We start from the raw sequence: 922,746 nt of genomic DNA on the forward strand, positions 1-922,746 counted from the left end.
TTTGGCGGAATGTTTCGGCCACTATGAACCGAGCTGGGAGATTGCCAAGCATTGGAATATGGATGTAGGTGTCAAGTTAGCCGATTATCGGCACAGCATTGCTCAAGCGACCAATCCACAGTTACAGATCAAAGCTCAACAATTAATGGCGAAAAAACTGCTGCGGGCCAGTTATTCATTGATTATGCATCGCGATCGACAGTGGTTGGAGGATCCGCTGGCATGTGGTACACATTTCCTGCGTTATTATCCAGACAAACAGCTGGAAATTGAACGCTTAGGTTTATTGTTGAAGCCACGGGTGATCCCCAAACGGTCGGTGATCGGTCTTATCGACAGTTTTGGGCCATGGTTAGCAGCGCAATATCAAAAAACCGAATTTCGGATCGGTTAGTCAGCGTTGGGTTGGTTAATCCATCGTGCTATCGGCTAAGCGGTTCGCTAACTTGTCGGCCTAAAATAGCCCAAGCTGCGCGGCAATCAGTCGATCAAACTGTTTACCAATAAACGGTAAAATAGCATCGGCAACCGGTTTAAGCTGCTTATCAATATAATGCTGATAATCAATCGCGCTTTGTAAATAGGCTTTGGGCTCTGGACCGTTGAGCGTCATTAGGTAAGCAATGTTGCCACGCTGCTGGTATTGCAGTGGCCTGCCCAGTTTGGCGTTGATCTGATCTGCCATTCTGGCCGCACGTACTTGCGGCGGGACATTTTTTTGATATTCGTGCAAGTGACGGCGCAAGCGCTTTTGGTACACCAATTGTTCATCGAGTTGCCCGGCGAGGGTCTGTTCCACCATGCTGCGAATATAGTCGCTTGGATCCTGTCCTTGGAAAATTAGCCAATAAAGCTGATGTTGGAAGTGTTGTGCAAGTGGTGTCCAGTCGGTGCGCGCACTCTCCAAGCCTTTAAAAATGATCTGCGCTTGATCGCCATCGCCTTTTAAACCCGCATAACGTTTTTTAGAGCCAGTTTCTGCGCCGCGGATGGTTGGCATTAAAAAGCGGCGATAGTGGGTTTCGTATTCCAATTCCAGCGTCGAGCTTAAAGCGTATTCATGTTTGAGATGATCTGCCCACCATTGGTTGATCTCATTAACCAGCGCATAACCAATCGCATCGGCTTGCGATTGAGAATATTGACCGTTAAGCGCCACGAAAGTGGAGTCAGTATCGCCATAAATGACTTGGTAGCCGCGCGCTTCAATTAACTGTTTGGTTTGGATCATGATTTGATGGCCGCGCATGGTGATGCTTGAGGCCAGTCGAGTATCAAAAAAGCGGCAGCCGGATGAGCCGAGCACGCCATAAAATGAGTTCATGATGATTTTGATCGCTTGTGAGAACGCTTGCTCCTGATTGCGTTTGGCCACATCACGCTCCGCCCACAGCTTTTCGATCATTTGTGGTAAAAAGTGTCGGCTGCGATGAAATTGACCACCGCGAAAACCGGGTACGGCTTGATCAGCCTGCTGGCCTACACCGAGTTTTAAGCCTTCAATCAGCCCGAGAGGATCGATCAAAAACGAACGAATGATAGAAGGGTAGAGGCTTTTAAAATCGAGCACCAGCACCGAATCGTATAAGCCAGGCCGAGAGTCCATCACGTATCCCCCAGGGCTCGCCACCCAGTTTTCCGGCTGCAAGTTTGGGGCGACATAACCTGCGCGATGCAGTTGTGGTAAATAAAGGTTGGTAAACGCCGCCACTGAGCCGCCAACGCGGTCTAATTCGACGCCGGTTAAGCGTGAACGCTGGATCGCAAAATCGAGCAGATGAGTGAGTGCAAAGATTTTATTTACGAGCACACAATCTTGCAGATTGTAGCGTGCTAACGAGGGTTTATCGTGGATAAACATCCGGTTAATTTCATCCATGCGATCGTGCGCGTCATCAATCGCTTTGCCTTCGCCGAGCAGTTCCAGTGCGACTGACTGCAATGACCATGAACGAAAATGATACGTGGCAGTTTTTAAGGTATCGATGCCGTCGAGCACCACCCGTCCCGGAATATGGATAAACCCTTGCTGCGATTGACGGCTAGAGCGGAAAAAACTGGCTTGCTGGGCACGCCCAATGGTGAGTTTGAGCTGGTGGTATTCGGCGCGCTGATGCAGTACGCGAAAATCGAAATCGACCACATTCCAGCCAATGATCACATCGGGGTCAAATTGGGCAAACCATGCAATCAGCGCTGTGAGTAGCTGATATTCATTCTCGACCCACTGGATCTCGCTATCACTTGGCTGGGCTTGGCCAATCATGATCACCCGGCTGTCCATTGGACTTGCCAAGCCAATCGAATAAAGTTGCCCTTTGGCTGAGCATTCAATATCGAGCGACACCACGCTTAAGTTTGGTAAATAATCGCTTGGACGGCATTTGACTTGCTGAACTTGACGATAACAGCCTAAGTTTTGGCTTGACCCGGTAAATTCGATGCTGCCTTGAATAAAGCGTTCCATCAAATAGCGATCGGCCAAACGGATATCCGCTTCTAGCGGAATAATGTCGGCTTGTGTCAGATGTTGGGCTAAGGTTTGGCTATCGCGGATGGTGTAGCAATAGCAGCCAGCCAAGTTTTGATCGGCAAAACTGCGCAAGGCCAGTGGCGCTAAACGGATCGGCACATTGAGCGCAGCCGCCATCTGCTCCACGGTGGATAAGTAGGCTTGCTCGATGAAAAACACTGGGCGTTCGCCGCGAATGATCAACTGGGTTGGGCCAGAAGCCGTGGCCAGCCACAGCTCAATCTGAGTTTGTCCCGCCACATCTTTAGCGTGGCGTGTTAACACAAACCCTTGTTCAATCTTCAATCCGATCCACCTTTACTCATTTGGTTAGGCTGCTATCCCCTTGCTACTTGAAGGTGCAGCGGTGTTGGCTACGTTCCTTCACCTCAATCAAATAGTTTGCCTATGCTCATGGGGACTCATTCACTTGCCGCCTACCCGCAACGCCAAGTTGTTTGGGTATAGAGGTGCATTATACGGCTTTTGCAGCGATATATTATATGCTGAGTGGCCTGGATGATCGGAAGGGGAGCCGAGCCTAATCGATTAAGTTTAGCCAAAAGAAATTTCATCAAAATGTCATCAACAATGGTGTGTTGCCAATTAGGGAGAATATATTCACTCGATTGCTCAATTTGATGCGTATTATTTTTGTTAACTGATTGATTTTTATGTGCAGGAAGTGCGATTCGACACTTTGCACAATAAGTACTTGCTAAAGTGTCGGTTTCACATCATATTCACCAAACAAAAGTCACCCGCGTGGGTTGGGGTTAGCTTGGCTATCACCCACGATTTCAGTGGGTAGAGCCAATCAATAAGTGTGGAGATACAAGTTTGATTAGTGTTTTCCTTGTAGATGATCACGAGCTGGTTCGCACAGGGATACGACGTATTATTGAAGACGTTCGTGGAATGAAAGTAGCAGGGGAAGCTGACAGCGGTGAAGATGCGGTCAAATGGTGCCGTACCAATCATGCTGATGTGGTGTTAATGGATATGAATATGCCCGGTATTGGTGGTTTGGAAGCCACTAAAAAACTGTTGCGTGTCAATCCAGATATAAAAATTATTGTCTTGACGGTACATACCGAAAATCCATTCCCAACCAAAGTGATGCAAGCGGGTGCGGCAGGTTATCTCACCAAGGGCGCAGCACCAGATGAGATGGTCAACGCGATCCGGATTGTGCACAGTGGTCAGCGTTATATTTCACCAAACATTGCGCAGCAAATGGCGCTCAGTCAATTTTCTCCTGCGTCTGAAAATCCGTTTGCCGATCTCTCTGAGCGCGAATTACAAATTATGTTGATGATCACTAAAGGTCAGAAGGTCACCGATATTTCTGAGCAGCTCAGTTTGAGCCCGAAAACGGTCAATAGTTATCGCTATCGCTTATTTGCCAAACTGAATATTAATGGTGATGTGGAGTTGACCCACTTAGCGATCCGACACGGGATCTTAGATACTGAGAAATTATAGAGTCGGTCGTGTTTGACAGTACCCATTTTTTAAAGACCGTTACTCATCAGCCCGGCGTGTACCGTATGTACAACGCTGAGGCTGAAGTGATTTATGTTGGTAAAGCCAAAGATCTCCAAAAACGCCTCACTAGCTATTTTCGAAAAAATCTCGACAGTGAAAAAACCAAGGCATTGGTTAGCCATATTGCCAAGATTGATGTCACGGTGACTCATACCGAAACTGAAGCACTGATCCTTGAGCATAACTACATCAAGCAGTATTTACCGAAATACAACGTACTGCTGCGCGATGATAAGTCATATCCCTACATTTTTTTAAGTGCTCATCAACACCCACGTCTTGCTGCTCATCGTGGCGTGAAAAAACGCCGCGGAGAATATTTTGGGCCTTACCCAGATTCAGGTGCGGTGCGCGAAACATTACATCTGATCCAAAAAATTTTCCCAGTGCGTCAGTGTGAAGATACGGTATATAGCAATCGTACTCGCCCTTGTTTAATGTACCAGATTGGGCGCTGTGCAGGCCCTTGTGTTGCAGGCTTGGTCAGTGAGCAAGCCTATCAGGACATCGTCAATTATCTGCGTCTGTTTTTACAAGGTAAAGATAAGCAAGTGCTGTCGATACTGGTGGAAAAAATGGAGCAGGCGAGCCGTGAACTGCGTTTTGAGGATGCAGCGAAAGCGCGTGACCAAATCCAAGCCATTCGCCGAGTTCAAGAACAGCAATTTGTCTCGGATGAGAGTTTAGAAGATTTGGATGTGCTTGGTTTTGCACAACAAAATGGTATCGCATGTATCCATATTTTGATGATCCGTCAAGGTAAGGTACTTGGCAGTCGCAGTCATTTCCCAAAAATTCCGCCCGCCACTTCGCAACAGGAAGTGTTTGAGAGTTTTCTGAGCCAGTACTACTTAAGTCAGCATGAAGCTCGCACGATTCCGACCCGGATCATCATCAATCAACATCTCGCGCAAGATACAGACGCAATACAAACTGCGATCTGTGAGTTAGCTGGACGTAAAGTGACGTTGCATACCAACCCAAGCGGAACTCGTGGCCGCTATTTAAAACTGGCCAATACCAATGCACAGACTGCGATTACCAGCAAACTTAATCATAAGTTGACCATCAACCAACGGTTTAAAGCCCTACAAGAAGAGCTAGGCATGGCGGCGATCACTCGCATGGAGTGTTTTGATATCTCGCACACGATGGGGGAAAGTACCATCGCCTCTTGTGTGGTATTTAATCAAGAAGGGCCGGTTAAATCAGAATATCGGCGTTACAACATCACTGGCATTACGGGCGGGGATGATTATGCCGCGATGGCGCAAGTATTGGAGCGTCGTTACAGCAAACAGCTTGATAGCACGAAGATCCCAGACATTATTTTTATTGATGGCGGCAAGGGGCAGCTCAACCGGGCTTATGAGATCATTTCTTCCTGCTGGCAAGACTGGCCTAAGTATCCAAAAATTATGGGTATTGCCAAAGGGGTAACCCGTAAACCTGGCTTGGAAACCCTGATCACGATTGATGGCGATGAGTTCCATTTACCCAGTGATGCGCCAGCGTTGCATTTGATCCAACACATTCGTGATGAAAGCCATAACCATGCGATTAGTGGACATCGAGCGCAGCGTGGCAAAACGCGTCGTACCAGTACTCTAGAAGGGATTGAAGGCGTCGGGCCAAAACGGCGACAAGCACTACTGAAATATTTAGGTGGTATGCAGGAGCTCAAGCGAGCCTCTGTTGAAGAAATCGCCAAAGTGCCGGGGATTAGCCGCGCATTGGCAGAAAACATTTATCAAACATTGAAACAATAAGAAAAATATCGCAACATTAACCCGCCTTCGAAAAGAGCCTATAAATTATGCGTTTTAATATTCCTAATCTTCTCTCTCTGCTCAGATTATTTTTGATCCCGGTTTTTGTCGTGATCTTCTACTTGCCTTTTGAATGGGCGCCATTTGCTGCCGCGATGGTATTTTGGGTGGCTGGATTTACCGATTGGTTAGATGGGATGTTAGCGCGAAAATTAGGTCAAACCTCGCGTTTTGGGGCGTTTATCGATCCCGTCGCGGATAAAGTGCTGGTGGCTGCGGCACTGATTTTGATCACCGAACATTACCATAACATTTGGATCACCATTCCTGCGGTTACTATGATTGCCCGTGAAATTATTATTTCGGCTCTGCGTGAATGGATGGCAGAAATCGGCAAACGCGCCAGTGTTGCGGTATCTTGGGTTGGTAAGTTTAAGACGTTAACTCAGATGTTTGCCTTGTGGGTGCTGATTTGGCGCTACGACGATTGGATGATTTGGCTTGGCTATATCGCCATTTATGTCGCGACCGCATTAACCTATTGGTCGATGGTGCAGTATTTGGCGGCAGCCAAAGATGATCTGCTTAATGAAGAGCATCACTAAAAAACGGGCGTAAGCCCGTTTTTTTATCGCATTAGTTAGTTAATGCCTATCATGCTCGATAGATCGCGTGATAGATTGAGCGGCTAACCGATTTATCTTCATAAAAAACGGACTTTTTTTGCTATTAAAGTGAGCGAATTTGATGTTTTTGCACGTTAAATAGTCAAACGATTCGAAAGGCAAAAAAATTGTATTGACTCAATAACGTGAATGCGTAGAATGCATCCCCGTAGTCAGGCAGTTATCGAAAACGAAGCGGCTTGAGTTACAGAGGCGCGTTGGCAGAGTGGCCATGCAGCGGATTGCAAATCCGTGAACCTCGGTTCGACTCCGGGACGCGCCTCCATTGCGACACTAGCTCAGTTGGTAGAGCGCAACCTTGCCAAGGTTGAGGTCACGAGTTCGAACCTCGTGTGTCGCTCCAAGTTTAATGATATGGCGTTAAGCGGTATCAAAGATGGTGTCTTCCATCGCAAAGATTTTGCGTGCCCTGGTGGTGAAATCGGTAGACACAAGGGATTTAAAATCCCTCGACTTTCGAGTCGTGCCGGTTCAAGTCCGGCCCGGGGCACCATCTCCATTTCGCGACACTAGCTCAGTTGGTAGAGCGCAACCTTGCCAAGGTTGAGGTCACGAGTTCGAACCTCGTGTGTCGCTCCAAATAAAAAACCCAGCCTAAGGCTGGGTTTTTTATTGTCATCCTAAACTACCATATTATCACCGTGGTGATTCTATTTGTTAATCGGCTAAATTACCTATAAAAAATGAGCAGAGAGAATAGCTCTACGCTGCCTATTGGAGTTTAGGTTTGCCGTATGGGGTGGCAATCCATGGTTAGAAGCCAAGCAGATAACTATATTGCTGATATTCACTTTATGGATCATTATGAATGATAAAGCCTCATCAATATCCGATAGGTAGCTCTCTTCATAACCGCTTCATGTGACATTTGATATGATATTCGCTATGCATTCGTTGCCAAAGCGGTACCTGTTAACAGAGGAGATCCAAATGAACAAGATTAGCTTGAGCTGTTTAGCCATTGGATTGGCATTGAGTGCCGTTACTAGCCACGCAGGATTCCAGCCAACGACTGGCGAATCGCCGTTACAAGGCGGCTTTCAAGGCCCCAGTGCACAGCAAATCATTCGAGATGTAGTGAGTGCGCTTAATGCCAGTGATGATACGAAAGTTGAATTGATAGGGCATATAATCTCTTCAAGTGGCCACGATGATTATATTTTTCGTGATGCAACAGGGGAGATCAAAGTGGAAATTGATGATGATCTTTGGCGAGGGAAAACGGTTACCCCACAAACTCAAGTAATAATTCGAGGTGAGGTGGATAAAGATTGGTCTGAAGTGACGATTGATACTGACTTCATTGACATTATTCAATAAATCTAGACAAGTAGCCAAACGGATGCCCATTGGCTACTTTTTGATTGCTCAGTAACCTCGATATTCAGTTAGCTAAGCGCATAGATGGGGATATAGTGCTTGTTTACAACTGGGCTAACACTACTTCAGCTTTACTGACTTCAAACGATTTCGGTGCTTCAACATTGAGTAGCGTGACAACACCATCATCAATGATCATCGCATAGCGTTGTGAACGCACACCGCCAAAACCAGCGGTCTCCATCTCTAAGCCGAGTGCTTTAGTAAAGCTTGCATCACCATCAGCCAGCATCATCAATTCAGAAGCATTATGCGTTTCTCCCCATGCATGCATCACAAAGGCATCATTCACCGCTACACAGGCAATAATATCGACACCTTTAGCTTTAAATTGATCGGCGAGTACCACATAACCAGGTAGATGCTCTTCAGAGCAAGTTGGGGTAAAAGCACCAGGCACGGCAAACAGTACCACTTTTTTGCCAGCAAACAGTTCGGTGACTTGATGCTGAATCACCCCCTGTTTGGTAAGTTGGCTTAAGGTTGCCGCAGGTAATTTTTGATGTTGAGCAATCATATCTCTTCCTTTAGTTAGCGTATTATTAGCCTAATAGAGGCCGAAACTGGCTTGCTTCGACCCTTTGCCATCATTAGTAAAACAAGGGTATAGATTCAGGTTCAAACTTATTGCCGTTGAATAGTCCGTCTTACTCCACCTAGTCTTGGTATTATGCACTGGACATATTAAGCGTAGACCAATTCCCTGCCGTACGGCGGGCTTTATCATAGACCATGACCCCAGCTAGGCAGTTGCACGAAATGATGAGCACAGACGTTGTTTTTCGACCTTAAAGTGACCAGGACCGAGTCGCTATCGGTTTAACGTTGCTTAGCGTAGCGATTTAAACATCCAGACATCGCAGCCGTTATGCACACTCCCAACCAGAGGTTGAGATAAATGTTCAAAGCCAAGTTGTTGGTAGAGCCTGATGGCTTGAGTCATGCAAGAAAGCGTATCTAGATAACATGCGGCATAATTTTGCTGTTTGGCAAAATTCAAACAGTGCTCACTGAGCGCTCGTCCGACACCCTGTCCACGCACAGTCGGCAGTAGAAAAAGCTTTTTCAATTCACAAACATTAGTATCTTGAGCAAAAGCAGCAATCCCACCACCACCGACCACGATTCCATTCAGCAGCGCCACAAAATAAGCGCTGCGTTTTTGTACATGATAGTGTTGGCTCATGGCGAGCACTTCGGCATCCGATGGACCAAAGCCTTCACCAATTGCACCAAACTCCGCGCCTACTGTTTGGATAATTTGACAAATAACGCCATCAAATTCTGGGCGGATAGGGACAATTTCCAGCGTCATGAACAGATTCCTTGAGATGATTTTTTACATACTGATGAGGTTTTTTAACAGGTCTGAATAGGTTGTCAATTCTTCTACTTTAGCCAAACAGAAGTAAGTGCATGAATAATGCACCAATAATGCATACAGCACAGATTTCAATTTGGCTTTAATCCTCGCTTTCGGTACTATGTACAGCTATTTGAAAACCCCAACAATCCCTTACGGTGACACTCTATTGATGGTCTTGCCACCATCAAAGACCCACTCGGGCTCCTAAAGGAAACTGCTGATTGGCAGACGAGGAAACGATGCAACATCTACAAGAGATTATTGCTAATGCGACTACTGCGGCGAATGCTGCACAGTCGCTGGTCGCACTCGATGAAGTGCGTGTTCAGTATCTGGGCAAAAAAGGTGAGTTAACCTTACAATTGCAAAGTCTGGGCAAACTACCACCGGAAGAGCGCCGTACGGCAGGCCAAGAAATTAACGTGGCGAAAGAAGCGGTGCAAAAAGCACTAGCTGAGCGCAAAGATGCGCTGCAACGCGCTGAGCTGGAAGCTAAATTAGCGGCTGAAACCATCGACGTGACTCTGCCGGGTCGCCGCATTGAAAATGGCGGTTTGCACCCAGTGACTCGTACAATCGAGCGGATTGAAAGCTTCTTTGGTGAGCTTGGCTTTACGGTTGAGTCTGGCCCTGAAATTGAAGATGATTTCCATAACTTCGATGCACTGAACATTGCCTCCGATCACCCAGCACGTACCGATCACGATACTTTCTTCTTCAATCCGAAGCTGATGCTGCGTACCCACACTTCTGGCGTGCAAATTCGCACCATGGAAGAGCGTCAACCGCCACTGCGTTTCATCGCACCGGGCCGAGTTTACCGTAACGACTACGATCAAACCCATACCCCAATGTTCCACCAAGTGGAAGGTATGCTGGTTGATGAAAACGTCAACTTCGCACAGTTGAAAGGCATCCTGCATGACTTCCTGTGTAACTTCTTCGAAGAAGATCTGGAAGTGCGTTTCCGTCCTTCTTACTTCCCGTTCACCGAACCTTCAGCGGAAGTGGATGTGAAAGGCAAAAACGGCAAATGGCTAGAAGTGCTAGGCTGCGGTATGGTGCATCCAAATGTACTGCGTAGTGTAGGCATCGACCCTGAGAAATACTCAGGCTTCGCGTTTGGCATGGGCGTTGAGCGTTTAACTATGCTCCGTTACGGCGTGAATGACCTGCGTGCATTCTTTGAAAACGATCTGCGTTTCCTAAAACAGTTCAAGTAATTCAGGGTTCCCAAGAGGTATAGACAATGAAATTCAGCGAATCATGGCTTCGTGAGTGGGTTAACCCAGCAATTACCACTGACGAATTAACCCACCAAATTACAATGGCGGGTCTGGAAGTGGACGACGTACTGGCAGTGGCTGGTGTGTTCGATGGCGTAAAAGTGGGTCACGTGGTGGAGTGTGCTCAGCACCCTGATGCCGACAAACTACGCGTAACCAAAGTCGATGTCGGTGAAGCAGAGCTGCTGGACATCGTGTGTGGTGCGGCTAACTGTCGCCAAGGTCTGAAAGTTGCCGTTGCAACTGTAGGCGCGACCCTGCCCGGCGATTTCAAAATTAAGAAAGCCAAACTGCGTGGCCAACCGTCACACGGTATGCTCTGCTCATTCTCTGAGCTAGGTATTGATGTTGAATCGAACGGCATTATGGAACTGGCGGAAAATGCACCGATTGGGATGGATTTTCGCGATTTTCTGTCACTGAATGATGTGACGATCGATGTGGATTTGACCTCTAACCGTGCGGATTGTTTCAGCCTGCGTGGTCTGGCTCGCGAAGTGGGCGTACTCAACCGTGCTGATGTGACTGAACCTGCGGTGAACGCGATGGCGGCGACCATTAAAGATGCGATCGCGATTGACGTGCAAGCGCCTGCGGCGTGCCCACGCTACCTTGGTCGTATCGTGAAGAAGGTTAACGTTCAAGCGTCAACCCCATTGTGGATGCAAGAAAAACTGCGTCGCTGTGGCATTCGCTCGATCGACCCTGTGGTTGATATCACCAACTTTGTGATGTTAGAGCAAGGCCAACCGATGCACGCGTTTGATCTGGCCAAGATTGAAGGCGGAATTGTAGTACGTCTGGCTGAACAAGATGAAGCGCTGACGTTACTTGACGGCTCACAAGCCAAACTCAACGCCGATACGCTAGTGATCGCCGATCAACAAAAAGCATTGGCGATTGCCGGTGTGTTTGGTGGCGAACATTCTGGTGTGAGCAGCGAAACTCAAGATGTATTGCTGGAGTGTGCGTTCTTCGCACCCGATCACATCCGTGGTCGTGCTCGTAGCTACGGCTTGCATACCGATTCTTCTATGCGTTTTGAGCGTGGTGTGGATTATGCACTGCAACACACTGCAATGGAGCGCGCGACACAGCTATTAGTTGAGATCTGTGGTGGTGAAGTGGCTCCAGTGGTCACCGCTGAGTCTGAGGCCGATTTACCTAAACCAAACCAAGTGGCACTGCGTCGTAGCAAACTTGATCAACTGCTAGGTCATGTGATTCCTGATGCGGACGTGGTAGAGATCCTTGAGCGTTTAGGCATGAAGGTTGAAACCGGTTCAGAAGGTTGGCAAGCGACTGCGCCAACTTGGCGTTTTGATATTGCGATCGAGCAAGATCTGGTGGAAGAAGTTGGCCGTATCTATGGTTACAACAACATTCCTAACCAAGCACCTATCGCGGCGTTGAACATGAACCTGCACAACGAAGCGAAATTACCGCTGAAGCGTGTGCGCGATTTGCTGGTTGACCGTGGTTACCATGAAGCGATCACTTATAGCTTTGTGGAGCCTGAGCAGCAAAAACTGGTGGTACCGGGTATTGATGCGTTGATCCTGCCGAACCCAATTTCTGCTGAAATGTCGGCGATGCGTTTGAGCCTGATCCAAGGTCTGCTCAATACTGTGGTGCATAACCAAAAGCGTCAGCAACCTCGTGTTCGTCTGTTTGAATACGGTCTGCGTTTTATTCCTGATGCGGCGGCTGAAAACGGCATGCGCCAAGAGCCAATGCTGGCAGGGGTCATTTCTGGCGCTCGTGGTGAAGAGCACTGGAATATGGAAACCGCGACAGTGGATTTCTTCGATCTGAAGGGCGATCTGGAAGCGGTGCTTGAACTGACCGCGAAAGGCAAAGCCTACAGCTTCGCGGCCACTTCGCATCCTGCACTGCATCCTGGCCAAGCGGCAGCGATTATGGTCGATGGTCAAGCTGTCGGCGTGATTGGTACGGTTCACCCAGAACTTGAGCGTAAGTTTGGCCTTAACGGTCGTACTATCGTATTTGAGATTGAGTGGAATGCGATCAACACTCGCGTGATCCCAGAAGCGGCAGCGATTTCTAAGTTCCCGGCCAACCGCCGTGATATCGCGTTGGTGGTCGATGGCAATATTGCTTCTGGCGAAATTGTTGAGGCATGTCGTGTTGCTGGCGGTGAGTTGCTGCAAGAGGCCAAATTGTTTGACGTTTACGTAGGTAAAGGGGTTGCCGAAGGTAATAAGAGCCTCGCTATCGCACTGACTCTACAATCGGTTGAACGTACGCTTGAAGAAGCGGATATTGCTGCGGCGGTTGAAGCGATTGTGCAAGCGGTATCGGCTCAGTTTGGTGCGGCGCTGCGCGACTAAACGTAAGCCACTTGTGCTGAATAAGATAAGACAGGCTCCTAGGAGCCTGTTTTTTATCATGGCAATGTGCAACTTTGCCAACAACCTCCTGATTTTTAGATGAAACTCAGAAAAAATTTTTGGCGTATCGGTAAAAATTATCTACGCTAAATAGGGATGAGGATTGGAAATCTATTTTAGTGATAATGATGTAAATAACTAAAAATGCAGATTTTTTTATACTTATCACTTAAGAGAGAGTAAGTGATTTGTGGAAAGGGTGGTCGGTTGTGGCTTTTTGAATCGCTGAGTGTGTAATAAAAAAGTTGGCGAAAATCAGAAGGTTGGCATACACTTTCACTGTTCGGCAATTAGGTGATTGATTGGCCGAGCAAAATTGCTTTGGCGCTGCCAACCAGCAGCAAGGTTTAACTTAGCTTTGAGGGAAGTTTTATGGCGCTCACAAAGGCCGAATTAGCTGAAGCCCTGTTCGAAAAGCTCGGCATGAGCAAGCGGGATGCCAAGGATACGGTTGAAGTGTTTTTTGAAGAAATTCGTAAAGCACTAGAAAGTGGCGAACAGGTAAAACTCTCCGGTTTTGGTAATTTTGACCTACGAGATAAAAATGAACGTCCGGGTCGAAACCCAAAAACGGGTGAAGATATTCCGATTACCGCTCGACGTGTCGTAACGTTCCGCCCAGGGCAAAAATTGAAAGCCCGTGTCGAGAACATCAAGATCGAACAATAAGACCGAGCAAACAAGAGACCACGCTTATGCGTGGTCTTTTTGCTTTAGGTCGATTCTACTTAACCTGAACTCGGGATAAAAATAGGCGGGAACTAAAAGCTGGCTCTGCGATCAGATCTTTCGACCAAGAAGGAAATCATCGCAGAGGAGCCAGCTATGAAAAAGTTAACCGACTTATTTTGCCATGTCGACGATTTTTGTCAGGCTTTTCTTCCCCAGTGGCAAAAACTTCAACTAGAGTGCGGTGAGCGCAAGCGAAACCGTAAAGGACGCATGTCTGAAAGTGAAATAATGACCATCATTATTGCTTTTCATATGTCACATCAGCGTGATTTCAAGAACTTCTATCTTGGTATTATCCACCGATACCATAAAAGTGAATTCCCGACATTGCTGAGTTACACACGCTTTCTTGAAGTGATGCCTTCTGTGCTTGTCCCTCTCAGCTCATTCTTTACTCATGTGAAAGGAGAACCAACAGGTATTGAGTTTATTGACTCTACCAGCATTAAGGTTTGCCATAATCTACGTATCCCAAGACACAAAGTGTTTAAAGGGACGGCCACAAGAGGTAAAGGCACGATGGGCTGGTTTTATGGCTTTAAACTTCACATCATCACCAATCACCTTGGTGATATAGTTGCAGCGAAACTCACGCCAGCCAATACCGATGATAGAAAGCCCGTTCGTGAGCTATCTAAAGGGCTACTCGACAAACTTTATGCAGATAAAGGCTATATCAGTAAAGCGCTCACCGAAGATTTAAAAGATGATGGAATTACGCTAATCACAACCCATCGAAAAAACATGCTGCCAAAAGTTCTTGCCGCTTGGGATAGGGCGATGTTGTCGAAACGCTTCATTATCGAGACCATCAATGACCAATTGAAAAACATATCTCAGATTGAACATTCTCGTCATCGGAGCTTACATGGTTTTATGTTGAACTTGCTTGGCGGCTTAATTGCTTACTGTCTAAAACCAGAAAAGCCATCACTCAACATCACCAATACTGAAAAGTCTGGCTTGAGGGCAATGGCTTAAACCGATCTCAGGTTACTTAAGCCGTTCGTCTGACAGTCTGCGGCTACTTGAATTAAGCCGCTTGAATATGGGTGGTGATGTAAGGTTGCCACGCTTGTTGGTACAAATCACGTGAGATACCACGTATTTTGTTGATCTGCGCTTGTTCCCACTCCGTTACAGGGCGCTGTTGTTGGCGAGCGGTGCGTTCAATATGTTGGATCTGCTCATACAACTGATGTTCTGCACCATTTTTCACCTTAGCAATCGCCGCTAAATGAAATTGCACTTCAGCGATAATCTGGGTTTTTGGTAGTTGAACCAGTACGTTGAGATCACGATAGCCCGATTCGACCGGGTGTTTAAAGCGGTTTTTGACTCGTACAATTGTGGCCGATCGACTGAGTGTTTCATAAGCGTTGACTAAGCTGGCAATATCATTCGCGACAATGGTTGCCCGAGCTAAATCGGTGATCCGCTCGACTTGGCCATCCAACTCTAGGGTGACTTTTTCTAATGCCCGTTGGCGAGATTTCGCTCCCGCAAAATAGGCTTGGGTATTAGTGAGTAACACCGTGCTTTTGCACAGCGTTTCTAATTCCAGCTGTGCTTGGTGTGCTTTGCTATAAAGTACATCGAAATCCTGATAAGGCTGAACTAGCGGATAGCTTTGGCTGGTGATGCCATACAAACCACTGAGGCTGTGGCGAAAGAGTGTCGAGCTGACTTCATTTTGCTGTGACTCCTCATGGTTATCTGGGCTTGAGGTTGAAATTAATGGCATGGCTGCCATTGCTGGAGCTCGGCTGAGCAATAAAAGCATAAGTGCCGTGGTACGGAACAATAAACTCATTCACTCTCCTTAGTTTGCGCTGTTGGGTTAAAAAATGGACCGAAAAGGGGGGCCTGACAGAGCAATTAAAGTGGTTACTGGTTTGGGTTATCTTGCTGTTACCTATGTTATTCAATGGGGGTGGGGGATGATTTTTACAACTCACGTCTGATCGGAAGCGAGTAGTTGATCACACTCAGATCACCAATAAATCATTTTCTAATCAGTATTGTTTGAGACTGTACATGATTAATCGAGTTCAAACTCGAAGAGTAAATAAATGTAACCGGTAAGCGGGCGCCAGGGATTTTGAGATTGAGAGGGGAGTGACAGGTTGGTTTGCTGGGGATGAAAACGCGCGCTGTTTGATCAGCGCACGTTGGGTATGGTATGAAGCTGCGAGTTTAATTAGTAATCGATCTTGATCGCTTTTGCGCATTCAATCGCGCGCTCGATGGCTTGTTGAGTGGTTTTAGCCCGACTCAGCGCTACTCCTAAACGGCGACGACCGGCAATGTCTGGTTTGCCAAACAAACGCACTTGGGTGTGCGGCACGCTTAATGCCTCATCTAATCCGCTAAACTGAATATTGTCTGATTGGCCGTTACCCAGAATCGCCGCTGAAGCGGCTGGGCCATACTGTACGATTTGGCCAACCGGCAAGCCAGTAAAAGCTCGCACATGCAAGGCAAATTCAGACAACTCTTGAGAAATCAGCGTTACCATTCCGGTATCATGTGGGCGCGGTGAAACTTCATTGAAGATGACTTTATCGCCTTTAATAAACAGCTCAACACCAAATAATCCATAGCCACCCAGCGCGTTGACGATCTGCTCAGCAATGTATTCTGCCGCTTTAATTGCGTTTTCCGACATTTGCTGTGGTTGCCAAGATTCGCGGTAGTCCCCCTCTTCTTGACGATGACCAATCGGGGCACAAAAATGCACGCCATCGACCGCGCGAACTGTGAGCAGCGCGATTTCGTAATCAAAATCGACAAAACCTTCGACAATCACCCGGCCTGCGCCAGTGCGTCCACCTTGTTGGGCACACTGCCAAGCGGCTTCAATTTGCTCTGGCGTATGGATCACGCTTTGTCCTTTGCCTGAAGAGCTCATCACTGGCTTGCAGACGCAAGGGAAACCAATCGCTTCAACGGCACTGACAAAACTTGGATAGCTATCAGCGAATTGATAAGGGGAAGTGGGTAGCGCGAGCTCTTCTGCGGCTAAACGACGGATACCTTCACGGTTCATAGTGAGTAACGTCGCCTGCGCGCTGGGTACGACATTTAAGCCTTGCGCTTCTAATTCGACCAATTTACTGGTGGCAATCGCTTCAATTTCAGGCACGACAAAGTGCGGTTTCTCTAGATCGATCACTTGCTGTAGTGCATCGGCGTCGAGCATATCGAACACATGGCTGCGATGGGCGACCTGCATGGCAGGTGCATCGGCGTAACGATCACAGGCGATGACTTCGAGGCCTAGGCGTTGGCACTCAATGGCAACTTCTTTGCCCAGTTCTCCAGAGCCAAGTAAAAGTACTCGTGTTGCGTTATCCCGAGTAGCAGTCCCAAACATAGACAATCCTTATAATCATTCAGTCACATTAGCAAAAACAGCGGCCATCATACTGGAACGAAATGCAAAAGAAAACGTTTGCTTCCCGCTGTAGCCCGCCAGATTAACCATTAATCGCGTCAAGTTGATGACAGTTTTATGGCGAAAACGGTGGGTGAGCCGTTTGCAAAAAAAAGAGGCGGATCGCCTCTTCAGATGATTAGAGTGATAAGTAGGCGAGAGGAATGTCGGGATTCAGCACTTCTAGGGTGGCTTGGGTATCAGCGAGATGGCTAATTTTACCGTTGCAGCTTTCTACTAGGGCGGCCGCTTGGATCTCTGCAAAAGATTCACCATTGAGCATCAGTTGTGCTAACGCGACTTGTAGTGGCGGCAAGCTTGGGTTGAACGCCGCATTTTCCGCATAAGCCCCTAAGAATACACGACCATTGCGCATGTGTAGGGCGACTCCACTCAAGTTGTGGGTATAAGGCGAGTGGCTACGGTTCATTGCGCGCACCGCGTGTTGGATCAGCTCATCATCATCGTTACAGCTTTGGCCGTGATTGATGGGAGCCATCAAACCATCTTGAATGCCTAAATCGGCTGGACCAAATGATTCAGGCAGATATTGTTGTAAGCTTTTTGCCGCACGGTTGGGTAATTGAATATTGAGCGATGCTGCCGTGGTGAGCTCATTCATAAACTGGCGGCAGTGTCCACAAGGGCTAAAGTTGATGGTGATGTCCGCTACTCCCGTTTCACCTTGCATCCACGCGTGGCTGATCGCGCATTGTTCGGCATGCACCGTTTGGCCTAATTGGGTGCCAGTAAATTCCATATTGGCGCCCAAATACAGACGCCCAGAAACGCCGCGCACGATAGCACCGACATAGAATTCAGAGATGGGTGCGTAAGAGTAAGCGGCCGCCAGTGGAAGCAGCGCAATGCGCAGATCGGCATCTTCTAGCCCAGAGAGGGTTAACAGTTGTTGATACTGCTCGACAGAGAAAGTGGCACCAAAATCCTCGGCGAATACCAATTCACGTAGATATGGGGCAAAAGAAGCCGGCATTGTTTGTAATGCTTGCTCAATACGGTCTCTCATTTTGATTCCTTTTGGTTACATGGCTACTTATTTTAGGCAATATCAGATTTAATAAGGTGATAAAAGTCACACCTAATAATGTAATTTTACCAATAATTACATTATTAGAGTGAGGTCACGCGAATGAGGTCGATTCACGAACGTTGTGGGCGGGTATTTGGTTGCTAACCCTAGTTAGCGATCGGTGTTATTAGCCAGTGCTATCGCAACGAGAGTTTTGTTGCAACCACAGATCTATTGCAACCACAGAGCCAAAGCAAACAGGCTTGGGGCTAATAGCGAAGTAATAATGCCGCATACCACCAGTGCCAATGAGCTAAAGGCGGCATCACGCGGATCTTTTTCTGCGCAGCTCGCGGTACCTAACGCGTGTGATACCGTGCCCATGGTCAGCCCCTTAGCAATCGGGTGAGTAATGTTGAGCAGTTGGTAAATCGGATAAGCGAGGATTGCGCCAAATAACCCAACCAGAAGCACTAAAATGGCCGCAATAGCCGGCTCGCCCCCTAATTGACGAGTCACTTCCATCGCGATCGGAGTGGTGACCGATTTGCCCATTAATGCGGCGATCAGTTGACTATCTGCGCCCATACTAACTGCAATCACACTGGTGGTGATCATCGACATCACACTGCCTACGCCACAGGCAAAGGTGATAATTCGCCAGTTGGCGCGAATTTGTGGTAGCTGCTCATACAGTGGGTATGCCAAAGCCACCACGGCCGGTTGCAGTAAATAACTCAGCCACTGGTTGTCGGCGTAGTAGGTGTCAAACGGCACATCAAGATAAGTCAACAACGGGATCAGCAGACCAATGCTGATCAGTAACGGATTGGCTAATGGTGTATTGCATTTTTGCGCTACCCAGCGCGCGCTAAAAAAGACCAGTAGGGTGACAATCAACCACATGATTTTTTTCCCTTCTTGAGTAGACGATCGAGTAGCAGACCTAGCGTGACCATCACCAATAATGTGCCACCAATCGCACCGGCTAAAATTGGAGCGATATTGGCGACTAAAGTATCGAAATGTACCATTAAACCAACGCTGATCGGCACGAACAGCAGGATCATATAGCGAATAAATAAGCTGGCACTCGGTTTAACCCATTCTACCGGCACTAAGCCGCTGGCCATCAGAGCAAATAAAATCAGTAAGCCTAAGATACTGCTAGGAATAGCAATGCCGAGCCAAGTTTGTAAATGGACGCCGGCAAGCAGACAGAGGAAAATCAGTCCCATCGAGACCACGTATTGCGCGATTGTTTTCAGCATGGTTCACATCAGCAAGTAAAAAATAAACGTTAAGTTAATAAGCCAGTCGTTCAACGTAATGGTAAACCGATTTTAGAATTGCCATTTTCTTTTGGTCAGCTTGATGTTCAAGAACTAAGTTTTCCAAATTAAGCATATAACTCTCAAGATGGCGTTCGAAATAGTCGCGGCAATGTGCTGCCCAGCGACGTTGTTCACTATCATTTAACGTTTGTGGATAATGGCGTGCGCGATAGCGAAAGAGCAGGGGCTCGATGCGTTTATCGGCCACGCGAATCGCTAAACTAGCGAGATAGTCGGGGTCGGTGGTGCGGATGATCTCCATTGCGGCGCGATCGGCGGGTGAGAAGAATCCATCGTACAGCTGGCTATCCACATCTTGTGCTTGGCTAAACTCCCGTGATTGACTAAATACGTTGACCAATTTTTCACGAATTTCAGGATGCTGACGGATCAACTGCAAATGGGCCAGACATTGGGCGCGATCAATACCGATCTGCTCGGCATTCTCTGCGGTTAGGGTTTTGGCCGGCGCGAGGATTGGGCACTTATTAAGATGCACCAGTTTCACCGGCACTGGCTGTTCATCGGCGGCTAAATCTTCATAACGAGTATAAAGACGATCGTGCAAGGTTTCCGCATCCAGATCGAAGAGTGGCTGAGGATCTTTGGCCAAATCGACCACAATGACTGCATTTTGGTTGGTGGGATGCCAAGCAATCGGCACAATCCAACTGGTGTATTGACGCTCACGCCCCAGCATGCCGGAAACATGCATCAGTGGAGTTTGATTTACAATATCAATCAATTCGGTCAGTTTACGCTTGTGGCGCATGGTGAAAAAATACTCAAACAGCTTCGGCTGGGCCGCTTTAATTTTTTTGGCCAACTCAATGGTGGCCAGCACATCGGCCATTGCATCGTGCGCGTTGCTGTGTTCTATGCCATTGGCCACTGAAAGGTGCTCCAACTTAAAGCTGGTAAAGCCTTGCTCATTTTCCGGCCAGACGATCCCATCTGGGCGCAATGCGTGACAAGCGCGCATCACATCAAGCAGATCCCAGCGCGAGTTACCGTGCTGCCAGCTCCAGGCATAAGGGTCAATAAAGTTGCGATAGCAAGTATAGCGAGTCACTTCATCATCAAAACGGATGCTGTTATAGCCAAGGCTAATGGTATTTGGCGTGGAGAGCTCCGCGTGGATCCGTGCAATAAATTCCGGTTCAGGCAAACCTTGCTGGTTAGCGGTTTGTGGGGTAATGCCAGTGATCAGCGCCGCTTCTGGGCCAGGTAAATAATCATTCGGCAATTGACAGTAAATTACCAGCGGCTCGCCAATGATGTTGAAATCCATATCGGTTCGAACACCGGCAAACTGACTAGGACGATCTTGCGCGGGATTAACTCCCCAAGTCTCATAATCGAGGAAGAAAAAAGTGGGTTGGTGTTCTTGCTGCATGTGGCTGACCAAATCGCGAAAGGTGCGGTTATTAGACCATCCTGTCTCTGACATAGCAATTGCTGCTCGGGGCTTGCGGCGGATTTGTGGTTTTTTATCATCAAAAAGCCGATGCAGGGCATCGGCTTGAATAGAAGGGCAATTTAGGCTTGTTGAGTTTGTGGCTCACTTGACGTGGTTTGCTTGAGCAAACGGCTAGTGACTGTGCCTGCGGTCATCGAGCCAGAGACGTTAAGTGCAGTACGCGCCATATCAATCAGCGGTTCGATAGAGATCAGCAGCGCGGCAATCGTTACTGGTAAGCCCATGGCTGGCAACACAATCAGAGCGGCGAAGGTTGCACCGCCACCGACCCCAGCGATACCAAATGAGCTAATGGTGATCATCGCGATCAGTGATAGCATAAAATGAATATCAAGTGGGTTGATGCCTACGGTTGGGGCGACCATTACCGCCAACATGGCAGGATAAATCCCAGCACAGCCATTTTGACCAATTGTGGCACCAAATGACGCAGAAAGGTTCGCAATCGCGGGTGGCACGTTCAGTTTGGTGATTTGTGCTTCCACATTAAGTGGAATGGTCGCAGCTGAACTGCGTGAGGTGAACGCGAAGGTCAGCACTGGCCAGATGTTTTTAAAGTAAACCGTTGGGTTGACGCCAACCAGCCCGACCAGTAGGCCATGTACCACAAACATCAGTGCAATCGCCACATAGGAGGCGACGATAAAGCCGAGCAGACTGAGAATATCTGCCGCACTGGATGTCGCCACTACTTTAGCCATTAGTGCGGCAATCCCGTAAGGGGTCAGCGCCATGATCATTTTCACTAGACGCATCACAATCGCTTGTGCCGCTTCGACAAAAGTACGAATTGGGGTGGCGAGCTCTTGTTTATCGGCAATCACTTTACGTGCCGCAATACCGGTCAGCACTCCAAAGATCACCACCGCGATAATAGACGTCGAACGCGCACCGGTTAAATCGGCAAACGGGTTGGTGGGTATAAAGCTGACCAGCAGTTGTGGAATGGTGAGATCCGCCACACTGGATACGCGGCTTTCTAAAACGGCAATCCGCGCGGTTTCACGACTACCGGTAATCAGCCCTTCAGCGGTTAGGCCGAAAGCTTGGGTGATCACAATACCGATCAAGGCTGAAATCGCTGTGGTGATCAGCAAAATACCAATCGTTAAACCAGAAATTTTGCCAAGTGAACCATTTTTATCTAGGCGTACCACCGCCGAAATCATCGAAACCAGCACCAGTGGCATGATGACCATTTTCAGCAAACCGACATAGCCATCGCCGACAATGCCAATCCAAGACAGAGTCTCTTGAATGGCCAAATGGCCTTCACCTAGAATTACTTGTAGAGCCAAACCAAAGGCACTACCAAGCATTAAACCGAATAAAACTTGACGAGAAAGAGTGGCTGATTTTTTTTGCAGCCCAAACAGAAACAGCAATAAACCTGCGAAAATCACCAGCGCAGCGAGAGTAATCACCGACATCATATAATCCTTATTGGCAGGGATGGCATGCTTGATCAAGCTCAACGCCACCATCCTAAATGAGAACACTTGTCAGCAATATAGCGATCACTATCACAAAAATAAACGCAGAAAAAATCATGTGTTATAACTAATCGTTATCAAACATCGAGATTTGATTAATCTCAAATCAGTCTGCACGCACTTTGTGTGATTGGTGGTGTTTTTGTGAGCGATTGACTCATGAGTCGCAATAAAACTAGCCCCCAAATGCATTATCCGAGAGCAACTTGCGCAATCAATCGACGTCGTTGATGGCTAATTGATTGGGACGTGCTGGTCAGTTAAAGCATGTGAAGGTTTTGGCTTTGTGGTGTAGAGCGAGTAGACTGTGCCAACTCTTTCTCATGCCTCAAAAAGACGTAAGGACACCCACATGCTAGATCGCTCATTCAGCGCCGAAATCCAACAACGGATTGATCAAAAAACCAAACCGCTTGGTGCGTTAGGTCAACTTGAACGCGTTGCTCATCAACTGGCTTTAATCCAAAGTCAAAATAAGCCGCATGTGGTCACCCAGCTTGAAATTTGCCAACCGACCGTGTTGGTGTTTGCCGCCGATCACGGTATTGCGGCGCAAGGGGTCAGTATTGCACCGAGTGCGGTGACCGAGCAAATGGTGAGTAATTTCCTTGCCGGTGGCGCTGCGATCAACTGTTTTTGTCGAACCGAGCAAGCCGCGTTACGGGTGGTTGATTGTGGCATTTTGCGCGAGCAGCCTGCCCATCCTGCTTTGATTGAACAGCGTCTTGGTGCCGGTACGCACAATTTTGCGGAACAAGCGGCGATGAGTGCGCAGCAAGTGGCAATCGGGTTAGAACTTGGTAACGCCTTGATTGAGCGTGAAGTGGCTGCGGGTTGTAACGTATTGATGTTTGGTGAAATGGGCATTGGCAATACCAGTAGCGCGGCGGCGATTTTGGCGGCACTTTCTGGGCTACCACTTGAGGTGTGTGTCGGACGTGGAACTGGAATTAGCGATGCTCAGTTTAAGCGCAAATTGCAGTTGGTCGGCGAAGGCGCTAGCCGCTGTTTAGGGGCGTCACCCCACGAGGTGTTATGCCAAGTTGGTGGCTTCGAAATTGTACAGATGGTGGGGGCTTTTCTTGGCGCTTATCAAAAGCAAACCCCTGTATTGATGGATGGTTTTATTGTTACGGTAGCAGCTTATGTAGCGACCTTAATTGAGCCGAACCTGCGTGATTATTTGTTGTTTGCCCACAGTTCGCAAGAAACGGGTCATCGGGCGGTATTGCAATTACTCGGCGCTGAGCCACTGCTTGATTTAGGCTTACGCTTAGGTGAAGGTACCGGCGCCGTGCTGGCGCTGAGTCTAGTGCGTGCGGCGGTGGAGTTTTATAACCATATGGCCAGTTTTGCTGACGCGGGAGTGACGGTGTAATGGCAGCTATCTTTCGTTATCAACTGGAACTTTTTTTGCTGGCAGTGAGTTTTTTTTCACGCTTACCAGTACCCGTAAATTTGCCCTATAGCAGTCAGCGAATGAATCAGGCTGGGCGTTATTTTGCTTTGGTTGGATTGCTGTTAGGTGGGCTGTGCGCCGTGATTTATTCTCTGGCGACGCAACTTTTTTCAACCAATATTAGTGTGTTTCTAACCATCGTTTTCAGCCTATTGCTGACGGGAGCATTCCATGAAGATGGTTTAGCCGATATGGCGGACGGTGTTGGCGGCGGGATGACTACTGAACGTCGTTTAGCGATCATGAAAGATAGCCGGATTGGGACATACGGAGCCAGTGCGCTATTGATGGTATTGCTGGGTAAATATGTACTGCTGACTGAGTTGGCGGATTTGACCGCTTTAACCCCGGTTTGGCTGCTGGCTTATACCTTAAGCCGCACAGTAGCGGCTTCACTGATCCACAATACACCGTATGTTTCGGATACTGACAGCAGTAAAAGTAAACCACTGGCTCAGCAGCAGTCGGCTAGTGATGTGGCGATATTAGTATTGAGTGCATTGGTAGTATTGCTGTGGTTCTCTTGGCCAGTGATCTGGAGCATGATTGCATTTAGCTTGGTTTTTCGCCTGTTGTTTCGCCACTGGCTACTTAAACGGTTAGGCGGTTTTACTGGCGATTGTCTCGGTGCGGCACAGCAATTGATGGAAATTAGCATCTATTTAATATTGCTGGCTTTCTTGCAGCACGAGTGGCTGATTTAGGAGGCGAGATGAGTGTGCATTTGATTTTAGGTGGCGCGCGCAGTGGCAAATCTGGCTACGCCGAGCAGTTAGCTCGGCAAACGGCGCATTCGCACTCGGCCACTTTGCATTATGTGGCGACCGCCACCGCCCTAGATGCTGAAATGAGTGCGCGTATTGCGCATCATCAAGCTCGGCGTACGGCTGAGTGGGTTGAGCATGAAGTACCGCTCAAGCTCGCGGAGGTTTTGTTGCAATTTACCGCCGACGATGTGGTGCTGGTGGATTGTTTGACCTTGTGGCTCAACAATGTGCTGTTTGAGTATCAAGCCACGTTGACTCATGCGTTATTAGAACAGCAGATTGAGCAATTACTGGCGGCTTTGGCACACAGTCCAGCGAAAATTATATTGGTCAGTAATGAAGTGGGGATGGGTGTGGTGCCGATGGGGGAATTGACGCGCCTGTTTGTCGATCATGCTGGCTGGATGAATCAGAAAATTGCCGCGTTAGCCAATGCGGTGACTTTTGTGGTGGCGGGATTGCCCCAGCGTTTAAAAGAGGAGTGAGCCAACCATGATTCGAATTTGGTTGCTGCGCCATGGTAAAACGGAAGGCGTCGCTGCGTTGAATGGAGTGACCGATGTCGCAGTGCCCGGTTCAGTGCAGCAGCAAATTGCCGCGCAGGTGGTGGCGTTACCTTTTGCTCGGGTGATCAGCTCGCCTTTACGCCGCTGTGCCGAGTTAGCACAACACATTCAACAAGCTCGTCCAGAGATCCGTCTCGATTTCGATCCCCAACTGCAAGAGCTCAATTTTGGCCAGTTTGATGGTCAGAGTTTTAGCCAATTAGCCAGTGCATGGCCATTATTGGAAGCTTTTTGGCAAGATCCGGCTCAGCATACTTTGCCGCAAGCTGAATCGTTAGCCGACGCTTATCAACGTGTCACCCAAGCATGGCTGCAATGGCTAGCTCAATTAGACCGCGATACGCTGATTATCTGCCATGCTGGTACTATCCGCTTGATTTTGGCTCAAGTGTTAGGTGTCGATTGGCGCAATCCTCACTGGTACAGTCGACTCAATATTCCTTATCAATCGGTGACTGAACTGACGGTGTATCGCGGCGAGCCACCAGTGGTGTGTGTCAATCGGATCGGTAGCCCGCTTAGTCAGCCATTATAAAGCCGGTTGAATATAGAGTGTCACCCTTGATAAATGCTAGAATTTGTCACCTTGTCGCAGCCATCTTGCTGATTATAAAAAGGATCGGCTAGCGCTTGTTTTCATCAATCGATCGTCAATCGTGAGTGATAAGTGGGATCGCCTTGGCATAAATTGCTCGCACGATTTCTTAACATACCGCTGTGCAATAAAGGAGTAGCGCATGACGAAATCCCTCTTTCGCCAATCTTTTCTTCTCGACAGCTTAGATGTTGATCATCCGATGCTGGCGCAGTCAGTGACGACGGCACAAGGTGTGACCTTGCAACTGCATCAACCTGGCGTGTTGGAAGTGATCCCGGCCGAGCAGGATCAACAGACTCAGCACATTGTGATCTGCGCTGCACTACATGGCGATGATGCCGCTCCGATCGAGCTGATGGATAAATGGCTGGAAGATATTCAGAGTGGATTTCAAGTGGTGACGGAGCGCTGCCTGTTTATCTTGGCCCATCCACTGGCCATTCAACGTCAGGTGCGCTTTATTGATCAGGATCTTAATCAATTATTTGATGAACAAGCACACGCCGCGAGCTGCGAACTGGCGATTGCCGAAACGTTAAAGGCGCGGCTTAAGTCATTTTTTCAAGGGACAGAGCCTAGCTCGCGTTGGCATTTTGATCTGCAATGTGCCAGTCGCGACTCGAAGCACTATTCCTTTGCTATCAGCCCTAAGTCGCGTCATGCAGTGCGCAGTCGCCGTTTGCTGCAGTTTATCGAGCACGCTCATATTGATGCGGTCATGTTATCTAATGCACCTTCTAACCGTTTTAGCTGCTATTCAGCCGAGCAATTTGCCGCGCAAGCATTGACTTTAGAGTTAGGGCAGGTCACGCGTTTAGGTGAGCATTCGTTGCACAAGTTGGTCGCATTTGATTTAGCCGTGCGTGATCTGATAGCACGCCACGCCCCTGAGCATTTGCCACGCAAAACGGTGATGTATCGCGTGAGTCGCACGATTGTGCGTTTGCATGAAAACTTTACTTTTCGATTTAATGAGAATGTCGAGAATTTCACCACGTTTATGCACGGTGAAGTGTTTGGTTATGATGGGGATAAACCCTTGATGGCTAAAAATGAAGGGGAGGCGATTGTGTTCCCTGATCCTCATGTGGCGATCGGTCAAGCGGCAGCATTGATGGTTTGCAAAGTAAATGCGCGTTATGAGGATGACCAACTGGTGTACGACTGACCCATCGTTTGATCTTGATGAATACCTTGGTATGAACTCCTTTCTATTTAAATGGCTTAACGGTAAGGTTAGGCCATTCTTTTTGCTATGAATGACAAGATGGATTTTCATCGATTACTCCAACAAAAACACCAGCGCTGGCGACGCAGCGGTTATTGGCTATGCGGATTTCTTTTCGTGCTGTGTACGGTTTATCTGCTGGTGGGCGAGCTGTGGCTATCGCCATTTTCTACTTGGTCGCCTTTAGAGCAGCAATTGGTATGGCAACTGCGCTTACCTCGTTTATTAGCAGCGGCAGTGATCGGCGGCTGTTTGGCTATCGCTGGTGCGACGTTACAAGTCCTACTTGGTAATGTGCTGGCTGAACCGGGCGTGATTGGGGTTTCCGGTGGTGCCAGTGTGGCGATGGTGATCTTGCTGCTATTTTTCCCAACGTTAAATTCGCCGCTGGCGTTTATGCTCGCTGCGGTGTGCGGGGCGCTACTGTTTACTTTGCTGTTAGTGAGCATGGCGCGCAAACTGCGCCTCACCACCGCGAGATTACTGTTAGTCGGGGTGGCATTAGGGATTTTATCTGGCGCGGTGGTGACTTGGGCATTCTACTTTAGTGATGATTTAGGTTTGCGCCAATTAATGTACTGGTTAATGGGCAGTGTCGCGGGGGTGAGTTGGTATCAACATTTACTCTCCTTGCTTGCACTTCCGGTGCTGGTGTGGCTTGCGCTCCAAGGTGGCGTATTGGATAAACTGATGCTTGGCGAAGGGCATGCCAAGCAGTTAGGGGTGGATATTCATCGTATCCGCTGGCGGTTAATTCTTGCGATTGCCTTACTGATTGGCGCGGCCGTTGCGCTCGGGGGCGTGATCGGTTTTGTTGGTTTGGTGGTGCCGCATTTACTGCGCTTAACCCTTGGCTCAGAAAATCGTTTACTACTGCCGATGTCGGCATTGTGTGGCGCGTTGTTACTGATCAGTGCCGATTTAGTGGCGCGTTTGGCATTGAGCAGTGGTGAATTGCCGCTCGGGGTGGTCACGACCACTTTAGGTGCGCCGATTTTTATCTGGATGTTGGTAAAAAATCATGATTCGTGTTGAAAGTTTGCAGGTTGATGCTCGTCTATTGCCACTTTCACTGCACATTAACGCCGGTGAAATTTGGCATGTGGTTGGCCCTAATGGCAGTGGTAAAAGTACCTTGCTTGCCGCCTTAGCCGGTATGATCCCTTTTGCGGGTTCAATTCAGATTGATGGGCTGTCCGTCGGCAATGCCAGCTTAGCGGAATTGGCACGCTATCGCGCTTATCTGGCACAAAATGATAAACCCAGCTTTCAATTGCAGGTATTTCAATATCTAGCGCTGTCGATCCCAGCAGGGATGACGATCGACAGTCCTGAGGTTGCTGGTGAAATTGAGCAGATCAGCCGCCTGCTCGATATTGACGATAAACTGCATCGTTCGATTCATCAGCTCTCGGGCGGTGAGTGGCAGCGAGTGCGTTTAGCAGGCAGCTGTTTACAGGTTGCGCCGCGTTTAAATTCGGCCGCACGGCTTTTGATCTGGGATGAGCCCGCCGCAGCACTTGATATTGCGCAAGAGAGTTTGTTATATCGCTTAATCGCGCACATGGCCGAGCAGGGCTTAACCGTTGTCATGGCTAATCATGATCTTAATCGGACCTTGCGCCACGCTGATCAGGTATTACTGCTCGGTAATGGCGTGCTCCATCGTGCGGGTCAGGCTAATGAAGTATTGCAGCCAGCAATCCTGCAAGCGGTATTTGGCACCACGATTCGTCGCGCTGAGCTGGCGGGAGAGGCTTATTTATTATTTGATTAATTGTTTGATTGCTTGAACGCGCCCCACCACCTTCTTAGTGACTAAAAGTATCCCTTCATGACTAAGAAGGTGGCGGGTTGTGTACTCAGAGTTGGGTTAATCAAGCGATTGAACCGCAAATTTACGCACCGAATAAGCGACACGTTCAGCCGGTGTTGGGTAAATCAACGAAGAGCCTAAGTTTTCGATATGTTGCAGACGAGGCAGTAAACCTGCGCCATTGGCAATTTGAATGGCGAGCCCCGGCCGAGCATTGAGTTCCAGTACCATCGGGCCTTCGGTTTTATCCAGTACCATATCGGTGCCGATATAACCTAAACCGGTCATTTCCCAAGCGCTGGCGGCTAAGGTGAGTAACCGTTCCCACTGGGGTACGACTAAGGTTGAAAGCAATTTGCCGGTATCCGGATGATGGGTCACGGGCTTATTAAATTGCACTGCGCGTACCGCTTTACCAGTGGCAATATCAAGACCAACCCCAACCGCACCTTGGTGCAAATTCGCTTTACCATCGGAAACCGAGGTGGAAAGACGCATCATCGCCATCACAGGGTAGCCTTTAAATACGATAATTCGCACATCTGGCACCCCTTCGTAGCTAAAGCCTTCAAAACAGTCATCAAACTGGATCAGATTTTCGACCAGTGCTACATCATTTTTGCCGCCCAGCGAGAACAATCCGGCTAACGCATTACTGATATGCCGTTCGACATCTTGCTGATTGATGGTAGCACCGGAGGGTTTGGTATAAACCCCATCTTGATGTGAAGTCACCACCAAAATGCCTTTGCCGCCACTGCCACGTGCTGGCTTAATTACAAAGCCAGGCCAGTTTTTGACCATTTGATGAATGCGTGGAACTTCCGCTTGATTGGTGATCACACCAATCAATTTGGGTACGGTACATCCGGCCCGTTGGGCAATCAGTTTAGTCTGGAGTTTATCATCCACTAATGGGTATTTAGAACGGTCATTATAACGGCCAATATAAGCGTGATTACGCTTATTCATGCCCATAATCCCTTTACGGCGTAACTTAAAAGGGGAGGTATAGTCCGAGAGTGAAAATGAAAACCACATTATTTCTCCTCCACCAAGGGTTTGAAGCGGCGGAGTTCAGAAATCCGATAGCCAGTATAAGTGCCGAGCAGCAAGATCGCCGCTAACACCACCAATTGTAAGCCAATGAAGTTAAAGGTTAAGTGCTGTACATAGGCGTTGGTCATGGCTAAGTAGATCAAAATCGAAGTGAACAGTGAGCCGCCACCTTGTAATAGGACCTCTTTTGCTCCTTCTTCTTCCCATAGGATCGACATTCGTTCAATGGTCCACGACAAAATAATCATCGGGAAGAACGTGATGGTTAAGCCTTCGGTGAGCCCAAGTTTAAACGCCATCACGGTAAACACCGAAATAATCAAAATTACCGTGATGATCACCGCCGAAATCCGGGCAACCAGCAACAAATTAAGCTTGGAAAGGTAACTGCGAATAATCAGCCCGGTGCCGACAATCAGCAAAAAGCCAACAATCCCAGTGGTGAGTTGAGTTTGTACAAAGGCAACCGCGATCAACACTGGCATGAAAGTGCCAGAGGTTTTGAGTCCGACAATCACGCGTAGAAACACCACAATCAATGCACCAATCGGGATCAACATGATGGTTTTGAACATCGCTTGCTCTTCCAGTGGCAAGCTATGAATCGATAAATTCAGTAGACCATCGGCTTCGACTTTACTGTTGGTGGCTTGTTGTGGTGCTACCGTTTGCGCCAGCATACTGAACATGACTTGGCTGTTTTGACCACCGACTACATCGAGCAGTGAAACGTTTGATTCATCCCAAACTAATAGATTAGGGTGAGTCGGTTGGGTGCCCGTTTCTGGGTTAAACAACATCCACGCACTGCCGTCCCATACCTCATTCATATGCTGAATGGTTTGGCGGCGGCGGCCATCTTCCAACTGGATCACCCCGACCACTTTATTGGGCACTTGCGCGTATGACAGCAGTTTTTGCGCCGCTTCCACTTTGCTCATTTTATTGAGCAGTAGCGAGGCATTTTGGCTTTCGGCATCATTGAGCCCTTTAATTAACTCGCGAGCAAAAGTGATGTGATCGGCTGAACGTTGAGTTGCATTGGCAATCAATGCGATCGCCGCGGATTCTTCAGGCCCATCAAACGTCGGTTTGACGATCTCTTGAGTCGGGGGGATTTGTAGCGCTTTGGATTGTGGGTCAACCAAAAACTGCGCTTTATAGTAGATGGTTTGTGGGCCGCTGGCTTGACGAATCGACCACTCGACTCGGCGTCCTGAATCGGTGTTGAGGTAAGAGATGCCATAACCAGGTGATGAAGCGGTTTCATTGATCAGTGTGTAGCCTTCTTGGGTTAGCGGAGCGGCTAACGAGACCTTCGCTTCTTTGCCTTGTGCGGCAAATTCAATTCGCGCTTCAATATCCCATACTTGGCGAGTTTCGCCAGGGACCCAAGGTACGCCATAATCTTGATGGCGTAAGAGACTGAGCGTGATGCCCACCGTAAACAGTAGCAACACAGAAATATAAAAAGGGATTTTCGAAGTCATTGCTGCGCCTATTTGTTTTCACCATGAATATACTTACGACTGACATCGACAACCGCGATATCACGGATAAACTCGCGACCGAGTAGTACGGGATTGGTCATTTGGGTTCGGTCAGCGAGGGTAAATTGGGCTTTCTCATGGATCGAACCGAGTTTAACCCACAGTTCAACCACCGCACGGCGCTCGGTGCTTTCATTGGTCGATTGACGAATTCGCACATAACGCAATACTGGCGCTTCAATCCAGTTACTGTCAGTTTTTGGGGTTTTCTCATCGGCGAGGTGGAAACGCACCCAGTTTTTGCCATTGCGTTCAAACTCTTCAATATCGACCGCGTTCAGAGAGGAGGTTGCGGCACCAGTATCGATTCGCGCATCAAAGCTCTGTTTGATGGTCTCAATGGTTACACTTTCAATTTCGCCAAGTACGACGTCGTGTAGTGGGGTGGTGGATATGGTATTCGGTTGATTCGCGGGTTTGGCGACTGGCGTTCGTTTTGGCGCTGGCGGCGGCAATTTAATTTGGCTGACTTGCGTTTTCAGCTCATTGATTTGCAGTTCAAGATTTTCAATATATTGGTTTTGGAGACCCATTTGCGATTCTAACTGGGTGATGGTTTGGGTCAAATTGGTTTCGGAGCTTTGAATCGCGGCGAGAGTGGCTTGATGGTATTGCTCGCCACTAGTAAGGGTACAGCCAGAAAGCAGACTCAATGCGGCAAAGGGTGCAATTCGCTTAAACATATGCGACCTTATTTATTGTCTAATCAATGTACAGATAATACGAACCAAGGATGCGTTGAGCATCCTTGGGCGGGTAAGGGTAATGTGATACCCAAATCAACGAGTTAATACTGTGTCAATTATGGTTTTTTAGCAATCAAAATGGCACGGCGAGGTGCTGGGTAGCCTTCAATAGTTTGACTTGGATCTTGTGGGTCGAGGTAATCGGGCAGTGAATTGTGATTCATCCACTCGGTGGTACGCTGTTCACCTACTGAAGTGACGTTTTCATCGACAATACGCACATCGATAAAACCGGTTTTTTCTAACCACACTTTTAAAGCGAGTGCTGATGGAAAAAAGAACACATTGCGCATTTGCGCGTAGCGATCAAACGGCACCAAAACGGTTTGCTCATCCCCCTCGACCACTAAGGTTTCGAGGATTAACTCGCCCCCAGAGGTTAACTGGTTTTTCAGTTGCAGTAAGTGATCCAGCGGTGAACGACGATGGTAAAGCACTCCCATGCTAAATACCGTATCAAAGGCATTCAATTCAGGCAATTGCTCAATGCCGAGTGGCAAAAGGTGTACTCGCTGATCATCGCCTAGCAGTTTACGTACCGCTTCAAACTGGATTAAAAATAGCTCTGAAGGGTCGATGCCAAACACTTGTTCGGCTCCGGCACCGAGCATGCGCCACATGTGATAGCCATTGCCGCAGCCGACATCCAACACCAAACGATGTTTCAGGGGCGAAATATGTGGTAGGAGGCGATCCCACTTCCAGTCTGAACGCCATTCAGTATCAATATGGATCCCGTGTAAATGATAAGGACCCTTGCGCCACGGATGAAAGGTTTTCAGCACCGCTTCAAGTTTTTTCTGCTCGCCGAGAGTGAGCGGCTGATGGTTATGCACGCTCACCGCGGTTTGTAAATCCATCACCTCTGGTTGACCCACTGGAATTTTGTTGAGATTGCGTATCCAGCGATCCAGATCACCATGCGGCTGAGCTTGCCAATCGGTCAATTGCTGAGGCAAGGTGTTGAGCCACGGCTGCAATTTAGGATGTTGCGCGATCTGTTGATAAACGTTGGCGAAATTGAACATGGAGCTTAATACCTACACGATGCTCTCTGCAAAGGTTATGGCTGGAGCTTGGCGCAGAGAGTCGCTCAAGTAACCAAATGATGTAATGTCTACGCTCTGTATCCCCTTCCGACTTGAAGCAGCGGTGTTGGCTAGGTTGGTTCACCCCAATCACATAGTTTGTCTATGCGCATCGGGACTCACTCACTTGCCGCCTGCCTGCAACTCCAAGTGGTTTGGGTATAACGATGGCACTATTTAATGGCAAACATCGAACCAAAGTTAAAACACTGAAACCAGACTTCAAAGCTGGAGAAACCCAATTTAGCCAAGCGTTGTTTATGGGTCTGGATCGAATCTGGACGCATCACATTTTCAATCGCGCTGCGTTTTTGGCTAATTTCTAACTCGCTGTAACCGTTGGCGCGCTTGAAATCGTGGTGCAAATCAATCAATAGTTCATGCGCTTCTTGATCGGTGAACACAAATTTTTCTGACAAGATCAAAATACCGCCAGGGCGCAATCCGGCATAAATTTTTTCAAGTAGCGCGTAACGATCATCTGCGGCCAGAAACTGTAAGGTAAAGTTCAGCACCACCACCGAGGCATTTTCAATCGTAATATCGCGAATATCCGCCTTAATCACCTGCACCGGAGTGTCTGAGCGATAAGCATTGAGGTGGCGTTGACAGCGTTCTACCATCGCCGCCGAGTTATCGACCGCAATAATTTGGCAGCCTTCTTGGTGAATATGGCGACGCATAGAAAGCGTGGCCGCACCGAGTGAACAGCCCAAATCATAAATTTGCGAATGCGGCTTAACAAAGCGTTCAGCCAGCATACCAATCGCAGAAATAATGTTGCTGTAGCCTGGAACCGAGCGTTGGATCATATCCGGAAAGACTTCGGCGACCCGCTCGTCAAAGGTGAAATCGCCAATCTTATCGATTGGAGCAGAAAACAGCGTATCTTTGGGATTCATGCCGACCTCATTACAGCGTCTAAACCTGTGCCAACGCAGCAGGAACAATAAAAGGCGCGTATTTTATGCAAAATTGCCGCGCCTGTCATTACGCATCTTTATTTAGCCAGAAATCTCGCCAACCCAGCCAGAGGGAAAACCCTTTGCCTCAATCCTCTGCACGAGAGTTTTGAAGAATCATTGATTTTAGCGCTATAATCAGCGGCTATTTTCCCTTCCGATCCGCGTTTACGGTTTCGTTGGCGGCATTATTGCTTTAAAAAGCAGCAAGGGATAAGAAAAGACAATAAATTGTACGCTGGAAGGTCGATCTTAGATCCCTTTCGGCGTATAAATGGACCTTTGCTGAAATGGTCGTCTGTCAAGCACAGCATGGCTTTTTCGGGTTAGATTTGATGACTAATTGAAATTGGGAAATTCACTATGCGTAGCCATTATTGTGGTCACCTGAACAAGTCCTTGGTAGGACAAACTGTAGAACTGTGCGGTTGGGTTAATCGCCGCCGTGATTTAGGCGGTCTGATCTTCATTGATATGCGAGATCGCGAAGGTATTGTTCAGGTCGTAGTGGATCCCGATATGGCGGATGTATTTGCCGTTGCTAACCAATTGCGTGGTGAATTTTGTATCAAATTGACGGGTGAAGTGCGCGCTCGTCCTGAAAGCCAAATTAATCAAGATATGGCAACCGGTGAAGTAGAACTATTGGCACGTAGCCTTGAGATCATTAACCGCTCAGAGGTGCTACCGCTCGATTTCAATCAAAAGAACTCTGAAGAGCAGCGCCTTAAGTACCGTTACTTGGATCTGCGTCGCCCTGAGATGAGTGATCGCATCAAACTGCGTGCCAAAGCCTCAAGCTTTGTGCGCCGTTTCCTTGATAACCACAATTTTCTGGATATCGAAACGCCAGTATTGACCAAAGCGACCCCAGAAGGCGCGCGTGATTACTTAGTGCCGAGCCGGGTACACAAAGGCAGTTTCTATGCCTTGCCACAATCGCCACAGCTGTTTAAGCAGTTGCTGATGATGTCGGGCTTCGATCGTTACTACCAAATCGTCAAATGTTTCCGTGACGAAGATTTGCGTGCTGACCGTCAACCTGAATTTACTCAGATCGATATTGAAACCTCATTCATGAGCGCTGAGCAAGTGCGTGCTGTGACCGAGCAGATGATCCGTGAAATGTGGCTTGAACTGCTCAATGTTGATCTCGGCGATTTCCCAATCATGCCGTACAGCGAAGCGATGCGTCGTTTTGGCTCTGACAAACCGGATCTGCGTAACCCGATGGAACTGGTGGATGTGGCTGATTTGCTGAAAGAGGTTGAGTTTAAAGTCTTCTCTGCTCCGGCTAACGATCCTAAAGGTCGCGTGGCGGCACTGCGTATCCCGGGTGGTGCAGCGCTGACTCGTAAGCAAATTGATGAGTACACCGCATTTGTCGCTATCTATGGCGCGAAAGGCTTGGCATGGTTGAAAGTCAATGATCTGGCGGCTGGTATGGAAGGGATTCAATCGCCAGTGGCGAAATTCCTCACCGCAGAGATCATCCAAGCCATCATCGAGCGCACTCAAGCGCAAACCGGCGATATTATTCTATTTGGTGCTGATTCTGCCAAAGTGGTGGCGGAAGCGCTCGGCGCACTGCGTTTGAAAGCTGGTAAAGAGTTGGGTATCACCAATGAATCGGCTTGGGCACCACTGTGGGTAGTTGATTTCCCAATGTTTGAAGGTGATGACCAAGGTAATATGGCGGCCATGCACCACCCATTCACTTCGCCACTCAACTTAACACCTGAGCAGTTGAAAGCTAACCCAGAAGAGGCGCTGTCCAACGCTTATGATATGGTGTTAAACGGCTATGAAGTCGGTGGTGGCTCGGTGCGTATCCATAATGCAGACATGCAAGCCGCGGTATTTGATATTTTGGGTATTACACCAGAAGAGCAAACCCTCAAGTTTGGCTTCCTACTGGATGCGCTGAAGTTTGGTACTCCACCACATGCCGGTCTGGCCTTTGGTCTGGATCGTCTGGTGATGCTATTGTGTGGCACCGAAAATATCCGTGATGTTATCGCGTTCCCGAAAACCACGGCTGCCGCTTGTTTGATGACCGATGCACCGAGTGTGGCTAATCCTGCGGCATTGGAAGAGTTAGCGATTGCGGTTAAGCTGGCCAAAGACAACGCGTAAGCAACGCCTTGCGAAGGGTGGCATTAGCCACCCTTTTTTATACTCTTCCTACTTGAAGTTGCAGTGGTGTTGGCTACGTTCGCTCACCCCAATCGCATAGTTTATCTATGCTGATGTGGAATCGCTTACTTGCCGCCTACCTGCAACATCAAGTCGTTTGAGTAGTTGTCACCGATTTCACTTTATGTAAGTCGGTGGCCGATTGACCTGCGCAGCACGATAGCGCAGAGAGTAAGATGTTAAGACAGGATTTTTGCTTTGGCTCAGATGTATTTTTATTACTCGGCAATGAACGCGGGTAAATCAACCACCTTATTGCAGTCGGCGTTTAACTACCAAGAGCGCGGCATGAACCCATTGATTTTTACCGCGGCGATTGATGATCGGTTTGGGATTGGTAAAGTGAGTTCTCGAATTGGGCTGGAAGCCGAAGCCCAGCTTTTCCAAGCCGACACCGATCTTTTCCAAGTGATTTCTCAGTTACACCAAATCGAGCCGCGCCATTGTGTGTTAATGGATGAGTGCCAATTTCTCTCGAAACAGCAAGTTTACCAATTGACCGAAGTGGTGGATAAATTGGATATTCCGGTGCTGTGTTATGGCTTGCGCACCGATTTTCTTGGCGAGTTGTTTGAAGGCAGCCAATATCTGCTGGCATGGGCAGATAAATTGATCGAGCTGAAAACCATCTGTCATTGTGGTCGTAAAGCCAATATGGTGATCCGCACTGATCAAGATGGCAAAGCGATTAGTGAAGGGGATCAAGTCGCGATTGGTGGCAATGATAAATATCTATCTGCTTGCCGTCTGCACTATAAGCAAGCATTAGGCCGTTGATTTTATAGCCTTAAAACCTTAAAAAGCCAGACAAGAGTCTGGCTTTTTCTATTGCAATATTTTATCGCTAGCTTAATGAAGTGCAGCCCAACTGAAGGGACAATCGATAGTTAAGTTGCACATGCATCGCTAAATTTCACATCAATAATTAAGCTTCGCGATTTTGGTATTCAGTGCTTGGCTCTTCTTCGATGATGGCATCCACAATCACCGCACAAGCCGCATCACCCGTGATATTGAGTGCAGTACGGATCATGTCGAAGATACGGTCGAGAGCGAACAGCAGTGGTAGACCTTCAATCGGAATACCAGCGGCTAAGAGTACCGCAACCACCAAGAATGATGGCCCAGGAACGCCGGCTTGACCTACTGCACCTAATGTTGCGGTGACGATGATCGCGATGTAAGCACCAATGCCTAAATCAATATTGAACAATTGAGCAAAGAAAATTGCGACTAAGCCGTAGTAAATCGCGTTGCCCGACATGTTGATGGTCGCACCCAATGGCAGTACAAAGGACGCGGTGGAGTTACGTACTCCGAGTTCATTTTTCACTGTATCCATAGTGACTGGCAGAGTCGCCATCGATGATGCGGTTGACAGCGCAACCGCTTGTGGTTTTTTCATCGCTTGGAGGAATTTTTTCGCCGACGTTTTGCTAAACAATTGGATCATCAGTGGGTAAGCCACAAAGCCGAAAATAGCAATCGCTGCGACATAAACCACAAACAGTTTGAACACCACCATGAGCGCGCTGAAACCGAAAGTGCCGACCGCATCGGCCATTAGACCAAATACACCAATCGGTGCAATGATCATGACTTTATTGATCATCCATACCATCGCATCAACCACAGTGTTCACTGCGTTGAGTACCGGTTCGCGTTTTTCTTTGGCTTGCTTAGATAGTGCAATACCCAAAAACAGGCAGAAGACTAAGATTTGCAGGATATTGGCTTCATTGAGTGATTGGAACACGTTGGTTGGGATCATACCAATCACGGTCGCCCAGAAAGTGGGCAGCTCACCTTGGGCGGCGTATTCGGCAGAAAACATGCTTTCCACCCCAGATACATCAATACCTACGCCAGGTTGGAACAGTTCACCCATCACTAGGGCGAGCGCAACGGCGGCGGCTGAGGTGAAGGCAAAATAACTTAAGGTAACGGCACCCACTTTGCCTGCCGCATGGCTATCACCTAGTCCAGCTGCGCCAGAAATCAGCGCGACAGCAACTAAAGGGATAACCAGCATTTTGATCAGATTAATAAAAATTGCGCCTAAGGGAGCAAACAAGGTTGCTTCGTGACCCATGGCCGCGCCGACCACGGTACCGACGAGCATGGCGATGACAACTTGTACGCCGATGTTGTTTAGTAAATTCTTTGTGTTTAACACTTCCGTAACCTCTGTGCTAATTAATTATACATTCCTAGTATTGACCACTAGTGTTATGTCGCTAAATGGGCAAAAATTTTGCTCTTGTTTTTTACACTCAATATTTACATTTGGCAATAAGTGCCGCGAGTGATTTGTCTGTCGTCGAGTAAAAAGCGAGAGATTTAGCGTTTTATAAGCAAGGTAAACGTTTGCTATTGACTTGTGAGGTGGTTTTTGATGCGCTTGGTGGATGACGAATTGTTAATGAAATGATGCGGCGTATCAGGGCGACACGCCGCAAAAGATGGTGGTGCAAATCATTAAGCGTTGTCGAGCAGGCTTAGCTTAGCGATAGATAGGTAGCCTGTTTCATCGCTTGGGTAAAGTGTGCTAATTCGACTAATTGTTGGCTTGGATTATCTAAATGGTGGGCAATGATTTTCACCACCGCCGATCCAGATATCGCTCCCGCAGCACCTGCCTCAAGCGCTTGCTTGACTTGTGCTGGCTCCGATATACCAAAGCCCAGTAGTGCGGGTGGCGCAGCAAATTGTTGTAAACGCTCCAGCATGGTGTGAACCGGCATATTGGCTTTGGTTTCTGCTCCGGTCACGCCGGAGCGCGACAGCAAATAAGTGTAACCTTTACCCAGTTGCGCTACGGCTTGTAGGGTTGCATCACTGGCGGTGGGGGGAGCAATAAAGATCGGCTGGATGCCAAACTTCTCTGCGGCGGCGACGAACGGCTGACTTTCATTGGTGGGTACATCGGCAATCAGCACTGAATCCACCCCAGCTTTTTGGCAACGCTGATAAAAATTTTCGATACCACGGGCGTAGACCAAATTGGCATACATCAATAACCCAATCGGTGTCTCAGGGTTACGAGCGCGGATTTGTGCAATCAGCTCAAAGCAGACATCAGGCGTAGTATTGGCGGCTAGTGCGCGTAAGTTGGCCCCTTGGATCGTCGGACCATCTGCCAACGGATCGGAAAATGGCATGCCAAGTTCAAGTGCATCGGCTCCCGAATCGATCAGGGTTTGCATAATCGCCAGTGATTGCGCAGGGTTAGGATCACCAATGGTGACAAAGGGGACAAACGCGCCTTGCTGCGCGGCTGCTAGACGTTGGAATAGGGCTTGGTAACGGTTCATTACAGTGCTCCTCGCTCTTCAAGTAATTTATGTACGGTGAAGATATCTTTATCGCCACGCCCCGATAGGTTAACCACTAACAATTGCTCTTTATCTGGCTCGGCATAGGCCATTTTAATTGCATAGGCTAAAGCGTGAGAGGATTCTAGTGCTGGGATAATGCCTTCTCGGCGTGCCAAAACTTGGAAAGCGTCGAGCGCTTGATCATCGGTAATACTGTCATATTCGGCGCGGCCGATCGCGTGTAGGTGAGCATGTTGCGGGCCGACTGATGGGAAATCGAGTCCAGCCGAGATCGAGTAAGACTCTTCAATTTGCCCATCACTATCTTGCATTAAGGGAGCTTTCATACCAAAGAAAATGCCGGTTTTACCATGTTTGAGTGGTGCACCATGCTGATGGGTTTCGATCCCTTTGCCTGCTGGTTCTATTCCAATTAAACGTACCGATTTTTCTTCGATGAAATCAGCAAACATGCCAATTGCGTTAGAGCCACCACCGACACAGGCGATCACCGCATCGGGCAAACGACCTTCCCGAGCGAGGATCTGATGTTTGGTCTCTTCACCAATCATGCGCTGAAATTCACGCACGATAGTGGGGAATGGGTGCGGTCCCGCTGCAGTGCCAAGCAGATAATGTGCGGTTTGGTAGCTAGCTGACCAGTCACGCAGTGCTTCGTTACAGGCATCTTTTAGCGTGGCAGAGCCGGAATGCACCGGGATCACGGTTGCGCCCATCAAACGCATCCGAAACACATTTGGACTTTGGCGCTCCACATCTTTGGCACCCATGTAAATTCGACATTTTAAACCGAGTAAGGCGCAAGCTAAGGCGGTGGCAACCCCATGTTGGCCAGCTCCTGTTTCGGCGATGATTTCATCTTTACCCATGCGCTTAGCCAACAAAGCTTGACCGAGAACTTGGTTGGTTTTGTGCGCGCCGCCGTGTAGCAAATCTTCGCGCTTTAAATAGAGTTTGGTCTTGGTACCTTGGGTAATATTGCGAGTGAGGGTTAGCGCCGTCGGCCGTCCCGCGTACTCTTGCAGTAGCGCCATAAACTCAGCGCGAAAGTTTTCATCTTGCTGGGCATCAATAAAGGCTTGTTCCAACTGATCGAGCGCTGGAACCAAAATCTGTGGTACAAACTGTCCACCAAATTCGCCAAAATAGGCGTTTAACTTAGCCATGCTTACATTCCTTTTTTATGCATGTTGCCATGCTGATCATCTAATAATTCCGTAACTGTTGAAAAACCTGTTGCAGCTTGTTGGCATCTTTTTGGCCGGGAGCGCTTTCTACCCCAGAATTAAAATCCAGCCCACGGCAGCCAAGTTGTGCTGCTTGAGCAACATTCTCAGCACTCAAACCACCAGCGAGCATCAGGTCGTGATGTTGAGGCAGTAAACGCCAATCAAAACTGTGCCCTGTACCGCCGCTTTGCGCGCCGATTTGGGCATCGAGCAGATGACGGTCGATCGATTCTGTGAGTAACTGAGGCAAAGTATCACTGACCCCATACGCTTTCCAAATTTCAATCGAAGCGGGCAGGGTAGCACGCAGTTCGCGCACATATTGTGCATTTTCCTCACCGTGCAGTTGCACCGCAAATAAGCCAAGTTGGCTCGCGATATCAGCGACTTGTGCCGCGGGATGATTTTGAAACACCCCTACATAGTGTAGTGGTGCACCGCACATCGTCAGTCGAGCCTGTGCGACATCGACAACGCGTTTGGACTGCTCAACAAAAATCAATCCGCCAAACACGGCACCAGCTTGGTAAGCTTTAGCTGCATCATTCGCACGAGTGAGGCCACACACTTTATGTTCACCGAGCACTATTTTACGCACCGCCAGTTCAAGATTCGCTTGCGCCATTAGCGAGCTGCCAATCAAGAAACCATGGGCAAATGTCGCTAAATCACGCACCTGTTGATGAGTGTAAATGCCTGATTCAGAAATGATGATAGTTCCGGCTGGAATGAGCGGAGCCAACTGCTTGGTGCGATTCAGATCTGTGCTTAAATCACGCAGATTACGGTTATTAATGCCGATGACTTTCGCGTTTAGAGCGAGCGCGCGATTCAGTTCTTGTTGGTTACTGACTTCGGTGAGCACTCCCATACCCAGATCGTGGGCCACCGCCGCCAGTTGACGATATTGATCATCATTGAGTACCGACAACATCAGCAAAATCGCATCCGCTTGATAATGGCGCGCCAAATACACCTGATATGGATCAAGCATAAAATCTTTGCACAATACGGGTTGGCTAACTTGGGCACGCACTTGGGGCAAAAATTCAAAACGACCTTGGAAATACTTCTCATCGGTGAGGACAGAAATGGCGTCAGCGTACTTGTCATACACGCAAGCTATTTCATCTAGATCAAAATTAGCTCGGATCAGCCCTTTTGAGGGTGAGGCTTTCTTGCATTCGAGAATGAATACGGTGTTATCACCGCTCAAGGCTTGATAAAAATCACGATCTGAGCGAGTTAATAATGGATGAAAACTAGCCAGAGGTTGTTTGGCTTTGCGCTCTGCAATCCATTGGTATTTGTCGTTAACAATTTTGACCAGCACTTGCGCCATTTGCGCGGTGTGTTGGGAAATATGCTCAGATAATTGTTCGGACATGCTGTTTAACCTCGTTGTGCTAACTGCTGAACTAAAGCGTACGCTTGGCCCGATTTCATCACCGCTAGTGCTTGCTCGGTATTGGCCTTGAGATCGGGTTGGCCACATAAATGCAGTAGCAGCGCTACATTGACGGCTACCGCGGCCATCTGCGCGTCACTGCCATTACCGGTTAGAATTTGGCTGATGATGGCACGATTTTCAGCGGGGCCTCCACCACGAATCGCATCTAATGGGTAGTGGTTAACGCCAAAATCTTGTGGGGTGAGTGTGTACTCAATCAATTGGCCCTGCTGAAGCTCTATCACTTGGGTTGTTCCATGAATCGCCACTTCATCTAATCCTGAACCATGTACCACGGCGGCGCGCTGCAAGCCCATATGTAGCATGGTTTGTGCAATCGGACGCAGCAATTCAGGACTGTACACACCCATTAATTGAATGTTGGGGCGAGCAGGGTTAATCAGTGGGCCTAAGATATTGAAAATAGTTCGAGTTTTCATGCTTTGGCGCACTGGCATCGCATGGCGCACGCCACTATGGTAGTGAGGAGCAAATAAAAAGGCCACTCCGAGATCGTCCAATGCTTGACGTGACTGCTCGGCACTCATGGTAAGGTTGATGCCAAATGCGCTGAGCAAATCAGACGATCCGGATTGGCTTGATACACCGCGGTTGCCGTGCTTGACGACTTTCACGCCGCAGGCTGCGGCAACAAACGCCGCGGAGGTTGAGATGTTAATGGTGTTTGAGCCATCACCGCCAGTGCCGACAATATCGGCAATATCGTATGTTGGGCGTGGGAATGGATTGGCGTTAGCCAGTAGCGCTTTGGCCGCTCCGGCAATTTCATCCGGTGTCTCACCTTTGATTTTCAGCGCGGTCAGCGCGGCGGCCATTAACATTGGATCGATTTCACCACGAATAATTAGGTCGAAAAGCTGTTGGCTTTCGAGTTGGCTTAGCCCTTGTTGCTGATACAGTTTGTCCATTATGTTATGCATAACATTCTCTCCCTGTGCGGTTATGCGAATTGAGTGTCGAGCCGTGGGGCAGAGCATGCCCAGCCAAGCACGTTAGCCAGTAACGCGGCACCGTGGGTGGTCATGATCGATTCCGGATGAAATTGTAAGCCACATACTTTGTCGGTTTCATGCACCACTGACATCACTAAACCGTCGACTTGTGCGGTAATCGTCAGCGCACTGGGTACTTGGGTGGCGACTAACGAGTGGTAGCGTGCAATCGCCAGCGGTGAAGGCAGGCCGCGATAAATGGCGTGATTTTGGTGCTCCATCATCGACACTTTTCCGTGCACGATGTCACCTGCACCCGCCACCACACCGCCGTAGGCTTCGACAATCGCTTGATGACCTAAACAGATGCCAATCAGTGGCACGCGACCTTTTAAGCGTTGCAATAGCTCGGGCATGCAACCTGCGTCAGAGGGGGCTCCGGGGCCCGGGGAGAGCACCACAATTGGCTGCTCTAACTGTGCTAATGCTTGCTCAATTACCTCGACCGCGATGTGATTGCGATAAATCGTCACTGTGTGGCCGAGCGAGCGAAATTGATCGACCAAGTTGTAAGTGAAAGAATCAAAATTATCGATAAACAGAATATTAGCCATGAGCGCTCCTTAATTTGCACCGATAGTCTGATGTGCACTGATAGTTTGGTGTGTAGCGATCGTTTGATTTGAACTAATCGTTTGAGTTGAACGGTTCGCTTGGTGTGCATCGACTATCGCAGAGATCACCGCTTGTGCCTTACTGCGTGTTTCATCGGCTTCTGCTTGTGGATCGGAGTCGTAGACCACTCCAGCACCGGCTTGTACTTGGGCGATGCCATTTTCAACATAAGCCGAGCGGATCACGATACAGGTATCCAGATCGCCCTCGCCAGTTAGGTAACCAACTGCGCCGCCGTAGCTGCCGCGGCGAGTTTGTTCGACATCACGGATCAACTGCATGGCACGAATTTTTGGTGCGCCAGTCAAGGTGCCCATATTCATACAAGCTTGGTAAGCGTGCAGCGCATCGAGATCGGTACGTAATTGCCCAACCACGCGTGACACCAGATGCATCACATGGCTGTAGCGATCGACTTGCAGTAAGTCGGCGACATGGCGGGTTCCGGCTTGACTGATACGTGCCACATCATTACGCGCCAAATCAACCAGCATCATGTGTTCGGCGTTCTCTTTTTTATCACTGCGCAGTTCCAGCTCCATGCGGCTATCGAGATCAAAATCAAGGCTACCATCGGCTCGTTTGCCACGCCGGCGGGTGCCTGCAATCGGGTAGATTTCCACTTGATTGGTGTGCCGCTCATATTTCAGTGCACTTTCCGGTGATGCTCCAAACAGCGTAAATTTTTGATCCTGCATATAAAACATATAAGGGCTAGGATTGCTTTGTTTGAGGCGTTGATAAGCGGCCAGTGGTGAAGGACAAGGTAGCTGAAAGCGGCGTGATGGCACCACTTGGAACACATCACCAGATACGACGTATTGTTTAAGCGAGCGCACCAGCGCACAAAATTCGTCATCACTGATATTGCTAGTCACGGTGACATCGGTGAGTGGCTCAGCGAGCGGTAATGGCAGAGTTTGATGAGCTTGAGCGCGAATCTCACGCATACGACTTTTTAGCTGGCTATGTAGGCCAACGCTGGGCTGAAATTGAGTGGCTTGTAGCTGGCAAGTTTGCCGTTGATGATCGATCACCATCAAGGTTTCCGCCACATAAAAAACGGCATCAGGGCACTGATTATTCGCAGGTACAGTGCCTAGCGGCTCAAAATTGGCGACCAAATCGTAGGCAAATAAGCCACCGAGAAACAGCGCAAATTTATGTTGTCCGGTGAGATCAAAACTGTGCTGCACTAAACGCAAGGCATCAAACGAAGAGGCTTCGCGCAAGCGTGCATCTTCATCTAGCCCATCACAGGGGGCGCTAAAGGTTAAGGTGAGCTTGGCTTGCTCTATTTGGTGTACCACGTTCTCGGTAAGATTGGCGGTAATAATCTTTAGTAGCGCTTGCCCGTTTGCGCTCAGTGCATGATAGGTCACTTGATGGCCTTGGCACACGATCCGTACCGCTGCATCAATCAGCAGTAAGCTTTTTAGGTTTTGCTTGGAGTCAATTTCCGCGGATTCCAGCAGTAGGCAATCACTGCGATCAGCGCAAAGTGCGTAAAATAGCGCGGTCGGATCTTGTGTATAAGGCAGTTCACTATACAGCACCTCAAGCGGCGCAGTTTGATGGATATTGATGGCCTTATTCATAAGATCTCCTTAAACATGATTCGACGTGGTGATGCAATCAGTATCAATAAAAAGCCGACTATCGGCTGCCACTCGTGCTGGCGTGAAATTGGCTTTATGGTTTGGGTTAAATTCTTGTAACATAGCCAATCTGAATCAAGCGCCTTGCATTTGTGTACTAGTAAACTAGTGCGAGATTAAAAAGTCAAGCCTAAAAATCAAGCAAATATAAATATGAGAATAGATCTGCACAGTCACACCACCGCTTCTGATGGGCGGTTTACCTATCAGCAATTGATTGATCGCGCGATCAGCTTTGAGATTAATGTATTAGCGATCACCGACCACGATACCGTGGCGGCTTTGGGTGATGCGCGTGCTTACATTGATCAGCAGCAATATCCACTACAATTGATTGATGGAATTGAGATATCGACCGTTTGGCAAAATAAAGATATTCATATTGTCGGTTTAAACATCGATCCTAATAGTGCGGCATTACAGCATTTAATTGCCGAGCAACAACAGCGGCGTATTGAACGTGGTGAATTGATGGCGCACCGTTTGCAAAAAGCCACGCGTGAAGGGGTATTAACCGAGGTGCAGCAGATTGCGGCTGGCGCGCCGTTAACTCGAGCACACTTTGCCAAATGGCTGGTGGATAATGGTTATGCAGCAAATATGCAGCAAGTGTTTAAAAAATTTCTCACCCGAGATAATCCCGGTTATGTGCCGCCGAACTGGTGTTCGATGAGTGAAGCGGTAAGGGCTATTCATGCCGCAGGTGGCCAAGCGGTATTAGCGCATCCTGGACGATATGACTTGACGGCTAAATGGCTTAAGCGCTTAATGAGCGCATTTGTGGAAGCCGGTGGTGATGCCATTGAAGTGGCTCAACCGCAGCAGTCGCCACAGGAAAGACGTATGTTGGGTGACTATGCGCGCGAATACCAATTGCTTGCCTCACAAGGCAGCGATTTTCACTATCCTTCACCTTGGATGGAGTTGGGGCGCAATCTTTGGTTACCAGCTGCGGTTGAACCGGTATGGAAAGATTGGTATTTAGCAGCAGAGCATTCATCTCTCAGCCCGTTATCTGCAAGCCCTTTATCTCTAAGCGATAGAGTCGAGAGACTCAATGAAGAGGAACAACCATGAGTCAGTATTTTTACGTTCATCCTGAAAATCCCCAAGTTCGTTTGATCCAACAAGCGGTGGCGATCATTCGCAATGGTGGATTGGTCGTCTATCCGACCGATTCTGGTTACGCGCTCGGTTGCCAGTTAGAAAATAAACATGGCATGGAGCGTATTTGCCAGATCCGTCGTTTGGATGATAAGCACAACTTTACTTTATTATGCCGTGATTTGTCGCAGCTATCTCAATATGCCCGAGTTGATAATGCTGCGTTTCGGTTACTGAAAAATAATACGCCGGGGCCTTACACGTTTATTTTTAAAGGCAGCAAAGAAGTGCCTCGGCGTTTGATGAATGAAAAGCGTAAAACCATTGGTATTCGGGTACCGGATAATCAAATCGCATTGGATTTGCTCGAAGCATTAGGTGAGCCGTTAATGTCGACTTCGCTGATTTTACCTGGCAACGATTTTACGGAATCGGATCCCGATGAAATCCGCGATCATTTAGAACATGCGGTCGATGTGATCCTCAATGGCGGTTACTTGGGCCAGCAACCCACCACAGTCATTGATTTCAGTGATGATGAAGTGGCGGTGGCGCGGATCGGCTCTGGTGATCCTAGCCCCTTTCAATAGTGGAATGATCCGGTTGCGCTGCACTGACAAAACGGATGCTTTTATCGATAAAATTTGCGATACTACGCGACCGCGATTTTAACATCGCAACCCGTCATTCGACGTCTGAGAAGACGACACATAGGTAGATAAATGAGCGAAAAGTTACAGAAAGTTTTAGCACGTGCTGGTCATGGTTCTCGTCGTGAGCTTGAAGCTCTGATCCGAGCTGGGCGCGTAAGTGTTAATGGCAAGGTAGCTGTACTGGGTGAACGCCTAGAAGATGAGATTGCGGTCGTGCGCATCGATGGACACGTGGTATCGGCTAAAGCACCAGAAGAGGTGATTTGCCGAGTTTTGGCTTACTATAAGCCAGAAGGTGAACTGTGTACCCGTCATGATCCAGAAGGTCGTCGCACCGTATTTGACCGTCTGCCGAAAATTCGTGGCTCACGTTGGATCTCAGTTGGCCGTTTGGATGCGAACACCTCCGGTTTGTTGCTGTTTACCACTGATGGTGAATTAGCGAACCGTTTGATGCACCCAAGTCGTCAGGTTGAGCGTGAATATTTAGTGCGCGTATTTGGCGATGTCAACGAAGAAAAAGTGCGTAACCTGGTTCGCGGTGTGCAGCTCGAAGATGGTATGGCGCGTTTTGAAGATGTTATGTATGCCGGTGGTGAAGGCATCAACCATACTTTCTATGTAGTGATTAACGAAGGTCGTAACCGTGAAGTTCGCCGTTTATGGGAATCGCAGGGTACTACGGTAAGTCGCCTCAAGCGTGTGCGTTACGGTGACATCTTTTTGGATAAAAAACTGCCACGTGGTGGTTGGATGGAGCTCGATCTCAAGCAAGTCAATTACCTGCGCGAGTTAGTTGAACTGCGTCCAGAGAAAGAAACGGTGTTGAACTTAGCACCAGATGCCGCCACTCGTAAGCGTGAGCGTACCCGTAGCCAAAAAATTCGTCGTGCCGTGCGTCGTCACGAAGAGAGAATTACTGCAACTCCAGGGCGTAGTGGTAAAGCGGCTGCGCGCCGTAAGCCGGGAGGTGAGTCAAGTTCACGTAATAAAGCGGCCAATCAGCAGCAGAATACGCGTAAACCTCGCGGCTAATTATCGCTAGGATGCTTTCGAACCGTAAGCCAGTCAAATTGACTGGCTTTTTGCTGGCGGTTTTCTATGTTTCGCTTGCTCTTATTGAGTTAATTCAACCAAGTTCGCCGGACGATAGTAAACCGATTTTAGGACTTTGCCTTGACGAACGGTTTTTGACGCAGAGATAAAGTCTTGTGCGCATTTGGCAATAATATACTCCCCTTGCTGCACCGCCATCAGCTTAATACCTTGCTCGGCATAGAATTGTTCGGTCTCTAAATATTCCTGCTGGTTGCGGCATACTTTGCTCATGTTTGAACTATGTACTTCATCCCAGCAAGCTAAAAACGCAATATTTAAATTATCCGCAACATGCAACAACAAATCGATCAAATAACTGATGGCGAGATTGTCTTCAATTTTGGCTTGCCCTAAATGCACTAAGCGTCCCATCAGTACGTACACAGTATCGACAATTGCATCTGCTTGTTCGGTTTTATTATCTGCTTGAGCAAGCTCGGTCAACTCTTCAATGGCTAACGACGTGTGCAAAGTATCGGCTTGCGAGTTTAAAGTGTGTGGTGCGGCAACCGGCAGATCAAAGGTTTGGCGAAATTGATGAATGTCACGGTACAGGTGGTCGAAGATCTCTTGCGTCAGCTTAGTTAATTGCATGCTTGCGTTCCAGATGGTATTTAACAGGGCTGCAAGTGTAACAAAGCTGGTGTCGTCGGGCTATGGCAGTGGTGAGATTGCTGGGGGAGGGATGACAAAAAGGCGCGAAAACGCGCCTTGTATGGTTCGATTATTGTTCGATGGTTACGTGGGTTGATGTGTACACTAAGACTGAGCAATCCAGTCAATCATCGATTAAAGGTAGAGTTTTGCCAGTTGAGCTGGCTCTAATTCTTTACCTTCGAGGCTAGCATTCCAGTTCGGGCCAACTAACACACCATCTTCATCGAGGGTGATTAACCAATCTTCCACAAACACATCAAACGGGATTTCAACGACTTCAAAGTCCGCCCATTCTTCCACGTTGTGAATTTGTGCATCAGCTTTGGATGACCAAAAAGGCATCACTTCACTTTCTGCAAATTCTGTTGATTCACAAGAGAGCCAGCCTTCTTCGTTACGTAATCCCCAAACCAATTGGTTTACTTGGGTTTCTTCAATAAACAGCGCTAAATTCGCGTCGATATCTGCCGTTAATTTGCTCATTTTGTTCTCTCGCAGTAGATAATGTGGTAAGGGTAGCACTTTCATTGCACAATGCCCATGCTGATCGCAGTGCTGGTCATAAAAAGGCGACACCTTGTATCGCCGTTTTAAGCGATTAGAAGGTAATTTTGACGTTTAACCCGTAGTACTGTGAGTCGTAGTTTGCGCCGGCATCCATCGCATACTTTGCCGCTTCTGGGTTGTTGGCCCAAGGGTTGCTTTGGAAAGAGACATCGGCCGAACCACCCCAAGCATCGCTCACCCAGCCATGAATATGACCGATCGGATTGAGGAAAAACAGCGTAACATCACCGGCTGCGTTTGAACCCATGACTTGGCCGCCATTGGCCACAATATTTTGTTCGGCATCAAACATCAGTTCGCCAACCACTGCTCCAAAAAATGGGGTGATAAAAATATCTTGCCATGACGGGATTTCGGCAAATGATTCAACCCCATATTCCCAGAAGAAGGTCGACATGGTGGCTGAGTAAAGGAAAGACTCAAACTCATTAAATCCAGCATGACGTGCAGCAGTGTAATAAACCCCACCGAAATAAGGGTGCATAATGTAGTTCAGAAAATGCTCGTCACGATCCCAAGTTGGGCCAGAAGTGACGTTATCTTTCCATTTTTTACCAAGGTTGCTCAGTTTGCGATCATCTGCATCCCATTTGGTGATCGATTCCGGGAGCAGTGTCATCAACCCTGCGGTCATGACACTTAGGCCTAAAATGGTATAGGTTTGACCTGTGAGATAATCCCAGTCCCGGCTGTCTTGCACCAGTAAATATTTAGGCAGTGGATCATCTAACCTTAGTGTTGAAGCATCGTTAACACTCAAAGAAAAAGCAGGGTTGAGCGAATCGGTATAATAATTGCTTGAGTAGCAGTTGCTCTGTTCACAGCCCAATTGGTAGGCAAAATCAGATTGGAAGTTCACATCTTGTTGTGCGTTTACGCAGGCGGAAAATGTCAACAACATCATGGGTGTGATGTTTTTCTTGAGCACAGATGTCTCCAGTTATAGGTGATAGGTCGATCAGGGTCACAATTATCCATAAAATTGATCAACAAGAAAACCGCTAATTAACGGTTGTACGAAATTGCTTGATCAATAACATTTTCTTGTCGATTGGCTTATTCTTGGTCAATAGAAATGCAGTATTTACATCAGGATGGCAAATATGTTGAAAATAATCATGCTCAGTACCGGTGAAGAGGTTTTACACGGTGATATTGTCGACTCGAATGCTGCTTGGTTAGCGCGTGAGTTTTATCAGCATGGCTTTCCTCTGTATAAACGTTCTACGGTTGGTGATGCACTATCGGCGTTGGTGGAAGAGTTAATGATGCTGAGTTTTAACGCGGATGTGGTGATCGTCAATGGTGGGTTAGGCCCAACCAGTGATGACATTACCGCTCAAGCCGCGGCCCAAGCGGCTGAGCAGCCGTTACAGCTCAGTCACGATTGGCTGGGTCAACTTGAGCAGTTTTTTGCCAACCGCGGTCAAAGCATGCCGCAAAGTAATCGTAAACAGGCGATGTTACCGGCCAACGCTGAGATCATTGCTAACCCGATTGGTACCGCATGTGGTTTTAAAATGTCGCTTAATGATTGTTGGTTCTATTTTACCCCTGGGGTACCGCAAGAGTTTTACCGTATGGTCAGTGAGCAAATTTTGCCTGATCTGCAGCAGCGATTTCCTTGTGTGCCCGTGCAGTGCAGCCGGCTTTATACGTTCGGTTCATCCGAGTCTTCGATCGCAGACAAGCTGGATAAAATCCAGTTACCGGCCGGTTACCATTTAGGTTACCGCTCATATTTGCCATTTATTGAAGTTAAACTATTTGGCCCCAAGTCCGATCCACAACGGCGTTTAAGTTTGCTGAAGATCTTGCATGCTCATTTAGAGCAGCATGTGGTGAGTGTGGATGAGCCAATGCTGGCCAACCTTGGTGATATGATGGCGGAAAAAGGCTTATCGCTGGCATTGGCCGAGCAAGCGACTCAAGGCTGGCTGTCACATTGGCTGCTCAGTGAGCCACGGATAGAAGCATTAGCCGGACATTCATGGGTGCTGAGTCATCGAGTTGCCACTGAGCTGGCTCAACAAGAGCCTCTTGCCGCGGCGTTTGCCTTAGCCGGCGCGACGAAAGATAAATGCGGCACACAAATGGCCTTAGTCACCGGAACACTCAAGCAAGGAGAGGTTTCGGTTGCACTTTCCACCCCGAATGGGGAATGGGGGCAAACCGTCAAATTGGTCGGCCATTTGAGCCAAGCAGAGCAAAAAGAGTGGATTGCGACGCTGGCGGCTGACATGTTGCTGCGTTATCTCACTGGCCGGCCAATGTTTATTGAGTACAGTGGTGTTCAGCGGGTGAAAGAAATGTATTTGCCCAATAGTGCACTGCAATAAATAGGATGGAATCAAAACTGAGTGGTTGAGTGAGGGATGAGTATAGAGGTGTTGTCTCAAAATAGATCCGTTACAGTTGGTGTTGATGAACTACACTCCATTAAGGACCCAACAGTGGCGGCAGGAGGCTGACATGTTTCATCACTCAAAAATCTTGGTATGGTACAAAATTGCCAGCCAAAAAATGGTATTGGGAGAGGTTTATAGCAACGCAACGGAGGATGTGGTTGCGTTGTGGCTACACGCGCCAACTCAATTTGATCATACGAGTAATCAAGGTTATTGGTTATCGCTGTTGGATGATGGCGGTCGTGAAATTGGTCATAAATGGGTATCCATGCGTACAGCGGATGCGATGTTGGGTGGTGTGAAGCTAGCCAGAGCTTAAGCTCTGGCTAAATTGCGTTGATAAACGACTTGTTCTAATTCTAGTGGCGTTTTTGCACGGCAAATGCAAGGTAGTATCTCATTGGCTTGAGTATAAGCCATCGCAAAACCAACATACTCGACCTCACCAGCGACTAACTGGCAACGACAGGCACCGCAGTGCCCATCGCGACAATTGTATTCTGGTGCCAACCCTGCCTGTTCCATACTCTCAAGTAAAGTAAGACTCGGAGTCGCTTCAATGGTCAGCAGTTTGTTGATTTTAATCGCGGCCATTACAGTTCAAAGCCCTTAAAGTCATCGCTGCTGACTTCGTTATCGATCTGACCGACAAGGTAAGAGCTGATCTCGGCCTCTTGCGGTGCAACTTGCACGTTATCAGAGGAGAGCCAAGCATTGATCCATGGAATTGGGTTATTGATCGCGCTTGGGTAAGCAGGCTCTAAACCAACCGCTTGCATACGTATATTGGTGATGTACTCCACGTACTGACACAGAATATCTTTATTGAGGCCAATCATTGAGCCGTCTTTAAACAGATACTCTGCCCACTCTTTCTCCTGCTCGGCGGCTTCTTTGAACAGATCAAAACTCTGTTGTTTACACTCTTCAGCGATGTGTAGGAAAGTAAAGTCATCCATTCCATTACGTAGCAGATTGATCATGTGCTGAGTACCAGTAAGATGCAGCGCTTCATCACGGGCAATCAATTTGATGATTTTTGCATTACCTTCCATCAACTCACGCTCGGCAAATGCAAACGAGCAGGCAAAGCTGACGTAGAAACGGATCGCTTCTAACGCGTTGACGGACATCAAGCACAGATAGAGTTTTTTCTTGAGCTCGCGCAACGACACGTCAACGCTTGCGCCGTTGACCTGATGCTGACCTTCACCAAAACGGTGGTAGTCATTGGTCAGTTGGATCAAATCATCATAATAGTGGGCGATATCTTGGGCACGCTTGATGATGTGTTCGTTTTCAACGATATCGTCAAACACCACCGCCGGATCATTAACGATATTACGGATAATATGAGTGTACGAACGTGAGTGAATCGTTTCCGAGAATGACCAAGTTTCAATCCATGTTTCTAGCTCTGGCAGTGAGACCAGTGGTAGTAGCGCGACGTTTGGGCTACGGCCTTGAATCGAATCGAGCAGGGTTTGGTATTTCAGGTTCGAGATAAAAATGTGCTTTTCATGATCAGGGAGCTTGCCATAATCGATGCGATCGCTTGAGACATCAACTTCCTCTGGACGCCAGAAAAAACTTTTTTGGGACGGGAAATTAGCACCCATAAGCCACATAAATGCATCTAATTTTACTTAAACTGAAAAACTTGAAAGTGTGAATGTGACATGGTAATGTTAACATAAGTCGTGTTTGGTTAGGTAAATATGAAAAAGTTTAAAAAAACTTATTACTTAAAATATGTGACAACGGAAGAGTTTGGCAGTAGAAAGTTTCCGCTGGTATTCACGTTAGAAGGCAAAGTTAACTTTGCGCTGCTTTTGTTCATTAAAAATGAGTACGCACTGGGTGGCGGCAAGTCATCAAACTTACAACCAGTAATCGATGCAGTTTCGGATATGCTGGCTTTCTTCGAATGCCAGCTAGAAAAGCAGGATGAGTGGCTACGCAATCCGAATGAACTACTATATGCCTATTTTGAAGCAAAGCTAAATGGGACAGTAGATTCGAATGGATACTGCAAGTTAGATCTCTATTGGCAAAAGTCAAAATTAAGTACTGTGAAGAAATTAATTAGCGCTTATATCAAATTTGAGAAGTTTTCTAATACCTATTTGGGGACATCCTTAAGTGGGGTTGATCAAGTACTCATCGAAAATGCACGGAAGACACGGCATATTGACCCTAATCACAGTGGTTTGCTTTCTCACCTAGAAGGAACAGGTTATCAAGACGGAAACTACAATGAATTTAGTGGTGGCAGGTTGCACTTCACATCTGAAAACTACGATGTTAGGACTACAACAGGCTCAAAAAAAACAACGAAGTACTTCCCTCCCAATGAACTAGCACAGTTCATCAAATCCGAACAGAACATCAATTATCAAGCTGCCTGTATATTACAAGCATTCACCGCTCTTCGAGGCTCAGAGGTTGCCAACATTTTAATTTATGATGTTGTTCCTTCTGAGGATGGGTTGGCAGATATTATTGTTTCTGACAATCAAGTTAAAGGAAAAACCTTCGACCCAGACAGTGGTCGGTTAATTGAACGGGAAGCAATACTAAAGCGCCACACGACAACCATTACAAATAAGTCTGGTTTAAGCGAACGAGATATTGAGTTTCTTTCAAGCCCTACTTCAAGAACCATGATCTCTGATAAAGATGATAAGTACTTTGCTGGTGATAAGGCGATGACACTTCAAGTTTCTCATCCGACTTATGGTTATGTGTTGAGCTGGTCTAATGAAATTGCTCGAACCTATTTTAGTGTAGTTTTACTGCCTAAGCTTCTCAAACAAAATAGGGTAGCAGGACACCCCTGGCTTTTATGTCTGGATAATGGTTGCCCAATGACACTTGGTGCATACAGGAAGCACTTTGAGAGACGTTCTTTGAAAGAGCTTGGATTTGTACGACAACCACACTCTCTAAGGCATTTTTGTGGTTTCTATTTAAAGAATGCACTTGATTGGCAATTAGAGAACATCAAGGTATTTATGCGTCACGCCTACTTATCATCAACAGAACGTTATGCTCAACCCACTTCCGCAAAAGTCAGGGCTATGATCGCGAAAAAAGAATATACAGAGTTTAACAACCTAACATTTAGGGAGTTTTTTGAATGAGTCATATCTTCATTACGACTGATACTGATGTACTGAAAACAGGATTTGGTTATATCAATACCGATAAAGAGGTTAGATATAATCCCACAATAGACACCTGTGTCATTGATGAAAAACTAATTGTTAATGTTGGTAAAACACTAAATGATTTTTTCCTATCAGCCTACAAAACGGATGTTGTTAACTTTTTAGGGGCAAATAACGAGAGCGAAATCAAAGAGCATAAAATCAGACCATTGACTATAGGTACAATGAACCGCCTAGCTTCTGATGCTGGTATCAACGATGACACAGAATCAAAACACAGACTAATTGAACGCCTTATTGACGATGGCTTCGTAATGAATGGCGAAAAGTTGGAGCTGTATTATAGATTCGCACAAACCGATGCCTATATCCCTCCAGCCCTCATTGATTTTCAAGCAATGCAACATCAATTGGGTCTTACTGATGTTGGGTTTATAACGCTTTTGTTAGAGTCTCTGTTTAGTGATCTTGTACCTCGGCAGATTAAGAAAAAGAAAGGTAAGCTTGAACTGCCCTATGAAAAGCAGGATTTTCTTGATTCTCCATTTGTATCCTTGTTAAGAGCTTTGGTGTTACGAGCTAACGTTGGCACAAAGGCCGACGATTACTACAAGATCGATACTGGCTTCATTGATCTCTTCGACTCACATTACTTTCATGGTGATACCAACTCATATCAAATGTTTGTTTATCGTTTGAAAGTAAGTTTTAGTCTAGCGATTCAATACTTTATCAAGCATAACGCCATTTTTACACCTTATGCAAAAGCTACAGCGGTTATGGGAAGCACGAATTATTCGCTGATTTTTCCAGAAACAGATGAGATAGCTATTCAGATTAGTGGTGTTGCCGAAACTTTCACTGGTGGCACAGCAGCAGATCAAATGCGCCTATTGCGGGGACTTCGTTGCAGTACAGACATGAATGCCATGCAAGATCTTCCTGAAAGCCTATGTTTTGATTTCGTTCAGTGTACTTTACAAATGAATGAAAAGCTTGGTTATGAGGAGTCTGTAACTGAACATCCTAGAAAGCCATTGAAGCAGGTTATTCTGCATCTTGAGCGAACTGACTCTTATCGTAATCAGTCAAAATTTAAGCAATTTAACTTAGGGGCAATGAGCAAAACTGCCACTAAGCGAATTCTAGAAGGTGATTTAGCGAGAACAAGCACGACTCTTAAACGATATCAAGGCCAGTTGCCAGACCAGATTCTAAATGAGCTAAGGTTATATACGCAGACACATGCCAATGCTCAAAATATGCAGTACTTAAATCACTTCATTGATTATATTGTCGAGTATAATTCAAGAGAAGTGGAACAATTGGCATCAGTTGAGCAACTTGAGGTGTATCACTTTTACCATCCTCTTCATGCTGAGCAATTTTCTTTCTGGCTTTATCTCGAAAATCATTCGAAATTTACTACTCCAAACTCGAAAAAGACAGTATGGGGTCAAGTCCGACTGGCGTTGACTCACATCTTTGATATGAAAAAAAGACAAGGCTCAAGCAAAGCTCTACCCATGCCACCTGGTCAAGAACTTTATAAAGATGCTACAGGCAAGCGAACTACAACATCACGAAGATCAATGCCCAGTGATTTGTATGATTTATGTTTAGAAGTGTTAACTGAAAACGATTATGTTTTTGTCAGAGACAATTTTCCTTCTCTCACTGTTACCTTATACAATCATATGAAGGGTAAGAACGAAACAGTGTTTATGCCTAATGTGGCACATATTCTACATCTACTAATGATCCTACCTGCGAGAACACACCAAGGAAGATGGATTGATGAAGGACTCTTAGATGAAAAAATATGGGATTTGGATCGTCAAAAATACGTAATTAATACGGCTGCTACAGCTAACTTCATTTATCCCGATGGACAAACGCATAATGAGAAATTTGGGCAAACCGCTTTTGTTCAATCTGAACAGGCAGAGGGTACTGAAGAGTTGTCGTTGTACTTCAACACAAACAAGACGAAAGGTTACACACTACAACAAAAAGGTCACACAGGATATTCCGTGCCTTGGGTTGTTAATAGCGGCATGGAAAATGTCGATGCTGTCATCGACATAGTTAAAAGGCAAAAAACTTTTAATGACAAATTCTCACCTAAGCACCTGATCCCAGTCAGAACAGTAGATGAAGATGCGGGTAAATACTCGCAGAAAGTATTTGAGCTGTTACCTAAATTTATACCTCTTTTTCGTGATATATCTGCACCCAAAGTTTCTGTTGTTAGCCCAAAAATGGGTACAATTTTTCTTCCACCCACACATGCGATGGTAAGAAGAGTATTTTTGGCTGTTCTTAAGGAAGCAGAGGCGAGATATAAGCGAAAAAATCCCCATCATGCTAAAAGTAAGATAGCGTTTGCAGAGGATGGGACAGCTTTGTTTGACTTACATAGTCTGCGTGTCTACGGCATCACGGATCTTCTAAATTCTGGTTTAGACAAAGAAATCGTTAAGTTACTCGTGGGTCATAACACCAGTATTATGACGTTGTATTACAGGAAAATTGGTGAGCAGCAGTATAAGAAGGCTCTGTTGGATGCTCAAAGAAAGTCAGGCATTGCTATTGCGAATGAAAAAAGTGTATTGGAATCAGGGGTGGAAAACATTCATTGGATAGACAATGCAACTTTGGTCGATGATTTCAGTTTATTTCTACCAGATTTTTCAAAAGGTGGCCACCCACGGTTTATGAAAGGAGGAGTTTGTATGAACTTCGACTGTCAAGATGGTGGTGTAATAATCAAAACTGGTCAAAATGGGATAGATGTTCCTTCGTTAACAAGTGTTCGAGGTGGAGCTTTTAGATGTGGAAATTGTCGGTATTGGCGTTCTAGCCCACGTTTCATCGCGGAACAGATTTACTATCTCAATGAATGCGCTACTGAGGTTAAAGCTTTAACAGACGAACGCTTTAGGATTTATGAGCAGATAAACGATGCTTACGATAGCTATGAAGAGCCTGAGTTTATCATTGCACGATTAAACGACAAAGCTGATCAAAAAACAGAATTGCTTTGCCATAGAGTTACAGAACTGAGAAGACGACAAAAAATGTTGCAAGCGAGTTTAGACCAGATGGAAATTGAAAGCTCAAAAATGCCTGTAGTAATGAATGAACAAAAACACTATGCAGAGGCATCTTATGAGTCTCTCAATATGTTGGATGCAGCTATGGAGCTTTCCATGCAGGCAGTAATGCTTGGTTTAGATCCTTCCGAGTCAGAGATTCATGTGAATAATCTCGACCAATTCCTCAACAAAATGTTTAACGAAGCTTCAGTTAGTAATCCTCTGTTATACATTCCCAGCGCTGAGGTTAAACGTGCAGCGGTTCTTTTTGCAGCAGTTCGTACTAAAGAGCTTCTGGGTGAAGAGGTTACGGATGATGCATTTACCGACCCACGCTTGTTATTTGAAGCCCCAGAAAAAACGGCGAAATTGATTGAAGGTTTAAAAAAGCTAGATAACGCATTCTCCAACAATACAGCAGGCATTGAACATGAAGATTAATCAAGAAAGATTAGAAAAAGCTGATAGGTATGTTGAGGGCTTGCTTAAAGAGTACACTGATCAGCGGCTACAAACAGGCATAAAAAATGTGAAACTAGCTTGCCGACATCACTTGAATAATGGTATGGCAATAACGATAACATCAGTTGCCGAGTTTCTTCGACAAAACTGTGCAGGAAGACCTGCGAAAGGTACGCTGGATAACGACAGTAAAGGAGTTTATAAACCCATAATAGATACTTATTGTGAGGTCGCTTCATCTCTTCGTAAGCCTGATAAAAAAAGTGAGTCTTCGTCAACAAATTCACCACAAACCAAGATCTACATTAAGCAGCTAGAAAACAGAATTAAGCATCTTGAAAAAATACTAGAGCAAAATTTTAAGAACCAAGGATCTATTAGCGTCAATTCGATGCTTAATTCTCAAATTGATGCACAAGGTTCGGTAGATGTCGTCTCTTCGTCTAAATTTTCTGTTGCGGAAAAAGAAGCGATCAAAAAACTCTATAGTTTAATTGAACTAACCGATGATTTTGCAACAAGAGGGGAGGAAGACCGAACTAGGATAGTGAATGCAAGTGGAAAAGTACTTCTGATACCCAGTGAAGTTATATTGATAAAGAACATCATAGAAGGCTAAGTTAAATGGCTACAGGCGAAGACAATTACCAAGCTTTTGCTGTATGGCGAGCGACTCAGACGGATGATGATTATAGACAAATAGTCTTTAGAGGTAAGCTTAATCGAAATGAAGTGGCAAAAGGGGTTGGTTGCGGAAAATCTGCGTTAAATCAAAACCCTGCTCTCAAAAATGCACTCAAAGAACTAGAAAATGAACTGCGTGAACGAGGTGTTTTGCCAGATCTGACAAATATCGCTAAAGAGAAGGCGGATAAACCCCATGCTTACGACAACACGGTGAATCGCAAGTTACTCGACTCTAAGCGTCTGTCTTCATTAGAGGTTGAGAATATTGAACTGAAAGCCAAGGTCAAGGAACTTGAAAAACGACTTGAGCGTTTCGGTGAGCTGTCTGAAACCTTATCGGAAATGGGATTGATGCCACGATGAATGCCGCTTTGTATCAAGATCAGATGCGAGTCACCAGCATCCATTACTGCACGAATAAGCTCGTTATATTCAGCGGTGTTCCGCTGGTGACAAACTCTTATAAAACCAATAGTGGTAAGTATTACGTCACCATTAAAGCCGACCCCGATAGCATCCCAGTACTTCCAGCGCTGGGTCAGCATTGGTCAGTCAAAGGCGCTCGGCAACTAGAAAATATGGAGGTGGGTGATTATGTAATGCAGCAGCACACTTATGAATCACCCAAGCATATTGAATGCACTTTACCCGAAACAGGTGAACAACTGATACGCTTTATCGCCAGAGAAAGTGACTTCAAAGGTATTGGCGAAAGCAAAGCCAGGGCGCTTTGGCAGCTCTTAGGTAAAGAATTTCATGCAACACTGAGGAATGACACTCCAGAGTCCAGAAAGCTTCTGACATCGATTCTGAGTGAAGATTCGGTGAATGTGCTCTTTAAGGGGTACACCAAATATAAAAATCTGGCACATTGCAACTGGATGAGTGAGCACAACATCCCCGCCAGTGTACAGCAACGACTGCTCAAGCATCACGGTGAAGCCTCCATCGATGTTATCAAGAGTAATCCTTATGCTCTGATGGGCTTTGGTCTTTCGTTCAGTGCTATTGAAGGTATTGTCAAGGTAACGGATTTTAATACCGATGTTGCGCAGGATGATCCAAGAAGGCTCAGCGCTGCTCTGGAAATGGCGATTCGAAAAGAGATTGAAAAAGGTCACACCTACACCACTCATGCTAATGTGCGCCCTTATCTCAACAAGTTACTGAAAGACAAAGTACTAGTCACTCAGGCTTTCCAATCAGGTCATGATAAAGCTCAGTATATTTTAAATCCTGACACAGGAGCCTACCATCCAACGGCGCAACTTCTGATGGAAAGTGTCGTTGCCAAGCGGCTAAACACACTGATTAAGCGAAATGATTTGTTTGATGAAAATGCCAATGCTGCGTATTGCTCTGCGGCTTCGGAGCTTCCCTACGAATTAACTCCTAAACAAATCGAAGCCGTAACAACGTGTCTGGATAATTCGGTAAGCTGTATTACGGGCGGTGCAGGAACAGGTAAGACGACTGTACTCAGAACAGCTCTCAGGGCATATCATCAACTTGGGTTTGAAATACACGCCGTTGCACTCAGTGGTCGTGCCGCAATGAGACTTCATGAGTCCATCGGTTTTGTTACCTCAACCATTGCCAAATTGTTGCGTGAAGACCCTATTGACCCCAGTGTTGATAAGCCCAATCACCTACTGGTGATTGATGAGGCCAGCATGATTGACTTGCCAACTATGTATCGCCTAGTAAATCACATTCACCCCTCTGTACGATTGATATTCACTGGCGACCCCGACCAACTTCCACCAATCGGCTGCGGCAAGGTGTTGGCAGACATCGTTGAAGCAAAAAGGGTGACTAATACGATGTTGGATATCGTCAAGAGACAGGAGGGTTCAACGGGTATCCCCGAATACTCAAAGCTCATCAACCAAGGTGTGATGCCTGAACGATTAAGTACGGGAGCAATACACTTTCACGAAACCAGTAAAACAGATATTGCTAAAGTCTGTTGTGAGCTTTACCAGCAGTGTCCTGAAAACAGTCGCGTCATGGCTCCAACCAAGGCACTCGTATCAGAGATCAATAAACTCACCCAACAAGCCGTTAACCCAGATAGCACTAGCCTTGAGTTCGAAATCAATGGTGATAAGTTCTTTTTGCCACTCCGCATGAATGATGCGGTGTTATTCACGCAGAACCATTATGACAAAGGCATTCAGAACGGCTCACTTGGTATGCTAACCAACGCCAAACCTTCTGGTGATAGTTACGGTGAAGTGACGCTAGATACAGGTGAAAAGATCGAGATAACACAATCCATTCTCGACTGCATGGAGTTGGGTTACGCAATCACCCTACATAAAGCTCAAGGGTCACAGTTTCCACGCATCATCATCGCTCTGCAAAAAGGAAGAATAGTAGATAGAGCATGGCTCTATACGGCAATCACAAGAGCTGAAAGTGAAATTCATATCGTCGGCAGTAGCGATGATATGAAGCAGATTACGGAAGCACTTAGTCACTCTCATAAGCGGAATAGCTATCTGAAAGAACTGTTGAGTTAGCAATTTGAAACTCGTTTATGCCCAAAACCTACTTAACCCTAACAAACCACTCGGTTGAAGATCGCCGAATTCCCCCAAATCATATGAATCTATAAAGCTGCGTCTTTGCGCGGAGGTTATCGGCATTTGGGGATAAAACTATCTATTGTTTCACACAACAGTCTGATATGCGTTGAGGTTTACAATTAGTGATAGCAAGATAGACAGAACTCAATCACTCAAGAAACCGACCTATAAAGCGTTACTTTTTCATTATGCGTATTTCGGTGATTGCGACCATTGATTTTCAATTCATTTACATCAATCTGATTTAGGAACAATCGATGAAATATTTAGGCTTTATTTTGGCATTTTGTATTTGGATTTTTGCCAATGGCTTTTGGGAAATGGCAAAAGCCCCAGAGCATTACAGTTCATGTCAGCAAATAGCGTGGGCACAGAACCAAAATAAAAATGCATTCCGCCCTGATGAATCCCTAGCTTTATGGGTGCTACAAAAAATAAATTGTGACGAAGCTTCTAGTAACAATGCCTCCAAGGATATAGGGCAAAATCCTATGGCAATGGCTTACATATGCTGGCAACTGGCGAACCAGTCGGGTCGTGAAACTGACTCAGACCTGTTTGCTCAGATGATATCTATGGTCAGAAAAAGTCCTGATTTCAAACCTGAACTACATATAGAGTTTGTAGGTTTTGCTGCACAAGAAGTATTGAATATGGATTCTGAACAACGTCAGGGTGTGTACAGCGCTGGTTGTTCTGTACCATTAAACAATATAAAGAGAGCATCAGAACAAGGTATGCTGGACTGATAGCAGTTGGCATTTTGGGTATGATTGAGTTCAATGACTATGATGAAATTGTTTAAGTTCCGTGGTGTGTTCTGAACGTTCAATATTGGACGCATAAGTTATGCGAGTTTCAATGCCGACATTGGTTAGTTGTGAGTCAAAGTGTACTTATATGTCCGATTTTCGGGCTAGCTCTATCAAGAAGGATAATAAGTAATGTTTAATATTTTCAAAAAAAAAGTATCTTCTTATGCATTTGCTTCAAATACTTTGAAAGTATGCCGTTCCGTTCTGATTCATATATCTAGGGGTGAGTTTTCTGTATCCCCTAATAGTCCTGAAGATGGGAATTTAAGTGAACACGAAATAACTAGGGCTATGCACTATGAAACTAATAATCTAACCATGATAAACGCGGTCAACAACTCTCAAGATAAAGTGAAGCCATTAGTTGTTGCATTGGATAATAAATCTACAAATGAAGCCATCCAATATGCTGTTTCAATGCTTACAGAACTAGATAACTGGTGGAATCATTTGATTCCAGATGTTAATGCTGCCAATAGATTTTCAGAGCTGCGGGACATGCATATAGAGTTGAACCAAATGTGGAGAGATACCGAATCTGGGAAAATAATCATGATTGATGATTTCGAAGAACGTGGTTAGCGTGAAAACACCAGCCAACCAACCAATCATTAATTAATGATTGGTTTACTAGTTTTATCAACTTACATGCTCTTTGTATTTGAGGTGCTGCGTTCTACGGGGCTTTTTACGTTTGGGATACTAAACGTTATCGATCGGCTGGAAATAACCTGTTATCGTAAGTTAGGACTTTCCAGCCTGAAATATTATCATATAGCGAACGTCATAGGGTCATTTGGATACTTTGACGTCTATATAAAAGGATTACCCAGTAATGAAACAATTGATAATGCTCGGATTTCTTACACTCTTTTCTTTTTCTGCATACCCTGCACACAAGTCACTAACTGAACTATTCCCTCAAACCAAACTTGGTATAAAAACTAAGCAAGGTATTTTGCGTGAGGAAGGTGGAGCACTCTACATCGGAAACAAAGAGTTAGTAGAGAGCGGTGAATACTTTGGCTTCTCTCTATCTCACGCATTTAATCTCGATGACACAGAAGTGATTATTGTTGGTCTGAATTCTGGGGGTACAGCATGTCCGATGACTTATCGGTTCCTATTTGTTGATAATGATAGTTCAGTTTTTAGTCGAGAAGTCGGTACTTGCAGTGATTTAGTTCGAGTTAAGCAAGTTGGCTCGACTCTTTATATGGAGAACTTTTGGGATGATGGTAGTAGTCTATTTTCGATTCATGATCACCAAGTCGTGACCATTTGGGATTGATCCGCACAGCTAAGTTGGATACCGAGTTAACCGACCTTCCTATACTTAATACTGACAAGGTTTTGTCCAGAAACGTGTTTCAGCGGATGGTCAAGAAAAATCATAAATGTCTAGCGAGTAGTGAGCTGTGCGAGCGTCAGGAGTGGCTTTATTATTTTACTTTACCATCATCCCCTAAACACCCTTTTGGCAGGGTGATGGTTTCACACAGTGAGGCCATCGCCTTGCTAAGCCTAGCGTTTTCTTAAGACACCATCCGTGACAGCTACCGAAATACACTCTGTATGTTGATGATAAAAACGCCCCAGTAAAAACTGAGGCGTTTTTATAAGGGTAACGCGGGTATGTCAGTAATCTAGCTCTAAAACAAGGTCGCTATTCGCCTTGACACTACAAGCCAGTACGTAACCTTCAGGCAAGAAAGCGATTGCGTCTCTCACGCCGACAATTTCTCCCGATTTAAGTTTGCACTTACAAGCGCCACAAAACCCGCCTCGGCATTCTGAGTATATCGATTCACCCGCCTTTTCCGCAGCCTGTAGAATGGTGTCGTTGGCTTTAGCAGTGAACTGCTTGTCGTTCAAACTTATAGTGTGCATGAGTTACAGCTCAAAATCCTTGAATTCATCTTGTCCAATAACATTGTCAATTTGACCAACCAAGTAGCTTGAAATCTCAGACTCTTGCGGCGCAACTTGCACATTATCAGATGATAGCCATGCATTAATCCATGGGATTGGATTACTTGTCGCTTCAGGGAATACAGGGTTTAGACCAACAGCTTGCATACGAATGTTGGTGATGTATTCCACGTATTGACAGAGAATGTCTTTGTTAAGACCAATCATCGAGCCATCTTTAAACAAGTACTCCGCCCATTCCTTTTCTTGTTGGGCAGCATCAACGAACATCTTATAAGCTTCGTCTTTACATTCTTCTGCGATTTGAATGTATTCAAGACCATCTTGACCGTTACGAAGTATATTGATCATGTGCTGTGTGCTTGATAGGTGCAGAGCCTCATCGCGAGCAATGAGCTTGATTATTTTCGCATTACCTTCCATTAACTCGCGTTCTGCGAAAGCGAATGAACAAGCGAAGCTCACGTAAAAACGGATAGCCTCAAGGATGTTTACGGACATCAAGCACAAGTACAGTTTTTTCTTTAGGTCATGGAGTGAAACAACAACCTTTCCACCCTTCACTTCGTGCGTGCCTAGCCCCAAAAGCTGATATTGCTGTACAGACTCGATAAGGTCATCGTAATACTTTGACACGCTGACAGCCCGCTTCTTGATCTCTTGATTTTCTACAATGTCATCGAACACAATTGAAGGGTCGTTGATTATGTTGCGAATGATGTGAGTATAAGATCTTGAATGAATCGTTTCGTAAAACGACCATGTTTCTATCCAAGTTTCAAGCTCAGGGATGCTCACGATAGGCAGAAGTGCAACGTTTGGGCTTCGTCCTTGGATAGAATCCAGCAGAGTCTGATATTTTAAGTTGGAGATAAAAATGTGTTTCTCATGATCTGGCAACTTTTGGTAATCAATTCGATCTTGGCTGACATCAATTTCTTCTGGTCTCCAGAAAAACGAAAGTGCCTTCTCCGTAATCGATGATATCGCTTTATACTTTTCTTGGTCGTAGCGAGCTACGTTGACATTTTGACCAAAGAACATCGGTTCTTTTAATTGGTCATTTTTCGTTGTGTTGAAAGTTGAGTATTTCAAAATATATTACCTTTAGTAATTTTCACATAAATCAATTTTTGTTTGTATTTTTAGACTTATGTGTGTTTCACATAAATGATTCTTTGTCTCAATGCATTGTTGAGCAAAGGGTTAGTCACTCACTCACTTGGTTGTATGAGTTTCTCTGTCACAATTTAAAACTGAGCTGTTTTTCGATCAGCTTTTCGAAAATTTCGTATTTTTGTTGGTCATAACGCGCCACGTTAACCGGTTGACCAAGAAACATCGGTTCTTTTAATTGGTCATTCTTTTTCTGGGTAAAAGTACTGTAAGCCATGGTTGCCTTCATCCGTTTGGCCTCTTGCTTAAGCAAGAGGCATGCAAATCAAAGAGTATTATCTGGTGCTTATAAGCTTAGATCTTACACGCGCCGCTTTCACAATCGTCTTCTGATACTTTGACGCTTTCCGTCTGCTCATCTTTCGCACCATCGCGCGTGTTATGGTAGTACAGCGTTTTTACCCCAAACTTGTAGGCGGTCAGCAGATCTTGCAACAGTTTTTTCATTGGCACTTTGCCTGAATCATACTGGCTTGGATCGTAGTTGGTATTGGCAGAAATCGCTTGGTCAACGAACTTTTGCATAATGCCGACTAAGTGCAGATAGCCATCGTTTGAACCGATGTTCCACAGCAGTTCATAGTTGTCTTTTAAGCGGGTAAATTCTGGCACCACTTGCTTAAGAATGCCATCTTTTGATGCTTTGACCGAGACATAACCCCGTGGTGGCTCAATCCCATTGGTAGCATTAGAGATTTGCGATGAAGTTTCTGATGGCATCAGCGCAGTTAAGGTTGAGTTACGCAAACCATGTTGCATGATCTCGTGACGCAGTTTATCCCAGTCATAATGCAGTGGTTCATCACACACCAAATCGATATCTTTTTTGTAGGTATCGATTGGCATCAAACCTTTAGCGTAGTTGGTTTGATCAAACTGCGGGCAGCGACCTTGCTCTTGCGCCAATTTCATGGAAGCGCGCAGTAGATGATACTGCATGGCTTCAAAGGTGCGGTGAGTCAGTGCATTGGCACTGCCATCAGAGTATTTCACGCCATGTTTAGCTAAGTAATAAGCGTAGTTGATCACACCCACACCAAGGGTACGACGGTTCATTGAAGAACGACGCGCAGCCGGTAGTGGATAATCTTGGTAATCGAGCAGGGCATCGAGCGCACGCACCACCAGATCCGATAACTCTTCGAAATCATCCAGTGACTGAATTGCGCCTAAGTTAAACGCAGAAAGGGTACACAGGGCAATTTCACCGCTTTCATCTTCCACGTTTTCCAGCGGTGAGGTTGGCAGTGCAATCTCCAGACATAAGTTAGATTGACGAACTGGCGCCACGGCCGCATCAAATGGGCTATGTGTATTACAGTGGTCAACGTGTTGGATGTAGATACGGCCAGTAGACGCTCGCTCTTGCATCAGCAATGTGAAGATTTCCAGCGCCTTAACGGTTTTCTTCTTAATGCTAGGATCGTTTTCGTAGCGTACGTATAGACGTTCAAACTCCGCTTGATCTTGGAAGAAAGCATCGTACAGTCCTGGCACATCCGAAGGGGAGAACAGGGTAATGTTGCCACCTTCAACTAGGCGCTGATACATCAGTTTGTTGAGTTGTACCCCATAGTCCATATGACGAACTCGGTTTTCTTCTACACCTCGGTTGTTCTTTAGTACCAGCAGAGATTCGGCTTCTCCGTGCCACAGTGGGTAGAACACTGTCGCAGCACCACCGCGTACACCACCTTGCGAGCAGCACTTCACTGCTGTTTGGAAGTATTTGTAGAAGGGGATACAACCGGTGTGGAATGCTTCACCACCACGAATTTCCGAACCGAGTGCGCGAATGCGTCCCGCGTTGATGCCAATTCCGGCGCGTTGCGATACGTAGCGTACAATCGAGCTGGCGGTGGCATTGATCGAGTCGAGGCTGTCACCACATTCAATCAGCACGCAAGAGCTAAATTGACGAGTTGGAGTCCGTACGCCGGACATGATGGGTGTCGGCAGGGAGATCTTAAAGGTTGACGTCGCATCGTAGAAACGTTTGATGTAGTCAAGGCGTGTCTCTTTTGGATACTTAGCAAACAGGCAAGCCGCTACCAGAATATACAGGAACTGGGCACTTTCGTAGATTTGTCCGGTAACCCGGTTTTGTACGAAATATTTTCCTTCCAACTGTTTTACCGCGCCGTAAGAGAAATCCAGATCACGGCGATGGTCGATAAACAGATCCATCTGCATCAATTCTTCACGGCTATAGTCTTGCAGTAAATGTCGGTCGTATTTGCCCTTTTCGATCATTTTTGTCACATGATCAAACAGAGCTGGCGGTTCGTATTGGCCATAGGCTTTTTTACGCAAGTGGAAAACTGCAAGACGTGCCGCAAGATATTGATAATCTGGTGTCTCTTCGGAAATCAGATCGGCCGCCGATTTAATGATCGTCTCATGGATGTCAGACGTGGTAATGCCATCATAGAACTGAATATGAGCGCGCAGTTCTACCTGTGAAACGGAGACATTGTGTAGGCCTTCAGCGGCCCAAGTGATCACGCGGTGGATCTTGTCGAGATCAATACTTTCTTTGCGGCCATCACGCTTGGTGACAGTAAGTTGTTGGTTCATTCTGCTTCATTTTCCTAACAAAACTGATTAAAGCCGTATTTTGGTATAATTCTAGTAAATGGAATCACGGCTTATGTGATCAAGCTCGCTCTACTTATAGAGTTGGAAACACTATATGTAGGGGCTGTTTGGTGTTCGAGTTACAAGATAGTGCTATGGGCAGGCTATTGCAAGTGACAGTTCAAGGACAGATTGTGGATAAGTGGCAAAATTTAAAAAATCAGTTAGTGCTCGCTTACTGATGATCAAAGGGTAGAGTTGATTGTGAAAAATCGGCGTTTGCACATTGCTTTCTTGGTAACCAGTAACGAAAAAAAATCTCTTGATCTTTAAGCAAAAACTGATCTTAAAAATGGATCGTTTAAAATGGAATCAGCCTAATGCAGCTGCGGCTAAAAAAGCGCGCAATCGGGTGGTGTTGCGCCGCTTTTTAGCGTGCCGGGTCGATTAAACAAGAGTCGTATAGACGATGTAATTGACATCGACATTTGAACCTAAGCGATAAGTATTGCTCAGTGGATTGTAGTGTAAACCAATCATTCCTTGTTCTTGCAGAGCCGTTTGGTCGATCATCTTCATCAGCTCGGATGGGCGGATGAATTTGCTGTGGTCATGAGTGCCAGCGGGAACGATTTTTAACAGCTGCTCTGCACCGACGATCGCGAATAAATAGGACTTAATATTGCGATTGAGGGTTGAGAAAAACACATGGCCGCCGGGTTTGACCAGCTTGGCACACGCTTGAATCACCGAAAGTGGATCGGGTACATGTTCTAACATCTCCATGCAGGTGATCACATCATAGGTGTGCGCATGGGTCAGCGCATGCTGCTCGACGGTACTCTGGATATAGCTTAAAACGACGCCCGTTTCCAAAGCATGTAAACGAGCGACTTCTAACGGCTCTTTACCCATATCCAGTCCTGTGACTTGTGCGCCTTCCCGCGCCATACTTTCGGCTAAAATGCCGCCGCCACAGCCGACGTCCAATACGGTTTTGCCAAATAGGCCATTGGCCTTTTCCAACACATAGTTGAGACGGAGTGGGTTAATTTGATGCAATGGTTTAAATTCGCCCTCAAGATCCCACCAACGGGATGCCATATCCTCGAATTTTTTTATTTCATTAAGATCGACATTATGTGCAGCAACGATCGGTGTGGTAGTCATCTGGTATCGCCTGTATTACGCATCCGAGAGTAGGGTACTTATTATAGCGCGCTGAATAAATCGCACCAGTTGAGATACTGCTCTTGAGAATGATCGTTTAAAAAACAACCATCTAACGTTGCCAATCGTAAGGAATGTGTAAATTGTCGGCACTTAAGACGCAACCAAGGTCACAACCTGATAAAAGGTCAGGGAAAGTAATGCCGAAGCGGCGAAACATGTGTTATATTTTTTCACCTTATATGTATCAAGAATATCCAGCTTTCGACTGAGTTGGCGCTCAATCTTATAGTGAGCCCCATTTGAGTAAGAATTTGGGTATACCGATCAAACTATAGAGGGATAATGGCTCTATGAGCGATCTTGCTAAAGAGATCACGCCCGTAAACATCGAAGACGAGCTACGCAGTTCGTATTTGGACTACGCGATGTCTGTCATCGTGGGTCGTGCTCTTCCTGATGTGCGTGATGGCCTTAAACCAGTACACCGTCGCGTACTGTTTGCGATGAATGTATTGGGCAATGACTGGAACAAAGCCTATAAAAAATCTGCCCGTGTGGTAGGTGACGTAATCGGTAAATATCACCCACACGGTGATAGTGCAGTTTATGACACTATCGTGCGTATGGCGCAGCCTTTCTCACTCCGTTACATGTTGGTCGATGGTCAAGGTAACTTTGGCTCGATTGACGGCGACTCTGCGGCGGCAATGCGTTATACCGAAGTGCGGATGTCGAAAATTGCACACGAACTGTTGGCCGATCTCGATAAAGAAACGGTTGACTATGTGCCGAACTATGACGGTACAGAACAGATCCCAGCGGTACTACCGACCAAGATCCCGAACCTGTTGATCAATGGTTCATCTGGCATTGCGGTTGGTATGGCGACCAACATTCCACCTCATAACTTAGGTGAAGTGATCGATGGCTGTTTGGCTTATATCGATAACGAAGCGATCACCATTGATGAGCTGATGAGCTACATTCCTGGTCCAGATTTTCCAACTGCTGCGCTGATCAGTGGCCGTAAAGGCATCATTGATGCTTACAAAACTGGTCGCGGCAAGGTTTATATGCGCTCGAAAGCTGATATCGAAGCGGATAAAAACGGCAAAGAGACCATCATTGTTAGCGAAATTCCTTATCAAGTGAACAAAGCGCGCTTGATTGAAAAAATCGCTGAGCTGGTGAAAGAGAAGAAAGTCGAAGGGATCAGTGCACTGCGCGATGAGTCTGATAAAGACGGGATGCGCATTGTGATTGAGTGTAAGCGTGATGCGGTTGGTGAAGTGGTTCTAAACAACCTCTATGCCAACACTCAGCTGCAAACTACCTTCGGGATCAACATGGTGGCACTCGATAACGGTCAGCCTAAGCTGTTTAACCTCAAAGAGATGCTGAAGTGTTTCGTCGATCACCGTCGTGAAGTGGTGACTCGTCGGACGATTTTCGAACTGCGTAAAGCACGTGAACGTGCCCATATCCTTGAAGGTTTGGCACTGGCGCTGGCCAATATCGATGAGATCATTGAGCTGATCCGTCGTGCGGCAACCCCGGCTGAAGCACGAGAAGGCTTAATCGCTCGTGGCTGGGATCTGGGTAACGTGGCAGCAATGCTTGAGCGTGCCGGCACTGATGCAGCGCGCCCTGAGTGGCTAGAGCCACAATACGGTATTCGTGATGGCCAATACTTCCTGACCGAGCAACAAGCGCAAGCGATTCTGGATTTACGTCTGCATAAGCTGACTGGCTTAGAGCACGAAAAGATCCTCGATGAGTACAAACAACTGCTCGAAGAAATTGCCGAATTGATGCATATCTTGGCTAGCACTGAGCGCTTGATGGAAGTGATCCGTGAAGAGCTAGAAGCGATCCGTGCTGGCTTTAGCGATGCGCGCCGTACCGAGATCACTGCAGCAACGCACGATATTGACATGGAAGAGCTGATCGCCCGTGAAGATGTTGTAGTGACGTTGTCACATGAAGGCTATGTGAAGTATCAATTACTCAGCGACTACGAAGCACAGCGTCGTGGTGGTAAAGGTAAGAGCGCCACCAAAATGAAAGAAGAGGACTACATTGAGCGTCTTCTGGTGGCCAATACTCACGATAACATTCTGCTGTTCTCGACGCGCGGTAAGACTTACCGTATGAAAGTTTACCAACTGCCGTTGGCGAGCCGTACTGCACGTGGTAAGCCGATCGTCAACCTGCTTCCTTTGGAAGAGAATGAACGCATTACTGCGATCTTGCCTGTCAGCGAATTTAGCCAAGATAAATTTATCTTTATGGCAACCGGTGACGGCACAGTGAAGAAAACCTCGCTAGATCAGTTCGCCAACGTACGTGCTAATGGTTTGATTGCACTCAACCTGCGTGATGAAGACTCATTGATTGGCGTCGATATCACCGACGGTGAAAGCGAAATTATGCTGTTCTCTAAATTCGGCAAAGTGGTTCGCTTTAAAGAGTCGGAAGAAACCGCAGTGGTGGATGAAAATGGTCAACCTGTCCTTGATGAAAATGGCCAGCCAGAGATCAAGTTCAAAGGGGTAAGACCGATGGGTCGTACCGCGGCAGGTGTTCGAGGCATGAAACTGGCTGAAGGCGATCAAGTGGTATCGCTCATCGTACCGAAGAGCGAGGGTGACGTATTAACCGTAACCGAAAATGGCTACGGCAAGCGTACTAGCCTGTCTGAATACCCAACCAAAGGTCGTGGTACTCAGGGTGTGGTTTCGATCAAAGTCTCTGAACGTAATGGTAGCGTCGTCGGTGCTGTGCAGGTGACTGAAGGTGATGAATTTATGATGATCACCAATGCAGGCACACTAGTACGGACTCGCGTGGCGGAAGTTAGCCAAGTCGGTCGTAATACCCAAGGCGTGACTCTGATCCGGACTTCGGAAGGGGAAAGTGTCGTAGGCCTACAGCGTATCGATGAAGTTGAAGAGTCGGAATTACCGGAAGGTGAGGAAGCTCTGCTTGATGGCGAAACACCAGTGGTAACGGATAAGAGTGGTGAAGAAGAGTAATTGGCTTAGCTATTGCTATTCATGATTGCAAACATCCAATCGTTATTAAACGTTATCGCTTACAAAGCCGGACCATCGTCCGGCTTTTTTGATCCTCAACCATTTCAAGTACTTGATGTAGCTCAGTTTTTATCTAGGGTGATTTTCTTGACCGCAGCTATTCACCGCTAGCTACTCACGGCTTGAAAACGCTGGCGAAATACTCTTGGGGTTATCGCTTTGAGGGCTTTAAATTGGCGGTTAAAGTTGGATAAATTGCCAAAACCGGTTCGCTCAGCAATTAAGGCGATTGGTACAGAGGAGCTTGCCAACAGCTCACACGCTTTGCCGATCCGAAATTGTTTCAGATGCTCAGAAAAACTCATTCCATAGTGCTTTTCAAATAAGCGATAAGCTGAACTTTCACTCAAATGTAAGTGATGGCATAAATCGGTGATTTTGATGGCTTGCGCATGGTGCTGTTCAATATATTGCTTGGCTAATTGAATTTTTTTGTGGGTATCGCTATTGCTAGTAAATGCGGTGATCAGATAAGGAGCGACTGAAAGGCGCTGTGCTTGTTGATCATCGGCCATCACCAACAGCGCTTCAATGATGCGCAAGGTTTGATAATGATGGGCTTGCTGCTCAATATTGGTCAGCAATTGGATGACTTGGTGCGTACTTTGCGGGCTGAGATGTAGCCCGTAAGCCGAATTTTGTTGCAGCCGTTGCAACGCTTGAGTGTGTGGCAACACCAGTTGCAGTTTATCCAGCCACTGTTGTTTAAACCAGATAATGGTGGAATGCAGCGTTTTGGCTTTATTTAATCGCTGGCGACCGGCAATCATATGGGGTAAGCCTGGGCCATAGAGTAGCAGAGTACTTTGCTCGATGCCGCCAATCGCATCACCAGCAAAATAGTTACCGACAAAGCGCTGATCCGGGTTTTGGTAGAGGACCAGCTCATATTCGGTGTGGTAGTGCCATGGGCAGGCAAATTCTTGATTATGATCTTGGCTATGAAATTCACGCAGCACCCAATCTTGGCTGATACCACTCATAACATTTTCAATTAACGGGCGCACGATACATTCCTTGTTTGCTCTAAATGGTTTTGGTTGATTGGCAAGTTAGGCTATTTAATGGCCTATTTCTGTCAAACTATCAATATTTTTTGCATGAATAGTATTAGAAGTGGCTCGAATAACATCAATCTCTGAGCGTAAGATTGAGTACACTAGCGCGGTAAATGATGACTGATTACTGTTCCGGAGCCCCCTACCTATGCATCGAGACAAAACTGCCTTACTGTTTATTATGTCCACCTTGGTGACTGGCTTGTGTGGGGCATTCTTTTATCCACTCTCTAGTCTATTTATTGTCGAGGCACTGGATGCTTCACCACTGCAGCTCAGCCTATATATGGTAGTGGCGGTGGTCAGTTCGGTGCTGGTATCGCAGTGGCTTGCTCGTCAATCGGATCGTGATTGGCAGCGTAAGACGATTTTATTAGTCGCGCTGAGTTGCTATTTCATTACCGTGGTCAGTTTTATCTTTATCCGCAGTTATAGTTTGGCGATTGTGATTGTGGTGCTGTTTGCTAGTGTCAGTGGTGCTTCATTTGGTCAACTGTTTGCGCTGGGCCGCGAATATGCGGATCGGCATCTGGATGACAAAACCACTTTTTTAGGTGCTATGCGGGCTGGGATTGCGATTGCTTGGGTATTTGGCCCGCCGGCAGCATTTATGCTCAAAGCTAGTTTCGGTTTTAGTGCCGCGTTTGCGGTTTCGGCACTGATTGTTGCGCTCGGAATCGTCTTGATCGCTCGGTATTTACCGGCGGGTGAGAAAACTTCGCAGCCTGCGTCCGGGCAAGAGCCGCGAGTCAAGTTAGTTCAATATTCGTTGCATAAACGCGCACTGATCACGTTGTATTGTGTAACCTTAGTGTTCACCTTCGCAGCCAATAATTTGTATATCACCAGCATGCCTCTTTATTTATCACGTGAGTTGATGGTGCCTGAGCACTGGTTAGGCTTATTGTTTGGTGTCGCGGCACTGTGTGAGATCCCGGTGATGCTGATGGCCGGTAAGCTCACTGAACGCTGGGGAACCAGTAAATTGCTGATGCTGGGTATCTCCAGTGGCATTGTTTTCTATGCCCTGATGTTAACCCATACTGGTTTTATCGCGATGATGGGAGCACAAGTACTGAATGGTTTTTTTATCGGTGTCTGTGCGACGTTAGGCATGGTGATCTTGCAGGACATGATGCAAGATCGACTGGGAACCGCTTCCACACTGTTTTCTAGCTTACTGAGTGTCAGTTCATTAGTGGCCAGTTTATCGGTGGGCGTTGTTGGTGAATATTTCAACTATTTCAGTACGTTATACGTATCTTTCTTCGGGGTCGTGATTGCTCTATTCTTGCTGGTTTTGTTTAGCCAATTACAGCACAAGGTCAGTCTCAGTCTGGCGATGCAAAGTAAAGTGTCAGTGAGGTGAGTGGTTTGACCATTTGGCGGCGGTAATCGGTAATTATTTTGCGTAGTATAATAATTGTGTGAGCATACTCCCATATCTTATGGCGTGATGAGAAATAATCATTAAAGAGCGTATCCTTTTTGAGAAATGGGTGTGGCGGTGGAGAGAAACGGTGGACAATTCGGTTGTTGCCCAGTTGAAAAAACAGTTTCACGCGCAATTAAGCGCGTGGCAAGCTCAGGCTGCCCCACAATCTAAGCCAACCTTAGCCGTTTTAACGGAAGAAGAGTTACGTCAATTAGAACAGATGTGGGTCGAGTTGTGTGTTTGGAAGCAATCACAAAACGGATAGCGATGCCATTTTTTGAGAGGCATGATTGGATCGATGTCGCTTCCATTTGACTGACTTAATTAACCCAATCGTGATGGTTGGGTTTTTTATTACTCAAAAGAATGAGTTATGCGTTAACAATTTCAGCTCAAGGTGATCTTTTCTTTGAAAAATCGGCTATCCGCCCCCATAGTTAACTCACGAGTAGAGACCCGTTATGCAATTGTTGAGAAACATGCATTTCGTTACTGAAATTCAAGTGAGTATAAATATGGCGGAAGTCAGAGCCAGAGTTGATTTTAAAGTCGGTGCCCAAAGCAATATTGACGCAGAGATCCTATCGTTTCATGGATTAGCATCGGATAAAGAGCATGTTGCGGTGATCTTTAAATCTGCCGATACAAGCCAGCAGGCTCCATTAGTTCGTCTGCATTCGGAGTGTTTGACCGGTGATGTGTTTCACTCTTCACGCTGTGATTGTGGTGAGCAGTTAGAAGAAACCATCACACGGATGGGCGAGGCGGGTGGCATCATCTTGTATCTGCGCCAAGAAGGGCGTGGCATTGGCTTATACAATAAAATTGATGCTTATCGCTTGCAAAGCCAGGGAATGAATACTTATGAAGCCAATAATCATCTTGGCTTTAGTGATGATCTGCGAGAATTTGGTGAAGCGGCGCAAATGCTCAAAGCATTAGGCGTTAATAAAATCCGCCTGGTGACAAACAATCCGAAAAAGATCCGTGAGTTGCAACAGCATGGCATTGAAATTGTTGAAGTGGTACATACGGCAGCACACATCAAAGCGGGCAACGAAAATTATTTAAAAGCCAAAGTTTCCCATGGTAATCATCAGTTAAAACTGTAATTTTCTGCACTTGGTTTGCATCAAAAACGGTATGATAAGGCCCGAAAAATCTAGGGCCTTTTCTCGTTTAGGCGTAACTTCTACTCACCACTCAAAAACCTTACTTATAATCAAAATATCTGATCCGATTGCTTAAATTTAGCGTATTCCTTTGCCATACTGATTGCATGGTTAGTCAGTTGAGTATTGAGATGAAAAGCAGAATTGTTGCGATTGGATTATTATTATTTTCTATTCCATGTTGGGCGATGCAACATTTTGTTGAACTAGGTTGGGTTGACTCGACTTCTCCTATCTATCAGCAGATGATGAATCCGCAAATCACTGAGCAGGTTTATCGGCGTCATGATGACCAACGATTGTGGCGTGATATGGCGAGTGCCAATCGTTTTGAAGATCAGTTAGAAGTGATGCGTCGTGCCGGTTTTAGTCCACTGTTTAGTCGCCAACTCGCGTTGATGCAAACCTATCGCCGGCAAGGAGAGTGGTATGAATATGATCTGTTGGCAACCGATACGCTATTACAGTATCTCAGCTATGCTGAGCAGGCGGGTACTATTGGACTGCGCTGGTTTTTTGATGGGCAGCTCGCTAACCCCCTCGCCGCGCCAAGTGAGGCGGCACTGGTTGCTCTGCATAACGCACTTAGTACTCAAACACTGGCCGATTTGATCGATCAAAATACCCCACAAGATCCTGCCTACCAGCAACTGTTACAAGCTTATCAATCACTGTTAGCGTTAGAATCGCATGCTATCCCACTTTATCAACAAGATGGCCTGAAAAGACCTGGTGATCGGTTAACTGAGCGCCAAGTGCTGTTGCAGCGCTTATCATTAGCCAGTCTAGCCAGTACGGATCAGTATGACGAAATTGACGTTTATGATGGGAATTTAGTCGCACTGGTTAAACAATTTCAAAATATGCATGGTTTAACGCCTGATGGGATTATCGGGCCACAAACGATCAAATGGCTGAATAAGTCGGTGACTGAGCGTCTTGCAATATTGGCGCTCAATGCTGAGCGGCTCCGGCTTTGGCCAACCCAACAAGATTCGTTGATTGTAGTCAATGTGCCCGGCTTTGCGATGCAATATTGGGACAGTGGCCATCAAGTGTTTACGGCAAAAGTGGTGGTAGGGCGCGTTACTCGCCCAACACCTGTGATGAATACCAAGCTAGACTCGCTGATCATTAATCCGATGTGGAATGTACCACGTAAGATTATGGTGGAAGATATCCTACCTCTGGTTAAACGTGACCATGAATACTTAGCGAAGCATCGGATAGAAATTATCCGCGGTTGGGATGATCCTGAAGTCATGGATCCTCGCTTAATCGACTGGGTCAATGTGAATCCTGAGACGTTCCCATATCGCCTGCGTCAATTGGCTGGGGGGCAAAATGCGCTTGGTGCATACAAATTTAATACCCCTAATTCACAAGCCATTTATTTGCACGATACTCCAAATAAGCATTTGTTTAATAACGCTTCACGGGCGTTCAGTTCCGGCTGTATCCGAGTTGAAAATGCGCAACAATTTGCACAAACATTGTTAGCGCAACAGGGGATAATGCTCAGTTCAATGCCAAATGGAACTCAATCGATCGCGCTGAAAAAGCGTATTCCAGTACACATTATTTATCAAACCGCTTGGTATGAGGGTGGCTCACTGCATTATCGAGATGATATTTATGGGTTTGATACCTTTGCGATCGGTAATGGGTGATGGACATCTAATTTTGACTAAAAATTGACAACTGACATTTTCCTATATTGCTCAATGAATAAGCACTTTTATCCGCGTGTTTAGTAATTACTAGCACGTTTTATGCATTTGATCTCGAAAGCAGAGTTCGGTACTTTCCTGTACCAATAAAACTAAGCGAGTAGGTAAAAGTGCAAACAACACGTCGAGATTTTTTAAAATTGAGTGCTGGAGGGTTGATTTTAGCCGCCTGTACACCAAGTATCGCCTTCGCGAGTTACGCGGCTAAGCCAAGAGAATTGGCCTTAAGCAATTTGCATACTGGTGAAAGCATCGAAACGTGCTATTTCAATGGCAAAGAGTATGTCCGTTCCGAATTGAAGCGATTGAATCACCTATGCCGTGATTTTCGCCGTGGTGAAATCCATGCCATGGATAAAGGTCTATTTGATCAATTAAGCCAAATTCAGTTTTTGCTTGGCACGCAAGCGGAAGTTCACATTGTGTCTGGTTACCGTTCCCCCGCAACCAATAAACAGTTGCGCAGTAAATCAAAAGCGGTTGCGAAAAAGAGCTACCACATGTCAGGGCAGGCAATTGATTTTCGTTTAGATGGTGTGTCATTGAAAAAAATTCGTGACGCAGCCCGCAGCTTGCAAGCTGGTGGAGTAGGGTACTACCCGAAAAGTCGATTTATTCATATTGATACTGGCCCCGTTCGGCATTGGGTTGGCGCATAACTTGTCAAAGTTTGCGGTTAGTGACATAGTGCCCGCCAGTTAAGTATCAGACGGGATAGGTTTATGTCTTTACAATATCAAGTTGTGCCAGTCACGGCGTTTGCTCAAAATTGTTCTATCGTATGGTGCGATGAAAGCATGGAAGGCGTGGTGATCGATCCCGGTGGTGATGTAAAACAACTGGTGATGTTGATTAATCAGCTTGGCGTGAAAATTACTCAACTGGTGTTGACTCATGGCCATCTTGACCACGTTGGTGGTAGTGAACCGCTCGCACAACTTTTGGGTGATACGCGCATTGTCGGCCCACATCAAGCGGATAACTTCTGGCTCCAAGGGCTTGAAGGACAAAGTAAAATGTTTGGTTTTCCACTGACGGATGCATTTGAGCCGGATCAATGGCTGAATGACGGTGATGTAGTGGTATTTGGTCAGCAACGCTTGCAAGTTATACATACCCCAGGCCATACCCCTGGCCATGTGGTACTGTTTAGTGAATCGGCACGGTTGGCGTTTGTGGGGGATGTGCTATTTAACGGCAGTATTGGGCGTACCGATTTTCCTCAAGGTGATTTCAATACTTTGATCGCTTCAATCAAAAACAAACTATGGCCGCTAGGAAATGATGTGACATTTGTACCAGGCCATGGTCCACAATCAACGTTTGGGCGTGAACGGGCCAGTAATCCGTTTGTGGCCGATGAAATGCCACTTTACTGATTTTCTCCATGCCCTCAATTCTAACAAGCGCATTACCTTGTGTTATTTGAATAAAATAGAATAACAAGTCCGACAATTATGTCGGACTTTGAGCGAGGCGTTTATCGCTGTTTATCGCTAGAGTGTTAAGCGCTGTGACGTGCCTTGGTTGACACCACGTTATCGATGGTTGGGGGCAGTTTAGCGACTTGCTGGATCAGGAGTGGATTACCGAGCACATAGCTCAATTCCACTTTGGTGAGCAAGGCCAGCAAACCTTCCTGGCTTTGAGCTTCTTGAACTTTAATCCGAGCTACCGCATCTAAAGGTTCAATGTGACTACCCGGTTGACGTGAGGGGAGTTTATCCATCATGGCAATATGTAAAGCAATCAAATGAGGATCGGCCAATACCACTGGTACACTCCATGGTTGCTGCAGATTATCGATATACTGCTCACGGCGGGTTTGAGCCACAACAACAATATCTGGTGGAGTGATCTCTTCTGGTGTGGCTAAGATGCGCCGACGTTTAAACCAAGCGCCAATGCTATGTGACGCCGTGATCCCAGAGAGAGGAACGGCAAACCACAGCCCAATCAGAGCCGGTGACATCCAAGCCAATAGGGTCCATGAATCGAGCATTGCTGCATAACCGAGACATATACCAATTAGCGTATGCCAGCGATGACGGTAGAGTAAGGCTCTAATTGGCAAGCTGCCATCATCACGCCGCTGAGGTGCCCAGCCACTGTCCCGTCCAACCAGAATCGAAATCACCGCACCGCAGTGGATAAGCATCATGATCGGTGCAACTAAAGCCGAGAGTATGATTTCAGTTACCGCGCTCAGTATGACTTTGCAACGCCCGCCTAAGGTATGGCATGTCTGGTTATCGAACAGCAGCAGCAGTAAACCAAAAATTTTGGGGCTAAACAGAATACCCATCGTGATGTAAAACAGTTGTAAGGCTCGCGCCGAGTCCATCACCGGCCAAGTTGGAAACAATGAAAACTGCTCAGTAAAATATTCAGGGCGAATATAGTGTGCTTGCAGTGCTAGCAACAAGCCAGAGAGGATCAGTAGTAACCAAAAAGGTGAAGAAAGATAGGACATGATCCCAGTGGTAAGGTGTAAGCGGCTGATCCAATGTAGACCTTTTGAACCGATAATTCGGCTATGCTGCAGGTTACCCTGACACCAACGGCGATCGCGGACTGCTAAATCGATGATGGAGGGAGGGCACTCTTCAAATGAGCCACTGAGATCAGCGGCAATTGTGACACTCCAACCAGCACGGCGGATCAATGCAGCTTCAACAAAGTCGTGGCTGAGAATATGGCCACCGAACGGCGGACGACCGGATAAATGGGGTAGTCCGGCGGCACTCATAAAGGCTTCGGTGCGAATAATCGCATTGTGTCCCCAAAAGTTTCCTTCTTTTTGTACCCACCAAGCTAAACCAGTACCGACAATGGGACCATAGATCCGCGCGGCAAATTGCTGTAGGCGTGCCATCAGGGTGGTGCCATTAATTAACGCAGGAATGGTTTGGATCAAACCCGCATCAGGGTCATGCTGCATCCGCTGTGCTAAAGAAATGATCGTGCTGGGTTGCATGACGCTGTCTGCATCTAAAACCAGTAGATGATCATAAGCGGATCCCCAACGTCGGCAGAAATCCGCAATGTTACCAGCTTTACGGGCAATGTTTTTACGTCGACGTCGATAATAAACATGAGCTTTATCGGCGCTTTGCTGACGCAGTAACCAGAACGCTTGTTCTTCGGCTAAAGCGACTTCTGGGTCGGTGGTATCGCTGAGAATAAACCAATCAAATGCGTGGCCGTGTTCAGTATTGGCTAAGGTTAAAGCCATGGTTTCTACTGCGGCAAACACTCGGTCTGGAGCTTCGTTATAAGTTGGCATTAAAATGGCGGTACGAGTGATCAGCTCTGACTCAGTGGCAGACGGATTTTTGTGACGGATTAGCACTAAAAAGCCGGCGATAGAGCTGGAGAAAGCCAGGGCAATCCAACAAAAGTTAATCGCAAATAATACTAATACTGAGTATTCAATCGGCGTTAGGCCCCCGAGCAGAAAGACACTGCGCATTTCGATGATGGCAAAAGCCGAAAGCAATAAAGCAAAGCCGACCACAAACACGCGGCGTAGTGAATTGGAGGTTACCCCATCCACTTGAGTTGCTGAGCGCGGAAAGCCACTACTGAGTCGCTTTAAGCTCTGCTCAGGCATCTCTCCGTGTTGCTCTGGAGGCATGGCTGTGCCTCCCATTAACTGAAAGGCATTGGGTTCAAGCATAGGGTTGGTCATAAAAAATCCCGCATACTGACTACAGAGTCCAACGATATAACCAAGTTTCCACTGGTCGTGTTTCTGGTACGGTTAATTCAGCACGCAGTTCGGCCAGCACGACTTCTCCAGGATCAAATTCAAACGACAGACGATACCCATTATTGGTTGGGTTATCGCGTAGTACCACATTACTGATCACACCAGCATTGCTACGCACTTTTGGCTCTGGCATCTGGGCTGGTTTGGTTCCTTGCACTTGGTAATCAATCACAAATAGGCGCTTGGGCGTCGGTTTTGCAATATCAGCTCGGCCACTTGCCGTACGGCTGACAATGATTGCCTGTGAGTTCTCTTCTGGTTGCTCACCCCAGTTGAGATGATACGAGAAGCGGTACTCACTGCCCGCGGCGAGCGGTTGCGCTGGTTTCCAGAATGCGACAATGTTGTCGTGAATTTCTGATTGGGTGGGGATCTCGGTTAAGACTACAGCGCCGGGTCCCCAGTTACCGACGGGTTCAACCCACAAGCTTGGCCGTTTTTCATAATGCGCTTCGAGATCTTGGTAGTTGGCGTAATTGCGCTCACGCTGCATTAAACCAAACCCTTGTGGAGAGTTATCCATAAAGGCACTGATTTGTAGAGTGTTCGGATTAGCCAGTGGCCGCCACAAGCGTTCACCACGACCGTTGATCATCAGTAGACCATCAGAATCATGCACCGCAGGACGGAAATCATCGGTTTGCTGGCGACCATTTGGTGAGTGCATATACATGCTGGTGGCCGGGGCTAAGCCGACTTTACTCATCTCAACCCGAGGGAAGAGCACCGCTTCGACATCCATGCGAGTATTTTGTCCTGGACGAATGGAAAAACGATAAGCTCCGGCGACGCTTGGGCTATCGAGTAGGGCATGTACTACTATCAAATTGGTATTGTAGTTGGGCTTCTCGACCCAAAAGGCACGAAAAATAGGGAACTCTTCACCCGTTGGATCGGCGGTTTTAATAGCTAAACCTCGTGCAGAAAGGCCATAGGCATTACCTTTACCCAATGCGCGGAAATAACTTGCGCCTTGGAACACAAACAGCTCATCTAAATATGCGCTATTGAGCGGGTAATGTACCCGTAATCCGCTATAACCAATATCTTCACTTGGCAGTTTTTGCTGCAGGATTTCTCCTGCGCTGAACATGTTTGGGTCATAACTTAAATGGGTGGCCTGACTATTTTCAATCAGAGCAATTTCAATCAAATCTTGAAAGAAGAAGCCGCGATGAAATAACTGCATTTGGTAAGGCAAACCATCGGCTTTCCATACTGCGCTATCCGGTTTAAAACGGATATCACGATATTGATCATAGTTGATATTCGCTAAACCTTCGGGGAGCGGGTCTTTTAAGGCGATATAGGGCTTTTTCGCTAATTGACGAGCGATTCTAACCACCGTGTCATTATCAAAGGCTCCCGTTTTAGCAAAACGAGCGACAGCTTTTATATCGCCAGTTTTGAGCGGCCTTGCTGGCTCGGAATTTACCGTTGATGTGGCGGGCGTATTGTTAATATCTGCCGCAAAACTATTATCAGACATCAACACAGAAACCCCGAATAACAGGGAGATAAGTACAACCATTTTTGGCACGTGACGTTGCACGGCATCTGAGACACGAATCATATCAAAATGAACCGATAATAAAGTGAAAGAGGAAGTGTGCTTAAGAGTTAAGTGTAATCTTGCTTACTGGGCAGTATCGCAGAAAATTACAGGTCTCATTCAGCGCGAAAGATAGCAGAAGCATAAAAAAATGCACAACCTATGTTGTTGTAATCTGGCTTGATTAGATATTTTATATTCATAAGCATATATCCTTTAGCTATATGTGTTGGTACGAAAAACTCAGATTTTAAGTAGTTATAAATATTGTTTAGCAGTAAATAAATTTTTGTCAAAATTCTTATAACAGAAATGGTTAAGTTAGAGCTGTGACTGGTTGTCAGAAAAAATGACAAACTGGATGCGTTTTAAGCATGGAGGGGGTACTATTCTCTTCCCTTCGTTCCAATATATTGTTTTTCACGATGAAACTAACACTAAAACACAAATTAATTGGTGCAAGTCTATCCGCTGTAGTGGTAATGGCGACCGCATTGACTTGGTTTTCTGCCAGTCAATTGCAACAGCAAACCAGCAATGCGGTATATACTCGCGCAGATGCTATTTCTTCAACCGCCGCCAAAGGTATTTCCGATTGGATTGCGATCCGTAAATCGATTAGCTCAGCGTTTAACGCACATATTGAAACTCCAGATATGGTGCCTTATTTGCAACAGGCGCGTGATGCTGGTGGTTTTGATGATATTTTTTACGGTTCTGCGCAAGGCGCAATGTACCGTTCACATCCAGAGCGTAATCGTGCGGATTACGATCCTCGAACCCGTCCTTGGTATAAAGATGCAGTAAGTGCCGGTAAACAGATCATCACCACCGCCTACAGTGATGCGATAACCGGTGCTTTGCTCGTCACGATTGCCGAGCCGGTGCGTTTACAAGGCAGTTTAAGTGGTGTGGTCGGTGCTGATGTGCTGATCGATCAATTGATCGCCGATGTGATCAGTATGGATGCCGGTAAAAATGCGCAAACGATGCTGATTGATGGCCAAAATGGTGTGCTATTAGCGCACCCTGATAAATCTTTGCTACTCAAACCGGTCACTCAGTTATCTTCAGCATTAGATCTGCGCAATATTGAGCGTGCGGCTCGCCAAGCTGAATTGGTTGCGGTTAATCTTAATGGGTCAGATAAGTTCTTTTTCTTCGCGCCAGTGCCAAACACGCCTTGGTATTTTGCGATTCAGATGGATAGCAACACCGAATACGCCGCACATGCTGAATTACTCACAGGCTTGATCACCACAGCCTTATTGATCACTGTGATTGTGGTAGCGATTGTCTCATGGCTGGTTAGCTTCTTATTCAGTGATTTAAATCGTGTATCGAAAGCGCTTGAAGCGATTGCTTCTGGTGATGCCGATCTCACTCAACGCTTAGAACCACGCAGTGATGATGAAGTTGGCCAACTCGCTAATAATTTCAATATCTTCGTGAGCAATATGCACACTATGGTGCTCAAGTTGAGTCAAGTTTCAATGGCTCTCTCACAACAATCTCAAGCCACAGCACAACAAGCAGAAGAGCGTAGCCGACGAATTGCTCAGCAGCAAGATGAAATCAACATGGTGGCGACCGCCATCAACGAGATGGCTGCGGCAACTCAAGAGATTGCTGGTAACGCTGAGCATACCGCGCAAAATGCGGGTGAGGCGGTGACGGCTTGTGCTCATGGTAGTGGCCAAGTTGGCCAAACTCAGCGCTCGATTCATTCGTTAGCTGAAGAAGTACAGGTAGCAACCGGCGTTATTCAAGAATTGGAAGCGCATGGGCACCAAATCAGCACTATTCTTTCAACCATTCAGAACATTGCCGAGCAGACCAACTTGTTAGCACTCAATGCGGCAATTGAAGCGGCGCGTGCGGGTGAACAAGGTCGCGGTTTTGCGGTGGTAGCGGATGAAGTGCGAGTACTGAGTCAGCGTACCCATGCCTCGACGAAAGAGATCCAACAGATGATTGAAACGCTGCAAGCCACCACAGGCAAAGCGGTTGGTATTATGGATGACAGTCGCCGCTTAGCCGATACGAGCGTAGATGATGCGAATGAGGCCTCGGTGAGCTTAGAGCAGATCCACTCGGTGGTTGAGTCCATCAATGATATGGCGACTCAAATCGCATCAGCGGCGGAAGAGCAAGCTTCGGTGACCTCTGAAATCACGCGTAATACTGTGGGTATTCGTGATGTATCGAATGATCTGGCTCAGCAAGCGCATCGTGCTGCCGAGCAGGCGGCCGAATTGTCTGATCTATCCCATGAGCTGGAACAAGAGATCCGTCGCTTCCGACTTTAATTGTCTGCGGTTTGATATGGAATTGTGGTGAAAAATAAAAAACCGGCAGTGATATGCCGGTTTTTTTACGAGCGAATTTTACGCACATTTTTTTATGCAGTTGGTATCACCGATTAAAATACGGCGGCAATCCCTTGGCAAAGTGGCAGCATATTCGATTTGGTCATACCTGCAACACTGATGCGTCCTGAGCCTACGATGTAAATCGCAAATTCTGCTTTGAGGCGTGCCACTTGTGCTTGGCTAAGGCCTGAAAAAGAGAACATGCCGTTTTGGCGCTCAATAAAGCTAAAATCCGCATCAACTCCGACTTGTTGCAACGTTTTCACAAACAGGGTGCGCATCTCTTGAATGCGTTCACGCATTTCTGTGACTTCCGCTTCCCATTCAGCACGCAGGGCAGGGTTGTTGAGAATATAAGTCACAACAGCAGCACCGTGAGCGGGTGGGTTAGAGTAAATAGAACGAATGATAGCTTTCACTTGAGAAAATGCTGTTTCTGCAATGGTTGCTGATGCAGCGACTAAGGTGAAAGCACCGACGCGTTCGTTGTACAGGCCAAAGTTTTTCGAGAAGGAGCTGGCAACGAGGATCTCATCATTGTATTTAGCAAAAGTGCGTAGGCCGATCGCATCATCTTCCACTCCGGTGGCGAATCCTTGATAAGCAAAATCAAATAGCGGCAGTAGGCCTTTATCTGCGATTAATTTTGCCAACACTTCCCACTCGTGTGCCGTAGGATCAATCCCCGTTGGGTTATGGCAGCAGCCATGTAGCAGTACCACATCACCTTTGTTGGCTTGCTCTAAATCGGCCAACATCGCGGCAAAACTTTTGTCTTTTGCTTCGGCATCATAATAAGCATATTGGGTGGTTTCCAAACCCGCGGCATTGAATACGCTATGGTGGTTAGCCCAGGTTGGATTGCTGATCCATACTTTTACATCGCCCAATTGGCGTTTAATAAACTCTCCGGCCACCCGCAGTGCACCAGTACCACCGGGTGCTTGCGCCGTTTTAGCCAGTTTTTGCGCGACGATGCTTGAATCTGCACCAAACAGCAGCTTTTGTACGGCCAAACCATACTCTGCCGTTCCTTCAATAGTTAGATAAGATTTGGTTTTTTCTGACGCTAGTAATGCCGCTTCTGCTTTCTTAACCGTAGCCAGTACCGGGGTTTCACCTGCTTCATTTTTATAGATACCGACACCGAGGTTAATTTTGTCGGTACGAGGATCTTTTTTGAATTCTTCAGTTAAACCAAGAATAGGGTCAGCCGGAGCGGCAATGACTTTTTCGAACATAATTTACATCCATGTCAAGTTGAGGTGGAAAGGGTGATGGAACTCATCAAATTTATTGTATTTATACCTTCCTCACATAGTGGTGACAACCGCATGGTAAAGAAAATAAGCAAATAATTTTGCTGGGCAGAGCAATGTCCGCGCTGTGGGAGAAATTCGATTCGGATAAGATCAAAAAAACCGTCTCGCAGGAGACGGTTTAACCATGTCATCAATTTATGGGTGCGCTGGGTTTAGAAGCTTGCGTTACGTGGAGTCCGTGGGAATGGGATCACATCACGTACGTTACCCATACCAGTTACGTAAGAGACCAGACGCTCGAAGCCGAGACCAAAACCTGCATGTGGTACGGTGCCGTAACGGCGCAGGTCGCGATACCAGTCCATATGCTCAGGATCGATACCAAACTCACGCATACGTGCATCGAGGATCTCCAAACGCTCTTCACGTTGTGAACCACCGATGATTTCACCGATACCTGGGGCCAATACATCCATCGCAGCGACTGTTTTACCATCTTCATTCATACGCATGTAGAAGGCTTTGATGTCTTTTGGATAGTTTTTGACGATCACTGGCGCTTTAAAGTGCTCTTCCGCCAAGAAACGCTCGTGCTCAGAAGCGAGGTCGATACCCCATTCCACTGGGAATTCAAACGTTTTGCCACAGTTTTTCAGGATTTCAATCGCATCGGTGTAATCGACTTGGGCGAAATCTGAGTCAACAAATTGCTCAAGACGCGCAATCACTTCATTGTTGATACGGTCGTTAAAGAACTCAAGATCATCACGACGCTCGGTGAGTACGGCTTTAAATACGTACTTGAGCATATCTTCAGCCAGTCTAGCGACCGTATTCAAATCAGCAAACGCGACTTCCGGCTCAACCATCCAGAACTCCGCCAAGTGACGGCTGGTGTTTGAGTTTTCAGCACGGAAGGTTGGGCCAAACGTGTATACCTTGCTGATCGCACAAGCGTAAGCTTCTGCGTTGAGCTGGCCTGATACGGTCAGGAAGGTTTCTTTACCAAAGAAATCTTGGTTGTAATCCACTTTGCCGGCATCAGTACGTGGCAGGTTTTCCATATCCAGCGTTGATACGCGGAACATTTCACCGGCACCTTCTGCATCAGAAGCGGTGATCAGTGGCGCAGAAACCCAGAAGTAGCCTTGCTCGTGGTAGAAACGGTGAATCGCTTGTGCCAAGCAGTTACGCACGCGCGCGACGGCACCGATCACGTTAGTGCGCGGACGCAGGTGCGCCACTTCACGCAGATATTCAATCGAGTGGCGAGTTTTCGCCATTGGATAAGTGTCGGCATCTTCCACCCAACCCACCACTGTAACCTTGGTGGCCGCCAGCTCAAAAGCTTGACCTGATGCGGGTGATGCGACGATTGTACCGCTTACTTCAACTGAACAGCCTGTGGTGAGCTTGAGAACTTCGTTGTCGTAATTATTCAGATTATTCGGAACCACGGCCTGAATCGGGTTGAAACAAGAGCCGTCATAGATGGCAAGAAACGAAATTCCAGCTTTGGAATCACGACGTGTGCGAACCCAGCCGCGAACAGTGACTTCACTGTCTACTGCGAGCTTGCCGCTTAGTACGTCATTTACAGGCGCGTAAGTCATGTTTATTACAGTCTCCGTTGAGATAAAGAACCACCCATTCGCTGTTGCGGCAATCATTGCGCAACAAACAGACTAAATATTGGGTGGTCGAGAGTTTTACAGATTCAACCGAACATATTACCTGTCAATTTGCTAGCTTCAACCTTTAATGTGGTTTGAATGCACAATTGTTGCCAATCTCATCGTCTTTGCGGATCAATTAGCTTTGGCGAAAGCTCGAATTAAACGGCTTATTGATCGCTAATCTACTCGCGTGCCAAGGCATCGATCGGGTTGAGTTGAGCGGCGTTGCGCGCGGGCATATAGCCAAACACCACGCCGATCAAGGTCGAGCATAAGAATGCAGAGACAATCGAGGCTCCAGAGTAGATCATGCTAAAATTGCTACCTAAACTGGCGAACAGTGTTCCGAGCAAATAAGCCAGCCCAATCCCTATGACGCCACCACACAAACAGACCAACACCGCTTCAATCAAAAATTGGCGTAAAATGTCATGTTGTCTGGCACCGACCGCCATGCGGATGCCAATTTCTCGTGTGCGCTCGGTGACCGAGACCAACATGATATTCATCACCCCAATGCCGCCGACAACCAACGAAATCAGTGCGATAGCTGAAATTAACAGCGTCATAGTGGCGGTGGTTTTTTGGATGTTTTGCTGAATGGTATCAGTATTGACGGTAAAGAAATCTTGCGTTCCGTGGCGCATCTTCAGCAGTGAGATAATTGCTTGCTCAGCGGCATTACTGGTGGTGTCATCATTGACGCGTACCGAAATGCGATCCAAATAATTTTTGCCCACCATGCGCGCGCTGACCGTGGTGTAGGGGAGCCAAATATTGAGCGAGTCACTATTACCAAATGCGCTCTCCTTAGCTTGGGTGACACCAATAATTCGGATCGGTAAGTTGCCAGCAAAAATCACTTGCCCGATCGGGTTTTGATTGGCAAACAGCACATTACGCGTGTTGTGATCAATCACCGCTTCCTGAGCTAAGCTATCAACACTGGTTTGATCCCAATATTGCCCCTCGGCCAATTGATAGCCGCGAACTCGGAAAAAATCTGCTCCCACGCCTTGAACGGAGGCGGTCACGGCTTGATTGGTGTATTTGATGGTGACTGAATTGGCTAGCGTAGGGGTCACGCTATCCACAAAGGATAAATTGGCGATCGCTTGCGCGTCCGCTGCGGTTAAAGTGCGCACCCGTGCCGAGCGCCGGTCGCCAAAACCACTGCCGGGCATCACATCAATGGTGTTGGTACCCATCGAGGCGATGCTATCGAGAATGGATTTTTGTGAACCGTTGCCCAGTGCGACCACTGAAACGACCGAGGCAATACCAATAATAATCCCTAGCATGGTGAGAAAGGTGCGTAACCGATGATTAGACATGGCCAGCAGCGCCATTTTTAGCGCTTCGGTTAACTCAGCCAATAACTTGCGACCTGCGCCAACAGTACTGGATCGCGAGCGGGTTTCGAGCGTTTCTGGTTTATTGGCTAATTGAGATGGGTGATGAGTGGTGTCGCTCAAGATTTGACCATCTTTGATTTCAATGATCCGATCCGCGTATTGAGCAATCTCCATATCATGGGTCACGATAATGATGGTATGGCCTAACTGATGCAGCTCTTGCAGTAACGCCATCATTTCTGAGCTACTTTTGCTGTCTAATGCGCCGGTGGGTTCATCGGCTAGGATCACATCGCCACCATTAATCAAAGCGCGTGCCACTGACACACGCTGCTGCTGACCACCGCTTAACTGATTCGGTTTATGCTCCAAACGATCGGCTAAGCCTAAGCGGCTGAGTAGGGTAGTGGCGCGCTGCTGACGGGATGATTTATCCAGTCCGGCATAAATCGCCGGAATTTCTACATTGCCCAGCGCGGTTAAATCCCCCAATAAGTGATAGCGTTGGAAGATAAACCCAAAATATTCACGGCGTAGTTGAGCCAACTGATCGGAATTGAGCTGTGCGGTATTGTGGCCATTAACCCAGTATTCGCCGTTGCTCGGTTGATCGAGACAGCCAAGAATATTCATTAAGGTGGATTTACCAGAGCCGGAGGCTCCGACAATCGCCACCATCTCACCGCGTTGAATGGTTAAATTGACATTATTGAGCACGCAGAGCGTCTCTTCTCCGGTGGTGAAGAGGCGGTTAACACCGCGCAAATCGAGTAAGGCTTGTGACATTAGAAACGCATCCCCGCAGGTCCCATTCGAGGGCTCGCTGACCCTGAGTTTTGGCGTGGAATACCAAGAATAATTTGATCGCCTTCTTGTAATCCCGAGGTGATTTCAGCCTGTACTTTATTATTAATTCCCACAGTCACATCACGCATCACTTGCTTACCATCGCTTAACACCGGAACTTGATAACGAGCTGCTCTACCTGGTTGGCGGATTAATACTTGAGCTGGAACGAGTAGAACATTTTCGGCTTTATTTAATACGACGGAGACTTGAGCGGTCATGCCAATGCGTAAGGTACGATCTGGATTGTCGACGTCAAATAAGCCGTGGTAATAAATCGCTTGATCATTACTGACCGCAAGATCTTTATCATTACCATCCATCAAGGTTGGGCCTGGCTCAATCGCGCGCAACGTGCTGTGATAACGTTTATTGGCGTTACCCAGAATAGTGAAATAGACCGGAAGTCCGGGTTGGACATGAATAATATCCGCCTCAGAAATTTGCGCTTTGATGGTCATTTTTTCGAGTTGAGCCAGCTCAATAATGGTCGGAGTGGTTTGATTGGCGTTAACGGTTTGCCCTTCTTCCACCGCGGTATAAACGACGGTGCCGTCTAATGGTGCTTGAATGGTGGTGTAGCCTAAATCGAGCATAGCGCTATCAACGGCGATCTTGGCTTGCTCTAATTCTGCGTTGAGTTGTTCTAATTCCGCGAGGTAAACGGCCAGCGTCGTTTCTGCCGCCTCATAATCCGCTTTGGAGCTGGCATTGGCCGATAACATACCTTTTTGGCGGGTAAATTCGGATTGTGCTTGCTTGAGCAGCGCTTGTTTGGCACGAATTTGCGCATTTAGGCTATTGAGTGAAGCATTGGCTTTTTTGAGATTGTTTTGCTGAGTGAGGCTATCGATTTGTGCCACGACATCACCTTGCTTGATCTCATCGCCGAGTGCTACGGCCAGCGTTTCAATCTGGCCTGAGACTTGTGCACCGATGGCGACCAGTTTAGAGGCTTGTACCATACCTGTCGCGAGTACACTGTATTCAATATTGCCGCGCTGTACCGCTTGAGTCGCAAAACTTGGTGGCGTTGTACGCGGATAAAAAAAGTAGCCTACGCTCGCGATGACACTCGCGAGTACGATGAATCCGATCAGTTTTGGTTTGAGTTTATGTTGAGACATGATGCCGCACACCGCCGATAATAAGCGTTAAAAAAGATGCGGTTATTTATCAATATCTACTGCGCTTAAACAAGATAGGTGCGCGTAAAACTAGGTAAAGATACGTAAAGCGAAACGAGCCGCAATAAAAAACCCAATGCAAGTGCATCGGGTTTTGGTCAAAATTAGCGATTAAAGTGCGATCCCCTTGCGACTTGAAGCAGCAGCGGTGTTGGCTAGGTTGCTTCACCCCAATCACATCGTTTGCCTATGCTGATGGGGCTCACTCACTTGCCACCTACCTGCAACGCCAAGTGGTTTGGGTATCTCTAGCGAGGATTAGCAGATCACTTTGATCGCCAAACCACCTTGCGAGGTTTCACGGTATTTGGCGTTCATGTCTTTGCCAGTTTCAAGCATGGTTTCAATCACTTTATCCAGGGACACGCGCGGCGCAGAAGAGCGACGCAGCGCCATGCGAGTTGCGTTGATGGCTTTGACCGCCGCAATCCCGTTACGCTCGATACAGGGAACTTGGACTTGTCCAGCGACCGGATCACAAGTCAAACCTAGGTTATGCTCCATGGCAATTTCGGCAGCCATACACACTTGTTCAGGGCTGGCACCTAATAGTTCGGCAAGACCCGCCGCCGCCATTGAGCAAGCGACGCCGACTTCACCTTGGCAGCCGACTTCCGCACCAGAGATCGAAGCATTACGCTTATACAAACCGCCAACGGCACCAGAGGCGGCAAAGTAACGGATGTAATCTTTCTCGGTCACGGTTTGGATAAATTTGTCGTAGTAAGCCAGCACCGCAGGAATAATGCCACAGGCACCGTTGGTTGGTGCGGTAACCACTCGGCCACCCGCGGCGTTTTCTTCGTTAACCGCAAACGCGTACATGTTCACCCAGTCCACGACGGCCATTGGATCGTTGGTGGTTTTTTCTGAGGTCAGTAGTTGTTGGCGTAGTGCGGCGGCACGGCGAGGTACCCGCAAAGGTCCAGGTAAAATACCTTCGGTATTCATCCCGCGCTCCATACACTCACGCATGGTGCGCCAGATGTTAGCGAAATAGGTCCGCACTTCTTCGTCGGAATGCATGGCTTTTTCATTGGCCATCACCAGCGTGCTGATCGAAAGACCATGTTGTTGACACTGGTTAAGTAGTTCTTCGGCTGAGCGGAACGCATAGGGTACTTGGATCAGCGATTCGCTCTCTTTACCAAAGTGTTCTTCATCAACAATAAAACCACCACCAATCGAGTAGTAAGTTTTGCTGAAGATGTTTTCATCGTTAATCCAAGCGTGGATCTGCATCCCATTTTCATGCAATGGCAGATTGGTGCGGTGGAAATTCATCCCACCTTCACGAGGAAACGAAACGGTATGACAGTGCATACCAACAGGAAGACGTTCAGTTTCTGTAACCCGAGCGATAAAGCTTGGGATCGCATCGATATCCACTTTTTCTGGCGTGTTGCCTGCCAGACCCATGATGATAGCGATATCGGTATGGTGACCTTTCCCTGTCAGTGATAGCGATCCATAAACGTCCACGGTGATTTTAGTCACGTCGCGCAATTTTCCCATTGAGCGAAGTTCGTCAATAAACTCTTTACCCGCTTTCATCGGCCCAACTGTGTGTGAACTGGAAGGGCCAACACCGATTTTATAGATATCAAATACACTAATCATTTGATTGCCTCAAAACGAAGCCCCCCCGAGATCAGGGAGGCTTTTGGTATAGTTATTTTTGTGTTTTAAGCTCAGCCGTAGCGGTTGAGATTAAAGAGCGCCGTAGACTACCGAACTAATCGCAGCCAAGCCACAAATAACGGTAAAAATCTGCACGGGTGCGGAAGTCTTGAACTTCGCCATCGCCGGCACTTTGTGCATCGCAAACACAGGCAGTAAGAACAGGATTGCTGCAATCATTGGCGCACCCATGGTTTCGATCATGCCTAAGATGCTTGGGTTAATTATAGCCACCATCCAAGTAGTGATCACGATGAAACCCAGTGATAGTTTTTCAATCTTGTTGATTGGCATATTGCTGCGTGATTTTACCAAACCGACCAAACCTTCATGCGCACCAAGGAAGTGACCAAAGTAGCTTGAAGTGATCGCCGCAAATGCCACGATAGGGCCTAAGTAAGAGATGATTGGTGAGGCGTGAGCGTTAGCAAGGTAAGACAACACCGAAATGTTTTGCTCTTTAGCCATTGCCAGTTGCTCTGGAGAGAGTGACAGTACGACTGAGAATACAAACAACATCACAAAACCCATCAGCATCATGGCGGCACCGCCAGTGATCATGTCGGTTTTTTTCACTGCATTATCACCAAACTGTTGGCGCTGCTCTTTAGAGAACTGAGAAATGATAGGGCTGTGGTTGAAGGAGAACACGATGATTGGGATCGCAAGCCATACGATAGCCGGCATTGCTGACCAGTCAGGCGCGACTTCGATCATCGACATATTCCAATCTGGGATCAGATAGAAAGAGAGTGCTAACAAAATGAATACCAATGGATAAACCATGGCAGAAGTGGCTTTCAGCATCAACTCTTTACCAAATACCACTCCAGCCGTCATCGCCACAATCAGTGAGCCTGATAACAACCAACGCGGGATCGATTCCATACCGATTTGGTTAACCAGAAATGAATCAACGGTATTGGTGATACCTACACCGTAAATCAATACGATAGGGTAGATAGCAAAAAAGTAAGCGAAAGTGATCAGGTTCGCGCCCGCTTTACCAAAGTGCTCTTCGACCGTGTCAGTAATGTCAGCCTCTGGATTTTTGGCGGAGAGTACAAAACGAGCTAAAGACTTATGCGCAAACCAAGTCATTGGCGCAGCAATTAATGCCAGGATAACTAATGGCCAGAAACCACCCGCACCGGCTTTGATCGGTAGAAATAGCACACCGGCACCAACCGCAGTACCAAATAGGGACAGTGCCCAGGTGAAATCTTTGTAGGTCCACTTACTAGCAGAACGTGCTGTAGAAGTAGCCACTGTTGCAGTATTCATATGTTTTTACTCATTTGGGGAACAGGAAATAAGTTGGAGCGCATTTTGCACATTTTTCACATCAGAAAATCAGATCTAAATCATGAATAATTACAGTTATTAAAACTTAATGCAAAAATCTATTTTTGATCACGAAATTGGCGTGCCACAGGTGAAATATGTTAATCCGATGGATTAGTTTTATTTATCTTACCAATGGGGATTCTCACTGGGCGGCTTGGCAAACGATTGCTTGTGGGTTGGGTTAGATTTTCTAATCTTATTCTAAGTGCGGTGATTGTGTTTAAAGTGATGACCTTGATTCACTGATGATGATAAATAATTTGTTTTTGTAGGGATTGGATGATTTGTGCGGTCATACCCCATATAAAATGCTGTTTATAGGGGAGAGCAAACACCCGATGGTGGTGATTTTTTAGTGCAAACCGATCGCTATACAGATTTTGCGGATCCAGTAAAAAATCGAGCGGCACTTCAAACACTTCATCGACTTCGTTGTGATCCCGTTGGACGGAATAGTCAGCGTCAATCCATGCCAATATCGGCGTGACCGCAAAGTGGCTCACAGTCACTAAGCTGGGTAACTGACCCAAGATATGGATTTTGTGTGGCGGAAGGCCAATTTCTTCATAAGCTTCGCGCTGCGCGGTGTGTTGTAACGAGAGATCGCTCGGTTCATATTTGCCGCCCGGGAAACTGATCTGCCCAGGATGATGTTTTAAATGTGCCGCGCGTTGGGTAAAAATCACTTGCAAGCCGTGTGGCCGCTCTACCACACCAATTAATACCGCTGCTTGACGCAGTGAGTCGGGCATCAAATGCGCGACTCTTAATAAGCTCTGTGGATGATAAGGCACAGGCAAATTCATCTGAAATTGTTGGATAAATTGATGGCGGCTAATGGTATGCAATCTAGACCTCTGATTGTCTTTTGGGATTAAAATACGCTTGATTAACCCGCTAACGTTGGCAAAATTCGACTCAGTTTATCCAGCGTTTCCTGGTATTCCGCTTCCGCTTGACTATCGGCCACTAAACCACCGCCAGCCCAAGCATACAACTGCTGCTGATACGCGACTAAGGTGCGGATAGTAATACTGGTATCCATGCTGCCGTGCCGACTTAAATAGCCAATCGAACCACAATAAGCGCTGCGGCGCTGCGGCTCTAACTCTTCAATGATTTGCATCGCTCGCACTTTGGGTGCACCAGTAATCGACCCCCCCGGAAAGCAAGCTCGCAGTAAATCGGCGGCTTGATAAGGCGTATCCAGCGTAGCACGAATCGTACTGACCAAATGGTGCACCGCAGGGAAGCTTTCGATAGCAAATAGCTTTGGTACTTGCACGCTACCCGGTGTCGCCACTCGGCCAATATCATTGCGCAGTAGATCGACAATCATCAGATTTTCGGCTTGATCTTTTTCGGCACTGGCGAGGTCTTGGATTAATGCGGCATCTTGGAGTGGATCATTATTACGCGGGCGAGTGCCTTTGATCGGTTTCGTCTCAATCACCCGATCGACCAGTTGCAAAAAACGTTCAGGCGAAACACTTAAAATTGCCCCTTGAGGGAGGCGTAAAAAGGCCGAGTAGGGAGCTTGATTGCCCGCTTCCAACTTCAAGTACGCTTGCCATTCACTGCCGGTGTAACTGGCTTGAAAGCGTTGCGCAAGGTTGATTTGATAACAGTCTCCAGAGCGTAAATAGTGCTGCACTTGGTCAAATTTTGCTTGGTAGGCGGCGTAACTCATATTGGCTTGCCATGGCGAGGTGAGGGCAAAATCGCTGGCGATGGTGTGATGATTGTCGCGCTGCTGGTTTAGCCAAGCCCAAGCGGATCCCACATGCTCACCAACTAGTTGTGCGCTTTGTTGCTGATGGTCGACCACTAGCGCCCAAGAGTATATGCCTACCGCCATTTCCGGCAGGGCAATATCTTGCTCCGCTAAGCTCGGAAGAGTTTCGACTCGTCGCCCCAAATCATAAGCAAAATAACCGAGCGCACCACCAATAAACGGCAGTGGAGTGGAATGGTTGAGGTTGGGTAAATATTGCTGCTGTACCTGCGCCAGTAATGCAAAAGGATCGTCTGGTGACAATGTCACCCCAGTTGGGGTGTTGATGTGCGTGTGTTCGCCAAAAGTGACTAATGTCGCGATAGGATTCGCAACCAGAATATCAAAACGACTATCCGCATGAGTCGTGGATGCTGAGCGTAGCAGCATTGCCCAAGGTTGCTGTTCAATCGCTGAAAAAAATTGTTTAGCAATATCAGGTTGATAAGTTAATTTTTTGTGTTCAATTGGCAAGGTTTGCTTGATCTTCATTTGCGTAATTTGTGACAGAGAGACGATTGATGGCGTAGCATCGTTGGAAAAGCAAGAGTATCATAAAATTCTCATACAAAGCTGCTACTTAGCGAGTTGTCGTCTGCTTTTGTTTTGCTACGGTACTCGGCTTGGTGGCAGTACATGGAAGAAGACAATAATGAGGCAAGCAATGACGGTAATACGCAAGCAAGATGTGATCAGCAGTGTTGCTGATGCGCTGCAGTACATCTCCTACTATCACCCATTAGATTTTGTACAAGCCCTAGAAAAAGCCTACCAACGTGAACAAAGCCAAGCGGCGAAAGATTCGATCGCTCAAATTTTAATTAACTCGCGCATGTCTGCAGAAGGGCATCGACCGATTTGCCAAGATACCGGGATCGTCACTTGTTTTGTGAATATTGGTATGCAGGTGCAGTGGGATTCGACCGATATGACGGTGCAGCAAATGATTGATGAAGGGGTGCACCAAGCCTACACCAATCCAGATAATCCGCTGCGTGCTTCGGTATTGATGGATCCCGCTGGTAAACGAATTAACACCAAAGACAATACTCCTGCGGTAGTACACATTACTATGGTGCCTGGTGATAAAGTCGAGATCCAAATTGCCGCTAAAGGGGGCGGTAGTGAAAATAAAACCAAGATGGTGATGCTCAATCCATCGGATGATATTGCCGAATGGGTAGAAAAAACCGTGCCGTTGATGGGCGCGGGCTGGTGTCCTCCGGGTATGCTTGGAATTGGGATTGGTGGCACCGCTGAGAAAGCTGCGGTACTGGCTAAGCAAGCATTAATGGAAGATATCGATATTGATGAGCTGATTGAACGTGGCCCACAAAATTCTGAAGAAGCGCTGCGATTGGATATTTTCAATCGAGTCAATAAACTGGGGATTGGCGCGCAAGGCTTAGGTGGGTTAACCACAGTCGTGGATGTCAAAATCAAATCCGCGCCTACCCATGCGGCGTCTAAACCGGTATGCATGATCCCCAACTGTGCGGCTACCCGTCATGTGCATTTCACTTTAGATGGCAGCGGCCCAGCTGAGCTTACTCCGCCAAAATTGGAAGATTGGCCACAAATCACTTGGCAAGCCGGGGCCAATACGCGCCGGGTCAACCTTGACACCATTACGCGTGAAGAGATCCAAACATGGAAAACCGGTGAAACCGTATTGCTGTCTGGTAAGATTTTAACTGGGCGTGATGCGGCGCATAAACGCATTCAAACCATGTTGCAACAAGGGGAAAAATTGCCGGAAGGGGTCGATCTGAAAGGTAAGTTTATCTACTACGTTGGCCCTGTCGATGCGGTACGTGATGAAGTGGTTGGCCCAGCAGGCCCGACTACCTCAACCCGGATGGATAAATTCACCGATATGATGCTCGAAGAAGTGGGCGTAATGGGCATGATTGGTAAAGCGGAACGTGGCCCTGCTACCGTTGAATCGATTAAAAAGCACAAAGCGGTTTATTTAATGGCGGTCGGTGGTGCGGCTTATTTAGTCGCGAAAGCGATTAAGAAAGCGCGCGTGGTGGCGTTTGAAGATCTCGGTATGGAAGCGATCTACGAATTTGAGGTGGAGGATATGCCAGTCACTGTCGCCGTCGATTCGCGTGGCGCTAATGCACATCAAATTGGCCCTGATACTTGGCGAGTCAAAATCGCGCAAGCGGCCCACTAACGGAAGATTGACACCTAAACTGTTGGCAAACCATCACTCAGGTGCAACATTGGTTGCACCTTTTTACTATGATTTTCTTCTTGGTATTTTCTGCTTGGCATTCTGTTGCTAATTGAAACGACGGCGGTGTTGTCGACCTACAATACCAACGGGTTTCGGTATACAATCAACTTATTCTTGATCCCTAAGGAGTTATAAATGCCTCGTTTTATCCAGATCCTACAAATCATTATTGCGCTGGTAATTGTCTTTTTTGTTGGTACTGATCTTATTTTTAACGGTATCAGCATTTTCAATGACAAATACGTCACCATTACTTGTGGCTTATTTGTGTTGCTCGAAATTGCCCTATTTGCGATCTATAAACTGATTGAACAAGACTAATCTCGATGGTTCGTCTCTGGCCCACTTTAGTCGCGCCGAATCCGTGTAGATACGATCAGAAAGAGCAACCTTAGCCCACCACTTATCTTTGAGCCAGCTTGATCAGTACGGTATTGATTGAGCTGGTTCAAGCCTCATTTGGAGTTAGCCATGCAGCGAGTTCGTCAAGAGGTGAGCGATTTTATTCATCGTGGCCTCGATTCTCATGTCCGTCTGGCCGTAACCGGGCTTTCCCGTGCGGGTAAAACCGCGTTTATTACATCGTTAGTCAATCAATTGCTGCATACGGCAACTCATCACAATTTGCCTTTGTTATCAGCCACTCGCGAACGACGAGTGATTGGTGCGAAGCGTGTGCCGCAAAGCAACATGATGGTCCCGCGTTTTGCGTATGATGAAGCTATGGCGCAACTGCAAGCGAATCCGGCACTGTGGCCAGAGCCTACGCGAGATGTGAGTGAAATTCGCTTAGCGATTAAGTACCAGCCTAAAAAGCGCAGCAAAAAACTCTTCACCCGCACCAGCACGCTGTATCTGGATATTATTGATTATCCAGGGGAGTGGTTACTGGATTTACCGCTACTGGATATGGACTATGCCACTTGGTCGGCGCAGCAGTTCAATGCGCTGCACGGTTTACGTAAGCAGCTCGCTGCGCCATGGTGTCAAGCGGTTGAACAACTCGATGTTAGTCAAGAGGCCAATGAGCAAACCTTAGCGGATATTGCCGCGCTGTATACCGATTACCTGCATCAATGCAAAGCCAGTGGCTTGCATTGGGTACAACCAGGGCGATTCGTGCTCCCGGGCGAGCTTGCGGGCGCGCCTGTGCTACAGTTTTTTCCGTGTCTTAATGCTCCACAGCCGGCGAGCAAACAGAGTTACTATGCGCTATTGCAAGCGCGTTATCAGCAGTATCAGCATAAAGTGGTGAAAGCTTTTTATAAGCACTATTTTGCAACGTTTGATCGACAAATTGTCTTAGTAGATTGTCTTTCGCCCCTCAATGCAGGGCATGAGTCATTTTTAGATATGCGCCGCGCACTTGAGCAAATCATGCAAAGTTTTCGTTATGGACGTAGTGGCGTCTTGCGCCGCTTATTCGCGCCGAAAATTGATAAAATACTGTTTGCTGCCACTAAAGCTGACCATGTAACGCCTGAGCAACATGTCAATTTAGTCGCATTACTGCAGCAGATGATCCATCCGGCATGGCAAAACACCGCTTATGAAAATATTGAGATGAACTGCATCAGTATGGCAGCGGTACGTGCCACTGAGGCGGGTTACATTATGCAAGGCGATCGCAAAATGGCGGCGATCCAAGGCGTCAGCCTTGAGGGACAACCGCTCACTTTATTTCCCGGTGAGGTGCCGAGCAAACTGCCTGCACCTGAGTACTGGCAGCAGCCCGCCTTTGATTTCTGCGCCTTTCGGCCACTCACCATCGCCAGTGATGAACCATGTCCACACATCCGGATCGATAAAGCGCTGGATATTTTGATTGGAGATAAACTGCGATGAGCGATCTCAAAACCAAACAGATTTTTAGTCAGCCGCTGCAAGACAGTGTTGAAATTCCGACTTTCACTGCTCAACAACAATTCGATGCCCAACAAAAGTTTGTGCCTATGCCGGTTGCAGAACCGGGCGAAGAGTTCGCCGCACAAATCGAAACGATTATTCGCCCGCGCAAAGGCCGCAAATGGCTGGCGGGTGGCCTATTGGGGGCATTCAGTGGGTTGGTGGCATGGCAGGCGATCGACACATTATTGCACGCCATAAATAGTGGCGATTGGCTCAGTTTAGGTTGGACTAGTCTGGTGAGCGTGTTAGCGGCATGTGGTATTGGCGCGATCGGCAAAGAGCTGTGGAAGCTGCGCCGTTTAGCACAACATTTCAGTGTCCAGCAGCAAGCAGAAGCTTTGATTAAGCAAGATGGGGTGGGGCAAGGGCAAGCATTCTGCCAACAGCTTGCCAAACAGGGGGTTGTAAATCAGTCCGGTTATCTGGCTTGGCAAAACTCGCTCCACAGTAGCCACAGTGATGCAGAGATCATCGATTTATATGATGCTTTGGTGGTGGCAGAGCAAGATCAACAGGCCAGTCAAATTGTTACTCGTTATGCCACAGAAGCGGCAGCATTAGTGGCGATTAGCCCGTTGGCGATCGCGGATATGCTGTTAGTGGCTTGGCGTAATTTTTCAATGATTGATCAACTCGCGCACATCTATGGGGTAGAGCTGGGTTATTGGTCGCGGATCAAACTGTTTAAAGCGGTGTTGCTCAACATGGCCTTAGCCGGGGCGAGTGAGCTGGCGGTTGAAGCCAGTATTGAGCTGTTTTCAATGGATGTGGCGAAACGGGTTTCTGTGCGCGCTGGACAAGGGGTTGGGGTGGGTATTTTGACCGCGCGTTTGGGGATTAAAGCAGTGGGTTTGCTGCGTCCACTGCCTTGGCATGCAGAACGACAGCTTAAATTGAGCGCGGTGCGCAAACAAGTGATCAGTAAAGTCGCCGCATTGATCACTAAATAGACCGCGCGTGTTGAATCTACACTCATTTGGCCGGGATTGCTTGACGCCTCAGCAGCCTTAGGCGACACTACTGTCAACTTTTCGTGACACTTCAAACAGGATCCTAGCACCGTGCGCCTTGAAGTCCTATGTGAAGACCGGCTTGGTCTAACCCGCGAGTTATTAGATATTTTGGCCTCTAAGAGTATCGATCTCCGCGGAATTGAAATTGATGTGATCGGGATTATTTACCTCAATTGTCCTGACCTTGATTTTGAAAGCTTTAGCGAACTAATGGCTGAAATTCGCCGTATTCCGGGAGTGAAAGATGTCCGGAAAATTCAGTTTATGCCGATTGAACGGCACAATACGGAGTTGATCTCACTGCTCAACAACCTGCCCGATGCTGTGTTGGCGATCAATCTTAAAGGGGCGGTGGATATGGCCAACCATGCTGCTGCCGAACTCTTTAATCGTGAAGAGGCCAGTATGATTGGCTTGCACATTTCAGCATTGACACCCGTATTCAACTTTGCGCGCTGGTTTGAAGGCAGTAAGGCTCGCCTGCGTGAAGAGGTGGTGATTGAGGGGCTCGACTATATTATGGAGATCATGCCGGTCTACATTTGTGGCGATTCCAAACAATCCACTTTAGCCAGTGCGATGATGATATTACGCTCTGCCACGACTGGCTTGCCCACGACGAGCACTCTTTCGCTGCAAAATCACTTAGGCTTTGAGCATTTTGTCGGTGTTTCCAATCGACATAAAAGTTTGATCAGTCAAGCCAAGAAACTGGCGATGCTTGATGAGCCGCTGCTGATTGAAGGCGAGACTGGCACCGGCAAAGAGATGCTAGCGAAAGCGTGTCACAATCGTTCCGATCGCGCTGCCGCACCATTTTTGGTGTTGAGCTGTGCTTCAATGCCCGATGATGTGGCGGAAACCGAACTGTTTGGCCATGCACCGGGATCGTTTAACCATCAGCAAGGCCATAAAGGCATCTTTGAACAAGCCAATGGTGGCACGGTATTTCTCGATGAAATCGGCGAAATGAGCCCACATTTACAAATTAAGCTCCTGCGCTTTTTGCAAGATGGAACCTTCCGCCGAGTTGGTGAAGAGCACGAAATGCATGTCGATGTACGAGTGATCGCTGCCACACGTTATCATTTAGCGGATTTAGCCGAATCTGGCCATTTCCGCGCCGATTTGTTTTATCGGCTCAATGTCTTGACGCTACGAATCCCTGCGCTGCGTGAACGGCCCAGTGATGTACAGTCGCTGCTGGAGCTCTTTATCACTAAGCATTGTGCGAAACTTGGCATGCTGAAGCCGAAATTGAGTGCTGATCTGTTGGATAAACTGAGCCAATATCCATGGCCGGGCAATATGCGTCAATTGGATAATATGGTGCTGCGCGCCTTAACCGAAATTGACGGTGAGGAGCTCGGTATTGAGCCGTTCCATTTGCCGCAAATCGATACGGTAAGCGCCGCGTCTAGTCTTAACCTTGATGGCTCGCTCGATGACATCATGAAGGAATACGAATCGCAGGTGTTGGATCGTCTGTTCCAAGCTTTCCCTTCTAGCCGTAAATTGGCCAAACGACTCAACGTATCGCACACTTCGATTGCCAATAAATTGAGAGATTATGGGATCAGGAAGCGCTGATGAACCACACCAGTACTCGCGATCAAACCGATGCTAGCGGTTATCAGCTAGATGCGGATTTTTACCAAACTGATGGCGAAATCGTTGTGCGCTGCGCGCAGATTGCCGATGCGAGACGAGTATGCGACTATTTTGTGGCTAATCGCCTGCACTTAATGGAGTGGGAGCCACAGCGTGACCCTGAATTTTTTACGGTTGCCGGTTGGCTACAGCGTCTGCTGAAGCTGCATGAATTGCATAAAATGAAACTGGCTTACTATCTGCTGATCTTGGATGCCAAGCATGATGTGATACTAGGCACTATCTCGTTTAATAACCTGATCCGCTTTCCATTCCACGCCTGTCATGTGGGTTACTCACTAGCACATGATGCGCAAGGTAAAGGCATTATGACGCGCGCATTGACCATGGCTTGCCAAGCGATGTTTGAACAACATAATTTACACCGCATTATGGCCGCGTATATGCCACACAATCAGCGCAGTGAACAGGTGTTACAACGAGTGGGTTTTATGCCAGAAGGGCATGCCAAAGATTACTTACTGATTAATGGCCAGTGGCAAGATCATAATCTGATGGCGCTGATCAATCCCAATTGGCAAGCATAATCGGCTTATCTTTCTCACCAATTATTGACCAGTAAGCCAGCGTGGCTTACTGAATATTTAAGGAAACTCAATGTCTTATTTGCCTTTGGAACAGTACCAAAGAAAATGGATTTTTACTCATGCCTCGATGCCGCTGCCTGCGGAAGATCTGGCGCAGATCAAACCGATGGAGCCACTGCGTGCCGCGCAGTTTTGGAAAGAAAACATCAGTGAGATGAGTCCAGACGCAGAGCGTTTCAGCTCACAAGATTGGCCGCGCAAAGCGGACAGTTGGAGTGGTGAAACCCGTTGGATGGCGGAGTGGGAAAGTGACGATCCCCAGTTACCTCAAGCGGTTGCGGATCATCTGCCATGGCAAGATGATGTTACAGTGTATTTCTGCTATGAAAAATACAATGTCATCGAGACCAAATGGTCGGTATTTAAACGCCATTGGAAAAACTTTTTATTTTATGATGATGGCCCGCTGTTGCTTGGCCGTCGCCGCAAGGAAGTGTTGTGGTTTAGCAGTGAAGGCCACGTTAAATTTGGCTTGCACCCATAAAAAATCCGGCTTAGGCCGGATTTTTCCTTGTAAACACTGTTTCTTGCTAAAAAACAGCGTTGGTTGATCACTCATGTACCATCCGCACTTGTTAGTGCGGATTCGTGTTGGTTGCCGCTTTGGCGCTAGTGGCTGCCGAAAGTGTCGAGCCCATCGACGCGGTGATGATCATAAAAATCGCCAACCACTGGCTCCATTGCAAGCTCTCACCTAAAATGGCCAGCCCTGCGATCGCGGCAATCGCCGGCTCTAAGCTCATTAACACGCTGAAATGCTGAGTTGACAGGCGACTTAGGGCGACCATTTCCAAGCTATAGGGCACTGCGCTCGACATTACGGCAACCAGCAGTGCCATCGGTAGAATTGACCAGCTAAAAATCGATGCTGTGGCGAGCTGGGTGGCAATCGGCAGATAGATCACTGCCGCCACGAGCATGCCAATTGCAACCGTTACTCCACCGGAAGCGACGCTACCGGCGCGTTGCCCAAACCAGATATAACCGGCCCAGCAAGCTCCCGCAGTCAATGCCAGCAGTACGCCAATCGGATCTAATGCATCAACGCCATTCATATCTGGCAGCAAACAGACAATCCCGAGAATGGCACAGGCGACCCAAATCAGATCTTTTTTGCGTTTTGAAGAGAGCAGGGCGAGCAGTAATGGGCCGGAAAACTCTAAAGCGACCCCAATCCCAAGTGGAATACGTTCAATCGCGAAATAAAAGCTCAGTTGCATCCCACCTAAACTGGCACCGTAAATCAGCATTGATCGCCATTGTGGCAAGCTTAAGCGTGCGCGCCAGGGGCGGAAAATCAGCAGCAAAATTAAAGCGGATAAACTAATCCGTAGCGCTACCGTGCCACCCGGGCCGACCAGTGGAAATAACTGTTTGGCAATCGACGCGCCAGATTGAATGGTGATCATGGCGGCAAACAGGCTCAGCATCGCGATCAACAGTGGGGATTTTATCGTTGGCATAAATAGTGAAAAACTCGACAGAAAGTGCGCGCTGATTATGCCGTAAAAAAGGGATAGGAGATAGCCACTCGCAAGCGTTGCATGCCGATTGCTGCTCACGAGCTGAAATGGCCGCTTATTAATAAAGGATTATTTTGTTAACTGAAGCTCACTTTTAGGTATTGCTCAGCTTAGAAACTTTAATCATTGATCTAACGCCAAACATTTCTTTTTCACCTATCAATAATGACCTTTGCCGCTGTGAACGCGTGCCTTCGATTCGTCAATATCCAATAAAATCTCAGGAAGAGTGAACATGATACGCCCTTATCTTAAATATATTATTCCGTTGCTGATCCCATTACTGGTGCTGATGCTGCCAACCACGGCGTTTCCGTTTGATGGATTAACGGTGATTCAACAAAGGGTCATCGCGATTTTCTTATTAGCGGCACTGCTGTGGGTATTTGAGCCGATCCCCATTTACTCTACTTCGGTGGTGATCATTGTGCTCGAAGTGCTGATGTTATCGGATAAAGGCTTGATTCTGTTTCGGCTTGATGAAGGAATGCCCGAATTTGGTGTGTTACTCACATCGACGGAAATTATGGCGACGTTCGCTAATCCGATCATCATGCTGTTTTTAGGTGGTTTTTTCTTGGCAATGGCGGCAACCAAATACCGTTTGGATGTCAACTTAGCTCGCGTATTGCTCAAGCCGTTTGGCCATAATCCTAAATATGTGATGTTAGGGTTAATGTTGATCACGGCGGTGTTTTCGATGTTTATGTCCAATACCGCCACGACGGCAATGATGCTGTCGATTTTAACGCCAGTGATTGCGCTATTTGGTCCCAAAGATCCCGGCCGAGTCGCTTTTGCACTGTGTATTCCGGTTGCGGCCAATATCGGTGGGATTGGTACCCCGATCGGCACTCCACCCAATGCTATCGCCTTAAAATACTTGGTTGGAGATAACTTAATTACCTTTGCGGAATGGATGGCATTTGGTATTCCTTTTGTGGTGATTTTAATGGCGATAGCTTGGTTTCTGCTCGATGCATTGTACCGAGCTGAGCAGAAAACCATTGAGTTGACCATCAAAGGCAAGTTTTTGAAAACTCCGAAAGCCATTATTGTCTACATCACGTTTACGGCGACGATTATTTTGTGGATGCTGGGCTCGCTGCATGGCATGAACTCTTACTCGGTGGCATTAATTCCAGTCGCAGTCTTTTCGGTCACTGGGATCATCGGTAAAGAAGATTTGAAAATGATCTCTTGGGATGTGTTGTGGCTGGTTTCCGGTGGTATTGCATTAGGGTTAGCACTCGATAAAACCGGACTGGCTGAGTTGGTGGTACAAAGTATTCCATTTGATCACTATTCGCCTTACATCGTTATTTTGGCTGCGTCGTTACTCTGTTTGCTGATGGCCAATTTTATGTCGCATACTGCCACTGCGAACTTACTGATGCCAATTATGGCGGCATTAGGCGCCTCAATGACCTCACTCACTCCGTTAGGTGGGGAAGTGACCTTGATTTTGGTGGTCACCTTTGCGGCATCGCTGGGCATGTCATTGCCGATCAGTACTCCACCCAATGCCCTGGCCCATGCCACTGGTAATGTGCAAAGCCAGCAAATGGCAAAAGTTGGGATTATTTTAGGTGTGATCGGGGTGTTGATGAGTTTTGTGATGGTGTGGATCCTGAATATGGTTGGTCATTAAGGAAAGCGAATGGCCAATCTCAGCGCGGTTATTACCCGTTATTTTAATCATCCAGAGCGCTGCATTCGCTTGCCTGCTGGCTCAATTTTGCTGGCTCAGAATGGCTATAATGATCGGCTGTACTATTTACGCAGTGGTCATGTGGCAGGTTACTTTGCGGAAAAAGGCGAACGGCGCACCAAGGTATTTTCTGCCACGAGCGGTGCATTTATTGGAGTGCACAGTTTTTTCTCTGGTTCATGGACAGCCTCTTCGACGGTGATTGCCGATAGTGAAGTTGAACTGGCATGGATTGATCGGGATACCCCAGTGCAAGAGATCGACAAATACGGTTCGCTGAGCAGTCAGTTTATGCCAGTGATTGTGGCTGAATTATCTCAGCGTCAGCGGCGAGCCACTCAAGAGGCGTTAGCCAAAGAGCGGGCGCTAGAACGATTGCATTCTGCAGAGCAGATGACCACATTAGGCCAACTTGCCGCGGGTATTGCCCATGAGCTAAATAACGCGATCGGCGTGGTCAGCAGTAAAACCGAACGTTTAGAAACGTTATTCATGGAACTGTTGCAACAAGTGCACCCAGAAGCCAGCCAATTTTTTGATTTTGGCTTGTTGTATGGGCAAAAAGTCTCATCGAGCGAAGCGCGCGAACGTGGTGCACAGTTAGAGCAGCAATATCAATTACCTAAAACGACTGCACGTGAATTAGCTAGGGCGGTTCCCGCCAATCAACTCTCTGCACATTGGCTGAAAAATCCGCATTTGGCGATTCGTTATTGGCAGATGGGGCGAGATTTGCATGATTTAAGATTGGCAGCTAAACATTCAGTAGGGATTGTCCAATCGATTAAGCAGCTCGGACGTACCGATATTCGTTTAGATGAAGACGTCGATTTAAACAGCACAATTAATCGTGCTTTGGCTTTGCTGCAAAGTGATTTACGGCGCGTTTCAGTACGTATACGGCCGGGAAGATTACCGCTCATCAAAGGTTCGCCGACGGAATGGGTGCAAGTGTGGATCAATTTAATCAAAAATGCGTGTGATGCGATGGCCCAAACGTGTGATCCCAGCATTGATATTCAAACTCATTGTAGTCGCCACAAGTTGTACATCACCGTGACCAACAATGGTCCGGAAATTGATGAGGTGACTCGCCGAAAAATATTTGAGCCAAGTTTTACCACCAAGAAAGAGGGCTTATCTTTTGGGTTAGGGCTTGGGTTGGCGATTGTGAAACGCATCGTCTCCAGCTATGGCGGTACGGTGGCGGTGAAAAGCGATCATGAGCAAACCATTTTTAGGATCAAATTACCAATTGAGGGATACCATGGATAAGCTGAATATTATTTGCGTCGATGATCAACGCGAAGTACTGAGTGCGGTGTTACAAGATTTAGAGCCGTTGAGCCGTTGGTTGAATATTGAAGATTGTGAATCGGCCGCAGAAGCGTTGGCGTTAATCGATGATCTTGATGCGCAAGGTGAAAAAATTGCTGTGGTGATTTCCGATCACGTTATGCCGGGCAAAAGTGGGGTAGAACTATTGAGTGAAATTAGCGCCGATCCGCGTTTTGCACACACGAAAAAAGTGCTACTGACTGGGCAAGCGACACACAGTGATACGATTAATGCGATTAATACGGCGGGTATCCACCACTATTTTGAAAAGCCATGGCATGCACAAACGTTAGCGGCGAGTGTGCGTAGTTTAGTGACTCATTATGTGTTTGATCAGCGATTAGATTATACCGAGTGGCAACCCGAGCTTGATTCAGCCGTGGTACTGTCGCGATTGCATGGTTAAGTTTAATGCTCAACGAAAGGGATAACGTTGGGCATTTTACGATGCAAAACACAATAACTACATGGTTATTATCTAAAATGTGACAAAATCGTACTGGAAAAGATATTTTCTTTGTTAAAATCTGTTAACATCATGATCGTCATGTAATGATAGTTATATACAGGGTAGAGAGTCTTGAAAATACCGATGGTTTTTAACGGTATTGTTTTCAGCAAATGGTAAGGACAATTTTGATTCGGTAAGCCAATAGGCTGTTAGTCAAATTCAGTCACCTTTCTACACCTTGACGTGATTCACTATCAATGACTTTTCTTTGTAGTGGCATTCTCAGTGATTAAATGGATTTAATTTAAGTGGCATCTGACTCGATTCCTCGGCGCATATTAAATAAGCGTCGACGCGCAAAACCCAAATCACGATTCTGGCTATTTACGCTGCTGATCCTCAGTACTGCCGGTGGCGCAGCGTTATACCATGAAATGGAAACCTCAAGCATACAGTCCCGTGAAATCAGTCGCTACGCGGCTAGTATGACTTATCAATTGGAACCAGGCGTAAGCGATAAAATTACTTTTCCCAGCTATGGACCATTTGATCAACGCTTAGGCTATGTGGCGTTACCCAGCATTCAACAGCGCTTACTCGCCCGTGGGTTTGAGGTTAAGCAGCAAGTTCGTTTTTCTGATGAATTGGTACGTTATGCTCAATATGGTTTATTTGTACCTTATACCGAAAAAGTGCAAGCAGGTTTAACCCTGAGTGATTGTCGATCAGAAACGGTTTATCAATTTCGTTATCCAGGCCATCACTATGCCGAGTTTAGTGCGATCCCTGATTTAGTCGTGCAGTCCTTGCTGTTTATTGAAAACCGCGATTTGCTGAGTGAGAAAAATCCATTGGTTAACCCCGCGGTTGATTGGCCACGCTTTTTTAAAGCGGCCTTGACCCAAGTTGGTAAAGTGTTGGATTTAGATGCACAAGCGGCAGGGGGTAGTACGCTCGCGACCCAAGTTGAGAAATATCGTCACTCACAAGACGGTTTGACCTACAGCCCACAAGAAAAAATTCGTCAGATGGTATCGGCGAGTGTCCGCGCTTATCGGTTAGGCCCCAATACTTTAGAAGCGCGTCAATTAGTGGTTTGGGCTTATTTGAACTCGGTTCCCTTATCGGCAGCACCAGGCTATGGCGAAGTGCATGGTTTAGGGGATGGTTTATGGGTTTGGTTTGCCGCTGATCCGCAACGTGTCAACCAATTACTCGATCCACAAATTAACCACTCAAATGAACTGGCTGAGCAAGGCTTGGCCCTACGGCAAGTGGTAGCACTGATGATTGCTCACCGTCGTCCCTCTTACTACCTTGCCATGCAGGGGCGTGACGATTTGCAAGAGTTAACTAACCGTCATTTACGACTGTTTTATCGTGAGCAAATGATCTCCCAGTCATTAATGGATGCGGCCTTAGCCGCTAAGCTAGAGTTTCGCGATTTTGCACGTCAGCCGGTGGTCACTCGAGTCAATACCAACAAGGGGTTGTTAGCGGCACGAACTCATCTAAGCCGTCAGTTTGGTGTCAGTCTGTATGATCTAGACCGCATGGATCTGCGTGCTTCGACCACACTCAATTTTGAATTACAAAATTCAGTCACCCACTACTTGCAACAATTGGCCAATCCTGGGTTTGCCAATGAAGTGGGGATCATTGGTTATCGGCTCTTGGCGGCAGAAAAAACCGCCGATGTACGTTACAGTTTTACCCTGTTTGAGCGCACCGATGAGGGGTTCAAAGTTCGTGTGCAAACCGACAATACCAATCAACCGTTTGATCTGAACGAAGGCAGTAAGTTAGAGCTTGGCTCTACCGCTAAACTGCGTGTCTTGACCACTTATCTGGAGATAATGGCCAAATTACACAGCAAATATCGTGATTTATCGGTCAGTGAGCTACGTCGTCAGTTAGTCGATGCTCAGGACACATTAAGTGTATGGTCTTTACAGTGGTTATTAACCAGCCAAAAACGAGATCTTTCAACCATGCTGGAAGCGGCGCTGGATCGAAAATATTCCGCCAGTCCTCATGAACGATTTTTTACCGGTGGCGGTACTCACACCTTCAATAATTTTCGTAAAGAAGATAATGATCGAATTCCAACCTTGCGTGATGCTTTGCGTGAGTCGATCAACTTACCTTTCGTCCGTCTGATGAAAGATATCGAGCGTTATACACTCTACAGTGAAGGCTATCGCGCTCAGTTATTGAAGGATGACAGTGATCCACGGCGTAAAGAGTACCTGCGCCAGTTTGCTGATAAAGAGGGTAGAGTTTATTTGCAGCGCTTCTGGCGTAAATATAAAGACAAGACCGTCGATGAGCGAATGGTAACCCTGTTGGAGGGGCTAAAACCCAGTGCAGATCGCTTAGCTGCGGTACACCGTTACTTGCTGACGGAAGCCTCACTCAGTGAATTTATCCTGTTTATGGATCAGACATTACCGACCGCAGCACGTAGTAAACTGACCGATAAACAGTTGGAAAAACTGTATAACAAATATGGGCGAGATAAATATTCACTGCCAGATCAAGGCTATATTGCCCGGGTGCATCCGTTAGAGCTTTGGTTGCTTGGCTATTTGAATGAAAATTCGCAAGCAACTTTTAATGATGTGGTGGCAGCAAGCAGCGATAAACGGCAAGAAGTGTATAGCTGGTTATTTAAAACTCGCCATCGTAATGCACGCGATAGTCGAGTGCGTACTATGCTCGAAGTTGAAGCCTTCTTAGATATTCACCAAAGTTGGCAACGTTTAGGTTATCCGTTTGATCACTTGGTTCCGTCGCTTGCGACCGCGCTTGGCAGCTCAGGCGATAGGCCTGCAGCATTATCTGAGCTGATGGGGATTATTTTGAACGATGGTGTACGCGTGCCTACTCAGCGGATTAACCATCTACATTTTGCACAGGATACTCCGTTTGAAACCGAATTTTCACCAGTGGAAACTCAAGGGGTGCGTGTGTTGCCGGTCGAAGTCGCCAGAACGTTACGCGGCGCACTGTCACAAGTAGTGGATACCGGAACGGCTCGGCGTATTTCAGGGGTGTTTAAATTGCCCGATGGAACACCGGTAGTGATGGGCGGCAAAACTGGCACTGGCGATAATCGAATTCAAACTGTGGATCGGGCTGGCAACGTGGTGCAGTCACAAGCACGCAACCGTACTGCAACTTTTGTGTTTTATCTTGGCGATCGCCATTTTGGTACTTTAACCGCTTATGTTGCTGGCAGTAACTCAGAGAAATTTACCTTTACTTCAGCCCTGCCAGTTCAAGTATTGAAAGGAATGGCACCGATTTTATCGCCTTATCTGGCTCCCAGTGAGCAAGCTTGTCGACCTTTAACACTCTGATCTTATTACTCGAGTACAAATTAAGGTAGGAGTGATCCTGCCTTAATTTTTTCTGCTGTTCGCTCAACTTCTCCTTTCAATTAGACTCAATATCCCCTTCCGACTTGAAGCTGCAGTGGTGTTGGCTATGTTCATTCACCCCAATCACATCGTTTGTCTATGCTCATTGGGACTCACTTACTTGCCGCTTACCTACAACTCCAAGTTGTTTGGGTATAAATGATCAATTGAAGTGACTTAGTGACAGCATCGAAATTGATCCAAGAGTGAATGAGCTAGGATGATCGTTAGTAAAGCTTACGCGTAGCGCAAGAAATCGTTGCTGTGTGATAAGCGGTTAGCACGTTACATTTTCTTTAGCAATTATATAAAGGAAATGCCGATGTCACCTCATCTCTCTTACTGGTTTAAACAAGCCCTTGAAATCGAACAGCCGCTCGATACTCAATTACTTACGCAAGATATCAGCGCTGATGTTGCTATTGTCGGCGGTGGCTATACCGGGCTATGGACGGCGATTATGCTCAAGCAACAGCAGCCAAATTTACAGATTGCTTTAATTGATAAAGGGTTGTGTGGAAGTGGAGCTTCGGGAGCAAATGGCGGCTGTTTGTTGACGTGGTCAACTAAGTATCCCACTCTCAAGCGCTTATTTGGTGAGCAACAAGCCAAATGGTTGGTGGCTGAGTCAGAAAATGCGGTTTATGAAATAGAACAATTTTGCCTCGACCATCAACTTGAAGCGCAATTAAAGCGCCATGGCACTTATTACACGGCGACCAATTCAGCACAACAAGGGCAAATGGCGCCAATTGTTGAGCAACTAACTCAGCTCGGTTGTAACAGTTGGCAACCTTGTACCAAGTCGGAATTATCGGCAGTCTCTGGATCTCAGCAACATCTGGAAGGGTATTATTCTCCGGCTGCTGGCAGTGTACAGCCTGCATTACTGGTCAGAGAACTACGCCGACTGGCGCTGCAGTTGGGTGTGCACATTTATGAAAACACGCCAATGCAGCAGTTAGATTTTGGCTCGCCAGCGGTTATTCACACTCCCAACGGCAAAATCTTAGCGCAGAAAGTGGTGCTAGGGCTCAATGCTTGGATGGTGGAACATTTTACGCAATTTAAACGCAGTGTGGTGGTGGTCTCTTCCGATATGTTGATAACGGATCCCATCCCACAACAGTTAGCCAGTAATGGGCTAAGATCTGGAGCCACGGTGATTGATTCACGTATCTTCGTGCATTATTACCGTGATACCGTGGATGGACGTTTGATGCTCGGCAAAGGGGGCAACCATTTTTCTTACGCGAATCGCGTCGATCCCATGTTTAATAAACCGAGTAATTATGTTGAATTGCTGTCGGCTTCATTCCAAAAGCTATTTCCAGATCTTAATCAGAGTCAGTTTGCTTACCATTGGACCGGAGCATCGGATCGCTCAGTGACCGGTTTGCCATTTTTTGGCCATTTGGATCAGCAGAAAAACATTGTGTACGGTTTTGGTTACTCAGGTAATGGTGTGGCACAAACTCGGATTGGCGCAAAAATTCTGACTTCACTGGTGCTTGAGCGGCAAGATATTTGGTCGCAATGCGGTTTAGCACAAGGCCCACTAGGACAATTTCCACCAGAGCCGATTCGTTGGTTAGGGGCGATGTTGGTCCGAAATGCGGTGCGCCGCAAAGAAGAGGCTGAAGATCAAGAACGCAAGCCGATGATTTGGGATAAATGGTTAGCTAAATTGGCAGGAGCTGCCGGTAAGGCGGATAAGGTGGTGTAACCGGATTGTCATATTTGCTTGGCAGTATAAACGTTGGTTTCACTACATCGTTTATTTATGTCGCCTCGCGCTTTTGACCAACACTGGCAACGTTTTTTGCCGCCACTGAATGCTCTTAAGGCTTTTGAATCTGCCGCTCGACTCAAAAGCCTGACCAACGCGGCGGCTGAGCTCAACGTGACGCGTGCGGCAGTCAGTCAGCAGGTTAAACAGTTAGAACTTTATCTTAATGCGACCTTGTTTGAACGCAGTGGCTCTAAATTAGTGCTGACGGAGGAAGCTGAATATTACTTACCGTTACTGACCCAGGTATTTGATTCCCTTTCGGTTGGAACCGAGCAGCTATTTGCACGCAAGCGCCGCCGCTTATTGACTCTACACATTGCCCAGAGTTATTGTCATCAGTGGTTGATCCCTCGCTTAGCTGAGTTTCGACAACAAAATCCACAAATTGAACTGAAAATTTCCACTACCTCTAACCCTTACCCCAATTCTAATCAGCGTGCCGATATTGAGATCATTAATGGTACGTTACCGATTGAGCAAACGGAGGCCATATGCTTAATTGATGAGCATTGGATTGCGGTTGCCGCCCCGGATTATTTACAGCAGCACCCGATTAATGATTTGGCCGATTTGGCACAAGCGGCCAAATTGGCAACCTCTGGCTATCGAGAAAATTGGAAATATTGGTTGGCTAGTTTGGGCTATGATCAGTCCGTGAGTAAGCCAATTATGCAGTTTGATCACTCATTACTCGCCATCGAAGCGGCCACATTTGGATTAGGTGTCTTATTAGTCAAAGACATTTTAGTGCAACAGCTTCTCGATCGAGGTGAATTAGTGTTGGTGGGAGACTGGCGCATCGCTTGTGAAACTCGCCATTATTTGTTACGCCATAACGCCAACCATCGCGATGGTAATCTATTTATCGAGTGGTTAAATTTTAATCTAAATCAATAAACTATACACCGATCGAGCTTAAACCTGGCTTGTGTCTTGCGCGGTGAGTAATATTTTTGGTGCTCGTCTCATTTATGCAACGCGGATAACAGGCGGATAGCAGTAAATCATTATTCACTGAGCTGATTTTTATTAGGTCTTCCTATACAATTTCGTTCCACAATAAATTGATGAAAATCACACCATGACCCAGCTATCACTCTCGGCGGCGAGCAGTGCCGATTTAGAGCAACTCAATCAATTGATGTTTGAATTGCATGATGAGCACCATCAGCAGAGTCCTGAACATTTCAAAACCGCCCACGAGATTGAACAAGAAAAGAGTATTGCTCGCTATTTGGATGATCCTCAGTGTTTGGTATATGTGGCTAAGCATGCAGGGCAATTGGTTGGTTTTATTTCGGGACACTTTTGTGAGCTGATTTCAACCGTCAGCCAGCCAGTGTCGATGGGCAGTGTTGATGAACTTTATGTGGTTCCAGCATTTCGTGGTCAAGGGATTGCCAGTCAGTTATGCCATAAATTAGAGCATGTTTTCAAAGATTACGGCGTCAAACAGATGTTTGTTGAAGTGTGGGATTTTAACCGTAGCGCGCAAGATTTTTATCAGGGCGCTGGATTTGTTCAGCATATTCATTGGTTGCGTAAGCCGCTGGTTTAAGTCAGTTCATTTTTTAAAAGGAAATCGTACCTTGTTGGCACATGTTCGCGTACTTTTGCTGGTGTTAGTGGTTTTTTTGAGTATTGGAGCACCTGATTGGGTGCAAGCGAATCAAGGGGATAGTGCCGCTTATCGTGGTGCACTGTGTCTGATCCGAGCGGATAATAAGTTGGTGTTAACCAAAGAAGTTTTGACCGGAAAACTGTCATTGCCTGGAGGCACAATTGAAGCCGGAGAAACACCTCCGATGGCGGCGCAACGGGAAACTTGGCAAGAAACAGGCATGGTCGTTTCTGTTGAACGTTTATTGGGGCAGACTGCTACGGCATTAGTGTATGAGTGTGTCAGTGAATCGCAGATCATTGCTTATTCTTATCAAAATGCTTTAGGTGGCAATGAGCTGCCAATCTGGTTTGCTCCGGATTATGGTGTAGAAACCGTATCGGCGATGTTGATCAATCCTCGTCATATCAAACCCGAGCAGTATCGCTATACCCAGCAATGGGCAGCGATTGTTGATTTTGCTAAACAAGCCGAAGATCAAGCGGTCGATTATGTGGTTGAACTGAGTCGGGCTGCACCACGCTTTCAGCAAGTCGAACTGGAGTGGCTCAACCATCTACAACATGCGCTGTCTTGGCTGCAAAATTCTATGCCGTGGTTACCCAATTTAATCTTAACCGGTATGCTTTTTAGCCTGCCAGTGATTAGCCTAGTACTATTGCCATTAGTGTATTGGCAACTAGGTAAAGCATATTGCTACAAAATCTTATTTGCTATGAGCGTGACCTCGTTACTTTGCTTAGTCGCTCAGCAAGGTTTTGCTTTAGTAAAACCGCACGTTTATCAGCCGGGATTGGAATTATTTCCTAGTCACGGTTTTTCTTTCCCAAACTTACCGATTGCACTATGGAGTTGCTTTGGTGTGCTGCTGTGGCATGCGCGAGAAGAGTTGACTTTACGTTGGGTGATGCGCCTATGGGGTGCTATTTTTGCTTGGCTAGCATTGGCCTCTTTTTATTCGGCTAGCGCTTTTGTTAGTGATATCGCCATCGGCGCGCTGTTTGGTGGTTTAGTGGCTTGGCATATTATCCGGCTTGATCTCAAACCTGAGGTGAATGTTAGGGCTTTATTAAGCACCCAGCCGATTTGGTGGGGGTTGGCGATCGGTTGTGCAATGCTACTGGTTATTTGGCCACAGCCGATCTTTACTCAGTGGCTGGCGGTATTAGTCACGATTTCAGGTGTGGTCACTTGGCTTAAACCTGCGCCAAGCGTACTTTCATTGCGCGATGCTCTGCTGATGATCGTGAGCTTACTGGTGGTCAATCAGGGAATTTCATCGGCGATTGAGCCGTTTAGCTATAGTGGATTGTACACTTTGATTGGTGCAACTTTACGCTATCCATTATTGATCTTGTTGTTTGTGGGTTTACTACGTTTACGCAGCAAGTCCGACTTAGTAACGGATACGTCGAATTAATCCACATCAGCAAATACAAAAAACCGGAACCGTTGATGTTCCGGTTTTTTGTGGGCCTAAATGGATTTAAGCAGTGGTGTAAGCACAAACAAATTCGGCAATTTTGACCATATCGGCAATCGCGATATATTCCTCGGTGGTATGCACTTTCGCCATACCGGTTGAGAGGTTAACCGTGGTTAAGCCTTTAGCATTAAAGTTATTGGCATCGCTACCGCCACCACTGAGCTTGGTTTGTGGCTCAATACCAATCGCGCTAAAACTGGCTTTTATCGCTTGAATATGCGGATGATCGTCTGCTAACTTAAACGCGTTATAAGCACGGGTTGAGGTGATCTCGACTTGAGCGCCATGTTTTTGTGCCGCGCGCTCGAAAGTTTCAATCATGTGCTGCACTTGCGCTTCCAGTTTTTCGTCATTCAATGAACGAGCTTCTGCAACAATTTTCAACTCAGGCATCACAATATTGGTCGCTTGACCACCCTGCACAATACCAATATTGGCGGTGGTTTCTTGATCAATACGCAATAGTTTCATCTGCGTGATCGCATCGGCGGCTACGGCAATCGCGCTGATCCCATCTTCCGGAACGAGGCCAGCATGAGCCGGTTTACCTTTGATCACAGTGGTAATCGTTTGTTGACCTGGTGCGGCACGTACGATAGTACCAATTGGGCCACCAGTATCTAATACGATGGCAGTTTTGGATTGAACTTGGCTCATATCAAAGTGTTCAGAGCCTTTTAAACCACCTTCTTCATGCACAGTAAACGCGATTTCAATCGTTTTATGCGCTTGTTGACGCTCTTTTAATCCGCGTACCGCTTCTAAGATGGCAGCAATTCCCGATTTGTCATCGCCACCTAAAATCGTATTGCCTTTAGAGCGAATAATGCCATCTTCGATGATGGGTTCAATACCATTGCCCGGTGCTACGGTATCCATATGGCAGCTAAACAGAATGCTATCATTAAGAGTGCCATCGAGGCGTGCATACAGGTTAAAACCATTGGAGACGTCTGCAGGAACCGGCAGTTTGTGCACCGTAAAACCAAGCTCACCTAATTGCTCCGCCAGTGTTTCAGCAATTTGTTTTTCATTGCCAGTTTCACTGTCAATTTGAATGAGTTGTAGAAAGTGGTCAACCAAGCGTTGGGTATTAATCAGGCTCATAGGAATACCTCTAAAAAATAGAAGCCGTCACCATGCCTGTAATTGCAGCGTTAGGCGATGCGTTAAATCAATAAAGGGTGAAAAAGACGTGCTTGAAGAGTGTTGAAGCCAGGTGAGTGATGGGGTACTTCGATTTTTGTTTGACTAAGGTCGAAAATAATTGGCTGAGTAAAAACGATCTCAATTGAGATCGTTTTTTGATGGCCGTGCTGGATTTTGCAACCAAACAGCGGCTTATTCGCTCGTTATAACACTTTGCAAGCAAAGCCTTTGAGATAAAAACCTTCTGGATAAGCGGTATCGGTTGGGTGATCGGCGGCTTGCTCAAAGCGCTCCACAAATTTGACATCACGCCCAGCATCGAGAGCGGCATCAGCAATGATTTTTTGAAACAGCACTTGATCCATAAGACCAGAGCAAGAGTAGGTGAGCAAAGTGCCGCCTGGATTTAAAATCTGCATCGCGAGCATATTGATGTCTTTGTAGCCACGGCAGGCACCATCAAGCTGCGCTTTTGACTCAGCAAATTTAGGCGGGTCCATGATCACCACATCAAAACGAGTGCCTTGATCGCGGTATTCGCGCAGCAATTTAAACACATCGGCATTTAAGAATACCGCGCGTTTTTTACTGATATCAAAACCGTTTAATTCGGCATTGAACTTGGCCGTATCCAGTGCAGGTTGCGACACATCGGCATTGATCACGCGTTTGGCTCCGCCTTTGAGCGCATACAAGCCAAAACCACCGGTGTACGAGAAGCAGTTGAGCACGCTTTTATCTTGTACATATTTCATCGATTGCAAACGGCTATCACGCTGATCCAGATAAAAACCAGTTTTATGTCCACCAACGATATCAACGCTGATTTTGACGCCATTTTCTTCAATCACGACTGATTTAGGTGGCAACTCACCATGCAATACGCCAACCCGCTCTGATAAGCCTTCTTTCTTGCGTACTGCCACATCGGAACGTTCATAAATATGACATTCAGGGAAGCAGTGGCGCAGGGCATCGATTAAGGTTTGCTGATGATATTCCGCGCCCGCGCTCAGCAGTTGGCAGACCAGAAAATCTTGATATTTATCGATGGTGATGCCGGGTAAGCCGTCAGATTCGGCGGCAATTAAACGATAACCGGTTAATCCATCACGTTGGATAATATCGCTACGCAGCAGTTGAGCCTGTTGGATGCGTTGAATGAAAAAGGCGCAATCGATCGGTTGTGGTTCAAAGCTCCATACCCGAGCTGAGATTTGCGAATGCGGTGAGTAGGCCGCTTTAGCTAACCACTTACCTTCAAAGGAGTAAACATCGACGGTTTCACCCAAGGTTGGGTTTCCTTCGACTTTGCTAATCCCACGAGAAAAAATCCATGGATGTTTACGGCGCAAAGATTTGTCACGGCCTTTGACCAAATAAATTGCTGGAGTCATTACGCTACTCAGATCGAAATAAACAGGGCGGCTATTGTCGTGGAACTGGGCCAGAAAAGCAAAGGAAAGCCGTATGCTTGCTCACTCAGTGGTTGGTGCGATTTATTTAGCCACAATCATCATATTGAGCCAGTTTATACCCAAACAACTTGGAGTTGCAGGTAGGCGGCAAGTGAGTGAATCCCCATAAGCATAGGCAAACTATGTGATTGGGGTGAGCGAACGTCGCCAACACCGCTGCAGCTTCAAGTCGGAAGGATATGGTGGGGGAGGAGCGCTATCTTGACTATGCTTTACAGGCAGCCGCGGATGATCGGTTGTCAATGGTTCAGTACCGGGCTGAGCTACTGAGTTGACGAGGAGTGAAGCAATGGATAAACAGTGTCACCAATTTATTGTTGCAGGACATGTGCAAGGCGTCGGTTTTCGTTACCACACCGCTCATCAGGGCTTGAAGTTAGGGCTCACTGGTTATGCTAAAAATCTGCCTTCGGGTGAAGTGGAGGTGGTTGCGTGCGGCGGATTAGCCGAGTTGGACCAATTATATGCTTGGTTACAAATTGGCCCCAAAACGGCCAGAGTCACTAAGGTGACACGCTCGGTCTCTTTGCCGCGACAACGCTATGTTGGCTTTGCTATTTTGTAGTAGTGGTAATCAAACGAGCTGCCCGCCGCTATTTTTTCTCAAATTGCCGTGCGGCTGGTTGGCGACACACGGGTTGCATTTTTAGCAACCCGTACGTGCTCTATAAACACTTAGCCGGTTTGGGTAAACCCGCGAGCTTAGTGGCTTGTTTGGCTGGGCCTTTAGGAAACAGCTTAAACAGATATTTGCTGTTGCCTTTTTCTGGACCGTGCTGCTTTTCCAGTGCTTTGACCAACATACGAATCGCCGGAGAGGTTTTAAACTCAGCGTAGAAATTACGGACAAAAAGCACGACTTCTAAATGTGCATCAGTCAGCTCAATGCCTTCTTGCTCCGCAAGTAGGGCAATCATCCCTTGTTGCCATTGGGTCGAATCAAGTAAGTAACCTTGTGCATCGGTTTCAATCGTGTGACCTTGATATTCAAACATATTCACTATTCTAAGATGGGAGAATTGGGGCTAGGGTAGCGAAGCTCAGGCTAAGGCTCAAGTACAAAAAAGCCCGATGGTTTTCCATCGGGCCTAGAGCGAGATCAAACGCTGGATTAATCGTCGTTCATGATACCGAGAATGCTCAGTAAGCTTGTGAACAGATTAAGAATATTCAGATACATCGAGATAGTGGCTGAAATATAGTTGGTCTCTTCACCGCGCACGATGCGGCTGGTATCAAACAAAATGAAACCAGAAAACACCAGCGCTGAGATGCTGCTGATCGCTAAGTGAGCGACGGTTGAACCAACGAAAATGTTGATCAGTGCAGCAACAATCACAATGATCAGGCCTGCGAATAAGAAATTACGCATGAAAGAGAAATCTTTCTTGCTGGTGATGGTGTAAGCCGACAGACCGAGGAACACCATACCGGTCAGGCCGAGTGCTTGAGCAATCACAACTGGACCATTTGGCATCGCCGCATAGAAATTGAGCATTGGACCAAGGGCTGCCCCCATCAATCCGGTAAACACAAAAGTCCATACCACGCCTGACGATGAATTAATCGCTTTTGGCATCACAAAAAACAGAATACCAATCGCGGCTAATTGCATCACTAACGCGATGATAGGAGAAATGCCGATAGCCATGGTCGCCATTGCAGCAATTGCGCTGGTGACAAGGGTCATCGAAAGCAGGAAATAGGTGTTTTTCAAAACCTTGTTGGTTTCAAGGGTCCGTTCCAAGCTGGACGTTCTGGTAAACATTGGCGTGTTCATACTTTTCCTCTGTTAAAAGTACTGATTGCATGGCAACAGTTATGAGGCTCTCGGCTATAAATTTCAAGCCCTTTGTGCTGTTTGAACTCATAATAATCAAAATTGATGACAAAAGTGATGATGAGTTGTAACGCAATATTTCATGGGTTTTACAGTCGGTGAATGCTGAGCAAATCCATAAGCTCAATCCCCGAGCTACTAGCTAGGCTGTTCGGGGATTAGTGGCTTTTAGTGAATTGAATGGCAATGGCGGCCGCTAATGGTGCAGAATTTGAGCGAGAAAATTTTGCGTACGCTCTGATTGTGGATTGGCAAAGAATGCTTGTGGGTGGTTTTGTTCAATGATCTCTCCAGCATCCATAAAAATCACTCGATCCGCGACTTCTTTGGCAAATCCCATTTCATGGGTAACACACAGCATGGTCATCCCTTCTTCTGCCAGTTCGACCACCACATCCAGCACTTCGCGTACCATTTCTGGATCAAGTGCTGAGGTTGGTTCATCGAACAGCATAATTTGTGGATTCATGCACAGTGAACGGGCAATCGCCACCCGTTGCTGCTGACCTCCGGATAACTGGCCCGGATATTTATCCGCTTGCTCAGGAATCCGTACCCGGGTCAGGTATTTCATCGCGATCTGTTCCGCTTGTTGCTTGGGCATTTTTTTGACCCAAATCGGCGCGAGGGTACAATTTTCTAAAACCGTGAGATGAGGAAACAGATTAAAGTGCTGAAAACACATACCCACTTCACGGCGTACCAATTCGATGTTTTTTAAATCTGCTGTTAATTGGTGACCCGCAACGGTAATTTGCCCAGTTTGATGCTCTTCAAGACGATTAATACAGCGGATCATGGTGGATTTGCCCGAGCCTGAGGGGCCACAAATGACGATTTTTTCACCTTTTTTAACGGCTAGATTAATGTTTTTCAGGACATGAAATTGGCCATACCACTTATTCATATCGGTAATTTGGATCATCAAAGGAGCGTTGAGTGGTTGCGTCATACTAGATTCCTTGCAAAGTGACTTATCGTTTGTGACCGGTATGGAGTTTGCCTTCGAGCCAAATCGAATATCTCGACATGCTAAAGCAGAAGATCCAGAACACTAACGCGACAAAAACATAACTTTCAGTAGCAAAGCCGAGCCAATTCGGGTCGGTGTTAGCGGCTTGGCCGATGCCTAATACATCGAACATGCCGATGATCAGCACCAAACTGGTATCTTTAAATAGGCCAATAAAGGTATTCACAATCGGCGGAATGGTGATTTTCAGCGCTTGCGGCAAAATGATTAGCCCGGTTTTTTTCCAGTAGCTTAAACCGAGTGCATCGGCCGCTTCGTATTGGCCTTTAGGGATCGCTTGTAGACCGCCACGAATCACCTCTGCGATGTAAGCAGCACTAAACATTGCAACTCCAATCAAGGCACGCAGCAGTTTGTCAATGTCACTGCCTTGCGCTAAAAACAGCGGCAGCATGACCGAGGCCATGAACAACACCGTGATCAGTGGAACGCCCCGCCATACTTCAATATATACGGTGCACAAACTGCGAATGATCGGCATGTTAGAGCGTCGTCCTAAGGCCAACACGATGCCAATCGGTAGCGAAGCAATGATGCCGACTAAAGCGATGATTAAAGTGACTAACAATCCACCCCATTGGTGGGTTTCGACTACCTTGAGTCCAAACATACCGCCATAGAGTAGCAAGCTGGCAAATAAGGGATAGATATTGACGAAAAATAGCCAGAGCCAGCCTTTTTTCGGTGTTTTTTCATAGGCCAGTAAGGCGATTAAGAGCGCGAGCGTAAAGAAAAACAGCCGTGGTCGCCATAGTTCGCTGGCTGGGTAGAAACCATACATAAATTGCTCCCAGCGCATACGAATAAATACCCAACAAGCGCCATCGAGCGTGCAATCCTCACGGGTGGTACCACGCCAGTTGGCATTAATGATTGCCCAATCAACAAGCTGCCAAATACCTTGCAGTGCGAAATAACCTAAAACTAACGTCGCCATCGTGTGCCACGGGCCATTAAATAAGTTTTTATGTAGCCAACGGACTAACCCGGTGTGATTGACTGGCGGTGGCAGGTTCGGCTGAAATTGATGTCTGTTCATAATTATCTTTCCACCAGAGCCACTTTGCGGTTGTACAGATTCATTAAGGCTGAAGTAATTAAACTTAGGCTCAAATAAACCAGCATGGTCATTGAAATAATCTCAATTGCTTGGCCAGTTTGGTTAAGAGTGGTTCCCGCAAAAACGGACACCAAATCGGGATAACCGATCGCCATTGCTAGAGAGGAGTTTTTGGTTAAATTCAGATATTGGCTGGTCAAGGGTGGAATAATAATGCGTAGCGCTTGAGGAATAATGATCAATTTCAAGGTGTGCGAACGGGGCAGGCCAAGGGACATCGCTGCTTCAGTTTGGCCGTGATTGACCGCGTTGATCCCTGAGCGCACAATCTCGGCGATAAATGACGCGGTATAGATGGTTAAGGCCACCAATAATGCCGCAAATTCAGGCAGAACCGAGATCCCACCTTGGAAATTAAAGCCGCGTAGAACCGGATATTCCAGCCCAATCGGTTGGCCTAGCAGCCAATACACCATCAATGGCAATGCCACACAGCATAACAAAACATAGCGATAAATTGGGGTTTGCTGACCTGTCAAGCGTTGACGGTTGTGGGCCCAAATGCTCAATAGCCAGCAGGCGATCACCCCAATAATCAGCGCCATTGCTACCCATCCGCTGCCAGTACCAAACACCGGTTTGGCAAGATACAGTCCCTTAATATTAAGATAGAACCATTCACCAAGGTGCATGCTTTGTTTGGTTGAGGGAAGGGCACGTAACACCACGAAGTACCAAAAGAAGATCTGCAGCAGCAATGGAATATTTCGGAAGATCTCGATATATACGGTGGCTAAGCGGCTGATCAGCCAGTGACGAGATAAACGGGCAATGCCTAATATAAATCCGAGTAATGTAGCAAAAAGAATCCCCAGCACGGAAACCAGCGCAGTGTTCAGTAGCCCGACTAAAAATGTGCGCGCATAACTGTAGGTTTCATCATACGCCACCAGAGATTGGCTAATACCAAAGCCCGCGGGCTGCTCTAAAAAGGCAAATCCGGTCGCGATACCGCGCGATGCCAAATTGGTGAGCGCGTTATTCACGATAGTGAATAGCACAAAAGCGACGATACCAACGGCGATCAATTGAAATAGAGCAGAGCGAAAAGTTGGGTTATACAGGAAATGGGTATGCTTAGTCTGCGCGTCAGAAGGGTGTGACATCGCTTTATTGATAGGCTTCATACAGCGATAACCTCTTATCCATTTTGTGTGTGCGGCGACAAGCCTTGTGCCGCGTTGTTAGTGGCCGTGCTTGTGCGCAACACAAGCCACAAGCACGGTCAGAGGGTGACAGATTATGATGATCAATTAGCGGATCGGTGGGGCATACATGAAACCACCTGCATTCCACAGCGCATTGACACCACGGTCAATTTTAAGTGGTGAGCCTGTACCCACAGTACGCTCGAAGATCTCACCATAGTTACCGACTTGTTTTACGATCTGATACCCCCAGTCATCACGGATCCCTAGTCCGCTACCTTTAGGGCCATCCAAGCCTAAGATCCGTTTTACATCTGGATTGTCGGATTTCAGCATTTGTTCAACGTTTTTCGAGGTGATGCCATATTCTTCGGCATTGATCATGGCGAACAGCACCCATTTTGTCACGCTGAACCATTGATCATCATTTTGACGCACCACGGGGCCAAGCGGTTCTTTGGAAATAATTTCCGGTAACACCATTGCCGAATCGGGTTTTTCTAGATTGAGGCGCAGCGCGTAAAGACCGGACTGATCGGTGGTGAGTACATCACAGCGACCCGCATCAAAACCTTTTGAGGTTTGAGCTCCAGTATCAAACACTACCGGTTTATAACTCATGCCGTTATTACGGAAATAATCGGCAAGATTAAGTTCAGTGGTGGTACCTGATTCAACACAAACCGACGCACCATCCAATTCTTTGGCACTTTTTACCCCCAACTCTTTTTTGACCATAAAACCTTGGCCATCGTAGTAAGTGACCCCAACGAAGTTAAGACCTAGGGTGCTGTCACGTTGTAACGTCCAAGTAGTGTTACGCGACAGCACATCAATTTCGCCCGATTGCAGCGCAGTGAAACGCTCTTTGGCGGTGAGTGGCACATATTTGACTTTGGTTTTATCCCCCAGCACCGCCGCCGCCAATGCTTGGCAATACTCCACGTCGATCCCTTCCCATTCTCCTTTCGCATTAGGGTTAGAGAAACCGGGCAAACCAGTACTGACACCACAAGTCAGTACGCCTTGAGATAACACTTTGTCGAGCGTGCTGGGTGCCGCGGATGCCGAATAAGACAGCAACGCAGATGAGGCAGTGACGACAGAAGCAAGAATCGTGAATTTATTCGCCATTTGTATCCTTCCTGTTTACTCTGTTTTGGGTAATCCATTGTTGACTGAGTGACACCTGATACCAGGGGTTTTACGATGTTGTGTGATGGTGCTTTATAAGTTGAAAGTGATTTGTTGGTTAGACTTCACCACCGTGCTTGCACATTAATGAATCAATTCGCAGTAAGCGTAGGTAAGGATGTCCGATTTCTCAAACCATTCGTGAAAAGAGTGAGTTAGTCGATCCCGTCCAGTTACGCTATTCAGCATGGCGAACTGTTAAGTAAATGTAAATGGTGCAACAAGGCAACAAAGTGGTGCAACAGAATGGCGTGAGGGTGGGAAAATCGAGTGCCATTTATTTATGCTGCCGTTAGGCTGAAATTTGGTCGCTTTCACTGGTTTGGTGGCAAAATTTGCACAGATTTTATTTGCTTTCGGTTATTGGATGCTTTTATTGCCCCATTTTTGGTAGCATGGGCCAATTCAGGATGGATACCGATAAGATGGACTATGCGCTATTTCCCGTTGTTCTTGGATTTAACCAATAAACCGGTATTAGTGGTGGGCGGTGGAGAAGTCGCTTGCCGAAAAATTGATGCGTTACTCCGAGCGGATGCCAAGGTGACGGTGATTTCACCGCAAGTTAGCGCCACTTTGCAATCGTGGATTGAGCAAGGTAAGTGTACTTGGATCCAGCATTTTTACTCATCCCGTTGGTTAGATAAACGTTATCTCCAAGTCTGGGCAACCACGGACAATCCCCAACTCAATCATCAAGTTTATCAAGATGCCAAACAGCAGGGGATTTTAGTCAATGTGGTCGATGATCAACCCTACTGCGATTTTATTACACCCTCGATGATCGAAAGAGGGCGCATTCAATTAGCAATTTCCAGCGGTGGTGCTTCGCCAGTATTGGTGCGCAATATTCGTCAAACCTTAGAGTCGGTATTGGCGCATAACTTGGCGCTGCTGGCGGATTTTGCTGCATCAAAACGTAATTCGATTAAGCAGTCTCTGCCTAATGTTGATCTGCGTCGCCAGTTTTGGGAGCGTTTTTTTGCCGATCCACAAGTGCAGCATGCGCAAGATCGAGATGTGTTAGAGTCGATTTATCAGCATTTACTCACTCAACCCAGTGCTAAGGTATGGAGTACAACATGGATTGAGTTTGGATCGGATGTTGAGCTGCTAGCGCTGAAAGCGCTGCGCCATATGCAGCAAGCCGAGCTGGTGTTGCATACACTAAATTGCCCGTTTGAGTTTATTGATCTGTGCCGCCGTGATGCGCAGCGGCAGAGTTTTGAATCACCGGTTGAGTTGAGTGCTCTGTTGGCTCAAGCTCAACAACAGGCACAAAACGTGTGTGTGTTGATCCCCGCGGCCAGTCAGCAATATGCGTTATTGCAAGGCAAAGCGCGGTGCTTAAAATTAGCCACGCAGATTTAACGCCACTGATTTTCCACCGATAAAAACGGCAAGCAATGTTCAAACCGTTGCTTGCCGCTGAGTTTTCCGCCTCATTCAATTTAACGGGCAGATGATGTTTCGTGTGCCGAGATCGTTAAGCGTGCTGCGAGCCTCTGAGCGCAAAGCGTTCAATCGCAATCGCTACGCCATCTTGGTCATTACTCAACGTGATGTGATCGGCCAGTTGTTTGGTTTCATCCATCGCATTGGCCATCGCAATACCGAGTCCGGCATATTCGAGCATATGGTGATCATTTTCGGCATCACCCATGCAGATCACTTCATGGGCTGCAATCCCTAAATGTTCCGCAATCGCTTTTACCCCAACCCCTTTATTGCTGCCGGTATTGAGAAACTCTAAGAAAAATGGCGCACTTTGTACCACCGTAAACTCTTCTCGCCACTGTGGCGCTAATTGAGCAATCGCCTGAGTTAGTTTTTCTGGCTCACCGACAATCATCGCTTTAATGATCGGGTGATCGTCCGCTAACTGTTCAAAATCCATTTCGGTAATGTTAAGACCATTGATGTTGGCTTCAACTTGAGTGTATTGGCTGGTTTGTGGGGTGATCAACCCATGCTCTTGGCTAAACGCATGGCAATTGAGTTCAAGCTGTTGTGCTAAACGTGCAACGCGTTTCGCTGCGTGGCCATCAATGATCTGCTGATAAATAATTTCACCACTGGCGACATTCGCTACCATAGAACCGTTGTAGTACAGCACATAATCTTGATCGCTGGTCAGTTGTAATTCTTCCAATTTACTGCGCATACCATCAAGCGGGCGGCCAGAAGCCAGCACGACCTGAATGCCTTGTTGACGTGCGTCGGCAATTGCCTGTTTGGTGCGGGGAGAAATTTGCTTTTGGCTATTGAGCAGCGTGCCATCCATATCGAGCGCAATCAATTTGTACATCAGATACCTAGCTAAAATTGAACAACAAGGCGTGTGATTATATACATTTTCACCCTCAACAGTGAGCAAAGCTGCTCAAAAATGAAAGTCGTGGTGATTTTGCTGGCAGGTTAGGTATTTAAATTGAACTTGATCACCTTCTCGATTATGGTCTGCTCGCACAGCGTGGCCACTGATCCAAGCCCATCACAATATCAATATTGCTTATAAAGGAGCACAACATGAAAAAAGCGGTCGTCGTGTTTAGCGGAGGACAAGATTCAACCACTTGTTTGGTTCAAGCATGCCAAGAATTTGATGAGGTACACGCGATTACTTTTGATTATGGCCAGCGCCATAAATTAGAGATAGAAGTAGCACAAAGATTGGCAAAGCAGTTAGGTGTTGCAGCGCATAAAGTGATGGATGTCGGTTTGCTTAATGAATTGGCGATAAGCTCACTGACGCGTGATGACATTCCTGTATCTCATCAGTTGCAAGAGAACGGTTTACCCAATTCATTTGTGCCTGGGCGCAATATTCTATTTTTAACCTTGGCCGGTATTTATGCCTATCAAATTGGCGCGACCACCATCATTACTGGGGTATGTGAAACCGATTTTTCAGGGTATCCAGACTGTCGCCATGAGTTTGTACAAGCGATGAACCAAGCGTTAGCTAAGGGGATGGATCTGCCATTGACGATTAAAACTCCGCTAATGTGGTTAAATAAAGCGGAAACGTGGGCTTTAGCCGATCAACTGGGTGCGCTAGAGCTGATCCGTCATCACACGCTAACCTGTTACAACGGATTGATGGGTGATGGCTGCGGTGAGTGTCCTGCTTGCCAGTTACGCTACGCTGGACTGAATCACTATTTGGATCATCGCACCACTGTGCGCAATGCGCTTAACGACAAGCTACTTTCCTTATAGGCGCTTACAATGAGCGATAGATAGCATACCGGTTCTGCTTGTTTACTTAATTGCAGCATCATATAAAAAATACTGTATGAAAAGCCAGTGTTTTGATTGACAAGTCAATAAAGTGGACTATGCTGTAATTATATACAGTAAATGAGGGCTTAATATGTTTTCTGATCGACTCGAACGTGTTAACCGTTTGCGCCAACAGGCGATGAACAACCCTGATTTTCTTGAAGCAGCTAAACAGCATGAAGAGACTTTACAGCAGGTAGAACAACATTTTGAAGCCAAGCGCTCACGCAGAAAGCCGCTTAAACGGCAAAAAACCTTGGCCGATATTTTTGAACAAGCGGAGTTTGGCCGCCGACCAGATGATGTGACTCACTAAGGTGATCTTGTCACGCTAATTAAGCCGGAGCTCGCGCTGACCGGCTTTTAGTACCTTTGGCACCCTGTTCTTATCTTGTTGATCCTATTGATTAAGGATCGCGATATTATTGGTGAGGCATTGCTTTATAAGGGATAACGCGGCTTTTGGGGGCTAGGATGTTTGCCATGAAAATCCCTGTTCGACTTATGCTGCGCTGAGAATTTTGCATGGTTAGATTTGGTGTTGCTAGTTTTGCTGTGATTAGCTTTGCCACGATGATGCGCCGATTTTTTTTGCTGAGCTTGAGCATGTTTGGCTAATGCATTTTCATCTGGCAGCACAAAATAAGGGTCTTGATAATGCGCAGCCGGTCCCAACTCTTGAACAACCAAACGATTCCATAATTCACGATCAAAGCCTTGCTCTGGAATCGCGGGGTAGAGTGTCTCAATTTCCTCTTGCGCATACTCAAGAAAAGCGTTCTTTTGAATCTGGTTAAAACGCACCGCGACGCGGTTATGTTGGTTAATCCAAGTTATTTTAAAGCGTTGTAGCTCAGCCTTCGCTTCCTCAAGCGTCAAACGAGATAAATAGAGGCGTTTATAAGAGACTTTTCTATCCAGCATAGTGCGCATGGCTGTTTGGATATAGTCACCGTGATGAGTAATCGAAATCTCATCACTATCAAACAGATTGACGCACCAACCTTTGGGTTGAAACTCGGTTTGTTGATAGTGATGATTACGTGCCACTAATGCCTGATGCAGCACTAAATCAGACTTACCGCGAAAGGTTTGTTGCCATTTAGCGATTCGGACTTGAATTGAACCCGGCAAACGAAAAATATGTGTAAATTTATCTTGTTCCATAGGCTTATTGGCAACCCAAGCGGGTGTGTTTTATCGAAATTTCGATTTCCACCGGCGTAATAATAGTCATGATATTGTTGAATGAAGTATCAGCTAACGGGTCACAGTAGTGACTACCCCACAACACTCAATACGGTTTGATGGTGGGCGGCAGCTGTTATTCCCTTAACTGGCAAGCCATGCTCGCTGGTTTGGGATTGTTGGGGCACGAATTCTACACCTTTTTTAATACTTAACGCGAGCTTAAGTAGTTATATTTGTCGCCTAGGTAGTGCAATCATGACAAGCAGGGGGTGTTTCCCCTGCATTGTAAAAGGTACCGGTCGGTTATGGTGTTAGTCATATCAAGCTGACATTATAAAACCAACCGTATAAGCCTAATCGTATAAACCTAGCAGCATTAACCGAGTAGCATCAAGCCATGCGGTAAACTTTCCCCAAATGCTCGTTGGGTTTCGTTGGCATTCAATTCCATCACCTCACTGACCAAATGAATCCATGATTCACTCACTCGGCTCTGTTTTAGCTTGCTCACTACTTGGGCTCGCCACTCTTCACTGACGTCACGGCTACGATCGCCGGTCTTGCGACACATCATGACGACAGCAAAAGCGCACATTGGCTGTTGTTGCCAATCTTGCTGCAACAGTTTGGGTAACCAATCCTCGATTTGATCTTTGGGTAGTATGGTATGCAAACTACCGTACAATGGCGTGCGCGCGGCTAAACGACCGCAAGCCCACCAATGGGCTTGTTGGTACTGGTTATGATTGAGCGCTTTATTGAGAAACCAAGTCGCGAGCAGGGTTTTATCGTCGACATGCAGATGTTCGAGTGAGGCGGCCAAGCGTACCATCGCCTCATAGCCTTTCTCTTGGGCTTCTTTGCTTGAAGCCACGCTGCGCATTGCGCTTGGATGTAAATATTTAGCGATATCGGCCAGCACGGTTTCTTGTTGGGCTTGATTTAAGCCTCCCGCCACTCGCCGCCACAATACCCACCAATCGGTCCAACCTTGTGAATTACTAAATTGGATACCAGCTTGATACAGCGCCCAGAGTTGCTCAATCCGCCAACTGTCGCTCGCATCACCAAATCCAGGGCGCAAACTAAATCCAGCGAGGCGTAGCCAGTTTTTTTCATGCAGCTCTGAGCGACGGCGACGTTTGCGGCCAAGTAACAGAATATCAAATAGGCTACGCAGCGTGGCAAAATCCCATGCATCCCTCTTGCCTAAGCGTTGTTCTAAGGCTTTAGTCAGGGTTTTAATGGTTTGTTGATCAGCATTGGTTTTATTGGCGCTATATGCGGCGCTGATTAACGCTTTGGCGGCTTGTAATTGTGTTGAGTCACCCACTGATTCAGTTTGCTGTTCAGGGCTGGCCGTTGTCTTGCCACGAACCGCAAACTCCACTTGCCAGCGCTGAGTCTCATCATCGGGATTGATGCACACCATGTTTAATGTGCCCACTTCGGTTAATTGGCAGGCCAGTTGCACGGCAACGCGCTGTTTTTGATTGGCGGCCAATTCCCCGATATTCAAGGCTGGCAAGCTGACAATATAAGGTGGCAAAGGCTGAAATTTATCAGGGTCGATCGCGACCAAGGCTCCATTTTGTATTTTGCCATCAGAGCTGATCTGATCATGGGTTGAAGTCAGTAAATTAAAACGGACTGGTTCACCAACAGTAAGTGCAAAACGGCGGCTAGTGAGGCGAATTTCTTGCCCTTCGCGACTGCCTTTCGCGAGCAAACAGAGCGCGTTACCGAGTCGGTTTTTTTCCGGCAAATGAAGAAAATAAGAGCGAGCCGCTCCGCCGCCAATTTTCAGTTGTGCGCCGCGTGTGGCTTTGGCATAGGCGACTGCGCCGAGTGCCACCGACCGGTCGGGATGTGGGTTATCGAGTAGGGTAACTGGCCGCCCTAGCCATTGGCTGAGCAGAGTGACCAGACGCGAGCTAATCAGTTCACTGTTAAAAACACCGCCATTGAGCAGCAGAGCTGTCGGTAACGGTGGTGTTTTACCGGTTGATGTTTGCTCAGCTGCGTGAGGTTGACTGAGAAATTCAGCAATGTGTTTGCTCACCGCCGGATCTGCCGCATATGGCAAGCCAAACTCAACCACCGCACGGCGGCGTTTTTCTGGTCTGGTTTCTCGGGGAGTGAGTGGAAAAAAACCGTCAAGCGCGAGTTGATGTACTTCAGCACGGCTTAGGCTAACACTTTGAGCTCCAGTGAGTAATTTTGAACCACTACCCAGCAAAGTGATGTTGATCTGCTCTGGTGAATTGGCGGCCAGCAGGCGTTCTTTGGCTTGGCGGGTTTGCTGGATCAGTTTGGATAAGCTCGCCGTGCTTAAGGTTTTCGCTTGATTGCCCTGCTGTTGTTTAAGCCGAGTTTCAACGATATGCGCCAACGCAAGGTCGAGGTTATCCCCGCCAAGCATCAGATGATCACCAACCCCGATTCGATTTAACTGTAGGGTTTGTTGCGGATCAAATTGAGCGGCGATCAAGCTTAAATCTGTGGTGCCGCCTCCCACATCACACACTAAAATCAGCGGTGCCGAGTGTAAAATATCACCTGCTTCCGCTTGATGGCGATGATGCCAGTCATAGCAGACCGCTTGGGGCTCCTCAAGCAGCAGAATCTCAGGTAGCCCAGCTAATTTTGCTGCTTCAAGTGTTAATTTTCGGGCACTTTCATCAAACGAAGCAGGGACGGTAACCACGACTTGCTGCGCCGCTAATCGATCGGAAGGATGACGATGATCCCAAGCTTGACGAATGTGATTGAGATAACTGGCACTGGCAATCAGTGGTGAGACTTGCTCGACATCCGCAGCAGCGCCCCAAGGCAGAATCGGCTGAGTGCGATCAACATGCGGATGTGACAACCAACTTTTGGCACTGGTGACTTGTCGGCCTTCGATTTTTGCACCCAGTTCACGCGCCCATTGGCCAATGATCACCTGGGGTAAATCACCGTCAACCGGTTGTGATGACCAGGGTAGGGTTAAATCTGCATCACTAAATTGATTTGGAGCGGGATGATAGCGAAAAGAGGGCAGCAGTGGTTGGCGTAACACTTCACCGGGACCGACCAACTGATCGACTGGAAAAATTTCGATCGGAGCTTGTTGCAGGTTATCGTTCAGCTCACAGAAAGCCACCACAGTGTTGGTGGTGCCAAGATCAATGCCGACCAAAAAACGAGCAGATGACATGTGCTACCTCGTCATAATAAACGTTCTGCGGCACCGCAAGCGATGCCGCACTCCATCGGGAGTCATAAATCAATGATTAAGCGTGATCAGTCTCAGAGCTTGGCTTATCACGCACATCAAACTCTACATGCCAAGTTTGGCCGTTATCAGCGGCAATCGCTTCAAGACACAGAGTACCCAATTCTGTCACCCGAGTGGCGAGAGTGACTGGCACTACGTCACCGATGCGGCGGCCTTGCTCTGCGGGTAAGGTGATCTGAATCGGTGGTAGCTCAGTTAACTCATCGTAAGTCCAGTCGACTAAATGGGTTCCCGGATAATCATCACGGCGTACCGTTGAACCATAGAATTGGAAATGTACCGGCTGGCCAATCACTAAGCCAAATTGACGCTGAGCCACTTGCGCGTTGGAGCCTTCTTCCATGCCAAATGGAGCCACGCAAAGTGCTTCCATTGGTGGCGCGAAGCCAGGAATGGCCGGCATTGCGCTTTCAATGCCCACATAATAAGCCGAAGCGATCCCACCACGGATCCGCACCCCTTGTCCTTGCCGTACTACGCCGTAATAGGCGGCACCGCGTGCCACAGCCAGATCGAGATCAACCCCTTGCAGCAATTTCGCCGCCGGGTGATTGGCTTGGCTTAACCAGCCATTAATCGTTGAGAGCAAACGCTCGGTAAGCAGTGGTGATTTCAGCACCCCACCATTGAGCAAGATCGCATTGGGTTTAATAAAATCGCTGTGCGCGGCTGACATACTGCTCAGCCCTGGCATGACAAATGGCAATGCGTCGGTTTGCGCTTGGGTCGATTGGCCTTGCGCATTCGCTTGCTTGCTTAAAAACGCTGCAATGTGGCGCGTGATACCAGCATCTTGTGCGTAGGGCAAACTCATTTGGGTCAAAGCGCCGCGCATTTTTTGTTGTGGTTGCTCGTGAATGGCCACGGCAGGGAAGAAGCCATCGACTAAGGTTTGCTGTAAATGTTCACGAGTTAGCTCGGTTTTTAAGGTGCTGCCGAGCAGTTTTGAGCCGCGACTAGGGACCACAATCGGCACGACGGCTAAATCGGGCTGGCTGAGTAACGCTTCTTTCGCATCACGACAAGCATGAGTCATCGCTTGTACTTGCCACATTTGTAACTCTTGGCCTTGTTGAGCCAACTTCATTTTCAAGCCATAGGCGAGGGCGAGATCCATATTATCGCCACCGAGCAAAATATGCTCGCCAACCGCGATCCGTTTCAGGGCGAGATTGCCTTGATCTTCGGTCACTTCAACCAAAGAGAGATCAGTGGTACCACCACCAATATCGATCACCAACACCACATCGCCGACACTGACTTCGCTGCGCCACTGTTCATGGCGATTATCGATCCAACTGTACAGTGCGGCTTGTGGCTCTTCGAGGAGAGTTACTTGCTGCAAGCCAATATTACGTGCCGCTTCAGCGGTGAGCTCGCGTGCTGCTGGATCAAATGAGGCCGGTACGGTGATGGTGACTTCCTGCTCGGCTAAGCACGCATCAGGATGAGCGTGATCCCACGCCGCTTGCAGATGGGCTAAATAGAGTTCAGTGGCACGCAGTGGTGAAATTTTGCTGACTTCTTCAGGGCTAGCCAATGGCAAAAACGCCTCGCGTCGATTGACGCCGGCATGACATAACCAAGATTTGGCGCTTGCCACTAAGCGGATCGGGGTTTTGCTACCAAGGTTACGCGCAATCGCTCCCACCAGCGCCTTCGGTTCGCTGCTCCAAGGTAAACGGCGCGCTGAGGCGGCCATTTCATGTTCATGCGGCTGATAGACAAAAGAGCCCAGTTGGTGGAGATTTTCCACCGTGCCCGGCGCGGTCATTTGTGCAATCGGCAACACTTGAATCGGTGGCGTGTCACTGTGGTTGGTTGCTAGCGCTTGATAGGCTAGTACGCAGTGGGTGGTACCCAAATCGATACCGACACTGTATTGGGCTGCAGAAGTAGGCGTTTGCATTATAATTCCACCTCGGCTGGGGCAAGAATCGCCGTGTCATAGTGCTCCGCCAGTTTTGGCAGCGTAATGGAATCAGCGCGCCAGCCTTGGTGGATCAGCGTACCGACAAATGGAGCTTGACCAGTTACTTGTCCGGTGAGACGAATCGCCTGCGCATTAAAGCCCGCTTCAATGGTGATACGGCTCTCTTCCGGCTCGCTGCAAATCGGCGATAAGGTCAGATATTCACGTAATACTTTTTGCCCACCACTGTGGATCACGCGAGCGGCTGCGCCCACTTCTTGATCAGAAAACTGGCTGACTTCTTGCTGTAAGAAATCAATTAAACGCGCTTCTTTTTGCAATATCGACAGCAGTTGCAGTGCTGAATCGGTCGAAGCGGTTGCCAGTGTTGACTCCACTTCCACCACTCTTTCCCGCACTTTCTCCACTTCAATGATTTTTTCTACTTCGACGATTTTTTCAACCGGCTTTTCAAGCGTGACAATTTTTTCTACTGGTTTTTCAATGATTTTTTCTATTACTCGCCCTTGGCGGGTTAAGGCGACAATCAGTACCAATAACGTAGTGACAGCAAGACCAACATGCAGCATATCCAAAGTGGTCGGGATCAAATGTAAGTCGATATTCATGGTGAGTTCTCTGTAGCAGACGCGGTGCAAAGCACAACCAGTTGCAATGCTGAGCGGAAAAACATTAAGCGAAGGAAGCGCGGAAATTATAACTATCCAGAGCCTCTCAATGGCTTATTACGCTAGACGCTATGATAGCGCTAAGTTCAAATGGGGGCGGATAGTAGCACATTCAAGACGAAAGAGAGTGAACAATCCTGATTTCATCGCGCAACGAAAGATTATTTGGCGACTTGTTGAGCAATTCAATTGTATGATTTTTGACTAAACTTGGTTAACATCGTCGGCCCCGAATTTTGTAATGCATATTTCGGTGATGTTGTAACCTTGAATCGTTTGAAATGATCGTGTTAAGTGACAAAAGATGCTGAGATATGACGCGTCTTGCTCATGGTTGTTGTGGTTGATAATACAAGTAAGGAAAAGGTGGATGATCGGCCGTTTTCGCGTAACAGTACCTCTACTGGTGTTTTTGTTTTCTCTGCAGCTGACCGGGCTGGTTGTTTATACCGCATATAAAGTGCAACTGCGTTATAACCGCACGATGTTAGAAAATCTAGCCGATCAACAGACGATGACTCTGCAGCAGTTTGTGGATAGTGATATTCATTTTATCGGCTCGGCGGCTAATTTTTTTCGCTCCAGCTCAAGCGATGATTGGTGTCATTTTCATACTTTTGCTGAAGAAGCATTGAAAGGTTCGCAAAGTCTGATCGCCCTGCAGTGGTTAGTCAAAGTGGAGCCAGAGCAAGCCGAAAGCTTTAGTGTACAAATGCGCCAACGTTTCCCAGAATTTACACTATTTACTCTTCTGCCTGAAAGCGGGCAAGTGCAGTATGGTTTTGGTTCAGAGCAAGAGGCAAAATATATCTTATCGGATATCTATCCGCTCAATGACGACAATCAGAAACTGTTGGGTTTTTATTCGGCACGGCAGCGTTTTAAGCTGATACAAGAGGATATCGTGACTCATCGTCGTCCCAATGTATCGGATAAAGTTCGGTTGCTGCAAGACGGGTTTGAACCATTGATAGATAAAGATGGGATATTGGTTTATCACCCAGTTTTTTCTGCTGAAGATGAGCGAACATTACAGGGTATTATGGTTGGTGTTGTACGCTTATCCACTTATGTTGAAAAATTAGTTCAGCTCAGTGCGATGGATAATCTTAATATGCGTATGATCGATACTGGATTTAGCTCCGAAGATAATCCGATCCTTTATCAAAGTTCGACCTGGCGAGAAAATGAGCAGGAAGGTCTGCTGGTTGCTCGTAACCTGGTATTTCCTAATCGTGATTGGGTGATTGAGTTTGCGTTGTATGAGTCGGTGACTGTCCGAGAATGGTGGGTGTTGCTGGGGTTAGGCTTAGGTGGTGCCACTATCTCATTTTTGCTCAGTTATATCCTGCGTATGCAGATGAAAGAGAAGCAACATCTGACGGAAATGATTGAAGAACGCACGGCCGAGCTACGTTATCTGGTGGAGCACGATAGCTTGACTAAGCTTTATAGCCGCCACTTTTTCAATCAAAGATTGTGTAAAAAGTTAGACGGTAAACAATTATTTACCTTGGTGTCATTTGATGTTGACCGTTTTAAACAGATCAACGATAGCTACGGACATCTCGCTGGCGATTATGCGTTAAATCATGTTGCACGGGCGGTGGAGCAACAGCTTAACCACGCAGATACTTTTGCCCGTTTTGGTGGTGATGAGTTCGCCATTTTATCCTCAGTGACCGAGGTTAACGAGCTGTATGAGTATTTAGAGCGAATTCGTAACGCGGTGGCAAGTCAGCCATTTGTGGTCAATTCCGAAGTGCAACTGACATTAACCATCAGTGTTGGTGCCAGCGTTAACTGTGGTTACAGTGAGCCGGAAATTTTACAAAGTGTTGATGAACAGCTCTATCTAAGTAAATCGAAAGGGCGCAATCGGGTTTCGATTGCGGAACAATGCTGCAAGGTGGAATCGAAATATGCTTTCAATTCAGGTAGGATGTCGGCCCCCACGTTACAGCAAAAGAGCTCACAATGAATTACCACCGTGTCGTATGCTTCGATTTAGAAATGTGTTGTTGGAATGAAAACGGAGTCGGCACCACGGGTGAAATTATAGAAATTGGTTTAGCGGAAATTGATCTGTCGGCGGGTGAAATTGTCAAACGAGCGCAATATTTTGTTAAACCCGATCAGGATCAAATCTCGCCGTTTTGTGCCGAATTAACCGGGATCACGCCGCGTAAAATTGATAAACAAGGTCGGCCACTCGCTGAGGTGATCCAGTCAATGGTTAAAAACTTTGGCGGTTCGAACAAAATCTATGCCTCGTGGGGACGTGATGATCTTATTTTGATCAAAGAATGCCAAGCCAAAGGAATTAAGCTTCCATTCCAAGAATTTATTAATCTTGCCACCTTATTTCGCATTCAACAGCGCTTAAAAGATCAACGGATTGGTCATCGTGCCGCACAAGAATCACAAGGCATTGCATGGGAAGGGCGTCAGCACTCCGGTTATGTGGATGCGTATAACTTAGCCAAGTTAGCTTTAAGCATGTTGTAGTCGTAGGCTTGTGGGTCAGCAAATAACGTCTGCTGCAGCGAGCCAAAGATTTCGATAAATTGCGCGCTGGTCGTTTCATGCGCCAGCGTGATCAGTGCCAAAAGCGCCTCGGCTTTGGTTGCAGGGTCACATTGGTCATCCAGAATCTGTAAAATTTGCGCGCGGATCAGTTCAAGCTCATGTGCCACAAAGCCGCGTCCCTCTTCTTCACCTTCTTCTTCCTGCGGTGCATTATCGAAGGTCAGAAACAGCATTTCATCATCGATCCGAGCTTCAACCAGACGCTCCGGCAGCCAGATTTCGCCCATCACCACATCGGGGTCAAGCTCGGTGGGCAGTTGATTTAATATAGCTTTGAGTTGAGAGGCTTTCACAATCGCTAGGTATCCTTAAGTATCTGGTACTATTTTAACGGCCAATGGCGGGTAAAAAGAAGCTTCTTTTCAGGCTAGTAGCGCTGAAAAGGTCATTTCATGACATCGATTGCTGCTTGTATCGCCAACTAAGGACACAAATGGTGCGATGGTAGCCGTATTGCGAAAACTCTGTGATACAATTCGTGCAGTTTTTGCCAAGATAATCATAGGAAATGCTTTGACCTCGTCACAGCCCACCCATTCCGCCGCTCAGCCTAAAGCCAATAGTGCGGCTAGTTTAAAGCAGGCACTGGCTCAGTGTCTGATCAAAGACCGCTTTCGCCTCAGCAAACGAATTGATGGCGCGAGTAAAATCAAACATGAATCCGCTCGTCATGCGGTTTTTGATGAGATCGCACTGGATATTGCACAGTCGATGATGGTGGTTGCGCAGCGTAAACAGCAGATGCCGAAAATCGACTATCCCGCTTTGCTGCCTGTTAGCCAAAAACGCGAGGATATTGCTCAGGCGATTGCCCATCATCAAGTGGTGATTGTGGCGGGTGAGACAGGCTCAGGTAAAACCACTCAGCTACCGAAAATTTGTGCCGAGTTAGGGCGCGGCAAATATGGCCTGATTGGTCATACTCAGCCGCGTCGTTTGGCGGCACGTTCGGTTGCCAACCGGATCGCTGAAGAGATGGAAACTGAACTCGGCGGCTTTGTGGGCTATAAGGTGCGCTTTACCGATCAAATTTCCGATCAGACCCAAATTAAATTGATGACCGACGGTATTTTACTGGCCGAGATCCAAAATGATCGCTTTTTGAATCAATACGATACCATTATTATCGATGAGGCGCATGAGCGTAGCCTTAACATCGATTTTATCTTGGGTTATCTCAAGCAACTGTTGCCACGTCGCCCTGATCTTAAAGTGATTATTACTTCAGCAACGATTGATCCAGAACGTTTTTCCCAGCATTTTAGCCACGCACCGATCATTGAAGTCTCAGGCCGGACGTATCCAGTTGAAGTGCGTTATCGCCCACTGGCGAGTGAGGATGACAGTGAAACTGATCGCGACCAACTGGCCGGTATTTTTGACGCGGTGGATGAACTGTGTAGCGAAGGTTTGGGCGACATTCTGATTTTTATGAATGGTGAGCGTGAAATTCGTGATACTACCGATGCACTGACAAAACGTAACCTACGTGATACAGAAATTGTGCCACTCTACGCGCGTTTATCGGCCGGTGAGCAGAATAAAATTTTCCAGCCGCATGCTGGGCGACGGATTGTGCTGGCCACTAACGTTGCGGAAACCTCGCTAACCGTACCGGGTATCAAATATGTGATTGATCCGGGAACGGCGCGCATTAGCCGCTATAGCTATCGCACTAAAGTGCAACGTTTGCCGATTGAGCCGGTGTCACTGGCCAGTGCCAATCAACGTAAAGGCCGCTGCGGACGGACTGAAGAGGGGATCTGTATCCGTCTTTACTCGGAAGCGGATTTCTTAGCGCGTCCAGAGTTTACTGACCCAGAAATTTTGCGCACCAACTTAGCGTCGGTGATTTTACAAATGACCGCGCTCGGTCTGGGTGATATTGAAGCTTTCCCATTTGTGGAAGCGCCGGATAAACGCAATATTCAAGATGGGGTACGCCTGCTTGAAGAGCTGGGTGCCATCAACGATCAAATCAAAGATCCGAAAAAACGGCTTACTGAAAGTGGCAAGCAGTTGGCACGACTGCCGATTGATCCGCGTTTGGCGCGCATGGTGTTAGAAGCGTCTCGCAATGGCTGCTTAAAAGAGCTGATGATCATTGCCTCGGCATTGTCGATTCAAGATCCGCGCGAAAGACCGAGTGATAAACAGCAAGCGGCGGATGAAAAACATCGTCGTTTTAATCATGACGAGTCGGATTTTTTAACCTTAGTTAATCTTTGGCAGTATATTGCTGAGCAGCAAAAGGCCTTGACCAGTAACGCGTTTCGCCGTCAGTGTAAATTGGATTACCTCAACTATTTGCGGGTGCGTGAATGGCAAGATGTGTATAGCCAACTGCATCAATCCACTCGTGAAATGGGCTTTAAGCTCAATACTGAGCCGGGCAGCTACCATGCGGTGCACAGTGCTATTTTGGTCGGTTTACTCTCGCACATCGGGATGAAAGATCAGGAAAAGAACGAATACCACGGCGCGCGTAATGCGCGGTTTAATATTTTCCCAGCCTCTGGCTTATTCAAAAAACAGCCCAAGTGGGTGATGTCGGCAGAGCTGGTGGAAACCTCAAAATTGTGGGCGCGTGTGGTAGCGAAAATCGAACCGGACTGGATTGAGCCGCTCGCCAAACACCTGATCAAACGCAGCTATAGCGAGCCGCATTGGTCGAAGAAAAATGCCGCAGTGATGGCGTATGAAAAAGTGATGCTGTACGGCATTCCGATTGTGCCGAAGCGCTTGGTCAATTACGGCGCTATCGATCCGATACTGTGCCGCGAAATTTTCATGCGCAGTGCATTGGTCGAAGGCGATTGGGAGACCAAACACGCGTTCTTTAAACAAAACCGCGCTTTGCTGGCGGAAGTGGAAGAGCTTGAACACAAGTCACGTCGTCGGGACATTTTGGTTGATGATCAAGCGCTATTCCTATTTTATGACCAACGAGTGGGAAGCGAAGTGGTGTCAGGGCGTCATTTTGACGCGTGGTGGAAAACCGCCAGCCGTAAAACGCCTGATCTGCTCAACTTTGAAAAAGAGATGCTGTTTAAAGGCGATGCCAGTCATATCACCGAGCTGGATTATCCTAACTTTTGGCATCAAGGCAATTTGAAACTCAAGCTCAGTTACCAGTTTGAACCGGGTGAAAATAGTGACGGTGTGACGGTACACATCCCGCTGCCGATCTTAAACCAAGTCGAACCACAGGGCTTTGATTGGCAAATTCCTGGCCTGCGGCATGAGCTGGTGGTGAGTTTAATCAAATCACTACCCAAAACCCTGCGTAAGAATTTTGTGCCGGCGCCCAATTATGCTGACGCTTTTTTGGCGCGGGTGACGCCGTTGGAAATGCCGCTACTCGATGCATTGGAAAAAGAGCTGCGACGGATGACGGGCGTGACGGTGCAGCGTGAAGATTGGAAGTTAGACCAGTTACCTGCGCATCTCATCATGACCTATCGGGCAGTTGATCATCGCCAGCGTAAGCTGAATGAACACAATGATCTGCATGAACTGAAAGAGAGCTTAAAACAGCAAGTGCAAGAGACGCTTTCTCAAGTCGCTGATGATGATATCGAACAGCGCGATCTGCACACTTGGTCCTTTGGTGAACTGCCAAAAATGTACCAGCAAAAGCGTGGCGGGTTTGAAGTTAAAGCTTATCCTGCGCTGGTGGATAAGAAAGACAGTGTTGAGATTAAACTGTTTGAAACCGAGCAAGAGCAGCTTAGCGCGATGCGTGCTGGCCAGCGCCGTTTGATTTTGCTCAATGTGCCATCGCCGATTAAATATCTGCACGCTAACTTGCCTAATAAATCGAAATTGGGTTTGTATTTCAATCCGTATGGCAAAGTGCTGGATTTGATTGATGACTGTATTGCTTGTGGCATTGATAAGCTGATTGAAGAGCGTGGCGGCATGGTATGGCAGCCGCAAGCGTTTGAAGCGCTCAAAGAGCATGTACGCGCGGAATTGGGTGACACGGTGGTTGAAATTGCCCAGCAGGTCGAAACCATTTTAACCACCGCGTATAACATCAATAAGCGTTTGAAAGGCAAAGTTGATTTTACCATGGCCTTTGCGCTGTCTGATGTTAAAGCACAAATTGAAGCGCTGATTTTTAGCGGCTTTGCCACCGAATGTGGTTGGAAACGCCTGCCGGATATTCTGCGTTATATGCGTGCGATTGAGCGGCGAATGGAGAAATTGCCGATCGATCCCAATAAAGATCGCCTGCATATGTTGAAAATTGAGTCAGTGGCTAAACAATATCAGCAATTACTCAACAAGATCCCAAAAGGGATGGCTTTGCCAGAGCCGGTTAAAGAGATCCGTTGGATGCTCGAAGAGCTACGGGTCAGCTATTTTGCACAACAGCTGGGCACGCCGTATCCGGTTTCGGATAAACGAATTATTCATGCCATTGACGCTTGTTAGTCATCTTGGCATGTTTCAGTTAGGTATGAAATTTGCTTAACAGACGCGAATCGCTAAATTGGCACGCAAACTGGCAACCCCGTGTAGTGGGGGGCTCAATTATTTTAAGAAGGTTAACGATGAAAAAGACATTACTGGCTCTGGCACTACTGGGTGCCTCTTCAACCGCGATCGCTGACTCATGGATCTACGGTGGTGCCTCGATTGGACGCTCAGATTTTGAAGGCAAAAGTGGTACCTCTTACTCGGTACATGCGGGTACTGGTATTCTGCCAATCATTGGCTTAGAAGGCGGCTATGTAAATCATGGTGATTTTGATATTGGTGCGGTGGAATATTCACCATCTTCGTTCTACTTTGCGGTGAAACCAAGCTTTGATTTTGGCCCTCTGCACGTGTACGCCAAAGGCGGCATTCATGCATGGGATATTGATGCTAATGGCGGTAAATCTGATGATGGGGTGGATGTGATGTATGGCGTTGGCGCGGAATACTTCATCATGGGCCCACTATCGGTTGGTGCAAGTTATATGAACTACACCATGGATAGCCGTGATGTGAGCACGATTTCTTTTAATGCCACCTTGCACTTTTTATAATCGGTTAAATCGATACTCAAATCACTTCTGTATGTTTGCCAGCCAGCCGATTTTCGGCTGGCTTTTTTGTATGCATAGGAGACCTAGAGTCAGTGATATGGCTGCCAGCATAGTTGCGTTTCATTAAATTGACATCGGTTAGACACCAATTTGTCATCTTGTCTTACTAGGGTAAGCGCCAGTTGATGAATAAAAAGGATTTCAAATGGCTCGTTCTCCATTTCGCTTAACGGTTTTGGCGACACTATTCGCCAGTGTCGCATTGCCAAGCGCCGCGAATAGTAACCCTATTAATAGTTTTAATCCTATCAATAGTTTTAATCGTGTCGCCAGTTTTGCGGTGGCTAATAATATGCCGCTCAATCAAGATGCCAAGCAAACCACATCGGCGGAAATTATTACCGCTACCCCTGATGGTAACACCTTAATCTATTCTGATAGCCCGCTGGGTGGGATCGGCTTTGTTGATATCAAAGATCCTGCTGCGCCACAAGCGGCCGGTTTTTTATCGCTCAATGGTGAGCCAACCTCGGTTAGTGCGTTTGGTCAATGGGTATTTGCTGGCGTCAATACTTCGTCAAGTTATACCCAACCTTCCGGCTATCTGGCGGTGATTGCTAGCGCGAGTCGTAAAATAGTTGCCCAGTGCGATCTAGGTGGCCAGCCTGATTCGGTTGCGGTATCGAAAGATGGCCGTTATATCGCAGTCGCGATAGAAAATGAGCGCGATGAAGATCTCAATGACGGAGCGATGCCACAAATGCCGGCCGGATTTGTGGTGATTTTGAGCACAGATCAGCAAGGCAAGCCAGATTGTAATACGTTACAGCGGGTTGAATTGACCGGTTTAGCTGAGATTGCCGGTGACGATCCTGAGCCAGAGTTTGTCGATTTTAATGATAACCACCAAATTGCGGTCACTTTGCAAGAGAATAATCATATCGTGATCATTGATGCACCAACCGGCAAAGTAGTGAATCATTTTTCTGCCGGAGCGGTTGATTTGAGCCAAGTGGATACTCAAAGAGATGGCGCGCTGCAGTTTGATAGCACCATTAAAGCGGCGCTGCGTGAGCCTGATGCGGTCAAGTGGCTGGATAACGAGCGTTTGGTGATCGCCAATGAAGGGGACTACCAAGGTGGCGCGCGCGGTTTTACCATCTTCAATAAAAATGGCACTGTGTTATTTGAAAGTGGCGCCGAGTTTGAGCATCACGCAATCCGCGTTGGTCACTATCCAGAAAAACGTTCTAATAAAAAAGGGATTGAACCAGAAGGATTGGAAGTCGCGACCTTCAATGGTCAGCAGTATATTTTTGTATTAGCGGAGCGGGCTTCACTGGTGGGAGTGTATAAAGATACCGGTGGTAAACCAGAATTTGTGCAGGTTTTGCCATCTGGGATCGCGCCTGAATCGGCGATTGCGATTCCTAAGCGCCAACTGCTTGCCACCGCCAATGAAGCGGATCTCGGTAAAGATGGTGGTGCGCGCTCGCATATCATGATCTATCAGCTGAGTGACAAGCCTGCTCACTATCCACAGATCGTTTCAGCCAATGATGCGCAAGGGGTGCCCATCGGTTGGGGCGCACTCTCTGGACTGGCGAGCGATGCTCAACAAGCGGGTAAGCTGTATGCGGTAAATGACAGTTTTTATGCTGCGCAGCCGTCAATATTTACTATTGATGCAACCAAGCAGCTAGCGGTGATTGAGCGTGCGATCACGGTAAAACGTGACGGTAAAGTCGCGAAACATCTTGATTTAGAAGGCATCACTAGCGATGGAAACGGCGGTTTCTGGCTAGCTTCAGAAGGCAATCTAGATAAAAAAGTGCCCCATGCTCTGTATCGTGTCGATGCTAATGGTGAAATCACCCAAACGGTGGCTTTTCCTGCCCAGTTACTTGCCGAGCAAACCCGCTTTGGCGCAGAAGGGATCACACTGGTTGGTGATACATTATGGGTTGCTATCCAGCGTCCATGGCAAAATGATGATAAAGCGCTGACGAAATTATTGGCTTATAACACCAAAACTGAGCAGTGGTCGGCGGTGCATTATCCGTTAGAGAAGACCGCGCAAGGTTGGGTCGGTTTATCGGAAATCACTTATTTTAATGATGCGTTATATCTGGTGGAGCGGGATAACCAAGTTGCTGAGCAAGCCAAAATTAAGCGCCTTTACAAAGTGGCACTGGCCGATGTAAAACCAGCGCCATTAGGTAGCAAGTTGCCGATTGTCACTAAACAATTAGCCTATGATTTCCTGCCGGATCTGAAAGCGGGCAACGGTTATGTGCTGGATAAGATTGAAGGCTTTGCGATTGATGCGTCAGGTCAAGGTTACGCTGTGACGGATAATGATGGCGTCGATGATAGCAGTGGCGAAACGATGTTTTTTAAAGTTAACCCTGTTTTTTAACGTTAACGCATCATTGCGTTAAGCACATCGTCAGTCGCGATATTGCTCTAACGAACGAAGGCCAGCAGTCGCTGGCTTTTTTTATGCTTAAATCACAGCTCTGACAAGGAGTTGTGGTGTTGGTGCAATGGTCGCCAATCCGCCAAACTTGGATACCCAACAACAACTTCTGCTAGAGATAAACTAAGGCTTGCGGTAGTATCGCCGGCCTTTTTCGTGCAAGAGTAGGAGTATGCAGATGTTTATCGGGTTTGATTACGGCACCGCCAACTGTTCAGTGGCCAGCATGCAGGGTGAGCATCCGCAGTTGATCGCCCTTGAGTATGACCGTTTTTATATTCCCTCAACGTTGGCAGCGCCAACTCGTGATTCGGTAACTGAGCATCTATTCCTACATCGGCACATTGCGCCTATGGATCCGCTTGGCGAGCAATTACTACGTCGTTCGGTAGCGGCTAACCGCGAGGAAGGCATTGATCTGCAGTTTGATGATGTGGTGTTCGGTCAGGCGGCGCTGGATCGCTACTTGTCGGATCCGCAGCAAGTCTATTACGTCAAATCGCCGAAATCGTTCTTGGGATCGATCGGATTGCACGCCATGCAACTGCGATTTTTTGAAGATCTGGTGTGTGCGATGATGGCTAACATTAAAACTCAGGCCGAAACGCGTTCAAACACGATCATTGATCAGGCGGTGATTGGCCGTCCGGTTAATTTCCAAGGCCGAGGCGGCGCAGATTCCAATCGCCAAGCGGAAAATATTTTGCGCCAAGCGGCCACTCGCGCCGGATTTCGTCAGCTTGAATTTCAGTTTGAGCCAGTGGCTGCTGGTTTGGAATACGAAGCCACCCTAACCGAAGATAAAACCGTGTTGGTGGTGGATATTGGTGGCGGTACCACCGATTGTTCGTTGCTACGCATGGGGCCATCTTGGCGCGGCAAAGCTGATCGCAGCCAAAGCTTGATTGCGCATACCGGGCAACGCGTCGGCGGTAATGATCTGGATATTCATTTGGCTTTTAAGCAGTTAATGACACCATTTGGTTTTGGTAGCCAAACCCAAAGTGGGCTAGATATGCCGATCACTCAATTTTGGAATCCGATCGCGATTAACGATGTGAGTGCGCAAAGCAAATTTTTTGCTCGTGAAAATCTGGCGGATTTAAAACGCCTACACAAAGAAGCGCGTGAGCCAGAAAAACTGGCCCGTCTGCTCGCGGTATACCAGGATAAACTCGGCTACAGTTTGGTCAAAAAAGCTGAAGAAGCCAAGATAGCGCTGTCGGATCTGGCGCAGGTGACCGCTCAGATCAAGGTGTTATCCGAACAGTTGGATGTCGCTATCGCGCGTGAGGCGATGATGGAGGCGATTGAGACGCCAAAGAGCAAAATGATTGAACTGGTGAGCGAAGCAGTGACCCTTGGTGGTGTGATGCCGGATGTGATCTTTATGACCGGCGGCAGCGCGCGTTCACCAATTTTACGTGCTGGGGTTGAGCAGGCGTTGCCTAACATTCCTGTGGTCAGTGGTAATTACTTTGGCTCGGTGACTGCTGGTCTAGCGCGCTGGGCACAAGTCTGCTTTCGTTAACGGTTTGCGTGAAATAGCGCTGTTATGCCGCCAGTACCTGTGAATAAAATCCGCCCGCTAGTCAGCGCTTGGTGTTAGAATTGGCGCAACTTTTTAGGCTGAGCTTTTTAACTCAGCCCTTTTATTATCGATTTAGAGTCTATTTATGTCTTTTGCTCAACTTGGATTAAGTGACGTTCTGGTACAAACCGTAGCGCAACTTGGTTATCAAACCCCAACCCAAATCCAAACCCAAGCGATCCCAGTGATCCTACAAGGTCGCGATGTGATTGCTGCCGCGCAAACCGGTACTGGTAAAACCGCCAGTTTCGTATTGCCTATCTTGGAAAAACTGCGCCAAGGGCAAACGCAGCGTAAAAAACGCGTTCGCGCGCTGATTTTAGTGCCAACTCGTGAGCTGGCAATGCAGGTGGCGGAGAAAGCCGAGCAATATGGTCAAGCTACCGGTTTAACCAGCTTAGCCGTGTTTGGTGGGGTGGATGAAAAGGCGCAAAAGCAGCGTTTGCTTGATGGGGTCGATGTGCTGGTCGCGACACCGGGCCGTTTGATGGATCTGTATGGTCAGCGCGCGGTCTATTTCGAAGAGATCGAGATGGTAGTGCTGGATGAAGCTGACCGCATGCTGGATATGGGCTTTATTGAGGCGATCAATAAAATCATTGATTGCTTGCCGCGTGATGTGCAGTTTTTGCTGTTTTCCGCGACCCTGTCACGTAAAGTGCGTGAGTTGGCGAAAACCGCGGTACATGATGCCTATGAAATTACCATCGCAGCCAATCAAGCTTCGAAAAGTAATATTAGCCAATGGTTGATCACGGTCGATAAAGACAAAAAATCAGCCTTGCTCAGTCACTTAATTACTGAGCAGCAATGGGATCAAGCGCTGATTTTTATCGAAACCAAACATGGTGCGGCCAAGCTGGCGGCTCAACTGGAAAAGCGCGGTATTCAAGCGGAAGCGTTTCATAGCGGGCGTAGCCAAGCGATCCGTGCTCAGTTATTGGAAGATTTTAAATCTGGCAAAATTAAGTACTTGGTTGCAACGGGAGTGGCCGCGCGCGGGATTGATATCGACCAGCTTTCTCGTGTGGTGAACTACGATTTACCATTTCCTGCCGATGAATATGTACACCGAATTGGTCGTACCGGACGGGCCGATGCAGTCGGTGAAGCGATTTCTTTTGTTTCAAAAGACAACTTCAAAAACCTGTGCATGATTGAAAGCCGTTTAGGCCATTTGATTGAGCGCCGCGTGGTAGAAGGGTTTGAGCCGAGTAAACCGGTGCCGATTTCGATTTTAAACTACGTGCCGAAACATAAGCGCGCGCAAGTTTAGTTCGCTAACTGAACAAACACTAAGCCGGGAGATGCCCGGCTTTTTTATGCGCCGAATTGGTGTTAACTGGCGGCGTATAAACACAAAAAAGCGTCAACCGCACATAGTGTGGCGCTTTTCAGCTCACTGGACGTGGGTTTGGCTAGCGCTTTTAATGCGTAAGGTTCGAAATATTGCGCAGAAAGCAGCGCCTTAAAATGCATCGCGGCAATCCAAGGATCACACACTTTTAAAGCACCAGATTCGATTTGGCTCTCAATATAACGGCTTAAGCGAGTCCAACCCCGTTTGGGGCCATTTTCATAATAATGGCGGCCAATTTCTGATCGCTCAGCTTCGTGGATCGCCATCCGATAAATGGCCATCGCTTCTGGGGTTAAGACTGAGTTCAAAAAATTGTAACCAAATTCTAAAAGCGCAGTTTTAATCTCGCGATCTTGATCCAGTGAGAGGAAGGAAAGGGCGATTTGCTCGGTGGCGGAGGACTCCATCACCGCGGCAAAGATCTCCTCTTTCGAGCTGAAATAGTTGTACAAGGTCGCTTTAGAACCGCCCAGCATCTTGGCAATATGCGACATAGAAGTTTGCTCAAAGCCTTGTTGTGTAAAGGAATCTTTTGCAATTTCTAAAATTGCCTGCCTTTTTTCTTCACTTTTTACGCGCATGATGATGTCTATGTTCAATTAGCAATTGGGCATAAGTTTCCCTTGACGATGTCCTGCTGTCAAGAGTATAACCGTACTGTATGGTTTAGTTATAAGGTGTTCAAATGTGAAAAATAGCGTTCAAGCGGCCAGTTTACTGCGTAAAACTGCGCCTTATTTTGCCGTTTCTTTACTGAGTAGCTTGATGTTAGTCGGCTGCTCGGTGGCGGATGATTATCCTGATCTGGCGACAATCCGCGATACCAATCAACTGGGCGTCACCGGCACCTTTTCTCATCAAGCTGCTATGGACTGGCCATCAGCGAATTGGTGGCTGCGTTATCAAGATCAACAATTAAATCAATTGATTGAAGAAGCTTTACTTCATTCACCATCATTGGATATCGCGATGGCGAGATTAACGCGCGCGCAAGGTTTGGCTCAGCAAGCTGGCGCGGTGCGCTCATTTGATTTAGGGCTAGCGGCATCGGCGACTCAAAGTAAAGTCAGTGAGCGTTATCAAACCGCTAATCCACCGGATGGATGGAATGATTACGGTACCTTGACGCTTAATTTTCAATATGACTTTGACTTTTGGGGGAAGAATCGTGCTGCGCTGACGGCGGCGACTTCCGAATTAGCGGCAGCAACTGCAGAAAATGCGGCTGCTCGTTTAATGATCAGCACCTCGATTGCTAATGCGTATGCGGAATTGGCGCGGCTGTATGCCAATCAACATACCGTGCATGCGGCACTGGAAGTGCGTAACAAAACCGTTGAGCTGCTGGAGATGCGTTACCGGAATGGTTTGGAGACGCAAGGCTCCGTCAGTCAAGCTAAAGCGATTGCGGCCAGTGTCGAAGCTGAATGGTTGGCTATCAATGAAGCGATCCAACTGCAGAAAAATCAGTTAGCGGCTTTGGTTGGGCTGGGGCCAGATCGTGCACTCACGATTAGTGAGCCACACATTGCGCTAAATGCTGATTACGGTTTGCCTCAAGATGCTGGCATTGGCCTGTTAGGGCATCGGGCTGATATTACCGCTGCACGTTGGCGTGCCGCGGCGGCGGCCCAGCACGTGGGTATTGCGGCTGCACAATTCTATCCTGATGTGACGTTGTCGGCGTTTATCGGTTATCAAGCCTTTGGCCTTGATAACTTGTTTAACAGCGGTAATGACGCGGGGGCGATCGGGCCTGCGATTTATCTACCACTGTTCACGGGTGGGCGTTTAGAAGGGCAGTTAACCGCGGCGCAAGCTCGTTATCAAGAAGCGGTAGCGCAATACAATGCCACGCTAATTGACGCATTGCACCAAGTGGCGGATGTACTTACCAGTCGCCAAGCCTTACAGGGACGGATCAGCAAAACCGAGCAAGCCGTACATCAGGCAGAGCTTGCGCTACGTATTGCGACCAATCGTTACCAAGGTGGATTAGCGACTTATCTTGATGTGTTGGTGGCTGAAGAGTCACTGCTCAATAATCAAACCGCACTGGTTAATTTACAGTCACGGGCTTTTAGTCTTGATCTGGCGCTGATCCATGCGCTGGGCGGCGGTTTTACTACAACAGAATCTTAATGGGTTTCTTTGCTATGAATTCAAATAATACTAATGCCGAATTTGATGGTGAACGCGCGGCACAATCACGCAAAACCGGTTTTCTCGCTTTAGCGGCTGCGATTGTGGTTGCCGGTGGCAGTTATGCCGCTTATTGGCATTTTATCGGCTCGCGTTATATTTCAACTGATAACGCTTATGCTGCTGCTGAAATTGCGGAAGTAACGCCGGCAGTGAGCGGGATCGTTGCCCAAGTCAATGTGGTGGATACGGAATACGTGCAGCAGGGCGATGTGCTGGTGCAATTGGATGATAGCGATGCGCGACTGGCCTTACGTCAAGCGGAGGCGGATTTAGCCTTGGCGCAGCGTCGGGTGCGTAGCTATCTGGCTAACGATGAAGGTTTAAGCGCGATGGTTGAGGCTCAGCAAGCCAATCAGCAGCGAGTTAAGGCTCAGTTAAACGCGGCCCAAGCCGATTTTGCACGGGCAAAGATTGATCTGTCACGCCGTGAAGATTTGGTGCGCTCTGGCTCGGTTTCCGGGGAAGAGTTGACCAATGCCAAAACCAGTTATGCCCAAGCCGAGGCCAATCTTAATGCAGCCCAAGCTGCGATGGCGCAAGCACAGGCCACCAAGCTTTCCGCGATCGGTTCACAAAAAGCTAATGCCGCTTTAACCGATAACAGCACGCTAGAGAGTAACCCTGAAGTATTGTTGGCCAAGGCAAGATTTGAGCAAGCGAGCATCGATCTTGAGCGCACGGTGATTCGTGCCCCGATCAGTGGGGTGATTGCCAAACGCCAAGTGCAAGTGGGACGCCGTATCCAAGTTGGCACACCATTGATGGCAATCGTACCGACCAATCAGATTTATGTGGATGCTAACTTCAAAGAGGTGGAGCTACGTCAGGTAAAAGTGGGGCAGCCGGTCACCTTAACCGCCGATCTGTACGGCGACAACGTAACTTATCATGGCGTGGTCGCCGGTTTTTCTGGTGGAACCGGGTCAGCATTTTCGATGATCCCCGCCCAAAATGCGACGGGTAACTGGATTAAAGTGGTACAGCGATTACCAATCCGTATCGAGTTGGATCCCAAAGATTTGCAAGCTTATCCACTGCAAGTTGGGCTTTCGATGGTGGTGACGGTGGATACGGCTGCCAATACTGATCCACAGACTCTGGTTCAGTATCGTGCGGCGAAAGCATCCGAGCAAGGCTAAGGTGAAGTCATGAGTCATAGCTCTGATCATCACATCCAACCTCTATCAGGCTGGGCACTGTTTTTAGGTGCCCTGTGTTTGGCGATGGCCAACTTTCTGGCCATTTTAGATACCACTATCGCAAACGTATCGGTTTCGAACATTGCTGGCAGTTTAGGCGTCTCGACCAGCCAAGGTACTTATGTGATCACCTCTTACGCGGTCGCCGAAGCCATTTCGGTGCCACTGACCGGTTGGCTAGCCTCACGCTTTGGTTCAATTCGTGTGTTTGTCACCTGTTTTATACTGTTTGGGGTCTTTTCGCTGCTGTGTGGATTAGCCAATAGTATGGGGATGTTGGTGACGTTTCGGGTGTTACTTGGGTTTGCTGGCGGACCTTTAATGCCTCTTTCACAAACCTTGATGATGCGCATCTTCCCCAAAAACAAAAGTCATACCGCGATTGGCATTTGGTCAATGACCACCTTGATTGCGCCGATCATGGGGCCGATCTTGGGTGGTGTGTTGTGTGATCAATTCAGTTGGCCATACATCTTTTTCATCAAAATGCCGTTGGCAATTGCTGCTGCATTGCTGGCTTGGAAGCTGTTGAAAAAATTTGAAACCAAAGCACTGCCGTCGAAAATTGATAAAGTGGGCTTGGCTCTGCTAGTGGTGTGGGTGGCGGCACTACAGTTGATGCTGGATGAAGGTAAAGATCATGATTGGTTTGAATCGTCGCGCATTATTACCCTTGCGGTGGTGGCGGCGATTGGTTTTGTGGCCTTTTTGATTTGGGAACTAACCGAACGCAATCCGGTGGTTGATCTGCGAGTGTTCCGCTATCGTGGCTACAGCATCAGTATGGTGACATTGTCACTGGCATTTGGGGCTTTTTTTAGTATTTCGGTGGTTACACCGTTATGGCTGCAAATTTATATGGGCTACACCGCCACGGTTTCGGGTTATGCCACGGCCACCATGGGGATTTTAGCGGTATTTTTAGCGCCGGTTATCGCTAATTTGTCGTCGAAATTTGATCCGCGACCGTTTGTGTTTGTTGGGGTGATGTGGCTCGGCGGCTGGACCTTGATGCGCGGTTTTAATACGGTGGAGATGACTTTCGCACAAATCAGTTGGCCGATGTTTGTGCAAGGGATTGGCATGCCGCTGTTTTTCGTACCGCTGACCGCGATTGCCCTCGGCAGTGTCAAACCTCATGAAATGGAATCGGCGGCTGGGTTAATGAACTTTATCCGAACCTTGTCTGGCGCATTTGCCACCTCGATGATCAATACCTCGTGGGAGCATGAAACGCGTTATGTCTATGCTGAATTAGCGGGATTAACCGATAAGGTAGGGATTGCGACGCAAGCTATGCTTAATAGTGGCATGAGTATTGATCAGGTTCGTTCATCGATGGATTGGACACTGCAAAATCAAAGTGTGATGGTGGCAACCAATCAATTGTTTATGGTGATTGCGCTGATTTTTGCCTGTGCCGCAGGCTTGATTTGGCTAGCGCCAAGACCCAAACAAGCGGTCGATACCTCCGCTGTACATTAGCGTCATTAGTCGTGACATTACGTGAAATCCGCCTGCTAGACAGGCGGATTTTTATCTGGATTGTACTTTAACCTCAATCGCACTTTAACCTAAATAACGCGTCTGCAGATGACGCTTAAAATGCTCAGGATTCAGTGTGTCACCGGTCGCCGCCTTAACCAGTTCATCGGTAGTCAGCAAACTACCTTTACTCCAGATATTTTCAGACAACCAAGTAAAAATCGGTGAGAGATCGCCACGGCGAATCGCGCCATCCACATCCACGGTTTTTTGCATCGCCGTCATAAACTGCGCTGCATACATGGCACCTAAGGTATAGCTTGGGAAGTAGCCAAAGCTGCCATCGGTCCAGTGAATATCCTGCATACAGCCATTTTGATAGTTGCCTTTGGTGCTTAGACCTAAGTAAGCCTGCATTTTTTGATCCCAAAGTTCTGGCACATCAGTGTGTTTGATGTTGCCGTTCATCAAATCCCGTTCGATTTCAAAACGCAGGATCACGTGGGCTGGGTAGGTGAGTTCATCGGCATCGACCCGGATAAAATCTTTTTTGACCCGAGTGTAGAGTTTTTGCAGGTTAGCGACCTGAAAAAGCGGGTCGCTGATCGCATTAAAATGCTGCCCAGCCAGTTTGGCGAGATGAGTAATAAAGCTAGGATGACGTCCGAGTTGCATTTCAAAAAACAGCGATTGCGATTCATGAATACCCATTGAGCGCGCCTCACCAGCCGGAGTGCCCGCCAGAGGCTTAGGTAAACCTTGCTCGTAACGCGCATGGCCCGTTTCATGCACAATGCCCATCAGTGATTGCACAAATTCGTTTTCGTTGTAGCGCGTGGTAATGCGCACATCGCTTGGCACGCCGCCACAGAACGGGTGTACGCTTTGATCGAGGCGGCCGTGGTTAAAATCAAATTGCAGCAACTGCATCACATCCAGTCCCAGCGCTTTTTGGCTCTCAGCCGAATAGTGGCCTTGGGGGGCGATAAAACTTTCGCAACTCTGCTTTTCAATCACTGTATCAATCAAGCTCGGTAGCCAAGTTTTCACATCACTAAATACGCGATTGAGCTGTTCAGTTGTGGTGCCCGGTTCGTACAGCTCCAGCATCGCATCGTAAGGGGTTTTCCCAGTTGCTTCGGCACGAATTTGCGCTTCTTCTTGAGAAAGTTTGACCACTTCCGCCCAGTTTTTCTCAAAACTGGCCCAATCGTTATTTTTGCGTTGGCTGCGCCAAGCGTGCTCACATTTGGAGCCAGCTAGGGATTGCGCTTCGACTAAGGCTTCTGGCAGAACCGTCGCTTGTTGCCATTGGCGTTTCATTTCGCGCAGCGTGGCTTGCTGCTCGGTATTGAGGGTTTCGCTTTCTGCCTCGGCAAACCAATCAGCCAACTGTGGCTGAGTCATTAAACCGTGAATATGCACAGAAAGCTCTGCCATAGCTTGTGAGCGCGCTTCAGCGCCACCACTGGGCATCACGGCCGCTTGATCCCAGCCGACAATCGCTGACAAATGATTGAAGTTCGCTACTTTTTTCGAGTGTTTGACTAATTGATTAAATGCATTCATGACATAGCCTGCCGTGGTGATAAGCGAAAGTGCAGTGTAGCAATCTCGCTTGTGATCACCAACTATTGTGCTGAGTTTGAGTTTTACCTGTTTGTTAAATGAGTTTAAGGGGCTGGATGATGTGCTATCCAATGGCGAGCGATTTGTTCACGTGTAGCTATCCAAACGCTATCATACTGCGCAACGTAATCTAAGAATTTCTTCAGTGCCATAAAACGGCTTGGCCGACCAATCAAACGACAGTGTAAACCGACAGACATCATTTTGGGTTTTTCCGCGCCTTCAGCGTATAAACAGTCAAAGTTTTCCTTCAGATACTGAAAGAACTCTTCACCGTGACTAAAACCATAAGGCGAGGAGAAACGCATGTCGTTGGTATCCAGCGTGTAAGGAATTATAAGATGTGGACGTGTTGAACCGGGATTATCACAGTCTGGAACTTGAGTCCAGAATGGCAGATCGTCACCATAGTAGTCCGAGTCGTAAAGCAAATCTTTATGTTCAGCCAGCAATTCGCGGGTATTGGGTGAATCTCGGCCGGTATACCAACCCTTCGGACGTTTACCCGTGAGATTTTCAATCAGTTTGAGTGCTTGATGGATGTGCTCGCGCTCTTGCTCTATTGGCATATTTTGGTAATGAATCCACTTTAAACCATGACACGCGATTTCGTGACCATCTTCAATCAAAGCTTGTGTAACTTCTGGATTGCGCTCCAACGCGGTAGCGATGCCAAAAATGGTCAGCGGTAATTCACGCCGTTTAAATTCGTTGAGAATGCGCCATACCCCTGCACGGGAGCCGTATTCATAAAGTGATTCCATGCTCATGTGCCGTGACGTAAACGGCTCTGCGCCCGCGATCTCAGATAAAAATGTTTCAGCGTGCTGGTCACCATGCAACACACAGTTTTCGCCGCCTTCTTCATAATTTAGGACAAATTGCAATGCGATTTTAGCTCCACCCGGCCAGTTAGCGTCGGGGATATTCTTGCGGCCGTAACCGATGTAATCGCGAGGATTTGAGATTTCCATATCGAAGTTCCTTGTTTCTGACTTAACGGCTCCAATGTTGATAACGGCCGTGAAACGATTTGCTTAGTGGAGTGGCGTAATTGCCACTTTTGGACGTGTTGAGTTTGAGTGCGTGTAATGATTCGACCAGTTTAACCGCGGCAGAAACACCATCGATAACAGGTACGTTGAGCGCAACTGAGAGCTTGACCGTTAAATCAGACATTCCGGCACAGCCGAGTACAATTGCTTCCGCACCGTCTTGGCTGATGGCAGCATGGCATTCTTGTAGCAACTGTTGATAGGTTGCTTCCTGAATTTGTTCTAGATCCAACACCGCAATGTTTGTTGCGCGTACGCCAGAGCAAAGATGATGATAGCCGTAATGATGTAGCAGATTTGCGATCGCAGGTAGTGTGCGTGACATGGTGGTTACAATGCCAAAGCGATGTGATACCAAGCTTGCCAACTGAAATGCTGCTTGAGCGATACCAATTACGGGAACCGACGATAGTTCTCGCGCAGCATCAATCGCCGGATCACCAAAGCAGGCGATGATATGGGCATCAACGCCTTCTTTTTCACCTTGCGCAATCACATCAAGCAGTGCTGTAGCGGCAATCGTTTCATCTAATGCGCACTCGATACTTTCTGGGCCATGAAGCGGAGAGCGCGAAATAATTTCACTACTGGATAAACACACAGATTGTGCGGAAAGTGCTATTTTATCAGTCATGCCCTGACAAGTATTTGGGTTGATAAGCTGAATTTTCATTGATTAATCCATTTGCCTAAATAGTGAATTAAAATCCACTTGAGAATCTTTTTTGCCTGTTAAATAAATCGATTGTTTGATGTGGAGTAGGTGGTGACGCATCCATTCTTGTGCTTCGCCTATTTTGTGGTGGTCGAGTAAATTGATCAGTTCTACATGGTCACCACACTCACAACTGACGCTTTCTCGCGTGCCGTATGCTGCGATCACCAAAGATGAGCGATAGCACAGTTGTTCAATAAATTCTGCTAGTACCTGATTATTCGCTATACGTGCTAGCTCATAGTGGAATTTTGCCGTCAGTTGAATGGACTTGGATAAATTGCCTTCATGCTCGGCCTGCTTTTCCAAATGAACCATTTCACGAAAATGCCGTGAGATCTCAAGGTTCCAGTTTTCACTGATTTCAGGAACTAAAAGTGGCTCTAATATGATTCTGCTATCAAGAACTTCTTCGGCTTCCTGACGACTAGGGCGGTTAACCTGAGCGCCTTTATTTGGCCGAATGACAACAAAACGTTCCAAAGCTAAGCGTTGCAGCACCTTTCTAATCCCTGTTCGGCTGACACCAAATGCTTCTGAAAGCTTGTCTTCTGGTAGGCGTTCACCAGGAGGAAGTTGGTGCTCGACGATCGCTTTTAGCATCTTCTGATAAATTTTTTGGTCGTTAGACATAATCACGCTCTTTATTTTTGTATACAAAGCTAGTGAAAGTTTGTATATCATTTGCCAGTTTCACGCAAGTTAACAAATAGATTTAATCTTGTATTAACGGGTGATTTAGTTGGTTGTTTTATGCACTAACTTGTGGCTTATTGACCACTTATGGTGCGTGTCTATCTTGTTTTTTTAAGTTGTGCTTAATAAAATCAATAGGTTATTTTAACTTTTGTTTTGGCATACTCCTTGTATTTGTAGTTGTATACAATAAATATCAAAGGTATGACATTATGAAAAAAGAATTACCGATCAGCGATAGACTCGCTAACGCAGATTTGCTTCCAGATAAAGATCAGAAATGGAGTTGGTACAGTATTTTTGCGTTCTGGATGTCGGACGTACACAGTGTTGGTGGTTATGTGTTTGCCGCAAGTCTATTTGCTCTTGGTCTTAATGGTATTCAGGTTTTTATCAGCTTATTAGCCGGAATTTCTATTGTGATGGCGTTTGCCAACCTAATGGGTAAACCAGGTCAGAAAGCGGGGGTGCCATTTCCTGTGATCGCGCGCATGTCGTTCGGAGTCTTCGGCGCCAATATTCCTGCGGTAATTCGCGGCTTGATTGCGATTGTATGGTACGGTATTCAAACCTTTCTTGCATCCAGCTCATTTATTATTCTATTACTGTACTTTTCTCCCGAGCTGGAACACTTAGTTGAACCGACATTCTTAGGTCTTTCGTATCTTGGCTGGATTGGTTTTAGCTCAATGTGGGTACTTCAGAGTATTGTATTTATGTTTGGTATGGACATGATCCGTAAAGTGATTGATTGGTCAGGCCCAGCGATTTATATCGCCATGTTCGCACTGTGTATTTATATGATTGATTTGGCCGGTTGGGATAACATCAGCTTTAACCTAAGCACGAAAAATCTCGAAGGCTGGGATGTGGTAGTGCAGATGTTTATTGCCAGTGCGCTGGTTGCCGGATACTTCGCCGGGCCCACGCTCAACTTTAGTGATTTTTCCCGTTACTGCAACAGCTATCAAAAGTTGAAGCTGGGTAACTTTCTCGGATTGCCACTAAATTTTTTGCTGTTCTCTGCGTTCAGTGTGGTAATCGTATCGGCGTCAATTCCGGTGTTTGGCGAGATAATCACCGATCCGGTCGAAACGGTAAAGCGCCTCGATTCCGGACTGATCACAGTACTGGGGGCGATGACCTTTATCTTCGCAACGGTTGGCATCAACATTGTGGCGAACTTTGTGGCGCCCGCATTTGATTTTTCTAACGTGTCGCCACAGAAAATCAGCTTTAAGACTGGAGGGTTTATTGCCGCGTTTGGTTCGGTATTGCTGACACCGTGGAACTTATTCAATAACCCAGAAGTGATCCATTATACGGTGGATGTGCTAGCAGCGATGATTGGCCCGCTTTATGGCATTATTATTGTGGATTATTACCTAGTGAAGAAGGGAGAGATAGATATCGCTTCGCTATACACTGAATCGAAGCAAGGTCAATACTGGTATCGCAATGGAGTTAATATGAATAGCGTTTATGCGCTGGTGTGTGCCAGTTTGATTGCCATCATTGCGACGTTTGTCGTGTCAGAATTGGCGAATTACGCACTATTTATCGGTGGTGGTTTGTCTGCAATCATCTATCGGTATCTGATGGACTCCGAGTTTTCTTGGGTTCCAGAGTTGGGTTTGTCCAAGAATAAGTTGTAAGTATTGATGTTAGCTTGGTTGTAATGGGTAGTTTTGCACAAAGACTACCTTTTTAAGAAGTGAATCTGAAACGATTGCACCACTATTGACCAGTTTTGCACCAAAAGTTTCATCCATAGCGCAACTCGGAAGGTTGTAAAGCGCACGAGCACTAATAATTGCATGAAATTGTTGAGTTTTTTATTTTGGCTTCGAGTTGGCGCAATCGTTGCAAATGGTTTGATGGATGTTTCAAGCGTTTCATTTTCGATAAGGAGATTCACAATGAAATCATTTGCAGCAATGTTAAGTGGATTGATGTCCGCCTGTTTACTGCTCAGTTCCGCTATGGTTCAAGCTGACCAACTGCAGTCCATACAGCAAAAGGGGGTATTGAAAGTTGCGGTTCCGCAAGATTTCCCACCTTTTGGTTCGGTGGGACGTGATCTTAAGCCGCAAGGATATGATATCGATATGGCGGATTATCTAGCCCAAAAACTTGATGTCAAATTAGAGCTTGTTTCCGTCAGTAGTGCTAACCGTATTCCTTACCTACAAACGGGTAAAGTCGATTTGGTGATTTCCAGCATGGGTAAGAATGCCGAACGTGAAAAAGTGATTGATTTCAGTGCCGCATACGCACCTTTTTATTTAGGTGTGTTTGGATCATCCGATCAAGCGGTGGCGAGCGCCTCAGATTTGACTGGCAAAGCCATCGGTGTGACACGTGGTTCAGTGGAAGATTTGCAATTAAGTGCGATTGTGCCGAGCGATACGATCATCAAACGTTTTGAAGACAACAACGCCACACTGTCAGCGTTTCTTTCCGGTCAGATTCAGTTGATTGCAACCGGTAATCTAGTAGTGGCAGAAATTGCAACTCGCTATCCCAATAAGGCGCCGCAGACCAAATTTTTGCTGAAAAACTCACCGTGTTATGTCGGGGTGATGAAAGGCGAAGAGGCACTACTGAACGAAGTTAACCGTTTGATCCGTGAGGCGAAACAAGAGGGTGTGTTGGAGCAACTTTCACAAAAATGGCTTAAAGCCTCATTTCCAATCGATCTTGATGCATAAAGTTAAGGATAACCTATGAGCTATCAGTTGGACTTTAGCAGTTTAGCGCCTTACCTACCACAATTTGTGGCAGGGTTGAGCACTACTGTAGAACTCACCATGATTTCAACGATGGGTGGCTTGCTGCTCGGTACTTTGTGCGCAAGTGCGAAAACCAGTCCAGCAAATTGGCTGAAGTTTATTTGTACCTGCTATATCGAGGTTATTCGTAACACTCCGTTTATTGTGCAATTGTTCTTTATTTTTTTTGGTTTGCCAGCACTTGGTATCAAACTTTCTGCCTGGCAGGCTGGTGTGATTGCTATGGTGATCAATTTAGGTGCCTATTCCGCGGAGATTATTCGTGCAGGAATTGAAGCTACGCCCAAAGGACAATGGGAAGCCGGCAAAAGCTTAGGATTAACTCGCACGCAAATTTTCACGCACATCGTGATTGCGCCTGCCTATCAGCGCGTTTATCCGGCGCTTGTCAGCCAGTGCATTATTGTGATGTTGGGATCCGCGGTTGTATCGCAAATTGCAGTGGAAGATCTGACCTTCGCAGCCAACTTTGTCCAGTCGCGCAGCTTTCTGAGTTTCGAATCTTATATGTTGACTGCACTGATCTATCTGGTGCTTGCGATTGGGATGCGTCAGATGTTTGCGTGGGTTAAGCGCATCGCATTCAAAAATCCATCGTTGTAGGAGAAGGTAACTATGATGCAATTTACCGATTGGGATATTTGTCGCAGTTTATTAATGGCTGCCCGTTGGACTGTGGCATTGTCGTTAATTGCCTTTGTTGGCGGCGGATTAACGGGCTTGTTGATTACCTTACTACGAAGTACGCAACACTCGGTATTTAGCGGCCTAATTAAGCTGTATGTGGAGCTGTTTCAGGGCACACCGCTGTTGATGCAATTGTTTCTCACATTTTTTGGGTTATCACTGGTCGGTGTCGAAGTCAGTGCCTGGACTGCCGCGGTGTTATCGTTAACCTTGTTCAGTAGCGCCTATTTTCACGATATCTGGCGGAGCTGTATTGAATCTTTGCCGAAAGGCCAGTGGGAGGCATGCCGCACGTTGGGTCTGACTTACATGCAAACCATGCGTTATACCATCGTACCACAAGCCGCTCGTCTAGCCATTGCACCGACAGTAGGATTCTTAGTTCAGATTGTGAAAGGTACTGCGCTGGCATCCATCATTGGTTTTGTTGAGTTAACCAAAGCTGGCACTATGCTCAACAACGCCACCTTCCAACCATTTAAAGTATTCGCGCTAGTCGCACTGTTTTATTTTGCTCTTTGTTTTCCTCTTTCTGTGTTAGCTCGATATTTGGAGACTCGAAATCATGTCACTAGTTAGTGTTGAACAAGTCCATAAGTATTATGGTGCAAACCATGTCTTACAAGGGGTGGACCTTAAAATCAATCCCGGCGAAGTGGTGTCGATTATCGGCCGTAGTGGTTCGGGTAAAAGTACACTTTTACGCTGTATGAATGGCCTAGAAGATTATCAGCAAGGCGTGATCATCGTCGATAATCAGGCTGTCGAAAATGATGATTACAAATTGCGTTTATTGAGCCGTAGCATTGGTATGGTATTTCAGAGTTTTAACCTGTTTCCCCATATGACCGTCGGTGAAAATGTGATGCTCGCTCCTAAACTGGTCTTGAAAAAAAATGCCGCGGAGTGCCAGGAACTGGCACGTGACTTGTTAGCAAAAGTCGGCCTGGCCGATAAGTTTGATGCCTATCCGGCCAATCTTTCCGGTGGCCAACAACAACGGGTGGCGATTGCCCGCTCACTGGCGATGAATCCTAAGGTACTGTTGTGCGATGAAATTACCTCTGCATTAGATCCTGAACTGGTTGGCGAAGTACTGAAAGTGCTTGAGCAATTAAAAGCAGAAGGGATGACATTAATTCTGGTCACCCACGAAATGAATTTTGCTCGTGAAGTCGGCGATCGTGTGGTGTTTATGCATCAAGGTAAAGTGTGGGAAACCGGCCCGAGTGAAGCGCTATTTACTGCGCCTCAGACTGTCGAACTACAAAGCTTTTTATCTGCCGTTCGCTAATTATCATGCTGGAGTCAACATGACCAATAATCATCACTCACTGAGTGAACGTATTACGCAGCAATATTCACGTTTGACCGAAAGCAGTCGGCGAGTAGCTGATTATCTGCAACTGAACCCGGAAAAAATTTTAATGCTGTCGACGGCCGAAATTGCTGAATCTTGCTTGGTGTCGAAAGCCAGTGTGAGTCGTTTTATTCGTCAGTTGGGTTATGAGGATCATGTTGCACTTCGTAATGAACTGATGCAGGAGCGCGAAAAGGGGATTCCGCTCTTGACATCTAATATTGATGATCCCGAAATTCAACACGATATGCGCGCATTGCAACAACTTTGTGCGCAATTGGCGATACTTGATATTACCGAGCTGGTTGATGCGATTGCCAAAGCCAAACGAGTGAAAGTTATTGGTTACCGTAATAGTTATCCGCTGGCACTGCATTTTCGTCAGCAATTAATGCAATGTCGATCAGAGGTTGAATTACTCCCTTTACCGGGGCAAACACTCGGTGAGGATTTGGTTTCACTTAGCGAGGATGACTTTGTGATCGTGATTGGTATTCGTCGTCGAGTCGCTCAGTTTGAGAAAATTATGCAGTATTTGCATGGCAAACCGAGTTTGTTAATTACCGATCAATCTGGTCATAAATATGCAGGTTCGGTGATGCATTGCCTGATCTGTCATATGAATAATCAGGCACCGTTAGATAGTTATGCAGTGCCAATGAGCTTAATATCCTATCTGGTGAACAAGGTGTATCGCCATCTTGGACAAAATGCCGCCAAACTCAGTCGTCATATCTCACAAAGCTATGGGCAATTGAACGAAGTGGAATCATAGGCACGGTTAAGTCACACAACTAAGAGCAAAAATAACAAAATGAATTTATTAGCAAAAATTAAAAAAGAGTGGTTTTTAGTCGGGATGGTGATTGCGATTGGATTGGCGACGCTAACCTCTGAATTTGGTCGCAGTGGCGGTACGATCCATTTAGATCAACTGACGGGAATCGGTATCGCGTTGGTGTTTTTTTTACATGGACTTGGCCTGTCACCGCAAGCGATCAAAGCGGGGATCACTAACTGGCGATTACATGTGTATATTCAAATCGCGACGTTTGTGGTGTATCCCATGTTATGGGTGATTTTCGGTGCCGCATTCTTGGCATACATGCCTGCGGCACTGGCATTCGGTTTTTGTTATCTGCTGGTTTTACCAAGTACTATTTCTTCATCGGTTGCGATGACCAGTGCTGGGAAAGGTAACGTGCCTGGCGCTATTTTTAACGCCTCACTTTCAAGCATTCTTGGGGTGTTGATTACGCCACTTTTAATCCAACTCTTCATGGGATTTGAAGGGGTACAACTTGATTTGCTTAATTCAGTGATGTCAATTTCCAAGCTGTTGTTGGTTCCAATGATCATAGGTCAGCTCATGCGGCCATATTTGCTGGGTTGGATTGAGCGTCACCAAGCCGTGGTCAATAAAGTCGACAAATACGTGATTCTGTTGATCGTTTATAACGCCTTTTGTGATTCCGTTGTGAACGGTATCTGGAGAGAGTTCTCTGTTGGCTTGTTGGCGGCATCAATCATGCTTTGCACAGTGATCTTATTGGCCATGGTGCATCTTATTCAGTGGGGGGCTCGCCGTACTAAATTTGCGCTACCGGATGAAGTGGCCGCGGTATTTTGTGGTACCAAGAAAACACTGGCCGCAGGTATTCCAATGGCCAAAGTGATTTTTGGTGCAGATCCTTCACTGGGGATGATTCTGCTACCGATCATGCTGTATCACCCGATTCAGATCTTCTACTGCGCTGTGCTGGCAAATCGTTATGCTCGCCAAAGTGAATTACCGAAAATCGTGACCCATTAAGTTGTATTGATTAAACAGCACAAGGCTGGCTAGGCGCTGCGGATTCAGTACCTAAAAGACACTACACTAAAGGAGATATAATGAGTAAGGATGCTCGTATTTATTGCTCTCAGGGCCCAGACATGCTACCTGCAACAGCGCCAGGCGCACTGTCTGGAACCCGATTTGTCTTCAAAGATTTATTCGATGTTGAAGGTTATGTAACGGGTGCTGGCAACCCTATCTGGCTGGATACCCATCAAATTGCGACACAAACATCGCCGCTGATCACGGCACTGCTTAGCCAAGGGGCTGAATGTGTCGGACGTGTTCAGACCGACGAGTTGGCATACAGCCTCAATGGTCAGAATATTCATTACGGCACACCGATCAATCCCAAAGCTCCAGATTGTATTCCCGGAGGTTCCTCCAGCGGCAGTGCGGTTGCAGTTGCTGCTGGTGAATGCGACTTTGCCATCGGTACTGATACGGGTGGCTCTGTTCGTGTACCTGCCAGTTATTGCGGTCTCTTTGGGCTACGCCCAACGTTAGGCATGCTTGATCTTGCTCATTGTTTTGAACTGGCCAAAAGTTTTGATACCGCTGGTATTGTTACGCGTGATTTGAGCCTGATGAGCAAAGTGTGGGCGGTATTGGCGGCACGTAGTCAATCTGGCGAGCGGGTAACGCGCATTTATTTGGATGTGCAGTGCCAAACGATGATGAGTTCTCTGCGTCTTGAACGCTTTATCCAACAGTGTCAGAAGTGTGATATTGAGCTTGTACAGGGTCACTTTTTGGCTGAAAACGGCTGGCAACTGGCCGATCTGAGCTTGTTATTTCGGATAATCCAAGGGTTTGAAATTATTCAACAGCATGATGCGTGGCTGACACAATATGGCGATAGCTTAGATCCGGCAATTTGGGAGAGAGTGATGTGGGCGAAAAATATTACGCATGAGCAGTACCAACACGCCAAAGCGCAGCAGGATGATTTTCAACAGCAGTTAATACACCATTTGCACCGACAGCACTGCCTATGGGCAACTCCCACCACACCATCAGGACCTCCGTCATTGATCATGCCAGCGGAACCGCTCGCAGTTTATCGCTCGCAACTGATGGGGCTCACAAGTATTGCCGGGTTGTCGGGATTGCCGCAACTACACCTACCTACGGACGAATTACACGAAGGCCCATGCGGCATCTCATTGATCGGTTTGCCTCATCAAGAAGAAGATCTGTTGGTAACCGGTGAAGCCATTTACAACGGTTAAGTTGAGGTGATTGTTCATGAAATATCAAACCGCATTTACAGCCCCGCATTATAAGGCGGCCCAAGTTGGTCAGCAAATTATAGATGCTGGCGGTACCGCCAGTGAGGCTATGGTCGCTGCCGCCGCGATGATTGCCGTGCAATATCCGCACATGAATGGGATTGGTGGCGATAGTTTCTGGCTGATCGCTAAAGCAGGGCAAGCTCCAATTGCGATTGATGGCTGTGGTGCTGCAGCGTTGAAGGTCGATGTTGAACACTACCGTTCATTGAGTGATGAGCTGCCATTAAGTGGTGGCGAGTCAGCCATTACTATGGCAGGCACCATTTCAGCTTGGCAAAAAGCGCTTGAAATCGATTCTGGTTGCTTAACCTTAAATACACTATTGCAACCGGCGATTGAGGCGGCACGTAATGGTGTGAAAGTGACGCAAAGCTTGGCTAATGCCAGTGAAAAAACGTTTGAACGGCTCGCTTCATTGCAAGCATTTGCTCAGTATTTTCTAAAACAGGGCGATACGCTTCGCGTGGGAGATCGGTTGGTTAATCAACCGTTGGCGAATACATTACAACAACTGGCGATTCATGGGCTAGATGACTTTTATCGCGGTGATATTGCTGCCGCTATGGCCAAAGAGCTTAGTGATGTAGGCAGTCCGCTGACACTGGCAGATTTTCATGCTCATCGTGCAAAAGTGATTAAGCCATTGACGGTCAACACCTCAAAAGGCCGTTTATACAACTTCGGGGCACCAACGCAAGGTATTGCATCACTGCTGATCCTTGCCATTTATGACCGACTGGTAGAGCAAGCACAAAGTGAAGTTGACCATATTCATCTGCTCGTTGAAGCCACCAAACAAGCGTTCATCATTCGTGATCGTGAAGTGTGTGACGAAGCGCTTTTGCGCCAGCCGTTGCAGGAGTGGCTAACTGACGCCGTGGTGGATCAATGCGCTGCTAATGTATCTATGAATGAGGCGTTACCTTGGCCATATCAGGCAAAACCGGGGGATACCATTTGGATGGGAGCGAGCGATCAATACGGCACTATGGTGAGTTTCATTCAAAGCATCTACTGGGAGTTTGGTTCTGGTGTGTTTTTGCCGGAAACCGGTATTTTGTGGAATATCCGATCGAAAAGCTTCTCGCTTGATGCTCACCATCACAACGTGCTGGCTCCCGGTAAGAAGCCCTTCCATACATTAAATCCAGCCTATGCAGAATTGGTCGATGGTCGCCGTATGTGTTATGGCACCATGGGTGGAGAAGGTCAGCCTCAGACGCAAGCTTGCCTATTTAGCCGTTATCACTATCAAAACTTCTCGCTTAGTGATTCGCTTGCCAAACCACGCTGGTTGCTTGGTCGTACTTGGGGGGACAGCACCAATCATTTACGCCTTGAACAAGCTTTGTATGACCAATATGGCGCCGCGCTAAAACAACGTGGCCATGATGTTACCTTCGTGGCCAATAACAATGAATTAATGGGACATGCTGGTGCAATCATTCTCGACACACATGGAAAAGCGCGTGCAGCCAGTGATCCTCGTAGTGATGGAACCAGTTTACTTGGAGAATAATATGACCACCAAAAATGAACTATTTGAAACCCTTAACCCGCCACAGAGGTTACTGATGGGGCCTGGTCCCATCAATGCTTACCCGCGTGTTCATCAAGCCATTTCTCAATCTCTGATCGGTCAATACGATCCTGTGATGACCGGTTATATGAATCAGGTTCAGTCACTGTATCGTGGTGTTTTTCAGACGCAAAACCAGCAAACGATGTTGGTGGATGGTACTGCACGCTCAGGGATTGAAGCGGTATTGGTTTCGCTACTCAAGCCGGGGGATAAAGTATTGGTGCCAGTAATTGGTCGCTTTGGCCACCTGTTGTGTGAAATTGCCCAGCGTGTTGGTGCCAAGGTCAAAACTATTGATATTGAATGGGGGGAAGTGTGCCCAGCTGAGAAAGTTGAAGCCGCAGTCAAAGCGTTTCAGCCTAAGCTGCTGGCAACAGTACAAGGCGATACTTCAACCACGATGAATCAGCCACTTAAAGAGATGGGCGAAATCTGTCAGCGCCATGGGGTACTTTTTTACTGTGATGCAACGGCTTCGATTGCCGGTAATGAGCTTAAGGTCGATGAATGGCATCTCGATGCGGTATCTGCAGGTTTACAGAAGTGCCTTGGTGGTCCTTCTGGTTCAGCACCGATAACGTTAAGCGATCAATGTGCAGAGTTGGTTAATCGCCGTAAGCACGTCGAAGCCGGGATTCGAGCGGGTCACCATTCTCAGGGTGCTGAGGCAATGATCCAGTCAAACTATTTTGATTTAGCGATGATCATGGATTACTGGGGACCCGAACGTCTGAACCACCATACTGAAGCCACATCCATGTTATACGCCGCTCGTGAGTGTGCTCGCCTTTTCCTCGAAGAAGGTGCTGATAACGTAATCGCTCGCCATAAACAAGCTGGGAACGCGTTAGCTGCAGGGCTACGTGCGATGGGGTTGGAGTTGTTCGGTGATCAAACCTACAAAATGAATAATGTGGTTGGTGTTTATATTCCAGCCAATGTCAATGGTGATGAAGTTCGCCTTGAATTACTACAGCGTTTTGGGATTGAAATTGGTACGTCATTTGGCCCACTACATGGCAAGATTTGGCGGATTGGTACAATGGGTTACAACGCTCGCCAAGAGTGCGTGTTGTCGACTCTGGTGGCATTGGAAGCGATTCTGATTAAACACAAAGCGGCTATTTTTTCGGGGCAAGCGGTGGCTGCAGCGATAAAATACTATGCCTAAATGAGCGAGTAAGGTGAACAAATATTACAAATTTAATCATAACGTTAGTCTGAAAAATGGTCTGATAAATTAAGTTAAGGAGCGCCGATGATAGCAGCAGAGAAAAACACGATGGCGCAGCAGGCGATAAAGTTGATGGAGCAGGCTGATATACTGGCTCAATTCAGTGCTGATCCAGGGGCTATTACACGGGCTTATCTCACCCCACAGCATCGTGCTGCCCATGACCAATTAGCGATATGGATGGGGGAGGCTGGTTTAAAAACTTGGCAAGACAGTGTTGGAAACCAATGGGGGCGCAAAGTTTCTACTAATCCAACGCAACCAACACTGATACTTGGCTCGCATAGTGACACTGTCACCAATGCGGGCAAGTATGACGGTAATTTAGGGATTTTAATTGCTATTGAAGCGCTGGCTCAATTGACCGATCAAGCGTTTCCTTTTCACATAGATATTGTGGCTTTTGCTGATGAAGAGGGCGCGCGTTTCAACACGACACTGATTGGTTCAAGCAGTGTCGCGGGGTGCTTTAACCGACAGTGGTTGACCTTAAAAGATGTGAATGGTGTGACCATGGCTGAGGCCATGCGTAGTTTTGGTCTTGATCCTGAATTGGCTGGATACGATGCACGCACACCCGAGCAAACTCGGGCTTATCTTGAAGTGCATATTGAGCAAGGTCCAGTGTTAGAAGTTGAACATCAGCCCGTAGCCGTAGTCACGGGGATCGCGGCAGCAAAACGTTATGTATGCCAAGTAAAAGGCATGGCAGGACATGCAGGGACGGTTCCGATCAAGTTGCGTCATGATGCGTTATGTGGCACGGCACAGATGATTAATCATATCGAGCATTTTGCCCAACAAAATGAGCTTGTTGCCACGGTAGGTCAATGTGAAGTGTTATCCGGCGCAGTGAACGTTATTCCCAGTGCAACTCGTTTTACTATCGATATCCGTAGTTTGTCGCAATCGACACTTGAACGGTGTAGTGTCGAGCTACTGACACGCTTAGCGGAAATTGCCTATCAGCGAGGTTTGGATTTTGGCTACCAAACGCTTTATCAGGCTGATGCAGTGCGATGTAGTCGTCAACTGCAACAGCAATGGGCGAGCGTGGTTGAAACGGTTACTCAATCGGCACCGCTTTTCTTGCCAAGTGGTGCTGGTCATGATGGATTAGCTATGGCGAAATTGACCGATATCGGCATGCTATTTGTGCGTTGTGAACAAGGGATCAGTCATAACCCGCGTGAACAGGTCATGGTGGAAGATGTAGGGATCGCGCTGCAGTGTTTGATTGAAATGGTGAAGCTCTGCAGTGAATCGGCGGCTCTATGATTAACCGAGTCGCTTCTGACAGTTGAAAAATCTTCATAAGACAGATGAAAAGCTTTGCGGTATAAGCAAAGTTTGCTGATGTTGTTACAAGGATTGATATGGTTATCCAGAATTTCGAAGCTTTTCTTATCGCGATCACGATTTTGACCTTAACGCCTGGGTTGGATACCGCTTTGGTGATCCGCAATACCACCCGAGCTGGATTTGTTGATGGTTGTACCACCAGTTTGGGAATTTGCTGTGGGTTATTTGTACATGCCACCTTTTCTGCGATAGGGATTTCAGCTGTGCTGGCTCAATCCGCCGAGCTGTTTCATTTGGTGAAAATGGTCGGTGCGCTGTATTTGATCTGGCTTGGTATCTCGAGCTTACGTGCACTAATAAAATCAGGGCAGGGAATGGAGGTGGCGAATTTAAGCCATGTACAGTTTCAACTGACTCGTTCGCTGCGTGAAGGTTTTCTTTCTAATGTGTTAAACCCCAAAACGGCGGTGTTTTATCTGGCTTTTCTACCGCAGTTTATTAATCCGCAATTTTCACCATTAGTTCAATCTTTACTGATGGCATTGATCCATTTTGCGATTGCGATGGTTTGGCAGTGTGGTTTAGCCGGCGCGTTGAGTGGTGCTAAGAATTTGCTGAAAAATGCGTCATTTATGCGTTGGATGGAAGGAACTACGGGATTAGTGTTGGTGGCATTGGGGATCAAACTGTTATTAGAAAAACCGCAAGCCTGACTTGATATTGTCTCTATATAAAAACGACCTCCGGTGATGGTGGTCGTTTTGTATTCATTTTATGATGTTAAAAGATTATTGAGTTTGCGTTTCTACTGTGGCGTATTGATAGCGGGCAAAATACTGCTTAGTTTCTTCCAGCACTACATGGCGCAGTGCAATCAAGCCGATCAAATTAGGGATCGCCATTAACCCATTGACAATGTCGGCGATAATCCAGATCAAATCGAGATGTAAAAATGCACCAGAGGCAATCAACGCAATAAATACCACTTTATAGGGTAATACCGCTTTGGTACCGAACAGAAACACCATGCAGCGTTCGCCGTAATAGTTCCAGCCGAGGATGGTGGTAAAGGCAAAGAACATCAAACCAATGGATACCAGCATCGGACCTAAGGTTTGGGCGTTTAATCCTTCTGCAAACGCATAGGTGGTCATCGCCGCGCCAGCTAGATCGCTTTGCCATGCTCCAGTCAGGATCAGGGCTAAACCAGTCATGGTACAAATAATAATGGTGTCAAAGAAGGTGCCGGTCATTGAGATCAGCCCTTGTTCCACACAAGAATCGGTTTTGGCAGCAGCAGCGGCCATTGGTGCGCTACCTAGCCCAGATTCGTTAGAGAACACGCCGCGCGCAATCCCTGATTGAATCGCTAGCATGATGCTCGCGCCTAAAAATCCGCCGGTTGCCGCGCTGGAAGTAAACGCAGAAACCACCACCAGTTCAAGAGCATCCATCAGTTTATCTGCATTGGTGATGATCACGCTCAGACAAGCGACAATGTAAAATAGCGCCATGGCGGGTACCACTTTACCTGCGACTTTCGCGATCGATTGAATACCGCCAATCGTCACAACGGCAACCAATAAGGTGAGTACCACTGCTGAAGCTTCACGCGGTACACCAAAAGAGATTTGGGTCGCATCTAAAATCGCATTAACTTGTGGGAAGGTACCAATACCAAAACAAGCCACGCCAACCGCAAAAATCGCAAACAGAATCGCCAGTGTGTTAGAGCCAACCCCATCACGCAGATAGTACATTGGGCCGCCGACCATTTGTCCTTTGTCATCCACTTGGCGATATTTTACTGCCAGTAGACACTCTGCATATTTAGTCGCCATACCGAATAGCGCTGCGAGCCACATCCAAAATAGAGCGCCAGGGCCACCGAGTTTGATCGCGGTAGCAACCCCGACAATATTGCCGGTACCAATGGTGGCTGAAAGGGCAGTACACAATGCGGCAAAGCTTGAGACATCACCTTGCTTATCGGAAGATTTGTCACCACCAAACACCATGGCTAACGCAGTGGGTAGGCGACGAAATTGCAGTAAGCCAAGACGGAAAGTGAAATAGACACCGGTACCGACCAATAAAATTAATAGTGGTGGTCCCCAAACTAAACTATCAACAGTTTGTAGAAATGATTGTAGGTTATTCATAAGTTCCCCTTAAAAAATAAACATAAGGAGAAGAGGGAAAGGATGCAAAAATGCACAGCAAAGCCCTAGCGGGCTTACTAAAAAGATTGGCCTTTCACTCCTCTGTCCTTTTGCCTGAGAGTTTCACTCTGCTATGCGCAGAGCTTGCTCCTTCGGCGACCGATTTAACGGTTCTCTCCAGAGGTTCCTCCAACTACAGTCCTCGCTTATTCTTGCCAATCAAATGGCGAAGAATAATGCACCTGAAAGATTTACTTCTTCGGTAGGTTGTTAGGTTTAGATGTTAAAATCTAGTTAACAACCACTCTCCTGCAGTCTTCAACGGAACAATCGTCTTACATAAAACGATTTGCGACAGGAATATTAGCGAAAACAAAATGTGATGTCATCAACAAAAGCAATCACTTGCTGTATTTTTATCCAACTCTATGGGTAATCAACTTTTCTCTGACGTTAAACTGGGTATAAGTGGTATAAGATAAGCGCGCTAGGAGGCGAGATGGTGAGATTAATAGCAATAGCCTTACTGATAACTTTAGCATTGGTACTGATCCGCTATCGTACTAATGAGAAATTACAGAAAGGGGTCGTAATGGTTAGTGTAATGATCTTGATTTTGTACACCACCTTCTTAGTGATTTCTGAATTGATTCGCTGATGTAAGAGGAGCGGGCGTGAATAAACACGATGAGTTTGACGACAACGACGAAGTTGTGGTGATCGAACGCAGAGATAAACAGAGTTATCTCTATATTGCCATTGCGGCGGTTTTGGGTATGGCAATAGGTGGTTTGATTGGTTCATCTATCACTACCAATCGTTGGGAAGCCTCCTATCAAGCACTACAGATGCAGTGGGAACAATTAAAGAGTGTTAATAGTGAAGTGGCGAAAGCGGCACAAGCCAGCGAGCAAAACCAAGCACAAGCGTGGCAGTTGCAAATGGATCAAGCGTTAGCGAAGCAAAAAGAGCAGTGGCAAGCGGAATTGGTGCAGCGTGATAAGTATGTGGCTGAATTGGAGAAACACAATCTCGATTTGGAGCAGCAGCTCGGTGAGCAAAAAATAGCATTGGAGCGTGCCAATACGCAAAATAATCAGCTTCATCGTCAAGCTGATATGCAAGCTACTGTGTTTGAACGTTCTCGAGAATTGTTTCAGCGTGAACTGAAAATCAAACAAGAATTGACGGGGTTGCAACAAGAGCGAGACTCACTGGCACCTAAAATTAAAGCCTTAAAAACAGAGTGTGATATTTACCTTGAAGGCAAATCTTGGGATGCCACATCAGACTCTTGTGACAAGCAAGATGAAGCCAATTCGCGGATTAGTCAAATTGACCAGATGATCCGTGTTCATCAAATGGATCTGGAGCAGATTAAATCCTTGTCCAGTGAGATTGGTTTGTAATCAAATCCCATCGTCAGTGAAATTTAAGAGGCAAGTACCAAGCCATATAAAGAAAGCCACTTCAGGTGGCTTTCTATTTTGAGCGTGAATATTTAACGAGGCGTGTTAATTATTGACCTTCAATTTTTGAAAGTATCGGTCATACAGCACACTGGCTTCTCCCACTTGATCTTGCCATTCGCCGTTATCGATAACCGATTGCGGTGGATAGATATTCGGATCATCGGCAAATTCGTTTGGTAACAGATCATAGGCGGTTTTAACTGGAGTTGGATAACCAATTTCTAAAGCAATTTTGGCCGCGTTTTCAGGGCGTAGCAGGAAATCAATCATCTTATGCGCCGCATCAATGTTGCGTGCTCCTGCTGGAATCGCTAGGCTATCCATCCAAAAAATGGTGCCTTTTTCTGGCCAAATGATCTCAATTGGCGCACCTTCTTGGCGCGCCATATAGGCTGAGCCATTCCATAACATACCTAACGATACTTCCCCAGCCAGAAACGGATTAGCGGGAAAATCAGAATTGAACACTAATACATTCGGCATCAGTTTTTTCAATTCATAATATGCCGCTTCAATCTCTTTAGGATTGGTGGTATTTGGTGAATAGCCTAACTTGCTTAGCGCAATATGAAAAACTTCACGGGAATCATCCATCAACATCAGTTGACCGACCCATTTAGCATCCCATAAATCACTCCAATTTTTGAGTGATTTTTTATCGAGCATATCGCTATTAATGCCGATCCCGGTGGCTCCCCAGATATAGGGAATCGAGTATTGGTTATTGGGATCAAACGGCTTGTTCAGATAATTGGTATCAAGATCTTGGAAGTGTGACAGTTTGGTATGGTCAATCGGCTGCAGCATGCCTTCTTGGCGCATCTTAGACACAAAATAGGTGGAAGGTACCACTAAGTCATAGCCTTTACCTTGCGTTTTAAGCTTGGCATACATGCTTTCATTGGACTCATAGGTGGCATAAATTACCTTGATACCCGTCTCTTTGGTGAACTCTTCTAAGATCCCGCTTGGGATATATTCAGACCAATTGTAGAAGTACAGCTCTTGGTCTTTAGCCATTGTATTGGAGGTGAACAAGGCTGCTGCGCATAACGCACTCGCAAACAGTTTATTTTTCATTACGTTCCCATGGTAAATAGAAAGAACCTAACTCGGCGTAGAATGGAGCAAGTATAACAAGATAAAAAAAGATAGGCAGCAAATGCTGCCTATCGGGTTCTCTTGTGCGGTGTTATTGACCGGCTTTCAGCTTCATGAAGTAATCTTCATATTTGACGGTCTTATCGCCGACGGCTGATTGCCATTCCACGCGATCCAAATCTTCTTGTGATGGGAAGAGTGGGGCGACATCTTGGAATTTGTCGTTAGATGCTTTAACGCCAGTGAGGTAGCCAGTGTCACGTGAAATTTGCTCAGCAATTTCAGGACGCAGCAGGAAATCGATCATTTTATGCGCTGCATTGACGTTTTTCGCGCCAGAAGAAATCGCAAAGTTGTCCACCCAACCAATGCCGCCTTCTTTCGGGAAGACTAGCTTGATCGGTAGACCTTCTTTTTGTGCAGCAGCAGCAGAGCCGTTCCACAGCATACCAAGACCGACTTCACCAGAAAGATAAGGTGCGGCTGGGTTATCAGAGTTGAACACCAACACATTTGGCATTAATTTGCGCAGTTCCGCATAGGCTTCATCAATCTGCTTATCGTCTGTCGAGTTACCAGAGTAACCCAGCTTACGCAGAGCAATGTGGAACACTTCACGCGTATCATCCATCAACATCAGTTGACCTTTTAGCTCTGGTTTCCAGAGGTCAGCCCAGCTTTGGAAGTCATTGGGATCATACATGTCGGTGTTAACCGCTAAGCCTGTGATCGCAACAACGTGTGGAATAGAGTAGTCGTTGTTTGGATCATAAGCTTTGTCTAGGTAATTAGGATCAAGTTGGTCAAAGTTGCTCAGCTTTGATTTGTCAATTGGTTGTAGCATACCTTCATCACGCATTTTGGCTACGAAGTAGGTCGATGGAACAACCAGATCATACCCTTGATTGTGCGTTTTGAGTTTTGCATACAAAGTTTCGTTTGACTCATAAGTTGAGTAGATAACTTTGATCCCCGTTTCCTTGGTGAATTGCTCTAAGATACCGCTATTGATATACGGACCCCAGTTCATAAACACCAGTTCCTTATCTTCCGCTGCCGCTGTGCCAGACAACAGAGAAAGCGCACATGCGCTACCCGCTAAAAAAGTAGCCAGTTTTTTCATCGACGTTAGCTCCAAACTAAACGTTGCCCTAATGGGCGTTACAAAGAAAAACAGAATGACTCCTATCATTCTGTTTCGCGTATATCCCAAAGGATATCAATTTTTTTCTCTTGCTAACAACTGCGAAAGGATAACAAGAGTCAATGACACGACTAACATGACGGTCGCCAGTGCGTTCACTTCTGGTGATATGCCAACTTTAACCATGGAATAAATCTTCAATGGTAGAATTTCATAGGTCGGCCCAGTCACAAACGAACTGATAATCACATCATCCAGCGATAGGGTAAAGCTGAGTAACCAGCCAGCCGCCACCGCAGGTTTTGCCAAAGGTAGAATGATCTTCTTAAGTATAACCCATTCTCCAGCACCGAGATCTTTGGCTGCTTCCAGCATTTTGACATCAAAACCGTTAAGTCGCGTATACACACTCACCACTACAAAAGGTAAACAGAAGGTGATGTGTGCAATCAACAGAGTAAGGAAACCCAGTTTGGCACCCATGACTAAGAACAACGCAAGCAGTGAAATCGCCATCACAATATCGGGTGACATCATCACTACAAACAGCATGCCACTGACGATTTTTTTACCTTTGAACTGGTAACGGAATAGAGCCACCGCAGTTAAACTACCAATCAAGGTTGCCGCCGTCGCAGAAAACACCGCAATATTGAGTGAGTGCCAAGCCGCTTGCATTAAGCTGTCGTTATTCATCAGCGCGTGATACCACTTGGTGGTAAAACCACCCCATTTGATACCAAACTTGTTGTCATTAAATGAGTTTGCAATCAACACAATGATTGGCAGGTACAAAAACAAGTACACTAAACTCATAAAGCTAAATCTAATTGAACGTCCCATTAGTCTAGCTCCACCTTCTTATTCAATAGTTTACCCGCCCGGTAGTAAGCATATAACATGATGGCCATGGCCAGTGTTAGAGCAATACTGGTGGCCGCACCAAATGGCCAGTCACGTGCATTGAGCACTTGGCTCTTGATCACGTTACCAATCAAGAGGTTTTTCGCACCACCTAATAAATCGGCAATGTAGAACATGCCAAGAGCAGGTAACAGAACCAATAAACAACCGCCGATAATGCCAGGCATAGTGAGAGGCAAAATCACGCGAATTAAGGTTTGCAATTTGTTGGCACCCAGATCGCGCGCCGCTTCAATATAAGTGCCATCTAATTTTTCGATAGCAGAGTAGAGCGGTAAGATCATAAATGGCAATAAAATGTAAACCAGACCAATCATTACCGCCGTTTCAGTAAACATAATGCGGATCGGCGAATCAATCAGTCCGAGCGACATTAAGGCTTGGTTGAGAATACCTTGTGTGCCGAGCACAATTTTTAAGCCGTATGTGCGGATCAGTGAGTTAGTCCAGAAAGGTACAATCACCAGAAACAGCATAAATGGTCGCCAGTTGGCGGGCATTTTGGCCACTATGTAGGCAAAAGGGTAACCAATCACAAGACAGATCAAGGTTGCCACAATCGCCATATAGAACGAGTGCAGCATGACTTTGCCGTATAGCGGATCAAGCAAGCGTGTATAGTTATCAAAAGTGAAAACAAATTTAATCAGATTTGCTTCATCACGGGTCAGAAAACTGGTACCAATGATCATTAGGTTAGGCGCTAGCACAAACAGCACTAGCCAACCAACAATTAAGGTAATGATCGCGTTTTGCAGATTAAGCTTTTTGCTCATTGAGGACCACCTCCCAGCTTTCAACCCAAGTGATGGCAACTTTCTGTCCGATAGAGTGATCAACATCAGGATCATCTTCGTTGAAAAATTCGCTGACCATAACACACATACCGGATTCCAGCTCGACGACCGATTCCAGAGTCATACCTTTGTAGGTACGATCCGTCACGTGACCGACAATACCTTTTTCTTCGGACTCTTTAATTTCTTCGATACGTAAGTCTTCAGGGCGGAGCAGCACTTGCAGCTTATCACCCGCTTTCACTTCATCTTGGTAATAAACAATCGACTCAACCCCTTCGATATCCACGCGAATGCGTTTTTCATCAATACGGTCTAATGTCGTTGCTTGGAATACGTTAATTTCGCCGATGAAGCGCGCCACAAACAAGTTTTTAGGGTCTTCGTAGATTTCACGTGGTGAACCATCTTGTTCAATTTTGCCGGCACGCATAACAATAATGCGGTCTGACATTGACAGAGCTTCTTCTTGATCGTGAGTCACGAAAATAAAGGTGATGCCTAATTGGCGTTGCAGTTGCTTCAGTTCACTCTGCATCTGTTTACGCAGTTTGTAATCCAAAGCCGAAAGCGATTCGTCGAGTAGCAGCACTTTAGGCTTGTTGACCACCGCACGTGCAATAGCAATACGTTGTTGTTGGCCGCCAGAGAGCTGATGCGGTTTACGCTGAGCCATTTCGGCCAGGCGCACCATGCGTAAAGCCTCCATTACACGTGGCTCGATCTCGCTGTTTGGAACTTTTTGCATGCGCAGGCCAAACGCCACATTTTCAAATACGGTCATGTGCGGGAACAAGGCATAGCTTTGGAAGACCGTATTGACGTGTCGTTGTTCAGCAGGAACTTGAGTAACGTCTTGATCATCGAGCAGGATCTGACCTTGATCTGCCGTTTCAAAACCAGCAATCATTCTTAACACTGTCGTTTTACCACAGCCCGATGGACCGAGAATAGTTAAGAATTCGCCATGATTCACATCAAGATTTAGGTTACCAATGATTTCCTTACCATCGAAACTTTTGCTAATGCCAGATAAACGAATGACTGGCTTTCCTACTGAATGTTGTTCGTTCAACGTCTGTATTTCTCCCACCTTGGTCCGTAGACGATTCTACTTGTTAGACCTGTAGTTAAACAAAAATAAGGGGCGCATCATAAACACCAAGAGCACGATTTCAAAGTGTTTTTCTTACCTTGAAACCGAAAAGTTTTTGCCAGTTTCCACTCACGTTGGCTAGCCTACTGATTTTACTTAACTCTCAATGCTATCAATTGCTTAATTATCAATCATATCGACTAGAATGCAAGACGATATTGGTAATCTGATTTTAGCCTGAGCTTGATTTCAGTATAATGAATTCAATTTTTATGTTGAAGCGTGACGTTATTCGCGCCTTCGACCCAACTAGGGCATTTTATGAATAACGATAGGGAACAAGAGTTTAATCTTGGCGGTTCGATAGACAGAGCGCTATCGGGAAGTTATGAGTTAAAAGTGGGTGATGTACTCAAAGAAGCATGGGGCATGACGCTTAAACACTTTATTAACTTCACGCCCGCCATTTTTTTACTGCTGATCTTGCAGTTGGCTATCTTTTATTTTGCATTTAAATGGCAGATTGGTGATCTCTCGGTGTTGTTGTCGATCTTTGAACAAGGTGGCACTGTACCTAGCGGACTGATCCAAGCGGTATTTATTGCCAACTTTAGTTATGAGGTGATCAGCGCACCAATTTACGCTGGGATCTGCCTTATGGCAATGAGTCACGCGGCCGGATTAAGTACGCACACTCGTCATATCAGCAAAGGCTTGCAATTTACCGTACCGGTCATTTTGGCGACCTTGTTCAGTTTATTGTTACAAGCTGTGGCTGGAATGCTGTTACCCTTTGTTTCGATGTATTTATCGATCGCATTTAGTAATTCGCTACTACTGATCTGCGATAAAAAAGTGCCACCGATGCAGTCGTTACTGCTATCACTGCGCTCCGTGAATAAGAAAATTTTCCCGTTAATTGCGATTTACTCAATCTTGATGCTGCTGTTTATGCTGGCTGTTTTTCTATACGGAATTGGTTTAGTGCTATTTTTGCCGTTCTTTTTCCATGTTAAAGGGATCATTTATCGCAATATGTTCGGCATTCGTTTAAAAATTATTGCTACTGGTCAATCTCAGCCGGGTCCACAAACTAGCCAATCGCAATCCGGAGTGTTTGATGCGTAATATATTGATTTCTTTGTTTATTGTTTTAATTGCAGTATTTGGTGTTTATCACTTTGAAAAGTACACTCAGCCACAAAAATTACCACCGTTAAAAGGTGAAGCTATCGGGGTCGCACCGGATTTTTCTTTAATTAATGATATTCCGCAACGCAAAGAGGCGCTGTTTGGTTATTTAAAACCCGGGGTGCTATACGAGAACTCGCGGATCTTACAACAGCGGGCAATTTTGAAACGGATACAAAAAGAGTTTTCGGCAGGGCAAGTTTCATCTGAGCATTTAAAGCAAGCCCAGCACTTAGCCAAGACTTATTGGGTTGAACTGCCAGAGGGCAAGATTGATCAAGCATGGCTACATGAGATGTTATTACGGGTTGATGTGATCCCCGAGGCTCTGGTATTAACACAGGCTGCTAATGAATCGGCGTGGGGCACGTCAAGATTTGCTCGTGAGGCGAATAACTATTTTGGACAGTGGTGCTATCGTCCGGGGTGTGGGGTGATCCCTTTAGCCCGTTCCTCTGGCTCAACGCATGAAGTGGCGAAATTTGATTCGGTTCAAGACTCAATTCGAGGTTACTTTATGAATGTTAACCGTCATAAAGCCTATCAAGAGTTACGAGAAATTCGTTTACGACTGCGCCAGCAAAGAATCAATCCTATCACTGATCAAAGTGCGTATGCGATGAGTTATGGTCTGCTGAAATACTCAGAACGTAGAGAAGCTTATGTGCAAGATTTACAAGCTATGATGTCATCCAATCAACAGTATTTTAGTGTGAATTAGAGATGCCAGCTTTACGTGAATTACCTTCTCTGCCAGAGGCAAGAATAAACCGATAGGCTTCAATCTAAAATAATTTAGGCTGCCAATTTGGCAGCCTGAATGATTGAAAGTATTTAACGATGAGTTGTTTTACAGATTGGTCACATCCAATTGCAGGGCAGGGTCAAACTCAGTCACAATATCTTCATCATCAATTGATACTGGGGCAATTTCTTCTTTATCAAAGCCAATATCACCGCCATTGATCACGCCAGAATCTTTGGTGATTGACTTAAAATCAAACAATTCGAAATCGGCCAGATGGCTAGGAACCACATTTTGCATCGCTCGAAACATGGTTTCGATACGGCCCGGGAAACGTTTATCCCAATCATTGAGCATCTGCTTGATCACTTGGCGTTGTAGATTCGGCTGTGAGCCGCACAGGTTACAAGGAATGATCGGGTAGCTGCGCATCTCCGAGTATTTAATGATGTCTTTCTCACGGCAATAAGCGAGAGGGCGGATCACCACATGTTCACCATTATCGGAAACTAATTTCGGTGGCATACCTTTCATTTTGCCGCCGTAGAACATGTTCAAGAACAAGGTTTCCAAAATATCATCGCGGTGATGACCAAGGGCAATTTTGGTCGCACCTAACTCTTTGGCGGTACGGTATAAAATACCACGGCGCAAGCGTGAACAAAGGGCACAGGTGGTTTTTCCCTCTGGCACTTTGTCCTGCACGATGGAGTAAGTATCTTCTTCAACGATTTTATATTCGATACCTAAACTGGCTAAATATTCTGGCAGAATATGACCAGGAAAACCCGGCTGCTTTTGGTCAAGATTCACCGCCACCAGTTCAAACGAGATTGGCGCGCTTTTTTGTAAGCTCATCAAAATTTCCAGCATGGTAAAGCTGTCTTTACCTCCGGACAGACACACCATAATCCGATCGCCATCTTCAATCATGTTAAAGTCTGCAATCGCTTGACCGGTATTGCGACGAATACGCTTTTGCAATTTATTAAAATTGTATTGTTGAGCTTTGGTGAACTCTGGAGTTTGCGCTGTCATGGCTTGCTATCTTAAATCTCAGAACAAAAAATGAAGTGCGTATAATACGGATAAATAGGCTAGATACTAGTTCAATCACCATTAACCGCTAAAAAATCCCAGCCATTGTGGCTGGGATATAAGACTTTGCGAAATTTAGATGGCAGTTTGTGGATCAAGAGGGCTGACATAGCCATGAGGCTTTAGTGCAAGCACATCACAATTGATTTTATCGATCACCTGCTCAGCGGTATTACCGATAAATACCGCAGAAAGACCGGTTCGCCCCGTGGTACCTAAGATCACCATGGCGGCATTGAGCTGCTTCGCGGCATCTGGGATCACATCTTCCGGTAACCCTTGCTGAACCAGAGTCTGTTCTTCACTGAGTCCATGTTTTTGACGCAGAGCTTTCATCGCGGTGAGATGATAACCACGCACGGTATCGGTATAAGTTGCAGGATCAAATTCAGGCAGCTCAATAGTGATGTTCACCGGAGTCACTGGATAAGCGTTAACCAGATAAGGCGTCGCACCGAGCGTTTGACTAAGGTTGAGCAGTTGCTTAACCATCCGATCATTCAAATCAATATGGGTATCGATTTCAGATCCGACATGGACTGATGCAATAATACTGGCATTTTCTGGCCAGTCGGCATTTTTGACTAGTAGCACCGGCGTTGGACATTTTCGCATTAAATGCCAGTCGGTGGGGGTAAAAATGACTGACTCAAGCATGTCATGTTTACGGGTCGCTTTGATCAGAATATCGTGTTCACCGGCAAAAACTTCACCAATAATCGCTTCATAAGGACGATTGTGCCATACCACTTTAATTTCAAACTGAACGGATGGATCGAGATAGGGCTCAGCAATCGAACGCATCCAATGTTCCCGCTGCTGAATGACACCTCTGCGCATGGCATCCCGCTCTTCTAAAGACAGCATTGACGTCATGTCGTAAGAAAAATCGTAAATCGATAGGAAGAACGTGATGTGGCTGGTTGAGGTGGATTTTTGTGCCAACTGCATTGCCCGAGCTAAAGCGGGTTGCTCATCGTGGTTGATGTCGGCCACTACAAGAATTTTACTGTAAATACTCATAAGAAACTCCTTGTCCAGTGAGGAGGTTTGTTCACTTAACTTTAGCGTAGTTATGAGCAGAGTTTTAGTCAGTACGTCACTATTTCCAAGAAGTATGATGTAGCTCATCAAGAGCTACATCATTGATGTTACTTAGTTTCTTTAGAAACACCGGCTAATTCCATCAATTCTGCATGATTGAGAATAGTGATGTATTTGCCTTTAACGCTAAGGATTTCTGATTTTTGGAAGCGACCTAACAAACGGCTGATCGTTTCAACCGTCAAACCTAGATAGTTACCAATATCGCCACGGGTCATCGTGAGGCGAAACTCTCTTGGGCTAAAACCCCGCTGAGAAAAACGAGTAGAAAGGTTGTATAAAAATGCCGCCAAACGCTCTTCGGCATTTTTCTTAGAGAGCAGCAGGATCATTTCCTGATCGCCTTTAATTTCACTACTCATTAAGCGCATGATTTGTTGGCGTAGTTTCGGCATTTTACCGGAAAGATCATCTAATATTTCGTAAGGAATTTCACAAACCATTGAGGTTTCTAACGCTTGAGCAAAGCTAGGGTGTCGATCTTCGGTAATCGCATCAAAACCGACTAAATCACCGGCTAAGTGGAAAGCAGTGATCTGTTCATCGCCTTGTTCGGTGATGGTGTAACTTTTTATTGTTCCAGAACGAATCGCGTAAAGTGATCTCAGTTCATCACCTGCTTTAAATAGCTCCTGACCTTTCTGAATGGGTTTTTTGCGCTCGATGATCTGGTCAAGTTGGTCAAGCTCAGACTCATTCAAGGTAAAAGGGATACACAGCTGGCTAATACTGCAATCTTGGCAGTGAATCGCGCAACCACCCGATTGGATGCGCTTTGCAGCAGGCTTTTCAGAAATCATAACAACCTTTCACTAATTGATGTACGTCAATATTTTATCATTGCTTAACTCTAAAGGGTAGTCTAAATACATCGGCGATAGTGAAAGGATTAACTGTGGATGAGTAGAAGTATTGTGGCGTTATAGGCGGTGTAGATGCCATAGAGGATGAGCATTAATGCCGCGCACTGGCGAAATAACTGGTTGTTTTGCCAATGAGTTATTCGGGTTATGCCCCAGCCACTGGCAAGCATGGCTGGCAGCGTACCGAAACCAAAAGCCAACATAATTAGTGCGCCTTGTGAGAAGCTTCCCGCGACAGCTGACCAAGTTAACATGGAGTAAACTAAGCCGCACGGTAGCCAGCCCCACATGAAGCCAAAAGGTAAAGCGTGCCATGGCTGTTTGAGTGGCAATAGTACTTTGGCGTAAGGAGCGATCCAAGGCCATAATTTTTGCCCAAGTTTTTCTAGCCAGAGCAAACCAAACCACCAGCGTCCCACGTATAAACCTAAGGTGATCATTAAGATGGCGGCGATGATTCTGAGCCAAATCAAACTGGTTTGAAGATTGATCAGCGAGCTAAATGTGGCCACCGTGCCGCCGATTAGGCCTCCGAACAGAGCATAGCTGAGTAAGCGGCCAAAATTATACCATAGTAGAATCATTGCTGAGGGACGGGGTTGATTGAGTGTCAAAAGAGCACTGATCCCACCACACATTCCAAGACAATGACCAGCGCCAAGTAAGCCGATAACCCAAGCGCCTAAGAGATCCAGATTCACTATTGCTCCTTATTAGTGCTGTTATCATCTTCAAATAAAATGTTATGCCCTTGACGTTCGAGATCTTCAAATTGTTGATGATTAACGGCCCAGATAAAAATGGCTACCGCGATGCAAACCAGCCCGATCGCAATCGGGATCAGTAAATATAAGCTTTCCATCGGCTAGTTCCCTTTTTGATTTAGCAAACGCAGTGAATTGGCCACCACAATCATCGAGCTGGCCGACATTCCAATTACCGCAATATAGGGCGCAATGAGCCCAGCGATGGCGAGCGGTAAAATGATGGCGTTATAGCCTAATGACCATGCTAAGTTTTCACGAATAATATTGCGCGTTTTGATGGCTAGCGCTCTGGCTGCCAGTAACTTATCTAAACGATCACCCATCAGAATCATATCCGCCGAGGCTTTGGCGATGTCGGTTCCGCCGCCCATGGCTACTGAAAGATGAGCTCCGGCTAGTGTTGGGGCATCATTGATCCCATCACCAACCATCATCGTTACGCCGGTTTTATTCAATTGTTGTAGATAGGCTAGTTTTGCTTCTGGTTTGGCTTGCGCAATGATGGTATCGATATGTAGCTGATTAGCCACAGTTTGCGCGTTGGTTAGCGAGTCTCCGGTCAATAAGGTAATGCTGATACCAGCTTGATGAAATTTTTCAATCAACGGTTTGGCTTGTTGGCGGATCGGATCTTGATAATGAAACGTCGCGATATGTTGGCCATCGAAAGATAACCATATACCGTTAACAGCACGATTAGATGGTGGTGAATTAGCGGGTATGGAGCCTAATGCAAACTCAGCGCTGCCGATTTTGAGCGTTTTGTTCTGATAAATCGCTTCAATACCGCTACCGATAATGTTGTGTACCGCAGTGAGTGCAACATGATTGGTTTTATAGCGGGCAAAAGCTTTGGCTATGGGGTGGTTGGCGTAACTCTCTAATTCGGCCGCGAGTGCCAGACATTGCTGTTGGGTAAAGGTGTGCCAAGTCTCGATACGATCAATCTCTATATGACCATGGGTTAGGGTTCCGGTTTTATCGATGACCAGTTGATTGACTTTACACAGTGTTTCGAAAACGTGACTTTTACGCAGCATGATCCCCATGGTACTGAGGCTCGATGTGGCACAGGTTAAGGCGGTGGGCGTTGCGAGGGAAAGAGCACAAGGGCAGGTGACAACTAACACGGATAGCATGATCCAAAAAGCATCATCAGGTTGTACGTAGTGCCAATACAGCCAAGTTGCGGCGGCAATAATAAGAATTATCGCAACGAAATAGCGGGCGACAATATCGGCAAGTTCAGCGATTTTCGGTTTGGAGGATTGAGCGCTATCTTGTAGCATCACAATCTGTGAGATCACTGAATCGGCTTTGCTTGCCGTGACGCGTAAATCAAACGATTCATCACCATTTAAGGTGCCAGCAAAAACGCCATCACCGGGATGCTTGATGACTGGAATCGATTCACCTGTCAACATTGATTCGTCAATATATACTCGCTGATTTATGATCTCGCCATCGGCCGGAATGTGCTGACCAGGTAGAACTCGCACCGTGTCACCGGGTTTGAGCATTTTAACCGCCACTTGTTTTCCATCCAGTGTAGTTGCTAGTGCTGGGATCAGTTTGAGTAGATTACCACTGGCTGCCGCAGCTTTGCGCCTAGCGCGCATTTCTAAAAATCGGCCGACTAATAAGAAGAAAGTAAACATCGAGATTGATTCAAAAAAAACCTCGCCTTGCTGAGTCACGGTGGCAACCAAGCTTGCTACATAAGCAAAAATCAGCGCCAGAGATACTGGAACATCCATACCTAATGTTTTGCCGCGTAAACTGCGCCAAGCATTGATATAAAAGGGTTGAGCTGAATAGAGTAAAACGGGTGTGGCAAAAATCAAACTGACCCAGCGAAAGTAGTGTTTAAACTCAGCGTCAAGATCACCAAACGTCTCTAAATAGAGGGCGACGGCCAACATCATCACTTGCATACTCGCCAATCCTGCAATACCAAGCCGATACAGATAGGCTTGCATGGCATTATGGTAGTTTGCTTCATGCTGATCGGCTTCAAAAGGGGCAGCTTGGTAGCCTAATTGATGGATTTGAGCTAAAACCTGACTGAGCTGGGTTTGGTGGCGATCCCAACTGAGCAGTGCTCGATTAGTGGTCGTGTTGACCCTGATTGCCAGTACCCCCGGTTGTGCTTGGATCTGTTTTTCAATTAACCAAGCACAGGCAGCACAAGAGATTCCATCGAGTGACAATGTCACTTCGGCGCAATTTTGCTGATCACGAACAAACTCTATTTGCACATCGGGATCATCGTAGTGAAGCAAAGCCTTCAGTTGTTCGGGTACCAGGGCGACTTTTTCCGCTGTGGCTGTGCGAAACTGGTAGTAAGCCACTAAACCATGATCAACAATGGTTTGTGCTACGCTTTGGCAGCCTGGGCAACACATGTTGCGATTTTCACCTAAAATTTTAACGTGAAAATTGGTGTTAGTAGGAATGCTCTCACCGCAGTGGTAACAGTTAATATTCATGGTGTTAGTTCATCAAGCGGGTTGATGATGCAGGAAAGGTCACGCGGCCTTGGATCAGCCATTGCTGATCATGAGGAGTCAGTTCAATAAACCACGGGCCTTGCAGTTCGGTATCCAATTTTAGACGATAAACACCCTTGGCATCGGCAGTCAGCAGCTTAGAAAAGTCTCGCTCAGCGAGGGTGCGATGAGCAAACAACGCTTGCAGGGCCGGAAAATAGCTAAGCTGGCCTTTATCAAGCTGGATGATAACTTCTGTTTCTTGTGAGTAAACTGTGGCCTGTAGCTGCAACGCTTGTGCTACCTTGACTTTACTAAGATCGAGATTAATTGCTTTGCCTTTTTTGTAGTAATCCTCCGTTACTAACGACACCGGATGATGAGCAAAAATCATCACCGTGACCAGCGTCCAAATCACCACGCTAAGAGGCAGAATAATTAAGAACCAAGGCCAAAATTGTTTATACCAAGCTGTAACCATAAGCAAATTCTCTACGATGAAAACACACTAAGACACACCAGTAATCGCCAGCAAACCAAGGGAAATCATTCCCATCTTATTGGTTATCGGGATTGCTTAGGCTCCACACATAAGCGGCAACAAGCTGAATTTTATCTTCACCGAGGATGTCATTCCACGCAGGCATCACACCGGAACGTCCATACATAACCGTGGCGGTCACATCGGCCCGAGCATCGCCATATAGCCAATCATTATCGGTGAGATTCGGTGCACCAAAGGCAGGATTACCTTTACCGTCCGCTCCATGGCAAGCTGCACAGACCGCAAAGCGTACTTTACCTGCAGCGGCTTCCTTCGCATTTACCGAGCGCCCGGATAAACTCAGTGCATAACTGACTACCTCTTGCACACCTTGTTCACCCAAAATATCCAGCCAAGCGGGCATCTGTCCAACTCGGCCATGGCGAATCGTGGTAATAATGGCTTGCGGCTCACCACCATACAGCCAAGCTTGATCGGTCAGATTAGGAAAGCCAATTTGGCCTCGGGCATCAGAACCATGGCATTGCGAACAGTTTTGTAAAAACAAACGTTGGCCGACTTTGAGTGCTTCACTGTCCGCCGCGATAGCAGGCAGCTCGCGCAGGTTATTCGTATCATCTTGATAAGCTAACCGCTTGAAAGCTTGACCATAGTAAGCTTTCGCATCGCCCATCTCTTTGGAATATTGCACTAACTGCCGATTTTGTTGGGCACTAGCGATGGAAGCTCGAGAATCTTCAACTGAACGCACAGTTTGATCAGAACTTTGCCAACCAAGCATACCTTGAAAACTGCCTAAGCCGGGGTAGAGGGCAAGATAAATTGCCGCGAAAATGAACGTGGCGATAAACAGATAAACCCACCATTTGGGCAGCGGATTGTTTAGCTCACGGATCCCATCGTATTCATGCCCCATATCAACGCCTTCTTTCACCCCCGTGTTGTCCTTGAGGCACCAGATAAGCAAAGCTGCGCAACCGAGCAAAGTGCCAATCGTGATCAGGATGATCCACAGGCTCCAGAATGTCGTCATGCCGAGTTACTCCTTGTTGTTAGAGCTAGGTTGCTCTTCATCATCAAAGATCAGGTTGGCTGCTTCATCAAAACGCGCCTTACGTTGGCGACCATAAGCCCACCAAATTACGCCAACAAAGCAGATCAGCAGCACTACGGTCCAAATCGTGTGAAGAGTAGTAATATCCATCATGAGCTCCATTATTTCATTGCATGGCCAAGCGACTGTAGGTAGGCAATGATGGCATCCATCTCCGTTTTACCTTGCACATCTTGGCTTGCGCTGGCGATTTGTTGATCGGTATAGGGCACACCAAATTGATCACGAAATAGGGTCATTTTTTGTGGCGTGATCTGACCATCTAGCAGGTTTTTGGCTAACCAAGGAAAAGCGGGCATATTGGATTCAGGGACCAGCTCACGCGGATTGAGCAAATGTACCCGATGCCATTGATCAGAATAACGCCCACCGACACGAGCTAAATCTGGTCCGGTTCTTTTAGAACCCCATAAAAAAGGGTGTTCCCAGACACTTTCGCCCGCGACAGAGTAATGACCATAGCGCTCGGTTTCCGAACGAAATGGACGGACCATTTGACTGTGGCATACATTGCATCCTTCACGGATATAAATATCACGACCTTCTAACTGCAATGCCGTATACGGTTGCAGGTTTTGCACTGGTTCGGTGGTTTGTTTTTGAAAAATCAGCGGAGTAATCTCGACCAAAGCTCCCCAACTGATGGCAAAAATAATAAAAATAGCGAGTAGGCCAACATTACGTTCCAGAAATTCATGGTGATTTTTTGAACTCATGGCTTCACTCTCCTTGTGCTGTGTGGACAATCGCTTTCAAACTATGTTTCGGTGCAGAGAGGGTTTTATAGGTGTTATAGGCCATTAAGAACATTCCCGATAAGAAGATCAGGCCACCAATAAAGCGGGCGGTATAAAATGGATAAGATGCTTGGACTGATTCGACAAAACTATAAGTTAACGTGCCATCAGAGTTGACTGCGCGCCACATTAAGCCTTGCATTACCCCAGAAATCCACATAGCAACGATATAGAAAACGGTGCCTATGGTTGCTAACCAGAAATGGGCATTGATCAGGCCAATGGAATACATACGTTCTTGATCAAAAAGACGAGGGATCAAATGATAAATGGAGCCAATAGAGATCATCGCCACCCAACCTAAAGCGCCAGAGTGAACATGGCCAATCGTCCAGTCGGTGTAGTGGGATAGGGCATTGACGGTTTTAATCGACATCATTGGCCCTTCGAACGTCGACATGCCATAGAATGAGAGAGAGACAATCAAGAAACGCAAAATCGGATCATAACGTAATTTATGCCAAGCTCCAGAGAGCGTCATAATGCCATTGATCATTCCTCCCCAAGATGGCACAAACAGTATCAGTGACATCACCATACCTAAAGACTGGGTCCAATCGGGAAGTGCTGTGTAATGTAGATGGTGTGGGCCGGCCCAAATGTACAGTGAAATCAGCGCCCAAAAATGAACAATCGAGAGACGATAAGAGTAGACGGGACGTTCCGCTTGTTTCGGTACAAAATAATACATCATGCCCAGAAAACCTGCAGTGAGCAGGAAACCAACTGCATTATGGCCGTACCACCATTGCACCATGGCATCGACCGCTCCCGCATAAATTGAATAGGATTTTCCCCATGCAACCGGAACAGCCATACTATTGACGATGTGTAATATCGCAACGGTTAGAATAAATGCCCCGAAAAACCAGTTAGCTACATAAATGTGCGAGGTTTTTCGCTTGACTAAAGTGCCAAAAAATACCACGGCATAAGCGACCCATACTGCTGTGATCGCAATATCAATCGGCCATTCTAGCTCGGCATATTCTTTACCTGAGGTGTAACCTAAAGGTAACGAGATGGCCGCCGACACAATAATGGCTTGCCAGCCCCAAAACGTAAAAGGGATCAGCGGCCCACCAAACAGTCGAGTTTGACAAGTGCGCTGCACGACATAATATGACGCCGCAAACAAAGTGCTGGTACCAAATGCAAAAATCACCGCATTAGTATGTAGCGGGCGTAAGCGACTATAGGTTAACCATGGCGTATCAAAATTTAGCTGTGGCCAAACCAATTGAGCGGCAATTAAAACACCGATCCCCATACCTACGATCCCCCAGAGAATAGCCACTAGGGTGAATTGACGAACCACGGTATAGTTGTAGCCGTGTTCAAGCTGCTTTTGCTGGCTCATTTGCATGTTTCCAATGTTTAATTGACTACAAATATGGAATGAGTAAAACCGTTTTGAAAAACCATTGGTACTTATTGTAAAAACAGCGCAAGCAATCGGATTTAGGCATGGATCCTAGGTGCTGTATTTTATCTTTCAGCGGCATTTCAGCAGGGAATATAGTTCAATTAACAATTTAATGACAGAGTGATAACTTTGTGTGTTGTTGGCTTTTTATCTTTTTTTCAAAACTTTGAAGTTTGTTACACAGGAGCAAGTATCCATGGCAGTTGAAAAACTCACCAAAGCTCGACTGATTCAAATCATCGTCACCTTGGCGGTATTAGTTTGTGCTTTCTTATGGCGCACTTTTTCCTACGAGGGTAGCTCAGCAAAGTCGTTAGCTTTGATTGGGCAAATCAGCGCATTTTGCCAAGATTGGGATCAAAATGACAAACGAGTGGTAATTCTTGCTGCAGTAGGAGACATCGCTAGCAAGCACAACCAAGAATACAGAGTCTAGTTGTTGAACATCATGGCAGGTCTAAGTGTTTGGCTAATGATCATACTTAACATTGTTAAATGATAAATATGATTATTAGCTATTTTATGGTAAATCCAATTATGTTTAATCCCATTTCAGCGGGGGTATCATAGGCAAGAGGATGGTTGATGTACTAACTTACACTCAATTCAAATTTTAACATAATATACATAATGCGCACCTGTATTTTGGGTGTTTTACAATGAATTCCTTATTAATCAATTGGTTGAAATGTGGATTCTTAACTGACGTTCTGGCCAGTCATAAGTATATTGACTGTCAATCTTGATGGTTTTGGTGGCGACTTGGCAAATTTGATCGTTACCTCGGGTGGTCACTTTCTTTACTACCGCTTGTTTGGTGTGGGAATAATCAAGGTCGATAAAAACATCGCAATAGCCATTGGTTCGTGGCTTGCTTTTTTTCATCGACTTCTCGATTTGTGTTTTGATTTTCTTTGCCACTCGATTGAGCTCGGCATCATCCGCTTGGGCGGATTGATGAGTGAAAAAAAGACTTGTACAGAATACCACTGGCCATAAGTATTTCATGCAATAACCTCGTCAGGTTCAGATAAACCAGCAAAATGTAGCGTACTTCTTGGCTGGTTTTCTTTGAACTTGCCCATTTTTCGGCTCAAGCAGACTTTTCATGCAATGTGGCTGTTGCCGGTTAATCAGGCTTAGCGACCTTTCTTTAACATTGAATTGGACGAGGCAAATCCTTGATGTGGAAATACATTACGGATCCGCTGCTGAATTTTGCGCGGCACAGATTTGCTAAATGTCAGTTTGGCTCCCGTTCTTTGTCGATAGACTTTGAGTCGACCGGAGAATGGCTCGTGCTGAGCGATATCCAGTAAATTATGTTTAAAAGTCGGTGGTAAATGGCCTTTACTGTTTATCAGTTGTCCATTTTTGATATTTACCACTAAGACTGGTCTATCTAGCGCGACTAACCAAAAGATAATGATGGCTGCGACCAATATGACATACAACATGTGCATTTCCTTATTCCGATAATAATCGACTGAGATCTTCTTTTAAGCTAGTCACCGTTTTGCTGGCTTTTTCGCTTCGCGATGCTTCACTGAGTAAGTATTCAATGGCGTCAGATAAGGTACAGCCTAACTGGTTGGCACGCTGAGATAACTTTTCCCATACCCGATAATCTAAATCGATCGATTTCTTGCGGGTATGAATTTGCTCTGCATTAAAGTGGCGTTTGCGTTTGGCCCGAATCGCTTGCTTGAGCTTATTGTCCAATTCTGGCGCCATATGCTGCTCAATCCACATCAACACTTGGGTAGGTTCATGCTCAATCGCTTTCAGTTTCTGAACCGCGGATTCAATTTCACTGTGATCGATATAATGAGTGATCGCTTGGCCATCTTTCCATTTGTTGATGAGATATTGCCATTTCCAACCACATTCTAAGTTTTCAAGCTGTTGATATTTCATACTAGCCACTTCCTATTGTCTATGGTGACAGCGTAACCCAGCCGAGTTTAACTTTCAATTCTGACCTGTAAAAAAGCGACTGAGATCATTGTTGAGTAATGCTGTTCGCTAGAGCGCTTTTTCGATATAATTTGGCTCTTTTCAATCAGTTCGATATCTCATGACCCAAAGCATCTGGCGCAGTGTAACGCCTCAATTTGAGCAGTTTAGCCAAGCTCTTGAAAACTACCCTAACCTAGCGCCCACTTCACTGATCGAGATTCAACCTCGCTTAGCCAGTGCATTTGAGCAATTTGTTCATCTGCGTGGTTTTAGCCGAATTTTGTTGATTAACGCGCCAGATAATTCCATTTACCGTACATTTTTCAAACAAGCGTTGCTAGAGCAAGCGCCCGATGTTCCGGTTTTGAGTACCGAAACGTTAGATATGGCAGAGATTTTTGGCCAAGTAAAAGCCGAAAACGGTCAGCTAACTCAGCATATCTCAGGCTATCTTGCACAAGCCAATGGTGGATATCTGATTGTCTCGGCTAATTTATTGTTAGCCAATCCACGCTCTTGGCCGCTATTGAAAGCAGCGCTACTCGGTGACCCCGTTGCTCCGATGAATTGCGATCCTAAATCGCCAATTTCTGAGCTTCAATCAACTTGTTATGATCTCAAATTGATCGTGGTTGGCGATCGTACTCAATTAGGTGATGTGGATTTTCTCGATGCCGATATCCACGCCGGTTTATGCTTATTTGCAGAACTTGAGCTAGATTTAAAGCTTAATAAGCACACGATCGAACAATATCTCGCTTATTTAGTTTGGTTAGGTGAACGATTTGATTTACCACCACTAACGACAGATGCGATCCAAGCACTGATGACCGCTGGTGCGCGTTATACCGAAGATCAGCATTATGCCCCACTCTGCCTAATGTGGCATCGAGCCCTGCTTGAAGAGGCTTGCTTGGAAGTGCAAGATCAATCAATCACTGCGGAGCATATTGAGCAGGCCCTAGATAAACGTTATTTACGTGAATCTTATCTGCCAGAACGAGCGTTAGACGACATTCTTGATGGCCAAGTAATTATTGAAACACAAGGCGAACAAGTTGGCCAAGTCAATGGCTTAACCGTCATTGAAGTCGCTGGGCATCCATTGACTTATGGCGAGCCAGCCCGGATTTCTTGTGTGATCCACTTTGGTGATGGCGATATTTCTGATGTGGAACGTAAAGTCGAATTAGGTGGCAATTTGCATGCAAAAGGCATGATGATCATGCAAGCTTTTGTCAGCAGCGCCTTGGATTTAGATGGCTCATTACCCTTCTCTGCATCAGTCGTATTTGAACAGTCTTACAGTGAAGTCGATGGCGATAGCGCTTCGTTGGCAGAATTGTGTTCACTGGTCAGTGCATTATCTGAATATCCGATTGATCAACAGATTGCGGTTACTGGCGCGGTGGATCAGTTCGGGCGTGTGCAAGCGGTCGGTGGTCTGAATGAAAAAATTGAAGGATTTTATCAAGTTTGTTGTCATCAAGGTTTAACTGGTCAACAAGGGGTCATTTTACCGCGTTCGAATCTGAAACATTTGGTGCTGCATAAATCAGTGGTGGCCAGTATCAAGAATGGTGAATTCCATATTTGGCCAGTTTCTACCGTGGATGAGGCGATCCCACTGCTGATGGGCAAACCTTTCCGCGGTGAAGATGAAGACAGCGTGATCGCAAAAATTGCGGAACGAATTGATAATTTTGAAAAACTTGTGCAACCACACGGAATTGTCGAACGGATCAAAAACTGGTTTGACAGGCACTGATCGGACTTGTTTGGCGTACACCTGTTCACTAAGATGCACCCAACAAAAAATGGAGTAATCAATAATGCACAACAAACGTGATTCGTATAATCGAGAAGATCTTTTAGCATCGAGCCAAGGCAAATTATTTGGCGAGGGCTATCCTCAACTCCCAGCGCCTAATATGCTGATGATGGATCGTATTACCAAAATGTCGGAAACTGAGGGTGAGTTTGCTAAAGGGTTAATTATCGCAGAGCTCGATATTACGCCGGATTTGTGGTTTTTTGATTGCCATTTCCCAGGTGATCCAGTGATGCCTGGCTGTTTAGGTCTGGATGCGATGTGGCAGTTAGTGGGCTTTTTCCTCGGCTGGGTTGGCGGTAAAGGTAAAGGCCGAGCGCTTGGGGTTGGTGAAGTTAAGTTTACTGGACAAATTTTACCTACTGCTAAAAAAGTGACTTATGAAATCAATATGAAACGAGTGGTCAACCGTAAGCTAGTGATGGGCTTAGCTGATGGTCGAGTTCTGGTTGATGGTAAAGAAATTTATGTCGCGAAAGATCTTAAAGTCGGTTTGTTCCAAGATACCTCTGCATTCTAAGCTCATTATTTTCTCGCATTGAACACATTTTAAGCCAATGTAAAACAGCCCATTGCGGGCTGTTGTTACTGATGTACATTACGGCCTGATGATTAGCCGTGTTGTATGGGAAATTATTTGCAGAGACCAGAAAGCTTATCGTTTCTAGCATCACGCCAACCACCTAACCAATAAGAGCGTACTTCCGTCTGTAGATAGGGACATTCATCATGGGAGCGGCCATTGAGACCCGCTTTGTATCCTTGTGATTGAGCTCTTTCTAGGCGATCACGCTTTTGTCTCTTCATCGTTCAGTCCTCATACGGTAACTTGGGTATAACGTACTACTATTAAACTTGCATGGCGTTTTTATGACCACATCTTTGAGCATCGATCACTTTTTGGTGTTTCTCAAGTAATAAAAAAGGCACAAACCCAAATCTGTGAGCTTGTGCCCTTCCTGACAAAAATGGCTATTTTCTACGTAAACCTAACCATCCTAGTACCAATAACAATCCGAAACCTAAGCCAGCCCCTTTACGTTCAGAGACTTGTTGTTCAGTGATCCGTTGTTGGATGTCTGAACTAGTTACATTCGAAATTGGGATCAACTTCACTGCCACCACGGTTTCATCACGATCTCCACCACCACACAATGCATTGTGCGCTGTGGTATCGTAGCCACCCTCACATTTGAGTGCAGTGGCCGCAATCACGCCAGCATCATTAATATCGGCGGCATCGATAATTCGAAATTGGTTATTAATACCAGTAACCGAACCATCATTGGTTAAATCATCTAACCACCAAGCCTTATTAGAAAAAATAGCCATACGACTCTGATCACTACCATTGGCACTATGTGGGTAAATGAAGCCGCGTTTACGGCGTGGCTTACCATCGGTTTCACGGGTATTTTCGGCATCAATTTGGCCGACAATTTCATTGTAATTGTTAATCGCCCCGGCTTTACCACCGGCACCGGTAAAGAAAATACCCCCGGTTAAGAAGGTTGCTGTCGGAGTGGCTGCCGAAACATCATTCACCACAAATAAGCGATTAGCCGCCGCCCCATTTTCTGGTCGACTACCGGCACGTTTGGCTTCCCCTAATGCCAGCAGATTTTTATTTACATCGGTTACTACAGAGTTGCTGTGCACATAGTCATCACCAATTTCCGCCGTCGTCCCTGATACTACGGTAGTTTTTGAGCTGCCTAGATTAGCATCAAGCTGAAAAATAGAGGCTTGCATATAGCTATGATCGTTATCGTAGGTGTTATAGCCAACCGCATAAATTTGAGTTCCATCGCTAATCAAATCGCGCATACTGCCTTGTGATAAACGATTATTATGTTTAGCTCCTACATTTTCTCCCCACGATAGCTCAACTGGAATTCCGTCATCATTTTTCCAAATGGCGGCTTGAGAAGTGAAAAAATTCCCTTCATCATTGTTCGCCGTACGAGACACGCTACCGACTGTATATGTGCCATCGGTTTTCCAAGCACGGGTGTAAAGCGCACCATCTAGATTAGGGGCACTAATATTAGCAGGTAAATGTGCATTGATAGAATCACGACGATACGCTGTCACATTTCCGGTTTCAACACTAATTCCAACAACATCAGCGATGGTTGCGCCAGTTAAGCTATTGATTACAATATTCTTGGTTTCATCAACCGATGCTGCGCTGGTTCCTGTGCCTACGAATGCAATGGAATTAGTGAGTTGTCGACCATTGATTTCATCCGCCCAGCGATTCCAATATGGAGCGACCCAAGTTTCACAGATTGCATAACCAAGCTGGTTATAGCAGTAACTTTCAAAATCATCCCACTCTTTAATGTATATAAAGGCGTTATCAATCCCGAAGGCGACCTCATCACGGTAACTTAAACCATCCACTGCTTTACCGGCACTGGCTTTTTCAATCCGGGTTTCGCCAGCTAAGGCAAAATCCGAATCATTGCAAGCTGTAACAAAACAACTATCAGAAGAATTGCTTGGTTGAATTGCCACGCCCCATGCACTGCCATAATTTAGGCCAGTATCTGGCGTGACCTCAATCACGTTATAAAGTGCGGCATGGGTTTGAGTGGCGAGCAGTACCGCACTGGCTAAAATCGAACGTTTAAAAGTAATACGACTCATGTTTTCTATTCACTTTCCTGTTGCATCGCTTCAAGCTCTTCCCAACGCTCAAAAGCAATCTCGAGTTCCTGCTCTGTTGCAGTTAACTTGTCTAAAATCGGCTGTGTTTTATCGACAGGCTGACTGAAAAAGTCTGGGCGATTGACGATATCTTGTAATGCGGCGATCTCATTTTCTAGCTCTTCCAATTTTTGTGGAAGAGTTTCGAGTTCGCGTAGCAGTTTATAAGATAACTTCTTCGGCTTAGTTTTCGGGGCTGCGGATTTGGGAGACTCCTCAACCACTTTTTCTTTTTTGACGATATTTTCGGCAGATCGGGCTTGTAAAACTTGGGCACGCTGTTGTTGAGCATCATGATAGCCGCCAACAAATTCTTCAATCTTCCCCTCACCTTCAAAAATCCAGCTTGAGGTGACGGTATTATCAACAAATTCACGGTCGTGGCTGACCAGCAGCAAAGTACCTTGATAATTGGCAAGCAATTCTTCCAAAAGTTCCAAGGTTTCGATGTCTAAATCGTTAGTTGGTTCATCAAGTACTAATAAATTGTTCGATTTGAGCAAAATACGCGCAAGCAGCAAGCGGTTTTTCTCTCCACCGGACAGTGCTTTGACGGGGGTTCTGGCGCGTTTAGGGGAAAACAAGAAATCTTGTAGATAACTTAATGCATGACGTAGACGCCCGCCGACCATCACTTCTTGTTTACCGTCGGCTAGATTGTCGATGACGGTTTTTTCTGGATCGAGTAGCTCACGGTATTGATCAAAATAAGCCACTTCAAGCTTAGTGCCGCAATGCAGCTTGCCACTATCGGCCTCTAAGTCACCAAGCAACAGCTTGAGTAAGGTACTTTTACCACAACCATTGGCTCCGATTAATGCAATCCGATCGCCACGCATAATATTAAAGCTGAAATCATCAACAATGGTTTTGCCACCAATCGAATAGTGTAAGTTTTGTGCTTCAAAAACAATTTTGCCTGAGCGATTAGTATCATCAATTTGCAAATTGACTTTACCCTGCACTTCACGTCGTTCAGTGCGCTCTTGACGTAAGCGTTTCAGTGCCCGCACTCGCCCTTCATTACGGGTTCGGCGTGCTTTGATCCCTTGGCGGATCCACACTTCTTCTTGGGCGAGCTTTTTATCAAACTCTGCATTTTGCAGCTCTTCAACCCGCAGCATCTCCTCTTTTTCCAGCAGATAATTTTCATAATTGCCAGGAAATGAGCTCAGTTGGCCACGATCCAAATCGACGATGCGAGTCGCCATCGATTTGATAAAAGCACGGTCGTGTGAGATAAAAATGATCGAACCACGGAAATCTTTGAGAAATCCTTCCAACCATTCAATGGTCGTTACATCAAGATGGTTGGTTGGCTCATCGAGCAGTAACACATCGGGATCGCATGCCAAAGCCCGGGCTAATGCGGCTTTACGCTGCCAGCCACCAGAGAGATCGCTAAGCTGAGTATGGCCATCTAATTTCAACGAACCCAGTACATTTTTAATCCGGTCTTCAAAGCGCCAAGCGCCGGCCACTTCAAGCTGCTCTTGAATATGGGCCAGTTGGTTAATGTTGGCTTCGCTCGGATCGCTGGCAACCCGATCTAATTGATCTTGATAGATCTTGAGCTGCTCACCGACGCCTTGTAGGCCTGCCGAGACATAATCAAACACAGTGCCCGCTTGGTTGCGCGGCGGATCTTGCTCTAAACGCGAAACCACCACATCTTGCATCACTTGTACTTTGCCATCATCCAGTACAATTTCACCAGCCAGCACCTTCATCAGAGTTGATTTGCCAGCACCATTGCGGCCAACCAGACACACTCTTTCATTTTCTTGTAACGCAAAATCCGCTCTATCCAGTAATGGATGATCACCAAAAGCCAGCTGGCTATTATGGATGGTAATTAATGCCATTGTTGTGTAACCACTCTATTAATTCTTGTAAGTCAAAAGGCCAGTACAATTCGTTAGTTTGGTAGGCCACCACAGGAATGGTGACCGCGTAACGAGAAAACAGTTGCTCATCCAAGGCGATATCAACCTGGGTCGCTTGCAGTCCTACTTTATCTAATAACCCTTGAGCCATCTCACACAGATGGCATCCTTGCGTACTGTATAAGGTGATCATGCGCTGCTTAGCTTTGATGGGTAATCAACCAGCAGTTATGGATCTGTTTATTGCGTTCAAAGTCCATCGGTAGAGTCTGCTGTGAGATATTTTGCGCATTAAGCCCTAATCCGTTGAGTGCTTCGATATCCATCTTAAAATGGCGTTTGTTATTAGAAAATACAATCGTACCTTCTGCACGTAGCAGTCGTTTGAGGTTAGTCATTAAAGTGACATGGTCACGCTGAACATCAAAAGTTTGCTCCATACGTTTTGAATTTGAAAACGTAGGTGGATCAATAAAAATCAGATCGTACTGGCCTTGAGCATTGGCTAGCCATTGCAGACAGTCGGCTTGCACATATTGATGTTGACGACCCACTTGCCCATTTAACTGCATATTTTCTTTTGCCCACTCAAGGTAGGTTTTCGACATATCGACCGTCGTTGTCGATTTAGCACCGCCGCATGCGGCATGCACCGTGGCCGATCCTGTATAGGCAAACAAGTTAAGGAAATCTTTACCGGCGGCCATTTGCCCTAAACGGCGGCGCGTAATTTTGTGGTCAAGGAATAAGCCTGTGTCCAGGTAATCATATAAGTTGACGATCAACTGCACGCCATACTCATGAATTTGCATGGTTTGTGCCTGTTGTGCCAATTTTTGGTATTGCGCGCTGCCTTTTTGTCGTTCACGAACTTTCAGCACCACATTGTTGGCATCCACATCCAACACTTGAATCGCGGCGCGAATAATATCGGTCAGGCGACGTTTGGCTTTCTCTTCCGGAATATCTTTGGGGGCTGCGTACTCTTGGATCATCAGATGATCTTGATAAACATCAATTGCAACGTTGTATTCCGGCAGATCGGCATCGTATAAACGGAAGCAGTCTAAACCTTCACGCTTGGCCCATTTGCCAATTTTGTTAAAGTTTTTCTTTAATCGATTAGCAAAATCAGGCGCAATGGCGGCTTGTTGAGGGCTAGCTTCTCCACTAGTCGCTGTTGTTGCATTATCACGTACCGCGATAATGTAGTTTTTTTGATGACAAGGTAACGCACCGTTATTCAGTTTAAATTGTTTATCCGCACGCATGCGTAAACAACTGAGTAACTCATCAGAGCTAGAGAAAATAGAAGCTTGGCAACCGGAAAATTCCGCTTTGAGCTGAGCACCAAATGCGGTGTATAACGCAATCAAACCTGGATGAGTGCCTAACCGCTCGCCATATGGCGGGTTACAAATCACAATCCCTTGTGCAAAATTAGCTGGACGTTGCACTTTCGCCGCATCGCCAAGTGTAAAGGTGATCAAATCGGCGACACCGGCACGACGCGCATTATCTTTTGCGGTTTGTAATACTCGACTATCATTGTCTACGCCATAAAAATGGGTCTCGATTTTTTTGACGCCGCGTTTACCCTGCACTCTCGCTTCAGATTTTACGCTTGCCCATAGTTCTGGGTCGAAATCTTCTAATGATTCAAACCCCCATTTGTTACGTTGTAATCCAGGGGCAATATTGGCAGCCATCATCGCTGCTTCAATCAGTAACGTGCCAGAACCACACATTGGATCCAGCAATGGCTTGCTGGCATCCCAACCACTACGCAAAATAACTGCGGCAGCTAAAGTTTCGCGCAAGGGAGCTTTACCAGCTTCGGTTCGATAGCCACGAGCGTGCAGACCCGAGCCGACCATATCAATCCCAAGCAGCGCATTTTCTTTGTGTAAACGCACATGAATATGAAGATCCGCAAGATCCTTACTGATCGATGGTCGTGGCAGGTTTTTCTTAGTGAAGCAATCGACGATCGCATCTTTCACTTTCATCGCGCCATACTGGCTGTTACGGATCTCGCGGTTCGTCCCATTAAAATCCACCACTAATTTTTTTGAACTGTGGAAATGGTTAACCCAGTTTACTGATGTGGTTGATAAATAAAGGTCTAAGTCATTTTGACATTTGAACTCAGCGACAATACGAACAAATCTTGATGCGAGACGGCTCCAAAGGCAGCAACGATAAATCTGCTCGTTAGTTGCTTTAAATTTAACCCCGGCCTGAACCGGTTTGGCATCACAGATCCCCAGTTGGCTTAACTCTTCAACTAATAGATTTTCAAGGCCGTTCGACGTCACCGCTAGATATTGATTCATAGTGTTCTTTTGCTGATAAAAATGACCTCGGATTATAACTGACAATCTGAACCATACCTAAAGCTAACTCATCAACCGATCAAAAAATCTCGCTTTGCTGGTGATCACCTTGTCGCACTGAACATTTGGTCAGTGTGCGCACACTTCTACTCTGTTGCCTATCAAATAAGCATTTACCAATCAAATTGACTAATTATGCATATCTATTTTGGTATATACCAGTTGTGATTTGCGCTTGTAATTAAGCGACAAATAGCCTCAAACAGGGAATTATTCGCGACCAATTCGCCATCGAATGTTCTAATTAAGTGCTAGTTAGCTATGCGAGTAGTGTTTGAAAATTGTACCGAGCTCACATTGTTTTGTTATGTGGCTGTGTCGATTGAATAAATCGCAGGCAAAAAAAAATCGGCTTACGCCGATAAGAAATGAAAGAATCCAATAGAAAAGGAACGAAAATTAAAACTGTAACTAGCTAACCATGGCCATCTGCTGAGTAAAACAAACGGTATTCGCTGCAGACATTCGGTCATGCATCACTTTAATCACTTGACCAAACTCTAAGGCTTTATTGTCGGTTAAAGTAAAAGGGACTAAATCAGCATAAGCGCAAAGCGTGGCGTGCTCCCCTACTTCTAATGCAATAAATACCCCATCATTAAAAGCATTGCCTAAGTGGATCAGCGAACCTTGTTCTGGGGTGTAACCTGCCCCTTGCGATTCGAAAAACCAGCTTTTGGGCTGCACTGGTTTGTGAAAGCGTTTCGCGGCAATACAGTACAGCGCAAGCTCAGCTTGGCGCGGTTCACTGAGAGGTAGGTTGACGATTTGCTCTTTATACAGTTGAAAATCTGAGGCGTCATCGACCGTGAAATGGTTTTCGATAAACGCACAATCAACCAGCAGGTTACGGCTTAAATTTGTGCGAAACAGCATATCAGCACCAAGATTGAGCATCAGATAGCCTTCGCGATCTGAATAGTACCAACTCCATTTGTCACTTGGTTTAAGCATTGTTCCACTCTCAACAAAATATTTGGGGGCTAGGTAAAACGCTTAAATTACCCTTGCCTTACGAGTATGGGTAATTCTATGAGTAGACTCAGAAAAAAAAAGAGGAAATGCGTTACGCATTTCCTTAGTCATTCAGCCTGTTAAATTTCAAGCACTACAGATTTTTGACGATATCCGCGACCAAAGCCGGTCCTTGATAAATAAATCCACTGTATACTTGAACCAGTTTTGCTCCCGCCATCAGTTTTTCTTTGGCTGAGACATAACTATCGATGCCGCCGACCCCGATGATCGGGATTGCCTCACCCAACTCTTGGTACAAGCATTTGATCACTTCGCTACTCCGTGCTTGTAATGGGCGTCCGCTTAAGCCGCCACTTTCATTGGCAAAGCGCATACCTTCGACCAGTGAACGATCTAGGGTTGTGTTGGTGGCAATCACACCATCAATTTTATTGTTCAGCAGCGACTGGCAGATTTGTTTGATCTCATCATCACTCAGATCGGGTGCAATTTTTAAAGCCAGCGGAACATATTTGTCATGTTTAGCGGCTAATTCTGCTTGACGAGTTTTTAATGCAGCCAGTAATTCATCCAGAGCTTGCCCATATTGTAGAGAACGCAACCCTGGTGTATTTGGCGAAGAAATATTGACCGCAATGTAACCAGCGTAAGGATAAACTTTATCCATACAGATCAAATAATCTTCGACCCCTTTTTCGATCGGAGTGTCTTTATTTTTACCGATGTTGATCCCAATGATCCCGTCGTATTGGGCGCGTTTGACATTCTCAACCAATTGATCAACACCTTGGTTATTGAAGCCCATACGGTTAATGATGCCTTCGGCATGCACTAAACGAAACAAACGTGGTTTGTCATTGCCCGCTTGTGGTCTTGGGGTCACGGTCCCTACTTCAACAAAGCCAAATCCCATCGCGCCAAATGCTTCAATACATTCGCCATTTTTATCAAGCCCTGCCGCTAAACCGACTGGATTTTTAAAAGTGAGCCCCATGCATTGCACTGGACGATGAGGAAGTTGTTGCCGGTAGAAAACATCAAGCGGCGTGCCGGTAAAACGTTTGAAATTAGAGATGGCCAAATCGTGTGCTTTTTCAGCATCCAATTGAAAAAAGCCAGCTCTGGCTAAGCGGTAAAGCATAATGCCTCCGAAAGAAAAAAGCCCCGTATAAACGGGGCGCTATTATTGACGTATTCTTCAGTCAATTCAATGCTTATTGTGCCGCAACACGGTTTAAGTTGCGCAAAATCAACTCCGGCTGGTTAAGTGCTAGCGGAGCAAACTAATCGTTTGCGCAATAATCCAGCTACATCACTTCTAACCTAACAAAGCGATGCTGCTGATCGGTGGTTAATCGAAACCGTCCCTTGATACCGCTTTGGCTTAAAAATGGTCGCAAACGAGTCGCGGGGAGTTGCAGTCGTAACCCCTGATCGGTGGTCACCATCACACCACTGGCCGCGCCAGCGTAGTGCGTCACAAAGCTGTGATAAGAGATATTGAGCGAGAAAAAATAATGATTCATATATTTATCAGGTGGCTCGCAGGCCACCTGGTTAACCTTTTATGATTTACTCTGCCAGGGCTTTACTGATCTTTTCAAACAGATCGCGGGCTAAATTGTCCATCTCTTTTAACTGTTGTAACTCTTGCTTGATCAAGGCTTGGCGCTGCTCATCGTACAAACGGAATTTCAGTAATGGATCAATTAAGCGTGATGCGACTTGTGGATTGCTGCTGTTCAATTCACGCAAAATTTGCCCAGCAAAACGATAACCCTCACCGGTTTTCGCGTGGAAATTAACCGGATTCGCATTTAAAAATGTGCCGATTAAACTGCGCGTGCGGTTAGGATTTTTTAAGCTAAATGCTGGATGTTGCATGGCTTGCTCAATCACCATTAGCGCTTGCGCAGCTGGGTTGCTACCTTGCAGGGCAAACCATTTATCCATGACCAGACCATCGTGTTGCCATTGCTGGCTGTAGTCTTGCATCAACCGTTCACGGCAAGATAGCTGCGCTTGGTTAGCGGCCGTCATTGCGGCAATCGTATCGGTCATATTATTGGCTTGAGCGTATTGCTGCTGCACCAAATGCTCGCCTTGTGCTGTGTACGCAAGGTAACTCAAGCAGCAATTACGTAATGCACGCTGGCCGATCGCCGCATGATCAATCGAATAATCGGCTTGCTTCAAGGTGTGATAAGTCGCGCTAAGTTCGTCTTCTAACTCAGTAGCCAAGATGGTTTTGATCGCGTTGAGCACTTGGGCAATCGCATCAACATCAACTTGTTTATACCAACCAGACACTTCGTTATGACTTGGAAGCACAAGCATTTCTGCCACAAACTCAGGCTCCAAATGGTCACTGAGCAATACCCCGCGCAAGGCATCAATCACCGCCTCCGCCAACACAACGGGTTGGCCTTGCTGAACACGCTCGACATTGCTCCGAATGTATTTGCCAAGCAGCATTTGTCCGGCATCCCATTGAGCAAATTGATTACTTGCATGCTCCATCAACAACATCAACTCTTGATCTTGATAAGCGTACTCAAGTTTGACTGGTGCAGAAAATTCACGCAGCAGTGATGGGATCGGCTGTTCGGCCACCTTTTCGAAGCGGAAAGTTTGTTTGGCCTCAGTCACATTCAACACGTTGCCAATCGGCTTTTCGTTACACTGTAGCGGAATGACGGCCCCACTGGCGGTATAAAGTTCTATATCCAATGGGATATGCAGTGGCTGCTTTTGTTGTTGATCGTGGGTTGGCTCCGTGTGCTGCTCAACGTTCAGTTCATAGCTATGTTGGCTCGCATCATAAACGCTACTTATTTTCAGGGTTGGGGTGCCCGATTGGCTATACCACAGACGAAATTGTTGTAAATCGATCCCTGAAGCTTGTTCCATCGCGGCCACGAAATCTTCACAAGTTGCCGCAGTACCATCATGACGTGTTAAATAAAGTTGCATACCACGTTGGAATTGACTTTCACCGAGCAGAGTATGCAACATGCGGATCACTTCACTGCCCTTTTCGTACACGGTCAGGGTATAGAAGTTATTCATTTCAATGACTTGATCAGGACGGATTGGATGTGACATCGGGCTTGCATCTTCCGCAAACTGCGGACCGCGAATAATTCGTACATTACCAATTCGGTTAACCGCTCGCGAGCCAAGATCAGAAGAAAACTCCTGATCCCGAAAGACCGTTAAGCCCTCTTTTAAGCTCAGTTGGAACCAATCGCGACAAGTGACACGGTTTCCGGTCCAGTTATGGAAATACTCGTGGCCGATCACGGCTTCAATTCCGAGGTAGTCGGTATCGGTAGCGGTTTTTTCATTAGCCAATACGAATTTAGAATTGAAAATATTCAGCCCTTTGTTTTCCATCGCGCCCATATTGAAGAAATCGACGGCGACAATCATGTAAATATCAAGATCGTACTCTAAACCGAAGCGTTGCTCATCCCAGCGCATCGAGTTAATTAACGAGTTCATAGCATGGGTCGCACGATCTAAATTGCCTTTATCGACAAAAATCTCTAATGCTACCTGACGACCGGAACGGGTCAGATAGTGATCACGCAGCACATCAAAATCTCCTGCCACCAGGGCGAACAAATACGCTGGTTTAGGATGTGGATCTTGCCATTTCACCCAGTGGCGACCTGAATCGAGTTCACCTTGGGCAATCTTGTTACCGTTACTGAGCAGATACGGATTTTGCGCTTTATCCGCAATGATCGTGGTGGTATAGCGGGCCAATACATCAGGGCGATCAAGATAATAAGTGATGCGCCGAAATCCTTCCGCCTCACATTGGGTACAGAACGCCCCACCAGATTTATATAACCCTTCTAGTGCGCTATTGGCCTGAGGATCGATCTGCGTGACAATGGTTAACGTAAATTCACGTGGTAGACCCGTAAGCTCTAAATGGGTTGAGCTAACCGTGTAATCTTGCCAATCTTGACCATTAACTTGCAGTTGTTTGAGCTGCAATCCTTCACCATCTAATGTTAACTGGTTACTCTCTTGCTGTTGTATCACTTGCGATACGGCAGTCACTTGCGTCGCATTATCGAACAGATCAAACACGAGATCGAGATCAGTAATTGCGTGTGATGGCGGCTGATAATCGAGGCGATATTTGGCTTGAGGTGTGTGAGCCATTGTCCTAATCCTTATTGACGTGATGTGCTTGATAAAATCGAGCAGCGTTAAGTCGCTTGAGCGCGAAAAGCACTAATTAACCAACATCTTAGGCCGCACTCACTGAATAACAAGAGTTAGCGCTAAAAAAACTGCGCGTTAGCGGTAAACCACCGGTGTTGAAATGGATTGAAGGAGGTTTGCTAACGCCGCGTACTATGGTGGGTCAAGATTACCGGTAAATACGGCCCCATGAATACGAAGAATATGACGATTGCGGCATGAAACGAGAGAAAGAAACGGACCCTTAGGTCCGTTTGAATTGATGTTTGACTTTTTGAGCCACCAGTAATTAGTTGATGATCAATTAGCGGGCAAGCATATCCAGCATAATGTTGACCGATTCATCTAAATACGCGTCAGGCGCTTCATAGTCTTTAGGGACGTCTTGCAAATTGGCATAAGCGGGTTTGCCTTGCGCTTTTTGGCGCTGATTGATGCGAGCTAAACGCTCTTCATCAAATTTAGCACTCTGCGCTTTGCGCGTTTTTTCATTTAAAGACAATAAATTATCGTCTTTTTCTGCGCGATATTTGGCAATATCTTGCGTGATAAACGCAAATTCCAGATCTTTAGCCACTCGTTGCTGATGTTTGATATCGAGCTTGGCAATCAACGCATTGAAATCATTCAAACGTCCATACTTAGCCTGATCAATGCTGTCCCATGGTAATGCGTTAGCTTCGACACTTTCTCCAGTTTGTGCAGGATCAATCGACGTTGGGTACACAATATCAGGCACTACCCCTTTATTTTGAGTGCTGCCACCATCGATGCGATAGAATTTCTGAATAGTGTACTGTACATAGCCTAACTCTTGATCGAACATATCATAGATATGATTGAGTGAACGATGCTGCTGTACGGTACCTTTACCAAACGAGTTTTCGCCTAAAATAATTGCCCGACCATAATCTTGCATCGCCGCGGCAAAAATTTCAGAAGCGGATGCACTGTAACGGTTAATCAAAACCGTCATCGGGCCACTATAACTGATCTTGCCATCTGTATCGGAATTAACATTCACTCGGCCGTAACTATCACGCACCTGGACCACGGGACCACTGGTAATAAATAGCCCAGAAAGCGCGGTCGCTTCCGTCAAAGCACCACCACCATTGTTGCGTAGATCAACAATAATCGCGTCGACTTTTTGTGCTTTCAATTCAGTGAGTAATTTATCGGTATCTTGCGCTAAGCCAACGTAGAAGCTAGGCACTTCGAGAACACCAATTTTTTTCCCGGCTTTCTTGATGACTTTTGATTTTACCGCACGATCTTCTAAGCGAATTTTGTCACGGACAATCGTGACAACGTGACTTTTGGCATCTTTACCTTCCGGTAAGATCAACAGCTTCACTTTGCTGCCTTTCGGACCTTTAATCAGTTGCACCACATCATCAAGACGCCAACCAATCACATCGACAATCTCTGCCCCTTCTTGACCAACGCCAATAATTCGGTCGCCATCGCCGAGTTGTTTACTGAGCGCAGCTGGGCCACCCGCCACCAAAGAGCGAATGATGGTGTAATCATCGGTCATCTGTAATACCGCACCGATCCCTTCCAACGAGAGATTCATTTCTGATTGGAACTGCTCTGCGTTACGCGGTGACAAATAACTGGTATGTGGATCGACTTCGCGAGCAAAGGCATTCATGTAAAGTTGAAATACATCTTCACTCTTGGTTTGGGTGAGACGTTTGATAGCATTGTTATAGCGCTTCTCAAGCGTATCTTTGATTTCTGGCCACTCTTTACCTGCCAATTTCAAATTCAGCGCATCATATTTAACCCGTTGTTGCCACAACTGATTAACTTGTTGAATATCCTTTGGCCATGGGGCTTTAGCACGATCCAATTCGATTGATTCATCGGTTTCGAAGGTCATTTCGTGATCGAGTAACGACAGCGCGTACTGGAAACGTGCAAAACGTTTTTCCATCGATAAATTATACAAATCGTAAGCAATCTGATTGTTGCCCGCTTTAAGCTGATCATCTAATTGCAAAGACCACTCTTTAAAGGAGTCGATATCGGCTTGGGTAAAAATATTACGACTGTAATCCAACATCTCAAGATAGCTTTCAAACATCGCTTGAGAAAATTGATCATCGAGATTGAATTGTTTGTAGTGAGAGCGGGTAAAACGTGAAGTGACCCTTTTGGCAGCGGTTTCGTGCTGCGTTTCTGGGGCAAGAACAGGTAAATCTTCGGGTTTTTGCTTGGCTTCCAGAGCCTGGACTGAAAAGGCTGCTAGCCAAAGGCTAGCAGCAATCAGAGATATTTTTGAACGGCATTTCATGCGAAGGAGTATCTCCCTTATGCGCGCAAGTGCTCCGCTTTCACAACCATTTGTAGGCCGTTGGCAAGTTGAACACGCACATCTTCCTTATTGATTTCAACGATGGTCGCTGCCATGTTGCCTTTACCCATATTCACGTTAACAGATTTACCGACGTTGAGCTCTGTTGCGGTCAAAGTGCGCGTTTCTACGGGCTTTTTCTCTACTTTTGGTGCATGTTGTGGACGACGCGCTTGTGGTTTTTTCACCGCAGGCTTGTTTGCTTTCGCTTCTTCACGCACTTTTTTAGCTTGCTCTTTACGACGTGCATCTACACGAGCTTTACTTTCAGCTAACGTGGTTTGTGCATGTTCTACGTGTTGCTCTTCCAGTTCACCACAAGGGTTACCATCCAAGTCAACCCGAGTTGCACCAGGTTTTACACCATGTAAATAACGCCAAGAAGAGGTGTACTGTCTTAATGCGGCACGAAGCTGTGTTTTGCTGACTTTAGTGTCTTCATTTAAGCGATCAGCAAGATCCTGAAAAATACCAATTTTCAGAGGTTTTGCTTCACCTTCTAAAGTAAAGCAGTTAGGGAAACATTCAGCAATATACGCGATAACTTCTTTGCTGTTTTTTAACTTTTCAGTGTTTTCCATGGGGATTCCTGGTTATTGCGGCTGCCCGCCAAACATTGATGTTCAAATATGTGCGGTATTATAAAGACCTGCAACGGAAAAACCACAGGCAAAGGGCAAATTATGCTTTATTAGCCTGTGAATTGAGCAGCTTTTCCACTTCCTTCATCAAATAGGTCAGGCCTTGTTGGTCAATTTCACTAAAACGGCCTATGTTTGGACTATCGATATCCAATACCCCTGCAACTTTTCCATTAATTGAGAATGGGATAACGATTTCTGAATTGCTGGCGGCATCGCAAGCAATATGTCCGACAAATTGGTGAACATCATGTACGCATTGAACTTTATTTTCGGCCACGGCAGTCCCGCACACGCCTCGCCCAATCGGGATCCGCACACAGGCTGGTTTACCTTGAAATGGACCAAGAACCAACTCTTGATCTTGCATCAAATAAAAACCGACCCAATTGAGTTCAGTCAGCTCCATATTGAGTAAGGCGCTGAGATTAGCAAGATTAGCGATCAGATCGCTCTCACCTTCGAGTAAGGCGATCGCTTGCTGAGTTAGACGTTGGTACTTCGGTAAGTTCATAATAATTTCCATTTAAAAAAGAAAGACTTCATATCTTGAACTACGTACAATGCGCACAAATTAAATAGGATGCATTCTCATTAATATGACGTACTTCAATGACACTATTAGCCGTTCTTGGCTGATAACTCAAGTAAAAAAACATCAAGCTAAACTGCTGTTTGCTAACTTGATTGCCATTATCGCCACGCTGATCAGCGTACCTATTCCGCTACTAATGCCATTAATGGTGGATGAGGTTCTGCTCAATCAACCCGCTAAAGGGTTGGCGGTGATGAATCATTTTCTTCCTCAGGCTTGGCATACCGCGACTGGCTATATCATGCTGACTCTGCTGATGGTGATCGTGCTGCGCATTATCAGCCAGTTGTTAAACATTTTACAAAACCGCCAGTTTACCTTGGTTTCGAAAACCATTACTTACGAAATGCGACGTAAGATGATTGAGAAGCTAGGTCGGATCAGTATTCGCCAGTATGAAACCCGCGGTAGCGGCGGGATTAATGCCCATCTGGTCACCGATATTGAAACCATCGATCAATTTATTGGTTCCACGTTGAGTAAATTTTTGATCTCGTTATTAACCGTGATCGGGATTGGTATAGTGCTGCTGTGGCTGGAGTGGCGACTCGGGCTGTTTATTTTGCTGGTCAATCCGATTGTTATCTATTTTTCAAAAATGCTCGGTAGCCAAGTTAAACACCTGAAGAAGAAAGAGAACCAAGCCTTTGAGCGCTTTCAAAATCGGCTGGTGGAAACTTTAGATGGTATCTATCAGTTACGTGCCGCCAATAAAGAGCGTGAGTTTATTCGCCGCCTGATTGCCGATGCCGATGCAGTGCGGAGCAATGCCGATAAATACGCTTGGCAATCGGAAGCAGCCAGTCGCCTCTCCTTCCTACTCTTTTTACTGGGGTTTGAGCTGTTCCGCGCGGTTGCTATGTTAATGGTGGTATTTAGTGACCTCTCTATCGGGCAGATTTTTGCAGTGTTTGGTTATTTGTGGTTTATGCTTGGTCCAGTTCAAGAGTTGCTCAGTGTTCAGTTTTCTTGGTATGCGGCTAAAGCGGCCTTAACGAGAATTAATGGCTTATTAGAGCTAGAAGAAGAGTATCGCCCGGTCAGCAAGGTCAACCCATTTACGCAAGCGGGTGAAGTCGCGATTGAGATCGACCAGGTCAATTTCTCCTATGATGAGGAAACCCAAGTCTTAAATCAGCTCTCTTTAACCATTCCAGCGGGTAAAAAAGTCGCATTGGTCGGTGCCAGTGGTGGTGGTAAATCGACGCTGATCCAGCTATTAATCGGGGTATATCGCGCACAAAGTGGCGCAATTCGCTTTAATGGACAGCATTGTGATGACATCAGCTTCGAAGTAATTCGTGATCAAATTGCTGTTGTTTTACAACAACCTATACTGTTTAATGACACTTTGCGGCATAATCTTACCCTTGGCGGTCAATTTAATGATCAAGCCTTGTGGCAAGCGTTAGAAATCGCTCAATTGCATGATGTGATCAGTAAGCTCGATCACGGGCTCGATACGCAAATTGGTCGTAATGGGATCCGTTTATCTGGTGGACAAAGACAACGCCTTGCTATCGCGCGTATGGTACTTTGTGACCCGAAATTTGTGATTTTGGATGAAGCGACCTCCGCATTAGATACCGCAACCGAAGCGGCATTACATCGTGCGCTGTCAGAGTTTCTAAAAGGACGCACAACCTTGATTGTGGCGCATCGCCTATCAGCGGTGAAACAAGCGGACTTAATTTATGTACTGGAAGATGGACATGTTAGCCAATCAGGCACGCATCGTGAGCTACTTGCACAAGAAGGTCTCTATCAAACCCTGTATGGCACGCTACAGTCGCAGCACTAATCATCACTCACCTCATCTCACGTTACATCAGGGGATCAGCGCATGATCCCCAATTCATTACCTCAACATGCCACACCAGCGCGTGATATCCGTTTATGTCCCGGTTGTGAGTTGGCAATCGATGCCTTGCCTGCTGCTCAAGGCTACACCGCTTATTGTCCTCGCTGTGCAACTCAACTCTATCGCGGTGGTACGCCATTGCTTACTGGTCATTTAGCACTGGCGATTACCGGCTTACTGCTGTTTATTCCCTCGCATTTTTTCAGCTATATCAATATTCGTTTGTTTGGGGTACTGATCCCTGCCACCTTACCGCAAGGCGTGGTGGCATTATGGAGCGAAGGCTATTGGCCTTTAGCCATACTGGTGCTGTTTTGTAGCTCAATCGCGCCGCTACTGCTTTGTTTAAGTGTGATCAGCGCCCATTGCGCGCTCCGCTTTGGCTACTTTTCACTGCTACGCTATGCATTATTCCTGCTGCATCATCTTAAAGCGTGGGTGATGTTAGATGTATTTTTAGTCAGTGTGGCCGTTTCATGTTTTAAACTGAAAGATTATTCCGACATTTTTATTGGACCTGGGTTATTGGGGCTGGTGCTACTGCAGTTGTGCACGCTATTACTGCTTAGCCGGATCAGCACTCGCCACTACTGGGAAGCTTGGCACAGCGAAAGCGAATATTGCCTATCGAGTAAACAAGTACATTGCTATCACTGTCATCTTTCTCAACCAGAAAGCCGACATTGTGTTCGCTGCCAGCATCCGCTTGAGCATCGCAAACCGAATTCGATTGAGCGTACTTGGGCTTATGTTTTGGCGGCCACGGTAGCGATTTTTCCGGCTAATTTGATCCCGATTTCGATTTTGATCACCAAAGGTCAACGGATTGAGGATACGATTTTTTCCGGAATCTTATCGTTAGTCAAAAATGGTATGTGGGGTATCGCGCTGATTATTTTTATTGCCAGTATTGTAGTGCCGGTGATTAAAATAGTCGGCCTCGCCTACTTATTATTGGCGATTAAATTTAAGCGCCAAGTGCATCGTAGACAACGGATGATTATTTATCGCGGTGTTAAATGGATCGGTAAATGGTCAGTCATGGATCTGTTTGTAATATCGATTATGCTCACCTTGGTTGATCGAGGTCAAATCCTTGATTTTAGCCCAGGTTATGGGGCGGTCGCTTTTGGTATGGTTGTGGTTCTGACGATGTTGGCGACGGAGAGTTTAGACCCTCGCCTACTATGGGATGAGAACAACTCCACGGGTACTCAACAATAGGTTGTTTGAATGAGTCAACAAAATACAACACAAACGGCGTACACACCGGATATCCGCAAATCGAGAGGATTCTCTCCACTATGGATTTTACCACTGGTTACTATGGTGTTGGCGGGCTGGTTAGTATTCAAAGCGATCCACGATGCCGGAGTGCGGATTCAAATTCAGTTTGAAAATGCACAAGGGTTGGTTGCCGGACGTACCACGATTCGCTATCAAGGCTTAGAAGTCGGCATGGTTCGCGATATCAAACTTTCGGAAGCTCTCGACAGCATTTACGTGCACGCGGATATTTACCCAGAAGCGACGCAATTGTTATCTAGCCAAACCCGTTTTTGGATGGTTAAACCGACCGCCAGTTTATCCGGCGTTTCTGGGCTCGATACCTTAGTCTCTGGCAACTATATTGCCATTCAACCCGGCGCCTTGCATCAAGATGACTACCCAACCCAATACCAAGCCTTAGACTCTGCCCCCTCTGATTTGCTGGCTCAGCGCGGTTTGACCATTTCGCTCAAAGCAGATGATTTAGGCGGTATTTCAGTCGGTTCACAAATTGTCTATAAAAAAATCCCTATTGGTGAAGTATTTAGCTATCAATTGGATGATGATGCGCAATCGGTGACCATTCACATCTCAATCAAAGATGAGTACCGCCATATTATTAATACCGAAAGCCGTTTTTGGAATGTCAGTGGGGTGGAAACTCGGATCGGTTTTGATGGCGTGGATGTGCGACTGGAAAACTTAAGTGCCCTGATTGGCGGTTCCATCGCGGTGGACTCACCGGAAGAAGGTAAACCCGTGGAGCAAAATGCTCAATTTCGCTTATATCGCGATCTAAATACCGCCGGACGTGGGATCGCAATTTCCATTACCTTACCAGATGATAACCATATCTCGGCTGCGGGTGCGCCAATTATGTATCGCGGGATCGAAATTGGCCAAATCACCGACTTACAATTGACCGACAATCGGAACAGCATTGTCGCTGCCGCGGCGATTCAACCAGCATTTAGTGACATGCTCAATAGTGGTAGCCAGTTCATTTTGGAAGAAGCGCAAGTCTCTCTGACTGGGGTGGAAAATTTAACCAATCTCGTTAAAGGCAATTACCTCTCCTTGATCCCAGGCTCAGGAGAACGTGCGCGGACTTTCAATGCGATACGCAAGAATGAATTCAAATATGCGCGAGCTAATAGCATCAGTTTTAACTTAGTCGCCGATAATTCATTTGGCTTGGAGGCCGGAACGCCGATCCTTTATCGCGGGGTCGCGGTAGGTAGCATTACCGACGTTAAGCTTAAACTCGATGCGGTCGAGTTTAGTGTGGTGATTGATGAGCAGTATCGGGAGTTGATCCGTTCACAAAACCGGTTTTATGTTACTGGCAGTGCCTCAGCGGAATTAACGGAATCAGGGCTATCTGTTTCTGTTCCTCCGGCAAAACAGTTGCTTTTAGGTTCGATCAGTTTTGCGAGCGAAGGCAGTGACACCGTACTTGATCAGTATCGCCTGTTTGCCAGCCAATCATTGGCCGAATTGGCCAAATACAATCAATCCGGCTCACGCTCATTGACCCTATTTGCCAATGAGCTTCCCTCGATCAATGCAGGCTCTCCCCTGCTATACCGTAATTTAAAAGTCGGGAGCATTGCCGGTTTTACGCTGACCAAAAACGGCGTGCAAATTGAAGCAACCATTGAAAAGCAGTATCAACATCTGCTGACCGCCAATACGGTGTTTTGGAATCGCTCAGGAGTGGAAATTAAAGCCTCACTGGATGGGGTGGATGTTAAAGCCGCGCCCTTACAAACCTTACTGCGTGGTGGGATTGCCTTTGATAGCCTGCCAGGAATTGAAAACAAAGTGGGTGCGATGTGGAAACTGTATCGTGACTATGATCATGCTCGCCGTTACGGCGAAAAAATCACCCTCACCGCTTTAGGTACCTTAGGGGTAAAAGTGGGCACACCAGTGCAGTATCAAGGGGTACAAATTGGTGAAGTGTTCCAAGTGATCCCCGATTTTGAGTCGGAGTTTGTCACACTCTCAGCGCGTATCGAGCCACAATATGCACCTAAAATCGCTAAACAGAATTCACAATTTTGGCTCTCACAAGCCAAAATCGGTTTAAGCGGAATTGAAAACGTGCAGAATTTGTTGGGACAAAGTATTGAAGTTCAACCCGGTAGTGGTGCTGACCGTTATGAATTTGCTTTGCACAAAGAAGCGCGTCATGGTGGCGCGGGAAAAACCTATATCTTGCAGAGTGAAAAGCGCGGCTCCGTCAGTGTCGGCACCCCAATCCTGTATCGCGATATTGAGGTGGGTAAAGTCATCGATGTCCGCCTCGGCGAATTTGCTGATCGGGTGATCACCACCATTCGGATTGCACCGCAATACACCTATTTATTGCGTGAAAACAGCGTATTTTGGAACGTATCCGGAGTAGATATGACGATTGGCATCACGGGAGCTAATGTGAAAGCCGGCACCTTTGACAGTATGTTACGCGGCGGGATCACCTTTGCCACCCCAGATCAAAAGCAATTGTTGCCCGCAGCAGCCGAAGATCACAGCTTCTATCTTCATCCGCAAGCTCAAGAACAATGGAGTAAATGGCGCACTCCAATCCCTAAACCATAAATCACTTTTAGCAAGCACAAAGCAGCCTATGGCTGCTTTGTCACTTGTTTGGCAAGCCTTTATGTCCTTGGGCTATCTGGTTATAATCAGCGGCCTTAATTGAACAACGGAACTTGCCTGTGCATCCGAACATTGCCCTGCCTGAAGAATTTATCGCATCGATGGCGCAAATACTCCCCGACTCAACGCAGCTCGCGGATTTTATTGCCGCTTGCCAACGGCCACTGCGTAAAAGCATTCGCGTCAATACCCTAAAAATTTCAGTCACCGATTTTGTGCAGCGTGCCACTGAGCACGGTTGGCAACTCACCCCGGTGCCTTGGTGTGATAATGGATTTTGGATTGAAGCCGATGAAAGCCAAGTACCGCTTGGCAATAGTGCGGAGCATATGGCAGGGTTGTTTTACATTCAGGAAGCCAGTTCCATGCTGCCTGTTGCAGCGCTATTTATGGGTAACGCTGAATATGAGCGGGTACTGGATATGGCCGCCGCTCCGGGTTCGAAAACCACACAGATCGCCGCGCTAATGCACAACCAAGGAGTGTTGGTTGCCAATGAGTTTTCCGCCAGCCGAGTTAAAGTGTTGCATGCCAACATTGAACGCTGTGGTGTACGAAACAGTGCGCTGACCAATTTTGATGGCTGCGTATTTGGCGGTTGGCTGCCTGAGTGTTTTGACGCGGTGCTGATTGATGCACCCTGTTCGGGAGAAGGCACCATTCGCAAAGATCCGGATGCGATGAAAAACTGGAGTATGCAAGCGATTCATTCGATCGCCGCGACGCAAAAAGCCTTACTTGAGAGTGCCTTTCAGGCGCTGAAAGTTGGCGGCACGTTAGTTTACTCAACTTGTACCCTCAGCCGTGAAGAAAACCAACAAGTCTGTTGGCATCTAAAACAGACCTATGGCGATGCGGTCAGTTTTGAGTCACTGGCGGATTTATTTGCGCAAGCCGACCGTGCTCTGACGGAAGAAGGTTTTCTACACATATTCCCGCAGATGTATGACTGCGAAGGTTTTTTTGTCGCCAAAATTCGCAAATTGGCGGCCGTCCCAACCCCTGAAGTACACAAACGGTTAGGTAAGTTCCCATTTAGCAAAGCCAGTGCTAAACAGCAAAGTGAGATTGCCCAGCAGTTACATCGCGCACTTGGCGTGACCTTACCGGATCACTCACAAATTTGGTTACGAGATAATGATGTGTGGTTATTTCCACAGGCATTAGAGCCATTACTGGGTGAATTACGTTTTTCGCGCATGGGCATAAAAATTGCTGAAGCACATAAATCCGGTTATCGCTGGCAGCACCAGGTGGCGACCTGTCTTGCTGGCGATAATCTCGCACACTGCGTTGAATTGGATATCGATCAAGCTCGAGAATGGTTTATGGGGCGAGATGTCAGACCCAGCGGGAACAGCGCTCAAGGCGAAGTGATAATCCGTTACGCTAACCATGTAATTGGTCTTGGTAAATGGGTCGGTAATCGAGTGAAAAACGGCTTACCAAGAGAGCTGGTGAGAGATAAAAATCTGTTTTAAGTGCTCAACCATCGAATGAAATTGTCAACGCGGGTCGCTATTTTCAAGCGCTATACTAAGCTTACAGCTAAACCAATCGCGATTTGATGTTGATTAGCGCAGGCTCTTCGGAGCCATTCCCCTAGGCCCTAAACCTGACTGTTAGGGCCTCTTTTTTATGCGTTGAGGTTGGGTTAACCGCCGCAATTAAACTAAGCGAATACCCTCATTCTCAATCACGATTTTGCCTTGCTTATACAAGCTGCCAATCGTCTTTTTGAACGTACCTTTACTGGTGCGGAAAGTGGCAAAAATCGCTTCTGGCGTCGATTTATCGCTCAATGGCAGAAAACCACCTTTCTTCGCTAAAGTGTCTAAAATCTTAGTGCTCAGATCATCCATTTTTTCGGTGCCGATTTTTTGCAGTGCAAGATCGATCTTGCCATCTTCGCGGACACTTTTAATGTAGCCTTTCAGCTTCTTACCAATGAATAACTTACCAAACACATCAGAGGCGAAAATCATCCCCCAGTGGGTGCCATTCACAATCGCTTTGAAACCAAGTTCAGAGCGTTCAGCAATGATCAAATCGACCGCCTGATTTGGCGTATAACGAGCCGGCGTTTTATCCAGCCATTTGTTGAATTTGGTGGTACCAACAATGCGGCCTGACGCTTTATCAGTGTAGACATAAACTAAAATTGTCTGCCCTGCATTAAAACGCGCTCGCTGCTCACTGTAAGGGATCAGCAAATCTTTACCTTTGATGCCCCAATTCGCAAATGCACCAGTGTTATTCACCCCTTCGATGGTCATTAAGCCCCATTCGCCGACCTGAGCAATCGGGGTTTCAGTCGTCGCAGCCAGTTGGTTTTCTGAATCAAAATACAGAAAAACATCAATAAACTGCCCGATTTCAATCCCTTCCGGTACAAAACGCTTAGGCAGCAAAGTGGTTCCGTATTCACCGGCATCCAAAAAAACGCCAAATTCGGCGAATTTCACGACTTCTAAACTATTAATTTGACCAATGTTAATCATATAAAACTGTCTCACAGCAAATTTGCGGAGATTATACGTTATCTCTGGTATGCTTTCTCGCATTCGAGCAATAAATCCCGCAATTTTACAGGAGTTTTCGTTGATTACCGTAGAGCAGCAAGATGCGGCAACCTTGACGATTGTCAGCCAGATGAGAGGCAGTAAAGAGCTTGATCTCAACTTTTATCTGTTTATTCCGGGTGAATTGGATATTTCACCGGAAGTGATCTCCGAATCTGAATTTTTTTATAGCTCGATCCACCAGCAACGTGCCTATTACAGTGATCAGATCCTACTGCCGCTGGTACACAGCCGCCTAGCCCAGCGTGGTCATCTTTCCACCACACAATATCGGGTGAGTTTGAGCTTGTTTGCTTACCAGTATGTGATTGCTCTAGATAAAGCTGTCGCGCAGCTTAATAACACCAGCGATACGGTCAGTGTGGAGGAAGTGGACAGTGTGATTGAGTTGTCGCTGGATATTTTACGTCGGTTACGGCGTAGCATTCCCTATGAAGAGCAGTTGAAGCGTTACTACGCCAACATTGATAACTACCTGTCTTGGTACACCGAGCAAAGTTTTTTATCGATGATTGCGCACATGACACGGGATAATGAGTACAAAATTAATAAAGATCGCCTGATCACTCTGATTGAAAAAGAACAAGCTCATCGGGCGCTCAATCAATACAACTCCGATCAAGCCAATCAAGACATTACTCGCTTAAGTAATAAAATGCGTTTGCTGCGCCGGCTGATCGAGCATCCGATCATCCTTAATGAAAAAATAGTGTCACTTGGCAACAATACCAAGCGCGCGGTGAAAGGACTGGCCACCGGTTTAGTCATGGTGGCAGTGACGATTACTGCGATTTCTGCCCGTGATTACTGGGGAGAGATTACCGCCTCTTTTATCATTGCCATGTCGTTTATTTATGCGTTACGCGAAATTTTTAAAGATGATTTGCGTGACATGATGTGGCGTTGGATCAGTAAAGGCAAAGCAAAATGGCGCCGCCACTATTTCGATCCAACCACAGGTAAACAGGTGGGCGATAAAGAAGAGTGGTTGGATTATAAAAAATTGAGCGATCTCCCCGACCGGATACAAGCGATCCGTAAAAAACGTATTGTGCAGCGTGAAGAGCAGATCTTGCATTATCGGTCGCATACTGAGATGTCAACCTCACGCTTTATGAGTGGCTATGAAGAGACGCGCGAAACCTTAATGGTCGACCTGCGGGCCATCATGCGCCAGATGGATAAGGGTTCCAACTACATTTATCAGCTCAACAATGGCCAAGTGAGCCGCGAGTCGGTGGAAAAACGTCATCTGCTGAATTTGATTGTCAAAGAGAATCACCATAAAGCTGAACCGACCTACTACCGCTGGAAAATCGTGCTCAATCGGAGTCGGATTGTCGATATTGAATTTATTCCGCTGACCTAAGTACCATATTGATCGAGCGATGAGTGTGGAAAGTTTCGCCAAATGTTATTTCAGCCACTCAATTTAACGCCATTTACACCGTTGTTTACGGTGCAATGGTTTATTCTCTCTGGCAAATTCGCTATCTTTAGCGCTTCGCCACAACAGGATAGGCGCTTGCATGCCACTGAAAACTGATGAATTAAGAACCCAAGCATTGGGTCCAATGCCAACACCCGCCGAATTGAGCCTCGCCCACCCGATCACCGAACTTGTCGCGTCAAGAATTGCACAGTCTCGGCGTCAAATTGAACGGATCTTGACTGGTGAGGATGATCGCTTGTTGGTGATTGTTGGCCCTTGCTCGATTCACGATACCGATGCAGCGCTCGAATACGCCCGCCGCCTAGCTGCGCTACAAAACAATTACCAAGAACAATTGTTTGTGGTGATGCGCACTTACTTTGAAAAACCGCGCACGGTCGTTGGCTGGAAAGGTTTGATCACCGATCCTAATTTAGATGGCTCCTACGCTTTAGAAACTGGCCTCAATAAAGCGCGCCAATTACTGCTCGATGTCAATAAACTCGGTTTAGCAACCGCGACAGAATTTCTCGACATGGTGACTGGGCAATATATTGCTGACCTCATTACTTGGGGTGCCATTGGTGCCCGGACTACTGAGTCACAAATTCACCGTGAGATGGCCTCTGCGCTCTCCTGCCCGGTTGGGTTTAAAAACGCCACCAACGGCAATGTGAAAGTTGCGATTGATGCGATCCGAGCGGCTAAAGCCTCACACTATTTTTACTCACCAGATAAAAATGGCCGCATGACCGTTTACCGCACCAGTGGAAATCCGTTTGGGCACGTCATTTTACGTGGTGGAGATACCGGCCCCAACTTTGCGGCTGAGGCGATTAATGAGGCGTGCCAACAGTTAGCTGAGTTCAATTTGGCTGAGCGCTTAGTGGTTGATTTTAGCCATGCCAATTGCCAAAAGCAGCATCGTCAACAACTGGATGTCGCGCGTGATATTTGCCAACAGATCGCCGCGGGCAGCCACCAAATTGCTGGCATTATGGCGGAAAGTTTCCTTGTGGAAGGTAACCAGCCAATGCATGATCTCAATAACCTGACTTATGGACTTTCGATCACCGATCCGTGTTTAGGATGGGACGATACCGCCACAATGCTCGACATGTTGGCACAATCGATCAAAGTTCGTCGTTCCCGTAATTAAGGAAAACCTATGCCTTCTTTTGATATTGTTTCAGAAATTGATGCCGTTGAACTGCGTAACGCGGTAGATAACGCCACTCGTGAACTGGCGACTCGCTTTGATTTTCGCAACGTAGAGGCCAGTTTTTCTCTGAAAGAAGAGACCGTTAAACTGGCGGCTGAAGATGATTTTCAGCTTGGACAGATGATGGATATTTTGCGTGGTAATCTCGCCAAACGTGGGGTTGATGCGCGAGCCATGAAAGCCAACGACTCAGTTCATATTGGTAAAAACTGGTACAAAGAAGCGGATTTTAAACAAGGTTTGGAAGCGTTACTGGCCAAAAAAATCGTCAAACTGATCAAAGATGCCAAAATCAAAGTGCAAGCTTCGATTCAAGGCGACAAAGTGCGAGTGACGGGTAAAAAACGCGATGATTTACAAGAGGTAATGGCGCTGCTACGTGAGGCCAATCTTGAGCAGCCACTGCAATACAATAACTTTCGCGATTAATCGCACATAACCACAATGGTTATAAAGCGAATAGTTATAAAGAGAAAATAGTTATAAAACGAATTCTGAATGCCCCGTGACTCGGGGCATTGTTTTATCAACGGTGATTGACTCTGTGATCTCGAATCAATCATCGTGCAAAGTACCGCAAACGAATGGCTAGCTTACCAACTCGGTCCTTTGCTGGGTGAATGAGGCAAATGGCGTCGATATTGCAGCATGCCTTGGATGATGCGCCAAATCCAAATCGAAATAGCTGCAAGGGCAATTAACGCGCCCAGATAAGGGATCACATAACCTAATTGACCAAGCCACGTTTCATGCATCCAGTAACGATTAACCCCCATAATGATGCCGTTGCTGGTTGCCACCGTCACAATCAGCACCACAAAGAAGGTGAGATAAAGGAAGAAACTGCGAATTAGCCCATAGTAATGAGAATTCGCGACTTCACCATCTTGATTCTTATCCAATCGGTAACCGGCATAAATGATGCCAATCACACCTGAGAGCAAACAGGTGAAAGGCGTCAGTAAGCTAGCAATGTAGACAAACCAAACTGATTTATGCGCTCTATCTTGCTTCATGGCTCACCTCTTCGTTTGTTTGATCCCGTGACACCATTTGCGAAGGTGTACTCATTTCTTCAATTTCACCGCGCTGCTTAACTTCTTGATACCAAAGATCGTGATGCTCTTTGGCCCACGTTTCATCTACCTTACCGGTTACCATGCCTTCTAGTGCGCCTTCCATACCAAACAGCCCGATATAAATATGGAAGATAAAGCCACAGATTAAGATCAATGCGGAAAACATATGGATTAGGTTGGACCATTCCATATCACGGCGGGTCTGGCCGAAAATCGGGAAATCGAGCACTAGCCCACTGATAGCCGCCAAGGTACCAAACACAATCAGCAGCCAATAGATGGCTTTCTCTCCGGCGTTAGAAAAACCAGCCGAAGGATGTGTGCCTTTGTGCTTACCCACCATGCCGCCTAATTTGATAAACCACTGCAGATCCACTTTATTAAATATTGATTTACGCCACCACTTGCACAGCACTAACATCAACAAAATAAAGAACAGCGGCCCGACATAGTTGTGGTACTGCTTAGCGGCATAGATGATCCAGCCCCATAGCTCACTGGGAATATAAGGCTTTAAGAAGTGTTTCCCGTATACCAACATCAGCCCACTGAATGCCAAGCTCAAGAAAGTAAAAGCCATACTCCAGTGCAGCGCCCTATCTGAGCGCGACCAACGATTGAGTTTACGACCGGTACGCGGTTTGCTCAGCATCAGTGGGCCAACGGCGATATAGGCCAGTACCACCATCGCAATGCTACCAAAAATCGCGATTGCTCCTGCGGGGGACATCCATTTCTCTTTGAGGATAAACCAAGTTTCACCAGGTTTACTGATCAATACACCATGCTCAGGCGAGTTAGACGTGGTGTAGCCCGCTTCACCTTGGCGAACCTGATGCCAGAAGTCGGCCCCTGCCAGTTGGCTCATCTCTTTTTGTGCCACATCCGGTTTAGCATTCTGCTCTGCCATTGCTGGTTGTGCTAACCAGCACAGTAGAGCGGTCAACACCAGCACGAGTAAATGAGTAGCGCGAGAAAGTTGTTGTCTCATAGCGAGTTAACTCCGGGTTGCATCGTAGGCGAGATTTTCACCGTTGGTCCAGCCGACACCTTTAGCACCGCGCTCCACGACGCGTTGACGGAAAATATCGGAGATCTTTTCCGCATCGCCTGCCAACAAAGCTTTGGTAGAACAGAGCGATGCACACATCGGCAGCTTGCCTTCGGCAATCCGGTTGGCTCCGTATTTACGACGCTCGGCTTCGGAACCGGGCTCTGTCTCTGGGCCCCCCGCGCAGAAGGTGCATTTGTCCATTTTACCACGCTCGCCAAATGCCGCTTGTTTGGGAAACTGCGGCGCACCAAACGGACATGCAAACAAGCAGTACCCACAACCGATACACAAATCTTTGTTGTGCAGCACAATGCCATCTTCGGTATGCACAAAGCAGTCGGCGGGACACACCGCCATACACGGTGCATCAGTGCAGTGCATGCAAGCCACGGAAATCGAGTTTTCACCGGCTTCACCATCGTTGAGAGTAACCACCCGGCGACGTTGGATACCCCACTCTAACGCATCATCGTTTTCATTTTTACAGGCAGTGACACAACCGTTACATTCGATACAGCGTTTGGTGTCACATAGGAATTTCATTCTGGCCATGGATAAGCTCCTTACGCTTTACGAATGTTACACAGGGTGACTTTGGTTTCCTGCATCAAAGTGACAGGATCGTAACCATAGGTCGTAGCGGTGTTTGCCGCTTCGCCAACCACGTACGGTTGGGTGCCTTGTGGATATTTCTCACGCAGATCTTCACCCTGGAACTTGCCAGCAAAGTGGAACGGAATAAACGCCATCCCCGGTTTCACACGGCGGGTCACCATCGCTTTGACTTTGATGCGTCCTTTCTCGGCTCCTTCAACCCACACCATATCACCATCAACAAAGCCTAAATCGTTGGCATCTTTCGGGTTAACTTCAACAAACATCTCTTGTTGCAGCTCGGCCAACCAAGGGTTCGAGCGGGTTTCTTCACCGCCCCCTTCATACTCCACTAAGCGGCCAGAAGTAAGAATGATCGGGTATTCCACCGATTTATCTTGCGCTTGAATCGATTTGTACAGGGTTGGCACCCGAAAAATAAACGCTTGATCATCCCATGTTGGGTAATCCGCCAATAGATCGCGGCGCGGTGTATATAGAGGTTCACGGTGCAGCGGTACGCGGTCTGGAAATGTCCACACCACGGCCCGCGCTTTCGCGTTACCAAATGGAACACAGCCATGCTTAATCGCTACCCGTTGAATGCCACCAGACAGATCGGTCTTCCAATTCTGACCTTCAGCCGCCGCTTGCTCAGCGGAGGTTAAATCACTCCACCATCCCAATTGCTTAAGCAGTTTATCGCTAAATTCTGGATAGCCATCTTGCAGCTCACAGCCTTTTGAATAACTGTCTTCCGCGAGTAGGTTGTGACCTTCAAATTCGACGCCAAATCGAGTGCGGAAGTTACCACCACCTTCGGCGACCGTTTTCGAAGTATCGTAAAGAATATGGGTGCCTGGGTGTTTCATTTCCGGTGTGCCCCAGCAAGGCCAAGGTAAGCCATAAGTCTCACCATGCACAGGTCCACCTTCTGCGGCTAAGCTTACTTTATGGAAGGTATGCCAATGTTGCTGATGAATTTTCAATCGCTCAGGGCTTTGGCCTGTATAGCCGATTGCCCACATGCCGCGATTAAATTCACGGGTGATGTCTTCAATCAGTGGCTGATTATTTACCACCTGAATGTGTTTACACAGTTGATCCGCAATCCCCAGTTTTTGACTGAGCAGGTACATGATTTCGTGATCGGGTTTAGAGTCAAATAACGGCTCAATCACCTGATCTCGCCATTGAATTGAGCGGTTAGAGGCGGTCACACTACCATAGGTTTCAAACTGAGTGGTCGCCGGTAGCAGATACACACCATCGGAACGATCATTCATTACTGCCGCAACGGTTGGGTATGGATCAACAATCACCATCATATCCAGCTTTTGCATTGCCTTTTTCATTTCCACGCCGCGGGTTTGTGAATTGACCGCATGGCCCCAATAGAACATCGCGCGAATATTTTCTCGTTGTTGCAGGTTGTCTTTATTTTCCAGCACGCCATCGATCCAGCGTGAAACCGGGATCCCCGGTGTTTCCATCGGCAGTGCGCCGTGATAGATATTCGGGTCAAAACGCTGCTTGAGCCATGAGAAATCAATATCCCAGACTTTAGCCCAATGTTGCCATGAGCCTTCGGTTAAGCCGTAATAGCCAGGTAAACTATCTGACAACACGCCTAAATCGGTAGCCCCTTGCACATTATCGTGACCGCGGAAAATATTGGCCCCGCCGCCGGATTTTCCGATGTTGCCTAATGCCAGTTCGAGTACACAGTAAGCGCGAGTATTGTTGTTGCCGGTGGTATGTTGTGTACCGCCCATACACCAAATCACACAACCCGGACGGTTTTCGGCCAGAATTTTCGCTGTGGTGTAGACTTCTTCTTCGCTTACGCCTGTGACACGTTCAACTTCGGTTGGCGTCCATTTCGCGACTTCAGCGCGGATTTCATCCATACCGAACACACGTTGCTGGATGTACTCTTGATCTTGCCAGTTATGTTTAAATACATGCCACAAGATGCCCCAGATAAAGGCCACATCGGTACCTGGCCGCAGAGCAACAAAATGATCGGCCTTGGCCGCCGTACGAGTGCGCCGCGGATCGGCGACCACAATCTTGCAGCCATTTTTCTCTTTAGCGATCAAAATATGCTGCATCGCCACCGGGTGTGCTTCTGCCGGATTGGATCCAATAAACAACATTGACTTGCAATTTTGCATATCATTGAATGAGTTGGTCATCGCCCCATAGCCCCAAGTATTGGCCACGCCAGCCACAGTCGTGGAGTGGCAAATACGCGCTTGATGATCAACGTTGTTGGTGCCCCACAGCGAAGCCATTTTACGAAACAGATACGCTTGCTCATTGCTGTGTTTAGCACTACCGAGAAAGTACACCGCGTCCGGACCTGACTGTTCGCGGATCTTCAGCACTTGGTCACCAATCTCATTGATGGCTTGTTCCCAAGAGATCTTCTTCCACTTACCACCTTCAAGTTTCATTGGGTATTTCAAGCGCCGCTCACCGTGGCCGTGTTCACGTAAGGCTGCGCCTTTCGCACAATGACCACCGGCATTAAATGGATGATCGAAAGCCGGCTCTTGACCGGTCCATACTCCGTTTTGTACTTCCGCGTAGATCCCACAACCTACCGAGCAGTGTGAACAGATAGTGCGCTTTAGTTCGGTTTTCGCGCTGCGTTGCACGTCGCTAGCCTGCACTTTACGGATCATGCTCGGGGTGAACAGAGAGGCTCCGACTGCTGCGCCACCGGCGGCCAGAGACGTGTTTTTCATAAAGGCCCGGCGGCTAATACCGAGCTGATTTGGCTGTTTGGTCACGCTGTCTGCACGTTTGATCAGTCTCATCGCATTGGCTCCTATAGCGTGTTGTAGTAATCACGAATATGTTGCGTTTCGTGATAGCCTTTTTTTAGTGGCGGTTGACTCTCGGCGTCCACATCACTGGCCTGCGTTGTTGTACTGACCCCAGCGACGACAGCACCAGCAACAACCGCGGTGCCTAATCCTTTCAGCAGATCGCGTCTGCTGTGGTCTACTTGGTGCTCTTTTTTCATTGATTGCTTCCTTATTGCTTAAGTTTTAAAAACTTAACTGTGCGTCTTAAGACGTCTACTTTCTGATCCCAGTCTGTTTACTGCTCGATTTTATCGGTCAGGTTTTTCACCTCGATCCGATAGCGATTGTTGCGACTGCTTGGGACATGCGTCATCGCCACTTGTTCTAAGCTCAAAAACGCATCCAAAAGCTCGGCCACGGCAAGATAAAATTGCGCATGAGGTGCTTGTCGGATTTGACAGGTTAGCTTGCCAAACCACGGTGCAATATGGCGGTAGAAAAACACGTCCTCTTGCCCCTCGGTTTGCTCACACAAATAAGCCATGGTTTCGCACAGCACCGCGATGTGATCTTCAGGCTCTCGGATTTGCTTCTCTCGCTCTAGCCCCAATCTGGTCAAATCCTCACGGATCTCAGCCAGCGGCTTTTCCATCAGCGAACCAGTTAAATGCCATGAGGCAAAAGGCACCACCTCACCACGGCCAATACCAATAAATAGCTGTTGATACTCCTCAGCTAAGGAGTCTGCTCGAGCATTTTGTGCAGCAGCGGCGAGCGCCTGCCACGCTTGTGCCATTTCGGTGCCATTGGCTTCAAATTCCAATTCGGCTAAAAAAGTACACAGATCGGCACCAGGCACATCACGCAGCAGTGTGGCGAGCAATAGGTAAATGTCGGCGCGCATTGATGGTGAATGCATAGATTGCGGTTGCATTGCTTGCTCCTCAGTAGTTGAGCTGCTGCTCAGGATCATCGGCCATGGCTTCAAACAGGTCGATGACTCGACAGTCTTCGCACATCGCAATCCGATTCAGGGCTGCAGGATGAGCAAAATGAGAGTGACCGCGTAACTTACTCTGTAACAGAGAGATCATCGATTGCGGTGCGAAAGGCTTATGACAGCGCAGGCACTTAGCGGGCTCTTCTTGATGTAAAGTCACCACAGATCGGCGTGCCGTTGGGTTCCAGTTAAGCTGCGGAGTAGCACTCAGCGCTTGTTCTGGGCAAGCTTTGACACATAAACCACACTGCACGCACTGTTGTTCAATAAAATGTAAGGCTGGGCTATCTCCCGCTGGATGCAGCGCTGCGGTTGGACACACCGCAACACAGCTCATACATAAAGTACAATCACTGGTTTGGCATGCAATCGTGCCATAAGGCGCATTGAGGCTGAGAGGTTGCACGCTCGGCGATGCATCGAGTGTTTTTGCTAAGCCATCCAGCGCGGTAAACAGGCGCTCGCGCTTATTACCCACTAAATCCCCCAAATGAAGTCCGAGCGGCTGTTCACACAGAACCGGCATCCCCTCGCGCAGCGATTCAAGATAAATAATATCAATCGTCTCTTTGGCCAAACCTAAGTGAGTCAGTAGGCTCTGTGCCATGCTCACTTCTTGGTTGAGAATGCGTTGAATGGTTGGCGGCATATGGCGACTTGCCGCAAACAACACTTGAGTTGCACCATTCACTAATGCGGCAAACCAACTGTCGATACCAACCGAAGGCAGCTCTTCCACCACCACCGGAATCACATTGTCTGGCAACCGCTTGAGCGCCATGACGTTGTAACTTTCATGGCGTGAACTGCAGATCAGCACGATCGGTTTCTCACCGCCAGCTTGGTGGTAATTGGCCAGTAAGCGCTCAATGAATTTTTGTGTATCGGTAGGATTGGGCAGTGCGTAATGAATCGCTTCGGTCGGACAAGCGGTAGCACAGGTCCCTACCCCTTGGCACAAATAAGGGTTAATTTGAATGCGATGCCCGGTTTGATCCGATCCTTCACTCGACAGCGCGCCCGCCGGACACGCATCGACACAACGTTGGCACCCTTTCACGCCACGAGAGCTATGCGCGCACAGATCGGTATCGAGACGAAAATACTTTGGCTTATCAAAAGTGCCGATCAGGGTTGGAATTTGTTCCAGTGCATCGGCTAGGGTTGGATAGCCGCGCCCGACCGGAAAATAGCCCGGCACAGGAACCTCTTCACGCATCAAACCATTGAGCGACATATCTAAAACAAGATCAAAGCTGTTGGCGGCGAGTGCAGCTTGCGCCAAATTGATGCGCTTGCCATGATTTTCCACATTCACCGTGAATGCACCGAGAAAGCCACTGATTTCTAGCGTATCGGCATAGTACAGATTGCTTTGGGTGCCAGGCTCACCATCCACCGAAAGTAGCGTGATGGAAGTCATGCTGCTGAGCTGCTCAGCAATCCGTTCAATCAGCGTGGTGGGACCGATAATTAACGTGTCGCCACCACTTTGGTAGCTGACCGTAGGCGGAATAAGATTAGTCAGCTCAACCGTATGCTCGATGGCATACTGTCGCGCCCGAGCGTTGGCAGACGTCGCTTGTTGTAGGAGGTTTAACATTGCTTGCTTCCGTTGATAAAAATCACGAACCGAGTCGGCTCGTTTTAAACAAGCCATCGATAGCAAGTAGCGTTAGCAAATAGCGTTCCAAAACTATTCCATTGAAAAATAACAATATTTCTTAATGGTGGCGATAAGCCATCAACCCACAGAATAAGAGTGAGACATTATGTCTCACCCTATCTATGGCAGAATAAGTCAAAATGTCCCTGGTCGTGATATGGTCAATTTTGTCTCATCGGCTATGGAGCAGATAGGTCGCTCTCTAATTCAGTATCGCAAACTGAACGCGGCTTAGGTTCAATTCGCGGCGCTGAATCTTCGGCGAGAGTGACGGTTGCAAGCACATCATCATTATTTGATGGCGGTTGCTCTGGTTCAATCTCTGGCACCGTTTGTGTCTCATGGCACCATTGACGTAAAGTGTGTGCCACTTGGGTGGTGAGTGTTGCCGTATTACGATAATCCGCGTTGTAATCATCCAACATACAGATTTGGTTAAACTCGCCACTCAAAAACAGCTTACGCAGCGCGGCTTTTTTCAGCGCTGGCGCTGCATCGGAGACCAACAAACTCGCCACGCTAGGTTGTTGCTCCTCTTCTACGTCGCCTGGTTTGAGCGCAGGGCTTTCCCGTCCATGATCAGATTCACATGGTTCCTGCGCTATTTGTGCAGGCTCGCAAGCCAACTCCTCTGATAGTTCAAGGGGTGATTTTTGCTCTGGCTCTCTGGCTAATTTACGTTGTGACCAACGGGAAAAGAACGGCTCAGTTACCACAAGCTCTCCCCGCGCCGTCGCGTTTTTTGCGGCGGATTTCGAGTAGCTCACCATGGCGACCAATATAAGCTTCTATCCACGCCTGTACTGGCAATGGCATATCGGCCGAAAGCACCAGATAATCACTGTCCATATAGCGGCTAGCAAGCGCTTGTGATGCGGTCAATTGCACAATTTTCAGCGGTTGATCTTCATTGGGGTTTTCTGCAATCAAAAACAGTTTCGGCGCTTGTGAACTGAGGTTAAAACGATAGTCGGTGCGCTCATCAAGATGCAAATGCACGGTTGCAATATATTGACTTGTCTCTTCTGACCTTAAGCTGAAACCGTGCAACAACCACTGAGTGGTTTGCCAACGGCCACGCAAGACAAGATGAGGCTCAAGCTGGCAAGCCAGCGACCAAGCGCTATCCGTCTTGCGATATAGGGTATCGATTAAAAATGGAGGAGAAGTTTGTTCAGTCATAACTCAGACTCGATGAATCGTCACAATCTAAATTAAAGCAATAATTGCGCCATTTGAGTTAAGGTCATTTTTTCTTCGGCACTTTTTTTGCTAGATTGACGAGACTTTTCTTATTCGTAGTTGAGCAAAGGATTATCGAAGCTCAAACATGTAACACACAGGAATCCCGCGTGACTAAACCTTCCATCATCAAAACTAGCGTCGATCCGCTGCAAACCATTGACGTTGAAGTGTATGACGAGTACGGCGAAAAACTGGTGAAATCGATCGCTTGCGAACGCCCGCTGACGGTCTTGCTCAATTGGCAAGAGATTGTCACTTTGATGACGCTTGGCTCACGCCCAGAAGCTTTAGTGCTCGGTTATTTGAAAAACCAACGTTTTATTTCTGATCCTGATGCCCTTGATTCCGTGATCATCGATTGGCAAACCCATTCTGCTGCGGTGATCACACGTGAAAATCTGGATCATTTGGCACCTGCTCTCAAGAAAAAAACCGTAACCTCCGGCTGTGGTCAAGGCACCATGTATGGCAACGTAATGCAGCAGCTAGAAAATTACCAAGTTCCACAACAGCCAATTAAACAGTCACAGATTTACGCGGCACTGGAGGCGTTGACCCACTACAACGACACTTACAAAAAAGCCGGGGCGGTGCATGGTTGTGCCATTTGCCAACACAATCAAGTGATCTCATTTGTAGAAGACGTCGGTCGCCACAATGCCGTGGATACTTTGGCAGGTGAAATGTGGCTCAATGGCGTGCGTGGAGATGACAAAATTTTCTACACCACCGGGCGTTTAACCTCAGAGATGGTGATCAAAGTGGCGCAGATGGGCATTCCAGTTCTACTCTCTCGCTCTGGTGTCACTCAAATGGGGCTTGAGTTAGCTCAGCGTTTTGGCATTACCACCATAGCCCGTGCTTCTGGTCGTCGTTTCCATGTTTACAGTGGTGCCGACAAAGTGGTGTTTGATGTGAAAGGCTTGCTTGAACAAGCATAAGTAAGCTATTGAATAGTCGTTGAACACATTTTCTGATCGCTGTGCTGGATAGCAAAAGAGCCTCAATTGAGGCTCTTTTCAATACCGGATTGCGCAAGTTAAATGCTTAACCCTCAACGCCACGTGAGCGCAGGAACTCAGCGTAAGTTCCTTTGAAGTCAGTGATTTTACCATCACGAATTTCAATGATACGAGTTGCCAATGAATCAACAAACACACGGTCATGAGAGACGAAGAACAGCGTACCTTTGTACTGCTCCAGTGCGTTGTTCAAAGACTCGATCGATTCCATATCCATGTGGTTAGTTGGCTCATCAAGCAGTAGAATGTTAGGTTTGTGCATCATGAGTTTACCAAGCAACATCCGGCCTTGCTCACCACCTGACAGCACTTTCACGGATTTTTTGATGTCATCTTGACCAAACAGCATCCGACCTAAGAAGCTGCGGATCACTTGCTCATCATCACCCTCTTGACGCCATTGTCCCATCCACTCCATCAGCTTCATGTCTTGTTCAAATTCATGCGCATGATCTTGTGCATAGTAACCAATGTTCGAGTTTTCCGACCATTTGTACAGGCCGCTACGAGGCTCAAGTATCCCGGCTAGGGTATTGAGTAGCGTGGTTTTACCCACCCCGTTTTCACCGATGATCGCCACACGCTCACCCACTTCAAAAATCGCATTGAAGTTGCTAAACAGATCGCTATCAAAACCTTGGCTAAGATTTTCCACAATCAGAGCGTTACGGAACAGCTCTTTCGATTGCTCAAAACGAATGAATGGGTTCTGACGGCTAGATGCCTTCACTTCATCGAGTTTGATCTTATCAATCTGTCTTGCACGAGAAGTCGCTTGTTTGGCTTTCGATGCGTTGGCCGAGAAACGCGCTACGAAGGTTTGTAGCTCAGCAATTTGCGCTTTTTTCTTGGCGTTATCAGACAACAGGCGCTCACGAGCTTGAGTCGCGGCAGTCATGTACTCATCGTAGTTGCCTGGGTAAATACGCAGTTCGCCGTAATCCAAGTCCGCCATGTGGGTACACACAGAGTTTAAGAAGTGACGGTCGTGCGAGATGATGATCATGGTGCAATTACGGGCATTCAGCGTATCTTCTAACCAACGAATGGTGTCGATGTCCAAGTTGTTGGTCGGTTCGTCGAGCAGCATGATGTCTGGATCAGCAAACAGGATTTGCGCCAGCAGTACCCGCAGTTTCCAGCCCGGAGCAACACTGCTCATTAGGCCGTAATGTTGCTCTAGTGGAATACCAACCGCCAGCAGCAGTTCACCCGCTTTGGATTCGGCCATATAGCCATCCATCTCGGCGAATTCAACTTCAAGATCGGCCACGCGCATGCCGTCTTCTTCAGTCATGTCTGGTAGCGCATAAATATGGTCGCGCTCTTGTTTAACCTTCCACAACTCTTTGTGACCCATGATCACAGTGTCAATCACAGTGAACTCTTCGTAGGCAAACTGATCCTGATTCAGCTTGGCAACCCGCTCATTCGGATCGTAACTTACGTTACCGCCGGTTGGATCTAACTCACCACTGAGGATTTTCATGAAAGTGGATTTACCACAACCATTTGCGCCGATTAAACCGTAGCGATTACCTTCGCCAAACTTAACTGAAATGTTTTCAAACAGTGGCTTAGCGCCGAATTGTTGAGTGATATTCGCTGTAGAAATCAAAGCCTGTACCTTAGTGGGTTAACATGCCTGCCTCTTAACACGGACTCCTTTCGGCGCGCCAATTAAGCTGACAGGGATCACAAATAAAAAAATCTGCGCAACGGTACTTGTTCAGCGCGCAGACTACAAGCTCTGTTTTACATAATTGGGATAAAATTTGGCCATCACGGTAAGGAACATCTATCTAAGGTCAGTGTTTTAGGGCGGAGTCTATTGAATGAACAAACTTTCTCGCAGTTTAGTCTCATGCTTACAAGGCAGGTAAATGCTAAACACGCTGCCGATCCCCCACTGCGATTGCACTTTAATTTCACCACCAGATTGGCTAAGTAGGCTCTGTGATACCGCCAGCCCTAGCCCTGTGCCATCACGCTTAGTGGTATAAAAGGGATCAAAAATACGGGTGAGGTTTTCTGGCTTAATGCCACAGCCTTGATCTTCAATGTGGATCACTGCGCCCCGATTTTGCTGTTCTTCAATCCAATCTTGGCTGCGAATAGTAATGCGGCCTTTGCCGTTCATGGCATGGATCGCATTCATCTGTAAATTGACTAACACTTGCAATAATTGATGGCGGTTCACTTCCACCGAAGTATGGGCTTGCAGTTCCAGCACAAATTCAATATCACGCTTTTTCGAGCCGGTTTTGACTAAAGTGACACTCTCATCAATGATCGGATTGACATGTTGCCAGGTGATTTCATCTTGCACGCCGCCTTGACGACTGTATTGCAGCAAACTGCGCGTGATATTACGGATCCGCTCAATTTGCAACAAGATGGCATCGATCTCTTCAGCAATTTGACTCGCCTGCTCACCCAGTTGAAAGCGGATCAATTCGGTATTACCTAAAATAACCGCGGTTGGATTATTAATCTCATGAGCGATGCCAGCTGTTAGCTCACCGAGTGCCGCCAGCTTTTCGTGCACCACTAATTTATGACGAGTTTGATTGAGTAAGGTAATGTGGTGCTCAAGCTGCGCGGTTTTTTCTTGCAAACTTGCCGTGCGCGATTGCACTTTTTCTTCTAGTTCATGTGCTGCTTGGACAATTTGTTGATTACCCAGTTGCAGTTGATCGAGCATATTATCGAACTGTTTGGCTAGCTGAGCGAGTTCGTGTTTATCGTCCAGCCCAATGTGACCGATACGTTGGTTCTTACCAAGTTGCACCATTTTCACCACTCGATGAATACGCTCAATCGGCCAAAATAGATCGCGCGATCCGCGATACACCAACCATCCAGAAGTGATTAATAACAGTATGGTGATGATCCCCACTTCCAACAAATTCGTCATATAGCGGGTTAAAAATGGCCACATGGGATAACCGGTGTACAACATGCCGATGGCGTTATGGTATTGATCGCGAATCGGCTCATACGCCGTGATATACCAAGCATCGTACACATAGGCCAAATTAACCCAGCGCTGACCTTGTTTCAGTACCTGCTGCAACACTTCTGGTGAGACTTGCGTGCCGATTGCTCGCCCAGTGTGCATGGTGCTGTCCAACGGTACATTGGTACTCACACGTAAGTCATCCAAAAACAGAGTTAAAGTGCCCATCGGGCGAAGCTGATCTTGATAAGTTGGATAAATGAGATCGCGAATTTGATCCACTAGCGTACTGCTGTTATTGAGCAGCAATCCACCATCGAGAAAACCGATGGTGTCGCCGAATTGATTGGCTACCGGGATCACCGTTCGACTGACTAAACCACGAGTTTCGATTTGCTGCGTGTTAAGCAGCGGGATTTGCGCTTGCTTGGCTAAATTCGGATCCAGCATTGCTAGCTGATTGGCGTTCAGTACATCAAAAAAAGACTCTCGCTTAGTAAGATCGAGATAGCGAAATTTTTGCTCAATGTTATCGACCCGCTCAAAACTGAGGAAATCTAAGCCATAGCGCGTTTTCTGTTGCTGAACCCATTGGGGCAAGGTATCAAGAGCTTCGCTTTGTTGCAGTCGCTGGCGAAAATCATAGGATTCGGCAAATGCTCGCACTTGGTGAGCTTGATTCTGCTGCAATAGCGTCACGCTATTTTGCGCCACAGCTAATCGTTCCTCGACATCCATTAAGGCACTGTTCCAAGTGTAATGCAGTGACCAATATAAGCTGATGGCAATCAGTGCCAATAGCGTCAAAATAATCGGCGCCGAGGTCAAAATCAGCAGTCGATAACGCACCGTCGTTTGAAAACGTTGTCGCCATTTTTGCCACCAGACCCATTTAGCTTTCATGGCTGGTCTCCCCGCTTTGCCACTCTTTGTACTTCCGTTCCAATGTCTTACGCGCTACGCCTAAATCGCGCGCCGCGGCCGATTTATTGCCCTCATGCAATGCCACCACCTGTTGAATATGCGCTTTTTCAACATCACGCAGCAGCCAGTCGACGGGATAGCCGATATGCTTGAGGTGCTCCGGCTTAACGTCATCCAGCGGTGCTGCAGGCTCAGCGATAAACTCTTGTGACATTGTCACAGGCTGTTCAGATTGGAGTGGTATACCATTTAATTCGCGCCAATAATGCGCAGGGGGTTTATCAAGCAGTAAGCAGCGCTCAATTAAGTTTTTTAGCTCACGAACATTGCCAGGCCAAGCATAATCTTGCATAGATGAAATATCTTCATAAGCCCATTTCGGCATTGGCATACCCAGTTCAGCACAGAGCATTTGGGTAAAAAACGGCCGTAGTTCATACAAATCTTGCTTACGTTCACGCAGTGGAGTGACTTGAATTTTGAGCACATTGAGCCGGTAGTAGAGATCGCCGCGAAAACGCCCCTGTTCCACTTCTTGTTGCAGATTACGGTTGGTAGCGGCCACCACTCGCACATCGACACTCACCTCTTTTTCCGAACCCACCGGGCGCAGAGTACGCTGCTCTAATACGCGCAGTAGAGAGGCTTGCATGGTCAGCGGCATCTCGCCGATTTCATCTAAAAATAGAGTGCCACCATTCGCCACCCGAAACAGCCCTTCACGACTTTTTTTCGCCCCAGTAAAAGCCCCTGCAGTATGTCCAAACAGTTCACTTTCCAGCAGCTCTGGCGCAATCGCGCCGCAGTTAATTGGAACAAATGGCCCCTGACGACCACTGGCTTCATGCAGCCCTCTGGCCACCAACTCTTTGCCCGTACCCGATTCGCCTTCAATCAGTACCGAAGCGCGAGACGGCGCAAATTGGACAATATGCTGTTTAAGTAACTCAGTTTGCGCCGATTTGCCGATAATTTGCGTGGTACAGTGGCGCTGCACATCGCGCTGCAAAGCATAGTGCAAACGCTGATGAAGACGTTTATCCATGCAGCGCTGGACGGCTTGCAGCATCTGTTCGAGATTAAAGGGTTTGAGGATAAAATCACTCGCCCCTAATTTGAGCGCACTGATCGCCGTTTCCAAATCCGCATAACCGGTCATAAAAATCACCTCGGCACGATGATTAGGATCGCTAAATGCCTCATCCCATTCAATGCCAGAACGCCCAGGTAAATTGATATCTAAAATCAGCAGATCATAATGTTGCTGACTACGCAGCGCTTCCGCGTCTTCGATACTGCCCGCAGAATCGACCCGAGAAAACCATTGGCTCAACGCTTTTTTCAGCACCGTTTGCATACCGACTTCATCATCAACAACCAACACGGAGAAAGCTTGATATAAGTGGGGTTGTTTAAGAGCTAAGACTGAGGACGACATAGAGAACTTCCATAACCGATTGAGACACAACGATGCAATACGCTAAACATAGCGGGTGGCTAAGCTGAGACATTTTGTCTCAATCGTACAGCAGAGTCATCGCTGGGCAGCAAATTCTGTGCTATCTGGCAGGATTTAAAAGTAAATTTGTCACTTAATCACTCAGAATGATGTTGGCATCCCATTTGCTATATACCTGTTTCACGTACACTTATTTTAATGCTTGATGGCGTACTGTGCTTAATTGGCACTCATCACATCGGCTCACAAGCTCTCCCATCAACAACTCAGTCATGGAATGTATTATGAAAAAAACCACGTTCAGTTTCGCTGCCGCAGCATTAATTCTAATCAGTTATTCGGCAACCAGTGCCGACGACACTCGTATTCGTCTTGCGACGACCACCAGTACTTACGATTCAGGCCTGCTCGATTACCTGTTGCCAAAATTTGAGCAAGATACGGGGTATAAAGTAGATGTGATTGCCACCGGGACTGGTAAGGCACTGAAAATGGGTGAAAATGGTGATGTCGATTTGGTGATGACCCATGCACCCGCAGCCGAAGCCAGCTTTGTGGCCGCAGGTTACGGCGTATTGCCACGCAAGCTGATGTACAACGATTTTGTCGTCGTTGGCCCTAAAGACGATCCAGCCAGCATCGCCGATCACAAGAGCATTGCACAAGTATTTGAAAATATTGCCAATAGCGGCGTAGTATTTATTTCACGCGGGGATGATTCCGGCACCCATAAAAAAGAGCTCACCATCTGGGCACAAAATAAAATAGAACCCAATTTCGGAGGCTACCGCTCTATCGGGCAAGGAATGGGACCTACGCTGAATATGGCCTCTGAAATGCAAGCTTATACCCTCACCGACCGTGGTACTTGGCTGGCTTATAACAATAAACTGGATCTCAAAGTGTTGTTTGAAGGGGATGAACAACTGTTTAACCCTTACCAAGTGATCATTGTTAATCCTGAGCGTTACCCGACCACACAATACCAAGCCGCGAAAGTGTTTAGCGACTGGTTGGTGGATCCTAAAGGCCAGCAGTTGATCAATCAGTTCACCGTCAATGGTCAAGCACTGTTTGTCGCTAATGCGGATAAGCAGTAAATCTCAATGAGTCTTTGGCAAACAACCCTTGATGCTTTGCATCTGTTGGTGAGTTTAGACCCTAAGCTATGGGAGATCGTGGCGGTCTCCTTTAGCGTTTCGCTCACCGCGATTGTATTGGTACTACTCCCCGCAGTACTGCTCTCTTTTATACTCGCCTACCGCGATTTTCGTGGTAAATGGGCCTTGCTTTCCTTGATCAATACCTTGCAAGCAGTGCCCACGGTCGTGATTGGCTTGTTGCTGTATATGCTGCTGTCGCGCGCCGGCCCGCTTGGCGATTGGAGAATGCTGTTTACTCAGCAAGCGATGGTGTTAGGCCAAGCGTTGATCTGTTTTCCGATCTTGGTCGCTATGATGCACGGCGCGTTGCAATCGACCGATCGCCGCGCACTTGAAACGGCAATCACGCTTGGCGCAACTCTACCAAGGCTGTTTGCAACCTTGATTTGCGAGGCGCGCTTTCCGATCATGGCGGCCACAATTGCTGGTTTTTCTCGAATTGTTACCGAGGTGGGCTGCTCGATGATGGTCGGTGGCAATATCATGGGCTTAACCCGCAATATTCCGACCGCCATCTCGCTGGAAAGTAACAAAGGTGCCTTTGCGCAAGGGGTAGCACTCGGTATCGTGCTATTGGCTCTCGCATTAGGGCTCAACGTATTACTCTCTTCTCTACGCGGCAAAGGTTACTTACGGACATAAGGAAATACCATGACGATAAAACTGACGGCCGAGCAGCTGGCCATGCGCTTTAAAGATCGCGTGCTATTTCACATTCCTAAGCTATCGATTGGTCCCAATGATGCGATTTACCTTAAAGGTGATAATGGAGTAGGAAAAACCACACTACTGAAAATTCTCGCAGGCCTATTATCACCAACCTGCGGTCAAATTCTGACGGGTAAACCATGGTGGCAGCGCTGGTATTTCACCTCAGCAACAAGCGACGTGGTTTATTTACATCAAACGCCCTACCTATTTGACGATAGTGTTTACCAAAATGTGGTGTATGGCATCCGCTTTAGCGGTTTATCAACCCATCAAAAACGCGCCCAAGTGATCACCGCCCTACGTATGGTTGGATTAGAAACCCTGGCCGACGAACATATTTCCGTGCTTTCTGGTGGTGAAAAGCAACGGGTGGCGATGGCACGAGCTTGGATCGTTAAACCTTCAATTTTATTGATGGATGAGCCCAGTGCATCATTGGATCAAGAATCTATCGCCAGATTGGTTATAATGGCGCAAGATTTATTAGCGCGTGGCGCGAGTTTAGTGATCACCAGTCACCAAACTAACGCTCTGACCGCTCTGTGTAACAAACAGTGGTGGATTAAAGATCGTCAACTGATTGAGTCACCTTTGCTGCAGATTGTGAAAGAAAACCATGATAACCACACAAGCACTTCCCACTCTTCAACCTTCAGACACTAGTTGGGTCATTCTCGCCGGCGGACAAGCCAGCCGCATGGGAGGACAAGATAAAGGGCTCATTTTGCTCAATGGCCAACCACTGATCCAGCATGTGCTCGACAAACTGGCCCCACAAACGCCGACTCTGCTGATCAACGCGAATCGCAACCAAAGCCAATACCAACAATTTGCTCCGGTGATTAGCGATGAATTTGCCGATTACCCAGGACCATTAGGCGGTATACATGCCGGCTTAACCCATGCTCCGACCGATTGGGTCGGTTTTGTGCCTTGTGATAGTCCATTAATTTGTGATGATTTGGTTGCCCGTTTCTGCCAAGCGGTACAGCCGGATAGTGAAATTTTAGTCGCTCATGATGGTGAACATCAGCAGCCGGTTTTTACTCTTTGGCACAAACGTGTGTTACCCAGACTCAGCGCCTTTTTAGCGCGTGGCGATCGCAAAATCATCTTACTTTATGATGAGTGCCATACCTGTTACGTCGATTTTAGCGATGCACCGAGCTGCTTTTTTAATTTGAATACGCCACAAGAGTTGGCACAATTTGGAGCGTTACACCCATGATTTGTTCTGCAAACCAGAATCCTCAACGCCCTAACCTGCCATTACTTGGCTTCGCTGCTTATTCTGGTACCGGAAAAACCACACTATTGGAAGCGTTGCTACCCAAATTGACTGCCGCCGGATTACGAATTGGCTTGCTCAAACATGCGCATCACGATTTTGATGTTGATAAGCCGGGTAAAGACAGTTATCGCTTGCGTAAAGCGGGCGCCTCACAAATGCTGATTGCTTCGCGCAATCGTCATGCTCTGATGAGCGAGACTCCGGATGCCGAAGCAGAATTTGATTATCTGTTGACACGATTTGATGCAACCAAGCTTGATGTGATTTTAGTGGAAGGCTGTAAAAACATCGCCTTTCCCAAAATAGAGCTGCACCGCACTGAAGTGGGTAAACCTTGGCTTTATCCTCATGATCAAAACATCATTGCGATTGCCGCTGATGAAATGGTCGAAACAGTTCTGCCACAAATGAATATTAATCATCTTGATGCGATCGCCGATTTCGTTCTTCACTATGTAGATCAGTGGCATGAACAGCAAACGCAGCTATCGATTGCTTCCGATGCCAAAAACCGTGTGGCGGCCTGTTGCGACAGCTTATCGCCTGCTTTTCTCTCTGTCGAACAAGCTCGCGAGCAGATCCTTGCGCTAATGTCGCCTGTCACAGAAACAGAATCGGTCGCGATTCAACAGTGCTATCAACGGGTTTTAGCCCGTCAAGTAGACTCGCCAATCAATGTGCCAGCCTATTGTAACTCGGCGATGGATGGTTATGCGTTACGTAGTGATGATCTTGAAAGAAACCGTTATCGTGTGGTCGCAGAAGTGCTGGCCGGCCGTCATTACCCGAAAACCGTTGCGCGCGGCGAAGCGGTGAAAATTATGACTGGCGCCCCCATGCCGCAAGGCGCAGATACGGTAGTGATGCGTGAACAAGCCACACAAAACGCTGAGATGGTGAGTTTTGCCGGTGCGAACATCCAAGCCGGACAAAACGTGCGCCAAGCGGGTGAAGATGTGGCACAAGGCCAAGCGGTGTTTCACTCTGGCCAACGTTTACTTTCTCCAGAAATGGGCATGCTCGCGTCACTGGGTTTTGCGCACGCAGAAGTTTTGCGCCCGGTTAAAGTGGCGATTTTCTCAACCGGTGATGAAGTGCAAGCTCCGGGCGTGGAGATTAAACCAAACTCTATTTTTGATGCCAACCGCTTTACCCTGACCGGGCTACTGCAATCACTCGGTTGCCAAGTGATCGATCTCGGCATCATTGAAGATGACGAAACCAAAATGATGCAATGGCTTGAGCAAGCTGCTGCACAAGCCGATGTGGTGATCACTTCTGGTGGCGTGTCGGTGGGCGATGCGGATTTCATCAAATCCGCACTGGAGAAACTGGGGCAAATTGATTTTTGGCGGATCAATATGCGCCCCGGCCGCCCACTGGCGTTTGGTCAACTGGCCGGCAAACCCTTCTTCGGTCTACCGGGCAACCCAGTTGCAGTGATGGTTTCTTTTATCAATTTTGTTGAACCAGCCCTGCGCAAAATGCAAGGTGAGCAAGGTTGGCAAGCGTTGAAAATCAATGCGATTGCGCTGGAAGATTTGCGCTCTCGCCAAGGCAGAACCGAGTTCAGTCGTGGCGTTTACGCTTTTAACACCCAAGGACAGATGACGGTACGAACCACGGGCAAACAAGGTTCTGGCATTTTACGCTCAATGAGTGAAGCAAACTGCTTGATTGAGATTGCTCCGGCGATTGATACGGTAAAGGCGGGTGAAAGCGTGACAATTATCCCACTTCAAGGCAGAATTTAGCCCGTTAATTTAGTGTTGAGAGAGAACCATGGCGCGTACCATCATCTACACCTACAAAAACCAAGAGAAAACCCTGACTTTCTCATACGAAAAGCATCACAACATTCATGAAGCGGTGGCTGAAGCGGAAGGCATTGATCTGAAAGAATTTCTGAAGATGGAGATGCAGCTAGAAGCGATTTCAGATACAAAATCGGTACGCAATTTCCGCGATAACCATTTTAAAAAATTGGGTTTTAGCTTAATCACTCTGCAACCGAAAGAAAACTTTGGCGTCGGCAAAAAACCAAAAGCGACTCGCTAAGCCAACAAGCTTTAGCGGTAACTTTAAAACATTCATTACCAAACGACTTGGAGCTGTAATTTCAAGTCGGAAGACTAAAAAGGGCTTGCACTGCAAGCCCTTAATTTATGGAGTCTATCTTCAATTTATTTAATGTTGAGGAAAGCAGCGCCACGCACACCGCCAGAGTCGCCATGTTTGGCTTTGACGATTTTCGGGCATTTTGCTACCGAAAGCAGATGCTTAGGTACACGCTTTGGCATTTCGTCATAAATCAGATCGTAGTTCGACAACCCCCCCCCTAACACAACGACGTGGGGATCATTGGCGGTAAAAATATTGCCAAAACATATCGCCAGCAGCTCCATAAAGCGCTCAACATGCTCAACGGCTTTGGCTTCACCCTCTTTCTGTGCTGTGATGATCTCAATCGCTTTTTTGTGTTCACCATAATAGTGTTCATACAACAGCTCAAAGCCACGACCAGAGAGATAATTATCCATGCACCCTTTGTTGCCACAGCCACAACTGAGTAACGGAGCGTTGTCGCCAAGATGGAACCAAGCATCGATCGGCAAACGCATATGGCCAATTTCACCAGCGACATGGTTACGTCCGGAAAATACTTTGCCTTGGTAGATCAAACCACCACCAAAACCAGTACCGAGGATCAACCCCATCACTGAGGGTGCATCCTTTAATTCATCATCCCACGCTTCAGAGAGCGCAAAACAGTTTGCATCATTCTCGATTTTGACCGTACGACCTAATTTTGCTTCGAGATCAGCGCGCAGCGGCTTACCTTTAGCGGCTGGCACGTTAACGGTCAGTACACAACCATCATCAGCATCTTCCATGCCTGGAATGCCTAATCCAACTGCGCCTTCGACACCAAATTGCTCATCATATTTGTGTACTAAACCAGCAATGGTATCCACCAATTTAGGGTAATCATCGGTTGGGGTTGCAACACGCTCAGTGGCGACTCGTTGTAACTGTGCGTTGAACGCACCAAATTCAATTTTGGTACCGCCAACATCAAAGCCGTAATACATGGCCTTCTCTCCTCAATTTCCTATCCCAGTCTTGGGGAAAAAATAAAAACACAAAAGTGAGGCGCATTATCCACCAGCTACCGCTTGCAGTCCGTGACAAAGCACGGATTTATCCAGCGAGCAGCACTGATTGCGCAACAAGTGACCAGTCACAATCAAGATTTAGCGATGATTTGTGGTTTGTTGATGAGCAATCCATGTCTGTAGTGCCGGCTTGGCATGATTGGGCTTATTGCGTGTTTTGCACATTAAGTAGGTTTCTTTGACCGCTTCAAACCACAGTTCTAACGTGGTGGCGGCGCTATGTTCCCCAAACATCGACAATACTAAACTGGCGACTTCTGCGGTGGCCAGATGTTGTTCATTGTCTGATTTGCGCATCATGTAACGCGACAAGCGTTCTGGCTCCACAGAAACCAGCGGCAATTGCGCCAAATACGGCGATTTGCGAAATATACGTTTCGCTTCACGCCAACTGCCATCAATCAACACTAACAGGGGTTGCTTACCAGCAAAATCGCTGGGGATTGGATTTAGCACGCGGCTTTTGTCTTGTTCCGTTTCGGCGGGGAAAATCAAAACTGGATAATATTGAGGATCCGCGATCAGAGCTAGCATCTGCGGATCGGGCTCAGTGCGGCTCCACTGATAAACATGGGTGGCTTTGATGGTATCGGCAATTAAACGCCCTGTATTACTTGGTTTAAACACTTCATTTTCCGATACGATCAACAGTACCGCTATTTGGCTATCAATCTCAGGCTGATGTGCGCACAAACAGTGGCTCACCTCTACCATGCAGTAAGCACAGCGTTTAATTTTGCCGCCACGAGCCAGAAATGGCTTAGTGGAACGCGCGAGGCGATATTGGTATAAGTGATGAAAGGCGTGGATTCTCATGGCGAGTGCAATTGACTGAAAAATGGCAGCGATTTTACTGAGCCACGCGGTTTTGTGCCAGTAAAGAATCGCGGTCTAATTGCGTCACACTAAACTAACGATGATCAGCGATTATTTTGTCACTGCGCTACTCACTACTCGACAGTGGCAAAATAAAGGCCGTAACTAAAGTGATCAGTTCAATTGATATTTATGCAGCATCGCTTGCTGATGACCGGCAATATCGGCCACTTGCTCAGCACTTTCTAACATCGCATCCAATTGGAATTTGGTTTGCTGCCCCTGATCAGAGATCTGAGTGACCGCTTGATTCACATCAGCAGTAGCACGCTGTTGCTCTTCGGTCGCAGCGGAAATCTGTGCGACTCGCGTACGAATATGCGCCACTGCACGTTCAATCTGGACAAAAGTGGTTTTCACCTCTTCACTCGATTGTAATGCAGAGATCATCTCATGGCGCGACTCGTCCACCGCTTGACGAGAACGGTTCGCGGAGCTAACTAGTTCATTCATCATATCGCGGATATTGGTGGTCTGTTTGCTGGTATCACTGGCCAGTTTACGCACTTCATCGGCTACCACCGCAAAGCCACGGCCTTGTTCTCCTGCGCGGGCGGCTTCAATTGCGGCGTTCAACGCCAGCAGATTGGTGCTATCAGCAATGCCACTGATCATATCGACCATTTCACGGATACGGGTAACGCGCTGATTAAGCTCAGACATCGCCGCATCATTGACATTTAAGGTATTTTCCAGCGCTTGTAAGCGTTGTTGGTTTTGTTCAACCACGGTTACCCCTTGCGCAGAATACTCTGCCGCTTGGCTAGAATCGCTGCGGCAATCATTACTGACCCCGGCGATTTCACGAATCGAGGCTTCCAACTGATTAATGGTGGCCGCCATCGCCAGCAAAGCTTGATTTTGCGCAGCCAAGCTGTGATTAGATTGCTCTGCCGAGCCATGACTCAATTCTGCAGTTTGATAAAGCGTTTCACAGTTACGGGTCACTAAAGCCAACGATTCATGAGTTGAGGCAATCACTTGGTTTAACTGCTGCGCTACATCTTGAAAATCTTTGGGCCCGACCAGCGCAAGTGAGTGATTGAGTTGATGCTGAGTCAATCGTTCAAGATGGCATCGGATATTGAACAGCGCACGGCCAATCCAGCGCCGCAGAGCAAACCACACCATCAAGATCGCCACGACTAAAAGCACCCCACCGGCTTGCACTATGTTTGTCACTGTAGCGATGGTCGCGCTGACCTCTTGTTTATCTTGCACAATCTGCTGCTGAGCCATAATCGACCATTGATTAAGTTGCGTGATCAATTGCTGTGCTGCAATAGAGGCATGAGCAAAATCGGTATTTTGTTGTTGGGCATCTTGCAGTTTATTGATGATTTGTTCGATAACAGCTTGGGCTTTAAAACCCTCTAACACCATAGCATAAGGGGCGGTTAAACTAGCGTACTCACTGATTTCTGGATACCACTCTTGGAAATCATCAAAGGCCAATGCTAAGCCCGCTTGGCGATTTCTCAGCTCTTGACGATATTGCTGTGCAACTTGTCTATCTTGTTCAATCAACAACAATAAAAATGCACTCTCCATCGCACTGGCACTGGCGGTAAAACGGTTGGCAGCATCCATCGCTTCTGGATTTTCTAACGCTAAAAAGGAGGCGATACGACTCATTTCTGGCCCAATCGAACTCAAGCCATAACGAAATTGCTGTGCTTGCTGATCGATCTGAACCGATTTGCTCAATTGGATTTGCTGTAACGAGAGGATGGATTGTGCTAACTGCTGAAAACGAGCAATCACATTTTGCAATGATGAGATCGATTCTTGCTGTGCGCTACCCTGCTGCTGAACATTTTGCAGTAAAAGCTCGATTTGATCACGGGCTTGCACATCCAGCCTTTGCCATTCAGCCAATACTTGGTTAAGTTCGGCTTCGCTTTGACTGCGCGTGCCATAACCAAGGTATTGCACTTGCTCCAGCAAATTTTGGGTTAACGCGGCATTATTGAGCGCAAAGGGTAACGCTTGCTCAGACAGTTGGCTAAATTGCGCGCCAACCCGCTGGATACCGCGCAAACTGGTGACAGATAATGCGATCATCAGTATGGTAATGCACAGCAACACTGCGCCAAGGGTTTGCGTTAAGGAAAGATTTTTTGTCAAAGCCATGTATGTGCGTCTTAAATTTGAGAGTCGACGTCATGGTAGGCAGTATCGATTGCAGTTTTATTTCATTTTTTTGTCAAAAAGGTGACTTATGTTGACGTTTAAGCCAACGTTTTCCCTATTTATTATGCTGATCTTAGCGGGGTGTAGTGCGACTCCACCGAAAGAGGCAGAGTTAACACCATCCACTTCAGTCGCCAATCAACCCGCAGCGAGCCATTTTTCGAATGTATTTAGTGAGTGGCAAGGTGTGCCTTACCGATTGGGTGGCAATAATAAACGCGGCGTGGATTGTTCAGCTTTTGTACAACAAGCTTACCGTGATGCATGGCAACTAAGTTTACCTAGAACCACGGTATCTCAAGCGCAAACCGGAACTCGGATTGCCCATCATCAAGCTCAGTATGGTGATTTGGTCTTTTTCAAAACCTCTCGCACTAATATTCATGTTGGAATTTATCTAGGCAATCAGCAGTTTATGCATGCATCGACCTCAAAAGGCGTCATTATCTCGCGCATCGATAATCAATATTGGGCGGCTAAGTTATGGCATTTCAGGCGAGTTGAAAACCCGCCATTGATGCAAAATTAAACCAGTGAGATGAGGAATTGGCCGCCAGCTAGTCGTATTTAGCTACCGCGGAATCAAATAAGTTTTTTACTAACGCGATATATTCATCTAAAAAAACAATCTGTTCATTAGTGGCAGGACGCAACCAAACACCAGCTAACACTTCACTTAAATCGTCGACTACTGCATCCGCTTCTTTTAATAATTGGAAGCGGACACTGGAATGCAGCTCTGGGTTTTGTTCAAAAATAGCCATAATGTTACTGGCCACCATATCGGTGATGACATCTTCAACACTTTCACTACCAGTATCCCCTTCTTGAGTAAATACATTGATATTAAATGAAAGATGTTCAATCAAGGCTAGGTAGCCATCGGTTTCTACAACCACATTTGTTCTCCATTTTACGGCTGCTGTTCGCCAGTTGATTTATGCTTGGTTTTATCATACTAAGCCATCGAATGTCATCTGCACAGAAGTAAACGTGAGTGATGAGATTCATAATCAAACTCGGCTGAAACCGATCAATTATCAGCCAGAATCATCTTGCTTAGAGATTTGTCATTTGATTATTGACATTTATGTACTGCACCCAATACCAATCTGACTGGGAACCTGATAGTACGAAAGTGAACATGATGATTTTATGCGTTAAATCACAGTTAGCGGTTTCTGTTGCTGCAATTTTTACTCAAGAGAGATTTATATATCAGGATAACCTTTTATATTATCTCGCTTGACCTACACTAACCAATAAGTAGAGTCAATAACCGAGGGCTTGAATTATGTGGCCAGCCATTATTCAACAACTATCTGAACAGATGGGCAAATCTTTTCACATCGTAGAAAAAGAGAAAGTGCATGGTGGTGATATTAACCAATGTTTTATGGTGAGCGATGGTATTGATCGTTATTTTGTGAAAGTGAACCAGCGTCAATTATTAAGTAAATTTGAAGCTGAAGTCGTGAGTTTGCGCATCATGCGTGAAACAAATACCGTGCAAGTACCTGATTACCTTCTGCATGGTATCAGTAAAAACCACGCTTATTTGGTCCTCAACTATTTACCGATAAAACCACTGGATGATGCGAAAAAAAGCTATCAATTGGGGGTTGAACTGGCTCATTTACACCGTTGGGGTGAACAAAAAGAGTTTGGTTTCGATATTGATAACTATATTGGTACCACGGTGCAGCCCAATCCATGGCACAAAAAATGGCCGCTGTTTTTTGCCGAACAACGGATTGGTTGGCAGCTACAATTGCTGCAAGAAAAAGGGATTGTACTGATCAATATTGATGAGTTTGTAGAACTGATCAAACAGCGTTTAGCCAATCATTCACCACGCCCATCGCTATTGCATGGCGATCTGTGGTTTGGCAATGTTGCCCATTCGGTCAATGGACCTTTATGTTTTGATCCCGCCTGTTATTGGGGCGATCGAGAGTGTGATATTGCGCTGGCCGAATATTTTGGTGGTTTCCAGCCGGAGTTTTTTCAAGGCTATGAAAGTATCTGGCCACTGGATTGGGGCTATGAAGAGCGCAAAGATATTTATAACCTCTATCATCTGCTCAACCATTACAACCAGTTTGGTGGTCACTATTTAGCTGAGGCTCAAAAATTAATTGATAAGATTTTAACTTCATAAATCAATCTAGGTTATTACTCGATAAGCCGATTTTTTGATCGTTAACATGCAGACAGCTCTTAGAGCGCCATAACTTGGCGCTCTTTTTATTACGGTTCTTTCCGCACATCAACGAAATAGTGCCACGCACCCGCTCCCTTACACTCCTCACTTATCACTTATCACTTAACGATTAATCAGTTATCTCAGTTTTTAATGGAGCTTAGTATCACATTTCATTATCATGCGCCGATTATCATACGTTAAGTCTACCGACTGTAGCGTTTAGCCTCTTTTGGCTTTTCCCCTTTGGAGAACTCTGTGCATCGCTACCAACAAGAAGCCTCAAATTTAATTAAACTTGCCACACCGGTGCTGATTGCATCAGTTGCTCAAACTGGAATGGGCTTTGTCGATACTGTCATGGCAGGCGGTGTCAGTGCGCTGGATATGGCAGCGGTTTCAATTGCTGCGAGTATTTGGCTCCCCTCAATTCTGTTTGGCGTTGGACTCCTGCTGGCATTAGTCCCGGTGGTAGCACAACTGAATGGTGCTGGGCGTCAACACAAGATCCCATTTGAAGTACAGCAAGGTTTAGCCCTCGCACTACTGATTTCGATCCCGATCATCGGTGTATTATTTCAAACGCAAGTGATCATTCAATTTATGAATGTGGAACCAGCGATGGCAAGCAAAACCGTGGGTTATATGCATGCGGTCATGTTTGCGGTGCCAGCCTATTTACTATTTCAAGCGCTGCGCAGTTTTACCGATGGTATGTCACTGACCAAGCCCGCCATGGTGATTGGATTTATTGGCTTGCTGCTCAATATTCCGCTGAACTGGATTTTTGTGTACGGCAAATTTGGTGCGCCATCATTAGGTGGGGTTGGCTGTGGGGTTGCTACTGCGATTGTGTACTGGATCATGCTGTTTTTGCTGCTGTTTTATATCATGACTTCTCAACGGCTGGCGCAGGTAAAAGTCTTTGCCAGTTGGCATAAGCCACAACCCAAAGAGCTGATCCGACTATTTCGCTTAGGCTTTCCGGTCGCGGCGGCACTGTTTTTTGAGGTGACCTTATTTGCGGTGGTGGCACTGATGGTGGCTCCGTTAGGTTCAACTGTCGTGGCGGCGCACCAAGTGGCACTCAACTTCTCTTCTTTGGTCTTTATGTTCCCGATGAGTATTGGCGCAGCGGTTTCAATCCGTGTTGGGCACAAATTGGGTGAGCAAGATAGCCAAGGTGCGGCGATTGCCGCCAATGTAGGTCTGCTGACTGGCTTAGCCACTGCATGTATCACCGCGTTACTCACGGTGCTATTTCGAGAGCAGATTGCTTTGCTGTATACCGAAAACCAAGTGGTGATCACTTTAGCCATGCAACTATTATTACTCGCTGCGATTTATCAATGTATGGATGCGGTACAAGTGGTTGCGGCTGGAGCACTACGCGGTTACAAAGATATGACGGCCATTTTCTATCGCACTTTTATCGCTTACTGGGTACTGGGCTTACCTATGGGTTATATTTTGGGCATGACCGATTGGCTAACTGAACAACCATTAGGGGCTAAAGGGTTTTGGCTCGGCTTTATCATTGGCCTTTCTGCCTCAGCCTTGATGTTAGGCCAACGGCTGCGTTGGATCCAAAAACAAACGATCAATACCCCACTCGCAGTCGGCCACTAGTTCAGCAAACTTTCATCAGGCCAGCACTCACCAGTTGGCCTGATAGAGTTCAAATTCTGTCATCTCTTGCCTAACTGGGCTAGGCCGCGAAAGCAGATTTAATGGTTTTCTCTGATCCGGACAAAGCGCGCAAATCTTGGCTTGCCCTCACTCGTTACCCCGTTATAACGATAAGTCACTAAACTACCCATTTCCGGTGGCGCAGCACGCTCCTGATCACTAAATCCGCTGCCGATATAAAACTCGATTCCATCGACGCCCCGCACCAAAATCGAGCCCATTTGACCATGATATTTACCCGTGCCTAAGCGATAACCGATCACGGTAGCTTCCGCATCTTGGTATTTTTTCAGTTTGAGCAAAGTATGACTACGTCCAACGTGATAGCGAGTATCAATTTTACGCAGCATCACGCCCTCCCCCGACTGCTCAAGAATCTCATCCAGATAAGCGGTGAGATCATGCTCTGATTGGATGGGCGTCTGCGTCACATATTGAATGTAGGGCTGATTAACATCGCGGACTAATGCCACCAAATGATCGTAGCGCTGCCGATAATCGCCGGCGGTTTGTGGCAAATCAAACAGCATAAACTGAATGCGTCGCCAAGCAGCTTCCGCTGGTTGCTTATCTAAAACGGTTTGTTGTACCAATGAAAAATTGCCACGGCCCGCCCACAATTCACCTTCCAATGCATAAGGGGGGAGTGATTGGGTAAACCATTGAGGAGCCGAGATCGGTTTGCCGCTACGGGTTATCAACTGCTGGCCGGTCCAAATCGCACGAATACCATCGAGTTTTTCACTCTTCCAGTAATCTTCAAGATTGATGCCGGGTTGATAATGTTTAGCAAAGGTGAGCGGGATAGCGGAGTGCGGCTCATCGTTAGCTGCAGTGTGCTGCGCCAGCAAGATTGCCGCAGCAATGAGTGTCAGTCGAATTAGCATGGTCATCTCCTTGATGAGTAAGCTAATTCATTCTGATCAGCCGAGGAGATGGGTAACAGTTCGATCCGCTCATGCTGCGAAGCAGTTCATTAAATCCCGCTATTGAGTCGCTGGCATGTTACATCTCAGCTTGCTCAAACCAGCAATTCTATACACCACCTGCCATCAATTAAAAGGTTGCAACTATCGTTTTAAACATTTGATCTAGATTGCGCTTGCCGCAAGTGAGAGAGATATTTAATCCATTGTTTCGCACTGTCGGAAGCTTGCAGAGTGTCGGCGCGCTTAGCTTGCAGTAATGCAGCCTCTAACTGATTCAACTTATACAAAGCGCGGGTTTTTGCCAACGCCACTTGTGCTTGTTGATCAGGCTCCTTGACCAGCTCAAGCTCTGTTAATGCTTGCTGATAATGCCCTTCTTGCAATAACAACTGAGCGACTTGCCAATGATATTTCGCCTCTTGTTTGGCCGCTAAGCGCCAAGTGGCGATCGCTTTATCCCACTCTTTCGCTCTCTGCCAATAGATGGCGCGTTCAGTGATTAGTTGCTGATTACTGGCGGCATCCTCTAAGCTGTCTAACACTTGCGCGGCACGTTCCGGCACTCCATGCTGAGCGTAGAGTTGGGCCAGTAAACGCAAATCTTGCTGGGTCAGTTCTACTTGCTGTAGTTTCGCCAACGCGAGTGTGCTCAATGCATGTTTAGGCTGGCCGACACGTAATTCCAAACTGACTAATTGACGCCACCACTCGCTTTTTTGCGGTTCGAGCACCAATAATCGCTTTAAACTGCGGATTGCAGGCTGCCAGCGTTCTAAATTGAGTTCGGCACCCAATTGCAGCGAAAGCGGCAACACGGCATCTTGCGGTGCATACTGGGCAGAGTGTCCTACGGCTTTGAGCACCGCGGGCCACTCTTGCAACTGGAAATGTAACTGCGCAACTCGCAGCCAAAGATCTGCGCCATTTTGCTCACTTGGAATCGCTGCGGCCAGTTGATAATAATGTTGAAGCGCTGGACGATATTGCTGCTGGCTAGTTAACAAATCCGCCAGCATTTTACGCGTGGTCCACGCTTGCTGATCTTGCAACTCATCACTTTCAACCGCCAACTTGAGTGAGCTGATCGCGGCTGGGATCTGATCATTTTGCCAATAAAACACTCCCAACATCCGCGCTACATAGGCCCGATCATAACTACGGCTGATTTCAGTTTGCTTAAGAACTTGGATCGCATCATTGATCTTATTCTGCTGTGCCAACTGATTGGCTTGCATGACTCGATTGGCCGTGTAGGGACTTAATTCAGCGGCATAACTGGCGACTGAGAAGCAAGACAGCAATAAATAACTTAAAATTCGTCGTTTCATTGGTTTAGTTTAAACTCCAGTCGAACCGTCTGGCCTAATTGGCTAACCGCTTTACCATCAACCATTTTCGGTTGATATTTCCAGTTACGCAGTGCCATCATCGCTTCGCGCTCAAAATAGCGTTGTGGGTTAGCTTCCACCACTTCGATATCTCGCGTTTTACCGAGTTCATCAATACTAAAACGCAAAATCACATAACCTTCCACTCGACGTTGTAACGCTCTGGCTGGATAGTTTGGTTCGACCCGATGCAACGGCATCACTTGCTGATTAACCGAGAACTCACCAAATTGTGGTGCGTTGACCGCCACGCCTTGGATAGCGGTACTAAGGTTTAAATTGACCTGTGGATTGAGCGATGAGATCGCTAACGCGGTCGTTTGTTGCGCTTTCGCAGGTGCTTGGGTGGGAATTTCTGGCACTGGCGGCGGAGGTGGGACACTGCGCTGTCTGCGCTGTACATCTTGCTCTTGCTCAACCATCACCATCGCAAAGCTCAGTGCCGCCGTCGGCTTGGCAATACTTTTTCCACCGTGATCAACCATCCAAGCCATCAAACTAAACAGAGCCAGCGTGACAGCAAGGGCGAGCGGGCTCGCCAGCAGTAAGCGTCCCATTAAGATGGCTCCGCCGCTAACGCAATACTTTTCACCCCTGCACCTTTGGCGGCATCCATCACTTTAACCACGGTGCCGTTAAACGCATGCTCATCAGCTTGGATAACTAAAGAGGCTTCCGGTTGATCAAGCAGTAAATGCTCTAACGTAGCTTGCACTCGTTCAACATCCACTTGACGTTTATCAATGTAGATATCGTTGGCAGCAGTAATCGCCACAAAAATCCCCGCTTGTTTTTGGCTAACCGCGTGGGCGGCGGTTGGGCGATTGACTTCCACTCCAGATTCACGCACAAAGGAGCTGGTAACAATAAAGAAAATTAACATGATAAAGACGATGTCGAGCATCGAAGTCAGATCGATCTGTGCTTCATCTTGCTTTGACGTTCTACGCCCGAGTCTCATGATTGGCTCCTTAACGCTTGTTCTAATTTCATTTCTAATCGACGACAGGTTTTACTTAAACGAGCGTGTACAAACAGTCCGGCTAATGCCGCGACCATACCGGCCATAGTCGGTAGAGTCGCTAGCGAAATTCCCGAAGCCATTAATTTCGGATCGCTACTGCCCTGAGTGGCCATCACATCAAACACCGAGATCATTCCCGTTACCGTACCTAGCAACCCCAACATCGGGCAGATGGCCACCAACACCTTAACCAAATTAAGGTTTTGATTTAAAGCGTTATGAGCCTCACCCAACCACTGTTGACGAATCGAATGGGCAAACCAACTGTGTTGATCCGCGCGCTGTTGCCATAACCCAACCCAGTGTTGACGCTGTTTTGGAAAGGTCAGGCTCAAAAACAGCAGCCGCTCAATCACCAACAACCAACACAGCAACACCACCGCCGCTAACCACCAAAGTACGGCCCCGCCTTGTGCCATAAATTCGGCCAACGGCTGCCAGTAATCCAACAGCCAAGAGAATGCTGAATTCATCACGCCCCCTTATGCGGCCGATCCAACTTGAACTGGCGATGAAGTCACACAATCGCGTTCAGCTTGTTGTGCAACTAGACCAATACCTTGTTTTTCCAAAATATTACGAATCGCCTCAGCTTGAGCACTGAGAATATTGTGGGCCAGCAACAGCGGAATAGCCGCAATCAGACCTTCAACCGTGGTGACCAGAGCCATCGAAATCCCGCCCGCCATCACTTTCGGATCGCCATTACCAAATTGAGTGATCACTTGGAAGGTTTCAATCATGCCTGTTACTGTACCAAGCAGACCCAACATTGGCGCTAAAGCCGCCAACAGTTTGAGCATTGATAAACCGGTTTCCAGGTGATTTTGTTCATCAACAACCGCTTCTAATAGGCGTAGTTCAAGCGCTTCGACACTGCGTTGCTGCTCTTTGTTGTAAACCGCTAAGATGCGACCGAGTGGGTTATTACCTGGCTCAGCAGGATTTTTTAGCTGTGCGGTGATTTTGTGGCGCAAAGTAAGCAGTACCATGCCACGATACAGGGCAATTATCAGTCCCACGCCGAGCAAGACTAAGATTACATTACCAATGACCCCGCCAGCTTGCAGACGCTGACTTAGTGTCGGCGTAAGAGCTAATTGTTCTAACAGTAAACCGCGTGTGGGGTCAACATTCATAGTGACAACGTCACCATCAGCCAAGGATTGAATACGCGGCAAGCTCGGAAAATGGCTTGGCAGTTGTTGATAACTGACCGCTTGTTGGCGCGCATTGTCCCACTTGACATAACCTTGATCGGTGATCAGTCCAAATGAGCCTAAACGCAGTGCCGCGACAGATTGTGCTTGCCCTTGCCCAGAGAGCCAATTCAACTGAGTTGGCTGAACTTGGCCACTGGCTTGGATTTCCGTGCTGAGCGCTTGCCATAAACTGCGCAGTTGGGTCATTGAAGGCAAGGTTTTCGCCGCCACCACTTCCTCGATGGTTTGCTGTTCGGCACGAGTGTGAACCCCAGTCACCGATTGAGCTAACTCGCTTTGTAGCTGCTTGGCATTTTGGCGCACGACACCAAACATTTCCCCTAAGCTGCCTGTTTCAAGACGCAACGTTTCTTCCAGTCGCGCCAAGCTATTTTCGTTAGTACTAAACTGAGCCGCTAATGCATCGGCCTCTTTTTGTAAGCGACTGCGCTGTGCATTCAATTCTGCTTTAGCAGCTTGTAACTGCTGCTCGGTTTGGGTAAAGCCCGCTTCGCGCTGCTGATTATGTTGCTGCTGCTGAGTTTTGCTCTGTGTGGCTTTCTGCACTAGGTTATCATTGGCGATAGCCGAGCTGATCCCCAGCATCAATGGCAAACTCAGGGCCAGCGCCAGTCTCGTGTGTTTCAACATCATTATTTTGTCTCCGCCACAGTCAAAGAGACCGGTAAATTCAATAAGGTAGGTGCAATTTGCTGTTGTGCCAGTTGGTAGGCGGCGGTCAAATCGCGCTTGTGCGCCTCTGACAATGACTGCCACTGCTGCGCTTTGGCATTCCAGTTCCAAAACTGTTCACCATCTAAACTGCGTGCCAACAGCACTAAACGGCCTAAATACAGCACATCAACTTGTACTTGTTGCCCTGACGGTAAGGTAATGGGTGCAGAATAGGTACCGAGCTTGTTACCGTAATCCAGCTCGATTTGGTACGCCTCTAGAATGCGGCGGTATTTTTCCGCATCACTCACATCGGCACGCGGCATCAGCGCTCGTAACGTTTCAATCCGTTGTTGACGAGCGGCGAGACGGATCGGTTTATCTTGTGCAACCCAATCTTCAAGTCCCTCAATCATGTCATACATCAAAGGAACTATGCCTTGGCGGGTACGCTTAATCTCTTCGGTCTGCAGTGCCAGGCTGGTCATCTCTTGTTGCTGATTAGCCACCAGAGATTGCAAATGATCGCGATACACCTGCAAATTTTTTACTTCTTCGTTTAACTGCTCAATTTCTGCGCGCAGCACTAGGCTCTTTTCCGCACTGCGGTCAATTTTTTGCTGACTGTGCGCCGCAGCTTGATGGGTACTAGTTTGGATCGCTTGCGCCTGATCGAGCGAAGCCGCGTGCACAGGCAAGCATGCCGAGGTACAAGCGATTAAGAGACATCTTTTCATGAGTTGAGCTTAGCCGTTTAAGGAATAGTCGTAATTCTATTGAGAAGCGCTCTCATTATCAACCAAACTTGATGCATTGTTGCGGTTTATTGACAAATTAACGCTACCATCCACTCCAGTGAACTGTGCGGGTTAGTTGCAGACAAAAGCCAATTAGAGCGCTATGCTCCGGTGGTCAGTGGTGAACTGCCGGAAATGGTTCGGCTGTTTATTGATCAAATAACGCCTATTTTTCAGCAGTTGGCAGTGTTGCACCACGTCGAACTTATTGAATCGTGATTTGAGCGTGATCCTCACTAAGGAAGCATAATGCCTTCTATCATCGTCGGCCACCGTGGAGTGGCCGGTAGCTATCCAGAAAATACCCGCGTCAGTGTACAAGCTGCAATCAACCTTGGCTTATCTTGGGTTGAAGTGGATGTGCAACCGACCAAAGATAATATACTTGTGGTGTGCCACGACCATACGCTTGACCGTTGTAGCAATGGCAAAGGTCGCGTTGATGAGTACACACTTGCTGAGTTACAGCAGTTTGATTTCGGTGCTTGGTTTGATCCCGGTTTTTCAGCAGAACCTATTATGATGCTGGAAGAGCTGCTTGAGCTGGCGGCTGAGCATGATTTAGGGCTAAATATTGAAGTCAAAGTCGATAGGCATGATGTGGCCAGCGTGGTGCAAAACCTGAAAGCCCAACTTGACCAAAGCCCACTGGTTGCCGACAAAATCTTACTGTCGAGCTTTAGTCACGAGATTATTTTGCAGCTACATCAGCACTGTCCGGGCTATAGATTAGGGATATTGAGCGAGCGGTTAACGCAGCGCGATCGGCAGGTACTCAAGCAGGTAAATGCGTTTAGCTGTAACCTTAACTACCGATGGATCACCGAAAAGCATATTCGGGATCTGAAAAATGGCGGTTACCAGATCTGGTGTTACACCCTCAATCAAGTGGATAAATTTCGTTATTTGGACAAAGTGGATGCGATTTTTTCTGACTTTCCAGAGCGCTTTATCAACTAGTTTTCCCGCTGAATGAATTTCAGCAAAACGCCCATACAAATGGGCGTTTTTCATGGTTTCACTTCGGTAACTCAACCTTTTTACTCAAAAAAAGCCTTATCCACCTTAATCACCACTTTACGTACCGGCTCACCCTCGCCTTCTACCGCTATCAATGGGCGATGCGGTTGACCGGGATAAAACACAATGAAATCCCCGGCCATCAAATCGACAAATCGCTCTTCGGCCAACTGTTCACTGAATGCCAGATCGCGGCTAGCTAATTGATCATCATCCAACCCATTAAATGGAGCCAGACTGTAACCAAAACGTTCGCGACCTTGCAGCACAATTTGTACATCCAAATAACGGGCATGGCATTCACTGCGACGCTGTGCCAATGGCTGAGTGTGATCTTCCATCACCAGAAAAAAGGCGGTATCACCTTGTAGCTCATACTTACCTGTCGCGAGCGGAGTCGCTACGCGCTGTATCACTTCGCTGATCAACGTTTGCAATTTGGGTGATAGTGCAGCGCAAAATTGGCGCTGAGAGATCTGACCAATAAACATCATGTTTTCCTTATACTGAATACGATTCGAAGTTATTGATACTGCGCGCCAGCGGCAGCAACAAAGGCCATCTCAACCCTATAGGCCGGATCCGCCAATTCTGCTTTAACACAGGCACGGCTTGGCGCGCAGCCGACCGGGAACCAAGCATCCCATATTTGGTTAAGCCGTGGCAATTCAGCAAAATCGGTGACATAAATCGTGACCGAGAGAATGCGTGTGCGATCACTGTCAATTTTGGCCAATTGGCGCTCTGCCTGCGCCAAAATCTGCTCGACTTGGCCTTGCATGTCTGCCGAACTGTCACTGTCCGCCACTTCGACAAAGTGAGCAATACCATTAAAGACAGTAATATCAGACCAACGTGGGCCAGGATTAATGCGGTGTATGGTCATCAGTAATAATATTCCGTTGTTTTGGTTGATATTTTATCTAAACTTAACCCGTTTACACACTGAGTGCTAATGTCGATTCACGGGAGATCAATTGCCCCTGATAGAGTCGATGCTGCGCGGGTTGTTGCTTCTTATTGGCAATTTCAATCGCCAGAGCCATCGCCTGTTCGGTTAAATCAACGATGGGCAAACTGACACTCGATAAACTTGGGATCGCGAAAGCGGCGGCAGGTTCGTTATCAATCCCGATGATACTCATCTGAGTGGGAACCGCGATATTGTGCTCATACATAGCACGTAGCGCACCAAGCGCCATATCATCGTTACAGGCAAACACCGCGCTGATCGTCAGCTTACGCTGTAACAATTGCTGCATCGCCTGATAACCCCCAAGCAAAGTGTTATCCCCTTCTACACTCCATGCTGAATTGAGGGTTATCTGATGTTCCGCCAATGTTTGTTGATAGATTTGATGGCGAATTTTGCCCGTTTCACTGTTCAATGGCGAACTAATACAGGCAATATGACGATGGCCTAAGCGTAATAAATGCTGCATCGCTAATTGAGCAATTTGTGCTTGATCAAGCGCAAAACTGTGCAGTTGAGGATGCGTTAAATGACGATTAAGAATAACTAATGCCGGAGAGTGCTGTTGCAATTCTAGCAACTGCGCCTCACTTAAGTGACGACTGTAGAGCAAAATCGCATCGCAGCGCTGGGCAGCTAATGTTGCCACCGCTTCTGCCTCACCTTGCGCACTGTTTTTGCTGTTTACCACCAGTAATTTTTTGGCTGCTTGCTGCGCACCATGCTCTGCTGCATATAAAATCGAACCAAAATAACTGCTTTCAAACTGTGGTAACACTAAACCAATCGAGTGGCTGATATTGGTGGCAAGCGCTTGAGCTAAACTATTTGGTTGATAATCAAGCTGCTGAATGGCACTTAATACCGCTTGACGTGTTTGTGCTTTCACTTGCCCGGTATCATTAAGTACTCGCGATACCGTCGCTTTAGATACCCCCGCCAATTTACACACATCATTTATGGTTGCCATCACAATCCTTAATCATTAACGGCGACCCTAAGGTCGCCGACACTGTTTAGTTAAAGCTTTTCACCGTTACTAGCAATCACTTGTTGATACCAATAAAAGCTCTTTTTCTTAGCGCGAGCCATCGTGCCACTGCCATCGTCATGTTTATCCACATAGATAAAGCCGTAACGTTTTTTATATTCACCGGTGGTGAAAGAGACACAATCGATACAGCCCCAAGGAGTGTACCCCATCACCTCAACCCCATCATAATCTATCGCTTGTTTGAGCGCAGTAATGTGTGCAGATAAGTAGTCAATCCGGTAATCATCGTTGATCGAACCATCCGCTTCCAGCTCATCTACTGCACCAAGGCCATTTTCTACCACAAAAATCGGCTTTTGATAACGCTCGTATAACTCGGAAAGCGCATAACGCAGGCCTTGAGGGTCAATCTGCCAGCCCCAATCCGAAGCAGGAAGGTACGGATTTAAGCGGCTAGCACCAAACATTGAGGTATTTTCACTCTGTTGCACTGGCTCGGCAGACACAATGTTGCTCATGTAATAGCTGATCGCTAAATAGTCGGCACAACCTTGGCGCAGGATCTGTTCATCGCCCGCTTGCATCGCAACCTCAATCCCTTTGCGTTGCCACTCTTTGCGTAGATAGCTGGGGTAAGCACCACGCACTTGCACATCACTAAACAGGTATTTCTCACGCATCAATTCTTGAGTTAACAGTACATCTTCAGGGTGTGACGTCGCCGGATAAAGCGGCATCATATGGATCATACTGCCAATCTTAAACTCCGGATTAATCTCATGCCCCAATTTTACCACTAACGCACTAGCAACAAATTGATGATGCAGTACTTGATACAACGCCTGCTCTGGATGAGCTTGCTCGGCATACAGCATCCCTGAATTGCAATAGCCAAAGATTGGCAATGCCCAGTTCCGCTGGTTATTGATTTCATTGAAGGTGATCCAGTATTTCACTTTGTGCTGATAACGCTGCATCACTACTTGGGCAAATTTTACAAACTGATCAACCAACTCACGATTGAGCCAACTGCCATACTGCTTGACCAGATGTAATGGCATCTCAAAATGTGACAGCGTAATGACAGGTTCAATCTGGTACTTCAGCAGTTCATCAAACAAATCATCGTAAAATTGTAGGCCGGCTTCATTCGGCTCAGCCTCATCGCCATTCGGGAAAATTCGCGTCCACGCAATTGAGGTACGGAAACATTTGAAACCCATTTCTGCAAACAGGGCAATATCTTGTTTATAGTGATGATAAAAATCGACGGCTTGATGATTAGGATATAACTCATCATTCATAATTCCATCGGTGATACGACGTGGAACTTGATGTGCGCCACACGTCAAGACATCGACAATACTGACGCCTTTGCCACCTTGATCCCATCCGCCTTCAACCTGATGCGCCGCCACCGCACCACCCCACAAAAAATCCTTATTAAATATAGATTTAATCATGAAAACCTCTTTCTTATAGCATCAGACATCGATCGTTAATCGGTTCAAATTATCAGCACTATATCGCAAAAAAACACAAAATGTAACCGGTTTCTGTAACCGGTTTCTGTAATAAATGATAGAAATATGAACAAGATCAATATCGCCTATCACAACTATCGACAATTCTAATTAGTGTTACCGTAAAATAACGTCTAGACTCAAAACGTTAACCAAAGGTTGGTATTTATTCGAATACCCTTCCATTTTACTTTTCGAATCAAACATTCAATAACGCTAAGCAAGGAGCAATAGAATGGATAACCATAAAACGGGTTCAAGCGGTCAATGTCCGGTGATGCATGGCGGCTTAACTTCGGCCAATCAGTCTAATATGGATTGGTGGCCACAAGCGCTCAACTTAGACATTCTTCACCAACACGATAGTAAAACCAATCCACTCGGAGCAGAGTTTAATTACCGTGAAGCACTGAAAACACTGGATGTCACCGCTCTAAAAAACGATCTCAAAGCTTTAATGACCAATAGCCAAGATTGGTGGCCAGCCGACTGGGGACATTATGGTGGCTTAATGATCCGTATGGCTTGGCACTCTGCTGGTACTTACCGTATTGCTGATGGTCGCGGTGGTGCAGGTACTGGTAACCAGCGTTTTGCACCACTCAATTCATGGCCTGATAACGCCAACTTAGATAAAGCACGTCGCTTGCTGTGGCCGATTAAACAGAAATATGGCAATAAAATCAGTTGGGCTGACCTGATGATCCTAGCCGGTAATATGGCTTATGAATCAATGGGGCTAAAAACCTTTGGTTTTGCTTTTGGCCGTGAAGATATTTGGCATCCAGAAAAAGATATTTACTGGGGTTCGGAAACCGAGTGGTTAGCCAAATCTGGTGGTGAAAATAGCCGTTACTCAGGCCAACGTGACTTAGAAAATCCGCTCGCGGCAGTGATGATGGGCTTAATCTACGTTAACCCAGAAGGGGTTGACGGTAATCCAGATCCACTCAAAACTGCGCAAGATATGCGCGTCACTTTTGCTCGTATGGCGATGAATGATGAAGAAACGGTTGCTTTGACTGCCGGTGGCCATACAGTGGGTAAAGCACATGGTAATGGTAAAGCGTCGAACCTAGGGCCCGATCCAGAAGCGGCCGATCTGCATGAGCAAGGTCTAGGTTGGAACAACCATACTAGCCGTGGTGTCGGTCGGAATACGGTCACCAGTGGTATTGAAGGCGCATGGACCACTCACCCAACCCAATGGGATAATGGCTTTTTCCATTTACTGTTGAGCTACGAATGGCAATTAACTAAGAGCCCAGCTGGTGCATGGCAGTGGGAGCCGATCAACATCAAAGAGCAAGATAAACCAGTTGATGTGGAAGATCCGAGCATTCGCCATAATCCAATGATGACCGATGCGGATATGGCTCTGAAAATGGATCCTGAATATCGCAAGATTAGCGAGCGCTTCCATAAGGATCCCGCTTACTTCTCTGACGTATTTGCCCGCGCGTGGTTTAAGCTGACTCACCGTGATATGGGGCCGAAAGCGCGTTACTTTGGTCCGGATGTGCCAGCTGAAGAGCTGATTTGGCAAGATCCCGTCCCTGCAGGTCGTAAAGATTATGATGTGCATGCCGTGAAAGCCCAAATTGCGGCTAGTGGTCTTAGCATCAGTGAAATGGTCAGTACCGCATGGGATAGCGCACGAACTTTCCGCGGTTCAGATAAACGCGGTGGCGCTAACGGTGCACGTATTCGCCTTTCACCACAAAAAGATTGGCAAGGTAATGAGCCTGTACGTCTAAACAAGGTGCTGAATGTACTGGAAAAAATTGCGGCACAATTTTCTATCAGTGTTGCCGATACGATTGTGTTGGCGGGTAACGTTGGGGTAGAACAAGCGGCTAAAGCGGCAGGTGTTAACATCAGCGTACCGTTTGCGCCAGGACGTGGTGATGCTACCCTCGCCCAAACCGATGTCGCCTCATTTGAAGTACTTGAGCCATTGGCAGATGGTTTCCGTAACTGGCAAAAACAACATTATGTGGTCAAACCGGAAGAGATGTTGCTCGATAGAGCACAATTGATGCGTCTCACCGCGCCAGAAATGACCGTGTTGATTGGTGGGATGCGCGTGCTTGGCACCAACTACGCGGGCAGCCTGCATGGCGTATTTACCGATCGCATCGGTACCTTGAGCAACGATTTCTTCGTTAACCTCACCGACATGCAATACACTTGGAAACCAACCGGTCGTAACTCTTACGATATTGTTGAACGTAAAAGTGGTAAAACTAAGTGGACCGCAACACGGGTTGACTTAGTGTTTGGTTCTAACTCGATCCTGCGAGCTTATGCAGAAATGTACGCTCAGGATGACCATCAAGAAAAATTTGTTAAAGACTTTGTCGCCGCTTGGAGCAAAGTAATGAATGCAGATCGCTTCGATCTCGTCTAACGATTTATCTTGATTGACTTAGCCTTGCGCAATACTGCGCAAGGCTATTCTTTAGCTAACTACCCTAACCTTACTTAATTGCTCTCTTATCCCACTACGCAAATTTACTGCGAAAGGCAAAATAAACCGCGCCTACTAGACAGAGTCCTGCCCATAAATAATCGAGTTTTAATGGCTCACGTAAATAGAACACTGAAAATGGGACAAACACCATCAAGGTGATCACTTCTTGCAAAATTTTTAGCTGGCCAACATTCAAAGCCGTATAACCAATTCGATTAGCTGGAACCTGCAGCAGGTATTCAAACAATGCGATGCCCCAACTCACCAGCGCCGCAATAATCCAAGGTTTGTTATTTAACTCTTTAAGATGCGCGTACCACGCAAAAGTCATAAAGACATTGCTGCACACCAGCAACCCAACACTGATCACTAAAGGATTCATGGCTTATTCTGTCCTATTTGGATAATTGATGAAAATCACTGCGTGGTCATCGACCAACCACAAGGTTATGGCGCTTTAGCTGGACGTTGGTCGGAGGCGGATAATTCGATACATGTAGCACACAACCAGCAGATTGATCAGTAGTGCGGTAAAACTCAACCACCCCGGTTCAGCCAACAGCGCATAGATTTCAAACGGTAGATAGATTGCCCCACTGAGCAAAGCAAACCACTCTGTCCACAATAGGCTATGCCACAGGCCATAAGCTTCAATCAAACGGATCATGCCATAAGCTAAAGCGCCAACGACCACCCAATTCAAATTTAAATGTGCAATAAGCCCAGCATCATGCATGACTTTTTCCGGCCAATAACTGGCTGGATTTAAATGTAAATGGATTAACAGCTTTGGCAGCAGTTGCTGCAGACTCTCCACTGCAAAATGATGCAATCCTAACCCTACACCAATAGAAATTAACCCTTTGCTAAATTCTAAAATGGCAACGCCTTTTAAACCTCGGTGTTTTGTCTGCATAGCCCTTTTACCATCGTCGTTTTCACCATACTCGTTGCACGAGTCTATTTCACTAACTGGTAGGTGATCATATAAAGCTGGTTGATATTGGGATAAATCTGTTCAATTAACGATTTCAGTTTAGGTAATTCAATCGCTTCCTGTTCGGCATGAAATTGATTGATATCATCAAATTTCAATGGCTCAACCGCAATGATCTCGATATCGCATACTTTACGATCGGTTTCTAGGGTAAACACTTCAACCCGGCTACCCGGTACGTAATGACTTTCCGCATAATCACGGATGGTAATGGTCTTTTGACCAGAAGCCACTAGCGGGGTCAAAAATTCAAAAAAGGTGATTTTGGTTGGAATTGAGCTTTGATACGCCATTACATTCTCTCAATACTATAAGAAAGTTAGAATTGGCGTTTATGACTGAACATCAGCTATACGTCAAGATAGAATGATCATGACTAAGAGAAAAATTGGGTTATCTCCTTAGTGAGAGAGACAACCAAACATAAAATTCAAAACTGTATCAGGCAAACATGACTGATTGAATCATGCTGCATACTAAGACTTAGCATACTATATTCGTACTATTTTTCACCACCTAATAGCTTTAACGTTTTGGATTGACCATACAATTCTGCAAATTCTTGGAGCGAAAGTCCCGCTTTATTACGTATATCTTCCGAGCATTCTGAGTTATACAACATTCGAGCAATTTGGATCTCACCTTTCAGCAAGGCCCCCATCAATGCCGTATTGCCCCTTTTATCTTGTAAACAAACATTTGCACCAGAATCTAGCAATAACTCGACGGTTGGCATTTGGCCTTGGTATACAGCAACCATTAATGCTGTATAGCTCTCGGAGTTCCTTTGATTAACGGGAAATCCCGCATCAAGAAACTCTTCCACCACCTCATTATTGCCTGTTCTTGCCGCGGCAAAAAATAACTGAATCAAAGTTTGATACTGCTCTTCAATAATAATGGATGTATCATCGGCAAAGCTAAAACATGAAATAAATAATCCTATCAAAATAAATTTTTGCCGCCATTGCATTTATTTTCTCCATAACTGATGAAAATGCCCCACAAGAGCCCTGTTTTTCGGGCAGAAAAGAGCAGACTTATCTCTTGTGGAGCAAAATTTATAGTTGTGATATAACTTTGCTACATTAAGCTTGCTGCTTTTTTCATTACTTGCTGTAAATCGCTATCCGTCGCTCTGGCTAAACGAGAACCGTAGTCTTTGTCTGCATTATAGAAATGACTCACCATAATAATTTTAATGTCATTATCATTAACTTTATTTAAATCTCCAGCCAGATTAGCGATCAAATCTTGCTTGTCTGTTTCACTCAAGCTACGATATAAAACTCCTGCTTGGTAAAAATCACGTGGATTACTAATCCCTTTCTGTTGCACAGTTCCGATTAATTTAGTTTGTACCGCTCGGCTATCATTTGCTTGAGCTAGCGGTAGTTTACGACTTGGTTCATATACCGAATCAACTTGAAGATGCTGGCTTGAGAACCTGAAAATTATCATTAATTCGAGATGTCAAAGAGCCTGCGATCTCTGGAAGAGTCACTGCAAAAAATTGGTCTATTGCCGCCTTGAAGTCCCGTTTTCTTTTGAAGTAAACGTTGTTCCTCGACTTCTCATTCATTACTTTCCATAGCCGCTCGATTGGGTTGAGGTTTGGACTGTAAGGTGGAAGATAATGCAGTTCAATATTCAGGACAAACGCCGCATCTTTGACTAAGTCACTGCGGTGATATCCCGCACCATCCAAGATGATATGAAGCTTATGAGCTAAGGGATAACTCTTTCTTAACTCACAGAAAAAGCGAACAATCGATTCACTGTTAATGCTCTCATAGTTGTGAACAATGGTTGCTCCAATATCCGACAAGTTCAGTGCGCCAATAATGTTCAATCGGCTACGATTACCCGTTGTTTCAATCACTTTATCCTGACCAGTTCGTATCCAGCCATGAGATATTTTTGTTGATAGTGTTGGGTGAACTGCGTCGATAAAGACTATCGATTCATCCTTGCCACAGCTTGCCTTTAACGCTTCATAAGCCTCTATAAATGCTTGCTGTTGTGCTTCATCAAACTTGTGTGGTACGCCTTTCGGTTGCTTGTAGCTAAAACCATTGTGGTGAAGCCATTTATTCATACCAGAAACCGTGTAATCCAGTCCAAATGTCTCTTTAACGTAAGTGACAATTTGATGCGTATGAGAATAGGTTTTCTCAGTCAAATGCTCGATTAGGTGCATGGTTTGAGTAGCAGAAAGCTTGCTTTGGCTTCCGCCATTTTCAGGCTTAAGTTTTTCAGAAAGAACGTAGTCGCTGAGATGACGAGCAACGGTCGATTCATGAATACGAAGAGCTTGTGAAATCATAGTCTGACTCCAGCCTTCAGAAGCCAGCAAAACAGCCTTAATACGGTCGCAAACTCGACTATCACGTTCAATGTCGTGCATTTGTTCGAGTTGCAGTTTCTGTTGAGGAGTCAGTGTAATTTTCATGGTTCGTAGCATGACCCTGATTCTATCGAAAATCAAGCATCTTCAATGATCACGGGTATAGTTAATATCTGAGTTGGTTTGAGAATTATTACTTGCTCCATCTTGATTGTGATTATTAACATTTACTAGTGGTCGATTAATCGGCAATTGAGATAAATTAGCCCCCAAGCGATATAATTGTGTATCTGCATAAGCAAATAAACGACCTTGTAATAAACGATCTTCCGAAGGTTCAATACCAGGAATTAAGTTTGATGGCGCTAATGCTGATTGCTCTGTTTCCAGGAAAAAATTATCTGGCACTCTATTTAAAATCATCGTCCCAACTTTTTTCTCTGGCACTCCTAACCAATCTTTAGTTGCATCTAACCCATTGTAATCCAATTTACTCAATTGCTCTGGAGTCAATACTTTCACGTAGAGATCCCATTTAGGATAATTACCTGCATTAATCTGAGTATAAAGATCGTTTGTTAAATGATTGAAATCTTGTCCTTGCACTCTAACTACATCATCTGGACGTAAGTTTTCAATCCCCTGCTGACTCTTCCATTGGAATTTTACATAATTAACATCACCTTTTTTATTGATCCATTTGTAAGCATGTACGCCAAAACCATCCATCGTTCGATAACTTGTCGGTGTACCTGAATTGCTGTAAACCCAAGTAAGCATATGGGTTGATCCAGGTTCATGGCTGAAGAAATCAAAAAATCGATTTGGATCTTGAACATTAGTGACCGGTGATGGTTTTAATGAATGGACCATGTCTGGGAACTTAATTGAATCACGAATAAAAAATACAGGTAAGTTGTTGCCAACTAAATCCCAGTTCCCCTGCTCTGTATAAAATTTAGTAGCAAAACCACGTGGATCACGCAAAGTTTCCGGAGAGCCTGTTGCATGAATAACGGTAGAAAAACGGACAAATACAGGAGTAACTTTACCTTTGCTAGTAAAAGGCGCAGAAATAGTTAGATCGCTAAAGTCATTTTCAGCAATAAATTCACCATGAGCACCAGTTCCCCTAGCATGCACTACACGCTCAGGTATACGTTCTCTTGCAAAGCGTTGTAATTTTTGAATCAAGTGTACATCTTGCAATAAAACACTACCATTTTCACCTGCGGTAATGGAGTTTTGATTATCACCAACTGGTGCACCATTATCTTGAGTCAGGATAGTCTGTGCCTGTACTGACATGGTGACTAATCCAATTGATATAATTAAAAAGCTTTTTGATATTTGCATGGTTGATCTCCAATGCTACCTAGCATTCTGACCGATAAAGCGGAGAATGTATAAATCAAAAGCTCTTTTCTGCCCAGAAAAAATATACCGTGAAACCTTAAAATAATTTAATGGAAAATAACGATAACACTAATAGAAAAAAACGATTAGAAACAGTCCAATCTAACGCAGGCTGTTTGAATTTACCGAACAATGAACATCTAAACTTACTAAAACTAAACTATGCTTTTATTTTTGATAGGATTCACCCATTTATACTATTAAAACCTAAACCACTAGACCGGCAATCAACTCAAACAACTAGAAGGTGTAAAACCATTTCATTAAACATATAGTGTTAATAAAATTGTCATAACAAACCACTATCTTTTGACACATCTAATACTTAAGTACCAATCAGCAACTATGCAAGTCGAACTCGATGATATCTTGCACCACCAACGTATTACACCGCTATTTCAGCCAATAGTCGATGTAGTACACCATCAGATTTTCGGTTATGAATCTTTGAGTCGAGGGCCACAACACAGTTCACTGTATGGTGCTGGACCACTGTTTGCAGCCGCTACCCAACATCAGCGTTTAGCAGAGCTTGAGCAACTCTGTGTGCAAAAAGCGCTGGCGGCATGGTCAACCTTTGAGCTTGAGGCGCAGTTATTCATCAATCTCAGTCCCAATATGTTGTTGGATACACAGCAAGAGCAATGGCAACTGTCGCAGTTAATGCAACGCCATCATTTATCGCCTCATCAGATCGTGTTTGAAATTTCCGAACGAACTCCGGTAGTGCAATTCAGCGCGCTGAAACAATCAATTCAGCATCTGCAAGCACAGGGATTTTCCATTGCACTCGATGATATGGGTTCTGGTTATTCAGGACTTAAACTTTGGTCTGAGTTGCAACCTGATTTTATCAAAATCGATCGCTACTTTATCCATAACATAGACACGAACCCAATCAAATTAAAGTTTGTACATAGCTTGGTTACGCTGGCACAACAGCTAGAGTGTCAACTAGTTGCTGAAGGTGTGGAAACTTATTCAGAGTTACAAGCCTGTATGGATGTGGGAGTTGAATTAATACAAGGTTTTTTCTTTGCACAACCACAAGCGATTCCACTCTCAATATCTCAGCAGCAACTTGCTTGCAAAATCGCGCCGAATGTTAACCATCATGCACCAAGCGTTGAACAGCCTCCTTTGCGTCAGCTTGCTCAAGGGTTTCGTTAAGCTTATGGAAACCGTTAACCGTTGGAAAATAGCGCTGCGCTCGATAAAGGGAGAATTGATCATCATCGGTATGATCATGGTCAGCATCGTGTTGATTAATACGCCCAAACTATTGTTTGAAGATAAGATCCGCACCTATGAAAAAGAGCAATTACTGCTGACTGTGGCTTTGCAACAAGCTCGGATTGATTACGCAAGCCTGATGTTAGAACATCTACAACTCAACGCCCCCACCGCCAGCCAGCAAGAGTTTATCGAACAATATCATGGCAATTTGTGTGTGATCGGCGCGACTGTCGCAGCAAAATGTCCACCCAGTATTATTAATGCCGTGCACAATGCTGCCTCAAATATGGAATTACCACCCGAGTCCAAGGTCAAAGTCGCTTTTGCAGAAGGCTCAACCCTATTTTTTAAACCCTATCACCAACAGATCCAAGTCTTGTGGTTTAACCATGCTTCATTTTGGCCGGCACCACAAAACAATATCAGCTTAGTCTTGGTTAGGGGCAATCGAGTCCAATTTCTTGATAACCCGATTACTCACTATAAACCTCTGCTCAACTACACCATTTTGAGTCATCGTAATAATTACGGTACGATTCAATTTGAAAATACCGAGATGAGCTTCTTACGTTGGAATATTAATAATCACCAACTGATCAGCGTATTTAGCGATAATGTTAGCCTATTCCATCTAATTTATTGGGTAATGTCTTTCTGCTTAACCATATTATTAGTATTAGCTTGGGTATTAACACGAATTAATTTGCAAAAATTAACGGCTCAGCGACGCGTTTATCTGGATAACTTAACTCGGCTACATAACCGCCATTATCTGAGTAAAATTAGTCACAAGTTTATTGAAGACCCACGCTCAGTGGCCGCGATGATTGATATTGATCACTTCAAAAAAATTAACGATAAATACGGCCATATCACTGGCGATCGGATCTTACAATCCGTCGCGGTCTGCCTACGTAAAAATGTCCGCGACACAGATGTGATCATTCGCTTTGGTGGCGAAGAGTTTTTAGTACTGTTTCAAGCCTCTTCCGTTAATGAAGCTTGGCACACCTTAGATAGGTTACGCCAACGAGTGAAAGACGATCACCAACTGTACGACACCAGTATTTCCATCGGCTTTAGCGCCATCAACGGTAGCTTATCCGCCGCCATTGCGCGCGCCGATAGCGCGCTTTATCAAGCCAAACAAGCTGGGCGTAACCAAGTCATTCATGCTCAGGAGCATGTCGCCGATTCAGCGAATGACTATTCGGTATCCTGCTAAACCCAAAGCTCGACCTCATCCAACATGAGAATTAAGAATTAAACGCATAATCATCAAGCTGAATCGTCGGCGCGCGCAACGCATTTAACGCGCCCAAGAAAGCCAAAATAGCAGCTACCGCAAAACCAATCTGAAAAGCCTGCAAAACTTCCTGTGCTGGCAAAGCCGCAATGGCTTGTAAATCACTGTGTGGCGACAACGCTGGCAGCAATGAATAAATCAATGTGCCGAAAAATGCGGTCCCAACCGATGCACCCAACGAACGGCTGAGTGATGCCATCGCGGTAATGCGTCCCAAATTAGCTTTACCCGCCAAGGTTTGGATCAATACTTGCGTTGAGGGCATCACCGTGCCTAATCCTAAGCCGCATAAGGCGGCGATCACACTCACAACGGGAGCCGACAAGGTAAACAATGCCAGTATCGCAAACGCAGCACTGCTTAAACTCATCCCAAACACGGGCAGAAATTTCGGGATCCCTGTTTTGGCAATCACTTTACCGGTAATGTAAGCCCCGACAATAATGCCACATGACAGTGGAATGAGCAGTAACCCCGATTGCGCCGCGTTCACACCTAAACCTAATTGCAAAAAAATCGGTAAAAAGAAGATCAACGCAAACAAGCAGGCTGCGAAAATAAAGGTTGAAAGCAGAGGAATATGAATTTCGCGGCGCGCTAACAAATGAAGTGGCAGAAATGATGCAGGAACGCGTTGTTGCTGCCACACCAACAGCAAGGCGGTGCCAGCAAATAGCCCAATTAATGTCAGACTGGTGCTCGATAGCCACGCAAAATAGTGTCCACCGGCCGAAAGCCAGTAGATGATCAACGTCATCATGCTAGGAAACAGGATCAACCCAAAGATATCAATGGACGCGGCAGATTTCGGTGAGCTTTGCTGCAATGGAAACCGCGCTAAGCGATACAAAGCGAAAGCGACTAACGGTAGATTAAACCAAAACAGCCATTGCCAAGAAAGATAAGTGACGATCCCACCACCTAGCACCGGCCCACCAATACTGGCAATCGCAAACAAAGAAGAAAAATAGCCTTGAAAACGAGCCCGCTCACGGGGAGGTACTAATTCACCAATCAGTGCTTGCGACAAGCTCATCAAACCACCACTGCCGAGCCCCTGTACAATGCGTCCCGCCACCAACCATTGCATACTGGCGGCAAAGGCACAGATCACCGAACCTAAAGCGAAAATAACCAGCGCAATCATCAACATCGGCTTACGGCCATACTGATCACCTAACCAGCCATAAATCGGTACACTTGCAGCACTAGCCAGCATGTAGCCAATCACAATCCAAGACGAGAGCTGTAGATTGCCAAGCTCGCCGACGATAGTCGGTGTCGCAGTCGCCAGTAGAGTTTGATCCACTGCAGCCAAAAACATTGGCAAAAACACCGTAAAAAAAATACCTAGAAAGGTTTTTCTATCCACTGGCTGTGACATACATTCTCCATTTAAGTCCTAATTCTGGCTCGTGATCGCATCTCAAAATAAGCAACAAATCATCACCCTATCCATTTCGCGTCACAGCTTACTCTTTAACTTTGCGCAACTAAACTAAAAAACACAACCAACCTAACGCTTTTCTGGCCTAGCACTAATTTGAGGTTAGAGCGATAATCCCGGCTTTCACGAGTGTAAGCCTCGAAGATAATCAACAGAAGTAGAATCACAGCAATGGCAAGTACATCGTCAGCGGTCATTATTGGACTGCATAACCCAAAAAGCCCAACCAATGTTGGCGCAGTCATGCGTGCGGCGGGCTGTTATAACGCGACTCAGGTGCGTTATAACGGTACTCGTTATAACCGCGCGGCAAAGTTTCAAACCGATACCCAGAATATCCATCAGCGAATTGAATTAGTCGAGATGGACTCGCTCACCGCAGGGCTTGATCACAAGGTAGAAATCGTATGTGTGGAATTGGTGGTTGGGGCGACTGCGCTACCGGATTTTGTTCACCCAGCGCAAGCGCTCTATCTTTTTGGCCCAGAGGATGGTTCATTACCGCAAGAGCTGGTCGATCAAGCCCAGCATGTGGTTTACGTGCCGACACACGGTTGTATGAACCTCGCCGCCACCGTTAATGTCGTGCTGTATGACCGTTTAGCGAAAACCTTAGGCCCGATAGATGATCAGCAGCAAGTGCTCGCCAATCGCGATAACAAAAATCGCTTAAAAGTAAAATCTGGCATATAAACCTTGCCGATAAAAAGTAGAGGGATAAATAGCAAAAGGGCCGTTAGGCCCTTTTAGTATGGAGATAGCATGCCTCTCGTCACTCAATTTTGGCTTGAGAGGTGAAGTACTGCTCATCGGTCACTTTTTCTTTCCAGATAACATTGTTACCCGCAGCTGAAGCGGTCACCACGAGGTGGGTCATCGCCGCATCTGGAGTGGCACCATGCCAATGATCAATCTCTGGTGGACACCAAACGCTCTCGCCGCGGTGAAAGTGAATGATTTTGCCATCGCGAGTTCCGGTTAATGCTTCACCTTGGGTAACAATCATATGCTGACCCGCCGGATGGCTGTGCCAAGCGGTTCTTGCCCCCGCTTGAAAGGTGACATAGGCAGCACTGTACTTAGCGACATCATTTTCTGGAAACAACATCTGTACGTTAACACGACCGGTAAAGAGATTTTCCGCTCCGTCAAATGAGGGTAAATCTGCGGCGCGATAAACCTGCTGACCACTGGCCGCGTCATCTGCGGCTTCAACCGAATGCAGCGCAACACTTCCGGCGACACTGGCGGCGAGTAACATCAGTGATGTGTTATTTTTCATAAGCTTAACTCCTAATAAAATGGCATAATGCCAATCCACCCACCTTGGATTACGGTTGGCTATGCAGAACTTGATCCAGTACTTGCTGAGCATTGGCAGCAATCGATGCGCCGCACTCATGGTGTAAAATTTGAATAAATTGCTTAAGTTCAGCCACCGAGATCTGATTATGCAGACTGATGTTGTAATGCGCGGCTAATTGGCTGTTTACACCACTGATGTTGGCTAACATGGCAATCGTCGCCAATTCACGCTGACGCCAGCTCAGCACATCGCGCGCAAAAATGTCACCAAATAAATGAGCTTTGAGGTATTGATCAATTTGCGGGGCAAAATCAAACAGTGCTCCAGTCACTGGCATGCCGACTAATTGCGTTTGATTGGCGGTTCCCAGTTGCAAAGCGGTTTTGTCGCTGGGTAACGGAGAGGACGATGCGCCCTGCACATCGTCAATCCCTTGCTGTTTACGCTCTTCTAGCACACCCATCAACGCAGCCAAACCATTCAAACTGCGCGGAAAGCCTGCATAAGCATACAATTGAACGAGTATCTCTTTTAGCTGATTGACGGTTAATCCAGCATCCAAGCCACGGTTAAGACTCACTTTTAAGCGCTCAATATCACCACTGGCAGCAAAAGCCGCGACCGGAATAATCGCGCGATCGGGCTGGCTTAATATTTCAGAGGCCAAACTGATCTTGGCACTGCCAAGTGCCGCCATGACCAATATCCCTATTGAAAACGGTTTTAAATAAGCCTTTAAGTTCAACATTCGAATTACCTTCGCTCAGTGAATAATATTTAAATTGGATCCATTGATTTACTTTACTCTGAACGTTGGCTATTTCGTTTGCCTATAATTTTCTATTTATTGCCTATTACTCCACGATAAGCGTTGATTCACACTGACTACGACTCTATGCATGGGATTGTGTTTTATAGGGTGAAAAATTACACTGGTTCATCCTTTACGTCACATATGGAGTGGTGATGACCGGTTCCGTTTCCATGGATCAAGCTCTTGCAACGTTTGCTCAACACATCAAAAAATGGACTCATAACACTCATCAATTTGAGAGTGCCATTCCAGGGGTACATTTGACCCACTGGAGAACACCCACCTCGCCAACCAGTTACACACATAAATCGAGTATTTGTTTGATTGCACAAGGCAAAAAGCGGGTATTACTCGGCGAAGAGAGTTTTGTATATGATGCAAACCACTTTTTGATCTCTTCCGTCGATTTGCCAATTATTGCCAATATTATCGAAGCCAGTGCCGAGCAACCTTACCTTGGTCTGATAATGGAGCTCGACTTGACTGAGCTTGCTCAATTGATCACCGATAGCCAGTTGGCATGGAATCCCCACCAAGCGGCGCAGAAAGGGATCGCGGTGGGGGAACTTTCCGAGCCATTATTAAACGCTTTTATTCGTTTGCTGGAATTACAAGAGGATCCGGCGAGTATTACGATCCTCGCCCCCGTGATTAAGCGTGAGATTTTCTACCGTTTGCTGGCCTCTGAACAAGGCGCGCGTTTACAGCAAATTGTGACGGCGGGTAGCCACAGCCATCAAATTGCTAAAGCGATCGATTGGTTAAAAAATAATTTTGTACAACCACTGAGTGTCAGCGAGTTAGCTTCCTCTACAGGAATGAGTAAATCGGCGTTTTATACCCATTTTCGTAACATGACCTCAATGACACCGCTGCAATTTCAAAAAAAGCTGCGCTTGAGTGAGGCGCGTCGCTTAATGCTGACGGAAAATCTGGATGCGTTGGCGACCACCTTTCGGGTCGGTTATGAAAGCCCATCGCAATTTAGCCGCGAATACAGCCGCCTGTTTGGTGCACCACCATTGAAAGATATTAAAGCGCTACGCGAAACGGATCTGGCTTAGTGATCTCGGCGTAATGACAGTCAAATCATGCCAGTTGACGCCAAGTGATGAAGATGCCATCGAACAAGGGAACAGAATAAGGAAATAGAAGAAGGGAATGGCCAAAATAGCGACGGCGAACAGACGCTATTTTGGCCTTTTCAATCACATGATTAATGAATGCTAATTCGATCTATTTTTAGCGGATCAGTTTCTGGCTTCGGATACTTCAATGCTTGCACTCGTTTTATCCCCGCATCGCTCACTCCACCTTCATAGTAGGGATTAGGATCGCCTGGGTATACAAACGCTCGGCTACCCGGATTCCAAGCTTGGAAAAACTCGCTTAAATCGGTTTGCGTTGCGTAAGAGGCGCACAACATCAACTGATCACTTTTACCTAACCCAGTTGGCTGACATAAATTTTCACCTTTTAGGTTGATTGCGTCATCTTGCTTATTCCGAGTCAAGCGATGCATCAGCTTAAATAAGTTCCAACCTTTCACCCCATCTCGCGCCGAGTAATAACTCGGTAGCTCATCGGCATACCAGTCGGTGATCTGAAAGTGCTCTTCTGCCCACTCCTTCAGTTGAGCAAACATCACTAAGCGCTCCCCTGCACCACCGGCAGCCCACGCATGGCCTTGTTCTCGTTGCACAAATTCTGGCGCAATTTGAATATCCTGCTCAACACGCGCCATTTTACCTAAATGGCGATCTTGCATATACAGCGCTAATAAGTTGTTAACCACCTCGGTCGCCCCTTCAACATTAAACGGGGCTTCTGCGGCGTTGTGCCCCACTTCATGCCACAGTAACCAACTGCTGAGTGGGTTGGTATTCAGTTTATTACTCGCAGCATTAAAGCTGGCATTCATCACCGGATAACCCGAGTGCGCCGCACCAATGCTAATCGCAATATCATTGACAAAATGGTGACGGTTATTCGGATTGCTGACACTGGTCGCTTGGCGATTCAGCTTCCCATCAATCCCTTCATCACGGGCGTAAAAATCGTTAAGATCTAAGGCAAACTGATCCAGATCTTGCGCAAATTGCGCAATGCCGCCTTCATAGCCATTGGCCTGCAAATTGGCTTTCGGTGCGGTAAAGATAAAGCTGTCTGACACCACTTCACCGATCGGGGCCGGCGCATTAAGTCCATTAATCCACTGCCCAGCTTGATATAACGGCGCATCAATCGTATCCGTGAAAGTCAGTGAAACTTGCTCGCTGTCACCACCTTGGGCATAAATCAAACCACCATAAGGAACCGTAAAACTCTGGCTACTGTTTTGCCCACCACCAATCACGAAAGATTTGGTCATGCGTGGTGGACGTTGCAGGCCCAGCTCATGTTTTTCACGCCCAGTCAGATCATCGGCTAGCGCAATCGTGATAGTCACGGGCTTGCTTTCGCCAGTTACGCTGACCTGAAAGGGTTGCTGAGCCACCGCCCATTGCCCCGTCGGCTGACGATTACCGGCAAACCAAGCGGTAGTTTGGTTGCGCATATCAAGCTGCACCGTTTTGCCATTCGACCCTTTGGCTTCACCGGGAAATTGACGTACATCGACTTTCACATCCAGATCCCAGAACGAGCGGCCGAGCATTAAACGCGTCAGAGGCTTTTCCATGTAGTTGAGCGGATAGCTCGGGTTCATTTGCCCAGCATACTCACCCTCGTCACTGCCATACACCATCTGCAGCTCCGTTAACTGCAATTGCAGATCCTCAGGGCAGACCGTATTACCGCCAGCAGCATTGCGGGTATAGCAGTTAAGAAACTCGGTAAAACGTTTAAAACCCAACTCATCGTCATAAGTAGATTCATAGCGATAATCGAGATCATTCCACAGCCATACCGTCATATTTTGATAGATGCGGTTGAGATCGACACTGCTTAAGCGCTCCCCCTGCTTACCTTTGGTACGGAAATAACGTTCATGCTGATACAGCGCTTCAATATTGGTGCCTAAGTTGGCCGCTTTAATCATCGCTTGGGCTTCATCGTTACCCAATTTGAGTTCGGTATAACGCGGGCGATACATTGACCCAGTCACGGGAATGCCGTTACCGGGACGATATTCCAAACAGTTAACTTCGTAATTGAACTGATCATCGCGACACTCTTGATACGCCAAACCCGTGGAGGTAGGAAACGCATTCAGAATGCGCTGCTTAGCCGCCGCTAAACTGGCCTGATTGACCACTTGTGAGCCATTTTCATCGATATGCCAATGATCAGCTTCATCAATAAAAGCGACCTGTCGACTTGCATTGCCGTCAGCATCCCTTTCCGTCCAAGTCGCCATTTCAAGGGTCGGTTTATCGTCCGGTTTGTTATTGGTGATGAAATGCCATTCAACACTACCGTCCTCGTTAATCGTGTAAGGTAGCATCGGTCCATTATCCCCATCCACCGCCGCATAACGCTCCAATACCCAGATGCCATGTTCACGTTGGTTGCGCACTCGATCAGGATAGCCGGCACTTGGGCCATTGCCATCGGCAACCACACTTGACCCCATACCAAAAGCAATCCCTGCACTATCAAGCAAACGATCAATCTCGCCCACGCTAGTACGATTCACCACGGTTTCCATCATTAAGACATTTCCGCCCCGAGTCACGTAGTCAATCAAGTCGCTAACGTCTTGTTGGCTCAGTTTAGGACGGCTGAGATCAGCGCTCAGCGGTAGATCATAAGCACCCATTGCAGTATGGCCGCGATATTCGTACGCGTTGATGATCACCACTGGCATGGTTACTGGATCTAAATGAGTAAAATCAGTGAGCTGGACAGTCTCCGCCGCAAAGCGCGAGTCGACGATAAATGGAGCAGAGCTACCCATGACTTGACCAGCACGCTTAAAATAAACCGACGGTATATTAGTGCCGATGGTAATTGATGAACACATGCGAGTTTCACTTGATGCTGCATTTTCCGTTAAATAACGCAGCACATTAGTGAAGAAATTGGCCATATCATCGCTGTCACTACTCGCAGTACACTGGCCTTGCTGATCAACACTCCCACCCCAACTAAAACCATTAGGGCAAACTAAGATACTGTTATACCGCGCATTGCCGAGCACCATCACTTTACCGAGGCCAAGCTCACCAAGACTGATAAACGGCAAGTTAAAGGTAGCCGTTTCGGCGGAAACCTTTTCCGGCTCGACTTGGGAAGGCGCTTCGGTAATAAAGGCTAGACCTTGAGCATCCCACGCTTTGGGTTTACCAAAATCAATCCAATAGTTATTGTCATTGCGTGCCATCAGCACTGGAAAGGCCGTGTTGGCAATATTGACTGCCGCTTGTGCGCGCGCAGAGCCCGTACTGCCGTAAAAATTGGTGCTGTCATGGAACACATGGAAACGTTCAACTTTTTTCCAGCCCTCGAGTAAAACGGCACTGGTGCTACCCCAAAGTTTTTGAATATCGGCTTGAATACGGCTGGCTTCTTGATCAACAGCCGATCTGGGCATCGTCAGTGCTCTCGTTTGGTCATAGCTGGCCGACTTTAAGGCTTGATCAATCTCTGCGGCAATCCCGTGTGAAAATTGCTGAGCAAATTCACCCGGCACAATTTGGGTTTGCTCAGCACCGATCTTTAATTCCACGTCCTCATTGCTCAGCGAGAGCGAAATAGCCTCATTCACCACATTCGGGTACTGGGCAAAAACTTGAATAACTCTATCACTAATCAACACGGTATCTTGGGTTTGCTCAGCATAACGCAGCACCAGCGCCTGTGCATTCTTACCCGCATTCTCACTGCCCAGTTCCGTCAATTGAAATGTGGTTTTGTTGCCACGCAAATTACCAAGCTCAAAAGTATCGATGGCAAAGCTGATCGTATCTCCCCACGAGAACTCAAAACCGCCATCTTCCATCGCACGACCAGATTGAGAGACGCCAGTGACACCACGGCTATTATTACTAAAGTACGCAATGCCATTCACCGCACGACCAGCACTATCGAGTAGCCGACCTTGGCTCAAAATCACTTCCGTCGGTTGATACTGTAAACTCTCTTCTGCATTGGCGGAGACAAAACTGCTGTTTAAATCATTCGAGGTTCCAGTGGTTACCGAAGGGGTAATATCAGGCACATGGGTTGATGGCTGCTTATCAACTTGGTTATCGTTGCTGACTTTTTCAACAATCAGTTGCTGAAAATCAGCACTTGGCATATCTAAATGCTGAAGATAATTTTTAAAAGTTAATGCATCTCTGGATGAAGCAAAATTAAGCTCAATAGTTTTGCCCTGCACATTACCCATATTATTGATCAAGGTTTGGAGATTACTCTGGCGCAGTGCGGAATCTTTATATTCATCGGCATTGGTCAATTTCAACAATTCAAAGGAAGTCGCACGCTGATTAACATGCGTAGATGCACTCTGCTCACCCATAAAAGGCGTAGTAAAGGTAGCAAGAGTGTCTCCCTCAACAGTACAAATAATGCTGCTTTTTTGTTCCACCACAAATTGATTGGCCGGCAAATCATTACACAATACCGATCCACCAAACATTAGATTGCCATCTAAAGAGAGCTGAGCGGCGATAATCGGATCATCAACCCCAATATCCGGTAATTCGCCACCACCCACACTAGGATTTTCATTACCATCAATTTGCGGAATCTCCGGCTCGACGAATTCATGATTACAGCCCGCCAGAGCAAACAAGACCATAATCGAAATCAATTTCTTTTTTGTATTTATCATTTTAATTTATTATTTCTTAGCGAAAACACTAAGTGAAATAGTCATTTTTTAAATATTTCATGTCAACGTAAAAGCACGTAAGAATTACCCTACAGACGACGTATGTTTAGTAACTAAAGTGGCAGCATGAAATCAAATCATTAATGCTAATAATGGGAATATGGTGATTTTTAATAACAAAATAAAATATCACTCCTCACACAATAATAAAAACAAATCACATATCACTCATAAGCAGTACAAGTAATTGGTTATTGGAGCGTACTGTAGCCCATTGCCAATTGGGATTGTTGTGTTGAGTTGATGTAGTGCAGGAGTAAGCAAGGTGAGAAAAACGAAGATGAGCGTAAACGCCAGAAACAACAAAGCCCGCTAAAAATAGCGGGCTTTGTTTAAAATTTGGTGGGTCCGGGCGAACTCGAATCGCCGACCCCTACCATGTCAAGGTAGTACTCTAACCAACTGAGCTACGGACCCAAATTTTTGTTCTCGCATAACCATTCGATAAGGAATGGTGCGTCCGAGTGGACTCGAACCACCGACCCCCACCATGTCAAGGTGGTGCTCTAACCAACTGAGCCACGGACGCATCGCTTGAGAACGAGGTGGATATTAACGGCAGATTTTGTGGTGTGCAAGCTCAATTTCTTTGTTTTTGAATCAGTTGGCTTTTCTCTCATCAATTTGGTGCTTTTTTACCCTCACCAAGGTGCTTTACCATGGCTACCTTTAAGATCATTGGTTTGGCAGAAGTCGATCAAACTCTAATTTTGTGATACGCGTTCAAGAATGATATTGAACCCGCAAAGTAACACTGTAATATACACATCAATGCTTATATTTAGCCCCAGAGAGGGTCGTCGCATGGACGCTAGGTTATTCGATAATACACAAACGTTACGAGCTTCGGTGTTATGCGGCTTAAGTTTTTTTTGGGCATTAATTGCTCTATCCATGGCCTTATTAAATTTATGGCAATTTAAACAAATTGAACTTGCCTTACTCGAAATGATCTGCGCTTTGTCTTCTTTTTATATCTATCTACAGACCAAACGACGGATCCATACTTCAAGTCAAGTAAACCTTTATCTCCTGCTCCTTACTGGCACAACGCTATTTGCTACCTACATCAAACCATTAGCGATGGGAGTGTATGTTTGGAGCTGTTTTGTTCCGATCTTATTTTATATTTTTACCTCAACCCACTTTGCCTTTTTGACCTGTAGCGTGTTTTTTGTATTTCAAGGTGCGATTGTTTATTGGCAATCGAGGTTGGAACCATTGATTTATGGATCGGTTCTGCTGCATTTAACTTTTGCTTATATTGGTCTTTGGGTGGTCGCCCATGTCTATGAGCAAAACCGGCGCAAAATTGAAGATTCCCTACTCTATCTTGCCTCACGGGATCCTCTGACTGGCGCACATAATCGCCTGTCTCTGAACACCTCTTTCCAACATTTTGAGCAATTTAATCAGCAAACCTCGCTCTGTTTGCTGGTCATTGACTTAGATTTTTTTAAAGCGATCAATGATCAATATGGGCATGATACTGGCGATAAAGTCTTGGTCGAAACCTCGGATTTACTCGCCCAAATGGTGGGGGACAATAATCTGTATCGGATCGGCGGCGAAGAGTTTTGTGTCACGCTATTTGATCAATCACTTGAACAAGCTGAGCGGGTCAGTGAACGGCTGCGAGCTATGGTTAGCCTGCACTCGTTCGCTGCCGAGGGCCAACCGATACAAGTGACGATTAGTATTGGGGTGTGTGAATATCAGCTCGGCGATCAACTCAATGATCTGCTCAAATTAGCCGATATAGAGCTTTATCGTGCTAAACAGGCTGGTAGAAATCAGGTCCGACTCTGTAAGCCAGTCACCATTCATGCAGAGACGAACCATCCGCAAACTGAGGTCGCCCAGCAACCGCTGCTGTGATTAGCGGTTATCTGCTTGGCTTTCCTCTTCAAATTCATACACCACATTGTAGTTTTCTGTATAAGGGCAATGGGGTTGACGACTGCAGGTAAAAAACCGTCGCCCACGGTATTCACCTTGTGTGGCGACTTTAATCACCATTGGACTGCCACAACGCTTACAAAATCGAACTTCTTGATCGGCTTGAATCAAGTCGATATGGGCGGCTAATAGACGGCGTAATTTGCTCACTTGATAACTCATCCGGATATTGGTACCAATGAGCGGAATATTGGCGGATTTACAGACGTGCAGTAGCAATTTCTCCCGTTCAACTTTGCCCTTTTGTAGCTGTTTGCCATCGTCCAGTTCAATCGCCACTCTTGGCTCTAACGTTCGAGCATCACACACTAAAAAATCAAAATAGTTTTTTGAGATTTTATGATAAGCAATGAACCAATGCTTCTTACTGGCAATATTATGTGGGGTGATAACATTGGCCATATTGACTTTTGCCAGCACCACGCCATGTTCCCCCACGGCGCTCACCAGCGCATTGTACAAAGCCCCCTCTTGCATATTGAGCAATGGCCCTTTCTTTTTATAAGCATACTCTTGGTGAGTATCTACACGGATCACATACTTCTGGATAACCAAAAAAAACACGACGAGCAGTATGACAACGAGGAATATTTCAAACATAGGTCAGTTAAACCAGAATCAATATCGCGGGGATTGAGGTGGCAAAAGTAAAACAGAAAGGCGGAGCAACCCCGCCTTGACTGATTTACACACTAAAGATGTATTTATCCATCATTGATACCATACGGCCAATTTCCGGCTTAGTGATGGTGTCATTAGCGCCAAGAGATAATGCTTTGGCTCGGTTATCATCACTCATCAGCGATGAGAACATAATAATCGGCATCGAAAGATAGGTTTCGTCATCACGCAGCAGTTTCACTAAGTGCATGCCATCCATCCGTGGCATTTCAACGTCAGTAACCAGCGCATCGACCAGTTCGGTGATGGCGACATTTTCCGCTTTTGCTACCTGTTTGAGCTCCATCATCTTTTCAAATGCTTCACCACCATCTTTGCACGCAATAATGTTATAGCCCGCCGAGCTCAAAGTATCTTGGATTAGGCTGCGGATAAAAGCCGAGTCATCCACCACCATCACCGTTTTGGCATTACGTTTTGTCACCATACGCTGATTTAAGTCGACTTTTTTATCCAGCGTAACATCGTATTTTTCCATACTTAATTCTGGGTTAATGTCGGCAATGATTTTTTCGAAATCAAGGATCATGATCAATTTATGATCTTGACGTACGACGGCGACCACGCAGTCTTGCTCACCAGCTTCAAGGAACTGACTTGGTGATTCCACATCATTCCAAGAAATACGATGGATACGGCTAATACTGTCAATTAGGAAGCCATTGGTCATCCGGTTGAAGTCGGTGACGATAACGTATTTTTTACTAATATCGTCCGAGGTTGGTACGCCGAGCCATCCTGCTAAATCGACCAGCGGGGTTAAAATTTCGCGCGAAGAGAATACCCCGACCATATGCGGCTGAGCATTAGGATAATCGGTGGTGTCCGGCACTCGGATCACCTCGCGCACTTTGGCGACGTTGATCCCGTAGTAACAGGTTTTGGTGCGCCCGTCAGGAAATACTTTTTCTAAATGAAATTCAATGATTTCTAATTCGTTGGTACCGCTTTCGGTTAAAATTGTACTACTTGGGTTACTCATAATTTTCACATCTTCTCAGGATGGTTATTCATACTTGTCCAGTATGGCTTGATATCGATTTATGCCATTTTCATCAACACTGTTTTTGATCAGTTCAATGCCTTTTTGTAAATCATCCAATACTGACTGCTCGATATTTTTGTTAAATGCGTAATACAGTGAACCTTGCATTAAAATGTACACCGTTTCAAACTCTTCCAACGGATAGTTCTTTTGGCTCATCCACCAAAATGCGGTTCGCTCATCATAGGCCAGCAAATCAATGCGCTTTTTCAGTAATTGCTCGGCCAACGCGCTGACGGAAGTCCCTTCCACCATCGACTCTCTTGGCACTCCCAACTGAAGCAGTTGCTGCTCACCAATATCATCACGTAAAACACCAATCCGGTATTGACCTAGTTCCATCGGATCGTTGACTTTAATTTGACTCGATTTGCGTGCCAACACCGCTACTTTAATATCGGCAATCGGGCCGACCCAGTTGAATAAATTTTCACGATGAGCTGTGCGAGTGGTCGAAAAAAGTACACCGTCGGATTTTAACAACGATGTCCGATAAGATCGTGGCCAAGGTTGCACTAAAATTTGCTCAGCGCTGATCTGAGTATGCATGGCGACTGCCGCTTGTTGCAGCAATTCAACTGCAATCCCAGCCGGTTTATCACCCTGCACAAAATTCATCGGTGGATAATTTTCGGTGTAGTAGGTTAATGATTCTAAGCCTTGGGCTTGCGCGTTAACACCAAAATTGATCCCTAAAACCATACCGAACACAGCGACTAAACCAATATTCCACAGCATCTGTCGATCCTCATTCGCTAGCTATAATCGACTTAAACTTTAGATTGCATTATGCAACACGTCTAATAGATACTGAGATCACTGTTGATGGGTTTGGATTTTATTACACAACACCCAAATTAGGTCTGTAGATTTTGACGCTCACCGTACCATAACTCGGATCGGCATCCAATTATTTAGCATTAAGAATATGCGCCAGATAACCAAACGTATGAGTGAGAGCGATGGCTTTTTTAATTCATAGTTTTGCACGTTAGTACATCATACAATTGGCCGCGCTTGATTTTTCCACCTTACAAGATGGCCAGCAACCAACTGATAATAAACAACAAAATATGCAATAAACCATAAAAAAAACGTTTTATGGTGCCTGTCACAACAAATCTCCGCTTAGCGGCCACATTGGCACCATTTAGTGAGTATAATTAATCTACAATTCATAAAGTGTTACTTGGATACCATCATACCCAATCCCGAATGCCCCTTTGGTAGCCAATTTACCAACAACATGTGACAAGGAGTCGTAAGATGAAAAGAGATACTTTGGGAATTTGTCTATCTAAAGACATGTTAAGTGATCATCTACTCTCGACATTCACTCGGGTAAGAGCTTATGAAATGGAATCGAAAGCTCACGATGAAATGCGCGTGTTATTTGCTTTCCCCCAGATGCTAGGCAAAGACCTACTCACCACGATGCAGGGAAGCCGCAAATTAGTTTGGCGTGCTGATTACCATTGCCCTAACTACCCGTATTGTTAACGTTATCTCTCACCAAGCCACCATAAATTTAAAGGCTATTGCACAGAACTGTAGAGACTCTTTAAGTAGCAACTACAGTTAGAACCTAGGCGATGGTTAAGTCCGTTTTTCTAAGGTCGTGGTTAACTCTTTGTTTGACTTCGGCGACCAAAAAATAGAGCATTGGCTCTAAATTTATTCTGTCGAGCTCACCATGAAAGTGAAATTTCTTTCTCTAATGGTCTACTCCTTGCTGTGTATACCAACGGCCCAGGCGGCATCGCTCTCATTTCAAGAAGCTTGGGGAGTGCTGCAACAACAAAATAATTCACTCGCCGCACAAAGAGCCAATGTTGAACGTTACACTCATTTAAAGCAGGCGACCGACAATCTCAACTTACCGTCGCTCACACTGGGAGCGAATCTGATACGCCTGGATCAAAATGTCACGCTTTCCGGCCAACAGTTGTTTGAGAGTACTGGGCATGCATTGCCGCCCTCGCTGGCTAGCTTCGGCTCAATTAAGTCAACCATCACTGAGCGCGATATTTTTACTTCCTCAATTCGTGCCATTTGGCCGATTTTTACCGGTGGCCGGATCAGCGCAGCACAAGATGCCGCAGCAGGCCGCGAGCATGAAGCACAAAGTCAATTAGCCATGGAAGTACAAGCGCGATATGAAGATTTAGCCAAATATTACTTCAGTGTGGTACTTGCTAAAGAAGTGTTAGCCACCCATAAAGCAGTAGAACAAGGGCTGGCCCAACATCGTGACAACGCATTAAAGCTTGAGCAACAGGGACAAATTGCTCGTGTAGAACGGTTGCAAGCCGAGGCGTCACTGGATAAAGCCAGTGTTGAGCGCAAAAAAGCTCAGAAAACATTAGCCATTGCACAAAGCGCCCTCACCCAAATTTTAGGGGAAGACCAAACCGTAGAGCCTAATCAGCAACTGTTTATTAACTCCCACCTACCACCGCTGCACGCGTTTATTGACCAGACACTCAATACCTACCCAGGTTTAGATTTACTCGATGCCAAAGAGCAGCAAGCCAGTAGTCTGATTAAGGCCGAACAAGGCAAATACTATCCTGAAGTCTACCTGTATGGTGATTACAGTTTGCATGAGAGCGATTCGCTCGCCAGCCAACTGAAACCCGATTGGCTAGTTGGCGTTGGAGTCAGCATTCCGCTGATTGAAAATACTGGCCGTAGTCAACAAGTTAAAGCCGCCAATAGTGCGCTCAATCAAGTACGCTATTTAAAAGCACAGGCGAGACAAGATCTTAGCGTGTTGGTGGAGAAAACCTATCTGCAAGCAGAACAAGCGCTTGAAGAAGTCGCTGGTCTCAACTCTAGTCTTAATTTGGCGCAAGAAAATCTGCGTTTACGCCAAACGGCATTCAAGCAAGGTTTATCCACTTCGCTAGAAGTGGTGGATGCTGAGCTTTATCTAGCCAGCATACGCACCCAGCAATCATGGGCCAGTTTTAACTACCTTATTTCACTCAACAAACTGTTAGCGCTCTCAAGCGAGATGGGCAGTTTTTCAACCTATCATCAATCGGCAGTTCCTATTACATCACTGCCACAACACGTCACTGCTAAGTAAAAGGAACCACCATGAAAACGGTCAAAACTACCTTAATCACCCTTAGTGCTGTCGTTGTTGTCGGTTGGGTTGGCTATCGCTTTTATCAGGCCTATCAACCACAACCGCTGATATTACAAGGTCAGATTGAATCTCAGCAGTACAGCATCTCCTCCAAAGTACCAGGACGAATTGATCAAGTGATGGTACGTAAAGGCGATCAAATCGAAAAAGGCCAATTGATTTTTACTCTGCTAAGCCCAGAAATTGATGCCAAATTAGAACAAGCGATCGCTGGGCAAAAAGCCGCTGGCGCACTGGCGCAAGAAGCGGAGAAAGGGTCACGCGGGCAGCAAATTCAAGCCGCGCACGATCAATGGCTAACCGCTAAAGCAGCCGCCGATTTAGCCGAAAAAACCTATTTACGGATCAATCGTCTTTACCAAGATGGCGTAGTAGCTGAGCAAAAACGGGATGAAGCACAGACCCAATCACAAGCAGCCAAATATACCGCCAGTGCTGCGTTACAGCTCTATCAACTGGCTCAAGAAGGGGCGCGAGAAGAAACCAAGCAAGCGGCGTTAGAAAAAGCGCGCATGGCTGCTGGAGCGGTCGCTGAAGTGCAAGCTTATGCAGCCGATACCACCATTCACAGTTGGTTTAGCGGTGAGGTAGCGCAAGTATTGATGCACAGCGGTGAGCTGGCTCCCCAAGGATTTCCTGTGGTTACCGTCATCGATACTCAGGACTCTTGGGCGGTGTTTAATGTACGTGAAGATCGGCTTAAACACTTCACGAAAGGGACTCAGTTTGATGCTTATCTACCTGCATTAGACATCAGCCTCCCTTTTAAAGTGACACATGTGGCGGTGATGGGTGATTTTGCAACTTGGCGCTCGACCGATGCCAGCCAAGGCTTTGATCTGCGCACTTTTGAAGTCGAAGCGCGCCCGCTGACCCCAAATAAAGATTTGCGCATGGGCATGAGCTTGGTGGTTAAGCTGTAGCATGAAAGCAATGATCCCCGCACAGTGGACGTTACTGCGTCACGATAAATGGCTACTCTCCTGCTTAACTTGGGTACCGCTGCTATTGGCAGCCTTGATTTGGTGGATTTTTTCACAAGGCATCGCCCGTGATTTACCCTTTGGGGTGGTGGATTTATCACACAGTCAACTGTCGCGCCAATTAATCCGAGAAGTGGATGCCACTGCAACACTGCAGGTATTTGACCATTATCCAAGCATCACTGAGGCCAGCCATGCGCTACGCAGTAGCCAAATCTATGGTTATATGGTGATCCCAGCACAATTCGACAAGTCGATTTATCGTCAGCAGCAGCCTGCCGTGACCACCTTTTACAATAGCCAAATGATCTTGGTCGGCAAGCTGGTCAATAGCGCCGTAGTACAAGCACAAAGCACTTTTAATGCGCAGGTGGAGGTGATGAAAAATCTCACCAGTCACAGCCAAACCACTCTCGCCGCAATGGGGCGCGCAGTGCCAATACGCACCCAAATCACGCCCCTATTTAACCAAAACAATCACTATGCACAATTCTTAGTCAGTGCGATTGTGCCCGCATTGTGGCAAATCTCAATCGTGGTCAGCACCATTTTGATTCTGGCGGCCAACTATCGCCATTACGGTTTGCAAAAATGGCTGGCAGATGCGCCGTTACGTCAGTTAAGTCGCACCCTATTACCCTACTTGCCCATTTTCCTGTTGCAGGGGGTGGGATTTTTGATCTGGTTTTATGATGTGCTCGACTGGCCAATGTTTGGCCATTTTGGCGTGTTATTGATTGCTCAAGCGATCACCGTTATGGCTTGTGTGATCATGGCAGCATTTTTTTACTTCCTAACTTTAGATCCCGCTCGCGCGATGAGCTTTGCCGGTGCATTCACCGCCCCCAGTTTCGCGTTTATGGGGATTACTTTTCCGGCTAGTGACATGAGTCCGTTTGCTCACCTGTGGCGCAATTTGTTGCCCATCAGTCATTACATTGAAGTACAGGTCAATCAAGTCAGTTATGGACTTGATGCGCTCACTTCGCTACAGCCGTTGAGCAATATGTGGGGATACCTTTTTCCTCTCGGGATAACCCTACTGCTGATCCGTAAACATTTAGCCCGTGAAACTGGAGCCGCATTATGACGCTATTTGAGCTGCTAAGAGCGGAGCTGAAAGCGCTATTAACCAACCCTGTGGTAGTGATCACCGTGTTTGGTGGTGTGGTGTTTTATTCATTCCTCTATCCGCTGCCTTACGCACAACAAGTCCCACGCGAGCAGAGTATCTCGGTGGTCAATCTTGATAAGAGTCAAACCAGTTACCAGTTTGAACGTATGGTTGATGCCACGCCACAGGTCAAGATTGTTCGCCGCGATCACACCATCACGCAAGCTAAACAAGCTTTTTTAGCCAAACAAGTGGCTGGCATACTGGTCATCCCTGAGCACTTTTACCGCGATCTATTACTCGGCAAAAGCCCAACTCTTGCCTATGCGGGAGATGCTTCCTACTTTTTGGTGTATGGCACGATTGTCGAAGGCTTAGCGCAGGCAGGTGGCACCTTAGCCGCGCACACCAAAGTCAGCCGTTTGCTGGTTGAAGGTGAACCCATGGCGTTTGTCAGCCAACATTTTTCACCCACCAGCACTAACCTAAAACCAACCTTTAACCCGCGGTTAGGTTATGTTGATTACGTGGTACCTGCCGTTTTTGTCTTGATCCTACAACAAACCTTGGTGATGGCCGCCGGTTTGATGGTCGGGAGTCAAAAACAAGGTCACGGTTACTGGAGCCGAGTCTCGACGGCAAAATTACTGTTGGTGCGTAGCTTAGTATTGGTCGCCATCTACTATTTACTGAGCCTGTACTACTTCGGAGCCAGTTTTGAACAACATGGCATCCATCGCTTCGCTGCGATCCCTGATCTCTTGAGTTTATTGTTGCCCTTTTTGCTCACCAGCAGTTTTGTCGGGATCGCATTAGGCGCGCTCACACCAAGACGTGAACTCGTCACCTTGGTGGTATTAATCAGCTCAATGCCGCTGATCTTTACCGCTGGTTTTATCTGGCCAGTAGAAATGATCCCCTCACCACTATTGTGGTTAGCTAACGGCTTTCCCAGCACTCCAGCGATCCAAGGCTTTCTCGGCTTAAACCAAATGGCGGCGAATTGGTCAACCATTGCACCGCAATGGACTCTATTATGGCTGCAAGCGGCATTATGGGGCGCTATCGCTTATTACCTACTGCAGCGCGATCGTCAGCCTAACACTCCTGTTGCACATTAATACAAGTTGCTAACGACAATACGGGAGCCTAACGACGGTCGGCTTATCCAACCGTCGTTACGGTAGTGTCTCACCGCTTTAAAACTTTCCATTCCGTTTCACTGATTTGGCTCACTGGATTAATTTCCTATCGACAATCATTTTTGACTGAGTTATAAGTCTAGATGTTTAGACGTCTAAAGCCACGCTTAGGGAGAAAGCCGTGCCGATTAAAATCCCCGACCAATTACCAGCCAGTGATGTATTACGTGCCGAAAACATTTTCGTGATGTCGGAATCACGGGCTGCGACACAAGAGATCCGTCCACTCAAAGTCTTACTGTTAAACTTGATGCCGAAAAAAATTGAGACGGAAACTCAGTTTTTACGCCTGTTGTCTAACTCGCCATTACAGATTGATATCGAGCTGCTGCGCATTGATGATCGGCCGAGTAAAAATACCCCAGAGCAACATCTCAATACTTTTTATCGCCAATTTGAACTGGTCAAAACACGCAATTTCGATGGATTGATCATTACGGGGGCGCCACTCGGTTTAGTGCAATTTGAAGATGTTGCTTATTGGGATCATCTGCAGCACATCATGAGTTGGGCAAAAAACCATGTCACCTCGACACTGTATATCTGCTGGGCAGCACAAGCAGGATTAAAGCTGCTGTATAACTTGCCAAAACGCACTCGTGAAGAGAAATTATCTGGCGTCTACTACCACACCACTCATCAACCCTTTCATTCACTACTACGTGGGTTTGATGATTGCTTTTTAGCACCCCACTCACGCTATGCCGACTTTGCCGCTGATTATTTGGCACAACATACTGACCTTGATATTCTTGCCTCCTCTGACGTGGCGGGCGTCTATCTGGCCGCTACCAAAGATAAGCGTAATGTGTTTGTGACTGGGCATCCGGAATATGATGCTTTGACGCTACACCATGAGTATGTGCGCGATTTAGGCGCGGGGCTCAGCCCAGCACTGCCAATCAACTACTACCCCAATGACAATCCAGATAATAAACCTTGTGCCAGTTGGCGTAGCCACGGCCATTTATTGTTTGCCAATTGGCTCAACTATTGCGTTTATCAGCAAACGCCATACGATCTCGAGCAATTTAGCGAAGCCAACTTCACCAAGGGTGAATAATCATGCTGGCCGCGCCATGCGGCCTTTTGCAGCGCGAAGCGCGTCTTCGGCTGCAAACAAATATGCCCCCGTACTTACCAGCTAGGCATCGCCTTTATTTGCCAACTGACTCGCAGACTTCATCCACATTGCTCGGCCTTGCAAGCGAATTGCCTATTATTGTGGCGTCCAAAGGAGGGGTGTATGAACAAAAGGTTACTATTTGGCGTGCTATTTGCGCTCAATGGCTGTGTGACAGTCACCGAAACCGCGCAGCCTACTCTACAAAGCGATCCTAGCGAAATGGCCGAAGCGCGCATCGCGCTCGGTCTAGGTTATTTAGACAATGGTAACATGCTCAAAGCGCGGGAAAACTTAGAAAAAGCACTACAACATGCGCCAAGCTACTACCGCGCGCAACTTTCGATGGCGCACTATTTTGAAGCGGTAGGAGAAAATGATGCGGCGCGAAAAATGTATCGTACGGCATTGAGCCAACACCCTAAAAATGGCAACGTGCTCAATAATTTTGGTACCTTTTCCTGCAAACAAGCCGAGTATGATGCGGCCGATGAATACTTTCGCCGCGCGGTCGAACAACCTTATTATTATCTGATCTCCGCCAGTTATGAAAATGCCGGATTGTGCGCCTTAAAAGCAGGCAAGCCTGAACAAGCGCGCGACTATTTTAAGCGGGCGATTGACCACGAACCCAGTCGACTGCGCTCTATCTTACAGCTGTCTAAAATGGAAATTGAAGCAGGTGATTATGCCCCTGCTCGCTTACGTTTAATGACCTTAAATCAACGTTATGGCTACCAAAAAGCCTCTCTTCGATTATTGATTGAACTGGAAAAGCGCGCCGGTAATCCTGCGTTAGAGCAGAAATACCAAGCACTACTGGCCTCGCTCTCTTAATCTTTACTTAATATTCATTACTTATTTAATATTGGTTGGCCGACCGCTACCTTTACGATCTCGATAAGGAGTACGGCGCAGGCGGCGAACCTTGCTTGCGCGCTGAATTTTTTGATATTCGCGGTAAATAATTCGAATAAAAAAACCGAGTCCAATCAACAGTAGCAGCGTAAACACGCTCATAAAAGGTACGCATAACCAATGTGGTTGGCAGGGCGCATAGAGTGGAACATCTTCGATTCTCATCTTGCCTCTCCTTCTGTTGAATCTTGGAACAGATTGAGTCTATGGCGGGCGGGCCCGATTTGGGTTACCAACAGTTTAGCACGTTGTTTGCCACCACAGCTTGCGTTGCTCAGCATTTTGAAAGCTCCACGCGATAAAGCGGCTGATTTTCTGGCCTTGTGCCATCTCGATGATCTGTATCGCCTGAGCGCCTAGTTTTTCAAGCTGTTTTTGCATACCGCGTACATTATCGCCTTTCGAGATCAAACAGCTAAACCACAGCACCTGCGAAGCAAAATCACGACTTTCCATGGCCATCTTGCCAATAAATGCCGCTTCGCCACCCGGACACCATAATTCTGCTTTTTGACCACCAAAGTTTAAGGTCGCGCTTGCTGTTCCATGTCCTTTTGCAATAGCAGCGCTGCCGATTGGCTGGCCTTTTTTGCGGCGATTGTTCTGTAAATTATGCTGTTTACGCCGCGTACCTTGCTCTGCTTGCGCCAATGAAGCATGAAATGGCGGATTACAAGTAGTCAGCGTATAGCGCTCACCGGTGCGGATCACACCCTCAAAAATACGTTGCGGATCCGTTTGTAGCCGACACTCAATGTTGCCGTGTAGTGATGGATTACTGCGGGCAATCACATTCGCCTGTTTAATCGAGACAGGATCAATATCGCTGCCAACCCAGCGCCAACCATATTCAGCCACACCGATAATTGGATAAATACAATTGGCACCCACCCCAATATCCAACGCGGTGACTTGGGCTGGCTTTAACTGCGGGTTGTCACGCTGTAATAAATCGGCAATGCGATGAATATAATCCGCTCGACCAGGGATCGGTGGGCACAAAAAGCCGGCTGGAATATCCCAATAAGTGACGCTGTAATGCAAAGCAAGTAACGCTTTATTCAGCCGTTTTACCGCCAGCGGATCAGCAAAATCAATAGTCCACTGACCATGGGGATTTTTGATCATGTGCGTCGTGAGCTCGGGTACCACTTTGCTCAAAGCTTGGAAATCATATTGACCACGGTGGCGATTACGTGGATGTAAGCCCGACTTCACTGGAGCGGCTGGTTGCTGGCTGGGTGGCGAAGGATGTTTAATTCGCTGTACCGTCGGCTGAGCCAATGAGCGTTTGGGGTGAGCGGATTTTTTCATAGTCATAGGGCTGCTTAACTTACTGTTATCGGTAGAGAGTAGATTTTTCGGCGCGCAAGAATACTCAGACTTTGCCAGCTTTCAGCTCGGTCACTATCATAAATAATCGAGCATCCAGTTCTAACTGGTGATAATTCGGCTCCATATGGCAACAAAGTTGATAAAACGCTTTATTGTGTTCTTTTTCTTTTAAGTGAGCCAATTCATGCACCACTAACATACGCAGTAATGGTTCAGGGGCTTGTTTAAACACACTGGCAATTCGGATCTCATTTTTCGCTTTAAGCTTACTGCCATGCAGCCGCGACACATAACTGTGTAGACCGAGCGCATTGTTGATCAGGTGTATTTTTCCGTCATACACCACTTTACTGAGCGGTGCTGTTTTCTTCATATACTGATTTTTGAGCGCCATAGTGAAATCAAACAGCGCTTTTTCACTCTGAATCACATGCCGCTCTGGGTAGCGCTGCTCGAACCAGGCCACCAATTTGCCACTTTCGATCAGTTGAGCAACCTGCGCAACCAGATGTGGTGGGTAGCCTTGAATGTATTTTAATGCTGGATGAATACTCATTTCACGCGCTCAGTTTGACGATGGCTCAAAAAGGTCGGCAAGTTTACTCAATTTCCGGCTAACAATCATCTTTAGCGGTGAACAGCGTATCTACAAATCAGCTGAGATTTGCATCCGTAAGTAACTCTCGCTACACTTTGCGCCCTTTTGCTTGATGAGAGTGTTCCATGAAACGCGTGGTTTTGTACATTAAAGATAAATGCCCACACTGCAAAGATGCTCAGCGTTATTTAGACTCAAAAGGCATTGCATATCGCTTATGTAACGCCAAAATGGAGCGTGGCCGCAAAGAACTCGATGCGCTAGGCGCACGCAGTCTTCCGGTGCTGAAAATTGGTGATCGCTTGATGATCGGCTGGAATGCGACCAACTTTGATCGTATCTATCGCAGCAAAGATTAACCTTGCCAGAGTCACTAAACTCACTGTTGAGCAAAAACAACAACGGTTACCCTATCTGTTTCACCAATATCGTTAGCGGTGATGATCTGCAATGCGCAGAGAACGGTAACGATCAATCACCTTCTGCCCTGCATCATCCCCTCTGAGAGAGTCGTTCGCCGCGACACTCTCAATGACAGCACCATTCGCTGGCCCACAATATTCTCGTTCATCCTCTCCATCAAGTGCGTAATCAATCAACACACCCTCACCCAAAACACACCAAACATCACAATTACCATCAAACTTAATGCAACAATATTTACAAATTGGATCTTATAGCACTTTGGAATTACACTTTTACAACCAATTGATATTGTTTTGTTTACACCATAACAGCTATGCACATTTCACCAGAGACATCAGCCAACATCACGACTGGCGCGTTTTATTACCTGATGATGACTCTGAATTGAACGAAAAGCCGCTCAAAGTAGCGGCTAACATTGGGAGAGCGTTCTTTTGAAAGGATTACCATTAACAGTGATTGCACTGGCGATAGCCTTAAGCAGTTCGGTTGCTGCGCAAACATTAGAACAAGCCGTCGCCATCACCCTTGCCTCCAATCCGGAGTTAAAGGGATCATTTAATCAGTTTAAAAGTCGGTTATATGATGCCAAAGCCTCATCAGGTGCCTATCTTCCCAAACTGGATCTTGATGCGGGTATTGGCTACGAAGGCATTAATCCGGCGCAATCGAGTGGCAATAAAAGTACCGATTTAACGCGTAAAGACGCCTCCTTAACGCTGACTCAACTGATTTGGGATGGCGCAGCCACCCTCAATGATATGGATAGAACCGCTGCCGAAGCGGAAGCAGATCGATTCCAATTATTGGCCGATGCCTCAGACATGGCACTGGAAGTGACCAAAATTTATCTCGATGCCACTCAAGCCTATGAAATTTTGACGCTCTCGGAAAAAAATCTTGCGATTCATAAAGACATCTATCGGGATATTAAAAAACGCGCCGATGCTGGTATTGGTTCAACTGCCGATGTGACGCAAGTGGAAGCTCGTTTAGCCAAAGCGCACGGTAACTTACTGGCTGCACAAAATAACCTGTTTGATACTCATACCCAATTTCGCCGTATCGTCGGCCAAGAGCCTCTGGGGCTCGAATATCCACGGGCAGATGAAGATGCGCTCCCACTAACCTTAGAAAAAGGGTTACAGCATGCACAAGACAATCATCCCGTGATCAAAGTAGCACAGGCCGATACCGACGCGGCACGCTTCCAATACAAGCAATCGAGAGGCCCCTACTACCCAACCCTTTCCTTGGAAGCCGCTCAACGTTGGCGTAATGATGCCGATGGCATCACCGGCAGCAGCGATGAATTAACCGCCATGCTGCGCCTACGCTATAACCTCTATAACGGTGGTAGTGACAGCGATCGCAGCAAAAGCGCCGCTTATCAAATGAACCGCTCCAAAGACTTACGCGAAAAAACCTTTCGCATGGTGGAAGAAGGCTTCCGTTTAGCATGGAGTGCATTGGATCTCACTCTACAACAGAAAGAGTTTCTCGCCGACCATGTTGACTCTACCTCCAAAACGGTAGTGGCTTATCGTAAACAGTACCAAATCAGCCAGCGTACCTTGCTCGATCTACTTAACACCGAAAATGAACTGTTTGAAGCGCGCAAAGGTTATCTGGATGCCAAATACGCCGAGCAATACGCCAAATATCGTTTAATGAACGCAACCGGTAACTTACTGGATGCTTTGCGCGTTGATATTCCTCAGGAATGGACCGTTAAGGTGGAGTACTAATATGTCAATTACATCATCGCCCGTAACACAATTTGTCAGCACAGTTGCCCTAGTGCTGTCTTGTAGTGTGACAACGGCTGCATTTGCCAATCCAGATCTGCAAAATCAACAGGATGAGTTCGCTTATCTGCCCATTCCGCTCGCCAATCAAGTTGCCGATCTGCAAGATGATGACGATGATGGTGTCATTAATGCGCGCGATCGCTGTCCTGATACTCCAGAGGGCTCTGAGATCGATAATCATGGTTGTGGCAGCATGGTCAATACATCACACACCAAACAACTATATATTCTGTTTGCCAATAACTCTCCAGGCATCGAGGCGGTATTTTTAAGTCAGATACGCGAAATGGCGGATTTTTTGCAAGCCTACCCGACCACATCGATTGAACTGCAAGGCTATGCCCGTCAACTGGGTAGCCAAGCCCATAATTTAGCCTTATCTAAACAGCGAGCAGAAGCGGTGCGTGATCAGTTGATCAGTGATGGGGTTAGCACCAAGCGAATTAAAATCGTTGGCTACGGCAATAGTGTGTTAGCTGCTGAAGGTGACGATGAGGTGAGCCAAGCGCGTAACCGTCGCGTGGTTGCGACCGTGGTCGGTAATCAGGATGAACCACTGCTTGAGTGGACTATCTTCACCACGCTGGCTAAATAGTCGTAAGGGTATAGCACGATAAAATAGCCGTGATTCATCACGGCTATTGGCGAGTAAGCTGACCGATAATCACAGCAAGCCAGCCATAGCTCACTTGCCGATCTCTTTTCATCATCGACTAAGCGATTTAAATTAACCTATTTAATCGACCACAAAGATAAGGTGCGTTTGAAATCCTCATAACCAAACTGGTTAATTGGCTCAATCTCACCATTTTGGCGCTCACAATAAACCGCAGGCATTTTAAGCCCGTTGAACCAGTTGAGTTTAACCATGGTATAACCGGCACTATCCAGAATGTGCAGTTTCTGGCCAACGGTTAATGGTTGATCAAACTTAGCCACACAGAACTGATCACCGGCTAAACAAGAGCAAGAGCCGATCACATATTCATATTGACCTTGTTCACTGGCTTCCAGTACGGAGGCTGGCTCTTTATAAATCAGGGTATCTAAGCGGTGTGCTTCGGTCGCTGAATCCACGATCGCAGTTTGCATACCATTTTCAACAATATCCACCACGGTCACTACCAGATCGGTGGTCTTGGTGATCACTGCTTCACCCGGCTCCAAATACAGCTGTACCGCATGACGCTCTGCAAACGCTTTGAGTGCCGCGCCTAATTTATCCACATCGTAACCCGGCCAAGTAAAGAATACTCCGCCACCCAGGCTGACCCAATCTAACTTATCCAGGTAGTGACCAAAACGTTGTGAAATCGCATCCAGTAGCCCAATAAAGGCATCCACATCTTTGTTTTCACAATTCATGTGGAACATTACGCCATCAATGCTGGCAAATACATTTTCATCAATATGATCCGCTTGCACACCAAGGCGGGAAAACTGACGCGCTGGGTTGGCTAAATCTTGGCCTGCATAGCTCACTCCCGGATTGATACGTAAACCCAGTGATGCTTTACCTTCCACTAAATGGCGGTAAGCCGCCAGTTGAGATTGTGAGTTGAAGATCATCTTATCGCAGATATCAACCACTTCTTTAACATCATCTTCACTGTAACCCACTGAATAAGCATGGGTTTCACCACCAAATGTTTCATAGCCCAATTTCACTTCAAACGGGCCTGAGCTGGTGGTGCCATCAAGATAAGGTTTGATGATGTCAAACACCCCCCAAGTTGAAAAACACTTCAGCGCCAACACCATCTTCACACCAGAGATCTGCTTCAGATGCTTGGCGATTTCAAGGTTAGCGATCAGTTTGGCTTCATCAATCATGAAGTATGGGGTTTTTAATTGATTTTTTTGCATATCAGTTCCTATTTGCTACGCGATTTCCATCGCGGCTCAACGGTAGCCAAAATGGAAAAACAGCCATAACCATTATGGATATAGCTGTTGGAAGTTATAACTGTTTGGATATCGCTTATGGCAAAATTTGAATATCCGGCTGACCTGGTTCAAGTTCCATCACATTCCAGTTGAGACCAAGCGTAGGCATGGTTTCTAGGAAAGGATCCGGATTCAACTGCTCCATGTTAAAGACCCCAGGCTGTGCCCATTCGCCACGGAAAAACTGTAGCGCAGCGGTGATGGCAGGCACACCGGTGGTGTAAGCAATCGCTTGATGCTCGACATCCTGATAGGCCACTTGATGATCAGCATGGTTGTAGATAAATACGCTGCGTGCTTGACCATCTTTTTTGCCTTGCACCCAAGTACCAATACAAGTCAGGCCAGTATAGCCCGGAGCCAACGAAGTGGGATCGGGCAACATGGCTTTTAACACCTGTAACGGCTTAACCACCGTACCATCTTGCAAGGTCAGCGGCGCTGGATTTAACAAACCGATATCACGCATCACATTAAAATAATTGAGGTAGCGATCACCAAAACCCATCCAAAACTCAATACGCTTAGCCGGAATAAACTCTTTTAACGAGCGCAATTCGTCGTGCGACATTGAGTAAACTTTGAATTTGCCACATTTGGGAAAATCAAACTCCAGCATACGGGTGTGGCAAGCGGCACGCTGCCACTCACCTTGATCCCAATAGATGGAGTCACCCTGAATTTCCAACAAGTTGGTTTCAGGGTCAAAGTTGGTGGCGAATTTCTTGCCATGATCGCCCGCATTAATGTCTAACACATCAATGGTGTCGATTTCGTCAAACAAATATTTGGCCGCGTAGGCAGCAAATACGCTGACCACACCGGGATCAAATCCCGCACTTAAAATCGCGGTGATCCCTGCTTGCTTAAATTTGTCACGAAACGCCCATTGTGCGTCATACGCTTCAGGAACTTGCTGGCCTTCGGAGCATAAGTCGACCGAAACTGAAGTATCTAAATAGGATACTTTGGCTTGGTAGCACGCTTGCATAATCGCAACATTGACCCAAGGTGGCCCTGCATTGATGACTAAATCCGGCTTAACTTGATTAATCAGTTGCACCAATGATTCGATATCATCAACGTTAATCTGACGCGCTTCTAGTTTCTTGGTCGAGTCTTTAAGGTTATTTTTGCCTTTAATTGACTCAATGATTTTTTCACACTTCGCAATCGAGCGAGATGCAATCGTAATATCACCCAGCACGTCGTTGTTTTGTGCGGCTTTATGTGCCACTACCCAACCAACACCGCCTGCACCAATCTGTAGAATAGACATAATTGCTTTACCTTTATTACCTTTAGTTCGCTAGTTCAGCGGTTAGCGTTTCAATTTTCGCCAGTAGAGATTCGAAATCCGACATCTGCAAGCATGGGTTCAAGATGGTGAATTTTAAAGCGGTTTTGCCATCCACAATCGTTTCACCCAGCACGGCTACACCGCGTACTAATGCCTGTAGACGCACCACTTTATTAAGCTCATCCAGATCAGACGCCTTCTCACTGACCGCGCGGAACAATACCGTCGACAGTGAAGGTTCGGCTAACAGTTCAAAGCTTGGATGCTGACGCACCAATTCCGCCACCTCTAGCGTTTGAGCCAACAAATGATCATACATCGCGCCCAGTTGTTGCGGGCCGACGTTTTGCATGGTCATAAACACTTTTAGTGCATCAAAACGTTTGGTGGTTGAAATCGACTTATCCACCAAGTTTGGCAACGTATCATGCTCACGGTTTAAGTAGTCTGCATGGTGCAGCAGGTACTTAAAGTTATGCTTGTCTTTGAGTAACAACGCGCCACAGCTAATGGTTTGGAAAAACAGCTTATGGAAATCGACACTGATCGATTGCGCACGCTCAATCCCAGTTAGACGATCTTTATGGCTGCTAAGGATTAACGCACCACCATAAGCACTGTCAACATGCATCCATAGTGTGTGTTTTTCTGCAACATCCGCAATCGTCACTAAATCATCAATTGCACCGTGATCGGTCGTACCTGCGGTTCCCACAATTGCAAACGGAATGAGACCTTCCGCTTTTGCTTGTGTAACAACCGCTTCCAACTGAGCCACGTCCATCGTGCCGTTTGGCAATGCATCAACCGCCAGAATGGCTTTCTCGCCCAGCCCCATCCAAGATGCGGATTTTTGCACGGTGAAATGCGATTTCTTCGAGCACACAATACGCAGTTTATCCGCATAGTCAGGCAGACCCAATTTCTGAATTGAGTGGCCACTGAGGCGATCAGCAATCCAATCACGCGCCAGCATCAGACCCATTTGGTTACTCTGGGTGCCGCCACTGGTGAAGATACCATCCGCTTGTGCACCCTGCTGATATTTTTCACACATCCAATCAATCACTTTCTGCTCAACGAAGGTCGCAGCAGAAGATTGATCCCATGAGTCCATAGATTGGTTAAGTGAGGCAATCATCGCCTCCGCGACCACCGATGGCATCAGAGGTGGCGTGTGCAGATGGGCAATACAGTCAGGATGCTGCACCATGATCGAGTTTTTCGCCACCAGCTCCGCGGTTTCAGAAATCACGGCTTTTAAGGAAGCATTTTTATTATCCAGATCCACCGCGTAAATCGCTTCTTCCAGCGCTTTCGGGTCAATACCTGAATAAGGGGCTTTCACCTCTTCAAACACGGCTTTCATCGCTGCCGTGGTATGGTTCATCACTTGTGCGAACTCTTGACTACCCATATGGCCGGTATGAATGAAGTGTTTTTTCCACTCTTGGTTAGCCTGCTCAGGATCTTTTTTGCCACCACCAGCGGCCAACATTGCTTCTTCTAATACGCGTAGTGCAAAATCCAACTGCTCAAACGAGATAATGACCGGCGGAAGGAAACGGATCACCGAGCCATCACGCCCGCCTTTTTCAACCATCAAACCACGCTCAAGCGCTGCACGTTGAATAGCAAGGGTCAGTTGTGGCGCTGATTTTGGCTCGCCAAATTGGTTCAGTTCACCACTTGGATCTTTAATTTCCAGCCCCAGCATCAAGCCTTTACCACGCACTTCGGCGATACAGTTGACTCGGCTTTGGATTTTTTCCAGACCGGCACGCAGATATTGACCCGCAACGCGTGCATGCTCAACTAGGTTATCACGTTGAATAATTTCCAACGCTTTAGCACCCGAAACCATGGCTAATTGGTTGCCACGGAAAGTACCGGTGTGCTCGCCTGGACGCCATGTGTCATGCTTTTTGTTGATCACTAAGATCGACATTGGCAAACCGCCACCGATGGCTTTAGATAAACACAGGACATCTGGAATAATACCCGATTCTTCAAACGCGAAGTTGTGACCGGTTTTGCCAACACCACATTGAATTTCATCGAAAATCAGTAAAATGCCGTGATCATCACAGATACGACGTAGTTCACGCAACCAGAAAGCTGGCGCAGGGATCACCCCGCCTTCACCTTGTACTGGTTCAACAATGATCGCGGCCGGTTTCATGATCCCCGCTTCATCATCGTTTAGCAGACGCTCAATGTAGCGAATGCTGGCTTTTGCGCCTTCATCGTCACCTAAACCAAACGGGCAGCGTAAGCTGTATGGGAATGGCATAAAGTGCACATCCGACATCAACCCAGTACGACGTGCTTTGGTATTTAGGTTGCCCATCATACCCATAGTGCCGTTGGTCATCCCGTGGTATGCGCCGCGGAAAGCAAACATGGTGTTACGACCAGTGGTTTGCTTGGCCAGTTTAATCGCCGCTTCAACCGCATCGGCACCGGATGGACCACAGAACTGGATCACACAATCATCCGCTAAGGCTGATGGCAAAAAGCTTTTCACCGTTTTGATGAAATGGGTTTTGGCCTGTGTAGCAATATCCAGAGTCTGATATGGCAATCCCGAATCGAGCTGTGATTTCAGCGCCTGATTGATTTCTGGATGATTATAGCCAAGCACTAGTGTGCCCGCACCGGCTAAACAGTCCAAGAAAATCTGTCCACGAGTATCCTCAACTAAACAGCCGTAAGCTTGTTTAATCGCGATAGGAATGCGACGTGGGTATGAACGCACTTCCGATTCATGCGCAGCTTGATCCAGCAGCACTTGGTCAGGAGTGAGATCGTAAAGACCGTCTAATAACGGCACTTGAGTTGAAAACAGAGTTGCGATGTGGTTATCGACTTCAAAGGCTGTACTCATCTTGTTTCCCCTTGAGATGATTTATTTTCGCTTTTCTTGAGAAGGTGGTGGAAAAACGAATAGCAAAATTACCCGTGTTTGCTAAAGCAAACCGGAGTCTGGGTCATGATTGATATGACGAAGTTGTGCTAAATCAGGTGATCAAGGTTCTGTAATACTGCGATCCTGTTGAACAGGACAAAGAGGAAGTACAAAGCTGATTAGTATGCATAAGTTAAGTGAGTTCAATGTTGGGTTTCCCATGCACATGCTGCTTCGCAGCAAGAGTATCCCGTCTATCGACAAAAGGACTTGTCGATACCTACCCTACGTGATGTCACAATCAGCCTGAATGGTCATCACGCGTGTCCCCCAGAAGCTCAGTCTGAGATTGGCGCGAACATTAGCATAAAAGGAAAGTCAAGCGCAATCGTTTTTAATACTTATTCGCATCAGTTACAGGGTCTAATTGATACAAAAAGTTATAAGCCCGCACATGACTTATTTTGCTTAACTGGACTCAAGTTATCCACGTTCCGGTTGGCTATCATCAAAGACAATAAATTGTAGGATATTCAAAAAATCAGCCATAAAAATGCCCCCGCTTGGCGGAGGCTAGAGTTGTTAAATCGCGATAAGAATTACTGCGCAGCTTTCAGCGGTAATGAGAGACGCAATAGAGCGTAGCCCAATAATGCCGCAGTGGTAGAACCCATTAAGATCCCTAAGCGAGCGTAAGTATCATACGCTTGATTCGCTTCACCAAACGCCAACGATGAAATGAAAATCGACATCGTAAAGCCAATTCCACACAATACTGATACGGCAAAGATATGCTTAAAGTTGATCCCTTCTGGTAGCTTCGCCACACCCAGCTTGACCGCAGCCCAGCTAAAGCTAAAGATCCCAATCGGTTTACCTAAGAATAGTCCGCACGCGACTCCAAGCGGTAACATTGAAGTCAAGCCTGCGATAGAAACACCTTGTAGTGAGATTCCCGCATTGGCAAAGGCAAACACCGGCAGAATCGCGAACGCAACATACGGATGCAGCGCATGCTCAAGGTGTTTTAGCGGAGAATGACCGTCTTTAGCGCCTTTGAGTGGGATAGCAAAACCAATCACCACACCAGCCAATGTAGCATGCACACCGGATTTCAATACTGCGAACCACAAAATCAAACCCGCGATAATGTAAAAACTCAGTTTGGTCACGCCCTTAGCGTTGAAAATAAACAACAGACCGGTCATCAGCAAACCCACAGCCAGAGCAATGATGGATAAATCACTGCTGTAGAATAGGGCAATAATCACCACCACACCGAGATCATCAATAATCGCCAGCGCAAGCAGAAACACTTTTAAGCTAATCGGAACCCGTTTACCGAGTAGCGCCATAATACCGAGCGCAAAGGCAATATCGGTTGCCGCGGGGATCGCCCAACCTTGAATTGCTTCTGGATCATTAAAGTTGAACAGCACATAGATTAATGCGGGGGCGAGCATACCGCCGACCGCAGCAATCGCTGGGAAAATCGCCGTTTCACGGGATTTGAGCGCACCTTCTAACAACTCACGCTTTACTTCTAAACCAATCAACAAGAAAAATACGGCCATTAAACCATCGTTGATCCAATGCGATATTGACATACCCAGCACATAGGTATGTAGCAAGGCTTGGTATCCATCACCCATCGCTGAATTGGCAATCATCATGGCTATAGCAGCCGCAATCACAAGTAAAATGCCACCCGCAGATTCCATTTTGAAGAAATCTCGAATCATGTCAGGCATAAGTTTGTCCTTAAATTATGTTAATAATTGATTAACAACAGAAGCCCAAGAGTTTAGCTAGGCTTAGCTCGATGGAAAAATCGATTGTAATGAGGCATTAATTCGGTTTTTCCGAACAAACATTGATTTTAGCGTGAAATTTGACCGATATTATCGCAACACAATCCCTTGCCGTATTCACCACAAAAAATCGTTCACACGCTTTCAGCGCGAAATCCCATCACCGTGATGTATCCCAATCAGTAGCCGGATAACTGTATAAAACCGGTTTGCGTATGCGAGCCTAAAATTTTAATCCGCCCCTCCCAGTAAGGGATCAGAAACGAGTGCCAAGCCTCTTTATCCAGTGGTTCAATCGTCACATTGATTTGCAACTTAGGGATCACCAGCCGCCAACGCAGTGGCAGACGTTTACCATTACTGAGTACCGATACAGAAAGCGCTTCGAGTTGAATATCTTGATCAGTTAACACCACGCTGGGAGCATGGCGCGAATGAAACATACCATAAACATAATCCGCAACGCCTTGATGGCGGACACGGTTAACGGTTAACCACTGCTCATCACTGAGTGGGATCACCAAGCGATCACTACCGATCTGCGCGTTGGCAACCAAATCACTGCCCCACTCTTTACTCAACCATGCTCGGCCAGTGACACGCCGTGTCGGTTGCGTACCACTGAGGGCTAACTCTCCTTGCAGCACAATATTCGGTTGTTCAAATTGATAGCTGGCCAGCGCCAGTAAATCTTGCCGGACTTGATACCCCTGTTCACCCGCTAAGCGATAGGCCCCTTGAGCTAATAATTGTAGATTAAGGCTAAATTCATCCGTTACCAGTTGCAAATGTCCCGGAAACGGCCCAATACCGAGTGAGCGCCACGACCAATTATCAATCCACATCCGAAAAGGCTGCTTACCAATTCCAGCTTGGCCAATTCCACCACGAGCCATTTTTTGATCGCGCAACGCGATCTTTTGACCATTAATCACAATCGAAGAGAAATAAAGCTGCGGAGTCTGCCAGCCGACACTATTGCGATCATCTTGCGCTAAACGCAGAAAATTCCACTGTACACTCAGTGACTTACCTTGTTCATCTTCCAGCAAAGCATATAGCATCCACCACTCTTGGGCAAATTCAGGGCGCGAAAAAAAATCTGCAGGTAAACGTACCGGATAATTAGGCAGTACAGGTTCAAATGCCGCTTGAGAAGTAGCACGTGGAGCATACGCAGTATTGTATCCTTGGTTAAGATTTTCATCTTGCTCATAACCCACCCAGCAACTCACGGCCAAGAGTATCGCGAGCGCAATCCCGAGCCATTGATAACCACGTTTATGCAGACCAAGCATTTATAGCGCCTCTCGCAATGATTTCATCGGTGATTTTCGCGCCAAGCGAATGACCGGCAAGGCTCCTGCTAGCATCAAAGCCACCATCGCCCAGCCGATAGTATGCAGATACTCTCCGAGTACAATTTGCAATGGCATTGTCCAACCAAATGAGGGTTTAATTACCAAATCAATCACCAAGTGAGCCAGAGTCAGCCCCAATGGCAATGCGATCAAAAATGAAATCGCGCCAAACACCAATAACTGCATGCCACCGATCAACACTAACTCTTTGCCAGAAACACCAAGACAACGCAGTAATGAGATATGCCGTAAACGAGAAGTTTCACCGGCTAAAGTCGAGAAGAAGATCCCGCACACCGCAATCAACAAGGTAATGTTGCCGAGCGTACTTGCAATCGAAAAAGTACGATCAAACACGCGCATTGCATGACTATGTAGATGAATGTTATCGACCACCCGATCGGCGCTGAGCCTAAAAATAGCATTCAAACGTTGCTTAATTCTTTCACCGGCCTCCCCTTTACCCGCAGCCCCTTCGTTCAGCACCACGGCTAATACCACATTACCAGAGCCAGCAAACGCGTTGATCCAATTCTGATGCGAGACCATCACTTGATGGTAGGGATTTCCGTAATCGTAATAAACGCCGAGTACGGTCCAATTTGCCCCCATTGGCTCAGGCAGATCGATCGAATCGCCGGGACGAATACCGAGTTTAAGCGCCATTGATTCACTGACCATCACGCCACGAGAGTGATGTAAATGATACCAGTAGTTCATCACACCAAGTTTTACCGTCAATGAGTCTAATTCACCTTCTGAAGGGCCAGTACTGACAATTTGCACCAAGCTATGTTGCGAAGTGAAATCTTTTTGCCAGCGCTGCCATACCGAGTTCACCTCAGGTTGTATTTCCAGCCAATCACTCATCAGCGCTGAAACACTATTACTAGGATAGAGATAGAGATCTGCCGCCAGCCGCTGGCTTAGCCAGCGATCAGTGGTATCTCGAAAACTACCGACCATGGTTTCCACGCCGATATTGGCCGCCAACGCCACCATAAAGGCCATCGTAGCGACGCCGCGATAACTCATACTCGCTGCCGCATCGGCAAAGAACCAACGAATTTTAACCCAGCGTAAAGTGTAAGAAAAACTGGTGAACAGCGTCCAAATTAGATATGGCGTAATCAGTGCCACGCTCAACAAAATTAAACCGATGATGGTGAAACCGGATTGCTGAGTTTGCGAGACTTGATAAAGTGCTATCGCCGCCATCACTAACACACAAGCCAACAACGCTTGTAACTTGAATTCCTTGCCAGCAAAACGCACCAGTGAAAGGCGGGCGGATAAACGAATCGGTTGTGAGCGCAATAAACGCACTAAAGGCCAAGCGCAAGAAGCCACTGCGGCAAATAGCGCCATCAATAAACTGTAGCTACTCCACGACCAGTTCCAAGCAATCGCTAAATCTATATTCGCGTTATACAAATAGCCCAAACTACTTGCCACTGCAGGGATTAACTGATTAGCCAACAGTAAACCGAATACGTTACCACATAGCCAGCACAGCAAAACTAGAAGCAATAATTCAACCAGCATTGCCTGCATGAGCTGCCAACCACTGACTCCGAGTTGTCTGAGCATTCCCACCAACGGCTGTCGTTGTACCATCGACAGTGACATCGCCTGATAAAAAATAAAGATGCCAACCAAAAAAGCCAACATTCCCATGGCGGTTAAATTGAGATGAAAAGCTTGGGTTAACGACTCTAATTCTGAACGGGTACTACGGGTTAAGGTTAAGCCATTCGGCAAATTTTTTTTCAGCCTATCCAGCTTGGCGGGCGGCATATCAGCACAGGCGATCACTGTCAGTCCTGAGCCTTTTTTCAATCTGCGCACCAAAGACAGATCGGCAATCACTCGCATCCCGGAGACTTGATTGCCGGCATCAATGGTGATCGGCCCAAGAGTTGAACCATCCTCCAAAACAATGTGATCACCCTCTTTCCAGCCCTGTAATTTAGCCAGCTCTTGGCTGACCATCACCGGATAAGGCGGCTGCATCAGACGCAATCCCGTTTGCTGGTTTAAGGTCTTACCACTGTCAAGTGAGAGTAATGCAACAGGATCGACCCCTTGGAGCATGATATCCAGTCCAGCGCGGGTACTGATCCGATAATCATCAAAAGGCACACACTGCTCAAAGCCATCACGGCGTAATTGAATATAAAAACCTTGTGGAATTTTATTGGCGCTCAGTTTAGAGCGGATTCGATAAGGCAGAGGGTTCGCAAACAGTCTTTCGCCATGCTCATAGCTTTGTCTGGCATGGTGATTGATCGCGGTCACCCCAACCAATAACGAAACACCGAGTGTCAAGCCGAGCCAGACGAGAAAAATCTGTAATGGATAGCGTCGATAATGCCCCAGTAGTGCCTTAACTACGGGCCATAACATGCAGTTGCCCTCCTTGCAGGCGAATGCAGCCATCCATATGCTGCGCTACTGTCTCACTGTGCGTGACAAGCAGCAGCGCACAATTTAATTCACGGGTTAAGCTGGTTAATAAGCGCATCACCGCTTCGGCATTGCGCTCATCAAGACTACCAGTCGGCTCATCAGCGAGCAGGATCTTCGGCTCCATATACAAAGCCCGTGCAATCGCGGCGCGTTGTTGCTGACCACCAGACACTTCTTCTGGATAACGGCCAAGCAACGGCATTAAATCGAGTGCGGAAAGAATTTGTCGCCACAGTTCAGCATCTTCAGGCAACCCTTTAAGCTGGCGACAGAAACGGATGTTATCGGCAATATTCAAAGTCGGCAGCAAATTATATTGTTGGAAAATCTGCCCGATATTACCACGCCGAAAGGCGGTACGCTGGTGCTCAGAGGTGCTATGCATTGGAAATCCGGGAAACCAAATTTCCCCAGAATCGGCACTATCAAGACCAGCAATCAAATTGAGCAGTGTACTTTTACCTGAGCCGCTTTCGCCCATCAGTGCTAACTGCTCCCCGAGGTTCAGTCTCAACTCAGCGCCCTGCAAAACCGGATGAAATTCATCGCCGTCTACATAGCCTTTGCATAGGTCGATTAGTTGTAGCATCAAACCACTCATTGCCGATAATGGAACTGGAACCCGAATCTACACCAAAACCCTAAGTGGAGAAAGTATTTTGGATAGCCGATCACACCTTATGCATTAATTTGCAAATATCCAACAATTAATCTTTAGTTTTCAATCAGATTTTTCATCCATCTCTTACTTTTCATGCGGTGCAATGAGCTACCCCATTTCACCAACTCTTCGGTAAGAAACAGCCAATAAATCCATTCTGGATCAACTTTCAGCACCAACGCGGCAAACGCCGCCAGTGGGATACCAATACACCACTGCGCCACCATATCTTGAGCGAGACAGTATTTCACATCCCCCCCAGCACGCAGTACACCGACAATCACCATCATCGGCAGTGAGCGCAGCACGATCCCGATACACATGATCACGATAAATTTCTCTGACAGCGCACGCGTCTCTGAACTCAACGCACTAAAGGCATCCAGTACTGGGGTTTGCACTGTATAAAGCGTGATCGCGACCAGAACTCCGACAATCACACTGCAGATTGTCACACCAATGGCTTGATAATAAACGGCTTGATAATTTTTTGCTCCCAGTTGATTGCCGACCAAGACCGAGGCAGCACTCGACATCCCAATCAATAAACTCAGTGAAATCGATTCAACCGGCGTCATCACCGATAATGCCGCGAGTCCCTGCACCCCAGTTTGTCCCATGATCGCATGGTAGGTAAATAAACCCGCAGCCCAAGCTAAAAAGTTAAAGGTGGTCGGCAGTGACAAGCGCAAAAAACGGCTAATTTTCGGCCAATCCAACACCGCTTTTATATCCAGCCAACCAAACGCCATTAAATGCTGTTTGCCATACAGATAACTGTACAAACACGCAACTTCGATAGCACAGCTCAACAAAGTAGCAATTGCCGCGCCTTCAATCCCCATCTCAGGAAAGCCGCAATGACCAAAAATCAACATCCAGTTCAGCACCACGTTGGCCACAATACCAATACCGCTGAAAAAGGTGCTCACACCAGGTTTATGCATCGCCCGTAGCCCTACCGCCATACTGCTAACACATGCCACCGCAAACATGGTCAAAGCAGTGATGATCAAATACTGGCTGCCCAGTGCATTCACCTGCTCAGACTCGGTGGTGAGTGACATAATTTGCTGCGGGAAAAATAAGAACAGTAATACGGTAAACAACGCGAAGAAATTGGCGACCAACCAGGTCAGCGCGGTACTTTCACGTACCCCTTTGCGATCGCCAGCCCCCCAATATTGCGCCGTTAATAATGCCCCACCAGTGGTGACCCCAACCAGCATAATGGTGGTCACGAAAGTGGCACGAGCGGCTACACCGACCGCGGCAATTTCTGCTTCACCCAACTGACCGAGCATCAAAACATCAACTAAACCACGGCTGGAGAACATGATATTTTGCAAGGTGATCGGCAGTGCTATCGCGATCAAACGGCGAAAAAAATCCCCTCGCATGTGGGATAAAACGTGAGAGACAACAGACACAAGATCACTCCAAAGCGTGATGCTCGTCCTTTTTTTAGGTTAGTGAAGGACATAGCAAGCAGAAAAAAACTGCGGCTATTATACTCATGTGAGCATAGTCACAACAAACGATTAAACAGGCGGGTAGATGAAAAAAGTCTTAGTACTGGGAGCATCCGGTTATGTGGGAGCACAACTGCTGCCACGACTGCTAGAAGCAGACTATCAAATCACTGCCGCTTCGCGCAGCATAGAAGATCTCAATGCCCGCTTACCCACTCATCCTAACCTGACACTTCTGCGTTTAGATCTCGCCGATCGCCAGCAAACACTCGCCACTCTTCCCCACTACGATTTAGTATTTTTCTTAGTGCACGGTATGGCGCACGGCGGTGATTTTGTCGATTACGAATTGTCATTGGCCCACAACGTCAAACAGGCTCTCGATGCTAGCCATAGTCGGGTACAACATGTCATTTACTTAAGTTCACTGCAGCCACAATCTCATCGTTCTCCCCATCTGCAAGCTCGTTATGAAACAGGACAAATTTTGCGTCAGTCTCATGTTCCAATCACTGAGCTTAGAGCCGGTGTGATTATTGGTGCCGGCTCCGCTGCCTTCGAAATCATGCGTGATTTTGTGTATAACCTGCCCATATTAATCACCCCCCAATCGATCGATGCGCAAGCCAATCCGATTGCACTGAGCAACCTGAATACCTATCTACTTAAGTTTGCACAAGAGCAACCTTCTACCGATCAAATCTTTGAGCTGGGTGGGCCGGAGATATTGAGTTATCGCGAACAATTTCGCCTACTATGCCAACTGACTGGCAAACCGTTTCGCCTGTGGTCAACCCGCTGGCTTACTCCTTATATCGCTTCACACTGGTTAGGGATAGTAACCTCAGTACCCAGCGCCATTGGTCGCTCTCTACTGGCCGGATTGACGCACGATTTCATCGCAGATAACCGCGCGATTATCGCACGCTATCCACAAACCTTGCTGTCTTATCGTGACGCCGTCACTCAAGCCATCAATAGTGAAGGGACTTTCGTACGCAGCCAAATTTGGGGATTTGATCCTAACGCCATTCAACGCTGGCAACCGGGCTTTGGTTATTACCCTAAGCGAGCGGGAGCTAGTATCAAAACCGAGTTAAGCAGTTACGCCTTGTGGCAAGTGATCCAAACGATTGGCCAGCGCGATCAAGGCTATTTCTTTGCCAATAGTCTGTGGCGAGTTCGTGAATGGTTAGATGTGCTGTTTGGTGGTGAGCCACCGATTCGGCATCACCCTGCTGGTGCACAATTAGTGGTGGGTGATTTTATTGATTCGTGGAAAGTGATCCGCTGCCAACCGCAGCAATTTTTGTCATTGTTATTTGGTATGAAAGGCCCAGGTTTAGGCCGTTTAGAATTTATGATTGAAGATCTCGGTACTCAACGACGCCTTAGCATCACTGCGTGGTGGCATCCACAAGGTTGGCTAGGCTTGCTGTATTGGTATGCCATGATGCCAGCGCACCTATTTATCTTTCGCGGTATGGTACGCGCCATCATCAAAAAATCCCGCCACCATCAGTAACGGGATCTAGGATACCAGAGGCACGAAAGCGTTATTCAACTCGAAAAGAGAGTGGAATTTCTGCCAGTTGGGTTCCATGGTTGGCCGGAAAAATCAGGTACTCGCCGTGATATTTAACATTCGATTTATAATCGGTCTGCTTATGTACCATAAATCCAGCCGCAAACGCTTTTTCGATAAAAGCCGCATGGTGACCACGTACAAACCAATTCATCGGTTTAGCCAACACTTTTCCATCAAAACACGCTTCACACTGCACAGAGCAGAGCGCCAGTGAATTTTGGCCATCAGTAAAAATCTGCACTTTCCCCGCATTGACCAACGGCTCAGAAGTCGAAACTTCCCAACCTGCTTGCTCCATCTCATCCAGAAAAGCTTCAATCTGCTGATCGGTGATCGGTTGATTGTCTTGTTCAGCAAAAAAATGCGCATAATATGCCGAAATCCGTTGAAAGGTTGGCAACAGTTGCGACTGGTTGCCTTTCGAACGCCCCGCTTTTTGCCACTGAGTCAAATCATCGCCCACACAGCGGTCAAAACGCTGAGCTTTGAGCGCTTTGGTTACCCAATGCACTAAAAAATGGTTATTCGCCACCGGTGCGTTGGCCAGTTTGCCCGCTTTATGCTCCGCCGCGAGTTCCGCCAGTGCCGTATTGACCACATGTTGAATTTCTAAATAGTAATTTGCCATTATGCATTTTTTCCTAATATCCAATAGAAGGCACCCGATAACACCGAGCAGGCCGCCATCACTAAGATCATCGGCCAAGTTTGCGTACCGGGTAGCGCTGAGACCACCACCCCAATCACCGATCCGGTACCAAAACGCAGCGTGCCGGCTAACGATGAAGCGGTGCCCGCCATGCGTGGATATCGGCTCAGCAATAGCCCCATTGAATTACTACCAATGGTCGAGATGGTGCCCACAAACAGCACCACAAACGGTACAATTCCCCACAAGCCACAATCCAGTAACCAGCCAATAAACAGACCAGTCCCAGCCAGCAGTTGGATCAACAGTGCAAAGCGCAGCATGTTGTGCGAGCCGACTTTTTTCACAAAGCGACCATTGAGGCTAGTCATCGCGATCATTGCGACAATATTGAGCCCAAACAGATATCCGAATTGATCAGGGCTAACACCATAAATATCAATATAAACAAACGCACCAGCGGTTAAGAAAGCGAACATGCCAGCAAACGAAAAAGCACCGGAGAAAATCAGCCCCATCGCGACCGGATTTTTGCACAGGTCAAAGTAGTTGCGCATGGTATTACGAAAACGTAGCGGTTGACGGTTCTCTGCGCTCAGCGTTTCTGGGATCTTCCACAGCACCATCGCAATCACTAGCACGGCAAACAGCGCTAACACCCAGAAAATCGAGCGCCAACCGAACCAGACCGCTAAATGACCGCCGATCATCGGCGCGGCTAACGGGGCCAGCGTGATCACTAAGGTGACAAACGACATCGCGCGGATAAAATCTTCGCGATCAAACATATCGCGTACCACGGCTTGGATCACCACCGCGGCCGCGGCACCGGCAAAACCTTGTGCGGCACGAATATAGGTTAATGCTTCGATACCATTAGTGGTGGCGCTGGCCACGGCACCAATCCCAAACAGAAAAATCCCGCATAGCATCACCGGACGACGACCAAAACTGTCGGCCAGTGGGCCATGCAGCAATTGCCCGATGGCAAAACCGGCGGTATACGCGGTCAGGGTAATTTGTACTGCGCCAGCATTAACGCCAAAATCACGGGCAATGGTCGGCATCGCAGGTAAATACATATCGATCGCTAGTGGCGTCAAAGCACCAAGCGCACCGAGCACAATATAAAGTAACAAGCTCATTTGAGGTGCTTGTTGAGCGTTGAGAGTTGGGGCTGACATAATTCTCCGTCAAGCTAACTGGTGGTATTAAAAATCATGTTTTAACATGTTATCCCCTTCGTACTTGAAGCTGCAGCGGTGTTGGCTAGGTTCCTTCACCCTAATCACATAGTTTACCTATGCTCATGGGGACTCATTCACTTGCCGCCTACCTGCAACTCCAAGTCGTTTGGGTATAATTATGGTCAAAAACATCGCCATTCACCCGTTTTAATTGAGCAATCATCGATCTCAAAAAGCAGTTTTTGTTGCCAAACTAGAGCGATTTTTCCTAACCAAAACTATTTCCAAACTGAAGCGATTTCTGATTCCGTTAAATAACGATACTCACCCGGCTCAAGCTGCTCATCCAAAAGAATGTGACCGATCCGCTCACGGTGCAAGCCGATCACTTTATTACCTAATGCCGCAAACATACGTTTCACTTGATGGTATTTACCTTCGTGGATGGTAAGCAGAACCTCGGTGGCACTGATTATCTCTAACTGAGCGGGCAAGGTCAGTTCGCGTTCATTGCGCAGTTCAATGCCTTGTGCAAATTGCTCGGCATAATCGGCTTGGATCGGATCAGCCAGCCACACACGATAAGTTTTTTCGCATTTGTGTTTGGGGGATGTCACGCGGTGCGACCATTGACCATCATCGGTGATCAGCAGCAAACCTGTGGTATCAACATCCAAACGTCCGGCGAAGTGTAGATCGTGAATATTCACTTCATCGAGCAAGATAAAGGCGGTTTGATTAAACCCATCCTCGTGCGAGCACACCACACCCTCAGGCTTGTGCATCATAATATAGCGCGGACCCTGTACGCTGATTTCACGCGCTTGCCACTCAACCCGAGAGTTCGGTTTAAGCTTAAACGCACCACTTTTTTGCACCACTGCATCAACGGTTACTTCACCGCTTTTGAGAAGCATCGTCGCTTCTTTACGCGTAGTACCGAGCGCATCACACAGGAATTTATCTAAACGCATGCTTACCTCATTGGCTGGAAGTCGGTTATTATACAGACCTGACAGCATAATTACCCAGCGCAATTGCTTGCGATGCACATCAAACGGTGCAAAACCCGCCAATTGCCAACCTAACCTCGGTACCCCCCTGCGGATGTATACGTTACGACCTTATCAAACAGACTCGGTTAAAGCCGTAGTGCACTATTTTCGCCAGCATTCGACGCCAGCAGTGATCGTACTACCGACCGGAGCCGGTAAAAGCTTAGTGATTGCGGAGTTAGCACGCCTTGCTCGGGGACGAGTCTTAGTGCTGGCGCATGTGAAAGAGTTAGTTGAGCAAAACCATGCCAAATATGAAGGCTATGGCTTAACTGGCGCGATTTTTTCCGCCGGTCTTGGCCGCAAAGAAACTGATCAATCGGTAGTGTTTGCTTCAGTGCAATCGGTGGTGCGTAACTTAGCGGAATTTACCGATCCGTTCTCTTTATTGGTGATTGATGAGTGTCATCGAGTGCCGGATGATAAAAACAGCAGCTACCAAAAAGTCATCCAGCATCTGCTTGAGCTCAATCCTAACATGAAAGTGCTAGGGCTGACTGCCACCCCTTATCGGCTCGGCATGGGCTGGATTTATCAATACCATACCCGAGGTTTAGTGCGCAGTACCGAAGCGCGTTTTTTTCGTGATTGCATTTTCGAACTACCGATTCATTATCTGCTCGATGAGGGCTTTCTCACTCCCGCCAAACTGATTGATACTCCGGTGATGAGTTACGATTTCTCGCAGTTGAAACCCGCCAACACCGGCCGCTATCGTGAATCTGAACTCGATCTAGTGATTGAACAATCACAGCGCGCAACCCCACAAATCATCGCACAGATCATTGAACTTGCTCACCATCGCCAAGGAGTAATGATTTTTGCTGCCACGGTGCGTCATGCTGAAGAAATTTATCGGTTACTCCCCGATCAGCAAGCCGCATTAGTGATTGGCGATACACCAACCCCAGAGCGCGATCGCATCATTCAAGCTTTTAAGCAGTGCCAAATAAAGTTTTTAGTCAATGTTTCGGTGCTTACCACCGGCTTTGATGCGCCACACGTGGATTTAATTGCAATTTTACGCCCGACCGAATCAGTCAGCTTGTATCAACAAATAGTCGGGCGAGGCTTACGGCTCGCCGAAGGAAAAACCGACTGTTTAGTGCTCGATTACGCCGGTAATCAATATGATTTGTATCAACCTGAAGTGGGCGATCCTAAGCCGGATTCAGACAGTGAGATTATCACTATCCCCTGTCCGGCTTGCGGTTTTAATAATAACTTTTGGGGCAAACTGGATGCTAACGGCTTTTTGCTTGAGCATTATGGTCGTCGCTGCCAAGGCTATTTCACTGATCCAGAGAGCGGTGAGCGCGAACATTGCGGCTATCGTTTCCGTGCCAAATACTGCAATCAGTGCGGAGCGGATAATGACATTGCCGCGCGCATCTGCCACGAATGCGATGCCACGCTAGTCGATCCGGATAAGAAACTCAAAGAAGCGCTGAATCTTAAAGATGCCTTGGTGTTTGAATGCCTTGAAATGAGCTTACACGTGCATAAAGACGCGCAGGGCAAGAGTCAGTTACAAGTCACTTATCACGGCGACAATGCGCTGCAAGTTCACCACTTTTGGCCATTAACCACAGCACGCCAAAAACAGCGATTTCGCGATCAATTTGTGCGTCCCCATTTGGCAGATAAGCATCGCCCTTTTGATGCGGCAACGCCAAGTAAAGTGGTGGATCATCAGCACCGCTTTCGTCCACCGTTATTTGTGATTGCCCGTAAATCCGGTCGGTTTTGGGCAATACGCGATCACGTGTTTGCCGATGAGTTTACTTCCGACATTGATCGCCCATTACGCTCAAATCTAACCGCTTAACCAAACAAGATTAGCATTGGCGTAGAACAGAGCGTAAAACAGGTTTTTTAGTTGCTCAATGGTTGGATGAATGCTAGTATCCGCGCTCGTTTCTAGCCCGTTCAAATGGGTTAGAAATTTGACGACATAGACAAGGTCGCATTGTCTTGTCACTCTGTTTTTTACTAATTTGAGAGTAAATACTATGAAATTCGAAGCAGTATTACGTACTGACCTAGGTAAAGGTGCGAGCCGCCGCCTACGTCACACTGGTTACTTCCCAGCGATCGTTTACGGTGGTGAAGCAGCTCCAGTGTCTATTTCACTGAACCACGATGACGTGATGAACCAAATGGACAAGCCTGAGTTTTACCAAGCTATCGTTCTGGTTATCGACGGCCAAGAAGTGAAAGTGAAACCACAAGATGTTCAACGTCACGCTTATAAGCCAAAAGTTGAGCACATGGACTTTATCCGTATCTAATTCCCTACCTAGGAATTAATCGGATCAAATCCAACCTTTTGCATAAATAAGATCATCGGTCTTACCAACCGAAAAGTCTAAAAATTCGAAACCCCGATAGCTACCAACTATCGGGGTTTCACCGTTTTTAGCTCTAACCTATAGGTATACTGCCAATATCTTACCTCAGCTTAGTTTAAATAATATTTGATAGCAGACTGAACTTTTTTAGCAAAAAAAGGACAAGGATAAACCTTGCCCCATATTGAAATTATTAGAGCACGTTAAAGCAAAAATTAATTCAATTACATTGTCTTAACTGTATTTATTTCACTTAACCATGCAATGATTTTTTCGCCAACCAGCTTTTCTTGCCCAGAAAACCAATGGTTAGTACCAGGTGCACATAATGCAAACTCACCTGTATCCATCGGCGATTTATCGACTGGTCCACTTATTGTTATCAGCGGTGCGTATATTTCCTTTTCTTTGGCATCAGCATAAAGTGTTGATGGACAGGCATCATTAACATGATGAACAAGCAAAGTGGGCTTATTTAATTTATCGAAATTAATCTCAGATAGGCCCTTACCTCCAGGTGCTTCCTGAGGTGCATCGACAGGTCTTGCTGACTCTTTATAGCGGGCCGCAAGCAAAACTGTTGCATCTACTTGACTATCCAAAGCTCGAGATACATGTCCAGCAGAAACAGACCCTCGACTATGTCCCATCAATATAACTTTACTGCTTGGAAAACGTTTTTTTAACTCCGACAACACTATTTTCATATCAACAAAATGCTCTTCAGATTGTCGAAATGATTCTCCAAGCCCATTACGATCCGAGGGAGTATCAATAATTGCTACTGCAAATTTAGATGGTTCAAATTCTTCACGTAAGTTTTGCAAAAGATAAAATCTTTCAGCGCCAACAACTCCGTCACGACTAGTTAATCCAATATTACCATTTGATGAAGGAAAAAAAACCACCAGAAACTCTGGCTCTTGATTTTTAGTTTCCCACAATAATACCGGCTGTGTGATACCAGCTCTAGTCTCTAATATGAGAAGCTCATCTGATTTAACCTGATAAGATAATATTAACATTAGTAATGGAATAAATTTCACTATATTTTTCATGGTTATATCCTTCTAATTATGCTGACTAAAAACTCATCGCGTTTAATTAAACGGAAGAGTCATTTAGCATCCTACTGAAAGCAATCAAATAAGACAACCACCTAAAAGTGAAGAAAAAATACATGTTTTTATATTTACTATCAAAGATAAATAGCTAACCCAACATTAATCAGCACTATATAAAACCAGCAATGTAATCCATTGTTCCTATATTTTACAAATAATTACAAACAAAGAGATTAATTTATTATACGAACCAGTTCATGGCCATTAGTTCAACAATATTTATATAATATAATTCCATATGTTATATTCTAAAGTTTATACAAATAATCCCATAGTTTATATCATTCGATTTTAGAGTCGCGATATGCTGTCCGAAAATTAATGGCCTTTCTGTATAGTTCACCATACTTGGCATTCTCCAACTCTTCTTCCGTCATTAACTGCTGAATCGTACGGTGGCAATTTTGCAATAATTCATCGGTTTCCACACTCGTCAGCTTAGTTGGCCAATAGCGGGATAAGATGGTAACTACTTTCATACAAACCGTGCGTAAGGTAGGGCAACGATTTAAAATTTCAATATAGATATCCAAAAGCGAATCAATCGTCTGTTGTTTACTGCATAACGCTTGATAACGCTGCTCCAGCCATTGCAATTTGTCTTGATTGGCTTGTTTCAATGCTTTACCTAATGCAATTTTGCTCTCAAGTAAAATACCACCCTCTTGATTAAGCAATGCTTCATTACACCAACCAATGCATTTGGCAAATTCAGAATCAAATCCCATCACATTCAGTAGCCAAGTAAAATGGTAACGATCTTCAAATAACTCAAACGGTTTGGCACGATAAATCTTATTTAAAATATCCACCGAAATCCCCAGTTCCCCCTCTTCCATCGCGAGATGAGCGGCAACCAATTCTAACTGAGGCATCAATTGTTCCTGTTGGCCTTTATCATACAGCCCTTTCAGTATCAATTTTGCTTGTGACAACCATTGAGCACGCAGGATAGGCTCTGCCTGACGCACGGCATACAATAAAATACGAATTAAATTAAGCTGCATGTGGTGGGTGTTGCGATAGGTTTCTTTATTGATCTCAGTATACAAGCGATAACGCTCCAATGCAGAGACCGTATCGCCCACTGAAAGACAAAGATTAGCCAACACCCATTCACGATCGGAGTGGCCTGGAACAATTTGGTTGGCAATCTGTAAATGATGAATCGCATCTGGAATGGAGTTATTACTTAAGCTGATACTGGCCGCCTCCACCCGAGCGCGCACATTATTGGGGGCACTGGCCAGTAGCTCTTGGATCACTTGCGTCGCTTCTACATGCCGCCCGGTTTGCTTGAGCGCATTCGCCAGCCCGATTTTCGCCCAATCAAAATCTTTATGCTCTAACGTTTCAAGATACACTTCACGTGCGCAATCAAAACGGCGCAACTGGGTTAAAAAATCGCCACGAAATTTTTGAATCACAAAATAGTAATCGCTGTTAAATGGCTCTAATTCATCACACAGACTCAATCCCAGCTCTGCCTCTCCGTCGTCCTCCGCTTTATATAACGCTTGCAGTGCGGTTTTACGTAAAATCGCGTTAGTCAGTCGATCCTGCAAGGTCAGAATATTAAACGGCTTAAGTATGTATTCATCGGGCTTAAGTTCTAAAATCGAGTGCACCACATAAGATGAACTCTCGCCAGTCACGAGTATAAATACGGCTTCCTGTTTGAGCAGCTTATAGTGTTTCAGCTCTTCAAAAATTTGCTTGCCATTGAGTCCCTTACCGAAATTGTAATCGCAAATAAAAATATCAAACTTTTGACGCCCGGCCATAAATACTGCCGCTCGTGGGCTTTTACTACATACAACATTCGGCTCTAAAAAACCCAACTTGAGCAACATACTGCGCAAACTGGTAAGTACGATGGGCGCATCGTCAATAACCAAAACTTTGAGTTCAGAAAAAGAAGGAATTGCCATATTTTTAAAAATCTATTTTATTGTTATAAATCGAACCAGCTCAACGGCTGATTTAATACCTAATTTAGTCATAACCCGAGTTTTATAGGTGCTGACGGTTTTTTGGTTAATATCCAGTTGCAGAGCAATTTGTTTGTTGGACTGCCCTTCGACGAGCATCTTAGCCACCGTTAGCTCTCGTTCTGAAAGCTGCTCGAGTCCATTTGGGGTACTGAGTAAGTGTGAATTACTGCGCTCGGCTTGCTGCAAAATACGATTGGCCGTTTCCGCTAAGGTGCTCGCTTTCACAATCGTTGCGATCCCCTCACAGGATAGATCCTCGATGACTAAGCTATCTTGTAACACCATAGACGCCCCTTGATAATCAAGGGCAAGGTAGTCACGAAATTCACTCGCTTCAAGCGCTGATAACAACTTACTTTCCACCACCAGCAGATTGATCGGTAAATCACGCAATATATGCTGAGCTTGTTCAACATCCTGCGCAATAAACACTTGGCTAACATTGACCGCTTTGCGCAAAATTTTTTGTAAGGCCTGTGCACTGGTCATTTGGCTGTCGACCAACAAAATTTGCCAACCATTATCCATGCTCTGACCATCAAGGTGCTGATGACGATTTTTGCTATACAGCTCACTCAGTTGTGCAATCGGCATCGGCTTAGCTGCGTAATAACCTTGGCAAGTATCCACCCCAAGATGGCGTAAGTATTGCCACGTTTCTTCAGTTTCAACCCCTTCTACCACACAATGTAAACCCAAAGATTGCGCCAACAAAAGACACATATTAGTCAATTGCTGATGTTTGTAATTGGTGGCTAGATCGTGCACAAAACTACGGTCAATTTTCAGCTCAGTAAACGGTAATTGCGCCAGTTGCGCTAATGAAGCGTAGCCAGTGCCAAAATCATCAATCGACAAACCGACACCATACATGCGCAGTCGAGCTAGATTGGCGAGCGAGGTCATAGTGCCGTTGTAAACTTCATGTTCGGTCAGCTCTAAAGTCAATTGGCTAGGCGCAAAATGGTGTTGTTCACAAATCGCAAGGATCGGATCGCAAATCGCTTGCTGCAAATTAGATTGGCTAATGTTGATCGAAAGCTGCAAATCGGCGCCAATACTTGCCAGTGCAGAAATCGACTTTTCAAGTACGGTTAAAAATAGCTGATCATGCAAACCACATTGCTCAATCAGCGGTAAAAACACCGCAGGGCTGAGCGTACCGTGCACTGGATGCTGATAACGCACCAACGCTTCGACCCCAACCATTGCCCCAGTGCGAAAATCAAACTGCGGTTGATAATAATTAAAAATATAATCATGCTCAAAAGCGTGTTTAATTTCATCCTTAGTTAAACTCAGCGTTGAGTAACGTTCACGCTCATCCTCCGCTTGAACTTGCTTATTGAAGCTGTCGATAACTCGCTGTAGCGAATCTAGGGCATAAGGTTTGGCTAAACAATCCACATAAGGAAAACCGGCCAAACTGCACATATTACGGGTCAACTCAAGAATGGCATCCTCAACCGCACTCACCACCACTACCCCTAAATTGGGCACTTGTTGACTCAGTTGTGATAACAAACTGATGCCATCCATTTGTGGCATGCGAATATCACAAAACATCAAATCAACGCTCACAGTGTTACATAAGGCTAGCGCGGCCATTCCATTTTCAGCCCAAATCACCTCATGCAACCCAAGTTGCCTTAATTTAAGTTTCAGACTAGTTGCCTGAATCCGATCATCTTCCACTATCAGTATTTTCATCACGTTATTCGCTCTGATGCTGATTAAGCCACTGCTGTGCCTGCTCGACGACTTCATACATGGCATTGATCAATTGCTGTTTATCTACCACCAGTTGTTGTGGTGAGTTTTGTTTTTCCACGGTTTTTGCGAGTTCTGCCAGTTGTGATAGTTGCAAAGCTCCCGCCGCGCCTTTAATCCGGTGCGCAAGCGCTTTAACATCACAGTCAGCTTGATTCAATAATGCTATGTCCTGAGTAAAAGAATCTACCACCACCGATGCCATCTCTTGCTGTTCATCCGGCTCATAGGCCTCTAACCACGCGCTAGCTACAACACCCACCACTTGAGTTGTCAAATAAAGGCTCAAGGTTTCTCTCAGAGTCATCAAGCTGTACGGCTTATAAATCACTTTATCCATACCCGACTGCTCAGCCTGCTCGGCCGCCAAACGCGAATCTTCCGCGGTACAACCAATCACAACCCCTTGGAATTGAGGGATCTCTTGTTTGACTTTGCGGGTCAAGCTAAAACCATCCAACTCTGGCATGTGGCAGTCAGTAATCAATAAATCATACTGCTCGGGGTGTGCGGCGAGCTTGTCGAATGCTTGGCGACCATCGCTGACTAAGGTTGCGCTAATGCCTAGTTGGCTTAACTGCTTTCTCATCAATAAACGGTTAATGGGATCATCATCGGCAACTAAAATGTGACCTTGTAGCTGAGTGGATTCAGATTGTTCACCGATCGAATTCATCGTGGCTCGAACCTTGTTAAGCAAGAGGTCTGGGTAAATATTATGGCTACTTTTTTCAACCCAATACTGACTACCTGCAACTCGAATACCTAATACTTGAGCCCACAACAGATAAGGTGAGCGGTGCGAGATTGCCAGAACTTGATGTTGGAATTCGCCACAGGGTGCAACGGGCACTGGCAAAGTGACTCGGATTTGAGTCCCTTGACCAAATTGACTATTAATTTCAATATTGCCCTGCATCAGCTCAATCAAATTAGACACAATCGACATCCCTAACCCAGTACCACCAAATCGGCGAGTAATGCTGCTATCGGCTTGCACAAAGGGAGTAAAGATCGAATCGATTTGAGCTTGAGTCATACCATAACCGGTATCTTCTACCACTATACTAAGGTGTTGATCGGCCACCTCAACTTTGACCACTACCCGCCCTTGCTCGGTAAACTTGAGTGCATTAGAAAGTAGATTGGTTACAATTTGGTTAAAACGTAATGCATCGAAATTGACCAATAATAATGCACTAGGAGCCCAAATTACTTCAAACTCAACTTGTTTGATTTTAGCACTGGCTTCAAAGCCACGTAATAAAGGCCCAAGCTCATCAGCTAAATTGTATTGGGCAATATCGAGTTGTAATTGCTGTGCCTCAATTTTAGAAAAGTCCAGAATATCATTGACGTGCGAATTTAATCGCTCAGCCGAGCTGATCGCATTAGTCAATAGTAATTGACTCTCACTATTTTTTAAGCGATCAGCAAGTAATTCCATCAAGCCAAGCATCGCCGCAATCGGGGTACGCAATTCATGGCTAATTACCGCCATAAAATGGTTACGTGCTTCTACTGCCTGCAACGCTTGTTGGCTAGAATCACGCAGTGCCTGCTCAGTTTGTTTGAGTTCAGAAATATCGTTAAATAGGGTCAAATACACTTGCTGCTGACTGATCGGATGATAAATCGCCCGCCGCATGACATGAAAATGGCATCCACCGATGGAGCAGTTGGTCTCTGGTACTTGAATAACCATCGAATATTCAGCATCTACCTCTGGAGGTAAACCTATAAAAGCGCATTCTGGTCGTTGCTGTATACACGCATTATTACAGCAGGTTTGGTAACTGTTTCGGTAAGCTGCATTAGCTAATATCACTTCCCCTTTTTGATCGGAAATAAAAATCATATTCGGGATCGCATCAAGTAACACCATCAACCAGCGTAATTGACCGAATGATAATTGGGCTACTTGCTCTGAGCTACGTAATTTTATACGCATATGATAAAGAGAAATAGTTAGTATAAGACCGAAACTCAGCACAATACATAAAATCACCAAAGCGGAAATTAGCACTTGCTGTTTGTCGTAACCCAAATGTACCGTCACACGATCGTAATTGGCTTTAAGTGCATTAATTTCTGCTTGACTAAAGGTCGCCAATAGCTTTTGCAGCATACTTTGTAAACCGTATGCATCCTTACCAACCAACATCGTAATATCGGCACTCAGATTTTGGCTAGAGGTCGGCGATACCAGTGTGAATGAATCTTGATTTCCATCAATCAACATCTGATTAATCAATACATTATTCAGTAAACCATGCGTCACTTGACCACTATTTAATGCCTGCTCTAATTCATTCAGTGTGCGGTAAATTTTAATATTCGCCAAATCCATTTGATTAGCGAGCTGGAGATTAAACTTTCCGGAGCGATCAAGAATACCCGTAATTTGTGTAGTATAAGGCTTGGTAGTTTTAATATAGCCAAATTCAATTTGGGTATATTTCCCCGTGTGAATAAAATCACGCGCATCGATATAGTCCATATTATAAAATGGCACTAAATCCACTTGACCAAGCCGCAACAGCTCATCGACATCTCGACCATAAGCAGGAACAAATTCAAATTTTAAGATACTTTTAGATTCCATCCTTTCTATTATATCGTGTATATAACCTTTGTATTTTTTCTCTTTTTCATCCCAATAGGATATCGGAAAAAAATCATCCTGAACGGTATAACGAACAATAGAATCCACTGTCTTATTACGTAAGATTTTTAAATTTTCTTGATCATTAAGAAAATAAATATCAGCCGAATTTAATTTATTCTGTGTCAATCCATTTTTATCTGCTTCTATCACTTTATTTATCGCAGAAAGCAATAATGGCTCATCAATATTAACTAACACACGATTAATTTGCGAACCTAATTCCGGTTCAAAAATAACCTTGCCTAAAGCAAAACTATTTTGGCTTAAAAAATGATTTAATGAAACGTAATTAGTAATCGTCGCATCGGCTACACCTTGGCGGATCATTTGTACTGAACTGGTGTAATTAGGCGCGATAATCGTATTCGGATAGCCGCGTTTTTTTAGCATTTCACAATACGACGTACCTTTAATACAAACCCATCTTAAACTTTCAAATGGTCTTTCTGCCATACTGTTTTCGCGTAACCAGATTACCAGTAAATTTTCATATAATGGTTCAGAAAATAAAAATTCACCTTCCCGCTCTGGTGTTTGTGCAAAACCTATCACCATGTCGGCATGGCCCATCTTCACCGCATTGAGTACGGCTTCTACGGAATTAAATTCTTTATAATCAATTGCAACCCCGAGCTTTTGGGCAAGAGCCGAGGCAAAATCATGTTCAATCCCTATCGGAGCTTGCACAGAACCACCCCAATAAGGCATCCATACGTCCGTCAGCGCCGCGATAGTAATTGTAGATTTATTTTTGAGATACTCGCGCTCACTAGGGTCTAGGTAGTCTGCAGCAACTGCAGTTGTCACAAAAAGACTTAACAACAATGTAAAGAAATATCGTTTCAACTATTACCAACCTATGGCAGGGATCACATTTATATCCAACATCATAATGTAATAGTCATAAAATGAGCAAATGGTATTATTTGAAAAGCTTGAAAGTAAATTGAATTAATTTAAGAATATAGAATGCCTTGCAAGAATTTTCCTACAAATAATAAAAACCAATAAATCGCAAAAAATGCATTAGCCAGCAATGCTAATTGTAATTAACAAGCTCATCTTGAATTTAAGCTATCTGGCGCTGCTTTTCTGTTATCGCTCTAACTCATCAGAACAATAATCACTAACGTAATCTTAATAAACCCAACCGGTAGAACAGTAAAGAGACTAATAAGAATCCACAGCCAAGCAACTTATTAAACGGCATGCTTTCATGATAAATCACCACACTCAGTACTAAAGTCCATACTGGCTCAAGCAGCATTAGTAGTGCGGCATTGGTTGGGTTCGCGCTTTTCTGGCCGATGGTTTGCAGTAAATAGCGCAAACTGGTCGCCAATAGCACACTCAGTGCAAACCATTGCCAAGTGATCATACTCACGGTTGTCGGCCAGCTCTCGGTGAACCAGGATAAAGTGATGCCTAAACATCCTGTAGTGAACAATTGTAGCGTGGTCAATAGCATTGGCGGCAGTTGGCTAGAGAAGCGGCTATTAAAATTAAAGTGCAGTGCCAAGCAACAAGAAGCGGCTAAAAACCATAGCTGATTCGCCGCAAATTGCCATGTACCATTCCAAGCTAATAGAAATAGCCCTATCACGGCAACGGGCAACGAAAGCCAAAACGCGCGGATCGGGCGCTGACCAAAAATAGGCCAAGCTAGCAATGGTACAAACAGCATCGACAGGCTCATAATAAATGCGCCTTCACCTAAGGTAGCGCTGAGCGAAATGGCATGGATCCAACAAAACAGTGAAATTGCCAGTAACAAGCCAACCCCGATCGATTGTAGACACGCCTGACGTGAAGCTTGTTTTAATGCTGAAAAACAAAATGGTAGCAAGCAAAGTGAGGCGGCAACAAAGCGCAAGCCAATAAAACCAAAAGGGGGAAGCTCTTGAATGGCTTGCTTGGAGAAAACCCAACCACCAGCGGCCAACAAGGTGGTAACAACTAGCAGTAGCTCAGCGGGAAAACGTGTACGCATTAATCGCTTATTCAATCGGTGAGTCGTGGGGCTGATTGTGCGCTAAATCGATGCTGCATACCAGTATCGATACCCTGTTTAGTCTCCTTACCCTAGTGTTTGTACAAAAACCAAGCAAACAATCAAACTTACTAAAAAATATGATTTTTTAGCATTAAAAACCAGAATCAAACCAAGAATAAAGAACAATTATCCAACTTTTGAAAATTTTCACAATTTGAAAACTAACAGCAAGACAAAATGGCAGTGCTTATCACCAGTATCACAAAATGATCATAACAACTAATAGGAGTAGGATCCGCCACATTATTATTTTTAGATAAGTGATTTTTTAGTGAAAGACTCTCAGGAAGTAACCCATTTTAGTGCTGAACAGACCGCACAATGGACCCAACACGACACCTATTGGCTGCTGAGCCTATTCGGTACCGCAGTCGGAGCCGGCATTTTATTCTTACCGATCAATATTGGTTTAGGCGGTTTTTGGCCTTTGGTTCTGATGGCGCTATTAGCGTTCCCAATGACCTATTTATCACACCGTGGGCTGGCGCGCTTTGTGCTTTCATCGCGACGTCCTAATGCCGATTTTACCGATGTGGTGGAAGAGCATTTTGGTCAAAATGCCGGACGTTTAATCTCGCTGCTCTATTTTCTATCGATTTTTCCGATTTTGCTGATCTATGGCGTTGGCTTGACCAACACTGTGGATAGCTTTTTAGTCAATCAAGCAGAAATGGTATCACCGCCACGCGCCCTACTGTCTGGGGTACTGGTATTTGCTTTAATCGCGATTATGCTCAGTGGTGAAAAAATTATGCTGCGCACTTTTGCGGTGATGGTCTACCCGCTCGCGGCGATTCTCGCGCTACTTTCGCTGTATTTAATTCCTTATTGGTCAATGCCAAGCTGGGATTTTCCGCCAACCAGTACATTTTTGCACACCGTGTGGCTGGCGATCCCGGTGGTAGTGTTCTCTTTCAGCCATGCCGCGGCCATTTCAAGCTTTGCCAATATTCAGCGCCGTCATTATGGTTCACAGGCTGAATACAAATCCGAACAAATTTTGCGTAACACCAGCGTGATATTGATTCTGTTTGTGCTGCTGTTTGTCATCTCTTGTGTGCTGGCATTGTCGCCACAAGCGCTGCAACAAGCCAAAGCACAAAATGTTTCAGTGCTGACTTATCTGGCCAACGTCACCGATAACCCATTTATCGCCACACTAGGCCCATTGGTCGCTTTTATTGCGATTACCTCATCTTTCTTAGGCCATTTCCTTGGTGCTCGTGAAAGCTTATCGGGGCTACTCACTAAAAACTGCCGCGTGTCACTGCGCTTGGCTGAGAGGATCACCATCGCCTTTCTGTTTATCACTATTTGGATTGCCGCCATCATCAACCCGAGCATTCTAGGGATGATGGAAGCGCTGTCTGGCCCGGTCATCGCGATGATTCTGTTTATCATGCCGATGATCGCGGTATTTAAAGTCCCAGCATTGCGCCAGTACCAAAAACATATCAGTACCTTGTTTGTCTTGTTGATTGGTCTACTGGCCGTATCTGCTCTGCTGTACAGCTTATTGGGTTAAAGTGTTTATTTCGCTCACTCATCGATTGAGCTAAACCCTCGCTTCGGCTCACTCAACGGCTCCCATCAGGGAGCCGAATTTTATCGCACCAGATTTTGATGGCATAAATCGAGCTCAATCGTTCACAAAGATCGATCACAAAGTTGCGCAAAATCCGAGCATAGTGCTTTTCACACCACCTACACTCAAGTTAATGATTAAAGAGTAGATGGTGAAACAATGAATCGATTTCTGACCATTACCACATTATGCCCGCTACTACTGCTAACAGCTTGCTCACCGGATACCCCACCCCAAGCGTTAGGCACCTTGGAACGTGATCGCATCACTTTTCGCGCCACCAGTAGTGAGTGGATCCGAGCGCAACCCTTAGCACAAGGTGCCCCTGTCAAAACCGGTGATATTTTGCTTAAGCTTGATAACCGTAGACAATCGATTTTGCTCAACCAAGCACTTGCTGAGCAAACAAAAGCCCAAGCTGCGCTCAATAAACTCATCCATGGTGAACGGCTAGAAGATATTGCCGCCGCCAAGGCTCGCGTCGCCAAGGCCCAAGCTTTCTATCAAGAGGCAGAAATTACCTTAACCCGCAAAACTGAATTACTCACTAAGCGCTCGATCAGTCAGTCTGAACTTGATAGTGCGCGCGCTGCCCGTGATTCAGCTCATGCCGAACGAGCTTCTGCCCACGAAGAGTTGAGCAAATTGACCGCAGGGGCTCGCATGGAAGATATTGAGCAAGCCACAGCCGAGCTAGCGGCGGCGCAAGCGAATGTCGCGCTGCAACAACACCTGCTGGAGGAATTAACCATCATCGCAACTCGTGATGGGATCCTTGATAGTTTGCCCTACCAGGTTGGTGAGCGGGTCAACAGTGATGCAGTAGTGGCAATAGTACAAGCAGATCGTACGCCTTATGCACGAGTCTATGTGCCACAAACTGCACTGGCACGATTTGCGGTCGGTCAGAGCGTAACGGTACATGTCGATGGGATCCACGAGGCGTTACAAGGCCAAGTGCGCTGGATTGCTAATGAGCCAAGCTTTACGCCCTATTACGCCCTAACCGAGCAAGAGCGCTCACGCTTAATGTTTCTCGCTGAAGTCGATTTACCAATCTCCGCCCACCAACTACCTTCCGGTCTAGCGGCACAAGTCGATTTACCCTAAGGAGCAATTTACGCTAAGGAGCCTTGATGAGCGATTACGCAATCTGCGCTGAACAGGTGGTTAAACGATTTGGCGCATTCACGGCGATAGATAACATTAATCTCAACGTTGAACGTGGTAGCATTTACGGTTTTTTAGGTCCCAATGGCTGTGGTAAATCAACCATGATCCGCGTGTTAACTGGTTTGCTGCAACCTACTTCGGGGCAAGTGAATGTGCTTGGATTATCGATTCCCAAACAATCTGAGCGGTTACGTCTAAAAATTGGCTACATGACCCAAAAGTTTTCACTGTATGACGATCTGACCATCGAAGAGAATTTGCAATTTATCGGCCAAATTTTCGGTATGAACCGCCTACAGCTTAAGCAGCGTACCCAAATCCAGCTCAAAACCTATGGATTAGATCAGCGCAGTAAACAGCGCGTATCGGGCATGAGTGGTGGACAAAAGCAGCGTTTGGCTCTGGCGGCGGCCACCATGCATCATCCTGAATTGTTGTTTCTGGATGAACCGACTTCAGCGGTTGATCCAGAAAACCGCCGAGAGTTTTGGGAACAGCTGTTTGATCTCTCAGCACTGGGTACCACCATTTTAGTGACGACGCACTATATGGATGAAGCGGAACGCTGCCATCGTTTAGCCATAATGGAAGCTGGTGAAATTCGCGCAGATGGTGAGCCAGAAAAATTGATGCAACAGATGGGCGTCAACGTGATCGAAATTAAAGCACCGGAACTTCGTCACTTAAAACAACACTTGCTGAGCTTAGCGCCGGTTCGTTCAGCCGCTCAATTGGGCATTCGCTTACGCGTCTTGATCGATCACCAAATCAGTGAGCCTATTGGATGGCTACGCAGCACTATCCCCTACTTAACCAACGCCGAGTTAACCCTAGCACGCCCGAGTCTAGAGGACGTGTTTGTCACCGTCACCGGTAAGGGGCGTCAATGAACAGCCTATTTCGGATTAAAGCTGTACTCCTCAAAGAATTTCGTCAACTCGCCCGCGATCGCCTGACTTTCGGCATGGTAGTGATGATCCCATTAATTCAGCTACTGCTGTTTGGATTTGCCATCAACACCGATGTGCGCAATATTCCGATTGGTATCGTCGATCAAAGCCATTCAACCTTTGGCCGTTGGTTGGTCGAATCGGTTAAAGTCACTCAAGTGGTGACCGTGAAACAGGCCTACCTCACGGTAACAGCAGCAGAACAAGCGATCGAAAGCGGTGAAATTCGCGCGGCTCTGATCTTGCCTAAAGATTTATCAACCCGTAGCCAACAGCAACGAGAACTCGGCCAATGGTTAGTTGATGGCTCAGATACCATGATCGCCAGTGCGTTATCTGGGTTAAAAAATATGCCGGTTAGCGACTCTGCGCGCATGTTAACATCACCAAGCACCCCCACTTTTCAAATGACCTTACTCTATAATCCTAGCCGCCGTTCCGCGGTTAATATTGTGCCTGGTCTGCTCGGGGTTATTTTAACCATGACCATGATTTTATTTACTAGCGCAGCGATTGTGCGCGAACGGGAGCGCGGTAATCTAGAGCTACTGATCACAACACCAGTACATTCTATTGAACTGATGATCGGTAAAATCGTACCTTACATTTTTATTGGGCTGATCCAAGTAGCGATAATTCTCGGCTTAGGACACATGATCTTTGCTGTGCCGATCAATGGTTCGTTAAGCCAGATTTTATTGGGCACTCTGCTGTTTATCTGTGCCAGCCTAACTCTAGGTTTAGTGATTTCAACCATCGCCATAACCCAATTGCAAGCCATGCAGATGACAGTGTTTATTTTACTGCCTTCGATTCTGCTTTCCGGATTTGTTTTTCCCTATGAAGGAATGCCTATTGCGGCGCAATGGATCGCCGAAATCTTACCAGCCACCCACTTTATGCGTTTGATCCGTGGAATTGTATTACGCGGCGCGGACTTAATCGATTTATGGCGCGATACCCTCTGGTTAGCGCTATTCACTTTGTTTGGATTAGTGATTGCATCATTACGCTTTAAAAAATCGCTCGATTAAGCCCCAAATTGGGCAAACTGCGTTATTGAACTGAATATTATGAAAGGGATAGCCTAATCACACGCTTAAATTCCATTAGAAAATGTACGGCAAATCATCATTGACGATAGAGCGAGTGAGTTCTAGGTTTTTAATTCGTCGATCAAAAAACGGAGGTTTGCCAATGAAACGCAGCAGTAAAAACTATCGTCTGAACATGATTAAACAAGTCGCCCTGCGTAAACAGCAAGTGGACAATTGCAGTGATCCGATGGCCCGTTATATCTATGAAGTGATGCATCAAGTTAAAAAGCCGAGTGCCAAGCAACCGCACAAATTTGCTGGCAATCACTACGATGATCACGTAGGTGGCTGGGTGAGTGATTCGTGGTCAGCGTAATCCAGTGAACACCGTTCAATAAAGCGACTAGGTTCAAATTTTCATAGACAACATCACCGGATACTGACAAGAACAGTGTTTTATTGATTATACTGTGCCAATTTCCAGCCTCGGAGTGAATATTATGAATTTTAGTTCCAAATCATTACTCGCCGCAATCACCCTGCCTGTGCTAATCAGTGCTTGTGCGAGCAACAATAATCATCAACAGATTACCGTTCAAGATCTTCAACATCACAATTGGCAACTGGTGCAAATTGATGGTAAAGATGTGACGAAAGATGAACAGCATCAAGCACCACGTTTAGAAATTGGCGAACAAATGATGGCCAGTGGTAATGCGGGCTGTAACAACTTCTTTGGCAAAGCCGAGCTCAAGGATAATCAATTTCGAATTGAGAAAATGGGCATGACCATGAAAATGTGTCTGCCTGAGATGATGGATACTGAGCAAATGGTATCAAAAACCTTAAGCGATTGGAGCACCATCACCTTAACCAACCAGACTTTGACGCTGAAAAATGATGTCCATACCCTGACATTTACCCTGCGTGATTGGGTGAACTGATTTTCGGTTGATGGCCATTTCTGGTATTGTGTATACCCGTGATCATTGAAGATGCTTGATTTTCGATAGAATCAGGGTCATGCTACGAACCATGAAAATTACACTGACTCCTCAACAGAAACTGCAACTCGAACAAATGCACGACATTGAACGTGATAGTCGAGTTTGCGACCGTATTAAGGCTGTTTTGCTGGCTTCTGAAGGCTGGAGTCAGACTATGATTTCACAAGCTCTTCGTATTCATGAATCGACCGTTGCTCGTCATCTCAGCGACTACGTTCTTTCTGAAAAACTTAAGCCTGAAAATGGCGGAAGCCAAAGCAAGCTTTCTGCTACTCAAACCATGCACCTAATCGAGCATTTGACTGAGAAAACCTATTCTCATACGCATCAAATTGTCACTTACGTTAAAGAGACATTTGGACTGGATTACACGGTTTCTGGTATGAATAAATGGCTTCACCACAATGGTTTTAGCTACAAGCAACCGAAAGGCGTACCACACAAGTTTGATGAAGCACAACAGCAAGCATTTATAGAGGCTTATGAAGCGTTAAAGGCAAGCTGTGGCAAGGATGAATCGATAGTCTTTATCGACGCAGTTCACCCAACACTATCAACAAAAATATCTCATGGCTGGATACGAACTGGTCAGGATAAAGTGATTGAAACAACGGGTAATCGTAGCCGATTGAACATTATTGGCGCACTGAACTTGTCGGATATTGGAGCAACCATTGTTCACAACTATGAGAGCATTAACAGTGAATCGATTGTTCGCTTTTTCTGTGAGTTAAGAAAGAGTTATCCCTTAGCTCATAAGCTTCATATCATCTTGGATGGTGCGGGATATCACCGCAGTGACTTAGTCAAAGATGCGGCGTTTGTCCTGAATATTGAACTGCATTATCTTCCACCTTACAGTCCAAACCTCAACCCAATCGAGCGGCTATGGAAAGTAATGAATGAGAAGTCGAGGAACAACGTTTACTTCAAAAGAAAACGGGACTTCAAGGCGGCAATAGACCAATTTTTTGCAGTGACTCTTCCAGAGATCGCAGGCTCTTTGACATCTCGAATTAATGATAATTTTCAGGTTCTCAAGCCAGCATCTTCAAGTTGATTCGGTATATTCATATATTGATAGCTTTATGTTTAACGGCAGCCAATGGCTGCCGTTATTGTTTCTCCCGAGCCAAACCTCATACAAGCAAACTAAGGGTTGGATTTTATCGGGCAGATTTCAGCCTTAACGCGCGAGGAACCTAGTTTTAGCTCCGGCCAAGCTAAGTCCCATGGCGTTAACCATCCATCGAGTGTTTGACTCACTTCTGGCTGCTGCCATTTATCACCAAGATGTGCAAACTGACGCGGATCGCACAGCCATTGGTAAGCCTCACCTTGATAAGTAAAACGCAGTGCAAAGGCGTGTAGATAACCGCGATCAGCAGTCTGCCCAGCGTTATAAATCGGATCACCGACAATTGCGGAGCCAATCGATTTTAATGCTACCCGTATTTGGTGCGTTTTACCGGTATGAGGTTTACACAAAAATAGTCGCTCTCCCTGAGTGGCAGAGGCAGAAAAAAATTGGGTGACCGCCGGATTATGCTGAGAGTTGAGAAGCATCCAAGCTGAACGACGCGAACGCTGCATATCACCGCTAATCAAACCCTGTTTTTTCTTCGGCTTTTTACTGCCAATGGCGAGATAAAATTTTGCAACCTTACGCTGGGCGAAACCTTGTGCAAGCTCGCTTGCCGCGGCGGCATTACGTGCCAGCAATAAAATGCCGGAGGTCATTTTGTCTAACCGATGCACTAAGTACAGCTGGCGATCCCCGCTGCGCTCAGCCACCTCTTGCAGCAACATAGTATCGCCATCATCTTTATGCACTGACACATTAGGGTGTTTGTTGATCAACAAAAAATCGGGATGGGTAAACAGAATATCAAACATAAATACGCCTCACTTTACGGCGCGATTATACTGCAAAGCCTCGCTCCACCAACCAATAATCACACGCATCGACGTGGGTTTAACGATGGCAGTAAAAAGCCGCACAAAGGCGGCTTTATCTAACGTTGGTAGGGTGACTGATTAGGCAAAGAACACCATCAGCATCAAGATTGGGCATACTAAGCGCACATACCAAGGCCAAATCTTCCAAAACCAGCTGTTGGCTATCTCTGGGTAACCTTGCTGCAACTCAGAGAGGATCTGGTGACGATTCCAAATCCAGCCTGCGATTAAAGTGATCAGCAACGCAATGATTGGTTGTGAATAAACCGTCGTCAGCTCAATCACAAAGCCAAACATGCTCGAGAAATTCAGCACAATCCCCCCTGAAATGAGCATGACTAAGCTGCCAATCCACAGCACTGCGGTAGTACGTTTTTGCTGTAACTCTTCCACTGCGCAAGCGACTGGAACTTCCAACATCGAAATCGATGAAGTGAGCGCGGCGATAATCATCAATAAGAAGAAGATCATCCCGATCACACCACCGATAGCCCCCATGCTGTCAAACATAGCAGGCAGCACAGTAAAGACTAAAGTGTCAGAGTTAAGCAGCTCACCCGAGGCAGAAAAAATCTCAACGCCATTATTTTTGGCCACAAACATCGCCGGTAACACCATTAAACCGGCGATAAACGCCACACTGGTATCAATTAAGGCTACTTGCGCCGCAGTTTTCGGTATGTTGGTATTTTTATTCAGGTATGAGCCATAGGTGGTCATCACACAAACACCGAGTGACAAAGAGAAAAAGGCTTGCCCCATCGCATTGACCACTACGCCTGGCGTGAAGTGGCTAATATCCGGTACTAAGTACATTTTCAGTCCGTCAATAGCTCCGAGCTGAGTAAAAATGTACACCGTAAGTAAACCAAACAAAATAAACAACAGTGGCATTAAACGGGTCGACCATTTTTCAATACCATTGGCAACACCATTGCGCACCACAAACATGGTTAACGCCATAAATGCCACCATCAAAATCAGGTTTCGTTCAGTGCTAAAAGTGGTTAGCCATTGGCTGGCACTCTCTGCGCCAAGCAGAGTTAAACCACCGCCAAACAGTGAACCGACCAGCCAGCCAGCCACAATGGCATAAAAACTCAAAATCAGCGACACCACTATCATGCCCGCGATACCGAGTAAAATGGCACAAAATTTGCCCTTTGGCCATACGGCACGAAATGCTCGGATCGGGTTAGATTGCCCATAGCGACCAATGGTTAACTCCGCCACCAGCATTGGGTAAGCCAGTAAAAACACCATACATAGATAGACCAACAGAAATACGGCACCACCATTACTCGCGGCTTGGGTTGGAAATCCCCATACGTTACCTAGCCCCACCGCAGAACCTGCTGCGGCCATAATAAAACCGAATCGAGAGGTAAACTGACCTCTAGAACTACTTGCCATATTTGCTACCAATTAATTGTGTTTGTCTGAACAGTCACTAACAAGTGTAAAAATAAAATTACACCCAATCGCATATTCACTAAGCCTCGTGGGATGGCAAGTAAATCAGTTTAAGAATAAGATTGGAAGCCCAAACGGTCTATTTTGCTACTAGAAGTGTGCTTTTCTAGTGCATTTGTTTATTTCTTCACCAAAAGCCGTCATCTTACACTCTTCTCTTTCTTCTCCTATGCTTTGGCTTTACTATCAATGACTAAATTTTGCTTGATGATCGGATCCGCATGGACAAGGTTTATCACTTCCTGACACTGCTCAGCATTGCTGTCTACTGGTTACTCGTGGCAGGTGTCACAATACGTGTGGTTCTCAAACGACGCGCCGTCAGCGTATCACTGGCTTGGCTGATGGTGATCTATATCCTTCCCATCGTGGGCGTGTTTTGCTATTTCCTGTTTGGTGAACTCAATCTTGGCCGCAAAAGAGCAGAACGCGCCAAAGAGATGTTTGCCCCGTTTGGCGACTGGTTTCGCTCGCTAAATGATTGCCAAGCCCATGTTCACGAAGGTATGGGGGCGCATATCGCGCGAATTGATGATCTGTGCAATAACCGCATGGGTATTCCTGCATTAAGCGGCAATACCTTATCACTCCTCAATTCGCCGCATGAAATCCTCCATGCCGTGATTGATGATATTCAACGCGCCCAATTTCAAATTCGCATGGTGTTTTATATCTGGCACCCCGGTGGCTTAGCCGACGCAGTAGCGGAAGCATTAATTCAAGCGGCCAAACGTGGGGTGGATGTCAAGCTGTTACTCGACTCTGCGGGTAGCCCGCGTTTTTTCCGTAGTCCTTGGCTCGCCATCATGCGTGACGCTGGCATTGAAGTGGTACAAGCGTTAGAAGTCAGTCCTTGGCGGATTTTCCTGCGCCGCTTAGATTTGCGCCAACACCGTAAGATCATTGTGATTGATGATAAAATTGCCTACACCGGCTCAATGAATATGGTTGATCCGGCTTACTTCAAACAAAATTCCGGTGTCGGCCAATGGGTTGACATTATGGTGCGCATCACCGGTCCCACCGTCAATGTTCTCTCCGCGATTCATTGTTGGGATTGGGAAGTCGAAACCGGTTCACGTAAACTCCCCAACAGCCCAGAGTGTCCTATCGAGCCCCGCCAACCGGATCACCCAATCCAAGTGGTACCCTCAGGCCCCGGCATGCCAGAAAATTTAATTTCTCAGGTGCTCACCTTAGCTATCAACCAAGCGAATCAGTCGGTCTGTATTACTACTCCATATTTTGTGCCGAGTGCCGATTTGTTGGCGACCTTAAAAATGACTGCTCAACGCGGGATCAAGGTCGAGATTATCATTCCGAAAAAAAATGATTCACTGATGGTACAGTGGGCATCGCGAGCATTTTATAGTGAGTTACTCGAAGCTGGTGTGCTGATCTATGAATTTGATGGCGGCTTATTGCATACCAAATCGGTCGTGATTGATCAGCAATTTTGCTTAGTCGGTACCGTGAATTTAGATATGCGCAGCTTATGGCTGAATTTCGAACTGACTTTGGCGGTGGATGATATTGAATTTACACAACAAATGGATTGGCTACAGCAGCAATACATTAGCCAATCCGATTGTGTGATCAGCCCCGAGTGGCAACAACGCCCTTGGCACAACCGATTTTTCGAGCGTGTGTTTTATCTGTTTAATCCACTCCTATAATTTTGCAGCGCCTAGGCTTGCGATTCGATGGAACGAGCCTAATTTAAATTATCTTTGATAAAATCAGACAAGGACAGCCGATGTCACAAGGAAACAAAACCCGTCTCGTCAATGCGGGACGTAACAAAAAATGGACGCTTGGCGTGGTCAATCCTCCCGTACAACGCGCATCCACCGTGATCTTTGATAGTGTGGCGCACAAACATCAAGCCACTTTAGATCGTGCCAATCACAGCTTATTTTACGGCCGTCGGGGCACCACTACCCATTTTGCTTTTCAAGAAGCCATGGTTGAAATCGAAGGCGGTGTCGGTTGTGCACTCTACCCTTGTGGAGCCGCCGCGATCAGCAATGCGATTTTGTCGTTCGTTGCTCAAGGTGATCATATTTTGATGGTCGATACCTGTTACGAACCAACTCGCGACTTTTGCGAAAAAGTCCTCAAAAAACTAGGGGTCAGCACCACCTACTACCACCCGATGATTGGCGAAGCGATCCGTGAACTGATCCAACCCAATACCAAAGTGCTGTTTACTGAATCGCCGGGTTCATTGACCATGGAAGTACAAGATATTCCTACACTAGCGCGCATTGCTCACCAGCACGATATCGTGGTGATGCTAGATAACACTTGGGCAGCAGGTCTATTATTTTCGCCGTTTGAACATGGGGTGGATATTTCGATTCAAGCGGCGACCAAATACATTGTTGGCCACTCCGATGTGATGCTCGGCACGGCGGTCGCCAATCAGAAATGCTGGGCGCAATTGCGAGAACACAGTTATCTGATGGGACAATACGCCTCGCCAGATGATGTGTATATGGCGATGCGCGGCTTACGCACACTGGATGTGCGCATGCGTCAACATCAACAGAACAGCCTACAAATTGCCAAATGGTTACAAGCACAGCCAGCAGTGGATCATGTACGCCATCCGGCATTGACTACCTGTCCGGGACATGCGTTTTTTGAGCGAGATTTCCAAGGCAGTAACGGATTGTTCTCGTTTGTTTTAAAAACCACTCATCCGCAAGCGACCACGGCACTGCTCGATGGTATGCACCATTTTAGGATGGGCTTTTCGTGGGGCGGCTTCGAAAGCTTGATTTTAGCGCACGAACCCAGCGCTTTTGCCTCATTGCGCTCAGTGGCGGATCCACAACTGCCCGGCACCTTGATCCGTGTGCATATCGGACTCGAAGATCCCGAAGATTTGATCGCCGATTTGCAAGCAGGTTTGACTCGCTACCAGCAGATCCTGAATCAATAAACGAGCAATAATGCGGCTTAAATATCACTTAAGCCGCATCAGTGCTGATATTTTCACTCATAACACTTTCCACTAATAATACTTTCACTGACTGCCGCGGGATTGACGGTGGCTTACCCGCGTATGTTGCGGACAACTGACCAAATGGTCATTAACCAAGCCGCAAGCCTGCATAAAGGCATAGCAAATGGTTTCTCCGACAAACTTAAAACCACGTTGTTTGAGAAATTGACTCATGGCTTTGGATTGTGGGGTTGAAGTTGGCACTTCACGCATACTCTGCCAATGGTTGATGATTGGCTGGCCATCAACAAACTGCCATAACGCCGCATCGAGTGAGCCAAACTCTTGCTGCAAAGCTAATGCGGCTTGCGCATTGGAAAATACCGAGGCAATTTTGCCGCGATGTTTGATGACATCAAAATTGGCGATGATCGGGGCAACATCGCTCTCATCACACTGAGCCAAACACGATAAATCATAACCCGCAAAGGCTTGGCGATAACTGTCGCGCTTTTTCAAAACCGTCAGCCAACTGAGCCCTGCCTGTGCGCCTTCCAAGGTGAGAAACTCAAATAATTGCGTATCATCATGGACCGCAATCCCCCACTCGTGATCGTGATAAGCACGCTCTAACGGGTGGTGAATTGCCCATGCACAAATCGGTTCCGCACTACTCATCATCGCTCTCCATGATTAATCCTATTATTCGATGGATTTCACTGCTGACTTATCCGTCTAGAATCCACCACTCTTTGTGTTATCACTCAACAATACAACTTTACCGCTTAACCGCAGCGCGATATTGATTCATGCACTCTGCTCAGCTGAATTTAACCAAAGTCAGGCCGCACAATGGCCAGCTCTAAGCTATCATCAATGTCGAGGCGTGATCAGAAAACACTGGCTGAACAGCCGTGAAAATAACTGCCATACAATTGAGCAATCGGCAGCAAATGCGCCTTTTCAATTGGTTTCGCCCTAAAAACAATGGTAGATTAACCGGATTTTGAGGCTGACAGCGCTCGCCTCGCGACTGACTCCAATCACTATGAATGCATTTATACGATTTACCCTAGCACTGTGCAGCACCAGTTTGCTGGCTGGCTGTGGAGAAAACATCGATCACCGTGACATTCACAGTAGCGGTTTTGTCTATTGTGGTGAAAGTGCACCAAGCACCTTTAACCCACAATTGGTAGAAAACGATATTACCTCACACGCGCTCAGTCCGCAGTTGTATGATACCTTACTCACTATTGACCCCGATACGCATTTGCCAAAAGCCAGCTTGGCCAAGCAATGGACTGTAAATCCCAGCCATACTGAGTATATCTTTACGCTACGCCCAGATGTGACATTTCAAACCACAGCTTGGTTTACACCAACACGTCCCCTCAATGCCGATGATGTGGTGTTCAGTTTTAAGCGAATTATCGACCCTAGCCATCCTTACCACACGCTAGATCAAGTTCAGTATCCTTGGTTTCAACGCATTGATTTTCAAGATCTACTACTGGATGTTATTGCACTCGATGACCTAACGGTAAAGTTTGTTCTACGCCATGCTGATAATAGTTTTTTATCCAATATTGCCACCACCCATGCGGTGATCCTCTCCCAAGAATACGCTAACCAACTGCTCATTAATGATGAAAAAAACCAATTGGATACGCAACCCGTTGGTAGTGGTCCATTTTATCTAGCCGAATACCACGCCCGTGATTTGGTTCGTTTAAAACGCCATACAGGCTATTGGAATGGGGTTGCCAAACTTGAGCAAGTGGTGTTTGATATTTCACAGCGTGGCACTGGCATGCTGGCCAAACTGCTGCGCAATGAATGCGATGTGCTGCAAGCGCCGATTTCAAGCCATCTGCCTGCGATTGAAAAAAATCAAACCATCACCCTCACCACCACTCCGGCCATGAATGTGGCTTTTATTGCGGTCAAGACCCAACATCCAGCGCTACGTGATAGCCGAGTGCGTAAAGCACTGAATTTTGCCATCAATCGACAAAATATTTTAGATTCCGTCTACTACGGTACTGGCAGTATCGCTTTTACCATCTTGCCTCCCACCTCGTGGGCTTACCAGCAAGATGCAGTACAAATTCGTTACGATCGTAATTATGCGCTGGCGTTACTGCGCGAAGCCGGATTTGCGACTGGATTGGAGTTAACGCTACTCGTCCCACCGACGCCAAAAGCCTACAATCCGAGCCCGAGTAAAACGGCAGAGCTTATCCAAGCCAATTTGGCGGATATTGGTATCAAGCTGCGCTTAATCAATGAAGAGCGTTCGGAATATCAGGCATTAAGTGAACGGCCTAATATCGACCTGTTCTTAACCGGTTGGACAGCAGACAATGGCGATCCCGATAATTTTTTACGCCCTTTGCTCTCATGCGATTCCAATCAAGCTGGACTCAATGTGGCAATGTGGTGTAATGACGACTTCGATGAGCTACTAGACTTAGCTCGCGAAGCCAATAACCCGCGTTATCGCTTAAACCTTTATCATCAGGCGCAACATCTGCTCAACCAAGAGTTTCCGGTCATTCCGCTCACTCATGGCATACCGTTTATCGCCTATCATCAATCGCTCACAGGAGTACATTTGAGTCCCTTCAATGTACTGCCATTTAATACCGTTGAGAGGGTAACCGAATAATGTTCGTCTATACGGTACGAAAATTTAATCTGTTTATCATTACCTTGCTGATATTAACTCTAGTCGGTTATCAGCTCGCCAGATTGGATCCTCATTCACCTTGGAATTTGTTCCATTTTTGGCAAGGCTGGTCAATCTACTTGGTGCAGTTGATGGATCTCAATTTTGGGCTCAACAAATCCGGCGTGCCAATCATCAATGAACTCACCATAGTGTTCCCTGCAACCCTGGAACTGTGTAGCATCGCTTTTATTATGTCGCTACTGATCGGTATTCCCGTCGGTACACTGGCAGGAGTGCGGCAAGGCAAATGGTTAGATACCATCATTTCATTTATTTCGATGGCCGGTTATTCAGCGCCGCTTGTCTGGCTAGCGCTGATGATGATCATGGTGTTTTCCCTTAATTTCCAAGTGTTGCCAGTGGCCGGACGCTATGACTTACTGTACCAAATCGAACCCGTCACTGGCTTTGCACTGATTGATGCTTTTTTATCAAAATCGGCCTATCGCGGCCAAGCGTTACAAAGTGTAATCGAGCATTTGATCCTACCCTGTTTAGTGCTGGCTTTGGCTCCGACCACCCAAGTCATCGGGCAAATGCGCGCCTCGGTGGCTGATGTGATCAGCCAAAACTACATCCGTGTAGCGAAAATTCGTGGCTTATCCAATTATAAAATCATCACCCAGCATGTATTACGTAATGCGATTCCTCCAATGATCCCTAAATTTGGTGTACAGCTTTCAAGTATGCTCACCTTAGTGATCATTACCGAATCAATTTTCAATTGGCCAGGGATTGGACGTTGGTTACTCGATGCGTTAGCCAATCGTGATTTTATGTCGATTCAAGCTGGTGTGATCGTCGTCAGCGTGTTGGTATTAACGGCAAATATTGTATCCGATTTGATTGGCGCCGTTGCTAACCCTTTGGTAAGGAAAGAGTGGTATGTCAAACGGTAATATCTATCAAGAAGAGCTCATTCCAACCCAGTTCGAGCGCTTTTGGCGCAGCTTTCGCGCTAACAATCTGGCAATGTTTGGCTTATGGTCACTGCTGTTAATCACCCTAGTCACAGTTTTGTCACCTTGGATTACCCCCTATGATCCGCAAATACACTCCAGCGTGTTGCTACTTCCCCCCTCATGGGAACCCAGCGGGACGGTGGATTATTTCCTTGGTACTGATGATCTCGGGCGTGATATTCTCTCGCGTTTGATCGACGGCTCACTACTCAGTATCGGTGCTGCGGTGCTGATCACTTTGCTTGCCACTCTGATTGGCGGCGGTATAGGCGCATTAGCGGGTATGACCAACGGTTTGCTGTCTAGCACACTCAATCATCTACTTGATACCGTCATGTCGATCCCCTCACTGTTATTGGCGATCATTTTTGTGGCTTTTCTCGGCGCTGGTGAATTCAATATCCTACTTGCGATTGGGCTTGCGCTGATCCCGCGTTTTATCCGTTCCGTGTATATTGCGGTGCACAATGAAATAGAGAAAGATTATGTGATGGCAGCACGCCTCGATGGTGCCAATGAATTTTATCTGCTCTGGCATTCGATTTTACCCAATGTGCTGCCTGTGATTGTCGCTGAAATTACCATGGCACTTTCGATTGCAATTCTGGATATTACCGCACTTGGCTTCCTCGGACTCGGTGCACAATCACCCAGTACCGAATGGGGAGCGATGCTCGGCGATTCGGCTGAACTGATCTATATCGCGCCGTGGACGGTCATGCTGCCAGGTTTAGCGATTATGTTTACGGTCATGATGATTAACCTAGTGGGTGATGGCATACGTCAAGCACTCAATGCCGGAGTCGAATAATGCCTATTCTTGATATTCGTCACCTGACGATTGAAATTGAGACGCCGCAAGGGCTGGTTAAAGCGGTGGATCGCATGAGCCTCACCATGAATGAAGGTGAGATTCGCGGTTTGGTCGGCGAGTCCGGATCAGGTAAAAGCTTAGTCGCCAAAGCCATTGTCGGTATTTGCAAAGAAAACTGGCGTATTACCGCCGACCGGATGCGACTGGGTAATATTGATTTGCTGCAACTGACGCCGCGTGAACGCCGCCGCGTGATTGCGCGAGACGTGGCGATGATTTTTCAAGAGCCGTCAGCCTGTCTCGATCCTTCCGAAGAAGTCGGTCACCAGTTAATTGAATCCATCCCCTTTCGCACTTTTGAAGGTCGTTGGTGGCAACGTTTTACTTGGCGCAAAAAACAGGCCATCGCCCTATTGCACAAAGTGGGGATTAAAGATCACAAAGACATTATGTCCAGTTACCCTTACGAGCTGACTGATGGTGAATGTCAAAAAGTGATGATTGCGATGGCAATTGCGGCTAAACCTAAATTGTTGATTGCCGATGAGCCAACCAACGACGTTGACCCCATCACCCAATCGCAAATTTTACGTTTATTGAGCCGCATGAATCAGGTTAACAGCACCTCGATTTTATTGATCGGCCATGACTTGACCACCATTACTCAATGGGCGGATCGCATTACAGTGATGTATTGCGGTCAATCAGTTGAATCAGCGGATACGCCCAAACTCGTCAGCGAACCCAAGCATCCTTATACTGCGGCGCTACTCAAAGCAATGCCCGATTTTAGTGATTGGATCCCTCATAAGCAGAAATTTCAGTCACTGCCCGGATCGATTCCACCACTGCAACACTTACCTATTGGTTGCCGTTTAGGGCCTCGTTGTCCTTACGCACAGCGTCAATGCGTCGAAGTTCCCCATTCGCGCTGGATAAAAAACCATAAGTTTTCTTGTCATTTCCCGCTCAATATGGAGTCACCACAATGAGTGCGCTGTTAGAAGTCATCGATCTGCATAAAGACTTTGTCACTCGCTTTGGCTTTTTACGCAAACAAATCCAGCACGCGGTGAAACCGGTCAGCTTTACGCTAGAAGCAGGACAAACCATTGGTTTTATTGGACAAAATGGTTCAGGAAAATCCACATTAGCCCGAATGTTAGCCGGCATGGTCGCGCCAAGCGGTGGCGAAATCCGCGTGAATGGCGAGCGATTAGAGCATAAAGATTACGCGACGCGCTGTAAGTTAATTCGGATGATTTTCCAAGATCCCAACACTTCACTCAATCCACGGCTACAAATTGGCGCAATTTTAGAAGGGCCGCTGAAACGTAACACCAATATGCCTCCTGAAGCACGTCAGCGTCGGGTAAAAGAGACCCTGCAACGAGTTGGTTTACTGCCTGAGCATGCCTATTTTTACCCGCAGATGCTCGCTACAGGGCAAAAACAGCGGATTTGTCTTGCCCGTGCGCTGATTTTGCAGCCATCGATTATTATTGCCGATGAGGCGTTAAACGGTTTGGATATGGCGATGCGTTCACAAATTCTCAATCTGTTTTTGGAACTACAAGAAGAGATGGGGGTGTCGTTTGTCTATGTGTCACAGCATATTGGCGTGATCAAACACATTACCGACAAAATTATCGTCATGCATGAAGGTGAAGTGGTTGAATCGGGCAATACCCACGAAGTGTTGGCTGATCCACAGCATCCGATCACCCAGCGCATGATTGAAAGCCACTTTACCAAAGCGCCAACGTTTAAGTATTAAGCAGAGAAGATTAAGCGGTGAATGATTAAATCGTTAACTGCTCAAAGTTAATCGTGAATTATGAGCGATGCGGCACGGCTGCCCACATCGCTCAAGTCTGCTAATCATTAGCGGCGATGAGCGCGTTTTTTTAGCTCAACATCAAACTCATCCGGGAATAAAATCACCCCTTCCTGATCATCATTAGGAAAGACGACCACTGACAAATCATCTTGCTCTAAACCTTGAGTCCAGCGGCTGAACCATTTATTGAGCCCTATCGCTTCTGGGCTACATTCCGCCCATTCACCGGTTGCCCAAGCTTGAGCAAACTCGCGCTGTGGCCATACCGGAACACAATCTTCTTCATCAGTATTGAGCATCACACAACCATGCTCATCTTTTAAAATCCACACTTGCTGATGAGCAACAATCTCTGTTAAGCAGTAATTAAAGCGCTGCTCTTGATCATATTGATTAATCAGCGCGATCTGCTCTGCGGTTAATGGATTAGACATTTGGTTTCCCCATGTAAATAAACCACTCTGGTGAGTGATAAAATGGCAGGCCAACACCTACCCCCAGCAATAAAAAACGCCCACATCAAACTGACGTGAGCGTGACTTTAGTAAAATGTTAACCGTGAAGCGAAGATCACGCCAGCTCTGTTTGCAGCCAAGGCCAACCTTGTTTTTTACGGCTGAGGGTGTTTTCCATCATCAGCACGCCATCTTGTTGGTGTTTAGTCAGCTTTTCAGCCCACTCACCTTTAAACAGCAAACGAGTTTGTGCGGTGGTGATATCGGTCAGCATCAATGCAGCTAACGCCAGTGACTCTTGCTCACAACGGCGTTGCAGATCCGCTTCTAGCGCATCAATCATATCCGCGACTTGCTCTAAGGTTGCCAGCTCAATTTGGCCCACCACCAGATCGCGGCCATTGAATGGGTAAGCTTTGAGATCTTTTTCAATCAGTTGTGCCGCGCTTAAACCATCTATATCGGTTTTGGCGATCAGCAGCGCTTTGATAAAGCCATCCAGATCCGTCACACCTGCCAAGACTGCCAATTCAGCAACTGCATCTTGGTCTTTTTGCGTACAAGTTGGAGAGGCAAAACCTACAGTATCAGACAAAATCGCTGACATCATCAGCAGTGCCAATGGACGGGTGATCGGCGTGTTTTCCATCTTGAATAAGTTGAACAAGATAGTGCTGGTACAACCTACCGGCCAAATCCACGCTTCCAGCGGATTGACAGTCATCACATCACCCAAACGATGGTGATCAACAATACCCAAGATCTCAGCTTGGTTAAGATCGTCAGGAGCTTGAGCCAAATCGCTGTAATCCACCAGCCATACCTGCTGACCAGCCACGCTAGTGCACAGCTCAGGCTGTTCAACGCCAGCCACATTTAAAATGTGCTGAGTTTCACGGTTAATCTCTCCTTGGCGTACCGCTTTAGCCGCCAAACCACGGGCTTTCAACAGCTCTGCGGCGACTAATGCGCTGCAAATGCTGTCACTATCTGGATTCTTATGACCTACAACTAAAATCATGTTATTACCTACTTTTTCTTTTTGTCGTTGCGCATAGCCTTACCGGTTGATGCCACAACAGAGTTAACCACCGCCAGATCTCGTTAGATTTATCAGGCGTCAATCGAGGGAGTTCGTGGGAGGATTTTATCACAAGCTTGACGAGCTAGCGCCCTAGCAACATGCATCTGCACAACTAATGTGCAAGATTTTTAAGATAATTTTGTTGATTCAGGTTACTCACGGCGTTTACCCCAAGTTATCCACAGAAAATGTGGATAACGCGAAACCATTCCGCTAGCACGATTCGCAAAATCGGCTTAAAAAAATCCCCAAGCCAAGCTCAGGGATTTGGGTGACAAAAGTCAGTTTATACCATCGATCAATCTTTCAGATAAATCAGCCAGTACCACAAACCAACAAACACGCCACCACCAACAATGTTGCCAAGTGTCACAGGCACCAAGTTGTTAATAATGAAATCAACAAAATTCAAATCTGCATAACTAGCAATATTGGCACCCGTCATCGCCCAAAAGCTTTCAGGCGCTAAGTATTTAATGCCAATCGCCATCGGCACCTGAAACATGTTAGCGATACAGTGTTCAAAACCTGACGATACAAACATCGCCACCGGCAGGATCATCACCATAACTTTATCGGTCAGTGAACGCGCACCAAACGTCATCCATACCGCTAAACAGACCAAAATGTTACACATCAGGCCCAATGCAAAAGCTTGTAAAAATGTGTGATGCAATTTGTGCTGAGCAATCGCCATGGTATTTAAACCAACTTGACCACCCGCTTCCATAAACTGACGAGTAGCGAGCATGATCATGACTAAGATCACCGCACCACACAGATTACCTAAATAGACGACTGTCCAGTTACGGGCCAGTTGCTTCCACGAGATTTTACCACTCGCTTTGGCCACTAAAATCAGCACTGAACTGGTGAACAGTTCACCGCCGGTCACCACCACCAAAATTAGCCCTAGGCTAAAAGCAAGCCCACCGAGTAATTTGGTGACACCGTAAGGCATATCGTATCCACCGGTTGTGACTAAGGTGTAAAACACGAATGCAATACCGATATGGATACCAGCAGCAATGGCTAGTAGAAAAGATTTATACGCAGGTTTTTTGGCTTTCTCGACACCGATATTGGCAGCACGCTCGGCCATTTGCGGAGGCAGAAAAGAATCGAATTGGCTATGGTTCATGGGACGATGATAATTTAACACAAACAAAAGAGGGTCGGGATAATCGCTCTATTTCCTTTTTAATTCAAGGGCTATTTACGATGTTCAATCAAAATCTTGCTTGGTTTAATTTTCTGCAATTCAAGCACAGTTGGTGACCAGCCATTCGGCTTATCTTAATGGCATGATGTAGCAAAGAAATGGCATCAGGTGCTGAAAAAAACGCCAGATCGGGTACAGCTAACAGTTCTGCTTACTCAATGTTGCAGCTTGCTGCTCGGCAACCTATTGTTGCGGCAATAATCGCTTAAAAAGGTAACGCTTATGAAATTTACTCCGCTGCATATCGATGAGCTTAATTTACTGCTGCAATTTGATTTAAGTAGTGCAGCAACAGGGATAAAAGTCCGCAACGATGCTTCTGAAGCGATGCAAACCGCAGTCGTACGTTTGTATAACAAAGGGTTATGCACTCAAATCGATGGTGGCTATCTAACTGACGAAGGGATCGAAATGGCCCAATACGCTGAACGAGTCCTACGCGTATTAAACGCTTAGTCTCTCGCTAATCCGTTTGTTAATGAGCGCTGAATGCGCTCATTGTGTTTGTTGCATCTGGTTGACGAGATAATCGACTATCCACTATCGTCGATTAGCACTTATTGCCCAGCTTGGAGGATAGAAGCCGTCATGCGTAAACCACTGTATCAGCAGATTGAAATCCTATGGCACTATTTGCAGCTGCATCAATCGATTGAGCCTGCCGATGTGATCGTTGTGCTGGGCAGTAATGATCTGCGCGTTGCCGAACATGCCGCCAAACTCTATCACCAAGGCCTAGCGCCATGTCTGCTGTTTTCCGGTGGCTATGGCCGCTTTACTCAAGGGGTATTCTCCGAACCAGAAGCGCAACTCTTTGCCGCGATAGCCAAAGATGCTGGCGTACCAGCGCATGCTATATTGCTGGAAACCCAATCTACGAACAGTGGTGAAAATATCCGTTTTAGCCATCAATTATTAGTCGAGCGATCACAGCCCGCCAAACGAATTTTATTGCTCCACAAGCCGTATATGGAAAGACGTGCTTATGCCACTTTTATGCAGCAATGGCCAGACCCGGTTGATAGTGTGCAGGTCAGCTCAAGCGCGACAAGCTTTTTTGACTATTTAACCCACGAACTGACCAGTGATGTGGTGCTAAGTGCCATGCTGGAGGATTTTGAGCGGATCCGTGACTATCCGGTCTTAGGTTTTCAAATCGAGCAGCCGATTTCGCCCCAAGTCATGCAAGCCTACCAAGCCCTGTTGCCATTTAAAATCAACGCTGAATAATCAAACTTGACCCTACCGCTTGAATGGCTGACATCTCAAGTAACCAATAGCCGTCAACAATGTTGACCAACACGTCGCATCACACGCCTATTTTGCTGAGGCTAAACTTTGGTTAGACTGTAGTTTCTCACCTAACTGGACGCTAGCTTCATGAAACAACTGCTTGATTTTATCCCGCTGATCATCTTCTTTGCCTTGTATAAGCTGTACGATATATATGCAGCCACGGCGGCTTTGATCATCGCCAGCGCACTGCAACTGCTGATCACCTATGCCATTTATAAGAAAGTTGAAAAAATCCAGTTGATCACCGGTGTCATGGTCGCGCTATTTGGTGGCATGACCTTAGCGCTGCACGATGACAACTTTATCAAATGGAAAGTCACCATTGTTTATGTGGTATTTGCCCTCGGTTTAACCATCAGCCATCTGATCGGCAAATCCGCAATCAAAACCATGCTTGGCCAAGAGCTTCGCTTACCAGACCGTGCATGGGCTACCATTAACTGGGCATGGGTAAGCTTTTTCAGTCTGTGCGCCGCCCTTAATTTATACATCGCTTACCAACTCCCGTTGGATGTATGGGTCAATTTTAAAGTGTTTGGCTTACTGATCGCCACTCTGCTGTTTACCCTGCTCACCGGGGGTTATATCTATAAACAGCTAGCCCAGCAGCCTGAGCAATAAACGCACGGCATAGAGAAGGTAAATGGTTTATTACAAATGGTGCTAAGGGGTACTTCCGCCTACAAATTATGGTTATAATCCCCTCTCACCCACAGCGACCTAATTCGGTCGTTGTTTGATTTGCAATGGATAACCAAATGGATCAAAGTGTGAACACCCCCAAAGGCCAGCTTTTGCTGCGCACTCTCGCCATGCCAGCCGACACCAACGCCAACGGTGACATTTTCGGTGGTTGGATCATGTCTCAGCTCGATTTGGCTGGAGGCATTTTGGCCAAAGAGATCTCCTGTGGCCGGATTGTGACGGTTTCGGTCTCCAGTATCACATTTAAAAAACCGGTCACCGTGGGTGATGTGGTATGTTGCTACGGTGACTGCATCAAAATTGGCCGCACCTCGATGACCATTAATCTTGAAGTTTGGGTAAAACCAGTTAAAGAAGATGGTATTGGCGAACGTTTCCAAGTTTGTGAAGCAACCTTCAACTACGTGGCGATCGATGCGAATGGCCGTCCCAGAGAAATAAGCCTTCATGGCGGATCACAGAAATCGTGTTAACCGGCTGTGTTTAGCAAAGCAGTTGCGTAAAATTGTGGTTTTGCGTTTGGCTTATCGATAAGGAATAACGAATTATGTGGTATGTGATTTTTGCACAGGATGTCGAGCATTCATTAGCAAAACGCCTTAGTGTGCGCCCACAACATCTGGCGCGTTTACAACAGTTGCAAGACGAAGGTCGCCTACTCACCGCAGGTCCGATGCCCGCGATTGATGCCCAAGACCCTGGTCAAGCAGGTTTTACTGGCTCGACCGTGATTGCAGAATTTGCGTCATTAGCCGCAGCGCAAGCTTGGGCGGATGCCGACCCTTATGTTACTGCAGGCGTTTACGCCCACGTGACGGTGAAACCTTTCAAAAAAGTATTCTGATATGAAAAAAATTGTTCTGTGCAGCGTGCTAGCATCGACGCTGATCCTCGCAGGTTGCAGCTCTGGTGCAGCCGATAAGCAACGTAACCTTGAACTACTGGCGGGCAATCGCGCGAGTTTACTCGCAACTAAGCTGCCGCTGGAAGCTGGCCCGCTGAATATTCTGCGCGCAACCGCTAAAGGCACCAGTATTGAATTGGTCATGGTCTACAATGATGACGCGATCGATGCTAAGCCGACCGAGCAAGTGTTAAACCACGCACTCAATCGCTTCTGTACCAATAACGACACCCGTTCCAACCTCGATGTCGGTCTTAGTTATCGTATTCAAATGCGCAACTCTCGTGGCCAGTTGATGGCCGATCAGTGGGTGACGAAAGAATTCTGTGCTAAGCGCTAACCGCCAGCATTAAGTCATCACGGGTTCGTCGACCGCAACAACTCGATTACCCTTTGCATCAAGGCCTCTGTACGAGGCCTTATTGATTGGTATAGGTGCTAGCGTTAAGCGACCCATTGCTCACGCAGCGCTTGTGCGGCGTTAACCATATTGCTCAGTGCCGCCTCAACTTCTGGCCAACTGCGCGTTTTCAAGCCGCAATCAGGGTTAACCCACAACCGCTCGACGGGAATTTTTTGCGCAGCCTTACCAAGTAACTGCTCAATCCACGCTTGGGTTGGAATATTCGGCGAGTGAATGTCATACACCCCAGGTCCAATCGCATTTGGGTAGTTAAACGCTTCAAACGCTTTAAGCAGTTCCATATTCGAACGCGAGGTTTCAATGGTGATCACGTCCGCATCCAACGCTGCTACCGATTCGATGATGTGATTGAACTCGCTATAGCACATATGGGTGTGGATTTGTGTTTCTGGACGCGCACTGCCTGCGGCAATCTTAAACGCTTGCACCGCCCAGTCTAAATACTGCTGATGATCGCGTTTTTTCAACGGTAGCCCTTCTCGGATCGCAGGTTCATCAATTTGGATAATATTGATCTGCGCATTTTGCAGATCACTCACTTCATCACGCAGCGCTAGCGCCAATTGCTGGGCAATGGTTTGGCGAGCAATATCTTCGCGTGGGAAAGTCCAGCACAGGATAGTGACCGGCCCAGTTAACATGCCTTTCATCTGTTTTGCCGTCAGTGATTGTGCATAACACGACCACTGCACCGTGATCGGTTGTTCACGCTCAATATCCGCCACCACAATCGCGGGTTTAACACAGCGTGAGCCGTAACTCTGCACCCAACCAAATTGTGTGGTTTGAAAGCCGGCCAGATGCTCAGCAAAATATTCCACCATATCATTGCGCTCCGCTTCGCCGTGTACCAGCACATCTAACCCAAGCGCTTCTTGACGTTGCACCGCATCAGCAATATGCCCCTGCAAGGCTTGCACATACTGCTCCTCACTCAATTTGCCTTGCCGATAGGCACTACGCTCAGTGCGGATCTGCGTGGTTTGTGGAAATGATCCGATGGTGGTGGTTGGTAACAGAGGCAAACCTAACACTTGAGCCTGATGATGCGCTCGTTGAGCATACGGTGCACTGCGCTCAGCCAAAGCGGCAGTGATGGTATTCAACCGAGCTTGTACCGAGGCTTTATGCACGGTTGGTGAAGATCGCCGCGCCACAATCGGCTGACTATAAGTCTCACACGCCAAAATGGCATCGGCATCACCTTGCAGCGCACGCCCAAGCAGCGCAACTTCGCTGACTTTTTGTTTGGCAAAGGCAAACCAGCTATGGGCTTCTGCGCTCAATTGCGTTTCTAACTGCAGATCAACCGGACTGTGTAACAGTGAGCAAGAACTGGCGATCCATAACCGCTCACCCAGTTGCGCTTGTACTGGCTGCAACCGCGCAAGGAGTGCGCTGAGATCGGCTCGCCATACATTACGCCCATTGATCACCCCAGCGGAAAGTACCCAATGCGCAGGCAAACACTGAACAATCTGATCGAGTTGATCTGGCGCAGCAGAAATATCAACATGTAAACCATCCACCGGCAAGGTCACAATCTTATCGAGCGTATCCAATACCGAATCAAAATAGGTGGTTAACAGCAGTTTGACTTCGCCACGCAGCACTTGATAAGCCAATTTAAACGCCTCTTGCCAGTGAGGCTTCAGCTCTAGTGCTAAAATCGGTTCATCAATCTGTACCCACGGCACTCCCTGTTTGGCCAATTTAGCCAAAATGGCTTGATAAGCACTCAAAAGGCGCGGTAGCAGTGTTAAGCGATCAAATCCCTCTTCGACTTCTTTACCCAAATACAGATAACTGATCGGGCCAAGCAGCACGGGCTTTACCTGATGCCCCGCTTGCTGAGCTTGATTGATCTCTTCAAACAGCTGTGGCCAACTGAGGTTAAAGCTGTCGTCGGCGCTGAATTCCGGCACAATATAGTGATAGTTAGTATTAAACCATTTGGTCATATCCGCCGCGGCACTGTTCGCGCTACAGCCACAAGCATGATGTGACTGGCCACGCCCGATCCGAAACAGAGTATCTAAATCGGGGAAACCGTGGCGGTGGCGCTTAGGCACATGGCCAAGCAATAAGCTGGTGGTTAGCACATGGTCATACCAAGCAAAATCACCGACGCTCACAAAATCCAGTCCGGCCTCTTTTTGCACTGCCCAGTTTTGTTGACGAATGTGGCTACCCACTTGCTGTAATGCGGCCTGATCAATCTCGCCACGCCAGTACTGCTCCAGCGCAAATTTCAGTTCACGGTGTGTGCCAATTCGCGGATAGCCAAGAATATGTGTCGTGGTCATAAAAAATCCTTCTCAATAATCAAGATCGTTCAAGTTCTATGGTTGATGGTTGATTCAGTACACCAAAAGATGTCTGGATGGCTAAAATATCAAATATTCAGCGCGACAGAACAAGGTCCATTTCTTCAAGTTCTTGATTAGAAATTTTCATGTTAAGCAGATTAATGATTAGTTTATCTTAAAATATTTAGCCATCTGGATGTTTACACCTCTATTTGATCAGCGTAACTTATACCTAAACAACTTGGAGTTGCAGGTAGGCGATAAGTGAGTCCCGATGAGCATAGGCAAACTATGTGATTGGGGTGAGCGAACGCAGCCAACACCGCTGCAACTTCAAGTAGCAAGGGTATTGCCAACATGCCCAATGAGCTTAGGGAACGATGAGAACGACTCATGATAGAGCTGAAACATTTAAAAACGCTGCTGACGTTACGTGAAACCGGATCGCTGACCGCGACAGCAACCGCGCTGCATCTCACCCAGTCTGCCCTCTCCCATCAAATTAAAGATTTGGAAGCGCGCATCGGTGGCCAACTGTTTTTACGTAAAACCCGCCCTGTACGCTTTACCGCGGAAGGGGAAATACTGCTGCGCTTAGCCGCTGATGTGCTACCCAAGATGACGCGTGCCGAGCATGATCTCGCCAGCCTGAAAGAGGATGTGCATGGTCGCCTACACATGGCGATTGAATGCCATTCGTGCTTTCAGTGGTTGATGCCAGCGCTGCGTGAATATCAGTCTCACTGGCCGAGTGTCGCGTTGGATTTTTCTTCCGGCTTCGGCTTTGAGCCACTGCCAGCATTGTTAAGCGGTGAGTTGGATTTGTTGATCACTTCCGATATTTTGCCGCGTTCTGAAATTCACTATGAGCCGTTGTTTGATTTTGAAATGCGCCTGATCACCGGCACTGCTCACCCGTTGGCTGATAAAGCGGTAATTGAGCCACAAGATTTGGCCAACCAAACCATGCTCACCTACCCAGTCCAAAAACAGCGCTTAGATGTGGTCAAACACTTTTTACAGCCAGCCGGAATTGAACCTGCACGTTGGAAGCAAGCGGACAACACCTTGATGCTAGTACAAATGGTTTCTGCCGGTTTAGGCGTCGCCGCCCTGCCTAATTGGGCGATCAGTGAGTTTTCACGCCAAGGTTTGATCACTAGTAAGCCGCTGGGTCGCGGCTTGTGGCGACGGTTATTTGCAGCAATTCGCCACAGTGAAAAAGACAAGCATTATCTACAAGCTTTTTTTGCCACTGCACGCCAGCAATGCAAAAGCCATCTTGAGGGGATCAAGATGGCTTGATAACAAATCTTGTGTATAGCAAGCCTCGTGTATAACCAGCCTAGTGCGGGTAGGATTTGAATTGATTAGACGATGGATCGTATTGGTAGCCAAGCCCGTCGAACTTGCCCACCAAATGTTGCATATCCATTTCATAAGTACTGATCAATTCATCCAAACTGGCACACTCTAAGCGCAGCTTTTCGTTGACGATGCCCAATAAAATCACACTATTAATATTGCGTAGGTTACTCAGATCCATCACATCACTCCTGATTGAATATTTTCACTCAGCGTTTCCGCCCCCCATTAAGCATAGTCGCTATTGGGACAACGGAAAGTGATCACACAAACCTACGCACGGCAGACGCTTAAACCAGAAAATAGAGCGCGTGCAAACCACTCGTCGCCTTCAACAGCAAACACAGTGCAGCAGCTAATTGCCATTTATTGGCGCTAGCCGCAGACAGTAAATGCCAGCACCACACTACACAACCGATGATCAATGCCGCTAAATTTAGCAAGATTGGCTGCACTAATCTGCCGATCTGGTTTTCATCTAACCCATGTATATACGGCAAAATACACAGTGCGATCAGCATGGCCGCGAGCACTCCAACCACAGGTAAAATACGCTGGAATGCTTGTAAGCGTGAACGAGCCAGGCTTAATAACAGATGGGCAAATAACGCTCCGAGCAAAGCAACCGATACTAATACCATCAGCGATGCAGACCAGACTGGCGCTTGACTCGCCAACATCAACACATAGACCAGCGCGAAACCATTGGTGAAATAAAGAACCCACAACGGGCCTTGTTCACGAGTTTTTTGCGTTTGTACTTGTGAATAAAAATAAAATAGCGTCAACGCCACCAATAAAGCGACAAGGTTGAGTGATGCCATCGCCAACCATAATGCGAGCAGCGCAGGCAACAATTTATGCAGCCGACCACGTTGACCGGGGCAAATTTCGCCCTTCACCAACACTAAAGTCATTATGATTTGAGCCCCCAACAGCATTGGGGCGAGTACGGAGAGTAAAGAATCAAGCATAGTAGGCCAATCAGACAGCGAAACAGGTCGCCGATAATAGCAAACCTATGCCAAGAACCCCAAGCATCGTTACCTATAGATACCCAAACAACTTGGAGTTGCAGGTAGACTGCAAGCGAGTTCATCCCCATGAGCATAGACAAATTATGTGCTTGAGGTGAACCAACGTAGTCAACACCGCTGCAGTCAACTGAGATAAAAACCTGGCTATTTGTATGGAGAATGTTGCGCTAGATAGTCAGCGGGCAAGCCGCTATAATGCCGCCCTCTTAATCTTGAGGCGGCCATATGCACAGCGAAATCACCCCTATCCACCACTACAAAAAATACTGGGCCGAATGCTTCGGCACCGCGCCATTCTTACCGACCAGTCGTGAGGAAATGGATCAGTTGGGCTGGGATAGCTGTGACATTATCATTGTAACCGGCGATGCTTATGTCGATCATCCTAGCTTTGGCATGGCGATTATCGGCCGTTTATTAGAAGCGCAAGGTTTTCGGGTTGGAATTATTGCTCAGCCACACTGGCAAACCAAAGACGCTTTTATGGCGCTCGGTAAACCGAATCTATTTTTCGGCGTTACGGCGGGCAATATGGACTCGATGATTAACCGCTATACCGCGGATAAAAAAATTCGCCATGACGATGCCTACACACCAAATAATAAAGGCGGTGTGCGCCCAGATCGTTGCTCGCTGGTGTATTCACAACGCTGCCGTGAAGCTTATAAAGATGTACCAATTGTTCTGGGTGGTATTGAAGCCAGTTTGCGCCGTGTCGCCCATTACGACTACTGGTCGGATAAAGTGCGCCGCTCGGTGCTGTTTGATGCTAAAGCCGATATTCTGCTGTTTGGTAACGCAGAACGTGCCTTGATCGAAGTGGCTCACCGGCTAGCCAATGGTGAAACTATTCAACAGATGACCAATGTCCGCGGTACCGCAGTCAATCTGACTCAAGTGCCAGCCCATTTTAAAATTATCGACTCCACGCGTATTGATCAGCCAAACAAGCCGTTTATCCCGACCAATCCGTACGAAGTGGAAACCCAGTGTGCGACCAAAAATGATGATCAAGCCGCCCAACCGATCACGGTGCGCCCATCTCGCCACGATTGCAAAACCACCGCGGTCCGTCTGCCTTCGTTTGAAAAATTGGTCAATGACCGCATTTTGTACGCCCACGCTAGCCGAGTGTTGCATTTAGAAACCAACCCGTATTCGGGACGCGCGCTGGTGCAGCGTCATGGCGACCGTGAACTGTGGGTAAACTCAGCACCGATCCCGCTCACCACCGAAGAGATGGATTACGTGTTTGGTCTGTACTACGCCCGTGTGCCACACCCGAAATATGGTGATGCCAAGATCCCGGCTTACGACATGATCAAAACCTCAGTCAACATTATGCGTGGCTGTTTTGGTGGCTGTTCATTCTGCTCGATCACTGAGCATGAAGGGCGGATTATTCAAAACCGCTCGCAAGAGTCGATCATCAATGAACTCAAAGAGATCCGCGATAAAGTGCCGGGCTTTACTGGGGTGATTTCCGATTTAGGTGGCCCTACCGCTAACATGTATCGCCTTGGCTGTTCGGATCCGAAAGCGGAAGCCAACTGTCGTCGTCCAAGCTGTGTATTCCCAGGCATCTGTCATAAGCTCAATACCGACCATCGACACACCATCGATCTGTATCGTGAGGCTCGTAACGTACAAGGGATTAAAAAAGTGGTGATCGCCTCTGGCGTGCGCTATGACTTAGCGATTGAATCACCGGAGTATGTGCGTGAATTGGTGACCCATCACGTGGGCGGCTATTTGAAGATTGCTCCTGAGCATACCGAGCAAGGCCCTCTGAGTATGATGATGAAACCGGGCATGGGTACCTATGATCGCTTTAAAGAACTGTTTGAAAAATACAGTGCCGAAGCGGGCAAAAAACAGTACCTGATCCCTTACTTCATCGCCGCTCACCCAGGAACCGAAGATGAAGACATGCTCAATTTGGCGCTGTGGCTAAAAGCCAACAACTATCGCTGCGATCAGGTACAAAACTTCTATCCATCGCCAATGTGTAATGCAACCGCAATGTACCATTCGGAAGTCAACCCGCTGAAACGGGTAAAATACAAGAAACCGGAAAAGGTGCCCGTTGCGAAAGGCGAAGCGCAGCGCCGCTTGCATAAAGCACTACTGCGCTACCATGATCCGGCTAACTGGCCACTGCTACGTGAAGCGTTGATTGCCATGGGTAAACGCCATCTGATTGGCGATCGTGCTGAGTGCCTGATCCCAGAAAAAGATAGCGAGCCGCTCACTCCAGCACAAAGCCGCAAATCGGGTCGTCATGGAACCAACCGTTTTGCGACCAAACATACTCAGAGCCAGCCGGGGTTTGATGCGCTACGCGGTAACAAATCCGCAGGCCAAGGTCGTCCAAACAGTGGTAATAAATCCCATCAGGGCAAACCGTCGGGCAATCAAGCCACTGGTAGCAGACCGACAGCGAATAAGCCTGCGGCAAGCAAATCGGCTCGTGGTGAACAAAACCGCGGCCAATCGGGTCAACGGGGTAACGCTACCGGTGGTAAGTCATCGGGTTCTGGTCGCCCTGCGAGTCGTGGCAATACGCAGCGCCAAGCTCCACGTGCTCGTTAGTGCTATTTCATTGCACCTTACCTATTTTACCCTCCCCCATCATGGGGGAGGTCTGTTCAGAACATCGGTACCACTGACAGCAGTAACAAACCCGCCATCGCACCATTAAACCAACGCACATAACGCGGATGATTCATCCAGTAGCTCAACTGCTTACCGGCCGCGGTCCAGAGGCTGACCGAAGGAATATTCACCAAAATAAACACCAGAGCGATCAATCCTAGCTGCAACCAACTCGCGCTTGGGTTAAACACACTGACCGCGGTCAGCGCCATTGACCAACCTTTAGGATTGACCCACTGAAACAACACCGCCGCCACAAATGACATCGGTTGATACTGCTGATCATGCTGACTCGGGCGACTGAGCGCAATTTTGATCGCCAAATAAACCAAATATACCGTACAAGCTACCTGCAACCCTTGTTGCATCAATGGGTAACGCTGAAACAGTTCGGTTAAGCCAACCCCAACCAGTATCACCATAAAACTAAAGCCGAATGTCACTCCGAGCATATGCGGCATGGTGCGCCAAAAGCCCACATTGGCACCAGAGGTCATTAGCATAATATTGTTCGGCCCTGGTGAAATGGTCGAAACCAAAGCAAACGCCACGAGCGGCGCAAATAAAGCGTGATCCATGGTTATCCGGTTAATCAAATTAATATTGAGAAATAATAATCGTATTTTGACGCAATATTGTGCTTATATAAGCAAATAAAATCTTCAACACACAATAAAACATCATTATGGATCGATTTGACCAAAGAATATTGCACGAGCTACAACAAGATGGCCGTATCTCGAATGTCGAGTTAGCCGAACGGGTCGGGTTATCTCCATCAGCAACGCTAAGACGCGTACAAGATTTGGAACGCAAACAGGTTATTAAAGGTTATCGGGCGATATTGGATAAAACTCAGCTTGAGATCGGTTTTATCGCGTATGTTGCGATTGGTTTAAATAGCCATACCAAGCAATCACAGCTCAGCTTTGAACAACATATCCGCTTTGCGCAAGAAGTGGTCGAATGCCACAATATCACGGGCAATAACGAATATTTACTGCGCGTCGAAAGCCAAGATTTGCCAGCTTATAAACGCTTTCACGCCGATGTGCTGGGCGAGTGTGCCGTGGTGAAATCGATCACCACTATGGTCGTGATGGATTCACCGAAAGATGAGCGACAATAGACCCTCATCCCTTAACCGCGTTAACTTGAAACAATCACCACCGCCCAAGACAATGGTTTAGAGCTGACAACTAAAACGCCTTCCATTGGGAAGGCGTTTTACTTTCAGTTACCGATCAGTATCGGCTATTCCATCAACTCGCCTGCCAATTGTGCGGCGAATGTCTGCTCAGCTGTTTTGGGCTTTTCAGTTGGTGCAAAACCGCGCAGCCCTACCACATGTACGTGTTCATGATCTTTAAACACTTTACGCACCAGTTTGTAGGTCGTCCCTCGCTCTGGGCTGATGTTCTCTGGCGCCGCAATCAGTAGCTGCATATCCAGCCGCTCACACAGCTCAAACAAGGTAGCGATTGATTTGCCATCCAGACGTGCGGCTTCATCGAGGAATAACAGACGACATGGCACAATATCTTTACTGCGCAAACGCCGTGACTCTTCTTCCCAACTCTGTACCACCATCAACAGAATCGATTGTCCCGTACCAATCGCCTCACCAGTCGACAAGGCGCCAGATTCGGCTTGCAGCCAACCATCCGCACCACGGTTCACTTCCACACTCAATTCGAGGTAATTGCGATAATCGAGCAGCTCTTCACCCAGTACTTGCGGTGAACGTTGCCCCATATCGATGTGTGGATTGACCCGTTGGAACAGTTTCGCCATCGCTTCAGAGAAGGTATAGCGGGCGCTTTCAAACAGATCTTTGTGCTGCGCTTGCTGTTCCGCCAAACCTGTCAGCAGAATTTGGTGACTCTCACGCACTTTCACGTTGAGACGCACCCCATTCACCTGGCCAAAGGCGATATTCGACAGGCCTTGGTTGAGCATGCGGATCCGATTTTGCTCACGCTGAATGGTTTTACGAATAATGCTAGCCACCGAATCAGAGCTGATCGCCAAGCGCTGCTCGCGCTGGGTCAGCTCTTCGGTTAAGCGAGCCAATTCCACTTCCATCTCTTCAATCGCTTCGACCGGATCGTCAGTACGAATGATGTCTTGGCGGATACGCTCACGCAGATGCTGATACACCGCAATGTAGAACAGCACTTTACGTTCAGGACGGCTATTATCTTCCGATAGACGCAGCGCATCACGCAGATCTTGGTTGTTGGCTACCGCCAGACGCAGCGCACCGAGTGATTTATCGGACATCGAGCGCAGCTCATCGGCGGATAAGTAAGCCAGCTCACGCTTATGCAAGCGACGCTCGACATCGTTATCGCGCGCCAAGCGCAAGACCGAGCACCAGCCTGCTTTAGCATTGACCACTAAAGTACGCAGCTCTTGATACTCTTTCTCGCCTTTTTTCATGCGCTTGACCAGCGCTTTCATCTCTAGCTCAGTGGCGGTCATCGTGCGTTCATATTCACTCTTACGGCCGCGCGCGGTGTGTAGCTGCTGTTGCAACTCATCACGGCGCAACTGGGCACGCTCAAGTGCGCGATCATCCGCAAGCACGCCAAACTCTTGCAGCTCTTGTTTGAACTCTTGCACCGTTTCTAATTTGGCTTGATGTGAACTTTTCAGTGATGCCAACAGTTGATGGTATTGACTGAGCTGAGCTTGGCGCTGTTTTAGCTCTTCACGGCTGCGAGTGCGCTGACTTTGTGCCTGAACCAACTTGGCTTTAAGCTGCTCACTCAGCTCACTGCTTTGGTTAAGCAGGGCGACCGAATCGGAATACGCAAAATGGTGGCGACGCTCCAGCAGATCCGCCAGCGCAAAAATTTGCGCTTTAAGCTGCTGCAACGCTTGATCCGCTTGCTGGTATTGTTGCTCCAGCGCATCAAACTGCTCAGGGTCAGCCTCGAGTACTGCCGCCACTTTTTCCAACTCACTGATGGTACGACCATGGGCCGCAATAAAGGCTTTCGCTTCACTCAGTTGTTGCAGTTTTTCTTCCAGCTCTTGATAACGCGCTTCCAGCGTCTGTTCATCAAGCAGACTCATTTGCGGCGCGAGTTGATCCAGCGCCGCTAACGCTTGTTTGCTCGCTTGCAATTGGCTACGTAGTTGTTGCTCTTGCGCATCAAACTCACTGATCGAACGCAGCCGCTGGTTACGCTGCTCACGCGCACTGAGCAAGGCTTGCTCAGGATCCGCATCAAACGCGACAGGCAAATGGGTAGCCACAAATTGGTTAAAGCTGGCGTACAGACGTTGCAGTTTTTGCGAATCAAACGCCGCTTTAGCATGCTCTTCCACCACTTGATCGCGCTCTTCACGCAGCAACTCTAAGCGTTGCTCGCGAGCGGCACGCCCAAACAGTGGGATAGCTGGTAGGCGGGAATAGCGAATTTGGCGCTGATTAAGCTGCACGCACACCGCGCCTTCCAGCTCTTGTGCGTTAAATGAACTGTCATCAAACGCATCCACATCACCTTCAATCAGGTACAGATCTTCTGGACAATCATCCAGCTCGATCAATTTTTCTTTGATGCCAGCCAGATCGGAGACCACAATCGCGTGCCGTGCAGGGCCGTACATGGCGCTGAAATACGGCGCATCATCAATCGCAATGTCATCGTAGATTTCTGACAGCAACACACCGCCTAGCGTATCCGCCAGCCCTTTCAGACGGGGATCGTTAGAGCCACCGGGAGAAGCTAAACGCTCAATTTCGTTATCCAGTTTAGTGCGCTGCTCGGCCAGCTTATCTTTGGCCTGTGATTGAACTTTTTCTCGCTCTAGCACTTGCTGCATATGCGCCATCACCGAGTGGCTATCGGCCAGTTCAGCGCCGGTTTGCTCACGCAATGTTTGTAGCGCATCACTGGCTTTGATCCACGCTGGGGCGATCGACTCACAACGGGCAATTTGTGTTTGCAATTCTTGCGCTTGATGGCGTAACTGGCCACGCTGTTCACGGCAGTTTTCCTGCGCACTTTCCAGCTCTTCCAACTGTGCCGTGTGGCGCTCACGCTCTAACTCAACGCTCGCGGCATCATCCAACGCCACGTGATGTTGCTGATGATATTGGCTAGCCAGAGTCAGCACGTTACGCTGCTGCTCAAGCTGACGCGCCACATCACGTTGCTGCGCTTGCCACTGGCTCTCGTTATGCAGCGTATGCTCGGCATCCCGTGCTTGACGTAGCAATTGTTGAGCTTGATTGGCAGCGTCACTGCGCGCCACCTCACCTTGCACACGCGTCACCAGTTCAAATGCATGGTTGAACTGCTGCGCCGCCGCCGCGGACATATCCAGCTTGTGTTTGAGTGCCAAGAGCTCGCTGGTGCGCGTTTCCTGCTCCGCTTTCAACTGAGCGGCTAACGCCTGTGCACTTTGCGCAGTCAGCTCTGGCTTGCCGAGTAAAGCGCGCGCTTTATCGAGCGCTTGCACGGCTTGTTGATATTGCAAAGCGCGCGTTTGCTGCACATCAAGCGCTTGCTGATAATCGGCCAGTTGTGATTTAAGGCTATCAACTTCCTCTTCGGTGATCGTGGCCTGCTCTTCTGCCATCATCACCTGTTGATCCGCCTCTTCGACCACCATCAATTGCTCTTCAAGGCGGAAGCTCAGCTCTTCAAGATCATCTTGATAACGCTCAATTTTTTCTTGCTGACGCAGGGCATTTTGCACCAACTGCAAGTGATCAGATGCGCCTTGGTGATCTTGCTCTAACGCGGTTTCTTGCTCCAGCAACAGAGCTAATTCTTGATGAACACGGTTCAGCAACTGGTTTTGTTCAATCAAGGTGCTCCGTGAAGCAAACAGTTCACTACGCAGTGCCAAAGTTTGCCCCACTTTATGGTGTCGATCATTGGCGTGGCGCATGTAGTCAGCGGCCACATAGTGGGTCGATTCAGTGATCAGGTGTTTGAACAGATCGCGATCCGCTTGCGTGGTTTTGATCGCTTCCAGCGTCATGCGGTTTTCACGTAGCGCCGATTCCATATCTTGGAAGGCTTTTTTCACGCCACCATTTTGCGGCAGCAGGTAATCTCGTAGTGAGCGAGTGATCGCACTGGAAATACCGCCATAAAGCGACGCTTCAATCAAACGGTAGAATTTTGAACGATCTGAGCTATTGCGCAGTTTTTTCGGGATCACGCCAAATTCAAACATCTGTGCGTGGTAGTCAACAATCGACGGGAAAGATTTGCAGTGCGCGCCTTCAATCTGGCTGACCGCCTCTTTCACTTCATTGATTTGACGAACCCGCGCGTGCTTATCCGACACGGTTTCAATCAAGATATCGGTCGGCTTGATATGGCTTGGCAAGCCTTGGATCAAGAACGGCTTGATATCGACTTTCTTATCACGTCCAGCCACTTGTTGTAGCTTGACCGCAAACAGTAGCCGTTGGTTACGTGAGTTGACCACATCCAGCGCAGCGTAACACGCGCCGGCTTGCAGTTTGCCGTACAAGCCTTTATCACGTGAGGCGTGTGAGCTACCCGCTTCGGTAGTGTTACGGAAATGGAGCAGGCTTTGGTCTGGGATCAAAGCGGTAATAAACGCCGCCATGGTGGTCGACTTACCGGCACCGTTACCACCCGATAAGGTGGTCACTAAATTATCAATGTCAAAAGTACGTGCAAAGAAGCCGTTCCAGTTGATCATGGTTAGCGATTGATATTTACCTCGTTCAATCATGCTTCATCTTCCCACTCGGTTTGCTCTTCATCGTACTCGCTGGCTGCATGGTACTCACTGGCTGAGTTGTACTCATTGACTGAATGATGCAGCAGGCTTTGTTGGCTCGGCTCTGGAGTATGCACCACCGCTTCACCATCACGGATCAGGCGCAGCTGCGCCTCACGCACATCACCACCCAAACGCACGTCTGCACCAAAACGAAATACTGCTTCAGTAATGCGAAATTTGGCCGTATCACCAATGGTGATCACCATGCCAAGGCGACGTAAACGACGCAGCGAAGTGCGCACTTTTTCAAATAATTTTTCACGGTCCAGATCTGAGCCGCTGGCACGGTTGGTGACCAGCTTCATTAATTTCTTCTCTTCCACCAGCGTCAACAGCTCATCGTACAACTCTTGGTTGGTGAAAATGCCTTCATGGGCCAAACGCTCGGGGCTCAAATACAGAAAACACAGCACTTTACCGACCAGCATATCCAGCTCAGACAGTACACTGCGGTTAATCAGCGAGCTTGAACGAGGACGCAGGTAGAAAAAGCCTTCTGGCGCGCGCACCAGTTCAGTGTGATAACGTTGGTAAAACAGCGCTAAATCCAGCTCAAAATCAGACAAAAATGCGTGATTATCCAGATCATCACTGGCCACATGCCGCCCCGCACGCAACAAACTATCGAGTGCTGGAAACAGCGGATTGGCGATCGCTTTGGCCAGATTCTCTGGCATGTATTGATTAATATCGGTCGATGACATTCGCTTGTACCTTTGCGCCAAAATCGTTAATCGCTGTCCAGTTCGGCTGGATAGCGCGGTAATCAGACTCGGAGTAACCGAGCCTCACCGCTTGGTCGACAACCATTCGGGCTAAATCAAAATGATGAGTGCGTGGATGACTGGCTAAGTAGTCGCGAAGTACCTGGGCTAAATCCAGCGCGCTGCCCTGCTCTTTATGCACTTTCAGCATATGGCTAATTCGCTCAGCCAATTCGTCATTCACTTGTTGCAGTGGTTGGTATTCCACCTCGGTAGGCACTTGGCCGGTGACTTCATCATCACGTAGCGCCAGAGTCTCATCACGCAGATCCGATAAACGTTCGGCCTCAGCGTAAGTGAGGTACCAAGGCTGTTCAAAATAGTCGCTCAACGATTGACGCAGGCGCTGGCTAAACGCCCGATTCTGATCCATGTCAATCGCGGTACGAATAAACTTATGCACGTGGCGGTCGTAGCCGATCCAAAGATCGATCGCCTGCTGTCCCCAACTGGTAATCCGATCGAGCTTCATCTGCAACGCAAACAGCGTCTCTTCGATAAAGTCCAATTCCAAATTGCCATACACGCACTCTTGGAGATCAAGAATTTGGGTTTGCAACTCATCGCCCGCCGCTTGCAGAGTATCTTGCAGCTCTCGCAACGTCGCCGAGGTTTCCGACAGCAAGGCTTCACAGTTGTTGATCGCATCGCGCCAATCTTTATTTAACAGCTCGGCGATCTGCTGTTTGACCGACTGTTGCTGCTCATCCATCACTCGCTGGTTGAGATCGATGCGGTCAAAAATTTCACTGACCGAATATTTGAGCACCCCAAACACGTTTTTGCGCCAGTGTGCCGCATTGCCGCCCTGCTGCGCCGATTGCAACGCTTTGGCCATTTCATCGGCCACCATCGAGAGCTGGATCGATAACTTGAGTTTGGAAAATTGACGATGCCGCACGTAGTAATCGGAGATACCGATCGCTAAAGGCGTTAACCGATACAGGCTCGCGCCTTCGGTCATTTCGCTGGTAAAGCGGCTCAGTAGTCGCTGCTTAACCAGATCATTAATCGCATTATTGGCTCGAAAAGCAGAAGCTTCGCCCGACTCTGCAAACATGCGTGTGACTATCGCAAATGCATCGTGCAGTTCCCCTTCGCCGAGCTCTTCATCAAATCTTTCGTTACCGAGCACCGCTATCGCCAGCAAAAATGCCAAGCGCTCAGTCGGTAGATTCAATGAGAAGTCATACTGTTTGACCCAACTGACCAATTCGTCGATCGGTTTTTGCACAGTATCCTGAGTAAACTCACTCATTGTATTTCCTGTTCTTGTTTTTTCTGAGCCCATACATGAATGTATCGGCCCAATGAGAGGTAAGGCTCCTGACGGCAGAATTTGCGCTCCAGTGCGAGCAAATCCTCATACTGATATTCGCCCATGTTTTTCATGTTGCCGATGTAATCACTGAAACAGCGAATACCGGATTTTCCGCAGATCTCAAACCCCGCCTGTTCGATCCATTGGTAGACCTCTTCAGGGCGTAAGCCTTGCTGCGGTTGTAATTTGAATCGTTTACGGTGTGGCATATCTTCTAGCACGTGTGGAATGTTGCCACACACCGCATTCTTGTAAACTAAACCGTGATAGTTGTAAAACATCACCGATGCCATACCACCGGGTTTAACTTGTGCCAACACGTTTTGTAACGCAGGCTTAGGATCGGCCAGCCACTCCATCACCGCATGAAATAACAACACATCAACCGGTTCGCTAAGATGCTGTTGAATGGTCTGCACCGATGAGTGAACCAACCGATACTGCTCACGCAGGCCTTGGTTGGCAATCTCTTGCTCAGCCAATTGCAACATTTGTGAAGAAAGATCACATAAAGTGACGTGATGACCAAGCCGAGCGATTTTTTGCGAAAGTTGCGCCAAGCCTCCCCCTGCATCCAATATGTGCAAAGGTGCATTTGATGCATTGAATTGAGCGAGTAATTGCTGCAAATCTTCCCAAACAATGACTTGGCGGATCTCGCCTTTGTCAGAGCCGTAAATATTTTTTGCAAATTTGTGGGCAATATTGTCGAAATTACGGTCTTCAGTCACAGTAGCTTGAGTTATGATAATCCATCGTGCCCGCTATTCTGTCACAGGAATAGCAGGAATAAAGAGGCTTCGACTCTTTTTATATTCAAGTGCTGTTTTTTCGGACTGTTTTCACTATGTTTGAGCTGAAAAAAATTTTTTCTTCGCTGTTGATGCCATTGCCAGCGCTGCTGATCCTTGGTTTTCTCGGCTTGATGCTGATCATGTTCACTGCCAAACGCAAAACTGGCTGTCTGGTGGTTTTATTCTCACTCTCTGGATTGTTTCTGGTCTCCTTTCAACCGGTTGCCACTCGTTTATTAATGCCACTTGAGCGCGCTTACACCGCCTTTTTACCGGTCGAAGGCTCGCTCGATTACATAATGGTGCTCGGCAATGGTCATGTTGTGGATGATGATATACCACCGACCTCGGAACTCACTCGCGCGGCATTAATGCGCTTAAGTGAAGGTATTCGTATTTACCGCATGTACCCAGGTTCCAAATTAATTCTCTCCGGCTATGCCGGCGGCAGTGAAGTCAGCCACGCGCGGATGATGGCGCGAGTCGCCCTCGCGCTTGGCGTACCCAAATCCGATATTATTTTGCTGGAAACCGCCAAAGATACCTGGGAAGAAGCGCGCCAAGCAGCGGCATTTGTGCAGCAAAAGCGTATGGTATTAGTAACATCGGCCAGCCACATGAAACGCGCCATGCGCGAATTTCAATCAGCAGGTCTAACCCCGATTGCGGCACCGACCAATTACTTAGGTCATCTGAATATTATTCAGCCTTGGGACAAGTACATTCCAAAATCACGCTATCTTGAACAAACTGAGCTATTTTGGTACGAAAGCTTAGGGCTACTGTGGCAAACGCTACGCGATAGCGTGGTGGGTGATGCCAGTCCTGCACCTGAAACGAAACCGGTCAATGTCACGCTGGCCGATTAACCACCGGTTATGCCTTAGTCTGTTCGACTCGCAACAGCGATAGTGCACATTCGCTATCCTGTTGCGATTGCGGATTGATTTAAGGTACAAGGTCAATAAGCTATCACTGCTAGACCTATCAATTCAGAAATAAGTTACCGTTTGATGAATGAATTTGATTGCAGTTGCTGGCGGCGCAGTCTAAAATTCACCCGCAAATGATAAAACCAATATGATTGTAAACCGCTGTTTTTCGGCGGTTTTTGTATTTTATTACTTTAGGCATCATGATTGTTACGCCCAAGATACGTTATGTGTGGTGACTCGCACTCCAAGTATCATAGCTTGCTCAATCTCGCCTTACCTGCTGATTTAATTCACCAATAACATTCGCTGACATCAGCAGTCATCGATAGGAACACTCTATGGCTACGATAAAAGATGTGGCGCGCCTTGCTGGTGTGTCAACCACCACCGTTTCCCACGTGATCAACAAAACTCGCTTTGTGGCAGAAACCACCCAAGAAAAAGTGATGGAAGCGGTGCAACAACTTAACTACGCACCAAGTGCTGTGGCACGCAGTTTAAAGTGTAATACCACACGCACGATCGGCATGTTAGTGACTCAATCGACCAATCTCTTCTTCTCTGAAGTGATCGATGGGGTGGAAAGCTACTGTTACCGCCAAGGTTATACCTTGATCCTATGTAACACTGGCGGCATTTATGAAAAACAGCGAGATTACATTCGGATGCTCGCCGAAAAGCGGGTCGATGGTATTTTGGTGATGTGCTCTGATCTCACCCAAGAACTACAAGCCATGCTGGATGTGCATAAAGACATTCCGAAAGTGATCATGGACTGGGGGCCTGAAACTTCCAATGCGGATAAGATCATTGATAACTCAGAAGAAGGTGGCTATCTGGCGACCAAGTATCTGATTGAGCACGGACACCGCGACATTGCTTGCTTAAGTGGTCATTTCATCAAGGCGGCCTGCCAAGAGCGTATTCAAGGTTTTCGCCGCGCAATGGCAGAGGCCAATTTACCCATCAATCAAGATTGGATTTTAGAAGGCAACTTTGAGTGTGATACTGCGGTGCTAGCGGCCGATAAGATCATCGCGATGGATAAACGCCCCAGTGCTGTATTTTGCTTTAATGACACGATGGCGTTAGGTCTCATCAGTCGCTTACAGCAAAAAGGGATCCGCGTGCCAGAAGATATGTCGGTGATTGGCTACGACAATATTGAATTGGCCGAGTATTTCTCGCCGCCATTAACCACGGTGCACCAACCGAAACGCCGCGTAGGTAAAAATGCGTTCGAAATCTTACTGGAACGGATTAAAGATAAAGAGCATGAACGGCGAATTTTTGAAATGCATCCTGAAATTGTCGAACGGGATACCGTAAAAGACTTGACAAAATCCTAACTTACTTGAAAATTCACACCATCTATATTTGAAAGCTTGTCACATAAATCTGACAAACCTCATATAGAAAGAGTAGGATTAGTTCTGCGTATTCTCATAATTGAAACATTAAACTGTGAGAATGCGCTAAGAATGACTGATTTTTATCAGGAAGAATGTCACGCACAGGGCAAACCATTTGAAAGAGTGGGACGCAAAGCCTCCGGCCTAAACCAACAACTTGGTAGGTAGCGGGGTTGCCGATGGCAAAAATGCATACAGGCTGTTGACTGATTATTGACACCTTGGCTGCATGTTTTTGCTAATTTTCTCGGGCCTGATTTGGTGGCGTAGGTAACAATACTCCGAGACTAACAGCATGGATAAACCAGTATTAAAAGATTCAATGCGGCTCTTTGAGCAGCTAGGACGTGTGAAATCTCGTTCAATGTTTGGTGGCTTTGGTATTTTTGTCGACGATACAATGTTTGCACTTGTGGTCAACGATACGCTGCACATCCGTGCCGATGAAGCCTCGATTGAAAAATTCAAACAACAAGGTTATGCCCCATACGTTTACAAAAAACGTGGCTTCCCTGTCGTGACCAAGTATTACGCTCTGCCTGACAATTGCTGGAGTGATCCAGCCTCAATTCTAACTGAAGCTCATACCGCGCTTGATGTGGCTAAAGCAGAGCGTGAAACGCAAGCCCAAACCAAACCTGACCGTTTAAAAGATCTGCCTAACCTGCGTTTAGCGACCGAAAGAATGCTCAAGAAAGCCGGCATTGAAACGGTCGCCTCTCTCCAATCCAACGGCTCTGTCGCTGCCTATAAAGCCATTCAGCGTACTCATACTGCCGAGGTGAGCTTAGAGTTGCTGTGGGCCTTAGAAGGCGCAATTGAAGGTAAACACTGGTCGGTGATCCCACAGCAGCGCCGTGATGAGCTGTTAAGCCATCTCTAGATTAGTGTGATGATAACACTCACCGCGTCAAGCACAGAGTTCGCGACATAAATACCCAACCCGCGCCAATCATGGCGCGGGTTTTTTATTGCTCAATCACTCATCGGTATACCGGCCGCCGTTATCGTGATCAGCTAGGGCTAAATGCCGCGCTTAACGGATCTGACGCTGAATAAACTCGATTGAATGCTGATTGAACAGCTCCGGCTGCTCAACATTACACACATGCCCACAATTGGGGATCTCGTACAGCTCACTTTGTGTGTGCAGCGCCACCATCTCTTTAACCGGATGAATGAACATGTAATCTTTCTCACCCATCAGATATAAGGTGGGGATTGGCAATTCACGGTCACGGAAATAACGCATCAAAGGATTAACTTCAGCGGTTAAAGTGAACCAACGTTTAAACTCTTTTTGACACAGTTTTTGCGCTTCACGAATAAATAGATGACGTGACTCTTTTTGGCTACGCTGTGGCATCACAACGTAAGCAAACAGTCGATATAACCACATGTAAGGGATGATATGTTTGCTCCAATGCCCAAGCTTAACCAGCACTTGTGAACGAGTATTGAGCCGCGTGACTGCCCCACCCAGCACCATCGAGTTAACACGATGAGTGGCAAGCTCAGCCAGATTACGCACTATGATGGTACCGAGCGACATACCAACAAAATGCGCCGACTGAATTTTCAGGTGATCAAGCACGCGCAATACATCCAGTGTCACACTTTTGAAAGTGTAACGATTGGCAATCCAGCCTTTCAGTAAGGGATTCGATTTCCCGTGCCCACGCAAGTCAATCAACAATAAATTGAAATGCTGACGATAAGCTTTGATTTGCTTAAACCAGATCGCAGAGCTGCCCCCTGCGCCATGCACAAAAACCACCCACTCATGGCTGGTAGGATGGTGATACGTTTTATGAAATAGCACTTTTTCGGCAATCGTCGTCATTGGCACCTCTTTATAATGCAGGCCAAGACTAGCATAATCTGCGAGCTGGGCATCAGGCGAGTTGTAAGAAACTGTTGTCTCAGCATAAAAAACTAAAGCATTAAAAAATCAAGGCACTAAACAGTGCCTTGGAAGGTAGTACCTTGCGAGTTTTCCAATTTCAGTTAACCAAATCGCGCTAACTGATACATCTTGATATAGTCTTGAGCTGATACTTGCCAACTGAAGTTTTGCAGCATCGCACGTTGTTGCACTTTGCTCATCTCTGCTGGTTGCTGCAAATAAAACAGCAATGCCCGCTGCATAGTAATTAGCAAAGCTTCCGCTGTCGGCTCTTGATAACTAAAACCAGTCGCCTGCTCTGGGAATTTATCGTAATCGTTGACCGTATCTTTTAACCCACCGACTTCTCGTACAATCGGCAGCGTGCCATAAGCCATACTGTAGATCTGATTCAGTCCACAAGCCTCAAACTCTGAAGGCATTAAGAAAAAATCAGAGCCAGCTTCAACCCAGTGCGCTAAACGTTCACTATAAGTTTCAACAAAAGCCAATTGATCTCGATGTTGATGCGCCAACTTACTCAGCCGAGCGGCAACCTCTGGCTCGCCAGTCCCAACGATGACCACTTGGACACGGTTACGCAAAAAAGGCTCTAAAATGGGTAACAGGTAGTGAAAGCCCTTTTGGTGGGTAAGTCGACACACCATACCAAATAGAGGCACATCGCTCACCGGTAAATGCAGCTCAGCTTGTAAGGCTTGTTTACACAAAGCCTTACCTTGGCGCATTGAATCAGGATCTTCACTATAAGTTACCGGTAGATAGTGATCGTTACGAGGGTTCCATTCACGATAATCGCAACCATTGACTATGCCATGTAAATCGCGCGCTCGGCGTACAAAATCATCCACTAATCCATGCGCTCCCAGCGAAGTTAACAACTCAGAGGCATAATTGGGGCTAACCGCATTAATCTTATCCGCAAAGGCAATTCCGGCACGCAGCATGCTGACGTGGTCATAGCCATATTGTAAAAACTCCATTCCCGATAAATTTAACTCAGGAATAATTTCCAACTGATGATAAGAAAAAATCCCTTTGAACATGGCATTGTGTATTGTCAGCACACTTTTGACCCGCTCAAAAAAGGGGTCATAGCGATAACGGGTTTTCAGCAAGAACGGAACTAAGCCGGTATGCCAATCATTAGCGTGAATAATATCCGGCTGGATGCCTAACTTAGGCAATACATCCAAACACGCGGCACAGAAAAAACCAAACCGTTCACCGTTATCGGCGTACGCCTGATTACTCTCCGCATACAACGCTGGGCGGTCAAAATAAGCGGGACAATCGAATAAATAGACCGGGATACCTTCCACATCACATTTCAGCACTCGATATTGAGTATGCGGCCAATGGGTGAGCTCAGTGTCCAGCACCAGCTCTGCATCTTCCCGGCCCGGCACTGCGCGATAAGCAGGCAGCGCAATGGCCACCTGCTGATGTAACGCTTTCAACGCCTGTGGTAATGCTTTCGCGACATCGGCCAAGCCACCACTTTTTACCAGCCCCTGTACTTCTGAAACGGTAAACCAAACGTTGAGCTGTTCCATTCTAAAATCCTACCTTACTGCCTTTTTCAATCACCACTATCCCCTCATCGGAAACGTGGAAGCGTTTTCTATCCAATTCCAAATCTTCACCAATAATGGTTCCGGGGGCAATTTCGACATTCTTATCGATAATCGCGCGCTTAATCATACATCCCGCGCCAATTTTTACATCACCCAAGATCACCGATTCACTAATCAAAGAGCCAGCGGCTATATTACAGCGAAAGCCGAGTACCGATTTGTAAATCGTCGCACCTTGGATATAGCAACCTCCCGAAAGCAAGCTGTCGGTTACTTTATTTTTCTTCTCGTTGACATCCACCAAGGTGACAGGCGGTAGTGGTGGATAATAAGTATGCAATGGCCAATGACGGTTATACAAAGAGAAAGAGGGATCTTTGTCGAGCAGATCCATATGCGCTGACCAATAAGACTCAATGGTACCCACATCACGCCAATAGGCCGACCCTTTCTCCCCTTTAATTTTGTTGGTGGTAAAATCGTACACGTACACTTGTCCACACGGGAACATTTTAGGGATGATATCTTTACCAAAATCATGACTCGAATGGGGATCCTCGGCATCATCACGCAATTCTTTACTTAAGGTATCCGCTTCAAAGATGTAGTTGCCCATTGAAACCAATGCCCACTCAGGCTCGCCTGGGATCGATTTCGGCTGGCTAGGTTTTTCCTCAAAGCCGATCATTTTGCCATTTTGATCAACTTCAATCACGCCAAACTGAGATGCTTGGCTGATTGGCATGCGCAGTGCGGAGACCGTCAGCTCAGCCCCCATCCGACGATGAAAATCGAGCATTTGGCGAATATCCATTTTGTAGATATGGTCTGAGCCAAAAATACAAACTTGATCCGGTGACACAATTTCCACAAAACGTAAGTTCTGATAAATCGCATCCGCCGTTCCTTCGTACCAACGTTTACCATCACGCATCTGCGCAGGAATAATATCGATAAAACGATCGGTGATCCCAGAGAGGTTCCAGCCTTTTTTCATATGAATGTAAAGAGATTGCGATTTAAACTGAGTTAATACATAAATCCGCATTAAATCCGCATTTACAAAATTGTTTAATGCAAAGTCAATTAAGCGATAGCTACCACCAAAAGGAACTGCCGGTTTGGTACGGGTTTCTGTCAACGGTTTCAACCGTGACCCTTCACCGCCCGCCAAAATCATGCCTAATACTCCAGCCATATGCCATTCTCCATTTTTATATTATTTACCGCACCACAAAATAATCTTTACTTTGGGGGGATGGTGCGGAGCTCCATGCTAACCAACTGTCAGTTAATCAGTACAACTATCAAGATATTGAACAACAATGCAATCGGTTGATTATAAGTTATCGAATTTATCGCCGAATACCAATCAATTTTTAATCATTTGCGTACTAAAAATGAGCAATAGCAACGATAAAAATCAAATTGAAAAATCTTTCACATTTGGGAGACCAAGCGTTGCGCAAAGTAACGCGATAACAGGTTAAATAACCTCAAATTGAGTCGTGTCTTTTATAGTAAGGAGCCGTTGCGTGTAAGACTAAATCTTAAGTCACACTCCCGTAAGTTAATTGCAAAAAGGTTAACGAAATGTGAACAACAACGAAGTAAATTAGCGGTGAGAATCAAAAACGAAGCAAGGCAGCTAAGCTGCCTTGTAATTAGAAAGAAAATATCTGTTAAATTTTTACAATTTAAAACTATTTGGAATTTTTACGCTTATCGGTAACCAACCATTTACCATCTTGGTAGACAGCCAACCAACCGGAGGGTTTACCATCCGTTTCAGTACGCACATAGTGCTCTTTCTCTTTACGGGAGAAACGCACGACCGCAGCTAAACCATCAGGATCATGAGTTGGAGCCGTGGTTAGATACTGATACTTTTCGGGTAAACGTTCAGCAAAACGTTTGAGCTCTTCGACTAATGGAGCGCGTGTTTCACGCGATTTCGGGAAATTGCTCGCGGCCAAAAATAGACCAGATGCGCCATCACGTAGCACAAAATAGGCATCCGAGTTAGCACATGGCAATTCAGGGAAATGCACCGGATCTTCTTTTGGTGGTGCCACTTCACCATTTTTCAGAATCTTGCGCGTATTTTTACACGTTTCGTTAGTACAACCCATGTACTTACCAAAACGACCATTTTTCAACACCATGTCTGAGCTGCACTTATCGCACTCAACCATTGGCCCTTCATAGCCTTTAACTTTGAACTCACCTTGCTCAACGATAAAACCTTCACAGTTGGGGTTGTTACCACAAACGTGCAGCTTACGCTTATCGTCAATCAGATAGCCATCCATCGCGGTTTCACAAATTGGGCAACGTTTTTTGGCACGCAGTGCCGCCGTTTCAACATCTTCTTCTAAGACATTGATAATACCCTCTTCATCACCCAAGTTGATGGTGGTTTTACAACGTTCTTTGGGCGGTAATGCATAACCTGAGCAACCTAAAAACACCCCTGTCGATGCAGTTCGGATCCCCATTGGCCGCGCACAGGTCGGGCACAAGATATTGGTCATCACAATATGATTCGGTTTCATACCACCGACATTTTCATCTTGCTCGGCCGTGGTTAAATCGCGACTGAAATCAGCAAAAAACTCATCCAATACCGCGGTCCAATTGACATCACCTTCGGCAATCTGGTCGAGTTTTTCTTCCATCCGCGCAGTAAAATCGTAGTTCATCAAATCATCAAAGCTTTCGTCTAAGCGATCGGTCACGATTTCGCCCATTTTCTCGGCGAAGAAACGACGCTGCTCAACTTTGACATAGCCACGATCTTGAATGGTGGAGATGATCGAAGCATAGGTTGATGGACGGCCAATGCCGCGCTTTTCAAGCTCTTTGACCAATGCCGCTTCAGTAAAACGTGCCGGTGGCTTAGTAAAGTGCTGTTTAGGATCGAGGCTGACTAATTGCAGGTGCTCACCCACTTTCACCGCCGGTAAAATCTGATCTTCGTTCTTGCCAAGTGGACGCTGCACACGCGTCCAACCATCAAATTTTAGAATTCGCCCTTTGGCTTTAAGCGTATATTCTGCCGCTTTCACACTCACAGTGGTTGAATCGTATTGTGCAGGGGTCATTTGACAAGCCACAAATTGATTCCAAATCAGAGCGTATAGCTTATGGGCATCGGCTTCCATCCCTTGCAGATGCTCGGCAGTCACCGTGACATCCGAAGGACGGATCGCTTCGTGTGCCTCTTGCGCATTTTGCTTGCTGCCATACACATTCGGCTGACTTGGTAAATAAGCTTCGCCATACTGTTGGGTGATGTAATCACGCAGGTTGGCGACCGCTTCTGCACTCAAATTGGTAGAGTCAGTACGCATATAAGTGATGTAGCCTGCTTCATACAAGCGCTGAGCGAGCATCATGGTTTTTTTCACCCCATAGCCCAAGCGCGTACTCGCGGCTTGCTGCAAGGTTGAGGTAATAAAAGGTGCGCTCGGTTTGCTTGAGGTTGGCTTGTCTTCACGCTTGCACACTTCAAACTGTGCTTGGCTAAGCGTGGCCACCGCAGCCAATGCTTCGCTTTGGTTAATCGGTTTAAACGCGAGATTATCTTTTTGTGCCACCAGCAGTCGGAAATCTTGCTGCTCACCGGTTAAAGTATCAGCGTTGATATCCCAAAACTCTTCTGGCACAAACGCTTTAATTTCACGTTCTCGCTCAACCAATAACTTTACCGCGACGGATTGAACCCGACCGGCAGAAAGACCTCTCGCCACTTTTTTCCACAGCAACGGCGAGACCATAAAGCCCACCACGCGGTCCATAAAGCGACGCGCTTGCTGAGCGTTAACTCCATCCATATTCAATTCGCCCGGCTGTTTAAACGCCTGTTGAATCGCATTTTGGGTGATTTCGTTAAACACGACCCGTTTGTATCGCTTCTCATCGCCACCGATGATCTCACGCAGGTGCCAAGCGATGGCTTCTCCTTCGCGGTCCAAGTCGGTTGCGAGGTAAACGCTGTCTGCGTCTTTGGCGAGTTTTTGCAGCTCAGCGACCACTTTCTCTTTGCCGGGCAGAATTTGATAGTTGGCATCCCATCCGTGATAGGGATCAATCCCCATCTTTTTGATCAGCGCTGAGCGTTCTTTGTCACGCTTTTGCTGCTCTTTATCCTCAGCGGTTGAGAGTTTTTTAGTCGAGCTAGCCGCTTTCGCGGTCGTAGTAGTTTGTCCAGCAGTAGGCAGATCACGTACGTGCCCCACACTGGATTTTACGATAAAGTCTTTACCAAGATACTTATTAATAGTTTTAGCCTTGGCTGGTGACTCGACGATAACGAGTGATTTACCCATATTGACTCAATTGTCCTTCATCATTGGGCGATATATAAATCGCATGACGTTCTAAAATGTAATTCTTTTTTTACTATCGAGCCAGATAACCAGAAGATCAACTGGTTTTTTCTAAAAGCTTTTTATTTGCTCGACAAATCGACGAAATGTTGTTCCGCGCGCAAAAACGCGTCCATACTAAAGTGAAGCTCACTGTGCCGCGACCCCTGTGCGGTTAACACCGCGAAAAAAACCGCGAACTATGCCATAACTCACACTTTGGTCGTCCAAGCTCAGTCTTTTTCGACTGACGATACCCCATCAGCCCTTTACTTTTATCCCTTAGCTTTTAATTCTTAGCCTTTAATACTTTACTTTTAACCCTTGCCCTTATGCCAGTATACTGGCGCTTTTTAAGCGTAAGGAACTATCACCATGAGCAATAAACAACCGATCACCGAATTTGACCTATTACTGATCGCCAATCACATAATTCAAAATCATGAACATTACCTTGACGGAATGCGTGCAACGCAAGTAGAGGAAAAAGAAGGCGTGTTAGTGTTTAAAGGCGAATATTTCCTCACTGACCAAGGTCTGCCCAGCGTGAAAACCACCGCGGTATTTAATATGTTCAAATACCTCGCCCATCAACTGTCGCCACAATTTACCTTGCAAAAATTGACCCAGCAAAAATGATCAAAGCCTCGTTATGAGGCTTTGATCATCATCGATGATATCGAGATCAGTGCAACGCTAGCTCTTGTGACTTAATTGCGCCAATTTTTCAAAATAATCTGGGAAGGTTTTAGAGGTGCATTTAGGATCATTAATCGTAACCGGTGTATCACTCAAGGCGAGCAGTGAGAAGCACATCGCCATTCGATGATCATCGTAAGTATCGATCGCCGCATGGGTTAACTTAGCCGGCGGCGTGATCACAATAAAATCGTCCCCCTCTTCAACCTGTGCGCCGACTTTACGCAGCTCAGTCGCCATCGCTGCTAGACGATCGGTCTCTTTGACTCGCCAGTTATACACATTGCGGATCGCCGTGGTACCTTTAGCAAACAGTGCGGTGGTCGCAATGGTCATCGCGGCATCCGGGATATGATTGAAATCAAGATCCACCGCATTAAGCTGCCCACGCCGTGCCATCACGTAATCTTCGCCCCACTCAATCTGCGCGCCCATTTGCTCTAACGCATCGGCAAATTGAATGTCACCCTGAATGCTGTTTTTACCAATCCCCGTTACCTTGACTTCACCACCTTTGATGGCTGCCGCAGCCAGGAAATAAGAGGCGGAAGAGGCATCCCCCTCCACTAAAAAGTCACCGGGCGCAACATAAGATTGCCCAGCGGGGATCACAAATTGTTGGTAATCATGGTTAATCACCTGCACCCCAAATTGCTCCATAATGTGCAGTGTAATGTCGATGTAAGGCTTAGACACCAACTCACCCATAATGTCGATAGTGACTTTGCCTTGCGCAAGCGGAGCGGCCATTAAAAATGCGGTCAAAAACTGGCTAGAGATGGAACCATCGATCGACACCGTACCGGCTTGCAAACCGGTACCCTGAATGCGCAGTGGCGGGAAATTTTCCTGCTCCAAATACTCAATTTGTGCTCCAGCCTGACGCAGCGCATCCACCAAATGGCCAATCGGGCGCTCCTTCATGCGAGGTTCACCAGTCAATACAAATTGACCTTGTCCCAAACAGAGCGCCGCAGCCAAAGGACGCATCGCAGTACCTGCATTGCCTAGAAACAGTTCTAATGGCTGAGCGCAAGTAAAGGCTTGACCCAAACCTTGAACTTCACAAGTGGTTTTATCAGCGGAAAGACGATAATTCACCCCTAGTTGAGTCAATGCATTAAGCATATGGCGAATATCATCGCTATCGAGCAAATTGGTCAAACGGGTGGTGCCAGAAGCTAATGCGGCCAGTAATAGCGCGCGATTTGACACGCTTTTCGAGCCGGGAAGATTCACTTCCCCAGAGATGAGAGGTATTGGTTGTAGAGTCAAGCTTTCCATTAGATGTTGTGTTTCCTTGCGTCGCTGAAAGTCCTGTAGCTGACCATCCTGTAATGGAAAGTCCTGTAGCTATGGGTTGCCGCGAAAATTTTTCGTCTCCGCAGACTAACCAAATTCCCGCGCCCGCGCTAGCCTTAATCTGATCCGGTGTGAATATTTATTTCCCTTTATGCATAAGATACTGTTACGTGGTGATGACCAAGCCAGCTGATTGGCAAATACCTTAAAAATCATTAAGATCGGCTGGTTATAAGCTCACATGTTCACATTACGGATTGGCTCCAGAGCACTGGTGCAGCCAATTTATTGCCAGCACTGATAAGGTAAACCCACACAATGGCTATTTATCTCGCTGAATTAAGCGCGGACGATTGGAGGTTTCCGTCTCCATTTGATGCTTTAGAAGATCCTAACGGACTGCTGGCGTTTGGCGGAGATCTCAATCCGCAGCGAATTTTAGCTGCCTATCATAATGGTATTTTTCCTTGGTACGGCCCTGAAGATCCTATTTTATGGTGGAGCCCTGCACCACGAGCGGTATTTAACCCTAGCCAGTTTCGTCCAGCCAAAAGCGTGCAGAAGTATCAACGCCAATTGCAATATCGAGTTAGCCTCAACCAAGCTACGCCGCAAGTGATCGAGCAGTGCGCGTTAACTCGTCCGGCCGATCAGCGCTGGCTGAATGCGCAGATGCGTGCCGCCTATACTGAGCTGGCACAGCAAGGTCACTGCCACTCGGTTGAAGTGTGGCAAGGTGAGCAACTAGTCGGCGGATTGTATGGAATTGCCGTTGGGCAACTGTTTTGTGGCGAATCGATGTTTAGCCTCGCGAGCAATGCTTCCAAAATTGCACTGTGGTATTTTTGCGACCATTTTTCACGCCACCAAGGACAACTGATTGATTGCCAAGTGATGAATCCACATTTGCAATCGCTAGGAGCGACGACCCTCACCCGTGACCAGTTTATTCAGACCTTACTTGAGGTTAGAGATCAGCCGCTTTGCTCAGGTTGCTTTACCCCACAGTGGCTCGCCTCTCCCATCTTACCGAGTACGGTTAAGGATTAATCGATGAGCTTAGATCTGCAATCCATTCGGATTGGCTTAACCAATAACCATCCTTGTAGCTATTTGAAAGATCAAATGGAACGCGTCGCGGTGGCCATCGATCTCCCCATACAATCAGCCGAGAATTATCAAATTTTACTGGCCAATGGCTTTCGGCGCAGTGGCGAGACCATTTATAAACCACATTGCGATCAGTGCCACGCTTGTCAAGCACTGCGGGTGGCGGTGGCCGATTTTGTGCCAAGTACAAGTCAACGCCGCTTGCTTAAACAGCTTAAGCAAACCTTGCACTGGCAACTGAAACCGGAATTGGATCCCAATTGGTATGATCTTTACCAGCGCTACATTTGCGCTCGTCATCGCCACGGTTCAATGTATCCACCCAATAAAGACGAATTTGCCCAGTTTGCGGGGGCAACTTGGCTTAATACGCAATATTTGCATCTCTACGCCGCCCAAAAGTTGGTGGCGATTGCGGTAACCGATCTGCTGCCCAACAGCGCCAGTGCCTTTTACACTTTCTATGACCCAGAAGTACCGCTTTCTTTGGGCACCTTAGCTGTGCTTTGTCAGTTGAGTTATTGCCAACAGACCGAAAAACAGTGGCTTTATTTGGGATATCAAATCGATGAATGTCCGGCTATGAACTACAAAGTCCGTTTCAATCCGCATCAAAGGCTAGTAAATCAACGTTGGCAAGGGTAGAATACGCCGCAACTTCCCATATTGAACGTTTAATGGCAGAATCCTGCGCCGTTAAAGATCGCCAAATTTCTAAAGAGGATTAAATGGCTAAAGAAGACGTAATTGAGATGCAAGGCACTGTCCTTGATACTCTTCCTAACACAATGTTCCGTGTAGAGCTTGAAAATGGTCACATTGTGATCGCTCACATCTCTGGCAAAATGCGCAAAAACTATATCCGCATTTTGACCGGTGACAAAGTCACTGTAGAGATGACTCCTTACGATTTGTCTAAAGGTCGCATCGTCTTCCGTGCTCGTTAATCACTGATTTCCGAACGCAACAAAAAGCGGAGCTTAAGCTCCGCTTTTTGTTGTGGCGAGAAACTACCGACGGATTATTAATTGAGCCTATTGAACGACTCTGACTGAACAGATTCACCCCGCTTCAACAATCCGCTTGATTACGAAAAAAGGCGCAAAACGCGCCTTTTTGACTATCAATAAACATAGTTTGCAGTAAATACAGTTTGTAATAAACAGCGTTTGATCAGAGATCAATGACCGCGAATTCAACCTCTGGATTAACATCTGCATCGTAATCGATGCCTTCAATGCCAAAACCAAATAGCTTGATGAACTCTTCTTTGTACATGTCGTAATCGGTCAACTGACGCAGGTTTTCAGTGGTAATTTGTGGCCACAACTCACGACAATGCTGCTGAATATCATCACGCAATTCCCAATCATCCAAACGCAGACGATTGTCCTCATCCACTTCAGCGGCCGAGCCATCTGGTTTGTATAAACGTTGGCTAAACATACGGTAGATCTGCTCTATGCAGCCTTCGTGTACACCCTGCTCACGCATTTTCTTGAACACCATAGCGATATACAGTGGCATTACTGGAATCGCTGAGCTGGCTTGTGTCACTACTGATTTCAGCACGGCCACATTGGCGCTACCGCCTTTGCTTGCCAACTGTTGGTTAAGGGCACCCGCGGCGCGGTCTAAATCCATCTTGGCACGGCCAAGCGCACCATCCCAATAGATTGGCCAAGTCAACTCGGTACCGATGTAGCTGTAAGCTACAGTTTTACAGCCTTCAGCCAGCACACCAGCTTGATCTAACGCTTGGATCCACAGCTCCCAATCTTGACCACCCATCACTGTCACAGTATCGGCAATCTCCTGCTCAGTCGCAGGCTCCACGCTCGCTTCGATGATCACATCTTTATTAGTATCAACCGCAGTCGAGGTATAGGTTTCACCAATCGGTTTCAGTGCAGAACGGATTAATTCACCACTTTCTGGCATTTTACGTACTGGTGAAGCCAGTGAGTAAACCACCAAATCAATTTGACCGAGATCTTGTTTAATCAGCTCAATCGCTTTTTGTTTGGCTTGGTTTGAGAAAGCATCACCGTTGAGGCTTTTCGCGTACAGACCGGCTTCATGGGCTAATTTGTCAAATGCCGCAGCATTGTAGAAACCCGCAGTACCTGGTTTTTTGTCGGTACCTGGCTTTTCAAAGAACACCCCAATGGTCGCTGCACCACCAGCAAATGCTGCAGTAATACGTGATGAGAGACCATAGCCGCTTGATGAACCCACCACTAATACACGCTTCGGCGCATTAGTGATCGGGCCTTGTGCTTGAGTGTAGGCAATTTGTTGTTTTACGTTCGCTTCACAACCGACCGGATGGGTTGTTGTACAGATGAATCCACGAATTTTAGGTTTGATGATCATATTCAACTTCCTTAAAAAATCGTCGTTAGAATAAAAGGTTCAGACACAAATCGCATCTAATTTCTCTTCATTTCGCCGAAAATGGTCAGTGGTTGGATCACTCAATAGCGCAAATTTTCGATTAATCTCACTCCATTCACTGTTAAAAATAATGAGGGCTTCTGTGCAGAAGCCCTAAATACTTTATGATTTGCAAAATTCACACGTTTGAACTTAACCTTGGCGGGTATGCACTTGCGAAAAATCATGGCTGAAATGGTCAACCTGAATCGCACGACTGCGTAATTTTTCGGCAGCGACAATCGACGCCACTTCATCAGCCGTTAAGATTGCCGCTTGTTGCGCTTGCGCTAAGCGATCGACCAATTGCCCCTTACGATCGACTTTGCCCTGTTTCACCGCGTGTTGTAGCTTACGCTCTAAGCCTTTAATGCTATACATGGCTAAAAACGCGTTTTCAATCAATCCGATACTATCATTGTCACTCTGACCGATATAACAAAGTTGGGTGAGGCGATCACGATGCGCTCCCGGCGTCATTAAGCTGTCGGCAATCTTCAACGCTAATTCATCACTCGGTGGCGCAAAGTGATTGCCAAGTGGGAACAATAGCCCTTTGAGCAATAAGCCAATACCTGAAATAGGATAATTGCGATACGCTTGATTGAGCGCTTTGGCTGCGTGGTACAAACAGTATTGCATCGCATAATGCACATAATCGAGATCTGTCTGGTGACGACCTTCATCTTCGTATTTTTTCAATACCGCTGAGCCCATATACAGATAACTTAACGCATCGCCAAAACGGGCAGAAATGAGTTCTTTACGCTTTAGCTCACCGCCTAGTGTTAACATCGCCATATCAGCACTCACCGCGAGTGCGCGGCTTAAACGAGTCATCTGTCGATAGTAATCCTGCGTAGCACCACTCAACTGAACGTGAATAAACCGCGATCCTGTCAACGCAGCAAACAGTGCCCCAAAACTATTTTTGGTCGCATGAGCAATATGTTTAAACAACAGTTGATCAAATTCCTGTGCCCCTTGTGGCTGATCTGGGTTGGCTTCTGCCGCCATCTCCTTAAGCACATAAGGGTGACAACGGGTTGCACCTTGCCCAAAAATCATCAGATTACGGGTTAAAATATTTGCCCCTTCTACGGTAATGGCTACCGGCACGCCTAAATAATGGGTGGCAAGATAGTTCATCGGCCCAGTTTGAATCGCACGCCCTGAATGGATATCCATCGCATCATTTAAAATCGTACGCGCGATTTCAGTCATGTGGTATTTGGCAATCGCCGTGATCACCCCAGGTTTTTCTTTCAGATCCAGTGCCGTGGTAGTTAACGTACGAGTGGCTTCCAGCAAATAGGTTAAGCCACCAATACGCCCCATCGCTTCGGCCACGCCTTCAAACTTACCGATCGACATGCCAAACTGCTTACGAACATAGCCATAAGCACCGGTAGTGCGCGCCGTCAAATGACCAATCGCCGCACCTAATGCCGGCAATGAAATCCCTCGTCCAGCCGAAAGGCATTCCACCAGCATCCGCCAGCCTTTGCCCGCGTATTCTGCACCACCAATTAGCCAATCGATCGGGATAAACACGTCATGGCCACGGGTGGGACCATTCATAAAAGCTAAGCCCAATGGATCATGACGCTCGCCCATTTCAACGCCGGGATGAGTCGCAGGGATCAGCGCGCAACTGATGCCAATCTCGGATTGCGTGCCGAGTAAATGGTCAGGATCATACAGTTTAAAGGCGAGTCCGAGCACCGTGGCGACCGGCGCTAGCGTAATGTAGCGTTTATTCCAGTTCAGCCGGATCCCAAGCACTTGTTGACCTTCATACTCGCCATAACAGACCACTCCTTGATCGGGAATGCTGCCCGCGTCCGATCCCGCCTCTGGCCCAGTCAGGGCGAAGCAAGGAATATCACGGCCATCGGCTAAACGCGGCAACCAGTAATCCTTTTGAGCTTGAGTACCATAGTGAGACAACAGTTCGGCAGGACCCAATGAATTAGGCACCATAACCGTCACAGCGGCACTGACACTGCGAGTCGCAATCCGTGCGACGATGGTCGAGTTAGCCAGTGCCGAGAACTGGCGTCCACCATACTGTTTGGATATATTCAAAGAAAAAAATCGCTGTTGGCGTAGGTAATCCCATACCTCTTGGGGTAAATCACGATCTTGTTTGACGATTTGATAATCATCCAGCATCCCAAGCAAAGTTTCCAACTCTCGGTTAATGAAAGCTTGTTCTGCGCTAGACAAGGTGGGCTTAGGATAATGATGTAGCTTAGTAAAATCGGGTTTACCAGAAAATAACTCACCATCCCACCATACACTGCCCGCTTCCATCGCTTCTTTCTCTGTGGGAGACAGCGGAGGCAACACTTGTTTAAAGAGTTTAAAAACGGGGTCACTAATCCATTTTCTGCGTAGAGAACTCATCTTCAGATCCTTTTGTTCACCAGTGATATTGTTATGGTGGGTGATTAATCGCACCTGGTTATACTTGATTATTGTTGACGACTTAGCGTACGGCAACTCTGACAACCAAGAATGGGATCCATAGTTCAATCACTAGCTTACCGTTGGTAAGCGTAGAGGTGAATGCGCATTGAATTGTGCCGCAAAAAAATTTCTATTTTTTTGCAAACACTCGGAACTCTTTAGCAAACCCCCAGTCTGAATAAAGGTGATTGACAGAGCTTTGAGAGTTTTACTGGCCGTCAAACTTGTATCTCGACTGACTGTCACCCATTACGCTGCTTTTTCCTTTTTATTAACTCCTATACTTGTGTACGCCCAAAACCAGTTTGTTTTGGGCGTTTTTTTTATGTGATGGATAATTATTAGCTTGATCAAGTCAATAAACTCTATCGCTTTCAAATGAAATACTGCCAGTGATGATCAATCTGTGGCTTGCTTTATCAGTCTCAAGGCGGTTTACTGGTGGCTCAACTCTATCGCCGAGCCAAGCACAAGCACAAGCACAAGCAAGAGATAATCGTCATAGGAGGCCAAATGCGTAGCACTATCGGAGCCCTGATTACACTATGTTACAGTGTCGCGTTAGCCGCCGCTCCGCAACCGATTCGACTACCACCTACTCAACCGGCCACGCCACTCCCGATTGTGATCGGCACCAATACCGTTCAGCGCCTCTGCTATTACCAAGATCAGGCCTATTCACTAGGTGCGGTAATTTTAATTGGTGAGATATATCTTTCTTGTCAGCCAGCTCATGAGTTTGAAACCCATGGAGCACTACAGTGGTTGCCGTTCAACCAACCACTAAATCCAATACCAAAATCTAAACTTATCCATCCCTAATGTGCGAAAGCCTTACTCATGCTTGAACGGTAAGTTTATCGATTTACTTTGCAGCGCATCTCAGAGTATCATCCGCCTCCGATGGCCTTCACGGATCAGAAACTATGGTTGTCAGCCTACTGATTAGGCATGTTTCTTCGTTTATTCCACGCGTTTTTGCTGGAAGTCCCCGACAACTTGGTTACCGATAGCGCGGGATAACACCGCTGAGCCCACTGCATGAAATTACCTAACTTACTAATATTCGCCCTGCTGACCCTCTCCTATACCGCTCATGCAGAAACATTTTCGTTACCGATTTGGAAAGATCAAGCACAAGCGTTGGGCTATGAATTACCCAAACCCATCGGTTTTAGCCTAAGCTATATGACCATGGAGCAAGGGATCAATGTAGATTCAATTGCTATCCAAGGGCTCGCAGGTTTACCACTGACATTAAACGCAGAACCTGGCCACCAATATACCGAAGTACTGACCTTACGTGCCGATGTGTGGCTGTTTCCCTTTCTCAATTTGTATGGCTTAGTCGGTAAGTTAGATGGCTACTCGACCACCGATGTTACTCTTAATTTGGGTAATAAATTTCCTGTCCCGATCAAAGACTTTCGTTTGGAGCTTGATGGTTACACCACCGGATTTGGTGTGGTGCTGGTGGGTGGCTATCAGAACTGGTTTGCGTTGGTCGACGCTAGCTTGACCCAAAGCCGCTTGACCGTGATTGATGGCAGTATTGATGCGCTAGTGATATCACCGCGCATTGGCTACGATTTTAATCAGCATGGGCAACCGCTCCGGATTTGGGCTGGCGCTATGTATCAAGATGTAGAGCAAACACTCCATGGCTCACTGGCCGATCTCGGCTTGCCTAGCCAACTGACCGGATTACTCCCCAAAGATGCCGGCTTTGAAGTCAAACAGCGTCTAAAAACCCCGTGGAATCCCCTTATCGGTATGCAGTATCAAATCAATGACAGTTGGTATCTACTCGGAGAGTTTGGCTTTGGTGATCGCCAAAGCCTGTTTTTCTCTCTCGATCGACGTTTTTAATCCTAAAGTGATGTGCACATTAACCACATCATTATACGGTCAGTAAACCTAGCCGTTATTGGCGGCTAGGTCTATTGCAGGTTAAACCATTGGCCGGTTCTCTAGCACCACAGAGGGCTGATCAACCAGATGTAAATGCACATCTTGTTGTGGAAACGGAATCGAAATACCTTCTTGATCAAAGCGCAATTTGACTTGCTTAGTCACATCCCAGTAAACATCCCAATAGTCTTCGGTTTTTACCCAAGGGCGCACAATAAAATCAATTGAAGATGTGTTGAGCGTATGCACCTTGATATTCGGTTCAGGAGAACGTAAAACCGCAGGGTGTGATTTAACAATATCGGTGAGTACAGCTTCCGCTTTGAGCAAATCGTCGCTATAGCCGATCCCAAACACCATATCTACCCGGCGAATTTTTTCATGAGTGACATTTTTAATTACATTACCCCAAATTTTGCTGTTCGGCACTATGATGATCTGGTTATCAAAAGTTCGGATCGTGGTATTGACTAAACTCATGTGACTTACTTTACCGTCAACTCCACCCGCATTAACAAAATCCCCCACATCAAACGGACGGTAGATCAATAACATCATGCCCGCAGCAAAGTTGGATAAGGTATCTTGCAAAGCAAAACCCATAATGACCCCAGCAATCCCAAAACCAGTTAATACTGGTGTAAGGTTTAAACCCAACTGCGATAGCCCAACCAGGATGCCAATCACCCAAACCGCTTTGCCAGACATCGAAACAAAAAAGTCCTGCATAAGATGGGAGAAATGGATATTTTTCGAACTAACCACAAAACGTACAATGCTACGTGTGATTTGCGCCGCCCCTTTGGCGACCAAAACAATTAATAAGAAGATCACTAACTGAAACAGATGCTGTACCGCATCACTGGTTAGCCAATTTAGCCCGGCATTCCACCAATGACGAACGATAGACACCATTACCTGAGTATTCAATACATCTTGAGTAATACTGCCTGTCACTTGAAAAATTTGCCGCTTATAATCGGCGGTTTCCATTGCTAGGCTATCGGCAATCTCGACGACTGAGCGCAAGCTTTTAGTGACAATATCTAACCGTTGCTGAGTAAAGAGCAACGTCAATTGTAAGTTGGCTTTTTCCGATTCGGGACTGGATTTGATCTGGCTATCAATCACGCTAATTTGCTGGTTTAGGTACTCCAACGAGGCGGATAGCAAGCGCAAACGCTGATTAACTCGCTCTGTTAACGTCTCTGTAATCTCGCGAGTATTGATACCCAATTGACTTAGCCAATGCATATTTTCCAAACTGGAATGGTAGGTCGCATCAAGGTATTGGTGTAAATCACGATAGGTCGCAATGTAAGATAGTTTTTCTTCATGTGACGCCTTGTCAAAATTACTGGTTAGCGAATTAAGCCGTTTTGAAATATAGCGTGTCGCCTCTTCAGTATAGCTCTGCTGGGTATTGACCAACTCAATCAGCTTCGGTTTGGCTACCTTTTGTTCGGCCACGGCTTTAGCCAAACTCTTTCTTAGCTCAGCATTTTTCTGAAACATTTGCAGTTGTAATGCATCACGCACATCACCGGTCGCTTGGTTGAGCGTTACCGAAAGTTCATTGATATAGCGCTTAGTCTGATCAATGTCGTGCTCGAGTTCAGAAATAGGCGTTTCCACAACCACATTATTTGCCTCAGCAAAAGATCCCACTTCAGGTGGGTTATTGGCCCAGACTTGGGTTGCTAGAAGCAACAAACAAGCAGCCCATCCCAAATGCGGCAACACCTTAGCGCCGATTTTTTCTATCATTATTACTTTCCTCTTAAAATCTTGGTCACGCTAGACATCACCGGATCATCACTCTTTCATTTGATAGTGATCATTCATCACCCAACGCAGAATCAAAATACGTAGTAGCTAAACTCGCTATCTTCAGCTATCACTTTATTATCAAGCATGTAGAATTGTTTCACGGCATATTAGCGACCAATGGCACCTATGACTACGGACAAAAACCAGCATAACTTGATTAGTTGTGATGAATGTGGACTCGTTACGCGTCTACCAAGCTTAGCTCAAGGACAAATCGCTCGCTGCCCACGTTGCCATCACCCACTGACTCAAAGCCATAAGCATCCCTATCAAACGGTCATTGCGTTGGCGTTAAGTTGTCTCTCATTGCTAGCACTCAGTCTGATGTTTCCTTTCCTGTCGTTTAGCATTCAGGGGCTAACCCAAGAAATTACCCTGTTGAATGCCGCAAAAATGCTCGGTGAATATCAGAATATCCTCTTGGCACTGCTACTTTTTACCACCGTCATCTTACTGCCAGCCCTATATCTACTACTTATCCTCACCGTGTATTACCAAGCGGCACAAACTCAGCGCCGCTCACTCTCTAAGCGCGAAGTGAAAATCGCAACGTATGGGTGCAGGTTGCTATTTAAAGTTCAGCCTTGGTTAATGGTCGATGTGTTTTTGATTGGGGTACTGGTGAGTCTGATCAAAATCGCTTCACTGGCAGAGGTGGCAATGGGCAACTCTTTTTGGGCATTTTGTCTATTTTCCGTTTTGCTGGTCAAAACCGTCTCTCTGATTGACCGTTACTGGCTATGGCAACATTTTATTGCGGCGCAACCAACTCATAATGTTCAGGCAGGAGAGACCCATTGCAGCGATAACCACACTAATTGCCATTGTTGTCAGCAAATTAATCCGCTGACCAGCGCAAAAAAACCACGCTGTGTACGCTGTGGCAGTCGGCTACACGCTTATCATCCACAGCTCAATCTACAATATGCTTGGGCATTGCTATTGGCTGCGGTGATTTTTTACATTCCGGCCAATCTTTATCCAATGATGTACACGGTTAGCCTAGGTAAATCAGAAGGTTCAACCATTATGCAAGGCGTGATTTTACTATGGCAGCTCGGCTCTTATCCGATTGCAATGGTGATTTTCATCGCCAGTATTTTTATTCCCATCGCCAAGATGTTCGCTTTGGGATGGCTATATTGGCAAGCGGGTCAGCTTAATATTTTTCCTGAACACCAGAATTTAAAACGCTTGAAGGTGTACCGTGTCACTGAGCTGATCGGCCGCTGGTCAATGATCGATATCTTCGTGGTGGCGATTTTAGTGGCTTTAGTACAACTGAATAATTTAATGGCGATCTATCCCGGTCCTGCTGCGCTCTCTTTTGCAGCCGTCGTGATCTTAACTATGCTGTCCGCGATGATTTTTGATTCAAAAATATTATGGCAGCAGCCTGCCCCTCATCAACCCAAATGCACTAAGAAGGCTTTCTATGAGTGACCAACGCCAAACTCACGCTGAAATTACGTCACAAAAGCAGTTATCTGCGATTTGGATTATCCCAATTCTGGCTCTAGCAATGGGCATGTGGATGCTGTTTCAGTACGTCAACAGTACTGGCCCCAAAGTCACCTTAATCCTCCCCACGGCCGATGGGCTTGAAGTGGGCAAAACTCAAATTAAGGCGCTCAATGTCAATGTCGGGGTGATCAGTGAAATTAAACTGAGCAAGCGTTACGATCACATTATCGCCACCGCACAAATGACCAAAGATGCCCAGCGTATGCTGCGCGAGGATTCGCTGTTTTGGGTGGTGAAGCCACGGATTGGCAGAGATGGAGTTTCTGGCCTCGATACCTTACTTTCCGGTGCTTATATTCAACTGCAACCCGGCCAATCGACTGCCGCGCAAGATCAATTCACCGTAATGGATTTACCCCCCATCGCTCCTCCCGATGCCAAAGGATTACGTTTAGTGCTGACCCATAAAGAAGCAGGAAAATTGAACGTTGGCGATCCGGTGATGTATGAAGGTTTTACGGTGGGACGTGTGGAAACCACTCAATTTGATGTCACCAGTAAAAGCGCACAATACCAACTATTTATCTTTGCCCCTTACGATAAGTTAGTCAGTAGCGGCTCTTTTTTCTGGCTCAATTCAGGGGTTAATCTACAACTTAATGCCGAAGGGCTGCAGTTCAGCTTAGGTTCGATTGAAAGCCTGCTCAAAGGTGGCGTGACATTTGGCCTACTGCAAGAAGACGATTTCGGTCAGCCAGTGACCGAACAGTTGACTGAGTTTCGGCTGTTTGATGATCTCAAACAGATCCACGAAGACATGTACGATGATTATATTGAATTTGTGATGATGTTTGATGAATCAGTACGTGGACTCAAAGCCTCCGCCCCAGTCGAATATCGTGGTTTACGTATCGGTACCGTCAGTAAAGTCCCTCTGCGTACCCGCCAATCGGATCTGGATATTAATAGCAATCGGATCCCTGTGTTAGTACGCATCGAATTAGGCCGTGTATACGATAATTTCAATAAAGTCGATCTGCCAACGCTTAAATCGCATATGCAGCAGGAGTTTAGTAAAGGACTCAAAGCCTCCTTAAAAACCGGCAACTTAGTCACTGGCGCTCTATATATTGATACCGACTATTTTCCTGAAGAGCCACTGGAGACATTGAAAGAGTTCGATGGCTACTCACTGTTTCCAACCAAACCCGGCGGCTTTGCTGAAGTACAAAAACAGGTCACCGATTTACTTCGCAAACTCAATGGATTACCGATGGATAAGACGCTTGAGTCACTCAATAGCACCTTGAAAACCTCGGAAAAATTGTTGGCTTCTGCGGAACGCTTGATCAATCAATCCACCACGCAAAATTTACCCGCCGATATCCGCACCAGTCTCAAACAGCTTGAGACAACCTTAGCTGGATTTGGCCCGCAATCGACCGTTTATCGGGAACTCGAAACCACATTAGATCAGCTCAACCAAGTCATGGCCGAATTTAAACCGGTAATACGCACCATTAATGAAAAACCCAATGCGCTGATTTTTGGTGACAATAACGCCGCAGACCCTATCCCAGCACAAGGAAAATAACCATGAAACAATGGCTATTGATGATGTTAATCAGCATCACATTGCTAGGCTGCAGTAGTGAGCCACAGCCTAAAGTAGATTTTTATCTGCTGCCGCAGCACCTCACGTCCAGTCCGGTCACGCCGACGACATCATTCACGGCATTAGCATCGACTTTACTCATCGTACAGCCTGTCGAATTGGCGCCGTATTTAGATACCGCAGGGATTATTTATCGCCAATCTGCAACGCAAGTGACTCAAGCCAAATACCATCAATGGGCACAACGTTTAAGCCCACAGTTGACCGAACGCATTATCGAACAATTGCGTCGAGATCAGCCGGTCAGCTATTGGCCGGAAGCGTTTAATGCTCACTATGCTCAACAAAAACATCACACACTACAAGTCAAATTCCAGCGATTTAACGGCGCTTATACTGGCAATGCCGAGCTAGCCGGCAGTTGGGAGTTGTTGAGTCCACAAGGAGTGCGCTTGCTTAGACAAGATTTCTCGTTTGATGTACCACTAACCGATGAAGGTTATCCCGCCTTAGTCGAGGCACTGTCATTAGGCTTAGAGCAACTCACCACTCAGATTAAGCAAACATTGTTACAACAATCCTTGCCTAATAATTGAGTCGGTCAAGGTATTCTATCGCAGAAAATGTGCACTGACTGGCAGAGTAGGCTAACAGGTTTAGCTTTTATTTTTACTCAACCTATGATGCGCAAACGGTTACTGGGTTTCATTACAACATAATCAGCAAACAACCCTAAGGTAAATGTTACTCCATTAAGCTAGGCCTTGATTGACCACGCAGATTGTATGCCCAAACCATTTACTAATAATAAAATTGAGGAGCACAACCCCATGAATCCGCCGGTTATCCGCCGTATGGTCGCCAAACGTACCGTTCTTAGTCTACTCATTTGTTCCACAGTACTGATAACGGCTTGTGGCGAAGCGCCACCGGTCAACACGCCAGCCCCTGTGGTTAAACCTGCCTTAGTCGAAATTGTCGCTAGCCAGCGCGCCTCCGACCTAACCTTTAACGGAGTCGTCAGAGCAGCTAAGCGTGCTGATCTCGCCTTTCGGATCAGTGGTCGTTTAAACAGCATAGAGGTAAAAGAAGGCGATCAAGTCAAACAGGGGCAATTGTTGGCCACGCTTGATGCGCGAGATGCGAAAACCACACTGGCGACGGCTCAATTAGAGCTAAAAAATACCGAGCAAGAATACCGCCGCGCTAAAGCGATTTATGAAAAAACCCAAGCTATTTCTAAAGCCGAGTTGGATAATGTCACCAATCGTTATGATCTGGCCAGAAACCGAGTGGAAGAAGCCAAGCGCAAACTAGAATACACGCAAATCACTGCACCGTTTGCTGGCATCATCAGTGAAAAGTTGCTTGAAAATTTTGCCCAAGTACAAGCGAATCAACTGATCATGACCCTACAAGATCTGAGTGATTTAGAAGTTGCGATTGAGATCCCGCATCGCGTCATGCTGTCCGGCGTTCGCAACACACGAGCCATCGCCGAGCTAAGCGCCATCCCCGGTCAGCAGTTCCCTCTTCAATTGCGTACCTACTCCACTCAAGCCAATACCGATTCACAAACCTATTCGGTGGTGCTTGGTTTTGAAGATTTACACGGGCTACGAGTCATGCCCGGCATGTCAGCCAAAGTGTTTCCCGTCGCCACAGATGCCGAGGATGAAAACCGCTTGATCACCTTACCCATCACCGCCTTAGTACCAGATAATCAAAGCCAACAATTTGTCTGGGTCGTCAATGCTCAAAACCAGGCCGAACAGCGCTATGTGGACATTGGCACCATTTATAAAGATCGCGTCGTGATCAAGCAGCACTTACAACCCGGCGAACAAGTGATTATCGCAGGCGTTTCTAGCGTGCGCGACCGTATGCCAGTTCGACCATACACGGATCATAACGGAGCTCAATAATGGATATTGCACGTTATACCATGGCTAAACGCACCAGCGTTTGGGTTTTGATCGCGCTGACCTTAATCGGCGGCTATATCAGCTACCTTAAGCTAGGCCGCTTTGAAGATCCTGAGTTTGTGATCCGCCAAGCGGTGATCGTCACCACTTATCCCGGAGCAACCGCACAAGAAGTGGCCGATGAAGTCACAGATGTGATTGAAGGTGCGGTACAGGCCCTACAAGAGCTCAAAGAGGTCAAATCGGTGTCAATGCAAGGCCGCTCCGAAGTGACGGTCGAGATCAAACTGGAATTTGCTAAATCGGCGGCACAATTACAGCAAGTGTGGGATAAATTACGCCGCAAAGTCACCGATGCCGAGCGTCAACTACCGCCCGGAGCCGGCACGCCAATAGTGAATGATGACTTTGCCGATGTCTACGCGCTGTTTTATGCCGTGACGGGTGAAGGCTTCAGCGACAAACAACTGCAAGATTATGTTGATGGTTTACGCCGAGAATTGGTGTTAGTACCAGGGGTTGCTAAAGCCGCTACCTTAGCCGAACAACAAGAGGCGATTTTCATTGAAATCTCGCGCGAACGAATGGCCGAATTTGGATTATCGGTTGAGCGCGTTTTGCAAGTGCTACAAAAACAGAATTTAGTCACTGTAGCGGGCAGTGTCGATGCCGAGCAGATGCGTATTCCGGTGATCCCAACGGCCAATATTAGCTCATTAGCCGATCTGCGTAATTTACAAGTCGCTGTGGGCAATAACAATGCAGTGGTACGTTTGGCCGATGTGGCTAACCTTACCCGTGGCTACACCGAACCTGCCTCAATGTTAATGCGCTACAATGGCCAGCGCGCCGTTGGTTTAGGGATCTCAAATGTCACAGGTGGCAATGTGGTCGAAATGGGCGATGCGGTTAAAACACGGCTAGCGGAATTAGACAGCCAACGCCCACTTGGCATGGAGTTACACACCATTTCCATGCAGTCTGACTCCGTGCGCGCGTCGGTGGCTAATTTTATTGATAATTTGATCGCGGCGGTGGCAATTGTCTTTGTGGTGTTACTGCTGTTTATGGGCGTTCGCTCTGGGATCATCATCGGTTTTGTCCTTCTACTGACGGTCGCCGGTACTCTGTGCATCATGCTGATCGATGACATCGCCATGCAGCGTATTTCTCTTGGCGCATTGATCATTGCACTCGGCATGTTAGTCGATAATGCGATCGTGGTTACCGATGGCATCTTAGTACGCCTGCAAAAAGAGCCGAATGCCGACAAATCACAAGTCGTCTCTGATGTGGTCAATGCCACTAAATGGCCACTGCTTGGCGGCACTGTGGTGGGCATTTGTGCCTTCAGCGCGATTGGCCTTTCGCCCTCCGATATGGGGGAATACGCCGGCTCACTATTTTGGGTGATCCTCTATTCGATGTTATTAAGCTGGGTATTGGCGATCACAATCACCCCAATGCTGTGTCATGATTTTTTAAAAGTTAAAGCACAACATCAGCACGCTAAACCTTCCGCACTGGTTGGCGGCTATAAACACGTATTGCAATGGGTACTTGGCCACCGCACACTAAGCTGCTTACTGTTATTCGGCACCCTAATCGCTGCCGTATGGGGCGCACAATTTATTCCTCCCGGCTTTATGCCTGAGTCACAACGTCCTCAGTTTGTGGTCGATATTTCTCTACCCCAAGGCTCGGACATTCGTCGTACTGAACAAATCGTCGCCAGTATTGAGCAACACGTTCGACCCAAAGCCGGCGTGACTAACATCACTAGTTTTATTGGTGGTGGTGGTTTACGTTTTATGCTGACTTATGTGCCTGAGCCGGGCAACCCAAGCTACGGTCAACTGCTGATTGATATTGATGACTACACCAAAATTGCCCCTCTGGTTGCCGAGTTGCAAGCTGAGCTGGACACCACATACCCTGATGCCTCGATCAAGGTGTGGAAATTCATGCTTGGCCGTGGTGGCGGTAAAAAAATCGAAGCTGGTTTCAAAGGCCCTGATAGCCGTGTACTGCGCCAATTAGCGGAACAAGCCAAAACCATCATGCACGATGACCCGAACCTTATCGCCGTACAAGATGATTGGCGTCAGCAAGTACCAGTATTGCAGCCAATCTATTCCACACAAGAAGCTCAGCGCCTTGGCTTAACCACCCAAGAGATCAGCAGTGCCATTGCACAAACGCTGAATGGACGCAGTGTTGGAGTCTATCGTGAAGGCAATGATTTGATCCCACTGATTGTTCGAGCACCGGAAAACGAACGTAACCATGAGCGATCGATTGAAAATAGCGCTGTGTTTAGCACCCAAACTGGCCGCTACATTCCGGTCAGTCAGTTGATCGACTCGGTCGATATCGTTTATCAAGATGCCCTATTACGCCGCATCAACCGTATGCCGACTATCTTGGTACAAGCCGATCCTGCGCCCGGCGTCATGACCAGCGATGCTTTTAACCAAGTCCGTGACAAAATCGAGCAAATTGAATTGCCTGCGGGTTACCAATTACTTTGGTATGGCGAACACAAATCCGCAAAAGATGCTAACCAAGGCTTGGTCATTTCGGCTCCGTATGGCTTTGCGGCGATGATTCTGGCGGTGGTCTTTATGTTTAACGCGCTGCGCCAACCTCTCGTAATTTGGATGACGGCACCCTTTGCGGTGGTCGGTGTCACGATTGGGCTTATCACCTTCCAAACGCCCTTTGAGTTTATGGCGATTTTAGGCTTTTTAAGCCTGATCGGTATGATGGTAAAAAATGCCATTGTGTTGGTTGACCAAGCCGATGTAGAAATTCGCGCCGGCAAAACCGCCTACCTCGCGATTATTGATGCTGCGATCAGCCGCGCGCGCCCAGTGTTACTCGGAGCCTTCACCACTATTTTAGGTGTGGCTCCGCTGCTGGTAGACCCATTCTTTAAGAGTATGGCTGTCACGATTATGTTTGGTTTGCTGTTTGCCACCATTCTAACCTTAGTCGTGATCCCGCTTTTCTATGCGGTACTGTTTAGAGTGAAAGTCACCACAGCCTAATCTGGCGGCCAATCTCAACCTTCCCAAACCCAACCCCCCAAAGCAATAAGGCTCCGAACGGAGCCTTATTATTATAGAAATCCCAACGCAATTGTTATGATTTTACCCACTCTAGTTACTTTGTAAGCAAACAGACTCAATGCGCGAGTTTTTTTCGACTTTGTGCTTGACCATCCACAATAGAATCATTAAATTAGCGCCTCGTTAGCCAAGCGGTTAACGATTCGGTGAGTTGTCCGAGTGGCTGAAGGAGCACGCCTGGAAAGTGTGTGTACGGCAACGTACCGAGAGTTCGAATCTCTCACTCACCGCCACATTCTAGAAAAAAGACGCCTTAGGGCGTCTTTTTTCTTATCTGAAATTCATAATAATCAAATGGTTACGATTCAGTGATATTCCACAGTGTGGCTGGTACTGGATATTTGCACTTAATGAAAACCTAAATAAGCGGCATATTGAAGAGGCAGCCAAAGGCTGCCTCCTGTTGCAGGAACTAAACAGTTGAAAATCATTTAGTCCATAAATTAGAGAGTGTTTCAGCCTGCTTCAAAATAAGCTCGACAGCTTCAGCGGCTTTGTCAGGTGGATATTTCCAGCGTTGTAAAGTGCGACGAACAAGAATTTTCAACTTAGCACGAACACTGTCACGAACTTGCCAATCAACCGTGGTCGATTTCCTGAGTTTGTCAGTAATCTCGACGGCAATCTTTTTAAGGATCTCATCACCAAGTTCACGCACTGCGCTTTCGTTGTTGGCTAGGGCATCATAAAACGCGATTTCATCTGGATTTAAGCCCAGTTCAGCCTCGCGCATCATTTCTTCCTGAAACTCTTTGGCCATTTGAATAAGTTCTTCAATAACCTGAGCCGTTTCAATCGCACGGTTATTGTACTTTCTAAGCGTTTCTTGCAAGCGTTCAGCGAATTTTTTCTCTTGCACCACGTTATTGCGTGTTTTGGCTTTAATATCATCCTTGAGTAGTTTTTCAAGTAACTCAACGGCTAAGTTGCGCTCTGGCATCTGTCGCACGTCTTCTAAAAACTCATCCGATAGCAAGCCAATATTGGGCTTGTCCAAGCCACAAAGTGCGAACACGTCAGCAACGCCTTCAGCGATCACAGCGTTATCTAGAATCTGTTTCAGTGCCGAGTTCTTTTCTTCCTGAGTACGCTTTTTATCTACGCTGGTAAACTTGCTGATAGCGGCCTTAATGGCTGAGTAAAACGCAATTTCTTTCCTTAACTCTTTAGCCTCATCCAAAGTACTGCATAGGGAATAAGATTTTGTCGCCGCTAACACTAAGTCTAGGAAACGCTTTTTACCATCCTCTAAGCCGAGTACGTAGTTAGCGGCTGGCACCAGTAGCTTGTGCGCTTGTGTTTCGTAGCCCGATATGTCCAAACCATCGGATTTTGGTGTTTTCCCAAACATGCCACGTATTGCATCTATTTTTTCTAAAAGAATTGAAAAAGCTTCTTCTGCATTGAGTGTTGGTTCGCCTTTACCTTTAGAGTCGGTATAGGTTTTCAGGGCTTGTTTGAGTTCATTAGCAATACCGATGTAATCAACCACTAAGCCGCCGGGCTTGTTTTTAAACACGCGGTTAACCCGAGCAATCGCCTGCATCAGGTTGTGGCCTTTCATTGGTTTATCAACATACATGGTGTGACAACAAGGCGCATCAAACCCCGTTAACCACATATCTCTGACAATGACCAACTTCAGTGGATCATTAATATCCTTAAAGCGCTTTTCTAAGCGTTTTTTGGTTTTTTTGTTATAGATATGGGGTTGCAGAAGTGGCTTATCCGAAGCAGACCCAGTCATAACAATCTTAATCGCCCCTTTTTCAGGGTCATCCGAATGCCATTCTGGGCGCAGTGCAATAATTTCATTGTAGAGGTGAGCACAGATATCACGGCTCATGGCAACAATCATGGCTTTACCATCCATGGTGGCATTGCGTGTCTCAAAGTGCTCTATCAAGTCAGCCGCAACTTGGCTTAACCTAGGAGTCGCGCCAACCAGCTTTTCAAGACGGCTCCATTCCCCTTTGGTTTTCTCACGGTTGCTTACATCCTCTTCGTCCTCGACCACTTCATCCACTTGATCGGACAACTCAGCGATTTCAGCGTGGTTCAAATCAAGCTTTGCCAAGCGCGATTCATAATAAATAGGCACGGTTGCACCATCATCTACTGCATCTTGAATGTCATAGATGGACACATAGCCACCGAATACAGCGCGGGTATCTTTGTCATCGATTGAAATGGGTGTACCAGTAAAGCCAATAAAAGAAGCAAACGGAATGGCATCGCGCATATGCTTGGCGTAACCAAACTTATATTGACCATCGGCACTTAAGGTGGCTTTAAGGCCATATTGGCTGCGGTGTGCTTCATCTGAGATAACAACTATGTTGTGACGATCATTGAGTATTGGATGATGTTTCTCGTCTTCAAGCAGAGCAAACTTTTGTACTGTGGTAAAAATGATACCGCCGGACTCTCTTTCAGCTAATAACTGTCTTAACGCATCTCGGTCAGATGCTTGAACAGGTGTTTGCTTCAAGAGCTCTACCGCGTTGCAGAAGGTGGCATAGAGCTGTCCATCGAGGTCATTGCGGTCAGTGACGACAATCAGCGTTGGGTTATTCATGGCCTTTTGCTGAAGCAGCATACCGGCATAACAACACATAGAAATACTTTTACCGCTGCCTTGAGTATGCCAAACCACACCGGCTTTTTTACTACCAGGTACAACCTCATCAGCATAAGTTGCCCGTTTCTCAGTTACGCCATCTACTTGCTGCGCCGCAATCACCGTGGCCTTTACCGCTTCACGCACGGCATGAAACTGGTGATAACCCGCAATCTTTTTAATGATCGTCTCACCGTCTGTTTCAAATAACACAAAAAATCGGATGTAATCCAGCAGCAATTCACGGTCAAAAAAGCCGCGCACCATGGTTTCTAGTTGCCACTCCAATAGTGGTTTATCATCTTCATTTTTAATGGTGCGCCAAGGCATAAAACGCTCTTGGTTGGCCGTGAGAGAGCCGACCCGAGCGGTATAACCATCACTGACGATTAACGCTTCATTGAAAACAAACAGGTCAGAAATTTCATCTTTATAGGTTTGCAGCTGATTAAAGGCATCCCAAATATCGGCGTTTTCATCGCTTGGGCTTTTCAGCTCAAGTACAGCCATCGGTAAGCCATTAATAAAGCAAATCACATCAGGCCGACGTGGCTGTTTAGTGCCAGTAATCGTGAACTGATTAACGACTGAAAAGGTGTTGTTGTTTAGGTTATCGAAATCAATGATAAAAGCATGGTCTGCAATTGGCTCGCCATGGTCATTTTTGTATTCAACCGGCACACCATCCAATAACAACCGATGAAATACGCGATTATTGGTGATTAAATCCAAGCTTTCAGGCTTTAAGACAATCGTTTTAAACTGCTCGAAACAATGATCTATCTGCGGTTCAGGTAAGTGCTTATTGATCGTTTCAAATGCTGCTCGCAACTGCCCATCCAATACCACTTGTGCGTGGTCATTACGCAGTGGGTTGTCGCTATCTGGGGCAATATCAGGGCCATGCAAAATTTCCCAGCCACCTTCTTGGAACCAATCTAAGCAGAGGTTTTCTAGTTGTTCTTCGTTCATTGATTTACTCCCTCTGTAAGTTTTTCCAGCAAGGCTTCTATCGATTCATCATGATCATCGGTATACCAAATAGGGTAAATGTTGGCTTGAGCTAATTGTTCAGCCTTTGAAATCCTCTCGCTTTCGTTACTAAGCTTTAAAAATGCATAATGTTTAGGTAAAGATCCCTGTTTTTCTTCTCTTACAATTTCAATCAGTGTCTGAATCGTTCTATCAATCCCTAAGCTACAACCGATAAACAACAGCGTTTTGGTAGAAATGGCCCTTATACACTTCTTAAGCTGGTCATTCTCTTTATAGTGTTCGTTGTACTCACTTCGAGTAAGAATTCTATTTCTACTGGAGTTTGATTTCCCATGAAGCTTTAAAAGTATATTTTTTTCTTCACCTAAAAGCTTAGGAAGTTCAACCGCTTCACTTCCAATAAGAGTATCGGAGAATGGCCTACCTACAGTTTCGTAGCACCTTTTTAACAGGTTATCGTAATTTGTTGTAATAACAGATCCTTTAAACACATATGGCAACAACCTTACTGAACCATTAATCGAATTATCATGACCAAACTCATTTTCAAGCTCTTCGTTGAATCTTGCCTCACTCATATTATCAAAAATATATTGAGCAGCCTCTTCGTATTGCCAAGACGAAATAAGTTGGTGAAACTGTGATTTATCGGCGGATGTTTCATCAATGAGTCTGTTTAAAAAATCTGTCCAGCCAGTATAGCCGCTTGGCATTGACATACCTGCGCCAATAAATGGAATAATAGCTCCGCTCACGAATCGCTCTTTCAGGACACGGAACCGTCTCTCATTTCCATACTTGGATAAGATATCGTTAGCTTTGTCTAACCGTTCTAACTTTTTGTTCTCACACCATTCGGTAAAAACTTCGTTGAATGTGGTTTCACTGATGTCCTGTAAAATTTGCTGCGGAGTAAACTCTGCAGCTTCAATTATTACTTTACCTGTTTGTTCATCAATTTCGGCTCTAAGCTGATCTAAAAACTCTTCCTTTAATAAATCCATTCTCTATTCGCCATCCTTAAAAACATCAGAAAGCTCATCTGATAATAATTTTGGCAGAAGCAAATCTCTTGAAATTGAAAGTGTTTCTGACTGAAGTGCATTGCTATGCACAAAGTTATAGATATCGGAAACTTGAACAGTAAAAGTATCGATAATGCTTTTGACTGGAACAATTACAGGTATTGGTTTGAAATTGGCTTTACTTATTTCAGCAAAGGTAGTTCCACTTGCTCTTTGCTTAATTTCTTCCATATTTTGTTCACACCAAAGCAATACATACTCAGGAGATAACCTCCCCTCACATTTCATGGCAATATAGCCTTGATTTATTGCCACAGGTATTTTTGCCAATGCTAAATAACCTACTGGGGCTCTTGATGACATTAATACTGTGTTTTCAGAAAGAAGACCTGAGCTGATTTTTTTTAATCCTGCTTCAGTAATCTTTCTATCCGTATTAGTTAGTACCTTGCAATTCAGACCGGACATATCTTTAGGCGTAGTCCAGTGTATAGTGCCGTCCTCCCAAAATTCAATATTTTTAGTTGATGGAGTTCCACCCCCAACCACAATGACTTCATTACCGATTTCTGAAACCTCCCACCCCTCCGGTATCTCACCAAGCTCAGAGTCTTGCATGGCCGCAGGAAACAGCGCGGCGGTTTGGGCGAGTTTTTTAAATGCCTCGGGATTGCTGGCTTTTAAACTGTTCAGTTCATCAACAGTTTTGGCAGAAATTACACTCATGGCAGCCAGTTCTGCATCATCAGCGCTACCACCCGCCGCCAAGGTTTCAATCTTGGCTTTGACCGGATCAAAATCGACAAACCAGCTTTTGAAGATAGCTTGCGCGATTTGTTCTAGGGTTTGGTTGGTTTGAGTGTTAAGTTCGATTTTTTTATCAAATTTTGCAACCCAATAACCAAGTAATTTTCTATCATTAGAGCTTTCTGGAATTCTAATAGTAAGTGCATGTGCATTATCTCGGTTAAGGCCTGGAACAGCACTATCAGAATTCATGTGCTCTAAGCCCAATGACTTCAATAAGTAATATGTAAAATACAATTCATCTATTGAATCTTTCTCGATATAAAATGAAGTATCGATTGGCCAAAACTCACTTTTAGAAAGATGTATCGCTCCAACGCTGCCTTTTCTTCCAATAATTATCCCACAACCTTTTACATGTGGAGTTTTGTGATAATCAACGATGCCATTTGATCCATAAACTGGCACATTGCCATTTTCTCTGTTCCTTTGTGGCAATGATTTTCCGTAAACAAATGGGCAATATTCACCGACTGTTGTATCAATCCATTTCATAACCAATCCCCGCTAGATTTTCCTTAATCGCCTTTTCTAACCGGTCTGACTCGGCAAACTGAGCTTTTAATTGCGCGGTTAATCGCTGCATTTTATCGGTGAAAGGCTCGCTGTCTTCCTCCACTTCTGCTGCGCCGACGTAGCGCCCTGGCGTTAATACATAATCGTGCTTTTGCATGTCTGCTAGTTTGGCGCTAAAGCAAAAGCCTTTTTCGTCTTCGTATCCTGTACCAGATTGCCAAGCGTGGAATGTATCCGCGATTCTTTTAATATCTTTTGGATCAAAATCACGTAATACACGATCTTTCATAAAACCGAGGTTGCGCGCATCAATAAACAAGGTTTCGCCACGGCGATCACGCTTGCCTTTCTGTGTTGGCGACGTACCGCCTTTTTTATTTTTGGTTAAAAACCAAATACAAGCAGGGATTTGCGTATTGGTGAATAGCTGCCCGGGTAAAGCAACCATGCATTCGATTAAGTCCCCCGGTACGCCATTTTCAGGATTGCCATTGATTAAGGCCTTACGAATTTCACCTTCGTTGTTGGTATTGGAGCTCATGGAACCATTAGCGAGTAATAAGCCCATTGAGCCGTTATCGTTAAGGTGGTGCAACATGTGTTGTATCCAGCCGTAGTTGGCATTGCCTTGCGGCGGTGTGCCATATTTCCAGCGAATATCGCCCTCTAATTTAGCATGCCACCAGTCTTTGATATTAAACGGTGGGTTGGCCATCACAAAATCAGCACGCAGGTCGGGGTGTTGGTCATCTAAGAAGGTATCAGCATTCTTTTTACCAAAGTTAAAGTCGATTCCACGAATAGCCATATTCATGGCAGCCAACTTCCAGGTAGTTGGGTTACTCTCTTGGCCATAAACGGAAATATGTTTGCGCTGCTCTGCTGCGTTGTAATGTTTATCAGCGGCATGAGCTTCGATGAACTTATCATTGCTCACAAAGAAGCCACCAGCCCCCATCGCAGGGTCATAGACTCGGCCTTGATAAGGCTGAAGCATTTCAACGATCAGCGTAACGATGCTTTTTGGCGTGTAATACTGGCCGCCTTGTTTACCTTCTGCTAAGGCAAATTGCCCTAAGAAGTACTCGTAGACATGGCCCAAAATATCTTTGCTGTGTAAATCTAACTTTTCGCCATTGTACTCGGGGTTACGGAAGCTGGTATCGGAGAACTTATTGATAAGCTCAGTTAAATTGTGGTTGTCTACTTCATAACGCCCAACACGAGGCAATACGCCTTTAAGCTTAGGGTTTGCCAGCTTGTCGTCGATTTTATACGTTTCGATGGCTTCTAAAGCATTGTCGATTAACTTGGATATAGAGGTAAGCTTGAAGGTTTCGCCATTCTCTAACTCAATGTCATCACCGATGGATCTTGCTGCGGTGCTTTTAAGAAACTCCCAGCGTGACTGTTTTGGCACCCAGAAAACGTTTTTCTCTTGGTAGTATTCGTGCAGTTCTAACTCTGCATTGACTGCATCGTTGTATTCTTCGTCAGAGTCGTAATCTTCACGAGGCATGAAGTAAATGTTGTCGTCACTATCGTCCTGAGTAAACAAGCGGCGTAACTCTTGTTGACGCTCTTCAAAGGCGTCTGACACATACTTTAAGAAGATGATGCCTAGCACCACATGCTTATAGTTGGCGGCATCGAGGTTGTTACGTAAGCGATCGGCTGCCGACCACAACTTCACATCGAGTTCATTTAGGAACTGCTGTTCTGAATTATTCATGTTGTTTCCTATGCTATACCGTCATCGAAACCAAACTCAAGGATGCCGACACCGTATAAATTTTTATAATTATCAACCAAAATTGCGTTTCAAAATCGTGGTTATCAATTTTACTGGATGAAAAACAAGCTAAATTTCCAATATGTTAGCTCTACACTATAACGTCGAAAAATGTCTTGATGAGAGAATATGAAAAAACAGATCCGTGGGCAATGTTCTAGGTATGGTTATGAGATTGTGCGCTTAATCTCTGGTCAAAAGCGCTGAATTTGTCGGAGGGTGATGCACTTTTCCACTCTCAATTACCAGCCCTGCGCAACCAGTGATGATGCGTAAACGCAGGTCTAAATAAAATTGATTGGCTACGGCGACAGCGTTTACATAAACTTGATTGAGTTCACATTGAAAACCCCGTATCCTGCGCGGCACCAAGGGGATCGGTCGTGCAACACCAATCGCCCTTTATACTATCGATACCCAACCGACTTAGCGTAGCAGTTGGCAACGCCAAATCGCCAAGCAATAACACCTAACCATCCTATTTCGAGCACCAGCCGATGAACCGCAAAAAGAAAATTAATCAAACTTTACAAAAACGCCTTAAAAAGCAACATGCTAAATTGCACCCGAGCAACAAGCCTCGTTATATTTCTAAAGCCGAGCGCGCTAAACTCGCCGCTGAACAAGAAGCGAATACCGATTTCACGACCAGTGATTCAAACACTGATCAACCCTTGCAGAGCGATGATGCACTACAGTAATAGACTGTGCTCAATCGGGTAAAATTGACTGGCAACATCGATTAAATGTTGTGCAGTCAGTTTCGGCACCCCATACACTTCGACCTTAACCTGAAAGCGTTGCTGAATTCGGGTCACCAAAGGCTCAAAATCCCCATCTCCAGAAACGAGCACGACGGTATCCACCTGTTGGGCTAACTCATAACCATCCAGAGCAATACCGACATCCCAATCCCCTTTCGCGCTACCATCACTACGCTGGATAAACGGTTTCAGCATCACGGCAAAGCCAATCCCTCGTAAAATATGATGAAATTGCCGCTGCTGCGGATCTTTGCTGGCAATCGCATAGGCATTGGCTTGGACCACCGAACGATCTTGCGTCGCTTGTGACCAAAACTGATTGTAATCAAAGTGGCGACCATAGCGCTCACGGCAGGTGTAATACACGTTTTGTACATCCACCAAAATGGCAATTTTTTCCATTGTTTCCTACTTAGTAACGCTTGACTAAAGACCCGATGCCGAACCTATTCTACATCGTTATATCCAAACTGCTTGGCAAGAGTAAAATCGAGCGATCATGAATAAATTTGCCTGCATTTTGGTGGAAGTATTATTTACATCTTCTTCTGCCTGACTGCGAATGATAAAAATCATAGTCAACACTTAATTGATCATAGGACTTCTATAGTGACACTGCGTTATTTACAGTTTCAATCGATTGATTAGGCTATCTGTAAATATTTATGAGTTTGTACCGACAGACGCCAGTTATTTTTAATACAAGCCTCAATACACATTTCAGTCGCTCTTTGCTTTTGGCTGATTGGTTGCAGGGCAATAACTACCTCTTTACGCAATTCGAAATCAGCTATCAGACCATGTAAATTATCAATATCTTTTTGAGTACCAACAGGATGTTTTATTTCATTGGCACGATATAGCGCTTGTGGTCGCATCACTAAACCACCGCGCATATTCAATTTGGGAGAGACGGTTACCCAAGTAGATTCACTACACTGCACATCAAAAGTGCCGCTGGTTTCAATCTGTGTTGTAAAACCGGAGGCTGTAAGCAACTGGGTTAACGATTGCAAATCATACATACAAGGTTCTCCCCCGGTGATCACCACATGTCTGGCACTAAATGATTGTACACAATAAGCTATAATTTCTTGCGGCGATAGCGAACACCAAGCATCACTCTCTTGTTCTTTATTAACCACACGATCCAAAGAGGTTTCTTTTTCTAGGTCGATGAGCCAAGTCTGTTTGGTATCACACCAAGAACATTCCACTGGACAACCTTGTAGTCGAATAAATATCGCAGGCACTCCAGTAAAAAAACCTTCTCCCTGTATCGTTTCAAATACTTCATTAATTTTAAGCAATTAAAATACCCCTTGCTAAGCGGTCAAAAATTAAACCGAACACTTTATCGCTGAGAATTAAAAAATACTCATACTTATTTTTTAATTTTAAGTAGATTTATTATTAACATCACTACAGAGTACAAAAATCCAAGCTGTGCAGAAAACAACCATACTGCACAGCCTAAGCTTATTCGATTCTATAGTTAACTCTCGGTGTATATACACCCAGCGGTACAGGTCTCTTTGATTTCGACTTTAGATAACAAAGGCAAAATAGGTTTCATTTTGTGCCAGATCCATTGAGCTAATACCTCACTGGTTGGGTTTTCAAGCCCGGCAATATCATTGAGATAATGATGATCTAATTGCTCATAGGTCGGCTTGAATGCTTGCTTTACATCACCAAAATCGATGATCCAGCCAGTTTTAGGATCAACCTCTCCAGACAGGTATAACCTAACCAAGAAGGAGTGACCATGTAACCTGCCACATTTGTGACCCTCTGGAACATTTGGCAACTTATGGGCCGCCTCAAACATAAATTCTTTGTAAATTTCGGTCTTCATCATTTTTCACTTATTGACGTTCCGACTTAATGCCGAACTAGAACTCAAACCAACGACCGAGCATCATATAACAACTCAAACCATCGCAAAAGGCTAACTCAAGGATAGCGCTTCAACTTGATCATGAAGTAGATAACACTAAGTGAGCATCCCGTAATCTCAGTCTTCTAATCGCTTCAAAAACAATCACCTTGCTCATCACAACAGCGGTTTACTATTCAAGCTTCATCAAATCGGATTGCGAGCTAAATTGTATAAAATCGTTACGTATCCCATGCTAGGCAACAAATACCACAATAATCTCATGGCAGATCCAAGCAACACCATCCAAAACATTGATCTATGAACTATGGTTATTGAGATATGGTGAATAGACAAAAAGAACTGATCAAGCAAAGGAAAGATTGATGACAAAACAGCAAAAAATAGTGGGATTTTTGGTGTGGGTGGCGCTTTGTTTTGGCGCATCAGCGCTTGGCGCCGTGGCGTCAATACACGCCAAACCTTTTTATGCACAGTTAATTCGGCCTGATTGGGCGCCTCCCGGTTGGGTCTTTGGCCCTGTCTGGACACTATTGTTTGCCATGATAGCAATAGCAATATGGCGAGTTTGGAGTTTACTGCCTCCCAAACAATCACGTCTCGCTGTGGTGCTATTTATCTGTCAACTGGCCTTGAATGCACTGTGGAGCTGGCTATTTTTTGCTTGGCAAAGCGGTGGCTGGGCCTTGGTGGACATTATCCTATTATGGGGGCTGATCTTAAGTTGCGTGGTGGTATTTTGGCGCACCAGTAAACTGGCCGCATTGTTACTGGTTCCTTATCTGTTGTGGGTCAGCTTTGCTGGCGTGCTCAATTACACCCTGTGGCAGATGAACCCCAATATTTTAGCGCTGGGATGGTAATGATCTCTCATCAGGCAAGGCCGTTATGCCTCATTAAGCATGGATAACCAGTCGGTTCTAAGGCTGGTTGAAGGTGAGGTGTGCTAGATCTGAGTAAAATGATATGGAGTGTCTATGGCTATGTCTCGAGGTTTATTCCACCACCTTGGCTGGCTACTCTTATGGGGCTGGCTGGGTGTTTTCTCTTCACCACTGTTGGCCAATAATTATGCCGATCTCTCTGGGCGTCGCATCGCTGCTATCAATGTAGAATTTGATAATGATCAGCCCAATGAAACCTATCGTAGCGCGGTATTAAGAGCATTTGGTGCGTATCCCGGATCTCAGTTTGAACCGGTACGCAGCGATATCATGCTCAATCAGGTCAAACGGTTACAATTTGTCGAAAACGCAGAATATTTACCACAGTTGGACGGCTATGGTCAGGTGATCCTCACCTTGACGATTCGCTTAACCAGCAAAGCCAAACCGTTAGATGAAGCTCCAATCGGTGTTTTTACCGAGCGTGGAGTGCAGGATTTCCCCACCTTATTTGCTGATGATCAGCAGATTCTGCAAGCCAAGTTAGCCAACAAAAGTATGATCTATACCAACGATCGCGCTTTTTTCGGCCGACCAGACATTCTGACTGCGGGCAATCCACTCGCCACCTCTCCTTCTGGGGGCAAAGCCGGCCCCGATACGTGGCTGGAAAGTAGTGTAGAAGCGGGATTGTATGGTTTAAGCCGTTTATCTCCACGCCTATCTGGTTTCGCAGGCGTCAGTGCTATTGCGTCTGGATCTTGGGGGCCAGAATTATTCACTGACGAAACTCGTTTTCATCTCGCGGTGGAAGATGCCTATTTCGGTTTGATTGGCAGTAACACCACCGAATCCAGCGGGATCCGCCAAGTGAGTTTGCTGGCTGGACGCAAAGCATTTCAAGTCGATAATGGCATGATCCTTAGACTCGGATCTGCCAACGGTGGCGAGCGTGCAGCACTACAATCCAATCCTCGTTACGCGGCAGATCAGCTCTTATTGGCACAATTTGTTTACGATGCTCATAAGCTAGAGTTGTTTCGTTTCAATCCCGATGAACTGGAAGAATTGGACTCCTCAACCGTGATCCACGGCATCAATTATGAAGGGCGTTTTTGGTCTGGTTTGCGCTGGGGTGGTATGTACCTTGAAGTGCCAAAATCCAATTTTTCTTATTTCACTACCGAGTCAGTGCTACCCCGCGAAGGGCTGAGAGTCGTGGATGTACGCTTTGCCTATGAACCGACCACCAATCAATCGTCACCCTATCTGCAAGCAGAATTAGCACGCCAGACTCATCAAGATTTTGCCATGGATGCACGGGCTGGCTATTTAGAGCTGGGCTATCGCTTTTTTGATTGGCGCTGGCGTCCAACCTTAAGTTATCGGTTGTCCAAATTTAGCGGCGATGATCCCACCACTAAAACTTTTGAACGTTGGGACCCTCTGTTTGCTGGGGGCGGTGGTGATGAGTGGGTACAAGGATTAAATCAATATAAGGTGGTACAAACTTCCAACGTGGTCGCGCATCGACTGATGGCACGGTTAAATATTTCACCACAAATCGAGTTAACACCGCAATTTTGGGTATTCCAAGCCGATGAACGAAATAACCTAGGCGGTGCTCAAGCGTTGTCACAATTGGCCTCTAAAGATTTAGGGCAAGAAATTAATCTCACCGCACGCTATGTGGCTAATGCCAAACTTATTTTTGTTTTCTCAGCCGCCTATACCCGACCGGGCGAGGCAATTCGAGCCGCGCTCAATCAGGACTATGAGAATTGGGTCAGCGCTAGCGCGTTAATGATTGTGCGTTTTTAACTGTTATATCGGAGATAGATTATGCATACATTCAAAAAATTCCTGTTGGCGAGTTGTTTATTAGCCAGCTTACAACCTGGGGTGGGATTGACAGAAGCTTATAAAACGGTCGACATCAAACCACTCGATCCTGCTTACTTTACCCCTGCCCGTCATGAAGATCGGACCTATTTCATCACTGGTGGTGCGCGCGGAATCGGTGCGGCGGTGGCCATTCGTCTCGCCAGAGAGGGCGCTAGCCTAATGATCTTTGATGTATTAGACAAAGAAGGCGCAGCAACCGTGGCACAAATCCGCCAAGAAGGGGGCAAAGCGGAGTTTTTTAAAGGGGATGTACGCAATAATCAAGATCTCAAACAAGCGGTAGCGTTGACGATTGAAAAGTTTGGCCAACTCAATGGTGCGGTCAACGCGGCTGGGATTATGGCGGCGATGGCACCAGATGCCGAACTCGACTACCCCAAACAAAAAGCGTTATTACCAACGCCTGTCGCTGATGCGGGTGATGAGTATTTTGATACCTTAATGGCGGTGAATGCCGGCGGGGTATTTAAATCAATGCGTGCCGAATTACAACCGATCCTCGCCCAAGGTAAAGGTGGCGCGATTGTCAATATTTGCTCGATCGCCGGATTAACTGGCTTGGCCGGGAATTCTGCTTATGTCGCGAGTAAACATGCTTGTAGCGGTTTAACTCGCAGCGCGGCGATTGACTATGCCCCTTACGGCATTCGAGTCAACTCGGTCAATATGGCAGCGACAGAAACCGCAATGACAGATATGGCCATGAAGTTCGTCAAAGCCGCTAATCAAGAAAATGCAGCTTCGACCGTACCAAATATGGGGCGCACCAAAACCTTGAGTTTACTTGCTTATGCCGACAGTAAACAGCGCCAATCTACCGTATGGGAACAGGCCGCGGTGATTTGCTTCCTATTATCCGATGAAGCCTCTAACCTCACTGGCGGATTATTTGCCACCGATGGCGGTTGGACCGCTTACTAGTCCTACGAGTTAGTTTGCAACCACGTCAATCATCGATTGATGTGGTTGCCACTTTGATCATCACCAAAGATGCTAACACGATGAATCAACCCACTGACTCAACAAACGAGTCCGAACCATTGATAACATGTTGTTTTTTTTATTTTGGTTTACGGTATTTAACCTGCGATAACACGCTGTGCTAGCTTAAAAAACAAACCGAGTGATTAAAATAATGATATTTAAATAACCAAACCAAACGTTTACTTAATAAATTATTTGAATAGTCATATTAATATGGCATAAATATTAATCAGATAGCTCGCTCACGACCATTTAAACAACCAGCCTCTAAGCCAATTCTCATCACGGCTACTGTTAGCCAATTGTTGTTTAACATACGCATGCATGTTATATTTGTTGTGATGCCACATTTAAGACTAAACAATGAAAATCATAAATAAGATTTTATTAACAACTGCACATCATCGAAAGGTTTTCATCCATAAATTAAGCAATAGTTTAAAATCTTACTTTACCGACCTGACTTCATTAGCATTATTATTATTGCCTTTAACATTACTCAATGGATTAATATTGTTAACTGGTCATATTATAAATTTATCTGGTCATTCTTTAACTCAATCGTTATTTAATATATCAAATATTATCATTAACTTATATCCAACCGCTTTTTGTTTGATTATAGGTTACTATCTATCGCTTAAAGTCAATGTTTCCAGCGCGGCATTTATTCTTCTTTCCTTTATCATGTTCTATTTTATTTCAATAGAAACTGGAAGTTTATCTAGCACCTACTTACTGCCTAATAGCCCCATGCTGGGATTATTAAGTACCCTGCTGACTTTAATTTATTACTCGCTTTTTCCGATTCGGTTATTGGTTCCACAAACCTTGGATTTTCCATCACAGCTATTGAAACATGTTTTACATGTTGGCCTATTTATGGTTTTAACTTTAGCGATCTCTGGTTTAATTAATATGAGTGCACTTTCGCTCAAAGAACTGCCGCTAAATCCAATGACACTCTCCGGTGGATTGATCTACCAAACCATTCTCGGTTTATTAGGCTCAATTGGTATTAATGGTCATAATATGCTCTTTTCCATTAAACAAAACATTTTCTCTATCACTCAAGAAAATATTACCGATTGGCAAGCCGGTGAAGCATCTCTGAATATTATTAGCCAAGGATTCTATGATGCATTTCTTTCTATGGGTGGAGCCGGAAATAGTATCAGCTTATTAATTTGCATTTTAATTTTCGCCAAATCACGCCATCATTTATTACTTGCATTGGCAGCGGCACCACTGGTTACTTTTAATATTAATGAGGTATTGCTCTTTGGATTACCCATTATTTTTAATCCATTATTGATTATTCCATTTGTTATCGTACCATTAGTGAGTTTTGTCATCGCCTACCTAGCGATTACCAGTGGCTTAGTCACACCCATTGAGCAAATTGTCAACTGGATGACTCCTCCCCTATTAAGCGGTTATATTGCAACCGGCAATCAATTTGATGGCGTGATTTTACAGCTATTGATTATTGTGGTCGGAGTATTTATTTATCGTCCTTTCTACTTGGCTTACTCTGGGCGTTATACGGCGCAAGCCAATAATAATGAAAAGTTGATCGAACTCGTCACTTCAACATTTAAAATGCAACTGAGCACAGCTCAAGATTCGACAAGTACACAACAAAACTTATCGACGGCACAAAATCGCGTCGTGACATTATTAAATGAAGGCGAGATTGTGATGTATTATCAACCATTACAATCTTGTCGAACAGATACCGCTTTATCGTATGAAGCTTTATTGCGTTATATCGATAAACAAGGCCGGTTACACTCCCCTCATTTTATTGATGATTTCCAATTAATTGGTGCGATGCCCTATCTCGATAAAATCGTGATCGATAAAGTTTTAACCGATATGCAGCAGATCTCTTTATCACCAACTGATCGGATTGCGATTAATATCTCCGTAGCTTCTATCGAGCAGAAAAATTTTGCCACTTATTTACTTGAGCGTTTAGATTATTATGCGATTGCCCCCCATCACATCATGATTGAAATCACTGAAGAAGCCATTTTGAGCAATACCAGTTTACTGAATAGTACTATGGAAACACTGCAAGCACAGGGTATCCATTTTGCCATGGATGATTTTGGTGCGGGTTATGCCTCTTTCCCACATTTATTCAAATTTCCATTTAATAAAATCAAATTAGACCGCTCTCTGCTATTGAATAGCACCGATCAAAAAGGCAAAGAGTTGTACGGTTTAATCGCCAAGCTCGGCCACATTGCTAATTGCCAAGTCGTCGCGGAAGGTATCGAGACCCTTGAAGAGCTTAATTTTGTGCAAGCATGTAATGTAGACTGGGTTCAAGGTTATTGGATTGGTAGACCAGAGCCGCTGGATAGCATTATCGACCGTCAACAATGCTAGTCAGCTTTTATTACCCACGGTTTATATCCATAGCAGGCACAAGGCTATCAGTGAAACAAAGTGTTAGCCTAATATCACTTGCTAAAAAAAGCCAGATAAGCTGTGGGTATCCTCTGCGATTGATAGTGGATACATGCCTATTATCAGTCATCACACCATGAAAAATAATCTTGAAGGTCCCCGCAAAAATAAACAACAACTTGGCATAATATTGTTTCAGATCATGATTATTCATCGAAAATAAAACTGTATTAAAAAGATCACCTTATCGTAATAAAACACTTCTAAATTCTGGTGCAACGAATAAATCACACATTATTTAAAAGGTTATTTATGAAATCATTAAAACTTCCATTAGTGGCTTTGTCTATACTGGCAAGCGCTATCGCTCAAGCACAAGAAGCGCCTAAATACGTGTTCTATATGATTGGCGATGGAATGGCAGCCTCACAAAGACAGGTGACTGAATACTACCTTCAGCAAAAAATGGGTGATCAAAGCATTCGTCTAACCATGAGTAACATGCCGGTTGCAGGAATCAATACGACCCATTCATTAGATTCACTTGTGACCGATTCCGCCGCATCAGGTACCGCATTAGCAACGGGAGTTAAAACCGATAATGGCGTTATCGGCATGACCAAAGATGGCAAAAAAACGGTGTCAATTCTTGAATCAGCACAGCAAAAAGGAATGGCAACCGGCCTAATTACCACTACTCGCTTAACTCATGCCACACCATCTGCATTTATTGCAAAAAACATGAGTCGAAATAATGAAAACGAGATCGCAGATGATTATTTAGCATCAAATATCGATTATCTCGCTGGTGGTGGTTACCGCCACTTTGTGGCTAATGCCGAAACAAGAAGAACCGATAATAAAGACCTACTCGCCAATTTCGAGCAAAAAGGCTACCAAACCTTCGTCGGTGTCAATACCACCGTCTCTTTCCGAGGCTACACACCGAGCAAAGGAGATAAAGTCTTTGCTACCTTCACCCCTTCACACTTGCCATACGAAATCGATCGTATGAAAACCAATGACACCCCATCATTAAAAGAGATCACCGATAAAGGTATCGAGCTACTGTCTAAAAACGATAAAGGCTTCTTCCTAATGGTAGAAGGCGGTCGTATTGACCACGCAGCTCACGCCAATGATGTAGCAAGTGTTATTTACGATACATTAGCATTTGATCAAGCGATTAAGTCTGCAGTCGATTTTTATCATAAGCATCCAAAGGAAACCTTAATCGTAGTTACTGGTGACCATGAAACCGGTGGTATGGGACTAGGTTTTGGTACTAACTATTTCATGAACCTAGATAAAATCATCACAACCAGTGATTCAATCGAAGACAAACTGCAAAAAGTTTACCAAGGTGATCGTAAGGCATTCTTTAATCACATCGCAAACGTCTACCAGTTGACTGATTTAACTGCCGAGGAAACCGCACTGATCAACCAAGCAATGAACGCTTTTGATAAAGATGCAGCCTCAGCACAGAAAAATGCGGGTGGCTATGACCCAGTTGCGATTGCGGTTGCTCACATCACATCAAAACGTGCTGGTATTTACTGGACATCTTTTGCTCATACGGCAACCCAACTTCCTCTTACCGCTATAGGTAATGGCGCAGAGCAATTCGGTGGGTTTAAAGATAACACTGAAGTTGCAAACGCATTTGCAGATGTTATGGGCCTCAAAATTGGCGTCGTTCAATAAGTAAAATCCATTTTATTAGTACAAACATAAGAGGGGCCAGCCCCTCTTTCTTCATTAAGGAATTATCCATGCGTGGAGTAATGCTCGCCCTAGCCGTAATGATCAGCTTTCTTGGATTCGGGTTACTCGACCGACCTGATCGACAAGATTCAATGGAAGCCAAAGGTACGGTTATCTCTGTTGATAACAGTCGAATGACCGTGATAGGTTCAAACCGTATTGGCGAACAGCGCGTGATGATCACCACTTCTGGTTTTGAACAACCGATCGAAGCAACTAACCACCTTTCTGGTTCACTAGAATATGACGAATATTATCAGCCAGGTGATAACGTTCTTTTTGTTTATCAAAGCAATTCTCAGGGCAAACCGATTCTGGCGAGAACACTTGCTCATTACCGTTTAGATGTATTGACGGGTTTGCTTACCGTGTTTGCTTTAGGACTCATTATTTATGCCCGACGCGTTGGTGTTCGAGCATTGATCTCATTTGCAGGCTCACTCGCTATCATCTGGTACTGGCTAATACCGGCGCTATTGAGCGGCACAAACCCATTAATAGCAACAACCTCAACCGTCTGCCTATTAAGTGGTTTAATTATTTTTTCTGTGGCCGGTTTTACGGTTAAAGGCATCTCCGCATTTCTCGGTACCTTAACTGGATTAGCCATCACCACACTGTTATGTATTGTGGTATCCCGTTGGCTGAAACTGGATGGAATGACCCAACCATTGGCGCAAGTGGTACTGTTTGAAACAGGTATGCATTTGAATATGCTAAATATCTATTTCGCCGCTGTGATTATTGGTGCCAGCGGCGCAGCGATGGACGTAGCAATGGAAATGGCCGCCACTCTCGAAGAATTGAAAGCAAACACACCTAATCTACATCGAAATGAGTTGGTTCAGTCCGGATTTAAAGTCGGTAGCGCAGTGATCGGAACCATGACCACCACCTTATTACTGGCCTATTCCGGCGGTTTTCTTACTATGCTGATGCTATTTATGAGCCGTGATGCCAGCCTATTGCAAATATTAAACATGAAACTTGTCGCGGCGGAAATTTCGAGAACATTGGTCGGTAGTATTTCTATGTTACTCGTAGCGCCATTCACAGCCTGGATAGCGGCGTATCTACTTTGCCGTTCACCAAGTACAAATCTAAATTGGAAAAATAAATATCAGCACTAACTATCAGCAATAATCATAGACAGCCACCTAATATCAAGCCGTTAAATCCAATGCCGAGCAACCATTCAGCAACTGAACTCGGCAAACATCGCAGTGCGACTTATCACAATCACTGTACTGAGTAACTTTCACCCTCACAATAAAACACTTCAACAATGCAACAATTTAGACCATATTATGCAACGAACCCAGCACTCGGCACACGGCGGATAAATACGCTGTATCGAGTACTGTATCCGTGATTTATCCCCAAACAACTTGGAGTTGCAGGTAGGCGATCAGTGAGTGAGTCCCCATGAGCATAGACAAACTATGTGATTGGGGTGACCGAACGTCGCCAACACCGCTGCAGCTTCAAGTAGGAAGGGGATTGCGTCATTCTATTACCTAAAAGGTATCAATTTATGTCCGATCTGATCAGCAAACTCAAATGGCGATACGCAACCAAAAAAATGAACCCCAACCGAGTGGTACCACAAGAAAAGATTGAGCGGATCTTGGAAGCAATCCGCCTCACGGCTACCTCCAGTGGACTGCAACCTTATGAAGTGATAGTAGTCACCAATCCCGAGCTGCGTGCGCAAATCGTGCCCCATGCTTGGAATCAGGCGCAGATCACCGATGCTTCCCATCTGCTAGTGTTTGCCGCTTGGGACAATTACACCGCCGAACGCATCAATATGATGTTCGACCTAGTCAATGAGGTGCGAGGAGTTCGCAATGAAGGCTGGGAAAATTATCGCCAGCAAGTATTGGCCAGCTATGTACCACGGGAGCCTGAAATTAATTATCAGCATGCCGCTCGCCAAGCCTACATTGGTCTGGGTACTGCACTTATTGCTGCTGCGGAAGAGGGAGTCGACAGTACGCCGATGGAAGGATTCGATCCGGCTAAAGTTGATGAGATCCTCCAACTGCGTGAACGTGGCCTACGTTCAGTCATTTTACTGCCGCTCGGGTATCGAGCCGATGACGGTGACTGGCTAGTTAATTTAGCTAAGGTACGTCGCTCACGGGATAACTTCATTATTGAAATGCCCTGATCTTAGAACCTCTAGTACCCAAGCCTTGTGCTTAAATCCCAAGGCTTGGGTACGGTATGGGTGATACCCGAATTATGATTTAGCCACCTTGCCACTGCCCACAATGCTGCGCAGGGTTTTAACCAGCAGATTAACGCCGATCATCACCAGTACACTGGCGACTAAGGAACCTAGGCCAAATTCGCTGATTGCCCCCATCGCCTCAGCCCCTTGTACCAAGCCGTGACAGGCACTAAATGCCGCAATACTGATGATGGAAAGCCATTTGATCGCACCGGTTTTTCGGTACGCATACAAAGCAAGCGGTAACGCAATTAAAGAGCCGGCGACCAAAAATTCAACTTGCTCGGCATTGGACCACTCAACGCCAATCAAAAAACCGCAGATTAACGCCGCTGAAAAACAGCCAATAATTTGCGCCGATTTTTTATAATCATAATCGGCGGCAAAAAAGCCGATCAGCAGTAAAGCGGCTAAATGATCCCATCCGGTCAGCGGGTGCCAAAACCCTGCCGAAAAACTGGCCTGCATGGCATGATCGACGTGTGCCAAGCTCGGAGTACTGATCACTAATGTGCTCACCGCTAGCAGGATGTTGCGAAAAGAGTATTGCATATAAATTTCCTTATTTGATTAATGCGAGTGACTGATCACAGATTAACGGGGCGATCAACCAACATACCTTGTTGAACAATAAAATCGATCACGGTTTTTAAGCCATCACCGCGAATCAAATTGGTAAAGACAAACGGTTTTTCACCGCGCATTTTTTTGGCATCGCGGTCCATCACCTCTAATGAGGCATTCACCATCGGAGCCAGATCGGTTTTATTAATGATCAGCAGATCGGATTTCGTGATCCCCGGTCCGCCTTTACGTGGAATTTTATCCCCCGCACACACGTCAATCACATATAAGGTCAGATCAGAAAGCTCGGGGCTAAACGTTGCGCTTAAGTTATCACCACCACTTTCCACCAGTACCAGCTCCAAACCCTGATGACGCTGTTGCAACTCATCAATCGCCGCGAGATTCATCGACGCATCTTCTCGGATCGCGGTATGTGGGCAGCCGCCCGTTTCGACGCCGATGATGCGATCTTGATCCAGTGCCTGATGGCGCATCAGAAATTCGGCATCTTCTTTGGTGTATATATCGTTGGTCACCACCGCCAAATTGTAGTGTTCGCGCATCGCTGAACATAACTGACGCAGCAATGCAGTTTTACCCGACCCGACCGGGCCACCAACCCCCACTCGTAAACATTGTGTGCTCATATTAACTCCGAAATAATCTTGAATATTGCGTCTCATGCCATGCACTTACCATGGCAAAATTAGGTAGCGTCAGGCCAATCTTGTCATCACTGACCGTCAGCCCAACGGTGATCGCTTGTTCGATTAACGGCATCATCGCCAACAGCACTTGCTGCGCCGCTGTCTGGCCAAGCGGTATGGTTTTACACGCCACCGTGACCTGATTTTCTAGCCAAGACCACAGCCAGCCCGTCGCGGCCATCGGCAGCGGAACGTTAAAGTGAACACAAGCTTTGGCATATAGCGGTAGATAGCTTAAGTTTTGTGTCTGGTTACCCAGTTCAACCTTTAAACTCACCAATAAACGATGCAGGGTTTGCCCCAGTTTTTGCTCTTCCAGCACCAGCTCTGCCGTTTCACGATTAGCCAGTAACACTTGTTGCCAATAAGCAATCTGCTCAACATCTTGCTGCTGCCACGCCTGATAAAATCGCTTGAGTAGCGGCAATTCCAAATGGGCTTGTCCACTGCGCAGCAAAGGTGCAAGCCACGCCTGTAAACTCTCTTGATCCACCACCCAGCCGAGCTCAACGGCCCCTTCTAAGCCTTGGCTATACGCAAATGCGCCAATCGGCAAACTGGGACTGCTGAGATGCAGCAAAGATAACAGCGCGCCAATCTGCATTAGTGATGATGTCCCCGCTCCTGCTGAGCATGTGATGAATGATGGGCATGATCCTGCTCATGGGAATGTGAGTGAGCATGCTCATGCACGGGGTGAAAATGGGGCTTGCTGCTGGTATGGTACGCACCATGTTCGGGGTTAAATTCAGCCAGTTGTGGCTCACATACTAGCCCCATCATGCTCACCATTTGTTGCAAAACATGATCGGGCTGAAAGCGTAACCAGCGATCGCCAATCTCCATCGGCACATGGCGATTGCCCATGTGGTAGCACACCTTAGCAAAGGTTTGCCAATCGTCGCTTTTGGCGAGGATGACGGATTCTTGTTGCGCGACAACTTGTAACACTTGACCACACTCAGTGTGCAGATAGTCCCCCTGTTTGAGTAGCGCACCACGCGGTAAAAAGACCCCAACTTCCAACCCTGACTGACTAACAGCTCTAAAGCGGCCTTTTTGGCGCAAAGCATAAGGCAAAACCACTTTATCGAGCACCGCACTGTGGCAATGATCGGAACGTCCTATCACTTTCAACATACAACTCTCCTTAGTTGAATTCACTCAAGCTTGGTTTGAGTAAGAATCGCGTTTTAAAACCATCATTAATTAAGCAATCATTCACTAAAACCATCAGTCATTAAAACCATCCGTCACTAAAACAGCCAGTAACGTTGGGCCAAGGGCAGCTCGCTCGCCGGATCGCAGGTTAACGCTTGACCATCGGCTTTCACCTCATAAGTCTGCGGATCGACGCTGATCTGCGGCATAAAGTGGTTATGGATCATGTCGTGTTTAGTCACGTTGCGGCAATTACGACAAGCGACCAGCTGTCGTTTCAGTCCAAGCTGTTGTGCCAAACCTGCGCCAACGGCCGCTTGGCTGGTAAATGTGACCGAGGTTTGTGCCGCCGCACTGCCAAAACCGGCAAACATTGAGCGATAATGCACTGGCTGAGGGGTGGGAATTGACGCATTGGCATCGCCCATTGGAGCGGCAGCAATGAAGCCGCCTTTGATGATCAGCGCTGGTTTAACCCCAAAAAAGGCTGGCTTCCACAAGACAATATCCGCCAATTTACCGACTTCCAGTGAACCCACCTTATGCGCGATCCCATGGGCAAGCGCCGGATTAATTGTGTATTTGGCGATGTAGCGTTTGGCGCGAAAGTTATCGGCCTGGCGTGCCTCATCTTCGGGTAGCAAACCGCGTTGTACTTTCATTTTGTGCGCGGTTTGCCAAGTGCGACAGATCACTTCACCGACACGTCCCATCGCTTGTGAATCGGAAGAGATCATCGAAAATGCCCCCAAATCATGCAAAATATCTTCGGCAGCAATCGTCTCTTTGCGGATCCGCGAGTCAGCAAATGCCACATCTTCTGGGATATTGGGATCGAGATGGTGACACACCATCAACATATCGAGGTGTTCATCCACCGTATTAACGGTATAGGGACGAGTGGGATTGGTTGACGATGGCAGCACGTTCGCTTGCCCACAAGCCACAATAATATCAGGCGCGTGTCCACCGCCCGCCCCTTCAGTGTGATAGGTATGGATGGTGCGCCCTTTAAAAGCGGCTAAGGTATCTTCGACAAAGCCCGATTCATTTAACGTATCGGTATGAATGGCCACTTGCACATCGTACTGTTCCGCCACGGCCAAACAGTTGTCTATTGATGCTGGTGTAGTGCCCCAATCTTCATGCAGCTTTAAGCCACACGCGCCCGCTTGCAGTTGCTCCTCTAGGGCGGCAGGTAAACTTGCATTACCTTTGCCTAAAAAGCCAAAATTCATCGGCATCAAATCGGTGCTACGCAGCATCTGGGCTAAATACCATGCGCCCGGAGTACAGGTAGTGGCATTGGTTCCGGTAGCTGGTCCCGTACCGCCACCTAACATGGTGGTCGTGCCAGCCATCAAGGCTTCTTCAATTTGCTGTGGGCAGATAAAGTGAATGTGCGCATCAATCGCCCCCGCAGTGACAATATACCCTTCTCCGGCAATCACTTCGGTACTGGCGCCAATATTGATAGTCACGTTAGGTTGAATATCTGAGTTACCCGCTTTGCCGATCGCATGGATGTTACCATCTTTAATACCAATATCGGCTTTGACTATCCCCCAGTGATCTAAAATCAGCGCGTTGGTGATCACGCAATCAACCACTTCCGCTCGGCATTTTTGGCCTTGGCCCATACCATCACGGATCACCTTACCGCCGCCAAATTTCACTTCATCACCATAAGTGGTGTAATCATCTTCAACTTGAATCCACAGCTCAGTATCGGCCAGCCGAACTTTGTCGCCCGTGGTTGGGCCATACATATCGGCGTAGGCCGCCCGCGAGATTTGTGCCATGTTATGCTCCTTACACCTTACCCATTACTGCGGCGCGAAACCCATACACCACTTGGTCGCCAGCCAGTGCCACCAATTCGACATCACGGGTTTGCCCCGGCTCAAAACGAACCGCGGTCCCCGCCGCAATATTCAAACGCATACCTCGGGTTGCCGCGCGCTCAAAATCGAGGGCTGGATTGGTTTCAAAAAAATGGTAATGGCTGCCCACTTGGATCGGCCGATCACCATGATTCACCACCGAAATGCGCAAGGTATTACGCCCGACATTCAGTTCAATCGGATCGGACTGCAGTTGATACTCTCCCGGTTTCATTGCGCCTCCTATTGAATCGGATTGTGAACGGTGACCAGCTTGGTGCCATCCGGAAAGGTGGCTTCGACTTGCACCTGATCCAACAGCTCAGCAATACCGTCCATAACTAAGCTTTTGTTTAACCAGGTACGCCCTTCACTCATCAGTTGCGCGACACTTTTACCCTCGCGTGCGCCTTCCATAATCGCAGCGGCGATATAGGCACTCGCTTCTGGATAGTTGAGCTTGATGCCTTTGGCTAAGCGGCGTTCGGCCACTAAGGCTGCGGTAAACAACAGCAGCTTATCCTTGTCTCTTGGTGATAGTTCCATCGTATCCCTCTACAATCGCAGTAAATTAGGTATTCCAAATTCTCGGTGGACAAGCCGGCTTTGCCATCAGTTGAGGCCGTAACTGCTGCCAGCACGCTCTTAATTGTTGCTGTGCCTGCTGACTACAATCACCCAAATAGCGCACCACAATCACCCCCAAGCGATGAGTAACACTTAGCGTTGCTGATTCAAATAGCGAACTAAGCCTTAAGCTCGTCACCGCAGCTTCAGGGTCGGCCATTCCAAACATCAGCAAAGTGCCGGAGACCAAATGCTGATTAAAGCCACTCATGGCACGCAATAGTGGATCATCAGCCGCCAGATATTGCCGCTCAAGCAAGATCGGCTGATCGTGCAGGTAAATGGCTAAACGTTGCTCCACACTGCCGCTGACAAAAGGCTGCAAGCTTTTCGGGCGGCCAAGGCAAAATACATCCAACCCGACAAATTTAGACTCACCATACAAATTGATCCGAGTGGAAAGCAGGCCGTGCGCACCATCAAACACTATGGTTTCCATCGGTAACCATTCACAATCGGCGCTATGCACATCAATCTGCACTTGCTGGCGCTGCGTGCCGCCTTGACTATCAGCACGATAGATCTTGCCCGCCGATGGCGTGGTCAACAGCACATGGCTACCGGGCTGACAAGTGATGTCTATACGCAAATCATCACCGGAAACCAGCCCGCCGGGAGGGTGCAAAAGATACACATGGCACACCTCCTGTTCAGGATAAAAAGGGCGCTGTACACGTAGCGGGCCTTGGAAAGCCATTTGCGCCATGCGGGTTTGCTCACCATCATAATCAAATCCTAAGCGGATCTTAGCCGGCCAATGGCGCTCGGTTTGTGTGCTGAGGTCAAAGCGAGATCGTCTCATATCGCGCTATACCGTGAGATATTGTTTGACCAGCTCTGGGCTGAGTGCGGCCATTTCACCGCTTGCCACTTGGCGGCCACGGTCGAGCAGCGAGAAGCGATCCGCCACCTTTCGAGCAAAGGGTAACTTTTGCTCGACCAGCAGGACCGTTAAGCCAATCTCTTGATTTAAGCGACGGATAATGTCACCGATTTCAGCCACCACATTGGGCTGAATACCCTCGGTAGGCTCATCTAAGATCAACAGTTTGGGGTTAATCACCAAGGCGCGACCGATCGCTAATTGTTGCTGCTGCCCACCGGATAAATCCCCGCCGCGGCGGTGCAGCATTTGCTGCAACACGGGAAACAGCTCATAGATAAAATCGGGAATGTTTTTGCACTTATCGCCACGCACAGGCAGCCCAATCCGCAAATTTTCTTCAACACTCAGTAAAGGAAAAATTTGCCGACCTTGTGGCACATAGCCAATACCCAACGGTGCTCGTTGCTCGGCGCTCAAGCGGGTAATGTCTTGGCCTTGGTATTCAATTTGCCCGCTTTGGGTTGCCAATAGCCCCATCACACATTGCAACAAGGTGGTTTTGCCCACCCCATTGCGCCCCATCAGGCAGGTGCATTGCCCCTCTGGCACTTCTAAATCCAAATCCCATAAGGTATGACTTTGCCCGTAGAACTGATTTAATCCTTTAATGCTTAACATGCGGCGTCTCCCAAATAGACTTCAACCACTTTGGGGTTGCTCTGTACTTGATCCATGCTGCCTTCAGCCAATACTGAACCTTGATGGAGCACCGTCACCTGCGAGGCAATGGAACGCACAAAATCCATATCATGCTCGACCAGAATAATCGTTCGCTCACCAGCCAGACTGGTCAGCAGCTCTGCTGTACGGTCCATCTCTTGATGGGTCATTCCCGCCACAGGTTCATCGACCAAGAGCAGCTTCGGGTTTTGCATCAGTAACATGCCGATTTCTAACCACTGCTTTTGTCCATGGGACAATGCCCCTGCCAACAAGCCGCGCTGAGCCACTAAGCCAATTTGTTTAAGCACATAATCGATATAATCGATGTCTGAAGCCGAGAGCTTGGCAAACAAACTGGCTCGTACGGTTTTGGCTCCCGCCATTGCCAGCTCAAGGTTATGAAATACCGTTTGCTGTTCAAATACGGTCGGTTTTTGAAATTTACGGCCAATCCCAGCTTGGGCGATTTGTGGCTCGCTCAATTCGAGTAAATCAATATTCTGCCCAAACCATGCGCTACCGCTATCTGGGCGCGTTTTGCCGGTAATGATGTCCATCATGGTGGTTTTACCGGCACCATTGGGGCCGATAATGCAGCGCAATTCACCCTCGTTGATGTACAAATTCAAATTATTGATCGCTTTAAAGCCATCAAAACTGACGGTTAATCCTTCCAGATACAGCAAGCAACCATGCCCAACCGTCAACATCGGATTGACTTTAGGCACCAAGAAATCATAAACCCGCTCTCTATCGGTGATGGATCGGCTCAATGCTCTTAAGCTCATGCGCGTACCTCCTTGGCTTTGAATAGCCCAACCACCCCTTGTGGTAAAAACAGCGTAACCAGCACAAATAGGCTTCCCAAGCTAAACAACCACACTTCGGGCAATACTGCGGTCAAATAGGTTTTGGCATAATTGACCGCCAAGGCACCGACCACCGCACCGTATAAGGTGGCTCGTCCACCTAACGCAACCCACACCACCAATTCAATTGAGTTGAGTGGTGAGAATTCTGAGGGGTTGATAATGCCCACTTGGGGTACATACAAGGCACCAGCAATACCGGCCAATACGGCTGAAAAGCCGAAAATCGCCAGTTTGAAATTTTCCACTTTATAACCCGTAAACCGCGTGCGCGATTCCGCATCTCGGATCGCCAGTGCCACTCGCCCTAAGCGGCTGACTACGATAAAACGGCACGCAATATAGCCAAGCCCCAGCGCAAGACCAGACAGCACAAATAAGCTGATCCGAGTGGCGTTGGCTTGTAAATCAAAGCCGAGCAGATCTTTAAAATCGGTTAAGCCGTTATTGCCACCCAGCCCCATCTCATTGCGAAAAAAGGCCAGCATTAGTGCATAAGTCAAAGCCTGAGTAATGATCGACAAATACACCCCTGTCACTCGTGAGCGAAAAGCTAACCAGCCAAACACTAAGGCCAGCACTCCTGGCACAGTGACAATCATCAGCGCCGCAAACCAGAACTGGTCAAATCCGTGCCAAAACCAAGGCAACTGTTGCCAGTTTAAAAACACCATAAAATCCGGCAGTTCTGGGTGGCCGTAAATGCCACGCTCACCAATTTGGCGCATTAAATACATGCCCATGGCGTAACCACCCAAAGCAAAAAATGCCGCGTGACCTAAGCTCAAAATGCCGAGATAGCCCCACACCAGATCCACCGCCACCGCCAGTAAGGCGTAGGTCAAATATTTACCAATTAAGGTGATGGTGTAAGTAGAGATGTGTAGGACACTGTTTGAATCGACCAGCATATTCAATGCGGGAACCACACATAACGCGCTCGCCAAAACCAAGAGAAAGGTCATGGTCGAGCGATCCAATAACTTAGGTTGATAGACCATGCTTATCCCTCCGCGGAGCGCCCTTTTTGAGGAAACAGTCCTCGGGGCTTTTTCTGAATAAATAGAATGATGAACACCAGAACCAAGATCTTGGCCAATACCGCGCCCGCCCAAGGTTCTAAAATTTTGTTGGCAACCCCAAGCGACATTCCCGCCACCAGCGTGCCCCACAAATTGCCAACCCCGCCAAACACCACCACCATAAATGAGTCAATGATGTAAGCTTGACCTAAGTTGGGGCCAACGTTGGTTAACTGGCTTAACGCCACCCCAGCAATGCCGGCAATCCCCGAGCCTAAACCAAAGGTCATCGCATCGACCCACTCGGAACGCACGCCCATGGCACGAGCCATACTGCGATTTTGTGAGACTGCCCGCACCTCAATCCCTAAGCGGGTGTAGTTCAAAATCAGGTACAACAGGGCAAACACCATTAAACAAAATACAATGATGTATAATCGGTTTAACGTCAGACTAAGCAGCGGAGTGATTTCCAACACGCCTTGCATAAATTCGGGAGTGGCAACCGAGCGATTTAGTGGAGAAAACACACTGCGCACCGCTTGTTGCAAGATCAAACTGATCCCAAACGTGGCCAGTAGCGTTTCTAAAGGGCGACCATATAAAAACCGCATCACTCCTCGCTCAATCAGTACTCCGACTGCGGCGGAAACCACAAATGCCAATGGAATAGCAATCATGATGGATAATCCAATCTGCTCCGGCATTAGCGTTTGCACCACATAAGTGGTGTAGGCACCGAGCATGATCAGTTCACCATGCGCCATATTGATCACCCCCATTACCCCAAAGGTGATCGCCAGACCAATCGCGGCCAATACCAAAACTGATCCGAGGCTTAAACCAAAAAACAGCGTCTGCGCCAAATCCGCCACTTTTTCTCGTTGCTCAATCCGACTTAGCGCACCGCGTGCCGCATCATTCAAAGCGCTATCAGGATGTGCTTCAATAAACTGCTGCAAAGCATTGCGTGCCGCAGGCTGATAACTGGATTTCAGCGTATCCATCGCTTGCGCCAATCGTGTCGGATCACTGCTGTGCTGCAAATCGTAGATGGCTAACGCACTCAAGCCTAACGCTTTGACTTTGGGGTTGGTTTCTTGTGGCAAGTGACTTTGCACTAACGAGTAGCTGGCGTGATCCAGCGCGCCAATTAACTGGTTGAGCGCCTTAATTCGCCGCGCCGGATCAGGATGAGTAATACTCAACTGCGCAATCGCCGCTTTTAACTGACCGCGCAGACGGTTGTTGATCGCGACTTTTTTAATCGCGCTGCTCATCACCTGCCGCTCATCCGCGTCGCTGCCAAACAGTGGCTGAATGGTATAATCACTGCCTTGTTTAAGTTTAATCACGACCAAATCGGCGTTGGATTGCTCAACATACAATTCACCATTGAGCAGTTGGCTTAACACATCCACCGCACGTGGATCGCCACTGTGGAGCAGGCGATTGACCCCCGTTTCGATGTGATTAAATTTAAGCATCGCGATCGCTTGTAGCCCTTGCTCAAATTCAGAGCGGTTTTCAGCCTGAGCCAAACTGCTCATCAATAAAACAGTGATGCCGAGAACGCCCAAGCGAACCCCATCCCTGATGATGCGCGCGATAGCATAGATTCGCAAAATGAACACCATGAATAACCCTTTCTCACTCGGCTTATCTCTAAGCCTTATCGGTTCAATGTTGGCGGATGGTCACGGCGGAGAAGTGGGGCTTGCACCCCACTTATTGCCTTAACCACGCAACGAGGATTAATGACTCGATACCATTAATAACCCGCTAGTAGTTCTAACCCGCTAGTAGTTCTGCCCTGAGCATTTACCGGTTTTGACGTTGTAGTTACCGCAGCTCAGTGGCGCACGCCAATCTGAGATCAGGTCTTTGGAGCCGGGAAGATAGTCAGACCACTCATCGCCGACCACTAACCCTGTGGTTTCCCAAACGGTTTGCAACTGACCATCGGCTTGAATTTCACCGATCAGAACCGGTTTGGTGATGTGATGGTTTGGCATCATGGTTGAGTAACCACCAGAAAGGTTGGCCACCGATGTGCCGATCAGCGCATTTTGCACCGCGCTCGCCTCAGTAGTGCCTGCGGCTTCCACCGCTTTTACCCACATGTTGAAACCGATATAGGTGGCTTCCATCGGATCGTTGGTGACTCGTTTGTCATCCTTGATGAATTTACGCCAAGTTTGAATAAAGGTTTGGTTCGCTGGTGCCTCAACACTTTCAAAGTAGTTCCATGCCGCTAAGTGACCCACCAGAGGAGTGGTATCAATGCCTGACAGCTCTTCTTCACCCACCGAAAAAGCAATCACCGGAATGTGCTCGGCGCTAATCCCTTGGTTACCCAATTCTTTATAGAATGGGACGTTAGCATCACCATTAATGGTGGAAACCACTGCGGTCTTTTTACCGGCTGAGCCAAATTTCTTAATATCGGCGACGATTGACTGCCAATCCGAATGACCAAATGGCGTGTAGTTGATCATGATGTCGGAAGGCGCGACGCCTTGCTCCAGTAAATAGGCTTCTAAAATTTTATTGGTGGTACGCGGGTAAACATAGTCGGTACCAGCCAGCACCCAGCGTTGCACACCTTGATCAATTAAGTAATTGACTGCCGGAATCGCTTGTTGGTTTGGTGCAGCTCCGGTGTAAAACACGTTTTTCGATGACTCTTCGCCTTCGTATTGCACCGGGTAAAACAAAATACTGTTCAGCTCTTCAAATACCGGCAGAACCGATTTGCGCGAAACGGAAGTCCAACAACCAAAGACTGCGGCGACTTGCTCTTTGGCAATCAGCTCACGCGCTTTTTCCGCAAACAGCGGCCAGTTGGAGGCAGGATCCACCACCACTGGCTGTAATTTTTTACCCAGTAAACCGCCTTTTTTGTTTTGCTCATCGATCAGCATCAGCATGGTATCTTTAAGCGTGGTTTCACTGATCGCCATGGTGCCGGACAATGAGTGCAACACTCCGACTTTAATGGTATCAGCGGCGAGTGCCGACGTACTGAACAGTGCACTACTGAGTAATGAGGTACTGATTAGTGGCGCGGTCAATACCGCACTAGCGAGGAATTTCCGTATCATTTTTCACCTTCCCTTGACGAATAAATGGTCCGAACTTACACCTCCAATCGCCGCGAGCCTCGCGGGTATCAAAAGCAAGTTCGCCCCAAGTATCAGAGAAATAGCCCGGCAACGATATGCGCACATTGCGCATCCGTCCTACGTCAAACAACGCATATTCGATGCAAAAAATTCGCGCTATACTCGCGCGGGCGTGTTAAACCGCATGCGATCGCCCCGGCCATCATTGCTCGCGGCGTCCAATGCTTGTGGTAACATAGCGAGCTCTGCAAGGAATGCAGAGCGCTGCATAAAGGATGAAGAGAAAGGCTATGCCGAAAGTTCCTATAACGCGCCGGCGTTATAACACCCTGGTGGGTAATGAGTTACTGGAAGATTTTGCCCTGCGTTTTACCGCCAAGCGCGCAAGAAAATGGTCGCTTGGCTGGGTCGCTAACACCGCCTTAGGCATTGTCTCGTTTCTGGTATTAGAAGCGCTCGGCGCAACCATCACCCTTAATTACGGTGTCACTAACTCACTATGGGCAATTGCTGGGGTCTCGCTGGTGGTGATCTTCAGCGGCGCTCCGATCTGTTATTACGCGGCCAAATATGGGGTGGATATTGATCTGCTCAGCCGCGGGGCGGGTTTTGGTTATATTGGTTCGACTATCGTCTCACTGATTTATGCCTCTTTTACGTTCATTTTTTTCGCACTCGAAGCGGCAATTATGGCTATGGCTCTCGAACTGCTGTTGGCGATCCCACTGTGGTGCGGCTACCTGATCAGCGCCGTGATCGTAATCCCGCTAGTAACTTTAGGCATTGCCAATATCGGCCGCTTGCAAATGTGGTCACAACCGCTGTGGCTGTTACTGCAACTGGCGCCACTATGGTTTGTCTTCAGCCACCCCAATACTCAGATTGACCAGTGGCTCGCTTACGGCGGCTTAGATCAACATGCTGCTCAATTTGACTGGTTACTGTTTGGGGCTGCCTCAGCGGTGTTACTGGCCGTGGTGGCACAAATTGGCGAACAGGTTGATTTTCTGAGGTTTTTACCAGAAAAAACCGCAGCGACATCCTCTCGCTGGTGGGCTGCAATGCTGATCGGGGGGCCCGGCTGGATGCTATTCGGTGCATTAAAAATAGCCCTCGGCAGTTTGTTGGCTTGGCTGGCGATCCAACAAGGTATCGCGCCCGATCTCGCCAAAGATCCCGCGCATATGTACGTGAATGTGTTTGGCTATATGACCGACAACACTCAATTAGCCCTGATTGGCGCAGGAGTGTTCGTGATCATTTCCCAACTAAAAATTAACCTTGCGAATGCCTACGCTGGTTCACTGGCTTGGTCGAATTTCTTCTCACGCCTGACTCACCACCACCCCGGACGCGTAGTGTGGATGCTGTTTAATGTTCTGATTGCGCTACTGCTGATGCAACTTGGGGTGTATCGCTTGATTGAACAAACCCTGCAAATCTATTCGGTGCTGGTATTGTCTTGGGTAGGCTGCCTAGTCGCTGATTTAGTGATTAACAAACCGTTGGGACTTAGCCCAGCGCATATTGAATTTAAACGATCCAAACTGTATGACCTCAACCCTGTCGGCCTCGGCTCAATGTTAATTGCCTCTCTATTTGGTTTATCAGCACATTTTGGGCTTTATAACGAAATGCTCAAAGCATTGGCTTCATACCTTGCTTTTGCGATCCCGCTACTCACCGCGCCACTGATTGCCCTTGCCACGCGTAGCCAATATTACTTAGTCGCCGACCATACGCCAGCCAAGTCCAACGCCGAACAGCGCTGCGTAGTCTGTGAGCACCCCTTTGAAACGGAAGATATGGCACACTGTCCCGCCTATCAAGGCGATATCTGTTCACTTTGCTGCTCGCTTGATGTCCGTTGTCATGATCAATGCCGCCCGCAAGCCACACTCGGCGCGCAGGTTAAACAGGCGTTAAAACCTTACTTGCCGATAACTTGGGTCAATCAGCTCTCTTCTTCGCTAAGCCAATTTATCATCGTGATGACCATCATGAGCCTAGCGATTGGCATTATTTTAGCGCTAGCCTACAGTCAAGTACCGAGCTTAGATCCAACCAAAATGAATTCGCTCTCGCTCAGTTTATATAAAGCGTTCGCTTTACTGCTGATCCCGACCGGCATCATCAGCTGGCTGTTGGTGCTAGCCAAAAGCAACCGCCACCTTGCGATGCAAGAGCTGCAAACCCATAGCGAATTGCTATCGGATGAGATCAGCGCGCATCAGCAAACCTCACAACAGTTGGTACGCGCCAAGAAAAAGGCCGAACATGCCAATGATGCGAAAAGTCGCTATCTCGCCGGACTCAGCCATGAATTAAGAACACCATTGAACGTACTATTGGGCTATGCCCAGTTACTCAGCCACGATCCAGAACTCAGCCCACAAAAGCGTCAATATGCTGCAACACTAGAGAGAAATGGCAAGCATCTTGGCGATTTACTGGAAAGCTTGCTGGAGATTTCTAAAATTGAAGCCGGCCGCTTAGAGCTGCAGCGGGAGACCTTTAATCTTCACGTCTTGTTACAACAGTTGGTCGACATGTTTCGTTTGCAAGCCGAGCACAAAAAACTCCGTTTTCAATTCTATGCGGCCAGCCATCTGCCAGTCTTTATCAGTGGCGATCAACAGCGGCTAAGACAAATTTTGATCAATATGCTGACCAATGCGGTGAAATACACCGCTGAAGGATCAATCGATTTTTCCGTCACCTACCGCAATCAGGTGGCACGTTTTAGCGTCAAAGATACCGGCATTGGCATTAGCGCCCAAGATCAGTTGCTGATTTTCCGTCCTTTTGAGCGCATTCAATCCGAGCAAACCAAGCATGTGAGTGGTACCGGATTAGGGCTGACCATCTCTAATGCCTTAGCTGAGTTAATGGGCGGTGAAATTGAGTGCGTGAGTGAAATCGGCCAAGGCAGCAACTTCACCCTGAAAATGATGCTGTCTGAAGTGTATGACCACATCGAACCCGCCGAGTTAATCCATAGTGATGTCATCGGTTATCAGGGCGCGCGAAAAACACTGTTGGTGGTCGATGACCTCGCGGATCAGCGTACCTTAATCAGCCATATTTTAAGCCCACTTGGGTTTACTATTCTGCAAGCCGACTCAGCCGAAGCGGCATTAGCCGTTGCGGCCAAGCAGGCCATCGACCTATTTATGTTAGATATTTTTATGCCCAGAATGAATGGCTGGCAGTTAGCAATAAAGTTAAGACAGCAGCATTATCAGCAGCCGATCTTAATGCTCTCGGCCAATATTCAAGAGTTGGAAACTAATCATCAGCTCTGCCGCTATCACAATGGTTATCTGACCAAACCGGTAGCGTTACCGTTACTGCTTGGCAAACTGAGCCAGTTGCTGCAGATTGATTGGATTTATCAACCGCCAAGCGCAAGCTCTGCAGCGCAGCCCGATGTCCGCTATCCCGATCAAGCGGAGCTTCATCAACTGAAAAGCTACGCAGAGATTGGCTTTATGTCGGCGTTCAGTGAGCGACTTGACCACTTAGAGCGTAATGGTCATCAAGGCAGCCAATTTATCACCACAATGCGAGAGCAAGCACGCCAGTGCCGTTTTGCTCACATCGTCGAACAGATTAATGGATTAATCGATTCATGAACGGTTTCTTAGCAAAAAACATCATCGCCTTAGTGGTCGATGACTCACCAGAATCATTAGGCATGCTCAATGCTAGCCTGAATCAAGCTGGTCTTAGCGTACTGGTCGCACTCGATGGCTATCAAGCGCTGTCGATTATCGAAAAAATTCAGCCCGATATTATTTTGTTAGATGCGGTGATGCCAAAATTAGATGGTTTTGAGACTTGCTTGCGATTAAAGGAAAAACTGCCCGCCACACCGATCATTTTTATGACTGGCCTCAATGACTCCCAACATGTGATTAAAGGCTTTGAGGCTGGTGGGGTCGACTACATCACCAAACCTGTGGTGCCAGCGGAGGTACTCGCGCGCATTCGGGTACATAGCCACAACGCGCAAGTGGCAAAATCGGCACAAGCGGCGCTCGATTATGCCGGCCAATTTCTGTGCTGCGTATCTTCGCATGGCGACTTAGCGTGGGCCACCCCACAGGCGCAAAAACTGTTGTGTGAGAGCAATCACTGCGCTGACAGTGCCTACCATCTCACCGAAACTTGGGCATGCCTACAAACCGACATTGCGCAGTGGCTTAACCAGAGTGACAGCACAACACCGCTAATACTGACTCAATTTGACTCGCCGCTTGCTGCAAGCTTGGCCGGAAATTATGACCACAGCCATCAATTGATCCGGATCCAGTTGCCGAAACAAGCCGGGACGGCAGAAGATTTACGCGTGGAGTTTAATCTGACCAAACGTGAATCCGAAGTGCTGTATTGGATCTGTTTTGGCAAAACCAACTGGGAAATTGCCCAAATACTTGCGATGAGTCCACGCACCGTTAATAAGCATCTCGAACAGATCTATAAAAAGCTCGCGGTCGATAACCGCACCTCGGCCGCCAGCATGTCAGTACGCGTGTTAGAGAAAGCGTAACAATGAGTTAATAAATTAACTTCTACTTACGATTAGCTGCACAACACTCTCAAGTATCCGCTGTGACACATGCTCCCGTTTTTTGTCCCGATCACAGCGTTATGTGTCCTTTAAGCCACTTTTAGCGGCTGGTCAATCACTTAAAATAAGCACCACTGAACTCATCCTGTGCCTATTAGGAGCAATACTATGAAATTAACCACCTTACTCAGTTGTGTCGTTTTAACTTGTGCCACTTTCAGCATGTCAACATTTGCTGCTGACAGCTACCAACATCTACGTAGTGCCACAGGTAAGCTGCGCATTGCCAATAAAACTTTTTTAATTGACCCTATGCTAGCCAATAAAGGGGCATATCCTGGGTTTGAAGGCACACACAATAGTCAATTACGCAATCCATTAACAGAACTGCCTCTGACTGTTGAGAAAATTTATCATGATGTCGATGGTGTGATTGTAACCCATACCCACCTTGATCACTGGGATACCGCCGCCCAAGATAAGTTACCAAAAACAATGCTGATCATTACGCAGCATGAGCAAGATGCCCAGTTGATCCGCGCTCAAGGGTTTAACAACGTACAAATACTGAAAGATACTCTGCAAGTAGATAATGTGACATTGGTGAAAACGCACGGTGCACATGGCACTGCGGAAATGTACGCCACACCACTAGGAGAAATGTTAGGGGAAGCCATGGGCGTGGTTTTTAAAGCCGAAGGCCATCCGACAACTTATTTGGTAGGAGATACAGTATGGACCGCCGATGTTAATAAAGCGATCCTCAAACATCAGCCTCAGGTGCTAATTGTCAATACTGGTGATGCGCGCACGCTCGCGTTCCCAGATGATGGCATCATTATGAGCAAGCAAGATGTCCGCCGAGCTTACTCTATGCTGCCAGAGGCAAAAATTATCACAGTGCATATGGATGCTGTAAATCACATGACAGTGACCAGTGATGATATGCGTGCTTATGTCACTGAAAACAAACTAAGTGATCGCGTTCTTGTTCCTCAGCAAGGTGATATTATTAAGTTCTAACCCCACAAATTAACTACAGGGCTATATTCATTATTGCCCTGTTTTTTTGGATTTCATTATTATGTCTTTTATCACCGAGCACGCGCCCCCGCAGGTCAGCGTGGTGGTATTTAATCACTTTAGTCCCTTTCATATTTCGGTTCCAAGCTTAGTCTTTGGCCCAGAAACATTGAACCAAACCCTATTTAATCTGCAGTTGGTTGCTGGTGAAGAAGGGCCACTTCAATGCAATCTTGGTATTGAGATCCATACTCAAGCCACATTAGCCGCTCTTGAGCACAGCGACATCATCATTATTCCATATTGGCGAGCCGTTGATGAGCAGCCCAATCCAGCACTGCTAACTGCCTTACGCCGTGCACATGCTCGCGGAGCATTAGTGGCGGGCTTGTGCCTTGGCGGATATGTACTGGCTTATGCTGGACTATTAGCGGGTAAGCGTGCGGCGACGCATTGGGAATTGGAACAAGATTTTACCCAACGTTTTGCGGATACCAGACTTGATACCAATGCACTGTATGTAGAAGATGAAGGCGTAATCACTTCAGCAGGAACTGCGGCAAGTATTGATTGCTGCTTATACATTTTCCGTAAATATTACAGCAGCACCATCGCCAACCGCCTCGCCAGACGAATGGTAGTGGCTCCGTATCGAGCAGGGGGGCAAGCGCAGTTTATTGATCAGCCGATTCCGGTAACCACTTCAGATTCACGAATCAACCAATTAATGGAGACTATCCACTCTCAGCTTGATCAAAAATACAACTTAGATGAATTAGCTAATTCGATCGCGATGACTCGCCGTACCTTCACGCGCAAATTTCATAAGGCTACCGGCATGGCGTTTGGCGAGTGGCTGGCAAGCGAGCGGCTCAATTTAGCACAAGATCTGCTGGAATCGACCGACTTATCATTAGAACAAATTGTCGCCAAAACCGGCTTCAGCTCAGCCATGCTACTGCGCGAAAAATTTAAACAGCGCTATGACGTAACTCCCAATCAGTGGCGAAAATCATTTAATCAATCGAGTGAAGAGCTAAAGACAAGTAGCAAGCTCCACCGTTTACCTACCTCTTACTAACTCCTCGAGTGAAAGAAATTCTCCCACTCGAAGTGCAGCAGTGTTAGCGATCGTTAGCGACCTACAATTCCAGCAGTGACTAAGGGATATATCGCCAGACTCGCTCAGCCAACAGCATAAAGAAGCTTAAGTTCTAAAGCATTGCAAATACTGACTCAGTTCGGCGGACATATCGGTTAATTGACCGCAGGCTTGATAAGCCATTTTTTCATTTTGGCTCATATTGGCGACGATCTGATTCAGCTCGGTCATGGTGTCATTGACGGAACTGATCACTTGCGTTTGTTGAGTGACCAGATCTGAAACGCTCAAATTGTGGTTAAGGATATGGTCGATGGCTAAGGTCATCTCATCGAGCAGTGCGACCACGGTCGCCGAACTCGCTTCTGAGCTATGACAGTTGTGCTGGGTCGATGCCATTTTTTGATGGATCGTGCGAGTAGTCTGGGTAAATTGGGTTAACAGATCATCGATTTGAGTAGTACAAGAGCCGGTGCGGGCAGCAAGGGTTCTGACCTCTTCCGCTACGACCGCAAAACCGCGGCCGCTTTCCCCGGCCCGCGCCGCTTCAATCGCGGCATTTAACGCCAATAAGTTAGTTTGATCGGCAATTTGTTTAATGGTGTGCAAAATATCACTAATCGCTTGCGAATCTCGAGTAATTTGCTGCACTTGATCGGCCATGGCTTGTACATCTTGAACAAGAGTATCCATACTACCGGATGCGGTGCGCCCAGCCTGCGCGGATTGATTCATCTGCTGTTTAACGCTCTGCACAAACTCCGCCGCTTGCACACTGCTGTGCTGCGCCTGATTAGACAGTAAAGTAACACTGTGCATGGCTTTAACAATATCCTGCGTTTGATCACTGTGTTGCTCAGCAGACAACATATTATTTTTTGCTTGATCATTTAATTGCACGATAAACGGTGCGATCTGCAAGTTAGTGCGTTTAATTTGGACAAATATCTCTTGAATTTGTCCCATAAAATGATTGATCGCTTGCGATATTTGCCCTAACTCATCTCGGCTATGCACCGTTAAACGTTGCGTTAAATCCGCCTCTCCAGCTGTTAAGCCTTGGACTAAATTTCTCAGCCGTTCAACTGGACGCAATAATAATTGCAGTACTAGACTACTTAATAGCAACATAACTAGAGCGCAACTCATTAAATAAATATTTATTTTTGTATTAATCCGTGTCGTTTGCTCAGCAATAAATTGTTGATCAATATAACTGATGAGTTGCCAACCCCGATTGCCGATGCTTAGGTTACGATGGGATTGCTGCAAATTTGCCACGGCGGGTTTATTACTATAAATCATCACGCCATTTTCTGCGATCAATTCAAAATAGGTTCCCTCGCGGGAAAATTTTTCAATTAAAGATCCGAGCGCATGCAGATCCAATACAAAAAAATCGACGATATTCTTTTTCTTACGCGACAAGGTTAAGCTTAATTGCTCGGCCTGCTGTACCACCTCTCCGACCTGCAACCCTTCTGGATGTGCATGAGCGAATTGAATGTATTGCTGCGCCTGTTCATCAGCCATACTGCCTTCATCACTCAGCGCCATTCTATTCATAACTTTAACCACACGAGCAAAATCCAGTTTATCTTTGGTCGATTTGATGTGCATAATTCCAAATTCAATACTATCCACCAAATTCAATTTGCCCTGTAGATATTCATTAATGTTATCTTCAATTAATGACACATCTTTCGCGATATCTTGCATTGATGATTGATAAATATAATCATTAATCACACTTTTAACACTAATAAAAGACACCGCGATAGTGGCTACGATTGTTGTCATCATCAATATTAATATTTTATTTTTGAATGCAAATAGATTCATATATAACCTGTGGGCAGCTGAATTGTGGCAATGATGAGAAAAATGTAAGCTAATTGAATAATGACATTAAATAGATGACAGGGTGATAATTATAAATAACGATCATTTAATTACGTGAAATTTTAAAAGGGCAGCAAATATGCTGCCCAAAATTTCGTTTTACCACCAAGCTTCTATTTGTACGCCAAATTTAATATCGTCTTGATCACGACCATCATTAAATGACTTTTCTTCATTATCTTTTAGATAACTGGCATACAGACGCATCTCTGGACGCACAAACAGGTACTCACCAGCACTCAACACTTGTGCTACAGTGAATTTTTGCCCGCCCGATTTATCTTCATGGCCAGAGTCCCACGTTTTGGTTTGCGTATAGTAGCCAAGCTCAAGCACGGTTTTATTATGCTTAGACCAGGCATACTGCGGACGAATCACTGCTGAAAAGAGTTCTTCATCTTTCAGCCAATCGCCATGTTTTTCGGCATAACCATAAGTCAGCACATGGTTAAAGGAGATTTTTTCACTGAGTGTAAAATCACCGGTATTGATGATGCGATAACCTTTGGCACTGTTGACATCACCACTCCAAAGATCAAACCAGCCGCCACCTTGCGAGATCATATTCTGCGCTAGACCACTGTCAGCGTATTGCAATACGGTTTTGTTGTAACCTTGAGCAAAGCTTTGACTCAACATGGCAGTTAGCATCAGACCATTATCAACATTACTGCCGTTTTCCTTTTGTTTATCAGTAGGGTTAGCTAACGCGTAATCAATACCAATTTCAGTCCAAGCGCCTTGCCATGGGGAAAAACCAGCATAACGAATATCCAAGTAATTAATATTTAGCGGATCTCCTTTGTGAGGTCCATTTAATGCGCCATCTTTATCTCCGCGGACAATCGCGGCGGATAATGCACCTGAGCCAAGATTTAGCCCTTCGACACCAAAACCATAGCCGGAAATATTCCAATATTTGGTATCAATAATGTGCAGATCGTGGCGTTGATAAAACCGCTTACCCGCCCAAATCGTGGCTTCTGGCGCGGCAGGAATAAAGCCTTTGGCCTGCAAATTAAGCTGTTTGATAGAAAAATCTGAATCTTCTAATTCCAGTTCTCCATCAGCCGACATGGCAAACATGCTTTCAAAGTAAAAGCTTTTGCCCTCTTCTTGATACAGCTCTTGCCCTAAGCCGATTTCCGAATAGGTATCAAATTCATTACCTAAACGACCTAATTTGCTCTTAGCCAGCTCATCCCCACCTTTGACACCACCACCATTATTGGAGATGCCAAGACCGGAACGTACATAGCCAGTAAAGTCCACCGCCTGGACAGGTAGAGTCGATAAAGCAGCGAGAATAGCAGGAACCAGAGGTTTTAAGTTCATCTTCATCAATATGTCCTTAATTTTTCAGTTTTTATTGTTGTCGCCCAATACAGGCGCTTCCTTATGTTTCGCCGTTACTATAGCGAAGATCATGGTTCAGAAATTATAAATAGCTCACACTTGTGTAAACGTTACCACCAATAATTAAGAAGATGATGATTCTGCTAAATTGATCACAAAATCATCACGGTATAAGCCCATGCTCAGCCAATAAAAAAGCCGACTCATTGCTGAGTCGGCCAGATGTTAATAAAAGCGATATGTCTAGCGCTGCAATACACAAACACCATACGCAGCTAGCGATAATACGTCATCCACTTTGCTACCTGATGCCATATTTATCAATACTTCACCATGTAAATCCACCTCAACCGGATACGGATTGAAATTCATCACAAACAGATATCGACCTTGCTGATTATACCGCTCAGTGACCGAGACTCCGGATGGTAAATCCACATTCAAGCAAGGAGTGATTTGGTGACGCTGAGCAATAGCTCGGTAGAAATCCTGGTGGAAACGTAGATCATTTCTGGAGGCAATATAGTACGCAGAACCCGAACCATACTGATGCTGAGTCACCGCCGGCGTAGCAGCAAAAAAGTCACTGCCGTAACTGGCTAGTGCCTGAGCCGTTTCCAAGTGGATCCGCTCACATAGGTGATGAGCTTGATAAGTGCCGTGCAAACCAAACGCTGTCGAGTCATCCGCGACCACAGCGACTCGCTCTTCATCGTATAAAGAATCGATCTCTTCTGCCCAGATCCCAAGCGTTCGCCGCAGCGGGCTATTTTCACCACCTGGGAAACCGCCCAAGAAACACAGATCGTGCTGATCAACAATCCCGCTCCAATAAGTAGCCACTAACACTCCACCTTGTTGCACAAACTGCTCCAAGCGCTCCGCGACACCGGGTTTAATCAAATACAGCATGGGAGCGACAATCACTTTATAAGGTGAAAAATCGCTCAACTGTTCGATAATGTCACAGTTAATACCCTGCTCCCAAAAACCACGGTAATGTTGGTTCACGGTATGCTCATAATTGAGCCCTTGGTTACGAGGGCCTTGCGCATCATCCATCGCCCAGCGACTTTCCCAATCAAAGATAATCGCCACTTGTGCTGCAGTGCGACTGCCGGCTAATGACGAGTGCTGTGCAAGCCATGCGCCAACTTGGGTCACCTCTTTGCCAACGCGCGTATCCACATGACCAACATGGTCAACCACAGCGCCGTGGAATTTTTCCGATGAGCCACGGCTTTTACGCCACTGAAAATATTGTACCGAATCCGAACCGTGCGCCACCGCCTGAATTGAGGAGAGCAGATGCATACCCGGCTTTTTCAACTTGGTGATCGGCTGCCAGTTCGTTTGGCTTGGGGTGGATTCCATCAATAAGAACGGTTGCTGTTTCAAGGTTCTCATCAAGTCGTGATACATCGCGGTATAACATGCCAAAGCTAAATCATCGGCTCCTTTGTGCCATAGCGGATAGCTATCCCAGGATGCAATATCAATCACTTTACTCAACTTCCAATAGTCGTAGTCGTAAAAGTATTCCATCAGATTTGCCGTGACCGGTAAGTGTGGATTCACCGCCTTAAGGGGCTTAATTTCTTGTAAGCAGAAATCGGTCACTTGCTCGGTGACAAAACGTTTCCAGTCTAAATTTTGCCCGTGAACCGCACTTTCCCCAATCGGTGATGGCGACTCTAACTGATCCCAATTTTGATAGGTGTGGCTCCAAAACTTACTCCACCATTTCTGATTCAGCTCATCTAAGCTGGTGTAGCGCTGTTGCAACCATTCACGAAAAGCGTTCTGGCAATCGGCACAGTGGCAATCGCCACCATATTCATTGGAGATATGCCAACCAATCACCGCCGGGTGGTTGGAATAACGCTCGGCTAATTGGGTATTGATAATTCGTACTTTTTCGCGATATTGCGGCGAGGTATAGCAGTGATTATGACGCCCGCCATGCAATTGTTTGACTCGCGCAGCATTAACTCGCAGCACGCTAGGATAGCGCTGCGATAACCAGGCAGGACGTGCGCCACTTGGGGTAGCCAGCAACACATGAATGTGATTACGCGCTAAACGATCGAGTACATCATCAAGCCAAGCAAAATCAAACACGCCTTCTTGTGGCTCTAAGCTCGCCCAGCTAAAGATCCCAACCGACATCACATTACACTGGGTCTGGCGCATCAATTCGATATCTTTTTCCAGAATATCAGGACGATCCAACCACTGCTCAGGGTTATAATCCGCCCCATGCAGTAGTTGGCCAACTTTAGGCAAAATAGGTGCAAAATTTCCCATAACGACAACTCCTAACGTCATGCTTTACTGTTTTTTGAACACATTCATTGAAGGAAGCACATTGCCTTCAAAATCAAACAGAGCTTGGTTATCCCAAGAGTTCCCTTCTTGCCAAATGTCATTGGTGTATTCCATACCGGCTTGAGTAGCCCAAGTAGCATGCTCTACCGGTAACCACGCTGGTTCCCAATAGAAAATGCCAATGCCTTTACCCTCTGGTGCGGCATTAACTAATTCCATCATATCTTTCAAAAACTGAGCTTGGCCAACCACACTCACCGGATAGCCTTCTGCTGGCTCAGCACCGGTATAAGCATTTTCTAAACTATCGCCATTGGCAGTGGTATAAGCGTAAGAGGTTTCAGCAATCACCACCGGTTTGCCATAACGGGCAATCACATCAGCAATGTTCTCTTTTACCTGCTGCATTGGACCGTGCCAGAATGGGTAATAAGACATACCAATAATGTCGAACTCGACGTTACGCTGAGTGATTTCATCAAACCACCAACGGAATGCACCATTGTCTCCAGCTTTGGCGAGATGCAGCATGATTTCCACCTGTTCATCTTCTTTATATGCCCCTTTCACCGCTTTAATGCCAGCTTTTAGAAGCTCAGCTAAGCGATCAAACTCACGGCCATCGCCACCCCAACTTTTACCTTCCGGCCACAGCATGCCACTATTGAGTTCATTGCCCACTTGCACCATCTCAGGCATCACTCCCGCATCACGGTGCGCTTGCATCACCTCGGCGGTGTAGCTACCTACTTCAGCAACCAACTGATCAAAGTTGAGTGTTTCCCACCCTTTCGGTTTGACCTGTTTACCGGGATCGGTCCAGAAATCACTGTAATGAATATCGAGCAAATATTTCATGCCGTGCTCATGGGCACGCTTACCCATGGCAATGGCTCGTTGCAATGTGGAATTACCACCACCATAGGCAACGCCTGATTCACTTTGTGGATTCACCCACACACGCATTCTCAAATAGTTAATGCCATGTGCTTGCATGATTGCAATCGGATCTTGCTGCTGATGATCTTGATAATATTTTCCACCTAATGCTTCGACTTCAGGGATCATCGACACATCCATGCCTTTAATAAAATTATTGGCAACCTGAGCCGGAATAATCACCGAGGATGAACTATTGGTGTCTGATTCTACTTTCCCAGACTGGCATCCAGCGATTAATAGTGAACTACTCAGGACGGCAGCTAATGTCATTTTGTAGGTTACATTCATTTTTTTATCCTTTTGTACTACCTGCGGTTAAACCAGAAACAAAATACTTTTGTAGTGATAGATAAAGTATTGCTACTGGAATAGAGATTAATACTGCACCAGCCGCGTAGGTGGTGTAACTCGCGCCCATTTTCTCGACAACCAAGTTATATAAACCAATCGGCAGTGTGTAATTTTCTGGCGTACGTAAAATCGTGGTAGCCAGAATAAAGTCGCCCAATGGGCCGGTGAATGAAAACAGAGCAACTACTGCGATAATCGGTTTTGAAATAGGCATGATGATTTCAATAAAAATTCGGAAATTACCGGCACCATCCATGCGGGCTGATTCATCGAGATCTTTAGGGATCGCATCTAAATAACCTTTCATTAAATAGGTATTCATCGGGATCATTCCTCCGACATATACCAAGACCAGTGCAATATGGCTATTAATCAAGCCGAGCATTTGCGCTAATACAAAAATCGCGATCAAAGCTGAGAACTGCGGCACCATCTGTAATAATAGAAATAGGATCAAGCTATTATTACGTCCCTTAAAACGAAAACGAGAGAAAGCATAACCAGTACAACAGACACTAATCAGTGTTAACACCATGGTCATCACACTAATTTTCAAACTATTCCAATACCAAGTTAAGTAAGAAACTTTATTGTTTTCAAACAAAGTTAAATAATGACTCCAAGTTGGATTATCCGGAAAAATCGAATCACCCATAATACTATTACCAGGATAGAATGAGGCACCGACCGTCCATAACAATGGATAGATAATAATGATACTAACAATAGCAATTAGTATATAACTAAGCGTTAGCCTGATAGCATTACTTCTTTTAATACTCATTTTCAGCGCCTCTAATTGGTATCTTTAAATGAATTGGTCATGCGGAATTGCCATAGTGCAATACCTACCACAAAGATTGAGAGTAACAAGGTTATGGCGGCCGCAATAGAATATTGTGATGAAGACATCGTTAACTTGTAAATCCAAGACACTAAGATATCAGTACCGCCAGCATTACTGCCGATCACCGCTGGCCCACCATTATTAAACAAATAGATAATATTAAAATTATTAAAGTTAAAGGTGTATTGAGTGATCAAAATCGGCGCAATCGAGAACAGCACCAATGGAATGGTAATGGTCTTCATTTGCTGAAATTTACTTGCGCCATCAATAGTTGCCGCTTCATACAGATCATTCGGGATCGCTTGTAACACCCCAGTGGTCATAGCAAATACAAATGGAAAACCTAGCCAAGTTTGGATCAGGATTAATGCCGTCTTGGTCCAAAATGGGTCCGTGAGCCAAGGTTTAGGGTCAATACCAAAGAAATCTAATATGACGTTATTGATCACGCCAAACGTTTCATTAAACATTCCGGTAAAAATAAGGATCGTCACAAAGCCAGGAACGGCCCAAGGTAAAATAAAGATGGTTCTAATTAATGGTTTAAATTTTAAATCTTTCTGATTGACTAAAATCGCTAGCAGCACCCCGACCGTACACTGTAATGTGGTCGCCAGTAAGGTCCAGATCACCGTCCACTGTAATACATCAAAAAATGTATTACGCCATAAATTAATTTGAAAAATATTAATAAAGTTCTTCAAACCGACCCAATCGACCAGTTTGGCTGGTGGTGAGTTATATAAATTATAGTTAGTAAAACCAATCGCAAAACCAAATACGATCGGGAAAACCACCACAAACACCAACAAAATAAATGCCGGAGTCACCATTAAATAAGGAAAACCCGATTCGATGATGGTCCGATATTGACGACGAATAGAGTGTAACTCTCGACCTTGATCACGCAGTTTACCGTTAGTATAAGCATCGTATAACGATAAACTATAAACGCCAATACCAAACACCGATACAATAAGTGAGATGATACCTTCCGCTAGCAAGAACACGGAATTATCTTCAGGTAATGATTCACCCAAAGTAAACAAACCCCAGTAGCCCTCTTTTAAAAAGTCATAAAATACGCCATAAAAACTCAATAAAAAAACAAAAAACATGGCGGATTTAGCAAACTGTCGATTATAAAGCTGCCCTAACCCTGGAATGATCGATAACCATAACGCTATAACTCGGTGCTGAGTTTTATATTGGATATCACTTGGTGATATATCTGAAGATAAAATAGACATAATTCACATCCTGAACACAACGACAAATGCCAGCCCGAATACGGGCTGGCTAAAAAACTTACAATCCCATCATTGCGTGGTTAGCTTCGATTTGCATCTTAATTGCTTCCACTGCACTATCTAATGCTTGTTTTGGCGCTTGTTTGCCCGTTGCGATCAGCTGTAATGCACTATTAGCAGGCCCCCAGACTTCATTCATTTCTGGAATAGATGGCATCGGGGTAGCAAATTCTGCTTGCATAGCAACTGCGCGTGCACCTTCATTATTTTTAATGATTGGATCATCGATTAATGCTTTCACCGCAGGTACTTCACCGGTTAACTCAAAGCGCTGCTTGGAATTCTCATAATTATTGATGAATTCAATATACTTTTGCGCCAAATCTTTATTTTTTGAGTACGTTGAAATGCTGTAGCTTTTTACGCCCATAAATGATCCCATATGCTCTCCATTCGGTAATAGAGGCAAAGGCGCGACACCATAATTAATGCCGGCATCTTTATAAGGCTGGAATGACCATGGGCCGGTTTGTACAATCGCGGCTTTTTTGCTGGTAAATAGCGAGTCAATCGCATTCAAACCAGAATCACCCACAATCCCACTTGGGAACACCCCTTCTTTAAAGAATTTTTGTACGTATTCACCACCTTTGACCGCACCGTCAGTATTCAGCAAAATGGTTTTTGCGTCGTAGCTACCATCCGGATTTTTGGCAAATACATCACCGCCCATCGCTTTTAAGATGCCATAGGTGTAATAAATTTCATCCCATTTGGCGAGCAAACCATAATTGCCTTGTGCGCGAGCTTGTAGAGAAGCTTGGTAGATCTCCTCCATGGTTTTAGGCAGCTCTGGCATTAAGTCTTTGTTATAGATCATCACCAAAGTTTCGACGGCTTTCGGTAAACCATACAGTTGGCCTTGATAAGTCAGTGCATCAACGGCTGATTCTGTAAACGTATCCAATACTGCTTTATCCACGCTCAGTGGCGTCAATAAGCCTTGTACCACCGCACTGCCAATTTGGTCATGCGGTAGGTTAATCACGTCGGGACCGGTTCCAGCAGGACCATCCATACGTAGTGATTCGACTTGCCCGCCATAAGGCAATTCTTGCACGGTAATTTTCACATCATATTGTTGTTCAAACGCTTTGGTAGCCTGAGCATTACCCGCTGATTTTTGAATATCTTCCCAAATCAGCAACTTGCCTGCAGCAAGGGCATTGAGTGAAGAAAAAGTACAGCTAGCGATAAGAGCAGCATGGATTGCTTTGGTTAATGTACGTCTTTTCATAACGTCTCCTAGTTAATGTGTAGGTACAGCTTTGATGTTGTTCTCTGTTGCGTAGGTAAAACGATTACCCGGTTTAAAATAGGCGCTTCCCTTTGCCTTGACTATGATTTTTTCTCACAATCGTGACAGTTAACACAAAAAAAGCCCAAAAAATGGAATACGTTTACACTACGTTTTATAATCGCTAAAACAACGGCAATCCGCCTAGGCAATAAGCCGACAATTAAAATATAAATCAATAACTTAAATCAAAGAATCATGAAGGATAAGCCCTATGGCCTCTATAAAACTATCGAATGTAATCAAGCGATTTGGTGATGTGCAAACCATTAGCAATGTAAACCTTTCCATAGATAATGGTGAGTTTGTTGTTTTTGTGGGTCCATCAGGCTGTGGTAAATCCACCCTGCTGCGCATGATCGCGGGGCTAGAAGAGATCTCGGAAGGAACCATTGCCATCAAAGATCGCATCGTCAATGATGTGCAACCTTCGCAACGTGGTGTTGCCATGGTTTTCCAATCCTATGCGTTATATCCACATATGACGGTGGGACAAAACATGGGTTATGCACTGAAAGTGAATAAAACTCCACCGGCGACCATTGAGCATAAAGTGTTAAAAGTGGCCAAAGCGTTACAATTAGACAGCTTGCTGGATCGCAAGCCGGCGCAATTATCCGGTGGTCAACGGCAACGGGTCGCGATTGGCCGGGCGATTGTGCGCAATCCAGATGTGTTTTTATTCGACGAACCATTGTCCAACTTAGATGCCGAATTACGGGTTGAAATGCGTCTACACATCGCAAAGCTGCATCAAGATTTACAGTCAACCATGGTTTACGTGACTCATGATCAAGTTGAAGCGATGACATTGGCCGATAAAATTGTGGTTCTGCGTCAAGGCTGTGTGGAACAAGTCGGTAGCCCGATGGATCTCTACTATCACCCAGCCAATAAGTTTGTAGCCGGTTTTATTGGTTCACCCAAAATGAACTTTATTAACGCAACCGTCGACCATTGGTCAGCTGACAGTTTAAGCGTTATTTTGGGCAATCAAACCAACGTAACAACTTTGCCGATTGTGACGCAACCGATGAATAAAGGAGAGCAAATCACGGTTGGGATAAGACCAGAACACCTCAATAAAGATGCCGGTGATTTGAGCTTAACCTTCCACTCAGAAGTGGTTGAGCGTTTAGGCAGCAGCACTTATATCTTCGGTCAAAGCCTCGGCGTTGATGATTTTAAATTCTTAAATCCGGGTGATTTTTTCATCAAACCGTATACCAAAATGGCGCTGTATACTGATTTTGATGCGCTGCATTTATTTAATGCGGCAGGCGAAAATATCCGCATCCAGCCCGCCGCAGTCACCTTGGCACGTAGTGCCTGATCCGTTTTGCCTCTGCTCACTCAGCAGAGGCGACATTCCAGTGCTGATTTTATTGACTGATTAATGTGAGATATTTATGGCTACGATTAAGGATGTGGCAAGAGAAGCGGGTGTCTCTGTGGCCACCGTTTCCCGAGTAATGAACAACTCTTCCCACGCCAGCGCGGCAACCAAATCCGTGGTGCAACAAGCCATGCTGAAACTGGGTTATCGCCCCAATGCCAATGCTCGGGCATTAGTAAGCCAAACCACCAATACCATTGGCGTACTGATCGGCGATGTTTCCGATCCTTTTTACGGCAGCATGGTCAAAGCAATTGATTCCATTGCGATTCAAAATGGCAAACATCTGCTGATCGGGAATGGTTACCATAACGCGGATTTTGAACGGGAAGTGATTGAGCTGCTGATCAATAGTCGCTGTGAGTCACTGGTTATCCATAGTAAAGCGCTCAGTAACCAAGAGTTAATCCGCTTTGCAGAGGAAAAACCGACCATGGTTTTGATCAACCGTTATATTCCTGAAATTGCCGAGCGCTGTATTGCGCTGGATAACTTTCGTGGTTCGTATTTAGCGACCGAGCATTTGATCAAAATGGGCCATACTCAGATTGGTTATGTCTGTTCTAATCACGAGATAGAAGATACCGAACAGCGTAAAAATGGCTATTTATCGGCCCTGCAAGCTTACAATATTAAGGTCAATCCGGCTTATATTGAGTATGGTGCCCCCACCGAATTAGGCGGTGAAGAAGCCATGACTCACCTGCTGTCCAAAGATCTGCAATTAACTGCGATTGCTACCTACAACGATTATATGGCCGCTGGAGCGTTATCCATCCTCGATGAAAACGGTATTCAAGTTCCGCGCGATATCTCTTTGATCGGATTTGATGATGGGATTATCGCTAAATATCTGAGTCCAAAACTGACCACCATGCGTTATCCCATTCAAATGATGGCCGAAAAAGCGGTGCATTTAGCTTTTTTACTCGCCACAGGTCAACCGATCACTGATCCGATCCGTATTTTTGTACCGACCATGATCCGTCGTGCATCGGTGATTGCGCACTCCAGCTCCACCCGCTAGCTGGAAACGTTATCATCCCCCGAACACAACCAAGGATAATCTCACACACGGTTTAGCCTCGCTCACCAATCCGACCTGTCGCTCTGCCGTGAGGCAAAGATTGCTATGGGTAGTTGAAAAGTGTTTAATTCACCTTATGCATTGATAAAGGTTGAATTTGTATGGCTACTATTAAGGATGTCGCTAAGGCGGCGGGCGTTTCTGTTGCAACGGTATCACGCGTGATTAATCAATCACCGAAAGCCAGTAAAAGCGCCATTGAGTCGGTCAATAAAGCCATGCACGAATTAGGCTATCGACCCAATGCTGCTGCGCGCGCATTAGTCAGTCAAAGTACTCATACCATGGGCGTGTTGGTGGCGGATGTCTCCGATCCTTTTTTTGGCACACTGGTTAAAGCGGTGGATACGATTGCTCATCAACATGGTAAACATTTACTGGTCGGCAATGGTTATCATAGCGCCGAAGATGAGCGCCGAGCGATTGAGCTACTGATCAACAACCACTGCGATGCCTTGGTGATTCACTCCAAAGCGTTATCTGATCAAGAGTTAATTGATTTTTCTAAAGAGACTAAAGGCATGGTGATCATCAACCGCCATATCCCGCAGTTAGCTGAACGCTGTATCTCACTCGATAACCATAAGGGCGCTTATTTGGCGACGGAATTTCTGATCCGCCAAGGGCATCAGCATATTGCCTGTATTGCCTCTAGCCACCCGATTGCCGATGCCGATGAGCGGATCGCTGGTTATCGTGCCGCATTAACGGCACACAATATTCAACTACCCGACTCTTATATTGAATATGGTGAGCCCAATAGTGAGGGCGGCGAATCAGCGATGACCAACTTGCTCACCAAAGCGATTGAGATGAGCGCAGTGGTCTCTTATAACGATTATATGGCGGCTGGTGCGTTGTCAGTGCTGGCCGAAAATGGCATTGCCACGCCAGAGCAGATATCGATAATTGGATTTGATGATGGCTTAATCGCGCGTTATGTTAAGCCTCGCTTAACCACTATCCGCTACCCGATCCAGATGATGGCAGAAAAAGCCGCCTTGCTGGCTTTGCAGTTATCTAAAGATGAAACGCTGATCGATGAGAGCCCAAAACGCTACTCACCGACTATGGTCAAGCGAGATTCTGTGACCACGGTTAATGCTCCGCGTTAAAAGATCAAAGCGTATGGCGAGTATTGTTAGCGTCAAGCCAACCTAAAAATCATGTTGGCGCATCGCTGATAATCGAGCTGGTGAGCGAACGGGTGAGTGACAACATTCGCCATAAAAAAACCTCATAGGCATTAGATGACAATTTATACAATCACTCCCCCAAGTCACTGTATAACCCAGCACGGAGCCTGCTCGTAGCAAGATCCGCTTACTGCACACCTAAGCCTAGAGGAAAAACCACTGACTCAACAGATACCCGCCCTACTTGAAGTTGTTTGGGTATAATCCGTGTCAAGCGAGTTATGGACAAATTGATTAAAATACAAACTGATAACAGGTTTGATGCTGGTAGCGCTCACCCGCTTTGAGTATTGCGGCCTGCCCATTCCACAGGCGCTGATTCGGCCCGTCAGGAAAATACTGGGTTTCTAACGCCACGCCATCATAAGCGGCATAGGTTTTCGAACGCCCAGGCGTACCGGCTAAAAAATTGCCTGAATAAAACTGCATCGCAGGTTTGGTAGTTTTCACCGTCATCTGCACATCCCCAGCCGGAGCAGTCAAGACCGCGGCCGCTTGTATGCCATCGGTCACCGGATCGCTAAACACCAAACAGTGATCATAGCCTTGGGCGATCTGCTGATCTTGATCGCTAAGTAGCTCCTCACCAATCAATTTGGCATGGTTAAAATCAAAGCTGGTACCCATCACCGACTTTAACTCTCCGGTTGGGATCAATCCGTTATCGGTAGGCAAATAGTGGGAAGCATGGATTTGTAACTTATGGGTAAGCGCATTGGCCACTGCGCCTTCTCCCGCTAAGTTAAAGTAAGCGTGATTGGTTAAATTCAGCGGTGACGCTTTATCGGTCTGAGCTTGATAAGCGATCAGCAATTGATTGTCATCACTCAGTGTATAAGTCACTTGCACGTCGAGATTACCCGGATAACCTTGGTCGCCATCGGCAGAGTGCAAGGTAAACCTCACCTGTTGTGCGCTTTGCTCAACGATCTGCCAGCGCCGTTTATCAAACCCTTGCAAACCACCGTGCAGAGCATTTTCCCCATTATTGATCGCCAGTTGATAACGCTCGCCATCTATTTCGAACTGCCCTTTAGCAATCCGGTTGGCAAAGCGACCAACAATCGCACCAAAATAAGCACCTTGCTTGAGGTGCTCTTCCATATTGGGAGAACGCAGCAACACTTCGCGCTCAGAACCATTGACTGGCAATGTGCAGCTTAACCACGTAGCCCCAATATCCATCAACACTACGCTCATACCTTGAGCATTCGTTAAATGAACAAATTTAGCTGGCTGCCCATCAAACGATGGGCTTTGGCCCATCGCTAAGGTCACTTGTTCAAAGTTTGACATTATTGCCCATCCTCAGCATCAATTAATTCACAACCAAGCCAGCACCTTGGGTAGATTGGCAGACATAAATTGCTGCGCTCAACCCTGTTGCCTGTTGATAATTAGCCTCAACCGTCGCGGTAACTTTATCAACCAGCGTTCTAGGCACTAAAGCCACCACACAACCACCAAAACCACCACCGGTCATACGTACACCACCTTGTTCACCGATGACTTGCTTGACCATCTCAACCAAAATATCAATTTCTGGCACGGTGATTTCAAAATCATCGCGCATCGATGCGTGAGATTCAGCCATCAGCTCACCCATTCGGCGCAGATCATTCTCGCCGAGTGCTCTCGCCGCTTCTAAGGTTCGAAGATTCTCAGTAATCACATGACGAGCACGTTTCGCCACGGTGGCTTCTAATTGAGCTTCTTGAGCCACAAATTGCTCAAGGCTGACATCTCTGAGTGCTTTAACCCCAAAAATACGCGCGGCGGCTTCACACTGCTGGCGACGAGTGTTGTATTCACTATCCACCAGCCCACGCTTTTTATTGGAGTTGATGATCACTACCGCCATCTCTTCTGGCATTGGCACCGCTTGCGTTTCTAGGCTACGGCAGTCTAATAACATGGCATGATTAGCACGCGCTTGTGCTGAAATCATCTGATCCATAATTCCGCAGTTGCAGCCGACAAACTCGTTCTCGGCTTGCTGGCCATTTAACGCAATATCCGCTTGGCTGATCGCTAAGTTAAACAGCTCTTTAAAGGTTTGTCCGATCACCACTTCAAGTGCTGCCGATGAGCTTAATCCTGCCCCTTGCGGAACATTGCCACTAACCGCAAGATCAACCCCTGACAATGAATGACCACGAGCCAGCAAACATTTCACTACTCCACGAATATAGTTCGCCCACATTTTATCGGCTTGAAAAGTGATCTCTTGGCTAAGGTCAAATTCATCTAACGCATTGCCATAATCGATGGAGATCACTCGTACCAGATGATCGTCACGCTTAGCTGCTGCCACCACCGTTTGATAATTAATCGCACAAGGTAAAACAAAGCCATCATTATAATCGGTGTGTTCACCAATTAAATTAACACGCCCCGGAGCCTGAACAATGTGGCTTGGCGCATAGCCAAACTCTTGCTCAAAAGATGTTTGCACATTTTGGATTAAATCAGACATGTTCAATTCCTAATCTTATCAATTCATTTTAATAATTGGTTTGTTCTTTGTAATGCACGTCACTGAGTTCACGTAGGCGCTGCGCCGCTTGTTCCGCGGTCAAATCACGTTGGCTCTCGGCCAGCATTTCATAGCCGACCATAAACTTGCGCACGCTAGCACTGCGTAATAGCGGTGGATAAAACAACGCATGTAATTGCCAATGGTCAATATTGGTGCCTTGTTCAAAAAAGGGCGCATAGTGCCAACCCATCGAATAAGGGAAAGAGCACTGGAATAAGTTGTCGTAGCGGCTGGTCAATTTTTTGATGGCGAGCGCTAAATCATCCCGCTCGTGATCAGACAGTTCATTCATACGCCGAATGTGCTTCTTGGGTAACAACATGGTTTCAAAAGGCCAAGCCGCCCAGTACGGTACCAGCGCTACCCAATGTTCCGTTTCCACCACAATACGTGCCCCATCGGCGAGCTCAGCTTGCACATAGTCGACCAGCAAATTGCGACCATATTGTTGAAAATAAGCGGTTAAATGCTGATCTTTACGCTCAATCTCATTGGGTAAGAAACTGTTTGCCCAAATTTGTCCATGGGGATGTGGTTGTGAACACCCCATGGTTTCGCCTTTGTTCTCAAACGCTTGAACCCAAACATACTCTTTACCGAGCTGTTCAATTTGTTCATTCCAGGTATCAATCACCCCACGAATTTTTTCAACCGGTAGCTCAGGCAACGTTTGGCTGTGATCCGGCGAAAAACAGATCACTCGACTTAACCCACGTACCCCTTGCATTTGGAACAACGGATTATCGCTTGCCGGAGCATCCGGTGAATCGACCATTAACGCGGCAAAATCGTTATTGAAAACATAGGTGCCGGAATAATTCGGGTTAACATCCCCCGAGATCCGCGTATTGGTTGGGCATAAAAAACACTGTTGATCATAGCTTGGTAACTCAGCCAGCGCTGGCTTTTCATCGGCCCCACTCCATGGCCGTTTGGCACGGTGCGGAGAAACTAAAATCCACTGGCCCGTTAATGGGTTATAGCGACGATGAGGGTGATCGACCGGATTAAATTTACTATTCGACATCTTTAATTACTCAACCTGCAAAGCGAAAATTAATAACCATTGGGGTTTTGAACCTGCCAATGCCAGGTATCTGCCGCCATTTGTGCAACGCTATATTGGGCTTTCCATCCCAGCTCACGCTCGGCTTTTTCAGTGCTGGCCCAACACTGGGCAATATCGCCCGCTCGGCGTGGGCAAACTTGATACGGAATTGGCTTACCACATGCCGCGCTGAACGCCGCCACCATTTCGAGCACGCTAGAGCCGTTACCCGTACCTAGGTTATAAATGTGTAATCCTGCGCTTTGCCCTACTGCTTTGAGCGCAGCAAGGTGGCCATCCGCCAAGTCCATCACATGAATATAATCACGCACCCCAGTACCATCGGTGGTGGCATAGTCATCACCAAAAACCGATAGCTTTTCTCGTCGTCCGACTGCAACTTGCGCAATAAACGGCATTAAATTATTGGGAATACCCTGCGGATCTTCACCCATGGTGCCCGATGGATGGGCGCCGACCGGATTAAAATAGCGTAATAAGGTGATACTCCAGTCCGGTTCCGCCACCAACAAATCGCGCAAGCATTGTTCAACCATGTGTTTACTGGTGCCATACGGATTGGTGGTTGCGCCAGTCGGCGATGATTCGGTGATAGGAACCGTTTGTGGGTCGCCATATACCGTCGCGGATGAGCTAAACACCATCGACTTCACGCCTGCCTTACGCATACTACGCAGCAACACTAATGAACCATTAACATTATTGTCATAGTATTCCAGTGGCTTAATCACCGATTCACCCACCGCTTTTAGCCCGGCAAAATGAATCACCGCTTGGATGCGATGGGCAGCAAAAATCGAATCAAGCAGCGCTTCATCTCGCACATCACCTTGATAAAAAGTCGGTTTTTTACCCGTTAGTGCTTCAATACGATTTAACACTTCCGCTTTGGCATTACATAAATTATCCACGATGATCGGCTCAAGACCGGCCTCTATCATCTGTACACAAGTATGGCTACCTATGTACCCAATACCTCCAGTAATCAATACGCTCATAACTCACCCCTTGGCTCAGTTCAACACGATTGATTCTAGCAGCACCATTGCGCGTATTTCTGTGATAAAAACCCCAAAGTGGAAACGTTTACATGATAATTACCCAAGATGAATGCCTATATCATTCGCAATCATTGATAAGCAAACAGCAACCACCACACAAGTAATGAGTAACGTTTACATCAATAAGTACGCAATCAATATAAAAAAATCGCGGCTCACAAGTCACTGCAAGCCGCGATTAAAGAGGTGATATTGATTAAACAGGCTGTGTAAGCAATAAAGGCCAATCCCTTACCTCTATTGCTTTACACTTCAACAAGCTTGTTTGCCCAAACGTTACCGAGCAAATATATGACTAGCCATTCGGCTCAGTTGAGCGCGCCCCAACCACACTCGTGTCAATGTGAGTAACAGGATAATACTCGCAACAGCTAGCATTCCCCACTCAGCATGCTGCAGATGGGTGGCGAGTGCCCCGATCATCAGCAAAGCTAAACCGATACTGCTCAAGCCAGCCAAGCGTTGTAGGAGCAAGCCTATTCCTCCCATCACTTCGAGCAGGCCAATCACATACATAAACCACAGTGCATAGCCCCAGCGTGCAAATGCTGCCATTTCAAACTCTAAGCTCGCAAGCTTAGCGATTCCGGAAGCGAGAAAAATCAAGGATAATACTGCACTCAATATATGGATTTTCATTGTTCACTCCTTGCAATTAATTGGCGCTGTATTATTGATTAGCCAACTGCTCTCGAGACAGATTGCAGTAATGCCATACCACACCAAGGAAGACTAAGTCCTTAACCAGAAAGAAATTAGTGATCGGAACACCATCAGCCCATTTCCAAATCCCAGGAACGGTAAACAGAAAGCTTAATGTGGCGATAAAAGTGATGATCGCCCCCCAGCTACTCCAATAAGCAAGACGTGGCTGCCAAAGTCCTGCAATTAACCCTGCGGCGATGACAATCTCAACCAAACCGATCAGATTCGATACCCCCTGCTCAGAAAGAAAGGAGTACAGCCAGTTCATTAATGGATGACTCGCAACCCAAGGCCGAATCGCCGCCGCTTCGGTTGGCGTAAATTTGAAAATGCCAATCCAAAGTAGGGTGAGCACGACACCAGCCAGAGCAACAAGGAAACCAATCTCATAACGCTGCAAAAGGCTAAAGTGGCATTTCGCCGATTGAGAGGTGATGGAATTACAGCTCATAGTCATATCCTATATGTTAGTCAGAGTGAGATAGCAGTCTGGCGCACATCGTGATATGTTTTATAACTCATAGTCGCCAAATACTCACAATTCGTCTCAAATATGGATCCGCTTTCTATTTTACTGGCACATACTAACCCACGCGCTCAACTCTTTTTTGCGGGTAACCTCTGCTTAAATTCCGATAGCCAAGACTATCCCGCAGGGGGACATCTGCATCTACTGCGTAGTGGTGAACTGACTCTGCACTATGAGGGGGCGGAATCACGTTTACTGGCCGAGCAAACTTTGATTTTTTTTCCAAGCGGTCTGGCCCATCGCATGCAGCCACGCCAACTCGGTGGATGCGATCTTGTCTGCGCTTCTGTTTCATTCAGTCAAACCGCAACCTCACCACTGAAATTGGCGCTACCAGATGCTGTGATACTGCCATTACGTGAACTGCCTGCTCTAGAGCCATTGCTGACTCTACTGTTTGATGAAGCATTTACTAGCCGCTATGGCCAACAACCCGTTCTCACTCGCTTACTGGAAACCTTACTGATTTTGCTATTGCGACATATGGTGGAAAATGGTCTGTGCCAGCAAGGTACTCTCGCTGGTTTATCCGATCCTCGCCTCGCAAAAGCGATAGCTGCCATACATTTACGGGCGGAAGAAAAATGGACCGTGGCCACATTAGCCAAACAAGCTGGAATGTCACGTGCACGGTTTGCGGCACATTTTCAAATGCACATCGGCATGCCACCGTTAGCCTACCTAACCCAATGGCGAATGTTACTCGCCGGTCAACAATTACTGATTGGTGAATCAATTATGCAAGTCGCTTTAAGCGCAGGCTACAGTGGCAGCATCGCGTTCAGTCGAGCCTTTGAACGTGAGTTTGGAGTAAGCCCGGGTCGCTGGCTCAAAATGCAGCAAAGTGAAGTCAAAGACCCATCACTCAGTTAACTTCTCAAATCACTAAGCTGACTCTAAGCAAAACCAAACCGCATAGTCGCAACATCTCCTGCGTGTGAGCAAAGCCACCAACCTGTAATTTTATAACGATTGTTGAACTCATTAACCGATTTACAAGCACTTAAAGTCAAAAATTAGCCTTAGGCGCTATTTTTATTACATTTTTAGGTTATTGATTTACCATCCGTATAAAAAATAAAATTTAAAACCACTAACACTATGATTTAATAGTCTTATTAACTGGAAGTTGATCGTTATTACAGCTTCATATTTGGCTATCAAGCCAAATCTATAGTGATATATTTTACGGGTGGATATTAATGAAAGCGCGTGGACCGTTTTGCATTCGTCATGCAGCGGCAGATACTTTTGCCATGGTTGTATTTTGTTTTGTGACTGGAATGATGATTGAAGTGCTGATTTCTGGCATGACTTTACAACAATCGCTTGCCTCGCGTACCCTATCGATTCCGGTCAATATAGCGATCGCTTGGCCGTATGGCGTATTTCGCGACTATGTGTTGCGACAAGGTTATAAGCTTTCCAGCCACAGTGGGATGAAAAATCTGAGCGACTTGGTCGCTTACGTTCTCTTTCAATCCCCGGTCTATGCTGCCATTTTGTTCACGGTTGGTGCTTCTAGCGATCAAATCATCACCGCAGTGGGCACCAATGCATTAGTGTCATGTGCGATGGGCGTGTTATACGGTTATTTCCTCGACATGTGCCGTCGTTGGTTTAAAGTGCCCGGCTATACGGTTTCGGAAAGCTAAACCGAGTGAACGATAGTCAGCCGATTTTTAGCTGCACTTTTCATCGATGAGTAATGGCGTAACATCCACAACCGTTAACGTGACTGGTTGATTGAATGGCTCATGAGCCTATCAAAACAAGATTCGGCCAACAAGCGAGTGCTCTGCGCCCACTTTACCGCTAAACTAGCGCCCTGACTGACGATATCGAGCCCAAATACTCATGCAAAGCTTACAACAAATCCTGCAACAGCCAGAATTAGAACATAAACTGCTCAACCAAGCGAAAACGGTTGGTTTTGTCACCTCAATGGCCTGTTGCCCCAATGTTCTGCCGCCTGAAGAGTGGCTACCATTTCTATGGGGAGGCGAAGAAAACGCCCCATTTACCGATGCCACTCAATTAGAAACCTATCTTCAGCATATTATTCAACTTTGGAACACCTCCCGCCAGCAACTGCTCAGCGCTGAATGGCAGTGGCCAGCAGAGTATGCGCTAGATGAGCAAGAGATTGTCAATCAAGCTGTGCGTGATTTTTGTGAAGGGATGCTGCAAGGCTGGCAGTTGGCGCGTGATGATTGGGAAGTTCTGATGCCAGAACAAAGCTCCGATAATACATTGCTTGGCGGCGTGCTACTCTCGCTGAGCATGTTGTACGATCCGGAAACCTCCATCGCCACACTTTATGATCAAGGTGTTACCGGTTTAGAACAATTTGCCGAAATTTATGCGGCGATTCCCGCCATGCTAAGCGGCATCACCCAACGTGGTGTGGCACTAGCCGAAGCACAATAAGCCCCAATTAGCCGCCAAAAGCTGTTCAGAGCAAAATGCATGCAAAGCTGTGCGCAAAAAAATGCCCATCCACTAGGGGTTGGGCATTTTTAGTCTCAGCATCGATATCGGCTAGCCTATGCGTTACCTTTTACTCTCAGGTTCAGTTGCTGTGCAAACTCCAGCATTCGATTTAAGGGGATCAGCGATTTTTGTCTCAGCGCTTCATCAACAAAAATTTCGTGCTCTTCACCACCATCACGCAACGCTTTAGCAATCGCAGTTAAACCGTTCATCGCCATCCACGGACAATGGGCACAGCTACGACAAGTAGCACCCGCACCCGCCGTCGGAGCTTCAAACAGCTCTTTGTCTGGTACCATTTGTTGCATTTTAAAGAAGATGCCTTTATCGGTCGCCACAATCATTTTTTGTTGTGGTAAGGTTTGAGCCGCTTTGATCAATTGACTGGTTGAACCCACCGCGTCAGCTAATTCAACCACACTAGACGGCGATTCCGGATGTACCAAAACTGCCGCATCCGGATGCAGTGCTTTCATTTTGCGTAATGCACCAGCAGAAAACTCATCGTGAACCACACACTCACCTTGCCAAAGCAACATATCGGCACCGGTTTTATGGGCGATATAAGAGCCTAGATGGCGATCCGGAGCCCAAATAATCGACTTGCCTTGAGCATCTAGGTGTTCGACAATTTCTAACGCAATACTGGAGGTGACGACCCAATCAGCACGCGCTTTAACCGCAGCAGAAGTGTTGGCATACACTACAACGGTATGATCTGGATGCGCATCGCAAAACTCGGTGAACTTATCCGCTGGGCAACCTAAATCGAGTGAGCATTCGGCTTGTAAGGTTGGCATTAAAATCCGTTTTTCAGGGGTAAGGATCTTCGCCGATTCCCCCATAAAGCGCACACCAGCAATGATCAGCGTAGTTGCCGCATGATGATTGCCAAACTTGGCCATTTCTAGTGAATCACCCACAAAGCCACCGGTTGCTTCAGCCAGTGCCTGAATTTCCGGATCGGTATAATAATGGGCAATTAACACCGCATTTTTTTCAATCAATAGCTGTTTGATTTGGGCGATATAAGCTTGCTTCTCCTCACGAGTGAGCGGGATCGGCTTAGGAGGAAAAGGATAAACGGTATTGATAGTATCGAGTATGTGGCTCATGACTCTTGCTCTGCACAACTTTCATAGACCGCGCATTGTACACCTGAAATAAAGCTGTAAGCAAAAGTGAATCACACCAATTAGGAATATGCTTAAAAGGGCTGAATACTCAGCCCTTTTAATTTATTTTAAATTCTGTTTGGCAATTTCCGCCGAGGCACTGTCAGGGTATTCATCCATCGTTTGCTGATAAAACTTACGCGCTTGCTCAGCATTATTATTACGCTTAGCAATATCGCCCAATTTCACCAACGCATCGGCACGTTTATTTGAATCACGCTGAGAGACCACCGCCGCAAAACTCTTAGCTGCCGCTTGATCATCTTTGTTGGCAAAATAGAGTTGGCCTAACCAATAGTGGGCATTAGCCGATAAAGTCGAGTTGGGATAATCACTCTGAAACTGCTGAAACGCAGCAATCGCACCGGCGTAATCACGCTTTTTGAGGATCAGATCCACTGCATTTTGATAAGCCGCTTGCTCATTGGTATCACTACTGAATGTGCCTTGTGCAGCATCATTGCTGTTAGCGACTGAAGCAGCACTTGCTGCCGCGGGTGATTTAAGCTCACCACGCACTCGATCAAGTTCTACAAACAACTCACGTTGACGTTGCAACATTTGCTGCATGTCGTAGTTATTTTTTTCAATTTGGCCCCGTAGTTCATTGACCTCAAGTACCATGTCATCGAGCTGCTTTTGCATTTGCAACTGCACAAGATTACGGCTCTCAACTAAACGCTCAAGGCGTTCAAGGTCAGAATTCCGCGAACCACTCGCAGAACCAGCGGATACGTTGCGACTTAGGTCAGATACTGGAGCCGGTGCAGCGAGTACTTGACCCGCTGCACTAGCCAGTAACATCAGCATCACAACGTGCTTTAAGTTACTGAACATGAGGCATCACCTCAATTAGTAAACCAGAACTGCACGACGGTTTTTCGCGTACACATCTTCTGATTGACCAAGCATTAGCGGTTTCTCTTCGCCGTAGCTTACGATAGCGATTTGCTCAGTTTGCACGCCTAAAGCTTCTAGGTACTTAGCCACCGCTTGAGCACGACGCTCGCCCAGTGCAATGTTGTACTCTGGTGTACCACGCTCATCCGCATGACCTTCAACAGTCACTTTCAGGCTTGGGTTTTTAACCAAGTAAGTAGCATGTGCTGCTAACATGGTTTCGTAATCGCTGGCAATCGTTGCATTGTCGAATGCGAAGTAGATTGTTTGGTTTTGACGCAGTGCTTGTTGTTGCAGTTCTTGCTCAGTCAGTTGACCTTGCGCAGACAAAGCATTGCCATCAACATTAGAAACTTCAGATTGATTATTAGTTTGCGAACCTGAATTTGCTGCATCGTCACTTGAACTACAAGCAGTAACCGCTAAAACCGGTAGCGCAATCAATAGCCCTTTAAGAACTTTGTTAAGTTTCATTTTTTATTCCTTTCTATAAAACAGTTACTTGTTATAAAAACGGTGACCATGCTGGAGCGCGAACACGTCCATTGGTTGCCGGTAATCTTGCTTTAAAACGTCCATCAATGGAAACCATCGACAACACGTTGGCCTTATTGTAGATGGAGCTGTAAATCACCATACCACCATTGGGCGCAATACTTGGGGACTCATCTAACAGTGTTTTGGTTAGGATCTGCATTGCCCCGGTTTCTAAATCCTGCTTAGCGAGATTAAAGCCCGCATCACTACGATTGACCATCACCAAAAATTTACCATCTGGCGTGATTTGACCACCGAGGTTCTGGCTACCTTGCCAAGTTAAACGCTTAGTTTCACCGCTGGCTAAATTTACTTGATAAATCTGTGGTTTACCACCACGATCTGAGGTGAAAATTAACGATTTACCATCTGGATGCCAGAACGGCTCGGTGTTATTCGCACGACCAGTTGTGACCTCTTTTAAGCGTCGAGTGGCCAAGTCCATCGTGTAGACCTGTAAATTACCCGTTTTTGATAATACCAGCGCTAGAGTTTTACCATCTGGTGAGAATCTAGGCGCACCATTATGGCGTGGGAATGAGGTCAACTTTTCACGCTGGCCAGTATAGATGTTCATCATGTAAATTTCAGCTTGCCCGTTTTGAAAACTTACATAAGCAAGCATTTGACCATCTGGTGACCAAGCGGGTGACATCAAAGGTTGTTTAGATCGCAGCACTAGCCGTTCATTATAACCATCATAGTCCGCAATTCTCAGTTGATAAGGATAAGGGTCCTTATCATTGACCACCACATAAGCAATCCGAGTTAAAAATGCACCGCGTTCACCGGTGAGTTCTTCATATACTAAATCGGCAATCCGGTGAGCATACTCACGCAGCCGTGAAGCTGGTACTGTCGCTACTTTATTGAACAGCACATGATCTTTTGAAAGTACCAGTTGGCCATCCTGAGACAGTGATTTACTCTGCCCTTGCGTCAATTGACCACGAACAATGTCGATCAATTGATAATTGATCACATAATTACCCTCAGCATTCTGCGTGATGTTTCCGGTCAATAACGCATCGACCCCCATGGAGGTCCATTGGGTAAAATTCACTTGCTCATCGCTGTAGGGCGTTTGCGGCATATTATTGGTCGGTATAGGGCTAAACTTGCCACTGCGTTGTAAATCCGAAGCAATGACCGCCGAAACATCTTCCGGTAATTTGATCCCACCATCCCACTTGAAAGGGACAATCGCAATCGGACGTGCCGAATCAATACCGTCGGTGATCACCAGTTCTAATGCCGCATTAGCGACATGAACAGAGCTAGTACCGATGAGCATCAACATAAAAACTAATCGCTTAAACACAAGCCTTCCCTTCCTTATTCAGGTGCTACGGTTAAATTAATATTTCTTAGTTTTTCCACTACGTCAGGTTGATCCTTAGGTAGTGGAAAACTGTCCACTTGTGCCACGGCTCGTTGGGTTGCTGCGCACAAACGGCTATCACCATCAATCACGCTAAGGCTGCCCAGTAAAGCTCCTGTTCCGGTAGGGATCAGCCTTAAATTCACCCGGCACTGCTTACCTCTAAAACTCTCTTCCACTAATAAATTCTGGCGAATCAATTGGGTATAAATTGCACCGTAACGGCCAACTTCTGAAGTCACAAACTGTTGCCGCGCAGCATTATTTTGCTGATTTTCACTACTCAAACTGCCAAAAATGTCATTCAGTGCCGCTTCTTGTGCTTTACGCTCAGCCGCAGCTTTAGCGGCACGTTCTTTCTCTTGGCGCGCTTTCTCTGCCGCTTCTTTTGCCGCTTTTTCTTTGGCTAAACGTTCTTGCTCAGCTTTCGCGGCCAGCTCTTGCTCGCGTTTAGCTTTCTCTTGAGCTTGTTTGGCTTCCTGTTCCCGTTGGATGCGCTGCTGCTCAGCTTTGGCTGCCGCCGCTTCTTTGGCGACTCGCTCTTGTTCGGCTTTTCTCGCCGCATCTTCTTGAACTTTACGTTCAGCGGCGGCTTTAGCGGCACGCTGCTGTTCTTCACGCGCTTGTTGCTCGGCGGCAACACGCTGTTGCTCTTGCTGCTGGCGTAATTTTTCCGCTTCGCGGGCGGCCTTTGCGTCTTTGGCTTGCTGCTCTTTGAGCTGACGGATCCGCTCTTCTTCCGCTTGACGGTTTTTCTCAAGCAGCTCACTTTCTCGACGCAATTTATCTAATCGTTGCTGCTCTTTTTTAGCCGCTTCTTCGCGTTGATTACGAATTTGCTGGGCTTGTTGGCGCACCAATTGCGGATCAATCACCACCGCTTCAATCATTTGTCCTGTCGGTTCAGGCTCCGACATGCTGAAATCTGCGCCCCAGAATAAAATCACCACTAAAGCACCATGCATAGCCAGTGAAAGCGCGATTGATTTAGCATTACTACTGGTTCTGGACTTATTCTCTTTCATGCTCAATGTGAAACCTACTACTTAAGGTCGGTGAGTAACCCTACTTTGGGAATGCCGGCTCGACTCAACTCATCCAATACCAAAACAATCTCTGCATAAGGCGTAGCAGCATCCCCACCCACGGCAACTGGCGAATTAGGTTTAAGGCTCAATTCGGCTTTAACACGTACGATCACATCTTGCAGTGATAACCCGCGCTGTACATCCTCATCATTGACACTCAAGCCAACATTACCCTCTTTATCGACCTCAACAATAATAAAACTTGAATCGCTCTCTCCGGCCATATCGGCAGCTGATTTTGCCGAATGTGTTTTGGGTAATTCAACATCAACGCCTTGAGTGACAAATGGCGAAGTCACCATAAAGATAATCAACAGAACCAGCATAACGTCGATATAAGGCACCACGTTAATTTCTGCTTTCATCTCACGCTTTTTCGGTTGATAACCAGCCATAGCTACTCTCGACCCGCCATCGCTTGACGGTGCAAAATAGTATGGAACTCTTCAGAGAAAGTCGCATAGGTGTGCTCAAGCTTACTGACCTTATGGCTCAAACGGTTATACGCCATGACTGCAGGAATAGCGGCAAACAGGCCAATTGCAGTCGCAATCAGGGCTTCAGCAATCCCTGGCGCCACCATTGCCAGCGTGGCTTGCTTAACTTCACCAAGAGCAATAAAAGCATGCATAATGCCCCACACCGTGCCGAATAGACCGATATAAGGGCTGATAGAGCCAACCGTCGCCAAAAAAGGCAAACTGGTTTCTAAAGAATCCACTTCACGTGCTACCGCGACGCGCATCGCCCGTCCGGTGCCTTCCATCACAAAATCTGGGGCACTAGGATTGGTTTTACGTAAACGAGCAAACTCGGTAAAGCCAGCATAAAAGATCTCCTGAATACCATAGATCTCGTCTTTGCGTTTTTTTACATCTTGATAAAGAGCACCAAGATCAAGCCCAGACCAAAAACGGTCTTCAAATGCATCCGCTTCACGCTCCGCAGCGGCAATCACTCTACTGCGTTTGATAATGGCCGCCCAAGAAGCCACCGACATGCCTAGCAAGGTCAACATGACCATTTTTACCAAAAAACTGGCTTGTAAAAAAAGATCCAGAAATGAAATATCAGCGCTCACTACCGTTAAACTCCAAACTGATTAATTGAGGCAATGCCTTCGGCCTCATATTTTCATGATCAATACATGCTACCTTAACCTTCGCTTTAGACAATACAGCGCCGTCAGGATTAACCAGTTCCTGACAGAAGGTTAAAGAAGCTTTTCTTAATTCAGACACGTAAGTGATCACTTCAAGGTGGTCATCTAATTTTGCCCCTTTAAGAAAATCTATCTCCATGTGTCTGACCACAAAACCTGTATTTTGTTGCAGCAAACTTTGCTGATTAACGCCAAATGCTCGTAGCATTTCCGTACGAGCTCTTTCAAAGAATTTGAGATAATTGGCGTGATAAACGACACCACCAGCGTCAGTATCTTCGTAATACACTGTCACAGGCCAACGAAAAGTTTTCATGGTTTTGATAAAAATCTCATATACCTAGGATCGGCCGCTACTATAACGCAACTCTTCGATGATAGTACAAATGCGGATAAAGTTTTCTTAAGCGAATAATAAAAAATTGGCGCTATCTCAAAGAGACAGCGCCAATCTGCTTAAAAGCTCGTCAATTATTAACCCATCAGCTATACCCAAACAACTTGGAGTTGCAGGTAGGCGGCAAGTGAGTGAATCCCCATGAGCATAGGCAAACTATGTGATTGGGGTGAGCAAACGTAGCCAATACCGCTGCAACTTCAAGTAGGAAGAGGATAACCGATAAATGGCACCAAGGTCAGATAACTCAAGATCGTCAGTGAGATATAGGGACTAAACACCACCTGCCATAGCCAGTAACGCGGTTTAAACCCGATACCAAATATCATACTGGCACAGATAGCCCAGATCATCAGCGGAGCAAGCAGTGCGTTAAAGCCACCAATCCGAGCGGCATAACTGCTGGGATCCCACATCACCATTGCCGTATGGTAAAAACCTAACCCTAAAGATAAGGCCTGTAACCAGGCCTTATCTGTGATGCGGTGGAAAACGGCGATCTGTTCAGACCACGATTTCAACCGATTATTCACTATCTTTATCCATCATCTCAGAATGCTCTAGCCAAAGAGCATTGATGATACCGAATGAACAGGCCAGCAATACGCCCAAAATCCATGCGAAATACCACATAATAATTGCTCCTTAGTACAATGAATTTTTATTATTTTCGATGAATTGATCATCGAGACGGCCAAACATCTTGTAGTAACTCCAGATGGTATAACCCAAGATAATCGGTACCATCACCACGGCGACCATAGTCATTAATTCCAGGGTCAGCATGCTTGAGGTTGAATCCCACATGGTCAAGCTATGTGATGGATTGAGGCTAGAAGGCATCACAAATGGGAACATCGCAAAGCCAGCGGTCAAGATCACACCTGCGTTACCTAAGCTAGAAGCCAAGAACGCAAAACCACCTTTATTCAAGCGTGATGCAAGTACAGCCAGCAGCGGCATCAACACACCTAGAGCTGGGGCTAACCACAGTAGCGGCACTTGTTCAAAGTTACGCAGCCAAGCTCCCGCCTCACGAATCACTTCTTTATTCAACGGGTTCGAAGCGGCATTACCATCAACGACACCCACCCATAGATAACCTTCAATTTGCTGGATCCAGAAACCTGCGGCAACAAAACAAATTACGGTCAAAATACCCATCAGCTGGGCGACATTACGTGCACGTTGATGCACATGAGCCGTTGTTTTCATCTGTAGCCATGTCGAACCTTGCAGCAAGATCATAAACAAGCTAACCAAACCACACAGCAGTGCAAATGGATTAAGCAGACCAAAGAATGAGCCATGGTAGGTTGGCATCAAAAAGTCGCTCAATTGGAATGGTACGCCTTGCAGCAAATTGCCAAACGCAACCCCGAAAATCACCGGAGGAATGAAACCGGATGCTGAGATGGCTAAATCCCAATTATTGCGCCACTTGGTACTCTCAATTTTTGAGCGGTAATCAAGCCCGAGAGGACGCAGCCACAATGCGGCTAACGTCACCAGCATCGCGAGATAAAATCCAGAGAATGATGTCGCATACACTAATGGCCAAGCGGCAAACAGTGCGCCACCAGCGGTGATTAACCAAACTTGGTTACCATCCCAGTGTGGAGCGATCGAGTTGATCATCACGCGACGTTCATTATCGGTTTCACCAATCACAGGTACCAAGGCACCCACGCCCATATCAAAGCCATCGGTAATGGCGAAGCCGATCAGCAGCACACCAATCAGTACCCACCAGATAAGCCGTAAGATTTCGTAATCAAACATGGTTATTTCTCCTCGCCTTATGCTTCAACTTGACGATTAACTTGATCTTGAACAGACGCCGAGCCTTGTTCAAAGTGGTAACGCCCGGTTTTCAGGCTGCTTGGCCCAATCCGTGCGAACTTCACCATCAAATACACTTCAGCAATAAGGAAAATGGTATACAGCGCTAAAATAGCCAGCATGGAGATAATGATGTCTCCAGCATTAAGCGCAGAAGCGGCCACATTAACCGGTAAAATCTCACCGACCGCCCACGGCTGACGGCCAAATTCAGCCACAAACCAACCGGTTTCGACCGCGATCCAAGGTAGCGGAATACTGAATAATGCCGCTTTAAGTACCCATTTTTTCTGCTCAATTTTCTGACGACAGGTCTGGATAAAGGCAGCACCAAACACGATCAGCATAATAAAGCCACAAGCTACCATGATGCGGAATGACCAGAAAAGTGGCCATACGGTTGGAATTGAATCATCGGCAGCCGCTTGGATTTGCTCCTCGCTCGCATCGGTCACCTTGTCGGTGTAACGCTTAAGCAGAAGCCCGTAGCCCAGATCCTGTTTTACTTCATCAAAGGTTGCCATATTTTCTGGCGTTTTTTCACCAGCACGTAAACGCTCAAGTAGCTCATAGGCATACATACCATTACGGATCCGCTCTACGTGTTCAGCGCGCAGGTCACGCAAACCAATCACTTGTTCATCCAGTGAACGGGTTGCAATAATCCCCATCACGTAAGGAATTTTTATCGCATAGTCAGTATGCATGGTTTCTTGGTTTGGAATACCAAACAGAGTGAAAGCCGCAGGAGCAGGTTCGGTGTGCCATTCAGACTCAATCGCCGCCAATTTGACTCGCTGCACTTCACCCAGCTCATAGCCAGATTCATCGCCTAGTACGATAACCGACAGCACTGAAGCCATACCAAAAGAGGCCGCAATCGCAAAAGAACGGCGGGCAAACGCAACATCACGACCTTTCAATAAGTAGTAGGCGCTGATACCGAGAATAAACATCGCACCCGTGGTGTAACCTGCCGCGACAGTGTGGACAAATTTCACCTGTGCCACTGGGTTAAGCACTACTTCGGCAAAGCTCACCATCTCCATCCGCATGGTTTCAAAGTTAAACTCAGAACCGACTGGATTTTGCATCCAACCGTTAGCCACTAAGATCCACAATGCCGAGAAGTTAGAACCTAACGCCACCAACCAAGTTACGGTCAAGTGTTGGCGCTTAGATAGGCGATCCCAGCCAAAGAAGAATAAGCCGACAAAAGTAGATTCAAGGAAGAAAGCCACCAAGGCTTCAATCGCGAGAGGCGCGCCAAAAATATCGCCGACGTAGTGTGAATAGTAGGACCAGTTAGTACCAAACTGGAACTCCATGGTGAGGCCGGTGGCGACACCAAGCGCAAAGTTAATCCCAAATAACTTACCCCAGAACTTGGTCATGTCCTTGTAGATCTGTTTATCGGTCATAACATAGAGAGACTCCATAATGGCAAGTAAAAACGCCATACCTAGAGTCAGAGGAACAAACAGGAAGTGATACATCGCAGTCAGCGCAAACTGCAACCGCGATAAATCGACGACATCGATCATGATAACTCCTTTGTGTCGGCTGAATGACACGTTCGACATAGCACAACAATCACAAAACCAAACGTCAGTAAAATGCTGCGGTTGCGTTGCGATTTAGCACCAATATAATTAGTTAATTGTTAAGTCACAGCTGATATAAGCTAGCGCTAATACTAATGCCAAACAGAGCTTGTTTCAAAAGGTTTCTAGAAGAATTACGCTTTGATCTACATCAGTTTTACCCACAGAAAAGTGCGTAATAAATCATCATAATGATCTAAATCAAAATGGAAAAAGCCATGGAGTTATCAAGCGGTAAATGAAGTGATGCCACTCAAACAAAAAGCAACATAGCGCCAACAATTGATTAGTGATACCAACAATTGATTAGATGAAGTAAATGGTAGAAATGCGATCGTTATCAAACCAGTTGAACTCGCCCAATATACTGGGCGAGCAATACCACTATTATTTTTCAAGCCCAAAATGTAAGTAAGCGCGATCGGTGGCAATCCGACCACGCGGTGTACGTTGTAAATAACCTTGCTGGATCAAAAAAGGCTCTAACACATCTTCAATGGTATCTTTCTCTTCCCCAATTGCCGCAGCTAAGTTATCTAATCCCACTGGACCACCGGAAAATTTTTCCATAATCGCCAGCAACAATTTTCGGTCCATATAATCGAACCCTTGATGATCAACATCAAGCATATCGAGGGCTTTATCTGCCGTTTGCGCGCAAATATGCCCATCACCTTTGACTTCCGCATAATCTCGCACTCGGCGCAGCAAGCGGTTGGCAATCCGCGGGGTGCCGCGTGCCCGTCGTGCGACTTCTAATGCCCCATCACTGTCCATTGAAAGCCCTAAACAGTGGGCACTCCGCTGAACAATATTTTGTAAATCAGCCACTTGGTAATACTCCAAACGCTGGACTATCCCAAACCGATCACGCAGTGGTGAGGTTAAAGAGCCGGCACGAGTGGTCGCGCCGATTAAAGTAAAAGGAGGCAAATCAATTTTGATCGAGCGTGCCGCAGGCCCTTCACCAATCATAATATCCAGTTGGTAATCTTCCATCGCTGGATACAGCACTTCTTCGACCATCGGGCTTAAGCGATGAATCTCGTCGATAAACAGCACATCATTATGCTCAAGGTTGGTCAGCAGCGCCGCTAAATCACCGGCTTTTTCCAATACCGGGCCAGAAGTGGTACGAATATTCACCCCCATTTCATTGGCGACAATGTTGGCTAAGGTTGTTTTGCCCAGACCCGGCGGGCCAAAAATCAGCAGATGATCTAACGCCTCTTGGCGTTGTTGCGCGGCTTTAATGAAGATTTCCATTTGATCACGCACGTGATCTTGGCCTTGGTAATCGGCAAGCTGCTTAGGACGAATCGCGCGATCAATCACTTCTTCATCTTTAAAAGTGTGATTAACCGGAGCGATTAAACGATCGGCTTCTATCATATGTTCTCTATTGACTTAACGCTGAGTGGCAAATGGTGCATCAATCTCTGTGGCTACACCATAGATCGCAGAGCTTCGCGGATCAACGCTTCGCTGCTCATGCCCGGTTTGGCGACTTGGGTCACTGCTTTGGAAGCTTGAGGAGGCTTGTAGCCTAACGCCAACAACGCACTTATCGCTTCTTCTTGGGCGTTCTGCGCCATGGCAGGCATCGAATCCATCGGTGCGGCATCGGTCGCAGGAGTAAACAGATCACCCTCCCCCCAACCTTTTAAGCGATCTTTCATTTCGACCACCAGTCTTTCTGCTGTTTTTTTGCCCACACCAGGCAGTTTGATCAGGGTCGAAATATCTTCTTTTTCGACACAACGGACAAACTGAGTAGCGGTCATTCCCGATAAAATAGCCAGCCCCATTTTTGGCCCAACACCATTAGCTTTGATTACCTCACGAAATAGAGCTCGCTCATTAACGGTATTAAAGCCATACAGTAATTGCGCATCTTCACGCACCACAAAATGAGTATAAATGATCGCCTCTTCACCAAGGTTGGGCAGTTCATAAATACAGCTCATTGGCATCTGTACTTCATAGCCAATTCCGCCCACTTCAAGCAAAATTTGAGGTGGCAATTTTTCAATCAGCGTGCCGCGAAGACGTCCAATCACAGGAAATTCCTTATGGATGAGGGAAAAGTAAGATGGGCAAGATGATAATCAATAACTGGATGGATAGCCAGTAAAAACCAGCCTAAGTTTAATCCCCTCAACGATAGCGACCACGACGCGCACTGGTCGCCTGCCCCGCCAATGCCAATAACGTGTTATTGGTATTCGCATGACAAATCGCCACCCCTAATGCATCTGCGGCATCGGCTTGTGGTTTACCGGGCAGTTTTAACATTTGTTGTACCATATGTTGCACTTGGCTTTTGTCGGCAGCGCCAGTGCCGACGACAGCCTGCTTAATCAATCTGGCCGCATACTCATAAACCGGTAAATTAGCGTTTACCGCAGCGACAATCGCACTGCCTCTGGCTTGACCAAGCTTGAGGGCTGAATCGGCATTTTTGGCCATAAACACTTGTTCAATAGCAAAATCATCGGGCTGAAATTGAGTGATGATTTCACTCACTCCCGCATAAATTTGTTTTAGCCGCAGTGGTAATGCTTGCTCTGAAGTACGAATACAACCACTGCCAAGATAGATAAGTTGCCGCCCTTGCTGACGGATCACCCCATACCCCGTTACTCGTGATCCCGGGTCTATTCCTAAGATGATCGACATAACTCGCTTGCCTTGTTGATTTGAAACCGGCGCATAACACGCAAAAATACAAAACGCTTAAAAAATACAGAACCGTTAGCAAATATAAAACCGTTAGAAAAAGAGTGGGCCTAAGCCCACTCTTTGATTGGATGGTGGTTATTTACGACGCCAAGTCGTGCCGTTCGGGCCATCTTCCAGCACGATGCCCAACGCATTAAGCTGATCACGCGCCAGATCGGCATTTGCCCAATCTTTACTGGCACGCGAATCGTTACGCAGTTTGATTAACGCTTCAATTTGTTCTGCTTGTTCATCTTCAGCGCCACCTTGGAAAAACGCTTCTGGCTCTTGGTACAAAATACCAATCACATCCGCTAGCTCACGCATCAGGCTCGCCAATGCGCTGGCGTTGGTCACATCTTCACTTTTCAGGCGATTAATTTCACGCGCCATATCAAACAGCACCGAATACGCTTCCGGGGTATTGAAATCATCGTTCATCGCGGCAGTAAAACGAGAAACATACTCCTCACCACCAGCGGCAGGCACCGAGCGATCCAAACCACGTAGCGCGTTATACAATCTTTCTAACGAAGCGCGCGCTTGATTGAGGTTCTCTTCACTGTAATTTAACTGACTACGGTAGTGGCCGGACATCAAGAAATAACGAATGGTTTCTGCATCGTAGTGACCAAGTACATCGCGGATAGTAAAAAAGTTGCCTAATGATTTAGACATCTTCTCTTTATCGACCATCACCATGCCACTGTGCATCCAAGTATTAACGTACTGGGTATCATGAGCGCAGCAAGATTGCGCAATTTCATTTTCATGGTGAGGAAATTGCAGATCCGAACCCCCACCGTGAATATCGAAATGATGACCTAAAATCGATGAGTTCATCGCAGAACATTCGATGTGCCAACCAGGGCGACCCGCTCCCCACGGTGATTGCCAAGTTGGCTCTCCCGGCTTTGACATTTTCCATAGCACAAAATCCAGCGGGCTACGTTTAGCGGCTTCAATGTCTACCCGAGCGCCAGCCTGCAATTGATCCAAATCTTGTTTAGATAACTTACCGTACTCACGGTATTGGCCCACTTCAAACATCACATCGCCATTAGCCGCCACATAGGCGAAACCACGTTCAATCAAACGCTCAACCAGCGCAATAATCTCTTCAATGTAGGCCGTAGCGCGAGGTTCTACATCCGGACGCTTAATGTTTAATGCATCAAAATCGGCGTACATTTCTTGAATCAAACGTTCAGTTAATGATTCGCAGCTTTCTTGGTTTTCTGTCGCACGTTTGATGATTTTGTCATCAATATCGGTAATGTTACGCACAAAGGTCAAATCATAGCCTAAGTAACGTAAGTAACGGGCGACCACATCGAAAGAGACGAAGGTCCGTCCGTGTCCAATATGACAGAGATCATAAATAGTGACACCACACACATACATGCCCACTTTACCAGCGGTGATGGGTTTAAATTCCTCTTTCTGTCGTGTAAGTGAGTTATAAATCTTCAACATGATCGCTATCTGATTACCAGCAAAATTATAAATGGCGGACAGTATAACAACTCAAAGATTGCCAGGTCATCCATTTGATGTTTTGAATGCACAAAAAGTTAAGCTAAACTCTGGCTCTCAATCGATAAATGCGAAGGTAAAACTCATGATCACCCTGCATACCAATTTTGGTGACATTAAAATTCAGCTCAACTTTGAACAAGCACCAATCACTAGCGCGAACTTTGAGCAATATTGCCGTGAAGGTTTTTACGACAACACTTTGTTCCACCGCGTGATTGATGGTTTTATGATCCAAGGCGGCGGCATGACTTCTGGCCTGCGTGAAAAAGAGACACGCGACGCGATTCGCAATGAAGCCAACAATGGCCTGAGCAATAAAGTGGGTACTCTAGCGATGGCTCGTACCATGGATCCACATTCAGCCAGCTCGCAATTCTTTATTAACGTCAACAATAATACCTTCCTAGATTTTCGTGCCGAAAGCCGGGATGGATGGGGTTACTGCGTATTTGGCGAAGTGGTTGAAGGAATGGACATCGTCAATAAAATCAAGGCGGTTAGCACTGGATCTTATGGCATGCATCAAGATGTACCACTAGAAGAAGTGCTGATCACCAGCACCACTATTGAAGCTTAATTGGATGAGGAGCGCTTAGGCGCTCCTTTTGTTATAAAGATGCACACACTATTTATTTCTGATCTCCATCTCTCGGCTCACCAGCCTGAGATTACTGCCGCCTTTATCCAGTTTATGCGTGAACAGGCCACTCAAGCCGATGCACTCTATGTGCTTGGTGATCTGTTCGATTTTTGGGTGGGAGATGATGACCCAAGCGCCTTTGCTCAGCAGATCAAAGCCGAATTTCGCCAACTGACGCAACAAGGTGTCCCCTGCTATTTGATCAAAGGCAACCGTGATTTTTTACTCGGACCACAGTTTGCCAAACAGACCGGTGTACAATTGCTGGCGGATGAAGCGGTAGTTGATTTATATGGACAAACAGCCGTCTTGCTGCACGGTGATACCCTCTGCACCCAAGATACTCGCTATCTCGCTTTTCGTAACAAAGTTCACCAACCTTGGCTGCAGCGCTTGTTTGCATTATTGCCCTTTGCACTACGCCAGCGCATAGTAAGCAAGATTCAGTCTGATATTCGAGATCATAAACAGCACAAATCGATGCAGATCATGGATGTTACACCCAGTGAAGTGCTAAAGGTCATGCAACATCATCAGGTTGACTTAATGATCCACGGCCACACTCATCGCCCGGCGATTCACCAGATTGTGGCCGATCAAAATAAGCCAAAAACACGCATTGTATTAGGTGATTGGTATGAGCAAAGTTCAGTATTAGCCTATTCTAAGCACATAAACTACCAATTATTGTCTAAACCGCTTAAAAATAGCAGTTGATTGTATGCTAATAAAGGGACGTTTACGGGATAAACGTCTTCGTATAATCAATAGTGAATAATAAATGAACAAGACTGAAGGATAGATGAGCCTGTGAAATATTCATACGTAGCCAGACAACCGATTTTAGATCGCGATAAATGTACTATCGGCTATGAATTACTGTTTCGAGATGGGCCTAAAAATACCTTTCCAGATATCGATCCTGAAGAGGCAACCAGTCGATTACTTTCCGATCACTTTTTGAGCGCGCATTACAAGACCCTTGGCGATCACCTTGGCTTTGTTAACTTTCCTTATCAAAGTCTGATCAATATGATCCCGACCTTATTTCCAGTTAAAAGCTTAGTGATTGAGATCCTCGAAGACTGCCCCCCGAGTGATGAATTGCTTAATGCGGTCAAAAAAATGGCTCATTATGGCTATAAAATCGCTCTCGATGACTTTATTCCCAGCAATGAATGGCAAGCTTTTTTGCCTTATATTTCGATCATCAAGTTTGATATCCGTTTAGTGCCGATCCCGAAAGCTCGCCTATTCATCAATAAACTGCGAGCAACCAAGATTGAGTTCTTAGCTGAAAAAGTAGAAAGTTATCAAGAGTTTGAAGAGGCTAAAACCGCTGGATTTCACTACTTTCAAGGCTACTTTTTTAGTAAACCAGAAATAATTCAACGCAAAGCATTACAGCCCTCTTTTCTTGCTGTGGTCAACTTACTAAGAGAGGTCTCCAAGCCCGAGGTCGATTTTGGAAAAATCGAAGCCATTGTCGCTCAAGATGTCTCGCTGTCTTATAAATTACTCAGTTTTGTTAACTCATCGACCAATGTGTGCACCAAAATTCAATCGTTTCGCCAAGCCTTGGCTTATTTAGGACTACAGAAATTACGCAGATTTATTGCGTTAATGGCGGTCGCTTCAACACAAGATCCTAAACCTGAGTATTTATATGATCTGGCAATTTTACGTGCCCGTTTCTGTGAACGGTTGTGCGAGAAAGTCACTCCAACCATCAATGCTGAGGCCGGTTTTCTCACCGGAATGTTCTCATTACTCGATAGCTTACTTGACCAGCCTTTAGACTCGATTGTGCATGAAATACCCATCGAAGAAGAGATTAAAGTAGCATTAACCCAAGGTAGCGGCACGCTTGGGCAGATCCTGAATTTAAACAAAGCGTATGAAATGGCCGACTGGGAACAAGTGCTAGCCCTGACTAAAGCCCTCAATCTACCCAGTGATGCGCTCAACGAATGTTATATCGAAGCGATCAAATGGAGCGAAGATCTACTCGGCGCACAAGCTGGTAATTAAGCCCATCGATAGTTAAACTTGGCGGCTCGATCATCGGCTGAATATTGTTATGTCCTGTTATTGCGGAAATACCCCATCCTATGCCTTGTGCTGCCAACCGATCCATCATGATCCGTTGCTAGCCAAAACCCCAGAGCAACTGATGCGGGCACGCTTTAGTGCCCACATGCTGCAAGATGTTGATTTTGTGATCAAAACTTACCATCCATCTTGTCATGCCGAGGATGAACGCCAAGCGATCAGCGAATCGGTACACAGCCACTGGCAACGCCTCGAAGTGCTGGCTGCCGAGCCTGGCACGACCAGCGAGGAAGGATTTGTACAGTTTCGTGCCTATTTTGAGCAACAAGGCAAAGAGCAGTGCCTTGCTGAGCGCTCGCGTTTTGTGCGTGAAAATGGGGCTTGGTACTATATTGATGGTGAATTTATTGATGGCGAATTTGCCGCCACACCGAAACAGAGGCGCAATGACCCTTGCGCCTGTGGTAGTGGCAAAAAATTTAAAAAGTGTTGTGGGTAAAAAATGAATAAAAAAGCCAAGCAATTACCGACTTGGCTTATTCACCTTATAGCGCTACCACGCTTCATTGCTGGTCAATGATCCATTTTTGAAATTCTTTTCGCTCCCTCTCAGAAGCCGTCTGGTAAAGTTTTTTTAGCTCATCGAGCAAATCCGTAGGGTGATCAACACCCTCAACCGATGTTACTACCGCTTGGCCATCGATATTATTTACCGTGATATAGCTCAAACCTACCGCTGCTACACCTTGATCTTTATTATATTGTTCGATGTCTTGGGTAAAATCACGGCCTAACCTTATCCCTTCAATATGCAGTTGATCTTGCTGTTTAGCCACTTCAGATCCATCGGCATACTTCAATTGCCATTGTAATGATCCAATTAATCGCTTGGCTTCAAAAGCATTTTTATAGTTAGGCAACGCAAACGAGAGTATGTCATCTACCGCGGTAAATTTAACCACGATTAACTCGCCATAAACTCGCTCAACTTTGTCCTTATTAACAAATACCGGATTGTATTGAAATAAGATTTGGTTAACACCATTCGGCAGTTCTACCGTTTTGGTCGTGTCGAGTAAGCCTCCGATTAACTTAGGCTTAGCCATGTTAACCACTTTCAGATCAACAAATTCAGGAATTTCCAAAATGACTTTAGCGTGAACATGCAGTGATACCAGCACTAATGAGAGCGAGGCAACTAGCTTTAGAAATAGATTCATTTGATTACATCCTTAACTCTTTTCGCCAACGTTATACCTAATCTATAAAAAAACCCAGCCATCGCTGGGTTTTTATTCAGGTAACAGTTAATTACCAGTAAACACGTGCACCAATTGCTAAATTGTTTTCAGCATCGGCTTTATCTTCTTTGTTGTAGCCGTACTCAACATAGGTACGTCCCCAGCTAGCAAATTTGTATTCCACACCTGCATAACCAGTTTTTAGATCGCCAGCAGCTTTAGTGTCGGCAAATTGGAAACCGCCATACACGCTGGTTTTATCGGCAACTTTGATGATAGTACCGATACTTAATGCATCAGAGCTTTCATCCACACCTTTATTATCGCGATCAATATGAGCATAAGTTACACCAAATAGCGCATCACCAAAGGTGTATTCCGCGGTAACTTCTACTGACGTAGAATCGATGTCATGTACAACATCATTACCACTTTTTTCATCTTTAGTCGTTGTCTTATCTGTGTACTGAACTACACCGGCATGCAAAGTCAGATCAGCGATTGAGGTACCAACAAACAGTTCATACAACTCTGGAGCTGAATCACGCTCATCTAAATTATAAGAAGCCTTAAGCCAAAAAGCTTCTTTGGTCAGCTCATATTTAACCATATTTGGTTGCCAAAAATATTCGTCAGCAAGACCTTTGTCATATAAATAGTATGCAGAACCACCATAGACATAAGAGTACTCAGCACCGTATACATCATCGGCAATCGGTGAGCTTTGACCAAAGATCAACGACCCCATAGTATCACTTGCGACGCCAATATAGTGTTGACGGTTAGACCAGTCACTACTAATACCCACTTCAACCAGGCCAATAAGGTTTAGGCCATCGGCAATTTTGTATGATGCATCAATACCGGCACGAGAAGAGCTAGCATCAATTTTTGCGTCCGACTCACCTTTAGCATCGGTAAATTTAATATTTTCACGGAGCTGACCGTAAAAATTCACTGTACCTTCATCTGACTTGATGATTTCAACTGCGTTAACAGAACTTGCGCCAGCAAGCACTGCAAGTGCTAATAATGTTTTTTTCATATTAATCCACTGCCTTTTCTTAAGTTGGGAATTCCCTATCCGGTTCCCTGTTTTTGTGATGATGGCTTGCTAACTCTTTGTTTAGTCATAACCACCACTGTGCGTGACTAAGATTGCAAAAGAATATTCTGCATGTCAAATATCATAAAAAAAACCAACAAAAAAAATATAAAATGAAAAATATCATAGCGTTACACTTATTGCAGTGATTTTTTCGAGCGACTTCTGAACTAGAAGTCAGACAGGGTCGAAATGCTAATTGCAAGGCTAGACAGCACAAAACTCCAAGAGAAAACCACAAAATATGAAAATATAGTTTTTAATAAAAACTTCATCACCTAGATCAAGGGATATATTTTTCACGCAACCAAGCAAACCCGGCACCTCAAAAGTTCATTTTTATTTCGTGATCCAGATCAAACTTTGAATCAAAACCATGGAATTTCGTGACCTAGGTATCACGGATTGAACTGTGCTACCATCACGGCAACGTACTTTAGGCTCCCTTATGCTGACAAAAAACATCCAAGACTCGATCCGCAACAGTTATCACAATCTACAACATCAACTGGATAACTTTATTCCACGACGCGCGCAAAATTTTCTGGTAGCTGAAATCGCGAAGACACTGAGTGGCAACTATCACCCATCGAACCGAATCTTGGTGGCCGAAGCCGGAACCGGCATTGGTAAATCCCTCTCTTATTTAATGGCGGCGATCCCGGTTGCACTGGTCAATCGACGTAAAGTTGTGGTATCCACCGCGACGGTAGCGCTGCAAGAGCAACTGCTGAATAAAGATCTGCCGCTTTACCGGCGCATCAGTGATCAAAGCTTTTCCTTTATTCTGGCTAAGGGACGTCAACGTTATTGCTGTAGCGAGCGTTTAGCCGCCACTTGCACCGCCGATGATGCACAAATAGCCCTGTTCGAAAGCAAACCGAAACCGCAAGATACCGCATTGTTGAATGAGCTTTATAACGCGCTCAACCAAGGCAAATGGGATGGTGATCGCGACGCTTGGCCAACCCCGATTGCCGATCATTTATGGGCGATGATTGTCAGTGATAAACACAGCTGTAATGGCAGTTTTAGCGCTCATCGCCACTGTCCATTTCAAAAAGCACGTTCCGAGTTAGATAAAGCGGATGTGATTATTGCCAATCATAGTTTGGTGATGGCGGATGCTGATTTAGGTGGTGGGGTGATCCTGCCTGCGCCGGAAGAGACAATCTACGTATTTGATGAAGCGCATCATTTACCAACTGTCGCGCGCGAGCATGCCTCAGCGGCCGCCACATTAAAAGGCGCAGCCAGTTGGCTAGAAAAACTCAATCAATCATTAGCCAAATTTACCGCTTTGGGTGATGAGAAGCGTGCCGAGCGATTTGCACAAGAAGCTCGCGAGGCAATGCAGTTTTTAATTCCCACGTTAGGTCAACTGCCTAAACAATTTGTCGCCCAGCAATTTGTCGAGGGTATCTACCGCTTTGAACATGGTGAGTTACCGGCGTGGCTGGCCGAAGAGTCGCAAGCACTAAGTAAGGCGGCGCAGAAAACCACACAAGCTATAGGCAAAATTACCGATTTAATTGCGGAAAAGGTCAAAGAGGGCGAATTGGCGGCCAGAATTGCCGAACCGGCATTAGGCGAACTCGGGTTTTATATTCAACGTTTAGAAAATCTCAGCCAAGTTTGGCAACTGATGGCCAAACCCAATCAAGATAAAGGTGCGCCGCTGGCTCGTTGGTTAGAGATCAGTACCGAACGTGAAGGCGACTATTTAGTCAGCGTATCACCGCTAGAAATTGGTTGGCAGCTTGATAAGCAAATCTGGAGCCGCTGTATTGGCGCAGTGCTGACATCTGCCACGTTGAGAGCCTTAAATTCGTTTAGCTTTTTCTGCCGCCAAGCAGGGATCAGTGAAAAAGCCGAGGATGGGGTACAATTTTTGGCCCTCGCCTCACCATTTGATTATGCCACGCAAGGAGAATTGCTCATTCCTAACATGGCGCTTGAGCCACAAGCGGCAGGTTATACCGCGTATTTAGCCGATAAAGTACTCTGCTACTTACAAGCAGATAAAGCCAACTTGGTGCTGTTTGCTTCCTATTGGCAAATGCGTGAAGTGGCAGAAATTTTACAAAAAGAGCTGACTAAGCGAGGTTGGGTATTGCAAATCCAAGGCGAAAAATCACGCCAAGAAATTCTAAATCAACATAAAAAACTAATAAAAAAGCAAAAAACCAGTATTTTATTTGGCACTGGCAGTTTTTCGGAAGGACTGGATCTGCCGGGCGATTTATTGGAGAACGTGATCATCACCAAAATCCCATTTGCGGTGCCAACTTCCCCCGTCGAGCAAGCTCATGCCGAGTATATTGAGCAATTCGGTGGCAATCCATTTATGCAGATCACCGTTCCACAAGCCAGTAAAAAGCTCATCCAGTCGGTTGGCCGTTTACTGCGTAAAGAACGTGATTCTGGTAGAGTAGTCATCCTTGATCGGCGAGTCGTCTCTAAGCGTTACGGAAAAGCATTATTGGATGCCTTACCGCCGTTTAAACGTACCATCGAATACTAATTATAACGAATCATCGACTTAGGATGCGCTTTTGATGGAATGGATAGAACCCACCACTCTAGTGGTGCTGGCTCTGGTGGCTTTTATCGCCGGATTTATTGATGCGGTCGCCGGTGGCGGTGGCATGCTGACGGTGCCGGCTCTGCTGTCACTCGGTTTGCCTCCTCACCTTGCATTAGGCACCAACAAACTCGCAGCGACATTTGCCTCTTCAACCGCAGCGTGGGCTTACTATCGACAAAAATTGTTTGATCCGGCTTGTTGGAAACGTGCTTTTATTGCCACCTTACTTGGCGCGATAACCGGTACTCTAACCGTTGATGCGATCAGCACCGAATGGCTCGCCAAAGTGCTACCATTACTGATCTTAGCCGCCGCTCTCTATACGGTATGGCATCGTCCGCAGTCCAATCGGCAAAGCACTACCCCACAACCTTGCCCCAAATTGCAGCGTAAACAAATTTTACAAGGTCTCGGGTTAGGTTTTTATGACGGTTTAGCGGGGCCGGGCACTGGCGCATTTTGGACGGTCAGTTCAATGGCGCTATACCGCTTTAATATTTTGTTCGCTTCAGGACTTGCTAAGGCGATGAACTTTACCAGTAACTTCTCCTCACTGGTGATATTTGCCCTGCTCGGCCATATTAACTGGTTACTCGGCCTGACCATGGGCATCTGCTTAATGGCGGGAGCATGGGTCGGAGCGCATTCCGCCATTCGTTTTGGCGCGCGTTTTATTCGGCCACTGTTTATTGTGCTGGTGACTTTGCTCGCCACAAAACTGGCTTACGATGCATGGTGGATAACATGATCGATAAATACACCAAACTGGATGAGGCGCTCAACGAGCTCAAATCTTCTGCGGCACATGTGGATCGCCAACGCGGTGAACACACCCAACCATTATTTGATGCGGTGCTGTTTCATTGTCATGGTAAGCTGTTGACACCTTGTGTTGCCGAAGCCTATGCCACTTTGCAAGCCTTGATCCGCGAAAAAGAGAGTGGCCGTTTGACCGCACTACGCGCTGAATATTTATCCGAACGTTTATTAGCACAAATCGCGGCGCTTAAGCGTGAGATTTCAACCCAAAATGTGCGCCGTAAAGAGCCGAAGCCCACCGGTTATTTTAAAAAGCCCATTAATGCGCTTTACCAAGAATTGGCGCAGCATCAGGATTGGGAACGTCGGCTGATGGAACTGGTGCGTGATAAAGAGCTATTGCTGGCGCAAGCGCCCCCAATCCAAAAAATGAACGCGCAACAAGCATTGCTGCTCGCCGAGCAGCGGCTAAACCGCTGCCAAGCGGCAAAAATCAAGCTTGAGCAACGCATCACCATGCAGGAGAGAAAAGCCTAAATGTCGCCGCAATCTACCCCTTTACAATCTATTCCATTAAATGAAGCCGCCGATGAGATCAAACTAGCGGTTGATCTGATCTATTTATTGGAATCTCATGCCATTGCACCACATATCGCACTGGCCGCGATTGAGATCGTCAAGCATGACTTAGAATCTAAATTAGCACCAAAACCACATTCGATTTAGCTAATATCACGCTTACGCAAGCGCTGGTGAGCTCTCAAATAGAGGTGATACCATCACCCTCCAGTCAATCAAAAGGAATCTCCATGAAAATCGTTAGCTTCAACATCAATGGTCTGCGAGCCAGATTGCATCAACTGCAAGCGTTGATCGATAAGCACCAGCCGGATGTGATTGGTTTGCAAGAAATTAAAGTTCATGATGAGGCGTTTCCTCGTCAAGCGGTGGAAGAGATGGGCTATCAAGTCTATTTCCATGGTCAAAAAGCCCATTATGGGGTAGCGATTTTATGCAAACAAACCCCGCTGGAAGTGATTAAAGGTTTCCCAACCGACAGCGAAGATCACCAAAAACGGATGATTATGGCGACATTTGCCGACCAAGCGGGTAATAAAACCACCATTCTTAACGGTTATTTCCCGCAAGGTGACAATATTGAGCATGAGACTAAGTTCCCTTATAAACGTCAGTTCTATCGTGATTTGATGGGCTACTTGCGCGAACAACGCAGCAATAGCGAACGTTTAGTGGTGATGGGCGATATCAACATCAGCCCTCTCGATCTGGATATCGGCATCGGTGAAGCTAACCGCAAGCGCTGGTTACAAACTGGTAAGTGTTCCTTCCAGCCACAAGAGCGTGAGTGGTTACAAACCTTATTAGATTGGGGTTTAGTCGATACCTTCCGTCAACTGCATCCAACGGTGGATGATCAATTCTCATGGTTTGACTACCGTTCACGTGGTTTTGAAGATAACCGCGGTCTACGTATTGATGTGATCCTTGCTACACCAGCGCTGGCAGAGACATGCCAAGAGGCTGGCATCGACTATGAGCTGCGCGCCATTGAGAAGCCATCAGATCACGCCCCGATTTGGGCCACTTTTAGTTAATAGCAACCCTTAGTCACTGCTTAACTCCCTTAATCACCGCTTAACCAACTGGCGATTCCCCTCCCCCTATTGAGCCATAATCAGGGGGAGATTCACCGCCTCGCATCGCGGTAGGCATATTGACCGATTGCAACCGAGCGAAGCAGAAATTATTCACCATACACATCGTAGGTGAAATATTTGGCTTGGATTTTCTGATAAATCCCCTTATCACGCAGCGCCTTGATCGCCGCGTTCAATTGCTGAGCTAAATCTTTATCTTGTTTACGTACGGCAATCCCAAACCCCTCACCAAACCATCTAGCATCGGTGAGAGCAGGGCCAACAAACTCATATCCATCGCCACCCACTTTATTGAGCACCGCCTCTAATACTGAAGCGTCGCCCAACAGCGTCACAATCCGTCCGCTAGCCAAATCTCGGTAAGCTTGCTCCGAAGATCCGTAGCGCACAATCTCTGCTACATCGCCATAATTATCGGTAAGATACTTATCGTGAGTGGTGGCTCGTTGCACCCCAATCTTCACCCCTTTTAAACCTTGTCGGCTAAACGATAGATTAGTGCCTTTTTTAGCAATAAACTTGTTCGGGATCAGCGCATATTTATCAGTAAAATCGACTTTCAATTTACGATCTTCGGTTATCGACATCGCGGCAATAATCGCGTCGTATTTGCGTGCGAGCAGCGCTGGAATGATCCCATCCCAATCTTGAGCAACGATTTTACACTCCACCTGCATTTCAGCGCACAGCGCATTCGCCATATCAACATCAAAGCCTTGTAGTGAACCATCAGCGGCAGTCCAACTAAAGGGAGGATACGCCCCTTCAATACCAAAGTGTAGCGTGGCCCATGGTTTTGCTTGGCTGACTCCACTCAGAGTCACCACCATTAATACGCTGGCAACTAACCATTTTTTCATATCGAGATTCCTGTGTTGGTGGTGATACTGTGTTACAGTGCGCGACTAGATAAAATACACTACTTTAAGTACACAAATAAAATCAAACTATCCTATTGATATTAATAATGATAATCAGGAATCATTCATTTACATAAGTAAAGTGATCAAGATCAATCGATACACAGAGTAAGCACGCTAAACTCGCCGCCAATCACAGACTTGCCTATAATGCTCAATCCTATAACCCTCGTAGTTAGGACACGAGCAATGAGTACGTATCTGGGGTGCAAAGTAGTACACCAACTGAGATGCGCAGGATGGATTTGATTGCTATGCTTGCTGTTAACTCGTGCTACAAGTCGACACTTGCAATCATCACCATTGATTATTGATGCCGATAGATAAACCGATCTTAGTGATACCAAATAAACTTTATTTTAATTTTTTAACTTTTATTGATTTAGTTTAAGGATTGCGATTTTTTTTTAGTGTAGAATAGCTGCGTTGCTGGAACTAATAGCAATATCCATATTCAAACTATGAAAGAGTGAATTTGGATATCGTTATTGAAGAGTGTACTGCGCCCTACGGGGATAGCTGACTCAACAGCGAAAACAGTACGTGTTTTTTCTACTAATAAAGGTAGGTATGTCATGGCAGAGCAATTTGCTAACGCTTGGGAAGGTTTTGCAGCAGGTGACTGGCAAAACGAAGTTAACGTTCGTGATTTTATTCAAAAGAACTACACACCGTATGAAGGCGACGAATCTTTCCTAGTTTCTGAAGGTACTGAAGCGACTAACAAGCTTTGGGAAAAAGTGATGGTTGGCATCAAACAGGAAAACTCAACTCACGCTCCTGTTGACTTCGACACTTCACTTATCTCTACCATCACCGCTCACGATGCTGGTTACATCAATAAAGACCTAGAAAAAATCGTTGGTCTACAAACTGATGCTCCTCTAAAACGCGCGATCATCCCTAACGGCGGCGTGCGTATGGTAGAAGGTTCATGCAAAGCCTACGGCCGTGAACTGGATCCACAAATTTCAAAAATCTACTCAGAATACCGTAAAACCCACAACGCGGGTGTTTTCGACATCTACACACCAGAAATTCTGGCTTGTCGTAAATCTGGCGTGCTGACTGGTCTGCCTGATGCATACGGTCGTGGTCGTATCATCGGTGACTACCGTCGTGTTGCACTGTACGGTATCGACTTCCTGATGAAAGACAAACTGGCTCAGTTCAAGTCTCTACAGGAAAGATTCGAAACTGGCGAAGATCTGCACATGACCATGCAACTGCGTGAAGAAATTGCAGAGCAACACCGTGCGCTAGGCCAAATGAAAGTCATGGCTCAGAAATATGGTTACGATATTTCTCGCCCTGCGGAAACTGCGCAAGAAGCGATCCAGTGGACTTACTTCGGCTACCTAGCTGCTGTTAAGTCTCAAAACGGTGCAGCGATGTCGCTTGGCCGTACTTCTACGTTCTTGGACGTGTACATTGAGCGCGACATCAAAGCCGGTAAGATCACCGAAGTTGATGCACAAGAAATGATCGACCACTTCGTAATGAAGCTGCGTATGGTTCGTTTCCTACGTACTCCTGAGTACGATGAGCTGTTCTCTGGCGACCCAATTTGGGCAACCGAATCTATGGGTGGTATGGGTCTGGATGGTCGTACGCTGGTAACACGTTCTAACTTCCGCTTCCTGAACTCACTGTACACTATGGGTCCATCTCCAGAGCCAAACATCACGGTTCTGTGGTCTGAAAAACTGCCTGAAGGCTTCAAGAAGTTCTGTGCGAAGGTATCGATCGATACATCTTCAATCCAGTACGAAAATGATGACTTGATGCGTCCAGACTTCGATAATGATGACTACGCGATCGCATGTTGTGTATCACCAATGGTGATTGGTAAACACATGCAATTCTTCGGTGCTCGTGCCAACTTGGCAAAAACTCTACTGTATGTAATCAACGGTGGTGTGGATGAGAAACTGAAAATCCAAGTCGGTCCAAAAATGCCTAAGATCATGGACGAAGTTCTTGACTTCAACGATGTATGGGACAAATTGGATCACTTCATGGATTGGCTGGCCACTCAATATGTCACTTCATTGAATGCTATCCATTTCATGCATGACAAGTACAGCTACGAAGCCGCTCTAATGGCACTGCATGACCGTGATGTACGTCGTACTATGGCATGTGGTATCGCAGGTCTGTCTGTTGCGGCTGACTCGCTGTCTGCTATCAAGTACGCAAAAGTGAAGCCAATTCGTGACGAAGATGGTGTAGCTATCGATTTCGCAATCGAAGGCGATTACCCTAAATTTGGTAACAACGATGCTCGCGTAGATGACATTGCTTGTGAATTGGTTGAGCGTTTCATGACCAAGATCCGTTCACTGAAAACTTACCGCAATGCGATTCCTACTCAGTCAATTCTGACTATCACATCAAACGTGGTATACGGTAAGAAAACAGGTAACACACCAGACGGTCGCCGTGCTGGCGCACCATTCGCACCAGGCGCAAACCCAATGCACGGTCGTGATGAAAAAGGTGCAGTAGCATCTTTGACTTCTGTTGGTAAACTGCCATTTGCTCATGCAAAAGACGGTATCTCTTATACTTTCTCTATCGTGCCAAATGCACTGGGTAAAGATGAGGGCGCACAACGTGCTAACCTAGCAGGTCTGATGGATGGTTACTTCCATCATGAAACTGGCATCGAAGGTGGTCAACACCTGAACGTTAACGTTCTAAACCGTGACACTCTGCTTGATGCTGTTAAGCACCCAGAAAAGTACCCACAACTGACTATCCGTGTATCAGGTTATGCAGTTCGCTTTAACTCTCTGACTGCAGAACAGCAGCAAGATGTTATCGCGCGTACTTTCACTGAGTCTCTGTAAGATTTAGCGAATTAAACTAAAGCCCCGTTGTAACGGGGCTTTTTGTTTTTCATCGTACGTAAAAAATTGTGTATCTGAGCGCACATTTGTGCTCTTCTCTACTAGGTTTATTACCCGCAATAGCTCATGATCCATCAGCTTTTGTTTTATTTTTCCAACACATAGTCCACTACATCATGAAATCGATTTGCTATTTGCCTTTGCTGCTGGTCAGCACTTATGCCGCCGCTGCACCTACGCCGACTTTTTCCCTCAGCATCGATAATGATGGTGTTTTTGGGATTGACCAAAACTATACCAATGGTTTTTTTCTCAGTTACACCTCAGGATCTATTAGCCCATATTGGTGGGCTCGCCCACTTAGCTTAAGCGTGTGGGGAGCGAGCAGCTTAGATAAATGGGAGTTTTCTCTCGGCCATAAAATGTGGACTCCCTCTAACATTGAGCTTGACAAACCACAGCCAAATGAACGGCCTTATGCGGGTTATCTGCACACTGAATTTAATTATCTTAGCCTACATCCACAGCAAGCTCAGCGCTTCAACCTAACCTTAGGCTTAACGGGCGATGGCTCCTTATCCGAACAAGCTCAGAAAATCGTGCACAGTATTACCAACTCGGATAAACCGAATGGCTGGGAATACCAAGTTGAAGACAAATTGGTAGGCAGCTTAGGTTACCGCTCGCATTTCAACTGGGGACGTTACCCAGCATTGGCAGGCACAACATTCGAATTGGCTAACATCTCAGAAGTCAATGTGGGCAATTTTCGCAGTGATCTCTCTTCCGGCTTGATGCTGCGCTGGGGTACCGATTTAGAAAACAACTTTGGTGCGGCACAAATCTCCTCTGAAAACCCCTTTACCCCCGGTATGATTGGCGCATCCGCTCAAGGTTGGTTTGTATTTAGCGGCATCAAAGCACGTTACCGTTTTAACGATGTCACGATCGAAGGGGATCGACCACTGGATAATTTGTATCCGTCCGCTGAATACTATCAAGTGCATGTGAAACCATGGCAAACCACCGCTGTCGCAGGCTTTGCCATGTACGCTCGCAGTTTTGGTGCCAGCTTAACTCTCACCGCAAGTAGCCCTGAATATAAAGAGGATCAAAATTCGATCAGCGGTACTGGTAGCGTGACGTTGTATGCGTTTTTCTAATCTGAATGATCCACACCTACCCGTGACTTAACCGGGCAGGCACTCTGCATCATATGTTGCGCTTCACATGCCGTGAACCGATTTGGCTTATCGAGCGTGAGCCCTTGCTACGGCTAGTAAAGCGAGCAACTCTCCGCGAGATAAGCCTATTTAATCCCTGCTATTTGTAATAAAATGCCGCTCAAATTACATAATTGAGAAGCGCTCATGTCTACCATTGGTCGAATCCATTCTTTCGAATCTTGTGGCACTGTTGATGGCCCAGGAATCCGCTTTATTGTATTCCTACAAGGGTGCTTGTTTCGCTGTAAGTATTGCCATAACCGAGATACATGGGACACCCATAGTGGCAAAGAAGTCACGGTTGAGGAAATCATCCAAGAAGCCAAATCTTACCGCCATTTCATGAATGCTTCTGGTGGTGGCATTACTTGTTCCGGCGGCGAAGCGATGCTGCAACCGGAGTTTGTGCGTGATTTATTCCGCGCCGCCAAAGCCGAAGGTATCCACACCTGTTTAGATACCAATGGTCATATTCGTAAATTCACTCCGGTCATTGATGAAGTGCTGGAAGTCAGCGATTTGGTGATGCTCGATATCAAACAGATGAATGATGACATCCACCAAGATCTGATTGGCGTATCCAATAAACGCACTCTAGATTTTGCCCGCTATTTGCATCAGATTGGCCAAAAAACCTGGCTACGTTATGTCGTAGTTCCGGGTTATACCGATGATGCGGCATCAGCTCACCAGCTTGGCGAATTTATTAAAGATATGGAAAATATCGAGAAGATAGAGCTATTGCCTTACCACAAGCTGGGCGCTCATAAATGGGAAGCGATGGGTGAAGAATACCCGCTGGAAGGGGTCAATCCACCCAGCAAAGAAACAATGGATAGTATAGTCGCCATCCTTGAGCAGTATCACTCTAACGTCAAATACTGATCTCACATCACCTAAACTGTTCCAGCCATACCAACCGATCTGGTTGGTATTTTTTTGCCCGTCAGTAGTGAACAATTGGCTTTTTTTTACCCTTTCGCCCTCAAAAGTGTAGCCAGATCATATTTCACAACACACCAATCCTGTTAACCTTAATTCAGCAAAATAATAACTCTGATTTAAAGTGAGACCTTATATGGAAATGACTAACGCTCAACGTTTGATCCTATCGAATCAATATTTCCTGATGTCACAGCTCGACCCAAGTAACGCCAATCAATACCAGCGATTACAAACTATTGTCGAACGTGGCTATGAACTGCAAATGCGCGAACTCAATCGTGAGTTCGGTTGCCTAGCAGAAAGCGAATGTCGTCAAATTATCGATATAATGGAAATGTATCATGCGATGCAGGAATCAAACCGCATGCTCGATGAAGCAGCACGCAAAGAAGTCGACCAGCGCCGCTTAACTTTCCTCGGTTTTGATTTGGCGAGCGAAGCGCAGCTCACCCACTACGTACGCTTTTTAGTCGACTCGGAAGGTTTATATCCTCAATTTGATAAAGGCGATCATCATTTCAACAGCCAAGTACCGATGCTGGCTAAATACCAACGTATGCTGACCATGTGGCGTGACTGCCCGCGTCAGTACCATCTCTCGGCCAATGAACTGCGGCAAATTATCAACGCTTAAGGCTAGCACTAAGCAATGGCTCATCGTTAACACCAAGCTCGTGAAATCCACTTTAAAGCTGGCCATAGTATGCCAGCTTTTTATTAGTCCAATTTTCAATCCCCTACTTTGCCTTTACTCACCCGTTTCATCCTGATCTCAATTGAAATTAATCAATGATTGATTAAGCAAAACCGTCAATCACTAACTAGGCTTAATACGTTAAGCATTGCTTTATGGCTGTGCTGTGTCGGGACGACATTTTCAAAGGGGAAACACAATGAGTATTTTTTCACACTTTCAGGCTCGCTATGAAGCCGCCAAAGATGAAGATCTGTCGATTCAAGATTTTCTGACCCTGTGTAAAGAAAACAAAAGTGCTTATGCCAATGCCGCCGAGCGCTTACTGATGGCCATTGGTGAGCCAATCATGGTCGATACCTCTAAACACCCGACCCTGAGCCGTATTTTCTCTAATCGAGTGATTGCACGCTATAAAACCTTCGAAAATTTCTATGGTATGGAAGAAGCGATCGAACAGATTGTGGCTTACCTGAAACATGCGGCACAAGGTTTAGAAGAGCGTAAACAAATCCTCTATTTGTTAGGCCCAGTCGGTGGCGGTAAATCTTCATTAGCCGAAAAGCTGAAAGCCTTGATGCAGCAAATGCCGATTTATGTGTTATCGGCCAATGGGCAGCGTAGCCCAGTCAACGATCACCCATTTAGTCTGTTTGATGTCAACGAAGATGGCGATCTACTCAAGCAAGAATACGGGATTGAACGCCGCTATTTGCACTCAATTATGTCGCCTTGGGCGGCAAAACGGCTGCACGAATTTGGTGGTGATATTACCCAGTTCAGAGTGGTGAAAGTACGCCCATCGATTTTGGATCAAATCGCGATTGCCAAAACCGAGCCGGGCGATGAAAACAACCAAGATATTTCGTCACTGGTTGGCAAAGTGGATATTCGCAAGCTGGAACATTTCTCACAAGATGATCCGGATGCTTATAGCTACTCCGGCGCACTGTGCCGCGCCAATCAAGGATTAATGGAATTTGTGGAAATGTTCAAAGCGCCGATTAAAGTGCTGCATCCGCTCCTCACCGCAACTCAAGAAGGGAATTATAACGGCACTGAAGGGCTTTCCGCGTTACCCTTTGATGGCATGATCCTCGCCCACTCCAACGAATCGGAATGGCAAACTTTCCGCCACAATAAAAACAACGAAGCATTCCTCGATCGAGTTTATATTGTCAAAGTGCCCTACTGCCTGCGTGTATCAGAAGAGGTGAAGATCTACCAAAAACTGCTCGATCACAGTGAGCTGGCTCAAGCACCTTGCGCGCCTAGCACGCTCGAACTGCTGGCGCAATTTAGTGTACTGTCACGTCTGAAAGTCCCAGAAAACTCATCATTATTTTCCAAAATGCGGGTGTACGATGGTGAAACGCTCAAAGACACCGATCCCAAAGCCAAAAGCTATCAGGAATACCGTGATTATGCAGGGGTGGATGAAGGGATGGCCGGCCTTTCGACCCGCTTTGCGTTCAAAATTCTATCGCGCGTGTTTAACTTTGACCATTCCGAAGTCGCGGCCAACCCAGTGCATCTGTTCTATGTTATTGAGCAGCAAGTAGAGCGTGAACAGTTCGCGCCGGAAACGGCTGATCGCTATCATGAATTTCTCAAAGGGTATTTGATCCCGCGCTATGTCGAGTTTATCGGCAAAGAAATTCAAACTGCCTATTTGGAGTCCTACTCTGAATATGGGCAAAATATTTTTGATCGCTATGTCACCTATGCCGATTTCTGGATCCAAGATCAAGAGTATCGCGATCCGGAAACCGGTCAGCTATTTGAACGTTCAGCGCTGAACAGTGAATTAGAAAAAATTGAAAAAACCGCCGGGATCAGTAACCCGAAAGATTTTCGTAACGAAATCGTCAACTTCGTATTGCGCGCGCGCGCCAACCATAATGGTCAAAATCCACTGTGGACCAGCTACGAAAAATTGCGCACGGTGATCGAGAAAAAAATGTTCTCCAATACCGAAGATCTGCTGCCAGTGATTTCGTTTAATGCCAAAACCTCTTCTGATGATCAGAAAAAACACGATGATTTCGTGGCACGCATGATGGAAAAAGGCTACACCGAAAAACAAGTTCGCTTATTGTCTGAATGGTATTTACGAGTACGTAAATCATCATAAGTGCGATTGGCAGCTATGCTTGGCGTTCACCAAGCCAGCATAGTGGTTGCAAAAAATAGCAGATCGGCAATTGGCAACCACCAGATCGGCTCAATCTCTGTATTGAGCAGCGGTGATTAGGGAGCAGTGCATGGCGCAATTTATCGACAGAAGGCTCAACGGCAAGCACAAAAGTACCGTCAATCGGCAACGCTTTTTACGTCGCTATAAGCAGCAGATCAAAGAGTCAGTCGCGGATGCGGTTAACCGCCGCTCAATCACCAATACCGAAAGCGGTGAAGGCGTTGCCATCCCAACTCGCGACATTAAAGAGCCGATGTTTCAGCAAGGCAAAGGTGGTGTGCGTGAGCAGGTGCATCCGGGTAATGACCAATTTATCCGCGGTGATAAAATCGAACGCCCCAAAACAGGTCAAGGTAATAACGGTGCAGCAGAAGGTGATGCCAGTGCTGATGGCCAAGGCAGTGATGATTTCATTTTCCAGCTCTCCAGAGATGAATATCTTGATATTTTGTTTGAAGATTTAGCGCTACCCAACCTCAAAAAAAATCACGCTAATAAAATCGCCGAATGGAAAACCCATCGCGCAGGTTTCAAAACCGCCGGTGTACCGTCTAACATTGCGGTGGTTCGTTCACTGCAACAATCATTAGCCCGTCGCACAGCGATGACTGCCAGCAAACGCCGTTTGCTTGATGAGTTACAACAACAATTAACCGAAATCCAGCGCCTTGAACCACCACAAATCATCGAACAGAGGCACATCAAACAACAGATTGAAGATCTGCGTAAAAAAATCGATAGCGTGCCTTTTATCGATACCTTTGATTTACGTTTTAAAAACTATGAGAAGCGGCCGATCCCATCCAGTCAAGCGGTCATGTTCTCGCTGATGGATGTCTCAGGATCAATGGATCAAGCGACTAAAGAGATTGCTAAGCGCTTTTATGTGCTGCTCTACTTATTTCTAACTCGCACTTATGACAATGTCGAGGTGGTGTTTATTCGTCATCATACCCAAGCCAAAGAGGTTAATGAACACGATTTTTTCTACTCACAAGAAACTGGCGGAACCATTGTTTCCAGTGCCTTGAAATTAATGAATGAGATCATTAAAGCGCGCTACCCACTTAACCAATGGAATATTTATGGGGCACAAGCTTCGGATGGCGATAACTGGGCGGATGATTCGCCGCGCTGTAAAGAGCTACTGGCCAACCAATTGCTGCCTGATTGCCAATATTATGCCTATATCGAAATCACGCGCCGTTCACACCAAACGCTGTGGCACGAATATGAAAAATTGCAGCCCTCTTTCAGTCACTTTGCGATGAAACATATTCGTAGTGTTGATGATATTTTTCCGGTGTTTAGGGAGCTGTTTCAAAAGGAACACGAGTAGGGAGAGCGCAACATGACCATCCAAGCGACACTGCACCACCAACCACTGCCAGATGGCCCAGATTGGACATTTGAACTGCTGGAGCGCTATCACCAACAGATCAGCCGTGTAGCAGAGCTTTACCGTTTAGAGACTTACCCTAACCAGATTGAGATCATCACCTCAGAGCAGATGATGGATGCTTACTCCAGCATCGGTATGCCGATTAATTATCATCACTGGTCATTTGGTAAAAAATTCATCCAAACCGAGCAAAATTACCAACACGGTCAAATGGGCTTAGCCTACGAAATCGTGATCAACTCGGATCCGTGTATCGCCTATCTGATGGAAGAAAACACCATCACCATGCAAGCCTTGGTCATGGCACATGCCTGCTACGGGCATAACTCTTTTTTCAAAGGTAACTACCTGTTCCAAACTTGGACGGATGCCAGTTCGATTATCGATTATCTGCTGTTTGCCAAACATTACCTCGCCGAATGTGAACAAAAATTCGGGGTGGAGGAAGTTGAAACGCTACTCGATTCTTGTCATGCATTAATGAACTATGGGGTTGATCGCTATAAGCGGCCAGAAAAAATTTCCATCGCCGAAGAAAAAATACGCCAAGAAGAGCGCGAAAACTATCTGCAATCACAGGTTAATACACTGTGGCGTACCGTACCGAAAAAAAACGTGACCGCAGAACAACAGCACCGCTTCCCGGCTGAACCACAAGAAAACATTCTGTACTTTATTGAAAAACATGCCCCATTACTCGAACCTTGGCAGCGTGAAATTGTGCGTATCGTGCGTAAAATTAGCCAATATTTCTATCCGCAAAAACAAACCCAAGTCATGAATGAAGGTTGGGCGACCTTTTGGCACTATACCCTGCTCAATCATCTGTATGATGAAGGCTTACTCAGCGACCGCTTCATGCTCGAGTTTCTACATAGCCATACCAGTGTCGTCGCACAGCCACCTTATAACAGCCGTTATTTCAATGGGATTAACCCTTATGCACTTGGCTTTGCGATGTTTCGTGACATTAAACGCATCTGTGAAGAGCCAACCGAGGAGGATCAACGCTGGTTTCCCAAATTAGCCGGCAGCGATTGGTTAGAAGCGGTGCATTTTGCGATGCGTAACTTTAAAGATGAGAGCTTTATCAGCCAATACTTATCGCCCAAGCTGATCCGCGATTTTAAGCTGTTCGCGGTTTGTGATGACGATAGAAAGAATCAAATTGAAATCAGTGCCATTCATGATGAACTCGGCTATCAAGCGATCCGTGAAAAGCTCGCGGCACAATACAACCTGAGTAACTTAGAGCCGAATATTCAAGTGTATAGCGTCGATATTCGCGGTGATCGCTCCTTAACCTTACAATATGTGCCTCATAATCGCATCCCGTTAGAAGCCAACTATGAAGAGGTACTAAAACACTTGCACCGGCTGTGGGGCTTTGAGGTTAAGCTCGAAGAAGTTAAAGAGAGCGGGCGTCGAGATCTGCTGGCGACATGCCCGAAAAAGAGCCATTTTGAATGCCCAATTTAACCGCTTGGTGATTGGATGATCTGATGGTTTTGTAGTTGGTAGTTTTGTAGTCGATAGTTTGGCTGTCGATAATTTGGTGATAATCAGTCAATCATTACTGACTATCACCAACGGATCATCGCGGATCAGGCCGCTCAGTGAGCTTGCTGAGCGACAATCTGCCGAACTAAAGCCAAATCTTCTGGGGTATCAACGCCAGCCGGAGGCGCTTGTAAGGCTACTGCAACATGAATTTTCTCACCATGCCAAAGCACGCGCAGCTGCTCTAAGCTCTCAATTTTTTCCAATTGGCTAGGTTGCCACTGAAGGTAGGTGTGGATGAAACCCGCACGATAAGCATAAATGCCAATGTGGCGCAGCACTGGCTGTGCAATCGTTGGCTCTGGCGTGGCAAAATGATCGCGATCCCAAGGAATGGTCGCGCGACTAAAATACAGCGCATAACCGTGTTTATCAGTCACTACCTTAACCGCATTGGGATTAAACACTTCCGCTTGCTGCTCAATTTGCACTGCCAGAGTCGCCATTGGCGCATGGCAAGCAGCTAGGTTGTCCGCGACTTGACGGATAATCACTGGTGGGATCAAAGGCTCATCACCTTGCACATTAACCACAATGTGCTCAGCAGGGATCGCCATTTTTTCAACCACTTCCGCCAATCGCTCGGTACCTGATTGATGATCAGGCGAGGTCATACACACTACACCACCAAACGCTTGCACGACATCAGCCACCCGCTGATCGTCAGTGGCAATAATCACTCGCTCAGCTCCCGCTTGCATCGCTTGCTGGTACACCCATTGAATCATTGGCTTGCCACCAATATCGGCCAGCGGCTTACCCGGCAAACGGGTTGATTGATAGCGGGCTGGGATCACAACCGTAAATGACATTAGCGTCCCTCATCCATACTCATGCTACGAGCTTCTGACTCTAACAGCACCGGAATACCTTGTTTGATTTGATAAGCCAGACGATCCAGTTTACAAATCAATTCTTGGCGAGTTTTATCGTAACTCAGCTTACCCTTACACACTGGACAAGCGACGATTTCAAGCAGACGGTGATCCATATGACTCCATTACCTCTTTAATTTTGTCGACAATACGCAGCTCCATGTCTGGAGCAAATTGAGCCGAAACGGGCAAATACCACCAATTGGCTTGTGCAAATCCAGCACATTTAACTGCATCTTTTTCCGTCATGATCAGATGGTCACCCTGCTGTGCCAGTTGCTTTAACTGCGTGGCATCAAACGCCTGGTGATCCGCAAACCCTTGGCAAACCAACAAATCCGCATTCAGTGCCCGTAAAGTATTAAAAAATCGCGTCGGGTGACCAATTCCAGCCATAGCGCACACACGAGTCAATTGATTGACTGGGCAACGCTCACCGGTGCGCAGGTTAACCGCCAAATCTGGCTGCAGGTGCATAGCGATTTCATTGGGTTGCGCACGACCGCCATTGGTAATAATAAAATCCACCTGCTGTAACCGGCTAATCGGTTCACGCAGCGGCCCAAGCGGGATCAACTGCTGATTACCAAAACGGCGCACGCCATCAACCACGGCAATTTCAATATCGCGCTGCAAAGCATAATGCTGTAAACCATCATCACTGATGATGATATTCACTCCGCATGCCACAAGTGCTTGTACCGCTTGGCTACGTACCGGATCCACCGCCACCGGCGCGCCGCTGCGTTGAAAGATCAGCTTTGGCTCATCACCACAATGCTCTGGCGGGGTGTGCTGATTAACCAACAGCGGGTAACTCGGTGCTTTCGCCCCATAACCACGTGATACAACGCCCGGTCGATAACCCAGTTTTTGCAACGTTTCCACTAACCAAATCACCACTGGCGTTTTACCATTACCGCCAGCGGTAATATTACCCACCACCACCACAGGGATCGGAGCTCGGAAAGTGGCTTTACGGCCAGTTTGATAAGCGTTACGCCGTGCGCGGCTGATCGCAGCGAATATCAAGCTTAACGGCCACAACAGTGGCCATAATAAGTAACTCAGCAGATGGCGTTGAAACCAAATTTTTTCAATCACCGCTATTCACCAAACTGAATGCGGTGCAGTTGAGTATAGGCGCCGTCTTGAGCTAGCAACTCAGCATGACGACCACGCTCAATGATTTGCCCTTCATCAACCACCAAGATTTCATCCGCTTGTTCAATGGTCGATAAACGGTGGGCAATCACTAACACTGTTTTGTTTTTCTGTAGCTCATCGAGTGCCGCTTGAATCGCTCGCTCTGATTCCGTATCCAGCGCCGAAGTTGCTTCATCAAGGATCAGCACTGGTGCATCACGCAACAACGCCCGAGCAATTGCCACTCGCTGCCGCTGACCACCAGACAAACTGGTACCATTTTCACCGATCACAGTATCCAAACCTTGCGGCAGATTTTCGATAAACTCCATCGCATGGGCTTGACGCGCCGCTTGCTCAATCTGCTCACGGGTGTATTCGCCTTCCGCAGCATAGGCAATATTGTTGGCGATGCTGTCATTAAACAGATGTACGTTCTGTGATACCAATGCGAAATGGCGACGAAGATTGGTCAGCTTATAATCGCGCACATCGTGCTGATCTAAACGGATCGCGCCACTATCCACATCGTAAAAACGAGTAAAGAGGTTCGCGATGGTCGATTTGCCAGAGCCTGAGCGCCCCACCAATGCGACGGTTTTACCTTGCTCAATGGTGAACGACACATTGGATAACGCCGGCTTGTCTTTGCCTTGGTAAGTGAAAGTGACATCTTGCACTACCACCTCACCTTTCACACGATCCACCGCATATTTGCCATTATCACGCTCGGTTTCCAGATCCATCAAACCAAATAGAGTTTGACATGCGGCCATCCCGCGTTGGAAATCCGAAGTGACATTGGTTAACGCTTTCAGCGGACGCATTAAGCCAAACATGGCGGAAAACACCACAGTAAAGGTACCCGGGGTCAATTCGGCTCGAATAGAATCAACACTCGCCAAAAACAGCACCGCAAACAGTGCTAGGGAAGCAATCATCTGGATCACCGGATCAGCCGTCGCCTGTGCCGACACCAATTTCATGGTTTGCTGACGCATTCGGTTACTGACTTGGTCGAAACGCTTACGCTCCACCGCTTGCCCACCGTAACTGAGCACCACTTTATGCCCTTTGAGCATCTGCTCCGCAGACGAAGTGACGTGTCCCATCGTCGTCTGCATATTGCGGGAAATCTTGCGAAAACGCTTCGAGACAAAGCTAATTGCAAACGCCACCACTGGTGCAACCACAATCAAGACTAAAGAGAGCTGCCAACTGTTCCAAAACATCAGTACCAGCAAGCCAACAATACTGGCCCCTTCCCGCACAATGCTCACCAAAGCTCGGCTGGTGGCTCCAGCGACTTGCTCCGAATCATAAGTGATCCGCGACAAAAGTCCGCCCGTGGATTGTTGATCGAAAAAGCTCACTGGCATATGCATAAAATGGTTAAACAAACCACGGCGCATTTGCATCACCACGTTGCCAGATACCCAGCTCAAGCAGTAGGCAGAAGCAAAACTACTTAGTCCACGCACAAACATCAGACCTAAAATCATAAACGGTAGAATGCGCAAAAAAGTCGATTCAGCATCACCAAACCCTTCATCTAATAAGGGTTTAAGCAGTGAAATCATGTAGGTATCGGCAACCGCATTAATGATCAACGCGATGGTTGCCACCACCAGCCCCGCTTTATAGGTGCTGATATAAGTCCACAGACGTTTAAAGGTCTGCCAGTTAGATTCGTCAGAGTGAAGTGACATAGAAAGGCTTTTCTGATTACAAAATTGGCCTCATTCTACCCCTTTACGTAGCATCTGCCTATACCAAGGCTCCCAGTAGCGCCGCCGCTGAGCCAACCAATCAAGCTGATCCGGATAGAAAAATAGCGAAATCTGCCCCATTTGTCCGGTATCTAGCCACTGCACTTGTTGCTGCTGATAACGTGCAACCACCTGTGGATGAGGCAAGTTCCAGCGGTTATCTTTGGCCAGAGAAGCGATCGCCAACTGGGGTTGCACTTGGGCTATAAACTCGGCGGTCGATGAGGTTTTACTGCCATGATGCGGCACTAGCATCACATCACTTTGTAATACAACGCCATCTCGGGCGAGTAACCACTCACCCAGCGCGGTGACATCACCGGATAACAACACCGAATGCTGGGATTGTGTATCGCTGACGCGGATCACGCAGGAGTGCGGGTTATAAGCTCGGCTCACCCGTTGCGGCGGCCATAACACATTAAATTCAAGTGACTGCCACTGCCAACTCACACCTCGGACACAAGGCTCAAATTGCACACCGTGTTGACTACTACGGATCCAACGCGGCTGCCAGCGGCTAGCCAATCCTTGCCAATCTCCCGCATGATCATTATCCAGATGACTTAAAATCAGCCCATCTAATTGCTGAATCCCACGCTGCTGTAACAGCGGCTCAATCACGCTGTGAGCGTAGCTTCCAGTCGGCCAACTGCTGCCAGTATCGTAGATAATCGCCCGCTGATTCTGCTCAATCATGATCGCCAAGCCATGCCCAACATCCAGCACATCGATTCGCCAAAGCGGCTTGATGCCGGGAAACCACCACCATAACCCAATCATGATCAATATCAACGCGCACGCTTGGCGGCTAATGATTCGATACAACAAACTCACCGCCACAATTCCGATCACGATACCTTGTACCTGCTTGGGTACCACCAACCAACCGACTTCAGCAAATTGCAGCGCCCACTCCAGTGGCATAAAAGTCCAATCCACCCATGGCCAGTAGCCAGGTGCCCAACTCGGAAGCGCCACCATCAGTAGCAGACCGAAGAATAGCACCGGTACAATCACCAATGAAAACCACGGGATAAACAACAAATTGTACAGCACAGCCGTAATGCTCAATCCACCAAAAAAATACGCCGTGACCGGCGCCATTAAACAGACCAGAGAGATTTGCGCCCACAATAATCTCTGCCACTTGGCTTGACGTTGATTTTGGCTGGCGAGCTGATAAAGCACCACTGCAACCGCGAGAAATGACATCCAAAAGCTATTGGAGAGCGAAGCGAACGGCGACCAAAACAGCACCACCGCGAGGGTGAGTAAAATGCGCTGATACGCCGACAATGGCAAAGCCAATACCACCAACGCCACGTTGAGCAGACACATGATCAGCGCACGCTGAGTGGGTAGCGTGAATCCGGCCAACCAAGCATACAGCAGTGCTAATAAGCCACCGAGGATAAAAGGCGACCAGATCAGCTTGACATGCCAACGCATCAAACCCGCCCCCAGCACATAGCCTAAGCTGAATGCGATACCAATATGTAAGCCAGAAATAGCCACTAAATGAATCAAACCGCTGTTGCGCAGTGCTTGCCACTCGGATTCCTCGATCGCTTTACGCTCACCAAAGGTCAGCGCTAAGATCAAGCCTTGGAAGCGGCTAGCATCAGTCAATGCGGTCAATTGGGTTAGCCAAGCAGACCGGACATCTCCCCGCTGGATAATTTGGTAGCTGGTATTGGGTTTAACACTGGCGCGAGCTAAGACCGATTGCGCCATCGAATGCGCTTCTAAATCAAAACCGACTTGATTAAGTCGCCCAATCACCGGTTTCAAGGTTACGGAAAATTCGAATTGATCATTGGGCTGTAACGGTAATGGCGCGGTTAAACGCACGCGCGGTTGATGCCATCGGTGCAATCTTTGACCATTGACCTGATGAATTAAGATCAACCCCTCATAGGCGTAACGAGTTTGTGTAAAAAAGCTGTCAACTCGGCCTTTTATGCTAATATCCGGGCCTGCTTGATAGAGCAGGTTGGATTGATCTCGTATAAGATTGCCATGTAGCACTATGGTCAGGATGGCCAATCCTAAACCAAGCCATTGACGGCAAATTCGGTAATAGATGCACAGGCCACATATCATGAGGCAAAACCACGCCCAGCCCCACGTTGGCATCCATGGCCAATATGGTGCAGAGAGCATGGTGAGTGAAAATGCCATTAGCGACCAGTAATTCGACAAGAGAGTCATAATCCCGTATGCCAAAAAAATTTATTAAACGGTTTATGCCTGACCACGATGTGATCAAACGCCAAAAAGCCCTGCGCGTATTTGGAAATGTGTTATACAACCCAAACCTTTGGTGTCTTAATCGCCGCTCAGCGGCAGGGGCTTTTGCGGTTGGTCTATTTATGGCTTTTATCCCTCTACCCAGTCAGATGATCATGGCCGCAGGTGCAGCAATTGCTCTGGGGGTTAACTTACCGCTATCCGTTGCGTTAGTGTGGATCACCAACCCCATCACCATGCCAGTGATCTTCTATTGCACTTATAAAGTGGGCGCTTGGCTCATGGGCATCCCTCCCCAATCATTCCACTTAGAGTTGAGTTGGGAATTTCTGCTCAATCAAATGAACACCATCGGCCTGCCGTTTTTACTCGGCTCGGTAGTTTGCGCTGTGATAGCAGCATTAATCGGCTATTTTAGTATTCATGCCTTATGGCGTTATTCGGTGGTGCGCAGTTGGCAAAAACGCCGTCTTAATAGTCGAATTAATAAAAGCCGCGTCAATAACATGCCGGAGAATCGACCGTAATGCACCGCGGCCTCCCCCTGGGCCAAGTAAATTGTGAGTGATAAGCGAACTACCGATGCAAAGCGTGTCAAATTAAGATGAAAAAAGGACCATTCGGTCCTTTTTTGTTGATGTTGCCTGCAGTGGCCTCAGTTATCCCACATGGAGATTATTTACTACTGAGCACTTGGGCTGGATTTAATCGACTGGCGCGCCGCGCTGGGTACCAGGTCGCCAACAGGCTCAACACGATCGCAGTACCGGACACCAATAGCACATCCAAGGCTTCAACTTGTGAAGGCAAAAAATCGACAAAATAGATATCGCCAGATAAAAACTGATGGCCAATCAACTGCTCTAACCCGTTGACCAATCGGGTTAAATTGAATGCAATTAATACTCCCGCGATGCTGCCAGCCACACTGCCTAGCACACCAGAAAAGACCCCTTGCCAGACAAAGATACGCTTAATCAGGCCATCACTGGCCCCCATGGTACGTAAAATAGCAATCTCCGCCGCCCGATCTTTGACCGCCATCATCAAGGTAGAGACAATGTTAAAGCTCGCGACCCCGATCACCAATACCATTACTAAATACATAATGGTGCGCACCAGCTGAATATCACGGTATAAAAAGCCATATTTTTGCTGCCAGCTATTGAGATAAACATATTCGCTAAGCTGGTTGCCCACCTCACGTACGATCTGGGTCGCTTGCAGGACCTGATCAACTTTCACCGCCACCCCGGTGACACCATCACCTAAATTGGCGTAACGCTGGGCATCCTCAAGCGGTATTAGCGCCAAGCTGTGATCAATTTGCCCATTGAGCGCCAACAAGCCACTCACGGTGACTCGCACTCGCTTCGGAGCTTGTAATTTGTCACCACTGGCGGTACTGGGCAGTAGCAAAGTGATCATATCACCGATTTGCACACCCAGTTTTTCTGCCACCCCTTGGCCCAAAATCACCTGCTGCTGATCGGGGACAAAATTTTGCCACGCCTGCGCACTGATAAATTGTGCCAGACGCGATACCGTTTGCTCACGCTGTGGATCGACTCCACGTACTTCAAGCGCTTTTAGCTGAGTGCCGTTTTCTGCCAACGCCGTCATTTTTACATAAGGCGCCGCCGCAACAATTTGCCGATGTTCGGTCGCTTGTGCGATCAGCTCCGGCCAACGCTGCACCGGGCCACGCACCCCTTCAAACTCACCATGAGGGATCACCGACAACACCCGCGATTGCAACTCACGCTCAAAACCATTCATCGCCGACAGACCAATAATGATCACCGCCACTCCAACGGCAATCCCCAGCGTTGATGAGAGTGAAATAAACGACACCATCTTATTGCGTTGTTTGGCACGACTAAAACGCCCACCAATAAACAGAGCGAGAGAAATCAAGCGTTACGCCCCCGTAATCTCGGTTAATAATCCATCTTTCATCTGCATCTGCCGATCCATTTTCGCCGCCAGTTCACTATCATGGGTCACCACTAAAAACGCGGTGCCCGATTCGCGATTCAACTCACGCATCAAATCGTAAATCGACAGCGCCGTTTGATGATCAAGATTACCCGTTGGCTCATCGGCCAGTACCAAATCCGGTTTATTGACTAAGGCACGTGCAATCGCGACTCTTTGACGCTCCCCGCCAGATAACTCAGCGGGACGATGAGTTAAGCGATGGGCTAAACCCACCCGCTCAAGCAAACGTTGTGCGGCTGCTTTGGCGGCCGCAACCGGATGACCACCGATCAACAGCGGCATGGCCACATTTTCTAACGCCGAAAAATCAGCTAACAAATGATGAAATTGATAGATAAACCCCAGATGCTGGTTGCGGATTTTCGCTTGCTGATTAGAACTGAGTTGCGACAAGGGTTGATCAAGAAACGCCACTTGGCCAGAGCTCGCATCATCCAATGCGCCAAGAATATGCAGCAAGGTACTTTTGCCGGAGCCAGAGGAGCCAATAATCGACACCAACTCGCCACGTTTCAGTTCAAAACTTATCCCTTGCAGCACTTGGGTGTGTAGCTCGCCTTCTTGATAGGTTTTACACACCTGCGAACAACATAACAGCTTATTCATAACGTAATGCCTCAGTGGGTTGAACAGAAGATGCGCGATAGGCAGGAAACAGTGTCGCCAATAAACTTAAAGCCACCGCAAGAGCAATCACCAGCCCAATTTGCCATAGATTAATCACCACCGGTAACCCGCCGCCCGCCGAAAATAGGGCTACGCCGAAGGTTTCCAACAAACGATTTAAATTCGCCGCCAACAGACCGCCAAGCAAACCACCACTAAGTGCGCCAAGCACGCCACTGCTCGCGCCTTGCACCATGAAAATGGCCAGCACTTGCTGCGCTTGCATACCTTGGGTTTTGAGTATCGCTACTTCCGCTTGCTTTTCCATTACCACCATGATCAACGCAGCAATAATATTAAACGCCGCCACGCCAACAATTAAACCCAGCATTAGGCCCATCATGTTCTTTTCCATACGTACCGCTTGAAACAGCTCGCCACGCTGCTCGCGCCAGTCGCTCCAACGCCAACCCTCCGGTAAAGAGCGTTGGGCATAATCACTCACCACAAAGGGATCATCAAAAAATAGCCGCCAGCCTGAAATGGTCTGCGCATCGTAACGCAGTAAGCGAGCGGCATCTTGGCGATGGGTGACCATGAGTTGGCCGTCAACATCCGAGCCGGTGTTAAATATCCCAGCCACGGTAAAATTACGCTGACTGGGTAAGCGACCTAGCGGGGTAAATTGGCTGGCTTCAGTGACCATAAGGCGCACCTTATCACCAAGCGAGACATTTAAATTGCGTGCCAATAAATGACCGAGCAGCAATTGATATTCGCCCGCCTGTAAGGTCGAAACACTGCCAGCCATTAAATAGCCACTCAACGGATCGTTATGCTGCGGCTCAATGCCGATCAGCAGACCCGCCGCCAATTGCGCTGGGCTTTGTATTACCGCTTCACTGCGCACCAAAGGCTCAGCTGGGCGCGAAGGCGATAACGCTGCGATAAAACTTGGCGGAGTGGCCGTCAGAGTCGTTTTTCCCGTCGCCTCACTGACCACCGCTTGTGGCAGTACACCAAGAATGCGTGATTTAAGCTGCGCTTCAAAGCCATTCATCACCGATAACACGGTCACCAACGACATCACACCAATCGTGATCCCTGCTGTCGACATATACGAGACAAAACGGCTAAAACGATCGCCAGAACGACCGCGCAAATAACGCCAACCAATAAAAGCCGATACCGGATGAAACATAAATCCAACCTTAGAAATACCATGGCGCTACTGTAACGAGAATCCCTGTTCGGTTGTAGTTTTTCTTTCGCAAATCAATGCAACAAAGCATTTATTTCACACCGAGAACAAGGACATACCTTGATTAGTTACCGCTTATGACGATAATCAACATTGATGTGAGAAGGAACCCCCTATGACCAACCAAGAATTTTTTACTGTTCACCATGCACTGACTCTCAATGTCCAGCCGCTGGCTAGCGATTTTACCCTGCCTTCTCACCCCGTTTTTGAAGCCGAGATCCCCGCTCCATTTGTAGTGGCGAGCGAGTTTAGCCAGTTAGAGCAGCTTAGCGATAATGCGCGCAGCGAGCTCAAAAACAGCGATTTTCCAAGTGTATTGCAACTGCTCGAAGCACAGAACGCCAAACTCAATCTGCTGCTGACCTTTATGCTCGCCCAGCAAGATGATCCCGACTTACGCACCAGCACCACGAGCTTTGGTGCCAGCCAACTCACCTATTTGGCACCAGCCCCACTCCCTTTAGGCCAAAAAGTGCGGATCAAACTGTTTTTGGAATACCCCGCAGCGGCGATTTATGGCTACGCGAGCGTGACTGAATGCCTATTGCAAGCTGAACATTGCTTAATCACGCTCAAATATGAACTGCTGCGTGATATGGATCAGGATCTGTTGATCAAAGCCGCCTTATACCAGCAGCAGCGCCTGCTGCGTCAACGCTCACTAGATCGAGAAAAAACAGCGTGACTATGACTAGAAACTCCCTACTCTCTCTGTTTGCGGCGCAAGGTGCCGGAGACAAAAAAGCCATCGGTAACTTGCCGGGCGCCAGCTTAGCGCTGGCGATTGCCGAACTGGCCAATGCCCACCACAGCCATACTTTACTGGCAGTGCCGGATCCACAAACCGCGCTTAAACTGCTGCAGGAAATCGAGCAATTTAGCCAATATGAGGTTGCGCTATTCCCAGATTGGGAAACGCTACCCTATGATAATTTTTCACCGCATCAAGATATTATTTCTGATCGAATTGCGCGACTCTACCAGCTACCGAGCCAAACTCACGGCATCACGATTGTGCCGATCAGCACCTTGCTGCAGCGCCAATCCCCACGTGAGTTTTTGCTGCAACACACTTTAATCGTTAAACGTGGCGATCATTGCTCGCTCGATAAACTGCGTTTACAACTGACCAACAACGGCTATCGCCATGTGGATCAAGTATTTGGTCCCGGTGAGTATGCCAGTCGTGGCTCAATTCTCGATCTGTTCCCAATGGGCAGCAGTGATCCATTCCGGATCGATTTTTTCGATGATGAAATCGATACCATCCGCACATTCGATCCGGACAACCAACGCTCAATCGCGGAAATGGATGAAATTCGCCTACTACCGGCCCATGAATTTCCCACCAGTGCCGCGGCGATTGAAGAGTTTCGTAATCGATGGCGTCAGCGCTTTGAAGCGCGTCGTGAACCCGAATCTGTCTATAGTCAAGTCTCTAAAGGTACTTGGCCAGCGGGCATTGAATATTGGCAACCGCTATTTTTTGAACATTGCGAAACCTTATTTGATTACCTGCCCACCGACAGTCAACTGTTGGTGGTGGGTGAAATCGAACAATCCATCGACCATTTTTTAGCCGATGTAGCGCATCGCTACGACCAACGCAATATTGATCCGCTGCGCCCACTGCTCGCACCCCATGAATTGTGGCTACGCAAAGATGAGCTATTCAGCCACTTTAAAGCTCTGCCCCAGATCTTACTCTCGAACGAGCCGATTGAGCTGCGCGCCGGTCGCATCAATCCACCCTTGCAGGCGCTGCCGCCATTAGCGGTTGAGCATCAAAATAAAGATCCACTGGCGGCACTGCGGCAATTCAGTGAACAGTTTGCTGGCAAGATCATTTTCTCGGTCGAATCGGAAGGTCGCCGTGAAGCGCTGCTGGAACTGCTGCAACGGATTAAGTTACGCCCAGTCAATCACCCTACGTTCAGCGCGGCCTGTCAACAGCCCGAGAAATTTTCGCTGATCTTAGGCGCGGCCGAACACGGATTTATCTTCACCGGTCATGATAATCCATCACCGATCGCACTAATTTGTGAGAGTGATTTACTTGGCGATCGCGTGCTGCAACGTCGTCGTAAAAAAGATCGCAAGACCACGACCAATAGCGATGCGGTGATCCGCAATCTGGCGGAGCTAAAACCAGGGCAACCGGTGGTGCATATCGATCACGGGATTGGTCGTTACTTAGGCTTACAAACGCTGAGTGCCGGCGGCATGATCAGCGAATACGTGATGCTTGAGTACCAAAATGAAGCCAAGCTGTATGTGCCCGTCTCTTCACTCAATTTGATCAGCCGTTATTCTGGCGGCGCAGAAGAGTCGGCCCAATTGCACAAGCTCGGTGGTGAAGCTTGGATTAAGGCCCGTCGCAAAGCGGCAGAAAAAGTGCGCGATGTGGCTGCCGAACTGCTCGATGTTTATGCCAAACGTGAAATCAAACCCGGCTTTAAATTCCAGCTTGATCGCGAACAATACGCAACCTTTAAAGCCACATTCCCGTTTGAAGAAACCGACGACCAAGCCATGGCGATCAACGCGGTACTGTCTGATATGTGCCAAGCCAAAGCGATGGATCGATTAGTGTGCGGCGATGTCGGTTTTGGTAAAACCGAGGTAGCGATGCGCGCTGCTTTTGTCGCCACCGATAACAATAAACAAGTCGCGGTATTAGTGCCAACCACTCTACTGGCTCAACAACATTTTGAGAATTTGCGCGACCGTTTTGCCAATTTGCCGATCCGCGTGGAAGTGTTATCGCGCTTTAAATCGGCCAAGGAGCAAAAACAGATCTTACAAGAGGTCGCCGAGGGTAAGGTTGATATTCTGGTCGGCACCCATAAATTATTATCGAGCGAGCTGCAATTCGCCGATCTTGGTTTATTGATTGTCGATGAAGAACACCGCTTTGGGGTGCGGCAAAAAGAGAAAGTCAAAGCGATGCGGGCCGATGTGGATATTTTGACCCTGACCGCCACGCCAATCCCACGGACTCTGAATATGGCGATGAGTGGTATGCGCGATCTCTCGATCATCGCTACGCCTCCAGCACGACGGCTCGCCATCAAAACCTTTGTACGCCAAACCGAAGAGAGCGTGATCCGCGAAGCGGTGCTGCGTGAAATCATGCGCGGTGGCCAAGTTTATTTCTTGCACAATCAAGTCGAAAGTATCGATAAAGTTGCAGCAGATTTAGAAAAGCTGATCCCTGAAGCCCGAATCACCATTGCCCATGGCCAAATGCGTGAACGTGAGTTAGAAAAGGTGATGAACGATTTCTACCACCAGCGCTTTAACTTACTGGTGTGTACCACGATTATCGAAACCGGGATCGACGTCCCAACCGCGAATACGATTATTATTAATCGTGCGGACAACTTAGGCTTAGCTCAATTACATCAACTGCGTGGCCGAGTCGGTCGTTCGCATCATCAAGCGTATGCGTATTTACTCACGCCCCCACCTAAAGCCATCACCAAAGATGCGGTGAAACGTTTAGAAGCGATCGCCTCTTTAGAAGATTTGGGGGCGGGTTTCACCCTCGCGACTCACGATTTAGAGATCCGCGGCGCTGGTGAACTGCTAGGCGAAGAGCAAAGTGGCCAGATCCAATCGGTCGGCTTTAGCTTATATATGGAAATGCTCGAACAAGCCGTTGAAGCGCTTAAATCAGGTAAAGAGCCAGCGCTGGATGATCTGCTGCGCGAGCAAACCGAAGTCGAAATGCGCCTGCCGGCCTTACTGCCTGAGGAGTATATCCCAGATATCAATACTCGCTTATCGATGTACAAACAGATCGCCAGCGTAGCAAGTGAAGATGAGTTAGCCGAGCTTAAAGTCGAGTTGATTGATCGCTTTGGTAAATTGCCAGATGCCGCGTTAAACTTGCTGACCATTGCTAAGCTAAAACTGAATGCGATGCGGCTGAAAGTACGCAAAATTGAAGCCCATGAGCGGGGGGGCTATATTGAGTTCTATCCCAATGCTGACATTAATCCACTGTTTTTGGTTAAACTGCTGCAATCGCAGCCTAAGCAGTTTGCCATGGATGGACCTACTAAGTTCAAATTTACGTTACCTTTGCTTGAACGCAGTGCGCGGATCCAATTTGTCGCTGACATGTTGCATAATTTCCAGCAAAATGTGCTGCCTGCGCGTTAAGTTATCGGCAAGTAAGTGAGTCTCCATGAGCATAGGCAAACTGTGTGATTGGGGTGAACGAACCTAGCCAACACCGCTGTAGCGTCAAGTAGGAAGGCTATAGCAACGTCGGTGATTAACCAGCAATAATTGAACACCGATAGGTAATGCCTTGAGGTAATAACCCAGTGTTGAGCACTGAACGATGGAGTGACAATGAACCGATTGATCCCACTGCTGCTATTGCTGTTGGCCATGCCTAGCATGGCGGCTCGCCAGTTTGATATTGAAGTGATCATGTTTAAACGAGCGGTCGATGCAGAAAAAGTGAGTGAATCTTGGCCCAATAGCCTACCACCACTGAATTTTGCCCGCGCAGGCAGTTTTGCCGATGTCAGCTTTCGCCAAAGCAAAGGTGTCATTTTACTGCCCTCATCGGCCTATCAACTCAATGAGCAAGCTCAGAAATTAAGTAACCATGCTGGTTTTACGGTGCTGCTGCATACCGCTTGGCGACAAAATGATCAGGGACGCCAAGCTGCACCGGTATTTCATATTCAAGCAGGGCGGGATTTCTCAGACCAATTTCAGGCGGACGGCAACCCAATCGGCAGCCGTACTAGCGATGCTCCGATTGATGGTGTCACCGAAATGAGCATTGCTAAACCACTTTATGAGCTAGATGGTACTTTGCAAATCTATGTACAACATTTTTTATTTGCCGAAGCACTATTGGATTTGAAAAAACCAGCCGTGCGTGAAGTGACACTGCAAGATGCCCCATTGCAACTAAGTCTAATGCCAGAGGAGCAAGATGCGACTGTACAAGCTGGGTTGCTTGAAGCGGTATCACCGCAAGTTCAAGAGCAACGCTTCCTCAAAAGCTATCGGCTTGATCAAAAGCGTCGGATGCGCAGTGGTGAAACCCACTATCTGGATCACCCATTGATGGGTGTGATCATTCAAGTCCGTCGAGTCGCCGAATAATCTCTCTTAGGGGTTTGAGCCGTGATAGCCATTGTGGCGGCAAACCCCTTTACCAACCCAGTTCCTGTCTACGGCGGCTGGCCAATTATAGTTAGCCCCACGACCATTCCCCCGAGGTATTTGTCTCATAAACCTTACGCTATCTCATTTATAACAATGAGATCTGTCTGTAACACAAGAACTCTCCTAAGTTGCAGTGTTGTTGGGTTGAATCATCCATGATCCAACACCGATAATCCTGTCACTATCAGTATATTTTCTTCATGTTTGCTTAGTGATCAGCCTCCATCCCTAACACCATCTAATGCTGCTTATAACACGAAGATACGATCTGGATATAAACGATAAGGACAGCCCATGAAACTTAACCTCCCCCTATGCACCCTTGGGGCCGTAGTACTCAGTAGCTGGGGGATTCAAGATCCTGCCCATGCTGCAGATGAGATCCTAACCCAACTGAAATGGTCTTGGTCAACCAGTGCTTTTCATCCTGAGTCTAACCAAGTGATGACGACCCCGATTGTGGTACAGCTCAATGACGATAATGGCGATGGAAAAATTGATCAGCATGATGTCGCTGACATTGTGATTGTGACTTTTACCGGTAATCAATATTCCCAAGGTGGCTACCTTCGAGCACTAAGTGGCATTGATGGTTCAGAGCTTTGGGACTACAGCAATGGTGGCGTGATTGCCGATGCACGCTATGCTCCCGCTGCCGCAGATCTTGATGGCGATGGAATCGTCGAAATTGTCTCCACCAGCGGGCTAAGCCCCTATATCAATATTGTCGATCACCAAGGCAACCTCAAACAGCAATTGCTGAAATCAGCCTCTGGCTGGCGTTCTGTCGGCGATATTAGCCTTGCCGATATTGATAACGATGGCCAGATTGATATTTTAGCGGCCGATGGGGTGTACAACTACCATTCGGGTCTACTGTTTAGCCATGACTGGGCTCCCAGTTCGCTGGCCTTTGATAGCGATGACGATGGCCAACGTGAAGTGTTTGCCAATGGCACCTTGTACCAAAATAGTGGCGCGTATCTATGGCAATATTCCGCCAACGATACTGTGTGGTTCTCTTCAGTCGCCAACCTCGATTTGGATGAACAACCTGAACTGATTGTTTCTGTTCCGGCGTCACTTAGCACCCCAGAAAATAGTACTATCGCGGTACTTGAGCACGATGGCAGTGTGAAATGGCAAATCAGCAATTCATCTAATCCTGGCGGTAGCGTACAAGCCGTTTCCAGTTTCTTGGCCAAACCGAGTCGGATCGCAACCACAGTCGATGCCGAATCTTTGGTGTACGGTTACTCCGAATGGGGTGATCGCCAAAAGATCGTAGTCGAACCAGGCCAACCACTACTGATTCGCTCTGGTGCGGTAGTTGATGCAATAGGTGTAAATAGCCAAACCATGTTTGGGGGTAACGGTGGCTCAGTAAGCAGCATCGATACCAGTAAAGTCCGCGCCATTGAAGTGACTTATGGTAAGAATAAATATTGGTGGACTTACGGAATACTTGAAATGATCTTTACACTCGATAATGGCGAACAAGTCACTGTTGGGACTAAGGATTCAGCTTTTACTTATCCGAGTTTTGAATGGAAAACCAAAACCATCACTTACTTAGACTTTGAATGGCAAAGCAAAACGGTGTCTTATTGGTTATTTGGCTGGCACACCAAGCAAGTCTCCTACTTAGCACCGGTATGGAAAGAAAAAACCATTCCTTACCCAGTTCCAGTAATGCTGTCAAAATCGACGACAGTTCGTTATGAGGTCCCAAAAGACTCACAACTGTTAGGGGTCAATGTGTGGAGTAAACCACCACATCAGATCAAGCAATTACAGCAGGTTAACGCGGTGCAATTTTTGACCGGTAAACTCAGTACCGACGCCTCACATATGGGCATCGTATATGCCGGATATTATGCGGTTGATATGTACGATGCGGCAGGTAACCAAGTCTGGTCTGTAGCAAATGATGATTTAAACAGCGGTAAGATTGGGGTGTCGGCCTACGATTTCACTGGTGATGGCATCGATGAAGTGCTCGTGCAAGATCGTTTAAGAATGCGCATTCTTGATGGTAAAACCGGTCAGGTATTAAGCACTATTGCCAACTCATCAGGCACACTGTGGGAATACCCTATCGTCGTCGATTTGGCCGGCGACAATAATGCAGCACTGATCATGGTGGCCAATGATTACGATCGCGACAGCAAAATCAACCATGGTGTATATGTGTATGAATCGGCAGACCCAAGTAAACCTTGGCAAAATGCCACTCGGACATGGGAGCAATATGCTTTCCATTTCTCAGCGGTGAATAATGACGACCCTAATCCGCCACTGCCAAGTTGGTTAAGCCATAACAGCTTCCGCTCGGCGACAGTTCGGGTTCCATTACAGTAGCTTTAAGTTCCACACCAAACAAACCAAGCGGCCATTGGCCGCTTGGTTTGTTTCGTTGGGAAGTCTTAGTGTAATTTAAGGTTGGGTCTAAGCACTCGGTTAATTCTACCGACTAACATCATCAGTCCGGTTTTAAACACACCATGCAAAGCCATTTGGTGCATACGATACAGCGAAATATAAACGACGCGCGCAATACGTCCTTCAACCATCATCGAACCACGAGTGAGGTTACCCATCAAACTACCGACGGTTGAGAAACGGCTGAGTGATACCAATGAACCATGATCTTTATACACGTAGTGTTTCAATTCGCGACCATACATTTTGGCCACGATATTACGAAATGCCAATGAAGCCATTTGATGGGCAGCTTGAGCGCGTGGTGGGACAAATTTACCATCGGCTTGCGTGCATTGTGCCAAATCACCAATCACAAAAATGTCATCGTCACGGGTCGTTTGTAGGGTATTTTTCACCACCAGTTGATTGATGCGGTTGGTTTCTAGACCGGCAATATCTTTGATAAAGTTAGGTGCTTTGATGCCAGCCGCCCATACCATAATCTGTGCCGCAATTTTTTCACCATCTTTGGTGGTTAAACCGTCTTGCTCCGCTTTAGTCACCATCGTCATGGTACGCACATTCACCCCAAGTTTGGTCAACTCTTGATGTGCAGCAGCAGAAATACGTGGGGGTAACGCAGGTAAAATACGCTCACCCGCTTCAATCAGATTAACATTCAATTTACTTGAATCAAGATCGCCAAAGCCATAAGTGTGCAGTTCTTTGACGGCATTGTGCAGTTCAGCAGACAGTTCAACCCCAGTCGCACCTGCACCCACAATCGCAATATCAACCGTACCCTGACCGTTTTTCGCGTGCAGCTTGAGGAACTCATTGTTCATCTCAGTACGGAAGCGATTAGCCTGCTCAGGACTATCTAGGAAAATACAGTGCTCTTTCACCCCTGGGGTATTGAAATCGTTCGAGGTTGAGCCAATCGCTAATACCAACATATCGTATGCTAAATCACGTTTAGGCATCAGCAGCTCACCGTGCTCATCTTTGAGCTCACTTAACGTGATGGTTTTATTGTCGCGGTCAATCGACTCCAAACTACCAAGCTGGAAATCAAAACGGTGATTCTTCGCATGTGCACGGTAACTGAGCGCATCTACCCCCTCATCCAATGAACCAGTGGCCACTTCATGCAGCAGTGGTTTCCACAAATGGCTTGAATTACGATCCACTAGCGTAATATTGGCTCGTCCCTTACGACCAAGAGTGCGACCCAGTTTGGTGACTAGCTCTAAACCGCCAGCGCCACCACCTACAACGATAATTCGTGTCACAGCAACAATCCTCAACTAAAGATTAATAATTATTATCCAGCTCGATCACTCGCGCTGAGAAAATGGGTTACCAGCAGCAACTTATTGGCTGACTGGCAGATTTGGGTGCGGGTGGATTACTCTCAGCAACACGTTATAAGGTAGCAAAAGCTTGCGTTAGCACAAGTTATTGGCAAGTTTATCACTCGCTCTCAATTTTTTTTGATATTTATCAATAAATTTTAGTGTGAGCCATTATATCGGCCTGATTGGATCCTGCAACTATAGATTGATGTGCTTTGATGAGGTTTCTGGTGGGTAACGATAAAATAAAACAGCCTCATGAAGAGACTGTTGCTGCATATCATCAGTTTGGGCAATTAGGCGCTTTTAAAAGCCTTAATCGTTTGTAAATGGTGAGAAATTTTTTTGAATTTATGTGTCTGAGTTTCATCCCATCGGATTGGATAATAATCCTGCAACTCTTGCGCGCTGCACTGATTATCATGGATTTCATCCTGACGCGATAAGATCACTAAACAGCGGCCTTGGTTCTTGGCGCGAAATTTTGCTACGCATTTGGTCGCAATATCGTCATATTCTTCTGGGCGATCAATTCGACCAAGCATCGTACGTTCGGGATGCAAATTAGGATTAAACAGCACCTGTTTTATTCCACACAAGAAGCCAATCCGTTCTGACCAGTAACCACCAAGCCCAACACCACAAATTAGCGGCTGCGGATCATCCGATTGATGGATCGCCTTATCCACTTCTTTCAACAAGTGTTGCATATCGTGTTTTGGATGTAAGGTGCTGTAATTAATAAAACGTACATCACTATCAATAAACTGCAATTGCAGCACTTTTTCATGGTTGCCCGGGCTGGTTGAATCAAATCCATGTAAATAAATAATCATAATATTTCCCCCGTTGCTTGAAACTTCACTCTATCACGAAGAATTTTAATCCACTACGAGCTGTAGGGTTAAATTACGGTGCTAACTCTAACTCGCCGCCAACAGAATTTTCTCTAAGCGCTGTGCCTGCAGCCGATAAAGCTCATCGCCCCACAACTGATAAGCAAGCAGATACCAAAGCATCGCTAACATTGTGGTACGCGGCTGCCACGCGAGTACCCCTTCCACCCAATCATCAATCGCGGATAATTGACGCAATTGGCAATAACGAAATACCGCCTCTTGCACAGGGTGATCGGCGACATCAATACTCAGTGCTAAATCAATCCTCGGATCCGCTAACGCGGCATATTCCCAATCAATCACTCGCGGCCCCTGTGCACTGCCAACCATGTTATAACCAGCCAGATCAAAGTGGCATAACGCTTGGCCAACATCCACCAAATTGGGGATGTTACGCCACTTGGCATACAGCGCTTTAATTGAGTCCGATTTCAACCCATCACCGATTTGCAACCAGTAATGATCGATTCGACCAAGATAATTAAATGGAGCAACTGGGATGCGATGAATCGCCAATTGATGGATGCGGGTTTGAGTTTTGAGTAACGAATCAAAGGTAAGATTATCGGTCAGAGATTCTCCGGCGATCCACTCAACCAACAAACCTTGTGGATTAATCAGTTCCGCTTTAGGACCAATCGCAGCATGCTCAATCGCTTTAAGTATTTGATATTCTTGAACGCGAGAAATTGAAAATGCTTTGGTGATCGCCGTCACCGGACGCCATACAAAAGCACGCTCACCAGCCACAATTTTCCAGCAACGATTGGTCAGACCTCCGGTTAAGGTCTGCGCATAATCCGGAGGCTGCGAGAAAAAGTGGTTCAATGACAACAAAGTAGGGTCGAGCGAACAAGCTTCTCGCCACGCAATCTTTGCCATCATGTCACTCCTTTCCTATCCATGCTTTAAAAAGCCATGCGTGAAAAACCTAGGTGTTAAAAACCCTATACGTTAAAAAACTACGCACTAAAAACCGAGCAGACTCTTCGATTGTTGTTTACGAATTTCTGTTTCGTCAGCCCACTCAATTAAGCCGGTTTGTAAATCCATCAAACGCATGGTCATCTTGTAATAGACATCTTTATCCTTACCAGCACTTTTGTTAATGCTCGAAAGGTTACCGTACAACATATATTGCGCGCCGACCATTTTACCAAACTGAATCGCCGTGCTTTGATTGACTAGCTCATCGTTATTTTGGAAGTTAAGCTGATTGCGTACCGCTTCCACCCGATCCATATCAACAAAACGGAACTTACCGGAATTGAGCATTTTGGTACTGATGGTATCGGTGATCGACTCAGTATCAATATGCTCACTGGTTTTGTTCTTAATCCGCTCAACAAAAACAATCGGACGGCTATCACGCGTTATCGCCGCCACCGAGCCTGACATCATCATACTATCAACCATTTCGGCCGCAATTTTCTGCAAATCGGTAGAGCCAAAATCGACCGTGACAGTTTCCACAGCTTGAGCATCACCGTAACTGACTTTATTTGAACATCCGCCTAAAATGACCGCTAAACCTAGCAGGGCAAAAATACTTTTTTTCATCATAATTCCTCTTAACACACTGATTCTTTATTGGTGACTTGCTTGTTGGTTGACTGTTTTTGTGTTTATTGATTGTTTTTTCGTTTATTGACTGTTTTCGCGGATCTGGACGCGAAACTGCTTGCCATTAGGATTCACGGAAATCTCACTCAGTGACACCGTCTCCATACCGCGCAAAATCACAATTTTCCAAGGACTTAACTTGGTGTTCACCTCAAGCCCATCATTGTCATACCAGTAAAACCGATACTGAATATTCAAGTCACTTTTCTTTTGATTGAGGATCTGCACTACCCCTCGGGTATGGCCATCAACCAGTGTGGTTGTGATGCCCTCAATCTTGAGATGGTTGCTCAAACTGCTGTCATTAAATAACACCTGTCGCGATGCACCATCAACGCGCAAGCCCGCAGTATTCGCACTGCATCCCACCAACAGTAACCCAGTTAGTACAGCGAATAGCCATGTTTTCATTAGCGTATCCCCAGTTGTTTATGCCAAATGGTCGCACTATTAGCTTGCTGTGATAGCCAAACTAATGCAGTGCCATTTTCTGGAACATGGAAGGTATAGCGAGTCCCTGCAATATCCAGCACTTGATCGCCTGCACTGACCACTTGAGTGGCAGTATTAACAGTCGCAGGCAAAGTTAACCAGCTGCGCGTATCGGGCTGCTCGGTTAAGGTATTCCAAATATTAAACACTAAATTCGCCACATCCTCATCTTTGGCAGCCTCTTTGCGCAGTTGGTCTTTCGCAATCACCCGCAGAGCTTGACGCAATACTAATGTCGGCATTTGCTCACTTAATGCGTTGGAGGCCATTAAGTTCACATCCATCACTGGCATTGATGTCAGTTGACGGCCATTGAGTAATAATGGCGAATTATTGGCTAACACTGATGACGGGTAATACGGCAGTGCAAGAGAATACAACGCGGTGTTACCACGACTGTCAAATAACGGTAAAGCAATGCGCCACCCTTGTTTGGCTTGCACAATGCCCTGCTCAGCCAGCACGATCACTCGGGCTTGCCCAGCCGCCAAACGTTGCGGTTCCCCGTATTGCTGCTTAAGTAATGCAAGATCTTGCGTCATCCCTAAGCGCGACGCGACCCTCAACGTACCGTCGATCACCGCGCGATTATTGGGTGCCACCGCCAGTGCTCGGCGATAGTCGACATAAGCTGAGTTCAAATCGTTATCGGCTTCATAAAGTAGCGCAGACAGGTAAAGCAGATAGCCATTTTGTACCGCTTGTAAACTTTTACCCGCATCTGGGTATTGAGCCAGCACACTCCCTAAATTTGGTGATAAGCCTTGGGCACGCATCTCTTGCTCAGCTTTCCCCAACTGCTGTTCTCGCTGCTGTTTAGCTTGCTCCTGCACTTGATTAGCCCGCCGAATTTCGACCAATGCGCTATTTAAATCATTGCTGCGTACATAGTTCAACGCTAAGTACAAATGTAAAAAGCCTAGCTCATAATCGCTAGGCTCATATTCATTTAAATTATCATTAACTGCCAGTGAACCAACGCTGGTTGCACTACTACTCAGTGAGATGATCGCGCGATCTTGCTGCTGCTGCACTGCTTGATCAGCGGCCGCTAAACTTTGTCGACTTTCGGCGTATTGTTGATTAAGAAAATAAACGCGACCTCTTTCAAGGTTATCGAGCACCTCGCCTGCCACATATTCCGGCAATAATTGTGTCGCTTGCTGATATTGCCCTGCGGCAACCGATTGGTGTAATCCACTGTTTTGTGCGCTGTAATGACTAAAAAGATTGCCCGCGGTGAGATTGCTACACCCCGCGAGCAGTAATGGTGTCAAAATCAGTGTAATGCGCGAGAAAAAACGTTGCATATATTGAATCACTTTAATTGGTCACCTTGGCACAACCTACTCTGGTTTAACCCATTAAGAGAGGACCTAAAGGACGGCCGCCGACTAAATGCATATGAATATGATAGACCTCTTGGCCGCCGTGTGAATTACAATTCATGATCAAACGGTAACCATCTTCGGCAATCCCTTCTTGTTGGGCGATTTTTTTGGCCACAGTGAACATCCGGCCTAGCGCTAATTCATCGGCCATTTCTACATCATTCACCGTTGGGATCAACTTATTCGGAATGATCAAAATATGGCTTGGCGCGCGCGGATGAAGGTCGCGAAATGCAGTGACCAGATCATCTTGATAAAGAATATCGGCCGCAATTTCTCTGCGAACAATTTTACTGAAAATGGTTTCTTGCGCCATGAGTGACTCCATACAAAGCTTGGGATTGAAAAATTTCTGATTTGAGTATGCGTTAAGCAGTGCCAAAGCTCAATAAAAAACACTGTACAGTTAACAGAACCCGAGCCAGTTCACTGCTGAAAGAGTTTTTTTGCTGTCTCGGTCATAAAATGCGTTTCTCAACCTCAATACAATGCGGATCGTTTTGTTATTTTTTTAAGACACCTTTGTCTTTCATTTATTTTCATCAGAATGCGTCATTTTCGAGGGAGAGAACATATGCGGGGTTCCGTAATTAGACGTATGTATGCAGGTTTTGCACTCATTATTATTATGTTTATTGTTACCGTCACAATCGTATTGCGTGGCATGAGTCAGATCCACAGTAATTTTGAAAGCGTCTCTAACATCGCGCTACCTTTGGTTTCGTTGTCAAACCAAACCAGTGTTCAATTGTTATCGGCCGATAAATCGTTTAAAGATTTTTTGACCACGCAAAACACGGCACGCATGCAAGACATGCGTCAAGAATTTGTCGAATCAAAACGGCAATTTCAAACCGTTCTTGCGGCATTGAGTCAAGCAAGCCTAAATCATCCCAAACTTGAACAGCCACTTGCTGAACTAAAACAGCTCGAAGCACGTTATTTTAACGAAGCAGATTTAGCCATGAATAATTATCAGGCGATGTTTGCTGCGCAAGAGTCGGTGCAAAAATCAACCCGTGAGTTTCAACGCCTGCACTCAGAGTTAAGTATCGGTATGAAAGAGTTTGTCGACAATAACGACAGCATTTCAGTCAAGGTGATGGCGAAAAGTTATTTCATCAAATTGAAAGATGCCGAAGTGATCACCTCCGATGCATTAGCCAGCTCCGATGTGGTTTTTGTCGACAAAGCAGTTAATCAGAATCGGAAGGCGGTCACGCATCTGAATTATGCTTACCGTGGGCTGGCAACCCAAATGCCACAATTAAAAGATCGTTTTGATGAATTAGTCGAAAAATTTAGTCGAGATATTGGCCAAAAAGGTGGGGTTCTCGATCAACATGATGAGTATTTACGAGCCAGAACCGCGCTGTATGACAACATCACCAATCTCGCTAATCAAGTCGATAATGCGATGATCATTTTAGACGCGTTTAACCACACCGCGACTGATGATCTCAATCAATCTCTTGCCGAAGCGGGTACGGTTTACCAGCAAGGCGTCATCAAAGCGTTGGTGATTAGCGTTGCGGTTATTTTGCTCGCCACGGCGATCGGCTATCACTTAGCACACAGTGTGCGCGAACCTGTCACCCGCATCCTAAAAGCATTAGAAAGCCTAACCCAAGGTAATATGACCCAACGGATTGAAATTCGCTCCAATAATGAATTTAGTCGCTTAAGTCGCCATATCAACACTCTCGCAGATAGCTTGCACGAGATTTTAGTCAAACTAAACAGCGCATCCGATGATTTAACCGCTACCGCAGCCAATAACCAAACCACCTCACTGAGTGCGCAAAGCCAGCTCAATAGCCAACGAGAGCAAACCTCAAATGTGGCGACTGCGATGACTGAAATGGCTCATTCGGTGCAAGAAGTTGCCAATAGTGCGCAAAATTCTCTGGCGATGGTCCAGCAAGTAGAAGCAGCTTCTGAATCTGGTCGCCATATTATGAGCACCAATATCAGCACCATTGGTCAGCTAGAAGCGCGTTTAATTGAGTCGGTCAAAGCCGTGGCGGATTTGCGTAAGATGAGTAGCCAGATCGGCTCAATCCTCGATGTAATCCGCAACATTGCCGAACAAACCAACCTGCTGGCACTCAATGCCGCCATTGAAGCAGCACGTGCGGGTGAACAAGGGCGCGGTTTTGCGGTGGTCGCAGATGAAGTCCGTGTGCTGGCCCAGCGTACCACTCAATCAACTTCAGAAATCGAGTCAATGATCAGCAATCTGCAAGCTAGCTCTTCACTGGCCAATAATGTGATTGAAAGTTGTATGCAAGATATGGAACTGTCGGTTGAACAAGCTTCCCATGCCAACAGTGCGATGGAGGAAATTCAAGCTTTAATCATCGAAATTAGTCATATGAGTACCCATATTTCTCAAGCCGCGGGTGAACAAAATGAGACCACCAGCTCGATTGCACGCAGCATTGAAGATATCAACCATATCTCTGATGCAAGCTATCAAGCGATGTCGCAAATCGCGCAAACTAGCACCAACTTAACCACACTGGCCGAACAACAGAGTTCATTAGTACATCGATTTAAACTCTAACCCAACGGTTCACTACAACAGCTTAGTGTCAATTTTTCCTCAAAGAGCGACTTTTCACCGGAGTCGCTCTTGTTTTTTGGGCTCTTGACCGTTATATGACGGATAACACTTACCCAAGGTTTGCTTGATTTCGGCAAGCCACTGATGAGGATGGTTTATGGCAATTCACGTCGGGATTATTGACCAAGATCCGGTACGCTTAATCACACCGCTACTCGATAACCGAATGCTCAGCCGCCACATTATTTTCATTGGCGACCAAAGCCAGCAATTGATGTTCCAGCGCCTGAGTGCGGTATTACAACAACGCGCTATTGGCTCGGATTTTTTTGAGATCCCAGCAGGAGCCAATACTTCTGCCATCAAAAATGCGATTGGTCAGTTGGCTGCCACATTGCAAGCTCGGGGAGATGAGGTCAAATTTAATGCCAGTTGTGGCCTACGTCATCGCTTACTCTCTGCCTATGAAATTTTTCGTAGCTATCAGTGGCCGATCTTTGTGGTCGAGCCAAACAGTGATTGCCTGTGCTGGCTTTACCCTGATGGAAATCAGGACACTCAAGTGCAAGATCACATCACCATCGCCGATTATCTGACCATTTTTGGTGCGCGAGCTGAATTCAATCCATACCAAATTCCCCCACCATTAGACCAACGGCAGCACCAATTAGGCGAACGCTGGGCTGGAAAAGCGTTGGAATTCGGTCCCGGTCTAGCCACGTTGAATTATTTGGCCACTACTTGCCGCAAGGAACAACGACTCGATGTTGAGCTATCCGATAAACAACAAGGTTATCGTGAACTCAATTTATTAATAGCTGACTTGGTCGATGCCAATCTCGCCCATTATGCTAATGGCACCCTAACTTTCAGTAGTGAAGAAGCACGTCGATTTGCCAATGGTGAATGGCTAGAAGCGCTGGTGCATAACACCGTGAAGCAAATACAAGATGATCTGCCCACCATTCAAGATAGCTCGCTCAATGTTCAAGTTTATCGTCAAATCGGCGAACGTGAGGTACGTAACGAGTTGGATGTCGCCACGGTAGTCAATAACAAATTGCACATCATTGAATGCAAAACCAAAGGTATGTGCGATGATGGTGACGATACCTTGTACAAACTGGAATCGCTGCGTGATCTGCTTGGCGGTTTACAAGCCCGAGCGATGTTGGTTAGCTTCCGGCCATTACGCCACAATGATATTACTCGTGCCGCCGATCTGGGGCTAGCGCTGATCGGCCCTGACGAGTTAAGAGATCTAAAAACCCATTTGACGCAATGGTTCAAAGAGGCCGGAGGACATTAATCCTTATCCCGTTGGCTTGATGTGATAACCGCACTGCTTTGACTGCAAGCTGTGCGGTTTTGGAGTTTGGAGCCAAGACTCACTCAACTATCCTAACAATCATCTTCAGTAAAGTTCGATGGCAAGGTCATTTTCATCTCATTCCAGATGTGAGCACTGGCAATACCGTATTGACGGATCACATGAGGCAATTGCTCTCGTTCACCGCTTTGGCAAACCGCCAATAATTGGCGATAAAAATCCATCGCTAATTCACGCGCTTGCGGATTAGAGAAGTAGTAACAGCCGACCCGATCGTATAGCTTCTTTACCCCATTAAAAATCAAGCCATAAATCTGATTCCCAGAGTGGAACGCCAAGCGCTGAAACAGCATATAGTCATAGAAATTGAAGGTCTTCGCGATCAAGATCTCCTGCCGCTTCAACTCATCTTTTTCGCTATCCTCTTTGACTTGCTGCAAAATTTTTTCAGCATAAGGTGAAGTGGTAATAAACTCCGTCCAAGATGGGGCTTGAATTAGCGTCTCACACGATTCAATCACATTGAGTATGATGCGCTCAGCACTCTCTTTATTGAGTTTGAAAGTATTGCGCATAAAAATAGGGCTAATATTGGTTCTCGCCGACAGCAGATCTTCCACAATACTGGTGGCATTGTCGGCATCGAGTGTCATCAAGGTGTCCAAGATATGTAACCCGGAAGTTTCCATAAACTGATTCACTTTGGTTGGTTTACCGTGCTGGATTGTCAGCCAGCCATCACGCGCCAAACGCTGTAATACTTCTCGCAAAGTGGTACGCGTCACGCCGATCAATTCAGAAAGCTCACGCTCTGCAGGTAAAATCGAGCCAGGGGGAAAGCGACCATTCCAAATACTTTCAATAATGTACTTCTCAGCGAAACCTGCTGGGCTTTTTGCCTTAATGACCATTAATCAGTTATCCAATGCTTATTTTATTTGGGTCGAATGGCACTCATCATACCACTAGTTTCTCTTCGCCGAAAACCAAGCAGCACTATTCTTGTCACAAAGCTGAAATAGTGTAATTACTCTAATTTAACCTAACAGAACCAACTGGAGCCATTTGCTGCAAAAATAAGCTGAAATAAATTTGCATACACCGAACCACATAAATCACTTGGAATTAAATAGAGTTAGCTCACACTTTGATGAATCTTTTTAGCAAAATAAACTTACTCCAAAGAGGTATTTATTCCGAGTTAATATGTATTAAATTCCATTTTGCCTGACTGACCGCGACTAGGTGATTTTTTAGATGGTTTAATCCATGGCATACGCCACCTTGATCGCGTTTTTAACTAAAGCTAGCCAATTTTTTATCATCATCCTGTTGATTGTTGACTATTATTTAACGGTGCAATTTCGTTGTAAGTTCAATATCCACACGATTTGGAATGATGCGTTGGCGGCAGGCCAGCCAATCATTAACCGCAGATGCAAACTAAAGTCATCACCTATACCCAAACAACTTGGAGTTGCAGGTAGGCGGCAAGTAAGTGAGTCCCCATGAGCATAGGCAAACTATGTGATTGGGGTGAACGAACGTAGCCAACACCGCTGCAGCTTCAAGTAGGAAGGGGATAACAACTTAAGAGTAATCACCATGCCAATATCCCTCGGAAATGTGTTTATCAAAAATTTCCTTGGCAAAGCGCCTGATTGGTACAAAGTAGCCATCATCGCTTTTCTTATTATTAATCCTATCGTGTTCTTTTTTATCAATCCGTTCTTGGCCGGTTGGTTACTGGTGATTGAGTTTATTTTTACTCTCGCGATGGCTCTGAAGTGCTATCCGCTACAGCCTGGCGGATTACTGGCACTAGAAGCGATTGCGATTGGCATGACCAGCCCAGAACAAGTCAAACATGAACTGGTCGCCAATATTGAAGTGCTGCTGCTGCTGGTATTTATGGTCGCAGGCATCTACTTTATGAAGCAGTTGCTACTGTTCATTTTTACCAAGATCCTGCTTGGTATTCGTTCTAAAATCCTCCTTTCGATTGCCTTTAGTGTCACCGCAGCCTTTTTGTCCGCCTTTCTCGATGCATTAACCGTGATTGCCGTGATCATCAGTGTCGCGGTAGGTTTTTATTCGATTTATCACAAAGTAGCCTCAGGTCAGCCCAGTTTGTCTGCAGCCGATGAAAAGGCCGATGAGCAAGACGATGATGATGGCGTATCGGAATTGACTCGTGATGACTTACAACGTTATCGCGCATTTTTACGCTCATTACTTATGCATGCTGGGGTGGGAACCGCATTGGGTGGCGTTACCACTATGGTTGGTGAGCCGCAAAACCTGATCATCGCCGATCAAGCGGGCTGGCAATTTGGTGAGTTTTTACTGCGTATGGCTCCGGTTACGGTACCGGTATTTATCGCTGGCATAATCACTTGCACGCTGATCGAAAAATTCCAGCTGTTTGGTTATGGCGCACATTTGCCTACCAATGTGCGGCAAATTTTGCTCGATTTTGATGCAGAACAACGCCAAAATCTCACCAAGCAAGATATCGCCAAACTTTGGGTACAAGGCATGATCGCAGTATGGCTGATTGCGGGTTTAGCGCTCCATTTAGCAGCAGTCGGTCTAATCGGTTTATCGGTGATCATTCTCGCCACCGCATTTACCGGCATTATTGAAGAGCATTCACTCGGCAAGGCTTTCGAAGATGCGCTGCCTTTCACCGCATTACTGACCGTATTTTTCTCGATTGTCGCTGTCATTATCGACCAAGAGCTGTTTAAACCCTTGATTGATGCAGTACTTAATGTCGAAGATCATGGCACCCAACTTGCCTTATTTTATGTCGCCAATGGCTTGTTATCTATGGTGTCAGATAACGTGTTTGTCGGTACGGTCTACATCACCGAAGTAAAAACTGCACTAATTGAAGGGATGATTTCGCGCGATCAGTTTGATTTATTGGCGGTCGCCATCAATACCGGTACCAATTTACCTTCGGTTGCGACCCCGAACGGCCAAGCCGCCTTCCTGTTTTTATTAACCTCAGCACTCGCACCGCTGATCCGGCTCTCTTATGGGCGCATGGTCGTGATGGCGTTTCCTTATACCCTAGCGCTATCACTGATCGGTTTTATTAGCATCATGTTCTTGCTAGAACCAATGACCGAGCTTTTCTATAGTTTGGGCTGGATCACTCATCACCCCGTGCCGACGGCAACGCTACTGCCCAATGGCCACTAAATTTGCGTTGCACCGGAAACTAATCCAAGCTAAAAAGCTCTGAGTTATTCAGAGCTTTTTTCAAAAGGATCTATCTGTGCGTGTACTCTCTTTACTGAACCGCTTTTCTCAATCACGGCTAGCTTGGCTATTGCTACTGGCTTTTGTGGTTTTCTTTACCTTATGTGCGCTGTATTTCCAACATATACTGCAGCTTGCACCTTGTGTGATGTGCATCTACGAACGTATTGCGATGTTGGGGATCGGAGCTGCCGCGTTAATCGGTGCGGTGGCACCACAAAATCCAGTAATGCGTTGGCTCGGTTTTGCCGCTTGGGGAGCCAGTAGCTATAAAGGTTTGAGCTTGGCGATTGAACATGTCAACTATCAGTTCAATCCATCACCTTTTGCCACCTGTGATCTGTTTGTTACCTTTCCAGCTTGGGCACCGCTGAATCAATGGGCTCCTAACCTGTTCGAAGCTTATGGCGATTGCAGTAAAATTGTCTGGCAATTTTTAACCCTTTCAATGCCGCAATGGCTAGTGATTATTTTTGCTGCCAATTTAATCGCGTTAACGATTTTCGTGCTGGCACAGTTGGCTAAACTATTAAAATCATAGCGTTTAGCTAACGCTCGAGCGCGACGGCTTACCCTCATCCATAATGGAAGGATTCAAATAACTAAGGCGCTTATAGCGCCTTAGTTATTTTTTAACCACGTAGTGATGCTTGATTAATCACGCATTGGCGCAGGGGCAAGCACATCGCGGTTACCATTATGGCCCGGAGAACTGACAATACCTTGTGCTTCAAGTTGCTCAACGATGCGTGCTGCTCGGTTATAGCCAATTTTAAAACGGCGTTGAACACCTGAGACCGAGCCGCGGCGTGTTTCAACCACATGCTCAACCACTTGATCAAATAGCGGATCGAGATCCTCATCCGATTCTAACTGCTCACCCGGCAACATCGCTTCAGGGCCATGATCACCTTGAATGATTTCGCTGATGTAATTCGGTTTACCGCGCGCTTTCCAGTTATTAACGACCGCATGCACATCATCGTCCGAAGCAAAAGCACCATGTACCCGAATCGTGTGGCTTGAACCCGGTGGTAAATAGAGCATATCCCCCATACCGAGCAATGATTCCGCACCACTTTGATCCAAAATGGTTCGCGAATCCGTTTTGGTCGATACCGTAAAGGCGACCCGAGTTGGGATGTTGGCTTTAATCAGTCCGGTGATCACATCGACCGATGGACGCTGAGTGGCCAAAATCAGGTGAATACCAGCCGCACGAGCCTTTTGTGCCAAACGGGCGATCAACTCTTCAACTTTTTTGCCGACCACCATCATCAGATCGGCAAATTCATCAACCACCACCACAATATAAGGCAATTTTTCCAACAGCGGTGGCTCGCTCTCCATACTATCACCCTCTTTCCAGAGCGGATCGTAGATCGGATGCCCCGCTTCTGCGGCCATGCGTAACTTATCATTAAAGCCTTTGATGTTACGCACCCCAAGCACGGACATCAGCTTATAGCGGCGCTCCATTTCACCCACACACCAACGCAGAGCATTCGCCGCATCTTTCATATCGGTGACTACTTCAGCGAGCAAGTGAGGAATGCCTTCATAAACCGAAAGCTCAAGCATTTTAGGGTCAATCATGATGAAACGAACCTCTTCCGGAGACGCTTTATAAAGCATGCTCAGGATCATCACGTTGACGCCGACCGATTTACCGGAGCCCGTGGTACCAGCCACCAGCACATGTGGCATTTTAGCCAGATCTACCACTACTGCATCGCCAGCAATATCTTGTCCAAGGACCACAGAGGTTGGTGATTTTGATTCTTTAAACTGGGCGCTGGCAATCACATCAGAGAGATACACCGTCTGACGTGACATATTGGGCAATTCCAGCCCCACATAGGGTTTACCCGGGATCACTTCCACAACCCGAACCGCCATCGCCGATAATGAGCGAGCTAAATCCATCGACAGGCTAGAAATACGGCTAACTTTAACCCCAGGCGCTAAATCCAATTCAAAACGAGTAATCACTGGACCAGGGAAAATATCCACTACCTGAGCTTGGATTTTGTAATCGGCTAATTTGGCTTCCACCAAACGCGCGATCTCTTCTAGCGCTTCGCGGTCGATAAAGTTTTCACGCTTCTCTGGGTGATACAGTAGCTCTAAGGTCGGCATTGGCTCGGTCGGCTTAGGTAAATTGACCGCTTGCTGCACTAAAAATGGGTTCTGTTTGGCCGCCACACTGGCCTGTGCTTGCGCGACAATATTTTGAAATGCACTGACATCGCTATCCGCGAATTGATCATCATCTTGCGCATCCAACTCAGGTTCCATCGAAATCGCAGGTAACTCATCAAGCTCCTCTTCTGACCAATCCATATTTGAGATGCGCGGTTCACTCTCTTCATCGGCAATATCGACGTTAAAACTGTGGCTAAAAGGCTCATCACTCGTTTCATCGTCTGGCGTGATAACCGGCGATACAGGGTTGTCAGCCAGATGAGTGATTGAGCTTTGCTCAGCCAATTCATCGGCATAATCATCAACCAAACGCGCTTGTTGATCGAGCTCTTCAATCGTGGCATCCCACTGCTGAGTGCGAGTCGAAAACCTAGCTGGCTCAGCGATTATTACTTCTGGTGCTGGCGGTTCAGGTTGACACAGCGACGATGGGTCAATCGGTGCGCTATCACGCGCTTCAGGCATATGAATATTAAAGCGCCGTGAGTTAAGTGTGGGTTCAACAAGGACAACTTCGCTCGTAGCGGACAATGGTGGTTCCAACTCTGCAGAGAGCAATTCAGGTTGGTGCAGATCTGCGTTGATCAATTCTGGCTTAATTAACTCAGGGATCAGCCGTTCGCTTTTTTCACCGCGTAGCCGGCTCAATACGCGAATAAACGCACTAATACTGCGCTCACCAATCCACTCGACGATCCGCAACCAAGAGATCCCAGTCAGCAACGTAAAGCCAGCTCCCCATGAAAAAAGTAAGACTAACGTGGTGCCGAGTAAATTGAGCGTGGGCAGCGCTAAGCTGGTTAATACATCGCCAATCACACCGCCCGATGAGAAATACCAAATATCGTCAAAGTTGATGTCCGCCAAGCCACAACTGGTCAGTAAAAGGATGGTTAAGCCAAGTAGCTTGGTCGCCCAAAGGGTAAAATCAATCGGCTCATCTTGATCACGAGTGCGCAGCGTGACCCAAGCCATCGCCGCCACAATCACTGGCAACGGATAGGCCAAACAACCAAAAATGAAAAATAGCGTATCGGCGAGCCAAGCTCCGGCCAGACCACCGACATTATGAATATCACTGCCCCAAGCCGTTTGTGACCATGATGGATCGGCCGGATTAAAACTAAACAGTGCAATCGCGAGAAAAATAGCAAATAAAACAGCTAAAATCAGGCTGCTTTCTTTCAGACGTTGTGAGCCATTGAGTCGAGAGGAAGGAAGCTCCTCACTCGTTTTAATAATGGTTTCGACTTTATTTTTGCGCTCTTTGAACATAAACCAACTTGAATACGATTAAGGCCACACTACGTAATACAATACGCAGCTTAATGGCGTGAAAACAGTCCGAGCGGCATACGCCGCTCGGTTTGTTGGGAGATTTAACCATATCAACAGCAAAAACCCAATTCGCGTAAGTCAGAATGTGGCAATATCTCCAACATTCGCTGTTGCTTAACGAGTTTTAATCACTAGCTGGTTGGTTTGTTTCACTTCTTCCATCACTACGTAGGTACGTGTGTCATTGACGCCAGGTAAACGCAGCAAGGTATCGCCAAGCAAACGACGATAAGCGCCCATGTCCGATACCCGAGTTTTAAGCAGATAGTCAAAATCACCCGACACTAGATGACACTCTTGAATATCATCCAATTTTTGTACCGCGGTATTGAATTGTTCAAATACATCGGGCGCACCACGATTTAACGTAATTTCAACAAATACCAATAGTGACGCGTCCAGATACTGGGGATTTAATAACGCGGTGTAACCGGTAATAAATCCTTGACGTTCCAAACGTCGTACCCGCTCAAGACATGGTGTAGGTGAAAGCCCTACACGTTTTGATAATTCTACGTTTGAAATTCGACCATCTTTTTGCAATTCATTCAATATATTGCGATCAATACGGTCTAAGTCCTTAGACGGCTTCTTATAACTATCCACCATTTTTTATTCCACCTTATTACTTCCTTGCAAAAAAATACACTACAACTGCTTAATATTTGGCATCAAATTTTCTACACTAGTTACTATACTAGTCATAAACTCGACAGAACAAGCCTACATCTAGTCAATATAACCAAATCAATCTAAGGAGTCAGGATGATTATTGGTGTTCCAAAAGAAATCAAAAACCACGAATATCGAGTGGGTATGATTCCCGCTAGCGTGCGCGAACTTATCGCACACGGCCACCAAGTTAATGTAGAAACAAATGCCGGTTGTGGCATCGGCTTTTCAGACGATGATTACATCGCTGTAGGCGCATCCATTCTTCCTACCGCTGCAGACGTCTTCGCGAGCGCAGAGATGATTGTAAAGGTTAAAGAACCTCAAACTACTGAGCGAGCAATGCTCAAAGAAGGGCAAATATTATTTACTTATCTGCACCTTGCTCCCGATTTTCCACAAACTACAGAGCTAATCAATAGCAAAGCCGTCTGCATCGCCTATGAGACTGTAACAGATAATATGGGTCGCTTACCACTGTTGGCTCCAATGTCTGAAGTTGCAGGGCGCATGTCAATCCAAGCGGGCGCACAAGCGTTAGAAAAATCACGCGGTGGCAGCGGGTTATTGCTCGGTGGTGTACCGGGAGTTGCGCCGGCTAAAGTGGTGATCCTTGGCGGTGGTGTGGTCGGTGCCAATGCCGCTCGTATGGCGATTGGGCTGCGCAGCGAAGTGACTATTTTAGATCGCAATATTGATACGCTACGTAGACTCGATCAAGAGTTTCAAGGCCGAGCAAGATTAATTTACTCAACGGCCGATGCCATCGAACAATACGTATTAGAGGCCGATCTCGTCATCGGTGCAGTGCTTATCCCTGGTGCTGCTGCACCTAAGCTGGTCACTAAACAGCTGATTAAACGCATGAAACCGGGCTCAGCGGTGGTCGATGTTGCTATCGATCAAGGTGGCTGTTTTGCTACCTCGCACCCGACTACCCATGCCGATCCGACTTATATCGTTGATCAGGTAGTACACTACTGTGTTGCTAATATGCCTGGTGCGGTGGCGCGAACTTCAACCTTTGCCCTTAATAACGCCACCCTGCCCTACATTGTAAAACTCGCCAATCAAGGTTACCAAAAAGCACTATTGCAAGATGGCGGATTTTTAAAAGGGCTCAACGTTATCCACGGTAAAGTCACCTGTAAGGAGGTGGCGGACAATTTTGGTCTCGATTATCTCGATCCTGCTCAAGCGATCGCGATGTTCAACGAATGATCAATATTCAACAAATAGTCGCCGAGAGCCGAAGCTATCGGCTCAGGCTGACAATACGCTGCGCATTCACCATCAGATTACGCGGCGTAGTTTGTCTGTCACAAAATTCGCCAATCGTGACTTGATAGCCTTGTTCTTGTAAATACAGCGCCTTATCTAACACTAACCACATTTCGAGTAAACGCCGAAACCCTTGCTGAACGAGACTGACTCGCTCCATCTGCCAAAAACGCTGTTCGCCTAATTGCTCGAAATAGGCTAGATCGTACTGTGTCACATCCAAATCAATATTTTTCTGGTGCAGCGCCCAATCACAAAACGCAGCAAAGCCTTGGTTTAAATTCGATTTTTGAATACTCGGTATCGGTATATAGGCGGTTTGGTTCAACTCATGGCTTAATAATGCATCCAAGCCTAAGCGGTAAACCATCTCCTGTTGACGCTGCCTACGCACTCTTTCGCCACCGGTTACCGTTTCCTGAAGTGGTAAACGTAGCTCTTGCTGAGTCAAGTGTAGTGCGGAATGCTGGGCTAAATTCGACATCGCTTGATAATGCGAATCGCGGATCAAATGATAGCAGCACGGCGAAAAACTGATCGCAGCCACTTGTGCAGCCGTTGCGTATTGCAACAGTTTGACGTGCAAATCGCCGCATGCATGCAGCGCAACCGCATGAGTATTCGCTTCAAATAACCTTGCCACCTCAGATTGAAATGCATCACCTTGTACAAAATTCATCGGTAAGTGCAGCAATTTGGCTTGTTGCTGACCCGCAGCACAAAGTTCAGCTTGATATTCAAAGCTAACCACCGGCTGCTGGCTAACACTGGCTAAAATCCGGCCCAGATAACCTTTACCTGCACACCATTCTAACCATTGTGTTCCTTGATGGTGAGCCAATAACACACTGCCCATTGCGACAATTTGTTGCCATTTACGCCCAGGGATCCCTTGGTCAAGATACTTTGGCAAGCTTAGTACGGTAGCGCGGGGAGCGAGCTTGATCGCAAGCATCGCCTTAATTTTAGCCAGTTGCGGAAAAAACTCACTCAAGATCGCACACAAATGCTCGGGGTTAAGTTTGTAATACTCAATCTGATCTTGCTCAAGCGCAGTCAGCCATGCACTAAGTTCCGGATGCTGATCACCCCATGGTAAGTCACTTCCACGACATGTGTGAAACGCCTCATAGCGCCAAAATGATTGCGATTGAGTTAAAAATAAATCGAGTAATTTAAACTGTGCGTGCATGCATCCTCCCGTGGGAGGAGCATTTTAGAAGCAAGCATGATGAAGTGGAAGTAAAAGCACGTTAGCGAACGGGTAAGTCGATATCTTTAAACATTTCGGCTATCTCAACGTTGGACTTTAATGAAATCGCTTGTTCAACCACCGGACGCGTAAGATGTGGCGCAAAGCGTTGCATAAAATCAAACATGTAAGAGCGCAAGAAAGTGCCTCGACGAAAGCCAATACTGGTGGTGCTGGCACTAAAAATATGACTGGCATCGATAGCAACCAGATCGGTGTCCTGTTTTTTATCGACCGCCATACTCGCAATCACCCCAACCCCAATCCCCATTCGTACATAGGTTTTGATCACATCAGCATCGGTAGCGGTGAACACTACTTTAGGGGTCATGCCGACACGATTAAACGCACTATCTAGCTCGGAACGCCCTGTAAATCCAAACACATAAGTCACCAATGGATACCCCGCAAGATCCTCTATCGTGACATGCTCTTTTTTGGTCAGTGGATGATCTTTCGGCACGACAATCGAACGATTCCAATGGTAACAAGGCAACATGATCGCATCTTGATACAAATGCAGCGCTTCGGTGGCAATGGCAAAATTGGCCGTACCTTTCGCAATCGCTTCTGACATTTGCGTTGGTGTACCCTGATGCATGTGTAACGAGACTCTAGGGTAACGTTTGGTAAAACCTTTGATCACTTCTGGCAACGCGTATCTGGCTTGGGTATGGGTAGTTGAGATATTCAAAGTGCCCATTTCAGGGTGGGTATGCTCGGCGGCTACCGCTTTAATACTTTCGACTCGGGATAAAATCTCAGTCGCGATGCGCACAATATGTTCACCCGCAGGTGTCACTTGAGTTAAATGCTTGCCGCTACGCTCAAAAATTTGAATGCCCAGCTCATCTTCTAATAGCCTGACCTGTTTACTGATCCCTGGTTGCGATGTATAAAGATTCTCGGCAGTGGCTGACACATTCAAATTGTAATTGACCACTTCCACTATGTACTTCAACTGCTGCAATTTCATTGTTGCGATAATCCCTTGTGGGGTTTGCCAGATAAACCCATATTCTATAATGATTAGTTATAACGCTTCAGCGTGATAATTCCTAGCCTTTAGCGCAAGAAGCGTGATTAGGCAATTTAGCCGTTTGCTTCATTCGGCAGAAAATTTACCATCTAACCCTCAAAACTATCGTAACATCGCTGTTTTTACTTGATAAAACAGCAATAATTAGCAGAGTAAATTGTCGGGATCACCATGAACGTGTATCCTTAATCGTTCGCCATTGAAACTGAAGATACGGATTTTATGAATACAGCTTTAATCATTGCTCTGGTGGCCATTTTGCTTGTCTTGGTCCTTGGCTACAACATTATGTTGCAATACCGAGTGAGGCTCGAAAGTGTTAAGAAACAAGAATCTTCACGTTATGTTGCGATTATTGATGCCACCGAAGATCTGATCGGTAATGCTCACCATCTACCATTTAGTAAAGAACTTTTAGTTTGCTTGAATAACCGTATTCTCGATGCGCTACAAAGTATGTATGACCTTGACCCCAAAAATAAGCAATTAGCTCAACGAATTGAAAATATGAAGGGGCAGATCGATCATCTTAAAAATAATCATTCCGGTAGTGAAAGTACCTCATTTAAAGTACCGAGCGGCGATAAACAAGCGATTGTTATGTTGAAATTGGTGAAACGCCTACGTGACACCATTCGTAGTGAGCACAACAAAGGTCGTTTTGAAACCCAAAGTTATGTGACTGAAAATGCCCGTTTAGAAACCATCCAGATCCGCATCAACATTGAAAACGTCATCAAACGGGCTAATGATTCCATTCTACGTGGCCAGCCTGGCACGGCCATCCAATTACTGCGTAAAGGGATTGATGTCTTAGCGTCAAAAAATGACAGTTACTCCAACCAAGCGCGTGAGAAACTGCAAACCATGTACGATGAACTTGAGCAAAAACGTCAGCATAAAAGTGCCGCTGACTTGCAGCAACTCGAAGAGAATGAACGTAAAAGTGATATGGACGTGCTATTTGGTGAGAAGAAAAAATGGTAATGCGCTACGCCATATTGCTTTAATTCATTCAGCACCAACAATAACGCCCTAGTAAGCTAGGGCGTTATGTTATTGAGCCATCCACACTAGAGATTAGATAAGGGAGCGATTGATAGCTTGCAGTACTAAGTCCGGTTGCTGCGCTTGGGTAATAGGACGGCCAATCACTAAATAGTCAGAGCCAGAAATCATAGCTTGGGCTGGCGTCATGATCCGGCGCTGATCGCCTTGCTCTGCCCCCTCAGGACGGATCCCTGGGGTAATTAGCTTAAACTCCGCGCCTAAATGCTGTTTCAATAGTGATGCTTCTTGCGCCGAGCAAACTACCCCATCCAAACCTGCATTTTTGGTTAATGTTGCCAAGCGCAATACATGATCCTGCGGAGCACACTCGATACCGATACCTTGTAAATCAGTTGCTTCCATACTGGTTAACACCGTTACACCAATCAATAACGGACGCTGTTTACCATAGGGCTCTAAGATCTCGCGCGCAGCAACCATCATACGTTCACCGCCACTGGCGTGCACATTGACCATCCATACCCCAAGCTCAGCCGCCGCCTTCACCGCTTTTGAGCAAGTATTCGGAATATCATGGAATTTCAAATCTAGAAACACTGAAAAACCACGCTTGTGCAATTCACGAACAAAATCTGGACCAAATAAAGTAAACATCTCTTTGCCTACTTTGAGTCGGCAGGTGTTTGGATCGATTTTATCTACAAACGCGAGCGCATCCGCGAGATTGTCATAGTCCAGTGCAACAATCACTTTTGGGTCGTTCATCGTTTCTCCTATCTGTACTGCATGTTTAAAAAAGCAGCGAAAGTCGCTGCATGGTAATCAAATGATGGGCTCATTCGCCATCCAAACCTCGGATCGGTTTAATCGATCCCCAACTTTTACACGACGGACAATGCCAATAAAGTGAATGGGTGGAAAAACCACACTTGCGACACCGATAATGAGGCTTCACTTTAAGTTGTTCACCAACCAAACGCTGTAAGGTTGATAAGCTCGCTTTGGCTCTGCCCTCTTCCGCTTCGGCAATATGAAAATCAATTAACCGATAGAAGCCTTTCATGGTCGGGTTTTTGACTAATTGGCGGGTTAAAATCTCTTGAGCGGATGCAATGCCCTCATGCTCAGCGACTAACTGAGCTAACATTAATTCAGCCGACACACCGGCTTTTTCCGCAATACAACGCCGTAAGAAAGCGATCAAATCTTGCTCACGGCCTAAATGATGGTAACACTCGGCCAAGATATTGAGCACTTCGCTGACAAAATCAATATCCTGTTCAAGTACCTTTTCTAAATAATCAATCGTATTCTGGTAATCTCGATTTTGCAGATAAAGCTTACCCAATGAAATGGAGGCACGCACACATTGAGCGTCTTCATGTAATGCTTTTTTAAACAATTGCATCGCTTTATGATCATGACCATCGGCTTTTTCAAGCATGGCCAACTCACAATAAAAATGGGCGATACTCACCTTCATGCGCTTACGCCCAAGCCTCACCAACGCGGATGCACATTCAATAGCTTTGTGCCATTCACGAGTTTGTTGGTAAATCGCGGTCAATTGCTGGAGCGCTGACTCACGATGCTCCGGTTCATCGATCAATTGCTCAAAAATTTTCTCCGCGCGGTCCAGAAAACCAGCCACCATGTAATCTTTCGCTAACTGCTGCAGAGCCAAATTCTTCTGATCTATGGTCAAGCCTGAGCGTGAAATAAGATTTTGGTGGATCCGGATCGCTCGATCGACTTCACCACGCGAGCGGAATAGATTACCTAACGCCAAGTGGGTATCGATCGTTTCATTATCCACTTGCAATAGTTCGATAAAGTGATCAACCGCTTTATCCGATTGATCAGAAAGCAACAGGTTCAAACCCGTGACGTATTGACGAGAAATTTGGTGTGATTGCTTCTGCTTGTCTTGCTGAGCACTGCGATGCCCCATATACCAGCCGTAAGCGGCGGCAATCGGCAATAACAAGAACAGTATTTCTAACATTGAAGCAGCCTTATCCGCTATGTACTGTGGTTGCTGGTGCTGATTGCTGATTAGTAACTAGTTTGAGTTGCTTAGTCAGCCTGCGGATCTTCAATTGTGATTTGAGATGCAAACCAGCGAAAAGCACACCAGCACAAGCAAAGCCAAGTACAAATACGCTACCCAGTAAGGTCGATAGATGAAACTCACCTTGCGCCAATAAGTAGTTAAACACCACCACCGATTGATTTTGAGAGCCTAAAGCTAATGCGATTAAGAAAAGAGCCAGCACCGCGACTATCTTTATAATTTTCATAAGTCATCACCTTTTCACAAAATGGCACACAGATTATGCAGGAAAACAGTACGACAAACCACGGCTAATCACCGCCCGCTATAAAAAAGCGGCACGCTAAATCAGCATGCCGCTCAGATGAACAAATTATACTCAATAACGCTTACAGGTTAACGCGCTCGCGCAGTTCCTTGCCAGGTTTAAAGTGTGGCACGTACTTACCTTCTAGCTCTACTTTATCGCCTGTTTTAGGATTGCGTCCAAAACGTGGCTCACGGTAGTGTAAAGAAAAACTACCAAAACCACGAATCTCGATTCGCTCACCAGCTTCTAGGGTCGCGGCCATCTGCTCAAGGATGTTTTTTACCGCATCTTCGATTTCTTTCGCAGACAAGTGTGTTTGTTCAGCACAGAGTCTTTCAATCAGTTCGGACTTAGTCATAGCTTCCCTCTTCGAGTGTTTACCGACTAATTATAGTCAGTAATATCAATTCCAACAAACATCTGATTTACATTGGATAAAAAGAATTTGATCGTGAACCGACTCTTATTCTAGATTCATCATTCAGCTTATTAACCGTGCGTATCATCATACGATTTCGCCACGTTTAGTCGTTATTCAGCTCTGTTCGCCAGCATGAGATGATAAGCACAAAAAAGGAGCCTTGCGGCTCCTTTTATCTATTTGCGTTAAGCTATTATTCGCCTTTCGCCGCTTTGAAAGCGTCAGCCATAGCATTACCGAACGCAGCTTCATCTTGCTTGTTCAGAGTTGCCATTACTTCTTGCTCTTCAGCTTCATCTTTTGCTTTGATAGACAGGTTGATTACGCGGTTTTTACGGTCAACACCAGTAAATTTCGCTTCAACTTTGTCACCAACGCTCAGGATCAGTGATGCATCTTCGATACGATCACGTGATACTTCAGAAGCACGGATGTAACCTTCAACGCCGTCTTCCAGCTCGATGGTTGCGCCTTTCGCGTCAACTGCAGTAACAGTACCGTTAACCAGAGCACCTTTCTTGTTGTCTGCTACATAAGCGTTGAATGGATCATTTTCCATTTGCTTGATGCCCAGAGAAATGCGCTCACGCTCAGCGTCTACTGCCAGAACTACTGCAGAGATTTCGTCGCCTTTCTTGAATTCACGAACTGCTTCTTCTCCAGGTACATTCCAAGAGATGTCAGACAGGTGAACCAGACCATCGATACCGCCGTCTAGACCGATGAAGATACCAAAGTCAGTGATAGACTTGATCTTACCCGTTACTTTGTCGCCTTTAGCTTGCGCTTCAGCGAAAGATTGCCATGGGTTAGCTTTACACTGTTTCAGGCCTAGAGAGATACGACGACGTTCTTCGTCGATATCCAGAACCATAACCTCAACTTCGTCGCCAACATTAACAACTTTAGATGGGTGGATGTTCTTGTTAGTCCAGTCCATTTCAGAAACGTGTACCAGACCTTCAACGCCTTCTTCGATTTCAACGAAGCAGCCGTAGTCAGTTAGGTTAGTTACACGACCTGACAGACGGTGACCTTCTGGGTAACGCTTAGCGATTGCTACCCATGGATCTTCGCCTAGCTGTTTCAGACCTAGCGATACGCGAGTACGATCACGATCGAACTTCAGTACTTTAACTAGGATTTCGTCACCAACGTTAACGATTTCTGATGGATGCTTAACGCGTTTCCAAGCCATGTCAGTGATGTGTAGCAGACCGTCAACACCGCCCAAATCAACGAATGCACCGTAGTCAGTCAGGTTCTTAACGATACCTTTAACTTCAGTACCTTCTTGCAGAGTTTCCAGCAGTTCATCACGCTCTACGCTGCTTTCAGATTCGATCACTGCACGACGAGAAACAACAACGTTGTTACGCTTCTGGTCTAGCTTGATAACTTTGAACTCTAGCTCTTTGTTTTCTAGGTGAGCAGTGTCACGGATTGGACGCACGTCAACCAGAGAACCTGGTAGGAACGCACGGATGCCGTTCAGTTCAACAGTGAAACCACCTTTAACTTTACCGTTAATGATACCGATAACAGTTGCAGCTTCTTCGTAAGCTTTTTCAAGTACGATCCAAGCTTCATGGCGCTTCGCTTTCTCACGAGAAAGTTGAGTTTCACCGAAACCATCTTCAACCGCGTCCAGAGCTACGTCTACTTCAGAACCAACTTGAACTTCTAGTTCGCCAGCAGCGTTCTTGAATTGTTCAGCAGGGATAGCAGACTCAGACTTCAGGCCAGCATCAACCAGAACGTAGCCGTTCTCGATCGCTACTACAGTACCTTTAACGATGGTACCTTGTTGGAATTGGGTCTCGTTCAGAAACTCTTCAAAGAGTTGAGCAAAAGATTCAGTCATTTATTTAATCTTCAATAAGTAAACGGCCACGGGTATCCTACCACATGGGGTTATTAGCTTCGCCGGTCATCATCCTTGCGACCAACGTTCTCACCTGACGTGATTAACTCACACCAGTTTAGATTCGATATATTGTAGCGCTTGTTCAACCACTTGATCGATAGTCAATGCGGTTGAATCTAGCACTAACGCGTCTTCAGCAGGACGTAAAGGAGCCACAGTACGATTTCTATCGCGATCGTCTCTTTGCTGAATTTCGCTTAAAAGGGCGTCAAATTTAACATCAAGCCCTTTGAGTTGCAACTGCTTGAAGCGTCTACGCGCTCTTTCTTCTGCGCTAGCATCAAGGAAGATTTTGGCTTCTGCCGTTGGGAAAACCACAGTTCCCATATCGCGCCCATCCGCGACTAAACCAATACCACTAGCAAATGCGCGTTGACGACGTAGCAACGCTTCACGAACACGTGGCAATGCGGCAACTTTTGATGCCGCCATACCCGTCTCTTCTTTGCGCAATTCACGAGAAACGTCTTCACCTTCGAGAATAACCTTGACCAAATCGCCTTCGGCAATAAATTGAACATCAAGGTGGGTCGCCAGAGGAACTAGCGCCGGTTCCGATTCAAGATCTACCCCATGATGAAGCGCCGCCAGTGCGAGTACGCGATAGATCGCTCCGGAGTCCAAAAGTTGAAAACCGAGTTGTTTAGCCAACAACATGCACAATGTGCCTTTACCTGCACCGCTAGGCCCATCAACGGTAACAATCGGCGTATGAGAAGACATGTTTTTCTCCACTTTTTGTTTTAGGCGGTCGAGAGCACGTCCGCATTTTCGGCGTAGAATTATAAGTGTAAAGGCGTCGAGGTGCTAGGTAAGAGTCCTGAGAATAGCCAGAAAAAGCCGATCCAGTTAAAAAAATCAACTCGGCCTAAGCCGAGTTTCACAATGAGTATTCGTGTTAAATCCGATCCACACACTGACAGTGCCAAATCATCAGCCAGTTTATAGCAAAATTCTTGCTGCATTTTGGCGCACGATAGACTCTCCAATTCCAGTCACTTGGGTAAGATCATCAGCACTCGCAAACGGGCCATTGGTTTGTCGATAATCCACAATCGCTTGTGCTTTCTTAATACCAACCCCTTTCAGTAAAGTAGCCAGCTCTTCTGCTGATGCGGTATTAATATTTACCGTGATCACTATCCCTTCTTCGATCGGTGCAACCGATGTCGCCTCTTGTGCACAAGTCAACATCGGAGCCGCAGGTAAACACAGTACAAGCAAGGCCGTCATCATTCTAGTTTTGAATTGCATAATAGACTCTCATATTGGGTTATGGAGTCCGCAGCATAGCGAGGTTAAATCGAGGCGAAAATTACAGTTTAATATAAATACAACGGGCTATTGCTATAGCCCGTTTATTTAAACATATCAATTACATCGTAACTGCTTATTCGGTCGCAATGTGATATTCAATCTTAGTACTTTGGCGTAATACACTAACCACACCGGTCAAATCTTGCTGTGCACCGATCCGTTGTAGTTGGCTAGCAATTTGCTCATGGTAAGCTGGGGTGGTTTTACTTTCTACCTTATTCAGTTCAATCACCACAATGTTGCCATCAAAATCTTTAGCTTGTGCGTACACTTGCTGTCCATCTTGCGGTTTAACCATCGCATAAACGGTATTGGCCAGTGGTGAGCTGCGATCAATCATTTGCGATTCACCAAACGCTAAGCCAGATTCGCTCAGTAGCGCACTATTACCCGCCGCTAAACCAGCAACCAGTTGGTTAGCCAACTCTAAGGCTTGCTGTTCACCTTTCATGCGAGACAATTGCTCAACCACTTGAGCCTTGACCTCAGCCAAAGGCAATAGGGTTTCAGGACGTGACTCCTCAACACGCACCACCACGACATGCTCTGGTGCTACTTCAATCAGTTCAGAGTTAAGGCCATCTTCTTTAACTTCTGCTGATTTGAGAACCTGTAGGACGGCAGGTATTGCCAGTGGATCGGGAAGTTGTGCGAATGAGACAAACTCAGTGTGCTCCACTCTAGCAGCAATGGCTTTAGCGGCGTCATCCAGAGAATCGGCATGCTCAAAAGCCAGCTTTTCCAACTCACTTTGTTTGGCATAGAAACTATCTAATGCTTGTTGATCGGCCAGTTCTAGTTTGATCGCTTGTTCAACCTCACTGTATGGCTTAACCACTGGGGCTTTCACTTCATCCAGACGAATGATGTGATAACCGAATTCCGATTTGACCAAACCTGAGACTTGGTTAGGTTCGGTAAGTGCAAATGCCGCCGCCTCAAAAGCCGGATCCATCGTATCACGCTCAATCCAGCCCAATGAGCCACCATCTTGCGCGCTACCTACATCTTGCGATTTTTGTTGGGCAAGAGTTGCAAAATCACCACCCGCCTTCAGTTGATCCAAAATGGCCTGTGCTGACTGCGCATCATCGCCCTCAATCAGGATATGACTTACCTTACGCTGCTCTGCCGTGGAGTATTTGTCCAGATGCTCTTGATAGAACTGCTGTGCAGCGTGATCATCAATGCTCAAAGTCGCTTTTAATCCATCGGCTGACAGCTCAATGTAAGAGACTTTGATCTGCTCTGGACGCGTGAAACGCTCAGTATTCGCTTGGTAATATTGCTCAATCTCTTCATCACTCAGAGTCACTTTTTGGGCAAAATCAGCCAAGGATAAAGCAATGGTGCGGATATTTCGTGTTTGTGAGATCAATTGATCTTGTAAATTCACTTCACCAGGCAAACTGAATTCACTGCCTTGCAATGCACTGATTAACTGGTTACGCACTAAATCGGTACGCAAATACTCAGCAAACATATCAGGCGAGAATCCTGCTCGGCGTAGCGCCGTTTGGTACAGTTCCTGATCAAATTGACCTTGTAGCTGAAACTGTGGCATCTCTAAAATCATTTGTCGCACTTGCTGATCACTGACACGCAAACCCAGTGAGGCGGCATATTGCTCAATCAACAAATCGTTGACCATACGATCAAGTACTGATTTACGGAAAGAAGCAACATAAGCCGGATCCGCCAGTAAATTGGAGAAATAATCCCCCAGTTGAGCTTGCATACGGTTACGTTCGTTTTGATAGGCTTGCTCAAAGTCACCACGACTGATTTCTGCATTGCCTACTTTAGCGGCCGCATTATTACCACCACTGATCAGGTAGTTACCTACACCAGCAAAAATGAAAGACAGGATAATTAATCCAAGGATAATTTTAACCGCGATGCTGTTCACGCCTTCGCGTAATCGATCCATCATAATGCTACTACTCTCCGGGGTTGATATCAGGCCTATAAGCCCAAAGTGAATGGCGCGATAATATCAGAAAAAGAAATGCGCATCAGTAGGATGCGCATAATTTCAAAAGGTTCGCAGAGATTTTGCAAAAAAACCGCAAAATCTTGATTCAAATTAGTTACAAGCGTCTTTTAGCGCTTTACCTGCTTTGAATGCAGGCACTTTTGCTTCAGCGATTTTGATCTCTTCACCGGTTTTTGGATTACGGCCAGTACGCGCGGCACGAGTACGTACGCTGAATGTACCAAAACCAACCAGTGCCACTTGGTCACCAGATTGAAGCGTATCGCTTACCGCTTCGATAAATGCATCAAGAGCGCGACCTGCAGAGGCTTTAGAAATGTCTGCATTAGCGGCAATTTGTTCTACTAGTTGTGTCTTATTCACTGTGATTCCCCTTTGGTCACCCTTTATTATTTTATCGGTGCCGATTTCGTTCCATTAAAGTTTAAAACTAGCCTAAAGCCTTGTTGCATCAGGGCTACAAGCTATAGCTCGTAACGTTAGCGCCCAAAAAAAACGCTGACAAGCCTTTTTAGGTCTATCAGCGTAAAGATTTACTTATTTTTGCTGCGCATCACTCTTTTTGCTCTCAAAGCTAACCCCGGTCGGGTCTTGCTCTAAGGCAACCTTGAGTACCTCATCGATCCACTGCACTGGTAGCACTTGCAGATCGGCAATCACATTGTCCGGAATATCTTCCAGATCACGCTCATTATCTTTCGGGATCAGCACGGTTTTAATCCCACCGCGGTGTGCTGCCAGCAACTTCTCTTTCAAACCACCAATCGGTAATACTTCACCACGTAAGGTAATTTCACCGGTCATCGCCACTTCGGCTTTGACTGGATTGCCAGTCAAGCTCGATACCAATGCTGTACACATCGCGATACCCGCACTTGGGCCATCTTTAGGCGTGGCACCTTCTGGCACATGCACGTGAATATCTTTTTTCTCGTAAAAATCGGGGTTGATGCCCAATTTTTCAGCGCGCGAGCGTACCACGGTCATCGCGGCTTGAATCGACTCTTGCATCACATCGCCAAGCGAACCGGTTTGAGTGAGCTTGCCTTTCCCAGGCATCGATTGGGTTTCAATGGTCAGCAGATCGCCGCCCACTTCGGTCCAAGCTAAACCGTTAACTTGGCCAATTCGGTTGCTCTCTTCCGCCTTGCCATAGTCAAAACGCTGAACCCCCAAAAACTCTTTTAAGTTTTGTTGGTTAATCACTACGGTTTTAACACTATTATCCAACAAAATTTTCTTCACCGCTTTGCGGCAAATTTTGGAAATTTCACGTTCTAGACCACGCACTCCAGCCTCACGGGTGTAGTAACGGATGATGCCAACAATCGCTGAGTCTTCGATAACAATTTCGCTAGCTTTCAGGCCATTGCGTTCAATTTGCTTATTGACCAGATGATCTTTGGCAATATTGAGTTTTTCATCTTCGGTGTAACCCGATAAGCGGATCACTTCCATCCGGTCGAGTAGTGGCCCCGGAATATTCATCGAATTGGATGTCGCGACGAACATCACATCAGAAAGATCGTAATCGACTTCCAGATAGTGGTCGTTAAACGAATTATTTTGCTCTGGATCGAGCACTTCTAGCAAGGCAGAAGCGGGATCGCCACGCATGTCAGAGGACATCTTGTCAATTTCATCGAGCAAGAACAGCGGGTTTTTAACCCCGACTTTCGCCATCTTTTGAATAAGCTTACCCGGCATAGAGCCAATGTAGGTACGGCGATGACCACGGATTTCGGCTTCATCGCGCACGCCACCCAGTGCCATACGTACATATTGGCGACCAGTAGCGGCAGCAATTGAACGGCCTAGTGAGGTTTTGCCCACCCCCGGCGGTCCAACTAAGCACAAGATCGGCCCTTTCAGCTTGTTAATTCGGCTTTGTACCGCGAGGTATTCTAGAATACGCTCTTTAACCCGCTCTAACCCATAATGATCGGCGTTGAGGATCTCCTCCGCTTTGGCGAGATCTTTTTTGACTTTGCTGCGCTTAGTCCACGGCACATTAATCATCCAATCAATGTAACTGCGCACTACGGTTGCTTCCGCTGACATCGGCGACATCATTTTCAGCTTGTGCAGCTCTTGCTCGGTTTTCTCGCGTGCCTCTTTAGGCATTTTCGAATCTTCGATTTTCTTTTGCAGCGTAGCAAATTCATCAGGTGTGTCTTCCATTTCACCCAACTCTTTTTGGATCGCTTTCATCTGCTCATTCAGATAGTACTCACGCTGCGATTTTTCCATCTGTTTTTTAACTCGAGTGCGAATACGCTTCTCGACTTGCAGTAGCTCGATTTCGGACTCCATTTGTCCCATCAAAAACTCTAAACGTTCAGTCACGTCGAGCAATTCGAGCACTTTTTGTTTATCAACCAATTTGAGTGGCATATGCGCCGCAATGGTATCCGCTAGCCGCGCCGCTTCATCAATCCCGTTAAGTGAGGTTAACACTTCTGGCGGGATCTTTTTATTCAGTTTGATAAAGCCTTCAAATTGATTAATTGCGCTGCGTACCACCACCTCTTGCTCACGCTCATCCAGCTCAGGGGTGATCAGATACTGCGCATCCGCCAAAAGATACTCTTCTTCATAGAACTGGGTAATTTTGGCGCGTTGCTGCCCTTCAACCAGCACTTTTACCGTACCGTCAGGTAATTTCAGCAATTGTAGGATGGTGGCGATGGTCCCGACTTCAAATAAATCGGCCACTGTCGGCTCATCCGTTTCCGCTTTCTTTTGGGCGACCAACAGAACTTGCTTGTTGTGATCCATCGCTGCTTCTAAGCATTGGATCGATTTTTCGCGGCCAACAAACAGAGGGATGACCATATGTGGGTAGACAACCACGTCACGCAGGGGTAGTACGGGGATCTCGATACGCTCGGAACGCTCCAAGTTCATATTTTTCTCTCTTCCGCTTTGCATTTGTTACGCAGTATATGGGGGCTAACTGACTGGATTCAATGACAGAATAAAAAAAAGGAGGTATTGAATACCTCCTGATTATTTTTTGTTACTTGAGATTACTCTGCGCCTGCGGCTTGACTCTCATTGGCGCTGTAGATCAGCAGCGGAGCTGACTCACCGTTGATCACAGATTCATCAATCACCACTTTACTGACCTCATCCATTGAAGGCAGTTCGTACATGGTTTCTAGCAGTACCGCTTCAAGGATAGAACGTAGGCCACGTGCCCCGGTTTTACGCTTCATTGCTTTAGCCGCAATGGCTTTTAGCGCATCTTCACGAAACTCAAGGTCAACATTTTCTAATTCAAACAACGCCGCATATTGCTTAGTCAATGCGTTTTTCGGCTCACACAGAATTTGAATCAATGCCGCTTCGTCCAGCTCAGTCAGCGTTGCCGTAACAGGCAAACGACCGATAAATTCTGGGATCAAACCGTATTTCACCAAGTCTTCTGGTTCAACCTGAGTAAACAGTTCACTCAAGGTTTTGCTGTTATCTTTAGAGCGCACATCCGCACCAAAACCGATACCAGTGCCCGTTGCCACACGCTGTTCAATCACTTTATCTAGGCCAGCAAAAGCGCCACCACAGATAAATAAGATTTTTGAAGTGTCCACTTGCAGGAATTCCTGCTGCGGATGCTTACGTCCACCCTGTGGCGGCACAGAGGCTACCGTGCCTTCGATCAGTTTCAACAACGCTTGCTGAACCCCTTCACCCGAGACATCACGGGTAATCGATGGGTTTTCTGACTTACGAGAAATTTTGTCAATTTCATCGATATAGACAATACCACGCTCTGCTTTAGCGACATCGTAATCACATTTTTGCAGCAGCTTTTGAATAATATTTTCTACATCTTCACCCACGTAACCCGCTTCGGTCAGCGTGGTCGCATCGGCCATCGTAAATGGCACATCCAACAAACGCGCCAGTGTTTCTGCCAGCAGGGTTTTACCGCTACCGGTTGGGCCAATCAGCAAAATATTACTTTTGCCAAGTTCAACGCCATCCCCTGTCGTATCACCATTACGTAAACGCTTGTAGTGGTTATATACCGCAACCGCTAACACTTTTTTGGCGTGTTCTTGACCAATCACATAGTCGTCAAGATGTTCACGAATCTTTCTTGGCGTTGGTAACGCCGTCGATTCCTTTCGCGGTAGAACATCTTTTATCTCTTCACGAATGATGTCGTTGCATAAATCAACGCACTCATCACAAATGTATACCGACGGACCTGCGATCAGTTTGCGAACTTCGTGTTGGCTTTTGCCACAGAAAGAGCAGTACAGCAGTTTACTGCTACCGCCCTCTTTGCTTTTATCTGTCATTCGCTAACCTCTTAGCCTTTACTCATTTTGGTTTGAGTGTATAACAATTCCATCAGAAATGCGTTATACAATTACCCGCTTACCCAGCGCGATGTTTGAGCACCGCGTCCACCAAACCATACTCTACTGCTTGATCGGCCGACATGAAGTTATCACGGTCCGTGTCACGCTCAATCACTTCGAGTGGTTGACCGGTGTGCTCAGCCAGTAAGCGGTTCAGCTTATTCTTAATGGTCAAAATTTCTTGTGCATGGATTTGAATATCCGATGCTTGGCCTTGGAATCCGCCCAGTGGTTGATGGATCATCACGCGTGAATTCGGTAGCACATAACGCTTACCTGGCGCACCACCGGCAAGCAAGAAAGCACCCATTGAACAAGCTTGCCCCATACACACAGTGCTCACATTAGGCTTGATAAACTGCATGGTGTCGTAGATCGACATCCCTGCGGTCACACTGCCACCTGGCGAGTTGATGTAGAGGAAAATATCTTTATCAGGGTTTTCAGATTCTAAGAAAAGCAGTTGAGCCACAACAAGATTTGCCATGTGATCTTCTACTTGACCAGTTAAGAAAATCACCCGCTCTTTAAGTAGGCGAGAATAGATGTCGTAGGAACGCTCACCACGGGAGGTTTGTTCAACCACCATAGGCACTAGTGCGTCAACAATCGGCGACATTGCATTTTTTTCTTGATAGATCATAGCCTTATATCCCTAAAATAAATGGCCCGAATGATGGGTATCACACGGACCATTGTTAGCAGATGATTGCTTATTACGTCAACCTTCTACACGACAGTTTGCTGATTAAGCGGCAACTGGGTTCATCAGCTCGCTAAAGCTGATTGCTTTTTCAGTTACTTGTGCTTTCGCAATGATCGCATCTACCGCTTGCTCTTCAAGAGCAACGTTACGCATATTGTTCATCAACTGTTGGTTTTGCTCGTAGTAAGCCACAACTTCTGTTGGGTCTTCGTACGCCGTCGCCATTTCAGTGATCAGCGCTTGAACTTTTTCTTCGTCCGCTTTCAGATCATAAGTACGGATCACTTCACCCAGCAGCAGGCCAACCATAGCACGGCGTTTCGCTTGCTCTTCGAACAGTTCACTTGGCAGTTGAGCAGCGGCTTCAACATTACCACCAAAGCGTTGTGCTGCTTGCTGACGCAGCGCATTCACTTCTTGCTCGATCAGTGCCGCAGGAACTTGGATTTCGTTCTCTTTGACCAAACCTTCAATCGCTTGCTCTTTGATGCGCGCTTTGATGGCTTGATGCAGTTCACGTTGCATATTCTTACGCACTTCCGCTTTCAGAGCCTCAACGCCACCTTCAGCAACACCAAAACGAGCGACAAACTCATCGTTCAGCTCTGGCAGTTCACGCGCTTCAACTTTGTTCACTTTGATCGCGAACTGAGCAGCTTTACCTTTCAGGTTTTCTGCGTGGTACTCTTCTGGGAATGTCACGTCGATCACCAGTTCCATACCTTTAGTTTTGCCAACGATACCGTCTTCAAAACCAGGGATCATGCGACCAGCGCCCATTTCCAGAGGGAAGTTTTCCGCTTTACCGCCTTCAAACTCTTCACCATCAATCGAACCAACGAAATCGATAGAAACACGTTTGCCGTTATCTGCAGCTTCGTCAACTTCTTTCCAAGTCGCTTGTTGCTTACGCAGTGTTTCCAGCATTTCTGCCACATCCGCGTCAGTCACTTCAGCAGTTGGTTTTTCTACGTTGATGTTTTCTAGACCTTTCAGTTCAACTTCTGGGTACACTTCAAATGTTGCAGTGAAAACCAGATCTTTGCCTTCAGCAATTTCTACTGGAGCAAAAGTCGGAGTGCCCGCTGGATTGATTTTCTCTTTCACAATCGCTTCAATGAAATGACGGTGCATGACTTCGCCCAGCATATCTTGACGCACAGCTTTACCGTACATTTTTGCAACCATCGCCATTGGCACTTTGCCTTTACGGAAACCATCGAAACGACGATTCTTCGCGATATTGCGTAATTCTGATGTTACAGCGTCTTCAATGTTGGCAGCTGGAACAGTAATATTCAGACGGCGCTGTAGGCCTTCTAGGGTTTCAACAGTAACTTGCATTATTTCTAAACCTCAAAAACTGGCTCAGGATCTCTGAGCATCATGCGCCAACACCACAAGGTGAGACGGCATTGTTGTGTTGTGCCCGATTGAACACTGAAATGTAAATATTGAGCATCGGTTTTCAAGTACATGACCCGAAAACCAGACTAATGAGCGATATCTTTAACTAAAGGTATCTCCGATTAGTCTCAGGACAAAATTTCAGACGCGACATTCTAACGACCACAGCCTAAGCTGTCGAGTGAATCCCCGTCATAGTCAAGCCAATCTTCTGAAAACCCAATCAAGTGCTAAAAATTCCACCACAAGGGAACCTCTAACGATTCTAAAATGGGGACAATATAGGCTTTTTCAATGGAATCGAGGCTTTTTTTTATTGAAAAGCAGAAAAGGAGATCTTGCTCTTATTTTGCAAGCCGAGCTTTGAACTCGGCTTGGCGATTTTTATACCCAAACAGCTTGGAGTTGCAGGTAGGCGGCAAGTGAGTGAGTCCCCATGCGCATAGACAAACTATATGATTGGGGTGAACGAACGTAGCCAACACCGCGGCAGTTCAAGTAGGAAGCGGATTGTGCCATTACAGCAGGATGAAAGTGACTCCTAATGCCAGCAAGGAAAACACTAAAATACGACCCACAACACCTAGCACACTAGGTTGTACCATTTCAACGTGTTCCATAGTGAACCCCTTGAGCTTTATGTTTATGACACTGCAATGACAATATGGTTAAGTTTCAAAAAATCAGCAACGCATTGAAAAATTAATTTTTCGTGACATAAATGACTGCAGCTCGCAGCTCTTCTCGTGCGGCAATTTTTGTGAGCTTTCCCAGCAAAGTGAGTAAGCAAATAGAGCCGTGAGCGATAATTGACTTGGTTTTGTAGCAAGCCATCCCCATTGATGGCAGTAAAGCTGGTGAAAAAGTTGTGCTTTTCAATAAAGATTGACGTATCGCAATGCGTCATCGACCGCGCCAGATTCATTATTCGCTTCTGTTTCGAAGCACCACCGATAGGATTTGTAAGATGTCTGATGTTTCCACTACCGTCGAATTTGCTACCCAAACCGTTCAGCCTGTTGTTGAATCTAGCGGCTCAATCTGGGGATATGTGGTCGGCGGAATTGTACTGGTGATCGCGGCCGGGTATTTGGGGTTTAGAAAGATCAATAAACCTGCGTTTATGATCAAGCAATTGCGCAAACGCAACCAAAAAGAGATGAAAAAACAAGGGGTAGAAAGCGCCGAAGCGATGGGCGATCTCGACCTACTACTGGATGCGGTGGAAGTGTATGCTACCGAGCAAAAGATGAAAGGCACCGAAATGGTGAAACTGCTGGCACCACTGAATGATGCAAAAAAAGTTAAATCAGCCAGTGATTTTTATCATGCGATGTCGTTTATCGCCAAAGGGATTGATAATCCAACCCTCGCGAAAAATTTGCTGAACAAATCTAAGCAAGTGAAATCCAGCTCAGCACTGATGGCTGGATTACTCAAGCGCGCAGGCATTTAATCTCGCACTAGCCGATACAGTAAGAGCCACGTGAAGTGGCTCTTATACTATTTAACCTCATTAACCTCATTAACCTCATTAACCTCACCCAATGTTATTTCATCTCAGCCAACAAAGTTTGTGAATATTGATAAGGCGTTAATTGAAACTGCTGCTTAAAGCGCGCAGAAAAACGGGTCAGTGATTGATAGCCACAAGCCAGCGCTACCTCCATTAGAGGGCGTAACTCTTGCAACAAGGCGAGCGCATAGTTCATCCGTACTTCACTCAATACTTCACGAAAGCCACTCCCTTCTCCCGCTAAATGACGAGCTAAGGTTGCGCGACTCATCGCAAAGTGTGTGGCCACCGTTTCGATGCTGTGTTCATCACCCGGATTGACACTCAGATAACGTGCGACACGCTCACGCATCGAAGCATTCGCGCTTGGAAACAGCAAATGCAGCGCATTGGCCTCACGTAACTGGGCATACAAGCCGAGTACCAGTTGGCGCTGCGTCTCTGTCGCAAGTGACTGTTGATGCATTTGGTAAACCAGCTCAAAGCACCAAGCTAAAGCAGACGTCACTTTAATTTTCGGCGGCTGACTGAGCGCTGATTGGTTCGATTGTGCGATCCATTCTGCGGGAGGGGCTTGATATAAGGTTAAAGTACGCGAATAAAATTGTGCTTGCTGCGGCACATTCACAAAAGTCAGGTACTGATTGGCGGGTAACAGCAGCCAATCAGTAGCGTTAAAATTCAGCGTCGTATCATGCCACCAGAGCTGTTTATCGCCTTGCGTCACCCAGATGATCGTCGGCGCGTAAATCAACACATTATGCAGAGGTTGTTTACGTAAACCTTTAAACTGCCCAGTTTGGACGATAGCCTGACTCATTATTGCTCCTTATTACTCGCTCACATAAGTTGCGGTGAGTGTGGCTTGGCCGAGCGCATTAGCGCGCAGCATAAAACCGACTAAAGCATTCGAAGCGCCTTGCGGGATCTCCATTTTTTCGAAAGGAAGTGCCCATACGGTAAATTGATAACGATGCATACCATGACCTTGTGGAGGACAAGCACCACCAAAGCCGCTAAATCCGTAATCGTTGTTCAGTTCACGTACCCCTTTAAGCTGCTTTGCGGCACCACGAGCCACCGCTTGTTGATTTGGTGCAATATCTAATGCAACCCAATGCCACCAACCACTGCCAGTAGGCGCATCTGGATCATAGGCGGTGATCGCAAAACTTTTGGTACCTTGCGGCGCATTATTCCAGCTCAGTTGTGGCGACAAATTATCACCGCTGCAACCAAAACCATTGAAGGCAAAATGATTCGCCATGCGGCTGCCTTCTTGGATATCTTGACTGGTGATGGTCATCATTGAGCTACTCAGCGCAGGAAAAGTTACCGCTGCGGCGAGTACAGGTAAAACATAAAGTGCTTTCATAGATATTCTCCTAATTAAGTTGACCCAACTACTCTACCTTTTTTTACGCGGAGCGGGGCAACACAAAAACTCATAATAACCACCAAATAAATATCATTTGAGCATATCTGTATGCTTGCAGCAATATGACTCGTCTACTAAGTGATGGCGATCCTTTATAGGATATCGCAGACCTCACGCGCTAAGCTGATCATACACAGACAAAAAAGCCCAACTCGAAGGTTGGGCTTAGCTAAAAACTCAATTTAGCTTAGATTTTGCATACCGCTTTCCATGAGCCATCTGCCGCAGAAGGTGTACTGTTGGTCCACCAGTTGGCTTGCCATACTGAACCATTGTGGATCAGTTGATCACCGCCGGCTGCGTGATCGCCGCGTGGAAACTCAGGGTAAACTTTCAGTCCCGTTGGGTTAATACCAGCATCAGCACAAGATTGACTCGCACCACCTTCGCTACCATTGCCGCCATCGGTGGCACCTGCAAACGCTGGCAGAGTTGGGAACTCTTTCTTCAAGCCAACTGTTTCATTACCAACAATAAAGCGTACCCCGTTAGCCACACCTGAAACTGGCGTGTAGTACACCATATCGACACTGTATTCACCGCCAGCTGGGATCGTTTCCGTGGCACGTAGCGTTACCGCTACTTTGTGGAACAGTTTCTTCTCACCATTTACTGAGAAGTTAGTGCCAGTATGGCCACTTTCGATCACTTTAAGCCCTGCGCCACTCCAATCTTTAACGATGTCACCGGTTGAGGTTGGCATTAAGAACTCAATCGTAGAACCACCAGGGATGGCAACGTCTGAGTGGTTTTTAAACACTACCGTTGGGTTGATTGGGTAGTTGCTATCGCCTTCTGGCCAATCGGTGGTCGACACTGTGATATCAATCACCGAGTCAGGCTGTGGCAGATCGTTATGACGAATATCCATCGGATCTGCTGCTGCAAACACTTCATGAGCATAAGTGGTCATGTCTGAACCAATCACATATTCACGTTTCACCGCATCATACGAATAGTCGCCAGCCATTTCCCAAATCATCATGCCGCCTAAACCGTTATCGACGATGTAGTCCAGTTTTGGCTTAAGTGAGTCTTTATCTTCAATGCTTAGGAACACTTTTTTGGTGTCGTTCCACAGCCATGCAGCTTGCAGATCTTGGCTCCATACCCGTTCATACTTACCTTCAATCAGGTGTTTTGGATTGGTAGGATCCATGCCCCACGCAGGACCATAGCTTGGCATTCCATCAATGCCTAGTGCATCAGCGTGCATCAGGTTCATCGCATGCCACATTGGCACGACACCGGCTTTGATTTCATTGCCATTCTCATCCAGATCATGCCAGATGTTATCTGTACCTTCTGCGCCCCAGCCACAAATGCTGGTACCCGCAGGGCAAGTAGATTGGTTTGGCTCAACCGCACGGCCCCACAACCCTTTTTCACCGCCGCTCACACCTTGCCAGCCACGAGTGTAGTAAGGAATACCCATGTTGATTTGGCTTGGCTTGAATGCACCACGGAAGAAGTGATGTGTCCACGCTTGGTTCAGATAACCAACACCTTGATATTCAGCGGTGTTATAAACACCCCATTTGGCCAGCTCTGCATCTTTGCCATCATCAAACAACGCTGCTTGCGGGCCGACGAACTCGTTCCACGTACCGTGCAGGTCGTAAGACATGATGTTGACGTAATCCAGCACATCTTGCATCGCAAAATCTTGCATACCGCGCAGTAGGTAACCCGATGATGGTGCCGCGATAGTCAGCATGTAACGACGACCATCTTCTTCACCGGCTTTATCCAGTTCTTTACGCAGTTCAGTCATCATTACCATGTAGTTATCCCACAGTTGGCCACGACACTTGTTTGACTGCTCGAAATCAATTGGGTTACCGGAATCTTTCATCGATGATGGGTATTCATAGTCAATATCCACCCCATCAAAATCGTATTTACGGATGAAATCTACCGCTGACTGATTAAACGCCTTAATGCCTTCCATGTTGACGGAGCAAGACGCCAGATCAGTGGTCATTGGATAGAAGCCACCGGTTTCTGCCCAGCCACCAACCGAAATCAGTGTTTTAACATCAGGATACTGCTGCTTGAATTTGCTCAGCAAATTGAAATGACCTTGATATGGGAGAGCAGGATCCATCTCTGCACCCGGTACATTATCCCACGTCATTTGGGTTGCCGACTCATCCACTTGCATACTGAAATCAGCAGGATTGATGCTGGCAAACGCGTAGTTAATGTGAGTCAGTTTTTCCCACGGTAAATCGCCGGCTAAATAAGCTGGCAGGCCATTTTTACCAGTACGCCATGAGGTGTAGTAACCGATAATACGGCGTGGGTGATCATCACCCATACATTCAGTACCATCTTCACGATAAATTTGTTTGATGTCACAGCTTAGGTTACCGGTGCCCATCTCTTGGGCATTCACTGTGATGGTTGGCGTTGACGTTTGATGCCCAGCGGCATCATAAGCAATCGCTTCAATGGTGTATTGACCCAGCGCTGCTGGAGTCCAAGCCAGTTGATATGGGGCTTGAGCAACACGACCAATCAAACTGCCATTGACTAAAAACTCAACCGCCGTCAGATCGCCATTTTCATCACTCGCATTGGCCGCTAACGTGGTGGCTTTGCCTAAAAATACCGTTTGTCCGTTACGTGGATTGGTCAGTTCAATCTGTGGAGCAACTGGCACTTCTGGCTCTGGCTCAACCGGTGGATCAATTTCTTCGGCTTTTACGGTAATACGTACCGCTTGCTCTTTAAGCAGACCTGAAGTGTCTTCTACGATCGCTTTGATCGAGTGTGCACCCTCGCCCACCGCAATCCAGCTAGCTTGGAATGGTGCTTGTGTCAGCTCGGCAATTTGCTCACCGTCAACCAAGAAAGTTACGGCTTTCACCGTGGTATTGGTAGCGCTTACGTTAGCCAGCATCGCAACCACTTGACCTTCAATAAATTCAGCACCTTGAACTGGAGAAGCCAGCTCCAAAGAGAGTTCAGGTTGACCTGGCTCAACCTCACCATCTGTCTCCACAGTGATCGTACTTTGCAGCAGACTTAGGTCGAGAACGCCGCTCACGCCCAAAGTCATCTCGATGCTCGCACCTGGCAACAGTTGGCTATTAACCCAACTGCCTTGATCAAAGCCTAAGGTTAAGCGGTTATTAAATACTGAACCTTGCGCGGTGCTGCTAAAGCTCATGCTTGGGTATGAAATGCCGGTAGCTGACCAAGAAGGTGTCGTTAAAGAGAGGTTGCTATCAAACACAATACTGGCATCACGCAGTTCGACTGGATTATTGCCATTGTTAGTCAATGTGATTTTGTAGTTGTTCCACCATTCGCTCTCAGAACCAACGATAGAAGCATTACTGTTGATTGCCGCCTGCGCTGCAGGCATCGCCATTCCTACTGCTAACGCAAGAATGGTTGGCATTAAAGTTAATGTTGATTTTTTCATCGTTACCAGACTTATTTAATTGAACAAATTTTCTCTCCTATTATAAGAAGAAAACAATTTCATTCTGTTTCATCTGGATGTAAGCAAATGTAAACATCACTCGATAAATACAAACCATCGCACAGCACGCAATCAAATCAATCAAAAATGCAATCTCAAAAAAACATCTGAGATCACGGTTCAATAAAATAATTCCATCACAGCCATACTGCATAACAATCATCAATACCAAAACATAGAAATAAAACAAAAACTAATAGTAATGTCATGCTTCTATTACAATAGCGTTAGCCACCCCTTATTCACTTGAAACATTTAATTACACTTTGCACAACAAAACGGCAGAAATAATAAAATAATTAAGTCGTAACTAATCTGAACACCAATAAAGCATCACCCAGACAAATTCCAAAATATAAAAAAATAACAATAATCAATACCACAATAAGAATTAACCCACATTAATCCAAGTCCTTATTCTGAACGCCGTTCAATACAGTAACCCAATATGATATATTTGAACTCAGTCGATAATGCTATAGGACTATGGCGTACTCTTTATCGCAGATAATTATTCAAAATATAGAGGGAGTTATGAGCAAAATTTTTACTTTAAGCGTGCTGATATCTAGCCTTTTTTCGGTAGGCACTTTTGCTGAACCGTTAAAAGTGGCGGGGAAGCCTGATGATGACAAATTACACTTAACCTTAATTAAAGAAGTGATCAAACGGTCCGATCGCTTTGACAGTCTTGAATTTATTTACCGTCAAAATGGTGAGCCAGCCGCTTCGCGCATCATGGCCGATCTTGAGTCTGGGGCCCTCGATGTTATGTGGGTAGCAACCAGTACAGAAATGGAGCAACGTTTTACTGCGATACGCTTTCCGATTTATCGAGGCTTACTTGGGATGCGCATCGGTTTAATCCATCAAAAAGATCGCCAACTGCTGGCCCATGTGCGCAACAAAGCCGATCTTCAGCAATATACCATCTGTTCAGGAAAAACCTGGCCTGACACTTTCATCCTTGATGCTAACGGCTTAAAAACCGCTAAATCACTAAAATACCCCAACATATTTGAAATGATGCTGGCAGGAAATCGCTGCCATTTCTTCTCTCGTGGCGTGATGGAACCTTTTGCCGAGGCGGAATCTCACCCTCAATTGCCTCTGGCGATAGATAGCCACATTATGCTGCGTTACCGAATGCCTTACATGCTATTCGTTAAAAAAGGCAATACGGAATTGCAGCAGCATTTATTTACCATTATCGATGAAATTTTTGCCGATGGTACCTACGAACAGATGTTCTTTGCCGATAGAGAAGTGAATATGGTGCTGTCGCTGGCTAAATTAGATCAACGCACCATCATCGATCTGGACAATCCATATTTGACCGAAGAAGCCAAAACCATACCTCAGAAATACTTTTTTGACCCGCTTGCAAACTGAGATTGAACCCCATGAATAAACTGACTAAAAAAATGATCCTGATGATTTCGGCAATCATGGTTATGGTTGCTGCCGTGACGCTGCCGACTCAATATATCATCACTAAAAATGCCGCTGAACGAGAAGCCAAACACAATGCGCTTGAAGTGGCAGCAGAACTTGAAGTGATCTTACAAGAGCCGGTGTATGTATACGATAAGCCTCTGGTACAAAATATCATCGATGCCTACGCGGCAAAAAATTCCATCGCTTTTATCTTGGTCGCCGATCAAAACGGTAAACCATTAGCTGAAGTAAAAGTTCGCCCTGCGGAAAACACTTCCGATGTTGCGATCACGTGGGATAACTTAGCGGTTGGTAAAGTCACCATCGGCTTTAACCAAGCGGCTATGCGCGAAAAATTAGCCGACACTATGACGATGTCCTCATTAATCATGTTGTTGGTTTTTGTCGTCAACTTGCTATTAATTTCTCTAGTAGTAGATCGCAAAGTCGTCAATCCGATCAAACAGATGTCAGACAATATGCGCGACATCGCAGCTGGTGGCGGTGATCTGACTTCGCGTGTTGCCGAGCAAGGCAACGATGAAATCACCGAACTTGCCGCCGCTTTCAACCAATTTGTCGCAACCGTGCAAAGCATTATCGTGGATACCGCAAACACCACCCAGCATCTCACTCATAACGGACATGCGATTGCACAATTACGCGATAAAATGAACGCACAAACTAGCCAGCAATCATTACTCACCCATGAAAGCCTAAGCAAAATTGAACAATTTGATCTGGCCACCAAAGAAATTGCTGCGCACACAGAAAACACCTTGCATCAATCTAATGATGCGCTGCAATTAAGTCATCGCAGTGGTGAAACAATTAAAGTCAACGCAAGCAACATCGATGAATTAGTGACTAGCCTAGAGAGTGCGGCAGACTGTGCCAACTCATTAAAAGTCAGCAGCGATGATATTGGTCGAGTGATTGTGGTGATCAAAGCGATTGCCGAGCAAACCAACTTACTGGCGCTCAACGCCGCGATTGAAGCAGCTCGAGCTGGTGAAAGCGGACGTGGTTTTGCAGTGGTTGCCGATGAGGTGCGGGCATTGGCATCAAAAACCCATGATTCCACTAACGAAATTGAAACCATCATTCAACGTCTACAAACCGAAGCTTCAGCATCCTTCAACGCTACCCAAAAATCCAAGCAACTGATTGAGCGCACCCAACAGAGCTCAGCTGAAATCCAACAAGCACTGAGCAGCATTATTCATTCCGTTTCGTCGATCAATACTATGGTCGATTCGGTAGCCTCGGCGTGTGAAGAGCAATCCAATGTCAGCTCAACCGTCACCGACGATATGCACCGCTTAAATTCAAGCGCCAGCCAAATGCAGGTGGTTAACGGAAACTTACAATCTCTCGCCGAAGACATCTTGGGCTATACCCAAGAGCTCTCCGGACAGATTGCACGCTTTAAATATTGAAATCCATCAGTTAACGACAGAAGAGGCGTCAGCGCCTCTTCTGTTCATCCTGCCCTAAAACGTCATGCACAATCCAATTTAGCCACGCCACTTATTTTACTGCCACTCTCGCGACTAACCATAACACCAACCCAATCAAGATCCGGGTAAGGTAGGCAACGGCGATGATGATGGAGAGAAAATCGAGATAAAAGATCCATTTCGACTCGTCAAAATCAAAAAAAGAATAATTTACCTGCATCAATAAATAGTGATGAATTTGTCGAGCAATCAGTTGATAGCATCCATAGCCGGTAATAACCAAAAACAGAGTGGGCATTAGCCGATGAGCAAATAATGAAGTCAGTGGTATATTTAAAATACCACTAAAAAATTTGGATAACATTTTCCAATGCATACCAAGATGTACTGCTAGCAAAATTTGCATCCAATACACACTGGTCATATGTATTTTCCGGATTAAATTGGACGCATTATGGAAAAAAACATTCGGCACCAAGTATTGCGAGAGCATCAAGCCACTAGCCACAGCAATAATCAATCCCAATATCAGAGCGAAGGTAGAACAAGACCTTAACCGAAGAAATAAGTCGCCATTCCGCTTAGCGGCATTTTTAAACCAATGCCAATTTAATAGACAGTGCAGCATAATTAAGCTAAAGAAAAGGATAGCCAGCCATTCATGCCATATCTCACCCCACAAGTGAAAACCAAACAATGTGCCGGCTAATAAGAGTAAAAATATATCTTGTATAACTTGTAATAGGTATTTTTTCATCAGAGCATCGCGTTATGGTTGAGTCACCGTTTTCACCCATTCAGCAACCTGATCCGGTATCTGTTTCTCTGCAATATTATTGCGTGAAATCGCTAACCCCGTGGTAATCACCGTTGCATTGGGTTGAAGGTTTTGGATCTGCTTTATCGAACCAGAGAATCGGCTGCCTCCATGGACGGTAAATGGAATAATCGTTTTGCCAGAAAAATCATTCTGTTCAAAAAACGAGTACATAATCATTGGCATTTGATACCACCAAATCGGATACCCAACATAAATAGTGTCATACTGCGCTAGATTCTCGATGGCAGACTTAATCGCTGGCCGAGTATTGGTGCGCTTTTCTTGCTGTGCAAATTCCAGTAATGGGTCATGAGTATTAGGGTATTCAAATGGAGCTTCAATACGATAAATATCTGCGCCGGTTTGCTGCTGAATCAGCTGAGCCACATACTGATTTGAACCGACAAGCATGCCATCTTTCAGTAATAGGCTCGCGCCTGTCGCTGCATCAACCCCATTTAATGCCACATCTTCTGGCACAGAAAAATAACTGACCAGTATTTTGCTTTCTGCGCTGTGTAGGATTGGCGCATAAATAGTAGAAATCAATAACAGCATGCGCGTCATGTGAATATGAATCGGCAATATAATTTTCATCATCATCAACCTTTTTAAAATTAACACCAATGACTTATCTATGGTTTGACTGCCAAATCAGGAATAGATAAGTCATTTCGATTAGAGAATATGCAGCATATTCGGTGATTATCTTTTACGGTTACTCTCTACCAATGGCGGTCTTGCTTTCGGTGTCGATTCATTAAACACCTCTCTCGCCACGGATACCGCAGTCACTGAGGTTGGCCATCCAGAATAAAAGGCCAGATGAGTGATCGCTTCGATGATTTCTTGCTGAGTTAAGCCATTTTTTAAACCAATCCGAATATGAGATCGCAATTGATCAGGTCGATTCATCGCCACTAGTGCACTAATCGTTGTCAGGCTTCGATCTCTCGGTGATAGCTCTTTACGCTCCCAAATATCTGCGTACAAAACATCATCAGTAAGTTGCGCCAATTTAGGGGCAATATCCCCCATTAAAAGCTGAGCGCGGGAAGGTTGCTCATCGGCATAGCTAATATTAACTGTGCTGCCGATGAACATGACGGTGACCAAAAATAATGATTGGGATAATTTTATTTTCATCTTAAATTTCCTCTATTTAATCGCGATCCATTAATAAGATGAAATAAGATTAACCACTCAATCGGGTCAGGATACTGACCTTAAGCTGACACTTTTGTCAGATGCATCCGAAATTAAAATAAGCTTTTATAGCCAAACAACTTGGAGTTACAGTTAGGCAAGTGAGTGAGTCCCCATCAGCATAGGCAAACTATATGATAGGGGTGAGCGAACGTAGCCAACACCACTGCAACTTCAAGTAGGAAGAGTCTATTTATAACTCCGTATTGGCTGTAGATTGCTCTAATCGATGGCCTAACGTAAAACCAAACGTATTAATACCTTGTCCGCGAATATCTCGCTCACTGGTAGCAAAAACCGTTCCTCCATGCATTAATGCCACCGCTTTAACAATCGACAAGCCTAAGCCATGATGAGCATGACTGTCTTTGCGAGCAGAGTCCATGCGGTAAAAACGCTCAAACAGGCGCGATAAATGCTGTGCTTCAATCACCTCACCGTGATTAGTAACCGAGACTCGCACTTCATGCCGATCAGGTTGCAATTTAACTACCACCGAAGTGTGGCTTATTGCGTATCGCGCACTATTGCTCAACAGGTTGGCTAAAGCACGATGAAAAAGCCGATAATCGATACACGCGCAGGCCTCCCCCTCGATCACCACTTTAATGTCATGCTCAAAAAACAACGGCGCAATATATTCAAGGGTTTTCTCGGCTTCTTCTCGCAGAGAGACTTTTTTTACATTGGTGGCATTCTCGCCAGCATATGCCCGCGATAAGAACAGCATGTCATTCACAATCGAAGTCATACGTTCCAACTCTTCGAGATTGGAACCTAAGGCATCTTGCATGCTGTCGATTGATTGACGGCTGGATAATGCCAGTTGCGTTTGCACCATTAAATTGGTCAGCGGCGTTTTCAGCTCATGGGCCACATCGGAGTTAAAACTGTCTAGCTGCTGCCAAGCCCTTTGCTGTCGATCTAAAACACCATTGAAAGAAACCGCCAGCTCTTTCAGTTCAATCGGTAATGCTTCTGAATCTAAACGCATCCCATGCTGATTGGGGGCTAAGTGCTGCGCCTGCTCACTGAGCTGATTGACCGGTTGCATCCCAATCCGCACTATCACATTGCTCAATAGCGCGATCAAAGCGAGCCCAAAAACCGTAATAATCACCAAATTGCGGGTAAATTCATCATAAGTGCTCATATAAGCACTCGATTCTAAACCAATCACATAACGGATACCTTTCATGCCATCTGCACTAGGTAAATCAACGATATACAAATAGTTAGAACAAGATTCCGGGGTTGGAGAAGGTATGCGCGCGTAACCTGGGCTTAGGTCAGCAACGTTAACTCCCGGCAAAAATGCATTCCCTAACATCGATTGATGATTGGCATCAAAAATCCAGTAACTCACTCGCCCGCCTTCGGTTAACGCTAAATCGGTAAGCTTGGTGATTAAGATTTGCCAGCTATTGAGATCGGTTCGGGAGGTTATCCAAGGTTCAATCAGGTTAGCTCGAAACGCCAATTCATTATGCATTTGATTGGCTAAGGAATCATGCAGCGAAAAACGCAGCAGTAAGCCATAAACCGAAACCATCACCACAAAAGCCACCACAAACATGACCGCTAAACGAATCGCTATTGAGCGAGGGAAGATTACTGTTGCCATAATTCACATATCATCTAAAAAACCGGAGCGATTATCGAACTTCGAGCACATAGCCCATACCTCTGACGGTATGGATCAGTTTATCGCTAAAAGGCGAATCAATTTTTGCTCTTAACCGTTTAATCGCAACTTCCACCACGTTCGCATCACTATCAAAATTCATATCCCAAATTTGTTCAGCAATCATCATTTTGGATAAAATTTCACCTTGATGACGCGCCAGCAAACTGAGCAAAGCAAACTCTTTGGCGGTTAAATCCAGCCGTTTTTCAGCCCGGATCACGCGGCGCGATAATAAATCTAGGCTTAAATCATGGATCTGTAACCGGGTAATATCCGCACCATCACTCGGTCGACGGCGCAGCAGTGCTTGCACCCGAGCGACCAGTTCGGTTAATGAAAAAGGTTTAGGTAAGAAATCATCCGCGCCATGTTGCAAACCTTTTACCCGATCATCCACACAGCCACGGGCTGACAACATAATTACTGGCGTTGATTTTTGCTTACGCAATGCTTCTAGCACACCATAGCCATCCAACATGGGCAGCATGACATCCAAGATGATCACATCATAATCATATTCCAGTGCGAGATAGCGCCCATCGATACCATTTTCGGCCACATCGACCATGAAGCCTAACTCGGTTAATGCGCGATGGACGTAAGAAGATGTCTTTTTTTCATCTTCAACCAAGAGTAATCGCATCGGATCTCCTTTTATTTACTCGCTGGATAGGGATGTTACGGGCTGATTATAACGGGAGTTACATAACATGTAGCTGACATTTTCCTGTCGAAATTATCAGTTAAGCCGCTCAAGGTGACCAACATGAAAAATATCTACCCGCAAGCAACTTAAAGTGAAACTGACAAAAGCGTTATCTCATCGTCACTTTCCGGTCAGTGTGATCCGACTATGCTGGTCTTAGCATCACCACACAGCCGATTATTAACTTTTTTATCCAACGACAAAATCCATTTATGTCATATTGATTAAGGGAACCCGCATGAATAGAAATATTATTAAAGTGACATTTCTCGCAGCAGCCATCAGTCTTAGCTCTGGCTTCGCTTTGGCGGAAGATTATAGAAAAAATCCATTTACTTTGACGTATAAAGATGCAATTACGCAAAATATCACCGGCCAAGTCAATATTCATCCGGTTAACTACGCCTTAAATAATATTAATATTGTGGCTAACGTATATACCCCAGCCAATTATAATCCTAGCCAAAAATATCCTGCTATTATCGTCGCACACCCTAATGGTGGTGTAAAAGAACAAGTGGCTGGCTTATACGCACAGAGACTCGCCGACCTGGGCTATATTACGATTACCGCGGATGCGGCTTATCAAGGTGGCAGTGGCGGTGAGCCAAGAAATATCGATAAACCCTCTCACCGAGTTGAAGATATACACGGCATGGCGGATTTTATTAGCCAATATCCCGGCGTTGATAGCGAACAATTAGGCTTACTGGGCATTTGTGGCGGTGGCGGTTACTCATTAAAAGCGGCGCAAACTGACAAACGTTTCAAATCCGTCGCCACATTGAGTATGTTCAATTCAGGTATTGTGCGCCGTAATGGCTACCAAGATTCGCAAGTCGCAACTATTCAAGAACGTCTAAACCAAGCTTCAGCAGCAAGGGCACAAGAAGCAAAAGTCAGTATGGTTTAAGCCATGAAAATAACCAGTTAGATTGAGTTTTTATTGGCATGTGAAAATAAAAAATATTGACACAGCTCAATTTAGCAGGTTAGTTTCCAATTCAGATCAATAAAAATTTATACCGAATCAACTTGAAGATGCTGGCTTGAGAACCTGAAAATTATCATTAATTCGAGATGTCAAAGAGCCTGCGATCTCTGGAAGAGTCACTGCAAAAAATTGGTCTATTGCCGCCTTGAAGTCCCGTTTTCTTTTGAAGTAAACGTTGTTCCTCGACTTCTCATTCATTACTTTCCATAGCCGCTCGATTGGGTTGAGGTTTGGACTGTAAGGTGGAAGATAATGCAGTTCAATATTCAGGACAAACGCCGCATCTTTGACTAAGTCACTGCGGTGATATCCCGCACCATCCAAGATGATATGAAGCTTATGAGCTAAGGGATAACTCTTTCTTAACTCACAGAAAAAGCGAACAATCGATTCACTGTTAATGCTCTCATAGTTGTGAACAATGGTTGCTCCAATATCCGACAAGTTCAGTGCGCCAATAATGTTCAATCGGCTACGATTACCCGTTGTTTCAATCACTTTATCCTGACCAGTTCGTATCCAGCCATGAGATATTTTTGTTGATAGTGTTGGGTGAACTGCGTCGATAAAGACTATCGATTCATCCTTGCCACAGCTTGCCTTTAACGCTTCATAAGCCTCTATAAATGCTTGCTGTTGTGCTTCATCAAACTTGTGTGGTACGCCTTTCGGTTGCTTGTAGCTAAAACCATTGTGGTGAAGCCATTTATTCATACCAGAAACCGTGTAATCCAGTCCAAATGTCTCTTTAACGTAAGTGACAATTTGATGCGTATGAGAATAGGTTTTCTCAGTCAAATGCTCGATTAGGTGCATGGTTTGAGTAGCAGAAAGCTTGCTTTGGCTTCCGCCATTTTCAGGCTTAAGTTTTTCAGAAAGAACGTAGTCGCTGAGATGACGAGCAACGGTCGATTCATGAATACGAAGAGCTTGTGAAATCATAGTCTGACTCCAGCCTTCAGAAGCCAGCAAAACAGCCTTAATACGGTCGCAAACTCGACTATCACGTTCAATGTCGTGCATTTGTTCGAGTTGCAGTTTCTGTTGAGGAGTCAGTGTAATTTTCATGGTTCGTAGCATGACCCTGATTCTATCGAAAATCAAGCATCTTCAATGATCACGGGTATATTTAAATTTAAATTTAAAGGTAACTAAGGTTTACACGTGAAAATTCTGTTTATTATTCTGGCAATTGCATTAGCCAGTGTTTATTTCTATATGAAACAACCCGCGTTGATCAACCCGATAGTTGAACCACAGCTTAACAGTGACCATTATTCGAACGGATATTTTAACAATCCGATTGAGAGTCCGGTCAGTACTAGCTCGGAAAGCTTTGCATCTAAACTCTATAAATTTGTGTTTGCTAAATATGAAGAGGCGACTCCAACACAGAGCATTCCATCTCGTAAAACAAATTTACATCAGTTGGATCCGAGTGAAAATATTATCGTGTGGATGGGGCATTCATCTTACTATATGCAATTAGAGGGAAAGAAATTCCTTATTGACCCAGTATTTAGTCAAAATGCCTCGCCAGTGCCGATGACCAACTTAGCTTTTGCTGGATCAAATATCTATCGTGCAGAGGACATCCCTGAAATTGACTACTTACTGATCACTCATGACCACTGGGATCATTTAGATTACCCAACCCTGAATGCACTGAGAGCCAAAATCGATCAGATTATTACCCCAATTGGGGTGGGATCATACCTAGTACAGTGGGGATTTGATGCCAATAAAATCTACCAAGGTGATTGGTTCACCACGTTTGAACAGCAAGATATCACCATTCATGTGTTACCTGCGCAACATTTTTCGGGGCGAATGCTAGAGCGTAATCGAACGTTGTGGGCATCATTTGCAATTGTGACCGCTAAACACACGATCTATTTTAGTGGCGATACCGGTTATAGCCCGCACTTCAAGCAAATTGCCGAGCAAATCGGTGATATTGATATTGCCGTGCTGGAAAATGGTCAATATAACGACGATTGGGCTTATATTCACATGACACCAGAGCAAGCGGTACAAGCGGCAAAAGATTTGGGCACCAAGGCTGTGTTACCTTCGCACAACAGCAAGTTTAAGCTTTCGCGTCATACTTGGTATGACCCGCTGCAACGAGTTTATAACGCGAGCCTAAACCAGCCTTTCAAGCTGATGACACCAATGATTGGTGAGATGGTCGAGATTGATAATGACCAACAAGCGTTCAGCATGTGGTGGCAAGAGATTAAATAGCCTTAGCGCTCACCGGTGCAAACCATCACCCACTATTGGCGATGGTTTATCAATCACAACAAGCCTATCAGTTCGAAACGGATAGGCTTTTTCAATACGGTAATGTGATTAATCAAACCTGATATTACTGATCGCGGCACATGGTTGTCGCTAATTCCATTAAAGATAGCAACGCACTATTACCTAAAAATAATTTACCCAAAAATAATGATCGCCTCACAGCCACCGTCTGGCGCATTTTGTATGGAAAATTGCCAATCATAGCGACGGCACAGATCTTCAACAATTAATAGACCTAGACCATGCCCATCTTGATTGGGAGTTTGATTGAGTCCTTGACCACTATCGCGAATGGTGAACGATAGCGCATCAACCTCAACCCTAACCCCACCATGATCGGTGGCTGCAATCGCATTTCTGAGCAAGTTACCGACCACCATATTCAGCACCGCAGGTGAGGCGTAGATCTGTGGCATCTGGTGAAAAATCAGTTCCACACTAATGTTTTTATCTTTGGCCTGAGCACTATTGTGCTCAATGATGGTTGCCAGTTCGGCTTGGCTAACCGAGCGCAATACGGTTTCCTCTTCGACCCGCTCGTAACGTACGAGCGCTAATAAAGCATCGACCATCACCGTCATTTGCAATGTGGCCTGATTGATACGTACGATCTGCCGCTGCTGAAAAGCGTTATGCACATTACGTTCTAATAGCTGGCTTGCCCCTTTCACAATTGTCAGCGGCGTTCTTAATTCATGGCTGGCATAACGAGCGAATGCTTGCTCACGTTTTAATAAACTATGAATATCATGTCGATATTGATTAAGTTGATCCGCTAAGATCTGAAATTCACTGGCACTGCCATTCGGGATCACAAATACGTGAGCCGCATTACCACTTTGCTCAGTTAATTGTTTGATCAAATAATTAATCGGTTTAATTAAACGTTGCGACAAGCGCCTTAATAGTATCGCAAAAATGAGTAACAATCCTGCAATACTCGTGATAACAATCAGGCTGGCATAGACAGTTTCATAATCAGCAAACTCAATTTGGTTAATATCAGAAATTAATATAACCGGCTTTTTCTCACCCTCTTTTAAGTAATAACCGAAATAGAGCATAACCGATTCGGTGCCATAGCCTACCTCACCGACAAAACTCTCTCTGCCCTTAAAATATTTATGATATTTTTTCGGAATCAACTGAATATCATCATAAGCATGAGTAAGAATATCAATCGTGATCTCACCAGACTCGCCATTAATAAATCTTTGAATAGCTTCATTTTTATCTATTTCAATGCGCCGCTCTCCAACTTTATCTTCAGACCAATGCAGCGCTGCAAAAAAAATTATATAGCTCACCACTCCCATGATAAGCGAGACAATGGTAAAAAAAATCGCCAACTGATTAGTTAGAGTTCGGGTACTGGCAAAACCAATACTTTTCATACCAATACTTTTCATATTGCTTTCTCCAACCGAAAACCAATTTTTGGCACAGTGATCAGCATAGATGAAGCAAAAGGCTTATCTAATTGACTACGTAATTGGTAAATATGGCTGCGCAATATATCATTATTAGGTTCATTATCTTGCCAAAGCATATTAGTAATATCATCACGGGTGACAATATCTGGAGCTCGTTGGCAAAGTAATTCTAAAATTGAATAAGTTGTGGGATTTAATAAAATCCGGATACCATCACGATAAGCTTGACGAGTTTTTTGATCAATGCGCAAACTACCAAATTGTAAAGATGCTTCTGTAACCGTGCGCCGGTAGCGTTTAATTAACGCTTGCAAGCGAGCATCTAATATTTCAAGGTCAAACGGTTTGGTTAAATAATCATCCGCACCGTAGTTGAAACCATTTAACATATCCTCGCGGCTATCAAGTGCGGTTAACATCAGTATCGGGGTCTCATTTCCTGCGGATCTAAGCTTTTCACACACGGTCAAGCCATCCATACGTGGCAGCATAAGGTCCAGAATAATCGCATCAAATGCAGTCTCTAATGCCAACTTGAGGCCTAACTCTCCATTATCGGCATAATCAAGCTCGACCTCTTCACTTAAAAAATAATCAAATAAAATCCCGGCGACTTCTCGATTATCTTCGACGATAAGCACTCTCTTCATATTATTTGCTGATAGCCTTATGCAACCACAAACCCTATTGTATTTAAAACGATATTGATGATTAAAAAGTGTTGATGGTTAAATATAATTTGTCCACACCACTACAAACCAAATCGTCAGCGAACAGATCATACTCAGTAATACGACTGCAGAGCCAATGTTCTTCGCCACACCCGATAGCGCATGATATTCCAACCCTACCCGATCGACCACCGCTTCAATCGCAGTGTTGACCATTTCCGCAAATAAAACAAATACCATTCCTAACATCACGAATAGGGTATGCATGGCGGGTAAATCCAGCCAAAAAGCAAACATTGTCAGCGGCACAAACAGCATCAATTCTTGCTGAAAGGCCGCTTCGTTTTTACACAGCCATTTAAACCCATTAAAACTATGTACAAAGGTATACATGATCCGCTGCATACCCACCCGCTTAATAATAATTTCCTGTTGCATATTCTCGGCTCTCTATTCATCAATTTATGACGCTAATCGGCAATTTTGGGTAATATCAAGTTCAAGATTTTGCACTTGTGATTGTACGCCATATAGGCCAAGCAAGCTGTGAAATAAATTATCATGTGACAAGCTATATTTATGTGCTTTCTCCTTAAGACACTGAGTACTGAAGCCTTTTTGCTGCGCATAAGGTTCTGGGATCCACATCAGCCATGGCACTTGAGTCTGTTGTTTAGGAGCAATGGCATAAGGGGTTCCGTGTAAATATAGCCCACTCTCGCCCAGTGATTCACCGTGGTCAGAAATGTAGGTCATCATCACGTTATAGTCATTTGCTACCTTTTTCAGCTCATCGATCACCAGTGCTAACACATAATCGGTGTATACCAATGTATTGTCGTAAACATTGACAATTTGTTGATCATTACAGTTTTCAATATCACTACGGTTACAGGCGGGTTGGAAAGGAGCCTGCGCATCGGGATAACGCTGCCAATAAGTTGGACCATGACTACCAATAGTGTGTAATACCAGTAGTTTATTATGGTGACCTTGGTCGATAAACTCTTGGGCATCTTTCAACATCGCGACATCAAAACAGGTAGAACCGTTACAGTCTTGATTTTTTAGTGAGGCATCAATGGCGATATAAGGTAACTGCTTCGCAACCCCTTTATCTCCACCATCATTATCAATCCACAAAATATCCACTCCGGCGTGTTGTAGTACATTCAACACATTATCCTGTGCGGCAGCGGCAGCTTTATTATAGCTATGACGCGTCATATTAGAAAACATACACGGCACTGATAAAGCGGTATAAGTGCCACATGCAGAAACATCTTGAAATGAAATTAAGCCCATATCTTGGGTATATGGATTGGTATTACGTGGGTAACCATTATAGGCAAAATTCATCGCCCTCGCCGTTTCACCGAGCACAACAACCATTAAGGTTGGTTTACCATTTTCCACAGCTAAAACTTTCGCATCACCGCCCAACTCTTGGTATGCAAGTTGCGTTTCAAAATAAGACTTTTTTAAATATTTAGCCCCATTGTAGATATGAGCTGGAATAATCATTTTATTCAGATAGCTATTATTTCGACCCACAGAGGCATAATCTTTGTAGCACATTTCAGCAATCAGACCGATCCCCACCACGGCGATTAACACTATCCCTAAACGAGCAGTCAGCGCATGTTGCCAACTGCGGTAGGGAGTGATGCGAACCAAGATCAAAAATAGGCAAGGCAACCCACCAAACACCAACAGATACAATAGTGTGGTAGGGTTCAAGTAGAATCGTATTTCTGATGAGTTGGTTTCAAACACACTTTCCATCATCGTCAAGTCAAACATGGCCTGAAAATTTATTGCGGCATACAGTACCCCTGCCGAGGTCAGCACCACAAACGCCATAAATGGCTTAAAAACATACGGCCAAGCAAATAATGAAAATAGAATAATAAAAGCACAAATCAGTAATATGGGTGCTGTGTAAGCAAATAGAGGATTAGAAACATTCTCGCTTAACTTAAAAATGGTTTTTAATATGGGATAATTCATCACTGTCCCAAAATAGACGGCACAACATAGAATTAGCGTGGTCATCGTCATTGGAATACGGTGTAAGGGGAATCGCGTTACTGTTCTCATCAATAATAACCTAGTCCTAGTTTGATATTATCGGGATATACAGTTGCAGAAATTTAGACGATCAATTCAAATCCATCGCTTAATTGTAAAAACATCCAATAATCAATACGATTTGGTGAATGCCCCATCATCCAAATATCTACAACACAAGAAGTATCGCAATGATGATGTGAAAAAAATGTCAATGATGGCGTCGGTAGAGCACGCCATATTGTTGATGAGTAGCAAGAATGTAATCGGTGATCAGATGACCAGCCACTAAGCCGTGAGATTTTTACAACCAGTGAAGGCTGCTGTTGAGAAACGCAGATAATAAACAACTATACCCAAACAACTTCGAGTTGCAGGTAGGCGGCAAGTGAGTGAGTCCCCATGCGCATAGGCAAACTATGTGATTGGGGTGAACGAAACCAACACCGCTGCAGCTTCAAGTGGGAAGGCTATATGACGGCTACAGCTTTTCCACTCGCACCGCAGCGACTTTAAACTCTGGGATCTTGGCATGAAGATCGGTTGCCGTAGTGGTCAGACGATTGACAGGCGATTCGACAAAATGGAATGGAATAAACACCACTCCAGCTTGCATTCGCTTGGTGACAAAGGCAGCGATTTCAATTTCACCACGACGGGTAGAAACTTTGAGCATATCACCGTTGCCAATTCCAAGCGTCTGCGCATCTTGCACACTGATCATCGCTCGTGGACCGGCAAGCTTGTTTAAACCTGGAGTTTTACGTGTCATGGTACCCGTGTGAAATTGCTCTAACACTCGCCCGGTGGTCAGCACCATTGGAAACTCTTGATCCGGCAGTTCAGCGGCATAGCGAAATGGGATCGCCTCCATCTGTCCTTTGCCACGTGTAAATTGGGTTTGATGCATGATGCGTGTTCCAGCAGGATTATTTTTACTACTCGGCCACTGTACGCCATCATAGGGAATATTGTCCCAATTGAGGCCAGCATATTGTGGCGTGACCCGCGAGATTTCATTGGTAATGTCAGCTACCGAACGATAGTGCCAATCACTACCCATCGCATTGGCAATGTCTTGAATAATGCGCCAATCCTCTTTCGCTTCACCCGGTGGATTCAGCGCAGGATAAATACGCTGAACACGACGCTCAGTATTGGTGAAATGACCGGATTTTTCAGCAAACGAATAGGAGGGCAACACCACATCCGCGTATTGCGCGGTTTCGGTGAGAAAAATATCTTGCACCACTAAGAAATCCAGCGCTTGTAAACCTGCAATCACATGTGCCTGATTAGGATCGCTCAGTACCGGATTTTCACCCATCACATACAACGCGCGCACTTCACGGCGACATGCGCCATCAATGATTTCGGTCAGGGTTAAACCGGGTTCCGCCGAGAGATGCGGTGCATTCCATGCACTGGCAAATTTTTCACGCACCAAGGGGTTATACACTTTTTGATAACCAGGGTAAGTATTAGGCAGCGCTCCCATATCACAAGCGCCCTGCACGTTAGACTGACCACGTAATGGATTGATACCTCCGCCTTCAATCCCGATATTGCCACACAGTAGTTGCAGATTGGCGATCGAGCGAACGTTATCATGTCCGGTAGTATGTTGCGTGATACCCATGGAGTAATATACGGCGGTGCGCTTTGCGGTGCCTATCATCCGCGCCATCGCAAAGATATCATCCGCTTTTACGCCCGTAACCAGCTCGACTTTATCTAAGGCATAAGCAGGCGACATTACCAATTGCAACATGGTATCAAAACCATCAACCCGCTCTTCAATATACTCGCTATCGTACCAACCATTTTTGATGATTTGCTGCATCACACCATTGATCAACATTACATCGGTACCCGGACGATGTGCCAAATAAAGTTCGGCATGATCGGCCATCGCGATACGTTTCGGATCTGCCACAATTAAACGCGCACCATGATGACGAACCGCTTGTTTGATGTGAGAGGCGATCACCGGATGCGCCGCTGAGGTATCAGAGCCAATGATAAAGATAACATCTGAGTGTTTGATGCTGGGAATATCGTTGGTCATCGCCCCACTACCGAGCGAGGCTTCTAATCCGGTAACGGTCGATGCGTGGCAAAGCCTAGCACAATGATCTACGTTATTGGTCCCCAACTCACGACGCATAAATTTTTGAAAAGCGTAGTTGTCCTCATTGGTGGTTTTCGCCGAAGAGAAACCAGCCAATGAGCGACCACCGAAATCTTGTTTGATAGTACGGAATTTATCCGCAATCAAGGTAATGGCTTGTTGCCAACTGGCCGGTTGCAACTCACCATCTTTGCGGATCAATGGGGTGGTAAGGCGCTCTTTGCTGGTGATAAAGTCAAAACCGTACCGGCCTTTCACACACAACATGCCTTGATTGACTGGCGAGTGTGCTCCTTCAACATAACGAATTCGGTTTGCCGCTTGGTCGACATGCATAGTCAACTTACACCCCACACCACAGTAAGTACAAATGGTCGTCACTTTCTTCAAAGGTGTTACGCGGCCTTGTGAGCGATCACGCGCATCGGTCATCGCCCCAACAGGGCATGCTTGTACACAAGCACCACATTGCACACAACGAGAATCGCCCATCATCACCCCTTGACCACCAAAATTCGGACGGCAATCAGGGCGCAGCACAGGACGACCATGTTCAAGCTGCATAAAGCTCAGCACGCCTTGCACAGACTGCTCTTGACAGGCTTGAATGCATTGACCACAACTAATACAGCGGTTGGCGTCAAACACAATAAACTGTGAACTGCGATCGACAGCATATTTATGGCGCGGATCGCTGCGACGGAGCTCTTGCCATTCAGCATCACTGTTAATATTCACCGAATGGTCAAAGTGTTGCGTTGCACCATACTCTGTCGCGTAATCGCGCAAGTTACACGATGTATTGACTTGGCAGCCACACTCTAAGCAACGCGCCGCTTCGGCCATCGCTTGAGTATGATCAAAACCGAGCTCTACCTCTGCAAAGCACTGTTCACGCTGTACGGATGTGAGCTCTGGCATTATTGTGCGAGCCACTTTTTGAATATGGGCAAAATGGTAGGGATCAACCTGCTGCAGCTTCTTCTCTTTGCGAGAGTTAAAAGGCGTCACGGGAATGTTGTCCATATCACCGTCAAAGAAACGATCTATCGCTTGTGCAGCAAGACGACCATCAGCGACCGCTTCTACTGCGGTTGCCGGCCCACGACGAAAATCGCCAATGCTGAAAATATTACCGGTTCCGGTGTGCATGGTTTGTGGGTTGGCATCCGCCGTATTCCAACGCGTGAGTGGAATTGTTAATGCTTCACCTTGCATAAAACTCAAATCTGCTTGCTGAGAAACTGCGGCAATCACAGTATCAAACGATTCCGTGAAATATTCTCCCGTCGCTTCAGGACGGCGACGCCCTGAGGCATCCGCAGCACCAAGGGCCATTTTTTCCAACTTGACCGCGCTAACTCGCCCGTACTGATCGGCGATATTTTCTAGCGGGTTGGTTAAGAACAGAAACTTCACCCCTTCATGCTCAGCTTCTTCAATTTCATACTCTGCAGCAGGCATTTCAGCGCGGGTACGACGATAGATAAGAGTGGTGTCAGCCCCAGTGCGTACCGCGGTGCGTGCACAATCAATCGCCGTATTGCCGCCACCGATCACCGCAACTTTCTTACCCGTGGTAAACCGTTGCTCGGTGACAAAGTCTTTTAGATAATCTACCCCCAAATAACAACCGGCAAGATCACTGCCTGGGTAGTGCATGGCTACCGCTTGTGAGGCTCCGATGGCTAGGCATAACGCATCATAGTCGTGACTTAATTGCGATAACGTGATGTCTCGGCCAAGTTTTTTATCGGTATGAATCACCATACCGTTACGGCACATCAACGCGATCTCTTGATCAAGAATGCTTTTCGGTAACCTGTATTCTGGAATGCCGTAGCGCAGCCATCCGCCCGCTTGAGGCATCGCCTCAAATACATCCACTTGATAGCCTTCATTAGTCAGGTAATAACCGGCGGTTAAGCCGCTAGGGCCACTACCGACAATCGCGATGCGCTTGGATTTGTCGGCTTTTTTCTCTGGCGTGTAAGCCTGTTGCGCGGCAAGGTCGGCATCCGCAGCATGGCGCTTCAATTGGCGAATCGCCAGCGGATTATCCACCAGCGATCGGCGACATTCTGCTTCACAAAATGCAGGGCAGACGCGACCAATCGACAATGGCATCGGCAAGGTGCGTTTGATGACTTCAATCGCTTTTTGATGGTCGTTTTGCGAGATATGATAAAGATACGCTTGAATATCGACACCGGCAGGACACGCCGTTTTGCACGGCGCTTCACAGTCTGCATAGTGGTCACGCATAATGCGGTTAAGTGCCTGTTTACGCTGTAGCGAAAGGGCGGCAGATTGGGTTTTTACGCTGAGGCCATTGTAAACCTCAAGCTCACAAGCGCGGCGAATACCGCCACTTTCCACTTCAACCACACACAAATCACAGGCAATTTTCTCTGCTGAGCGATTCAGACCACACAGCGACGGGATCTCAACTCCACACACTTTGGCCGCTTGCAGAACGGTTTGCCCTGCCTCAACGATACGATATTTACCATCTATGACAATTTGGATCATACGTTACCCCTTCAGCCAGCGTGTTGCAGCAGATTTTGTAGCGCCAAAAGCAAGCGAGTGGCCTTACATCAAGCCATTGTTCCGCCATCTGAGCGACTTATTATCATTTCCCACATTAAACATAGGGGAATGTTGCGTGTAACATCATACTCAAGCGCTCTCACTTTCCTAAGCAAATGTCATGCAGAATGTGAAGCGGATATAAGCAAAATTCGCGGCGTGCTATACCCAAACAACTTGGAGTTGCAGGCAGACGGCAAGTGAGTGAGTCCCCATGCGCATAGGAAAACTATGTGATTGGGGTGAGCGAACATAGCCAACACCGCTGCAACTTCAAGTAGGAAGGGGATAAATAACGGAAGCATTGGGCATATCTTATCCCGCACTATATTTGACACTGACTACAACTCATCATCCTTACCACTCACATCAACACTCAAAAAACGTATCGCTTGCTTAAACGTCCTGTTATTATCCTTGGCAAATAGTCGGGGGGCCACGTGATAAACGTCGGCTGAGATCGAAATTCGAGACCCGTTGAACCTGATTCAGTTCGTACTGACGTAGGGAACTATAAGTACTTTGCCTTATGCCTCATTTCTCCGGCGGGGAAAGCCGATCCGAAATCTGATCGCTCTCAGCCAGCAAAGTCAGTTCCTATACGTCTTGCTATAGGAGCGACCATGACAGCACCATCACCGTTTTGTTCTCACCAGACCCGATCCTCAGCCATTCCTATTGTATTAACCATCGCAGGCTCAGACAGTGGTGGCGGGGCAGGCATTCAAGCCGACATAAAAGCCATCTCGGCGACGGGCAGTTTTGCATGCTCGGTGATTACCGCCATCACCTCACAAAATACCCAAGGCGTGTCAGCCATTTTTCCGATCCCGCTTGAACATGTAGCCAGTCAACTCGATGCTGTCTTTACCGATCTCAATATCGTGGCGGTAAAAATCGGTATGCTGGCGGATGCCAATATCATCAACGTTGTGGCGCATAAAATTCAACAATACCAACCTAAACATCTGGTGATTGACCCTGTTATGGTTGCCACCAGCGGTGATCTCTTACTGGAGCAATCCGCGATCAGCACATTGAAACAACGGCTCATCCCGCTTGCAGACATCATCACCCCCAATCTTGTTGAAGGCGCGACACTAACCGGAAAATCAGTACCGCAATCGGAAGCAGAAATGCAGGCGATGATGGATGACCTTCGCGCGCTTGGCGCTAAAGCGGTGTTGTTAAAAGGCGGCCATCTGGAGCACGATCAAAATAGTAATGATCTGCTGATCACGCCAAATAGTGCCGAACTGATCAGGGCACAACGTTACCCCACCAACAACACTCATGGTACAGGCTGTACCCTTTCGGCGGCGATGGCTTCTTATCTTGCACAAGGCCATCACCTTAGCCAAGCGGTTCATCTCGCTAAGCAATACATCTCTCAAGCGATCGCTCATGCCGATGAGCTGCAGGTGGGTAAAGGTCACGGCCCGGTACACCACTTCTTTGCAGGGCACCAGGATGTGCGTTAAAGCAATAGGGATTGAGCTTAGTGATGCCAGTCTGAGATACCAAGACAGCCAGACGGCGACATTAGCAAGAATGAGCATGACCATTCCTGCTGGTCAGTGGACGGTGTTATTGGGGCGCAGCGGCTGCGGAAAAACTACGCTGTTACGCTATCTGGCTGGCTTGTTAGATCAGCAGGTGGTTTGGCAAGGTCAGTTAACAACCAGCGACGGATTACCCCTGCGCGAGCGGATCGCCTATATGGCACAACAGGATTTGTTGTTGCCGTGGCTCAATGTACTGGACAACGTTCGCTTAAGTGCACGCTTTTCTGGCTCGCACTCCAATCCCGCAGCGGAAAAACAACCAGCGATTCACTTGCTTGAGCAAGTTGGCTTAGCGGACTATGCCGATGCCAAACCCGCCCAGCTTTCTGGAGGAATGCGGCAGCGCGTAGCACTGGCCCGCACTCTGATGCAAAACAAGCCTTTGGTTTTGATGGATGAGCCTTTCTCGGCACTCGATGCCGTAACGCGGCATAAGTTGCAAACCTTATCTGCCACGCTACTCAAAAATAAAACGGTGGTGCTGATCACTCATGATCCACAAGAAGCGGTGCGGCTGGCTGATCAGTTGTATGTACTGCAAGGCTCCCCCGCCCAAGCTAAGCCTCTAGCGCTGCCCGACACTCGCCCTCCTCGCTTGTTTGATGGTGCCTGCGCCACTTTACAACAGGCGATCTTAGATCAGTTGGAGCAAGATTATGCGTGATATAACTCAATACCCCGCAGCCTCGCTATCGATCACTCAACCACAGCCCGTCAGCGATCCAATTCTACGCCTAGTGATCACGACCGCAGTCATCTTAGGCCTGTGGCAACTGGTGGTCATGGCCTTCAATATACCGAGCTTTATTTTGCCAGCACCACTGGATGTGTTACAGCGGCTACTCGCTCGCTACCCCGTGTTACTTGCACACACTTGGGTCACCGCACAGGAAATCTTGCTCGGTCTAGGGCTCGGTTTGTCTATGGGATTGCTGTTCGCGCTACAAATGTTGCTGTACGAACCACTAAAACGTTGGCTACTGCCGATACTGATCGCCAGCCAAGCCATTCCGGTGTTTGCCATCGCGCCCATTCTGATGCTGTGGCTTGGCTATGGCATTGCCTCCAAAGTGGTGATGGCCGCGATCATCATCTTCTTTCCAGTGACCACCTGTTGTTATGACGGTTTACGCAATACCCCAACTGGATACCTCGATCTGGCCAAAACCATGGGCGCTTCGAAATGGCAACTACTGTGGCACATTCAATTACCGGCGGCACTACCCACCTTGGCCTCTGGCATTCGGGTTGCGGTGGTGATCGCTCCTATCGGTGCGGTCGTCGGAGAGTGGGTTGGATCCAGTGCTGGCTTGGGTTATCTGATGCTGCAAGCCAACGCACGGATGATGATCGACGAGATGTTTGCCGCGCTGTTTATCCTTGCCGTGCTCTCCATCGCACTCTATTTCATCACGGACAGATTATTGAAAAAAGCCATACCTTGGCAAAACCAATCAAGATAACGCAAAGGATCCCCTCTATGAACAGAAACAGACTTATTCGCGCTACGGCTCTGCTGGCTTCGCTTATCGCCACTCACACCCTCGCGGCACAAAAAGAGCTGACGTTGATGTTAGATTGGTTCGTGAACCCCAATCACGGCCCGATCATTGTGGCTCAGCAGCTTGGTTACTTCCAAGAGCAAGGTTTGAAGGTCAATATTCAAGAACCAGCCGATCCCAGTATGCCGCCTAAACTGGTCGCGGCAGGTAAAATTGATCTGGCGATATCATACCAGCCAAACCTGATCATTGACGTGGCCGCGGGCCTGCCATTGATCCGCTCCGCGACACTGATCGCGACACCACTCAATACCATGATGGTGCTCGACAACGGCAAAAATAACAGCCTTGCCGATCTCAAAGGCAAGAAAATTGGGATTGCGATCGCAAGCAATGAAGAAGCGACCATCGGCACTATGCTGGCCCAAGACAATATCAAGCTGTCCGAGGTGCAAATCATCAATGTCGGCTGGGCGCTCTCTTCATCTTTAGCCTCAGGCAAAGTGGATGCGATTTGGGGTGGACTGCGTAACTTCGAAATGAACCAACTCGCGTTAGAAGGTTACCAAGCCAAAGCGTTCTTCCCTGAAGAATATGGCGTACCGGCATATGATGAACTGGTGTTTGTCGCAAATGCCAAAACTTACGACAAGCAAGCGATCACCGCCTTCAACAAAGCGCTTGAACGAGCCACCATGTACATCATCAACCATCCGCAATCCTCTTGGGCCACATTTGTCGCTTACTCACCAGACACGCTCAACAACCCACTCAACCAACGTGCTTGGAATGACACCTTGACCCGTTTCGCACTTCGTCCAGCCGCGATTGATCTAAAACGCTATGACGAGTATGCCGAGTTCATGTACTCGCAAAACATCATTACAACACGCCCACAAGCGAAAGATTACCTACCTAATTTTGACTGATCCCGAGGTTATCCCCTATGCAATACCAAGATTTAATCAACGCATGCCGTCAAGATTGGCAGCAATATACCGAACACCTTTTCGTGCAACAATTAGCCCAAGCAACACTGGCTCAGCCCTGTTTTCTGCACTATCTCAAACAGGATTTCTTATTTCTCAAACAATATGCTCGCGCTTACGCGTTAGCGATTTATAAAGCTCGCACATTGCATGACATGCGCCGGGCATTGCCAAGTGTTCAGGCGCTGCTAGAGTCAGAAATTACTCATCACGTCACTTACTGTGCGCAGTGGGGACTCACCGAGTCCGATCTGGAACATGAGCCGGAAGATGTTGGCACCATCGCCTATACCCGCTATGTGTTGGATGCGGGCATGAGCGGTGATTTGCTTGACCTGTACACGGCATTAGCCCCTTGCTCTATCGGTTATGCGACTATCGGCAAAATGCTGATCAACGATAAAAATACCGTTATCGTCGGTAATCCTTATGCAAGTTGGATCACTCTCTATGGTGGAGCAGAATTCCAGGCTGGGGTTGAAAAAGGCACACAACACTTTAACCAGCTATTAGCGGAAATCGACCTCAATAGCCAACGCGGTCAAAATCTGATTGAGGTATTCAAAACCGCAACACGCATGGAAGTGGCTTTCTGGCAACAAGGCTTGAACGCGAAACAAGGCAAATAGGGAAAATCGACATGTTAATTGAACAAATCACTCAAACGTTAAACGCAGTACGCCAACAAAAACCGCTGGTGGTTAACATCACTAACTACGTGGTGATGAACAACACGGCCAACGCTCTGCTGGCAATCGGCGCATCGCCAATCATGGCCCACTCACAACAAGAGATGGCAGAAATGATCGCCTTGGCTGGAGCGCTCGTGATCAACATTGGCACGCTCGATAGTGTTTGGACACCACGCATGCGGTTCGCGGTACAACAAGCGAATGCCAAGCATAAAGTCGTCGTGCTTGATCCTGTCGGCTGTGGCGCTAGTGGCTTGAGAACCGAAACCTCGCGCCAGATTGCGCGCTTGGCGGATCGACTGATCATTCGTGGTAACGCCTCAGAAATTATTGCGCTCGCCGGTCAGCCAGCACACAGTAAAGGGGTCGATGCCCTAGACTGTAGTGATGCTGCCTTAGGAGCCGCTCAGTTCCTCGTCGCCAACTATGGCGCAAACGTAGTCATTTCTGGCGAGACCGATTACATCGTCACCCCATCTCGCATCGTAAGCCTGCACAATGGTCATCCGATGATGCCATACGTCACCGGAATGGGTTGTACCCTAACCGCACTCACGGGTGCCTTTGCGGCAGTGGGCGATCACACCGGTTTGGCTGCCGCCGCAGTACTGGGCGTAGCCGGTGAAATCGCCGCAGAGCAAGCACGTGGCCCCGGCAGCTTACAATTCACTTTACTTGACGAGTTATATCGACTTGATGACCAAACATTAACTAAGCGACTCAAGCTACAAATTATTGAAAATTCAAGTAATTAAAACCCAAAAAACGAGCAACTGAAAAATGCCCCAACTCATCGCAAGGGTTGGTGGCAGTGAGGAAATCCCATGAATGCCTATCGTCTGTATTTAGTCACCGATGACCAACAAGATTTAGACACCCTCAAGTGGGTGGTCAGCAAAGCGGTACAAGGAGGGGTCACTATGGTGCAAGTTCGAGAAAAACATGGTGATGTGCGTGCTTTTATCACGCGAGCCATCGCGGTAAAACAGATCCTCCAAGGCACCAATGTACCGATGATCATCAACGACCGAGTGGATGTCGCGCTGGCGGTCGATGCTGATGGCGTACACCTCGGCCAATCGGACATGCCAGCGCACATCGCACGTCAGCTGATTGGCCCCAATAAAATCCTAGGTTTATCGATTGAAAATGAACAACAGCTTGCACAAGCCGACGCCCTGCCGATTGATTACATCGGCTTAAGCGCCATCTATGCCACGCCAAGCAAAACCAATACTAAAAAACACTGGGGTATCAATGGATTGAAGATGGCGCTCAACACAACCACCCTCCCCATCGTCGCGATCGGTGGCATCAACCAAAGCAATATTCCAGCCCTAACTACAACCGGTGTACACGGCTTAGCACTGCTATCAGCAATCTGTCATGCAGACGATCCCAAAGCAGCGTGTGAATATTTGCTGAGTTTAATGAAATGAGGAGAGAGTTGACTATGTTGCTGATGGTTTTTGATGCCAAAGAGTGGACTGTATCATCGCCAATGCCCGTAGATAATCCTGTGCATTAGAAAATGGATGATCATACGTTTAATAAAGTTTTAGACAATTTCGTGTTAGTGCTTTTTCTAATTTAGCAAAATGGATTAACTTAAATATTGCGAATCTTCCAACTAATTGTTTAGTTTAACGAACGGCCAAAACGCTTCGTTTATAGGAACTCAATTCGATTTTTGACTTGATGTTGTAACGATGATATTCGACGGTTTTCACCGAAATACCGAGTTTTGACGCAACATCTTTGGAAGAAAAGCCGAATGCCAAGAGATCAAGGATTTCACACTCCCTTTCAGTGAGTTTGGATCTGCTTTGCGCTAAGGAGACCAAACATTTGCTACGTTCGAGTGCAGCGGTGACTACCTTCGATAATGAGTCGCTATCCACAGGTTTTTCGAGGAAATCCATCGCCCCTTGTTTCAGGGCTTCAACCGCAACATGCACTTGTCCGTGTCCACTCAGAAAAATGATCGGCCAATGTGGCATCAATTCTTTCAGATGACGCTGTAACTCTAAACCACTCATCCCTCCCATCCGTAAGTCTAGAATGATGCAGGCAGGTAAAAAGTTAGGTCTTACTTGGTTCAGGAACGCTTCAGCAGATGAATAGCATTCTCCCTTTAAGTTATTGAGGGCAAACCAACGCGACATGGCTTTTCTAATTTGTAGGTCATCATCTACGACAAATACGGTCATTGGCCGGCCTCCACTTTAGGCAACGATATTCGGAACGTTGTGCCGGAATACTGAGAAGATTGCTTGTTATCATCAAGCAGTTCGATATGACCGCCAAACCCTTCCAGCATTGTTTTACAAATAGAGAGCCCTAAACCCATACCCTCTTTTTTGGTCGAGAAGAGTGTTTGGAAAATCTTGGCACGTACATCACTTTCAATCTGATCACCGTTGTTATGGATATCAATGACTACGTTATGAGCAGAACTAACAGTATGGAATGTGATATCTGTGGCGTTAGCTTGAATGGCATTCTTTATCAAATTAACCAATACCTGAGTAAGGGCAAGTTTGTCCACGTTGACAGACATGAGGCTCACATCAGGTTGCTCGAAGATTTGGACATTGTGTTTAATGATGGTTTCACTGAGTAGACGCTGTGCATCGTTAAGGCACTGGTGAACAGCAACAGTTTCGATGTGAAAAGATTTGCCTTCGCCAATACCTTTATAAATGCAGCGGTGGATTTGAACAGCTTTATTCAGTGCAAACTCGACATCTTGATTCAACTCAAGCAAAAGGCCACGGTTTATCTGTTGGTCACTTTGAAGCAATTGCATCGACATTTGACTGTTCATTAGTGCCGCTTGTAATGGAGAGGCCACCTCATGGGCAATGGTTGAGCTTAATTCGCTGAGCGATGACTTCTGCATTAGATTTGCCAACATCAATTGATTATCCCGCAATCGTTCATTCACGGCTATTTGATTATCGCGATACGAACCAAGTAAAAGCGTAATTAATGCCATAACGGCATAGAGCATTTGAATTTCAATAATGCTGTAAACCTGAGCATTAAAGAGATTATATATTGTAGCGGATAAAATATTGACAGAAAACGCAGAGAATATGCCCGCTTTTACGCCATGTTTAACTGAGACCAGTGCGATAGGGATGAGCACTAGATAATGGAAGTATGACCAATTGGGTTCAACGATGACCACAACAAAAATAGCCAAGCTCAACAGTGTCGCCAGAGTCACACTTGCTATCTGACTCGGAGTGATTTTCTTTAGGTGTTCTTTCGCTGTTTGAAGAGGGGTGGGGCTCTGAATTAGTTTCTCCAGCGCAAATGCAACAGGCGTGAACATGAGTAGCCCAGTTAAGTCTCCCACCATAAAAGAGATAAAGATATTGTGCAACCTGCTGAAAGGAGTGAAGCCAAACGTGTAGAACAAGGCTGAAGCAATAACGCCAGAACAAGCGGTTGCTAACAGCCCCATCACAATAAACCGCCAAACGGCATCAACATCGGAAAATTTCAGCTCAGATGCAGCAAGCAGCCTTTTTAGTCCATAACCAGCAAGAGCATATATCAGGGTCTGGCGTGTGATATGGAGCCAATTAAATAAGGTTAAATCCCATGGTGGCTTGTCTGAAAAACTAGCAAAGACGGCAGCGAGAAAAATGATCGGGAAAAACCGCAATCCTTGCGTAAAGGTTAACGCTACGATAAACGCTGGAGCAGGGAAAAATGCACTGATAGCTGCCACGTTGGGATTGAGCAGAAATAGTAGAGAAAACTCGTAAAGAATGAAAAAGGTAACAATACAGCGAAGGCTATTAAATAGTAAGCTTTGGTTCAATGTTTCAAATTCTCAATATTGCTAAAAGCACATGAATTCAGAGACTTTTCCTGCGGCGGCAGCTTAACAATAAAACGGGTCTTCGTACATCTTTTTTACTTTCCTTTCGTGTAGTGCATTCTTGGTTTGATTGATTGTTCTGCATTCAAAGAAGGGGGACTTCCCAGTATTTTTTACTGATTTCAAGTTTGGCGGATTCGTATAAGTTTAGTTTTTTATTCTGATAAGGAACAGGTATGCAATTTCCAAAGCGAACGGTAGCGGTAGCCATTATAGTAGGTTTACTTTCTGCGTGTGGTGGTTCAGAAGAATCTAGTCCGTTACCACCAAAAACACTAACGGCCATCGACGGCTATTTGATTGGAGCAGAGGTATATGTTGATCGCAACCAAAATGGCAAAGCAGATGCGGATGAAAAACTGGATCAGCTCAGTGGTGAAAAAGGCCAAATCGCTATTCCGAGCGCTGATGCAGAGTTCGATGTGATTGTGAAAGCCATCGCTGGTAAAACCCGAGATAGCGATAAAGGTGGCACAGTTGAGCAGAGTTTTGAATTGCTTGCAAAAAGCACCAGCTCAGTGGCATCTCCTTTCACAACCATAGCTTTTGCCCAGAACAAAACCATGGAAGCGTTGGCAGCTGAACTTGGCTATGATAGCAATACGCTAAGTCATGACTATGTGGCATTGAAAAACTCAGCAGAAGATGCCAAATCAGCGCACCTTTTTGCGAGAAGTATTGTTTCGTCACTGGATATGGATAAAAACAGTGATGATTTTGCGACCCGCATGAAATCAATTAACGATGAGATAGATAAACTTATTAACCAAGACAAAGAGTTGGATGACATAGTGATCTATCTGTCTGATACAGGTGTAGCTTCTGTATCTTCCATGCCGCCAACACTTACTGAATTTATGGACAAGCAGACGTATGTCTCATTTAGTATGAATGACTTCTGGCGTACCCGAGATAATGGTGATGAGGTCGCGTACTGGCAGTTTGATATCAACAACAATGCGGTTAAGTTAAATGAGATACCTCTCTCACTGGCATTTGATAAGTTGAACCCTAACTCTTTCTTTATGACTTGGTCGAAAGAGCCAAACGTTGAATGTGAATACCCTTATGGCTCAGTATGTCGATCAGAGATGCAAGATGATTTCATCTTCATGGAGAATGAATTTGCATTGGCTATTTCCGTTGATGGTGATATTCAGATCTACCTCAAGCCAAGGGAATCAGAGTCCATAGATCACACGTTGAACGGTGTGGACCAGTTCGACTTGACCAGCAGTTCAATCGAGCTAAATACTTATCATCACTTGGATGATAAATCGACAGACTGGTCGCCAAAACCTTCTCTGAGGGAGCTTTCTGGTGGAACAATTAAAATCATTTCAGCTGACAATGGAACAATTTCTTTCGGCGATTTGGAATACCAAGTGATACGCGGTAATGGACAGATTTACATAATAAAACGAGCCGATGGGCATCCTTCATTGTTGTTCCGCAATGAACAACTGGCGGATCTAATGAAGTCAAAATGGGAAAACCATAAATTGGAACAACCAGATGATTAGAAGTATTTATCAGTTTGAATCCTAGCTATTGCATATATTATTGGCCATATTAAGGATACAGTTTCAGCAACTGAAAATTATCTATAATGAAATATTGGTGAACCCCAGCGCTGCTGGGGTAACGCTCATATACTCTTACGGGTAACATTTGGTAGTTCGAGCTATACCGAATCAACTTGAAGATGCTGGCTTGAGAACCTGAAAATTATCATTAATTCGAGATGTCAAAGAGCCTGCGATCTCTGGAAGAGTCACTGCAAAAAATTGGTCTATTGCCGCCTTGAAGTCCCGTTTTCTTTTGAAGTAAACGTTGTTCCTCGACTTCTCATTCATTACTTTCCATAGCCGCTCGATTGGGTTGAGGTTTGGACTGTAAGGTGGAAGATAATGCAGTTCAATATTCAGGACAAACGCCGCATCTTTGACTAAGTCACTGCGGTGATATCCCGCACCATCCAAGATGATATGAAGCTTATGAGCTAAGGGATAACTCTTTCTTAACTCACAGAAAAAGCGAACAATCGATTCACTGTTAATGCTCTCATAGTTGTGAACAATGGTTGCTCCAATATCCGACAAGTTCAGTGCGCCAATAATGTTCAATCGGCTACGATTACCCGTTGTTTCAATCACTTTATCCTGACCAGTTCGTATCCAGCCATGAGATATTTTTGTTGATAGTGTTGGGTGAACTGCGTCGATAAAGACTATCGATTCATCCTTGCCACAGCTTGCCTTTAACGCTTCATAAGCCTCTATAAATGCTTGCTGTTGTGCTTCATCAAACTTGTGTGGTACGCCTTTCGGTTGCTTGTAGCTAAAACCATTGTGGTGAAGCCATTTATTCATACCAGAAACCGTGTAATCCAGTCCAAATGTCTCTTTAACGTAAGTGACAATTTGATGCGTATGAGAATAGGTTTTCTCAGTCAAATGCTCGATTAGGTGCATGGTTTGAGTAGCAGAAAGCTTGCTTTGGCTTCCGCCATTTTCAGGCTTAAGTTTTTCAGAAAGAACGTAGTCGCTGAGATGACGAGCAACGGTCGATTCATGAATACGAAGAGCTTGTGAAATCATAGTCTGACTCCAGCCTTCAGAAGCCAGCAAAACAGCCTTAATACGGTCGCAAACTCGACTATCACGTTCAATGTCGTGCATTTGTTCGAGTTGCAGTTTCTGTTGAGGAGTCAGTGTAATTTTCATGGTTCGTAGCATGACCCTGATTCTATCGAAAATCAAGCATCTTCAATGATCACGGGTATAGCATCAGGAAAATATGAACGATAATTTATTCTAACTTCCTTATTAGAGCAGAAACAATTCACGAAACAGGTTATTTTACAATTGGGCAATGGTTTGTTGCCCAATTAAATTTCATGATGGTTTAATTCCTTCTAAACACGTTTTGGGGCAAAAGTACGTTGCAGCTCTTAAATAACCAAAAAGTTGAGAGGTAAAACTTTTGATATTTAGGTGGTATTCGAGGTGAAAACAGAAATCGAACCCCAGAATGGAGAAAGTGCGAACAACTGTATCATTCTGCAAGCTCATAAACTTACAGCTTATGCTTTTAATTGGACACTTTATGCTTTCAGCGACAAGATGGGCGGAGGCCCCAGCCACATCCCGGCACACACGTCATCCGCTGTGGCTGCTTCCTTCCGGATCTGACCAGGTTCACGAACTAGTGTTGCGGGAGGACCAGGGCCCCCATCGATTTGAGTTTGGATTATCTCCAAAGCGGGGCGATTATTAAACATCGACCTAACCAATGCAAGCGATAATACTGATTTCGGTCGATACACCAACCTAAACGCGCAGCATTTCACCACTTACTGGTCTTTTGCTATGGCTGAGATGCTTGCTCAGTGCTTTTCAACACATAATCAGTTATCCATGCTGTCGCTAAGATTGATATCCATACCACGAAAACGGGTTTGGGGATCTCGACACTCGGTGAGAGCACTAACGTAGCAAAGCTGACACAAGGTAGGCTCCACCCCAATAAATTGCTCCAATTGATCATAGAGGCAGATTTAGAGAGTAACTGCTCACCCGCGGCCAACATGCCAGTAAGCAGCAAAGCGATGGCAACGGCATCAAATTGCTCCGCAACCCACAGCGGCACAAGCAAGCCTAACACCCACCAATGGTGAGAAGGGCTTGGTTGCCAGCCGCGTGCCACCCACCATGTCAGCATCACCAGCAATAATTGCCCTAGCGTAATCAGCGGTGAACCTTCCAGTTTGCCGGCAGATTGAGTTACCATAATGCCAACGTATAAGGTGATGGCCATCAATGCGCATACCGCGACCACTCGCCAATTGCTGTGCGCAGAAAAGGCCACCATCAATAACGGGATCACTATCCATTGACTCACCGATAAAGCGACGGGTTGCAGTGGCAAAGTGGCGGCAAAAGCCCCCAGCGTGACCAGCAATACTAGGCTAGAAAAGCGTAAGGTTAACCATAAACTCGGGATCAAAAAGGCGATGATGGGGATTGCTCCGTCACTCACTCCCACCACATGTGCCGCAGCCATTGAACATAAGGCAGCACTCAAAAATTGTAAGGCAGACAATAACATGCCAACTCCCTATACCTATCCTTGGTAAATCATTACGGGCTTTTGCATTATGAACCCATTTTTACAACAGATCTTTGTCGTGATTCACCAAATTCCATTTGGTCAGGTATCAACTTATGGCGCGGTGGCCAAAATGGCGGGTTATCCGGGTTATGCTCGTCAGGTGGGTAAAGCGCTCAGTCAACTACCAGCCGATAGCCAACTGCCGTGGTATCGGGTGATCAATAGCCAAGGAAAGATATCACTGCTAGGAGAGGATTTCGTTCGCCAACAGCAACATCTATTGGCAGAAGGCGTCGAGGTGAGTCCGACGGGGAAAATATCGTTACGCCACTATCAGTGGCAACCTTAACCCACAGTGGCAACTTTAACCAAGCAGGTGAAAACCACAAGGGCAGCCCCAATACCGCTGCCCTATTTTGCTGTCCTTGGATTGACTAAATGACGCTCGGCCATAAGGCCAACTCAGTGACTCTTTTACGGTTGACTATGAACGCCGACCAGCATCATATTCACTTGCTTGGTCGCATCAGCATCGGTGATCACCGCATAGTGACTATCGCTAATAAAACGTAGCGTACCATCAAGCTCAATTCGCGCACTGACACTGTAACGGTGGCTCGGATCAATCTTACTGCGGTCATAGCTCAAATTAAACGCCAGTGGTATCTGCGATCCATTGGTAATAAAATTTTGCTTGGCAATCACGATTGCTGGGGCATCGGCCAATGAGACATCTTGTAGGTAGACCGTCACCAACGCATTATCGGGCAGCGCAATTCGCTCACGATAAGCGACTGTGCCAGTGATGGATTGCATTTTATCTTGCTCCTGACTGGATTCACTCAATTGGCATCCACTGAGCAGCGCCGTCAACAGCACTGAGAACAGAACCAAAAAAACCTTTTGCATAAAGCCTCACTACACTGGAAAAATATCGGAATTGGCAAACCAGCAAATTATATGCCATGGCGATATTTGTGTCATGGCAGCACGAGATTATTGACAAATATCTGACTCGCATCCCAAGATCAGCGAAATAGACGAAAAGGATCGTAACTCATGAGTAAACCGTTAGATGAGCTGCTAAAGCTGCTGCAATTAGAAAAGCTAGAAGAGGGATTATATCGCGGCGCGAGTGAGCACATAGGGTTGCCGCAAGTGTACGGTGGTCAAGTGATCGGCCAAGCACTCTCTGCCGCTCGCTACACGGTGGAACCAGACCGTACTGTGCACTCTTTCCACAGCTATTTCTTGTATCCGGGCGATCCTGAAAAACCGATCATTTACGATGTAGAAAACCTGCGCGATGGTAAAAGTTTTAGTACCCGCCGAGTAAAAGCGATTCAAAATGGGCGGCCAATTTTCTACTTAACCGCCTCTTATCATGGGGAAGCGCCGGGATTTGAGCATCAAAAAAGCATGCCGGAAGTCGCAGGACCGGAAAACTTTGCCTCTGAAACCGAATTAGCCGCGCAGATTGCTCAATTCCTACCAGAAAAACTGCAAAAAACCTTGTGTGGCGAAAAACCGATTGAAATACGCCCAGTGACCGTGGTCAATCCGCTCAAGCCACAAAAAATTGAACCCAAGCAGTATTTGTGGATCCGTGCCAACGGCAACCTGCCACAGGATCAATTAATTCACCAATACCTACTCGGTTATGCTTCAGATTGGGGTTTTCTCACCACAGCATTACATCCGCATGGCGTTTCCTTGCTGACCCCTAAATTCCAAGTCGCGACTATCGATCACTCGATCTGGTTTCATCGCCCATTCAAAATGGACGATTGGTTGCTGTATGCGATCGAAAGTCCAACCGCCAGCAATACCCGCGGCTTAGTGCGTGGAGAAATCTATGATCGACAAGGCAATTTGATCGCAACCGCGGTGCAAGAAGGCGTGATGCGCTTTTTGAACTAAAACACGCCGTTTATAACGGTAATTGAGTGGTGTATTTGAGTGACTCCATCGCAAAGGTGGAGGTCACTTTGTTCAATCCCTCAATGCTATTGACCAGTTTTTTATAAAACTGGTCAAAACAGGCCATATCTTTGACCAACACCTTCATCATATAGTCGTATTCACCGGCCATACGATAAAACTCCATCACCTCGGGAAACTCTTCCACCACACTGACAAAGCGGCAATACCATGCGTGAGAATGGTTATTGGTCGTCACCATCACAAAAGCGGTAAACGCAAGATCAAGCGCTTGCGCATCCAGCAGTGCCACGCGCTCACGGATCACCCCACTCTCTTGCATTTTTTTTAAACGTTTCCAACAAGGTGTCGTGGTTAAGTTCACCGTCTGGGCTAACTCATTGAGCGATATGGTGCAATCTTTTTGCAAAATTGCCAAGATTTGCCGATCAACCTGATCCAGTAACATAGTAACCTCGATGTAGAGAGAAAATTTTTCTCCAAAACTACAAAAACACAGCAAAAATGGCAAAGTTTTTCTCAGGATGACTGGTTACACTAGATCGGTAACTCAATCAGGAAACTTTGCTATGTGTACTGACCATCAGTGGATCAATAGTGCGATCCGCAAAATAGAAGCCGACTATCAACGCTCGGCCGATACCCATTTAATCAAACTTGATCTGCCTTGCGTCGCCGGGGTCGATATCTATTTGAAAGATGAAAGTACCCATCCAACCGGTTCACTCAAACATCGCTTAGCTCGTTCACTGTTTTTGTATGCCTTATGTAACGGCTGGATTGGGCCACAAACCACGATTATTGAATCCTCTTCTGGCAGCACGGCGGTTTCCGAAGCCTATTTTGCTCGCCTGCTTGGCCTGCCCTTTATTGCGGTGATGCCAAAATGCACCGCACGCAAAAAAATCGAACAAATTCAATTTTATGGTGGCAAAGCACACCTTGTGGATCGCTCGGATCAGATTTACGCAGAATCTCACCGCCTCGCCCAAGAGCTGCAAGGCCACTATATGGATCAGTTCACTTATGCTGAACGCGCCACCGATTGGCGCGGCAACAGCAACATCGCGGACAGTATTTTCAGCCAGATGCAGTTAGAGCAACACCCAGTGCCGAGTTGGATTGTGATGAGCCCAGGGACTGGCGGCACTTCGGCCACCATCGGACGCTTTATTCGCTACCAACAGCACAACACCAAACTGTGCGTAGTTGACCCACAAAACTCGGTGTTTTATGACTACTACCGCACTCGCAATCCTGACTTGACTGGTGAGTGTGGCAGCAAAATTGAGGGGATTGGCCGCCCAAGAGTTGAGCCGAGCTTTATTGCTGATGTGGTGGATGAGATGCGCCAAGTCGCCGATGCAGCCAGCATTGCCACCATTTATTGGTTGGAGAACATTCTTGGCCGTAAGGCTGGAGCCTCAACCGGCACCAATCTGTATGGCGCTCTACAACTGGCGTGTGAAATGAAGCGGCGTGGCGAGCAAGGCTCGATTGTCACTCTGTTATGCGATAGCGGTGAACGCTATCTGGATACCTATTACAACCCAGAGTGGGTCAAACACAATATTGGCGATTTGAGCGAGTACCTGCACAAATTAGAGACTTTCTCCGCCACTGGCTGCTTAGATTAAACAACCTCACTGACCAAATACAAAAACGCGCTTAGAATTCACGCTAAGCGCGTTGGATTGGTGAGAGCGCTGGCTAGAAATCACTCCATAATGACCACTATATCAAGGGTCGTTATATCAAGGGTCGTTATATCAAGGGTCGTTATACCAATGGTCGTTATACTAGGGGACGTTGACCTCGGCTGATCAGTTTGAGTAGCACGTTGTCAGCCGCCTCCCCTGCCACACCGGCTAATTTATCGGCCAGCTTTTTCTTCTGCACATAATGCAGTTGCAATACCTTTTTGGTTTTGCACGCGGCACTGATCAAATCATCCGACGTTTGAATGTCATCGACTAATCCCAACGCTTTGGCTTGAGTGCCAAACCAGTGCTCACCCGTCGCGACTTGATTAAGATCCAGCGCTGGACGGCGCTCGGCAATAAAGTCTTTAAACAGTTGATGCGTTTCTTCTAACTCTTGTTTGAATTTATCCCGCGCTTTATCGGTGTTTTCACCAAACATGGTTAGGGTGCGTTTGTATTCGCCCGCAGTCAGTTGCTCAAATTCGATATCATTTTTTTTCAGTAGCTTATGGAAGTTTGGCAACTGAGCCACCACCCCAATCGAGCCGACAATCGCAAATGGCGCACTGACAATTTTATCTGCGATACAGGCCATCATATAACCGCCACTGGCCGCCACTTTATCCACCGCAATGGTCAGTGGTAAGCCAGCCGCTTTAATGCGATCCAATTGTGATGATGCCAAGCCGTAACCATGCACCATACCGCCACCGGTTTCCAAGCGCAGCAGCACTTCATCGCCACTTTGGGCAACCGCTAAGATCGCGCTCACCTCTTCACGCAGTGAAGCCACTTCTTTGGCATCAATGCTGCCATGAAAATCCAGCACAAACAGATGCGAGTCACGTTTGCTCGCTAGATCGCCTTGTTTAGCCGCTTGCTTAAGCGATTTTTCACGACTTTTCTGCTCCGCTTTCTCTTTTTTCTTATCCGCTTTATCGCGCGCTTTTAAAAATGCTTCGTCATGCAGATAAGCTTCTAAATGCTCAACCGTGTGTTTATATTGCTCAGTTAGATCGGTGATTTCCAACTCACCTTTGCCCGCAGCACTGCGTGCGCCGAGTGATTTTACGATCACGAGCAGCGCCACCAATCCGACTAACACCGTCACTATCTTGGCCAAAAACAGACCATATTCTAATAAAAACGCCAAGTGATTCATCCTTCTTGAATACGAATTGGTGTATTGTAACCACCTTGTCACGCAGACTTAAAGCAAATCCTCTTCCGAGTCGACTAAGCTTGGATTTTTGACCCGCGCTAACCCGTGTTTGCCAGCCGGAAGAGCTAAAAAATAATAAGGAATAAGACGTGAATTATTCAGTTTCAACCGACGCTTTGAAAGAGAAAGTGATTTTAGTCACCGGAGCCAGCGATGGCATCGGCAAACAAGCGGCATTAAGTTTTGCCGCACATGGGGCGACGGTGATCCTACTCGGCCGTAATGTTGAAAAGCTCGCACAGACTTATGATGCGATTGAAGCGGCCGGATATCCCACCCCAGTGATAATGCCTTTGGACATGCAAGGCGCCAGCAAACAAAACTATTTGGATATGGCCGACAGCATTGCCGATCAGTTTGGCCGTTTAGATGGTGTGCTACACAATGCGGGGTTGCTCGGCACGTTAGACCCATTTGAACAAATTAGTGAAGCCTGTTTTGATCAAGTGATGCAAGTCAACGTCAAAGCACAGTTGCTGATGACCCAAGCGTTACTGCCACTGCTGCATCAATCCAGCGATGCTCGGATTGTGTTTACCAGCTCAACGGTCGGACATAGTGGACGCGCTTACTGGGGCAGCTACGCCATTTCAAAATTCGCCACCGAAGGTATGATGCAGATTTTGGCCGATGAACTGAGCGAAACGACCATTCGCGTTAACGCGATTAATCCAGGGGGAACCCGTACCGCGATGCGTGCCAAAGCCTACCCTGCAGAGGATGCTGAGCAGTTAAAAACTCCGCTCGATATTATGCCGCTCTATCTGTACTTAATGGCTCCTGAAGGGCGCGCGGTGCATGGTCAATGTATTGATGCGCAACCCAAGAAATAACGCGCTTTAGTTTTGGCTTGCGCAGGAAGACCAACGCCTTGCAAGTAGCAAGGCGTTTTGGGTTCTCTAACATCACTATCGATGAGGAAAGCGCTTAATCGCGGCTCATCAGCACAATATGATCTTCCCAATCAATCACATCCACTTCATACACCACTTTCCCGCGTACACTTTCATCCGCAGCATGCATCGCATCTTTCGATCCGGTTAACAGCGGGTGCCACTTAGGTAGCGTTTGACCACTGCCCAACAACCGGTAAGCACAAGTCTCAGGCAACCAGATAAATTCGGCAATTTTGTCACGAGTCAGTTTTAAACACTCTTCGCCAGAGCTAAAACGATTAGGGTAATCTTTACAAGAGCAGGTTTCGCTATTGAGCCAGCTACACGCCACATTGGTGTAGTAGATTTCATCGGTATCTTCATCCATGAGTTTGTGCAGGCAGCATTTGCCACAACCATCGCACAGCGATTCCCATTCCGTTTCGGTCATTTGGTCTAAAGTTTTGCTGTGCCAGAAGGGTGTACTCATTGCAGTGTCTTACGCTTAATCGATTGGGGCTCGATTTATACTCTTTGCGCTGCCAAAGTGCAACAAAAGAGCAAGTCAGTGCATCCAACGAGGCTTTCTGTTAGGATGGCCGCCCATTTTTCCCCGTGTAAAGAGAGCATGATGGATTGTCGATTAGGCTGCGGAGCGTGTTGTATCGCACCGAGTATTTCCTCCCCGATCCCCGGCATGCCACACGGCAAACCAGCTGGGGTGCGCTGCATTCAGCTCAATGAGCATAATTTGTGCAAGCTATTTGGCCGCCCTGAGCGCCCAAAAGTGTGCCACGATTTCAAAGCCTGCCCTGTCGTTTGTGGCAAAACTAATCAGCAAGCCCTCGCCAATTTAACCGAGCTTGAGCAATTAACTTGAAAAGTTACCCAAACAACTTGGCGTTGCAGGTAGGCGGCAAGTGAGTGAGTCCCCATGAGCATAGACAGGCTATGTGATTGGGGTGAACGAACGTCGCCAACACCGCTGCAGCTTCAAGTAGGAAGGGTAACACTCGCTAAGGCAAGGCAATTTGCCGTATTGACCGTATTCACCACCAGATAAAACAATGCCGCTCATTGAGCGGCATTAGAATTGCTGAGGCTGAGTTAACACAGTTTATGCCGACCTAATAGCGAGTGCGATAAGGTCGTGCCATCCACCAACTCCAGCTCACCGCCCACAGGGACACCATGAGCAATACGGCTGGCCGTCACTTGGTGCTCACGACACAATTGGGAAATATATTGCGCCGTCGCTTCACCTTCCACGGTTGGATTGGTAGCTAAGATCACTTCACTGATGTCGCTGCGTTGTAAGCGATAATCGAGTGTATCGAGGCCGATATCGCTCGGCCCAATCCCATCCAGTGGCGACAGATGACCCATCAACACAAAATAGCGCCCAGAAAACTGACCGGTGGCCTCAAGCGCAGCAATATCCGCCGGACTTTCCACCACACATAACTGACCATTTTCTTTACGCTTAGGATTGCTGCAGATATGACAAACATCCTGCTCAGTAAAGGTGCGGCACTCCTGACAATGGCCAATTTCCACCATCGCCTGACTGAGTGCCTCAGCCAGTTGTAAGCCGCCTTTACGATCGCGCTGTAATAGATGAAACGCCATGCGCTGTGCCGATTTAGGGCCAACGCCCGGCAAGCAACGCAAGGTTTCCATCAAATGTTCCAGCATATGACTGGTACGCATCAAGTTCGCTCAGATCAGAATGGCATTTTCATGCCCGGTGGCAATTGCATTCCACCAGTCACCGAGGCCATTTTCTCTTTTTGTGTCTCTTCGATACGACGAGCCGCGTCATTAAATGCCGCCGCAATCAAATCTTCCAACATCTCTTTATCGTCTTCCATTAGACTTTCATCGATGTTAACCCGGCGTACATTGTGACTACCAGTGACAGTCACTTTAACAAGACCAGCACCGGATTCACCGGTCACTTCCATGTTCGCAATCTCTTCTTGCAGCTTTTGCATACGTTCTTGCATTTGTTGGGCTTGCTTCATCAGGTTGCCCATTCCGCCTTTACCAAACATGTTTATCTCTCTGGTTATGGTTAAATGTTTTACATAAAGTGGGGGTGAGACACTTGGGTTTCAACCCCGGTTAAATGGGTTGTACGCTATCACTATCCAACTGCGCATTAAAACGGCGCTCAATAAATTGGACATGAGGATCGGTTTGTAAGCTGTGCAGCGCTGCGCTGCGCTTATTGAGATAGAGCCGCTCACGCAGTTCAAGCGGCGTTTCGCCACTGTCGCCAATTGAGATGTGCAAATGGCAAGCTTCACCAAGCACTTGATGCAACGCCTGCTCTAACTCTTGCTGCGCTTTGTCATGCTGCAAATGCGCATGGCTAGGACGCAGGGTCAGGGCTATCTGATCGCCTTGACGGCTAAACGCTGAATTGAGTGCCAACTGCTCGACCAATTTGGCGGTAGCTAGCTGCTGGATCAGGGCAGACCAAGCATCTTGCGCCACGGCTTCTTCAATCAACTTGGCCGCCATGGCTGGCGTTTTCTCATACTCTAACGCTTTTTTCAGTTGCGTAGGGGTGACCTCGCTTTTCACCACCACATCGACTGGCTGCATCGGACGCCATTGATAGATTTCCTCTTCCGGCTCCAACTCATCGTCATCACTATCGGGGGGCGACACCGGCACTTGCTGCGCGCGCAGCGCGATACGCTCTAGCGCGGAAGCGGGAGGTGCGGATGCCGCATCAGACTTTTTTGCATCTGACCCTTTATTTTGTACCTCTTGACGCTTAGAGCGCAGCTGATGGCGCAGCCCAGCTAAAGCGGGCATGCTCGCTGGAGTTGGCGTATCGGTATGGGTGACCACAGAGTCTGGTGTGCTGTGTATCGAGGGTTGCGGCTCTTCGCGCTGAGCGGCTCTTTCCAGCACAGATTCAGCAGCCATCGGCGGTGCCACAGAATGCGGCATCGTTTGTGATGCTGGTTGTACCACGCTAGGCTGCACAACCGATGCTGCTTGCGGTGCAGGCGTGGGCATTTGAGGCGCAGCGACCGTTGAAGCCACCACTGGCGTATTGGGAGGCATAATCACGCTCGCCAAAGAGACATTCGATGGACGAAACGCCAGCATACGCAGCAGCAGCATTTCAATCCCAATCCGCGCGCTCGGAGCGAGCGGCAGATCTTGCCGCCCTTTTAACGCAATTTGGTAGTAGAGCTGCACATCTTGTGGCGTTAACGCTTTGGCCAGCGATTCAATCCGCGCGACTTCAGGCAGGGATTTATCTAACGTGGCAGGCAAAGCTTGGTACATCGCAATCCGATGCAATTGGTTCGCCAGTTGCTGCAACAGGCCATCCCATTCCACGCCATTTTGCGCCAGCGTTTCAATACACTCCATCACCAACTGCGCAGTTTGTTGGCTGATGGCTTGCAGTAGATGCAGCGCGTGATCGGTATCTAACGTACCGAGCATGTGCGCCACTAAGTCACTTTTCACCTGTCCATTGCCCAGTGCAATCGCTTGGTCAGTGAGACTCAAAGCGTCGCGCATACTACCATCCGCAGCATGAGCTAACAGATTGAGCGCTTTGCTGTCGCTGGTGATCTGCTCCGCTTGCAACACTTTATCCAGTTGCTGCTGAATCTTTTCCACGCTGATTGGCTTTAGATGAAACTGTAAGCAGCGGGATAAAATGGTGACCGGCAATTTTTGCGGATCTGTGGTCGCCAGCAAAAACTTTACGTACTCCGGCGGCTCTTCGAGTGTTTTCAGCAGGGCATTAAAACTGTGGCGTGACAGCATATGCACTTCGTCGATCAGGTAAACCTTGAAGCGGCCACGCGCTGGTTTGTACTGCACGTTATCAAGCAGTTCACGCGTATCTTCCACTTTGGTACGCGATGCCGCATCAATCTCTAACAGATCAACAAAGCGACCCTGATCAATCTCTTGGCAAGTGGCGCACTGGCCACATGGTGTCGCAGTGATACCGGTCTCGCAGTTGAGTCCTTTCGCAAATAGGCGACCAATCGTGGTCTTACCCACACCTCGCGTACCACTAAACAGATACGCATGGTGCAAACGATTTTGCGCCAGTGCGTTCTCTAAAGCGGTTAAAACATGGGCTTGCCCAACCACTTCGTTAAAGCGTGTCGGACGCCATTTGCGTGCTAAAGCCAGATAACTCATTGCAATATCCGTTGTCGGTTAGTGACCTTCAAATTCACAGATGCTGTAAACCTGCAAGCCTAACCCTTCAAGACGCTTATCACCACCAATTTCTGGTAGGTTGATAACGAAAGCCGCGTGTTGCACTTCACCGCCTAATTGACGGATCAGTTTGGTGGTCGCTTCAATGGTTCCGCCAGTGGCAAGCAGATCATCAACCACTAACACTTTGTCGCCCGCTTCAATCGCATCGACATGAATTTCTAGCGTATCAGTGCCATATTCCAAATCATAAGATTGAGCAATGGTCGCGCGCGGCAATTTACCCGGTTTGCGCACTGGAACAAAGCCAACGCCCAGCTCTAATGCTAACGGTGCGCCAAACAGAAAACCACGCGCTTCGGTGCCCACGACCTTGGTGAAACCCATCGCTTGGTATTTATCGACCAACAGTTGAATGGTGGCTTGATAAGCGGTGGCATCTTCCAGCAGGCTCGTGACATCACGAAATAAAATGCCTGGTTTTGGATAGTCTGGAATACTTTTAATGCTGGATTTGATCAGTGCAAGAGTTTCAGTTGTCATAATTACTTTTAGCTTTAGTGGCTTGGTCACCTAAATGATCAACAAATAAGTGAGAACAAAACAATTTCAGTGCCGTTGGGTCCCTTTTACTTAGCGTAATCAGGGCGATACAGCACAGAAAAAACAAAGCCCACTCGAACAGTGGGCACACTTCTCGCTAATGCTAGTGATTTTCTTGTTGCTTAGCAACCAGCTCATAAGTCGGTAGGCGAATAAACCAAGTGATCAAAAGCACAAGCCCAATCAACAGTGCGACTTTAAGCCACCACCAAGGCACCACCCAAATCGACCAAGCAAAACTCAGTAGCATAAAAAATATTGCGCGCTTTTTGGTCGTGTGACTGACCGCACCATATTGCTGCCAATGTTGGATCAGCGGCCCAAAGCTAGGATGCCGCAGCAACCAATCATGTATGCGAGGATGACTGCGTAAAAAACAAGCGCTGGCGAGCAGAATAAATGGCGTGGTTGGTAATACCGGAACAAAGAGGCCGACGACGCCAAGAGATAAACTGGTTATTCCAATCACCGCAAATAACCAGCGTTGTAAAGATAAATACATTAACAACTCGCGTAACCATTGACGATCCGAATCCAAATCAAGATTGCGGGCAAAATTGGGATCAATAATACAGCCATAACACCGAAAAAATAATATACCCAAACCACTTGGCGTTGCAGGCAGGCGGCAAGTGAGTGAGTCCCTATGGGCATAGACAAACGATGTAATTGGGGTGAACGAACCTAGTCAACCCCGCTGCAAATCCAAGCTCAAGCGATAAGCGCTCGGTTTATTGGCCATGATTTGACCCGCCGAGCCGATGGGCAAATCTTTGGTAATAAAGTTACGCAAACAGTTCTCACCCAGCGTAATCCCGCCATGAATAGGCTGTGGTAACAAACCATTTGACCACTGGCAATCCAATCCAGCGGGCAACAGCGAGAGTTTACCCTCGGTTAAATCCGCTACACCAAACAGTGCCGCCACTGGTCCGACACACTCGGCACAGCCGAGTCCTCGCTCGACAATTTCAGCCAGATCTTTGAGCTCAAGCCGAGCATTACCTAAATTGCGTATATAGTTATGAAATAGTACATAAAGCAGCAAAGTGGAAGCCGATCCCCACTGCTGATTACTCGCAGCATCAACCGCATAAAAGGCAAACTGACCATTATTAAGCCGAGCATAATCAAACACGAGCGGCATGGATTCGGTTGACTGCAATAAGCGATAGCTGAATTTCCAAGCTCCGTGTTGACCATCAGTTGCTGGCAGTAATGCCGCCAGCAACTGTTTCGCCGCCGCGGGATCTTGCTGCAAATATTGCAAATGCCAATGCAGCTCTTTTTGCTCATTGAGACCGGCTTGATCATCAACCGCAAACCAACTGGCATAGTCACATTCTTGACTACTGCTGGCCAAGACATGCTCAATTGAACGGCTCAATTTATGGTAGTCAATAATCGGCTTGGCTAAAAAATCTTTGATCCCAATACGCAGCGCCTTAGCCACATCCGATATCTCTTCGGTCGCGGAAACCACAATTAAAGGCAGTGACGGATAGATAAGGCTAACCTCTTCGACAAACTCCATACCATTGAGGATCGGCATCGAGAGATCGCACAGTACCAAATCTGGTCGATTCTCACGCAACTGGCGTAAACCCTCTAAACCATTTTCCGCCTCTAGCACTTGATAACCTTGATGCTCAAGAAAATTTTTGATCATGCAGCGAAAAATCGCATCATCATCGACCAGTAAAATCAGTTTTTCTGTGCTAATTAGATTCTCTTCTCCACAACTCTCTGAGAAGTGAGATGGATGCATAGACTTCGGCCTCATACTAAAACGGATGGCACAAATTATCGCTAATTTATGACTAACAACAGCAATTATTGATTAATTTAAAAATAGCCCCGAAACCCGCTTTGCACAAACCGTGGGGACTAAAATTTTTTCTATCACTAGATGTATGGGTTTTGCAAATCAGCACACAAGTTGACATGACGCAAAATTTCACCGCTTATATATGTATAGATTACTCAGTATTGCAACATAATGTGTCAAAAACGATGAAACTAGATGACCTAAACCTGTTTCGGCTGGTGGTTGAACATGGCAGTTACACCTCAACCTTTAAGAAAACCATGATCCCCGTCGCCACCATTACTCGGCGTATTCAAGCGTTAGAGGAGTCACTGAATCTTAGGTTGCTCAATCGTCATGCGCGTAAGCTAACCCTGACTGAAGCGGGTGAGCGATTTTATAACGAATGCTCACCGCTACTTGCCCGCCTAGCCTCAATGGCTGAAGAGATCACCGATGATTGCCGCGGTGCCGCAGGACGCATTCGAATTTCCGCACCGACCAATATCACGAAACGGATGATGATGCCGGTCTTCAATGCCTTTATGGCACGCTATCCTGAAATTGATATTGAATTGATGATGGATCACCAAGCGGATGAACTCGATCCCACTGAATGGGATGTCATTTTTCGGGTTGGCCCACAACGTGATTCCAGTCTGATTGCCCGCAAAATTGGTACGGTTAAAGATATTTTGGTCGCCAGTCCAGCTTACTTGGCCAACCATCCACAACCGATCCATGCCGAAGAGTTACATCACCATCAACTGCTGAAAGGTTATCCGTTACTCAAGTGGCAACTGACCAATAGTCAAGGTGAAACCATCGTCAATGCGGATCATGGCCGCTTTCAAGCGAGCACGCTGAATGTGGTACGCAGTGCATGTTCTGAAGGTTTAGGGATCACGCTAATGCCAGATGTGATGCTGCATGAATTTTTAGATGACGGTAGCTTAGTGCAAGTGTTGACCGATTGGAGTGCCAACCCACGCGATATTTATATGTTGTATAACCACAAAGATCACCAGCCGGAGAAAGTGCGACTGTTGATTGATTTTGTGATTAATTACCACTTGCAGTGAGTGAGACTCGATTAATCCGTCACATAGAAAGGGCGTTTCCGCCCTTTTTCTCTCAGCGACATTTTCATCTCGTCGATCGCATCGCAAATTATAGGTACTCGACAAACTGAGCTAAGCGACGCTCTGGCACTTTCCCAGCCGTGGTGGCCGGGGTACCAAGATACAAAAAGCCCACGATCTGATCCTCACCTTGTACATTAAATGCACGGCGCACTACCGGATGGAACATCCAATGGCCTGAGCGCCAAATCCCTTGGAAGCCTTGTGCCACCGCGGCCATTTGCATTGCGTGTACTGCGCAGCCCGCCGATAAATGCTGCTCAAAAGCGGGCACTTTGTCACTGTGGGTAACATTGGCAATCACGGTGATCACCATCGGTGCCCGAAACGGGGCTTGTTGAGCTTTATTGATCAAGGTTTGATCACTGCCGTTAGCGATCTCGGCTTGCTCTAAAATTGCCGCCAATTTTGCCAACCCCTCCCCCTGCGCGATCACAAAGCGCCATGGCGTTAATCCTCCATGATCTGGCGCACGCAAGCCCGCGTGTAAAATATTGTCTAATGCTTGCTGTTGTGGCGCAGGAGCCTCCAACTTAGCGATTGAGCGACGGTTGAGCAATAAGTCGAGTGCTTGCATATTCGATTCCTTGTGACAGCTTAATGTTTGGGTCGGTCCTAGCATAGTGGATAGAATGTTTCGCCTAAGCCCGCTCTGGTCAACAAACCATCGCAGGGGGCAAATCTTTCACCGTATTGTTCAGTATGTTGATTCATCATTTCGACGACTTGGGCTAAACCGAGTGTGTCGAGATAGCGAAATGGGCCACCTAAGAATGGCGGAAAACCGATCCCAAAAATCGCTCCGATATCACCATCACGTGGGTTACGAATAATGCCCTCATCCAAACAACGTACCGCCTCGTTAAGCATTGGCAGCACACAGCGCATCGCCAGCGCTTTATCATTCAGTTTCGATTCAGGGCGTAATTTCAGCAGTCGATAGACCGTTTTATCGACCCGTTTTTTATTAGCGCCTGAATAAAGATAGAAACCTTTGCCGCTTTTACGGCCCTTACGTTGCTGGTTGAGCAGTGCAGTAAACACCTCAGGCCCTTGAAAGCGTGGCCCCAACTCACTGACGAGGATCGGCATGATTTTCGCGCCAATATCGATCCCCACTTCATCAATTAATGCGAGCGGCCCCACCGGAAAACCAAAATCGAGCAGCGCACGATCAATCTTGTCAATCGGCTCACCAGTCAACAAAATTTGCGCCGCTTCATTGAGATAAGGCGCTAGAATTCGGTTGACGTAAAAACCGGCACGGTCTTGAACCACAATCGGGGTTTTCCCCTGTTTACGCGCAAAATCAACCACAGTCGCAATGGTTTGTGGTGAGGTATGCCGATGTGGGATCACCTCCACCAGCGGCATTTTTTCCACCGGACTGAAATAATGCAAACCGACAATCTGCTCTGGGCGCGCAGCTTGGCTGGCAATTTGCTCAATCGGCAATGATGAGGTGTTGGTGGCAAAAATAGTGGTTGGTTTAGCATGGGCCTCAATCTCTGCCACCATCTGCTGTTTGAGTTTAAGATCTTCAAACACAGCTTCAATCACCACATCACAACGCTCAAAACCGACCCAGTCGGTTCCGCCCGTCAACTGTGCCATCTGTGCTTGTAACTGTGCCTGACTTAATCGGTTACGCTGTTTTTGTTTATCAAATAATTGATAGTTGTAACGCAGCGCATGCAATACTCCATCATTGGTCACATCTTTAATCCGCACTGGCAGCTTAGCTTTCGCAAGTGTGACATGACTGATCCCAGCCCCCATCAAACCGCCACCTAGTACCCCCACCGCACCAACCACCGCTGGCTCGGCGCAAACACCAAACTCTTTCTTCATCTCACTGGTGGCTAAAAAAATCGAGCGCAGCGCTTTTGATTGCGGACTCATCACCAACTCACCAAAACGCTTGGCTTCGGCGGCTAAACCAGCTGACATGCCGTGTTCCAGTCCAAACTCGATCACCGCTAAGATCGCTGGTATCGCCGGATAATTACCACGCGTTTTGAGCGCGGTTTTACGGCGCGCTTGCTCAAACACCAGTTTGCGCCCTAAGCCAGTTTTAGCGAGCATAGTCTGCTGGAGCGATAATCGGCGCGATGTACGCTTATGATGCTGGTTCTGCTCTAATAGGCGCACAGCAACCTCAAGCAATACCGAATGCGGGACACACGCATCCACTAAGCCGAGTTTTTTCGCTGACCGAGCACGCAGTGACTTACCGGTCAAAATCAGATCCAGTGCGGGTAATAAGCCAATCAAACGTGGCAGACGTTGTGTGCCGCCAGAGCCGGGTAGCAGCCCTAGCCTCACTTCAGGCAAACCAAGCTGAGAGATTGGCTCCTCACTACATACTCGATAATCACACGCTAAGGCTAATTCCAAACCACCACCTAGGCACGGGCCATGAATCGCCGCCACCACCGGAAACGGTAAATCGGCCAGTTGCTGAAAGATTTGCTGCCCTTGTAACGCTAGCTCCTGTGCTTGCTGCGCCGATTGGCAAGCCTGCAGCATGCGAATATCTGCGCCGGCCATGAAATTATCAGGTTTTAACGAGTGAATGATCAGCCCTTTGATCGGCGCAGTGTGTTGTTGCAGTGCCGCAAATACCGCTTGCATCTCTTCGACAAACGCCGCTTGCAAGGTGTTGATTTTTTCATCTGGCACATCAATCGCTAACCAAGCATAATGCTGCGCATCGATCGAAAGCTGAAAGGCTTGCTTCGGTTTCATTATTCCACCTCCAGAATCATTGCCGCACCTAAACCTCCGGCAGCACAAGCGGTATTTAACCCTAAACCACCGCCACGGCGTTTTAATTCGCGTAGAGTTTGAGTGATCATCCGGGTACCCGTCGCCGCAAATGGGTGACCATAAGCCAGTGAGCCGCCCAAGACATTAAATTGACTCATCTCGACTTCACCGATCGCCTGTGATCGCCCAAGCTGCTGCTGCGCAAACTTATCACTGGCAAACATTTGCAGATTGACTAGCGTCTGCGCCGCGAATGCTTCGTGCATATCAATCAGGGTTAAATCACGTAACGTGATCCCTGCGCGATCCAGAGCCAGCGGTGTGGCATAAGCAGGCCCCATCAGCATATCTTGCGCAACACCACTGGCACTGAATGCGTAAGCGCGGATATAACCCATGATATCAAGACCCAGCTCTTTGGCCCGACCTTCACGCATCAGCATCACTGCTGCCGCACCGTCGGTTAATGGGGTAGAGTTGGCTGCCGTCACTGAGCCATATTGGCGATCAAACACTGGGCGCAGCTTTGCATAGCTATCTAAGCTTGAATCAAAACGAATATTGGTATCAGTATCTAGCCACTGTTGGTACGGCTCAGGAAAAGCGGTCATCACTTCAGCGCGTAGCTTACCTTCACGCCACGCTTGCGCCGCCAGGCTATGCGAACGGTGCGCTAACGCATCTTGTTCAGCTCGGGAAATACGGTAACTTTTGGCCATTTGTTCTGCGGTTTGCCCCATGCTCAAACCGGTAGAATATTCTGCCACCGCAGGGGGAACCGGCAGTGCATCACGCCAAGTGAGGCCGCGCAGTGCCATGACTTTTTGGCGTAGGGTTTTGGCTTTACTCAAAGCTAATAGCGCAGCAGCCATCGGCTTGGATACCCCAATCGGCAGCACAGAGCAAGAATCCGCGCCACCGGCAATACCAATATCGATAGTGCCGGCCATAATGCTTTCTGCCACATTGACCACCGCTTGAAAACCGGTTGCACAAGCGCGAGTGACACTGTACGCATCGGTGTGGATCGACATGCCCGTACCGAGCACAATCTCGCGCGCAATATTGGGCGCTTCAGGCATCTGTACCACCTGACCAAACACCACTTGTTCAATCAATTTAGGATCAAGCATAGTGCGCGCGATCAGCTCTTGGACCACCATTTTGCCCAGATCAACCGCGGCTAATTGGCTAAACTCGGAGCTTTGCCGCGTAAAAGGAGTGCGTAGCCCCGCGACTATCGCGATTCGCTCTCCACTACGGGTTTTGACTTGCTGTGTGCTCATCAGATGTCCTTCAGATAAGAAGTCGGATTAAACACATTGTAATAAAGATGTTAAACAGTGAACACTCGTTGTGTAAATAAGCGTGATTTAAACAAACTTTTAAACCGACTTTATAACCCAAAAGGTTCAGTGAAGAGGGTTGCTAGGATTTTGTTGCAGCAAAAAAAAAACCACACAAAACTGTGTGGTTGGAATGGGTAAAGCAATTAACTTGCGCCAATTGAAAAATCAGTTTCCTGATTAGGAGAAAGTAAAGTCAGCCTTCAAAAGGAAGTATCATCTTTGCTCAACAAAGTTAGTCGCAATGACTAACAAGATGACGAGGGTTACTATAACCACTTCAGGGCAAGATTTTTTGAATTAGATCAATTTTAAGGTGATTTATACCCGATCTGGCGCCACAAGGTACGATCTGCGAGGGCAATAAGTCGGCATATTGGCACCGATCACGCCACTTTGTTATCCGAATTTTGCATACCAAGTACACAACACCTCACTCCCTTGAATAAAACTAATAGAGTGAAAACTCTAACTTTTACCACTTTCACATCAATTACCGCCCAATCGCTACTATTTCAACAAATTTATCGCATAATTAGTCAATGGTCGGATTTGTATTTTTTATACTAGCGACTAGGATCAGCCACCACTGAGCCATAGCTGTCATCAGCCAATGCTCAAAAACGCCCATTAGAGGCGAAACAAAAAAGGAAAAGCCGAAATGAACACTATGCGTCTGTTTAAAAAATCCCTGCTTGCCGTAACGGTAACGCTCGCCACCCAACAAGCTTTTGCCGCAGGTTTCCAGCTCAACGCACAATCAGCCACCGGTCTTGGCCGTGCTTTCGCGGGTGATGCAGTAATTGCCGATAACGCTTCCGTGATGGCGCGTAACCCAGCCGCGATGGCACTGTTTGATAAAACCTCGCTGTCACTGGGTTTTGAAACCATCACCACCATGATTGATGTCAAAGATGCAAAATACTGTGGATTCGGTTGCAAATTAGGATTATCAGCAGCACAAGATGCCAATTTTGATGATGCAGGGGGCACTTCGATTGCACCTAATATCCATCTGATTGTACCAATTGATGATCAGTTTGCGGTCGGTTTTAATGCCTACACTAACTTTGGCACCAAAACCGAGTTTGCCGATGACTACGTTGCCTCTGAATATGGCGGCCTCACCGATGTGATGAGCGTCAACTTTGGCGTTGCGGGCTCCTATCGCGTCAATCAGCAGCTCAGTTTAGGCGCAGGCTTAGATCTGATTTATGGGCAAGGCACCATGAAGCGCATCGGTGGAGCTAGCTTTGGTGGAAAAACCCTACTCAATGTTGATAAAGCCGATGGTTGGGCACTTGGGTTTAACTTAGGTGCAGTCTACGAATTGGATAGCAATAACCGCTTTGGCGCCGCTTACCACTACAGCCCTAAATTTAAAGCCAAAGATGACGCTGGCCAGCAGATCACGCTACCGCTGCCGGATATTTTTGAATTCTCTGGCTACCATAAAATTGAAGACACCAAATTTGCGGTTCACTACTCTATCCAATACATCGGTTGGAGCTCATTTGATAAAATCGATTTTGAAAACCTAAGCCCAACTAAATCTCCAATTGCAGCTGGATTAGCTAAAGATGGTATTTATTCAAAACCATACGAGTGGCAAGATGGCTGGCACTACTCGATTGGTGGGACTTATTATCTAAACCGCGATTGGACCCTGCGTGCTGGCTATATGTATGACACCAGTGCGCAAGATAAGCTCACCTCGATTTCGGTCCCTGATTCGGATCGCCAATGGCTCTCAGCTGGTTTCACTTACCATATTGACCAGCAATCGAATATTGATTTTGGCTTTACCTACCTAATGGGTGATGATGTAAAAGTGTCGGAAGATTTAGGTTTGTCTTCGATCACAGCCACAACGCACGCGGACGCGATTATGCTTGGCTTACAATATAGCCGTAGTTTCTAATCTACCATTAAACCAGAACTTATGGTTAAGGGGCTGAAATTCAGCCCCTTTATTGATTTTGTTACCCATCAATCGCCCAATATCAGCGCACAAGCGTGCGATCAAACCCCGCAATAAACCTACATTTGTACGCCGAAAGCTTAAGCCACACAGGCGCGCCTCCAGTTATATCATCCATATATTTCAGATTTTTTAGTTTAAAGTTTTGAATACACCGCTTATTCTGATTTGAAGTTTTAAAGCAATCACTCTAACCGTAGACTTTGCCGACTTAATTTGGCGAATTTCAGTGAACAATTCCTATGTACACCAATAAAACTTTCCTTGCCTGCGCGGTTGCATTAAGCCTGAGCAGTGTGGCAACGTTCACCCAAGCAGCAGGCTTTCAGCTGGCAGAGTATTCCGCAACTGGATTAGGCCGCGCTTACGCCGGTGAAGCGGCAATCGCGGATAATGCCAGCGCACAATGGCGTAACCCGGCGCTGCTGACTTACCTAAGCGGCACACAAATTTCAAGCGGAGCGATTTACGTCAATCCCAATATTGATGTGAATGGCACGGTAAGCCATCGACTATTCGGGTCAACTAATGCCAGTGCAACCGACTTTGCCCATGATGCGGTGATCCCTAATTTCTATTTGTCGCATCAGTTGAATGAGCAATTCGCGGTAGGTTTGGCACTCGGCACCAACTACGGTATGGAAACCGATCTGGGTACTGAATTTGCCGCCGCTCACTTTGGTAACCAAGCCAGCGTGATCAGCAAAGAGTTAAACTTAAATATCGCCTACCAAATTCAGCCACAGCTCAGCATCGGGGCAGGCGTGCGCTATGTGATCGGTGAAGGGCATTTTGGTGCCACCGCCCCCACCGACAATCTGTTTGGGGTTGCGCAAGGTACAACCCTAAAATATATGGAAGGTGAAGATACCGCGTGGGGCTGGCAAATCGGTTCAGTATGGCAAATCAATGATTTTCATCGTTTAGGCTTTACCTACAAATCAAAGGTTTCACTAAAACTTGCAGGTCATGCAGAAGGCTTTGGATTTAATGAAATTAAAGGTGATACTACAAAATTTTATGACTCTGGCAGCATGAACCTGGACCTGCCAGCTACAGCAGAAATCGCTAGCCATCACCAACTCAGTGAACATTTTGCGCTGCATACCAGCATCAACTGGACTGAGTGGAGTAGCTTTAAAGAGCTTTATGCTAACTTAGACCACAACGACAGTTCTAAGGTAAAAGACGAAAACTGGAAAGATAATTATCGCTTTGCGCTTGGTGCGACCTACCAAATTCAGCCTAAACTAGCGCTTAGAACAGGTATTGCCTACGATATTTCAGCCGTCAGTGATAAAAATCGTACTATCACGATTCCTGAAACAGACCGCACTTGGTTAAGTCTAGGTGCAACTTACGATGTGTCAAAACAACTCAGTGTTGATACTGGTTTCACCTATATTTTTGCTAAAAATGCTCAGATCACTGAATCTCGTGGCTATGACTCAGATAATGATGCACAACTACTGGGTGGTAAGTTTTCTGGTGGTATCTCTGGCAATGTCTGGCTAATTGGTGTGCAGGCAAACTACCGCTTCTAATATTCCCCCTTGCTTGAGCAATGATAACCAAGGCCAGCGCTGTATGCTGGCCTGATTATTTTGTTGGCCAGCAATCAATTGGGCTATGATAAACACCGCTCCCAAATGGAAAAAGGATTGTGTATGTCGAGTGATGACATCAAACACCAGCGCCACCAAGCCCGCCAACAGAAAGTTAAACAGCAAGTCGATGCCAAAATTGCTGCCGCTCAGCAAGAAAAAGGCTTATTGCTGATCATCACGGGTAATGGTAAGGGCAAATCAACCTCCGGATTTGGCACCATTGCCCGCGCCGTCGGTCACGGTAAGCACTGTGCCGTCGCGCAATTTATTAAAGGCACTTGGGACAATGGCGAGCGTAATCTATTAGAAAAGCTGGGCGTCGAATTCCAAGTGATGGCAACTGGCTTTACTTGGGATACTCAAAATCGCGCCAGTGATAGCGCAGCAGCACAGCAAGTATGGCAACACTGTAAACGGATGCTACAAGATCCAACACTTGATGTTGTGCTGTTGGATGAACTGACTTATATGGTGAACTACAGCTATATCGAGCTGGATGAAGTGCTGCAAGCGCTAGAGCAACGCCCTAGTATGCAATCGGTGATCATCACTGGACGCGGCGCACACCGCAGTTTAATTGAGCTGGCGGATACCGTCTCGGAAGTAAAAAATATTAAGCACGCCTTTGAAGCGGGAGTGAAAGCCCTTAAAGGGGTGGATTGGTAACGATAGCCTTGCTACTTACAATTGCCGCAGTTGGCGAAGCACAAATAAACTTAAGGGCTGAATTTCAGCCCTTATTGAACGCTCAACGACCTGAGAAATGAATGAGTTGAGAAATGCGATATACCCAAACCACTTGGAGTTGCAGGTAGGAAGGGTATCGCTATTTAAACAAGCCTTTCAGTAACCCATCGACCGCTTTTTTAGTCTGCTCGTCTTTGATTTTATCGGTTAACTTCTCGACCCCGCGATCGACCTCTTTTTTGGCCTTTTGCTTCAGCACTTCATCAAACACCAGCCGGAATTTAGGCGCACTCCAAGTACCAGAAATATTGATTGGGATCGTCACATCACGCAGCTCATCCAAGCTCTTACCGCCTTGGCCTTCCAGCGTGCCAACCACCGAAGTACGCACTAAAAAGTCGACCGTGTGCTTTAAATAGTTGGCTTGACCTTCACCATGAATACGCAGCAGTGGCGACTGGAGACTAAGATCATTGGTGGTCACTTGGCCTCTATTCAGTTGCAACGTGGTTGTCATGGCACTGAAATCGGTTTGCTTAACCGTATCCGCTTCCTCGACACTTTGGCCTTTGATTTTGGCATAGTTAGTACGGATCAGGTGTGCAACGTTGATCCCTTTCACCGCACCATCAGCAAAATTAATCGCCACCGTGCCTTGCAGATTTTGCTGAATACCGGTTGGGGTTAAACTTTGACCTTGCAAGTTGAGATCGATATTACCGGTGCCGGCCAGCATTTGATTATTCAGCACATCATTAAGGAGGGGTTGAACCTGTACTCCTTTGAGCTGTGACTGCAAGGTGTAATTTGCCGGTGTTTTACGTGCATCCAAATGAGCCTTGGCTTGCAGTGAACCTTGGTAAAGCTTGGCCGTCAACGATTGTAAATCCACCACACCACGATTGAGCGCGAAATTGACTTGTACGTTTTGCAAATGGGCATTACTGGCAGTGAATTTGTCGATGCGGATCTCACCCGCTACATCCAAAGTTTTCAAGGCGGATAAGTCCGGCTCTACTTCTCTAGGCGCATTTGCCACGCTAGCGGACGATGAGGATGGCACCGCTTCCTTGGCAGGTGCAGGTTGCGACTCTTGAGCTTTGGTGCCTAACAAGGCATCCACATCAATTTCAGGGCTGTGCAAGCTGAAACGCACCTTCGGAATATCTGCGAGGGTAACATCCACTTTGCCATCGAAACTCAGCGCATTGGCCGTCAGTTTGTTGAGCAGCACACTGAGATGGTTTTGGGTCAAATCAAAAGCAATTTGCGAGTCTAAACTTAACTTCATCGGGGATTGCGGTAACGCAGCCCCTTCCAATTCGGCTTGCAGTTTCAGTGCCTCCAAACCGACTTTGCTCATCGCTTGGTTAACCATCAGTGAAGCTGAACCTTGCGCATTGAGCTTCATCTCTGCTGCTTTACCCACGACAGAAAAGGTCAAGGCATTGGCTTTATCAAACTCAAAGGTATCGAGTTTCAGCTTGGCAGAATCGATTTGGTTACTCGGATCACTAAAGCTGGCATCCAGATTAATATTGCGCAGCGCATACTGTTTAAAATCAGCGGCTAAACGCACTTCTGCTGTACCTTGCGCGGCAAATTTCTGCTGATCTTTATCGCCTTTGGCAGCAAAGGTCACGTTAGTCCAACGCTCGGGAGCAAACTCGCTCACCGCTAATTGCACGTCATACAACTTGGTTTGGCTGCCAGCTTGGTGATCAACAATTTGCAGCAGCGCATTGCGCACCGCAACGCCAGCCAAAGTTATATTCCACGCACTATTGGCCGATCCTGAACTTGCTTGCTCAGAAATAGTTTGAGGGGACGCTTGAGCGGTCTTAGCTGATTGTAGCGCTTGGGTTACCACATCAAGATTCGAGCGACCATCTTTGAGGGTTTCCAGATAAAACTCCGCTCCATCTAAACGCAGTTGGCCAATATTAAGCTGTTTATCGAGCAGTGGTATCAGCTCAATCGCAATCCCTACGCTATCCACTTTAAACAGATTAGGCGCTTGGAAACCGGCTGGATTTCTCAGCTCAGTTTTGCCTAACTCAAAGCCGATGGATGGATAAAATTGCCAGCCGATATCGCCTTCCATCACCAGTTCTAATCCAGTCTGCTGCTTAGCTTGTTCCACAATCAGCGGTTTAAATTGATTAGGGTTGACCAATAAGACTAAGGCTAGCAGTGCAGCAACCAGCAGTACCACCACGCCCAGAACGAAAAGAAAGAGTTTTTTCATCGGCATATCCTTGCTTGACGATAAAAAGAAAGTGGCACCTAACGTGCCACTTCTATTGGGAAAAATAAAGCAAACTGATGTAAAGCTGTGGTAAAAATTACGCTTTCAGCAGTTTGGCGATATGTGCTTTCAGCACATCAATCGCGATCCGGTTTTTACCCCCACGCGGCACAATAATGTCAGCGTATTGTTTCGATGGCTCAATAAATTGCATAAACATTGGGCGCACAGTCTGTTGATACTGCTTGAGTACCGACTCCATCGTACGGCCACGCTCTTGTACATCACGCTTAACACGGCGCAATAAACAGATATCCAGCGGAGTATCCATAAACACGGTCGCATGCATTAAACTGCGCAGGCGAGGGTCGGTCAGCAGCAAGATACCTTCCAAAATGATCACTTTTTTCGGGGTCATGGTGGTGGTGTTTGCGGTGCGCGTATGCTCAGTATAGCTGTATTCTGGCACTTCAACCGCTTCACCACGGGCCAGCATTTCTAAATGTTGGCACAGTAAATCGTGATCTAAAGCATTCGGATGGTCGTAGTTGGTTTTAACCCGCTCTTCCATGCTCAGATGACTCTGATCTTTATAGTAGCAATCTTCCGTAATCACACCGATTTGATGGTCACCTACTTTGGCGCGCAGCTCGTTATAGATCGTGCTCGCAATGAGACTTTTACCAGAAGCAGAAGCGCCAGCAATACCGACGATGACACATTGATTATTTTCAGACATGGTTTTATGCACCCGAACATGGTTGTGAGGAATGAAGGTAAACCGCCTGATTATAGGGAAACTGTGACCTAGATACCAGTTTGCATTTAGCAAAAACCAGCCAGCCAAGCTTGGATGGATAAGTTTCAGTCAGTGCAACCGATTACATTGACACTGACCCAAATAACCGAGTTCGGCTTAGTTCATCCACTGGATCGCAATCGACTCCGGTTTAGGTTTACCTTGCCAATACAGGGTGGCACATACACGCTGCGCTAGGGCTAAATAGCGCTCAGTATGTTCGCTGTCTGGGCGCGCAACCACGGTTGGCACACCGTCATCCAGATCGGCACGCAAATCAATATGCAGCGGGATTTGCGCCAACAGTGATAAACCAAATTCAGCAGCCAGGGTTTGCGCTCCGCCAACCCCAAAAATAGACTCTTTTTCACCGCAGTGACTACAGATGTGATAACTCATGTTTTCCACCAGCCCAAGCACTGGCACAGCGACTTTGGCAAACATCGCCGCCCCTTTGCGCGCATCCGCTAGCGCTAAATCCTGTGGCGTAGTGACAATCACCGCACCAGTGACTGGAATTTGCTGAGCAAGCGTAAGCTGAATATCGCCGGTGCCTGGTGGCATATCGATCACCAGATAATCCAAATTTGGCCACTCAGTTTCATTAAGCAGTTGCCCCAGCGCTTTAGAGGCCATTGGCCCGCGCCAAATCGCCGCATCCGCCTCATCAACCAAATAACCAATCGAATGGGTGGCAATCCCGTGGGCGCAGATCGGCTGCATCCATTTATTATCACGCACTTGTGGTTTGGCTTGGGTTTTGCCGAACATCAAGGGGACCGATGGGCCATAAATATCCGCATCCAACAAGCCAACCTTGGCACCCGATTGCGCGATTGCCAATGCTAGGTTAGCGGCCGTGGTCGATTTACCCACCCCACCCTTGCCGGACGTCACTGCGATGATGTTTTTCACTCCGTTGACGGATGTTCCAAGCGGGGTGACTAACGCTTTGGGTTGCACTTGAATCTCAAAGGTGATCGGCGCGATTGCTCCACTGGCTTGCTGTTTGAGCAGCCAAGCGTTCAATTGACTAACCAGATCATGCGCCGCAAACGGCAGTTGGATGATAAGTTGTTGATTAGGCGTCACCTTAACCAGCCCGGGAGCCAGCGCCCAGTCACTGATTAAATCAGGATGCGAAAATTGGCTCAGCCATAGGCAGAGATCGTGTTTGGATTGGATGGATAGCATAACTTCCCCTTTTTTACCCATGCTAGCACCGCTTGGCTGTCAACTGAACCCTGAAAAAGATAGGGGAATCAACTGCCGCGCGCCTTGGCGTGACTGCGTGCTTAGGGTAGTATTATCGCTTCAATTTAGTCCCTATCAACAAAAGCGAATATTAAGTATGGCAAACGATCCAAGAAAACTTCTGGTCACTTGTGCCCTGCCTTACGCGAACGGTTCAATCCACCTTGGCCATATGCTTGAGCATATCCAAGCTGACATTTGGGTTCGTTATCAGCGTCTGCGCGGCAATACAGTAAACTTTATCTGTGCCGATGATGCGCACGGTACACCTATCATGCTGAAAGCACAGCAAATGGGTATGACACCAGAAGCGATGATCGAGATGGTGAGCGAAGAGCACCAACGCGATTTTGCTGGCTTCGATATTAGCTTTGATAACTACCACAGCACCCATAGCGATGAAAACCGCGAGCTGGCGTCACACATCTATCTGCAACTGAAAAACAACGGCTTTATTTCTAGCCGCACCATTTCTCAATTGTTTGACCCTGAAAAACAGATGTTCCTACCGGATCGTTTCGTCAAAGGCACCTGCCCGAAATGTAAATCCGAAGATCAGTACGGGGATAACTGTGACGCGTGTGGTGAGACTTACAGCCCAACCGAGCTGATCAATCCTAAATCAGCAGTATCTGGCGCGACGCCAGTGATGAAAGATTCTGAGCACTTCTTCTTTGACCTGCCGCAGTTTGAAAGCATGCTTAAAGAGTGGACCCGCTCAGGTTCGCTGCAATCAGAAACTGCCAACAAGATGCAAGAGTGGTTTGAAGGCGGCTTGCAACAGTGGGATATTTCCCGCGATGCGCCTTACTTCGGCTTTGAAATTCCGGGTGAGAAAGACAAGTTCTTCTATGTATGGCTGGATGCGCCGATTGGTTACATGGGTTCATTTAAAAACCTGTGTGACAAGCGTGACGATCTCGACTTTAACGAATACTGGAATAAAGACAGCCAAACCGAGCTTTACCACTTCATCGGTAAAGACATCGTTTACTTCCATAGCTTGTTCTGGCCGGCGATGCTTGACGGCTCTGGTTTCCGTAAACCGACCAACGTGTTTGTACACGGTTATGTCACGGTGAATGGCGCGAAAATGTCCAAATCCAAAGGTACGTTTGTCAAAGCCAGCACCTACCTCAACCACTTGGATCCCGAGTGTCTGCGTTATTACTACGCGGCCAAACTCAACAATCGGATTGACGATCTCGATCTGAATCTTGAAGACTTCACCCAGCGCGTCAATGCTGACGTGGTCAACAAGATCGTTAACTTAGCGTCACGTAATGCAGGTTTTATCACCAAACGTTTCGATGGCAAATTGTCAGCTCAATTGGCTGAGCCAGAGCTATACGCCGAATTTGCTGGCGCAGCCGATCGAATCGCTGCGCTGTTTGAAGCACGTGAGTTTGGTCGTGCCATTCGTGAAATCACCGCACTGGCCGATAAAGCTAACCAATATGTGGATGAAAAAGCCCCTTGGGTAGTGGCCAAGCAGGAAGGCCAAGATCAAGCGCTGCAAGATATTTGTACCGTGGGGATTAACTTGTTCCGCGTACTAATGACCTACCTCAAGCCGGTAATGCCAGCGTTGGCACAGCGTACGGAAGCTTTCCTCAACCAAGAGTTAACTTGGGAAAATATCGCGACACCGCTGACCGATCACGCAGTGACCCCATTCAAAGCGCTGTTCAACCGGATCGATCCGAAACAGGTTGAAGCGATGATTGCCGCGTCGAAAGCTGAAGCCGAGGCAGAAAAAGCCGCAGCGGAAGCGGCACAGCCAAAGAGCGCAGCAACCGAGCTAAGCAAAGATCCTCTCGCGGCAGAAATTGAGTTTGATGATTTCGCCAAAGTCGATCTGCGGATTGCTAAGATCCTTTCTTGTGAAGCGGTCGAGAAATCGGACAAGCTGCTCAAGTTTGAGCTCGATATCGGCGGTGAAACTCGCCAAGTCTTCTCTGGGATTAAATCGGCCTATCAACCAGAAGATTTGATTGGTAAATACACGGTGGTGGTGGCCAACCTTAAACCGCGTAAGATGAAGTTTGGCATGTCGGAAGGCATGATCCTCGCCGCTGGTCCTGGTGGCAGCGACTTGTGGTTGCTTGAACCGCATCAAGGTGCACAAGCAGGTATGCGTGTGATGTAAGCCTTAGGATACCGCCTGCAACATCGAGCGGTTCCGTCATAACCACTAAGCCTTTGCCAAACGCAAAGGCTTTTTTAATGCGGATTTTATAAGTTACGCTGACAACCTCCTCAGCGATTAGCTATCCGTCCATCACCTGCTAAAACTGAACCTTGCTCACACTTTTTGCGCGTTCTGCACCATTAATGAGCAGCAAAAATCTCATCCAAAAAATAGTTCATTGATTTTAAATCATAAAATTCTTGGCATTCAAACTGCACTACTCCATATGTCGCTATGTAATGACTACGTAGCAGATGATCGGCAACCGTGAAATACCGCTTCGGAGGTGACTATGTGGGGAACAATATCACTGCTGATTGGATTGGCGATGCTTGGTGCAATTTACCGCTACGCTCAACCCAAACACTCGGCGCAGCAACGCAAATTCGAGCTGCTGATTGGCCTGCGTGAAATGTTGGCGCTCTGTCGCCAGCATCGTAGCCTGACCCATCAAGCACTCAGTCAATCAGCTCGCGATCAAGTCAAGCTAAGCGATCTCTCCGCCCTACAACAACGTTGGCTTGCCAAATCGGAGCAACTGATCCAGATCGCTCATTTTGACAACAAGCCGTCGTATCGTATTTTGCAAAATTCACTGCAAGCCGTGCTCAACCAATGGTCACAAGCCACGGTAGGGAAAAACCAACGGCTACACGGCAAATTGATCCGCCACTGCATGTATTTAATGGATGATGTGAGTATGGCTTGGTTAGTGGATGCAGGGCGTGCAGAGTTGCGTGATCAATACCATATGAATTGGCAACAAATTTTTGATGCAATGGAAACCCTGACGCAACTACGTCTGTGTATTGAAGATCTGCCCAATACCGACCAACCAGTCCGAGTCGTGCATTATGGTCAGTTGATGCGACGTAAACTTGAGCAATTGGCGTTGATCAGCCCACTAACACTCAGTTCGCCAGTGGGTAGTGCGGCGATGTGCCAGCTTAACACCATCTGCGATAACGGCCTGTTATTGGACAGCAATGTATTGGATAGCGACGTATTGAATAGTGATGCGCTGTATCAATTAACCAGCGAGATCTCCGCGACCATCGCTCAGGTTTACGATGATATGCTCAATCAGTTAGTGAAAAGCTTATATCAACCTTTGCCACAATTAGTGCTGATTTAGCTATGTGGCTAACAGATAAACCAGCGCCATAACACGGCGCTGGTTTGGTCTCGATGGGAGTTTTAATGCTGAAACTCAGCCATTATTATTGCAGCAAGTGACGCGCTGCTTCGACCACTACTTTAATCGAACGCGCTTCCGTTTCTTTCAGCGTGGCGTGATCTGGGATTTCTTGTTGAGTGCGATTAATGATCACCCCGGCAACACAACCGGCTTGCAAACCTGAGCTGGCACACATAGTCAGCAGCGTCGCGGATTCCATTTCAAAGTTCAATACCCCCATCTGTTGCCACTCTTGCATTGAACCTTGGAAACGCCGCACCACTCGTCCAGTGAAAGTGTCATAACGCTCTTGGCCGGGGTAGAAAGTATCAGAAGATGCGGTGATGCCCATATGCACAGCGGCACCACTGGCTTGCGCTGCCGCTTTCATCGCCGTGGCAACCTCAAAATCCGGCACCGCAGGAAATTCCATCGGTGCGAAATGCAAACTAGCACCATCCAAACGTACCGAGCCGGTGGTAACAATCATATCGCCCACGTTAACGTGCGGCTGGATCGCCCCGGTGGTACCGACGCGCAAGAAAGTACGCACGCCTAATTGCGCCAGCTCTTCCACCGCAATCGAGGTTGAAGGGCCACCGATCCCGGTTGAGCACACCACAACCGATTTTCCCGCTAGCTCAGCGCGATATACAGTATATTCACGATGGCTAGCCAGAAACACTGGGTTATCCATTAACTCGGCAATCTTCTGCACTCGAGCCGGATCCCCCGGAATAATCGCTAAGGTGGCCCCGTTTAAATCAGCGTCAGTGACGCCAAGGTGGAATACAGTTTTGGTCATAACAGGCTCCTGCTCTTGCATTTATTCAGCATATTGATCATTAGGGTACTCAGTCACTTTAGTCGATAGATGCCCGCAAATAAGCGAACTCAGTCACACTGCACAGAGCAATAATCAATTAGATTGCACGGTTAATCGATTTGCATCACACATGACTATTCGTTATTGGAGGATTTCACCCAACACCATAACAAGCGATGAGAGTCATCCTGCTAAGCATAGGTCAGCATCAGCTATCACCCACCATTATTATTTGCCCAATGATGATGAGTGACTAATGCCCTGAACACCAATAGAAATCCGTTCGCTACGCGCCCGATTTAAACCGAACGCTGACCAAATTTGAGCAGCCGTAACGCATTCAGTGTCACCAATGCAGTGGCCCCACTGTCGGCCAATACCGCCATCCATAATCCCGTCATACCAATCAGGCTGGTCACTAAAAACACCGATTTTAGCCCTAGCGCTAAGATGACATTTTGCCGAATGATCGCCAGAGTGGCGCGTGATAGCTCAACCATGCCAGCCAGCTCCAGCAGCCGATTATGCGTCAGTGCCGCATCCGCCGTTTCCAGCGCCACATCCGTACCACCGCCCATCGCGATGCCGATACTGGCCTGTTTCATCGCGGGTGCATCGTTGATACCATCGCCAACCATCGCCACGCGCTGAGTTTGCGCCAATTGTTCGATATAACTAACTTTATCTTGCGGTAATAATCCGGCTCGAAAATCGATGTTCAGTTGCTGGCTGATCGCAGCAGCGCTGCGCTGATTATCCCCAGTCAGCATCAACGCTTTGATCCCGATCCGTTGCAACGCTTCAATCGCGGCGCGTGCATCATCACGTAAAATATCTTGCCAAGCGATCACGCCGACCACTTGCTGATTGTCCAGCATCACCACTACGGTTTTGCCTTGTGCTTCTAAACCGCTGACTTGCTCAGCAACCGCTGGCGGCAACTCAACCTCAACCCGATTAGGAGCGAGGATGTGATAAGTGATACCGGCAATCTCTCCACTGATCCCACGCCCAGCCAAGGCAGTTTTTTCATGCGCTTCGGGAAGTACGAGCTGCTCAGCTTGTGCTTTGGCGACTAATGATCTCGCCAGTGGATGATGTGAACCCATCTCGATCGCAGCCGCTCTCGCCAATAAGGTGAGTCCATCCCAACCTTGGTAGGGAATAAGGTCAGTGACTTGTGGTTTACCTTCAGTCAAGGTGCCGGTTTTATCAAAGGCTATAGTTTCAATTTTGCCTAACTGCTCTAATGCCGCGCCACCTTTGATCAAAGCACCTCGACGGGCTGCAGCGGCTAAGCCAGAAGTAATTGCTGCAGGAGTTGAAATCACTAATGCACACGGACAAGCGATCAGCAACAGCGCTAAGCCACGATAAATCCATGTTTGCCAATCCGCACCAAATGCTAATGGCGGGATGATGATCACTACGATTGCCACCATCATCATTAGTGGTGTGTACCAACGGCTGAATTTATCCAAGAAGCGTTCAAGCGGTGCTTTGCGTGATTCCGCTTGTTCAATCAGGTGTAGGATGCGATCGATGGCATTCTCACCTTGGCGAGAAATAATTTCGACCTGCACCACTTTATCGACCACCACACACCCAGCAGAAACGCGAGCGCCAACTGTAAGTTCTACGGGGAGAGATTCACCTGTCAACGCACTATTATCCAAACTGGCTGCCGCCAGAAGTTGTCCGTCTGCGGGTAAGCGAGCGCCGGGCGCGACTTCAATCACATCGCCGGGCTGCAACTGCTCCGCAGGCACAGAGACACGTTGACCATTTTCAATTCTCAATGCGGTTTCAGGCACTAGCGCCATCAAAGCCTGCACGCCACTGCGTGCTCGTGACGCGGCATACGCTTCTAACCGTTCACCAATTAAAAACAGTAGCAGCACCATCGCCGCTTCTAAGGTTTCACCAAGATATAACGCGCCGATAGCCGCCACTGACATTAAGGTCTCAATCGAGAAAGGAGAACCCGATTTTGCCAAACGCCAAGCTTGTTGAATAATGGGCAGCAAACCCAAAAGACAGGTAATAGTGAAAATCCAACGGCTGATTTCAGCGGAATTGACTAACACACCCACAGCCATCAGGGCAGCAATGCCGATGATTCGTGCATTTTCACTTTGCCAGAAAGGAGATTGAGTCTGTTCGGAGTTAGAAGCCGCCGCACCCGATGAACTTAAAGTGAAGCCGCTATTGATAACCGCTTGTTCGATGCTTAACGCGGTTGTTTGTTGATTAAAGCCCACCACCAACTTCTGTGTGGCGAAGGTTAGTTGCACCTGAACAACATCATTCAGTTGTTTGACCGCTTTTTCAATTTTTTGTGCGCAGGAGGGACAATCCATCCCTGCGATATACCAACTCTGCTGATAGCGCGATGCTGATTCTTCGCTTCGATGTTGCTCGGGCTCATCTTCCAATGGTGAACCACCGCCGCTATCCACGGTGCTGCAACAGCCATCACCATCACACACAGCGGCTACTCCCGCAGCACGAATGGTCACGATTTTCGGGCTTCCCGAACAGCTAGTGTGATGAGTTGGCGTTGGTTGAGTTAACGATTTTGAACGACACGCATGGTGTTTAGCACACATATTTCATCTCCTTTTTATAGTCTGCTGTCAGCTTACACCTTGGAGTTAACTTTAAGGTCAAGCAGATTTTTTCACTCGATTGATAAAATAATGCTCGCCAATCGCTGAAGCACGAGCTTTACGCGGCCATTTTTAACCGGATAAGAACATCACTCTTTGGTTTAGTGATTTATCGGTAAAAAGTCATGCTCACCCCGTATCGGGGCGCAGCAAAATCATCTATAAATAGAAGAATACCTATTCATTCAACAGGCATTAAGTTGATGACTTCTATTTTATCCACCATGATCATTGCCAATCCAAAAATCCTGCAGTTTATTTTCCAATCATTACCCGAGCCAATTTTTCTGTTGAATAGACAGGGCGTTTATCTGGAAGTGTATGGTGGATCAGACAGCAATCGTCACCACAATCCGGCTAACCTGATCGGCTTAAACCAGTATGATGTGCTGCCAGTGGCGCAAGCGACTCAATTTTTGAGTGTGATTGAACAAGCGATTGATCAAAATTGTGCCAAAGAGCTAGAGTATGAAATCGATCCGACCCAACTGGCGTATTTTAATCTTGCCCTTGGCCCAATCGAAAAACAGTATTTTTCAGCCCTGATCATCCCATTACCCGGTACTGAAATGGTACTTTGGATCATCCGTAATATTTCCAATTACAAACGCTCAGTGGAAAAACTGGCTCAGCATCAATTAAAACTGGAACACTTGACCCATATCGATCACCTGACTCAAGTGTATAACCGCTACGCGATGGATTATTTACTGCCACAAGCACTGGATACCGCGCGCCAAGATAACCTAAGTGCTGCGCTGTTGATGATCGATATTGATTGTTTTAAAGAGTACAACGATGAATATGGCCATCTGCAAGGTGATGAGGTGCTACGCCAAATCAGCCAAACGCTACAACGTTGGAAATCGGAAGGTGAGCTTTGCTTTCGCTATGGTGGGGATGAATTTTTAATTTTTATGACCAATGTCAGTGCCGAGCAGAGTCAGCAGCGCGCCAAACAGTTAATGTTGATGGTGACCGAGCTGAATATCAAACATTCAAGATCCAGAGTGTCAGATCATGTCACCATCACTATCGGCATCCGCCACAGTGATCAGTTAGAGCCAGATGTCACCACTGAAAAACTGGTGGCGGTCGCCGACCAAGCGCTGTTTTATGCCAAACATCATCAACGCGGCACTGTGCACATTTTAAGCAGCGCTATCATTTGAGTAGCGCAATCATTTAACGCGGAGGCGTCGATACGTCACTTTCCCAACGCTGCATCGCTTGTTGATCACTCGCGCGCGAGTCAATCCAGCGACTCTGTTCGGTGGTCAACTCTTTTTTCCAAAATGGGGCCCGCGTTTTCAAATAATCCATGATGAATTCACACGCAGCAAAGGCGGCATTGCGGTGAGCACTGGTGACCCCAACAAACACAATTTGGTCACCACTGAGCATATCACCAATCCGATGGATAACGCGCACACGCTGTAACGGCCAACGCGCTTGGGCTAAATCGCAAATCTCCAATAAGGCTTTTTCGGTCATGCCTGGATAGTGCTCAAGATGTAAACCAAGCACATTATCCCCTAAGTTCATATCCCGCACTTTACCGACAAACGTCACTACTGCACCGGCTTGAGTGCCCTGCGCCAACGCTTGGTATTCATCTGCTACCGAAAAATCTGCGCTTTGTACTGCAACCCGATTGTCCATGTTAACCTCCCGTCACCGGTGGGAAAAAAGCCACCTCATCGCCCGCGTGCAGCGGAGTGTCAAACGGCACTATCGCTTGATTGACTGCGGCCAATAGCTTACCCGGTTGTAACGCGATATCCCATTTGCCAGGTTGTTGCGCCAAATGCTGTCGCAACGCTTCGACACTGGCGAACGGTTGCTCAACCAGCATACTCTCGCACGCCACCAACTCACGGGTTTGGGCAAAAAACAACACGGTAATCATGCATTCACCTTAAAGTGTCCAGACTTACCGCCCGATTTTTCCAGCAAACGCACCTGCTCAATCACAATATCTTTTTGTACCGCTTTACACATATCGTAAATGGTCAGCGCCGCCACTGATGCTGCGGTCAACGCTTCCATCTCTACCCCAGTTTTACCGCTCAGTTTACACAGCGCTTCAATACGCACACTGTTTTGTTGCGGCAGTGCTTCTAACTGTACTTCCACTTTGGACAGTAGCAGAGGGTGGCAGAGTGGGATAAGTTCCCATGTCCGTTTGGCGGCTTGAATCCCAGCAATACGTGCGGTAGCAAACACATCACCTTTATGATGCTGGCCGGAAAGGATCAGTTGCAGCGTTGCAGGTGCCATGCGTACATACGCTTCGGCACGCGCTTCACGTACGCTATCAGCTTTGTTTGAGACATCGACCATATTGGCTTGGCCGGCCGCATTGATGTGGGTCAGTTGGCTCATTAAATCCCCTTACACCGTCAAGTGCGGCATAAAGTTACATGGACGGTGCGCAGCATCCAACTGCTGTTGGATAATCTTAGTCCAGCCAGTCCGGCACGCTCCAGTCGAACCCGGCATCGCAAAAATCACGGTATGGTTAGCAAAACCGGCCACCGCACGCGACTGGATGGTTGAGGTACCAATTTCTTCATAAGAGACCATGCGGAACAGCTCACCAAAACCTTCCACTTCTTTATCAAACAGTGGCTTAAGCGCTTCAGGCGTGCTATCGCGCGAAGTAAATCCGGTTCCACCCGTGATCAAAATCGCTTGAATCGTCGGCTCTGCAATCCACTGTGACACCACGGCGCGGATTTGGTACATATCGTCAATCACAATCTGTTTATCGGCCAGTTTATGCCCAGCCAGTTGTAACTGCTCGGCCAAATAACCGCCAGAAGTATCATTCTCTTCAGTACGCGTATCGGATACCGTCAGCACCGCAATATTTGCGGCTTGAAATTTGCTTACTGCGTGGCCCATAAGTTCACCTTTTCGAAATAGTTAAGCCTCGCGCGCGAGGCTAAGTAATAATTAGCCGCTCAACCACCAATCGATGCCAAATGTGGCGTCATTCCCACTTTGCCATCTTGCAAAAAGTGGGTTTGGGCTTTGTTGTGCAACTGAGTTTTAATTCGTTCAATTAATGCGGCTTGCTGTTGATCGTGCTGCAGCAGATCGCGTAACTCAATGCCTTGTTCGCCAAATAGGCAAAGATGCAGCTTACCTTGCGCCGAAACACGCAAGCGATTACAACTGCTGCAGAAATCTTTCTCATAAGGCATGATCAAGCCGATTTCACCAAGATAATCCGCATGGATAAACACTTGCGCCGGACCATCGTTATCGGCGCGCACTTTACGCTGCCAACCGTTGTTGATCAGATAGTCGCGTATCGCGGCACCAGACAAATGATGACGGGCAAATAAGTCGTTCATCTCACCGGTTTGCATCAGCTCAATAAAACGCAGTTGAATCGCACGCGTTTTAATCCACGCCATAAATTTAGGCAGTTCAAGATGGTTAAGATCTTTCATCAGCACCACGTTAACTTTGACTTGTGCAAAGCCAACCTCAAAAGCGCGATCAATTCCCGCCATCACTTGTTGGAAACGGTTTTCACCAGTGATTTGCGCGAACATGCGTGGATCTAAACTGTCGACACTGACATTGAGTTGAGTAAGCCCAGCCTCTCGCCACTCGCCGATCTGTTTGGCTAAACGATAACCATTGGTGGTGGTGGCGACTTTTTTAATGCCGGGTGTAGCGGCGATGGTTTGGATGATTTGACTAAAATCTTTACGCAGCGATGGCTCACCACCAGTGATGCGGACTTTTGAAGTACCACACTCAGCAAAAGCATTCACCACCCGCTGGATTTCAGCGACACGCAAAAAAGAGTTAGCGTTACCCGCTGCTGGTCGGTAACCATCAGGTAAGCAATAGGTACATTTGAAATTACAAACGTCAGTGATCGAGAGACGTAAATAATAAAATTTACGTTGAAATCTGTCTTCGAATTGTTGCGCCACGGAACACCTTTCCAAATACGGGAGGCATCGTCATTTCTCACCATGCCCTTGTGACCTTCCGTCACTGGCTTATAACGCATATTTAAAAAACTTAGCGCGATAAGCTCGGAGTTACGGCCAAGCAGAGTGATGTTTCCAACCTCTTAGCTCTGGCTGCTGCGGGTAAAATACTCAATAATCTGCCGCGATGCTACCTCTCTCCCTAAAAAAGGGGCGCTAACAATAAATTTAGCCCTAAATGGGTATCTAATCTGGATCAACTTGGTTAAATTGCTGCTCAGCAGCCAAAATAAGCAGGATCCTATGTCTCTCTATCAAAGCAAAAAAGTAGTGGCCATCGGCGGTGGTCACGGTCTTGGCCGGATGCTAGCGGCACTGAAAGTGTTTGGCTCCAATGCCACCGGTATCGTCACCACCACCGATAATGGCGGCTCAACTGGCCGAATTCGTCACTGCCAAGGAGGAATTGCTTGGGGTGATACGCGTAACTGCATCAATCAGTTAATTACTGAGCCCTCGATCAGTTCGATGATGTTTGAGTATCGCTTTAAAGGCACAGGCGAGCTGAATGGGCATAATTTGGGCAATTTAATGCTCACCGCATTAGATAATCTCTCGGTGCGACCGCTGGATGCCATCAATCTGATCCGCAATATGCTTAAGGTTGATGTCAATATTTTACCAATGTCTGAGCACCCATCGGATCTGGCCGCGTTAGCACTAGATGGCAAATGGGTCACCGGTGAAACTAGCGTAGATGAAATGGCGCAAGATTTACGCCGCCTCGATTTAGCCCCAGAAGTGCCCGCCACCAAAGAGGCGATCTCTGCGATTCAACAAGCAGATTGTGTGATTTTAGGCCCGGGTAGCTTTTTAACCAGTGTGATGCCGCCGCTACTGCTTCCTGAGTTGGGTAAAGCAATTGCTCGTAATCCGGCCGCCACGGTCATTTTTGTCGAAAACTTGTCACCAGAACATGGTCCTGCGGGCAGAATGAGCCTAGAGCAAAAATTGGAATGGTGCGAAAGAGCCTGCCTAGGCCGCAAAATTGATGTGGTGTTGGGTCATCATCCTCATCCCGATTTACAACAGCGTTGGAATTTTGTGACCCGTGATTTGGCTTCTGCCAACCGTGACTGGCGTCATGATCGGCAAAAACTGAGACAAGCGATTGAAGAGCAATTAATCAACCAGTTGTAAATATCGTTGGTGGGTTTGGTCCAGCAGTTCCAGCATCTGTTCCACTTCATAGGCGAGATCAAACGTCAGATCAGTGTGAGCAAGGCGGTCTAATTCGATCGCCTTACCGCGTAAGCGCTCCGCGCCAAAACTGGCGGCGCTGCTTTTCAGCGCGTGGCTGATCTCTTGCAGGTATTCACGCTGATTCGCGTGCGGCTCACTACGCAGGCGGCGTTGATAGTCGTTTAATTCATCAACAAAAATGTTGAGTAACAGCGGAATATTTTCCGCACCGATCTCTTTGGCTAATACATCGATTTGACTTTGATTAATCCATTCTCTCATCACTTAGCGCTCCTGCTCTTTTGCGGTAACTTTCTCTTTTACTGTGACTTTCTCTGTCGCTTGTTCATTCCAAGTTTGCAGCTTACGATAAATGGTCGATGGGCTGACGGCTAAATAACTGGCGGCGCGCGGAATATTACCATCACAAGCGGCAATCGCTTGCTCAATCGCTTGTTTTTCCGTGACCCATAACGGAAAAATTTCATGTACTGAGATTACATGCTGTTGATCTAGTTTAATTTCTTCACGTAAATGCGGTACCGAAGGGTGATTAAGCGGAGGAGGCAACATATTAAGGGTTATTTCACATCCCTCATTCAGCACCACCACATTGCGCAATACGTTTTGTAATTGGCGCACATTACCTGGCCATTCGTAGCGACGAAAACGCTCCACCACTTCGGCCGACAAACGCACAAAATCTTTGCCTTCCTCTTTGGACATAAAACCCAGCAAAGAATAGGCAATCTCAATCACATCATCACCGCGCTCACGCAGTGAGGGCAAATGCAGCGGGATCACGTATAAACGGTAGTATAAGTCTTCCCGAAAACGCCCAGCTTGCACTTCTTTCCAAGGATCGCGGTTGGTGGCGCACACAAAACGCACATCCACGCTTTTCATTTTTGACGAACCAACTTTTTGGAATGTGCCAGTTTGAATAAAGCGCAGTAATTTGGTCTGCAACTCTAAATCCATTTCACACAGCTCATCCAAAAACAGCGTTCCACCATCAGCCGCTTCCGCGGCACCTTGCCGTTCGCTGGCCGCTCCAGTGAACGCGCCTTTTACGTGGCCAAATAGCTCACTTTCAATCAAATCTTTCGGGATCGCTGCACAGTTAATCGCGATAAACGGTTTTTCACCCCGTTTACTGGCCGCATGAATGGCTTCCGCACACACCTCTTTACCGGTACCACTTTCACCGGTAATGAAAATGCTCGCTTTGCTACTCGCGGCGGAATCAATCGTGCGATACACCGCTTGCATTGTTTGGCTACTACCAATAAAACCTTGATAAGTATGATTGTTGTTATCAAGGTCGTTTTTAAGCTTTGATGCTTTACGAATCGCGTTATTGACCGTGACCCGCAGCCGATCGGCTTCACAAGGTTTGATCAAAAAATCTTGCGCACCGTAGCGCATCGCTTCCACAGCGCTGTCAATCGAACCATGCGCGGTCATAAACACGATCGGTACATCAGGGGCTTTTTGCTTAACCGCATGCAACACATCCATGCCAGTCATATCCGGCAGACGTAAATCAAGCAGAATCAAGTCAGGCTCGCGGTGTGCAATGCTCGCAATCGCATCACGCCCAGTTCCCACAATATTGATATCGATATTTAGCGGTGCGAGAAAAGAGCGATACAGCGCCGCAATCGACGCGGTATCTTCGACCATTAATAGATACTTCACCGGCGGCAAAGAGGGGTTGTGTTGCATAGCCTAGCCATTATTGTTTTGCATTTTGCGGTAATATTGCATTTGCGCTTGCATTTTACAAATTTGAATTCATTTCACTCACTGGCTAGGCTAACTGTTGATGATAAATTGTTGACGTAGCTGATGAATCTCATCACGTTTCTGGGCGGCCAGCTCAAATTCCAAATTCTGCGCGTGTTGATACATTGCCGCTTCTAATTGGCTGATCTGTTTATCTAACTGCTGCGGAGTCAATATTTGGTATCCGGCACTCTCTTCCGCCACTTTCGCCAATGGCACCACTTTGCTGTGCTTCGGTTTGCGCGATTTAGCAATATCGCCCAACTCCATAATATCTTTGATATTGCGTTTTAACGGCTGCGGAGTGATCCCGCGCTGCTGATTATACGCTTGCTGCTTAGCTCGGCGGCGCTCGGTTTCATCCATCGCTTTCCCCATCGATTTGGTGATGGTGTCTGCGTACAAAATCGCTTTACCATTGATATTACGCGCCGCGCGGCCAATAGTCTGGATCAGTGAGCGCTCGGAACGTAAAAAGCCCTCTTTATCGGCATCCAAAATCGCCACTAACGCGACTTCTGGCATATCTAAACCTTCACGCAGTAAGTTGATCCCAACCAGCACATCAAATACGCCCAAACGTAAATCACGAATGATTTCAACACGTTCAACCGTATCAATATCAGAATGCAGATAGCGTACTTTCACCCCGTGCTCATGCAGATATTCGGTCAAATCTTCCGCCATCCGCTTGGTCAAGGTGGTGACTAAAATCCGCTCATCATTAGCGGCACGCACGCGAGCCTCGGAGAGCAGATCATCAACCTGAGTGGCCACAGGGCGCACTTCAATCAAGGGATCCAATAAACCGGTAGGACGTACCACTTGATCCACCACTTCACCCGCCGATTTGTTTAACTCATATTCGCCTGGCGTAGCCGAGACAAAAATGGTTTGTGGTGCAAGCGCTTCAAATTCATCAAATTTCAATGGACGATTATCCAGCGCGGAAGGCAGCCGAAAGCCAAATTCGACTAAGGTTTCTTTGCGTGAGCGATCGCCTTTAAACATCGCGCCAATTTGTGGCACGGTGACATGAGATTCATCGATGATCAGCAAGCCATCGTGTGGTAAGTAGTCAAATAGTGTCGGAGGTGGCTCACCTTCGGCACGCCCACTGAGATAACGCGAGTAGTTTTCAATCCCAGAGCAAAAACCCAGTTCATTCATCATTTCAAGATCAAACTGGGTGCGTTGGGCAATCCGCTGCTCTTCCAGCAGTTTATTATTATCCAACAGATACTGACGTCGGCTATGCAGCTCATGTTTAATCTGTTCAATTGCGGCGAGGATCCGCTCACGCGGCGTCACATAGTGGGTTTTCGGGTAAATGGTGTAACGTGGCAAATCACGAGATAGGATCATGCCAGTCAATGGATCAAACAGACTGATGCACTCAATTTCATCGTCAAACATCTCTACCCGCACCGCCTGTTGATCCGATTCGGCAGGGAAAATATCAATCACCTCACCACGAACACGAAATTGGCCACGCTCAAACGCCAGATCATTGCGCGAATATTGTAATTCGGCCAAACGGCGTAGCATGTCGCGCTGATTAATCACATCGCCACGTCGCAAATGCAGCATCATTTTTAAATAAGAATCGGGATCACCCAAACCATAAATGGCCGAGACCGATGCGACGATCACCGCATCTTTGCGCTCCAATAAGGCTTTGGTGGCCGATAAACGCATTTGCTCAATATGCGCATTAATCGAGGCGTCTTTTTCAATGAATGTATCGGTGGTGGGCACATAGGCTTCGGGTTGGTAGTAATCGTAATAGGAGACGAAAAATTCCACCGCATTGTTCGGGAAAAACGCTTTCATTTCGCCATACAGTTGCGCCGCGAGGGTTTTATTCGGCGCGAGCAAAATCGTTGGGCGTTGTAACTGGGCAATCACATTGGCCAAAGTGAAGGTTTTTCCTGAGCCCGTCACACCGAGCAGGGTTTGATGGGCTAATCCCGCTTGCAGACCATTCAACAACTGCTGGATCGCGCTGGGTTGATCACCGGCGGGTTGATAATCGGAAACCAGTTCAAATGCTTTACTCATGCCATCCTCATTACGCTTATCTGCTCGGCGCCATTGTTACTGGATGTACAGCCAGTGATCAAGTACTTCTTCCACCACTTATTCCCAAACCACTTGGCGTTGCAGGTCTATCCATCGCAGTGCGATGTCAGTAAAGTTTACTGCAATTAATCCTAGCGTTATCACTCCAGAGTTGCTAATCTTGCTGCCCCCATTTCGGCTTAACGCCGAACGCGAACATAAAAATAATCCACTAGTTTTCCCCAGATTTTGTTCTGCACGCCTTATCGAGCCGAAAAGGCCAGATTTCATCACTCAGCCACTCAAGAGTGACAAATTTCAAATAAACAATGAAAAATAAAGCGTTAAGCAAAAATAAAACTCCATTCAAAACCAGCGTTATACATCCTCAATACCGGCATTAAAGGTTAATCAAGATCCATTCACATACTTATCCACAAATTTAGTGGATAAGTGAACCCAGCTCAATAGCGGTAAGGGATACACAAAAGTAAACCCTTCACTGCATAAAAATGTGTTTTTTTAATTTGAAATGATTGACACCCATCGGCCCGCTCGCTAACATCCGACACGAAAATTATTCCTCCTTAGTTCAGTCGGTAGAACGGCGGACTGTTAATCCGTATGTCGCAGGTTCAAGCCCCGCAGGAGGAGCCAAATTCCATCAAAAAAGACGTCCTAGGACGTCTTTTTTGTATGTAAATGTCGCCATTTCAAGCAATTTTGCTCTTAATGTTTTTCTGACCGATGCCTATACATAAATGCTTGTTACAGCGGACGACAGCCAGTGTTACCATTCGGTGCGCTTGATGAGACCAGAAACGCTACATTGGCCAACGTAAATTGCAAATCAGCCATTGAATTCCAAACGCCTGAAATATAAGGTGTTCTAAATGCGGCATTTAAATAATCCGCACTAGGAGCTAAATCACTCACTAGAAGTTGACAACGATACCAACCGCCACCGGCAGGAACTTGTCCCTTATCGATTTGATAAAAATTACTATACTGTGGTGTGGCAGACTCAAGCCTGACTTGTATCTCATTAGACTCTCCGTAATTCTTCACCTTCAGATCAATAGTCATGACTCCCGCTGCATATAGTTCAGATAGATCTGTCACTTGACCAGCAGCAGGCTCAAAGAAAATACCGCCATTACCTGAAAATAACACATCAATCACATCTTCGGTTAGTTCTCGCTCTGCACCGAAGGAATCAAATTTATGCTTATCACTCAGATCCGTCGCCAGTGAAAAGTCGCCGGAATAAAATACGGCGAAATCACCATTAGAGAGAGCTGGAGCACTATTGAATGCAGGACTATCTGGACTACCTGGATTAAAGTCAACATTAATATCGCGATCTTTTAAATTACAGCCACTTATTAAACCAATAAAAATCAATGTCACAAGACAATTAACATTATTTGCTTTCATGTTTACTCCTTAATTAAAAAATTGATAAATAAAAATTACATATTAATTTCATGGAATTTTTATTGTGGAATTAATGCATCTATTAGTTCTGAACGCCATTGATTAGAATTAAAATCATAAGCACCAAAATCTGAGCTGTATTCCCAGTAGTGCCAGCTAAAACTCCGTTTTTCTGCTTCTCTGGCAATATAAGCAGTCCATGCTTTTTGATCTTGTGGCTGAGAATATTTGCTATATACACCAAATTCACCAATGTTTATTTCAAATCCTCGTCCAGCCTGTTGATTCCAATCGGTAATAACATTGAGATAATCGGTTAAAACTTTCTGTTCATCTACTGTACCTAACCATCTGGTGCCTATCCAATTTTTTGCATTTTCAACCCAATCTGCACCTTGGTGAGTAAATTGGAACGGTTCATAGAAATGTACCGTTATAATAGTGTTCTGAGCGCTGACACTATCTGGCAAGACCAAATCGTTAAGCTTGGTAGGCCCGCCCCAATCAGCCGTACCAATCATAATTTTTCTTTGCCCTAAAGAATTATGTTGACTACTGGCATTATCCAGCCAAATAAGTTTAGTTAAATCTGCAACAAGAGCATTCCATTCCTTAACTCCGAGATTACCGTGTGGTTCATTGAGAAATTCAAATACTAACTGCTCTTCATCATATTCGCTCAACGGAAATCGCTGTGCGATTTGATTCCAAAATGAGAGTAAACGCTGACGATGTTGATCAAACTCGTTTTTGTTATAAAATAATTCATCAAAATGATGACTATTAATAATTACTTTTAATTGATTTTGAATAGCATAATCGACAACTTGTTGGACTCTAGCCATAAAAACTTCATCAATAACCTTGGGGTCACTTTGGGTATGAGCATTCCAACGTACAGGGATTCGAACACTAGCGAAACCAGCAGATTCAATATTTTCAAAATCAGAAGACTGAATAATAAAATCATTGTTCCACTCACCTTCATAATTAGGTGACTCTAAATAATTACCAAGATTTATTCCACGACCAAGAAAACTGAAGTCTAAACCTTTACTAGAATTCCAATAATACAAATCAGTGTAGTATTGGTCAGATAATTTTGGTCCTTCATTATCTTCCGAGCGACAACCAATATTAAGAAACACCATAAAAAACACTAACAACCAAAATTTAACAAATCTAATTTCTCTCATGATAATAATTCTCACATACTCAATGTGGCATTGTTTTTAATTAATTACAATATAATCAGCATAAATCTATAACTGCATCAAAAGTTAGCATATTGCATTAAGCGGCACTATAATTAGCAATATCGAAGAAAATAAATACATTTCGATTATAATTAACATCAACGGCAATACAGGCCATCGCTAGATATATAACGAAAATTTAAATATTACTTAGAATTTTAAAATTATTTCTTTCCAATGAATAAAACCATCACAATTATGATCATCTTATTACCGACAAATAAAAATACTACACGGTAATAAGATGATAATTTAAATTTAGTTTAGTTTCCCTTCATCTAAAGCAGATGTTAACCAAACCAGAGGTGCATTCCAGTTGATCGTAATCTCATTAAATGACCAGGCATTAATGTTATCACGATAGCAAGTTTGACCCACACACTCACCTTTTAAGGTAGCCGCAACAGGGTCACTGTAACTCACCGAATTGGGACCACCAACCAAAGCACCAGGCGCAGGGGCTGGCGATTTTTCATCAGCGGCATGCGCCCAAAAGCGATGGTGAGGACGCTGAGCAGCATTAGGACCATAGCCAGTAATATATGAAAGGTTCATCGGGTTAGCACCTAGCAAGTAATCCATCGCATTGGCTGCGGCCTTGACATATTTGCTATCACCGGTGAAGTCATGAGCATAAATTAATAAAATACCTCTATTCACAAAGCTAGAGTTCGAGCCCCAAGGATATTCCTCAACGGTATAAGGAATATGGTAGCCTTCGTTCTTTATCTGATTAACAAAACTATCAGCCGTGGCTATGAGATTATTTCTTGCGGTATTAACTAGATCTTCGCCTAGATTATTAGGGACGATAGCTAAGCTCACAGTACCTAACGGTGCGGTGTAACCCCAGAACATTTCATCCTTAGCTTCAATATTACCTTTTGGCGTTTCTAGATAATGAGGTGACTTTTTCAGCACGGTAAGATATTTCGATTCACCAGTTGTGATATACAACTCGCTAGCAGCCCAATAAAACTCATCAGAAAGTTCGAGATCGTCATAAGGACCAGAACCAATAAAATTATCATAAGCAAAAATATTAGAGTGCTGATTTGCGGAGTCCCAAGCTTGTTGTGCGGCATTCAAACAGCGTCTTGAAAAATCCGGGTCGATTTCTTGCCAAATACGTGCACATTGAGCGCCAACAGCCGACAAATTTAAAGTTGCTGCTGTGGTTGGAGAACCGACATAACGTTTCTGAGTGTCCATATGAGGTGGCAGAGGCATTCCTGTCCACTCTTCGTCTGCAACTTTATGGAATGCCATTCCTTTCGCGTTGATCTGGCTTAATTTTAGCGTCTTGGAACCAGATTGATCACCCACTGGCACTGCGACTGGTTTATCGGTCTGGATCTGCATTGCCAGCATAAACTCAACATTCCACCGAGCCTCTGATAACAAAGGATTGACCCCATTGCCTGCCTCTGGAATGTTTACCTTTCCTTGTGCAAATGGAATTGATGCATTGGCAACCCATCGACCTCTTTCGTACAGGTTTAATAGTGTCCAAGTCGAAATTCCGCTGTTAACCGTATATTTACCATGGTCGCCGGCATCATACCAACCACCGGTGACATCTACCGTAAAATCACAGCCTGGCCAACTATTACCCCAACTGTCAGTTTTATCAAAGCAGGTGACCACATCACTCATATGCCCACCAGGACGAGCCAAGTTTTCTCTTTGCACCAATGACTGATCTATCTCAATACCACTGCGATTTTGGTAAAAATAAGACAATGCATCGTATTTCAACTGAGTATAAATATCGCTATTGATCCGAAATGGGAAACTTTGTTCATCACCCACTGTCACTTGCAAACCATCCATTGGCGCTTTGTATTTTGATAAATCAATCCGATGAAGATGTTCACCCGATGCTTTATTCAGACCAAAAACTTCTGTTTTCCCGGAATCTAAGCTGAGATTGCTACTGTTGGTCAACACCCACTTTAGCGGCTTTTTTGATTGATTAGAGACAAAAATTAATTTATCAGACTGAGGAAGATAACCTAATTGGTTAGCACGGACTGAGTTTATTTTTAACTCTTCCTTAAACTTATCACCAACAACCGAAACATTGCTAAAACATACGGTCGCCTTTTTTTGAGCACCCATTTGAAACTGGAATTCAGTTTTAGCATCACTTTCCACTTGGTGATTAAATTTAAATTTATAGCTTTTCTTTGTAGGTGATATTTTAGTCTCATCAACAAAATAATTGGTATATGGAGGTCCTTCATGCTGGATAAGCGTTTTGACCTGAGTGTCAGTAGTTGCATATGCATCAAATGAAAGCTGATAATCAGCATTATTAGATAGACCTATCCCTCCTTGACCTAATATGATATTCCAAGAATTTTCGCCAGGATTTCTAATCTCAACGCACGCTTCGCCGTCAATAACTTTTACATCTGCCCCGGCACTCCACCAACCATCTAAATTGCCGTTAAATTTTCCATTATTGATTTGTTCCTTGGCATATAGAGAACTCGAAGAAAGAATTAGAACTGTTAACAGTGATAGCCTCATCTTGTACATACTTACTCCTAGACATTGAATTTAATACACCACCAAATTAAGTGATATCGATGGTGCATAATTTGATGCCAGTGCACAAAAAAACAGACCTAATTGTATCAATTATTCCGTTCGTGATTTCGCTAACAATTGCTTCTAGGCCAATGAATCTGTTTCAAGAAACATTATCGATAAATAGACTTAGTAGACTGACGAACAATAAGATCTATCGGGGGTAATCTCGCTTCGTGACGCTCACCAGAAAGCAAATTCAACATTGATTTAGCACATAAGGAACCGATTTCTTCAATTGGCTGACGTAAAGTTGTCAAGGCTGGAGTGAAATATTTTGAAATGGGCAGATCATCAAATCCTATTACCGAGACATCTTGAGGGACATTCAGACCATGATCATTCAACGCCTTAATTGCGCCAAAAGCGGTTTGATCATTGGCCGCAAACAGCGCAGAGAAATGAACTTTAGATTCGATTAATTCAACGGTTTTTTGGTATCCAGTTTCAATACTAAAATCACCTTGCTTAATTAGCTTAGGATTGGGTTTGATATTTAATTCCTGTAATGCTTTTTTATAGCCTTTAAAACGTGCTCGAGAATCAGGCTGACTATCTAAACCTCGAATATGCGCAATGTTCATATGACCCAATTGTAATAAATGCAAAGTCGCCATATAGCCACCGAGCACATTATCCATGTTTAGTGTGCGAATATTTTCCCCTTCGATGTCATATCCGACCGCTACGACTGGAATCGACTCGGAGGTTTTTAAAATTAATTGGTCACTTAAGCAGCCGGTGATCAAAATTATGCCATCAACCGCACATTTGACTAAATACTCCAGTGCATGCATACCCATTTTATTCTGCCAATGGCCACTGGCGAGCACTAAAGAATACCCCTGCTTCATAAGGACTCTTTCCATGTCATTGAGAATACTACTGGTGTACGGACTATCAGGATGCTGGACTAAGACGCCAATTTTCATTGAGCGACAACTTTTATCTTGTTGAGTTTGGAAATTCGGTTTGTAACCGAGTGTGGTGATGGCTTGTTCGATTTTATAGCTCTTATCTTCCGAGACATAAGTGGTTCGATTTAAAAATCGCGAAACTGAGCTTGGCGATACCCCTGCTAATTTAGCCACGTCATACACGGTTGGCTCTTTTTTCTTTTTATTGGCCATGGCGTTATTCTCCTTTTTATGCATAGTTTCATTAGAATAATCGAATATAGCGTGGGATTAATTATCATACTTAATCCCACGTTTCTAGCCTTTAACCAACTAACAAATTGATTGATAAAGATAAGCAAAAATCATCCCGGGTCGGAAATAGCGTCCAGCCGTGTATTTTAAACCGGTACTGAGCAGCCAAGTGTACAGTTCACCATCACTGACATTTGAGGGTAATTCAGACAGACTCAACTTGAACAGGTCAACACTCTGAGTTAACGCAGGATTAACTCGGCCATCAGTAAGTAAATGTCCCTCGCTCTTTAACTGTGCTAACAACTTCGTCGCCACTTCACCGCTTACGTTAAAGCGTTGTTCGATGTCCTTACCGCTGATGGTGACTGAGCAATTAAACCCTTCTGGTGCCGCAAAAGGAATTTTCGCCATATGGTAAAGTGCCTGATACACCGTATCCATCAGATCTTCGGCTTGTGCTTGTTTACCAGCAAGACGTAAGGCGGTTGCCACGCTAAACTGAACTCCAATCCACACATCTTGTGCCTGAAACGCGTCATGCGGTTGACCATTAGCCAGAGTCATATTGGCGACACCCAATGTCGGGCTATTAGTGATAAAGTTTGTTTGATAGATGTAATCTAAGGTGCGCTCAATGCGAGAGGAATCAAATAAACCCGGTAAATCAACCAGTTTTAAATAACTATCAGCTAACAAAGCATCGCCAAAACTGTTATCAGAATCTGTTTCTAATTGGGCGAATTCGGCGGTAAATGCCAGTGGTGCTAAATCCATCAAACGCTGCTTCTTGGCTAGGCGCTGTTCACGCTTACTGAATTCCCCGGTTAATTGGTAAGCATCTAAATAAGCATTCACTAGGGGAGCATCATGCAGCGGATTTCCGGTCAAGCTCAATCCAAGTGCTTCGAGCGCCTCGAAATGGCTGCCAGTCAGATGCTTGGCTTGTAGCGGGGTAATAAAAAAGTGGTAATAACCTTTTTGCTCATCCCACAAACCACGCTCTAGCGTTTCAAGGGCCTGCTTCGCCCTTTGTGTATAATCTTGTGCCAATTCGCTTTCACCAACCAATACTGCCAGTTCACTCGCAGCACGTAATCCGGCAACCCATAAACTAGCACAATAGATTGAAACACCATGTGAAGCCAAATTATCAAACGTGTCGTCGGTACCTCGAGTCAAAGGCAGGACATCTCCCGGTTCAATTAGTTGGATAAGATAATCCATACTCGCCTGAACAGAAGGCCAGCAAGTTTCGACGATGTCACGGTCTGCTGTTTTTTGCCAATGTCGATACACCATTAAAATAAATTTAGGGGCCAGATCTTTCCATTGTTTAACGTTATGCCAACTGTAAGCGTCTGGCTCAATATCAAATGGACTGCCCAGATCGTGAATCACTGCACCTCGTTCAGCTCGAGTTCCTTGGTATTTTTCATCCACCAATTCTGCATAGGGCTTATCTTCATATTCCCAATAGCGACGCAGCCTATCATTACTATTCAAAATAGCTTTTGCAAAGTGCTTCATCACACAGCCATCCAGCTCTGGCAGCAGATAGAGCAATGAAAATGAACCATAGAAATATACATCTAATGAGTTAAAGAATGGGTAATCGACACACTCTTTCACCAACAAGATATTCTCTTTATCCCACACGGTAGACTCGGCTAAAAACGATAAACAGTTCATCGCCATGGTCGCATAACGCCGTGCACTGTCACGATCAACAAAATTTTGCTCTGCTTGAGCCAAAAAGTTTGATTGCTCAGCAATAATGCTTCGTTCAATCTGATCAAGTTTGGGTAACGTATATTCAAGTATCGATTGCGCTCGCAGATCCGATGAGAAGTAGCGGACATAGGCCTTTTCACTTTCCCAACCATCTAACAAAATTTTGCTGTGTTCCATCACTTGCGCAAAGCGAAGCGCAATCGTCTCTCCCGGCTCAAGCGTCACTTGCACACACACTAAAGCGCTTAATGACTCTCGACCACTGTATGTTCCACGATCAAAATGTTGATTGGTTCGTCCCGTATTTAATGCTCGCTCCACTTGCTGCTCAGTTTTACTGCTGTATAACTGTGGTTTAACCGTGACGGTGATCTTGCCGGCAGCTGCCGAATGCTGAGTATGCACGCCATACACCACCTCCCCTGAGATATCAGCGGCATAAGGTGAATGGGATGTCATACTCACGCCTTGAAACGTGTAGTTATCACCGGTGAACGTCACAGGTTGATGCTGCTGACCAATGGTATTTTGCACCAAATGACAACAGGAATCTTGTACCCCCTCGCGCGCTTTTTTATAGGTAGACCCAAGTAAATTACGCAGAGGCTGAACCAAGGTAACCAGTTGAATTCGATCACTGCGGTTACTGATCTCAAATTGGTTCCAGTGCATAGGTAAGCTGCAGAGAGTTTGGTCATCTTTCACCATTGGAGAAACAACCTGACGCGTCAGCGTGATAGCCCCAAGCCCTTGATACTCATATTCTGCGATTGGATATAGTGCACGGTAGTCGATTTGGCTTGCTTCAATTGATGCAATACTGGTCTTCTGATTGGCCGTCAATGACCAGGCACGCGCAGAACCATTGATGAGTAAACCATTAAAGAAATCAAGCGCGACCAGTAGCTGCGTTTTCAGACTGAAGGGATCATTGGCAATCGCTTGCTGAGTCTGGTTGGAAAATTCAATATGCCAACGTACAAAATTAGCTTGGTTAGTGGTATAAAATAACCCTGATTTTAAACAATTTTTTATTCCATCAAGAATATTAAGTTTATCGTCACACGATTCAATAACAAATGAAAAATCTGCCGGATAAAATCTTAAGAACAGTAATAATTCATCAAGGTTCGGAATCGCTAAATTATCTAGACTGTGCTCATCCATCACCGAACAATAAAAATCATTAAAATGAATATTTTCATGTTCGCAATCAATAAACACACCGGGAATAAAACTAAAGTTAGGAGTATTACCTTGCGGTGTTAAGGTAAAGGTTGAGCCTATCCCACCAACCGCCATGCCAGTATTGGCAGGAGTTGTGGAGATAGGCGTATACCAAGGCTGAAGAAACTCGACGGCATTACCTTGGCTACATAACTGCCCTGCTGGCCCTAAGTATGATGTATATGGAATTTTATTTATCATGATTTCAAATCCAACATTGAATATTTAAATTCATCCTTTAATATATAAAAAAAGGAGTGAATCTATGTTTAAATTAATTAAAAATAATTTTGGTAAATTCAAAGCAACAACCATATTGAATTCTGAACGAGGAATTCAAGTTGATATTATCCATGACTTCGGAGCGATAATTAATCAATATAGAATTAATCACAGTCCATTTTCATTTATTGTCGGATACCAAGACAGCCATGATCTAATTCAATCTCATCCGTTCTTCTCGCGCAGCGCAAAACTATTTCCTTTTCCCAATCGCCTAAAAGATGGTCATTACCGCTATAGACAACAAGACTACCAACTGACTGCCAACTTCCCATGGTCTGAGCACGCCGTGCACGGTTTACTGTATAACCAACCATTTCAACCAATTGCACATAAAACTACCCAAGAATACGCTCAAGCTACATTTCGTTTTGAAACCAATAAATTAGTTGATGGATATCCCTTTGCATTTCGGCTTGATGTTCAATACCACATCAATCATCAGGGCCGATTAAGCTGTACCACCACGATTACCAACCTAAGCACTGAACCTTTCCCGTTTGGGGATGCTTGGCACCCTTACTTCTCACTGGGTTGTGATCTCGACCAATGCCAGCTCATGATCGATCCACAGGCTGAAGTTCAACACCAAAACGACTTACCAACCGGCACCTTGCTCCCTAACGAGCAGTTTTTAATCCCAACCTCATTAGAAGGGATAAGTCTTAACCATTGTTACCAATTCAGCTCAGCATCAGCACAATCGATTAGACTGACTCGCAATGATCAACAAGCTGCATTGTCTTTCGAGCAAGGTAGCGGCTACTCCTTCGTACAACTCTACACTCCACCATCAGAAGCCAGTATTGCCATTGAGCCAATGACTTGTCCTGCTGATGCGTTTAATAATCATATTGGTTTGCTCGAGTTGGCTCCCACGCAAAGCGTGCAATTAAATTGGCACTGCCAAGCTCAATGGGGCTAATCAGTTAAAGGGGAGCCAGAGCGCTCCCCACACCATTAGCCTAATCGCACCTCAATTTGATGCTCTCCCTGAGTAAACACTGGGACTTTATTCCCCGTAATACGCTCACCGTTGACCCGCAACTCAGCCACCCCTTTACTCACTTTGTTAGGGTTGGTGACATGAATATGGTAGGTCGCTCCACGGAACTGGCGTTTTACACGAAACTCTGGCCAAGCGGATGGAATACAAGGATCCACAATTAAGCCGTCAATTTCTGGTCGAACCCCCAGAATCCATTGGGTACCGGCAATGTAGGTCCAGGACGAGGTTCCAGATAACCAAGCATTGCGGCCAAGCCCAAATTGCGGATGCTCATCACCAAGAATATTTTGTGGATAGCAGTAGGGCTCTGACTCAAAGGTATCGAGTACCTCATTTTTCGATGCAGGGTTGATTTGACGGTAATACTGGTAAGCGCGATCACCATGGCCCATTTTGGCTTCCGCAATCATCACCCAAGGGTTAGCGTGCAAGAAAATGCCACCATTTTCTTTGGCACCCGGTGGGTAAGTCGATACCCCGCCAAGGTTGGGGTTAAAGCCATTGTAACCTGGCGTCGAAAGCTTGATCCCATTGGCGGTATTGAGTTTTTGATAGACAGACTCTAGCGCTTGGCTGGCTCGCTCTTGCTCGGCAAACCCAGCAATCACCGGCCAGCTTTGACCATTGGTATAAATTTGGCCTTGTTCGTTGGTGTGTGAGCCAACTGGCTGACCTTGTTCATCAAAATAGCGCACAAACCACTCACCATCCCAACCACATTGGTTAACAATCGCTTTCATTTGCTGGTATTGAGCCTGATACTGCTGCGCGCGTGCCTCTTCACCACGCAAATGACATAAATCCATCATATCGAGCAGAGCTTTACCGTACATGCTCGCCACCATTAGCGACTCCGCACCCGTGGGTAGATTGACCGTATCATTCCAATCAGCAAAGCCCAACAGCGGCAAACCATGTTGGCCGGTATTGCTACGTGTAAATTCAATCGCACGGCACAAGTGATCCCACACACTTGCCGATTCTAGCGCTTTACCTTGTTTATCTTTTTGATAAAACGGGATGAGCTTATCGAGAAACGCAGCATTACCGGTTTCTTTCACATATTGGGTCACCGCGTAAACAATCCATAAATGATCATCACCGTAGTAATCAGGCCGATCTGCTTCTTCACGGGAATCCCCCGCATTGGCTTCCATCGTGGATGGGAAGAACTGATGCATAGCGGAACCATCGATGTTTTGTACCGACAGTAAACGCTCAATAAATGCACGTGCCTCTTCTGGCATGTGAGTGATCACGCCAAGCGTATCTTGGGAAGAGTCTCTAAAACCAATACCTCGTGCCCCATAACCAAGCTGATACAACGACAAATAACGTGACCAGTTTTTTGTCGTGTGACATTGGCGTGGGTTGTGAATATTAAGCATCGAGTTCATGGCCGGATCTGGGGTTTCAACTTGAATCGCCGCCAGATACTGGTCCCAGTGCTCAGCGAGATCAGCAAACGCTTGATCGACTTGTTGATGATCTCGATACCGAGCAAGCAAAGTTTCTGCCTGCTTTAAACTTGGCATTTGCGTTAATTGCACCACTGTGCGTTCTGATTGCTGAGGAGCCAACCAGCCTAAACGCAAATTTAACGCACCGATATTGTCGCCGCGTAAACACTCACTATTGCCAAGCTCTGCCGTAAATAGTTTCTCAGGTGCAGCCCAACTGCCATAACCCATATTGCCAAGAAACTTCTGACGATCACCATCAAAAGATGTCGCAGGGCGATCCGCAGTCATTAAATTTACCGCATAGTCACGCTTCATAAAGGCATACTGCTCAAGCACAGTATGGCCAGAAGCTTGTTGGTGAGACTTCAGTGTCATGGTTTGCGGTACCCAATCGGCATTCACCAATTGTTTTAATGCATCAAAATGAGTGAATTCAAAAACTGGCACGACATCGACATGCAGCTCTTCATCACTTAAGTTGGTCACCTTAATGTCTTCCAGCAACACCGGTGCATCTTTCGGCACAAACAGCGTCACCTCACAACGAACCCCATAGCCCTCTGCCACAATTTTGGTGTAAGAAAGGCCTGTATGATTCTCAAACTTATCGAGCGGTTTTAAAGTTGGGGTATAAAAAGGTGAAAAGACTTCTACTTGGCCTGCACGATTGGTCACTTTCAGATAAACCGTTGAACCTTTAAAATCTGAATTAGGTAATTGCGCAATATATTTGGTAATACGGTTTAATGCCGGATCACCTTTACACAACACCACACCACCATTGCTATCAACTAGACCGCCGAACTCGAGCGTACCGACATAGTTACACCACTTTATTGGTGTACATGGCGTGGTGGCGATATATTCTTTAGTACTATCGTCAAAATATCCGAATTTCATATCACTATCCTTAGCTCCCATCAATTGGGAGCTAACTATTAATTGGTATTATGGGTTTGAAATAAATGACTAGTGCGCCAATGATTTTTCACTGAATGCATCAAATAGATGAATGGCATCGAGATCTAAATACAGCGTGAGTGATTGGCTGTGCACTTCGGCGGCTTGAGTCTCTACCGTCAAGGGTTGCCCACCAACTTCAGTACGAAGCAGAATACTCGCTCCAAGTAACTCTTTGTCTTTAATTGTGACAGGAATTGGCAATACACGGTCGTGCTCCACTTGCTCGGCACGCAAGTGAATATCGGTTGGGCGAATACCAAAATGCAGGGCAAGATTTTTTGACGCATGAGCTTTAAAACGCTCAGGTAATGGAATTTTCACATCTCCGAGCATAATGAAAAACTCATTTTGATTATTGATCAACTTGGCATCTAACATGTTCATCGATGGGTTACCGATAAACTGCGCGACAAATTTGTTGGCTGGTCGTTTAAAAACTTCGGTTGGAGTACCAACTTGTGACACGTAGCCATCTTTTAAGATCACAATCCGATCAGCGAGTGTCATAGCTTCAATCTGATCATGGGTGACATAAATGGTGGTGGTCTTCAACTCACGGTGCAACTGTTTAATCTCTTCACGCATCACACCACGTAGCTTGGCATCAAGATTCGATAATGGCTCATCAAATAAAAACACTTTGGGAGTTCGAACCATTGCGCGTCCCATCGCCACACGCTGACGCTGTCCACCAGAAAGTTCCTTCGGCTTACGATCAAGCAGTGGCTCTAGCTCAAGCATTTTGGCCGCTTTACGCACTTCTACATCAATCTCAGCTTTTTTCATGCCCTTCAATTTGAGAGCAAAAGCAATGTTTTCATACACCGTCATATGGGGATACAACGCATAGCTTTGAAACACCATTGCCAAGTCACGATCTTTAGCGTCAATCTTGTTCATCAACTTACCATCAACATAGATTTCGCCCGACGAAATGTCTTCAAGTCCAGCTAACATACGCAAAGTCGTCGATTTTCCACAGCCAGAAGGACCAAGAAAAACTACAAATTCACCATCATTGACTGTGAAGTCAAAATGCTTAACCACATCGACATTACCAAATGACTTTTTAATATTACAAAATTCGACTTTAGCCATTACTTATTCTCCTCGGCACGCTCTAGCAACATATTGCGGTATGCAATAGCGCTCTGCTTCAATGTTCTTTGCTGTGTACTGTAATCAACATGGACAATTCCAAAGCGTTGCTTATAGCCAAATGCCCATTCAAAGTTGTCCATTAAACTCCATGCAAAGTAACCATCTACATGCACACCTGCTTTAATCGCCTTGTCCAATGCATCCAAATGAGACTGGAAGTAAGCTACTCGCTGGCTATCATTCACCGCTCCATCACAGAGCTGGTCATTACACGCCGCACCATTTTCGGTAATATAAATCGGGGGTAAATTGTCGTAGCGCTGTTTAAAACGCAGCAGAAGATCGGTCAATCCTTGAGGGTAAACCTCCCAACCAATGTAGGTATATTCCGCGCCTTCAGGTTTGATCTGCTCAATGTCACCATGTTGGTTGTAATGAGCTACCCCTCGGCTGTAATAGTTGATACCAATGTAATCAACGCTAGCACTGATAATTTCGAGATCGCCTTGAAGTACCATTGGCATGTTCTGCGCATGGCGCTCTGTAACCAGAGCTGGATATTCACCTTTGAGTACAGGATCGACAAACCAATGGTAGTTTTCTGCATCACAGTAATCGGCAGCGCTTTGATCTTTCTCGGTCAATGGGTAACTAGGCGAAGCATTAAACACGATGCCATGTAATGACTTCGGTGCATTGGCACGCAGAATGGGCATCGCCAAACCATGGCCCAGTAATAAGTGATGAGCCGCTAAAAACCCTTCTTTTTCACCTTCAATACCCGGAGCGTGGATTCCCCAGCGATAACCAAGGAATGCTGCGACAAAAGGCTCATTAAGCGTGGTATAAACATCAATTTTGTTACCAAAATGGCTACTGACCACTTGTGCATACTCAGCAAACTTGTAAGCAGTTTCACGGTTAAGCCAACCACCTTTGTCTTCCAAATATTGTGGAAGGTCCCAATGATAAAGCGTCACATAAACTTTCAAACCTCGCGCATGGCACTCATCAATGATCTGCTCATAAAATGCTAGCCCCTCCGGGTTAACCACACCATCTTGCGGCAAAATACGTGGCCATGCGATCGATAAACGGTAGGCATCGACCCCGAGATCAGCAATCATAGCAATATCCTGCAACCATCGATGGTAATGATCGCAGGCGATTGCACCTGAATCACCGTTATCAACCTTGCCAGGCAATTTACAAAACGTGTCCCAAATCGAAGCTGAACGGCCACCTGCATTTATGCCACCTTCAATTTGATAAGATGAGGTCGCCACACCAAACACAAAATCTTTACTGAGTAACTTCGAATCACTCGGAAATGTATATTTATCCATTTTTATACCTTTCTAACCTTTTACTGCACCTGAGGTTAAACCACTGATCATCTGTTTAGATGCAAAGAGATAGGTCACAACCAGCGGTAAAATTGAAATTGTGGTTCCCAACATCACTGCTCCCCATGGTGTATTGGGAATTCCTTGCACACTACGCAGAGCCTGGGTAATCACATAGTTTTCTGGAGTCATCAGCACCACAAGAGGTTGCATAAACATATTCCAGAAAAAGACAAACTGGACGATAGCCAAAGTAGCCAGGGCGGGTTTCATCAACGGTAATACCACACTCCAATACGTTCTAAATTCACCGGCACCATCGAGTTTAGCCGCTTCAAGCAACTCTCTAGGAATGGAAGCAACTACATGCTGACGCATCAGAAAAATCCCAAATGGCGTAGTGGTAAATGGCAGCCATACCGCAACGTGACTATCGAGTAAGCCTAAAAATTTCACGATCATGAAATAAGGGATAAGACTTAACACTGATGGGATCATCATTGACCCAACTAACATGCCAAACAAAATGCTTTTACCGCGAAATTTGAACACCGCAAATGCATAGCCACCCATGCTACAAAACAGCAGCGAAATAGACGTGCCTAAAAACGCAATATAAATCGAGTTAAACATCGCCTGCCAAAACGGCATAATTTCCTGCAATTTGGCATAGTTGATGGCTAAGCTGTCACCGATCGCAAAACTGATTCCTGTACTAAATATTTCCGTACGATCACGGGTTGATAACAAGGCGGACCAAATGAATGGGAATACAGTGACAATCGCAGAGATAATCAAAACAAAGCCAAGAACAACCATTAAAACCTTAGTCAGATTTTTAATTGCTCTATCGCTAGGCTTGATCGAAATCCATAACGACGAGTTTGATACAATTGAATGAGTCGCCATGTTATTGCTCCCCTAAACCTTTTTTACCGAAGAAGAAAAATTGAACCATGGTGCACATTGCGATTAAGGCAAACAGTAACCAAGAGATAGCCGAGGCGGTTCCCATTTCGAGCCATTCCCAGCCCACTTTGTAAAGGTACATTGAGATGGTCAAACCAGCTTGACCGGTACCACCGCCTCCACGAGTCAACACAAATGGCTCTTCAAACAATTGCAAGTTGCCAATAATGGTCATCGTTACTGCAAAGAAGACAAATGGGCGGATCATCGGCAGTGAAATATTCCAGAAGCGGCGGAAGGCATTGGCACCATCCATGCGTGCCGCTTCCAAAATATCTTTAGGAATGGTCATTAGCCCGGTGGTATACAACACAATGTTAAAACCGGTGTACTTCCAAAACACCATGATCGCGATGGATGGTTTAATCAAAGTTGCATCATCTAGCCAACGGATAGGTTGATATTGATTTACCCACGCAAATGCCCAGCCAAATAATGAACTATCAGCTAAGGCCATCAAGGTTTGGTTGATGATGCCGGTACTGGGTGAGTACATGTTGAAAAAGATCAGAGATGCAGCGACCGTCGAAGTAATATACGGTAGAAAATAGGCTGAAGTTAACCAATGACGGATCCGGTCTCCCATTGACACTAAAATATATGCTACGGGAATGGCAATTAAATGCTGAGCTAAACCTGAAGTAATTGCCAGCCAAAAGGTATTTTGTAATGAACGCCACAACCATGGATCAGTCAATGCAATATGATAGTTTTCAAGTCCTACATATTCCATTGCCCCAATCCCCTCGACGGGATTCCATGAATGAAATGATAAAAAAACCGAAAAAAGTAATGGAAATATTCCAAATACAGAAAAGATAATTAAAAACGGTAGCAGAAACGAATACGGTGTAAGCGCTTTCAAATTTAGACGAGAAAAAAAACTTCCCGTGTTTAATGTTTGTGCTGAGTCAGATAATAATCGGCTCATAATAACAACCCCTTACCTAAGGAGGCGTATCAACGCCTCCCAAATTTAAATCCAGTTTGGCTTACAGATTGCGAGTACGGCGCTTGATCAAGCGGTCAGCTTCTTCAAGCGCAGTCTTAATATCTTTACCTTCATCCAACACTTCCATCAGCGCATTTTCCAACACGATAGAACGCGCCACATGGTCACCTTTAGCAGGCGCAACAGGCTTGATATTTTTGGCCACTTCAGCAAACAGCAACCGTGCTTTTTGGCCACCTAGGAAGGCCATCTCTTGTGAAAATAGCGCGTCATCGTAAGTGGTCACATTGGCTGGGAACGCAGCGATAGTTTCAAAATGCTTAAGCTGTACATCACGACGAGTGGTCATATATTCAATCAGCTTCCATGCATCATCTTGCTTGGCAGATTGGGTTGGAATAGAAAGGAAAGATCCGCCCCAGCTACCATAAATACCATCAGGTAAGTGTGAAACACCCCATTTACCTGCTGTATCTGGCGCAATCCAGTTGTTCAAGTGACCAAGCAACCAAGCGCCCGATAGCTGTGTAGCAAAGGTGCCCTTACGAAAACCTTCATACCATTCGTTAGACCAAGCTAAGATTTTGCCATCTAAGCCTTTATCACGAATTTTCTTAGCAACTTCAAATGCATGCACAAAGCGCTCAGAGGTCACAACTGGGTTGCCATCTTTATCAAAATACAAGCCTTCACCTTCAGGGACTGTGGTGAAAATGATGGCTTGCGCTACATCTGCAGCAGAAGCAATCAATTGGATATTTTTCGCTTTAAGCTTTTCACCGGCTTGAATGTAAGAGTCCCAGTCTTTTATCGCTTCATTAACGTCAATCCCGACACTTTCAAAGATATCGGTGCGGTAATACATCACGCCTGGACCAAGATCGACCGGAATACCATAAACATTGCCATCAGGGCCCTTACCTTGTGCCCAAGCATACGGTGCAAAACGGTCTGCATATTTATCAGCACCATATTTTTCTGACAAATTAACTAAGCCACCAGACACCACAAACGGGCCAATTTTTTCTACATCAACCACAATCACATCACCAGCACCGGAGCCGGTTGCAAGGTTGGTGGTTAATTTCGTGTGATGGTCACCATGGTTATTCATCAGATAGTCAACCTTGATACCCGTCTCTTTCTCAAAGTCTGGTAACAGGGCTTTCAAACTGCTATCAAAATCGGGAAAACCATCAAAACGGATCTGGCTATTTGCTGCAGTTGCTGGTGCAGCAAGTCCGAGCGAAATCGCACTCAGCAGTGCTAATGTCTTAAATTTCATCCTTTATCCTTAATGTAGTTAGGGTACTTGTTATATCCATGACTGAATCTCGCACTACTAACGCAGGGTTGAGTTTGAAATTCACATCTTGCTTATTTTTGTTTAGCTTCTGTAAAGTGAGCTGAACGGCCTCAAGGCTCATTTTTTCAATTGGAAAATTAATCGTGGTTAAAGAAGGGGTTAGATAACGAGCAAAAATGTTATCGTCAAAACCGACGAGTGATACATCTTTCGGAATCGAATAGCCAGCCTCGCGTAACACTTCAAACGCACCAAAAGCCATGTGATCATTGCAGGCAAAAATAGCCGTAAATCGACAATCTCTTCTGAGTAGTTTGCGAGTAGCAATAGCGCCAGTCTCTTCAGTAAAACCGGCCTCAGAAACTAGTGCTTCATTGTAGCCCACCCCCGCTTGTTCCAAAGCTTTGCGATAACCCTGCAAGCGTTCTCTAGCATCAGATTTTTCCAACGGCCCAGTAATACATGCAATTTCAGTGTGGCCATGTTGCAACAGATATTGTGTCGCGAGTTTGCCCCCCAACTCGTTATCAATATCAATGCAACTGCGGTGCATCTCTGGAATAAAACGATTCACCAGCACTACCGGCACGCCCTGCTCTTCCAAGGCGATCAAGTAATCATCACTCAAATGTTGAACATGGAGGATCAATGCATCGACTCGGCGTCCTAAAAGAAACTCAATCGATTCACGTTGCTCCCGCTCATTATTGGAGCCAGCCGTTACCACTGCGTGGTAACCAAAGCGACGTAGATTCCCTTCTAAACAATGGAGAATGCCTGAATAAAAAGGTCCGCCAAGCTCTGGAACCACAATACCCACGCTGCCAGTACGGCTTGATGCCAAAGCTTGAGCGATCGAATTAGGACGATAGCCCAACTCTTTAATCGCTTTTTCTACTTTAAGCTTCTTATCGTGACTGACCCGACTAGTACCATTGATCACTCTTGATACTGTTGCCTGAGATACCCCCGCATGCTCAGAAACGTGTTTAATTGTTGCCACCGATACCTCAATACTGCTGCTATGGTTGAAAACGCTTACAAGGTAGGCACAGTATTCCGAATATAGAGTGTGGAATGAGTGAGTGTAGTCACACTAATTTTTAAGAAAAAAACGCTCTTTAATAAAGATTGAGAGCCACTACAATTCCTAATTGCTCCATGAAACAGTTTCATGAAATACATTAAACCCCTATCGGACACATAAATTTTACCCACCATTAAGGTGGGCAAATATAATGTAACAGTTTGAAAATTAATTAAAAATCAAACGGCACTATTATTTTGTTGCAAAATAAAACTATCGGTAAGTTCAAATTGGATTTCAGCAAGCTGCTCTAATTTTTCACCATGCAGAGCCACTTGTGAGGCACGCTGTAAATTTTGCTCAGATAACATATGAATATGGTTTATATTCTTACTGACTTCACCGGCAACAGATTGATGCATGATCGTAGCCTCGGCAATCTGATGGCTGCGTTCTGAAACTTGGTTGAGCAACTGATGCAAGCTGACAAATCGCCCATTGACTTGCTTGGCTTGCTGCATGCTTTGTGTCATTCCTGATAAACAATTAGAAATCTGCTTGGCAGCCAGATCTGTTTTGAGTTGCAAGCGCTCAATTTTGCTCTGAATTTCCTGAGCACTGTGGGTGGTTTGCGCTGCAAGGTTACGCACTTCATCGGCTACTACCGAAAATCCTCGCCCATGCTCTCCAGCACGAGCCGATTCAATCGCAGCATTCAATGCTAGTAGATTGGTCTGCTCTGAGATGCCCGCAATCGTGTCAAGGATCGATGCGATACTAACGCTTTCCTGCCCGAGCTCCTGATTAGTCTGTGTCACTTGATTGAGCTCCAACGAGAGTTGCTCTAACATCACGACATTGGCCGTCATGTCGGTCTGAGCCTTATCTGAGTGCTCCACAGATTGTGTCACAAGGTTCAGTGTATGCTCGGTAGACTGAGCAATCTCACGCACTGAAGATTCAATTTCTTCCATTGCAGAGGACAATGAAACCGTTTGTGAAGTTTGTTCATCAATTGCCCTATTGAGTTCAGTGCTAATTGTCTGATTAGTTAATGAGGCATGGTTAAGCTCTGCACTCGAGTGACGAATACGTTCAATGATGACGGAAAGATGGCGAACGACTAAATTGACCTTTTCAGCCACCTGCCCAAATTCATTGTTGGCCAAATATTCAACTTCGGAAGTCAAATCTTTAGCAGCAATTTTATTTAACGAATTGAGTAATAATTGGGTAGCTTTGCGCACCATATGAGTAAAACTCAACACCATACTCGCCGTAACCAAAATAGAGGCTAATGAAATGGCTATAAATAGAGTTCTGGTTTCATTCGAGGCTTGCCTCGCTTGGTTATACAGCTGATTAGAGATTTGGTTAGCATAGCGAGAAAGGCGATCAACATTAGCCAGCTGAACATCGATTTTTTGCTCTAATAAATCACGTAACTCAACAAGACTCTGTGCTCGTTCAACCACGTCAATATGCATCTTCACCGCCCCTGATGCTGCAAATGCATGTTGCTTGAGTGAGGCTATCTGAGCTTCAAGCGATGCATACAGTGCCGGGTTGTCTTTAATAAATAATTGCTCACTCTCCTCAAGATAACGTTGACGATTGGTTAACTGGCGAGCCACCGAACGAAGCTCGATCATATCCTGCTGCCTAAACACCGCCTCCGCTTCGTGCTTCAATAAACTAAGTTGGCTGGCCAATCCATCTAACGTTTTTAAGGCCACTTCAGATTCTGTACGACTACGATTTCGCTGTAGTGTATTAGCCAACTGGCTATTTAAGGACTGAAACTGCGACTGTAGAAGATAGCTTTGATCTAAGTGATCTAAATATACTGTGTGAGCATCAATCACCGATGTGATCAAGCCTAATGTCTGTTCACCTTGCATAGTGATGGGATCGACATAATCAAGCAAGTCTGGGCGCAGATCGCTCTGAGTAACAAACCAAACCAACTGATCATTATATGTATCGATATGGGTGTTAATGATCTGGCGTAAAGATGGCAATTCATCTAAATATTGTGCAGCCAAATATGGGGTAAGGCTGCGGTTAATATTTAGAAAATCAATAGTTAACTGAGCTGAACGTAGCATCAGCGGCGTCGCATTTTGGGTAATCGATTCCATCTTAGCCGTAACACTCTGGTTACTACTGATCGAAAGCCATGCACATCCCAACATAATGACAATTAAACACACACAACCAAAATAAAGACGAGAAACTAACGTTTGAAAGGGCATCGTCCAACGACTCATAAACAATTCGCCTTATATCGCTCTTAGAAAGAGAAAAAAGGGCACATAAGTGCCCAACTTGGGAGTTAATTTGATAAATAAACCTGGCCCAGAATTCTCTACCTTTGGGCCAGTAATGGACACTATGAACGATGAGTAACTTACCACCACGCTTCAAACATTGCGCCAACCGCAAGCGTATCGGCAGTGGTTGAGTTAGATGCACCTGCAGCGGTGGTTTCAACATCACCCACAGTGGTATAGAAGCGTAGCATTGGGCGACTACCCGGTAGACCGCCTAGTGAAACGTTTTGTGATAGGGTTACTTTCCAACCGTTAACCTCTTTACCGCTTTGCCAATCTTCAATACCATAACCGGCTTCGAGCCAAGTGGAGTGCACTTCATTCCATTGATATTGAGGGCGCACAATACCGGCATATTCGCTCACTTTACCATCAGCTGCATCTGCACTTGAGATTTCTTTGTAAGAGACTAAGTAATCGATAATAAATTGCTCAGATGCTTGGAAATTACCATCTAAACTTAGGTAGACAACTTGCTTGTCACCTGCCAAGTCAAAAGCTGAGTTATCCGCCCCGTCAGCGTACTTCATCACCAATTTATTTGAACTACCCAAGCCTAATACCGCGCCCACTTGCCATGAAGTTTCATCTTCTTTGTCAACACCCGCTTCTTTAGAAGCAAAACCGTAGTTGGCATATAGGTCAAGATTACCAATACCCACATTAATACCATGTAGTTTTGATGTGATAGCATAAATGCCGGTATCGTTATTTAAGCTTCCACCCTCAGCATCGACCTTACCCACAAAACCCATATCGAGTTTCGCGACACCAAGATTTAAGTTATTAAAACCCGCCCCCTGACCATCGTGGGTCATCATGAAATAGTCATTCAATGATTGTGAGACACGCCCATGAAAATCACGTCCTGCCCACATATACAACTCAGGCTGACTTTCAAAAACATTAGTTACCCCAGCGTACATTTTTTTCAAGCTCACACCGCCATCAGAGTCCCAATCACGATGAGCCCACTCATCAATCATTAACACTAGATCCCACTTGGGACCGTTATTCGTTTGGATAGACTTACCAAACTGAAACTCACCACCGTTGCCTTCATTACCCAATCGACCTACAGAGCGACCAGTACTACCAACGTTGACATAGCGACTATCACCATCAGAGTAATGCGCACCGTAGCGAGCATAACCAGAAAAGGTAATACCAAGCGGATCTGCGGCCATTAAAGACGCAGACGATAAAATAGATGCCACAGCTAAAGTTATTGGTAAAATTTTTACATTTTTCATGTTATTTCCCTATTCATTTTAGAATTGTTCTAATTCAAGAAAATAATAAGCCATGAAACTTTTGAAAATATTTGCCGACTTCACACCGACTTATTGAAATAAAACGCGTGAAACAACACGTAAAAAAAACAATAAAAGAAAGAGAAGGCAACTCTTCGCTTTAGATAAAAAATAGCGTCCATGAGGAGAATGAAATCGCTTTCATTTCATAAAAATTTGAGGGACTCGGTCACAAAAAAAAACGACGGAGGGTAGTTGAAAAAAATACCGCCAATGAAAAATTTCATAATCATGAAAACTTTCATAAGCAGCAATAGCCGGCAATTTACCACATTTGTCACCACATACTTTTTGTATCTTGAGTTCTCGCTTAAAAACGATCCCCATTGGATCACAGCCCCCAAAATGGCCACATAATCCACTATTTTTCGCGATTCTTTGAGCAAAATCATAGTGAAACAATTGCATCCGCGACTTTTTAAGAGCGATAATCGCCCTCGTTTTTTGCTAGCCAAACTTTTTACTATTCAATTCAGTAAGCCATTCTGAACACATCAGAAATGGCATAAGCAGCAAGTGCATGCATGGCAACAAATCAACAACACTATGCTTACACATCATAACTACCACCATAATATCGCTGCTTTACAGTAGAAAGAGATCGCTGTTTAGATTCGCTTATCAGATAACCCCAAGGATATGTATGTTCAAAAACTTGTCATTGAAAAATAAATTAGCCATTTCGGCTAGCCTCGCGATTGTGATCGGCGGCCTACTCGTTGAGGCGGTGTCCTTCAAAGCGGCTCTGACCCGCTTGGATGTGGAAGTTGAACAGCGCTTGCAAAGTGCGACCGCATCTTACAACCAATATGTGACAGATTGGTTAATCTCCAAAGAACGGGCATTGACTGCGCTAAGTGCGGAAGTGAAACCAGAAGCCATCGTAACCCACCTCAAACAGGTCAAGCATTCTGGTTCATTCGATAATGTGTTTTTGGCCTATCCGGATGGCAGTCAGCAAAATGCCAATGGCGTTGTATTACCCTCCAACAATAATGACCCGCGCAAATGGGGATGGTATATCAATGCCAAAGCGAATCCCCAAGCAGTGTTTATGGATAACCCGACCGTTGCGGCAGCAACGGGGGCCAATGTGGTATCACTCGGTAAGATGATCAGACTGCACGGCCAAGATTTAGTCCTCGGCAGTGATGTGGAAATTACCGATATCATTAATAGTATGAAACAGGTGATCTTACCTGGTTCGGGATATATGTTTATTGCCAATCAGCAAGGCAATATTTTTACTCATACCAACACCCAATTGCTTAATAAAAATGTCGCCGAGTTGGGCTTACGTTTCAATGATATTCAAACCGCACAACGCTTAGGCCAATACATTAACAGTGATGTGAATGGGCAAGAGAGTGTGCTGTTTGCCAGCGCGATTGCCGGCACCCAATTAATCAGTGTGATTGTGATTGATAAAGATTCTTTGGTTGCACCACTATTTTCTGCCCTGTGGGGACAATTGCTGGTCACACTGATTGTGGTGGTGATTTGTACGGTACTGTTTAATTTACTGTGTAATATGTTATTCCTGCCACTGAATAATGTCTCACGAGCGCTGGCACAAATTGCCAATGGTAGCGGTGATCTAACCCAACGGATCAAGGTGGAAAATAACGATGAAGTAGGCAAATTAGCCAACAGCTTCAATACCTTTGTCGCCAGTTTACAACAATTAATTGCCCATGTTCGTAACCAATCTGAGCAGTTAACCTCACAATCAGAGCACAGTGCGCAACGCTCGAATCTCTCCGTGTCAGAGCTCGGCTTACAGCAGCAAGAAGTGACCATGGTCGCCACCGCGGTCACCGAAATGGCCAGTGCGACCCAAGAGATTGCCTACAATGCTGAGCAAACCGCGCAAGCGGCGCAAAATTCGACCAACAGCACTGAACATGGACGGACCTTGGTACTCAATACCAAAGCCTCGATTCATAATTTAGCGCAAGAGATCAACCAAGCGAATGAGGTGATTTCCGCACTGAATCAGTACGCTCAAGAAATCAATACGGTGTTGGCGACTATTCAAGGTATTGCTGAGCAAACCAATTTACTGGCTCTCAATGCGGCGATTGAAGCGGCTCGTGCTGGTGAACAAGGTCGTGGTTTTGCGGTAGTAGCCGACGAAGTTCGTGTGTTATCACAGCGTACCCATACTTCAACTGAAGAGATCAAGGCCACCATCGATACCTTGCAAGAAACCACTAAACGCGCCGTTAGCCTGATGCAAACCAGCTCTAGTTTAGCGGCGAATTCGGTCGACGATGCGGATAAAGCCACCAATGCGTTAGAGGAAATTAATGCCGCTGTCGAGGTGATCAGCAATATGGCCACCCAAATTGCCACCGCAGCAGAGGAACAAACCCATGTCACTCAAGAGATCACTCAAAACATCACTGCGATCAAAGATGTGACCGAGCAACTGGTCGATGGCGCGCAAGATAGCCTCAGCCAATCGAATCAGCTCAAACAACAAGCCGATGATCTGCGCACCAAAGTCGCCACCTTTAAGGTATAACCCTGCGCGACCTCTCACCCACCGTAGTGGTTAACGCCGCAAACTAATCCAAACGGGCCTCAGCTAATGAGGCCCATTTTTTATTGAAGAATCAACCAAAACTGACTTTTTAGCGGAATAGCGCAACAAAATGCCGTTATTGCATATAATTTATTCAACTCTCTAAAACCTTAACTTTCCTTGGTTGTTATTGCGTTAGCAAAGCAGGATAATGCCGGGATCGGAAGCAAAAATTGATATAACTATGACCGAATATGTTTTGTTGTTAATCGGCACAGTGCTGGTTAACAACTTTGTACTGGTAAAGTTTTTGGGGTTATGCCCTTTTATGGGCGTATCGAAAAAACTGGAAACCGCGATTGGCATGGGGCTAGCAACCACCTTTGTGTTAACCCTCGCCTCCGTTTGCGCTTATCTGATGGAAAGCTATGTACTGCGTCCACTCGGGATTGAATATCTGCGCACCATGAGTTTTATTCTAGTGATCGCAGTCGTAGTACAGTTCACTGAAATGATCGTGCATAAAACCAGTCCAACCCTTTATCGCTTGCTGGGGATTTTCTTACCGCTGATCACCACCAACTGCGCAGTATTAGGGGTGGCACTGCTCAACATCAATCAAAATCATAACTTCGTTCAATCGATCATTTACGGCTTTGGTGCGGCAGTCGGCTTCTCACTGGTGTTGATTTTATTTGCTGCGATGCGCGAACGGATCCAAGTGGCTGATGTGCCAACGCCTTTTAAAGGTGCGTCGATTGCCATGATCACCGCAGGTTTAATGTCGTTAGCCTTTATGGGCTTTACCGGTTTGGTGAAACTGTAATGAGTGCCATCATCATCGCGATTCTTGTTCTAGCCGGATTAGCCGCACTGTTTGGGGCACTCCTCGGTTTTGCTTCAATCCGTTTCAAGGTCGAAGCCGACCCGATAGTGGAACAAATTGACGCTCTGTTGCCGCAAACTCAATGTGGCCAATGTGGCTATCCCGGATGTCGGCCGTATGCCGAGGCCATCGCCAATGGCGATATCATCACTAAGTGCCCTCCCGGCGGCCAAGCCACGATAGAAAAACTCGCGGATTTGATGGGTGTTGAAGTACAAGACTCCGCCCACGATCTGGATAATAAAGTCAAAATGGTTGCCTTTATCCATGAAGATATGTGTATCGGCTGCACCAAATGTATTCAAGCCTGTCCGGTCGATGCCATCGTCGGCGGTAACAAAGCAGTACATACCGTAATTAAAAACGAGTGTACGGGTTGCGATTTGTGTGTCGCGCCCTGCCCAACCGACTGTATTGAAATGATCCCACGAGCAACCACACCAGAAACTTGGAAGTGGCAACTTAACGCCATCCCTGTACGCAACGTGACCGCTGCAGCGCCTAGTGCGCCGCAACGGATGAATTAAGGATGGTTATGCTGTCATTAATCGAACAAATTAAATCCGGTAAACTTTGGGATTTTCCCGGAGGCATCCATCCGATTGAAAATAAACATCAATCTACTCATCAACCGCTCACCAATGCCACTATTGCGGCACAATTGATACTGCCGCTCAAACAACATATTGGTCAAGCGGGCGATCTGTTAGTCAAGGTCGGTGAACGTGTGCTTAAAGGCCAGTGCCTGACACAAGCGAGCTCTGACTTGATGCTGCCGATCCATGCTCCTACTTCGGGAGTGATCAGCGCGATTGAGCCACGTACGGTGGCACACCCTTCCGGCTTGAGTGAGCTATGTATCGTGCTGACGCCGGATCAGCAAGATGAGTGGCTAGCGTTACAACCACAACCAGACTACCAGCAGTTGTCTCCAGACACCTTGCTCGACCTGATCAGCCAAGCAGGTATCTCAGGCATGGGCGGGGCGGGTTTTCCCACCGCTAACAAACTGCAAACCGGACTATCGCGCACGGAAATATTAGTGATTAACGCTGCAGAGTGTGAACCTTATATCACTGCAGATGATGCGTTAATGCGCCAATATGCCGATGAAATTGTGCAAGGAATTGACATTGTTGAGCACATCTTACAGCCGAAACTGACCATTATCGGGATTGAAGATAACAAACCGCAAGCGATCGCCGCATTGCAGCAAGCCGCACAACATAAACCGCTGGTGATCCGCGTCATCCCCACCAAATACCCGTCCGGTGGCGAGAAGCAGTTGATCAAAATCCTCACCAATTTGGAGGTGCCACAAGGCGGCATTCCGGCTGATATTGGCCTGATGGTGCAAAACGTTGGCACACTACAGGCGATTGCGCGGGCTATTTTGCATGGTGAACCGCTGATCCGCCGCGTCGTGACCCTCACCGGAGAGTGTTTCCGCACACCACGTAATGTATGGGCACTGCTCGGCACACCTGTACAAGCCTTACTGGATGAGTTTGGTTACCAAGCTGACCGCAAACAGCCGCGCCTGATCATGGGTGGCCCGATGATGGGCTTTACCCTCGCGCATGCTCAAGTGCCGATCACCAAAATTGCCAACTGTATTTTGGCTCCCAAACGTCATGAGTTAACCGGCAGTGAACAGGAAATGGCCTGTATCCGCTGCGGTCAATGTGCCGAGGCCTGTCCGGTGTCATTACTACCTCAACAGTTGCATTGGCATGCCAAAGCGCAAGAGTTCGACAAATGTACCGAGCTGCACCTTAAAGATTGTATTGAGTGTGGAGCTTGTGCCTATGTCTGTCCTAGTGAAATTCCACTGGTACACTATTATCGTCAAGCCAAAGCTGAAATTCGCACCCGCAGTTTAGAAGCTGAAGCCGCCGAACGGGCGAAAGCACGCTTTGAAGAGAAAAAAGCACGCATCGAACGCGAGAAAGCTGAACGCGAAAATCGCTTCCAACAAGCCGCCCAAGAGCGGCGTAAAGAGCTGCAGCAACAAGGTGGAGCAGATGCAATTGCCGCGGCGATTGAACGTGTTAAAGCCCAAAAAGCTCAGCTTGAACCAACCGAAAGTAGCGTAAAACCGGCGATTGCCGCAGCGATTGCACGCGCCAAAGCCAAACAGGCAGAAGCAGCGCAAAATGGAGCTAGCGAGCCAGACAACAGTGAAATGGCCAAGTTACGTGAAGAACGTAAACGCCAAGCTCGTGAGCGCAAGGCGAAAAAGAGCGAAGTCACACACACACAGCACACAGCAATGGCAACGCCAGCCCCGGTCGAAGCTCCATCGACAGGCACGGCACCAAGCGTTGAACCAACTGACGCCAAAAAAGCCGCAGTGGCTGCAGCGATTGCGCGGGCCAAAGCACGTAAAGCGGAGCCGAACATCGACGTTTCAGCACTAGGGGCAAACCAATCGTCATCAACCAGCGCAGCACCAACGGTTGAGCCAACTGACCCTAAAAAAGCTGCAGTGGCCGCGGCGATTGCGCGAGCTAAAGCACGTAAAGCGGAATCGAACACCGATGAGTCAGCACCAGAGGCAAACCAAGCGCCATCAACCAGCGCAGCACCAACCGTTGAACCGGCTGATGATAAAAAAGCTGCAGTGGCCGCGGCGATTGCGCGAGCTAAAGCTCGTAAAGCTGAGTCAAACACCGACGTGTCAGCACCAGAGGCAAACCAACCGCCATCAACCAGCGCCGTGCCAACCGTTGAGCCAACTGACCCTAAAAAAGCCGCTGTAGCCGCAGCGATTGCACGGGCTAAAGCACGTAAAGCGGCGACACCATTAACCGATCCAAACGCTGAGGAAAATAACTAGTGGCCTTTTTTATTGCTAGCTCGCCGTACTTACGCCGCAAACGTAAAACAGCCGATGTGATGCGCTGGGTATTGCTGTGCGCAGTACCTGGTTTGATTGCGCAAAGTTATTTTTTTGGTTACGGCACGCTGATCCAATTACTGCTCGCGATCACGGTCGCTGTGGTGCTGGAAGCTGGCGTGATGCTGCTGAGAAAACGCTCACCAATCTCCGCTCTGCGTGATTACAGCGCGATTGTCACCGCTTGGTTATTAGCGGTCGCCATTCCACCATTGTCACCTTGGTGGCTGGTGGTGATCGGTTTGATCTTTGCGATTGTGATTGCCAAACAACTTTACGGTGGATTAGGGCAAAACCCGTTTAATCCGGCGATGATCGCTTACGTGGTACTACTGATCTCATTTCCTGTGCAAATGACCAGTTGGATGGCACCCACTCCACTGACCGTCGAGCCAAGCTCACTGCACGACTCAATCTCTTTGATTTTCAGTGGATTTAATAGCGATGGTTTATCACTACAGCAAATTCGTACCGGGATTGATGGGGTAACAACCGCCACCCCATTAGACGCCATCAAAACCTCACTCAAAGCGGGACACACGATGAGCGAAACCTTAGCTCAATCTCAATTTAGTGGCCTAGCTGGGATTGGTTGGGAGTGGGTGAATCTTGCCTATCTGATCGGTGGCCTAATGCTGCTCAAATTACGCATCATCCGCTGGCATATTCCGCTGGCGATGTTAACAGGCTTAATGGTTACTTCACTGCTGGCGCAGTTTTTAGCACCAGCAACCACCGCCTCGCCGATCGTGCATCTATTATCTGGGGCAACTATGCTTGGTGCATTTTTCATTGCGACCGATCCGGTCAGCGCCAGCACCACCGATAAGGGGCGCTTGATTTATGGTTTCTTTATCGGAGCTATGGTGTTTATCATCCGCAGTTGGGGGGGATTTCCTGATGGGGTTGCCTTTTCAGTGCTACTCGCCAACTTATGTGTACCACTGATTGATTACTACACTAAACCGAGAACTTACGGACACTAAGAGCGCGATTTATGCTGACAGCAATTCGAAACCATGGCTTAACCCTCGCGGTGTTTGCCTGTATTGCCACCGGTTTGGTGGCGCTGACTTATACTTTGACCGCCGAGCGAATCCATCAGCAGCAGCAACAACAGTTGTTACAAGTGCTCAACCAGGTGATCCCGCACCACTATTACGATAACGCATTGGTGCAAGCCTGCACTTTGGTCAACGATACTGCACTCGGCACCCAGCAAACCATGCACGCCTATTTGGCTAAGCGCAATGGGCAGCCCAGCGCAATCGCAATTGAAACCATCGCGCCCGATGGCTATAACGGCGATATCAAACTGATCATTGGCATTGCCGATAATGGTGCTGTACTGGGTGTGCGGGTACTGGCTCATCACGAAACCCCAGGGTTAGGCGATAAAATTGATTTACGGATCAGCAATTGGATATTAAGTTTTAATGGCCAACGAGTCAGCAGTGAAAATCAAGATGAGTGGCAAGTGCGTAAAGATGGCGGACAGTTTGATCAGTTTACCGGCGCGACGATTACCCCACGAGCGGTGGTACAAGCCGTGAAAAAAGCGGTAATCTATGTCAATCAACATCAACAGCAGCTGCATAGCCAGCTCAATCCTTGTGAGGCTTAATGACATGAGTGATAACAAAATGCTGATGTTAAATGGCATGTGGAATAACAACCCTGCCTTAGTTCAATTGCTGGGTTTATGCCCACTTTTAGCAGTCTCTTCAACACTGACTAATGCGCTCGGTTTGGGTATCGCTACCTTAGTGGTATTAGTGGCTTCCAATGTCGTGATCTCATTAATCCGCGACTACGTACCCAAAGATGTACGTATTCCCGTCTTCGTGATGATCATCGCGGCACTGGTCACTTGTGTGCAGTTACTGATGAATGCATTCGCTTACGGTCTGTATCTCTCACTTGGTATTTTTATCGCGCTGATTGTGACCAATTGCATCATCATCGGCCGTGCTGAAGCCTTTGCCTCTAAAAATGCGGTACTGCCCGCCGCCTTAGATGGTTTATGGATGGGACTTGGCATGACCTCAGTGCTAGTCGTGCTCGGTTCACTGCGTGAAATCATCGGCAATGGGACTCTGTTTGATGGTGCTGACCTGCTGCTTGGCGAGTGGGCTAGCGTTCTACGCATTGAAGTGTTTCATTTCGAAAGCAAATTTTTGCTGGCGCTACTGCCTCCCGGTGCCTTTATTGGGGTAGGCTTTTTGATTGCAGCGAAAAGTGTCATCGATAAACAGCTTGCAACCCACCAACCCAAGCCAACCACACCAACCATTGAGCGGGCTCGAGTCACCAATTCGTAACCATCAAGGAAGCTTATCTGTCGTATGAATAACGCCAAACGGATTGAAATATTACAGCGCCTACAAGCGAATAACCCGAAGCCAGAGACGGAATTAAACTGGAGCTCACCTTTTGAGTTGTTGATTGCGGTACTCCTCTCTGCGCAAGCGACCGACGTCAGTGTCAACAAAGCCACCGATAAACTGTATGCGGTGGCCAATACGCCACAAGCGATATTCGATCTCGGCGTTGCTGGCCTAAAAAGCTACATCAAGACCATCGGCTTATTTAATACTAAAGCTGAAAATGTGATCAAAACCTGCCAGATTTTACTGGAGCAGCATCAAGGCCAAGTGCCAGAAGATCGCGCCGCACTAGAAGCACTACCAGGCGTTGGACGCAAAACTGCCAATGTGGTACTCAATACCGCCTTTGGTTGGCCGACCATTGCGGTCGATACTCATATTTTCCGCGTCGCGAACCGTACTCAATTTGCCGTGGGGAAAAATGTCGATCAAGTCGAGCAGAAACTGCTTAAAGTGGTACCAACGGAATTTAAACTCGATGTGCACCACTGGTTGATTTTGCATGGCCGCTACACCTGCATTGCCCGTAAACCCCGTTGTGGTAGCTGTATTATTGAAGATCTGTGTGAGTTCAAAGACAAGGTTTACCCAGACAACTGATCATGCCCAGGCAGATCATCGATCAGGCCAATTAACTAACACAAATTAACCAAAACGAATTCACTCACAACGATACCCATACCACTGAGACCCACACCACTGATAGTGGCCAGTCGGTAGGGATCATAACTTATTAAAAGCAAGGAGCCTTTATGTCGAACCATCGTATTTTGCACACCATGCTACGCGTCGGTAATTTAGATCAATCGATCGAGTTTTATACTCAAGTGATGGGCATGAATCTGCTGCGCAAAAATGATAATCCCGAGTACCAATATACGCTGGCCTTTTTAGGCTACGGCGATGAATCACAAGGCGCGGTGATTGAACTGACCTACAACTGGGGTGTCACTGAATATGACAAAGGCAACGCCTATGGTCATATCGCGATTGGTGCCGATGATATTTATGCCACTTGTGATGCGATCAAAGCTGCCGGTGGAATTGTGACCCGCGAACCGGGGCCAGTGAAAGGCGGCACCACGCAGATTGCGTTTGTGAAAGATCCTGATGGTTACCTGATTGAATTAATTCAAAACAAACAAGCCAATGCTGGGTTAGTCGGTTAAGTCGCTATTCGCCTAATCATTCAAGCTTTCAGGTGTGAGTCTGCTCACACCTGAGTACGACCAAACGAGATCACCACGCGGCGGTTTTTATCCTTACCGATTGGTGAGGCATTATCCGCAATCGGCCGACGTCGGCCATACCCTTGCACTTGAATACGATCTTCTGGCAAACCAATCGATTGAAAGTATTCGCGTAACACTTGCGCCCGCTGCTCAGACAGATTTTGGCTGTGGCTGTTACTCTCACTCGAATCGGTATAGGTCGACACGAGCACTAAATCAATATCTTGGTTGTAGCGTATATATTCGGCAATTTGCGCTAAACGCTTTTGTGAAGCTTTATTCAGCTCAACGCTATTCCCTTGATCGTAATGCAAAATCGTAAATGAAATATCTTCAAAACTGTACGGCAGCAACTTAGCAATACAATCACTGAATTGGTTGTAAGAGGGTTGAAACAGCACGGCTGAAAGTGCCACTTCAATCCGCTGATCCCGGCTTTGCCAATCCTGATAACTGAACGTGGGATAACGACCTTTTTCTAATTCACTGAGCAGGGACCACGCCGTCTGGCCGCCAATATAACCATCAAACTGTTTAAAAAATTGCAAGTTAGTGATGCGATCCGCCGCTTCACCAGGACGCCAGATCGGTGGCAGCGACACCAAACTGACATTGCGTGTCTCCCCCATCGGACGACGCATTTTCAACTCAAAATCGAGATTGATTTGCTTACTCGCGCGCGAAGAAAATTCGGCATTGCCATAATTAGGGATTGGGTGCACCAAGCGGCACTCCAACGGTGTATCGGCCACCATTTGCCAGCTTGACTGCTGCGGTGTCGCCGCATAACGCACCTCTAACGCCAACGCAACTGGCGCAGCTAACGTGCCTAAGGCAAACACGCTTGTGATAACCCATTTATTCATAAATACTTTTTCTCACCACTGCTCGCGGATGCTCAGGAGATAATTTGCCGCCTGTGAAACTCTGAACGATTAGATGCAAAAATCTAGCCAGATGATCCACTCCCATAGCGTGTAACACGACCATTCACTCGACACACGAGACTCTATCCTCTTCACATTGCTCAATTAATTAGCGCAAATAAAGGCCGCTAGGTTTTGCTCCTGCGCAGAATCTGCAATAATGCTCCTCTTATTAGCCCCAATTAGAACCCGCATGACTGATAAAAATGACGCGCTGACCCTAAAAAAACGCTTTCGTGGCTATTTTCCGGTAGTTATCGATGTAGAAACCGCAGGATTCAACGCGCAAACCGATGCACTATTAGAAATTTGTGCGGTCACTTTGAGTATGGATCACAATGGCGACTTGCACCCAGCGAGTACCATCCATTTTCATGTTGAACCGTTTGCAGGCGCGAATATTGAAAAAGCCGCACTGGAATTTACTGGCATTTATGACCCTTTTAGCCCACTGCGCGGAGCCGTCAGTGAAGAACATGCGTTAAAAGAGATTTATAAGCTGGTGCGCAAAGAGCAAAAGGCGGCCAATTGTAGTCGCGCGATCATTGTGGCCCACAACGCCAATTTTGATCATAGTTTTGTGATGGCCGCCAGCGAACGCGGCAAATTGAAACGAGTCCCTTTCCATCCCTTTGCCACCTTTGATACGGCAACACTGAGCGGCCTTGCCTTTGGCCAAACCGTGTTGGCCAAAGCATGTGCGACGGCAGGGTTGGAGTTTGACAATCGTGAAGCGCATTCAGCGCTGTACGATACCCAAAAAACCGCAGAGCTGTTCTGCACCATTGTCAACCAGTGGAAGGCATTAGGTGGCTGGCCACTGGCCACTGATAATGAGGACAATAACAATGATGCCGAGTTAGCTTGAAGCGCACAATCATCGATGATTAACCTCAATCGATAGCTCACTTCAACCGATAAGGCAAAACCCTGTGCACTTGCAAGATCAGGTCAGCAGGGGAAACACAACATCTCGAGAAAAAAATATGAATCCAGTAGTCATTTCCGTCTGTGTCATGCTGCTGCTAGCCCTGATGCGAGTAAACGTCGTGGTTGCCTTGACGTTCAGCGCAATAGTTGGTGGTTTAGTTGCAGGTATGAGTCTCAATGAAACTGTGGCCGCTTTTGAAAGCGGTTTGGGTGGTGGTGCGACGATCGCCCTCAGTTACGCTATGCTTGGTACTTTTGCGGTAGCGATTTCTAAATCTGGCATCACTGACCTGTTGGCGCAGAACGTGATCCGGCGTATTCATGGTCAAGAAAACCATATCGCTTCAACTGGCTTAAAATACGTTGTGCTGATCTCACTGCTGCTGATGGCAATGGCATCGCAAAACGTGATCCCAGTCCATATCGCATTTATTCCGATTTTGATCCCACCACTACTGAGTGTGTTTGCCAAACTCAAACTCGACCGCCGCGTAGTGGCCTGTGTACTCACTTTTGGTTTGATCACCCCTTACATGGTACTGCCGGTCGGTTTTGGTGGCATTTTCCTCAATAATATTCTGCTCAAAAATCTGCATGATAACGGGCTAGAAACGATCACCGCGAGCCAAGTTCCGACCGCGATGTTGCTGCCCGCCACTGGCATGATCTGCGGTCTGCTGATCGCCGTATTATTCAGCTATCGCAAACCGCGCGAATACAAAACCAGTGAACTGACCGTAACACAGTCCACCTGTACCACGATTAATACTAAGCATATCGCAATTGCCGGCGTAGGCATTGTGGTGGCACTTGCCGTGCAATTAACCACAGGCTCAATGATTATCGGTGCGCTGGCTGGCTTTATGGTATTTATTTTTGGTGGTGTGATTGCTTGGAAACAGACTCATGATGTGTTCACCAAAGGCGTGCACATGATGGCGATGATTGGCTTTATCATGATTTCAGCCGCTGGTTTTGCTGCGGTAATGAAAGCCACTGGCGGAGTAGAAACGCTGGTCACTTCCCTTTCGACCAGTATTGGCGATAACAAAGCGCTCGCGGCATTACTGATGTTAGTAGTTGGCTTGCTGGTGACGATGGGGATTGGCTCATCATTCTCGACCATTCCGATCATTGCCACCATTTATGTACCACTGTGCCTCTCTTTTGGCTTTTCACCGATGGCAACCGTCGCGCTGATTGGTACCGCGGCTGCATTAGGCGATGCCGGTTCACCCGCTTCAGATTCAACCTTAGGCCCAACTTCTGGCCTTAATGCCGATGGACAACATGAGCATGTGTGGGAAACCGTGGTCCCGACCTTTATCCACTATAACCTGCCACTGATCATCTTTGGTTGGATTGCGGCATTAGTGCTATAACTCGCCCTTTATCATCCAGCACACATCAAAGCAAAAAGGCTTCCCGAGGGAAGCCTTTTTATCACCAAGCCGTTAATCATCGAATGGTTGGTGATCAAATGGTGGCTGAGGTCACTCAACCCCCCTCTCTATCTGAGCTTAAGCACCTTCGTTGTGCAGCTCTAAGTTGGCGAGATCTTGCTGAATTTCCCGCTGCACTTTGACATCATCGCTACGCATCGATTCCAGAAAATCCAAATACTGCTGATCGATATCCCCAGTTACGTATTCACCGTTAAATACCGAAGCTTCAAACTTAGCAATATCCGGATTACCGCAGCCGACTGCATCCACCAGATCGTCTAGGGTTTGGAAAATCAGCGCATCGGCTCCAATCTGTTTACAAATCGCATCATTATCGCGGCCATGGGCCACCAACTCGTTCGCGCTTGGCATATCAATACCATAAACGTTCGGGAAGCGAATTTCCGGAGCCGCCGAAACGATGTAAACCTTTTTCGCACCAGAATCACGCGCCATTTCGATGATCTGCTCTGAGGTTGTGCCACGCACAATCGAATCATCGACTAACAACACGTTCTTGTCTTTAAATTCTGAGCGGATCGCATTGAGTTTACGGCGCACCGATTTCTTACGCTGCTGCTGACCCGGCATGATAAAAGTGCGGCCGACATAGCGGTTTTTGACAAAACCTTGCCGATACGGTTTATCAATTGCTTGCGCGATGCGCAGCGCGATATCGCATGATGTTTCCGGGATGGGGATCACCACATCAATATCCAGCTCGCTGTAGTCATCTTTGATGCGCTGACCTAAGCGTTTGCCCATCTCAACCCGAGCGCTGTATACCGAAATCTTATCGATGAAAGAATCGGGACGCGCAAAGTAAACAAATTCAAAAATACAAGGATTGAGCGCCGGATGATCCGCGCATTGTTGAGTGAAAAGCTCACCATCGAAAGTGATATAAATCGCTTCACCCGGAGCGACATCGCGTACAAAGTCAAAACCGACGGCATCCAAGGCCACCGATTCGGATGCGACCATGTACTCGTGCTGACCATTCACTTCACGCTTGCCTAAGCAGAGTGGACGAATTCCGTGTGGGTCACGAAATGCCACCATGCCGTGGCCAATAATCATCGCGGTGACCGCATAAGCGCCACGGATGGTACGGTGTACATTGCTGATTGCGCGAAACACATCATCAGCGGTGACATTGCCTTTGACCGTGTCGATTTCATGGGCAAGTACATTGAGTAGCACTTCTGAATCCGAGGTGGTATTGACGTGACGGCGGTCTTTTTCAAACAATTTTTGTCGCACTTGATTGGCATTGGTTAAATTACCGTTGTGCGCCAGCGTGATACCAAAAGGAGAGTTAACATAGAAAGGTTGTGCTTCTGAGGCGCTGGAACTGCCCGCGGTTGGGTAGCGCACATGGCCGACACCCACATTGCCTTGTAGGCGCTGCATGTGTTTGGCTTCAAACACATCTTTGACTAATCCATTGGCCTTACGCAGACGGAAACGATTGCTTTCTATGGTACAAATACCCGCAGCATCTTGGCCACGATGCTGCAACACCGTCAATGCATCATAAATTGACTGGTTTACAGGCGTTGTACCCACGATTCCAACAATACCACACATGTCCTAATCCTCGATTTCGACCGTCTCCGGCGCTAAATTGCGCCAGAGAGAAAACTTGATGTTGCTTTTAGGTGTTCAAAGAACGGAGCAATAATGCGACTAAATTCAGGCACTAACTGCGAACTCTTCCACCACTCTGTGTTTGGAAATGCGGTAAACGCATCCATAAAGAACAGACCTGCCGCGACAATCAACACCCCACGCAGTGCACCAAACACTACTCCGAGAATTCTGTCGGTTCCTGATAATCCTGTTTTTTCCACCAGTTGAGCAATCACATAGTTCACGATCGCTCCAACGATTAACGTCGCCACAAACAGCGCCGCGATAGCAGCCCCATTGCGAAACATATCGTCTTGAATGTTGGTAAAGTACACCGCTAATTTACGGTAGTACTGTGAGGCAATATAAAACGCCCCAAACCAGATCACTAAAGACAAGGCTTCTTTAGCAAAGCCGCGGACAAGACTGATCAGCGCAGACAAGCCGATCACACTTAAAATGACAATATCTAACCAGTTCATGAGCTCTTACATCTTAAGTTGGCGCGCATTTTAACAGAAAAAATCGCGACGCAAACGTTTTCTTATGGGTTTAACGGTTTAAATTTAAGCAATTGACCTTTAGCACTGGTAATTTTTTCTAATTCCAGTAACTGGGTTTCGAGCTTAGATTTCGAAACATCCGGGCCAATAATCACTCGTGTAAAATCGTTTTCTTGTTTGATATGCGCTTGATAACCACGTTTTTGCAAATCCGCCACCAAGTTGCGCGCGTTGTCAGCATTTTTCAGCGCCACTAACTGAATGATCCACGCAGAGTCTTGGTAATCATTGCTTGTTGCGGTGCTGATGGTCACTGGCAAACTCTGCTCCACCAAGCTGTTGGCTGACGAAGCGGAGGTCTGCGGTGCATTACTCGCAATAGCTGTTGTCTGAGCACTCGCTTGATTGCTTGTTTGCGTGACCGTAACCGGCGTGGCTGGCAAAGCGAGCGTATCTTGCACCGGATCAAGTACCACAAATTTTTCAACCTCACCTTGTGACTGTGGCTTAAGCGGAATACTCGCCACTTGCTCTTTAAAATGGGTTTTCTTGCCATCCAACACATCGGGCAATACGATGACGCCGAGCGCCACCAACACTATGGTGCCGACTAAACGACTTTGAAATTTACTGGCCATCTACTGCCCTCTCTTTTTCGCCTCTCTTTTGCCAATCTTCCAGTACTTCACCCACAGTATGAAAAGAGCCGGCCACCACAATAACATCTTGTGGCTCAGCCTGTGTCAGTGCGGCTTTAAATGCGGCTACCGGATCCACATAGTGAGTTGTGTCAGCGGGTAAATACTGGCAGAGTTGCGCCGCGGTCGCCGCCCGTGGGCCAGACAACGAGGCCGGATACCAATGATTCACCAGCGGCATTAATTCGGCCACGGTCGCAGCGATATCTTTGTCGTGCAACATGCCCAGTACCAAATGGAGCGTTTGCTGTGGGTAGCGCTGTTTAAGCTGCTGAGCTAAATAGTGTGCCGAGTGCGGATTGTGTGCGACATCGAGCACTATGGTTGGTGCGCTGCTGATCTGCTGCATGCGGCCAGCGAGCTGAGCGCTGGCCAAACCGGCCACAATATCCAGATCGCTAATCTCCAACCCTGAGCAACCCAGCGCCATTAACGCGGTTGCCGCATTAGGTAATGGCAAGGCCGGGATCGGCAAATCAGTTAATGCAAAGCGACCACTGTGCCAATCCCATGTCGTGGATGAAGTGGTTTGATAAGTAAATTGAATGCCAACTTGGTGCAACTTGGCACCGATATCATCCGCATGACCGGCCACACTGGCCGGCGGTTTAGGCTGGCCACACACTGCCGGTTTACCAGCGCGGAAAATCCCCGCTTTTTCATAACCGATCACGCCCAGATCATCGCCTAGCCAATCAATATGATCGAGCGCCAAACTGGTGATCACACTGACATCATGATCCACCACATTGGTCGCATCTAACCGGCCGCCTAAGCCAACTTCAAGTAGCAATACATCGACTTTTTGTTGCTCAAACAGATACAGCGCTGCCAGTGTGCCAAATTCAAACAGGCTCAGGCTGATATCACCGCGCTGTTGCTCGATATGCGCAAAAGCTTGAGTGTGCATCTCATCGGCAAGATCTTGGCCGTTAATGCGTACTCGCTCATTGTAGCGGATCAGATGTGGCGAACTGTACACCCCAACCGAATAGCCAGCGTGCAGCAAAATGGCTTCCATTAAGGCACAGGTTGAGCCTTTACCATTGGTACCGGCAACGGTGATCACGATTGGCGCAGGTTTGGTGAGTTTGGCGGTTTGGGCAACGGCTTGAACGCGTTCTAAGCCGAGATCAATCGCAGAGGTATGAATATGGGCTAAATAATCAAGCCACACCGCGAGTGACGATGTGGCTTGGGGAATAGGCTTTTGAGTCATCTAACGTACAACCATAGAATCTGTTGGTTTAGTTAGCGCTTACTTTACCCTTTTTTATTGGCTTCTGGTACCGCATAAGGCACTTCATTTGGCGCGTCGTTCACAGAAACCACCAGCGGCGAGGCCTGCCCGGTGAGTTTGGCCAGTAAACTAGAGACCCGCTGACGCATTTCTCGGCGATCCACAATCATATCAATCGCGCCATGCTCAAGTAGGAACTCACTGCGTTGGAAACCTTCTGGCAAATCTTCACGTACGGTTTGCTCAATCACGCGGCGACCAGCAAAACCAATCAGTGCTTTAGGCTCACCGATATTAATATCACCGAGCATCGCTAAACTGGCCGAAACACCACCCATGGTTGGGTCAGTCATCACCGAAATAAACGGCAAACCTTTATTTGAGAGACGTTCGAGTGCAGCACTGGTTTTCGCCATCTGCATCAGCGACATCAAAGCCTCTTGCATACGTGCACCGCCACTGGCTGAGAAACAGATCAAGCCGCAATTGTGCTCCATCGCCGCTTCAACCGCACGCACAAAACGTGCGCCAACCACTGAACCCATCGAGCCACCCATGAAGGAAAACTCAAAAGCACACGCCACGACAGGCACACCGTGCACCGCGCCTTTCATGACCACTAGCGCATCTTTTTCACCACTGGCTTTTTGCGCCGCAGCAAGACGCTCTTTGTAGCGCTTAGAATCTTTAAATTTCAGCTTATCTTGTGGCTCTAGCTCTTCACCCAGTTCAAAACGCTCGTCTTGATCAAGAAACGTTTCCAAACGGCGACGCGCTTTCATGCGCATATGGTGATCACACTTAGGGCAAACTTCTAAGTTACGCTCCAATTCCGCGTAATACAGCACTTGTTCACACGAGGTGCACTTAGTCCAAACACCTTCAGGAATAGAAGCTTTGCGTGAACTGACAATGTTGCTTTTCTCTAAAATTTTTTCGAGCCAACTCATGGAAGACCTTTTACTCTCAATCCCCCACCATCAGCAGGGAAGATAAATTCGACAAAAACGCGTGAGGATTAAAGCACAGAAAATGCCAACTGTAGACAAAAAACTGGTTGTACCTATTTCTACAACTGGACCACCGCACAATATTGTTTATTTTTGAGTCAATGACTCGCAATTAGTTCAAATTATCCGCTAAGAAAAGTGGCCCGATCGGCATGGTGGGCAAACCAAAATGGCTCGGATAATCAACGCTAACTAGATATAAACCTTCCGCTTTAGCGGTCGCCGCGGCTAAGGTGCGATTTTTTTGTGCCAACAGCCACGCGATCCATTCTGGTGGCTGCTCCCCACGCCCAACTGCAATTAAGCTACCGGTAATATTGCGCACCATATGATGTACAAAAGCATTGGCTTTAATATCAATCACCACATAATTGCCGTGGCGAGTCACATTTAAGTGCATCACATTACGCCAAGGGCTACGCGATTGGCAATGGACGGCGCGAAATGAGGTGAAATCATTTTCCCCAAGCAGGTACTGACCTGCTTGCTGCATTTTTTCGACACCCAATTCGCCGTGATAATGACTGACCCCTGAACTCAAAATGCCAGGCCGGTAAGCATGGTTATAAATCACATAGCGGTAACGCCGCGCAGTCGCGCTAAAGCGTGCATGAAACTCATCCGACACCACACAAGCCCAGCGGACGGCAATATCTTTGGGTAAATTGGCGTTGCAACCCATAGTCCAGCCAGCCATCTGCCGCTCAGCCGTGGTATCAAAATGCACCACTTGACCGGTGCCGTGCACCCCAGCATCAGTTCGACCGGCACACTGCACTTCAACCGGATGATTGGCAATCTTACTCAATGCGGTCTCTAACGCTTGTTGGACGCTTTTAACGTCTCTTTGGCGCTGCCAACCATAGTAGTGAGTCCCGTCATACTCGATACCTAACGCGATTCTCATGCTGTTTGTCTCTATAAAAATGGGGCGGGCAGTATAAACAGTTTGCGAGCAAATTTCTAACCAGGATCAAAAAGTGAGGCCGCTAAGCGGCCTCTCGTTTAGGATCATACTCGACCATTAATTCGGTCAATCAATCGTTTAGCTTGCTGGCGGATCTCATCATCACCATCAACAATTGCCTCTTCGAGCAATTTAACTGCCCCTTTTTCATCATTCATTTCGATGTAGATTTTAGCTAAATCGAGCTTACCGGCCGCCTCTGCTCCACTATCGACATCAATCGCGTGCACATCGCCAATCACATCAGGAAACTCATCCAAACCAACATTAAGCTTTAGCTCTTGCTGATCGGGGTCCAACTCCTGCTCTTGCGATTCAACTTGTGCCATCAGTTGGTCAATGGTCATGTAACCATCACGCCGTGGGTCGAAGTCTAATTGTTCCTCTTGCACACCCCAATCTTCTGACTTAACTTGAGGCTCTGGAGTATTGGCAGCCCAAATATCCTGCTCTTCTGCGGGAACCTCATCAGGCAGTTGCGCTTGCTGATCTGGCGTGAGGTGGAAACCATTCCAATCCTCGCCGCCCATTTGCAGCATGGCATCAATATCCATTCCAGCACTATCGATGGTTTGTGCATCCAACGGCTGTTCGAAGCGCAGAGGCTGATCAACCGGATTGGGTTCACTGAGTAAATCATGTAACGCCTGCTCATCAAACGCGGGGTCGGCAATCGCTGGTGCTGGCGCACTGGTTTGCACAATGGCATCGGCAACGGGCTCTGGTTCACTCACCGTCGGCAACGCCAACTCGGCAAAATTTAAGAAATCATTCTCTTCTTGATCAATTTCTGCAAAGTCGGCCAATACATCCTCTTCGGTGCTAACCTCGGGCAATGTACTATTCGGCACGTCAAGCACTGTATGCTGCGGATCCGATTCTGGCTGCACATTCAATGCTCGATCGGGTTCACTTTGTAGCGCATCGGCCAAAGCCTCGGCTTCGGTGTATTCGGGTAATTCCCACTCATCGAATTCAGCGACTGTGCCAGGCTGCTCGATATTTTCTGGCTCAGCTGCCAATACCGGATCAGGCGCACTTTGCAGTGCATCGGCCAAAGCCTCTGCTTCGGTATATTCAGGTAATTCCCACTCATCGAATTCAGCAACGGTGCTCAACTGCTCGATATTTTGTGGCTCCGCAGCCAATGCCGACTCAGGTGCACTTTGTAGCGCATCGGCCAAAGCGTCGGCTTCGGTGTATTCGGGTAATTCCCATTCATCAAATTCGGCAACAGTGCTCGGCTGCTCGATATTTTGTAGCTCCGCAGCCAATGCTGGCTCAGGTGCGCTTTGTAGTGCATCGGCCAAAGCGTCGGCTTCGGTGTATTCGGGTAGCTCAGCATCCGTCATCGCCGTGAGCGTTGAGGCTTGGCTGGCTGATGGCGTCATATCGAGCGCTGGCTCGGATCCCGCACCAGCCTGCTCCAGCCAATCGTCATCTTGTGGAATACCAAATTCATTGGCGGGCAAGGGATTAGAAACCGGCATAGGTGCTGCACTGACTTCGATTTCCGGTTGGATGACCGGCTCATCGGCTAACCCTACTGATTGATGCTGCTCCTGCGGCTCTAACAAAGGATCTTGCGCGGGTGCAGAGGTAAGTAAATCATCAATAAAGGTATCGCGATTAAACTCATCGCTTATCGCTGGTTGCGATGGCTGTGTCTGCTGTTCAATGTCTAATAGTTCATCAAACAGTTCGGTACCATCTTCGACGCTCAGGGTTGCAGGCTCGGTCGCATCATCGGCGAGATCGAAATCCGCCAACAGTTCATCCAGTAGCTCAGTGCTATTCGCATCAATATCAAACTGAGCCAGCTCGTCACTCACCGCGGACTCACCGAGCACTTCATCCAACAATTGAGTGCTATTTTGATCTAATTCAACCAGCTCAGGCTCTAACTGATCAAGGTTTGAACTGCGTAGGCCCAATTCATCGGTTTCAGGAGCATCGAATTCAGCTAATAATTCTTCCAGTAGCTCTGTACTATCCTGAGCAATCGGAGTGTCTTGTGCAGCAAGAATTTCATCCAGCAGTGCGGTTTGATCAGCTAGCTCAACCGGTTCAAAATCGGCCTGCGGTTGAAGGGTGGCAAACTCCGGCTTAGGATCTAACTCAGTGTCCGCTATTGTGGCATCACTCAGTTCAAAATCATCATCCGTAGAGAGTGAATCCAACTCTTGATTAAGCAGCCCCTGTAGTGTTGCGCTATCCTGCAAGGCTGGTTCAGGGTCAAGCGCATCCAACTCGCTGGCTAATAACTCATCCAGCAATGACTGTTCGACCTTCCCCTCCAGCAACAGATCATTTTCATCACCCGCTAATAGCGATTCGATATCATCATCGGAAAGGTGATTTTGATCGGCTAAGTCAAACGAGTCTGCCGCCATCATAGGAGCATCGGCTTGACTCGCTTCATCCAGCGCGCGCACCATTTCGTCTAAACCGAGGGCTTTATCCTCTTCGTTGACTGAGATGCCATTGGCGCTGGTCCCCAAAATATCAAACTCGGTATCCAAATCACCGTCATCATCGATGCCGACAAATAGCTCTTCACTGTCTGGTCGATTCAGATTGAAGTCGAGATCTGCTTCATCTAAATCAGCAAACACATCATCATCAGCAAAAGCTTGTTCAACATCATCCAGTGGTTTTTCATCACTGCTACTGAATAAGTCATCATCCAGCAGTAAATCATCACCAATATCTTCGATCTGATCCGCAGCTAACCCCATAGGGGCCGCCATGGCTAGATCCCCAGCGATGCTGGATGATGGCTGCGCCATTTGTTGCTGAGCCGCCGAACGACGATTGATCAGCAGCAGTATCACAATGGCCATCAATAACCCGGGGATCAAAGCCAGCGCGGCCACTAACCAACCATTGGCGAGTAAATTATCTAAAGCAGAAGGTGCGAGGCGCTGCGCCTCTTGTGCTTTAATCCTTTCTTCTTCAAGCAGTTTCTCAACTTCGCTACGGATGCGGTTTTCATCACCCAATTCTTGCTTGAGCGTGCTCATTTCTAATTGCACTTGTGACAGCATGACCCGCAAACTGTGATTTTTCTCCTCTAGCGCCATCACTTCCGCTTCTGCCGCTCGATTAATATCCGCCGCACGGTTTGCCTCAAGTTGAGCATTATTGGCAACATTAGCGTTGATTGTCTCCGCTTGTACTTGGGCTACCACTTCAGTTTTAGGGCTGGCCACTGGCACAGGTGCGCTACGAACTGGCGCCGGACGCACCCGTGGTGGGGTAACTGGAGAGGCGGTTAATTTCGCTTGATGAGCCGCCATAATATCAACCGCTTGTTGATTAGTATTCGCGCTAATCTGTGCCAATGAGGGAATACGCAACGTGCTACCGGGGATCAACGTATGAATATTCTGCCCCTCAAACGCTTGTGGGTTGAGTTGATAAATCGCCAACAAGGTTTGCTGTACCGAAACACTCGCTGATGGGCGGAATTGACTCGCAATCGACCATAAAGTTTGATCGGCGCTGGTCGGTCCAAAAAATCGAGCTGGCTCGGTATTAACCACCGATGGACGCACAGTGTTATCACTGTATTGTGGTGCAGATTGTACTTGGCCATTAGGACCAACCAAACGAATGCTTTCTGCACTGACAAAAGAAATCTGAGTCACAACCACAGTGGTTATCGACAGCAGCAGTCGTTGAAAAAATCGACGCATAAAAGGCTCAATATGTGCTTTGAATTTTGAAGTACGGAGATTGATTAAATATATCGGATCCACTTAGCAAAACTATAGACTGGCAGGCAAAAAATGTGTCATGACCGGAATAATCGCAGCAATCTCACACAAATTTCAGCGCTAACCTCAACCAAATTTATTTTCACCGTAAAAAATAAGCCAGCACTGTGGCTGGCTTAGCGAACAAAACTAACCGTTTTGATTACTGTTCATCGATTTTTGCAAAGCTATCACGTAAACCGACCGTGCGATTGAACACCAATCTTTGTGGCGTAGAATCTTGGTTATCGGCACAGAAATACCCCATCCGCTCAAATTGATAACCGCACTCCGGTTGGGCGGCAAGCAAACTTGGCTCAACATAACCTTGCACTCTGGTTAATGATTGTGGGTTAATTGTAGCCGCAAAGTCATCGGCAGCGGCCGGATTTGGCACAGTGAACAGAGGCTGGTACAGACAAAATTCAGCAGCGACACCCTGTTCTGCAGATACCCAGTGGATCACCCCTTTCACTTTACGTCCATCGGCTGGATTTTTACCCAAAGTTTGTGGATCGTAAGAGCAGAAAATAGTGGTGATATTGCCTTGTGCATCTTTTTCGATACGCTCAGCTTTGATCACATAAGCACCACGCAGGCGAACTTCTTTGCCTAACACCAAACGCTTGTATTTCTTGTTGCCTTCTTCACGAAAATCTTCGCGCTCAATCCACAATTCGCGCGTAAATGGCACTTCGCGCTCACCCATCTCCGGTTTATTGGGATGATTGGCTAAAGTTAGGGTTTCTACACTTTCCGCGGCGAAGTTCTCAATCACCACTTTAACTGGATCCAGCACCGCCATCGCACGCGGGGCATTTTCATTCAGGTCGTCACGAATACATGATTCTAACGCACTGTATTCAATCATATTTTCTTGTTTAGTCACCCCAATCCGTTTACAAAACTCTCGAATCGCACTTGGGGTAAAACCACGGCGACGTAAACCGGAAATGGTTGGCATGCGCGGATCATTCCAGCCAGTAACCAGTTTTTCAGTCACTAGTTGGTTGAGTTTACGCTTAGACATCACCGTATATTCAAGGTTTAAGCGGCTGAATTCATACTGGCGTGGTTGGCAAGCAATCGTAATATTATCCAGAACCCAGTCATACAAACGGCGGTTATCTTGGAACTCAAGAGTACAGATTGAGTGAGTGATCCCTTCTAGCGCATCGGAAATGCAGTGAGTAAAGTCGTACATCGGGTAGATACACCACTTATCACCGGTTTGATGGTGAGTGGCAAAGCGCACGCGATACAACACAGGATCACGCATCACAATGAAAGAGGAAGCCATGTCGATTTTGGCGCGTAAACACGCTTGGCCTTCAGCAAATTCACCGGCACGCATTTTTTCAAACAAGGCCAGGTTTTCCGCCACGCTACGATCGCGGTATGGGCTGTGCTTACCTGGCGCAGTTAAGGTGCCACGGTATTCACGAATTTGTTCAGGTGTCAGCTCATCAACATACGCCAAGCCTTTTTCAATCAGCTCAATCGCATACTTATACAACTGGTCAAAATAATCCGATGAGTAACAAACCTCACCTGACCACTCAAAGCCAAGCCAAGTCACATCTTTCTTGATTGACTCAACGTATTCGAGGTTTTCTTTTTCTGGGTTGGTATCATCAAAACGCAGATTACACTGGCCCTGATAATCCTGAGCAATACCAAAATTCAGACAGATTGATTTCGCGTGACCGATATGCAGGTAACCATTCGGCTCCGGCGGGAAACGAGTATGCACGGTGGTGTGTTTACCATCCGCAAGATCTTTATCGATAATTTGGCGGATAAAGTTCGATGGACGAGCCTCAGCTTCACTCATCTATAGCACCTCAAAATTCATTTAGTATTGTCAGAAAGCGTTTCTGTCTCTTGCGCGGCAAAAATTTGCGTAGCGTAGCATAGGCTAGAAAACAGAAAATATTGCCGCTAATCATCCACAATTCTTAGCGTTGGCACAATAAAAACTATGGATTTGTTGTGATTATTTCTATGGTTTGCTGGTTATATCGTCGCTCACTCATCAAATGACGGGTAGCGGTCACCGGTTGTCGCTTGGCAAGCGGTAACGAAAAAGCCTCCGCTTTCGCGAAGGCTTGAAGTATCTCTAAAATTGATCAACGACTATGGCAGTTTTACAGCTGAGAGATCATCGTTTGGGTTGATATTTTTCATTTCACCCGCCACGATTTCGGCTAGAGGGCCAAGGATCACTTGCAGGTTATTGGTACCCAATTTCACCACACCCATTGCACCCAATGCTTTTAAAGTTTTCTCATCAATTACGCTCATATCGTTAACCGATAGGCGTAGACGAGTGATACACGCATCAATGCTTGACAAGTTAGCATGGCCACCCAGAGCTTTCAGGTACTGTTTTGCTAGCTCAGAAGACTCTTTTGCGCCAGAGATTTGATTGTCGCTGTCATCATCTTCACGACCTGGTGTTTTCAGACCGAATTTTAAAATTGCAGTGCGGAAAATCACATAGTACAGAGCAAAGAATACCAGACCTTGTGCAATCAGCATGTACCAGTTAACGGCTAGAGGGTTGCGAGATGACAACACCATATCGACCAGACCGGCTGAGAAACCAAAACCTGCAATCCACTGCATTGAAGCGGCGATGAACACTGACAGACCAGTTAACGCTGCGTGCAGTACATACAGCGCTGGAGCTAGGAACATGAATGAGAATTCAAGTGGTTCAGTTACACCAGTAAAGAATGAAGCAAAGCCTGCTGCGATCATGATCGAAGCCACTTTTTCTTTATTCTTAGCTGTAGAGGTGTGATAGATAGCCAGTGCCGCACCTGGTAGACCAAACATCATGATTGGGAAAAAGCCCGCTTGGTACATACCGGTAATACCTGGGATACCCGTACCTTCAGCGATAGATTTTGCACCACCTAAGAAGTTAGGAATATCGTTGATACCCGCAACATCAAACCAGAATACTGAGTTAAGTGCGTGATGTAAGCCAACAGGGATTAATAAACGGTTAAAGAAGGCATAGATACCCGCACCAGCAGAGCCTAAATCTTGGATAGACTCACCAAATGTCACCAGACCGCCATACACATGTGGCCATACGTACATCAGGATAAAGGCAATGAAGATACCCGCGAAAGAGGTCAAGATTGGTACCAAACGTTTACCAGAGAAGAACGCCAACGCTTTGTGCAGCTCAACACTTGAGAAACGGTTATAGATTTCCGCCGAAACAATACCGACTAAGATACCCACAAACTGGTTGTTAATTTTGCCAAACGCAGCAGGCACAGCACTTGGATCAATACCTTGAATTTGTGCAACCGCTCCTGGCGACAGTAGGGTTGTCACCACTAAGAAGCCAACAAAACCCGATAGTGCCGCTGCACCATCTTTATCTTTAGACATACCGTACGCGACACCGACCGCAAACAGTACTGACATATTGTCGATAATCGCAGCACCCGCCTTGATCAAGAAAGCGGCTAATGCACTGTTTGCACCCCAACCATTAGGGTCGATCCAGTAACCGATGCCCATGAGTATTGCAGCGGCAGGCAAGGTGGCAACCGGTACCATCAACGCCTTACCTACTTTCTGGAAGTATCCGAGAATATTCACCTTAAGTTCCCCCTATAGGATTTTTATATAGTATTAGAAGACTTTTTTTAGCCTCCCAATTTAGTCCAAGTCAGTTTATGACATTAATTTTGCTCCGCAAATTAAAACCTCATCATTTGTGATCCTAATCACCAGACGCGGGCACAATACAAGGATTTTGCTAGCCAGATCATAAAACTTATTTTAAGATACAAAAAAACAACCTTGATACACTAGTATCATAGCGTTTGTTGGTCAGACCTCCATCGTGTTACACTATTAAACATCGCTTTACGCACTTAATTAACCAGGTAAAGCTCGATAAAAAATAGCCAGACCAGCACTTATTTTTAGCCGCAGTTACTGTCGGCTTCAGCAAAAAAGATAATTCGCGTCTTGATTAAAGTTCGCTAACTAAGTGAAAGATACCCAAACTCCTTGGAGTTGCAGGTAAGCGGCAAGTGATTGAGTCCCCATGAGCATAGGCAAACTATGTGATTGGGGTGAGCAAACGTAGCCAACACCACTGCAGCTTCAAGCAGAAAGGGGATACACGTTTTAGTGGCGTCATCTTGTCAAGTCGCTATGCCCAAACCTCTTGGTGTTGCAGCTAAGCAGCAGATCCGTCCCCATGAGCATAGCAACAGGCTACGACTGGGTGAGCGAAGGCTGCTCGACAATGTCAACGAGTAAGGGAAGACACTGAATCTAAAAATATTGACAAGAGGATTAGCTGATCATGTACGCGCTAACTAACTGCAAAATCTATACTGGCAATGATGTACTAATAAACCACGCGGTGGTTATCCAACACCAACAAATCGAAGCGGTTTGCCCAGTCGCGTCTTTGCCTGCGGATATTAAAGTGATTGACCTACAAGGTGCGAATCTTAGCCCTGGTTTTATCGATTTACAGCTCAACGGCTGTGGTGGAGTGATGCTCAATGATGAGATCACGGCAAAAACCATCGATATCATGCACCAAGCCAATTTGAAATCTGGCTGTACTAGCTTCTTACCGACCCTGATCACCTCTTCTGATCAAGATATGCGTCAAGCGATTGCAGCAGCTCGTGAGTATCAAAACCAATATCCGAATCAATCGCTCGGTTTGCATTTAGAAGGCCCTTACCTCAATGTGATGAAAAAAGGCATTCACAGTGTCGATTTTATCCGCCCTTCTGATGACGAAATGATTGAAACCATGTGTGCCAATCGCGATGTGATCGCCAAAGTGACTCTAGCGCCGGAAAATAACCGACCTGAGCACATCGAAAAACTGGTTAAAGCCGGGATTGTAGTTTCTATCGGCCACACCAACGCAACTTATGCCGAAGCACGCCAAAGCTTTGAATCTGGCATCACTTTCGCCACTCATTTATTTAATGCGATGACGCCAATGGTGGGTCGTGAACCCGGCGTAGTCGGCGCAATTTATGATACGCCAGAAGTGTATGCGGGGATCATCGCCGATGGCTTCCATGTTGATTACGCCAACATCCGAATTGCTCATAAAATCAAGGGCGATAAGCTAGTATTAGTGACCGATGCCACAGCTCCTGCAGGCGCAGAGATGGATCACTTTATTTTTGTTGGTAAGAAAGTATATTACCGAGACGGCAAATGTATTGATGAAAATGGTACACTTGGCGGCTCAGCCCTAACCATGATTGAAGCAGTTCAAAATACGGTTGAGCATGTAGGGATCGCTTTAGATGAAGCGCTGCGAATGGCGACTTTGTATCCAGCCAAAGCAATCGGTGTTGATGATAAATTAGGTCGTATCAAAAAAGGTATGATCGCCAACCTGACTGTTTTTGACCGCGACTTCAATGTTAAAGCGACAGTAGTTAACGGACAATACGAGCACAATTAATAATGAATGGCGGACAAATTGGTAACGTAGATTTAGTTAAACAACTAAATAGTGCAGCGGTTTACCGCTTGATTGACCAACAAGGACCGATCAGTCGAATCCAAGTGGCTGATATCAGTCAGTTGGCTCCCGCCAGTGTTACTAAAATTACCCGCCAACTGCTTGAGCGCGGCCTGATTAAAGAGGTCGCCCAACAAGCTTCGACGGGTGGTCGACGAGCGATTTCGTTAACCACCGAAGTACAACCCTTTCACTCTATCGCGGTCCGTATCGGCCGCGACTATATCCAGCTCAGTCTGTATGACTTGGGCGGAAACTCGCTGGTTGATGAGCACCATGAGTTTCACTACCACAACCAAGAGGTGTTGCTGACCAACCTTATCAAACGCATCCAACAATTTGTGCAACAACATAACGCTCTGATTGAACAATTAATTGCGATTGGTGTTGCACTACCTGGTTTGATTAATCCAGAGACGGGCGTAGTGGAATACATGCCCAATGTTGAGATCAATCAACTACCGCTTGGTGCTGCCATTCGTGAACAGTTTGCGGTGGAATGTTTTGTCGGTAACGATGTACGCGGTATGGCGCTGGCCGAGCATTATTTCGGAGCCAGTCAAGACTGCCAAGACTCGATCTTAGTTAGCGTGCACCGCGGTACAGGGGCAGGGATCATCGTTAACGGCCAAGTATTTTTAGGCTATAACCGCAACGTTGGTGAAATTGGCCATATTCAAATTGATCCACTAGGTGAACAGTGCCAGTGCGGCAATTTTGGGTGCCTAGAAACTGTCGCCACCAATCCAGCGATTGTTTCACGAGTTAAAAAATTGATCGCACAAGGCTATGAATCATCACTGGCTAATTTATCCAGCATCACGATTGATGAAGTTTGCCAACATGCCAATGCAGGTGATGAACTGGCTAAACAAGCGCTGGTGCGAGTCGGCAATCAACTCGGCAAAGCGATTGCCATTACCGTCAACCTGTTTAACCCACAGAAAATTGTGATTGCCGGACAAATCACCGCCACCAAAGAGATCGTGTTTCCTGCCATTCAACGTAATGTCGAAAATCAATCACTAAAAACGTTCCACCAACATTTGCCTATTGTCGCTTCACAACTCGATAAGCAACCAACCATAGGTGCTTTTGCAATGATCAAGCGCGCGATGTTAAATGGCGTTTTGTTACAAAAATTGTTGGAAGACTAAGCTTTTTAGTTAAATTTGAGCAACAGATTAACCTATAATGGCGGTGGTATGTAATACCACCGTTTTTTTATTATTAAATTAAGAACATAGCTCATGGATTTGATACTTCTTTCTGCGGCTTTTCTAGCCGGATTTATCGCTTTAAAGTGCCATTTACCCCCACTGGTCGGCTTTTTGATCGCCGGATTTGCCCTCAATGCTTATGGATTTACAAGCAATGCGACCCTTTCGACCTTGGCGGATTTAGGGGTCACTCTGCTTCTGTTTACCATCGGCTTAAAGCTGGAGGTCAAAACTCTGCTCGCGAAAGAGATCTGGGCCGGTGCGACCATCCACAATTTGCTCTCGACCGCACTATTCACGATTTTATTGTTGATCTTCAAACAACTAGGACTCACCAGTCTGGCCGAGCTCTCGTTGGATAAACTGCTTTTGGTCGGTTTTGCCCTGTCATTCTCTAGTACGGTTTTTGCGGTAAAATCGCTACAAGAAAAAGGTGAAATGAATGCCACCTACGGCACGCTGGCGATTGGTATTCTGGTCATGCAGGATATTTTTGCAGTAGTGTTCCTCACCGCCTCCACTGGCAAACTGCCAGAGTGGTACGCCATTGGCCTATTCATTCTGCCGTTACTACGCCCACTGTTTTATGAACTATTAGATTGGGTCGGCCATGGTGAAATGCTGGTCCTATTTGGCATTTTCTTTGCGCTAGTCGTTGGCGCAGGCAGCTTCCAACTGGTTGGTATGAAACCCGATCTTGGCGCACTGATTTTAGGCATGATGCTCGCCAGCCATCATAAAGCCTCGGAATTATCCAAAGCCCTATTCAATCTCAAAGAAGTATTCTTAGTCTGCTTCTTTCTCAATATCGGACTGTCCGCCCAACCGACCAGCACCGGGATCATGCTTGCGCTGCTGTTACTGCTGCTGCTGCCAATCAAAGGGGTTCTGTATTTTTGGGTCATCCATCAATTCCATTTCCGGGTGCGCACCTCATTGCTTGCGTCATTCTCACTGTTTAACTTCAGTGAATTTGGGCTGATTGTCGGTGGACTGGCGTTCAAAATGGGCTGGATCAACAGTGATATTCTGGTCGCCCTAGCGGTTTCGGTGCCTTTATCGTTTATTTTAGCCGCGCCAATTGAACGTAAAGGTCATGCCATATACCAGCGTTCAGCCAGATGGCTGAAAGAGTGTGCCGCCGAGTCACTGCATACCCGTGATCGGCTGATTGATCCTGGTACAGCACAAGTGCTGATTTTAGGCATGGGCAGGATCGGCCGTGGCGCTTATGAAGAGCTCACCTCACGGCATGGCGAGATCTGTCTCGGGGTCGAAATTCGTGAAGATGCCGCAATTAGCCATCGTGAACAGGGACGCAATGTGATCTCTGGTGATGCAACCGACCCTGATTTTTGGGAGCGCATTTTTGACACCGGAAAAGTCAAACTGGTGTTACTGGCGATGCCCCACCATCAAGCTAACCAAGTGGCACTTGAACAATTACACAAACGCCATTACCAAGGACAAATTGCCGCGATAGCAGAGTATCCAGATCAGATCGAGAGCCTGCTTGAGCAAGGAGCTCACGCGGCATTCAACATTTACAGTGAGGCGGGTACTGGTTTTGCACGCCATGTATCGGAGCAACTCAAGCCAAACTTTACCAAACGCTAGTCAGGCATAGGGCGAATTTCGCCCTATCGTCTATTTTCCCATCAATTATTAAACCGCATCTAACCAAACCAACAAATAAATAGAAAAAATTTAATCAAAATCTTTTTATTCAAAATAAAACCTAAGCAAGGGTTGCGATTTTTAATCAGAATGGCAAATTAATGCCAACAGATTAAAAAACATTTAAAAGGAATTGATATGTGTTCTATTTTTGGCATCTTAGACATTAAAACCGATGCAGCGGCATTACGACCAGTGGCACTGGAAATGTCGAAAAAACTGCGCCATCGTGGCCCTGACTGGTCTGGGATCTACGCCTGCGACAAAGCCATTCTGGCTCATGAACGTCTGGCAATTGTCGGTCTGAGCAGCGGTGCGCAACCCCTGTATAGCCCAGATCGTAAGCTGATCTTAGCGGTCAATGGTGAAATCTATAACCACAAAGAGATCCGTGAGCGTTACCAAGGCCAATATCAATTCCAAACTGACTCTGATTGTGAGGTGATCTTAGCTCTATACCGTGATAAAGGGGTTGAGCTATTAGAAGAACTCAACGGCATTTTCGCCTTCGTCCTCTACGATGAAGAAAAAGACCAGTACCTGATCGGCCGTGACCATATTGGCATCATCCCGCTTTATCAGGGCCATGATGAACACGGTAACTTATATGTCGCTTCGGAAATGAAAGCACTGGTTCCGGTGTGTAAAACCTTGAGTGAATTTCCTCCTGGTAGCTATTTAAGCTCACAAGATAAAACCGCGACGCGCTACTACGTGCGAGACTGGAACCACTATGATGCAGTAAAAGACAACGTCAGCAGCAAGCAAGAACTCACCCAAGCGTTAGAAGCCGCAGTAAAACGTCAACTGATGACCGATGTGCCTTATGGGGTACTGCTGTCTGGTGGACTCGACTCATCAATTACCTCAGCGATTGCGAAACGTTTTGCCGCCATGCGAATTGAAGATGATGAGAAAACCGCCGCTTGGTGGCCACAATTGCACTCATTCGCGATTGGTTTAGAAGGCGCGCCAGATCTCAAAGCGGCGCGTGAAGTGGCAGAGCAAATTGGCACCGTTCACCATGAAATGATCTATACCCTGCAAGAAGGATTAGACGCGATCCGTGATGTGATTTATCACATTGAGACTTATGACGTCACAACGATTCGAGCCTCAACCCCGATGTTCTTAATGGGCAGAAAAATCAAAGCGATGGGGATTAAAATGGTGCTTTCTGGCGAAGGGGCAGATGAAATCTTTGGTGGCTATCTCTATTTCCACAAAGCCCCCAACGCGCAAGAATTCCATGAAGAAACGGTTCGCAAACTGCTAGCACTCAACCTATTTGACTGTGCTCGCGCGAACAAATCACTGGCGGCTTGGGGCGTAGAAGGCCGTGTTCCCTTCCTCGATAAAGAGTTTATTGATGTCGCGATGCGCCTCAACCCACAAGATAAAATGTGTGGCAACGGTAAGATGGAAAAACACATTCTACGCGAATGCTTTGAGGATTATCTGCCGGCGTCGATTGCATGGCGTCAAAAAGAGCAGTTTTCTGACGGCGTCGGTTACGGCTGGATTGATACTCTGAAAGCCACTGCGGAAGCCAAAGTCACTGATCAACAGATGGAGAGCGCCTCATTCCGCTTCCCTTACAACACGCCGACCACCAAAGAAGGCTACGTGTATCGAGAAATTTTTGAAGAACTGTTCCCACTTGAATCAGCAGCACGCTGCGTACCGGGAGGCCCATCCGTCGCTTGCTCTTCCGCGAAAGCCATTGAGTGGGATGAATCGTTTAAAAACTGCATCGATCCATCCGGTCGTGCGGTGAAAGCGGTGCACAAACAGGCTTACTAAGTTTTAATGCGTTCACAGCAAACTCAAATAGAACGCAGATAACAAAAAAGCCAGAGTCGATCCGATCGCTCTGGCTTTTTTATCGTGTGCAGCGCAGAAAACTCACTCAGCGTTAGGTGATTTCCCAATCCGTATTTTCAATACTGATCGGTACTTGCTGACTGATCATGTTAACCAGCATAATCGAGCGAGTTTCGCCATCCGGTTGCTGATAAATAGCATCAATCCCAGCAAACTGGCCTCGGGCAACGTGTACCATTTGTCCTTGCTCTGGCAACTGATTAACCACTTGGCACGATTTTTCAGCATCAAGCAGCTTTAATTGATCAATCAGTTCTGCTGGCACTTCATGTGGGATGAGCCCCAAGCGTACAAAATCCACCACTCCTCGCGTTGAACGCACAGTGGTAAAGCAAGGACCCAATTCAAAATCAAAGCGCACAAAGAGATAGGATGGAAACAGTGGTTCCAAGCGCTTTTGCTGCTTACCTTTGTGAATTTTCTCCACCCATATTTTCGGGTAGAAACACTCGACACTCTGATTATCCAAGTGCAACTGCGCGCGCTGCTGCTCACCGCGCTTACAGTAAAGTAAATACCAACGTTTCATATTTATTCTTATCAGCCAACTTTTTTGGGCATGCTATCACACCCAACTGACAAAGGTGAAATCAGCCATTAAGCGCCATTGCACTAGATTGCCATACCAGCACACCAAGGGGGATTTTCTAATACTCCATGATTGGCTTGCCAATATTCGTATTGACCAGATCCGCCATCAGGGCAATATGCGGCGAGCTATCGTTTAAACAAGCGATGTAATGGAAAACCTCACCACCATGGTGCAGGAAAATGTGCCGATTCTGCTCCGCGATCTCTTCTAACGTTTCTAAACAATCGACTGAAAAAGCAGGACAAATCACATCCAGCTTTTTCACCCCCTGATTGGGCAAGGCTTGCATGGTTTGGTCAGTATAAGGCTGCAGCCATACTTCCTTACCAAACTGCGACTGGTAACTCATCATCACCTTATCCGCCGCTAACCCTAACGCCTCAGCCAGTAAGCGAGTGGTGGTTTGGCACTGTAGGGGATAAATATCGCCATGATCGGCATAGCGCTGCGGAATACCATGGTAAGAGCAAAGTAACAGATCACCTTGTCCATGTTGCTGCCATGAAGCGCGAACACTTTGCGCGAGCGCTTGGATATACAGCGGATGATCATGATAATCGGGAATAAATTGCAACTGAGGGACTACAGGTAATTGGCGCAACGCTCGTGCTAGACCATCAAATACCGCCGCCGTTGTCGTAGCGGAATATTGCGGATAGAGCGGTAGCACAACAATCTGCTCTACGCCTTGCTGCTGCAACTTACGTACACCGTCCAATAAGCTCGGCTGTCCATAAGTCATACCCAGCTCGACTGGAAATTGAGTTAGCTGTGCCAGCTTTGCCTGTTGACTGAGCGAATAAACCATCAGTGGCGAGCCTTGCTCCATCCAAATCGACTGATACAGCTTAGCCACTTTCGGTGCACGAGTCGGCAAAATAATCCCATGCAGCAATGGACACCATAACCAGCGATTCATATCCACCACCCGCTGATCATGTAAAAACTGGCTCAAGAACGCTTTCACCGCTTGCGTCGTTGGTGCATTAGGCGTACCCAAATTGGCCAGCAAAATACCGACTTTTTTATGCTGATTCATCGCTTCCTTCAATAAGCACAAGGCTAAGATTATCGTTCTACGGATTAAAGTGTATAAAAAAAGCGGCATCACTGCCGCTTTATTTGACCTATCAATCCAATCAGATAATCGAAAGAATTATTACGCCAAAGCGTGAGCGATGTCAGCACTCACTTCGCTCACTGGTTTAGTACCATCAAACTTAATATATTGAGTATGACCAGCCGCAGCTTCTTTACCGTAGTAATCAATCAGCGGCGCAGTTTGGGTGTGATAAACTTGCAGACGTGCGCGAACGGTCTCTTCTTTATCATCTTCGCGGATCACTAAATCTTCACCAGTCACATCATCTTTACCCGCCACTTGCGGTGGATTGTAAACTACGTGGTAAGTACGACCTGAAGCAATATGCGCACGACGACCGGCCATGCGCTCAACAATCACATCATCAGCCACATCAAACTCAATCACATAATCGACATTGATACCCATCGCTTTTAAGCCATCCGCTTGTGGGATAGTGCGTGGGAAGCCATCAAGCAGGAAACCTTTCTCACAATCCGCTTGAGCAATACGCTCTTTGATCAGACCTAAAATGATCTCATCTGAGACTAATTGCCCGGCATCGATTACCGCTTTCGCTTGCTGACCAAGCTCAGTGCCCGCCTTGATGGCTGCACGCAGCATGTCACCAGTCGAAATTTGTGGGATCGCAAATTTGTCCATGATGAATTGAGCCTGTGTGCCTTTACCTGCACCCGGAGCGCCGAGAAGAATGATGCGCATGTTTTATCCTCATACTAATTAATTTTTATACCGAAGCTCACAGCGCTTGCAAAAACTCACGGTAAGTTTCGGTATAACAGACAGAACAGCCCGCACAGCGAGCTGGCGTGCAAAAATACACGCGTTAATGACCACATTCAAGTGCGGCATTCTACCACACAAATTTGCCCGCATAGCGGCCACTGCAAAAGAATGTGATACCCCAAACAACGTGGAGTTGCAGGTAGGCGGCAAGTGAGTGAGTCCCCATGAGCATAGGCAAACTATGTGATTGGGGTGAGCGAACGTCGCCAACACCGCTGCAGCTTCAAGTAGGAAGGGGATAACCCAAACCTGCATCCGTCAGCTTGCTGCAACCACCACTCTAAAAACGCCAACTTCAGCAACTAAAAAGCCCGCCGAAGCGGGCTAAGAAACCGAAGATCACACCAGTAAGCTTTAGTGTGTAGAGGTTAATAGTTGGTTAATCGCCGTTAAAAATTGGCTTGGATCTTCCATCGAACCGCGTTCGGCCAACATGGCTTGTCCCAGTAATACCTCAACCCAGCGGCCAAAAATTTGTTCATCCGCTTGATCAGCCATGCTTTTCACCAACGCATGCTCTGGGTTAATTTCAAGGATGTACTTCACTTCAGGTGCAGACTGACCCGCTGCGGCCAATAGTTTCGCCATTTGGGTACCCATTTCATAATCATCGGTCACCACTACTGCAGGTGTGTTAGCCAGTTTGAACGTGGTACGAACCTCTTTCACTCGGCTACCTAAATAGCCTTTGATACGTTCAACCACAGACTTAAATTGCTCTTCCGTCTCTTTATGTTTCTCTTTTTCGGCTTCATCTTCGAACTGGCTGAGATCCAAGCCGGCTTTGGTGATGGACTGGAACGCTTTACCCTCAAACTCTGGCAAATAATTCATCAACCATTCGTCAATGCGATCAAACATCAGAATGACTTCAATCCCTTTTGACTTAAACTGCTCCAAGTGTGGGCTGTTTTTCGCAGCGGTATAGCTGTCTGCCGTCAGATAGTAGATCTTGTCTTGACCTTCTTTCATGCGCTCAACATAAGCGGCAAGACCGATGGTTTGCTCTGCCGAATCGACATGAGTAGAAGCAAAACGTAGCAAGCTAGCAATTTGATCACGGTGGGCAAAATCTTCGGCTGGGCCTTCTTTAAGTACCAAACCAAACTCTTTCCAGAATTTTTGATAGTTTTCGGCATCATTGCTCGCCATACGCTCCAGCATGGTCAGCACGCGTTTGGTACAGGCTTGACGCAGCGATTGGGTCACCTTGTTATCTTGCAGAATTTCGCGTGACACGTTGAGCGGCAGATCGTTGGAGTCAATCAAACCACGCACAAAACGCAGGTAAGAAGGCATAAACTGCGCTGCATCATCCATAATAAACACGCGTTGCACATACAGCTTCAAGCCATGTTTATGGTCGCGGTTGTAAAGATCCCACGGCGCTTTGGCTGGAATATACAGCAAGCTGGTGTAATCATTTTTACCTTCAACCTTGTTATGGCTCCACAGCAAAGGATCGCTAAAATCATGCGACACATGCTTATAAAATTCTTTATATTCTTCATCGCTCACCTCTGATTTAGAACGTGTCCATAACGCTTGCGCCTTATTGACCTGTTCCCATTGAGTGACAGCGGTTGCTTGACCTTGTTCATCCAACTCTGCAGTTTGGATATAAACCGGAATACCAATGTGATCAGAATATTTACCAATCACATCGCGCAGACGCCACTCGGACAGAAATTCTTGGCCATCTTCGCGCAAATGTAGAATGATTTCGGTACCACGCGAGGCTTTATTAATGGTTTCAACCGTGTACTCACCTTCCCCTTGCGAATGCCACTGTACCGCATCGGCCGCCGCGCTTCCCGCAGCACGGGTGCGCACGGTCACCGCATCGGCAACAATAAAGGCCGAATAGAAACCAACCCCAAATTGACCAATCAATTGTGAGTTTTTCGACTGCTGATCGGAAAGTTTGGAGAAAAACTCCGCGGTCCCCGATTTCGCAATGGTGCCAAGGTTTTCGATCACTTCATCACGACTCATACCGATACCATTATCGGCAATGGTCAACGTCTGCTGATCTTTATCAAACGATAGCTTGACCGCTAACTCGGCATCCCCCTGATACAGTTCAGGGTTTGAGAGAGCTTGAAAACGCAACTTATCCGCTGCATCAGAAGCATTAGAAATCAATTCACGTAAAAAAATCTCTTTGTTGGAATACAAAGAGTGAATCATCAGGTGCAGTAGTTGCTTAACTTCCGATTGAAAACCACGGGTTTCTTTATTAGTGGTTACTGTATCGCTCATAATCGCTCCGTTTACTTCTGTTTCAAACTGTTGATCCATCGAGAGACAATGGAATGCCTTGATCTGTCAGAGAGATATGGACAAAAAATGTAAATTCAAGGTCAAAAGTCATAAAAACACTGTTTTTTGTTGGCGATTGGATTATCCTAGCCACATATTTTTATCAAAAAAGATAAAAAACCAGTAAAGTCTGCCTATTGGGACAAGGAAATACTGGGATAGCCGATGTTCATACTAGGACGCAACTCAAAAGAAGATATCGATGGGTAATATTGGTACTAAATTCATTGTTGCTGAAAGATTCACCTTTGATCCCTTAAGCAATGCGCTGATTGATAAAGACAATGATCAAGAGTTAATCCGGCTCGGCAGTAACGAAAGCCGCATTCTATGGTTACTGGCCCAGCGTCCCAACGATGTGGTGTCTCGCCATGATTTACATGCTTTTGTCTGGCGCGAACAAGGATTTGAGGTCGATGACTCCAGCCTGACCCAAGCCATTTCAACCTTGCGTAAAACGCTGAAAGATTCCACCAAACTGCCACAATACATTAAAACCGTGCCCAAACGTGGTTATCAACTCATCGCGCGGGTGGAAATTGTTGAACAAACCATTCAGCGTGACAGCGAATTATTAAGCACCGAGTTTGCCGAAACTGACAAGATGTCGTCTGAAGTGCTCGAAGAGTGTACTGCCCCCCAAATCAGCCACTCTCCCCCCTCAACTAGCGCAACGCCAGTCAAAACTAAGCCCGACTGGCTCACTCGGCTAATGTTTTTGGTCGCGATTGTGATGCCATGTTTAGTGTTGCTCACCAACCCAAGCCAAGCCAATTTCAAACCGTTAACCACGGTCGATGGAATTGCGGTCAATACCCCGATTAACCATCCGGATCTGTCACCTTGGCTAATTCCGATCAAATTATGCATCCAAAAATATAATCAACAACATACGGATCAATTAAAGCCACTGATGGTGATTGCCACCGGTGGGCAAAATAACCAACTCACGCTCAACTATATTCATAGCACTGCAGCCTCTAACAGCAATATCAGTTTACGCATTGTGGCCAATCCCAGCGATGCAATTAAAGTGTGCGAATAGGACTTTTCGATGAAATATAGATATATCGCGATTGGCAGCTTATTGTTTAGCCTGTTACTCACCGCCAAGCTGTACTGGGGCAGTGATTTTAAACTGCAACAAGTGTTAACTTCGCGTGAATGGCAATCCAAAATGGTTGCGTTGATCACCAGCCAAAATAACAGCCCAGCCATGGGCGAGTTACGTCGCGTCGAAGTTAATTCGAATGTGAAATATTTGCCCAACGGTACTTATTCGCGGGTTTCGATTGTTAAACTGTTTGCCGAAGATCATACATCTGAGAGTTCAATTAATATCTCCGAATCCGGAGAATGGGATATCAGTGATAATTATCTGCTGGTCACCCCAAACGAATTTAAAGATATCTCATCCAGCCACAACAACGATTTTAATCCAGAACAGCTTCAGCTCATCACTCAACTGTTCAAAATGGAAGCACAACAGAGTCGCCGGATCAATATTGTCAATCCCAGAACGCTGCTGTTTACTAGCCTCAATCATGGTTCGGCTGTATTGTTTAGTAATGAGTAGGTAAGGACCTAGGTTTTAGGTTTTAGGTTTTAGGACCTAGGTCCTAGGTCCTAGGTCCTAGGGTCTATGTCCTAAGTTTTAGTTTTAAGCCCCGCAACAAGGAGCTGTTATGCGCATACTGATCACCGGTGGTAGTGGTTTTATTGGTAGTCAACTGATAAAGATGCTGAGTGGGCATCAACTGCTGGTGCTGACTCGCAACATAACCAAAGCGCACGCGCATTTTAGCGCGCTCGGGGTATTGCCAAAGGCGCGCGCAAATCTGACCTTGCTCGACTCACTGGATTCGCTAGCCGATTTCAATCAAATTGATGCGGTAATCAACCTGGCTGGTGAGCCGATTGCCGATCGGCGCTGGACGACCGCGCAAAAGCAGCGCATTACCGACAGTCGCTTAAACATCACCGAACAGTTGGTCGCAAAAATTCATGCCAGCACCCAACCGCCACGAGTATTACTCAGCGGCTCAGCGGTCGGTTGGTATGGCGATCAGCAACAGCACGCGTTTGATGAGCAGTTACACGTACATAGTCAACATTTCTCACATCAAGTTTGCCAGCAATGGGAACAGCTCGCTTTGAAAGCACAATCAAGTCAGACCCGTGTTTGCCTACTGCGCACAGGTATTGTGCTCGCCCGCCATGGCGGTGCGCTCAAAAAAATGCTGCCCGCTTACCGGCTCGGTCTCGGTGGACCGATTGGCGATGGTCAGCAATATCTGCCGTGGATTCATATGCAAGATATGCTGCGCGCGATACTGTTTTTGCTCGAAACCGAACACGCCCAAGGTGCGTATAATCTCTGTGCGCCCCATCCAGTACCCAATGCGCAATTTAGCCTTACCCTTGCTAACACCTTACAGCGCCCACATTTATTGACCATTCCACGCTGGCTGATACAACTGTTAATGGGTGAAGCCAGCGAGCTACTGCTCGATAGCCAACGAGCCAAACCGAAAAAACTGACTGATTTAGGCTTTCAATTTGACTATTGCCGAATTGAAAGCGCACTCAAACAACTATACCCAAACAACTTGGAGTTACAGGTAGGCGGCAAGTGAGTGAATCCCTATGAGCATAGGCAAACTATGTGATTGGGGTGAGCGAACGTAGCCAACACCGCTGCAACTTCAAGTAGGAAGGGGATATTAAGCCCAACTTCTCCCCAATTTAAATGGGATATTGTGCCACTAAGGATCGACCATGCCAGCCAGCACTATGATTGATGTTACTGAATATAATTTCCAGCAGGTACTTGAACACTCTAGCCTTACGCCAGTGCTGTTTTATTTTTGGGCAGAGGCCAGCCCAGAGAGCGTGCAACTACTACCGGCATTGGAGCAACTGGTTGAACGTTATCAAGGCGCAGTGGTATTGGCTCGTTTAAATTGTCAGCAGCAACAAGCGATTGCCGCACAATTTGGCATTCAAGCCATTCCAACTATTGCCCTATTTATTCAAGGTCAGCCCGTCGATGGTTTAGGTGGCGCGCAACCAATCAGTGCGATTGAAGAGATGCTTGAACGCCATTTACCCAATGCGGAACAGCGTTTAATTCAGCAAGCGCTTGAGTTGGTTGCACAAGGCGAATACCAACCCGCGCTAACGCTATTATCCGGTTTAACGGAACCGTGGTGTAGTCAAGGCGAAGTCAAACTCGCTTTAGCTACTTGTTATCTCGAAACCGGCGCGTTCGATGCCGCCGAGACGATGCTGGCCAGCATTCCACTCGCCTACCAACAAGGCGATTACCGAACCCTATTGGCCAAGCTTGAATTGCATCAGCAGGCCGCAAATAGCCCTGAGTTAATCGCGCTTGAACAGCAGTGGCAAGCCGATCCCAAAAATCCAAGCCTAGCTCTGGAACTGGCACGCCAATACCATCAAGTTAAACGGGATGAAGAAGCGTTGAGTTTACTGTGGTCTTGGCTCAGTCAGGATCTCAATACGCTTGAGGGAGAAATGAAAAAAACCTTGATCGATATGCTCACCGCACTCGGCCAAGGCAACCCGCTCGCTACCCAATATCGCAAGCAGCTTTACTCGCGACTGTATTAATTTAGCCAGAATCGATAAATTGCCACCAGATCGCAATCTTAGCGATGGGTGGCACTCTCTAACCAGTAAGTGCGTATACTTTTTACTTAGGCGTATACCCAAACCACTTGCCGCTGCCGCCAACACGGCATCACAACCACACGCTTCACTCAACAACAAGGAAAGATTATGGCTATTGATTCATTGATCACCCTAGCAATACTGGTTTTCGCCGTGGTTATTTTTCTCTCATCGGCGGTCAAAACCGTGCCTCAAGGCCACAACTGGACAGTCGAGCGCTTTGGGCGTTACACCCAAACCTTACAACCGGGGCTCAATCTCATCATCCCGTTTATTGATCGAGTTGGGCAAAAAATAAACATGATGGAACAAGTGTTAGATATTCCGGCTCAAGAAGTGATTTCCAAAGACAACGCTAGCGTGGTGATTGATGCGGTGTGCTTTGTACAAGTGGTTGATGCTGCCAAAGCCGCTTATGAAGTGAATGATCTTAAACACGCAATCCGTAATTTAACCTTGACCAATATGCGTACTGTGCTTGGCTCAATGGAGCTCGATGAAATGCTCAGTCAACGCGACATGATCAACTCCAAACTCTTAATTATTATCGATCAAGCCACCAGTCCGTGGGGAGTAAAAATTACCCGTATCGAGATTAAAGATGTGCAACCACCGGCAGATTTAACCGCGGCGATGAATGCGCAGATGAAAGCCGAGCGTAACAAACGCGCCGAAGTACTCGAAGCTGAAGGGGTACGCCAAGCGCAGATCTTACGTGCCGAAGGTCAAAAACAATCCGAAATATTGAAAGCTGAAGGCGAAAAGCAAGCGGCGATTTTACAAGCCGAAGCGCGTGAGCGCGCCGCCGAAGCCGAAGCGAAGGCCACCACTATGGTGTCCGAAGCCATCGCCAAAGGTGATATGCAAGCGGTCAATTACTTTATTGCTCAAGGCTATACCGAAGCGCTTAAAGCGATTGGCCAAGCAGAAAATAGCAAAATCATTATGCTGCCACTGGAAGCAACCGGCTTAATGGGATCTGTGGCGGGAATTGCAGAAATGTTTCAATCCTCTCAATCTAAGCAATAGGTAAGGTAGTCCTGTGATCACGCTACTCTCGCAATTGAATGTTTGGCACTGGCTAACTTTAGGCTTGCTACTGCTCGCCGTCGAACTGCTCGGTACCGCAGGTTATTTCCTGTGGCTGGGCCTTTCTGCATTATTGGTCGGAGCGCTACTGCTGGTGCTGCCTTTAGGTTGGCAATTACAGTGGTTGGCGTTTGCCAGCTTCGCTCTCGTCACCACTTGGTTGTGGTGGCGACGCCAATTTAGCCAAGATAAACAGCACGATGCCACGCGCGATCTGAACCAAAAAGAGAAGCAACTGATTGGGCGGATGATCCCGATTGCGCAAGATACCGCCGCCGGAGAGTTTCAAGTCGCGCTGGGTGATACGCGCTGGACTGCGCGCTGCGCTACCCCGCTGGCCGCAGGTACTGTGGTCAGTGTGATTGCGTTGGATGGCATTATTCTGATTGTTGAGCCAATTTAGCCGACACTCTCGCTAACCCGCTTGATATATCCAAACAACTTGGCGTTGCAGGTAGGCGAGTTCAAACTTTGATCGTGGATTGATTGCAACACTCGCCTTGTTTGAGCTGATCAATGATCGGGCATTCGCTGCCCTCATCGCCGGGGCAACTGGCTACCCAGCTCTCGAGCTGCTGCTTGATCAGGCTTAGCTCAGCCAGTTGGCTTGAGACTTGTTGCAGCTTGTGTTGCGCTCGGGCACGAACGGCGGCGCGGGTGCGCTCTGGGTTATTGGCCAGCGCCAGCATGGCTTGGCACTCATCTAAACTAAACCCTACCCGCCGACAGCGTGCGATCAGCAGTAAATCATCCACATGCCGCTGCGTATAAGTGCGATAACCACTGGCGGAGCGCAGTGGCGGGGTGATGAGACCTTTCTCTTCGTATAGGCGAATCGACTTGGCGGTAAGCTCGGTCAGTTTGGCGATTTGGCTAATATTCATATACCCTTCCTACTTGAAGTTGCAGCGGTGTTGGCTACGTTCGCTCACCCCAATCACATAGTTTGCCTATGCTCATGGGGATTCACTCACTTGCCGCCTACCTGTAACTCTAAGTTGTTTGGGTATAGGCTCCCCCATCCCAAACAAAAAAATAAACCCAACGATAAAAAACCACAAAGGCATGGGGGTTAACCATGCCTTGTTAGGATTAAAAATGCAATTCAATACCGTGGGCGAGAAAAATAGCCGCCAACAACTTGGCGTTACAGATAAGCTAAGTAAACGCTTACTCTTGGCTAATCAGCCAAGCCAGAATCGCCGCTTTATCGGCTTTGTCAGCTTTTTGGTACCAATCCGCCATCATAATCACCAGCTTATGCTCGCTGACCAAGGGTTGATTAACCACCGCGCGGTTGGCAAATGCCCAGTTGGCAAATTCTTGCTGTTCTGCGCTAGTGGCTTCGCTATACAGATATTGCACCATTTGGTTAGTTTTTGACGCAGGCTCAACTACAGCTTGAGATGGAACAGCGGCAACCGCAGTAGTTTGAACCATTGTCCGCTGGGTAACAAAATCGGCTTCATCAATCACAGCGGTAAAATAAGCTTTCGGGACGCTAAATTCGATTTGGTTTCTATTGGTTGATGAAACTAAGGTGAATAGCACTGAATCAGAGTTCAGTTGCTGAATATATTCTTGAGATAAGGGGAACTTAAACCACTGTGTAGTCGTGCAATGTTCCGTACAGGTTTCGGCTAATGGCCGATACGTTTCCAGTTTAAACTGCTGTGCTGAGTACGCTACGCTGTCAAACTGATCGTAATTTTTAAAGTAGGTGACGTTCATATTCACATATGAACCACCAATGTTCTGCGCGCCAGCTTTAGGGAAATTAGCCACATAGTTCAATTCGGATTTTACAACATCGGGCCCTAAAACCGCTTTCGCATCAGGCTTGATATCTTTAGCTACGACTTGAACGTAGTTGTGCCGCTCTTTAACCTCTTTCGCCACATCATTGAACTCACTAGAACTGTCTAAATTACTGCATCCAACGGCCATGGTGATAGCTGAAAATAATATGGTCGTTTTAAATAAATTCATCATTTATGTCCTTGTTATGGAGTAAAAACACCGGCACAAGGCCGGCGTTTTCATTAAAGATAGGCGTAAATCGTAAGATTAGAAGCCGTATTCAATACCTAAGCGTACGAACATTGTCTTATCGGCAGCATTGTAGGCGTCATGCTGACCAACACGAAGGTATGGTACAAAGCCGTTTTTCACATACATCAACTGTGCAGACAACACTTCATCATCGTCGCCTTGCTTAACATTGTTGACTTCAGATTCCATATTCGCGGCATAGCCGACTTTGAAGCCCCATGGACCATTCCAGTATTGACCAATTAGTGAGTATTGAGCTTGCTCACCTTCTTGACCATTAACGATCTTAGATGCGCCTTCAGTGTATTTATAAGCACCAGCAAGACCAAAACCAGCTGGCAGAGGTAATTCAAAACCTACAATATATGCTGTTGCATCGGTCAAGAAAGTTTGGTCAACATCTTGAGCATTTTTATAGCCATACTTGAATTTAGAGTTACTTTCATAGCCAGCATGTAAGGTAACCATATCAGCTAGGTTATAGTGTACTGCAGCACCAACATGGTTAGAACCTTTAGTACCGGTATCACCACGACCCACAGAAACATTGAAAGTTAAACCACCAAATGCTGGTGAGTCGTAACGAGCGATATCACCTTTACGGTCATAATGGCCAGCAACATCGCCACCCCAGTCAAACACGCGGCCTAAACCTGGGTTAGAGTATGGCCAGTCGACAATTTCATACAAAGGAGTCAGCATACGACCGAAACGTACTTTACCCCAATCGCCTTGCAGACCGATGAAAGTGTCACGCGCGCCCAATGTGTTACCTTTACCATCTTCGCCAACGTAACCAGATTCAATTTGCATAAATACGTTTACGTTATCAAACATATCTTTGCTTGCGCGGAAACCGATACGCGATTCATTTTCGTAATCATAGCCGCTGCTATCTTCTTGATAGAATACAGAAATTGCTGCTACACCGTACGCTTGTACATTGAAATCAGACAGAACACCGATTGCACCAGTTTCAGATGCCGCAAATGCACCTGTTGACGCCATCGCTACTGCAGCACCCAGAAGAGTACGTTTAAACATTTTGTCCATGGATAACTCCTAAAAATGGATATAGCTGTTTTTGAATTTCCCCCTTAAGTTGGCCGCCGAAGGGAGAAGTCATTTCCTTTTCGAGTATCGAGTTCGATGCTCTTAGTGGTTGGCACACTGTTGTGTATCCATGTCTGTAGACTAACGCTCGGCTCAGAAACATCAATCAGAACTTAATTTTTATCTAAAAAAATATGAGCTACGGCAAACTTCTGGCCAGTAAGTGATCGAGATCGACTTATGAGTAGCCCCTACAGTCACCAAAATTAACTATATGAATTTAAATGAATTTTATTTTTTGATTGTTATTTTTTTTGAATTAGATCGAAGAAAGGTAAAAAGCATCGTGACTTTTTCAAAGCATAAAAAAGTCATCAAATCGGGAAATTAGCCGAGTTGTTTTTGAACAAAAATAAACCCCAGCACAGGCTGAGGTTTAGATAATTTTAAGCAAATAAGTTCCCATCATCGCGGCACTGATGTGCCAAAAGCGGGCAGAGATCTCAATTTGGCGACTTTACGCTAGCAGATAACTCGATAAGCCAACCTGATAAGCGATTTCAGTCATCGGCTACGGCCGGTTTATTTTAACCACGCCAGCAATGCGGCCTCATCTTGCACCTCAACCCCAAGCTCGATCGCTTTGCTAAGCTTTGAACCCGCGGCCGCTCCGGCAAACAGAATATCGGTTTTGGCCGAAACACTACCGGTCACTTTCGCGCCTAATGCTTGCAGTGCTGTTTTAGCTTCGCTGCGCGACAGCTCTGTGAACGTGCCGGTGATCACCACCACTTTACCGGCTAACGGTGAATCGCTCGCCTCCGTAGCGATCATATCTGGCCAAGTCACTCCCAGATTTTGCAGATCGGCAATCACTTGCTGGTTGCGTGGCTCAGCAAAAAAGGCCAGCAAATGGTCGGCCACCACACTGCCGACATCGGCAACCGCCAGCAATTGCTCGCGATCGGCGTTGGCAATCGCCTCTAAGCTTAAGAAATGCTGCGCAAGGTTGAGCGCGGTGGCTTCCCCCACTTCACGAATGCCGAGCGCATACAAAAATTTGGCTAAGCTGGTGTGTTTGGCTTTATTGAGCGCATCCAGCACATTTTGCGCCGATTTAGGCCCCATACGCTCTAATAGCGTAAGTGGCGCTAGGGTTAAGCGAAATAGGTCGGCAGGAGTATGCACCAGTTCGCGATCCACCAACTGCTCAATCACTTTATCGCCTAAGCCTTCGACATCGAGCGCTTTACGCGACACAAAATGTTTTAACGCTTGTTTGCGCTGAGCTTGGCAAATTAACCCGCCGCTGCAGCGTGCTACCGCTTCACCGACCACTCGCTCAATCTCAGATTGGCAAACCGGACAACACAGTGGAAAGACGATCGGCTTGGCATCGGCTGGACGGCGCTCAAGCACCACCGAGACAATTTGCGGGATCACATCACCCGCGCGGCGGATCACCACCGTATCGCCGACCATTACACCTAAACGGGCAATTTCATCACCATTGTGTAAGGTGGCATTACTGACGGTCACGCCGCCGACAAACACCGGTTCGAGTTTGGCAACCGGAGTGATGGCACCCGTGCGACCGACTTGAAATTCCACTTCATTAAGCAGAGTTAACTCTTCTTGAGCGGGAAATTTGTAGGCAATCGCCCAGCGCGGCGCTTTGGCCACAAAACCAAGCCGCTCTTGCAGGGCAATATCATCGACTTTGATCACCACGCCATCAATTTCATAAGCCAGCTCGCTACGGCGCTGCAAAATATCTTGATAGAAGGCTTTCACCTCATCGAGCGAGTTCACCTGCTGAGTGGCTGGGCAAATCGGTAATCCCCACTTTTTCAGCTGTAGAAAACGCTGATAGTGACTGCCCGCTAACTCGCCACCTTCAATAATACCGACGCTGTAAGCATAAAATGCCAATGGACGCTGGGCGGTAATTTTAGAATCTAATTGACGCAAACTGCCAGCCGCCGCATTACGCGGGTTGACAAACTGCTTTTCGCCTTTTTTAAGCGCACGTGCGTTAAGTGCTTCAAAACCGGCTTTAGGCATAAACACTTCGCCACGCACTTCCAGTCGAGCAGGGAAATTGCTGCCTTGTAAACGCAGTGGGATCGCTTTAATGGTGCGTACGTTAGCGGTGATATTCTCCCCCGTCGCGCCATCACCACGAGTCGCGGCGCGAGTCAGCACTCCCTCTTCATACAATAAACTGACCGCTAAACCATCGAGTTTAGGCTCACAGCAAAATGGGCTATCGGCTACTGCAGCAATTCGATCCAGCATACGGCGATAGAAGCTATCCAGCTCGCTATCATCAAACGCATTATCCAGCGATAACATCGGGATTTCATGCTCAACCGGTGTAAAGCCCTCTAATGGGCGGCCACCCACGCGCAAACTGGGTGAATCTGGGCTGATTAATTCAGGATGCTCAGCTTCTAAAGCGAGCAGTTCGCGCATTAAGCGATCATATTCGGCATCCGGAATGGTCGGTGCGTCTTCTACATAATAACGCACACCATGTTGATGCAGGGTTTGTCTTAGCTCGGTTAATCGTTGCACGATATTTGACATGGTCATTCTCTCGGATGATAAAAAAAGGCTCCGCAGAGCCTTATTCGTCATTTGGGTATCGGGTTATTTTATGCTCTTCCTACTTCGAATTGTTTGGGTAGAGCAGACTGAACGCGGCGCATCTTAATCAATACTAGGCATGGGTAGTGCGCGCTTTGGCTTTAAAATCTTGAATTTGCTTGCGATAAGCATCCAATCGATTGGGCGTCATTAAGTTGCGCGCATCGTCCAACACATGGCCACTGAGATCATCAGCAATTTGCTGCGCGGTTTTCAGCATCAATTTAAAGTTTTGCTCAGGATCGCCAAAACCCGGTAAGGTCATAAAAAACGAGATGCCTTGGGTCGTAAAATCGGCCGGATCATCATGCATCAAGGTTCCCGGTTGCATCATATTGGCGACGCTAAACAGCACTTTGCCAGTGCCTGAAAGATCCGCATGACGATGGAAAATATCCATCTCACCAAATAACAAGCCATTTTGTTGCATGCTATCGAATAGCTTAGTACCAACGAACTGCTGGTTACCTGCACAGTGCACGTTAAGCACAATCACATCGAGTGGCTCTTCCTGAGGCGAAGGTTCAATCTGCGGCGATGGTTGTGTTGGACTCTCGGAGGCAATGACAGTATGCACCACCGGTTCAGGCTCAGAGAGCGAGGAAGTCGCCGATGCTACGGGTACTGATTGGCGATGATAATTCGCCTCAATAGCTGCAGATTCAGTTGCAGATTCGGGCAACTCATCGCTAGAGGGAAAATCGGCGATCAGAGGATCGGCAGATCCTTTTGACAAGCCAAAATCAGGCTCTTTACGCGGTTTACGAATGATCTCAAACTCATCGGCAGCTGCAGATGACGGCGCAGTGGGTTGCTCACTAGCGGTATCAATTTTACGCAGAGGTTTATGCCCAAACTTGGATTTCCCCTCTTTTTTGCTGGTCCACAGACCGTGAAATAGCAACGCGGCAATTGCCAGCGCGCCAACCATTATCAATACGAATCGCAATTCCTGCATCTTAAACTCTCAATATCCCGTTTGATGTTCTGAGCTCTAGCGCCCGACAGGACGTGGTTCAGGGTGTGGGTTTGGCTTGTCGCGATACTTTACCAAAACTCTCGTTGAATTTAGAACAACTTAATGCGAGAAGTTGCCAACATCACGCGTTTTTTTTGCGGTTTAAGCATTTTACTTACCTCGCAATCCAGTACAATCTGAGCCTGGTTTATCAAGGAACATCGCATTTATGCACCCTACCCGCTCTGGATTTGGCTACTTCTACTATGGCCTGTGTTTGGCATTCACTCCCGGTATCCGCCGCTTTGTCGCACTGCCGCTGTTGGCTAACATGGTGCTGGTGGGCAGCGCAATGTACTACTTATTTAGCCAGTTGGATATGTGGATTAGCCAGTGGCTCGGCCACCTGCCACTCTTTTTGGCTTGGCTGCGCTATGTGCTGTGGCCATTACTGGCGCTAACCATCATTGCAACCTTTTCTTATTTTTTTAGCACCTTGGCCAATTTTATTGCGGCACCCTTTAATGGTTTATTAGCGGAAAAAATCGAGCAGCACTTATCCGGCCAAGTGCTCAGCGAACAGAGTGTATGGTCACTGATCAAAGATGTGCCACGCATATTGGCACGCGAATGGCGCAAGCTACTGTATATGCTGCCCAGAGCACTGGGGTTACTGCTGTTACTGTTAATCCCCGCGATCGGCCAAACTGTCGGTCCACTGGCTTGGTTGCTGTTCAGCGCTTGGATGCTGGCGATCCAATATTGTGACTACCCGTTCGATAATCATAAAATTGCTTTTGATGATATGCGTAATACTTTGCAACAAAATCAAGCTCAGGCTTATAGCTTTGGATTGATGGTGGCGCTGCTCGCCAGTATTCCGATCATCAATCTATTTATCATGCCGGTGGCGGTGTGCGGAGCAACCGCCATGTGGGTTGAAAAATTTAAACCACACTATAAACCAATCAGTTAGGATGACCGCAAGCGCGCATATTCGCACACAAATATGCGCCGACTAAAATAAGGTTTTTACCCGCGATGAGCACCACATAAGTTATAACTTTTTAATCTTTTTCCCTTAGTGAATATCCACTTATGCTCTCATCATACTCACTATTCACGCACATACCGCTTAACGGGCTGACGGCGTACTGAATGAAGGAACATCACCATGAGCAAAATCTATCAAGACAACTCCCTGACGATTGGTAACACACCGCTGGTGCGCTTAAACAAAGTGTCAACGGGTAACGTGCTGGTCAAAATCGAGGCGCGCAACCCGAGTTTCAGTGTTAAATGCCGGATCGGTGCCAACATGATTTGGGATGCCGAACAACAAGGCAAACTCAAAGCTGGGGTGGAATTAGTTGAGCCAACCAGTGGTAACACTGGAGTAGCGCTGGCTTTTGTCGCCGCGGCACGGGGTTATAAATTAACCCTGACCATGCCAGAATCAATGAGCTTAGAGCGGCGTAAACTGCTCAAAGCACTGGGTGCCAATTTAGTGCTCACCGAAGCAGCCAAAGGCATGAAAGGCGCGATTGCTAAAGCGGAAGAGATTGTCGCCAGCAATCCAGAAAAATACCTGTTATTGCAACAATTTAACAACCCAGCCAACCCACAAATCCACGAGCAAACCACTGGCCCAGAGATTTGGGATGCCACCGATGGTCAAGTGGATGTGTTTGTGGCTGGGGTCGGTACCGGCGGCACATTAACCGGCACCAGCCGTTATATTAAAGGCACCAAAGGCAAAGCAATTGTGTCGGTGGCGGTCGAGCCGGCCGAGTCACCGGTCATCACCCAAGCGTTAGCGGGCCAAGAAATCAAACCCGCTCCGCATAAAATTCAGGGCATTGGCGCCGGTTTTATCCCCGGCAACTTAGATTTAAGCCTGATTGACCGTGTTGAGCTGGTGACCTCAGAAGAGGCGATTTCAATGGCGCGTCGCCTAATGGAAGAAGAAGGTATTTTAGCCGGAATCTCTTCTGGCGCGGCGGTAGTTGCCGCGAATAGAATCGCACAATCACCTGAATTTAAAGGAAAAACCATCGTAACCGTACTACCAAGCTCTGGTGAGCGCTATTTGAGCACCGCGCTGTTTTCGGGCATTTTTACCGATAAAGAGAACCAACAATAATATGTAGCGAAATCAATTTTTCGTTTAAAAAAGCCCCAGTCAGGGGCTTTTTTGTTGATCCCTGCCTCACCTTTGGTAATATCGGGGCGTTTTATTTTTCGCTTCAAAATAAAGAAGCCATTGATTTACACTCTACCGCTCAAATTGCAAAAAATAGCAAAGGCGATAGGTAAAATTTTAACCAGTCTTAAGTTCTAACACGAAAAGCCTGTGACAGTGCTAGCACAAAGCGGGTTATGCAGTTAAGCTAATTCTGGTTGACAAACTTACAAAAAATAATCTTATTGGGGTATTAAACATGTACGAGAAGCAAGTAGAAATCACAGCAGAAAATGGCCTTCACACTCGCCCAGCTGCACAGTTTGTAAAAGAAGCGAAAGCTTTCGATGCAGACATCACTGTGACTTCTAACGGTAAAAGTGCAAGTGCAAAAAGTCTGTTCAAGCTGCAAACGCTAGGTCTGGTAAAAGGCACAGTTGTGACTATCTCTGCCGAAGGTCCTCAAGCGAAAGAAGCCGTTGACCACTTAGTGGCTCTGATGGACCAACTTCACTAATCCTGTCTTCCTGTTAAAGCCATTTTGTGCACACAAAATGGCTTTGTTGGAAATAACCCGAGAAATACGCTACATATTTATGGTTAGCGTTTGTCCCATCTCCCGTTTACAGTTGACCAGTTTAAGGTAAGGCTATGATTTCAGGCATTCTAGCATCTCCAGGTATTGCGATTGGTAAAGCACTACTTCTTCAAGAAGATGAAATTGTCCTAAACACAAACACCATTTCAGATGATCAAGTAGAAGCCGAAGTTGAGCGCTTTTACACTGCGCGTAACAAATCTTCTGCGCAGTTAGAAGTGATCAAACAAAAAGCACTTGAAACTTTTGGTGAAGAAAAAGAAGCCATCTTTGAAGGCCATATCATGTTGCTTGAAGATGAAGAGCTAGAAGAAGAGATTTTAGCCCTCATCAAGAATGATAAAATGGCGGCCGATAACGCGATCTACACCGTTATCGAAGAACAAGCTACCGCGCTTGAGTCATTAGACGATGAATATCTCAAAGAACGTGCCACCGACATCCGTGATATCGGTACCCGTTTTGTGAAAAATGCCCTAGGTATGCATATCGTTTCGCTCAGCGAAATCGATCAAGAAGTGATCCTAGTGGCCTACGATTTAACGCCTTCTGAAACCGCACAAATTAACCTGAACTATGTGTTAGGTTTTGTGTGTGATATCGGCGGCCGTACTTCTCACACTTCTATCATGGCACGTTCTCTAGAACTGCCAGCGATCGTCGGCGCTAACGACATCACTAAGAAAGTGAAAAACGGCGACACCCTGATCCTGGACGCAATGAACAACAAGATCATTGTCAATCCAACCCAAGCTCAAATTGAAGAAGCGAAAGCAGTTAAAGCCGCTTTCCTGGCTGAAAAAGAAGAGCTGGCGAAACTGAAAGACCTACCAGCAGAAACGCTAGATGGTCACCGCGTTGAAGTGTGCGGCAACATCGGCACAGTCAAAGACTGTGACGGCATCATCCGTAACGGTGGTGAAGGTGTTGGCCTATACCGTACTGAATTCCTGTTTATGGATCGTGACGCACTACCGACTGAAGAAGAGCAATACCACGCTTATAAAGAAGTGGCAGAAGCGATGAACGGTCAAGCGGTGATTATCCGTACTATGGATATCGGCGGCGACAAAGATCTGCCTTACATGGATCTGCCAAAAGAGATGAACCCATTCTTGGGTTGGCGTGCAGTACGTATCAGCTTAGATCGTCGTGAAATCCTGCGTGATCAGCTACGTGGTATTCTGCGTGCATCTGCTCACGGTAAACTACGCGTAATGTTCCCAATGATCATTTCGGTAGAAGAGATCCGTGAACTGAAAAACGCGATTGAAGAGTACAAAGTTGAACTGCGTGCTGAAGGTCATGCGTTCGATGAAAACATCGAAATCGGTGTGATGGTGGAAACTCCTGCTGCGGCTGCAATTGCGCACCACTTAGCTAAAGAAGTTTCTTTCTTCTCTATCGGTACTAACGATTTAACTCAGTACACACTGGCGGTTGACCGTGGTAACGAGATGATTTCTCACCTGTATAACCCACTTTCGCCTGCGGTACTGACCGTGATTAAGCAAGTGATTGACGCTTCTCACGCGGAAGGTAAATGGACTGGTATGTGTGGTGAGCTAGCTGGCGACGAACGTGCTACTCTATTACTGCTGGGTATGGGTCTTGATGAGTTCTCAATGAGCGGTATCTCGATTCCAACTGTGAAGAAAGTGATCCGTAACGCTAATTTCGCTGAAATCAAAGCGATGGCTGAACACGCAATTTCACTGCCAACTGCGGCAGAAATTGAAGCTTGTGTCGATCAGTTCATCGCTGCAAAAGCGTAATTATTGGTTAATACCAACAAGATAGACGATGAAAATAGTCGTCTATCTTTGGCGATTGGTATACTATACTTCGACAGAATAAAACTAACACGTTAGGAGCATGACACAATGGGTCTGTTTGACAAACTTAAGAAGCTCGTCTCTGACGACAGCGCTAACGCAGGTGCAATCGAAATCATCGCACCTCTTTCTGGTGAAATCGTTAACATCGAAGATGTGCCAGATGTGGTTTTTGCTGAAAAAATCGTTGGTGACGGTATCGCGATCAAGCCTGCTGGTAACAAGATGGTAGCTCCTGTTAACGGTACTATCGGCAAAATCTTCGAAACCAACCATGCATTCTCTATCGAATCTGACGACGGCATCGAGCTGTTTGTTCACTTCGGTATTGATACTGTTGAACTGAAAGGCGAAGGCTTCACTCGCATCGCTGAAGAAGGTCAATCAGTAAAAATCGGCGATACTATTATCGAATTCGATTTGGCTCTACTAGAAGAGAAAGCAAAATCAACTCTGACTCCTGTGGTTATTTCTAACATGGATGAGATCAAAGAGCTGAACAAACTTGCTGGCTCAGTAGTGGTTGGCGAAACTGCTATCCTACGCGTTACCAAGTAATCCACTTGTGTGATATCAAAAACGCTGCCTTATGCAGCGTTTTTTGTTTTTAGCACCAGAATCAGGAAGTTATCCCTATGCTGCTCTTTGATAAGTCGTCAGTCAGCAGATTAGGCTTTGATGAGTTGTGCTAAGGCGATTAATAAGCCGCCAAGAGCAGTAACCGAACCAATAGCGGTGACAATAATTGTTGATTTCAAAGAAGAAAACTTCATATCCATTTTAGTTTCAAGCTCACCAATGCGAGTAGAAAGCTTAGTCTCAACCTCATCAATGCGCGCTGAAAGCTTAGTCTCAACGGCATCGATACGGGCTGAAAGCTTAGCCTCAACGGCATCGATGCGAATGATGAGTTTATCTTCCACACGGTTAAGTTCATCACGGGTAGCGTTATGCTGCGCCTGATCAACAAGTAATTTGAGTAGATCTTTTTGTGTAATTTGGCCTGTATCGTTCATCTTCATCGCCCCAAATACCTTTGATTAATAATTATACCACAGCTCAGATTAAAACTTGCTAGCCACTTTAGCATAAACAAAGCGTATTCAGTGAATGGATGCTGAACATTCATCTGACTTGCGAGAGATGACCAATACTAAAGGCCGAGCGCATAACGCAGCACTTGGTTTTTTAATGGCCCGGCACGTTCGGCAGCCGCTAGCGCAGCATTGCGCAGCAACTTGAGTGGTAGATGCGAGTTACTGAACGTTTGATAAAACAGATCCATACCGGTTTGCATCAATAGATTATCGGCACGCCGACCACGCTGATAAGCGGTAAAGTGCGCTAACGTCAGCAGTGTTTGATGCTCGGTTTGGGCCAATAATTCCGCCACGTCTTTAAAACCAAGGTTTACCCCCTGCCCGGCGAGTGGGTTAATGGTATGTGCTGCATCCCCCACTAACACACAGCGATTTTTCACATACTGCTGAGCATGACGACGAGTCAGTGGGAAGCTGGCCTGCTGCAATACGCGAATATCTCCGAGTTCGGCTGGGAAATGCTCAATAATCTCACTGCGTAATTGCGCTGGATTTAAACCTACCAGTGTGCGGATCCGCTGTGGGCTATCGTACCAAACCAACGATGCTTGATTGCCACCTAGCGGCAAATAAGAGCGCGGCCCAGTTGGAAAAAACTGCTGCCAAGTGGTCTCTTGCTGAATACGCTGAGTCTCAACATTAATCAACAAACAGTGTTGGCGATAATCCCACGCAGTGATGCCAATCTGTGCCAATTGACGTACTTGGGAGTTGGCGCCATCGGCACCAATCACCCAATCGCACTCCAGTACGGTACCCGATTGCAAAATAGCCTGACATCCCTGTTCACTTACCTCCAGTTTTAGCAACTGATCTGGGCACATCAAGGTCAGTTGCGGATAATCCGCCAACTGCTGCCACAAGCCGAGTTGAATAATGCGATTTTCCACCATGTAACCTAAGTGTGGTAAATCCAAGGCGTGACAGGAAAAACGTGTGCGACACTCAGGATGTTCCCACGTTTCCAAATAGTGATAGGGACAAGCACGCATCGCCACAATGTTTGGCCAAGCGCCAAGTGATTCTAAAAGCTGCACTGAGGTGTGTGATATAGCCGAGACACGCACATCCATCGCTTGAGCTGGCTCAAATGGCTGCGGTGCACAGCTATCGATCAAAGCGACCGTGCGTCCTTGCTGGGCAAATCCCAGCGCCGCCGCCGCGCCAACCATGCCACCACCTACTACTAAAATGTCAAACTTGTTGCTGCTCATCGGTTTCTCACTCGGCCTATCATCCCCAACGCATTGTACGGAGTGCTTCCAAGATTGCGACCTTTTTTACCGGGAAACCTAACGACGAATCAGAGCAAAACCCAATCGCCATAAGGGCAACAGAGAATGATGCCAATTACTAGTCAGTCGGTTTTTAAAGCAGTACAATACGCCGCTTACCGCCGAGAGGGCGGCTAGAATGTGAGCTAAAGCTCAAATGATTGAAGAACTATTGAACGAGCGAAAGTGTGATGAGTAAGAAACTGCTAATTAAAACTTGGGGCTGCCAGATGAACGAATACGATTCATCCAAAATGGCTGACCTGCTTAATGCTGCTAACGGCTATGAGCTGACCGAAATACCCGAGGAAGCAGACGTTTTACTCCTAAATACCTGTTCAATTCGTGAAAAAGCACAGGAAAAAGTCTTCCACCAACTTGGGCGTTGGAAAACGCTAAAAGATAAGAAACCCGGTGTAGTGATTGGGGTTGGTGGTTGCGTGGCGACTCAAGAAGGCGACTCGATTCGCCAACGTGCACCGTATGTCGATGTAATTTTTGGCCCGCAAACCCTACATCGTCTGCCTGAAATGATTCAGCGTTCACAAACCAGTTCTGCACCGGTGATGGATATCTCTTTCCCTGAGATTGAAAAGTTTGACCGCCTACCTGAGCCGCGAGCTGAAGGCCCGACAGCCTTTGTCTCGATTATGGAAGGCTGCTCAAAATACTGTACTTACTGCGTAGTGCCTTACACTCGTGGTGAAGAAGTGAGCCGCCCAGTCGATGACGTGCTGTTTGAAATTGCACAACTGGCTGAACAAGGCGTGCGTGAAGTTAACCTACTCGGCCAAAATGTTAATGCTTATCGTGGTGCAACGCATGATGGAGATCTCTGCTCTTTTGCTGAACTGCTGCGTTTAGTTGCCACCATTGACGGGCTTGATCGTATTCGCTTTACCACTAGCCATCCACTGGAATTTACCGACGATATTATTGCTGTGTATGAAGACACGCCTGAGTTAGTCAGCTTCCTGCACCTGCCGGTACAAAGTGGTAGCGATCGCATCTTAACTATGATGAAGCGACCACACACGGCGATTGAATACAAATCGATCATTCGCAAACTGCGTAAAGCACGCCCAGATATTCAGATCAGCTCAGACTTCATCGTTGGCTTCCCTGGTGAAACGGATAAAGATTTCCAAGACACCATGAAGCTGATCCGCGATGTGGATTTTGATATGAGCTTTAGCTTTGTGTTTTCGCCACGCCCAGGCACCCCAGCGGCAGATTATCCTTGCGATCTGTCGGAAGAGGTGAAAAAAGCACGCTTGTACGAGCTACAGCAACAGATCAACAGCCAAGCGATGCGTTATTCGCGCTTGATGCTCGGTACTGAGCAGCGAATTTTGGTCGAAGGTCCTTCGAAGAAAAACTTGATGGAGCTGTGTGGTCGTACTGAAAATAGCCGCTTTGTTAACTTTGAAGGCTCACCAGATCTGATTGGTCAATTTGTCGATGTAAAAATCGTGGATGTGTTTGCCAACTCGCTGCGTGGTGAATTAGTGCGTACCGAATCGCAAATGAATCTGCGGATTGCCACCTCACCTTCAGCAATGAAAGCCAAGACTCGCCGTGAAGATGAGCTTGGAGTGGCTACATTTACTCCTTAATCTCGTATACACTGTCGATAAATGTCCGGTCACAATCGGACATTTATTGGCATAGTGAGAGGCAAATTTGAGCAATAAAATTATAACCTTAGAAATCGATCTACACCCTTCTGATAACCAACGCTTAGCCAGCCTATGTGGCCCTTTCGATGATAACATCAAGCACCTCGAACGGCGCTTAGGGGTTGAAATCAATTACCGTGGCCATTTTTTTACCATCGTCGGCCAAACACATACTGCCGCTGCAGCACTGGATATTATTAAGACCTTATATGTGGCTACCGCGCCGCTGCGTGGTGAGATTACCGATATTGAACCTGAGCAAATTCACTTAGCGATCAAAGAGTCTGGCGTGCTGGAACAGCAGCATGAGTCAAGTATTCACTACGGCAAAGAAGTGGTGGTAAAAACCAAAAAAGGCGTGATCAAACCGCGCACCCCGAATCAAGCTCAATACTTGATGAATATGGTGACCCACGATATTACCTTTGGCGTTGGCCCAGCCGGCACCGGCAAAACTTATCTTGCGGTCGCCGCCGCAGTGGATGCACTTGAGCGCCAAGAAATCCGTCGCATTCTGCTCACCCGCCCTGCGGTTGAAGCGGGGGAAAAACTCGGCTTTCTGCCTGGCGATCTCAGCCAAAAAGTCGATCCTTACTTGCGGCCACTGTACGATGCCCTGTTTGAAATGCTCGGTTTTGAGCGGGTTGAAAAACTGATTGAGCGCAATGTGATTGAAGTCGCTCCCCTCGCCTACATGCGCGGACGCACCTTAAATGATGCGTTTATCATTCTTGATGAAAGCCAAAATACCACCGTAGAGCAGATGAAAATGTTCCTCACCCGGATTGGTTTTAATTCGCGAGCGGTGATCACTGGTGATGTGACCCAAATCGACTTACCACGCGGTGCAAAATCGGGGCTGCGCCACGCAATTGAAGTACTCAGTCAAGTCGAAGAGATCAGCTTTAACTTTTTCCAAGCTGAGGATGTGGTACGCCACCCAGTGGTGGCACGCATCGTCAATGCTTATGAACAGTGGGAAGCGCAAGATCAAAAGCAGCGTCAGCTACATGAGCAGCGCCGCCGTGAGGAGCGAGCAGCGGGGCTACTCAGTAGCGTCGTGAGCGAGACTTCACCAGCTCAGCCAACGTCATCTAACCCACATGAGTCGCACCTGTCATGAGTATCGAACTGGATTTACAATTTGCCGTCAGCGATCACCATGGGCTACCAAGCGCTGCTGATTTTGCCACTTGGCTAACCCACACCATTAGCCCATTTCAAGCCCAAGCTGAAGTAACGATTCGGATTGTCGATAGCGCGGAAAGTCATCAGCTCAATCTCAATTATCGCGGCAAAGATAAACCGACCAATGTGCTCTCTTTCCCATTTGAAGCTCCGCCGGGTATCGAACTTGATCTGCTCGGTGATTTGGTGATCTGTCGCCAAGTGGTTGAACATGAAGCGATTGAACAAAATAAACCTTTACAGGCTCATTGGGCGCATATGGTTGTACATGGTAGCCTGCATCTGCTAGGTTATGACCACATCGAAGATGATGAAGCCGAAGAGATGGAAGCACTGGAAACCGAAATTATGCAACAAATGGGCTTTAGTGATCCGTATCTGACCGAAAAAATGTAATCCTTATCGGCCAAGATAAGGCACATGTGAGCTATCACACTTCTGATAGCGTTAGTAAATTGAGACATAATGAACGACGACAATGCTCAAAATTCGGAAGGTCCGAGTAGAAAGTCCTTCTTTGAACGCCTAAGCCAACTTTTTCAGGGTGAGCCAAAAGATCGCCAAGAGCTGGTCGATGTGATCCGCGACTCTGAAATCAACGATTTGATTGACCATGACACCCGCGACATGCTGGAAGGGGTGATGGAAATCGCCGAAATGCGCGTACGCGACATCATGATCCCACGCTCACAAATGGTCACCATCGATCGTACCCACAATCTCGATAGCTTAGTCGCCATCATGACCGATGCGCAGCACTCACGTTATCCAGTGATCAGCGAAGATAAAGATCATGTGGAAGGCATTCTACTTGCGAAGGACTTACTCAAATATCTCGGCTCGAATAGTGCTCCATTCGATATCCAGCAAGTGATCCGCCCAGCGGTGGTCGTTCCGGAGAGTAAACGGGTTGACCGCTTACTCAAAGAGTTCCGTGAAGAACGTTACCATATGGCGATTGTGGTGGATGAGTTTGGTGGTGTTTCCGGGCTAGTGACTATTGAAGACATTCTGGAAGAGATCGTCGGTGACATTGAAGATGAATTTGACGATGAAGAGCAAAAAGATATCCGTCAACTGAGCAAGCACACTTTTTCGGTCAAAGCTCTTGCCACTATTGAAGAGTTTAACCACACCTTTGGCACCAAATTCAGTGATGAAGAGGTGGATACTGTCGGTGGTTTGGTGATGACCGCCTTTGGACACTTACCCGCCCGTGGCGAGGTGGTCGATATCGCAGGCTACAGTTTCAAAGTGATGGCAGCGGACAATCGCCGCGTGGTCGCCTTGCAAGTGACCGTGCCAGATCTAGAAACACTCTCGCATGCACAAGAATAACCCTCTCCGATGACTGAGCAACGGTAAATAACAACACGATGAACAGCCTATTATCTCATCGCCTAATGCGGCCGCTCGCGGCCGCTTTGGTTGGTGTGTTGACCCCGCTGGCTTTTGCCCCCTATCAAATTTGGCCACTCGCCTTAATCAGCCCCACTTTACTGCTGCTGCTGCTGCATCAACAAACTGCGCGGCGAGCAGCGATGATTGGTTATGCGTGGGGAATTGGGCAATTTGCCTTCGGGATCAGTTGGGTACATGTCAGTATCGACACCTTTGGCGGAATGCCTAAAATCGCTAGCCTGTTTTTAATGACCTTACTGGTCGGTTATCTCGCCCTTTATCCGGCACTTTTCGGCTGGCTGCTCAATCGCTGGTTTGCCAATAACTCGCGCAGCAAATGGTTAGGCGCAGTACCGGCATTATGGTTAATCACTGATTGGTTACGCGGTTGGGTGATGACCGGCTTTCCTTGGCTATGGCTTGGCTACAGCCAAATTGATAGTCCATTGGCTAACTTCGCGCCGATCGGCGGAGTGGAGTTGATCACCTTACTACTGCTGATCTGTGCCGGCAGTTGTGCTTATGCTCTGCTCAATCGCCGCTGGCTCACTCTCTTAATCCCGCTAATCATCTATGCCACTGGCTATGGCTTACAAGCGATCCAATGGGTCACTCCGCAAACCGAACGCAACACAACGGTCGCGCTGATCCAAGGCAACATTGAACAAGGCTTAAAATGGCTGCCCAACCAGCGCTGGCCAACCATCATGAAATACACCGATCTCACCCGAGAAAACTGGGATGCGGACATCATTATTTGGCCAGAAGCGGCAATCCCTGCACTGGAATCTGAAATTCCGTCATTCTTGCATAATTTAGATGCTGCGGCGCGAATCAATCAGAGTGCTGTGATCACCGGCATTATCAATCAAAATGATGACCAACAGTATTTCAATAGTGTACTGACCCTTGGCGTTACTCCTCACGAAGAGTATCGCTATGACCTAAGTCTGCGCTACCACAAATACCATTTGTTGCCATTTGGCGAATTTGTGCCATTTGAGGCGCTGTTAAGACCGCTCGCTCCCTTTTTTAATTTGCCGATGTCCTCGTTTAGCCAAGGCGAGTATGTACAGCCGAACCTGATTGCCAAAGGCTTCGCGTTTGCTGCCGCACTGTGTTATGAAATTATCTTTAATCAGCAAGTGCGTGACAATGTGACCGCTGAGACCGATTTTCTGCTCACGCTATCCAATGACGCTTGGTTTGGCCGCTCCATCGGTCCGATGCAACATATGGAAATTGCCCGTATGCGCGCATTAGAACTCGGTAAACCACTGATCCGTGCGACCAACAATGGCATTACCGCGATCACCGATCAACGTGGGCGGATTATCGCTCAACTGCCACAATTTGAAACTGGTGTATTAAGAGCCACAGTCACCCCAACTCGGGGCAGCACGCCTTATCATCAATTCGGCACCACACCGCTCTATCTTTGGGTCGGACTGGTTCTACTTTTGGCTGGCTGGCGACGTCGCCATGTATAGAACTGATACAAATATCAGCGCTGGCACGAATGTAAGCCTTGACACAAATGGGAAGCAGAGCTTCCCGTGATTGGTTTGGATCAGGTTGGGGTTTTCAATAGATCTAAGGTTGTGCTAAGGCTTAAGAGCTTGGCGGCTAAAAGCTTTTCCACCACATTGAGTACAAGGCTCGACCACCGTTGGGTGATTAAACTCGGTTTTGTGACCGCAGTGATCGCACACCAAGATCCCCAAGCCAATCATGTCACCGACTTGATACAAGCCTTGATGCTCCAAATCGGCAAACAGCTCTCGCCACTCAACCGTGGTGCGATCGGTAATATCCAATAACCCCTGCCAAATCGAGTTGGTGATCATCAGATAAAATGGGCCACTTTTGCTCTGCTCAACACGTTCCGAAAACTCTTTGAGATCGGCTTCGATATAAGCTGAGATTAAGGCGAGCTCATCTTTGGTTAAATCATTAACCGCATTCACATACTTGGCGGAAGATTGCACAATCTCATGCACACCATCAGAACTGTGTTTAAGGGTTTCTACCACCTCAGCCAATAAGGCTTCATAACTTGCTTTCTGTTTTGGCATATCTTACCTCTCTCAAGCCTGATGACTAGCGGATCATCCCCTTCCAACTTCAAGTTGCAGCTTCAAGTTGGGAGGGGATAGCTATTGTTGTAAACCCCTGCTTTCTGTATTCTATGCCGAACCGAAAGAGTTCGTTCCTACTGAACTCACAAATTCCAAGATGGATGTCATCGATGCAAGAGCAATACAACCCACAAGAGATTGAACACAAGGTTCAACAGCACTGGGACAACCACCAAACCTTCGTGGTTAGTGAAGACCCAAACAAAGAAAAATTCTACTGTCTTTCTATGTTCCCGTACCCAAGCGGCCGACTGCATATGGGTCATGTGCGCAACTACACCATCGGTGATGTAGTCTCTCGTTTCCAACGTCTGCAAGGCAAAAACGTACTGCAACCTATCGGTTGGGATGCGTTTGGTCTGCCAGCAGAAAATGCGGCGGTCAAAAACAATACTGCGCCAGCGCCTTGGACTTACGAAAATATCGAATACATGAAAAACCAGCTCAAGTTACTGGGCTTTGGTTATGACTGGAATCGTGAATTTGCCACTTGCCGCCCAGAGTACTACCGTTGGGAACAAGAGTTCTTCACTAAGCTGTTTGAAAAAGGCTTAGTGTACAAAAAAACCTCATCGGTTAACTGGTGCCCTAATGACCAAACTGTACTGGCCAACGAGCAAGTAGAAGATGGTTGCTGCTGGCGCTGTGATACTCCGGTTGAGCAAAAAGAGATCCCACAATGGTTTATTAAGATCACGGCCTATGCCCAAGAGCTGCTTGATGATCTGGATAACCTGGATGGTTGGCCTGAAATGGTTAAAACCATGCAGCGTAACTGGATTGGCCGCTCTGAAGGTGTAGAGCTGAAATTTGCCGTCAAAGGCGAAAGCACAGACCTTGAAGTGTATACCACACGCCCTGATACCTTGATGGGTGTGACCTACGTGGCAATCGCCGCAGGTCACCCTCTGGCCAGTAAAGCGGCAGCCAATAACCCTGCGCTCGCCACATTTATTGACGAATGTAAAAACACCAAGGTGGCCGAAGCTGAACTCGCGACCATGGAAAAGAAAGGCATGGCAACTGGCCTAACCGCTATCCATCCTTTAAACGGTCGTGAAGTACCGATCTACATCGCCAACTTCGTATTAATGGATTACGGTACTGGCGCAGTGATGGCTGTACCAGCTCATGACCAACGTGACTTTGAATTCGCGACCAAATACGGCCTAGATATCATCCCTGTGATTAAGCCTGCTGATGGCAGCGAGCTGGATGTGTCTGAAGCCGCTTACACTGACAAAGGTGTGTTGTTCGCTTCTGGCGAATTTGATGGTTTGGATTTTCAAGCCGCTTTTAACTCGATCGCGGCCAAATTGGCAGCAGAAGGCAAAGGCACTAAAACAGTTAACTTCCGTCTGCGTGACTGGGGCGTGTCCCGTCAACGTTATTGGGGTGCACCAATTCCGATGGTGACGACTGAAGATGGCCAAGTCCACCCAGTACCAGCAGACCAACTGCCTGTGATCTTGCCCGAAGATGTGGTGATGGATGGGGTAACCAGCCCAATCAAAGCCGATAAAGAGTGGGCAAAAACCACCTTTAACGGTGCGCCAGCCCTGCGCGAAACCGATACTTTTGACACCTTTATGGAGTCTTCATGGTATTACGCGCGTTACTGCTCACCACAAGCGGATGATATTCTTGATCCAGCCAAAGCCAATTACTGGCTGCCAGTCGATCAATACATCGGTGGTATTGAGCATGCGTGTATGCACCTGCTCTATTCACGTTTCTTCCACAAACTGCTGCGTGATGCAGGTTACGTGCAAAGCGATGAGCCGTTCAAAAAGCTGCTATGCCAAGGCATGGTATTGGCTGATGCTTTCTACTACACCAATGACAAAGGTGGTAAAGAGTGGGTTGCGCCAACTGAAGTCAAAGTAGAGCGTGATGGCAAAGGCCGTATCGTCTCGGCAGTGGATACCACAGGTCGTCAAGTTGAGCACTCAGGCATGATCAAAATGTCTAAGTCGAAAAACAACGGCATCGACCCACAAGAGATGGTCGACAAATACGGTGCTGACACGGTACGTCTGTTCATGATGTTTGCCTCACCTGCGGATATGACCCTGGAATGGCAAGAATCTGGTGTTGAGGGCGCTAACCGCTTCCTGCGTCGGGTTTGGAAACTGGTTCGTGAACATGCTGCGCTTGGCCAAGCTCCAGCACTGGATGCATCTGCTCTGAATGCAGACCAAAAAGCGCTGCGCCGCGATGTCCACAAAACCATCGCCAAAGTGACCGATGATGTCGCGCGTCGTCAGACTTTCAATACCGCTATCGCTGCGATCATGGAGCTGATGAACAAGCTGACTAAAGCACCAATGGCCGAAGCGCAAGATCGTGCGATTCTGGATGAAGCACTGAAAGCCATCACGCTGATGCTGTACCCGATCACTCCACATATCTGTTTCGAAATGTGGGTGGCACTCGGTCAAAGCAATATCGATACGGCAAGCTGGCCAACGTACGATGAAGCCGCACTGGTCGAAGATGAAAAGCTGATCGTGCTACAAGTCAACGGTAAACTGCGTGGCAAACTGACCGTTGCTGCTGATGCCACTCAACAACAAGTGGAAGCATTAGGCATGCAAGATGAGAACGTGCAGAAATTCACCGATGGTCTAACCGTACGTAAAGTGATTTATGTGCCGGGTAAACTGCTCAATATCGTAGCGAGCTAACTTAGCCTAGCGTAACCAATCAACCCGCCATTAGCGTAACCAATGAACTAATGGCGGGTTTTAAGGTCAGTAAACAGGAATCGTCCTGTGTATTTATCTCAGCTTATCGCATGATCAACGCTTGATAAGCTGAGATAAGTATTGTGCCTAATAATGAGACTGAAGCCTCCATGCCTACCCCTGTTGTTACTAGTTTGAAATGGTCACTTTTGGTATTGCTCACCAGCTTACTGACCGCGTGTGGTTTCCACTTACGTGGTGACTACAGTATTCCACAAGAGCTATCGAGCATGTCTTTAACCAGTTATGACCAATACAGCAGCTTTACACGCTTAGTTCATCGCCAATTACGTCTGAATAAGGTCAACTTACAAACCCCCGCCGCCGATGTGCCGAATTTACATCTGCTCAGTGAAAGTGTCGGCGAACGCACCTTATCGCTATACCAAAATACCCGCGCCGCAGAAAAAGAGCTGACCTTTCGAGCCTCTTATCGAGTAACCGTGCCTGAGCTAGGCAGCCGGACTTTTTCAACCAGCGTTACGCGTAGTTATCTAGATAACCCACTGACTGCACTGGCAAAATCTGTTGAACGCGACATGATTGAAGAAGAGATGCGCCGCTTGGCCGCTAGCCAAATTGTGCGCCAAATGGCACGTTTAAAAGCCGACTTCGCCCGTAAAACACTGGATGAGCAAGCCTTAGAACATGAAAACGCTCAGGCCGATTATCAGCTTGAGACTCAAGAATTGACGGAGCCAACCGCCACAGAAGGCCAAAGTGAGTAGTTTCGATGCGCATTTACGCTGAAAAACTGGCCGAGTCACTGCACAAAACCCTGTATCCGATTTACCTCGTATTGGGTAATGAACCGCTGTTGATCCAAGAAGCCAAAACCGCGATTGAAACCGCGGCCAAAGCGCAAGGATTTATCGAAAAACATCGCTTCAGCGCGGATGCCAGCTTAGATTGGAGCTCTGTCTATGATTGTTGTCAGGCTCTCAGCCTGTTTTCCAATCGTCAGTTAATCGAGCTGGAAATCCCAGAATCGGGCATCAACGCCGCGACAGCAAAAGAGTTAAACACCTTAGTAGGTCAGCTCCACGCGGATATTCTGCTGGTGGTGATCGGTCCTAAACTAACTAAGGCCCAAGAAAGTGCCGCTTGGTTTAAAACCCTGAGCCAAAACGCCTGTTGGGTCAATTGCCTCACTCCTGAGTTAAACCGCCTACCACAATTTGTGCAACAGCGCTGCTACACACTCGGCTTAAAACCGGACGCTGAAGCGGTACAAATGCTGGCACAGTGGCATGAAGGTAATTTGTTTGCACTTAGTCAAAGCCTAGAAAAATTAGCCCTACTCTACCCTGATGGCCGACTCACCTTAGTGCGTTTAGAAGAGTCACTAAGCCGCCATAACCATTTCACGCCTTATCACTGGATGGATGCCTTGCTTGAGGGCAAGGCTAACCGTGCTCAGCGCATCTTACGCCAACTGATGCTGGAAGAGAGTGAGCCAATCATATTGATCCGTAGTGCGCAAAAAGAGCTGATCCAACTGTTAAAATGGCAGCAAGAGCGCCAAACGCAGGGCAATCTCGGTGCTCTATTTGATCGCTATCGGGTATGGCAAAATCGTAGGCCACTTTATTCAGCAGCCTTGCAGCGATTACCCACTCATACACTGCACTCACTACTGAGCTTACTGGCACAAGCTGAATTACTGGCCAAAACACAATATCAACAACCGGTATGGCCAATCTTGCAGCAATTGAGTTTGCAATGCTGTGATCCTCAGGTAAAGCTGCCTTTGCCACACTAAAAGCGTGATATACTGCGCCGTTTATATACCCAAACAACTTGATGTTGCAGGTAGGCGGCAAGTGAGTAAGTCCCCATCAGCATAGACAAACTATGTGATTGGGATGAACGAACCTAGCCAACACCGCTACAGCTTCAAGTAAGAAGGGGATAAAAACTGTGGCTTTTATTAACTCAATTGAGAGGATATTCCCTTGCAAGCTGAAGCACTCAAAGACTTTCTTGCCGACAAAGCCGATGATATTAAAGCGGTGGATATCACCACGCTAGATGTTCAAGGTAAATCCAGCGTTACTGATTTTATGATTGTGTGCACCGGCACCTCAAAAACCCATGTTACCTCGATTGCTGAACATGTTGCCAACCAAGCCAAACTTGCTGGTCTAACCCCACTTGGCATCAATGGTGAAAATGAAGGTCAGTGGGTGGTGTTAGATATGGGCAGCGTGATGCTGCATGTGATGCAAGCATCGCAACGCGAACTGTATCAACTGGAAAAACTCTGGGGCTAAGTGTGAAAATTCAACTGATCGCGGTCGGTACCAAAATGCCGAAATGGGTTGAAGAGGGCTTTCAAGAATACCGCCGTCGCTTCCCGCATGATATGCCACTCGAATTGGTAGAGATTACCGCGGGTAAACGGGGTAAAAATGCCGATATTGCGCGCATTTTGCAAAAAGAAGGCGAAGCGATGCTCGCTGCGGTACCGAAAGGTAATCGCATCATTACCTTGGATATTCCCGGTAAACGCTGGGATACCGAGGAGCTTGCGCAACAACTGGAAAGCTGGAAACACGATGGCCGCGACGTTTCGATTTTGATTGGCGGGCCAGAAGGACTTGCTCCTGCTTGCAAAGCCGCGGCGGATCAAAGTTGGTCACTTTCACCGCTCACCCTACCTCATCCATTGGTCAGAGTCGTGATGGCGGAAAGCTTATATCGTGCTTGGAGCATCACAACTAACCACCCTTATCATCGAGAATAGCGTGCCATGCGACACCAGCATTCCCCAATCCGCGACCATCAAGCCGAAACGCAGCTGTTTCGTAATCGCGCTATCGTCTCTTTCTTGGCGATTTTGCTGTGTATGGGGCTGCTGGTCACTAACTTGTATCATATCCAGATCAACCAGTATCAAGATTATAAAACCCGCTCCAATGATAACCGAATCAAAGTGGTGCCGATTTCACCGAATCGCGGACTGATTTTTGATCGTAATGGGGTATTGCTGGCGGAAAACCGTCCCGTCTTCAACTTAGAGCTGACCCCAGAAAAAGTGCCCAATATGACGGAAACGATTGAGCGCTTACAGCAGATCCTCGAAATTAGCCCAGAAGCACTGGCCGCTTTTGAAAAAGAACGCCGCCAAACACGGCGTTTTAACTCGGTACCATTACTGACTCAGCTCACCGACGAGCAAGTGGCTAAATTTTCGGTCAATCAGCACAAATTTCCCGGCGTTGCAGTTAGCGCTAACCTAAAACGTTATTATCCATATGGCGAAGTGCTGACTCATGTGATTGGCTATGTGTCACGCATTAACGATAAAGATCTGGAGCGCTTAGAGCGAGAAGATAAAAAAGCCAACTATCAAGCCACACGTGATATTGGCAAGCTGGGCATTGAACGTTACTACGAAGATTTGCTGCATGGCACTGCCGGTTATCAGGAAGTGGAAGTCAATAGCCGCGGGCGGGTGATCCGTACGCTAAAATATGTTCCGCCTATCCCCGGGCAAGATATTGTGCTCAACCTCGACATTGAGCTACAACTCTACGCTTATCAATTATTAGATGGACGCCGTGGCTCTGTGGTTGCACTCGATCCACAGGATAATGGTGTACTGGCGATGGTATCGAGCCCAAGCTATAACCCCAACTCGTTCGTACATGGTATTTCCGCCAAGGCTTACAATGAATTACTCAATGATACACGCCGCCCGTTGGTGAATCGTACCACGCTGGGGATTTACCCACCTGGTTCAACGGTTAAGCCCTTTATCGCCGTTTCAGCACTGCAAGACGGCGTCATCACCCCAAATACCACGCGTAACGATCCCGGCTATTGGCGCATTCCTAATACCGATACGCGCCCTTTCCGTGATTGGCTACGCTGGGGACATGGTCGAGTTGATATCATCAAATCCCTTGAAGAGTCGGTGGATACCTTCTTCTATCAAATCGCCTACGATATGGGGATCGATAAACTCTCCAGTTGGATGATGCGTTTTGGTTTTGGTGAATTTACCGGCATTGATATTTACGAAGAGAGTAAGGCCAATATGCCTACTCGGGAATGGAAAATGGCCCGCCATAAAGTGCCATGGTACCAAGGTGATACGATTCCGGTTGGCATTGGCCAAGGCTATTGGACCGCAACCCCGATGCAAATTGCCAAAGCCACCTCGGTGTTAGTCAATCATGGTGCTGTCACTGCACCTCATCTATTGCGTGCTACCATTGAAAACGGTGCCCAATTTGCTAGTCAGCGGGATATTTCTTACACCACCTATCCGCCGATTGATGGGGTGCCAAAACGGTATTGGGAGATGGCGATCCAAGGCATGCACTTGGTTAACCATGGCGCGAAAGGTACTGCGCGACGCGCTTTTCAAAATATGTCTTATCCTACAGCGGGCAAATCCGGTACTGCGCAAGTGTTTGGTTTGGCTGATGGCCAAAAATACAACGCCAGCGAATTAGCGGAACATCTACACGACCACGCTTTATTTACTGGTTTCGCTCCGGTGAATGATCCCAAAGTGATCGTCACATTGGTTCTCGAACACGGCGGTGGCGGTTCAAGCAATGGTGGCCCAGTGGTCCGTCAGATCTTCGATCGGGTGATTTTAGGTAACAGTGTGACACAAGAGGCACAACAATAATGAAGATGGATCCCTCTACCGGACAAAATCGGGTGCTGTTTGAGCGTTTTCATCTCGATTTACCGCTGTTAATTGGTGTCTTAACCCTGATGGGATTTGGGCTAGTAGTGATGTATAGTGCCAGCGGGCAAAGCATCGCTATGATGGATCGCCAAGCGATGCGTATGGCGATGTCACTGGTGGTGATGGTGCTGCTCGCACAAATTTCACCTCGCACTTACGAAAGTGCTGCACCAATACTGTTTTTCTGTGGGGGGGTACTGCTAGTGTGTGTACTGCTGTTTGGAGAAACCTCCAAAGGTGCACAGCGTTGGCTTGACCTTGGTTTTGTCCGTTTCCAACCCTCAGAATTGCTCAAACTGGCGGTTCCGCTGATGGTGGCACGTTATATCGGCAAACGCGCTCTGCCGCCCTCGTTAAAAACCTTAGCAGTTTCACTACTGATGGTGTTTGTACCGACTATCTTGATTGCGAAACAACCCGATCTAGGTACCTCAATTCTGATTGCCGCATCCGGCATTTTTGTGATTTTTTTAGCCGGGATCAGTTGGAAGCTGATCACGGCTGCGGCCATTTCCGTGGGTGCTTTTGTGCCTGTACTGTGGTTCTTTTTGATGCACGAATACCAAAAAGTTCGGGTACGCACGCTGTTTGACCCAGAATCCGACCCACTCGGAGCGGGCTATCATATTATCCAAAGTAAGATTGCGATTGGATCGGGCGGGTTATCCGGCAAAGGCTGGCTACATGGCACGCAATCGCAACTGGAATTTCTTCCTGAACGACATACTGACTTTATCTTTGCAGTAATTGCTGAAGAATGGGGTATGATCGGCATCTTAGCGCTGTTGAGCCTATATTTATTTATTATTGGCCGCGGGCTGTACTTAGCTAGCCATGCCCAAAATGCCTTTGGGCGCATGATGGCGGGCAGTATCGTACTCAGCTTCTCTGTGTATGTGTTTGTTAACATAGGCATGGTAAGCGGAATTTTACCTGTGGTAGGCGTACCGCTACCGCTGATTAGTTATGGTGGGACTTCAATGGTGACTCTGATGGCCGGTTTCGGTATTTTGATGTCCATTCATACCCATCGTAAGGCGTTTTCGAAGACACTTTAATGAACCGATTTTATTTATACACCTTGCTTATTTTCATTTTGGCTGGATGCAGCTCTTCCAGTGGCCGCTACGAGATGTCGGATGATAAAGCACCAGATAAACCACTGTCAGTTGAGCATATTGAAGATGCTCATCCACAGTATGAGCCGTATAGCTTAGGCGGCAATAAAAACTACAACCTGCGCGGTAAGAGCTATAGCATTATTAAAGATCCCAAAGGCTTTGCCGAAAGCGGTAAAGCCTCTTGGTATGGTAAAAAGTTTCATGGTCACCGCACCTCAAATGGTGAAATTTACGACATGTATTCGATGACGGCTGCGCATAAAACCCTGCCGATCCCGAGCTATGTAAAAGTGACCAACACCGATAATGGCAAAACCACCATTGTCCGAGTCAATGATCGCGGTCCGTTCCATGACGGACGAGTGATTGATCTTAGCTATGCGGCCGCCTACAAAATTGGCGTAGTACAAGCTGGCACGGCCAATGTCAAAATTGAAGTCATCAGTGTCGACAAGCCAACAGCCCCGCGCCCGAAAATTAATGCGCTTGAATATGTGATTCAGGTGGTTTCATCACAACATGTTGAACGGGTGCGAACTTTAGCGCAGAACTTAGGTCAGAACTTATCGGTGCCAAGCTTTGTGGAAAGCGCAGACAGCCATCATCGCTTGTACCTTGGCCCCTTTACTGACGATGATCTAACCCAGAATTTACTTGAACAAGTAAAATCTGCTGGTTACGACAGCGCATTTATTAAAACGCTTAATAAACGCACTCAATAATAACTCAAACCAGACTTGATCATCCGCGTCTGGTTTGAGAGGTTATTTTTGTTAAGATTACGGACACTTAAGTAGAACTAAGCATTCACCATGAAAAAATTAATCCTAAAATCTGGGTTAGCGTCTTCGATTACGCTCGCCATCTCATTAAGCAGCAGCGCATTAGCCTCTCCGATCGTGGTTCCTGATGCACCACAAATTGCCGCCAAAGGCTATGTGTTGATGGATTATCATTCAGGTAAAGTGTTAGCGGAAAAAGAGAGTAATACCAAACTTTCTCCGGCCAGCCTGACCAAAATGATGACCAGCTATGTGATTGGGCAAGAGCTCCAACGTGGCAATATTTCACTCAATGATGATGTAACGATCAGCAAAAATGCTTGGGCGAAAAACTTTCCTGACTCATCGAAAATGTTTATTGAAGTCGGAACCACAGTAAAAGTCAGCGATCTTAACCGTGGCATTATTATTCAGTCCGGTAACGATGCGTGTGTCGCCATGGCTGAACACATTGCCGGAACCGAAGATGCGTTTGTCGATCTGATGAATGCTTGGGCTAGCTCGTTGAATATGAAAAATTCCCACTTCACCAACTCACATGGTTTGGATGATGCGAATTTATACTCAACCCCTTATGACTTAGCGCTACTTGGCCAAGCACTGATCCGAGATGTACCGGATGAATATGCCATTTATGCGGAGCAAAAATACACCTACAACGGTATCACCCAATATAACCGCAACGGCTTACTGTGGGATAAAAGCATGAATGTGGATGGGATCAAAACCGGACACACCAGTGGCGCGGGTTATAACCTAGTGAGCTCAGCGACTGAAGGGAGCATGCGTTTAGTGGCTGTGGTGATGGGTACCGACAGTGAAAACGCCCGCAAAGCAGAAAGTAAAAAACTGCTCAGTTATGGCTTCCGCTTTTTTGAAACCGTAGCGCCACATAAAGCTGGCGAAACCTTTGTCAACGAAACCATCTGGATGGGTAGCCAAAATACCATCGCGCTCGGCGTGGCAGAAGATACTTATGTCACCCTACCTCGCGGCCAAGCCAAAGATCTCACCGCCAGCTTTGTGCTGGAAAAAGAGCTTAAAGCACCACTGAAAAAAGGTGATGTGGTCGGGACGCTTTACTATCAACTCTCTGGCAACGATCTAGTGCAATACCCACTGATGGCGCTGGAAGATGTAGAAGAAGGTAGCTTATTTAATCGTCTGTGGGACTACTTGGTACTGCTGTTTAAAAGCTGGTTTTAAGTGAACCCTATCCTAGCTTGAGTGCATATCGATTCAACACTAAACAAAGCCGCCTAGTGCGGCTTTTTTGTGCGCTTGAGATCACATCGGAATGGCTGTAGTATTTCGTCCCGTTTTTCCAATGCTCAAACTGGAGTGTCACTATGCTCAACATCAACTCTGATGCGAAATTAAAAGATTTGCTCGAATTTCCATGTTCCTTTACTTACAAGGTCATGGGATATGCTAAACCTGAGCTACCAGAACGGGTGTTAGAAGTGATTCAGCGCCACGCTCCTGGTGATTACAGCCCACGAGTCAAACCAAGCGCAAAAGGTAACTATCATTCCGTATCAGTGACCATTCACGCGACCTCGATCGAACAAGTGGAAATCCTCTATAAAGAGCTAGGTGAAATCGATATTGTGCGTATGGTGTTGTAAACCTCGTCATTATTTTATTTGTTAAAATATTATTGGAAGCAGCTTCGGCTGCTTTTCTTTATTTTTCATCAAGTTAATTAGCCACCCCCACCATAACATCAAAAAGATGCCGCAGATAGGTAGTTGATTATGCACAAGCAGTTTATAATCGAAATACTTTACATATCTCAGATGGATGTGCTTGATGGAAAATCAGTTGTTAGTGAGATACCTTGGTAAGCAGGATTACACGCCCGTTTGGCAGGCGATGCACCACTTCACCGATCAGCGTAGCTCAACAACGCGCGATGAAGTCTGGCTGGTCGAGCACCATCCAGTGTTTACTCAAGGACAAGCTGGCAAAACTGAACATCTATTAAATACTGGTGATATTCCAGTGCTGCAAAGTGATCGTGGTGGGCAAGTCACTTACCATGGCCCCGGGCAATTAATCGCCTACGTATTAATTGATCTGCGCCGTAAACACCTCGGGGTTCGTGAACTGGTCACTAAGATTGAACAGTTAGTCATTAACACCTTACAAGACTACCAGATTGATTCTGCTGCCCGCCCTGATGCGCCTGGGGTTTATGTACAAGATAAAAAAATCTGTTCATTAGGTTTGCGTATCCGCAAAGGCTGCTCATTCCATGGGTTGGCATTGAATATTCAGATGGATCTTAGCCCTTTTCAACGCATCAACCCTTGTGGCTATCCCGGCATGGAGATGGTGCAAATCAGCGATTTTGATCGCTCGGTTGACCTCGAAGCCGTAGCACAACTATTAATCCAAAACCTCGTTGCTCAACTAGACTACGAGCAAGTCGAATTCAGCACAGAAGCCTATAATTATGAGTAAACCAATTCAGATGGAAGCCGGCATTAAGTATCGTGATGCCGCCAAAATGGCCTTAATTCCAACCAAAAATATGCCGACAGAGCCGCAAGAAATTCTGCGCAAGCCGGAATGGATGAGAATAAAGCTGCCCAGCGACAGTCAACGCATCCAAGACATCAAAGCCGCGATGCGTAAAAATAGCCTGCACTCAGTGTGTGAAGAAGCTTCGTGTCCCAACTTGGCGGAATGTTTTAACCATGGTACCGCCACGTTTATGATCCTTGGTGCCATCTGTACTCGACGCTGCCCGTTCTGTGATGTGGCCCATGGCCGCCCAAATGCGCCGGAAGCGCAAGAGCCGCAAAAACTAGCACAAACCATTCGCGATATGCAGCTCAAGTATGTGGTGATCACCTCAGTAGATCGTGATGATTTACGTGATGGTGGCGCGCAACATTTCGCTGCGTGTAACCGTGAAATTCGCCAGTTAAATCCACACATCAAAATTGAAACCCTAGTGCCAGATTTCCGAGGCCGGATGGATGTTGCCTTAGCCGCGCTGCAAGATAATCCACCGGATGTGTTTAACCATAATTTAGAAACGGCGCCACGCTTGTATCGTAAAGTGCGCCCGGGGGCAAACTACAAGTGGTCGCTAGAATTACTGCGCCAATTTAAACAGCAGCACCCGCATATCCCGACTAAATCAGGGCTAATGATGGGCTTAGGTGAAACCAAGCAAGAGATCATTGAAGTACTGCAAGACTTACGTGCCCATGGGGTAACCATGTTAACACTCGGCCAATATTTAGCACCAAGCCGCCACCATTTACCGGTTGAGCGCTATGTTCCCCCTGCTGAGTTTGATGAACTAAAAGCCATCGCACTGCAACTCGGCTTTACTCATGCGGCATGCGGCCCGTTTGTGCGCTCTTCTTATCATGCGGATTTGCAAGCCAAAGGGTTAGAAGTTAAGTAGTAAAAACCATTGCGCTTCTAAGTAAGATAAAAAGTAGAAAGCCTGCAAAAATGCAGGCTTTCACTTATCGCAGTATCTGTTCGACTGACCGCTTACGCATAAACGGGTAAACGTTGGCAGATCGCCAGCACTTTTTGCTTGGTCGCTTCAATTACCGCAGCATCATTGATGTTATCGAGCACATCACACATCCAGTTAGCCAGATCTTGTGCATCTTGCTCGGTAAAGCCACGACGGGTGATCGCCGGTGTACCTACGCGGATGCCAGATGTCACAAATGGACTGCGTGGATCATTTGGCACCGAGTTTTTGTTAACCGTGATGTTCGCTGCACCGAGTGCGGCATCCGCATCTTTGCCGGTAATGTCTTTATCGATCAGATCGACCAAAAACAGGTGATTCTCGGTGCTGTTCGAGACAATTTTATAGCCGCGAGCTTGGAACTGCGCCACCATCGCCTTAGCATTTTTGACTACGCGCGCTTGATAAGCTTTGAACTCAGGCTCCATCGCTTCTTTAAATGCCACTGCTTTGGCCGCAATCACATGCATCAGTGGGCCACCTTGGCCGCCAGGGAAAACCGCAGAATTCAGTTTCTTATACATCTCTTCGCCAGCATTTGACAAAATCAAACCGCCGCGTGGACCAGCCAAAGTTTTATGGGTTGTTGTGCTCACCACATGAGCAAATGGTACGGGTGTTGGGTAAACCCCAGCCGCGACCAAACCAGCAACGTGCGCCATATCGACAAATAGATAAGCACCGACTTTATCGGCAATAGCACGCATCCGCTTCCAATCAACGATTTGTGAGTAAGCCGAGAAACCACCGATGATCATCTTAGGTTTGTGCTCTAACGCTAACGCTTCCATTTCGTCGTAGTTGATTTGGCCAGCTTCATCAATGCCATAAGGAATGATGTTGTAATGCTTACCAGAGAAGTTCACTGGCGAACCGTGGGTTAAGTGGCCACCGTGCGCAAGGCTCATACCAAGCACAGTATCACCTGGGTTAAGTAGCGCCATATACACTGCGCTGTTCGCTTGAGAGCCAGAGTGCGGTTGCACGTTGGCATATTCACAGCCAAACAGTTGGCAAGCACGTTCAATCGCCAAAGCTTCCGCTTTATCAACAAACTCACAGCCGCCGTAGTAACGCTTGCCAGGATAACCTTCCGCATACTTGTTGGTCAGTTGAGAACCTTGTGCTTGCATTACACGCGGGCTGGTGTAGTTTTCTGAAGCAATGAGTTCAATATGTTCTTCTTGGCGAAGAGTCTCTTCTTGGATAGCCGCGTAAAGCTCCGGATCGTAATCAGCGATGTTCATATCACGCTTAAGCATCTGTATCTCCTGACTCAGATTTGACTGAAATTGCAAAAAAACCACACAACGACTCAACGCAAACGTTTTCGTCATCACTTTATGCAACGCATTCTACATAATTTGATCTTTATCATAAAGCCTAATTAGCGGAATTTATTATGCAGTTTTTTCATAACGCCAGAGACTACCTGCATGTTTAACCACGTAAACATGGTTAAATATACCCAAACAACTTGGAGTTGCAGCTAGGCGGCAAATGAGTGAGTCCCCATGAGCATAGGCAAACTATGTGATTGGGGTGAACGAACGTCGCCAACACCGCTGCAGCTTCAGGTAGGAAGGGTATGGCCTAGAAGCCGGATAGCTTAATGAACAGCAACCGGCTTACGTTGCCGCCATCCTACCCAAAAAGCGTTGCATAAACTTGCGCTCATCACCCCCATCAAGCTGGCCAAAATATCTAACAGGCTAAAAGTCCGTAACGGTGCAAAAGCTTGCAACGCTTCATCCACCATACAACCGATCGCGACAATCCCTCCCGCGAACAGTACACCTTGATAACTAGCGTAGGTCGCCGAAAGCACCCGATAAACAACCAAGGTTAAACTCAGGGCTAATAATGCATGCAGGTGTAAATCGCTGCCAACCATAAGCTCCAACTGTTTCACGTAATCAGCATGCCAACCGAATGATTTCAGCCCTGAAGCCAATGCGGTCATTAGTGCTAATCCCCACAACAGCAGCATAGAAACTGGACGCTGCTCAATTAGCGCACGCAATACATGCCACATTCGCTTCCCCTGATTGAAAACCAACAAACTTTTTTTTTCACTTTGGCTTCTACTCGCGCGCACTCGCTTTACCGTAATCAGCATAATAAGCTTGAGGATGATAGTAACCGCTATAGCGTGAGGCTTGTTTAGCATTCAAGCGATTGAGGATCACCCCATCAATACGACTGGCTTGATGAGTCAATTTCCCCACTACATCACGCACCATCGGTGTGCGAGTATGATGAGCATCAATCACTAAAATCACCGAATCAACGTATTTGGCCAGCATAAAGCTGTCGCTTACCGCTAAACAGGGTGGAGTATCAATCACGATTTGTTGATATTGAGTACGTAATTGCGTTAACCAGTGGCTGAATTTCGAAGATGACAGCAACTCTAACGGATTCGAGGTATAAACCCCCGCCGTGAGGATATCTAGCCCAGATTGCTGATCATGATATATACAATCTGCAAGACTATGGGTCCCGGTTAACAAATTAGTGATACCCGGCTGTGCACCGGAGATCCCAAACCGATGAGCAACCGCTGGCTTGCGTAAATCGCAGTCAATCAGCAGCGTCTTCTCCATTTGAGCTAAAGATAAGGCTAAGTTAATACTGGATAGCGTTTTACCCTCGCCCGGTATACAGGAGGTCAACATCACCACATGCTGCCCCTGATTAACATGAGCCAGTAAATAACTGGTGCGGATAGTACGCACCGCTTCGGTGAGTTGATGTAAGCCCGCATCAAAATACGCTTTGGCATCTAATTTAGCACGCCGTTTACCAATCATTGGGATCACCCCTAATAAACTCAGCGCCAGCTGTTTCTCTACTTGCTTAATATCGGTGAAAGTGTCGGACATCGCATCAGAAATAAATGCCAACACACACCCAAAACCAAACGATGCCACCCACGTCAACAGCACAATCAGCTTTTTGTTCGGCTTACTCGGCGCTAACGGTGGGCTCGCTTGGTCAGTAAAGCGGGCAATAGTGGTATTAAAATCCCCTGAAGCACTGGTTTCTTTTTGGCGAGCTAAGAATAGATCAAACAGCTCACGGTTAGTTTGCACTTCACGTTTGAGTTCTGAAAATTTGGCATTTTTGACGGTTAGAGTTTGAAACTCTGATTTACGCTGCTTAAATTCCGCCTGCAGTGCCAGCTCCGCTTGTTTTGCGCCCTGTAACTCATTGTTGATACCATTAAGTAGTTGCCTAAGCTCAGCGCGCAGATTGCTACGCACCGCATCTAGCTGTGCCTGCGCCGATTTCAATCTCGGGTGTTTCGGACCATAACGCTTAGAAAATTCAGAGACTTTACGCTCAGCATCGACCTCTGCTACCTTCAAATCTCGAATGGTCGGATGGTTGGAAATTTCTGGAATGGATGAGAGTGCAGTGATATCGCGATCATTTTTGCTATAGCTGCTAGCGACCAAATACAGGGTTTCTGCGGCAACACGACGATCGCGCGCTCGGTTCATCTGTGAAGTCAGCTCTTCCAGCCCCTGGGTTGCTAAGCCTTCCACGCCTTGCACATCTACTAAACCTTCGGCTTGTAAAAATGCCTGCAGTTGAGTCTCGGAACTGCGCATTTTTTCACGCAGCTCTTCCATACGCGTATTGAGCCAAGTGTTGGCTTTTAATTCCACTTCCAACTTGGCTTCCAGATGACTATCCATATAAACCCGAGCGATTTCATTAGCGATGTTAGCCGCTAATTGAGGATCTCCCGCGGTATAGTAAATATTGACCAACTGCGTTTTACGGATAGGAACAATCTCCATACCCAGCTTGAACTTATATAACACTAGGCGATTTTGACGATATGCCAACTGTTCTGGATCTTGCTCCACATTTTGTGACTTGAAGCGGTTAAGTATCGGTAGCCACTGCAAGATCTGCTCTTTTAACTCGGATAAACGATTATTTTGCGGAGTAAGGTCGAATTCAGAGTGGCTCTGTAAAGCCAAACGCTGAATGACCTGCTCTGCAATCGCATCCGATTTAAGAATTTCAATTTGAGTTAAATAGTATTCCTGACTTTTGGTATCGAGCCCATATACCTCTTCAATCGATACCGCTTTCGCTTGTGTCGATTCAATCAAAATCGTGGCACGAGCGGTGTACTCTGAACGCATTGAGAGCACGAGCAATAAGCTTATTGTGGTGACTAAAGTTGAAAACAGCAAAATTCGCCATTTGTAGCTAAGCAGCACATTGAAATACTGACGAATATCAATGACTTCTTCTTGAGTGAATTGTTTACCTGCCATCTTGTGTACCGTTACACCCTAAAATTAAAAGAAGCTTTCGGAGACAGTCAATATGTCACCCGGTTGAAGTTTACTCAGTAACGTGACTTTGAGTGGTTTTGCCTCAAGATCATCGTTATTAGCAATAAATAGATTGGTTTTTGAGGCGCGTTCAGTGAATCCCCCCGCGATAGTGATCGCTTGATTAACTGTCAAACCGGGATGGTATGGGTAGCTACCGGGCTTCATCACTTGGCCATTCACAAAGAAAGGGCGATATTCGAGGATAGATACCGACACATTCGGATTAAGCAGATATCCATCCTGCAAACCATCATGAATCTCAGTTTTGACCTGTTCTAAGGTTTGACCTTTCAAACTAATTTTGCCAAGAAATGGATAATCCAACGTACCATTGTCACTGACCCGAGTTTCAAAAGAGAGCTCGGGTTCGTCATAGACTTGGATCCGAATTTGATCGCCAACCCCCAAACGATAAAAACCATCATTGGCTATCGCCAGAACTGGCAGTAACAAGCAGAGCACAAAAGAGAATAGAGACTTCATAGTGGGTTACATCACACCGTAAATGGACAGTAAATAAACATTTTGACTATAGCTGAGTCGATCAAAACTAGCGTCTTTGCTTTCGCGGCCAACCCCAACGTTAAAGGTTAACCAGCGCCGAAAATCATAACTGAGATTTAAACTCGCCTTGGTGGTTTGGTCTTCACGCTCAGAAACGGTGTAGGCTTCATCAAGTTGAGTCCATTGCGCGACAGTCTGCCACTTGGCATTCCAATTGTGCGACCAACTGGCTTGATAGGTTTGCGCATCGATGGCATCGCCGTCACCATCGGCGTCTGTCGAGCGGCGATGCGTCAACAGTTGCAATGCTGAATAGGTGCGAATTTGGTAAGTCACATCGACATCCCACGATAGAGAATCAAAATCCTTGCGGCTGGTGGCAACAAACTCTCTTTGCTGATAACCCAGTTTGGCACTGCCTTGCAATTTACCGGTGGCATCCCAAAACGCACCAACGTAAGCAAAGTAATGATCATTATCTTTACTACTGGACTTCGGCTCCACTAGGTCATAGCGACGCGAGTTGGCGATCACCTGTGCAATCAATGAAGTGCGTGGCCAAGCCTGATAGTAAAAGGTCGAATTAAAACGCCACTCCTCCCAGTCCTGATATTGGGTAATCGTTCGGTTATTTTGATAACGAAAATCCTGCCAACCTAGATTGGTCTCAACACGACCTACCGCTTGGGTAGCACCAAAACTATAGCCAAAATTAAGTGTATGGCTATCATACTGGTTATACGCTAGGCCAAACGTAGTATCGTTATCACCACGTCCTTCATGGGCTAATGCTAAGTGATATTGCACAGCGAAACGGTGACGTGAATTCAACGGCCACTGGCTAGAAAGCTCGAGAAAATGGTCGGTAAAGTTATCTTGCTCGGAGCTAAAATAGCGCCCATTACGTAACCGATAGCTAACTTCAGTTTGATTGCCTTGCGGCTCAAACCTTAACCCGACTCCGGGTTCAATAATCGTAAAAGCGGAGCTATCTTGCTGGCGGTGAGATTTCGCTAAATTGTCGTTGTAACCACTGGTTAAATTAAGCTGCGGTACTATCGCCACCCCTGACGCGGTCACGATCGGGTTCGGAGTTGGCTTCGCCTCCGCCAACGGCACATAACATAGCGCCTGTATCACTAAACTGGCGGTCACCACAGATGTCAGTCTCATCACTTCCCTTTGCTTACCTTTATTGCATTCCATATTGATTCACCTGTCGTACATGAGCCATTCAAGTAAGTGAACACTAACTTAATAGACATTTTTGCCCACAAAGCCTTTAAAAATAGTCAGAAAAACAATTTTGAGATCGAACCACAGCGACCAACGGTGAATATAATCGAGATCAAAGCGAACTCGTTGCTCCATCTTGTCTAAGGTATCCGTCTCACCACGCCAACCATTGATCTGTGCCCATCCGGTAATGCCCGGTTTGACTTTATGGCGTAGCATGTAGCGGTTAACAATGGTGCGGTATTGCTCATTATGTGCCACAGCATGTGGTCTTGGCCCGACAATCGACATACTGCCTTGCAGCACATTAAAAAATTGCGGTAATTCATCTAATGAAGTACGGCGAATAAATGCTCCAAATCGAGTAACACGTGGATCGCCTTTGGTGGCTTGCAATACTTGGCTGCCATTATCCATCACTCGCATACTGCGAAATTTCCAAACTTGAATTGGCTTACCATCCAGACCATAACGATTTTGTTTAAAGATGATCGGCCCAGGCGAGCTGAGTTTGACGCCAAGCGCCACCACTAATAACACAGGGCTAATCAACAGCAAGATCAAGCTGCTCAGCACCAAGTCTTCAAAGCGTTTAACCCAGTTCAATAGTCCATTAAATGGGCTATCAAAAATACTAAAGGCATTAACATCGCCAATCGTGTACCAACGTGAGTGCAATAAATTGAATGTAAAGAAATCAGGCACGATGTAGGTGTTGACTGTACTATCAGAGAACGCTTCTAGAATTTGGCTAATCCGATGCTGAGCCTGCATCGGCAACGCAATGTACACATTTTGCACCTGACCGGTTTTAGCTAGACTTAACGCATCATTAATACTGCCTAATACTGGTGCTCCATCTTCAAGGCGCGCAGGTTCACGATCATCATAAAAACCTTGCATCACAATCCCTAATTCAGGGTTATGAATGAGATTCGCCGCTAGCTCTTTGCCCTGAACTGTCATACCAATAATGACTGAGTTTCTAGTGTGTAAGCCTTTTTTATGCATGTAATAAACAGTGGCAAATGCCAATATACGCCAGCCAATCAATACAATAAAAGTACCAATAAACCAATTACCAATCACTAGACGGGAAAAGTCGATACTCACTTTTAAGAAATAACCCAGCAAGGTGAGACAAGCAATTGTTGCAGCCCAACAGAATGCGGTATGTAATGATAAAGATCGCAACTTTGCCGTACGCCAATCACTGTAAATATCTAAACTTTCAGCAATATATGAATAAAAAAGCCCACCCAACAATGCCAATGAAATATAAGCCATGGTAACTACATGCTGATTAACCTTTACTGCAAGATACATAACCAACAAAATAAAGAAAATATCGATCAGTCGATAAAAGAACTTCCCTTGATAATGAGTAATCCGAATTCTACCTTTTTCCTTCATCACACCCTCTCCTTATCGAATCATGTTATCCAACCTGCCACATCAAATGTAGAAAATAGAAAAACAAACACCATCAATAAATAATCTTAACGTATGAGACATGTGGGATACAGGCTACATCTTTATTGATAGAAAAACATGCGTCATTTGTAAGACACAATGTATATCACCAACTAAGCAACACAGTAAAAATCATTAATATCAAATTAATCAAAAAGCACAAAATAAATAAAAACAAAACAAAAACAAATAGATAGAAAACAAAAACCATTAAATGACAAGCCAATCTTAGTATAAAAATCAAAACTAAGGTTTATGCTGAAAATAAACTTTAGTTTTAAATCAAAATATAATAAACAAATAAAAACAACCATATTGAAAAGTGCTTAGATGATAGAGACAATATCCTTCACATGAGTTATTTTTGAGAAACAAGGAAATTAATCACAATTAGGAAAAGTTTTGGTTGAAGCGTAAGCTAATATCAACCCTACCTACTGCCAATCCATCATGGCTGTGAACACAATATGAACACAAATGGCTAACTAATCAGAGGATCACACGGTGCATTATCAATTAAGCTCTCTCGCGCTATTATTAAGCTTTTCCAGCTTAGCTAGTGCTAATCCTTTTGATGTAACCGATTTTGGTGCAATCGCCAATGATGGGCTTGATGATTCATCGGCCTTTCAAGATGCCCTAGATCAGTTAAGCAATGGCGATATATTGACCATTCCATCAGGCGAATATCAAATTTGCAGAACGCTGCACCTGAAACAAAAAAATGACATCACTATCCGTGGTGTAGATGGTAGCCATTTAAAAAAATGCACTCCATTTGTTGGGGAATATTTACTGCATATTGCTTATACCCAAAACCTCACACTGCAATCGATTCATTTCGAAGGAATTAATAATGGTAATCAACAACCGATATGGGGAGAGCAAGGCATTTATTTAGGCAGTACTAAAGGTAGCCGGATCATACACAACCAATTTAACCAGTTTGGTGATGCCGGATTACGCATCACCACTGCCAGTAATGACCATTCCAATCAACCAGGCTCCACTTCCATCATCGTCAGAGGTAATAAGTTTAAAGATTGTGCGCAAGTCACAACCACCCAAGCAACCACAGGAACCGAAAAAGCAGGCACACAAAATATCCTGATTGATAATAATCAATTTATTGGTTGTAAGTTAAAGCTTTCTGCTCGCGCAGAAACTCGTGGAGCAAAAGTCACCAACAACACATTTACAGATATTAATGGAACTGCTAATGAAGTGAGCTACTATTCTGATGTCAGCTATATCAATAATAAATTTTATAATATCCTTGGATTTGCAATAAACATTTATCCAAATCCAAGAACAACAAAAGAAATTCAATGGGGTAACATCTCGATCATAGGTAATACTTTTGACACCATTCAGCAAGGAATAAGATTACAAAGCTTTGGTAAAAAAAACACCGCAAAGCAACCGATAAAAAAGATTAAAATAGAACAGAATACCTTTAATAATATCCATTTTGAAAAAGGAAAAAACAGAATAGAAGATCAATATAAGTCCATCATTAGAACAACAACTCAAGATAGTGTTTTATCTTTCGACCATGTTCAAATCAAAAACAACCAATATAACCTAACACCATCTAGCCAGTTTCTATCCATAGACAACAAAACCACCAATATAACTGTAGAGTATAACTCAGAAAAATGAATAAGCAGATAAAACAACTGAGGCATATCTTATATATGCCTCAGTTTCAGTAAGATCGCAGATCGGAAGATTAGTCCTTAATGACTAATAGTAGTGATTCTGTTTTTGCACCAGACTCTAAATCTACCATTTCAGTCTTAATAACATAATACCCTGCAGGATAACCTTCTTCGAACCAAAAACCTCTTACTTTAGAATAATCAGCACCGGAAGCGATGGTCCACTTTTCTCGAGCATGAACAGGAATAACCAACCCATGAGGACCAATGGCGCTCATCCAGAATTCCACTTTAGCTTGAGTATCGCGTCCATTTTCAACATTAATTGAAAATGGCACATAACCACCAGTACTCGCTACATTTTTAATATCTAGCTGATTGGTCACTTCAAGTGTGACACCATCAATTGTGGGCAAGCTATTAAAGTCAACCCCTTTGGCAAAATCTTCATCACTATTAAAGATATCACCGTCTTGGGTAACAACCTGTAAAGAGACTGTATATTTACCATCTCTCATATATTCAGGAACCCAAATACCACGAGTAACATTTAAGTTGTTTCCTTCACGTAGACCTTGCTCTGACTCGATAGGTGAGGTATCGGCACCAACGACCGCTTTAGCCGGAAAATAAAGACCATCAGGACCAGTCACTGAAAGCCAATATTTAAATTTTACGCTACCACAATTTTCATTAGCAATGGACAACTTAGTGGATATGTAGCCACCTTCGCTAGGCAGTTGATTTTGATTTAATGTTACTTCAGGAGTAATACTACAAGTTTCATCGGCAAAAGATGCTGATGAAAATAACAATGCAAAACATGCAGCTAGATAAGTTCGACGGATTTTCATATTGTTTACCTTTCCTTGTAAAAGTAAATGGTTAGGCCTGTACCCAGCATATTATGCTGCAATGAATGATCAACATAGTGCAACATCTTAATATGCATCAATGTGTCATTTTGGTATCAAGCTAGAGTAAATATTAAAGGTAAATCATAATAAAAACACGCCAGTTTGATAAAAGCATTTGTGCTTATCGAAAATAAGACAAACTTACACCAATAGACTTCATAACTGATTACTCAAATTTCATCCAAAATAATTACAAACAAAAAAACATAAATAAACAAAAGAACTATTCACTTATTTTGAATCGCTGAACTTCTCAACAAGTAGCATCCAAATATATTGACTATTCGTCAATAAATAACGTTTCCACATTCTTCTAGGCTCTTGTAATACCCGATAAAACCATTCCAAGCCGAATTGTTGCATCCACAAAGGTGCACGGGATACATGTCCAGCCACCACATCAAACGTACCGCCAACGCCCATAACAAACGAGACGCCTAACTGATCTTTCCAACGGTTAATGAAGTTTTCTTTTTTCGGAGAGGTAATCGCGACAAACAGCAACTGAGCGCCTGATTGACGAATTTTCTCCACGATTGCTTGTTCATCATCCCAAAAATAGCCATGGTGGTATCCGGCGATGGTCAACTGAGGGTGCTTAGTCTGCATGACCGCAGCGGTTTTGGCTACAATGTCCGGTTGAGCGCCCAAATAAAAGACCGCAAGCTGTTCATTCTCTGCCATCGCATTGAGTTCTAAGAATAAATCAACACCAGCGACTCGTTCAGGTACCGCGTGACCGAGAAAACGAGCCCCCCAGACCACGCCCATACCATCAATATTGATCAGATCACACTCGGTGACTGATTGAGCCAATTGCGGATCTTTACGCATGTTGACTAATTTCGCCACATTGACTACGACATGCTGGGTAAACTCGTGGCGCAGAATACGTTCACGGATCAGCGCAACGGTTTCACTCATTGAAGCGACATCCATTGGGCTACCAAGAAAAGTTATGCGTTTCAATTTGCTACTCCTTGTTGCTGTGGGTTAAAGACAGGCGTAATGCCAAATACATCCATGCTTGAGTCCAACGCGTGTAGTGAATACGATTCAATGAATGTCGGTTACGCTGATAAACAAACTGACCTCGATCAGGTAGATACAATGTGGCTACCGCACGCTGGATAATGCGCTCAACCAAAACAATATCACTCTCATCATCACCGATGGTCAACAACGTGATAATCGCTTGTGCGACCGAATGCGGGTCGAGTGGATAAGGGTTGTTATGGTAATACTTAGCGGTACCATCTTCCGCCAACAGGTGTTGTCGATAAAACGCTAACCCCTGGGCAATCACGGCATCAAATTCTCTGGTCACTAATACACTACTCAAAAGATGCAACGCTTCGAGGTTATAGCCGGTATGAAAGCCATCAATAAATTGATGGTGATGACGCGTGCCATAAGCCCAGCTACCATCGCTAGCCTGAGCTTGCGCACTGTTACGTGCAATACGTAACGCAAGCTGGCGGTATTCCGCTCGCCCGGTTTCACTACCGACTACGGCTAGCCACGCAGCTGCCCATAAACTGGCATTGTGTACAAATGCGCTTTCTCCGGGGATATAGGCAAAAAATTCACCGCACTCATTTTGCGTCAATAAATGTTGAGTAATAAACTCACCACTGCTGAGCGCTAGTGCAACCCAGTCGCTACGACCAGTAATACTTCCTAACCGATGTAAGGCGCGGCAAACATAAACGGTGGTGATCACATTGGGCTTGCCTTTAGGCACAAAAAACGCGCGCGCTTTCCAGTCAAAATGATATCCCCAACAGGCACCATGCCAGGTATTTTGATCACAACGTTGGCTAATCAGCCATTCGGCAAGTCGCTCGGCCTCCGTTAATAACGCAGGATCTGAGGTCACTTGGTAGTGTTCAATCAAGCCAAGGATAAATAGAGCCACCCCTTTAGGATTACGTGCTTTAGGCACGCCAAACCATGGGCGAAGATTAAACGGCGAGCGCTTGAATAGCTGGATCCAAGCCAATCCAAAGAGCGAATCTTTACCTACCGGTAACCAACCAAACCAGCTTGAGTTCAGGCCATCAAATGGATCATAGCCGGCAAACTGTTCCGCTCGAGCTTGGTCAAGTAAAACTTGGCTAATGTGACTAATCGTGGATGATTTCATGATGTTAAAAGCTCATCGTAAAGAGTTTGTAGCTGCGGGATAACCGCCTGCAACGAGAAATTTTCGCTAAACTTTTGCTTACCTTCGGCTGCAACACGTTGATTTTCTATTCTGTTCTCAATCAGATCACCCAGTGCCAGAGCCAGTCCTGCCACATCGCCAGCATTCACTAAGCGGCCTTGGTCACCATCGGTAATGGCATCGGGGATCCCGCCCGCTCGGCTGGCAACAACCGCAATCCCTGCTGACATCGCTTCGATCACTCCCATCGGAAAACCTTCGTTATAACTCGGTAAACAATAAATATCGGTTTTACTCAGTAAATTGAGCTTATCTTGACCGGAGATCCAGCCGAGACAATGCACCGCGTTGGCTACCCCTAACTGCTCAGCGAGCGTTTGATAAGTGTTAAGATCGCCATCACCGGCTAAAAAAAGCTGTGCGTTCGGACAACGCTGTTTTACTAGGGCAAACGCTTGGATCAAATCACCAACACCTTTACGCGCACCTAAACGACCAAGAAAAGCAATGCTACCGGGCTCGGCTAGTTGGCGATCTAAATCCAAACTGGGGACAGCGTTATACAGAACAGAAACCCCTTGGAAACGGCCGAAAGTTTGTTGTACCCAGCTCAACCACTGAGTTGATAGCACCAAAACATGATCGGCTAGCGCAAAAGTTTTTTTAATATTCTTTTTTAGAACTACATTACACTCATCTCGATAGAAATCACGAAACTCCGCACCGTGTAAATGCAAAATCACTTTACCACCTAAGCGCTTAGCCAAACGTACGATAATCGCTTTACGCCAATAACTGCCACGGGAAGACATATGGATATGCACGACCCCAACTCGGTAAACAATAAAACAGTAAAGCAATTGGCAGAGAGCAAACATAAAACGCAATAGCATGCGCCACTTGTTTGCTTGATCTAGGCTCGAATGGGAGGCAATCAACTTGATTTGATTGGCCTCTAAAAAACTGCATTCGGCATAAGTTGATACCACAGTCGCCACCCCACCTTGCCCCTTATGGTCGGTGGACACCATTAGATTGATCGCTTTTCTCACGACACATCCTTGATAGTAAAAATGCAACGAAAAACTCGTCTACCATGAAGCAAGTTTTGCGTAATTTCCATGCAAAATTCTCTTTAAAAAGATCAATGAGATTACTTTCTAGCAAACAAGTAATCACTGTTTATTTTGTATTACTAATACTAAGCCATATATTCCAATAAGCATTTTATAGTACAAAGTTTTTACAATACTTAGTGGTATCAGCATAATTGATTAACTCATTATAAAAAGCCTTATTTTTACCAAATGCTTGCGTACAAGTTTGTTGCGCTAGAATATCATAATCACGATTAACCTCTAGCAAGATAGGGCCATTTTCAGTTAAAGCCACATCCCATCCTAGAGATCTTAACTTAGGTAACTCAAGAGCTGCTTTTTTTACTAAATCAACAATGTCATTCCAATAAGGAATAGTTAATCCAAAAAAATCAATGTGTGTATCAGGATGTGATAAATAGACATTCCTAGAATAATCCACACCACATTCACTCAACTCTCCATTTATAATATTTATATTCACACCAATTCCACCCAGCTTTCCAGACCAGTTATCAACATTACGACCATTCCTACCAATTCTTAAGTATGCAGAGTTTATGATTATCTCTCCATTTTTTGTTAGCAATGTATCAATTCTGACTGTGTTGACAGAATGAGGATGAAGTTTCATGTTAAACGGATGCTGTTTTATCTTTTCTTCAATTAAATAAACACACTTTGAATTCATGAAAATTTTATCAATCAATTCCATTGAATTATATAGAACACCTGAAATTTCAAATTTTTTATTCTCACCACAAGTAACATTAACTACATAGACGCCGGCCCCCTGCTGAGAGTCAATAGCTGGCTTAATAACTATTGCATCCGAAGATATCGAATCTAAAACAGTCAAGGCATTTTCACCATCAATTCCTGTCGCTTGCTTCGTGAGGTGATTATACGAAATTACATTAATAAACTTCGCCGTAGGTATATTAGCTCCAGACATGCACTTATGAAATAAAAATTTGTCATCAGCAAAAGCTGCATATCTAATATCATTTAAAAATTCACGTCTAAAGTCAGAAAAAATAAGCCCTGTCATGTATAGTTTTATTTCATCTATTGTTATGTTTTTTTTATAACCTCCATATTTAAAGTAGTTATGCGGCCAATATTTAATTTCTAAAGATAAAAATAAAATTTCTTTAACTTGCTGAAAAAATGGCTTCCTATTTTTATCTTTCAACATCTGAACTACAAAATCATTATAAAGATAGCTTATTCTACCCTTGTTAATAACATTGAACATATCGCCCATCCTTTTAGAAAAACACCAACAAAACATTAGTATAATTAATATTTATATCAATTTAAAATAACACATATTATTCATTATGCCTTCCTATTAACTTATAATAAAAACAAGCTAAATCTTTAGCTACAACATCCTCAGAGAAGCACTCATTAAACTTAAGTTTAGCTGCCTTACCTAGTTTTATACGCTTATCTATGTTAGAGGCAAGATCATTCAAGGCTAAGGAAATTTGTTCTATATCACCTGGTTGTACTAATAAACCATGAATATTATGCGTTACAGCATCTCCAACAGCCCCAACAGATGTTGTTATAACAGGTAAGCCGACCGACATGGCTTCAAGAATACTCATAGGTAAACCTTCGGCATAACTCGGCAGTACAACAACGTCTGTTCTAGTTAGCAAATCAAGTTTTTGTTCATGATTAACCCACCCTAAAAACTCAACTTTATCTAAAATACCAAGATTGGAGCATAGTTCAGATAGCTGTTTAACATCTCCATTGCCAGCTATTAACAGATGTGCATTTTTTATATCTTGTAATGCAAATGCATATATTAAATCTTTTATACCTTTTCGCTTGCTAAGTTCACCGATAAAAGTAAAATTACATCTTTCATTATGTCTTTTAATTAAATTTATCTCAGAAACAGGATTATATAAAATATTCCATTTTCTTCCTGTCAATTCTTGCAGAGTATTCATCCAAAAAAAACCTAGGCAAAGTCTAATATCATAAAGACTGAAAACATAATTTAGATAATTTCTTTTTATTATATTTGCTTTTTTATAATAGACATCAAAATTAGCAGCATGATTCTGATAAATCACTGGAATTCTAAAAAACTTCAACCATAGGGTATAATAACTTTTTCTAATCACACTTCCACCATGAATATGAGCAAGATCAAAGTTATTAAATAGCAAAACAAAAGGAAATAAAAACATTAAATATAATGTGCTTATTAATTTTATAATGTTAGAGCCAGGATTATTTGTGCATCTATAGTGCATGTCAAATCTTGAATTCAAATATTTGTTATGCATAAATGTATTAACCACAGTCGCAATCCCACCTTGACCATTATAGCTAACACTAATTACTAAAACCTTTGGCTTCATATTATTTACCCTTAAAATCATAAATATTAGATAAAAACCTTGGTTCACCACCAATAAATAAATCTCTAATACCACCAATACCAGCTTGTAAACCATCAATACCAAAAAGAGTATTGACTTCTATAATAGAAATTCCATCTTGTGTTATAGCAATATCCCAACCGGCAAGATTCAACTGTGTAATTTTTTTTGCTGAAGATAATATCTCTTGCTTTACATAATCCCAATTAGGCAATTGCAATGCTGAAAAATCAAATCCTGAATCAGGATGGTACTCAACTCTCTGATTACCAAAACTAAATGTAGCAAAAGGATTTAAACATTTGCCGGTATTTGTATCTATGCCAATTAAGAGCCCGCCAGCACAACAGTTATCAATTTCATTACCCGCAACGCCCATTCTCAAGATCGCAGCAATAAACTCTACTCTTCCATCATCATGTCTAACTGTAATAGCTCTTAATGTATTAACACTATTTGAATAAATACTATTCAAATAGTAATGCTGTTCAATTTCAGATTCAATTATGTAATCACCTTTCAAATCAATTAAGTAATTATAATTTACTATCTGACCATTATCATAAAAATCTATACCACTCCTTTTGGCAATAATAATCCCCTTGCCGCCTCTACCCATAACTGGCTTTATGAATAATTTATTACAACTTAATAAGCTTAAGATTTCGTCTACATCTTTACTTTGTAAGAATTCATTTTTAAAGTTTGTCAATCTAGAATTGTTTTTTATTAAAATTACCGCTGAACTTTTTAAACCAACCTCTCTAAACAAGGCGTTCATGGCTATTTTGTTTTCAATAAACTTCATGACATTTTTAACATTATCATACTGAGGAAAAATAAGTTTGTAGAAGTAATAGCTAGGAATGTACTTCTTCATATCATCCAAAGTCAAACCACAATCCAAAGAATAAAAATCATATGTGTAATATTGAGTTGGTATGTAACCCCAATATAATCTCAATTGATTTAACTCATTCTTTATAACTGCACTTGGTTTTTTATTTTGAGCTCTCTTAAACCGCGTGAAATTAGCTTTCACACGTTCATTAGTTAAACGATGATAACAGAACCTAACATGATCTAACATTTGATGTTTAATGTAATTTAAAATATCCATATTCTCTTCTATAAATAACATATTGCTTGGCGAATTTTACCGTTGGCACTGCGCTCAAGCTCGGTAACCATATCAACCGTAACCTTAATTGAACTACCTAACCGTGTTTGAGTATTACTGATTAATTTCTGTTGCTGTTCCAGATTAAATTGCTCAGCTTCAGCAACAACTTTCACCACAATATGTTGCCGTTCATGTTGTACAAATTGGCAAGCAATAACCCCTGCGACCCCTTTGGGAATATGATTAAGGATATGCACTTTTTGTCCATCTTCCCCCAACAGATAGTCGCCAATTCGTCCATCAATATGTTGAATAACAGGAAATACGCGGCCACAAGGGCAACTATCATGTTTATCTAAATAAACATGATCACCGGTTTTATAACGGATCAATGGAAAATAGTGGTTGTTAAAATTAGTCCCCACCAGTTCATAGCGACCTTCTCCCGCCGGCAGTAATTCAACATACGAATAATCAGATAACAGGTGATAGCGCCCGTGCTCACACTGGCCAATCGCCGCAACTCGCTCAAATTGCCCGTACCAATCAAACACTTTGCAGCCAAAACGTGTTTCAATAATTTGTCTATCTTCTGCTGATAAGGATTCTGAAGAGGTGATGATCGACTTGAGCTTGGCTGGGTAGTAACTTTGTTTCGCCTCTAAATAGCGAGCTAAAGCTGCAATCGAAGACGGGTAAGCTTGAATTATCTCTACCCCAAAATCGACCATGGCTTGCAGATAACTCGGAATAGTTTGTGCAGTGAGATGGAATGATGACAGAACGATCATCTGTTCAAACCACGAATAGCGCCAAAATGGGCCTTGCTTTTGGCTCAATGGCACCACCATATCTCCACGTAGCCAAGCACGTTTATCACCTTTACAATACCCAGCCCAAGCCATTTGTCTTTCAACAAAAGCTTGTTCACGGATCACCGACTGCATATCTTGCAAGATGGTCAACGGTGTACCTGTGGTACCACTGGTCGCCCCATGCACTACCACTGAAGGTTTGTTATGTGAGATGAACTGTGCGTGATCACGGCGTAATACCGTTTTATCCAGATAAGGGAACGCCTCAAGATTGGCGACATCTAAATCCTGATAAAACGGCACATGGTTACGTGCATTCACCAAGGTTTTTTGCAGCTGCTTTCGCTGATAATCCGTTAAATGAGTCGGTGAAAACTCGTTAGCTTGTAGCTCTTGCAACACTGCGCGCATCTCACCGTTTTCTCTAACCATTTTGCGTGCAATCGCCCGCACAGAAAGCATGACATTTTGCAGCCAGATTGGTGCTTGGGTATAAAATGAACTGGTAAACATTAGTAAAAGTCCTTTGGATTAATACCGGTTTTAATCACTTTGGCGGGAATCCCGACCACGACGCTGTACGCAGGCACATCAGTCAGTACCACTGCATTCGCACCAATCACAGCGCCATCACCGACGCGAATATCACCGAGTATTTTGGCACCTGTCGCAATGTAGACATGGTCACCAATCACGGGAACACCGCAAGAGTGAGAACGACCACCAATGGTGACATTACTACCAATCACACACTGGCTACCGATCACGCAGCGACGATGGATCACTACCGCAATACCGCCATAACCAAACACGGTACCCCGGCCAATCTTGGATTGGCTATAAATTGCACAACTGTGTATCAAACGAATCAAAACGTTGCACAACTGCGGCAAAAGGGGGATCTTATGCTGATGGGCAATATGCCCGACTCTATATAGCAACATGATCAACCTCCTATTGCACTCGCTTCACCACCGAGCGTTCAGGCCCTCGATAACAACAGGCCAACGTGAAGACCAGCAGCATTAGCGCTGGTGTTTTGACGGTCAAAGCATTATTGGTCATCGAAATCAATACAAAGCTTAGTAAGCTGATTTGGTTGGCCAGTGGTTGCTGCCAAACAAGCTTAACTGGCACAATAAACGAGGCCAGCCATAGGGCTATGCAACCAAAAATACCAAAATTCAATATCCAGCCAATCAGGTAGTTTTCCACTACATTGATGCCAATATAAAAAGCAATATCATTCAGTAGCCCATAACTTGCCCCAAACAGCCATTCGGAAACAGAGAGTTGTTCAAGCAAGATGAATACATCCAAGCGCGCTTCAGCACTCGTATCGAGATATAACTTAGAGAAAATTCGCTCACCAATCGGTGTAACAATCAGCATCACAATAACTACGATCACCAAGCAATAAGCCAGCGCCTGCAAATAAGCGAATTTCAATTTAGAATAAGCCACACCTTGGGTGATAAAAGCCCACATACTCGGTAACGCTAACCACACATTACCCAACAGAAAAATACCGAGTGCAGATCGACCGCCAAAAGCAAACAGAGCTAAGATCGCAAAAGCCACATAAAGTACGCTAGGTATCGAGCTATAGCGCATCAATAGCGGGGTTAACGCAGCCGTAATCAAAGCATTATTCAAAGGATGAGCTAAAAACGCCGTCGAGCGAAAAACCGAAAATCCACCAATTTCAACCGCAATAATGCTCTGCCCAACCATCAACTCGATAATCGCAATCGCGGCATTCAGCAGTAATAAATGGGCTAATAGTGTGAGCAATTGCTCACGAGCCGATAACGAAAGCCGAACCAATAGAGGAAGCAACAATAACGGTACTAATAAAGTATCGATTAAGTACGCAAGCCCTGAAGTACCAAACCGCATAAACCCATATCCCATGACTGCCAAGATGGATAAGATTGCCACCCACCATGGCTTAGCCAGTTGCTGCAATGGACGCAAAAATTCCAACACCCCAACTCGAACCAAGCAAACCATCACCAGCAGCATAGTAAGATAGGAATACAGATGAATTTTCGTCAGCGGATGACCACCTTCAGCAACATAGCTAATGCCAATATTCTCCAGTAAAAAAGCCCCGAGAATAAACCCACTGACCATAATTACCGCCAGCCAGCGGCTTAAATTATCTTCACTCAAGATTTTCTCCACCAATCGGTTAAGCGCTGGCGAGCTTTAAATGGATTAAACAGCCACAAACTCAGACCATACACAGCAATCGACGACACGATATAACCGCTCAATGCCAGCAATGGATTAATAGATAATGGAAGCTTGAGGATTTGGAACAAATAGCCGCCCATCACTGCTGCTGCGATCAGCACCTTAATGCCATCGCTACCTAGCGAATAGCGATACCCAGCACGCCATGCGCATAAAAAAACAAGCGAAGCCAGTAGCACACTCACCATCAGTAATGTTAATGCTGCACCAAATATCCCGAACCGATGCAACATGCTCGGCAGAAGTAGTATGCTGCAGGTTAATCCGATGAGCGAAATCCACAGTAACTTGCCGGGTTGTAATAAAAACTGTAAACCGTGTTCTAAATAGTGCGCCTTAAAATTGATCGTATAAACGGCTAGTGCAAGTACCCAAAATAGCGCTGGTGAGCCAGTCATATATTGCTCACCTAATAACAATTTAATCAGTGGTTGCTGCAATAAACCCAAACCGATCACCGCAGGTACTGTGAGCGTCAAAAGTAAATGAAGGTAAGTTTGATGCTGATGCTGTAATACCGAGCGATCGGCGCTGACTTTAGCTAAATTTGGATAAAGCGGTAGTGCAATCACCATAAAAACCAGCCCAAGCACACCTGCTAATAAGTTCGCTTGTGCTGCATAAATGCCAGTTTGCTGCATACCGCTAATATGAGCGATAAATAGCCGATCGATACGCCCACCGATCACACCGATCCCCCCTGCTAACATGATTGGGATCCCATAGGCAAACAAACGCTTCAACATCAGGCGATGCAACTTCGGTTGACTGGGCAGCCCAAAGATCAATGCACCAATTCCGTAGCTTAAAGTTAAAGATAGCAGTGCCGACTCAATCGTCGCTGAATAGGCAAGCCAACCTAAAGAAAGTACCACTACAGAAATAGATTGCAGCAAAATGGCTTGGCGATAAGCACTCAAGCGCTCATTTAACCGTGCTAATTCCAATTGGTATTGAAACAGCGATTTTACGGACAAAAGCAAGCACAGTATGGATAGTAGAGATCCATTCAACTGCTGGTTGGCATAAAGAGCAAATGCGATCACCACAAAGCCAACCAGTCCACCAAACAATATCGTGAGAGAGATGGATTGTACTAACTGTTGCTGTTCTTGAGCGGAGTAGATCGGATAGAGGCGTAACATGGATGTATTCAGCCACTGGGTAGTAAAAGCACGCACCAGTTCTAATACCACCATGCTCACCGCTAACAAACCATAATTTTCCGGAGTCAGAAAACGGGTTTGAATAGCAATCAACAAAAATACGCTCAGCGCCGAGAAAACTTGCACCGGTGCATAGCGCAGCAATTGGCCAATCAATGCAGCACCTCTCGATACAAGCTTTGATAATGCTCAACCACATTTTCTACCGCAAACTGCTCGCGCAGGTAGGTTCTAGCCGCGTGAGTATTGACCAATTTAATCTGGTCAATACACTGGGCAATAGCCGCTTGCTCACTCTCCTTCATAAAAACCACACCAAGTTTGGCAAACTCATCTTGCCGCTCACCCAGTATCCCAACCGGAGTTGCGATTAAAGGCAACCCTGCAGCCAGCATCTCCAAAGGAGCTAGCCCAAAAGTTTCCTGAGCAGACAAAAACACACCAATATCAGCGTTGTTATATTGTTGAATAATCTGGTTCTGATTCAATTTCCCAAGAAAAACAACATTATCGGAAAGCCCCCACAGCCCAATTAACTTCTCAAGTTCAGAAAAATAAATATGGTCAACATTAGGCCCGATCACTCTTAAAGTTACCTTTCTACCTGTTTTTTTAATTTCTCTAACTAAACCTAAAATTAAATCTACGCGTTTTCTTCGAGAAATAAGGGCACAGGTAACTAATATTATTTCTTCTTTATTTCTAAGTTGATTTCTTTTTGAATCAGAAAAATATCTAAAATCTATTGGGTTATAGATTACATTTATCGACTTTTTGGTATCTTTGCTTAGGAAATATTTCAATTCACTCCCAACACAGGTAAATATATCAGATGAAAATCCACTTAATAATGGGACGATTTTTTCGTATAAAAAGTCATTACTAAACGATACCGATTTGCGTGCTATTTTTTTATAAGAGTGAAGTGTTAAAATATTCTTAGTTTGACTACCAAGGCCTATCATCCAACTATTCATGTGTGCATGCACTATATCTGGTTGATACTGCACTATCTGCTCCCTAACTCGTAGCCAGCCAGTGACAATACTAGGTAAAGGCAAGCCCATACGTGATTCATTTGCTGGTGCAAATATCACTTCGACTTGTTCAGAAAGAACAATAGGTTGACCGGTAAATGGCTCTTGATTGGTAGGATCAAATGCAAGAATGCGATAATGATACTGTGTTATTTTAGAGGCCAGCTCGCGCACCAACATCTGGCATACGGAATCAACACCACCTGCATTTTTCGTTCCCCACTCAAGGGTAGTAAGAGGGACAATCAGTAGTATTTTTTTCATCAATTTATTTCCAGCATTACTGGATGCCGATAAAGATCGGCTTTAATCAGCATCCAAGGTGAACTCATGCCACCACTCCGCGTGTATCGATCACGACCTTCTTGGCAAATTCAGTTTTATCCGCCGCTTTAAACTCTTTATGATCAACCAACACCACAATAATATTCGCCAATTCCAGTGCTCGTTCTAAGGACACTAACTCAACACCTTGCTTGGCAAGTTTGCTCGGCAAGTCGGTGATATTAGGCTCAACGGCGAGCAATTGGCCGACCTGACTTTGTGCTAGGTGATAAGTAATGTCTAAGGCTGGACTTTCCCGTAAATCGTCAATATCCGCTTTAAACGCCAAACCTAAACAAGCGATGATCGGGGTTTTGAATTGATCTGCCGCCTGCTGAACTTGCTCAACCACCCAATGTGGCTTGCCATCATTGACTTCACGCGCGGTACGGATTAATTGTGCTTGCGCTGGGCAACTATTTACAATAAACCACGGATCGACAGCAATACAGTGCCCACCGACGCCAGGGCCGGGGCTTAAAATGCTCACCCGAGGATGACGGTTGGCTAAACGGATCAACTCCCACACGTTAATTTTTAACTTGTCACACACCAATGACAGTTCATTAGCAAAGGCAATATTGACGTCACGAAATGAGTTTTCGGTCAATTTGGCCATTTCGGCCGTACGTGCGTTAGTTACGATGCACTCACCTTTAACAAAGGTTTTGTATAGTGCGACAGCTTTTTCACTACACGCTTTGCTAATGCCACCAATCACGCGGTCATTGCTGACTAATTCTTGTAGAACATGTCCCGGCAACACTCGCTCTGGGCAATAGGCAATTTTAATATCTGCTGAGCTGCCCTTCTGGGCAGGAAAGGTCAGATCAGGCCGCGCTTGCGTCAACCATTGGGTCAATTGTTCCGTGGCTCCCACTGGAGAGGTACTTTCCAACACCACTAAGTTGCCTTTAGCCAGTACCGGAGCAATGGTTTTTGCCGCCGCTTCGATGTAACTGAGATCGGGTTCGTGATTGTCACCTTTAAATGGGGTAGGAACGGCCACCAAGAAGGCATCCGCAGGTTCGGCAGTTAAGGTTGCTTTAAGCTTGCCGGTCATCACCGCACTGCGCACCACAATATCGAGATCCGGCTCAACAATATGAATTTCTCCCTTGTTGATGGTTTCCACCGCATGAGCATTGACATCCACCCCTACCACATCGAGGCCACGCGAAGCCAATACTGCCGCGGTTGGCAGCCCAATGTAGCCCAGACCAATCACTGAAACTTTACTAAACATCTTCTATCCCCTAATTCATCGATTTCGCTAAAATGTCGGCAATACGGTGACAGGCTTGACCGTCCCCGTATGGGTTGTGAGCTTGACTCATCGCTTGATACGCTTGTTGATTGGTCAGCAGTGAGCTCAATGCGGCACAAATTTGTTGTGGATCGGTTCCGACTAATTTCACTGTACCTGCGGCTAACGCTTCCGGGCGCTCAGTTGTTTCACGCATCACCAATACCGGTTTGCCCAGTGATGGCGCTTCTTCTTGAATACCGCCGGAGTCGGTCAAAATGATGTGCGCGCGATCCATTAAATAGACAAAAGGCAGATACTGCTGTGGCTCAATCAGCATGATATTGCTGACCCCGCGCAGTAACTGATTCACAGGCTCACGCACATTAGGATTGAGATGTACGGGATAGAGAATTTGGCATTCAGGATGGCGAGCGGCAGTATTGCGCAAGGCGTAACAGATACGTTCAAAACCACCACCGAAGCTCTCACGGCGATGCCCAGTAACCAAAATCAGTTTCTTACTGGCATCCAACTGCGGAAACTGACTCTCTAAGGTGGCTTGCAGATCGGCATCGGCGCGGATTTTGTTGCGGATCTTGAGCAGAGCATCAATCACGGTATTGCCAGTGACAAAAATGTTTTGCGCGGAGTAATTCTCTTGCAATAAATTGTCACGCGAGGTGTCGGTGGGAGCAAAGTGGTACTCGGTCAGCGCAGCGGTTAGCTTGCGATTGCCCTCTTCAGGCCAAGGCGAATAAAGATTGCCCGTTCTTAAACCAGCTTCGACGTGCCCAACCGGAATTTGTTGATAATAAGCGGCTAACGAAGCGGCAAAAGTGGTCGCAGTGTCGCCATGAACTAAAACCACATCAGGCTGCTCACTGCTCAATATCGGCTGCATCCCGAGCAAAATTTTGCTCGTGACCCCATTCAGAGTTTGCCCCGGCTGCATGATATTGAGATCAAAATCTGGCGTGATAGCAAATAGTTGCAATACTTGATCAAGCATTTCGCGATGCTGCCCAGTGACACACACTTTGACTTCAAAACGACTATCTTGGCTGAGTTGCAAAACCAATGGTGCCATTTTGATCGCTTCAGGGCGGGTACCAAATACGATGAGAACTTTCTTCACGTCCCTATATCCTCTTCCGTAAATATTCCTTAAAGGGAATTCTATTAAATCCGAGCAACAGTCATTCATGCCCATTAATAATGAGTAGCAACATAAACAACAGCTTTAACAAAACTAATTATTTAGCATTAGTTTTTACTAGCCAATTAGATATATTCGAATAAAACAAGGCTCACTATCACCACAAATAAAGTTCACAACCTAAGTTGCCTGCTATTAATACGTCTATAGATTATTAACTCAATTTAAAATAATCTCGTATTTAACCAAGCCATCAGACAGAAGGGCTACGCTATTTAACGGTGGCGATCGCTTTCATTCTTTAGTTAAAGAAATTACTAAACTTTCGATTTACCTTGCTTTGTTTGATTCATCATATCCATATGCGATATTCCGTTATTTATTCTCGTCTAATGGGTTAACCTCATGGGCCCCTAATCCCATCTGTTGCCAATAATCAATTAAGGCGATTGCCCCAGACTCAATCAATAGTGCAGTGCGCAGAAACACGTCACACGCCCCTTGGTAAGGATCTGGGACCTCTCGCTCCAGCCGAGCTGCTTGGCTCAGGAACAGGGCGAGTTTATGTTTATGATGCACTGGGCATCGGTCGAGCAAATCTGCCAAATGGGTTCGGTCCATCGCATAGATAAAATCATGTTCAATAAAATCTTGTTGATCGATTTGCCGCACCGGATTAAATCCTGTTTGATAGCCATAATACTGTATCGCTTGCAGTGCTTTTTGATCAGGCTGTTTTCGTTGTGTATTTAACATCCCTGCACTGCTGACTTTAATATTCAAATTCTGCTGGCGAATTTTTTCACGTAAAATAATTTCAGCCATCGGTGAACGACATAAATTACCCGTACAAACGATCAGTATCGATAAAGGTTTCGTCTTCATATTTCAATACAAGCTTTATTATGATTTCAGCATAGCTTCTAACTTATTGGTAAAAACTGATGGTTAGCTTATCCCAACCTTACCGATGATGTGTGTCTCAAAATTGAGCTGGATATTAATTAGAACGAAAGCAGTATAATAAAAGTCGTTTGATTTATTTTATTAGAATTGAGCGTCACCAATTTGAATCAAAAATACGACAGGTGACATTTACTTAACGATGAGGATTGACATTGGTGAAATGAAAAGCCCACCACCACATAACGTGGTGGTGGGCAGCACGGCTCGCTAGTGCTGAGCGCGTCCTTTTACATCAAGCTGTAGCTCATGATTAAGTTCAGCTTCGACATGCCCAGGCGCTTGAGTAGAACCTGAGATTAAACGATACATCGCTGGGATCACCAGCAAAGTGACGATGGTGGCAAATCCCATTCCAAAGAAAATCACTGTACCAACCGCAATTCGGCTCTCATAGCCAGCACCAGTAGAGATAATCAATGGGATAGATCCGGCCAAGGTAGTAAACGCAGTCATCAAAATTGGGCGCAAGCGACGTGCCGAAGCATCGACAATCGCCTTTTCAAACTCAATGCCACGATCACGTAGCTGGTTGGCAAATTCGACAATCAAAATACCGTTCTTAGTCACCATACCAATCAACATGATCATACCGATCTGGCTATAGATGTTCATGCCTTGATCCATCACAAACAGGCCAAGGAAACCACCAAATAGCCCCATAGGCACCGTTAGCATCACCACCAATGGGTTAATAAAGCTTTCGAACTGAGCTGCCAATACCAAATACGCAACCAGCAGAGCTAAGCCAAACACAATTGCAACACTCGATTGATTCTCGCGGAAATCTTTCGACTCTCCTGAGTAACTGACCGAAATATCACTTGGTAATAGCTCCAATGCCTGTTGATCGAGAAAATCAAGCGCTTGACCTAAGGTGTAACCCGTTTCCAAGTTGGCGGTCACCGTCACCGATTTTTGCTTGTTGTAGTGGGCAAGACGAATTGCAGATGCCACTTCATCGATGCGTGTCACCGTATCCAGCGTCACCAGATCACCTGCGCTAGTACGCAGATAAATTTGGCTTAAGTCAGCCGCATTGTTAAAGCGGTTTTCATCACCACGCAGATAAACGTCATACTCTTCACCACGCTCAACAAAGGTGGTAACGCTTTTACCGCCGAGCATCACCTCTAGGGTCTCGGAGATCGATTTAACACTGATCCCAAGTTCTGCCGCTCGCTGTTTATCGATAGTCACCACTAATTCTGGGGTTTGTTCCGAATAATCAATATCGGCACCGGTCATAAATGGTGACTGCTCGGCCGCTTGTTCTAACTTTTCCGCCCACGTTTTTAGCTCTGAATAATCCGAGCCGCCGAGCACAAACTGTACTGGCTCATTTGAGCCACCGCGAAAACCGGGCATAAATGGGAAAACTCGCACATCAGGAATACCCGCCAAAGCTTTACGCACTTGGCCTAGCGCTTGTTGTGCGGTAACGCTACGTTCATTCCAGTCATCGAGGATCATGATCACGAAACCAGTTTGATCGCCGGCATTACCACCAAACGCAGGCGATTGAATACTGAATGATTTCAAAAAGCCTTGTCCCACCAGCGGCATCAAACGCTGTTCAACCAATTCCATATTGGCGGCCATCCGGTTATAACTGGTCGCATCGGCACCACGCACAAAGGCGAAAATAACCCCGCGGTCTTCTGATGGAGTGAGCTGAGCAGGCACCAATTGCATCAAACCATAACTGCCACCCAGACAGAACATAATCACCACGGGCGCAGCCCAACGCCAACGGATCGCACGGCTCACCACCAGACGATAAGCGTGCTCCAATTTGGCAAAAAAGCGGTCAATCCACAAATTGAATCGGCTCGGTTTAACATTCGCCTTCAACAAATGGCTGCCAAGCACAGGGGTTAAAGTCAGCGCGATCAAGGAAGAGAAAATGACCGCCATCGCCAACAGCACCGAAAACTCGGTAAACAGTAGCCCAACCATCCCATCCATAAAGGAGATCGGCAGAAATACCATCACCAACACTAAAGTGGTGGCAATGACCGCAAACCCCACTTCTCGCGTGCCCTTGTAAGCCGCCAGCAGTGGTTTTTCGCCCCGCTCAATATGATGGAAAATATTCTCCACCACCACGATCGCATCATCCACCACCAGACCAATCGATAAGATCAACGCCATTAAGGTGATCAAGTTGATCGAAAAGCCAAAATAATACGCCGCCATAAAGGCGGATATCAGTGAAACAGGTACCGTCACCGCTGGGATTAACGTCGCACGCAATTGCCCAATAAAGATGTACAGCACCAGCACCACTAAACCGCCCGTGATAAACAGCGTGCTATAAACTTCACTGATCGAACGCTCAATAAATACGGTCGAGTCATAGTCAATCGCTAAACGGGTGCCTTTCGGTAAGAATTGCTGCGCCTTATCGACCTCTTGGTGTACTCGTTTCGCCACTTCCAGTGGGTTGGCATCCGACTGCGGCACAATCCCCATGCTGACGTTAACAATACCGTCACTTTTAAAGGTCGAATTTTCGTTTTCGGCACCAATAAAGACATCCGCGACATCTTTCAGATATACCGATGAGCCATCACTCGCTCGCTTCACCGCCAAATATTGAAAATCTTCCGGCGATTGATAACCACGCGCGGTACGCACTGACATTACCGTTGAATCATTGCGCACTTCGCCACCAGGGCTTTCAATATTCTCTTTATTCAGCGCATCAGAAATATCACTGGTGGTCACACCACGCCCAGCCATTAATTCTGGCTTCAAGCGCACGTACATGACTTTGTATAAGCCACCGGAAACATCGACCGAGCTCACCCCTGAGATCAAACTGAAACGGTCAAGCAGCACCCGCTCAATGTAATCGGTCAGTTGGGTGCGATCCATATCCGATGAGCTGAGATTGATATACACCGAAGCTTGGCCAGAGCCGTTGTTTTTGAACACTTGTGGATCATCGGCCTCGTCAGGCAAGGAGCGCTGTGCCCGCGCCACTGCATCACGAATATCACTCACCCCAGTATTGAGATCGTAACCCAGCTCAAAGGTCACGGTAATGCGTGACATACCGTTACGGCTGATTGAGGTGATTTCATCAATACCGCTGATGCCGGCCAATTGATCTTCCAGCACGCTGGTGATCTGGCTTTCAATAATCGTAGCAGAAGCACCTTGATAGCGGGTTGAAACCGAAACGACTGGGTTTTCAATATCCGGCATTTCACGCACTGCGAGTTGGCTAAACGACACCAAGCCAAACACACACAGCAACATACTCAGAACTAGCGCCGCGACTGGGCGCTTAACTGAAACGTCTGACAACCACATTATTTGTCATCCTTTTTCAGCGGACGCCCTTCGACGGTCACTTCGGTAACCCGTGCGTTATCGCGCATGTTGACGATACCTTGCACGACAATTTTTTCACCTATCGCCAAACCTTGTTCAATCACCACCTGATTTTCAACCCGCGCGCCTAGTATCACTTCGCGGCGTTTGGCCAGATTATCGTCGCCAATCACGTAGACAAAACGTTTAGTGCCCGAGTATTCCAATGCTTGCACCGGGATAATCGGCGCGCTAATTTCAGGAAAATTGATCCGTGCCGACATCAGCATGCCGGGCTTTAATCGCTGATCGGGATTAGGAAAATGCACTCGCACCCGCAAATTGAGCGTCTCTTGGTTGATGCGAGAATCCACAGCCACCACCGAACCAACAAACTGATGAGCAGGCCAAGCATCGCTGATCCCTTGTACTGTCATACCATCGCTGATCTGTGGCAGATAACGTTCAGGGATCTGTAGATCGAGCTGCATTAGCGATAAATCATCCAAGGTCACTAGCTCTGCACCAGCACTCACCCATTTGCCACGGCTAAAATCGATAAAGCCGACCGTGCCTTCAAACGGAGCCGTGATATGTAAATCGGCCAAATTAGCGCGCGCCGCATCCAATCTCGCTTGCGCGATCTGCACACTGGCACGCTGCGCATCAATTTCGGTTGGCGTAATCGCATTACGTTTCAGTAAGCGTTCATATTCGGTTAATTTACGCTGCTCATCTTGCAGATAAGCTTTCGCCTCCACCACCGCAGCTTGGGCTTTGTCATCCTCTAACTGGATCAATAACTGACCTTTTTTCACCTGCTGATTGGCTTGCACGGCAATCAAATTGACCTTGCCCGCCACTTCTGCGGCCATTTCTACCGATTGTTGGGCTTTGAGCTTGCTGACTAAAGAAAGCGATTGAGAAATCTGCTGCGATTGAACTTGCTCAGTGACCACAGAAATCGCAGGAGATTGCGCTGGCTCTTGAGCGGATAACCCTGCGCTATGGATAAGCAGCGTCAGTAATGTCAATGAAAATACAGTGTTTTTATTCATGATCTGGCTTAGTGTTTAGAAAATCTAGCTATATTGTAGCGAGTGATACGCAACTTGAACGTCAAGGAACGTAAAGATTGCCAGTAAAAGTGTAAGGCACACTGTGACTTAAGCGACTAAAACGCTCAATAAGTTGCGAGTTTGCCGAAAAAGACAGCATTCAATTCAATTTACTAAAAAAACAGTTTACAGAGGGAGCGAGTTTGATAAGATGCGCTCCGCACTTGAGTGATGTGTTGGGAAAACATCAGTTAAGTCTTATCAGTAGTGATAAGAAAAACACCCTGGAGGGGTTCCCGAGTGGCCAAAGGGAGCAGACTGTAAATCTGCCGGCTCCGCCTTCGATGGTTCGAATCCGTCCCCCTCCACCATATTCTCCTCGTAAGAGGAACCCTTGATTGATGCGTTGGGAAAACGTCAGTTAAGTCTTATCAGTAATGATAAGAAAAACACCCTGGAGGGGTTCCCGAGTGGCCAAAGGGAGCAGACTGTAAATCTGCCGGCTCCGCCTTCGATGGTTCGAATCCGTCCCCCTCCACCATATTCTCTCGTAAGAGAAACCCTTGATTGATGTGTTGGGAAAACGTCAGTTAAGTCTTATCAGTAATGATAAGAAAAATACCCTGGAGGGGTTCCCGAGTGGCCAAAGGGAGCAGACTGTAAATCTGCCGGCTCCGCCTTCGATGGTTCGAATCCGTCCCCCTCCACCATATTCTCTCGCAAGAGAAACCCTTGATTGATGCGTTGGGAAAACGTCAGTTAAGTCTTATCAGCAATGATAAGAAAAACACCCTGGAGGGGTTCCCGAGTGGCCAAAGGGAGCAGACTGTAAATCTGCCGGCTCCGCCTTCGATGGTTCGAATCCGTCCCCCTCCACCATATTCTGTTGATACATAAAAAAGCCAACTCATCGAGTTGGCTTTTTTGTTGCTATTTTTTATTGCTATCGCACCACTATTGATTAGTCGGCGGCTTATTATCGTATGCTTGATCAATCAGGCTAAACCAGCCTGACCGATCACTATGTAACTTTTTATGTTACTTTTTCACTCGCAGCAAATAATGTGGCACATCACGAATGCTATCCAGCACCGCCGTTGCAAGTGCTTCACCTTGCTCGGTCACCGGTTTGCCGGTACGCACTAAAATTTTTGTACCTACGCCAGCCGCCTCGGCCGCCATCATATCTTCCGCTTTGTCACCGACCATCACCGAGTTAGCCATGTCGATCTTGAGGAAATCACGCGCCGATAAAAACATCCCTGGCTTGGGTTTGCGACAATCACAATCTTCTTTGTATTGCCCTATGCCGTGTTCAGCATGGTGCGGACAGTAATAAATACCGTCAAACTCAACACCATTATCAGCAAAGTTCCAGTCCATCCACTGGGTTAAAGAGATGAAACGCTCTTCACTGAACTTGCCACGCGCAATACCGGATTGATTGGTGATCAACACCAATAAGTATCCCATGCGTTGCAAAGCAGCGGTCGCCTCAAACACACCATCAATGAATTGGAAATCATGCTCATCGTGCACGTAACCGTGATCAACGTTGATCACCCCATCCCGGTCTAGAAATACTGCTGGTTTAGCCAAAATGCTTTCTCGTTTAACTCATTTGGCGCAAATTATTGCACGCTTTATTTTTTTCATCACTATCTAATTACTTTCTCATCTAACCATCGAGTGCGTTTAGACGTCTAGACGTAAAAATATCTATTGACTTCAATTAGCCAAGCTCATAGCATCATTAACCAATAAGGAAGACCAAAAGATTATTCTGCTTGATGCAGTTCAGGGTGACACATGATTGAGATAAAAAGCGTCAATAAAGTGTTTTATCAGGGTGAGAAGCCAATTCACGCGCTGAAAGATATTAATTTATTGATCCCACAAGGTACCATTTTTGGGGTAATTGGCTCCTCTGGCGCAGGCAAAAGTACCCTGATCCGCTGTGTCAATATGCTAGAACAACCCACCAGTGGCCAAGTCATCGTCGATGGGGTTGACTTAACCACGCTGAACCATTCACAACTGTGCGCCGCTCGCCGTAATATCGGCATGATTTTTCAGCATTTTAATCTGCTTTCATCACGCACTGTGTTTGCTAACGTGGCACTGCCTCTAGAGTTAGCCGGCCAAGCGCCAGCTTACATCAAAAGCCGAGTGACAGAATTACTCGCTTTGGTTGGGCTAGCGGAAAAACACGACAGTTACCCAGCCAATCTGTCCGGAGGTCAAAAGCAGCGGGTAGCAATTGCGCGTGCTTTAGCCTGCAATCCGAAAGTGCTGCTGTGTGACGAAGCGACCAGTGCGCTGGATCCCGCCACCACTCAATCGATTCTTGAGCTGCTTAAAGAGATTAACCGCCAGCTTAACCTGACCATTTTGCTGATCACCCATGAAATGGATGTGGTGAAAAGCATCTGCCATCAAGTGGCGATCATTGGTGATGGAGAATTGGTCGAAAAAGGCAGCGTAGGCGATATTTTTGCCCATCCCAAAACCGCCTTAGCCCACCAATTTATTCGCTCAACTTTAGATTTGTCGATTCCGGACGACTACCAAGCTCGCCTGCAGCCAACCCGCGTGGCCGGTAGCTATCCCTTAGTGCGTTTGGAGTTTACCGGCGCCACGGTTGATGCGCCGTTAATGACGCAAATTGCCCGTAAATACAATATTGATGTCAGCATCCTCAGCTCCGATCTGGATTATGCCGGTGGCGTGAAATTTGGCATGCTGGTGGCGGAAATTTTTGGTAATGCGGATGACGACCAAGCGGCGATTGAATATCTGCGCGATAACAACGTAAAAGTCGAGGTGCTCGGTTATGTCCTTTAATACTCTTACTCAATGGCTTACGCTGAACAGCGATTTATTACTGACCGCCACTTGGCAAACCCTATATATGGTGACGATTGCCGGTGTGGTCGGCTTTGCGGTCGGTATTCCACTGGGTGTGATCCTGCACACAACCAAGCAGCACGGTTTACTGGAAAACCGCCCGTTGAACCGGATCTTAGGTGCGATAGTGAATATCGGTCGCTCAGTACCCTTTTTGGTATTGATGGTCGCGATCATTCCCGTCACTAAGCTGCTAGTAGGAACCTTTATTGGTACTACCGCCGCCATTGTGCCGCTTACGATTGGGGCAATCCCATTTGTGGCGCGCTTAATTGAAAATGCGCTGCTGGAAGTACCCACCGGCTTGGTGGAGGCAGCCCAATCGATGGGAGCAACCCCACTACAAATTATTCGTAAAGTGCTGCTGCCTGAAGCGCTGCCGACCATTGTCAACTCAGTGACCATTACCTTAGTTACGCTGGTCAGTTACTCGGCAATGGCGGGCACGGTCGGTGGCGGCGGTTTAGGTGATGTCGCGATCCGTTATGGATTTCATCGCTATGAAATCACCATCATGGCAGTCACGGTCGTGATGCTGATCGTACTGGTACAAATTATTCAATCCATCGGTGATGCACTGGTTCGCCGCGTTGATCATCGCTAACCCTCGATTTCCCCTCTGTTTGAACAAGGAGTTCATCATGAAGTTTAACCTGAAACATTTACTGACTATCGCCGCAGCGGCCTCAAGCCTGATCCTCGCTGGCTGTGGTGAGAAAGTAGTTGATAACAACAAAATCAAAGTTGGCGTTATCGCAGGAGCGGAAGCCCAAGTTGCTGAAGTGGCGGCAAAAATTGCCAAAGAAAAATACAATTTAGATGTCGAATTAGTGGTGTTTACCGACTACGTTACCCCCAATGCGGCGCTGGATGATGGCTCAATCGATGCCAACGCGTTCCAACATAAACCTTATCTCGATAAACAAATCGCCGATCGCGGTTACAAATTGGCAATTGTTGGCAACACCTTTGTCTATCCGATTGCGGCTTACTCAAAGCGGATCACTTCACTGGATGAGCTACAAGATGGCGCACGCATTGCGGTACCGAATGACCCAACCAATCTAGGTCGTGCGCTGCTGCTGCTGCAACAACAAGGTCTGCTGCAACTGCGTGAAGAGGTGGGCTTGCTGGCCACAGTACGTGATATCATCGCCAATCCAAAGAAACTCGAGATCCTAGAGCTAGATGCAGCGCAACTGCCTCGTTCATTGGATGATGTCGCGCTCTCAATCATCAATACCACTTATGCTAGCTCAATTAATCTGACCCCAGAAAAAGACGGGATCTTCGTGGAAGATAAAGAGTCGCCATACGTCAATTTACTGGTCGCACGTGAAGCCAACGTCAACGCAGAAAATGTGCAAAACTTTAAGAAAGCTTACCAAACCGATGAAGTTGCTAAAGCGGCAGCAGAAATCTTCCAAGGTGGATCGGTGCAAGGTTGGTGATCACTATGTCGTAATGCATGCACCGGACAAGTATCCACTGACTGAGCATGCAGTGAAAAACATTAAAAGGTTGGCAACACGCCAACCTTTTTTATGCCACCAATCCAGCTAAGCACCTCAGTCAATACTGGCGATGGCCACCTTTTCTGCCCAACTGGCTCGCTAAAATCATCCCCGTCCAAGGCCGAAGTTTAGGGATGGTAACAAAATATGGGGTCAGCGTTATTTCAAATGATCCCATGAAATGTTAGAGACAATTCGGCACGACTCACAACGAAAATGGAAAATATCGTGCAGTGGCTCATCAAGTAACCATTGGCCACCACATTGAGGGCAAACACGCGCCCGCTCATCGGCAAGACTGGTGCCACCGACACGATACAGATAGTAATAGGTCGGCACTTGGGTCAGATATTCAATCCGTCCACACAAATCTCGCCCACGACGAAATAAATCACTGCCTACATCGCAGATTTCATGTAAAGCGGCATGCTCAGCTTGGCACGCGCCGCCCATTTGTAGCTCATCACACGCTTGCCATTCGGTTTGCCATTTGATCACCGCTTTATGATCGCCATTGAAGGTGGGAGGATGACGATAAAGAGGGATCGGCAATAAACTTTCGCCACTGCGCAGCGGCGAGCAAGTATGTACATAAGTGGTATACAGTATCTGCCAGCTTGGCGTATCAGTTTCAGCGGCTTGCTCAGAGTTAATATCCAGCCCTAATAACCGCACTTTCGGGGCTAATAAACCGGCTTCACTTAAGCGGCTCACGCAGCGTTCAACATATTGCGAATGAAACTTAGGGTGCAGACTCTCCTTTTCTGGGCATACCGCACGCAGATAAAAGACTCCATCGCCGAGCACAATCGGAAACTCACGCCCCAATACTTGACCGTTATAGCGTAGCGCATCCATCAGTCCATTGATCGCTTTATCCACTGCGCTAATGGTGGTGTTATCAAAACACTCAAATTCCAATTCAACCACGTACATCTCAATTCACCACGGGTTCAAGTTGTTGTAAAAATTCCGCCACATCCACGCTCAGTACTTCGCGCTGAGTGGTGCCGAGTTTTTCAAGGATCACATTGCCCGTCACATTGCACACGGCAATCACCGCCATCTCATCATCCGTGGTAGCAATAAACACCGTAGGGCGCTGTTTTAAGCGGCGCTGCATGACCAGATGCCCCAACAGATTTTCTTGCAGACGGGTGAAATCCTCCTCACTCCAGACTTGCAGCAGTGTCAATGCTCGACCACGCCACAGCGCAGGCATATCCGCACTAAACTGGCTGGCATAAAAGGCTTTACTGTCTTCATGTAAAGAGAGCTCAATCGCCTGTTCCATCGCCGTAAAATCGGCCCATACAGCACGACTGACGGGTTGCCAACGCACCGCATCTGCCAGCGTCTCAACCACACAAGGTGAAGCCAATCCAAACAGATCATAGCTTATGGGTAACTGACCATTTTGCTGCTGCGATTGTTGTAAAAAACGTTGGCTGAAATCGCGTAGGGCTTGTACAACGCTGTGCGTCATCATCATCATCTCCATGTAGAGTTTGCGCCGCCTAATTAATGACACTGGCACTGGGATTGCGTAAAATTCTGCATATTCTAATTGAATTGACTGAAAAACATGAGCAAATATTCCGATGCCAAAGCACTGGCAGGCCTGACACTGGGTAAAACCACCGAGTATGCCAACCAGTACGATCCAAGCCTATTGCAAGCGGTACCGCGTAGCTTAAACCGCGACGATCTGCAGCTTGGCAGCCAACTGCCCTTTCAGGGCTGTGATATCTGGACGCTGTATGAACTCTCTTGGCTTAATCAAAACGGTTTGCCACAAGTGGCGATCGGAGAAGTGGCGATCCCTGCTACCAGCCCGAATCTGATCGAATCCAAATCGTTTAAGCTCTATCTTAATAGCTATAACCAGACCCGCTTTGCCAGCTGGGATGAGGTAACGGCACAACTGATACGCGATCTTTCCGCCTGTGCTGGAGAAACAGTAACCGTCAAGGTGCAGCCGCTGACCCACTACACTGCCGAACCGATTGCCACCCTGCAGGGTGAATGCATCGATGAGCAAGATATTGAGATTCAAGATTACCAGTTTGATCACACCCTATTACAAGGCGCGGCTCAAGGTGAGGTAGTCAACGAGATACTGCACAGCCACCTGCTCAAATCCAACTGTCTGATCACCAATCAACCCGATTGGGGCAGTGTTGAAATTGCTTATCACGGCGCACAAATTAACCGCGAAGCTTTACTGCGTTATCTGGTTTCTTTCCGCGAACATAACGAATTTCATGAACAGTGCGTCGAGCGGATTTTTACTGATATTATGCGCTACTGCCAGCCAGAAACCTTAACCGTTTATGCGCGCTATACACGGCGTGGTGGACTTGATATCAACCCATTCCGATCTAACTATCAAGCTGCGCCAACAGATAATCGCCGTATGGCACGACAATAAGGATGTAATCTAGGATGAGATTTCTACACTGGCTGACTCTGGTGGGCATGCTGCTCGCAACTGGACTACAAGCAGCAATTTACACTTCACCGATGCTGAATGAAGCCGATGGCTTAGTTGAAATCTCACCTTTGCAAGCGAAAAAAATAGCCCAGCAATATCTCAATGAGCGCCATTTAGCCGAAAAAATCGAAAATCATCCGGCGGCTATTGCTCGTGATGAACCAGACAGCCGTATGCGCACTCCGAGCAGCAGTGTCGATGCGATGATGATTCTCGCGCAAGCGTTAGATAACCTAGCGGATCATCCATCAGCACAATTGATCCTAATCGATGCTCAAGCGCTTACCGAACAATATCAATTGCCCTATTTGCGGCTGGAGGTACAACTGCTCAGCACTCGCCTTGCCTGGCAAACCGATGGCGATGCACAGCATGCGCAGCAACGACTCGAACAGATCACTGCTCAGTATCGACAGATCGAAAATGCGGATCAAATCGCCAAAAGCATTAATTATAAAATTACCCTGCTGCAAGCGGAAATTGCCTCAAAAGCCAATCAAGTAGAGGTGGCAGATAAACTCTTCGCCCAATTAAAGCCGTATCTTGACACCTTAACCAGTGAGAAACCGGCGATTGAATATCACCTCAAATTGGGCGAGCATCATCTCAACCATGAACGCTATAACCTAGCGCTGTCTGAGTTTTTAGTCGCATACTGGAGTGCGATTGAAAGTAACTCAGGGGTATTATTGGCCAAATCCAATACCCGACTTGGTCAACTTTTTTTCAATCGGCAAGTTTTAGATAAAGCACTCGATCATTTCTCACAAGCCGCCGATTTTTATGGTCGCTACGAGCAATCACCTTTTTTGCCTTTAGTGCTGAAACAGATGGGTGATATTTACTATCAGCAAGGAAAATACAACTTAGCTTTAGTGCATTATTTTAATGTCATCGATCATCAAAATCATCGTGCATTGCTTAATGATGAGATTGAAATACGCATTAATCTGGCTGCCACTTATTTACAGCTCTACAACTACTCGATCGCCGAACAATATTTAACCAGCGCAGAAGAGTTACTGGCTCTGACCGATGCTCCGCGCTTAAATGGACATGTCGCATTACTGCATTCCGGATTGGCTTATTATCAAAAAATGGCTCAAGATGTAATTCGCTACGCAGAAAGAGCCTTAACCATCGGTCAATCCTTGCAAGATGATCAGCTACAAGAGCAAGCTTATCGCTTACTGTCACTCGGTTATGAAAAAAGTGGTTCCGCTAACCAAGCCCTAGCGGCCTTTAAACAAAGCCAAGCCTTGGCACAAAAACGACAAAATAAACTCAACCAAATTAGTGAAGATGCTTTCCGCCAACAACGGGAATTTATTGAACAAACCTTGCATCTAGTCGGGCAAGAAAAACAGCTACAACAGACCCAAAACCAATTTACTCAGCTACGTAAAATTGCCCTGTTCTTACTGCTGATCACCTTAGTGATGTTGATGATAAATTGGCGACGTGGCTATATTATGCAACGTCAGCAAGATGAAATTTCAGAGCTACACGACACCTTATTTACTCACTCGCGATCCCAGCTCAATAACCTACGTATGCTGCATGCCAAGCTGCCCAGTTCATTAGAAAAAAGCCACCATAACTATGAACAATGGCAGCTCGGTGAATTAATCCACCAACCGCTGAATGACCGGCTACGCTTCGCGCTGATCGACTTTCCTTTTATGCGTAATATGTACCTACAAAACGGTTACAGTGCAGGTTTAGAGTTAGAGCACGCTTTTGGACAATTCCTGAGAGAGAAAATCAAAGAGCCGAATCGGCTGTACCATTTTTCTGATGCGAGCCTGCTTTATATCGAGAAAAGTGGTGAACAAAAAAGCGCTCCGGAAACACTGTTCAATCAAATTCAGTTGTGGATGAATGAATTTGCCGCTAATCGTAAGCTAAATCCAATCATTCGGATGGGGATTGTTGATTATCCATTTTTGCCACGCGCTTATACCGCCATCAATGATAAAGAATTGCTGGATATTTTATTGATGGCGACCCATATCGCCCGTGAATTAAGCCTAAGCGAAGGTCAAAGCCACTGGGTGTATTTTAAAGCGATTGAAAATGCACCCGCGGCCTGTTTTGCTTCTGGAAATATTCGGCTTGCTTGCAAACACGCCATCAATCAAGGGCTAATCAAAGTTCACTCTTCCTCACAGAATGAGGACAATATCAAAAAACTCTTAAAAGATGACTAAAAGATGGCTAAATGCTGCCCAGTCGACATAAACATTCAGTGACCTTGAGAAAATATTTGTTATTATCGATGAATTAATAAATAGGATCAGCATTGATCCTCTACTATCTAGTTTGTTGTACATGGGCGTTCTAGAACACGATCTTCAAGCAGAGCTTGACAAATTTAAATCTCAGTTAGAGCAAGTCCGTCTGACCCAAAGGGACACGTCGTTTAAATTTAACCGAGAACAACAGGTTCTTAAACGCATGGTATCTTCATTGGCTAACCACTATCGAGGTAGCCATGAGCTAAACCAAAGTTTAGATGAGCTTAGCTATGCATTACAGCAGCCACAAGACATCAGCGAACTGATCCCTCAATTGGCGGTGCTGGAACGCATGTTGAAACAACGGTCACTTGCCATGGATAAACATCACCATCACCTAGATCGCCAATTACAACACAGCGCAGAAACCCTGCTGCGCGTGGCTGGGTTGCCACCAAAAATCAAACGCGATCTGCGCGATCTGATCAGCTTTAGCGCGGCCCAACCGCAAGAAAAAACCGAACAAGCACTGCGCTTGTTGGACATCTACCAACGCGCGGTCAAAATCCAATCCATCAATCCCAATTTGGCGCAAAGTGACATCGCTCGGTCAGCGGATCGTGAGTTACTCGATCGCTTGTGTATCGATCTACAACAGTTGATCACTGAACTTGATTTTAATGGTGAATCTGGCGAGCAATTGAATGATATTCGCTCTAAACTTCTGCTCGGTGTCAATCCTCACACTCTGCTTGAATTAACCCTTGAAGTACTGCGTTTGGTGGTGAATGGCAGCCAGATGGAACGGAAATCGGCCCAAGCCTTCTTAGAACAAGTCAATCTCTCGGTTGGCAACAACCTCAAAAGTGTCACCCAAAATCTAGAGCAGAGCCAAAATTATCTCATCCATCGCCAACAGATGAATAGTGAACTAGGCAACTTAGTGTCACGTAGCCAAACCACCCTCGCCGAACAAACCGATATCGCGCAACTTAAGCAAAAAATGACCCCTTTGCTGCGCGAAATGACCTCACTGACTGAACGTTTACATTTATCTGAACAGCGTGAGCAAGCCCTGTTCGAACGGATGTTATACAGCAAAGATCAAATGGCCGCCTTGTCGGATTTGGCGCAGAATTATCACCACCGACTGGAAGAACAAGCGTTACGAGCACAGTTAGATCCTTTAACTAAGGTCTATAATCGGAGCTACTTTACTGAACGGCTCGAACACGAATACCGCCGTTGGATCCGTGGTCAGCACAATTTTCGAATTGTGCTATTTGATATCGATAACTTCAAATCGATCAACGACAGCTTTGGCTATACCGCAGGTGATAAAGCGTTAACCATTATTGCGCGCACCATCAAAAAAGAGCTGAGCGATGGTGATACTGTAGCGCGTTTTGCCGGCGAAGAATTTATTGTCTTAATGCCTGAGCGCTCAGATAGCGACAGCTATCAAATCATTCATCAAATTCAGCTTAACGTCTCGAAATTGCCGTTTAAATTCCGCGATAAAAATTTGACCATTACGGTTTCAGCCGCCTGTCTGCGTTTTGCCGATTCTGACACTCCAGAAACGGTACTCGATCGGTTGAATCTGACCTTAAACCAAGCCAAAAGCAGTGGTTCTAGCCAGTTGGCTTGGAAATAAACGCATAATATTTGCTCACCTCTCACTTTAATTGTGCTCTGTTTCACAATTAACCGCTGATGATATTTCCTTCTATGATGAGATGCCTCTAGATTGAAACAAACATATCAAGAGGTTATCTATACCACACCACTTAAAGTCGCCTACTTTAAGTCGCAGCGGTATCACGTCTAGCTCTGTGCGACGTGGGTTATCCTCACGCTCTCGCATGCCTCAACCCTAGGTTGAAGGAGGACAGTATGATTATTCAAGTCAGCCCAGCCGGCAGTATGGATCTGCTTTCTCAACTCGAAGTCGAACGCCTGAAAAAAACTGCGTCTAGCGATCTGTATCAGCTCTACCGTAACTGTAGCCTTGCGGTGCTCAACTCCGGCAGCCATACCGATAACTCTAGAGAACTACTCGATAAATATAAAAATTTTGACATCACCGTCATGCGCCGCGAACGCGGCATTAAACTTGAGCTGGTTAATCCCCCTGAACACGCTTTTGTGGATGGACAAATCATCAAAGGTATTCAAGAGCACTTATTTGCGGTGCTGCGCGATATTGTGTACATCAATATGCACTTAGCCGATAGTCAGCGGCTTAACTTAACCAATACCACTCATATCACCAACCTAGTGTTTAGTATTTTGCGCAATGCTGGGGTGCTGGCCCCTGGAATTGAGCCTAATTTAGTGGTGTGCTGGGGCGGCCATTCAATCAATCCGGTCGAATACCAATATACCCGTGAGGTCGGCCATGAATTAGGACTACGTGAGCTCAATATCTGTACCGGTTGTGGCCCAGGAGCCATGGAAGGCCCGATGAAAGGCGCCGCAGTTGGTCATGCCAAACAGCGCTATTTAGCCTATCGTTACCTTGGCTTAACCGAGCCATCGATTATTGCTGCAGAACCGCCGAATCCAATTGTCAATCAACTGGTGATTATGCCCGATATTGAAAAGCGCTTAGAGGCCTTTGTGCGCATGGCACACGGGATTATTATCTTCCCCGGAGGGCCGGGCACCGCCGAAGAGCTGTTGTATATCCTTGGCATCATGATGCATCCGGACAATGCCGATCAACCGATGCCAATCGTGTTAACCGGCCCCAAACAGAGTGAAGCTTACTTCCATTCGTTAGATAAATTTATCACTGAGACTTTGGGTGAAGCAGCGCGTAAACACTACCATATTGTGATTGATAATCCAGCCGAAGCAGCTCGGATAATGAGTCATGCTATGCCGCGGGTACGTGAGCATCGGAAAAACAAAGACGATGCTTACAGTTTTAACTGGTCACTTAAAATTGAGCCTGAATTTCAACTGCCATTTGAACCCAATCATGACAGCATGGCTAATCTCGATTTACATTTAAACCAGCCTCCAGAAATATTAGCTGCCAATTTACGGCGCGCTTTTTCTGGGGTAGTGGCAGGTAATGTCAAAGCAGAAGGGATCCGCGAGATAGAACGCCACGGCCCCTTTATCATGCATGGCGATCCACAGTTGATGGATAAAATAGATAAACTGCTCAATGATTTTGTCGCGCAACATCGTATGAAATTACCCGGTGGTACCGCCTATGAGCCATGCTATAAAATCGTGCTCTAGAAGGTAACGATGAGCGAATCGCGTTCACATCCCCCACCAAACAAGGTGATAAGCTCAAATTCAGATTCGTAATCTGGCGGGTTTTGATTACAATAAGGGCCTGATAAGCCCTTATTGTTGTTGATTGCTGGTTATGTCCCTTCACCTGGTTATTATTGATGCCCTTAATTTGATCCGCCGTGTACACTCTGCACAGCCTGATCCGAATGACATCGCCCGAACGGCACAAACCACCACTCGCACACTGCAACGCATCATTAATGAAGCCCAGCCGAGCCATATGATCGCGGTTTTTGACCATCAATTAGCCGATCGTGGCTGGCGCGCTCAATTACTACCTAGCTACAAAGCCAACCGCAAACCGATGCCAGAAATGCTCCAGCAAGGATTAGAAACCATTCAAGATGCGTGGTGGCAACTCGGGATTGATTCGCTGTTATCCGAAGGTGATGAAGCAGATGATTTGATCGCGACACTGGCCTGTAAAGTCGCCGGACGGCAACAAAAAGTCACCATCATTTCGACCGATAAAGGCTACTGCCAACTGCTTTCACCAACCTTGCAAATTAGAGACTATTTTCAGCAGCGCTGGTTAGATCAACCGTTTATCGCCCAAGAATTTGGCGTAGCACCAGCACAATTGACCGACTACTGGGGCTTAACCGGGGTCAGTTCAAGCCAAATTCCAGGCGTCGTCGGGATTGGCCCTAAAGCGGCGCAACAAATTTTGCACCAGTTTAGCAGCATTGAACAAGCGTATTTAAGCCCTGAACTGGCGGATAAATACCGTAAAAAACTCGAACCTCAGATTGAGATGGCGCGGATCTGCAAACAAATCAGTACATTAAAAACCGATATTGAACTTGGTTTTAACTTACAAGAGATCCGCTTTAGCGCGCCCTCCAGCAGCTAACACTGTGCTGTTGGTCGATGCTTGGCGTTGCACATCGATCGCCAATATGCCCAATTCCAGCACCAGCAGAGAGTACACCCTATCACTACACTTGCTGCAGAATCTCTACCTGCTCACTGCGTGCCTTGTTCAGCATCCAGTCACGAAATGTGGCCACCCGCCCGATGTCCGCTTGTTTTTCATGACACACCACATAAAAAGCATTATTGGTCATCAGCACTTGATCAAACGGTGCGATTAAGCGCCCAGCATCCATTTCGGGTTGGGCTAATACGTTATTACCCAGCGCCACCCCTTGACCATGGGCCGCCGCTTGCAACACCATAGTTGAGTGGCTGAAAATCGGCCCGTGGTTAACATTGACGTTGTTGAGACTATTTTCTTTGGCAAACTGCTTCCAATCTTTGCGCGAAGTATCGTGCAACAGAGTGTGATGAGCTAAATCACTTAAGGTTTCCATCGGCTTATTGCCCAGCAACAACGCAGGTGAACAGAGCGGGATCAGAAACTCTTGATACAGTTTATCGGCACGCAGCCCAGGCCAACTACCGCGACCATAATAGATCGCCACATCAACATCATCCGCCAGCGATCCCTCATCCATATCAACCGCTTTGATCCGCACATCAATATCCGGCTCTTGCTGGTTAAAATCCGCCAAACGCGGCACTAGCCACTGGATAGCAAAGCTCGGTGGCAAACTGATCGTCAATGCGCCTTTTTCACTGCGTTCAAGTAATTTATCTGTGGCTTCAGCTAATGAACCAAAAATATCTTTAATATCCAGAAAGTAACTTTGCCCCTCTTCGGTCAGCAGCAAAGATCGATTACGGCGCCGGAATAATTTCAAACCAAGAAACTCTTCTAACGCTTTGATTTGGTGGCTAACTGCGGCCTGTGTCACAAATAATTCTTCACCAGCTCGAGTAAAACTTAAATGGCGAGCTGCCGCTTCAAACACTTTTAACGAATTGAGAGGAGGTAATCTTCTGGACATACAGACACTCGGTTAGTGATTAGTTTTTTTTATCTGAAACATTATAATTTGTCCGTTGCTAATCGACCAGAGAAAATCTATATTTCACCGCGTAACAGCGGCCTGAACGGCTTGATTTCTTTGTAAATCAATAGGCTTAGTTGTTGCGATGTTGTGTTTGCAAACTCGAATTTCGAGTTAGGTAGTTTCTACCCTCTGTTTTGTGCAATTATCCCTGCCACAAAACAAATACTTCCTGTATTTATTTTTGACCTGTCTGTCAAATTTTTAGCACCGCCTCTGGGCGGTGTTTTTTTATCTCCCGCCATTAAACAGATTCCGTTGAGTGAACCCCGTTAATTAAGCAAAAAAAACGCACCGCCTGCTCAGCAAACGGTGCGTGATAACCAACATGACTAACGTTTATGGACGATACACTTTCACGTTGCTAAATCCTTGTTCTTGCAAATACAAGGCTTGCAAACGGCTCATCACCCCACGCGCGCAGTACAACAAGTACGTTTTCGATGGATCTAAATCACCAAACTGAGTCGCTAACTTGTAAAACGGCAGGTGCTTAACGGTCACGCCATCCAGTTGCAGTGGACTCTCGTCTTCTTCATCTGGGCTACGAATATCCAGCACCACCGCATTGGCTTGGTCAGCAATGCTAACCTGTTCCACTTCTGGTGCTTGTTCCAGCGACTGTTTACCAATTTCACGAATATCGATCTGGCGTGCGTTGTACACTACTTGCTCAAGCAGCGCAAAATCAAATTTCGCTTCTTCTTGCTCAAGTTTCGCTTGCACCGCTTTAACGGTAGGGCTTTTCGAAATCACCCCACAAAATTCAGGCATGGTTTTGGCAAAATCTTCGGTACCAATCTCGCGCGCCAGCCGAATAATGTCATCTTTGTCCCAGTTGATCAGCGGACGCAAAATCAGCGTATCGGTTACATTGTCGATATGGCGTAGATTGGTTAAGGTTTGGCTCGACACTTGGCCTAGCGCTTCACCAGTCACCAAAGCCTGAATACCTAACTTTTCAGCCACCATACCAGCGGCACGCATAAACATACGCTTTAACACCACGCCCATCTGGCCATCGTCGATCTTTTCTAAGATTTCAGCCACGATCGGCTCAAAATCAATCGCAATAAACCGCACTTTGGCCGATGAACCGTATTTCTGCCACAAGTAGTAAGCGGTTTGCTTGACGCCAATTTCATGAGCTGGGCCACCAAGATTGAAGAAGCAGTAATGCACTTTTGAACCGCGTTTAATGTGTAGGTAGCTCGACACGCCTGAGTCAAAACCGCCAGAGATCAAACTCAGCACATCTTCTTGGGTACCGAGCGGGAAGCCGCCCAAACCTTTATAACGAGCGATGATTTGGTTGAGCAGATCATCAGCCACTTCAACTTGAACCGTCACATCTGGATTGGTCAGTTTCACTTTGGCACTGGCCACCGCTTGATTGAGGCCGCCACCGACATAACGCTCAAGTTCAATCGAGGTAAAATCATGCTTACCACGACGCTTAGCGCGCACCACGAAGGTTTTGTTTTCGATATTGGCTCGATTAAGCTCAAGCACCTGTTCATAGATGTTATGCAGATCGGTAAAGGTCGATTGCTGCACTTCCAAAACTTGCTGAATACCTGGCGTGGTGGTCAAAATTTCCAGCACTTCCGCATAATAGGTATCGCTGGCCGAGGTCACTTCGATATGATCGCGACGATTGAATACCGCCACCCCTTGTGTGCGGGCTTTCACAATAATTCGAATATTGCTTTCAAGGATCTTTGTGAAACGCTTACGCACCGATTCACTTTTCACAAAAATTTCCGGATGGGGTTTGACGATAAATTTCATAAGGTTATTCGCAATCTGAGTTAGACAATCTGCCAAGCTGCAGGTAAGGCGCTCTAAGGCGCTTACCGCTAAAGGGGCGCGATTATACACGATCCTCTGGTGCAGAGAAATGCCCATCAACTAGGCAAGTCATACGACTTGCCTTATGGTGATCCGCCTACCTAGCGCGCTACTGCTCGTGATGGAACTTCATCACTAAACAGCGGCTCACCTTGCAAAATACTAATCTCGACCCGTCGGTTGAGCGCTCGTTGCACTTCGCTATCATTGCTACCCAGTGGCTGAGTATCGGCTAAACCACGCACCTGTAATCGTAAGTGGTCAAAACCTTTCACTTTTTCCATTTCTTGCGCCACCGATACCGCGCGCTGAGCGGAAAGATCCCAGTTTGAACGATACAATTCAGAATCGAGCCTTTGATTATCGGTATGCCCGGTCACTCGCACCTTGCCAGGAACATCTTTCACTAAATCGGCAATTTGTCGCACCAATGGACGGAATCTGGGCTGCAAAAATGCCGAACCTTCTGGGAAAGCCCCTTTTTCGCGGATCCGAATATCAATTTGTTGACCTAAATTTTCAACCTCAATCGCGCCTTGTTCGATTTCACGCGATAACGCTTTTTTAATGCTTTCAGCCACAATCTCCATCTGCTCAGACATGATTTGAGATTGCTGCTCTGACTGGGTATTCTGATTATCTTGAGTGGCAGTGTCGGGCGATTGCCCCCCGGTCATTTGCCCCAAATCGCGCTGATTGCCACCCGCACGATCTGCATCCCCCTCTTGAAACTCAAGCGTTTGCTGGGTGATGTCAATGGTTTGCTGCATGATCACATCAATCGGCGTTGGTTCAGGACGCCCAGGACGAAACTCTTGAGCAATAATACTGGTGCCTTTCGGAATATCTTTCACTTCGAGACGATTTTGTACCCCAAAGGCAAACTTCATCGACCCTGCAATTTGCTTAAACTTGAGCACGTCCATCTCAGAAAATGACAGCAGCAAAACAAAGAAGCACACCAGCAGTGACATCAAGTCGGCAAAGGTACCAAGCCAAGCCGGCGCACCAGGAGGCGGACATTTACAAGGTTGTTGGTCATCCATCGTCAGTCAGCTCCGCTACTCTTTATCAACATCAAGCGCACGCTTGCTTGCGTTAAGGTAGTTCTTCAAATAACTATCGATAACTCTTGGGTTTTGTCCATCTTGAATCGCTAACACACCGTCCATAATCAAGCGGCGATTGAGCGTCTCCTGATCGCGGCGTAAGGCCAGTTTATCGGCAATCGGAAAACAGATCATATTGGCCAATATCGCACCATAAAGGGTGGTCAATAGTGCCACCGCCATCGCAGGACCGATCGATTTAGGGTCATCCATATTGGATAACATCGCCACCAATCCAACCAAGGTACCAATCATGCCCATCGCAGGAGCCACTTCCCCAAAAGAGCGAAACACTTGAGTGCCTTTACTATGTCGCTCATCGGTTAAAATTATGTCTTTTTGTAAAGTAGCACGCACCACATCGGCATCATGCCCATCGACCAACAAATCAATGCCTTTTTGCATAAACGGATTGGGAATTTCCATCTCTTCTAGCGCCAAAAAGCCACCTTTACGTGCCGCATCGGCCATTTCCACAATTTTGGCAATCAGATCTTCAGGCTCATCGGCCTTGAACATAAACGCTTTACCAGCGATTTTTCCGGCACCAAAAAATTGCCCAAAGGTGAACTTCATGAGCACCACGAAAGTTGAGCCACCGACTACAATCAGAATCGAAATAACGTCGACGAACATCACCAAGCTGCCGCCTAGCACCATCGCCATAAGAACGAAAGCTAAGCCGCCAATAAGACCTATCAATGTTGCTAAATCCACCAAGCACTCCTCAGGCTATACATTCGCGATAATCAAAAGCTTACTTTGATTATCGGCAACAGAATAAATTCTTTAAGCAAATTGTCTGTATTGACAGTGAAAAACCGGCCTAGTGTAGCGGAAAAGCAAGCAATAGGCTGCGCTCGGGTAGCGAGTTTTTATCCATCGATGCGTGACTCAACGGGCTTTTTTTCATTTCGTTATCTGACACGGTAAAAAAGCCTTCCGTTTCTGACAAAATCGTTTGGTTCAATTTGACCAACTCAGCCCCCTGAGGTAACTTTCGTGCATCTTAACTAAGGCATACCGATTATGGCGAACAAGAAACCAGAAAACATGTCGTTTGAATCGACGATCGATGAACTGGAACAGTTGGTTGAACAATTGGAAAGTGGCGATCTCGCTCTTGATGAAGCATTAAAAAAGTTTGAACGCGGTATTTCGCTCGCTAGAGCCGGTCAACTCAAGCTTGATGACGCCGAACAACGCGTACGCATTTTACTCAGTCAAAGTGACGATGCGCCGCTAAGCGATTTTAACCCAGTCGCGGAGTAAACCACTTCGCCAAGGCCGTCGATCTCAAACCACAGATCCGGCACAACCGATACAGACGAGAGCCCTATGATTGAGGCGTTATCCTCATACCAACAGCGAAATAATCAGCAACTGGAGCAGTGGCTAGAGCAGATCCCGTTTCAAAACTTGCCATTGATCGAGGCGATGCGTTACGGGTTACTGCTTGGCGGCAAACGCGCACGCCCCTATTTGGTCTACATCACTGGGCAGATGTTGGGCTGCGCATTGAGCGAGCTCGATACCCCTGCGGCGGCCATTGAGTGTATCCATGCTTATTCGCTGATCCATGATGATTTGCCGGCGATGGATGATGATGAATTACGCCGCGGCCAGCCGACCTGCCATATCCAATTTGATGAAGCGACCGCGATTTTAACTGGTGACGCCTTGCAAACACTGGCCTTTACCATTTTGGCGGAAGGCAGCTTGTCTGCAGCGGGAGAAACTCAGCGGGTTGCCATGATCCAAATCCTAGCGCAAGCCTCTGGTGCGCAAGGAATGTGTCTTGGACAAGCGCTCGATTTAGCGGCAGAAAACCGCTTAATCTCACTAGAACAATTACAAACCATCCATCGCAATAAAACCGGAGCGTTAATGCGCTGCGCGATCCGCTTAGGTGCATTGGCGGCAGGCGAAACAGGCCGCGCTATGTTGCCATATTTGGATCGCTACGCGGATGCAGTTGGACTAGCCTTTCAAGTACAAGATGATATTTTAGATATCATCAGCGACACGCAAACGCTCGGTAAACCACAAGGTTCGGATCAACAACTCAACAAAAGCACTTATCCTGCATTGCTCGGCTTAGCTGGAGCGCAGCAAAAGGCGCAGGCTTTATTACAAGAAGCGCTGCTAGCGTTAAGTGAGATCCCCTACAATACTCAGTCTCTGGAAGAGTTCGCCCGATATGTTGTCGAGCGCAAAAATTAAACCATAAGCGCGCATAGTTATGACTCTTGATATTTCAAAATACCCAACTCTAGCTCTGGCGAATACTCCAGATGAGCTGCGCAGCCTGCCTAAAGACATGCTGCCGAAACTGTGTGACGAGTTACGCAGTTACCTACTCAATTCGGTCAGCCAATCAAGCGGCCATTTAGCCTCAGGGCTAGGTACGGTCGAGCTCACCGTCGCACTGCATTATGTCTACCGCACCCCCTTTGATCAGTTGATTTGGGATGTCGGCCACCAAGCTTACCCACACAAAATTTTGACTGGACGACGCGATCAGATGCCGACCATTCGCCAAAAAGAGGGCTTACACCCCTTCCCTTGGCGCGAAGAGAGTGAATACGACACTCTGTCTGTTGGCCACTCTTCAACCTCGATCAGTGCCGCGCTGGGTATGGCCATTTGTGCGGGTAAAGAAGGTCAAGACCGTAAAGTGGTCAGTGTGATTGGCGATGGTGCGATTACCGCGGGCATGGCGTTTGAGGCGATGAATCACGCTGGCGATGTCCACCCCGACATGCTGGTGATCCTCAACGATAATGAAATGTCGATTTCGGAAAATGTCGGTGCGCTGAATAATCATTTAGCCCAAGTGCTATCGGGCAGTTGGTACACGTCGATTCGCGAAGGAAGCAAAAAAGTACTTTCCGGCATTCCGCCGATCAAAGAGCTGGTACGTCGCACCGAAGAGCATTTGAAAGGTATGGTGGTGCCGGGTACGTTATTTGAGGAGCTTGGCTTTAACTATATTGGTCCGGTTGATGGCCATGATGTACTGGAACTGATCAAAACCCTGAAAAATATGCGCGAGCTAAAAGGGCCACAGTTTTTGCACGTCATGACCAAAAAAGGCAAAGGCTACGCACCCGCGGAGAAAGATCCGATCGGCTATCACGGGGTACCTAAATTTGACCCAAGCCATGATAGCTTGCCGAAAAGCAACAACCCTCAGCCAACTTTCTCGAAAATCTTCGGTGATTTTCTGTGTGATATGGCCGCGCAAGATCCAAAACTGCTGGCGATCACGCCTGCGATGCGTGAAGGATCTGGCATGGTGCGCTTCTCAAAAGAGTACCCAGAGCAATACTTTGATGTGGCGATTGCAGAACAACATGCCGTTACCCTCGCAACCGGTATGGCAATTGCTGGCTATCATCCGATTGTGGCGATTTACTCAACCTTTCTACAGCGCGGTTACGATCAACTGATCCACGATGTAGCGATCATGAACCTACCGGTAATGTTTGCTATCGACCGAGCTGGGATTGTCGGCGCAGATGGTCAAACTCACCAAGGGGCATTTGATTTAAGCTTTATGCGCTGCATCCCGAATATGCTGATCATGGCACCGGCTGACGAAAATGAGTGCCGGCAGATGCTCTATACTGGCCACCAACATCAAGGGCCAAGCGCCGTCCGTTATCCACGCGGTAACGGCATGGGCGTTGAGCTAAAGAGTGACTTTAGCGCATTAGACATCGGTAAAGGGCGCATCATGCGTGAAAGTCAGGCTAACTCCGGTGAAAAAGTGGCGATTTTAAACTTTGGTACGCTATTACCAAATGCTTTAGCGGCCGCAGAGAAACTCAATGCAACGGTGGCCGATATGCGTTTTGTTAAACCGTTGGATCAAGACTTAATCCAGCAGTTAGTCCAAAGCCACGATGTGTTAGTGACGTTAGAAGAAAACGCGATTGCAGGCGGCGCTGGGGCCGGAGTGATTGAGCTGATGATGCAACAAAAATGGATTAAGCCGGTATTGAATTTAGGCCTGCCGGATCAATTCATCGTGCAAGGTTCGCAGCAACAGATGCACGCAGAGCTCGGCTTAGATAGCACAGGGATCGAACATGCGATCCGTCGCTACCTTGCCAAGTAGACGCACTTTAATCACCCACGCTTGAATCACCACGCATTAACGAGCAAAGCCTTCATCACGAAGGCTTTGCTGTTATTGGCACGCGAAATTATACTTTCGCGCACCATTGTCAATGGGGCTAAGCCCTAACGATTCAGCAAGCTAGCTGGCCAAGCAAACTCATTCAACAAGCCTTGCCACACTTGATCGACACTAGCGCGCAACAACAAAGGCTGCTGAGTGTAAGGATGGACAAAACGCAACTCGCTGGCATGCAACATCAAACGCTGCGCCGAAAAGTGTTCCCGAAACAGTCGGTTATGCACACCATCACCATGGGTGGTATCCCCGACAATCGGATGGCGCAAGTGCGCCATATGCCGCCGTAATTGATGCTTACGCCCAGTCTTGGGTTGCATTTCCATCAAGCAATAACGCGTGGTTGAAAATTTTCCGGTCGCAATCGGCAGCTCCACATGCGCCAGTGGTCGATAAGCGGTGATCGCCGACTGCGCGGGTTTATCTTGCTGGGCAAATTTATCGGCGATTTTATCCAACTCTTCTTTGAGTGGGTAATCGAGCACATCCGCCTCGCGGATCCAACCGCGCACAATCGCGTGGTAGGTTTTCTCCATCTCATGATTGGCAAACATCGGCATCACATCGGAGGCAATTTGACTGGAAAGTGCAAACACCAACACGCCGGATGTCGGCCGATCTAAACGGTGCAGTGGAAAGACATGTTGGCCAATTTGATCGCGCAAAGTCTGCATCACAAACTGAGTTTCATGCTTATCAAGCCATGAACGATGCACTAGCATGCCAGCCGGTTTATTGACGGCGACCAAATACTCATCTTGATAAATAATCTCTAGCATCTATTGGCACACCTCATCAATACCTCGGATCAGCGCCAGCAGCGCTTGGTACTGCGCCTCTCCCTGCCACGCTTCGGCAAAATAAGGCTCCAGTGCAAAACCGCGCGGCACGCTGGCCTGAGCGATGGCTTGCTGCATTTTCGGTACAAAAATCCACTGTAACCACTGCTCAGGGGCTAACGTATCCACCGCAAAAGGCGCTTGGCTAGCCAGTGCTTGCGCGCTCGGTGGCGTTGTCTGCCACAACTGCAGCGCACGCAAACTCGATTCCAACTCGACGAGTAAATTCCCCAATCGGGTGTTCAACAACATAATAGATCCGATTTATCTGTAGGCTAGTTTTCAAAAAGTGCCATAGAATAGCACCGATTCTCACCACAGGGTGATGAACCAACGCGTTATTGTACTGATAACGCCTGTACTGATGACTCTGCCCAAGTTAGGAGCAGTTCTGTTATAAGCTCCCTGCACACCAAGGATAAAGCATGATCGGTGATTTATTGTGGATATTAGCCCTCTGCTGCGCCGGATGGGGATTTTGGCAGCAGCGCCACCAAGCGGAAACCGCCAGACAAGCGATTCAACGCCACTGCACCCAGCTTGATTTACAGCTACTCAATGTGGCCTTAGGTCAGCACAAATTCAAAACCAGCCAAGGTGCATGGGGTTGGCACACGGTGTATCTGTTTGAATTTTCAGCGCTTGGTGATGATTGTTATCAAGGTCAGCTAGAAATGCGCGGCTTAAGAGTAGGACGTTTTAGCCTGCCGCCATACCGAATTTAACTCAAGATTATCTCAGCAGCGCTGAGCGCTTTTGCTGACCGGCCATTTTGTCAGTAAGATGCCAGCAAACTCCGATCAGGAACGATTATGCAGACCACCAACGTTTCGCAACAACTAGAACAGATCCTTAATCAGCTCACCCAACAAGGCAAAACACCCTCGGTGGCGTTGGTCAAAGCGCGTTTAACCACCCCCGTGCCAATGCCAGCCATCATTGCTGCGCTCAAAAGTTGGAAAAATAGCCAACGCATTCCGAGCATCGAAGTGGCAGCCCCAATGCCTGCAAGTCTTGAGCAGCGGGTTGCCCTGTTAGAACAAACCTTATTGCAACTCTCAGCACGGGTCGCTGAATTAGAAGCCAGCACCCAAGGAGCACCAGTATGAAAATTTGGGTTGATGCCGATGCATGTCCAAAAGTGATCCGCGAAACCTTGATCCGCGCCGCAGAGCGTACCGGTATCGAGTGTACCTTTGTCGCCAACCATCTGATCCCACTGCCAAAGCGCGATAACATTCGTGCGCTGCAAGTCTCTGCAGGATTTGATATTGCCGATAATGAGATAGTCAGACGCAGCGAAGCGGGCGATTTGGTGATCACCGCCGATATCCCCCTTGCCGATGAAGTGATCAGCAAAGGCGGTTTAGCGCTCAACCCACGGGGGGAGCTGTACACCAAAGAAACCATCAAAGCGCGGCTCAATATCCGTGATTTTATGGATACCATGCGCGCCAGCGGTATTCAGACTGGTGGTCCGGCAGCACTTTCGCAAACCGATCGCCGCGAATTTGCCAATCATCTCGACCGGATTTTAGCCAAGCGTCGAGCATAAACCCTACACTGTCGATGGCCTGCCAGCTCGGTGGCAGGCTCAGCTAAGATGCCATTTCGCCTTGTGCAACGCTGAACCTACATCACGGCGCGCGATTTTTGCCACCAGCTATGCTATTTTTCGCTTATTCGCGCCGACTTATCATCACAATATGTATTCGATTGCCCCAATTGCCATTATTGAAAGCCCATACCAAGAGAAGTTTGCCGTCCCTCGTCAACCTCGTTTAGTGCCGAGTGCTAGGGCGAGAGTTAAACTGCTCGGTGAAGCCAACTGCGCAGAGGCGATCCGTGGGATTGAACAATTTAGTCATCTATGGCTGCTGTTTTTGTTTGACCAAAACCTCGCCGCCGGTTGGAAACCGACCGTGCGCCCGCCTCGCCTTGGCGGCAATCAGCGCTTGGGAGTTTTCGCCTCCCGTGCTACGTTTCGCCCGAATGGCATCGGCATGTCCGCGGTTGAGCTACATGGGGTGAGTAAACAAGGTGATCAGTATTATCTCGAACTTGGCAGCGTCGATTTGGTCAATGGCACGCCGATTATTGATATCAAACCTTATATTCCCTACTCCGATGCGATCCCTGACGCACAAGGCGGTTACGCCGATCAAGCACCTGTCTGTCTACCAGTCAGCTTTAGCCCATCCGCCGAGCACGTACTCAACACTCATGCAGCCGGAGAACAGCGCCGCGCGGTGATCCATCAAGTGCTGGCGCAAGATCCGCGCCCGGCTTACAAAAAAAATCATGCTGACGACAAGTTATATGCAGTGAATTTGTACGATTGGAACGTGAAATTCAGCGTGAGCAATCAAGCAATCGTAGTCAGTGCAATTGAACCCTTTTGACAAAACCATTTGGCTGATATTATTAGCGCCCAAATTCGCTTTATAGCTGACTCCTGTTAAGGCGATTCCTTAAACTTTGATAAAACGGATACCATAGAATGCGTACCAGTAACTATCTTCTTTCCACTCTGAAGGAGACTCCAAACGACGCAGAAGTTGTGAGCCACAAGCTCATGCTCCGTGCAGGTATGATCCGTAAGCTGGCTTCAGGTCTTTATACTTGGCTGCCTACGGGTCTGCGTGTGCTGCGTAAAGTCGAAAACATCGTTCGCCAAGAGATCGATAATGCCGGTGCTATCGAAACCTTGATGCCGGTGGTGCAGCCGTTTGAGTTGTGGGAAGAAACAGGTCGCTCTGAAAAAATGGGCCCTGAGTTACTGCGCTTTACTGACCGCCATGAGCGTCCGTTTGTATTAAGCCCAACCGCGGAAGAAGTGATCACCGCGCTGGTGCGTAATGAAGTAAGCTCGTACAAGCAACTGCCACTGAACTTGTACCAAATCCAAACCAAATTCCGTGATGAACGCCGCCCACGTTTTGGGGTGATGCGCGCCCGTGAATTCTGCATGATGGATGCGTACAGCTTTGATATCGACAAGGCGGGCCTAGAAAAATCCTACGAAGCCATGCACGTTGCGTATTGTAAAGCGTTTGACCGTATGGGCCTCGATTACCGCCCAGTGCTAGCAGATACCGGCGCGATCGGTGGTAACGGCTCACACGAGTTCCACGTATTGGCGGAAAGTGGCGAAGATCTGATTGCCTTCTCAACCGAATCCGATTACGCGGCCAACATCGAAAAAGCCGAAGCGGTGGCACCGGCGATTGAGCGCCCAGCGCCTGCGCAAGCGATGACGTTAGTGGATACACCTAACGCAAAAACCATCGCAGAATTGGTTGAGCAGCATGGTCTGCCTATCGAAAAAACCGTGAAAACCCTGTTTGTTAAAGCCTCAGATGAAATCGATGCGCCTATCGTTGCGCTGCTCATCCGTGGTGACCATGAACTGAACGAAATCAAAGCCGAGAAACTGGCGCAAGTGGCCTCACCGCTGGAAATGGCCAGCGAAGAAGAGATCCGTGCTCTGATCGGTGCAGGCCCTGGTTCATTAGGCCCTGTTGGTCTGAAACTGCCATTCATTGTTGACCGTACTGTTGCGGTGATGAGCGATTTCGGCGCTGGCGCCAATATCGACGGTAAACACTACTTCGGTATCAACTGGGGTCGTGACGTTGAACTCGGCCAAGTGGAAGATCTGCGTAACGTAGTAGAAGGCGATCCAAGCCCATGTGGCAAAGGTACTCTGATGCTTAAACGTGGTATTGAAGTGGGCCACATCTTCCAATTGGGCACGAACTACTCAGCCAAAATGAACTGTGGCGTACTTGACTCAAATGGTAAAAACACCATTTTGGAGATGGGTTGTTACGGGATCGGTGTTTCTCGGGTGGTGGCTGCGGCTATCGAGCAGAACCATGATGATTACGGCATCATCTGGCCTGATGCGCTTGCGCCTTTCCAAGTCGCGATTGTACCGATGAACATGCACAAATCTGAGCGCGTGCAACAAGCGGCTGAAACACTGTACACAGAATTAACCGCTGCGGGTATTGAAGTGCTGTTTGATGATCGTAAAGAACGCCCAGGGGTTATGTTCTCCGATATGGAACTGATCGGCGTGCCACACACCATCATCATTGGTGAGCGCAGCATGGATGAAGGCCACTTCGAATATAAACATCGTCGTAGTGGTGAAAAACAAGCGGTGGCGATGGCGTCGATCCACGAGTTTATCCAAGCTCAGATCGCCTAATCACCGGCACGATCAACATCGCGCTCAATCAACTCATCAGGTCGCTCTCGGGCGGCCTTTTTATTACTTATGCCAGCCCAGAGCTGATCGCCGGATAATCATTGTTCAAATGAGCGATGAGTTTGCGTTTGCGCAAGTGGCAAGTTTGGTATTTCCACCCGCTCTGTGTATATTGAGAGCAGTTATCATTTGAGGACAACCCAATGCAAGTTTACGATTGTTGTGAATTAGTACGCGAGCTTTACGCGCAAATTGGCAGTGGCGATCAAGGCTACATTCCTAAAGCGATCAGTTGTGCGCTGCGCACATTAAACGAGATCGCCGCCGATCCCGCTTTACCGCTCGAAACCAGACAAAAAGCCGCGTTTGCCGCGGCCAATTTACTGATTTCCGATTTTGAGGATTAATCCCCATGAATTTAGCCAACTTTGCCACCATGGATCCGATCATGCTGATGAGCATCGTGAACATGAAACTGCGTGACGATTTTGCTGGCGATTTAGACAAACTGGTCAACTATTTCGATATTGATCGCAGCGCGTTAGAAGCTAAATTAGCCAGTGCAGGCTTTGAGTTTTTAGCGCCAGTCGGCCAATTTCGCTAAATCAATGATCATAGCTAAGCGCCGAGGGTCATAGTAAAGCACCCAAGGTCATAGCCAAGCGCCCTTAATCAAAGCGGTGCGCAGCAAATTAGCAGCCCCCTAGCCTAGCTGGGGGTTTTCTCTATACAAAAAAGCGCAGAGATTTCTCTCTGCGCTTTTGGTTGGTCGTTAGCTTAAGGTTAACTCACATTAACCTTTAACCAAGGTATTTACGGGCATTTTGGAACATCCGCATCCAAGCGCCGTTCTCACCCCAATTATCTGGGTGCCATGAGTTGGCTACAGTACGGAAAACACGCTCAGGGTGCGGCATCATGATCGTCACTCGACCATCTTGAGTGGTTAAGCCGGTGATCGCATTAGGTGAACCGTTCGGGTTACTTGGGTAAGCTTGAGTTGGCTGACCAAAGTTATCCACGAAACGCACAGCCACAGTGCCAGATTGCTCCAGCGCCGCCAAATGCTGCTCATTGCGCACTTCAACACGCCCTTCACCGTGAGATACTGCAATCGGCATTCTTGAACCGGCCATTTCACTAAAGAATAGCGACGGTGATTTTTGCACTTCGACTAAGCTAAAGCGCGCTTCAAACCGCTCAGATTCATTGCGCACAAAACGTGGCCACAGCTCAGCACCTGGGATCAAATCACGCAGGTTAGACAGCATCTGACAGCCATTACACACCCCGAGTGAAAAGCTATCTTTACGCTGGAAGAACTGCTCAAACTGCTCACGCGCTTGCGGATTAAACAGGATTGATTTTGCCCATCCTTCGCCCGCGCCCAGAACATCACCGTAAGAGAAACCACCACACGCGACTAAACCTTGATAAGCATCGAGCACGGTTTGTCCGGTTAAAATATCGCTCATATGGATATCGACCGCATAAAAACCTGCGCGATCAAAGGCGGCCGCCATTTCCACATGCGAGTTGACACCTTGCTCACGCAAAATCGCCATCTTCGGACGGGCACCTTTGCCGATGTAAGGTGCCGCTATATCGGCTTGCACATCGTAGCTTAGCTTGGCGCTCAAACCTGGGTCACGGTTATCTTGTTTGGCGGCAAACTCTTGATCCGCACAGGCGGAATTATCACGCAATGCCTGCATCTTATGGGTCATTTCCGCCCAGATGGTACGCAGTTCAGTACGAGAACGCTCCATCAACACTTGCTCACCACGGGTGATCAGCAAGCGATCGGTCGCTTCTACTTCACCAATCACGTGTGAGCAGGTCGCCAAACCATGTGCCGATAACGTAGCAAATACGATATCCAGTTCAGTATTTTTTACCTGCAGCACAGCACCCAACTCTTCATTGAACAGTGCCGCCAGCGCATCATCGCCTAAGCTCTCAATATTGGCTTTGATGCCACAGTGACCCGCAAAAGCCATTTCTGCCAGCGTCACCAATAAACCGCCGTCGCCTTTGTCGTGATAAGCCACCAGCTTGTCGTCACGCACTAAAGCTTGCAGCGCATCAAAGAAGGCTTTGAGCTGGGCTGGGTTATCCACGTCAGCCGGTTTATCACCCAATTGCTTGTACACTTGCGCCAATGCGGTGGCACCAAGCCGATTCTGGCCGTTACCTAAATCAATCAACACTAAGCTGCTATCACCAAGATCGGTGCGCAGTTGTGGTGTGACCGTGTTACGAATGTCTTCAACCCGCGCAAAAGCGGTGATGATCAGCGATAGCGGCGAAGTCACTTCTTTCTGCTCGCCATTTTCTTGCCACTTGGTTTTCATCGACATCGAATCTTTGCCAACTGGGATCGTGATCCCCAGCGCTGGGCATAGCTCTTCGCCAATCGCTTTTACCGCTTCATAAAGACCAGCATCTTCGCCCGGATGACCGGCTGGAGACATCCAGTTAGCCGAGAGTTTAATGCGCTTAAGGTCACCAATATCGGTGGCAGCAATGTTAGTGATCGCTTCGCCTACCGCTAAACGTGCTGATGCACCGAAATCTAACAATGCCACTGGGGTACGCTCCCCCATCGACATCGCTTCACCGTGATAAGAATCAAAACTTGCAGCGGTTACCGCGCAGTTGGCGACCGGAACTTGCCATGGGCCAACCATTTGATCACGCGCTACGAGGCCGGTTACTGAGCGATCACCAATGGTGATCAAGAACGTTTTTTCAGCCACGGCCGGTAAACGCAATACGCGATCCAGTGCTTGGTTAAGTTCAATCCCTGAGCGATCTAACGCTGGACTCGCCACTTTCAGTGAATTCGCTTCGCGATGCATCTTAGGGGCTTTGCCAAGCAAGATTTCCATCGGCATATCGATTGGTGTGTTGTCAAAATGACTATCTTCTAGCGTCAAGTGACGCTCTGCAGTGGCTTCACCGACGACCGCATAAGGCGCACGTTCACGCTGACAAATCGCCTCAAAACGCGGCATATCTTGTGCCGCTACCGCCAACACATAGCGCTCTTGCGATTCATTACACCAGATTTCTAACGGGCTCATGCCCGGCTCATCATTCGGTACACTGCGCAGTTGGAATTTGCCACCACGATCGCCATCATTGACCAATTCAGGCAGCGCGTTAGAAATACCACCGGCACCCACATCATGGATAAAGGCGATTGGGTTTTGTTCACCCAATTGCCAGCAGCGGTCGATCACTTCCTGACAACGGCGCTCCATCTCTGGGTTTTCACGCTGTACCGAAGCAAAATCCAAATCTTCTGCAGATTGGCCAGAGGCCATTGACGAAGCTGCGCCGCCGCCAAGACCAATGTTCATCGCAGGACCACCAAGTACGATCAGTTTAGCGCCGACCGGGATCTCTTTTTTCTGAACATGCTCGGCGCGAATGTTGCCCATACCACCAGCAATCATGATCGGCTTGTGATAACCACGCACCTCTTCACCGGCGTGTGAAGTCACTTTTTCTTCATAAGTTCGGAAATAACCGAGCAGATTTGGACGACCAAATTCGTTATTGAACGCCGCACCACCGAGTGGGCCTTCCAGCATGATATCCAGCGCATTGACGATGCGACTTGGTTTACCAAAATCGCTTTCCCATGGCTGCTCGAAACCTGGGATTCGTAAGTTTGAGGTAGTAAAGCCGACTAAACCTGCTTTAGGTTTACCGCCAATCCCGGTAGCACCTTCATCACGGATCTCACCGCCCGAACCGGTTGAAGCGCCCGGCCAAGGCGAAATCGCGGTTGGGTGGTTATGAGTTTCCACCTTCATCAAAATATGCGCATCTTCATGATGATAGGTATATTTACGACTATCCGGATCCGGGAAGAAACGGCCCACGGTCGAGCCTGTCATCACCGCGGCATTATCTTTATAGGCGGACAGTACGTGATCCGGCGTCTGCTCAAAGGTGTTTTTGATCATCTTGAACAGTGATTTATCTTGCACCGCACCATCAATCGTCCAATCTGCATTGAAAATTTTATGACGGCAGTGCTCAGAGTTCGCTTGCGCAAACATCATCAATTCGATGTCATTAGGATTGCGGCCAAGCTTGGTAAAACTCGCGACCAAATAGTCGATTTCATCTTCCGCCAATGCCAGACCAAGGGAAACGTTTGCCTCTTCAAGCGCACGACGACCACCGGCCAACACATCGACCTGACTCATTGGGGTCGGTTGTGCAACACTAAACAGTTGCTGCGCATCGGTGAGTTCTGCGAACACCACTTCCATCATACGATCGTGCAGCAGCGCTTTAAGAGTCAGGACTTGCGCATCCGTCAGTGGCGCTTCTGTCTCCACATAATAAGCCGTACCGCGCTCTAAGCGCTTAATGGTACTTAACCCACAGTTATGCGCGATATCGGTGGCTTTCGAAGACCAAGGAGAAATGGTACCCGGACGCGGTGTCACCAGCAGCAGTAGGCCTTGTGGCTGATGTTCTTGAATGGTTGGACCGTAAGTGAGCAGTTGTTCGAGCTTTGCCAACTCTTGCTGATTAAGCTCGGCATTAAGATCGGCAAAATGCATAAACTCAGCATAAATACCCGTTACCGGTAGGTGTTGTTGATGACACGCAGTAAGGAGCTTGTTAACACGAAACTCTGAAAGAGCTGGGGAGCCACGCAAAATTCTCATGTGCTTAGGTCTCTATGTCCAATTGATTGAGGTGTAATTGGCATAAACTCTTTTAAATACAGCAAATTAAACTGTAAACAACCAATGTATGCCGATTTCACCTCAGCTAATGGCTGCGCATTATAGAGCAATTCTTTTTGTGACGTAACACCAAAAGCAACCGTTTGCGTCATTTTTTTCGTTAATTTTGAGTTACGGCCCATTTGCACAAATCTTCGAGCTAAATGACAGGCTATTCAGTGAGGACTTTGCCAAAACCAGCGCCTTTGATATAAAGACATCTGTCTTGATGAGAGAAAACCCAAATTGATGACTCCTTTTGCCTATAAACTCCCCATTCGCGCACTCTGGCTAGGCTTATTGAGCCTAGTGCTGCTCGGCTGCCAAATTGATTCCGAGCCGAAAAGCGAGCTAGAAAAAATCCGTGAGCGCGGAGTATTACGGGTCGGCACACTGAATAATCCGCTCTCCTACTACATTGGTCCCGATGGCCCAACCGGATTGGATTACGAGTTAGCTCGCGAATTTGCTAAAGAGCTGGGGGTAAAACTGGAAATGAAGCCAGCCTATCGCCTTGCTAGCCTGTTTCCAGCGCTGAAAAATGGAGAAGTGGATATTATTGCCGCTGGATTAAGCCAAACCGAGCAGAGGTTAAAAGATTTTCGGGCTGGTCCCGCCTATTACTATGTGTCGCAGCAGGTCGTCTATAAAAAAGGCGCATGGCGACCTCGCGACTTCAGACAGTTGGTCGAACGCCAACAAACATTGCGCAAAGATAATCTTGAATTGGATTTTTTCAGCGTGGTGGATGACTCACATTTTGAATACACCTTGCAAGCCAAGCAGCAACTGCACCCAGAGTTTCAATTTGATGTTGATACCAATTCCGATGTGAATGATCTGCTGAAAAAAGTATCACAAGGTGAATTGCTGTTTACCATGGCTGATTCGGTCGAAGTGTCTCTGTCACAGCGAGTCTACCCTGATTTAGCCGCGGCATTTGAGCTGACCGAAGATCAACCTATCTCATGGTTTTTACGTCGGTCGGATGATGAAAGTCTGTATGCTTTGATGATTGAGTTTTTTGGTAATTTAAAACAGTCTGGTTATCTTGCTTCATTGGAAGAAAAATACATCGGCCATGTCGGTGCCTTTGATTATGTCGATACGCGCGCCTTTATTCGTGCCCTTGACAGCCGATTACCGAGATGGATGCCGATATTCCAACAATACTCAGCTGAGTTTGATTGGCGCTTAGTCGCAGCATTAGCGTATCAAGAATCACACTGGAATCCGTATGCAAAATCACCGACTGGGGTGCGCGGCTTAATGATGTTAACCCTACCCACCGCACGCAGTGTCGGTGTTAGCGATCGCCTCGATCCTGAACAATCGATTCGTGGTGGAGTTGAATATCTGCGGCGAATGATGGTGCGCGTGCCTGATTCGATTTCTGAACATGAAAAAATTTGGTTTGCACTCGCCTCTTACAATATCGGCTATGGCCATATGATGGATGCGCGGCGTTTAACCAAGAGTCAAAATGGCGATCCTGATTCATGGGTCGACGTCAAAGATCGTCTCCCCCAGTTACAACAGAAGAAATATTTCACCCAAACACGTTATGGCTATGCCCGGGGGGAAGAAGCGCGTAGCTATGTGGAAAACATTCGACGTTACTATCAAAGCATTATTGGCCATCTTGAACAGCATCAAGTCGCGGTCGGTGATGAAAGCATCGAAGATCTGGCAGTCATTGAATTTGATGAAACTTTACTTAATCAAGATACCAGCAATGATGAGCTTGATGAAGAAGTGGTTAAACTCGAAGCGGAATCCATCGGTAATCGTAACCGCGATTTATCATCGGCTGATGAAAAGCAAAAATAGCTCGTTGATTTTTTGCTAAGAAAATCGCTAAATCAAGGCGTGAATGCGATTGATTGCCTATAGTCAAAAATAAGTAACATTCACGCGTGATAATACACCTAAACAACTTGGGGTTGCAGGTAGGCGGCAAGTGAGTAAGTCCTCATGAGCATAGACAAACTATGTGATTGGAGTGAACGAACCTAGCCAACACCATTGCAGCTTAAAGTAGGAAGGGTACACACGGATTGTAGGTTCCACCCCCTAAGGGGTTGGTTTTTTATCTCAGTAAGCAGTAGGAGGGTGTTTTATGTTGCGACGTAAACGTCAAACAAAACTCCTGAACAAAACCGTATCAGCCAATCGTCGCCGCCGTATGTTAGCCAACAGCAAGAAAAAACTGCTGGCTCGTCACCGCGCTTTCGTACAACTGATCGAAGCGTAATGTGCTCGAAAAGTAATATTCTTAAAACTTAATAGCTCGTATGGCAAACATCACTCGATGTTTGCCAAAGATTCACAGCTCCAATGACCTTTGCGCCTTACGTTGGCTTTTGATCTCTTTACGGCGACGCTGGAAAAAAGCTTGCAACTGAGCGCGACATTCTGACTCCAGCAGTCCCTTTTCAACCGTCGCATAATGGTATGCCGCTTGGCTGCTAAACAGATCCATCACCGTCCCCGCCGCTCCCGCTTTCAAATCCGGTGCACCATACACCACCCGTTTCACTCGGCTATGTAATAAGGCTCCGGCACACATTGGGCAAGGTTCTAGCGTGACATATAAGGTGGTATCGAGCAGTCGATAGTTATTGAGCACCACTCCTGCTTTGCGGATCGCATCAATTTCAGCGTGTGCTGTCGCATCATGCTGCGTAATCGAACCGTTCCAACCTTCTGCAATAATCTCACCATCACGCACTAATACTGCCCCAACCGGAACTTCACCCTGTTGCTCGGCATGTTCGGCTAATGCGATAGCTCGACGCATAAATTGTTCATCTTGAGCAGAAAATAGTGACTCGGACACAAACCTACTCCGGCGTGAATTGAAAACGCTGATTCTAGCTGAGATTGCTGACAAAACGAAAGCCAGCGTAGCAAAAAGCCCACTCAATTGAGTGGGCTTGGCTTAGAGAATATTTCGCGCTTACATGCTGTAGCTTACATGGTGTAAGTGTAAGGCGCTTGGATACCAAGAGGAATACCAACCGCCCAGTAAGCAAGCAGGAACAATGACCAACCAATCAGCATCGCAATTGAGTAAGGCATCATGATCGAAGCCAAAGTACCAATACCGGTCGATTTCACATAGCGTTGGCAGTACACCACCACCAGTGGGAAGAACACCATCAAAGGTGAAATGATGTTAGATACAGAATCGCCCACGCGGTACGCTGCTTGAGAAAGCTCAGGAGAGATGCCAACCGCCATCAACATAGGCACAAGGATTGGACCAATCAGAGCCCATTTCGCAGAGGCAGAGCCCACCAACAAGTTGACCATTGCGGTCAGTAAAATCATCCCGACAATCGTCGCTTGACCTGGCAAGTTCATCGCTTTTAAGCCTTCCGCACCATACAGGGCAAGCATAGTACCAATGTTCGATTGACCGAATGCCGAAAGGAACTGCGCACAGAAAAACGACATCACAATATAAGCGCCCATGGTCGACATGGTGCCAGACATGGCTTTAATCACATCATTGCTGTTTTTAAACGTGCCAGCCACGCGGCCGTAAACGATACCAGGAATGATAAATAGGATAAAAATCAGTGGCACAATTGATTTCATAATCGGCGCACTGAACGCGGTGATTTGACCGTCTGGTGAACGCAGAGCTGAATTTTCAGGCCATACCGCAGCCACCAACAGCGCAAGACCGGCAACCATCGCCCAACCTGCGTAGCGGAACGCTTTAGATTCAATTGGCGTAAAAGAGCCAAGATCCGGAGCGGATTCAGCGTCCTCATCGACTTTGGTTGCCGCTAAACGTGGCTCAATCACTTTATCGGTAACATACCAACCAATCGCGACAATGATGATCGATGAAAGACCCGTGAAATAGATATTCGCCAATGGGTTAACTTGGTAAGACTGATCCAACACTTGCGCTGCAGTTTGGGTAAAACCGGCCAGCAGAGGATCAATTCCAGATGGAATAAAGTTAGCCGAGAAGCCGCCTGAAACCCCAGCAAAAGCCGCAGCAATCCCCGCCAACGGATGACGACCCGCCGCATGGAAGATAATCCCGCCTAATGGAATAACCAGTACATAACCCGCATCCGCCGCGGTATGCGACACAATCGCCACCAAAATCAGCATTGGGGTTAGCAGTTTTAACGGCGTAACATTGAGCATTTTCTTCAGGCCAGTGGTAATAAACCCAGAAGAGTCCGCCACACCGACCCCAAGCATCGCCACTAATACAATGCCAAGCGGCGCAAAACTGGTAAAGGTAGTCACCATATTGGCAAGAAAGTGCGCCAGAGATTCACCGGTAAGTAAATTGTTGATTTCGAGTGCTTGACCGGTACGTGGGTTAATTAAATCAAAGCTCAGGTTCGACAGCAGCGCTGAAGAGACCCAAATGATGATCAAAGCCCAAAAGAAAAGAATTGCCGGATCAGGGATTTTGTTTCCCGCCCGTTCAATAAAGTTTAAAAAGCGATCCATGCCACTCACTTTAGTGGATGTCGCTTGGTTGGTAGTGTGGTTACTCATAGTAAATTCCGTAATGTGATGTTGCTGCGTGAGGCCCTACTTATTCGACCTTCTGTTGCCGTTTCAAGTTTCCGTGTGCAGGAGATCAATCCGTCACCGTGAAACGGTAATTTTTCGTCCGACATTGTATAGAAACCGCTAACTTAAAGCACAGGATTCGTTATTTTTTTACATAGTTAGAGACATATTTTGCAAAAAAGCAAAAATAAAGACACGGATAGCAAACATTACAGAGAAAACAATAGATACATTTTCGCAACCAATGTGCAAAACTAAGGTGGCAGAAATCTCAATCTCGCCGATCGATTCAAGCTCTCATGACAAGGCGAGCAGAGTAGAGATGGCGGATTAGTCGAATTCGCTGTGTTGTGAAATCATGGTGTGCAGCGTCACCGATTGAGCGGTACCATGCCGATCTTGCCAGCGCGCTTCAATCTCAATACTTTTTAACTCACCCGCCAGTTCTACGGCAGGCACCGACCAAGACAAATGATAAAGCGGATGTGAGAGATCCTGCCCAGCAACAATACTGCTAGCAAAATCAGCGCTCGGCAGCGCAGCGCTGACAGAAGAAGAGCCACGAGTACGAAACCACTCTAATTTCTGCTCGGCAAGATTTAATGCCGCGACGCTGTGCAGGGCATAATCGGCCCGCTGCTCAATATAGGTTTGCAGTTTGACTAGCCCGAGTGCACCGACGCCAATCAACACAAAAGAGATCATGACTTCAATTAAGTTAAAACCTGCTTGCTTATTGCGCATACCAACTTCCTTGTTGCCAACGGATATTATTCAGGCCAGAGGTTGGGCGTTTACTGGAGTTAAATGACAGCTCCATGGCTCCTGCGATAGAAACGCCTAAGCCATCACTATCAAACCCGTACCCACCAGTTGCTTTAAAAGAGCCAGCATCAACATAGACAGTCTTACCTTCTTTATTATCTTTATTAATATATTGTTCGGCACCTTGTAATACGGTTGGAACATTGGCGATATGACCATTTCCCATATCGACTTTATCGTAAAACATCGACTGCCAGAAACTATCTATATTCTCTGGTGAAAACTGCTCTTGCGTATTATCAACCAAATGAAATATCGAACCCTCTAATACAGTAGAACCAAAATTGGCAAACATGCCATTTTCAATCACCAAGGTGTTATTTTCTTTTTTATTTAAAGTAAATGATTCGGTTAAAATACAATTCCCGGTCACCCATACTTGATCGACAAGATCCAAGGCATTTTTAATTAATTGCCCACATTGCTTAGCTTGAACATTATCAGAAATATTTATTTTTCCTGCCGTAGGAAAACTATCTTTAACCTTGGCAATATTTTCTGGTGTTTTTTTATAGCCAAAAAATGATTCAAATGGATCAATTTTATTATCATGTACAAAATCATCTTTTAATTCAGAATCGGAATTGTCAGGATTATCCGTTTTAGTTTTAGAGGCATGGCCGGTTAAATACACATCGGTGATGGTATTTTGCGTACAACTCCCCGCGGGTGAACCAGCATATAAACTATTTTCTTTGATGCCTTCGGTTTGATACTTAGCGCTGGGGCTGCCTTGCAGGGTGTAGCTGTATTTATAAGTGATCGATACACACTCATATTCACCATCTTCATTTATGCCACCCTTTGCATCGGGATTAACTTGTAAATCGCCGTAAGTGGTTAACCTCGATGTGGTTTGAATCGCCCCTTTACTGCTATTATTGTGCATGGTGAAGATTTTACTCAACTGCGTCCAACCATTGTGGGATTTAGCATTAATTTGATAGCGACCATCAGCGAAATCAGTAATATTTAACTGACTAAGATTTAAGGCATCTTTACAGATCTGATTAAGCTGACCATGATCAATCGGAGTAAGCTTATCAATGGTTGATATATTTTGCTTAACGTAAGTAAATAAACATTCGAGTCCACCTTCTGCTTGCCAATGTTGCTGGCGAGCCGTCACTTCATTCTGAGCACGCTTAATTTGATAAAATAAATTTTTATAGGAACCTAAGGTCACCACTAACGCTGCCGACAACAAGATTGAGGTAATCAGTAAAGTCGTCATACCTTGTTGATATTTAGCTCTCATTGCCAATTCCTTTGCTGAATCGTTAATCCAATGGTATGCGAAATAGTCGGGTCATTTTTTAATTCAGCCGCCATCGTAATAGCAAGCAAAGCACTATCCACCGAAGCACCTTGCAGTAATGAATGGCTGACATCAAATTGAACCACTTTAATTTGGCTCGGCATAAAAAGATCGAAACATCCACTCGCAACGCTTGCAATATCTAGAGGTAACGGGGTTTCATTTTGGCAATATTGCAACATATGATTATTTAATCGATATACGGTATTGCTCACCGAGCTTGAGCTTGATCGGTAAACATAGCCAATTTGATTCGCTTGATGGTAAAGCACCGAGCTCGCTCCAGATAGCATCAACGAGTAGGTTTCTATGCCAGCAAAACCCGCACGCTGAATATCTTCTTTCATCTGCTGCATCACGCCGCTCATTTGCTGTTGCAGCATAATCTGTTTACTACGCTGGGCCGCCGTTTTTTGGTTAGCCAAAAAAACACCGCCGATGATACCAAGTGCGATCACTCCAATTAATGCGGCAATCATAAACTCAATCAAGCTATTGCCTTGATATTTAGCATTTTTCAAAGCCATATTTTGCCTTATTGTCAGCACAGACTCGGATACGTCCCGCCCGATTATGCACAATCACTTTAATCGGATTGGCATCCAATTCCGTTTGTTTAAGCACCATACTGCCGGCAGTTTGAGGATTGCCCATCACCGGATCAAATTTGAGATTCGTTAAGGTACCAGAACTCGATACCAGCACATTGCGATAGCGCGCACCTTGCAATACCGCCAACGTAGTGTGCTCGGTAATATCAGCGGCGGCCTCTACACTGGCTAAGCGCAATGTCCAATCACCACTTGCAGAAGGTAAGCCTTGCATGTGTACCCACAAATTTTGATTTCTCAATACCGCTTCTGATTTCGCTTGGATCAAAAAACCTTGTAACTCATTGGCTAAATTAACCATTTTGCTCTGTTGGCTAATTTGCGAAAAATTGGGGGCTGCAAACAGCAGCAGTGTAGTAAGCACGGCTACGGTGATCAGTAGCTCAAGTAAGGTAAAGCCGCGATGCATTTCCCAAAATCCTTTGCAAGCTGTGAGAAGAGGATGAATCAACTTGCATAGATGCTAACAGCTATCAACAATGGCGTTGTTTGATAAAGAGAACTAATGGAAATGATTCGAAAATTTTTCTGCAAGCCAAGGTTAGTCTGGCAACAAGGTATGACCTTGATCGAATTAATGATCGCGGTAGTGATAGTCGGAATACTCGCGGGCATCGCTTATCCCGCTTATACCGACTACGTCAAAGAAGGGCATCGTAAGCAGGCGCTCGCCGATATGGCCAAGATTCAACTCTATTTAGAAGAAAAATATAACCATGGCTATACGGATGCCGCTGCGGGCATCGTTGATGGCAATAAGCAATGTGGCACCTTCTGCGCGGTGGATATAACACGCTATAAAATTGAAGTACTGGCTGACGATAAGAGCTACACGATCAAAGCCATACCGCAAAAAGACAAAGGGCAAACCAGCGATCAATGTGGCGCTCAAACTTATCAAGAGATCACCCTTAATCACCAAGGGGAAACCACTCCGATTGCCTGCTGGAACTGATGATTGTCTATTGAAAGGATGTTTGAGCTGTGGCACATCTCTGGTCAAAAAGCACAAAAGACCAGCAAGCTGGTCTTTTGTCTTTCTTGATTACCGATTGAAGCGTTGATTAACTGGTTAGGTCATCAAAAAACTTCTTCACACCATTAAAGAAGCCTTCGGCTTTCGGTTTATGTTTGGTGGCCGCTTCGCCACCACAGGACTCTTCAAACTCTTTCAGCAGCTCTTTCTGGCGCGCACTTAAGTTAACCGGGGTTTCTACCACCAATTTAACAATCAGATCGCCAAACGCAGCCGAGCGAACACCTTTCACTCCTTTGCCACGCATACGGAACATACGGCCAGTTTGGGTTTCAGTCGGCACTTTCAAGCTCACACGGCCATCGAGCGTTGGTACTTCAACTTCACCACCAAGCGCGGCCATCGCAAAGCTGACCGGCACTTCACAGTACAAGTTATTGCCATCACGCTCAAAAATATGATGCTCTTTAACATGCACTTGTACGTACAAATCACCGGCTGGTGCACCCATTTCTCCGGCTTCACCTTCGCCCGCCAGACGAATGCGATCACCCGTATCCACCCCTGCCGGAATTTTCACATTCAGAGTCTTGTTCTTCTGTTTGCGGCCTTGACCGTGGCAAACATGACAAGGCTCTTTAATGATCTTGCCTTTACCATGACAGGTTGGACAGGTTTGCTGCACCGCAAAGAAACCTTGGCGCATTTGCACTTGGCCGTGGCCATGACAAGTACCACAAGTTTGAGCTGAGGTGCCTTTTTTCGCGCCAGAGCCTTCACAAGTATCACAATGCACTAACGTCGGAACTTCAATCTCTTTCGAGCAGCCACGCACCGCTTCTTCGAGGCTCAATTCCATGTTGTAACGTAGATCGGAGCCGCGCTGCGCTCTTGGACCGCCGCCACGGCGACCGCCACCAAAGATATCGCCAAAGACGTCACCAAAAATATCGCCAAAATCAGCGCCGCCGCCACCGCCGCCAAAACCACCAGCGCCTTGTTCAAACGCCGCATGGCCATATTGATCATAAGCGGCTTTCTTCTGGCCATCGGTCAGAATTTCATACGCTTCTTTCACTTCTTTAAACTTTTCCGCCGCACCGGCATCACCCGAGTTACGGTCCGGGTGGTATTTCATCGCAAGGCGTTTATAGGCCTTTTTAATATCACGCTCGGAGGCGTCACGGCCTACGCCTAGTACTTCGTAAAAATCACGTTTTGACATGTTCTCAGTCACCAATTTATTACTGTCAGCGGCTACGCCGCTCGGTGGGTATCGATATAGATAAGGGAGATCTGATGCCTTTATCTGTAGCGACACTCATTAAACAGACGGGCGTAAGAGTTGCCTCAAACGCCCGCGATAAAGTTCAATAAGAGTCAGTGAATCCGCACCCACTCAGGGTGCGAAAGCACGTCATTATTTCTTATCGTCGTTCACTTCTTCAAACTCAGCGTCAACCACGTCATCTTCTGGCGCTGAAGACTGACCCGCGTTGCCACCTTGGGCTTGAGCTTGTTGTTGGGCAATTTCCATCAGCTTCTGTGCCGCTGCCATCAAAGCTTGTACTTTGGCATCGATTTCTGCTTTGTCTTCGCCTTTTTTCGCAATTTCCAGCTCACCGATCGCCGCTTCAATCTTGGCTTTATCATCCGCTGGCAAAGCTTCACCTGCTTCAGTGATCTGCTTACGCGTTGCGTGGATCATCTGGTCAGCTTGGTTACGCGCAGTCGCTAACTCTTCGAACATTTTGTCCGCTTCTTTGTTGGCTTCCGCTTCTTGAACCATTTTTTCGATTTCAGCATCGCTCAGGCCACCAGAAGCTTGAATGGTGATCTTCTGCTCTTTGCCGGTTTGTTTATCTTTGGCTGAAACGTGCAGAATACCATCCGCATCCAAGTCAAAAATAACTTCGATTTGTGGCATACCACGTGGCGCAGCATTAATGCCTTCTAGGTTAAATTGACCCAGCGATTTGTTGTATGTCGCTTGCTTACGCTCACCTTGCAGTACATGGATAGTTACTGCGCTTTGGTTATCTTCCGCCGTAGAGAACACTTGGTTCGCTTTGGTTGGGATGGTGGTGTTTTTCTCGATGAGTTTGGTCATCACACCGCCCATGGTTTCGATACCCAGTGAAAGTGGAGTCACGTCTAACAGCAGAACGTCTTTCACATCACCAGCCAAAACGCCGCCTTGTACTGCTGCACCAACGGCAACCGCTTCATCAGGGTTAACATCTTTACGTGGCTCTTTACCAAAGAATTCAGCAACTTTCTTCTGAACCATTGGCATACGAGTTTGACCACCAACCAGAATCACATCATTGATGTCATTAACAGATAGACCAGCATCTGCCAGTGCAACTTTCAATGGATCCAGTGAGCGTTGTACCAGATCTTCAACCAACGCTTCCAATTTAGCACGGGTCACTTTGATGTTCATGTGCTTAGGACCGGTTGCATCAGCGGTGATGTATGGCAAGTTAACATCGGTTTGTTGTGCAGAAGAGAGTTCGATCTTCGCTTTCTCTGCCGCTTCTTTCAGACGTTGCATTGCCAGTGGATCGTTACGCAGGTCGATGCCTTGTTCTTTTTTGAACTCGTCAACCAGATAGTTGATCATGCGGTTGTCAAAGTCTTCACCACCTAAGTGAGTGTCACCATTGGTTGACAGAACTTCGAAAGTTTTCTCGCCTTCAACTTCATCGATTTCGATGATAGAGATATCGAATGTACCACCACCTAAGTCATACACAGCGATAGTGCGATCGCCGCCTTGCTTGTCTAGACCGTAAGCCAGCGCTGCTGCTGTTGGTTCGTTGATGATACGTTTCACTTCCAGACCCGCAATACGGCCAGCGTCTTTGGTCGCTTGGCGTTGCGCATCGTTAAAGTAAGCCGGTACAGTAATAACCGCTGCGGTCACTGGTTCACCGAGGAAATCTTCCGCGGTTTTCTTCATTTTTTTCAAAATTTCAGCCGATACTTGAGGCGCAGCCATTTTTTGGCCTCGTGCTTCAACCCAAGCATCACCGTTATCTGCCTTAACGATTTTGTAAGGCATAATTTTGAGATCGCGCTGCACTTCTTCGTCTTCAAAACGACGACCGATCAGGCGTTTGATAGCAAATAGCGTATTTTGTGGGTTAGTAACCGCTTGACGTTTGGCAGGTTGGCCTACCAGCGTTTCGCCATCTGTATAACCAATTACCGAAGGTGTTGTACGCTCACCCTCTGCGTTTTCGATTACGCGAGGTTTATCGCCATCCAATACCGCAACACATGAGTTTGTAGTACCTAAGTCAATACCAATGATCTTACCCATCAGGCTATCTCCAAAAAAATTCTATGTTCGATTTGTCTATCCCCTATATGGGGATGGAGAATGGGGTTTCAACCCCTACTCACAAACCAAAACGGGCTTGTTTGCTTCTCGTATGCCCCTTAAATAAGGTCTTCAAACACCATTTCAAGGGCAAAAATGAAAAAAAATCCGATTTATGGGCTTTTTCAGCATAAATCGGTGATTGGCATAAAAAAGCGAAGCCACTGGCTTCGCTGGTTCACGCACATGGTGAGTATTATTTCGCGACCATAACCATCGCAGGACGCACCACGCGACCATTTAGTTCATAGCCTTTTTGCATCACAAACATCACCGTGTTTGAATCATGCTCGGCACTTTCTTGAATTGACATCGCTTGATGGAACTCTGGATTAAACGTTTCACCGTGCGGATTAATCTCTTTCAAGCCAAACTTCGCGATGGTATCAACGAACGTTTTATGGGTGAGCTCAACCCCTTCCAGCAGCGGTTTCACTGCTTCAACCGCACCATCTGCCGCTTGAATCGCACGCTCAAGGTTATCAATCACCGGTAGCAACTCTTCAGCAAAACGACTCAGTGCGAATTTACGCGCTTTATCCACTTCTTGCTCGCTGCGGCGACGCATATTTTCTACTTCAGCACGCGCACGCAGAGCGTGATCTTGTTGCTCTTTAACTCGCTCTTCACTCACCAGCAAAGCCGCTTCTAATTGAGCGATTTTCGCTGCTTGTTCATCCATCTCTTCAGGATTCCAGTCGATATCGGCATCTGTGCCTACTACTTCTGCATCTGTTGCAAGCGCGTCTTGCGGCAGTTGCTCGTCTTGGTTTTTGATCTCTTGGTTGCTCATGATATCTCCAAAATTCACTTGATACTGGCTAGGAGGCATTGTCTCAGCCCGGATTGCCTAGCACAAAAATTCGCATAAAAGCACAACTTGCCCTTATTATGGGGACGATGAATTCTGATTCAAGCCTAAATCGGTTGGAAACCTTATGAAAAAGCCATTCAACGTGCTGGCCATCATCGGCAAACCGCGTGATCAACAAGCGATTCAAACGCATAAAGACATTTATCACTGGCTGACCGCGCTCGGTTATACCGTGTTGATTGATGATCGTTTACAGGAAATTTTGCCCGATTTACCGGCAGAACATTTTGCGAGCTTAATTGCGCTTGGTCAGCAGGCGGATCTCGCCATCGTGGTCGGTGGTGATGGCAACATGCTCGGTGCTGCGCGGGTATTATCCCGTTTTGATATCGCCGTGATTGGCGTCAACCGCGGTAATTTAGGCTTTTTAACCGATCTCAATCCGGAAGATTTTCAACGCCGCCTACAGCAAGTGCTTGATGGTCATTATTGGCAAGAAACCCGCTTTTTGTTAGAAGCGGAGATCCATCGCCATGGCCAAATCAAAAGCCATAATGCCGCCTTAAATGAAGCGGTATTACATCCAGGCAAAATCGCACATATGATTGAATTTGAAGTTTATATTGATGATAACTTCGCTTTTTCACAGCGCTCCGATGGTTTAATTGTGTCGACGCCAACCGGATCGACCGCTTATTCGCTTTCCGGTGGTGGCCCGATCCTGTCCCCAAGCCTGAATGCCATCACACTGGTGCCAATGTTTCCCCATACCCTTTCCTGCCGCCCTTTGGTGGTTGATGGCAATCGCCGAATTAAACTGGTGGTGTCACCGGAAAACCGCGGTATCCAAGAAGTCAGTTGTGATGGGCAAGTGTCGCTTCCGGTTTCTCCCGGCGATGAAATTCATATTTATCAAAGTCCCAATCTACTCAAACTGATCCATCCTGAAGACTACAGCTACTACCATGTGCTGCGTACTAAACTCGGCTGGTCGAGTAAGCTGTTTTGATATTGCTCACAGGATAGTGACAATCAATAAAAAAATTCACCTGCGTGACTTTACTGTATAAAGAAACAGTATAAACTGTTTCTTTATACAGTATTGGTTAATCATACAGGTGCAAACATGCTGGCTCACTTGAGTATCAATAACTTCGCGATTGTTAAATCGCTACAACTTGAACTATCCAAAGGAATGACCACCATTACCGGTGAAACCGGCGCAGGCAAATCGATTGCGATTGATGCGCTAGGTTTATGCTTAGGAGGACGCGCTGAAGCCAGCATGGTGCGCCAAGGTGAAGATAAAACCGAAGTCTGTGCTGCTTTTCATCTCGATAACAACCTGCTTGCCAGTCGCTGGCTAGAAGATAATGAATTATTAGAGGGCAAAGAGTGCATTCTACGCCGCATCATTAGCAAAGATGGCCGCTCAAAAGCCTTTATCAATGGCAGCCCAGTGCCATTATCACAGCTCAAAACACTCGGACAATTGCTGATTAATGTGCATGGTCAGCACGCACACCAGCAACTGATGAAGCCCGAATACCAACTCACCATGCTCGACCAATACGCAGGCCATGCGGATTTACTCAAAACCACGCGCCACACCTACCAAAATTGGCGGCAGGCCAACAACCAACTCAAGCAATTGCGCGAAAACAGCCAGCAAAATCAAGCTCAATTACAGCTTTTAGAATACCAAATTAAAGAACTCAGCGAGTTAGCACTTGGCGAACAAGAATTTATTGAGCTAGAGCAAGAGCATAAACGGCTGACCAACAGTGGCGATCTGGCACTCAATTGCCAACGCGCGATTGAGCTATTAAATGAAGGTGAAGAAATCAATGCGTTAAGCTTATTGCAAACCGTGAGCCAAACATTGACCGATTTGGCCGATATGGACAGCAAACTCAGTGGCCTACCTGCCATGCTGGCAGAAGCGCAAATCCAACTCGAAGAGACCTACCATGAACTGCGCCACTATTTGGATGGGATTGAGGTTGATCCCGAACAGATGGCCTATATCGAAGAGCGCTATTCCAAAGTAATGTCACTAGCACGTAAGCATCATGTACTACCAGAAGAGTTGTATCAACATCATCAAGCGTTACTGCAACAAATTGCTCGACTCGATTGTTCGGATGAAAAAATGGCGGCGCTGATCAGTGAAGTCGATGCACTATACCAAACGTTTATTACCGCAGCAGACAAACTGCATAAATCACGCACTCGCTACGCAAAAGAGCTAGATAAGTTGATTAGTCGTAGCATGCATGAATTGAGTATGGAGCAAGCGCAGTTCAAAATTGAAGTGCAGCAAGATAATGCCCACTCTTCACCGTTAGGTTTTGACGCCGTGACCTTCTTAGTCTCCACCAACCCAGGACAACCACTACAAGCGATCGCTAAAGTCGCTTCCGGTGGCGAACTGTCACGCATGTCACTGGCCATTCAAGTGATCACCGCGCAAAAAGTAGAAACACCAAGCCTAATTTTCGATGAGGTCGATGTTGGAATTTCCGGCCCCACCGCCGCCGTGGTCGGCAAAATGCTACGCAAGCTCGGCGAATCAACCCAAGTACTGTGTGTGACCCACTTACCGCAAGTAGCAGGGTGTGGTCACCACCAACTATTTGTCGCCAAACAAACCAAAGCTGGCAAAACTGAAACGCAAATGCTCAAATTGGATCACGAGCAACGGATTGCAGAACTCGCACGCCTACTTGGTGGCAGTCAAATCACCGAGTCAACCCTAGCGAATGCCAAGGAGTTACTGATCGCGGCCTAATGGCACCACTTATCGCCGGACTTTTTGTTCAGCTTTGCAACCAAACTCAAAATTCATAGTCTGAATAAGCTCAGAGTGCGATCGAGGTTTTTACATCTGCGCTGAGCTTGTTTATTATCAGCCAAGTTTTTAGCCCTGTGGGACAGAGAGTTTTAACAATGCAGTTTACTAAGTGGTTTATCGCCCTTCCTCTTGCCGTGACCGCCTTATCCGGCTGCTCTTTATTAGAGCGCTTGGTGTATCGAATCGATATCAATCAGGGTAACTACGTCGATCAACAGTCGGTGCAACAACTTAAATTTGGCATGAGCAAAGAACAAGTACGTTTTGTACTCGGTTCGCCAATGCTGATTGAAAATAGCTACCCAGATACCTGGTACTACATTTATCACCACACTCCAGGCCATAATGACTCGGTGCAGAAAAACCTGATCGTAAAATTTGATGATGGCAAACTGGTTAACGTGACAGGTGACTTCCCGACCGGTAAAGCCTTCTTCGAAGGCGTTAATTAAGACTTTCCGCGACATGATGTGCGGACAACTTGCTACGCAATAACATTAGGCAGGATCAGAAATAAAAGGCTTTGAACCGCCTTTTATTTTTGTATTGTTTGCCCCGCCGCCAGCTTGGCCTGTTCCGCGCGTTTACGACGGATCTCTTTCGGGTCAGCCAATAACGGACGATAAATCTCAATCCGATCTTTATCGCGAACCAGAGCGTCTAACTTCACATTACGACTAAAAATGCCCACTTTATTGACTGCCAAATCAATTTCAGGGTATTTCAATAACACACCAGAATGCTGAATAATCTCCTCAACCGTTGCCGATGGCTCAACATCTAACTTAACAACATGTTGCTCATGCGGTAGTGCATACACCACCTCAACCTGTAGCCTTTCACTGCTCATCATCACTCTCCATACACCTGTTTGGCTCGACGGGTAAATGCATTCACCATATTGCTGGTCAATTCGTTAAAAATTTTGCCAAATGCCAGCTCAATCATCTTGCTGGAAAATTCAAACTCTAAGCGCAGTTCCACCTTACAAGCGGCTTCATCTAAAGGGGTAAAAAACCACCCGCCACGCAAAGTTTTAAATGGCCCATCCACCAGACTCATTACAATCGCAGCACCTGGGGTTAATTGATTGGCGGTTGTAAACGTTTTGCCAATCCCCGCTTTGGCGACATCCACCGATGCCAACATATGACTCTCGCTCTGCTCTAATACACGAGAGCCAGAGCACCCCGGTAAAAACTCCGGATAGCGAGCCACATCATTGACCAAATGAAACATCTGCTCTGCACTAAACGCAACCAAGGCAGAACGACTGACTTGTTTCATTTTTACTCCTTACCACGACTCAGACTGCTTGCGAAAATGGATTGTACTTTCATCCCCCTAGCACCTCAAGCCATCCTCGATGACAGTACAAACGGTTTAAAGTTATCGCGCAACGATAAAAATACTGTTCTATGACATAGAAACTCTGTGATTGGGAGGCTTGAGTCAACACCCAGATAGCCGTATGCTACGGCAAACAAAAGCGTTTCCTAACCGCCGACCAATCCGTATAATGCGCCCACTATGACGAAAAAAAAATCCAATACCAAAGCGGGTAGCAACACTATCGCGCTGAACAAAAAAGCTCGCCACGAATACTTCATCGAAGATGAATTTGAAGCCGGCATGGAGCTGCAAGGCTGGGAAGTAAAATCACTTCGCCAAGGTAAAGCCAACATTGCCGAAAGCTACGTTTACATCAAAGATGGCCAAGCGTTTATTTCAGGTATGACCATCACGCCGTTGCAGCAAGCCTCAACTCACGTGATCGCCAACCCAACCCGTATCCGCAAGCTGCTACTTTCACGCCGCGAACTCGACAACCTGTTTGGTCGTATCAATCGTGAAGGGATGACGCTTACCGCATTGTCACTCTACTGGTCTCGTTCGTGGGTCAAAATCAAAATTGGCGTCGCGAAAGGTAAAAAACTGCACGATAAACGTGAAGATCTGAAAGAAAAAGAGTGGCAACGCCAAAAAGATCGAGTGATGAAAAGCGCATTGCGCTAATAATCACCACTTAAACAATGGGAGCTAGACAGAAGCATTGATTCTGGTACTATGCACCCGTTACCTCTGGGGCTGATTCAGGATTCGACGGGAATTTTGCAGTCTGAGGTGCATGCCGAGGTGCGGTAGGCCTCGTTAACAAACCGCAAAAAAATAGTCGCAAACGACGAAAACTACGCACTAGCAGCTTAATACCCTGCTCAGAGCCCTTCCTCCCTAGCTTCCGCTTGTAAGACGGGGAAATCAGGAAGGTCAAACCAAATCAAGCTGGCGTGGATTCCCCCACCTGAGGGATGAAGCGTAAGACCTAATTCAGGTTAGCCATTCGTTAGCGTGTCGGTTCGCAGGCGTTGGTGAAATTAAAGATCGACTAAGCATGTAGTACCAAAGATGAATGATTTTCGGACGCGGGTTCAACTCCCGCCAGCTCCACCAAATCATAGTTTAAAGACGTCTCAGGACGTCTTTTTTCTTACCTGCAATATATTAAAATCAACAACTTAGAATCAATTGGTATTTCAAGACATATCTCTACTTCTTTGATTTTTGGGTACACCACTGGGTACACTGATTTTAATGAGTTAATCTGATGTACCTAACATGGTAAAAATCACCACTCGTCTAACAGACAAAGATACCAAATCAGCTAAGCCCTGACTTTTAGTTACCATTGTAGTAACCATAGTTTTGTGTTCTTTATTATGGTTCCTAAACATACCGAGACCGTCAGATTGCAACTCATTGAGTAATAAAGATAAGAACGTTACAATTTGCAATCAATACTAGGGGCTTAAGTCTATGTCTATCGACTTCTACAATCAAAACGCACAGTTGTTTTTCTCTTCTACCGTAGAGGTCGATTCCTCCTCCCTACTCGAACGATTTGTACCTTATCTACCCGAAGGTGGTTTAGTGCTAGATGCAGGATGTGGCTCGGGGCGAGATAGTAAGCGACTGTTGGATATGGGCTTTCAGGTTGATGCTTTCGATGCTAGCGCCCCGTTGGCGGCTTTAGCCGAACAATTACTCAATCAAGCTGTCACGGTGGCAACTTTTACTCGCTTTACTAGCAATAAACACTATGACGGAATTTGGGCCTGCGCTTCCTTGCTACATGTGATGCGGGAGTCCCTACCAGAGACGTTTGCTCATTTGGCACAAATGCTCAAAAGTGGCGGTGCCTTTTATTGCTCATTTAAATATGGTCAGGATGAAATAGAGCGAGATAGTCGTCATTTCACCAACTGCAATGAAGCCCTTTTTAGCCAACTGATCTCCTCTTTACCCCTGACAATAGAGCAGCTTTGGGTTACGCAAGATCTCAGAGCGGGACGAAAAAACGAACAATGGCTCAATGCCATATTAATTAAGCGTTAAGTCATGAGTGATAAACAAAACTTGCTCTACTCTGGCCACAAGCTCTCTTCCGGTGGGGCGACGGATCCTCTTTTACCGAGACTAATCCAAGCCATTAATCATGCTAGTGAAATCGAAATTTCTGTCTCATTTATTCAACCATCTGGGCTGGATTTATTGTTTGATCCGCTTTTTGATGCTGTGCAATGCGGAGCTAAGGTCACGCTGCTGACATCGGATTACCTCTCCATCACTCATCCTGTGGCTCTGCGACGCCTCATGTTACTGACCGAGCGTGGAGCAGTGTGCCGAGTGTTTGAATGTGGTGAGCACAGTTTTCATATGAAATCGTACATTTTTGTACGTAGCAATCAGGAAGAAATCATCGAAGGTTGCGCATGGATTGGTTCTAACAATATCAGCCGCACAGCACTCGTCGCCAGTCATGAATGGGCATTACGCCATGATTTTGAACTGCCGAAAAGCTCTCACGCAGCCATTGAATTTGGTCATATCCGTCAACAATTTGCAGCTATCTTACATCATCCAAATAGCCAAGAATTAACTCATTCTTGGATTGATCATTACCTCGAACGTTATCAAAAAGCCAAACAGCAATACGGCACTGCAATGCTTGTCGATAGCCAAGAGATTCAACCCGAGCCACCCACGCCCAATCCGGTTCAAGTTGAGGCGCTCACCGCACTGAATGCCACTCGTGTCCAAGGCTTCTCTCGCGGTTTAGTGGTACTCGCAACCGGCATGGGCAAAACTTGGTTAGCTGCATTTGATGTACTGCAAACTCAATCAGAAAAAGTCTTATTTGTTGCTCATCGCGAAGAAATTCTCCTGCAAGCAGAAAAAACCTTTAGCCAGTTAATGCCAAATGCAAAAACGGGGCTGTATAACGGATCGATGCAAAATAGCGAAGCGAGTCTCCTGTTTGCTTCCGTCGCAACGCTAGGCAAACAAAATCACCTACAACGTTTTGCCGCCGATCACTTTGATTACATTGTGGTGGATGAATTTCATCATGCGGCAGCGAGAAGTTACCGAGATTTGCTCGCTTATTTTCAGCCAAAATTTCTGCTCGGTTTAACCGCAACTCCGGAACGTTCTGATCAAGCGGATATTCTCTCGCTTTGCGACAATAATTTGGTCTTTGAACGCAATCTCGTGCATGGCATTGATCAAAAAATTCTGGTGCCTTTTGATTATCACGGTATCTACGACCAAGGGATCAACTACCAAGAGATCCCATGGCGTAATGGTAAATTTGCCCCTGACTCACTCGATAATGCGCTAGCGACTCAACGTCGTGCTGAACACGTTTACCAACATTGGCAACAGAAAAAACAAACCCGCACACTGGCTTTTTGTGTTTCTAAAAAACACGCAGACTTTATGACCGAGTTCTATCTGAATAAGGGCGTTAAGGCGATTGCCGTTTACAGTGATTCCAAGGTTCGCCGCAACCAAGCGCTAAACTGGCTAGATTCAGGCAAAATTGACATCCTTTTCTCAGTTGATCTGTTTAATGAAGGCACCGATCTACCGGCTATTGATACGATTTTGATGATCCGCCCAACAGAATCTAAAATTCTTTTTTTGCAGCAGTTGGGGCGGGGATTGCGCCACAGCCTTGAAACCCACAAGAAAAAGCTGGTTGTTATTGATTTTATTGGTAATCATGACTCATTTTTAAATCGTCCGACGACACTCTACAACGTTGGTCATTTAACCGAAGCCTTAGCCAGACATCAGCAACAGCAACAGCAACAGCAAACATTACCTGATGGATGCCATGTTAATTTTGATTTGGCTCTACTCGACTTTTGGCACCAATTAACCAAAAAAATGCGTTTCTCGGTGCAAGAAGAGTATCAACAACTGGCGCATCAACTCGCACATAGACCAACCGCCAGTGAATTTTTCTATCATGGCGTTGAAATGAACAAAGTGCGACAACAAGCGCAAAGTTGGTTTCATTTGGTTGCTAGCCAAGAAAATGATCCAGAATTGAGCACCATGCTCACTCATTATGGTGATTTTCTACTCTATGGTATTGAAACCACCAGCATGACCAAATCGTTCAAAGCGATCTTGCTTGAAGCCCTGCTCGAACTTGATGGGCTACGTACACCACCAACTCTAGCCGCATTAGCTGAACGTAGCTATTTAGTTTTCGCTCGCCAACCAGATTTAATGGCTCAAGAATTAACGGAGAAGGCCAAACAATTTAAACCTACAGATAAAGGCTGGCTCAAATATTGGCAAGAAAATCCAATTAAAGCCTTTACTAACAATCGCACTAAAACCCCCACTTGGTTCACAATTGATGACCAACAGCGCTTTGTGGCTAGCTTTAACATCCGACATCAAGATCTCGCACGATTGCACGATTGCGTACAAGAACTGGTTGATCTGCGTTTGGCCGAATATGGTCAGCGCTCCAAACAAGATAAAGAAAACCTTGTTGCAGCGAAGACCAAAGCCCCCATCATTCCTCTCGTTGCCAAACCCAAAACGGCGGGCACACTCATCCCATTTTATCCAGAGCTTAAAATTGCCTGTGGTCACTTTAAGCACGGCTCTGAAGAGAATGCACAGCTCTACCTTGTCCCAGACGGTTATGGATTGCTCGATCCGACCCGCCATTTTATTGCTCCTGCTTCGGGTAACTCAATGAATGGCGGTAAAAACCCTATTGCAGATGGGGCGTTATTGCTGCTGGAATGGGTAACACCAAGCAGTGCTGGCTCTATCAGTAATCTCACCATAGCGATCGAAACTCAAGATGAGACTGGAGATAACCAGTACTTATTACGAGTAGTGCGTAAAATTGCGCCGAATCAATACGAACTACAAGCACAAAACCCTGATTATCCCAATATGCTAGCGACAGAGATGATGAAAACCTTTGCGAGATTGAAAGCCGTGATTACGCCATCAAATTAAAAAATATTCGGTGGATTGATATGCCCTGCCTACTTGAAGCTGCAGCGGTATTGGCTAGGTTCGTTCACCCCAATCACATCGTTTGTCTATGCTCATGGATACTCACTTGCCGCCTACCTGCAACTCCAAGTGATTTGAGTATAGTGGCCAACTAAAATTGGGGTGTACCTATGCTGCCCCAAATGACTGCGGGTATGGTTGCGCACGATTCTCTATCAGAGATAAACGTCACAACTAATTGGGTATGATATTTTTTAATACCTTGAATTTTGCCATCAACCATAATGCGAGCAGACACAGAGTATGTACTAAAGTATTTAGTACCCAATGCTGTTCCCATAAATTAAATTTAACCCATTGACTCGCCAGCAAGACAATATAAACATGCAAAATAAAGGCATATAATGAATTTTGCCCTAAGACGATAAAAAACCAGCCGAATAATTTATTAATCGGTAGCCAACAATAAGTTAATAGCAGATACAGCGATACAATCAAGCAAGCATTATTTAATATTCTCAGCGGTCCTAATTCATTTTTGGCCGCAAAGTTTTTATACAGCCAATCAAACTGTTCAGCGGGGATAACATGCAGCATAAGATAACTTGGCATAAAGAGATTGGTATGGTTTTGCGCAATAAAAAACATCACCATGGCTATTACGACCATAGCGGCAATAACCCATTTCCCCGTTTGGGTTTTCGCTAAGGAAAGCAGCTCATCTTTATACCAGCCACAACTCATGCCCAGCACATAGATCAATTGCCAAGCCAATAATGGAAAGGCTGAATCAAATTTAGCCGAAACAATATGTTGCTGGGTTAGTTGAAAATAACAGTATAAAAATAGTGATAATATAACTAAATAGAACACTCGCTGAGCATGCAATAACCATAAAAAAATCGGACTCAATAATAATAGATAAAAATACAAACCTAATATTTGAGATTGATGAGGGCCAATTTGCAAAAAAATGATCTGATTGAACCAAGCTTCTTTGATTTGCTCACTCACCGGATACATAGAATAAGCCACACCGGAATAACGATCCACAAAGTGAGTCAGTTCATAAATGTCGATAAAACTTATCCATCCAAGAATAAGTATCGAGAGAATAATAACAATATTAACCACATATAATGTGACTGCTCGCCGAATCAAAGAATATGACACACTCAGCAACGGTTCAGTTTGTAACTGTCGTCGTTTAAGAAAACCGAGCACAAATCCGGAGAGGATCACAAACCCCTCCGCACCAGTGATCAAACCGAATCGCTCCCAAGTTAAAATATTAAACAGCGACATCACCTCAACATGCGCAACTACCATCATCAACATCGCCATGCCACGCAGCATATCGATGCGTAAATCACGTTTATCAACAGAGGTATAAGAGATATTCAGCCTAGCGGGCAATGTCGTTTGCTTGACACTCATAGACTGGCCTTTTTCGATGCACAGCGCTTATCAAGCCAGACAGTATATTGATAAGTAATACTATTGTTTAAAGCACATCCTTGCATATCACTTACCCTTGTCTAGACTCTATTTAATAACATTACTATAACTATGGATAAGACGTGGCAAATTTTTATTTTTCATGTTTTGAAGAAAGGACTCCGCCACCACCACTAAAGCCAAATCCAATCATCGAATTTACTTGGCAGTTGCTCTCTGTCGTGACACTGGTTTTCGGTGCCAATTATATTCGCTGGCGGTGGATGGAATCATTAAATTACGATGCGCTATGGTATGCGGTCCCTCTTGTCGTAGCCGAAACACTGGCCTTTTTGGGTTCGATTCTATTTACTATCAACCTCTGGCAAGTCAAGGATGTGGCCAAGCAAAGTGCCCCAGACTGTATTACTCAATGTGTTGAGCCTGAACAAAATATTGAGCCACGAACGATTAAAGTCGATCTATTTATTGCCACCTATTCCGAAGATACCGAATTAGTCCGCTTATCGATTCAGGATGCTAAACGTATCACTTACCCGTTCCCGATCGAATATAAAATCCATGTGTTAGATGATGGTAAACGTCCAGCCATGAGATGGGTGGCAGAGCAAGAAGAGGTTAACTATCTGTGCCGAGAAAACAATATCGGTTTTAAGGCAGGTAATCTACGCAATGGCATGGAACAAACCGACGGAGATTTCATTGTTATCTGCGATGCGGATACACGAGTTTTTCCATCTCTATTAACCAATACGCTCGGCTATTTTCGCGATCCATCAGTCGCTTGGGTGCAAACTCCGCAATGGTTTTATGACTTACCCGCAGGAAAACGCCTTCCGCTCGTGCTTAAAAAAAAATTAGGCCGCCCAGGTCAAGCCGTTGGTTGGTTGGTTGAGAGATTGATCGGGCCAATCACACTCGGCCACGACCCCTTTTTTAATGATCCACAAATGTTTTATGACGTGATACTGCGGCGCAGAAACTGGGCCAATGCGGCCTTTTGCTGCGGTGCGGCATCCATTCACCGTCGGGAAGCAATTATACAAAGCGCATTACGCCGTTATGCACATGCGGTCGAATCGGAAATCTCCCATTTTACTCAACAAATCACCGATGAAGATCTGCGTGATGAATTAAGTCGAGCAATGAAAAAACACGTCGCGTATGACACTGAGTTAACGCCGTATAAATTTCATGTCTCTGAAGATATTTACACCTCGATTTTGTTGCATGGCGATCCCGAGCGGCGCTGGCGTTCTGTGATGCATCCTGAGGTTGAATCAAAAATGTTATCTCCCCAAGATTTGTTAACTTGGATGATCCAACGTTTTAAATATGCCGCCGGTTCACTCGATATTCTGCTGCATGATCCGATCTTCCATAAAGCGAACTTTAAATTAAGCATGGCGCAGAAACTGATGTACGGCACCACCTTTTGGTCGTATCTCGCCTGCTTGTGGAATGCGGTGTTTTTAATCTCACCGATCATCTATCTGTTTACCGGGATCCCACCAATTTCAGCCTACTCGACGCCGTTTTATCTGCACTTTCTCCCCTTTTTCTTGTGCTCTGAACTGGCTTTTATGTTTGGTACTTGGGGAATTTCCGCATGGGATGGCAAATCCTCCTATCTGGCATTGTTTTCCATGAACCTGAGGGCATTAGATACCGTGCTGCGCGGGGAAAAAATCAAATTTCACGTCACGCCTAAAGAGCGCCAGCAAGGCAACTTTCTGGCGTTAGTTAAACCACAATTATGGATTATTGGCTTAACCTTGTTCGGTATGGGTTGGGGAGGCTTACAACTCTACTTGGGCAATGTCGAATCACCTTCTGGGTATGTGATTAATCTATTCTGGGGTGGTGCGAATATTGCCGCGATGCTGCCGATGGTGTTAGCCGCAATTTGGCGACCAGAAGAAAGTGGATCCCCCTCCGCGCAGGAGGCTAGCTAAGATGTCTTGGAAACAGAATTTATTGCGCGCGCGCAGTTATATTGCAGTGATGATCGGTTTTTTGATTGCTTTTTATGTGGTGCTGCAAGTTGAAAGTCACATCGAGCCAACCCGATACGTGCCAAATCATTTAACCCTGAGTAATGATTTCCCACTCCTGCCTCCACCACGACAATTAACCTTTAATGAAGCGATTTGGGCCCGAATTGCTTGGCAGTATTTTGTCAATAATTTACAACCCAACGGCTTACTGAATGCCGTTGATAACCAACCCTACTCAACCATGTGGGATACAGGCAATTATCTGATGGCGATGATCAGTGCCGAACGACTCGGGATAATCTCCCGCACTGAACTCAATCATCGGCTGCAAACCCAACTCAAGACTCTTGCTTTATTACCACTCACCGATGGCAAGTTACCGGCGGTGTATTATCACTCCCAATATCTCACCCCACAGCACAGTTTAGATCACAATCCACGTCAACCGGATTGGTCTGCTATCGATCTCAGCCGACTCATGATGGCCTTGAATATGGCAAGCAGGCTCTATCCTGAACATTCCGCGGCAATTCAACAATTGACTGGTCAATGGCAATTTGATGCCCTTTTCATGCAGCGTGAATCCAAAAAAATCCTCAGTTTACAGAAGCCTAAAACTTGGCGACTGATTTCACAGGCCAATCGCCCCAGCTATGGCGATCAGTTGTATGCGCTTAGCAGCTTGCGCCAAACCCATCGGCTGGCTGGCACTGTGCTGAGCACTCCACAAGCCAACCAACGGTTTATCAATATCGATGGACTTAACATCCCTTATGAAGGTTTTTCATCGATTGCCGGCATTAATCGCCCCGTCGTCTCTAACTTGCCTCTGCTGTTAATTGGGTTAGAAGTAGGATTTGATCTGGACTCAGCCGAAATGAGCTGGCGGATCATGAAAGTACAAGAAAACCGTTATAACAGTGTTGGCGATTTGGCGTATTTAGGGGTTGATTATGCAGCGCAGATCCCGCGCTTTATCGATAATTCGAATCCGAACAAACCACCTAGCGCGATTGATAACGCTCGCCGAAAAATCAGTGCAAGCGCACTGCAACTTTCTACCCGCTCAGTATTTAGCGAATACGCTCTATTTGGCACACCATGGAATACCCGCCAGTTGCAGCGGTTAATCACACTCTATGAACCCGGTCGAGGCTGGTATGAAGGTATTACGGCGGACACCCAACAACGCAGCGATATGATCAGTGCGACCACCAATGCCGCGGTTTTAGAAAGCTTGGTCTATATCTCCATGGGCCCATTATTTTGCCAAAACTGTATGCCGACATCCGTTGCCACTCCCGCTGACGATCAGCAGCCATAATTTGCGATAAGGAACGACTATGCCTATTTACTTTACTGTCCAATCGTTTAGCAACTTACTGCTGATAACCAAACAGCTATGTTTAGTCAGTTTACTAGTAATAACCCCACTCGCGATGGCCAGCATCCAGCTACCCGCAGCCGATTATCCTCCCCGCCATGGAGAGCTAACACCGCGTGAGCAAGCGGTTGCCAATAAAGCATGGGCTTATTTTGTCAGCAACTATCAGCCAGCAACGGGGTTAGTCAACGCGGTCAATAATTATCCATCAACTACCATGTGGGATAGCGCCTCCTATCTGGCCGCACTCACCTCAGCACGAGAACTTGGCATTATCAATAAAGAGGAGTTTGATCATCGTTTGCTTAAATTCCTCGCTACCTTGAATACGTTGCCGCTGTTTCAAAATGAATTACCAAATAAAGCCTATCACACTGAGACCGCGCAAAAAGTTGACTATCAAAACAAACCTGGCGAGATTGGCTTTTCTGCCATCGATATTGGTCGGATGCTACTGTGGCTGAAAATCATTAAGGAGCTCTACCCTGAATATTCCAATGATGTTGACAACGTGGTACTGGGCTGGGATTTCAGCAATGTGATTAATGATTGCGGAACACTGTATGGCGCAATGCTGGATGGCAACAAACGCCCGATCTACGTTCAGGAGGGACGGCTCGGTTATGAAGAATATGCCGCTAGCGGTTTCCAATTGTGGGGCTTTAAAACCTGCCAAGCTTCGCGTCCAGAACCTTATCAGTTAGCCGATATTTATTGTGTGCTAGTACCGTATGATGCGCGCGATCCACGCACTAGCAATCAACATAACTATGTGGTTGCAGAATCCTATGTACTGCATGGCCTAGAAATGGGTTGGGACACCAGTGATGATCGCTCCAACAATAACAAAAAATATAGCCACCCTTGGATGCAGGATTTTGCCAACCGAGTATACCAAGCGCAGGAAAATCGCTATCAGATCACCGGCCGCATGACTGCACGCTCAGAACACCAACTGGATAAAGCCCCCTACTTTGTGTACGACAGTGTCTATTCCGATGGTTTTGATTGGAACACGATTACGGACAGAGGTAAGTATGTACCTGAAATGGCAGCCATTTCGCTCAAAGCAGCCTTAGGAATGTGGAGTTTGTGGCAATCGCCTTATACCGATAGATTGTTTGATGCGATTGAAAATGCCAATGAACAAGACAAAGGCTTTTACGAAGGACTGTATGAAAATGGTAATGGCCCGATCCGAACCTTCACCGCCAACAATAATGGGATCATGCTCGAAGCATTATTGTTTAAAAAACAGGGCCGCATTTTAAAATTCAACACCAATAATCCGCAGGATGCGCAATATGCGCCTTCTCTGTGGGATAAAACCTTGGTCAATGTGTTCGATGAGAAAAATACGCCCTTTAATCGTCCATTTATTCAACCTGACAAAAATTTAAAAAACTGGTGTCAACAAACGGGCATCGCATTACGCGATGCACCTACATGCCAAGCGTGTCAATGTCCACAATGTGATATTGATGCCCCTGTAAAATTGCCGCCGGTAGCAACATCATGCTTAAGACCATAACGCTGATCCTCGCACTGACAGCGGCGATCATCTCAGCCGCACTGATCACAATCAATGTGCGTTCTGATGGTACAGCATTGATCGATGAAGGTGCGCTGAGCCATGAACAACGTCAGTGGGCTACCACGGCTTGGCGTTATGTGCAAAATAACACCCAACCAAGTTCTGGTTTAGTCAATGGCAAAGATCGCTATCCAGCGACCACACTTTGGAATCTCGGCGATACTTTGATTGCCCTAACCAGTGCCAGACGACTTAATCTGATCAGCCAAGCCGAGTTCGATGTACGGTTATCGGCTCTATTACGCACCCTTAGTAAGCTACCACTAACCACTGCAGGTACTCCTAACTCACTGTATAACAGTGTCGATGGCTCATTAAATCAACAGCAACCCACGACAACCAAAGCTCAGGATTTAGCGCGCTTACTGATTGGAATGCGGATGTTGCTCAGCCATTTTCCGCAGTACCGCACCTATCTTGAGCGCAGCGTAATGCGCTGGAACTTCTGCCCGATTATCGATAATCAAGGCTTACTGCAAGATGGCCAGCAACAAAATAACCGTTGGAAAACGCAGGCCATTGCCGATATTGAATACGCTGATTACAGCCGTGCTGGGTTTTCACTATGGGGCTTTGAACTATCACAACAGCCCTTGCCGTTCAAAAAAGCCATCATGTCTGGATTTGTGATTGATTATACCCCCCGCGATCCTCGTTTAGGCGGTGGGCCAGCCGGTGTGGAGAGCACTCCCTATATTGTGACTGGCCTTGAACTTGGCTGGAAAATGCCTGATAACTCGCTGGCAAGCACGCGTATGCAAACGCGCGCGAAACGGGTTTATCAAATACAAGAAAAGCGCTGGCAACAAGATCAGATCCTCACCGCGCGAGCACAATACTCCCGCTCAGTTGCCCCTTGGGAGATCTACGATAGTATTTTTGCCAATGGCTATCCTTGGAATACGCTCGCCGAGGGCACTCGTTACACGCCAGAATTAGCCCTTCTTTCAACCCGGGCGATTTTTGGCTTGTGGGCTCTGTGGGACACCCCCTATACCCAAGCCTTGATGCAGTTAGGCAATCTACATCAAGATGCCGAGCATGGCTGGTTTGAAGGACGCTATGAAACCAATGGTAGCCACAACCGCACCTATACTCTCACCACTAACACTCTGGTACTGGAAGCCATCTTATTTAAATCGACTGGCAAACCGCTGATCCGCTCGGTCGCCTCAGGCGGTTATCTTGAAGCACAGATGCACAATATTTTTAACTGGCCGCGTAGGTGCTTGCCACAGGAGCGAAACCCTCAGCCGATGCAAAAGGAAGAGTAAATGGGCATCAATTACGCAGAACTGTTCAATAGTAGCTACGCACGGATCATGGCCAGCGATAAGGGTGATCGCTTCTTCACCCATTTCTATGCCTTATTTAGTGCCAGTCACGATGAGGATATTGCCCCTTTAAGTCAGGCGGTTCGTTTAGAAAAGCAAAAAATCATCTACAAAACCTTTTTCTATATGCTTTCGGTTGCCAACACCCATGTAGTCGCTGATTATCTGATCCAAATCACCCGCGATAACCATCCACAAAACCTCAACCTCGCCCCTTCTCGCTATGCATTATGGCGTAAATCGGTACTGCAAACCGTGCAGCATCTCGACCCACAATGGGATGAAGAAACGCTCACCGCATGGGCGGTCATTTTAGCTCCAGGGCTTGAATTTATGCGCCGCCAGGCCGAGTTGTACCACAAACCATCCATTCAGGAGGCTCGCTCATGCTAGGCCATCGGCAACTGCATACGGCACTCAACGCGCCCAATATCGCGTTAGCCATCTATGATCAAGATGAAAAATTACAATATTGGAATCAAAGGATCCTTGATTTTTACCCCGCGCTAAAAGATTGGCTACACATAGGGATTAAGCTCAGTGATGTACTGCAGATGATCATCGAGATTACCTACCCAAGCATACACGCGGAAAGCAAAGCCAGAATGCTAGAATCGGTACTGGCCAACTATCGACGTAATAATCACTATGAAGTAAGACGTGTCACCACGCGCACCCTTTATATCCAATATCAGCGCACCCCTGACGGGGGAATTATTAGCTCACATACCGACATCAGCCACTACGCCGACATCATCAAAAATGAGCAGCGGCTGCATAATGATTTTATTCTGGCGGCAGAAACATCTCGCATTGGGATTTGGGGCTGGCAATACCAGAGCGATGAACTACAAGTCAACCCAGCACTACTGTTGCTACTGGGGATCCAGAGTGATACCCACATCATGACCAGTGCGTTATGGGCTCACGCTTTCCATCCAGATGATCTACCACGACTTCACCAAAGCATCCATGATGCAACACGAGCGGTACTACCAATTTTCACTTGCGAAGTGCGCGTATTGCGCCCGCAAAATACCTATGGATGGGTATTAATTCAGGGGCAAATTGTTGCCCAAGACTTACAAGGCGCGGTGCAAAGAGTGATCGGCACCTTGCAAGATATTTCTGAGCAAAAGAATGCCGAAGCCGCTTCGCGCCAAGCGGTGGAAGTAGCCAAGGCTGCCAATCAAGCCAAAAGTGAATTTTTAGCCAATATGAGCCATGAAATTCGTACCCCAATGAACGGCATCTTGGGCATGACTCAATTGTGTTTAGAAACTGACCTTACACCAGATCAGCGCGATTACATTAATATGGCGCACAACTCAGCCAGTGCCTTATTAAATATCATTAATGAAATTCTCGATTTCTCTAAAATCGAGGCAGGCAAACTGATCCTTAATAATGAAGAATTTGCGCTGCGCCCACTGATTCAGGAGATTACCCGCCCACTAGCGGTTAAATTTGCTGAAAAAAATCTTGAGTTGCTGGTCGATATTCACCCCGATGTGGCAATTGAAGTTCACTGTGATCCGCTGCGATTACGACAAGTACTGACCAATCTGATCGGCAATGCACTGAAGTTTACCCTGCGCGGTGAAGTCGTATTACGCATTATGGCTGATCCTGAAATTCCTAATCGGCTTGTCTTTAGCATTACTGACACCGGCATCGGCATTGCGGCCGATAAACAGAAAGTGATCTTTGAATCTTTTAGTCAGGCGGATAATTCCACCACCCGCAAATATGGCGGTACCGGATTAGGTTTAACTATTTCATCCCGATTGGTCGAGAAAATGGGCGGAGAGCTAAAATTAACTAGCCAAGTTGGCCAAGGGAGCTGTTTTTATTTCTCACTCCCTGTATTTGCAGATATTCACAAAAAGACCCTATCTTGGCCGCCGATTTTATCTGGGGTCGATGTGTTGGTGGTTGATGATAATGATACCAATCTGCGGCTACTCTCTGGGCTATTACGCAACATGGGGCTCAAACCTGTGGTAGCAAGCTCAGGCAAACAAGCACTGGAAATAATGAATGCCAGCCCGACCTTTCCCCTCGTGCTATTAGATGCGCAAATGCCGGAGATGGATGGCATGGCTTTGGCACTGGAAATTATGTATTCACCAAGGCTACGTGCAAGTAAGTTGATCATGCTCAGCTCAACCGGCAATCGCCTAGATCGGGAAGTGCTCAAAAAAATCGGGGTCTGTTTTTTACTCAGTAAACCTATCGATGCTAAAGAGCTATTTGAAACTATGGTGCAAGCCTTTTTATCACGGCCTCTAGAGCAAATCACGACCAATCAAACCTCTAATACACCATCTAATAACCGAGTTGAACCCGCCACACCGCTCACCCAATTAGCCACTCCACGCACGCAATCCTCAGCCCATTACCATCTGCTGATCGCGGAAGATAATCTGGTCAATCAAAAATTGGCGCTCCATTTTATTGGCAAATTAGGTCATAGCGCCGAGATTGCCAATAATGGTCTAGAGGTGCTAGAAAAACGCCAACGTGCCCACTACGACCTGATCCTGATGGATCTTCAGATGCCGGAAATGGATGGCTTTGAAACCGTATCGGCCATTCGCCACAGCGAAGCGGCGCACTCATCCACCAACCCAGTGCACCAACCGATTATCGCGATGACGGCCCATGCGATGAAAGGCGATCAAGAGCGCTGCTTACAACACGGTTTTGATGGCTATATTGCCAAGCCAATCCGCTTGGAGTTATTAGCCGAACAGATTGCCGCGGTCATGGCCTCTAGCTCTAGCAACAGCAACAGCAACAACATGAGCTTAGATGTCAGCACGCCACCAATAGTGGATATCAGCGCAGCGTTGGTACAACTGAATAATGATCAGCCATTATTTCAGCAACTGGCGCTGATGTTCATCGATGAACTGCCCCATTTGCAGGCAGAATTGAATGCCGCGATCACCAAACAGTCGTTTGAAGAGATCCGGCGCAGCGCCCATCGCTTTAAAGGCGAAACACTGCATTTTGTCTGTAAAGCACTAGAAAACTGCCTTAAAGAGATTGAATTTTCGGCGATTGCACAGGATATGCCATCGATCATGGTTCAACAGCGGCAACTGGAACCCTTGTGCCTACAACTGCAACAGGCACTGCACACCACGTTGGAGGCTAAATGACGCACATCTATCGCGGAATAGGATTGTTGGCTTTAATGCTGCAAGGTTGTGCTTGGTTTCCATTACACACTACTCCAAATACCTACTCCCTTGATGGTCAGTGGCAATATCACGATGCCAATCCGCCGTTTGACGATATACGCGCCACCAATCGACCAGCAACATGGCAAACCATTGCGGTGCCGGCCAACTGGTACAGCGCGGGTGTCGATCATCATGGTGCACTCTGGTATCGCACTGAGTTTCGCCAACCGGCACTGCGCGCCGATCAATTAGCTACCTTGATTTTTGCTGGGGTAGATTATCAGGCCGAGGTTTGGCTCAATCAGCAACGCATCGGGCAACATGAAGGCTATTTTCAACGTTTTCAGTTTGATGCCACCAACCTATTGCAACAACAAAATGAACTACGAGTCAAAGTCACCAGCCCATTTGAACCCATCGGCGAGGTTTGGCCGCTGCATAAGCAAGCGATCAAGGGAGTATTATCACAGCATGATACGCGCCCGGGTGGCGCTTGGTCGAGCCAAGGGCAAGATGCCAACTCAGGGGGAATTTGGCAACCGGTTACTTTGCATATTAGCCGTGGTGCAGTGATTGATGACACGATAGCCATCGCCGACTGGAGCCGCGGATTGGATCATCCCGCCTTAAATATTCGCCTCAATTATCGGGTTAATCATCCGCGTGAGGCATTACTGACGTTACGCGTAGTACCGATTAATTTTTCAGGCCAACACTATCAATTAACGCAGACGGTGCAATTGCATGGTTCTGCGCACAGCCCAATGTCGCTTTCTGCCGCAATACCGATGCCAGACGCCAAACTGTGGTGGCCATACGGCTATGGCGCACAAAACCTATATCGTATTGAGGCAACGCTATCTGATGCTAACGGCCTAATGGATCAAAAAATTACCCAAACTGGGCTAAGAGAAATTCGCGCCACGCCGGATAAAAAAGCTTGGTTACTCAATGGTCATCGGCTGTTTATCCGAGGCACCAACTATATTGGATCGCCTTGGCTCGGCACCATGACTGCAGCTAACTATCAACGCGATTTACAACTGATGCGTAAAGCCAATATCAATGCGGTGCGAGTGCATGCGCACATCGCCAGTCAAGCGCTGTACGATCAAGCGGATCAAGCCGGCATGCTGATTTGGCAAGATATGCCGCTGCAATGGGGATACGATGACAACCCCAGTTTTGCGCAAAAAGCCGCTCAGCAGGCCAAAGATTTACTGCGACAATGGGCAAATCACCCATCAATCATTGTATGGTCAGGTCAAAATGAACCGCCCTTTGACTCGATTTGGATGAAACAGAAATTCGCCGATTGGACGCCAGATTTAAATCGGCAGCTCGCAGCAACCGTTGCTGCCACATTAAGTGAAGATCAGAGCCGGATCATTAATCGCTGGTCCGCAGTCAGCGAACACTACTGGCAAGGTTGGTATTTTGGCGTCGCAAACGATTTTTTGAACGTAGCCAAAAACTCGATCATTAGCGAATTTGGTGCTCAAGCACTACCCAATCTCACCACCTTACGCACGATTATTCCCGACCAGCAAATGTGGCCTACCAGCACCGACCCTAATGATCCGGGTTGGGATATCTGGCAGTACCATAACTTTCAGCCATTAGAAACTTTTCGCAATGCTAAAATATCCCGCGGCAACACGATTGAAGAGTTTATTGCCCATAGCCAAGCGTATCAGGCCAATTCTATCCAACTGGCCGCGGAGAGCTATCGTCGGCAGCGCTATCAACCTGTCGCCGCGCTGTTTCAATTTATGTTTAGCGAAACTTGGCCTTCGATTAACTGGGCGGTACAGGATTATCAACGAGTCCCCAAACCCGGTTATTTTGCGTTACAGAAAGCCTATCAACCTGTGCTGCCTTCAATTGAACCGATCACCCTCACCTGGCAGGTGGGCAAAAGTGGCAAAATTGGCCTATGGGCCATCAACGACCGTTGGCAAGATTACCGCGATGCCAAACTGCGTTGGCAAGTATTACAAGATGAACGTAAATTAGCCGAAGGTGAACAATGGCTCGATCTACTGGCAGACACTGGTTTTAAAGTGACAGAACTGACGATCACGCCACGTTCAAGCCAGCCTTTACTGCTGGTGACTGAACTGCAGGACAGTGATGGCCATTCATTAGGCAAAAATAGCCGCTACTTTACCATTACCACTCAATAATTCGCGCTAAGTGATTCGGTTTGAGCAACTTAGCGCCGCAAGGTTTAGCGCGCGGACCTAAGAGGCTTCAAGAGATCTAAGAGGCTTCAAGAGACGGAAGGTTAAACATGTTTGAGCAAACTCAGTCGATTATGCCCTGCGATGCAACGATAACTGACGTGATCCATCATGCTAAAAATCAGCTTCAAACCAATACCGCTTTCTGGCCAAGTCATTTGCTCATCAGGATCCAGCTCAGAAAGCGTCGCTCCCGCTTCGAGTGCTTGTAAAACGGCTGCTGGTATTGGTTTCCCTGTATCACAAAGCTCGATGGTTAGCTCACCATCGCGGTAACAGAACGTCACCCCGACCCACTGTTGAGGGTCATAATTAACGCCATGTCGCACGATATTGCTGAACGCCTCACAAGCGGCGAGTTCAAGCTGATACACCACCGCCGGATCGAGTTTAAGCCAAGCGATAAATTGCCCCAGCGCCTGACTCAGGTGCTCTAAATTATCGAGTGAGGCCGATAACTGAAGCGTTGTTGTGTTGAGTTTTTCCATCATTTTTCACCGAACAAGCGGAAAAATCAGCCAATCAGCATTTTTAAAGCGTCGTGACGATTGTCCTTAATCGAAAAAATACGATCCATTCTGGTCAACTTAAACAGATTTAAAATATTGCTATTCAATGAACACAACACTAAATCACCTTTACCATTTAAACTTTTGAGGATCGAAACCAATGCGCCAAGGCAGCTACTATCAATAAAATCAACGTGGCTAAAATCCAGCAGCAGATGGTGGTTATTTGGTCCTATCACATCAAGCACTTGCTGCTTAAAAGCGACAGCAACTGAAGCATCCAACCGACGAACCACTGGAACGACAATTTCAACCCCCTTTTCACTGTACATCTCAAAATTCATAATCATCCTCAATCCTGTTTAGTGAAACTAGGCAATACGCTCGATTGCGACTAGCGAAATATCATCCTTAAAAAGCTGTGGATATTGGCTATGCTCCACCCTCAGCGGCTGACACCAATTCGCTAATACCTCTTCAACAAACTGAAAAATTTTAGTTTTTTCTTTATTGCGTAAATCACACATGAGGGCGTGTAAACGATCTTCCCCATACAATTCACCAGCATTATTCTCACATTCGCTGATACCATCGCTATACAGATAAAGTTGATCTCCCTTTTGCAGGCAAAAATGACAACTTTGGTATTGGGATTCAGCAAATAACCCGACCGGTACTCCGCCTTCCCCAACTAATATCAACTCCCCTTGCTGGCGTACAATAAAAGGCGTCGGATGACCAGCCTGACACAAACACCCCTGCCCTGTACGAGTATCAATCAGCCCATAAATCAAGGTGAAATAACTGGCAACATCCTCATTATCGAGACAAAAGCGTTGATTCAATGCTGCTACAACCTCGTGTGGCGGCACTATCTGCCCTTCAATAATTAATAACCGTCCACTCAAGCGGCCAGATAAAAACTCACGCGCCACCGCCAATGACTGCATTGCCGCACTCACGCCATGCCCTGCAACATCAACACTGTAAAAAGCCATATGGTGCTGATCGAGCATAAAATAGTTCAATAAATCGCCCGAAAGATAGGCAGATGGTAAAAACATCCAACTGGCTTCATAGCCTCGGCTGGTCAATTTTTTGCTTGGTAACAAACTGTGCTGCAGACGTGCCGCAGCTTGTAGATCTTGTTCAATCTGTTGATAAGCGCTACTCAAACGTTGATTACGTACCGCTAATTTGTGTTCTAGCTGTAAAATACGTTCAGCGACATGCAGCCGAGCATGCAGTGAATCTTGCACAACCGGCTTGGACAAAAAATCGTCCGCACCGGCTTCTAAACCCAGCACCATATCGCTCGTGGCCTGTCTTGCGGTGATCAAGATAATGTAAATATAGTGGCCATAATCGGTTAAACGAATTTGACGACACAACTCACAGCCATCCATGCCCTCCATTTCCCAATCACTTAATACGATATTAATTTTATGCTCACTGAGTTTAAGCAGCGCATCCTGCCCATCTTCCGCTTGTAACACACGGTAGCCCCACTGACTCAAAATATTCGCCAGTAGAAACCGATAACTTTTCGAATCATCCACCACCAGAAGCGTAAGCTCAGGAAGCAATTCAGTGCTGTCTATCATCGTCACGGCTCATCCATCTTAAAAAGGTAGTGTCCAACTTAGATTAATTGTTCCCTGCCGAAAATTGGTACTAGAACTGGCTCGCCACGGGTAACGCGCACCGGAATAATTGTCGTAGCGCAATGAGACCGCCCCGGGTAGGTAGCTAGAAACATAGCCAAAGCTGTAGGTGTAATCACTATCCCAAGGCTGTTGCTGTTGATCATCCAGATAGTAAAAAGTGGAAACGCGCAAAAAATAGTGTTGCAGTAAGGTGTAGCCACAACTGGCCAGTAGCTGATTTTTATTGCGCAGCAAACCGTTGTCGGCCAGAGAATAAAAGCGCGCCACATAGCTATAACCGACTTGGCAAATCAAGTTATCCTTTTGATTAAGCAGCAGATAGGGTTCAATACTAGCAGGCAGCGAAAATTTATAGGCTAAGGTCCATTTGCCTTGATCAAAATAGGTATGTTGATCGCCTTTGGCCGGATAAAAATAGTTACTGCTACCGTAATTGCCATAGACCAAACTGAACGTGCCGGGATGCCAATCATCGTAGCCAAAGCTGTACACAAAATTGGTACTGTATTTACTGGCATCCTGAATTGGCGTTCCCAGCGTGATATTGGCAAAAAAATAGCTCAGCGGTGAATATTGCATACTTAATAAAGCGCGCTGGTTATAGCGTTGATGAGTGACCGAGCTCTCTTCACCCGTCGGTACTCTAACGCCAGTTTTCTCCAGCGTAGTGCTATAACTTAATGCCGCAGAAAACGATGATTCACTACCCGAAAACAAACGCTGCCAAGGGTTAGTAAACACGTTAACCGCAGGAGGGTTAGGCGTCACAACCTCCTCAGCCTGTACCCAACTTGCAACCAGACAAAGCAAAATACCAACCCACACCACAATTCTCATTGTAATAATCCATTCCCTCAAGTGGTTACCACACCTTAAACCATACAGTGATAGCCAATTTTTCCAGCTCTACACTACGTTTTTATTCAAGTGTAGACGCTGATTATCCGGTTATGGTTTTTTATCCGTTTACTGTGTGGTTTGCCTACTGGCACTAAATCCAACATGCCAAATTTGCCAGCCCGCGAGGCGATAACCCCCTTGGTCAGATCCAGCGCCGCTCCAGCATTAACCAACACCTACTTACAATTAACCAAGCCAGCAATCAGCAACAGGCTTGAGTCAAACGGCTTGATTCGTATACTGGGCGCTCAATAAATAGGAAATGTGTCGTATGAAATCCAACCAAAGCTTATTGAGTAATGTGCTGCTCAACATTGTGATCCCGGTGCTTATTTTGAGCAAAATGAGTGGCGAAGATAGCCTCGGCCCAACTTGGGCACTGGTGGCCGCATTAGCCTTCCCACTGTTGTTTGGCTTGTTTAGCTTTGTGCAAGAGCGCAAAGTCAATTTTTACTCGGCGCTTGGCATGATCAGTGTGTTGCTGACCGGAGGCATTGGTCTGCTACAACTGGATCCTGCCTATGTGGCAATTAAAGAAGCGGCCATTCCAGGGCTGATTTTCGTGATTTTGGTGGTGAGTAACCTGCTTGGCTATCCGTTGGTGCGCAAAATGCTGCTCAATGAAGATATTGTTGATCACGATAAACTGCACAGCGCGTTAAACTCGCCAGAAAAACAGGCGCAATTTGAGCGACGAGTGAATATCAGCTCATATCTGATTGCCTGCTCATTTTTTGTTTCTGCGGTGCTCAACTATGGCTTAGCCAAGTGGATTGTCAAAAGCCCAGCCGGCAGCGAAGCGTTCAATGAAGAGATCGGTAAAATGACCGCGCTAAGCTTTCCGGTGATTTCACTGCCAGTGACAATATTAATGATGGGCGCGCTGTTTTATCTGTTTCGCAGCCTTGCCAGCATCACTGGACATAAAATCGAAGATTTTTTGCGTAGTAAGTAATGACTTACTTCATGCTACATGATCAAAAAAGGGCTCAACGGAGCCCTTTGCTTTTATCGCCAATATTATTCGCCAGCGAAATGTTACTCGCCAGCGAACTGCGCCACCATATCACGCGCGACGGCTTCCGCCACTTTAATCCCATCAATCCCGGCCGATAAAATTCCGCCGGCGTAACCCGCACCTTCACCAGCTGGGTAAAAGCCTTTGAGATTAATGCTTTGGAAATCTTTGCCACGCTTGATGCATACGGGGGAAGAGGTACGAGTTTCCACTCCGGTCAATAAACCATCTTCAGAGGCAAAGCCTTTAATTTGGCTATCAAACGCTGGAATAGCTTCACGGATCGCTTCGATTGCAAACGCAGGCAGCGCTTGCGAAAGATCGGTCAGCTTAATGCCCGGAGTGAAAGAAGGCTGCACATCGCCCAATTCACTTGGGTTACGCCCCTGCAGGAAATCACCGATTTTCTGCGCCGGCGCATCGTAAGTTTCACCGCCAAGTTTATAGGCATTGGCTTCCAATTCACGTTGCAGACGGATCCCTGCCAGCGGATCACCTGGGTAATCTTGCTCTGGTGAAATCCCCACCACAATCGCACTGTTGGCGTTACGCTCAGCGCGTGAATATTGGCTCATGCCGTTGGTCACTACGCGGCCCTCTTCCGAAGTCGCCGCTACCACTGTGCCACCCGGACACATGCAGAAGCTGTATACGGTGCGGCCATTTTTACAGTGATGAACCAGCTTGTAATCCGCCGCACCCAAAATTGGGTGGCCAGCACTTGGGCCAAACCGCGCTTCATCAATCATCGATTGTTTATGCTCAATCCGGAAACCGACCGAGAACGGCTTGGCTTCCATATACACACCGCGTTGGTGCAGCATTTCAAAGGTATCACGCGCACTGTGGCCAACCGCAAGAACAACGTAACGAGATTTGATCTCTTCACCATTGGACAGTGTCACTCCGGTAATTTGGCCATCTTGCAGATGCAGATCATCCACTCGGGTGCTAAAACGAATTTCACCGCCCAGTTCAAGGATTTTCGCACGCATTTTTTCAATCATGGTCACCAGTTTAAAGGTACCGATATGCGGCTTGCTGACATAGAGAATTTCTTCTGGCGCACCGGCGTCAACGAATTCAGTGATCACTTTGCGGCCGTAAAAATTCGGATCTTTGACTTGGCTGTAGAGTTTTCCATCCGAAAAAGTGCCAGCCCCGCCTTCACCAAACTGCACATTCGATTCTGGATTCAAAGTCCGCTTGCGCCAAAAACCGAAGGTGTCTTTGGTGCGCTCACGCACTTCTTTACCGCGCTCAACGATGATCGGCTTAAAGCCCATTTGCGCCAACACTAAACCCGCAAACAGACCACAAGGACCAAAGCCAATCACCAGTGGGCGCTCGGTCAAATTGTCAGGCGCGCTGGCGACAAATTTATACGCCATATCCGGCGTTGGGCGCACCTGCTGATCCTTACTGAACTTAGCGAGCAATGCTTCTGGGTTTTCCACGACCACATCCACGGTGTAAATCAGTTGAATGTCACTTTTTTTCCGAGCATCGTAGCTACGTCTAAACAAATTAAAAGAGAGCACTTGCTGCGCAGGAATTTTCAACTTGGCCGCAATGGCATCAAGCAGTGCGCCTTGCTCATGGTCGAGCGGCAGCTTAAGTTCAGTTAAACGTATCATCGGATATCTCGTCGGTCATAGGTGTCTTAGCCTCACCACCACGGTGGCGGCTCACAATGGCGCGCATTTTACGAGAATTCGCTTTCTCTGTCATATGAAAAGCTTGGTCATATGAAAAGCTCGCTTCAAACAGCAAAGCGGGAGCATCGCAACCGCTTGGGTTGAATTTTCGCGGCAGCACAGTATCATCGCGATCCTTGATTTTTGTGTACACTTGGCGTGTGCGAAACGGCTAATGAGAGAGTGAACTGTTATGGCTTTTGTCGTCACCGATAACTGTATTCAATGTAAATACACCGACTGTGTGGCGGTGTGCCCCGCCGATGCGTTCCATGAAGGGCCAAATTTTATGGTGATCAACCCGATCGAGTGCATCGATTGTGGATTGTGTGTGCCGGAATGTACCGCGCAAGCGATTGTTCAGGAAGACGAATTGGTCGGCGAGCAACGGATTTTTATCCAGCTCAACGCTGAGCTGGCAGAACATTGGCCCAATCTCACTGAAGTCAAACCAGCGATGGCAGAGGCGGTCAAATGGGATGGCGTACCCAACAAATTGGATATGCTGGAAAAATAAAAAACCGCCGCGATTTTGAGCGTGCTATACCTCGAAGCCTTGAAGCCTTGAAGCCTTGAAGCCAGAAGTATTGAACCTAACGCCTTGAAATAAAAAACCTAGAGATAAAAAAAGCGTCGCGAAGCGACGCTTTTTTTGCAATCCGATAAGTAAACGCCGATCAAGGATGTAAGCGGCGAATGTTATCAATAATGATCCCAGTCGCCATGGCGACATTCAGCGACTCCGCGCCGCCAAACGCCGGAATAGTGATTTTATCCGTCACATACTGCGCAGCTTGCTCACGAATGCCGTGAGATTCACTACCCATCAATACAATGCCTTGCGCTTGAAAAGCGGTTTGGTGCACGCTCCCCCCTTGCAAAAAGGCACCGTACACGGGCAAATTGGCCTTAGCTAAATAGTCGGGGAGATCGACTTGGCTCACTTGTACGCGAGCAAAACTGCCCATCGTGGCGCTGATGGTTTTCGGGTTATACGGATCCGCACAATCTTGGCTGGCAATGATATGCGAAATGCCATACCAATCCGCCACGCGAATAATGGTGCCGAGGTTGCCAGGGTCGGAAACGCCATCTAACGCGATCATTAAACCTTGTGGTTTAGGCACTTCGATACGTGGGATCGCCACCACAGCAATCGCCGCGTTGTTGCTAACCAAAGTGCTGGCTTTGGTTAAATCATCCAAAGCCGCTTCAATGCACTCGAAACCCACTAAGGCTTGCGCATGCTCGGCGAGAAACTCAGCGGTGGCAAAAATGTGTTGCACGTTAAGCGTGCTGTGGGTCAGCTCTAGGACGTTTTTCTCGCCCTGAACCAGAAATAAGCCATGCGCTTTGCGCTGTTTCTTCTGCCCTAAAGCGCGAAGCAATTTGAGTTGGGTTTTCGAAATCATAATGCTGTCCGAGATAAATGCCGGCGAATTATAGTGCAAAGCCTCGGTCAGCTAAAGGGGCGCGTCATCAAACCGCCACCCACGCGGTTAGGCAAACCAGACATCAATCCTGTTGGCCGCCCTCTCAGCTCACTAGCGAATATTGCGAAAAATTGTACGGTCTAACCCTAACGGTTCGCCCAGCCAGCGAATGTTGTGCGCTTGGTGATCATCCGCATCATCGCCTGATACTGGATGAATAAGCACACTCAATGGGCCACGCTGAGCATCGAGCCACTCGATAAGCTGCTGCTGGTTATCACGAAAATGCAGTTCAAACATCGGTTTTAAATGTGGCCCAACACGACGTGGCACTAAGCCAAATACCACCAATACATCACGACGCTCGGCTGCGATTTGCTGACGAAAACGTTCAGCGATGAGGATTTGTTCGGCGTCAAAATAAACATGAGCATGGTACATAACCACTCCTTATCGGGAAACAGGATAACGGATTCAGCATAGCGCGAAGAGGCGGACAGTATTAGCCGACAAATTTGCACAACAAGGTTGATCAATTCGAACAACCACCCAGCCTGTACATTTTGTGCTCATCATCACGCATCGGCGCTTTGCTACACAAACTGGTTCTCCCGAGCCGGATCACAAGGTTAGTATAATAAATGCACAATCACTGATTAACATGGAAAAGAGTTATGCAGTCATTCGTTGATTTTATAAATGGAATTATTTGGAGCCCAGCACTGATTTACCTGTGTCTTGGCGCGGGTTTGTTTTATTCGATCCTGACCCGTTTTGTACAGGTTCGCCACTTATTCGAAATGTGGCGTCTACTGCTCAATAATAAACAGTCCGCTAAAGGAATTTCTTCCTTTCAAGCGCTGGCCGTATCGCTCTCTGGCCGAGTCGGTACTGGTAATATTGCCGGAGTGGCAGCCGCGATTGGCTTTGGTGGCCCTGGCGCAGTCTTTTGGATGTGGATGGTGGCATTCTTTGGTGCCGCTACCGCCTATGCAGAATCAACGCTGGCGCAAATTTATAAAGAAGAAGATAACGGTGAGTTTCGCGGCGGCCCAGCCTATTACATCGAAAAAGCGATGGGACAAAAATGGTACGCTTGGATTTTTGCAATAGCCACCATCATCGCTTGTGGCGTGCTACTGCCGGGTGTGCAGTCCAATAGCATTGGTAATGCCGTAGAATCGGCGTTTGGCTCCGGCCCGATGATTGAAACTGCCATCGGCACGTTTAGCTTTGCCAAAATTTTTACCGGTACCGTGATTTCAATTCTGCTCGGATTCATCATTTTTGGTGGGGTTAAGCGGATCGCCAGTTTTACGCAAATCGTGGTGCCGTTTATGGCCCTCGCCTATCTGATCACCGCCTTTGTGATTATTCTGCTCAATATTGGTGAAGTACCACGCATTATTGGCCTGATTATTAGCGATGCTTTCTCACCAATGGCTGGTGTCGGTGCCGCCATCGGTTGGGGGGTAAAACGTGGCGTTTATTCCAATGAAGCCGGTCAAGGCACTGGACCACACGCAGCGGCGGCGGCTAACGTGCAGCATCCTGCCCAGCAAGGTTTAGTGCAATCTTTTTCGATTTATATCGATACCTTGATGGTGTGCTCAGCCACCGCATTTATGATTTTGATCACTGGGGCTTACAATGTGCATGGCGCAACAGAAAGCTTATTTATAGTACAAAATCTACCAGTCGATGTGATTGCCAGCAGCCCAGCCTTTACTCAAATCGCCGTCAACAGTGCACTACCCGGGATCGGCAAACCTTTCGTGGCCTTTGCGCTGTTTTTCTTCGCCTTCACCACTATTTTGGCTTACTACTATATTGCGGAAACCAACGTGGCTTACATTCGCCGCACGTTTAAAGTCAATGGCTTGATGTTCGTGCTGAAACTGGCCCTAATGGCCGCGGTGTTCTACGGTACGGTGCGCACCGCTAACTTAGCATGGGCACTGGGTGATGTCGGAGTTGGCTTGATGGCTTGGCTGAATATTATTGGCATTATCATCATCTTTTTTATGGCCAAGCCGACGATGGCCGCGTTGAAAGATTATGAACAGCAGCAACAACAAGGTGTCACTGAGTTTATTTTTAACCCGCTCAAGCTGGGTATCCAAGGAGCCACTTACTGGGAAGATCGCTATCTGCGCAAAACAGGCAAAGCCGCCAAAGCTAAGCCGCAAGAGACCGCAAAGATTGACTCTTAACACTCAATTTAATCACCATCAGCGAGCTTGTTGATTTTAGACGTATAAAAAAGGTTAGCCATTGGCTAACCTTTCTGCGTTACCGATCAACGGAGACTCAGCAATTATGCTTGTTGCACAGGCTGAATGCGTTTTTGACCGACTGGTAACACGATGCGGCCGTATTCATTATTCAGCACTTGCGCCATCGCAAAGTAGATTGCGCTGGCACCACAGAAGATACCTTCGAAACCGGCAATAGTACCGATCAGTTCACTGCCAGTGAAATCGCGCGCAGCTAGTAGAGCAAACAGAATGGTCAGAGAACCAAACACCACTTGCTTGGCGGTTGGGTAGCACAGTGAACCAATAAACATAAAGCCAGTAAAAATGCCCCACAGTGCTAAGTACCAACCCATAAAAGGAGCTGGGCTAGCAGGCAAGCCCATGTGTGGCATCACAAGCAACCCAACGAGAGTCAGCCAAAATAGCCCATAAGAAGTAAATGCTGTGGTACCGAAGGTGTCACCACGTTTAAAGCACATGATGCCGACAATAACCTGACTCAGACCGCCGTAAAAAATACCCATCGCGAGGATCATCGAATCGATAGGGAAAAAACCTGCATTATGGATATTGAGCAGAATGGTGGTCATACCGAAACCCATCAGGCCAAGAGGGGCTGGGTTGGCTAACTTAGTTGACATGTGAACTTACCTTCAGAGTGTGAATTCAAAAATGTGTATAAAAATTACGCGCGGATTTTAATTAACCAGCCAACAAAAGAAAAAAGATCTTATTGGAAACTTAGATTGAGGAAACAGTTAGTTACATTATGGCTAACCATGACCAAGCCAAAAACAAAAAAAGTCCGCAATTACGCGGACTTAAGGTTGATTTGGTGCCTGTTAATGCCAGACCTTTCTTAAAGGAGGATTATTCCCACTCGAATATCAACGCGCAGAAAATCCACCTAAATAACAGCTATTTAGAAAGGCGAGCTTTCTCGATACCATCATTTATACCATGCACAGAATTTTTTTGATTTTTTGCGGCTCGTCGACGTTTTAGTTCGGCTTTGCCCCAAGCGGAGGATTCTTGCATATCGCGACGAAGCTCTTGTATCTCTTCAACACTAAGCCGTCGTGGACCCGAGGTAATTCTATCCATCTTGTGCCTCCAACTTGTCGCAGTACATTTTAAAACGCATCAAAACATGAGTGTCACATTCCGTCCGGCTCTTTCATCAGGGTTATGTTGATGGCTCGCTTCAGAGTGGCTTAATTTGGCTCAGGATCTGCTTGAGTCTACCGACTTGTCCATCGAACAAATCGTGGCCAAAATAGGCTCTAGTTCAGTGCTCATCTTCCGAGATAAGTTCAAAGAGCGTGATTCAGTGACACCGAACCAGTGGAGGAAAACATTTCATCAACACGTTTAGATCTTTGATATAAGTGGTCATCAAACGGGTCGATAATCACCCATTAATTGCCACCTTCTCTTTAATCCATTGCGAAAATGCACTAAATCGGGGGCGGATTTCATGCCCTTTAGGGCAGATCAAATCATAGCCGAACCCTGAAGGAACACGTTCAAATGGAGCGATGAGTTCCCCGCTATCTAGGTAAGGCTTTATCAAATGGTAACGGCCCATTGCTATTCCCATCGATTGTCTTGCTGCCACCATAGTCAACTCTTCATGATTAAACACGTATTTACGTTGTAGCAAGTCGGTATCCCGTCCCGTTTGCTTTAACCAGTGCTGCCATTCCGCTAGCGGCGATAAAAACTCTAACGATTCGGTACAGTGCAGAAAACACACCTCATGTAACCGGCTATCATCATCTAGCAAGCCCAACCTTGCTGCATACTCTGGTGTACAAACGGGTAACAGGTACTCATCAAAGAGACGATAATGATAGAAGTCGGCATGCGTGTTGTCCCCATAATAAATGGCGAGGTCAACAGGCTGATTTTGAAAGTCTAATTTGCTGGCTTTAACCCGAATTTTGACATCAAGATGAGGATACAGACTTTGAAACTCTGAAAAGCGCGGAACAAGCCATGATTGAGCAAACGTTGGAGCCACACCAAGATATAACTCACCACGCAGTTCATTGAAGCGAATATCTTCAATTTCTGCGAACACATTATCGAGTGAGTATGTCAGTGTCGTCAGGATACGCTTACCTTCTTCAGTGAGCTCCAGCTTACGAGTTAACCGAATAAACAGCTTGAATCCCAACTCTTCTTCTAGCTTTTTTATTCGTTGACTGACAGCCCCTTGTGTCAGGCATAACTCTTCTGCGGCCAAAGTAAAGCTCAGAAACTTAGCCACCACACTGAAGGTATACAGATGAGTAAGTAGATTTTGTTTATGTTCCATATTATGACATGCATTACTCTGACTAATGTATAATGACGATTATTTAGTTTGTCACTGTTTGAATATCATTGTGAAATTAACACATCTTATTCAAACGAGGAAACTGAAATGGACAAACAATTGAAGATCGCGGTTATCGGTGGCGGTTCAAGCTACACTCCAGAGTTAATTGAAGGCTTACTAAAACGTAAAAACGAACTGCCTATCGGTGAGCTGTGGTTAGTGGATATCGAAGATGGCCGGGAAAAGGTTAATATCATTGCGGACTTAGCGCGCCGTATGATCCAAAAAGAAGGTCTGAACATTGATGTGCACGTTACTTTGGATCGACGCCCTGCGCTGGACAATGCCGATTTCGTCTGCTCACAGTTTCGTGCAGGTTGTTTGGAAGGCCGTATTCGGGATGAACGTATCTCACTCAAATATGGCATGATTGGCCAGGAAACTAACGGGCTAGGTGGCTTTGCGAATGCATGTCGCACCATCCCAATCACGTTAGAAATCTGCAGGGATATGGAAGAGTTGTGCCCTGATGCATGGTTGCTGAACTTCACCAACCCATCTGGCATGGTTACAGAAGCAGTACTCAAACATACCAAGGTTAAAGCTGTCGGACTGTGTAATGTACCGGTCATCATGCAAAAAGGCGTCGCACAAATGCTGAACGCTAAGGAGGATGATTTCATCATGCAGGTAGCCGGATTGAATCACTTCATCTGGGCGCGTCAGATACTTCATGAAGGCCAGGACAAACTCGGTTACGTGATGAACGAAATTCTCAACGGTGACGACCCTTTAGTTCCTGCCAACATTCCACCATTTAAGTGGCCTAAAGACTTGCTACAAGAGATGGGAATGATTCCGTGTGCGTACCTGCGTTACTACTACACCAGTGACGATATTATGAAGCAGGAGCAAGAAGAAGCTGATGGTGAAGGCACGCGAGGTGAAGTTGTTAAAGCGATGGAAAAACGCCTGTTCGACATCTACAAAAATCCAGAACTAGCAGAAAAGCCAAAAGAACTAGAAAAACGCGGTGGTCAATACTATTCAGAAGCCGCCTGTGAACTTATGGCTTCAATCCACAACGATAAACGCACAATCATGCACGTGAACACGCGTAACAATGGCGCGATTAGTGGCTTACCTGATGATTGCGCGGTAGAAGTCAGTTCAATGATCACAAAAAATGGTCCGCTTCCTCTCAATGTGGCGCCATTCCCAAGTGACACTCTACGTCTGATTCAGTTAATGAAAGAATTTGAAACCTTAACCGTTGAAGCGGCTGTCACCGGAAATCTTGTTGCTGCTAAACGTGGCCTGATATTGAACCCTATTGTCAACACGGGAACTGTGCTGGACGAGGCTTTGAAAGAGACAGTGAAAGAGAATCTGGACTATATGCCTCAGTTTTGTTGGATGTTCGATGCTTCTAAGAACACTCATTGAGTAAATGAGTAATTACGGGTAGGCTCCCTCTGACTACAATCAGGGCTACCCGTTTTAGTCATTTACAATGATAGGCATGGTTGGATTTTGCCACACCTGAGTTAATCCACTCTGTAGTGGTATCCAATTGATTAATGTTTGTACTTTACCCCATACGGGGGTGAATACAGAGAAGTTAGTTGTAGTACATGAAACAGATATAACAAAGCCTTGACGGTCACCACAAAGGTCATCACAATGTGGAATCCATCAAGGCTTATCTTTAAGTTACAATGAGTTAGATGCAGGGATTAACCTAATCTTATTCCCACTCAATGGTTGCTGGTGGCTTACCTGAGATGTCATACACCACACGAGAAATGCCATTCACTTCATTGATGATCCGGTTAGACACTTTGCCTAAGAACTCATATGGCAGATGCGCCCAGTGTGCGGTCATAAAGTCGATGGTTTCCACCGCGCGCAGTGACACGACCCAATCGTACTTACGGCCATCGCCCATTACGCCCACTGAGCGTACTGGTAGGAACACGGTAAAGGCTTGTGAAACCTTGTTGTACAGATCGGCGGCATGCAGTTCTTCAATAAAGATCGCATCGGCACGACGCAGTAAATCACAGTACTCTTTCTTCACTTCGCCCAGTACGCGCACGCCAAGGCCTGGTCCTGGGAATGGATGGCGGTACAGCATGTTGTAAGGTAAGCCAAGCTCAAGGCCAATTTTGCGCACTTCGTCTTTAAACAGTTCACGCAGTGGCTCAACCAGACCCATTTGCATATCATCTGGTAAACCGCCTACGTTGTGGTGCGATTTGATCACATGCGCTTTACCGGTTTTAGACGCAGCCGATTCGATCACATCTGGGTAGATAGTACCTTGTGCCAACCATTTAGCGTTGCTAAGTTTTTTCGACTGTTCATCAAACACTTCAACAAACACACGACCAATGGTTTTGCGTTTAGCTTCTGGCTCATCAATGCCTTCTAGTGCGCTTAAGAAACGCTCTTCGGCATCAACTTTGATGATGTTGAGACCAAATTTGTCACCAAACATATCCATCACTTGCTGGCCTTCATTTAAGCGCAGCAAACCGTTGTCAACAAATACGCAAGTTAGACGGTCACCAATCGCACGGTGTACCAACATCGCCACGACCGAAGAGTCAACACCACCAGACAGGCCAAGGATCACTTCATCGTTACCGACTTGCTGTTTAATCCGTGCCACAGCATCTTCAATGATCGATTCCGAAGTCCACAGACGCTCACAACCACATACGCCCAGCACAAAGTTTTCCAGCATCTGTAAACCCTGTTTGGTATGGGTCACTTCAGGGTGGAACTGCACGCCGTAGTATTTTTTCTCTTCATTGGCCATCGCAGCGTATGGGCAAGTATCGGTTTCGCCAATCTTGACGAAATCGGCCGGAATTTCGACCACTTTGTCACCGTGGCTCATCCAAACGTCTTGTGTCAGATCAAGACCTTTAAACAGCGCGGATTCGCCAGCAATTTTCACTTGAGCATAACCAAACTCACGCTCATCAGACGTTGCCACGCGGCCACCGAGCTGCTCAGCCATGGTCTGCATGCCGTAGCAAACACCAAACACTGGCACGCCACTGTCGAACACATATTGTGGGGCGCGTGGCGAATTGGCTTCGGTCACGCTTTCTGGGCCACCAGAAAGAATAATGCCATCTGGATTGAATTCGCGAATATCCGCCTCTTCGACATCCCAGCTCCACAGCTCACAGTACACACCAATTTCGCGCACGCGACGGGCTACCAGTTGAGTATATTGCGATCCAAAATCGAGGATCAGAATTCGTTGGTCATGAATATTCTTAGTCATTATTTAGCAGTCTTATCAGCCGAGAATTAAATACAGGTAACAGTTAAAAGCAGGTGAGTCATCATATCGAGTGATGAACGGAGGCGAGTCTACTCGCCTCACATTGACTCATCAAGCATTAAAGCAAACGTTTACGCTTAGCCCATACGGTAGTTTGGTGCTTCTTTGGTGATCTGTACATCGTGCACGTGAGACTCTTTCATACCCGCGCCAGAGATACGCACAAATTGTGCTTTAGTACGCAGATCTTCTACCGTCGCCGAGCCAGTTAGGCCCATACAAGAGCGTAAGCCACCCATTTGTTGATGGATGATCTCTTTGAGTAGACCTTTGTAAGCGATACGGCCTTCAATACCTTCTGGAACCAGCTTGTCTGCTGCATTATCGGTTTGGAAGTAACGATCTGAGGAACCTTTTGACATCGCACCCAGTGAGCCCATGCCACGGTAAGCTTTATAAGAGCGGCCTTGGAACAGGATCACTTCGCCCGGCGCTTCTTCAGTACCAGCAAACATTGAACCTACCATCACACAAGAAGCCCCCGCCGCAATCGCTTTGGAAATATCGCCCGAAAAGCGAATACCACCATCGGCAATCACAGGGATACCAAACTCTTGTGCCACGCCTGCTGCATCAGCAATCGCGGTCACTTGCGGTACACCCACACCGGTCACGATACGCGTAGTACAGATAGAGCCAGGACCAATCCCCACTTTTACAGCACTCACGCCGGCTTCGATCAATGCACGAGCACCTTCAGCCGTAGCTACGTTACCACCGATGATTTCAAGGTGTGGATAAGCGGCGCGAGTTTCGCGGATACGCTGTAAAACGCCTTCAGAGTGACCGTGTGAAGAGTCGATCAGCAGTACGTCAACGCCCGCTTCAACCAACGCTTTAACTCGCTCTTCATTACCCGGAGCCGCACCAACTGCCGCCCCCACACGCAGACGGCCTTGCTCATCTTTACATGCGTTAGGTTTGCTTTCCGCTTTATGGAAGTCTTTCGCCGTGATCATGCCTTTGAGTAAAAACTCATCATTGACCACCAGAATTTTCTCAACCCGCGCTTTGTGCATCTGTTCTTGCACTTCAGCACCGGTCGCACCCTCTTTAACGGTCGCCAGACGCTCTTTTGGCGTCATAACAGCAGCAACCGGTTTGGTTAGGTCAGTCACAAAACGGACATCACGCCCAGTAATGATCCCCACCAGTTCATTGTGTTCGGTCACGACAGGGAAACCAGCAAAACCATGGCGATGAGTCAGTTCCATCACATCGGCAATGGTTTGCTCTGGGCGCACTGTGACCGGATGTGTCACCACCCCCGCTTCAAAGATTTTTACTTGGTGAACTTGAGCCGCTTGCTGTTCAATCGACATATTCTTGTGAATAAAGCCAATGCCACCTTCTTGAGCCAGAGCGATCGCAAGACGTGCTTCCGTGACAGTATCCATCGACGCAGACACCATAGGAATGTTTAGCGCAATATTTTTGGTCAGCCGAGTGCGAAGATCAGCAGTATTAGGAAGAACGGTAGAATGAGCAGGAACGAGTAAAACGTCGTCAAAGGTTAGAGCTTCTTTTGCGATTCGTAGCATGTGCAATATCTCACAACAGGAGTGTTAAGAACGAAAACCCACTTTATCGTTTCGCGTAATAAAGGGATTTATATTTGATATTGCGGACGGATTATACGCCCGAGGCAATCGGTTGACTACACATTTATTCATTTTTTATTTGCATTTTACCCCTTGTTATGTATTATCTTGCGGCTAATTTCCATACCCACGTCTGGGAGATCAGCCTTGTCCTCTCCTGCTCGCAATCCAAGTATCTACACCGTTTCCCGTTTAAATGCTGAAGTCCGTTTGTTACTAGAAAATGAAATGGGCATCGTCTGGCTGATCGGGGAAATATCTAACTTCTCTGCCCCTGTTTCAGGCCACTGGTACCTCACCCTCAAAGACAGCCAAGCGCAAGTCAAATGTGCGATGTTTAAGGGCAATAACCGTCTGGTCAATTTCAAGCCACAAAATGGCCAGCAAGTGTTAGTCAAAGCGCGACTCTCTTTGTATGAACCGCGTGGCGATTACCAAATCATCCTTGAAAGCATGCAGCCAGAAGGCGACGGCCGTTTACAGCAGCAGTTTGAACAACTGAAGATGCAGCTGGCCGCAGAAGGGTTGTTTGCTCAAAGCCGTAAACAAGCATTACCAGAACATCCACGCTGTGTCGGGATCATCACCTCACGCACGGGCGCGGCACTGCACGATATTTTGCAAGTGCTCAAACGGCGTGATCCTCAGTTGCCGGTCGTCATTTATCCAACCTTAGTGCAAGGTGAAGAAGCCGCGCTACAGATTGCTCAAGCGATTGGTCGCGCCAACTCACGCGCCGAGTGTGATGTGTTGATTGTGGGCCGTGGTGGGGGCTCATTGGAAGATTTATGGTGTTTCAATCATGAAATCGTCGCGCGGACTATCGCAGCCAGTCAGATTCCAATCATCAGTGCGGTCGGGCATGAAGTAGATGTCACGATTGCCGATTTTGTCGCCGACATGCGTGCTCCAACCCCTTCTGCGGCAGCAGAACTGGTCAGCCGAGATCAACGCCATAAACAGCAGTTACTGGTGCAATGGCCTGCCAAATTAGCAAGTGCAATGCGTCACTATTTGGCTCAGCAACATACTCAGTTTACTCGCTTACATTACCAACTGGATAAACAGCATCCTCAAGCGCGCCTAGAGCGCCAACAGCAGCAATTAGATGAATTAAGCCTGCGGCTGACCCAAAAAATCCAGCGCCACTTGCATAGTCAGCAGCAGCGCTGTGATCATTTACGCCACAAGATCCAATTGCATTCACCACTGCAACTGATCCACCAGCAGCGTTTTGATCTCCTCCAACAGCAGCAGCGTATTACTCAGTCCACTCAGCAGCATAGGATCCAAGCGCGCCACCAATTAGCTTTACTCAGTGAGAAATTGGACGCGGTAAGCCCACTGGCCACCTTAGCCCGTGGTTATTCGGTGACTCGTCAACTCAGCGGTGAATTAGTACGCGAATGCGCACAAGTAAAAGCGGGTGACTACTTGGTCACCCAACTGCGAGATGGTGAAATCAGATCTGTGGTGAGTTCTGATTAACCGGTTGGAAGATAAAGCGAATTTTCGACTTCGATTTCAGCTCATTACACTGATTACAGAAATAATTGGCCGCACCACAAGCTTGTAGTTTTTGTAATTCACCCGCGCATTGTGGACAAAATCCCACCTTACGATAATCCTGAGTACAGGCAGTACAATGATACTGCCCTACCCATTCCAATTGCTGGCTGCACACCGGACATAGGTTGTCCATATGACGACTCCTGATCTTTTTGCATTACATCACATAATCTATCAAGCAAAGATCATCCGCGATGATCTTTATCACGCTTGCGCCGTTGAACGCACAGCATTTAACCAATAACTGATACTCTTTTAAACAAGATCCTAAGCTGATCTTGTGCTCAAAAGGTTTTGATCAGCGATCAGCCCATAAAAGAACTTTTATATAACCACCCACCGAAAGCATAAGTTACATATCCTGCATTTCAATTTTAAACAGATTAAAACACTTAAAAAATCCATTTTATCGACAGCAAACAGAATATAACAAAAAGATCATTCCCATTCTGCCGCTTGTACCTTCGTCACCGCGATAATATGTTGTTGATCGAGCGATTTAAGTGTCACTCGGATCGATCCCAATGCCTTTAAACCATTGCTGTGCGTGCCACCACAAGCAATTTTCGCGATCTGAGCTTCATGTAAGTCACACACCCAATAACGCGAATCGGTGAGCGTCGAACCCGCACACTCCAACCCAATCGGACTGGCGAGTGCTAGCCACTCAGCCAACTGCTGATTAGTTTTTTGTTCTATCAAACTGAGATCTCTTAGCACATCATCACTATTTAAACCGCGCTTACGCAGCGTTTTACCCAATCGATAACTATCGGTTGAGCAATCTGGCGTGACATAACTAGAAACTTGCGCATAGCTATTGAAATCAAAATAACCATGGGCATCTTTACGCTCGGCATCCTTGCGCCAATAGCTTTGCGCGAGCACTTTATTCAGCGCCAAGTAAGCCAAATGGCCAGCACTATGCCCGCGGCTTAAACTGGCTTGATATGCTGCATCGACGATCAACTGAACATGATCACCCACTGGCAGCTCCTCCGAAACTACATCTAATCGATGTACCACCACAAACACCCAGCCGCTCTCGCTACGTTTGACCGGAATCTCCTTGTCGACATACAACCGACCTGATGCTTGCTCAATCGCACCGACTAAGCATTGGCTGAGCGGATACTCCTCTCCCTGCCAGATCAGCAGACCGCGATCAGCCGGATGATCTGGCCAAATATGGCTAACCGGATGGAATGGCGTGCGATACGTCACCACATCCACCCCTGCGGAATGGGGCTGACACAGCATGATTTGGCTATCCAGTGTGGTGATCCCTTGTGGAAAAGTCACTTCAGTCGCGAAGTAGGTCATAGCATCTCTCTCCTTCAGAGACAAAAAAGCCCAAGTAAACTTGGGCTATATTGATTATTTTCTGCGGTTTTTAACCATGCTCATCAAGCGCTTACGTTGCCGCTCTTGTGAAAGCGTCATTTTGTTGGTTTTACCTTCAAATGGGTTCTCACTGTTTTGGAACTGAATACGAATTGGCGTACCCATAATTTCCAGCGCGCGACGATAGTAGTTCATCAAATAACGCTTATAAGAATCCGGCAGTTCATTCACTTGGTTACCATGGATCACGATGATCGGCGGGTTGTAACCACCCGCATGGGCATATTTCAGTTTGACACGACGTCCACGCACCATAGGTGGCTGGTGATCATCGGTGGCCATTTTCATGATCCGAGTCAGAACCGAGGTACCAACCCGAGTGGTTGCCGAGCGATAAGCTTCTTGCACCGATTCAAATAAGTGGCCGACACCAGTACCATGTAACGCTGAAATAAAGTGAATGCGGGCGAAATCAACAAAGCCGAGCCGACGATCCAACTCTTTTTTCACCCGATCTTTAACTTCGGTATCTAAACCATCCCATTTGTTGACCGCAATCACAATCGAACGCCCAGAGTTAAGCGCAAAACCAAGTAAGCTTAGGTCTTGATCTGAGATGTTCTCACGCGCATCAACCACCATCAGCACCACGTTCGCATCTTCAATCGCTTGTAGCGTTTTCACTACTGAGAATTTTTCAACGGTTTCATTGATACGCTTACGACGACGTACCCCAGCGGTATCAATCAGAACATATTCACGCTCATCTCGTTTCATCGGAATGTAGATCGAGTCACGTGTGGTGCCTGGCATATCGTAAACCACCACTCGCTCTTCACCGAGAATCCGGTTAGTCAGCGTGGATTTACCCACATTCGGGCGGCCAATAATCGCCAGCTTAATCGGTAAGTCTTGCAGGCGCTTATATTCGGCTTCCGCTTCTTCTTCGCTGTACTCTAACTGCTCTTGTTCTGGCTCTTGCTCATCGGTTAAATCGACCAGTAAGGCTTGCTCTGCTTCCATCTGTTCTGCCAGCGGGTTTAACGCACGATCAATCAGCGCACCAACACCACGACCATGTGCCGCCGCAATTTGATACATTTGATCCATGCCTAACTGCCAAAATTCGGCACAAGCGGCATCACCATCAATACCATCCACTTTATTAACCACCAACACGGCGGTCTTTTCGATACGGCGTAGGTGTTGGGCAATCGCTTCATCGGCCACGGTCAAACCGGCACGGCCATCGACCATAAACAGCACCACATCGGCTTCATCAATCGCCGCCAGTGACTGCGCGGCCATTTTGGTTTCAACCCCTTCTTCAGAGCCATCAATACCGCCGGTATCAATCACAATAAATTGGTGCTCACCCAGCTTAGCTTGGCCATATTTACGGTCGCGGGTTAAACCGGGAAAATCTGCAACTAATGCATCCCGTGTGCGAGTGAGTCGATTAAACAGCGTCGATTTACCGACGTTAGGACGCCCAACAAGAGCAACAACAGGTACCATAACAACCTCTACAAAATGTCATTTTATGTAGTTATAGGTAAACACTCTGTCACAAGCGCTAAATTTTTACCTATAACCACTTTAAACTGTGCAACTGGAGATTAACCCAATCGAGATAACGGCCTTTCACTCTCAATTTTAGGCAACAAACCCTAAATGGGGAGTAATAAAAAGCCAGTCATAAAACGCCAGCAATAAAACGGCTCCTAACTGTTGCCAGCCAGGAGCCGTGTGTGAATCATATCACAGTTTACTATTGAAGCGTCAGCTTCTTTAGCTGGCCATCACGCGTAACTATCACATAGCCATCATTTAATGCCAATGGCCCAACCGCAAAACCGCTGTTGTTGACCAGCTGCTGTGCGACAAATTCTCCACTATTACGATCCAGCCAGTGTAGATAACCTTGTCCATCACCGACTACCACATAGTCACCGATCATTTTTGGGGCAGTCAGCAAACGGTGTTCAAGCTGGGTGTTACTCCACAGCTCGGTACCACTGCGCGTATCAACCGCCACGAGATGATCTTTATCGGTCACCAGATAGAGGCGACTACCATCGGTCGCCATATCGATGGTGGCAGAATAATTACGCTTCCAGATTGGCTGGCCTGAGCGTAAATCTATCGCCATCAATTGGCCGTTAAATCCAACCGTAAATAGCGTACCACCAATCACCAATGGCGATGCATCGACATCGACTAAGCGATCAATTTCCGTCGCCCCTTTCGGCTGCCCGACCGGCTGTTGCCAAATCAGTTGACCACGCTCAGCAATCGCGGCGGCCAAGCGTCCACTTGGGGTTCCCCAAAATACCCCTCCCGCCACTGCGGTAGGCCGACTATCACCACGCAGAGTTAAGGTCGGGACTTCGGTACTGATGGTCCATTTCTGGCTACCATCATCTTGCGCCAAAGCAATCAAGGTTCCACGGCTAGTATTGACGATCACCATGTTGTTGTCGGCAACGGGCGCAGCAAGTACTTCGCCATCAATCGCAGCGCTCCATAACGGTTCGCCACTCTCTGCATCTAACGCCGTCACCACGCCATTTTCACTACCGATAAATAACTTACCGAACGCTGCCGTCACCCCACCGGATAAACGAGCCGAACTGTCACCCTCGAGATCGGTGGTCCAAAGCGCTTTACCGGTTTGTGGGTCGAGCGCTTTGACAAGCCCATCACGACTAGCCACATACACTTTATCGTAAGCATAATCCGGAGCCAGTTTAGAGAAATAATGCCCAACACCATCGCCGATCGAAGCGCTCCACAGCGTTTTCGGAGTAAATGCACTTTTCACCACCGGCAGGGGTGCCATGATCACGTTTTCTTCTTCACTAGCACAGCCAGCGAGCAGTGCTAACACGCTCACTGCGACCAGCGCTTGCTTGAACAACTTCTTCATCAGCGAGTGCCCTTACTTAGCGAGATCATCCAGTTTCATTTGCAATGTTTGGCTAGCATCTGTCGCTTGTTGCGCTTCAGTGTAGGCCGCGTAAGCGCCCGTACTATCACCTTTACGCAGCAGAATATCACCACGCAGCTCTGCGACTCGTCCAGCCCAAGCAGACTGTTGAATGCTGCTTAGTTGAGCTAATGCTTCATCAAACTGTCCTTGCTCGGCTTGTACCCGTGCAACACGCAAGCTCAGCAATGGTTGTAGTGCCGGATCTTGCGTAGCACCTTTTGCCCACTCTAGCTGGGCGAGTGCTTCATCTAAGTGACCAGCTTCAACTTGCACTTTGGCCAACTGCATCGCGGCCAATACCGCGTATTCGGTTTTCGGATTAGCATCAATAAAGGTTTGCAGCGTTGCTTCAGCTGCAACGCCACCTGCCAGCAGTGCATCAACCGCTTGGCTATAGCTGTGTGAAGCAGCTTCTTGCGCAGCAACCACGGTGTCTTGGTAATAACGCCAGCCAAATAAGCCGCCCAAACCGATCACCGCACCAAACATCACGGCTTTACCGTTCTCTTTCCACCAATCTTTGATTGCTTCAACTTGTTGTTCTTCAGTATCGTAGAGTTCCACTTCCTGTCCTCTTATTTAAAATCTGTCGCGGGAGAATTACACTAAATGGGCTAATAAGCTGGCCACTTGTGCCTGAGCAACGGTGCTCTGTTCGCCGCCGATTAAATCTTTAACCACTACAGTTTGAGCCGCCACTTCATCTTCGCCCAATACCAAGGCTATCGCTGCGCCAACTTTATCGGCACGTTTAAATTGCTTTTTAAAATTACCGCCACCAAAGTGGCTCATGATCCGTAGACCGGGTACTTGCTCACGCAACTGCTCTGCCAGTTTCATTCCAGCCAGTAAAGTGCCTTCCCCTGCTGTTACCATATAGACATCAACACTACGGCGTACATCGGTATTACCGAGGGTTTCCATCATCAGCACTAAGCGCTCTAAGCCCATAGCAAAACCGACCGCTGGCGTTGGTTTACCGCCAAGCTGCTCGACTAGACCATCGTAGCGACCACCGCCACATACAGTACCTTGCGAACCCAGACTTTCAGTCACCCACTCAAACACGGTGCGATTGTAGTAGTCCAAACCACGCACTAAACGCTGATTAACCGTGTATTCGATACCTGCCGCATCGAGAAGTTCACACAGACCGGTGAAATGTTGTTTGGAATCAGCATCTAGGTAATCAGACAACTGTGGTGCATCACCTAAAATTGCTTGTACTTGTGGATTTTTTGAATCGAGCACGCGCAGTGGATTGGTGTACAGACGGCGCTGACAATCTTCATCTAACACGTTTTGATATTGTTCAAGATATTCAATCAAAGCGGTACGGTAGTTAGCACGCGCCGCGAGCGAGCCAATCGAGTTAAGCTCTAAACGTACATGCTCAGCAATACCAAGCTCGCGCCATAGGCGCGCGGTCATCATGATCAATTCAGCATCCACATCTGGTCCTTCAAGGCCAAACACTTCGACACCACATTGGTGGAACTGACGGTAACGACCTTTTTGTGGGCGTTCATGACGGAACATGGGGCCCATGTACCACAGGCGCTGTTCTTGGTTGTACAACAGACCATTTTCGATGCCAGAACGCACACAACCTGCAGTGCCTTCAGGACGCAGACTTAAACTGTCACCATTGCGGTCTGCAAAGGTGTACATCTCTTTTTCGACCACATCGGTCACTTCACCGATCGCACGACTAAATAGATGAGTCATCTCAACAATCGGCATGCGCACTTCGCTGTAGCCATAAGCGCTGATCACATTTTTCACCGCACCTTCGACTTTTTGCCAAAGTGGCGATTGGGTTGGGAGACAATCGTTCATGCCTCGGATTGCTTGAATAGTTTTTGCCACAATGCTTACCGTTATATCGTTGAGATTAATCTTGTTCTACTTGCTTAATGTCGATGCGATTTTTTTGATCTAATTGCGCCGCTTTAGCACGAATACGTGCTTCCAATTGTGCAACGAGATCATCGTTATCCAATCGCTCTTTCAAACGCACGCCATCTTCATAGAACGCACTTTTCTTATTGCTGCCCGCTAACCCTAGATGAGACACTTCAGCTTCACCAGGGCCATTGACCACACAGCCAATGATGGATACATCGATCGGGGTTAATACATCTTCCAAACGTTGTTCTAGTGCATTGACGGTACTGATCACATCAAATTCCTGACGCGAACAGCTTGGGCAGGCAATAAAGTTAATGCCACGCGAACGAATGCGCAGCGATTTTAAAATATCGAAACCGACTTTGATCTCTTCCACCGGATCAGCAGCTAGCGAAACACGCAACGTATCACCAATCCCTTCTGCCAGCAGCATGCCGAGACCAACCGCTGATTTGACCGAACCCGCGCGTGCGCCACCCGCTTCGGTGATCCCCAAATGCAAAGGTTGATCGATCTTTTGAGCTAGTAAGCGATAAGAGCCAACCGCCAGAAAAACATCAGAAGCTTTAACGCTGACTTTAAACTGATCAAAGTTGAGGCGATCCAGAATATCCACATGGCGCATCGCCGATTCGACTAACGCTTCTGGAGTCGGTTCGCCATATTTAAGTTGCAGATCTTTTTCGAGTGAACCGCCATTCACCCCAATTCGAATTGGAATATTTTTATCACGCGCACAGTCAACCACTGAGCGGATCCGCGCTTCGTTGCCGATATTGCCTGGGTTAATGCGCAAACAATCCACGCCATATTCCGCGACTTTAAGTGCGATCCGGTAATCAAAATGGATATCGGCCACTAACGGAATCGAGACTTGCTGCTTGATCAGCTTAAAGGCTTCTGCGGCTTCCATAGTCGGAACCGAAACACGCACAATATCAGCCCCGACTTTTTGCAACGATTGAATTTGTGCAACCGTGGCAGCCACATCGGTGGTGCGAGTATTGGTCATTGATTGTACGGCGATGGGCGCACCATCACCAATAGGAACGCCGCCCACATAAATACGTGTTGAGCGGCGACGCTTAATAGGAGACTCATGTTGCATAGACATTTTCTACGGTAAGGTCAATCTTGCTACTTTGCCGGAAGTATACCCAGAAAGGTCAACCGGTTCACTGGCTAATGTGATTGAGACGCCTTCTGGAGCACCCAATACCACATTATAAGGACGCTGACCGGTTAAATTTAGGCTTTGGCCGGCTTTTTTCACCCCAGTGGAGAGGGTTTTTCCAGTAGCATCTTTGACTTGAATCCAGCAATCGGCGGAAAAATTAAGTACCAGTAAAGCCGATGGTTGAGCAGGGCTAGTTGACGCTACTTGACTGGGTGCCGCGACAACAGCAGGAGCCGCTTGTGGCACCGTAACACTCACCACAGGATCAGAGCTGATCGTATTGGGTAGCACAGCAGAGGCATCGACCTCTGCTGCAGCATCACTTACTTCACTGGCTTGCGGCTCTGCAATCGCCTCCTCACTCGGTGGCAAATTATCTTGCAGATCATTCAGAGGAGGAACGCTGGCGAACTCTTGATTGGCAATACTCACCTCATCCAAATTAGAGGACTCAGATAACGTACTCATATTTGGTGGTGTTGATTCCGGAATAACGTTATTTTTCTGGCTATTTTGCCACCACCACAGCGAAGACATGCCAATAATCACCGCAAAAATCACCCAAGTAATCAGCATGATGCGACTATCGTGCAATTGGCGATTGGTTTTCTTAGAAAAGCTTTTCATATCCGGCTGGGTTGCCACTGGCGCTTGCCCATAACTCTCATCAAAAGCACACAGAACTTCCGCCTCACTCATGCCAACAGCTTTGGCGTAAGAGCGCAGATAACCACGCGTAAAAGTAGCCACCAGCCCATCTTCGAAGCTATTTTCTTCAATCCGTTCGATTAAAGAAACGCGCAATCTGAGCCGATCGGCAATTTGGCGCTGAGTGAGACCTAACTCTTGGCGCTTTTGCTTAAGTAACGTGCCTGGCGGCACTTTTTCAATGCTTGGTTGTGCCGTTTCCGGTTGGTGATCATCGTGGTGTTGAGTAGTCATCCGTAATCTTCATCTCTTTATCTGGATTAAACGGTGCATCAGTCACTTTTATGGTTGATTATCGGTAGTGTTCAGACGCGTTTGCTTAATCGGTGCAATGGGTTAGCGCTTGGCTAAAGTGGCTCAAATCAACTTTGAGGAATGAGGCCCATTCTAATAGATATTGTTGACTAAACAATAAAGAAATGGTCAATAAATCACAGTTAGTTCAAGGTTTTTGTTGGATTTGACCATTAAAAGCAGCACTTTTGGTTGATATACAATAAAAATCAAGCCAGAGACCTGCTCTGGCTTGATTAAATCGACGGATTAAAGATTTTTTATCGCGATGCTTTGTTCAGCAAGCAGTTTGGTTTTTGTACGCTTAGTGCGGTCAATCACATCACCAACCAACTGGCCACACGCAGCATCAATGTCATCACCACGTGTTTTGCGGATCGTTACCGTGTGCTCATATTGCATTAAGGTCTTTTGGAAGCGATCGATACGCGAATTACTCGGTTTCTGGTAAGGCGAGCCCGGATAAGGGTTGAACGGGATCAGGTTAATCTTACACGGGGTACCTTTCATTAATTCGGCCAGCTCATGAGCATGCTCGGTGCCATCGTTGACATGATCCAGTAATACATACTCCACCGTTACCTTACCGCGGTTGGCATTCGATGAAGCAATATAACGACGCACGGTAGCCAAGAACTCTTGAATATTCCAACGATCGTTGATCGGCATGATTTGGCTACGTAACTGATCATTCGGCGCATGCAACGAAATGGCCAGTGCCACATCGATTTGACCAATCATCTGTTCAAGACCAGAAACTACTCCTGAAGTGGAAACCGTTACTCGACGCTTAGACAGACCAAAGCCGAGATCATCGAGCATAATTTCAAGCGCTGGGATCAAGTTTTTCATATTTAGCAACGGCTCACCCATGCCCATCATCACCACGTTAGTGATCGGACGACGACCGGTCTCTTTTTCTAAGCCAATTTCACGCGCTGCACGCCATACTTGACCAATAATTTCCGACACGCGCAGATTACGGTTAAAACCTTGCTGCGCGGTTGAACAGAATTTGCACTCTAATGCACAACCGACTTGGGAAGAGACACACAACGTTGCGCGATCTTCTTCTGGGATATACACGGTTTCGACATCTTGATCACCGACACGCATCGCCCACTTAATCGTGCCATCGGCAGAGTGCTGTGCTGCTGAAACATAAGGTGCACGGATCTCACACTGCGCTTTGAGCTTCTCGCGCAGTTGTTTGTTGATATTGTTCATTTGATCGAAGTCATCACAACCAAAGTGATAAATCCACTTCATGACCTGCTCGGCGCGAAACGCTTTTTCACCCAATTGTTCGGCAAAAAATGTGCGCAAACCTTGGCGGTCAAAATCGAGTAGATTGACTTTTTCTGTGGTCATGGTGCCTCTCAGACAGACGGAACAGTAATTAAGGGCGCGAATTGTACAGCCTTTATGCAATGACAACAAGGGTCACAACGGTACGGCGAATCAAGCATCAGAGTGGGGATAGATCAGCGAGAATCCCGGTTAGACTCCAAACTGCGAACCTAACCGCCGGCAACTCAGCCAGCGATAAGTTAACGTATATAGCCAAACAACTTGGAGTTGCAGGTACGCGGCAAGTGAGTGAGTCCCCATGAGCATAGACAAGCTATGTGATTGGGGTAAACGAACCTAGCCAACACCGCTGCCGCTTCAAGTACGAAGGGGATAATAAGTTAGCGTGGGCAGATTTCTGCCTCAGGAAAGAAAAATTCAATTTCACGCGCTGCCGATGCTGGACTGTCACTACCATGCACTGAGTTATAACGCATACTCAAAGCATAATCGGCACGTAAAGTTCCACAGGCGGCCTGCTCTGGATTGGTTTTACCCATCAGTTCACGATAACGAGTGATAGCATTTTCGCCTTGTAAAACTTGCACCATAATTGGCCCTGATGTCATAAATTTTTTCAGCTCAGGGAAAAATTCTTTACCTTCATGCTCTGCGTAAAAACCGCTCGCTTGCTGTTCATTCAGGTGCACCATTTTGGCCGCCACAATCTGTAATCCAGCTTTTTCAATACGATGATAGATTTCACCAATCAGGTTACGCTGTACTGCATCTGGTTTGATGATCGAAAATGTTCTTTCTAGAGCCATAAAATGTCCTTTTGTTTGTTGTGATTATTGTGGTTTGACTACGATTGTCTGACTGCAATTGTTTGGCTGCGATAATTTGCCAAGCAATGAAACTAGGGCAGCGTAATGCGCTGCCCTTAACATGAGACTTATTGCATCAGAACCCGCGCGAGCATTTTCACACCCATGCCTGTAGCACCCGCCGCCCATTTATCGCTGGCTGATTTGCGGTAAGTGGCCGAGCAGTCAAAGTGCAGCCAACCTTGTTGATAGTTTGGCACAAAGTAAGACAAAAATGCCGCGGCAGTACTCGCACCTGGCGTGTAATCGCCACTGCTGATATTAGACAGATCCGCAAAGTTTGATGGCAGCATCTCACGATGAAACTCCGCCAGTGGCAGTGCCCACAAGGCTTCATTCTCTTGTTTCGCCGCCATTAAAGCTTGTTGACTCAGCGATTCATCAAATGAAAGTAACGCGTGGTAATCGTTACCCAAAGCATTTTTGGCCGCGCCAGTTAATGTCGCGCAATCGATGATCAGTTGTGGTTGTTGCTCACTGGCGTACAGCAAACCATCAGCCAGCACTAAGCGCCCTTCCGCATCGGTGTTGAGGATCTCAACCGTTTTGCCGTTTTTGTAGGTGATGATATCGCCCAGTTTTAAAGCGCGACCTGACACCATGTTTTCTGCACAACATAAAATCAGTTTTACCCGCTTATTTAAACCACGCAGCATGGCTAAGCCTAACGCGCCAGTGATCATTGCCGCGCCGCCCATATCAGATTTCATGGCTGACATCATATTGGAAGGTTTGAGGCTGTAACCACCCGAATCAAAAGTAATGCCTTTGCCGACTAAACAAGCAAAGACTGGCGCATTCTCATCGCCGGTTGGGTTGTAGTCGAGTTGCAACATGACGGAAGAACGTTCTGAGCCGCGCCCAACCGCGTAGATCCCCTCCCACCCTTCGGTGAGTAAATCTTTATCTTTCACAATCCGATAAGTCACACGCTCAGGAGCCAGTGATTTAATAAACTCACCGGCCATGGTTGCTAACTGGCGTGGCGCCACTTCTTCTGCGCTTTTATTGATAATGTCGCGCGTCCAATCGGTGGTTTTAATCCGCGCTTCAAGCTCAGCTTGTTCGGTTGGAGCTAGTGCAGCCCACTCAAGGGTATTGCGTTTTTTCGCTTCACGATAACCTTGGTAGAAAGCCCAAATCGTTTCCAGTTGCCAGCCTTCACCAGCTAATACTAGGCTACGGATCGCTTGATTATCTAATTTACGTGCCGCGCGCTGGATCGCACCCAGATCTTGCGCTTGGGTGACGTGGATGGTTGCCCCTTGCTCGGCAAAAGAAATCAGCGCTTTTTCTCCCCACTGAGGCTGGGCAGCTTGCGTACTCAAAAATACAGACATCGGTGTAGACATGGTTTCTCCTTGCCTTAAATATTGGCTTTATTTATGTCATCTTATAATTGACCAAGATGTTAACATTTTGACGCGTTAAAGTATCAATTGAATAAAAAAACGGACTCAATGGCCCGTTTTTTTTGATCAAAATTGTTAACCAAATGCAGTTTTTAGCGATAACTTACTCAAATTCATCCATCCAACATAAGATCACCGCTTCAAGAATTTTTTCATTGGAGTGATTCGGCTGATCGGCAAAATCGTCCAGCTCCATAATCCAACGATGCAGATCGGTAAAACGAACCGTTTTAGGATCAAGCTCAGGAAACTTGTCACACAATGCGATGGCGAGCTCGCGCGAATCTGTCCATTTCATGGTTAACCTTCCTATTGATGGTACCTCGCGAACCGCGAGGTTAACAATTAATGCTCTTCGCTCGCGTGGTTGAGGGTGTATTTCGGGATCTCAACCACCAGATCTTCATCCGCTACGCGAGCCTGACAACTGAGGCGAGATTCTGGTTCTAGCCCCCATGCTTTATCCAGCATATCGTCTTCTAGTTCATCACTCTCTTGCAGTGAATCAAAACCTTCACGAACAATACAGTGGCAAGTGGTACAAGCACACGATTTTTCACACGCATGCTCAATGGCAATACCATGTTTTAGGGCTACATCAAGAATCGTTTCCCCGATTTGCGCTTCTAAAACTGCGCCTTCAGGGCAAAGGGTTTCATGAGGCAAAACAATAATTTTAGGCATGTTGGTTGTCTCTTCAAATCTCATCAACAGAGTGGCCAGCCAGTGCGCGACGAATCGATTTATCCATTCGTTTTGACGCAAAATCCTGACTCGCTTTATCGGTGTCTTTTATTCCTTGCTCAATGGCATCGGCATTGTCGCCATTGCGTAGCTCAATCAAGCGTTCAATGGCCTGTAGTAATGTTTGGCGCTCTTGCTCAGTCAGTAGCTCATTACCATCTTCTTGTAGCGCAGCCAGTATGCCTTCAATAACCCGATCCGCTTCTACGCGCTGCTCGGCCAGTGCTCGGCTCAACATATCTTGCTTGGCGTAGGCCATCGAATCTTTCAGCATCTGAGTCACTTCATCATCGCTTAAACCATAAGACGGTTTAACTTGAATTTGAGCCTGCACTGCAGTGCTTTTTTCCAGTGCGGTGACCGACAGTAAACCATCCGCATCAACTTGATAGGTGACGCGAATGTGCGCAGCTCCCGCCGCCATCGGTGGAATACCTTTGAGTGAAAAACGCGCCAGAGAGCGGCAATCGTCGACCATTTCACGCTCACCTTGCACCACATGTACGCTCATCGCGGTTTGCCCATCTTTAAAGGTGGTAAACTCTTGCGCGCGCGCCACAGGAATGGTGGTATTACGCGGAATGATTTTCTCGACTAAACCGCCCATGGTTTCAATCCCTAACGAAAGTGGGATCACATCGAGCAGCAGCATTTCCGCATCTGGCTTATTACCGACCAGAATATCAGCCTGAATCGCCGCGCCAATCGCCACCACTTGATCAGGGTTAATGCTGGTCAGCGGGGTACGACCAAAAAACTCACCCACTTGTTCGCGCACCAATGGGGTACGGGTTGAACCTCCGACCATCACCACTTCCAGCACTTCATCCGCCGTCACTCCAGCATCTTTTAATGCGCGGCGACAGGCGAGTAAGGTCTTTTTCAGCAATGGGCTAATTAAGTTGGCTAACTGCTCACGGGTAAACGTCCCTTGCCAACCGAGTACCTTGACTTGCGCCGTCATCTGTTCGGTCAAATCAATTTTAGCTTGGCTGGCGGCATTAATCAGCGCTCGCTGCTGCTGCGCGGTTAAGTTGTTCAGTCCAATCTGCGTTTGCAGGTACTGAGCAATTAGCTGATCAAAATCATCTCCGCCCAGTGCAGAATCACCACCGGTCGCCAACACTTCAAATACGCCGCGTGACAAACGCAAAATCGAAATATCGAAAGTACCGCCACCGAGATCGTATACCGCGATCACCCCTTCTTGGCCCGAATCTAAGCCATAAGCAATCGCCGCTGCGGTCGGCTCATTGAGTAAACGCAGCACATGCAAGCCCGCTAACCCTGCAGCATCTTTGGTGGCAACGCGCTGTGCATCATCAAAATAGGCTGGTACGGTGATCACAACGCCAGCTAAATCCCCACCTAAAGTCGCCGTCGCACGCTCAGCTAACGCACGCAAAATATCCGCCGAGATCTGAATCGGGTTTTTGTCACCTTGCGCAGTTTGCACAATCGGCAAGCCCTTTTCGCTGGCTTTAAAACGATAAGGCAGATGTGGGTAGCGCTGATTGATGTCTTGCAGTGAACGTCCAAGCAGACGTTTAACCGAAATCACCGTGTTGTGTGGATCGGTTTCGGCTTGCTGACGAGCAGCATCACCGACCAAAGTTTGCTCGGCGCCATAGTTGACCACGGATGGGAGAATACTCTGCCCTTGGTCATCGACCAAGGTACTCGCCGTGCCACTGCGTACCGTCGCCACTAACGAGTTGGTGGTGCCTAAATCAATCCCTACCGCCAATTTATGCTGGTGGGGTGCCGAACTTTGACCCGGCTCTGCAATCTGAAGTAATGCCATCAGTTGTTCCTTTGAATCTTGAATTAGCCAAGCAGTTGGTCTTCGACGCGTTCGACTTCATGTTTGAGTTTGGCTATAAATTTGAGCTTTCTGACTTGATCGGCCGCCGCCGGCCACTCAGCGTGGCTCAATAAATCTTGTAACTGGGTCAGATAAGTACGCTGCATGGCGCTCACTTTGTGCTCGAAGTCGAGCAATGCCGCGTCAGGATCCGCGAGTGACGCCAGCGATTCCAACTCTTCACGCAGCTCCATCTGCTCCATTAGGAACAGCGGATCTTGCAGTGTTTGCTGCTCGGCATTCATCGCTATACCTTGCAGCGACAAAAGATATTCGGCACGCTGTAGCGGATCTTTGAGCGTTTGATAAGCATCGTTAATCTGCGCGGCTTGTTGTACTGAGAGCAGCCGATCTCGTTCAGAAGCGTTGGCAAAATTATCCGGATGGAAGCGTTTTTGCAGCATTCTAAACTGGGAAGAAAGAAGGCTACCATCCAGTTCAAACTGGATCGGCAGCCCAAATAATTCAAAATAATTCATATTGTTCGCGGTCCTGTGGTCGAGAGCGGTCTCGCTGGCCAGTTACCGTTAAACGTTGAAGCTTTCACCACAACCGCATTCACTTTTGACATTTGGGTTGTTAAATTCAAAACCTTCGTTTAACCCTTCTTTCTTATAATCCAGTTGGGTGCCATCTAAGTAGACCATGCTTTTGGTGTCAATGATCACCTTAACCCCATGGCTTTCAAAGACATGATCTTCTTGGTTTAGATCGTCAACGAATTCGAGCACATACGCCATTCCTGAGCAGCCAGTGGTCTTGACACCAAGACGTAAACCGATGCCTTTTCCACGATTATCCAGAAAAGTTTTAACTCGGTTTGCTGCGCTTTCGCTAAGAGTGACGGCCATACTTCAACCTTAATGATTTTAATCAATGAACAAGTGGGAGTTATTAGCATAACTCCCTAATAACAATAAATTAGTGCTGATGCTTTTTCTTGTAATCCGCTACCGCGGCTTTGATCGCATCTTCAGCAAGGATCGAGCAGTGAATTTTCACTGGTGGCAGTTCAAGTTCTTCCGCAATTTCGCTGTTTTTGATCGCAGCCGCTTGATCAATACTCTTGCCTTTCACCCATTCAGTCACTAGCGAGCTAGAAGCAATCGCACTGCCACAGCCGTAAGTTTTGAATTTCGCATCTTCAATGATGCCTTCCGGGGAGACTTTGATCTGCAAACGCATCACGTCACCACACGCCGGTGCGCCAACCATGCCACTGCCGACAGAAGGATCTTCTTTATCAAATGACCCAACGTTACGTGGGTTCTCGTAATGGTCAATGACCTTTTCGCTGTATGCCATGTTCGTTACCTCGAATCCTGTATAACCTTGGAATGATTAGTGGTGTGCCCACTCAACCGTGTTGAGATCCACACCTTCTTTGTACATATCCCACAGTGGTGACATGTCACGCAATTTATCCACCGCAACCCGAATTAATTCAATCGCGTAGTCGATATCCGCTTCCGTGGTAAAACGGCCAAAAGAGAAACGAATTGAGCTGTGTGCCAATTCATCGTTTAGACCTAAAGCACGCAATACATAAGAAGGCTCAAGGCTGGCCGATGTACAAGCACTGCCTGACGACACGGCTAAATCTTTCAACGACATTAGCAACGATTCACCTTCAACAAAGGCAAAACTAATGTTGAGATTGTGCGGGACACGCTGCTCCAGATCGCCATTGATGGTGACCGCTTCCATATCTTTGATGCCTGCCAGCAAACGCTCGCGTAGCGCCAGTGCATGCTGATAATCGTGCTGTAGCTCATCTTTCGCAATGCGGAACGCTTCGCCCATTCCAACAATTTGGTGGGTTGGCAAAGTGCCTGAACGGAAACCACGCTCATGACCACCGCCGTGCATTTGCGCCTCTAAACGGATGCGTGGCTTACGACGCACATACAGTGCACCAATGCCTTTCGGACCGTAAATTTTGTGGGCAGACAGAGAAATCAGATCAACTTTCATCTCTTGTACATCAATCGCCACTTTACCCGCCGATTGTGCCGCATCAACATGAAACACCACTTTGCGCGCACGGCACAATTCGCCAATCGCAGCGATATCTTGGATCACACCAATTTCATTATTGACATGCATGATCGAGACTAAAATGGTGTCATCGCGCATCGCGGCTTCCAGTTTAGCCAAATCAATTAAACCGTTGGTTTGTGGGTCAAGATAAGTCACTTCAAAACCTTCGCGCTCCAGTTGGCGCATGGTATCCAGCACCGCTTTGTGCTCGGTCTTGCTGGTGATAATGTGCTTGCCTTGCTTGTTATAAAAGTGAGCGACGCCTTTGATCGCAAGGTTATCCGATTCAGTGGCTCCCGATGTGAAGACAATTTCACGTGGGTCAGCATTAAGCAGGGCCGCAATTTGTTCACGCGCGGTATCGACGGCTTCTTCTGCCTGCCAGCCATAACGGTGCGAGCGCGAAGCTGGGTTACCGAAGGTACCATCCATCGTCATGTACTGAACCATTTTTTCAGCCACGCGCGGATCAACCGGGCATGTTGCTGAATAATCTAGATAAATAGGCAGTTTCATTTTCTACTCCAGTGTAAAGCTTGCCGCTATGAGCGAACATTAATACCAAAAGGTGCCGCAGCGCAGGTGGCTGGATTTGAGTTATTGTGTGCAACCCTTTGGTTGACCGCAAGATGCAGATCTTGCCGATCGGAAACTTCGAGAATTTCGTTATCCACCATCAGCTCGCCGAGCGTGATGTTGTTAAGAAAATCGCTAATGCGTGAACTCAAATCACGCCACAGTGTGTGAGTCAAACAACGAGTACCGCCCTGACAATCACCTTTGCCACTGCATTTGGTGGCGTCAACCGATTCATCGACTGCGGCAATCACCGTTCCAATCGCAATCGCGTATGAGTCCATACCGAGTCGATAACCGCCACCAGGGCCGCGCACACTCGCGACTAAACCTGCTTTACGTAGCTTAGAAAACAATTGCTCTAAGTACGAGAGAGAAATGCCTTGCCGTTCAGAAATATCGGCCAACGGTACCGGATTTTGTTGCGAATGCAGAGCCACATCTAACATGGCGGTTACCGCATATCTTCCTTTCGATGTCAGTCTCATAATCACCATCTCGACACTGTTTATGTGGCAAGAAGTGTTCCATACCCGACTCTTTAGGTCAAGTATTTATTTGACTAATTCAGTCAGGTATTCATCCCTAACAACGATAGGCTTATTCCGTCTATAGGCTTATTAGTTTTTATAGACGTATTGCTTTTTATAGACTTACTGCTTCTTATAGACTTACTGCTTCGCTGCCAGTGATTTTTGCACCGCGGTTAAAATACCACGCAACATATTAATTTCTTGAGCTTCCGGACGAGCACGAGTAAACATGCGGCGCAGTTTATTCATCACCTGCCCCGGCTGCTGGGCCGAAATAAATTCGGTCTGAGTGATGACCGTTTGCAAATGCTGATAGAAACGCTCCAGCTCTTGATGATGCGGATAGGCGGATTCTACCTGATGTGGATCTTGGTTCGGCTTGAGCGCTAACCATGCCATGCGCAGTTCATAGCTCAGCAATTGCACCGCCATCGCGATATTGAGTGAACTGTATTCTGGGTTGGCAGGAACACAAACATGATAATGACAGCGTTGCAGCTCATCATTGGTTAAGCCAGTACGCTCTCGACCAAAAACCACCGCTACCGAATGGAGCTCGGCTTCGGCGATCAATTTTTCTGCACACTGCCGCGGCTCTAAGATTGGCCATTCCAATGTACGCGAGCGCGCACTGGTGCCAACCACTAGCCCACAATCGGCCACCGCCGCTTCAAGGGTTGGGTAAATCTCAGCATTGAGTGCGATTTCGCTAGCGCCCGCGGCCAAGGCAATCGCTTGAGCATCAACCTGACATTGCGGATCGACTAATACCATGCGGCTTAAGCCCATTACTTTCATCGCCCGAGCAGCTGAACCGATATTTCCAGAGTGAGAAGTGCCGACCAATACGACTTTTACGCGATCTAACATCATTTGCCCAAAGTACTCCCAATAAAGCCGCCGGATATTATCATAAAGCAGATTAAAATGGTCAGACCGTTTGCGGCAATAGACAACCAAACGCACAAAAAATAACCACTTCCTTTTTCGATTGGTTTTGGTATACTGCCGGCCGCTTTTTCGTTCTTTAACATCCGTTGGGAAACTCGTATGCATCCAATGCTTAATATCGCTATTCGCGCCGCGCGAAAAGCAGGTAACCATATTGCCAAATCTCTGGAAAACGTAGAGAAAATTCAATCGACCCAGAAAGGGACTAACGACTTTGTCACTAACGTCGACAAAGAAGCGGAAGCGATTATCATTGCAACCATCAAAAGCTCTTATCCTGAGCACTGCATCATTGCAGAAGAAGGCGGCCTTATCGAAGGCAAAGATAAAGAAGTACAATGGATCATCGACCCACTGGATGGCACTACTAACTTTGTAAAAGGTTTCCCACACTTCGCCGTTTCTATTGCTGTACGCTTTAGAGGCAAAACCGAAGTGGCTTGTGTTTACGACCCAATGACCAATGAACTGTTCACCGCACAACGTGGTTCAGGTGCTCAGCTCAACAATGCGCGTATTCGTGTTCAGCCACTGAAAGATCTGCAAGGCGCAGTACTGGCAACCGGTTTCCCATTCAAACAAAAACAGCACTCAGAATCGTTCATCAAAATCGTCTCTGCCATGTTTATTGAATGTGCTGATTTCCGTCGCACCGGTTCAGCCGCATTGGATTTATGCTACCTAGCCGCCAACCGCGTTGATGGTTATTTCGAACTCGGCCTAAAACCTTGGGATATGGCAGCAGGTGAACTGATCGCTCGTGAAGCAGGCGCCATCGTGACTGACTTTGCTGGTGGCACTGATTATATGCAATCAGGCAACATCGTGGCCTCTAGCCCACGTGGTGTAAAAGCCATTTTGCAACACATCCGTGAAAACGGTAACAGCGCGATCTTGAAATAAGATCGGCTCTACGACAGTAGATATCGCCCTGCCATAATAATGGCAGGGCTTTTTTTTGTCCCGGTTTACCTTTCAAACTAAAAAACTAGCATGCAAATCCAAGCGCTAGTGTCACGAGGATCAATCACTGGCGCACAAGCCGTTGGATAAAAAAACCGCTGCCAAGGCAACGGTTTTTGAGAAGAAAAAGCCAATCAAAACTAAGGCAATTCATCCAATTCAGCACCCTCTTTCTCCACTTGTGGTGGGAGTAAGTGCTCACGAGTGATACCAAGTTTCAGCGCTAATGCCGAGGCCACGTAAATCGAAGAGTAAGTCCCGACCGTGATCCCGAGTAGCAAAGCCAAGGCAAAACCGTGGATCATCGCACCGCCTTGAGTGAACAGAGCAATCACCACAAACAGCGTAGTACCTGAAGTGATCAGGGTACGGCTCAAGGTTTGGGTCACCGAACTATTCATGATCTCAGCGGGTGACTCTTTACGCATCTTACGGAAGTTTTCCCGGATCCGGTCAAACACCACGATAGTATCGTTAAGCGAATAACCAACCACCGTGAGCAATGCCGCAACAATGGTCAGGTCCACTTCGATCTGTAACAGCGAAAAAATACCAAGGGTGATGATCACATCGTGCGCCAGTGCCAACACCGCTCCCGCCGCCAGTCGCCATTCAAAGCGCACCGAAACGTAGAGCAAAATACACAGCAAAGAGACCAAAATCGCCAAACCACCCGCTTCGGTTAATTCATCTCCGACATTAGGACCGACGAATTCGATACGGCGCATTTCAACATTGACGCCCGTGCCTTCTTGGATCGCAGCCAGGATTTGATTACCGAGCATTTCGCCGGTCATCGCCTCACGTGGACGCAAGCGCACCATCACATCGCGCGCTGAACCAAAATTTTGTACAGTGGCATCGCCAAAACCTTGCGCGGCCAACGCACTGCGGATCTGCTCTAAATTGGCTGGCTGTTCAAAGCCAACTTCAATCAAGGTTCCGCCAGTGAAATCGAGGCCCCAGTTCAACCATTTGGTCGACAGTGTAAACATCGATGCGCCGATCATCACCAACGACAATACGAAGGCAAATTTTGACCAACGCATGAAGTCGATCATTTTATCTGCTTTTAGGATTTGAAACATAACTGACCCCAGCCTCAGATCGACAGCTTGTGAATACGCTTACCGCCATACACCAGATTCACGATACAACGTGTTCCGATAATCGCAGTAAACATAGAAGTTAAAATACCAATCGATAGCGTAACCGCGAAGCCTTTGATCGCCCCGGTTCCCACCGCAAACAAAATAATCGCGGTGATCAAGGTGGTGATATTGGCATCAGCAATGGTGCTAAAGGCATTAGCATAACCGTGATGAATGGCCTGCTGTGGATTTTTCCCATCGCGCAGCTCTTCACGAATACGCTCAAATATCAATACGTTAGCATCAACCGCCATACCGATCGTCAACACAATACCGGCAATCCCCGGCAAGGTCATCGTCGCCCCAGGGATCATCGACATCACGCCAATAATCAGCACAATGTTCACCATCAGCGCCACGTTGGCGATAACGCCAAATTTGCGATAGTAAAGCAGAGTGAACAGCATCACTGCGACCATGCCCCAAATACAGGCTTGGATCCCCATATCGATATTTTGCTGGCCCATTGATGGACCAATGGTACGCTCTTCGACAATTGAAATCGGCGCAATCAGCGCACCAGCACGCAGTAGCAGTGCTAAGTTGTAAGCTTCGGCGGGAGAATCAATGCCAGTGATGCGGAAATTACGCCCCAAGGCCGATTGAATCGTCGCTTGGTTAATCACCTCTTCATGCTTGATCAGCAGCACCTTGCCTTCCGGTGAACGCTTACCGCTGTCTTTGTATTCCGCAAAAACGGTCGCCATCAATTTGCCGATGTTCTTTTTCGAGAACGCGGCCATTTTGTTACCACCTTCGCTATCGAGCGAAATGTTCACCTGCGGACGACCATATTCGTCGGCACTTGAGCTGGCATCGGTAATGCTTGAACCACCGAGAATCACGCGTTTTTTCAACACCACAGGGCGACCATTGCGATCTAGCTTAATTTCGCTGCCCGCAGGAACGCGTCCTGCCGCTGCAGCCGCCAGATCAGCGCTGTCATCAACTTCACGAAATTCCAGAGTGGCCGTCGCACCTAAGATCTCTTTGGCACGTGCGGTATCTTGCACACCGGGCAGTTCAACCACGATACGTGCTGCGCCTTGACGCTGCACCAGTGGCTCAGCAACACCCAGTTCATTAACTCGATTACGTAAGATCGTGATATTTTGCTCGACCGCGTAATTGCGAATTTCCTGTAAGCGAGCTTCTGTAAACTTAGCCAATAGCACAAAACGGCCATTAGTTTCTGTCGTCGTAAACGTCATATCACGATGTTTTGACTCCAAAAACGACTTAGTTTGCGCAAGCTGCTGCGCATCACGCAAGGTCACTTCCACCGCATCAGATAACGGCCGGATCGCACGGTAACGAATTTTTTCATCACGCAAATCGCTGCGGAAAGACTCTTCTTGCTGGTTGACCAGCTTTTCCATCGCCGCGTCCATATCCACTTCCATCAGGAAGTGCACACCACCACGTAAATCAAGGCCGAGTTTCATTGGTGCAGCACCAATCGATTCAAGCCAATCAGGGGTAGCCGGCGCAAGGTTTAATGCCACGATTTTATCTTGGCCTAGCGCTTCGCTGATAATATCTCGGGCGCTAAGTTGAGTATCGGTATCATTGAAACGGACCAAGACCGAGCCATTTTCAAGAGCAATCGACTTTTGGGAGAGATGCGCTTTATCGAGCGCAGTGGTGATAGCATCCAGCGTTGACATATCAACAGAGGCGCCACGCGCCCCTGTAATTTGAATAGCTGGATCTTCACCGTAGATATTCGGAAGTGCATACAAAGCTGCAATCGCGATGGTCAACACCACCAGCAGATACTTCCACAATGGATAACGGTTTAGCACAGCGAGGATCCTATGGCTGTTTTAAAGAGATTTCAGCGTACCTTTTGGCAGTACAGCAGTCACGAAGTCCTTCTTAATCACCACTTCATTGTTGGTATTCAACTCGATAGTGATGTAAGCATTGTCTTCCGCAATCTTAGTGATACGACCAACTAAACCGCCGCTGGTCAGCACTTCATCACCTTTGGTCATGGCTGACATCAGATTTTTGTGCTCTTTAACGCGTTTAGCTTGTGGGCGGTAGATCATGAAGTAGAAGATCACCGCGAACATGCCAAGCATGATCAGCATTTCAAAACCGCCACCAGGTGCGGCACCTTCGCCTGCGGCATGGGCTACAGAAATTAAACTCATTGAGAAACGTCCTCTAAATTATTGTTGTTTAATGTTGATTGTATTGGGATGCCCGGAGTTGAATTCAACCCGCAGAATGCGGAAATCCAACCCAGAGCACCAAATTAAGCCAGATCTTTTTGCAGTGGTGGCACTTCGCGGTTACGACGCGCGTAGAACTCTGTCACAAATTGATCAAAACGGTCTTCGTCAATCGCCGTGCGAATGCTCTCCATCAAGCGTTGGTAGTAACGCAGGTTATGAATAGTATTCAGACGAGCACCGAGGATTTCGTTACAACGATCCAAATGGTGCAGATATGACTTGGTATAATTTCGGCAAGTGTAACAGTCACATTGCGGATCGAGAGGCGTTGTATCGGTTTTATGTGCTGCATTACGGATCTTGATCACACCGCCAGTCACAAATAGATGACCATTACGCGCATTACGGGTTGGCATAACACAGTCAAACATGTCGATACCGCGACGCACACCTTCCACCAGATCTTCCGGCTTACCGACGCCCATCAAGTAACGAGGCTTGTCTTCTGGCAGTTGTGGGCAAGTATGCTCCAAAACTCGGTGCATATCTGGCTTAGGTTCACCAACCGCAAGTCCACCGACTGCGTAACCGTCAAAGCCAATCTCAGTAAGGCCTTTGACCGAAATATCACGCAAGTCTTCATACACGCCACCCTGCACAATGCCAAACAGGCTGTTCGGGTTTTCCAGCTTATCGAAGTGATCCCGTGAGCGCTGAGCCCAACGCAGCGACATTTCCATCGATTTTTTCGCTTCATCATGGGTCGCTGGGTATGGGGTACATTCATCGAAAATCATCACGATGTCAGAGCCGAGATCTTTTTGGATTTCCATTGATTTTTCGGCATCCATAAAGATTTTGTCACCGTTGACTGGGTTACGAAAATGCACCCCCTCTTCAGTGATTTTACGAATATCGCCTAAACTGAACACTTGAAAACCGCCTGAGTCGGTCAAAATCGGACCTTGCCAGTTCATAAAATCGTGCAGATCGCCGTGCATTTTCATCACTTCTTGACCTGGGCGTAACCACAGGTGGAAAGTGTTACCGAGCAGAATTTCAGCCCCAGTCTCTTTCACTTCTTCTGGGGTCATCCCTTTCACGGTGCCGTAAGTACCCACTGGCATAAACGCTGGGGTTTGTACTGTGCCGCGTTCAAAGGTCAGTTGACCACGTCGCGCGTTACCGTTTTTCTTTTTCAGTTCAAATGTTAATTTCACTCAGCCTCCAATGTCAGAGAAACAGTCTGACCGTCTACAATCCAAGCCTTGCACTATGGCATAAGGCGGTTTGAGGAGCGGGCGCGGCTCCCTGCGCAAAAGGTGTATACCTTTTCTGGCTTACTGCCAGCACTCATTTTGATCATCCCTTTCCGATAGTCGCGACCCTGCTAGTCACCACATCGTTGGGGACATTACGCTTTAGTCGTCTGTTTGCGAATAAACATCGCATCACCATAACTAAAGAAACGATAACCTTGCTGCACCGCATGTTGATAAGCATCCATGGTGTGCTGATAACCGGCAAAGGCACTCACCAACATAATCAACGTCGATTCGGGTAAGTGGAAATTGGTGATCAAGCAATCCACCAACTGGTATTGATAACCAGGGAAGATGAAGATTTGTGTATCACCAAAGAAAGGTTTTAACTCGCTTCCTTGCTGCAGTGCAGCTTGCGCGGCACTTTCCAGTGAACGCACCGAGGTAGTGCCGACCGCAATAATTCGTCCACCACGCGCTTTGGTCGCCGCAATCGCATCAACGACCGGTTGTGGCACTTCTACGTATTCCGCGTGCATATGGTGATCGTGAACATTTTCCACGCGTACCGGTTGGAAAGTCCCCGCTCCGACATGCAAAGTCACATAGGCTAGCTCAACCCCTTTAGCTTGAATTTGCTCAAGCAGCGCGTTATCAAAATGCAGCCCTGCAGTTGGTGCAGCCACCGCGCCGGGTTTTTGGTTATACACGGTTTGATAACGCTCTTTATCGGTCGCTTCATCTGGGCGATCAATGTAAGGCGGCAGCGGCATATGGCCGATTTGATTGAGAATATCCAATACCACCGTTTGTGCGCTAAAACGGATTTCAAACAAAGCATCGTGACGCGCCTGCATCACCGCATGAAATTCATCGTGCTCACCTAAATAGAGTTCTGTACCCGGTTTTGGCGGTTTTGATGAACGAACGTGGGCCAAAATCGTGTGTTGATCGAGCACTCGCTCCACCAACACTTCCAATTTACCGCCGCTGGCTTTACGGCCAAACATACGAGCAGGGATCACTCGCGTGTTGTTAAACACCAACAGATCGCCCGCTTGCACCAGATCAAGAATATCTTTAAAGGTGCCATCGGTCAGTTGACCACTATTGCCGTCCAGTTGTAGTAGGCGGCTGGCAGTACGCTCTGCTTTAGGGTAGCGAGCAATCAGCTCGTCTGGGAGTTCAAAGTGAAAATCTGAAACTTGCATGGCTCTTTCTTGATTAAGTGGTCAGGATCATCGCCCGATTTCGCGGCGCGCCAGTATATACCGAACTGCGATCAAGATACAGGAATGCTGTGGTGATGCCGCCATCGCAAGGTAACCTTTTGTAAAGCATTCGCAGCAATACACTGCAGCACAATAAAACCGATATTTTGCTACAGTTCGCAGCAGTCGTTGATCGGCGGCGCTATAGTTAGAGTGCAAGGTTAAACACCGCTCAGGTTTTTCTGTTTGAGAAAGGAGTTAGCGATGATCAAAGTTGAAGACATGATGACGCGTCATCCGCACACTTTACTGCACACACATACGCTCAGCGATGCCAAACATCTGATGGAAGCACTCGATATCCGACATGTACCGGTGGTCGATAGCAATAAAAAATTATTGGGCATTATTAGTCAGCGCGATTTATTGGCCGCACAACCAAGCTTGCCACGGATCAGTCCCAATGGCTCATACACACTCGATACGCCACTATTCGAAGTAATGCATACCGATGTGATGAGCGTAGCCCCGCAAGCGGGGCTCAAAGAGAGCGCGATGTATATGCAAAAGCATAAAATTGGCTGCTTACCGGTGCTGGCCAAGGGCGAATTGGTCGGCATTATCACCGACAGTGATTTTGTCACCATCGCGATTAATCTGCTCGAATTACAAGAAGAGAGTGACCCCGAACCGTTAGATGAAGATCTGTAGATCTAGGCACTACAATAGCTCAGCAACCACTTTAGCAAGTTGATGGAAGGTCTCAATCCGCGAAGAACTCGGACGCCAAACCAAGCCGATGTCACGATAGGCTTTTTGGCCCGGCGGGTCGACCACTACCAAATTTTGCTTATCCAGCAAACCATGATCGATGGCCATTTGTGGGATAAAGGTTGTCCCTAAGCCATTGGCAACCATTTGCACTAAGGTATGCAAACTGGTCGCGGTAAACGGATTGATTTTCTCTTTATCGGTCAATTGACAAGCGGAGACCGCGTGCTCGGTCAAACAGTGCTCTTTTTCCAATAAAAACACCGACTCATCCGGCAGGTCCGCATAACGGATCGGTTGGCGGATCTGTCCGACCTGATCACGACTGATCACCATACGAAACAGATCTTGCCCGACCACATAACTCTCCATATTGCCAATATCGACCGGCAACGCCAAAATCAGCACATCCAGTTCACCGCTGCGCAGTGCGGCCAGTAGATTGACCGTGGTATCTTCACGCAGCAATAGATGCAATTGCGGATAACGCTGGTTAATCTGTTGTACTAAATCGCACAGTAGAAAGGGCGCAATGGTCGGAATACAGCCTAGGCGCAATTGCCCTTGCATACTATCGCCTTGGCACAGTTGACCAAGCTCGACTAAATCTTGCCCTTTGGCGAGCAATTCTCGCCCCTGTTGCACCACCAACTCACCAATACGGGTAAACACCAACGGGCTTTTTTTATCTTGCTTTTCATATAAGGAGCAACCGATGAGCTCTTCCAGAGTTTGAATGCCCTTGCTTAAGGTGGATTGACTAACGAAACAGCGCTGCGCCGCTTCGCTAAAGTGGCGCGTTTCGTATAACGTGACCAGATACGATAACTGCTTGAGGCTTGGCCATTTATTCATACTTGATCACGACCTTAACCCGCTCTAGAGTGTAAAACATGCTCAAAATCCACCTTTATCTGCATCAGACCAGCATTATCGTTTTTTTCGATTAACCTAATCTAATTAATTCATTTTTTACTTGTTGTTCTTTGTACTATATTTCTTGGCGTTCTTCACGGACTGAATTATGAACTCTATCGAGATAGTTCAGTACTTACAAAATTGCTTAGGAGCAAAAAAATGGTACTAGTTGGTCGTAAAGCCCCTGATTTTACTGCAGCAGCGGTATTGGGTAACGGTGAAATCGTTGATAACTTCAACTTCGCAGAATTTACTAAAGGCAAGAAAGCGGTTGTTTTCTTCTACCCACTAGACTTCACCTTTGTTTGCCCATCAGAACTGATCGCCTTTGACAACCGTTACCAAGACTTTATCGCTAAAGGCGTAGAAGTAATTGGTGTGTCAATTGACTCTCAATTCTCTCATAACGCATGGCGTAACACTGCAGTTGAAAACGGCGGTATCGGTCAAGTGAAATACCCACTGGTTGCCGACGTTAAACACGAAATCTGTAAAGCTTACGATGTAGAGCACCCAGAAGCGGGCGTGGCTTTCCGTGGTTCATTCCTGATTGATGACCAAGGTATGGTTCGTCACCAAGTGGTTAACGATCTGCCACTGGGTCGTAACATCGATGAAATGCTGCGTATGGTTGATGCACTGAACTTCCACCAAACTCACGGTGAAGTGTGCCCTGCGCAATGGGAAGCAGGTAAAGCCGGTATGGAAGCGTCACCAAAAGGTGTAGCCGCATTCCTCTCTCAATACTCTGCTGACCTAAAATAAATCTCTTAACCCCGCGCTCAACACGGGTGGTTGGAAATAATAAAGCGAAAACGCAACGCCAATCAGTTAAGAAGTAAAGTCCTCAAAGCCCAAAGCATTGCTGCGGGCTTTTTTTATCTCGCTTATTTTGCATCCTGCTGATGCGTATCTATCCCAACTCTCCACTCACCTAGCCACCAGCAACATGGGGATTAAATAGGTAATTGCAGCGCTAAACTTTACCCCTATTCTGACTCATCACCCGCCATTTCTACTGTTATCATAACGACTTACAACAGCTTGTACTTTTCCGTTACTCCCGTAGGAGCTCAGCCCATGAATTATCAACTTGAAGTCTGCATCGATAACCTTGAATCACTGCATCATGCACAAGCCGGCGGGGCAACCCGGATTGAACTTTGCTCATCGCTGGCATTAGGCGGTTTAACCCCAAGTGCAGGGTTAATGCAGCGTGTAGGACAACTCGCAGCCGTACCGGTTTATGCCATGATCCGCCCCAGAGCCGGTGATTTTTTCTATCACGATGAAGAGTTGGCCATTATGGCGGAAGATATTCACGCAGCACATCGCGCCCAATTACAGGGCGTGGTGCTCGGCCTACTGACTCAAGATGGCAATATTGATGTCAAACGTTGCACACCATTGGTCGAACTGGCTCAATCACTGGGGTTGGGGGTCACTTTTCACCGTGCCTTTGATCACTGCGCCAACCCTGAATGCGCTTTAGAACAGATTATTGCACTTGGTTGTGAGCGAATTTTAAGCTCAGGTTTGGCCAGCAGCGCCGAACGGGGTATCGAGCGCTTAGCACAATTGGTCCAGCAAAGCGCCGGACGGATTTCCATCATGGCAGGGGCTGGCGTCAATCCAGATAATGTGGCGCAGATTGCGTTGGCCACCGGTGTGCATGAGTTGCACCTATCAGCGAAAAGCACACGTCCAAGCCAAATGCAGTTTGTACGCGCAGAAAGCAAAATGGGCGCCGCCGAGTGTGATGACTTTATCATCCCGATCACCAGCCGCGAGATCTTGCAAAAAACCGTACAAGCTCTGCGCGCGATCAAGCCTCACGGAATTTAGTGCCACTCGCTGCTATGCTTAAGCGATTAAAGGACTTACGCGATTAGAGGAGAAGATGCGATGACCAAATTGGATAAAAGCAGCTACGAGCGTGAATTAGAACTACTGCAAATTGAGCTGGTTAAATTACAAGAGTGGGTCAAACAACAAAAACTTAAGCTGGTGGTGATTTTTGAAGGTCGCGATGCGGCAGGCAAAGGTGGGGTGATCAAAACCATTACCGAAAAGCTCAATCCACGGGTGTGCCGGATTGCTGCGCTACCCGCGCCGACCGAAAAAGAGAAGACTCAATGGTACTTTCAGCGCTATGTGGCTCACCTTCCAGCAGGGGGCGAAATCGTGCTGTTTGACCGTAGTTGGTATAACCGCGCAGGGGTCGAAAGAGTGATGGGCTTTTGCAGCGAGGAAGAGTATCAAGAGTTTCTGCGCTCCTGCCCTGAATTTGAACGCATGTTGCAGCGCTCTGGAATTATCCTGCTCAAATACTGGTTTTCGGTCTCCGATGAGGAGCAAGAAAAGCGCTTTATTGAACGGATCAACACCCCAGTGAAACGCTGGAAATTCAGCCCGATGGATCTGGAGTCACGTACCCGCTGGGCGGCTTATTCACGAGCCAAAGATGAGATGTTTGCTTATACCGATAGTAAACATTGCCCTTGGTGGGTCGTTCCTTCTGATGACAAAAAACGCGCCCGACTCAATTGTATTAGCCATTTACTAAGCAGCATTGAGTATCAAGAGATTGAACATCCGCCGATCATACTGCCTGAAATTAATAAACAGGGTTACGTGCGACCACCGATCGAAGATCAAACCTTTGTACCACAGCGCTATTGAGCAATAGGATCGCGGCATCGCGATCCCATCATGTGGTTACAAATTCGGTTTTTTGAGGACCTCATTGATGCCTTGATCGCCTAAATGGCGCACATCTTTGCCTTTGACAAAGTAAATGATGTACTCGCAGATGTTTTGACAGCGATCACCGACTCGCTCAATCGCACTCGCCGACCAGATGACCTGTAAGATATGCGGAATATTTTTCGGATCTTCCATCATATAGGTCATCAGTTGGCGCACCACCGCTTCATACTCTTTATCGAGCCGGTCATCCTGCTGGTAAATTTCTGCCGCGGCTTGCACATCCATGCGGGCAAACGCGTCCAAGACTTGATGCAGCATAGCTATCGCTTGACGACATAAAGGTTCGAGGGACACCTGAAATTGCTGCTGTTTGGCTGGCGGACGCTCTAGTGCGATATAAGCCATTTTAGTTGCCGAATCACCAATCCGTTCTAAATCAGTAATGGTTTTGATGATCGCCATGATCAAACGTAAATCTTTAGCGGTCGGTTGCCGCTTGGCGATGATGCGGGTACAGGCTTCGTCAATCGAGACTTCCATCGCATTCACTTTGTGATCATCGTTAATCACTCGGCGCGCCAGTTTTTCATCATCTTCATGCAAGGCCTGCATCGCTAACGTCAGTTGCTGCTCGACTAAGCCGCCCATAGTCAACACTTGACTACGAATAGACTCCAATTCCACATTGAACTGCCCTGAAATATGTCGACCTAACTGCATAGTACATCCTTACTAAAACTGACTGAACAAAGGCTTAACCGTATCGTCCGGTAATGTAGTCTTCCGTGCGCTTTTTCAATGGTGAGGTGAAAATAGTGTCGGTATCTGCGTACTCGATCAACTTTCCCATATGGATAAAAGCGGTGTGATCGCTCACGCGCGCCGCCTGTTGCATGTTATGGGTCACGATCACCACGGTATATTTGTTTTTCAGCTCGTGGATCAACTCTTCAATGGTTAAAGTGGAAATCGGATCGAGTGCTGAGGTTGGCTCATCAAGCAGCAACACTTCAGGCTCAATCGCAATCGAGCGCGCAATCACCAAGCGCTGCTGCTGACCACCTGATAAACCAAAGGCATTTTCATGCAAACGGTGTTTCACCTCATCCCACAGCGCGGCAGCACGCAACGAGCGCTCGGCGGCATCATCTAATGTGCGGCTATTTTTGATCCCTTGTAGGCGCAACCCATACACCACATTTTCATAAATCGATTTGGGGAAAGGATTCGGACGCTGAAAAACCATGCCAACACGGCGACGCAAGGTGGGCACATCGACATCAGGATGATAAATATTTTTGCCATGCAGTTTGACTTCGCCTTCAACACGAGTACCTTCCACCAGATCATTCATCCGATTAATGCAGCGTAATAGTGTCGATTTACCACAACCAGAAGGGCCGATAAAAGCGGTCACCTGACCTTTCGGAATGCGCATTGAAATATCACTCAAGGCGCAACTCTGCTGGTAATACAGGCTTAAATGCTCAATCGAAATGGCCGTCTGTTGTTCGGTTAAATTATTGACATCTAAAGGCGCTACATAGTAGCCCAGGGTGGGATTTGCAGAATACATAACTAGTCTTGCCCCAACGTTCGGTATTTTTCGCGTAAATTATTACGAATGCTGATAGCGGTTAAATTTAGCGTAACAATCACCGTGACCAATAAAAAAGAAGTGGCGTAAACCAGTGGGCGCGCCGCCTCAATATTGTTGGTTTGAAAACCAATATCATAGATGTGAAAGCCTAAATGCATAAACTTACGTTCCAAATGCACAAACGGAAACTCACCATCCACCGGTAAGCTTGAAGCCAGCTTAACCGCCCCCACCAACATCAGCGGTGCCACCTCACCAGCAGCACGCGCAATCGCCAAAATCAGTCCTGTAATGATAGCAGGGCTAGCAATCGGTAACACAATTCGCCACAAAGTTTCAAACTGGGTCGCCCCTAATGCCAATGAGCCGTGACGCAGTGAATTAGGGATGCGTGATAAGCCCTCTTCGGTGGCAACAATCACCACTGGCAGAGTTAATACCGCCAGCGTCAACGCTGACCACAATAACCCAGGTGTACCAAAAGTGGGGGTAGGTAAACGCTCGGCATAAAATAGGCTATCTACCGAAGATCCAAGCGTATAGACAAAAAAACCTAACCCAAATACCCCATACACTATCGAGGGAACCCCAGCGAGATTAATCACCGCCACGCGGATCAGGCGAGTGAATGCGCCCTCTTTGGCGTATTCGTGCAAATAAATCGCGGCAATCACGCCAAGTGGCATCACAATGATCGACATGATCAACACCAACAATACCGTACCAAAAATTGCCGGAAACACGCCACCTTCTGAGTTTGACTCTCGCGGCGATTCCGACAAAAAGCGCCACGCTTGCTTGCCCCATTGGGTCAGTTTTTGATCTAGCGTCATCTGATTGGGATACCAGAAATCCAAAATCTCACTTAACGGCACAGCAACCACCTGACCGCGCATATCCGCAACCTGCAAAATTTGCTGATCAAGGGGCGCGCGCAGAGCATCGAGCTGCTGCTGCACTATAGCCAGTTGTGTTTCTAAATCATTTTTACGTGACAAATAGTGTTGTTGATAAGCGTCGGTCAGTCGGTTATCCAACTGCTTACGCCGTCTTTCCAAACGCAGTTTTTCTAGATCTCCGCTGATCACACGCACTTGCTGATCCACCATCTGCTCAACTTGCAGCCGGATCGCTTGAGCTTGTTGCAATGCTTTTCGCAACGCAGTGCTGAGCGGCTCAGTGGGCAATGACGAATCACTGAGCGATGCGCTCACCGGTTCAAAATGGAGCGGTTTGCCAAACAGTTGCCCACCGCGGCTACGCTCAATCACCGCCCAACCTTGCGGTGCACCTTTGAGCTCAATTTGAAAATCGAGTAACGCAATAAAATCTGAACCATACAGATCTCGATTGGCGACTTTGATATTAAGCCGCGTCGCCAAACCGGCCGCCTCTACCGCAGCCGGAAGCGGAATATTCATCTGTTTTAAATGGCTCACCGCAACACTTTCCTGTGCGTAGATCTGCCCAATCACCGTGTGACCATCGCTGGTTTGCCACTCGAATAACGGTGCTGGCCAAAAATAGGTAAGGCCACGCCAGCCGATGACCAGCAGCAAACCAAGCACCGCAATCAAGCTGACACTTACTGCTCCTCCGGTCAGCCAGATCCAAGGAGCACCGGATTTAAACCACTTCAACATATTGCTCCATCATAAAGATCGGTATTTTTCACGCAGCCGCTGACGCACCCACTCTGCTACCGAGTTAACCGCAAAGGTAAAGGTCAGCAGCAGCAGCGCGGCTAAAAACAGGATCCGGAAATGCGCACTTTGCACTTCCGACTCCGGTAATTCGACAGCGATGGTCGCCGATAGGGTGCGCATCCCCTCAAAAATATTCCAATCCAGCAGCGGCGTGTTGCCGGTCGCCATCAACACAATCATGGTTTCCCCTACCGCACGGCCAAGCCCCATCATAATCGCGGAAAAAATCCCGGGACTTGCAGTCAGCAACACCACGTACAGCAAGGTTTGCCATGGCGTCGCCCCTAAAGCTAACGAGCCATCAGACAGATGTTTAGGCACGGAGAAAATCGCATCTTCGGCAATGGTGAAAATAGTTGGGATCACCGCAAATCCCATAGCAAAGCCGACCACTAACGCGTTGCGCTGATCATAACCAATACCATGCTGAGCCAGATAGACTCGTAAATCGCCAGCAAACAGCGCGCTTTCTAGCTCGCCACTATACGCCAAAATAAGCAAGGCCAGCCCAATCAGCAGTGGTACCAAAATTAACGCATGCCAACCATTTGGGATCCGACGCAGCCAAGTTTTCGGTAAACGAGACCAAATAAAACCGATCACCATCGTCGAAACCGGCAGCAGCACCATCAATGCCAGTACGGCGGGTAAATGGCTTTCGACAAACGGCGCAAACCAGAGTCCAGCCAAAAAGCCGATGATCACCGTCGGCAATGCTTCCATCAATTCAATGCTCGGCTTCACCACTCGTCGCATCGCTGGCGTCATAAAATAGGCGGTATAAATCGCGCCTAATACCGCAATCGGCACTGCAAACAGCATGGCAAACGCCGCGGCTTTGATGGTCCCGAAAGCTATCGGCACTAAGCTGAATTTTGCTTCAAAGTCATCACTGGCCGAGGTCGATTGCCACACAAACTCCGGCTCTGGATACCCTTCGTACCACACTTTTTGCCACAAAGCCGAAAAGGAGATTTCGGGATTGCGATTTTCAACTCGCGCTAATCGGATCTCGCCTTGATCATAACTGGCTAAATAAGATTGATTGTTTGACATCGCCACTAACTGTGGCGCTTGTTGATAAGCTCGCTCAAACAGCACCAATTTTTCGCTGGTGGTGTTATGGCTTTGCAAAGTGCCATTGCGATAGAAACTATAAAAACCTTTACTGTGCGTATCAGGCAGCAAAAATCGCACTTCAGAAGCGAGTTTAAAATGCCGAATTGAGCTCAATTGGCGCTCACCCTCACGCAGCACATCAAACCACTGTGACACCAAGCCATCATGATGTACTGCTAATAACGAAAATGCCCCTGACAACAGGTAAAGCTGCGCCACTTGGTGGTGGTTATCACCGGCACTCATATCCAATACTTGGCGGATCTGATACGTATGCGCTTCGAGCTGGATCACCACCAACTCAGAGCCAGTACGCAAATACAGCGTTTTTCCATCAGGGGTCAGCAATAGTTGGCTCAACGCCTCAAACGGCACACTAAGGCTGAAGCGACTTTGCTCTTGTCCTGTTTGCCGATCGAGATGCACTATCTGGATGCGCTGCGCTTGATCATAAGTGACAAAAATCAGTTGCAGCTCAGTGAGCGCAAACGCCAATTGCTGCAATCGCTGCTCACTGATGCGCCACTCGGCAGGCAAAGCGAGACGCTCAACACTGGGGGTAAATTGACGCCCCTGCGCAGTCATCGAATGGGCCAGTTGCGGATGAAATACCGCCACTTGGTTCTGTTCACTGACGGCGGCAAACCAGCCTTGCGCAGCCGGTGTTTGCGCCCAGAGCGCAGGTTTAAAACCTAAGGCTTGTCTGAAAATGGGTTGCGGCGTTGACCGCGTTAATGGCCAAAATTCGGCGACACCTTGCGCGGATAATAGCCAAGCATTCTCACCATAATCATCAATGCTCATCGCTAACGGTGCCGGAGTTGAAATCGATTGGGTTGCGACATCAGCATGCCATTTAGCATCGCCAAACAGCGGTAATACCACTAACGCCAAATAGATAAAGATCAGCACCAGAGCGCCCAACACACTCACCCCACCACAGGTCACTGCAAAACGTACCACACGGTCTTTGACTAACCGTGCGCGATCACGTTCTTTCAATGAAAATGACTGTCTGACCATGCTTGGGATTACCTACAGGTTGGAGGAGTGTCATAATATTTCTATTCAGTGACAATTATATTACAAGCGACAATAAATTACTGAAATCAAAACAACTCTATGATACAGAAGGCAGCGCAATAAAACTGTCACAAAAATGACCTAATTTGCATGGCTTCTGATGATTACGTAACGTCACAATGGCAAAGGTAAAGTATGAGTGCGGATAAGCTGTACATCGACAAGGAACTGAGTTGGCTCTCATTTAATGAGCGCGTATTACAAGAAGCCGCGGATAAAACCGTGCCACTGATTGAGCGTATCCGTTTTCTCGGAATATTTTCCAACAACCTCGATGAGTTTTACAAAGTGCGCTTTGCCGATGTGAAACGGCAAATTTTGATCAACCGCGAACGAGGCGGTAACGACACTTCTAAGCACCTGCTCTCGCGCATGCAAAGTAAAGCGCTCAAACTCAACCAAGACTTCGATAATCTCTACAATGAACTGATTTTAGAAATGGCCAGACGGCGCATTTTCTTAGTCAATGAAACTCAACTCGATGACATCCAGCTCAAATGGGTCAAGAAGTATTTCCATAAAGAAGTGCTACCGCATGTGACCCCGATCATGCTGCGAGATGACATCGATGTAATGCAGTTTTTGAAAGACGAATACGCTTACATTGCCGTTGAAATGCGCAGTGGTGCGGAGTTTAAGTACGCGCTGATTGAGATCCCAACCGATCAACTGCCGCGTTTCGTGATGCTACCAGAGCAAAAAGGCAAACGCCGTAAAACCATTATTCTGCTCGATAATATTATCCGCCTTTGTCTCGATGAAATTTTTCGTGGTTTTTACCACTATGACTCGCTCAACGGCTACGCGATGAAAATGACTCGCGATGCCGAATATGATTTACGCCACGAAGTGGAATACAGCTTACTCGAACAGATGTCGGAAGGGTTGAGTCAACGTTTAACCGCGCTGCCGGTACGCTTTGTGTATGAGCGTGAAATGCCAGAAGCGATGCTGAAAATTTTATGCCAGAAACTCAAAATTTCGCACTACGATAGTTTGACCCCAGGGGGGCGCTACCACAATTTTAAAGATTTTATTTCCTTTCCGAACGTCGGGCGTGACTACTTAGAAAATAAACCGTTACCGCCAATGACCTGTGCCGATTTTGAAGGGCATGCCAACGCCTTTGATGCGATCCGCGCGCAAGATATTTTATTGCACTACCCTTATCACAGCTTTGAACACATTACCGAGCTGGTACGCCAAGCCTCTTTTGATCCCAAAGTCGTCAGCATCAAAATCAATATTTACCGGGTCGCAAAAGATTCACGCTTGATGAACTCACTGGTCGATGCAGTGCACAATGGCAAACGGGTGATTGTGGTGGTCGAATTGCAGGCGCGCTTTGATGAAGAGGCCAATATTGAGTGGTCACGCATTCTAACCGATGCCGGTGTGCATGTTATTTTTGGTGTGCCGGGCATGAAAATTCACGCCAAATTGCTATTAATTACCCGCAAAGAGGGCGATGATTTCGTTCGTTATGCGCATATTGGCACAGGCAACTTCCACGAACGTACCGCACGGATTTACACTGACTTTGCGCTGCTGACCGCCAACCAAGAATTGGCTTCCGAAGTCCGCGCTGTATTTGCCTATATTGAAAATCCCTTCCGGCCGGTCAAGTTTAACCATCTGATTGTTTCACCACGTAATTCTCGCATCCAACTCTACCGCCTGTTAGATGGTGAAATTGCCAATGCCAAGGCAGGCAAACCTGCAGCGATCACCCTCAAAGTCAACAATTTAGTCGATAAGGGATTGATCAATAAATTGTATGGTGCGAGTGCTGCCGGGGTAAAAATCCGCATGATCATTCGCGGCATGTGCTCGTTAGTCCCCGGTGTCGCAGGAGTGAGTGACAATATTGAGATCATCAGTATCATTGACCGCTTCCTTGAGCACCCGCGTGTGCTGGTGGTGCATAATGATGGCAATCCACAGGTGTTGATTTCCTCCGCAGACTGGATGGAACGCAATATCGATCATCGGATTGAAGTTATGACGCCAATCCGTGACGAGCGTATCAAACAGCGTATCATCGATATTCTTAATATTCAGTTCATCGATACGGTCAAAGCGCGTCGTATCGACAAGGAAATGAGCAATCAGTACGTAGAACGCGGCAATCGCAGAAAAGTACGTTCCCAAATTGCCATTTACGACTATCTTAAAAATGTCGAAAAACAAACTCGCAAAGCACAGGGGCAACAGGAAACCAATGACAACAGTCAGTAATGCCAGAGAAATCGCCGCGATTGATCTCGGCTCCAACAGTTTTCACATGGTGGTCGCCAAAGTGGTCGATCAAGATCTCCAGTTGATCAGTCGTCACAAACAACGTGTACGGCTGGCTGCCGGATTAGATGCAGAGAAAAATCTCGATCCAGAGGCGATGCAACGCGGCTTAGAGTGCTTAACCATGTTCGCCGAACGCTTACAAGGGTTTGACCCACATAACGTTCGCATCGCGGCCACCCACACGCTGCGCCAAGCCAGTAATGCTAACGTGTTTATTCAGCGCGCACTTGAAGTGTTGCCCTTTCCGATTGAGATCATCCCCGGCGCAGAAGAAGCTCGTTTGATTTATCTTGGGGTCGCCCACACTCAGCCACAAGCCGACTCGATGCTGGTGGTGGATATTGGTGGCGGTAGCACAGAAATGATCATCGGTACAGGCTTTGAGGCCGAGCTGGTCAACAGTAAACAGATGGGATGCGTCAATTTTACTGAGGCTTACTTTGCCAACGGTAAACTATCACGCAAAAACTTTTCCCAAGCGATTGTCGCCAGTGAACAGAAGTTAGAAGCGATTGCCGCTCAATATCGTAAAAAAGGCTGGCAAGTTGCGTTTGGATCTTCCGGTACCATTAAAGCGATTCGCGAAGTCTTGCTCGGACAGGGGTATGATGATGGCCTGATCACCTTTGAGCGACTCAGTAAGCTGATCGACAAACTGTGTGAATCCGATGACATCGAACAGTTACAACTGCCCGGTTTAACCGATGATCGCAAGCCAGTATTTGCTGCCGGTGTCGCTATCTTATCCGCTGTGTTCCAAGGTTTAAAAATCAAAGAGATGCACTTCTCTGATGGCGCCTTACGCGAAGGGCTACTGTATGAGATGGAAGATCGCTTCAAGTATTCCGATATTCGTTTGCGCACCACCGAAAACCTCGCCGCCAAGCATCTAGTCGATTTAGAGCATGCGGCAAAAGTCAAAGGCCACGCGCGTGAGTTTCTGGCACAAGTTTCAGCAGAGCTTGGCTTAGCGCAAGACAGTGAGCTACGTGATTTGCTCGAATGGAGTGCACTACTGCATGAAGTGGGACTGAGTATTAACTTACAAGGTTTTCATCGCCATTCAGCCTACATTTTACGCCATAACAACATGGCCGGCTTTAACAGCGAGCAGCAATTGGTGCTGTCCAATTTGGCTCGTTTTCAACGTAAATCACTCAAACTGAGTGAATTGGACGATTTTAGCCTATTTAAGAAAAAACATGTGATTGGCCTGATCCGCGTTTTACGCTTAGCGATTTTAGTCAATGGTCAGCGTAACGATGATCCACTGCCACCACTGACCTTATCGGCTAAAGAAGATGAATGGCAACTACACTCGACCCAGCCTGACTGGCTAGAAAACAACAAGCTACTGCACGCGGATTTGCTCTCTGAACAAGAGTACTGGCGTGAAGCGGGTTGGCAACTGCTGTTTTAATTTGCACCATTTATAAAACCACAACGCCCAACTCAGCTTGGGCGTTGTGATATGTGAGATTAGAGAGGTTGCTTTGGGCTGCAGTTCGGTAAAAGGCAAGTTCATCAGCGTTTAAGATCACGATTAGCGGTTTGAGCTGACAATCCCTACTTTGGCTAACTCTTCTGCGGCGACTTGGGCGGTAATGGGTAAATAGCCATCTTTCGCGACTAACGCTTGTCCCTGCTGGGAAAAAATAAAACGAATAAATTCACGCTCAATCGGTGACAATTCTCGATTAGGATTTTTGTTCACATACACATACAAATAACGTGAGAGCGGATAAGCCCCTGACAAAATATTGGCCTGAGTCGGCTCAATATACTGCTCACCTTCACGGGCTATCGGTAACAGCTTAGCGCCAGAAACGCGATAGCCAATCCCAGAATAACCAAGGGTATTAATGGATGAGGCGACCGATTGCACCACCGAGGCCGAACCCGGCTGCTCATTGACCCGAGTTTGAAAATCGCCCTGACATAAGGCGTGCTGCTTAAAGTAGCCATAGGTTCCTGAAACCGAATTACGCCCAAACAGCTGAATATTGCGCTTGGCCCAGTCATAAGGCAAACCTAACTGCGCCCACGTGGTGATCGGGTAATTAGCCCCACAGCGCAAGGTTGAGGAAAAGATCGCATCTAACTGCTGAAAATTGAGACCTTGGATCGGGTTATCACGCTGCACAAAAATCCCGACCGCATCAATCGCCACCCGTAAAGCAGTCGGCTTATAACCATGCATCGCCTCAAAAGAGGCGATTTCACTACTGCGCATAGGGCGACTCATCGGGCCAAACTGAGCGGTACTTTCGGATAATGCCGGAGCGGCAGTGGCCGAACCAGAGGCCTGCACTTGTGCATTGACCGCCGGATAATAGGCTTGAAATTCTTCGACCCACAGCGTGGTCATCCCCGCCAGCGTGTCAGAGCCCACCGATAACAAGCTACCCGAGATACCACTGACTTTGTTATAGCTGGCTAAGTCGTGATCGGCCCCGTTTACAGCAGACGCCAGCAAGGTCAGTGAGCTTAATAACCCAATCCGACTTAGCATCGAGATCATGGTTTGGCCACTAAACGCTTAGGGAGTACAAAAGAGAACTGGCTACCCACCCCAACTTGGCTATGGATCTCTAAATGAGAGTCGTGGTGTGCCAAAGCGTGTTTGACAATTGCCAAACCTAAACCACTGCCCCCCGTATCGCGGGAACGCGCTTTATCAACTCGATAAAAACGCTCAGTGAGTCGGTGCAAATGTTGAGGTTCAATCCCCTCGCCTTTATCTTCCACTTCTAAGCAAGCGCCTTGACTAGAGCGATACCAGCGTACATCGATCTGCGCACCGGGCGGAGTATATTTCACCGCGTTATACACCAAATTAGAGATGGCACTGCGCAGTTGATCTTCATCCGCCAGCACTTTGAGGCTTTTATCCACCTCAAAATGCAGCTTATGTTGCGCATCGCCACTCAAGCTCGCAGCTTCTTTCTCTAAGACATCCAGCATGGCTGGGACATCCACCACTTGATCGAGTTCGACAATCGGCGAAGCTTCAATTTTTGATAGTGTCAGCAACTGGTTAACTAGGCTATTCATTCGATTCAGTTGCTCGGTCATCACCCCATGTGCTTTCCCCCACATTGGGCCCGCTAACACATCCGGATCTTCGGTCATCTCCAAATAGCCTTGCAGCACCGTCATTGGAGTGCGCAGCTCATGGGAAACGTTAGCAAAGAAATTACGTCGCATCCCTTCTAGCTGCTTAAGCTGAGTGACATCACGTACCACCATTAGGTGCTCACCTTCGGTATAAGGCACAATCCGCAGTTCTAACATCCGCTCACTATTGAGTGGTGAGCGCATTTCCAGTGGGTCGGTGAAATCGTTTTTTTTGAGATATTTGATAAAGTCGGGGGTGCGCAGCAAATTAGAAATCGGCTGCCCAGCATCATCCGGCCAGCGAAACCCCAGTAAATGCTGCGCTAGACGGTTACACCATACAATATTGCCTTCACTACGAAACACCACCACCGCATCGGGTAGCGATTCACCACCATTACGAAAGCGACGGATCAAATTGGTCAGCTCTTTGCGTTTTTTACGATGGCGCAGCTGTAAACGATAAATACCATTAAACAGCGACTCCCAGTTACCACTGCCGGAGGGAGGCGTCAGGCGCTTTTCATCCCACAGCCAAGCTGAGAGGCGAATTTGATGGTTCAAATGCCAAGCCAGCTGCAACGCTGTCGCAACCAGCAGCAACCACGGCATTTGTCCAAAAATCCATCCCACCACAATCCATGGCAAGTAAAAAAAAGCCAGCTCCCAAGCCAGCTTTTTCCAGGTTAGACGTTCAACCATACGAATCTGTATACCACCTCTTCGGCTTTAATCGCGAAAAAACGACACTTACCGTTAAACAACTGGCTTTGCTTGCACAACTAAGGCCTAGTTGAAAACTAGGCTTTGGTTTAAAACTAGGCTTTAGTTGAAAAACGGTATCCTGCACCACGCACCGTTTGGATCAACTTATCATGCCCAGCCTCTTCCAACGCTTTACGCAGGCGACGAATATGTACATCCACCGTGCGATCTTCGACATAAACGTTGGTCCCCCAAACGTTATTGAGCAGTTGTTCGCGGCTGTACACTCGCTCTTGATGAGTCATAAAGAAATGCAGCATTTTAAATTCAGTCGGACCCATGTCCAACGCCTGATCATTTGCGGTCACACGGTGTGACACGGGATCAAGTTTTAAACCTTGTACATCGATCACATCTTCTAGTGCGGTTGGAGTGACACGGCGGATCACCGCTTTTAAACGCGCGACCAGCTCTTTAGGTGAAAAAGGTTTAGTGATGTAATCATCCGCACCGACTTCTAAGCCGCGTACTTTATCTTCTTCTTCACCACGCGCGGTGAGCATGACAACCGGAATGTTGCGCGTCATCTCTTCGCGCTTCATGTGCTTAATGAGGTTGATACCGCTGCCGCCAGGCAACATCCAATCGAGCAGGACCAGATCAGGAAAAGGCTCAGCCAGTTTACTCAGCGCCGAATCATAATCTTCGGCCTCAACCGCCTGATAACCTTTTTGTTCAAGCACGAAACACAACATTTCACGGATTGGTGCTTCGTCTTCAACAACCAGAATCCTTCTAGACATAATTGATTAACCCTTGTTTTTCAGCAACGCTGTGCATTATGGGAAATATTTATGACACTTTTGTGACCTTTGCAAACAAATTTTCATATAAGATTCAGCCGCCATTCATATTGCCAAGCTAGGAAAACCAGCCACAACCAGTGAGCAGCAAAGGGTGATTTTTTGAATTAGGGTTAGGACTTTATTAGCGGATTCCCCTATCATGTGGCGCTTGCTAATCGAGGGAAAACACGAATGTGGTTTAAAAACTGTATGCTGTATCGCGTCAATCGCGAGGTTAACTTCAATGCCGATCAACTGGAAAAACAGTTGGCTGAATTTCGTTTTACGCCATGCGGCAGTCAGGATAAACAGAAGTTTGGCTGGGTTGCTGCGCTAGGTAAACACGGCGATATGATGACCCATGTTAGTGACAACCGCATTTTGATCTGCGCGAAGCGTGAAGAAAAAATGTTACCCGCATCAGTGATCAAAGAGTCACTCAATGCCAAAGTCGAAGCACTGGAAATCCAAGAAGGCCGCCCACTCAAGAAAAAAGAGCAAGAGGCGCTCAAAGAAGAGATTGTGATCGATTTACTGCCGCGCGCATTTAGCAAAAGCCAACTGACTTTTGTGCTGATCATGCCAAGTGAAGGCTTCATTTTAGTTGATGCGGGCAGCTATAAAAAAGCGGAAGAAGTTTTGGCACTGCTGCGCAAAACCATGGGTAGCTTGCCAGTAGTACCAGCCATTCCTGAGATTGCCGTGGAAACAACGCTGACCCAATGGGTCAAGGATGGTCATCTCCCCCAAGGTTTTAGCCTCATGGAAGAAGCGGAACTGAAATCACTGTTGGATGATGGCGCCACCATTCGCTGTAAAAAACAAGAACTGAGTAGTGATGAAATCCTCAGTCATATACAAGCCAATAAAGTGGTCACCAAACTGGCGATCAACTGGCAAGATCGGATCCGCTTTATGTTGGCGGAAGATTGCAGCATCAAGCGATTGGCTTACAGCGATGAGCTGAAAGAGCAAAATGATGATATTGCCCGCGAAGATCGCGCCGCGCGTCTAGATGCCGATTTCTCACTGCTGTGTGGAGAAATGGCGGTATTTTTACCGGATCTGTTCAACGCATTAGGCGGCCTGCCCCATCCTGAAGCCTAAGCGCCACTTGCCGATTATTTCACCACCTCAGTCACTCTGAGGTGGTGAGAGTTTCACTAGGCAGCGTAGGGTTTTTGACGTAAAATTTGCGCCCTTTCCAATACCATCAGGTGGTATTGGCCTGACTTGAGATCAGATGAGACGCAAACCATGAGCACAACAACTCCCTTTGTACCAGAACTGCTTTCCCCTGCCGGCAGCCTAAAAAACATGCGTTACGCTTTTGCCTACGGAGCGGATGCGGTGTACGCCGGGCAACCACGTTACAGCCTGCGCGTGCGTAACAACGAGTTCAATCACGAAAACCTGCAAATCGGGATTAATGAAGCCCATGCACTGGGTAAAAAATTCTATGTGGTGTGCAATATTCAACCGCACAACTCTAAGCTAAAAACATTTATCCGTGACCTTAAACCGGTGATTGATATGGGACCTGATGCGCTGATCATGTCCGATCCTGGTCTCATCATGATGGTGCGCGAAGAGTTTCCACAGATGCCGATCCACCTTTCGGTACAAGCTAATGCGGTGAACTGGGCAACCGTAAAATTTTGGGCCTCGCAAGGGGTAGAGCGCGTGATTGTCTCGCGGGAACTCTCTTTGGAAGAGATCGAAGAGATCCGTGAGCAATGCCCAAAGACTGAAATTGAAGTGTTTGTGCATGGCGCATTGTGCATGGCTTATTCTGGTCGTTGTTTGCTCTCTGGCTACATTAATAAACGCGATCCAAACCAAGGGACTTGCACCAACGCGTGCCGCTGGGAATATAAAGTCGAAGCCGCCAAAGAAAACGAAGCAGGCCAAATCGTTGAACAGTTTGATCCACAGGCGGCGCAAGCCATCGAAGTCCAAGATCAACGACCCGATACCACCATTGGTGCAGGCAAACCGATTGATGATGTGGTGCTGCTTTCTGAGAGCCATCGTCCTGATGAAAAAATGGCCGCTTTTGAAGATGAGCACGGCACTTACATTATGAATTCGAAAGATCTACGCGCGATTCAGCACGTCGAGCGCCTGACTCAAATGGGTGTGCACTCATTGAAAATCGAAGGTCGGACCAAATCTTTCTACTACTGTGCACGTACTGCGCAGGTATACCGCAAAGCAATTGATGATGCTGTAGCGGGTAAACCTTTTGATGAGAGCCTAATGACCACGCTAGAAAGCTTGGCCCATCGCGGTTATACCGAAGGTTTCCTGCGTCGCCACACTCATGATGCTTATCAAAACTACGATTACGGCTATTCCGTTTCTGACACTCAGCAGTTTGTCGGTGAATTCACTGGTAAACGCCGTGGTGCGCTGGCTGAAGTGGAAGTGAAAAACAAATTTGTACTTGGTGATAGCCTTGAGCTGATGACGCCCAAAGGTAATATTATCTTCACGTTACAAGCGATGGAAAACCGTAAAGGTGAAGCAACCGATGATGCCAAAGGTAATGGTCACTTTGTTTACATTCCGGTGCCAGAAGAGCTGGATCTCAGCTACACACTGCTGATGCGTAACTTGGTTTCAGGGCAAGATACCCGTAACCCAACAGGCAAATAATTATGGCGCTACTGATCACCGCCAAATGCACCAACTGTGATATGTGTGAGCCAGAGTGTCCAAACAGTGCAATTGCGATGGGCGATAAAATCTATGAAATCGACCCTGATTTATGCACAGAATGTAAAGGACACTATGACAAACCGACCTGCCAGTCAGTTTGTCCAATCAATAACTGCATTATCACCGATCCTGCTCATCGCGAAACTGATGAGCAATTACTTGAAAAGTTCGTGATCATTCAAGGACTCGCATAAACCCACCATCCCAGCCAAGAGCTGGGATGGTTACCTTATTTCAGCGCTAACCCTTTCCCCTGCAAATAACTGAGCATAAATGGACGCGACTCTTGTGAGAGCTTCGCGGTGATTTGCTCAGACCATCCTTGTTGTTTAGGATTACCAGAACGCTTTTGGTAATACTCGACCATAACGCGATCATATTCCGCGACATGATCTTGATTCAAAGGTTGATAGTGGTTTTCATGCACGATCACTTGCGCCGCCAAGCGCGGTTTCAATTCTGGATCTTGGGCCGGATGGCCTAAACACATTCCAAACAATACCGCACTGTAAGGTGGCAACTTAAGCAAAGCATCCACTTGATTGGGTGAATTACGTAAACCACCAATATAGACACCACCAAGCCCCATCGACTCTGCAGCTAACATACAATTTTGCGCCATAATCCCCGCATCAACCGCACCAATTAAAGTGAGCTCGATAAACTCGGGTTTTACCTTAGGATTGAGTGCATAGTGGCGTTGATAATCAATGCAAAACACCAAAAATTCAGCCGCACTAGCAACATAAGCTTGCTTGCCAGCCAACTCAGCTAATTGCTGACGCAGCGCGATATCCGTAACCCGGATCACCGAAATGGCTTGCAATAAACTGGAGGATGAAGCGGCAATCCCTGCAGCAATGATCGTTTCAAGTTGCAGCGCTGAAATCGGTTGTTGGGTAAAATCCCGAATAGAACGGTGACTCAGAATGGTATTAATCACGGGGTTCATATCATCTCCTCGACAGAATTGAGCATCAAGATAATACGCTGAGCCCGAACCATCACCAAACTCTTGTCGGTGATGATGGAGAAATATTATTGATGATCACCAGCGCTCACTTATATCAGTCCGCCAAAAACCAGCAATCGCGTCCTGACTCCTTGCAACGATACAGCGCCGCATCCGCTCGTTCAAATAAGGCATCATCCAACAGTGAATAACGAGCAGCCCCAGCACTGAGTGTGATCGGTAGACTATACTCACACCACTGCAGTTGCCTTACTTGTGTGAGCAGACGAGTCAAAGTATCACCAAGCACCTCACGTTCAAGGGAAATCAAGGCAACGAACTCATCTCCTCCAATCCGAAAAACAGCCGTGGTACCCAGAACATCGACCAGACACCGTGCAACTTGGCATAGAACCTGATCACCAAAACTATGTCCTTGACTGTCATTAATTTGCTTAAATTGGTCAATATCAAATAGGATCAGCCAAAATGGCTCACCACGTCGTTCTAATATCTGCTTACTCTGCTCAAAGGCACGTCGATTCAATATCCCAGTCAGAGGATCACGTAGTTGTGCATCTCGCCCTTTAAGAAAGCGAACCCTAACCTGATCGATTTCACTAAGGCTTTGTCCAACAAACCAAGTTTTATGTTTAGCAAACCGATTGACCACCTTTGAATTATCGACAATTTGATTGAGAGATTTAGCAACTAATTGTTGTTCATTGCGAAATACTCGCACTAATAAAGCAATGCTAGACAACCAGATTAAGATAATAATAAAAAGTGGCAAAACCATCTTAAATAGATCATCACGCAGTGCTTGGCGAAAAATATCAGCAGAAATAAATAGATTAAGATCCCAACTCACTTCATCTAGTTCACGCTTGATATAAGCACCATTTTTGAGCACCCCAAAACCAAGCCAATCACTCTTGTCCTCTTCCCTTGGGGAATCCGGTAACAGATCAAAATGGCTGCCCACTAAAATGCTATCGCTACCACGGTGAGTGAGATAAAGAGCCACTTGATTATTGCCGATCGTGCGTTGTAATGCCAAACGCAGTGGTTCAAACAACATATCGACCATCAATAGGCCAAGTAACTCACCAGTATCTGCATAGACATGCTGAATCAGAGTTAATACCGAATCGCCAGAGATATATTCTTTGTAGGGACCAAACCAAATCGGTAATGGTCCCTCCATTGTGATAGCTGCATACCAAGGTCGCTCTGATGGTCGGTAATTACTAGGAGGATCCCAGAGTGGATAAGTATCGATCCGATCAAATTGCTTATTATAAAAAAATAGAAAATGGTCAACCTGATTGATCTGATGCGCAATCGACCAAGTAGGATTAAATGCCGACTCACCACGAGAGATGGCTTGTTTATCGAGTGAGCTTTCAAGCACCATCAACTGACGCTCATTGCGCTGTACCATTTCATGAACAACAGCAGCCTCCACCGAAGAAGCCATATGTGCATAGCCGGCAATCGTTTTATCAATATCACGATAAAAATTGACGATCACTAATGCCACGGTGGCTATCAAAACTAATATCCCGAACAATAAAGATAAAGGGACCAGTACATAATCACGCGGGTTGGGATATCGCCCCATACTAGCTCCGATTCAAAAAATAGAATTAGATTCTATAAACAATAACATTTTGAATCCATCATAGTGCACAGCGGACATCAAACCATTAGCCAGAAATGTGTTGCAACCATCAAACGGTGTAAAAGTACAGTGATTACTCAAGGAAGAAATTAGATGTAGTTATCAGATGATATGCATAGAAAGATAAAAACTAGATATAGTCTACAAATATCAGATAGCAAAAAACCCAGTCCGAGGACTGGGTTTCATAATAAGTGGCGGAGCGGACGGGACTCGAACCCGCGACCCCCGGCGTGACAGGCCGGTATTCTAACCAACTGAACTACCGCTCCGCTGTCTGGTTAGCGCTTGGTGCTAAATTAAAAGCCTGGCGATGTTCTACTCTCACATGGGGAAACCCCACACTACCATCGACGCTGTTTCGTTTCACTTCTGAGTTCGGAATGGAGTCAGGTGGGTCCAAAACGCTATGGTCGCCAAGCAAAATTCTGTTTTTGATTTCACTTTTTCTTAAAAAGTGAAAACCAACAATTCTGGAAAGCTGTCTTCATTCTCACACACATTCTTATGCGCTTAGCTTATTGAGTCCATCAAAACCCCTTGGGTGTTGTATGGTTAAGCCTCACGGGCAATTAGTACAGGTTAGCTCAACGCCTCACAACGCTTACACACCCTGCCTATCAACGTTCTAGTCTCGAACAACCCTTTAGGACGGTTAAACCGTCAGGGAAGACTCATCTCAGGGCTCGCTTCCCGCTTAGATGCTTTCAGCGGTTATCAATTCCGAACTTAGCTACCGGGCAATGCGTCTGGCGACACAACCCGAACACCAGAGGTTCGTCCACTCCGGTCCTCTCGTACTAGGAGCAGCCCCCTTCAATCTTCCAACGCCCACGGCAGATAGGGACCGAACTGTCTCACGACGTTCTAAACCCAGCTCGCGTACCACTTTAAATGGCGAACAGCCATACCCTTGGGACCGACTTCAGCCCCAGGATGTGATGAGCCGACATCGAGGTGCCAAACACCGCCGTCGATATGAACTCTTGGGCGGTATCAGCCTGTTATCCCCGGAGTACCTTTTATCCGTTGAGCGATGGCCCTTCCATTCAGAACCACCGGATCACTATGACCTGCTTTCGCACCTGCTCGAACCGTCATTCTCGCAGTTAAGCGGGCTTATGCCATTGCACTAACCTCACGATGTCCAACCGTGATTAGCCCACCTTCGTGCTCCTCCGTTACTCTTTGGGAGGAGACCGCCCCAGTCAAACTACCCACCAGGCACTGTCCTCAACCCCGATTAGGGGCCTAAGTTAGAACATCAAACATACAAGGGTGGTATTTCAAGGACGGCTCCACGACAACTAGCGTCATCGATTCATAGCCTCCCACCTATCCTACACATGTAGGTTCAATGTTCAGTGCCAAGCTGTAGTAAAGGTTCACGGGGTCTTTCCGTCTAGCCGCGGGTACACTGCATCTTCACAGCGATTTCAATTTCACTGAGTCTCGGGTGGAGACAGCGTGGCCATCATTACGCCATTCGTGCAGGTCGGAACTTACCCGACAAGGAATTTCGCTACCTTAGGACCGTTATAGTTACGGCCGCCGTTTACCGGGGCTTCGATCAAGAGCTTCGCTTGCGCTAACCCCATCAATTAACCTTCCGGCACCGGGCAGGCGTCACACCGTATACGTCATCTTGCGATTTTGCACAGTGCTGTGTTTTTAATAAACAGTTGCAGCCACCTGGTATCTGCGACTCTCGTCAGCTCCATCCGCAAGGGACTTCACCATCAAGAGCGTACCTTCTCCCGAAGTTACGGTACCATTTTGCCTAGTTCCTTCACCCGAGTTCTCTCAAGCGCCTTGGTATTCTCTACCCGACCACCTGTGTCGGTTTGGGGTACGATTTCTGACTATCTGAAGCTTAGAGGCTTTTCCTGGAAGCAGGGCATCAATGACTTCACTGCCGTAGCAGCTCGACGTCGTGTCTCAGCCTAACAGAGAGCCGGATTTGCCTAACTCTCTAGCCTACGCACTTGAACCAGGACAACCGTCGCCTGGCCCACCTAGCCTTCTCCGTCCCCCCATCGCAATAGTCAAAAGTACGGGAATATTAACCCGTTTCCCATCGATTACGCCTTTCGGCCTCACCTTAGGGGTCGACTCACCCTGCCCCGATTAACGTTGGACAGGAACCCTTGGTCTTCCGGCGAGGAGGTTTTTCACCCCCTTTGTCGTTACTCATGTCAGCATTCGCACTTCTGATACCTCCAGCAAACCTTACAGTTCACCTTCAACGGCTTACAGAACGCTCCCCTACCCAATATCTAAAAGATATTGCCGCAGCTTCGGTGTATTGCTTAGCCCCGTTACATCTTCCGCGCAGGCCGACTCGACTAGTGAGCTATTACGCTTTCTTTAAATGATGGCTGCTTCTAAGCCAACATCCTAGCTGTCTGAGCCTTCCCACATCGTTTCCCACTTAGCAATACTTTGGGACCTTAGCTGGCGGTCTGGGTTGTTTCCCTCTCCACGACGGACGTTAGCACCCGCCGTGTGTCTCCCGGATAGTACTTACTGGTATTCGGAGTTTGCAAAGGGTTGGTAAGTCGGGATGACCCCCTAGCCTTAACAGTGCTCTACCCCCAGTAGTATTCGTCCGAGGCGCTACCTAAATAGCTTTCGGGGAGAACCAGCTATCTCCGAGTTTGATTGGCCTTTCACCCCTAGCCACAAGTCATCCGCTAATTTTTCAACATTAGTCGGTTCGGTCCTCCAGTTGATGTTACTCAACCTTCAACCTGCCCATGGCTAGATCACCCGGTTTCGGGTCTATATCCAGAGACTGAACGCCCAGTTAAGACTCGGTTTCCCTACGGCTCCCCTATTCGGTTAACCTTGCCACTGAATATAAGTCGCTGACCCATTATACAAAAGGTACGCAGTCACACCACGAAGGTGCTCCTACTGCTTGTACGTACACGGTTTCAGGTTCTATTTCACTCCCCTCACAGGGGTTCTTTTCGCCTTTCCCTCACGGTACTGGTTCACTATCGGTCAGTCAGGAGTATTTAGCCTTGGAGGATGGTCCCCCCATATTCAGACAGGATATCACGTGTCCCGCCCTACTCGATTTCACGCTCGATGAAGCGTCGGTTACGGGGCTATCACCCTGTTTCGCCAAGCTTTCCAGCTTGTTCACCTACTTCAACGAGTGCTTAAGGGCTAATCCAGGTTCGCTCGCCGCTACTACCGGAATCTCGGTTGATTTCTTCTCCTCGGGGTACTTAGATGTTTCAGTTCCCCCGGTTTGCCTCACTAGACTATGTATTCATCTAGTGATAACTGCTTATGCAGCTGGGTTTCCCCATTCGGAAATCGCAGACTCAAACGGCTCTTACTGCCTCATCTGCGCTTATCGCAAGTTAGTACGTCCTTCATCGCCTCTGACTGCCCAGGCATCCACCGTGTACGCTTAGTCACTTAACCATACAACCCGAAGGAGTTTCGGGTCATTGTTTAAACAACCTAAGTTGTCTCGCGTTTAATTTTCATGAGTGCGAGACAGATTTTGCCGGACTCAAATTTGAACAAGACCTAAGCCTTATTCGATACCAAGCACACTTGAATGTGTTGTTGGTGTTTATCTTTCGATAAACATTGAGAACTTTACAAACAACAATAAATTGTTGTTTTGTCAGCTTTCCAAATTGTTAAAGAGCAAGATTCATGAAGAACCATTTTTAAAAGCACTCATCGAATGCGCTTAAAGATGGTGGAGTTATGCGGGATCGAACCGCAGACCTCCTGCGTGCAAGGCAGGCGCTCTCCCAGCTGAGCTATAACCCCATAATATGGTGGGCGATACCGGGTTCGAACCAGTGACCCCCTGCTTGTAAGGCAGGTGCTCTCCCAACTGAGCTAATCGCCCACGTATTTTACTTCCCGTGGCGGAAGAGTTTGGTGGGTCGTGCAGGATTCGAACCTGCGACCAATTGATTAAAAGTCAACTGCTCTACCGACTGAGCTAACGACCCCTTGACTTCGCAAGGAAGTGGTATCCCGTAGGGGAGTCGAACCCCTGTTACCGCCGTGAAAGGGCGGTGTCCTAGGCCTCTAGACGAACGGGACACTATGTTTGCTTCTCTAATCTAAACCATATCAATCTGTGTGGACACTCATCACGATAATCTTCGTGTAAGGAGGTGATCCAGCGCCAGGTTCCCCTAGCGCTACCTTGTTACGACTTCACCCCAGTCATGAACCACAAAGTGGCAAGCGTCCTCCCGAAGGTTAAACTACCTGCTTCTTTTGCAGCCCACTCCCATGGTGTGACGGGCGGTGTGTACAAGGCCCGGGAACGTATTCACCGCAACATTCTGATTTGCGATTACTAGCGATTCCGACTTCATGGAGTCGAGTTGCAGACTCCAATCCGGACTACGACGCACTTTCTGAGATTCGCTCCACCTCGCGGTATCGCTGCCCTCTGTATACGCCATTGTAGCACGTGTGTAGCCCTACTCGTAAGGGCCATGATGACTTGACGTCGTCCCCACCTTCCTCCGGTTTATCACCGGCAGTCTCCCTGGAGTTCCCACCATTACGTGCTGGCAAACAAGGATAAGGGTTGCGCTCGTTGCGGGACTTAACCCAACATTTCACAACACGAGCTGACGACAGCCATGCAGCACCTGTCTCTCAGTTCCCGAAGGCACAAGACTGTCTCCAGTCTCTTCTGAGGATGTCAAGAGTAGGTAAGGTTCTTCGCGTTGCATCGAATTAAACCACATGCTCCACCGCTTGTGCGGGCCCCCGTCAATTCATTTGAGTTTTAATCTTGCGACCGTACTCCCCAGGCGGTCTACTTAACGCGTTAGCTCCGAAAGCCACGGCTCAAGGCCACAACCTCCAAGTAGACATCGTTTACGGCGTGGACTACCAGGGTATCTAATCCTGTTTGCTCCCCACGCTTTCGCATCTGAGTGTCAGTATCTGTCCAGGGGGCCGCCTTCGCCACCGGTATTCCTTCAGATCTCTACGCATTTCACCGCTACACCTGAAATTCTACCCCCCTCTACAGTACTCTAGCTTGTCAGTTTCAAATGCAACTCCTAGGTTGAGCCCAGGGCTTTCACATCTGACTTAACAAACCACCTGCATGCGCTTTACGCCCAGTAATTCCGATTAACGCTCGCACCCTCCGTATTACCGCGGCTGCTGGCACGGAGTTAGCCGGTGCTTCTTCTGTCGCTAACGTCAAATCATAGTGCTATTCACACTACAACCTTCCTCACGACTGAAAGTACTTTACAACCCGAAGGCCTTCTTCATACACGCGGCATGGCTGCATCAGGCTTGCGCCCATTGTGCAATATTCCCCACTGCTGCCTCCCGTAGGAGTCTGGACCGTGTCTCAGTTCCAGTGTGGCTGATCATCCTCTCAGACCAGCTAGGGATCGTCGCCTTGGTGAGCCATTACCTCACCAACTAGCTAATCCCACCTGGGCATATCCTGACGCGAGAGGCCCGAAGGTCCCCCTCTTTGGCCCGTAGGCATCATGCGGTATTAGCCATCGTTTCCAATGGTTATCCCCCACATCAGGGCAATTTCCCAGGCATTACTCACCCGTCCGCCGCTCGCCACCCAAGGAACAAGTTCCTCTGTGCTGCCGCTCGACTTGCATGTGTTAGGCCTGCCGCCAGCGTTCAATCTGAGCCATGATCAAACTCTTCAATTAAAAGTTTTTTGAAGCTTTCGCTTCGGCTCAATGAATACTGACTTTAAATTACCTTAGTAATTCAAAGCTATTATCGTTCCAACAGAACGATAATGAATTGACTGTGCCAAGACTTGCGTCTCGTTGGTCACTCAGTTCATTGATTAATCTTTTTGAGATTATCATCAACGAGTGCCCACACAGATTGATTGGTTTATATTGTTAAAGAGCGTTTCGCTTCGGCTTTCTTACCGAAGAGGCTGTGCATTCTAGCGAGATAATGGTCAGTGTCAAACACTTTTTTTCATCTTTTTGCATCGAAGCATTTTGCCTTGCTGACTGGCCCTGAAGCCTTGCGGCGTCTGCCGTGTCAGTGAGGGCGCATTATAGGGATGATTTTATTTCTGGCAAGACCCTAAATGCACTTTTTTCTATACTTCAAACTCAAGCGGACAAATAACCAGCAAAAAACACCAATACACCCCATTATGAACGGTGAAACAGACCAAAGAACCACTAAACATGGCTCTCTGGTGCTTGTTTTGCTAGCTCATTTTTGACTCAACTACTGAGTTGCAAAAATATTACCGTCTTTTACCGACAATTTAATTGGTGAGCCTGGTAAAAATTTTCCGGCCAAAATCGATTTCGCCAGAGGATTCTCAACATTTTGCTGGATCGCCCTTTTCAGTGGGCGTGCACCATATACAGGATCGAAACCGACATGAGCAATCAGCTCAAGCGCTTGATCATCCACCTCTAGTGGGTAATCACGCTCTGCCAAACGTTGACGCAAGCGGCCTAGTTGAATCGAGGCGATCAACTTAATATGCTGCTGACCTAACGGATGGAATACCACACTTTCGTCGACTCGGTTCAAAAACTCTGGACGAAAGTGTTTAGTGACCACATCCATGACCTGCTGTTTGATACCTTGATAATCCAAACTAGCAAAATTCTCCTGAATACGGCTTGATCCTAGGTTAGAAGTCATGATCACCACGGTATTACGGAAATCCACCGTTCGACCTTGGCCATCGGTCAATCGTCCGTCATCCAAAACTTGCAGTAAAATATTAAACACATCAGGATGGGCTTTTTCTACTTCATCCAACAAAATCACTGAATAAGGTTTACGACGCACAGCTTCGGTTAAGTAACCGCCTTCTTCATAGCCAACATAACCAGGAGGCGCACCGACTAAACGAGCCACCGAGTGTTTCTCCATAAATTCCGACATGTCGACTCGCACCATGGCATCTTCACTATCAAACAGGAAATTGGCGAGTGTCTTACACAGCTCGGTTTTACCAACCCCTGTTGGGCCAAGGAATAAGAATGAGCCGATGGGACGATTCGGATCCGACAAACCAGCCCGACTGCGCCGAATGGCATTGGCGACCACTTCAACCGCTTCTTGCTGACCGATCACCCGGTGATGCAGTACATCTTCCATGCGCAATAATTTTTCTTTCTCGGCTTCCAGCATTTTTGAAACTGGGATCCCGGTCTGCTTAGACAGCACTTCAGCGATTTCGGCATCGGTGACTTTATTACGCAATAGGGTCATTTCCTGCATTTCAGCTTGCGCGGCAAGATCAAGCTGCTTTTCTAACTCAGGGATACGGCCATATTGTAGTTCTGACATGCGACTTAAATCACCAGCACGACGTGCCACATCGAGATCTAGCCGCGCTTGCTCTAATGCTGCTTTAATATGTTGGGTACCAGAAAGCGCAGCTTTTTCGGCTTTCCACACTTCTTCAAGCTCTGCGTAATCACGCTCTTTTTCTTGCAGCTCTTCATTTAAGAGTGTCAGCCGTTTGGTACTGGCTTCATCATGCTCATTTGACAGTGCTTGCTGCTCTATCTTGAGTTGAATAATTTTACGTTCCAGCTTATCCAGCGCTTCCGGTTTGGAATCAATTTGCATCCGGATACTGGATGCTGCTTCATCAATCAAATCGATCGCTTTATCGGGTAATTGCCGATCCGAAACATAACGATGCGATAAACTCGCCGCAGCGACAATCGCCGGATCGGTGATTTCCACATGATGATGCAGCTCGTAACGCTCTTTTAAACCACGCAAGATGGCGATGGTATCTTCCACACTTGGCTCATCGACCAGCACTTTTTGAAAGCGGCGTTCTAAGGCGGGATCTTTTTCTATATATTGGCGATACTCATCCAGTGTGGTGGCACCAACACAGTGCAATTCTCCACGCGCCAAAGCCGGTTTGAGCATATTGCCAGCATCCATCGAACCTTCGCCTTTCCCCGCGCCGACCATGGTATGCAGCTCATCAATAAACAGAATGATGTTGCCTTCTTCTTTGCCCAATTCATTGAGCACCGATTTTAAACGCTCTTCAAATTCACCACGATATTTAGCCCCCGCCACCAGCGCGCCCATATCCAAAGATAACACCCGCCGACCACGCAAGCCTTCTGGTACTTCATTATTGATGATACGCTGCGCTAAGCCTTCGACAATCGCAGTTTTACCCACCCCTGGCTCACCAATGATCACTGGGTTATTTTTGGTACGCCGTTGTAACACTTGAATGGTGCGCCGAATTTCATCATCTCGGCCAATCACCGGATCCAGTTTGCCCTGCTCTGCCCGCTCGGTCAGATCGATGGTGAATTTTTCCAATGCTTGGCGTAACTCTTCCGCATTCGGATCCTTGACTTTCTGCCCACCACGAATTTTTTCAATCGCATCAGACACTTTTTTCTCGGTGAGATCAAGTTGTTTCAACAAAAGCCCAAGCGGCCCCTTATCTTCCAGCGCGGCGAGTAGGTAGATTTCAGATGAGATGTAAGCATCTTGACGCTTTTGTGCCACTTTATCACATAGGTTAAATAACGAACCTAAAGCAGAAGAGAGCTGCACATCACCACCAATACCACTGACTTTCGGTAAGCGATCGAGCAGTTCGCCCAGCTTAGAACGCAGCTGCATCACATCAATATTCAGCATGGTAAGTAGTGGACGGATCGGGCTGCCATTTTGATCAAGCAGCGCCATCATTAAGTGCACCGGTTCGATATATTGATGATCACGCCCAAGCGCTAATGACTGGGCATCAGAAATCGCGATCTGAAATTTGCTGGTAAATCTATCAAGACGCATATCAACCTTCCTAATCTCATCTGAGATGAACTAAATCTGTCTATTAAGATGGTTATCAACGGCTAGATTTTCAAGGTAAGTGGGGCAAACTTTGTGGCAGAAAATGGGTTGTAAAAAGATAAGGAATAGACAATAGCGGTGGGAGATAGGGTATTTAGTGGAAGATATCGTGTTTAGCGCAAGATTACTCTTCAAGCCAAATAAATGTCGCTTGACGACCGGTCACACCATCGCGGCGATAAGAATAAAAATTTGTTGAGTCTTGATAAGTACACCGGCCACTCTCAAACACTTGATCAATGCCCAGTTCATGCAAACGCAGTTTGGCTAATTGACCCATATCCGCCAGCCATTTGCCTTTCTGCGCCTGAGGAGTAAACGCCTGTTCAGCATCGGAATGATGAGCAACAAAGGCAGAAAACACGTCGTCGCCCACTTCAAACGCTTGCGCACCAATCGCAGGGCCAAGCCATACCATCACATCGCCACTCATTTTTGCTGCAGTTTGTTCAACAATCCCGTTGGCTAAACCACGCCAGCCAGCATGAACAGCCGCAACTTGAGTTCCTGCCTGATTGGTCATCAGCACAGGTAAACAATCTGCCGTCATCGCCGAACACACCACATTCGGAGTCGAGGTTATCAGACCATCGGCGTTTAGCACTTGTTCGGTCGGAGCATCGACATTGAGTACCATCGTAGAATGGGTTTGGTTTAGCCAAATCGGTGAGCAGGGCAAAGCTGATGTTTCCACCAACGATTGCCGATTACGTAGTACAAGCTTCGGATCATCCCCAACATGCATACCAAGATTTAAACCCTGATACACACCTTGTGAAAAACCACCCGTACGAGTCGAACTGAATGCTCGAACTTGCTTTGGCGCTTTCCAGTTGGGGAGAATCATGCTTAGTACTCTTCCGTAGGATTTAGCTGAGTGTCTTCACGCAGAGCGAGGGTCATCTCCACCATATCATCCGGTACTGGCGCATGGAATTCGAGCTCTTCTCCTGTGATTGGATGCTCAAACTTCAACATCACCGCATGCAACGCTTGACGGTCAAAATGACGAATCATTGTCGTTAGCTCTTCACTCGCCCCTTTCGGGATGCGCGCGCGGCCACCATAAGCGGTATCCCCTAATAGAGGATGCTGCAAATATGCCATGTGCACCCGGATTTGGTGTGTACGCCCAGTTTCTAGACGCAAACGCAAACGGGTATGCTCACGGAAATGCTCCGCGACACGGTAATGAGTAACCGCATGCTTGCCCATTGGCGAAACCGACATCAAAGTGCGCTTAGTCGAGTGACGACCAATCGGCTTATCAATCATGCCGCCTGCGGTCATGGTGCCAATCACGATCGCTTCATACTCACGAGTCACATCGCGCTTTTGCAATGCACGCACTAAGTGGGTCTGTGCGGGTATGGTTTTCGCAACCACCATTAAGCCCGTCGTATCTTTATCGAGACGATGGACAATCCCCGCCCTCGGCACTTCTGCAATCGGCGGATAATGGAATAACAGCGCATTGAGCACTGTGCCATCCGCCTGACCGGCACCAGGATGCACCACAAAGTCACGCGGTTTGTTAATCACGATAATATCGTCATCTTCATACACAATGTTCAGTGGCAAATCCTGCGCTTCCCAGCGCTGTTCATCTTCTAATTCAGCCTGAACGGTAATCACCTCGCCACCCATTACTTTGGTGCGTGGCTTGGTGACAACTTCACCATTCACGACAATCTTGCCTTCCAGCAACCACTCTTTTAAACGTGAGCGAGAAAAGTCGGCAAATAATTCAGCTACAGCTTGATCAAGACGTTGACCAAGCTGGCTATCTTTTACTGTTTGAGTTAATTCAATCTGATGAGCCATATCGAACTTTTTAAAAAACCGTGAGACTAATAGTCACTAGTATGGAAAAATACCCCGACATTGTAGCTGTTACTGCTGAGAAAGTAACGAAACGATTTGCGCGCGGCTTACGCACTTATTGAAAAGCAACATTTGCAAGGAATTCCACCCTGACATGAAATACCAAACTTTATCAGGCCTACTCGCGTTATCCCTGTTATGGGGTTGCTCTAGCACTCCAGAAGTGGTGCCGGATGTACCACCATCAGAACTTTACTCGCAAGCTCAAACCGCGCTGCAAAGTGGCTCTTGGCTAACTGCCATTGAGAAATTAGAAGCGCTCGATTCTCGCTACCCATTTGGGGCGTATTCTGAACAAGTACAGCTTGATTTGATCTATGCCTACTACAAAAATGATGACTTGGCATTAGGCTTAGCCACGATTGAGCGATTTATCCGCCTCAATCCAACCCATGAAAAGATGGATTGGGTATTTTATATGCGTGGTTTGACGCATATGGCACAAGATCGCAACTTTATGCATGACCTGTTCAACATTGATCGTCATGATCGCGATCCTGAACCGGTAAAAGCCGCTTTCAATGATTTTAAACGACTGCTCCAGCGCTATCCAAATAGCCCTTACGCCCAAGATGCTCAGCAGCGCATGCTCGCGCTAAAAAATCGTTTAGCCGAATATGACTTAGCCACGGCCGATTTCTATCTGCGCCGTGAAGCTTGGATTGCCGCCATCAATCGCACCCAAGAGCTGCAAAAAACCTATCCGGATACTCAAGCGGCACGTAAAGGATTAGAAATTCAGCTTAAAGCTTACCAACAGCTCGGCTTAACCGATGCTGTTGAGCGGACTAAGCAGTTGATCCAGCTAAACCCGCTATAGGCTAAACTTCTCACTGACACAAAAAGAGCCACTCAAAAGTGGCTCTTTTTCTATCGTAATGGATTATCGCCATCACGCGCTAATTCCATTCGTCACAGTTACCGCTTCAAGTTGCTTTTTACTATTACAACATCCCGTGATGTAACGTGATGATAATCACAAGCTCAAAGTGGTGTTTTTTTATTCTTTCGGTATTTTAAGTCGCAGCAAGGCACTAAAAAATCGGCAGTTTTTAGTTTTTGCTTCTTTCGAATTTAGCGCTTTTATAAGAGATAACAAGCTTTTTATAGCCCTGACTGGTATAAGCTTTGCGATAGATCACGTTTATTTCAGAGCAAAAAAAATGCCGCATCAAAAGTGACAATGATCACATTATTTCCCATTCAGCACGCTAATCTGAAAGCAACCCATAAGGGATGACACAGAGGAATAAGCATTATGAAGATCAACATCACTGGCAAAAATATCGATATCACCTCTGCAATCCGCGATCATATTGAGGGTAAATTCAAAAAATTAGAGAAATGGCAAGTCGACATTATTGGTTGTCAGGCCAGTTTTAGTGAAGAGCCGAATAAGCAGAAAAAATTTGAAGCCGTAGTGAGCATTCCACGTGGCCAACTGGTTGCCTCCGCCATTCACGAAGATCTGTATGCTGCCATTAATGAGGTCGAGCAGAAACTTGAACGGCAATTAAACAAACTGCGCCACAAACCCGAAGCTCGTCGAGCCGATAAACCAGAACCTAGTGAAGAGCTAGAATAAACAGCCATTGATCGCCAAAACCATTCACCGTTGCGACGATTGACAATTAAGATAATCGACAGATAGCGCCTCAAGGCGCTATTTTTTCGCTTGACGCTCTGTAGGGGCTTGCTTATTGTGTATGCACAATAAACTGGATAACTATTCATTGTTCACGCTAATTAGCTGTGCTTTTTTGATTTATTTTTCCATCGTGCACATAACTCGCAGATGCTCTAAAGACAAATCAAAAACGAACAGAAAGCCTCCTCTTTAGGGGGCTTTTTTATAAGGATAAGTTTATGACCGACAAACCATGCTCACTCGATGATATTCGCTCACGCCTTAACGAACTGGACGACCAATTGCTTAGCCTGCTGTCAGAGCGTCGCCAAATGAGCATTGAGGTCGCTAAAAGTAAAGTCGAAACCGCCAAACCGGTACGTGACCCAGCGCGTGAACAACAACTATTGGTCAAGCTGATCAACGCAGGCAAAAACAAATACCAGCTAGATGCGCAGTACATCACGAAGATTTTTCACACTATCATTGAAGATTCAGTATTGCTGCAACAAGCCTATTTGCAAAACTTAGCCAATCCACAAAGTCGTAAGCCATTAGCTAGAGTTGCCTTTTTAGGAGCCAAAGGCTCTTATTCACACCTTGCTACTCGCGAATATTTCAGCCGTAAAAATACCGAATTAATTGAGCTTAATTGCGATCGTTTCAAAGAAGTTGCCAGTACGGTGGAATCGGGTCATGCCGATTACGGTGTGCTGCCCATTGAAAATACCAGTTCAGGATCAATCAATGAAGTGTACGATTTGCTGCAACACACTACCTTGTACATCGTTGGTGAACTGACCCAACCGATTGAACACTGTTTAGTCGCCACCCAAGATATTCGCTTAGAAGATCTTAAAGTGCTCTATTCCCACCCCCAGCCACACCAACAGTGCAGTGAATTCCTGAGTCACTTAAAAGGAGTGAAATTAGAAAGCTGCGCCAGCACCGCCGATGCCATGAAAAAAGTGCAGCAGCTTAATCGCGCCGATGTGGCAGCGATTGGCAATTCAGCCAGTGGTAAGCTCTACGGCTTACAACCGATCCAAGCCAATATTGCTAACCAAACTGAAAACCATACTCGTTTTATTGTGGTAGCGCGCAAGCCTGTTGAAGTCTCACCACAGATCCCAGCCAAAACTACGTTAATTATGTCGACCTCACAAGAAGCCGGGTCACTCGTTGCGACACTTCTGGTATTACAACGTTATGCGATCAATATGACCAAGCTCGAATCTCGGCCGATTATGGGCAATCCTTGGGAAGAGATGTTCTATGTCGATTTAGCCGCGCACATTGATTCACAAGCTATGCAGCAAGCGTTAGTCGAACTTACCCAACTGACTCGCCACTTGAAAGTGCTCGGTTGTTACCCAAGTGAAAATATCAAACCAATCCAAGTGAAATTTATTTGAAGCGACAAATTTGACCAACTAAGCTGACAGTTGCATAAGATTTAATTACAATACTCCGCGATTAAACATAGCCTTAACTCGCCGAAACAGAGCATGTCGCCGATAGCCTAACGCGAAGTGATTCATTTTGTTGCTGCTGTTTGCTTACTGCGGTTTACTGACTCTTGTTTTTTGCTTATGTTGTTTTCTTGCTCATGTTGTTTTGTTGCTGCTAGTAAGAAAAGCCATCACGAATGGAGATCGTATTGGCCAATGATTAAACGCATTTTTTCGCTGATCATGTTGAACACGGCCTGTGCTCACACCTACGCTTCACCACTCAATATCTATCTATGGGAAGATACCATTGCCCCAAGTATCATCGATACTTGGCAGCAACAAACTGGCATTTCAATTAATCTTTACCATTTTGATAACGATGATCAACGCAGCTTACTGATGCTAAAAAGTGTTCAGCTGCCATTCGATATTGTGATGTTAGATAACGTCTCCGCATCGATTTTCTCACGCCAAAATGAATTTGAAGATCTCACAAACCTACCCAATCGCAATAATAATGACCCACTTTGGCTACAGACCTGTGGCACACACGCGATCCCTTATTTTTGGGGCGCAGTGGGGATCGCCTATCGTAAGAGCCGATTTAGTACGCCTCCCAGTCAGTGGAGCGAGGTAATCGATATTGCACCAGAGCACCGTGGCCACGTCGGGATGCTCAAAGACAGTGTCGAAACGTTATTACCTGCACTATCGATGCTCAACGCCTCACCGCTCACGGATTCGATTGATCTTTTAAAGCAAGCCTACCACCTACTCGAAGCGGCCAAGCCTAATATTCTGACTTATGAATATGCGCTAAGTTATGTGCGCAGTCATCCTCGACCGGACAATTTGCACATGGCGGTGACTTATAGTGGTGATCACTACTCACTCAACCGTTTCTTGAACGAGCAAGATTGGCAATTTGTGGTACCAGAAGGCTCAGCCTATCTATGGGTAGACTGTCTAGCGGTAAATAGTTCCTCAACCAACGTCACCCAAGCCAAAGCTTTTCTCGATTTCCTAATGCAACCCAATATTGCAGCGATTAACGCTGAATATATCCAAACCGCAAGTCCAAACTATAAAGCACGAGCTTTGCTTCCGGCAGAGCATCGTGAAGACAGTTCGATTTATCTGCCGGAGCCACGTCTCGCAGTGGCGCTTATCGACAGTGAGCTGTCAGCCAAAAATCTCAATCTACGCGCCAAAATCATCAACAGTGTGACTCATCACTATGAAACTAAACCATAGAATTCTATTACTGATCACCCCAGTGATCCTGCTCAGTGCCGCTGTTTCAAGCCATATGATTTATACCAGTCAGAAAAATGCGCTGATCAAAAGAACTGAGAGTTATCTGCAACTGAATATTGAGAAATTAGCTAACCATTATCAACAAGCACAAGCATTGGTGAGTAGCTACGCTTTTACCTTAGCCAAAAGCGACATCATGCGGCACTATTTCGCGCTAGAAAATAATCCGTATCAAGAACTGGCATTAGTGGATAATCTGCGGGAAACCTTAGATATTTTACAACCGAGTGAGCAACAGTTCGTTGCACTATCGATTCTAAATGGTAATCAAGAACTGCTTTACTATGCAGAAAATAGTGCCGATCCATTTACAACCATCGACCCTCAGGTGCAGGACTACGTCACACAACGTTTTTCAACCACCCAAAAAACTTCCGACATTAGTTACACACTCAATTCCGTTGGTGAAGATATACTGGTTCGCTATGATCTATTAGATCAACAGACCTTATTAACGCCACTCAGTTACAATCGGCAAGATGTGTTTTTTGTGGTGGTGTATGTGGTATTAGAGCAGTTCAGCCAACTGCGGCAACAAATTGAATTTGATAACCAAAGCCCCATTCTTTTCAGTCATACTCCGCCAACGAATCAAAATCAATTCACACAATCTGTTGAGCTACAACCCGGGTTTTACGCGACATTAAACCCCGCCCCACAAATACTGAATACCAAACTAGGAGCAATTCAGTTTCGACTGTTACTCTCTTTTGGTATCTCAGCCTTGGTTACTGTTCTCCTACTACTGATGCTACTTTATCGTCATGTAATTAACCCCATACTTAAGTTGGATAAACAGTTACAAGAAGTAGAGAATCATCAACGCAAAAATATTGAACCACTGAAAACTAACGACGAGATTGGCCGCCTCTCCTCACGTTTTTACGCTATGTACACCGAATTAAACTCGACGTATCAACGTACCAAAGCCTTAGCTGAAAATGATCATCTCACTAAACTGGCCAACCGCTATCAGTTTCAAGTACAAGCCAATTTGCTGCTTTCCCGCTATCATGCCACTCAGCAGATCTGGGTAATGTATATCGACCTCGATAACTTCAAATATGTGAATGACAAATATGGCCACCAAGTGGGGGATTCGCTATTAGTCAGCTTTGCTAGTCATGTTCATCAACTGTGTAAAAGCTTTGAAGTCAGCCACAATACCTTCAGTATTGCCGCTCGCTTATCCGGTGATGAATTTGCCATTTTGCTGGTCGCCCCCAAGCAATTCACTGACTGTGTGAACCTATTTGCTCAGCGGATACTCGATCCAATTCAGAGCAAAAGTCATTCCGCACTGAGTGATTTTCCGATTACGGCCAGCATTGGGATTGCCACTTTCCCCAACGATGGTACTCATATCGAAAAATTACTCCTGAATGCCGATACTGCGATGTATCAAGCCAAAAATGCCGGTAAAAATCAGCTAGCCTATTACTCACAAGCTTTAGATCAAATTGTACAACGACGTAATAATATCGAACGCGCCCTACGCTTAGGGCTGTTTGATCAAGAGTTCAGCTTGGTTTATCAGCCTTATTTTACTGGTTCCGACAAACGCTTAGCGGGATTTGAAGTGTTATTACGTTGGCAATCCGAATTGCTAGGTGAGGTCTATCCCGATGAATTCATTCCGATTGCCGAACAAATAGGACTCTTTGGCACCATAGACCGCTGGGTTATCATGCAAACATTTAGAGAGTTTGCTCGCCTGCAAGCGATAAGCAATGATCCGATGCAGATTTCGATTAATCTCTCTTCCGCTGAACTCAATTCACTAAAGTTAGCTGAATTTATCCACCTGCAAGCTAATCTGTATAAGGTCGATCCGCAATGGGTTGATTTTGAAATTACCGAGACTTTTGCGGCCGACTCACAAAGCACCTCACTTTTATATGAGCTTTCAAATAGCGGTTATGGACTAACGATTGATGATTTTGGCTCTGGCTACACCTCCATCACTCAGTTAGTGCAATACCCGGTACAAAAAATTAAGTTTGATCGCCAATTTTTAGATACACTGATCGCCACTAACAAACAAAGTGTTATTCAACCATTGATTGATTTTTGTCACTCCCAATCGATCAAAGTCACCGCCGAAGGTATCGAGAATCAAACCATGTACCAGTGGTTAGCAGAATATGAATGTGACTATATGCAAGGTTTCTACTTGGGACACCCAATGAGCCTCTCCGAGCTTGGCCCCTGGCTGGCCTCGTTACCATCATGATAAGAAAAGTTATGCGCAAAATTATTATCGCCTCACAAAATCCGGCCAAAATAAATGCGGTACAAAGTGCATTTAACACTGTGTTTGCCGATCATTACGATGAGTTTATTGGCGTATCGGTACCCAGTGACGTCGCCGCTCAGCCGATGAGTGACTCAGAAACCAAACAGGGTGCTGTCAACCGGGTACGAAATGCCAAACAGCGGTATCCTGATGCAGACTATTACGTCGGTATAGAAGCCGGCATTGAAGATAACAAAACCTTTGCCTGGATGATTATTGAATCGAGCGAGCAACGAGGCGAATCACGTAGTGCTTGCTTAATGTTACCGCCATTGGTGCTTGAACAGCTTAGTTCTGGCACAGAATTAGGCGATGTGATGGATCAAGTGTTTGGTACCGAAAATATTAAGCAGCAAGGTGGAGCGATTGGCTTATTAACCGCTCATCACCTGACCCGTAGCTCGGTTTATCACCAAGCGTTGATTTTAGCACTGATCCCGTTTATCAATCCTGACCATTACCCTCAAAGCATCATCAACATGACTTGATGTGGATTCTTCATGCCACTATCCAGTCATATTACTACTATTAATGCTACAGCTATTCATATTACAGCCACGGCTCAGCATGTTCTAAACTGATCGCTATTGAGCTTTAACGAGTTGGAGAGGCAGGCGAGGTTAACAGTTGCGCTAATGTGGTTTTGTCTTGCTCACTACGAGATTTAAGCTCATTCGAGCCTCGCGTAATCGTCGCTATCCCCACGCCAAGCATCTGGCTAATTTGTCGCTGTGACATCTCGCCACTTAACAACTCATGCACAATATTGACTCGCGCAACCAGCGCTTCACGTTCATCAAGCGTCATCAGTAATGTCAGTAGCAGTTCATGCTGATCTTGCTGCACCGCCTGCTTAACCAGATCCAAAACTTGCTGCCACTGCGTATAATAAGGTTGTGGTACCATAGTTGTACTCATTAAGTGATACACCCGCTTATTGTAGTGCAGCAGGGAGAGGAATCAATACTTTGTATTTAACTCTCGTTCACTAAGAAAAGGGCCTTCTACCCCCATTAAATCTCGATAGTAGGTTTCAAACATTAAAATATTCTGTACATAACCGCGCGTCTCAGCAAATGGGATCGCCTCAATAAAGCCATACACATCCAACTTGCCTTGCGTACGCTGCCGCCAATTATCAACCCGGCTCGGTCCGGCATTGTAGGCTGCGAACGCTAAAATCCGATTCTGATCATAGCGCTCAAGTAAACTACTGAGATAGCGGCTACCAATTTCGATATTTTTAGCCACTTGGTATAGCTGATCAGGATTGCTATAACTCAACTGGTATTTGCTTGCCGTATAACGCGCGGTATCTGGCATGATCTGCATCAAACCTCGCGCGCCAACGGGGGATTGAGCATTCGGATTCATCGCACTCTCTTGTCTGGCTAATGACATCAAAGTGATAGGGTCAATACTATTTTGCTGTCCATGCAGAGTAAATAAATCTTGATGGACCACAGGGAAACGCAACTGATTGTTATCCCATAACTTGGCAGCAATCGTCGCCATAATGGTCATCTGGTGCCAGCCAACACTGGCAGCATAAGCGGCTAACATCGCTTGCTCGCTTGGGCTAACCCGGGCCAGTAACCAGCGCCACTCACTGTTTGCGGCAGTCATTTTATTTAGCAAGACCAGCTCGTTGATCCGAGCTAACGCCTTGTGATGGGCTTTAAGAGCGGATTGATCAAGCACTAGGGTGCTGGTCGGATAATTCACCGCTTGCTGCAACCATTTGGCGGCAGCAACACTGTAAAAATGGCGCTGCCCAAGCAAAGCTTGTAAACGCTCACGACCTTGCTGTGGCTGACCAAGAGCAATCTCACTTCTCGCTTGCCAATATTGCCAGCGCAATGTCTTGCGCTCTTGCTCCGGTAACCGCGCAATCCACTTAGCTAAATCACGCCAATCATTTTCACGCAGTGCCAAACGAATGCGCGCTTCAATCAAACGCACCTCATGACTATCGCGAATCACCTGATCGCGCCATTCGTTGATCGCAGGCTCTTGAACATCCATCAGACGGATTGCAATAAAGCGAGCGGTTCGATTTTTTTGCGCTTGAGGCCAAGCTTGCGCTTTCGCAACGTCATTCAACACCGCTTGGGCCTTTAACGGCTCAGCTCTGGCCCACTTTTGCAGCGCCAATTCGGCCAGTTGTTGATTAAACGGATCTTGCGCAGCCTTGCGGCTGTAAGACAATACTCGCTCCGGTTTATCAAACAGTTCGAGCATCGCTTGAGCTTTAGCTTGGGACTTTTTACCCTGCAATTTTTTTTGCAGATAGACAATCAGGTTTCTATTACGCCCCTCAAAAGCCAATAAAGCCCGCTTGAGTCGCCACTCATCGGTTAAGCCCCCCACCCGTTGCCATTCAGCAAACAGTGGGTCACATGCATCAGCAATGCTCGCCCCACTCATCCACAATTTTTTCGCGCCAGCGAACGCCTCATTACGCAGACCGGTTTGTAACTTGGCATAGTAATAGTGACACTGATAAGTCTCCCCGTTGGGTAATTCGGTTTGGAATTTAAGTAACGTTACCCATTTTTTATCACGCGCCAGTGCATCTAAATACGGTGCAGCAATTCGCGCGGCAAAGGGAAATTCTTGGTGGCTATCAATAAAATTGCGCACCACTAACGGCGGCTTATTGCCAATATCAATCAGAAAAGCACGGTAATCGAGATAAGGAGTCAATGGATAGTCATCGATTTGTTGGCGAACTCGCTGGTATTGTGCGAGATCCTGATGATTCAAGCTAAGCTGCACTTTCTCATATTGCTCTCGCTGTACGGTTAAATCCGCAATATTCGCGCTGACAGCACAGGCGGTTAACATGAAGACTGACACGAGGCTACCCGGCTTAAGTCGCGTCACAGACATCATAAGATCTCATCCTTAAAATCAATGGCAATTGTGGCTAGCGATAAGCACAACCAAAAAAGAAGCTAACACCACCTATCTGGGTAATACCGACTATTGAACGGATTCTCACCAGAGTTCTCAATAGCAGTGAAGTAAACTTAATGCAAATAATGCAACATTTTATTAAGTATTGCTGGCCACGAAGACCAAACCGTACACCCATCGCTCTAGGCCGATTGTAATGGCTCACGTTCGTCCGCGCGCGGCTCACTCCCATTAAATAAGAAAGTCTCAAGAAATGTTTCGCCCCCCAAAAAGCGGGCGCTCTAGTAACAAAGCGGCTTGCTTTGATATAGAATAATCACTTTATTCCGTTTGAAAGATTAGGAACGATCGGCAATGGCTGAATACGTATATACCATGTCTCGGGTGAGCAAAATTGTGCCACCCAAGCGTCAAATTCTAAAAGACATCTCTTTGAGTTTCTTCCCAGGCGCAAAAATCGGTGTTTTGGGCCTTAACGGCGCAGGTAAATCAACCCTGCTGCGGATCATGGCTGGCATTGACAAAGACATCGATGGTGAAGCTCGCCCACAACCTGGCTTAAACGTCGGTTACCTGCCGCAAGAGCCAAAGCTGGATGAGAGTAAAACCGTACGTGAAGTGGTGGAAGAAGCTGTTGCTGATGTGGTACACGCCCTTAAGCGCCTCGATCAAGTGTATGCGGCCTACGCTGAGCCTGAAGCCGATTTTGATGCGCTGGCTAAAGAGCAAGGTGAGCTTGAAGCACTTATCGAAACCAAAGATGGCCATAACTTAGAAAACGTATTGGAGCGCGCGGCGGATGCACTGCGCTTGCCAGAATGGGATACGCAAATCAAATTCTTGTCAGGGGGCGAGCGTCGCCGGGTTGCGATCTGCCGCTTGTTACTCGAAAAACCAGACATGCTGTTACTCGATGAGCCAACCAACCACTTGGATGCGGAATCCGTCGCTTGGTTAGAGCGTTTCTTGGTTGATTACTCAGGAACTGTTGTCGCGATCACCCACGACCGTTACTTCCTCGACAATGCCGCAGGCTGGATTCTCGAGCTTGACCGTGGTGAAGGTATTCCATGGCAAGGCAACTACACGTCATGGCTAGAGCAAAAAGATGCGCGCTTGAAGCAAGAAGCTTCGCAAGAAAAAGCGCGCCAAAAAACCATTGAGAAAGAGCTGGAATGGGTACGCCAGAATCCAAAAGGTCGTCAGGCGAAATCGAAAGCGCGTATGGCACGCTTTGAAGAGCTGCAAAATACCGATCACCAAAAACGTAATGAAACCAACGAACTGTTCATTCCGCCAGGTGAACGCTTAGGCGATAAAGTGGTTGAAGTCAAAAACCTGACCAAATCGTTTGATGGCCGAGTGTTGATTGACGATCTGTCATTTAGCATGCCCAAAGGAGCGATTGTGGGCATTATCGGTCCTAACGGTGCGGGTAAATCAACGCTGTTTAAAATGCTCAGCGGTGTAGAACAACCGGATTCAGGCAGCATTGAGTTGGGTGATACGGTGAAACTTGCATCAGTGGATCAGTTCCGCGACAGCATGAATGATAAGCACACCGTGTTCCAAGAGATCTCTGAAGGGGCAGATATTATTCGCATCAACAACTTTGAAATCCCTGCGCGTGCTTACTGCTCTCGTTTTAACTTCAAAGGCGTTGATCAGCAAAAAGTGATTGGTGAACTGTCCGGCGGTGAACGTAACCGTGTGCATTTAGCCAAACTGCTCAAAGCTGGTGGTAACGTGCTGTTGCTCGACGAACCTACTAACGATCTGGACGTTGAAACGCTACGTGCTTTGGAAGAAGCTCTGTTGGAATTTCCAGGCTGCGCGATGGTGATCTCTCATGACCGCTGGTTCCTTGACCGTATCGCAACTCACATTCTTGACTACCGCGATGAAGGTAAAGTCAACTTCTACGAAGGTAACTACACCGAATATATGGAGTGGCTGAAACAAACGCTTGGCGCACAAGCTGCTGAGCCACACCGGATCAAGTATAAACGTATGACCAAATAAAACCTTCGCGCAGGTTATGGCAAAGGTCGCAATGCGACCTTTGCTCTTTACCATGAGCATAATGAGTCAACCAATTCTGGCTCAATCGACTTAACATATACCCAAACGACTTTGAGTTGCAGGTAGGCGGCAAGTGAGTGAGTCACTATGAGCATAGGCAAACTATGTGATTGGGGTGAACGAACGTCGCCAACATTGCTGCAGCTTCAAGTAGGAAGGGGATAGCGTGTGATCAAACCAACCGATTATTGCTCGACTTCAGGGAGTTAGGTGCTGGTTTGCTATGCTTGATTTATCTACCGTATTTGTCTAGGAGAACGCTATGATCGAAAAACGCCGTTTTTCACGGATTTTGTACCAAGCGCCTGCCACCTTAAACCAAGGTGATAAACAGTTGGCAACGTGTATTCAAGATCTGTCATTGCATGGCTTACTGCTGTGGTGCGAAGAGCCACCCAAGCTGGATGCACACGCTCTAGTGGAAGTCGTTTTTACGCTACCAGACAGTGATGTAACTTTGCGTTTGACCGCTAAGATCATTAGCGTACAAGAGCGCATTCTACGCATGGCTATCAATCATATTGATATCGATAGCATTGCCCATTTGCGCCGTTTAGTAGAGTGGAATCTCGGTGATGACAGCTTACTGCATCGCAATTTAGAACATCTCTCTTATCTTGAGCAGCCTTAATTGATCTACCTTAATCATCCCCGATTTAACATGCCTTTTGCCACCGCCAATCGCACTTGCCGGTCGGCTAAGTGCGCTGGAGTGTGTCATTAGCTTGCTTGAGCAGATGCTGGCTTTCGTGCATAAACTGCTGGGAATAGTCACCAAACCACTGGCTAACTCGCGCAAACTGTTCGACAAAACTCGCCTTATCCCCCATGCTGACCAACTCTACCGCCTCAGATAAACTGCGCTGAAAACGCTGGATCATCGCAATATTATCGGCGGATGAGAGGATAATATCGCCATATAAATGCGGATCTTGCCCGAATAAGCGTCCCACCATCGCCAGCTCTAAACGATAAATCGGTGAGCTCAACTTAAGCAATTGCGCCAAATTCGGGTTTTCTTTACGCAGATGTAGCCCATAAGCAAAAGAAGTAAAGTGACGCAGCGCTTGGATCAACGTCATACCTTGATCGTGTTCTGCCGCATCAATTGGGCACAAACTGGCTCCCCAAATCGCCAACTGCTGAAGCAACCATTGGTAATGTTCAGCCCCTCTTCCATCGCAATGGACCACCACCTGTTTAGCCAAACTTGGCACATCTGGACCAAACATCGGGTGTAACCCCACCACTGGCCCAGCATGCACTTGCAGCATCGCTGCGAGCGGTTTGGCTTTGATCGAGGTTAAATCGCACAAAATGCAATCTGCCGGTAGTTGGCCGAGCTTTCCAATCACACCAAGCGTTAAGTGGATCGGTACCGTAACCATCACTAATCCGGCATCGTGCAGTAACTGATCGGCCTTATGCCAATCTTGGCTGCCTAACACTTTGACTTGATAGCCAGAGAGTTTAAACATTCGTCCAAACAAGCGGCCAAGTTGACCATGACCGCCGATGATCACCACCGAACGCAGCTTAGGGTTGAGGCATTTAAAACCCGCATCCTTTTCACTGGCATAAGATTCACGCATGGTGCGGCGCAAAATATCTTCGATCAGTTGTGGTGGCACCCCTTTGCTTTGCGCTTCGGCTCGGCGTGAAGCCAGCATCGCGGCTTCCCGATCCGGGGCATAAATCGGCAAACCTGCGCGGCTTTTCACCTCGCCGACTTGTTCAACCAAGGCTAAACGGCGAGCGAGTAGCTCAACCATTTGCCGATCAACTTGATCAATTTGCTCTCGCAACTGATCCAACTCTAATGCCATATTCTATCCTTGTTATGGTTGTAAGCGGTTGTGCAAAAACGGGATCAGCTCCTGATGAGCATGACGCAGCAGCGCTTCGGTGGCCGACCAACTGATACAACCATCAGTGATGGATACACCATATTGCATTTGATCACGTGCCAAGTCAGACGACTGATTCCCCGCATTGAGATGGCTCTCAATCATCAAGCCAATAATCGAGCGGTTACCTTCACGGATCTGATGGATCACATCTTCCGCCACCAAAGGCTGACGGCGATAATCTTTACGTGAATTGGCATGACTGCAATCCACCATTAATGATGGTGCTAGCCCCTGTTGCAGCATCTCTTGCTCACATTCCGCCACCGATACCGAATCATAATTGGTCTGTTTGCCGCCGCGTAAAATGACATGCCCATTAGGATTACCTTGGGTGGTGAGCAGTGCCACTTGGCCTGCGCGGTTAATCCCCATAAAACGGTGACTGGATGAGGCGGCTTGCATCGCATTGATTGCAGTGGCTAAATTACCATCAGTGCCATTTTTAAAACCGATCGGCATCGAAAGACCACTGGCCATTTCGCGGTGAGTTTGCGACTCAGTGGTACGTGCGCCAATCGCCGCCCAGCTAAACGTATCCGCCAAATATTGTGGGCTAATCGGATCGAGCGCTTCGGTGGCAAGCGGAATGCCCATTTCCGCTAAATCCACTAACAGCTGACGCCCAACATGCAATCCATGCTCAATATCAAAGCTGCCATCCAGATGCGGATCATTAATCAAGCCTTTCCAGCCGACTGTGGTACGCGGTTTTTCAAAATAGACCCGCATGACAATGTAAAGCTGATCACTCAACTCAGCAGACAGCGCTTTGAGTTTCTGCGCGTACTCTTTGGCCGCATCAATATCATGAATTGAGCAAGGACCACATACAATCAACAAACGTGGATCGCGCTTATGGATAATATTCGCCACCGTCTGGCGTGATTGACGAATAAAATCGCGCGCGGCATCGCTCAGCGGAATTTTGCTCTTTAAAGCCTCAGGGGTGAGCAAGATCTGTTCATCACTGATATTGACATCGCTCAATTCACTTCTCTTCATCGCATTTCCTGTAATTTATTATTTACACACCATCGATAGCATGTCGAAAAACTCAACAGAAAACACGTTAACAGGCTTTAAAAACATTGCAAGTGTAAATTTAACACAACAATAATTGTAAATTTAAATTTACAATTCTTTAGAGATCACTAACACGAGGCTGGATTCAACTCGTAAGGGGATAAATAACCCGCTGGCTTGTCATCAACTAAATTGCTCAATGAGACGCTGCATATTATTGGCCGCCTGCCGCCAACGCTCGGAACGCTGCAATTCGCGATAACTGAACTGCTGCTTTTTCAGCAAGCTTTCGGCTTGCGGTACGTCAATAATCGGTAAATTATCCAATACTGAAATCGCCGCTTGGCGTTGATTACACAGCAAAATCATGTCACAGCCCGCCAGCAACGCTTGCTGAGCACGCTCGACAGGCCCGCCCATCACTGCCGCACCTTCCATGCTCAGATCATCTGAAAAAACAATGCCTTTAAAACCGAGTTCTTGACGTAACACTTGCTTTAACCAGTAACTCGAACCACTGGCAGGCTGTGGATCATAATGTGGATAGACCACATGCGCCGGCATCATCGCGTCGAGTACCCCCGCTTCAATCTGAGCTCGGAAAATCGCCATATCTTGTGCAATCGTTTCACGCTCATCGTAAGGCGTCTCCAGATGCGAATCGGCCACTACCGCTCCATGCCCCGGGAAATGTTTACCGGTGGTGGCCATGCCAACCGCTTGCATACCACGTAGATAAGCACTGCTATGCTTGAGCACCGTTGTCACATCTTCACCAAAAGATCGACTACCGATGGCTTGGCAGGCAAATCCCATATCGAGTACTGGTGCGAAGCTCAAATCCACATCATGGGCAATCAACTCTGCAGCCATTAACCAACCGCCTTGCTCCGCTAATTCAACGCCATTATCTGCCCGAGCATAAAATTGAGCAGCAGGAATACGGCTAAAACCTTGGCGAAAACGCTGTACACGCCCACCTTCTTGATCAACACCAATCAAAATCGGCCGTTTGGCGGCCTTGCGAATCGCATGATTGAGCGCTAACAGTTGCTGATTGTCATGATAGTTACGGCCAAACAGGATCACCCCGCCTACCGTCGGATGCTGTAGAATTTCGCGATCTTCGCCACTCAGTTCATAACCGGCGACATCCAACCAAAGTGGTCCCATGTTTGCTCCTTGAAAAATTTGGCAAAATTGTCACAAACCACGAGGTTATTCAGTTTATTTTTCAATTACAATGCCTTTGTTTGAATATCACAAGAGGCGGATCAGATGGCGGAAAGCGAGCTCTACATTGGAGTGATGTCAGGAACCAGTTTGGATGGCGTTGATACCGCATTGGTTGCCCTACAAGGCGATCATATTACACTGCTCGCCCACCATGATTATCCGATGCCAGTCAGCCTCAAACAGCGGCTACTCAGTATCTGTATCGGCCAACCCACCACTTTGATTACGATGGGTGAGTTAGAGCACGATCTCGGTCATCTGTTCAGTGATGCGGTGCTGGCTTTGCTTGAGCACAGTGGTTATCACTCCGCCCAGATCCGAGCGATTGGCTGTCATGGGCAAACCGTGTTCCATCAACCGACTGGAGCGAAACCTTTTACCCTGCAGATCGGAGATGCCAATATCATCGCCGCACGTACTGGCATCACGACCGTGGCCGATTTTCGACGCAAAGATATCGCCCTTGGTGGACAAGGCGCCCCGTTAGTCCCCGCGTTTCACCGCACCATTTTTCATGCGGCACAATCGACTGTGGTGGTACTCAATATCGGGGGAATTGCTAATATTTCGGTGCTTAAACCGAATGGTGAAGTGATCGGCTACGATACTGGCCCCGGTAATATTTTGATGGATAGTTGGATCTTGCAACAACATAACCAAGCCTATGATCAAGATGCCAAATGGGCCAAACAAGGCCAAACCAATCATGCTTTGCTGACTCAGTTAAAACAAGACCATTACTTTGCTTTACCAGCGCCGAAAAGCACAGGCCGTGAGCGGTTTAATCTACCTTGGTTGCAAGCGAAGCTGAGCAAATTTTCAATGCATTCAGCCAATACGGTTAATGCAACCGATGTACAACGTACGCTATGTGAGTTCACAGCACAAACCATTGCCGAACAAGTCAACCCATTTGCCGCAGGTATACAGCCACAATTGCTGGTCTGTGGTGGCGGCGCGCAGAACCCACTGTTAATGGAACGCCTGCAAGCTTTACTGCCCAATTGGCAGGTGGCTCCAACCACGCAAATGGGGGTTGATGGTGATAATATGGAAGCGATGGCTTTTGCTTGGCTGGCTCAGCGACGGATCCATAATTTACCAAGTAATTTACCGAGTGTGACCGGCGCATCACGCCATGCTAGCCTTGGTGTGATTTACTACCCTGATTAATCGCTACAGGAATTGTTATGACTAACGATGCTCTTATCGCCGCCCTATCTCATTTGGTTTCCGAACAACGCAATCCAGATACGATGGATATCGACTTGCTCTCGGCCCAAGAGATTGTCGAACGCCTCAATCAGCAAGATAAACAGGTCCCACTTGCGGTAGAAGCGGTGCTGCCACAAATTGCTCAAGCGGTCGATAAAATTACTGCCGCCTTTAAACAAGGTGGGCGCTTGGTTTATCTTGGCGCGGGAACGAGTGGCCGGCTTGGTGTATTAGATGCCTCAGAGTGTCCTCCAACGTTTGGGGTCAGCGACCAGATGGTGATCGGTCTGATTGCCGGAGGTAAAGAGGCGATGTTTACTGCGCAAGAAGGTGCGGAAGATAACCCAACCCTTGGCGTATATGATTTACAGCAGATCCGCTTTAGTGCCCAAGATGTATTGGTCGGTATCGCAGCCAGTGGCCGTACCCCTTATGTGCTGGGTGCTTTAGAATACGCCAATCATATCGGGGCAACCACCATTGCTCTCTCGTGTAACCCAGATTCACCGATTGCGGAAATTGCCCAAATCGCGATTTCGCCGGTAGTGGGACCTGAAGCATTATCCGGTTCAACTCGTCTCAAGTCGGGTAGCGCACAAAAACTGGTACTCAATATGCTGACCACGGCCAGCATGATCCGGCTTGGCAAAAGCTATCAAAACTTAATGGTCGATGTGCGGGCAAGTAATCGCAAACTGATTGCCAGAGCGATCCGGATTGTGATGCAAGCCACCGACTGCCAACGCCATGAAGCGGAAACACTACTTGAACAGAGTGGCAATAACGCTAAGCTAGCAATTTTGATGTATTTAACCGGTATGAGCTATCAACAGGCAGCTGCCAAGCTTTGCCAGTCGGAAGGATTCTTACGCCGCGCAGTACAGCAGCATACACAGTCGTAACTCACCGAATATATCACGGCTCAGTGATTAACCGTTTGTCACGGCACTCGCCAAAACAACAAAGCCCCGTAAGCTTTCACTTACGGGGCTTTTTAAAGCTTTAAAACAAAGAATTACTTCTTCGCGTTACGCTCTTTAACTTCAGCAATTACTTGTTCAGCTACGTTGTTTGGACATGCTGAGTAGTGAGAGAACTCCATAGAGAACTGACCACGACCAGAAGTCATTGTACGTAGAGAACCGATGTAACCGAACATCTCAGATAGTGGAACGTCAGCTTTAACACGCACACCTGTCAGACCCATTTCTTGGTCTTTGATCATGCCACGACGACGGTTCAAGTCACCGATAACGTCACCAACGTGATCTTCAGGAGTGAACACATCCACTTTCATGATTGGTTCAAGAAGCTGAGGAGCCGCTTTTGGAATTGACTGACGGAATGCGCCTTTCGCTGCGATTTCAAATGCGATTGCAGATGAGTCAACTGCGTGGAAGCCACCGTCGAACAGTTCAACTTCAACGTCAAGTACAGGGAAGCCAGCAAGAGTACCGGTATCCATCATAGACTTGAAGCCTTTCTCAACTGCTGGCCAGAATTCCTTAGGAACGTTACCACCAACTACCGTTGACTTGAAGGTGAAACCAGAGTTTTGCTCTCCTGGCTTGATACGGTAATCAATCTTACCGAATTGGCCTGAACCACCAGACTGTTTCTTATGCGTGTAGCTATCTTCAACTGCTTTAGTGATAGTTTCACGGTAAGCAACTTGAGGAGCACCCACTTCAAGTTCAACACCGTAAGTACGCTTAAGGATGTCTACTTTGATGTCTAGGTGAAGTTCGCCCATACCTTTCAGAATGGTTTCGCCTGAATCTTCGTCAGTCT

771 protein-coding genes, 17 tRNA genes, 3 rRNA genes, 2 other RNA genes, 14 pseudogenes, 4 riboswitches and 1 other annotated feature (2 of these 812 cut by a window edge) are annotated in these 922,746 nt (G+C 46.7%); of the genes and pseudogenes, 349 read left to right on the forward strand and 458 right to left on the reverse strand.

Annotated elements, in window-relative coordinates:
* On the forward strand, positions 1 to 394 hold the 3' portion of the coding sequence (locus tag OOK74_RS04975) for a nucleotidyltransferase domain-containing protein (protein WP_277206761.1). Its footprint begins 374 nt before the window's first position; the window shows 394 of its 768 coding nt (coding positions 375-768); its start codon lies beyond the left edge, outside the window; its stop codon occupies positions 392 to 394.
* Between the two features lie 60 nt (positions 395 to 454).
* Here OOK74_RS04975 and OOK74_RS04980 read toward each other — a convergent pair whose 3' ends face one another.
* Complete coding sequence (locus tag OOK74_RS04980) at positions 455 to 2,818, reverse strand: DNA polymerase II (protein ID WP_278183207.1); 2,364 nt, start codon at positions 2,816 to 2,818, stop codon at positions 455 to 457.
* Between the two features lie 534 nt (positions 2,819 to 3,352).
* Here OOK74_RS04980 and uvrY point away from each other — a divergent pair.
* The 8 genes from uvrY to OOK74_RS05020 all read left to right on the forward strand — a co-directional run bounded on the left by uvrY (position 3,353) and on the right by OOK74_RS05020 (position 7,835).
* A complete protein-coding gene (gene uvrY / locus OOK74_RS04985) occupies positions 3,353 to 3,997 on the forward strand; it encodes a UvrY/SirA/GacA family response regulator transcription factor (protein ID WP_166013154.1) in 645 nt (214 codons plus the stop codon).
* 8 nt (positions 3,998 to 4,005) lie between these two features.
* Complete coding sequence (gene uvrC, locus OOK74_RS04990) at positions 4,006 to 5,829, forward strand: excinuclease ABC subunit UvrC (RefSeq protein ID WP_278183208.1); 1,824 nt, start codon at positions 4,006 to 4,008, stop codon at positions 5,827 to 5,829.
* Between the two features lie 47 nt (positions 5,830 to 5,876).
* Positions 5,877 to 6,434 (forward strand): CDP-diacylglycerol--glycerol-3-phosphate 3-phosphatidyltransferase, encoded by a 558-nt coding sequence (pgsA, locus tag OOK74_RS04995; protein ID WP_166013152.1) that lies wholly within the window; start codon positions 5,877 to 5,879, stop codon positions 6,432 to 6,434.
* A 272-nt stretch (positions 6,435 to 6,706) separates the two neighbouring features.
* Positions 6,707 to 6,780, forward strand: a tRNA-Cys gene (locus OOK74_RS05000).
* Positions 6,781 to 6,782: 2 nt separating this feature from the next.
* A tRNA-Gly gene (locus tag OOK74_RS05005) sits at positions 6,783 to 6,858 on the forward strand.
* A gap of 63 nt (positions 6,859 to 6,921) precedes the next feature.
* Positions 6,922 to 7,008: transfer RNA gene (locus OOK74_RS05010), tRNA-Leu, on the forward strand.
* 10 nt (positions 7,009 to 7,018) lie between these two features.
* Positions 7,019 to 7,094 (forward strand) — tRNA-Gly (locus tag OOK74_RS05015).
* Positions 7,095 to 7,445: 351 nt separating this feature from the next.
* Positions 7,446 to 7,835 (forward strand): YgiW/YdeI family stress tolerance OB fold protein, encoded by a 390-nt coding sequence (locus OOK74_RS05020; protein WP_274722002.1) that lies wholly within the window; start codon positions 7,446 to 7,448, stop codon positions 7,833 to 7,835.
* A 103-nt stretch (positions 7,836 to 7,938) separates the two neighbouring features.
* On the opposite strand, the gene OOK74_RS05025 is transcribed toward OOK74_RS05020, so the two are convergent.
* Together OOK74_RS05025 and OOK74_RS05030 are read right to left on the reverse strand one after the other, a co-directional pair.
* A complete protein-coding gene (locus OOK74_RS05025; RefSeq protein WP_274722001.1) occupies positions 7,939 to 8,412 on the reverse strand; it encodes a peroxiredoxin in 474 nt (157 codons plus the stop codon).
* 312 nt (positions 8,413 to 8,724) lie between these two features.
* Positions 8,725 to 9,210 (reverse strand): GNAT family N-acetyltransferase, encoded by a 486-nt coding sequence (locus OOK74_RS05030; RefSeq protein WP_274722000.1) that lies wholly within the window; start codon positions 9,208 to 9,210, stop codon positions 8,725 to 8,727.
* Between the two features lie 290 nt (positions 9,211 to 9,500).
* Here OOK74_RS05030 and pheS point away from each other — a divergent pair, with 290 nt between their 5' ends.
* From pheS to OOK74_RS05050, 4 genes are all read left to right on the forward strand, one after another.
* Positions 9,501 to 10,484: a phenylalanine--tRNA ligase subunit alpha gene (gene pheS / locus OOK74_RS05035; RefSeq protein WP_166013145.1), complete on the forward strand. Its 984-nt coding sequence runs from the start codon at positions 9,501 to 9,503 to the stop codon at positions 10,482 to 10,484.
* A 26-nt stretch (positions 10,485 to 10,510) separates the two neighbouring features.
* Complete coding sequence (gene pheT, locus OOK74_RS05040; RefSeq protein ID WP_274721999.1) at positions 10,511 to 12,898, forward strand: phenylalanine--tRNA ligase subunit beta; 2,388 nt, start codon at positions 10,511 to 10,513, stop codon at positions 12,896 to 12,898.
* 432 nt (positions 12,899 to 13,330) lie between these two features.
* Positions 13,331 to 13,627 (forward strand): integration host factor subunit alpha, encoded by a 297-nt coding sequence (ihfA, locus tag OOK74_RS05045; RefSeq protein WP_166013143.1) that lies wholly within the window; start codon positions 13,331 to 13,333, stop codon positions 13,625 to 13,627.
* A gap of 156 nt (positions 13,628 to 13,783) precedes the next feature.
* Entirely contained in the window at positions 13,784 to 14,671 is an 888-nt protein-coding gene (locus OOK74_RS05050; RefSeq protein WP_278183209.1) for an IS982 family transposase, read from the forward strand.
* A 52-nt stretch (positions 14,672 to 14,723) separates the two neighbouring features.
* On the opposite strand, the gene OOK74_RS05055 is transcribed toward OOK74_RS05050, so the two are convergent.
* From OOK74_RS05055 to OOK74_RS05085, 7 genes are all read right to left on the reverse strand, one after another.
* Positions 14,724 to 15,503 (reverse strand): nucleotidyltransferase family protein, encoded by a 780-nt coding sequence (locus tag OOK74_RS05055; protein ID WP_278183210.1) that lies wholly within the window; start codon positions 15,501 to 15,503, stop codon positions 14,724 to 14,726.
* Between the two features lie 387 nt (positions 15,504 to 15,890).
* The gene (gene purT / locus OOK74_RS05060; protein WP_278183211.1) at positions 15,891 to 17,066 is read right to left on the reverse strand and encodes a phosphoribosylglycinamide formyltransferase 2; all 1,176 of its coding nucleotides are present in this window, start codon (positions 17,064 to 17,066) and stop codon (positions 15,891 to 15,893) included.
* A 199-nt stretch (positions 17,067 to 17,265) separates the two neighbouring features.
* The gene (cdd, locus tag OOK74_RS05065) at positions 17,266 to 18,153 is read right to left on the reverse strand and encodes a cytidine deaminase (RefSeq protein ID WP_278183212.1); all 888 of its coding nucleotides are present in this window, start codon (positions 18,151 to 18,153) and stop codon (positions 17,266 to 17,268) included.
* Between the two features lie 234 nt (positions 18,154 to 18,387).
* Entirely contained in the window at positions 18,388 to 19,062 is a 675-nt protein-coding gene (locus OOK74_RS05070; RefSeq protein ID WP_274721995.1) for a CidB/LrgB family autolysis modulator, read from the reverse strand.
* The gene (locus OOK74_RS05075; protein ID WP_166013138.1) at positions 19,053 to 19,427 is read right to left on the reverse strand and encodes a CidA/LrgA family protein; all 375 of its coding nucleotides are present in this window, start codon (positions 19,425 to 19,427) and stop codon (positions 19,053 to 19,055) included. The genes OOK74_RS05070 and OOK74_RS05075 overlap by 10 nt, the downstream gene beginning before the upstream one ends.
* Positions 19,428 to 19,461: 34 nt before the next feature.
* The gene (gene sbcB, locus OOK74_RS05080) at positions 19,462 to 20,886 is read right to left on the reverse strand and encodes an exodeoxyribonuclease I (RefSeq protein WP_274722107.1); all 1,425 of its coding nucleotides are present in this window, start codon (positions 20,884 to 20,886) and stop codon (positions 19,462 to 19,464) included.
* Positions 20,887 to 21,029: 143 nt separating this feature from the next.
* Positions 21,030 to 22,400 (reverse strand): L-cystine transporter, encoded by a 1,371-nt coding sequence (locus tag OOK74_RS05085; protein WP_274721994.1) that lies wholly within the window; start codon positions 22,398 to 22,400, stop codon positions 21,030 to 21,032.
* Between the two features lie 415 nt (positions 22,401 to 22,815).
* Between OOK74_RS05085 and cobT the strand changes: the two genes are divergently transcribed.
* The 7 genes from cobT to btuD all read left to right on the forward strand — a co-directional run bounded on the left by cobT (position 22,816) and on the right by btuD (position 28,858).
* Positions 22,816 to 23,841 carry a nicotinate-nucleotide--dimethylbenzimidazole phosphoribosyltransferase gene (gene cobT, locus OOK74_RS05090; protein WP_274721993.1) on the forward strand — a complete coding sequence of 342 codons (1,026 nt, stop codon included), beginning with the start codon at positions 22,816 to 22,818 and terminating at the stop codon, positions 23,839 to 23,841.
* Positions 23,841 to 24,626, forward strand: a complete 786-nt coding sequence (locus OOK74_RS05095; RefSeq protein ID WP_274721992.1) for an adenosylcobinamide-GDP ribazoletransferase — start codon at positions 23,841 to 23,843, stop codon at positions 24,624 to 24,626. The genes cobT and OOK74_RS05095 overlap by 1 nt, the downstream gene beginning before the upstream one ends.
* 8 nt (positions 24,627 to 24,634) lie before the next feature.
* Positions 24,635 to 25,174: a bifunctional adenosylcobinamide kinase/adenosylcobinamide-phosphate guanylyltransferase gene (gene cobU, locus OOK74_RS05100; RefSeq protein ID WP_274721991.1), complete on the forward strand. Its 540-nt coding sequence runs from the start codon at positions 24,635 to 24,637 to the stop codon at positions 25,172 to 25,174.
* 7 nt (positions 25,175 to 25,181) lie between these two features.
* Complete coding sequence (locus tag OOK74_RS05105) at positions 25,182 to 25,790, forward strand: histidine phosphatase family protein (protein WP_274721990.1); 609 nt, start codon at positions 25,182 to 25,184, stop codon at positions 25,788 to 25,790.
* Positions 25,791 to 25,992: 202 nt separating this feature from the next.
* The gene (locus OOK74_RS05110) at positions 25,993 to 27,021 is read left to right on the forward strand and encodes a succinylglutamate desuccinylase (protein ID WP_274721989.1); all 1,029 of its coding nucleotides are present in this window, start codon (positions 25,993 to 25,995) and stop codon (positions 27,019 to 27,021) included.
* Between the two features lie 99 nt (positions 27,022 to 27,120).
* Entirely contained in the window at positions 27,121 to 28,116 is a 996-nt protein-coding gene (gene btuC / locus OOK74_RS05115; protein WP_274721988.1) for a vitamin B12 ABC transporter permease BtuC, read from the forward strand.
* On the forward strand, positions 28,103 to 28,858 hold the full coding sequence (gene btuD / locus OOK74_RS05120; protein ID WP_274721987.1) for a vitamin B12 ABC transporter ATP-binding protein BtuD: 756 nt from the start codon (positions 28,103 to 28,105) through the stop codon (positions 28,856 to 28,858). Before btuC ends, btuD begins: the two co-directional genes overlap by 14 nt.
* 96 nt (positions 28,859 to 28,954) lie before the next feature.
* Here btuD and OOK74_RS05125 read toward each other — a convergent pair whose 3' ends face one another.
* From OOK74_RS05125 to cmoA, 5 genes are all read right to left on the reverse strand, one after another.
* A complete protein-coding gene (locus OOK74_RS05125) occupies positions 28,955 to 29,938 on the reverse strand; it encodes an alpha-L-glutamate ligase-like protein (protein WP_274721986.1) in 984 nt (327 codons plus the stop codon).
* Positions 29,938 to 31,446: an inactive transglutaminase family protein gene (locus tag OOK74_RS05130; RefSeq protein WP_274721985.1), complete on the reverse strand. Its 1,509-nt coding sequence runs from the start codon at positions 31,444 to 31,446 to the stop codon at positions 29,938 to 29,940. Before OOK74_RS05130 ends, OOK74_RS05125 begins: the two co-directional genes overlap by 1 nt.
* 8 nt (positions 31,447 to 31,454) lie before the next feature.
* The gene (locus tag OOK74_RS05135; protein ID WP_278183213.1) at positions 31,455 to 32,189 is read right to left on the reverse strand and encodes an ATP-dependent zinc protease family protein; all 735 of its coding nucleotides are present in this window, start codon (positions 32,187 to 32,189) and stop codon (positions 31,455 to 31,457) included.
* A 119-nt stretch (positions 32,190 to 32,308) separates the two neighbouring features.
* Positions 32,309 to 33,280, reverse strand: coding sequence for a tRNA 5-methoxyuridine(34)/uridine 5-oxyacetic acid(34) synthase CmoB (cmoB, locus tag OOK74_RS05140; protein WP_274721983.1), 972 nt, complete (start codon positions 33,278 to 33,280; stop codon positions 32,309 to 32,311).
* 233 nt (positions 33,281 to 33,513) lie between these two features.
* Positions 33,514 to 34,242, reverse strand: coding sequence for a carboxy-S-adenosyl-L-methionine synthase CmoA (gene cmoA, locus OOK74_RS05145; RefSeq protein WP_274721982.1), 729 nt, complete (start codon positions 34,240 to 34,242; stop codon positions 33,514 to 33,516).
* 423 nt (positions 34,243 to 34,665) lie between these two features.
* Here cmoA and aspS point away from each other — a divergent pair, with 423 nt between their 5' ends.
* On the forward strand, positions 34,666 to 36,438 hold the full coding sequence (gene aspS, locus OOK74_RS05150) for an aspartate--tRNA ligase (RefSeq protein WP_274721981.1): 1,773 nt from the start codon (positions 34,666 to 34,668) through the stop codon (positions 36,436 to 36,438).
* A 258-nt stretch (positions 36,439 to 36,696) separates the two neighbouring features.
* On the forward strand, positions 36,697 to 37,275 hold the full coding sequence (locus OOK74_RS05155; protein WP_274721980.1) for a thymidine kinase: 579 nt from the start codon (positions 36,697 to 36,699) through the stop codon (positions 37,273 to 37,275).
* 148 nt (positions 37,276 to 37,423) lie between these two features.
* Here OOK74_RS05155 and OOK74_RS05160 read toward each other — a convergent pair whose 3' ends face one another.
* The 7 genes and pseudogenes from OOK74_RS05160 to OOK74_RS05190 form a co-directional block, all read right to left on the reverse strand.
* The gene (locus OOK74_RS05160; RefSeq protein WP_406707961.1) at positions 37,424 to 38,695 is read right to left on the reverse strand and encodes a dicarboxylate/amino acid:cation symporter; all 1,272 of its coding nucleotides are present in this window, start codon (positions 38,693 to 38,695) and stop codon (positions 37,424 to 37,426) included.
* Positions 38,696 to 38,996: 301 nt separating this feature from the next.
* Positions 38,997 to 39,812: a tryptophan synthase subunit alpha gene (trpA, locus tag OOK74_RS05165; protein ID WP_274721979.1), complete on the reverse strand. Its 816-nt coding sequence runs from the start codon at positions 39,810 to 39,812 to the stop codon at positions 38,997 to 38,999.
* Positions 39,812 to 41,002: a tryptophan synthase subunit beta gene (gene trpB / locus OOK74_RS05170; protein WP_274721978.1), complete on the reverse strand. Its 1,191-nt coding sequence runs from the start codon at positions 41,000 to 41,002 to the stop codon at positions 39,812 to 39,814. The genes trpA and trpB overlap by 1 nt, the downstream gene beginning before the upstream one ends.
* Positions 41,003 to 41,042: 40 nt before the next feature.
* The gene (trpCF, locus tag OOK74_RS05175) at positions 41,043 to 42,452 is read right to left on the reverse strand and encodes a bifunctional indole-3-glycerol-phosphate synthase TrpC/phosphoribosylanthranilate isomerase TrpF (RefSeq protein ID WP_274721977.1); all 1,410 of its coding nucleotides are present in this window, start codon (positions 42,450 to 42,452) and stop codon (positions 41,043 to 41,045) included.
* 5 nt (positions 42,453 to 42,457) lie between these two features.
* Positions 42,458 to 43,456, reverse strand: a complete 999-nt coding sequence (trpD, locus tag OOK74_RS05180; protein ID WP_274721976.1) for an anthranilate phosphoribosyltransferase — start codon at positions 43,454 to 43,456, stop codon at positions 42,458 to 42,460.
* Between the two features lie 20 nt (positions 43,457 to 43,476).
* On the reverse strand, positions 43,477 to 44,082 hold the full coding sequence (locus OOK74_RS05185) for an aminodeoxychorismate/anthranilate synthase component II (RefSeq protein WP_274721975.1): 606 nt from the start codon (positions 44,080 to 44,082) through the stop codon (positions 43,477 to 43,479).
* A 99-nt stretch (positions 44,083 to 44,181) separates the two neighbouring features.
* Positions 44,182 to 45,741 (reverse strand): annotated as a pseudogene (locus OOK74_RS05190) (anthranilate synthase component 1); the annotation flags it as partial.
* A gap of 213 nt (positions 45,742 to 45,954) precedes the next feature.
* Here OOK74_RS05190 and rnm point away from each other — a divergent pair.
* The 3 genes from rnm (at position 45,955) to rluB (ending at position 48,593) form a co-directional block, all read left to right on the forward strand.
* Positions 45,955 to 46,878, forward strand: a complete 924-nt coding sequence (rnm, locus tag OOK74_RS05195; protein WP_274721974.1) for an RNase RNM — start codon at positions 45,955 to 45,957, stop codon at positions 46,876 to 46,878.
* Positions 46,875 to 47,495, forward strand: a complete 621-nt coding sequence (locus OOK74_RS05200) for an L-threonylcarbamoyladenylate synthase (protein WP_274721973.1) — start codon at positions 46,875 to 46,877, stop codon at positions 47,493 to 47,495. The genes rnm and OOK74_RS05200 overlap by 4 nt, the downstream gene beginning before the upstream one ends.
* Positions 47,496 to 47,627: 132 nt before the next feature.
* A complete protein-coding gene (gene rluB / locus OOK74_RS05205) occupies positions 47,628 to 48,593 on the forward strand; it encodes a 23S rRNA pseudouridine(2605) synthase RluB (RefSeq protein WP_274721972.1) in 966 nt (321 codons plus the stop codon).
* A gap of 81 nt (positions 48,594 to 48,674) precedes the next feature.
* On the opposite strand, the gene OOK74_RS05210 is transcribed toward rluB, so the two are convergent.
* The 3 genes from OOK74_RS05210 to OOK74_RS05220 form a co-directional block, all read right to left on the reverse strand.
* Positions 48,675 to 49,250, reverse strand: coding sequence for a nucleoside triphosphate pyrophosphohydrolase family protein (locus tag OOK74_RS05210; RefSeq protein WP_274721971.1), 576 nt, complete (start codon positions 49,248 to 49,250; stop codon positions 48,675 to 48,677).
* Positions 49,251 to 49,445: 195 nt separating this feature from the next.
* Positions 49,446 to 49,796 (reverse strand): DUF2750 domain-containing protein, encoded by a 351-nt coding sequence (locus tag OOK74_RS05215; RefSeq protein WP_274721970.1) that lies wholly within the window; start codon positions 49,794 to 49,796, stop codon positions 49,446 to 49,448.
* Positions 49,797 to 49,911: 115 nt separating this feature from the next.
* Complete coding sequence (locus OOK74_RS05220) at positions 49,912 to 50,808, reverse strand: DUF3943 domain-containing protein (protein WP_274721969.1); 897 nt, start codon at positions 50,806 to 50,808, stop codon at positions 49,912 to 49,914.
* A 175-nt stretch (positions 50,809 to 50,983) separates the two neighbouring features.
* Between OOK74_RS05220 and OOK74_RS05225 the strand changes: the two genes are divergently transcribed.
* Both OOK74_RS05225 and OOK74_RS05230 read left to right on the forward strand, forming a co-directional pair.
* Complete coding sequence (locus OOK74_RS05225) at positions 50,984 to 52,219, forward strand: CinA family nicotinamide mononucleotide deamidase-related protein (RefSeq protein WP_274721968.1); 1,236 nt, start codon at positions 50,984 to 50,986, stop codon at positions 52,217 to 52,219.
* Between the two features lie 133 nt (positions 52,220 to 52,352).
* Entirely contained in the window at positions 52,353 to 52,607 is a 255-nt protein-coding gene (locus tag OOK74_RS05230) for a hypothetical protein (protein WP_274721967.1), read from the forward strand.
* Here OOK74_RS05230 and yfaE read toward each other — a convergent pair.
* Together yfaE and nrdB (OOK74_RS05240) are read right to left on the reverse strand one after the other, a co-directional pair.
* Entirely contained in the window at positions 52,604 to 52,882 is a 279-nt protein-coding gene (gene yfaE, locus OOK74_RS05235) for a class I ribonucleotide reductase maintenance protein YfaE (protein ID WP_274721966.1), read from the reverse strand. The genes OOK74_RS05230 and yfaE overlap by 4 nt on opposite strands.
* A pseudogene (nrdB, locus tag OOK74_RS05240) lies at positions 52,882 to 53,886 on the reverse strand (class Ia ribonucleoside-diphosphate reductase subunit beta); the annotation flags it as partial. The gene yfaE and the pseudogene nrdB (OOK74_RS05240), both read right to left, overlap by 1 nt.
* Positions 53,887 to 54,006: 120 nt before the next feature.
* Between nrdB (OOK74_RS05240) and OOK74_RS05245 the strand changes: the two are divergent.
* The 8 genes from OOK74_RS05245 to OOK74_RS05280 all read left to right on the forward strand — a co-directional run bounded on the left by OOK74_RS05245 (position 54,007) and on the right by OOK74_RS05280 (position 64,402).
* The gene (locus OOK74_RS05245; protein ID WP_278183214.1) at positions 54,007 to 55,431 is read left to right on the forward strand and encodes a site-specific integrase; all 1,425 of its coding nucleotides are present in this window, start codon (positions 54,007 to 54,009) and stop codon (positions 55,429 to 55,431) included.
* The gene (locus OOK74_RS05250) at positions 55,428 to 58,997 is read left to right on the forward strand and encodes a VPA1269 family protein (protein WP_278183215.1); all 3,570 of its coding nucleotides are present in this window, start codon (positions 55,428 to 55,430) and stop codon (positions 58,995 to 58,997) included. The genes OOK74_RS05245 and OOK74_RS05250 overlap by 4 nt, the downstream gene beginning before the upstream one ends.
* On the forward strand, positions 58,987 to 59,637 hold the full coding sequence (locus tag OOK74_RS05255) for a hypothetical protein (protein ID WP_278183216.1): 651 nt from the start codon (positions 58,987 to 58,989) through the stop codon (positions 59,635 to 59,637). Before OOK74_RS05250 ends, OOK74_RS05255 begins: the two co-directional genes overlap by 11 nt.
* 5 nt (positions 59,638 to 59,642) lie before the next feature.
* Positions 59,643 to 60,068: a VPA1267 family protein gene (locus OOK74_RS05260; protein WP_278183217.1), complete on the forward strand. Its 426-nt coding sequence runs from the start codon at positions 59,643 to 59,645 to the stop codon at positions 60,066 to 60,068.
* Positions 60,065 to 62,230, forward strand: coding sequence for an AAA family ATPase (locus tag OOK74_RS05265; RefSeq protein ID WP_278183218.1), 2,166 nt, complete (start codon positions 60,065 to 60,067; stop codon positions 62,228 to 62,230). Before OOK74_RS05260 ends, OOK74_RS05265 begins: the two co-directional genes overlap by 4 nt.
* Positions 62,231 to 62,553: 323 nt before the next feature.
* Positions 62,554 to 63,045 carry a hypothetical protein gene (locus tag OOK74_RS05270; RefSeq protein ID WP_278183219.1) on the forward strand — a complete coding sequence of 164 codons (492 nt, stop codon included), beginning with the start codon at positions 62,554 to 62,556 and terminating at the stop codon, positions 63,043 to 63,045.
* Positions 63,046 to 63,240: 195 nt separating this feature from the next.
* Positions 63,241 to 63,693: a hypothetical protein gene (locus OOK74_RS05275; RefSeq protein ID WP_278183220.1), complete on the forward strand. Its 453-nt coding sequence runs from the start codon at positions 63,241 to 63,243 to the stop codon at positions 63,691 to 63,693.
* Positions 63,694 to 63,946: 253 nt separating this feature from the next.
* Positions 63,947 to 64,402, forward strand: a complete 456-nt coding sequence (locus OOK74_RS05280) for a hypothetical protein (protein WP_278183221.1) — start codon at positions 63,947 to 63,949, stop codon at positions 64,400 to 64,402.
* A 347-nt stretch (positions 64,403 to 64,749) separates the two neighbouring features.
* Here the strand turns inward: OOK74_RS05280 and OOK74_RS05285 are convergent, their stop codons facing one another.
* The 5 genes and pseudogenes from OOK74_RS05285 to ubiG all read right to left on the reverse strand — a co-directional run bounded on the left by OOK74_RS05285 (position 64,750) and on the right by ubiG (position 69,966).
* Positions 64,750 to 65,001: a 2Fe-2S iron-sulfur cluster-binding protein gene (locus tag OOK74_RS05285; RefSeq protein ID WP_278183222.1), complete on the reverse strand. Its 252-nt coding sequence runs from the start codon at positions 64,999 to 65,001 to the stop codon at positions 64,750 to 64,752.
* 3 nt (positions 65,002 to 65,004) lie between these two features.
* Complete coding sequence (gene nrdB, locus OOK74_RS05290; RefSeq protein WP_278183223.1) at positions 65,005 to 66,138, reverse strand: class Ia ribonucleoside-diphosphate reductase subunit beta; 1,134 nt, start codon at positions 66,136 to 66,138, stop codon at positions 65,005 to 65,007.
* 157 nt (positions 66,139 to 66,295) lie between these two features.
* Positions 66,296 to 66,436 (reverse strand): annotated as a pseudogene (locus tag OOK74_RS05295) (class Ia ribonucleoside-diphosphate reductase subunit beta); the annotation flags it as partial.
* Between the two features lie 77 nt (positions 66,437 to 66,513).
* Positions 66,514 to 68,796 carry a class 1a ribonucleoside-diphosphate reductase subunit alpha gene (gene nrdA / locus OOK74_RS05300; RefSeq protein ID WP_274721964.1) on the reverse strand — a complete coding sequence of 761 codons (2,283 nt, stop codon included), beginning with the start codon at positions 68,794 to 68,796 and terminating at the stop codon, positions 66,514 to 66,516.
* Between the two features lie 447 nt (positions 68,797 to 69,243).
* Positions 69,244 to 69,966 carry a bifunctional 2-polyprenyl-6-hydroxyphenol methylase/3-demethylubiquinol 3-O-methyltransferase UbiG gene (ubiG, locus tag OOK74_RS05305; protein WP_166013104.1) on the reverse strand — a complete coding sequence of 241 codons (723 nt, stop codon included), beginning with the start codon at positions 69,964 to 69,966 and terminating at the stop codon, positions 69,244 to 69,246.
* A gap of 353 nt (positions 69,967 to 70,319) precedes the next feature.
* Between ubiG and gyrA the strand changes: the two genes are divergently transcribed.
* Positions 70,320 to 73,004, forward strand: coding sequence for a DNA topoisomerase (ATP-hydrolyzing) subunit A (gene gyrA / locus OOK74_RS05310; protein WP_274721963.1), 2,685 nt, complete (start codon positions 70,320 to 70,322; stop codon positions 73,002 to 73,004).
* Between the two features lie 167 nt (positions 73,005 to 73,171).
* Here gyrA and OOK74_RS05315 read toward each other — a convergent pair whose 3' ends face one another.
* Positions 73,172 to 74,071: a helix-turn-helix domain-containing protein gene (locus OOK74_RS05315; protein ID WP_274721962.1), complete on the reverse strand. Its 900-nt coding sequence runs from the start codon at positions 74,069 to 74,071 to the stop codon at positions 73,172 to 73,174.
* Positions 74,072 to 74,270: 199 nt separating this feature from the next.
* Between OOK74_RS05315 and OOK74_RS05320 the strand changes: the two genes are divergently transcribed.
* From OOK74_RS05320 to OOK74_RS05345, 6 genes are all read left to right on the forward strand, one after another.
* Positions 74,271 to 75,491 carry a sugar efflux transporter gene (locus tag OOK74_RS05320; RefSeq protein WP_274721961.1) on the forward strand — a complete coding sequence of 407 codons (1,221 nt, stop codon included), beginning with the start codon at positions 74,271 to 74,273 and terminating at the stop codon, positions 75,489 to 75,491.
* 151 nt (positions 75,492 to 75,642) lie between these two features.
* The gene (locus OOK74_RS05325) at positions 75,643 to 75,822 is read left to right on the forward strand and encodes a hypothetical protein (protein ID WP_166013100.1); all 180 of its coding nucleotides are present in this window, start codon (positions 75,643 to 75,645) and stop codon (positions 75,820 to 75,822) included.
* A 250-nt stretch (positions 75,823 to 76,072) separates the two neighbouring features.
* Positions 76,073 to 76,669 (forward strand): GTP cyclohydrolase II, encoded by a 597-nt coding sequence (locus OOK74_RS05330; RefSeq protein WP_166013099.1) that lies wholly within the window; start codon positions 76,073 to 76,075, stop codon positions 76,667 to 76,669.
* A gap of 191 nt (positions 76,670 to 76,860) precedes the next feature.
* Positions 76,861 to 78,399 (forward strand): L,D-transpeptidase family protein, encoded by a 1,539-nt coding sequence (locus OOK74_RS05335; RefSeq protein ID WP_274721960.1) that lies wholly within the window; start codon positions 76,861 to 76,863, stop codon positions 78,397 to 78,399.
* 170 nt (positions 78,400 to 78,569) lie between these two features.
* A complete protein-coding gene (gene mepK, locus OOK74_RS05340; RefSeq protein ID WP_166013097.1) occupies positions 78,570 to 79,118 on the forward strand; it encodes a peptidoglycan L,D-endopeptidase MepK in 549 nt (182 codons plus the stop codon).
* A gap of 63 nt (positions 79,119 to 79,181) precedes the next feature.
* Positions 79,182 to 79,838 (forward strand): MBL fold metallo-hydrolase, encoded by a 657-nt coding sequence (locus OOK74_RS05345; protein ID WP_274721959.1) that lies wholly within the window; start codon positions 79,182 to 79,184, stop codon positions 79,836 to 79,838.
* 125 nt (positions 79,839 to 79,963) lie between these two features.
* On the opposite strand, the gene mdoH is transcribed toward OOK74_RS05345, so the two are convergent.
* On the reverse strand, positions 79,964 to 82,150 hold the full coding sequence (gene mdoH / locus OOK74_RS05350) for a glucans biosynthesis glucosyltransferase MdoH (protein ID WP_274721958.1): 2,187 nt from the start codon (positions 82,148 to 82,150) through the stop codon (positions 79,964 to 79,966).
* A 19-nt stretch (positions 82,151 to 82,169) separates the two neighbouring features.
* On the reverse strand, positions 82,170 to 83,804 hold the full coding sequence (locus tag OOK74_RS05355; RefSeq protein ID WP_274721957.1) for a glucan biosynthesis protein G: 1,635 nt from the start codon (positions 83,802 to 83,804) through the stop codon (positions 82,170 to 82,172).
* Between the two features lie 404 nt (positions 83,805 to 84,208).
* On the opposite strand from OOK74_RS05355, the gene OOK74_RS05360 reads away from it, so the two are divergent.
* Complete coding sequence (locus OOK74_RS05360; protein WP_274721956.1) at positions 84,209 to 86,092, forward strand: methyl-accepting chemotaxis protein; 1,884 nt, start codon at positions 84,209 to 84,211, stop codon at positions 86,090 to 86,092.
* 113 nt (positions 86,093 to 86,205) lie between these two features.
* Here the strand turns inward: OOK74_RS05360 and OOK74_RS05365 are convergent, their stop codons facing one another.
* From OOK74_RS05365 to pabB, 8 genes are all read right to left on the reverse strand, one after another.
* Positions 86,206 to 87,396, reverse strand: coding sequence for an amino acid aminotransferase (locus OOK74_RS05365; protein WP_274721955.1), 1,191 nt, complete (start codon positions 87,394 to 87,396; stop codon positions 86,206 to 86,208).
* Positions 87,397 to 87,629: 233 nt separating this feature from the next.
* Entirely contained in the window at positions 87,630 to 89,030 is a 1,401-nt protein-coding gene (gene asnS / locus OOK74_RS05370; protein ID WP_274721954.1) for an asparagine--tRNA ligase, read from the reverse strand.
* A gap of 245 nt (positions 89,031 to 89,275) precedes the next feature.
* Positions 89,276 to 91,234: a MacB family efflux pump subunit gene (locus OOK74_RS05375; protein WP_274721953.1), complete on the reverse strand. Its 1,959-nt coding sequence runs from the start codon at positions 91,232 to 91,234 to the stop codon at positions 89,276 to 89,278.
* Positions 91,234 to 92,421, reverse strand: coding sequence for an efflux RND transporter periplasmic adaptor subunit (locus OOK74_RS05380; protein ID WP_274721952.1), 1,188 nt, complete (start codon positions 92,419 to 92,421; stop codon positions 91,234 to 91,236). The genes OOK74_RS05375 and OOK74_RS05380 overlap by 1 nt, the downstream gene beginning before the upstream one ends.
* A gap of 318 nt (positions 92,422 to 92,739) precedes the next feature.
* Positions 92,740 to 94,101, reverse strand: a complete 1,362-nt coding sequence (locus tag OOK74_RS05385; RefSeq protein ID WP_166013088.1) for an L-serine ammonia-lyase — start codon at positions 94,099 to 94,101, stop codon at positions 92,740 to 92,742.
* 90 nt (positions 94,102 to 94,191) lie between these two features.
* Positions 94,192 to 95,445 (reverse strand): aromatic amino acid transport family protein, encoded by a 1,254-nt coding sequence (locus OOK74_RS05390; protein WP_277205849.1) that lies wholly within the window; start codon positions 95,443 to 95,445, stop codon positions 94,192 to 94,194.
* Positions 95,446 to 95,747: 302 nt separating this feature from the next.
* Entirely contained in the window at positions 95,748 to 96,356 is a 609-nt protein-coding gene (locus OOK74_RS05395; protein ID WP_274721950.1) for a CoA pyrophosphatase, read from the reverse strand.
* Between the two features lie 41 nt (positions 96,357 to 96,397).
* Positions 96,398 to 97,774: an aminodeoxychorismate synthase component 1 gene (pabB, locus tag OOK74_RS05400; protein ID WP_274721949.1), complete on the reverse strand. Its 1,377-nt coding sequence runs from the start codon at positions 97,772 to 97,774 to the stop codon at positions 96,398 to 96,400.
* Positions 97,775 to 97,946: 172 nt separating this feature from the next.
* Between pabB and OOK74_RS05405 the strand changes: the two genes are divergently transcribed.
* From OOK74_RS05405 to OOK74_RS05435, 7 genes are all read left to right on the forward strand, one after another.
* Positions 97,947 to 99,464, forward strand: a complete 1,518-nt coding sequence (locus OOK74_RS05405; RefSeq protein WP_274721948.1) for a fumarate hydratase — start codon at positions 97,947 to 97,949, stop codon at positions 99,462 to 99,464.
* Between the two features lie 198 nt (positions 99,465 to 99,662).
* Positions 99,663 to 99,848: a hypothetical protein gene (locus OOK74_RS05410; protein WP_166013083.1), complete on the forward strand. Its 186-nt coding sequence runs from the start codon at positions 99,663 to 99,665 to the stop codon at positions 99,846 to 99,848.
* Between the two features lie 150 nt (positions 99,849 to 99,998).
* Positions 99,999 to 101,372: a YcjX family GTP-binding protein gene (locus OOK74_RS05415; RefSeq protein ID WP_274721947.1), complete on the forward strand. Its 1,374-nt coding sequence runs from the start codon at positions 99,999 to 100,001 to the stop codon at positions 101,370 to 101,372.
* Complete coding sequence (locus OOK74_RS05420) at positions 101,369 to 102,385, forward strand: YcjF family protein (RefSeq protein ID WP_274721946.1); 1,017 nt, start codon at positions 101,369 to 101,371, stop codon at positions 102,383 to 102,385. Before OOK74_RS05415 ends, OOK74_RS05420 begins: the two co-directional genes overlap by 4 nt.
* A gap of 111 nt (positions 102,386 to 102,496) precedes the next feature.
* Positions 102,497 to 104,038, forward strand: coding sequence for a transcriptional regulator TyrR (gene tyrR, locus OOK74_RS05425; RefSeq protein WP_278183224.1), 1,542 nt, complete (start codon positions 102,497 to 102,499; stop codon positions 104,036 to 104,038).
* A complete protein-coding gene (gene rimJ, locus OOK74_RS05430; RefSeq protein ID WP_278183225.1) occupies positions 104,038 to 104,646 on the forward strand; it encodes a ribosomal protein S5-alanine N-acetyltransferase in 609 nt (202 codons plus the stop codon). Before tyrR ends, rimJ begins: the two co-directional genes overlap by 1 nt.
* 70 nt (positions 104,647 to 104,716) lie before the next feature.
* Positions 104,717 to 105,190 carry a DUF2947 domain-containing protein gene (locus tag OOK74_RS05435; protein WP_278183226.1) on the forward strand — a complete coding sequence of 158 codons (474 nt, stop codon included), beginning with the start codon at positions 104,717 to 104,719 and terminating at the stop codon, positions 105,188 to 105,190.
* Between the two features lie 91 nt (positions 105,191 to 105,281).
* Here OOK74_RS05435 and OOK74_RS05440 read toward each other — a convergent pair whose 3' ends face one another.
* Entirely contained in the window at positions 105,282 to 106,169 is an 888-nt protein-coding gene (locus OOK74_RS05440; RefSeq protein WP_278183227.1) for an EamA family transporter, read from the reverse strand.
* Between the two features lie 298 nt (positions 106,170 to 106,467).
* Between OOK74_RS05440 and OOK74_RS05445 the strand changes: the two genes are divergently transcribed.
* The 8 genes from OOK74_RS05445 to OOK74_RS05480 all read left to right on the forward strand — a co-directional run bounded on the left by OOK74_RS05445 (position 106,468) and on the right by OOK74_RS05480 (position 117,984).
* A complete protein-coding gene (locus OOK74_RS05445; protein ID WP_274722105.1) occupies positions 106,468 to 107,880 on the forward strand; it encodes an SLC13 family permease in 1,413 nt (470 codons plus the stop codon).
* A gap of 9 nt (positions 107,881 to 107,889) precedes the next feature.
* Positions 107,890 to 109,215 (forward strand): ATP-binding protein, encoded by a 1,326-nt coding sequence (locus OOK74_RS05450; RefSeq protein WP_274721941.1) that lies wholly within the window; start codon positions 107,890 to 107,892, stop codon positions 109,213 to 109,215.
* Positions 109,208 to 109,684: a response regulator gene (locus OOK74_RS05455; protein ID WP_166013075.1), complete on the forward strand. Its 477-nt coding sequence runs from the start codon at positions 109,208 to 109,210 to the stop codon at positions 109,682 to 109,684. The genes OOK74_RS05450 and OOK74_RS05455 overlap by 8 nt, the downstream gene beginning before the upstream one ends.
* Positions 109,685 to 110,037: 353 nt before the next feature.
* The gene (locus OOK74_RS05460) at positions 110,038 to 113,091 is read left to right on the forward strand and encodes a transglycosylase domain-containing protein (RefSeq protein WP_274721940.1); all 3,054 of its coding nucleotides are present in this window, start codon (positions 110,038 to 110,040) and stop codon (positions 113,089 to 113,091) included.
* Between the two features lie 382 nt (positions 113,092 to 113,473).
* Positions 113,474 to 114,877 (forward strand): FAD-dependent oxidoreductase, encoded by a 1,404-nt coding sequence (locus tag OOK74_RS05465; protein ID WP_274721939.1) that lies wholly within the window; start codon positions 113,474 to 113,476, stop codon positions 114,875 to 114,877.
* A gap of 57 nt (positions 114,878 to 114,934) precedes the next feature.
* Positions 114,935 to 115,840, forward strand: coding sequence for a LysR substrate-binding domain-containing protein (locus OOK74_RS05470; protein WP_274721938.1), 906 nt, complete (start codon positions 114,935 to 114,937; stop codon positions 115,838 to 115,840).
* 184 nt (positions 115,841 to 116,024) lie between these two features.
* Positions 116,025 to 116,501 carry a GNAT family N-acetyltransferase gene (locus OOK74_RS05475; protein WP_274721937.1) on the forward strand — a complete coding sequence of 159 codons (477 nt, stop codon included), beginning with the start codon at positions 116,025 to 116,027 and terminating at the stop codon, positions 116,499 to 116,501.
* 31 nt (positions 116,502 to 116,532) lie between these two features.
* Positions 116,533 to 117,984: a bifunctional NUDIX hydrolase/phosphatase PAP2 family protein gene (locus OOK74_RS05480; RefSeq protein ID WP_274721936.1), complete on the forward strand. Its 1,452-nt coding sequence runs from the start codon at positions 116,533 to 116,535 to the stop codon at positions 117,982 to 117,984.
* 66 nt (positions 117,985 to 118,050) lie between these two features.
* Here the strand turns inward: OOK74_RS05480 and OOK74_RS05485 are convergent, their stop codons facing one another.
* Both OOK74_RS05485 and OOK74_RS05490 read right to left on the reverse strand, forming a co-directional pair.
* Positions 118,051 to 119,157, reverse strand: a complete 1,107-nt coding sequence (locus OOK74_RS05485) for a M20/M25/M40 family metallo-hydrolase (RefSeq protein ID WP_274721935.1) — start codon at positions 119,155 to 119,157, stop codon at positions 118,051 to 118,053.
* A 245-nt stretch (positions 119,158 to 119,402) separates the two neighbouring features.
* A complete protein-coding gene (locus tag OOK74_RS05490; protein WP_274721934.1) occupies positions 119,403 to 120,596 on the reverse strand; it encodes a class I SAM-dependent methyltransferase in 1,194 nt (397 codons plus the stop codon).
* 370 nt (positions 120,597 to 120,966) lie between these two features.
* Here OOK74_RS05490 and yccX point away from each other — a divergent pair, with 370 nt between their 5' ends.
* On the forward strand, positions 120,967 to 121,242 hold the full coding sequence (gene yccX, locus OOK74_RS05495) for an acylphosphatase (RefSeq protein ID WP_274721933.1): 276 nt from the start codon (positions 120,967 to 120,969) through the stop codon (positions 121,240 to 121,242).
* A 100-nt stretch (positions 121,243 to 121,342) separates the two neighbouring features.
* On the opposite strand, the gene OOK74_RS05500 is transcribed toward yccX, so the two are convergent.
* From OOK74_RS05500 to OOK74_RS05525, 6 genes are all read right to left on the reverse strand, one after another.
* Positions 121,343 to 121,672: a TusE/DsrC/DsvC family sulfur relay protein gene (locus OOK74_RS05500; RefSeq protein WP_274721932.1), complete on the reverse strand. Its 330-nt coding sequence runs from the start codon at positions 121,670 to 121,672 to the stop codon at positions 121,343 to 121,345.
* A gap of 116 nt (positions 121,673 to 121,788) precedes the next feature.
* The gene (locus OOK74_RS05505) at positions 121,789 to 122,457 is read right to left on the reverse strand and encodes a Bax inhibitor-1/YccA family protein (protein ID WP_274721931.1); all 669 of its coding nucleotides are present in this window, start codon (positions 122,455 to 122,457) and stop codon (positions 121,789 to 121,791) included.
* A 256-nt stretch (positions 122,458 to 122,713) separates the two neighbouring features.
* A complete protein-coding gene (locus OOK74_RS05510; RefSeq protein ID WP_274721930.1) occupies positions 122,714 to 123,469 on the reverse strand; it encodes an amino acid ABC transporter ATP-binding protein in 756 nt (251 codons plus the stop codon).
* Between the two features lie 22 nt (positions 123,470 to 123,491).
* Positions 123,492 to 124,589, reverse strand: coding sequence for an amino acid ABC transporter permease (locus tag OOK74_RS05515; protein ID WP_274721929.1), 1,098 nt, complete (start codon positions 124,587 to 124,589; stop codon positions 123,492 to 123,494).
* A 2-nt stretch (positions 124,590 to 124,591) separates the two neighbouring features.
* Positions 124,592 to 125,797: an amino acid ABC transporter permease gene (locus OOK74_RS05520; protein WP_274721928.1), complete on the reverse strand. Its 1,206-nt coding sequence runs from the start codon at positions 125,795 to 125,797 to the stop codon at positions 124,592 to 124,594.
* Between the two features lie 126 nt (positions 125,798 to 125,923).
* Complete coding sequence (locus OOK74_RS05525) at positions 125,924 to 126,952, reverse strand: amino acid ABC transporter substrate-binding protein (protein ID WP_274721927.1); 1,029 nt, start codon at positions 126,950 to 126,952, stop codon at positions 125,924 to 125,926.
* Positions 126,953 to 127,444: 492 nt separating this feature from the next.
* Between OOK74_RS05525 and OOK74_RS05530 the strand changes: the two genes are divergently transcribed.
* Entirely contained in the window at positions 127,445 to 128,383 is a 939-nt protein-coding gene (locus OOK74_RS05530) for a precorrin-2 dehydrogenase/sirohydrochlorin ferrochelatase family protein (protein WP_274721926.1), read from the forward strand.
* A 115-nt stretch (positions 128,384 to 128,498) separates the two neighbouring features.
* Here the strand turns inward: OOK74_RS05530 and OOK74_RS05535 are convergent, their stop codons facing one another.
* Positions 128,499 to 129,320 carry a Cof-type HAD-IIB family hydrolase gene (locus OOK74_RS05535; RefSeq protein WP_274721925.1) on the reverse strand — a complete coding sequence of 274 codons (822 nt, stop codon included), beginning with the start codon at positions 129,318 to 129,320 and terminating at the stop codon, positions 128,499 to 128,501.
* 206 nt (positions 129,321 to 129,526) lie between these two features.
* Here OOK74_RS05535 and queC point away from each other — a divergent pair, with 206 nt between their 5' ends.
* Positions 129,527 to 130,234, forward strand: coding sequence for a 7-cyano-7-deazaguanine synthase QueC (gene queC / locus OOK74_RS05540; RefSeq protein WP_406707960.1), 708 nt, complete (start codon positions 129,527 to 129,529; stop codon positions 130,232 to 130,234).
* A 154-nt stretch (positions 130,235 to 130,388) separates the two neighbouring features.
* Positions 130,389 to 130,613 carry a hypothetical protein gene (locus tag OOK74_RS05545; protein ID WP_274721923.1) on the forward strand — a complete coding sequence of 75 codons (225 nt, stop codon included), beginning with the start codon at positions 130,389 to 130,391 and terminating at the stop codon, positions 130,611 to 130,613.
* 125 nt (positions 130,614 to 130,738) lie between these two features.
* Here OOK74_RS05545 and OOK74_RS05550 read toward each other — a convergent pair whose 3' ends face one another.
* From OOK74_RS05550 to OOK74_RS05565, 4 genes are all read right to left on the reverse strand, one after another.
* Entirely contained in the window at positions 130,739 to 131,464 is a 726-nt protein-coding gene (locus OOK74_RS05550; protein ID WP_274721922.1) for an MSHA operon transcriptional regulator, read from the reverse strand.
* A 400-nt stretch (positions 131,465 to 131,864) separates the two neighbouring features.
* Entirely contained in the window at positions 131,865 to 134,690 is a 2,826-nt protein-coding gene (locus OOK74_RS05555; protein ID WP_274721921.1) for an Hsp70 family protein, read from the reverse strand.
* A gap of 76 nt (positions 134,691 to 134,766) precedes the next feature.
* Complete coding sequence (locus OOK74_RS05560; protein ID WP_274721920.1) at positions 134,767 to 136,680, reverse strand: Hsp70 family protein; 1,914 nt, start codon at positions 136,678 to 136,680, stop codon at positions 134,767 to 134,769.
* Positions 136,680 to 137,312 (reverse strand): DUF2760 domain-containing protein, encoded by a 633-nt coding sequence (locus OOK74_RS05565; RefSeq protein WP_274721919.1) that lies wholly within the window; start codon positions 137,310 to 137,312, stop codon positions 136,680 to 136,682. Before OOK74_RS05565 ends, OOK74_RS05560 begins: the two co-directional genes overlap by 1 nt.
* Before the next feature lie 430 nt (positions 137,313 to 137,742).
* On the opposite strand from OOK74_RS05565, the gene OOK74_RS05570 reads away from it, so the two are divergent.
* A complete protein-coding gene (locus OOK74_RS05570; protein WP_274721918.1) occupies positions 137,743 to 139,353 on the forward strand; it encodes a sensor domain-containing diguanylate cyclase in 1,611 nt (536 codons plus the stop codon).
* Positions 139,350 to 139,880, forward strand: a complete 531-nt coding sequence (locus OOK74_RS05575) for a 3'-5' exonuclease (RefSeq protein ID WP_274721917.1) — start codon at positions 139,350 to 139,352, stop codon at positions 139,878 to 139,880. The genes OOK74_RS05570 and OOK74_RS05575 overlap by 4 nt, the downstream gene beginning before the upstream one ends.
* A 35-nt stretch (positions 139,881 to 139,915) precedes the next feature.
* On the opposite strand, the pseudogene OOK74_RS05580 reads toward OOK74_RS05575, so the two are convergent.
* Positions 139,916 to 140,254: pseudogene (locus OOK74_RS05580) on the reverse strand (VC1380 family protein); the annotation flags it as partial.
* A gap of 220 nt (positions 140,255 to 140,474) precedes the next feature.
* On the opposite strand from OOK74_RS05580, the gene hrpA reads away from it, so the two are divergent.
* The 5 genes from hrpA (at position 140,475) to OOK74_RS05605 (ending at position 150,346) form a co-directional block, all read left to right on the forward strand.
* Entirely contained in the window at positions 140,475 to 144,401 is a 3,927-nt protein-coding gene (hrpA, locus tag OOK74_RS05585; RefSeq protein ID WP_274721916.1) for an ATP-dependent RNA helicase HrpA, read from the forward strand.
* 119 nt (positions 144,402 to 144,520) lie between these two features.
* Complete coding sequence (locus OOK74_RS05590) at positions 144,521 to 145,000, forward strand: outer membrane beta-barrel protein (RefSeq protein WP_274721915.1); 480 nt, start codon at positions 144,521 to 144,523, stop codon at positions 144,998 to 145,000.
* A gap of 205 nt (positions 145,001 to 145,205) precedes the next feature.
* The gene (locus OOK74_RS05595; RefSeq protein ID WP_274721914.1) at positions 145,206 to 147,419 is read left to right on the forward strand and encodes an esterase-like activity of phytase family protein; all 2,214 of its coding nucleotides are present in this window, start codon (positions 145,206 to 145,208) and stop codon (positions 147,417 to 147,419) included.
* A 238-nt stretch (positions 147,420 to 147,657) separates the two neighbouring features.
* On the forward strand, positions 147,658 to 149,010 hold the full coding sequence (yegD, locus tag OOK74_RS05600; RefSeq protein ID WP_274721913.1) for a molecular chaperone: 1,353 nt from the start codon (positions 147,658 to 147,660) through the stop codon (positions 149,008 to 149,010).
* Between the two features lie 145 nt (positions 149,011 to 149,155).
* Positions 149,156 to 150,346, forward strand: coding sequence for a DEAD/DEAH box helicase (locus OOK74_RS05605; protein WP_274721912.1), 1,191 nt, complete (start codon positions 149,156 to 149,158; stop codon positions 150,344 to 150,346).
* Positions 150,347 to 150,408: 62 nt separating this feature from the next.
* Here OOK74_RS05605 and OOK74_RS05610 read toward each other — a convergent pair whose 3' ends face one another.
* The gene (locus tag OOK74_RS05610; RefSeq protein ID WP_274721911.1) at positions 150,409 to 151,011 is read right to left on the reverse strand and encodes a TetR/AcrR family transcriptional regulator; all 603 of its coding nucleotides are present in this window, start codon (positions 151,009 to 151,011) and stop codon (positions 150,409 to 150,411) included.
* 106 nt (positions 151,012 to 151,117) lie between these two features.
* On the opposite strand from OOK74_RS05610, the gene OOK74_RS05615 reads away from it, so the two are divergent.
* The 3 genes from OOK74_RS05615 to vceB are packed head-to-tail and all read left to right on the forward strand — an operon-like array spanning position 151,118 to position 155,319.
* A complete protein-coding gene (locus OOK74_RS05615; RefSeq protein ID WP_274721910.1) occupies positions 151,118 to 152,572 on the forward strand; it encodes an AdeC/AdeK/OprM family multidrug efflux complex outer membrane factor in 1,455 nt (484 codons plus the stop codon).
* 14 nt (positions 152,573 to 152,586) lie between these two features.
* Positions 152,587 to 153,774 (forward strand): HlyD family secretion protein, encoded by a 1,188-nt coding sequence (locus OOK74_RS05620; RefSeq protein WP_274721909.1) that lies wholly within the window; start codon positions 152,587 to 152,589, stop codon positions 153,772 to 153,774.
* Positions 153,775 to 153,783: 9 nt separating this feature from the next.
* Positions 153,784 to 155,319, forward strand: a complete 1,536-nt coding sequence (gene vceB, locus OOK74_RS05625; protein WP_274721908.1) for a multidrug efflux MFS transporter permease subunit VceB — start codon at positions 153,784 to 153,786, stop codon at positions 155,317 to 155,319.
* 84 nt (positions 155,320 to 155,403) lie between these two features.
* Here vceB and OOK74_RS05630 read toward each other — a convergent pair whose 3' ends face one another.
* The 4 genes from OOK74_RS05630 to OOK74_RS05645 form a co-directional block, all read right to left on the reverse strand.
* Positions 155,404 to 156,888 carry a carboxypeptidase M32 gene (locus OOK74_RS05630; RefSeq protein WP_274721907.1) on the reverse strand — a complete coding sequence of 495 codons (1,485 nt, stop codon included), beginning with the start codon at positions 156,886 to 156,888 and terminating at the stop codon, positions 155,404 to 155,406.
* A gap of 104 nt (positions 156,889 to 156,992) precedes the next feature.
* Positions 156,993 to 157,922 carry an allantoinase PuuE gene (puuE, locus tag OOK74_RS05635; RefSeq protein WP_274721906.1) on the reverse strand — a complete coding sequence of 310 codons (930 nt, stop codon included), beginning with the start codon at positions 157,920 to 157,922 and terminating at the stop codon, positions 156,993 to 156,995.
* A 22-nt stretch (positions 157,923 to 157,944) separates the two neighbouring features.
* Positions 157,945 to 158,676 (reverse strand): aspartate/glutamate racemase family protein, encoded by a 732-nt coding sequence (locus OOK74_RS05640; protein ID WP_274721905.1) that lies wholly within the window; start codon positions 158,674 to 158,676, stop codon positions 157,945 to 157,947.
* A 3-nt stretch (positions 158,677 to 158,679) separates the two neighbouring features.
* Entirely contained in the window at positions 158,680 to 159,351 is a 672-nt protein-coding gene (locus OOK74_RS05645; RefSeq protein ID WP_274721904.1) for a GntR family transcriptional regulator, read from the reverse strand.
* Positions 159,352 to 159,626: 275 nt separating this feature from the next.
* Here OOK74_RS05645 and OOK74_RS05650 point away from each other — a divergent pair, with 275 nt between their 5' ends.
* The 12 genes from OOK74_RS05650 (at position 159,627) to OOK74_RS05705 (ending at position 172,216) form a co-directional block, all read left to right on the forward strand.
* Positions 159,627 to 161,069, forward strand: a complete 1,443-nt coding sequence (locus OOK74_RS05650; protein WP_274721903.1) for an NCS1 family nucleobase:cation symporter-1 — start codon at positions 159,627 to 159,629, stop codon at positions 161,067 to 161,069.
* A gap of 264 nt (positions 161,070 to 161,333) precedes the next feature.
* Complete coding sequence (locus tag OOK74_RS05655; protein WP_274721902.1) at positions 161,334 to 162,125, forward strand: transporter substrate-binding domain-containing protein; 792 nt, start codon at positions 161,334 to 161,336, stop codon at positions 162,123 to 162,125.
* Positions 162,126 to 162,140: 15 nt separating this feature from the next.
* Positions 162,141 to 162,809, forward strand: coding sequence for an amino acid ABC transporter permease (locus OOK74_RS05660; RefSeq protein WP_274721901.1), 669 nt, complete (start codon positions 162,141 to 162,143; stop codon positions 162,807 to 162,809).
* Positions 162,810 to 162,821: 12 nt separating this feature from the next.
* Complete coding sequence (locus OOK74_RS05665) at positions 162,822 to 163,472, forward strand: amino acid ABC transporter permease (RefSeq protein ID WP_274721900.1); 651 nt, start codon at positions 162,822 to 162,824, stop codon at positions 163,470 to 163,472.
* Positions 163,459 to 164,187 (forward strand): amino acid ABC transporter ATP-binding protein, encoded by a 729-nt coding sequence (locus OOK74_RS05670; RefSeq protein ID WP_274721899.1) that lies wholly within the window; start codon positions 163,459 to 163,461, stop codon positions 164,185 to 164,187. The genes OOK74_RS05665 and OOK74_RS05670 overlap by 14 nt, the downstream gene beginning before the upstream one ends.
* A 19-nt stretch (positions 164,188 to 164,206) precedes the next feature.
* Entirely contained in the window at positions 164,207 to 165,028 is an 822-nt protein-coding gene (locus OOK74_RS05675) for a MurR/RpiR family transcriptional regulator (protein WP_274721898.1), read from the forward strand.
* Positions 165,029 to 165,067: 39 nt separating this feature from the next.
* Positions 165,068 to 166,066: a bile acid:sodium symporter family protein gene (locus OOK74_RS05680; protein WP_274721897.1), complete on the forward strand. Its 999-nt coding sequence runs from the start codon at positions 165,068 to 165,070 to the stop codon at positions 166,064 to 166,066.
* Between the two features lie 80 nt (positions 166,067 to 166,146).
* Positions 166,147 to 167,322 carry an amidase gene (locus OOK74_RS05685; RefSeq protein ID WP_274721896.1) on the forward strand — a complete coding sequence of 392 codons (1,176 nt, stop codon included), beginning with the start codon at positions 166,147 to 166,149 and terminating at the stop codon, positions 167,320 to 167,322.
* A gap of 16 nt (positions 167,323 to 167,338) precedes the next feature.
* On the forward strand, positions 167,339 to 168,904 hold the full coding sequence (locus tag OOK74_RS05690) for a gamma-glutamyltransferase family protein (RefSeq protein WP_274721895.1): 1,566 nt from the start codon (positions 167,339 to 167,341) through the stop codon (positions 168,902 to 168,904).
* A gap of 1 nt (position 168,905) precedes the next feature.
* Complete coding sequence (locus tag OOK74_RS05695; protein WP_274721894.1) at positions 168,906 to 170,138, forward strand: pyridoxal-phosphate-dependent aminotransferase family protein; 1,233 nt, start codon at positions 168,906 to 168,908, stop codon at positions 170,136 to 170,138.
* Positions 170,139 to 170,225: 87 nt separating this feature from the next.
* On the forward strand, positions 170,226 to 171,479 hold the full coding sequence (locus tag OOK74_RS05700) for an allantoate amidohydrolase (protein WP_274721893.1): 1,254 nt from the start codon (positions 170,226 to 170,228) through the stop codon (positions 171,477 to 171,479).
* 98 nt (positions 171,480 to 171,577) lie between these two features.
* Positions 171,578 to 172,216, forward strand: a complete 639-nt coding sequence (locus tag OOK74_RS05705; RefSeq protein ID WP_274721892.1) for a LysE family translocator — start codon at positions 171,578 to 171,580, stop codon at positions 172,214 to 172,216.
* Between the two features lie 75 nt (positions 172,217 to 172,291).
* Here the strand turns inward: OOK74_RS05705 and OOK74_RS05710 are convergent, their stop codons facing one another.
* The gene (locus OOK74_RS05710) at positions 172,292 to 173,665 is read right to left on the reverse strand and encodes an alanine/glycine:cation symporter family protein (protein WP_274721891.1); all 1,374 of its coding nucleotides are present in this window, start codon (positions 173,663 to 173,665) and stop codon (positions 172,292 to 172,294) included.
* Positions 173,666 to 173,757: 92 nt separating this feature from the next.
* Positions 173,758 to 173,856: riboswitch (glycine riboswitch) on the reverse strand.
* 308 nt (positions 173,857 to 174,164) lie between these two features.
* On the opposite strand from OOK74_RS05710, the gene OOK74_RS05715 reads away from it, so the two are divergent.
* Together OOK74_RS05715 and OOK74_RS05720 are read left to right on the forward strand one after the other, a co-directional pair.
* Positions 174,165 to 174,323 carry a hypothetical protein gene (locus OOK74_RS05715; protein WP_274721890.1) on the forward strand — a complete coding sequence of 53 codons (159 nt, stop codon included), beginning with the start codon at positions 174,165 to 174,167 and terminating at the stop codon, positions 174,321 to 174,323.
* A 16-nt stretch (positions 174,324 to 174,339) separates the two neighbouring features.
* Positions 174,340 to 175,074, forward strand: coding sequence for a chromosome partitioning protein ParA (locus OOK74_RS05720; protein WP_274721889.1), 735 nt, complete (start codon positions 174,340 to 174,342; stop codon positions 175,072 to 175,074).
* 105 nt (positions 175,075 to 175,179) lie between these two features.
* On the opposite strand, the gene OOK74_RS05725 is transcribed toward OOK74_RS05720, so the two are convergent.
* The 5 genes from OOK74_RS05725 to potA form a co-directional block, all read right to left on the reverse strand.
* Positions 175,180 to 176,217: an extracellular solute-binding protein gene (locus OOK74_RS05725; protein ID WP_274721888.1), complete on the reverse strand. Its 1,038-nt coding sequence runs from the start codon at positions 176,215 to 176,217 to the stop codon at positions 175,180 to 175,182.
* 112 nt (positions 176,218 to 176,329) lie between these two features.
* Positions 176,330 to 177,361, reverse strand: a complete 1,032-nt coding sequence (locus tag OOK74_RS05730) for an extracellular solute-binding protein (protein ID WP_166013031.1) — start codon at positions 177,359 to 177,361, stop codon at positions 176,330 to 176,332.
* 96 nt (positions 177,362 to 177,457) lie between these two features.
* Complete coding sequence (potC, locus tag OOK74_RS05735; protein ID WP_166013030.1) at positions 177,458 to 178,225, reverse strand: spermidine/putrescine ABC transporter permease PotC; 768 nt, start codon at positions 178,223 to 178,225, stop codon at positions 177,458 to 177,460.
* On the reverse strand, positions 178,225 to 179,082 hold the full coding sequence (gene potB, locus OOK74_RS05740) for a spermidine/putrescine ABC transporter permease PotB (RefSeq protein ID WP_274721887.1): 858 nt from the start codon (positions 179,080 to 179,082) through the stop codon (positions 178,225 to 178,227). Before potB ends, potC begins: the two co-directional genes overlap by 1 nt.
* Positions 179,066 to 180,196, reverse strand: coding sequence for a spermidine/putrescine ABC transporter ATP-binding protein PotA (gene potA, locus OOK74_RS05745; RefSeq protein WP_319946302.1), 1,131 nt, complete (start codon positions 180,194 to 180,196; stop codon positions 179,066 to 179,068). Before potA ends, potB begins: the two co-directional genes overlap by 17 nt.
* Before the next feature lie 324 nt (positions 180,197 to 180,520).
* Here potA and OOK74_RS05750 point away from each other — a divergent pair, with 324 nt between their 5' ends.
* Positions 180,521 to 181,327: a hypothetical protein gene (locus tag OOK74_RS05750; RefSeq protein ID WP_277205890.1), complete on the forward strand. Its 807-nt coding sequence runs from the start codon at positions 180,521 to 180,523 to the stop codon at positions 181,325 to 181,327.
* Positions 181,320 to 182,111, forward strand: coding sequence for a glucosaminidase domain-containing protein (locus OOK74_RS05755; RefSeq protein WP_278183228.1), 792 nt, complete (start codon positions 181,320 to 181,322; stop codon positions 182,109 to 182,111). Before OOK74_RS05750 ends, OOK74_RS05755 begins: the two co-directional genes overlap by 8 nt.
* A 129-nt stretch (positions 182,112 to 182,240) precedes the next feature.
* Here the strand turns inward: OOK74_RS05755 and ttcA are convergent, their stop codons facing one another.
* From ttcA to ccoN, 11 genes are all read right to left on the reverse strand, one after another.
* Positions 182,241 to 183,173: a tRNA 2-thiocytidine(32) synthetase TtcA gene (ttcA, locus tag OOK74_RS05760; protein WP_274721884.1), complete on the reverse strand. Its 933-nt coding sequence runs from the start codon at positions 183,171 to 183,173 to the stop codon at positions 182,241 to 182,243.
* 135 nt (positions 183,174 to 183,308) lie between these two features.
* Complete coding sequence (gene uspE, locus OOK74_RS05765) at positions 183,309 to 184,256, reverse strand: universal stress protein UspE (protein ID WP_166013024.1); 948 nt, start codon at positions 184,254 to 184,256, stop codon at positions 183,309 to 183,311.
* A gap of 128 nt (positions 184,257 to 184,384) precedes the next feature.
* Positions 184,385 to 185,137 carry a fumarate/nitrate reduction transcriptional regulator Fnr gene (gene fnr, locus OOK74_RS05770; RefSeq protein ID WP_274721883.1) on the reverse strand — a complete coding sequence of 251 codons (753 nt, stop codon included), beginning with the start codon at positions 185,135 to 185,137 and terminating at the stop codon, positions 184,385 to 184,387.
* Between the two features lie 89 nt (positions 185,138 to 185,226).
* The gene (locus tag OOK74_RS05775) at positions 185,227 to 185,901 is read right to left on the reverse strand and encodes a sulfite exporter TauE/SafE family protein (protein WP_278183229.1); all 675 of its coding nucleotides are present in this window, start codon (positions 185,899 to 185,901) and stop codon (positions 185,227 to 185,229) included.
* The gene (gene ccoS, locus OOK74_RS05780; protein WP_278183230.1) at positions 185,901 to 186,062 is read right to left on the reverse strand and encodes a cbb3-type cytochrome oxidase assembly protein CcoS; all 162 of its coding nucleotides are present in this window, start codon (positions 186,060 to 186,062) and stop codon (positions 185,901 to 185,903) included. The genes OOK74_RS05775 and ccoS overlap by 1 nt, the downstream gene beginning before the upstream one ends.
* A gap of 3 nt (positions 186,063 to 186,065) precedes the next feature.
* Entirely contained in the window at positions 186,066 to 188,456 is a 2,391-nt protein-coding gene (locus OOK74_RS05785) for a heavy metal translocating P-type ATPase (RefSeq protein WP_278183231.1), read from the reverse strand.
* Positions 188,457 to 188,460: 4 nt separating this feature from the next.
* Positions 188,461 to 188,937, reverse strand: coding sequence for a FixH family protein (locus OOK74_RS05790; protein WP_278183232.1), 477 nt, complete (start codon positions 188,935 to 188,937; stop codon positions 188,461 to 188,463).
* A 76-nt stretch (positions 188,938 to 189,013) separates the two neighbouring features.
* Complete coding sequence (gene ccoP / locus OOK74_RS05795) at positions 189,014 to 189,994, reverse strand: cytochrome-c oxidase, cbb3-type subunit III (RefSeq protein WP_278183233.1); 981 nt, start codon at positions 189,992 to 189,994, stop codon at positions 189,014 to 189,016.
* A 6-nt stretch (positions 189,995 to 190,000) separates the two neighbouring features.
* A complete protein-coding gene (locus OOK74_RS05800) occupies positions 190,001 to 190,165 on the reverse strand; it encodes a cbb3-type cytochrome oxidase subunit 3 (protein WP_278183255.1) in 165 nt (54 codons plus the stop codon).
* 11 nt (positions 190,166 to 190,176) lie between these two features.
* Positions 190,177 to 190,791 (reverse strand): cytochrome-c oxidase, cbb3-type subunit II, encoded by a 615-nt coding sequence (gene ccoO, locus OOK74_RS05805; RefSeq protein WP_278183234.1) that lies wholly within the window; start codon positions 190,789 to 190,791, stop codon positions 190,177 to 190,179.
* Between the two features lie 4 nt (positions 190,792 to 190,795).
* The gene (ccoN, locus tag OOK74_RS05810; RefSeq protein ID WP_278183235.1) at positions 190,796 to 192,232 is read right to left on the reverse strand and encodes a cytochrome-c oxidase, cbb3-type subunit I; all 1,437 of its coding nucleotides are present in this window, start codon (positions 192,230 to 192,232) and stop codon (positions 190,796 to 190,798) included.
* 262 nt (positions 192,233 to 192,494) lie between these two features.
* Here ccoN and OOK74_RS05815 point away from each other — a divergent pair, with 262 nt between their 5' ends.
* Entirely contained in the window at positions 192,495 to 192,734 is a 240-nt protein-coding gene (locus OOK74_RS05815) for a hypothetical protein (protein ID WP_277206199.1), read from the forward strand.
* Between the two features lie 239 nt (positions 192,735 to 192,973).
* Here the strand turns inward: OOK74_RS05815 and OOK74_RS05820 are convergent, their stop codons facing one another.
* From OOK74_RS05820 to matP, 3 genes are all read right to left on the reverse strand, one after another.
* Positions 192,974 to 193,306, reverse strand: coding sequence for a hotdog family protein (locus OOK74_RS05820; RefSeq protein ID WP_274721875.1), 333 nt, complete (start codon positions 193,304 to 193,306; stop codon positions 192,974 to 192,976).
* Between the two features lie 131 nt (positions 193,307 to 193,437).
* A complete protein-coding gene (locus OOK74_RS05825) occupies positions 193,438 to 193,755 on the reverse strand; it encodes a DUF3634 family protein (RefSeq protein ID WP_274721874.1) in 318 nt (105 codons plus the stop codon).
* A 10-nt stretch (positions 193,756 to 193,765) separates the two neighbouring features.
* Positions 193,766 to 194,215, reverse strand: coding sequence for a macrodomain Ter protein MatP (gene matP, locus OOK74_RS05830; protein WP_274721873.1), 450 nt, complete (start codon positions 194,213 to 194,215; stop codon positions 193,766 to 193,768).
* A 160-nt stretch (positions 194,216 to 194,375) separates the two neighbouring features.
* Between matP and OOK74_RS05835 the strand changes: the two genes are divergently transcribed.
* Together OOK74_RS05835 and fabA are read left to right on the forward strand one after the other, a co-directional pair.
* Complete coding sequence (locus tag OOK74_RS05835) at positions 194,376 to 196,025, forward strand: Lon protease family protein (protein WP_278183236.1); 1,650 nt, start codon at positions 194,376 to 194,378, stop codon at positions 196,023 to 196,025.
* Between the two features lie 64 nt (positions 196,026 to 196,089).
* Positions 196,090 to 196,608, forward strand: coding sequence for a bifunctional 3-hydroxydecanoyl-ACP dehydratase/trans-2-decenoyl-ACP isomerase (gene fabA, locus OOK74_RS05840; RefSeq protein ID WP_166013011.1), 519 nt, complete (start codon positions 196,090 to 196,092; stop codon positions 196,606 to 196,608).
* 113 nt (positions 196,609 to 196,721) lie between these two features.
* Here the strand turns inward: fabA and rmf are convergent, their stop codons facing one another.
* The 12 genes from rmf to OOK74_RS05900 form a co-directional block, all read right to left on the reverse strand.
* Positions 196,722 to 196,895, reverse strand: coding sequence for a ribosome modulation factor (gene rmf / locus OOK74_RS05845; RefSeq protein ID WP_166013010.1), 174 nt, complete (start codon positions 196,893 to 196,895; stop codon positions 196,722 to 196,724).
* A 165-nt stretch (positions 196,896 to 197,060) separates the two neighbouring features.
* Positions 197,061 to 198,740, reverse strand: coding sequence for a DUF3466 family protein (locus OOK74_RS05850; RefSeq protein ID WP_278183238.1), 1,680 nt, complete (start codon positions 198,738 to 198,740; stop codon positions 197,061 to 197,063).
* A 5-nt stretch (positions 198,741 to 198,745) separates the two neighbouring features.
* Positions 198,746 to 200,665, reverse strand: coding sequence for an ABC transporter ATP-binding protein (locus OOK74_RS05855; RefSeq protein WP_274721870.1), 1,920 nt, complete (start codon positions 200,663 to 200,665; stop codon positions 198,746 to 198,748).
* Positions 200,643 to 200,879, reverse strand: a complete 237-nt coding sequence (locus OOK74_RS05860) for a glutaredoxin family protein (RefSeq protein WP_278183239.1) — start codon at positions 200,877 to 200,879, stop codon at positions 200,643 to 200,645. Before OOK74_RS05860 ends, OOK74_RS05855 begins: the two co-directional genes overlap by 23 nt.
* A gap of 7 nt (positions 200,880 to 200,886) precedes the next feature.
* The gene (rlmKL, locus tag OOK74_RS05865; protein ID WP_278183240.1) at positions 200,887 to 203,022 is read right to left on the reverse strand and encodes a bifunctional 23S rRNA (guanine(2069)-N(7))-methyltransferase RlmK/23S rRNA (guanine(2445)-N(2))-methyltransferase RlmL; all 2,136 of its coding nucleotides are present in this window, start codon (positions 203,020 to 203,022) and stop codon (positions 200,887 to 200,889) included.
* Between the two features lie 471 nt (positions 203,023 to 203,493).
* The gene (locus tag OOK74_RS05870) at positions 203,494 to 204,036 is read right to left on the reverse strand and encodes a cell division protein ZapC (RefSeq protein ID WP_274721867.1); all 543 of its coding nucleotides are present in this window, start codon (positions 204,034 to 204,036) and stop codon (positions 203,494 to 203,496) included.
* Between the two features lie 154 nt (positions 204,037 to 204,190).
* Positions 204,191 to 205,201 carry a quinone-dependent dihydroorotate dehydrogenase gene (pyrD, locus tag OOK74_RS05875; RefSeq protein WP_274721866.1) on the reverse strand — a complete coding sequence of 337 codons (1,011 nt, stop codon included), beginning with the start codon at positions 205,199 to 205,201 and terminating at the stop codon, positions 204,191 to 204,193.
* Positions 205,202 to 205,367: 166 nt separating this feature from the next.
* Positions 205,368 to 205,586: a DUF2835 domain-containing protein gene (locus OOK74_RS05880; RefSeq protein WP_274721865.1), complete on the reverse strand. Its 219-nt coding sequence runs from the start codon at positions 205,584 to 205,586 to the stop codon at positions 205,368 to 205,370.
* Between the two features lie 46 nt (positions 205,587 to 205,632).
* Entirely contained in the window at positions 205,633 to 208,239 is a 2,607-nt protein-coding gene (gene pepN, locus OOK74_RS05885) for an aminopeptidase N (protein ID WP_274721864.1), read from the reverse strand.
* A gap of 346 nt (positions 208,240 to 208,585) precedes the next feature.
* The gene (gene prc / locus OOK74_RS05890) at positions 208,586 to 210,583 is read right to left on the reverse strand and encodes a carboxy terminal-processing peptidase (protein ID WP_274721863.1); all 1,998 of its coding nucleotides are present in this window, start codon (positions 210,581 to 210,583) and stop codon (positions 208,586 to 208,588) included.
* Between the two features lie 17 nt (positions 210,584 to 210,600).
* Entirely contained in the window at positions 210,601 to 211,224 is a 624-nt protein-coding gene (gene proQ / locus OOK74_RS05895) for an RNA chaperone ProQ (protein ID WP_274721862.1), read from the reverse strand.
* A 100-nt stretch (positions 211,225 to 211,324) separates the two neighbouring features.
* A complete protein-coding gene (locus tag OOK74_RS05900) occupies positions 211,325 to 211,798 on the reverse strand; it encodes a GAF domain-containing protein (protein WP_274721861.1) in 474 nt (157 codons plus the stop codon).
* Between the two features lie 85 nt (positions 211,799 to 211,883).
* On the opposite strand from OOK74_RS05900, the gene OOK74_RS05905 reads away from it, so the two are divergent.
* The 4 genes from OOK74_RS05905 (at position 211,884) to rsmF (ending at position 219,154) form a co-directional block, all read left to right on the forward strand.
* A complete protein-coding gene (locus tag OOK74_RS05905; protein ID WP_274721860.1) occupies positions 211,884 to 213,680 on the forward strand; it encodes an ABC transporter ATP-binding protein in 1,797 nt (598 codons plus the stop codon).
* Between the two features lie 42 nt (positions 213,681 to 213,722).
* On the forward strand, positions 213,723 to 214,964 hold the full coding sequence (locus tag OOK74_RS05910; protein ID WP_274721859.1) for a paraquat-inducible protein A: 1,242 nt from the start codon (positions 213,723 to 213,725) through the stop codon (positions 214,962 to 214,964).
* 9 nt (positions 214,965 to 214,973) lie between these two features.
* The gene (locus tag OOK74_RS05915) at positions 214,974 to 217,613 is read left to right on the forward strand and encodes a PqiB family protein (RefSeq protein WP_274721858.1); all 2,640 of its coding nucleotides are present in this window, start codon (positions 214,974 to 214,976) and stop codon (positions 217,611 to 217,613) included.
* Between the two features lie 119 nt (positions 217,614 to 217,732).
* Positions 217,733 to 219,154, forward strand: a complete 1,422-nt coding sequence (rsmF, locus tag OOK74_RS05920; RefSeq protein ID WP_274721857.1) for a 16S rRNA (cytosine(1407)-C(5))-methyltransferase RsmF — start codon at positions 217,733 to 217,735, stop codon at positions 219,152 to 219,154.
* A 186-nt stretch (positions 219,155 to 219,340) separates the two neighbouring features.
* Here rsmF and OOK74_RS05925 read toward each other — a convergent pair whose 3' ends face one another.
* Entirely contained in the window at positions 219,341 to 220,174 is an 834-nt protein-coding gene (locus tag OOK74_RS05925; RefSeq protein WP_277205913.1) for a CvfB family protein, read from the reverse strand.
* Positions 220,175 to 220,274: 100 nt separating this feature from the next.
* Between OOK74_RS05925 and OOK74_RS05930 the strand changes: the two genes are divergently transcribed.
* The 3 genes from OOK74_RS05930 (at position 220,275) to OOK74_RS05940 (ending at position 223,338) form a co-directional block, all read left to right on the forward strand.
* Entirely contained in the window at positions 220,275 to 221,624 is a 1,350-nt protein-coding gene (locus OOK74_RS05930; RefSeq protein ID WP_278182423.1) for a hypothetical protein, read from the forward strand.
* A 160-nt stretch (positions 221,625 to 221,784) separates the two neighbouring features.
* A complete protein-coding gene (locus tag OOK74_RS05935; RefSeq protein ID WP_278182424.1) occupies positions 221,785 to 222,846 on the forward strand; it encodes a 3-deoxy-7-phosphoheptulonate synthase in 1,062 nt (353 codons plus the stop codon).
* A gap of 9 nt (positions 222,847 to 222,855) precedes the next feature.
* Positions 222,856 to 223,338 (forward strand): YajQ family cyclic di-GMP-binding protein, encoded by a 483-nt coding sequence (locus OOK74_RS05940; protein ID WP_166012991.1) that lies wholly within the window; start codon positions 222,856 to 222,858, stop codon positions 223,336 to 223,338.
* Positions 223,339 to 223,502: 164 nt separating this feature from the next.
* On the opposite strand, the gene OOK74_RS05945 is transcribed toward OOK74_RS05940, so the two are convergent.
* From OOK74_RS05945 to OOK74_RS05985, 9 genes are all read right to left on the reverse strand, one after another.
* Positions 223,503 to 223,925 (reverse strand): hypothetical protein, encoded by a 423-nt coding sequence (locus OOK74_RS05945; RefSeq protein WP_274721854.1) that lies wholly within the window; start codon positions 223,923 to 223,925, stop codon positions 223,503 to 223,505.
* The gene (locus OOK74_RS05950; protein WP_278182426.1) at positions 223,912 to 224,979 is read right to left on the reverse strand and encodes a formate dehydrogenase subunit gamma; all 1,068 of its coding nucleotides are present in this window, start codon (positions 224,977 to 224,979) and stop codon (positions 223,912 to 223,914) included. The genes OOK74_RS05945 and OOK74_RS05950 overlap by 14 nt, the downstream gene beginning before the upstream one ends.
* Before the next feature lie 6 nt (positions 224,980 to 224,985).
* Positions 224,986 to 225,594, reverse strand: a complete 609-nt coding sequence (gene fdh3B / locus OOK74_RS05955; RefSeq protein ID WP_278182427.1) for a formate dehydrogenase FDH3 subunit beta — start codon at positions 225,592 to 225,594, stop codon at positions 224,986 to 224,988.
* A gap of 11 nt (positions 225,595 to 225,605) precedes the next feature.
* Positions 225,606 to 228,461 carry a formate dehydrogenase subunit alpha gene (locus OOK74_RS05960; protein ID WP_278182428.1) on the reverse strand — a complete coding sequence of 952 codons (2,856 nt, stop codon included), beginning with the start codon at positions 228,459 to 228,461 and terminating at the stop codon, positions 225,606 to 225,608.
* Between the two features lie 11 nt (positions 228,462 to 228,472).
* A complete protein-coding gene (locus OOK74_RS05965) occupies positions 228,473 to 228,670 on the reverse strand; it encodes a twin-arginine translocation signal domain-containing protein (protein WP_278182429.1) in 198 nt (65 codons plus the stop codon).
* A gap of 77 nt (positions 228,671 to 228,747) precedes the next feature.
* Entirely contained in the window at positions 228,748 to 229,386 is a 639-nt protein-coding gene (locus OOK74_RS05970) for a TorD/DmsD family molecular chaperone (RefSeq protein ID WP_278182430.1), read from the reverse strand.
* 10 nt (positions 229,387 to 229,396) lie between these two features.
* Positions 229,397 to 231,055, reverse strand: a complete 1,659-nt coding sequence (locus OOK74_RS05975) for a 4Fe-4S dicluster domain-containing protein (RefSeq protein WP_278182431.1) — start codon at positions 231,053 to 231,055, stop codon at positions 229,397 to 229,399.
* 242 nt (positions 231,056 to 231,297) lie between these two features.
* Complete coding sequence (locus OOK74_RS05980) at positions 231,298 to 231,888, reverse strand: DUF3306 domain-containing protein (RefSeq protein WP_430741935.1); 591 nt, start codon at positions 231,886 to 231,888, stop codon at positions 231,298 to 231,300.
* On the reverse strand, positions 231,824 to 232,300 hold the full coding sequence (locus OOK74_RS05985) for a DUF3305 domain-containing protein (RefSeq protein ID WP_274721846.1): 477 nt from the start codon (positions 232,298 to 232,300) through the stop codon (positions 231,824 to 231,826). Before OOK74_RS05985 ends, OOK74_RS05980 begins: the two co-directional genes overlap by 65 nt.
* 170 nt (positions 232,301 to 232,470) lie before the next feature.
* Here OOK74_RS05985 and OOK74_RS05990 point away from each other — a divergent pair, with 170 nt between their 5' ends.
* Positions 232,471 to 233,304, forward strand: a complete 834-nt coding sequence (locus OOK74_RS05990) for a formate dehydrogenase accessory sulfurtransferase FdhD (protein WP_274721845.1) — start codon at positions 232,471 to 232,473, stop codon at positions 233,302 to 233,304.
* A gap of 106 nt (positions 233,305 to 233,410) precedes the next feature.
* On the opposite strand, the gene OOK74_RS05995 is transcribed toward OOK74_RS05990, so the two are convergent.
* From OOK74_RS05995 to OOK74_RS06005, 3 genes are all read right to left on the reverse strand, one after another.
* A complete protein-coding gene (locus tag OOK74_RS05995; RefSeq protein ID WP_274721844.1) occupies positions 233,411 to 235,003 on the reverse strand; it encodes an ABC-F family ATPase in 1,593 nt (530 codons plus the stop codon).
* Positions 235,004 to 235,213: 210 nt separating this feature from the next.
* Positions 235,214 to 237,247 (reverse strand): sensor histidine kinase, encoded by a 2,034-nt coding sequence (locus tag OOK74_RS06000; RefSeq protein ID WP_274721843.1) that lies wholly within the window; start codon positions 237,245 to 237,247, stop codon positions 235,214 to 235,216.
* Positions 237,237 to 238,706: a sigma-54-dependent transcriptional regulator gene (locus OOK74_RS06005; protein WP_274721842.1), complete on the reverse strand. Its 1,470-nt coding sequence runs from the start codon at positions 238,704 to 238,706 to the stop codon at positions 237,237 to 237,239. Before OOK74_RS06005 ends, OOK74_RS06000 begins: the two co-directional genes overlap by 11 nt.
* Before the next feature lie 305 nt (positions 238,707 to 239,011).
* On the opposite strand from OOK74_RS06005, the gene OOK74_RS06010 reads away from it, so the two are divergent.
* From OOK74_RS06010 to OOK74_RS06035, 6 genes are read left to right on the forward strand one after another with little or no spacing between them, the layout of a single operon-like run.
* Complete coding sequence (locus tag OOK74_RS06010; RefSeq protein WP_274721841.1) at positions 239,012 to 239,827, forward strand: ABC transporter substrate-binding protein; 816 nt, start codon at positions 239,012 to 239,014, stop codon at positions 239,825 to 239,827.
* A 6-nt stretch (positions 239,828 to 239,833) separates the two neighbouring features.
* A complete protein-coding gene (locus tag OOK74_RS06015) occupies positions 239,834 to 240,532 on the forward strand; it encodes an ABC transporter permease (protein WP_274721840.1) in 699 nt (232 codons plus the stop codon).
* Between the two features lie 9 nt (positions 240,533 to 240,541).
* Positions 240,542 to 241,264 carry an energy-coupling factor ABC transporter ATP-binding protein gene (locus OOK74_RS06020; RefSeq protein WP_274721839.1) on the forward strand — a complete coding sequence of 241 codons (723 nt, stop codon included), beginning with the start codon at positions 240,542 to 240,544 and terminating at the stop codon, positions 241,262 to 241,264.
* Positions 241,218 to 241,829: a molybdenum cofactor guanylyltransferase MobA gene (gene mobA / locus OOK74_RS06025; RefSeq protein WP_274721838.1), complete on the forward strand. Its 612-nt coding sequence runs from the start codon at positions 241,218 to 241,220 to the stop codon at positions 241,827 to 241,829. The genes OOK74_RS06020 and mobA overlap by 47 nt, the downstream gene beginning before the upstream one ends.
* Positions 241,826 to 243,646, forward strand: coding sequence for a bifunctional molybdopterin-guanine dinucleotide biosynthesis adaptor protein MobB/molybdopterin molybdotransferase MoeA (locus tag OOK74_RS06030; protein ID WP_274721837.1), 1,821 nt, complete (start codon positions 241,826 to 241,828; stop codon positions 243,644 to 243,646). The genes mobA and OOK74_RS06030 overlap by 4 nt, the downstream gene beginning before the upstream one ends.
* Positions 243,647 to 243,674: 28 nt before the next feature.
* Positions 243,675 to 243,950 carry a DUF2960 domain-containing protein gene (locus OOK74_RS06035; RefSeq protein ID WP_274721836.1) on the forward strand — a complete coding sequence of 92 codons (276 nt, stop codon included), beginning with the start codon at positions 243,675 to 243,677 and terminating at the stop codon, positions 243,948 to 243,950.
* A 125-nt stretch (positions 243,951 to 244,075) separates the two neighbouring features.
* Here OOK74_RS06035 and nagK read toward each other — a convergent pair whose 3' ends face one another.
* The 3 genes from nagK to OOK74_RS06050 all read right to left on the reverse strand — a co-directional run bounded on the left by nagK (position 244,076) and on the right by OOK74_RS06050 (position 248,077).
* A complete protein-coding gene (gene nagK / locus OOK74_RS06040; RefSeq protein WP_274721835.1) occupies positions 244,076 to 244,984 on the reverse strand; it encodes an N-acetylglucosamine kinase in 909 nt (302 codons plus the stop codon).
* Positions 244,985 to 245,146: 162 nt separating this feature from the next.
* Positions 245,147 to 245,884, reverse strand: a complete 738-nt coding sequence (locus tag OOK74_RS06045) for a tRNA-uridine aminocarboxypropyltransferase (protein ID WP_274721834.1) — start codon at positions 245,882 to 245,884, stop codon at positions 245,147 to 245,149.
* Between the two features lie 174 nt (positions 245,885 to 246,058).
* Positions 246,059 to 248,077 (reverse strand): methyl-accepting chemotaxis protein, encoded by a 2,019-nt coding sequence (locus tag OOK74_RS06050; RefSeq protein ID WP_274721833.1) that lies wholly within the window; start codon positions 248,075 to 248,077, stop codon positions 246,059 to 246,061.
* A gap of 88 nt (positions 248,078 to 248,165) precedes the next feature.
* Here OOK74_RS06050 and OOK74_RS06055 point away from each other — a divergent pair, with 88 nt between their 5' ends.
* Complete coding sequence (locus tag OOK74_RS06055; protein WP_274721832.1) at positions 248,166 to 248,666, forward strand: C40 family peptidase; 501 nt, start codon at positions 248,166 to 248,168, stop codon at positions 248,664 to 248,666.
* Positions 248,667 to 248,694: 28 nt separating this feature from the next.
* Here OOK74_RS06055 and OOK74_RS06060 read toward each other — a convergent pair whose 3' ends face one another.
* A complete protein-coding gene (locus tag OOK74_RS06060) occupies positions 248,695 to 249,036 on the reverse strand; it encodes a DUF3802 family protein (RefSeq protein WP_166014944.1) in 342 nt (113 codons plus the stop codon).
* 395 nt (positions 249,037 to 249,431) lie between these two features.
* On the opposite strand from OOK74_RS06060, the gene OOK74_RS06065 reads away from it, so the two are divergent.
* Positions 249,432 to 250,298 (forward strand): fructosamine kinase family protein, encoded by an 867-nt coding sequence (locus tag OOK74_RS06065; RefSeq protein ID WP_277205936.1) that lies wholly within the window; start codon positions 249,432 to 249,434, stop codon positions 250,296 to 250,298.
* 300 nt (positions 250,299 to 250,598) lie between these two features.
* Entirely contained in the window at positions 250,599 to 251,969 is a 1,371-nt protein-coding gene (locus OOK74_RS06070; protein ID WP_274721545.1) for an MATE family efflux transporter, read from the forward strand.
* A 98-nt stretch (positions 251,970 to 252,067) separates the two neighbouring features.
* Here the strand turns inward: OOK74_RS06070 and OOK74_RS06075 are convergent, their stop codons facing one another.
* The 7 genes from OOK74_RS06075 to OOK74_RS06105 form a co-directional block, all read right to left on the reverse strand.
* Positions 252,068 to 252,916 (reverse strand): DNA ligase, encoded by an 849-nt coding sequence (locus OOK74_RS06075; protein ID WP_274721544.1) that lies wholly within the window; start codon positions 252,914 to 252,916, stop codon positions 252,068 to 252,070.
* A gap of 191 nt (positions 252,917 to 253,107) precedes the next feature.
* The gene (locus OOK74_RS06080; protein ID WP_274721543.1) at positions 253,108 to 254,286 is read right to left on the reverse strand and encodes a tetratricopeptide repeat protein; all 1,179 of its coding nucleotides are present in this window, start codon (positions 254,284 to 254,286) and stop codon (positions 253,108 to 253,110) included.
* Positions 254,283 to 254,903 (reverse strand): energy transducer TonB, encoded by a 621-nt coding sequence (locus tag OOK74_RS06085; RefSeq protein WP_278182435.1) that lies wholly within the window; start codon positions 254,901 to 254,903, stop codon positions 254,283 to 254,285. Before OOK74_RS06085 ends, OOK74_RS06080 begins: the two co-directional genes overlap by 4 nt.
* Positions 254,903 to 255,307: an ExbD/TolR family protein gene (locus tag OOK74_RS06090; protein ID WP_274721541.1), complete on the reverse strand. Its 405-nt coding sequence runs from the start codon at positions 255,305 to 255,307 to the stop codon at positions 254,903 to 254,905. Before OOK74_RS06090 ends, OOK74_RS06085 begins: the two co-directional genes overlap by 1 nt.
* Complete coding sequence (locus OOK74_RS06095) at positions 255,304 to 255,843, reverse strand: MotA/TolQ/ExbB proton channel family protein (protein ID WP_274721540.1); 540 nt, start codon at positions 255,841 to 255,843, stop codon at positions 255,304 to 255,306. The genes OOK74_RS06090 and OOK74_RS06095 overlap by 4 nt, the downstream gene beginning before the upstream one ends.
* Positions 255,844 to 255,852: 9 nt before the next feature.
* Positions 255,853 to 257,226: a MotA/TolQ/ExbB proton channel family protein gene (locus OOK74_RS06100; RefSeq protein WP_278182436.1), complete on the reverse strand. Its 1,374-nt coding sequence runs from the start codon at positions 257,224 to 257,226 to the stop codon at positions 255,853 to 255,855.
* Positions 257,226 to 257,984, reverse strand: a complete 759-nt coding sequence (locus tag OOK74_RS06105; RefSeq protein ID WP_274721538.1) for a DUF3450 domain-containing protein — start codon at positions 257,982 to 257,984, stop codon at positions 257,226 to 257,228. Before OOK74_RS06105 ends, OOK74_RS06100 begins: the two co-directional genes overlap by 1 nt.
* 102 nt (positions 257,985 to 258,086) lie before the next feature.
* Between OOK74_RS06105 and OOK74_RS06110 the strand changes: the two are divergent.
* Together OOK74_RS06110 and OOK74_RS06115 are read left to right on the forward strand one after the other, a co-directional pair.
* Positions 258,087 to 258,263 (forward strand): annotated as a pseudogene (locus OOK74_RS06110) (DeoR/GlpR family DNA-binding transcription regulator); the annotation flags it as partial.
* 30 nt (positions 258,264 to 258,293) lie between these two features.
* Complete coding sequence (locus tag OOK74_RS06115; protein ID WP_278182437.1) at positions 258,294 to 259,004, forward strand: glycerophosphoryl diester phosphodiesterase; 711 nt, start codon at positions 258,294 to 258,296, stop codon at positions 259,002 to 259,004.
* An 80-nt stretch (positions 259,005 to 259,084) separates the two neighbouring features.
* Here OOK74_RS06115 and OOK74_RS06120 read toward each other — a convergent pair whose 3' ends face one another.
* Genes OOK74_RS06120 through OOK74_RS06135 form a run of 4 tightly spaced genes read right to left on the reverse strand, consistent with a single transcriptional unit; the run spans position 259,085 to position 262,494 of the window.
* Positions 259,085 to 259,555 carry a NanQ anomerase/TabA/YiaL family protein gene (locus OOK74_RS06120; RefSeq protein ID WP_274721561.1) on the reverse strand — a complete coding sequence of 157 codons (471 nt, stop codon included), beginning with the start codon at positions 259,553 to 259,555 and terminating at the stop codon, positions 259,085 to 259,087.
* Positions 259,556 to 259,587: 32 nt separating this feature from the next.
* Positions 259,588 to 259,950: a RidA family protein gene (locus OOK74_RS06125; protein ID WP_274721536.1), complete on the reverse strand. Its 363-nt coding sequence runs from the start codon at positions 259,948 to 259,950 to the stop codon at positions 259,588 to 259,590.
* A gap of 52 nt (positions 259,951 to 260,002) precedes the next feature.
* Entirely contained in the window at positions 260,003 to 261,007 is a 1,005-nt protein-coding gene (locus tag OOK74_RS06130; protein WP_274721535.1) for a LacI family DNA-binding transcriptional regulator, read from the reverse strand.
* Between the two features lie 50 nt (positions 261,008 to 261,057).
* Positions 261,058 to 262,494, reverse strand: coding sequence for a 6-phospho-beta-glucosidase (locus OOK74_RS06135; protein WP_274721534.1), 1,437 nt, complete (start codon positions 262,492 to 262,494; stop codon positions 261,058 to 261,060).
* Positions 262,495 to 262,789: 295 nt separating this feature from the next.
* Between OOK74_RS06135 and katG the strand changes: the two genes are divergently transcribed.
* A complete protein-coding gene (gene katG / locus OOK74_RS06140; RefSeq protein WP_274721533.1) occupies positions 262,790 to 264,964 on the forward strand; it encodes a catalase/peroxidase HPI in 2,175 nt (724 codons plus the stop codon).
* Between the two features lie 94 nt (positions 264,965 to 265,058).
* Here katG and OOK74_RS06145 read toward each other — a convergent pair whose 3' ends face one another.
* From OOK74_RS06145 to katE1, 7 genes and pseudogenes are all read right to left on the reverse strand, one after another.
* Positions 265,059 to 265,409, reverse strand: a complete 351-nt coding sequence (locus OOK74_RS06145) for a DMT family protein (RefSeq protein WP_274721532.1) — start codon at positions 265,407 to 265,409, stop codon at positions 265,059 to 265,061.
* 75 nt (positions 265,410 to 265,484) lie between these two features.
* Positions 265,485 to 265,943 carry a DUF2127 domain-containing protein gene (locus tag OOK74_RS06150; protein WP_278182438.1) on the reverse strand — a complete coding sequence of 153 codons (459 nt, stop codon included), beginning with the start codon at positions 265,941 to 265,943 and terminating at the stop codon, positions 265,485 to 265,487.
* A 44-nt stretch (positions 265,944 to 265,987) separates the two neighbouring features.
* A complete protein-coding gene (gene yqfB / locus OOK74_RS06155; RefSeq protein ID WP_274721530.1) occupies positions 265,988 to 266,317 on the reverse strand; it encodes a N(4)-acetylcytidine aminohydrolase in 330 nt (109 codons plus the stop codon).
* A 209-nt stretch (positions 266,318 to 266,526) separates the two neighbouring features.
* Entirely contained in the window at positions 266,527 to 266,997 is a 471-nt protein-coding gene (locus OOK74_RS06160) for an ankyrin repeat domain-containing protein (RefSeq protein WP_274721529.1), read from the reverse strand.
* A 110-nt stretch (positions 266,998 to 267,107) separates the two neighbouring features.
* A pseudogene (locus OOK74_RS06165) lies at positions 267,108 to 267,446 on the reverse strand (catalase-related domain-containing protein); the annotation flags it as partial.
* Positions 267,445 to 268,476, reverse strand: a complete 1,032-nt coding sequence (locus OOK74_RS06170) for an IS630 family transposase (RefSeq protein ID WP_001927356.1) — start codon at positions 268,474 to 268,476, stop codon at positions 267,445 to 267,447. The pseudogene OOK74_RS06165 and the gene OOK74_RS06170, both read right to left, overlap by 2 nt.
* A 57-nt stretch (positions 268,477 to 268,533) precedes the next feature.
* A pseudogene (gene katE1 / locus OOK74_RS06175) lies at positions 268,534 to 269,727 on the reverse strand (catalase KatE1); the annotation flags it as partial.
* 405 nt (positions 269,728 to 270,132) lie between these two features.
* Between katE1 and OOK74_RS06180 the strand changes: the two are divergent.
* Positions 270,133 to 270,957, forward strand: coding sequence for an EAL domain-containing protein (locus tag OOK74_RS06180; protein ID WP_319946296.1), 825 nt, complete (start codon positions 270,133 to 270,135; stop codon positions 270,955 to 270,957).
* A 70-nt stretch (positions 270,958 to 271,027) separates the two neighbouring features.
* Entirely contained in the window at positions 271,028 to 272,248 is a 1,221-nt protein-coding gene (locus OOK74_RS06185) for a GGDEF domain-containing protein (RefSeq protein WP_274721560.1), read from the forward strand.
* 31 nt (positions 272,249 to 272,279) lie between these two features.
* Here the strand turns inward: OOK74_RS06185 and OOK74_RS06190 are convergent, their stop codons facing one another.
* Positions 272,280 to 273,713: an MDR family MFS transporter gene (locus OOK74_RS06190; RefSeq protein WP_274721527.1), complete on the reverse strand. Its 1,434-nt coding sequence runs from the start codon at positions 273,711 to 273,713 to the stop codon at positions 272,280 to 272,282.
* 234 nt (positions 273,714 to 273,947) lie between these two features.
* Here OOK74_RS06190 and OOK74_RS06195 point away from each other — a divergent pair, with 234 nt between their 5' ends.
* Positions 273,948 to 274,469, forward strand: coding sequence for an RNA methyltransferase (locus OOK74_RS06195; RefSeq protein ID WP_274721526.1), 522 nt, complete (start codon positions 273,948 to 273,950; stop codon positions 274,467 to 274,469).
* Between the two features lie 79 nt (positions 274,470 to 274,548).
* On the opposite strand, the gene OOK74_RS06200 is transcribed toward OOK74_RS06195, so the two are convergent.
* On the reverse strand, positions 274,549 to 275,058 hold the full coding sequence (locus tag OOK74_RS06200) for a (R)-mandelonitrile lyase (RefSeq protein WP_274721525.1): 510 nt from the start codon (positions 275,056 to 275,058) through the stop codon (positions 274,549 to 274,551).
* 49 nt (positions 275,059 to 275,107) lie between these two features.
* Positions 275,108 to 275,830, reverse strand: coding sequence for a carboxymuconolactone decarboxylase family protein (locus OOK74_RS06205; RefSeq protein WP_406707933.1), 723 nt, complete (start codon positions 275,828 to 275,830; stop codon positions 275,108 to 275,110).
* Positions 275,831 to 276,048: 218 nt separating this feature from the next.
* On the opposite strand from OOK74_RS06205, the gene OOK74_RS06210 reads away from it, so the two are divergent.
* On the forward strand, positions 276,049 to 276,960 hold the full coding sequence (locus tag OOK74_RS06210) for an AraC family transcriptional regulator (protein WP_274721524.1): 912 nt from the start codon (positions 276,049 to 276,051) through the stop codon (positions 276,958 to 276,960).
* Between the two features lie 152 nt (positions 276,961 to 277,112).
* Here OOK74_RS06210 and OOK74_RS06215 read toward each other — a convergent pair whose 3' ends face one another.
* The 3 genes from OOK74_RS06215 to OOK74_RS06225 all read right to left on the reverse strand — a co-directional run bounded on the left by OOK74_RS06215 (position 277,113) and on the right by OOK74_RS06225 (position 282,264).
* Positions 277,113 to 281,675, reverse strand: coding sequence for an SslE/AcfD family lipoprotein zinc metalloprotease (locus tag OOK74_RS06215; protein WP_278182439.1), 4,563 nt, complete (start codon positions 281,673 to 281,675; stop codon positions 277,113 to 277,115).
* A gap of 400 nt (positions 281,676 to 282,075) precedes the next feature.
* A tRNA-Val gene (locus OOK74_RS06220) sits at positions 282,076 to 282,152 on the reverse strand.
* 35 nt (positions 282,153 to 282,187) lie between these two features.
* Positions 282,188 to 282,264: transfer RNA gene (locus OOK74_RS06225), tRNA-Val, on the reverse strand.
* A gap of 275 nt (positions 282,265 to 282,539) precedes the next feature.
* Between OOK74_RS06225 and OOK74_RS06230 the strand changes: the two genes are divergently transcribed.
* Positions 282,540 to 283,613 (forward strand): GGDEF domain-containing protein, encoded by a 1,074-nt coding sequence (locus tag OOK74_RS06230; protein WP_278182441.1) that lies wholly within the window; start codon positions 282,540 to 282,542, stop codon positions 283,611 to 283,613.
* On the opposite strand, the gene OOK74_RS06235 is transcribed toward OOK74_RS06230, so the two are convergent.
* From OOK74_RS06235 to OOK74_RS06245, 3 genes are all read right to left on the reverse strand, one after another.
* On the reverse strand, positions 283,614 to 284,294 hold the full coding sequence (locus OOK74_RS06235; RefSeq protein WP_278182442.1) for a DUF2726 domain-containing protein: 681 nt from the start codon (positions 284,292 to 284,294) through the stop codon (positions 283,614 to 283,616).
* An 85-nt stretch (positions 284,295 to 284,379) separates the two neighbouring features.
* On the reverse strand, positions 284,380 to 285,357 hold the full coding sequence (locus OOK74_RS06240) for a chemotaxis protein (RefSeq protein WP_274721520.1): 978 nt from the start codon (positions 285,355 to 285,357) through the stop codon (positions 284,380 to 284,382).
* 24 nt (positions 285,358 to 285,381) lie between these two features.
* Entirely contained in the window at positions 285,382 to 286,158 is a 777-nt protein-coding gene (locus OOK74_RS06245) for a substrate-binding periplasmic protein (protein ID WP_274721519.1), read from the reverse strand.
* Between the two features lie 528 nt (positions 286,159 to 286,686).
* On the opposite strand from OOK74_RS06245, the gene OOK74_RS06250 reads away from it, so the two are divergent.
* The 7 genes from OOK74_RS06250 to pilW all read left to right on the forward strand — a co-directional run bounded on the left by OOK74_RS06250 (position 286,687) and on the right by pilW (position 293,833).
* Positions 286,687 to 286,920, forward strand: coding sequence for a hypothetical protein (locus OOK74_RS06250; RefSeq protein WP_274721518.1), 234 nt, complete (start codon positions 286,687 to 286,689; stop codon positions 286,918 to 286,920).
* Positions 286,921 to 287,113: 193 nt separating this feature from the next.
* Positions 287,114 to 288,511: a TolC family protein gene (locus OOK74_RS06255; protein WP_278182443.1), complete on the forward strand. Its 1,398-nt coding sequence runs from the start codon at positions 287,114 to 287,116 to the stop codon at positions 288,509 to 288,511.
* Between the two features lie 11 nt (positions 288,512 to 288,522).
* Entirely contained in the window at positions 288,523 to 289,497 is a 975-nt protein-coding gene (locus tag OOK74_RS06260; protein WP_274721516.1) for an HlyD family secretion protein, read from the forward strand.
* Position 289,498: 1 nt separating this feature from the next.
* Positions 289,499 to 290,647, forward strand: coding sequence for an ABC transporter permease (locus tag OOK74_RS06265; protein ID WP_274721515.1), 1,149 nt, complete (start codon positions 289,499 to 289,501; stop codon positions 290,645 to 290,647).
* Positions 290,644 to 291,792, forward strand: coding sequence for an ABC transporter permease (locus OOK74_RS06270; protein WP_274721514.1), 1,149 nt, complete (start codon positions 290,644 to 290,646; stop codon positions 291,790 to 291,792). Before OOK74_RS06265 ends, OOK74_RS06270 begins: the two co-directional genes overlap by 4 nt.
* Positions 291,793 to 291,994: 202 nt before the next feature.
* Positions 291,995 to 292,936 (forward strand): homoserine O-acetyltransferase MetA, encoded by a 942-nt coding sequence (gene metA / locus OOK74_RS06275; RefSeq protein ID WP_274721513.1) that lies wholly within the window; start codon positions 291,995 to 291,997, stop codon positions 292,934 to 292,936.
* Between the two features lie 183 nt (positions 292,937 to 293,119).
* A complete protein-coding gene (gene pilW / locus OOK74_RS06280) occupies positions 293,120 to 293,833 on the forward strand; it encodes a type IV pilus biogenesis/stability protein PilW (protein WP_274721512.1) in 714 nt (237 codons plus the stop codon).
* Between the two features lie 21 nt (positions 293,834 to 293,854).
* Here the strand turns inward: pilW and OOK74_RS06285 are convergent, their stop codons facing one another.
* From OOK74_RS06285 to OOK74_RS06295, 3 genes and pseudogenes are all read right to left on the reverse strand, one after another.
* On the reverse strand, positions 293,855 to 294,079 hold the full coding sequence (locus OOK74_RS06285; RefSeq protein ID WP_166014903.1) for a hypothetical protein: 225 nt from the start codon (positions 294,077 to 294,079) through the stop codon (positions 293,855 to 293,857).
* A 75-nt stretch (positions 294,080 to 294,154) separates the two neighbouring features.
* Positions 294,155 to 295,138 (reverse strand): annotated as a pseudogene (gene rlmF, locus OOK74_RS06290) (23S rRNA (adenine(1618)-N(6))-methyltransferase RlmF); the annotation flags it as partial.
* Between the two features lie 154 nt (positions 295,139 to 295,292).
* Positions 295,293 to 295,799, reverse strand: a complete 507-nt coding sequence (locus tag OOK74_RS06295; RefSeq protein ID WP_278183256.1) for a M48 metallopeptidase family protein — start codon at positions 295,797 to 295,799, stop codon at positions 295,293 to 295,295.
* Between the two features lie 173 nt (positions 295,800 to 295,972).
* On the opposite strand from OOK74_RS06295, the gene OOK74_RS06300 reads away from it, so the two are divergent.
* From OOK74_RS06300 to OOK74_RS06310, 3 genes are all read left to right on the forward strand, one after another.
* Positions 295,973 to 296,206 carry a glutaredoxin family protein gene (locus tag OOK74_RS06300; RefSeq protein WP_274721510.1) on the forward strand — a complete coding sequence of 78 codons (234 nt, stop codon included), beginning with the start codon at positions 295,973 to 295,975 and terminating at the stop codon, positions 296,204 to 296,206.
* 501 nt (positions 296,207 to 296,707) lie between these two features.
* On the forward strand, positions 296,708 to 298,021 hold the full coding sequence (locus OOK74_RS06305; protein WP_274721509.1) for a TolC family outer membrane protein: 1,314 nt from the start codon (positions 296,708 to 296,710) through the stop codon (positions 298,019 to 298,021).
* A 1-nt stretch (position 298,022) separates the two neighbouring features.
* Entirely contained in the window at positions 298,023 to 298,679 is a 657-nt protein-coding gene (locus OOK74_RS06310) for an OmpA family protein (RefSeq protein WP_278182445.1), read from the forward strand.
* A gap of 137 nt (positions 298,680 to 298,816) precedes the next feature.
* On the opposite strand, the gene nspC is transcribed toward OOK74_RS06310, so the two are convergent.
* The 8 genes from nspC to OOK74_RS06350 form a co-directional block, all read right to left on the reverse strand.
* On the reverse strand, positions 298,817 to 299,950 hold the full coding sequence (gene nspC, locus OOK74_RS06315) for a carboxynorspermidine decarboxylase (RefSeq protein WP_274721507.1): 1,134 nt from the start codon (positions 299,948 to 299,950) through the stop codon (positions 298,817 to 298,819).
* Between the two features lie 115 nt (positions 299,951 to 300,065).
* Positions 300,066 to 301,310: a carboxynorspermidine synthase gene (locus OOK74_RS06320; protein ID WP_274721506.1), complete on the reverse strand. Its 1,245-nt coding sequence runs from the start codon at positions 301,308 to 301,310 to the stop codon at positions 300,066 to 300,068.
* Positions 301,311 to 301,332: 22 nt separating this feature from the next.
* On the reverse strand, positions 301,333 to 304,218 hold the full coding sequence (locus OOK74_RS06325) for a pyridoxal phosphate-dependent class III aminotransferase (RefSeq protein ID WP_274721505.1): 2,886 nt from the start codon (positions 304,216 to 304,218) through the stop codon (positions 301,333 to 301,335).
* A gap of 620 nt (positions 304,219 to 304,838) precedes the next feature.
* Positions 304,839 to 305,990 (reverse strand): Na+/H+ antiporter NhaA, encoded by a 1,152-nt coding sequence (gene nhaA / locus OOK74_RS06330; protein ID WP_166014895.1) that lies wholly within the window; start codon positions 305,988 to 305,990, stop codon positions 304,839 to 304,841.
* A 239-nt stretch (positions 305,991 to 306,229) separates the two neighbouring features.
* Positions 306,230 to 307,348 carry a lipocalin-like domain-containing protein gene (locus tag OOK74_RS06335; protein ID WP_278182446.1) on the reverse strand — a complete coding sequence of 373 codons (1,119 nt, stop codon included), beginning with the start codon at positions 307,346 to 307,348 and terminating at the stop codon, positions 306,230 to 306,232.
* Positions 307,349 to 309,817, reverse strand: coding sequence for an ABC transporter permease (locus OOK74_RS06340; protein ID WP_278182447.1), 2,469 nt, complete (start codon positions 309,815 to 309,817; stop codon positions 307,349 to 307,351). It lies immediately after the preceding gene.
* Positions 309,798 to 310,469 (reverse strand): ABC transporter ATP-binding protein, encoded by a 672-nt coding sequence (locus tag OOK74_RS06345; protein ID WP_274721502.1) that lies wholly within the window; start codon positions 310,467 to 310,469, stop codon positions 309,798 to 309,800. The genes OOK74_RS06340 and OOK74_RS06345 overlap by 20 nt, the downstream gene beginning before the upstream one ends.
* Positions 310,470 to 310,594: 125 nt before the next feature.
* Positions 310,595 to 311,971 carry an MATE family efflux transporter gene (locus OOK74_RS06350; protein ID WP_278182448.1) on the reverse strand — a complete coding sequence of 459 codons (1,377 nt, stop codon included), beginning with the start codon at positions 311,969 to 311,971 and terminating at the stop codon, positions 310,595 to 310,597.
* A gap of 127 nt (positions 311,972 to 312,098) precedes the next feature.
* On the opposite strand from OOK74_RS06350, the gene OOK74_RS06355 reads away from it, so the two are divergent.
* A complete protein-coding gene (locus OOK74_RS06355; RefSeq protein ID WP_274721500.1) occupies positions 312,099 to 313,538 on the forward strand; it encodes a DUF2867 domain-containing protein in 1,440 nt (479 codons plus the stop codon).
* Positions 313,539 to 313,569: 31 nt separating this feature from the next.
* On the opposite strand, the gene OOK74_RS06360 is transcribed toward OOK74_RS06355, so the two are convergent.
* The 3 genes from OOK74_RS06360 to rsuA all read right to left on the reverse strand — a co-directional run bounded on the left by OOK74_RS06360 (position 313,570) and on the right by rsuA (position 316,411).
* Complete coding sequence (locus tag OOK74_RS06360) at positions 313,570 to 314,229, reverse strand: DUF2913 family protein (protein ID WP_278182449.1); 660 nt, start codon at positions 314,227 to 314,229, stop codon at positions 313,570 to 313,572.
* Positions 314,229 to 315,434, reverse strand: a complete 1,206-nt coding sequence (locus tag OOK74_RS06365) for a Bcr/CflA family multidrug efflux MFS transporter (RefSeq protein ID WP_278182450.1) — start codon at positions 315,432 to 315,434, stop codon at positions 314,229 to 314,231. Before OOK74_RS06365 ends, OOK74_RS06360 begins: the two co-directional genes overlap by 1 nt.
* 281 nt (positions 315,435 to 315,715) lie before the next feature.
* Positions 315,716 to 316,411, reverse strand: coding sequence for a 16S rRNA pseudouridine(516) synthase RsuA (gene rsuA, locus OOK74_RS06370; RefSeq protein WP_278183257.1), 696 nt, complete (start codon positions 316,409 to 316,411; stop codon positions 315,716 to 315,718).
* Between the two features lie 133 nt (positions 316,412 to 316,544).
* Between rsuA and radD the strand changes: the two genes are divergently transcribed.
* Entirely contained in the window at positions 316,545 to 318,320 is a 1,776-nt protein-coding gene (gene radD, locus OOK74_RS06375) for a DNA repair helicase RadD (RefSeq protein ID WP_274721496.1), read from the forward strand.
* 184 nt (positions 318,321 to 318,504) lie between these two features.
* A complete protein-coding gene (gene rplY / locus OOK74_RS06380) occupies positions 318,505 to 318,783 on the forward strand; it encodes a 50S ribosomal protein L25 (RefSeq protein ID WP_274721495.1) in 279 nt (92 codons plus the stop codon).
* A gap of 284 nt (positions 318,784 to 319,067) precedes the next feature.
* On the opposite strand, the gene OOK74_RS06385 is transcribed toward rplY, so the two are convergent.
* The 5 genes from OOK74_RS06385 to OOK74_RS06405 all read right to left on the reverse strand — a co-directional run bounded on the left by OOK74_RS06385 (position 319,068) and on the right by OOK74_RS06405 (position 328,389).
* Complete coding sequence (locus OOK74_RS06385; protein WP_274721494.1) at positions 319,068 to 319,901, reverse strand: alpha/beta fold hydrolase; 834 nt, start codon at positions 319,899 to 319,901, stop codon at positions 319,068 to 319,070.
* A 347-nt stretch (positions 319,902 to 320,248) separates the two neighbouring features.
* Positions 320,249 to 321,898, reverse strand: coding sequence for a tetratricopeptide repeat-containing response regulator (locus tag OOK74_RS06390; protein WP_278182451.1), 1,650 nt, complete (start codon positions 321,896 to 321,898; stop codon positions 320,249 to 320,251).
* Between the two features lie 12 nt (positions 321,899 to 321,910).
* Complete coding sequence (locus OOK74_RS06395) at positions 321,911 to 323,671, reverse strand: EAL domain-containing protein (protein ID WP_488356471.1); 1,761 nt, start codon at positions 323,669 to 323,671, stop codon at positions 321,911 to 321,913.
* Positions 323,672 to 323,675: 4 nt separating this feature from the next.
* A complete protein-coding gene (locus OOK74_RS06400; RefSeq protein WP_278183258.1) occupies positions 323,676 to 327,107 on the reverse strand; it encodes an ATP-binding protein in 3,432 nt (1,143 codons plus the stop codon).
* Positions 327,108 to 327,525: 418 nt separating this feature from the next.
* The gene (locus tag OOK74_RS06405) at positions 327,526 to 328,389 is read right to left on the reverse strand and encodes a DMT family transporter (protein WP_274721492.1); all 864 of its coding nucleotides are present in this window, start codon (positions 328,387 to 328,389) and stop codon (positions 327,526 to 327,528) included.
* 334 nt (positions 328,390 to 328,723) lie between these two features.
* On the opposite strand from OOK74_RS06405, the gene OOK74_RS06410 reads away from it, so the two are divergent.
* From OOK74_RS06410 to OOK74_RS06440, 7 genes are all read left to right on the forward strand, one after another.
* Positions 328,724 to 329,977 (forward strand): aromatic amino acid transport family protein, encoded by a 1,254-nt coding sequence (locus OOK74_RS06410; protein WP_274721491.1) that lies wholly within the window; start codon positions 328,724 to 328,726, stop codon positions 329,975 to 329,977.
* 219 nt (positions 329,978 to 330,196) lie between these two features.
* On the forward strand, positions 330,197 to 331,147 hold the full coding sequence (locus OOK74_RS06415) for an HlyD family secretion protein (RefSeq protein ID WP_274721490.1): 951 nt from the start codon (positions 330,197 to 330,199) through the stop codon (positions 331,145 to 331,147).
* A 26-nt stretch (positions 331,148 to 331,173) separates the two neighbouring features.
* Positions 331,174 to 332,100: an ABC transporter ATP-binding protein gene (locus OOK74_RS06420; RefSeq protein ID WP_274721489.1), complete on the forward strand. Its 927-nt coding sequence runs from the start codon at positions 331,174 to 331,176 to the stop codon at positions 332,098 to 332,100.
* Positions 332,097 to 333,194, forward strand: a complete 1,098-nt coding sequence (locus OOK74_RS06425; protein ID WP_274721488.1) for an ABC transporter permease — start codon at positions 332,097 to 332,099, stop codon at positions 333,192 to 333,194. The genes OOK74_RS06420 and OOK74_RS06425 overlap by 4 nt, the downstream gene beginning before the upstream one ends.
* 163 nt (positions 333,195 to 333,357) lie before the next feature.
* Positions 333,358 to 333,573 (forward strand): hypothetical protein, encoded by a 216-nt coding sequence (locus OOK74_RS06430; protein ID WP_274721487.1) that lies wholly within the window; start codon positions 333,358 to 333,360, stop codon positions 333,571 to 333,573.
* A 124-nt stretch (positions 333,574 to 333,697) separates the two neighbouring features.
* Complete coding sequence (locus OOK74_RS06435; protein WP_274721486.1) at positions 333,698 to 334,141, forward strand: META domain-containing protein; 444 nt, start codon at positions 333,698 to 333,700, stop codon at positions 334,139 to 334,141.
* Positions 334,142 to 334,232: 91 nt separating this feature from the next.
* On the forward strand, positions 334,233 to 335,264 hold the full coding sequence (locus OOK74_RS06440) for an IS630 family transposase (protein WP_001927356.1): 1,032 nt from the start codon (positions 334,233 to 334,235) through the stop codon (positions 335,262 to 335,264).
* Between the two features lie 92 nt (positions 335,265 to 335,356).
* On the opposite strand, the gene OOK74_RS06445 is transcribed toward OOK74_RS06440, so the two are convergent.
* On the reverse strand, positions 335,357 to 336,100 hold the full coding sequence (locus OOK74_RS06445; RefSeq protein ID WP_274721485.1) for a TIGR01621 family pseudouridine synthase: 744 nt from the start codon (positions 336,098 to 336,100) through the stop codon (positions 335,357 to 335,359).
* 141 nt (positions 336,101 to 336,241) lie between these two features.
* Positions 336,242 to 337,576 carry a sodium-dependent transporter gene (locus tag OOK74_RS06450; RefSeq protein ID WP_274721484.1) on the reverse strand — a complete coding sequence of 445 codons (1,335 nt, stop codon included), beginning with the start codon at positions 337,574 to 337,576 and terminating at the stop codon, positions 336,242 to 336,244.
* 281 nt (positions 337,577 to 337,857) lie between these two features.
* Between OOK74_RS06450 and cls the strand changes: the two genes are divergently transcribed.
* Together cls and OOK74_RS06460 are read left to right on the forward strand one after the other, a co-directional pair.
* Complete coding sequence (gene cls / locus OOK74_RS06455; protein WP_274721483.1) at positions 337,858 to 339,312, forward strand: cardiolipin synthase; 1,455 nt, start codon at positions 337,858 to 337,860, stop codon at positions 339,310 to 339,312.
* 80 nt (positions 339,313 to 339,392) lie between these two features.
* Positions 339,393 to 340,583, forward strand: coding sequence for a cystathionine beta-lyase (locus OOK74_RS06460; protein WP_274721482.1), 1,191 nt, complete (start codon positions 339,393 to 339,395; stop codon positions 340,581 to 340,583).
* 84 nt (positions 340,584 to 340,667) lie between these two features.
* On the opposite strand, the gene OOK74_RS06465 is transcribed toward OOK74_RS06460, so the two are convergent.
* Positions 340,668 to 341,264 carry a DNA-3-methyladenine glycosylase I gene (locus OOK74_RS06465; protein ID WP_406707936.1) on the reverse strand — a complete coding sequence of 199 codons (597 nt, stop codon included), beginning with the start codon at positions 341,262 to 341,264 and terminating at the stop codon, positions 340,668 to 340,670.
* 370 nt (positions 341,265 to 341,634) lie between these two features.
* Between OOK74_RS06465 and OOK74_RS06470 the strand changes: the two genes are divergently transcribed.
* From OOK74_RS06470 to OOK74_RS06490, 5 genes are read left to right on the forward strand one after another with little or no spacing between them, the layout of a single operon-like run.
* Positions 341,635 to 343,257 carry an ABC transporter substrate-binding protein gene (locus OOK74_RS06470; RefSeq protein ID WP_274721480.1) on the forward strand — a complete coding sequence of 541 codons (1,623 nt, stop codon included), beginning with the start codon at positions 341,635 to 341,637 and terminating at the stop codon, positions 343,255 to 343,257.
* On the forward strand, positions 343,257 to 344,219 hold the full coding sequence (locus tag OOK74_RS06475) for an ABC transporter permease (RefSeq protein ID WP_278182452.1): 963 nt from the start codon (positions 343,257 to 343,259) through the stop codon (positions 344,217 to 344,219). Before OOK74_RS06470 ends, OOK74_RS06475 begins: the two co-directional genes overlap by 1 nt.
* On the forward strand, positions 344,206 to 345,093 hold the full coding sequence (gene sapC, locus OOK74_RS06480; RefSeq protein ID WP_278182453.1) for a putrescine export ABC transporter permease SapC: 888 nt from the start codon (positions 344,206 to 344,208) through the stop codon (positions 345,091 to 345,093). The genes OOK74_RS06475 and sapC overlap by 14 nt, the downstream gene beginning before the upstream one ends.
* On the forward strand, positions 345,093 to 346,088 hold the full coding sequence (locus OOK74_RS06485) for a peptide ABC transporter ATP-binding protein (RefSeq protein WP_274721477.1): 996 nt from the start codon (positions 345,093 to 345,095) through the stop codon (positions 346,086 to 346,088). Before sapC ends, OOK74_RS06485 begins: the two co-directional genes overlap by 1 nt.
* Positions 346,085 to 346,873, forward strand: a complete 789-nt coding sequence (locus tag OOK74_RS06490) for a peptide ABC transporter ATP-binding protein (RefSeq protein ID WP_166014866.1) — start codon at positions 346,085 to 346,087, stop codon at positions 346,871 to 346,873. The genes OOK74_RS06485 and OOK74_RS06490 overlap by 4 nt, the downstream gene beginning before the upstream one ends.
* Positions 346,874 to 346,980: 107 nt before the next feature.
* On the opposite strand, the gene OOK74_RS06495 is transcribed toward OOK74_RS06490, so the two are convergent.
* From OOK74_RS06495 to focA, 3 genes are all read right to left on the reverse strand, one after another.
* Positions 346,981 to 347,370 (reverse strand): DUF2750 domain-containing protein, encoded by a 390-nt coding sequence (locus OOK74_RS06495; protein WP_166014865.1) that lies wholly within the window; start codon positions 347,368 to 347,370, stop codon positions 346,981 to 346,983.
* Positions 347,371 to 347,506: 136 nt separating this feature from the next.
* A complete protein-coding gene (locus tag OOK74_RS06500; protein WP_274721476.1) occupies positions 347,507 to 348,412 on the reverse strand; it encodes a manganese-dependent inorganic pyrophosphatase in 906 nt (301 codons plus the stop codon).
* 361 nt (positions 348,413 to 348,773) lie between these two features.
* Positions 348,774 to 349,616, reverse strand: coding sequence for a formate transporter FocA (gene focA, locus OOK74_RS06505; protein WP_274721475.1), 843 nt, complete (start codon positions 349,614 to 349,616; stop codon positions 348,774 to 348,776).
* Between the two features lie 303 nt (positions 349,617 to 349,919).
* Here focA and OOK74_RS06510 point away from each other — a divergent pair, with 303 nt between their 5' ends.
* The 6 genes from OOK74_RS06510 to OOK74_RS06535 all read left to right on the forward strand — a co-directional run bounded on the left by OOK74_RS06510 (position 349,920) and on the right by OOK74_RS06535 (position 352,942).
* Positions 349,920 to 350,153: a TIGR02647 family protein gene (locus OOK74_RS06510; protein ID WP_274721474.1), complete on the forward strand. Its 234-nt coding sequence runs from the start codon at positions 349,920 to 349,922 to the stop codon at positions 350,151 to 350,153.
* Positions 350,154 to 350,285: 132 nt separating this feature from the next.
* Positions 350,286 to 350,927 (forward strand): YdcF family protein, encoded by a 642-nt coding sequence (locus OOK74_RS06515; RefSeq protein ID WP_274721473.1) that lies wholly within the window; start codon positions 350,286 to 350,288, stop codon positions 350,925 to 350,927.
* A gap of 150 nt (positions 350,928 to 351,077) precedes the next feature.
* Positions 351,078 to 351,614 (forward strand): septation protein A, encoded by a 537-nt coding sequence (locus tag OOK74_RS06520; RefSeq protein WP_274721472.1) that lies wholly within the window; start codon positions 351,078 to 351,080, stop codon positions 351,612 to 351,614.
* A gap of 137 nt (positions 351,615 to 351,751) precedes the next feature.
* Positions 351,752 to 352,171 carry an acyl-CoA thioester hydrolase YciA gene (gene yciA, locus OOK74_RS06525; RefSeq protein ID WP_274721471.1) on the forward strand — a complete coding sequence of 140 codons (420 nt, stop codon included), beginning with the start codon at positions 351,752 to 351,754 and terminating at the stop codon, positions 352,169 to 352,171.
* 74 nt (positions 352,172 to 352,245) lie between these two features.
* The gene (locus OOK74_RS06530; protein ID WP_166014858.1) at positions 352,246 to 352,542 is read left to right on the forward strand and encodes a YciI family protein; all 297 of its coding nucleotides are present in this window, start codon (positions 352,246 to 352,248) and stop codon (positions 352,540 to 352,542) included.
* Between the two features lies 1 nt (position 352,543).
* Positions 352,544 to 352,942: a GspS/AspS pilotin family protein gene (locus tag OOK74_RS06535; RefSeq protein ID WP_166014857.1), complete on the forward strand. Its 399-nt coding sequence runs from the start codon at positions 352,544 to 352,546 to the stop codon at positions 352,940 to 352,942.
* Positions 352,943 to 353,046: 104 nt separating this feature from the next.
* On the opposite strand, the gene metE is transcribed toward OOK74_RS06535, so the two are convergent.
* Positions 353,047 to 355,332 carry a 5-methyltetrahydropteroyltriglutamate--homocysteine S-methyltransferase gene (gene metE / locus OOK74_RS06540; protein WP_274721470.1) on the reverse strand — a complete coding sequence of 762 codons (2,286 nt, stop codon included), beginning with the start codon at positions 355,330 to 355,332 and terminating at the stop codon, positions 353,047 to 353,049.
* 396 nt (positions 355,333 to 355,728) lie between these two features.
* Between metE and metR the strand changes: the two genes are divergently transcribed.
* Positions 355,729 to 356,640: an HTH-type transcriptional regulator MetR gene (gene metR / locus OOK74_RS06545; protein ID WP_274721469.1), complete on the forward strand. Its 912-nt coding sequence runs from the start codon at positions 355,729 to 355,731 to the stop codon at positions 356,638 to 356,640.
* Positions 356,641 to 356,680: 40 nt separating this feature from the next.
* On the opposite strand, the gene OOK74_RS06550 is transcribed toward metR, so the two are convergent.
* Positions 356,681 to 356,881 carry a DUF4250 domain-containing protein gene (locus OOK74_RS06550; RefSeq protein WP_274721468.1) on the reverse strand — a complete coding sequence of 67 codons (201 nt, stop codon included), beginning with the start codon at positions 356,879 to 356,881 and terminating at the stop codon, positions 356,681 to 356,683.
* A gap of 109 nt (positions 356,882 to 356,990) precedes the next feature.
* Positions 356,991 to 357,674, reverse strand: coding sequence for a hypothetical protein (locus OOK74_RS06555; protein ID WP_274721467.1), 684 nt, complete (start codon positions 357,672 to 357,674; stop codon positions 356,991 to 356,993).
* A 288-nt stretch (positions 357,675 to 357,962) separates the two neighbouring features.
* Between OOK74_RS06555 and OOK74_RS06560 the strand changes: the two genes are divergently transcribed.
* On the forward strand, positions 357,963 to 360,329 hold the full coding sequence (locus tag OOK74_RS06560; protein WP_278182454.1) for a YgiQ family radical SAM protein: 2,367 nt from the start codon (positions 357,963 to 357,965) through the stop codon (positions 360,327 to 360,329).
* Positions 360,330 to 360,385: 56 nt separating this feature from the next.
* On the opposite strand, the gene OOK74_RS06565 is transcribed toward OOK74_RS06560, so the two are convergent.
* A complete protein-coding gene (locus OOK74_RS06565) occupies positions 360,386 to 360,970 on the reverse strand; it encodes a LysE family translocator (protein WP_274721465.1) in 585 nt (194 codons plus the stop codon).
* Positions 360,971 to 361,077: 107 nt separating this feature from the next.
* Here OOK74_RS06565 and OOK74_RS06570 point away from each other — a divergent pair, with 107 nt between their 5' ends.
* The gene (locus OOK74_RS06570) at positions 361,078 to 361,521 is read left to right on the forward strand and encodes an Lrp/AsnC family transcriptional regulator (RefSeq protein WP_274721464.1); all 444 of its coding nucleotides are present in this window, start codon (positions 361,078 to 361,080) and stop codon (positions 361,519 to 361,521) included.
* A 125-nt stretch (positions 361,522 to 361,646) separates the two neighbouring features.
* Here OOK74_RS06570 and mukB read toward each other — a convergent pair whose 3' ends face one another.
* Genes mukB through cmoM form a run of 4 tightly spaced genes read right to left on the reverse strand, consistent with a single transcriptional unit; the run spans position 361,647 to position 368,989 of the window.
* The gene (gene mukB, locus OOK74_RS06575; RefSeq protein ID WP_274721463.1) at positions 361,647 to 366,122 is read right to left on the reverse strand and encodes a chromosome partition protein MukB; all 4,476 of its coding nucleotides are present in this window, start codon (positions 366,120 to 366,122) and stop codon (positions 361,647 to 361,649) included.
* Positions 366,119 to 366,877 carry a chromosome partition protein MukE gene (gene mukE, locus OOK74_RS06580; RefSeq protein ID WP_274721462.1) on the reverse strand — a complete coding sequence of 253 codons (759 nt, stop codon included), beginning with the start codon at positions 366,875 to 366,877 and terminating at the stop codon, positions 366,119 to 366,121. The genes mukB and mukE overlap by 4 nt, the downstream gene beginning before the upstream one ends.
* A complete protein-coding gene (gene mukF / locus OOK74_RS06585) occupies positions 366,858 to 368,195 on the reverse strand; it encodes a chromosome partition protein MukF (protein WP_274721461.1) in 1,338 nt (445 codons plus the stop codon). The genes mukE and mukF overlap by 20 nt, the downstream gene beginning before the upstream one ends.
* Positions 368,192 to 368,989 carry a tRNA uridine 5-oxyacetic acid(34) methyltransferase CmoM gene (gene cmoM / locus OOK74_RS06590; protein ID WP_274721460.1) on the reverse strand — a complete coding sequence of 266 codons (798 nt, stop codon included), beginning with the start codon at positions 368,987 to 368,989 and terminating at the stop codon, positions 368,192 to 368,194. Before cmoM ends, mukF begins: the two co-directional genes overlap by 4 nt.
* Positions 368,990 to 369,105: 116 nt before the next feature.
* On the opposite strand from cmoM, the gene elyC reads away from it, so the two are divergent.
* The 3 genes from elyC to OOK74_RS06605 all read left to right on the forward strand — a co-directional run bounded on the left by elyC (position 369,106) and on the right by OOK74_RS06605 (position 372,282).
* Positions 369,106 to 369,921, forward strand: a complete 816-nt coding sequence (gene elyC / locus OOK74_RS06595) for an envelope biogenesis factor ElyC (protein WP_274721459.1) — start codon at positions 369,106 to 369,108, stop codon at positions 369,919 to 369,921.
* A 404-nt stretch (positions 369,922 to 370,325) separates the two neighbouring features.
* Positions 370,326 to 371,336, forward strand: coding sequence for an HTH-type transcriptional repressor PurR (purR, locus tag OOK74_RS06600; protein ID WP_166014846.1), 1,011 nt, complete (start codon positions 370,326 to 370,328; stop codon positions 371,334 to 371,336).
* Between the two features lie 158 nt (positions 371,337 to 371,494).
* Positions 371,495 to 371,580: riboswitch (cyclic di-GMP riboswitch) on the forward strand.
* Positions 371,581 to 371,694: 114 nt separating this feature from the next.
* Positions 371,695 to 372,282 carry a TfoX/Sxy family DNA transformation protein gene (locus OOK74_RS06605; RefSeq protein WP_277207193.1) on the forward strand — a complete coding sequence of 196 codons (588 nt, stop codon included), beginning with the start codon at positions 371,695 to 371,697 and terminating at the stop codon, positions 372,280 to 372,282.
* Positions 372,283 to 372,435: 153 nt separating this feature from the next.
* On the opposite strand, the gene OOK74_RS06610 is transcribed toward OOK74_RS06605, so the two are convergent.
* From OOK74_RS06610 to topA, 4 genes are all read right to left on the reverse strand, one after another.
* Complete coding sequence (locus OOK74_RS06610; RefSeq protein ID WP_274721457.1) at positions 372,436 to 373,242, reverse strand: alpha/beta fold hydrolase; 807 nt, start codon at positions 373,240 to 373,242, stop codon at positions 372,436 to 372,438.
* 164 nt (positions 373,243 to 373,406) lie between these two features.
* Complete coding sequence (gene glgA, locus OOK74_RS06615) at positions 373,407 to 374,861, reverse strand: glycogen synthase GlgA (RefSeq protein ID WP_274721456.1); 1,455 nt, start codon at positions 374,859 to 374,861, stop codon at positions 373,407 to 373,409.
* Between the two features lies 1 nt (position 374,862).
* A complete protein-coding gene (gene glgC / locus OOK74_RS06620) occupies positions 374,863 to 376,080 on the reverse strand; it encodes a glucose-1-phosphate adenylyltransferase (protein WP_274721455.1) in 1,218 nt (405 codons plus the stop codon).
* Positions 376,081 to 376,585: 505 nt separating this feature from the next.
* Positions 376,586 to 379,213, reverse strand: coding sequence for a type I DNA topoisomerase (gene topA / locus OOK74_RS06625; protein ID WP_274721454.1), 2,628 nt, complete (start codon positions 379,211 to 379,213; stop codon positions 376,586 to 376,588).
* Between the two features lie 414 nt (positions 379,214 to 379,627).
* Between topA and OOK74_RS06630 the strand changes: the two genes are divergently transcribed.
* The gene (locus tag OOK74_RS06630; RefSeq protein WP_274721453.1) at positions 379,628 to 379,891 is read left to right on the forward strand and encodes a YciN family protein; all 264 of its coding nucleotides are present in this window, start codon (positions 379,628 to 379,630) and stop codon (positions 379,889 to 379,891) included.
* Positions 379,892 to 379,948: 57 nt separating this feature from the next.
* Here OOK74_RS06630 and aroA read toward each other — a convergent pair whose 3' ends face one another.
* Positions 379,949 to 381,235, reverse strand: coding sequence for a 3-phosphoshikimate 1-carboxyvinyltransferase (aroA, locus tag OOK74_RS06635; RefSeq protein ID WP_274721452.1), 1,287 nt, complete (start codon positions 381,233 to 381,235; stop codon positions 379,949 to 379,951).
* Between the two features lie 336 nt (positions 381,236 to 381,571).
* Here aroA and aat point away from each other — a divergent pair, with 336 nt between their 5' ends.
* The 3 genes from aat to infA all read left to right on the forward strand — a co-directional run bounded on the left by aat (position 381,572) and on the right by infA (position 383,310).
* A complete protein-coding gene (gene aat, locus OOK74_RS06640) occupies positions 381,572 to 382,303 on the forward strand; it encodes a leucyl/phenylalanyl-tRNA--protein transferase (protein WP_274721451.1) in 732 nt (243 codons plus the stop codon).
* A 3-nt stretch (positions 382,304 to 382,306) separates the two neighbouring features.
* Positions 382,307 to 383,008: an arginyltransferase gene (locus OOK74_RS06645; RefSeq protein ID WP_274721450.1), complete on the forward strand. Its 702-nt coding sequence runs from the start codon at positions 382,307 to 382,309 to the stop codon at positions 383,006 to 383,008.
* A gap of 83 nt (positions 383,009 to 383,091) precedes the next feature.
* Complete coding sequence (gene infA, locus OOK74_RS06650; protein ID WP_166014837.1) at positions 383,092 to 383,310, forward strand: translation initiation factor IF-1; 219 nt, start codon at positions 383,092 to 383,094, stop codon at positions 383,308 to 383,310.
* A 226-nt stretch (positions 383,311 to 383,536) separates the two neighbouring features.
* On the opposite strand, the gene fabV is transcribed toward infA, so the two are convergent.
* Positions 383,537 to 384,739, reverse strand: a complete 1,203-nt coding sequence (fabV, locus tag OOK74_RS06655) for an enoyl-ACP reductase FabV (protein WP_278182455.1) — start codon at positions 384,737 to 384,739, stop codon at positions 383,537 to 383,539.
* Positions 384,740 to 384,952: 213 nt separating this feature from the next.
* Complete coding sequence (locus tag OOK74_RS06660; protein ID WP_274721448.1) at positions 384,953 to 387,208, reverse strand: acyl-CoA dehydrogenase; 2,256 nt, start codon at positions 387,206 to 387,208, stop codon at positions 384,953 to 384,955.
* 576 nt (positions 387,209 to 387,784) lie between these two features.
* On the opposite strand from OOK74_RS06660, the gene OOK74_RS06665 reads away from it, so the two are divergent.
* Entirely contained in the window at positions 387,785 to 388,093 is a 309-nt protein-coding gene (locus OOK74_RS06665; RefSeq protein WP_274721447.1) for a DUF1496 domain-containing protein, read from the forward strand.
* A gap of 219 nt (positions 388,094 to 388,312) precedes the next feature.
* Positions 388,313 to 389,140 (forward strand): TonB-dependent receptor, encoded by an 828-nt coding sequence (locus tag OOK74_RS06670; protein ID WP_274721446.1) that lies wholly within the window; start codon positions 388,313 to 388,315, stop codon positions 389,138 to 389,140.
* Positions 389,141 to 389,221: 81 nt separating this feature from the next.
* On the opposite strand, the gene OOK74_RS06675 is transcribed toward OOK74_RS06670, so the two are convergent.
* Complete coding sequence (locus OOK74_RS06675; protein WP_274721445.1) at positions 389,222 to 390,949, reverse strand: mechanosensitive ion channel family protein; 1,728 nt, start codon at positions 390,947 to 390,949, stop codon at positions 389,222 to 389,224.
* Between the two features lie 189 nt (positions 390,950 to 391,138).
* On the opposite strand from OOK74_RS06675, the gene OOK74_RS06680 reads away from it, so the two are divergent.
* The 6 genes from OOK74_RS06680 to OOK74_RS06705 all read left to right on the forward strand — a co-directional run bounded on the left by OOK74_RS06680 (position 391,139) and on the right by OOK74_RS06705 (position 399,380).
* Positions 391,139 to 392,455: a paraquat-inducible protein A gene (locus OOK74_RS06680; RefSeq protein ID WP_274721444.1), complete on the forward strand. Its 1,317-nt coding sequence runs from the start codon at positions 391,139 to 391,141 to the stop codon at positions 392,453 to 392,455.
* A complete protein-coding gene (gene pqiB / locus OOK74_RS06685) occupies positions 392,448 to 394,070 on the forward strand; it encodes an intermembrane transport protein PqiB (RefSeq protein ID WP_274721443.1) in 1,623 nt (540 codons plus the stop codon). The genes OOK74_RS06680 and pqiB overlap by 8 nt, the downstream gene beginning before the upstream one ends.
* A gap of 2 nt (positions 394,071 to 394,072) precedes the next feature.
* Positions 394,073 to 394,687, forward strand: coding sequence for a PqiC family protein (locus tag OOK74_RS06690; protein WP_274721442.1), 615 nt, complete (start codon positions 394,073 to 394,075; stop codon positions 394,685 to 394,687).
* A gap of 234 nt (positions 394,688 to 394,921) precedes the next feature.
* Entirely contained in the window at positions 394,922 to 396,016 is a 1,095-nt protein-coding gene (locus OOK74_RS06695) for an efflux RND transporter periplasmic adaptor subunit (protein ID WP_274721441.1), read from the forward strand.
* The gene (locus tag OOK74_RS06700; protein ID WP_274721440.1) at positions 396,016 to 399,066 is read left to right on the forward strand and encodes an efflux RND transporter permease subunit; all 3,051 of its coding nucleotides are present in this window, start codon (positions 396,016 to 396,018) and stop codon (positions 399,064 to 399,066) included. Before OOK74_RS06695 ends, OOK74_RS06700 begins: the two co-directional genes overlap by 1 nt.
* A gap of 226 nt (positions 399,067 to 399,292) precedes the next feature.
* Positions 399,293 to 399,380, forward strand: a tRNA-Ser gene (locus OOK74_RS06705).
* Positions 399,381 to 399,574: 194 nt separating this feature from the next.
* Here the strand turns inward: OOK74_RS06705 and OOK74_RS06710 are convergent.
* From OOK74_RS06710 to OOK74_RS06725, 4 genes are read right to left on the reverse strand one after another with little or no spacing between them, the layout of a single operon-like run.
* Positions 399,575 to 402,739, reverse strand: coding sequence for a type I restriction endonuclease subunit R (locus OOK74_RS06710; protein WP_274721439.1), 3,165 nt, complete (start codon positions 402,737 to 402,739; stop codon positions 399,575 to 399,577).
* Positions 402,736 to 403,767, reverse strand: coding sequence for an SIR2 family protein (locus tag OOK74_RS06715; protein ID WP_274721438.1), 1,032 nt, complete (start codon positions 403,765 to 403,767; stop codon positions 402,736 to 402,738). The genes OOK74_RS06710 and OOK74_RS06715 overlap by 4 nt, the downstream gene beginning before the upstream one ends.
* A gap of 3 nt (positions 403,768 to 403,770) precedes the next feature.
* Positions 403,771 to 405,090, reverse strand: coding sequence for a restriction endonuclease subunit S (locus OOK74_RS06720; protein ID WP_274721437.1), 1,320 nt, complete (start codon positions 405,088 to 405,090; stop codon positions 403,771 to 403,773).
* The gene (locus OOK74_RS06725; protein ID WP_274721436.1) at positions 405,077 to 406,843 is read right to left on the reverse strand and encodes a type I restriction-modification system subunit M; all 1,767 of its coding nucleotides are present in this window, start codon (positions 406,841 to 406,843) and stop codon (positions 405,077 to 405,079) included. The genes OOK74_RS06720 and OOK74_RS06725 overlap by 14 nt, the downstream gene beginning before the upstream one ends.
* Before the next feature lie 557 nt (positions 406,844 to 407,400).
* Between OOK74_RS06725 and OOK74_RS06730 the strand changes: the two genes are divergently transcribed.
* Positions 407,401 to 407,604 (forward strand): DUF2986 domain-containing protein, encoded by a 204-nt coding sequence (locus OOK74_RS06730; protein WP_278182456.1) that lies wholly within the window; start codon positions 407,401 to 407,403, stop codon positions 407,602 to 407,604.
* Here the strand turns inward: OOK74_RS06730 and OOK74_RS06735 are convergent.
* The 3 genes from OOK74_RS06735 to queD form a co-directional block, all read right to left on the reverse strand.
* Positions 407,596 to 408,069, reverse strand: coding sequence for a LabA-like NYN domain-containing protein (locus OOK74_RS06735; protein ID WP_277207757.1), 474 nt, complete (start codon positions 408,067 to 408,069; stop codon positions 407,596 to 407,598). The two genes, OOK74_RS06730 and OOK74_RS06735, sit on opposite strands and share 9 nt — an antisense overlap.
* A gap of 242 nt (positions 408,070 to 408,311) precedes the next feature.
* A complete protein-coding gene (gene queE / locus OOK74_RS06740; protein ID WP_274721433.1) occupies positions 408,312 to 408,977 on the reverse strand; it encodes a 7-carboxy-7-deazaguanine synthase QueE in 666 nt (221 codons plus the stop codon).
* 185 nt (positions 408,978 to 409,162) lie between these two features.
* Positions 409,163 to 409,525: a 6-carboxytetrahydropterin synthase QueD gene (queD, locus tag OOK74_RS06745; protein ID WP_166015049.1), complete on the reverse strand. Its 363-nt coding sequence runs from the start codon at positions 409,523 to 409,525 to the stop codon at positions 409,163 to 409,165.
* 407 nt (positions 409,526 to 409,932) lie between these two features.
* On the opposite strand from queD, the gene OOK74_RS06750 reads away from it, so the two are divergent.
* From OOK74_RS06750 to OOK74_RS06780, 7 genes are all read left to right on the forward strand, one after another.
* The gene (locus OOK74_RS06750; RefSeq protein ID WP_274721432.1) at positions 409,933 to 410,430 is read left to right on the forward strand and encodes a TspO/MBR family protein; all 498 of its coding nucleotides are present in this window, start codon (positions 409,933 to 409,935) and stop codon (positions 410,428 to 410,430) included.
* Between the two features lie 114 nt (positions 410,431 to 410,544).
* Entirely contained in the window at positions 410,545 to 412,272 is a 1,728-nt protein-coding gene (locus tag OOK74_RS06755; RefSeq protein ID WP_274721431.1) for an alginate export family protein, read from the forward strand.
* A gap of 21 nt (positions 412,273 to 412,293) precedes the next feature.
* Positions 412,294 to 413,277, forward strand: coding sequence for an SDR family NAD(P)-dependent oxidoreductase (locus OOK74_RS06760; RefSeq protein ID WP_278182457.1), 984 nt, complete (start codon positions 412,294 to 412,296; stop codon positions 413,275 to 413,277).
* 426 nt (positions 413,278 to 413,703) lie between these two features.
* Positions 413,704 to 415,737 carry an EAL domain-containing protein gene (locus OOK74_RS06765; RefSeq protein WP_278182458.1) on the forward strand — a complete coding sequence of 678 codons (2,034 nt, stop codon included), beginning with the start codon at positions 413,704 to 413,706 and terminating at the stop codon, positions 415,735 to 415,737.
* A 333-nt stretch (positions 415,738 to 416,070) separates the two neighbouring features.
* Entirely contained in the window at positions 416,071 to 417,465 is a 1,395-nt protein-coding gene (locus OOK74_RS06770) for an alkaline phosphatase (RefSeq protein WP_278182459.1), read from the forward strand.
* 152 nt (positions 417,466 to 417,617) lie between these two features.
* Positions 417,618 to 418,655, forward strand: a complete 1,038-nt coding sequence (locus OOK74_RS06775) for a YibE/F family protein (protein ID WP_278182460.1) — start codon at positions 417,618 to 417,620, stop codon at positions 418,653 to 418,655.
* 404 nt (positions 418,656 to 419,059) lie between these two features.
* Positions 419,060 to 419,698 (forward strand): NAD(P)H-dependent oxidoreductase, encoded by a 639-nt coding sequence (locus tag OOK74_RS06780; protein WP_277207787.1) that lies wholly within the window; start codon positions 419,060 to 419,062, stop codon positions 419,696 to 419,698.
* Between the two features lie 72 nt (positions 419,699 to 419,770).
* Here the strand turns inward: OOK74_RS06780 and OOK74_RS06785 are convergent, their stop codons facing one another.
* The 13 genes from OOK74_RS06785 to urtA form a co-directional block, all read right to left on the reverse strand.
* Positions 419,771 to 420,313: a HupE/UreJ family protein gene (locus OOK74_RS06785; protein WP_278182461.1), complete on the reverse strand. Its 543-nt coding sequence runs from the start codon at positions 420,311 to 420,313 to the stop codon at positions 419,771 to 419,773.
* 35 nt (positions 420,314 to 420,348) lie between these two features.
* A complete protein-coding gene (gene ureG, locus OOK74_RS06790; protein ID WP_278182462.1) occupies positions 420,349 to 420,975 on the reverse strand; it encodes an urease accessory protein UreG in 627 nt (208 codons plus the stop codon).
* 1 nt (position 420,976) lies between these two features.
* Positions 420,977 to 421,639, reverse strand: a complete 663-nt coding sequence (locus OOK74_RS06795; RefSeq protein ID WP_278182463.1) for an urease accessory protein UreF — start codon at positions 421,637 to 421,639, stop codon at positions 420,977 to 420,979.
* On the reverse strand, positions 421,639 to 422,175 hold the full coding sequence (gene ureE, locus OOK74_RS06800; protein ID WP_278182464.1) for an urease accessory protein UreE: 537 nt from the start codon (positions 422,173 to 422,175) through the stop codon (positions 421,639 to 421,641). The genes OOK74_RS06795 and ureE overlap by 1 nt, the downstream gene beginning before the upstream one ends.
* A 116-nt stretch (positions 422,176 to 422,291) precedes the next feature.
* The gene (ureC, locus tag OOK74_RS06805; protein ID WP_278182465.1) at positions 422,292 to 423,998 is read right to left on the reverse strand and encodes an urease subunit alpha; all 1,707 of its coding nucleotides are present in this window, start codon (positions 423,996 to 423,998) and stop codon (positions 422,292 to 422,294) included.
* Between the two features lie 10 nt (positions 423,999 to 424,008).
* On the reverse strand, positions 424,009 to 424,314 hold the full coding sequence (locus tag OOK74_RS06810) for an urease subunit beta (RefSeq protein WP_277205951.1): 306 nt from the start codon (positions 424,312 to 424,314) through the stop codon (positions 424,009 to 424,011).
* Positions 424,315 to 424,322: 8 nt separating this feature from the next.
* A complete protein-coding gene (ureA, locus tag OOK74_RS06815; RefSeq protein WP_166014799.1) occupies positions 424,323 to 424,625 on the reverse strand; it encodes an urease subunit gamma in 303 nt (100 codons plus the stop codon).
* A 25-nt stretch (positions 424,626 to 424,650) separates the two neighbouring features.
* Positions 424,651 to 425,508 (reverse strand): urease accessory protein UreD, encoded by an 858-nt coding sequence (locus tag OOK74_RS06820; RefSeq protein ID WP_278182466.1) that lies wholly within the window; start codon positions 425,506 to 425,508, stop codon positions 424,651 to 424,653.
* Between the two features lie 6 nt (positions 425,509 to 425,514).
* A complete protein-coding gene (urtE, locus tag OOK74_RS06825) occupies positions 425,515 to 426,210 on the reverse strand; it encodes an urea ABC transporter ATP-binding subunit UrtE (protein ID WP_277205954.1) in 696 nt (231 codons plus the stop codon).
* On the reverse strand, positions 426,204 to 427,043 hold the full coding sequence (gene urtD / locus OOK74_RS06830; protein ID WP_274721416.1) for an urea ABC transporter ATP-binding protein UrtD: 840 nt from the start codon (positions 427,041 to 427,043) through the stop codon (positions 426,204 to 426,206). The genes urtE and urtD overlap by 7 nt, the downstream gene beginning before the upstream one ends.
* On the reverse strand, positions 427,040 to 428,125 hold the full coding sequence (urtC, locus tag OOK74_RS06835) for an urea ABC transporter permease subunit UrtC (RefSeq protein ID WP_274721415.1): 1,086 nt from the start codon (positions 428,123 to 428,125) through the stop codon (positions 427,040 to 427,042). The genes urtD and urtC overlap by 4 nt, the downstream gene beginning before the upstream one ends.
* 2 nt (positions 428,126 to 428,127) lie before the next feature.
* Positions 428,128 to 429,696, reverse strand: coding sequence for an urea ABC transporter permease subunit UrtB (gene urtB / locus OOK74_RS06840; RefSeq protein ID WP_274721414.1), 1,569 nt, complete (start codon positions 429,694 to 429,696; stop codon positions 428,128 to 428,130).
* Between the two features lie 249 nt (positions 429,697 to 429,945).
* Positions 429,946 to 431,250 (reverse strand): urea ABC transporter substrate-binding protein, encoded by a 1,305-nt coding sequence (gene urtA, locus OOK74_RS06845; RefSeq protein WP_274721413.1) that lies wholly within the window; start codon positions 431,248 to 431,250, stop codon positions 429,946 to 429,948.
* Positions 431,251 to 431,561: 311 nt separating this feature from the next.
* On the opposite strand from urtA, the gene OOK74_RS06850 reads away from it, so the two are divergent.
* The 4 genes from OOK74_RS06850 (at position 431,562) to OOK74_RS06865 (ending at position 437,948) form a co-directional block, all read left to right on the forward strand.
* Positions 431,562 to 434,906 carry a hybrid sensor histidine kinase/response regulator gene (locus tag OOK74_RS06850; protein WP_278182467.1) on the forward strand — a complete coding sequence of 1,115 codons (3,345 nt, stop codon included), beginning with the start codon at positions 431,562 to 431,564 and terminating at the stop codon, positions 434,904 to 434,906.
* Positions 434,903 to 435,823: a response regulator transcription factor gene (locus OOK74_RS06855; RefSeq protein WP_277205960.1), complete on the forward strand. Its 921-nt coding sequence runs from the start codon at positions 434,903 to 434,905 to the stop codon at positions 435,821 to 435,823. The genes OOK74_RS06850 and OOK74_RS06855 overlap by 4 nt, the downstream gene beginning before the upstream one ends.
* A gap of 189 nt (positions 435,824 to 436,012) precedes the next feature.
* Complete coding sequence (locus OOK74_RS06860) at positions 436,013 to 436,867, forward strand: MBL fold metallo-hydrolase (protein ID WP_274721410.1); 855 nt, start codon at positions 436,013 to 436,015, stop codon at positions 436,865 to 436,867.
* Between the two features lie 61 nt (positions 436,868 to 436,928).
* Complete coding sequence (locus OOK74_RS06865) at positions 436,929 to 437,948, forward strand: GlxA family transcriptional regulator (protein WP_274721409.1); 1,020 nt, start codon at positions 436,929 to 436,931, stop codon at positions 437,946 to 437,948.
* Positions 437,949 to 438,074: 126 nt separating this feature from the next.
* Here the strand turns inward: OOK74_RS06865 and OOK74_RS06870 are convergent, their stop codons facing one another.
* The 7 genes from OOK74_RS06870 to OOK74_RS06900 all read right to left on the reverse strand — a co-directional run bounded on the left by OOK74_RS06870 (position 438,075) and on the right by OOK74_RS06900 (position 448,245).
* A complete protein-coding gene (locus tag OOK74_RS06870) occupies positions 438,075 to 439,772 on the reverse strand; it encodes a methyl-accepting chemotaxis protein (RefSeq protein ID WP_278182468.1) in 1,698 nt (565 codons plus the stop codon).
* Positions 439,773 to 439,970: 198 nt separating this feature from the next.
* Positions 439,971 to 441,212, reverse strand: coding sequence for a maltoporin (locus tag OOK74_RS06875; protein WP_278182469.1), 1,242 nt, complete (start codon positions 441,210 to 441,212; stop codon positions 439,971 to 439,973).
* A 258-nt stretch (positions 441,213 to 441,470) separates the two neighbouring features.
* Positions 441,471 to 443,534: a beta-galactosidase gene (locus OOK74_RS06880; RefSeq protein WP_278182470.1), complete on the reverse strand. Its 2,064-nt coding sequence runs from the start codon at positions 443,532 to 443,534 to the stop codon at positions 441,471 to 441,473.
* Positions 443,535 to 443,558: 24 nt separating this feature from the next.
* Positions 443,559 to 444,785 (reverse strand): glycoside hydrolase family 53 protein, encoded by a 1,227-nt coding sequence (locus tag OOK74_RS06885; RefSeq protein WP_278182471.1) that lies wholly within the window; start codon positions 444,783 to 444,785, stop codon positions 443,559 to 443,561.
* A gap of 4 nt (positions 444,786 to 444,789) precedes the next feature.
* Entirely contained in the window at positions 444,790 to 445,503 is a 714-nt protein-coding gene (locus OOK74_RS06890; RefSeq protein ID WP_274721404.1) for a sugar ABC transporter permease, read from the reverse strand.
* Positions 445,504 to 445,643: 140 nt separating this feature from the next.
* Positions 445,644 to 446,948, reverse strand: a complete 1,305-nt coding sequence (locus OOK74_RS06895; protein WP_166014783.1) for a sugar ABC transporter permease — start codon at positions 446,946 to 446,948, stop codon at positions 445,644 to 445,646.
* Between the two features lie 58 nt (positions 446,949 to 447,006).
* The gene (locus OOK74_RS06900) at positions 447,007 to 448,245 is read right to left on the reverse strand and encodes an extracellular solute-binding protein (protein ID WP_278182472.1); all 1,239 of its coding nucleotides are present in this window, start codon (positions 448,243 to 448,245) and stop codon (positions 447,007 to 447,009) included.
* A gap of 274 nt (positions 448,246 to 448,519) precedes the next feature.
* On the opposite strand from OOK74_RS06900, the gene OOK74_RS06905 reads away from it, so the two are divergent.
* From OOK74_RS06905 to OOK74_RS06915, 3 genes are all read left to right on the forward strand, one after another.
* A complete protein-coding gene (locus OOK74_RS06905) occupies positions 448,520 to 449,638 on the forward strand; it encodes an ABC transporter ATP-binding protein (RefSeq protein ID WP_278182473.1) in 1,119 nt (372 codons plus the stop codon).
* Positions 449,639 to 449,714: 76 nt separating this feature from the next.
* Positions 449,715 to 450,728 carry a substrate-binding domain-containing protein gene (locus tag OOK74_RS06910; RefSeq protein WP_278182474.1) on the forward strand — a complete coding sequence of 338 codons (1,014 nt, stop codon included), beginning with the start codon at positions 449,715 to 449,717 and terminating at the stop codon, positions 450,726 to 450,728.
* Between the two features lie 161 nt (positions 450,729 to 450,889).
* Positions 450,890 to 451,903, forward strand: a complete 1,014-nt coding sequence (locus OOK74_RS06915) for a substrate-binding domain-containing protein (RefSeq protein ID WP_278182475.1) — start codon at positions 450,890 to 450,892, stop codon at positions 451,901 to 451,903.
* A 315-nt stretch (positions 451,904 to 452,218) separates the two neighbouring features.
* On the opposite strand, the gene galM is transcribed toward OOK74_RS06915, so the two are convergent.
* The 6 genes from galM to OOK74_RS06945 all read right to left on the reverse strand — a co-directional run bounded on the left by galM (position 452,219) and on the right by OOK74_RS06945 (position 457,815).
* The gene (galM, locus tag OOK74_RS06920; protein ID WP_430741936.1) at positions 452,219 to 453,280 is read right to left on the reverse strand and encodes a galactose-1-epimerase; all 1,062 of its coding nucleotides are present in this window, start codon (positions 453,278 to 453,280) and stop codon (positions 452,219 to 452,221) included.
* A 22-nt stretch (positions 453,281 to 453,302) separates the two neighbouring features.
* Positions 453,303 to 454,460, reverse strand: a complete 1,158-nt coding sequence (gene galK, locus OOK74_RS06925) for a galactokinase (protein WP_277205971.1) — start codon at positions 454,458 to 454,460, stop codon at positions 453,303 to 453,305.
* Positions 454,461 to 454,488: 28 nt separating this feature from the next.
* Entirely contained in the window at positions 454,489 to 455,550 is a 1,062-nt protein-coding gene (locus OOK74_RS06930; protein WP_278182476.1) for a UDP-glucose--hexose-1-phosphate uridylyltransferase, read from the reverse strand.
* Between the two features lie 29 nt (positions 455,551 to 455,579).
* Entirely contained in the window at positions 455,580 to 456,590 is a 1,011-nt protein-coding gene (gene galE / locus OOK74_RS06935; protein WP_277205973.1) for a UDP-glucose 4-epimerase GalE, read from the reverse strand.
* A gap of 339 nt (positions 456,591 to 456,929) precedes the next feature.
* Entirely contained in the window at positions 456,930 to 457,292 is a 363-nt protein-coding gene (locus OOK74_RS06940) for a DoxX family protein (RefSeq protein WP_278182477.1), read from the reverse strand.
* 31 nt (positions 457,293 to 457,323) lie between these two features.
* Positions 457,324 to 457,815 carry a DUF417 family protein gene (locus OOK74_RS06945; RefSeq protein WP_406707927.1) on the reverse strand — a complete coding sequence of 164 codons (492 nt, stop codon included), beginning with the start codon at positions 457,813 to 457,815 and terminating at the stop codon, positions 457,324 to 457,326.
* A 96-nt stretch (positions 457,816 to 457,911) separates the two neighbouring features.
* Here OOK74_RS06945 and OOK74_RS06950 point away from each other — a divergent pair, with 96 nt between their 5' ends.
* From OOK74_RS06950 to OOK74_RS06960, 3 genes are all read left to right on the forward strand, one after another.
* The gene (locus OOK74_RS06950; RefSeq protein ID WP_278182478.1) at positions 457,912 to 458,760 is read left to right on the forward strand and encodes an AraC family transcriptional regulator; all 849 of its coding nucleotides are present in this window, start codon (positions 457,912 to 457,914) and stop codon (positions 458,758 to 458,760) included.
* Between the two features lie 329 nt (positions 458,761 to 459,089).
* Positions 459,090 to 459,542, forward strand: a complete 453-nt coding sequence (locus tag OOK74_RS06955; protein ID WP_274721390.1) for an L-alanine exporter AlaE — start codon at positions 459,090 to 459,092, stop codon at positions 459,540 to 459,542.
* 202 nt (positions 459,543 to 459,744) lie between these two features.
* Positions 459,745 to 460,317 carry a YecA family protein gene (locus tag OOK74_RS06960; RefSeq protein WP_274721389.1) on the forward strand — a complete coding sequence of 191 codons (573 nt, stop codon included), beginning with the start codon at positions 459,745 to 459,747 and terminating at the stop codon, positions 460,315 to 460,317.
* A gap of 116 nt (positions 460,318 to 460,433) precedes the next feature.
* On the opposite strand, the gene nadA is transcribed toward OOK74_RS06960, so the two are convergent.
* The 16 genes from nadA to cysS form a co-directional block, all read right to left on the reverse strand.
* Entirely contained in the window at positions 460,434 to 461,495 is a 1,062-nt protein-coding gene (nadA, locus tag OOK74_RS06965; RefSeq protein ID WP_274721388.1) for a quinolinate synthase NadA, read from the reverse strand.
* A 123-nt stretch (positions 461,496 to 461,618) separates the two neighbouring features.
* The gene (ybgF, locus tag OOK74_RS06970) at positions 461,619 to 462,392 is read right to left on the reverse strand and encodes a tol-pal system protein YbgF (protein ID WP_274721387.1); all 774 of its coding nucleotides are present in this window, start codon (positions 462,390 to 462,392) and stop codon (positions 461,619 to 461,621) included.
* Positions 462,393 to 462,407: 15 nt separating this feature from the next.
* A complete protein-coding gene (gene pal / locus OOK74_RS06975) occupies positions 462,408 to 462,929 on the reverse strand; it encodes a peptidoglycan-associated lipoprotein Pal (RefSeq protein ID WP_274721386.1) in 522 nt (173 codons plus the stop codon).
* 31 nt (positions 462,930 to 462,960) lie between these two features.
* Complete coding sequence (tolB, locus tag OOK74_RS06980) at positions 462,961 to 464,292, reverse strand: Tol-Pal system beta propeller repeat protein TolB (RefSeq protein WP_488356475.1); 1,332 nt, start codon at positions 464,290 to 464,292, stop codon at positions 462,961 to 462,963.
* A gap of 35 nt (positions 464,293 to 464,327) precedes the next feature.
* Positions 464,328 to 465,398 (reverse strand): cell envelope integrity protein TolA, encoded by a 1,071-nt coding sequence (gene tolA, locus OOK74_RS06985; protein WP_274721384.1) that lies wholly within the window; start codon positions 465,396 to 465,398, stop codon positions 464,328 to 464,330.
* Between the two features lie 17 nt (positions 465,399 to 465,415).
* The gene (gene tolR / locus OOK74_RS06990; protein WP_274721383.1) at positions 465,416 to 465,856 is read right to left on the reverse strand and encodes a protein TolR; all 441 of its coding nucleotides are present in this window, start codon (positions 465,854 to 465,856) and stop codon (positions 465,416 to 465,418) included.
* A gap of 2 nt (positions 465,857 to 465,858) precedes the next feature.
* A complete protein-coding gene (gene tolQ, locus OOK74_RS06995; RefSeq protein WP_274721382.1) occupies positions 465,859 to 466,542 on the reverse strand; it encodes a protein TolQ in 684 nt (227 codons plus the stop codon).
* Complete coding sequence (gene ybgC, locus OOK74_RS07000; RefSeq protein WP_166014766.1) at positions 466,532 to 466,939, reverse strand: tol-pal system-associated acyl-CoA thioesterase; 408 nt, start codon at positions 466,937 to 466,939, stop codon at positions 466,532 to 466,534. The genes tolQ and ybgC overlap by 11 nt, the downstream gene beginning before the upstream one ends.
* Positions 466,940 to 467,220: 281 nt before the next feature.
* Entirely contained in the window at positions 467,221 to 467,541 is a 321-nt protein-coding gene (gene ybgE, locus OOK74_RS07005) for a cyd operon protein YbgE (RefSeq protein ID WP_274721553.1), read from the reverse strand.
* A 4-nt stretch (positions 467,542 to 467,545) separates the two neighbouring features.
* Positions 467,546 to 467,653 (reverse strand): cytochrome bd-I oxidase subunit CydX, encoded by a 108-nt coding sequence (gene cydX / locus OOK74_RS07010; RefSeq protein ID WP_087479513.1) that lies wholly within the window; start codon positions 467,651 to 467,653, stop codon positions 467,546 to 467,548.
* A gap of 12 nt (positions 467,654 to 467,665) precedes the next feature.
* The gene (gene cydB, locus OOK74_RS07015) at positions 467,666 to 468,802 is read right to left on the reverse strand and encodes a cytochrome d ubiquinol oxidase subunit II (RefSeq protein WP_274721381.1); all 1,137 of its coding nucleotides are present in this window, start codon (positions 468,800 to 468,802) and stop codon (positions 467,666 to 467,668) included.
* Between the two features lie 17 nt (positions 468,803 to 468,819).
* On the reverse strand, positions 468,820 to 470,406 hold the full coding sequence (gene cydA / locus OOK74_RS07020; RefSeq protein ID WP_274721380.1) for a cytochrome ubiquinol oxidase subunit I: 1,587 nt from the start codon (positions 470,404 to 470,406) through the stop codon (positions 468,820 to 468,822).
* A gap of 447 nt (positions 470,407 to 470,853) precedes the next feature.
* Positions 470,854 to 471,858: a Holliday junction branch migration DNA helicase RuvB gene (gene ruvB, locus OOK74_RS07025; protein WP_274721379.1), complete on the reverse strand. Its 1,005-nt coding sequence runs from the start codon at positions 471,856 to 471,858 to the stop codon at positions 470,854 to 470,856.
* Positions 471,859 to 471,911: 53 nt separating this feature from the next.
* Positions 471,912 to 472,526 carry a Holliday junction branch migration protein RuvA gene (ruvA, locus tag OOK74_RS07030; RefSeq protein ID WP_274721378.1) on the reverse strand — a complete coding sequence of 205 codons (615 nt, stop codon included), beginning with the start codon at positions 472,524 to 472,526 and terminating at the stop codon, positions 471,912 to 471,914.
* Positions 472,527 to 472,623: 97 nt separating this feature from the next.
* Positions 472,624 to 473,145: a crossover junction endodeoxyribonuclease RuvC gene (ruvC, locus tag OOK74_RS07035; RefSeq protein ID WP_274721377.1), complete on the reverse strand. Its 522-nt coding sequence runs from the start codon at positions 473,143 to 473,145 to the stop codon at positions 472,624 to 472,626.
* A gap of 138 nt (positions 473,146 to 473,283) precedes the next feature.
* Complete coding sequence (gene cysS / locus OOK74_RS07040) at positions 473,284 to 474,663, reverse strand: cysteine--tRNA ligase (protein ID WP_274721376.1); 1,380 nt, start codon at positions 474,661 to 474,663, stop codon at positions 473,284 to 473,286.
* A 145-nt stretch (positions 474,664 to 474,808) separates the two neighbouring features.
* Here cysS and OOK74_RS07045 point away from each other — a divergent pair, with 145 nt between their 5' ends.
* The 4 genes from OOK74_RS07045 (at position 474,809) to OOK74_RS07060 (ending at position 477,917) form a co-directional block, all read left to right on the forward strand.
* Positions 474,809 to 475,303 (forward strand): peptidylprolyl isomerase, encoded by a 495-nt coding sequence (locus tag OOK74_RS07045; protein WP_274721375.1) that lies wholly within the window; start codon positions 474,809 to 474,811, stop codon positions 475,301 to 475,303.
* A gap of 39 nt (positions 475,304 to 475,342) precedes the next feature.
* Positions 475,343 to 476,083 carry a UDP-2,3-diacylglucosamine diphosphatase gene (lpxH, locus tag OOK74_RS07050; protein WP_278182479.1) on the forward strand — a complete coding sequence of 247 codons (741 nt, stop codon included), beginning with the start codon at positions 475,343 to 475,345 and terminating at the stop codon, positions 476,081 to 476,083.
* Positions 476,084 to 476,176: 93 nt separating this feature from the next.
* The gene (locus OOK74_RS07055) at positions 476,177 to 477,397 is read left to right on the forward strand and encodes an EAL and HDOD domain-containing protein (RefSeq protein WP_278182480.1); all 1,221 of its coding nucleotides are present in this window, start codon (positions 476,177 to 476,179) and stop codon (positions 477,395 to 477,397) included.
* Positions 477,398 to 477,446: 49 nt separating this feature from the next.
* The gene (locus OOK74_RS07060; protein ID WP_278182481.1) at positions 477,447 to 477,917 is read left to right on the forward strand and encodes a YchJ family metal-binding protein; all 471 of its coding nucleotides are present in this window, start codon (positions 477,447 to 477,449) and stop codon (positions 477,915 to 477,917) included.
* A gap of 64 nt (positions 477,918 to 477,981) precedes the next feature.
* Here the strand turns inward: OOK74_RS07060 and OOK74_RS07065 are convergent, their stop codons facing one another.
* The gene (locus tag OOK74_RS07065; protein ID WP_278182482.1) at positions 477,982 to 478,638 is read right to left on the reverse strand and encodes a DUF2057 family protein; all 657 of its coding nucleotides are present in this window, start codon (positions 478,636 to 478,638) and stop codon (positions 477,982 to 477,984) included.
* 91 nt (positions 478,639 to 478,729) lie between these two features.
* Positions 478,730 to 479,704, reverse strand: coding sequence for a porin (locus OOK74_RS07070; RefSeq protein ID WP_278182483.1), 975 nt, complete (start codon positions 479,702 to 479,704; stop codon positions 478,730 to 478,732).
* A 508-nt stretch (positions 479,705 to 480,212) separates the two neighbouring features.
* Between OOK74_RS07070 and dinG the strand changes: the two genes are divergently transcribed.
* The 5 genes from dinG (at position 480,213) to xthA (ending at position 484,726) form a co-directional block, all read left to right on the forward strand.
* Positions 480,213 to 482,288 carry an ATP-dependent DNA helicase DinG gene (gene dinG / locus OOK74_RS07075; RefSeq protein ID WP_278182484.1) on the forward strand — a complete coding sequence of 692 codons (2,076 nt, stop codon included), beginning with the start codon at positions 480,213 to 480,215 and terminating at the stop codon, positions 482,286 to 482,288.
* Positions 482,289 to 482,322: 34 nt separating this feature from the next.
* Positions 482,323 to 483,099, forward strand: coding sequence for a sulfite exporter TauE/SafE family protein (locus tag OOK74_RS07080; RefSeq protein WP_278182485.1), 777 nt, complete (start codon positions 482,323 to 482,325; stop codon positions 483,097 to 483,099).
* Positions 483,096 to 483,647, forward strand: a complete 552-nt coding sequence (locus tag OOK74_RS07085; protein WP_406707926.1) for a primosomal replication protein — start codon at positions 483,096 to 483,098, stop codon at positions 483,645 to 483,647. Before OOK74_RS07080 ends, OOK74_RS07085 begins: the two co-directional genes overlap by 4 nt.
* On the forward strand, positions 483,648 to 483,836 hold the full coding sequence (rsmS, locus tag OOK74_RS07090; protein WP_274721367.1) for a pleiotropic regulatory protein RsmS: 189 nt from the start codon (positions 483,648 to 483,650) through the stop codon (positions 483,834 to 483,836). It begins immediately after the preceding gene.
* 83 nt (positions 483,837 to 483,919) lie between these two features.
* The gene (gene xthA, locus OOK74_RS07095; protein ID WP_274721366.1) at positions 483,920 to 484,726 is read left to right on the forward strand and encodes an exodeoxyribonuclease III; all 807 of its coding nucleotides are present in this window, start codon (positions 483,920 to 483,922) and stop codon (positions 484,724 to 484,726) included.
* 149 nt (positions 484,727 to 484,875) lie between these two features.
* Here xthA and OOK74_RS07100 read toward each other — a convergent pair whose 3' ends face one another.
* A complete protein-coding gene (locus tag OOK74_RS07100; RefSeq protein WP_278182486.1) occupies positions 484,876 to 485,649 on the reverse strand; it encodes an ABC transporter substrate-binding protein in 774 nt (257 codons plus the stop codon).
* 635 nt (positions 485,650 to 486,284) lie between these two features.
* On the opposite strand from OOK74_RS07100, the gene pflB reads away from it, so the two are divergent.
* The 7 genes from pflB (at position 486,285) to OOK74_RS07135 (ending at position 496,504) form a co-directional block, all read left to right on the forward strand.
* A complete protein-coding gene (pflB, locus tag OOK74_RS07105; protein WP_274721364.1) occupies positions 486,285 to 488,561 on the forward strand; it encodes a formate C-acetyltransferase in 2,277 nt (758 codons plus the stop codon).
* Between the two features lie 176 nt (positions 488,562 to 488,737).
* Positions 488,738 to 489,724, forward strand: a complete 987-nt coding sequence (locus OOK74_RS07110) for a lipid A deacylase LpxR family protein (protein WP_278182487.1) — start codon at positions 488,738 to 488,740, stop codon at positions 489,722 to 489,724.
* Positions 489,725 to 489,931: 207 nt separating this feature from the next.
* On the forward strand, positions 489,932 to 490,672 hold the full coding sequence (gene pflA / locus OOK74_RS07115; protein WP_274721362.1) for a pyruvate formate lyase 1-activating protein: 741 nt from the start codon (positions 489,932 to 489,934) through the stop codon (positions 490,670 to 490,672).
* Positions 490,673 to 490,865: 193 nt separating this feature from the next.
* Positions 490,866 to 491,366, forward strand: a complete 501-nt coding sequence (locus tag OOK74_RS07120) for a YfbU family protein (RefSeq protein ID WP_278182488.1) — start codon at positions 490,866 to 490,868, stop codon at positions 491,364 to 491,366.
* Between the two features lie 259 nt (positions 491,367 to 491,625).
* A complete protein-coding gene (locus OOK74_RS07125; RefSeq protein WP_274721360.1) occupies positions 491,626 to 493,560 on the forward strand; it encodes a PrkA family serine protein kinase in 1,935 nt (644 codons plus the stop codon).
* A 130-nt stretch (positions 493,561 to 493,690) separates the two neighbouring features.
* Complete coding sequence (locus OOK74_RS07130; protein WP_278182489.1) at positions 493,691 to 494,962, forward strand: YeaH/YhbH family protein; 1,272 nt, start codon at positions 493,691 to 493,693, stop codon at positions 494,960 to 494,962.
* A gap of 12 nt (positions 494,963 to 494,974) precedes the next feature.
* Positions 494,975 to 496,504 carry a SpoVR family protein gene (locus OOK74_RS07135; RefSeq protein WP_274721358.1) on the forward strand — a complete coding sequence of 510 codons (1,530 nt, stop codon included), beginning with the start codon at positions 494,975 to 494,977 and terminating at the stop codon, positions 496,502 to 496,504.
* A gap of 134 nt (positions 496,505 to 496,638) precedes the next feature.
* Here OOK74_RS07135 and kdsB read toward each other — a convergent pair whose 3' ends face one another.
* Genes kdsB through OOK74_RS07160 form a run of 5 tightly spaced genes read right to left on the reverse strand, consistent with a single transcriptional unit; the run spans position 496,639 to position 502,589 of the window.
* The gene (kdsB, locus tag OOK74_RS07140) at positions 496,639 to 497,397 is read right to left on the reverse strand and encodes a 3-deoxy-manno-octulosonate cytidylyltransferase (RefSeq protein ID WP_278182490.1); all 759 of its coding nucleotides are present in this window, start codon (positions 497,395 to 497,397) and stop codon (positions 496,639 to 496,641) included.
* The gene (locus tag OOK74_RS07145; protein ID WP_274721356.1) at positions 497,397 to 497,576 is read right to left on the reverse strand and encodes a Trm112 family protein; all 180 of its coding nucleotides are present in this window, start codon (positions 497,574 to 497,576) and stop codon (positions 497,397 to 497,399) included. The genes kdsB and OOK74_RS07145 overlap by 1 nt, the downstream gene beginning before the upstream one ends.
* Positions 497,557 to 498,564 (reverse strand): tetraacyldisaccharide 4'-kinase, encoded by a 1,008-nt coding sequence (gene lpxK / locus OOK74_RS07150; RefSeq protein ID WP_278182491.1) that lies wholly within the window; start codon positions 498,562 to 498,564, stop codon positions 497,557 to 497,559. Before lpxK ends, OOK74_RS07145 begins: the two co-directional genes overlap by 20 nt.
* Before the next feature lie 2 nt (positions 498,565 to 498,566).
* Positions 498,567 to 500,315, reverse strand: a complete 1,749-nt coding sequence (gene msbA / locus OOK74_RS07155; RefSeq protein ID WP_274721354.1) for a lipid A ABC transporter ATP-binding protein/permease MsbA — start codon at positions 500,313 to 500,315, stop codon at positions 498,567 to 498,569.
* A 30-nt stretch (positions 500,316 to 500,345) separates the two neighbouring features.
* Entirely contained in the window at positions 500,346 to 502,589 is a 2,244-nt protein-coding gene (locus tag OOK74_RS07160; protein WP_406707925.1) for a DNA internalization-related competence protein ComEC/Rec2, read from the reverse strand.
* Between the two features lie 8 nt (positions 502,590 to 502,597).
* Here OOK74_RS07160 and OOK74_RS07165 point away from each other — a divergent pair, with 8 nt between their 5' ends.
* On the forward strand, positions 502,598 to 503,155 hold the full coding sequence (locus OOK74_RS07165) for a DUF2062 domain-containing protein (protein WP_274721353.1): 558 nt from the start codon (positions 502,598 to 502,600) through the stop codon (positions 503,153 to 503,155).
* 148 nt (positions 503,156 to 503,303) lie between these two features.
* On the opposite strand, the gene lolE is transcribed toward OOK74_RS07165, so the two are convergent.
* Genes lolE through lolC form a run of 3 tightly spaced genes read right to left on the reverse strand, consistent with a single transcriptional unit; the run spans position 503,304 to position 506,436 of the window.
* Positions 503,304 to 504,545 carry a lipoprotein-releasing ABC transporter permease subunit LolE gene (gene lolE, locus OOK74_RS07170; RefSeq protein ID WP_274721352.1) on the reverse strand — a complete coding sequence of 414 codons (1,242 nt, stop codon included), beginning with the start codon at positions 504,543 to 504,545 and terminating at the stop codon, positions 503,304 to 503,306.
* Positions 504,546 to 504,548: 3 nt separating this feature from the next.
* Positions 504,549 to 505,235: a lipoprotein-releasing ABC transporter ATP-binding protein LolD gene (gene lolD, locus OOK74_RS07175; RefSeq protein ID WP_278182492.1), complete on the reverse strand. Its 687-nt coding sequence runs from the start codon at positions 505,233 to 505,235 to the stop codon at positions 504,549 to 504,551.
* Positions 505,228 to 506,436, reverse strand: coding sequence for a lipoprotein-releasing ABC transporter permease subunit LolC (gene lolC / locus OOK74_RS07180; protein ID WP_278182493.1), 1,209 nt, complete (start codon positions 506,434 to 506,436; stop codon positions 505,228 to 505,230). Before lolC ends, lolD begins: the two co-directional genes overlap by 8 nt.
* Positions 506,437 to 506,611: 175 nt before the next feature.
* Here lolC and OOK74_RS07185 point away from each other — a divergent pair, with 175 nt between their 5' ends.
* From OOK74_RS07185 to OOK74_RS07200, 4 genes are all read left to right on the forward strand, one after another.
* A complete protein-coding gene (locus tag OOK74_RS07185; protein ID WP_277205998.1) occupies positions 506,612 to 507,184 on the forward strand; it encodes a PilZ domain-containing protein in 573 nt (190 codons plus the stop codon).
* 2 nt (positions 507,185 to 507,186) lie between these two features.
* Complete coding sequence (gene mfd / locus OOK74_RS07190; protein WP_278182494.1) at positions 507,187 to 510,666, forward strand: transcription-repair coupling factor; 3,480 nt, start codon at positions 507,187 to 507,189, stop codon at positions 510,664 to 510,666.
* Between the two features lie 195 nt (positions 510,667 to 510,861).
* Positions 510,862 to 511,632, forward strand: a complete 771-nt coding sequence (locus OOK74_RS07195; protein WP_278182495.1) for a peptidoglycan binding protein CsiV — start codon at positions 510,862 to 510,864, stop codon at positions 511,630 to 511,632.
* Between the two features lie 357 nt (positions 511,633 to 511,989).
* Positions 511,990 to 514,056 (forward strand): beta-prism lectin domain-containing protein, encoded by a 2,067-nt coding sequence (locus OOK74_RS07200; RefSeq protein WP_278182496.1) that lies wholly within the window; start codon positions 511,990 to 511,992, stop codon positions 514,054 to 514,056.
* A 65-nt stretch (positions 514,057 to 514,121) separates the two neighbouring features.
* On the opposite strand, the gene OOK74_RS07205 is transcribed toward OOK74_RS07200, so the two are convergent.
* The 7 genes from OOK74_RS07205 to hinT all read right to left on the reverse strand — a co-directional run bounded on the left by OOK74_RS07205 (position 514,122) and on the right by hinT (position 520,195).
* A complete protein-coding gene (locus OOK74_RS07205) occupies positions 514,122 to 515,411 on the reverse strand; it encodes an NAD(P)/FAD-dependent oxidoreductase (protein WP_274721345.1) in 1,290 nt (429 codons plus the stop codon).
* Between the two features lie 359 nt (positions 515,412 to 515,770).
* The gene (gene ycfP / locus OOK74_RS07210) at positions 515,771 to 516,310 is read right to left on the reverse strand and encodes an alpha/beta hydrolase YcfP (RefSeq protein ID WP_274721344.1); all 540 of its coding nucleotides are present in this window, start codon (positions 516,308 to 516,310) and stop codon (positions 515,771 to 515,773) included.
* An 87-nt stretch (positions 516,311 to 516,397) separates the two neighbouring features.
* On the reverse strand, positions 516,398 to 517,255 hold the full coding sequence (locus OOK74_RS07215) for a phosphotransferase (RefSeq protein WP_274721343.1): 858 nt from the start codon (positions 517,253 to 517,255) through the stop codon (positions 516,398 to 516,400).
* An 87-nt stretch (positions 517,256 to 517,342) separates the two neighbouring features.
* Positions 517,343 to 517,933, reverse strand: a complete 591-nt coding sequence (gene lpoB / locus OOK74_RS07220) for a penicillin-binding protein activator LpoB (protein WP_274721551.1) — start codon at positions 517,931 to 517,933, stop codon at positions 517,343 to 517,345.
* Positions 517,934 to 518,017: 84 nt separating this feature from the next.
* Complete coding sequence (locus OOK74_RS07225; protein WP_274721342.1) at positions 518,018 to 518,407, reverse strand: YcfL family putative periplasmic lipoprotein; 390 nt, start codon at positions 518,405 to 518,407, stop codon at positions 518,018 to 518,020.
* Positions 518,407 to 519,798 (reverse strand): COG3014 family protein, encoded by a 1,392-nt coding sequence (locus OOK74_RS07230; RefSeq protein WP_274721341.1) that lies wholly within the window; start codon positions 519,796 to 519,798, stop codon positions 518,407 to 518,409. Before OOK74_RS07230 ends, OOK74_RS07225 begins: the two co-directional genes overlap by 1 nt.
* Positions 519,799 to 519,844: 46 nt before the next feature.
* Positions 519,845 to 520,195 (reverse strand): purine nucleoside phosphoramidase, encoded by a 351-nt coding sequence (gene hinT / locus OOK74_RS07235; protein WP_166014725.1) that lies wholly within the window; start codon positions 520,193 to 520,195, stop codon positions 519,845 to 519,847.
* A gap of 258 nt (positions 520,196 to 520,453) precedes the next feature.
* Between hinT and OOK74_RS07240 the strand changes: the two genes are divergently transcribed.
* Both OOK74_RS07240 and OOK74_RS07245 read left to right on the forward strand, forming a co-directional pair.
* Positions 520,454 to 522,445 (forward strand): methyl-accepting chemotaxis protein, encoded by a 1,992-nt coding sequence (locus OOK74_RS07240; RefSeq protein WP_278182497.1) that lies wholly within the window; start codon positions 520,454 to 520,456, stop codon positions 522,443 to 522,445.
* A gap of 157 nt (positions 522,446 to 522,602) precedes the next feature.
* Complete coding sequence (locus tag OOK74_RS07245) at positions 522,603 to 523,754, forward strand: DUF1887 family protein (RefSeq protein WP_278182498.1); 1,152 nt, start codon at positions 522,603 to 522,605, stop codon at positions 523,752 to 523,754.
* A gap of 92 nt (positions 523,755 to 523,846) precedes the next feature.
* On the opposite strand, the gene fadR is transcribed toward OOK74_RS07245, so the two are convergent.
* A complete protein-coding gene (fadR, locus tag OOK74_RS07250; protein ID WP_278182499.1) occupies positions 523,847 to 524,686 on the reverse strand; it encodes a fatty acid metabolism transcriptional regulator FadR in 840 nt (279 codons plus the stop codon).
* 694 nt (positions 524,687 to 525,380) lie between these two features.
* Between fadR and nhaB the strand changes: the two genes are divergently transcribed.
* Entirely contained in the window at positions 525,381 to 526,985 is a 1,605-nt protein-coding gene (nhaB, locus tag OOK74_RS07255; RefSeq protein WP_277206014.1) for a Na(+)/H(+) antiporter NhaB, read from the forward strand.
* A 76-nt stretch (positions 526,986 to 527,061) separates the two neighbouring features.
* Complete coding sequence (gene dsbB / locus OOK74_RS07260; RefSeq protein WP_277206015.1) at positions 527,062 to 527,586, forward strand: disulfide bond formation protein DsbB; 525 nt, start codon at positions 527,062 to 527,064, stop codon at positions 527,584 to 527,586.
* 113 nt (positions 527,587 to 527,699) lie between these two features.
* Here the strand turns inward: dsbB and OOK74_RS07265 are convergent, their stop codons facing one another.
* Both OOK74_RS07265 and lrp read right to left on the reverse strand, forming a co-directional pair.
* On the reverse strand, positions 527,700 to 530,525 hold the full coding sequence (locus tag OOK74_RS07265; RefSeq protein ID WP_278182500.1) for a DNA translocase FtsK: 2,826 nt from the start codon (positions 530,523 to 530,525) through the stop codon (positions 527,700 to 527,702).
* A 177-nt stretch (positions 530,526 to 530,702) separates the two neighbouring features.
* Positions 530,703 to 531,197, reverse strand: a complete 495-nt coding sequence (gene lrp, locus OOK74_RS07270) for a leucine-responsive transcriptional regulator Lrp (RefSeq protein ID WP_000228498.1) — start codon at positions 531,195 to 531,197, stop codon at positions 530,703 to 530,705.
* A 156-nt stretch (positions 531,198 to 531,353) separates the two neighbouring features.
* Between lrp and ald the strand changes: the two genes are divergently transcribed.
* Positions 531,354 to 532,481, forward strand: a complete 1,128-nt coding sequence (ald, locus tag OOK74_RS07275) for an alanine dehydrogenase (protein ID WP_278182501.1) — start codon at positions 531,354 to 531,356, stop codon at positions 532,479 to 532,481.
* 34 nt (positions 532,482 to 532,515) lie between these two features.
* On the opposite strand, the gene OOK74_RS07280 is transcribed toward ald, so the two are convergent.
* Both OOK74_RS07280 and cysB read right to left on the reverse strand, forming a co-directional pair.
* A complete protein-coding gene (locus OOK74_RS07280; protein ID WP_278182502.1) occupies positions 532,516 to 533,733 on the reverse strand; it encodes a methyltransferase in 1,218 nt (405 codons plus the stop codon).
* A 61-nt stretch (positions 533,734 to 533,794) separates the two neighbouring features.
* Complete coding sequence (cysB, locus tag OOK74_RS07285; protein WP_274721332.1) at positions 533,795 to 534,769, reverse strand: HTH-type transcriptional regulator CysB; 975 nt, start codon at positions 534,767 to 534,769, stop codon at positions 533,795 to 533,797.
* 285 nt (positions 534,770 to 535,054) lie between these two features.
* On the opposite strand from cysB, the gene OOK74_RS07290 reads away from it, so the two are divergent.
* Entirely contained in the window at positions 535,055 to 535,819 is a 765-nt protein-coding gene (locus tag OOK74_RS07290; protein WP_274721331.1) for a DNA repair protein, read from the forward strand.
* A gap of 93 nt (positions 535,820 to 535,912) precedes the next feature.
* Here OOK74_RS07290 and pyrF read toward each other — a convergent pair whose 3' ends face one another.
* From pyrF to OOK74_RS15080, 14 genes and pseudogenes are all read right to left on the reverse strand, one after another.
* Positions 535,913 to 536,608 (reverse strand): orotidine-5'-phosphate decarboxylase, encoded by a 696-nt coding sequence (gene pyrF / locus OOK74_RS07295; RefSeq protein WP_274721330.1) that lies wholly within the window; start codon positions 536,606 to 536,608, stop codon positions 535,913 to 535,915.
* 70 nt (positions 536,609 to 536,678) lie between these two features.
* Positions 536,679 to 537,848, reverse strand: a complete 1,170-nt coding sequence (gene lapB / locus OOK74_RS07300) for a lipopolysaccharide assembly protein LapB (protein WP_274721329.1) — start codon at positions 537,846 to 537,848, stop codon at positions 536,679 to 536,681.
* 10 nt (positions 537,849 to 537,858) lie between these two features.
* A complete protein-coding gene (locus tag OOK74_RS07305; RefSeq protein WP_274721328.1) occupies positions 537,859 to 538,143 on the reverse strand; it encodes a LapA family protein in 285 nt (94 codons plus the stop codon).
* A gap of 142 nt (positions 538,144 to 538,285) precedes the next feature.
* Positions 538,286 to 538,564 (reverse strand): integration host factor subunit beta, encoded by a 279-nt coding sequence (ihfB, locus tag OOK74_RS07310; protein ID WP_166014712.1) that lies wholly within the window; start codon positions 538,562 to 538,564, stop codon positions 538,286 to 538,288.
* 256 nt (positions 538,565 to 538,820) lie between these two features.
* Positions 538,821 to 540,491, reverse strand: coding sequence for a 30S ribosomal protein S1 (rpsA, locus tag OOK74_RS07315; protein ID WP_166014711.1), 1,671 nt, complete (start codon positions 540,489 to 540,491; stop codon positions 538,821 to 538,823).
* 108 nt (positions 540,492 to 540,599) lie between these two features.
* Positions 540,600 to 541,277, reverse strand: a complete 678-nt coding sequence (cmk, locus tag OOK74_RS07320) for a (d)CMP kinase (protein WP_274721327.1) — start codon at positions 541,275 to 541,277, stop codon at positions 540,600 to 540,602.
* 219 nt (positions 541,278 to 541,496) lie between these two features.
* A complete protein-coding gene (locus OOK74_RS07325) occupies positions 541,497 to 541,808 on the reverse strand; it encodes a ComEA family DNA-binding protein (RefSeq protein WP_166014709.1) in 312 nt (103 codons plus the stop codon).
* Positions 541,809 to 541,944: 136 nt separating this feature from the next.
* Entirely contained in the window at positions 541,945 to 543,804 is a 1,860-nt protein-coding gene (gene ppiD / locus OOK74_RS07330; RefSeq protein ID WP_274721326.1) for a peptidylprolyl isomerase, read from the reverse strand.
* Between the two features lie 153 nt (positions 543,805 to 543,957).
* Positions 543,958 to 544,230: an HU family DNA-binding protein gene (locus OOK74_RS07335; protein ID WP_166014707.1), complete on the reverse strand. Its 273-nt coding sequence runs from the start codon at positions 544,228 to 544,230 to the stop codon at positions 543,958 to 543,960.
* Positions 544,231 to 544,404: 174 nt separating this feature from the next.
* On the reverse strand, positions 544,405 to 546,774 hold the full coding sequence (gene lon, locus OOK74_RS07340) for an endopeptidase La (RefSeq protein ID WP_274721325.1): 2,370 nt from the start codon (positions 546,772 to 546,774) through the stop codon (positions 544,405 to 544,407).
* A 122-nt stretch (positions 546,775 to 546,896) separates the two neighbouring features.
* The gene (gene clpX, locus OOK74_RS07345) at positions 546,897 to 548,177 is read right to left on the reverse strand and encodes an ATP-dependent protease ATP-binding subunit ClpX (protein WP_166014705.1); all 1,281 of its coding nucleotides are present in this window, start codon (positions 548,175 to 548,177) and stop codon (positions 546,897 to 546,899) included.
* A gap of 79 nt (positions 548,178 to 548,256) precedes the next feature.
* Positions 548,257 to 548,883, reverse strand: coding sequence for an ATP-dependent Clp endopeptidase proteolytic subunit ClpP (gene clpP / locus OOK74_RS07350; RefSeq protein ID WP_166014704.1), 627 nt, complete (start codon positions 548,881 to 548,883; stop codon positions 548,257 to 548,259).
* A gap of 105 nt (positions 548,884 to 548,988) precedes the next feature.
* A complete protein-coding gene (gene tig, locus OOK74_RS07355; protein ID WP_274721324.1) occupies positions 548,989 to 550,290 on the reverse strand; it encodes a trigger factor in 1,302 nt (433 codons plus the stop codon).
* A 293-nt stretch (positions 550,291 to 550,583) separates the two neighbouring features.
* Positions 550,584 to 550,697 (reverse strand): annotated as a pseudogene (locus OOK74_RS15080) (TolB protein); the annotation flags it as partial.
* 623 nt (positions 550,698 to 551,320) lie between these two features.
* On the opposite strand from OOK74_RS15080, the gene OOK74_RS07360 reads away from it, so the two are divergent.
* Entirely contained in the window at positions 551,321 to 551,809 is a 489-nt protein-coding gene (locus tag OOK74_RS07360; RefSeq protein WP_277206030.1) for a hypothetical protein, read from the forward strand.
* 94 nt (positions 551,810 to 551,903) lie between these two features.
* Here the strand turns inward: OOK74_RS07360 and OOK74_RS07365 are convergent, their stop codons facing one another.
* From OOK74_RS07365 to OOK74_RS07375, 3 genes are all read right to left on the reverse strand, one after another.
* Positions 551,904 to 552,689: a helix-turn-helix domain-containing protein gene (locus OOK74_RS07365; RefSeq protein WP_274721323.1), complete on the reverse strand. Its 786-nt coding sequence runs from the start codon at positions 552,687 to 552,689 to the stop codon at positions 551,904 to 551,906.
* Positions 552,690 to 552,701: 12 nt separating this feature from the next.
* Positions 552,702 to 553,244 (reverse strand): YbhB/YbcL family Raf kinase inhibitor-like protein, encoded by a 543-nt coding sequence (locus OOK74_RS07370; RefSeq protein ID WP_274721322.1) that lies wholly within the window; start codon positions 553,242 to 553,244, stop codon positions 552,702 to 552,704.
* A 250-nt stretch (positions 553,245 to 553,494) separates the two neighbouring features.
* Positions 553,495 to 556,716 carry a glycosyl hydrolase family 18 protein gene (locus OOK74_RS07375; RefSeq protein ID WP_278183260.1) on the reverse strand — a complete coding sequence of 1,074 codons (3,222 nt, stop codon included), beginning with the start codon at positions 556,714 to 556,716 and terminating at the stop codon, positions 553,495 to 553,497.
* 618 nt (positions 556,717 to 557,334) lie between these two features.
* Between OOK74_RS07375 and OOK74_RS07380 the strand changes: the two genes are divergently transcribed.
* On the forward strand, positions 557,335 to 558,192 hold the full coding sequence (locus OOK74_RS07380; RefSeq protein WP_274721321.1) for an ABC transporter substrate-binding protein: 858 nt from the start codon (positions 557,335 to 557,337) through the stop codon (positions 558,190 to 558,192).
* An 11-nt stretch (positions 558,193 to 558,203) separates the two neighbouring features.
* On the forward strand, positions 558,204 to 559,676 hold the full coding sequence (locus OOK74_RS07385) for a methyl-accepting chemotaxis protein (RefSeq protein ID WP_278182503.1): 1,473 nt from the start codon (positions 558,204 to 558,206) through the stop codon (positions 559,674 to 559,676).
* A gap of 91 nt (positions 559,677 to 559,767) precedes the next feature.
* Here OOK74_RS07385 and OOK74_RS07390 read toward each other — a convergent pair whose 3' ends face one another.
* From OOK74_RS07390 to OOK74_RS07410, 5 genes are all read right to left on the reverse strand, one after another.
* Positions 559,768 to 560,454 carry a DUF4405 domain-containing protein gene (locus OOK74_RS07390; RefSeq protein WP_278182504.1) on the reverse strand — a complete coding sequence of 229 codons (687 nt, stop codon included), beginning with the start codon at positions 560,452 to 560,454 and terminating at the stop codon, positions 559,768 to 559,770.
* Positions 560,455 to 560,466: 12 nt separating this feature from the next.
* Entirely contained in the window at positions 560,467 to 561,114 is a 648-nt protein-coding gene (locus OOK74_RS07395; RefSeq protein WP_278182505.1) for a flavodoxin, read from the reverse strand.
* A gap of 108 nt (positions 561,115 to 561,222) precedes the next feature.
* The gene (locus OOK74_RS07400; protein ID WP_278182506.1) at positions 561,223 to 561,663 is read right to left on the reverse strand and encodes a carboxymuconolactone decarboxylase family protein; all 441 of its coding nucleotides are present in this window, start codon (positions 561,661 to 561,663) and stop codon (positions 561,223 to 561,225) included.
* Positions 561,664 to 561,916: 253 nt separating this feature from the next.
* The gene (locus OOK74_RS07405) at positions 561,917 to 563,347 is read right to left on the reverse strand and encodes a heavy metal sensor histidine kinase (protein ID WP_278182507.1); all 1,431 of its coding nucleotides are present in this window, start codon (positions 563,345 to 563,347) and stop codon (positions 561,917 to 561,919) included.
* Between the two features lie 31 nt (positions 563,348 to 563,378).
* Positions 563,379 to 564,053, reverse strand: coding sequence for a heavy metal response regulator transcription factor (locus OOK74_RS07410; RefSeq protein WP_277206048.1), 675 nt, complete (start codon positions 564,051 to 564,053; stop codon positions 563,379 to 563,381).
* Between the two features lie 301 nt (positions 564,054 to 564,354).
* Here OOK74_RS07410 and OOK74_RS07415 point away from each other — a divergent pair, with 301 nt between their 5' ends.
* A complete protein-coding gene (locus OOK74_RS07415; RefSeq protein ID WP_278182508.1) occupies positions 564,355 to 565,029 on the forward strand; it encodes an alpha/beta hydrolase in 675 nt (224 codons plus the stop codon).
* 117 nt (positions 565,030 to 565,146) lie between these two features.
* Here the strand turns inward: OOK74_RS07415 and OOK74_RS07420 are convergent, their stop codons facing one another.
* Positions 565,147 to 566,178 carry an IS630 family transposase gene (locus OOK74_RS07420; RefSeq protein ID WP_001927356.1) on the reverse strand — a complete coding sequence of 344 codons (1,032 nt, stop codon included), beginning with the start codon at positions 566,176 to 566,178 and terminating at the stop codon, positions 565,147 to 565,149.
* Positions 566,179 to 566,274: 96 nt separating this feature from the next.
* Here OOK74_RS07420 and OOK74_RS07425 point away from each other — a divergent pair, with 96 nt between their 5' ends.
* Positions 566,275 to 567,357, forward strand: coding sequence for an MBL fold metallo-hydrolase (locus tag OOK74_RS07425; protein WP_274721317.1), 1,083 nt, complete (start codon positions 566,275 to 566,277; stop codon positions 567,355 to 567,357).
* Positions 567,358 to 567,551: 194 nt separating this feature from the next.
* On the opposite strand, the gene OOK74_RS07430 is transcribed toward OOK74_RS07425, so the two are convergent.
* The 5 genes from OOK74_RS07430 to fdhF all read right to left on the reverse strand — a co-directional run bounded on the left by OOK74_RS07430 (position 567,552) and on the right by fdhF (position 576,254).
* The gene (locus tag OOK74_RS07430; protein WP_406707935.1) at positions 567,552 to 568,811 is read right to left on the reverse strand and encodes a sensor histidine kinase; all 1,260 of its coding nucleotides are present in this window, start codon (positions 568,809 to 568,811) and stop codon (positions 567,552 to 567,554) included.
* Positions 568,812 to 568,822: 11 nt separating this feature from the next.
* Entirely contained in the window at positions 568,823 to 569,500 is a 678-nt protein-coding gene (locus OOK74_RS07435) for a response regulator transcription factor (protein ID WP_274721315.1), read from the reverse strand.
* 78 nt (positions 569,501 to 569,578) lie between these two features.
* A complete protein-coding gene (locus tag OOK74_RS07440; RefSeq protein ID WP_274721314.1) occupies positions 569,579 to 569,959 on the reverse strand; it encodes a diacylglycerol kinase in 381 nt (126 codons plus the stop codon).
* A 24-nt stretch (positions 569,960 to 569,983) separates the two neighbouring features.
* Entirely contained in the window at positions 569,984 to 571,576 is a 1,593-nt protein-coding gene (locus tag OOK74_RS07445; protein ID WP_274721549.1) for a phosphoethanolamine transferase, read from the reverse strand.
* Between the two features lie 496 nt (positions 571,577 to 572,072).
* Positions 572,073 to 576,254, reverse strand: coding sequence for a formate dehydrogenase subunit alpha (gene fdhF / locus OOK74_RS07450; protein WP_278182509.1), 4,182 nt, complete (start codon positions 576,252 to 576,254; stop codon positions 572,073 to 572,075).
* A 479-nt stretch (positions 576,255 to 576,733) separates the two neighbouring features.
* Positions 576,734 to 576,841, forward strand: a riboswitch (TPP riboswitch).
* A gap of 96 nt (positions 576,842 to 576,937) precedes the next feature.
* Here fdhF and thiD point away from each other — a divergent pair.
* The 7 genes from thiD to thiE all read left to right on the forward strand — a co-directional run bounded on the left by thiD (position 576,938) and on the right by thiE (position 582,501).
* Entirely contained in the window at positions 576,938 to 577,795 is an 858-nt protein-coding gene (gene thiD, locus OOK74_RS07455; RefSeq protein ID WP_274721313.1) for a bifunctional hydroxymethylpyrimidine kinase/phosphomethylpyrimidine kinase, read from the forward strand.
* Positions 577,785 to 578,543, forward strand: a complete 759-nt coding sequence (locus OOK74_RS07460) for an ABC transporter ATP-binding protein (RefSeq protein ID WP_274721312.1) — start codon at positions 577,785 to 577,787, stop codon at positions 578,541 to 578,543. The genes thiD and OOK74_RS07460 overlap by 11 nt, the downstream gene beginning before the upstream one ends.
* The gene (locus OOK74_RS07465; protein WP_274721311.1) at positions 578,536 to 579,342 is read left to right on the forward strand and encodes an ABC transporter permease; all 807 of its coding nucleotides are present in this window, start codon (positions 578,536 to 578,538) and stop codon (positions 579,340 to 579,342) included. The genes OOK74_RS07460 and OOK74_RS07465 overlap by 8 nt, the downstream gene beginning before the upstream one ends.
* A 17-nt stretch (positions 579,343 to 579,359) precedes the next feature.
* Positions 579,360 to 580,310 (forward strand): ABC transporter substrate-binding protein, encoded by a 951-nt coding sequence (locus tag OOK74_RS07470; RefSeq protein ID WP_274721310.1) that lies wholly within the window; start codon positions 579,360 to 579,362, stop codon positions 580,308 to 580,310.
* Positions 580,311 to 580,327: 17 nt separating this feature from the next.
* The gene (locus tag OOK74_RS07475; RefSeq protein WP_274721309.1) at positions 580,328 to 580,999 is read left to right on the forward strand and encodes a TenA family protein; all 672 of its coding nucleotides are present in this window, start codon (positions 580,328 to 580,330) and stop codon (positions 580,997 to 580,999) included.
* A gap of 11 nt (positions 581,000 to 581,010) precedes the next feature.
* Positions 581,011 to 581,817, forward strand: coding sequence for a hydroxyethylthiazole kinase (thiM, locus tag OOK74_RS07480; RefSeq protein ID WP_274721308.1), 807 nt, complete (start codon positions 581,011 to 581,013; stop codon positions 581,815 to 581,817).
* A gap of 69 nt (positions 581,818 to 581,886) precedes the next feature.
* Positions 581,887 to 582,501, forward strand: coding sequence for a thiamine phosphate synthase (gene thiE / locus OOK74_RS07485; RefSeq protein WP_274721307.1), 615 nt, complete (start codon positions 581,887 to 581,889; stop codon positions 582,499 to 582,501).
* 204 nt (positions 582,502 to 582,705) lie between these two features.
* Here the strand turns inward: thiE and OOK74_RS07490 are convergent, their stop codons facing one another.
* Complete coding sequence (locus tag OOK74_RS07490; RefSeq protein WP_278182510.1) at positions 582,706 to 583,272, reverse strand: response regulator transcription factor; 567 nt, start codon at positions 583,270 to 583,272, stop codon at positions 582,706 to 582,708.
* Entirely contained in the window at positions 583,269 to 584,897 is a 1,629-nt protein-coding gene (locus OOK74_RS07495; protein ID WP_274721305.1) for an ATP-binding protein, read from the reverse strand. Before OOK74_RS07495 ends, OOK74_RS07490 begins: the two co-directional genes overlap by 4 nt.
* A gap of 236 nt (positions 584,898 to 585,133) precedes the next feature.
* Between OOK74_RS07495 and OOK74_RS07500 the strand changes: the two genes are divergently transcribed.
* Positions 585,134 to 586,480: a hypothetical protein gene (locus tag OOK74_RS07500; RefSeq protein WP_274721304.1), complete on the forward strand. Its 1,347-nt coding sequence runs from the start codon at positions 585,134 to 585,136 to the stop codon at positions 586,478 to 586,480.
* A 171-nt stretch (positions 586,481 to 586,651) separates the two neighbouring features.
* Here the strand turns inward: OOK74_RS07500 and OOK74_RS07505 are convergent, their stop codons facing one another.
* From OOK74_RS07505 to OOK74_RS07515, 3 genes are all read right to left on the reverse strand, one after another.
* Positions 586,652 to 587,683 (reverse strand): IS630 family transposase, encoded by a 1,032-nt coding sequence (locus OOK74_RS07505; RefSeq protein ID WP_001927356.1) that lies wholly within the window; start codon positions 587,681 to 587,683, stop codon positions 586,652 to 586,654.
* Positions 587,684 to 588,090: 407 nt separating this feature from the next.
* An RNA gene (gene ffs, locus OOK74_RS07510) (signal recognition particle sRNA small type) lies at positions 588,091 to 588,187 on the reverse strand.
* A gap of 139 nt (positions 588,188 to 588,326) precedes the next feature.
* Complete coding sequence (locus OOK74_RS07515) at positions 588,327 to 589,067, reverse strand: VP0952 family biofilm-associated protein (protein WP_277206105.1); 741 nt, start codon at positions 589,065 to 589,067, stop codon at positions 588,327 to 588,329.
* Between the two features lie 49 nt (positions 589,068 to 589,116).
* Here OOK74_RS07515 and OOK74_RS07520 point away from each other — a divergent pair, with 49 nt between their 5' ends.
* On the forward strand, positions 589,117 to 589,419 hold the full coding sequence (locus OOK74_RS07520) for an MGMT family protein (RefSeq protein ID WP_274721302.1): 303 nt from the start codon (positions 589,117 to 589,119) through the stop codon (positions 589,417 to 589,419).
* Positions 589,420 to 589,544: 125 nt separating this feature from the next.
* On the opposite strand, the gene OOK74_RS07525 is transcribed toward OOK74_RS07520, so the two are convergent.
* A complete protein-coding gene (locus tag OOK74_RS07525) occupies positions 589,545 to 589,979 on the reverse strand; it encodes a YbaY family lipoprotein (protein ID WP_278182511.1) in 435 nt (144 codons plus the stop codon).
* Between the two features lie 150 nt (positions 589,980 to 590,129).
* Between OOK74_RS07525 and tesB the strand changes: the two genes are divergently transcribed.
* Positions 590,130 to 590,990: an acyl-CoA thioesterase II gene (gene tesB / locus OOK74_RS07530; protein ID WP_278182512.1), complete on the forward strand. Its 861-nt coding sequence runs from the start codon at positions 590,130 to 590,132 to the stop codon at positions 590,988 to 590,990.
* A 10-nt stretch (positions 590,991 to 591,000) separates the two neighbouring features.
* Here the strand turns inward: tesB and OOK74_RS07535 are convergent, their stop codons facing one another.
* Positions 591,001 to 591,459, reverse strand: a complete 459-nt coding sequence (locus tag OOK74_RS07535; protein ID WP_278182513.1) for an Lrp/AsnC family transcriptional regulator — start codon at positions 591,457 to 591,459, stop codon at positions 591,001 to 591,003.
* A 121-nt stretch (positions 591,460 to 591,580) separates the two neighbouring features.
* Here OOK74_RS07535 and OOK74_RS07540 point away from each other — a divergent pair, with 121 nt between their 5' ends.
* The gene (locus OOK74_RS07540) at positions 591,581 to 592,648 is read left to right on the forward strand and encodes a PLP-dependent cysteine synthase family protein (RefSeq protein WP_277206111.1); all 1,068 of its coding nucleotides are present in this window, start codon (positions 591,581 to 591,583) and stop codon (positions 592,646 to 592,648) included.
* A gap of 157 nt (positions 592,649 to 592,805) precedes the next feature.
* Here OOK74_RS07540 and sohB read toward each other — a convergent pair whose 3' ends face one another.
* Entirely contained in the window at positions 592,806 to 593,867 is a 1,062-nt protein-coding gene (sohB, locus tag OOK74_RS07545; protein WP_277206113.1) for a protease SohB, read from the reverse strand.
* A gap of 158 nt (positions 593,868 to 594,025) precedes the next feature.
* Between sohB and OOK74_RS07550 the strand changes: the two genes are divergently transcribed.
* A complete protein-coding gene (locus OOK74_RS07550; RefSeq protein WP_278182514.1) occupies positions 594,026 to 594,769 on the forward strand; it encodes a YciK family oxidoreductase in 744 nt (247 codons plus the stop codon).
* Between the two features lie 94 nt (positions 594,770 to 594,863).
* On the opposite strand, the gene OOK74_RS07555 is transcribed toward OOK74_RS07550, so the two are convergent.
* Entirely contained in the window at positions 594,864 to 595,301 is a 438-nt protein-coding gene (locus OOK74_RS07555; protein ID WP_278182515.1) for a YcgN family cysteine cluster protein, read from the reverse strand.
* Between the two features lie 141 nt (positions 595,302 to 595,442).
* On the opposite strand from OOK74_RS07555, the gene OOK74_RS07560 reads away from it, so the two are divergent.
* Positions 595,443 to 595,691: a YkgJ family cysteine cluster protein gene (locus OOK74_RS07560; RefSeq protein WP_274721294.1), complete on the forward strand. Its 249-nt coding sequence runs from the start codon at positions 595,443 to 595,445 to the stop codon at positions 595,689 to 595,691.
* A gap of 227 nt (positions 595,692 to 595,918) precedes the next feature.
* Here the strand turns inward: OOK74_RS07560 and recR are convergent, their stop codons facing one another.
* The 6 genes from recR to OOK74_RS07590 form a co-directional block, all read right to left on the reverse strand.
* On the reverse strand, positions 595,919 to 596,521 hold the full coding sequence (recR, locus tag OOK74_RS07565) for a recombination mediator RecR (RefSeq protein ID WP_278182516.1): 603 nt from the start codon (positions 596,519 to 596,521) through the stop codon (positions 595,919 to 595,921).
* A 14-nt stretch (positions 596,522 to 596,535) separates the two neighbouring features.
* On the reverse strand, positions 596,536 to 596,865 hold the full coding sequence (locus OOK74_RS07570) for a YbaB/EbfC family nucleoid-associated protein (protein ID WP_274721292.1): 330 nt from the start codon (positions 596,863 to 596,865) through the stop codon (positions 596,536 to 596,538).
* A gap of 70 nt (positions 596,866 to 596,935) precedes the next feature.
* On the reverse strand, positions 596,936 to 598,999 hold the full coding sequence (gene dnaX / locus OOK74_RS07575) for a DNA polymerase III subunit gamma/tau (RefSeq protein ID WP_274721291.1): 2,064 nt from the start codon (positions 598,997 to 598,999) through the stop codon (positions 596,936 to 596,938).
* 18 nt (positions 599,000 to 599,017) lie between these two features.
* The gene (gene apt, locus OOK74_RS07580; RefSeq protein WP_274721290.1) at positions 599,018 to 599,563 is read right to left on the reverse strand and encodes an adenine phosphoribosyltransferase; all 546 of its coding nucleotides are present in this window, start codon (positions 599,561 to 599,563) and stop codon (positions 599,018 to 599,020) included.
* Between the two features lie 163 nt (positions 599,564 to 599,726).
* On the reverse strand, positions 599,727 to 600,125 hold the full coding sequence (locus tag OOK74_RS07585; RefSeq protein WP_278182517.1) for a YbaN family protein: 399 nt from the start codon (positions 600,123 to 600,125) through the stop codon (positions 599,727 to 599,729).
* Positions 600,126 to 600,311: 186 nt separating this feature from the next.
* Positions 600,312 to 601,391 carry a response regulator gene (locus tag OOK74_RS07590; RefSeq protein WP_278182518.1) on the reverse strand — a complete coding sequence of 360 codons (1,080 nt, stop codon included), beginning with the start codon at positions 601,389 to 601,391 and terminating at the stop codon, positions 600,312 to 600,314.
* Between the two features lie 245 nt (positions 601,392 to 601,636).
* Here OOK74_RS07590 and OOK74_RS07595 point away from each other — a divergent pair, with 245 nt between their 5' ends.
* On the forward strand, positions 601,637 to 602,512 hold the full coding sequence (locus OOK74_RS07595) for a LysR family transcriptional regulator (RefSeq protein ID WP_278182519.1): 876 nt from the start codon (positions 601,637 to 601,639) through the stop codon (positions 602,510 to 602,512).
* An 88-nt stretch (positions 602,513 to 602,600) separates the two neighbouring features.
* Here OOK74_RS07595 and OOK74_RS07600 read toward each other — a convergent pair whose 3' ends face one another.
* From OOK74_RS07600 to fadI, 3 genes are read right to left on the reverse strand one after another with little or no spacing between them, the layout of a single operon-like run.
* Positions 602,601 to 603,149 carry an NAD(P)H nitroreductase gene (locus OOK74_RS07600; RefSeq protein ID WP_274721286.1) on the reverse strand — a complete coding sequence of 183 codons (549 nt, stop codon included), beginning with the start codon at positions 603,147 to 603,149 and terminating at the stop codon, positions 602,601 to 602,603.
* 38 nt (positions 603,150 to 603,187) lie between these two features.
* Positions 603,188 to 605,320 carry a fatty acid oxidation complex subunit alpha FadJ gene (fadJ, locus tag OOK74_RS07605; RefSeq protein WP_278182520.1) on the reverse strand — a complete coding sequence of 711 codons (2,133 nt, stop codon included), beginning with the start codon at positions 605,318 to 605,320 and terminating at the stop codon, positions 603,188 to 603,190.
* Positions 605,320 to 606,627, reverse strand: coding sequence for an acetyl-CoA C-acyltransferase FadI (fadI, locus tag OOK74_RS07610; protein ID WP_278182521.1), 1,308 nt, complete (start codon positions 606,625 to 606,627; stop codon positions 605,320 to 605,322). Before fadI ends, fadJ begins: the two co-directional genes overlap by 1 nt.
* Before the next feature lie 721 nt (positions 606,628 to 607,348).
* Between fadI and OOK74_RS07615 the strand changes: the two genes are divergently transcribed.
* The 3 genes from OOK74_RS07615 (at position 607,349) to cobO (ending at position 610,941) form a co-directional block, all read left to right on the forward strand.
* Entirely contained in the window at positions 607,349 to 608,608 is a 1,260-nt protein-coding gene (locus tag OOK74_RS07615) for an outer membrane protein transport protein (protein ID WP_278182522.1), read from the forward strand.
* Between the two features lie 302 nt (positions 608,609 to 608,910).
* Complete coding sequence (locus OOK74_RS07620; RefSeq protein ID WP_278182523.1) at positions 608,911 to 610,212, forward strand: outer membrane protein transport protein; 1,302 nt, start codon at positions 608,911 to 608,913, stop codon at positions 610,210 to 610,212.
* Between the two features lie 123 nt (positions 610,213 to 610,335).
* Positions 610,336 to 610,941, forward strand: a complete 606-nt coding sequence (gene cobO / locus OOK74_RS07625) for a cob(I)yrinic acid a,c-diamide adenosyltransferase (protein ID WP_278182524.1) — start codon at positions 610,336 to 610,338, stop codon at positions 610,939 to 610,941.
* 160 nt (positions 610,942 to 611,101) lie between these two features.
* On the opposite strand, the gene OOK74_RS07630 is transcribed toward cobO, so the two are convergent.
* From OOK74_RS07630 to apbC, 3 genes are all read right to left on the reverse strand, one after another.
* A complete protein-coding gene (locus tag OOK74_RS07630; protein WP_430741937.1) occupies positions 611,102 to 613,216 on the reverse strand; it encodes an AsmA family protein in 2,115 nt (704 codons plus the stop codon).
* Positions 613,217 to 613,307: 91 nt separating this feature from the next.
* Positions 613,308 to 613,949: a uridine kinase gene (udk, locus tag OOK74_RS07635; RefSeq protein ID WP_166014664.1), complete on the reverse strand. Its 642-nt coding sequence runs from the start codon at positions 613,947 to 613,949 to the stop codon at positions 613,308 to 613,310.
* A gap of 177 nt (positions 613,950 to 614,126) precedes the next feature.
* Positions 614,127 to 615,203: an iron-sulfur cluster carrier protein ApbC gene (apbC, locus tag OOK74_RS07640; protein ID WP_278182526.1), complete on the reverse strand. Its 1,077-nt coding sequence runs from the start codon at positions 615,201 to 615,203 to the stop codon at positions 614,127 to 614,129.
* 157 nt (positions 615,204 to 615,360) lie between these two features.
* Here apbC and metG point away from each other — a divergent pair, with 157 nt between their 5' ends.
* Both metG and OOK74_RS07650 read left to right on the forward strand, forming a co-directional pair.
* A complete protein-coding gene (metG, locus tag OOK74_RS07645; RefSeq protein WP_277206135.1) occupies positions 615,361 to 617,412 on the forward strand; it encodes a methionine--tRNA ligase in 2,052 nt (683 codons plus the stop codon).
* Positions 617,413 to 617,746: 334 nt separating this feature from the next.
* Entirely contained in the window at positions 617,747 to 618,589 is an 843-nt protein-coding gene (locus tag OOK74_RS07650; protein ID WP_278182527.1) for a hypothetical protein, read from the forward strand.
* Positions 618,590 to 618,674: 85 nt separating this feature from the next.
* Here OOK74_RS07650 and udp read toward each other — a convergent pair whose 3' ends face one another.
* The gene (udp, locus tag OOK74_RS07655; protein ID WP_274721276.1) at positions 618,675 to 619,436 is read right to left on the reverse strand and encodes a uridine phosphorylase; all 762 of its coding nucleotides are present in this window, start codon (positions 619,434 to 619,436) and stop codon (positions 618,675 to 618,677) included.
* Between the two features lie 320 nt (positions 619,437 to 619,756).
* Positions 619,757 to 622,066 (reverse strand): zinc/cadmium/mercury/lead-transporting ATPase, encoded by a 2,310-nt coding sequence (locus OOK74_RS07660; RefSeq protein ID WP_278182528.1) that lies wholly within the window; start codon positions 622,064 to 622,066, stop codon positions 619,757 to 619,759.
* Between the two features lie 263 nt (positions 622,067 to 622,329).
* On the opposite strand from OOK74_RS07660, the gene OOK74_RS07665 reads away from it, so the two are divergent.
* Complete coding sequence (locus tag OOK74_RS07665) at positions 622,330 to 623,298, forward strand: GGDEF domain-containing protein (RefSeq protein ID WP_278182529.1); 969 nt, start codon at positions 622,330 to 622,332, stop codon at positions 623,296 to 623,298.
* A 13-nt stretch (positions 623,299 to 623,311) separates the two neighbouring features.
* Here OOK74_RS07665 and moaE read toward each other — a convergent pair whose 3' ends face one another.
* From moaE to moaA, 5 genes are all read right to left on the reverse strand, one after another.
* Complete coding sequence (gene moaE, locus OOK74_RS07670; RefSeq protein ID WP_274721273.1) at positions 623,312 to 623,788, reverse strand: molybdopterin synthase catalytic subunit MoaE; 477 nt, start codon at positions 623,786 to 623,788, stop codon at positions 623,312 to 623,314.
* Between the two features lies 1 nt (position 623,789).
* Complete coding sequence (gene moaD, locus OOK74_RS07675) at positions 623,790 to 624,035, reverse strand: molybdopterin synthase sulfur carrier subunit (protein WP_274721272.1); 246 nt, start codon at positions 624,033 to 624,035, stop codon at positions 623,790 to 623,792.
* Entirely contained in the window at positions 624,032 to 624,511 is a 480-nt protein-coding gene (moaC, locus tag OOK74_RS07680) for a cyclic pyranopterin monophosphate synthase MoaC (protein WP_278182530.1), read from the reverse strand. Before moaC ends, moaD begins: the two co-directional genes overlap by 4 nt.
* A gap of 9 nt (positions 624,512 to 624,520) precedes the next feature.
* On the reverse strand, positions 624,521 to 625,033 hold the full coding sequence (gene moaB / locus OOK74_RS07685; protein ID WP_166014654.1) for a molybdenum cofactor biosynthesis protein B: 513 nt from the start codon (positions 625,031 to 625,033) through the stop codon (positions 624,521 to 624,523).
* 59 nt (positions 625,034 to 625,092) lie between these two features.
* On the reverse strand, positions 625,093 to 626,082 hold the full coding sequence (gene moaA / locus OOK74_RS07690) for a GTP 3',8-cyclase MoaA (RefSeq protein WP_278182531.1): 990 nt from the start codon (positions 626,080 to 626,082) through the stop codon (positions 625,093 to 625,095).
* A riboswitch (molybdenum cofactor riboswitch) is annotated at positions 626,071 to 626,205 on the reverse strand. (Overlaps the previous gene by 12 nt.)
* Before the next feature lie 180 nt (positions 626,206 to 626,385).
* On the opposite strand from moaA, the gene OOK74_RS07695 reads away from it, so the two are divergent.
* A complete protein-coding gene (locus OOK74_RS07695) occupies positions 626,386 to 627,282 on the forward strand; it encodes a YvcK family protein (protein ID WP_274721269.1) in 897 nt (298 codons plus the stop codon).
* Here the strand turns inward: OOK74_RS07695 and luxU are convergent.
* The 3 genes from luxU to uvrB form a co-directional block, all read right to left on the reverse strand.
* Positions 627,265 to 627,606, reverse strand: a complete 342-nt coding sequence (gene luxU, locus OOK74_RS07700) for a quorum-sensing phosphorelay protein LuxU (protein ID WP_274721268.1) — start codon at positions 627,604 to 627,606, stop codon at positions 627,265 to 627,267. The genes OOK74_RS07695 and luxU overlap by 18 nt on opposite strands.
* 3 nt (positions 627,607 to 627,609) lie before the next feature.
* Positions 627,610 to 629,052 carry a quorum-sensing sigma-54 dependent transcriptional regulator LuxO gene (luxO, locus tag OOK74_RS07705; protein WP_488356472.1) on the reverse strand — a complete coding sequence of 481 codons (1,443 nt, stop codon included), beginning with the start codon at positions 629,050 to 629,052 and terminating at the stop codon, positions 627,610 to 627,612.
* Positions 629,053 to 629,142: 90 nt separating this feature from the next.
* The gene (gene uvrB, locus OOK74_RS07710) at positions 629,143 to 631,173 is read right to left on the reverse strand and encodes an excinuclease ABC subunit UvrB (protein WP_278182532.1); all 2,031 of its coding nucleotides are present in this window, start codon (positions 631,171 to 631,173) and stop codon (positions 629,143 to 629,145) included.
* 581 nt (positions 631,174 to 631,754) lie between these two features.
* Here uvrB and OOK74_RS07715 point away from each other — a divergent pair.
* Positions 631,755 to 631,830, forward strand: a tRNA-Asn gene (locus tag OOK74_RS07715).
* 111 nt (positions 631,831 to 631,941) lie between these two features.
* Here OOK74_RS07715 and OOK74_RS07720 read toward each other — a convergent pair.
* The 5 genes from OOK74_RS07720 to OOK74_RS07740 all read right to left on the reverse strand — a co-directional run bounded on the left by OOK74_RS07720 (position 631,942) and on the right by OOK74_RS07740 (position 640,774).
* A complete protein-coding gene (locus tag OOK74_RS07720) occupies positions 631,942 to 632,610 on the reverse strand; it encodes a hypothetical protein (RefSeq protein ID WP_278182533.1) in 669 nt (222 codons plus the stop codon).
* A 59-nt stretch (positions 632,611 to 632,669) separates the two neighbouring features.
* Positions 632,670 to 633,806 carry a glycoside hydrolase family 5 protein gene (locus OOK74_RS07725; protein ID WP_278182534.1) on the reverse strand — a complete coding sequence of 379 codons (1,137 nt, stop codon included), beginning with the start codon at positions 633,804 to 633,806 and terminating at the stop codon, positions 632,670 to 632,672.
* A 318-nt stretch (positions 633,807 to 634,124) separates the two neighbouring features.
* A complete protein-coding gene (locus OOK74_RS07730) occupies positions 634,125 to 636,410 on the reverse strand; it encodes a glycoside hydrolase family 9 protein (protein ID WP_274721264.1) in 2,286 nt (761 codons plus the stop codon).
* Between the two features lie 164 nt (positions 636,411 to 636,574).
* Positions 636,575 to 637,591 (reverse strand): LacI family DNA-binding transcriptional regulator, encoded by a 1,017-nt coding sequence (locus OOK74_RS07735; RefSeq protein ID WP_274721263.1) that lies wholly within the window; start codon positions 637,589 to 637,591, stop codon positions 636,575 to 636,577.
* A 99-nt stretch (positions 637,592 to 637,690) separates the two neighbouring features.
* Positions 637,691 to 640,774 (reverse strand): GH116 family glycosyl hydrolase, encoded by a 3,084-nt coding sequence (locus tag OOK74_RS07740; protein WP_278182535.1) that lies wholly within the window; start codon positions 640,772 to 640,774, stop codon positions 637,691 to 637,693.
* Between the two features lie 64 nt (positions 640,775 to 640,838).
* Here OOK74_RS07740 and OOK74_RS07745 point away from each other — a divergent pair, with 64 nt between their 5' ends.
* Entirely contained in the window at positions 640,839 to 641,780 is a 942-nt protein-coding gene (locus tag OOK74_RS07745) for an aldose 1-epimerase (protein ID WP_278182536.1), read from the forward strand.
* Between the two features lie 35 nt (positions 641,781 to 641,815).
* On the opposite strand, the gene OOK74_RS07750 is transcribed toward OOK74_RS07745, so the two are convergent.
* The 9 genes from OOK74_RS07750 to OOK74_RS07790 all read right to left on the reverse strand — a co-directional run bounded on the left by OOK74_RS07750 (position 641,816) and on the right by OOK74_RS07790 (position 654,577).
* Positions 641,816 to 644,227 carry a glycoside hydrolase family 94 protein gene (locus tag OOK74_RS07750; protein ID WP_278182537.1) on the reverse strand — a complete coding sequence of 804 codons (2,412 nt, stop codon included), beginning with the start codon at positions 644,225 to 644,227 and terminating at the stop codon, positions 641,816 to 641,818.
* A gap of 69 nt (positions 644,228 to 644,296) precedes the next feature.
* Entirely contained in the window at positions 644,297 to 645,388 is a 1,092-nt protein-coding gene (locus tag OOK74_RS07755) for an ABC transporter ATP-binding protein (protein ID WP_274721259.1), read from the reverse strand.
* A complete protein-coding gene (locus tag OOK74_RS07760; RefSeq protein WP_274721258.1) occupies positions 645,388 to 646,737 on the reverse strand; it encodes a GH1 family beta-glucosidase in 1,350 nt (449 codons plus the stop codon). The genes OOK74_RS07755 and OOK74_RS07760 overlap by 1 nt, the downstream gene beginning before the upstream one ends.
* A 12-nt stretch (positions 646,738 to 646,749) precedes the next feature.
* Positions 646,750 to 647,646 (reverse strand): carbohydrate ABC transporter permease, encoded by an 897-nt coding sequence (locus OOK74_RS07765; RefSeq protein WP_274721257.1) that lies wholly within the window; start codon positions 647,644 to 647,646, stop codon positions 646,750 to 646,752.
* Position 647,647: 1 nt separating this feature from the next.
* Positions 647,648 to 648,637 carry a carbohydrate ABC transporter permease gene (locus tag OOK74_RS07770; protein ID WP_274721256.1) on the reverse strand — a complete coding sequence of 330 codons (990 nt, stop codon included), beginning with the start codon at positions 648,635 to 648,637 and terminating at the stop codon, positions 647,648 to 647,650.
* Between the two features lie 61 nt (positions 648,638 to 648,698).
* A complete protein-coding gene (locus OOK74_RS07775) occupies positions 648,699 to 649,943 on the reverse strand; it encodes an ABC transporter substrate-binding protein (protein WP_274721255.1) in 1,245 nt (414 codons plus the stop codon).
* On the reverse strand, positions 649,933 to 650,967 hold the full coding sequence (locus OOK74_RS07780; protein ID WP_274721254.1) for a LacI family DNA-binding transcriptional regulator: 1,035 nt from the start codon (positions 650,965 to 650,967) through the stop codon (positions 649,933 to 649,935). The genes OOK74_RS07775 and OOK74_RS07780 overlap by 11 nt, the downstream gene beginning before the upstream one ends.
* Before the next feature lie 263 nt (positions 650,968 to 651,230).
* Positions 651,231 to 653,261, reverse strand: a complete 2,031-nt coding sequence (locus OOK74_RS07785; RefSeq protein WP_278182538.1) for a methyl-accepting chemotaxis protein — start codon at positions 653,259 to 653,261, stop codon at positions 651,231 to 651,233.
* Positions 653,262 to 653,401: 140 nt separating this feature from the next.
* Positions 653,402 to 654,577 (reverse strand): carbohydrate porin, encoded by a 1,176-nt coding sequence (locus OOK74_RS07790; protein ID WP_274721252.1) that lies wholly within the window; start codon positions 654,575 to 654,577, stop codon positions 653,402 to 653,404.
* A 703-nt stretch (positions 654,578 to 655,280) separates the two neighbouring features.
* Here OOK74_RS07790 and OOK74_RS07795 point away from each other — a divergent pair.
* From OOK74_RS07795 to gloA, 9 genes are all read left to right on the forward strand, one after another.
* Positions 655,281 to 657,164: a methyl-accepting chemotaxis protein gene (locus OOK74_RS07795; RefSeq protein ID WP_274721251.1), complete on the forward strand. Its 1,884-nt coding sequence runs from the start codon at positions 655,281 to 655,283 to the stop codon at positions 657,162 to 657,164.
* 244 nt (positions 657,165 to 657,408) lie between these two features.
* Positions 657,409 to 657,990: an electron transport complex subunit RsxA gene (gene rsxA / locus OOK74_RS07800; RefSeq protein WP_274721250.1), complete on the forward strand. Its 582-nt coding sequence runs from the start codon at positions 657,409 to 657,411 to the stop codon at positions 657,988 to 657,990.
* Positions 657,990 to 658,577: an electron transport complex subunit RsxB gene (rsxB, locus tag OOK74_RS07805; RefSeq protein WP_274721249.1), complete on the forward strand. Its 588-nt coding sequence runs from the start codon at positions 657,990 to 657,992 to the stop codon at positions 658,575 to 658,577. Before rsxA ends, rsxB begins: the two co-directional genes overlap by 1 nt.
* Positions 658,578 to 658,585: 8 nt before the next feature.
* On the forward strand, positions 658,586 to 660,889 hold the full coding sequence (rsxC, locus tag OOK74_RS07810; protein ID WP_274721248.1) for an electron transport complex subunit RsxC: 2,304 nt from the start codon (positions 658,586 to 658,588) through the stop codon (positions 660,887 to 660,889).
* A complete protein-coding gene (rsxD, locus tag OOK74_RS07815; RefSeq protein WP_274721247.1) occupies positions 660,889 to 661,935 on the forward strand; it encodes an electron transport complex subunit RsxD in 1,047 nt (348 codons plus the stop codon). The genes rsxC and rsxD overlap by 1 nt, the downstream gene beginning before the upstream one ends.
* 11 nt (positions 661,936 to 661,946) lie before the next feature.
* Positions 661,947 to 662,573 (forward strand): electron transport complex subunit RsxG, encoded by a 627-nt coding sequence (gene rsxG / locus OOK74_RS07820; protein ID WP_274721246.1) that lies wholly within the window; start codon positions 661,947 to 661,949, stop codon positions 662,571 to 662,573.
* A 4-nt stretch (positions 662,574 to 662,577) separates the two neighbouring features.
* Complete coding sequence (locus tag OOK74_RS07825; protein ID WP_166014645.1) at positions 662,578 to 663,270, forward strand: electron transport complex subunit E; 693 nt, start codon at positions 662,578 to 662,580, stop codon at positions 663,268 to 663,270.
* 24 nt (positions 663,271 to 663,294) lie between these two features.
* Positions 663,295 to 663,936: an endonuclease III gene (nth, locus tag OOK74_RS07830; protein ID WP_274721245.1), complete on the forward strand. Its 642-nt coding sequence runs from the start codon at positions 663,295 to 663,297 to the stop codon at positions 663,934 to 663,936.
* Between the two features lie 152 nt (positions 663,937 to 664,088).
* Entirely contained in the window at positions 664,089 to 664,505 is a 417-nt protein-coding gene (gene gloA, locus OOK74_RS07835; RefSeq protein ID WP_274721244.1) for a lactoylglutathione lyase, read from the forward strand.
* A 44-nt stretch (positions 664,506 to 664,549) separates the two neighbouring features.
* Here gloA and motY read toward each other — a convergent pair whose 3' ends face one another.
* Positions 664,550 to 665,434, reverse strand: coding sequence for a flagellar protein MotY (motY, locus tag OOK74_RS07840; RefSeq protein ID WP_166014642.1), 885 nt, complete (start codon positions 665,432 to 665,434; stop codon positions 664,550 to 664,552).
* 253 nt (positions 665,435 to 665,687) lie between these two features.
* Here motY and rnt point away from each other — a divergent pair, with 253 nt between their 5' ends.
* Both rnt and OOK74_RS07850 read left to right on the forward strand, forming a co-directional pair.
* Positions 665,688 to 666,362, forward strand: coding sequence for a ribonuclease T (gene rnt, locus OOK74_RS07845; RefSeq protein WP_166014641.1), 675 nt, complete (start codon positions 665,688 to 665,690; stop codon positions 666,360 to 666,362).
* 118 nt (positions 666,363 to 666,480) lie between these two features.
* Positions 666,481 to 667,806, forward strand: coding sequence for a Na+/H+ antiporter family protein (locus tag OOK74_RS07850; RefSeq protein ID WP_274721243.1), 1,326 nt, complete (start codon positions 666,481 to 666,483; stop codon positions 667,804 to 667,806).
* Between the two features lie 138 nt (positions 667,807 to 667,944).
* Here the strand turns inward: OOK74_RS07850 and purF are convergent, their stop codons facing one another.
* The 10 genes and pseudogenes from purF to nagE all read right to left on the reverse strand — a co-directional run bounded on the left by purF (position 667,945) and on the right by nagE (position 681,301).
* Positions 667,945 to 669,459 (reverse strand): amidophosphoribosyltransferase, encoded by a 1,515-nt coding sequence (gene purF / locus OOK74_RS07855; protein ID WP_274721242.1) that lies wholly within the window; start codon positions 669,457 to 669,459, stop codon positions 667,945 to 667,947.
* 32 nt (positions 669,460 to 669,491) lie between these two features.
* Complete coding sequence (locus tag OOK74_RS07860; protein ID WP_166014638.1) at positions 669,492 to 669,983, reverse strand: CvpA family protein; 492 nt, start codon at positions 669,981 to 669,983, stop codon at positions 669,492 to 669,494.
* A gap of 62 nt (positions 669,984 to 670,045) precedes the next feature.
* A pseudogene (locus tag OOK74_RS15085) lies at positions 670,046 to 670,333 on the reverse strand (SPOR domain-containing protein); the annotation flags it as partial.
* A gap of 77 nt (positions 670,334 to 670,410) precedes the next feature.
* Positions 670,411 to 670,642: pseudogene (locus OOK74_RS15090) on the reverse strand (cell division protein DedD); the annotation flags it as partial.
* Positions 670,632 to 671,921 carry a bifunctional tetrahydrofolate synthase/dihydrofolate synthase gene (gene folC, locus OOK74_RS07870; protein WP_274721240.1) on the reverse strand — a complete coding sequence of 430 codons (1,290 nt, stop codon included), beginning with the start codon at positions 671,919 to 671,921 and terminating at the stop codon, positions 670,632 to 670,634. The pseudogene OOK74_RS15090 and the gene folC, both read right to left, overlap by 11 nt.
* A gap of 44 nt (positions 671,922 to 671,965) precedes the next feature.
* Positions 671,966 to 672,892: an acetyl-CoA carboxylase, carboxyltransferase subunit beta gene (gene accD / locus OOK74_RS07875; RefSeq protein ID WP_274721239.1), complete on the reverse strand. Its 927-nt coding sequence runs from the start codon at positions 672,890 to 672,892 to the stop codon at positions 671,966 to 671,968.
* 172 nt (positions 672,893 to 673,064) lie between these two features.
* Positions 673,065 to 673,859 (reverse strand): tRNA pseudouridine(38-40) synthase TruA, encoded by a 795-nt coding sequence (gene truA / locus OOK74_RS07880; protein WP_274721238.1) that lies wholly within the window; start codon positions 673,857 to 673,859, stop codon positions 673,065 to 673,067.
* 104 nt (positions 673,860 to 673,963) lie between these two features.
* Positions 673,964 to 677,617 (reverse strand): FimV/HubP family polar landmark protein, encoded by a 3,654-nt coding sequence (locus OOK74_RS07885; protein WP_278182539.1) that lies wholly within the window; start codon positions 677,615 to 677,617, stop codon positions 673,964 to 673,966.
* A gap of 223 nt (positions 677,618 to 677,840) precedes the next feature.
* Positions 677,841 to 679,511, reverse strand: a complete 1,671-nt coding sequence (glnS, locus tag OOK74_RS07890) for a glutamine--tRNA ligase (RefSeq protein ID WP_278182540.1) — start codon at positions 679,509 to 679,511, stop codon at positions 677,841 to 677,843.
* Between the two features lie 302 nt (positions 679,512 to 679,813).
* A complete protein-coding gene (gene nagE / locus OOK74_RS07895; protein WP_166014631.1) occupies positions 679,814 to 681,301 on the reverse strand; it encodes an N-acetylglucosamine-specific PTS transporter subunit IIBC in 1,488 nt (495 codons plus the stop codon).
* 718 nt (positions 681,302 to 682,019) lie between these two features.
* Between nagE and nagA the strand changes: the two genes are divergently transcribed.
* From nagA to asnB, 4 genes are all read left to right on the forward strand, one after another.
* Positions 682,020 to 683,156, forward strand: coding sequence for an N-acetylglucosamine-6-phosphate deacetylase (nagA, locus tag OOK74_RS07900; RefSeq protein WP_166014630.1), 1,137 nt, complete (start codon positions 682,020 to 682,022; stop codon positions 683,154 to 683,156).
* A 2-nt stretch (positions 683,157 to 683,158) separates the two neighbouring features.
* Complete coding sequence (nagC, locus tag OOK74_RS07905; RefSeq protein ID WP_166014629.1) at positions 683,159 to 684,373, forward strand: DNA-binding transcriptional regulator NagC; 1,215 nt, start codon at positions 683,159 to 683,161, stop codon at positions 684,371 to 684,373.
* 93 nt (positions 684,374 to 684,466) lie between these two features.
* Positions 684,467 to 686,053, forward strand: a complete 1,587-nt coding sequence (locus tag OOK74_RS07910; RefSeq protein ID WP_166014628.1) for a cation:proton antiporter family protein — start codon at positions 684,467 to 684,469, stop codon at positions 686,051 to 686,053.
* 198 nt (positions 686,054 to 686,251) lie between these two features.
* Positions 686,252 to 687,916, forward strand: coding sequence for an asparagine synthase B (gene asnB / locus OOK74_RS07915; RefSeq protein WP_166014627.1), 1,665 nt, complete (start codon positions 686,252 to 686,254; stop codon positions 687,914 to 687,916).
* 112 nt (positions 687,917 to 688,028) lie between these two features.
* Here asnB and rfaH read toward each other — a convergent pair whose 3' ends face one another.
* The 4 genes from rfaH to htpG form a co-directional block, all read right to left on the reverse strand.
* Positions 688,029 to 688,526: a transcription/translation regulatory transformer protein RfaH gene (gene rfaH, locus OOK74_RS07920; RefSeq protein WP_278182541.1), complete on the reverse strand. Its 498-nt coding sequence runs from the start codon at positions 688,524 to 688,526 to the stop codon at positions 688,029 to 688,031.
* Positions 688,527 to 688,644: 118 nt separating this feature from the next.
* Entirely contained in the window at positions 688,645 to 689,628 is a 984-nt protein-coding gene (hemH, locus tag OOK74_RS07925) for a ferrochelatase (RefSeq protein WP_278182542.1), read from the reverse strand.
* Positions 689,629 to 689,748: 120 nt separating this feature from the next.
* Positions 689,749 to 690,393: an adenylate kinase gene (gene adk, locus OOK74_RS07930; RefSeq protein ID WP_278182543.1), complete on the reverse strand. Its 645-nt coding sequence runs from the start codon at positions 690,391 to 690,393 to the stop codon at positions 689,749 to 689,751.
* A gap of 438 nt (positions 690,394 to 690,831) precedes the next feature.
* A complete protein-coding gene (gene htpG / locus OOK74_RS07935; protein ID WP_278182544.1) occupies positions 690,832 to 692,739 on the reverse strand; it encodes a molecular chaperone HtpG in 1,908 nt (635 codons plus the stop codon).
* A 262-nt stretch (positions 692,740 to 693,001) separates the two neighbouring features.
* Between htpG and OOK74_RS15095 the strand changes: the two are divergent.
* The 7 genes and pseudogenes from OOK74_RS15095 to OOK74_RS07965 all read left to right on the forward strand — a co-directional run.
* Positions 693,002 to 693,347, forward strand: a pseudogene (locus OOK74_RS15095) (winged helix-turn-helix domain-containing protein); the annotation flags it as partial.
* 194 nt (positions 693,348 to 693,541) lie between these two features.
* A pseudogene (locus OOK74_RS15100) lies at positions 693,542 to 693,844 on the forward strand (transcriptional regulator); the annotation flags it as partial.
* Positions 693,845 to 693,853: 9 nt separating this feature from the next.
* Entirely contained in the window at positions 693,854 to 694,375 is a 522-nt protein-coding gene (locus tag OOK74_RS07945; RefSeq protein ID WP_278182546.1) for a regulatory protein ToxS, read from the forward strand.
* Positions 694,376 to 694,484: 109 nt separating this feature from the next.
* Complete coding sequence (locus OOK74_RS07950) at positions 694,485 to 695,435, forward strand: TIGR01777 family oxidoreductase (RefSeq protein WP_278182547.1); 951 nt, start codon at positions 694,485 to 694,487, stop codon at positions 695,433 to 695,435.
* Between the two features lie 142 nt (positions 695,436 to 695,577).
* Positions 695,578 to 696,432 carry a thioredoxin family protein gene (locus OOK74_RS07955; RefSeq protein ID WP_278182548.1) on the forward strand — a complete coding sequence of 285 codons (855 nt, stop codon included), beginning with the start codon at positions 695,578 to 695,580 and terminating at the stop codon, positions 696,430 to 696,432.
* A gap of 168 nt (positions 696,433 to 696,600) precedes the next feature.
* On the forward strand, positions 696,601 to 697,521 hold the full coding sequence (locus OOK74_RS07960) for an SPFH domain-containing protein (RefSeq protein ID WP_278182549.1): 921 nt from the start codon (positions 696,601 to 696,603) through the stop codon (positions 697,519 to 697,521).
* Positions 697,522 to 697,534: 13 nt separating this feature from the next.
* The gene (locus tag OOK74_RS07965; protein WP_278182550.1) at positions 697,535 to 697,984 is read left to right on the forward strand and encodes an NfeD family protein; all 450 of its coding nucleotides are present in this window, start codon (positions 697,535 to 697,537) and stop codon (positions 697,982 to 697,984) included.
* 61 nt (positions 697,985 to 698,045) lie between these two features.
* Here the strand turns inward: OOK74_RS07965 and cueR are convergent, their stop codons facing one another.
* The 5 genes from cueR to zipA form a co-directional block, all read right to left on the reverse strand.
* On the reverse strand, positions 698,046 to 698,465 hold the full coding sequence (gene cueR, locus OOK74_RS07970; RefSeq protein ID WP_274721227.1) for a Cu(I)-responsive transcriptional regulator: 420 nt from the start codon (positions 698,463 to 698,465) through the stop codon (positions 698,046 to 698,048).
* Between the two features lie 286 nt (positions 698,466 to 698,751).
* The gene (locus OOK74_RS07975) at positions 698,752 to 699,573 is read right to left on the reverse strand and encodes a DUF2057 domain-containing protein (protein WP_278182551.1); all 822 of its coding nucleotides are present in this window, start codon (positions 699,571 to 699,573) and stop codon (positions 698,752 to 698,754) included.
* Positions 699,574 to 699,648: 75 nt separating this feature from the next.
* A complete protein-coding gene (gene chiP / locus OOK74_RS07980) occupies positions 699,649 to 700,686 on the reverse strand; it encodes a chitoporin (RefSeq protein ID WP_278182552.1) in 1,038 nt (345 codons plus the stop codon).
* A 582-nt stretch (positions 700,687 to 701,268) separates the two neighbouring features.
* Complete coding sequence (gene ligA / locus OOK74_RS07985; protein ID WP_278182553.1) at positions 701,269 to 703,275, reverse strand: NAD-dependent DNA ligase LigA; 2,007 nt, start codon at positions 703,273 to 703,275, stop codon at positions 701,269 to 701,271.
* 133 nt (positions 703,276 to 703,408) lie between these two features.
* Complete coding sequence (zipA, locus tag OOK74_RS07990; protein WP_278182554.1) at positions 703,409 to 704,293, reverse strand: cell division protein ZipA; 885 nt, start codon at positions 704,291 to 704,293, stop codon at positions 703,409 to 703,411.
* Positions 704,294 to 704,522: 229 nt separating this feature from the next.
* On the opposite strand from zipA, the gene cysZ reads away from it, so the two are divergent.
* The 5 genes from cysZ (at position 704,523) to crr (ending at position 709,466) form a co-directional block, all read left to right on the forward strand.
* Complete coding sequence (gene cysZ / locus OOK74_RS07995; protein ID WP_277206165.1) at positions 704,523 to 705,269, forward strand: sulfate transporter CysZ; 747 nt, start codon at positions 704,523 to 704,525, stop codon at positions 705,267 to 705,269.
* 198 nt (positions 705,270 to 705,467) lie between these two features.
* Positions 705,468 to 706,436, forward strand: a complete 969-nt coding sequence (gene cysK / locus OOK74_RS08000; RefSeq protein ID WP_278182555.1) for a cysteine synthase A — start codon at positions 705,468 to 705,470, stop codon at positions 706,434 to 706,436.
* Positions 706,437 to 706,734: 298 nt separating this feature from the next.
* Positions 706,735 to 706,992, forward strand: a complete 258-nt coding sequence (locus OOK74_RS08005; RefSeq protein ID WP_166014609.1) for an HPr family phosphocarrier protein — start codon at positions 706,735 to 706,737, stop codon at positions 706,990 to 706,992.
* 134 nt (positions 706,993 to 707,126) lie between these two features.
* Positions 707,127 to 708,848, forward strand: coding sequence for a phosphoenolpyruvate-protein phosphotransferase PtsI (gene ptsI, locus OOK74_RS08010; RefSeq protein WP_278182556.1), 1,722 nt, complete (start codon positions 707,127 to 707,129; stop codon positions 708,846 to 708,848).
* A gap of 108 nt (positions 708,849 to 708,956) precedes the next feature.
* Positions 708,957 to 709,466 carry a PTS glucose transporter subunit IIA gene (gene crr / locus OOK74_RS08015; protein WP_166014607.1) on the forward strand — a complete coding sequence of 170 codons (510 nt, stop codon included), beginning with the start codon at positions 708,957 to 708,959 and terminating at the stop codon, positions 709,464 to 709,466.
* A 110-nt stretch (positions 709,467 to 709,576) separates the two neighbouring features.
* Here the strand turns inward: crr and OOK74_RS08020 are convergent, their stop codons facing one another.
* Together OOK74_RS08020 and OOK74_RS08025 are read right to left on the reverse strand one after the other, a co-directional pair.
* Complete coding sequence (locus tag OOK74_RS08020) at positions 709,577 to 709,930, reverse strand: hypothetical protein (protein ID WP_278182557.1); 354 nt, start codon at positions 709,928 to 709,930, stop codon at positions 709,577 to 709,579.
* A 131-nt stretch (positions 709,931 to 710,061) separates the two neighbouring features.
* Positions 710,062 to 711,222 (reverse strand): 2-octaprenyl-3-methyl-6-methoxy-1,4-benzoquinol hydroxylase, encoded by a 1,161-nt coding sequence (locus tag OOK74_RS08025; RefSeq protein WP_278182558.1) that lies wholly within the window; start codon positions 711,220 to 711,222, stop codon positions 710,062 to 710,064.
* A gap of 251 nt (positions 711,223 to 711,473) precedes the next feature.
* Here OOK74_RS08025 and miaB point away from each other — a divergent pair, with 251 nt between their 5' ends.
* The 5 genes from miaB to lnt all read left to right on the forward strand — a co-directional run bounded on the left by miaB (position 711,474) and on the right by lnt (position 717,040).
* On the forward strand, positions 711,474 to 712,898 hold the full coding sequence (gene miaB, locus OOK74_RS08030) for a tRNA (N6-isopentenyl adenosine(37)-C2)-methylthiotransferase MiaB (RefSeq protein ID WP_166014605.1): 1,425 nt from the start codon (positions 711,474 to 711,476) through the stop codon (positions 712,896 to 712,898).
* 67 nt (positions 712,899 to 712,965) lie between these two features.
* Complete coding sequence (locus OOK74_RS08035) at positions 712,966 to 714,084, forward strand: PhoH family protein (protein WP_278182559.1); 1,119 nt, start codon at positions 712,966 to 712,968, stop codon at positions 714,082 to 714,084.
* Positions 714,081 to 714,545, forward strand: a complete 465-nt coding sequence (gene ybeY / locus OOK74_RS08040; RefSeq protein ID WP_274721217.1) for an rRNA maturation RNase YbeY — start codon at positions 714,081 to 714,083, stop codon at positions 714,543 to 714,545. The genes OOK74_RS08035 and ybeY overlap by 4 nt, the downstream gene beginning before the upstream one ends.
* Positions 714,546 to 714,614: 69 nt before the next feature.
* On the forward strand, positions 714,615 to 715,487 hold the full coding sequence (corC, locus tag OOK74_RS08045) for a CNNM family magnesium/cobalt transport protein CorC (protein ID WP_278182560.1): 873 nt from the start codon (positions 714,615 to 714,617) through the stop codon (positions 715,485 to 715,487).
* Positions 715,488 to 715,525: 38 nt separating this feature from the next.
* Complete coding sequence (gene lnt / locus OOK74_RS08050) at positions 715,526 to 717,040, forward strand: apolipoprotein N-acyltransferase (RefSeq protein ID WP_278182561.1); 1,515 nt, start codon at positions 715,526 to 715,528, stop codon at positions 717,038 to 717,040.
* 114 nt (positions 717,041 to 717,154) lie between these two features.
* Here the strand turns inward: lnt and OOK74_RS08055 are convergent, their stop codons facing one another.
* Entirely contained in the window at positions 717,155 to 717,625 is a 471-nt protein-coding gene (locus tag OOK74_RS08055) for a zinc ribbon-containing protein (protein WP_278182562.1), read from the reverse strand.
* A 173-nt stretch (positions 717,626 to 717,798) separates the two neighbouring features.
* Between OOK74_RS08055 and leuS the strand changes: the two genes are divergently transcribed.
* From leuS to lipA, 12 genes are all read left to right on the forward strand, one after another.
* Positions 717,799 to 720,375, forward strand: a complete 2,577-nt coding sequence (leuS, locus tag OOK74_RS08060) for a leucine--tRNA ligase (protein WP_278182563.1) — start codon at positions 717,799 to 717,801, stop codon at positions 720,373 to 720,375.
* Between the two features lie 170 nt (positions 720,376 to 720,545).
* Complete coding sequence (locus tag OOK74_RS08065; protein WP_166014598.1) at positions 720,546 to 721,163, forward strand: LPS-assembly lipoprotein LptE; 618 nt, start codon at positions 720,546 to 720,548, stop codon at positions 721,161 to 721,163.
* A gap of 5 nt (positions 721,164 to 721,168) precedes the next feature.
* A complete protein-coding gene (holA, locus tag OOK74_RS08070) occupies positions 721,169 to 722,197 on the forward strand; it encodes a DNA polymerase III subunit delta (RefSeq protein WP_278182564.1) in 1,029 nt (342 codons plus the stop codon).
* A gap of 193 nt (positions 722,198 to 722,390) precedes the next feature.
* Entirely contained in the window at positions 722,391 to 722,708 is a 318-nt protein-coding gene (gene rsfS / locus OOK74_RS08075; protein ID WP_166014596.1) for a ribosome silencing factor, read from the forward strand.
* A 2-nt stretch (positions 722,709 to 722,710) separates the two neighbouring features.
* Positions 722,711 to 723,181 carry a 23S rRNA (pseudouridine(1915)-N(3))-methyltransferase RlmH gene (gene rlmH, locus OOK74_RS08080; RefSeq protein ID WP_166014595.1) on the forward strand — a complete coding sequence of 157 codons (471 nt, stop codon included), beginning with the start codon at positions 722,711 to 722,713 and terminating at the stop codon, positions 723,179 to 723,181.
* 6 nt (positions 723,182 to 723,187) lie between these two features.
* Positions 723,188 to 725,080 (forward strand): penicillin-binding protein 2, encoded by a 1,893-nt coding sequence (gene mrdA, locus OOK74_RS08085; RefSeq protein ID WP_278182565.1) that lies wholly within the window; start codon positions 723,188 to 723,190, stop codon positions 725,078 to 725,080.
* On the forward strand, positions 725,080 to 726,201 hold the full coding sequence (gene rodA / locus OOK74_RS08090) for a rod shape-determining protein RodA (RefSeq protein ID WP_274721211.1): 1,122 nt from the start codon (positions 725,080 to 725,082) through the stop codon (positions 726,199 to 726,201). Before mrdA ends, rodA begins: the two co-directional genes overlap by 1 nt.
* The gene (locus tag OOK74_RS08095; RefSeq protein WP_274721210.1) at positions 726,201 to 726,986 is read left to right on the forward strand and encodes a septal ring lytic transglycosylase RlpA family protein; all 786 of its coding nucleotides are present in this window, start codon (positions 726,201 to 726,203) and stop codon (positions 726,984 to 726,986) included. Before rodA ends, OOK74_RS08095 begins: the two co-directional genes overlap by 1 nt.
* A gap of 90 nt (positions 726,987 to 727,076) precedes the next feature.
* Positions 727,077 to 728,252: a serine hydrolase gene (locus OOK74_RS08100; protein WP_166014591.1), complete on the forward strand. Its 1,176-nt coding sequence runs from the start codon at positions 727,077 to 727,079 to the stop codon at positions 728,250 to 728,252.
* Positions 728,253 to 728,395: 143 nt separating this feature from the next.
* Positions 728,396 to 728,674, forward strand: a complete 279-nt coding sequence (ybeD, locus tag OOK74_RS08105) for a DUF493 family protein YbeD (RefSeq protein WP_166014590.1) — start codon at positions 728,396 to 728,398, stop codon at positions 728,672 to 728,674.
* Between the two features lie 184 nt (positions 728,675 to 728,858).
* Positions 728,859 to 729,512 carry a lipoyl(octanoyl) transferase LipB gene (lipB, locus tag OOK74_RS08110; RefSeq protein ID WP_274721209.1) on the forward strand — a complete coding sequence of 218 codons (654 nt, stop codon included), beginning with the start codon at positions 728,859 to 728,861 and terminating at the stop codon, positions 729,510 to 729,512.
* The gene (gene lipA, locus OOK74_RS08115) at positions 729,505 to 730,470 is read left to right on the forward strand and encodes a lipoyl synthase (RefSeq protein ID WP_166014588.1); all 966 of its coding nucleotides are present in this window, start codon (positions 729,505 to 729,507) and stop codon (positions 730,468 to 730,470) included. The genes lipB and lipA overlap by 8 nt, the downstream gene beginning before the upstream one ends.
* Positions 730,471 to 730,562: 92 nt before the next feature.
* On the opposite strand, the gene glyA is transcribed toward lipA, so the two are convergent.
* The 6 genes from glyA to vpsL all read right to left on the reverse strand — a co-directional run bounded on the left by glyA (position 730,563) and on the right by vpsL (position 738,068).
* Positions 730,563 to 731,813, reverse strand: a complete 1,251-nt coding sequence (glyA, locus tag OOK74_RS08120; protein ID WP_278182566.1) for a serine hydroxymethyltransferase — start codon at positions 731,811 to 731,813, stop codon at positions 730,563 to 730,565.
* Between the two features lie 347 nt (positions 731,814 to 732,160).
* Positions 732,161 to 732,586 carry a VanZ family protein gene (locus tag OOK74_RS08125; RefSeq protein ID WP_166014586.1) on the reverse strand — a complete coding sequence of 142 codons (426 nt, stop codon included), beginning with the start codon at positions 732,584 to 732,586 and terminating at the stop codon, positions 732,161 to 732,163.
* Between the two features lie 49 nt (positions 732,587 to 732,635).
* Positions 732,636 to 734,849, reverse strand: coding sequence for an exopolysaccharide regulatory tyrosine autokinase VpsO (gene vpsO, locus OOK74_RS08130; protein WP_274721208.1), 2,214 nt, complete (start codon positions 734,847 to 734,849; stop codon positions 732,636 to 732,638).
* A gap of 24 nt (positions 734,850 to 734,873) precedes the next feature.
* Entirely contained in the window at positions 734,874 to 735,395 is a 522-nt protein-coding gene (gene vpsN / locus OOK74_RS08135; protein ID WP_274721207.1) for an exopolysaccharide export protein VpsN, read from the reverse strand.
* Between the two features lie 6 nt (positions 735,396 to 735,401).
* The gene (locus OOK74_RS08140) at positions 735,402 to 736,589 is read right to left on the reverse strand and encodes an outer membrane beta-barrel protein (RefSeq protein ID WP_274721206.1); all 1,188 of its coding nucleotides are present in this window, start codon (positions 736,587 to 736,589) and stop codon (positions 735,402 to 735,404) included.
* An 81-nt stretch (positions 736,590 to 736,670) separates the two neighbouring features.
* Positions 736,671 to 738,068 (reverse strand): exopolysaccharide biosynthesis glycosyltransferase VpsL, encoded by a 1,398-nt coding sequence (gene vpsL / locus OOK74_RS08145; protein ID WP_274721205.1) that lies wholly within the window; start codon positions 738,066 to 738,068, stop codon positions 736,671 to 736,673.
* A gap of 561 nt (positions 738,069 to 738,629) precedes the next feature.
* On the opposite strand from vpsL, the gene OOK74_RS08150 reads away from it, so the two are divergent.
* Positions 738,630 to 739,787 (forward strand): pectate lyase family protein, encoded by a 1,158-nt coding sequence (locus tag OOK74_RS08150; RefSeq protein WP_278182567.1) that lies wholly within the window; start codon positions 738,630 to 738,632, stop codon positions 739,785 to 739,787.
* 70 nt (positions 739,788 to 739,857) lie between these two features.
* On the opposite strand, the gene OOK74_RS08155 is transcribed toward OOK74_RS08150, so the two are convergent.
* The 17 genes from OOK74_RS08155 to vexG all read right to left on the reverse strand — a co-directional run bounded on the left by OOK74_RS08155 (position 739,858) and on the right by vexG (position 760,846).
* Positions 739,858 to 740,640, reverse strand: a complete 783-nt coding sequence (locus OOK74_RS08155; protein WP_274721203.1) for an RbmA family biofilm matrix protein — start codon at positions 740,638 to 740,640, stop codon at positions 739,858 to 739,860.
* 294 nt (positions 740,641 to 740,934) lie between these two features.
* Complete coding sequence (gene vpsK / locus OOK74_RS08160) at positions 740,935 to 741,672, reverse strand: exopolysaccharide biosynthesis glycosyltransferase VpsK (RefSeq protein WP_488356473.1); 738 nt, start codon at positions 741,670 to 741,672, stop codon at positions 740,935 to 740,937.
* 4 nt (positions 741,673 to 741,676) lie between these two features.
* A complete protein-coding gene (locus tag OOK74_RS08165) occupies positions 741,677 to 742,849 on the reverse strand; it encodes an aspartate-semialdehyde dehydrogenase (RefSeq protein ID WP_278182568.1) in 1,173 nt (390 codons plus the stop codon).
* On the reverse strand, positions 742,846 to 743,922 hold the full coding sequence (gene vpsI, locus OOK74_RS08170) for an exopolysaccharide biosynthesis glycosyltransferase VpsI (protein WP_278182569.1): 1,077 nt from the start codon (positions 743,920 to 743,922) through the stop codon (positions 742,846 to 742,848). Before vpsI ends, OOK74_RS08165 begins: the two co-directional genes overlap by 4 nt.
* A gap of 175 nt (positions 743,923 to 744,097) precedes the next feature.
* Positions 744,098 to 745,225, reverse strand: a complete 1,128-nt coding sequence (locus OOK74_RS08175; RefSeq protein ID WP_278182570.1) for a sugar-transfer associated ATP-grasp domain-containing protein — start codon at positions 745,223 to 745,225, stop codon at positions 744,098 to 744,100.
* Between the two features lie 76 nt (positions 745,226 to 745,301).
* The gene (locus OOK74_RS08180; RefSeq protein ID WP_278182571.1) at positions 745,302 to 746,354 is read right to left on the reverse strand and encodes a glycosyltransferase family 4 protein; all 1,053 of its coding nucleotides are present in this window, start codon (positions 746,352 to 746,354) and stop codon (positions 745,302 to 745,304) included.
* 1 nt (position 746,355) lies between these two features.
* On the reverse strand, positions 746,356 to 747,495 hold the full coding sequence (locus tag OOK74_RS08185; protein ID WP_278182572.1) for a sugar-transfer associated ATP-grasp domain-containing protein: 1,140 nt from the start codon (positions 747,493 to 747,495) through the stop codon (positions 746,356 to 746,358).
* A gap of 8 nt (positions 747,496 to 747,503) precedes the next feature.
* Positions 747,504 to 748,826, reverse strand: coding sequence for an exopolysaccharide biosynthesis protein VpsH (vpsH, locus tag OOK74_RS08190; RefSeq protein WP_278182574.1), 1,323 nt, complete (start codon positions 748,824 to 748,826; stop codon positions 747,504 to 747,506).
* Complete coding sequence (locus OOK74_RS08195) at positions 748,826 to 749,257, reverse strand: serine O-acetyltransferase (protein WP_278182575.1); 432 nt, start codon at positions 749,255 to 749,257, stop codon at positions 748,826 to 748,828. Before OOK74_RS08195 ends, vpsH begins: the two co-directional genes overlap by 1 nt.
* Positions 749,258 to 749,267: 10 nt before the next feature.
* On the reverse strand, positions 749,268 to 750,488 hold the full coding sequence (locus tag OOK74_RS08200) for a VpsF family polysaccharide biosynthesis protein (protein ID WP_278182576.1): 1,221 nt from the start codon (positions 750,486 to 750,488) through the stop codon (positions 749,268 to 749,270).
* A complete protein-coding gene (locus tag OOK74_RS08205; protein WP_278182577.1) occupies positions 750,485 to 751,894 on the reverse strand; it encodes an oligosaccharide flippase family protein in 1,410 nt (469 codons plus the stop codon). Before OOK74_RS08205 ends, OOK74_RS08200 begins: the two co-directional genes overlap by 4 nt.
* Positions 751,891 to 753,039, reverse strand: a complete 1,149-nt coding sequence (locus OOK74_RS08210) for a VpsD family glycosyltransferase (protein WP_278182578.1) — start codon at positions 753,037 to 753,039, stop codon at positions 751,891 to 751,893. Before OOK74_RS08210 ends, OOK74_RS08205 begins: the two co-directional genes overlap by 4 nt.
* Positions 753,040 to 753,103: 64 nt before the next feature.
* Complete coding sequence (vpsB, locus tag OOK74_RS08215; RefSeq protein ID WP_278182579.1) at positions 753,104 to 754,345, reverse strand: UDP-N-acetyl-D-mannosamine dehydrogenase VpsB; 1,242 nt, start codon at positions 754,343 to 754,345, stop codon at positions 753,104 to 753,106.
* Positions 754,346 to 754,355: 10 nt separating this feature from the next.
* Complete coding sequence (gene vpsA, locus OOK74_RS08220; protein ID WP_278182580.1) at positions 754,356 to 755,483, reverse strand: UDP-N-acetylglucosamine 2-epimerase (non-hydrolyzing) VpsA; 1,128 nt, start codon at positions 755,481 to 755,483, stop codon at positions 754,356 to 754,358.
* A gap of 396 nt (positions 755,484 to 755,879) precedes the next feature.
* Positions 755,880 to 756,389 (reverse strand): low molecular weight protein-tyrosine-phosphatase, encoded by a 510-nt coding sequence (locus tag OOK74_RS08225; protein ID WP_278182581.1) that lies wholly within the window; start codon positions 756,387 to 756,389, stop codon positions 755,880 to 755,882.
* A gap of 288 nt (positions 756,390 to 756,677) precedes the next feature.
* A complete protein-coding gene (gene vexH / locus OOK74_RS08230; protein ID WP_278182582.1) occupies positions 756,678 to 759,788 on the reverse strand; it encodes a vibriobactin export RND transporter permease subunit VexH in 3,111 nt (1,036 codons plus the stop codon).
* Positions 759,788 to 760,846 carry a vibriobactin export RND transporter periplasmic adaptor subunit VexG gene (gene vexG, locus OOK74_RS08235; RefSeq protein ID WP_274721190.1) on the reverse strand — a complete coding sequence of 353 codons (1,059 nt, stop codon included), beginning with the start codon at positions 760,844 to 760,846 and terminating at the stop codon, positions 759,788 to 759,790. The genes vexH and vexG overlap by 1 nt, the downstream gene beginning before the upstream one ends.
* A 286-nt stretch (positions 760,847 to 761,132) precedes the next feature.
* Here vexG and OOK74_RS08240 point away from each other — a divergent pair.
* The 4 genes from OOK74_RS08240 to OOK74_RS08255 all read left to right on the forward strand — a co-directional run bounded on the left by OOK74_RS08240 (position 761,133) and on the right by OOK74_RS08255 (position 761,725).
* Positions 761,133 to 761,217 (forward strand) — tRNA-Tyr (locus OOK74_RS08240).
* Between the two features lie 85 nt (positions 761,218 to 761,302).
* A tRNA-Tyr gene (locus OOK74_RS08245) sits at positions 761,303 to 761,387 on the forward strand.
* A gap of 84 nt (positions 761,388 to 761,471) precedes the next feature.
* Positions 761,472 to 761,556 (forward strand) — tRNA-Tyr (locus OOK74_RS08250).
* 84 nt (positions 761,557 to 761,640) lie between these two features.
* Positions 761,641 to 761,725 (forward strand) — tRNA-Tyr (locus OOK74_RS08255).
* 159 nt (positions 761,726 to 761,884) lie between these two features.
* On the opposite strand, the gene gmhB is transcribed toward OOK74_RS08255, so the two are convergent.
* Positions 761,885 to 762,445: a D-glycero-beta-D-manno-heptose 1,7-bisphosphate 7-phosphatase gene (gene gmhB, locus OOK74_RS08260; RefSeq protein WP_274723512.1), complete on the reverse strand. Its 561-nt coding sequence runs from the start codon at positions 762,443 to 762,445 to the stop codon at positions 761,885 to 761,887.
* 210 nt (positions 762,446 to 762,655) lie between these two features.
* On the opposite strand from gmhB, the gene metN reads away from it, so the two are divergent.
* Genes metN through metQ form a run of 3 tightly spaced genes read left to right on the forward strand, consistent with a single transcriptional unit; the run spans position 762,656 to position 765,204 of the window.
* Positions 762,656 to 763,690 (forward strand): methionine ABC transporter ATP-binding protein MetN, encoded by a 1,035-nt coding sequence (gene metN / locus OOK74_RS08265; protein WP_274723513.1) that lies wholly within the window; start codon positions 762,656 to 762,658, stop codon positions 763,688 to 763,690.
* Complete coding sequence (locus OOK74_RS08270; RefSeq protein WP_274723514.1) at positions 763,680 to 764,357, forward strand: methionine ABC transporter permease; 678 nt, start codon at positions 763,680 to 763,682, stop codon at positions 764,355 to 764,357. The genes metN and OOK74_RS08270 overlap by 11 nt, the downstream gene beginning before the upstream one ends.
* A 37-nt stretch (positions 764,358 to 764,394) precedes the next feature.
* Positions 764,395 to 765,204: a methionine ABC transporter substrate-binding lipoprotein MetQ gene (metQ, locus tag OOK74_RS08275; RefSeq protein WP_274723515.1), complete on the forward strand. Its 810-nt coding sequence runs from the start codon at positions 764,395 to 764,397 to the stop codon at positions 765,202 to 765,204.
* 222 nt (positions 765,205 to 765,426) lie between these two features.
* Here the strand turns inward: metQ and OOK74_RS08280 are convergent, their stop codons facing one another.
* A complete protein-coding gene (locus OOK74_RS08280) occupies positions 765,427 to 766,203 on the reverse strand; it encodes a Zn-ribbon-containing protein (protein ID WP_274723516.1) in 777 nt (258 codons plus the stop codon).
* Between the two features lies 1 nt (position 766,204).
* Positions 766,205 to 766,753 carry a SecY-interacting protein gene (syd, locus tag OOK74_RS08285; RefSeq protein WP_274723556.1) on the reverse strand — a complete coding sequence of 183 codons (549 nt, stop codon included), beginning with the start codon at positions 766,751 to 766,753 and terminating at the stop codon, positions 766,205 to 766,207.
* 99 nt (positions 766,754 to 766,852) lie between these two features.
* Between syd and queF the strand changes: the two genes are divergently transcribed.
* The 5 genes from queF to xni all read left to right on the forward strand — a co-directional run bounded on the left by queF (position 766,853) and on the right by xni (position 774,166).
* Positions 766,853 to 767,698 (forward strand): NADPH-dependent 7-cyano-7-deazaguanine reductase QueF, encoded by an 846-nt coding sequence (gene queF / locus OOK74_RS08290; protein ID WP_274723517.1) that lies wholly within the window; start codon positions 766,853 to 766,855, stop codon positions 767,696 to 767,698.
* A gap of 14 nt (positions 767,699 to 767,712) precedes the next feature.
* On the forward strand, positions 767,713 to 769,971 hold the full coding sequence (locus tag OOK74_RS08295) for a tetratricopeptide repeat protein (RefSeq protein WP_278182583.1): 2,259 nt from the start codon (positions 767,713 to 767,715) through the stop codon (positions 769,969 to 769,971).
* A 121-nt stretch (positions 769,972 to 770,092) separates the two neighbouring features.
* A complete protein-coding gene (locus OOK74_RS08300) occupies positions 770,093 to 771,655 on the forward strand; it encodes a GGDEF domain-containing protein (RefSeq protein WP_278182584.1) in 1,563 nt (520 codons plus the stop codon).
* Positions 771,656 to 771,894: 239 nt separating this feature from the next.
* Positions 771,895 to 773,253: a nucleotide 5'-monophosphate nucleosidase PpnN gene (gene ppnN, locus OOK74_RS08305; RefSeq protein WP_278182585.1), complete on the forward strand. Its 1,359-nt coding sequence runs from the start codon at positions 771,895 to 771,897 to the stop codon at positions 773,251 to 773,253.
* A gap of 133 nt (positions 773,254 to 773,386) precedes the next feature.
* The gene (gene xni, locus OOK74_RS08310) at positions 773,387 to 774,166 is read left to right on the forward strand and encodes a flap endonuclease Xni (RefSeq protein ID WP_274723521.1); all 780 of its coding nucleotides are present in this window, start codon (positions 773,387 to 773,389) and stop codon (positions 774,164 to 774,166) included.
* Positions 774,167 to 774,251: 85 nt separating this feature from the next.
* Here the strand turns inward: xni and OOK74_RS08315 are convergent, their stop codons facing one another.
* The 4 genes from OOK74_RS08315 to pomA all read right to left on the reverse strand — a co-directional run bounded on the left by OOK74_RS08315 (position 774,252) and on the right by pomA (position 778,903).
* Positions 774,252 to 775,163 (reverse strand): transcriptional regulator GcvA, encoded by a 912-nt coding sequence (locus OOK74_RS08315; RefSeq protein ID WP_274723522.1) that lies wholly within the window; start codon positions 775,161 to 775,163, stop codon positions 774,252 to 774,254.
* A 402-nt stretch (positions 775,164 to 775,565) separates the two neighbouring features.
* The gene (thiI, locus tag OOK74_RS08320; RefSeq protein ID WP_274723523.1) at positions 775,566 to 777,017 is read right to left on the reverse strand and encodes a tRNA uracil 4-sulfurtransferase ThiI; all 1,452 of its coding nucleotides are present in this window, start codon (positions 777,015 to 777,017) and stop codon (positions 775,566 to 775,568) included.
* A gap of 161 nt (positions 777,018 to 777,178) precedes the next feature.
* The gene (locus OOK74_RS08325; protein ID WP_278182586.1) at positions 777,179 to 778,123 is read right to left on the reverse strand and encodes a flagellar motor protein MotB; all 945 of its coding nucleotides are present in this window, start codon (positions 778,121 to 778,123) and stop codon (positions 777,179 to 777,181) included.
* A 15-nt stretch (positions 778,124 to 778,138) separates the two neighbouring features.
* Complete coding sequence (gene pomA / locus OOK74_RS08330) at positions 778,139 to 778,903, reverse strand: flagellar motor protein PomA (RefSeq protein WP_277208160.1); 765 nt, start codon at positions 778,901 to 778,903, stop codon at positions 778,139 to 778,141.
* A gap of 312 nt (positions 778,904 to 779,215) precedes the next feature.
* On the opposite strand from pomA, the gene xseB reads away from it, so the two are divergent.
* The 3 genes from xseB to dxs all read left to right on the forward strand — a co-directional run bounded on the left by xseB (position 779,216) and on the right by dxs (position 782,309).
* Entirely contained in the window at positions 779,216 to 779,458 is a 243-nt protein-coding gene (gene xseB, locus OOK74_RS08335; protein ID WP_166014552.1) for an exodeoxyribonuclease VII small subunit, read from the forward strand.
* Positions 779,459 to 779,524: 66 nt separating this feature from the next.
* Positions 779,525 to 780,409, forward strand: a complete 885-nt coding sequence (gene ispA, locus OOK74_RS08340) for a (2E,6E)-farnesyl diphosphate synthase (RefSeq protein WP_274723526.1) — start codon at positions 779,525 to 779,527, stop codon at positions 780,407 to 780,409.
* 19 nt (positions 780,410 to 780,428) lie between these two features.
* On the forward strand, positions 780,429 to 782,309 hold the full coding sequence (gene dxs / locus OOK74_RS08345) for a 1-deoxy-D-xylulose-5-phosphate synthase (protein ID WP_278182587.1): 1,881 nt from the start codon (positions 780,429 to 780,431) through the stop codon (positions 782,307 to 782,309).
* A 125-nt stretch (positions 782,310 to 782,434) separates the two neighbouring features.
* Here the strand turns inward: dxs and truC are convergent, their stop codons facing one another.
* Together truC and OOK74_RS08355 are read right to left on the reverse strand one after the other, a co-directional pair.
* Positions 782,435 to 783,166 (reverse strand): tRNA pseudouridine(65) synthase TruC, encoded by a 732-nt coding sequence (gene truC, locus OOK74_RS08350; RefSeq protein ID WP_278182588.1) that lies wholly within the window; start codon positions 783,164 to 783,166, stop codon positions 782,435 to 782,437.
* Positions 783,167 to 783,478, reverse strand: a complete 312-nt coding sequence (locus OOK74_RS08355; protein WP_278182589.1) for a YqcC family protein — start codon at positions 783,476 to 783,478, stop codon at positions 783,167 to 783,169.
* 173 nt (positions 783,479 to 783,651) lie between these two features.
* Here OOK74_RS08355 and OOK74_RS08360 point away from each other — a divergent pair, with 173 nt between their 5' ends.
* The 7 genes from OOK74_RS08360 to OOK74_RS08390 all read left to right on the forward strand — a co-directional run bounded on the left by OOK74_RS08360 (position 783,652) and on the right by OOK74_RS08390 (position 788,046).
* Positions 783,652 to 783,951, forward strand: coding sequence for a DUF3301 domain-containing protein (locus OOK74_RS08360; RefSeq protein ID WP_278182590.1), 300 nt, complete (start codon positions 783,652 to 783,654; stop codon positions 783,949 to 783,951).
* 87 nt (positions 783,952 to 784,038) lie between these two features.
* Positions 784,039 to 784,335 (forward strand): DNA-binding protein, encoded by a 297-nt coding sequence (locus OOK74_RS08365; RefSeq protein ID WP_274723530.1) that lies wholly within the window; start codon positions 784,039 to 784,041, stop codon positions 784,333 to 784,335.
* Positions 784,332 to 784,781 (forward strand): YaiI/YqxD family protein, encoded by a 450-nt coding sequence (locus OOK74_RS08370; RefSeq protein WP_166014545.1) that lies wholly within the window; start codon positions 784,332 to 784,334, stop codon positions 784,779 to 784,781. The genes OOK74_RS08365 and OOK74_RS08370 overlap by 4 nt, the downstream gene beginning before the upstream one ends.
* Positions 784,782 to 784,932: 151 nt before the next feature.
* Positions 784,933 to 785,628 (forward strand): tRNA (N6-threonylcarbamoyladenosine(37)-N6)-methyltransferase TrmO, encoded by a 696-nt coding sequence (tsaA, locus tag OOK74_RS08375; protein ID WP_277208167.1) that lies wholly within the window; start codon positions 784,933 to 784,935, stop codon positions 785,626 to 785,628.
* 98 nt (positions 785,629 to 785,726) lie between these two features.
* A complete protein-coding gene (locus tag OOK74_RS08380; protein WP_278182591.1) occupies positions 785,727 to 787,442 on the forward strand; it encodes a proline--tRNA ligase in 1,716 nt (571 codons plus the stop codon).
* Positions 787,443 to 787,645: 203 nt separating this feature from the next.
* Complete coding sequence (locus tag OOK74_RS08385) at positions 787,646 to 787,849, forward strand: YaeP family protein (RefSeq protein ID WP_166014543.1); 204 nt, start codon at positions 787,646 to 787,648, stop codon at positions 787,847 to 787,849.
* Positions 787,850 to 787,854: 5 nt separating this feature from the next.
* Positions 787,855 to 788,046 (forward strand): DUF4250 domain-containing protein, encoded by a 192-nt coding sequence (locus OOK74_RS08390; protein WP_274723533.1) that lies wholly within the window; start codon positions 787,855 to 787,857, stop codon positions 788,044 to 788,046.
* A 196-nt stretch (positions 788,047 to 788,242) separates the two neighbouring features.
* On the opposite strand, the gene purL is transcribed toward OOK74_RS08390, so the two are convergent.
* Positions 788,243 to 792,136, reverse strand: coding sequence for a phosphoribosylformylglycinamidine synthase (gene purL, locus OOK74_RS08395; RefSeq protein ID WP_278182592.1), 3,894 nt, complete (start codon positions 792,134 to 792,136; stop codon positions 788,243 to 788,245).
* On the reverse strand, positions 792,133 to 792,339 hold the full coding sequence (locus tag OOK74_RS08400) for a hypothetical protein (protein WP_277208143.1): 207 nt from the start codon (positions 792,337 to 792,339) through the stop codon (positions 792,133 to 792,135). The genes purL and OOK74_RS08400 overlap by 4 nt, the downstream gene beginning before the upstream one ends.
* Before the next feature lie 106 nt (positions 792,340 to 792,445).
* Between OOK74_RS08400 and mltF the strand changes: the two genes are divergently transcribed.
* Both mltF and OOK74_RS08410 read left to right on the forward strand, forming a co-directional pair.
* Positions 792,446 to 794,026 (forward strand): membrane-bound lytic murein transglycosylase MltF, encoded by a 1,581-nt coding sequence (mltF, locus tag OOK74_RS08405; RefSeq protein ID WP_274723557.1) that lies wholly within the window; start codon positions 792,446 to 792,448, stop codon positions 794,024 to 794,026.
* Between the two features lie 289 nt (positions 794,027 to 794,315).
* Positions 794,316 to 794,450: a hypothetical protein gene (locus OOK74_RS08410; protein ID WP_274723536.1), complete on the forward strand. Its 135-nt coding sequence runs from the start codon at positions 794,316 to 794,318 to the stop codon at positions 794,448 to 794,450.
* A gap of 72 nt (positions 794,451 to 794,522) precedes the next feature.
* On the opposite strand, the gene tadA is transcribed toward OOK74_RS08410, so the two are convergent.
* The 6 genes from tadA to OOK74_RS08440 form a co-directional block, all read right to left on the reverse strand.
* Positions 794,523 to 795,035: a tRNA adenosine(34) deaminase TadA gene (tadA, locus tag OOK74_RS08415; RefSeq protein ID WP_274723537.1), complete on the reverse strand. Its 513-nt coding sequence runs from the start codon at positions 795,033 to 795,035 to the stop codon at positions 794,523 to 794,525.
* Between the two features lie 134 nt (positions 795,036 to 795,169).
* Positions 795,170 to 796,729, reverse strand: coding sequence for an AbgT family transporter (locus OOK74_RS08420; protein WP_278182593.1), 1,560 nt, complete (start codon positions 796,727 to 796,729; stop codon positions 795,170 to 795,172).
* 348 nt (positions 796,730 to 797,077) lie between these two features.
* A complete protein-coding gene (locus tag OOK74_RS08425) occupies positions 797,078 to 797,491 on the reverse strand; it encodes a type IV pilus modification PilV family protein (RefSeq protein ID WP_278182594.1) in 414 nt (137 codons plus the stop codon).
* Complete coding sequence (locus OOK74_RS08430; RefSeq protein WP_278182595.1) at positions 797,481 to 798,830, reverse strand: hypothetical protein; 1,350 nt, start codon at positions 798,828 to 798,830, stop codon at positions 797,481 to 797,483. The genes OOK74_RS08425 and OOK74_RS08430 overlap by 11 nt, the downstream gene beginning before the upstream one ends.
* On the reverse strand, positions 798,827 to 799,417 hold the full coding sequence (locus OOK74_RS08435) for a pilus assembly protein PilW (protein ID WP_274723541.1): 591 nt from the start codon (positions 799,415 to 799,417) through the stop codon (positions 798,827 to 798,829). Before OOK74_RS08435 ends, OOK74_RS08430 begins: the two co-directional genes overlap by 4 nt.
* Positions 799,398 to 799,910: a GspH/FimT family pseudopilin gene (locus tag OOK74_RS08440; protein WP_274723542.1), complete on the reverse strand. Its 513-nt coding sequence runs from the start codon at positions 799,908 to 799,910 to the stop codon at positions 799,398 to 799,400. Before OOK74_RS08440 ends, OOK74_RS08435 begins: the two co-directional genes overlap by 20 nt.
* Positions 799,911 to 800,006: 96 nt before the next feature.
* Between OOK74_RS08440 and OOK74_RS08445 the strand changes: the two genes are divergently transcribed.
* Complete coding sequence (locus OOK74_RS08445; RefSeq protein ID WP_278182596.1) at positions 800,007 to 800,456, forward strand: type IV pilin protein; 450 nt, start codon at positions 800,007 to 800,009, stop codon at positions 800,454 to 800,456.
* Between the two features lie 109 nt (positions 800,457 to 800,565).
* On the opposite strand, the gene dnaJ is transcribed toward OOK74_RS08445, so the two are convergent.
* The 3 genes from dnaJ to grpE all read right to left on the reverse strand — a co-directional run bounded on the left by dnaJ (position 800,566) and on the right by grpE (position 804,658).
* The gene (dnaJ, locus tag OOK74_RS08450) at positions 800,566 to 801,702 is read right to left on the reverse strand and encodes a molecular chaperone DnaJ (protein ID WP_278182597.1); all 1,137 of its coding nucleotides are present in this window, start codon (positions 801,700 to 801,702) and stop codon (positions 800,566 to 800,568) included.
* 195 nt (positions 801,703 to 801,897) lie between these two features.
* Positions 801,898 to 803,805 carry a molecular chaperone DnaK gene (gene dnaK, locus OOK74_RS08455; protein ID WP_278182598.1) on the reverse strand — a complete coding sequence of 636 codons (1,908 nt, stop codon included), beginning with the start codon at positions 803,803 to 803,805 and terminating at the stop codon, positions 801,898 to 801,900.
* Between the two features lie 256 nt (positions 803,806 to 804,061).
* Positions 804,062 to 804,658: a nucleotide exchange factor GrpE gene (gene grpE, locus OOK74_RS08460; RefSeq protein WP_166014530.1), complete on the reverse strand. Its 597-nt coding sequence runs from the start codon at positions 804,656 to 804,658 to the stop codon at positions 804,062 to 804,064.
* A 145-nt stretch (positions 804,659 to 804,803) separates the two neighbouring features.
* On the opposite strand from grpE, the gene nadK reads away from it, so the two are divergent.
* From nadK to bamE, 3 genes are all read left to right on the forward strand, one after another.
* Positions 804,804 to 805,688, forward strand: a complete 885-nt coding sequence (nadK, locus tag OOK74_RS08465) for an NAD(+) kinase (protein ID WP_166014529.1) — start codon at positions 804,804 to 804,806, stop codon at positions 805,686 to 805,688.
* Between the two features lie 117 nt (positions 805,689 to 805,805).
* Positions 805,806 to 807,470, forward strand: a complete 1,665-nt coding sequence (gene recN, locus OOK74_RS08470) for a DNA repair protein RecN (protein ID WP_278182599.1) — start codon at positions 805,806 to 805,808, stop codon at positions 807,468 to 807,470.
* A 158-nt stretch (positions 807,471 to 807,628) separates the two neighbouring features.
* Positions 807,629 to 807,985, forward strand: a complete 357-nt coding sequence (gene bamE, locus OOK74_RS08475; RefSeq protein WP_274723547.1) for an outer membrane protein assembly factor BamE — start codon at positions 807,629 to 807,631, stop codon at positions 807,983 to 807,985.
* Positions 807,986 to 808,068: 83 nt separating this feature from the next.
* Here the strand turns inward: bamE and OOK74_RS08480 are convergent, their stop codons facing one another.
* Both OOK74_RS08480 and OOK74_RS08485 read right to left on the reverse strand, forming a co-directional pair.
* Positions 808,069 to 808,383, reverse strand: coding sequence for an RnfH family protein (locus tag OOK74_RS08480; protein ID WP_278183262.1), 315 nt, complete (start codon positions 808,381 to 808,383; stop codon positions 808,069 to 808,071).
* A 2-nt stretch (positions 808,384 to 808,385) separates the two neighbouring features.
* Positions 808,386 to 808,820: an SRPBCC family protein gene (locus tag OOK74_RS08485; RefSeq protein ID WP_166014526.1), complete on the reverse strand. Its 435-nt coding sequence runs from the start codon at positions 808,818 to 808,820 to the stop codon at positions 808,386 to 808,388.
* A gap of 243 nt (positions 808,821 to 809,063) precedes the next feature.
* On the opposite strand from OOK74_RS08485, the gene smpB reads away from it, so the two are divergent.
* From smpB to OOK74_RS08505, 4 genes are all read left to right on the forward strand, one after another.
* Entirely contained in the window at positions 809,064 to 809,549 is a 486-nt protein-coding gene (gene smpB, locus OOK74_RS08490; protein ID WP_166014525.1) for an SsrA-binding protein SmpB, read from the forward strand.
* A gap of 68 nt (positions 809,550 to 809,617) precedes the next feature.
* Positions 809,618 to 809,984, forward strand: a transfer-messenger RNA (tmRNA) gene (ssrA, locus tag OOK74_RS08495).
* A gap of 363 nt (positions 809,985 to 810,347) precedes the next feature.
* Positions 810,348 to 810,926: a class I SAM-dependent methyltransferase gene (locus OOK74_RS08500; RefSeq protein WP_278182600.1), complete on the forward strand. Its 579-nt coding sequence runs from the start codon at positions 810,348 to 810,350 to the stop codon at positions 810,924 to 810,926.
* Positions 810,927 to 810,929: 3 nt separating this feature from the next.
* Positions 810,930 to 813,863, forward strand: a complete 2,934-nt coding sequence (locus OOK74_RS08505) for a DEAD/DEAH box helicase family protein (protein WP_278182601.1) — start codon at positions 810,930 to 810,932, stop codon at positions 813,861 to 813,863.
* Positions 813,864 to 814,097: 234 nt separating this feature from the next.
* Here the strand turns inward: OOK74_RS08505 and opgC are convergent, their stop codons facing one another.
* Positions 814,098 to 815,300, reverse strand: coding sequence for an OpgC domain-containing protein (gene opgC / locus OOK74_RS08510; protein WP_278182602.1), 1,203 nt, complete (start codon positions 815,298 to 815,300; stop codon positions 814,098 to 814,100).
* Positions 815,301 to 815,584: 284 nt separating this feature from the next.
* Between opgC and OOK74_RS08515 the strand changes: the two genes are divergently transcribed.
* From OOK74_RS08515 to OOK74_RS08545, 7 genes are read left to right on the forward strand one after another with little or no spacing between them, the layout of a single operon-like run.
* On the forward strand, positions 815,585 to 817,276 hold the full coding sequence (locus OOK74_RS08515) for a glycosyltransferase (RefSeq protein ID WP_278182603.1): 1,692 nt from the start codon (positions 815,585 to 815,587) through the stop codon (positions 817,274 to 817,276).
* Position 817,277: 1 nt separating this feature from the next.
* Positions 817,278 to 818,642 (forward strand): DUF3131 domain-containing protein, encoded by a 1,365-nt coding sequence (locus OOK74_RS08520; protein WP_278182604.1) that lies wholly within the window; start codon positions 817,278 to 817,280, stop codon positions 818,640 to 818,642.
* A 19-nt stretch (positions 818,643 to 818,661) separates the two neighbouring features.
* Positions 818,662 to 820,233 (forward strand): DUF3131 domain-containing protein, encoded by a 1,572-nt coding sequence (locus OOK74_RS08525; RefSeq protein ID WP_274722955.1) that lies wholly within the window; start codon positions 818,662 to 818,664, stop codon positions 820,231 to 820,233.
* Positions 820,218 to 821,570 (forward strand): DUF3131 domain-containing protein, encoded by a 1,353-nt coding sequence (locus OOK74_RS08530; protein WP_274722954.1) that lies wholly within the window; start codon positions 820,218 to 820,220, stop codon positions 821,568 to 821,570. The genes OOK74_RS08525 and OOK74_RS08530 overlap by 16 nt, the downstream gene beginning before the upstream one ends.
* On the forward strand, positions 821,571 to 822,023 hold the full coding sequence (locus OOK74_RS08535) for a globin family protein (RefSeq protein ID WP_278182605.1): 453 nt from the start codon (positions 821,571 to 821,573) through the stop codon (positions 822,021 to 822,023). It begins immediately after the preceding gene.
* Positions 822,017 to 824,797, forward strand: a complete 2,781-nt coding sequence (locus OOK74_RS08540) for a response regulator (RefSeq protein ID WP_278182606.1) — start codon at positions 822,017 to 822,019, stop codon at positions 824,795 to 824,797. Before OOK74_RS08535 ends, OOK74_RS08540 begins: the two co-directional genes overlap by 7 nt.
* The gene (locus tag OOK74_RS08545; RefSeq protein WP_278182607.1) at positions 824,794 to 827,007 is read left to right on the forward strand and encodes a glycoside hydrolase family 2 protein; all 2,214 of its coding nucleotides are present in this window, start codon (positions 824,794 to 824,796) and stop codon (positions 827,005 to 827,007) included. Before OOK74_RS08540 ends, OOK74_RS08545 begins: the two co-directional genes overlap by 4 nt.
* A 101-nt stretch (positions 827,008 to 827,108) precedes the next feature.
* Here the strand turns inward: OOK74_RS08545 and OOK74_RS08550 are convergent, their stop codons facing one another.
* From OOK74_RS08550 to OOK74_RS08565, 4 genes are read right to left on the reverse strand one after another with little or no spacing between them, the layout of a single operon-like run.
* Entirely contained in the window at positions 827,109 to 827,555 is a 447-nt protein-coding gene (locus OOK74_RS08550; protein ID WP_278182608.1) for an ATP-binding protein, read from the reverse strand.
* A gap of 23 nt (positions 827,556 to 827,578) precedes the next feature.
* The gene (locus tag OOK74_RS08555) at positions 827,579 to 827,923 is read right to left on the reverse strand and encodes an STAS domain-containing protein (protein WP_274722949.1); all 345 of its coding nucleotides are present in this window, start codon (positions 827,921 to 827,923) and stop codon (positions 827,579 to 827,581) included.
* A 21-nt stretch (positions 827,924 to 827,944) separates the two neighbouring features.
* The gene (locus tag OOK74_RS08560) at positions 827,945 to 829,177 is read right to left on the reverse strand and encodes a PP2C family protein-serine/threonine phosphatase (RefSeq protein ID WP_274722948.1); all 1,233 of its coding nucleotides are present in this window, start codon (positions 829,175 to 829,177) and stop codon (positions 827,945 to 827,947) included.
* Between the two features lie 18 nt (positions 829,178 to 829,195).
* Positions 829,196 to 830,077, reverse strand: a complete 882-nt coding sequence (locus OOK74_RS08565) for a hypothetical protein (RefSeq protein WP_278182609.1) — start codon at positions 830,075 to 830,077, stop codon at positions 829,196 to 829,198.
* 334 nt (positions 830,078 to 830,411) lie between these two features.
* On the opposite strand from OOK74_RS08565, the gene OOK74_RS08570 reads away from it, so the two are divergent.
* The gene (locus OOK74_RS08570) at positions 830,412 to 831,095 is read left to right on the forward strand and encodes a VC0807 family protein (protein WP_166014513.1); all 684 of its coding nucleotides are present in this window, start codon (positions 830,412 to 830,414) and stop codon (positions 831,093 to 831,095) included.
* An 83-nt stretch (positions 831,096 to 831,178) separates the two neighbouring features.
* Here OOK74_RS08570 and OOK74_RS08575 read toward each other — a convergent pair whose 3' ends face one another.
* The gene (locus OOK74_RS08575) at positions 831,179 to 832,795 is read right to left on the reverse strand and encodes an NAD(P)/FAD-dependent oxidoreductase (protein WP_274722946.1); all 1,617 of its coding nucleotides are present in this window, start codon (positions 832,793 to 832,795) and stop codon (positions 831,179 to 831,181) included.
* A 253-nt stretch (positions 832,796 to 833,048) separates the two neighbouring features.
* On the opposite strand from OOK74_RS08575, the gene fdxA reads away from it, so the two are divergent.
* The gene (gene fdxA, locus OOK74_RS08580) at positions 833,049 to 833,372 is read left to right on the forward strand and encodes a ferredoxin FdxA (RefSeq protein ID WP_278182610.1); all 324 of its coding nucleotides are present in this window, start codon (positions 833,049 to 833,051) and stop codon (positions 833,370 to 833,372) included.
* A 160-nt stretch (positions 833,373 to 833,532) separates the two neighbouring features.
* On the opposite strand, the gene OOK74_RS08585 is transcribed toward fdxA, so the two are convergent.
* Both OOK74_RS08585 and OOK74_RS08590 read right to left on the reverse strand, forming a co-directional pair.
* Complete coding sequence (locus OOK74_RS08585) at positions 833,533 to 834,267, reverse strand: RNA methyltransferase (RefSeq protein WP_278182611.1); 735 nt, start codon at positions 834,265 to 834,267, stop codon at positions 833,533 to 833,535.
* A 132-nt stretch (positions 834,268 to 834,399) separates the two neighbouring features.
* Positions 834,400 to 834,729: a DOPA 4,5-dioxygenase family protein gene (locus OOK74_RS08590; RefSeq protein WP_274722943.1), complete on the reverse strand. Its 330-nt coding sequence runs from the start codon at positions 834,727 to 834,729 to the stop codon at positions 834,400 to 834,402.
* Positions 834,730 to 834,962: 233 nt separating this feature from the next.
* Between OOK74_RS08590 and OOK74_RS08595 the strand changes: the two genes are divergently transcribed.
* Complete coding sequence (locus OOK74_RS08595; RefSeq protein WP_278182612.1) at positions 834,963 to 836,501, forward strand: alanine/glycine:cation symporter family protein; 1,539 nt, start codon at positions 834,963 to 834,965, stop codon at positions 836,499 to 836,501.
* 104 nt (positions 836,502 to 836,605) lie between these two features.
* Here the strand turns inward: OOK74_RS08595 and OOK74_RS08600 are convergent, their stop codons facing one another.
* From OOK74_RS08600 to OOK74_RS08610, 3 genes are all read right to left on the reverse strand, one after another.
* A complete protein-coding gene (locus tag OOK74_RS08600; RefSeq protein ID WP_274722941.1) occupies positions 836,606 to 837,187 on the reverse strand; it encodes an acetate uptake transporter in 582 nt (193 codons plus the stop codon).
* A gap of 277 nt (positions 837,188 to 837,464) precedes the next feature.
* Complete coding sequence (locus OOK74_RS08605) at positions 837,465 to 837,650, reverse strand: hypothetical protein (protein WP_278182613.1); 186 nt, start codon at positions 837,648 to 837,650, stop codon at positions 837,465 to 837,467.
* 307 nt (positions 837,651 to 837,957) lie between these two features.
* On the reverse strand, positions 837,958 to 838,866 hold the full coding sequence (locus tag OOK74_RS08610) for a LysR substrate-binding domain-containing protein (RefSeq protein ID WP_274722939.1): 909 nt from the start codon (positions 838,864 to 838,866) through the stop codon (positions 837,958 to 837,960).
* A gap of 108 nt (positions 838,867 to 838,974) precedes the next feature.
* Here OOK74_RS08610 and OOK74_RS08615 point away from each other — a divergent pair, with 108 nt between their 5' ends.
* Entirely contained in the window at positions 838,975 to 840,315 is a 1,341-nt protein-coding gene (locus OOK74_RS08615) for a 6-phospho-beta-glucosidase (protein WP_274722938.1), read from the forward strand.
* 301 nt (positions 840,316 to 840,616) lie between these two features.
* Here the strand turns inward: OOK74_RS08615 and guaA are convergent, their stop codons facing one another.
* Positions 840,617 to 842,170, reverse strand: a complete 1,554-nt coding sequence (gene guaA, locus OOK74_RS08620; RefSeq protein WP_277206596.1) for a glutamine-hydrolyzing GMP synthase — start codon at positions 842,168 to 842,170, stop codon at positions 840,617 to 840,619.
* Between the two features lie 137 nt (positions 842,171 to 842,307).
* Complete coding sequence (gene guaB, locus OOK74_RS08625) at positions 842,308 to 843,771, reverse strand: IMP dehydrogenase (protein ID WP_274722936.1); 1,464 nt, start codon at positions 843,769 to 843,771, stop codon at positions 842,308 to 842,310.
* Between the two features lie 207 nt (positions 843,772 to 843,978).
* Here guaB and xseA point away from each other — a divergent pair, with 207 nt between their 5' ends.
* Positions 843,979 to 845,319, forward strand: a complete 1,341-nt coding sequence (xseA, locus tag OOK74_RS08630; protein ID WP_278182614.1) for an exodeoxyribonuclease VII large subunit — start codon at positions 843,979 to 843,981, stop codon at positions 845,317 to 845,319.
* On the opposite strand, the gene OOK74_RS08635 is transcribed toward xseA, so the two are convergent.
* From OOK74_RS08635 to trmJ, 20 genes are all read right to left on the reverse strand, one after another.
* Positions 845,294 to 845,533, reverse strand: a complete 240-nt coding sequence (locus OOK74_RS08635) for a zinc ribbon domain-containing protein (protein WP_274722934.1) — start codon at positions 845,531 to 845,533, stop codon at positions 845,294 to 845,296. The two genes, xseA and OOK74_RS08635, sit on opposite strands and share 26 nt — an antisense overlap.
* 305 nt (positions 845,534 to 845,838) lie before the next feature.
* Positions 845,839 to 846,723 carry an alanyl-tRNA editing protein gene (locus tag OOK74_RS08640; RefSeq protein WP_278182615.1) on the reverse strand — a complete coding sequence of 295 codons (885 nt, stop codon included), beginning with the start codon at positions 846,721 to 846,723 and terminating at the stop codon, positions 845,839 to 845,841.
* 54 nt (positions 846,724 to 846,777) lie between these two features.
* A complete protein-coding gene (gene der, locus OOK74_RS08645; protein ID WP_274722932.1) occupies positions 846,778 to 848,262 on the reverse strand; it encodes a ribosome biogenesis GTPase Der in 1,485 nt (494 codons plus the stop codon).
* A gap of 253 nt (positions 848,263 to 848,515) precedes the next feature.
* On the reverse strand, positions 848,516 to 849,673 hold the full coding sequence (gene bamB / locus OOK74_RS08650; RefSeq protein WP_278182616.1) for an outer membrane protein assembly factor BamB: 1,158 nt from the start codon (positions 849,671 to 849,673) through the stop codon (positions 848,516 to 848,518).
* Positions 849,674 to 849,685: 12 nt separating this feature from the next.
* Entirely contained in the window at positions 849,686 to 850,300 is a 615-nt protein-coding gene (locus tag OOK74_RS08655; protein ID WP_278182617.1) for a YfgM family protein, read from the reverse strand.
* A gap of 36 nt (positions 850,301 to 850,336) precedes the next feature.
* Positions 850,337 to 851,605: a histidine--tRNA ligase gene (gene hisS, locus OOK74_RS08660; protein ID WP_274722929.1), complete on the reverse strand. Its 1,269-nt coding sequence runs from the start codon at positions 851,603 to 851,605 to the stop codon at positions 850,337 to 850,339.
* 25 nt (positions 851,606 to 851,630) lie between these two features.
* Positions 851,631 to 852,755, reverse strand: a complete 1,125-nt coding sequence (gene ispG / locus OOK74_RS08665; protein ID WP_166014497.1) for a flavodoxin-dependent (E)-4-hydroxy-3-methylbut-2-enyl-diphosphate synthase — start codon at positions 852,753 to 852,755, stop codon at positions 851,631 to 851,633.
* Between the two features lie 9 nt (positions 852,756 to 852,764).
* On the reverse strand, positions 852,765 to 853,766 hold the full coding sequence (rodZ, locus tag OOK74_RS08670; RefSeq protein ID WP_274722928.1) for a cytoskeleton protein RodZ: 1,002 nt from the start codon (positions 853,764 to 853,766) through the stop codon (positions 852,765 to 852,767).
* 309 nt (positions 853,767 to 854,075) lie between these two features.
* On the reverse strand, positions 854,076 to 855,197 hold the full coding sequence (gene rlmN / locus OOK74_RS08675; protein WP_278182618.1) for a dual-specificity RNA methyltransferase RlmN: 1,122 nt from the start codon (positions 855,195 to 855,197) through the stop codon (positions 854,076 to 854,078).
* Between the two features lie 320 nt (positions 855,198 to 855,517).
* Positions 855,518 to 855,943: a nucleoside-diphosphate kinase gene (ndk, locus tag OOK74_RS08680; RefSeq protein ID WP_166014494.1), complete on the reverse strand. Its 426-nt coding sequence runs from the start codon at positions 855,941 to 855,943 to the stop codon at positions 855,518 to 855,520.
* 128 nt (positions 855,944 to 856,071) lie between these two features.
* Positions 856,072 to 857,355, reverse strand: a complete 1,284-nt coding sequence (gene pepB, locus OOK74_RS08685; protein WP_274722927.1) for an aminopeptidase PepB — start codon at positions 857,353 to 857,355, stop codon at positions 856,072 to 856,074.
* A gap of 163 nt (positions 857,356 to 857,518) precedes the next feature.
* Entirely contained in the window at positions 857,519 to 857,713 is a 195-nt protein-coding gene (gene iscX, locus OOK74_RS08690) for a Fe-S cluster assembly protein IscX (RefSeq protein ID WP_166014492.1), read from the reverse strand.
* Positions 857,714 to 857,760: 47 nt separating this feature from the next.
* Positions 857,761 to 858,099, reverse strand: a complete 339-nt coding sequence (fdx, locus tag OOK74_RS08695) for an ISC system 2Fe-2S type ferredoxin (RefSeq protein ID WP_274722926.1) — start codon at positions 858,097 to 858,099, stop codon at positions 857,761 to 857,763.
* Between the two features lie 13 nt (positions 858,100 to 858,112).
* A complete protein-coding gene (gene hscA, locus OOK74_RS08700; protein WP_274722925.1) occupies positions 858,113 to 859,963 on the reverse strand; it encodes a Fe-S protein assembly chaperone HscA in 1,851 nt (616 codons plus the stop codon).
* A 23-nt stretch (positions 859,964 to 859,986) separates the two neighbouring features.
* A complete protein-coding gene (gene hscB / locus OOK74_RS08705) occupies positions 859,987 to 860,502 on the reverse strand; it encodes a co-chaperone HscB (RefSeq protein WP_277206603.1) in 516 nt (171 codons plus the stop codon).
* A gap of 48 nt (positions 860,503 to 860,550) precedes the next feature.
* Positions 860,551 to 860,874: an iron-sulfur cluster assembly protein IscA gene (iscA, locus tag OOK74_RS08710; protein WP_166014488.1), complete on the reverse strand. Its 324-nt coding sequence runs from the start codon at positions 860,872 to 860,874 to the stop codon at positions 860,551 to 860,553.
* 70 nt (positions 860,875 to 860,944) lie between these two features.
* Positions 860,945 to 861,328, reverse strand: a complete 384-nt coding sequence (gene iscU / locus OOK74_RS08715; RefSeq protein ID WP_166014487.1) for a Fe-S cluster assembly scaffold IscU — start codon at positions 861,326 to 861,328, stop codon at positions 860,945 to 860,947.
* A 36-nt stretch (positions 861,329 to 861,364) separates the two neighbouring features.
* Positions 861,365 to 862,579, reverse strand: a complete 1,215-nt coding sequence (locus OOK74_RS08720) for an IscS subfamily cysteine desulfurase (RefSeq protein WP_274722923.1) — start codon at positions 862,577 to 862,579, stop codon at positions 861,365 to 861,367.
* Between the two features lie 26 nt (positions 862,580 to 862,605).
* Positions 862,606 to 863,127 carry a Fe-S cluster assembly transcriptional regulator IscR gene (gene iscR / locus OOK74_RS08725; RefSeq protein ID WP_274722922.1) on the reverse strand — a complete coding sequence of 174 codons (522 nt, stop codon included), beginning with the start codon at positions 863,125 to 863,127 and terminating at the stop codon, positions 862,606 to 862,608.
* 183 nt (positions 863,128 to 863,310) lie between these two features.
* The gene (gene trmJ / locus OOK74_RS08730) at positions 863,311 to 864,042 is read right to left on the reverse strand and encodes a tRNA (cytosine(32)/uridine(32)-2'-O)-methyltransferase TrmJ (RefSeq protein ID WP_278183263.1); all 732 of its coding nucleotides are present in this window, start codon (positions 864,040 to 864,042) and stop codon (positions 863,311 to 863,313) included.
* Positions 864,043 to 864,222: 180 nt separating this feature from the next.
* Here trmJ and suhB point away from each other — a divergent pair, with 180 nt between their 5' ends.
* A complete protein-coding gene (gene suhB, locus OOK74_RS08735) occupies positions 864,223 to 865,026 on the forward strand; it encodes an inositol-1-monophosphatase (RefSeq protein ID WP_166014484.1) in 804 nt (267 codons plus the stop codon).
* 200 nt (positions 865,027 to 865,226) lie between these two features.
* Here suhB and secF read toward each other — a convergent pair whose 3' ends face one another.
* The 5 genes from secF to queA all read right to left on the reverse strand — a co-directional run bounded on the left by secF (position 865,227) and on the right by queA (position 870,893).
* Positions 865,227 to 866,174: a protein translocase subunit SecF gene (gene secF / locus OOK74_RS08740; RefSeq protein WP_274722920.1), complete on the reverse strand. Its 948-nt coding sequence runs from the start codon at positions 866,172 to 866,174 to the stop codon at positions 865,227 to 865,229.
* A 14-nt stretch (positions 866,175 to 866,188) separates the two neighbouring features.
* Positions 866,189 to 868,042, reverse strand: a complete 1,854-nt coding sequence (secD, locus tag OOK74_RS08745; protein WP_278182619.1) for a protein translocase subunit SecD — start codon at positions 868,040 to 868,042, stop codon at positions 866,189 to 866,191.
* A gap of 21 nt (positions 868,043 to 868,063) precedes the next feature.
* Positions 868,064 to 868,396 carry a preprotein translocase subunit YajC gene (yajC, locus tag OOK74_RS08750; RefSeq protein WP_166014481.1) on the reverse strand — a complete coding sequence of 111 codons (333 nt, stop codon included), beginning with the start codon at positions 868,394 to 868,396 and terminating at the stop codon, positions 868,064 to 868,066.
* Between the two features lie 104 nt (positions 868,397 to 868,500).
* Complete coding sequence (gene tgt / locus OOK74_RS08755) at positions 868,501 to 869,640, reverse strand: tRNA guanosine(34) transglycosylase Tgt (RefSeq protein WP_166014480.1); 1,140 nt, start codon at positions 869,638 to 869,640, stop codon at positions 868,501 to 868,503.
* A 194-nt stretch (positions 869,641 to 869,834) separates the two neighbouring features.
* Positions 869,835 to 870,893, reverse strand: coding sequence for a tRNA preQ1(34) S-adenosylmethionine ribosyltransferase-isomerase QueA (gene queA / locus OOK74_RS08760; protein WP_277206605.1), 1,059 nt, complete (start codon positions 870,891 to 870,893; stop codon positions 869,835 to 869,837).
* A gap of 264 nt (positions 870,894 to 871,157) precedes the next feature.
* Here queA and OOK74_RS08765 point away from each other — a divergent pair, with 264 nt between their 5' ends.
* Positions 871,158 to 871,604 carry a CBS domain-containing protein gene (locus OOK74_RS08765; protein ID WP_274722917.1) on the forward strand — a complete coding sequence of 149 codons (447 nt, stop codon included), beginning with the start codon at positions 871,158 to 871,160 and terminating at the stop codon, positions 871,602 to 871,604.
* A 9-nt stretch (positions 871,605 to 871,613) separates the two neighbouring features.
* Here OOK74_RS08765 and OOK74_RS08770 read toward each other — a convergent pair whose 3' ends face one another.
* Positions 871,614 to 872,519: a hydrogen peroxide-inducible genes activator gene (locus OOK74_RS08770; RefSeq protein ID WP_278182620.1), complete on the reverse strand. Its 906-nt coding sequence runs from the start codon at positions 872,517 to 872,519 to the stop codon at positions 871,614 to 871,616.
* Between the two features lie 222 nt (positions 872,520 to 872,741).
* On the opposite strand from OOK74_RS08770, the gene OOK74_RS08775 reads away from it, so the two are divergent.
* From OOK74_RS08775 to ppk2, 3 genes are all read left to right on the forward strand, one after another.
* Positions 872,742 to 873,347 carry a peroxiredoxin C gene (locus OOK74_RS08775; protein ID WP_166014476.1) on the forward strand — a complete coding sequence of 202 codons (606 nt, stop codon included), beginning with the start codon at positions 872,742 to 872,744 and terminating at the stop codon, positions 873,345 to 873,347.
* 315 nt (positions 873,348 to 873,662) lie between these two features.
* A complete protein-coding gene (locus tag OOK74_RS08780) occupies positions 873,663 to 874,427 on the forward strand; it encodes a copper homeostasis protein CutC (protein ID WP_278182621.1) in 765 nt (254 codons plus the stop codon).
* Positions 874,428 to 874,487: 60 nt separating this feature from the next.
* Positions 874,488 to 875,264, forward strand: coding sequence for a polyphosphate kinase 2 (ppk2, locus tag OOK74_RS08785; protein WP_274722914.1), 777 nt, complete (start codon positions 874,488 to 874,490; stop codon positions 875,262 to 875,264).
* Between the two features lie 36 nt (positions 875,265 to 875,300).
* Here ppk2 and phoU read toward each other — a convergent pair whose 3' ends face one another.
* From phoU to OOK74_RS08805, 4 genes are read right to left on the reverse strand one after another with little or no spacing between them, the layout of a single operon-like run.
* The gene (phoU, locus tag OOK74_RS08790; RefSeq protein ID WP_274722913.1) at positions 875,301 to 876,011 is read right to left on the reverse strand and encodes a phosphate signaling complex protein PhoU; all 711 of its coding nucleotides are present in this window, start codon (positions 876,009 to 876,011) and stop codon (positions 875,301 to 875,303) included.
* A gap of 34 nt (positions 876,012 to 876,045) precedes the next feature.
* Positions 876,046 to 876,867 carry a phosphate ABC transporter ATP-binding protein PstB gene (pstB, locus tag OOK74_RS08795; protein WP_166014472.1) on the reverse strand — a complete coding sequence of 274 codons (822 nt, stop codon included), beginning with the start codon at positions 876,865 to 876,867 and terminating at the stop codon, positions 876,046 to 876,048.
* Between the two features lie 2 nt (positions 876,868 to 876,869).
* Positions 876,870 to 878,534, reverse strand: a complete 1,665-nt coding sequence (pstA, locus tag OOK74_RS08800) for a phosphate ABC transporter permease PstA (RefSeq protein ID WP_278182622.1) — start codon at positions 878,532 to 878,534, stop codon at positions 876,870 to 876,872.
* A 9-nt stretch (positions 878,535 to 878,543) separates the two neighbouring features.
* On the reverse strand, positions 878,544 to 880,739 hold the full coding sequence (locus tag OOK74_RS08805) for an ABC transporter permease subunit (protein ID WP_278182623.1): 2,196 nt from the start codon (positions 880,737 to 880,739) through the stop codon (positions 878,544 to 878,546).
* A 195-nt stretch (positions 880,740 to 880,934) separates the two neighbouring features.
* Between OOK74_RS08805 and ppk1 the strand changes: the two genes are divergently transcribed.
* The gene (gene ppk1, locus OOK74_RS08810; RefSeq protein ID WP_274722909.1) at positions 880,935 to 883,037 is read left to right on the forward strand and encodes a polyphosphate kinase 1; all 2,103 of its coding nucleotides are present in this window, start codon (positions 880,935 to 880,937) and stop codon (positions 883,035 to 883,037) included.
* Positions 883,021 to 884,520 carry an exopolyphosphatase gene (gene ppx, locus OOK74_RS08815; RefSeq protein WP_277206611.1) on the forward strand — a complete coding sequence of 500 codons (1,500 nt, stop codon included), beginning with the start codon at positions 883,021 to 883,023 and terminating at the stop codon, positions 884,518 to 884,520. The genes ppk1 and ppx overlap by 17 nt, the downstream gene beginning before the upstream one ends.
* A gap of 123 nt (positions 884,521 to 884,643) precedes the next feature.
* On the opposite strand, the gene OOK74_RS08820 is transcribed toward ppx, so the two are convergent.
* The 3 genes from OOK74_RS08820 to phoB all read right to left on the reverse strand — a co-directional run bounded on the left by OOK74_RS08820 (position 884,644) and on the right by phoB (position 887,725).
* Positions 884,644 to 885,612 carry a PstS family phosphate ABC transporter substrate-binding protein gene (locus tag OOK74_RS08820; RefSeq protein WP_274722961.1) on the reverse strand — a complete coding sequence of 323 codons (969 nt, stop codon included), beginning with the start codon at positions 885,610 to 885,612 and terminating at the stop codon, positions 884,644 to 884,646.
* A gap of 5 nt (positions 885,613 to 885,617) precedes the next feature.
* Positions 885,618 to 886,919, reverse strand: coding sequence for a phosphate regulon sensor histidine kinase PhoR (gene phoR, locus OOK74_RS08825; protein ID WP_278182624.1), 1,302 nt, complete (start codon positions 886,917 to 886,919; stop codon positions 885,618 to 885,620).
* A gap of 116 nt (positions 886,920 to 887,035) precedes the next feature.
* Positions 887,036 to 887,725 (reverse strand): phosphate regulon transcriptional regulator PhoB, encoded by a 690-nt coding sequence (phoB, locus tag OOK74_RS08830; protein WP_274722906.1) that lies wholly within the window; start codon positions 887,723 to 887,725, stop codon positions 887,036 to 887,038.
* Between the two features lie 234 nt (positions 887,726 to 887,959).
* On the opposite strand from phoB, the gene rdgC reads away from it, so the two are divergent.
* The 3 genes from rdgC (at position 887,960) to OOK74_RS08845 (ending at position 890,682) form a co-directional block, all read left to right on the forward strand.
* Entirely contained in the window at positions 887,960 to 888,874 is a 915-nt protein-coding gene (rdgC, locus tag OOK74_RS08835) for a recombination-associated protein RdgC (protein ID WP_166014465.1), read from the forward strand.
* Positions 888,875 to 889,024: 150 nt separating this feature from the next.
* Positions 889,025 to 890,425: a prephenate-dependent tRNA uridine(34) hydroxylase TrhP gene (trhP, locus tag OOK74_RS08840; protein WP_277206612.1), complete on the forward strand. Its 1,401-nt coding sequence runs from the start codon at positions 889,025 to 889,027 to the stop codon at positions 890,423 to 890,425.
* A 2-nt stretch (positions 890,426 to 890,427) separates the two neighbouring features.
* On the forward strand, positions 890,428 to 890,682 hold the full coding sequence (locus OOK74_RS08845) for a YfhL family 4Fe-4S dicluster ferredoxin (protein WP_274722903.1): 255 nt from the start codon (positions 890,428 to 890,430) through the stop codon (positions 890,680 to 890,682).
* A 35-nt stretch (positions 890,683 to 890,717) separates the two neighbouring features.
* Here OOK74_RS08845 and nfsA read toward each other — a convergent pair whose 3' ends face one another.
* The 13 genes from nfsA to rluD all read right to left on the reverse strand — a co-directional run bounded on the left by nfsA (position 890,718) and on the right by rluD (position 903,816).
* The gene (gene nfsA / locus OOK74_RS08850) at positions 890,718 to 891,440 is read right to left on the reverse strand and encodes an oxygen-insensitive NADPH nitroreductase (RefSeq protein WP_274722902.1); all 723 of its coding nucleotides are present in this window, start codon (positions 891,438 to 891,440) and stop codon (positions 890,718 to 890,720) included.
* Between the two features lie 115 nt (positions 891,441 to 891,555).
* Entirely contained in the window at positions 891,556 to 892,995 is a 1,440-nt protein-coding gene (locus OOK74_RS08855; RefSeq protein WP_278182625.1) for a sensor domain-containing diguanylate cyclase, read from the reverse strand.
* Positions 892,996 to 893,319: 324 nt separating this feature from the next.
* Positions 893,320 to 893,396 (reverse strand) — tRNA-Asp (locus OOK74_RS08860).
* A 33-nt stretch (positions 893,397 to 893,429) separates the two neighbouring features.
* Positions 893,430 to 893,545 (reverse strand): 5S ribosomal RNA (rrf, locus tag OOK74_RS08865).
* Between the two features lie 130 nt (positions 893,546 to 893,675).
* Positions 893,676 to 896,562, reverse strand: a 23S ribosomal RNA gene (locus tag OOK74_RS08870).
* A 284-nt stretch (positions 896,563 to 896,846) separates the two neighbouring features.
* Positions 896,847 to 896,922: transfer RNA gene (locus OOK74_RS08875), tRNA-Ala, on the reverse strand.
* Positions 896,923 to 896,928: 6 nt separating this feature from the next.
* Positions 896,929 to 897,004 (reverse strand) — tRNA-Val (locus tag OOK74_RS08880).
* Positions 897,005 to 897,034: 30 nt separating this feature from the next.
* Positions 897,035 to 897,110, reverse strand: a tRNA-Lys gene (locus tag OOK74_RS08885).
* Positions 897,111 to 897,128: 18 nt separating this feature from the next.
* Positions 897,129 to 897,204 (reverse strand) — tRNA-Glu (locus OOK74_RS08890).
* Between the two features lie 67 nt (positions 897,205 to 897,271).
* Positions 897,272 to 898,814: ribosomal RNA gene (locus OOK74_RS08895) — 16S ribosomal RNA — on the reverse strand.
* Together the 16S, 23S and 5S rRNA genes with 5 tRNA genes alongside form the textbook arrangement of a ribosomal RNA operon.
* 544 nt (positions 898,815 to 899,358) lie before the next feature.
* Positions 899,359 to 901,932 (reverse strand): ATP-dependent chaperone ClpB, encoded by a 2,574-nt coding sequence (gene clpB, locus OOK74_RS08900; protein WP_278182626.1) that lies wholly within the window; start codon positions 901,930 to 901,932, stop codon positions 899,359 to 899,361.
* A 184-nt stretch (positions 901,933 to 902,116) separates the two neighbouring features.
* Positions 902,117 to 902,839, reverse strand: a complete 723-nt coding sequence (gene pgeF, locus OOK74_RS08905; RefSeq protein WP_278182627.1) for a peptidoglycan editing factor PgeF — start codon at positions 902,837 to 902,839, stop codon at positions 902,117 to 902,119.
* Between the two features lie 2 nt (positions 902,840 to 902,841).
* Complete coding sequence (gene rluD, locus OOK74_RS08910; RefSeq protein ID WP_274722759.1) at positions 902,842 to 903,816, reverse strand: 23S rRNA pseudouridine(1911/1915/1917) synthase RluD; 975 nt, start codon at positions 903,814 to 903,816, stop codon at positions 902,842 to 902,844.
* Positions 903,817 to 903,970: 154 nt separating this feature from the next.
* On the opposite strand from rluD, the gene OOK74_RS08915 reads away from it, so the two are divergent.
* The 6 genes and pseudogenes from OOK74_RS08915 (at position 903,971) to yjjX (ending at position 911,058) form a co-directional block, all read left to right on the forward strand.
* Positions 903,971 to 904,696 (forward strand): outer membrane protein assembly factor BamD, encoded by a 726-nt coding sequence (locus OOK74_RS08915; protein ID WP_274722760.1) that lies wholly within the window; start codon positions 903,971 to 903,973, stop codon positions 904,694 to 904,696.
* A 438-nt stretch (positions 904,697 to 905,134) separates the two neighbouring features.
* On the forward strand, positions 905,135 to 905,461 hold the full coding sequence (gene hpf / locus OOK74_RS08920; protein ID WP_274722761.1) for a ribosome hibernation-promoting factor, HPF/YfiA family: 327 nt from the start codon (positions 905,135 to 905,137) through the stop codon (positions 905,459 to 905,461).
* Positions 905,462 to 905,614: 153 nt separating this feature from the next.
* Positions 905,615 to 905,731 (forward strand) — a sequence feature (Phe leader region).
* 11 nt (positions 905,732 to 905,742) lie between these two features.
* Positions 905,743 to 906,918 (forward strand): prephenate dehydratase, encoded by a 1,176-nt coding sequence (pheA, locus tag OOK74_RS08925; RefSeq protein WP_274722762.1) that lies wholly within the window; start codon positions 905,743 to 905,745, stop codon positions 906,916 to 906,918.
* A 252-nt stretch (positions 906,919 to 907,170) separates the two neighbouring features.
* Entirely contained in the window at positions 907,171 to 908,211 is a 1,041-nt protein-coding gene (locus OOK74_RS08930; protein ID WP_278182628.1) for a polyamine ABC transporter substrate-binding protein, read from the forward strand.
* Positions 908,195 to 910,583: pseudogene (locus OOK74_RS08935) on the forward strand (putative bifunctional diguanylate cyclase/phosphodiesterase). Before OOK74_RS08930 ends, OOK74_RS08935 begins: the two are co-directional and overlap by 17 nt.
* Positions 910,558 to 911,058, forward strand: a complete 501-nt coding sequence (gene yjjX / locus OOK74_RS08940; protein WP_277208082.1) for an inosine/xanthosine triphosphatase — start codon at positions 910,558 to 910,560, stop codon at positions 911,056 to 911,058. The pseudogene OOK74_RS08935 and the gene yjjX overlap by 26 nt, the downstream one beginning before the upstream one ends.
* Positions 911,059 to 911,164: 106 nt before the next feature.
* On the opposite strand, the gene trpR is transcribed toward yjjX, so the two are convergent.
* Both trpR and sltY read right to left on the reverse strand, forming a co-directional pair.
* A complete protein-coding gene (trpR, locus tag OOK74_RS08945) occupies positions 911,165 to 911,476 on the reverse strand; it encodes a trp operon repressor (RefSeq protein WP_277208071.1) in 312 nt (103 codons plus the stop codon).
* A gap of 54 nt (positions 911,477 to 911,530) precedes the next feature.
* On the reverse strand, positions 911,531 to 913,465 hold the full coding sequence (gene sltY / locus OOK74_RS08950) for a murein transglycosylase (RefSeq protein WP_278182629.1): 1,935 nt from the start codon (positions 913,463 to 913,465) through the stop codon (positions 911,531 to 911,533).
* A gap of 378 nt (positions 913,466 to 913,843) precedes the next feature.
* Here sltY and ettA point away from each other — a divergent pair, with 378 nt between their 5' ends.
* Together ettA and OOK74_RS08960 are read left to right on the forward strand one after the other, a co-directional pair.
* Positions 913,844 to 915,511: an energy-dependent translational throttle protein EttA gene (gene ettA / locus OOK74_RS08955; RefSeq protein ID WP_277208066.1), complete on the forward strand. Its 1,668-nt coding sequence runs from the start codon at positions 913,844 to 913,846 to the stop codon at positions 915,509 to 915,511.
* Positions 915,512 to 915,833: 322 nt separating this feature from the next.
* Positions 915,834 to 916,202 carry a PilZ domain-containing protein gene (locus OOK74_RS08960; protein WP_277208064.1) on the forward strand — a complete coding sequence of 123 codons (369 nt, stop codon included), beginning with the start codon at positions 915,834 to 915,836 and terminating at the stop codon, positions 916,200 to 916,202.
* A 67-nt stretch (positions 916,203 to 916,269) separates the two neighbouring features.
* On the opposite strand, the gene tyrA is transcribed toward OOK74_RS08960, so the two are convergent.
* The 3 genes from tyrA to nagZ form a co-directional block, all read right to left on the reverse strand.
* Positions 916,270 to 917,397, reverse strand: a complete 1,128-nt coding sequence (gene tyrA, locus OOK74_RS08965; RefSeq protein WP_278182630.1) for a bifunctional chorismate mutase/prephenate dehydrogenase — start codon at positions 917,395 to 917,397, stop codon at positions 916,270 to 916,272.
* Positions 917,398 to 917,409: 12 nt separating this feature from the next.
* The gene (locus OOK74_RS08970) at positions 917,410 to 918,483 is read right to left on the reverse strand and encodes a 3-deoxy-7-phosphoheptulonate synthase (protein ID WP_278182631.1); all 1,074 of its coding nucleotides are present in this window, start codon (positions 918,481 to 918,483) and stop codon (positions 917,410 to 917,412) included.
* 204 nt (positions 918,484 to 918,687) lie between these two features.
* A complete protein-coding gene (nagZ, locus tag OOK74_RS08975) occupies positions 918,688 to 919,677 on the reverse strand; it encodes a beta-N-acetylhexosaminidase (RefSeq protein ID WP_278182632.1) in 990 nt (329 codons plus the stop codon).
* A 105-nt stretch (positions 919,678 to 919,782) separates the two neighbouring features.
* Here nagZ and OOK74_RS08980 point away from each other — a divergent pair, with 105 nt between their 5' ends.
* Positions 919,783 to 920,913: an anhydro-N-acetylmuramic acid kinase gene (locus OOK74_RS08980; RefSeq protein WP_278182633.1), complete on the forward strand. Its 1,131-nt coding sequence runs from the start codon at positions 919,783 to 919,785 to the stop codon at positions 920,911 to 920,913.
* A gap of 17 nt (positions 920,914 to 920,930) precedes the next feature.
* A complete protein-coding gene (gene murQ, locus OOK74_RS08985; protein ID WP_277208051.1) occupies positions 920,931 to 921,857 on the forward strand; it encodes an N-acetylmuramic acid 6-phosphate etherase in 927 nt (308 codons plus the stop codon).
* A 113-nt stretch (positions 921,858 to 921,970) separates the two neighbouring features.
* Here murQ and fusA read toward each other — a convergent pair whose 3' ends face one another.
* On the reverse strand, positions 921,971 to 922,746 hold the 3' end of the coding sequence (gene fusA, locus OOK74_RS08990) for an elongation factor G (protein WP_274722774.1). Its footprint extends 1,312 nt past the window's final position; only the last 776 of its 2,088 coding nucleotides appear in the window; its start codon lies off the right edge, out of view — the gene reads right to left on this strand; the stop codon is at positions 921,971 to 921,973.

Source organism: Vibrio misgurnus (assembly GCF_029635775.1).
In the GTDB taxonomy this organism is placed as follows: Bacteria; Pseudomonadota; Gammaproteobacteria; order Enterobacterales; family Vibrionaceae; genus Vibrio; species Vibrio chanodichtyis.

What these genes read in the sequence shown, in the direction of transcription:
- rsuA (WP_278183257.1), bottom strand. Translation starts at nt 316,411, where the DNA reads ATGCGTTTAGATAAATTCCTGTGTGATGCGCTCGGTACTACGCGTAAA.
- OOK74_RS06955 (WP_274721390.1), top strand. Translation starts at nt 459,090, where the DNA reads ATGAAAGCGCGTGGACCGTTTTGCATTCGTCATGCAGCGGCAGATACT.
- OOK74_RS05570 (WP_274721918.1), top strand. Translation starts at nt 137,743, where the DNA reads ATGATCGGCCGTTTTCGCGTAACAGTACCTCTACTGGTGTTTTTGTTT.
- OOK74_RS05485 (WP_274721935.1), bottom strand. Translation starts at nt 119,157, where the DNA reads ATGAGCCTGATTAATACCCAACGCTTGGTTGACCACTTTCTACAACTC.
- OOK74_RS06400 (WP_278183258.1), bottom strand. Translation starts at nt 327,107, where the DNA reads ATGCCTTATTGGGGTGGTTCTGTGCAAGCTCCGATAGGGATTGAACAT.
- cysB (WP_274721332.1), bottom strand. Translation starts at nt 534,769, where the DNA reads ATGAAATTGCAGCAGTTGAAGTACATAGTGGAAGTGGTCAATTACAAT.
- ppk2 (WP_274722914.1), top strand. Translation starts at nt 874,488, where the DNA reads ATGACCAAATTGGATAAAAGCAGCTACGAGCGTGAATTAGAACTACTG.
- pgsA (WP_166013152.1), top strand. Translation starts at nt 5,877, where the DNA reads ATGCGTTTTAATATTCCTAATCTTCTCTCTCTGCTCAGATTATTTTTG.
- lipB (WP_274721209.1), top strand. Translation starts at nt 728,859, where the DNA reads ATGGAAAATCAGTTGTTAGTGAGATACCTTGGTAAGCAGGATTACACG.
- OOK74_RS06000 (WP_274721843.1), bottom strand. Translation starts at nt 237,247, where the DNA reads ATGAAAGCTAAATGGGTCTGGTGGCAAAAATGGCGACAACGTTTTCAA.
- moaB (WP_166014654.1), bottom strand. Translation starts at nt 625,033, where the DNA reads ATGGGCCACGCAGTAAGCAAATTTCAAGCCGCAAATATTGCGGTGCTG.
- suhB (WP_166014484.1), top strand. Translation starts at nt 864,223, where the DNA reads ATGCATCCAATGCTTAATATCGCTATTCGCGCCGCGCGAAAAGCAGGT.
- OOK74_RS06960 (WP_274721389.1), top strand. Translation starts at nt 459,745, where the DNA reads ATGCAAAGCTTACAACAAATCCTGCAACAGCCAGAATTAGAACATAAA.
- galM (WP_430741936.1), bottom strand. Translation starts at nt 453,280, where the DNA reads ATGTCAAACTTTGAACAAGTGACCTTAGCGATGGGCCAAAGCCCATCG.
- der (WP_274722932.1), bottom strand. Translation starts at nt 848,262, where the DNA reads ATGGTACCTGTTGTTGCTCTTGTTGGGCGTCCTAACGTCGGTAAATCG.
- OOK74_RS07265 (WP_278182500.1), bottom strand. Translation starts at nt 530,525, where the DNA reads ATGTTCAAAGAGCGCAAAAATAAAGTCGAAACCATTATTAAAACGAGT.
- OOK74_RS06035 (WP_274721836.1), top strand. Translation starts at nt 243,675, where the DNA reads ATGGCGCGTACCATCATCTACACCTACAAAAACCAAGAGAAAACCCTG.
- rnm (WP_274721974.1), top strand. Translation starts at nt 45,955, where the DNA reads ATGAGAATAGATCTGCACAGTCACACCACCGCTTCTGATGGGCGGTTT.
- OOK74_RS08570 (WP_166014513.1), top strand. Translation starts at nt 830,412, where the DNA reads ATGAAATCCAACCAAAGCTTATTGAGTAATGTGCTGCTCAACATTGTG.
- OOK74_RS05565 (WP_274721919.1), bottom strand. Translation starts at nt 137,312, where the DNA reads ATGAATATCGACTTACATTTGATCCCGACCACTTTGGATATGCTGCAT.
- trpB (WP_274721978.1), bottom strand. Translation starts at nt 41,002, where the DNA reads ATGGCTAAGTTAAACGCCTATTTTGGCGAATTTGGTGGACAGTTTGTA.
- OOK74_RS05555 (WP_274721921.1), bottom strand. Translation starts at nt 134,690, where the DNA reads ATGTCATCTGCTCGTTTTTTGGTCGGCATTGATCTTGGCACCACCAAC.
- OOK74_RS08915 (WP_274722760.1), top strand. Translation starts at nt 903,971, where the DNA reads ATGAAATACCAAACTTTATCAGGCCTACTCGCGTTATCCCTGTTATGG.
- vpsO (WP_274721208.1), bottom strand. Translation starts at nt 734,849, where the DNA reads ATGGCAGGTAAACAATTCACTCAAGAAGAAGTCATTGATATTCGTCAG.
- OOK74_RS08295 (WP_278182583.1), top strand. Translation starts at nt 767,713, where the DNA reads ATGAGATTTCTACACTGGCTGACTCTGGTGGGCATGCTGCTCGCAACT.
- cysZ (WP_277206165.1), top strand. Translation starts at nt 704,523, where the DNA reads ATGCACCCTACCCGCTCTGGATTTGGCTACTTCTACTATGGCCTGTGT.
- OOK74_RS06750 (WP_274721432.1), top strand. Translation starts at nt 409,933, where the DNA reads ATGACAAAACAGCAAAAAATAGTGGGATTTTTGGTGTGGGTGGCGCTT.
- cdd (WP_278183212.1), bottom strand. Translation starts at nt 18,153, where the DNA reads ATGAGAGACCGTATTGAGCAAGCATTACAAACAATGCCGGCTTCTTTT.
- rmf (WP_166013010.1), bottom strand. Translation starts at nt 196,895, where the DNA reads ATGAAGAGACAAAAGCGTGATCGCCTAGAAAGAGCTCAATCACAAGGA.
- urtD (WP_274721416.1), bottom strand. Translation starts at nt 427,043, where the DNA reads ATGAGCTTAAGAGCATTGAGCCGATCCATCACCGATAGAGAGCGGGTT.
- OOK74_RS06915 (WP_278182475.1), top strand. Translation starts at nt 450,890, where the DNA reads ATGGCTACTATTAAGGATGTCGCTAAGGCGGCGGGCGTTTCTGTTGCA.
- OOK74_RS07740 (WP_278182535.1), bottom strand. Translation starts at nt 640,774, where the DNA reads ATGATAAATAAAATTCCATATACATCATACTTAGGGCCAGCAGGGCAG.
- mfd (WP_278182494.1), top strand. Translation starts at nt 507,187, where the DNA reads ATGACTAGAAACTCCCTACTCTCTCTGTTTGCGGCGCAAGGTGCCGGA.
- OOK74_RS06065 (WP_277205936.1), top strand. Translation starts at nt 249,432, where the DNA reads ATGTGGCCAGCCATTATTCAACAACTATCTGAACAGATGGGCAAATCT.
- ccoS (WP_278183230.1), bottom strand. Translation starts at nt 186,062, where the DNA reads ATGGAAAGCTTATATTTACTGATCCCGATTGCGATCGGGCTGGTTTGC.
- rsmS (WP_274721367.1), top strand. Translation starts at nt 483,648, where the DNA reads ATGTCGCCGCAATCTACCCCTTTACAATCTATTCCATTAAATGAAGCC.
- hscB (WP_277206603.1), bottom strand. Translation starts at nt 860,502, where the DNA reads ATGAATTATTTTGAATTATTTGGGCTGCCGATCCAGTTTGAACTGGAT.
- guaA (WP_277206596.1), bottom strand. Translation starts at nt 842,170, where the DNA reads ATGACTAAGAATATTCATGACCAACGAATTCTGATCCTCGATTTTGGA.
- OOK74_RS06170 (WP_001927356.1), bottom strand. Translation starts at nt 268,476, where the DNA reads ATGAAAATTACACTGACTCCTCAACAGAAACTGCAACTCGAACAAATG.
- OOK74_RS08005 (WP_166014609.1), top strand. Translation starts at nt 706,735, where the DNA reads ATGTACGAGAAGCAAGTAGAAATCACAGCAGAAAATGGCCTTCACACT.
- OOK74_RS08440 (WP_274723542.1), bottom strand. Translation starts at nt 799,910, where the DNA reads ATGCATCGCGGCTTTACCTTACTTGAGCTACTGATCACCGTAGCCGTG.
- purL (WP_278182592.1), bottom strand. Translation starts at nt 792,136, where the DNA reads ATGAGAATTTTGCGTGGCTCCCCAGCTCTTTCAGAGTTTCGTGTTAAC.
- OOK74_RS05910 (WP_274721859.1), top strand. Translation starts at nt 213,723, where the DNA reads ATGATCCCCAATTCATTACCTCAACATGCCACACCAGCGCGTGATATC.
- OOK74_RS06030 (WP_274721837.1), top strand. Translation starts at nt 241,826, where the DNA reads ATGATTTGTTCTGCAAACCAGAATCCTCAACGCCCTAACCTGCCATTA.
- metG (WP_277206135.1), top strand. Translation starts at nt 615,361, where the DNA reads ATGGCAAACGATCCAAGAAAACTTCTGGTCACTTGTGCCCTGCCTTAC.
- lolD (WP_278182492.1), bottom strand. Translation starts at nt 505,235, where the DNA reads ATGAATAAGCTGTTATGTTGTTCGCAGGTGTGTAAAACCTATCAAGAA.
- OOK74_RS07505 (WP_001927356.1), bottom strand. Translation starts at nt 587,683, where the DNA reads ATGAAAATTACACTGACTCCTCAACAGAAACTGCAACTCGAACAAATG.
- lipA (WP_166014588.1), top strand. Translation starts at nt 729,505, where the DNA reads ATGAGTAAACCAATTCAGATGGAAGCCGGCATTAAGTATCGTGATGCC.
- OOK74_RS07850 (WP_274721243.1), top strand. Translation starts at nt 666,481, where the DNA reads ATGAATCCAGTAGTCATTTCCGTCTGTGTCATGCTGCTGCTAGCCCTG.
- cmk (WP_274721327.1), bottom strand. Translation starts at nt 541,277, where the DNA reads ATGTCTTCTCATACGCCGATTGTTACCGTTGATGGGCCTAGCGGTGCA.
- OOK74_RS08845 (WP_274722903.1), top strand. Translation starts at nt 890,428, where the DNA reads ATGGCGCTACTGATCACCGCCAAATGCACCAACTGTGATATGTGTGAG.
- glgA (WP_274721456.1), bottom strand. Translation starts at nt 374,861, where the DNA reads ATGGAACAGCTCAACGTTTGGTTTACCGTTTCAGAAGTACAGGGGCTG.
- OOK74_RS08435 (WP_274723541.1), bottom strand. Translation starts at nt 799,417, where the DNA reads ATGGCTTTGAAAAATGCTAAATATCAAGGCAATAGCTTGATTGAGTTT.
- nagA (WP_166014630.1), top strand. Translation starts at nt 682,020, where the DNA reads ATGTACGCGCTAACTAACTGCAAAATCTATACTGGCAATGATGTACTA.
- ppk1 (WP_274722909.1), top strand. Translation starts at nt 880,935, where the DNA reads ATGAGTGCGGATAAGCTGTACATCGACAAGGAACTGAGTTGGCTCTCA.
- OOK74_RS08155 (WP_274721203.1), bottom strand. Translation starts at nt 740,640, where the DNA reads ATGAAAATCCGTCGAACTTATCTAGCTGCATGTTTTGCATTGTTATTT.
- pqiB (WP_274721443.1), top strand. Translation starts at nt 392,448, where the DNA reads ATGAGTGACCAACGCCAAACTCACGCTGAAATTACGTCACAAAAGCAG.
- pal (WP_274721386.1), bottom strand. Translation starts at nt 462,929, where the DNA reads ATGAAACTTAACAAAGTTCTTAAAGGGCTATTGATTGCGCTACCGGTT.
- apbC (WP_278182526.1), bottom strand. Translation starts at nt 615,203, where the DNA reads ATGCTATCCATCCAATCCAAACACGATCTCTGCCTATGGCTGAGCCAA.
- trpD (WP_274721976.1), bottom strand. Translation starts at nt 43,456, where the DNA reads ATGCATAACATAATGGACAAACTGTATCAGCAACAAGGGCTAAGCCAA.
- OOK74_RS05575 (WP_274721917.1), top strand. Translation starts at nt 139,350, where the DNA reads ATGAATTACCACCGTGTCGTATGCTTCGATTTAGAAATGTGTTGTTGG.
- OOK74_RS07430 (WP_406707935.1), bottom strand. Translation starts at nt 568,811, where the DNA reads ATGAAAAGTATTGGTTTTGCCAGTACCCGAACTCTAACTAATCAGTTG.
- OOK74_RS08640 (WP_278182615.1), bottom strand. Translation starts at nt 846,723, where the DNA reads ATGACCTACTTCGCGACTGAAGTGACTTTTCCACAAGGGATCACCACA.
- nrdA (WP_274721964.1), bottom strand. Translation starts at nt 68,796, where the DNA reads ATGAACCAACAACTTACTGTCACCAAGCGTGATGGCCGCAAAGAAAGT.
- iscU (WP_166014487.1), bottom strand. Translation starts at nt 861,328, where the DNA reads ATGGCATACAGCGAAAAGGTCATTGACCATTACGAGAACCCACGTAAC.
- OOK74_RS06630 (WP_274721453.1), top strand. Translation starts at nt 379,628, where the DNA reads ATGAGCAATAAACAACCGATCACCGAATTTGACCTATTACTGATCGCC.
- OOK74_RS08540 (WP_278182606.1), top strand. Translation starts at nt 822,017, where the DNA reads ATGCTAGGCCATCGGCAACTGCATACGGCACTCAACGCGCCCAATATC.
- OOK74_RS08615 (WP_274722938.1), top strand. Translation starts at nt 838,975, where the DNA reads ATGGACAAACAATTGAAGATCGCGGTTATCGGTGGCGGTTCAAGCTAC.
- OOK74_RS06475 (WP_278182452.1), top strand. Translation starts at nt 343,257, where the DNA reads ATGTTCGTCTATACGGTACGAAAATTTAATCTGTTTATCATTACCTTG.
- recR (WP_278182516.1), bottom strand. Translation starts at nt 596,521, where the DNA reads ATGCGTACCAGTCATATGCTGGAACATTTGATGGAAACCTTGCGTTGC.
- rsxA (WP_274721250.1), top strand. Translation starts at nt 657,409, where the DNA reads ATGACCGAATATGTTTTGTTGTTAATCGGCACAGTGCTGGTTAACAAC.
- urtA (WP_274721413.1), bottom strand. Translation starts at nt 431,250, where the DNA reads ATGATACGGAAATTCCTCGCTAGTGCGGTATTGACCGCGCCACTAATC.
- ccoO (WP_278183234.1), bottom strand. Translation starts at nt 190,791, where the DNA reads ATGAGTTCAAAAAATCACCATGAATTTCTGGAACGTAATGTTGGCCTA.
- OOK74_RS07195 (WP_278182495.1), top strand. Translation starts at nt 510,862, where the DNA reads ATGAACCGATTGATCCCACTGCTGCTATTGCTGTTGGCCATGCCTAGC.
- ruvC (WP_274721377.1), bottom strand. Translation starts at nt 473,145, where the DNA reads ATGTCGATCATCTTAGGAATAGACCCGGGATCACGAGTAACGGGGTAT.
- puuE (WP_274721906.1), bottom strand. Translation starts at nt 157,922, where the DNA reads ATGGAAATCTCAAATCCTCGCGATTACATCGGTTACGGCCGCAAGAAT.
- OOK74_RS07160 (WP_406707925.1), bottom strand. Translation starts at nt 502,589, where the DNA reads ATGACTCTCTTGTCGAATTACTGGTCGCTAATGGCATTTTCACTCACC.
- OOK74_RS05970 (WP_278182430.1), bottom strand. Translation starts at nt 229,386, where the DNA reads ATGCAACCGCAATCTATGCATTCACCATCAATGCGCGCCGACATTTAC.
- OOK74_RS08365 (WP_274723530.1), top strand. Translation starts at nt 784,039, where the DNA reads ATGCAGACCACCAACGTTTCGCAACAACTAGAACAGATCCTTAATCAG.
- OOK74_RS08385 (WP_166014543.1), top strand. Translation starts at nt 787,646, where the DNA reads ATGCAAGTTTACGATTGTTGTGAATTAGTACGCGAGCTTTACGCGCAA.
- OOK74_RS06270 (WP_274721514.1), top strand. Translation starts at nt 290,644, where the DNA reads ATGACGCTATTTGAGCTGCTAAGAGCGGAGCTGAAAGCGCTATTAACC.
- OOK74_RS06435 (WP_274721486.1), top strand. Translation starts at nt 333,698, where the DNA reads ATGAATTTTAGTTCCAAATCATTACTCGCCGCAATCACCCTGCCTGTG.
- OOK74_RS08970 (WP_278182631.1), bottom strand. Translation starts at nt 918,483, where the DNA reads ATGAAGAGAAGTGAATTGAGCGATGTCAATATCAGTGATGAACAGATC.
- OOK74_RS06310 (WP_278182445.1), top strand. Translation starts at nt 298,023, where the DNA reads ATGTCAATTACATCATCGCCCGTAACACAATTTGTCAGCACAGTTGCC.
- moaD (WP_274721272.1), bottom strand. Translation starts at nt 624,035, where the DNA reads ATGATTACCGTGTTGTTTTTTGCCCAAACCCGTGAGTTGGTGGCGTGC.
- OOK74_RS07045 (WP_274721375.1), top strand. Translation starts at nt 474,809, where the DNA reads ATGATCACCCTGCATACCAATTTTGGTGACATTAAAATTCAGCTCAAC.
- mdoH (WP_274721958.1), bottom strand. Translation starts at nt 82,150, where the DNA reads ATGACCAACCCTATGCTTGAACCCAATGCCTTTCAGTTAATGGGAGGC.
- OOK74_RS06770 (WP_278182459.1), top strand. Translation starts at nt 416,071, where the DNA reads ATGAAATCATTAAAACTTCCATTAGTGGCTTTGTCTATACTGGCAAGC.
- OOK74_RS08530 (WP_274722954.1), top strand. Translation starts at nt 820,218, where the DNA reads ATGCTTAAGACCATAACGCTGATCCTCGCACTGACAGCGGCGATCATC.
- lpoB (WP_274721551.1), bottom strand. Translation starts at nt 517,933, where the DNA reads ATGAAAAAAAGTATTTTTGCCCTGCTAGGTTTAGCGGTCATTTTAGGC.
- OOK74_RS06160 (WP_274721529.1), bottom strand. Translation starts at nt 266,997, where the DNA reads ATGCAATGGCGGCAAAAATTTATTTTGATAGGATTATTTATTTCATGT.
- OOK74_RS06885 (WP_278182471.1), bottom strand. Translation starts at nt 444,785, where the DNA reads ATGAATGTAACCTACAAAATGACATTAGCTGCCGTCCTGAGTAGTTCA.
- OOK74_RS08165 (WP_278182568.1), bottom strand. Translation starts at nt 742,849, where the DNA reads ATGAAATCATCCACGATTAGTCACATTAGCCAAGTTTTACTTGACCAA.
- OOK74_RS06855 (WP_277205960.1), top strand. Translation starts at nt 434,903, where the DNA reads ATGAACGGTTTCTTAGCAAAAAACATCATCGCCTTAGTGGTCGATGAC.
- cysK (WP_278182555.1), top strand. Translation starts at nt 705,468, where the DNA reads ATGAGCAAAATCTATCAAGACAACTCCCTGACGATTGGTAACACACCG.
- OOK74_RS08400 (WP_277208143.1), bottom strand. Translation starts at nt 792,339, where the DNA reads ATGGGCCGTAACTCAAAATTAACGAAAAAAATGACGCAAACGGTTGCT.
- OOK74_RS05620 (WP_274721909.1), top strand. Translation starts at nt 152,587, where the DNA reads ATGAATTCAAATAATACTAATGCCGAATTTGATGGTGAACGCGCGGCA.
- nth (WP_274721245.1), top strand. Translation starts at nt 663,295, where the DNA reads ATGAATAACGCCAAACGGATTGAAATATTACAGCGCCTACAAGCGAAT.
- infA (WP_166014837.1), top strand. Translation starts at nt 383,092, where the DNA reads ATGGCTAAAGAAGACGTAATTGAGATGCAAGGCACTGTCCTTGATACT.
- OOK74_RS06820 (WP_278182466.1), bottom strand. Translation starts at nt 425,508, where the DNA reads ATGAGACGATCTCGCTTTGACCTCAGCACACAAACCGAGCGCCATTGG.
- OOK74_RS08960 (WP_277208064.1), top strand. Translation starts at nt 915,834, where the DNA reads ATGATCGAAAAACGCCGTTTTTCACGGATTTTGTACCAAGCGCCTGCC.
- OOK74_RS08370 (WP_166014545.1), top strand. Translation starts at nt 784,332, where the DNA reads ATGAAAATTTGGGTTGATGCCGATGCATGTCCAAAAGTGATCCGCGAA.
- nhaA (WP_166014895.1), bottom strand. Translation starts at nt 305,990, where the DNA reads ATGCCTGACATGATTCGAGATTTCTTCAAAATGGAATCTGCGGGTGGC.
- OOK74_RS07590 (WP_278182518.1), bottom strand. Translation starts at nt 601,391, where the DNA reads ATGCATCCATCTCACTTCTCAGAGAGTTGTGGAGAAGAGAATCTAATT.
- OOK74_RS08505 (WP_278182601.1), top strand. Translation starts at nt 810,930, where the DNA reads ATGAGTGATAAACAAAACTTGCTCTACTCTGGCCACAAGCTCTCTTCC.
- ureE (WP_278182464.1), bottom strand. Translation starts at nt 422,175, where the DNA reads ATGTTGAAAGTGATAGGACGTTCCGATCATTGCCACAGTGCGGTGCTC.
- ruvB (WP_274721379.1), bottom strand. Translation starts at nt 471,858, where the DNA reads ATGATAGAAGCCGATCGTTTAATCGCTCCGGTTAATCACACTTTTAAA.
- OOK74_RS05640 (WP_274721905.1), bottom strand. Translation starts at nt 158,676, where the DNA reads ATGAAAATTCAGCTTATCAACCCAAATACTTGTCAGGGCATGACTGAT.
- OOK74_RS05210 (WP_274721971.1), bottom strand. Translation starts at nt 49,250, where the DNA reads ATGCAATTAACTAAGCTGACGCAAGAGATCTTCGACCACCTGTACCGT.
- urtC (WP_274721415.1), bottom strand. Translation starts at nt 428,125, where the DNA reads ATGGTCTATCAACCTAAGTTATTGGATCGCTCGACCATGACCTTTCTC.
- topA (WP_274721454.1), bottom strand. Translation starts at nt 379,213, where the DNA reads ATGGGTAAATCACTCGTTATCGTCGAGTCACCAGCCAAGGCTAAAACT.
- fadR (WP_278182499.1), bottom strand. Translation starts at nt 524,686, where the DNA reads ATGGTCATTAAGGCAAAAAGCCCAGCAGGTTTCGCTGAGAAGTACATT.
- OOK74_RS05850 (WP_278183238.1), bottom strand. Translation starts at nt 198,740, where the DNA reads ATGAGTCGTATTACTTTTAAACGTTCGATTTTAGCCAGTGCGGTACTG.
- OOK74_RS07630 (WP_430741937.1), bottom strand. Translation starts at nt 613,216, where the DNA reads ATGCCGATGAAAAAACTCTTTCTTTTCGTTCTGGGCGTGGTGGTACTG.
- rfaH (WP_278182541.1), bottom strand. Translation starts at nt 688,526, where the DNA reads ATGAAACGTTGGTATTTACTTTACTGTAAGCGCGGTGAGCAGCAGCGC.
- OOK74_RS07375 (WP_278183260.1), bottom strand. Translation starts at nt 556,716, where the DNA reads ATGCCAACCATTCTTGCGTTAGCAGTAGGAATGGCGATGCCTGCAGCG.
- OOK74_RS07490 (WP_278182510.1), bottom strand. Translation starts at nt 583,272, where the DNA reads ATGACCGTATTTGTCGTAGATGATGACCTACAAATTAGAAAAGCCATG.
- OOK74_RS07500 (WP_274721304.1), top strand. Translation starts at nt 585,134, where the DNA reads ATGCAATTTCCAAAGCGAACGGTAGCGGTAGCCATTATAGTAGGTTTA.
- OOK74_RS08420 (WP_278182593.1), bottom strand. Translation starts at nt 796,729, where the DNA reads ATGAGTAACCACACTACCAACCAAGCGACATCCACTAAAGTGAGTGGC.
- OOK74_RS05320 (WP_274721961.1), top strand. Translation starts at nt 74,271, where the DNA reads ATGCATCGAGACAAAACTGCCTTACTGTTTATTATGTCCACCTTGGTG.
- OOK74_RS05135 (WP_278183213.1), bottom strand. Translation starts at nt 32,189, where the DNA reads ATGTTTAAGCGAATTGCACCCTTTGCCGCATTGAGTCTGCTTTCTGGC.
- OOK74_RS05475 (WP_274721937.1), top strand. Translation starts at nt 116,025, where the DNA reads ATGACCCAGCTATCACTCTCGGCGGCGAGCAGTGCCGATTTAGAGCAA.
- OOK74_RS05385 (WP_166013088.1), bottom strand. Translation starts at nt 94,101, where the DNA reads ATGATTAGTGTATTTGATATCTATAAAATCGGTGTTGGCCCTTCCAGT.
- truA (WP_274721238.1), bottom strand. Translation starts at nt 673,859, where the DNA reads ATGAGAATCGCGTTAGGTATCGAGTATGACGGGACTCACTACTATGGT.
- asnS (WP_274721954.1), bottom strand. Translation starts at nt 89,030, where the DNA reads ATGACTTACGCGCCTGTAAATGACGTACTAAGCGGCAAGCTCGCAGTA.
- pgeF (WP_278182627.1), bottom strand. Translation starts at nt 902,839, where the DNA reads ATGATTCTCCCCAACTGGAAAGCGCCAAAGCAAGTTCGAGCATTCAGT.
- katG (WP_274721533.1), top strand. Translation starts at nt 262,790, where the DNA reads ATGGATAACCATAAAACGGGTTCAAGCGGTCAATGTCCGGTGATGCAT.
- ubiG (WP_166013104.1), bottom strand. Translation starts at nt 69,966, where the DNA reads ATGACTACCACACCGATCGTTGCTGCACATAATGTCGATCTTAATGAA.
- OOK74_RS05650 (WP_274721903.1), top strand. Translation starts at nt 159,627, where the DNA reads ATGAAAAAAGAATTACCGATCAGCGATAGACTCGCTAACGCAGATTTG.
- OOK74_RS05550 (WP_274721922.1), bottom strand. Translation starts at nt 131,464, where the DNA reads ATGGAACAAGATAAATTTACACATATTTTTCGTTTGCCGGGTTCAATT.
- ald (WP_278182501.1), top strand. Translation starts at nt 531,354, where the DNA reads ATGATTATTGGTGTTCCAAAAGAAATCAAAAACCACGAATATCGAGTG.
- OOK74_RS06105 (WP_274721538.1), bottom strand. Translation starts at nt 257,984, where the DNA reads ATGAAAAGATGTCTCTTAATCGCTTGTACCTCGGCATGCTTGCCTGTG.
- OOK74_RS05465 (WP_274721939.1), top strand. Translation starts at nt 113,474, where the DNA reads ATGTCACCTCATCTCTCTTACTGGTTTAAACAAGCCCTTGAAATCGAA.
- OOK74_RS08610 (WP_274722939.1), bottom strand. Translation starts at nt 838,866, where the DNA reads ATGGAACATAAACAAAATCTACTTACTCATCTGTATACCTTCAGTGTG.
- OOK74_RS05270 (WP_278183219.1), top strand. Translation starts at nt 62,554, where the DNA reads ATGAAATATTTAGGCTTTATTTTGGCATTTTGTATTTGGATTTTTGCC.
- OOK74_RS05535 (WP_274721925.1), bottom strand. Translation starts at nt 129,320, where the DNA reads ATGTACAAATTGATTGCGCTCGATATGGATGGCACGCTGCTCAATAGC.
- ppiD (WP_274721326.1), bottom strand. Translation starts at nt 543,804, where the DNA reads ATGATGGATCGATTACGCGAAGGCGTGAACAGCATCGCGGTTAAAATT.
- radD (WP_274721496.1), top strand. Translation starts at nt 316,545, where the DNA reads ATGTATACGTTACGACCTTATCAAACAGACTCGGTTAAAGCCGTAGTG.
- OOK74_RS08025 (WP_278182558.1), bottom strand. Translation starts at nt 711,222, where the DNA reads ATGAGCAGCAACAAGTTTGACATTTTAGTAGTAGGTGGTGGCATGGTT.
- OOK74_RS05545 (WP_274721923.1), top strand. Translation starts at nt 130,389, where the DNA reads ATGTTTTCTGATCGACTCGAACGTGTTAACCGTTTGCGCCAACAGGCG.
- urtE (WP_277205954.1), bottom strand. Translation starts at nt 426,210, where the DNA reads ATGTTAAGCATTAAAGGATTAAATCAGTTCTACGGGCAAAGTCATACC.
- OOK74_RS07445 (WP_274721549.1), bottom strand. Translation starts at nt 571,576, where the DNA reads ATGACCACGCTAATTCTATGTTGTGCCGTCTATTTTGGGACAGTGATG.
- OOK74_RS05630 (WP_274721907.1), bottom strand. Translation starts at nt 156,888, where the DNA reads ATGAATGCATTTAATCAATTAGTCAAACACTCGAAAAAAGTAGCGAAC.
- metE (WP_274721470.1), bottom strand. Translation starts at nt 355,332, where the DNA reads ATGACCACGACACATATTCTTGGCTATCCGCGAATTGGCACACACCGT.
- OOK74_RS08445 (WP_278182596.1), top strand. Translation starts at nt 800,007, where the DNA reads ATGGAAATGATTCGAAAATTTTTCTGCAAGCCAAGGTTAGTCTGGCAA.
- OOK74_RS06680 (WP_274721444.1), top strand. Translation starts at nt 391,139, where the DNA reads ATGACTACGGACAAAAACCAGCATAACTTGATTAGTTGTGATGAATGT.
- glnS (WP_278182540.1), bottom strand. Translation starts at nt 679,511, where the DNA reads ATGAGTGAAGCTGAGGCTCGTCCATCGAACTTTATCCGCCAAATTATC.
- pepB (WP_274722927.1), bottom strand. Translation starts at nt 857,355, where the DNA reads ATGTCTACACCGATGTCTGTATTTTTGAGTACGCAAGCTGCCCAGCCT.
- OOK74_RS05700 (WP_274721893.1), top strand. Translation starts at nt 170,226, where the DNA reads ATGATAGCAGCAGAGAAAAACACGATGGCGCAGCAGGCGATAAAGTTG.
- ligA (WP_278182553.1), bottom strand. Translation starts at nt 703,275, where the DNA reads ATGTCAAATATCGTGCAACGATTAACCGAGCTAAGACAAACCCTGCAT.
- OOK74_RS06335 (WP_278182446.1), bottom strand. Translation starts at nt 307,348, where the DNA reads ATGCTTGGTCTGCATAAACGTGGTTATCAATGGCTCGGGATTGCGCTC.
- OOK74_RS07735 (WP_274721263.1), bottom strand. Translation starts at nt 637,591, where the DNA reads ATGGCCAATAAAAAGAAAAAAGAGCCAACCGTGTATGACGTGGCTAAA.
- bamE (WP_274723547.1), top strand. Translation starts at nt 807,629, where the DNA reads ATGCAGTTTACTAAGTGGTTTATCGCCCTTCCTCTTGCCGTGACCGCC.
- OOK74_RS05800 (WP_278183255.1), bottom strand. Translation starts at nt 190,165, where the DNA reads ATGGATATTACTACTCTTCACACGATTTGGACCGTAGTGCTGCTGATC.
- OOK74_RS05355 (WP_274721957.1), bottom strand. Translation starts at nt 83,804, where the DNA reads ATGATTCGTGTCTCAGATGCCGTGCAACGTCACGTGCCAAAAATGGTT.
- OOK74_RS05215 (WP_274721970.1), bottom strand. Translation starts at nt 49,796, where the DNA reads ATGAGCAAATTAACGGCAGATATCGACGCGAATTTAGCGCTGTTTATT.
- leuS (WP_278182563.1), top strand. Translation starts at nt 717,799, where the DNA reads ATGCAAGAGCAATACAACCCACAAGAGATTGAACACAAGGTTCAACAG.
- OOK74_RS05820 (WP_274721875.1), bottom strand. Translation starts at nt 193,306, where the DNA reads ATGAAATACTTATGGCCAGTGGTATTCTGTACAAGTCTTTTTTTCACT.
- OOK74_RS06500 (WP_274721476.1), bottom strand. Translation starts at nt 348,412, where the DNA reads ATGATTTTAGTTGTAGGTCATAAGAATCCAGATAGTGACAGCATTTGC.
- OOK74_RS05095 (WP_274721992.1), top strand. Translation starts at nt 23,841, where the DNA reads ATGGCAGCTATCTTTCGTTATCAACTGGAACTTTTTTTGCTGGCAGTG.
- OOK74_RS08140 (WP_274721206.1), bottom strand. Translation starts at nt 736,589, where the DNA reads ATGAGACTGACATCTGTGGTGACCGCCAGTTTAGTGATACAGGCGCTA.
- OOK74_RS07620 (WP_278182523.1), top strand. Translation starts at nt 608,911, where the DNA reads ATGTACACCAATAAAACTTTCCTTGCCTGCGCGGTTGCATTAAGCCTG.
- OOK74_RS07785 (WP_278182538.1), bottom strand. Translation starts at nt 653,261, where the DNA reads ATGAGTCGTTGGACGATGCCCTTTCAAACGTTAGTTTCTCGTCTTTAT.
- cydA (WP_274721380.1), bottom strand. Translation starts at nt 470,406, where the DNA reads ATGATCGATGTCGTCGATTTATCGCGGTTGCAGTTTGCGCTGACTGCG.
- nagK (WP_274721835.1), bottom strand. Translation starts at nt 244,984, where the DNA reads ATGTATTACGGCTTTGATGTTGGCGGTACCAAAATTGAATTTGGTGCG.
- OOK74_RS07790 (WP_274721252.1), bottom strand. Translation starts at nt 654,577, where the DNA reads ATGAAAAATGTAAAAATTTTACCAATAACTTTAGCTGTGGCATCTATT.
- secF (WP_274722920.1), bottom strand. Translation starts at nt 866,174, where the DNA reads ATGTTTCAAATCCTAAAAGCAGATAAAATGATCGACTTCATGCGTTGG.
- cueR (WP_274721227.1), bottom strand. Translation starts at nt 698,465, where the DNA reads ATGAATATTAGCCAAATCGCCAAACTGACCGAGCTTACCGCCAAGTCG.
- OOK74_RS07540 (WP_277206111.1), top strand. Translation starts at nt 591,581, where the DNA reads ATGTGTACTGACCATCAGTGGATCAATAGTGCGATCCGCAAAATAGAA.
- OOK74_RS08210 (WP_278182578.1), bottom strand. Translation starts at nt 753,039, where the DNA reads ATGAAAAAAATACTACTGATTGTCCCTCTTACTACCCTTGAGTGGGGA.
- lapB (WP_274721329.1), bottom strand. Translation starts at nt 537,848, where the DNA reads ATGTTAGAAATACTGTTCTTGTTATTGCCGATTGCCGCCGCTTACGGC.
- OOK74_RS08280 (WP_274723516.1), bottom strand. Translation starts at nt 766,203, where the DNA reads ATGTACGTGGTTGAATTGGAATTTGAGTGTTTTGATAACACCACCATT.
- OOK74_RS06230 (WP_278182441.1), top strand. Translation starts at nt 282,540, where the DNA reads ATGGACGCTAGGTTATTCGATAATACACAAACGTTACGAGCTTCGGTG.
- OOK74_RS08100 (WP_166014591.1), top strand. Translation starts at nt 727,077, where the DNA reads ATGAAAAAATTAATCCTAAAATCTGGGTTAGCGTCTTCGATTACGCTC.
- yegD (WP_274721913.1), top strand. Translation starts at nt 147,658, where the DNA reads ATGTTTATCGGGTTTGATTACGGCACCGCCAACTGTTCAGTGGCCAGC.
- OOK74_RS07650 (WP_278182527.1), top strand. Translation starts at nt 617,747, where the DNA reads ATGTGGGGAACAATATCACTGCTGATTGGATTGGCGATGCTTGGTGCA.
- pyrF (WP_274721330.1), bottom strand. Translation starts at nt 536,608, where the DNA reads ATGAACGACCCAAAAGTGATTGTTGCACTGGACTATGACAATCTCGCG.
- OOK74_RS05750 (WP_277205890.1), top strand. Translation starts at nt 180,521, where the DNA reads ATGAATAACGATAGGGAACAAGAGTTTAATCTTGGCGGTTCGATAGAC.
- OOK74_RS05905 (WP_274721860.1), top strand. Translation starts at nt 211,884, where the DNA reads ATGACGTACTTCAATGACACTATTAGCCGTTCTTGGCTGATAACTCAA.
- OOK74_RS07405 (WP_278182507.1), bottom strand. Translation starts at nt 563,347, where the DNA reads ATGGCAACAGTAATCTTCCCTCGCTCAATAGCGATTCGTTTAGCGGTC.
- OOK74_RS06145 (WP_274721532.1), bottom strand. Translation starts at nt 265,409, where the DNA reads ATGAATCCTTTAGTGATCAGTGTTGGGTTGCTGGTGTGCAGCAATGTC.
- OOK74_RS05590 (WP_274721915.1), top strand. Translation starts at nt 144,521, where the DNA reads ATGAAAAAGACATTACTGGCTCTGGCACTACTGGGTGCCTCTTCAACC.
- mukF (WP_274721461.1), bottom strand. Translation starts at nt 368,195, where the DNA reads ATGAGTGAGTTTACTCAGGATACTGTGCAAAAACCGATCGACGAATTG.
- rluD (WP_274722759.1), bottom strand. Translation starts at nt 903,816, where the DNA reads ATGGCTCATCAGATTGAATTAACTCAAACAGTAAAAGATAGCCAGCTT.
- OOK74_RS05980 (WP_430741935.1), bottom strand. Translation starts at nt 231,888, where the DNA reads ATGGTGAGCTACTCGAAATCCGCCGCAAAAAACGCGACGGCGCGGGGA.
- tsaA (WP_277208167.1), top strand. Translation starts at nt 784,933, where the DNA reads ATGTATTCGATTGCCCCAATTGCCATTATTGAAAGCCCATACCAAGAG.
- OOK74_RS08195 (WP_278182575.1), bottom strand. Translation starts at nt 749,257, where the DNA reads ATGTTGCTATATAGAGTCGGGCATATTGCCCATCAGCATAAGATCCCC.
- OOK74_RS07385 (WP_278182503.1), top strand. Translation starts at nt 558,204, where the DNA reads ATGAATAAACTGACTAAAAAAATGATCCTGATGATTTCGGCAATCATG.
- OOK74_RS06730 (WP_278182456.1), top strand. Translation starts at nt 407,401, where the DNA reads ATGAACCGCAAAAAGAAAATTAATCAAACTTTACAAAAACGCCTTAAA.
- prc (WP_274721863.1), bottom strand. Translation starts at nt 210,583, where the DNA reads ATGAAATGCCGTTCAAAAATATCTCTGATTGCTGCTAGCCTTTGGCTA.
- ptsI (WP_278182556.1), top strand. Translation starts at nt 707,127, where the DNA reads ATGATTTCAGGCATTCTAGCATCTCCAGGTATTGCGATTGGTAAAGCA.
- OOK74_RS06850 (WP_278182467.1), top strand. Translation starts at nt 431,562, where the DNA reads ATGCCGAAAGTTCCTATAACGCGCCGGCGTTATAACACCCTGGTGGGT.
- OOK74_RS05455 (WP_166013075.1), top strand. Translation starts at nt 109,208, where the DNA reads ATGGATAAGCTGAATATTATTTGCGTCGATGATCAACGCGAAGTACTG.
- OOK74_RS06050 (WP_274721833.1), bottom strand. Translation starts at nt 248,077, where the DNA reads ATGGCTTTGACAAAAAATCTTTCCTTAACGCAAACCCTTGGCGCAGTG.
- OOK74_RS06720 (WP_274721437.1), bottom strand. Translation starts at nt 405,090, where the DNA reads ATGAAATGGATTGATACAACAGTCGGTGAATATTGCCCATTTGTTTAC.
- OOK74_RS06445 (WP_274721485.1), bottom strand. Translation starts at nt 336,100, where the DNA reads ATGTTTGATATTCTGTTTACCCATCCCGATTTTTTGTTGATCAACAAA.
- OOK74_RS08575 (WP_274722946.1), bottom strand. Translation starts at nt 832,795, where the DNA reads ATGATACGTTTAACTGAACTTAAGCTGCCGCTCGACCATGAGCAAGGC.
- OOK74_RS08720 (WP_274722923.1), bottom strand. Translation starts at nt 862,579, where the DNA reads ATGAAACTGCCTATTTATCTAGATTATTCAGCAACATGCCCGGTTGAT.
- OOK74_RS08515 (WP_278182603.1), top strand. Translation starts at nt 815,585, where the DNA reads ATGGAATCATTAAATTACGATGCGCTATGGTATGCGGTCCCTCTTGTC.
- OOK74_RS07360 (WP_277206030.1), top strand. Translation starts at nt 551,321, where the DNA reads ATGTCTGATGTTTCCACTACCGTCGAATTTGCTACCCAAACCGTTCAG.
- OOK74_RS05695 (WP_274721894.1), top strand. Translation starts at nt 168,906, where the DNA reads ATGACCACCAAAAATGAACTATTTGAAACCCTTAACCCGCCACAGAGG.
- OOK74_RS07225 (WP_274721342.1), bottom strand. Translation starts at nt 518,407, where the DNA reads ATGAAAACATGGCTATTCGCTGTACTAACTGGGTTACTGTTGGTGGGA.
- OOK74_RS06950 (WP_278182478.1), top strand. Translation starts at nt 457,912, where the DNA reads ATGGATCCGCTTTCTATTTTACTGGCACATACTAACCCACGCGCTCAA.
- ihfA (WP_166013143.1), top strand. Translation starts at nt 13,331, where the DNA reads ATGGCGCTCACAAAGGCCGAATTAGCTGAAGCCCTGTTCGAAAAGCTC.
- ndk (WP_166014494.1), bottom strand. Translation starts at nt 855,943, where the DNA reads ATGGCTCTAGAAAGAACATTTTCGATCATCAAACCAGATGCAGTACAG.
- OOK74_RS07515 (WP_277206105.1), bottom strand. Translation starts at nt 589,067, where the DNA reads ATGTTATTGTCTGCCTTACAATTTTTGAGTGCTGCCTTATGTTCAATG.
- OOK74_RS06130 (WP_274721535.1), bottom strand. Translation starts at nt 261,007, where the DNA reads ATGGCAACCATAAATGATGTGTGTAAATTGGCGGGGGTATCTAAAGCG.
- OOK74_RS07695 (WP_274721269.1), top strand. Translation starts at nt 626,386, where the DNA reads ATGTCTCTCTATCAAAGCAAAAAAGTAGTGGCCATCGGCGGTGGTCAC.
- ureG (WP_278182462.1), bottom strand. Translation starts at nt 420,975, where the DNA reads ATGAGCACACAATGTTTACGAGTGGGGGTTGGTGGCCCGGTCGGGTCG.
- OOK74_RS05260 (WP_278183217.1), top strand. Translation starts at nt 59,643, where the DNA reads ATGGCTACAGGCGAAGACAATTACCAAGCTTTTGCTGTATGGCGAGCG.
- apt (WP_274721290.1), bottom strand. Translation starts at nt 599,563, where the DNA reads ATGACAACTGAAACTCTTGCACTGATCAAATCCAGCATTAAAAGTATT.
- OOK74_RS07080 (WP_278182485.1), top strand. Translation starts at nt 482,323, where the DNA reads ATGGAATGGATAGAACCCACCACTCTAGTGGTGCTGGCTCTGGTGGCT.
- dnaK (WP_278182598.1), bottom strand. Translation starts at nt 803,805, where the DNA reads ATGGGTAAGATCATTGGTATTGACTTAGGTACTACAAACTCATGTGTT.
- OOK74_RS07765 (WP_274721257.1), bottom strand. Translation starts at nt 647,646, where the DNA reads ATGGCGACTCATTCAATTGTATCAAACTCGTCGTTATGGATTTCGATC.
- OOK74_RS06490 (WP_166014866.1), top strand. Translation starts at nt 346,085, where the DNA reads ATGAGTGCGCTGTTAGAAGTCATCGATCTGCATAAAGACTTTGTCACT.
- pflA (WP_274721362.1), top strand. Translation starts at nt 489,932, where the DNA reads ATGTCTACCATTGGTCGAATCCATTCTTTCGAATCTTGTGGCACTGTT.
- truC (WP_278182588.1), bottom strand. Translation starts at nt 783,166, where the DNA reads ATGCTAGAGATTATTTATCAAGATGAGTATTTGGTCGCCGTCAATAAA.
- cmoB (WP_274721983.1), bottom strand. Translation starts at nt 33,280, where the DNA reads ATGTTCAATTTCGCCAACGTTTATCAACAGATCGCGCAACATCCTAAA.
- OOK74_RS06465 (WP_406707936.1), bottom strand. Translation starts at nt 341,264, where the DNA reads ATGAGTAGTGCGGAACCGATTTGTGCATGGGCAATTCACCACCCGTTA.
- fadI (WP_278182521.1), bottom strand. Translation starts at nt 606,627, where the DNA reads ATGAGCACACAGCAAGTCAAAACCCGTAGTGGAGAGCGAATCGCGATA.
- OOK74_RS05470 (WP_274721938.1), top strand. Translation starts at nt 114,935, where the DNA reads ATGTCGCCTCGCGCTTTTGACCAACACTGGCAACGTTTTTTGCCGCCA.
- OOK74_RS07860 (WP_166014638.1), bottom strand. Translation starts at nt 669,983, where the DNA reads ATGAACTGGTTAGATATTGTCATTTTAAGTGTGATCGGCTTGTCTGCG.
- OOK74_RS05410 (WP_166013083.1), top strand. Translation starts at nt 99,663, where the DNA reads ATGCCTCGTTTTATCCAGATCCTACAAATCATTATTGCGCTGGTAATT.
- rpsA (WP_166014711.1), bottom strand. Translation starts at nt 540,491, where the DNA reads ATGACTGAATCTTTTGCTCAACTCTTTGAAGAGTTTCTGAACGAGACC.
- OOK74_RS06405 (WP_274721492.1), bottom strand. Translation starts at nt 328,389, where the DNA reads ATGCGTACACGTTTTCCCGCTGAGCTACTGCTAGTTGTTACCACCTTG.
- OOK74_RS06910 (WP_278182474.1), top strand. Translation starts at nt 449,715, where the DNA reads ATGGCTACGATTAAGGATGTGGCAAGAGAAGCGGGTGTCTCTGTGGCC.
- OOK74_RS06520 (WP_274721472.1), top strand. Translation starts at nt 351,078, where the DNA reads ATGAAACAACTGCTTGATTTTATCCCGCTGATCATCTTCTTTGCCTTG.
- vpsB (WP_278182579.1), bottom strand. Translation starts at nt 754,345, where the DNA reads ATGTTTAGTAAAGTTTCAGTGATTGGTCTGGGCTACATTGGGCTGCCA.
- OOK74_RS05560 (WP_274721920.1), bottom strand. Translation starts at nt 136,680, where the DNA reads ATGCAAACGCCTACTTCTGCAGCCCAATACAGTGTCGGTATCGATTTG.
- proQ (WP_274721862.1), bottom strand. Translation starts at nt 211,224, where the DNA reads ATGGAAAACACTGAAAAGTTAAAAAACAGCAAAGAAGTTATCGCGTAT.
- OOK74_RS06415 (WP_274721490.1), top strand. Translation starts at nt 330,197, where the DNA reads ATGAATCGATTTCTGACCATTACCACATTATGCCCGCTACTACTGCTA.
- OOK74_RS05530 (WP_274721926.1), top strand. Translation starts at nt 127,445, where the DNA reads ATGCGCTATTTCCCGTTGTTCTTGGATTTAACCAATAAACCGGTATTA.
- OOK74_RS05105 (WP_274721990.1), top strand. Translation starts at nt 25,182, where the DNA reads ATGATTCGAATTTGGTTGCTGCGCCATGGTAAAACGGAAGGCGTCGCT.
- OOK74_RS05390 (WP_277205849.1), bottom strand. Translation starts at nt 95,445, where the DNA reads ATGAATACTGCAACAGTGGCTACTTCTACAGCACGTTCTGCTAGTAAG.
- OOK74_RS05255 (WP_278183216.1), top strand. Translation starts at nt 58,987, where the DNA reads ATGAAGATTAATCAAGAAAGATTAGAAAAAGCTGATAGGTATGTTGAG.
- cysS (WP_274721376.1), bottom strand. Translation starts at nt 474,663, where the DNA reads ATGTTGAAGATTTATAACTCACTTACACGACAGAAAGAGGAATTTAAA.
- pilW (WP_274721512.1), top strand. Translation starts at nt 293,120, where the DNA reads ATGAACAAAAGGTTACTATTTGGCGTGCTATTTGCGCTCAATGGCTGT.
- OOK74_RS05960 (WP_278182428.1), bottom strand. Translation starts at nt 228,461, where the DNA reads ATGAGACTGATCAAACGTGCAGACAGCGTGACCAAACAGCCAAATCAG.
- trhP (WP_277206612.1), top strand. Translation starts at nt 889,025, where the DNA reads ATGAGCACAACAACTCCCTTTGTACCAGAACTGCTTTCCCCTGCCGGC.
- galE (WP_277205973.1), bottom strand. Translation starts at nt 456,590, where the DNA reads ATGAGCGTATTGATTACTGGAGGTATTGGGTACATAGGTAGCCATACT.
- OOK74_RS07470 (WP_274721310.1), top strand. Translation starts at nt 579,360, where the DNA reads ATGAACAGAAACAGACTTATTCGCGCTACGGCTCTGCTGGCTTCGCTT.
- OOK74_RS05595 (WP_274721914.1), top strand. Translation starts at nt 145,206, where the DNA reads ATGGCTCGTTCTCCATTTCGCTTAACGGTTTTGGCGACACTATTCGCC.
- OOK74_RS06285 (WP_166014903.1), bottom strand. Translation starts at nt 294,079, where the DNA reads ATGAGAATCGAAGATGTTCCACTCTATGCGCCCTGCCAACCACATTGG.
- OOK74_RS06460 (WP_274721482.1), top strand. Translation starts at nt 339,393, where the DNA reads ATGTCACAAGGAAACAAAACCCGTCTCGTCAATGCGGGACGTAACAAA.
- OOK74_RS06210 (WP_274721524.1), top strand. Translation starts at nt 276,049, where the DNA reads ATGACCGGTTCCGTTTCCATGGATCAAGCTCTTGCAACGTTTGCTCAA.
- OOK74_RS05855 (WP_274721870.1), bottom strand. Translation starts at nt 200,665, where the DNA reads ATGGCATTAATTACCATCCATAATAGCCAGCTGGCTTTTGGTGATCAT.
- OOK74_RS06090 (WP_274721541.1), bottom strand. Translation starts at nt 255,307, where the DNA reads ATGAGACTCGGGCGTAGAACGTCAAAGCAAGATGAAGCACAGATCGAT.
- OOK74_RS06870 (WP_278182468.1), bottom strand. Translation starts at nt 439,772, where the DNA reads ATGATGACAACAATCGTAGCCACTATCGCGGTGTCTTTTATTAGTGTT.
- OOK74_RS07240 (WP_278182497.1), top strand. Translation starts at nt 520,454, where the DNA reads ATGCGGGGTTCCGTAATTAGACGTATGTATGCAGGTTTTGCACTCATT.
- OOK74_RS06535 (WP_166014857.1), top strand. Translation starts at nt 352,544, where the DNA reads ATGAAAAAAATTGTTCTGTGCAGCGTGCTAGCATCGACGCTGATCCTC.
- lrp (WP_000228498.1), bottom strand. Translation starts at nt 531,197, where the DNA reads ATGGTGGATAGTTATAAGAAGCCGTCTAAGGACTTAGACCGTATTGAT.
- OOK74_RS07305 (WP_274721328.1), bottom strand. Translation starts at nt 538,143, where the DNA reads ATGAAAATTATAAAGATAGTCGCGGTGCTGGCTCTTTTCTTAATCGCA.
- OOK74_RS06485 (WP_274721477.1), top strand. Translation starts at nt 345,093, where the DNA reads ATGCCTATTCTTGATATTCGTCACCTGACGATTGAAATTGAGACGCCG.
- rlmKL (WP_278183240.1), bottom strand. Translation starts at nt 203,022, where the DNA reads ATGAATCAATATCTAGCGGTGACGTCGAACGGCCTTGAAAATCTATTA.
- chiP (WP_278182552.1), bottom strand. Translation starts at nt 700,686, where the DNA reads ATGGACAAAATGTTTAAACGTACTCTTCTGGGTGCTGCAGTAGCGATG.
- OOK74_RS07520 (WP_274721302.1), top strand. Translation starts at nt 589,117, where the DNA reads ATGAACCCATTTTTACAACAGATCTTTGTCGTGATTCACCAAATTCCA.
- OOK74_RS06795 (WP_278182463.1), bottom strand. Translation starts at nt 421,639, where the DNA reads ATGCAGATTGGCGCGCTGTTATCTTTGCTGCATCTCAGCAGTCCCAGT.
- gyrA (WP_274721963.1), top strand. Translation starts at nt 70,320, where the DNA reads ATGAGCGATCTTGCTAAAGAGATCACGCCCGTAAACATCGAAGACGAG.
- rsxG (WP_274721246.1), top strand. Translation starts at nt 661,947, where the DNA reads ATGCTGACAGCAATTCGAAACCATGGCTTAACCCTCGCGGTGTTTGCC.
- OOK74_RS08055 (WP_278182562.1), bottom strand. Translation starts at nt 717,625, where the DNA reads ATGCCAAAACAGAAAGCAAGTTATGAAGCCTTATTGGCTGAGGTGGTA.
- OOK74_RS06695 (WP_274721441.1), top strand. Translation starts at nt 394,922, where the DNA reads ATGAATCCGCCGGTTATCCGCCGTATGGTCGCCAAACGTACCGTTCTT.
- ppx (WP_277206611.1), top strand. Translation starts at nt 883,021, where the DNA reads ATGACAACAGTCAGTAATGCCAGAGAAATCGCCGCGATTGATCTCGGC.
- OOK74_RS05225 (WP_274721968.1), top strand. Translation starts at nt 50,984, where the DNA reads ATGTTGAAAATAATCATGCTCAGTACCGGTGAAGAGGTTTTACACGGT.
- OOK74_RS06565 (WP_274721465.1), bottom strand. Translation starts at nt 360,970, where the DNA reads ATGGATCACGCTTTATTTGCGCCGCTCGTGGCGTTTGCTTTGGTTTCG.
- OOK74_RS07525 (WP_278182511.1), bottom strand. Translation starts at nt 589,979, where the DNA reads ATGCAAAAGGTTTTTTTGGTTCTGTTCTCAGTGCTGTTGACGGCGCTG.
- OOK74_RS07460 (WP_274721312.1), top strand. Translation starts at nt 577,785, where the DNA reads ATGTGCGTTAAAGCAATAGGGATTGAGCTTAGTGATGCCAGTCTGAGA.
- OOK74_RS06005 (WP_274721842.1), bottom strand. Translation starts at nt 238,706, where the DNA reads ATGTCGTCCTCAGTCTTAGCTCTTAAACAACCCCACTTATATCAAGCT.
- OOK74_RS08805 (WP_278182623.1), bottom strand. Translation starts at nt 880,739, where the DNA reads ATGGTCAGACAGTCATTTTCATTGAAAGAACGTGATCGCGCACGGTTA.
- OOK74_RS07825 (WP_166014645.1), top strand. Translation starts at nt 662,578, where the DNA reads ATGAGTGATAACAAAATGCTGATGTTAAATGGCATGTGGAATAACAAC.
- OOK74_RS08410 (WP_274723536.1), top strand. Translation starts at nt 794,316, where the DNA reads ATGTTGCGACGTAAACGTCAAACAAAACTCCTGAACAAAACCGTATCA.
- vceB (WP_274721908.1), top strand. Translation starts at nt 153,784, where the DNA reads ATGAGTCATAGCTCTGATCATCACATCCAACCTCTATCAGGCTGGGCA.
- OOK74_RS05935 (WP_278182424.1), top strand. Translation starts at nt 221,785, where the DNA reads ATGCCACTGAAAACTGATGAATTAAGAACCCAAGCATTGGGTCCAATG.
- OOK74_RS06080 (WP_274721543.1), bottom strand. Translation starts at nt 254,286, where the DNA reads ATGAAACGACGAATTTTAAGTTATTTATTGCTGTCTTGCTTCTCAGTC.
- OOK74_RS05605 (WP_274721912.1), top strand. Translation starts at nt 149,156, where the DNA reads ATGTCTTTTGCTCAACTTGGATTAAGTGACGTTCTGGTACAAACCGTA.
- pyrD (WP_274721866.1), bottom strand. Translation starts at nt 205,201, where the DNA reads ATGCTTTACCGCTTAGCCAGAGCTGGCTTTTTTCAATTGGATGCTGAA.
- OOK74_RS06365 (WP_278182450.1), bottom strand. Translation starts at nt 315,434, where the DNA reads ATGTCAGCCCCAACTCTCAACGCTCAACAAGCACCTCAAATGAGCTTG.
- holA (WP_278182564.1), top strand. Translation starts at nt 721,169, where the DNA reads ATGCGCATTTACGCTGAAAAACTGGCCGAGTCACTGCACAAAACCCTG.
- OOK74_RS08355 (WP_278182589.1), bottom strand. Translation starts at nt 783,478, where the DNA reads ATGTTGTTGAACACCCGATTGGGGAATTTACTCGTCGAGTTGGAATCG.
- OOK74_RS08380 (WP_278182591.1), top strand. Translation starts at nt 785,727, where the DNA reads ATGCGTACCAGTAACTATCTTCTTTCCACTCTGAAGGAGACTCCAAAC.
- OOK74_RS05335 (WP_274721960.1), top strand. Translation starts at nt 76,861, where the DNA reads ATGAAAAGCAGAATTGTTGCGATTGGATTATTATTATTTTCTATTCCA.
- OOK74_RS05375 (WP_274721953.1), bottom strand. Translation starts at nt 91,234, where the DNA reads ATGTCACAAGCCTTACTCGATTTGCGCGGTGTTAACCGCCTCTTCACC.
- OOK74_RS05360 (WP_274721956.1), top strand. Translation starts at nt 84,209, where the DNA reads ATGAAACTAACACTAAAACACAAATTAATTGGTGCAAGTCTATCCGCT.
- OOK74_RS07185 (WP_277205998.1), top strand. Translation starts at nt 506,612, where the DNA reads ATGACCAACCAAGAATTTTTTACTGTTCACCATGCACTGACTCTCAAT.
- OOK74_RS05925 (WP_277205913.1), bottom strand. Translation starts at nt 220,174, where the DNA reads ATGATTAACATTGGTCAAATTAATAGTTTAGAAGTCGTGAAATTCGCC.
- OOK74_RS07130 (WP_278182489.1), top strand. Translation starts at nt 493,691, where the DNA reads ATGGCGCAATTTATCGACAGAAGGCTCAACGGCAAGCACAAAAGTACC.
- OOK74_RS06760 (WP_278182457.1), top strand. Translation starts at nt 412,294, where the DNA reads ATGCATACATTCAAAAAATTCCTGTTGGCGAGTTGTTTATTAGCCAGC.
- OOK74_RS07070 (WP_278182483.1), bottom strand. Translation starts at nt 479,704, where the DNA reads ATGAAAAAAACATTATTAGCACTTGCAGTGCTTGCTGGCGCAAGTTCT.
- OOK74_RS06205 (WP_406707933.1), bottom strand. Translation starts at nt 275,830, where the DNA reads ATGTTGAACTTAAAGGCTTATTTAAAACCGTTTTCAATAGGGATATTG.
- vpsH (WP_278182574.1), bottom strand. Translation starts at nt 748,826, where the DNA reads ATGTTTACCAGTTCATTTTATACCCAAGCACCAATCTGGCTGCAAAAT.
- udk (WP_166014664.1), bottom strand. Translation starts at nt 613,949, where the DNA reads ATGTCTGAAAATAATCAATGTGTCATCGTCGGTATTGCTGGCGCTTCT.
- ettA (WP_277208066.1), top strand. Translation starts at nt 913,844, where the DNA reads ATGGCTGAATACGTATATACCATGTCTCGGGTGAGCAAAATTGTGCCA.
- tesB (WP_278182512.1), top strand. Translation starts at nt 590,130, where the DNA reads ATGAGTAAACCGTTAGATGAGCTGCTAAAGCTGCTGCAATTAGAAAAG.
- OOK74_RS06395 (WP_488356471.1), bottom strand. Translation starts at nt 323,671, where the DNA reads ATGAAAATACTGATAGTGGAAGATGATCGGATTCAGGCAACTAGTCTG.
- OOK74_RS07085 (WP_406707926.1), top strand. Translation starts at nt 483,096, where the DNA reads ATGATCGATAAATACACCAAACTGGATGAGGCGCTCAACGAGCTCAAA.
- udp (WP_274721276.1), bottom strand. Translation starts at nt 619,436, where the DNA reads ATGACCAAAACTGTATTCCACCTTGGCGTCACTGACGCTGATTTAAAC.
- OOK74_RS06690 (WP_274721442.1), top strand. Translation starts at nt 394,073, where the DNA reads ATGAAACAATGGCTATTGATGATGTTAATCAGCATCACATTGCTAGGC.
- OOK74_RS05915 (WP_274721858.1), top strand. Translation starts at nt 214,974, where the DNA reads ATGAGTCAACAAAATACAACACAAACGGCGTACACACCGGATATCCGC.
- OOK74_RS05125 (WP_274721986.1), bottom strand. Translation starts at nt 29,938, where the DNA reads ATGTGGTTTTCATTTTCACTCTCGGACTATACCTCCCCTTTTAAGTTA.
- OOK74_RS05675 (WP_274721898.1), top strand. Translation starts at nt 164,207, where the DNA reads ATGACCAATAATCATCACTCACTGAGTGAACGTATTACGCAGCAATAT.
- OOK74_RS08390 (WP_274723533.1), top strand. Translation starts at nt 787,855, where the DNA reads ATGAATTTAGCCAACTTTGCCACCATGGATCCGATCATGCTGATGAGC.
- OOK74_RS05440 (WP_278183227.1), bottom strand. Translation starts at nt 106,169, where the DNA reads ATGCCAACGATAAAATCCCCACTGTTGATCGCGATGCTGAGCCTGTTT.
- trpCF (WP_274721977.1), bottom strand. Translation starts at nt 42,452, where the DNA reads ATGTCCGAACAATTATCTGAGCATATTTCCCAACACACCGCGCAAATG.
- gloA (WP_274721244.1), top strand. Translation starts at nt 664,089, where the DNA reads ATGTCGAACCATCGTATTTTGCACACCATGCTACGCGTCGGTAATTTA.
- OOK74_RS06320 (WP_274721506.1), bottom strand. Translation starts at nt 301,310, where the DNA reads ATGTCTATTCTACAGATTGGTGCAGGCGGTGTTGGTTGGGTAGTGGCA.
- asnB (WP_166014627.1), top strand. Translation starts at nt 686,252, where the DNA reads ATGTGTTCTATTTTTGGCATCTTAGACATTAAAACCGATGCAGCGGCA.
- OOK74_RS06215 (WP_278182439.1), bottom strand. Translation starts at nt 281,675, where the DNA reads ATGATAAATACAAAAAAGAAATTGATTTCGATTATGGTCTTGTTTGCT.
- OOK74_RS07745 (WP_278182536.1), top strand. Translation starts at nt 640,839, where the DNA reads ATGTTTAAATTAATTAAAAATAATTTTGGTAAATTCAAAGCAACAACC.
- metR (WP_274721469.1), top strand. Translation starts at nt 355,729, where the DNA reads ATGATAGAGCTGAAACATTTAAAAACGCTGCTGACGTTACGTGAAACC.
- OOK74_RS07750 (WP_278182537.1), bottom strand. Translation starts at nt 644,227, where the DNA reads ATGAAATTCGGATATTTTGACGATAGTACTAAAGAATATATCGCCACC.
- aspS (WP_274721981.1), top strand. Translation starts at nt 34,666, where the DNA reads ATGCGTAGCCATTATTGTGGTCACCTGAACAAGTCCTTGGTAGGACAA.
- OOK74_RS07975 (WP_278182551.1), bottom strand. Translation starts at nt 699,573, where the DNA reads ATGATGAATTTATTTAAAACGACCATATTATTTTCAGCTATCACCATG.
- OOK74_RS05250 (WP_278183215.1), top strand. Translation starts at nt 55,428, where the DNA reads ATGAGTCATATCTTCATTACGACTGATACTGATGTACTGAAAACAGGA.
- pepN (WP_274721864.1), bottom strand. Translation starts at nt 208,239, where the DNA reads ATGGCTCACACACCTCAAGCCAAATATCGCCTCGATTATCAGCCGCCA.
- lnt (WP_278182561.1), top strand. Translation starts at nt 715,526, where the DNA reads ATGAACAGCCTATTATCTCATCGCCTAATGCGGCCGCTCGCGGCCGCT.
- OOK74_RS08525 (WP_274722955.1), top strand. Translation starts at nt 818,662, where the DNA reads ATGCCTATTTACTTTACTGTCCAATCGTTTAGCAACTTACTGCTGATA.
- sltY (WP_278182629.1), bottom strand. Translation starts at nt 913,465, where the DNA reads ATGATGTCTGTGACGCGACTTAAGCCGGGTAGCCTCGTGTCAGTCTTC.
- clpB (WP_278182626.1), bottom strand. Translation starts at nt 901,932, where the DNA reads ATGCGTCTTGATAGATTTACCAGCAAATTTCAGATCGCGATTTCTGAT.
- bamB (WP_278182616.1), bottom strand. Translation starts at nt 849,673, where the DNA reads ATGAAGAAGTTGTTCAAGCAAGCGCTGGTCGCAGTGAGCGTGTTAGCA.
- pheS (WP_166013145.1), top strand. Translation starts at nt 9,501, where the DNA reads ATGCAACATCTACAAGAGATTATTGCTAATGCGACTACTGCGGCGAAT.
- accD (WP_274721239.1), bottom strand. Translation starts at nt 672,892, where the DNA reads ATGAGTTGGCTCGAAAAAATTTTAGAGAAAAGCAACATTGTCAGTTCA.
- OOK74_RS05825 (WP_274721874.1), bottom strand. Translation starts at nt 193,755, where the DNA reads ATGTTGTATGTCATATTGGTCGCAGCCATCATTATCTTTTGGTTAGTC.
- OOK74_RS05085 (WP_274721994.1), bottom strand. Translation starts at nt 22,400, where the DNA reads ATGTCGGTGATTACTCTCGCTGCGCTGGTGATTTTCGCAGGTTTATTG.
- btuD (WP_274721987.1), top strand. Translation starts at nt 28,103, where the DNA reads ATGATTCGTGTTGAAAGTTTGCAGGTTGATGCTCGTCTATTGCCACTT.
- OOK74_RS08225 (WP_278182581.1), bottom strand. Translation starts at nt 756,389, where the DNA reads ATGAAGACGAAACCTTTATCGATACTGATCGTTTGTACGGGTAATTTA.
- OOK74_RS08325 (WP_278182586.1), bottom strand. Translation starts at nt 778,123, where the DNA reads ATGGATGACCAACAACCTTGTAAATGTCCGCCTCCTGGTGCGCCGGCT.
- OOK74_RS06430 (WP_274721487.1), top strand. Translation starts at nt 333,358, where the DNA reads ATGAAACGCAGCAGTAAAAACTATCGTCTGAACATGATTAAACAAGTC.
- nhaB (WP_277206014.1), top strand. Translation starts at nt 525,381, where the DNA reads ATGCCAATATCCCTCGGAAATGTGTTTATCAAAAATTTCCTTGGCAAA.
- uspE (WP_166013024.1), bottom strand. Translation starts at nt 184,256, where the DNA reads ATGAGTATTTACAGTAAAATTCTTGTAGTGGCCGACATCAACCACGAT.
- OOK74_RS06865 (WP_274721409.1), top strand. Translation starts at nt 436,929, where the DNA reads ATGTCTTTTATCACCGAGCACGCGCCCCCGCAGGTCAGCGTGGTGGTA.
- mltF (WP_274723557.1), top strand. Translation starts at nt 792,446, where the DNA reads ATGACTCCTTTTGCCTATAAACTCCCCATTCGCGCACTCTGGCTAGGC.
- OOK74_RS06355 (WP_274721500.1), top strand. Translation starts at nt 312,099, where the DNA reads ATGAAAAAAGTCTTAGTACTGGGAGCATCCGGTTATGTGGGAGCACAA.
- OOK74_RS05380 (WP_274721952.1), bottom strand. Translation starts at nt 92,421, where the DNA reads ATGTCTCAACATAAACTCAAACCAAAACTGATCGGATTCATCGTACTC.
- OOK74_RS05975 (WP_278182431.1), bottom strand. Translation starts at nt 231,055, where the DNA reads ATGTTAAACCTCCTACAACAAGCGACGTCTGCCAACGCTCGGGCGCGA.
- OOK74_RS08125 (WP_166014586.1), bottom strand. Translation starts at nt 732,586, where the DNA reads ATGTGGCATGTATTGCGTGCGCTAATTGAGCAGCGTCCAGTTTCTATG.
- OOK74_RS06670 (WP_274721446.1), top strand. Translation starts at nt 388,313, where the DNA reads ATGAAATTACCTAACTTACTAATATTCGCCCTGCTGACCCTCTCCTAT.
- rodZ (WP_274722928.1), bottom strand. Translation starts at nt 853,766, where the DNA reads ATGACTACTCAACACCACGATGATCACCAACCGGAAACGGCACAACCA.
- msbA (WP_274721354.1), bottom strand. Translation starts at nt 500,315, where the DNA reads ATGTCACTTCACTCTGACGAATCTAACTGGCAGACCTTTAAACGTCTG.
- OOK74_RS08585 (WP_278182611.1), bottom strand. Translation starts at nt 834,267, where the DNA reads ATGATTTCGAAAACCCAACTCAAATTGCTTCGCGCTTTAGGGCAGAAG.
- metN (WP_274723513.1), top strand. Translation starts at nt 762,656, where the DNA reads ATGATTGAGATAAAAAGCGTCAATAAAGTGTTTTATCAGGGTGAGAAG.
- yajC (WP_166014481.1), bottom strand. Translation starts at nt 868,396, where the DNA reads ATGAGTTTAATTTCTGTAGCCCATGCCGCAGGCGAAGGTGCCGCACCT.
- OOK74_RS07200 (WP_278182496.1), top strand. Translation starts at nt 511,990, where the DNA reads ATGAAACTTAACCTCCCCCTATGCACCCTTGGGGCCGTAGTACTCAGT.
- OOK74_RS08590 (WP_274722943.1), bottom strand. Translation starts at nt 834,729, where the DNA reads ATGTACCATGCTCATGTTTATTTTGACGCCGAACAAATCCTCATCGCT.
- cobT (WP_274721993.1), top strand. Translation starts at nt 22,816, where the DNA reads ATGCTAGATCGCTCATTCAGCGCCGAAATCCAACAACGGATTGATCAA.
- OOK74_RS08930 (WP_278182628.1), top strand. Translation starts at nt 907,171, where the DNA reads ATGATTAAACGCATTTTTTCGCTGATCATGTTGAACACGGCCTGTGCT.
- OOK74_RS05690 (WP_274721895.1), top strand. Translation starts at nt 167,339, where the DNA reads ATGAAATATCAAACCGCATTTACAGCCCCGCATTATAAGGCGGCCCAA.
- ureA (WP_166014799.1), bottom strand. Translation starts at nt 424,625, where the DNA reads ATGGAACTATCACCAAGAGACAAGGATAAGCTGCTGTTGTTTACCGCA.
- OOK74_RS05670 (WP_274721899.1), top strand. Translation starts at nt 163,459, where the DNA reads ATGTCACTAGTTAGTGTTGAACAAGTCCATAAGTATTATGGTGCAAAC.
- OOK74_RS07125 (WP_274721360.1), top strand. Translation starts at nt 491,626, where the DNA reads ATGAGTATTTTTTCACACTTTCAGGCTCGCTATGAAGCCGCCAAAGAT.
- mrdA (WP_278182565.1), top strand. Translation starts at nt 723,188, where the DNA reads ATGCGACACCAGCATTCCCCAATCCGCGACCATCAAGCCGAAACGCAG.
- OOK74_RS06530 (WP_166014858.1), top strand. Translation starts at nt 352,246, where the DNA reads ATGTGGTATGTGATTTTTGCACAGGATGTCGAGCATTCATTAGCAAAA.
- OOK74_RS06135 (WP_274721534.1), bottom strand. Translation starts at nt 262,494, where the DNA reads ATGATTAAATCTATATTTAATAAGGATTTTTTGTGGGGTGGTGCGGTG.
- phoB (WP_274722906.1), bottom strand. Translation starts at nt 887,725, where the DNA reads ATGTCTAGAAGGATTCTGGTTGTTGAAGACGAAGCACCAATCCGTGAA.
- OOK74_RS08175 (WP_278182570.1), bottom strand. Translation starts at nt 745,225, where the DNA reads ATGTTCAATGTTATTAACAAGGGTAGAATAAGCTATCTTTATAATGAT.
- OOK74_RS06775 (WP_278182460.1), top strand. Translation starts at nt 417,618, where the DNA reads ATGGAAGCCAAAGGTACGGTTATCTCTGTTGATAACAGTCGAATGACC.
- OOK74_RS05665 (WP_274721900.1), top strand. Translation starts at nt 162,822, where the DNA reads ATGATGCAATTTACCGATTGGGATATTTGTCGCAGTTTATTAATGGCT.
- OOK74_RS05790 (WP_278183232.1), bottom strand. Translation starts at nt 188,937, where the DNA reads ATGGTTACAGCTTGGTATAAACAATTTTGGCCTTGGTTCTTAATTATT.
- syd (WP_274723556.1), bottom strand. Translation starts at nt 766,753, where the DNA reads ATGACGCACAGCGTTGTACAAGCCCTACGCGATTTCAGCCAACGTTTT.
- OOK74_RS05275 (WP_278183220.1), top strand. Translation starts at nt 63,241, where the DNA reads ATGTTTAATATTTTCAAAAAAAAAGTATCTTCTTATGCATTTGCTTCA.
- crr (WP_166014607.1), top strand. Translation starts at nt 708,957, where the DNA reads ATGGGTCTGTTTGACAAACTTAAGAAGCTCGTCTCTGACGACAGCGCT.
- moaE (WP_274721273.1), bottom strand. Translation starts at nt 623,788, where the DNA reads ATGGACAATCGGGTTGCAGTACAAAGCGCAGATTTTTCGGTAGCAGAT.
- queD (WP_166015049.1), bottom strand. Translation starts at nt 409,525, where the DNA reads ATGAAGACCGAAATTTACAAAGAATTTATGTTTGAGGCGGCCCATAAG.
- OOK74_RS07380 (WP_274721321.1), top strand. Translation starts at nt 557,335, where the DNA reads ATGAGCAAAATTTTTACTTTAAGCGTGCTGATATCTAGCCTTTTTTCG.
- OOK74_RS06345 (WP_274721502.1), bottom strand. Translation starts at nt 310,469, where the DNA reads ATGCTACAACTAATCGACCTATGCAAAGGCTATGTAGACGGCGATGAA.
- OOK74_RS06710 (WP_274721439.1), bottom strand. Translation starts at nt 402,739, where the DNA reads ATGAACGAAGAACAACTAGAAAACCTCTGCTTAGATTGGTTCCAAGAA.
- OOK74_RS05510 (WP_274721930.1), bottom strand. Translation starts at nt 123,469, where the DNA reads ATGACGCAACCACTCAACGCTCCTTTGATGATCCAAATTACCGATATG.
- yccX (WP_274721933.1), top strand. Translation starts at nt 120,967, where the DNA reads ATGGATAAACAGTGTCACCAATTTATTGTTGCAGGACATGTGCAAGGC.
- OOK74_RS08775 (WP_166014476.1), top strand. Translation starts at nt 872,742, where the DNA reads ATGGTACTAGTTGGTCGTAAAGCCCCTGATTTTACTGCAGCAGCGGTA.
- ihfB (WP_166014712.1), bottom strand. Translation starts at nt 538,564, where the DNA reads ATGACTAAGTCCGAACTGATTGAAAGACTCTGTGCTGAACAAACACAC.
- OOK74_RS06880 (WP_278182470.1), bottom strand. Translation starts at nt 443,534, where the DNA reads ATGGGAAATTTTGCACCTATTTTGCCTAAAGTTGGCCAACTACTGCAT.
- OOK74_RS05950 (WP_278182426.1), bottom strand. Translation starts at nt 224,979, where the DNA reads ATGAGACAACAACTTTCTCGCGCTACTCATTTACTCGTGCTGGTGTTG.
- OOK74_RS07795 (WP_274721251.1), top strand. Translation starts at nt 655,281, where the DNA reads ATGTTCAAAAACTTGTCATTGAAAAATAAATTAGCCATTTCGGCTAGC.
- OOK74_RS08635 (WP_274722934.1), bottom strand. Translation starts at nt 845,533, where the DNA reads ATGGACAACCTATGTCCGGTGTGCAGCCAGCAATTGGAATGGGTAGGG.
- OOK74_RS06150 (WP_278182438.1), bottom strand. Translation starts at nt 265,943, where the DNA reads ATGCAGACAAAACACCGAGGTTTAAAAGGCGTTGCCATTTTAGAATTT.
- nadK (WP_166014529.1), top strand. Translation starts at nt 804,804, where the DNA reads ATGAAAAAGCCATTCAACGTGCTGGCCATCATCGGCAAACCGCGTGAT.
- OOK74_RS07535 (WP_278182513.1), bottom strand. Translation starts at nt 591,459, where the DNA reads ATGTTACTGGATCAGGTTGATCGGCAAATCTTGGCAATTTTGCAAAAA.
- OOK74_RS05280 (WP_278183221.1), top strand. Translation starts at nt 63,947, where the DNA reads ATGAAACAATTGATAATGCTCGGATTTCTTACACTCTTTTCTTTTTCT.
- OOK74_RS07945 (WP_278182546.1), top strand. Translation starts at nt 693,854, where the DNA reads ATGAAATATAGATATATCGCGATTGGCAGCTTATTGTTTAGCCTGTTA.
- OOK74_RS05520 (WP_274721928.1), bottom strand. Translation starts at nt 125,797, where the DNA reads ATGAAGCCTATCAATAAAGCGATGTCACACCCTTCTGACGCGCAGACT.
- pabB (WP_274721949.1), bottom strand. Translation starts at nt 97,774, where the DNA reads ATGAAGATCAAGCAAACCTTGCCAATTGAACACAAAAAATTAACTTAT.
- OOK74_RS06390 (WP_278182451.1), bottom strand. Translation starts at nt 321,898, where the DNA reads ATGGCAATTCCTTCTTTTTCTGAACTCAAAGTTTTGGTTATTGACGAT.
- OOK74_RS08565 (WP_278182609.1), bottom strand. Translation starts at nt 830,077, where the DNA reads ATGAGAATTGTGGTGTGGGTTGGTATTTTGCTTTGTCTGGTTGCAAGT.
- vpsN (WP_274721207.1), bottom strand. Translation starts at nt 735,395, where the DNA reads ATGAAGTCTCTATTCTCTTTTGTGCTCTGCTTGTTACTGCCAGTTCTG.
- OOK74_RS08770 (WP_278182620.1), bottom strand. Translation starts at nt 872,519, where the DNA reads ATGAATAAATGGCCAAGCCTCAAGCAGTTATCGTATCTGGTCACGTTA.
- grpE (WP_166014530.1), bottom strand. Translation starts at nt 804,658, where the DNA reads ATGAGCAACCAAGAGATCAAAAACCAAGACGAGCAACTGCCGCAAGAC.
- OOK74_RS08500 (WP_278182600.1), top strand. Translation starts at nt 810,348, where the DNA reads ATGTCTATCGACTTCTACAATCAAAACGCACAGTTGTTTTTCTCTTCT.
- OOK74_RS07410 (WP_277206048.1), bottom strand. Translation starts at nt 564,053, where the DNA reads ATGCGATTACTCTTGGTTGAAGATGAAAAAAAGACATCTTCTTACGTC.
- OOK74_RS06890 (WP_274721404.1), bottom strand. Translation starts at nt 445,503, where the DNA reads ATGGGTGATTCGATTTTTCCGGATAATCCAACTTGGAGTCATTATTTA.
- OOK74_RS06550 (WP_274721468.1), bottom strand. Translation starts at nt 356,881, where the DNA reads ATGGATCTGAGTAACCTACGCAATATTAATAGTGTGATTTTATTGGGC.
- OOK74_RS06185 (WP_274721560.1), top strand. Translation starts at nt 271,028, where the DNA reads ATGATCATGGTCAGCATCGTGTTGATTAATACGCCCAAACTATTGTTT.
- OOK74_RS05985 (WP_274721846.1), bottom strand. Translation starts at nt 232,300, where the DNA reads ATGACTGAACAAACTTCTCCTCCATTTTTAATCGATACCCTATATCGC.
- vexH (WP_278182582.1), bottom strand. Translation starts at nt 759,788, where the DNA reads ATGTGGTTGTCAGACGTTTCAGTTAAGCGCCCAGTCGCGGCGCTAGTT.
- dnaJ (WP_278182597.1), bottom strand. Translation starts at nt 801,702, where the DNA reads ATGTCAAAACGTGATTTTTACGAAGTACTAGGCGTAGGCCGTGACGCC.
- dinG (WP_278182484.1), top strand. Translation starts at nt 480,213, where the DNA reads ATGCTGACAAAAAACATCCAAGACTCGATCCGCAACAGTTATCACAAT.
- OOK74_RS06605 (WP_277207193.1), top strand. Translation starts at nt 371,695, where the DNA reads ATGGATAAACCAGTATTAAAAGATTCAATGCGGCTCTTTGAGCAGCTA.
- OOK74_RS05815 (WP_277206199.1), top strand. Translation starts at nt 192,495, where the DNA reads ATGGCAGTTGAAAAACTCACCAAAGCTCGACTGATTCAAATCATCGTC.
- OOK74_RS05435 (WP_278183226.1), top strand. Translation starts at nt 104,717, where the DNA reads ATGTCTTATTTGCCTTTGGAACAGTACCAAAGAAAATGGATTTTTACT.
- OOK74_RS05660 (WP_274721901.1), top strand. Translation starts at nt 162,141, where the DNA reads ATGAGCTATCAGTTGGACTTTAGCAGTTTAGCGCCTTACCTACCACAA.
- OOK74_RS07290 (WP_274721331.1), top strand. Translation starts at nt 535,055, where the DNA reads ATGAATACAGCTTTAATCATTGCTCTGGTGGCCATTTTGCTTGTCTTG.
- OOK74_RS06075 (WP_274721544.1), bottom strand. Translation starts at nt 252,916, where the DNA reads ATGCTAATTCGACTGACACTCATTGCTGCGGCAATCTTGCTGGCGCAG.
- OOK74_RS06875 (WP_278182469.1), bottom strand. Translation starts at nt 441,212, where the DNA reads ATGAAGATGAACTTAAAACCTCTGGTTCCTGCTATTCTCGCTGCTTTA.
- ispG (WP_166014497.1), bottom strand. Translation starts at nt 852,755, where the DNA reads ATGCAACATGAGTCTCCTATTAAGCGTCGCCGCTCAACACGTATTTAT.
- OOK74_RS06675 (WP_274721445.1), bottom strand. Translation starts at nt 390,949, where the DNA reads ATGATAGAAAAAATCGGCGCTAAGGTGTTGCCGCATTTGGGATGGGCT.
- glyA (WP_278182566.1), bottom strand. Translation starts at nt 731,813, where the DNA reads ATGCTTAAGCGTGATATGAACATCGCTGATTACGATCCGGAGCTTTAC.
- fnr (WP_274721883.1), bottom strand. Translation starts at nt 185,137, where the DNA reads ATGATTTCTGAAAAGCCTGCTGCAAAGCGCATCCAATCGGGTGGTTGC.
- OOK74_RS07420 (WP_001927356.1), bottom strand. Translation starts at nt 566,178, where the DNA reads ATGAAAATTACACTGACTCCTCAACAGAAACTGCAACTCGAACAAATG.
- rimJ (WP_278183225.1), top strand. Translation starts at nt 104,038, where the DNA reads ATGAACCACACCAGTACTCGCGATCAAACCGATGCTAGCGGTTATCAG.
- OOK74_RS07770 (WP_274721256.1), bottom strand. Translation starts at nt 648,637, where the DNA reads ATGAGCCGATTATTATCTGACTCAGCACAAACATTAAACACGGGAAGT.
- phoU (WP_274722913.1), bottom strand. Translation starts at nt 876,011, where the DNA reads ATGCAGTTAGGTCGACATATTTCAGGGCAGTTCAATGTGGAATTGGAG.
- motY (WP_166014642.1), bottom strand. Translation starts at nt 665,434, where the DNA reads ATGAATAAATGGGTTATCACAAGCGTGTTTGCCTTAGGCACGTTAGCT.
- purT (WP_278183211.1), bottom strand. Translation starts at nt 17,066, where the DNA reads ATGTTTGGGACTGCTACTCGGGATAACGCAACACGAGTACTTTTACTT.
- OOK74_RS06115 (WP_278182437.1), top strand. Translation starts at nt 258,294, where the DNA reads ATGCCTTCTATCATCGTCGGCCACCGTGGAGTGGCCGGTAGCTATCCA.
- OOK74_RS05610 (WP_274721911.1), bottom strand. Translation starts at nt 151,011, where the DNA reads ATGCGCGTAAAAAGTGAAGAAAAAAGGCAGGCAATTTTAGAAATTGCA.
- fdhF (WP_278182509.1), bottom strand. Translation starts at nt 576,254, where the DNA reads ATGATCCAAATTGTCATAGATGGTAAATATCGTATCGTTGAGGCAGGG.
- ccoN (WP_278183235.1), bottom strand. Translation starts at nt 192,232, where the DNA reads ATGAGCCAGCAAAAGCAGCTTGAACACGGCTACAACTATACCGTGGTT.
- OOK74_RS06200 (WP_274721525.1), bottom strand. Translation starts at nt 275,058, where the DNA reads ATGAAAAATAACACATCACTGATGTTACTCGCCGCCAGTGTCGCCGGA.
- trmJ (WP_278183263.1), bottom strand. Translation starts at nt 864,042, where the DNA reads ATGTTAGATCGCGTAAAAGTCGTATTGGTCGGCACTTCTCACTCTGGA.
- queA (WP_277206605.1), bottom strand. Translation starts at nt 870,893, where the DNA reads ATGCAAGTTTCAGATTTTCACTTTGAACTCCCAGACGAGCTGATTGCT.
- rlmN (WP_278182618.1), bottom strand. Translation starts at nt 855,197, where the DNA reads ATGACCACAGAAAAAGTCAATCTACTCGATTTTGACCGCCAAGGTTTG.
- OOK74_RS07475 (WP_274721309.1), top strand. Translation starts at nt 580,328, where the DNA reads ATGCAATACCAAGATTTAATCAACGCATGCCGTCAAGATTGGCAGCAA.
- OOK74_RS07280 (WP_278182502.1), bottom strand. Translation starts at nt 533,733, where the DNA reads ATGCACGCACAGTTTAAATTACTCGATTTATTTTTAACTCAATCGCAA.
- cls (WP_274721483.1), top strand. Translation starts at nt 337,858, where the DNA reads ATGGACAAGGTTTATCACTTCCTGACACTGCTCAGCATTGCTGTCTAC.
- fdh3B (WP_278182427.1), bottom strand. Translation starts at nt 225,594, where the DNA reads ATGGCCAGAATGAAATTCCTATGTGACACCAAACGCTGTATCGAATGT.
- OOK74_RS07230 (WP_274721341.1), bottom strand. Translation starts at nt 519,798, where the DNA reads ATGCAACGTTTTTTCTCGCGCATTACACTGATTTTGACACCATTACTG.
- OOK74_RS07215 (WP_274721343.1), bottom strand. Translation starts at nt 517,255, where the DNA reads ATGGCAAAGATTGCGTGGCGAGAAGCTTGTTCGCTCGACCCTACTTTG.
- miaB (WP_166014605.1), top strand. Translation starts at nt 711,474, where the DNA reads ATGAGTAAGAAACTGCTAATTAAAACTTGGGGCTGCCAGATGAACGAA.
- lon (WP_274721325.1), bottom strand. Translation starts at nt 546,774, where the DNA reads ATGAACTTGGAGCGTTCCGAGCGTATCGAGATCCCCGTACTACCCCTG.
- OOK74_RS06665 (WP_274721447.1), top strand. Translation starts at nt 387,785, where the DNA reads ATGCGTAGCACTATCGGAGCCCTGATTACACTATGTTACAGTGTCGCG.
- hpf (WP_274722761.1), top strand. Translation starts at nt 905,135, where the DNA reads ATGAAGATCAACATCACTGGCAAAAATATCGATATCACCTCTGCAATC.
- pheA (WP_274722762.1), top strand. Translation starts at nt 905,743, where the DNA reads ATGACCGACAAACCATGCTCACTCGATGATATTCGCTCACGCCTTAAC.
- OOK74_RS08185 (WP_278182572.1), bottom strand. Translation starts at nt 747,495, where the DNA reads ATGGATATTTTAAATTACATTAAACATCAAATGTTAGATCATGTTAGG.
- OOK74_RS06180 (WP_319946296.1), top strand. Translation starts at nt 270,133, where the DNA reads ATGCAAGTCGAACTCGATGATATCTTGCACCACCAACGTATTACACCG.
- fdxA (WP_278182610.1), top strand. Translation starts at nt 833,049, where the DNA reads ATGGCTTTTGTCGTCACCGATAACTGTATTCAATGTAAATACACCGAC.
- pflB (WP_274721364.1), top strand. Translation starts at nt 486,285, where the DNA reads ATGGCAGAGCAATTTGCTAACGCTTGGGAAGGTTTTGCAGCAGGTGAC.
- OOK74_RS06470 (WP_274721480.1), top strand. Translation starts at nt 341,635, where the DNA reads ATGAATGCATTTATACGATTTACCCTAGCACTGTGCAGCACCAGTTTG.
- ybeY (WP_274721217.1), top strand. Translation starts at nt 714,081, where the DNA reads ATGAGTATCGAACTGGATTTACAATTTGCCGTCAGCGATCACCATGGG.
- rsxB (WP_274721249.1), top strand. Translation starts at nt 657,990, where the DNA reads ATGAGTGCCATCATCATCGCGATTCTTGTTCTAGCCGGATTAGCCGCA.
- OOK74_RS07110 (WP_278182487.1), top strand. Translation starts at nt 488,738, where the DNA reads ATGAAATCGATTTGCTATTTGCCTTTGCTGCTGGTCAGCACTTATGCC.
- luxO (WP_488356472.1), bottom strand. Translation starts at nt 629,052, where the DNA reads ATGCAACACAACCCCTCTTTGCCGCCGGTGAAGTATCTATTAATGGTC.
- yciA (WP_274721471.1), top strand. Translation starts at nt 351,752, where the DNA reads ATGGATCAAAGTGTGAACACCCCCAAAGGCCAGCTTTTGCTGCGCACT.
- clpX (WP_166014705.1), bottom strand. Translation starts at nt 548,177, where the DNA reads ATGACAGATAAAAGCAAAGAGGGCGGTAGCAGTAAACTGCTGTACTGC.
- OOK74_RS07910 (WP_166014628.1), top strand. Translation starts at nt 684,467, where the DNA reads ATGGATTTGATACTTCTTTCTGCGGCTTTTCTAGCCGGATTTATCGCT.
- OOK74_RS05725 (WP_274721888.1), bottom strand. Translation starts at nt 176,217, where the DNA reads ATGAAAAATAAACTGTTTGCGAGTGCGTTATGCGCAGCAGCCTTGTTC.
- OOK74_RS06930 (WP_278182476.1), bottom strand. Translation starts at nt 455,550, where the DNA reads ATGTCGAATAGTAAATTTAATCCGGTCGATCACCCTCATCGTCGCTAT.
- OOK74_RS08595 (WP_278182612.1), top strand. Translation starts at nt 834,963, where the DNA reads ATGCAGTCATTCGTTGATTTTATAAATGGAATTATTTGGAGCCCAGCA.
- OOK74_RS05900 (WP_274721861.1), bottom strand. Translation starts at nt 211,798, where the DNA reads ATGAACTTACCGAAGTACCAACGTCTAACTCAGCAAGCGATCGCCTTA.
- dxs (WP_278182587.1), top strand. Translation starts at nt 780,429, where the DNA reads ATGACTCTTGATATTTCAAAATACCCAACTCTAGCTCTGGCGAATACT.
- rdgC (WP_166014465.1), top strand. Translation starts at nt 887,960, where the DNA reads ATGTGGTTTAAAAACTGTATGCTGTATCGCGTCAATCGCGAGGTTAAC.
- adk (WP_278182543.1), bottom strand. Translation starts at nt 690,393, where the DNA reads ATGCGCATCATTCTTCTCGGCGCTCCGGGTGCAGGTAAAGGCACACAG.
- thiM (WP_274721308.1), top strand. Translation starts at nt 581,011, where the DNA reads ATGTTAATTGAACAAATCACTCAAACGTTAAACGCAGTACGCCAACAA.
- OOK74_RS08560 (WP_274722948.1), bottom strand. Translation starts at nt 829,177, where the DNA reads ATGATAGACAGCACTGAATTGCTTCCTGAGCTTACGCTTCTGGTGGTG.
- OOK74_RS06020 (WP_274721839.1), top strand. Translation starts at nt 240,542, where the DNA reads ATGACGATAAAACTGACGGCCGAGCAGCTGGCCATGCGCTTTAAAGAT.
- OOK74_RS06905 (WP_278182473.1), top strand. Translation starts at nt 448,520, where the DNA reads ATGGCCTCTATAAAACTATCGAATGTAATCAAGCGATTTGGTGATGTG.
- luxU (WP_274721268.1), bottom strand. Translation starts at nt 627,606, where the DNA reads ATGAGAGAATGGATTAATCAAAGTCAAATCGATGTATTAGCCAAAGAG.
- OOK74_RS06560 (WP_278182454.1), top strand. Translation starts at nt 357,963, where the DNA reads ATGCACAGCGAAATCACCCCTATCCACCACTACAAAAAATACTGGGCC.
- thiE (WP_274721307.1), top strand. Translation starts at nt 581,887, where the DNA reads ATGAATGCCTATCGTCTGTATTTAGTCACCGATGACCAACAAGATTTA.
- OOK74_RS06095 (WP_274721540.1), bottom strand. Translation starts at nt 255,843, where the DNA reads ATGAATTCAGCATTCTCTTGGCTGTTGGATTACTGGCAGCCGTTGGCC.
- OOK74_RS05715 (WP_274721890.1), top strand. Translation starts at nt 174,165, where the DNA reads ATGGTGAGATTAATAGCAATAGCCTTACTGATAACTTTAGCATTGGTA.
- OOK74_RS07555 (WP_278182515.1), bottom strand. Translation starts at nt 595,301, where the DNA reads ATGAGTACACCCTTCTGGCACAGCAAAACTTTAGACCAAATGACCGAA.
- OOK74_RS05285 (WP_278183222.1), bottom strand. Translation starts at nt 65,001, where the DNA reads ATGCACACTATAAGTTTGAACGACAAGCAGTTCACTGCTAAAGCCAAC.
- OOK74_RS06255 (WP_278182443.1), top strand. Translation starts at nt 287,114, where the DNA reads ATGAAAGTGAAATTTCTTTCTCTAATGGTCTACTCCTTGCTGTGTATA.
- OOK74_RS05500 (WP_274721932.1), bottom strand. Translation starts at nt 121,672, where the DNA reads ATGTTTGAATATCAAGGTCACACGATTGAAACCGATGCACAAGGTTAC.
- OOK74_RS08980 (WP_278182633.1), top strand. Translation starts at nt 919,783, where the DNA reads ATGGCGGAAAGCGAGCTCTACATTGGAGTGATGTCAGGAACCAGTTTG.
- OOK74_RS05185 (WP_274721975.1), bottom strand. Translation starts at nt 44,082, where the DNA reads ATGGCTAATATTCTGTTTATCGATAATTTTGATTCTTTCACTTACAAC.
- OOK74_RS05710 (WP_274721891.1), bottom strand. Translation starts at nt 173,665, where the DNA reads ATGAATAACCTACAATCATTTCTACAAACTGTTGATAGTTTAGTTTGG.
- ttcA (WP_274721884.1), bottom strand. Translation starts at nt 183,173, where the DNA reads ATGACAGCGCAAACTCCAGAGTTCACCAAAGCTCAACAATACAATTTT.
- nagC (WP_166014629.1), top strand. Translation starts at nt 683,159, where the DNA reads ATGAATGGCGGACAAATTGGTAACGTAGATTTAGTTAAACAACTAAAT.
- rluB (WP_274721972.1), top strand. Translation starts at nt 47,628, where the DNA reads ATGAGCGAAAAGTTACAGAAAGTTTTAGCACGTGCTGGTCATGGTTCT.
- OOK74_RS07135 (WP_274721358.1), top strand. Translation starts at nt 494,975, where the DNA reads ATGACCATCCAAGCGACACTGCACCACCAACCACTGCCAGATGGCCCA.
- thiD (WP_274721313.1), top strand. Translation starts at nt 576,938, where the DNA reads ATGACAGCACCATCACCGTTTTGTTCTCACCAGACCCGATCCTCAGCC.
- yfaE (WP_274721966.1), bottom strand. Translation starts at nt 52,882, where the DNA reads ATGGCCGCGATTAAAATCAACAAACTGCTGACCATTGAAGCGACTCCG.
- mobA (WP_274721838.1), top strand. Translation starts at nt 241,218, where the DNA reads ATGATAACCACACAAGCACTTCCCACTCTTCAACCTTCAGACACTAGT.
- OOK74_RS05755 (WP_278183228.1), top strand. Translation starts at nt 181,320, where the DNA reads ATGCGTAATATATTGATTTCTTTGTTTATTGTTTTAATTGCAGTATTT.
- OOK74_RS07660 (WP_278182528.1), bottom strand. Translation starts at nt 622,066, where the DNA reads ATGTGTGCTAAACACCATGCGTGTCGTTCAAAATCGTTAACTCAACCA.
- OOK74_RS05835 (WP_278183236.1), top strand. Translation starts at nt 194,376, where the DNA reads ATGACCCAAAGCATCTGGCGCAGTGTAACGCCTCAATTTGAGCAGTTT.
- OOK74_RS07960 (WP_278182549.1), top strand. Translation starts at nt 696,601, where the DNA reads ATGGCTATTGATTCATTGATCACCCTAGCAATACTGGTTTTCGCCGTG.
- OOK74_RS08425 (WP_278182594.1), bottom strand. Translation starts at nt 797,491, where the DNA reads ATGCGCAATAAGCAAGCAGGTTTTAACTTAATTGAAGTCATGATCTCT.
- OOK74_RS06765 (WP_278182458.1), top strand. Translation starts at nt 413,704, where the DNA reads ATGAAAATCATAAATAAGATTTTATTAACAACTGCACATCATCGAAAG.
- OOK74_RS08300 (WP_278182584.1), top strand. Translation starts at nt 770,093, where the DNA reads ATGGGCGTTCTAGAACACGATCTTCAAGCAGAGCTTGACAAATTTAAA.
- OOK74_RS06610 (WP_274721457.1), bottom strand. Translation starts at nt 373,242, where the DNA reads ATGACGACGATTGCCGAAAAAGTGCTATTTCATAAAACGTATCACCAT.
- tyrA (WP_278182630.1), bottom strand. Translation starts at nt 917,397, where the DNA reads ATGGCATTAGAGTTGGATCAGTTGCGAGAGCAAATTGATCAAGTTGAT.
- OOK74_RS05075 (WP_166013138.1), bottom strand. Translation starts at nt 19,427, where the DNA reads ATGCTGAAAACAATCGCGCAATACGTGGTCTCGATGGGACTGATTTTC.
- rodA (WP_274721211.1), top strand. Translation starts at nt 725,080, where the DNA reads ATGAAGATGGATCCCTCTACCGGACAAAATCGGGTGCTGTTTGAGCGT.
- OOK74_RS06440 (WP_001927356.1), top strand. Translation starts at nt 334,233, where the DNA reads ATGAAAATTACACTGACTCCTCAACAGAAACTGCAACTCGAACAAATG.
- OOK74_RS06515 (WP_274721473.1), top strand. Translation starts at nt 350,286, where the DNA reads ATGCGTAAACCACTGTATCAGCAGATTGAAATCCTATGGCACTATTTG.
- tolA (WP_274721384.1), bottom strand. Translation starts at nt 465,398, where the DNA reads ATGAAAGAGAATAAGTCCAGAACCAGTAGTAATGCTAAATCAATCGCG.
- OOK74_RS08095 (WP_274721210.1), top strand. Translation starts at nt 726,201, where the DNA reads ATGAACCGATTTTATTTATACACCTTGCTTATTTTCATTTTGGCTGGA.
- trpR (WP_277208071.1), bottom strand. Translation starts at nt 911,476, where the DNA reads ATGGTACCACAACCTTATTATACGCAGTGGCAGCAAGTTTTGGATCTG.
- OOK74_RS05265 (WP_278183218.1), top strand. Translation starts at nt 60,065, where the DNA reads ATGAATGCCGCTTTGTATCAAGATCAGATGCGAGTCACCAGCATCCAT.
- OOK74_RS06260 (WP_274721516.1), top strand. Translation starts at nt 288,523, where the DNA reads ATGAAAACGGTCAAAACTACCTTAATCACCCTTAGTGCTGTCGTTGTT.
- OOK74_RS08315 (WP_274723522.1), bottom strand. Translation starts at nt 775,163, where the DNA reads ATGTCCAGAAGATTACCTCCTCTCAATTCGTTAAAAGTGTTTGAAGCG.
- OOK74_RS06300 (WP_274721510.1), top strand. Translation starts at nt 295,973, where the DNA reads ATGAAACGCGTGGTTTTGTACATTAAAGATAAATGCCCACACTGCAAA.
- OOK74_RS06195 (WP_274721526.1), top strand. Translation starts at nt 273,948, where the DNA reads ATGGCAAGTACATCGTCAGCGGTCATTATTGGACTGCATAACCCAAAA.
- phoR (WP_278182624.1), bottom strand. Translation starts at nt 886,919, where the DNA reads ATGGTTGAACGTCTAACCTGGAAAAAGCTGGCTTGGGAGCTGGCTTTT.
- OOK74_RS06015 (WP_274721840.1), top strand. Translation starts at nt 239,834, where the DNA reads ATGAGTCTTTGGCAAACAACCCTTGATGCTTTGCATCTGTTGGTGAGT.
- OOK74_RS06010 (WP_274721841.1), top strand. Translation starts at nt 239,012, where the DNA reads ATGAAAAAAACCACGTTCAGTTTCGCTGCCGCAGCATTAATTCTAATC.
- OOK74_RS05030 (WP_274722000.1), bottom strand. Translation starts at nt 9,210, where the DNA reads ATGACGCTGGAAATTGTCCCTATCCGCCCAGAATTTGATGGCGTTATT.
- OOK74_RS06900 (WP_278182472.1), bottom strand. Translation starts at nt 448,245, where the DNA reads ATGAAAAGACGTACATTAACCAAAGCAATCCATGCTGCTCTTATCGCT.
- cydX (WP_087479513.1), bottom strand. Translation starts at nt 467,653, where the DNA reads ATGTGGTATTTCGCATGGATTTTGGGCGTATTGCTGGCCTGTTCATTC.
- yqfB (WP_274721530.1), bottom strand. Translation starts at nt 266,317, where the DNA reads ATGGCGTATCAAAGCTCAATTCCAACCAAAATCACCTTTTTTGAATTT.
- thiI (WP_274723523.1), bottom strand. Translation starts at nt 777,017, where the DNA reads ATGAAATTTATCGTCAAACCCCATCCGGAAATTTTTGTGAAAAGTGAA.
- OOK74_RS07065 (WP_278182482.1), bottom strand. Translation starts at nt 478,638, where the DNA reads ATGAATCTATTTCTAAAGCTAGTTGCCTCGCTCTCATTAGTGCTGGTA.
- iscR (WP_274722922.1), bottom strand. Translation starts at nt 863,127, where the DNA reads ATGAGACTGACATCGAAAGGAAGATATGCGGTAACCGCCATGTTAGAT.
- OOK74_RS06715 (WP_274721438.1), bottom strand. Translation starts at nt 403,767, where the DNA reads ATGGATTTATTAAAGGAAGAGTTTTTAGATCAGCTTAGAGCCGAAATT.
- potC (WP_166013030.1), bottom strand. Translation starts at nt 178,225, where the DNA reads ATGGGACGTTCAATTAGATTTAGCTTTATGAGTTTAGTGTACTTGTTT.
- OOK74_RS08545 (WP_278182607.1), top strand. Translation starts at nt 824,794, where the DNA reads ATGACGCACATCTATCGCGGAATAGGATTGTTGGCTTTAATGCTGCAA.
- OOK74_RS06100 (WP_278182436.1), bottom strand. Translation starts at nt 257,226, where the DNA reads ATGATGTTGAAACACACGAGACTGGCGCTGGCCCTGAGTTTGCCATTG.
- OOK74_RS05365 (WP_274721955.1), bottom strand. Translation starts at nt 87,396, where the DNA reads ATGTTCGAAAAAGTCATTGCCGCTCCGGCTGACCCTATTCTTGGTTTA.
- ybgF (WP_274721387.1), bottom strand. Translation starts at nt 462,392, where the DNA reads ATGTTCAGTAACTTAAAGCACGTTGTGATGCTGATGTTACTGGCTAGT.
- OOK74_RS07395 (WP_278182505.1), bottom strand. Translation starts at nt 561,114, where the DNA reads ATGAAAATTATATTGCCGATTCATATTCACATGACGCGCATGCTGTTA.
- aat (WP_274721451.1), top strand. Translation starts at nt 381,572, where the DNA reads ATGGCTATTTATCTCGCTGAATTAAGCGCGGACGATTGGAGGTTTCCG.
- OOK74_RS06810 (WP_277205951.1), bottom strand. Translation starts at nt 424,314, where the DNA reads ATGAAACCGGGAGAGTATCAACTGCAGTCCGATCCGATTGAACTGAAT.
- OOK74_RS08020 (WP_278182557.1), bottom strand. Translation starts at nt 709,930, where the DNA reads ATGAAGATGAACGATACAGGCCAAATTACACAAAAAGATCTACTCAAA.
- pstA (WP_278182622.1), bottom strand. Translation starts at nt 878,534, where the DNA reads ATGTTGAAGTGGTTTAAATCCGGTGCTCCTTGGATCTGGCTGACCGGA.
- OOK74_RS07955 (WP_278182548.1), top strand. Translation starts at nt 695,578, where the DNA reads ATGCCAGCCAGCACTATGATTGATGTTACTGAATATAATTTCCAGCAG.
- OOK74_RS07720 (WP_278182533.1), bottom strand. Translation starts at nt 632,610, where the DNA reads ATGAAAGCAAATAATGTTAATTGTCTTGTGACATTGATTTTTATTGGT.
- sapC (WP_278182453.1), top strand. Translation starts at nt 344,206, where the DNA reads ATGTCAAACGGTAATATCTATCAAGAAGAGCTCATTCCAACCCAGTTC.
- OOK74_RS07755 (WP_274721259.1), bottom strand. Translation starts at nt 645,388, where the DNA reads ATGGCTAAAGTCGAATTTTGTAATATTAAAAAGTCATTTGGTAATGTC.
- OOK74_RS05860 (WP_278183239.1), bottom strand. Translation starts at nt 200,879, where the DNA reads ATGATCACCTTATACAGTACGCAAGGATGCCATCTGTGTGAGATGGCT.
- OOK74_RS07165 (WP_274721353.1), top strand. Translation starts at nt 502,598, where the DNA reads ATGCCAAAAAAATTTATTAAACGGTTTATGCCTGACCACGATGTGATC.
- OOK74_RS07370 (WP_274721322.1), bottom strand. Translation starts at nt 553,244, where the DNA reads ATGAAAGCACTTTATGTTTTACCTGTACTCGCCGCAGCGGTAACTTTT.
- opgC (WP_278182602.1), bottom strand. Translation starts at nt 815,300, where the DNA reads ATGAGTGTCAAGCAAACGACATTGCCCGCTAGGCTGAATATCTCTTAT.
- OOK74_RS08065 (WP_166014598.1), top strand. Translation starts at nt 720,546, where the DNA reads ATGCCTACCCCTGTTGTTACTAGTTTGAAATGGTCACTTTTGGTATTG.
- focA (WP_274721475.1), bottom strand. Translation starts at nt 349,616, where the DNA reads ATGAACCATAGCCAATTCGATTCTTTTCTGCCTCCGCAAATGGCCGAG.
- aroA (WP_274721452.1), bottom strand. Translation starts at nt 381,235, where the DNA reads ATGGAAAGCTTGACTCTACAACCAATACCTCTCATCTCTGGGGAAGTG.
- sbcB (WP_274722107.1), bottom strand. Translation starts at nt 20,886, where the DNA reads ATGCAGCAAGAACACCAACCCACTTTTTTCTTCCTCGATTATGAGACT.
- OOK74_RS05405 (WP_274721948.1), top strand. Translation starts at nt 97,947, where the DNA reads ATGACGGTAATACGCAAGCAAGATGTGATCAGCAGTGTTGCTGATGCG.
- hinT (WP_166014725.1), bottom strand. Translation starts at nt 520,195, where the DNA reads ATGGCGCAAGAAACCATTTTCAGTAAAATTGTTCGCAGAGAAATTGCG.
- OOK74_RS07760 (WP_274721258.1), bottom strand. Translation starts at nt 646,737, where the DNA reads ATGGATAAATATACATTTCCGAGTGATTCGAAGTTACTCAGTAAAGAT.
- OOK74_RS08360 (WP_278182590.1), top strand. Translation starts at nt 783,652, where the DNA reads ATGATCGGTGATTTATTGTGGATATTAGCCCTCTGCTGCGCCGGATGG.
- pstB (WP_166014472.1), bottom strand. Translation starts at nt 876,867, where the DNA reads ATGTATTCTGCAAATCCCACCCTGGGCTACTATGTAGCGCCTTTAGAT.
- OOK74_RS05945 (WP_274721854.1), bottom strand. Translation starts at nt 223,925, where the DNA reads ATGAAGCAAGATAGAGCGCATAAATCAGTTTGGTTTGTCTACATTGCT.
- OOK74_RS05730 (WP_166013031.1), bottom strand. Translation starts at nt 177,361, where the DNA reads ATGAAAAAACTGGCTACTTTTTTAGCGGGTAGCGCATGTGCGCTTTCT.
- uvrB (WP_278182532.1), bottom strand. Translation starts at nt 631,173, where the DNA reads ATGAGTAAAGCATTTGAACTGGTTTCCGATTATCAACCCGCCGGTGAT.
- xthA (WP_274721366.1), top strand. Translation starts at nt 483,920, where the DNA reads ATGAAAATCGTTAGCTTCAACATCAATGGTCTGCGAGCCAGATTGCAT.
- OOK74_RS05330 (WP_166013099.1), top strand. Translation starts at nt 76,073, where the DNA reads ATGGCGGAAGTCAGAGCCAGAGTTGATTTTAAAGTCGGTGCCCAAAGC.
- OOK74_RS06940 (WP_278182477.1), bottom strand. Translation starts at nt 457,292, where the DNA reads ATGAAAATCCATATATTGAGTGCAGTATTATCCTTGATTTTTCTCGCT.
- OOK74_RS08555 (WP_274722949.1), bottom strand. Translation starts at nt 827,923, where the DNA reads ATGATTATGAATTTTGAGATGTACAGTGAAAAGGGGGTTGAAATTGTC.
- OOK74_RS06860 (WP_274721410.1), top strand. Translation starts at nt 436,013, where the DNA reads ATGAAATTAACCACCTTACTCAGTTGTGTCGTTTTAACTTGTGCCACT.
- hemH (WP_278182542.1), bottom strand. Translation starts at nt 689,628, where the DNA reads ATGAATCAGCATAAAAAAGTCGGTATTTTGCTGGCCAATTTGGGTACG.
- lolC (WP_278182493.1), bottom strand. Translation starts at nt 506,436, where the DNA reads ATGTTTCATCCGGTATCGGCTTTTATTGGTTGGCGTTATTTGCGCGGT.
- OOK74_RS08180 (WP_278182571.1), bottom strand. Translation starts at nt 746,354, where the DNA reads ATGAAGCCAAAGGTTTTAGTAATTAGTGTTAGCTATAATGGTCAAGGT.
- trpA (WP_274721979.1), bottom strand. Translation starts at nt 39,812, where the DNA reads ATGAACCGTTACCAAGCCCTATTCCAACGTCTAGCAGCCGCGCAGCAA.
- tolB (WP_488356475.1), bottom strand. Translation starts at nt 464,292, where the DNA reads ATGTTGATGCTCATCGGTACTAGCTCTGTTCATGTCGCTAATGCGGCA.
- OOK74_RS05345 (WP_274721959.1), top strand. Translation starts at nt 79,182, where the DNA reads ATGTCTTTACAATATCAAGTTGTGCCAGTCACGGCGTTTGCTCAAAAT.
- OOK74_RS05420 (WP_274721946.1), top strand. Translation starts at nt 101,369, where the DNA reads ATGAGCGATCTCAAAACCAAACAGATTTTTAGTCAGCCGCTGCAAGAC.
- OOK74_RS07120 (WP_278182488.1), top strand. Translation starts at nt 490,866, where the DNA reads ATGGAAATGACTAACGCTCAACGTTTGATCCTATCGAATCAATATTTC.
- OOK74_RS06360 (WP_278182449.1), bottom strand. Translation starts at nt 314,229, where the DNA reads ATGGCAAATTACTATTTAGAAATTCAACATGTGGTCAATACGGCACTG.
- fdx (WP_274722926.1), bottom strand. Translation starts at nt 858,099, where the DNA reads ATGCCTAAAATTATTGTTTTGCCTCATGAAACCCTTTGCCCTGAAGGC.
- htpG (WP_278182544.1), bottom strand. Translation starts at nt 692,739, where the DNA reads ATGAGCGATACAGTAACCACTAATAAAGAAACCCGTGGTTTTCAATCG.
- OOK74_RS05940 (WP_166012991.1), top strand. Translation starts at nt 222,856, where the DNA reads ATGCCTTCTTTTGATATTGTTTCAGAAATTGATGCCGTTGAACTGCGT.
- nagZ (WP_278182632.1), bottom strand. Translation starts at nt 919,677, where the DNA reads ATGGGACCACTTTGGTTGGATGTCGCCGGTTATGAACTGAGTGGCGAA.
- OOK74_RS08535 (WP_278182605.1), top strand. Translation starts at nt 821,571, where the DNA reads ATGGGCATCAATTACGCAGAACTGTTCAATAGTAGCTACGCACGGATC.
- OOK74_RS07885 (WP_278182539.1), bottom strand. Translation starts at nt 677,617, where the DNA reads ATGCGTCGATTTTTTCAACGACTGCTGCTGTCGATAACCACTGTGGTT.
- OOK74_RS07560 (WP_274721294.1), top strand. Translation starts at nt 595,443, where the DNA reads ATGGATTGTCGATTAGGCTGCGGAGCGTGTTGTATCGCACCGAGTATT.
- OOK74_RS05025 (WP_274722001.1), bottom strand. Translation starts at nt 8,412, where the DNA reads ATGATTGCTCAACATCAAAAATTACCTGCGGCAACCTTAAGCCAACTT.
- OOK74_RS06325 (WP_274721505.1), bottom strand. Translation starts at nt 304,218, where the DNA reads ATGAGTACAGCCTTTGAAGTCGATAACCACATCGCAACTCTGTTTTCA.
- OOK74_RS08605 (WP_278182613.1), bottom strand. Translation starts at nt 837,650, where the DNA reads ATGGATAGAATTACCTCGGGTCCACGACGGCTTAGTGTTGAAGAGATA.
- OOK74_RS07595 (WP_278182519.1), top strand. Translation starts at nt 601,637, where the DNA reads ATGAAACTAGATGACCTAAACCTGTTTCGGCTGGTGGTTGAACATGGC.
- OOK74_RS06385 (WP_274721494.1), bottom strand. Translation starts at nt 319,901, where the DNA reads ATGAAAAATATAGTGAAATTTATTCCATTACTAATGTTAATATTATCT.
- ccoP (WP_278183233.1), bottom strand. Translation starts at nt 189,994, where the DNA reads ATGACGACATTCTGGAGCCTGTGGATCATCCTGATCACGATTGGCACT.
- nspC (WP_274721507.1), bottom strand. Translation starts at nt 299,950, where the DNA reads ATGCAAAAAAATCAATTAAAAACCCCATACTTCATGATTGATGAAGCC.
- ybgC (WP_166014766.1), bottom strand. Translation starts at nt 466,939, where the DNA reads ATGAAAACTTTTCGTTGGCCTGTGACAGTGTATTACGAAGATACTGAC.
- potB (WP_274721887.1), bottom strand. Translation starts at nt 179,082, where the DNA reads ATGAGCAAAAAGCTTAATCTGCAAAACGCGATCATTACCTTAATTGTT.
- OOK74_RS07615 (WP_278182522.1), top strand. Translation starts at nt 607,349, where the DNA reads ATGAACACTATGCGTCTGTTTAAAAAATCCCTGCTTGCCGTAACGGTA.
- ybeD (WP_166014590.1), top strand. Translation starts at nt 728,396, where the DNA reads ATGCTCAACATCAACTCTGATGCGAAATTAAAAGATTTGCTCGAATTT.
- vexG (WP_274721190.1), bottom strand. Translation starts at nt 760,846, where the DNA reads ATGAATAAAAACACTGTATTTTCATTGACATTACTGACGCTGCTTATC.
- OOK74_RS06725 (WP_274721436.1), bottom strand. Translation starts at nt 406,843, where the DNA reads ATGAATAATTCAGAACAGCAGTTCCTAAATGAACTCGATGTGAAGTTG.
- elyC (WP_274721459.1), top strand. Translation starts at nt 369,106, where the DNA reads ATGTTTGAGCTGAAAAAAATTTTTTCTTCGCTGTTGATGCCATTGCCA.
- OOK74_RS05230 (WP_274721967.1), top strand. Translation starts at nt 52,353, where the DNA reads ATGTTTCATCACTCAAAAATCTTGGTATGGTACAAAATTGCCAGCCAA.
- OOK74_RS06495 (WP_166014865.1), bottom strand. Translation starts at nt 347,370, where the DNA reads ATGTCTAATCCATTAACCGCAGAGCAGATCGCGCTGATTAATCAATAT.
- OOK74_RS06895 (WP_166014783.1), bottom strand. Translation starts at nt 446,948, where the DNA reads ATGTCTATTTTATCTTCAGATATATCACCAAGTGATATCCAATATAAA.
- purF (WP_274721242.1), bottom strand. Translation starts at nt 669,459, where the DNA reads ATGTGTGGTATTGTTGGAATCGTGGGTACAACGCCTGTAAACCAGTCA.
- OOK74_RS05505 (WP_274721931.1), bottom strand. Translation starts at nt 122,457, where the DNA reads ATGAACACGCCAATGTTTACCAGAACGTCCAGCTTGGAACGGACCCTT.
- OOK74_RS06245 (WP_274721519.1), bottom strand. Translation starts at nt 286,158, where the DNA reads ATGCTGTGGAATATTGGTTTAGTCGCTGTGTTCGGTATGGTTTTAGGG.
- OOK74_RS06735 (WP_277207757.1), bottom strand. Translation starts at nt 408,069, where the DNA reads ATGGAAAAAATTGCCATTTTGGTGGATGTACAAAACGTGTATTACACC.
- metQ (WP_274723515.1), top strand. Translation starts at nt 764,395, where the DNA reads ATGAAGTTTAACCTGAAACATTTACTGACTATCGCCGCAGCGGCCTCA.
- OOK74_RS05245 (WP_278183214.1), top strand. Translation starts at nt 54,007, where the DNA reads ATGAAAAAGTTTAAAAAAACTTATTACTTAAAATATGTGACAACGGAA.
- corC (WP_278182560.1), top strand. Translation starts at nt 714,615, where the DNA reads ATGAACGACGACAATGCTCAAAATTCGGAAGGTCCGAGTAGAAAGTCC.
- OOK74_RS07570 (WP_274721292.1), bottom strand. Translation starts at nt 596,865, where the DNA reads ATGTTTGGTAAAGGCGGAATGGGCAACCTGATGAAGCAAGCCCAACAA.
- OOK74_RS08600 (WP_274722941.1), bottom strand. Translation starts at nt 837,187, where the DNA reads ATGTCAACTAAGTTAGCCAACCCAGCCCCTCTTGGCCTGATGGGTTTC.
- OOK74_RS08485 (WP_166014526.1), bottom strand. Translation starts at nt 808,820, where the DNA reads ATGAAACAAGTCAGTCGTTCTGCCTTGGTTGCGTTTAGTGCAGAGCAG.
- OOK74_RS06190 (WP_274721527.1), bottom strand. Translation starts at nt 273,713, where the DNA reads ATGTCACAGCCAGTGGATAGAAAAACCTTTCTAGGTATTTTTTTTACG.
- OOK74_RS07665 (WP_278182529.1), top strand. Translation starts at nt 622,330, where the DNA reads ATGACTTCTATTTTATCCACCATGATCATTGCCAATCCAAAAATCCTG.
- rplY (WP_274721495.1), top strand. Translation starts at nt 318,505, where the DNA reads ATGAAATTCGAAGCAGTATTACGTACTGACCTAGGTAAAGGTGCGAGC.
- cobO (WP_278182524.1), top strand. Translation starts at nt 610,336, where the DNA reads ATGTCGAGTGATGACATCAAACACCAGCGCCACCAAGCCCGCCAACAG.
- iscX (WP_166014492.1), bottom strand. Translation starts at nt 857,713, where the DNA reads ATGAAATGGACAGATTCGCGCGAGCTCGCCATCGCATTGTGTGACAAG.
- OOK74_RS06755 (WP_274721431.1), top strand. Translation starts at nt 410,545, where the DNA reads ATGGCTATGTCTCGAGGTTTATTCCACCACCTTGGCTGGCTACTCTTA.
- tig (WP_274721324.1), bottom strand. Translation starts at nt 550,290, where the DNA reads ATGCAAGTTACTGTTGAAACCCTAGAAGGCCTACAGCGCCGTCTGAAT.
- murQ (WP_277208051.1), top strand. Translation starts at nt 920,931, where the DNA reads ATGACTAACGATGCTCTTATCGCCGCCCTATCTCATTTGGTTTCCGAA.
- OOK74_RS08270 (WP_274723514.1), top strand. Translation starts at nt 763,680, where the DNA reads ATGTCCTTTAATACTCTTACTCAATGGCTTACGCTGAACAGCGATTTA.
- OOK74_RS05525 (WP_274721927.1), bottom strand. Translation starts at nt 126,952, where the DNA reads ATGGCGAATAAATTCACGATTCTTGCTTCTGTCGTCACTGCCTCATCT.
- mukE (WP_274721462.1), bottom strand. Translation starts at nt 366,877, where the DNA reads ATGTCATCGACCGATATTAATCAATACATGCCAGAGAATCTGGCCAAA.
- OOK74_RS06085 (WP_278182435.1), bottom strand. Translation starts at nt 254,903, where the DNA reads ATGGGACGCTTACTGCTGGCGAGCCCGCTCGCCCTTGCTGTCACGCTG.
- cydB (WP_274721381.1), bottom strand. Translation starts at nt 468,802, where the DNA reads ATGTTTGATTACGAAATCTTACGGCTTATCTGGTGGGTACTGATTGGT.
- recN (WP_278182599.1), top strand. Translation starts at nt 805,806, where the DNA reads ATGCTGGCTCACTTGAGTATCAATAACTTCGCGATTGTTAAATCGCTA.
- hscA (WP_274722925.1), bottom strand. Translation starts at nt 859,963, where the DNA reads ATGGCATTACTTCAGATTGCAGAGCCGGGTCAAAGTTCGGCACCCCAC.
- OOK74_RS05870 (WP_274721867.1), bottom strand. Translation starts at nt 204,036, where the DNA reads ATGCTTAAACCAAGTGACAAATGGAGTTGGTACTATTCAGATCGCGAA.
- OOK74_RS07440 (WP_274721314.1), bottom strand. Translation starts at nt 569,959, where the DNA reads ATGCAACAGGAAATTATTATTAAGCGGGTGGGTATGCAGCGGATCATG.
- ppnN (WP_278182585.1), top strand. Translation starts at nt 771,895, where the DNA reads ATGATTATTCAAGTCAGCCCAGCCGGCAGTATGGATCTGCTTTCTCAA.
- OOK74_RS06235 (WP_278182442.1), bottom strand. Translation starts at nt 284,294, where the DNA reads ATGTTTGAAATATTCCTCGTTGTCATACTGCTCGTCGTGTTTTTTTTG.
- rsxC (WP_274721248.1), top strand. Translation starts at nt 658,586, where the DNA reads ATGCTGTCATTAATCGAACAAATTAAATCCGGTAAACTTTGGGATTTT.
- OOK74_RS05680 (WP_274721897.1), top strand. Translation starts at nt 165,068, where the DNA reads ATGAATTTATTAGCAAAAATTAAAAAAGAGTGGTTTTTAGTCGGGATG.
- OOK74_RS05020 (WP_274722002.1), top strand. Translation starts at nt 7,446, where the DNA reads ATGAACAAGATTAGCTTGAGCTGTTTAGCCATTGGATTGGCATTGAGT.
- OOK74_RS07585 (WP_278182517.1), bottom strand. Translation starts at nt 600,125, where the DNA reads ATGTATTTATCTTTACAACGCTGGTTATTTGCGGTGATTGGAATAACC.
- OOK74_RS07415 (WP_278182508.1), top strand. Translation starts at nt 564,355, where the DNA reads ATGAATAGAAATATTATTAAAGTGACATTTCTCGCAGCAGCCATCAGT.
- dnaX (WP_274721291.1), bottom strand. Translation starts at nt 598,999, where the DNA reads ATGAGTTATCTGGCTTTAGCACGCAAATGGCGTCCGACACGCTTTAAC.
- smpB (WP_166014525.1), top strand. Translation starts at nt 809,064, where the DNA reads ATGACGAAAAAAAAATCCAATACCAAAGCGGGTAGCAACACTATCGCG.
- OOK74_RS06250 (WP_274721518.1), top strand. Translation starts at nt 286,687, where the DNA reads ATGAAAAGAGATACTTTGGGAATTTGTCTATCTAAAGACATGTTAAGT.
- OOK74_RS06420 (WP_274721489.1), top strand. Translation starts at nt 331,174, where the DNA reads ATGAGCGATTACGCAATCTGCGCTGAACAGGTGGTTAAACGATTTGGC.
- matP (WP_274721873.1), bottom strand. Translation starts at nt 194,215, where the DNA reads ATGAAATATCAACAGCTTGAAAACTTAGAATGTGGTTGGAAATGGCAA.
- OOK74_RS05050 (WP_278183209.1), top strand. Translation starts at nt 13,784, where the DNA reads ATGAAAAAGTTAACCGACTTATTTTGCCATGTCGACGATTTTTGTCAG.
- OOK74_RS06945 (WP_406707927.1), bottom strand. Translation starts at nt 457,815, where the DNA reads ATGACTATGAGCTGTAATTCCATCACCTCTCAATCGGCGAAATGCCAC.
- OOK74_RS07730 (WP_274721264.1), bottom strand. Translation starts at nt 636,410, where the DNA reads ATGTACAAGATGAGGCTATCACTGTTAACAGTTCTAATTCTTTCTTCG.
- ycfP (WP_274721344.1), bottom strand. Translation starts at nt 516,310, where the DNA reads ATGATTATTTATTTACATGGATTTGATTCAACCAGCCCGGGCAACCAT.
- OOK74_RS05070 (WP_274721995.1), bottom strand. Translation starts at nt 19,062, where the DNA reads ATGTGGTTGATTGTCACCCTACTGGTCTTTTTTAGCGCGCGCTGGGTA.
- OOK74_RS07325 (WP_166014709.1), bottom strand. Translation starts at nt 541,808, where the DNA reads ATGCAATTCAAAACTAGAATGATGACGGCCTTGCTTGTACTGTGTTTA.
- OOK74_RS05685 (WP_274721896.1), top strand. Translation starts at nt 166,147, where the DNA reads ATGAGTAAGGATGCTCGTATTTATTGCTCTCAGGGCCCAGACATGCTA.
- OOK74_RS06700 (WP_274721440.1), top strand. Translation starts at nt 396,016, where the DNA reads ATGGATATTGCACGTTATACCATGGCTAAACGCACCAGCGTTTGGGTT.
- queF (WP_274723517.1), top strand. Translation starts at nt 766,853, where the DNA reads ATGAGCAAATATTCCGATGCCAAAGCACTGGCAGGCCTGACACTGGGT.
- OOK74_RS06660 (WP_274721448.1), bottom strand. Translation starts at nt 387,208, where the DNA reads ATGAGTTCTCTACGCAGAAAATGGATTAGTGACCCCGTTTTTAAACTC.
- pheT (WP_274721999.1), top strand. Translation starts at nt 10,511, where the DNA reads ATGAAATTCAGCGAATCATGGCTTCGTGAGTGGGTTAACCCAGCAATT.
- OOK74_RS07060 (WP_278182481.1), top strand. Translation starts at nt 477,447, where the DNA reads ATGTCCTGTTATTGCGGAAATACCCCATCCTATGCCTTGTGCTGCCAA.
- OOK74_RS07725 (WP_278182534.1), bottom strand. Translation starts at nt 633,806, where the DNA reads ATGAGAGAAATTAGATTTGTTAAATTTTGGTTGTTAGTGTTTTTTATG.
- OOK74_RS06055 (WP_274721832.1), top strand. Translation starts at nt 248,166, where the DNA reads ATGTTGACGTTTAAGCCAACGTTTTCCCTATTTATTATGCTGATCTTA.
- OOK74_RS07775 (WP_274721255.1), bottom strand. Translation starts at nt 649,943, where the DNA reads ATGAAATTTAAGACATTAGCACTGCTGAGTGCGATTTCGCTCGGACTT.
- OOK74_RS05880 (WP_274721865.1), bottom strand. Translation starts at nt 205,586, where the DNA reads ATGAATCATTATTTTTTCTCGCTCAATATCTCTTATCACAGCTTTGTG.
- OOK74_RS05705 (WP_274721892.1), top strand. Translation starts at nt 171,578, where the DNA reads ATGGTTATCCAGAATTTCGAAGCTTTTCTTATCGCGATCACGATTTTG.
- mukB (WP_274721463.1), bottom strand. Translation starts at nt 366,122, where the DNA reads ATGATTGAACGAGGTAAATATCAATCGCTAACCATGATCAACTGGAAC.
- fabA (WP_166013011.1), top strand. Translation starts at nt 196,090, where the DNA reads ATGCACAACAAACGTGATTCGTATAATCGAGAAGATCTTTTAGCATCG.
- OOK74_RS08550 (WP_278182608.1), bottom strand. Translation starts at nt 827,555, where the DNA reads ATGATGGAAAAACTCAACACAACAACGCTTCAGTTATCGGCCTCACTC.
- OOK74_RS07100 (WP_278182486.1), bottom strand. Translation starts at nt 485,649, where the DNA reads ATGAAAAAATGGTTAGTTGCCAGCGTATTAATGGTGGTGACTCTGAGT.
- OOK74_RS08765 (WP_274722917.1), top strand. Translation starts at nt 871,158, where the DNA reads ATGATCAAAGTTGAAGACATGATGACGCGTCATCCGCACACTTTACTG.
- OOK74_RS05415 (WP_274721947.1), top strand. Translation starts at nt 99,999, where the DNA reads ATGCAGCGAGTTCGTCAAGAGGTGAGCGATTTTATTCATCGTGGCCTC.
- OOK74_RS05645 (WP_274721904.1), bottom strand. Translation starts at nt 159,351, where the DNA reads ATGTCTAACGACCAAAAAATTTATCAGAAGATGCTAAAAGCGATCGTC.
- tolR (WP_274721383.1), bottom strand. Translation starts at nt 465,856, where the DNA reads ATGGCTGGTTATCAACCGAAAAAGCGTGAGATGAAAGCAGAAATTAAC.
- folC (WP_274721240.1), bottom strand. Translation starts at nt 671,921, where the DNA reads ATGACTCAAAAGCCTATTCCCCAAGCCACATCGTCACTCGCGGTGTGG.
- OOK74_RS05965 (WP_278182429.1), bottom strand. Translation starts at nt 228,670, where the DNA reads ATGAAAAAAGAGCACCAAGTAGACCACAGCAGACGCGATCTGCTGAAA.
- OOK74_RS05450 (WP_274721941.1), top strand. Translation starts at nt 107,890, where the DNA reads ATGGCCAATCTCAGCGCGGTTATTACCCGTTATTTTAATCATCCAGAG.
- OOK74_RS06510 (WP_274721474.1), top strand. Translation starts at nt 349,920, where the DNA reads ATGAAATTTACTCCGCTGCATATCGATGAGCTTAATTTACTGCTGCAA.
- OOK74_RS07600 (WP_274721286.1), bottom strand. Translation starts at nt 603,149, where the DNA reads ATGCAAGCACTCGACTTATTGCTCAACCGTCGCTCAATCGCTAAGTTG.
- OOK74_RS07465 (WP_274721311.1), top strand. Translation starts at nt 578,536, where the DNA reads ATGCGTGATATAACTCAATACCCCGCAGCCTCGCTATCGATCACTCAA.
- ureC (WP_278182465.1), bottom strand. Translation starts at nt 423,998, where the DNA reads ATGGCACAAATCTCGCGGGCGGCCTACGCCGATATGTATGGCCCAACC.
- OOK74_RS05490 (WP_274721934.1), bottom strand. Translation starts at nt 120,596, where the DNA reads ATGACTCCAGCAATTTATTTGGTCAAAGGCCGTGACAAATCTTTGCGC.
- OOK74_RS06450 (WP_274721484.1), bottom strand. Translation starts at nt 337,576, where the DNA reads ATGGCAAGTAGTTCTAGAGGTCAGTTTACCTCTCGATTCGGTTTTATT.
- OOK74_RS05130 (WP_274721985.1), bottom strand. Translation starts at nt 31,446, where the DNA reads ATGACTTCGAAAATCCCTTTTTATATTTCTGTGTTGCTACTGTTTACG.
- OOK74_RS07145 (WP_274721356.1), bottom strand. Translation starts at nt 497,576, where the DNA reads ATGGATCACCGTCTGCTTGAAATCGTCGCTTGTCCAGTGTGTAAGGGT.
- zipA (WP_278182554.1), bottom strand. Translation starts at nt 704,293, where the DNA reads ATGCAGGAATTGCGATTCGTATTGATAATGGTTGGCGCGCTGGCAATT.
- OOK74_RS06265 (WP_274721515.1), top strand. Translation starts at nt 289,499, where the DNA reads ATGAAAGCAATGATCCCCGCACAGTGGACGTTACTGCGTCACGATAAA.
- OOK74_RS07365 (WP_274721323.1), bottom strand. Translation starts at nt 552,689, where the DNA reads ATGAGTCAGGCTATCGTCCAAACTGGGCAGTTTAAAGGTTTACGTAAA.
- galK (WP_277205971.1), bottom strand. Translation starts at nt 454,460, where the DNA reads ATGTCTGATTTAATCCAAAATGTGCAAACATCTTTTGAGCAAGAGTTT.
- OOK74_RS05785 (WP_278183231.1), bottom strand. Translation starts at nt 188,456, where the DNA reads ATGAATATTAACTGTTACCACTGCGGTGAGAGCATTCCTACTAACACC.
- OOK74_RS07400 (WP_278182506.1), bottom strand. Translation starts at nt 561,663, where the DNA reads ATGAAAATAAAATTATCCCAATCATTATTTTTGGTCACCGTCATGTTC.
- OOK74_RS06780 (WP_277207787.1), top strand. Translation starts at nt 419,060, where the DNA reads ATGTCCGATCTGATCAGCAAACTCAAATGGCGATACGCAACCAAAAAA.
- OOK74_RS05515 (WP_274721929.1), bottom strand. Translation starts at nt 124,589, where the DNA reads ATGAACAGACATCAATTTCAGCCGAACCTGCCACCGCCAGTCAATCAC.
- OOK74_RS06555 (WP_274721467.1), bottom strand. Translation starts at nt 357,674, where the DNA reads ATGCTTGATTCTTTACTCTCCGTACTCGCCCCAATGCTGTTGGGGGCT.
- nfsA (WP_274722902.1), bottom strand. Translation starts at nt 891,440, where the DNA reads ATGAACCCCGTGATTAATACCATTCTGAGTCACCGTTCTATTCGGGAT.
- OOK74_RS05055 (WP_278183210.1), bottom strand. Translation starts at nt 15,503, where the DNA reads ATGAGTTTATTGTTCCGTACCACGGCACTTATGCTTTTATTGCTCAGC.
- xseB (WP_166014552.1), top strand. Translation starts at nt 779,216, where the DNA reads ATGGCGAACAAGAAACCAGAAAACATGTCGTTTGAATCGACGATCGAT.
- iscA (WP_166014488.1), bottom strand. Translation starts at nt 860,874, where the DNA reads ATGGCCGTCACTCTTAGCGAAAGCGCAGCAAACCGAGTTAAAACTTTT.
- OOK74_RS06425 (WP_274721488.1), top strand. Translation starts at nt 332,097, where the DNA reads ATGAACAGCCTATTTCGGATTAAAGCTGTACTCCTCAAAGAATTTCGT.
- OOK74_RS05655 (WP_274721902.1), top strand. Translation starts at nt 161,334, where the DNA reads ATGAAATCATTTGCAGCAATGTTAAGTGGATTGATGTCCGCCTGTTTA.
- fadJ (WP_278182520.1), bottom strand. Translation starts at nt 605,320, where the DNA reads ATGAAACCGAAGCAAGCCTTTCAGCTTTCGATCGATGCGCAGCATTAT.
- urtB (WP_274721414.1), bottom strand. Translation starts at nt 429,696, where the DNA reads ATGAGCAGTTTGGCTCAGGCTGAAAACCGCTCTGAATTTGAGCAAGGG.
- OOK74_RS06125 (WP_274721536.1), bottom strand. Translation starts at nt 259,950, where the DNA reads ATGACCATACACCGCATTAATCCTGGCCCACGTTGGTCTGATATTACT.
- lpxH (WP_278182479.1), top strand. Translation starts at nt 475,343, where the DNA reads ATGCACACACTATTTATTTCTGATCTCCATCTCTCGGCTCACCAGCCT.
- kdsB (WP_278182490.1), bottom strand. Translation starts at nt 497,397, where the DNA reads ATGTCATTTACGGTTGTGATCCCAGCCCGCTATCAATCAACCCGTTTG.
- moaC (WP_278182530.1), bottom strand. Translation starts at nt 624,511, where the DNA reads ATGAGCCAACTGACCCACATCAATGCGGCCGGCCAAGCCAATATGGTC.
- OOK74_RS06340 (WP_278182447.1), bottom strand. Translation starts at nt 309,817, where the DNA reads ATGTTATGGCCCGTAGTTAAGGCACTACTGGGGCATTATCGACGCTAT.
- nadA (WP_274721388.1), bottom strand. Translation starts at nt 461,495, where the DNA reads ATGAGCCACATACTCGATACTATCAATACCGTTTATCCTTTTCCTCCT.
- guaB (WP_274722936.1), bottom strand. Translation starts at nt 843,771, where the DNA reads ATGCTACGAATCGCAAAAGAAGCTCTAACCTTTGACGACGTTTTACTC.
- OOK74_RS07245 (WP_278182498.1), top strand. Translation starts at nt 522,603, where the DNA reads ATGGCAATTCACGTCGGGATTATTGACCAAGATCCGGTACGCTTAATC.
- OOK74_RS07950 (WP_278182547.1), top strand. Translation starts at nt 694,485, where the DNA reads ATGCGCATACTGATCACCGGTGGTAGTGGTTTTATTGGTAGTCAACTG.
- OOK74_RS05200 (WP_274721973.1), top strand. Translation starts at nt 46,875, where the DNA reads ATGAGTCAGTATTTTTACGTTCATCCTGAAAATCCCCAAGTTCGTTTG.
- btuC (WP_274721988.1), top strand. Translation starts at nt 27,121, where the DNA reads ATGGATTTTCATCGATTACTCCAACAAAAACACCAGCGCTGGCGACGC.
- glgC (WP_274721455.1), bottom strand. Translation starts at nt 376,080, where the DNA reads ATGGCTGGAGTATTAGGCATGATTTTGGCGGGCGGTGAAGGGTCACGG.
- purR (WP_166014846.1), top strand. Translation starts at nt 370,326, where the DNA reads ATGGCTACGATAAAAGATGTGGCGCGCCTTGCTGGTGTGTCAACCACC.
- OOK74_RS06785 (WP_278182461.1), bottom strand. Translation starts at nt 420,313, where the DNA reads ATGCAATACTCTTTTCGCAACATCCTGCTAGCGGTGAGCACATTAGTG.
- cobU (WP_274721991.1), top strand. Translation starts at nt 24,635, where the DNA reads ATGAGTGTGCATTTGATTTTAGGTGGCGCGCGCAGTGGCAAATCTGGC.
- OOK74_RS08820 (WP_274722961.1), bottom strand. Translation starts at nt 885,612, where the DNA reads ATGCTAAGTCGGATTGGGTTATTAAGCTCACTGACCTTGCTGGCGTCT.
- OOK74_RS07435 (WP_274721315.1), bottom strand. Translation starts at nt 569,500, where the DNA reads ATGAAGAGAGTGCTTATCGTCGAAGATAATCGAGAAGTCGCCGGGATT.
- OOK74_RS06045 (WP_274721834.1), bottom strand. Translation starts at nt 245,884, where the DNA reads ATGAGAATCCACGCCTTTCATCACTTATACCAATATCGCCTCGCGCGT.
- ispA (WP_274723526.1), top strand. Translation starts at nt 779,525, where the DNA reads ATGATTGAGGCGTTATCCTCATACCAACAGCGAAATAATCAGCAACTG.
- OOK74_RS08430 (WP_278182595.1), bottom strand. Translation starts at nt 798,830, where the DNA reads ATGAGAGCTAAATATCAACAAGGTATGACGACTTTACTGATTACCTCA.
- OOK74_RS06570 (WP_274721464.1), top strand. Translation starts at nt 361,078, where the DNA reads ATGGATCGATTTGACCAAAGAATATTGCACGAGCTACAACAAGATGGC.
- xni (WP_274723521.1), top strand. Translation starts at nt 773,387, where the DNA reads ATGTCCCTTCACCTGGTTATTATTGATGCCCTTAATTTGATCCGCCGT.
- OOK74_RS06645 (WP_274721450.1), top strand. Translation starts at nt 382,307, where the DNA reads ATGAGCTTAGATCTGCAATCCATTCGGATTGGCTTAACCAATAACCAT.
- cmoA (WP_274721982.1), bottom strand. Translation starts at nt 34,242, where the DNA reads ATGAATCCCAAAGATACGCTGTTTTCTGCTCCAATCGATAAGATTGGC.
- OOK74_RS06240 (WP_274721520.1), bottom strand. Translation starts at nt 285,357, where the DNA reads ATGAGTAACCCAAGTAGTACAATTTTAACCGAAAGCGGTACCAACGAA.
- clpP (WP_166014704.1), bottom strand. Translation starts at nt 548,883, where the DNA reads ATGATCTATCAAGAAAAAAATGCAATGTCGCCGATTGTTGACGCACTA.
- OOK74_RS08520 (WP_278182604.1), top strand. Translation starts at nt 817,278, where the DNA reads ATGTCTTGGAAACAGAATTTATTGCGCGCGCGCAGTTATATTGCAGTG.
- OOK74_RS06120 (WP_274721561.1), bottom strand. Translation starts at nt 259,555, where the DNA reads ATGTTTATTGGTCAGATCTCTCAGCGCCAATTTTGCGCTGCACTATCA.
- OOK74_RS07390 (WP_278182504.1), bottom strand. Translation starts at nt 560,454, where the DNA reads ATGAAAAAATACCTATTACAAGTTATACAAGATATATTTTTACTCTTA.
- OOK74_RS08480 (WP_278183262.1), bottom strand. Translation starts at nt 808,383, where the DNA reads ATGAGCAGTGAAAGGCTACAGGTTGAGGTGGTGTATGCACTACCGCAT.
- OOK74_RS05110 (WP_274721989.1), top strand. Translation starts at nt 25,993, where the DNA reads ATGACGAAATCCCTCTTTCGCCAATCTTTTCTTCTCGACAGCTTAGAT.
- rnt (WP_166014641.1), top strand. Translation starts at nt 665,688, where the DNA reads ATGACTGATAAAAATGACGCGCTGACCCTAAAAAAACGCTTTCGTGGC.
- OOK74_RS08780 (WP_278182621.1), top strand. Translation starts at nt 873,663, where the DNA reads ATGAATTATCAACTTGAAGTCTGCATCGATAACCTTGAATCACTGCAT.
- fabV (WP_278182455.1), bottom strand. Translation starts at nt 384,739, where the DNA reads ATGATCATCAAACCTAAAATTCGTGGATTCATCTGTACAACAACCCAT.